Raw genomic sequence first — 922,746 nt, 5'->3', positions numbered from 1 at the left:
TAGCTATCAAGTTAATGCTGATACCGGAGGATTAATACTGATTGATCGACTAAGCAATGTCACCGTAGGCGCTGGGCTTATTCGAGAAACGAGAGATAACGCGATACAAACGATGACGCAATACGATGCTTTTGAAGTCGAGTTAAACCAACTTATCCGTCGCCACTTTCCCCATTGGGGCGCGAGGGATCTTCTTGGAGGAAAATAGTGGTGATAAGCAACGATATTGTTTGGCATCCTCATAAAATTGGATTAAATGAACGCGAATCACAACAAGCACACAAAGGATGTGTGCTTTGGTTTACAGGGTTATCTGGTTCCGGTAAATCCACACTTGCCGATGCACTAGAACAAGCGCTCTATCAGTATTCACAAAAGCATTCGCCTATTCATAGCTATTTATTAGATGGGGATAACTTACGCCATGGATTGTGTAATGATCTTGGATTTAGTGCCGAAGATAGGCACGAAAATATTCGCCGTGTAGGGGAAGTGGCTAAATTGATGGTCGATGCGGGGCTTCTTGTCTTAACGGCTTTTATCTCTCCTTACCAAAAAGACAGACAACAAGTGAGAGGACGCTTTGAGCAAGGAAGATTTATTGAGATCTTTGTTGATACTCCCCTTTCTATTTGTGAAGCCCGTGATCCGAAAGGGCTTTATCAAAAAGCAAGACGTGGTGAGATAACGCAATTTTCAGGTATAGATTCGCCCTATGAACAGCCCATTGATCCTGAATTACATTTAGACGGTACACTTTCTATAAATGAACTAACCCAACAAATCCTCGCATATCTACGGCAAAACCAAATTTACCGTTAATTTTATGATGACATTAAATTATCTTTACACAAACTACCCATAAAAAGGGGGAATGTGTAGAGATAATGTATGTAATTAGAGTAAAAACTCTTATTTCGGCATACCATTTAAAATACAACTCATGCTTTAATTGAGCATTCACTTATTGATAAAGTAACCCCATAGCACTTCATCTTAATAAGAAAAAATCACACCTTAGTCTGAATTTTATAGAAGTTACCCACGTTTATAGTGAGGAGAAGAGGAATAATAATGTAATATATTCCAGCACTTTTGTGGCGTCTGTTGTTGAGTTGTGGGATGATTAGCCCATTAATCTTGGGGGTGGTAATGGGGAAATTAACAGTCTTACTTCTGATTTTACTTGGTTGGCTACAATATTCATTGTGGTTAGGTAAAAATGGTATCCATGATTACAACAAAGTAACTCAAGAAGTTGAATCTGCATTGGCGCAAAATACGCAGTTAAAAGAGCGTAATGATCGTCTATTTGCAGAGATTGATGACCTCAATGGCGGGCAAGAAGCGTTAGAAGAACGCGCTCGTAGTGAGTTAGGAATGATAAAGCCTAATGAGACATTTTTCCGAATTGTGAGCGATAAATCTCAACCACGTCGTTAATTTATTGAATTAATAGTGTGTCCTGATACAAATATCATAATGAATATAACAAACTCAACTCTTCCTATTGTTGCCGTTATTCCAGCAGCCGGTATTGGAAGTCGAATGCAATCAGTCTGCCCAAAACAATATTTGAAGATTGGCGGATTGACTATTCTTGAACATACCATTAATGCCTTATTAAAACACCCACGCATAACGCACATTATCGTGGCGATCAGCCCTAATGACAGCTATTTTCACACTCTCCCTTTAGCGCAAGATGAAAGAATAATTACGGTTAATGGTGGTGGTGAACGCGCTGACTCTGTATTGTCAGGTTTAGAGTATGTCACTCAACACTTTTCTGAAAATACATGGGCGTTAGTTCATGATGCAGCAAGACCTTGCCTGCATTTTGGCGATCTTGATCATCTGATTCAATTAATTGATGAAAACGTTGTGGACCCACAATTTTGTGGTGGCATTCTTGCGACACCTGTTCGCGATACAATGAAACGTAGTCATCAACAAGATAATCATATTGAACAAACAGTAGAAAGAACCACCCTATGGCATGCATTAACGCCACAATTCTTTCCTGCATTGTTATTAAAACAAAATATAGAAAATGCACTCTCACAAAAAGCGACGATCACTGATGAAGCCTCAGCGATGGAGTTTGCTGGATATGAACCTTTATTAGTTAAAGGGCGTGCAGATAATATCAAAGTTACTCAGCCAGAAGATTTAGCGCTTGCAGAGTTTTTCCTCTCACGCCAAATCACCAGTATAAGGAACACATAATAAAATGAGAATTGGACACGGTTACGACGTACACAAATTTGGCGGTGAAGGTCCTATTATTATTGGCGGCGTCAGAGTTCCTTACGAACAAGGGCTGTTAGCTCACTCTGACGGTGATGTCGTATTACATGCGGTTACAGATGCTATTTTAGGCGCGGTAGCGATGGGCGACATTGGCACATTGTTTCCTGATACTGATCCTGCATACAAAGGTGCAGATAGCCGTGTACTCCTCCGTGAAGCATTTTCACGCGTAAGAGCAAAAGGTTACCGAATTGGTAATTTAGATGTCACGATTATTGCTCAGGCACCAAAAATGCTACCTCATACACCGCAAATGCGCGTCAATATCGCTGAAGATCTTCATTGCCATGTTGATGATATCAATGTGAAAGCGACCACAACAGAAAAGCTTGGCTTTGTTGGTAGAAAAGAAGGCATTGCCTGTGAAGCTGTCGTTTTATTAATGAAAGAGTCATTACCTGAATGAGTGATTTACCTGAACTCCATTGGTTACATGGAAAACCACAAGCAACAGGCTTACTAAAGTCAATTCCTGAAGATTTTATTGTCTGTGAAGATCTTGGCTTCACCCTTGATGGTGAAGGCGAGCATGTCATGGTGAAAATCAGAAAAACAGGTTGTAACACGGCTTTTGTGGCTGAAAAATTGGCAAAATTTGTTGGGATCCATCCTCGTGATGCCAGTTATGCCGGACTAAAAGACAGAAATGCCGTTACTGAACAATGGTTTTGCCTGCGAATGCCGGGTAAAGAGATGCCCGATTTTAGTCAGCTTGTTTTAGAAGGTTGCGAAATTCTAGAAACGACTCGCCAGCAACGTAAATTACGTATAGGAACGCTAAAAGGTAATCACTTTACATTGGTGTTACGAGAAATTTCTGATCGCGATTTTGTTGATACTCGATTAGCGCAAATAAAAGCAAAAGGTATTCCTAACTACTTTGGCGCTCAACGATTTGGTCGTAATGGTGATAATTTACGACAAGCCATGCGTTGGGCAACGGACGAAATCCGCGTAAAAGAACGAGGAAAACGTAGCTTTTATTTATCAGCAGCCCGTAGTGCGATGTTTAATCATATCGTCAGTAAAAGATTGGAAAATGATTTATATTCAAAAGTGATACTTGGTGATGCAATGCAACTTCATGGAAGAGGTAGCTGGTTTGTTGTTGATGAGGCCGAATTGGCTCCAACACAAACTCGCTATGAAGAGCATGATGTTCATATTACGGCACCTTTGCCGGGTAAAGGTGATTTAGGTACACAATCACAAGCATTAGATTTTGAAACTAAAAATCTGGCAGAATATGACGCTTTCTGGTCGCTGGCTCGGCAAGAACGAGTTGATAATGCAAGACGCGCTATCAATGTATTACCCGAAAATATGTCATGGGATTGGGTAGACGACACCACTGTTTCTCTGTCATTCTTTTTACCCGCAGGAAGCTTTGCAACTAGCGTTGTACGTGAATTAATCTTATTAGGGAAGGATGATGCTGAAAATATTGGTGAGTAATGACGATGGTGTGATGGCGAAGGGGATACAGACTCTCGCTAAAGCATTACGCCAGCGTTATGATGTACAAATTGTTGCACCTGATCGTAATCGTAGTGCTGCATCTAATTCTTTAACAATTGACAAACCTCTACGTAAGCAAGAGCTTGAGAATGGAGATATTGCGATTGTTGAAGGGACACCAACAGATTGCGTTTATCTTGGTGTAAACCATTTAGTCCGTCCTCGTCCTGATATTGTGGTTTCTGGTATTAATCATGGTCCTAATTTGGGTGATGATGTGATTTATTCAGGTACTGTTGCTGCGGCAACCGAAGGGCGTTTTTTAGGTTTACCCGCCATTGCTGTTTCACTGGATGGTGAAACGCACTTTGAGACAGCCGCACAAGTGACTTGTGAAGTCTTAGCGATGTTACAACAAGTGCCGTTAAGAGCGGGAAATATTCTCAATATTAACGTTCCTGATATTCCTTTTGATGAAGTAAAAGGTTTTCGTATTACACGCTGTGGTAGTCGTCATGCTGCACAACATGTTTATACCCATACCGACCCTAGAGGAAATAGTCTTTATTGGATAGGGCCTCCAGGTGAAAAAAATGATGTAAGCCCTGATACAGACTTTGCCGCTATTGACGAAGGTTATGTTTCAATAACCCCATTACATGTCGATTTAACAGCTTATAAAGCACTTGATTTACTACAAAATTGGTTAAATAAAACAGAGGTCAAAAAAACATGTTAAGTCGGTCAATGAAAGACTTACTGACAATGTTAAAACAGCATGGCATCAAGGATGAGAGCCTGTTGGAAGCAATGAGTAAAGTACCAAGAGAGCTTTTTATTGATGAAGCACTTTCTCATAAGGCTTATGAAAATACGGCTTTGCCTATTGGCAATGGGCAAACTATTTCACAGCCTTATATTGTTGCCAAAATGACAACGTTACTGGAATTACAAAGTACCGATTCTGTATTAGAAATTGGCACAGGCTCGGGATATCAAACTGCAGTATTAGCAAATTTAGTTCATCATGTGAGTTCCGTTGAGCGTATAAAAATATTGCAATGGCAAGCTAAACGACGTTTTAAACATCTTGATTTACATAATATTTCGACACGTCATGGTGATGGATGGGAAGGCTGGTCATCAAAAGCCCCTTTTAATGCCATAATAGTGACAGCGTGTGCAACAGAAGTACCACAACAGTTATTGATGCAGTTAGCCGATGGTGGCAGGATGATCATACCTGTTGGTGAACAACAACAAATACTGAAGTTTATCCGACGTTTAGGTAATGATTTTCACTATCAATCTATAGAAACTGTTAGATTTGTTCCTTTAATTGCAGGCGAGTTAGCATAACTTCCAGATAAATCTGACCGTTTTTTATTACTGCTTTTTAATAGCTTGTCGTAATCTGCACTAATAAATGAAACATTTTCAAAAAATTGCAGTCTTTTTGTTTAACTCGACAAATTGCTAGATGCTAATGCCTTTTTAAAGGGAGAAGGAAGTATGAATTCAGAAAGCCCAATTAAGCATGTCCGCTGGGCAATCATGTGTTCGGTAATTGGATTTGCATTAACAGGCTGTGCAGATACACCTTATCGTCCTGCGCCAATTACCTCTGTAAATGATAGCTCTTCAAATAATACGGTATCAACCGCACCTGTAATGACTAACAGTAATGCGACACCGATTGAAAGAACTACCCCCTTACAATCGTCACCTCCTCCTTCTATTAAGGTGAACTCTGCTTCGTCTAATGGAGGCATGGTTCAGACTCAAAGCCAGCCTCGTCCTCAAACGTCAGTTGCCGCCCAAAATGTGAGTACTGATGGCTCTGGACGCATTGTGTATAACCGTAATTACGACAGTATTCCGAAAGGAAACTACAACGGTAATACGTACACGGTAAAACGTGGTGATACTATGTTCTATATCGCTTGGATAACTGATAGTGATGTAAAAGAACTGGCATCAATGAATAACATCCCAGAACCTTATAGCTTAAACGTAGGGCAGGTGTTGAATATTGGTAACCGTCAGGTCAACACGGGGACTAATACTAATGTCAATACATCGGTTATTAATCAATCAAGTAGCGCTGGTGTTCAAACGGCACAAACTAAACCAACAAACAATGGTGCTATGGGACCATTGATTACTAAACCGGCAACAACAACGCCAACAACACCACCGAAAACAACGACACCGCCACCAACAACGAATACAAATACGACAACGGCTGCAACACCAGCACCAACGGCAGCTTCTGGTAAGTGGATTTGGCCAGCGCAAGGTAATATTATTGAAAGTTACTCAAGTGCCCCTGGTGGTAATAAAGGTATTGATATCGGTGGTACAAAAGGATCGCCAATTGTAGCAACTGCGGCGGGTAAAGTCGTTTATGCAGGTAGCGCATTACGCGGTTACGGTAACCTCGTTATCATTAAGCATAATGACGAATACCTCAGTGCATATGCACATAACGACACCATTTTGGTGCGTGAACAGCAAAATGTGAATGCGGGTCAGCAAATTGCCACAATGGGTAGCTCTGGAACCAGTTCTGTCCGATTACACTTTGAGATCCGCTATAAAGAAAAATCACTTAACCCAATGAGTTATTTACCTAAGAAATAGATAAGTGTTTTTTTACACGTATAGTGAATAATCCTAAAGTTAAACCCTCTCCTTTACAAAAAGGAGAGGGTTTTTTTCTTATCTTTCATTAATTAAAATATTGAAACAAAATAAATTTTACCTACGTATAAATGCTTATTTAAAGATTATTAAAAATGAGAGGTTAATATAAAATTATAGATAACGTTAAATTAGACGGTTGATTCTCAACCAATGAATGCGTATGCTAAAAATTGTTATATAAAAAATGAATAAAGATCAGTTGTTATTAAAAGATGGACTATAAAACAACCCCTTGGTTTAGATGGGTATTTTCTTTGTTAGATTATCTTTTTAATAATAGTGTGTAATATAAATTATTAGATATTATTTTATTATTATCGATTTTTATTTGTTTTTTTTAGATGTAAGTAGTCACAAATAGCGCATCAAATAGAGTAATTTTACGTATAGATAAATGTACGTAAAATATAATAAAAAAACTGTTAATAACCTGCACTCAATAGTTAAGTTATATATTGAATAAAGAAAGAATAAAATTAACAGTAAAATAGATTATGTTATCTTTTATTTTGTAATTCGTTACAAGGGAAAATCAGTAAACCCGTTGTGTCGTGACACAGCGATAAACTGGTAAACAGACTTTAATCATGAGTCGTTTACCTAAATTATCAAGGGTAGGAGCAGCTGATGAGCCAAAGTACGCTAAGAGTAGACGAGTTATATACAGATGAAATTGAAGAGAACATGGAAGAGTTCGATGAAGTTGCTGCAAAAGAGGCAGAAAATGAGTCTGATGCTCAAGATGAAATTGAACTTATTGAAGGAGTCAACCAGCGTGCGCTCGATGCAACTCAGCTTTATTTAGGAGAAATTGGTTATTCTCCGTTGCTGACCGCTGAAGAAGAAGTTTTCTTTGCCCGTAGGGCGCTACGTGGTGATGTCCCTTCAAGACAACGAATGATAGAAAGTAACCTACGTTTAGTTGTTAAGATCTCTCGTCGTTATACAAACCGAGGACTTGCTCTTCTTGATCTTATTGAAGAAGGGAATTTAGGTCTTATTCGTGCTGTTGAAAAATTCGATCCTGAAAAAGGTTTCCGTTTTTCAACCTATGCGACATGGTGGATACGTCAAACAATTGAACGTGCCATTATGAACCAGACTCGTACTATCCGCCTTCCCATTCATATCGTTAAAGAGTTGAATGTATATTTAAGAACCGCAAGAGAATTAGCACACAAGCTCGATCATGAGCCTAGTGTTGAAGAAATTGCACAAACATTAGATAAACCAGTTGAAGATGTGAGTAAGATGCTGCGTTTAAACGAACGTATTACTTCTGTTGATACCCCAATTGGCGGTGATTCAGATAAAGCATTACTTGATATTATCTCTGACGAAAATGAAGAAGGACCGGAAGCAACAATTCAAAATAATAACCTCAAGGAAAATATCATAAAGTGGTTATTTGAATTGAATCCAAAACAACGTGAAGTATTAGCACGTCGTTTTGGGTTATTAGGCTATGAAGCAGAAACTTTAGAAGACGTTGGTAGAGAGATTGGTCTGACAAGAGAAAGAGTTCGTCAAATTCAAGTTGAAGGGCTGCGTCGCTTAAAAGACATTCTGCAAAGTCAGGGATTATGTATTGAAGCACTTTTCAAAGCATAGTTAGCCACCCAATTTCTGTTTATAGCTTTAATTGACATGTTATTACCAAAGCCGATTAGTGGGTTTGCTAATCGGCTTTTCTTTATCTTGTATTATACAATTTAAAACGATAAAACAAGAGTGCAGTTTTGTATCTCGTTAGCCTGATGAAAACAATAAAGGAAGATATGAAAGATTATTTTTTAAACGTTAAATTAGAGCGTTGCGATTTTAGCCAAAGTAAAATCTCTCCGAAGGGAATGGTGAGATTAATCGCATCAGGTAAAAACTTTTATCTTAATGAAGCTGATTTTGCTAACTCTCAAGATTTTCTTAAACGATTAAAACAAGGTGACGAGCTTAAAATCTGTGCCGAGTTATTGAAAGATGGCAGTTTTTGGGTGCAATGGATTTATCATGATACAAAAGGAAGGCTGGAGCCTGAAAGAAACTTCACGCTAACAGCAAAACAACAGAAATGGTTATTGCTTGCATTTATTCTGACGTTTGTTGGCGGCTATTGGAGTTATTTCTCGATTCTCCATCTTGAAGTGAATTTCTTTATCGTTGTTTCCATGGTTATTGCATGTGGTGCAATGATGGCTGGAGTGAGTTATATCGGAGAAAAAGCTTATCGCTATTTTCAGCGCACCAGACCCAAACATAAAAAGAGAATAAAGGCGCTAGATAAAGTCATCGCTAAGCAAGATAGCATTGCACCTGATGGTGAACAGCTCATTATTACTGGAATAAAATCAGCACCATTACCTTCATTAACCTTGAGCAAAAAGTCGTTTCCTCAAATAAAGCAAAGCAAAGTACAACGAGTTAGAGGAATGATACAAATTCATAGTATTAATAGGCTTCAAATACATTCCCGCAATAGCGAGACTGTAATAATGCAAATATCCTGTCTGATTGATAAGCATCCTTTTGTATTCAGTTACAGAGAGCGCTTATTTTATTCTGATCATAATTTGTTTCTTGCTGATGGTGATGATGTTGAATTGTTCTTTTGGCAAGCTGAAGATAAGAACTCAGGGCCAGTTGTCTTAGGGGTTTATAATCATACAGATAATGGCGCTTATTCAATTTCAGGACAAATGTATATTGGGCATCAACGCACTAAGCGATTATCACTGTTAATTACAGGGTTAATCAGTGCCTTTATTTTCTCAATTTTTGCCATTTTGTCTATTTCAGATGTTTACGATAACGGTAATTATTGGGATAAATGGGATTGGTTTTTTATTGGTGATACCTTTTTAGGAATGGGTATTATCTATGGTTTAATCATCAGTGGCTTTGCCTTTTTAATTGCCTTATTTTCAAATCTTTATATTTTGTTATCAGGAAAAGGTAACAGTAGTTATCAAACCTATTTTTTACTTCAACAACAATGTGTTGAAAATAAAAAAACGGTTTATGTTACGGAGCTAAGTCAATGAATCCTTTTTTCCGTAAGCCTTTTATCATCATCACAAGCTTATTTATTTTAAGCTTGCTGCTGTTTTATGGTGTGCTTTTTCATGGTTTTGCCTCTAAGTGGCAATGGAAAAATGAAAACGCTTCAGAGTTATCTTCATATCCTTATTCTCGCTATGATTGGCGTAAGGTTTTTTATGCTGCTAGTGGGATATTAATTAAGACTGAATCTGATAGTGGACGATATGACGTAGATATTTATGGGCGACTTCATCGCCAAGATAACCAGAGAAAATATACGCTGTACTTTTCTGATAAAGAAGGCACACGCTTTGTATCACAAGGCCAAGGTAGCTTTTATAACGCTTATTGTGTTCTTGATAAATGTGTTTTATTTACAGAGCAGGGGCGGCAAGTGGTGAACTTAGCCAAGTTTATACTTGATGATTTAATTCCTTGGCAAGAGGTTAACAATGGCTATTATCGTTTCCCTTTAGCGCTTATTGGTGGAAAATTACTCTTTTCACAAACAACATCGCAATTAGTATTAGCTGATAATAAGACGATACTGACAAGTTTAGATGAAGGGGAAAGTTGGGAATATTCTATTAATACAGAAGAGCTGGTAAAGCAGTATTACGCAGAAGATTTTGGTGAGTTTACACAATTTCATTATGCCCTTTCAGGGGATTCTCTTATTATTTTTTACAATCATCATTACACAACAAACACGTTAGAAATCACGCTAAACTTAGTCAATAAAGAAGTGACAAAAACCCGTTGGCTACCATTGCGAGTTAAAGAAGTTGCTCAAAATGATAAAGGTGATATCTATTTTATTGCTCAACATGCTTCTCGTGATCTCTATTCTGTGGTTCAACGTCAAACTGATGGAAATTTAGAGACTTTCTATGAAAGTGGTTATAAATATCTAAATGATTTGATGATAAGTAATGATGATTTGATTTTAAATAAAGGTCGTAACGATGATAAAATGACGCTAGTTTTTTCATTAAAAACAAAAGATTACACTTCTTATGAAAAAATCACTGATGATATGATGTTTAATCCTGCATTATCTTCATTTATTCGTTTATTTGATAATTACGGCGACGAAGATACTTTACTGCTATTGGGTGAACGATTGAAATATAGCCATGCTTTAATTAATTAAAGCAGTATTATCTTTTAATTAAAACGTTATAAAAATGGCGCTGTGGAATAAACATAGCGCCATTTTTCATATTTATCATTATGACTTATTTTATCATCTCTTTTAAACGATAAAGCTGTTCTAAGGCTTGTCGAGGTGTGAGTGCATCAGGATCGATTTTATCCAACGCTAATTCAATCTCTGAAGGCTCTGCTTCTGTTAATAACATCAGTTGTGATGTTTCAACGTGACCAGAGCCAGAGTTGCCTGACAGCATTTCAAGCTCTTTTAATTTCTGCTTAGCTCGACGGATCACCTCTTTGGGTACGCCCGCTAATGCAGCAACAGCTAAACCATAGCTTTTACTTGCTGCACCTTCTTGCACACTGTGCATAAAAGCAATTGTGTCACCATGTTCAACGGCATCTAAGTGAATATTTGCAGTACCTTCTAATTTTTCAGGTAGTGTGGTTAATTCAAAATAGTGGGTTGCAAAGAGTGTCATTGCTTTAATACGATTAGCTAAATTTTCAGCACACGCCCAAGCCAGAGATAGCCCATCATAGGTGGATGTACCTCGACCAATCTCATCCATTAAGACCAAGCTATTTTCAGTCGCATTATGCAAAATATTTGCGGTTTCGGTCATTTCAACCATAAAGGTAGAACGACCAGAAGCAAGATCATCAGAAGCACCGACACGGGTAAAAATACGATCGACCGGGCCAATTAAGGCTTTTTCAGCAGGTACAAAGCTACCAATATAAGCAAGTAAAGTAATTAATGCGGCTTGGCGCATATAAGTACTTTTCCCTCCCATATTAGGACCTGTAATGATCAATAAGCGGCGTTGAGGTGCTAATTGTAATGGGTTTGAAATAAAAGGTTCGCTAAGGACTTGTTCAACAACAGGGTGACGTCCCCCAGTGATTTGAATACCCGTTTTCTCACTCAATTCTGGGCGGGTATAATTTAATGATTCAGCACGCTCGGCAAGATTAGAGAGAACGTCTGTTTCAGCTAAAGCCTCAGCACTAATTTGTAATGCGGTAAGATGAGGTAATAGCTTTTCAAAAATTTCTTCATAAAGCATTTTTTCGATAGCTAATGCCTTACCTTTAGACGTTAATACCTTGTCTTCATACTCTTTTAATTCAGGAATGATGTAACGTTCAGCATTTTTTAATGTTTGACGGCGAACATAGTGCATGGGTACTAAATTGCTTTGCCCACGACTGACTTGAATGTAATAGCCGTGTACACCATTAAAGCCAACTTTAAGTGTATCAATACCCCATTTTTCACGTTCACGAATTTCAAGTTTATCAAGGTAATCACTTGCGCCATCGGCTAATGCTCGCCATTCGTCTAATTCCGCATTATAACCAGAGGCAATAACACCACCGTCACGTACTAATACAGGTGGTGTTTCAACAATGGCATGTTCAAGTAATTCACATAATTCATCAAACTGGCTAATACGCTTTTGTAATTCTTTAATGTAAGGCATATCGGCTTGTTCGAGCACTTGATGAATATCGTGATATTGCTGGAATGCATGACGCATACGAGAAAGATCACGAGGGCGCGCTGATCGTAACGCTAAACGGGCCAAAACACGTTCTAAGTCACCCACTTGGCGTAAAAAAGGTTGCAGTTCAAAATAGAGAGGTTGTAATGCAGTTATTGCATCTTGGCGTTTGATGAGTTGTTCACGTTGGCGCAAAGGCGAGTGTATCCAACGTTTTAACATACGACTGCCCATTGGTGTTACACAAAGGTCGAGTACCGATGCCAGTGTGTTATCAGTACCTCCGGCAAGATTTTGAGTTAATTCAAGATTGCGACGAGTTGCCGCATCTAAAATAATTGAATCTTGAGGGCGTTCCATCGTGATATTACGGATATGAGGCAATGCGGTGCGCTGTGTATCTTTCACATATTGTAATAAGCACCCAGCAGCGCAGAGTGCTAAATGCGCATTTTCAACACCAAAGCCTGTTAGATCACGAGTACCAAATTGCAGATTCAGTTGTTGTCTTGCTGTTTCTGGCTCAAATTCCCAAATAGGGCGACGGCGTAGACCTTGCTGACGCTCAATAAGCGCCATTGACTCAAAGGTTTCAGGATAGAGCAATTCGGCTGGGTGAGTGCGTTGTAATTCGGCAATCATGCTTTCACTATCTGGCATTTCAGTAACACGGAAACGCCCTGATGTGATATCTAACGTTGCATAGCCAAAAGCACCATTTTTATCTTGCCAAATTGCAGCTAAAAGGTTGTCTTGACGCTCTTCAAGTAAGGCTTCATCAGTCACAGTACCGGGGGTTACAATACGAATAACTTTGCGTTCAACAGGACCTTTACTTGTTGCAGGATCACCTATTTGTTCACAAATAGCGACAGACTCACCTAATTGCACTAATTTAGCGAGATAGTTCTCAACGGCATGATGAGGAACGCCTGCCATAGGAATAGGTTGCCCCGCAGACTGACCTCGTTTTGTTAATGAAATATCTAATAAGCGAGAGGCTTTTTTAGCATCATCAAAAAACAGTTCATAAAAGTCACCCATACGATAAAACAGTAAGATTTCAGGATGCTCTGCTTTAAGCTTAAGATACTGTTGCATCATTGGTGTGTGGGAGTCTAAGTGTTGGATGTCAGTCATGTTGTCGTCTGTCTTAACGTATTGAATTTTGAGTTATTTGTGAAAATCTGTTGTTGCACCGCATTCGTTCTATTTCACAAGCTTTGCACGATCATATCACAAGGTTTCAGTCTGTTGTTTTAATGATACAAATATCTTTTTAGACCGAAAGCAAAACAATTTTAATCCCTATAGTATCGTTGATTAGCCCTCAATGACAATCTGCACTTTTTCTGAAAACTCTTTAATTATCTTATAGTCAGCACTAAATAAGGTAACACTTATGCACTAAAAGCAGCCAGAAAAACCCTTATCAACGAAAGCCATTAAGGCGATGAAACCCAACAATAAAGATAGATCTGATACAGGTGAAAACATAGGTTCACGTGTATTTGTGGCGCAACAGGCATTAAGACATTTTTCTACCGTTAGAGAAGCCCAGTTACCGAAGGGAACACTTGTTTGGTCAGATATTTCACAATTAAATGATGTCGTACAAGCGTGATTTGATTCAACAACAATTAATTCTAGTTCGTTGTGGTATTTTTTATTTTCTACTATGGCTGTAAAACGAGTTATGAATGGGTTCAATGTGAAAGTATTCAGTAATCTGTATTGCCATATAAAGCAACGATGATAAAATACTCAATCGCCAGTTTGAAGTGAGACTACCATGAAAAAAAATGAATTAATTCAAGCAACAAAACCAACTCGTACTCAACTTATTCGTTCGGTAGCAACCTCTACGGCGATTGAAACAGGGCAGGAGTCTCGTCGTCTTGAAGAAGAGATGAAAGCGAAGCGTGAGAAGTTTGGGCATTTGAAACTTGCGATTTAGTTTTCTTTTAAGGCTTTATTAACCCAATATTTCATGGGTTCATAGTTAAGGTTTAACCCTGCGTGGATTGCTGCAATGTATTGTTCGGGGTGTAGAGTCCAACTTTCATAGTCTAACGGCGGGAAACCAGCTTGTACTGCCATCACATCTGCGAGTAAGCGCGATAAGCGCCCATTACCTTCTCTAAACGGATGTATCAGAATTAATTCCACATGTACTGTTGCAATAGCTTCTATGACTTGTTCTCGGCTCATATTGGTGCAGGGTGTGTACTTCACTAGATACTCTTTCTCGAATCCAGCCAGTAATGTTGCAACACGACCCGCAGGGGCAAACATAAATCCACCCTTGCTAATATTGACTGTGCGTAATTCACCAGCCCAATCGTAAACATTCCCTAGCCATTGGCGGTGCCAACGCTGGATAAGTGATACGGTAATTTGCTCTGTGGGGAATTGTTCTTCAAAAATGATTTGATACAGTTTTTCTAACAGGACAAGCTCAGCATCATTGATATCATCAACGTTTGAAAGCCCTAGCTTATTAGCCAGTACCTCATCATCAGAGCCGTCAGCAAATTTCCCTTCGCTGTTAGATACATGGTATTTATTCATTTTATACTCGTCATACTTCTAAGATTGCAGCCTTTTTGTGAAAATATAGTTGACTGCGTTCATTCGTACTAGTCATATACTTATATATTCTCCTAGACTTTTTTCAAGAAATAGATTCACTTGTTACTTAGCTGTACTCGATATTTAAGTGCGTAACATAAAGAAACCATTTCTTTTACGGTATAACTCGCATAAAAATAGCCAGCTCGTGTTTTTCAGTTTTTAAGGCGTGTGAAAAAATCAAGAGTATGTAAGAGTAATAAGGTATCTTATGGATAATTAGACAAAAACAAGCCAGTCATATTTTTATCAATAATAAATATTATGAATTGCTGGATTTTCTTGAAATAAACATAAAGAGCTACAAAATGAGCAGCAAATATTCACCACCTTATACAATTACACCTTCAATTCTTAACTCTGTGGCAGAAATTAGTGAGTTATTAGGGTATTGGTCAGCAACGGGAAAATTAGCCTCACCACAATTACGTAAAGAAAACCGTATTCGTACTATTCAAGCCTCTTTAGCGATAGAGCAAAATAGCTTATCCACTAAGGCAAGTCACTGCAATTATGGATGGAAAACAAGTCTTAGGACCCGTTAAAGAAATCCAAGAAGTCCGTAATGCCATTCTAGCCTATGAGAAAATCCCTGATTGGGAGAGTAATAATGCAGAACATTTCCTTGATGCTCATGCTTTATTAATGCAAGGGCTTATCGATTATCCAGGAGTTTGGCGTAATGGTGATGCCGGTATTTATCGTGATAGTCAATTAATTCATATGGCTCCACCTTCAAGCCAAATAGTAAGGTTGATAGCATCTTTATTTGATTGGCTAAAATCCACTGATATTCATCCGTTAATTAAAAGCAGTGTGTTTCACTATGAATTAGAATTTATTCATCCATTTTCTGATGGAAATGGTCGTATGGGGCGATTATGGCAATCTGTTATTTTAAGTAAATGGCGTGCTGAGTTAGCTTGGTTGCCTGTTGAAACACTTATCCAGCAACATCAAGATGATTATTATCGAGTATTGGGTGAAGCTGACAAATTAAGTGATAGTACCTGTTTTATTGATTTTATATTAAAGCTTATTGCCCAAGCGTTAAAAGAAGGAATTGAAAATAGCTAATATAGAGTATCTATATTAGCTTTAAAAAATATTTATAAATATATAAAATTATATTTAAGTAAATACACCTATCAATTAACTTTTAATACTCTTATAAAGAGTGTTATTGCAATGCTTAAAATTAATTTAATAAACAATAGTCATTAATTATTAAACTCATTATAGTTTATATTGAGTTGATTACTTAATAATATAATGAGGGATTATGAAAAAGAGCATATTGGCATCGATAATAAGTCTTTTATTAATATCAGCAGTAGGTTGTGATAATTCAAATGAAAGTTCGAATACAGGAACACCTTCGCAAGATAAAAATAAAACAGAGCAAACAACACAATCTAAGCCTGATCCAAAAAATACTCAATCTGATGAAGCTACATTTAGTCAAAAAATTGAAAAAGGTAATTTGTGGTTAGCAACTTTTAATGAAGATTTTGGCACTATTATACAGAAAAAAACGGGCAGAATTTCAGGCACAATTAACGTTAATCTTTTAGATAATACCAAAAATATCCTAGAAAATTTAAGTTCTGACAAAGGTAAAACAATTGATATCACACCTTTTAAAGTGCTTGAGACTGAAACTGATCAAATAAAGAGAATGAAAGCCAGTAGTTCTATTATGTCAGTAAGAAGCGCTTTCTCTATGCATTTAAGTGAATCTGGTGCAGAACGTGCCCAAGAGTCTTTTGAATTTATGAAAACATTTTCTCCTACGCTCCCAGAATTAGACGCTGTGGGTAATGCTTATGGTGAAAGTTATGTTGATTTATATCAGAAACTGCTGAAGTTGGGCGATTATCTAGTTGTAAAAGAAACTTACCGTTTAGATGATTTTGCACAAGCCAATACTTTGTATGAAGATGTGAAAAATGCTTATGCCAAACTAATCGATGAGAAAGAAAAAGCCGCTGAAGCATATGAAAATTATTATCAAGCAATGCATATTGAAGAGCTTGAATTAGTGAAAAAAGAAGGCTTGGTTGTTCGCTATCAAATTATGCAATCGTTGGATACAGTAACCAATACGCTTGATTCAATAAATCTCGATAAAATTGATGTGTCTGCACTCTCTGCTGCAATTATCAAAATTGAAGCACAGTCAATTGAACTAGAAAAAGTATTTAGTGATGAAGCATTGCTGAATAAAGAAAATATGAAAGGTACTGATTATTCGGTTAAAGAGTATTTAAAATTATATCAACAGCTTGTTATTGAGTTAAAAGTATTAGAGAAAAAACTCAATGAGAATAAAGATATATCAGGTAGCATTAATACGATTTCAAATAAATATAAATATTTGATAGAGAATTATAACTCTCTAATAGCGAAATAATATTTAGGCTATAAAAATGTAAATCGCACTTTAATAGTGCGATTCTTCTCGCAAAAATTATCTTTTTTACTGTGTTTAATTAAACATTAAATGATTATTAGAAAAAGATGATCCAAACTAATACTCAGAAGAATCTTGAAATAGAGTGGAGTGCTAGGAAAAAAACATTAAGAATGTAATCTATCTTTATATAATAAAATAATAAGTTAATGGTAAGTATTCATTATTACTTTAAAACTCTACTTTATTCTTTATTATAGTTGCGCTATTTATTTTGTTCTTTGGCTTAATTTTACTGATAAGAAAATGTGTTTCTATCAGTGTAATATAGGACTATCTATATGGACGTACTACGTTTTTTACTTTCCCTCCCTTTTAAACTGATCCGTTTATTTGGGTGGATCATTGTTTTTTGTATACGTCTTTTAGAGAAGATACTTAGCCCATTTATAGGGAAAATACAATGGAGTACGCCTGTTTGGATAGGCTTTGTTACCCGCCACTTACGAAAGATTGAAAATGGTGTAGTCGGTCACCCTAAAACTACATTAACTGCTATTATTTTTCTGATTATTGCGTCATTTGGCAGTTATTACGGTTATCACAGTTATCTCAATCGACCCGTTCCTATCGATGTAGCTCCCATCGTTGTACAAAATGTTAATGTAAAACTTATTGGTCCAGCACAAATCGATTATGCAAATGATAACCCTCAATCACAGAAAATCATTTTATCTTTTTCTCGGTCTGCAGCACCTATTACGCTTATTGATAAAGAGGTAACTGAAGGTGTGACATTAACACCAGCAATTGAAGGTAATTGGCGGTGGCAAAATGGTTCAACCCTTGTTTTTACAGCTAAAAAGCCTTTTGCTATGGGCAGTGAATATAAAGTTCAGCTTGATGAAACTAAATTGTTAGCACCACAATTTTCATTAAAATCAAATAAGTATGAATTTAAAACAACCTCTTTCGATTACAGTTTAGGAAATAGTGAGTTTTATCAAGACCCTCAAAACCCATCTCAAAAACATGCCATAATCAAGATCTCTTTTAACGCTCCTGTTGATATTCAGAGTTTTGAAAAACACCTTTCAATGAAATATGGTGATAATGAAAAGCTGAAATATGTCATTAATTACGATAATAAAAAACTAACGGCTTGGGTTCACTCAGAGCAATTAGCGCTAAAAGATATTAATAGCAAGGTCTTTCTTAAAATTGAACCGGGCATTGCTACGACAGTAACCGCTAATACAACAGCAAAAGAAAAAACCTATCATGTTGAGATCCCAAGTCTATACAGCCTTAATGTTTCAAATATAGAGAGTGAACTGGTTGAGTCTGAAAATGGAAAAGATGCGCGGGTACTTATCATTTCATTAAGTGATGAATTAAATGAGAAAGAGATAAAAAATGAAGTTTCTGCGTGGTTATTACCTCAACATAATTTGGAATTAAAAAATACTGACATTCGCCAAGATGAAGACGATTATTATGATTGGAACCTGAATGATGTCAGTAAAACTATTCTTGCTCAGTCAGAGAAGTTAACACTTGAGATGAATGATAATGAGCAAGAAAATCAAGCCACTTTTGCTTTTAAATACAATGCGCCAGCTTATCGCCACATATTGGTTAAAATCCCAAGCGGTATAATGTCTGTTGGCGGATACCAATTAAAAGAAGATCGCTACCAAATCGTCAGTGTGCCTGACTATCCGCAAATGCTGAACTTTGTTTCTGAAGGTGCTTTGCTGTCCATGACGGGTGACAAGCAGATCACTGTTTCTGCTCGTAATTTGCCTGGGCTACAACTTGATATAAAACGAGTTATTCCAAGCCAGTTACAACACATCGTTTCCTTTAAAGATAAATATTTTACTTCAACACGATTTGATCGCCTTAATGATGAATATTTCACGGAACACTTTACTTATCAAACAGCACTGAATAATGAAAACAAAGGTGAAATTCAATATAAAGGGATTGATTTAAGTCGCTATTTATCTACTGATCCTAATACTAAGCGTGGAATATTTTTATTAAAACTGACTTCATGGGACCCGGATAAAGCCTCAAGAACAGACGATGAAGACGACGAGTATTATGAAGATGACGAAGATGAAGAAATTTCTGATACACGCTTTGTTGTTGTCACAGATTTAGGGATCATTGCTAAATCATCAATTGATGGTTCTCGAGATGTTTTCGTACAATCTATTTATAACGGTGAGCCTGTTAGTGAAGCTAAAGTCTCAGTGATTGCTAAAAACGGAACAACGTTATTGAGTAAAATGACAAGTACTGATGGTCATGTCGTTTTCCCTAACCTTAAAGATTTTAGAAATGAGCAGACAGCGGTTCTCTTTTTAGTTGAAAAAGATGGCGATATTTCATTTTTACCTACAAATGCTTATTACGATAGGCAACTTAGCCTATCTCGTTTTGATATCTTCGGTGATGATACCCCAAGAGATCCTCGTACTCTCGATAGCTTCTTATTTTCTGATAGGGGCGTTTATCGACCGGGTGAAACTTTCAATATCGGTCTAATTACACGTACTTTTGACTGGAAAACAGCTCTTGAAGGAATACCTTTACGCATTGAAATTCGAGATCCTCGTAATACATTGATGTTAAATCAATCTATGGTATTAAACGAGTTTGGTTTTAACGAATTAAGTTATACCACATCAGAAAACTCGCCTACTGGAGATTGGAATATCTATCTCTATTTAGTAGGTAAAAATAATGAAGATGCCAGTTTATTAGGCAGTACAACAATTGTGGTTAAAGAGTTTGAGCCAGACTTGCTTAAAGTTGCACTTAATCTGACGCCAGATAGACAACAAGGATGGGTGAAACCTTCTGAATTAAAAGCTTCGATTGATGTACAAAATTTATTTGGCACTCCAGCACAAGATAGACGTGTTGTTTCCAAATTAACCTTAAGACCAATTTATCCTAATTTTTCACGTTATTCTGATTATCGATTTTATGAAAACCGTCGTAATCACGACAGTTTTGAAACTGATTTAGAAGAAACAACAACGAATGCAGAAGGGCTGGCTGAAATTGATTTGGGGTTAACATCTTATGATGACGCTACTTATCAATTACAACTTATTTCTGAAGCGTTTGATGCTGGGAGTGGTCGTTCTGTGACGGCTGCTGCGCGTGTTATGGTATCTCCTCATGATTATCTGGTTGGCGTAAAAGCAGATGGAACGCTTGACTATATTAATCAAAATGCACAGCGCAACCTCAATTTTATTGCGATTGATCCGACATTAAAGCAAATTGCTCAAGAGGCATTAACGTTGGAGCGCTATGAGCAAAAATACCTCTCTGTTTTAACTCGACAAGATTCGGGTGTTTATAAATATCAATCTAAACTCAAAGAAGTGTTTATTGATGATGTCCCACTTTCTATTGATGAAAAGGGAAGCTCTTTTACATTAGAAACACAAACACCGGGTAACTTTGTATTATTAATCAAAAATAAAGAAGGTAGTGTACTTAATCGCATTAATTATACCGTTGCGGGTAATGCGAATGTGACTCGCTCACTTGATCGCGAAGCAGAGTTGCAACTTACTTTGAATAAAGACACATATAAAGCTGGTGAAGAGATCGAAATCGCTATTAATGCCCCTTATATTGGTAGTGGCATTATTACGATAGAAAAAGATAAGGTTTATTATTGGCAATGGTTTACATCTTCAACCACAAATTCGGTACAAAAAATCCGTGTTCCTGCGCAATTGGAAGGTAATGGCTACATCAATGTTCAATTTGTTAGAGATATAAACTCTGACGAAATATTTATGAGTCCACTTAGTTATGGTGTTGTACCGTTTAAAGTCAGCCGTGAAAATTTCCAAGCTCCAATCGAATTAGAGTCACCAGATGTTATCAAACCGGGCGATACTTTACCGATTACGGTAAAAACAGATACTGCACAACAAGTTGCCGTTTTTGCTGTTGACGAAGGTATCTTGCAAGTTGCTCGATATAAATTAAAAGATCCATTGGATTATTTCTTCCGTAAGCGTTCATTAGAAGTTGAAACCACACAAATACTGGATCTTATTCTGCCTGAATTTAGCAAAATGATGTCACTGGCTTCAGCACCAGGTGGTGATGCGGGGGAAGGCGTTGATCTCTATCTGAATCCATTTAAGCGTAAGAAAGAAGAGCCTGTCGCTTATTGGTCTGGTATTACGAAAGTAGATGGAGAAGCTGTCTTTAACTACAAAGTACCAGAGTATTTTAATGGCAAAATAAGAATAATGGCGGTATCTGTTACCCCAAATCGTATAGGGAACACGCAACGTTATACGACTGTGCGTGATGATTTTGTATTAAGCCCTCATATTCCTACGACTGTAGCACCTAATGATGAATTTGATGTCACTTTAGGTATTGCAAATAACCTGACTGATCTTAATGGTGTGGCAACAAAACTCGATGTGACGATAACACCAGAGCCTCAATTAGAGGTTATAGGACAGAGCAGTTATCAACTGGAATTAGGTGAGAAAAAAGAAACGGTAGTTTCCTTTAGGCTAAAAGCGAAATCACAATTAGGTAATGGTGCTATTACATTCTCAGTGAGCGCTGAAGGCAAAGTGACTCAAAGAACGGTAGATCTTTCTATTCGCCCAGCTTCAGCTTATCGCACCCAATCAAGTTTAGGTCGTATGGATGGTAAAGAGCAGAGTGTTACGGATATTCGTCAAATGTATGATGAGTATGCGCAAAGGGATGCGCGTGTTTCTTACTCGCCTTTAGTACTAAGCAGTGCATTGGCGCAATACCTTGCTAATTATCCTTATAATTGTTCAGAGCAAATAACAAGTCAGGCAATACCGTTGTTATTCCATCAACGTAACCCTGAAATGAAGGCGATATATTCACAAGATAAAATTCGTACTCAACTTGAACAGACAATGGCGACATTACTGACTCGCCAAAATGGTCAAGGTGCTATCGGAACATGGCGTTCAACACCATCGACTGATCCATTTGTGACTTTATATGTCGTTCAATTCTTACTTGAGGCACAGGAAGCGAATTACCCTGTATCTGAAACACTTTTGCGATCATCCAACGAATATTTAACTAAGCTTGCCGTCAATACAGGGTTAAATAATCAAGATGAACTTAGAATGCGTGCTTTTGCTGTTTATTTATTAACACGCCAAGGTAAAGTGACTACGGGTGAAATTGCGGCGATCCAAACACGAATGCAAAAAAATTATCCAAAAACATGGCAGAGTGACTTAGGTGCTTTATATCTGGCCGCTTCTTACAAAATGCTAAAAATGGATAAACAAGCGGATGAGTTATTAAAACCTACATGGCAAGAGCTAAGCAAAGCTTATAGCAAAGCGTGGTGGTCACATAACTATTTAGATCCTCTGATCCAAGATAGTACAAGACTGTATTTGATTGTGACGCACTTCCCAGAAAAAGCGAAGGATATTCCGCCACAACTACTGGAAAATATGGTAAGGAGCTTTAAGGAAGAGCGCTATACCACGCAATCATCTGCAATGAGTATCTTGGCGTTAGAGCATTACACTCAACAGATCCAAAATATGGCAACACCGACACAACCATTAACAGTGAGTGTAAAAAGTGGTGAAAATCCACCCGTTGTTATTTCATCTATGACAAATGCTACGGCGATAGGTCAGTTTAAAGCGGGCATTAAAGAGATTTTATTTAATAATCCAACGAATAATGCGGCTTGGTATGTTGTGACACAATCTGGTTTTGATAGCGAACAACCTAAAGAAGCTCTTTCACGAGGATTAGAAATTTCTCGTGATTATGTGAATGAAAAAGGTGAGGTTGTTAATAGTGCAACCTTAGGTGAAAAGCTTTATGTACATATAAAAATCAGAGCGAATGCAAAACAAGGTGTGAATAATGTAGTGCTGGTGGACTTACTTCCCGGTGGCTTTGAAGTCGTACAACAATCAATAGAGGATGAGGCTAATCCTGATGTTGAATGGTTATCCCCAACAGGGGCTAAAGGAACGCGCTGGTCACCAGAATACAGCGATATTCGAGAAGATCGTGTCATTATTTATGGCACTGCAACTCAACAAGTACAAGAGTTCGTTTATCAAATTAAAGCGACTAATTCGGGAATATTCTCTATACCGCCAGCATTTGCAGAAGCCATGTATGACAGGGAAATACAAGCATTAGCGATCGGTAAAGGTGCTATGACTGTCAATAAACCGATGCAAAATAATGGCAATATAAAATGAAATTAGTTTGTGTTTCAGGCGCTTGTTTCTGGTTATTTTAGAATGGCGAGAAGCAAGCGAGTTTTACAAAATATATTGATGGGGGGCTTTTTAGTCGCCCTCTTTTGTATAGGATTTCGCCTGTTTCCACATCCAGCACTATCAGAAGGTTTTTTATCTTCAACAGCCTATTATGATAGCAATGGAAATTTATTACGTTTAACACTGGCTAACGATGAACGTTATCGGCTATGGACTGATTTAGACGATATTTCGCCCTTAATGATAGATAGTGCTATGCGATATGAAGATCGCTGGTTTTATTATCATGTTGGATTTAATCCTTACAGCTTAATTCGGGGGTTTTTTGTCAGTTATGTTTATGGTGAGCGATTGCAAGGTGGCTCCACAATTACAATGCAACTGGCTCGTATGCACTGGCAATTAAATACACGTACTGTCGGGGGAAAATTTGTTCAGGTATTACGGGCTATTCAATTAGAACTCAGTTATTCAAAACATGATATTTTAGAAGCTTATTTCAACTACGCCCCTTATGGGCGAAATATAGAAAGCATTGGTGCTGCAAGCCTGATTTACTTTAATAAAAATCCTAAAGAATTAACATTACCTGAAGCGTTAACACTTGCCGTATTACCTCAATCACCAAGTTATCGAATCGAACCAAATAGTGATGGTATTAGCTTTTCTTTAATGAAAACGCGTAACCAGCTTTACGATTATTGGTTGGAAGAACATCCTAACGATGCCGATTTATCTGCACTATTTCAATTACCACTGCGACTACGCCAGCCTGAAAAAATGCCCTATATAGCACCTCATTTCATCGAGCAAATTGAAAAACAGGAAAAGTTTAATCCAAGAAAGTCCACCACTATAGTCACAACGATTGATCTCCCATTACAAAAATTAGTTGAAAAACAAGTTGATGCATTTATTGAACGAAATAAACACCTTGGTGTTAAAAATGCTTCGGTGATCCTTGTTGATACACGAGATATGGGCGTTAAAGCGCTAGTTGGTTCGGCTGATTATTATAATGTTGATATTCATGGGCAGGTTAATGGTACTAATGCGAAGCGTTCACCGGGATCAACATTAAAGCCTTTTATCTATGCATTAGGGCTAGAACAAGGCATTTTACATCCTCGAACAATGTTAAAAGATGTACCTTCTACTTTTGGTAACTATGCACCAGAAAACTTTGATTTACGCTTTTTAGGGCCGATTTCTGCCACTCAAGCGTTAAATTACAGCCGAAATATCCCTGCCGTGTCGATAGCCTCTCAACTGAAAAGTCCAACGCTTTACCAGTTTCTACAAATGTCAGGTATCAGCAATATGGCGAGTGAAAGGCATTACGGTCTATCACTAGTGTTAGGGGGCGGTGAAATTACAGTACAAGAATTAGCAAAACTCTATGCAATATTAGCCAATCGAGGTCAACTGAAACCGTTAAGAATGCAAAGTACGGATGCTATTGCTAGACCTATTCAGTTATTAAGTGAGGAAGCGAGTTTTATTACACTGGATATGCTAAGCCAACATCGAAGACCTGATGATACATTGGCACAAAAATCGATGACATTACCCATTTATTGGAAAACTGGAACATCGTGGGGATTTCGAGATGCATGGAGTAGTGGGATCTTTGGACCTTATGTTTTAGTTGTTTGGATAGGTAATTTTGATGGAAAAGGGAATAGTGCATTAATCGGAGCTGAAGCAGCCGCACCTCTATTTTTTAACATCATAGATAATATGGTTGCAGATTATCCGAATTTAAAAGAGCCTAGATTTAAGCTTCCTGAAAATATTAAACAAGTCGATATTTGTTTGGCGAGTGGTAATTTACCTACGCCATGGTGTCAACGTAAAGGTAAAACATGGTTTATTCCCGGTAAATCACCCATTAAAGTTGATACAATTTATCGACCTCTAGCAATTGATAAAGTGACGGGAGACGTTGTTTGTCCGCCCTATAATGAAGATCAGGTTAAGATTGAAATTTTTGAATATTGGCCTTCTGATTTAGCTAAAGTATTTGCTCAAGCTGGGCTGCCAAAGCGAACACCGCCTTCTACTGCTCATTGTAAAAATGGAGATATGGCAATTACAGGAATGCCGCCTCGTATATTATCACCATTACGCAATACCACTTATACGTTAAGACGTACTTCATCACCAAACACATCAATTGTATTTAATGCAACAACAGATAATGATAGCAATATTATTTATTGGTTTGTTGATGATGCTTATTTAGGAAATAGTACAAATCAACGTTCAATAGAGTGGTATCCGAAAGAGAGTGGTCGCTACCGTATTCGTGCAGTAGACGATAAAGGAAGAGCGGATACACGAAATATTCGTGTTGATATTATTGGTGTGATTAATAAACAAGAAATCGAGGCACATTAATATTGGCGTTAAAGTTTGTAGGTTTTACTTAATGATTATCTTAACGCCAAAATATTAATTTCTATCGTTATCTTATTCTGACTATTAACTCACTATATTGTTGCGAGATAATTATTAGGTAAAATATTGAAAAATTTATTTTATCTTGTGAGCAAGGAAGAAATAATCAACATGAAAACTAGAATTCTAAAATTAGCCTTATTAGGCGCATTAGCATTACCTTTAGTGGGATGTAGTGATGCAACACCTAACTGTAATAGCTCTGAAGCCAAAAATTTAGTGATTGATATTACAAAAGATGAATTACGTGATCAAAAAATGGCGGCCGTGATTGATCAAATTAAGATCAAAGTAGAAAGCGTGCGTACTCGTGAACATGATGAGAAAAGAGATACTTACTCATGCGCAGCTGAACTCTCTTTTGAAGGTAAAGGCGGTAAAAATTCAATTCCGATCACTTATACCATTGAAAGCACAGATGATGGCAAAGAATTTTACGTTAATGTTTTCGGTTTATAATTGATTTAGAGAAAAACCAATAATAAAAAGTAGATATATAAGTAACAAGCCTATATATCTACTTGTAATAAATTACGCTAGATCATCGAGAAATTCAGGTGATGGAACAAAGAATAATGTGCCCGTTACAGGGGTACTGAATTTAAGTAATTTATCTGTATGGCCTTCAGGTGTGCCTGCAAACATATTTTCTAACATACGGTTAGTTGTTGAAAAATAACGTGCATAACCAATAAAGTAAGTACCATATTCATTTTTAGATGGATTGGAAAAAGGCATATTGGCTCTGACAATTTTTAAATCTTCGCCATTCTCATCTTGAATATTGGTGACAACATTATGTGAACCGGGTTCTTTTTCTTCATCGGTTAACTCCACATCATTGAATTTGTGTCTACCAATAACTTTCTCTTGTTCGATAAGAGGCTGTTTTTCCCATGCATCCATATCGTGAATATATTTTTGTACAAAGGCGTAACTACCTCCTGTAAATTCAGGATCTTCATCGCCAATAACGGCATAAGAAGCACGCTCATCTTCATATTCTGGGTTTTCAGTTCCATCGACAAAACCAATAATAGAACGCCCATCAAAATATCTAAACCCATGAACTTCATCAACAGGCGTAACAATATTCTTTAGCTTTTGGCTGATGATAGAGGCTAATTCGTAACATGCTGAAACTTTGATAGCTCGAATATGGAAAAAAATATCGCCCGGAGTAGAAACCGCAGTGTAAGTGTCACCTTTAATTTCTTTAAAGGTATTTAGCTCTTTGGGTTTTGGTTGATTAGGAAATAACGCAGTCCATGCATTTGCACCGAATCCCATAACACAACTTGTTTCCAATTCAGGAAAGCGTGTTCTCATACTACGTATCAAACCCGAAAAATTATTACAAAAATCGATCAAAGTATCGCGGTTTTCAGGTGAGTGGATGAGGTTAAAAACTAAAAAATAAGCATTCTCACAGGGTGATTTCGTAACATCTTGGTATTTCATAGTGATCCCTAAATGACGAATAATAGATGAATAATAATTAAGCTATATTTACAAAATATTGTTTTTTAGTTTTACACCAAAACCCTCTCTATTACAAAGAGAGGGTTTGATCTTTATTCGGATTTTTATAAATAAACTGTATTGTAAAAGCTATGGTTTCCTTTTTTATGACGCTAACACACTGAATTAATATTTTCATGGCTTTGATAAACTAAAGAGAGATGTGGATGTTGCCATAAACTTGCAGGCGTGACAGTGGTTCTTTCCCACGGTATTTGCCCAATAAACCATAATTTCCAAAACTGTAATTTGGCATTAGGATTTTTGCTTAATAATTCTTGGAATGTTTCTATTTCACCAATACGAATAGAGAGTGCTGATTTATAAATATCAAAAACAAACTTAGAGCAGAACTGACGGGAAGAGTCGTATTTAAAACCCGTGTGGTAAAGCTTATTTAATCTTTCAGGAACTTGAGCAACAAGTGCATTTTTTTGCTCATCAGAGAGTTGTGTTGATAGGCGGCGTATTGCATAACGTTTACCCGCAGAGCGGTTAATAAAGCGGGTTAATGTGGTTGTGGTTGAAAGTGGAACTCGACTTTCGGCAACTAAATAATCTTCGCCATTATGACCAATAATAATGCCAACATGATTACTCCAGCATAAAGAAGCGGAAGAAATTTGACGAAATAAAGAGGTACCAATACACGTAAATACGATATCACCAACTTCTAATTTTTGTGGATAATCAATTTTTATCATCATTATATGACCTATTAAATAGAAACATAATCACCATTATTTGACCATAATAAATAGATAAGGTTTCTATTTGATAACTCAATGATCTTAATGTAAAAAGAATACTCCAATTTAAGGTGTTCTTAATTTTAAGAGGAAAGTTGTTATTTATTCAGAATAAGAAGATAAATTTAGAATAATAAATTAATATTTTAATTGAGTAATAATAATATATCTAAGTGAATTAACTTAGTTGTTCATCTGGAATATCATATTTTATGACAACACGATTTTCATACAATAATTCTGATTTAATTAATTCAGGAAAAGCACCCACATTGTTTTTAGTGTAAATATCTCGCCAAATTTCATTACAACGATACACATGATCTCCTTTTTTGATAAAAGAAGAAGATTTCTCATAAATATGATAACGATATTCTCTTGCTTCACTACAAAGGAGTTCGCCTTCTAACTGATGTTCAGCGACATGTAATCTAATTTGGTAATCATAAGGTGTTGGATTATATAAGACTAAATCTACATAATTATAAAAAATAGCGGCTCCTGAGCCAAAAGGAAGTACTCTCCCTTCATCAGGAAAGGGATCAAAACTATGATTAGCTTTCTCGACCACTTTTAATTCAGAATGTAGTGCTAACCAATGTATTAAATTACTGGCCTGACAAATTCCACCGCCTACACCTTTTCTTGCTTCACCATAGGAGAGCTGCATGCCATCAATAAAACCTCTTTTATAGCTAGGTTTACCGATTAAATAGCAAAAAGAGAAATACTCTCCCGATTTAATCACGATACCATCTAATGCTTTTTCAACTAACTTGAGATTCGTTATTTTATTGTATTGTAATTGGATATCACTTTCGCCACGGCGACTAATTAATTTAGAAGTGTGTTTTAGATAACGGTATGAAAGTCGTTGTTCTGGTTGAACGTTTCGGCTGTATGTTCGACTTGAAAATCGCCAACTAAGAGAGCGAAATAAACGACGTTGTGCCACTCTCAAAGTATAAAGAATAGGGTGATAAGATGAGAGTGTTCTACGCATAAAATCCTTTTAAACAATAGCCAATAGAAAGAGATAAACATGAGTATGATAACGATTGAATAAGAATATTGATACGCCGATATCCTTAAAATAATAGAGCTAAGAATTTAACTAATAAATTTATTTATTGATATCTTTCGTTAAAATTTGAGCTTGAGATTGTAAAACAGATAAAAAATTCTTAGTGGCTGGAGAGATATACTTTTCTTTATGATGAAAGTAACGAATACCTCGGCTAAATTGGATATCATCAAATGCAACTTCACATAAAAGACCTGATTTTAATTCTTGCATAATAGACAAACGGGATAAAATTGAGATCCCTAAACCGTGAATAACACCCTGTTTTATTCCTTCTAAACTATTTATTTCCATCACATTTTTGAGTTCTTTATTATTTTCTTGGATCCTATCTAATAAAAAATCACGGGTAGCAGAGTGCTCGGGTTTGATCAGAAAAACTTCTGAGGCAATATCAGAAAATCTGCAATGTTTCTTTTTTGCCAGCCAATGTTCAGGTGAACAAATAAGCACTAAGGGATCGATAAGAAAGGTATCAAGATGATATTCCGTCGGATCTAAATAGATATGATCTGACATGATCAAAAACTCTAATTCTTGGGTATCAAGTTTATGGATAAGTTGTGTGGAGCTTGAAATATCCATGCTTAATTTCACATCGGGATACAGCGCTCTAAACTGCGCCATAATTTGAGGTAATAGGTAAACGCCAACAAAATGGCTAGCACCAAACTTAATTTCACCTTTAGAGGGATCATCAAATTGTCGCATATGCTCAGAAGAGGATTTTACTAAATTAATAATTTGGGTTGCGTACTGCTGATAAACCTTACCCTGAGGTGTTAAATAAAGCCGATTATTGATCCTTTCAAACAATACCGTTTGCAATTCTTCTTCTAGTTTCTTAATCCTAATACTCACACTGGGTTGAGTACAGAATAGGCGTTCTGCGGTTTCAGTAACATTAAAACCGTTGGCAAGTAGTAAAAAAGCATCAAGTTGGCTTAAATTCATCTCAACACCATAAATTATTTTTATAGTTATAATATATTAATACAATTATCTTTATACCTCAATATTTCTATACTGAACTTCCTACCCTACATATTAAGAGGAATCGGTTATGGAAAAGACTGCGAAGCGAGATGATATCGCTAAACCAGCGCCATCATCACCAAAACAAAACGGTAAGAAGATAACCTTAAAAACAATAGGAATACCTTTAGCTTTATTGGTATTACTCGTTTTATTTTTTATGCCAACACCAGATGGATTAAGTATTGAAGGGCAAAAAGCCATTGCTATTTTTTGTGCGGCGTTAATTTTATGGGTGTGTGGATCTTTACCCATTTATTTAACCTCAATGCTCGTTATTGTTTTACTTCCAATAACGGGAACTGTCGCAAAAGAGAAAGTGGTTTTCGGTACATTAGGTTATGACGTTATTTGGCTGATGGTTTCAGCATTTGTTTTAACGTCCGCCATGATCAAATCGAATATTGCCAGACGCTTTGCTCTATGGATGATCACCAAATTTGGGCAAACACCCAAAAAAGCGTTATTTGTCCTGATATTAATTAACTTCAGCTTAGTTTTCTTTGTTCCTTCAACGACTGCTCGTGCGACATTAATGGTGCCTATTTGTATGATCTTATTAGAGATACATAAGGCCATTCCTGGAAAAAGTAATTACGGGAAACTAATGATGTTGCAAGGCGTGCAAGCTGATGCTTTGGCAACATCCGGTGTAATGACGGGAACTGCAGCTAATATTATTGCCGTTGGATTTATCAATTCACAAGCCGGTGGTTCTATTGGTTATATGGATTGGTTAATTGCCTCTTTCCCATTAGCTATTGTTGGTATGACTATCTCCTTTTTTATTGGATTAAAATTATTCTCTTTTAAAGGGGAAGTGGATTTTGAAGGTTCGCTAGAGAAATTAAAAAAAGAACGTTCTCAACTTGGTGCATTAACTAAGAATGAGAAAAAAGCCATGTATATTTTTTTAATGGCAGTGTTCTTATGGGCAACCGAAAGTTATCACCAAGATATGTTTGGTTTCAAAATTAGCGTTTATATGACCGCTGTTATTGCTGCCATTCTTTGCCTGATGCCTCGTATTGGCTTATTAACGTGGAATGAAGCCAATATCAAATGGGATCTTATGATATTTGCAGCGGGCGCTTATGCGGCAGGTAATACTTTAGAATCCACACAAGGTGCGCAATGGTTAATTGGTAAAATGGTTTATGGGCTCGGACTCGAAAATATGAGTACGACGATGGTTTATATTGTGGTTGTTTTTATCTGTATGTATAGCCATTTAATTTTTACGAGTAAAACCGTGAAAACGACCATACTCATTCCAGCCATTATTGCACTTGCCAAAACATTAGGCATGGACCCAGTAACATTAGCATTAGCCGCGTCATTTACACTCACATATACCATTACATTACCGCCACATTCAAAAGTAAATACTATCTATTTTTCAAGTGGTTACTTTAGTGTGTTAGATCAAATGAAATATGGATTAATTACCTGTTTTGTTGGTGCATCGGTAATTTCTATTGCGATATTCACTTGGTTCCAAATTCTTGGATATGGTCTTTAAGCCATTAAATTAAGGAATAATAATGAGACTAATTTTATTAAGACACGGTGAAACCTTATGGAATATGGAATCACGCTTACAAGGACATGCTAATTCTTGTTTATCACCAAAAGGCATTAATCAAGCAATGGCGATAAAAGAGAGTATTAGATTGTTATCACCCGCTAGGATTATTACGTCAGATTTAGGGCGAACAGTACAAACCGCAGAAATCGTCGGTCACCCCGAAGCTGTTAAAGAGCCGTTATTGCGCGAGTTAAATATGGGGGAATGGACAGGACAGCGAAAACCAGAACTCATAAGACACCATGCGGATAAATACAAAAATTGGCGAGCAGGAACTTATACGCCACCTAAAGGTGAAAATTGGTTTGATTTTTGTGATCGTATTGGTGAGGCATTACAAGGGTGGGTACATAAAGAAGACAGTGATTTATTAGCGGTTGTGCATAGTGGTGTTATTCGTGCCGCCTGCAAAGTGTTTTTAAATCTGTCTCCTGAGTTTTTATTACCCGCGACACCGGGCACAATAACGATATTTAATTTTGATCTTAATTCTGATAAAGCGCCAAAATTAGAAGCCTATAATATTGGCTCTTATATGCCAGATAAGAATGTCGCTGACTAAGGTTAATAAGAAGTGGTTTTCAAATTAATCATATTGTTTTAAACATATTTATTATTCAAGACCAGAATTTAAAGTTAGAATTTAAATCTGAAATGTAAAATAAGTCACTCCGATATTAAATCAGAGCAAGGGAAACCTTGCTCTTTTGCTATTAAAATTAAAGAACTAAAGCTCTACCAATATCCCAACACTTTCCACCATACACTACCGAGCGTGATCCAAATAATGAGGTTAACTACACTCATCACAAATCCTGTTTTCCACCATTCACCCAATGTGGCATAGCCTGAACCGAAAATAATTGGCGCAGTACCTGTACCATAATGCGTTAATGACATCATTAATGAAGATGAGAATGCCAAAATAAGACCTAATAACATTGGTGGTGCGCCAAGGGCTAAACCAGCGGCATAGAATGCTGCAAACATTGCGGTAATATGGGCTGTAGTACTGGCAAAGAAATAGTGAGAATAAACATAAATCAGCACCAATAACACCATGCCACTAACCCAGCTGATCCCCATACTATCAATACTTGCGCCGACACTGAGTGATAGCCACTTAATTAATCCTAATTTTCCTAAGAAGGATGCCATCATGACTAAGGCTGAGAACCAAACTACGGTATCCCATGCACCTTTGTTTTTTAAAATATCATCCCAATTCAAAACGCCTGTACATAATAAAATGGATAAACCAATAAAGGCTGCTGTTGTTGCATTAATACTAAATCCATCACCAAATAATAATGCTGGGACACCCGCCCACATAATTAATAATAGAGCGAAGACGGCAAGTGTTATTTTTTCAGGTAATGAAATAGGACCTAATTGCGCTAAACGCTCTTTGGCAAAATGAGGGGCATTTGGCGTACTAGTTATTTCAGGCTTATAAAGTAGATAGATAACAATAGGCATTAAAATTAATGAAACGATAGCTGGCACAAAAGCCGCAATTGCCCACATAGACCAACTAAGCTCATGTGTAGGATCTGTTTCACTAATAATTAAACTGACAATTAGCGGATTAGGCGCTGTTGCCGTAATAAACATGGCAGAAGTAATTGGATTTATATTGTAGTTCACTAAAGAGAGGTAACGGCCTATTTTACCACTTGTACCATCTTCCGCCTTAGAGTTAAAACTATCTGAAATTGATCGCATAATTGGGTGAATGATCCCACCACCACGAGCGGTATTACTTGGTGTTACAGGGGCTAATATTGTTTCGGCAATTGCTAATGAATAGGCTATTCCAATGGTTCTTTTTCCAAAAAGGGAAATAAAATAATAACCAATTCTAGCACCTAGCCCTGTTTTATTTAGACTCATGGATACCATAATGGAAATACCAATTAACCAGATAAGATCATTGGAAAATCCACTTAATGCGTCACCAATAGCGGCTTTAGTTGAATGAGGATTAGTGACACCTGTAACAGCGACTAATGCGATAGCAATAATAGAAACAGCACCGATAGGAAGTGCTTTACCAATAATGGCGGCAATAGTGCCGACAAAGAGCGCTAATAAATGCCAAGCATTGGGATCAACCCCTTGTGGTACGGGGATAAGAAACCAGATAATAAGAGTAATAGAAACGGCGATTAATGTCGGTATAGGTCGTAATGGAGTTAATTTATTCATCAGGTTATTCCATTAGGTTGCAGGTTAAATAAATAATCGGAAGTAAAAAGTAAAGCTAATAAGTATTTTTATTGAAGGCAATTTTATTAACATATTATTAAATATTCATTGATTAGTGTCATAAAAATAAAATTATTTATTAACTTAATTTTAAAATAAGAAATTTTATGTAACTTAATGTTATTAAAATACGGGGTAATTATTTATCTTTATGTTTTTATTGTTGTTTTTGTAATTATTTTTATTATAACTAAATGTTAATAATAAAAACTAAATTCAATGATAGGTGGAAATAAAATATAATTATGGTATGTAAATTTATCTCGTATCACATTTATAATATTAAATTCATAATGTTATAAAGGATTATGTTATTATTTTAGGTCGTTTTAATTTTATTAACCTATGTGATTATAATGTTATTAACAATAGCTGAATAACTGATACGTTATTTGTCCAGCACAAAACCACCTAACTGACACCATTAAACTCTCGTGTCCTGTTGCTGTAATTAGTGAAGGTCTTGATCCAGCTTTACGAGTAAGAGCATAACCGCTAGATGCTCCAAGTTTAACAATGAAAATTGTAGCTTATCCTTGACGTGTTCTCGTCGTCAGCCCTTAGTTATTTAATGCACCTGTTTGTGGGGGAATTTTTAAACAACCATTAAACGTTTGGATTGGGACGTAGACTTTTTAGTTAAAGAAGGGATGGTTGATAATATGATATTAAAAATTAAAGTTGAAGCTATTAAGTAGTAACTTAAGTCATATATTAAATATTCTTTCTATTTTAAAAGCCTTATTAAATACAAGGCTTTTTTTTGTTTTTTATAAAATTAAATGCAATTAAAAATAAAAGATAATTTAAAAATTTAACAAAGAAAAATAGCCTTTTTTTATTTGTTGATAATAATCATTTATTGCGGTATGTTATAAAATTGTAACTTAACAGTTGATTGTCTTTGTTTTATTTGAAGTTTATATCCTTGTGGTTGTTTCTTGTTCGTTAAATCCTTCTCTGAAGTTTTAGGCTTTATTCTTAAATTAATAAACTTTTCTCATCATAATTTATTTAATAAATATCGTTCGATTAAATAAAAATTTTTTACAATAAATAAGTGTGACTTCTGTCACTCTACATTTCGATATTTCTTCAGTATGTTTATATGCAGAGATTAGAAATTAATAAATCAAACATTTATTTATATTGCTTAATAACTTAAGCAAATAGGCTTCTTATTATCAAAAAAACGAAATGCAAATAGATATGTGCTGTTACATATATTAAATGCGTTAAGGATATCATAATGATCCATGCTTTTATTAAAAAAGGGAGCTTTCAGGATTCAGTAAGCCTGATGATTATTTCCCGAAAATTAAGTGAAGCCCCAGAGGTGGAAGAAATTTCCGTCATGATGGGAACACCAGCGAATAAATCTCTTCTCGATGTCACCGGTTTCTGGCATGACATGTTTAACGAAGCAACACCAAATGACATTTGTGTTTCGATTAAAGCGGAATCAGACGATCCTTCCATTATCGATATGATTTCTACGGCATTGGAAGAAGCACTGGCAGAGATAGCCAGTGGTCAAAAAGGTGGCAACAAATTAACGACAGTGCGTAGCTGGCGTACCGCGAAACAAAAAAGTACGAATGCCAATATGTTACTTATCTCTATTGCGGGTGAATATGCGGCTGAATTAGCTGATACCGGTTTAGAAGATGGCTGTAACGTTATGTTGTTCTCTGACAACGTTTCTATCGCAGATGAAAAAGCATTAAAAGAAAAAGCAGCCGCCAAAGGTCTGATTGTGATGGGACCTGACTGTGGTACGGCAAATATTGCTGGTGCTCCTCTTGCTTTCGCAAATATTGCGCCTAAAGGTTCAATAGGTATTGTGGGTGCATCAGGTACGGGTATTCAAGAAATCACCTCACAAATTGTTTTACAACGCCAAGGTATTTCTCACTCTATCGGTTTAGGTGGTCGTGATCTAACAGAGCAAATTGGTGGTATCAGTGCAATAACTGCTATCAATATGCTGGCTGCTGATCCTAATACTAGAGTGATTGCTTTTGTTTCTAAGCCACCAGCACCAGCAGTTCGTCAAAAAATCATTGCTGAGATGAAACGCCATAATAAACCGATTGTGGCTCAATTCTTAGGAACAACCCCTGAGAAATTCCAAGACGACAATATCTATTTCACTCGTACTTTAGATGAAACTGCACGTATCGCGGCTGAATTAGCTCGTGTTGAAGATATTGCCGCGGAATTACCAAAAGTAGCGGGTAAGAAAATCATTGGTCTTTATGCGGGTGGTACGTTAGCCGCTGAGTGCGCCATGTTGTTATCTGAAAAACTCAATGTTGAAGTCGATAACGAGCATAAACAAGGCACGATGCTAGATGCTGATGGTCACAAAATTATCGATATGGGTGATGACTTCTATACACAGGGTAAACCACACCCAATGATTGACCCATCTACACGTAACAAATTTATCAGTGAGTTAAGCAATAAAACCGAAGCGGGCGTGTTACTGGTTGATTTTGTTATTGGTTATGGCGCAACTCAAGATCCAGCTGGCGCGTTAATTCAGGAAATCAAAAAACTGAATGAGAAACGTGGCGAAGCAAATCCACTGATCACTATCGCAACTATCACTGGTACTGAAGACGATCCACAAAACCGTAGCGAACAGCAAAAACAGCTAAAAGAAGCGGGCATTATTGTGATGGATACGTTGCCAGAAGCCGTTTTATTAGCCAAAGAATTAATCCAGCCACATCCAGCAGAAGCACATGCTGAAGTGTCGCCACTGCTTAACGGGATCTCTGTGATCAACGCAGGATTACGTAGCTTTGCAGACGATCTGCAATCAAGTGGCACCCCTGTTGTTCATTATCAGTGGGCGCCTGTCGCAGGTGGCAATAAAAAACTGGCTGAAATATTAAAGAAATTGAAATAAGGAATTGCAGATATGTACTCAACTATCGAACAAGCGAATGAAGCAGTTATCGAACGTATCCGTGAAGCCCGTCCTCACTGGTGTGATGTTAGCTTAGCAAAAGAAGTTGTTCCTACTTTAGAGACAGGTAAAAAATTACTTCACGCGGGTCCACCAGTAACTTGGGGTGAAATGAGTGGCCCTGTTCGCGGTGCATGTATCGGTGCTTCTTTATTTGAAGGCTGGGCAGAAACTGAAGAACAAGCATTGGCAATGTTAGAAGCGGGTGAAATTGAGTTTATTCCTTGCCATAACGTGAATGCAGTAGGCCCAATGGGCGGCATTACTTCTGCGCATATGCCAATGCTGGTTATCAAAAACCACATTCATGGTAACTACGCTTACTGCAACATGAACGAAGGTATCGGTAAAGTAATGCGCTTTGGTGCTTACGGTCCTGATGTGCAAGAACGTTTACATTGGATGCAAAATAGCTTAGCACCAGTATTAAAAGCAGCGATTGCAACGTTTGAAAACGGTATCGATCTGACGGCAATTATGGGGCAAGCCATTACGATGGGTGATGAATTCCACCAACGTAATATCGCTGCATCTGCGCTGTTATTGCGCCAGCTTGCACCAGTACTAGGCACTTTAGATTTTGAAGAAGCTGAAATCACCAAAGTGACTAAATTCCTGAGCATTACAGACCAATTCTTCCTGAACTTAGCCATGGCTTATTGTAAAGCCGCGATGGATGCGGGCGCTCAAATCAAGCAAGGTACTATCGTCACTGTAATGACACGTAATGGTAGTAACTTTGGTATTAAAATCAGCGGAATGGGTGACCAATGGTTCACTGCTCCAGTAAATACACCGCAAGGTCTGTTCTTCTCTGGCTTTAGCCAAGCAGATGCAAACCCAGATATCGGTGACAGTGCAATCACTGAAACATTCGGTATTGGTGGCGCAGCAATGGTTGCGGCTCCTGGTGTAACACGCTTTGTAGGTGCATCTGGTGGTATGGATGCGGCGCGTGAAGTGACTGAAGAAATGGCAGAGATCTATCTTGCTCGTAACATGATGTTGCAAATTCCAACTTGGGATTTCCAAGGTGCGTGTTTAGGTTTAGATGCTCGCCGTGTGGTTGAAACGGGTATCACCCCGCTGATTAACACTGGTATTGCGCATAAAGAGCCGGGTGTTGGTCAGATTGGTGCGGGTACTGTACGAGCGCCTTTAGGTTGCTTTGAAAAAGCGATTGTTGCACTTGCTGAAGAGCTAGGTATCGACGCTTAATCTCGTTTTCTAACGGCAAAGCACAGCAATAAAGGGGGCATTATGCAAATTCAAGCACTTCAAACCAGCCAGCATATCACTGATTTTGAAGGTGAGATTAAATGTGTGGGCATTTATGACCATGCTTTGAATTTCATTTGTCCTCAGCAACGCTTAATGACTTTTCATCGTGAAGGAAAAGGATTAAGCCCGATGGGATGGTTACTGAAACAAGATGATTTTGATTATTTTGCAAAACAGTGCCATCCCTCGATTGTGATGGATATTAAAAATCATCAAGCAACGCTCGCAAATAAGCTCATATTGATCGCAGGTCAAAATGAGAATTTGCGTTTACAGGATAAAGCGAATTTAGATTTGCGTTGGTTAGAAAGTTTTTTTTCTCTGTTATCTCCCTCGATTGCAACGGGGTTATACGGCTCTTTGAAAAATTACCGTCAAATCGCGCAACTTAGTGAAATAAAGTTATTAACTAAGCTGTTTCATAATCAGCTATTAGGCAATGCTGTTAACTGGGCTATTTTTACAGGGAAAGGCCCCGGATTAACGCCAAGTTCAGATGATATGCTGGTGGGTATGTTATTTGCACATTATTTAGCGGAGCCAGAAAATAAACTTAATAATTTTTTTAATAACACACCGCCTTTATCTGAATTGACCACCATTGTCAGTAAGCATTATTTGGAATATGCCACACAGGGAATATTTTCTACCTATCTCATTCAACTAGGTAAAAAAATAAAGAATAAAGAGATTATTTTTAAGGATATGTTGGAAATACTCTCTATTGGTCATCATTCCGGCGCGGATACCTTACTGGGATTATGGATTGGTTACCAAGTTAAAAAACAACAACAAAATATTGATTAAATTTTTTTAATAAAAGAATTTATATAAACATTCGGATACGGATAATTATGAAAACAATTGTTATTGCTTTAGGCGGAAATGCATTATTGCAACGCGGAGAAGTTTTGTCTGCTGAAAATCAATATAAAAATATTGAATTGATGTCAGAGACAATTAATAAATTAGCTAAAGAGTATCGTGTTGTATTAGTACATGGTAATGGGCCTCAAGTTGGATTGCTTGCACTGCAAAACCTTGCATATCAAGATGTTCCTGCATATCCATTGGATATTTTAGTCGCAGAAAGCCAAGGTATGATTGGCTATATGATGATGCAGAAAATTAATCAAAATCATCCTGAACAAGCTATTACAACGGTAATGACTCGAGTTTCAGTTGATATTAATGATGAAGCATTTAACGATCCTAGTAAATTTATCGGCCCTATTTATGATGAAGCTGATAAAGCAGAGTTAATTGCGAAGTATCAATGGACATTTAAACAAGATGGTAAACATTATCGTCGTGTAGTGCCATCACCAACACCGAAAAAGATTATTGATATCGAGGCAGTAAGACTTTTATTAGATAAAGGTCATATTGTTATTTGTGGTGGCGGTGGCGGTATTCCTGTCAACAATTCAAATAATGAGTTTATTGGTAGTGAAGCTGTTATTGATAAAGATTTAACTGCGGCTTTAATTTCTCGTGAATTAAATGCAGAGCACTTTGTTATTTTAACAGAGGCGGATGCTATTTATAAAAATTGGGGTACACCAGAACAAGCTGCAATTCGTGAAGCAACACCAGAAGAACTTGCACCAATGGCTGTCGCTGATGGCGCAATGGGACCAAAAATTATGGCAGTGAGTGATTTTGTTAATGCAACCGGGCAACAAGCTCATATTGGTGCATTACAGAATATTCAACAAGTTATTGAAGGTCAGTCTGGCACTTTAATTTATAAGTCTTAATAAAAATGCTTTCAGGAGCGTCATTATGAACGATGCACAAGTCAATGAGAAAGGCAAAGTCCCTTATTGGGTCAAACTGACCATTATCTTCTTCTTTGGTTGGATTGCGCTGTATGGTAGCCGTGCTATTGTTGGTCCTTTAATGGTAAATATTGGTGCTGAGTTTGATCTATCCAAAGCTCAACTTGGCTCCATCATGAGTATTTTCTTTATCGGATATACTGCACTAAATATTCCATCAGGCATGATTGGTGACTATTTAGGTAAGAAAAAAGTATTAGTAACAGGTGTTGTTCTCTTTGGTGGATTCACCATTATTGCGGGTATGATGCCAACTTACGTGACCTTTATGTTTGCATGGGTCATGGTGGGGATATTCCAAGGTTTCTATTATGGTCCTCAGTATGGTTTATCCTCAGAAGCGATACCAAAACATCGTATTACATTAGGTAGTGCGATTATCAATAGTGGTATGGCATTTGGTTTATCGATTGGCTACTACATCTCAAGTATTTCTGTTGGTGAGATGGGAATGAGCTGGCGCGCGCCGTTCTATATCATTGGTGTACCAATTATTATCATTGGTTTGGTTATGTTATGGATCATCAAAGATAAGCCAAAAGCACAACCTGCGGCAGAAAATGGCGCACCCAAACAGAAAGTTAAACTGACATTTAAAGATTTATTTGGTAATCGTAATATCAACCTTGCGTATGTCACCATCTTCTGTTCAATCTATGGCTTCTTTGTATTAGTCACTTGGTTACCGTACTACTTAGAAACTGAGCGTGGAATTACTGGGACACAAATTTCAACTATCGCCTCATTAATGCCGTGGTTTGCTATTCCTGGTTCACTTATTTTTAGCTGGGTTTCAGATAAAATTGGTCGTCGTAAACCTGTATTACTGATCATGTTACCGCTGTCATTAGTCGCTATTCTTGCTGTGCCAATGTCAGAATCAATGCCTGTGTTAATTGGCGCGCTGATCCTTTACGGTATTGTTGGTAAAATCAGTACAAACCCAGTACTTGTTGCTGTGGTTGCTGATAACTCACCGCGACATGCACTAGGTACATCGTTTGGTGTCTATAACTGTATCGGTATGCTGGGTTCTGTTTTTGCCCCAACATTAACCGGTTTCTTATCAGACAAAACAGGTAGCATGGACTCCGGTTTCTACTTTGCGGCTATTCTGATTTGTATCGGTATTGTGGCAAGCCTCTTTATTAAAGAAAGCAACAACAATAATGAAGAAGCAAAAGCGTAGTACGCTATTCAGATAGTCACTGAATACACAGTAAAAGGGCAAACTTCGGTTTGCCTTTTTAATTTAAAGGAGCGTAAAACGATTGCACACTCGGATGATTTTGCTTAAACAACTCCACTAAATAACTGACTACCGCGCCTTTTTTATCTTCACACCATGCTAATGAAAGGGGAGAGTTATGACGGCGATTTTTCACTTCTTTCGCAATTAACTGCCCGCTATCAATCAGGGGTTTGCATAAACTTAATGGCAAAAATCCTATTCCTACGCCTTTTAAGTGACAGGCTAATTTGGTGTGTAAATCAGGTACACGGATCTCGTGCTGACCCGATAAGCGCCATGCAGTGCGTTTAGAAAGATGGCGAGACGTATCTTCGACGTTTACAGCAGAATACATACGCATTTGATCATCACTTAATACACCACTGATATTGGCTAAAGGATGATTAGGCGCGACAACAAATTGCCATTGAATTTCGCCCATCGCACAAATGTTAATATTATTCTTAAGGGATTCATTACCCGTAACACCGATAGCAAAATGGTAATCTTCATTAATAAGCGCATCCCAAACGCCCATATAGACTTGGCGAGTAATATGAAATTGGGTAGACGGAAAACGTTGATGAAGACAAGCCAGCATACTGGCAACCGCAGTGCGATCATAAAGCAGATTATTAATGACAATATTGACCTGATGCTCGACACCCGCGTTCATTTGTTGAAGTTCTACAGGCATTGATTCTAGCCATACAATCCATTGACGACATTTTTCTAAGAGATATTCGCCCGCTGGCGTGAGTGTCACGGTTCTTGTGGTGCGATTAAAAAGTTGGGTGCCGATATTTTCTTCTAATGTTTTTATACGGTAACTAATTGCGGCTGATGTTTTATGAAGCATATCGGCTGCTTTGGTAAAACTTTGGCAGTCGGCGACTTGTATAAAAGTGCGGATCATTTCTTGGTCTAACATATTTTTGTCCTGATGGCGAAAGAGGCAAATTCTCAGCAGATAATGCTGAACTAAAAAAAGAAAACAAAGCAAACAGAGCAAAGCTTACCTATTTTTCCTGAGGTCTATACCGCGAAGTAAGACAACTTCTTATCGTGTTAATGGATGTTATTATTTTCGGCTTATTGTTGTTTGCCGTATGAAGTTTTGATTATTTATAGATAAGCGACAAAGCATACTAACAAAAATTTCATCGGATGATGGGCGCAAATAAGAATATCTGTATTCTATTTGTGTGATTGCTTTCACGTTTCACTCATCCTTTTACTGATGAAGATAAGATGTCAGTAAAAGGTGGTGAAAATCAGGATAAAAAATCCTTCGATAAGATAAGAAAAAAAATCGATTAGGCTATTTTAAATGGGTAAGTAAAAAAGAGCAGATGAGTCAGATTAAGTGCAAAGTGAAATAGTGTTGAAACCCAGAGCCGACCACTCCACATCCAAGCTAACCCATAAATAATTCCCGCGAGTGAAGCAAAAACAACGAGCAATATTCCCCCTGCGAAATGTGCTAAACCAAAGATAATAGCTGCTATTAGTAGAGCAACATAAGGAGGTAGATAGCGTGATAATGTTTGCTGAATGACACCTCTAAATAATGCTTCTTCAGCAAGTGATACAAAAAAGAGGTTCGCAAGAATAAAGGCAGGTAACCATGATGGTAAATGCAATTCAATTGCTAATCCCCCTAGTTTTACAGCGATCAATAACAATGCAGGAATAGCAATAATGAGCATTGTCCACTGTAATTTATTTGCTTTTTTTAATGGAGCGCAGACAAAAAGCGTAGGAATAAAGATCAGAAAAATAAAGGGTAATAATGCTTTATCAGCATTTAAATAAAAAGAAAAAGGGGCGCTTTTCATCCCTATAATGGCATGTGAAAGGTAACGTAAATTGTTAAAACCAGGAATAAGGTGAAAAGTTAATCCACTGGCGATAATGACAAGTGCGAGAATGATAATTGCTCTAAGTAGAGGCTGTGTTTTATAGCGAGAATAGGCGAATGCTAGTAAGAGAATACTAAAAATAACAGGCAAGGTATGCCATGTAATAACACCGGTTATAAATGCGCTAAGTGTTGTAAATATCAGTGTAATAAATGCAAGAGTGCGATTGAAACCCAAAAATAACAAAGAAAAAGCAAGAAGTAGCCAAGTGATCATAATTGTAAAGGATCTAAAATGAAAAGGGGCGTTAGGGTAAAAGATAGCGGTCTTTTAGGCTATCACTATAAATAAAAAAGTAGAGAAATCAGACCTCTTTACTCGTAATGGTTTTATTTAATCATTTGATTTATATATAAAAGATAAAATATTGATTTTTAATCCAAAATTAAAACAAATGTTTAATTTATATAATGATAGTCAATTTATGATATTAAATTGGTATAAGAAAAATAGGGTGTATAAACATGCCGATAGTTTTAATATCGGCATGTTAGTCTATATTTTAATCTATTTTTTAATCTATATAGGTCAGTTTACTTTTGATTAAACAGCGTAAAATTAAACGTAAAAATAGCGAATAACATGGAAGAAAATAGGTGCTGCAAAGCAGAGGGAATCCATTCTATCCATCATGCCACCATGACCTTCGATCATCGTACCAAAATCTTTTACGCCGCTGTCTCTTTTGATTGCAGACATACATAAACCACCCGCAAAACCCGCCAATGTAATGACTAAAGAGAGTAAAAATGCGGCCCACCATGAGAAAGGTGTTGCCCACCACAACATCATGCCAATAAGGCTGGCGGAGATAATGCCACCAAAAAAACCTTCCACTGTTTTATTTGGACTTAATTTAGGCACGATAGGATGTTTGCCAAATAATTTACCAAACACATATTGAAGAACATCAGAAACTTGCACCACAATCATTAGGAATAGCAGTAAATTGATATTACGACCTTCGAAACCTTCAATTGGCAACATTAAAAGTGCGGGTGCGTAACTTAGGCAATAAATTGCTATCATCACGCTCCATTGCACTTTTGCCATACGTTCTAAGAAGTGGTGAGTATCACCTGAAAGTGCCATACGAGTTGGTATTAATAAGAAGGCGTAAACTGGAATAAATACCGCCATTAAGTTGTACCATTGCACACCAACAAGAATGTATTGGATAGGCAATATAACGAAGAAACACCAGAATAGCGCTTCATGATCACCACGATGTGTGGGTGTTAAGGTAATCAGCTCGCGTAATGCAAGCCATGAGATAATAGTAAAGAGGACAACAGAACCTATTGCTCCAATCCCTATGGCAACACCTGCAATAATACACATTACCCACCACGCGTTGATCCTTGAATTAAGATTCGTAATAGTGGATGTAGGACCTTTTACTGCCGCTAAAATAGCACCAATAATGCTGGCGATAATTAAGAAAGAGAAGAGCCCGATAAAGATCCAGATAACTTCGTTATTAATACGTTCCATTGTGTAGCTCCTCTAACGCACTTTTTGCTCTTACCAGAAACTCTTGTTTACTTTCATTTTCATGAGTGGCTCCAATAGGGGCGCCAAAAATTGCACTGCAAATAACAGGAACAACTAAGCGAGAGCCTTTAGGAAGAACTCTATTTAAGTTTTCCAGATAAATAGGGACTAATTGCACATCCGGATTTTTACGAGAGAGATGCCAAAGACCCGCTTTAAAATCTTGAATAGATTCGCCGTTGCCTCGAGTACCCTCAGGAAAAATAATTAAAGAATCCCCTTGGTCTAAAATATTTTGCATCAGAGCAAGTGCATTGGCTTTATTTGGTGTTGATGATGCAGCGTCATTCGCAGGTTGTTCTACGCTCTCTTCGCAAGAATTTTCCTCTGGTGGAAAATTCATTTTGGCAGCATGACGAGGAATAAGAATGGCTCTAAAGATACGACGAGATAAATAACGGCGTAAGCGGTTTTTGTTCCAATAATCTTCAGCGGCAACGGGATGAACATAAGGGCGAATATTGGGTGCAAGACAAGACCAAATAACTAAGCCATCAAGATGACTTGAATGGTTAGCGTAATAAATACAAGGTATATCTTTTGCAATAGGGGAGGTTTGTTTAGCGCGAATACCTGTTAAGAATCGACAAATAGAGACTAAGACGGATGATACCACTTTTGCATCTAAAGCAAGTTTTCCATTTTTCATTAATCAGACACCTTGTGCTAAATCCCGTAAAATTCGACGGGTTCTGAAAATTGTGGTCAGCATTGAACCTAAAATAATAATCCATAATGAAATAAAAAAGAGCCATATTCCCCAAAGATTGGGAATAAATGCAGCAACAACAGCAACAGAGGTTAATAATGCCATTCGGTGTTGTTTTGCCATGGGACCTGTAAATTGTTGATCTAGCCCACAAGCACCACCTAATACACGAACATAAGCGGTCATTACTGCAAAAAAAGCACCCACCCAGCCCAAGGTAATGGCCATAGAAAAGTCAGAAGATAGCCCATAGCCGACACCCAAAATAATTAAAGTATCGGCAATTCTGTCTGGTAATTCATTATAGACAGCCCCTACAGGGCTTTTCATGCCTCCTTCTACGGCAACCATACCATCGAGTAAATTACAAATGAGGCGACCTTGGATCATGATAGCGCCAAGGATCAGTAAAATTGAGCGTAATAATCCAGATGTATAAAAGAGGGCACAAAAGAGTGAGAAGCCTGCCAGTAATGCAAATACGACACTAAACACGGAAATACCGTTAGGCGTTGCCCCTTTTTGTTGTAAGTAGCGGCTGCACTTTGTGGCCCAGTTTGTTTGTCTTGCTTTTATTGGGCGGCGGTTTTTATCTTGAGCGTTCATTTTTCTTTGTAAAAAGCGAGTTAGGAGGTTATAGCATAAGGGCATTTGGTCAAAGTGAAAATAAGAATAAACGTATAAGTTTAACTTATGTTTTTTTATGCAGATTAATTCCTCCGTGTTTTGCTCTTATTAAGACTGTAAATCAATCATTAATAATCATTTGTTTTTCTAGGTGTTAATACCTATTTGAAGCTAGTAAATTATACTTACATGTTCTGATCATTTAATGATGCTCTTTATTAGAGTGTTATTAAGTAGAAATGGTAAATGATGTATTACATTAATTAAACTATAAAGAGAATAAATTTCTTAAGTAAAAGGGAGTATAAAAGGAAATAATTATTATTATTTCTTATTTTACTGTTTAAATAATCGTAATTAAAACACTTCTATTAGAATTTTCTTATAAGGAATTTTTTGTTTAAATCGAAAATCAAAACGCATAAATAGTCTTTAAATGGGCATAAAAAAAGAGACGGGGATTTCTTTTGTATTATTTTTTACTCATTAATAATTTTCTTCGTGAAATAAGAATAAAGAAAATGAGAAATTAGAAATGAGAATAATCATCTTTATAATAAGTGAAAAATGATTTATATCAAATGAAGGGCTTCATCTACTCTTATATTGCTATTATTAATAAAAAACAATCATAATAGTTATTAATAATAGCGATTATGAAAATAATATATACAAGTGTTTTAAATTGAAATTAAACGAACCCAAATGAAAGGGGGCATCAAAATAAGTTGCCGCCCTTTCTATCGTAGAATGGTGTCTAGCGTATTAATTATTCCCATATTAGGTGTAATTCATCCAAAATAGAATGTTTTTAGAAGTACAGCTTCTTTTCATTAATAAATATTAATGAAAATTAAACAGGTCATATCGTTATATGGCAAGATAATACAACCCATTGATAAATAGAAATCACATTGTAAATTAGTTTGCTCTTAAGTCATATTTCTTAAAGAAATCATACTCTTGAACTAATTGTGGTAGTGATCTTATTTTCAATTTCGTATACATATTTGAACGATGAACTTCAACTGTACGAGGCGATAACGAAAGCTTTTCTGCTGCTTCTTTGCTCGTATTTCCTTCAAGGATCATCTCCATAACCTCTTTTTCTCTATTAGATAACTTACCAAATTTATCTTTTAGAGATATATATGTTCGGAATTGCTCAACTTCACTTTCATAATGTAAGAAAGATTCCGAGACAATATTAAGAAGCTCATTCACATTTAGAGGACGAGTTAAATATTCAAAAGCTCCTGATTTAAATGCGCTACGACAACTCTCAATGGAACTATCCCCAGAAATAATAATAACAGGAATGATGTTTCTCAATTTGTTGAGTTCTTTAATCAGTGCAATTGATGGTGCTGCACTACTTTTTGTATTAATTATGATGCACTCTTTATGTGCTCCTTTTGTTGATGAAAAATAGTATTTCAAGAAAGCCTGTTCATTTGAATAGGTTTTCACATTAGCCGCTAAAGAAGAAAGAACGGCTTTAAGTTGAACTTTTGTACTGTCATCTTCAAAAGTGATTAAGTGGATTATTGATTCCATATGTTGCTCCTGGTTTTACTCTTCTCTTACACTAAAAGTGAGTGAGTAACGAAATTTGACTAATTTATAAGTTTTTTGTGTAGGGTAACATTCACGCAACGGAGCCATATTCAGAATATATCAAATTAAAAATGATTAATACTTTTGCATTATATTATAGATAAAATATCAGAACTTTGTTTTGTTTCAATATTTGTATTTTATAGATAAGAATAATTTATTTCTATAATGAAAGGATGAGATAACTATTATTAATTGTAACTAAGTTTTTTCTCGTAAGTGATTTTAACTATATTAAACTCATCTAATAAGTAAAAAAAATAATATATTTAGGTGTTTTTCCATGAAGTAATTAATAGTCTAATTTGGTTACAATACAATTCCCTTTGTGGCTTTTTGACTTTACTTCTTGTAAAATAGCACTTTATTTCTATTGACCCTTTTTAATAAACCAACCGAGCCAATACTATGGCGTCACTGAAAGATGTAGCTCGACTTGCATCCGTTTCTTTGATGACAGTCTCAAGAGCGATTAATAACCCTGAGTTATTAAAACCAGAAACACTGAAACAAGTCCAAAATGCGATTGATCAACTTAACTATGTTCCAGATTATTCTGCACGAAAAATTCGTGGTCAAGGAACAAAGGTATCCTCAATTGGTGTTCTGGCAATTGATACTGCAACGACACCATTTTCTGTGGAAATGATTTTATCGATAGAACAAACCGCCAGAGAATTTGGTTGGAGTTCATTTGTTGTTAATTTGACTGCACAAGATTGTTATGAAAATGCCATTTGGCAACTTTTGGCTCAACGCCCAGATGGTATTATTTATACCACGATGGGGTTGCGTGAAATCACCGTACATGAAAAGCTGCTTGATAAGAATTTAGTGTTAGCAAACTGCTTGGATAAAACGCACGCTTTTCCAACTTATATTCCCGATGACTATCATGGGCAGTATTTTGCGATGAAAAAAGTTATCGAGAAAGGGTATCGCCGCCCTTTGTGCTTTTATATACCTGAAGAATCTGTTGCAGGTCCTATTCGTCGTAAAGCCGTTGAAGATGCTTGGCAAGAGGCTGGATTGCCATTGGCAGATCTACAACAATATACGATGATGTTTGGAGATGAACACTATCGTGATGTGATTGAAATATTGAAAAAGCATTGTGTTCATCAAAAAGCTGACTTCGATATTCTCATTTGTGGTAATGACCGTATTGCATTTTTAGCTTACCAAGTTTTACTTTCTATGGGGTTACGTATTCCAGAGCAAGTAGCTGTTTTGGGATACGATAATATGATTGGTACAGGAGAGTTGTTTTATCCACCATTAACGACGGTACAACTCCCTCATTATGAATTAGGTAAAGAAGCAACGTTGCATATTATTCAAGAGCGAAACCATAGAAATACCGTACATGTACCTTGTCAATTAGTTGAACGTGAGTCTATTTAAAGACTCACGTCTTACTACTTACTTCTTACTTATTTTCTTTTCTCAATATCAGTAAATACTATTTAGCTGCCAATATTGACCATCAATCAGTGTTGCATCACCATTCATGGCAAAAAGACGTAAAGTTTGAGCATCTTGTTGAGCATAATATCGGCTGCTAAAGGTGAATTCACCTTTGTTTACAAAGATTTCAATTGATGAACGATCAATGAAAATACGTAAATTCAATTCACAACCTTCAGGTAATGGAATACTTCTAGCACCACTCATATTGTGCTGAGGATAATGGCGGTTAAGAACTAAACGATGTGATTGATTATCAACAAATAGCTCTAGCCCTTCACCTAGCCATAAACCAAATTTTTCAGCATGACTGTCTAAAGATAACGTTAAGTCGAGTTCGATAGCGGCAGTATTATTTATTAGCTCGATAGATTGATTACTGAGTGTTAATGGTTGAATAGTCTGTTTTTCTTGGCGCAATGATTCGACTTCTTTAACGGGGATCATGCGTAAGCGATTTTTCGATTTATCAAATGTGATTTCACGAGGGAGTGTAAAACAGCCAGACCAAAATTCAGATTTCGAAGGCATTGGCGAATTCCACATATCCATCCATCCCATTGAAACGCGACGACCATCAGGTGTCATAAATGATTGTGGCGCATAATAGTCATGCCCATTATCAAGTTCAATAAAATGCCCTTGTGGTTTAAAAGGTTGATTTGGCGACCACTGGCCAATTAATGCACCTGATTGAAAGAGGTTGCGATATTGATAGCCTTCGGCTCGTTTACCTTGTGGTGAGAAGACGATCGCAAATTCGTTTTCTTGGCTGATAGGAAAGAAATCAGGGCACTCCCACATATAGACATTTTTATCATCCGTTTTTCCTAAAACAGTGTAATCGTTATTCCACTGCTGCCCTTCCTCAAATAAGGTTTCGCTAGAGAAGAGTAGGACTTGTCCTTGATCTTTTTCATCACGAGCGCCCACAACCATCCACCATTTGCCTTCTTGATACCAAACTTTAGGATCACGAAAATGCATATAACCTTTAGGGGGTTCTAAAACGATCCCTTTTTTCTCAAAATGAATACCATCTTCACTAACAGCAACACATTGCGCTTCATAGATTTGACTATCATCTCCTTCAGCAGCTAACCAGTTGTGTCCGGTATAGAAAAGATAGAGTTTACCTTCATGGCTAATAGCTGATCCTGAGAAACAACCACTTTTGTCGTAGTCATCTCCCGGCGCTAACGCAATAGGTTGGTGCTGCCAGTGGATCATGTCGGCACTTGTGGCATGTCCCCAATGCATTGGTCCCCAATCTTGAGAATAAGGATGGTGCTGATAGAAGGCATGATATAAACCATCATGATAAATAAGACCATTAGGATCATTTAACCAGCCCGCAGGTGCTGCCAAATGAAACTGGGGATAAAATTTATTGCCTCGTTTTTCAATCAAGGTATTTAAGGCTTTTGTTGATTGTTCTAAGCGGTGTTTCATATCATTATCCTTATTATATTTCAGAGTTATTAGTGTGTTTTTAAGATCATATAAAGGGTAAAGAACAGACGTAATCACACTATGACTCTTGTTGTTAACGATAACATTTAGAGTGAAAAAAATACGATGTATGAGATTGACTTTATCATCTTATCTCATTATGTTAACGTTATCAGTGTGGATTTACGAGCAATATCTTTACTTATTCGTTATGAATAGTCATAAAAACAGAATATAGTTAAGAAAAATAATTGCTTATCTTCAGGAGAGATTATGAAAGTCTGGTCTTTAGGTGACGCTGTTGTTGACTTGATCCCATTGCAAAACATGCAATATGAAGCATGTGCTGGTGGTGCGCCAGTCAATGTTGCTGCGGGCGTTGCTAAGCTTGGTCAACAAAGTGGTTTTATTGGACGTGTCGGTGAAGATGCGTTCGGCCATTTTATGCAAAAAACATTGTTTGATCTGGGCGTTGATACTCGGACAATGGAATTTGATGAATTTCATCGTACCAGTACTGTTCTTGTCTCTTTACAAGAAAATGGTGAGCGTGATTTTACTTTTTTAGTTGCTGAGTCTGCTGATCAATTTTTAACAGAAAAATCTTTACCTGCGTTTGAAAAAGATATTTTGCATTTTTGCTCTTTAGCATTAGTGAATCCCATTTGTCGCTCGACCTTAGATTGTGCAATCAAAAATATTAAAGAAAGCGGTTCACTACTGAGTTTTGATATTAATTTACGTCCTCAAATGTGGCGTGATCATGAGGAAATGCGCGAAATTATCGATAATTATGCGCATAAAGCTGACATTTTAAAATTATCAGAAGATGAGCTTACGTGGATGACACAAGAAGTGACATTGAATAATGCACTTAAAAAATTAGAAGATTATCCCGCTCGTTTAAAAGTGATCACCCAAGGCTCTAAAGGTTGTTTAGTTTTAACGCCAAATACGCAAGTCGCATTTAGTGCCTTTATCGTTGAATGTATTGATACAACAGGTGCTGGCGATGCCTTTATGTCAGGTCTGTTAGCTGCGCTTGCTGAATATGGTTTTGCTGAAGATGAACAATATTTATCAAAAATAGTAACGCAAGCAGCTGCTTGTGGCGCTTTAGCCACCACTCAAAAAGGGGCGATAGCAGCGGCACCAAGTCGTAAAAAATTACATGATTTTGTTCAGCAGCAACCGCCTTTACATGTTAGGGAGATTTTCTAACAACTTACCCTTTTTTCTGGTTGTGGTTTTTACCACGGTTTTCCCTTAATGGTATCTTTTTTTCTCCATTTATAACGACTTTTCTCGGAGTGGTTATTTGTGGAGATTTTTTTATCTTGTCTATGCCGTCGCACTGATGTTTGATCAATCAATCAGCGATGATGATCATATTGTTCTGTCTATTTTAAGCGTATGATATTCAATCTTATTGACTTTTATTGATGGAACATTAAATGTTGGCTCAATCGGGCGCGGTATTAGCCATTTTTTCTTATATTCTTTGGGGAATAACCCCTCTGTTTTATCGGCTGTTACCCGGAGCGCAGCCATTAGAAATGCTGGCTCAGCGTTTGATCTGGTCTATCCCTCTTTTATTACTCGTCCGACTCTTTATTAAAAATAGAACACGATGGCGCGCTGTTTTACAAGATAAGCGCTCTGTTTTTATGTGTCTATTTAGCTCAATGGCTATGGCCGTTTCTTGGTGTACATTTACCTATGCATTAACTCATCAACAAGTATTAGAAGCGAGCTTGGGGTATTTTATTAATCCACTTTTCTCAATTTTATTAGGCGTCATATTTCTTAAAGAAAAGCTGAATCCAGCAGAAAAATGGGCTGTTACCTTAATTTGTGCCGGTGTGGGCTATCAATTGTGGATGTACGGTGAATTACCCGTACTCGCTATCATGATGGGGGGCGCATTTGCTGTATATGGCTTGATCCGTAAGTTTATTCGTTTTGATGTGATCACGTCTTTGTTTATGGAAACACTTTGGTTGCTGCCATTAGCCATAGCTGCCACTATTTGGCTGTTGATTACAGAGAAAAGCGCACTACCTTCTGCAGATAATCTGACTCGTTTTTATTATATTCTAACAGCTCCGGTCACTATACTGCCGTTATTGTTTTTTACCGCCGCAGTTAAGAGAACAACATTAACTGTCATCGGATTAGCTCAATATATTGAACCAACCATTCAATTTTTACTGGCTGTTTTCTTATTCCATGAAGCTTTTGATGAAGTAAAAGGCGTGAGTTTCTCACTGATTTGGTTAGGGCTTTTATGTTGTATCTTAGCACTTATCCGCAAACGCCTTAATTATCTAAAAATTCAAAAAGGAAAACGTAGCCAAACGATGTAATGTTTTTATTTCTCTATTTCTCTATTTCTCTATTTCTCTGCCTGATTATTTTTTTGTCTAGCTATTTTTCTATCAAGCTAAATCCGCTATGCTATATCAAAGCAATCGTTTGCGTAGTTGCGGTTTTTATTAATGGTGAGGATAAAAAATGACAGTGCTGGGTACGGCTCTTACGGCAAGTGCAACAAAAGTGATGTTATTGGGTGCCGGTGAATTAGGCAAAGAAGTTGCGATAGAATGCCAACGCTTAGGAATTGAAGTGATTGCCGTTGATCGCTATCTCAATGCTCCTGCTATGCATGTTGCTCATCGTCATCATGTTGTAAATATGCTTGATAGCGATGCATTAAAGCAAGTTATTAAACAAGAGCGACCTGATTTTATCGTTCCTGAAATTGAGGCTATTGCAACAACGTTACTGGTTGAATTAGAGCAAGCGGGGCAAAAAGTGGTTCCTTGCGCCCGTGCTGTAAAACTAACAATGGATAGAGAAGGTATTCGTCGTTTAGCCTCGGAAACACTGCATTTACCTACATCGAACTATCAATTTGTTGATGATGAAGTGAGCTTTAAAAAAGCAGCACTAGAAATAGGCTTCCCTTGTATTGTAAAACCTGTCATGAGCTCATCCGGAAAAGGGCAAAGTGTTATTCGTAGTGAAAGCGATTTATCACACGCTTGGACTTATTCTCAAGAAGGTGGGAGAGCGGGAAAAGGGCGCGTGATCGTTGAGAAAATGATCCCGTTTGATTTTGAGATAACGTTACTGACTATTCATGCTGTTGATGGTATCCATTTTTGCGCCCCTATTGGTCATCGACAAGAGAAAGGAGATTACCGTGAATCATGGCAACCTCAAAAAATGAGTGATATCGCGCTTGCCAAAGCACAGCATATTGCGAGTAAAGTGGTTGAGAACTTAGGAGGCTATGGTTTATTCGGTGTTGAGTTATTTGTTCAAGGTGATGAGGTATTCTTTAATGAAGTCTCACCTCGCCCTCATGATACAGGATTGGTGACACTAATTTCTCAAGACTTATCAGAGTTTGCGCTTCATGTGCGTGCTTTTTTAGGCTATCCCATTGGTGGAATTCGCCAATTAGGTCCTTGCGCATCAGCGGTTATTTTACCGGCGCTTTATAGTACAAATATCGTATATTCTGGTATTGAAAAAGCGTTGAAGGCAAATCGTCAAATTCGCCTTTTCGCTAAGCCTGAAATTGCTGGCACTCGCCGTTTAGGTGTGGTGCTTGCTCATGCTGATACAATAAAACATGCATTGGATGAAGCAACAGCAGGTGCCAAGGCTATTATTGCCAGTGACGCCCCAAAATAACGATATAACATAAGGTGACTTACCGCTAAAAAGGGAACTTAACTTAGCGGTAAAAACCCTGCTTTAATAAAATGCGCTTTAGCATAAGGAGATTATATCTCCTGATATAAACTATAAGCCTGAGAATGAATAAGTGTTGCACAATAGTGTGCGGTAACATTAAAAGGCTTTGGAATATCGAATATCTTTAATTCAGGAAATTGGCTTAATTGTGCTTGGTAGTGCTGATAACCAATAAATGCGTCTGCTTGATGTGTGGCAATTAAATAGTGTGCAGCCATCCTACCTTGAGGAATAATAAGTGAATGCTTACCTCCAACCAAAGAAAGCGCTCGCATTTTTAATGCCTGACTTAACTGTGGATTAATTTGCGCAATATTATCAAATAGTTGCCAACTATAATCCCCTGATGGATCTGCTTTAGGAGTAGATATCGCTAATTTTAATGCGGTATTTGATAATACACTAAGCCAGTTATCTTCTTTATTTACAGCAGTATAACGAGCGGTAATGCAAAGCTGATTGGCAATAAAAGGGGCATATTGTAGAGCGAAACCTTTATCAATTAATTGCTTTGCATTACTTTCATCCGCTGAAAGAAACAAATGACAGGTTTCCCCTTGTTCAATCCGTTGACGCAAAAGTCCAGCAGGTCCAAATGTAAGCGCCCACTTTTCACCTGTTTTTTGCTGATGATGCTCAATAAAAGCAGGTAGTGTCGTTTTTAAGCTACCTGCTGCAAAAAGGGAAAACGTCATAGTGTTATATCCTATTCCTTCCCTTGATATTGAGTGCGATAGAATTTTTGATACCAATCATTAGCGGCTTTTTGCATATCAATATCGCTAAATTTTTCAGGATAGAGTTTTTTTGCCATCCACAATTCACCGATTGCCATGGCTTCTGGCATTGGATAACCCCATGCTTTTGCATATTCAGGCATTAAATAAATTCGGTTATTTTTAACTGCACTAATCACTTGCCAACGAGCATCTTGTTTGATTTCATCAACAACTTGAGGGTATCTGTCTTGGATAAAGATAACTTCAGGGTTCCAATCAATAATTTGTTCAAGAGAAACTTGTTTATACCCTTTAACTGTTGACGCTGCGACGTTGAAAGCACCTGCATGTTCCATCATAAGCCCGGTGTATTTGCCAGAGCCATAAGTGGTTAAGTCAGGATTGGCCATATAGGCACGGACGCGTTGTTCTTTGGGGATATTTTGTAAGCGCTGACTAACTTGCTCACGCTGTTTAAAGGTATCGTTAACTAATGCTTGTGCATTTTCTGATTTATTGACGATATCACCAATCAATAAAATCCCTTCTTTTAGCCCTTCGTTATAAGCCTGTTCTTCGTTTTGTAATGTTGGATTAAGCTTTGATTTATCGTCGTTACTCTCTTTACGTAATGAAATTGCAACAACAGGAATACCCAATGCAGAAATCTTATCAATCATCTCTTTAGGGGCATAATTGGTGACAAAGACGACTTGAGGTTGCAGTTTGACTAAGCTTTCAGCATCAAAACTGGTGAGATCGCCAACTTTAGGTGTTTTTTCTAGCGATGGTGCTAATTGTGCATACCCATCACCAAGTTGTTGCTTCCAGTTGGACATCACTCCAACAACTTTATCCGTTGCATCAAGTTGAACCAGTAAGTTTAGTGTTTGATGTTGTAAAACCACCGTTCTTTCTACTTTGTCTGGAATGGTAACGGTGCGACCAATTTGGTCTACGATTTGTCTATCTGCATAAGAAAAAGAAGAGAGGGAGAGTAAGCCAATACCTAATAAACAGTGCTGTAATAATGCTTTCATAGTCATAAACCTAAGTTAATATCGCTGTATAATAAAATATACAGCTAAAAATAGACAGCAAGTATTATTTTGGCTCAAACTTTAATCATATAAGATGTGTAATCACTTTTATTAGCTTAATTTTTTACTCAACCCTTGAAACTTGCTTAACTATCCCCACTTTTTATTCATATTGATTTTTTTCGCCAAATTAGGATTAATTGAGGTAAAAATGAGTATGAAAGGTCAGGAAACAAGAGGATTTCAGTCAGAAGTTAAACAACTTCTTCAATTAATGATCCATTCTCTTTACTCCAATAAAGAAATTTTCCTTCGCGAATTGATTTCGAACGCATCAGATGCGGCTGATAAATTGCGTTTCCGTGCATTATCAGATGCTGCGCTTTATGAAAATAACGGCGAGTTGCATGTGCGCATTTCCACTGATAAAGAAGCGCGTACTCTGACTATCAGTGATAATGGTATTGGTATGACTCGTGATGAAGTCATTGATAATCTCGGTACTATTGCAAAATCAGGTACAAAATCATTCTTAGAATCTATCGGACAAGATCAAGCTAAAGATAGCCAACTAATTGGTCAGTTTGGTGTTGGATTCTATTCTGCGTTTATCGTTGCAGATAAAGTGACAGTACGCACTCGGGCTGCTGGTGAAAGCGCAGATAAGGGTGTTTTTTGGGGATCTGAAGGCGAAGGTGACTACACCATTGCTGATATTGAAAAAGCTGATCGTGGTACTGAAATTACGCTTCATTTGCGTGAAGGTGAAGATGAGTATTTAGATGATTGGCGCCTGCGTAGCATTATTAGTAAATATTCCGACCATATTTCTCTGCCCGTTGAAATTGAAACGAAAAATGAAGAAGACGGCACAGTAACATGGGAAAAAATTAATAAAGCACAAGCGCTGTGGACTCGTAATAAAGCTGAAGTGAGTGATGAAGAGTATAAAGAGTTTTATAAACATATCTCTCATGATTTTGCAGATCCATTAAGCTGGGTACATAACCGAGTAGAAGGTAAGCAAGAGTATACTAGCTTATTATATGTGCCTTCAAAAGCGCCTTGGGATTTATGGAACCGCGAACAACGTCATGGTTTAAAACTGTATGTACAGCGCGTCTTTATTATGGATGAAGCTGAGCAGTTTATGCCTAATTACCTACGTTTTATCCGTGGGTTAGTGGATTCTAATGATTTACCACTAAACGTTTCTCGTGAGATTTTACAAGATAGCTCTGTTACACGTAATTTACGTAGCGCATTAACCAAACGTGCATTGCAAATGTTACAAAAATTGGCAGAGAACAAGCCAGAAGAGTATCAAGCATTCTGGAAAGAGTTTGGTTTAGTCTTAAAAGAAGGTCCGGCAGAAGACTCATCTAACATTGAAACTATTGCAAAATTACTGCGTTTTGCGTCAACGCATAACGACAGTGATGCTCAAACTGTTTCACTGGAAGATTACGTTAGCCGTATGGTCGAAGGGCAAGAAAAAATCTATTACATCACTGCTGATAGCTATGCTGCTGCGAAAAACAGCCCTCATTTAGAGCTGTTCCGCAAAAAAGGTATCGAAGTACTGCTGTTATCTGATCGTATTGATGAGTGGATGATGAATTACCTGACTGAGTTTGATGGCAAATCATTCCAGTCTGTCAGTAAAGCAGATGAATCTCTTGATAAACTTGCTGATGAAGAGAAGCAAGAAGAGCAAGAAGAAACTGATAAACAATTAGCGCCTTTTGTTGAACGCATTAAAACCTTATTAGGGGATAAAGTTAAAGATGTGAAATTAACACATCGTTTAACAGATACTCCGGCAATTGTGACCACCAGTGCTGATGAAATGACAACACAAATGGCCAAATTGTTTGCAGCCGCTGGACAAGAAGTGCCAGAAGTGAAATACAACTTTGAGCTGAACCCTAATCATTCATTAGTGAAACAAACAGCAGAACTCACAGATGAAGCACTGTTTGCCGATTGGGTAAATTTACTACTGGATCAGGCTTTATTTGCTGAAAGAGGCTCTTTAGAGGACCCAAACCAGTTTATTCGCTTAGTGAATAAACTGTTAGTTCAAAAAGCGTAACTGTTTTCGTTTTCAAACATTTAAACCACGTTTATCTGAAAAGAGAGCGTGGTTTTTTCTTTTTCGATAAAAAATAAAATGCAATCGCTACCGTGATTTGTTGAGCGATGACCTCACAAAATGGTATGGTAATGCGTTTTCGAGTTTAAATATAAAAAATTAAATGCAAGGGGATTTACGCGATGCGTATCATTCTGCTAGGCGCTCCAGGCGCTGGTAAAGGCACTCAGGCTCAATTCATTAAAGAAAACTATGGTATCCCACAGATTTCAACTGGTGATATGTTACGTGCGGCAGTAAGTGCAGGTACAGAACTAGGACTGAAAGCAAAAGCACTGATGGACAATGGTCAGTTAGTGACTGATGAATTAGTTATTGCGTTAGTGAAAGAGCGCATCAAACAAGACGATTGCCGTAATGGTTTCTTGTTGGATGGGTTCCCAAGAACAATTCCACAAGCTGATGCAATGAAAGAAGCGGGTATCAACGTGGATTTCGTACTGGAATTCGCTGTACCTGATGAAATTATTGTTGATCGTATTATTGGTCGTCGTGTTCACGCACCATCAGGCCGTGTTTATCATGTGAAATTTAATCCACCTAAAGTGGAAAATCGTGATGACGTGACGGGTGAAGAATTAACAACGCGTAAAGATGACCAAGAAGAAACGGTTCGTAAACGTTTAGTTGAGTACCATACTCAAACTGCACCGTTAGTTTCTTATTACCAAAATGAAGCTAAAGCAAACAATGCGAAATACTTCAAAGTTGATGGTACACAAAAAGTAAGCGAAATTAACGCTGAACTGAAAAGTATCCTTGGCTAATTCGTCATTGTGATGATTAATCCCGGTAGAGCCGGGATTTTTTTATCTTAAAAATAAGAAGATGAGATAAAAAGCACGATCCAATAAATTGACAAGCACAATCCATTATTTTCCTTTATTCTTCTACCTTTTGGTTATCCTAATAAAATAACTCTAAGGAGTCATAGTATGAATAATGCTCAGTATGGTGTTCTTTTGGTTAATCTTGGCACACCTGATGCGCCGACAACGGGGGCTGTTCGACGTTATTTGGCTCAATTTCTTAGCGATCCTCGTGTTGTTGATGTTTCTCCTTTGATTTGGAAACCAATATTACAAGGGGCGATATTACCGTTTCGCTCACCTAAAGTGGCTAAGTTATATCAACAGATTTGGATGGATGATGGCTCCCCCCTTTTAGTTTTTAGCCGAGCGCAACAACGCGCTGTTGCTCAGCGATTACCTAATATCCCCGTGGAGTTAGGGATGTGTTATGGCAATCCATCACTAAATGAAGGGGTTGAAAAACTATTACAACAAGGCGTTGATAACATTATTTTGTTACCACTTTACCCTCAATACTCTTGCTCTACTTCTGCCGCGGTATTTGATGGTGTCAGTCGAATTTTTAAAGACATGCGTACAATGCCTTCTCTTCACTTTATTCGTAGTTATCCTACACATCCGCTTTATATCAAAGCACTGGTCACCTCTATTGAGAAAAGCTTTCAGCAATATGGTAAACCCGATCGCTTAATTCTCTCTTTCCATGGTATTCCTGAGCGTTTTATCAAAACAGGTGATATTTATTATGATGAATGTTGTCTCACAACAGAAAAACTGAAAGAACAATTAGAGGAGCAATTAGGTTATCCTAAAGAGCAAGTCATGTTGACATTCCAGTCACGTTTTGGCCGTGAACCTTGGTTATCGCCTTATACGGACAAAACGATGGAAAAGCTGGGAAGTGAAGGGGTTGAACATGTGCAGGTTGTATGCCCGGGATTTTCATCTGATTGTTTGGAAACATTAGAAGAAATTAATGAACAGAACCGAGAGTTCTTTATGCATGGTGGTGGAAAACAGTATGAATACATTCCTGCATTAAATGATGCTCCAGAGCATATCGACTTGTTAGAAGCGATGATCCGAGAGGTATGCAAAAAATAATTGCTGAATTCAATAAATAAAATTATCGGATTTGGTGATATATTAATTTGATCATATTTCAGTTATATATAAACTTATCTTTTCTCATTTTTTAAGTCTTTTAGTGGAAATCGCTAAAAGTGCTGATAAACGGACACTGCATTACCTAAATTTAGGCAGGAAAATGAATAGTAAGCTTTCAAAACCACAATCTTCAGAAATTGATAAAGGGCAGTTTGAGGATTTCTATCTAAAACAGAATGATGAAATCGATCTTTTTGAATTATTTTCTGTTATTTATAAATCAAAATTTGTCATTATTGGTATCACGTTATTATTTGCTATCGTTGGCTTTACTGTTGCAAGCTTTTTACCACAAAAATGGACGAGCCAAGCTGCAATTACCAAGCCAATGCTTGATGAAATGAAGCAATTAAGAGCCACATTGACCGAACTTAGCTTGGTGGATGTTGATACTGGTGTGAATGGCTCATCTGTTTATCAAAAGTTTATCAATAACTATAACTCTCGTGTTTTACGTGAAGAATATTTAATAAGTACAGACTATTACAAAAGTTTGCTGGCTAAAATGGAAAATCCAACACCATTGGATCAGCGCAAACTAATTGAAGAAATTGTCACCAAAGACATTAATTTAAAAGCTTCAGATAGTAAAAACAGTGAAGAAGAGTTTAGTGGTGAAATCAATTTAAGCTTTACCGCCCCAACCTCTGAAGAAGCTTACGATTTACTTTCTGGTTATATTCGCTTTATTTCTACCAAAGTACGCGTGGAAGTAAAAGACGAAATTGATGACCAAATTGAACGTAAATTAAGTTTTGCGCAAAAAGCCTATGAAATGGATTTAGAGCGTATCGCTAATGCGCGTAATGTAAATGTGCAACGTTTAAAATATGCGTTAGAAATTGCTAATGCCGCTGGAGTGAAAAAACCTATTTCCAGTGAAGGCGCACAAATTAAAGATGATCCTGATTATTCGATTGCCATGGGTTCTGATGCTTTAACAAGTAAATTAGCGATTACTGAAGCTATCACTGATCCAACAACAGTGAGCGCTGATCTGAAAAACCGCTTATATAATATGAAACAGTTAGAAAAAGTGAAATTAGACGAGCTTCAATTTGTACCGTTCAAATATATGTTGAAGCCTTACGAACCGACTAAAAAAGACGCACCTAAACGCGCTCTGATTTTAGTTGGTGCCGCTTTTGTTGGTTTCATTCTGTCTGTTATGGGTGTTTTACTGAGCTATATGGCAAGAAGCCGTCGTAAAACCGCATAAAAATATCTTTAAATAAGTAGGTGTACTGACGTACACCTACTGTCTCTCCCATAATATTGTGTTAACATTGCGCATCTTTTTTAGCTGTGTAGCATCGTTCACAATGAAATTCCCTGGCAAACGAAAATCCAAACACTATTTTCCCGTTAGTTTACGAGATCCTCTATTACAACCCATCATCAATATGACGGAGAGCGAATCCTCTCGCGCTTATATCGTGGGTATTGACCAAACATTGGTTGATATTGAAGCGAAAGTTGATGAAGAGTTTATTAACCGTTATAACTTGAGTCAGGGACACTCTCTTGTTATTGAAGATGATGTCGCAGAGGCACTTTATCGTGAGTTAACAGATAATAATCTGATAACACACGAATTTGCTGGTGGCACTATTGGTAATACGCTACATAACTATTCTGTATTGGCTGACGACCGCTCTGTGTTATTAGGCACTATGTGTAATAACATTCAGATTGGTAGCTATGCTTATCGTTATTTATGTAACACCTCTAGCCGTACTGATCTCAATTACCTCCAAGGTGTTGATGGTGCTATTGGGCGCTGCTTTACGCTGATCACGGAAAATGGTGAACGCACATTTGCTATTAGCCCCGGTCAAATGAATCAACTTAGACCTGAAAGCATTCCGGAAGAGGTGATTGCAGAAGCCTCCGCATTGGTGTTAACGGCTTACTTAGTTCGCTGTAAACCTGGTGAACCGATGCCGCTAGCAACCATGAAAGCGATTGAGTATGCGAAAAAATATGATGTGCCTGTCGTTCTCACCCTTGGTACAAAATATGTTATTGCCGATGATCCACAATGGTGGCGTGATTTCTTAAAAGAGCACGTTTCTGTTGTCGCCATGAATGAAGATGAAGCTTTTGAATTAACCGGGCATGCAGATCCTCTGTTGGCTTCTGATGTCGCTTTAGAATGGGTTGATTTAGTGCTTTGTACTGCGGGACCTGCGGGTCTTTATATGGGCGGTTATACAGAACACGACTTTAAGCGCCAAACCACACATCCTTTATTACCGGGTGCGATTGCTGAATTTAATCGTTATGAATTTAGTCGAGCAATGCGTCGTAAAGATTGTGAAGAGCCAGAGAAAGTCTATTCTCATATAGAACCTTATATGGGTGGCCCTGAAAAGATCATGAATACAAATGGTGCGGGTGATGCCGCATTATCAGCATTACTGCATGATATTACAGCAAATAGCTATCATCGCATTAATGTGCCAAATTCAAGTAAGCATCCTCGGACTTATTTAACTTACTCATCATTAGCGCAAGTATGTAAATATGCTAACCGAGTGAGTTATCAAGTGTTAAGCCAGCATTCTCCACGCTTGACGCGCGGTTTACCTGAAAAAGAAGACAGCTTGGAAGAAGCTTATTGGGAACGTTAAGTTGATATTGTTTCTAAGTCTTGTTTTATCAGTGTGAAATAAAAAAAACCTATCAACATTTATTGATAGGTTTTTTATTGACTTAAATTCTATGGATTTAAGTGATTACCTGTGTTTGATTATTGCGCTGCACTTGGTGCAATGATTTGTTGACCATTTTCAGGTGTATCATCAATAGCACAACCAAATTCAACTTCTTTAATTAGCATATCCGCCATTGCAGATGCTGTTTGATCTTCATCGATAACAACGTGATTTGCACCTTTTTCAAGGATAAAAGAAGCTTCTTCATCATAGTTAGCTCGCACGATAATATCGTCAAAATGGGCGCGAACAATGATATTTAAATCAGGGTTCATACTTCTTGCCGTTTCAGCGACATCAGCTGCTTCATAACCATTAGGTATCGTCAGTAATAAAGATTTTGCACAATCAATACGGGCTAAAGCAAGTGACTCTTTAGTCGATGCATTACCCAGTACGGTGTTTAAACTTTTCTCTTTTAACTCAGCAAATTTATTACGACTATTTTCGATAATCACTAATGGAATAGATTGAGCTAATAATTTTTCAGCTAGCATACTTCCTGCACGTCCATAACCGACGATAATGGCGTGACCACAAATATCAACTGGGACAGGCATCTCTTCTTCCAGTTCTTCTTGTTGTAGCTGTTCCATTTCTTCTTTGGTTTCTGTTTTTGCCAGATAACGGTCTAATAAAGAGAACAGAACTGGGTTTAGCATAATCGAGACTAAAGCACCGGCTAAAACAAGATTACGTGCATCTGGCTCTAAAACGTTTAGCGCCACACCAAGACCAGCAAGAATAAAGGCAAACTCACCAATTTGAGCAAGGCTGGCTGAAATAGTTAAGGCGGTACGTCTGGAATGTCCAAACATGCGTACAAGAACTAATGCAGCGGCTGATTTACCAATAATAATGATAGCCAGTGTTGCTAAGATCCCAAGAGGGTGCTCAATTAATACCATTGGGTCAAATAACATGCCGACAGACACAAAGAACAGCACCGCGAAAGCATCTCTCAGCGGTAAAGTATCTTGAGCCGCTCTATGGCTTAATTCAGACTCATTCAGCACCATACCCGCAAAGAATGCCCCTAATGCGAAGGAAGCATCAAATAAGGTTACAGCGCCATAAGCGATACCTAAAGCTAGGGCGAGTACACTTAGTGTAAATAGCTCACGAGAGCCAGTTGCCGCGGTTTTAGCTAAAATCCAAGGAATAAGCTTACGACCAACAATCATCATGATTAAGATAAAGGCTATCACTTTACCGATGGTGATACCTAAATTGATCATGAGTTGAGAAATATTGGTTTGATCGCTACTTTCTAGCATATTGGCGATAGCAGGGAGTAAAACAAGGGCTAACACCATTGCTAAGTCTTCAACAATCAACCAACCAATAGCAATTTGACCTCGTTGGCTATCAATCAGGCCTCTTTCTTCAAGCGCGCGCAAAAGAACAACGGTACTTGCCGTTGATAGGCACAAACCGAATACAATGCCACTAAATAAGCCCCAGCCAAAAAATGCTGATAATCCGAGTCCTAATAGTGTTGCTACTGTAATTTGGGCAATAGCACCCGGAATAGCGATGGCTTTTACTGCCATCAGATCTTTTAATGAAAAGTGTAAACCTACACCAAACATAAGCAGAATAACGCCAATTTCAGCGAGTTCAGGAGCGAGAGATGTATCAGCGACAAAGCCGGGAGTAAATGGACCAGCGAGTACACCCGCAGCAAGATATCCTACTAAAGGTGAGATTTTTAGCCGTTGAGCGATCATGCCTAAAATGTAAGCAAGTGCTAACCCACCAACAATGGTGGTAATGAGGGGTGTTGAATGCGGCATCAATTCTCCTTCTTTTTATAAAACTACATGTATCGGGGGGCGAGTAATATAGCAGGCTGATAGTTTAACGTATTCATGCAATAAATTCGCTAAAAATTATCGATTATTTATAAAAATAGCAAGTTGATTGAGTTTTTTGATGCAAATGCACTTTTTTATGTTATTTTAATCAGTCTTATCTTTTAAAGTAAGAAATACCCTGTTACTAGTTCATTTAGATAACAGGGATAATTACAAGCTATTCAGTTTTATCCACCCCAATATTAGGAAGAAAAATGGTGAAAATACCTAATAGTGGGAGATAAGCACAAATATGATAGACATATTCAATACTCTTCTGATCAGCAACATATCCTAAGACCGCTGCACCAATCCCTCCCATCCCAAAAGCAAGTCCGAAGAAAAGCCCTGAAACCATGCCTGTTTTACCCGGAATTAACTCTTGAGCATAAACTAAGATAGCAGAAAATGCTGAAGCCAAAATCACACCAATGAATACAGTAAGTACGCCAGTCCAGTAAAGGCTAGCGTAAGGGAGTATCAGCGTAAAAGGCGCAACACCAAGAATAGATCCCCAAATAACGTATTTTCTGCCAATCTTATCGCCTACGGGACCACCAATCATGGTGCCAGCGGCGACAGCAAAGAGGAAAACAAAGAGGTGGATTTGTGCATTTTGTACTGAAACGCCAAATTTATGTATTAAATAGAAAGTATAGTAGCTACTGATGCTCGCAAGATAAAAATACTTAGAAAAAATCAGAATAAGTAAAATGGCTAAAGAGCCAAAAAGGGCTTTACGTGGCAATATTGCTTTGTTGTTTAGCACTATTGGTTGTTTTTTCTGAGCTTCTTGTTGAATTTTATACCAACGGCTCACTTGTAATAGCACTATAATGGCCAGTAATGCCGCAAGGGAGAACCAACCGACATTGCCTTTGCCATAAGGAGCAATCAGTAAAGCCGCTAAAAGAGGACCTAAAGAGCTACCTAAATTGCCCCCAACTTGAAAGAGTGATTGTGCCAGCCCGTGTCTTCCACCTGATGCCATCCTTGCAACACGAGATGATTCAGGATGAAAAACAGAAGAGCCTGTACCGACTAATCCTGCTGCAAGTAATAACATTGGGAATGTATCAGCAAAGGCGAGGAGAACAAGCCCTGTTAGCGTAAAACCCATACCAATAGGTAATGAGTAAGGCTTAGGATATTTATCAGTATAAAGACCAATAAAAGGCTGTAATAAGGATGCTGTAATTTGATACGTCAACGTTATCATTCCTATTTGCACAAAACTGAGAGAAAATTCAGATTGCAACATAGGATAAATAGCTAATATCAATGATTGGATCATATCATTGAGAAGGTGTGAAAAACTGATAGCAGTTAAAATACTAAAAACCGTATTACGCTTATTGGCTTTTCGTTGTAAAACGTCAGTTTCTTCTATGGGAAGCGTTGGTTCGGCATTGCTCATTTTAATTCCCTGTCACATTATTTTGTTAATAAATTGTTTCTATTTTTATTGGTCTAGTTTACATCTATTTGGAGTTGAGTGCTTTTGTGAGAAATAGAGTTTGATTCATGTCTCAAAAAAACTATTGGATCAATGAAATAATAAAAAAATTATATAACCTACGTCATAAAATACAGCAAAACTGTTTAACTTCTGTCTTCTTTTTCTACTGTAGAACCATGGCAGAACCTTCTCAATAAATAATATACATGGGGATATACCATGAGCTTATCTTTTAAATTATCAGCATGCGCCTTGACAGTTTCTTTAGCGATGGCACCTGCGATGTCTCAGGCATGGGAAAAGGATAAAACCTACGAAATTACTATTTTGCATACCAATGATCACCATGGCCATTTCTGGCATAACGATCATGGCGAATATGGTTTAGCGGCACAAAAAACGGTTGTTGATAACATTCGTGATGAAGTGGCTAAAAAAGGCGGTAGCGTACTGCTGTTATCAGGTGGTGATATCAATACGGGTGTACCAGAATCTGATTTACAAGATGCTGAGCCTGATTTTAAAGGTATGAATCTTGTCGGTTATGATGCAATGGCACTTGGCAACCATGAATTCGATAATCCATTAGAAGTTTTACGCCAACAAGAAAAATGGGCAACATTCCCATTCTTATCTGCAAATATTTATCAAAAAAGTACGGGTGAGCGTTTATTCAAGCCTTACACCATTTTTGATAAGCAAGGTGTAAAAATTGCAGTATTAGGCTTAACGACTGATGATACTGTGCGTATTGGTAATCCAGCAAACTTCCCTGATACTGAATTCCGCAAACCTTCTGATGAAGCTAAAAAAGTTGTAGAAGAACTGCGTACAACGGAAAAACCAGACATTATTATCGCAGCAACTCATATGGGTCACTACGATGATGGTAATCACGGCTCTAACGCACCGGGCGATGTGGAAATGGCGCGTGCGTTACCAAAAGGTTACCTTGATATGATTGTGGGTGGTCACTCACAAGATCCTGTTTGTATGTCTCAAGAGAATAAAAACTACAAACAAGCTGATTATGTACCAGGAACACCTTGTGCTCCAGATAACCAAAATGGTACATGGATTGTTCAGGCTCATGAATGGGGTAAATATGTTGGTCGTGCAGACTTCGAATTCCGTAATGGCGAGTTTACGTTAAAACATTACCAATTAATCCCAATCAACTTAAATCAGAAAGTGAAGAAGGACGACGGTACAACTGAGCTTGTTTACTATACAAAAGAAATTCCTCATAACCCTGAAATGATGAAACTGCTGACACCTTACCAAGAAAAAGGTGGCGAGCAACTGAATGTTAAAGTGGGTGAGGTTGTTGGTAAATTAGAAGGTGATCGTAGTAAAGTTCGCTTTGTTCAAACCAATATGGCACGCCTATTATTATCAGCTCAAGCTGAACGTGCGAATGCAGACTTTGCCATTATGAGCGGTGGTGGTGTTCGTGATTCTATTGAATCTGGTGATATCACTTACAAAGATGTTCTGAAAGTTCAACCATTCGCGAACGAACTGGTTTATGTTGATTTTAAAGGTGAAGAAGTCGAGCCTTATTTATCAGCTGTTGCATGTATGAAAGTTGACTCTGGTGCTTATGCGCAATTCTACAATGTTAGCTTAACAGTAGATGCAGACTGTAAAGTTAGCGATGTTAAAATTGCGGGTAAACCATTAGATAAAACAAAATCTTACCGTATGGCAACACTCAACTTTAACGGTATTGGTGGTGACGGTTATCCGAAAATTGATACGCACCCAGGTTATGTAAATACTGGTTTCGTTGATGCTGAAGTATTAAAAGGTTATATCGAATCACACTCTCCATTGAAAGCTGATGATTTCGAACCTAAAGGCGAAATTGTTTACAAAAAATAAATCTTACTAGCCATGCTTAATAGACAAAAGGCGACATTTAATGTCGCCTTTTATTTTGAGTTTAAATCACATTAATTTCTTATTTTGAGGGAGAGCCTTAAAATAAAAAATCATTATGGGTTATGACTCTTTACGAATAAGTGCAAATTGGGCGCCTAATACAGAGCCTAAATCTTTTGCTGATAATTCAATATCTAAGCCACGTTTACCACCCGAAACAAAGACAGTGTCAAATTCAAGTGCTTGTTCATCAATCACTGTTGGTAAGCGTTTTTTCTGACCTAGTGGACTAATTCCACCCACTAAATAACCCGTGACCTTTTGTGCAATTTGGGGATCTGCCATATCTGCTTTTTTGGCTTTAAAACACTTAGCAACGAGTTTTAAATCTAACTGACCAGAAACGGGTGTTACTGCCACAGCAAGATTTTTAGCATCACCATTTAAAGAAACTAAAAGTGTCTTGAATACTTGGCGATTATCTAAACCTAATTTTTCAACAGCTTCATCACCAAAATTATGGACATTAGCATCATGCTCATAAGGATGAAGGGTAAATTTGATTTTTTGTTTTTCCAGTAAATTTACAGCGGGAGTCATAGTTATTCCTACTTATAAGGTTAGAACAATATTTTTATACTTGGGATGTTAATAAATCGATCAAATTTTCTTCGCCAAATAAATGAAGAGCGCCGACAGTGACTACATAACGACCGGCAGGTAATGCTGATAACGTGCTTACCCATTTTTGGTTACGGCTTTCCATTAAGATATCAAATACAGCTTTACTAAAGGTATTCGGTAACGGCGGTTGTTTCTCTCTACTATTATAATTTAACCACCAATTGATCATGATTTGCAATGTACGTGCGTTCTCGTGCCAATTTTTTAGTGTGTCTTCGAGTAATTGTTGACCATCATGAGGAAAATCCAATAACAATGCGGCCTGACTCTCAATGCCTTCAAGTTCTATAATATTTTTTTTGTGTTCATTAGCATGTTGAATGACTTGATAATCAATGCCATGTTGAGGTTGTAATCCGAGTTGCATGGCTTGGGTTGATTGTAAAATTAACGCAATTTGCCAAAGTGGTTTATTTTCAATTTGATAAAGAGAAAGTGAGAGGTCTTCACAATATTGAGTAATTTGAGAAAAAAGCGTTTCATTTAAACGCGTTTCTAAAGGCTCTCTAAAAAGAGAGGCTTGATCAAAGGGCTGTACATCCGTTGAAATATCAGCTTCAACAATAACCGCATCTGCATTTTTTATTTGGTTAATAAGCACATTGGAAAGTGGTGACATTGTGGGAACACCCATATGGATACTGCCCACAAGATGCAAAGAGATATTATTAGGTAGCGTAATATCAACGGCGGGATAAGGGTAATGGACAGTATTTTTTATGCCTACCCAATGTTTGATTTTCTGAAAAATACCCGTCATTTGATATGCTCCTTTAAGTGTCGATCACTAAGCCTCAGCATAACGGATTTTTGATTGAATGAAACAGAGAAAACGAAGCTTTACTTAGCTTTCTCTGTTTTTACTTTAGGCTGAATGACTACCAACTAATGCCAACACCCCCCGCAGAGACCCAGCTATTGGTTTCATTCCATGCTGTAGATGCTCTGACTTTAATATTTTCATTAATACGATATTGCATACCCCAAGCAAGGGCTGTGGCATTACGATAATTACCGATACCAATAGCGGTGCTAAATGTCGCGTTATCGGTAAAAGGTAAATTGCTCATTGCAGCAACAGAGGCAATACCTTGATTAGCACGTTTTTCGACTTTATAAAAACGGTTTTGGGTGTCAGATTTAAAATATTCAAAGTCACTTTTCAATGTTTTAAATTCATTTCTTGAGACTGATTGCTCAGTATAAAGAGTAGCAAAATGGCTTTTTAATGAAATATTGCTTCCATTGATATTTAAATTGTCAATATAGTTTTCTTTGATATCACTAATATCATCTCTATTTTCTCTTATATTGCTAGCATTACTATTAATAGCATGAGTATTTTTCTCAATATCAGTTGTGTTTTTTTCTATGAGATTATTGTTTTTATCAAGATTAGTGGTATTTTTTTTAATTATACTTTCATTGTTTTTAATTTTTTCTGAATTATTTTGAAGATCTTCTGATAATCTTTTTTTATTGTCTGAAACTAAATTTTTAAGTAAGGAATAATCTTGCTCTTGTAATTGACTCATTTGAGCTAGATCTTGTTTTGTGTTTTTTTCTAATAACAATAAAGAACGGTTTTTGGTATTGAGATTATCGACTATTTTATGTAGTCTCTCAGGAGACTCTAGATCATCTAATGTTAATGCACTATCTTGAGTACTGTAGATCATTGTTTCCGCATGCTTGATTAGGTTAATAACTTCATTACGGTTTTTCTCGGTCAATAAATCTTTTTCTAATAAATAACCCACTATTCCCATTTTTAAATCACTATTGTTAGATTGAATATCAATATAACCATTTTTATTAACGATATTTTTCTTTATAAGATCGGCAGAATCGGTTAAATTTCGACTTCTTAAGTATTTTTCTAAATCTTTAGCTACGCTACTATTTAATTCAATACCATAGGCTTCTTTATCTTTATTTATTCCTTTTACTATATTAATTAAATTACTATCAACTATCTGATTAAAAATCGTTGATGTTAAATAGCTTTTTTTATTTTCAAGCTCTTCATATTCAGGAGTGATTAAATCAGAAGAAACGTTCGGATTTAATGTGTTTGAAAAAACACAAGAAGAATAAATAATAGATATTGTTGCGATAAAAATATTTTTATATTTCAATTTTAAATCCTTTTAAAAGTAAAATGGTGTTGATTTTTCATTTATCTATTCTGAGTGTTAATTTTTTAATTGATATAAATAAACAGCCTTATTATCAGAATAATTTTAATGTCAATATGGTCTTTATTTTATGAATAATAAAAAATAATGAAATAGTTATAATATATTGCTATTCTAGCGTTAAGAGGGCGGAGTAATGACTCTCTTGTATAATGAGAAATTCCTCTTTGACTGGCCGATAGAAATATCGGCTTTTTTTTAACCTTTTGAAAATATTAATAATCATTGTTCAATAAATAATAAAAAACCCCTTTTACCGATAAGTAAAAGAGGTTTAAATATAATATTTATTTATATGTTGTTAAGTGTTATTGCTTGGGTTTAAAACGCAGTAAACGGTTAGCATTACTCACAACAGTGATTGAAGACAGTGCCATTGCGGCACCGGCAACCACGGGATTTAACAGTGTGCCAGTGAACGGATATAAAATACCTGCTGCAATGGGAATACCTAAACTATTGTAAACAAACGCACCAAATAGATTCTGTTTCATATTACGTAGTGTGCCTTTTGATATTTCAACAGCATCAGCAACACCATGTAAACTATGACGCATTAACGTGATTGCGGCAGTCTCAATCGCAATATCACTGCCGCCTCCCATGGCAATACCGACATCTGCTTTAGCTAATGCAGGGGCATCGTTAATACCATCCCCAACCATTGCAACACGACGCCCTTCGGCTTGAAGTTCAGTAATTGCTTGTGCTTTACCTTCCGGCATAACGCCTGCAATCACTTGGTCAATACCCGCTTCTTTTGCTATTGCATTTGCAGTAATTGGATTATCACCCGTTAACATCACTAGGCGATAGCCCTGATTATGTAAACGCTGCAATGCACTTACTGTATCTTCTCTAAGTGGATCACGGATAGAGAGAAGGGCGGCAATCTTACCTTCTTGAGCTAATAAGACTGGAGTAACGCCTTTTGCTGCTTGAGCGTCAATAAGTGTATTAATTTCACTAATATCAATACCCGATTCAAGCATCAATTTAGGGTTGCCTAAAAGCACCATTTTTCCGTTAATTTCACCGCTTAATCCCATTCCTGCAAGCGTGCGGAATTGGCTTATTTCAGGTAAATCAATGCCTTCAGCTCGCGTTAAAATGGCTTTAGCTAATGGGTGATTAGAACCATTTTCCAACGATGCTGCCAATGCAAGTGCTTGAGTTTCATCTACTTGATTGAACGTATGAATTTCAGTGACCTGAGGCATACCTTCTGTCAGTGTTCCTGTTTTATCAAAGACTAAAGTATCCAGTTTGCTCGCTTGTTGTAGTGCATCTGCATCACGAACTAACACACCATATTCGGCCGCACGACCTACACCTGAAATAATCGACATAGGAGTAGCCAAACCTAGAGCGCAAGGACAAGCGATGATAAGAACGGTTGTGATAATCACCAGTGCATAGGTAATTTGTGGCGAAGGACCAAAGAAATACCAAATAGCACCCGCAATAAGAGCGATAGCAACGACAACAGGTACAAACACACCTGAAATTTTATCCGCTAGCTGGCCTATTTCAGGTTTACTACTTTGCGCTTGGCGAACTAATTTAATAATACGGGCAAGCGTTGTTTTACTTCCCACGGCGGCGGCTTTAAATAGCACTGAGCCATCTTGAACCGTTGTGCCAGCATGGATAGTGTCACCCACTGTTTTTTGCTGTGGAATTGGCTCGCCTGTTAGCATTGCCTCATCCATCCATACTTCACCTTGGATAATTTCACCATCAACCGGTACTTTATCACCTGTTGCTAAACGTAACGTCATTCCTTGTTTAACATCAGCTAATGGCATTTCAACTTCACCATTTTCAGTTATGACTCTTGCTGTTGGTGGCGTTAAATCTAATAGTCGTTCTAGTGCTTTGGATGAACGCTGGCGCGCTCTTTGCTCAAGCATATGACCCAGATTGATTAAACCGATAATCATCGCACTGGCCTCATAATAGAGATGTCGAGCTTGAACGGGGAACACTTCTGGCCATAAGTTCACGGTAATGGAATAGAGCCACGCGGTTCCTGTTCCTAATGCAACGAGGGTATCCATTGTCGCACTACGGTTTTTTAAACTCTGCCATGCGCTACGATAAAAATGACCACCCGCAACAACCATCACAAACAGCGTTGCAATACCAATGCCTAACCAGATGCTGTGATTGGACTCTGTCAGCATCATATTGTCGCCGATCATTCCCCAAATCATGACTGGGATACCAACAACTAAGGCCAATGCCGCTTGCCAGCGAAAACGTTTCATATTGGCAACAGCAACTTCTTGCTGACGTTCTCTGCGTTTTACATCATCTTGAATAATTTCAGCGCCATAACCTGCTTTTTCAATGGCAGTCACAAGTGCATCATGATCGATATCACCAGTCACTAATGCACTACGTTCAGCAAGATTTACACGCACATTTTCAACGCCATCAACAGATTGTAATGCTTTGTGAACCTTACTTACGCAACTTGCACAGGTCATGCCATCAATTAAAAGCTGAACACTGCTGTCATCGTCAGTATCGATTTCAGCACCATTATCAATATCAGCATTCTCAACTGGAATATCACAAACAGCCGCTGACGATGCTTCCAGTTGTGCATGCGTTTGCGTCAGCGGCTCAGTTTTTGGGAAATCAGTACCTGCAAGTTGTGCTTCAAAACCGGCTTCTGTAATGGCGGTAATTAAGGTTTCAGCGGTTGCAGAACCAGTGACTTTCGCGTGTGTTAATTCAACTTCAACGGTTTCAACGCCCGCTGTATTTTCTAGTGCTTTTTTAACTGAAGCGACACAGTGACCACAATTTAAGCCAGATAGCGTTAAATGAATTGCGTTGTCAGTGGGCGCTAAGCTTGCTTGAAAGCCTTCTGCCGTAATCGCTGCAATTAAAGTATCTGCAGTCGCGTCACCAAAAATTTCAGCTGACTCTTTTGTCACATTAACAGCGGCAACACCTTCAACCGCTAATAATGCTTTTTCAGTTTTACCGACACACTTCATGCAGTTAAGCCCACTTAGGCTTAATTTTACATCAGGCTGTGTTGCTACACTTGCTTCATAGCCTGCGTCTTCAATTGTTTTGATTAAGCTTTCAGCAGTTGCATCGCTGTCAATTTTAGCGTATTGAATAGTCACAGTTGCCTGTTCTATGTCATTGCGAGCATCAAGTGCTTTTTTTACACTGTTAACACAGTGAGAGCATGAAAGTCCTTGTAGTGCGAGTATCGTAGTTTTTGCCATGTTAATTTATCTCCGACATAAAAGCGTTACCTCTATTATTGCTCAATATTCGGTAACTTGCTTTCTTTAAAGGTTTTTTCTTATCGAGATAAAGGCTAAACCTTTCCGCAAGGGGAAGGTCAAGGGGGAATTTTGAATATTAGTGAAATCGCAAGTAAAACAGGATTAACGGCTAAAGCTATTCGGTTTTATGAAGAAAAAGACTTGATAACGCCACCGGGAAGAGGTGAAAACGGCTATCGCTATTATCAGGCTCAACATATTGAAGAGTTAACTTTATTACGACAAGCGCGAGAGGTCGGATTTAATTTAGAAGAGTGTCGAGCTTTATTAATGTTGTTAAGAAATCCTTCTCGTCATAGTGCTGACGTGAAAGAAGCCACCTTAAAAAAAGTGGCTGAAATTGAGAAAACAATTAATGAGCTTAACGCCATTCGCCAGCGCTTACTGTTATTAGCCAGCGAATGCCCCGGAGATGATGGTGCAGATTGCCCAATCATCAACCATTTGTCAGGGTGTTGTCATCACCAGAAACAGTCGGTTTAAGCGCAATCACTTGTAAGGTAATACCATCAATCGCAGTTACTATTACCTTATCGCCAGCAAGTAATGGCGTGTCTGAATAAACACGCCAACTACCATCCGCTAATTTTACGCGACTAAAACCATTTTCAGTATCTGATAATAAAACAGCATGAACACCAATCAGTTGATGAGTTTTCTGATTTAAATTTTCAGCTTCTTTTGATTGTTTTCTGCGTTTAAGCCAAAGGTGCCAAAGTACAGCACTAATAACCGTTAATATCGCAAATAAAATACCTTGAATAGGCCAGCTAATCGGCAATATCCATGTGATCAACGATACACATAGAGCCGCCATTCCTGACCATAAAAGGTATCCTGCTGTTCCTAACATTTCTGTAATTAACAGCAAGCCACCAAGACAAAGCCAGAAAAGTGCAGGTTGAGCACTAATCCATTCAATCATAATTAATTGCTCTTGTTGCCAGAGTCACTTTTTTTGGTATTGAGTAATTCAGAAATACCGCCAATCGCACCCATGAGATTACTTGCCTCTAATGGCATCATAATAACTTTACTGTTATTAGCTGAACCAATTTGAGACAATGCATCAGTATATTTTTGAGCAACAAAGTAGTTAATGGCTTGCATATCACCTTTTGCAATGGCCTCAGACACCATTTGTGTTGCTCTGGCTTCTGCTTCTGCCGCACGTTCACGGGCTTCTGCTTGTAAGAACGCAGATTGACGCTCACCTTCAGCCTTCAGTATTTGTCCTTGTTTCTCACCTTCAGCTTTTAAGATAGCTGCTTGACGAATACCTTCAGCTTCAAGAATGTCGGCACGTTTAGTACGTTCAGCTTTCATCTGCGCATTCATTGCAGAAATCAATTCTTTTGGTGGGCGGACATCACGAATTTCAATACGGGTAATTTTGATACCCCAAGGGTTTGTTGCATCATCAACAATCAGTAACAGGCGGCTGTTGATTTGGTCACGTTGAGAAAGAATTTCATCAAGTTCCATGGAGCCTAATACTGTACGGATATTCGTCAATGTTAAGTTGATAATCGCAAGTTCAAGGTTATTAACTTCGTACGCCGCTTTTACCGGATCGATGACTTGAATAAAGCAGACTGCATCAATGCTGACGTTGGCGTTATCACGAGAAATGACTTCTTGAGAAGGGATATCAAGTACTTGTTCCATCATATTGATACGGCGACCAATACGATCAACAAATGGTACGAGAATTTGTAGCCCTGGAGTCAAAGTTCGAGTGTAACGACCAAAACGTTCGACAGTCCACTGATAACCTTGTGGAACGGTTTTAACACCACATAAAACTAAAATAATAGCGAATAAGATGATAATACCAATGACTATTTCCATATACCTGTCCTAAGTCTGCTTTAATAAGAAAATAAAATTAATAAAGTAAAGAATACACCATACGACGATATTTAGACGCTAAATTATCATTAGTACCTAAGGCCGATAGTATATCCATCAGGGTTTTCTTAACTTGTCCATCACCTGCATTTAGATCTTTTTTGATAAAGCTAAATAGCAACTCTAACGCCTCTTCGTTACGAGCAACTTCATGTAATTTTAGTGCAAGTTGAATGGCAAGATCAGTATTTTCAGGTTGTTGATTAAAATCGTTCTGTAATTGTTGAATTTCAGGCGTATCAGCAGCCTGTTTTTGTAATTCAATTTGCGCTAACAAACTATGGTAGTAACTGTCTTGATCTTGTAAAGGGATAGTAATTAACAGAGTTTGGGCTTCTTCATTTTTATTTAAAGAAATTAAAGCACCCGCTAGCGCAAGTGTAATTTCGCTATTTTTAGGTGCGAGTTGATGCGCTTCTTTAAGCAGAGGTAAAGCTTCCTCTGTTTTTCCTTCAGAAAGTAATTGTGCCGCTTGTGCCGCTTTTAGCTCTTCTGGTTTGGGTAATACATTGGCTAACACTTGGCGAATTGCTTCTTCAGGTTGAGGTCCTTGGAAACCATCAACAGGGCGGCCTTCTTGTAAAATATAAACAGTTGGGATCGCACGTAGACCAAATTGTGAGGCAATCATTTGTTCAACATCACAATTTAATTTGGCCAAAATAAATTGATCAGCAAATTCGGCTGACAGTTTATCTAATGTTGCGCCAAGCTCTGCACAATGAGGACTACGTTCTGAATAGAAATACATCATGACGGGTTTAGTCATGGATTGTTCTATAACTTGTTGAATATTTGATTCATTCACATCAACAATATGTGCAGTTGCTAACATTAACTTGCCCCTTTTTGAGAGTTTTAAATATATATGCGATTTATAACGCTATTTTATTAATAAGTAAGGGTGATTCCTGAAAAATCAAGCCTTGCCGCTCTGGCGACTGAGAATAGCATCCATTAAAGCATCAGGTAGAAAACGTTTTAGTATTTTGACGGCGTGAGTTAATAAGGTTACGGGATAACGTATCTTAGGTTTTGGGTTTTCTAAAGCATGAATAAGCTTTTTCACTACATCTTCAGGCGTTAATGTGAAACGACTCGCAATCCCCGGATTTTTTACCGGTTTATCTTTTTCGGCTTGAGCCACATTCTCAGTGAAACACGTTCGTATTGGACCAGGCTCGATTAAACTCACTTTAACACCTGTATGCGCTATTTCCATTCTTAGCGCGTCAGACCATGCTTCTACTGCATATTTACTGGCAGCGTAAGCACCTCGGCCAGAGGTTGAAATAATCCCCATTACAGAGCTAGTTTGAATAATTCTTCCTTCACCATGAGGTAACATTGCGGGTAGAAGTAATGTAGTAAGCTGATGTAAACCAAAGAAGTTAGTAGAAAACTGTTTTTCCATTTGTTGGCGAGTAATAGCATCTAATGGACCATAAACACCAAATCCGCCATTATTAAATAATCCATATAAACGACCATTTGTTAGGCGAATTACTTCTTGTGCCGCATTTTCAACACTTTTTGGATCATCAAGATCAAGATGAATAGGTTCTAATCCCAGTGTTTCCATGCGTTCAAGGTCTTCTCCTTTACGGCAAGCTGCAAGAACTCGATAGCCTCTTTTCTTTAGTGCTTTTGCGGCACAGAGTCCTATTCCACTGGAACTTCCTGTAATCAATACCGTTTTTTGCATAATTTTACAATTAATCTCGTTTAATCTACGTCAACTACTGTCAGAATAGCCTAACGTGTTAAGTAAGGGGATAATGTTTCATCCATCCACTGCGCAATAAAAGGCTGAGCATCTTCATTGGGGTGTATGCTGTCATTTTGCATCCACTCAGGCTTATCAGCGATTTGCTCCATATAAAAGGGAAGCAGAGGAAGCGCATTATCTTCAGCGAGTTTTGGATAGATCGCTGAAAATGATTGTGTATAACGTTTACCATAATTAGGTGAAATCATTATTTGCATAAAAAGTGGCGTTGCACCGGCATCTTTTACTTGTGTAATGATGTTTTGTAATGCCTCTTTTGTTTGTGTAACAGGGTATCCCTGTAAGCCATCATTTGCACCTAATTCAATTAAAACCCAACGAGGTTGATGCTGTTTTAATAAATCAGGCAGCCTATTTTGCCCTTGAAAGGCAGTTTCACCACTAATGCTTGCATTAATAACATTAATTTCAGGGTAGGTTGTTTTCCATTTATCAGCAAGGCGTTGTGGCCATGCACTTTCAATTGGAAGACGATATCCTGCACTTAAGCTGTCACCAAAGATTAAAAAGGTATCAGCAGCAATTGCCTTAAAGCTAAACATCATCATAACGATAAGGAAAAATGTATGTGGACGGAAAAGGTTCTTGAAGTTCATCAGTTAACCAAACAAGTAGGACAAGGTGATAGTCAGATCTCTATATTGCAGGGTGTTGAGTTAGTTGTCGAGCCTGCACAAACAATTGCGTTAATTGGTGAGTCCGGATCAGGTAAATCGACGCTGTTAGGTATCATTGCTGGGTTAGATGATGGCAGCTCTGGCAGCGTGCATTTAATGGGAGAAGATCTCACAAAAATGAATGAAGAAGAACGTGCCAAATTGCGCGCCCAACATGTTGGGTTTGTTTTTCAATCATTTATGTTGATCCCAACATTGAATGCACTCGAAAATGTGCAGTTGCCCGCATTATTAAAAGGTGAGTCAGAAAAGCACAGTCATGAGCGTGCAGTTGATTTACTTAAGCTGTTAGGATTAGGCGAACGTTTATACCATATGCCAGCACAACTTTCTGGTGGTGAGCAACAACGCGTTGCATTAGCAAGAGCATTTTGTACTCAGCCAGCGATTCTTTTTGCTGATGAGCCAACAGGGAATCTTGATCGTAAAACAGGTGATAAAATTGCTGACTTGTTGTTCTCTCTTAATCGAGATTATGCAACAACGTTGATTTTAGTGACTCACGATAATGAGCTGGCTGCTCGTTGCCAAAGGCGATTACGATTAGTAGATGGACAACTTAAGGAGGAGTCATGATTTGGCGTTGGTTTTGGCGTGAATGGCGCTCTCCGGCACTATTAATTGTTTGGCTTTCTTTAGCGCTTGCGGTTGCTTGTGTGCTTGCTTTAGGGCGTATAGGTGATCGCATTGATAAAAGTATTTACGCTCAAAGTCGTGATTTAATTGCTGGCGATTTAGTGTTACGTGCATCTTATCCCGTTGATGAAATCTGGCTTACAGAGGCGAAGAAAGCAGGGCTAACTCTTAGTCGCCAAATGCAATTTACCACGATGTCTTATGCTCCTGAAGGCGACACACCACAGCTTGCATTGGTGAAAGCGGTGGATAAATTATATCCACTGTATGGTGAGTTAGAAACAGAGCCAGCAGGGTTAAAACCTGAAAAAGGAACTGCGCTTGTTGGTGCCAGATTACTTGAATTACTTGATATAAAAGTTGGCGATAAAATTGATGTAGGCGATGCCTCATTTACGATTAGTGGTGTATTAATTCAAGAGCCAGACAGCGGGTTTAATCCTTTTCAAATCGCCCCCCGTGTTTTAATTAACCTTGATGATGTTGAAGCAACTGGAGCAGTGCAACCTGGGAGCCGTCTGACTTATCGCTATATGTTTGCAGGTGATGGATCTGTAATTGATAGCTATCAGCAACGCTTCGACCCACTATTAAAACCCGATCAGCGTTGGAATAGTTTAAAACAAGATAGTGGAGCACTTTCACAATCAATGGAGCGTGCGAAAAACTTTCTTTTACTTTCAGCGCTATTAACGCTATTGCTTGCGATATCGGCAGTTGCCGTTTCAATGGCTCATTATTGCCGTAGTCGTCATACTTTAATTGCGGTATTAAAAACGTTAGGTGCAGATAAACGTGCATTGAGAAAGTGGATCGTTGGGCAATGGGGCGTGATCCTTATTGGCGCTATTGTTGTTGGCTCCTTAGTAGGGCTTGTTTTTGAAGCAATATTGCTACAAATTTTAGCGCCAGTCTTACCTAAAAGTTTACCAGAAGCGAGCTTTTTGCCATGGGTATGGTCTGTAGGCTCTTTACTGTTAATTGCTTTATTAACAGGATTAAGACCTTATTATCAATTAATGGCAACGCAACCTTCCCGAGTATTAAGAAGTGATACTACGGCACCTATATGGCCTCTTCGTTATTATTTACCGATAGTAGGCTTAATTATTGTCGGTGCTTTAACGCTTTTTGCGGGAACTGGCGTTTTACTCTGGTCAATTCTATTTGGTGTTGTTGTTATTGCTTTTTTACTTGGGATCATTGGCTGGTTAGGATTATGGGTATTAAAGCAGTTTAAATTCCGCCAACTCAGTGCGCGCTTAGCAGTAACTCGTTTATTACGACAACCGTTTCAAACAATGACTCAGCTTGCTGCTTTTGCACTTTCATTTATGTTGTTAACGCTTTTAGTCCTTATTCAAGGTGATTTACTCGAAAAATGGCAAAAACAATTACCAGAAGATAGCCCTAACTATTTTCTAATCAATATGTCTGCACCTCAAGTTCAAGAAATTAATACATTATTGGCACAATATAAGGTTGAACCTACGGATGCATTCCCTGTGGTATTAGCGCGTTTAACACAGATTAATGAACATAATGCTAAAGAGTGGGCAGATAAACGTGATGCAGGTAATAACACTGTTCGTCGAGAGCTTAACTTAACATGGCACAGTGAATTGCCTAAAGATAACGTGATTGTTGAAGGAACATGGCCTCCTGTCGGTAATGGTGTTTCTCTTGATCAAGGTGTTGCCGAACAACTCGAGATTAAATTAGGTGATGAACTAACATTTGTCGGTGATACTCGTGAATTTAAGTCCATTGTTACGAGTATTCGTCATGTTGATTGGGAGAATATGCGCCCTAATTTCTTCTTTATTTTCTCTGAAGAAGGGTTAAGCAATCAGCCAGAAAAATGGATGAGTAGTTTTTATTACAATGGCGAGGACGGGTTAATTACAGCTCTTAATCGGCAATTTCCAACCGTAAGTGTGTTAGATACTGGTGCATTAATTCAGCAAGTTCAACAAATCTTACAGCAAGTCAGTCGAGCGCTAGAGATTATGGTTGGATTAGTCATGATTTGTGGTGCGTTATTGTTAGTTGCTCAAATTCAGGTAGGAATGACACAACGACGCATTGAGCTGGTGGTGTATCGAACATTAGGCGCAGGTAAATCATTATTAAGACGGACTCTTTGGGCTGAATTTGCATTATTAGGTTTAATGGCGGGATTAGCAGCAGCGATTGGTGCTGAGGTCGCATTAAGTTTATTACAAATATCGGTATTTAAGTTCCCTTGGCAACCACAATGGGAAATGTGGATCACTGTACCTATTGTTGCGGCATTATTACTTTCATTATGTGGCAGTATATTAGGCGTCCGTCTGTTGCAAGATAAAGGGCAATATCGACGAATTCAAGGCGAATAGTTGAAATAAACCAGGCTGATAAACAGAGCTAAATAAAATGCTGATATTATTAAATATCAGCATTTTTTATGGGGAAAGATAAGACAATTATTCTTTTATCACATAAGCATAAATTCGCTTACTACCATCATTTTCATCATAAATATAAACCCCTTGAAGTTCAGTTGAAAAGCCGGGAAGCTGATTAATAGTGACTTCAAGCGCCTGAAAATAACGTAAAACAGCACCATCCCAAATTTCACCAGGTACAGCACATAAAACACCCGGTGGATAAGGTAAAGCACCTTCAGCGGCAATTCGACCTGCTAATTCATTTAAAGGTAACAATTCAACATTACCACGAACAAACTCAATATTAGCTTGTTGTGGGCTTAGCGCTCGCTTAGGAAAGTGACTTTTTCTAAACATCTGTTTTTGCAGTAACTTGATATTGTATCTGATACAAATATCATGCATTTCCTGACAGAGTTGGCGCAAGGTATAACCCTGATAACGAGATGGATAGCAACGACAAACAGAAGGCAATATTTGTTCTAATGGCACATCTTCAACTAAGTGCTTTTCAAATTGAACAATCAAAGTGATTAAGCGATCAAACTTCGTTTGATGCTCTGCAGGAGTCAGCAAAAACAAGATTGAATTGAGATCACTTTTTTCAGGAATAACACCGTGCTCACGTAGGTAATTTGCCAAAATAGACGCTGGCACACCAAAAGATGCATATTCCCCTGTATGAGGATCGATCCCCGGCGTTGTCAGCATTAACTTGCAAGGATCAACAAAGTATTGATTGCTGGCATAACCTTCAAATGAGTGCCAATTATCATTAGGAATAAAATTGAAAAAACGCTGATCGTGAGCAATTTTATCTGTATCGTGATCTTGCCAAGCAAGCCCATCAACGACTTCAGGAATAAATGGCTTAATAAATTGGCACTGCTTTAGTAGTGATTTACGAGCTTCAATGCCTTGTTTTACGCAATTCATCCACATCGCTTCACCACTTTTGCCTGAATGCATTTTTGCATTGACATCAAGAGCCGCAAAAAGAGGATAAAATGGGCTGGTGGATGCATGCATCATAAAAGCATTATTCATACGTTTATGATTAACATAACGTGATTGCCCTTTAAGGTGAGCATCTTTTTTATGTATCTGTGAGGTTTGTGAAAATCCTGCTAATTGCTTATGAACTGATTGAGTAACGAGAATACCGGGATCGTCTTCATTAAGCGTTAGCAACAAAGGCGAACACTGTTTCATCATTGGAATAAATTGTTCATAACCCACCCATGCAGAATCAAATAAAATGTAATCACAAAGATGACCAATTTTATCGACCACTTGCCTTGCGTTATAAATTGTACCGTCATAAGTGCCTAGTTGAATAACCGCTAAACGGAATGGACGTTTATCAAATTGGTGTTCTGGCGCAACTTCTGCAATTTGTTGGCGTAAATAGTGTTCTTCAAAGCAATGAGCATCAATACCACCAATAAAGCCAAAGGGATTACGAGCGGTCTCTAAATAAACAGGTGTTGCTCCTGCTTGAATGAGTGCGCCATGATGATTGGATTTATGGTTATTCCTATCAAATAGCACTAAATCATTTGGTGCCAATAAGGCATTTAAGGCAACTTTATTAGAAGAAGATGTTCCATTTAAAACAAAGTAGGTTTTATCGGCATTAAATACTTGCGCTGCAAAAGTTTGGGCATCATAAGGCGCTCCTTCATGAATAAGCAAATCACCCATTGCCACATCAGCATTACAGAGATCAGAGCGAAATAGATTCTCACCAAAATATTGATAAAACTGCTCGCCAACAGGATGACGGCGGAAAAACTCTCCACCTTGATGACCCGGGCAATCAAAAGCGACGTTCTTTTCGGCAACATAATTTACTAAGCGTGAAAAAAATGGTGTGGTCAGACTCTCTTCATATTGTTGTGCCGCTTTATTAATTAACATACTATTTTTTTGATGTGCGCTTTTATCGGTAATCACAACCCCTGAAACCTGATTAAGCAATTCAGCACTGATTGCATCATTAAGATTAACAGCAATAAATACGGGTAATTGAAAACCTGTTTGATAAATGCGATCTAATTCGCCAGACTCAATATCTGACAATGACAACACGACGGCTGATACTTGCGTTAAATTCGCATCAACAATATCAACAATCGGACGTTCACAATAAAAATAGTGTGAAAGAGTAGGGTGACACGCCAACTTCATTTTTTTCATTATACTCGCGTTTTTATCAGTAAAAGAATTGGCGAACAATATACTTGGTTGTGAATGTGATTGAAATAAATTAAAAGATAAGAATGGTGATTTATGTATTATAAGTGCATAAATCACCATTTTTGATGGGTGAGTGAATGGAGCAGTTTATGAGAAAATAAACTGATCTACTTTCTATTATTGGTTAATCGGAGAAGATTTTTCGATATAGACTGTTTGAGATGGAAAGGCAAAATCAGCGCCATGTTTATGCACAATCTCAATCATCTTCAAATAGACTTCTTGTTGAGCTTCAAGCCACTGCGCCCAGACTGTCGTTTTGGTAAAACAATACACCATGATATTGAGTGAAGAGTCTGCAAATTGATTAAAATAGACTAATAAGGTTTGTTTCGTATCAATTTTGTCATTTTGCATTAGCATGGTGCGAATATCTTCAACGATAACACCAATTTTATCTGAATCTTCATAACGTAAACCTAATTCTGTTTCGATGCGTCGATTGGTCATTCTACCGGGATTCTCTACGCTAATAGAGGAAAAAACAGAATTTGGAATGTAAAGGGGGCGATGATCAAAGGTAATGATTTTCGTAATACGCCAACCGATTTCTACCACGGTACCTTCAATATTACGATCAGGAGAACGTACCCAATCTCCGATATTAAAAGGGCGATCAAAATAGAGCATCACCCCTGAAAAAAGGTTACTCATCACATCTTTGCTTGCCATACCAATGGCAATACCGCCTAATCCCCCAAAGGTCATTAAACCAGATAAGCTCATACCAAAGTGCTCACCAAACAGTAAGATGATAATGACGAAAAGGGTGATTTTAAATATGCGCGAAATAATACGAGCTGAAGTAGGATCGCTCCCTTTTTTAATTTGTGATTTCTCTAATAAATTAATCAATAAGAAAAATTTACGCATTAAAATTAATGCGATAGCGACATAGGTAAAGAAATTAATCATCCTAAAAGAGATAAAATGGAGATTAAAATCAACGACAGCCGTTTCACAATATTGGCTTAAGATAATGACTAAACTACAGAGAAAGACCGCTTGGCTGATATGAATAATAATATTTCTGCGACGTTTTTTCTTTTTGTCATGAAAAAGAGATACGATGACAAAACCCACAAGACAGGCTAAAGCTATGCCAACACCTATTGAGTATTTTATTATTAATGCATCATTCATCAGCTTAACGTCTCCTTAGAAAATGCGTTTTTATAATACGAAGCTCGCTATCTTACTTATTTAATCGTTACTTTTCTTGCTCACTTGCATGCTGAAATTTAGGGTAAACCGGTGGTTTCATAAACAGAGTAACCGCTAAAATCAGTAAAACAGGTAGGGTTAAAATCAAGAATGCAGGTGTAAAACTACCTGAAATATCTTTGATTGCCCCGGCAAAGAATGGCGCTAAACAAGCCAGTGTTGAAATTAAATTCATCACTGAAAATAGCTCAAGGTAAGGGGAGCGACCAAAATAGTTAGCAAGCAATATACTTGATGCTAAGAACGTCATTCCATAACCAATACCAACACAAACCGTAAATAAGATCAGGTAAACCCAAGAATTAGCCATACTTAGCGCGAGCAATCCAATGATGATAATACTTAAGCTTGCAATAAGTAGTTTTTTAGGTTCTAACCATTCACCAATAGCGCCACCCGCTAAGCGCGAGAAAGCATTGATAAATGCCATACTACTTAATAGTGTCGCGGCAATCGTTTCACCAAAACCATTTTCAATAATATGTGCAACAGCAAAGCTATTGACCGTGATCCCACACCATAAAAAGGCCGTGTAAGTCGCAGCAATAACATAAAATTGCCATGTTCTTAAAGCATGACGGGCTGTCCAAATCTCTTTAGTTTGATAGATACGTTTTGTGGTTTGAAGTTGGCTAATTTTTTTTGCGTGTTCTTGTTCTTTACTACCTTCGCGTAAAAATAAAATAGTGATAAGAGTAACAACGGTGAGTGTGATTGCTGAAATAAGCCAGTGCATTCGCCATGTATGCCACAAATGAGTTGCTAAAAAGTAGATCCAAGGTCCCGCAACACCGCCTAATCCACCAATGGTAAAATAGACACCAAAGGCAAAGGACTGTTTTTCAAATAAGCGAGAAATAACATAAGTACCGGGTACGGTAGCCAGTAGCGTAAAACCAATACCTAACAGTGCAGTACCAAGAAAATAACGCGCAATAGTGTATGTTTCATAAAGAAAATAGAAGCCACTGACAAAAATGATCAATCCGATAAGTAGTGTAAGACGAACATTTAATTTACGGATCAATAACGTAGGTAAAAAACTCGCAAGACCGCAGGTTAATCCTAATAGCGTAAAGCCAAGACCTGCCTGAGTCCAGTTCCACTCTAGCTCGCTTATCATGCTAGGAAGAACAACACCTAAAGAAGTAAATGTGGTTGCGGTAGCTAAAAAATACACAAAACCCAATAATATCAGCATACTCCACTGATAAACGGGTCCAAAAATCTGTTGCGTGACTTGCATCCTGACTCCAGCAAATGGGTGCAGTAACCTGAATAATCAGGAGAAAATAGCGAATAACAGACCTCTTTATCTGAGGTCTGTTCGTTTAAAGGCTATTATTCTCTAACTTTATGAGTCGGACTGCTAGCTTAATTTTTCTAAAGCCCATTTGATAGGGTACTGATAGGCATCATCAAGCATGGAGCTTAATGATTTGAGTGTCTCTTTTAAGGGGGTATTATCGCGATGCACAAGATTGAGATGACCCACTTTACGAACGGGGCGAACTTCTTTTTCATACCAATGTAAATGAACTAATGGCAATGAAAGCCATTGAGGATTGACATCAGTACCAATCAAATTAACCATTACTGCTGGTTGGCAAACCTCAGGTTTTGGCATCGGTAAATCTAAAATTGCACGTAGGTGTAACTCAAACTGGCTAATTGAGGCACCATTTTGTGTCCAATGCCCACTGTTATGAACTCGAGGGGCTAATTCGTTAATAAGTAATTTATTACCAACGATAAAGCACTCCATTGCCATTACACCGACATAATTGAGCTTATTAAGGATGGCTGTCAGCATTTTTTCTGCTGATTGTTGTAGTTCTGATGCAGGGGTTGGTAATGCCACACTCATGCGTAAAATGCCATCTTGGTGAAGATTATGAGTTAAAGGATAGAAAACACAGTTTCCGCTACAATCTCTGGCACCCACTAATGAGACTTCACCTGAAAAGGGAATACCTTGCTCAACAATACATTCACCATAAATTTCAGCCGGTAATTGCTGTTCTTCACCGGGATGAATGCGCCATTGACCACGACCGTCATAACCACCAACACGGCGCTTTACAATAATAAAATCACCCAGTTGAGCGAAGATATCAGACCATTGTGTTGGTGACGTTAATGGCTGCCAAGGTGCTGTTGCTAAGCCCAATTCATCGAGAAGCTGTTTTTGAGGCAATCTATCGGCAAGCAATGGAAAAATATCACGGTTTACAAAGTTAGTATGACGTTCTAACTCTTTGGTGAGTGCAGTTTCAGGCCAGCGCTCAATTTCTGCTGTGATGATACTTTTTTGATAGGGAACGGCTTCTGGCTCGGCATCTAATCCTATTGGATAAACGGCAATTCCTAAAGGCTCTCCAGCTTGTCTTAGCATTCGCCCTAATTGACCATTTCCAAGAACACAAACTGGCTTCATAGTGCCTCCCTTGGATCTGGGTTATTTAATACATCGTTAGTTTGTGCTGTGCGCCATGCTGTTAGTGCTTCAAAAATAGTAGGGGAGTGTAATGCTAAAATTTGAGCGGCTAATAAAGCAGCATTAGCAGCACCTGCTTTCCCAATTGCTAATGTTCCCACAGGAATACCTTTTGGCATTTGCACAATAGAGTAAAGGCTATCAACACCGCTTAATGCTGCACTTTGAACAGGAACACCTAATACAGGAACGAGTGTTTTTGCTGCGAGCATTCCTGGTAAATGGGCTGCACCACCTGCTCCTGCAATAATGACATCAAAGCCATTACTTTTTGCTTGTTCTGCAAAGCTAAATAGCTTATCAGGGGTACGGTGTGCAGAGACAATCTCAACATGATAAGGAAGTTGTAGTGCGTCTAGTACATCAGCGGCATGAGACATTGTTGCCCAGTCACTTTTAGAACCCATTACAATGGCGATACGAGCGGAAGAGGTATTTAGACCAACTTGAGAAGACATTACTTAACTGCTCCTGTAAGCATAAACGGATATAGCCTAATAAACTGAGCATGATAGTATCACGCTAACACGCACAGGAAAACGTTTGCGTAAAGAAAAAATGGGCTTTTTTTGAAGAAAATAAGCAAAATAACTTAGAAAGGAAATTGAATAAGTTCTATTTTTTCCGCAGTCACTTTAAACATAGAACCTTCAGTATGCCAAGCACCTAATACACCTCGATAATGTATTTTATCATCAATGTTGACGGTGTGAATTGCTGGGCGATGCGTATGACCGTGGATCATCCATTCGGTATTGAAATGCTTAAAAGTGTCTATCACCGCTTGCGGGTTAACATCCATAATGGCATCTGATTTGTACTGATTTTCGTGCTGGCTACGTGAGCGCATTTTGTCAGCGATACGCAGTCGAATAAATAGAGGGAGTAGTGAGAATAGGCGCTGAATAAATTTATTATGTACTTTTTTACGATAGCGTTGATAAGCTTCATCGTCAGTACAAAGCGTGTCACCATGTAAAATCAAGATACGATGCTGTTCAATTTCGAGCACTTTTTCTTGTGGAAGTATGGTGATACCACTCTCTTTTGCAAAACGAGAGCCAATTAAAAAATCACGATTTCCATGAATAAAATAGCAAGGCACCCCTGCCTTTTTTAGCGTCATCAGAGCTTGAGCAATTTGTTGATGTAAAGGATTAGGATCATCATCACCTATCCAAAAATCAAAAAAGTCGCCTAAGATATAAAGTGCTTTTGCATGAATAGCTTGTTCTTTTAAAAAGCGAAGAAAACCGGCAGTGATTGCCGGTTCATGTTCACTTAAATGCAGGTCTGCAATAAAAAGCGTACACATAAAAAGTGAGGCTTATTCGCTAACCGTTACACTTTTAATGACGATATCTTCACGAGGAACATCTTGGTGGAAACCGCTACGACCAGTAGAAACCGCTTTGATTTTATCAACAACGTCCATGCCTTCAACAACTTCAGCAAAGACACAATATCCCCAACCATTTGCATTTTCAGCACGGAAGTTTAAGAAATCGTTGTCTGCAACGTTGATAAAGAATTGAGCAGTAGCAGAATGTGGATCGTTTGTACGAGCCATTGCTAATGTACCGCGGTTGTTTGCTAGGCCATTGTTTGCTTCGTTTCTTACAGGTGCTTTGGTCGCTTTTTGGTTCATACCCGGTTCAAAGCCACCACCTTGGATCATAAAACCATTGATGACACGGTGGAAAATAGTGTTATCGTAGAATCCTTCTTTACAGTAGTCTAAAAAATTTTCTACGGTTGCAGGTGCTTTGTCTGCAAATGTATTAATCACGATATCGCCGTAATTGGTATGAAAAGTAACCATATTCAGATCCTAATATAATTTTAGCTTTACCCAGATTTGGGCATAAACAACAGTCCCGTTTTTATACCACAGTTGCCTAATTTAGTCAGTATGCATCTTTTTCTCGTTCCACTTTTTCTTGCTAAATAAATCAGTAATAGAGGGAAAAAACACTTTTCGCCAAAATTTAGCCAAATAATAGAAGTTTGATTGTTTGCTATCAACGATTGAACAGTGAAAATAAGCGCTAAGCAGAGTAAGATAAAACCTTAATCTTGAGTTTGCTTTGCCTTCAAGATCCAATATCCTAATTAATATCATGTTATAGTAGTTGTTATTTTCTTTTATATAAAAACGTAATAAACACGTACAGTTGAAAACGGGAACGTCCACTGATGCTAAAGATTTTTAATACTCTTACTCGCCAAAAAGAAGAATTTAAACCTATCCATGCAGGTAAAATAGGTATGTACGTGTGTGGCATCACTATTTATGACTTATGCCATATTGGTCATGGACGTACATTTGTGGCTTTTGATGCCATAACCCGTTATCTGCGTTATTTAGGATACGATGTTAACTATGTTCGTAACGTAACGGATGTGGATGATAAAATCATCAAACGTGCGATCGAAAATAATGAAACATGTGAGCAATTAACCACTCGTATGTTAGCTGAAATGCATAAAGACTTTGATGCATTAAATATTGCTCGCCCTGATTCAGAGCCGCGTGCAACACACCATATTGCTGAAATTATTGAATTAACAGAAGCGCTAATTAAACGTGGACATGCTTACGTTGCTGACAATGGCGATGTGATGTTTGCGATTGATACCGATCCTGATTATGGCTTACTTTCTCGCCAAGATTTAGAGCAACTACAAGCCGGAGCTAGAGTTGAAGTTGCTAACGTAAAACGCAATCCAATGGATTTCGTCTTATGGAAAATGTCCAAACCAGGTGAACCAAGCTGGCAATCTCCGTGGGGAGAAGGTCGCCCAGGTTGGCATATCGAATGTTCTGCGATGAATAGTAAAGAGTTAGGACATCATTTTGATATTCATGGGGGTGGCTCAGACTTAATGTTCCCTCATCATGAAAATGAAATTGCGCAGTCTACTTGTGCTCATGATGGTCCTTACGTTAATTACTGGATGCACTCTGGTATGGTGATGGTAGACAAAGAAAAAATGTCTAAATCACTTAATAACTTTTTTACCATTCGTGGTGTATTAGCTTATTACGATGCTGAAACAGTGCGTTATTTCTTATTATCAGGTCATTATCGTAGTCAACTTAACTACACTGAAGAAAACTTAAAACAGGCTCGGACTGCATTAGAGCGCCTCTACACTTCATTACGTGGCACTGATGCAAATGCACAACCTGTGGGTGGCGAAGCGTTTGAAGCGCAATTTATTGACGCTATGAACGATGATTTCAATACACCAGAAGCCTATTCAGTCTTGTTTGATTTAGCGCGTGAAGTCAATCGTCTAAAATTGGTTGATATGAATGCAGCGAATGGCTTAGCCGCAGTATTACGTAAGCTTGCTAAAGTATTAGGTTTGTTAGAGCAAGAGCCTGAGCACTTTTTACAAAGTGGTGCTAAAGCGGATGATGCGGGTGAAGTTGAAAAAATTGAATTATTAATTCAACAGCGTAATGATGCTCGTAAAAATAAAGATTGGGCAGCGGCTGATGTTGCTCGTGACGCGTTAACCGCGATGGGGATTGTTTTAGAAGATGGTCCTCAAGGAACAGTTTGGCGTCGTAATAATTGATACGACAATTGAGTGATTATACTTAATGCGTGTTTAATATAAAAATATCGGATATTTAATATCCGATATTTTTTTGTCTGATGATTAACTTATTGACTAATAACACTCGTTTCTCTTTCTCTATCTTTTTGTTTATATTTAAAATAAGCAATCACATTTTCAGAGAAAAAGAGTCGATGCGTTAAGATAACGATAATAGAAAAAACAACAAAGCCAACTTCAGACATATTTGTTAATGACATCGAAATACTCAGTATAAAAAAGATCGAAATAGATAAGCATGCCCATGAAATTTTTAAAAAAGAGTAAGCATTTCTACTATTTCTAGCGAGTTTTATCCATGCTGTAACTTGCATTATCATTGTTATAATTAGACACAGCATGATGAACAACCCCACTAGCATTGTTTGGCCACCACCCATTGCCATTGCTAATAAATAAATTGGTGCTCCAGCAACTAATATAAACAAACTTATACCTAAAAATAATACTGAAATAACTTGGATCCATAAAAGTACTATGGGCCTTTCCATAACTTCTCCTAAAAACAGAAATAAGTTTTTATTGGTTTTAGAATATCTTTATTAAATTTTATTAAAGTGAAGTTTATCGAAGAAATAGAAAAAATAAAGTTTGATTTAATAATAAATAAATATTAATCAATTAAAGAGATTCTGTTTTTGATTTTTATAACCTAGCGTTAATATATTTAATTGAAGCAGTGGTAATTCTACTTAATATTATTCAATTTACCACTGAATGTTATTGATTATAATTTTAGAGGGGTTAATTCTACTTCCGCCATCATTTTTGCTAATTGTTCGCGATCATGAATACCAACATTGGTTTGGCTCACAGCAAGTGCAGAAACGGCAGTAGCAAGACGTAAGGTGTGTTCACTGGTTTGTCGCATCATTAAACCATAAATTAAGCCACCAACCATTGAATCACCAGCTCCGACTGTACTTACGACATCACACTTAGGTGGTTTTGCCATCCATGCACCCGAAGCATTAACCCACATCGCGCCTTGTTCACCTAATGAAATCACAACGTGAGCAATACCTTGCTGCCGTAATGTTTGTGCCGCTTGCACAACATCAGAAAGTTCAGGTAAGGGTCTACCTGCCCAAATCTCTAATTCATGATGATTAGGTTTAACAAGCCAAGGAGAGGCTTTTAATCCCGCGACAAAAGCATCTCGGCTACTGTCGAAGATCAAACACATACATTCGCTACGTAAGCGAGTCATCCATGCAGTGAAATCATTGAGATCAACGCTAGGAGGAACACTGCCACTGACACAAATCATATCAAATTGACCCGCCCAACTTAGCGTGTCGTTAACAAAGCGTGTCCAGTCTTGTTTTGTGATTTCAAAACCAGAAAAGTTGAAGTCAGTCACTTTGCCATTAGGTTCCGTGAGTTTGACATTGATACGAGTACGGCCTTCAACCATTTGAAAACGGTTAGCGATACCTGAGTCACTAAACTCTTTTTGGAATCCATCTTGGTTTTCTTTACCTAAAAAACCGCCAACAGTGACATCAACGCCAAGGCTTTTTAAAACCTTAGCCACATTGATGCCTTTGCCCGCAGCATGGAAGCCAGCCGTTTTAACACGATTAACTTCGCCAAGTTCAATAGGATTACTTAAACCAACAAGATCATATGCAGGGTTAAGAGTGATGGTTGCTACTCTGTGTTTCATGCTAGTTCCTTACCTTAAATAAAAGAACAGGCATCGATTTTTGCTGTAATTTAGCAAAGACAGAGATACCTTGAGTGGGTAAGCCGAGCATAAAATCTCCTGTTAGATAAAGGGCAAAAAATACGTAAATATCACAAAATAACAACTAAAATAGTATCATTAAGCTGAATCGTTTCAAATTATAACCTGTAATTTAGTACAAACAATGTTCTTTTGCCTAATGAAAGTAGAAATAAATTAGATCCAAATCACATTTTAGTGCATTTAAACATGAATAAACGGATAAAAGTATCAATAAAAAGGTTTGTTGCTGAAGTTTTACAGTAATGGTTAAAAAGTGTTATCCATATATAAAATAATAACTTATAGCACTTCTTTTTATCTATTTTTTTATAAAATGTACAATCTGCTGAACTCTGAAAGGAGATTATAACCATAGATAGGCTTAAAAATGATGTTCTAAATTTAAATATATTAAAGTAAATTTTATAATTTTGTTTTTATTCAATAAGTTATATCTATTTGTTTTTTTAAATATGAATAAATAAGAAAAAAGAGGAAGAAAAAGCACATTGAAGGCGAAAAAGGATTAAAAAGAAAAAAAGCGAGACTGAGATAGTCACGCTTTTTCAATATTAATTAATTTGCTGATTATTTGCTGACGCTAACGGAAAACTCACCAAAGGTGACAACTTTTCCCGCAACAATTTTACAGCGTTTACGGGTTTCAACTTCACCGTCAACACTTACTAAACCTTCAGCAATGACACTTTTAGCAGCAGCTCCGCTTTCAGTCCAACCTTGAAGTTTTAATAAATCACAAAGCTCGACATAGTCGTGCCCATCTAATTGAAATGTTTCCATCGATTAATTATTTCCTGTTTCAGGGTCGTGGTATTCTTCGCATGCTTGCAAAGTATTTTGGATTAGTGTGGCAACTGTCATTGGACCAACCCCACCAGGGACGGGAGAAATCCAGCCCGCACGTTGAGATGCTGCTTCAAAATCAACATCTCCGACAACTTTACCACTTTCAAGACGGTTTATACCGACATCAATCACGATTGCACCCGGTTTAATCCACTCGCCAGGAATAAAATTAGGTTTTCCTACCGCCACAACGACTAAATCCGCATGCTCAACATGAAAACGCAAATCTTTAGTAAAACGGTGAGTAACAGTTGTTGTACAACCTGCAAGTAATAGCTCTAAGCTCATTGGACGACCAACAATATTTGAAGCACCAATGATAACGGCATTTAAGCCATTCATAGGAATATTACAACGCTCTAGCAGTGTGACAATGCCGCGAGGTGTGCAAGGGCGTAATTTAGGTGCGCGTTGGCATAGGCGACCGATATTGTAAGGGTGAAAGCCATCGACATCTTTATCAGGATGAATGCGTTCTAAAACCTTAACATTATCAATTCCGGCAGGTAAAGGGAGCTGAACAAGGATACCATCAATAGTGTTGTCTTCGTTAAGCTGGTCGATCAGATTTAATAAATCAGCTTCACTGGTCGTATCTGGTAAATCATAAGAGTGAGAAATAAAGCCTACTTCTTCACAAGCACGGCGTTTACTTCCAACATAAATCTGTGATGCAGGATTATCACCCACTAAAATAACAGCTAAACCAGGCGCTCGTTTTCCTGCATTAATACGTTGTTTTACTTTTTCTGCAACTTCGCTTCTGATGGTCTGCGCAATCGATTTCCCATCTATAATTCTTGCTGACATCTATACATCCAAATTATTCAATTACGGTATTGGTCTATTTTGTCAGATCAAGAGCAATCTGTCAGTCGAATACTTGCCATATTTTAACCATATAGTTTGATATCGTTGAAAAAGCGTTGACTCTCAGAATGTTGAACGTATAATTCACACCCGTTATCAGCACTCTTGCTGACGTCTAAGTTCTTCTAGGCGCCCTTAGCTCAGTTGGATAGAGCAACGGCCTTCTAAGCCGTAGGTCACAGGTTCGAATCCTGTAGGGCGTACCATTTAAAATCAAATTTCCAATCAAGTAGCTACATTCATTTCAAATTTTCTATTCTTCTCAATTGTGTCGTATTTAGGTCGTATTTGGGACGCTAGCTCCGAAAATTCTGTCTATTTGGCGTGCATGTTTGGTTAAGTATGAATAAATCACCTTACTAAATACTCACAGACTTTCTTGGTACTCTTTTCACGAAGCATTTTCGCCAGCTTTACTTTTTTCTAACTCTCTCTACTGGTTTTGTACTATTACTTCAAATTGAACTTCGTCATGGATTTAAAAATCATGCCTAGCCTAATAGTTCTAAATATTGATGTATGAAATATAGGTATACGAGTAAATAAAGTTAAAGGATGAATTTGAAAAATAATATTATGAATATTCTAGATGACATTATTAAAATAAAATATTAATAAATACGATGCTTTCTAAGCATATTCCATAAATCAATAATTCATTTGTTTATTTATTAAATAATTTAATGTTTTATAATGACTTTTTACTAAAAAAGATTAAAGTAGACAGATTTAATGCAAATAATATAAATGGAATAAAAAATGCCTTTACCTAACCGATTAAAACCAAAAAAAGTCAGCAAAGCTAAACTCAATGAATTGATCGATTTACTACAGAAGATAACTGTTAAAATCGATAATGGTGCAACTGAAAATGATCCCGAACTTAACACCATGATAAGAAATTGGAATGCACAAGTAATAACGCCTTGTGAGTTTTCAGATTTTCGTGACTACAATTCTTGGACAAGTGCAAAAGAGTTTACAAAAATAGCTTTTAATCAGGCGAAGTATTTAGATGATCTGACTTATGAAGAGTTAATTAGTATTGTTGATTTCATCTGTTTAGCAGAAGGCAGTGAATCTGAACATTCTTATGCAATGAATTTACTCGAGATAAACTTTAAAGCTTTTTCTTCAGATCTTATTTATTGGCCAGATGAGTATTTTAATCTTGAAGAAGTTGATGATTTATCATCAGAAGAAATAGCGGCTTATTTGATGGAAGGATCTAATCGGAAATTATCTAATGCCCCAAAAATTCTATTAAAATATACAATCGTTAAAGGGATTAACAATTGATTCTTTATTTTAACAATAAATCAATCGATTGATTTTATAAATGGATGATATTTTAATAAAAGAAAATAAAAAAATTGCGATCTATTTAACTAGAATAGTTAAAATATAATATTAGATAGCGCTAAATAATATTACTGTATTTTTATCTAAGATTGCGGCGCTTCTTATTTCTTAATACAAAAATCTCATTTGATGATAAAACTGTTTCAGTGCAAGCATTTAACATTGGGGACATTATTTCAGGTGTCACCAACAAACTTTGTGGCGATATTCCTAATATTAAAGCAATAGCAATAAGCTGATCGACGGTTATTTTCAGATGTCCATTTTCTAAACGTGAATAGTGTTGCTGACTGATACCAAGCCTTCTTCCCATCTCGATACCTGTTATTTTTAATTGCTTTCTTTTCTGTTTAATTCTCTGACCTACAACAATATTAATTGAATTCATATCAATCCCTCTTTTTAAAAGAGGTTACCGTAAAAATACTTAAAGATCGATATAAACGATCAAAAATAGTCTATTAATAGTTAATATCTATCAATTTTTATTTATTAAAAGATTTAAACCGTTTTACCCAAATCAAATAATTAGGTAAATTACATTAGTTTTTAACAGTATTTTTGTTTGTTAATGACGTAATAGGCGTGTTAATTAAGAATAATATGATTTAATTGGAGATTAGTAAGAATAGAAGGCACCATTTTGCATAGCTTGGTCACTATTAGATCCTGATATTTTAGCCGAGGCTTTCGGTGTTGGTGATCCTACTGCAAGTTCTGGGCTAAGCACAAAAAGGCACGCTATTTCAGTATTTATAAGATTATTGTAATCAGGTCTTAAATAGAATATGAATAATGTCAAAGAAGTAGAAATAAAATATTAAAAAGGATATTGGGTTATATTATACCTATAATGAATATAATCTATTTTCTTATTATCTGAATGCTTTATCTGTGATTAAATCAGCATCTAAACTATCAAATAGTTATTTTTACTGGAGAGGGGATCATTATGTCGTAATAATATTATTAATAAATTAAATTTTTTATACAACATAATAAATAAGATTAATTATCTACATTTATATTGGTAGAACTTAAATTTACTTCAGGTACTGGAATTGGATTATTAAATACATTTTGTACTTTACTCCAAAAGCTACTGATGATACCCAATTTTATTGCATCATCAGATGACCAATAAGCGATTAAGTGAAGAGAGAAAATTAATATGAAAATAGCAATAACGCTTTGAAATCCATCAAAAATACATTTTAATATTTTTATCATTTTCATTTTTGACCAATTCACGAAATACCCATTTCTTAGAGTGCACAACTAAATTCCTCTAAAGAAAAGCCCTATAAAAGGGCTTTAGATAAGAATGCTATTATTAATTATGACTATATAAATTTATTATTTAATTACTGTAGAAAAAGCTTTTGAAAACATTCTATTCAAATCATCAGCAGAACGTTGTGCAGAACGTTTTTGGGCTAGCTTCTTGGATGCTGTCATGACGCGAGAGTCTACAGTAGCCTGGGATGCAACAAAAAGAGCGACAGCATAGGCTCTTTCTTTAGCGCTATTATTAATTTTTGCCATGACTATTGCTCCTTATTTTTTATTAACTTTAAAGGGATTCTCACATAAAGTGAATTTTCTATCAATATTTAAATTCCTAATTTTAAAATACTAATATTATTATAGACCTTTTATATAATAATTTAATAGATAATATAATTATAATAACGACTTATAACCTTTTAGTGGAGAAGGTGATAAAAACCATTTTATTTTTTCATCATCTTTAAATTTAATTTTCATTTCCAATAACATATTCTCAGATAAGCAGAATGGGAAAAAATGATAAAGATGGGAAACAAAAATAAACGCATCACCTTCATTATCAAAATAATCAGTATCTAGTGTTAATATTAAAGATAAACAACGATGTGGCTTGCCTTTTAAAATATAATCATAAGTCTGACTATCTAAATCAATACAGCCATCCAAGGATTTTTTTATTTTCCTTGTGACTTGTTTATCTAACTCTGTATAAATTAAATAATCACTTAACATATTTTTTATGGTTGTAATCGACATTAGCATAAAAGCATTAGCACTATAATGTGACAACAAATGCCAATAACACTTATCATCAACAATAGGTGGAAAACATTCTGATAGCGGTGTGATATTTTTGATCAATAAATTATCAGGCATATTTTCACTATGTGCATTCAACACACCAATACTGTTATCTTTATATCTTTCAAAGCCAATATAAGTACAGGAAAAATGTAGGCTTGGTGGCGAGATAAGCTCTTCACCTTTATTGTCATAGAAATGAAGCGTATAGAATGTTCTCCCTGTGATATCTTTATCGATAGTTAATGAATAAAAAAGGGAATTTTGATATTGGGGCAATAGGCGAGATGCTGATGTTAATTCAGTTATCGAATAAAAATGACAATAAATACCACGCTCTTTTTCATGTGGCTCTAATGAAAGCATGATTTCAGATAAACTTGAAAGATAATGGTTATCAGGAATAGGCAGTAAATAAGATGATTTATTCTCTTGGAAATCAATGATAACTGTATGATCTTTCTCTTTATCAACTGTGGGAATACAGTTGAGTAAAAAACAGTCTTGGCATTGTTCTTCTGTTAATGAAATTTGCTTATTTAAATAAATACTAACTGTAAATTGAGTGCTTTTCGCCCAATCGAGTTGTTTAATAATAGTGGGAATATCTAAACTGATAAAATGGTGAACGTGAGGAAGATACAACCCCTCTAATAATTGTTGTGGCGCTTTCGGCGTATTTTCTGATTGTGGAAAAATAGGATAATCTTTACCAATTTGAGATTTAAAACAAAACGTTGCGTTATCACCATGATAACTTTGATCCGCATGTTTTAGTTCAATATAGTCAAAATGCTGAGTTAATCCAAGTAATAGGGTATCGGCAATATTCTTGATTGGGCTAAGAAATAAATTTAGCGAGCAAGATTGTATTTGCTCTATATCACCAAGGTAGGCAAAAGTTAAAGAGATACAACTTTTATTAGGTTGATGTGTTACTTGTTTTTCAATAAGAGAATAAGGTTCAATATATAAATCGCGACAAGTTGAAAAACACTCATTATTACTGCCTAGAGCACTACTATTTTTAGGAATGTAATAGCTGTAGTTAATCTCTTTATCACAACTGATTTGAATAATTGATGTTGAAGGTAATCCTTTTATTGCTTGAGAGCCGAGACGTTGTAATAAAGGGAGTGTAATTTCAGGGAATGCATCATCAATCTTTTCTTGCAAGTGAGCAGAAAGAAAGGCGAATCCCTCCATTAAATAGCTAGTTTGAGGATCATCAGGTTCTAAAACTTCCGCTAAATGCGGTTTTTTTTGTGCGTAGGATCTAGCCAGTTTTTGCAGGTATTGTCTTTCTTTTAAATATTTAATTTCACTCATGTTAATTTAATATCGACCCTTTAATAATAAATAATATCTGTCATGAATTCTGGTTATTTTTAATATGAATAAGGCTTTAATCCTAACTCTTCAGCTTCTTTTTGAAGAAGATAATATCGAGCCAATAACCCATTAATATCTGCATCGAGATTATTAATTAATGCGGGAGAAATAGACCGCTCTTTACTTATTTCTTGTGAAAATAGATACAGTTTATTTTCAATAGGCACTGCTTTATTGTGGCTTTTTTGTATTTCATAAACTGCTGTTTTTAAATACGAAAGAGTAAAACTTCCTCTGTTACGCTCTTGTTGAACAATTCTATCGGAAAGCTGTTGAATTAATTTATTCGTATCAGACCAGCTACTGTCAATGGGGGTATTTTCTAATCGTGTAGTAAGGATATTTTGCCATTGTCGTGTTGCGTAAGATTGATCTGCATTATTAGGCCAAAGCTTTTTAGCCACATCCAACATATGCTCCGATTTTCTTAGTGCAAATATAGGAGACTGTTTTTCCATTAAGATAAGATTATTTGCGTATGAACTGATATTAGGTTGATATAACCACTGTGTAATAGCACCTTCAGGTTGAGCAGTAATTGCGGAGAGTTCTTTTTGCATTGGTAGATAAATAGCCACACTAATAGCAACAAAAATAGCACTGCTACTTAATAATCCAATAAAAAAGCCTTTTTTTGCACTCATTGGTTTTTTCTCAATAGGCGGATCGTCATATAAAACAACTTCGGCGATAGGATTAGGTTTAGAAACGTTATTTTCTTTCAATTCATCAGATGCGCTGATATAGACAATAGGCGGGATCTTAACGGCATTATTGCTACTTTTTTGAGTTGAACTTTTTGTATTTTGTTCTAAGGTTTTCGCTGCATTTTGAAAAAACCAAAGTAAGTTTTCTAGCTTCGGTAATTTAGGCCAATCCGTATGGGCGAGTTGATCGATAATTAATTGCAAAGCTCTTTCTGAGCGATAAATTAAACGCAAATCAGTAGGCGAGAATGTTAATTGACGTAATAAAGCACCGGCTTTGGTATTAAACCAATTTAAAACATCACACCGATGATTTGGTTGAGTGGGCCATAGATTATCCCATTGGCTGACCACTATATTGGCGAGTAATTCGCATCCTTCAGTAAAACCATTTAATCCATTTAGATGAAGACGAGCCAGCGTGTAATAAACGCCACTCTGTAAATCGATACCATGGGTTTTAAATAACGTTAATGAGAGAGATTCAATAAGCGTCCAACTGATCTCAGGTTGAGAAGGATGATTAAGTTTATTAAATTCCGCTTTTAATGCGATAAATTCAGGGATATCTAAAGGAGAGCCTGCAATTTTTATCACAAATTTTTCTTTTGGCGTATTCATGAAATATCCTATCCCCTCATAAATATGAGGGGAAATCAGTTAATAAAGGGTTTCTGGTAATTTGAAGCGGGTAAATAATCCACCAAAGAATGGATTATTAGATTCATCGATTGTGATCCGATATGTCATATCACCGCCATCAAGGGTGAATCTCACATCGAAAGAATGCGGTTTAATATTGGTAAGTTTGCCCCCATTAATGAGTCGCATTTGCGCCCATGGTCCATTAAATAAGATAGCTCGTGGTGATTTATCTCCAGAAATAGGCACTAAGGTAAGCTTGCTCTCAACATTTGAACGCATTGAATTAGGCCAAACCATATGTACGGTATGGCTTCTACCGTGTGAATAATCGAGTAATTGTCCATCAAGATTTAAAATGCTACGACGCTTATTACCAGCGAGAGAAAGTGCTTCGATGGCAAATTGTGCTTCTAAATTTCCTTGAGCATTAAAAAACGTATTTCTAATTCGATTAGCAATTTCAAGTTGTTCTAATACATCAGGGCGAATAAGTGATTGACCATCACTGTTTTCAATTAAGTTATTTTCAACAAAAAGGCGTAAATTTTGCTGATAGAAGCTATCTAATGTGCCATTCGGTTTGAAAAAACGCTCAAACTCACTTAAAGGAACATCTTGTGTGGTTGCAGCATTAAACGGATAGCGACCGATAATGTAGGTATGATATTGCTTAACGACGGTTTCATTCCACTCAACCTCCATGTAGCGAATAGCTTCTTTTTGTACCACATTCCACGCTTGATCTGCTAATTGTCCTACCCAACGATTCATTGGTTCAGGTAATGTTTTAGCTGATTGAGATAATTCAAAAATAATGTCGCGATTATTATCTTCAAGGCGAGATGTCACGGCCTTTAAGGCGGCTTTACCCGGTACTGGTGAGTTATAAATACCTAATAAATAACGATGAAGTTCATTTAATTTCTGATTGAGATTTTGTAAATTCTCACCGTTATTGCTGACAAGAATTTCAGTTTGAGGTGCAAATTCTTTATCTAATCGAGTGAGCAATTTGTATTTCAATTCATCCATTAATGCCTTTTGATCAGCAATGGGTAACGAACTGTCTATTTTCGGTAATGTTGTATTATCTCTTAGTACTTGTAATGCACGACGAATTGGCTGTTCACCGCTAATAATTTGCTCTAATGCATTAATTTCATCTTGTAGAGATTCAAATTCTCTTATTTCAAGATTACTCATAGCGGCACGCCATTGTGCCGTGTAATCGTTTAGATATTGCTCAGTGATTTGGCGTTGGATCTCTTTTCTGTCGCTTTCACTGTATTGAGTATTTGTATTTAAACTTAATACCCATGCGTCTAAAAAGGTCAGATCCACCAGCTCATCATTATGCTGAGTAAAATAGTTTGTTAAGCCATACAGTGTTAGAAGCTGGGGCATTTGCAGTTTATCTTCATTAATCGCAGTAAAAATAGCGTCAAAGCTAGGACCCACTTGATGACGTATATTTAATGGTGATGAGAGAGCTTGGTTCGCTTTAAGACGTAATGTTTGATAAACACGTTGATAAAGAGGTAAACGGCTCAACTCTTTTTGCGCTGTATTGAGTGGCTGAGTAAATGGTGTAAAAGCATTAATAGCCGTTACTTCACCCGCTTTGCGTTGAGTTTGCCAATCGGTATGTTTCAATGCGTATTGTAGGTGTGACATTAACTGAGATTGAATATCTCTCTGACCTGTAAATAAGCGACTCCAATAATTGGACATAAAGTTTTCAACAATCTCATTATTACGCCCACTCTTATCTTCAAGCATGCGCATAATGCGTAATATCTCTAATTTTTCTTCACTACCGGCTGGCGCTTTATTCAACTCAGTCAGCAATGAATTCATAATTGAAGGCAAATAATGTTCTGTTATCAATTGGAGATAAACATTTTCGACATAAGGACCGACATTCTTGCCTTGGTATAACCCAAGATCAGAAAAAGTATCACTTTTTTCACGATAATTACCGTAAGCCAATGTGGCATCTAATAATGGATTTAATACCGCAAGTTGCTCTTTTCCTGCTGTATTGGTGGTAATTGTCGCTTCTGAAGAGCGAAATGCTTTCACTTCATTAAGTACATTTTCGCCAGATTGGTAGTTTTTACTGTAATAATGACTCCAACCATTCCATAAAGAGATAATACCAACAACACTAATAGCGGAAGCTAATAGAACTTTTCTACGATGTTTTTTAAGCCAAAATTGACTTTCAGCGGCAAGATTTGGCTCTGATAACAAAATATTTTGAAAAAGTGATTGCGTAAAATAGCTATGAGTTTCTGCAATAGGCCAAGTGGCTAATGGCGCTGTTGGTAAATGATATTGAACAGATGCCGTTTGACTAAAGATATTATCAACTTGACCAACTTGTGTTGCTGAAGTGAGGTATACCCCTCTTAATTGAATATCTTGCTCTTTATTACTGGACGTTAATGCATTAAGCAGACTAATAACGTTAGTTTTTAGCCCTTGGATTTGACGAATAAAACTAAATAACTTAGTACGTTGGCTTTCATCAACGCGATTCAACATCATTTCAGGAAGGGCGCTATTCATTTGGCTTACCCACTGTTCCCAAAATGCATTAAGATCTTTTTCCCAATTATTTCCACTATTTAATCGGAATGTTACACCTAATATTTCATCGCGCTGTTTTGCTTCTAATGACTGAAACATAGCGTCAAATCCCTGTAATAAATCGAGCTTTGTAAACACGATATAAATAGGTAATTGGCTATTAAAAGCGATGCGAATTTCTTGTAATCGCATATGCAGTGAAGCAATAAATTGGCTATTTTTCTCTTTATCGTTTGTCAGCAGTTGTAATGTATCAATAGTAAGAATAATGCCATTCATTGGTTGACGAGAACGATGTTCATTTAGCCAGACTAATAACTCATTCCATAATCGGTGATAAAGTTTTGGTTTTTCTAAAATAAGATTGGGTTGCGTAATTAACTTACCTTCTGGCATTAATAATATAGCTTGATCCGCCAATAACATTTTTATATGCAAAGGTAATTTTTGTTCGCTAACGATATTTTCAATAGGCGCAATATCTAATGTATTAAGGCTATTTTTTAATAATGTATTTTTGCCACTTTCATCAGTACCTAGAACAAAATACCAAGGCTTTTGATAAAGCGCATTGGTATGCCCATTTTGATGTTTAATAAATTGCGATTTCCAGTAGTTTAAATAACGGTTTTGATGCTCAATATCATTAAGTACGGGATCGACAATAGCGAGTTCAACATCTAATTTTAGAGCTTCAAGTTTTCTTACACGAAGCCATGTTGCAATGCCAACCCAACTGACAACGACTAAAATAGTGATAACAGTCGCTAGCCAGCGAGCGCTGAGCGATCTTAATGGGTAATCCCCTTTAAATTCATAATTAGCTCCCCACCACCAAATCCAAATGACAAATAGTGCCGGAATTAAGGCAATAAAAAGTAAAAAGAAGGATTTAATTTTTGATTTATCAGCAAAGAAAATTTTTTTTATAAAATCCGTTATTTTCTTTCCAGAAAGAAATGACCAATTCATTATTATTATTCCCTATGAGAAGACGAGTTCTGTTGATGTTCCGCTTTTGATGCTAATTGACTTAATAAATTGGGTTCCCATTCTGATAATGAATATCGAAGTGCATCTTGATAAAGCTGATTAAAATAAACATTTGCGATGGAACTCATCTTTGAGGCTTCAAAAAGTTGTGCTGAGAGTAACTGCAAATAAAACCGCTGGCGGGGTTCTGTTGTGATTGAAATGGCGTTATCAATCATTAATAACGCAGCATTAAGACCTTCTTGTTCAAAGCAGGTCATAATTTCTTGTTGCTCACTTTGGAGCGATAACGAAGAACTCGCTTTATTATTCGTTTTACTTTCTAAACTATTTAGCCATTGGCGAGTTTCTTCTGAAATAAAGGGTGTCATATCAGAGAAATAGAGATGGTTAAGCTGTGGTAATCGAGCTAAAAATAGTGAAAGCTCTTGAGCAATAGCTGATGAAATATGAGTTAGCCCTAATGATTGAGCGGCTTGAGCCGCAATATAGTGACCATCTAACCAGTAAGGCGCTAATGTGAGGCTCTGCTCAATTTGATTGAGTAACGTGAGCGTCGGTTGTGCAAGTTGCGCTTTGTAATCAGTCACTCTATCAATTGCTACTGCCGCTAACGGGGTTTTACCTTGTTTATCGCTTATCGGAAGTGTTTGAATATTGTGCCAAATGGCATATCGGCGTAGGCGATAACCAATAGCATCATTAGATGCTTGTTCACAAAGAATGCTAGCGACTTTTAAGAGTGTCTGTTTCCATTGGCGATCGTCACTTTGATTAATTTCAACGTGATGTTGCTTTGTTTCTGAAGTCACACTTACTGGTGTTTGAGACGGCGTTTTTACTTCATTAATGGGTTCTGCTTTTACACTTTCTTCAACAATAATGGTCGATTCTTGTGCATTTTCTATATGTTGATACGCTTGGCTTAATTCATCCATTTGTGTAGATAAACTAGGCTGACTGGTGTGCCAAAATTGTGCTAAATAGGCGAATTCACCCAAAATATCATCACGTTGTTCAGGCGTGGCTTGTTGGCAAAAACTGCTTTTGACTGATTCAAAACGTTTCAGAATTTGTTGTGCTAAGCGTAGTTTTAAACGCGGATTACTAGGGTAGCTGATATCCCAATAATGTTGCATATAGGCACTGGCAACCGTGGCAGCAATAACGAGTTCTTCAGCAATAGCAGCATGTTGTAGTGTTCTTAAAAAATGCACTAATAGGCGAAAGTCTTTGGTTTGTGTTGCGAATAGCTGTAATGCGCGACGCTGAATATCCTCAATATCTAAAGTGCCATGGCTTAGGGAGCCAAATTTTATCATTTCACTTTCGATATATTCCCAATCAGCGCTATTTTCATCAAGCTGGCTACTTATTTTAGCCTCATCCAAAGGTGCTAAAAGTTGTTCTCGCCATGTACAGAGCGTTTTTGTTGTCATTATTATCACCAATGGCAGGCTGAACGTAGAGGTTTTATCTCTTCGTTAATGCCTGAAATATTGAAGGTTAATTGCTCATCATTCGCTAATTTGATGGTTAATTTAGTGCTGGAAAGTAGTTGCTTGATTTCATCAATGCCGGGGATGCCGCGACTTGCTTCAAGCAAATAACCGTCTTCGCGTAGAAACCACTCGCTGCTTAATTGGGTTTTATCCGTTATGAGCAGAACATTTCCTGCTGTTTGTTTTTTCGGTAACGCAATTTGCATACGAGTAATGTTGTCAATACAACTGAGCATTAAAATAGGGCGAGGTGGTTGATATCCCATTGCTGGAATAGTCATAATGACGGGATAAGTACCTGTGTTATTCGCTGTTACTATAAATCCCGCTGTATAGTTTTCACGTTTCATTTCATGTTCTGCCGCTAAGCGCCAAATATCGCCCATTGCACTGACATCAAAAGTGGATGTTTGCTTATTCTCAACATTAATTTGGTCATAACAGGATAAGCGAATAAGTTGAGATACCTCTTCACGACATTGAGAGAGCGCTTGTTCAGTAAGGCGAACTTCACTTTCTTGTGCTTGTGCAAAGGCATTATTGAGTGAAAAGAAGGCCAGAAAGATGAAATAAATAGTCCGTGAATAATTCATTCAAGACATCCATATTTTTTTAATTTATATAGAAGAGAACGCTTTGAAATATTTAAGTTTTCAGCGATTAAATTGAGATCGTCATTACTGCTTTCTTGTTGATAGCGCAGAATTGACGCTTCATAGCGCTCGGTAGCTAAAGTAAGATCGTTTACCTCAGCAAAAGATTGCGGTGATGTTTGTGTCGAAGTTAAATTAGATACGGATAATGACCGTAACGTCTGATTAATTTTCTCTTCTTTTTCTTGTTGTAATTGCAATAGATATTGCAGATCAGCGATTTTCTGTTGTGATTGAGAAAACGCCAAAATGCTTTTTAATTGATGATGAAAAATATTGCAGTAAATAGAGAAGATCCCTTGTTCATAAACCGTTTCATCGAGATCTTGCCCTAACATAATAATTAACCCACAAGGTTTATTATTTAGATCAGTAAAGGGGATACTAAATAATCCACAATGCACTGGTTGTTTGGCGATAAACTGCTGTAAAGCGCGATCGCTAATATAACTGCCTTGTTTTAGATCATGCCAAAGTACAGATTGTGGTTGTGATAGAAGCTGGATCAATGGGTGATCCGCTTCTGTAATATCGACATCCAAATGTTTCTTCTCTACTTTTTCATTAAGATCAATGCTCCAGCTCTCTAAACGATTCTCTGATTTATTAATCATCGAAACAATAAGTGCGCTGAATGGGCTGCGAGGCATACTCAGCTCAAGAAATTGGCTGATCAGTGAGTCCACATCTAAACAAGTTAAGAGAGAGAGCGCATTTTTCAGTCTGTACTTCATAGTTCTACATTTACCTCTGCAATAAATTGGTTATCTTGTGTTGATAACCGTATCGTCCTGATATCTTCATTCCGTGCGCTGTGTTGCAAGAGAAGGAGTGAAAGCGGAGGGAGTAGTGCGCCATCAATAATGGATTCTAAAATTCTTGCCCCGTTTTCTGCTCGTGAAGCACGTTGCAATATTTCATCTGAAACCGCATCTTCTAGCCTAATTTCTGCATGGAAGCGTTGTGTCAGTAATTCGGTTAAACGTGTTAGTTTGTGAGTGATAATTTCTTTGAGAATAGCCTGCGTTAACGGTAAGAACGGAATGACTTCCATACGTGCTAAAAGTGCAGGTTTAAAGAAGGTAGTTAATTCAGGGTAGAGCGCATCATGCAATTCATCCGGCTTATCTGCATTAGCCATAATGATGTGATCGCCTAAGTTAGAGGTTAGGAAAAAGGCGACATTTTTACAGTCAATGATACGACCTTCTCCATCAGCTAACTCCCCTTTATCAAAGGCTTGATAAAATAGGTTTAAAACATCGGGATGGGCTTTTTCGACTTCATCAAGTAATACCACAGAATAAGGCTTTTTACGGATAGCCTCTGTTAATACTCCTCCTTCGCCATAACCGATATAACCTGGAGGCGAGCCAATTAGGCGAGAAACAGTGTGTTTTTCCTGAAATTCAGACATGTTGATCGTGGTTAAATACTGCGTTCCACCAAACATCAATTGAGCAATTTGAATAACCGTCTCAGTTTTACCCACGCCACTTGGCCCTGCTAACAAGAATGCCCCTAATGGACGACCAGCACGGCGTAGATCGGCACGAGCCGTTAATAAATGCTTATGAAGATGTTTGATTGCGAGTGATTGACCTTTTATGCTCTGTTCAAGATAGGTAGGAAGCTCTGTGACTACTAATAACGCATCTTGTGATAGTCGATTAAGAGGCACGCCTGTCCATTCAGCAATAACGGCAGCAATTTGTTTTTTATCTACATGAGGCGAGACTAATAAAGAGTGTTGATGTAATTCATTTAACTCTTCATTTAGCGCATTTAATTGGGATTTCAGCTCATCACTGTTATTTTCAACACTTTCACCGTTTGCTTCTTCAGCTGATTTAGTTAATGTTGATAATAAGGTTGAACGTAATTCGATAATCTCACGAACAATCTTTTTCTGTTTTTCCCACGCCTGTTGAAGCACCTCAATTTGTGTTTCAATCTCAATGGACTGGTTTTCTAATATTGCTAAGCGCTCTGAATGATCTTTTAAACCGAGTTGCTGTTCACGGGTTAATACATCACGCTCCATCTTGATTTGATGGCGTTGTGTTTTTAATGCTGATAGCTGTTTAGGCGGCGTTGAAAGATTGATTGCTGCCCTAGCACAAGCGGTATCAAGTACATCAATGGCTTTATCGGGAAGCTGACGGCCAGAAAGATAACGCTCACTTAATTGTGCTGATGCGCAGAGCGCTTCATCATCAATAAAAACTTGATGCGCTTTTTCATAGATAGAGCGTAATCCGCGCATAATAATAATCGCTTCATTGGCACTAGGCTCTTTCACTTGAACAAGTTGAAAACGACGCGCTAATGCTGCATCTTTCTCAAAGTATTTTTTGTATTCACTCCAAGTGGTTGCTGCGATGGTGCTTAATTCGCCACGGGCCAATGCAGGTTTTAGCAAATTGGAAATATCTAATCCACCTTGCTGATTTCCTGCACCAATCAAGGTATGGGCTTCATCAATAAATAGGATTATAGGCGTCGGTGATTGCGCCACTTCTTGCATAATGCCTTTAAAGCGTTTTTCAAACTCTCCTTTTACAGCTGCACCTGCTTGAAGAGCGCCTAAATCTAATGTTAATAACTCACATTCTTTAAGTTTTTCAGGAATTTCTCCTGCAATAATACGTAAGGCTAGCCCTTCAATTAAGGCACTTTTACCCACACCTGCTTCACCAACAACCACTGGGTTGTTTTTACGACGACGGCAGAGAATATCAATCATTAAATCAATTTCATGATCACGACATAAAACAGGATCTAACTGGTTGTCTCTTGCTTGTTGCGTCATGTTTTGTGTAAAACGTGCAAGCATAGAGTCTGACTGAACATGGCTATTAGATGATTTATTAGCTTCTGTGATTGGCGTTTCTGCTGATGTGAGAGTCCATTCATCAAAGTTAAGTTTGAGTTGCTCTCTATTGATTTGTGAGAGTAATTCAACTGCTGATTTAGGCAAATAACGATGAGGCATTTGCAATAAAGTGAGTAACAAAGCGCCTGAACGTAATGTGTTATGACTAAGTTCTGCTGAAGCTAATAACCAACTATCTTTAAGCCATTCGACTAACAGTGGAGAAAAATTTGGATAACTTGGAGCTACGCTTGGGTGCTGTGTCGCGTTAATATTTAAAAGCGCGGTTAATTCAGTTGGATTGATATCAACTTTATTAAAAATAGTGCGGATATCCGTTAAGGGTGTTTCCAGCAGTTGTTGTAAAAATTGCTCTACTGTAATTTCAAGTTGCTGGTGGCTTACACAAAACGCAGCCGCATTTTCTAAAGCATGTTTAGCAATAGGGTGAAGTCTATTAACTAATGTTGAGAGATCAATCTGGATCATAAGGGCGTCCTAGCTAAGAAGTGTATTAAGCTGTTCCAAAATATTGAGAGTTTGATGTCTCAATCTAGAAGCATAAACTGTGTAAATAATGGTGGCGAAGATCAGCGAGCCAATGGCGATATAACGAACACCAAAGCGTTGTCCTAAACGATATTGATGTGACTTAATGCCATTTTCTTTGTGTAAAACTACGGGTTGAGACTCGCCTTTAAGTTGTTGGATCTGTTTTTGCAGCTGGCGAAGTAATTTATTAAAGTCATCTCCATAGCCATTGCTGACTTTATAGCGACCGCGATAGCCAAGGCATAAACAGAGATAAATAAACTCTAATAAATCGAGGTAACGTTTAGGCTCACCTAATAAACGTTCTATTAATACGAAAACCTTTTCACCTCCCCATGATTCATTATGAAAATGAACTAACAGGGATTGTTTTACCCAATCGTTATCTTGATCCCAACCCAGCTCTAATGCTGCTTCATCAATAAATGTGCATAACACATAGCGGAATGAAACAATGGCTCCCGGCTCATAGCCGTGAGTTTGAAGTTGTTGCTCAATGGCTTGAATGTCAGTAACCACTTGCTGAAAAAGCTTTTCTGATAGCGGTGTTGCCGACATTGATTTCATTCTGATCACCATACCCAGCAAAGGTGTTGCGACATCAATCATTGGATTGATGTTGTTACCACGCAATGGCAATTGATATGATTTATGGCTCGCTTTCTTTTCAGTAAGCTCTTGTATTAATGATAAATCACTCATGTTGTGTTCCACTTCTTATTGCCCAAAGTTGAATATCAAGTTCAGGGAATTGTCCTGATACGTGGAATGCAATATTTCCGTGCTTCTGTATATCAGCCCATGACTCACCTTGAGGATCTAAGCGGAAATAGGTATAGCCTGAGTGATATGGCAATTGACGAGGCGCGGTTGATAACGGAATAAAGCCAACACCAGGCATTTGAACACTGACTAAATCACGAATTTGATTCACTGACGTGACTTTTGCTTGTTGTGCGAATTGGCGACGCAGTTGCTCTTGAGGTAACTGAGCGCGCACTGCAATAATAAATTCTGCACTTTGCAGAAGTTGTCTGTCATGAATTGTCGCAACACGAATACCGTGCTCTTGTTTTTGCAATGGAATAGGCACAGCTCTTGGCGTTAAGACGACACTGAGTGCTTGTCGAATAGATTTTATTAGCGGCAAAAAGCCTGCTGCCAAGTCGTAGTGGCGATAAATCGGTAATTTATCAGGCAAACGAGAGCCATTAGTGAACGTTTGAATTTCACCATTAAATTGAAGTAGTTCTTTAAAGAGTTGTTCTGGGTGAACGACAGTCTGTTTAGATAAATGTGAAAATTGAGGATAAGCACGATTTAAAAGCTGCAACATCATAAATTCTGCAACATCAGCAACGCCTTGTTGACCGGGAGAGCCAATACGTTCTGCAATTTGGCGTCCTCGCTCAAATAAAGCGCCTTCAACTTCGGCTAAAAACTCCGCTAAGATTGGACAAATTCGCGCATTTAAGCAGGTAGGAATGTAGTTTTTATCCAGAATTAAACTACCATCAGCGCTGATTTCTCTTATTTTGCAGATAGGTAACATGACATAAGCGTCTAACTCTGTTTTTCCTAATTTTAAAATAGGATTGAGTTTCGCAATATTGAGTGTGCTGACATCCCCATTTTCAGTATGTAAATCACGTACTTGTGTTAATACATCGCTATAACGTGCCAATAAATGATTGCCGTTATGGGAATGAGAGATCTCACTGACTGTGCTGTTTTGTAATGGCAATGCCAAGTAAACAATGTTGTCACTGCCTTCATTAATTTGTGAAATATCAATGGGTGAAGGAAGGTTATCTTGCTGTGGAATAGAAAACAGCGTGCCATCTGGCATAATTCCAGAGGCTTCTTTAAGACCAATACGGCCAAGGCTTAATAACTCGGTATTAAGTGTCAGTTGACTTAAACCATAGTAATGAACGTGATAGGTTTTTATCAAGGTTTCAATAATATAGTCTTGATAACGTTGTTGCTGCTGAAAATGTTGAGGTTTAATAAACAACCCTTCATGCCATATCACTTTATTTTTCGTAGACATTGTTATTGATCCTCTTCTTTTCTAAATTCAATTTCATTTTCTTTGATATGGACTAGCAGATTATAATGATGACCAATCCCATTGATTTTTAATATTTTTTTCCATTGAGTGATATTGACATCAGAGTAATAGGCAATGATCCCGATATACTTATTCTTTTTATCTAGCTCTATAGGATCGAGCGGCTTATATTGATCTGGTAAAAGGGTGTAGTCTTGATGATCGATATAATTTTTCTTTAATAGCGTTTTCAGATCGCAATCTTCTTCAATAATTTGGTCTTGATCTAAAGACGCGAAGATCGAATCTTCATTCATATAAACAATTTGTAATTGAACCGGTGTCGCCTCGCCTTGATCATTAGGATTGATTTCAGGCTCTGCTAATAGAGTGAATGCGACAACGGAAGACTGCTCTTCTTCTTTACCCACAGGTGTTGAGGGGTCCCACATGACTTTGCCTATTTTTGATATGGCTTCAATAGGGCCACTGCATCCACTGAGTTGAGTGGCTGCAAAAATAAAAAAGAGATAAGTCATGAACGTTTTTATCGACATATCACACCTCATCAAGCCCTTTTCTTAAGGCGCGGTCATAAGCGTGGGTATAGACCTCATAAAACAGTTTCTCAAAACCTTGTTGGCGAGATGATGCTAACTCGTTGTAGTAATTGGTATACATATCCCAAGCCCAAGCGCTATCACTTGGGGTGTTGTCATAACTTCGGCGATAATGAGAAAAGCGTTTTAATAAATGCTCTGGAGAGAAGGCTTCTAATAACGTGGCTAATGCAGCGGAAATGGCTTCTTGATTAGCATGATAATGCAGCTGCACATTGTGTAAGCTTTCTGCGACAGCAGAAGGTGCGGATAAATGCACAGGGCTACGTTCATCCGTAAACATTAAACGCATCACACTGTCATATTCATTATTTAAACGAAGTGGATTATCTTCAATTGGGCGTAGCTGTTTATCTTGCAAATTTTCCTGCTGTTGTAATGCTAATAACCCTTTAATGGCTGATTGCGTGGTTTTGCCTAATTCAATAAGAAAATCATTCGCTTGTTGTGAATTTTGTAAGTTAAGGTGTACGCCCAGCCCTTTCATTAATGGATTAATGGCAACATAGTCAACGTCCGTATTTGTCTCATAATCCTGAGATGTAATTCCTGGCAAATCCATAAATTCCTGAACCATAAGGTCTCCCGGGTTATCTGAACGAGGCGAAGAAAGAGAGTAATGATGTGCGTTAGAAGATGATGCTTGAAGAAGCTCTAAGCTTTCGCTCTCAAGGGCTTTTAATGGATCGTGCGTCATAGAGCCTGAAACTGTCGGAGCTAAAGGCATCGGGTTTTCTGTTTTAGGAACAGAAGGGGAGTTTTTTTGTAGCAAGGGATCTAGCGGATTATCATCTGTCTCGATCAACGATTGTGGCGTCATCGCCATAAGATCTTGCTTATTGTGCTGCGTTAAATTGATATTAACGGATAAAACTAATTGTCCGATCTGGATCTGATCGTTTTGAGATAAACAGACTGCCCCAATATGTATGGGGATCAGTGCGTTGTTAATATAAACAGGCTCCGCGAGAGTTTTTAAACAAAACTGTTTATCTTGCCAAGCAATAGCACATTGTGTGGATGCAATAGATGATTGAGTATCTTGTATTACCCAGTGTGATTGTTTACTGCTACCAATCGTGCCACCAAGTTGTGTAAATTGACTATTTGGTACATAGCCACTTTCAAGCAACTCACTATTTATTAAGCGAAAAGAGATTGTGGGTAAATAGTTATCCATAATATTATTCCAAAATAGTCATTGTCACACTAGGATTGGCTTCGGGCTTTCCTAGAAAACTTTGCCAACCTAATTGATTGTGTTGTTCTTTACCTAAGCAGATCCCATAGGCCTGTTTGTCTGCAATGCGTAAGCGTAAATCCCATGCAAGTTGTTCATGCATGATGTAAGAAACAAACGTAATGAGAGACAAAAAATCTTTGCCATTGGGAAGAAACGACATATAGCGTTCAAGCGGTAATTCACTGATTTCAATGGTACATTTCCCATTGCAATCATAGATATGAGAACCAATATTGAAGTTCTCGCCTAAAACCATTTTAGGGCGTGATTTCTGTCCTGAATGACGAGCAACAACACCTAAACGGTTTTGCTGATCTTCAGGAATAGGTACCTTGCGTATTTCCCATCCGATTAATTCCACTTTTTCTAAATCAAAGCAGTGAGAAATCAAGCTACAAATTACATCAGGGGAACGACTGGGGCTGGCAAGTAATCCGGCATAAGCCAGCATTTTGCTGTGGTTGATATTCATCATGCCACGATTGGCTTCGCTTCCTAGCCCTACCAACGAGAACATATGACGAGAAAATGCGTCGTGTCCGCCATCTTCAAAACAGATGTAATAGCGATATTTACGCCATATACGATGGAGCAAAGTCACTAAGCGGTGATTAAATAGATTAAGATAATCTGTTAATTGATTAGCTTGTTGAGCATCTTCCCACGCGAAATGATCAAGGTAATAACCTGGCAATGGTGATTGGCTACCATGTAAACCCAAAAAAGAGACTTCTAGATCAAACTGACCTTGTTCATTTTGCTGTAATGAAACAACATCACGAGTTGGAAACGCTGTATTAGCGCTTGATCTAAACTGAATAGCGTTTTCGTTATTCAATGCTGCTTTTTGAGAATGCAGTTTATTAAGCAACTCAACTAATTGATAGAAGCTATATTCAGTAACAGATTTGCCCGCTTTTTTATTTAGCCAGCTTTGAATTTTCTCAATATCTGTTATTTGAGTATTTGCTGGTTTATTTTCGCTGGCCAAAGATAAATTTCCTTATTATCTAAATTAATCACTTCCAATTCGTGAAACATATTAACGCTGGTATAAAGGGTGAAAAATTGTGCTAATACAGAACAAAATAGATACATAGCTCCTTCTGAAATAAAGGCATTTTGATGTATCGATAATGTTGTTTTTACACCTCTTACAGGCAAACCTTTATATAAATACTCAATCGACTCTGTTTTTAAATTTGTGATTGCATCGAGGCATTTTTGAGATTGGCGAGCCGATTGTTGATAGAACGTCGCTTTAAAGTCATATAACTGTAAAATTTGTTTGAGTGCCGTTAAGCTTAATAAAGATTGATAATTAATAGATAAATTAGTGAGTTCTGACCAATACAACGTATTTCCTAATAAAGGATAAAGTGCTTTTGTTGGTTTAATTATATTACTGGCAGATAAAATACCGGGAATAACGCTATTTTCGTCAAGCTTTATCGAATGAGAAGATAATAAAGAAGCGAGTGTTCGATTAGTACAGTTCATCGCTACTGAAATACTTTCTTCACAATTTAGTAAGTCAGATTCGTTATTTCGCACAAATGACAAGGTATGTTGATAACCATAATGTGATTTATGGTGTGCTATTTTCAAACGGTAATAACCCGTTCTTTCTGGGTTTTCTTGATTATTTTGATGATGAAAACTTTCGAAAGCGGTGTAATGCGTAATATAAGAATGCTGATTCGGAATATAACGCAAACCTTGGATTGTATTTATTGAGAAAATATCATAGCAATCTTGTTTTTTATGGCTTTTATTTAGAACATATTCTGTTTCTTTCCCCGTTAAATTTATCGCTTCACTTTCCGATTCAAATAAATTAACTGCAGGTACGCAATTTATCTTTATACAATCTTCCGTAATCAACATCGCTTCTGGAATATCACTATCAAATTGAATTGATAATGTAAAAATATCAGAAACCAAAGTAGGCGGAATATCATCTAATCCTTTGATTGATAAAGACATAAAAGCTTCAGGAAAACAAAAGTATTCTTGTAATAAGCGATATCCTTCATAACTATTTTTAGGATAAGGCAAAAGAGAGTCTTCTGCATGGAAACCCATAGGTTCAACAGCAAAATGCGCTAAGGTAAATTGATGTTTAGGTGTTGTTATGGTTGCTTTTTTGACTTTGCTATTTAATAAATAAAATAGCTGGGTCGTTGTATAAGAAAGCCCATTAAGATAAATACACAGTTTCTCTAAGCCAACTTCAGCTAATGACTGTAATTGGTTTAGAGAAAAATGAATATCCAATGTATCTTGATTTTGAGTCACTCGTGCTATTTGTATTGGAAGTACCCATAAATCACGACACTGTGTAAATTGGCATTTATGCCAATTATCTTCATCATTGTCGGCTAATTCATTTTGAATATAGAGTGGACGGCTAACAAAAGGTTGTCCTTTTGCTATTTTAATCGCATATTTTTGAGTGGCTTCAGTACGATATTCCATTGCTGTCATACTAGGAAATGGACGTGCGTAAGCCGGCCATAGCATATTCACTAAACTGTTTGTCAGTTCAGGAAATTGTCTATCTATTTGTTCTCGTAAATTACCTGATAAATAAGCAATGCCGTCTAAAAGGCGCGCAGCATCAGGATCACGCACCCTTTCAGATATTTGATTAATAAGCTGCGGCTTTTCAGTTGCAACATATTGTTCAAGCTTATCGAGATAGCTTAGTTCATTATCAAAATAGTGATTTGAAGACATATTAAAATTGCGTCAATTGGTATCTACGGTTGCTGTCTAATTGCACGTTAAATTCAATAAGTTGCTTTTGATTTTCTAATAAGAGAAAAGCAGTAATATTAAATTGCAGCGACAGTGGCTCTGCTTCATTTTCTATAAAATGAACAGTGACATTGGTTATTCTTGGTTCATAAGTCGTAATGCAATCCGCAATAATATTGGATAAATGAACCTTGAAATCGACTCCTGTTAATGTCGCATCGTTTAAATCAGGAATGCCTAAAGCGGGAGTACTTTGGCAACCTAAAGGTCTGCTGTTTAAAACCTGATTTAAATTTTGCTTAATTGACATGAGTAACGCTTGGATTTTTGCGCGTTGGGAAGAGCCTGAACTCTTCCCTTGTATGCGCTCAAATAAACTGGAAGCGGGGTTGTCTTCCAAATTATATAGAGCTGTCATCGCACTTATTCCTTATCTAAGCGACCAACAAGTGATAACTCAAAGTTTGCACCCATATATTTAAAATGAGGGCGAACTTGAATAGCCACTTGATACCAACCTGGATCACCATCAACATCAAGAACTTGGATTTGCGCAGAGCGAAGAGGGCGTCTACTACGAACATCTGCGGGTGGATTTTCTTGATCCGCAATATATTGTTTTAGCCAGATATTAAGCTCCCGCTCAAGATCTTGGCGCTCTTTCCATGAGCCAATTTGTTCGCGTTGTAGCACTTTAATATAGTGAGCTAAGCGATTGATAATAAACATGTAAGGAAGCTGTGTTCCTAACTTATAGTTAGTTTCTGCTAATTTTCCTTCACGCGTATTAGGATAGTTTTTCGGTTTTTGTACCGAGTTTGCAGAGAAGAAAGCGGCATTATCGCTGCCTTTACGCATTGTTAAGGTGATAAAACCTTCTTCTGCTAACTCAAATTCACGTCTGTCAGTGACTAAAACTTCTGTTGGGATCTTAGTTTGTAATTCACCCATCGCTTCAAAGTTATGAACAGGTAAATCACCTACGGTTCCGCCACTTTGAGGACCAATAATATTTGGACACCAGCGATATTTTGCAAAGCTGTCATTAATACAACTTGCTAATAAGAAAGCGGTATTACCCCATAAGTAATGTTCATGATCTTGCTTCACATCTTCAGAGTAATTAAATAACTTAATTGGATTCTCAGTAGGTGAATAAGGTAAACGCACTAAGAAACGAGGTGCTGTTAAACCTAAATAACGCGCATCTTCAGATTCTCGCAGTGAACGCCATTTGGTGTGAGCAGGACCTTCAAATACAGATTTCAAATCTTTAATTGCAGGCAATTCAGCATAGCTATTAATGCCTAAGAAATTAGGTGAAACGGATGAAATAAATGGCGCATGAGCCATTGCACCCACAGCACTGACATATTGCATTAATTTCAGATCAGGCGTGGTGTTATTAAAGGCATAGTTACCAATCACTGTTGCGACGGGTTCGCCACCAAACTGACCATAGCCTGATGAGTAAACGTGCTGATAGAAACCAGATTGTACAATCTCAGGTGAAAACTCAAAATCTTCTAATAGTTCTTCTTTTGTTGCATGTAAGATATTGATTTTAATGTTTTCACGAAAATCAGTACGATCAACAAGTAATTTTAATGAACGCCATGAAGATTCAATTTCTTGAAATTTTGGTGCATGCAAAATTTGGTCAACTTGCGCACTTAATTGAGTGTCTAACTCAACAAGCATTTTATCAATCAATAGCTTATTGATTGGCTCTTCTTCTGACGGGTTAGCAAAAATATTACTAATAAACGCAGCAACGCCTTGTTTTGCAATATCATAAGCTTCGGTTTCTGGCGACATTCTTGATTGCGCCATAATTTCATCAAGCAAAGAGCCACCAGACGTTGTTATCTGCTCTTGTGGGGCTTCATTAACTAAAGACATAGAATAATCCTCTGTAAATATTATTTTTGGTTAGCAATATCAAGCTCTTTGAGTAACTGTTCGCGTGTGGCTTCATTTTCCAGAAGCTCTTGCAGACGTTTTCTAAAAGCAGGGATATTGCCAAGAGGACCTTTTAGCGCAACAAGCGCTTCTCTTAGTTCTAATAGTTTTTTTAGCTCAGGAACTTGGCGTGCAATATTATCCGGAGAAAAATCTTGTAGTGATTTAATCTCTAAATTGACGTTAAGATCAGACTCACTTTTTTCATCTAATGCATTTGGAACCGCGATATTAAGATTAATACCCGCACTTTCCATAACAGAGTTAAAGTTGTTCTGATTAATTGAAATGGTTTTACGATCTTCAATGGGCGTTTCTTCAGTCTTTCCTTTCATATCGCCCACAATAAGCATATTTAAAGGCAATTCGACTTCAGATTGAACACCACCATCATTAGGGATGTATTTAATATTAATACGTTCTTTGGGCGCAACACTACCAAGAGTATTTTTACTCATTTAAACTAAGCTCCTTATTTAGCTTAAGTTCTTAATTAAATACTCAGCGTCTTGATGAATAATTTAAATTAAGAAATACCTATCCTAGGCAATAATATAATTACCTTATATGAGTTTAATTTTCCTGGTAGAAATAAAATAATAACTAAAAATAAAATAATAAGTAATTTTTTCTAATATATGCATTTAGTTTTATATAAAACCGCTCTTGAGTCAATAAGAAATATTTAACGTTCTTTAATTTTCTTTACAGTTAATTAGCGTCTAATTTAATTTAAATATAATGATTTAACTTTGTAAGTAAGTTTTTTCATCTATTTTACTCATATTATGCAACTTGATAGGGATAAATTAATTTATATTTAATTTAAATTGTAAATATGGAAAATAGAAATTTCACTATGAATTATTTATTTTAATTTCATGTAAAAAATTGATATTTAAGGTTAATTTAATTTAAGGCTGTAGGGCTAATTTATTTTTTTATTTTAAAAATAGAGTATTCTTCTTGATGAAAAATAGAACAGTTTTATTAGCGATAATAATATAACGTAGCGTTACTATTCTAATTTGGAATTAAAATTGAACAGGTGAATAACCCTAAGTGAAATTATTGTTGTTTCTGTGAGGTCTTCATTTATGAGATAAAATATTTCCGTTATGGATAAAAATATCTTTATTGATTAAATTTAAAACAATATAAAAATTTGATGTTGATTGTATATAAATATTATTTTCTTTTTGTTTAATATTGATAAATGGATTTGACGTTGTTGAGTATAAAAACCACTTTATATTATTATTTATATCCATTTTAACAATAAATCCATCACTCCCCATTTCACCTTCACCACAGAGCACGATATGCTTATCATCAACGAATACTTTGTTATTTATCTGAATTTCTGACCAAATGTCATCATTGCCTTTTAGTAGTGTATTTAATGTTGTATCGCCTTCATATTTAAGAAAGTATTCTTTTTGATAGGAATGTGTTAATTGAGAATTTTTAATAAAATCAATATCGATAAATCTTATTAATCCAGAGCAATCGTAAATCAGATCTAGCCCAATTAATTGATTATTTAGCCATTTGTTTTGTAATAAATTTATATTCATTAATTTTATTTTTTAGTTTTACTTATTGTTTTAATGTGAATGTTAGATTGTTTATTTTAAATGTTTTTTTATCTTTTGATAAGACATATTACCATTGGTAATACCACGTTTTTACCCCAAACCGTGTTAATAGTCGGAATAAACTGGTGCTCGGTGATATTGAGGTTATCAATGGTATTGAGTACCAATCCAATGTGTTTTGAAATATTTTAAGAAAATAATATCTTATCTTTAAGTTATTATTAGTTTTATTGCACTATTGAATAGCAAAATTAAAGCCCATTTATTATTTGTTCAATAGTATAGAATCTTCCATTATAGTGTTGATTATAATACTCTACATTATCAGCTAATAATTTTCTTTTTTTACAGATGATTCGTTTTCTTATTTTATCTGCAGTTTTAATTATTTCTTTTCTTAAAAAACCTAAAATGTATACTTGTGGTTTTTTATAAAGAATAGCTTCATTGATAGCTTTTAATAGTATATATATATTATCAACCTCGTTAGATGTGATAAACTGTTTTCCTTTCATCCTAAGATAGATTTTATAAAATACACTGTTAAGTTTTTCATTAGGATTGGTTTTGTTTGAATTTAATGTATCTATTAATTTATACGTTAATAAGTGTTTTTCTAAATAAATACTGGCAGGTTCCCATTTATCACTTAGCCCTCTAACGATAGATGATTCAGTTTGTTTCAGGTATGCATATAAAGTGAGTAAAAATTTATCATCATAATAGTAATAAGTATTCATAATTATTTACAATTCCCTCTCATCATACGATCCCACCATGATTGTTTTTTATATATTGCATTTTTATCTTTCAAAGATAAAGATCGTTCACTTGGTATTATTGCTGTGACTCTATTACTACCAAGATGTGTTTGAACTAAAGTATCTTTGTGAACTTCAAATTCTATATATGATCCCTGCCCATTTGTACCTACATCTTTAGCACTAGCAACAGGATTGTCTTTAAAAGGTGCGACCTCTACATGTATTCCGATAGGGTCTGGCGAAATATATTGCCCTGTGTCCTTATCATAGTAGCGAAAGCGATTGTAATATAAATTTCTTTCATTATATAATCAGTCTCATTATTTAAAATAAAAAGTTATTCTGGTCCATCCCACTCAAGCTTATCTTTTAAGTTTTCTGGAACTAATTTAAATAATAGTTTAATATTTTTTTTATGAGAATTATAGTTATTGAAATATTGTGGGCTAGCATTTTCTAAATAGTAACGAGCATGATGATTAAGAAAATATATATCATGTTCAGTTATTTGTGGGTAGGATAGTGATTTGACAATATCATGCAACAATTCTGCTTCTTGATAGCAAGTCTTGTCTAATGCTTTTTTTAAGGTAGATAGGCTTTGAATATTTCTTATATAGGATAATGCCTTGTTAAGCATTTCAATATATATATTTATTTTGTTCATTAAATTCCCCATTTATTTCTTAATACCCCCCACCAATTTCTTGATGGCATTGGCCGTGAAGATGCGACTATATAATCTCTATCTATCTTAGTATATTTTAATAATTCTCTAATATAAAAATCATTTCCGGTTTCTTTATATAATTTTTGAGCTGCAGCCATTCTATGATGTCCATCTGATACATGATAAACACCTCTATGATCAATGATTACAGAAATCCTACCTTTATCTAATGTAAAATCATAATTTCCATTTAGCATATCTTTCTTAATATCATCAATTTGTTGTGGTTTTTTGAAACCTTCTTGTGTACCTTTTATTTCTGGAAGAGGACATGGAATTAGCCCAAACGGATCTACCCAACCCGTTGGACAATGCACATACCCATACGGATTAAAGCCACCTAATAATCCGATAAGGTCAGGCGAAATATATTGCCCAGTGTCCTTATCATAGTAGCGAAAGCGATTGTAATACAAGCCTCTTTCTTTATCTTCATATTGTCCGGCAAACCGAAAATGGCATTCAGTGTATTCAGGGTCGTTATCGGTATAATTATCATGAGATTGCCAAAACGCCATTTGCCCCCAGGTGTTTAACCGTCCCGCCCAACTGAAAATCCCTTTTTCGCTAAAGATTTCTCGCGGGGTACCTTGATGGTCAGTCACCACATAATGCAGTTTTCCATGTTGATAACGGGCTGTGGGAGTAATTTCATTGGGCTGGTAAATCGCCCGAAAACCGTGTTGATAGACGAAATAAACTGGTGCTCGGTGATATTGAGGTTGCTATCGTACTGAAACTTCTCACTTTGGTGTTCAAACTGGTTGCTGTATTGGGTTCCAACAATTTGGTCGTTGGTGTTATAGCGATATTGTGTACGGTTCCTGTGAGCATTATCGATATTGACCAGATTAAATGCCTTATCATATGTTCTGGAATGCTATACTCAATCTAAATAACACAAATTGCATTATAATTAGACTGAGATTTATAATTTTATATGCTTCGAGTTAATAATAAAGATGAGTGTTTTATTTATTGGATAATCTATAAAAATCCTTTAATTGTATTTTGTTTATTTTTCTGTGTTTTTTTCTAACACTAGAAATTCTTTATTTCTAAATTGTATTAAGTTGTTTTTTATTATTTCATCTAGGTTTTTTCTTTCATTAATATATAAATTAATTTCATCTTCTGAAAATATAATAAATAAAGATGATTCAAAATTCTTTGAAGCTAAGTAAATTGCTATTATTTCATTATAATTTGAGTTAAAAAATAATTTTATATTTTCCACTATAAATGGAGGTGTGATTGTTTTCTTTATTTCATGTAATTCTTTATAGGTTGAATATAAGTTGAAACTATCAAGTTCATTTATTTTTTCTCTGGTAATGAAGGGATTGATATTATTTTTATAAAATCCAACAACATTTTTTGAATTAATTTCAAAAAATAATACGTTATCTATATTTTCGCCTTCTTCATCATTAATAAAAATAATACTTGTTATTTTTTTAAGAAAAAAAAGTGTAGATATTTTTTTTAAAAACGAGTGATGGAATTTTTCTTGTTTCATTTTATAGCCTCCTGTAAGTAAGGTGATATTCTGTTCTTATGAAGAAATGTTAAAATTTCATTTGTAGAATTATTTATCAATACAATAGCATCACCTTTAACATAAATTCTTGTTGATTCAATTGTATTCCATTTAAAATTAGGATTAACTAAATTTTTATCATCATTAACAATGGATAGAATGAAGTTTTTCATACCATCCTTATCACCTTTTGCAACAGGAACTCCTAATCTTCTTGAAGTTTCATATATATCTTGAGCGTGTTTTTTCAATTTTTTATCAAAATTTTCACTAAACTTAGGGGGACAAGGAATTAGCCCAAACGGATCTACCCAACCCGTCGGACAATGCACATACCCATACGGATTAAAGCCACCTAATAATCCGATAGGGTCTGGCGAAATATATTGCCCTGTGTCCTTATCATAGTAGCGAAAGCGATTGTAATACAAGCCACTTTCTTTATCTTCATATTGTCCGGCAAACCGAAAATGGCATTCAGTGTATTCTGGGTCGTTATCGGCATAATTATCATGGGATTGCCAAAAAGCCATTTGTCCCCAGGTATTTAACCGTCCCGCCCAGCTTACAATCCCTTTTTCGCTAAAGATTTCTCGTGGGGTGCCTTGATGGTCAGTGACGACATAATGCAATTTTCCGCATTGATAACGGGCTGTGGGAGTGATTTCATTGGGCTGGTAGAGCCACTGAATTTGCGAATCATAAGCAGGGGTGCCATCGGCATAAATCGGGGTTTCTTGCACCATTTGGTTGCCCGACCACAGGTAATCCACACGCTGAACGCGTTTATTTTTAAAGGGCGAGCTTAAAGGCGGCGTAGGGCGATTATCGACCACTTTACTTTTACTAAGCCTTCTGCCAAAAGCATCATAGGTATAACGCCAGCATTCCCCCTCAGGATTAAAACAGGCGATAAGTTGGTTAAGGGTATTCCATTGGTAATACCACGTTTTCGCCCGAAAACCGTGCTGATAAACCACTTTTTGCGTTAATCGACCATTAATGTCGTAGTGATAATCTTGATAACCTTTGGCTGTGATACGACGAGTGACACGCCCTTTTTGTTGCTGTTGTGCCAGTTGCAAAAAGGCACCTTGTGCATCAGATGGGATAAACTGGTGCTCGGTGATATTGAGATTGCTATCGTACTGAAACTTCTCGCTTTGACGTTCAAACTGGTTGCTGTATTGGGTTTCAACAATTTGGTCGTTGGTGTTATAGCGATATTGTGTACGGTTCCAGCGAGCATCGTCGATATTGACCAGATTAAAGGCTTTATCGTATTGATAACCTCGGTGAACATCGGTCGATATTGGCGGTTGAAGCGGATTATCGTGTAGCGATTGTAAAAAGGACTCCGTTCCCTGTCCTGCACGTTGATGGGCTAACAAGCCAGTGGCGGTGTAATGGCTCGAATTAGCAAAACCCGCTTGGCTTTGGCGTAAAAACTCTTGTCCCAGTGCGTTATAACTAAACTGCAATGGCGCATGTTGGTTGACTTGCAGTGAAGTCAGTTCATGGAGTTGACCGAAAGCATAATGAAGTTCACGCTCACCAAAGCGGGTTTGGGTGAGGGTATCGTGCTCTTCATCCCATTGATGCTTAATTTCTTGCCCATTAATACGCTCACAACACAAATGCCCTTGGTCGTCATACTCAAATTCCACCACCGAATCAGGATTGGTGGCACGAATAAGTTGCAAGCGTTCATTGTATTGATACGTGGTGGTAGAAAGGCACTTATGCTCAATGCCATCAGCCAGCCAAATGCTTTGTTCGGTAACTAATCCTGTCTCATCATAATGATAACGGAGTTCATGATTATCTGGATAATGAGTTGCAATACGTCGCCCTAAGCGGTCGTAACGGTATTGAATTTCACGTCCGGAAAAATCCACTTCACGAATGATTTGACCGGCTTTATCACGCTCATAAGAATAGACATCCCCTGTGGCGTTGATGACTTTTTTCAGTCGTGTGAGTGAGTCATATTCAAAGCGAATTTCCGTCCCATCAGGGCGTATTGTGGCAAGTAATAAATCAAAAGCACCATAGCGATAGCGCGTAGTTTTGCCTTCGCCATCGGTGACGGCGACAACACGGCGTTCGCTGTCATATTCAATATGTTGATGAATATCATCAGGCAGTAAAATATCGCTGAGACTGCCATTAACACCATCATGCTCTTTGCTGTATTGATAGCGAGTGGTGTGGTTTAGCGCATTAGTGACTTGCAGTAATCGACCTAGCTCATCGCTTTGGTATTCGGTGCTGTGTTGATAAGGGTTGGTGCTTTTTATTAATTGATTTGCGTGGTTATATTCATATTGCCACTGCGCACCATTCGGTTGAATAGCTTTAAGCAGTTCGCCATGTTGGCTGTATTCATAGGCTTGTTGGCGACCTTGCGGATCGGTCACTGTGGTTAAATTACCTTTGTCGTCGTAGGTCAGTTGCCATTTATCGCCAAAGGGGGAGACATATTCTATCAATTGACCTTGAGTATTATATTGATACTCAATGGAACGCTCATCGGGAAAGGTAATTTGTGCAATATTGCCATCATAATGATAGATATAAGCAGTTGTTTGCCCTAATGCATTGGTTTCACTTATTTTTTGATTATTATGCCATTGTGTTTTGGTTTCACGCCCTAATGCATCAATTGCATGTGTAACAAGACCTGCATCATTATAATAATAGTAAGATTGTTCTCCTTCATCGTTGAAATAGGTGGTCATCTTATGAACATCATCATAAATAAAACCACCACACCAATAACCGGAGGGTGAGCTGTTTTTTATCGCTCTGCCATATTTGTCATATTCAAGGTAATAATCCGTTTGGTCTGTATCATGCCAACGAGACATAAAACCTTCGGCAGTATATTCATGCCATAAGTGATTCTGCTGATAAGCGTTACATTCACTCAAATAACCTTGTTTATCATACTGACAAGTGACTAAAGGCTGATAGATAACCTTATTGGCTAAGGTGATATGATTTAATTGATGAGAATGATAGTCCAAGTAAAGCGCTGTAATACCATTACGTGATACAGAGATTAATTGATGCTGTTCGTTGTAAATAAAATCAATACGTTGATGATTATTATCTGTAATGGCAGAGAGGCGTCGATAAGATCCATCGATATGGTTGAAATGATGTGTTAACTGGGTGCGATTATCGAATAAACTAATGTTAGCTTTTATATCACCAGAGAGTAGAACATGGGGATAATAAGTATTACGGATATTGAGGTGAGTATCTGTATAAGGATAGGTGATTTGCGCCCCTTCCTCATTGTGATAAATAATATTATCCGATTGAATTTCTAAGAATATTGACCAGTTATCTGTCCATTTGGGACCAAATAAGCCGGATGCCGTACCTGTTGAACGATAGGTTCGTTGTAATGAAATGGGTAACAACCCTGAAAGGGAGAGCACTTCCCAAACTTGAATAAAATCACCTGTGGCAACGTTAACAGGATCGGATTCACAGACCGCTTTACTGTTGCAGGATTTATTGGGCTTTATATTGGCGCTATTTTCACCCTGTGGTTTGGTTAATACCGTGGCTTCTTTCGGCGGAGGTGGATCTTTTCGAATGAGACGGGGTAATGCTTTAATGCCATTTTGTAGTAAGCTGGCTGCCGCTTTGGTGAGAAAAACGTATTCACCCACTTCTTCTATTAAGGCACCTGATTCTTGTGCTTGGTTGTCGTATTTTAGTCGTTCAAATTGAGGTAAGTTTTCCTCTTTGCGCATTTCATGAGCAAGTGACGTCATTGTTTCAGTGTATTGCTGTTTTCCTTCTTCTGACATAAACCATGTTGCAGGACCATTGGCTTGCGATTCCATTTGATAGGACGCACTGACGGCATTGGCTTTGGCAACGGTTTCAACCAAACCAATTAAACCATTTAAAAAGCCTTTTCCTGCGCCTATGGTGGTATCGGGTAAGTTTTTTCCTCCGATTAATTCTGCTTCATGCTCTGTATCGTCTATCAAGTGCTTTAGTTCTCGATAGGTCATCTGCTCTGGGAGTTTTTTTTCTGGTGGTGCTTCAGCGGAAATTTCTGTGGCTTCATTGGCTTTTTGTAGGGCTTTTTCTTCAGAATAGAGGCGACCCGGTACATTATTGTTGTTCATCATGACGTCAGAGCCATGAAAAGCAGCCGATTGTCCACAAAAACGCACAGAAGGCGATCCACTGGTGATAATACAGTTTCCACGCCCTAAGCTGGTGCCTGAAACAATGCCAGTGCCTGCGTTTCCCTGTGTTCCTTTAATCACACTTCCCACCGTTAATGTAGGAACACCATTCACACGTACCGTAGAAACATAGGTTTCTTCTGCACTGAGTTGTTGAAAACTGTCAAAGGGAACAACAACATTGCCCACTTGGCAAACATCAGGACCTGTGGCGATAACGCAGTAATCGGCATTTTTATTCCCGACGATTTTTTTTGTCATGAGTAATATCCTTATTACAACTTATAAGCCTGAAGTTGCAGCGTGCTTTCCATCGTCGAAATCAATTGGCGATAACGCCATGTGAGGTATAGCTTTTGTTCATCAAGTGATACACATATTGTGTCTAGCTTTAATAACTCATAGGGGGCTTCTGAATGAGACAAATAAGGAATGGCAACAAAACCAATATGAGGTAAAACAAGGTCTACACGAGGTGTTTGTGCGAAAAAACCGCTTAATGAGAGGGTTTCATTACCCACAAAAAAGCCTTGTTGATGCTGATCTGCTGGCGTACTCATAAAGAAATTAGACTTAAAATCATCAGGATAATAAGGCTTTATTTGATTGAGCCATTCGTCTTTATAGGTACCTGCAAATTGTGATCGTTGTTGCCACCAACGGCTATATTGCCCATAGCCCGCTACATCCCACGGTTTATTCAGGTGGAATGCTTGTTCTGAAAGGGGATAGTGAATTTGAGGAGCTGGATATTGAAATGCCTTATCAAGATAGCGACTCTCATACCAACCTAAACCAACCGGATTTTTCTCATAAGCTTCTTGAAGACTATTCTTGCCACCATAAGCATTCTCATAAATAAGCGGTAAGGCAGAAATAGGCTGTGGAGGGCTTAATTGCCAATCATGGTGATGTTCCCAATAACGAGACCCACTGAGGGTCAATTTTTTATGTATTTGACCTATTGATAGCTCGGTTTCCCATTGAGCTAAAGGCGTTTCATCTAATGTTCGGGCGGTACCCACAAGATATATTTCAGCATTGGGTTTATAAGACACAAGATCTGTTTCGTGCAATAAACTGCTATTTTCAGGCGTTGTGCGGTAAATATCTGCCATAATGAGCGTTTTTTGCTCATCAGCAATGTCACATCTGCCCGTGAGAGGATCAAAATCACAAGTGACTTTTACTGCAAGAGTTTGCCAATGTTCATCTTTATACCCCAGTTTTTCAAAGGAAAAATGAGGAAAAGGAGTCTGGTTAATAACGTGAGCGAGCATCCGAAACCCCTAGTTGATATCGACATCTTTGCCCGAGATCTGCACCGGACCTGAGGCTTCAAAGCTAAACTCTGTACCATTAATGGTGATATGACCTGCGCTATCCATTCTTAGCACGCTGGCACCGCAACGCAGTTCAAGGGCATCCCCTGCATCGATGGCTAACGTGTTACCCACACTGATTTTTTTATGTTGACCAACCGATTCAGTGTTGTTTTCATTAATGGTTTCAGTACGATTACCTTTCACCACCATTTCTTGATTTTTATCGATAATTTCAGCGTGGCTATTAAGGACATGCGTCGTGCGATTGTTAAGCACCACGGTATTCATATCCTTTTGCGCATGAATAAAAATCTCCTGCTTACCGCCGGCATCTTCAAAGCGCAGTTCATTAAAGCCGTCACCCTTATGGGTTTTGGTTTTGATTGTGGTGCGAGTCATATTTTCAGGAAATTTCAACGGTGGCGCGTTGCGACCGTTATAGGTGCAACCGGTGATAATCGGTCTATCAATATCGCCATTTAAATAAGAGACAATCACCTCTTGCCCGATACGCGGTACGGCTGAAAAACCATAGCCATTACCATTCCAACCCATCGCCACGCGCACCCAACACGAGGCACTGTGATCGGGTTTGCCATAGCGATCCCAATGAAAATAGACCTTCACCGCACCCACTTCATTGACGTAAATCTCTTCACCCGGAGGTCCCACCACAGTGGCAACTTCATCGCCATCGGCAGTGGGTTTATAATGATGTGGAGGACGCCATTCTTGCGTACCGGGAATAAATTCGACGCTATTAGACAGTTGAGTCCCTTCGCCACCACCGTTATCTGCTAACGGCTGTACACCATGATGCGAAACTTGAATGACTTGCCAGTTGTCATTCATCATTAAATTAGGGTGGTTGCTTAGCGAGAAAATCTTGCCCGGCATTAAGGCAAAACAGTTGGTGCTGGCGCGTCCCACACGACTGCCGTTGCGCAGTTGTTCAAAACGTATGGCGGTGAGAGGTGCTGCTTGTGCATCTTCTTGAAAACGTCCATAGCTTTCAAACACGCTATGCTGACCGCCTTTTTCTAATTTGGCTTGATGGGCTAACGGGTAAGAAGGGCGGATAAAGTTATTGTCTTTTTGAATGGTTTCATCGACACAGAGATATTCACCGTATTGCCATGTGGTTGCCGTGCTGTCGGTAATATCGCTTTCCGCTTGAGGGTTATAGGTTAGGTGAATGCCCGCAGTCATCCCCATATGTTCATCGCTATAAAACAGTTGGTTCTCTTCAAACCAAAAGTTAATCCCTTCTTCAAAAGCTAAACGGCACCAAAACGCATAGGCGGATTCCCGTTTTTGTGTGATATAAGGGCGTTTTTGGTGTAAATCATCGCGGTAAAATTTGCTGTCTGCTTTGATATGGGCTTCTTCTAACAGCGTTTTTAAAATCTCAGGCACTTTTTTATGCTGAAAAATACGGCTGTCTTGATTCAGCGTCATTACCCACATTTCAGGGCGAATATCAAAGTGATACCACGTTTTTACACCATCAGTATTGCCTTGCACCGCGCCCGCTAATATTCCACGCACGGTGCGGACTTCTTTACCATTGCGTTTTACGGTTAACGAGGACGCCACACCTAACAGTGATTGAAAATCGATGAAAGGCAAGGTGGTAACCGCGCTAATGGAGAGCGAAAATAAACGTGATAACCCTTCGTTTAAGTTAAATTCAGTGACTTGAAAGGTGCTTTCAGGCAATCCGGCAATTTGGCAGGTGAAAACTAAACCCGAAGGTGATACCGCACCTAATAGCGAATCTAACAGTTGGGCATAGGCTTTATTTTTAGCTAATCCTTCAGAGAAGGTTAGCCCGGGCATATCGTCGCTTTTTACTCCTCCCGTAAAACCATCGCCAGGAATAAGCGCTGAGGCTTGAGATGCCATGGATGAGGCTTGCGAAAGCCCTTGTTGTGCCGTCTGAGCTGTGGCGAGGGCTTGCTGAGTAGAGTCTGAAAGGGCTGAGGTTGCTTTAGAAATTGCTAACGCTTGCGCTTTATCGAGCGCTTTCTTTTTTAATCCACCAAGTTGAGAGGTCGAATTATTTTTTTTATCTTTCGCAAACATCATTCGCTCCAATATCCACTGAGCAAGCTACCGCTTGTTTTTATCCATTAAGAAAACGCAAAGAAACACCTACACACCAAGGTGTGTAGGTGAAAAGAAGGATTAACCTTCGAGAGGCGCACGCCAGTCGTCAGAGCCTGAAGTGCCTGCAACTGTGTGTTCCCAATCAATTTTGCGATAAGAAAGGGAGACTTCGATTAACTGTGTGAAGTCTGATTTTGCTGGATCTTGACAGTGAGGCATTTGGCAATCGATGTTGACGATAGTCGCATCGGTTAATGTGGTGGTGAAGAAATGCTCTTGTTTCCCTTCAACCGAAGTGCGATACCATTTTAACGTGGTTTTCGGCAGCATTTCGCCAGAAGCTAAGGCGTTATATAGCAGAGGAACCGCTTTGTTTAACGCCACGGTAAAACGGAATGGTTTATGGGCGCGTTGACCAGAAGGCTGACCGGATTGTGGATCAGTCGGTACTGTCACTACGTGAGAAAATGCTTGCACCAGCATTTCATCTTCGTGGCCTTGAACATAAATATTACCGACGGATTCTGCGGTAAATGCGCCCGCAGTGATGTTGCCTTGAGTTTTCCCTTCGATAGAGATATAGCATGGAGTTGGCATGGCAAGTCCTTAATTTACAGTGAATAATCGTTTTTCAACAAATCATTTTGTTGAAGTCCTTTCGATAAAAATCAGCCAGTGCGCACTGCGATTTGATAAGAGTAGCTTAAGTAATTTTGAAAGGAAGTAAAGGAAGGGGCGGAGAGAAAAGGCGTTGTATCCTCGTAGGATAAGTGACTTCGCGTAAAATAATTGTTCACGCGTTATTTACTGCTTTCGTATCTCATTATAAGTGTATTTCCGTACATTATTCACTTTCGTAAATGTCCGAAATCTCGCTAAAGCCAGTCTGTTCTAATGTACATAGATTTTTAATATGTAACAAAATGTGTATTTTGTTTCAAATTGTAACAGTGTTGATTTATAAGGGAAAAACGCTATTGTTTTTATAGAAATAATCAAAAAAAGATTTATTTTAATATTGATTTAAAAATGAACACTTGAAATTTAGTTATATATAGAGATAAATATAATCTTAAGTGTGACCATTTTAACTATCACCTTATTTTCCTCTGAATCAACATCAAATAACCAATCCATTGTTATATTTCTCATCGTTATCTCCTCTTTATATGCTCAATATGCTCAATATGCTCAATTTATTGTCTTAATAACATTAGTTATCTTGTGGATTATTTGTTAATCAATTTATTTGATCTAGCTTATCTATTTGCAATTTGAATGTGTCATAAGCCCAGACTTAACAAATAGGCCGTAGATCTTTAATAGTGAAAAATTTTATATTTCGACGAAGAAACCAAGAAAAAAACTAGCTGAATATCATTTCGTTTTACTTAATGCGCTTAAATAATCGATAAAAAACAAAATGATGATTAATCCCCTTCTTTGCATAAGTAAATTAAATAGTACGGATTTTTAAGAAAAAAACAGACGAAAAGATTTACAAATACTTTACTAATACTTTACAAATGAAATAAGATAGGGTGATTGTTTTAATGCTAATAATTCATTGTGTAAAAGGAACGTGTAAAATGGCGATATCTAGAAGAAAATTTATCATTGGTGGAAGTGTGGTGGCTGTCGCTGCTGGTGCGGGTATTTTGACACCAATGTTAACTCGCGAAGGGCGTTTTGTCCCGGGTACGCCAAGACATGGCTTTGTTGAAGGCACTGAAGGTGCTTTACCAAAACAAGCTGATGTTGTTGTTATCGGTGCTGGTATTCTTGGTATTATGACAGCTATTAACCTTGTAGAACGCGGTTTATCTGTTGTGATTGTTGAGAAGGGCAATATCGCAGGTGAGCAATCTTCAAGATTCTACGGCCAAGCAATTAGCTATAAAATGCCGGATGAAACATTCTTATTACACCATTTAGGCAAACATCGCTGGCGTGAAATGAATGCTAAAGTAGGCATTGATACTACTTATCGTACACAAGGCCGTGTTGAAGTTCCTCTTGATGAAGAAGATTTAGTTAACGTAAGAAAATGGATTGACGAAAGAAGTAAGAATGTCGGCTCTGATATTCCATTTAAAACTAGAATTATTGAAGGTGCTGAATTAAATCAACGTCTTCGTGGCGCGACAACTGATTGGAAAATTGCTGGCTTTGAAGAAGATTCCGGTAGCTTCGATCCAGAAGTTGCAACCTTCGTTATGGCTGAATACGCTAAAAAAATGGGCGTTAGAATTTACACTCAATGTGCGGCTCGTGGCTTAGAAACACAAGCTGGTGTAATTTCTGACGTTGTAACAGAGAAAGGTGCAATCAAAACTTCTCAAGTTGTTGTTGCTGGTGGTGTTTGGTCACGCCTATTTATGCAAAATCTGAATGTTGATGTTCCAACACTGCCTGCATACCAGTCTCAACAGTTAATCAGTGGTTCACCAGCAGCACCAGGTGGCAACGTTGCTTTACCGGGTGGTATTTTCTTCCGTGAACAAGCTGATGGTACTTATGCAACTTCTCCTCGCGTTATTGTAGCTCCAGTAGTGAAAGAATCTTTCACTTATGGCTATAAATATCTGCCATTATTAGCATTACCTGATTTCCCTGTGCATATTTCTTTAAATGAGCAGTTAATCAATTCATTTATGCAATCAACGCATTGGAACTTAGATGAAGTTTCTCCGTTTGAGCAATTTAGAAATATGACTGCATTACCAGATTTACCTGAGTTAAATGCTTCATTAGAAAAATTAAAAGCAGAATTCCCAGCCTTTAAAGAATCGAAATTAATTGATCAATGGAGTGGTGCAATGGCTATCGCACCAGATGAGAACCCAATTATCTCAGAAGTTAAAGAGTATCCAGGCTTAGTCATTAATACTGCAACAGGTTGGGGTATGACAGAAAGCCCAGTATCAGCAGAATTAACGGCTGATTTATTACTTGGCAAAAAACCTGTTTTAGATCCAAAACCATTTAGCCTTTACAGATTCTAATCCATTTAGTTTTTATAGATTTTAATCCATATAGTTTAAAAGCCCTCAATTTGAGGGCTTTTTTGTATGTTCTTTATCATGACTAAACGTGTTAGTTTTTAACTAATTTAAAATAATATTTAATTTTTAATTTAAGATTATTTTTTATAAGTGAATTTTTCAAATAATTAATTATTACTTTATTCTAAATAAAATGTAAGTTAATAAAAATAAAATTAGTTATTATTTTTATTTAAGTAGATTCCATTATTAATATATTGGGTTCTAATCTCATTGTTGGTGATGCAAAATAATAACTAAGATATATTTTTATAATATTTATTTTTTATATATTAGCGATAAATATATTCACCAATAAATTTATTGATTTTATTCATGTGTGGTTTATTTGAAATAATTTTCTCTTCTTCTTTAAAATCATAACTAAAAATCATCTAACTTGTTGATATTTATTGATTGCTTATTTGATTTTTAATACTGTATTGTTACTCAAAATCTGATGATTATTAAAATAACATATAGAAATGTAAATTATTTTAAATTTAAAATATCGGAATAACCTTATTAACAGAATTAGTGAGAATAAGTAATATTACGGTTATTCAACCACTAATAGTTAAGTATTTTCAGTTTATGGTTTGATAGTTTATAAACTATAATTCGGTGTTTTATCGATGTAATCATCTAATAAAAGAAGGAGAATAAGGGATGATTAACACCAAAGTTGGGAATATAATAAAAATGATAAGAAGACAATTGAGAATAACAGAAAATGAAATGTCTGAAAGATTGGGGATAAGTATGCTACATTATTCTCAATTAGAGAGTGGATATTTAAAAATAACAGTAGAACAATTGATTATTATTTCTTATATACTTGGTGTTACACCTCAAAGTCTTATCTTAGAGGCTAAAAAAACAGATTTTATGGTTTTTGAGGATAAGCAGTCGATAACTCAACCAAGTGAAATAGTTATATTTAGAAAGAAGAAAGTTGTTTAAAAAATTGGTATTTTATTTGTTGATATTGAGTTCTGATAAATATATTGAGTCATCTTTTAGTTTTTTTAATTAAAATTCTATTTCTCAAAACTCAATAACTAATCTCAATAATTAATCTCAATAACTAATAGCACAAAAGCCATCTTATTATAGGATGGCTTTTGTGTATTTAATGGCAGCGAGTTGTACCTGTTATATGATTTATAGCGCCGTTTCTAATCAATAGTTTCTGCATCTCTTTAAGATTATTTTGGCAAGCATAACTTAACGCGCTGTGGTTATAAGAAAACAATGATTTATCTTGCGTTGTTGTAACAAGGTTAACATCAGCACCTTTAGAAATAAGGTACTTTACTGTCTCAAGGCGATTATTACTGGCTGCAATCATTATAAATGTTTCACCATCGCTTTCTACTCTTTGGTTATTGAGTTCAATATCACTTCTCATTAGGTCGTGAATTTTTTTTACTACATTGACGTTATTTCCTAATACTGCTGATTTAAAAACATTATAAACATCGCCTTTATCCGTAGCCCAAAGGCTTGCGCCTTGCGAAATGAGATAATCAACCATTTCTTCGTCACCAATAAACGCAGCCCATCCCAGCGCGGTTTGTTCTAAGCTTCCCGTGTCTTTCGCTTCAATATTTTGACCATCGGCAAGCATCTTTTTGACTTCATTTAAATCACCATGTTTAACCGCATCAAACCATAGTGCATTTTCACCTGTACTTGGTGAAGTATAGAATATCCGATGTGGTAAACGTGATTTATTAGCCAATTCAATCATATCAGAATAATTTGATTTAAAAGATTGATATTCGGGCGGATTATTTTCATTAATGATCAATGCTTGTGCGCTAAAAGAAATTAATGCTAATGAAATAACAAACATTTTTATATTCATTTAAATACCTTAAAATATAAATAACTAACAAAACTTATTACAAATAGTTTATTAAAAATTAATATTTATTAGTGTTGGTAATTGAAACAGAATGTAAATAAGGTGTTTTTTATTAATACGTAATTTTAATAAAGATAAATCTTATTAATTGATTTTTTGTTTTAGTAATTAAATATACGTGAATTTACTTGTATTTTCTTGAATATAATGAGAGTCATTCCTTTTTTGTCATTATATGATGATTTAATTATGTTATAACTATATGGTTTGATAGCGTTATTTCATTATTATTTACTTTCTCGATTTTTAATTTAAAGACTATTTTGTAATAATTGGTTACTTTTTAATGGATATTGCTATCATTATAAAAACAGTGTGATTATGATATTTTTGATTTTTAAATTAATAATAGGTGGTTTTGTCAATTTTATAATCTTTTTCATCTATTATTATTTTTGATTTCAATATTGAGTGTTCATTTTTAAGTATTATATCTTCATTTTGGCTGTGATTCGTTTCTGATTGAGAGTTAATAAGGGTTATTTTTAGTTTAAAAGTATTTTTTTTGCTAAAAATATAAAGGCCAATATAGGATAATTTGTAATCAGGATAGCGAATATCTCTTTTACTATAATCAATTAATGGTAATTTATTTTCTTTATTGTTCATAACTAAATTTATTTTTGATTCTAGTACCTGATATTTATCATTTTGATAATTAAGCTCTAATATAATCTTGTATTCATCTTCATCAGGAAATATAAAGTCTATTGAGCCAATATTATTTTTAGATGTAAATATATCTTCTTGATTTAATGTAATATCTGCAACTGTTACTGTTCTTTGTATATTATCATAATAAATGACAGGGGTTGATTGAGTATTTTGAAATGGGGTTTTTCTTTCATCTTTGGATTCTGAGGCTATTTTAATTAAATCTATTGGGCCAACAAAGATAAGTCCGCCATAAGGTGAACCCATAATGCAGCCATTTAATAAACTAACAATGACAATAAGTATTAAATTCCTTATAACGTACATATTGTTTCCTTATTTAGATTGTAATAACGAATATCGATTTAATAGTTGTTTAAAATGATTATCTATTTGTTGATACTCATAGTCTGAAATTGCATTTCGTGTCGGTTGTTTTTCAAGTAAGCGTAGCTCTTCTTCTAAAGGTTTAGCTTGATTGAAATGTTGACGAGCTTTGAAGATGATAGATTTTAATTCGGAGCCTGTAATGTAATTTTTAGGATTACCATCAAAGCTATCTAATCTTTGGCTTAACCTGTCGAGTTCAGTCATACCTTTAGACCATTGATTAAGTTGTTCATCAGTGGTGGCATTTATTTTTAGATTATTCTTCCAAAGCTGTGTAAACGATAAAAGTTCTGGATTATCTTCATATTGCTCGTTCAAATAGCGGATTACTTCTAGCCCATAACTCTGCGCCCATGTGGGAGAAAGCAAGGCAAGTTCGTTTAAACGCTGTTGGATCACGCCTATCTGCGGAGCATTGAGTGTCTTTGTGATATTTTTACTATTTGCAGTTTGTTGTTCAATAAAAGAGCCAGCATGGGCATTAATGGTTGGGATATAAGGGAAAGCATCTGTCAGGTTGTTATTTTTTAATTCAGATAACCAAAAATAAAATAGGATAACAAAGAATAAACTACTAGTTAGTATGCCAATTAAAATACCCCGCCATAGCTCCTGCCGATATGTTTTTTTTACGGGAGAGTGTAATGAAATGGAGGAGGATATATAGGTTTTTGGTGACGTAATACTTTCATTAGTATTAAGGGGAGTCGATGATGCAGATAAAGTTGTATCGATAATTTGAGGGAGGATCTCATTTTCTTTATTGATAGTAGAGGATAAATCGAGAGAATTAAAATTGCTATCTAATGTGTCTGCATTCTCTAACTGCCTAGCTTGAGCAATAATTAAGTTCTCTAGATAATCAAATTGAACAAGATGTTTAATTTCTAATATTTGAAGATGATGATTGATACTCTTTAGTAATTCTTCAATTTGATAAAGGATTGATAAGTCAGAATAAACAAAAGTAGTTCCACGAATACCAGAGATTAGCTGTTGGCTTAAGGATGAAAGAATATTGATACGAGTATGAGTTTGCACTGGCCATAATGTTTGCCAATATTGGGTCAATATTTTATGGATTAGGTAAAGACCTTCATTTAAACCATCCAGCCCAGATTGATGTTGGCGACACAAAACAAACCAAGCTGCTGTTTGAAGATCGACACCATTTTGATTAAGTAAAGAAATGCATAATTCATGAACATATTGCCAATTAATGTCAGGGCGTGCTGGATGAAAGCGTTTATCAAGTTCTTCTTTAATACTAAGAAATTGATTAAATACACGAGGATCACCACCAACTGGAAGTGAATCTAAGTAAGAATTCATAATAGCCTCAAGTTAATTTAAGGTCTAAATTTTATAAAGAGAAATCTAAATGGAGATAGAAATTGAGATAGAGGAAGATAAGCTTAATATAACTGAAATTGTTTTTTTAGATGATGGAGAAATATTCGTCCATCAGGTAAGAATTCAGTACCATAACGTATAAGCCCACGCTGATGTAATTCAATATCTAAAGAATAACGCAATTTTCCAAATTTATTTTCAGGTAATATACCTAGTGTGACGGATTTTATTCTAGGCTCATATTTTAGTAATGTTGTTGATAATATAGCCATTACTTTATGTGAACTTCCGGGTAGCCCTTGAATTATTTTACTCATATCAGGTAAACCATAATCCGGTAGATGTTTTAATGTTCCTGCTCGTGAATTTAATATTCGACGAATATTATCCATAACAGAAAGAATAACCTGATCTTCTTCTGATATAGAATCAACAGGTAATCCACCTGAAAAATAACCAGTTAGCATTTCATAGAGAGACGGTTGTGGCATCGTTATTTTTTATCCAAAGGTTGTAATGTCAGTGTATTTTCAGCAAGCACAATTTTACGCGCTTTATCAGGATCGAGTTCGTTTTTAGGAATAACAATACGCCAGTTATTTTTGGCTTCATCTGGTGTATGAAACATTGTGGCAATGGCGACAAATTCGGTTTCTTTTTCCATTGGCATATCGAGAGCAATAGATTCACCAGGACGAATACGTAAATCTTTTTGCGCTAATAAAGAGGATTTTAAAATATCGTCATTTTGATTAAACAGTGAGAGATAGTCGCTATCATTAAAAGTATCCGCTGATTTTAGTTGAAATACCCGAACAATCACGGAAAGTGATGAACCATTATCATCAGTATTAAGTGCTTCTCTTGCAGTAAAATCCAAATGCAATATTTTTATTTGTTTATAAAAAATAGATTTAGTTAAAGAGACCGTACCATCACTAATGGTTTGTGTTAGACCACAACCTACAATTGCAAACGTTACTATAAATAGTAATGTTAATCGGCGGATAGAAGAAAAAAATGTTTGCGATTTAAAATTGATAATTGCCATATTCATCACTTTTATAATGTTGAGTGCGGAGTGTTAGATATTGATAAAAACCAAGACCTATGGTGATAAAAGAAGTGACAGGTGATTTTTCAGTCATGTTATGAGGTCGCATAACCGCAGTTCTACCTAGTTGCACGCCTTGGCTTTTTGAAGTACTTAGTGTTGCATCAGGTAATAAATCTCTCGGTAATGTTAAACGCAGTCGCGCATTAACGCGGGAGCCTAAATAGACACGAAGTAATGCCATAAAGTCTTGGTAAATATCGCCATCAGGTAACCAGCTTTTTGCTTCATCTTTATCTTCAGTATGTAGCTTTATTAATACTTGGCTATTTACATCTATCGCGTAGCGACCTAAAACGGGTTTATTTTCTAATGTAATAGGGGATGAGCATGACATTGTTGTAGGGCTATCCAACGCTATTCTTCGTGGATCATGAGGAATAATTCTGGCCTTTGTTGATGGCGCTAATAATTTTACTAATGCGCTAATACCTTCGGCTGTGCGTGTTGGTAAACGTAAGATCCCTAATAGCGCTAAAAAGCGAGATAAAGGTGATTGCACATGATTAGCACAACCTGGAATACCTAAACCAATTAAGCCATAAAGATATTGTGATGTTTTATCTGATCCTCCTTCTCCAAAAGTCGCAGGATAAGAGTATTTGCGCCAGATCCGATAAAATTGAGTGGTAAGACGATGGTTAAAAATATCTAAAAAATCAGTGAGTGGATCTGTGCCATCGCGATATTGCGCAATATCATCCAGATAAGATGTAGGAAGTGGTGACGTGATACCATAAAGCCCCAGAAAGGTAGTTCGTAAGCTTGGCACTGTGCTGTTTCGATATTTATCAAGAGAGTCAATTCCTTTGATTTCCGTCACTGGAAAACCCATACCTCGATGAGGGCGAAAACGGATAGGATCGTCTTTGGGATTGTGAGAACGACCTAATTCATAGCATGTAGAATTGGATTTTTCGAGTAATTGGCAAAAGCGGTAGAAATTCACATAAGGTAATTTTTCACCTAACTTTTGAATTAACGGGATAGCTGTGGGTTGTGGCTTTCTTTCCATTGAATTCGTTTTCCTGTTGGCAAAATAATCAGTGTTAATTGATTAAAAAGATGAACATCGGCATAAAGTGCAAAAAAACGATTAAGCATTTCACCAAATAAATGAATATCACCTTCACCATTAAAACCATTACTGTCTAACGTCACTTCGATATCAATACCTCGTTGTAAAAAACCTTTCTCAAAGCGTTCAATTAAATGGTGTTCAACATGAATAATGGCATCGAGTTTTCTATGGTTCATATCATCATCTCGCCAATCATAAAGTGCGAGAGTGCCTCTTAGCACTTCAGCATTATCCATCATGTTAAGAAAACTTGAACCTAAGTGACTTAGCACTCGCCAGTGGAAACGATCTTCAGACGGAGGATAAAGTGGTAAGGTGGGTTTACATAAATTATGGACGGTTAATGGGATCTGTAAGGTTTGTTCGGTTCTATCAAGCAATGTACTTTGCAGTGCTTTACGGGGCAATTGCCCATTAGTTCCTGTGAGCTGTAATGAGAGTGTTTCTGTTTGGGTTGCTAAATCAATCTCTTGTTTTTCCCCTCCTAATATAAGCCAAGTATCATGAAGACCCGTTACACCACGTTTCACACGGGTATGATAATAACGTTCAGGTGCATTATGCCGTAACATACCACCACGATGGCGAAAGCTGGTAAATGGTACATAAACCGCTTCATTTGTCCGTTGAGAGCCATGCACGCTATCAACACTATAGATTTCAGTATGCCCATCTTGAATACGACGAGGGCGTAATAAATATTCGCTTTCCAATCCATTAACAGTCAGTGGATCGGCTTCTATATTAAAAAGATTGATAACGGGTACGCAATGTAAGCGAATATTTTCACTATTTAATGTGAGGTCGCTATCCCATAACGTATTAAGAACAAAATCCAATTCAAATGTTGATGTTTCTTCAGGAAAATGGATATCACCTAATCCATTAAGTGATACAAACATAAATTTTTCACGAAAAGAAAAATATTCGAGTAATAATTGATAGCCACTGAATGTGCTATCTCCTTTAGGCCAAAGCGTGTCGGTATCTTTAAATCCTCCCGGTGAAAAATAGAGAGGAATTGCAATTCTATCTTTTGATTGAGGGAGTTTTAAATACGTTTTTGCCACTTGTTTCGTTAATGCTAAATGCAGTGCATTGGTTGTCGGAATATCGCCAGATAAATAAAATGAGAGAGCATGCAGATTAACTTCAGGCCAATTAATTATTTCGCTGCATGTAAATTTCAACCGGATAGTTGAACGCCCATCAGGCTCTGTCGTTAAATTAACAGACGCTATTTTGATTGGATTAATCGTTAAATCTTGAGTTGTTCGATAGTGACAAACCGTTTTTTTAGGGCCAATAGGGCGAGAAAGAACTTCAAATTGAGCTGGTATTTTATCCGTCATTTTCATTTTTTGAATATCAGGGGCTAATTCAACAATGGATAATGAAGGGATTGTCTGTAAATAATGAGGCCACAATAAACTAACAAGCCCTTCTGTTAATTCAGGTAAATCATCATCAATTTTTTGTCTTAATTGTCCCATTGAGAAAGCAAAGCCTTCAAATAAACGCTCAACAAAAGGGTCGGGCGTACCTGCTTTATCTAAATCGAGCATTGCAGCTCTATCAGGATGGGCTTGTGCAAACTCTTTGGCGGCTTCTCTAAGATAGCGCATTTCTGCATCAAAATAGCGAAGGGTTAAATCATCCATTAGTTTGATACCTTGACTTATATGCTCTTCATACTTCAAATTCAGCGTTGTTGATTCGCTGTATTTAGAATGATGGAGAGTAGAGTAAAAGATTAGGAATATAAAATTGCAGAGCGAACGGGGTCGATCGCAGTTAATTCACGCAATAACAGCTCCATCTGTTGTTCAATATGCGTTTTATCTGAGGTGTTACGTTGAATTTTGGCTCGATAAAGGTGAAGTTGTCGTGCTTTCACTTCAAAAACATAGTTAGGCTCCCATTGCGTTAATGACATCGAAAGTGCTTTTTTATCGAGTTCGCGTAATAAATTTAATGCCAGATCATGGCGAGCAAATTGTTCTGCTACTCGTGCCATAATGAGGTTTAATAACCATTTTTGTCTTGAAGTGCTGATATCGGGGCGATGTTGTAGCCATTTTAAGGCAACTTCTATGCCTTCATTATCTGCTTGTGTAATAGCTTCGGTTTCTAATGCCAATATTGGTTCATCATCAGATGGATGAGAGTAACTGTTTGATAACCCTTGCATGGTATCAAAGTTTTCTTCCATAACATGTTGTTTTATCCAACTTAATGTTACTTCATCGGCAAATGGCGTACCATCTTCCCATGATAATTTTTCTAAATCAGGAAGGCGGGTAAGGAATTGTTTTAAATCGTTTTTTATAATATCAGACCATGCGTTCCAAGGTGCTGGTGATTTACTAAGTGCTTGATAGAGATACCACTGCACATCTAACCAAAAATGGTTAACACCTTCTGCAAAAAGCTTATCAGCTTGCTCGGCCAGCTCCCCCCAACTTTGTTGTAAGTAGAGGCGTTTAAGTTGCGCTCTTGCATCGGTTCTTGGCGGAGAAAGACGAGTACACCCTTGCTGATCTTGTGGTGGAAGTTGATGAAGTGTATCCCATCTCACAACTTTCATTAATCTATGTCCTGCTAACCAGCCATTGGGTTGATTTCGTAAGTAGTTAGCAAGCATTTTAGATTGATCTAATAATTCACGACCTGATTGTATTGTCTCTATTGGTGTACTTTGTGAAACTGAAGGGGGGGATGAATGGCTGTAAGTCGATTCAGCTCGGCTAATGTTCTGTGGTACAACGCTGTTTGTTCCACCTGATTGAGCAAGGCGTTTTTCGAGTGCCTGATATAATCCTGCAAGTTGTGGCTTTTCAGCTTCATTCCATGTTTCAAGCTCCGTTTCAATGGTGGCTAATAAAGCGATAATACGAGAAAACTCATGACGATCGACTTCAGGATACAGCGATAAGCTATCTAAAACGCGCTGCCCTGATAACCACTCTAAAGCCGATTTCCGGCTAGTGGCTCGGCTAGGTAATAACGTGTCGTGATAGCGAATAAGCAACCCACTTAAAAGCCCTAAAGAATCGGCAAGCCCGTGCTCACCTTCTTTGTGTAAACGCGCCCAAATATAATAAGTGACAACACGCACATCTTTGCAGAAATTGAGCAACAATTTTTCAGCGAGTAAGCAAATCAGTTCAGTATCAGCCCCTGATAGTTTATTAACTTCTTCTTTCATTCGCTCAAAGTCATCTTCATAACTGGGATCATCACCCACAGGTTGATTAGGGGTAATCGGTAATAGCCAACGATCCCATAAAATGATTTGTTGTTGAGCAAGTTGTTGTACTTTGTTTGTATCATCAGCAAAGCATGATGAGATTAAGGTATCCAATAAGGACATCGTGAGCGTATTTCCTTTTGAGAGAGTAGGTTTAGTTAATCCAAGAAGATCTTTTCCGGTAAAACGAAATTGCGTAGTTGTAAAAGTGCGATAGGACCCTCGCCCATTTCTGTTCTTAAGGTGTAATTAAGTGACTGACCGTTTAAGGTTTTCCAACTGATGGAATAACTGCTGGTGCTACCGGCATAAGGGGCGATGTTGGCATCTTCCAGTAAACGGATCATGCCCCAAACACCGCGATAATCGCCATAGATACGTGCGCCCGTCTGGGTAGTTATCCAACTAAGAGATGCGCCAGAGGCAACCGTATCCGCGGGCCAAACAAAACGTTGCCATTGCGGTTGTTGGTTATCATAGATGAGCGACTGTTTATCTATCATTAGATGGGTTTGCATAATATCGGGCGAAGTCCCCGGGCGTAACTCAAAATAAAGGCGTGCTTCACCATTGGCAAAAACCACATCGCCTAGGTAACTTAGCTTATCTAATGCTTTTAAGAATTCAGGATCAAAGGTTAAGCCTTGTGCATTTGTGGTATCAGGTACCCAGTGTGTTCCTTCTTTATGTAAAACACCGTTAAGGTGAGTCTCAAGAAAACGCTGGATACGACCGTTATCAGGGCGTAAATATTGCGCCATTAACGGCAGTGAAATCTCACTTTGGGTGCTTTTAAGTGGGTAACGACCGCCAAAGGCTCTATTCCAGTCATTAACAATAGCATTTCGCCATTGAGTGTTGATGCCTTGTGACGTTGGCGCTAACAACTGTTGCCACGCTTGAGATAAGGGTTGTACCAGAAGTGTTTGCCCAAAACCATTCCACTCTTGACCAAAGCTGGCTGCGATTAAACTACCGTAATCTTGCGTTTCTGATAAATCGACTGTTTTTCCTTCAAAAACACTTCGGGCTAATGCTTGAGACATGGCTTGTGGATCGGGGGCATTAACGACTTGCTGGAGTTTTAAACGTACTCTAGTTACGCGTGTGAGATAAGCTTGTAAGCTTAATGCATCACTATTTTGTGCTGAAGATTGGGGATCAGTAAAGGCCAGTATCGGGGCAAAAACAGGCTCTAAAGGTCCTGTGAATTCGGCTTTTTGGCTAATAACAGGTTGTTGTTCTTTGTTTAATAAATCTTTGGCTGAGTTAACAAAAGAGTCTGCTAATTTTTCTTGCTGACGACCTGTTTTGCCTTGATAGGAAAGCGTATTCATTAAAGCAATAATGGGGGATTGTCTGACATCGCTCATTAATGTGAGTTGATCGATGGTATCTGAGAGACTTTGCGTTTCTCGCCACTGTAAGCCATTGAGGAAGGTTAACCAACTTCCTGAAAAATCGTTAAAATAGCGTTCTGTTAGGTTCTGTTGCAGTTTTTCAGGAGAGATATCGATATCCGTTTCTTTTTGGGTGTCACTTAATACCCAATCGATTTCTTCTCGTCTTTCATAAACGGCTTTTTTAATCGCTGGTTCAATTGATTCTTCCCAGGCTTTACGCGTAAAAATTCCCGGTATGATTTCCTTGGTACTGAGTAAGAAACTGACATCAGTATCCCCCGTCATATCATCTAACGTCATGTCCGCAAAGTTATGCTGTGCCTGTTGTAAGATTTTTTGGTAAAGCGCAGACTCGCCATTACGTTGACCAATTTGGCGTATCAGAATAGTGCGGCTTCCGGCAACCAAGGTGCGATTAGGCTTGATAGTCCATTCATTGTGATAAGGTAATTGAGCAGCATAGAAGGTTAATAATTCCGTGCCTAACGTTTGCCATTCACCGTCTTTTAGACCTTCATTTTGATGCCAGATATTGAGGACACTTTCAGTAAAAAACTCAGGTTCGATACGAGAAGGATCGCTCATCATTAAATAGGCCTTTAATGCTTGATAAGCGGATTGCGCACCGTCAATACGTTCTGGGCTTTCAGGGGGTAATTGCATAAAGGCTTGAAGATAATTTTCAAGGTGTTGCTGGGTCGAATCACGTAATAACGGCAACATGGATTGGCTATAAACTGGCCATAACTGGCTAAGTAATGGATTATTACTGCTTAAGCCAAAACGTAACCAAAAGGGAACCGAAGTCTGCTCACGATAACTCAATAAACCCAATGTTTGCTGTAAGCCATATTGAGCTTGTAAGCGGGCAAATTCAGATTGATGATTGTCTGTTGCCAATTGCGCTTGTTGTTGGCTTTGGGTAATTAATTGGCGATTCATAAAATAAGAGACCACCATACCGATCCCCCACAGTGTCATCGCCGTTGCAACGGTATATTGCAAAATACGTTTTGAATTTAGACCTAAAGGTGACGCTTTAAGCGGAGAAGGCAGTTGTGAATTTGCCGTGAGCAGTGTTTTCCAATGGGAATTTAAAGCCCATTGATGATTTTGTGATGAAGCAACAGACACATTATGGTAAGCAGGTGTACTAAAGAGCACACCTGCAAACGGCAATGAGCGATAACCGGATAAAAGTGGTGCCAAATTGTTGGCAAGTTTTTCACTGCCTTCATGCTGTAAAAAACGGGCTAAAGCCAGTAAATAGGTGTGTGTTTGATTGTGTAAGACCGCCTGTGTACCTTGTTCCACTAATGCAGGTAAAAGCGTTTTTAAGTCATCAGAAAGTGAGTCAGAGGTGGCTTTTAAAGGTGCTGAGTAGAGTATGACGGGGGCATCTTCTGCGATCATCTCACCGTTATGACTGATATTCCAAAGCCAAATGGGCGCTTGCCAGCGCAGTTGTTGAAATAGCTGGTGGAAATAACGGCTTGCGGTGTCTGTATTGGTTGGATTTAAGTGATTAAATAAGGAATGCTCCAGCGGTTGTTGCGATAAGCTATTTTCAGATACCCAAATAATGGCATCAACAGGGCGACGACGACGCAGTTGTTTTAAATCCTGAATTAAACTGTCATCAATCGGTTGATGAATATCGCCCCCATAAATCAACAAAGTGCCGTTGCTTTCTTGCCAAATGTCCGTTGTTAAATTGGGGATGAGTTTTTCGATAGAAGTAGGGGTGCCGATGAGGAGTTGGATTGATAGTTTTGACTTGTAAGTAAATGAGTAATTTTCTTTTATATATTTATTCCAATCATTTACTCTGTCATTCTTTTTATTTATCTTATCTTTTTTATCATTATCTTCAATATCCATAATTATATTAGGTTTAAAATAACGAGAAAGAAAAAAAAGCACTATTAAGGAGAAAATAACTGAACCAATCATTAAGTATGATTGAGTTACTGTTATGGAAGTTTTATTAAAAATAATAAATAAGAACACAATTGTAGCTAATGAAATTATTGAGATAATGATAAAGAGTGAAAGATAGCGTGTTATTTTTGATTTCATTATAAATTCCATTTTTTGTTAAGCGTTTTTAAAAAATGAACTTTCCAGTAAAAGTTAATATAAATTTTTTTAACTACACTAATTATTATGATAGTAAAAAGGAATGAGATTGATATCATTATTATTCTTTCACTGTTAAATTCGATGTGATCAATTATATTCTTAAAAATAACGGAAGTAAGAGTAAAAAATCCAACCAGAGATGTTCCTATTGGAAATGATGGTTTCGGTATGTTTAAGTAATAATTTTCAATTTGTGACTTTCTTGTTCCTATTGTTTGGCAGTAATAATTTTCATCTGATTTATAAAATAAAAGCTGACTAATTTCTTTAAATTTTGATGAATGAATAAGTGCTAATAAATGATATATAGATAATTCTTTATAATTACCTATGTATTCATTAAAAAAGTAACCTTGAGAGTAGTTTTCTAAGGATAGCTGACAGCTTTTTTCACTTCTTAATTTTAACATAATATTATTTGAATTTTCTTTTTCAATATCAATAAAGTTAACTTGTTTTATATCCTTATTCTGTTGTTGTTGAATTAGTGACATTGTTTTAAGATTTTCATCTATATTTTCTATTTTAAATGGCATTGGTTGAAAAAGTTTTAAAAATTCTTTCTTTTTACTTGGGGATAGTATAATTAAACTTGAGAATTCATTCTCTTCATTAGTATTTAACGCATAATAGTTTATTGAAAAGATAAGTGTAATTAACTTTTTATTTCGTATTGTATTAAATTGATTGTTATAGTTTGGTTTGGCTTGGAAAATTATTTCATAATTACTTAGGTGGCTATTTAGAAAATATTTTATTTTGTTTTTTATGAAGTCACTCTGCTCAAACAAACTATTTATTATAACAAAATATTTTTCTTTTTTACTGATCTCTATACCTTTAATACTATTTATTAAAAGTTCCACTATGTAAAAAACTCTTTCTTCACCAACAACACCTTCTCTTTCTAAATCTATTAATCTATTGTTTGTTTCTGCTTTTTCAAATGAACTTTCGTTATTGAAGTCAGAAATAATTGATAAATTGTGAGATGCTATATTTGAATAGATTAGATATAATTTATCTTGTTTTAATTTAATCCATTTAGTTAATAAATCCGCCTGCCAAAAGCACCAGTAAATATATAGTGTTTTTTTTACCTCCCAAAATAAGATATAGATAGACATTAAAAATAATGAGAAAAGGAAAATGATTGAAAATAATATAAAACCATCATTACTTGTAATATAGTTTTTAAAGTCAATTTTTAATGTGGATCTTAAAATTAAGAAATAAGCTATATTTATAAATATTATAAAGCTACTTAAAGTTAGTAATGGAAATGGTTTATTTTCCCAAGGTGGCGGATTGTAAGGAGGTATCCAATATTTCATTTATATTTCCATATCATTACAAGTAGAGTAAACAATAGCGCCACATTGTGTTTTACAACCATCAAACACAATTCCTTTACCATTTTCATTATAATGTGAACTACTTTCAATAATTTGATTATCCCCATGTAGAGGGCATGAAACAATATCATAAAGAAGAGTAGCTTTTTTTCCATTAATAATAAGAGTAGAGCTTGATGATATAACTTTTCCTCCATGTGATGTTAGATCACCTAATCTAATAATATTTTTCATTTTATTTTCTCTAGATAAATTATTAATTTTTTGATCAACCGGGATTGGATATTTCTTCTGGCATTTTAGGAAGATCTAATTTTCCTATTTTTACATATTCATCACCACCATTACTCAACCAGTCTGCTTGGCGACGTAATTCAGCCATCATTTCAGGATTATTAGCTTGGGAACAATGCCCAATAGGTAAATCAAAGGCTAAGATTCGATGTAGTAAATGAACATTTAGAGGTAGAGTACCGTGATCATTAGGGCGACAAATATAATCTCTTATTCGTATTCTCATTTCATCCATGGTTTCATATCTTTTTGATACATTTTTCTCATAGGATGTAGCTAGTGGGTCTTTCCTTAATTGATTTTTTTCTTTATCGGTTAATTCAACTAAGATCCGATTCTCATAAGAGTATAAATATTTTAGATAATAATATTCTCTAGTGACAGGCTGATATTGATTATCTTTATATATAAGACCCCCAAACTTTTTAGGTGGCTCATCACTATCTAAAAAACCAACATCGAAATCTCTTTGCTCATAATCCTTTATAGGAGTAGGAACTTCAGGTGCATTAATATTTAGAAACATATTTCTTTCAGGTTCAGGCCATACAAAACCATCTATTATGGCTGTTTTATTATCCCAAAATGGATAGCCATCTCTAAACCTCCCATTTTTATCTGTAAATACAGTAAAAGTACCATTTTGGGGGTCGGGTTTTTCTCCACAAGGTGTATTACGTGCTAGCATGCGAACAAAAAGAGTATCACAAGATGAAAATATAGGATGAGGTTGTGTTTGGCCATATTGTGTAATATTAGGAATAGCACTCCAACCAATTGAGCCTAATGGAGATGAGCCCATGACTCTATCATGAGGATTACAATAAATATAAGTATTTCCATGATTATCTCTTTCTTGGACTGTGCCACCATTCTCTATTTTTATACTATTAATTTTTTTTGATGGTGTTTCTACGTTTATTTTTCTACTTATCTCTGTATTAAAAGGAGTCCAATTTTTTCTTTGTTCAGTTAATCCAACAATTAAATTATTTTTATTATTTTTGAGTTTGTTTTTATTTTTTGCAATTTTATCAATGATCTTTTTTAACGTTGCTATTCTTGTACCCTTATCAATGTTTTCACTTAAAGGATAGGAGAACGTATTTAATAGTTTATCTTCTATGGCATAAGGTGAGTTTAATACAAATAATGCATCTGGAGCTTCAATTGCGCTAGCGGCTAGGGCAATCATAGTGCCTTGACTATGAGAAACTACAGTGACGGTGTCATCTTTATTATTTTTTCTTATTTGTGCTATTAACTTAGCGAGTCGTCCTGCTGCATGAGCAAAATATTGTCGAGATGGCGAAGAAGTAAGTAAAGTATCTGTTTCAGGGTTAAATGCTTGAACATTAACTGGTATAGGAAATGGAGCAGGAAAAGGAATTGTTGCCCATAGCTTAGGCCAGCTACTAAAGCCATATTCACTCCATAAACTTTTAAGGTGATTACAACCATTTTGGAATGGACCACCTTCCCATAAAAATGGACCTTTATCTTTTAATTTTTCATAAATAAATATTTTACGTTTTTTGAATGAGAGTGATTGATATTCTTCAGCAATACGATATTTTTCTTTATCTTCTAATGTCCATTTATTTTGATCGGTAGAGCTATATTCTGGGTTAACTATTGCGTTTTTTAATTGATGATAACTTTCGCCCGCTATATTTTTTAAAGGTATTTTATAATCATCCCATTTATTATCATCTGAACGATATCCCCAATGAAAACGTATAATAGGGGAGTTTCCTAATTCAATTAACTCTCTTATAGGTTTTTTATAGATATAATGGCTATCATCAAGGTTATTTTCATCTACTACAAAAGTAGGTTGATAATACTTATTAGCTGTTAGTTTATACGGTGTATTGGTTAAGTTTAATCTTTCATTTAATCCATTACATATATTTTCTTCTGCCGTAGAATACCATTCCCCTTCTGAATGAACACCATGAACAAGAATAATTATCCCAGGTAAATTAGGTTTTACATGTATTTCTCCACCGATATTTGTTGCATTTGTACAAGATTGCCAATAATAAGAACCATCAATACACATTTTTTCTTTTAACCAACGAGTAGTCTCTTTGTTATCACCATTATTCATAAAATTTTCCTTTATTTTGAAATAGGATAAATAGCTGGATCACTACAATCAAAACGAGTTTGCTCAGAAGGTGTTTTTAAAGTAATGGGAGGCGTTTCCTTATCGCCTACATCATCATGAATATAATTAGAGTCGGAAGGATCAAAATAGAATTTACGCCACCAAGGGGAATCAAGTTCATCATTTTGCTGTCTATAAGAAGATTTTCCTAAATAAAAGCCATCTGATGTGACAATAATATCAAAATTAGCTGAATAATATTCAGGATCATAAGTTGTAATACCAAAACCGGCATTTGTAGGAGCGAATTTTTTCCCTCCATTTAATGTGATTAAAATAACATTGATACATCCATATTTTGTTCCAACGCATTGACTATATCGGCTACTCAATACAGAAGGAAAAGCGAAAGCATCGTCTCTATCAGTTGACCAAATTAATCGGCCTTTATAGCGGCAAGCTGACGAGTCCAGAATTTTTTGATGAATACCTTTTTGTGTATTGTTGTAGTAAGTCATTCCTCCTCGTTTTTGGTTATATTGTTCTAGTGTAAAAAAACGATGTTCATCAATACGATAAATAATACTAGGTGGTGCTAGATTTTTAGCTTCTTCTAGAATTGAATGTAGATGAACTAAATCATCTTCTAGCATTTTTATAGTGGCTTTTTCTTTTAATGATAAACAGCCAGAAAGTAAGGTGGCGCTAATAATAAAAATAAAAGGTAATTTAAATAAATTAATTAACATGGCTTATCCTTATTAATTATTAGCTTATTTCAGGTCTTTAATTTAAGTGGGAATTATTTTTTATTTAAAGGGTTTTTTATAATATCAGGCATATCGAAAGGAATTAATTTTCCACTTTCCATATAATCATCTAAACCACTCTGCCAATCAGCAAACTTTCTTAATTCATTCATTTTTTCTGGAGATTTACCTATTTCACAATAACCAATCGGTAAATCATAAGCGACAACACGTTTTAAGAAATTTTTATCTTTAGGTAATGAACTATGGTCAGTGCCACGTTGTATATAAGTACGAAACCGGTCACGACTCTCTTTTAGTGTTTCAAATCGATGAGTCTCATTTTTTTCACTTGCATGAAGATTAGGATCATTGCGACGTGCTTTTTTCTCTTCATCAGTTAAAGGTACTTGGATCCGATCATAATCATAAAAATCAATTAAATAATAATAGTCAGCATCAATGGGTTTATTTTCAATAGGGTCAACTTGACCAAATCCATATCCATAGAGGCCTTTATTGTTTCTTGCGGCTTTAAAATCCGTAATACCATTTGTGTAAGTTTCATCAAACTCTAGCATTTCATTGCTTTGGATGGGATTAGGTACTTCGGGGCCATTAATATAAATTTTGGTATTTTTATCAGGTTTAGGCCATGTCATATAATGCGTGGGTTTAGTATTATTTTCCCAAAAAGAGGTACCATCACAATATTGGCTTTTGTCATCACAAAAAATAGTACTTTTATTGGCATCAGTTGGTGAATCTGGAGGGCCTCCACAAGGCATGTTTCTTCCTAATATACGGACATATAACGTACATTCTTCTTGGCTAGTAAAAAATGGTGAGAAAGAATATTGTTTTGTTTTGCAATCAAATACATTAGGAATACCGTTCCAGCCAATACTACGAAGGGGATCTGCGCCCATTACACGATCATGCGGATTACAATAAATATAGGTTCTTCCATGGTTATCTCTTTCTTGAATAAAATCATTTTCGGTTAATTTAAGTGAGCAGCCTTGTGAGGGCGCATTGTTATCATTTACTTTTCGAATTTTATCTTTAGGTGACCAACTTTTTCCCTCCTCATTTAGCCCCACAACAAGGCCTTTATACCCACAGGGATGATTTTTAAGCTTATCCTTATTTTCAGCCACTTTATTAATAATGGCCTGAAGAGTCGCTTCTCGTTGTTCTGCACTAATTTGTTCACTAAGAGGATAAGAGACGGCATTTAAAGTGTAGTTATGCAAAGCATAAGGCGAGTTTAAAACAAACAATGCATCAGGTGGATTAATTGCAGCTGCAGCTAAGGCAATCATAGTGCCTTGGCTATGGGAAATCACACTGATAGTATCGTGAGAATTATACTCTCGGATCATCGCGATCAATTTCGACAGTCTTTCTACGGCATGAGCATAGTAATTGCGTGGAGGACTGTCTGTTAATAATCGATCTGATTCAGGATTAAACCATTGCAAATCAATAAAAGCAGCTACACTCCCAGAGAAACCGTATTCGCTCCATAAACTGAATAACTGATTAGTCCCATTTTGAAAAGGACCACCATTCCAATAGAAAGGACCATATCTTTGAGACAATTTTTGAGAAATAAATAAACTTTTTTCTTTAGCGCTAGTTAGTGGGAAGTATGGGTCATAATGATCTGATTTGGGTACAGATAAAGCGGAATATTCTTGATAACTTTTTTTTATAAAATTATCTTCTTCTGAATTTTTATCATCATCTGGTTTTGTTATAATATTTTTTTTTAATCGAAGGTAGCTATCCCCTTTTTTATTTTTTAATGGGATATTATATTTCCCTATTTCATTATCCTTAGCGCGGTATCCCCAATAAAAACGAATAATGGGGGAATTATGTAAATTTTTTATTTCGTGTGAATTGTGCTCAATATTATAGCGACTATTTTCAATATCTATTTTATCAGGGTAAAATCTATTTATATAATATTCATTAGCTTTTAATTTAAATTTTTTAGGGAGATTTAAACGTTTATTTAGCCCTTCACATAAAAATTTTTCAGCATCTTCATACCATTCCCCTTCAGAATTAACTCCATGAACAAAAATAATAATACCGGGTAAATGAGGTTTAACATGAATTTCGCCACCGATATCAGAAGCATGAGTACTTGATTTCCACTCTTGAGTACCATCAAGGTGCTCTTTGGGTTTTAACCACCGGGTTGTTTTTGTCTTATCTTGGTTCATCACGTTTATCTTTTAAATAGAATAGGGAAGGGAGTGTTTAAATAACGCTATTTTTTAATTCTATAATCCACGCCATAGTCACCTAACTTTGACATCGGGGAAATAGAGGGATCACTGCAATCAAATTGAGTTTGTCCTGATTGGGTTTTTATTTCTGGATTAGGAGCTTCTAATGTATGAGGTTTCCATGTTCGATGTTTCACTTCTTCAAGGGTGGGATAAGGCTCTTTTTTCCAATATGAAATATTTAATGGTACTTCTCGGGGAGAGGGATTAAAACTTTCCCCTATGTAATAATGGGTATCTGTTACCGCAATAGTAAAATAAGTGGTTTCATGCACAGGATTAAGTGTTTTATTTCCAAGTGGCGCAACAAGTGGAACTAATTCTCCTTTAAAGTAGAGCAAAATCGAGCTTTGGCAGGCATCTCGACGTCCTGCACAGCCTTCCCAATTACTATCAACAGCGGGAAAAGCAATATACTCATCAGATTGTGCTGCCCAAATTAAACGGCCATGAAAATTACATGCTGAACCGTTATACACCTTAAAATGGGCTTGAGTTTGCGTGTTGTTATAAAACGTATAGCCCTCACGTTTTTCATTAAATTCTTCAAGAGTAAAAAAGCGATGGTCGTCAATGCGGTAAATAACCACGGGCGGTTTAAAGGTTTTCCGCAATTCGGCTAATTGGCGTTGCTGTTCAATTTTATCTTGTTCTGCTTTAATTGCGGCTTTTTCTTTTAATGATAAACAACCGGTTAATAGGGTGATGCTAAATATTAAAAGCGTGGGCCATTTTATTCGAAGTAATAACATAATTATCCTTATTTGCATGGTGACATTTTATTTCGCCATGGTGATAAATATTATTTATTAATTTTATAATCTTGCCCGTAATCCCCTAACTTTGACATCGGAGAAATAGAGGGATCACTGCAATCAAATTGAGTTTGTCCTGATGGGGTTTTTATTTCATAGGAAGGGGCTTCTAACGTATAAGGCTTTGATATTCTATTTTTTATATCTTCATTTGTATCATAAGAGTATTTTTCCCAATATAAGTCGCTTAATGGTTCTTTTTTAGGAGGAGGAGTATAGCCTTTTCCTATATAAAAGTGATTATCTGTTACCACAAGAGTGAAATATTCAGTCTCTTTCACTGGGTTGAGTGTTTTATTGCCCAAAGGCATAACTACAGGCATGAATTTCCCTTTAAAGTACTGTAGAATTGAGCTTTGGCAGGCATCACGCCGACCGGCACAGCCATGCCAATTACTGGATGTAGCAGGAAAAGCAATATAGTCATCTTGTGTGGCTGCCCAAATTAAACGGCCGTGAAAATTACATGCTGAACTGTTATACACCTTGAAATGGGCTTGCGTTTGCGTGTTGTTATAAAACGTATAGCCCTCACGTTTTTCATTAAATTCTTCAAGGGTAAAAAAGCGATGGTCGTCAATGCGGTAAATAACCACGGGCGGTTTAAAGGTTTTTCGTAATTCCGCTAATTGACGTTGTTGTTCAATTTTATCTTGTTCTGCTTTAATTGCGGCTTTTTCTTTTAATGATAAACAACCGGTTAATAGGGTGATGCTAAATATTAAAAGCGTGGGCCATTTTATTCGAAGTAATAACATAATTATCCTTATTTGCATGGTGGTATTTTATTTTGCCATGGTGATAAATATTATTTATTAATTTTATAATCTTGCCCGTAATCCCCTAACTTTGACATCGGGGAAATAGAGGGATCACTGCAATCAAATTGAGTTTGTCCTGATGGGGTTTTTATTTCATAGGAAGGGGCTTCTAATGTATGAGGTTTCCATGTTCGATGTTTCACTTCTTCAAGGGTGGGATAAGGCTCTTTTTTCCAATATAAATTGGTTAAAGGATCTTCTTGTGGAGAACTACTATGACTTCTACCTATATAATAATGGGTATCAGTGACTACAAGGGTAAATTTTCTTGCTTCATTAACGGGATTAAGTGTTTTACTACCCATTGGTGCAATAAGTGGAACTAATTCTCCTTTAAAGTAGAGCAAAATCGAGCTTTGGCAGCTATCGCGCCGTCCTGCGCAGCCATACCAATTGCTGGAGGTCGCTGGAAAAGCAATATAGTCATCCTGTGTGGCAGCCCAAATTAAACGGCCGTGAAAATTACATGCTGAACTGTTATACACTTTAAAGTGAGCCTGAGTTTGTGTGTTGTTATAAAATGTATAGCCTTCGCGTTTTTCATTAAATTCTTCAAGGGTAAAAAAGCGATGGTCGTCAATGCGGTAAATAACCACCGGCGGTTTAAAGGTTTTCCGCAATTCGGCTAATTGACGTTGCTGTTCAATTTTATCTTGTTCTGCTTTAATTGCGGCTTTTTCTTTTAATGATAAACAGCCCGAAAGTGTCGATATAGATAAAAGTAAAATAAAAAAATACGATAATTTGTATCTCATTATTTATTTTCTTCGTAAGGCAATAATTTAATTAGAATATCGTTTATTGCATTAGAATTGACTCGAGTTGTTTTACCTTCGGAGTCAGAAATGCCTTTTATAATTTCACCACTAGGTAATGTAATTTGATAACGCTGATTAGCAATAGGCTCTCCTGAAAGCGGATTTTTAATAATGAACCATTCACTAAATTCTTCTGGTGAAAAAGATTTCATGGCACTTTCTACACTTTGTGGGCCTAATTTTTGAATGCCATTGTTTTTAATTAATAGCTTTCCTGGTCCTCCAATTTCTACATCGCCATCTTTAATTCGTATATATCCGCCACCACAAGATAAAAGTAATTCTTCTTGAGCTGATAACACCATCTTTTTACCACTACTTATGATTGAATCTTGTGTAGACCATGTTGATAGACGACCATCTTGTGCTTGAATTTCTATATCGCCTGTTTTAGCGAAAATTTTAGCCCCCATTCTGGAAAAAAAACTCATCATTTCACCGGCTGCTAAAGTGAATTTTTTAAATGCACCAATATCGACTTGTTGGCTTGCGGTTAGTGTTAGGTTCTGTTCAGCAGAAAGTTGTAAATTATTACCACTAGTGAGTGCAATTCCGTCAGGTGCGCTGGCTAATAGCACCGATTTTTTTAATTGGATTAGTTTTTTTTCTAAGCTTTCTTGCTGTTGTTGAATATTAGAAGCGAGAGCGCTGGCGTGTTCTGCACTTTGAGTTAAGGTTTGCATTTCTATTAATGCAGCAGTGAGTTGTGACTGAGCCTCCTCCATCGCCAGCACTTCACCATCTGCTCTTGCTTGATTATCTGCACTAATAAATAATCCTTTACCTGCTCTTATCGCCCCCCAACTATCAGTACGCAACTCAAAACCTTCACCACGTTTCTCACGGTTAGCATCGACAATATGACCTAAATTTAATTGAGATTTTCCCCCGTATTCTGTGCTGATTTTGATATGTTCTTCCCCACGCTTATCTTCCATTCGCAGTTTATTATTTGCCGGAGTACGAATAACGTTACGTGTGTTATTTCTGTCAGTGATATGATCGGGATGACGCGAATCATGAAGTGCATGGGCGATATAAGGTCTGTCCGGATCGCCTTCATGAAAAGCAATGGCGACCTCAGTACCTTGAATGAATGGAAAGTGTATTCCATAAGTGTCACCCGCATAAGGTTTTGCCAAGCGCACTGGCATGCTCTCATAACCCATCAGTTTTTCGTCACGGTCGGCATCAAATTTTACCCAATAAAAACCGTCTTCATTTTGATGCGCATAAATATCGTTATCTTTAGCACTGGTAATACGTGCGGTGAGTGTGCCTGTGATAATAGGACGAGGCTTAACAGCAGGTCGCCAGCAAAGGGTTTCACTGTAAGGTACGGCATTAAAACGCACTTGTAGCGCTTTTTCTCGACCACCACTAAAGCGTAAGCGAGTGATTAAAATCGGTGATTGAAATACAGAAGGAAGTGATGAAGTAATGGCATTATCAGTAATGGTCAGTACTTGTAATGGAGAGAGAAAATCTGCATTACTCTCACCTTTTAAGCGCGTTTGACGAGTTAAAAAACGCTCATGATCAAGGCGCGCCCAAAAATTGGCGGTTTCTGCTTCAGGTGTGAGTTTATCACCACGAGTAAGATGTCTTGCTTGGTAATGATAAACTTCACCATAATGGATTTCATCCCCTTCACCACGCGTCATATCCGTTACTGCTGAAATCAAGGTATCTTGTGCTTGTCGATGATTGTAGTCCTTGGTTAAGACATTTTGTTCAACCACTTGATGATGCAATGATAATCCCCACACACTTTCTTGGTGATTATCATTCATGCCTGATGGGCTATTTAAAGGCAGTGTTTTATCAAAGGTATAAGCACTTTGGCGATCGGCAAAACGAATAACTTCGGTTTGTGTTTGATCTTGCAAATAGAACGAATAAAAAATACCGACTTCGCTTAATAGTCGTTCAATAAATTGGCGGTCACTTTCATTATATTGGTTGATTTGTTCCCGTTTGGGATATTCATTTTTCAGTGTAAATTCAAACTCCCAATCTTTAAAATTATGCTCACGTAAAATCTGGCTGACTACATCAGGGACTGACTGATTAAGGAAAAAGCGATGAGAGCGAATTTGATGATGTAATAAGGCAAATACGGGTTCAATGACTAATTGATAACGGGCTTCATCGACAGATCCAGATAGACGACGAAATTGTGTGACAACACCATGAACTTGCTTGGTGATAGGCTCTTGGTCGATTAAATCCATCATGCTATTGATGGGCGGTGTAAAGGATAATGTTGCACTACGACGCAGCAGTTGTTGTGGTTGTAAATCTGGCGCTTGGCAGGTAAAGGTAATTTGATAATGATAGGTATCGCTAATTGCTTCACGGCCCGTGAAATGTTCGACATCAAATAAATTATCACAACCTTGTACATTAAGGTGATAGCGATTTTGTCCAATCAGTGTGTTTTTTACGAGATCAATGATGCTCATTCTTTAATCTCCTGTTGTTTATCTAATACCTGCTTTTTTGTTGGCAACACATCACTAAAACTCAACGTAATACCTTCTTCTTCTTCATTAAAACCTAAAATAACATACTGTGATTTCTCTGCACTGGCTTGGCGTAATAGTAACTGTTGACTCAATATAGGCAGGATTTGTTGATTAAGTAGGCTATCGATATTTCGCGCTCCGGAGTCAGGTAATAAACAGGCATCTACAATGGTGTCATAGAGAGTTTCTTCGACAATAGCCGTTAATCGATAATGGGTATAAAGTCGCTTAATGACATTTTTTAATTTCATCTCAACAATAATGCGTAGTGCCACTGCATCAAGAGGACGGTAAATTAATGTTTGGAAACGAGCTAGTAATGCCGGTTGAAAATGATCACGTAAAATAGGACGAAGCGTTTCTTGTAAGTCGCTATCTGTGCTTAGCGGTGACTCTTCCAGTTGTTGCATTAAGTAATCACTGCCTAAATTCGCAGTCATTAAAATAACCGTGTTACGAAAATCAATTTCACGGCCTTCACCATCACGCATAAAACCTCTATCAAACACTTGATAAAACAGGTTTAAAACATCTCGATGTGCCTTTTCTACTTCATCCAGTAGCACAATACTATATGGGCGTTTGCGTACTGCTTCCGTTAATACACCACCTTGACCGTATCCGACATAACCTGGAGGAGAACCTTTTAATTGACTGACGGTATGGGCTTCTTGATATTCAGACATATTAATCGTGATTAACGATTTTTGACCGCCAAACAGACATTCTGCCAGTGCAAGAGCGGTTTCTGTTTTACCTACACCACTTGGACCAACTAATAAAAATACGCCCTGAGGACCATTTTCAGAAACCAATCCTGTTCTTGATGCTCGCAAACGTTGTGCTAATGCGAGTAGCGCACTGTCTTGTCCAACAACATATTTTGATAACTGACTTTCTAGTTCTAACAGACCAATTTGTTCGTCTTTAAGGAGGCTTGAAAGTGGAACGCCTGTCCAATCTGCAATAACCGTTGCCACCGTACGAATATCTACATCTGGATTTAAAAGTGGCGTTTCTTGTTGTAACTGTGAGAGTTGTTGCTGTAGTTGTGCTGACGTCGCGGTATTTTGCGGATCTTGTCTGCTTTCAAGTAGCTGACAGATAATCTTTTTTTCTTGTTCAAAGCGCTGTTCTAGTGTTTCAAGTTGAAGGGCTAATTGCGCATCTTGAGAAGATAAATCAGATAATTTTGTTTGATTAGTTAAATTACCAATAGTGATGTCATCAAGTATTGCTTTTTGTTCTAGTTCAAGTGCATAGCGTTTGGCTTTAATGTGAGTGAGTTCTTCAGGCAATGTGTCTAAACTCATTCGAATTCTTGCACTGGCGGTATCGAGTAAATCAACTGCTTTATCAGGGAGTTGGCGACCTGTTAAATAACGACGAGATAAAGTTACTGCAGCTTTTACAGCATCATCAGTGATGTGTACGCCATGATATTTTGCATAACGAGATTTTAATCCTCGTAACATTAGAAAGGCTTTTTCATCATCAGGCTCGTCAACTTTCACAATTTGAAAACGGCGCTCTAATGCAGCATCACGTTCAAAATATTGTTTGTATTCCGACCAAGTCGTTGCTGCAATGGTGCGTAATTCACCGCGAGCCAAAGCGGGTTTTAATAAGTTAGCAGCATCAGCCCCACCAGTTTGATTGCCTGCACCTATAATTGTATGTGCTTCATCGATAAAAAGTAGAATTGGTGTAGGTGATTGTTGAACAGCATCAATAACATTTTTTAGTCGTTGCTCAAATTCACCTTTTACACCCGCACCTGCTTGTAATAGACCTAAATCGAGGGTGCGTAATGATGTAGTTTGTAAACTAAGAGGAACATTTTTTTCAGCAATACGCAGTGCAAGCCCTTCAACAAGTGCGGTTTTACCTACACCAGGCTCCCCAACAAGAATAGGATTGTTTTTACGACGACGAGAGAGTATATCGACCATTTGGCGAATTTCGTCATCTCGACCAAATACAGGATCAATTTCGCCAAGGCGCGCTTTTTCTGTTACATCAAGCGTGAATTTATTTAATACAGCAAGAAGGGCATCACTTAGCGTATTACCAATAATGGCGTTGTCTGTCGCTGAAGATGCAGTGTTAGCTTCATGGTTTTGAGCAAGCGCTGTTTTTTCAGGTAAATGGTTATAAGAAGCAAGTTGCTGAATTTCAGGTCTTTCATCGGATTGCGCATCAAGTAGAGGTCTTAATCGTTGGAGTTGTGCTTCACCCAATGTCATTAAAGGCCAGAGTGCATCAAGTTGGACTAATGCTGGTTGTTTTGTCATGGTGTGTAAGAGATGTACACTGCGGATTTGTTCTATATCTTCATCAAGAGAAGCAATTACCCATGCATTTTTAATTAGTTCTAATAAGGGTTTGGATAATTGAGGTCTGCTACGTATAGAGCGAGGTAATTTATCAATTGCGTCAAGTAAGCCTTGCCAAAGTGCAGTTAAATCCCATTCATAGCGGCGTGCCAATACAGTGATATCACTTTCACCAAGCTCTAAAATTTTTAATAACCAGTGTTCAATAGTCACTTCTGCATGGGCACGGGTTTGGCATAATGAGGCAGCAGCTTCTAGTGCTTTTGCACAATAAGGATTTAACCGACGCAATAGCATGACAGATTGATTTTCCATGTTTTCTCCCAGTAATGAAGTCCCTATTGAGGGGATTTAGGTACGCTACCGCCCTTAGCCATAGACCGAGGCTCATAAGGTCATACTCGTCATATTTCAAGTTGTAGCGTTGTTGACTGCACTCACTCGCACTAGTCACATACTGATGTATGCTCCTAGCGACTCATTCACTTGTCGCCTAGCTACACCTTGAACTATTTAGAGTATTTACTCGTCGAGTTTTAAGTTGTAGCGTTGTTGACTGTACTCACTCGCACTAGTCACATACTGATGTATGCTCCTAGTGACTCATTCACTTGTCGCCTAGCTACACCTTGAACTATTTAGAGTATTTACTCGTTGAGTTTTAAGTTGTAGCGTTGTTGACTGTACTCACTCGCACTAGTCACATACTGATGTATGCTCCTAGTGACTCATTCACTTGTCGCCTAGCTACACCTTGAACTATTTAGAGTATTTACTCGTCGAGTTTTAAGTTGTAGCGTTGTTGACTGCACTCACTCGCACTAGTCACATACTGATGTATGCTCCTAGTGACTCATTCACTTGTCGCCTAGCTACACCTTGAACTATTTAGAGTATTTACTCGTCGAGTTTTAAGTTGTAGCGTTGTTGACTGCACTCACTCGCACTAGTCATATACTGATGTATGCTCCTAGTGACTCATTCACTTGTCGCCTAGCTACACCTTGAACTATTTAGAGTATTTACTCGTCGAGTTTTAAGTTGTAGCGTTGTTGACTGCACTCACTCGCACTAGTCACATGCTGATATATGCTCCTAGTGATTCGTTTATTTGTAGCTTGGCTATATCTTGATTATTTAGGGTGTAAATAGGTAATAGGGTTTTAATTTAAAAACTTTAAAAACAGGCGGTTATCCGCCTGTTTATTTCGGTTTTACGCAGTGGCTCGTTCATTCCATGAATCTGAATGAATGATATTTCCGTCTTTGTAAGTCCAAGTTATTTTTTCATAACGCAATTCAACTTCTTCAAGGTGATTGTGTTTTTCTTTCGTCGGATCTTTGATGTTGTGCATCTTAGGAGCCACTTTGACTACCTTGACGTTTTCAAGCGTAGTGTTGAAATATTCAACTTCTTGACCTGCATCATCGATGCGATACCACTTAAATTCTGCTTTTTTCAACGTTTGCCCAGTAGTCACTGCCTTGTATAAATACGGGCTAGAAGCATCAATTTCTTTTACGAAAATAAATGGAGTATGGATACGTGTACCGGTTAATTTGCCAGTATTGTTATCTGTTGGAATGTATAAGTTGTGATCTTGAGCGACGACTTCGATACTGCCTTCACGATCTTGAACATTTACAGAACCTTTGATGTCTGCATTACCGTCATCTTTTAACCAGAGGTATACAGGAATAGCCATAATTACATCTCCTTTCTAAGGTTTAGTTGCCACCATCCTTCAGTGGCGTAAGGTCATCAGCTAATACCTGACAAGCATCGGCTTGAGGTATTAGGCGAATTTCGACTCGACGATTACTCGCTCGACCATCGAGTGTTGAGTTATCTGCAATAGGCTGATGCTGACCATATCCTTGCACGGCAAAGCAAGAGGGTGCGATATCACTGGTTTTGATCATCCAATCACGTACCGCTTCAGCTCGTTTAAGAGAAAGTTTTTGGTTTAAATCAGGATTACCTGTGTTGTCGGTGTACCCTGAAATAACAATTAACCAACCCGGTTTGGCTTTTATATTGATAAGTGCATCAACAAGCACTTTGGTGGCCTCATTTTTTAATTCGTATTGACCAGAAGCGAAGAGGGCAAGGCTATCTAACGTCACCATTTCAGGAACTTCTTGTACGATGATAGGCGCTGGTGGTAATGGGGGCGCCCATGAACTAAGCAAGGCATGCAAATAAGGTAAGATGTTATTTCCTTGATATAACGCTAAAGAATAGCGAGCAGGAGTACCTTCTCGTTGCCAATGAGAGAGAAACGTTGCATCTGAAAGTAACTGTTGATAAGCCACTTTTTTAGGTTCTAAATTTTCGTCGTTAATGCTTTTAAAGTGATTGATATCATTACTATTATCGTAGATTAATTGCTTGTTATGGTGATAGCTACCTGAGAGCGCACCAATAAGAAACAATCCACAAATCATGCCAACAATACCAAAGGTAGTTTCTATTTTTAGTAAATTGACATCGTGAGTGAGTTTATCAATCACAATATCTGGCAATGGTAATTCATCGTTATTATTTGATGTTTTGATAATAGACGGAGATAACGTGGTTTTATGGTGAATAAATTTAGCCCAACTGTTATCGGAAATAGTAGGAACAGTGGTAAGTTGAATTGCCCAAGCCGCCGGAATAAGACTTGGAGCACCGGATTGAGCAACAGTAAGCAGGGGAATAAATTCACTTTTTAACCAAGCAAGTAATTGATCAAGCCAGAGTGCTATGGTGAGTTGGTTTTCGGTTTGCTCTCTATTTTGTGATAACCATGTTGAAATAGGATGAGTTGCCAAATTATCAGAGACAACAAGTAACTCTTGCTGACCATTTAAATAGGTTATCCACGGTGTTGTGTCATCAAAATGTGAATTGAGATAATTAACTGGGGAATTAAGATAAAGCGTCACCCAAAAAGGTAATGTTTTACCTGTTTTTTTATTGCTTTCATGAATAGCGCGACGCCAATTAAGTGTTTCTTGAGCAGCTTCTTCTTGTTGTAATAGTTGTTCAGGCAATAAGGCGTATAACAGTGATAATCGGCGTAATTGCAAGGGGGCGATATCAACGATATGTTGAGTGATGTTGATCAAATCAATAGGAGAAGAGGCGTAAATATACCAACCTTTAGCTGTTTCTCGATAGGTCTGATTTTCATGAAAAAGCACTTTTGATTGACCACAAACAATAATAACAGCGCCTTGATAGTTATTAGGAGGGAGCTGGTTTGTAAGTGCATTCTGAAGGTAGGGCGCAGTTTTTTGTTGACGGAAAAACCAGACACATAAAGTGAGAGTGACCAGACAAATAAAGGCCGTCAGAAAAATGGAGATCTCTTTACCAAAAGACCAAAACCCCCAAAGCAACCACAATAATAAGCATGCTGAAAACAATGTAATACACTGTTTTATCCTGTTTTTTTGCATCACTTTCCTTGAATTACCCATTGTTGAAGTAAATTTTCTAATGACACAGAAAAGCCCCACCACAGCATTGCAATCACCACAATTCCCCCAAACCAGCCTAGCCAATAAATATGACGGCGATTCATTCGATGCTTGGGTTTCATCACTAAAGGTAAATCACTTGATAGTGCATAGGCGGGAAGTTGAGTATTGAGTAACTCAATAATTTGTTCACGTTCAGGCGCATTGATGTGGCGATATTTACCAACAAAGCCTAGTGTGATCACACGATGAAAACAAATAAGTACATCGTGGTTGGGTGCTGGTTCATTTAATAGATTTCGCAACCTATCCCATAGTTTGTCGCCGGCTTCTAATGTATTGAAATACTTGGCTTGTAACGGGGATTGTATCCACTGTAAGTAACCATCATCACGCTCAGTACGATTCATCACGCTCTCATCAATTAAAGCGCATTGTGCATAAAGCATGTTTTCGATGGCTGATTGGGAATAACCTTTTTCTGTGAGGTGTTGGTGTGTCTTATCAATATGTTCACAGACACGCTTATAGAAGGCTTTTCCATCAGTAATTTCAGCACCTTGGCGTAGCTGACATACCATTAACCAAGTATCAGCAAAAAGCATATCAATCATGTTATTTTTAGCTGTTCTTGTATTCGTTATCATGAGCGAAGTACCGCAAAAAGTTCGAGTTGAATTTCACCTAATGTTCCGGGCACATAAAAAGCACAGTGACCTGAAGAGAGCATGGCTTGAGCAGCAGGATTATTGAGTTCAAGAGCAAAATAGTGATTTTCTAAACGCAGAGGGATAGCGGCAGGAACATGTGTTAAAGGTTGTAATGGAATACCGTTAAGTGCGACATTAACGACACTCGCAACATCGTCATTACTACCTGCTTTACAAAGTAATGGAAATTGAGTGATCAACAAATGTGCTGGTAATGCAGAACGCACTGAAAGATAGAAATCAGCATCTTCGCGTAGGCGAGGATCATGCAACTCACCACGCCAGAACGGCCCTTCTTTATCGAGAGCAATGCTAATTACGCGTGAAGGTAAACTCGCTTCTAACAGGGTATTAAGTAAGCCAAATAAAGGTGGAAAAACCTGTTCAGGGGATGAATGTTGATAAAGTGGAATATCGCCATTTTCATGATCAAGTGAAAATGTTAGTAGCGCCCCCGCTAAACGCACTAATTCACGATAAAGAAGCTCCGGGTGACGCCCCATTGATGATAGTAATTCACTTAATACAGGTTCCGCACTGTTAATTGCATTTAGTAGCCAAAAGAGCGAGACATCAGCAACAGCAAAATCAGCCATTTGCTCATTATTTTCGCGGCGCATCGTCATTAAGCGGCGACGTTTTGCGACTAAGCGATGCATGAATTCTGAGAATAATGTCGTTAATTCAGCGCTTGCATTACAGCTGAGTAATGGTGGAATAAAGTGTTTATCTAGCTCCCATGCGCCTTGAGTGTTACGAATTAATCTAGCAACAGGGCAAGTCATATAGGCGCTGTTTTCTTCATGGGCATAACGCAAAGTAATACTGTGTCTTAACACAGCGATATCCGTTTGTTCTTGACCAATTAAATCTTGTACTTTCATCCACTCTTGATAGAACTGTTGTGGTCTATCAGAACGACCTTCTTGCATTAGATTGCCACCATTGGCTTGCAATAAAGGTAGAGCTAATACGATATCAAGTGTTTGATGTTGGGAATAATGGCTGAGTTCATTAACAGGCGGTAGATTATCAGCCAGTGTTGTATCGATCAGGGTTCCATCAGGAAAACGCACAATTAATTTTTGTGCGCTAAGACGTGAAATCGTTAAGGCACTTTCATCAAATTCAGCACAAATTACGCCCCATGTTGATGCAATCGTCATATTGGCGATGGTACTAATGAGATAGCTGTCCCATCTTGCTTGTTGTTGGAATTGCTGAGGAGCCAAAAAGGCCCCATCACTCCAGAGGGGGCGGTATATTTTCATCCGTGATTCACCTTATGCTTTCGCTTTTGGCATTTGAGATACTAATGAGAGATCCACATCCATTCCTTCCACTTGGAAGTGTGGAACGGCATACAGTTTTACTCTGAAAAAGCCCGGATTATCTTCAATATCTTCCACTACCACTTTTGCATCACGAAGTGGATGAGAAGCTTGTAAATCATCACTTGGATCGGTCATTTCGGTCACTAAACTACGAACCCAATTATTTAACTCAAGCTCTAATAAGCGACGATCTTTTGTGGTACCAATATTTTCACGCTGAATTAATTTCAGATAATGAGCAATTCGCGAAAGGAGGAAAATATAAGGTAAACGCGCATTGATACGGCTATTAGCTGTTGCATCTGCCGTTTCATAAATAGCTGGTTTTTGTGCCGAATTTGCAGAGAAGAAACAAGAGTAATCGCGGTTTTTATAGTAAGACAACGGAATAAAACCGAGATTGGCAAATTCAAATTCTCGTGTTTCAGGGATCATCACTTCAGATGGAATTTTGACCTGACTTCCTATGCCTAAATCATAAAGGTGAATCGGCAAATCTTTTACAGCACCGCCAGCTTGAGGACCTCGAATTTGTACACACCAGCCATTGTTAATAAAGCTTTTAACCATATTGGCAGCAAAAGCAAAGGTTGCATTTGTCCACAAATATTTCTCATGGTCTGGACCTTTGACTTCTTCAATATAATTAAAACTACGCACAGGAATGGTGTCTGGACCATAAGGAAGGCGGCCTAAAACGCGAGGCATCGTTAAACCAATATAACGGGCATCGTCAGAATCGCGGAAAGATTTCCATTTGATATATTCAGCGCGGTCAAAGTAGTTGCTGATGTCCTTAATAGCCGCCACTTCTTCCATCGAGTCTTTACCAAAAAATGCAGGACCAACCGAGCCAACAAATGGCATGTGGGCTGATGCTGATATTTTTGCGATATTTCGTAAAAGTGCGATATCTTGAGGACTACGATCAAACTCATAGTTAGAGATAATAGCTGCAATAGGTTCGCCACCTGGGGTGTCATATTCTTCAATATAAGTGTGGTGATAAAGACCACTTTGAATAGTTTCTGGGCAATCTTCGAAATCTTGTCGTAAATCGTTTTTTGCAATATCCAGAAGTTCAATTTTTACGTTTTGGCGAAAATCTGTGCGATCAACTAAGAATTTTAATCCACGCCATGCTGATTCAATTTTTTGGAACTCTGCGTGATGCATGACTTCATCAAGCTGTTCACTAATTTGTTTATCTAAATCAGCAATATGATGGTCAAGCAGATTTCTATCTAAACGTTCAACTTTTTGACCCGAAAATTTCAAGCGATCGAGAAAAACTTGAACAGCAACAGTAACGCGTTCATTTGCTGTTGTATCTGCAAGAGCGCTATTGTCTTGGAAGATATTAATATCACTTATCTGAGAAACAGGAGTGAGGTTAATTTTTTCAAATAATGAGGCGTAAACACCACTATTGGCTGGTTCATCAAGTACAGTTGTTGTACTTTTTGAAATATTTTCGCTATTCACTGACATAAGCATAATCCTGTAATGATAAAATCCAATTAGTCTTTTTTCGGTGCGAGTTGAGATAGCTCTTCGCGTAGTTCATCACTTAATGCAGGATCTTTAAGGATATTTTCGAGTTCACGGCGAAAAGTGATGTTATCAAGAAGGTTAGATTTCAAGTCACGTAAGAGATTACGCATTGCTAACATGGCGCGAAGTTGTGGTATTTGGCGAGCAACTTGCTCTGGTTCAAAATCAGCCATTTCTTTAAATGTCAGATTAATACTCTCTTCGCTACCATCGTTTGCTAATGTATTTTTTACGGTAAGATTGACTGACGGAGAAAATTCAGTGAGAACACTATTGAAGTTATTTTTATTGATATTGACCTTTTCTCTTTCTGAAAGAATACGTTTATCTTTTCCGTTGCTGTAGTCACCAATAGCCAATAGTTTTAAAGGCAATTCTACTTTTTTCTGTGCGCCACCTGTATGTAAGTCGAGCTTTATATTTACCCGAGCTTTAGGCACTTCATTTTGAAAACTATCTGACATAATAAAATCCTTGTATTAAAACGAATAAAGGATCTCTTGAAAGTGGAAATAATAATGAATTTCACCACCAAGAAATTTACCTTAAGTCACACCTCCTTATATTGAATAAAATTAAATAAATCAATTTATCTTAATATTTTTAAGAGATATCTCTAAAATTAAAAGAAAATGGAAAGAAAAAATTTCAGGGGTAATTAGAGGTATATTCCAAATAAATACCATAATTTGATGTTTATTTTACATATTATATTGTTTGCGAATGGTGTTTTTCTATTTTTAGTTGTTTTTATTTATTTGTTCAGTATATATACATAGTAATTATTCTTATTGATATTTTGAGTTACAATCAGTGCGTGTTATTAATTGGCGTATCGGATGATGAGAGAATAGAAACAAAGTAATAACTCTCTTTAAACCTTAGGTTTTAATATCTTCATTTCTAAGTATTAATTATTAAGTGAATTAAGAGCTATTTAACTTTCTTTCATTCTTTTTTGGGTTAATAAATGGTGTGATTTTATAAATATTTTGATTAAATCAGAAGAAAAACAGATAAAACTGTTTTGAGATAAACCCCAATAATATAGCTTTATTATTGGGGTTATTTTGGGGGAATAATCGTTATCGTTTACGATGCTCAATCATCGTACCAATGATCATTAATGGCGTGTTTTCACTGCTAAGTGTTGGATAATCACTATTTAATGTCACAAGTTCAAAATCTAAAGCTCTTGCAATGCTAATAATTTGTGGAGCCATCTTCTATTGAAGCCCAAGATTGTTGTCTGATACCCGCTTTTCAGCTGCTTCAGTCTGAGTAAGCCCCAAGGCATCTCTTCTGGTTTTAACTCTATGTGCAAGATTCATGTTTCCTCCTATTAAAAATAATACAGATAAACCTGTTATTTAATACAGCTATACCTGTTAAATAATTTATATAAAAAAGATCAAATCAATAAATGATAATTTATAAGGGGTCATTTATAGGCTAATAAATATCGATGTGACTAGTTTTGTAGATTAATAATAACTATTTTTTATTGTTAGTGGTCTATTTTAAATAAGAATAGTTTTATTATTAATGATACCTAAAATATAAAATTCTGGTTTGATCTTTTTAAGCGCAAGGAGGTGTTGAATGTTATATGGAAATCATTAGATTTATATCAAATTATCATATGTCTGGTAAGTAATGTTTTTATAGGAATGAAAATATTCTATCTATATTAATTGAAGCGCTAATTATTTAAATGTTTATTTAAATAATATGGACGCCCTGTCTGTAAAATAAAGGAATATTATGAAACTTATTGATGGATTAAAAACAGAATTAAAAGGTTTCTTCAATGAAACCTCTGAAAATAACTATGTGAAGATTTTTGATACACCCCATGTATGGGGAATGCCATTTGGTAAAGAAATTATGCCGAAAGCGATAGAGCGTGAGGCTGAATTTGAACAAGCCATTACATCTATCTTAGATAACATGCTGTATCGCTGTGATATTTCATCTCTTAATGCCCCTGATGAAGAGTGGCGTAAAATTATTCTTGCTGCAATTGATAAATCTTTTTCTGAAAAGAAAGGGCGTAAAGAACGTACGCAAATTCGATTTTTATTTGCACAAACACCAACCGTTTTATTAAACGGTATTAAATACTATTTTAGTGGAACGCCTGAATATCTGGCATTGAAAAAAGATCTTATTGAATTGATTAAAGAGCGCGGGAAATATTGGGAATGTATTCCAGATATTTGGATTGGTCGCTTTTACCGTATTATTGATGGCTTAAAAGTCTCTTTAGAAAAAAAAGTACTACCAGAAGATTTTATTTCTGAATTAGATACTCGAATGACATGGAACCATACAAAAATTATTGCTGTTGATGGCAGTGAGGCTTTTGTTGGTGGTCATAATTTAAATATGGATCTATTTAAAAGCTATCCGCCAGTTCATGATGTTTCAGTTAAAGTTATTGGTGAGTCAGCACTTCATTCACAATTATTTTTAAATAATATGTGGGATGTAGGTGATGACTTAATTTCAAAAGAATACTTTGATAGTAAAAAAAATGAGTGGGTTGCTAAAAAAGCAAGTTATCGTATTGCCGACCCGTTAACGAAGAAAAGTATTCTAAAAGAAATTAAAAAAATAAACGAAGAAAACTTAGCTAAATCACCTGATGAAGGCTTTTTTAAAACAGACCGTATTTTATCAGTAGGAAAATATTGGCAAGGGGCTGATATGCGAGTTGATTATAAGAAAGGTTCCGAGAAAATGAAGGAATATCTTATAAAAAATGCTAAGAAAAAAATTCGTATGTCTCAACAAGATGTTGTGAGTGCATGGAAGAAAAAATGGAAAGATCACCCCGTCTGTCATTGGATTATTGATGCGTTATTAAAAAATCCAGAGCTAGAAGTTGAAATTGTAGTTTCACCATTAGATGCTGCTGCTGGTGCCAATGGCGACCAATATTCATTTGGCTCAGGTGCGCAAAGAACCTTTGAATTATTTAAATATTATCTGACTCATGATGTTGATACAGATGCCGTTATTCCTGATCCTGATAAAATTCGTGAATCAGCGTTGCGTCGTATTAAAATTGCGCCATTCTTTTTTACCGATAAAGTACCAAAAGCACTGCAAACGGAAGGTAAAACATATAAATGGCCAGATGCAGATGAATCATCTTATACCGCTACATTAAAAGAAGCACCACTGAGCGAAGATCCACCAAAACAAGGCGATATTGGGCACCCATTCTGGTCATTGGTTAATGCGAGTGGTATTTATCCTAAAGTTGCTCCTGCACCGGGGAACCATGCAAAAGTGACTATTATTGATGATGAATTGTATATTGTTGGTTCAGATAATATGTACCCAGGATATTTGTCAGAATTTAACTATCTTGTTGAAGGTGAAGAAGCCGTTAGCACCTTTATTAAAGAATATTGGGATAAATTGTGGCACTACTCCAAGCCTCATGCATTTAAACAAAAATAATTTCTGTATATTAATTTATCGTTATTCAAAGTGAAAATATAAAGGGGAGTTTATCCCCTTTATATCGTTAATAATAATTAATTTAGCTATTTTAGGTAATCTAACGGCCAGTGTTTGAAATAAATATGATTAGCTTGCCAGTCTACTTTTTCTGTATTGTTGCTTAATAAATGGCGAGCTACCGTAAAGGCAAATTCAAAACTCACACCTAATCCTTTTGCACTGATAAACTTTCCATCAACAACAACATCTTGATCAAGATAATGACCATCATCGTATTTATCTGCTAATTTATCGCCAGTACTGTAATTACGACCTTCAAGAAGATGATGTGCTGCTAATACTTTTGCTCCAGAAGAGCATAGCGCACAAATATATTTATCTTCAGTAATATGGCGTTTAATAAATTGAATAACTTGCTCGTTAGCGCATAAACGATCTGTGCCTTTAGGACCACCCGGCATCATGATTGCGTCATAGCTATGTGTTAGCTTTTCAGTTAATAGAAAATCAGCGCTGATTTTAGTTTCAAAATAAGTATTTAAGACCAAGCTATCCATGCAAGAAAGTACATCAACATGAATATCAAGACGGCGCATGATATCAATAAAAATAACGGCTTCACCTTCTTCAAATCCATCAGCTAATAAAACGGCAACTTGTTTCATTTTATTTATCCCTTATATGTTTTTAATAATGAGTGGATACTTTGAATATGATTAACAATGGTTTCTTTATCTTGTTTATCGATGGTATCTGCTGTAGCAATCCAGCTTCCTCCACAAGCAACAACTTGTGGAATAGCAAGATAATCACTCACGTTATTTAAACTAATGCCACCTGTAGGCATAAATTGCACTTGGGCGTAAGGTGACGCTAATGCTTTTAGCATTTTTACACCGCCAGAGGCTTCTGCAGGAAAGAATTTAAGTAAGGTTAAGCCTTTTTCAAGTGCGACCTCGATTTGGCTTGGATTGTTAATGCCCGGCACAATATCAATGCCGTTATTAAGGCAGTAATCAACGGTACTTGGGTTATAACCCGGAGAAATAACAAATCTTGCTCCAGCTTCTTTTGCCATATCTGCTTGTTGCGCAGTTAATACTGTTCCTGCACATAAAATAAGTTCAGGAAAGTGTTCATGCATTAGTTTTATGGCTTTGGCTGCTGCTGGTGTACGAAAGGTAATTTCAGCAACAGGTAGTTGATTTTGGGTTAGAATTTCACCCAGCCAGATTGCATCTTCAGCGCGATTAATTTGGATCACGGGGATCACTTTCAGTGATGAAAGAGTATCAACAATTGACTGTGTCATGGTTATCCTTGATTAGTGTGTAGAATGAATCTGTAATTTCATGAGGAATGATGGCGCCATGGTGTTGAATGACAAGCCCAGCTAAGGTATTTCCCCATAAACAGCAAGTCGATAGGCTTTGATTTTGCAGCCAAGCTGCAATAAAAGCTGCATTAAAAGAGTCACCTGCGGCGGTAGTATCAATAACAGAATCAATAGGTTTGGGAGAAACATAGCCTGTATTGTTGCCGTCAGACCAGTAAGCGCCTTTAGCTCCCAATTTGACAATGACGTTCTGATTACCCCATTGATGAAGGCGTTGTACAATACTTTGTTCTGTCAACGCGGGTTGTTGCCAAAGTATTTTCTCATCATCACCTGTGACTAAAGCAATATCGCTAATGTGATACAGTTTCTCGAACCACTCTTGTGCATGAGGTATTGAATCCCATAAACGTGGTCGATAATTAGAATCGACAATGAGCGTCATTCCACGCTGTTTAAGCTGCGCTAATAAGGTGAGTAAAGCGATTTTTCCTTCATGGGTTAAAATAGCAAGAGAAATACCGCTTAGATAAATGACGCTATCATCAGGAAGCGCATCGAAACTGTCTAAAAAACGCTTATCGGTCGCAATATAACGAGCGGCAGCATCACTTCGCCAATAATGGAAACTGCGCTCACCATGAGCATCAATTTCAATAGCATATAAACCGGGAAGTTTTTCGGGAATAGTAATAACAGATTGGCAGTCGATCCCCTCATTTTCCCATGCTTTCTGCATTAAGGCACTGTAAGTATCAGTGCCTAATCCTGTCATATAAAGCGGATGTAATGAAGGCGAGAGTCGCGATAAATAGAGTGCGGTATTTAGTGTATCGCCACCAAAACGTTGTTGTTGTGGTAAGAAAGGTTGACCACTCAGCTCTATCATACATTCGCCAATAATGGCGACAGTTTTATTGGTTTTCACAGTTTTCCATCACTTTTACAGACACGAATTTTATCTGCAACCACAGCTTTCATTGCGGCTTTGCCTGGTACAAGGTAATGACGAGGATCACTTGCATCAGGGTTATCTAAAAAGTATTGTTTGATAGCGTTAGAGAAAGCAATTTTCAGTTCGGTTGCAACGTTAACTTTGCAAATACCTAAATCAATACAACGGCGTACATCGGCATCAGGAATACCCGATGCGCCATGAAGAACTAAAGGAATGTCAGTCTTTTGACGAATAATAGCTAAACGATCAAAATCAAGATGTGGTTCATGTTTGTACATGCCATGCGCGGTACCAATTGCAACCGCTAATGAATCAATACCCGTTGCTTTGATAAATTGTACCGCTGAATCAGGATCGGTGAAAAGCGCATCTTTAGCATCTACGACTAAGTCATCTTCTTGCCCACCTAAACGACCTAATTCAGCTTCAACAGTGCAATCCCAATGATGGCAGAAATTAACAACTTCTTTGACGATGCGAATGTTTTCTTCAAAATGAAAATGAGAGGCATCAATCATGGCAGATCGCACACCAGAAATGACTTTATGACAAATATCAGGAATATCTTCATGGTGATCTAAATGTAGGGCTACAGGGATACGATATTGTTCTGCGGCCTGCTGACAAATAGAGATCAAATAATCACTACCTGCATAAGCAAACGTGCTTGGTGTACCCGCTAAGATCACAGGAGATGCCATCTCAGCGGCTGTTTCCATCACAACTTGAATGGTTTCCAAGTTATGAATATTAAAAGCAGGCACAGCATAATTTTCACGCTGTGCTTTATTGAGCATATTACGAGTAGAAACCAGATACATGTTTGCCTCTCATCTTTCGTTTAATTACGAATCATAATAAACGAAAGAAATAGAAAGGTAAAAGATCTAAATCACATTTTTATTGCCTTCGCACTGAAAGCAAATGAAAGGTGATTAGAAAAAATGTGACATTTTAGAGCTATAACTGGTGATCCCTTTGCGTAATAAATTATTTTTCGGTCGCCTAGACTGTCCTATCACGGTTTCAGCGATTTTTTGTGCTAAGGTCTGTTTTTCTAAACGGCGGGTTAATGGTGTTTGCTGAGTGGTATAATCTTCGCAAAAAATAACGTTTACCTCTTGTGTTGCTTTCACTCCAGTCACTAAGGCTTGAATAGCAGGAATTTCGAAACGAAAGTTATCTTTTTCGATTGGTAATGGAAGTGAAGGGGTTTGCCATAAATTGATACGATCAGCACAATACAGCGCGATAATCACGGCACGTAATGACCAAAAGCTACTGGCAGGTCCACTGTAGTTATCAACCAAACGAGGATCGTGAGTAAATAAACCTTGAGTGGGAGCGCCATTTTTTAATGCACCTTGAGAAATAAAATAACGTAAACTGCTTTCAAAAGCGCGTTTTGCCTCGCCTATTTTTACTGAAGGACAATGTAAATCGACACCTGCTAATAATGGAGCAGAAACCGCAAGGCGATAACAGGCACTTCGACCAAAGAAAGGAATACCTTTTGGCGTCATAAAATAAAGGTAATGTTGATTAAAGGTATTAAGTGATTGAGTAATAAATGTTGTATCAAATTGAGGATCAATTTGCGTTAACCAATACAATGAATAGTAAAAACCCCACGCATTGTAGTAATCATAATTACCTTTTGCTCCATCTCGAAACCATCCATCACCCACATAAAACTCTTTTAATCGTTCATAGCGCCAATGGGCAATCGTATCTTTCCCTGTGAGTGCTTTAATGACAAATTGGACGGTAAGCGGGAAAAAGTGCCAGTTATTATCAACAATTTCACAGTGATTAACTTGTTCGAACCAAGTCATAATTTGTTGTTGTATTGCGGGTGTTAATGTATCCCACACCCATTCACGGCTTATCCAAAGCGTGAGCGCTAAATCAGATGCTTCACAAATTCGTTGATCGTAATCTTCAAGTTTCCCCCAATATCCTTTATGCAGTGGATCAGTACCATGAATAAAGCTTTGCTTGATGATTAAAGGTAAGTTGAAAGTTTGATGATTTAATCCCATCAACGTACTTTTTTTGCTACTCACTATCCATGTTGCAAGTAGAGGAAGTACCCTGCTAACACCTTCAAGAGCATCCGTTCTTGCCGTTTGTTGCCCCGGGCTTCCGGGATAATAAGCATGAGAGTAACCCCAGACTTGGTAATGATGAAAAGCCTGTGTGACATACTGTGTCAGCATTTCACATAAAGAGAAAAGCGACTGACTTTCATCATTAAAAAAGTCAGTGATCGTTTTATCATAGCGACGATAAGCGGATTTTCTGACTAATCGTCGAATGATATTTTCCTTAAATAAGCGTTGGTAGATTTCTACGTTTGGGTGCTCATAAGGGAGTTTTGGACGTGCTGAAGATGCAATTTCAATAGCCATTTTCGTATCTCAGAAAAAAAGACGCATCCTTGCGAAACAAAACGGAAGTTGAATATTAAGGTTTTGCAGAATCTACGAGTATTTGATAGTGATCTTGTCCCCAAATAACGGGCTTTGGCTTATCTTTGATCCACTGGTAATACGCATTTTTTAGCTCTGTCACTTTTTGTGGATTTTGTTTAGCAAGATCGATTGATTCAGCCGGATCTTTTTTATCGTTAAAAAGTTGAGGCTGATTTTTTCCATCATCATAAAAATAGAGCGCCCATTCTCCGTCACGTACAGCCCAAGCACCTTTAGAGAGTTTTTCTAAATTAGGATTTGTAGGCGGTGTTTTACGTTGATAGGTTATCCATTGGTGATATCCATGCCAAAACTCTTGATTTTCTTCACTGTAATGTTTAGTGCCGGGTCCTGCCCAATAAAGATAGTTGTGAGGGGATTTTGTTGTTTCACCTTTAAGTAAAGGCATGATGTTTTTCCCTTCAACATTTAGATTGTCAGGGATCGCAATACCTGCTGTTTGTAGTGCAGTCGGTAAAATATCAAGTGCGGAGATCATCTCATCACTTTTTGTTCCGGCTGGAATAGTGCCGGGTTGATAAGCAATAAAAGGTACTCTAACGCCACCATTAAACATTTGCCCTTTAAAGCCTCTATCCATCGCATTCATTGGCATTGGTGACTCATTAACAGCGCCATTATCCGATAAGAAAAAGATCAGTGTATTTTCTAACTCGCCGTTTTCTTTTAATTTCGCAATAATTTGACCTATGCCTTCATCGGCAGCATTTAATGCCGCAAAATATTTATTTGCTTCAACATTACCGGTATCGAATTTCTCCATATATTTAGCGGGCGAAGCTTGTTCTAGCGGGATATGAGGAACGCTGTAAGAAAGATTAATAAAGAATGGTTTATCTTTATGCTCATCAATAAATTTTAATGTCTCATCGGTTAAAAGATGTGTGGTATAGCCTGGTGCAGGAACATTGACACCATTACGCCAAAATGCAGGTGAGTTCCATAAAGCCACACCCGATGCGTAATAGCTAAAGTCATAGTCGAAACCTCGTTCATGAGGGGCATAACCCGCTTCCGGCGTTGAGATCATATTATCGTGATAATCGCGGGTTTGCTTACTTTCATTAATTTTCGGTTTGCGGATCACTTTTGCATTATGCCATTTACCGATACTGGCGGTGGCATAGCCATTTTCTTGGAAAAGTGAGGGTAATAGTTTGATATCTTGTGGAATACCTAAAATAGCATCGTCATTACTGTAAGTACCAAAGCTTGCGGGAGAGCGCCCAGTAAAGATACCCGCTCGAGAAGGACCACAAACAGGGTGCGCAACAAATGCATTAGTCATTTTTGCGCCATTTGCCGCCATATTGCTGACATTAGGCATGGCAATGCGAGCCGCTTCGACCATTTTATTGATATCACCTTCATAACGAGGAGGTGTCGGTCTTTGTGCTAATGCATCAACATCTAAGGTATCAAGCACAAAATCGAGTTGTCCTGTGCCTAAATCATCCATCACTATCAGTAAAATATTCGGTTTTTCAGGTGTTCCACCGGCATTGACAGATATTGGAGCGCTTAAACATGATGTGGCAATTAGCCCAGCGAGTAAGCTTTTTTTAACAGAAAGTAAGGTCACGAATTGTCTCCAGAATAAACAAGATAAAATAAAAAATAGGGCTACTTTATGTAATTTTTTTTCATTGCAGGAAGTGCATCGCTGGCGAGACCTCCTCGTGAAATAGCTTGCTGCATCAACTGCATACCTATCGCTGTATGATGAAATATTTGTTTATAAGAGCGACACAAGTAGTTATGACGATGTTTTTCACCTTCAATAGCAATAATGCGATGTTTAGGGCAACCGCCATAACATAAGCTTTGTACTTCACACTGTTTACAAAGACTTGTTTGTTTATCGTATTTATTTTGACCAAATCGCTGTTGCTGTTTTGATGTTACTAAGTGAGCAAGGCTATTTTGATGGATATTGCCTAAATTATTGGCGGGATAAACATAGTGATCACAAGAATAAACGTCACCATTTGCTTCGATAATTAACGCCTGACCACAGGTTTTTGATTGAATACATGTTGATGCGGGATATCCCATCCATGTACCTAATAAGCTATCAAATAAACGGATATATACCTTTCCAATATCACCTTGGCGTATCCATTCATTAAATATTTCGGTCATAAATTGTCCGTAGCCTTCAGCCGGAACAGAAAATGGCGCTAATTGTGCATTGGGACCCGGAGCATAATGTCCCCCATGAGTATGAGGAAAGCGTCTATCGACTTCGACAATGGGAATAAATTGAAAGAAGGTTGAACCTAATTCTTTTAAGGCTTGGTAGGTTTCTTTTCCTTTATTCCAGTTTTGGTCATTAACGACAGTGAGTGTATTAAATTCAACACCATATTCATTGAGTAGCTTAATCGCGCGCTTTACTCGTTCAAAAGTAGGGCTGCCATTGACCGAAATACGATATTTATCGTGAACCGCTTCAATACCATCAATTGAAACGCCTAATAGAAAGTGGTTATCAGCAAAAAATTGCGCCCATTGGCGATTAATAGCGATTGCATTGGTTTGTACGCTATTTGTAATTGTTTTGCCGTTAGAAAATTGCTTTTGATATTTGACGACTTGCTCAAAGAAGGCTAATCCTGCAAGTGTTGGCTCGCCACCTTGCCAAGAAAAATCAACCTGATCGCCACTGTGTGATTGAATATAGTCTTTAATATAACGACGAAGGACACCATCAGGCATGACGGTATGACCTGTCTTTTTTTCTTCATCTGGAAAAATATTTTCTTTTTCCAGATAAAAGCAGTATTCACACTTAATATTACAGTGGTAGCTTGTGGGTTTTGCCATCATATGAAAATAAGCAGGTTGATTTAATGCCATTCGTCATTTCCTGAGTTTCTTTTTTATCCTGTAACATTACGTAAAATTTATCAAAACAAAAGAGATTAAAATCACAAATACGAAATATCGAAAGTAAATGAAAGTTATTTTCGAAAGATGAGAACCTAAATTCTCGATTAAAATACTTTCGATTCGATACTATTTCATATTTTATTGACTATTTGAGCTATTTATTTTGATTTGTTTTTCGAAAAGAAATGCATGATGTGGAGTTTTAAGCTGTTTTTTGTGGGGTTATATAAGATTAAATCAATATTATTGTGTTTTATCTAGTTATATATGGTGTAATCATAAGTATAACGTTGCGTTATATCATTTTATTTATTGGAAACTGGTGGCCTCAAGGCTATGATTGAAGCTACACGAAAATAATCGTAAGCAATCGATAGTGATTCGAAACTTTGTGAAAGAGATCAAAAGTTTTGTTTTTTTGCATTGTCGGTAAAAATTGGCGTAGTAAACTACATTCGAAACCAATCGAAAGAAAGTCTTTTGGTTTCGTAAGGAGACGAAAGTGAAAGCGGCAGTTGAGAGGCGTATGGAAATCCTCGATATGGTAAACCAACAAGGTAAAGCCAGAGTCGAAGATCTCGCTGAATTATTTAAAGTCTCAAGTGTCACTATCCGCAGCGATCTAAGCTTTCTTGAGAAAAATGGTTATATCGTTCGCTCTCATGGTGCAGCAATTCCTAATACGGGATTTATTGCCGAATTGAGTATCCACGAAAAACGTGGGCAAAACGCGGGCATTAAAACATTAATCGGGAAAGCTGCCGCAACGCTGATAAAGGATGGAGACACCGTCATTCTTGACTCGGGGACAACTACTCGCGAAATAGCGACACATTTAAAGTCGCGCGAAAATGTAGTGGTCATGACTAACGGTCTGGATGTCGCAATGGAGTTAGCAAATACCTCAGGTGTGGAAGTATTAATGACCGGTGGTGTATTGCGAAAAAGTGCGTTGTCTTTTTCAGGCTCACAAGCTGAAAATAGCCTTAGAAATTATCGGTTTGATAAGGTGTTTCTAGGTGTTGACGGATTCGATTTACGTGTTGGCATCACCACACACAATGAACAGGAAGCCAGTCTTAACCGTTTAATGTGTGATATCTCAGAAACGATTATTGCGGTTGCAGATTCTACGAAATTCAGTAAACGCAGCTGTCATATGATCAGAGAATTTGGTGATATTGATATACTAGTGACCGATTCAGGTATTCCTGAGGAGTATATTCAGGAACTGAAAGAGCACAAAATCGAAGTGATTATCGTTGACGATAAGGCATCGTAATTTGCTAACTCCATTAGCAACACCGCCGGTGTTGATTATGGAGTTAGTATTTAATGCATCCTTTAGAAAAGATTGTTCAGCAACACAAATCAGGCAAACAGAATGGTATTTATTCTGTTTGTTCTGCCCATCCTTTAGTAATAGAAGCAGCTCTATTACAAGCGCTGGATAATGATTCCTTTCTGCTAATTGAAGCCACCTCTAATCAGGTTGATCAGTTTGGTGGTTATACGGGAATGACCCCCGCTGACTTCTACCAATATGTTATTGAACAGGCTGAAAATGTAGGTTTTCCAATCGAGAAACTTATTCTTGGTGGCGACCATTTAGGGCCTAATCGTTGGCAGCATCTTAACGCTGAAGAAGCGATGGCAAATGCAGATGTGTTGATTGCACATTATGTTGCCGCAGGCTTTAAGAAAATCCATCTTGATTGCAGTATGTCTTGTGCTGATGATCCTATTCCTTTAACGGATGAAATTGTGGCCTCTCGCGCAGCACGTCTTGCGGTGATTGCCGAAAACACAGCAAAAGAAACATTTGGTTCTAGCGATATTGTTTATGTTGTTGGTACAGAAGTGCCCGTTCCGGGCGGTGCTGCCGAAGAACTTGATACTGTTGAAGTCACTTCACCAGACGCAGCGCGTAAAACATTAGAGTGCCACCGCCAAGCTTTTCAAAAGGCGGGTGTTTCTGACTGTTGGGAGCGCGTGATTGGTTTAGTGGTTCAACCCGGTGTTGAGTTTGATCACACAGGTATCATTGATTACCAACCTGAAAAAGCACAGGCATTAAGCCAAGTGGTGAACGATTATTCTCATGTTGTTTTTGAAGCGCACTCTACGGACTACCAAACCAAAGAGGCTTATAAACAATTAGTTCATGACCATTTTGCCATTTTAAAAGTCGGACCTGCCTTAACTTTTGCTATGCGTGAAGGTTTATACGCTCTCTGCTCGATTGAAGAAACATTATTCCCTCAAGAGCAGTGCTCTAAATTGCGTGAAAAAATGGAACAATTGATGTGCCGAGAGCCAGGATTTTGGCAAAAATACTATCACGGTGATGAACGCCAACAGGCCTTTGCTCGAGTCTATAGTTTTAGTGATCGCATTCGTTATTATTGGCCTAATGCTGAAATTAATGCCGCCATCGACACACTAATGGATAACTTATCCGTTAAACCTATTCCATTACCTTTATTAAGCCAATATCTGCCTTATCAATTTACCCAATTTAGAGAAGGCATGATTGACGGATCACCTGAATCTTTTGTTATTGCGAAAATTCGTGATGTGTTATCGGTTTATGCCGATGCTTGCTATGTCTATTAATTGAGGGAAAACATGGAATATTTAAGTTATCAGACCGCTCAATTAGAGCAACTGAATGCATTTTGGACTGCGAAAGAAATTGAGCAACAACCAGAATGTTGGAAAAAAACATGGCAGTCAGTGAAAGAGAAACGTGCTGATATTAGCGCTTTTTTAAATAAAGCACTCGCAGTACCTCATGCGCGAATTATTTTAACTGGCGCGGGCACCTCTGCATTTGCTGGAAAAGCATTGGCCCCTATTTTAAGTGGGCATACAAAACGTCGAGTAGATGCGATTGCAACAACTGATTTGGTGGCTGATCCACAAGAATATTTAGCGGAAGACATTCCTACGTTATTAATCTCTTTTGCACGTTCAGGTAACAGCCCAGAAAGTGTGGCGGCGTTAGATGTTGCGACTGAATGCCTATCACAGTGTTACCACTTAGTACTGACGTGTAATCCGAATGGCAAGCTTTATGAATATTGCCAAAACAACCATAGTGCATTGGCATTATTGATGCCAGAAGAATCAAACGACCGCTCTTTAGCGATGACCTCTAGCTTTTCATCCATGATGATGGCCGCTGTGACCATTTTTTTAGGTGATAACGTTTTTAGTGACTCCATCGCGCCATTCTTTAGTAATTATAAAGCGCAGTTTGATAAAGCAAATCAAATTATCCGCGAAAAATATGCCGGTAAATTTAAACGGGTTATTTACTTAGGAAGTGGTGGACTACAAGGATTAGCGCAAGAAGCAGCTTTAAAAATGTTAGAGCTAACTGCGGGTAAGGTTGTTGCTAATTTTGATACGCCATTAGGTTTTCGACATGGCCCTAAGTCTATCGTAAATAAAGAAACTTTAGTGGTGATGTTTTTCTCTAATGATCCTTATACGCGTCAATATGAGACTGACTTATTACGAGAGGTTATTCACGATAATGCATCAGGCAAGGTGATCGCGATCACCGCACGAAATGATAACGCTTTCTCAAAAGAGAGTTTTGTTTATATTCCTGCGCTAGAGAACTGTTCTGATGTGGCGCTATTGTTCCCTTACTTGATGTTGGCGCAATCATTCGCATTTCACAGTTCCATTGCACTAGGGAATACGCCTGATAACCCGTCTCCGACAGGAGAAATCAACCGTGTTGTACAAGGCGTCACAATTTATCCGTTCTCACTTAAAACAGAAGACACACAGTCTGCTTTAAATTAATAAAATATAATAAGAGAGCTAATCATGAACACACCGAATATTGTCTGGACCCGCATTGATGAACGTTTACTCCATGGTCAAATCCGCATTACATGGGGTAAACATACTGAAGCAAACCTGATTTTAGTGGCTAATGATGACGCAGCAGAAGGCCCCAATGCCGCATTTATGCAAGCTGGAATGAAGGCATCCGCTGGTGGTGAATATGCTGTTCGCTTCTTCTCTATTCAAAAAACCATTGATGTTATTAGTAAAGCATCTCCTCGTCAGAAAATTTTTGTTTTGTGTAATAACCCGACAGATGTTGCCCGTTTAGTCGAAGGGGGCGTGCCTATTACGCATTGTAATGTTGGCAATATGCATTTTCATGAAGGGAAACGCCAAATCGCGAAAACCGTGTCAGTCAATGAAATAGACATTGATGCATTTAAACGGCTCGTTGCAAATGGTGTGACTTGCACAATTCAAAATACCCCCGATCAGACACCTGTTGATGTGTTAGCACTCGCATCAGCCTGATAATTTCCTGAACAAAAAACCTGCATTAGCAGGTTTGAGGATTATTTATGATTTTTGAAGCTTCTTTAGTGGCTTTATGGGCCTTCTTTTGCGGTATAGACAAGTATGACGTTGCATTAAATATTCACCGACCATTAATCACAGGACCTGTTGTGGGTCTGATTATGGGGGATATGCAGGTTGGATTGATTGCAGGTGCAACCTTAGAACTTGCATGGTTAGGGCTTGTTCCTAATGCTGGCGCGCAACCACCTGATGTGACATTAGGGACGATCGCCGCGGTTGCTTTTGCTGTAATGACAAACCAATCACCAGAAGTTGCAATGGGAATTGGGATGCCTATTGCTGTGTTAATGCAAATGCTCGTGATTGGTTTCTTTGCTGTGACCGCTTTCACCATGGGAAAAGCAGATAGATACGCAGAAAGAGCCGATGCAGCAGGTGTTTCGCGGCTACTGATCATCACGATTACGGTGCGTTCATTACTCTATGCTTTGGTTGCTTTTGTGACGGTTTATTTCGGTGAACATGCCGCTCAATGGATTGATGAAAATACACCAAAAGTCTTACTCGAAGGCTTAGGAATTGGCGCGAAAATGGTTCCTGCAATTGGTTTCGCCATGTTGCTAAAAATCATGTGGTCAAAAGAAGTGGCGGGTGTGTTCTTTATTGGCTTCGTGATGACGACTTATCTAAAACTTCCAATTATGGCGGTTGCTATTTTAGGCGCATCAGCCGCAGCACTTTACTTCTTCTTTAGTGGTAATAACAAAAATTCAAGTCAGCAGAATGAGGATTTCGAAGATGGTATCTGATAACAGCACCGCATTGAAAACGCAGGATAAACCAGAAACGGGTTCTTTGATTGATGGCATTGATGAATACCAAGATACCACTGTCAGAAAAGTTATCACTAAGGGCGATCTCTGGAAGTGTGCGTTCCGCGGCTTGTTTATGGAAGGTAACTTCAACTTTGAACGTATGCAAGGTGGTGGATTTGCGTTCTCAATTATTCCAGCATTGAAAAAAATCCACGGAAATAATAAGCGTGACTATGCAACATCATTAAAAAATCATCTGCAGTTTTTTAATGCAAGTCCAAAGCTGTTTACCTTCCTATTAGGAACAGCTGTTGCAATGGAAGAAAACAAAGAGAAGCCTTCCACAGTTAACGTAATGAAAGTAGCAGGCATGGGGCCGACTGGGGGCATTGGTGATGCTATCGACCATATGACTTTAATGCCTCTGACATTAGCATTAGGTGCTTCTATTGCAATGGAAGGATCAATTGCAGGGCCTTTTGTTTTCTTCTTTTTATACCAAATTGTGCACTTTTTAGTGTATTTCGGGCTGATGTTTATGGGCTATCGCGCAGGTACGGCGGCAATGGTCAATATGAGCGATGCCACTGAAAAACTGGCTAAAGCCGCCAACATTATGGGGATCTTTGTCATCGGTGCGCTCTCCGCGACCTTTATCAAGGTGCAAACCACCGCCTCGCTAGAGCTGGGAGGTAAGGTGGTTGAATTGCAAACCGCGCTCTTTGACAAAATTATGCCGAATTTACTGCCTCTGTGCTTAGTTTTCCTGATGTACAAAATGGTTAAAAGCACCGGTTTTTGGGGTAAGCCTCCGGTATTGATTTTCTCAACCTTAGCCTTTGGCGTTATCGGTCACGTATTAGGATTCTTATAACAGAGAGCCTTTTTCACCGTCGTTATTGTCAGTCGAAATACATTATTAACTTGCTATAAACGGGCAGGAGAGCCTTCTGCTGCCCGCAAGGAGTCACTCATGATAGGTCTTATTGTTTCTGGACATCTTAATTTTGCCTCAGGCATGGCTTCTGCTGTAAAGGCTATTGCAGGCGAACAAGACGATATCGCGTTTATCGATTTTGTTGAGTCAATCTCTCCTGATGAGCTTGAAGAAAAAATGCGTGAAGCGATCGATTCAATGTCATGTCAGCAATATCTCTTTTTAACGGATTTACCCGGTGGAACCCCTTGTAATCGTGCAATGGCAATTATGATGCAAAATCCGGCTGTTGAAGTGTTAGCGGGTGTAAATCTACCAATGATTGTGAATGCGGCTTTTGAACGAGAAGGATGTTCAACCTCGGAACTCGTGCAAACGCTGCGTGAAATTGGTCAAGACAGTATTCAAGATATTCGCGAGCAATTGGCCCAAATAGACAGCAATGATGCTGAAGAAGAAGACGGCTTATGAATCAACGATACGCTATTTTGGCAGATAGAACTTTTACGCCAGAAGGTATTCGCTATCTCAACTATGTCTGTGTTGAGGGCGAAAATATTGAGTCTATCACCACGCAAGCGCCAACAGATTGCCCCATCATTCGTCTAAAAGGGAAATCATTATTACCCGGTTTTGTGGATATTCATATTCATGGACGTGAAGGCGCTGATGTAATGGATGCCACTCAACAAGGGTTACAAACCATTGCGGATGCACTTGTGAAAACAGGCGTAGTTGCATGGGTTGGTACAACAGTAACAGCGCCTATGAATGATATTCGCCAAGCATTATCACAAGTACGGGCGTTCTTATCAACGCCACAAACATCAGGGGCATCATTACTTGGCAGTTTTTTAGAGGGACCTTATTTTACAGAGCGCCATAGAGGCTCTCACCCCGTGAAATATCTCAAAGCACCAACAATTTCAGAGCTAGAAACATTACTCGAAAGTGCGGGAGATACCCTATTGCGTGTTGCTGTTGCTCCTGAAGCAGAAGGCTCTATGGAGGCGATTGATTGGTTGGTCAAGCGAGGTATTAAGCCAAGTGTGGCGCATACCGCGGCGACTTATGAGCAAACTTCAGATGCATTTTTGCATGGTGCTGATTGTGGCGTGCATTTATATAACGGAATGACAGGGCTTCACCATCGAGAGCCAGGATGTTGTGGTGCAGTGCTGTATCACAATGTATTGGCTGAACTTATTGCTGATGGCATTCATGTACATCCAGTCATGATGCAATTGGCGTATCGCATGAAAGGATATCAACAGCTCGCCTTAATTACTGATTGTATGCGTGCAGGCGGTTTGCCTGATGGTGATTACACACTGGGCGCACAAACAGTCAGTGTGATTCAGGGGCAGGCAAAAACCGCAGACGGCTCTTTGGCGGGAAGCACTTGTAGCCTAGATAGCGCATTGCGAAATATGGTGCAACTAGCGCATGTACCTGAATGGGAAGCGGTACAAATGGCGAGTGCAATTCCTGCCGAATATCTCGGTATCGGCGATCAATTGGGTTATATCAAAGCGGGGCGACAAGCCAGCTTTGCTGTGGTGGATGAGCGTTTTCATCTCACCGATACATTCATCAGAGGAAATCATATTTACTCTGTATCCAGGGAAAATGCATAGCCTTTGGGCTTATGCTCCCATCAGTAAAAATGAGGTATTTATAATGGAAATTCGTCAGCCAATTCATAGTGAACACGCTAAAAGGCTTGATACAGAAGGGCTTCGTAAGGAGTTCCTGATTGAGAACCTATTCTGTGAAGGGGAAATGAATCTCACTTATAGCCATATAGATCGTATTATTGTTGGCGGTATTGTTCCTACAACACAACCTTTAGCATTAATGGCGGGTAAAGCATTAGGCGTTGATTTCTTTTTGGAAAGACGTGAATTAGGTGCCATTAATATTGGTGGTGCAGGTAAAGTAATCGTTGATGGAGAAGTGTTTGAGATTGCTCCTCGTGAAGCCATTTATATCGGAATGGGCGCTAAATCTGTTGAGTTCACCAGTGATTCTGTAGAAACGCCAGCGCGTTTTTATATGAATTGTGCGCCTGCTCATCATACTTATCCAACGCGTAAAATTACGCAACAACAAGCTTCGCCAGAAAAAATTGGTAATGTAGAAAACTGCAACGTTCGTACTATCTATAAATTCTTACACCCTTCAGTTCTACCAACATGTCAATTATCAATGGGTATGACCGTTCTGGAGCCAGGTAGTTTATGGAATACCATGCCATGCCATACCCATGAACGCCGTATGGAAGTTTATCTCTATTTTGATATGAAAGATGACAATGTCGTTTTCCATTATATGGGAGAGCCAACAGAAACCCGTCATTTAGTGGTCCGTAATGAACAAGCGGTGATTAGCCCTAGTTGGTCAATCCATTCGGGTGTGGGGTCTGCATCTTATACCTTTATTTGGGGAATGGTCGGTGAAAATCAGGTATTCCACGATATGGATCATGTCGCAATGAAAGATCTGAAATAGCTACTACTGAAGTAACTATTACTGAAATAACTACGAATAGTCACATTTTTCTTACCCTACAGATAAAAAAGATGTGGCCATAAGGTCACATCTGAGAGGTTACTGATATGAATTTATTTGATTTAAGTGGCAAAGTTGCCATTGTGACGGGTTGTAATACAGGGCTAGGTCAAGGGATGGCCGTTGGTTTAGCGCAAGCTGGGGCTGATATTGTAGGCGTCGGTATTCAAGATGCACCCGAAACACGTCAGCAAGTCGAAGCCTTGGGGCGTCGTTTTCATTACATTACGCAAAATTTAATGAAACAAGATGGATTACAAGCGCTGGTGGATGAAGCCGTTTCTGTTATGGGGCGTATTGATATTTTAGTGAATAATGCAGGTATTATTCGTCGAGAAGATCTTTTGGAATTTAGTGAAAAAGATTGGGATGATGTTATCGATATTAACCAGAAAACACTGTTTTTCTTATCACAAAAAGTTGCTCGCCAATTTGTGAAACAAGGAGAGGGCGGCAAAATCATTAATATTGCCTCTATGCTCTCTTATCAAGGTGGTATTCGTGTGCCTTCTTACACAGCAAGTAAATCTGCGGTGATGGGGTTAACTCGTGCGTTAGCGACTGAATTATCTCAATATAATATTAATGTAAATGCGATTGCTCCAGGCTATATGGCAACAGATAACACGGCTGCTTTACGTGCTGATGATGCACGTAATGCCGCTATTTTAGAACGTATTCCTGCTGGACGTTGGGGAACCCCTGAAGATGTTGCAGGTCCTGCGATTTTCTTAGCCTCTAAAGCCAGTGATTATGTTAATGGATACACAATTGCAGTTGATGGTGGTTGGTTAGCTCGTTAATTTCATGGAGAAATAGGATGGAACATGCTAATGCAGAGGCTTTGCAAAAAGATATCGTATTGCAAAATATGAAGCGAGTGTATCGTTACCAATCGGCTAACCAAGTTCGCAGTGTTCTCCGCCGTAGTGGTAAAACCCGTTTTATAAAGGATACGGATTGGGAGCGCGGTGTTTTATGGAGTTGCGTAAGTGCTGCATGGCAGGCAACGCAAGACGAAGAGTATCTTAATGGTGTGTTGAATTATACGTTGCATACAGGGTTTAGAACTGGGCCTAATGCTCGTTTTGCGGACGATCATGTTTGTGTACAAGCTTACCTTGCAGTAAGCCCGCTTTTTGAACAATCTGAAATTCTTGAGCCAACCATTAAAGCATTTGACATCATGCTTGATGATCCTAAGCAGGGTCGTGAGGACTGGTGGTGGTGTGATGCTCTCTTTATGGCACCGCCTGGTTTTGCTGCTTTGGCTGAAATTACCAATGAACGGCGTTATTTGGATTACATGCACACGGCTTATTGGGATGCGATTGACCATTTGCGTGATCCTGAAACTAAGTTAATTTACCGCGATCATCGCTATATTCCTGATGGTCAAGGAAATGAAATGCGTGAAGCTAACGGTGAAAAAGTATTCTGGAGCCGTGGTATTGGTTGGGTTTTAGCTTCTGTTCCTCGTATTCTTCAATATATGCCTGATGATTATCATGGACGTGAACGTTATATTGCACTGTTTAAAGAATTAGCGACATCCATATTAGATTATCAACATAAAGATGGTTTTTGGCGAACCAGTTTACTCGATCCTAATAATTTTCCTGCACCAGAAAGTTCAGCAACAGCGCTATTCTGTTATGGGCTTGCATGGGGAATTAATCAGGGAATATTAGAGAAAGAGGTGTATTTCCCTGCATTAAACAGAGCATGGTCAGCATTACAAACCTGTATTCATGATAATGGCATGATAGGTTGGGTTCAACTTCCAGCATTTAACCCTCGTGAAGTGAAGTTCGAACATAATATGGATTATGGTGCGGGTGCTTATTTATTAGCAGGAAGTGAAGTTTTAAATCTTTTATAAAATTGCTAGAACTTTGATATTGACGCTTTGTTATTTTTCTTGCGCTTTATATGCCTTTCACGCAATATTTTCCTATCTAGGATGCCGACTAAAATAGGGGTCGGCTTTTTTATATTTAATATAATAATAAGAGGTAACAGCAATCTGTTACCTCTTATTGTAAATTAGGGTGCTTAGATAAACATACAATCATTGAAAAAGGAAACTGTGGGGGAATTATCCCCCACAAGATTAATATAAACTAAAAGATATATTAACCTGAATCATTAAATATCCATTATTGGGTATGAATAAACAAAAAATGTACTCTCCAATAATACGTTACTGGGGATTATCATAGTGACGATTATTAGCCCGATTAAAGAATATTTCTTCATTTCCTCTTGCACTCCGATAAAAATGGAGGCAGAATCAAATTGTCTTTGTTTGAGTCGGCCTCGGTTAATGTTAAATAACATAATCGGGGCTTTTCTCTTTCTGGCTTTTGCAAAATGCTTGAACCAGATTGATCCAAGCACCCGCACAGAGAATAACAAAATATTTAGTTGAGACAACACATTTATTATCAATAATAAATTATTCGATTTGTTTTTGTTATTTTAAATAAATAATTGATTCGTTAATTTGAGTTCTCAATAAAATAAGAGGTAACAGTGATCTGTTACCTCTTATTGTAAATTAGGGTGCTTAGATAAACACACAATCATTGAAAAAGGAAACTGTGGGGGAAATTATCCCCCACAAGATTAATATAAATTAAAAGATATATTAACCTGAATCATTAAATATCCATTATTGGGTATGAATAAACAAAAAATGTACTCTCCAATAATACGTTACTGGGGATTATCATAGTGACGATCATTAGCCCGATTAAAGAATATTTCTTCATTTCCTCTTGCACTCCGATAAAAATGGAGGCAGAATCAAATTGTGTGTATTTGAGTCGGCCTCGGTTAATGTTAAATAACATAATCGGGGCTTTTCTCTTTCTGGCTTTTGCAAAATGCTTGAACCAGATTGATCCAAGCACCCGCACAGAGAATAACAAAATATTTAGTTGAGACAACACATTTATTATCAATAATAAATTATTCGATTTGTTTTTGTTATTTTAAATAAATAATTGATTCGTTAATTTGAGTTCTCAATAAAATAAGAGGTAACAGTGATCTGTTACCTCTTATTGTAAATTAGGGTGCTTAGATAAACACACAATCATTGAAAAAGGAAACTGTGGGGGAAATTATCCCCCACAAGATTAATATAAATTAAAAGATATATTAACCTGAATCATTAAATATCCATTATTGGGTATGAATAAACAAAAAATGTACTCTCCAATAATACGTTACTGGGGATTATCATAGTGACGATCATTAGCCCGATTAAAGAATATTTCTTCATTTCCTCTTGCACTCCGATAAAAATGGAGGCAGAATCAAATTGTGTGTATTTGAGTCGGCCTCGGTTAATGTTAAATAACATAATCGGGGCTTTTCTCTTTCTGGCTTTTGCAAAATGCTTGAACCAGATTGATCCAAGCACCCGCACAGAGAATAACAAAATATTTAGTTGAGACAACACATTTATTATCAATAATAAATTATTCGATTTGTTTTTGTTATTTTAAATAAATAATTGATTCGTTAATTTGAGTTCTCAATAAAATAAGAGGTAACAGTGATCTGTTACCTCTTATTGTAAATTAGGGTGCTTAGATAAACACACAATCATTGAAAAAGGAAACTGTGGGGGAAATTATCCCCCACAAGATTAATATAAATTAAAAGATATATTAACCTGAATCATTAAATATCCATTATTGGGTATGAATAAACAAAAAATGTACTCTCCAATAATACGTTACTGGGGATTATCATAGTGACGATCATTAGCCCGATTAAAGAATATTTCTTCATTTCCTCTTGCACTCCGATAAAAATGGAGGCAGAATCAAATTGTAGGTTTTTGAGTCGGCCTCGGTTAATGTTAAATAACATAATCGGGGCTTTTCTCTTTCTGGCTTTTGCAAAATGCTTGAACCAGATTGATCCAAGCACCCACACAGAGAATAGCAAAATATTTAGTTGAGACAACACATTTATTGTCAATAATAAATTATTCGATTTGTTTTTGTTATTTTAAATAAATAATTGATTCGTTAACGGGTGTGAATAATAAAAAAGAGCCTCGGTAATTTATATCGAGACTCTTTAATTTAAATACTATGGATTCTACTTGACTAGATTAATAGTAACAGGCGTTGCCTGTATTGTTGTTGTAGTAATCAATGTATTATTATCTTGATGTTTAATAATAACACCAGACTGCGGTGTTACTAATTTCCATATTCCTTTTACAGTAATTGTGCTACTTATTGGTTGAGAGTCGGAATTAAGCCATTGACGAGAATACACGCTCACCTCAGTCTGATTTCCTTTGTTATCAACTTGATCTGCTTCAACCCCCTGATATAAATTTAAATCAGGATTAACAATACTTAATGTTAATTGTTGTTTTTGAGCTTTAGCCATGACCATAACAGGAGAGTCACTTGATAATAATATTGCTTGAGGTGATTTTAATTGTGTCGATTCAAAAAAAGCATATCCTTCTTCTTGGGTGATTTTATCTTTTACCGCATGCAATTGATTATTATGTTGCAATACAGTGTATTCGGGGGCTTTATTATCTTGTGATTCAATCGCTATTGCATACTCATAAGTTGCATTACTAGGTGCGTTACCATGAGAGATCACTGCTGTTGCAAATAGTTGTTCTGTTGGTTTTGAATTTCTATCATCAAGAGAATGCTGTTTTTGATAACTAAATTCTACGGTTTGTCCTTTAGTGAGCTTATATAAATTACCAGCAGGATCAATTAAAGTATCTGCATTATTTAAAGTTAATTGAGTACCTAATTGATTAACCTCTTTGCCATTAATTATCACTGATTTTAATTTAGGAACAGCAAACTGGAATAGTGTTGTTTCTGTCCTATGTTGTTTATCATCATTTTCAATACCAGATCCTAACGCAATTACTCTATTATCAAATAAGAAATAGGATTTATTAGCTCTTAAGCTTTGTTGTTGATATTTACTGTGACCATGTAATTTCATGGCAAACATACTGTTATTATTTAATGTATTTGCACCAGAGTAACTTTCCGTCGAAAGCAACATCTCTTCAATACCTGCACTCGGTAATTGGTTTAATTTTGCTTCAAGTTCATCATAAGGAAGATGAATTGTTGTGGTACCTGGATATCGGTTCCAATCCCATCCTGCATGGCTAAATCCAGATTGTGCTAAGTTTGCAGGTACGATTTCCAACTGACCATACTGTAAATAGCGCCCATAACGATTGTTATTTTCATAACTTTCATTACCAACAAGATAACGACTAAAGCCGCGAGCGATAGCAAGCCAGCTTTGTTGTGGTGCTTGAATAGAGGCTCTACGCTGTATCGCCATCGAAGCATAGTTCATCGCCCATGCACCAGTGGGTTCATTTTCAGCTTTAATTCCTTCAAAACTGTCTTTGTTATCTAATTTTGCATAGGCCGCAGCCAGCGTGGTATCCAATTTTTGGTTGCCATCAGGTGTACCGGCTAATGCCATCCATTTAAATGGTGCGACCCCTATTTTATGTAATCCAGTAGGGTGGCGACCACTTAATACCACGGGAATTTGCGTCTCTTTAGTGTAGATGCGCATTTTTAATAACACATCTTTTAAACGCTCATGAGCTGAAGGTGAAAGACGGAAAGGGGAATCACTTAGCGCATAAACACTAGGGGCTAAACCACCAAAAGCATCTTTCGCATACGCTGGATAATGCTGTGAATGGTGGAAAATAGAACCATCAGGTTTGAAACCACCTGCAACACCTTTTGAACTTAATATGGTTTTATTTAGCCAGTTTTGCAGTTGTACTAAGGCTTGTTGGCGTTGTTGATAATCTGGCAACATCAGTAAGCTTTTTATCATCCACTGTAATTGTGTGTTGAGAATATCAACGTTTGCATCAACTATCTCATTGTCTTTTTCAAAAATTCGTCCGGTGGCGTTGTACCACATCATCGCTTGTTGAGTCGGTGCTAAAAGTTTATTTTTTGCAAGAATATGACGACCAATAAACCATGCATCAAAAAGTTCTCTGGTTTGATATCCAACATGAGTAATAATTTGATAACCACTACCTCGTGTAAAACCTTGTTCAAGGACGTAACGCGTTCCTAATAAATAGAGATCTTCTAATTTTTTTCTATCGGTCTCTGACAAGGAATTACTACGCAAGTAAATGGCAGTTTGAAGAAGTGTTTTACCTACATCTCTTAGCATATTGGCATCAAGTAATGCTTTTTTCGTTTCTTCACTAAACACGCCATCAACTTTCATAAAGTTTTGCCGATTAGGGTGATCCAGTGCTTTTCCTGTTATTGAGCCATCAGGGTGTTGTGTTAGTTTTAACTTTTCCCAGAGCGCTAGATTTTTATCTAGCATGTCTGAGGTGATTTTTTTATCGCTGTTAATTCCCTGATAATACTCAAAACGCTGATAAATTGATGCCATTTCAACTTGATCATCATGAAAATCAGTATCGAAATTTAGAGTAGGATAATGAGCTTTAAACTTCTGATCGTACATCAGTAATGCACTCCAGTTTTTACTGACCATGGTGTTTACTGCATTATTTACATACGGTACTTGATAGTCAGGAACTGCCCAGCGATTGTCCAAAGGTACACTCATAATAATTTGGTCGAAAAAGAGCGTTCCTGCCTGATTTGGTGCTGTAATGACTAATTGATCCAATTTCCCTGTTGCAGTGCCTTGCATATCATGAAAAGGAACCGCAATACCTCGCCATCCAGTAAAATTAAGTTGAGTATCAAAACTTAATGCCACTTGATCATTTTGTTTGAATTGTAATGTGAGGGGCGATGATTGTGGTTTTTCATTATAAATCCACATCATAAAAGTGAGTGGTGTCGCGGTATCTTTATCATCCTGATAATTTACGTGATTATTAAGCGTTAATGTTGCTTGTGGTTGATATTGCCACTTGAGTGACTGAACGCCATCTTTGGCATGTTCTTTACTTAACGATAATTGATTGTTATTTGAAGTGACTAATGTATTTGGCATTTCACTTTCAAAGAGATAAATATCACCGAAAGTTTCATGAGAAAGAGAAGGGAATGCCTGTGAGGGTAATGATAAACATAAGCTTAATGCCATGGCATGTGCTAAAGGGTTTTTTATTAGCATAATCAGATTTCCTGCAAATAAAAAAGGAACGCAAGCGCGTTCCTTTAAAGGTTAAATCAAGGGAGAGGTGAGAGTTTAATTTCTTGTGGAATACCAAAATAACTGGTGAAAGTGAGTTCGGTATTCTCACCAGAAATGCGATGTTTTACCTCACCGCTTTTATCCACAGACTGCCATTTTCCATTAACGGTGACATTAATTGTGACAGGTGTTGCGGCTTTCTGGCGTGTCATATTTAAATCTGGTGTAACGGCACTGACAGTAAGTGTATTTCCTTGATGATGAGTCATCACAATTGCGGGTTTATCAACTTTGTTGATCCATTTATCTTTAATTGATGCCGATTGATAAAAGGCATATCCCGTCACATTGCTGAGTTTATCGTAAATAATATGAACATCTTTATCTTTACGAAGAACCTGATATAACCCATTATTTTCACGGAACTTCTCTGCCATCTCTCCCATTTTTTCAGGCGTCGCATCTAAAAAGACCATATACTCATAGCTGGAGTCTTTAGGTTGAAGGCTGTGATCAATCCACGCTGAACTGAAGTTTCCTTCCGTTGGTTGGCGATTTTTATTTTCAGCCGAGATCTGGTGTTGGCGGCTAATATTGACTTTTTCTGCTTGAGTAATGAGATAACCATTACCATTGCTATCAATTATCCAATCCCCTTGTTTTAGCGTAGTTTGATAAGGAAAACTTTCTATCTTTTGCCCATTAATCCAAATGGCGTTTAATTCAGCTGTAATCGCATGTTGGAATAGGGTGGTTTCAACATTTTTATTTTTATCGCTGCTATTAATATTGCTACCGACAAAAATTAAATGATTATCTGCCGCTAATACGGTTTTTTTCGCCGTAAAGTTAGGATCAAAACGCTCAAGATTAGCAGGGTAAATAAGATCAAATGCCATCATGCCATATTTACCATCAAGGACAGATGTTCCACTAAATCCACGCTCTCCACGTTGCATTAATGTATGAGGTTTAGGGCTGTCTAACTCTTTAAGAGGAAGATGAATAGTGGTTGCTCCCGGCATTCTATTCCAATCCCAACCTTCTTGTTGATAGCCTTGTGAAAGCTGAGAGCCATGGCTGACTATCTGAGCAACACCATGGCTTTGATAACGACCATAGCGGTTATCTTTGTTATAAATTTCAGATGACCAAACATTGGTGTTATACGCTTTTAGTGTCACCATTTTATCTTGCCAGCGATGAATACCAAAAGCACCGCCATTAAAGGCATAGAAGCCTTGAGGTAAGGTCGCGGGTGCAATAGTTTCTCCAAAAATAGCACTCGACTCATTTTGAGTTTTATCGCTAATTGCAAGATAAATAGAAGCGAGCTTTTTATCCGGTGATGGTTTTGCAGACATCGCAAGCCAGTAGTAGCCTTGAGCAACTGATTTTAATGACGGTGAATTAAACGGATGTCGCCCAGCTAAAGGTAATCCTACTTCTGGATTACTGTAGATCCATGCTGAAACCATGGCTTTTTTCAGGTTATTCCAACCATTTTCACCGACAGCAAAAGGTGTACCACGCAGTAAATAAATAAGCTGAGAGGCATTTTTAAAGGCTGGGAAAGAGTAACCTGGATAGTTACCTTCATGTCGCCACGCGGTACCATCAGGACGTAAACCATCTTTACCGCCTGGTGGTACTTGAGTTAATGCACCCGTAATGTAATGACTGAACGTATTAATTAAGTTGATGCGCTTTTGATCATCTGGCTCTAGCAGTAATAAAGCTAAGTGCTGACGGGATAAGGTGTTGAAATAGTCTAAATCTGAACTATCTGCTCCTACCTTCATATCAAAACTACTTTTAAACTCTCGTGAATACCACAGCAATGAATCATAAACTTGAGTTTGTAGATTGGCTTCTTTTAAGGCATCAGACATTAATAATGTAGATATATACCACCAACGAGAACTATATCCCCAGTGATGAGTTGTGACTAATGCACTCCCTTTAACAAAGCCTTGGTCTAATAAATGCTTTGTCATTAATAAGTACATCTGTTTTAACTGGGCTTTTTGTGTCGGATCTTTTTCAAGAACATAGGCACGGCTGATATTAAACATTAATGTCGTGTAATTACCTAAAATAACGTAATTATCAAAAAGCGACTTATCTTGAGAATTAAGGTTCTCTGGCTGATAAATAATAGTTTGTTTATCTGTGATCAGATGTCGCCCTTGTATTCCACCATCCGCTAAAATGCGAATATTGAGTGCATCAAAATCACTTTTTAATTTACTAATGTTTTCTTCTAGTGCGAGATTTGTTTCTTTTTCACCACCAACAAATTCATTAATCAGACGTTGGCGAATAAGATCAATCGCAGCTAAGTTTTCGGGCGTTACCGGCAATTGAGGTTGCACGTTATGAAACTCAATCTCAGGCTCTGATAAACGTGTTTTCACTTGATAATCAGACCATTGATAGCGAGCATCATCGATAGAAAACATAATACGATCGATATATATTTCACCTTGACCTACATCAGACGGGGCTTTAAATCGAATGCTATCAACATTCGCGCCTAACGCTCGACCAATACTGTCTTGAGCGCCATCAGAGGAAGTATTCATTGCATTTAAGGTCATTTCTCTATTTTCAAGATCGTTATTTAGAGAAAGCCCTACAGCACGCCAACCCGTAAAATTCAGTTTTACTTTAAAGCCTGCTTGCGCTTCGCTGGTGGCGTTGAGTTTTTCACCAAAATCAACAGTGAGATAGCCATCAATAGGTTTTTCATTATAAAGCCAAAATGATAAAACAGGTGTAGATGCACGTCCCCATGCTTTAGAGGCTTCTTTGTCTGTCGGAACAATCAGCTTTTTATGCAAAGTAAAGCTACTTCCACCTTTCCATTTCCACAAAAGGGATTGGCTTCCCATAATGCTACGTTTGTCAGATAACGTCAGTGTTGAGTTTTTATCTGTTGTGAAATCAGCTAACGGATTATTTTGGGCAAAATGATATATTTCAGATTGCATCAGATTATTAGGATCAAATGCAGGATTGTTTGTTGCAGCCATTGCATTATAAGGGGCTGATAGTAGCCCCAATGTCATGGCAAGTGCAGTAAAGCGAAATATCGGCATTATTTATTCTCCTTAGAAACGCTGGCTAACAGTAAAACCAATGCGTCCTTCATTGAACTTGTCATAACGCTGATATCCCATCGTTGTGCCTAAATTTAATGATTGAGTAATATCGAGATTGGCACCTAATTCTGCACTAATAATGTCACCACCAACGGTGTTTCCTTTAATATCAAAGGTACTTCCTCCAGTATTAAAATAAGTGAGGCTATGACGTTGATCAACATGATTATCGCCGGCTATATCTTTGATATAACGCAGATTAAGAGTAGGTGTTAATTTGCCATAAGCGGTCTGATAGGTATTCCAAAACGCCACTGAACCACCGAGTTGATTGACAGCATAGCGTTGACCATAAGTACGCATTGATAACGCTGAACCCGTTTCTTCCCATGAATCAATATTGAGCCATTGATATTGGTAAGTCAGCATCGGTTTTATATGGATGAAATCAAAATCAAAATAGCTTCCAGCATTAATCTGGTAGCCTAATTGCACGCCAGAATAATCACCTTTTGCTTTGGTATTTCCTTGCCATCCGGTATTACCACCGATATCTCGCTCGCTATCAACCGTGTAATAACCAATATTTAAATTACCGTTTAGGAATAATGTGTCACTATACCAACCGGTATAAGGCATAAATTCAAAATGGTTAATTTCTTTACTTGCATTACGCTGCTTGGCATCTGCTTTGGCGTAGTTATAAGCAAAAGAAACACCGATAAGAGCATCTTGATTAATTTCGTAATCAGTACCTATTTGAATACCTGTACGGTAAGTGTTGTAACCGTTAATGCCACCTTGATTGCTTTGTGTACCGTAACCGTACAGTAGATTAGCCCAGCTATTCCAGCCAGCTTCTCTTTCCTCAATTGGTAATTGGTTGTCATAACGTAAATAGCGATGAGAAATATTATTGCGCATATCTTCAACCATAATTAATCCCGCTTGAATATCACTACCGTCAGCGATAGGGGCTAAATCATTCGATAATGCGGCAATATTATTATCGTCATTTCCAGCCGCAACTAATAGACTCAGTGCTTCATCTGAAACTTGACTACGCGTATTATTAAATTCATTTAATACGGTTGGAATAACAAAGTTTGCTGCTGCTAATCCATTTTCACTTACATTGCCGCGTTCAGCAGCGCTAATAAAATTATTTCCCCCTTCGTAGCTAATGCCATAACGTGCAACCAATTGATTACCACTAACGCCACCACTAATATTTGGCGGTGTGGTTTCTAACCATGAATCTGTTTTTTCTAATAAAGGAGAAACATCTGGTGCAATGGCATTGGCATCAGTAACGGTAATACCCGCTTCGTCTTTAATGTCTGAATTTGAAGAAATTAATACGATATCCTTGTTAATGATATTATCGACACTGGTTCCTTTAAAATCTAATTTGGCTTGGCTACCTTTTTTAAAGGTGACATCACCATCAACATGGAGAATAGCGTCATCAGTATTGGTATTATCATCGAGGCGGAAAATAAGCTGACTATTTTCCTTATTCAGGAAATTACCTTCCCAATGAATTGTTTTATCTTTTCCTTGGATGGTTAAATTGCCATGATTTTCAATTAATGGAACACCTGTGATTTGGTATCCATCAAATAAAGCATTTTGAGCGCCACCTTGATAAGCAAAGTTTATTTTAGTGTCAGCGTGACCATTTCCTAAAATATCACCGTGGATCTCGCCATTTACATCACTTCTAAATCCAGTTTGGAGCGTTCTAAAATCAATAGCCGCTGTTTTTCCTCGAATAATGGCACCGTCTCTTACATAAACGCCAGTACCTCGTTTAGGAAAGTCACCTTCAACTAAGATGGCTGTACCATTTTCACTGGTCACGTTAGCACCATTTAAGTTGATATTACTGCTAAAAGAGGCACCCTGATTTATTTTAATTGCACTGGCACCATCACCAGTAACAGTAATATTTTTTGTAATTGCTTGGGCTTTATATTCTGTTGATGAACCATTAAATACAACACCATCACCTTGGGCAACTGTGACATCTTTACTTATTTGAGCGTTATTACCATCATTAACATTAACGGTTTCACAGATATTTAAAGTGGGATCACATTCTGTCGCCCATGCTGAACCATAAATAGCTGATAAAATAGCAGCGCTCAAAAATAACAATTTTTTATTTTTCACAATATAACTCCATGAACAATTATATGATTTTAATTATTAGAATGTTGCTCGGAATGAAACTTTGAAATAATCTTGAGTTGATTTACTACCATCATTTTTATTTTCAACTCGCTCATTATAATATTCCGTCATGACTCGCCATTGAGGTGATATTTGATAAGCCATTTGTAGGGTATAACGGGTCATATCTTTTTCGATATAATCCCCTTTATTTGTTCTATCTTCTATTTTTCCAAAAATAGATTTACGCATTGATGGAGAAACAATTAATCCTATTGGGGTTGTCCAGTTTACATACATACGCAATTGTTGATTATGGTTTGTTTCTTTTGTGTCGTATTCTTCATGTCGTATTGCTTGCTTACCACCATCAAAATAAGCAACGGTTGTATTAATATTAGGAGTGATAAAATAACGTAGGCCTGGTTCAATTTCCCAGCCTAAGTAATCTGTATTTGTGACGCCATTACTACGTTTGTCTTCTTTCTTTTGTAAGCCAAATAAAACACTACCCGTTAAAACCCAATCTTTGTTAATTGGAAATTGGTAATTGGTTTTTGATTCATAAAAATCAATAGTTAATCGACTTCCATTATCATAGTTAGTGAGATCTTGACGTACTTTTAAACCAGGTTGGATCCAACCATTATTTAATTTAAAACGATAGCTACCCTGTAAATCATAACGCTGATAACGGTTTTTATTGTCATGCTCACGTTGACGAAAACCAACATCGAAATACCAGTTAGACTTATCTGGATTAATATTAAAATCTACACGATAACCAGCATAGTTGTTTGGGGTGTCGTAATCGGCCGTTTCCCAAGAAAACATAGCATTGACATTAGCTGCCTGAGAATGAAAAGAAGTTAAACCTAAGCCAAGAAGAGGTAAAAAAAGAGCAATACGAAGTTTGTTCATGGTATATATCCAATTCTTTATTCGCTTTTATTTGTGCCAATTTTTAGGTGTAGGGCATCTTTCCCTTTATTTTATTAAAAGGATTTTTTATATCAGCGAATTGGGTTTATATATAGCGCCATAATATTATGGCGCAGATATTTTTATTATTTTTCTTTACATGTCGATATTGTTTTATTTAATTTGTTGGTTGTAGCCGTAATAAATTCAGTGGCGCGCCAAGAATCTCCTGTTTTTTCCAACCAAGGGGTTAATTCTTCTTTAATTAATTTCTCAATTAAAGGCATATTATCTTTGGCAATATTTTTCATTTGATATGGATCGTTCACATTGTCATATAAAGTATATTTTAATGGTTGTCCATCTTGTCTATCTATCACCAAAGTATGAGTTTTGGTTCTGACACCTCGTTTACCGAATGAAGGTTCACCATAAGGAATAAAGAGGTAAAGCTGAGAGTTTGCTGTGTCACCTTTGCCAGTGATTACCCTATCTGCAAGATCAGTACCTTCTACAGAATCTGGGATCCATTCTGATAAACCAAGTAGCCCTAAGATAGTTGGGTAAATATCAGGTGCTGACATTAATGCATCGTCAGAGCCTGGTTTAATTTTACCCGGTAAACGAAACATCATAGGAACTCGCATAGATTCTTCATAAGGATTATTTTTTGTTGCTTGCCCATTTGCCCCTAAGCAACTGCCATGATCAGAGAAGAAAACGACAAGAGTATTATCTGCAAGACCTTGTTTTTCTAATTCATCTACGATGCGACCAAATTGTTCATCAACACCGTTGACCATTGCCATATATTCTTTGAAATATTGAGGTCCATAACCTTCTTGATATTCAGTATCCCATTGTACATTAGGGCGTGTATTTAGCTCTTTTGACGTTTTACCTTGATAAGCATCGAGGTACTTTTTCGGTACTTGATCATAAGGTGAATGAGGAGGGTTCATTGAAACCACTAATGCAAATGGTTTTGAATTATCTCTAAATTGATTGTTTTCATTTTTGAGGAACTTGATTGCCATATCAGCTTCGTGCTCAGGTCCCCATTGATCAATGTAAATAGGCTTATCTCGAGGGGTATCGTTTGCCCAATACATTGGTTTTAAATGTAAATCATAAGTGCCATAAGAATACCAAAAATCAAAACCATGGCGTCTATCTGGTGCCGCCCATTCATTCCAATAGCGACCTTCCATTGGATTGTTGTAACTTTCAATAAACGGTTCGTAAGGGGCGTCAAGGTGCCATTTACCAATATAGCCTGTGCTGTAATCGAGAGATTTTAAAACGTCTGACCAACATTTTGCATAAGGCGATAAGTCAATACCGACTTTGCCGCCATAGTCATGTGCATTTCCCGTGATCCCATTACGAACTGGGTATTGACCTGTCATAAACATGCCACGAAATGGAGAACAAAGAGGATAGTTGGAAGCCATCTGCGTCATTACTTTGGCTTGCTTCGCAAATTTATTCAAATTAGGTGTAATTGAAGGATCTTCCCCCATAAACTGTAATGCATGAGCGCGCATTTCATCTGGGAAAATAATTAATAGGTTAGGGGCATCCTCTGGACGCGATCGCGTGTTAGAAGTTGAACTCCCTGAATTAGCAATAACAGGGGTAGAAACAGTCATTGCTGCACCGCTGGCTGCGAGTCCTTTGATAAAAGTTCTGCGGGAAACAGTCATTGCTTCCTCCTATTTTACGTTTACTTTCGAATTGGTGTCTTTTATCTTATTTATACTTTTGTATAAGATCAAAAAGTAAGTTAACGAAAGATCAAGAATTGAAAGGGAGATCACAGAATGGTGTCAAATTGTAAGCAATTTGACAGCTAAAATAGGAGTTGGAATATTGTTAAGAATAGATTAACTTTTCATTATTTTATATATGGTGTTGATTTATATAGCTATTGTTTGTTTTGTGATGGCGGTGGCAAAAATATCTAAAAGCCTCTATTTTTAGCTAGAAAGTCGGATAACAGAAAGTGTAAGTATTTTTCTTTCGTTTGTTTTCATTACCCTTTAACTATCCACCAAGATGTGCCATCAAACTCAAAGTTTTTAACGACCTCCATGCCTAATTTTTGATGTGCTTTTAATGATCGAATATTTTTGCAATTAATAAATGCGATAGGGTGTCCACCATGTAAAGAACAGATCTTTTGGTAGAGATCTTTTAATAGTGACTTTCCTCGGTGCGATTTATCAATACAAACAGGACCGTAAAGCCAATTATCTTGTGTTATTTCAGGAAAGCGTTGATGAATAGCTTGAGCAATTGGAGGGATCGAAAAAGAGGTAACAGGAAAGCTAAAAACAACCGCGATAATATTTTCTTGGTAAAGTGCAACAATGGCGTTAGTACTATTTTGATACATTGCCTCAACTTTATTTAGAGGATATTCACCATGTAATCCACCTTGTTGAGATTCAGAATTTGCCTGTAATAATAGTGCTACTGCACTTATATCTTTAGCGGTCATTTTTTGAAATATATAATTCATTTTCTTATTCCTTTTTGCTCTAGTTTATAATCTTAGTATATAAAAAAGAATGTGTTTTACAAAAAAATATTAAAAATACTAAAGTTAAATTTATCAATTTTAGTTAGGTAATTTATTTCTATTTATTGCCAATTAAAATTATTTCTTATAAAGAAGCAGTAATATTAATCAAATTATTACTGCTTTAATTATAAAGTTATTTATTAATAATTTGATTCTAGAAAAGAGAATTGTTTACCAACCATAAGCTAATCCACCACCAATAATGATTTCTTTTTCACTATTAATGGATGAGTTTAATCGAAATGCAATATCGTTATTGGGTTTATATTGAACACCTCCAGCAAATGCTGTGCCTGTTCGATAATTACTGATGCCAATTCCGCCACTTAAAGTGTGATGAGAAAGGTAAGGAATGCTTGTCATTGCAACTGATGAAGCTATGCCAGCAAATACTTTTTTTTCTAACGCGATAATTTCTTTATCTAAATTTGCAATTGAGTCAGTGATTTCGGACTGTCTTTTTTTATAATAATTATCAAAATCATTCATATTGGTTTTTAGATTATTGATATCTGTACTAAGGCTTCTCTTTAGCTGATTGATGGTATTATTTGTGACTATTTTACTTTTATCAACCAGCTTTTTAGCTTGAGCAAAGTTAACGGCATCAGTATTATTTTTTCCTTCACTAACATTAACTAATCTAGAAGTGTGTTTATTTTCAATATTACCAAATGATACTGTATTTTCTTCCGTTGCTAATGAATTAGTACCAATAGCAACTGAGTGTGTATTTTTAGCTTGGCTATTTGTTCCTATTGCAATTGAACCGTTACCTGATGCATTACTTTGATCACCTAATGAAATACTAGGAATATTTACGATTATTGGATCTTCTTTATTTTCTTTTATTAAATCTGTATTTGAATAGGAGAAGCTTGGAAATAAGAAAACAATTAAAAATAATTTTTTAAATAACATTTAATTTAATCCCTTAATGATCTTTAGTGGTGTAAATTAATGCTAAATGATTACTTTTTTTATCACAAATAAAATATTCTGTATTTACTCTTAAAAATAGTTTTAAATAAAATACTAAGCTATTTAATATTTTGTCACCGGTTATAAATTATTAAATAGTATCTAAATAATTATTTTATAAAAAACTGCATCTTACTTAAGATGCAGTTTAGGATAAAAAAGTGATTAATGTTTTTTTCTAAAAGCAAAAGCGACTGAGATTGCTTGTAGCAAACACATTGTTGAAGTTTGAGAACGAAAGGTTTTTATTTGAGCTTCTTTAACAGTTAAACAAACATCGCTTAAACTCGCTAATGGGCTAATTGGACTATCAGTAACAATAATCTGTTTTGCTTCTTTGTAAGTTGCCATTTCACACATTTTTTGCATTTCATCTGAATATGGATGGAAATGAATACCAAAAAGCACATCACGATGTGTGATATTTCTTAATTGCTCTTTGTACATTCCTCCTAGGCTGTTGACAAAAACAGTCTCACAAGGGATATGCGAGAGAGCATGAAAAAAGTAACTTGCAGCACTGAATGAGTGATGAAAGCCACAAATATAAATTGTGTCAGCGTGTTCGAGTAATTGTAATGTTTTATTTAACATTTCTCTGTGAGTCTGATTTGCCAATTGTTGCAATGAATGGCTATTTGCTTGTGCAAATTCTTGCAAAATATAGGCCGGCTCATTCAGATTAGGAGGCTCCTCTTTATATTTTTGTTTATAAGTTAAATTTTCATTTTCATTTACCATTTCATTCATCAAGTGATTTTGAAATAATTGTTTCATTTCATTGAAACCATTGAAATGAAATGCGTTGGCAAAACGAATTAATGTCGATGGAGGAACATTTGCTTTATCTGCAAGGATCGCAATTGTATCAAATGCCACACTGTTTTTATTATCAAGTAGATAATGTGCAACCTGCTGTAGCCTTTTACTTAATCCATTATAGCGGGAGCGAACTTGTTCCTGTAGTTCATTCAGATTTGTTGCAGTAGACATAGTGCCCTCAATAAAAATACTATTGTAATTGTAGTGTTTTTTGCGTGGCATTTGAATGTTTTTAGCTAATAGTAATTAAAATGAAATATAGAGTTAATTCCAAGTAAATGAATGACCTAAAGGTAATTATTCGATGTTTAAAACTCTATTTTATTTATTCTTTATTAATTTTATTATAACCTTGCGAAATTAATTTTCTTTATTTGAAGTTAAATGAAATTATTATTTCATTTGGCTAAGGTGATATTAATAATAATACTAAATTCATTTTAATTCTTTTATTTTATTTGACCTTGACTGAATTATATTATTGAAAATTTAACTTAGATTGTTATTTTTAATTATCAATATTGTCTCTATTTGAAATGTTAAGTATTTTAATATCTTTGTGCGCGATGCTTGATATTTATAATACGATGCTTGTTTTATTTGTTAATGATAGTAATTTATCACTATCTTAATTAAAATTTATTTTTATTGGTTGAAATTTTTATATGCAAAACGATCACTCGTGGATTAATTTATTAATGCACTATTGTCATGATCATTACTCAGAAATGATGCCTATTATATTTTTTGTTTGTATTATTGGGATTATTTTTGGTGTTGTTCGCGAAATGCGCTGGTTATCCGTTTTTTTTACGGTTCCTCTAATTATTATTGTATTTTGCTTAATTAGTTCTAATTTAGGATAAGTAAAGGATACAATTGTTTTTATAGTTAGACAATTGTTGTATTGATCTTATTTTGCTTATTATTTCCTTTTTATACTTTTTATTATGTATATAAACACCTGCCAATATACCTATCTTATTTTGACCTTATTTTGAAAAAAAACTGATCCAACAATGTCATTGATTAGACAATCAACAGAGTGACTAATAAGAGCTTATGACTTATTGATTATTATTGATAATGATAAGCAAATTATTTGTTGAACTATGGGCTAACAATTTATTCTCAATACACTAAACTAGATAACATTATTTTAATGAATTAGAAACTATTGGGTTTTTATTATGCAATGGCGAAATAATGCGTCTCGCTATGGGCACTTGTCACTCCTTTTACACTGGGGGGTGGCGCTTACTGTCTATGGTATGTTTGCTTTAGGGCTGTGGATGGTGACGTTAGGGTATTATGATAGCTGGTATCATTCTGCACCTGAAATACATAAGAGTATTGGTATTCTTTTATTTATTATTTTGATAGTGCGTGTGATATGGCGTTGGATTTCTCCACCACCTAAAGCTTTATCAAGCTACAGTAAACTGACACGTATTAGTGCTCATATTGCACATATGCTTTTATATTTAATCTTATTTTCTATTCTGATTAGTGGTTATTTAATTTCGACCGCTGATGGACAAGCTATATCTGTATTTGATTGGTTTTCTGTGCCTGCCATTTTTACAGGGGAAGCCGAACAAGCGGATTTAGCTGGTGATATTCATCTTTATTTAGCTTGGACAGTAGTTTTGTTATCGCTATTACATGCTGCTGGTGCTTTAAAACATCACTTTATTGATAAAGATGTCACGTTAAAACGCATGCTAGGAATGCGGACTAAATAATTAAACTTATAAAATGAAATTATGGAGATAACAATGTTTAAGAAAGCTTTATTAGGTTTAACAGCAGGTGCGTTGTTATTTAATGCAAGTACTGCTTTAGCAGCAGATTATGCTATTGATAAACAAGGTCAGCACGCATTTGTACAGTTTCGTATCCAACATTTAGGCTATAGCTGGTTATACGGCACTTTTAAAGATTTTGATGGTACATTTAGTTACGATAAAGAAGAACCATCAAAAGATAAAGTCGATGTCGTGATTAAAACAGGTAGCTTAGACACTAATCACGCAGAACGTGATAAGCATTTACGTAGCGCTGATTTCTTTAATGCAAGTAAATATCCTGAAGCTCGATTTGTCTCAACCCAAGTGACTCGTGATGGCGAAAACTATGTAGTTACAGGTGATTTAACATTAAATGGTGTGACTAAACCTGTTTCATTAAATGCAAAATTAATTGGTGAAGGTACTGATCCTTGGAAAGGTTACCGTGCTGGTTTTGAAGCAACAGGTAAAGTGAATCTGAAAGAGTTTAATTTTAAATCAGACTTAGGGCCAAAATCACAAGAAGCAGAGTTAATTATCTCTGTTGAAGGCGTAAAAAAAGCGTAATTAAATGCTTTTTATAAGGCAATAAAGCCTCTTATTACCTAGATGATTTATAAACCGATACCTTAGCGTATCGGTTTTTTTATGCACAATTATGCTGAATGATCCTATACTTAAACACTAATTCTATTTTTAATAGGGCTAATGTTTATTTGAGGCTTTATCGATTTTAAGTAAGAGAAAAGCAAGCTCATAATAAAGAAGCCATCCATTTATTTAACAGGAAAGAGTTAATAATGAAAAAACTACGTCATACTTTTTTGGGTACTCTACTTATAGCTGGCTTTTTTACAGTAGGTATTACAAGTGTTGATGCATGTACTCGGCTTGTTTATTTAGGCGACAATAACCAAATTATTACGGCTCGTTCAATGGACTGGAAATATGACATAGGAACAAATTTATGGATATTTCCACAAGGGATGCAACGTTCAGGAGAAGCTGGTGATAACTCGATAAAATGGACATCTAAATATGGAAGTGTGATTGCATCTGGTTATGATATTTCTACGACAGACGGTATGAATGAAAAAGGTTTAGTGGCTAATTTATTGTGGCTGGCAGAATCTGATTATCCCGCATATACCAAGGAAAAACCGGCGATTTCAATTTCTGCATGGGCGCAGTATGTGTTAGATAATTTTGCTTCAGTCGAAGAAGCTGTGAATGCATTAGACAGTGAGCCTTTTATTGTATTGACGGATAAAGTGCCCGGACAAGATAGAATGGCAACATTGCATCTTTCACTTTCAGATGCAACGGGAGATAGCGCCATTATTGAATATATAAATGGTAAGCAAGTGATTCATCACAGCAAAGAGTATCAAGTGATGACGAATTCGCCTATTTTTTCAGAACAATTAGCGCTGAATAGTTATTGGCAACAAATCGGCGGAACCGTGATGTTACCGGGGACGAATCGTGCTTCAGATCGTTTTGCCCGAGCTTCTTTTTATGTGAATGCCATTCCTAAAACTCAATCAAGTCAAAAATCTCTCGCTAGCGTATTTGGCGTGATCAGAAATGTATCTGTACCTTATGGGTTAAGTACGGTGGAATCACCCGAAATTTCATCCACACGCTGGAGAACCGTAGCTGATCATAAAAACCAATTATATTTTTTCGAATCAGCATTATCGCCGAATACTTTTTGGGTTAATTTAAAGGAAATTGATTTTTCAAAAGAGAGTGGAAAAGTGATGACATTATCATTAGGTGAAGAGCAGTCGATAATCTATTCAGCTAATGCTACTAGTCATTTTAAACCTGCAGAACCTTTTAAATTTCAAGGATTAGATAATATTCCTTTAAATAACTAACTGAGTATTTACAATATCTAATATGAAATTATCCGCAATACTAAATGTGATAGAGACATCTAAAGTGACAAGAAAAATGATGTCTTTATTACTTATCTTAAATGGTATTTTTATCATTTACTCCATTTTGTTGTCCCGCGGTGTTTATCTGGATTGGGAAATTCATGGCTTTTCTGCATGGCTTAAATCATTGGGTGTATTAAAGCTCCTCGATATACCTAAAGTGATGTTAGCTTGTGCATTAATTTTGCTTTCAATATTTATGTATCTTGGCGCTAGAATTGCGTGGTGTGTCTCTTTGATTTTATTAGCCACCATTGTTTTTCTTGATATCGCTGTTTATCAGCAAATGGACTTTCAATCCTATTTTTCTTTTATTTTAGCTATTGGGTTGTTGATCAGTTGGCGTGCATTTCCGCATCATAGTTTAACTAGTGCTGGCTTTGTGGCTTTTATCTGTATCCTTTCTTTGCTGTTATTCTCAATGCTGGGAAGTCTTTATATTGGTGATGAATTTAAGCCACATATTACGACGTTGATGGATGCATTCTATTTTTCTATTGTCTGCATGACGACACTAGGATTTGGCGATATTGTACCAATTAGCACGAATGCACGTATTTTTACTCTCACTGTTGTTATCTTGGGAATAACCGTTTTTACTACTTCCATTGTGTATGTCATGGGATTTCTTGCGCGCGGTACTCGCGATATTGTTAAGAAAAGGATCGCTAAAATGCATAATCATTTTATTATTATTGGTTCATCGGCATTAGCTTCTCAATTAGAAAAAGGGTTAAGAGAACAAGGTAAAGCCGTTATTGCGATTTGTGCCGATAAAAGCAAAGCCTCTTATGATACGCAAGCCAATATTATTGAAGGTGATCCAACTAATCTTAAAACATTGCTATCTGCCAATATTGCGAAAGCGAGTTGGGTTGTGACTTTATCTGAAAGTGATGCAGAAAATACCTTTATTTTGCTGACTATCCAAGAATGCTCTGATGTTGATGCCAAGCTGATCACTATCATTAATCAAGATGAAAACAGAGATAAAATAAGTCGGTTACGTCCAGATATGTTGCTTTCTTTAGCATCGTTAGGCAAAGAAATTATGATGAAAGTTTTATGTGGTGAATCTATTTCCTCTTCAGATGTGACTGATTTGCTTTTAAACAAATATTTAAAATCATAGTTTTGATAAAACCTTCTTTACGAATGATAATGATTGCCATAAGATGTATTTAAAATACATCTTAAGCGAGGTTGAATTATGGAACTTGTAAGTTATAAAAAAATGCCAGAGTGGACTCGTACATCCATTCCTTTGGCGTTCTTAGAACGCCACAATACAAAGGAAGGCACTTATGCCCAAATGCGGATACTACAAGGTAATATGACATTTGTTGTTTTTAATGATGATGGTTCACAAATTTCAGTTGAGTGTAATACAGAGGAGCAGCCACCTTTAATTCAACCTCAACAGTGGCATAAAATAGATAAAGCAAGTGATGATGTACGTTGTCAGCTCTCTTTTTTATGCGCCCCAGAAGATAAGTTATTTAAAGAAAACGACTTATCATTACCGCATTCTGAAGTACGCTATATGGCAACGTTTACTCAGTCTTGTAAGGTGTTAGATTTAGGTGCTGGTCGTGGTCGAAATAGTTTCTATTTAGCGTCTCAAGGTTATGATGTGACAGCGTTAGATATTAACGCTTCACATATTGATGCCATTGAAACAGTTAAAGCCAAAACAGGATTAGCGGTAAAAAGTGGTTTATATGATATTAATAAAGCTTCACTGACTGAAAAATACGATATCATTATTTCAACCGTTGTATTGATGTTCTGCCAACGGGAACGTATTGAAAGTATTATTAAAAATATGCAGGAATGTACCAACCCTAACGGTATTAATGTGATTGTTTGCCCTGTTGAAACGCCAAATAGTGATCCTGCTGAAATTCCATTTAAAACCTTTTTACATCCAAACGAATTAGCTGATTATTATAAAGACTGGGAAATTATTAAATATAATGAGAACCCAGGGCATCTACATAAAACAGATGCAAATGGCAATCGTATCGCCTTAAATTTTGCTACTTTAATCGCACGCAAAAAATAGTTAAGAACTATCCTCCCTTTTTTAAATACCCCAAATAATTGGGGTATTTTTTTATCTGTTTAAGTGAGTTTTATTGTTGTGGTGATTTATCACCCTTAATATCGAGGGCTTGGTCTGTTGGTTCCTTTTCTTCAGACTTTTGTAATATGCGTTCTAATAAAACTGTATAAATTGGGCGACCACCTAATAGCTGTGCCAACATCGTTGCACCTAAACAGGTAATAATCATCGGCAGGATAAGTTGATAATTATCGGTCATTTCTAATACGAGGACGATCCCTGTTAGAGGCGCTCTTACCGTTGCCGCAAATAAAGCGCCCATTCCCGCAATAGCAAATGTACCAATTTGAATTTGATAATCAGGGAAAAGTAAGGTTGCAGTTAATCCGAATGCACTACCAAATAGAGTACCTAGTGCTAGAGTGGGGGCAAATATACCGCCAGGAGCACCAGAGGCAAAACTGATAATGGATGTGATGGTTCGTAAAACAAAGAAAAGTAGTAGCGCAATCAGAGAATATTGTCCTGTGCTAAGCGCAGGAATAATACTAAATCCACCGCCAGTTATTTCAGGAATAATTAATGCTAATAAGCCACAAAGCCCACCGATGATGCCACCAGCTAAAACAAAGCGTGATGTTTTATCTTGATAGAAATGCTGAAATTGAGTTTGGACATAGAACAGTAATTTACTGAATATAACGCCAATAATACCAAATAACATACCCAACACTAAATATAGCCAGAGCGTATTGAGCGGTGCGGATGAAAATTTACCAATATGAATAATACCGCCTTCACCATTAAATAGGCGAAAAACAATGCAAGACATAATAACGCCAATAAAGACGGCTTTAATTGAAATAAGACTGTATTTAAATTGAGGTCGCATCTCCTCAATAATAAATAAAATACCCGCCAGAGGTGCATTAAAAGCAGCGGTTAAGCCTGCTGCGGCTCCTGTAGCTAATAGAGTATGGCGTGACTCTTTATCTTTTACTCGAGAAATATCATTTACGAGCTGACCTATATTGGCGCCCAATTGAACCGTGGGGCCTTCTCGCCCTAACACCATACCAGAGCCTAAAGTGCCAATACTGGCAATAAATTTTACGGGTAATACTCGCCACCAACGAACAGGGCGAATATCTATCATGGCACCTTCAATTTCAGGTATTCCAGATCCCCCCGACTCGGGTGAGAATTTTTTGACTAAATAATATCCCAGCATTGCCAGAATAGAGGAAAAAAGTAATGTGGTGATCGCTAGAATATAAGGGTTAGTAAAGATTTTAATAAGTTCTTCTTGTCGAAAATGAATCACCCAACTAACACTTTTTTCAAATAAAACACCCACTAATCCAGCTAGAGAGCCGACTATAGCGGATAGTAGTAGGATTTTTAGTGGTGCAAGGTTGGTTTCTTGCGCTTTTCTGAACAGATTAAAACGTCGTTCATTTTGGATGTTTTGTGCTGATTTATGATTATGCATAACTTTGATTGAAGTATTGTAACGATGAACCTAATGATAGCTTAATTTAATAATGAAGTGATATTTCTCACATAACTCAGTCAATTTTAAAATTCGTCGTTTTTTTTCTAGCATATTTTCCCTTTTTCATCTTTAGTGTAATTGATAACAAAAAATACACATTTGAATAACATTGAGACAAGAAAGGGTAAATTATGGATTTCATCACAAATATATTAAGCGCTATAAATGGCGTGGTATGGGGAGTTCCGATGCTTGTCGGTATTCTCGGTATCGGTCTTTTTATGCAGTTTCGACTTGGTTTTTTACCTATTAGGAAATTAGGTACAGGGTTTAAGCTTTTATTTGAAAAAAATGATCAAAGAGGCGAAGGTCAGATATCACCCTTCAATGCGTTAATGACTGCACTATCTGCCACTATCGGAACCGGTAATATTGCGGGTGTTGCAACGGCTGTCGTCTTAGGAGGACCCGGTGCATTGTTCTGGATGTGGATGACCGCATTAGTGGGAATGGCAACCAAATATTCAGAAGCGGTGCTTGCTGTACGTTTCCGTGAAGTTGATAAATATGGAAACTATGTCGGTGGACCCATGTATTACATCAAAAATGGCTTAGGTAAAAATTGGGTTTGGTTAGGTACTGTTTTTGCTATTTTTGGTAGTTTCGCGGGTTTTGGTATTGGTAATACAGTACAAGCAAACTCTGTAGCTGATGTACTAGAAAGTAACTTTGGTGTTTCGACGACAATCACCGCTATTGTGTTGGTTGTTTTAGTCGGTGCTGTACTCATTGGCGGCATTAAGCGTATTGCTGATGTTGCCGGTAAATTAGTTCCTATTATGACCGTTGGCTATTTTGGTGCAGGTGTTGTTGTTTTAGCGCTGAATGTAACGGCTATCCCTGATGCGATTATCCTTATTGTTAAATCTGCATTTACACCCGTTGCTGCGCAAGGTGGTTTTGCTGGTGCTGCTGTTTGGGCTGCGATCCGTTTTGGTGTTGCGCGTGGTGTTTTCTCCAATGAAGCGGGATTGGGTAGTGCGCCTATAGCCCATGCGACGGCAAAAACACAAAATCCTGTTCGCCAAGGTTTAATTGCGATGTTGGGAACTTTTATTGATACCATCATTGTCTGCTCTGTTACAGGATTAACTATTGTTATCACAGGGCAATGGTTAACAGGGCAAAGTGGCGCAACATTAACCGCTGCATCATTCTCTGTCGCTATTCCCGGGGGTAACTATATTGTGGCAATTGCATTAGCTATTTTTGCATTTACCACGATTTTAGGCTGGAGTTTTTACGGTGAAAAATGTGTGCAATACCTGTTTGGACCTAAAGCTATTATGCCATTTCGTATTGCTTGGCTGATTGCGTTACCGGTTGGGGCAACACAATCATTAGAATTTGTGTGGTTATTGGCCGATACACTCAATGCAATGATGGCGATCCCTAACTTAATTGCACTAGCTTTATTAAGCCCTGTTGTTTATCGCTTAACACGAGATCATATAAAAGATGTTAACGCTGATAATATTGAATTAGATAAAGAAACTCACTCAGTGAGCAAAAAAGAAGCCGAAGCAGAGTAACTCGTTCTTACTTATTGGCTAATAACACAACATAAAACCGCATGCTTTATCGTGATAAGGATGCGGTTTTTTTATGGTAATAACTTGAGGTGTGAGAAATGATAGATAATAAAAAGCCTTCTGGGGAGAAGGCGAAGAGATGAGTATAGATATTATATTTATAAGAATTTAGAAAAGAGAGAAAATCTTATTCTTTCATACTGATGAAGATATTTTTTACTTGGCTATAAGCATCTAACATCATTTTATGTGTTTCACGTCCTAAACCTGATTTCTTGTAACCCCCAAATGGAGCGTGAGCTGGGAGTTCGTGATAAGTGTTAACCCACATACGACCGGTTCTTACTGCTTTTGCAACACGTAAAGCACGGTTAATATCTTGAGTCCAAACACCACCACCAAGACCATATTCAGAGTCATTCGCCATTTCGATCACTTCATCTTCATTATCGAATGGAATAACACACAATACAGGTCCAAAAATTTCTTCACGGGCAACACGCATTTGGTTTGTGGCATTGATAATGATAGTAGGGCGAACAAAGAAACCATCATCATAACCTTCACCAGTGATACGTTCACCACCTGTTAATACTGTTGCACCTTCTTTTTTAGCGAGTTCAACATAGCCTAAGATGGTATCCATTTGATCTTGACTAACTTGTGTACCCATTTGCGTATTCGGATCAAGTGGGTCACCGACACGAATACTCTCAAATTCAGTTTTTAATGCTTTCAAAAATTCATCATGAATATCTTTATGTAAGAACAAACGTGAACCTGATTCACAAGCTTGTCCTTGGTTCATCAAAATTGCTAATGCTGAATATTTGACTGCTTTTTTCATATTTGCATCAGGGAACACGATATTGGCTGATTTACCGCCTAATTCCAATGTTGCTGGAACCATTTTTTTCGCGGCTGCTTCTGCTACGGTATAACCCACATTGGTTGAACCTGTAAAAGCAAGTTTATCAATATCTTCGTGCTCTAAAATAGCTTGTCCTACAACAGATCCGCGTCCCGTAACAATATTAATCACACCCGCTGGTAATATTTCATTTAAAATACGACCTAGCTCTAATAATGAAAGGGAAGTCAGTGTTGCTGGATTAATAACTACTGTATCACCAGCCGCAATCGCGGGTGCTAATTTCCATGCTGCCATTAATAATGGGAAGTTCCATGGAATAATTTGACCCACAACACCAATAGGTTCGCGAATAACAAGGCTAATGGTATTTTCGTCTAGGACGGCACTTTCATCGGTATGAGAGCGTATCACGCCTGCAAAATATCGAAAATGGTCAATAGAGGCAGGTAAATCTATGTTTTTCGACTCATTGAGTGGTTTACCGTTATCGAGTGATTCAATCCAAGCAAAGCGTTCTTGTTCTTGCTCTAAGCGATCTGCGATTTTTAATAAGAGGGCTTGACGCTCAGCTGGTGACGTTTTACTCCATGTTTTGAATGCATTACGTGCAGCGCTCACTGCGCGTTCAACATCTTCCGCACTACCCGATTGGTACTCACTTAATAATTCACCAGTAGCTGGGCTATAGGTTTTGGTCGTTTTTTGTGATGTGCTAGATACCCATTCTCCTCCAATTAACATTTTGTAGCTTTCTAGAGGGCGAAATTCTGATGGAACATTATTTAGTTTAATCATTTTTAATCTCCAATGTAGGGGGGAGCACCTTTCAAATGTATAGTTTCATTTCGTAATACTCGTGCTAATAACATATATCAATTGAAATAATTTGATTAGCTATTGATGCAATAGGTGATATTAACTATAAAAAATAGTAATGAATATTACTGACTTAACAAAAATTGATGAATTTAATCGTTTCATCTCTCAGTCTTTATATGATTAAACAAAAAACAACCATCAATAATCCTTAAATATTCCTTCTTATTTAGTCATCATCGATGTAATGCAATAAAACTCTCTTTTTTAGAAAAAATTTTTGCGGCTTAAGCGAAATCAAAGGATAAAAAAAGGGATATTAAAAGATTTGCTAGAAATTGCGTTAGATCAAACAACATTTAAATTGTTCAATGTTGCACTTTCGCTCTTATAAAAATGGCGTATTCTTATGTTGCATATGGAATGCAACTTATAAAAATAAAGCGTTATCTTTTATTAGAAGGAATACGATATGTATTGTGTGCAATGTGAACAAACAATGAAAACGCCTGTAGGTAATGGTTGTGCCTATGCGCAAGGTATGTGTGGTAAAACAGCAGAAACTTCTGATCTTCAAGATTTACTCGTTGCGGTATTAGAAGGGCTTTCCGCGTGGGCTTTAGCCGCGCGTAGCGTTGGTATTATTGATCATGATGTAGATAGCTTTGCTCCTCGTGCTTTTTTCTCTACGTTAACTAATGTCAACTTTGATTCTGATCGCATTGTTGGTTATGCGAAAGAAGCTATCTATTTCCGCGAAAGTTTGAAATCTCGTACTTTAGCGAAAAATGCAGCAATTCAAGTCACTAATCCAAGAGCTGAAATTCAATTAGCGGGTAACGATTTAGACAGCTTACAAAAACAAGCTCAGCTTTTTGCTTTAAATGCAGATAAAGCGCAAATCGGTGATGATCTTCATGGATTACGTATGCTGTGCCTGTATGGCTTAAAAGGGGCGGCGGCTTATATGGAGCACGCGCATGTTTTAGGTCAGTATGACAATGAAATTTATGCAGAATATCACCATTATATGGCATGGTTAGGTACTGATCCTTCTGATATGAATGAGTTGTTAGAAAATGCGATGGGCATTGGTCAAATGAACTTCCGCATTATGGCTATTCTTGATAAAGGCGAAACTCAAGCTTACGGCAACCCCACACCGGTTACTGTTAATGTGCGTCCTGTTGCAGGTAAAGCGATTTTAATTTCAGGTCATGACCTAAAAGATCTGCAAATGCTACTTGAACAAACTGAAGGCAAAGGAATTAACATTTATACTCATGGTGAAATGTTACCTGCTCATGGTTATCCAGAACTTAAAAAATATAAACATTTAGTGGGTAACTACGGAAGCGGTTGGCAGAATCAGCAAATTGAGTTTGCAAAATTCCCAGGACCTGTATTAATGACGTCAAACTGTATTATCGATCCTAATGTTGGTAATTACGGTGACCGTATTTGGACTCGCAGTATTGTCGGCTGGCCGGGTGTAAAACATATTACTGGTGATGACTTCTCTGAAATGATTGAACAAGCACAATCATTAGAAGGTTTCCCATACAATGAAATTGAGCATTTAATTACAGTTGGTTTCGGTCGAGAAACACTATTAAATGCCGCTGATACTGTGATTGATTTAGTTTCACAGAAAAAATTACGTCATGTTTTCTTAGTGGGTGGTTGTGATGGTAGCCGTGGTGAACGCAGTTACTACACCGATCTTGCAAGAGAAATTCCACAAGACTGTTTAATTATGACCTTGGCGTGTGGTAAATACCGTTTCAATAAACTGGATTTCGGTACTTTAGAAGGCTTACCACGCTTACTTGATGTGGGTCAGTGTAACGATGCTTACTCAGCGATTATGCTAGCCGTTAACCTTGCTGAAAAATTAGGTTGTGGTGTGAATGACTTACCACTGTCTTTAATTCTCTCTTGGTTTGAGCAAAAAGCGATTGTTATCTTATTGACTCTGCTTTCATTAGGCGTGAAAAACATTTATACCGGTCCTACAGCACCTGCGTTCTTAACTGACAATCTGCTGGCGGTACTAAATGAGAAATTTGGTATGCGCTCTATTACTACACCAGAACAAGATCTTAAAGATATTCTTTCTGCTTAATGTTTTAAATTCATTATCATTACCGAAGCCTGCGGGCTTCGGTGAAGGATCAATATCCATGACGATGCCTACTTCTCTTTGTCCTAATCGTATGCAAGTTCACTCTATTAATCAGGAAACACCTGAAGTGTGGACGCTAAATTTAATTAATCATGACTTTTATTCTTATAAACCGGGTCAGTTTGCACTGGTGAGTATCAATAATAGTGATGAAACACTGCGTGCTTACACCATTTCATCTTCTCCGGGATTAAGTCCATTTATCACTTTAACCGTTCGCCGTTTAGAAAAAGGTGTGGGTTCTGGTTGGTTAACATCACAAGTAAAACCGGGTGATTATCTTTGGTTATCTGATGCTCAGGGTGAATTTACTTGTGCTGGTAAAGAAGGTGCGCGCTATTTAATGTTGGCAGCAGGTTGTGGTGTGACACCTGTTATGTCGATGACTCGTTGGTTGTTAAATAATCAACCTAGAGCAGACATCACGGTTATTTTTAATATTCGTGAGCAAAGCCAGTTTATTTTTGAGAAAGAATGGATCGAATTAGCAAATGCATATCCATACAATCTTAATTTTATCATGATGTCTAAACTACCTGATAATAAAGGGTTATTTAGCGGTCGCATTTCTCAAGAAAAATTAGCTGCATTAGTACCTGATATTGCGAGTCGTACAGTTATGTGCTGTGGCCCGAATAGTTATATGGAAGACACTGGACGTTTTGCAAGAAATCTTGGTGTGCCTGCTGAGAATATCTTTATGGAACGTTTTGGGGATGAGCCTGTTTGTGTTGATGAAAACGAACAATTAACCATGACTATTCGTCACCCATTATCACAAATTAAAGTCCCTGTTGGCGTGACTTTATTATCAGCTATGGAAGAAAATAAAGTTCCTGTCTTTGCGGCTTGCCGAGCGGGAGTTTGTGGTAGCTGTAAAACTCGCATTGTGAGTGGTGATTATGATGTCAGTAGCACCAGTACATTAACGCCTGAAGAGATAGCTCAAGGTTATGTTTTAGCATGTAGCTGTCGTTTAAAAGGAGATGTTGAGTTAGCTTAACCTCTTTTTAGTCAGTATTTCCTTCTATTTTCCTGTCTTTTTTACCCTGTTAATTTATTAGCAGGGTTTTTTATGTCTATTCTTCCCATTAAAAAACTGAATAATCTGGAAAATGCTTCCCTTTATTTTAAATTAAAGAAGGGTTTTATTTATTCAGAATAATAAAAATATTGGAAATGATGATTAACTAAAAATATATTTTAGTTAGTGGGGAGTTTCCTTATAAACATTCTGCTATTATTTAAACTATCGACTGGGTAAGGGGGGATATATGAAAAAATTGTTAGTTATTTGTTTATTTAGTGTCATGTTATCTGGCTGTGAAAAACCTCAACAAACCCTTGATGGCTCTAATGTAGAGTCGCTACGTATCTCTATTGTTGAAATGCGCAACTCACTTCCCCTTGATGAACAATCACGTTTTGATGAAGCAATAGAATTAGCGATCCTTAATGATATTAATTTTAATGATTTAGTTATCGCTGGTCGTCATAAAAATGCGGATATTATCACTCGTAAAATGTGCCAATCATTAGATGGTAAAACAGTAAAAGATATATTTTTACAAGCAGAAGAAATAAGAGTACAAAAATTAGCATTCAAATAAACAATTAATAAACAGATTATCTTTTACTATACGATTTTAGCTTTCGTAGGGAATTTCATTTCTTTTTATATATTGGTTTTGAATGTAATTACAAATTTTAATTGTGTGATGAATGCTTGGAGTTATTTTTCAATAGAACTTAAACAAAATCGTTATCATGCTTTTCATTATATTGTGAGTGGTTATAATGCGCGCCGCATTCGCAAGAAAAGTGCAGTATCTCGTTAGGCGAGGCTCCTATACAAACACAGGTTACTGATCTGACGACGTCGAGAGACGCCCAAGATTAGGACAGGATATATCGACCGAAGGTATATCCCCATGTAACTTCCAGTATTCATCGGATACGTTGTATAGTGCTAAAACCGAGACGTGTAGATAGCTTTTGCATTCTCGCTTCTGGTTTCGCCCCTATGGAGAACTGATTTGCTAAACACAAACAGTAATAGGGAACCACAAAATGAAATTCAATACTCAAAACAAAATGGATGCTGTATTAGTTGCAGATGCATCCTTAAACACACCGCAAAATAACTCAACTCAAGACCAATATAATCGTTTAAAAGATGATGCAACCGTTAGTGCTTATATGAGCCAGTCTTATATTGCAGTTTCTGTCGCTGATTCTGTTGAAAATGTGAAAGCTCAATTGGTTAATGATTTAAAAGATGAATTAATTCCAACCTATTTATATGTGGTGGATAAAGATAATTATCTCAATGGCATTTTGCCCGTTAAATCATTATTAACCGCGGCTAATGATCTGTTTGTGTCTGATGTTATGCGTCAAACTTTTTTCTCTGTCTCACCAGAACAGAATCGACATGATGTGTATCAACTGATTAGCCATAGCGGTTTAGACAGTGTACCAGTGATGCATTTTGGAAAATTAGTCGGTGTTTTACGTCCTCAAGATATTGCTGAATTAATTGAAGATGAAAATACACTCGATGCACAAATGCAGGGGGCAACGTCACCTTTAGAGCAGCCTTATTTAGAAACCAGCCCAGTAACCTTATGGCGTAAACGTGTTGTGTGGTTGTTGATGCTGTTTGTGGCAGAAGCGTATACCAGCACTGTATTACATGCTTTTGAAGACAGACTAGAAGCAGCAATTTCATTAGCCTTCTTTATTCCATTGCTGATTGGTACTGGCGGAAATAGTGGTACACAGATCACCTCAACATTAGTACGTGCGATGGCATTAGGGGAAGTGAGCTTACGTAATGTTTGGTCTGTATTAAGAAAAGAGATAACCACATCCATAATGGTTGCACTGACTATGGGTATTGCCGGTTTTGTGCGTGCTTGGTTCTTAGGTGTGGGTATGGAAGTGATGATTGTGGTTGGCTTAACGCTTATTTCAATCACAGTTTGGAGTGCAATTGTCTCATCTGTTATTCCAATGGTATTAAAGCGTTTAAGTATTGATCCTGCGGTTGTTTCAGCACCATTTATTGCAACGTTAATTGATGGTACAGGTCTTATTATTTACTTTGAAATCGCATCTCATGTGATGAGCGAGTTTGCTTAAGACAATCCTACATATTCATTCTCAAGATAAAGCCGATACGAATTAATCAACATATCGGCTTTATTTTTCCTGTGTTTATTTATTTTTGATAAATTGCAAAATAGCCTGACAATGGCGGCAACGGTATTGTGTCTCTCCGCGTAATACTTTGTTATGACGGCGAATTGTTAGGTGATGTTCTTCTTTACAATGGCAAGCATAAGGAAAGGTTTTAGCTTTAACTGCGCTGACATCAAAATGATGAGTTCGTTTAGCTGAAACTTGTAATACGGTTTCCATCATCCATTTCCACTCTTTTCCATGAGGTGCTACACGCCCAAAATGGCGATTAACTAATAAATGCGCTAATTCATGAGGAATAACTTCTTCAATAAAATTCTGTTTATTTTCAATCAATAATGTAGGATTAATACGGATTTCCCAATTTGCATAATAGGCACTGCCTGCAATAGTTCCTCTCTGATTATAATGTAGAGTAGGTTCTGGGTAATTTGTATTAAGATAAAGATTAGCCTGCTGCAATTTTTCACGCAGTGTTCGCATAACGCTTTGCACTAAGGCGATGGGGACTCTTACCGTTTTCATGTTACAGAGCATATAGCGCCTTATACAAACACGCAATAAAAAGAAAACTTGCACAATATATAAATTAACATATTATTAAAAAGTATATTGATTATGGAGTTTACCATGACACAACGAGTTCAACCTGATTTATTAGATGCAATGAAATTGGCGGCTAATGAAGCCTCTAGCATGCTTAAGACGCTAGGAAATGGCGATCGCCTCTTATTATTGTGTCAGCTAAGTCAGGGCGAAAAAAGTGTGAGTGAATTAGAGGAGAGTTTAGGTATTCGTCAGCCGACACTTTCTCAACAGCTAACCGTTTTACGCAATGAAGGGTTAGTGAATACTCGTCGTGATGGAAAACGTATCTTTTATTCTATTGCTGATGAAAAAGTTCTTGTACTGCTCAATACGCTTTATCAGCTTTATTGCCCTATAGCAGGTTAATTTATGAATATAGATTGGGTTCACTTTACGCCTTTAAGTGCGGCAATTGGTGGGCTTATGATAGGCGCTGCGGCCGCCATTTTATTGTTATTTAATGGTCGTATTGCAGGAATAAGTGGTATTTTGGGGAGCGTTTTATCAACAAAACAGCAGGGAAATGGTTGGCGTTGGGCATTTTTACTTGGCATGCTAATCGCACCTACACTGTTTTATTTTTTTGATAAACCCTTATCGCCAGTGATTGAAACATCACCTTGGATGTTAATTATTGCCGGAGTGCTGGTGGGAGCAGGCACACGTTTAGGCAGTGGTTGCACAAGTGGTCATGGTATTTGCGGATTAGCACGATTATCGCGTCGTTCTATTGTTGCTGTGTTGGTATTTATGGCAACGGCATTTATTACCGTTTATATTCAGCGCCATGTGATAGGAGGCTAAGAAAATGACTAAGTTTGTTGCTTTTCTTTGTGGTCTTCTATTCAGTGCAGGATTGATTGTTGGTGGAATGAGCAATCCGCAAAAAATTCTAGCTTTTCTGGATATCACCGGAAATTGGGACCCTTCTTTATTGATAATCATGGGAGCAGGGCTGGTTGTCAGTGTGATAGGTTACCAATTAACACGCCGTAGACAACTAAGTGTATTAGCATGCCCTTTAAATATCCCGACCAATAAAGTGATTGATAAACCCTTAGTGTTAGGCAGTGCGTTATTTGGTCTTGGCTGGGGATTAGCGGGAATTTGCCCCGGTCCTGGTTTGGTATTAGTCGGTGCAGGGTTCTATCAAGGTATTTTATTTGTCCTTGCCATGATTGTAGGTTGGTTACTTGTAGGGCTTTTTCGTAAAACGCAATAATGGCAATTTACACTCTACATTTTAGCGAAAACGTTAAACGGGAAGCCAGTGCTTCCCGTTTGTGTTTTTAATGCATTGAACGTTATTTAAAGTCTGCATAAGGAATTAGAGGGTTTGGTGGTAAATCTAAATCACCATTCCAACCATCAAAGGAATAACGTAGATACATTAACGCATGGCTTGGGGTATAGTTTTTTGCTTGTTGAATATCGATAGCCGCACCAATAAACCAATGGGGGGTAATACGATGCTCAACTAATGCTCTTGCGGTATAGCCAAAACCATTACTGGAGTCTCCTTCATCAACAGCATCACGCTCTTGATAATAAAGTCTCATCATTTCTTCTCGATCTTCAGGGCTAAGTTCATTCATATAGCGATTAAATTTATCGAGAGAAACGAGATTTTGTAAAGGATAACGCTTTCTGTCATCCGTTTGGGAGTAAGACCAAGATACAGAGCCTGACAATTCCCAAGACCAATTTTCAGTACGTTCGCGATAATTAATCGGTAGCCCTAAAGAGACATATTTTTGAGGGCTATAATAACCACCTTGACCTAAAGTATATCCGCTTAAGTCTTTATCATAATGCCAAAGCATCGTACTTAAGCCGACAGAAACACGGCGGTTGTTCTCATTGATAAGTTTATAATAATAGCCTCCCATACCTCGGACACTGCTATTATCTTCGACGTTTTTACCCGTGAGTTTATCGACAGAAACCTCGCCCCAATAACCCTCCTTTCCGCCTAAGTCATAGCTTGCGCTTAAACGAATACCGCTTCTTCTTACACCGCCCCATGTATGGTTAGTCCAAATATCTCGTTGACCACCAAAAGCAAGCATAGAACTATTAACAGGGCGACGGTGAATATCAAGTGTCCAGCCCACATTAAAAAGATCATAACTATAGGCGATTTTACCGACCCAATCAGTCACTTCAAAACCTAACGGTGTAGTACCAAGATCCCATTGCCATTGACCATTTTCCCAGCCAATTGCAGGGCTAACACCAAAGGATTTTTGCTCTAGGGGGAAACACCCCGTGCGGTAACAAGTCCCAAATTTCGAATCATAAGGTGATGTACCCAGTTTGCCACTATTAAGATTAACTAAGTCTGCACGCCAGAAAAAACGCCCATCATAAACAGGGTGATCAAGCTGTAACATGGTGGTATGAGCGCGTAGTTTTGAGTAACCTTCGCTACCACTTGACCCCCAATAATCATGCTCAAGCGTAAATCGCCACTCTTGTTGACGATAAAGCGCGTCAGCATCAGCGCGTAAACTGCGAGATAGCCAATTATCTTTTTCGTCATTACGCATTAATGTGGTGTATTCAATATTATCTTTTGGTAGCTTATCTGTTATTCCGTCCTTGATCATCGCTTGTTGATAATAATAGTGAGCTTGCTGACTATGTTGCTCATCGCGCTGAAAACGAGCAATATCACGTAATACTAAAGGATCAGCACTGTCTGGCTCTGCTTCAATTTGTTGTGCTAAATAAGCAAAATAGTGTTGTGCTTTCTCTGTATTACCTACCTCTTTTTCTGCATTGGCGACGCGCCTAATCGCGTTGCTATTAAATTGGTTGGGAGAAAGCGTTTCTATTTTGGCAAGGTAGTATTTTGCCTGTATCTTTTCCCCTTGTTCTAAGGCGATATCCATCGCACCTAATAATGCAGTTTCATTATTGGGTTCTAAATTCAATGCAGTATGGTAATAACTTAAGGCTTGATCGAGATTATTTCGTTCTGTAGCCCAGTTAGCTAATAGCAAATAAGTTTGAATTTTTTGCTCTGGCGGAATATGAGCAAAAAGATAATCAACAGCCTGTTGTTCTTGTCCTTTTGCGCGTAGAGACTCTGCATGTGCGACTATTTCACCAAAACGCAATCGGCTATATAACGCTTTCATGCTCTCACTGCGTTGAGATAAGGGGATCGTTTTTAGCGTATCAAGTGCTTGAGTTTCTCGCCCTGTTTTATTGAGATATAACGCATAAGCATAAAGGCGAGACGGATCATTAGGAAGACGACGATTAAGCTGATTAAAATACGCTTCAGCGACAGAGTCTTGCTGGGTAATTAATAAATCATCAGTAAGGCGATAAATATTCCAAACATCATTAGGATAATTTTTAGCAATTGCCTTACGTTTTTCAATCGCACTAAGGTATTGCTCTTTATGCTCATCATCCGCGGCTAAATCTTGTCTTATACCTGAGATAATATAGCTATAATCTTCTGCCAAATTTTTATATTGTCTTGGCGTTAAACCATTAATAAATTGTTGCGCTTTATCATGTGACTGTTGGCGATAAAGTTTTGCGAGGCTATGTAAAGCCGCAGCATGATTGGGTTGATATTTTAAGGCTTGCAAATAATAGCTTTCAGCAAGATCTAATTGGCGTTGTGCAACCGCAATGTTACCTAGACCAATATAAGGCTCGCTTTCATAAGGGCTTAACTTATTGAGTTGGTTAAAATAACGTTCAGCTAATTCATAATCTTGCTTTAATAGTGCTTCATCACCTTTTGAAAGGAGATGCCAATATTGGTTGGCCTGCAACATCGCTCGCCACTGACCACTATTATCATGATTGGGTGATAATTTTAACGCTTGTGACAGATAAAAAATAGCTGCACCACGTTGATTGGCACGAGAATAACGGACACCCAAAGCACCTACAACATCAGCATTATCAGGTTGTTGCTGTACTTTTTGTTTTAATGTCGCAATAGGCAATGAGGCCACGTCTGTTTTAGGTTTTGCCGTGGAAGCGGCATGGGTTGTGCTTGTTGTAACGGCTGATTTTATTGTGGATTGTTGCTGATAGAGGCTTGCTATTTTCGTATTCTGAGGATATTGGTGATAAATATAATTAAGTCTATCTATCTTATCATCATGAGAAGAGTGCATAAGCACTTGGAGATATTCTAGCGCTAACGTCTCATCTGGAGGCATTCCGCGATAAATTTCATCGTATAAATTTAATGCATCATCATAGCGCCCAGCAGTACGGTAAAGCTGGGCTAGCTGTAATTTTTGCCGATTAACATCTGTTGTCAGTGATAAGGTTTTTATTGCCCGTTGATATTGCTCTGATTGTGGAAATTGAGTACCTAATTGGGTAAATAACTGTTGTGCTTTTGCATTGTTCTTCTGTTTTACAGCAAACTGAATTTGCATTAACAAGATATTAGGATCATTGGGTTTAATTAACGCTAAACGATGCAATGACTGAGCCACTAAAGCTTCATTTTCTGTGGATGTTCCTAATCTCATTTGCTCTTGTAAAAAGGCTTCCGTTGTCTCTTCACTGGCTTGCGTGACAGGCAAAAAGCCTGTCAGCAAAAAGAGAGCAATAACAGAGTGGCGATGTGTGTGACCAAATTGCCACATAGCTTAGTCCTTAGCCGCTAAACGACGTTGGCTTCTTATTTTCATTGCTCGCCAAATAAGAAGAGAGACAAGAATAATGCCGACAATTGCCGCTAAACCAAGCCATATAGGGTGAGAAGCAAACACATACCAAACTTCTTCCCACCAAGGTAAATAACCGACGAAATAAGTATCCCCCACACGCAAGCTATTTACGCCAGACTCTCTGATCAATACCACGGAGCCATGCATAGCATCACGCTTACCACTGTCACTAATCGCCTCATTTAACAGTTTGTAACCTTGCGTACTATCAGCTAATAATGCGACAACGCTACGCTGTGAAAAGAAGGGAGATTGGAAACCAATAATCGCGCCCATCGATCCTTTGGAGGTCAGAGAGATCCGACTATCAGGGCGTTTATCAGACGATTGATAACTTGTGTGGCTAAAAATACTGATTTCACGAGAAGGTAGCGTGATTTCACTACGTGCTTTATCAATCAGTACATTCATCTGTTTATCATTATTTAATGCAGGTGGAATGGTTCCGATAAGTAGTAGATCAGCATCTCTTTTTTGCATTTCATCCAATGAACTGGTTAATGCAACATTGAGTGCCGGATAACCTGTTTGAGCACCTATATTCCCCATTGAAATTAATAGGGTAGATAATTGTGTTGGAGACGGTTGTTGATTAACAAAAATCAAGGTTTCAGACAGATCCGCATAACGGCTAAATGGGAAACCGGCATGACTGTAAACTCGTAAATCCGGCAGTGCAATATAGTGTCGATAATCACCTGTAAAATTAAAACTAGATAAATCATCAATGGCGACCGCATTTGGTACAGGTTGATAAGTAATACATTGATCTACGGAGCCTCCGGGAATGGGGTTGGTATAATCAAAGGCAAACGTAATTTGGTTACGCTCACCAAGTTTTACTGCGGGAATATTCAATAAATTCTTATGCTCAATCCAGCCTTGAATAAGCGGTAAATAAGCGATGACAAGATTATCTTTTTTATCTTTCTCAAGAGGGTAAGCTTTAATGAAATGGTCGTTTACTGAGATAGACATACGAGAATCATCTTGAAATGCAGGAGCGGTATAGCGATAACGCAATTGCATTTGTAATCCCGTATTATTAAACATAAAGAGATCAGGCGGTAACGTCATATTTAATGTAATAGGATTCGGTTTTAATCCGCGAGATTGCAACTGACCTTCATAGTCTTGTAGCGTATTAAAGTAGATAGGTTTATTTAACTGTGCCCATTTTGGCGCATCATAAGGTTCACGCGGGATCAATTTTTCTACTTCATTAATTGTGACGATATTCCCTCTGAAGATAACTTGTCCACGGGCTATTCCGTTTACGGCAGTGATCAAATCGTTATCATCACGCCCCATAATAAGAAGTAATTTAATATAAGGGTTGGTTGGATGCGTCAGCATTTCAATGGTTGGCTCTTTCACATCGGAATGCTGTTTTAAAAAGGCAGGTTTTTGTGTATTGGTTGCAAAAACAATGCTGTGTTGATTTGGCAATGCATCATAATAGACAGGGTAATTTTGTTTACGCCAATCAACTTGAGTACCAAACCAAGAAGAGAGGATCGCTGCCGCTTTTTGTTGAACTAAATTAGGCGACTGGCTGAAAACCATTGGCAGTGTTAATTCTCCAAAATCACGGCTATCAAAAAAGGGTTCTGGGAAGTGCGCTAACTCATTACCTAAACGCAGTGATTGAAAGGTCAGATTTAGTTGACTGCTTTTACTTACATCAAGCCAGAGTGTTGTATTTGCTTGGTTCTCACAAATTTCACGATAATGACCAATAAAAGAGAGTTTTATATGGTTAAAATCTTGAATAAATAAAGGATCAATGGGGATCGTAATTTGATTTTTCTTACCTAAATCGTCCTGTTTTAAGGTAATAACGCCCATTAATTCATCATTTAAATAGACATTAAGATGAGACTCCACAGGAAGGAGTGACGGAGACGGTGTAAATTCTAAATCAAGAGTGGCTTTAGAAACATATTCATCACTACGTACACCAAATTCTAAATAGCCATCGGGGCTAACACCCGTTAAATGGATCGCGCCATAACTAGGCGCTGTCTCTGCAAATTTTAATATCTTCTGGCGAGCAGAAGGCGTGACATCGGCAGAAGGTAATTGTGAATTTCTAGGCTCTGCTTGAGAAATAACTTCAGAAGTCGTTTCAGTTATTGTAACGGGTGGCTCTGAAATATTGATTTGCGCTTCTTGCGTTTCATCTCCATGAACTGAAGAAGTGAGCATAAATAAGGCAAATATGAGAAAACGTTTTTTCATTATTGTTACCCATGATCTTATTGTTTAATAATAAATTCCCAGAAAACTGAGTTTTTCCTTCAAGACTGATGAAATATTTTTGAAACATTAACGTGTTGAGGAAGTAACGATGAAAGCCACAGTAAAAAGAGACCGAGTAAGCGAAATGTGGCGTAAATAAAGTAAGGAGCGCGCTTTAACAAGGTGTTATAACCTTGCATGCTGATAAAAATAATATTTTTGAGACTGCTTAAAGGTCTGTCGGTTGGAAGTTCATTTTGCCAATCTGCCCAAGTATCGGCTCGCTCAAAAGTACAAGCAGTAAATTCGATGGCTTTTTGCGTTGTCATTTCAAGGAGTTGTAAGCCAATAATTTGTCCATCAATACGTGAAATATTGGCTTTAAAGGCATGCTCACGCTGATTCTGACTGAGTAATAGTGTGATGCTTTCATTTGGAGAAAGTGAAAGATTGATATTGTCAGGCAATAAAATAGCGCAGCTATTATCAGAAAAATCATAAAGATAGCAGCGATAGAGAGCGCCATTATTTAACAACAACATGGCAGGAACTTTAACGCGAACACGAGGAAAACGACGTTGTTGCTTGGTTTCGACAGAAACGGCAATTGCTACACCCAGTAAGATAAGGTTATAACAAACCCATAATAAGCACATGACAACCGCCCATGCTTCATCAGGATCACCCGTTGCAATGCGCCAAAATGCAAACAAAATGCCTAGCAAGTTTAGATTGAGAAAGAATAAGTAAGGGCGGTTAATTCGCCAATCGACAAAACCTTCTTCCATGACGCCACCTTTGCCTGTCACGTTGAAAGTCCCTTTATGAGGAGAGAAAAGGGTACTTAATACGGGGCGAGTGGTGTACCACGCCAAAATCGTTTCATACACCTCCCCCCAAAATGAGTGGCGGTAAGCGCCTTGTAACTTCGCACTGGTGAGTGAAATATGGATTAAATACGGCACAACATAGAGCGCGATCGCAATCGCAGGTGCATAAATGATATAGGCATGGAAAATAAGAAACGTCAGTGGTGCGAGTAAGAAAATCATTCGTGGAATGCCAGAGAAAAAGTGCAACATGGCATTTAAATAACAAAGACGTTGCGGCACGCTTAATCCTTTACCAAACAAGGGATTATCAAGGCGGAATATTTGCACCATTCCTCTCGCCCACCGAATACGTTGACCTATATGTGCGGATAATGTTTCTGTCGCTAAACCCGCCGCTTGTGGAATGCGGATATAAGCCGATCTCCAGCCATGGCGGTGTAAGCGTAATGAGGTATGCGCATCTTCTGTAACAGTTTCAACAGCAATGCCACCAATCTCATCCAATGCAATACGACGTAAAACTGCACACGAGCCACAGAAAAATGCTGCATTCCAAGTGTCATTACCATCTTGAACCAACCCATAAAAGAGTGTGCCTTCATTGGGAGTTTCACGAAAGTTACCCAAATTACGTTCAAAAGGATCGGGGGAGAAAAAATGGTGAGGTGTTTGTACCAAAGCCATTTTTTCATCTTTTAAAAACCATCCCATTGTAAATTGTAGAAATGAACGTGTTGGAATATGGTCGCAGTCAAAGATGGCGACAAATTCACCAGAAGCGAGTGTTAAGGCATGATTGATATTACCTGCCTTAGCAAAATCATGTTTTTCTCGTGCGATATAACGAATGCCGACTTCTTGAGCAAATGCTTTAAATTCAGGACGGGAGCCATCATCAAGCAGATAAATAGTGAGCTTATCTTTAGGCCAATCTAAATTTAAGCTGGCATAGATTGTGGGTTTAACAACTTGTAGATCTTCGTTATAGGTGGGAATGAAAATATCAACGCTTGGCCATTGTGTAATGTCTTCAGGCATGGAAACAGGTTTTCGATGCAGTGGCCAAATACATTGCATAAAACTAAGGAATAGCACACACCATGCGTAAGTTTCAGCCAGTAAAAGCAGTAAACCACAAAATAGGCTGAAATTATCAATCCAATAAAGGGTTGAATGATAACGCCACCATATGTATCGACATGCAATTGTCAGCGCCAACATCACCATTGCGATTGAAGAGAAACGCCCAGGAATATCGCGGATAGCTAAGGCAACTAACCAAAGAACAATCACAAAAACGAACTGGAATGTAAGATCAAATGGTTGAGTGATACTGAGCAAAATAAAGAAAATGGCAAAAATAGCGACGATGGAGTAGAGAGCATATTGCCACAAAGGTGTGGTTTTTTTCTTATGTTCAATGAGTTCAATCGCGATAGGAGAGACATGAACAAACAGTTTTTTGTATGTTTTTCGAATATGGAAAATAAATTGTGTGGGTTTTTGGATCAGTAAATGCGTTACATAATGGCAAGCTAGCCAAATGCTTTGTAACAAATAGCGTAAGGGATCGAAAATTTTAGGGCAACGGGGATCTATATGGGGATATAGCTCTCGTTGTTTTCTGGCAATTTTCTGCCAAAAAGGGGATTCCATCCGTAAAAAAAACCACATAATGCCCATAAATAGCTCGCTAACAATAGCTGCGCTACGAGATGCACCGTTATGGCGATAAAACTTGTAGTAACGAATAAGAATATGTTGTGTCATATTCTTTTCGACTTTATTCGTGGCATCGTAAGATGATGGCATTATGGCTGTCCTTCTTTCCTCTCAAATAACGAAAAACACCATTGAGCAAGTTGCGATATTTCTTCTACTAACATGCAATTAGCTCGGTAATCATATAAAGGTAAACGTGAGGCACAGGACTCTAGTGAGGCTTCATCTCGATGAAGAACAACAGGGCATAATGGAAATGGTGTTGTTTGCCAAAATTGATAGAAATCTTGGTGAATTTGGCTGGTGGCACGAAATTGGTTAATCAGGACATATTCATTTTCGATAAATGCGTGCTGATTAAGCCGAATATGGCAGTTGCTTTCTGCCATTGTTACGGTGAAAAAAACATCTGCTTTTTCTATCCAAGGCGTGAAAAGAGTGTCTTGTGTATGCTGTAAATCCATTAAAATAATGACATCAGGGTGTAGCTGAATAAATGTCGTTAAAAAATGGGTAAGGTGTTGTTTTGCTGAGAATGATAACTGTAAGAGCAAGTTATCCTTCATATTAACCAACCCAAAAGGTAACACTTGATAGTGTGGTCGATAGTAAAAAATACTCTCCTCTATTGGTGTTTCTGCTAATAATGCCTGACTTAATGTGGTACTTTTTTGCTGTGCTGGAAAATAGAAAGACAAAATATTTTCAGTGCAGTTATCAATAATAAGCACTTCTTTATTTTGTTGATTAAATTGCCGAGCAAGTGCAATGGTCGTGGACGTTGTACCCACTCCACCTCGTAGCCCTTTTAATACAATAAGTGGCATAGTTAGCCTCATTTAGTCATGTAATGAAATGCATTAAGTAATGGCCAGCGATAAATAAGCATATTATTCACTTCTTCTTTATTAATATCCTGATAGTGATAGTTATTTAATGAAAATAATTTTTTTAGTTTATCAATGTCCTTGTTTAGATTATTTTTTTCTATTTTCATATTTGAATTAATAAAACTTTCATTTTTCATTTTAATAACCTCCAGATAAAATAAAAATAGATTTCCATCAGAATTAAAATCTTAATAAAAATAGTATTTGATTATTAATTGTTCTATTTAATTAAGGTTCTTATTTTAGAATAGGCTTTAAAATACATTATTTCAATTACGTAAAAACACATAAAATAGATATTTATTATCTTATTTTCACAAATGATGACTATTGGTTTTCTTTTATGCTTTTTATATTTTTAATTTTTATCATTAAATATAAGTGGAAAGAATTCAGCTGCAAAATAAAGCAATAAAAAAGAAATGTAAAATAGCTGTTTATAACAATATATTAAATTATTTAAATCCGATGATCATTATCGTATCTTGATCGTTATCATTTTTTATAGAAAAATCATTATATTGTAGTCTTTTATTGATTGGTTTTGTTTTTATATTGAGGTTCTTGTTTGTTTATTGATAAATATGTTTATTAATTGTTGTTCGGTGTTATTAATGTGTGCTTTGTTTTGTTTTTGTTTCGAAATATAAAAATAAGATAACTCTGTGTTTCATTATTTAATGTAAATAAAGCACCATTTTTAAAAATAGACGCTATTATATAAATAGAACGTTGAGTGTTTTATTTTTCAAACTCATCTTAAATAAGTTTTCTAGAATAATTTCTCTTTTATATAAGAGGTCAGTGTTTTCTGGCGAGTTACTTTTTTTCGTTTTTTTATTTAAGGGTTTTTACTTGGTTTTAAATAAATATTCTCTTATATGTTTATTTAGTAGTTAATTAAATATCAGAAGTAATAAAAAGACAGATATGAGTAATCATATAACTGTCGAATTGGATTTATTTATACTAAAGAGTAGGAAATTAAAATGAACAAATCTAATACAACCCAGTTCAATTTTTTACATTACTGGCATGGGTTGGGAGCATGGAATTTCTATTTTTTACTAAAGTTTTTTTTACTTTGGTATGGTTATTTAAATTTTGATGCTTTTAGCAATTTACTTTTTCTTGCCTTTTTATTGTTCCCATTACCAAAAAATATTTGGCATAAAATGCGTAATTGGGTCGCTATCCCAATAGGGATAATTCTATTTTATCATGATACTTGGTTACCCAGCTTTTCAACGGTACTTGCCCAAGGCGGGCAACTTAAACATTTTTCCTTCGATTACCTTGTTGAGTTAACTGTTAACTTTATCAATATCAAAATGATAGGTGTCGCTTTTGTTTTGTTAGTTGGTTATCTTTTTATTGAGCAGTGGGTAAGGGTATCTGTTTTTATTATTGCTGGTGTATTGTGGCTAAATATTGGTGGGTTTACTCATATTTCTCAAGGTGTGGTGCCTTCTGTTTCAGCGAATACTTTTACGCAAGAAAGTAACATTAATACAGAAAAAAACACTGTCGTTGCCAAAGTGCCTGAGGTGTTGCCCGCATCAGTTGAACCACAAGTACCTCCTGAAGTTGTACCGACTAAAGAGGTAGAAACTGCATCAATTAATGCTGTTTATCCACCACAAAAACAGAAGGTTAATAATAAGGTATTGGATGATTGGCTCACTCAATTTTATGGTTACGAGAAAAAACGTACGACACCATTTCCTGCGCAGTTAGCCGCCAATGCCCAACCTTTTGATATCTTGATTATTAATATTTGTTCACTTTCTACCGCTGATGCGGCGGCTGTAGGGCTACAAGAACACCCTATTTGGGGTAACTTTAATGTGTTATTTAGCCACTTTAATACCGTATCTTCTTATAGTGGCCCTGCGTCGTTAAGACTATTGCGCGCCAGTTGTGGTCAGACTCACCATTCTGATTTATACGATCCCGCAGATACACAATGCTTGCTGATGGATAATTTATCATCATTAGGATTTGCTAAGAAATTGGTACTCGACCATAACGGGAAGTTTGGTAATTACCTCAAAGAACTCCGACAACTCGGTAATCTTAATATCGCCTTACAAGATCAAGAAAATCTTTCTCATCAAATTACCGCATTTGATGGCACCAAAATTTACAACGATAAAGAAACATTACAACGTTGGTTGAAAGCGCGTGAACAATCTAATGAAGATCGCACTGTGACCTTTGTCAACTTGGTGTCACTACATGATGGTAACCGTTATGTAGGCGAAAATAGTACTGCAGATTACGGCAAACGTGCCTCTACATTACTTGATAATTTAGATAACTTTATGAATGAGCTAGATAAAAAAGGAAGAAAAGTGATGGTGGTGATTGTGCCTGAGCATGGTGCCGCTTTACAAGGTGATAAGACGCAAATGTCAGGGTTAAGAGATATTCCAAGCCAAAGTATTACTACTGTACCTGTTGGTATTCGTTTCACTGGAATAAAAGACCAAGCATCATTTGAACCACCGGTAATTGTTGATGAACCAAGTAGCTATTTAGCTATCTCTGAGTTTATTTCTCGTAATGTGAATGGGGATGTTTTTAACCAATCCGTTATTGATTGGGATGCATTAGCCCATGAACTTCCTAAAACAGCCAATGTTGCGGAAAACCAAGCGACGGTTGTGGTTGATTATCAAGGGCAGTCTTATATCAAGTTAAATGGAGGTGAGTGGATTAATTATCCTAACTAACTTTTTATCGCTTTTTATGAGACAAATTATTTCATCATAAATCTATGTTCTCGTTTTCTCTTATTGAGATCCCCGTATGATTGCGGGGTTTTTTTATGGGGTTTATAAATAGCAGTCATAAAAAAAACCACATCCATAAAGATGTGGTTTTATTAAAATCAATAACGTGACGTTATTGGCAAGAGGCTTATTTTAAGCCTGCTGCTTCACGTAAGATTTCAGCTTTATCCGTTGCTTCCCAAGGGAATTCGGGACGACCAAAGTGACCGTAAGCAGCCGTTTTTTGGTAGATTGGGTGCAGTAAATCTAACATTTGAATTAATCCATAAGGACGTAAGTCAAAGAATTCACGCACTAACAGGACCAGTTGTGCTGTTGGGACTTTTTCAGTACCAAATGTTTCTACCATAATGGATGTTGGCTCTGCCACACCGATTGCGTAAGAAACTTGGATTTCACAACGATCTGCTAAACCTGCTGCCACGATGTTTTTAGCAACGTAACGTGCAGCATAAGCTGCTGAACGGTCAACTTTCGATGGATCTTTACCAGAGAAAGCGCCACCGCCGTGACGAGCCATACCGCCGTAAGTATCGACAATGATTTTACGACCAGTTAAACCACAGTCACCCATTGGTCCACCGATAACAAAACGACCTGTTGGGTTGATGAAATATTTAGTTTGCTCATTTAACCATTCTGCTGGCAAAACAGGTTTAATGATCTCTTCCATCACTGCTTCATGCAGATCTTTTTGTGAAATATCTTCAGAATGCTGAGTTGATAATACAACTGCATCAATACCAACAACTTTATTGTTGTCATATTGGAAGGTAATCTGGCTTTTTGCATCAGGGCGTAGCCAAGATAAAGTGCCACTTTTACGAACTTGTGCTTGGCGTTGAACTAAGCGATGAGCATAAGTAATTGGAGCAGGCATTAATACGTCAGTTTCGTTGGTTGCATAACCAAACATTAAACCTTGGTCGCCAGCACCTTGTTCTAATGGATTTGAACGGTCAACACCTTGGTTGATATCAGGAGATTGTTTACCAATCGCACTGATAACTGCGCAGGAATTAGCATCAAAGCCCATCTCGGAACTGGTATAGCCGATTTCGCGAACAGTATTACGTGTAATTTCTTCGATATCGACCCAAGCTTTGGTGGTAATTTCTCCGCCTACCATAACCATGCCCGTCTTAACGTAAGTTTCGCAGGCAACGCGTGCTTTAGGATCTTGTTCTAAAATTGCATCCAAAACAGCATCAGAAATTTGATCTGCAATTTTATCTGGATGACCTTCTGAGACTGATTCAGAAGTAAAAAGGTGTGTAGTCATTATATTTCGTTACCTTAATACAAACGGTTTAAGGATGGATGTTTTAACATCTAGACGTCCATTTTATGACTCTTCTCTCTTTAATTCCAGTTTTTTTTAATCAAATATAGGGATAAAGCAGAATCAAACAGTTAATCTTATTTTTTGTTACCCACTATTTTTGCGTTGAGAAAATAGTGAGTAGAGAAAAAAAAGCTTTTTGTACTTTTTGCTTTGCATTTTTAACTAACTAAAGGTATAACCTCGCGATTACTGTGAAATCTGAACACAGTGTAAACCGCAGGATTTCTGATCCTGTTTCTCTGTTAGGGAAATGGCTTATGGGTTTAAGCCATGTGTGGAGTGAATGGGTAATGATCCATTGTCTACAGGTTAGTCTTTTCAAAAACCAAAACAGTACTCATCAATACTATACACATAGTATATCTAGAGTAATTTCCTCTTTTAGCTCTTTCTCTTTAGAGCGAAGTTGTCTGTTACTTGCCAATAGGTGATTGTGTTAACTCGTTATAGGTTAACTCAAGAACTTTCTACTATTATGTCCTGCGTATAGCTGGATAATCATATAAAAATATATAGTGAGTCATTACTTCCAACTGTTATTTATCAGTCGTTTCAGATTTTTGTCAGATAATTGACTACTATGGTGACAGGCAAGGTATAAACTCATACTCCCTAAGGAGAATGTCATGAATGATAACATCGCTCGTAAGATGCAGCAGACCTATAACATTGCATATTGGGGGGGCGGTTACTATTTAGCGAATAATCGAGGAAATATTAGCGTTTGTCCTAATCCTGATATTCCTGATGCTACTTTTGATTTAACCGAATTAGTGAAACGAGTTCAAGAAGAGCAATCGAACTTGCGTTTACCCGCGCTGTTTTGCTTTCCTCAAATATTACAACATCGTTTACGTTCGATTAATGCTGCGTTTCATCGTGCGCGTGAATCCTATGGTTATAAAGGTGACTATTTTTTAGTTTATCCGATTAAAGTTAACCAGCAACGTCGTGTTATTGAGTCATTAGTGAATGCAGGAGAGCCTTTAGGTTTAGAGGCTGGCTCTAAAGCGGAATTAATGGCAGTGCTTGCTCATGCCAATATGACAAGTTCTGTGATTGTTTGTAATGGTTATAAAGACCGTGAGTATATTCGCTTAGCACTCACCGGTGAAAAACTTGGGCATAAAGTTTTCTTAGTCATTGAGAAAATGTCTGAGATTAAAATGGTTCTTGAAGAAGCTGAACGTTTAGAAGTTATTCCACGTTTAGGTGTTCGCGCTCGCCTTGCTTCTCAAGGCTCAGGCAAATGGCAGGCAAGTGGTGGTGAAAAATCAAAATTTGGTTTAGCTGCGACACAAGTTCTGCAATTAATTGATATGTTACGCCAAGCTGACCGCTTAGATAGCCTGCAATTACTGCATTTCCATTTGGGATCACAAATGGCGAATATCCGTGATATCGCAACCGGTGTTCGTGAATCTGCACGTTTCTATGTTGAGTTGCATAAATTAGGCGTAGATATTCAGTATTTCGATGTGGGTGGTGGTTTAGGTGTGGACTATGAAGGTACACGCTCACAATCTGATTGCTCTGTTAACTATGGCCTTAATGAATACGCGAATAACGTTATTTGGGCGATTGGTGACGCATGTGATGAAAATGATTTACCACATCCAACCGTTATTACTGAATCAGGTCGTGCATTAACGGCACACCATACCGTGTTAATTTCTAATGTCATTGGTGTTGAACGTAATGAATTTACGGCAATTACACCACCTGAAGATGATGCTGCAAGACCAATAGCAAGCCTTTGGGAAACATGGGAAGAGATGCAAACTAAGGGGCATAGCCGTTCATTACGTGAATGGTTACACGATAGCCAATTAGACTTACACGATGTGCATACTCAATATGTTCATGGCATGTTAAGCCTGACAGAGCGTGCATGGGCAGAAGAGCTGTATTTGAATATCTGTCGTCGTATTCAGTACGATTTAGATCCAAGTAATCGCGCTCATCGCCCTATTATTGATGAGTTACAAGAACGTATGTCAGATAAGTTCTATGTTAACTTCTCACTGTTCCAATCTTTACCTGATGCATGGGGTATCGACCAGTTATTCCCTGTATTACCTATTGAAGGGCTAGATAAACCTCTTGATCGTCGCGCAGTGTTACTCGATATTACTTGTGACTCAGATGGTATTATTGACCATTATGTTGATGGTGATGGCGTTGAAACAACAATGCCAATGCCAGCTTATGATCCTGAATATCCACCGATGATTGGTTTCTTTATGGTCGGGGCTTATCAGGAAATTTTAGGCAATATGCATAACTTATTTGGTGATACGGCAGCTGTTGATGTTTACCTTGATGAGAAAGGTAATCTGACTTACGTGCAAAGTGAAGAGGGCGATACGGTTGCCGATATGCTTCAGTACGTTAAGCTAAATCCTACTGTGCTGTTAGATCGTTTCCGTACTCAAGTAAAAAATGCACAGTTAGATAAAGCGTTACAAGAGCAATTCCTGACTGAATTTGAAAGTGGTTTATACGGTTATACGTATCTGGAAGAAGAAGAGTAATTCTTCACTTTCCAATGCAAGAGTGATGTTATTAAACATCACTCTTTATCTATCATATTGATTGTATGTTACTTATTTTAAATAAGTAACAGAGGTAATAGCATGAAAAATAGTACGTTAGGTAATGAGACTGATAATTCATTGATCTCTAATGCATTTGGTTTTTTACGTTTTCCACTGAATTTTCAGCCTTACAGCAGTGATGCAGATTGGGTTATTACCGGTGTGCCTTTTGATATGGCAACATCAGGTCGCGCAGGTACTCGTCATGGACCGGGCGCTATTCGTCAAATCTCAACGAATTTAGCGTGGGAAGGTAACCGCTGGCCGTGGGATTTCGATATGCGTGAACGTTTAAACGTTGTCGATTGTGGTGACTTAGTTTTTAACTTCGGTGATGCACAAGATATGAGCGATAAATTACAAGCTCATACAGAGAAGTTATTAGCAGCAGGCAAAAAATGTTTAACGTTTGGTGGTGACCATTTTGTCACATTACCTTTATTACGCGCCCATGCAAAACACTTTGGTAAAATGGCATTAGTTCATTTTGATGCGCATACTGATACTTATGGCAATGGCAGTAAATTTGACCACGGTACAATGTTCTTCCATGCACCAAATGAAGGATTAATCGATCCTAACCACTCTGTTCAAATTGGTATTCGTACTGATCATGACAGTGATAATGGTTTCACTGTATTGGATGCTGCGCAAGTTAACGATCGTGGTGTGACTGATCTTGTTGATCAGATCAAAGGCATTGTTGGCGATTTACCTGTTTACCTGACTTTTGATATTGATTGTCTTGATCCTGCGTTTGCACCAGGAACAGGCACACCGGTTGTCGGCGGTTTAACAACCGATAAAGCACTGAAGATCTTACGTGCATTACAACCGTTAAATATTGTTGGTATGGATTTAGTCGAAGTTTCTCCAGCTTATGATCAATCAGATATAACCGCTCTCGCAGGGGCGACTATTGCTCTTGATATGCTTTATTTGCAGGCGACTAAAAAATAACGTTGCTTGATGTTAATAAATTAGCTTCAACTAAATACAAAGTAGCTTCATAATATGAAGCTACTTTTTTAATAAAATAGTTATTTTAATTCGTTTTCTTATAATTAAATATCATTACTTTAATGTGTGTTATTTTTTATATTTACATTAGTAGAATAATGCAATTATTTTTCAGTTAAATAAATTATTTAAATGGAAAATATAAAATGGAAGAAAATAAATTATTAATAAATAATGATGGTTCATTTTGTTTTACACTCATAAAAGCAGAGGGAGATCTTTTAAAGAAAATCAATAATGATAAAATAAATGCATATTATTCATTAAATGATAAAGGAAAGGACATTAACGAAAATGTCATTATTCTTCTGAGTGAAACGGATGAAATAGAAAAGAACTACCTTAGATATGTAGATGAATATCATGCGGCTGGATATGATTTATTTATTGTTGATGTATCAACAAACAAAAATGCAGGTTCTGATTTATTAGAACATCTTTGGCTACAGCATAGAGGGCAATTACCTCAAAATATACTAATTCATGGAAACAACGATCAAAGAGAAAATGCACTGTTATTATATAAAAATAATATTGCCAAGAATAATGAAATAAAAGGTATTATATTAAGTAGTTATCTTCCTAAAAATGAATTTATTTTTCCAGCTGATTTAGAAATAAATACAAATATTTATTTCTCCTATGAAAATCCTGCCGAGGATTATAACAATAATATCATCTACAATGAATTATTAAGTAAAAATAAAAGAGTAAAGAAGATCAGCTTCACGAATAGAGAAGAATATAATAGCTTTTCAGAATTAAATAAAAAAGAAAATAATAAAATATTAAATTCGTTAAGTAATAATAATAAAAAGGAGATAAACGAAGTAAAAGTCGGTATGCCAATTAAAGATCAAACGATATTTTCTCAGATAGCAGAAGAAAAAGGGCTTATTATTGGTGTAAGACCCATCGATACTAACTCAACTTCATTAATTTCATCAGGAGAATATAGTAGTAAGAGTTTAGCTATCAAGGCGAAAAGTTCTGATTGGGGACCTATGGCTGGTTTTATTCCTGTCGATCAATCATTAGCTAAAGCATCAGCGCAAAAAGATCTCTTGAAATACAATAAAGCAGTAGCAGATGCAATAAACACGGGGGTTGCATCTGTGAGTGAGCTTTATCTTTCAGCCGAAAGAGTGAACGAATTGGTAGAGAGCAAAGTGCTCAATTATCTTTATGATAAAAATTCACCTTTAATTTTTGAAGTCATACACAATAATAAAACACATGAGTTCTTTTTAGAGCCAAAAACCATAGAGAAAAAACAGTATTATTTAGTTCAACACCATAATAGATTTGGAACAGAACCTGTATTGGTGATAGCTGATCCTATATCCAATAAACCGATGATTGCGGATTATGATTTATTTACGGTGATTTATCCTTATAGCCATTTAGGGAAAAATACACGCGTTAATATGCCTGTATCTTGGGAGGAATGGAAACAAAGTGTAAATTATGATGAACTCACTGATAAGCAAAAAATATTGTACAATGATCAATTACTATATGAAAAAAATGAAGGGCATCAGTTAGGATTTATTAGTCAGCAAATAAAAGAACTAAAAAACGAATTAAACACAGCATTGGGGAGATCAAGTGGGATGGAAATAGTCCATCATGGTGCCGATGATGCTAATCCCTTTGCGGTAATTCATGACAATTTTCCTGCCACTTTTTTTGTTCCTAAATCATTGTTTGATAAGCCGATTAATTCAAAAAATCAAACATTACATGATTTATTTTATATTAATAATAATGGTACTATTGTATTACAATCACCAGATGAATTTTCAAAATTTCAACAATCTATGATTGATCTAGGCTATATTGCTCCTTTAAATGAAAAATGGAACGATGGAGTCAATAATAATTATTTTACAAGCCAACGAAAGATTTCTGCCACATTTATTGATACAAAAAATGAAATAAAACGAAAATTAAGCATAGATAAGAAAAATAAATATACGTTAGAATACGAAGCTTCACTTAATAAATTTAATGAAGGTTCTTATGTTAAAAATAATACACTTTTACCAGAAATAGAACTCAATAATAATGCTAAGAATGAAATAAATTTATTATCATCAGAATATAATCATAAAAATGATCTTTTAAATAAAATGGATAATAAAAATCATCTTTTATCTACAAAAGATAAAATTGAATTTTATTCAAAAGTAAGCGATATAAAATGGTTTAAAAAAATAGGTTATAAATTACTTGAATCATTAATTAAGACAGATGGGCTTTTTTTAAATAAAACGAATGAAAATAAATTAATTGGTTTTTTTTCTTTGTTGTCTAAATATTCTGATATTAATACACCAATATACAAATCATTTACTGTTAAAAGCAGTGATATTTTAAAAAATAATTATGAAAAAGGGAGTTTACTCGCTTTTGATGGTATTTTTCATGGTTTTAGTAATATTGAAAATGTAAAGAAAGCATCGTCTGATAATGTGTATATTTCTATTGTTGGAAAACACAGTGCAAAACCACTAACCAGTCTTTATTCTGGTAGTTCAGAAAGAGCAATTATTGCACCGGGAACACATTTTCGTGTAATAAAAAATAAAATTATTAATAATAAAAATTATGTTGTATTAGAAATTGCTAATGAAATAAATTATCAAGAGCCAGTTTTTGATTTATATGATGGCGAGTTAAAAGGTATTGGTATTGATAAGCATAGAACGACATTTAATGAAAAAACGGAAAGAAAGATAAATTCTTCCAGACTGAATGATATTTTTGGATCTTTGCGTGGTGAATCATTAGGATCAGCGACTATTAAAAATGTAGTAGATAAAATTATCGAAGGAAAAATTTCAGTTGAATATGCAGTACATAAATATTTTAAAGAAATTTCAACGGTTTTCTCTAGTGATAATAGCACCTTATTATCGAATAAATTATATATTGCTATTTATGATCCATTAATAAGTAAGGCTTTTAATCAATATGTGAATGAAAATATAACCTTAGAAGAGTGGAGAAATAGCTATAATGTTAACTATTTAAACGATACTGTAATTGATAATATAGATAGAATTAAATTATTAATAAATCATATTTATGATGCGCCTAAATCTATTAATTATTTAAGTGATGCATCAATTGATTTACTTTCTCATTACTTTAATGAACCTAATAAAAGTAAATTGATGATTGATTTATTAAAAATAGCTTTAAATGAGCAGGAGTATAATATTGCTATTAATGATATTGATTATTTAATTTCATTAAATAGCAATAAAGATATTTTATCATCAACTGGAATAACAGAGGTAAGAGCATTAAGTCAAAAAGGAACACATGAGAATAAATCAACTGATAATTTATTTGAATTAAGTTTAGGTCTTAATAATAATGAAATGGTAGAGAATAGAATAAAAATCCATGATATCGAAGTGGATAAAAGGTTACTTATTAGTTTAGGTGCGAAAGTTAATAATAAAAAAATAGAGCATGATGATATTTTTGAAATAAATCATGATTATTCAAATCTTACATTCGATGCGGATAAGATAAATGATTATTTCTTAAGTGCTTCAGGAACAGATGATGATAAACAAGCTATTTCTATTATTAAAAGTTTATTAAATAATAAAGAAGAAAATATAAAAAAGTTAATTTCAATTGATGCTGAACGTATTGATTACCTTGTAAGTTATGAGCGATTGGTTAAAATTCTAGAATTAGAAAAACGTGCATTTGATGAACATTATTGGGATAGCATTAGAAAACCTTCATTAAAAATATCTAGGCATATGAAAATATTGAGTAAGGTAGGTTATGCTAATATTAGTTATTCTATGTGGCAGTCTGTTAATAATACGTTTTCTTTAGCCGAACAACTCAATAATCCCAATCTATCTTTACAACAACGAAAAGAAATCATCACTAACTTGTCATTAATGTGGTCTGAGATGACATTTAATGGGGTTTCTGAAATTATTGAAATTGCAATAGCAAAAGGATTATTACGATATCGACACAATCCTTTGGAATATGCGAGCAAGATAAGCACGCGAGTAGGGGTTGCGCTTAATATTCTTTCAGTTGGATTTGATATTTATCATGCTTATGATAATTTCAGCCGTATTTCTGGTGAAACTGATGAAAAGCGAAAAATTGATTATATCGTTGATGGTTCATTCGCTATTGTTTCAGGGCTTGTTACTGTAGGAATTTCTATAGCTATGCTTGCAGGTTCAGCAATTGCAGGACCTGTCGGTATTGCCGCAGGTGCTTTGATTGCATTGGCAACTTCAATTTATAATGCCGTAAGATTAATTGAAGAGGCAAAAAAACAAGTCAAATTTACGCCAATAGAAGAGTTCAATAATGGTTTTCATGCCTTTCTTATGGGGGATATTACGGCAGATAAGAAAAATGAGATAATATATTTAGACACCGAAAATCAACTTGAAGAGATGATTGATAAAAAAGCACTAACTCATTTTGAAGAAATAAAAAAACAAAGCGCTAATAGTAGCTATTTTTATACAAATGAAAAACAGATTTATCAAGAGCATTATTATTATAAAGTTATTCCTACATTAATAGAAGAAACCGTTGATTCTATTTTAATGCCTTCAAAAGATTTTATCTCCAAACGAATATTTCAAAATATAAGCCAAAAAGAGGCTGAAGAGATTTCATCTATTACTCCTTATCTGCGTGCTAAAAAAACAGCATATAAATATTATTTACCTAAAGAAGCAATTGCCACAGATGAAAAGCTTATTTTTGATATGGATTTTTATGTTAATGAGCTAAACCGATATACAATAAAAATTGTTTCTGACGATGAAAGCGTTATTTTTGGCGAAATAGTGGACGAGGAATTTTTTAAGAATAGTAAAACGAATAAAGAATATGTGATTAATAAATTAGGAGAAAGTAAATTAGAGAATGGATTAATAAAAACTAATAATATTGAAAAATACTATACTTCGGATTGGCATGAAAATGCAGTGCTTTATTTTAATACACACAATGGTAACGATATTATTGCTGCACCCTCAATAACTCAAAATACATTTGATATTTATAATGGCACTAAGCGATTAAGTGGGGGGTTAAAAGATGATGTATTTAATGTCTTTGCATCTGAGTCACCTCATTATGCGAGCCGTTTTTATGGTAGAGAAGGAAATGACACACTTCGTCTGATAAAAACTGCGGGTAAATACACGGGGTATAAAGTCGATTTGCAACATAATTACGTTAAATTTCAAAACTCAGAAGATAAAACTAATAGCCAAAGTTTTCATTCAAAACTTTATCTTTATCAAAATGAAGGGCATTTTTATTCGAAAAAACTTATTGATACAATGCCGAATATAGAGCTACAAGATCAGCAAGTTATTGCCTATTTAGACAGTATTGAAAATGTTATTGGCAGTGAAATGGGTGATGATTATATTTTGGGTAATGAAGAGGCTAATTATTTAAATGGTGCTGGTAGTGTTGATCATTTATATGGTAAAGGGGGAAATGATACACTTGTCTTAAATGAAGGTTATGCTGAAGGCGGTGAGGGCAATGATAGCTATGTTATTTTACGATCTTCTTTAGAGCAGAGTTATAATAAATTATTTGAAACCATTATTAATGAAACTAATAAGTTAGGAACTAGTGTTGTAAGGTTTAATTATTGTTTTGATGAAATAATATCAATAAAACGTAATAAAAAAGATATTATTTTTGATTTTAAAATTAATAATGAAAATCATGAGGGGAAATATATTTATCATTCTGTGACATTGAAAAATGTTTATGATGATTCAGTAAATAACATATATTCACATCGCTATACATTAATAACTCAAGATGGTTTTACACTCACTTTGGATGAAAATACGAAAGATAAAATATTATACAAATTTAGTTATTTAGAGAAATATAATGAATCAAAATTAGCAATTAAAGATTTTTATATTAATGAGTATGATAATTTAGTTGTGACTGCTTTTAAAAGTCAGAGTAGAAATATAAAATTATTGCCAGAATTTGAATACAGTGGTTTCTCATCTGGAACAAATTTACGACTTGGTATTCACGGCAATAACCAAAATAATCATTATATTGGTATTGAGGCTAACTCATACATTAAATTAAGTCAGGGAAATGATACTTATCAAATAAAAACATTTTTAACAAAAAGTAACAATGAAAGGGTGAATATCTCACTATCTGATCATATTGATAAATTAACTGATAATGATGTAAGCCATTTCTTTTTAACTGATATAAGTGGTTTTGATTTAACATTTAAAGATGGTCTTTTATCTCATCGTTATCTTCCTGATGATTATTTAACGCTATGTTTTGAAGCAGAGCTATTAAATAAAATTGTTGATACCAACGCGACTATTCGATTAATAGATAAAGATAATGTTGTTTTTACATTACCAACTAAAGATAGTCATTCAAATTTTCTTATGCCTGTTGTTAATTTGAATTTAAATATAAGCAAAAGTGATGATGTATTGGTGATCCCTGAATCACTTAGTTTAAATAAAGCGGCATTATCTGCCTATGGCGTTAGTTCGGTAGTGCTTAATTCAACACTATTATCAGCAACACTTGCAGACAAACCAAAAGAACTCATTGATTTATTGCCTATTCTTGAACTGAATGATGGGAATGATATTGTTATTAATCATAATAATACTAGCTCAGTTATTGATGGTGGAAAAGGTGATGATAATATTCTTGTTAATAAAGGGCATCATATTTTAATTGCAGGGGAAGGTAATGATCGCTTAAGTGGAGGTGAAGGCAACGATTTGTTAATTTCTCAATTTGGTCATGATTATCTGAGTGGCGGTGAAGGTAGCAATGTATATGTGGTGCAAAAACGACAAGGTCATGTGACGGTTTATGATGAAGGAAAAAACAGTCATATTTTAGTGACTGGATTGGCGGAACATGAAACATTGATTTCATCTCAAGTGGGAAATAATACACAATATCAAACTCAAGATAAGCAATTTACACTAAATGTAAAAGTGGCAGTAAATGAGGTTAATGAAAAAGAACAGAAACCGGTTATTTCAGTTACTGAAACATCCTCAGAGTTATCATTACAAGGGTTGGCAAATATTATCCAAGATATGGCAACATTCAATCAGCAACAATTTACTGTTGTGAACAATCACGAAACTATTTCGTTATCGACATGGTCACCTTTGGCATTAGTGGAAAAGCAGTTGTGATTTTTTAATCATTGAGATCCCATCACTTAAAAAACAGCTCCAATAAATTTGGGGCTGTTTTATTGATAACAAATAGCTTAAATTCGTTAACGTTAAAGCTGAAAATAACGAGCAAGCAGTGGCGCGGTAAAATTCTTTTTTAAATAAAAGCCTCTTGGCAATGTCATAATACGTTGTCCATCTTCACCAATGGCTTCGGTTAATGCCTTGCTATTAGCTGCTTTCGGGCGGATTTGTAAGACTTGTCCGTGACGTGCGGTAATGCTTTCTACTTTACCCAACACAATCATATCCATTAGTTCTTCCCAATCATGACGTAACAGTTCTTCTTCTGTACTATTAGGGCGCCAAAGTAATGGTGAAGCAACGCGGCGTTGTGCTAATGGTATTTCCCTTTCTCCTTCAACAGGCACCCATAATACTTTTGAGAGTTTACGTTTTACATGGCTGTTTTCCCATGTAATACCGCTGTTTCCGGTTAATGCTGCGACACAAACAAAAGTCGTTTCTAAAGGCATTCCTAATCTATCAATCGGAATTGTTTTAAGTTCAATGCCCAATTCACTGAAGTCTTGCTCCGGTTTGCTACCTGCACTTGCTCCTAAATAATATTCCAACAACATACCTACCCAGCCTTTATCCCTTTTAAGATCCATTGGGATAGGAAGTTGTGCAAAAGCGGCAAGTTCACCAAAAGTATAACCTGCAAGCGCTTTTGCTCGTTCAAATAAAACTTGCTCATTTTCGGGCGCTACTGGTGGCGTAAACATAGTTATTATCTTCTTGTATAAATAATAGACAGAAAAAACAGGTTATTGATAACGTATTTAGCTTTATTTTATTTAAATCATAATAGCATGATATATCATCATTTTTTTGAGTTAACTCGCCAATTGAAATTTATAATTCCAAGTTGTGCACGGTTATCCTGAAATCATAAACAGGCTTTTACACTAGGTTATCCACAGCTTTATGGGATAACTCACAGAAAGTGAGATCACTGTTCTGATTTACAGCCTTGACTTTTGCAGATATTTGCCAAAATTATCCTATTTTGTCTAACTAATCGGCATAACCTGTGGATAAAACACCCTGTGGCTATTTTTTGCGCGATTTAAGCAGGTGTGTATTTTAATTGTTTTATCCAATCGCTGAAATAGGCATTGAAATCTAGCTACTAATTTGAATTATAAGTGATATTTTAAAAATTGTATCAACAGCCTTTCTAACAATATAAAAACTATACCCTGATTATCTCACTCTTTTTCACATAGATATCCACAGAAAAAGTGAATAAATCCCCTAAGCATTTATGTGGGTGTTTATAACTTTCAAGGTTTCTGTGAATTAACGTAAATAATGGCTAATTTGCACACGGAAAAGAGACGATAACCTATTTTAATCTTGGTATATCAATATCAGGTGTAAACCACGCTGATTTAAAATCAAACCAACCAAAAGTATTCATTTTGACACCTCGTATGGTTCTCTGCCCTTGTAGCTCTAATAAATGGTGAAATAAAGGATAAAGCCAAATATCTTGTGTTAGCTGGCGACACCACTCTTCAAGAGGCAAAGATTTTTGGTGCCATAATGTTAGCTCTTGTGAGAACGATGCGCCCAAACATTGGTGAAAGAGTGGTAACTCATAAAGTGCAGCAAAAATTGAGAACTCTAAAGGCTTATAAAAGTTTACTGTCGCCAACCAAATATCACTCTCAGCTTCACCGTAATACCATTGTTCATAATCCAGCACTTGAATGGTCAGTTCAATATCATATTGAGATAAAATACTTTTTATTAAGTCTGCAATAGTGCTGTATTCATGATGCTCTTTATAAAGAGTAACAGTGAGCTTTGTTAATGAAGTCGGTTTAGGATGCTGGCGTATTAATTTACTGTGATGCCAATGAAGTAATAACCCATAAGCTGGAAACCAATGACGTTGATAGAAAGGATCGCAATGTGTGAGCATATTAACAGGGGTTAATACACTGCTTAACCATTCTCTTATTTCAGTCTGTTGGCACTGCTTCGAGCGACTATCATAGAGAAGAAAATAACATCCTTCTTCTTTACGACTTTCTAGTGGATTTTTATTGGTATCATCGTCCGTTAAATGAATAGTTGAACAAACCATTTTGTTATTTAGTTCAGGAACGACCCAAATATCAATTTCATCCAATAGCGCCCGTAAGCCAAAATAGCGATTAAAGGCTTTGATTTGCAGCTTATTTTTATCATTAGCGATAACTTGATAAGCGCCAGTGCCAATAGGGTGCTGTGCAAAAGAGGGAAGTGATGCCCATTCTTGCGGTAAAATAACAGCTTGTGGACTACCTAATAACGTTGCAAATTGCTTATCTGCTTCGCTTAAATAAATATCGAGTACATAAGGTTGAGGCGAGGAAATTTGTTCTATATGTGCATAAAGAGGGTTGCAGTGTTTCATTCTCATTAAAGAAGTGCTGATATCTGCAAGAGTGAGTTCACGACCATGATGGAAATAGACAGCAGGGCGCAAATAAAATCGCCAATGTTGCTCTGTGATCATTTGCCAATGATGCGCTAATTCAGCTTCAATTTCCCCATTTTCCTCTTTTAAGTGTATTAATGAGTTGAATATCTGACTCATTAAATGTAGTTCAGAACGTCTTAATGGTGTGCCCGGTAATAAATTTCTAAAGGGACGATAGTAAATAATGCGCAGTAGTTGTTGACCGGGATGAAAGCTTTTTTCAATTTGTGAAAGCACCATTTGGCGTACAGAATCTTTATCACCCATTAGTGCGACAAGCTTTTCAATATCATTCTCTTCTATTAATCTTTCAGCGCGATTTTGTTGGATCTCTAGCGCATTAGAGTGAAAAATAAGCGTCGATTTTTTACCTCGACCGACTTCTGCTTGCCAATTTATCCAACCCGTTTCTTGCATCTTATTTAATAAAGAGCGGACATGACGACGTGTGCAATGCAGGGTTTGTGCTAATTCTTGTAATGTTGTTTCAGTTGCTTTTCCCTGAAAGGCTTGCCATAAGCGAATAAATTGTAACTCTAAGCGGGGTGAGGTCATAAAAGAGGAAATCCCTTGATAAAGTGATCAATTTTAATTTCCTTATATTAGACCGATAATGTCTGTGTTTAAAGTTAGCTCTCATGTTAGTTATCACAAATTACGAATACTGACAGACTCCCCCATTTGAGCATTCGGTGATTACCGGCCAGTGATGTTTAATCACTGGCTTTTTTATTAGGCAAAAAAAAAGCCGTAAATGAATTTACGGCAAGAATGACAAAGTAAACATCACAGAAAGTAGAAGAAGGTGAAAAATGACTTTAGTTAGCGCATAAAGGCGGGCTGTTTTGCTTCATACGCACTAATATCATCTTGGTGTTGTAGCGTTAATCCAATACTGTCTAATCCTTCAATCATGCAGTGGCGGCGAAATGAGTCGATTTCAAAAGAGAAATGTAATTCACCCGCTCTGACCTCTTGTGCCACTAAATCGACAGTAATCGGTGTACCCGCATGTTCTTTTACCCAGTCAAATAATTGTGAGACTTCATCATCACTTAATTTGATTGGTAATAATTGATTATTAAATGAATTTCCGTAAAAAATATCAGCAAAACTGGGGGCGATAACAGCATGAAAACCATAATCAGTTAATGCCCAAGGTGCGTGTTCACGAGATGATCCACAACCAAAGTTTTCTCGTGCTAATAAAATAGAAGCACCTTGATAAATTGGCTGATTTAAAATAAATGTAGGATTAGGCTGTGTGCCTTCATCATCCAGAAAACGCCAATCATGAAACAAGTGCTTACCAAAACCAGTACGCGTTACTTTCTGTAAAAATTGCTTAGGAATAATGGCATCGGTATCCACATTTGCCGCATCTAAAGGAACCGCAATACCCGTGTGTTGAGTAAATTTATTCATCATGTTCTCCTTTAAGATGCCACTGCAAATGTACGAACATCTGCAAAATGACCGTTAATAGCCGCTGCCGCTGCCATTGCAGGACTGACTAAGTGTGTTCGACCTCCACGACCTTGGCGACCTTCAAAGTTACGGTTGCTGGTGGATGCACAACGTTCACCCGGATTTAATCGGTCGTTATTCATTGCCAAACACATTGAACAACCCGGTAAGCGCCATTCAAAACCAGCTTCAATAAAGATTTTATCTAAACCTTCTGCTTCTGCTTGAGCTTTAACAGGTCCTGAGCCCGGAACAACAATCGCTTGAACATGAGATGCAACTTTATGACCTTTTGCAATTTCAGCAGCCGCTCGTAAATCTTCAATGCGCGAGTTTGTACAAGAACCTATAAAGACTTTGTCGATAGCGACATCGGTTAAGTTAACACCTTCACTTAATCCCATATAAGCTAAGGCTTTTTCAGCAGATGCGCGTTCAACCGGATCACTAAAGCTATCTAATAACGGAACTATTTGGTCAATAGCAATAACTTGCCCTGGATTGGTGCCCCATGTAACTTGTGGTGCGATATCGGCAGCATTAATAGTCACCGTGGCATCAAAAGTTGCATCATCATCAGATTTTAAGGTTCTCCAATAAGCGACGGCTTCATCCCATGCTTGATCTTTAGGCGCAAATTGACGCCCTTTTAAGTAATCAAAAGTGGTGTCATCGGGTGCGACTAAACCCGCTTTAGCACCCATCTCAATCGCCATGTTGCATAAGGTCATTCGACCTTCCATGCTTAAGGCTTCAATGGCTTCACCTGCAAATTCAACGATATAACCTGTTCCACCTGCACTGCCTAATCTGCCGATAATGGCTAATACGATGTCTTTTGCTGTGATCCCAATGGCGGTTTTTCCCTGAACTTCTATCTTTAATGTTTTAGCACGAGACTGCTTTAAGGTCTGCGTTGCTAAAACATGTTCAACTTCAGAAGTCCCAATCCCAAAAGCTAATGAACCAAAAGCACCATGAGTTGCTGTATGTGAATCACCGCAAACAATAGTCATTCCCGGTAAGGTTAAGCCTTGTTCTGGCCCCATTACATGAACAATCCCTTGATAAGGATGGTTTAAGTCATACAGTGTGACACCAAACTCTTGGCAGTTTTTCATTAACTCTTGCATTTGAATTCTTGCCATATCACCACAAGCATTAATATCTTTAGTTTGTGTTGATACGTTATGATCCATCGTTGCAAAGGTTTTATTCGGTTGACGAACAGGGCGACCTTTTGTCCTTAATCCATCAAAGGCTTGAGGTGATGTCACTTCATGCACTAAATGTCTATCGATATACAGAATGGGTGTTTCATCACTCACTTCTCTGACAACATGTGCATCATAAATTTTTTGATATAATGTTTTACCCATGTTATGCCCCTTCACGAATATACTGAGCGATACGATCACCCATTTCAGCGGTTGTGATTGCGTTACCATCACCCGCGAGATCTGCAGTGCGATAGCCTTTTGCTAATACTTGTGTGATAGCATCTTCAATGGTTTGAGCTGCATTATCTTCATTAAAGCTATAACGTAATAACAGTGCTGCTGACAGAATTTGTGCAATAGGGTTAGCGATGTTTTTACCCGCTATATCAGGAGCGGAGCCTCCAGCAGGTTCATATAAACCAAAGTGTTCTTCGTTAACACTCGCAGAGGGTAACATTCCCATAGAGCCAGTGATCATTGCGCATTCATCAGATAAAATATCGCCAAAAATATTGGAGCACAGCAACACATCAAACTGAGAAGGATCTTTAATTAACTGCATTGTTGCGTTATCAATATACATATGTTGAATTTCAACATCCGGGTATTCTTTTGCGATCTCAGTTACAACTTCACGCCATAAAATAGAGCTTTGTAATACGTTAGCTTTATCAATTGAGGTTACTTTATGACGGCGTTTACGTGCTGATCCAAACGCAAAACGTGCAATACGTTCAATTTCATAACGATGATAAATTTCAGTATCAAAAGCACGCTCTTGCGCGCCTTCACCTTCACGACCTTTAGGTTGACCGAAATAGATACCACCGGTTAATTCGCGCACACATAAAATATCAAAACCACGTTGTGCGATATCCGCGCGTAATGGACAGTAGGCTTCTAAACCTTCATATAAGCGAGCAGGGCGTAAATTGCAGAACAATTTAAAATGCTTACGTAATGGCAATAAAGCCCCACGTTCTGGTTGTTCATTTGCGGGTAAATGTTCCCATTTAGGGCCGCCGACAGAACCAAATAAAATCGCATCAGCTTGTTCACAACCAGCTAAAGTATCTGCGGGTAACGGAGTTCCATGATTATCAATGGCAATGCCACCGATATCGTATTCTTTTGTTGTGATATTGAGTGAGAAACGTTCACTAACTGCCTTCATCACTTTCTGTGCTTGAGCCATGACTTCAGGGCCAATACCATCTCCGGGTAATACTGCAATATGATAATTTTTTGACATAATTAAACCGCTTCTTGTGTTGTATGTTGTTTGCGTTTTTCTATTTCGACTTGCTCTGAGCGCCAAATGCTATTAATAACGTGGATCATGGCATTTGCTGATGAACCTACGATGTCAGTTTCTAAACCCATTCCATGAAATTTACGTCCTTGATATTCAACAACAATATCAACTTGCCCTAAGGCGTCTCGACCTTCACCTTTAGCAGTTAATTGGTAAGTGACTAATTTCAATGGATAACCTGTTGCGCGAGAGATGGCTTGATAAACCGCATCGACAGGACCATTACCAGTTGCTGCTTCAGTAATTTCTTTATTACCATGAGTGATGCTGACACTCGCGGTAGCAACGGTTGATGAACCAGATTGAGTATTAAAATAATTCATTACAAACTCATCAGGCTCTTGTTGCTGTTGCCCCATAAATGCTAAAGCTTCTAAATCATAATCAAAGACTTGGCCTTTTTTATCTGCCAAACGTAAGAAGGCAGAATATAAATTATCCAAGTTGTAATCTGTTTCACGATATCCCATCTCTTCCATGCGATGTTTAACTGCGGCACGACCAGAGCGAGAAGTTAAATTCAGTTGTACTTCTTTTAATCCGATAGATTCTGGCGTCATGATTTCGTAGGTTTCGCGGTTCTTCAAAACGCCATCTTGGTGAATACCCGATGAATGCGCGAATGCATTGGAGCCAACAACAGATTTATTAGCATGAATTGGCGTATTACATAATTGGCTGACTAATTGACTGGTACGATAAATTTCTTTGTGATTAATCCGTGTCTGAACATTCATCATTTGCTCACGGACTTTTATCGCCATAATGACTTCTTCTAATGCGCAGTTACCAGCACGTTCGCCTAAGCCATTAATTGTTCCTTCTACTTGTCTTGCACCTGCTTGTACTGCGGTAATTGAGTTAGCAACAGCCATGCCCAAATCGTCATGACAGTGAACAGAAATAATGGCTTTATCAATATTGGGAACACGCTCAAATAAGTTGGTGATAATTCCACCAAATTGATAAGGTGTTGTATAACCTACGGTATCTGGAATATTAATGGTGGTTGCACCCGCATTAATTGCACTTTCAACAATTCGACATAAATTATCGATATGAGTACGCCCTGCATCTTCACAAGAAAATTCCACATCATCGGTATAGCGACGAGCGCGTTTTATTGAGTTCACGCCCATTTCAATAATATCTTCGAACGATTTTTTTAATTTATGTTCAGCATGCAATGCTGAGGTTGCCAAGAATACGTGGATACGAAAAGCTTCTGCGACTTTTAACGATTCCGCCGCAACATCAATATCGTTATCAACGCAGCGCGCTAATGCACAAATACGGCTATTTTTGATTTCTCGTGCAATGGTTTGCACAGATTCAAAATCACCAGGGGAAGAAACAGGAAAGCCCGCTTCAATGATATCCACACCTAAACGCTCTAAAGCGTAAGCAATTTGTAACTTCTCTTTTACGCTTAAGCTCGCCTGCAATGCTTGTTCACCATCTCTCAATGTGGTATCAAAAATAATCACGTCATTGCTCATAATCTGTTCCTTTCTCTTTTTATTTGCTGTTTGCGCTCTCCCAGGTATAAAAAAACCCGCGACTAGCGCGGGTTTTCTCTCTAAGGGCAGGTGTGTTTCACTTTTTACCCATAAGCCGACCGCGCATCAAAGTTGCGAGTAGTAGTAGGCTTGATAGTAAAATTGCGTTCAACATGAAACATCCTTAGATAAGTTCTCAATAATCTGTATTTATTGATACCTAATACCAATAAAGATGTCAAGTGTTGGAATTTATTAATTCATTTCCCAGTGTTATTTATAAATTTTTCATAGTGATTCTGACTAATATCTAAATTTTTACTAATGATTATAACTATCAAGCATTCATTGATTAGGTTAATGTTCCATACGTTGTTTGAAAAAGAGTGAAATGAAAAATTAAACAATTGTTTGCTTTTTTTTTAATCAGCCAGTTGATAGGGAAAAAAGAGGGAGTTAGGGGAGGAATAATTGATAAAAGTGAGCAACGTTTTGAATGTAAGAATAAAAATCATTGTATTATAAAAGATAATAGATATCGGATACCTATTTTAGGAATGAAAGTACATTATTTTATTATGATTTTTATCATACTTTGTTTTATTATTTGCAAGGCAGAAGGTAAAACAGGTTGTAATATATATTGATATAATCATTTTCTATACATGTAATTTTAATATAAAAATTCATTCCTTATATGAAATATGTTTTTTTATTGATATGAAACTTATGTGTTTAGTTATATACATGGATGATGAATAATAAATTTTAATAAATAGTTTAAGTGATAGTTGAAGCTTATTTATTATTAATAATATCTTAGTTAATAATATTTATTTGGCTATTATGATAACATAGTGGAGTAAGAAATGACGGATTACACATCAGCAACAGTTACCAGCAGAGAATCAGCAGATATGCATTTACGTAATGTTGATCTTAATTTATTAACGGTATTTGATGCTGTTATGCAAATGCAAAATGTTACCCGTGCTGCACAAGTACTGGGCATGTCACAACCCGCAGTAAGTAATGCTGTATCTCGCCTTAAAGTTATGTTTAATGACGAATTATTTGTTCGCTATGGACGCGGTATTCAACCGACATTAAGAGCTAAACAACTTTTTGGTCCAGTAAGACAAGCCTTACAATTAGTTCATAACGAGCTTCCAGGAGCCGGATTTGAACCAGAGCAAAGTGAGCGTATATTTAATTTATCTATTTGTAGCCCTCTAGATATAAGACTAGCACCAAAAATAGTTGAACAAATTAAAAATGAAACACCTAATATTAACGTTAATATTAAGTCTTATTTAAATAGCAATATAGAACACCAATTAAAATATCAAGAAGTTGAGTTCTTTATTAGTTATAAGGAATTTGAAAAGGCTGAATTTCATTCACAACCACTATTTAATGACGAAGTTGTTTTGGTCGTTTCTAATAAACATCCTCGTATTAAAGAGAGTGTGACCCAAGAAATGTTATTAAATGAGCAACATTCTATTGTTTCTTTAGATGATATTGGTTCATTTAGTGCGCCTTATTATAAAGATACTCAGTTGGAAGATTTAATCACTTATCAAGGAACCGATTTAAATAGTGTATTAAATATTGTCTCCAGAACTTATTTGGTCGCTATTGCACCAAAATGGTTAGTTGAAAGTTATTCTGAGCAATTAGGTATTAAAGCAGTGTCGTTACCTTGGGAAAAAACAGAGCGCCCATGTTACTTGATTTGGCATGAGTCAACAGCGCGAGATAAAGGTCATTTATGGATGAAAAATTTATTAAGTGAAGTTTGTCAAAAATAGAGTGTTTTTGCTCATAATTAGTATTTATTGCTAATTATGCAGAAATAGTGGCAGATAACGTTAGCTATTCGGCTAATGACCAAAATGGCGTTTATGCGGTTAGGTAAACTCAATTGGATTGCTGTCACTATTTTTGCCCTTTCTTTGTAATAATAGCTCTTATTCATATTATACCGTGTTGAACCTATTTTTTTTCAATAATACCCCTCTGTTTATATTGTCACTGATTGAGTTATAATGCTTACCTATTGTTATTTATCATCTTTTTCTTTCGGCTTTCCATAGAAAATAAGATCGTAATATTTAGTTTTCTCACTGTAATGAGATAGTCTTTTTTGGCAAAACTTCTCATAACTCACAATTTTACAAATTTATGTAAAATTGGATTCCTTTATTTTGGCGGATCACTTAGACTTTTATTTAAGTCAGCGAACAAGTGTAAGCTGAAATTGTAAGAGAGACATTTTCTTCATTTCGATTTCATAACACGGTCGCTTTTCCATAAATAGCAGGAAAATTATGATAGCTAATAATAATCTTAATGATTATCATATAATTAGAAGATTGCAGATGCAGTTTTTGCATTGCGGAAATAAAATTGCTTATCGCCAGTGGGATGCTAAGTGCAATATCGAAATGTCTTGGGAGGTGGTTGAAAAGAAAACACGCGCACTCTCAAATGCATTGTTAGAAATGGGTGTGGATGTTCAAGAAAACATTGGGATCTTTTCTCAAAATACCATTGATTGGTCTTTAGCTGATATTGCTTCTTTGCAGCTACGTGCAGTAACTGTTCCTCTTTATGCAACAAGTAGTGTTGAACAAGCCGCTTACATTTTAAATGATGCGAATATTCGCATTCTTTTTATTGGTGACCAAAAGCAATACGATATTGTTTCTGAATTATTAGCGTTATGTCCTCAGCTTGAACATATTATTGTGTTTAACTCCGATGTTGTGTTAAACGAAAATCTACCTTCATGCTATCTGGAAAATTTAATTAACCAGTCAACATTTCAGCATGATGATGAGTTAAAACAGCGTATTAATGAATGCAATTTAGATGATCTGTTTACTCTGATTTATACATCAGGAACTACAGGCGAGCCTAAAGGCGTTATGCTTGACTATACCAGTTTGGCATCACAACTTTATCTACATGATGAGCGTCTCTCATTATCTGATAAAGATGTTTCGCTCTGTTTCTTACCTCTTTCTCACGTTTTTGAACGCGCGTGGAGCTTCTATGTGATGCACACTGGCGCGGTTAACGTGTATTTAACAGACACTCATGCTGTCAGAGAGGCAATGAGTGCGGTTAAACCTACGGTGATGTGTGCCGTTCCTCGCTTTTATGAAAAAGTGTATAGCGCCATTCAAGATAAAGTATCTCAAGCTTCCGTGTTTCGTAAATTTATCTTTAAATGGGCGATAAAGCAGGGTGAAAAACAGCGTGAAGCACAACTGAATCAGCGCCAACAGGGCTTTATTTCCCGCTTATGCTATCGTTTTGCAGATAAAAAAGTGTTAAGTCCAGTGCGTCAAATTTTAGGTGGGCGAGTTCGCTTTTTACCCGCGGCAGGCGCTCGTTTAGATGATGCTGTGATCCGCTTCTTCTTGGCAGCCGGTATTAATATTAAATATGGCTATGGTATGACAGAAACCTGTGCCACTGTTTCGTGCTGGGAAGAGAACAAATATAAATTAGGCTCTATTGGTACTCCATTGCCGGGCATCGAAGTGCGTATTGGTGCAGAAAACGAAATCCAAGTACGTGGCAGCATTGTTATGAAAGGATATTTTAATAAGCCTGAAGATACAGCCGCTGCCTTTACAGAAGATGGATGGTTACGCACTGGAGATGCAGGTGCTCTTGATAGTGATGGCATGTTATTTATCACGGAACGTTTAAAAGATTTAATGAAAACGTCAAATGGTAAATACATTGCACCACAAATGATTGAAGGAACATTAGGGCAAGACCGTTTTATTGAGCATATTGCGGTGATCGCAGATACCCGTAAATTTGTTTCGGCACTTATCGTACCTTGCTTTGATGCATTAGAAGAACATGCCCGTGCATTAAATCTAAAATATCAAGATCGTATAGAATTATTACGCCACACTAAAATTAAAGAGCTATTTGATGAACGTTTACACGAAATGCAAAAAAACTTTGCAAGTTTTCATCGAGTTAAGCGCTTTACTCTTCTTGCTGAAGGCTTTTCAATGGAATCGGGTGAATTAACACCAACATTGAAACTTCGCCGTAAAATTATTTTTGAACGCTATCGAAATGAAATCGAATTAATGTATCAAGATTAATTTTAATTGATGAAAAAGCACCTAAATGGTGCTTTTTTCTTTTGAAATTACTTATTGATAGATAATAATGATTGAAATAATTGATAAAAGACATAAACGGAAACGTTGACGCATACGGTTTTATCAGTAAATTGTGTTAAAATGCAAACTCAGATCAGCATGATGACTGAAATTCATAGCAATATGTAATAAATAACACATTTAATAATTAAAAGAGGCTAATGTGAAACTGGATGAAATCGCCCGCTTGGCTGGTGTTTCACGAACAACAGCAAGTTATGTCATTAATGGTAAAGCGAAACAGTACCGTGTAAGTGACAAGACTGTTGAAAAAGTGATGGCGGTGGTCAGAGAGCATAATTACCACCCGAACGCTGTTGCCGCGGGATTACGTGCTGGTCGTACACGTTCTATTGGTTTGGTTATTCCTGATTTGGAAAATACCAGTTACACCAGGATCGCAAATTACCTTGAGCGACAAGCGCGTCAACGCGGTTATCAATTACTGATTGCCTGTTCAGAAGACCAACCAGACAACGAAATTCGTTGTGTGGAGCACTTACTGCAACGTCAAGTTGATGCCATTATTGTTTCAACAGCATTGCCACCAGAGCATCCTTTCTATCAGCGTTGGGCGAATCGCTCATTACCGATTATTGCGTTAGACCGAGCATTAGAAAGCGAACATTTTATCAGTGTTGTTGGCGATGACTTAGAAGATGCCAAAATGCTGGCAACAGAATTAAAAGCATTCCCTTCGCAATCTGTACTCTATTTAGGCGCACTTCCTGAACTCTCTGTGAGTTTTTTACGTGAACAAGGTTTCCGTAATGTATGGAAAGATGATCCTAGAGAAGTCACCTACCTATATGCAAATAGCTATGAACGAGAAGCTGCTGCGGCTGCTTTTTCTGAATGGTTAAATAACAATCCAATGCCTGATGCGTTATTCACAACCTCTTTTGCTTTATTACAAGGGGTTATGGATGTGACATTACAACGCAGTGGGCGTTTGCCAACACAATTGGTCATTGCAACTTTTGGTGATCATGAGTTATTGGATTTCCTTGAATGCCCTGTTTTATCTGTCGCTCAACGACATCGTGATATTGCCGAACGTGTGTTAGAACTTGTTCTTGCAAGTCTTGAAGAAGAACAAAAACCACAAGCAGGAATTACACGTATTCGTCGTGATTTATGTCGTCGAGGCAGTTTAGGACGTGCGCGTTAATTGATGCCGCTCTGTTAGTAATTATCTGCATTTATACCTATCCCTGTTTTATTAAATTAAAACGGGGATGTTTTATTTGATTTAAGAATGTCGAATTGCTTAGAGAATATTAAATTTGAGATTAATCTTAAGCCTTTTTTTACTATTTTTCTCATTTTACTAAGTTCGTAGATTAAATTTTGGCATATCCATAAGTGATATTGCTTAAATTTAATGAGTTATTAATTTTATTTTGGGAAAGTTAAGAAAAAAATAAATAACTATCTTCATGATATTGAATTATTTTTTTTCGTCTTACTGTTTTTGTTTATATAAAAACAACCTCAAATTATTATGTTGGCCAAAGGCAAATGAACTGCAATAAATTAGTTTTTTATAATAAAAATCATGATTTACTTATTATGATTTCTTTATCTGGTTTTCTCCCTTGTAATCGCTATAAATAATTACTTTTCGTGATTAAAAATAGAATTTGAAAAATAACCTCTATTAATCATGGTGTTAATATTCCCTTTTTTCTTTTTGTCGATAATTTAAACATTCCGGTGTTCTTATCAAATTACTGTAAATATAAATAAAGCTTCCTATATCTGGCTTGACAACGTTTTCATACCATCCGTAAACTCTATTTGTGGGGATTTGTGGGATAATGTGGTGTAAATTACAGAGCTGGGGGTAATGAGGATGTTTCGTGGAGCAACTCTCGTTAATCTTGACAGCAAAGGGCGAATAACAATTCCTTCCCGTTATCGAACAACGCTGAATGAGATTTCTGAAGGTCAAATGGTTTGTACCATTGATCTCAATCAGCCATGTTTATTGCTTTATACCCTTCCAGAATGGGAAAAAATTGAGTTAAAATTAGCGGCTTTGTCCTCCATGAACCCTGCGGAACGTCGAGTTCAACGTCTGTTATTAGGTCACGCCAGCGAATGCCAAATGGATAGCGCAGGACGTCTTTTGTTAGCTAGCACGCTAAGACAGCATGCGGGGCTAACAAAAGAGGTCATGTTAGTCGGTCAATTCAATAAATTTGAATTGTGGGATGAACAGGTCTGGTACAAACAGATCGAAAAAGACATTGTAGCCGAGCAAACCTCACAGGAACCGTTATCGACACGACTATTGGATTTATCACTTTAAATAATGACAACGAATAATTTTAGTCATACCAGTGTATTACTGGATGAAGCAGTGAATGGCCTGAATATTAAACCTTCAGGTATCTATATCGACGGAACATTTGGTCGTGGGGGGCACTCCCGTCTAATTTTATCGCAATTGGGTGAACAAGGTCGCTTGATTGCGATAGACAGAGATCCACAAGCCATAGCCGTTGCTAATGAAATTGATGATGCTCGATTTTCTATTGTCCATGGACCTTTTTCAAATATTGAACAGTATGTGCAGGAGCTTGACTTAGCTGGGAAGATTGACGGTGTATTACTGGATTTAGGTGTTTCTTCTCCTCAACTTGATGATCCTGAACGTGGTTTCTCATTTATGCGTGATGGACCGCTTGATATGCGTATGGACCCTACATCAGGGCAATCAGCCGCACAATGGCTGATGACAGCAGCAGAAGACGACATCACATGGGTATTGAAAACCTTTGGTGAAGAACGTTTTGCTAAACGTATTGCTCGCGCCATTGTTGCACGTAACAAAACAGAAGAGCCTTTGACTCGCACTAAACAATTGGCTGATTTAATTAGCGATGCAAGCCCAGTAAAAGAGCGACATAAACATCCAGCAACACGCAGTTTTCAGGCAATTCGCATCTATATTAATAGCGAATTAGATGAAATTGAAAAAGCATTAAAAGGTGCGGTTTCTGTTTTAGCCCCTGAAGGACGTTTATCAGTGATTAGTTTCCATTCATTGGAAGACAGATTAGTGAAGCGTTTTATTCGAGATGAAAGCAAAGGACCTGTTGTCCCTGCGGGAATTCCTCTCACAGAAACGCAAATAAAAGAGTTAGGAAGCGCTCGCTTATCGAGTATTCACAAGATGAAACCGACAGGCGTAGAAGTTGAAGAAAATCCACGGGCGCGAAGCTCTGTATTACGTGTAGCACAACGTATTGAGGAATAAATGTCTACTGAACGACACTCACTACCGGGAGTTATAGGGCAGGATTTACTGCGTCATGGCAAATTACCTGTGTGTTTATTGATTGCTGTGATTATTTCTGCGGTGTATGTCGTCACTACAGCACATAAGACACGTTTATTAACAGCAGAGAAAGAGCGTTTAGTGCTGGAGAAAAACGTATTGGAGATCGAATGGCGCAATCTCATTCTTGAAGAAAACGCGCTGGCTGACCATAGCCGAGTAGAGCGTTTTTCAAGTGATGGTTTGGGAATGATCCATGTTGACCCAACAAAAGAGAACATCGTGGTAACTAAATAATTAAGGCAAGTATGAAATTTTCACGTTCGGCAAAAGCGAAAGCAAAGACAAAGTCAAATGCCAAACTACGCAAGCCTGAAGAAAAAACAGGATTTGTGAGTTGGCGTTTTGCGTTGCTTTGCGGTGGTATTGGTATCGCTTTAGCCGCGCTATTAATCCGTGTTGCCTATTTACAGATTATTAATCCTGATCCCCTTATTCGTGAGGGGGATATGCGTTCTCTACGTGTGCAAAAAGTACCAACAGCAAGAGGCATGATCAGCGATAGAATGGGCAGACCTCTTGCCGTTAGCGTGCCAGTTTTCGCCATTTGGGCTGATCCTAAAGTTGTATTAGATGCTAAGCCCGATATGACGGACTCTCGTTGGTTAGCACTTGCTGATGCACTGAAAATGCCAGTGAATCAAATTGAGCAAAAAATTGTTGCAACGCCTTCTGCTCGTTTTATCTATTTGGCTCGCCAAGTGAATCCTGAAATTAGTGATTATATTAATAAATTAAAAATCACTGGGATTAACATGCGTCAGGAATCAAAACGCTATTATCCATCAGGAGAAGTGACTGCTCACATCATTGGTGTAACCAATATTGATGGTGATGGTATTGAAGGTGTTGAAAAAAGCTTTAACCAGTGGCTGACAGGTGCGCCCGGTGAGCGCGTTGTTCGTAAAGATGGTTTTAACCGTGTTATCGAGAATATCGCTCAAACAGACAGCCAAGCCGCTCATAACCTGATGTTAAGTATCGATGAACGTTTGCAATCTGTAGTTTATCGCGAATTAACCAATGCGGTTATTAAGAATAAAGCAGAGTCAGGAACCGCTGTTTTAGTTGATGTTAATACCGGTGAAGTGCTGGCGATGGCTAATAGCCCATCGTACAACCCAAATAATTTAACGGGTACACCTAAAGATGCGATGCGTAATCGTGCTATTACCGATATTTTTGAACCGGGTTCTACCGTAAAACCGATGGTTGTGATGAGTGCGCTTCACAATCATATTATTCAAGAAAATAGTGTTATTAATACTGTTCCTTATCGTATTAGCGGGCATCAGATAAAAGATGTGGCGTTATATCATGAGCTTTCGATAACAGGAATATTACAGAAATCGAGTAACGTTGGTGTTTCAAGACTGGCGTTAGCGATGCCTGCATCTGAACTTGTGGATGTTTATTCACGATTTGGATTCGGGAAGCCAACTAACTTGGGGCTAGTTGGTGAAAGTAGTGGCATATTTCCAATAAAAAAACAACGGTGGTCCGATCTTGAAAGGGCCACCTTCTCTTTCGGATATGGGCTAATGGTAACGCCGTTACAGTTAGCGCGTGTCTACGCAACGATTGGTAGTTTTGGTATTTACCGTCCTCTTTCTATTACCAAAGTTGATCCTCCTGTACCGGGAACTCGTGTATTCCCTGAACCTGTGATGAAAACCGTCGTTCATATGATGGAAAGCGTTGCATTACCCGGTGGTGGTGGTGTGAGCGCGGCGATTAAAGGTTATCGTGTTGCGATTAAAACAGGGACAGCGAAGAAAGTAGGGCCAGACGGAAAATATATCAGTCAATATATCTCTTATGCGGCGGGTGTTGCACCTGCAAGCCGTCCTCGCTTTGCATTGGTTGTGATAATCAATGAACCTAAAGCGGGTAAGTACTATGGGGGCGCAGTATCCGCACCGGTGTTTGGCGCCATTATGGGCGCAGTTTTACGCACAATGAACGTAGAACCTGATGCATTGACGCCAGACGATAAAAATGAATTTGTAATTAAAAAAGAAGAGGATACAAGTGGCCGATCCTAACTTAAGTGACCTATTAGGGGCGCTCGGGATACAAGCACCGTCATTGATGCTCAAAGACATGACACTTGACAGCCGAAAAGCAGCGAGTGGTGATCTTTTTATCGCTATTAAAGGTCATGAAACTGATGGTAGACGCTATATTCCTCAAGCGATTGCTCAAGGTGTTTCGGCGGTATTAGCGGAAGCACAAGATGTTGCAACGCATGGTGAAATCCGTGAAAGCCACGGTATTCCAGTTATTTATATTGATAATCTTAATGCAGAGTTATCAAAGTTAGCAGGGCATTTTTATCATCAACCTGCAGAAAAACTGAAACTGATTGGCGTTACTGGAACTAATGGAAAAACGACAACAACACAATTGTTAGCACAGTGGGCGCAAGGTTTAGGTGAAACAAGTGCTGTGATGGGAACAGTAGGTAACGGGCTTTTAGGTCATGTTGTTCCTGCGATGAACACCACAGGATCTGCGGTTGATATTCAATTAGAGTTACAGCAGTTATTAAATCAAGGCGCGACATTAACGGCTATGGAAGTTTCTTCCCATGGTTTAGTTCAAGGTCGAGTGAGTGCATTGCCTTTTGTCGCGAGTGTCTTTACCAATTTAAGCCGTGATCATCTTGATTACCATGGTGATATGGCTCATTACGAAGAAGCAAAATGGTTACTGTTTTCCACTCATTGTAGTGGTGAAAAAATCATCAATGCAGATGATGCTGTTGGTCAAAAATGGTTATCTCGTTTGCCTGACGCTGTTGCCGTAACAATGGAAAATAAATTGCCACAAAATTGGCAAGGTCGTTTTGTTAAAACAACCCAGATTAATTATCATGATGCGGGAGCAACCATTCACTTTAGTTCTAGCTGGGGTGAAGGTGAAATTGAAAGCCCATTAATGGGCGCATTTAATGTCAGCAATCTTTTATGCGCTTTAGCGACATTATTAGCACTTGAATATCCATTAGATGCAGTTATTAAAGCGTCATCTTCACTCACACCAGTTTGTGGTCGAATGGAAGTGTTTAGTGCGGATAATCGTCCTACGGTTATTGTCGATTATGCTCATACTCCAGATGCATTAGAGAAAGCACTACAAGCTGCTCGTTTACACTGCACAGGTAAACTGTGGTGTGTATTTGGTTGTGGTGGAGATAGAGACAAAGGTAAGCGCCCACTAATGGGAGCAGTTGCAGAAGAGCTGGCTGATAAAGTTGTTATCACTGATGACAATCCTCGTAGTGAAGAGCCTCAAGCGATTATCCAAGATATTCTTTCGGGTTTAATGGATCCTGGCCGTGCGATTGCTATTGAAGGTCGTGCTGAAGCGGTTACTAACGTGATAATGCAAGCAGATAGCAATGATATGATTTTGGTCGCAGGTAAAGGGCATGAAGATTATCAATTGGTTGGTTCGCGTCGTCTTGATTATTCAGACAGATTAACCGTTGCTCGGTTATTGGGGGTGATAGCATGATCCCTCTATCCTTAGAAACTATTGCACAAGTCACTCATGGTACGTTGAGCCACATTGCGCAAAGTCAAGCTAATCAGTTAACGATTAAAGCCATTTCGACAGATAGCCGTAAAATTGATGAACATTGCCTGTTTATTGCATTAGCGGGTGAACGTTTTGATGCACATGATTTTATTGCTGATGTAAAAGAAAAAGGCGCTGTTGCAGTTTTAGTTAGTCGTGAAATCGAAGTTGATTGTCCACAAATTATTGTGAAAGATACCCATCTAGCAATGGGTGAAATTGCAGCACATATTCGTTCGCTAAGCCACGCCAAGATTGTTGCGCTGACAGGCTCTTCCGGAAAAACTTCCGTTAAAGAGATGACGGCTTCTATTTTGCGTCACTGTGGTGAAACCCTCTATACCCATGGCAATTTAAATAACGATATTGGCGTGCCTTTAACGCTGTTTCGTTTAACGCCTGAACACCGTTTTGCAGTTATTGAATTAGGTGCAAACCATATCGGTGAAATCGCCTATACCGTCAATATGGTAAAACCAGATAGTGCATTGGTAAATAACCTCTTTTCTGCACACATTGAAGGCTTCGGCTCGCTGGAAGGTATTGCTCAGGCAAAAGGTGAAATCTTTACTCATTTAAAAGAGCAAGGTACAGCTATTATTAATCTTGATAGTAATGACTTACCTCTGTGGCAACATCATCTAAATGCGCGCCAAACACAATGGTCGTTCTCTTTATCAGCACAACGTAACGCAGATTTTTATCCTACCGAGATAGCTGTTAAGCAATTCATCACAAATTTCACCTTACATACACCAGAAGGTTGTGTTGAAGTCACTCTACCATTACCGGGTCGTCATAATATTGCGAATGCTTTAGCGGCAAGTGCTCTTGCGTTATCTGCTGGGGCGACGCTTGAAGATATTCGCCTTGGTTTATCGACATTAAAAGCAGTACCGGGAAGATTGTATCCTATTGAATTAACTTCCGGGAAAATGGTGTTAGATGACACTTACAATGCGAACGATGGCTCCATGATTGCGGGTTTGCAAGTGCTCTCTCAATTACCGGGATACAAAATTTTTGTTGCAGGGGATATGGCTGAATTAGGTAAAGATTCAGAAAAATGTCACCGCGATGTTGGTCGTTTTGCTCACAGTGCAGGTATTGATAGTGTCTTTACTGTTGGGCATCACAGCCATTTTATTAGTGATGAAAATCAAGGTGGTCAGCATTTTGCCTTTAAAGCCGACTTACTTGCCCAATTAATTCCATTATTACAGCAGCATGATGTTGTTTCAGTTTTAGTAAAAGGTTCACGAAGCTCCGCGATGGAAGATATCGTGAACGCATTAAAGGAGTGCTTTGAATGTTAGTTTGGCTAGCCGAATATTTGGTTAAATACCATACATTTTTTAATGTGTTTTCTTATCTGACATTCAGGGCGATTGTTGGTTTATTGACGGCATTAATTATTGCTTTGTGGATGGGGCCTCATCTCATCGCATGGTTGCAAAAAATGCAAATTGGGCAAGTGGTTCGTAATGAAGGCCCTGAATCGCACTTTAGTAAACGTGGTACACCAACAATGGGCGGGATTATGATCCTGTTCTCTATCTCCATCTCTACACTGTTATGGGCAAGATTAGATAATCCTTATGTTTGGTGTGTATTGCTGGTTTTAATTGGTTATGGCGTGATTGGTTTTGTTGATGATTATCGCAAAGTTGTTCGTAAAGATACCAAAGGATTAATTGCTCGCTGGAAATATTTTTGGCAGTCCGTACTCGCCCTTGTTGTAGCGTTTAGTATGTACGCCATTGGTAAAGATACGCCTGCAACACAGTTAGTTGTGCCATTCTTTAAAGATGTCATGCCTCAATTGGGTATGCTGTATATCTTACTGGCTTATTTCGTCATTGTTGGAACAAGTAACGCAGTTAACTTAACCGATGGCTTAGATGGTTTAGCGATTATGCCAACCGTTTTTGTTGCCGCAGGTTTTGCATTAGTTGCATGGGCGACAGGTAACGTTAATTTTGCCAGTTACTTAAAAATTCCTTACTTGATGCATGCGGGTGAATTAGTGATTGTCTGTACCGCTATCGTTGGTGCGGGCTTAGGTTTCCTTTGGTTTAATACTTATCCGGCTCAAGTTTTTATGGGCGATGTAGGCTCTCTTGCATTAGGTGGCGCATTAGGGACGATTGCGGTGTTATTACGCCAAGAATTCTTATTAGTTATTATGGGTGGTGTTTTTGTTGTTGAAACACTTTCCGTAATTTTACAAGTCGGCTCATTTAAGTTGCGTGGTCAACGTATTTTCCGTATGGCTCCAATTCATCACCATTATGAATTAAAAGGCTGGCCTGAACCTCGTGTTATTGTCCGTTTCTGGATCATCTCACTGATGTTAGTGCTTATTGGTCTGGCGACATTAAAGGTACGTTAAGATGGCAAATTATCAGGGAAAAAAAGTGGTTGTTGTAGGGCTTGGAATAACAGGCCTTTCTTGCGTTGACTTTTTTATCCGCCAAGGTGTTACACCTAAGGTTATTGATACACGCCAAAAACCAGGAGGCTTAGATAAGCTTCCTACTAACGTTGAATATCATACAGGTAGTTTCCATCAAGCATGGCTTAACGATGCTGATTTAATTGTCTCAAGCCCGGGGATTGCCCTTTCGACGCCAGAGCTTGTTGAAGCTATCAATCATGGTGTTGAAATTGTTGGTGATATCGAACTGTTTTGCCGTGAAGCCAAAGCGCCTATTGTAGCGATTACTGGCTCTAACGGTAAAAGCACAGTGACAACGCTGGTCGGTGAAATGGCTCGCGCGGATGATATTCGCGTTGGCGTCGGTGGCAATATCGGTGTTCCAGCGCTGACCTTATTAACCGAGCCTCATGATTTATACGTATTAGAGCTATCGAGCTTTCAACTAGAAACGACTTATAGCTTACAAGCTGCCGCTGCAACGGTATTAAATATTAGCGAAGATCATATGAATCGCTATCCGTTAGGATTAGAGCAATATCGTGAAGCAAAACTGCGTATTTACGATAATGCTAAAACCTGCGTGTATAACGAGGATGATGCATTAACGTTACCTTTACTGGGTAAAGATAATCGTTGTGTGAGTTTTGGTGTCGGACAAGGTGATTATCAGCTTGATAACACAAATCGCATTTTAAAAGTGAAAGGTGAAAAAGTTCTTTCAACGGCTGAAATGTACCTTTCAGGGCAGCATAACTATACCAATGCATTAGCGGCGTTAGCACTTGCTGATGCAGTGGGTATTTCTCGTAAAGCTGCAACCGAGGTACTGAAAACGTATCACGGTCTTGCTCACCGCTTTCAATTAGTTTATTCGCATCAAAATGTACGTTGGATCAATGACTCGAAGGCCACCAATGTGGGAAGCACTGAAGCGGCATTACGAGGACTCGAAGTTGAAGGCACACTACATCTTTTATTAGGCGGTGATGGGAAGTCTGCTGACTTCACTTCTTTATTGCCTTATATCAGCGGTGACAATATCCGTCTGTACTGTTTTGGGCAAGATGGACAAGCATTGGCAAATCTACGACCAGATGTCTCTTTATTAACAGTGACAATGGAAGAAGCCATGCGAGCCTTAGCTCCTACTGTAAAATCAGGGGATATGGTGTTGCTTTCTCCTGCATGTGCAAGCTTAGATCAGTTTAAATGTTTTGAGCAGCGTGGTGATGAATTTGCACGTTTAGCAAGGGAGCTTGGCTGATGAGCGTATTCGCAATGCGAAGATTAAAACAGTGGCTAGTGGGCAGTTATCAAACTGAGAATACGGCATTTGTGCCGTATGATCGCACCTTGCTCTGGTTTACTTTCGGATTAGCGGTTGTCGGCTTTGTTATGGTGACATCAGCGTCAATGCCTGTTGGTCAACGTCTGGCAGAAGATCCGTTCTTATTTGCTAAACGTGATGGCATCTATATCCTTGTCGCATTTTGTATTGCGTTAGTCACCATGCGTATCCCAATGGCAGTTTGGCAACGTTATAGCAGCTTAATGCTGTTCGGCTCGATACTCCTTTTATTGGTGGTATTAGGGGTAGGGAGTTCAGTTAATGGTGCTTCACGCTGGATTGCTGTGGGGCCATTAAATTTCCAGCCTGCTGAATTATCAAAACTTGCGCTGTTTTGTTATTTATCGAGCTATTTAGTCCGAAAAGTTGAAGAAGTGCGCAATAACTTTTGGGGTTTCTGTAAGCCGATGGGCGTGATGTTAGTACTGGCTGTTTTATTGTTATTACAACCAGACTTAGGAACTGTTGTGGTTTTATTCGTAACAACATTAGCACTGTTATTTTTAGCGGGTGCTAAAATTTGGCAGTTCTTAGCCATTATCGGTTCAGGAATTGCCGCTGTTGTTATGTTGATTATCGTTGAACCTTACCGTGTTCGACGTATTACTTCTTTCTTAGAACCTTGGGAAGATCCATTTGGTAGCGGTTATCAGCTTACACAATCTCTAATGGCATTTGGTCGTGGTGATTTACTTGGACAAGGTTTAGGAAACTCAGTACAAAAACTAGAATATTTGCCAGAGGCACATACCGACTTTATTTTCTCCATTTTAGCTGAAGAACTTGGTTATATCGGTGTGGTTTTGGTGCTTTTAATGGTATTCTTCATCGCTTTTCGCGCGATGCAAATTGGACGACGTGCGCTGATCCTCGAACAACGTTTTTCAGGCTTTTTAGCTTGCTCTATCGGGATTTGGTTTACATTCCAATCATTGGTGAATGTAGGCGCTGCAGCAGGCATGTTGCCAACAAAGGGATTAACCCTTCCTCTTATTAGTTACGGTGGTTCGAGTTTGATTATTATGTCAACTGCCATCGTGATGTTATTACGAATTGATTATGAAACACGTCTAGCACAAGCTCAGGCGTTTGTAAGGAGCCCGAAATGAGCGAGCGTAGACGCCGTTTAATGGTTATGGCTGGTGGTACTGGGGGGCATGTATTCCCAGGATTAGCTGTTGCTCATTATCTACAATCTCAAGGTTGGGAAATCCGATGGTTAGGAACGGCAGATAGAATGGAAGCCGATTTAGTTCCTAAGCACGGTATCGAAATTGAATTTATTCGTATCTCAGGTTTACGTGGTAAAGGTATTAAAGCGTTAATTGCAGCACCTATTCGTATTATTAAAGCGATTTTCCAAGCTCGCGCCATTATGAAGCGCTATCAGCCAGATGCTGTACTTGGTATGGGTGGGTATGTTTCAGGTCCCGGTGGTGTCGCTGCTTGGATGTGTGGAATACCCGTTATTTTGCATGAGCAAAATGGTATCGCAGGATTAACCAATCGCTGGTTATCGAAAATTGCGAAACGTGTATTACAGGCTTTTCCGGGGGCATTCCCAAAAGCACCTGTTGTGGGGAATCCTGTTCGTGAAGATGTTTTGGCACTTGAAGCACCTTCAGTACGATTAAAAGAGAGAACAGGACCTGTTCGAGTACTGATTATTGGTGGTAGCCAAGGTGCTAGAATTTTAAATCACACCTTACCCGTAGTTGCCGGTTTACTCGGTGAGCATGTTACAATCTGGCATCAAGCAGGAAAAGGTGGCGAAAGTGATACAAAAACACGCTATCAGAACGAATTAGCAAAAAATTCAGTTAAATCTGAATATAAAGTTACTGAATTTATTGATGATATAGCGCAAGCTTACCAATGGGCTGATGTTGTTGTGTGTCGTTCTGGTGCATTAACGGTCAGCGAAATTGCCGCAGCGGGATTACCCGCTATTTTTGTTCCTTTCCAGCACAAAGATAGACAGCAATATTGGAATGCACTGCCGTTAGAAAAAGCGGGCGCAGCGCGGATTATTGAGCAAAAAGATTTAACTCCAGAAGTCATTGCACAAACCCTGAAAAATTGGGATAGAGAAACCTTGTTAGCGATGGCAGAGAAAGCAAAAAGTGTTGCGATTACGGATGCTACAGAGCGCGTAGCGAATGTGATAATCGAAGTAGCAAAAAAATAAACGTAACTTGTAACCATTAACTTAGAGTGAAGAAGTAAATAGTGAATACACAACAACTGGCAAAATTAAGATCGTTTGTGCCTGAAATGAGAAAAGTTAAGCATATTCACTTTATCGGCATCGGTGGTGCGGGTATGGGGGGAATTGCCGAAGTGCTGGCTAACGAGGGTTATGAAATCAGCGGTTCTGATTTAGCACCAAACGTAGTCACACAACAGCTCGTTGCCTTAGGCGCAACAGTCTATTTTAATCATCGCCCTGAAAATATTCGTGGCGCAAGTGTTGTTGTGGTTTCGACAGCAATCAGTGCTGAAAATCCAGAGATTATTGCAGCAAGAGAAGCGCGTATCCCAGTTATTCGTCGTGCTGAAATGTTGGCTGAATTGATGCGTTATCGTCATGGTGTCGCGATTGCGGGTACTCATGGCAAAACGACAACCACAGCGATGATTTCAAATATTTATGCGCAAGCGGGTTTAGATCCTACTTTTGTTAATGGGGGGCTTGTTAAATCGGCTGGCACTCATGCTCGCTTAGGTTGCAGTCGTTATTTAATTGCTGAAGCTGATGAGAGCGATGCGTCGTTTTTACATTTACAACCTATGGTTGCGGTCGTTACGAATATCGAAGCAGACCATATGGACACATATCACGGTAATTTTGACAATCTAAAAGAGACGTTTATTACCTTTTTGCACAATTTACCATTCTATGGTCGTGCAGTGATGTGTCTGGATGACGATGTCATTCGTTCGATTATTCCTAAAGTGGGTCGTTATATTACGACTTATGGCTTTAGTGAAGATGCTGATGTTCGTATTACGCATTATGAACAAAAAGGCGCTCAAGGCTTTTTCACTATTTCTCGTGAAGGCATGCCAGATTTACAAGTGGTATTAAATGCGCCCGGTCGCCATAACGCATTGAATGCAACAGCTGCGGTTGCTGTCGCTACAGAAGAAGGCATTGCTGACGAACATATTTTAGCGGCATTACTTAACTTCCAAGGTACCGGACGTCGTTTTGATTTCTTAGGTAACTACGGTCTTGAGCATGTTAATGGCCAAGAAGGTGAGGTAATGCTAGTGGATGATTATGGTCATCATCCAACAGAAGTTGATGCAACGATTAAAGCAGCGAGAGCAGGATGGCCAGATAAACGTCTAGTGATGATTTTCCAACCTCATCGCTATACACGTACTCGTGATTTATATGAAGACTTTGCCACTGTTCTCAATCAGGTTGATATTTTATTATTAACAGATGTTTATTCTGCTGGGGAAGCGCCTATTGCAGGTGCCGATAGTCGCTCACTTTGTCGAACAATTCGCCAACGTGGGAAGCTAGATCCTATCTGGGTTTCTGATGTGACTAATATTTCATCAATATTGGCAGGTGTATTAACAGATAATGATCTTGTTTTAGTTCAAGGTGCTGGAAATATTGGTAAAATAGCGCGTCGCTTAGCAGATACGAAATTACAGCCATCTTTCAGCGAGGATTAAGACGGATGTTTGAGCAAGTGAACATCATTTATGGTGAAATGGTCAATAAAATAACTGTAATGATGGCGTGTTATGAGGAAAATAACACTGTATTAGCGAAAAAAATGATCGAGAATTCGCTTGCTCAAATCTGTATTGAGAAAAAATTTCAGTTAAAAAGTAAGAAAAACGCAGAAAAATTCGCAATTTCTTCTTTTAAAGTAAATAATTCTCAACAGATTGAACAATTTAGTGATTTAATTATCAAACCTAAAAGTGTTCATAAAGTATATATATGTAGGAAAAATATTAATCGCTGGAATATCGGACAAAAGGATGGGCGATTCTCTTATTTAAACGTTGCTGAGGAGTTAGTGGGTTAATATGTCACAAGCAGCGCTAAATATAAAAGAACACAAAGAGAAGCAACATTCTGACAGACCGAGTAATGGTACTTATTTATCAGGATTGATCTTTTTCTTATGTGTGATTGCCACCATCATTTGGGGTGGAATACAAGTGGTTAACTGGATGAAAGACGCAAATCGTCTGCCAATCTCAAAACTTGTATTAACAGGTGAGCGACATTACACAACGAATGATGACGTGCGTCAGGCCATTTTATCTTTAGGACAGCCGGGCACATTTATGACACAGGATGTGAATATCATTCAGCAACAAATTGAACGCATGCCATGGATTAGGCAAGTCACTGTGCGTAAACAGTGGCCTGATGAACTTAAAATCCATCTGGTAGAGTATGTTCCCTTTACCCGTTGGAATGATACTTACTTTCTTGATAAAGAAGGGCGTATTTTCAGTCTGCCAACGCAGTTGGAAACCAAAGGAAGTTATCCTTTGTTATATGGTCCTCAAGGAAGCGAAAAAATGGTGTTGTCAGGTTATGTGGCAATGAGAGATCAGCTTCTTGCGAGTAACCTGAATTTAAAAGCAGCGTCAATGTCTGCCCGTCAAGGATGGCAATTAGTTTTAGACAATGATGTCCGATTGGAGTTAGGTCGTAAGGATAACGAAAAACGGATCGCTCGCTTTATTGAGTTGTATCCGATACTGCAACAACAAACAGATAAACGGGTTGATTACGTGGATCTGCGTTATGACAGTGGTGGTGCAGTCGGGTGGGCTCCTTTATTACTTGAGAATGAATAAACAAGACGTGGCAGATGACACGATGAAGGCGAAGGCAGAACAATAATGATCAAAGCGACGGACAGAAAATTAGTAGTTGGTCTTGAGATTGGTACGGCCAAAGTAGCCACCCTTGTCGGTGAGATCCTGCCTGATGGTGTAGTAAATATTATCGGGGTGGGGAGTTGTCCATCTCGGGGCATGGATAAAGGTGGCGTTAATGATCTCGAATCCGTCGTAAAATGCGTGCAACGGGCGGTAGATCAGGCTGAGTTGATGGCTGACTGTCAAATATCTTCAGTATATTTGGCGTTATCAGGCAAGCATATCAGTTGCCAAAATGAGATTGGTATGGTGCCAATTTCAGAAGAAGAAGTGACTCAAGATGATGTTGATAGCGTGGTTCATACCGCGAAATCCGTCAAAGTAAAAGATGAACACCGTGTTTTACACGTTATACCGCAAGAGTATGCCATTGATTATCAAGAAGGGATCAAAAACCCAGTTGGATTATCGGGCGTGCGTATGCAGGCTAAAGTTCATTTGATTACCTGCCATAACGACATGGCAAAGAATATTGTAAAAGCAGTTGAACGCTGTGGGTTAAAAGTGGATCAACTGATTTTTGCGGGACTGGCTTCAAGTTTCGCTGTATTAACAGAAGATGAACGTGAACTAGGTGTGTGTGTTGTTGATATTGGTGGCGGTACAATGGATATCGCTATTTATACCGGTGGAGCATTAAGACATACCCGCGTTATTCCTTATGCAGGCAATGTTGTAACCAGTGATATCGCCTACGCGTTTGGCACTCCGCCAAATGATGCTGAAGCTATCAAAGTTCGCCATGGTTGTGCATTAGGATCTTTAGTTGGTAAAGATGAAAATGTCGAAGTTCCAAGCGTCGGAGGTAGACCACCAAGAAGTCTGCAACGACAAACTCTTGCTGAGGTGATTGAGCCTCGTTATACCGAATTGCTCAATCTTGTTAATGAAGAGATTTTAAAAGTTCAAGAACAGTTACGCCAGCAAGGGATTAAGCATCATTTAGCCGCAGGTATCGTGCTAACAGGTGGTGCTGCACAGATTGATGGACTTGTTGAATGTGCTCAACGTGTTTTCCACACGCAAGTACGGATCGGTAAACCGTTAAATATTACCGGGCTAACAGATTATGCGCAGGATCCTTACTACTCAACAGCGGTTGGGCTCTTGCATTACGGTAAAGAATCTCACTTTGGTGAGGAAACTGAAACCGAGAAACGCTCTGCTGTCGGTGGTTTATTTAAGAAACTCACTGGCTGGCTAAAAAGAGAGTTTTAATAATCAGACAAATTTAAAAAGAGGTCGTTTGAGCAAGCGGCCCTGAGAAGGCACAAAACGGAGAGAAATTATGTTTGAACCTATGGAATTAACCAACGATGCGGTGATCAAAGTCATCGGCGTTGGTGGCGGCGGCGGTAATGCGGTTGAGCACATGGTTCGTGAACGTATTGAAGGCGTAGATTTCTTTGCAGTCAATACGGATGCTCAAGCGCTACGTAAAACAGCGGTCGGACAGACTATCCAAATTGGTAATGCCATTACGAAAGGCTTAGGTGCAGGTGCAAATCCTGAAGTAGGCCGTAATGCAGCAGAGGAAGACCGCGAAGGATTACGCGCAGCACTTGAAGGTGCTGATATGGTCTTTATCGCCGCAGGTATGGGCGGTGGTACGGGTACTGGTGCTGCGCCTGTTGTTGCAGAAGTGGCTAAAGAATTAGGTATTTTGACCGTTGCTGTAGTGACTAAGCCTTTTAATTTTGAAGGCAAAAAACGTATGGCATTTGCGGAACAAGGTATTACTGAGTTATCAAAACATGTTGACTCATTAATCACTATTCCAAATGACAAGTTATTAAAAGTACTTGGTCGTGGAATTTCATTATTAGATGCGTTCGGCGCAGCCAATGATGTATTAAAAGGCGCAGTTCAAGGTATCGCTGAGCTAATCACTCGCCCAGGTTTAATGAACGTAGACTTTGCTGACGTAAGAACTGTAATGTCTGAAATGGGTTATGCCATGATGGGCTCTGGTGCTGCGAAAGGCGAAGATCGTGCTGAAGAAGCCGCAGAAATGGCGATTTCAAGTCCATTATTGGAAGATATTGACCTATCTGGCGCGCGTGGTGTGTTAGTCAACATCACTGCAGGTTTTGACTTACGTCTTGATGAATTTGAAACAGTGGGTAATACCATTCGTGCATTTGCATCAGATAATGCGACTGTGGTTATCGGTACATCCCTTGACCCAGAAATGAATGATGAATTGCGTGTGACTGTGGTTGCAACAGGTATTGGTATGGACAAACGTCCAGAAATTACGCTGGTAACTAATAAACAGAATCAGCAAAGCGCAATGGAGAATCGTTACCAGCAAATGCAAAATAGCATGTCTTCTTTCTCTACCGTAGAAGAAAGCAAGCCTGCGGCAAAAGCTGTTAACGAACAATCTACTCAGGCGAACAAAGAACCGGATTATTTAGATATCCCTGCGTTCCTGAGAAAACAGGCTGATTAATCGCCAAAAAGATTGGCATCTCCGCTTTTTGTGCTAAACTGTCCTGCCAATTATAAGTATAATGATTGGTAGGACGGATAACATTGCGAGATAAAATGATGATCAAACAACGGACATTAAAACGAATTGTACAAGCAACTGGTGTGGGACTTCACACGGGTAAAAAAGTTACGCTTACAATGCGTCCGGCGCCAGCAAATACTGGGGTCATCTACCGTCGTACTGACTTAAATCCACCGGTGGATTTTCCAGCAGACGCAAAATCAGTTCGTGACACTATGCTATGTACTTGCTTAGTCAACGAAGACGATGTGCGTATATCAACCGTTGAGCATTTAAACGCAGCACTGGCTGGTTTAGGCATTGATAATATCGTAATTGAAGTGAATGCACCTGAAATTCCAATTATGGATGGAAGTGCGGCACCTTTTGTTTTCTTGTTACTTGATGCAGGTATCGAAGAGCTTCGTACTGCGAAGAAATTCATTCGCATCAAAGAAACAGTACGTGTAGAAGATGGCGACAAATGGGCAGAAATGCGTCCATACAACGGGTTTAAATTAGATTTTACTATCGACTTTAATCACCCAGCCATTGATGCAAGTACACAGCGTTATAAATTAGATTTCTCCGCAGAATCTTTTATGAGCCAAATTAGCCGTGCTCGTACATTTGGATTTATGCGTGATATCGAATATCTGCAATCTAAAGGATTGTGTTTAGGCGGAAGCTTCGATTGTGCAATCGTAGTTGATGACTATCGTGTTCTTAACGATGATGGCCTACGTTTTGAAGATGAATTCGTTCGTCACAAAATGTTGGATGCAATCGGTGATTTATTTATGTGTGGCTATAACATTATCGGTGAATTCACCGCGTTTAAATCAGGTCATGCACTGAACAATAAATTGCTCCAAGCTGTATTAGCAAAAGAATCTGCGTGGGAATTTGTCACATTTGAAGACGAAGCGCAAATGCCAGTGGCATTCAAAGCTCCCTCAATGGTCTTTGCTTAATTCCTGCGAAGGAAAGCACGTTAATTATCTCTAATTAACGTTCATCTTTGGCTGTACTTGTACTCTCTCCGGCAAGTGCAGCCAACCGTTCTAATCTTTCTCTTAATTTCTTCGGGCTTTTCTTTGCCAAATACTTCAATGACTGCGCACTTTCTAAACTTAAGTGACGTCTCTTTGTAGGCTCTTGCTCTTTTAATGATGATATTAAAGATCTTTTTTCCTGTTTTATTCCTAAAGACGGATTTATTTTGATGTCTATTGAGGATAAGGATGGTAAAATTTCTTGCCTCAATGCGGAAAGTAATGACGGGGTTTCATAACGTAAACGAGTTAACCAACTTGCGTTTGCAACTTCAATAATTAAAATAGCATTGCGATAATTTGCGACACGGCACTTATCTCGTAAAGGAACGGGTAAAAGAGCCATGACGGCACGATTTAATTTTAGTAAAATCGTTGCGCGCTGTTGTATAAGCTGTAGTGTACTCTTGTTGGAACCTTCAAGTTCAATGAAGATTTTTTCCAATGATTGTGGGTAACTATCCCGCATAGATTTTGACTCCACAAAATAAAAATTAATGAGCAACGAAGGTTAATGAGCATTATAAGTTTTTGGCGACAGTTTGGCAGGCGATATTTTTGGTCGCATCTGCTTTTAGGGATGGTTGCAGCAGGTATTGGAATGCCTTCGCTGTTGTCTTCCCATGCCGAAAATCCACAGCAAACTGAACCTCCTTCCTCTCAAAACCGTCAAAGTCAGGCACTTATTGCGTTTGATAACTTATTCTTACGTCAAAGTGTACAGAATCCTGCCTCATCCTTCACCTTTAATTACTGGCAACAACATGCAGTAAAAAATGTGATCAAACAGCTCTCTTTTGCATTCACCATTAATTCGCCTGAATTGATGATTAAAGCCAAAGATGAACCGTTACCTGCTTCTAATGTTGCAGAGGTTATGCTTGATACTCTGTATGCCTTATTAACAGAGACGCCATCCTCGGCACTAAGCCATTTTCCTCTTTCTGGCTATGTTTTAGTACAGAATACAATTTCCTATCATACCGGATTATGGCTTGCACAAATCCGCGGTATCCGCGCAGGACCTTACCTAACAGCCTAGTTGAGTCACTTAATCTAATAAGATTATGATTATCTCTGTTTATTGATAGATACAGAGGCTGTTTTCGGCGTTTCACGCCATAAATGAGAATAAAGATTTATGTTAGGTAAAATTGTAACCAAAATTTTTGGTAGTCGTAATGATCGTTCAATCCGTCGTATGCGCAAAATTGTTGTTGAAATTAACAAATTAGAACCAGAATTTGAAAAGCTGACAGATGATGAGCTAAAAGCGAAAACAAATGAATTTCGTGAGCGTTTAAAAAACGGTGAAAAAGAAGAAGATATTTTACCTGAAGCATTTGCCACTGTTCGTGAAGCAAGTAAGCGTGTCTTTGGTATGCGCCACTTCGATGTACAGTTAATCGGTGGTATGGTTTTAAATGAGCGTTGTATTGCGGAAATGCGTACAGGTGAAGGTAAAACATTAACTGCAACATTACCGGCATACTTAAATGCGCTATCAGGCAAAGGGGTTCACGTTGTTACTGTCAATGACTACCTTGCACAACGTGACGCCGAAAATAACCGTCCTCTGTTTGAATTCTTAGGTTTAAGCGTTGGTATCAACTTGCCAAATATGGCACCACCAGTAAAACGTGAAGCTTATAATGCAGATATCACTTATGGTACGAACAATGAATTTGGTTTCGACTACCTACGTGACAACATGGCATTTAGCCCTCAAGAGCGTGTTCAACGTAAATTACACTATGCATTAGTGGATGAAGTTGACTCAATCTTGATCGATGAAGCACGTACACCACTGATCATTTCAGGTCCCGCAGAAGATAGCTCTGAGCTTTATATCCAAATGAATAAAGTGATCCCTCATTTGGTCTCTCAAGAAAAAGAAGACTCAGATACTTTCCAAGGTGAAGGTGATTACTCTGTTGATGAAAAAACACGTCAAGTGAATATCACAGAACGTGGTCTGGTTAAAATCGAAGGGTTATTAGCAGATGCTGGCATGATGAAAGAAGGGGAGTCTTTATACTCACCAGCTAATATTATGTTAATGCACCATGTAACAGCGGCATTGCGCGCTCACGCGCTATTTACCAAAGACGTTGACTACATCGTTAAAGATGGCGAAGTTATCATTGTTGACGAACACACTGGTCGTACAATGCAAGGTCGTCGTTGGTCTGATGGTTTACACCAAGCGGTTGAAGCAAAAGAAGGTGTGAAGATCCAAAATGAGAACCAGACATTAGCGTCAATCACATTCCAAAACTATTTCCGTTTATACGAAAAATTAGCAGGGATGACGGGTACTGCGGATACAGAAGCGTTTGAATTTAACTCTATCTATCGCTTAGAAACGATTGTTATCCCAACTAACCGTCCAATGGTACGTAAAGATCTGCCTGACTTAGTCTATATGAATGAGCAAGGTAAATTTGCAGCCATTATTGAAGATATTCGTGAACGTACCAAAAATGGTCAGCCTGTTCTTGTCGGTACTATTTCAATTGAAAAATCAGAAGAGATTTCTAAAGCGCTGACTAAAGCGAATGTTCACCATAACGTGTTGAATGCGAAATTCCACGCAATGGAAGCGGATATTATTGCTAACGCAGGTTTACCTTCAGCGGTTACTATCGCAACTAACATGGCGGGTCGTGGTACTGATATCGTGTTAGGGGGTAGCTGGCAAACTGAAGTGGCTAAACTTGAAGAGCCAACTGAAGAACAAATCGAAGAAATCAAAGCCAAATGGAAAGAGCGCCATGATGCAGTATTAGCATCAGGTGGTTTACATATCATTGGTACTGAGCGTCACGAATCTCGCCGTATTGATAACCAGTTACGTGGTCGTGCAGGTCGTCAAGGGGATGAAGGTTCTTCTCGTTTCTATTTGTCTATGGAAGACTCCTTAATGCGTATTTTCGCTTCAGACAAAGTGTCTGGCATGATGCGTAAATTAGGTATGAATGAAACTGAAGCGATTGAGCACCCTTGGGTAACCAAAGCAATTGCAAACGCACAACGTAAAGTAGAAAACCGCAACTTTGATATTCGTAAGCAACTGCTTGAATATGATGATGTGGCAAATGATCAGCGTCGTGCAATTTATACTCAGCGTAATGAATTACTGGATGTGGCAGACGTAAGTGAAACTATCGATAGTATTCGCCAAGACGTATTCACTTCAATGATTGATAACTATATTCCACCTCAATCACTAGAAGAAATGTGGGATATTGAAGGCTTAACGGCATGTTTACAAAAAGACTTTGATTTAAATTTACCAATCAAAGAGTGGTTAGATAAAGAGCCAGAATTACACGAAGAAACATTACGTGAGCGTATTTTAGAAAAATCTATCGAAGTTTATAAAGCAAAAGAAGAGATTGTTAGTGCTGAAATGATGCGTAACTTTGAAAAAGGCGTAATGTTACAAACGCTGGATTCACTGTGGAAAGAGCACTTAGCGGCAATGGATTATTTACGTCAAGGTATCCACTTACGTGGTTATGCACAAAAAGATCCAAAACAAGAGTACAAACGTGAATCGTTCGCTATGTTTGCTAACATGTTGGAATCACTGAAATATGAAGTGATCAGCACACTAAGCAAAGTACAAGTTCGTTTACCTGAAGAAGTTGAAGAGTTAGAACGTCGTCGTCGTGAAGAAGCTGAGCGTTTAGCTAAACAACAACAATTAAGCCATGAAGTGACAAAAGAATCTCAAATGTCAGCAATAGATGGTCAAGTTGCTGCAGGTAAAAAAGTCGGTCGTAATGAACCATGCCCTTGTGGATCAGGTAAGAAATATAAGCATTGTCATGGCCAATTAGGTTAATTTATTTTTCATATAATAGCTGTGTAATGTACTGATTAAAAAAAGATCCACTTAGTCATAAGTGGGTCTTTTTTATCGATTACTGATCGTACTTTACGTTCTATTTTGAAACGAACACATAAAAAACCCCACTTATTATCCTAATAAGTGGGGTTTGGTTTACAAAAGAATAGGCATTACTCTTTTATGGTGTGTCTATTATTTTTCAGAAATAGACGATTTTGTGTTTACAGTTTCATTCACTTTAACGGGTGATTTTAATGATAAGTCACCACCTGCAAGTTGTTTCACTAAATCAACAGCAGATGATTTCAGATCAAGATCTGCACCTGCTTCATATTGATGACCTTCAATATTATTTAATTGAACGTTGCTACCGCCTAAATCAACCTGAGCGTGCTCACTTTTAATTTCAGCGCCTGTAAGTTTAGTTGTACCACTTACATTTAATGAAATATCATTTTTGCTTGTTAAGGTTGTGGATTGAGTAACTGCATCATTATCGATATGAGAAACTTTGATATCTGCATTCGCCGTATGACCTTCAGCACCGGTTACGATATTTTTGATGCCATTGCCCACGGTACCAACGCCTTTATCAATTTTGGCTTTTGTTTCGCCACTGATACCCGTTTTATCTGCGATAGTTGAAGAGAGTGAGTTGTATTTATCAGAGATAACATCAGTTGCAGATTTAATACCTGAATCAATAGTTTCTTTGATTGTGTTTTCTAATAGTGATCCCCCTGCTTTAGCTGTTTTATCAACTTGGCTAGATTTAGGATCATTATTGTGGTTGTAACCAACATTTACACCAACAGTAACGTGACGATCGCTGTCTTTTTGGCTAGTCACTGTAAAGTCACCGCCCACATTACCCGTCACATTATCCGCAGAAACATTGGCACCAGAAAGAGCGAGGTTTTTGTCGCTATTTACCGTTAATGTACCTGTTTCTACTGAAGCATTTTGGTGTGTAGATTTTTGTTGATCTTCAACGTTTACTAAAACTTTGCCACCAATATTATGGATAGAGGTTACTGGGTTTTCTTCAGTCACTTCTTTTGGCGTCGTATTAGTTTGTTTGCCATTTAAAGAGATATCAGTACCCCAATTATTTTTGTAATCAGTGGATTGTGCTGAAGTCAGGGTAGTATCACCAGAATGAGAGGTTAATTGCGTATCTTTGCTATTAACTTTAGTACCTTGAAGATTAACGGAACTACCGTTAACGGTTAAATTACCTTGGTTAGCAATTACTCCACCTTCACGAGAGACAGTTTTTTCATCTTGCTTACCAATAGCAAATTCAGCGCCACCTAACCCATTGACAGAAGATGATTTCTCTCCTGTTTTTTGACCGAAGCCCACTTGTAATCCACCAGATAAGTTCTTACCTGTTTCAGTACGTTGAGATTCTGTTGCTTGGAAATCAACTTTGTTAGTTGCTGTCAGAGCAACATCATTTTCGCTGGTTAAATGAGTACCTTGTAAAGTCAGATTATGACCTGAATTTAACTCAATACCTTGAGCGCCATTCACTGAACCTGCTTTCGCTGTTGTCTGATCTTTTTGATGAGTCACACCACCTGCGTTAAAGCCGCCAGCGTAATCTTTGCTGTCTGGTGTTGTACCTACTTTCAGGTTTGCACTGCCATTCACGTTATGTTGGCTTTCAGTGTGAGTATCTGTTGCTTGTGCCAGTGTTAAATCACCGCCAGCATTGATCACCGTTTTACCATTTTGAGCGTCAAACTTAGCACCTTCATAATGTGCATCTTCACGTACATTAATATTGATATTGCCGGCTGAATTAAACTGGCTACTATTAGCTTTCGTTGTGGTTAGGCTTGTATCTGTGGTTTTACCTTCGCCTTTAATGGCAACGGTAATATCACTTCCTGTTTTCGTGCTAACACCAACTTGACCACCACCTGTTGTTTCATGGAAAGACTCTTGGTGTTTATTTTGAGCCGCTTCACTGGTGTGAGTATTTGCGGTTAGTGATACATCACCTTGTGTGGATTGGTAATGAGTACTTTGGTCACGCAAGTTGTTATTACTATCAGAATTGATTTTACCCGCAGTAATTGATGTTGAAACCACTTGGCTATCGCTTTGTGATTTCTGGCTACCACCACCTTTAATACCCACTTCAACACCAACATTTGGTGCTTCTAAGTTACTTAAGTTAGCAAGATTACTAATAGCATCTTTAAAAGTAACTTTTTTATCCATATCGGCATTGTTACCCGGTTTTGTGGTATCAATTCCGTCTTCTACTGCTTTCTTAATTGGTTTAGTCACACCGCTATAATCAAGATTAACACCCACATCGACACCTACATTTAAGGTATCTGTTTTTGATGTTGCACTGTCATTAGCCGCAAGGTGATTGATGTTTTCACCAGACTCTTTATATGCACCGTCAACTTGGTGTGATGCACCTTGGTGAGTGACATCTTTGTTTGCTGTAATTGTTAAATCACCTGCAATTTGAGTTTCGCTACCTTTATTTTTGGTGATCTCAGTTGTTGTATGCTGTTTGTCATATTGGAAATCAGCCTTACTACCGATTTTATCAACTCCACCGGTATAGCTAAAACCACCTGAAATGGTTCTATCTGTACTGTCTGTTTCTTTTTTGTTTTCTGTTGCAACAAAAGCAATATTGTCACCAGAAACAGCGGCATTACCTGCGGTTGTTTTTAAATCAGAACCTGCAAAAGTGACATCTTTTTCCGCTTGAACTTTAACATTGCCACCACTAATAGTAGATCCTACTTGTTCAGTTTCAGTGCTATTGTTCTTGTTGGATGTATGAGTGATATGAAAACCCGCACTATATTGCTTGTCTTCAACTTCTTTAGCATGACCGGTTATCTCTAATGATGTTTTTTCATCATTGATTTTTGTGGTTTGCTGTGCAGATTTAACGTTGATATCACCTAAAGATTCAATACCTAACTCATCGGCACTTTTAATTAAGCTACCAATAACATTGATATCTTTGCCACTGACTACGGTTAACTCTGCATCAGAAACTAATTCACTACCAGTTGAGTGCTGCTGGTTAGTTTCATTCTTGTGGGAATTTTTAGTGATGTTAAAGGCGGTGCCTGTACGTTCATCTGTTTTAGTGATGGTTTCGCTAATCGCATTATCAATAACAACATCACCTTGAGTTGTTTTAACAAAGGCACCTTGATTGCCTTTTACTTGACTACCTGTGACTTTGACACTGTTATCTGCTGAAAGTAACAGTTGTCCGTCAGCCGTTAATTGTGTTGAATGGCTAACTTCTTGTTTGTTGTTATTATTCTTATTGTTACCACCGCCGATACCGCCCCAAACAACATGATTGTTGGTGACTGTTTTATCATTGTTGGTATTTTGAACATTAAGATTGATGTTCTCTTTAGCGTTAACAACAATATTTTCATTAGAATGTAATTTTGCACCTTGAGCGGTAACAGAGCCTTCAGCATTTAAGCCCAGCGTTTTACCTGAGGTCAGCTCACTCGCTTTTAAGGTTTCTGTCTGATGACTATTGCTCCAGCTACCTGTTTCTAAACGAGAAGTATGGTTACGTTTATAGCCGTTTTCACTGCGATTTTCTTTCTCAACTAATCCGTTGATATTGATATCTTTATTGGCATTAATTGCCAGTGTGTTACCCGCATTAACTTTGGCACCTTCAAGTGTGACATTACCTTTAGTTGCCGTTAATGTTGCACTATTTTTGGCATCAATATGGCTACCAACTTGCTGCACTAGCTCTTTTTCTTTGGTGACATCATATTGCCAAGAATAGAACCAACGATTGTCGGTATCTGTATCTTTTTGCTGTAACTGTTTGCCATCAACAGTTAAATGAGCGCCTTGTAATAAAATATCATCACCCATTAAATCAGAGGCTTTGATTTGGTTTTTATTATCAGCGATTAAAGTGATGTTTTTACCTTTTAACTCTGTTTTTGTCAGCGTTTGGCTTGAACCACTGTTATTAACAGCAATGCCACCACGGTAGTTTTGATAGTTTTCACTACCATCTTTATCGTAACTGTCATAACGAACTTGGCTATCTGTTTGAATATTGTCCGCTCTGACACTTAATTCGTTATCAGCAACAAATTTACCTGTTAATTTAACACCGCTTCCTTCGGCCGTATTAATGATGCGGATACGACCCGATTGCATACTCCCAAAGAAATAACTATCTAAGGCTGAAGCTGGTTTTTGTGATGAAAGAATATCAAAACGTTGAGAGAACGTATTTTGCCCCGTTAATGCAGAAATCTCTGCTGCTGTTATTTTACCTCTGCTATCAATACGAGGTGCAATTAAATCTAAAAGACCGGGCGCATGTAATCCGTTTTTACCAATAGAAAGTAAATTCGTATTATTAAGCGTGCTATAACCTTTTAACTCACCATTCTCAAACAGTGGATTACCTACAACCAAAGAAGAGCGGCTAGTATTGATAAAACCACATCCATCACAGGTAATACCATTTGGGTTAGAAAGTACATATTCCGCAGCTATACCAAAAACTTCTTGCTGACCTAATAAGAATGAAGGGTTACGACTAACAACTTCATTTAAAATTAAAGAAGCTGCTTGTCCATTTAAGTTACTGTTGGCGTTTAGCGGCCCAGCAAGCTGTGATTGCCCTGACTCTAAAGAGTTGTTAAAAACAGCCCCTGGTTTGCCTACATTAAAATCTTGATATTGGTTATGAGAGATACCTTCGTTATTGGGTGTAACGATATTAATGATTGGAGTGCTACCATTAATACCATTAACTGATGAAACATCCGGTCCTTGATTGCCCGCATCAGGAACAATACCGCTAGCATATGCATTTAGTGATACGAAAATAATCGCTAAAGATGCAGCAAGCCTACCCGAAGGAGAGAGCTTGAAGTTTTTTGATTTCATAGAGTTTTCTCCGTTTATTGCTATGAGTGTGAATCAAAATAAATATGAAAATCTAACTAACACTTGAGTAGGGTCTTTGGTTTTATTGGAATTCGTTGAGTTGTAAAGCAAATGCCCCTTGGCGACTTCAATATCAAACTGTGCTTTTTGATATTGGAGGTTTAAGCCTGAACTTAGCCCATAGCCACTACGCCATCCTTCATAGTTACCGTGTTGTTGAACACGGCCAGCATCAAGACCAATTCGAGGGGTGATTGAAAATGTGTTTATCCGATAAGGATAAGAAAGCGTATTACGCCAATAGCCGCCGTTATCACCAGAAAGAGTGCTTCGATCAAAGCCACGGATCGCGTTTTTATCCGTTAAACTAAGCCATTCCACACCCGGTAAGGTGTCGGGGCTATATTGACCAAAGAAGGCGCTATTGAATAAAAATGTCGAATTCGATATAGCAAAACGACGTTGCCAATTGGCGAAAAGCTTAACTTTTGTAAAGCGATAGTCATTACCATTGCCATTAGCAACACGAGGTGATTCATCTGCACCAAACCAACCAATGGCTTTCTCAGCACTTAAATTGACGCTGATGACACCACTTGGAACAATGTGTAAATGGTTGATGCCTAGCTCCACTGTTGTCAGTGTAGGGCTACTTAGATCAAGGCGAATTTGGCTGAAGTAGTTACGTATCCGTTTATGCGTTATCTGCATATTTAAGGTATCAATTTGTTTTTGACTACGATAAAAAGCGTAATCACCCCTTAAACCAACTTGTGTGGTATCACCGGATAAGCGTACGGTACGTGTTTGTAATGCTTGATGAAATTCATACTCGGAATAGCTACCAAAAGTACTGAACGTCAATGCACCATAAGGTAAAGAATAGAGTAGGGTGTAAGCACGATTAAAACGAGTATTGGGATTATCAGTGGTAATGCTGGCATTTAAGCTAACAAAATCAGATAACCCTAATGGGCTGTCTAAGCTTGCATTTGTTCGAACTAACCAGCGCCCTGAGTTTTTTTGCCCGTAATTATCACTTGAAATGTTTAAGTGCCACGGTGCTTGTCGCTGATTGGTGAGCTGAATAATAGAGCCACCTAATTGCGTGCCAGGCAATATATCTAGTTTAACTTTATTCGATTGTAAGCGGTTTGCTTGATCTAGCCCTTGGTCCAATTTGGAAAGTTTAAGAGGCTCGCCTTCAACATGAGGGAAAAGTAATGCAGTGTTAACGCCTCGATCGCCACCTTCTATTTTTTCAATAAAACCTTCAATAACATACAACCCAAGTTGTTGCTCTTGATTCGGACGTAAAAACTGGACTCTGGCAGTAATATAACCATGTTGAAGATAGCGTTGAGTTAACTCTTTAATTAAACGGTTAACGTCAGCACTTTTTATACATTGCTCTGGTAATGGTGTTAAGGAATCAAGATCTTTTTCATTAAGTAAAGTAATTCCTTGAACATAAACTCCATTAATAGGTAAACAATGTTCTGATTCAGTAATAAGTGTAGGAGTAGGTGAAACCTCTAATGCATTTTCTTGAAGTTGTTGATAGCGATTTTGTTCAATAAGTTGATTTATTTCACGTTGGCTATCTTGTAATGCGCGCCGCGATTCTCCCATCGAACCTAAATAACCGGCGTCATTTGCTGTTAATCCACTGGTCGAAAACCCACTTAATAGTGTTAATAAAATAACTTTTTTTCTCATTTTACCTCAATAGAAAGGTATTAATTCAAATATAAATAATATTGCTTAAATATAGAAAGGTAATAATTAATGTTTTTATATTATCGTTAATTTTAGAATAATAAATACCGGTTACTCTCAATATGAAAAGAAATTAAAAATCGATGAAATAAAGATAAATTTTTATCTGTTTCGATATTAAATATCGACATAACTGAAATGATTTATATCTCAAATGGTATTACTTAAACAAATGATTCATTTGGATGGCGTCTAGTGTATTGATTTTCATAGTTATAATATTATATGTTACTTTTTCTGCTTGCTTAAATTAACACCGATTTAGCAATGTTAATTAAGGTTTTTTCATTTTTTATAAAGAGAAGATAAATAATGAGAGGGGATTCGAAGATATAAAAACAGAGTGCTAATTAGCTTTTCATTTGTTGTTTATAAGTTTATTAATGTTTTATTCTGGAATGAATATTTCATGAATTGTTATTTCATTTTAATGAATAAAATAGGCACTAGAAAAGTAAAAATATGGGAGGTTTATTGTTAAATTATTAATCATGATAAAAAGTGTGGTTATTTAGAGGCAACTTTGATGCTGTAATAATTCAATATAAATACATGTATTACCACTTAGTAGTATCAATAAAAATTTAAGTTATAAAAAATAGTTTATTAAAGATTGAAGTAAGTGATAGTGATCACGTTAATATATCATTTATTATAAATAGTGTGATTATTGTCCAAAATATACTATTGTTATATTACTAATTGTGTTTAACTGTTATATAAATTAGCGTGTAAATTGTACTATTTCCTGACTATAAGGGTTAAAGTATGTTCTCATCATTTAATGTTTTGATAATATTAAGAGGTTTCTTCAGATTGAAGAAATGGTTTAATATTGATTCCGAACTCGCCTTCTTCTTCCCTGAAAAATAATCCTTTTTTATATCCATCCAAAATAATTTAATACTCTTTTCCATTTAATTTAAATGGAGAGATTGTTTTATTTATTCTAATTTTATTATTTAATTTATATTAAAGGTATTATCATGGCTAAAAGAATCGTAGAACCATTCCGTATTAAAATGGTGGAAAAAATCCGTGTTCCTTCAAGAGAAGAACGTGAAGCTGCATTAAAAGAAGCAGGATATAACCCATTCTTATTACCAAGTCATGCTGTTTATATTGATTTATTAACAGACTCTGGTACTAACGCAATGAGTGATCGCCAATGGGCAGCAATGATAACAGGTGATGAAGCTTATGCAGGCTCAAGAAACTATTATGATTTAAAAGATAAAGCCAAAGAGTTATTTAATTACGATTATATTATTCCTGCTCACCAAGGTCGTGGTGCTGAAAATATTCTTTTCCCAGTATTATTAAAATATAAACAAAAAGATGGAAAAGCGAAAAATCCTGTATTTATTTCTAACTTCCATTTTGACACAACAGCAGCACACGTTGAATTAAATGGCTGTAAAGCAATTAATATTGTTACTGAAAAAGCGTTTGATTCAGAAACCTATGATGATTGGAAAGGCAATTTTGATATTGCTAAATTAAAAGAAAATATTGCCAAACATGGTGCTGATAACGTTGTTGCTATTGTTTCGACAGTGACTTGTAATAGTGCTGGTGGCCAGCCTGTTTCAATGGATAATTTAAGAGAAGTTTACGAAATCGCAAAACAACACGGTATTTTTGTTGTTATGGACTCTGCGCGTTATTGTGAAAATGCGTATTTCATTAAACAGCGTGATCCTAAATATAAAAATGCGACTATCAAAGAAGTTATTTTAGATATGTATAAATATGCTGACGCATTAACAATGTCAGCGAAGAAAGATCCATTGTTAAATATCGGTGGTTTAGTCTCAATTCGTGATAATGAAGAAGTGTTTACATTAGCAAGACAGCGCTGTGTCCCAATGGAAGGCTTTGTTACCTATGGTGGCTTAGCGGGTCGTGATATGGCAGCAATGGTACAAGGTTTAGAGGAAGGTACTGAAGAAGAGTATCTACACTATCGTATTGGTCAGGTTCAATATTTAGGTGACCGTCTACGTGAAGCGGGCATTCCAATTCAATATCCTACTGGTGGACATGCTGTTTTCGTTGACTGTAAAAAACTAGTACCGCATATCCCTGGTGATCAATTCCCGGCTCAAGCTGTAATTAACGCACTTTACTTAGAGTCAGGTGTGCGTGCTGTTGAAATTGGTTCGTTCTTATTGGGTCGTGATCCTGCAACGGGAGAACAAAAACACGCAGATATGGAATTTATGCGTTTAACCATTGCGCGTCGTGTCTATACCAATGACCATATGGATTATATTGCTGACGCACTTATCGGCTTAAAAGAGAAGTTTAAAACGCTTAAAGGTCTTGAGTTCGAATATGAACCTCCTGTATTAAGACACTTTACTGCGAGATTAAAACCTATCAAATAAATAATACTCCACAATAATAATGGCTCTCGTGCAATGCGAGAGCTATATCCTTATTTCAGTAAGGACTAAAAAATGGAAAATAAGTCGGTAAATAAAGAACCCTCAATTATTGTAGGGGGATTTGTGTTGGGCGGCGCAATGATTGGTGCGGGAATGTTTAGCCTACCAACAATCATGTCTGGCGCTTGGTTTATTAATTCACTCTTTATATTATTTATTGTCTGTTTCTTTATGTTTCATTCTGGAATTTATATTCTTGAATGTATATCGAAATATGGCGCAGGAACAAACTACTTTCATATATCGAAAGAGCTATTACCTAAATGGGCGTGTTATCTCGCGAATGCCTCCTTGATATTTGTATTGTATATATTAATTTATGCTTATATCTCTGCCGCGGGTTCTATTATTTATGAAGCGTCATCATTATATGGCATTAACCTAAATCTTAGAGTGATATTCTTTGTATTTACTATAGTACTAGGGGCAACAATATGGTGGGGAGGCGCTTGTGCTAGCCGCTTAACCTCAATATTTTTATTTATTAAGATTGTTTTATTCGTATTAGCATTCTCAGGCTTATTCTTCAAAGCGAGAGGCGATTTATTATTTACGGCTACCTTTGAAGGCAAAAGCCAATTATATCTTTATCCCTTTATTTTTATCATCATTCCTTATGCTATAACCTCTTTTGGTTATCATGGTAATGTTTGTAGCCTTTATAAGCTTTATCATGAAAATGAAAGAAAGGTTGTGAAAAGCTGTATTATTGGTTGTGTGTTAGCGCTAGTGATTTATTTGCTTTGGATGATTGGCACTATGGGGAATTTACCTCGTGAGCAATTTATTACTATTATCCAAAAGGGCGGTAACTTAGATGCCTTTATTGATTCGTTATACACTGTATTAAATAGTAAATATATTGAAGGCTTTTTACTATGGTTCTCTATTAGTGCCGTATTCTGCTCATTTTTAGGGGTCGCGATTGGTCTATTCGACTATATTTTGGCATCACTAAAATTTGAAGATAACAAAACAGGGCGCTTAAAATCTGGCGTTTTATGCTTCACTCCGCCTTTACTATTATGTTTACTTTTCCCTAATGGTTTCTTAATTGCAATTGCTTATGCAGGAACCGCGGCATGTGTGTGGGCAATTATTTGTCCTGCGGTTATGGCGCTGAAAGCACGCGAGAAATTTCCAAACTCAGGCTTTAAAGTATGGGGCGGAAAAGGCTTAATTTATGCAGTTATCGCTTTTGGTGCAGTCGGGATCATTTGCCAAACATTAGCACAGTTCGGTTTCTTACCTATTTATCGTTAACTAATCGAGTTATCGTTAATTAATGAGATAATCAAAGGAAAGAAAACCAGAGTAGCGCTATTGGATATACGTTATAATAACGTTAAGTTGTTATAATAACTGGACTATTCAATAGGTTGTCTATAATGGATAAAAAAAAGCTACATATTGCAGCGGGTATTATTTGTGATCAACACAATAATGTCTTTATCACCCAACGCCCTTTAAAATCGCATATGGGGGGATTTTGGGAATTTCCGGGAGGAAAGTTAGAAGATAAAGAGACCCCAGAGCAGGCGTTAATCCGTGAGCTACAAGAAGAAATTGGTATTGATGTAACGCAATGCTCCCTTTTTGAAACGGTAGAGCATGATTTTCCAGATAGACACATTACTTTATCCTTTTTCTTAGTTACTCAATGGGATAATGATCCTTATGGTAAAGAGGGACAAGAATTCAAGTGGATATCTATTGGCGCGTTAAATGCTGATGATTTTCCGCCTGCTAACCGCACCATTGTGGCGTTATTGCAAAAATAAGCACAAGTAGCGTCTTACTAAGTAAGCGTTTATAAATCAATTAGCCACTCGATTGAGTGGCTAATTTTTATGTTCAGGACTGGAAAATTAAAAGTCTTTAGGCTCTTGTTGCGGCGTTTCACTCCAATCATCGCTGTCATTAATATCACTTTGGCTTGGAATGCGTTTTGATTCATCCGCCCATTCGCCTAAATCAATAAGTTGGCAACGTTTGCTACAAAAAGGACGATAAGGGCTACTTTCATTCCAAACAACTTCTGTTTGACAGGTTGGGCATTTTACAACTAATTCTTCGCTCATTATCTCTCCTAGATTTCGTTGGTGCGATTTATGCTCATATCAATAAACATAATGTTAGCAACAAGCAATCTCAAAAGGTAGCTCTAGAGGCACTGTTCCATTTTCACTATCAAGTGGTAAAAAGCGGATCGCATAGCGATTTTTATGCCCAGAGACTTGAGGATAGATTTGATGATCAATAGCTATCTTAAGGCGTAGCAATTCGCCTTCTTCAGCGCTGTCTTGATAAAAACCACGGTGACTGAGAGCAGGCTTGAATGTATCTGATTGGCGAATAAGCATGAGTAAACTATTTAATGCATTTTGTAATGGCAATAAACCCGCCAGCCAGCTTTGCAATCTTTCATCACGGGTTGATTGAGGTAAGCTTAACCATAAATGTAATGCTGGCACATCAAAGTTACAGCATCCACCAGGAATACTTAGGCGCTGTTTAACTAAACTGATCACTTTATCTTGTTTTAAATGCTGACCAATGCGAGGTGCTTTACTTAACACAGCTGCATTTTCAGCTAATTCATCAATAATTTGAGTGACAATCGCTTTATCAACATTAGGAAATGAAAGCCATTGCTGTAATTTTTTTTGTCTTTTTTCTAATTCTTTAAGTAATTCAGCACGGATTTCGCCACGATCAAGTACTTCAATAAATTCCGATATCGCACGGAAAAACGAAAGTGCCGTGGGTAATGAATCAATTGCACTAAAACTGTTAATCTGAATCAATGAGTTTTCAATTCTAAGCCATGAACGCATTTTTTCATTGAGGGGATGTTCGAAGATGATTGTTGTGATGTCATCACTCATGGCAATTGTCCTGTAACGCTTGTTGAGCTAATTCTAAGTAATGCTGATGGAGTTGCTTAACTTTTCCAATCATATTTTGGCTATTATCGTGATTTTCAATAATATCATCAGCGACGGCTAATCGTTCCTGTCTTTGAGCTTGAGCTTTTAAAATATTGAGAACTTGCTCTCGACTTACGCCATCTCGTTTCATGGTTCTTTCTATTTGTTCTTCCTGTGTAACATCAACAACAAGAACTCGAGAGGCGAGATGCGTTAATTTATTTTCAATTAATAATGGAACAACCCAAATAAAGTAGGGTGCTTTAATTTGCTGTATTTGCTTTTGAGTCTCTTGCTGTATCAATGGATGAAGAAGATTGTTAACCCAAGTTTTTTCTTCATTATTTTCAAAAATAATCTGGCGCAACTGTGCTCGGTTTAATGAACCATTGGGTAGCAAAATGCAGTCACCAAAATGCTGATGCAATGCATTTAGCCCTGAGGAGTTAGGCTCTACCACTAATCGAGCAATAATGTCAGCATCAACAAGAGGTACACCTAGTGAGGCAAAAGCATTAGCAACGGTAGTTTTACCACTGCCTATTCCACCTGTAAGAGCAACCGTATAAGCCATTTGTGTTTGTCTGTTTTTAATGAATTAAAATTTACTATTAGTCCGGGTATTCTAAAGCCTAATTTTGTTTTTATCACAAGATAATAACTGCAATATTTGGGTTTTATTCGGTTATTATGATAGATGATTTTCTGCTACCCTTACATTCTACCTTATAATATGTGATAGAATTACCATCAATCAATAAGTTAGTACAATACAGAGTAGCAGCATGTTACTCATAAAATTTGTGATTCATTGTATAGTATCACCTAACTGTAATATAGGAAGATACATAGCAATGATTAATGTGCCAATAATTAATGCAATGATCGTCATCAGCATTGGCTCTAACCAAGCACTCATTGTATTTAATTGCTCATCGAGTTGATGATAAAACCAATCACTCAATTGCTGACAAAAATAGAGCAACTGTCCTGAGTTTTCTGCACAAATAATAAACTGATAACAAATAGGTGTAAAAAGTGGCTCATTTTTCATAAATAAGCTCCACGATTTACCTTGCATAATGTGTTCACTCATTTGAGCAAGGACTCGCTTATAAATAGGGTGTGTAAGTTGTTCTGTGCCTATTTTTAAGCCTTGTAATAAAGGTAATCCTGCTTGTTGTGTAATACTGATTATCTGAAAAATAAGATGTAGTTGCTGATATTTTAAAAGTTTACCTAAATAGGGAATATGCAGAAACAGGGCTTGTTCAGCAAAATAAAAGGGTGATAAAGAGTAACGAATTACACGATAACCCAATATTAATCCAATAAAGATAAACGTTATTATGCTGATATAATCAGTAAGCCATTGTGAGAAAGTAATAAGGGCTAGTGTTAAAAAAGGAAGTTCGGTATTAAATGCACTGTATAAGGATTGATATTCAGGTAAAACATAAAGCAACATTATACTGGTAATAAAAACTAATACAGTCAGTAAAAAAATAGGATATTTAAACGCTTTTTTGATTTTTTTTACAACCTCTCGGTGTTTCTTTAACTGTATTATTTGTAGAGTAATCACTTCATCTAATTTTCCACTTTCTTCGCCAATAAAGACAAAACGACTCAGTGAGGTTGGAAAATAAAGTGGATAGCGATTTAATTGTTTAGAAAGTGAACCTCCTTGCATTAAGTTAAAAATAATATCTTCTAATACACATTGCCAATGTGAGTAACGACATTCATTTTTTAATAGTGTTAATGCAGGAAGAAGCGCTAAACCAGAATGAAGTAATAAAGCTAATTGCTCGAATAATTGAATTCGATATTGTTTATCAGCATCTTGAAATAAAACGATTTTATGTAAACGGATCTTTATGGGATATTTTTGCTGTTGAGTTAAGTTAATAAATGCTTCGTTATTAGAGGATGCAAGTATTTTCCCAGAGCACCATTCTCCTTGATAAGTTAATGCATCATAACGATATATTAGCTGTAGTTTCATTCAATATCTCCTAGTGTTTGATAAACCTCCTCAAGCGTTGTTATGCCTTGTTTAACTAATGAAAAGCCAGAATAGAGTAAATGACAAAAGGATGAGTGTGTTTGTTTTGATGGCTCAAAGCAGTCATAGATAGCGGTTCTTCCGTTATAGCCTGAACAGCATTGCTGGCAACCCACAGCTCGCCAATTTGGTAATTCGATCATTTCTTTATTTATACTAATATGCTGTTTATTGGATAAGCATATTTTACAGTGTGGGCATAAACATCGAACTAATCGTTGTGAAATAATTAAACTAACACAGGAATGAATAAGATCTTTTTCAATCCCTAAGTTATGTAGACGCATTAATGTAGATGAGGCCGAATTAGTATGTAAGGTTGATAATACAAGGTGCCCTGTTTGCGCTGATTTTATTGCCATTTCAGCAGTTGCTTGGTCACGTATTTCACCCACCATAATAATATCAGGATCTTGGCGTAATAATGCTCGTAATATTGTCGCGAATGAGATCCCGGATTTTTCAGAAATTTGAATTTGATTAATCCCCTTTAGAGGTAATTCAATCGGATCTTCAACACTATTTATATTTAGGTTTTCTTTATTTAAATAGTGCAAACAACTATATAAAGTGAGCGTTTTTCCGCTTCCCGTTGGTCCTGTGACCAAAATCATTCCTTGCGGTAAATTTAAATATTTCTTTAATAGTGTTAAATGCGAGGGTTGAAAGCCTAAGTGATTTAATTCTGGCTGTTGTAAATTATTTATAAGCCGTAAAACAACTTTTTCACCATACAGCGTGGGGAGTGTCGCTATTCGTATTGAATAGCTTTTTTCATTATAAGACCAACTAAGTTGCCCATCTTGAGGTAATCGCTTTTCTGCAATATTTAAGTTAGCAAGTACCTTTAATCGAGTGACTATTTCTTCAGAAAATTCATCTGGAGGAGGCGAGAATAGATATAAATGATTATCTATTCTGGCGCGAATTCTTACACTGGTTTGTTGAGGTTCTATATGTAAATCAGAGGCGCGTTTTAAAATACTTTCACGTAATAAATACTCAATAAATTCTGTTGCAGAGTGTGTGATATCCATTCTTCACCTCTTTATACTTTTTGATTTATCTGTGTTGTCTTCAATGTTTCAAGTGTGTAATAGGAACACTTAATATAAGTGCTCCTTTATATCTAACGCACTAATATGATTTTAAAATCTTACTGCACTGTTTTTGCAACGAGAGATTTGCTGCTAAACATTGTGTTTTCCATACTGGAAGAAGGTCGTTAACTCCTTTCTCTGGCGACATTGTGATCGTCAGACCATCAAGCTGTGATTTTCCAGTTGCATTAATCACACCGTTTAGCACATTAATATCGGACAAATATCGGCTACGAAATTGTTGCGGCATAAAAGTTGAATCAGAATTACAGTGTTGAGGATCGTTTTCATAGCGACATAATTCTATCGCAGAACGATAGGGCGAAAGTGTTTGCAATACATCGGTTAATGCTGCTTTTTGGATATAACCTTGATAGGCAGGAATAGCAACAGAGCTTAAAATCGAGATAATAGCAATCACAATCATAAGCTCCATAAGGGTAAAACCATTTTCATTAGAGTGATAATTAAGTACATTCATTTAGCGTCCTCCTTGAGTAATAAACACTAGTAGTATGAAAAAAAAGGACTTTATTGGCGAATAGATAAAATAAAATTTGAGTAAAATATCGAAAAGAAAAAGGAGAGATACAGAGTTAATCTTTATTATTGAGGGAAAGTTCGCATTTATTGATGAGTATGAATTAATAAAGTTATTGATAATGGCTAAAACAGAATAAAAGAGGGTTGATGTGGAAATTAAACAAGGTTGGTTAATCGATGCGAGACAGGTTCCTTCACCTAATCATGATAAGAGACCTGAAGGTGAGCTTCCTTCTTTATTAATTGTTCATAATATCAGTTTGCCGCCAGGGCAATTTGGTGGACCTTATATTGACCAGCTTTTTACCAATACACTGTCAGAGCAAGATCATCCTTTTTTTAGTGAGATTGTTAACTTAAGAGTATCGGCTCATTGTCTTATTCGTCGTGATGGAGAAATTGTGCAATATGTGCCTTTTACTGAGAGAGCGTGGCATGCTGGCGTTTCTTTATATAAAGGCAGAGAAAAATGTAATGATTTCTCTATTGGTATAGAGCTTGAAGGTACTGATGAGTGCGATTTTACCCAGCAGCAATATCAACAATTAGCGAAGATAACTCAATCGCTTATTGCTCTTTATCCCGCCATTGAAGAAAACATTACTGGGCATAGTGATGTTGCACCAAATAGAAAAACCGATCCGGGACCTCATTTTGATTGGGCTTATTATCGCAGTTTGTTAACAAAATAACCGGCTGAGTTGAATTTAAAATCATAGAGTTTGAATTTAAATGCAGAATAACATTGCTGTCACGCTTCAGTTTGACTGTTTATGTGTTTAAAAAACGTTAAAAAATTTATTTTTAACGTTTCTGTATAATGCGATCTAGTTATCACTTTTGATGATTTTTTAAAATAATTTGTTAAAATTTACAGGTTTTTATGATTTCGCTCAACAACTGTATAGACAGTTAGTGAATACTTTGTTACTTTATTATCCGTTATATTAAATTGGTATTACCAATTGACAACTCAATCACTAAGGTAATAGTTATCCAATAATGGCTTCCAGCAATATGGCTTACACAAAAATCCGCCAACCTAAGCTTTCTGATGTTATTGAGCAACAACTTGAACATCTGATTTTAGAAGGTACTCTGCGTCCAGGAGAGAAACTCTTACCTGAACGTGAACTGGCGAAGCAATTTGATGTATCTCGCCCTTCATTGCGTGAAGCTATCCAAAAATTAGAAGCTAAAGGTTTTTTACTCCGTCGCCAAGGCGGTGGTACCTTTGTTCAGCATAATCTCTGGCAAAGTTTTAGTGATCCTTTAGCTCAACTGCTTAGCGGGCATCCCGAATCTCAATTTGACCTTTTAGAAACTCGTCATGCACTTGAAGGTATTGCCGCATATTACGCTGCATTACGTGGCACTGATGAAGATCTTGACCGCATTAAAGCTAGCCATGATTGCATTTTGAAAGCCCATGAAGAGGGTGATTTAGCCGCTGAGTCTGAGGCTGTATTGCAATATCAATTAATTGTCACGGAAGCTGCTCATAATGTCGTTTTATTGCATTTATTACGATGCATGGTGCCAATGCTTGAGCAAAATATCCGTCAGAATTTTGAGTTTCTTTACACTCGTAAAGAGATGTTAACTGCAGTAAGTGAGCATCGTAGTCAGATTTATCAGGCCATTATTCATAGAGAGCCAGAAGCTGCTCGTGAAGCATCACATCGCCATTTGGCTTTTATTGAAGACGTTTTGTTGGATATGAGTCGTGAACATACTCGCCGTGAGCGCTCTTTGCGCCGGCTACAACAACACCCTGATTTATTTTAGTAGCACAGATCCTGACCGCTGAGTCTGTACTACCTATCGCCCTGTGATTTTCAGGGGAAGCGGTAATAACAGCAGGGCCTATCTTCCCGTCATATCAAATAGGTAGAACGGGAAGATAGGCTCCCATAACCATTAAAAACAGATAACAGATAAGGAATACACCATGTCAGATATGCTGAAAAATGACGTGGATCCGATCGAAACTCGCGACTGGTTACAAGCGATCGACTCGGTCATCCGTGAAGAAGGTGTTGAGCGTGCACAGTTCCTGATTGATCAGGTATTAAAACAAGCCCGTAATGGTGGTCTTAATATCGCTTTGGGCGGCTCTGTACACAGTGATTATATCAATACCATTCCTGCTGAAGATGAACCCGCTTACCCTGGCAATCTGGAATTAGAGCGTCGAATTCGTTCTGCTATTCGCTGGAACGCAGTAATGATGGTTCTGCGTGCATCCAAAAAAGATTTGGAACTCGGCGGACACATGGCGTCATTCCAATCTTCTGCAACTTTATATGAAGTGTGCTTTAACCATTTCTTCCGTGCGCAAAATGAAACTGATGGCGGCGACTTGGTTTACTTCCAAGGTCATATCTCCCCAGGTATCTATGCGCGTGCATTCTTAGAAGGTCGTTTAACAGAAGAACAATTAAACAACTTCCGTCAAGAAATTGGTGGTAAAGGTTTATCTTCTTATCCGCACCCTAAATTAATGCCTGAGTTCTGGCAGTTCCCAACTGTTTCTATGGGTCTGGGACCACTATCTGCAATTTATCAAGCTAAATTCCTGAAATATTTAAATCATCGTGGCCTGAAGAACACCACTGCACAAACTGTGTATGCGTTCTTAGGTGATGGTGAAATGGACGAACCAGAATCTAAAGGTGCTATCACTATCGCTGTTCGCGAAAAATTAGATAATCTGTGCTTCGTAGTTAACTGTAACTTACAGCGCCTTGATGGCCCAGTGACAGGTAACGGCAAAATTGTTAACGAATTAGAAGGTATCTTCGCGGGTGCTGGCTGGAACGTTATCAAAGTCATGTGGGGCGACCGTTGGGACGAACTGCTGCGTAAAGACACTTCAGGCAAACTCGTTCAATTAATGAACGAAACGCTGGATGGTGACTACCAAACGTTTAAATCACGTGACGGTGCTTACGTTCGTGAACACTTCTTCAATCGCTACCCAGAAACTGCTGCATTAGTTAAAGACATGACTGATGATGAGATTTGGGCATTAAACCGTGGTGGTCACGATCCGAAGAAAGTCTTTGCTGCATTCCAAAAAGCAAAAGAAACTCAAGGTAAACCAACTGTTATTTTAGCTCAAACCATCAAAGGTTATGGTATGGGTGAAACGGCGGAAGGTAAAAACATCGCTCACCAAGTTAAGAAAATGAACATGGATGGCGTTCACCATTTCCGTGATCGTTTCAACATTCCTGTTGCTGATGAGCAAATCAAAGATCTGCCTTATATTACTTTTGACAAAGAGTCAGAAGAGTACAAATACCTGCATGCACGTCGTCAGGATTTAGGCGGTTATTTACCTGCTCGTCGTCCACGTTTTGAAGAAAAACTGGATATTCCAACACTGGAAGATTTCAGCCAATTACTGGAAGAACAATCTAAAGAGATTTCAACAACTATCGCATTCGTTCGCGCTCTGAACGTGATGTTGAAAAATAAATCTATCAAAGATCGTTTAGTACCAATTATTGCAGACGAAGCTCGTACTTTTGGTATGGAAGGCTTGTTCCGTCAAATCGGTATTTATAGCCCGAATGGCCAACAATATACGCCTCAAGACCGTGAGCAAGTTGCTTACTATAAAGAAGACGTTAAAGGTCAAATTCTGCAAGAAGGTATCAACGAACTGGGTGCTGGCGCATCTTGGTTAGCCGCTGCAACATCTTACAGCACTAACAATCTGCCAATGATCCCATTCTATATCTACTACTCAATGTTTGGTTTCCAACGTATTGGCGACTTATGTTGGGCTGCGGGCGACCAACAAGCGCGTGGTTTCTTAGTTGGTGGTACTTCAGGTCGTACAACACTTAACGGTGAAGGTTTACAGCACGAAGATGGTCATAGCCATATTCAATCGCTGACTATCCCTAACTGTATCTCTTATGATCCAGCATTCGCTTATGAAGTTGCTGTTATCATGCAAGACGGTTTAGAGCGTATGTATGGTGATAAACAAGAAAACGTTTATTACTACATCACTACACTGAACGAAAACTACCATATGCCAGCAATGCCAGCCGGTGTTGAAGAAGGTATCCGTAAAGGTATCTACAAGCTGAAATCACACGAAGGCGCGAAAGGTAAAGTTCAGTTACTGGGTTCAGGTTCTATTCTGCGTCACGTTCGTGAAGCCGCAGAAATTCTGTCTGCTGAATACGGTATTGGTTCTGATGTTTATAGCGTAACTTCATTCACTGAATTGGCTCGTGATGGTCAAGATTGTGAACGTTGGAACATGCTGCACCCATCTGAAGCACCTCGCGTACCTTACATCGCTCAAATTATGAATGATGCACCAGCTGTTGCGTCTACTGACTACATGAAACTGTTCGCTGAACAAGTTCGTACTTATGTACCAGCAGACGATTACCGCGTATTAGGTACTGATGGTTTCGGTCGTTCTGATAGCCGTGAAAACTTGCGTCACCACTTCGAAGTTGATACTTCTTATGTGATTGTTGCTGCATTAGGTGAATTAGCTAAACGTGGTGAGATTGATGTGAAGGTTGTTGAAGACGCAATCAAAAAATACAACATCAACCCTGAAAAAGTAAACCCACGTCTGGCGTAAGAGGTAAAGTGAATGTCTATTGAAATTAAAGTCCCAGATATCGGTGCTGATGAAGTTGAAGTCACCGAAGTGATGGTGAAAGTGGGCGACCGTATTGAGGAAGAACAATCCTTAATCACCGTAGAAGGCGATAAAGCATCTATGGAAGTCCCATCACCACAAGCGGGTGTAGTTAAAGAGATTAAAATTGCCGTGGGCGATAAAGTCCAAACGGGTTCTCTTATCATGATTTTTGAAGCAGAGGGTGCCGCGCAAGCAGCACCAGCTCAAGCGGCTGCGCCTGCACCAGCTGCAGCGCCAGCAACAGCAGCACTGAAAGAAGTTCATGTTCCAGATATCGGCGGTGACGAAGTTGAAGTTACTGAAGTAATGGTAAAAGTGGGCGATAGTGTTGCTGAAGAACAATCACTGATCACTGTTGAAGGCGACAAAGCTTCAATGGAAGTTCCAGCACCATTTGCGGGTGTAGTGAAAGAAATTAAAATTGCAACAGGTGATAAAGTGAGCACAGGCTCTCTTATCATGGTATTTGAAGTTGCAGGTAGCGCACCTGTTGCTCAAGCGGCTGCACCAGCTCCAGCGGCATCTGCACCAGCAGCATCCGCTGTGAAAGAAGTGAATGTGCCAGATATCGGTGGTGATGAAGTTGAAGTTACTGAAGTGATGGTGAAAGTAGGTGATTCCATCTCTGAAGAACAATCACTGATCACTGTTGAAGGTGACAAAGCTTCAATGGAAGTTCCAGCACCATTTGCAGGTGTGGTTAAAGAGATCAAAATTGCAGTGGGCGACAAAGTGAAAACTGGCTCACTGATCATGACTTTCGAAGTTGCCGGTGCAGCTCCTGTTGCTCAAGCACCAGCCGCCGCTGCTCCTGCACCAGCAAGTTCTGCACCAGCAGCACCTGCTAAAGCACAAGCGACAGCGCCAGCTGCGAAAGAAGAGTTTGTTGAAAATGATGCTTACGTTCATGCAACACCTGTTATTCGTCGCTTAGCGCGCGAATTCGGTGTGAATTTAGCGAAAGTAAAAGGTACTGGTCGTAAAGGTCGTATCTTACGTGAAGACGTTCAGTCTTACGTGAAAGAATTAATTAAACGTGCTGAATCAGCGCCAGCTAATGCAGGTGGCGGATTACCAGGCATGTTACCTTGGCCGAAAATTGACTTCAGCAAGTTTGGTGAAATTGAAGAAGTTGAATTAAGCCGTATCCAGAAAATCTCTGGTGCTAACTTAAGCCGTAACTGGGTGATGATCCCTCACGTAAATCTGTTTGATGAAGCAGATATTACTGAGGTTGAAGAATTCCGTAAGCAGCAAAATAAAGAAGCAGAGAAGAAAAAACTGGATGTTAAGATCACGCCGTTAGTCTTCGTAATGAAAGCAGCAGCGAAAGCTCTGGCAGATATGCCACGCTTTAACAGCTCTATCTCTGAAGATGGACAGAAACTGATCCTGAAAAAATACATCAATATCGGTATTGCAGTAGATACACCTAACGGTCTTGTTGTTCCTGTTTTCAAAGATGTTAACAAAAAAGGCATTATAGAACTGTCTTATGAGTTAGCTGAAGTTTCTAAGAAAGCGCGTGCAGGTAAACTGACAGCAGCAGATATGCAAGGCGGATGTTTCACTATTTCTAGCCTTGGTGGTATCGGTACTACCGGTTTTGCACCAATCGTTAACGCACCAGAAGTTGCGATTATGGGACTTTCCCGTTCTTCTATGAAACCTGTATGGAATGGTAAAGAATTCGTACCACGCTTGATTTTACCAATGTCATTATCTTTCGATCACCGTGTGATCGATGGTGCTGACGGTGCTCGATTCATCACTCTGATTAATCAGTACATGAGCGATTTACGTCGTTTGGTAATGTAATTTTAAAACCGGTGCTTAGCGCCGGTTTCTCTGATTACAGTGATGGATTTTACAGTCATACATCTTAGGTTGTGAGATCCGTCATGTTAGAGCGCTTTTCAGTTTATTAACATTTCTGTAAACTGCATGCGGTATGTAAGTCTCGGTGTTAAATATGGATTATCGTCTGACTCGCCGGACAAATAAATAATGAGGTCACGATGAGTACTGAAATTAAAGCACAGGTAGTGGTTCTCGGTGCAGGCCCTGCGGGTTATTCCGCGGCGTTCCGTTGCGCTGACTTAGGTTTAGAAACAGTTTTAGTTGAACGTCACTCTACTTTAGGTGGTGTTTGTCTGAACGTGGGTTGTATCCCTTCTAAAGCGTTACTCCACGTTGCTAAAGTTATCGAAGAAGCGAAAGCATTATCTGAGCACGGTGTTGTATTTGACGCACCAAAAACAGATATCGACAAAATTCGTATCTGGAAAGATAAAGTTATCTCTCAGTTAACGGGTGGCTTAGCGGGCATGGCTAAAGGCCGTAAAGTTACTGTCGTTAATGGCGAAGCACGATTCACTGGTTCTCACACATTGTCTGTTGAAGGTGCTGAAGGTACAACTACCATCACTTTTGACAACGCAATCGTTGCTGCCGGCTCTCGTCCAATCGAATTACCATTCATTCCACATGAAGACCCTCGTGTATGGGACTCTACAGATGCACTGCAACTGAAAACCGTACCAGAGCGTTTACTGGTGATGGGTGGCGGTATCATCGGTCTGGAAATGGGAACGGTTTATCATTCTCTGGGTTCTCAGATTGACGTAGTTGAAATGTTTGATCAGGTTATTCCTGCTGCTGATAAAGACGTGGTTAAAGTATTTACCAAACGTATCAGCAAGAAATTTAACCTGATGCTAGAAACCAAAGTAACTGCAGTTGAAGCAAAAGAAGATGGCATCTACGTAACGATGGAAGGCAAAAAAGCCCCAGCAGAACCACAACGTTACGATGCAGTATTAGTTGCTATCGGTCGTGTACCTAACGGTAAACTGTTAGACGCAGGTAAAGCTGGTATCGAAGTTGATGATCGTGGCTTTATCCATGTTGATAAACAAATGCGTACTAACGTACCTCACATCTTTGCTATCGGTGACATCGTTGGCCAACCAATGCTGGCTCACAAAGGTGTTCATGAAGGTCACGTTGCTGCAGAAGTTATCTCTGGTAAGAAACATTACTTCGATCCTAAAGTTATTCCATCAATCGCTTATACTGAACCAGAAGTTGCATGGGTTGGTATGACTGAAAAAGAAGCGAAAGAGAAAGGTGTTAGCTATGAAGTCGCTTCTTTCCCTTGGGCGGCATCAGGTCGTGCAATCGCGTCAGATTGTGCTGATGGTATGACTAAACTGATTTTCGACAAAGAAACTAACCGTGTTATCGGTGGTGCAATTGTTGGTTCTAACGGTGGTGAACTGTTAGGTGAAATCGGTCTGGCAATTGAAATGGGTTGTGATGCTGAAGATATCGCATTAACTATCCACGCTCACCCAACGTTATACGAATCAATTGGTATGGCTGCGGAAGTATTTGAAGGTAGCATCACTGACCTGCCAAATCCAAAAGCGAAAAAGAAAAAATAAGCTGTTCGTTTACTGAAAACAGTTTAAATGATAAGGGCTAAGTTCTTTATAGAACTTGGCTCTTTTTTTATGGTTTCTATTTGGAATATGACTGTTTCGTGAGGATGCCTATCGATTATTATGTGCGTTAGTTGTTTATTTAACCGTTAATTTCACTTTAGTGCTAATTGGGGGATTAAAAAAACTATAAAAAGTGTGGTTATTAACCCAAATCTTGGTTAAAAGTCTCTGTTATATATTTTGTTTAAGTGTTTTAATCTGAATAAGTGGATATTTGAATCTGATTAATGTTACTTTTATGTGAACGAATTAACATCGTGTTGAAGATTTGCTATGCTGATAGCCCTTAGCTGGGCATAATTTTATAACCTCTTATGTTTTATGCGAGCAAAAGATCCTCTGACCTGGCATCCTTCAACAGACAGGGTGCAGACAGCCGGGTTATACAAAATGACAAAGAAGCGAGGAGACAGTCGTGCTAGAAGAATACCGTAAGCACGTAGCAGAGCGTGCAGCTGAAGGTGTCGTTCCAAAACCTCTCGATGCCACACAAACAGCCGCACTTGTTGAGCTATTAAAAAATCCCCCTAAAGATGAAGAACAATTTCTTCTTGATTTAATTGTTAACCGCGTTCCACCCGGAGTTGATGAAGCTGCCTATGTTAAGGCGGGTTTTTTAACTGCCCTCGCGAAAGGCGAAACCACATCACCTCTTATCACACCAGAAAAAGCAGTTGAATTATTAGGTACCATGCAAGGTGGCTATAATATCCATGCTTTAATTGAATCTCTGGATAATGATAAGTTAGCCCCAATCGCCGCCAAAGCGCTTTCTCACACCTTATTGATGTTTGATAACTTCTATGATGTTGAGGAAAAAGCGAAAGCTGGCAACGTTTATGCTAAGCAAATTATGCAATCTTGGGCTGATGCACAGTGGTTTACTGAGCGCCCTGAATTAGCAGAAAAAATTACTGTTACCGTCTTTAAAGTCACTGGTGAAACGAATACCGATGACTTATCTCCAGCACCTGATGCTTGGTCCCGTCCTGATATCCCATTACATGCTTTAGCCATGCTGAAAAATGCGCGCGAAGGCATTGAACCTGATCAACCGGGTAGCGTAGGTCCAATAAAACAAATCGAAGCATTAAATAAGAAAGGCTTCCCACTGGCTTATGTTGGTGATGTTGTAGGGACTGGCTCCTCACGTAAATCAGCAACTAACTCTGTACTTTGGTTTATGGGCGACGACATTCCGTTTGTTCCTAATAAACGAGGTGGTGGGGTTGTCCTTGGCGGTAAAATCGCACCTATCTTCTTTAATACTATGGAAGATGCGGGAGCGCTCCCGATCGAGGTTGATGTTTCTAAATTAAATATGGGTGATGTTATTGATATTTACCCATACAAAGGTGAAATTCGTAACCATGAAACAAATGAGTTACTGGAAACCTTTGAGCTGAAAACGGAAGTATTAATTGATGAAGTGCGTGCTGGTGGTCGTATTCCATTGATCATTGGTCGTGGATTAACGTCAAAAGCGCGCGAATCACTCGGTTTACCGGTTAGCACGTTGTTCCGTCATGCTAAACCTGTTGAAGCAAGTAACCGTGGTTTCTCTTTAGCACAGAAAATGGTTGGTCGTGCTTGTGGTCGTACAGGTATTCGCCCTGGCGAATACTGTGAGCCAAAAATGACCTCTGTGGGTTCACAAGATACCACCGGTCCAATGACTCGTGATGAGCTAAAAGACTTGGCGTGTCTTGGTTTCTCTGCTGATTTAGTGATGCAATCATTCTGTCATACTGCAGCGTATCCAAAACCTGTTGACGTCACAACGCATCATACCTTACCTGATTTTATTATGAACCGTGGTGGTGTTTCACTGCGTCCCGGTGACGGTATTATCCACTCATGGTTAAACCGCATGTTACTGCCTGACACTGTAGGTACAGGCGGTGACTCACATACCCGTTTCCCTATTGGTATCTCATTCCCTGCTGGTTCAGGCTTAGTGGCTTTTGCTGCAGCAACAGGTGTAATGCCATTAGATATGCCAGAATCTGTTCTGGTGCGTTTTAAAGGTGAAATGCAACCAGGTGTGACATTGCGTGATTTAGTTCATGCTATTCCTTATTACGCGATCCAAGACGGTTTACTGACAGTTGAGAAAAAAGGTAAGAAAAACATTTTCTCTGGCCGTATTCTTGAAATTGAAGGCTTACCTGAACTGAAAGTAGAACAAGCATTTGAACTGGCTGATGCCTCAGCTGAACGTTCAGCAGCGGGTTGTACTATTAAACTGGATAAAGCGCCTATCATTGAATATCTGCAATCTAACATCATCTTACTGAAATGGATGATTGCTGAAGGTTATGGCGATCGCCGTACTATTGAACGTCGTATTACGTCAATGGAAAACTGGCTGAAAGATCCGCAATTACTTGAAGCAGATGCAGATGCAGAATATGCGGCAGTGATCGAAATTGATTTAAATGAGATCAAAGAGCCAATTTTATGTGCGCCGAACGATCCTGATGACGCACGTCTGCTCTCAGAAGTGGCAAACAGCAAAATTGATGAAGTGTTTATTGGTTCTTGTATGACCAATATTGGTCACTTCCGTGCTGCGGGTAAACTGCTTGATCAGCATAAAGGTCAATTACCAACACGTTTATGGGTTGCTCCACCAACAAAAATGGATGCAGCACAATTAACGGAAGAAGGCTATTACAGTGTCTTCGGTAAGAGTGGTGCGCGCATCGAAGTGCCGGGTTGTTCATTATGTATGGGTAACCAAGCACGCGTTGCTGATGGGGCGACAGTGGTTTCAACATCGACACGTAACTTCCCTAACCGTTTAGGTACAGGTGCAAATGTGTATCTTGCTTCAGCAGAGCTTGCCGCTGTTGCGTCATTATTAGGTCGTTTGCCGGAGCCACAAGAGTATCTGGACTTTATGAATAAAGTGGATGAAACCGCAGAAGATACTTATCGTTATCTAAATTTTGACCAACTAGAGCAATATACAGATAAAGCAGACCAAGTTATTTTCCAAACAGCGGTATAACGGTTAATTTATTGCTTTAAAGTATTTTATATGAACAAACGGGAGGCAAATGCCTCCCGTTTTTTGTTATTTTTGTCATAATAAGAATAAGATATTTTTTATCAAAAAAGTAGCAGCTTAATAAGGGGCGTACACCATGGATTATGAATTTCAGCGAGATCTCACTGGCGGTATATTAGCCCGTTTTTCGATGGATCATGAAGCAATAGGTTATTGGCTGAATGATGAAATTCAGGGCGATATTAGTCTGATAGATCAAATTCTTGAAGAAATGGAAGGTATTAAAGGTAGTGAAAGACAGTGGGAATTAATCGGTAAAGAATATAGCCTTTCTATTGATGACGAAGAAGTAATGGTAAGAGCGAATACATTACATTTTGAAACAGATGAAATGGAAGAGGGCATGAGTTATTACGATAACGAGAGTATTGCTTTTTGTGGGCTAGATGATTTTGCTGCTATGCTACAAAAATATCGGTTATTTATTCTGGAAAATAGAAAAAATTAACAAATCCCATATATTTTTTGAATAAATCTGCCACAATATACTATTGAATTACTCTTCTTTTTATTACGTTTTTAAGTTTAAAAGGTGGTCTAATGAATGAATTACCTGCTAGTTTAGATGAAGCAACGGGTTGGTTTGTCGCCAATCAAGATCTCTTTATTCAATATGCTGTGAATATTGTGGCTGCATTTTTGATCCTATTTATTGGGCTTTTTGTAGCAAAAGTGATTGGTAAAGGTGTCGCAAGAGTACTTACGTTGCGCCATATCGATGCAACTGTTGTTACATTTCTGTCTGTCCTAGTTCGTTATACTGTTGTTGCTTTTACCTTAATTGCGGTATTAGGACGATTAGGCGTTCAAACTGCTTCTGTTATCGCTGTACTGGGTGCCGCTGGTTTAGCCGTCGGTTTAGCATTACAAGGTTCGCTGTCTAACTTTGCTGCTGGTGTACTGATTGTTATTTTCCGTCCGATCCGTACGAATGAATATGTGATGATCGGGTCTGTGGAAGGTACCGTAAAAGATGTGCAGATTTTTTCAACCACATTACGTTCAGCCGATGACAGAATTATCGTTATCCCAAATAGCAAAATTATCAGTAGTGAAGTTATCAACTTAACGCGTGAACCTAATCGCCGTACACAAATTATAGTTGGTGTCGCTTACGATGCCGATATTGATAAAGTAAAACAAGTGCTTGGCGATGTTGTTGCAAAAGATAAACGTATTCAACATGAGCAAGGCGTGACTATTCGTTTACATGAAATGGCACCGTCTTCATTAAACTTTGTGGTACGTGTTTGGACAACCAATGGTGATGCATGGCCAGTTTATTGGGATTTAATGGAAGATTTTAAACGCGCATTAGACGCGAATAATATCGGCATTCCATTCCCACAAATGGATGTTTATATGCATCAAACACAAAGTGCGACAGCGAAAGCAGAATAGTCTCACAAGAATAGATGACATAGAGCCACGTTAATAACGTGGCTTTTTTGTATTTATCGCCATTAGTTTTTCTTATTATCAATAAGAATGATTCATTTCCTCTAATATCAAAACCCTTTTATTATTCATCCAATATTAAACGAATAATTATTAGGATATTTTGCATGTTCACAACTTTTTTTCAGGGGTTCTTATTAAGCGCAGCAATGATTTTGCCAATAGGCGCTCAGAATGCCTTTGTTTTACAACAAGGAAGTAAAAAACAGTTTCATTTAATGAGTGCATTTTTATGCGCTTTAAGTGATGTGGTTTTGATCACCGCAGGTGTCTTTGGTGGCAGCGCTCTGCTTAGCCAATCAGAAATACTTTTATTACTGATCACTTGGGGAGGCGTTGCGTTCTTATTGTGGTATGGCTGGAATGCATTTAAAACTGCTTTTTCAAAAGATATTGAATTATCACAAAGTGAAAATCAGGTAAAAAGCCGCTGGCGTGTGATAGTAACATTAGTCGCCGTAACATGGCTGAATCCTCATGTTTATTTAGATACTTTTGTTGTGATAGGCAGTATTGGTGGGCAATTAACGTCAGAATTGCGTCCTTGGTTTACATTTGGTGCGGTATTTGCCTCTATAAGCTGGTTTTTTGCGTTATCACTACTGGCAGCTTGGTTTTCTCCAATATTAAGCAAAGCGCGCGCTCAACGTATTATTAATCTGTTTGTGGGATGTGTAATGTGGTTTATTGCTGTTCAATTAGCGGCACAAGGATGGAAAACTCTCTTTTAATCTTAAAGAACTTTACATCAGATATGCTAAGGTTCTTCTTAGCCATAAAAAATGGTCTTAAATTTTATTATGTCGGGGGTTTTTGTGAAATTAAAAGCAATTGTATTAGCATCCGTGTTTACACTGGGATTACCTTCTTTTGCATTAGCCGCATCAGAGCCAGAAGGACCACATATTACAACATCGGGTAATGCGACAATTAAAGCCGCTCCTGATATGGCAACATTAAATATTCAGGTTAACGAAAGAGCAAAAGATGCAGCTCAGGCTAAGAAACAAGTTGATGAGCGTGTTGCAAAATATTTTGCCTTCTTAAAAGAAAATGGTGTTGTTAAAGAAGATATCGACGCAGCTAATATCCGTACTCAACCAAACTATGAGTATGATAAAAAAGCAGAGCGTTCAGTGATTAATGGTTATACGGCAACACGTACTGTTAATGTTAAAATTAAGAAATTAGAACAGCTTAATACGTTGCTTGATGGCGCATTAGCAGCTGGTTTAAATGAGATTAATAACGTTGAATTTGGCGTAAATAATCCGGAACAATACAAAACAAAAGCACGAGAAGTTGCGATTAAAAATGCCATTGATCAAGCAACGTCAGTAGCAAAAGGTTTCGGTGCGGATTTAGGTGCTGTTTATAGCGTGAGCTATCGTGCGCCAGAAGCTACACCTTATCCAATCGCACAAGTGCGTATGGATGCAATGGCATTAAAAGCACAAGCACCTGCTGCAGTGCAAGAAACCTATGAACAGCAAAGCATCGAGTTTAAAGATTATGTTGATGTGGTTTTTGAATTAAAACGCACTAAATAATCCTGCTGTAATAAAAACAAAATAGGCTTCAATATGAAGCCTATTTTTTTGTGTTGATAAGATGAAATAGCGTATTACTCTTCATCCTGTTTTAAAACTTTACGACCAAAATCAATGAGTGCGTCTGTCACTTTTCTCATGGTTCTACTTTCTGGTGCAAATCGGTGCCAATAAAGCATCCGTCGCTGGCAAAGCCCCGGAGTTAAATCAACCAACTCTCCACTTTTGAGTTCATTAGCAATTTGCAGATGAGGGATCATACAACAGGTTGAGCCTTGTTTAGCTAATTGCACGAAGGCTTCAGAGGAGTTCACAATATGACAGGGTACACTACCGGGCGATAAACCGAAATTTTGTTGTAAAAATGCCTGATGCATATCATCAAGATGGTCAAAGGCAACTGCTGGCGCTTTTAATAATGAAGATTTTGTTACGCCATTAGCAAAGTAGCGTTGAGCAAAGTCAGGAGAAGCAACGAAGAGATAATCGAGAGCGCCTAATTGATCGACAAGGCAACTTGGCAGTGCTTGTGGCTGAATACTAATTGCACCAACAACTTCGCCTCGTCTTAATCGTTCTTGAGTGCGAGTTTCATCTTCCACTTGAATATTGAGACGAATAGGCAGTTGCGTTAAGACGGGATGTAAAGCGGGCAATAACCATGTTGCTAAACTGTCAGCATTCACCGCCAAAGAGAGTAAAAGAGGCGTAGAACCGCTATTTTCATCACCTAACCATTGTTCTTCAAGTAATTCTACTTGATGCAATAGCGCTAATAATTTTTGTCCTTGCTCAGTAGGTTGAGGTGGAACAGTTCTGACTAATAGCGGTTGTCCAAATAAATTTTCTAACTGTTTGATACGCTGAGAAACGGCAGATTGTGTAATACATAACTTTTGCGCAGCTCTTTCAAAACCACGTTCTCGAATGACGGCATCAAGGGCTTGTAATGCTCGATAATCAGGGCGTTTCATTAACAGACTCTCTTCGATTTTATATTCTATTGCTTACTATGCCATATTTTTCGTTGTAATGAGTTAAAATGTTGCTTCTCAGTTTTTGATGTGTCTCGTGCTAGTTTTGAATGCAATATGCTATTCTTAGTCCATTAACGTGATAAATAAGGTTTTTCAAATGACTCAGGATGAATTGAAAAAAGCAGTAGGTTGGGCAGCGCTTGAATATGTAAAACCAGGCATGATTGTGGGTGTCGGTACTGGTTCTACGGCTTCTCACTTTATTGATGCATTAGCAACAATGAAAGGTCAAATCGAAGGCACAGTTTCAAGTTCAGAAGCATCAACTGCAAAATTAAAAAGTTATGGCATCCCTGTTTTCGACTGTAATGAAGTCGATTCTTTAGATATCTATGTTGATGGTGCAGATGAAATTAACCATCAAATGCAGATGATCAAAGGTGGTGGTGCTGCATTGACGCGTGAAAAAATCATTGCAGGTGTAGCGAAAACATTTATCTGCATCGTTGATGAATCTAAACAAGTCGATGTGTTAGGTAAATTCCCACTCCCCGTAGAAGTGATCCCAATGGCGCGCTCTTATGTTGCGCGTGAACTCGTTAAGTTAGGTGGTTTACCTGAATATCGTGAAAACGTGGTAACAGATAACGGTAACGTTATTTTAGACGTTCATAACTTAACTATCCTTAATCCTATTGAACTGGAAAACAAAATTAACAGTATTCCGGGGGTTGTAACCGTAGGATTATTTGCTAATCGTGGCGCAAATGTTGTTTTAATGGGCACCGCTGAAGGTGTGAAAACCATTAAATAATTCTTTTTAAGATAGGTAGCGATGGCTACCTATTTTTTAAATTATTTTAGAAACTGTAAATTCAGTGATATATATCACACGACAGTTATATCTCTCTTTAAAATCCTGCCATTTTCAAAGTCAAAATCATTTTACTCGGTAGAAAATCACTTTATTTACCGCTTATTCTGTCATCACTGCAATCGGTTGTATTGCCACAAAATCTATTTTTGTTATGTTGATGAGACAGGATTTTGTTTTTCATTAAATGTAATAACGATAGGGCAGGGTAAATGGTCAAAGTATCTTTGGAAAAAGAAAAAATAAAGTTTCTACTCCTTGAAGGTGTGCACCAAAGTGCAGTAGAAAATTTAAGAGCTGCGGGTTATACCAATATTGAATATCACAAAGGCGCATTATCGGAAGAAGAATTAAAAGAAGCTATCCGCGATGCACGTTTTGTTGGTCTTCGTTCCCGCACTCACTTAACAGAAGACATTTTTGCAGCGGCTGAAAAACTGGTTGCTGTGGGATGTTTCTGTATCGGTACTAATCAGGTTGATTTAGATGCTGCTGCTCGCCGCGGTATTCCCGTTTTTAACGCCCCGTTCTCAAACACTCGTTCCGTGGCTGAGATGGTACTTGGCGAATTACTGTTATTACTACGTCGTATCCCTGAAGCAAATGCGAAGGCGCATCGTGGAATTTGGGATAAACAAGCCAAAGGCTGTTTTGAAGCACGAGGTAAAAAACTGGGTATTATTGGTTATGGTCACATTGGTACTCAGTTAGGTATTTTGGCAGAAAGCGTTGGTTTAGATGTTTATTTTTATGATATTGAAAATAAACTACCATTAGGTAATGCAACACAAATTCGTCATCTCTCTGAGCTATTGAATATGTGTGACATTGTCAGCTTACATGTGCCAGAAACACCATCAACCAAGAATATGATTGGGCATGAAGAAATTCAGCGCATGAAACCCGGCTCCATTCTTATCAATGCTTCTCGTGGCACTGTGGTTGATATTCCTGCGTTATCTCAAGCATTAGAATCAAAACATTTATCTGGTGCTGCGGTTGACGTATTCCCATCAGAGCCGGGCGCAAATAACGATCCTAACGATCCGTTTGTATCTGAACTTATCAAATTTGATAATGTGATATTAACACCACATATCGGTGGCTCTACCCAAGAAGCACAAGAAAACATTGGTTATGAAGTTGCGGGTAAATTAGCGAAATATTCAGATAACGGCTCTACATTATCTGCTGTTAACTTTCCAGAAGTATCACTGCCAAGCCATGGTGATGATGTAAACCGTTTACTGCATATTCATGAAAACCGCCCAGGTATGATGAATAGCATCAATAAAGTGTTTACTGAAGAAAATATCAACGTAGCCGCACAGTATTTACGTACATCAGGTAACGTAGGTTATGTTGTAATTGATATTACAACACAAACAAAAGCTCAAGCTGAATTAGTGTTACAAAAAATCAAAGCATTACCGGGAACTATCCGTGCTCGTATGCTTTACTAATTATTGATAAGTTATCTGTGATCTATTGAAGGCTCGAAATATCGAGCCTTTTTTGTATCTTTTAATTTTTATTTATTGAATTTGTTGCTGCCATAATTGGTAATAGAGCGCTTGATTTTCTATTAAATGAGCGTGTGTACCTTCTTCTAGTACTCGTCCTTTATCTATTACATAGATATAATCTGAATGCGCTAATGTATTTAGACGATGTGCAATACTGATGACGGTTCTGTTTTTACAAATCTGAGGCAAGTTAGCTAAAATTTGTGCCTCTGATCCATAATCTAATGCTGATGTTGCTTCATCTAAAATAAGAATACGAGGATCTGTTAATAAAGCTCTAGCAAGTGCGATACGTTGACGTTGCCCTCCTGATAAATTGTGACCTCTTTCTCCAACTTGAGTATTAAAGCCTAAAGGAAGTTGCTCAATAAAGTCTAAAGCTCCTGCAAGTTGAGCAGCTTCTGTTATTTCTTCTTCACTGGCATTCGGTTTTGATAAACGAATGTTTTCAAGAATTGAACCACTAAATAAAAAGCTCTCTTGTAAAACGATACTCATGCTTTGGCGTAGAGATAAAGGATCAGCGATAGCTAAATCCATGCCATCAATATAAATTTTTCCTTGCTGGGGCGTATAAAAGCGTTGAATTAAGCGAGTGAGTGTACTTTTCCCAGAGCCAGAACGCCCTGTAATACCAATAAATTTCCCTGCTGGAATAGATAAAGAAAGAGACTCAATAACATCAGGTGTCTTGTCTGTATAACGAAAGTAGACATTTGAAAAAGTAATGCTCCCTGTTATTTTAGGAACGGTAGCTAACCCTTGGTATTGATGTTCTGTGGGATTATTTAAAATATCACCAATACGACGCAAAGAAATGGATGTTTGTTGAAAATCTTGCCAACATTGCGCTAAACGTAAAATAGGCTGTGTAATATGGGCGGCAAATAAATTAAACGCGATAAGTTCACCTACGGTCATTTGTACATTAATAATGAAATTAACGCCTTGCCATAAAATAATTGCGGTAGTGATCTTATGAATAATAAAAATAAATTGCTGAGCGAATAACGCTTTTTTAGCACCAGAAAAACGCTTATTAATATGATCGGTCAGTTTGTATTGCCACTTTTCTACAAAATGATTTTCTGTTGCCGTCACTTTAATCGTTTCTATGCCATTTATCGCTTCTGTCAGTAAACTAATATTATCTGCGTTGGTTTGATATTCTTGCTTTACCCAATAACGAATAATAGGTCCAAGGATAAGCCAAAATATAAAATAAAGAACTAAAGAGCTTAATGTTATCCACGTTAAGGTTGATGAATAAATAAACATCACAAAGATAAACACAGCAATAAAAATAAGATCAAGCACCATCATCAATGCTGAACCAGTAATAAATTGCCTGATATGTGAAAGCTCTTGTATACGAGCAATAATCTGCCCAGATGGGCGTTGAGTAAAAAAATGACTCGGCAAGCGGATGAGATGTTGATATGCCTTTCCTGAAAACTCAGCACTTAATTGACAAGAGACAAAAACATATAACTTATCACGCAAAAAAAGATATATAGGTTCCGTGATGGCAATTAAAACGAATAGACAACCAAATAGATGTAAATTAGATAAATTTCTCCCCGTTAAAACAGTATCGATAAATTTTTCAAAAATAATGGGATTCACTAGAGCAAAGAGTTGAATACAACAAGATAAAATAAAAAATAGGAGTAATGATTTTTTCTGTTTTAGGATAGAAGGAATAAACCAGTTTAGATTAAATTTTGACGATGATGAAGATGGCTCTTTAGCAATAAGTTTTAATATATTTAATTTTTTATCTTTATCAATAATATGTTCAATTTCTATATCATTTATAGGATTTATAATAATTAATTTTGTTTCCTGTATTTTTTTTAAAATATACCAATGATTATTTATTTCGATAAGCGTATCGATAATAAGATCCTCATTATAATCGAGTAAGCAAAAATCACCTTTTAATTCCAAAAGTTGAATAGCTTCAAGAATGTCCCACTTGTTAAGATGCTTTTCTTTACCCAGAAAATGAATAACTTGCTCTCTTTTTATCTTTCCATTTTGTGTTTTTGAGCAACAAATTAATCCATCAATAATTGATGAGTGATATTCTTTTTCTAAATTAATATTATTCATGATATTAAGCACCTTATTATTTTTCTGTTAGTGCGTTGTGACGGTAAACTTCTATTGGGCTTAAGAAATAGTCAATAACACGACGTTTATCGATAATAATTTCAGCGACTAAAGACATCCCAGGAGCAAGGCTATATTGTTGATTATTGCTTTCTATCATCTGCGTATTTAGTTCAATTGTTGCGGGATAAACTAAACCTAGCTGCTCATGTTGAATGGAATCTTTGGCGATATTGGTTATATTTCCTTCTAAGGTGCCATAACGAGTGTAAGGAAAAGCATCTATTTTTATCATTGCTTTTTGCCCTACATGTATAAAACCAATATCTTTATTAAGAATATTAACTTCTGCTATATTGTGCTGATTATCAGGGATTATCGTCATCATCTGTTGTGATGGTTGTAAGCTACTACCAAGTGTGTAATTTGTAATTTGTTGTACAGTACCTGTAACGGGGGCGCGGACAATTTTTAACTGTTGTCGTTTTTGAGCATGATTAAGATTTTGGCTATAAATTAATAGCTCACTTTCATACTGTTTATATTTATCATGCCATTCTAATTTTTTCTGTTTTTCTAATGTATCTAAATTTTCATTTAATTTTTTCTCTTGACTCTTAATAAGTTGATATTCGGCATTTTTAATTGTAATGACTCGATTTATTTCTAATAACTCTTTTTCATTTTCTAAATATTCCATTTGGCTAATTATTTTTTTTATAAAAAGCTTTTTCTTAAGAAGAAAACGTTGGTTAATATTTTCTTTCAACGTATTTAATGATAGTAACTCATTATGGATCAGGGTTTGGTTTTTATTATTAATCTCGATTTCGGTATCAATTAAATTTATGTTACTTTCAAATTCATCTTTTTCTTTTTGGTAACTAATAAGAATAGATTTTTTTGTTTTTTCATCTAATTTATTAAAATGATAAAGTTTTTGTGGCGATGCTTCTTGGCTTAATGCTTGGTAACGAAGTTTAAGTAACAGCAGGCTATCTATTTTTTTCTGTAACCCTTTAACTTCTTCATCAACGCCCAATATATCGAGTGTTAACAATGCATCACCTTGATTGACTTTTTGTCCCTCTTTTACATGAAGGACAGCAAGGCGACTATGCTCATAAATTTGAATAACTTGAGAATGCCCTGCAACAATAAGTTTACCTGTTGCAGATGATTGCACATTTAATTTACCTAAAGAAGCCCACATAATAAAAGCGATAACGCTGAAGGAAATAATTGACGCAATATAACGACTATAAGGAGTTAAAGGTTTTTCAATAAGTGCAATATGATTAGGGTAGAAATCATAATTAATATTCTTTTTTTTACGTTGAAATACGTTAGAGAGTGCAGATTTTATATTTAGGTTCATACTCAACATCCTTGTTGGCGTTGCCAAAGTTTTTTGTAGTGGCTATTTTTTGCAATTAATTCCTTATGTGATCCTTCTTCAATAAGGTTGCCTTTTTCCAACACAATAATACGATGACAAGTTCTCACCGTTGAAAGACGATGAGCAATAATGATAATGGTTTTCTCTTTTGCAATAAGAGGAAGGTGTTCTTGGATAATGGCCTGAGATTCATCATCTAATGCGCTGGTGGCTTCATCAAAGATTAAAATTTTAGGCGAAGATAATAAGGCTCTTGCAATCGCAATACGTTGGCGTTGTCCTCCTGATAAAGATTGTCCTCCTTCTGCAATAATAGTGTCGTAACCTAATGGCAGTTTTAAAATAAATTCATGAGCGCCCGTTAGTTTTGCAACGTAAATAACGTCTTCTAAAGAGGCGTTTTGTTGAGTGAGTCGGATATTATCAAATACACTTAGATGAAATAAAAAATTTTGTTGTAGAATGATGCCTATTTGTTGGCGTACTCTATTTAAGTTAAGTTGTGAAAGCGGAATATTATCAAGTGCAACATGACCTGATTGTGGAATATAAAGACCTGAAATCATGCGTGCTAACGTGCTTTTTCCTGATCCTGATGTGCCAACAACACCAATAATTTCATGTCTTTTTATATGTAATGAAATATTATTTAAAATAGCGGGTATATTATTTTGGTAATAAAAACTGACATTATTAAAAGTAATTTCCCCTTTAATATTTGTTTCTAATATTGAATTATTCTGTTCTTTAGGAAGGTTAAGTATATCTTGTAAGTTATAGATTGCTGTTTTTGTTTTGATATATTTTCCCCAAACATCAATAGCTGTGGCTAAAGGTTGTAAGCAATAGCCAAGTAGCATCGTAAAAGCAATAAGCTGACCTATTGTCATTGACAGCGAAATAACTTCACAAGCTCCTATCCATAGAAGTAGTGCAACTGTTGTTTTATTTATAAATGACACAATAAAGCGAGATAAATTATCAATATTTTGAAGCTTTTCGTTTTCACCGGTTAGTTTATGGATTTGTGTATACCATTGTTGTGTAAATCTTGGCTCCAGAGAAAGGCTTTTAATAGTCTCAATGCCACCTAAGCTTTCAGTAAGAAAGGCTGTATTGACTGCGACTTTTTGATAAAGATGTTGAACTGCAAATTCTATTTTTGGGGCAAGTAATTTAGCTAAAATAAGATAAAGAGGAATTGTCGAAATAAATATTAATGTTAGCTTTAACGATAATAATGCCATTGCGAATATAAATAAAAAAATAAAAAAAGAATCAACAAATAACAGTAAGAGCGTTTTTGTTATAAATTCTCGTATAATATCTAATTCTTTTATTCGAGCCACAATGGCACCGGTTTGACGTGATTTAAAATAGCCGATAGGAAGTCTAAACAAGTGTTGAGCGAGTTTTAGACTTAACGTTATATCAATTTTATTTGCTGTGTGTTGATAAATATATTCTCGAATTCCTTTTAGTGTCCCTTCTAGAACAGCAATAAAAATTAAACCAATAATTAAAACATCTAGTGTTGATAGAGCCTGATGGATAATTACTTTATCCATAATAATTTGTATTATAAAAGGCGATGTAAGCATTAATAGTTGAAGAATGAGTGAGTAAAAAAGAATGTTTATAAAGATAAGTTTGTATTTCTTTATTACTGTAAAAAACCATGAGAGACTAAAAAATGGATTTTCTTTAAAGCAAAGGTAATAACATTGTGCAATGTTTAATGAATTGAATTGGTTTTGACTTAGGTTTTCTGTTTTATCTTTTTGCAGATTATAAATCAGATATGTGTTTTCATTTTTTTTTAATAATATAAATGTGTTGTTTTTATTATCTAAAAAAATAATTTGATGTTCTGTTTTTTTTAAAATAAGTGATTTCTTTGTTTTTTTTAGTTTAAATTGATATTCATTTTCTAATGAGTTTATAGTAGAGTCTTTTTTTATTTCTATTTCTCTCTTTTTAGTTAGATTGATAATAATACTAATGCTTTTTATTAGGTGACTTTCTGTTTTATTATCCATGACAATAAAATACCTTTTGTATAGCTGAAAAATATAAAAAGGTATTTAATATTATTTTTTTTATCAAAAATATAAAAAAACACAGATGATAATCACTAATCTTAATCTAGTACTAATATAAAACTAAAAATGCCAGATCTTTTCTGGTGTAATAATTTCAGGTAATGGCACATCCCAATTTGCAATAGGAAGGTGAGCAACTTGTTGGCAAGTATGTGCTAATCCCATTGGATAAAATGATTTTTGTTGCCAGTTTTCTAGCGTTCTATCGTAAAAACCACCCCCCATACCTAATCGTTGACCTTGTTCATCAAAAGCCACTAACGGTGTAAAAATAATATCAATATTAGAGATAGGAATAACCATGTTCACATTTAAAGGAGGTTCCGAAATATTAAAGCGATTTTTTACTAACACCGTAGAAGGTGTATAGCGTAAAAAAAGGAGGTGATGGCGATGAAAGGGATGCAATACAGGTAAGCAAACCTGTTTATTTAATGTCCATAGTTGGGAGATCAACGGTGATGTATCTATTTCACCATCAAAAGAAAGAAACAGTGCAATCGTCTGTGCTTGTTCGATTTTTGGGTGAGTAAGAACTTGCTTACATAATTTATCAGCTGCCTGTTGTTGCTCGGCTAATGTAAGTAAACGTCGTTTTTGGCGAATAGCTTTGCGGATTTCATCTCTTTGCTGAAAAAGTGAAGTATGCGTCATTCATAAATCCATCAATAAGTGGTTGGCATTAAGTAGAAACCATCATTTCAATCAATTTATCACACTTTAGAGGTAAGAACGCGAAGAGGTTGAAGATATGAGAATAGAGGCATAAAAAAAGTTCTAAATATTAAGTAACTATAAAATACTTAATATTTAGAACTTTAGTAGGGATCTCCAAGATGCCGCCGCAAGCTGTAACCCTTGAACCCATGGTCCAAGGTGAACATAGTGTTGTTGCCATTAGGCTGCCTGAACGAATCGGGTATGCTCACAAGCAACAGATCACCACGTTCTATGTGTTTCGAATATCGGCTCAGGGGACTGGCCCGCTGGCAAACATCTCAGAGAAATTTGGTGGGTGCGTTAAGCACCTTATCTGTGAACTATTGTATTATTTTAATTGTAGAAAGCAACCTATTATCTGTGAATTTCGTGGTGTACGCGTGCTTTCTGAACAAATCTACTTCGCAGTTGAAAAAGTGCGATCATGGTGCTTGCCTTGATCGTGTAAAGCTTGTTCAATAGATTGTTGTAGCATTTTTATTTTCTCTTCCATGTTGTAGGCATAGTCTCTGGTTTTTAACTTTTCTTCTGCCAACTCATGACTCATATTTAATGCCACGATAAAAATTAAGTGCTCTGTATTGGAAACACCACTGCGTTCTTTGAGATCTTGTAATCGTTGTTCCAGTTCAGCAGCAGAAGCCAGTAAAGCATCTCTTTGTTCTGGTGGGCAATTGACACGTAATGAGCGCCCAAAAATTTGAAGATCAACGGGTTGTGCGGACATGATTCCTTCCTGACATAAAATCTGTGCTACGTGTTTAGTAGTGTATACGGTTATAACGCTGTATTAAACGCTATTACTGCAAAAATTCCAATGATTAACATGGCTTAACTGGTACAGCGACTTCTATTGATGGTAGCATATCTTGAACTATTCCCCTAAATGCGACGTTTATTCTTATGTCAAAACAGAACACATTACCAAATTATCAAACTATTGATGCATTATTACAGCAACATACAGTACCTTTAACCGCGGCTGAAATGCATGGTTTGATTACAGGATTTATTTGCGGTGCAGTGCGTGACAGCAGTTGGAAAACCTTATTACACGATCTGACTAATGAAGGTTTAGCTTTTCCTAAAACGCTATCAGAGCCACTTGAAGAGCTTTATCACATCACCCATGAACAGCTCGATGACAGTGTGTTCAACTTCTCTATGTTAGTGCCTGACGAATCTGAATCTGTTTTTCTAAGAGCCGATGCCCTTGCAGGTTGGGTTAATCATTTTCTTTTAGGTCTGGGTGTCGCTCAACCTAAGTTGTCTGATCATAAAGAATTGACCGAAGTGATTACTGATTTGCGTAATATTGGTGCGCTAGGTTATGAAGAAGACGAAAATCAAGAAGAACTTGAAGATGCTCTTGAAGAAGTCAGTGAATATGTAAAAGTATCCGTTCAACTTTGTTATATCACTTTTGTCGCACCAAAAGACAAAGGAAATGACGAACAAAATGAGCAACGTGTACTACATTAATTTCATTATTAATAGCATCATTAATTAGATAACCATAAAGATAAATGAAAGACAGGAGTGGGTATGAATAAGCAAGAATTTTTATCCCGTCGTCAGGCATTATTAGCTCAAATGAAGCCTGCGAGTGCAGCTATCTTTTTCGCCGCACCACCAGCGCAACGTAATGCCGATAGTGAGTATCCTTATCGCCAACATAGTGATTTCCTTTATCTAACCGGTTTCAGCGAGCCTGAAGCTATTCTTGTGCTGATTAAAAGTGATGAAACACATAATCATAGTGTGCTTTTTAATCGTGTTAGAGATCTAACCGCTGAAATTTGGTTTGGTCGCCGCCTCGGACAAGAAGCTGCACCTGAAAAATTAGGTGTTGATAAGGCGCTACCTTATGAAGATGTTGGTGAGCAACTTTATCAATTATTAAACGGGTTAGATGTTGTTTATCATGCTCAAGGTGAATATGCGTTTGCTGATGAGATAGTTTTTGCTGCATTAGAAACCTTAAGAAAAGGCTCTCGTCGTAACTTAAAAGCGCCACAAACTATCATCGATTGGCGTCCAATTGTTCATGAACAACGCCTATTTAAATCTGATTTTGAACTTGAATTACTGCGTAAAGCTGGAAAAATTACCGCATTAGCACATACGCGTGCGATGCAAAAATGCCAGCCGGGTATGTATGAATATCAACTTCAAGGTGAGATTGAACATGAGTTTGTCTCTCATGGTGCGCGTTACCCTTCTTATAACAGTATTGTCGGTAGTGGTGAAAATGGTTGTATTCTGCACTACACCGAAAATGAAACCAAAATGCGTGATGGGGATTTAGTTCTTATTGATGCAGGCTGTGAATATGAAGGTTATGCCGGTGATATCACCCGTACTTTCCCTGTTAATGGTAAATTTAGCCGTCAACAACGTGAAATTTATGACATAGTTTTAAAATCTATCAATGTTTCTTTGGAATTGTACAAACCTGGTACAAGTATCAAAGAAGTCACTGAGCATGTCGTGTATATCATGGTCGAAGGACTGGTTAAACTGGGCATTATGCACGGTGAAATCGAGCATCTTATTGAGACAAAAGCCTATCAGCGTTTCTTTATGCATAGCTTAAGCCACTGGCTGGGTCTTGATGTTCATGATGTTGGACATTATGGCACAGATCGTGACCGCATTTTAGAACCGGGTATGGTACTAACCATTGAGCCGGGACTTTACATTGCGCCAGATGCCGATGTGCCACAAGAGTATCGTGGTATTGGTATTCGTATTGAAGATGACATTGTTATCACGGAAACAGGCAATGAGAATTTAACGGCATCTGTCGTTAAAGATCCTGATGAAATTGAAGCTCTGATGGCAGGAAAAATTTAAGGCTAAAATCAGCATGAATGTGATTATTGTGGGTGGTGGAATGGCAGGTGCGACATTAGCACTTGCACTCTCTGCATTAAATAAAGGTAAGATTTCAATTTCGTTAATTGAAGCAAGAGAGCCTGACAATGGGCACCCTGGGTTTGATGCAAGAGCGATCGCATTAGCACATGGAACAGCAAAACGGTTAGAGCAAATCGGGCTTTGGTCAACATTAAAACCTTTTGTCACTCCCATTAATCATGTTCATGTTTCTGATAAAGGTCATTGTGGTTTTGTTAATATTTATGCGCAAGACTATGATATCTCAGCACTGGGTTATGTTATTGAATTGCATGATGCAGGGCGTCAGCTTTTTGCTAAGTTAAAAAAACAATCTAATATCACGCTTTATTGCCCCGCCAAAGTTGAACATGTTCAACGTAATATCGATTCTGTTGAGGTAACACTTGATGATGGTACGCAATTATCGGGTAATTTACTGATTGCTGCTGATGGTACACACTCACCTATTGGTCACCAGTGCCAGATCCAATGGCACCGAGAGCCTTATCATCAAGTGGCTGTGATCGCTAATGTCAAAACGCAAATCGATCCCCAAGGCAAAGCTTTTGAACGTTTTACGGAGTTTGGCCCCTTAGCCATGTTACCAATGAGTGAAGGGCGGAGTTCATTGGTGTGGTGTCATCCCATTGAAAAATTAGATGAAGTTTCACAGTGGGATGATGAAACAACTATCGCACATTTACAACGTGATTTTGGCTGGCGTTTAGGGAAGATAGAGCATATTGGCAAGCGAAATTGCTACCCTTTAGCGCTACAAAAAGCCAATCAAATTATTGGTCATCGTTTAGCGTTAGTTGGAAATGCTTCGCAAACACTTCATCCTATTGCAGGACAAGGTTTTAACCTTGGTTTACGTGATGTTATGGCTCTCGCCAATACGATCACCCAAGCGATTAATGCCAATATTGATATTGGTAGTTATCGAGTGCTCTCTCAATATCAACAACTTCGCCAACAAGATAGAGAAAAAACAATCTCTATTACTGATGGGTTGGTGAAAGTGTTTGCAAATCGTTGTGTGCCACTGATTGTTTCTCGCAACTTAGGGTTAATGACGATGGAATTGCTCCCAATGATGAGAGATAAATTGGCACATCAAACACTTGGCTGGACAGACTAGAGCGTGTTGATCTTTGATGGTCAATTTTCATTCGAATTAAATATAGTCGCTTTTTAGGATACTTTTATTATGAAATCATTTGATGTTGTTATTGCTGGTGGTGGAATGGTAGGGCTTGCATTAGCCAGCGGTTTACACGGGTGTGGATTACGTATAGCGATAATAGAAAATCACCCGGTAACGAAGCTTTTTCACCCACAAGATGATTTTTCATTACGGGTATCTGCTATTAATACAGCCAGTGAAATGTTGCTGAAAAAATTAGGTGTTTGGGAAAATTTACAAGCATTACGAACTGCACCTTATCAAGGTATGGAAGTTTGGGATCAAGATAGCTTTGGTCGTATTGAGTTTTCAGCACAAAAAGAAGGATTTAGTCACTTAGGCTCTATTATCGAAAATAACCTTATTCGTGAAGTACTTTGGCAAAAATGTGAAAGCCATAGTGATATTACCTTCTATTCATCCACACAAATTGAGCGCGTGGTGTGGGGGGAAAATGATGCATTTATTACCCTTGATGATGGTGAAATGTTGACAGCCAGATTAGTTGTCGGAGCTGACGGCGCTAATTCATGGTTACGCAAACATGCAGATATTCCCCTGACTTTTTGGGATTATGAACATCATGCCTTCGTTGCGACTATTCGTACCGAACAACCTCATGAAAATGTTGCGCGCCAAGTCTTTCATGGCGAAGGTATTTTGGCGTTTCTGCCTCTTTCTGATCCTCATACTTGTTCTATTGTTTGGTCTTTACCAAACAACCTCGCTGAACGTTATAAAAACGTAGAAAAAAACCTATTTGAGCGCACACTCGGTGTGACCTTTGATATGCGTTTAGGTCAATGTGAATTAATAAGTGATCGTATGACCATACCATTAACAGGTCGTTATGCTCGCCAGTTTGCGGCTCCTCGTTTAGCGTTATTAGGCGATGCGGCGCATACTATTCACCCTTTAGCAGGGCAAGGTGTTAACCTTGGTTTTATGGATGTTGCTGAGTTAATTGGTGAGATCCGTCGCTTAAAAGCAGAAGGTAAAGATTTTGGTGAATATCTCTATTTGAGACGGTTTGAGCGTCGTCGAAAACATGCCGCTGCTGTGATGTTGGCAAGTATGCAAGGATTCCGTGAACTTTTTGCTGGCAACAACCCCGTGAAAAAACTGGTGCGAGATATCGGTCTTTCGTTAGCAGATAGTTTACCGGGGGTAAAACCTAAGTTACTTGAGCAAGCAATGGGACTTTCTGATTTACCTGAATGGTTAAGTAATAAAAATCTCACTTCAGTTGAAAAAATCTAATTCCTCTCTTATTTCACATTACTTTTATTTATACCTGACTGAAGAAATAGAACTAAAAAAATCTATTTTTTCAGTCTATTCTTTGCACTAATTCCTTTTTTTCAGTAATTCCTCACTAAAAATGAGCGCTGATACGCATAATTGCAATCATTAGTTCTGCATACCCATATGTCTACATTATGATTAAGAGACACAATACCCTATTTTAACTTATGGTTTATTTTTTCTCACAATGCTAAGTTCAAAGGGATGGTATCGTTTGCGTTGTACGTTAATTGCTCTTATTTGTTAAATCCATGTTTAAAAATAAACTTAAGCTTGAGATTAACACTATGATTTCAAATCAAGTTTAATTTTATATTTAACAAATTGCGTTCTCTGAATAATCTAAAGTAAAAGTAGAAAGAGGGAAAAATGGCAAAACAGACTCCGTTGTATGATGAGCATGTAGCCTGCGGTGCTCGTATGGTTGATTTTCATGGTTGGATGATGCCTTTGCATTATGGCTCTCAAATAGATGAACATCATATTGTGCGTCGTGATGCAGGTATGTTTGATGTTTCTCATATGACCATTGTTGACTTACATGGCTCACAAGTTAAAGATTTTCTGCGTTATTTATTAGCGAATGATGTCGCTAAACTCACCGAAAAAGGTAAGGCGCTTTATACTGGTATGCTCAATGCATCAGGCGGTGTAATTGATGATCTTATCGTCTACTATTTTGATGACTCTTTCTATCGCCTCGTTGTGAACTCCGCTACTCGTGAGAAAGATTTGGCATGGATTGAACAACATGCTTCAGATTATGTCGTTGATATCACTGTTCGCGACGATCTGGCTTTAATCGCTGTTCAAGGTCCTCATGCACAAGAGAAAGTACAAAGCTTATTAAGCGAAGCGCAACGCCAAGTTGTTTCTGCCATGAAGCCTTTCTATGGTGTAGAGCTTGGAGACTTATTTATTGCCACAACCGGCTATACCGGTGAAGCTGGCTATGAAATCGCCATGCCAAAAGAGCAAGCCGTCGATTTTTGGAAAAAATTATTAGCTGTGGGAGTTAAACCTGCAGGATTAGGTGCAAGAGACACATTACGCCTAGAAGCTGGAATGAACCTCTATAGCCAAGAGATGGATGAAACTATTAATCCACTTGAAGCCAATATGGGATGGACGATTGCATGGGCGCCAGAAGATCGTCAATTTATTGGTCGAGAAGCATTAGAAAAATTACGCGCAACAGGCACAGATAAACTTGTTGGTCTTGTAATGCGAGAGAAAGGTGTGTTGCGTGCAGGTACTGCCGTACACTTTACTGATGATTTAGGTGAATTAAGAGAAGGTATTATTACAAGTGGTACTTTTTCGCCTACATTAGGCTTTAGTATTGCATTAGCAAGAGTTCCAGCAGGTATAAAAGATAGCGCAATTGTATTAATGCGTAATCGTGAGATGCCAGTAGAAGTGGTAAAACCTGGTTTTGTTCGTTCAGGTAAAGCATTGGTATAACACGGTACAATTATTTTAAATGGAGAGTAAGGTCGATGAGTCAAATACCTAGTGAATTAAAATACGCACAATCTCATGAGTGGATCCGTTCAGAAGGCAATGGTGAATACACTATCGGTATTACTGAACATGCACAGGAATTATTAGGTGACATGGTGTTTGTTGATCTACCAGAAGTGGGTAGAGAAGTTGCAATCGGTGATGATTGTGCGGTAGCGGAATCAGTAAAAGCTGCATCAGATATTTACGCACCATTATCGGGTGAAATTATCGCAGTAAATGAAGAGTTAGACGGTTCTCCAGAACTTGTGAACAGCGCACCTTATGGAGAAGGTTGGCTATTTCGCATTAAAGCAAATAATGAAAGCGAATTAGATGACTTACTTGATGCCGCCGGTTATCAAGAACTGGTAGATAGCGAAGAGTAAAAAGCAGCGCCCCGTCAGATTAATGTCGGGGCGTTTTTATTTGTTAGCTTGTTATCGTAATGCTATCTCAACGCGCTTTAAGCCGTGTGCTATTTACCAATCCATTCATAGTGAATTCAGGAAATTACTTGCAATGACACAGACTTTAAATCAGTTAGAGTATCGCGATGAATTTATTCGTCGCCATATTGGTTCATCACCAGAACAGATTAAAGAGATGCTCAGTGCTGTTGGCGTCTCCTCATTAAATGAATTAACTCAAAAAATTGTTCCAAATAATATTCAATTAGAAACACCACCAAATGTGGGAGCAGGGGCAACAGAGCAAGAAGCCTTGGCTGAATTAAAAGCGATCGCCAGCCAAAATAAACGTTTTACTTCTTACATTGGAATGGGTTACGCACCTTCTGTATTACCTCCTGTAATTTTGCGTAATTTATTAGAAAATCCGGGTTGGTATACTGCTTATACACCTTATCAGCCAGAAGTTTCTCAAGGTCGTCTAGAATCACTATTGAATTTCCAACAGGTTACAATTGATTACACAGGAATGGATCTTGCTTCTGCATCGTTGCTAGATGAGGCAACGGCCGCAGCCGAAGCAATGGCAATGGCAAAACGTGTAAGCAAATTGAAAAATGCTGATCGTTTTTTTGTCGCTGATGATATTCACCCTCAAACCTTAGATGTTGTCAGAACGCGTGCAGATACCTTTGGTTTTGAAGTTGTTGTTGATAAAGCGGAAAAAGTATTAGAGCTTGAAGGTGTGTTTGGTGTGCTATTACAACAAGTTGGCACAACAGGCGAAGTTCATGATCACAGTAAGTTATTAGCAGCACTAAAAGAGCGCAAAATCATTACCAGTGTTGCCGCTGATTTAATGGCGCTGGTGGTACTCACTGCACCGGGCCATCAAGGTGCTGATATCGTATTAGGCTCAGCACAACGTTTTGGTGTCCCTATGGGTTACGGTGGCCCACATGCGGCATTCTTTGCTTGTCGTGATGAATATAAACGTGCAATGCCGGGACGTATTATTGGTGTTTCTCGCGATGCTGCGGGTAATCGCGCATTACGTATGGCGATGCAAACGCGTGAACAACATATTCGTCGTGAAAAAGCGAACTCAAATATTTGTACATCCCAAGTGTTACTTGCCAATATCGCGGCTATGTATGCGGTTTATCATGGGCCAGAAGGATTAAAAACCATCGCTCAACGTATTCATCGTTTAACGGATATTTTAGCCGCGGGTTTACAACAAAACGGTATGGTATTACGCCATAAAACTTGGTTTGACACATTAACGATTGATACCGCAGATAAAGCTGCTGTATTACAACGCGCTAAAGATGCCGAAATTAACTTACGTACCGATATCGTGGGTGCTGTGGGTGTCACACTAAGCGAAATTACAACGCGTGAAGATGTATTAAAGCTTGTTGAAATAATCAGTGGTAAGGCATTAGCGGGTGATATTGATGCACTTGATAAACAAGTTGCTGCCTCATCAGTATCAATTCCTGCTTCTATGCAACGTAAAGACACTGTGCTGACACATGAAAACTTCCATCAGTATCACAGTGAAACGGAAATGATGCGTTATATGCATCGATTAGAAAATAAAGACTTAGCATTGAATCAAGCGATGATCCCATTAGGATCATGTACGATGAAACTTAATGCTGCCGCCGAAATGATCCCGATCACATGGCCTGAATTTACAGAGCTACATCCATTCTGCCCAGCCTATCAAGCGAAAGGCTATCAAGTGATGATTGGACAACTCTCTAATTGGCTTGCGGCACTTACGGGTTATGATGCGATGTGTATGCAACCAAACTCAGGCGCTCAAGGTGAATATGCCGGTTTATTAGCGATTCGTCGTTATCATCAAAGCCGTGGCGAAGGTGCGCGACATATCTGCTTGATCCCAAGCTCAGCACACGGTACTAACCCCGCTTCTGCTCATATGGCAGGTATGACAGTGGTGGTTGTCGGTTGTGATGATAATGGTAATATCGACATTGCAGACTTAAAAGCCAAAGCAGAAAAACATCAAGCGGAACTCTCTTGTGTGATGGTGACATACCCATCAACGCATGGTGTTTATGAAGAAGGTATTCGCGAAGTTTGTGAAATCATTCATCAATATGGCGGACAAGTTTATCTTGATGGTGCCAATATGAATGCGCAAGTGGGGATCACAACACCGGGCTTTATTGGTTCTGATGTCTCTCACTTAAACTTACATAAAACCTTCTGTATTCCTCATGGCGGTGGTGGTCCAGGAATGGGACCTATTGGTGTGAAATCACACTTAGCACCATTTGTACCGGGGCATTCGGTTGTTGAAATGGAAAATGTCACAACACAAGGCGCGGTTTCTGCGGCTCCATTTGGTAGTGCTTCAATACTACCGATTAGTTGGATGTATATTCGTATGATGGGCGCACAAGGGCTTAAAAAAGCAAGCCAAGTGGCAATCTTAAATGCGAACTATATCGCACAACGTCTGAAAGATGACTATGACATTCTTTATGCTGGCGCTGATGGTTATGTCGCACATGAATGTATTATCGATATTCGTCCATTAAAAGCGAATTACGGTATTAGTGAAATGGATGTGGCTAAGCGTTTAATTGACTATGGATTCCACGCTCCAACCATGTCATTCCCTGTTGCGGGCACCTTAATGATTGAGCCAACAGAGTCTGAAAGTAAAGTTGAAATTGATCGCTTTATTGAAGCGTTGCTTTCTATCCGTGCTGAAATTGCACAGGTAGATAAAGGCGTATGGCCAATTGATGACAATCCACTAGTTAATGCACCTCATACACAATATGAATTAGTGCAAGAGTGGTCACATAGTTATAGTCGTGAATGTGCAGTATTCCCAAGTGAAGCAACAAAACAAAGCAAATACTGGCCAGCGGTTAAACGTCTGGATGATGTGTATGGCGACCGTCATTTACATTGTTCATGTGCGCCAATTAGTGACTATGAATAAGCTTTAATCTAACCATATTCTTAAATTAAAATACCGATGGTGAAGAAGTTAGCCATCGGTATTTTTTATTTCACAAATTCAGCATTGAATATATTACTTCAGCCAGCCTTTTTTCTGTGCCTCTAATAATTGAGGGTAGAGATATTGCCAAAATTCAGGCCACTGTTTTTCAATAAACAAATTTCTAGCCAAGACTTGCTCAAGGCGAATATTATTTTCAACCCAGCTTTGACCTTCATTATGCAAGTTCATCAGCATCGGCATAGTGCGATCAAGAATATTGGCAAACTGAGATTCTGGTGTTTCCGCTGCATCATATTCCAGCCATAAATTGAGGAAATATTCATTTTGTGGGGAAGGTAATAAAGAGAAAATACGTTTTGCGGCTTTTTGCTCATGCTCTTTAATCGCTTCACGAGCTGCAACGTCATAAACCATTACATCGCCAGCATCTATTTCAACAATATCGTGAACAAGGGCTAATTGAATAGCACGTCCCATATCAATATCACCTGCATAAGGCTGAAAACTCATTGCTGCAACGGCAAAGTGCCAGCTGTGTTCTGCGGTATTTTCGGAACGACTATTATCTAATACATTATTTTTACGATAAACACGCTTTAGTTTATCTAACTCCATAATAAAGTTAATAGTATCAGAGAAGGGGCCAAATGCCCCTTTAGGTAATTGTGTCATAAAATTCCGTATTGGTTATGATAAATAAGAATTACTCTTCTTCTAAAGAATAAGGCAGTGGTTTAATGGATAAACGACTGATGTCATCGTTTTGAACGCGAAATACACTATCGGGTTCCATATCGTTATTCATAACAACTTCAGCCAAAATAGTATTATCAGCCATACGTACAGCACTTAATACTGTTCCTGTTTTACGCCATTTATCTTCGCCTAATTGCCATTCAACGCTACCACCGATCTCAGGTAATTCAGTACCACCACCTGATAACAGATACATTGCACGTTTATTTGCACCTCTGAATTTCGCACGGGATACCATTTCTTGCCCGGTATAACAGCCTTTTTTAAAGCAGATGCTCAGAGGTAATGCTTGCAGATTTGTTGCTTGAGGTAAGAATTGCTCAATATTGGGAGTATCAATAATAGGATATCCAGCCTCAATATCTAAGGCTAACCATTGCTCACTATCACCGGTTTCTGCTTTTAATGTTGTTGCAAGATTTTTTGCTGTTGCTTCGTCTGTTACGATTAAAAAGCGTTCAGTAGGTAAAGGCAGTTGCAGAATGTAAGTATTATCGTGATTAACCACTTCGTTTGCTTTACGAGGAATATTTGGAAAGTAATCTGCTAATGCAAGAGCAGCACCTTGCCCTGCTAATCCTAATAAAACTCTATCTGTATTTTCCGCTAAGGTTACTTTTGAAAATACAGCATATTTTTTTAATTCAGCAAGTTGTTTTTGTGCGACATTTTTACGCAAAATATAAGCAAAGCCTTCTTGCTGGTGGAATAAGCGAAGTGTACTCCACATTTTACCTTTTGCTTCACAGTGCGCAGCCAATGTATGTGTTGTTGTTGGAAGTGCTGCAATATCCGTTGTTAGTTGACCTTGTAGATATTTTTCACTGTCAGCACCTGTTGCTGTTATCAGTGACCATTCATCTAAAGAAACCAGTGTTAATGGCAAATTGATTGCTGCATGAGGGCGTTTAGCCTGAGTAGAATTTTGAGTCATGATGTCACCAGATATTAAATTAATCAGATACATCAGTTATGGTAAAAGAGTGGCAAGACAATGCAAGTCATTATTATTTTTAGCGCACAGAAAATGAACTTGATAAATAACAAATGAAAGCGTGTTCAATAAGTTGTCTATGAGACTAAACCAGCAAACTGTGATCATTTTGATGTTAAAAATTTTGCGATAAGACTATTATCAGTGCTAGGAAGAAATAGTGGTATTTCTTGATTTGAACAATGTAAAGAGCTGAGTATGACTATCGATATAGAGAATAAAGCACGAATTAACTGGGCATGTCGTCGTGGAATGCGTGAACTGGATATTTCTATCATGCCTTTTTTCGAGAATGAGTACGATACGCTATCTGATAACGATAAAGCGCTTTTTGTTCGTTTACTAGAGTGTGCAGATCCTGATTTATTTAACTGGTTAATGAATCATGGACGCCCAGATGATGATGCGCTCTATTATATGGTGAAATTAATCCAAGATCGCAATAAAGCTAGAATGGCGGAGATCGTTGATAAATATTAATAAAATAGATTATCAAATCAGCGATAGATTAAGCAATAATTAAGATTGATTAAAAATGACACCTTTATTTTATCATCTAATAAAGGTGTTTTTATTTTTTATATAAAAATGTAATAATATTAAGAACACTCTAAAATTTACTGAAATAAAAAATGTAGTTGCGTTAAATTTGCGCACTATCTCTAAAAATGATCGTTTAAATCGCCTTTTTTCGATATTTTTCGTTTTATACTTAATAAATCAGCTATGCTAATTTTATTAAAACCGCGATTAAGAAAGAATAGAATTACGTATTTATTATTAAATTATATTTTTTTAACACATATTAAATCAAAAAAGTAACAATAAATAATCACTCTAAAATATAAGATTAATTATTTGTAATATTAAGGCAGAAGTTTCATTATAAATAGGTTGGTTTTTATTACCTTGAACTTATTTATATTCGTATAGAATTACAGCAGGAGTTAATATAACTCGTGATTTTATTGAAATCGCACCTCACAGTATCATGGTTCACTCAACTCTTCTCAACGGTTGCTTATGTTGTCTTTGTGATCGGTTTACTGTTGTATCCATGGCCTCCTAATTTTATTTATGTTTGGGTTCCATTGTTACTTTTCTTGATAGTTAGTTGGTATTTTACACAAAAGAATATTAGTCGTATCAAAGGGGATTTTATTTTACTAAATGGCAACCGAATTCAATGGAAACTGCATGAATGGCAAATAACAAAACGCCCTTGGATCAGTCGTTTTGGTACTCGAATAACGTTGACTTCTATTCTAAATAAAAAGCAAATTACGTTATGGGTTGCTTTTGATAGTATGGCTGAAAATGAGTGGCGTAACTTTTCTCAGTTATTAATGCAATATCCAGATATTTAATATCTGGACATTAAATTTATAACTTTTCTTCTACTTCACGTAGAATTTGCATACACCATTGTGATAAACGTTCATCAGTTTCTTCAAATTGGTTTACGTCATCTAATGCAAGACCAACAAAATGTTTACCATCATCTGATAAAGGTTTTGGGCTGACAAACTCATACCCATCAACAGGCCAAAAACCAATAAACTTAACACCACTTGGTAATAAATGATGGTAGAGCATACCCAGCGCATCAAGAAACCATTCGCTGTAATCAACCTGATCACCCATTCCATACATTGCAATAAGCTTATTTTTTAAATTTAATGTTGGCAATGTATCCCAAATATTGAGCCAATCTTCTTGGATCTCACCAAAATCCCAAGTTGGAATACCTAAAATAAGGATGTCATATTGTTCCATAAGCGTGATGTCACACTCTTGAACATTATGAAGATCAACGAACTCTTCACCGAGAATATCACGAATTTTTTCTGCTGCCATTTCGGTGTAACAGGTGCTGGAACCGTAAAATAGACCAATTTTCATAAAGGTTTTTAGGATATTTTTGCCAATAAAGGTCACTATTGTACCAGAAAAATTTTTTTATAAGGCATAATGTAAAGGCGATAAGCTAAAGAGAGGGAGAGCAAGACTGTGTCACAAACCAAATTATCGACAAAAAAGACAACTCATATCAATGAAGATACTGATATTATCATTGAACAATTTCTCGACAATATTTGGTTGGAGCAAGGCTTATCCGCAAATACGCTCAGCTCTTATCGCTTAGACTTACAAGCATTAGGGCAATGGCTTGCACATCACCAATTAGACTGGTTATCAGTCACTACTTTGGATTTGCAATCCTTTCTCGCGACGCGTTTAGATGAAGGCTATAAAGCCAGTAGTGCTGCACGCCTACTTAGCACAATGCGCCGATTATTTCAGTATCTGTATCGCGAAAAGTTACGTTTAGACGATCCAAGCTCCTTACTGTCAACACCTAAGCTTCCTAAGCGTTTACCTAAAGATTTAAGTGAACGACAAGTTGATGATTTACTCAATGCTCCTTGTATTGATGAGCCACTTGAATTGCGCGATAAAGCAATGCTTGAAGTTCTTTATGCATGTGGGCTTCGTGTTTCTGAATTAGTGGGATTATCCCTCTCTGATATCAGCTTACGACAAGGCGTGCTACGTGTTATTGGTAAGGGCGATAAAGAACGATTAGTTCCTTTAGGTGAAGAAGCTATTTACTGGCTGGAGCAATATCTGCAATATGGAAGACCCACTTTAATGCAAGGTAAAACAGATGATATTGTTTTTCCTAGCTTAAGAGGGCAAAAAATGACACGCCAAACATTTTGGCATCGGATAAAACATTATGCCGTGATAGCAGGGATCGATACTGAAAAACTATCACCCCATGTGTTGCGTCATGCATTTGCGACACATCTCTTAAATCATGGAGCAGACTTGCGTGTTGTACAGATGTTATTGGGGCACAGTGACCTCTCTACAACACAGATTTATACCCATGTTGCAACAGAACGTTTGAAAGCGCTTCATCAGCAACATCATCCAAGGGGATAGCCGCTAAAGAGCTGGCGTTAAATAGGAATTCAAATGAAAAAGAAATTACTCTGGTTGCCAATATTATTAAGCATGGTGTCAATGCCCGTGCTTGCTGACAATGCCTCAATTGAAGCGCAACTGGCTAAAATGCAAATTAAAGCTGAAAGTATCCAACCTACACCGATTGTTGGATTAAATGCGGTGTTATCAGATAAAGGCATTTTTTATATTACAGATGATGGTAAATATCTGACCGCGGGACCTATTTATAACATTAGCAGTGGGGAGCCAGTTAGCATTGCTAATCAAGTTATCATGAAAAAAGTAGACTCACTTAAGAATGAAATGATCGTTTATAAAGCGCGAAATGAACGCCATGTGATCACTATTTTTACTGATATTAGTTGCCCTTATTGCCAAAAACTTCATCAAGAAGTGCCCGAATTGAATAAACAAGGTGTCACAGTACGCTATTTAGCGTTTCCTCGTAATGGCATTAGTAACAATATTGTGAGCAAAGAAATGAATGCTGTGTGGTGTAGTGGATTCCCTAATAAATCATTAGACAGCGCATTTAAAGGTGACAAAATTATTGCGATTGATGACTGCAAAAAAATCAATATCAATGAACACTTTAAATTAGGCACCATGATGGGTATTCAGGGTACACCTGCTATTGTGTTACCTAATGCCAGTATTTATGGTGGATATATTTCTGCGCAAAACCTTGTTGAATTATTAGATAAAAAAGAGAAGTAATTACGTTTTATGGTCACTATTGAACCGACACTGCGTCGTCGAATTGCACAGGTAACTCAATTACCGGATAACTTAGATCCCTTATTACGACAAATTTATGCTAATCGTGGAATAACATCTGAAGTTCAACTAGAACGATCGTTAAGAGGCTTACTTCATTATCAAGCATTAACCGGAATAGAAACGGCAATTTCATTACTGATTGAGGCGTTACAGCAACAATCTCGTATTGTTATTGTCGGTGATTTTGATGCCGATGGTGCAACGAGTACCGCACTTGCGATTAAAGCATTACGCCAAATGGGATTTAAGCAAGTTAGTTATCATATTCCTAATCGCTTTGATGATGGTTATGGTTTAAGCCCTCAAGTTGTTCATGATGTTGCTAAAAAAGGGGTTGATCTCATTATCACAGTTGATAATGGCATTTCCTCTTTTGAAGGTGTGGATACGGCTCATGAATATGGTATTCGTGTTCTTGTTACCGATCACCATTTACCGGGACAAACCTTACCCGCAGCTGATGCGATTATTAACCCTAATCTGACAGATTGCTCTTTTTTATCTAAATCATTAGCCGGTGTTGGCGTTACCTTTTATTTAATGACGGCATTAAGAGCTGAATTAGAAAAACAAGGTTGGTTTGAGCAACAAAACTTAGCTCGCCCTAATATGGCGGATTTTCTTGATTTAGTTGCACTAGGTACAGTGGCAGACGTTGTTCCTCTTGATGAAAATAACCGTATTTTTGTTTACGAAGGATTACGCCGAATAAGGGCTGGTCGTTGTTGTGTAGGGATCAAAGCACTTACGGAAGTTTCTCGTAAAGAGCTATCTCAATTGGTTAGTAGTGACTTAGGTTTCTCTTTAGGGCCTCGCTTAAACGCAGCAGGGCGTCTTGATGATATGTCTGTCGGTGTCGCGTTACTTTTAACTGACAATATTGGTTCAGCGCGTGAAATTGCTAATGAACTTGACGGATTAAATCAAACTCGGCGTGAAATTGAAGCGGGCATGCAAGAAGAAGCCTCAACTATTTTTCGCCAATTTATGGGAACGCAACACGATTTACCCAATGGTTTAGCGATTTATCATCCTCAATGGCACCAAGGTGTTGTGGGTATTTTAGCGTCTCGTATTAAAGAAAAATTGCATCGTCCAGTTATTGCGTTTGCACCTAGTGGTGATGGTTTATTAAAAGGCTCTGGTCGTTCAATTAGTGGTGTTCATCTTCGAGATGCTTTAGAGCGATTAAATACATTAAATCCGGGTTTGATGGTGAAATTTGGTGGGCACGCAATGGCGGCGGGGCTTTCACTTGAAGAGGATAAATTCCCATTATTTCAGCGCCATTTTTCGTCTTTAATGGCAGAGCTGGTTTCTGACGAACAGTTGCAAGGTGTTATTTTATCGGATGGTGAACTAACTGAAAATCAACTTTCATTGCCTATCGCAGAAATGCTAAGAGAAGCAGGTCCGTGGGGACAGGCTTTTCCTGAACCTTTATTTGACGGTAAGTTTACGCTGTTACAACAACGTATTGTGGGTAGTAAGCATTTAAAAATGATGCTTCAGCCAGTAAATAGTCATCTTATGATTGATGCAATTGCATTTAATGTTGATATCAATATATGGCCTGATAACAGTATTAAAACAGTCGAGTTAGCTTATCGATTAGATGTAAATGAGTTTAGAGGGCAACGTAATGCGCAACTGCTTGTTGAGCATATTTGGCCTTGTTAACACGAATAATTAAGCAATTTACCGTGATATAAAGAGTCACGTTGTTATGCTAATAACTATCTGGTAGACAGTTGTATATAAATGCTATAAACCCGCTGATATATCCGTTACAATATGCGGTTCAAAATTTATTCCAATTGTTTTTAAAAATAACATAAAGACGAAAAAATATGTTTGAAATCAACCCCGTAAAACACCAAGTTGAAGAAGTCTCTGAAAGAACGAATGTTCTCAGGGGGTATCTTTGACTATGATGCCAAGAAAGAGCGTTTAGAAGAAGTTAACGCTGAATTAGAACAACCTGATGTATGGAATGAGCCAGAAAGGGCGCAAGCATTAGGCAAAGAGCGTTCATCTCTTGAGGCTATCGTAGAAACAATCGATCAGTTAGAGCAAGGACTAGAAGACGTTTCTGGTTTACTTGAATTAGCTGTTGAAGCTGATGACGAAGAAACATTTAACGAAGCTATTGCTGAATTAGATGGTTTAAATAAAAAGCTTGAGCAATTAGAATTCCGTCGTATGTTCTCTGGTGAATATGACAGTGCGGATTGCTACCTTGATTTACAAGCCGGCTCTGGTGGTACAGAAGCGCAAGATTGGGCAAGTATGCTGATGCGCATGTACTTGCGTTGGGCGGAATCAAGAGGCTTTAAAACAGAAATTATTGAAGAATCTGACGGTGATGTTGCAGGGTTAAAATCAGCGACTATCAAAATTATTGGTGAGTACGCCTATGGTTGGTTACGTACAGAAACGGGTGTTCATCGCCTAGTTCGTAAAAGCCCCTTTGACTCAGGTGGCCGTCGTCATACCTCATTTAGTTCTGCCTTTATTTACCCTGAAGTTGATGACAATATTGATATTGAAATCAACCCTGCTGATTTACGTATTGACGTTTATCGTGCTTCGGGTGCGGGTGGACAGCACGTTAACAAAACAGAATCTGCGGTTCGTATTACCCACGTTCCAACAGGTCTTGTTACTCAATGCCAAAACGATCGCTCTCAGCATAAGAACAAAGATCAGGCAATGAAGCAGATGAAAGCGAAGTTATACGAGCTGGAAATGCAGAAGAAAAATGCAGACAAGCAAGTAATGGAAGATAACAAGTCCGATATTGGCTGGGGTAGTCAAATTCGTTCTTATGTTCTTGATGATTCACGTATTAAAGATTTACGTACTGGTGTGGAAACGCGTAATACACAAGCAGTATTAGACGGTGATCTTGATAAATTTATTGAAGCTAGCTTAAAAGCGGGCCTGTGAGGAAAAACATGTCGCAACAGCAACAAGGTGCGGAGCAGGCACCTGATTTAAATAACGAACTGCAAACACGCCGCGAAAAATTATCCGCTTTACGTGATAATGGTAACGCATTCCCAAATGATTTTCGCAGAAATGCGCTGTCTGACGAATTACATCAAAAGTATGATGCAATGAGTGCAGAAGAGTTAGAAGCCGCAAATGTGGAAGTTTCTATTGCAGGTCGTATGATGACTCGCCGTATTATGGGCAAGGCATCTTTCGCTACATTGCAAGACATGGGTGGTCGTATTCAGCTTTATGTTTCTCGTGATGATTTACCAGAAGGTATCTATAACGAGCAATTTAAAAAATGGGATTTGGGCGATATCTTAGGGGCTAGTGGTCGTGTTTTTAAAACGAAAACGGGTGAACTAAGTATTCATTGTCACGAAGTGCGTTTATTAACTAAAGCATTACGCCCATTACCGGATAAATTCCACGGTTTAGCTGACCAAGAAATGCGTTATCGTCAGCGCTATTTAGATCTGATCTCTAATGAAGAATCGCGTAAAACGTTCCAAATTCGTTCACAAGTTATGGCGGGTATCCGTCAATTTATGGTGAACAAAGGCTTTATGGAAGTTGAAACGCCAATGATGCAAACCATTCCTGGTGGAGCAAGTGCGCGTCCGTTTATTACGCACCATAATGCGTTAGATATCGATATGTATCTGCGTATTGCACCTGAATTATATTTAAAACGTTTAGTTGTGGGTGGTTTTGATCGCGTATTTGAAATCAACCGTAACTTCCGTAACGAGGGTGTATCACCACGTCATAACCCAGAGTTTACAATGATGGAACTCTATATGGCGTATGCAGATTACCGCGACTTGATTGAATTAACTGAAGAATTATTCCGTACATTAACTGAAAATGTACTTGGCTCTTCATTAGTGAAATATGGTGATCAAGAGTTTGATTTTGGTAAACCTTTTGCTAAATTAACCATGAAAGAAGCTATCTGCAAATATCGTCCAGAAACCGTAATGGCTGATCTTGATGATATGGATAAAGCGGTTGCTATTGCTCAATCTATTGGTATTAAGATTGAGAAAAGCTGGGGCTTAGGTCGTGTTCAGTGTGAAATTTTTGAAGAAGTTGCAGAAAGCCACTTAATTCAACCAACGTTCATTATTGAATACCCAGCAGAAGTTTCTCCACTGGCTCGTCGTAACGATGATAATCCATTTATCACTGACCGCTTCGAATTCTTTATTGGTGGTCGTGAAATTGGTAATGGTTTCTCAGAACTCAATGATGCACAAGACCAAGCAGAGCGTTTTGAAGATCAAGTTCGCCAAAAAGAAGCGGGTGATGCAGAAGCTATGTTCTTCGACCATGACTATATCACGGCATTAGAACATGGTTTACCGCCAACAGCAGGTTTAGGTATTGGTATTGACCGTATGGTGATGTTATTTACTGACAGCCATACTATTCGTGATGTTATTTTATTCCCGGCAATGCGCCCTAATAAATAATTGTTATTTTGAATAACTGCTATTTTAAATAAATGGTTAATTAGCGAATAACATTAACGAATATCGATATAGTTATAAAGCCACCGGAAGGTGGCTTTATTGTTTTAAAAAACAAATTGTTATCTTTTTTTCGATGATTAAATAATCATTTAAATAAGAAGGGGATTGTCGTTCAATCAAGGAGGCGTATAATCAGAAAAATCCAATGCGGGCGTAGTTCAATGGTAGAACGAGAGCTTCCCAAGCTCTATACGAGGGTTCGATTCCCTTCGCCCGCTCCAAATAATCTTTTCCTCAATATCATCTCAATACTCACTGTTTAAATCCTATTTCACTTATTTTATCAAACCAATAAGTCAAATAATTAGTATAAAAACCCAAATGTTAATCAGATGATAATAATAGTTATTATTATATTGATAATTATTATCATTGGAGTATATTCCTATTCCTTAAATAAACCATTAAAGGAATATAACCCTATAAATAATATAGCTATTTTATTTTTCTATTGTTCAAAAAGCTAATAGTTATTCAAATTTATTAGATAAATGACAGATTAATTTTTAACATTCATCAGGTTACTTGATGATATAAAACGATTGATAGTTGATAAGTGAAAGGCATTAGTTAAATGATATTTCAAGCAAAAAAAAACATAATAACCTTAGTTATTTTATGCACATCAACGTCATCTTTAGCCAGCCAAAATACGCCAGCAAATCAAGAAGACAAACTTGTTGTTACCGCAAATAAAACTAAAACAGATATTAAACAGATTAATACAAAAGACATTAGTACGATAAGAGGAACTACTAACTCAGATATCTTTGCTAATGAAACATCGCTTCAAAGTAATAATTCTAGAAATGAAGCGGGAGCGCTTGATATTGGTATTCGTGGGTTACAAGGAAATGGTCGTGTTCCTATTATTATTGATGGAAGTCTACAATCAACGAATACATGGCGGGGTTATCAAGGAAGTTCAGATAGAACATATATTGATTCTGATTTGATTGATACTATCGAAATAGAAAAAGGTGCTTCCATGAGTAAATTCTCGGGGGGCGCGATTGGTGGAACAGTTAAGTTAAAAACCATTTCAGCAAATAGTATTATTCCTCAAGGTGATCAAGTTGGCTTTCTATTTAAAGGCAGCCTTTATAATAATAATGTTAGACCTACTATTGGCTCAAATGAGAAAGAAGAAGGCAACTATCGACCATCAACAGATTTAAAAAGTACCCATTTTAATAATGGTGCTTATACCGCGGGTGTTGCTTATCGAAATGAAAAATTCGATTTCTTAATGGCTTATAGTGATCGTACACAGGGTAACTTTGTTGCGGGTAAGCATGGTTATGACAAATATAGGCTAGCAGATTCACCGATTAAACCTGGACAGGAAGTTGTTAATACCAGTTATGACAGTCAGTCAACTTTACTGAAGTCCAATATCTATTTTAATCCTTACTCCAGTTTAGAAATTAACTACCGCCATCATGAACAAAGAGCGGGTGAAGTTCTTGCTGCTTATTGGTATCAATCTGATGGACAAATGTCACAATGGACATTAGGTAGCGCCAGAATAGATACAACGTCTGTAAATTACTCTTATAAACCAGAGTCGATTTTAGTGGATATGAATATCGGCGTATGGTGGACCAAAGGAAAATTTAATCAAAGAAATGGTTTAACAGATGATGTTTCTGCTCATTATGGTGATCAATACAAACATAAATACAGTGACGAACGAATTGGTTTTAATATCGAAAATACGTCACAGCTTGCCAATAAGCCAATAGATATTACTTATGGTATTGAGTATATGGCTCAAACAACAAAACCATTAACTAAAAGGTATGAATCTAATTGGAGCCCAGAGGGGATAACGCAAGGCAGAGAACTATTTACGGCAAATCGCAATGCAAAAGGAATATCCAGCTCACTATTTACCAATATTGCTTATAAAGGTAAATGGATTGATACATTGGGCGGTTGGCGTATTCATTCCTTTAAAGTTGAAGATCATATTGCCGGAAAAACAACAACCTATGGACCTAAAAATGATTTCTTTGGTGAGATACGTTTCCATGTGACACCAGATTTAGATCTTTATAGCAAATATTCAGATACTTATAGAGAGCCGAGTTTATTTGAAAGCTCTGTATCAGATCAAACCTATTCTTATAACCCTAAGTATCCGATTAAACCTGAAAATGCGCGATCTTTCGAAGTAGGTATCCATTTAGATAAAGATAATCTTATTTTTGATGAAGATAATACGTCATTACGTATTGCTTATTTCAATAATGATATTAAAAATTATCTTTCTCAAGGGGTAAATCCAAATGGTGGATATTATCCTGAGTCTTACGTTGTCACTAAGAATTACGATAAATTTAAATTATCAGGTTATGAAGTTGAATTAAAATATGATTCAAATTATCTATTTGGTTCAGTTGATGCGACTTTCTATAATAAAGCCGATCTATGTTCAAAAGCTGAAATGGAATTAGGTCACCTTGAATCAGCCTGTAATTCTGTTGGTTTTGCATGGGGATTATCACCTTCAAGAATACCACCAGAGAAAATTTTCTCAGGGATTGCGGGTATTAAAATGTTTGATCAAAAATTACAGACAGGCGTTAGGGTTCGTTATAATTCAGGAAAAGATTACCCTCAAAAATGGTTAGTCGGTACGGCTGCGGCTCCTGTTCAGAAACTATATTCATCAACAACTGTCGATCTTTTTGGTAAGTACGCATTAAGAAAAAATATCAACTTCACATTTAATATTGATAACTTAACGAATCGTTATACATTTGATCCTGGTACGGTTATTTATATGCCAATTCCTGGACGTACTGTTAGATTAGGGATAGAAACAACCTTCTAACGATAAAATATGATCACCTCAGATTTGTTATAATTTGAGGTGATTTTTATTGAGTTAATTATTTAAGAATATTCTAAACCTCATTTTCCCTTCAACTATCCTTTTATTTTTTTAATGCTTCTTATTTATTTTTCAATTCACTATTTTTATGGCGCATTGATTTTATAGAATTTTATTTTTTTTATATCAAATTATAAAAAATGATAGATAAGTAACGTTTTTGCTTCTTTTGTCTAACTCTTTTTATGTATAGAAAATAAAAAACCAATTTATAAAAAACTTTAGTAAAAAATTAAAATAAATTGAAAAACTGTCGATAAGAGTACATTACGCCCTATTGGGCTTACTTTATCTTGTTAGTTGAGAAATTCGATGCAGAAACTTCGTAACATTACTATTCGTCTGATGCTGATAATCATATTGGGGACTTTATGTGTGTTATTTGGCGGTGTTAGTCTTTATAGCGCATGGTCACTATCACAAATATCTCAAGGCAATCAATCTGATAATCAAATAATAAAACAAATGGCTGCACTCAGTCAGGGAAATGATCAGTATTTTCGATTCACGTCTCGACTAAATCGTCTCATTGATGAAAAAGCAGAAGGCAAAGACGTCGATTTTACCCAAGTACAATTGGCGATGGAAAATATGGAAAAACAGATTGAGTATATGAAATCTGTTTCTCCAGGACCTATGGATGCAAAAGTATCAAAAGAACTTATGGACGTATGGCAAGCGCTTTTTGAACAAGGCGTAAAAAAGCAGATGGAATTAGCGCTCAATGGCACTATCGAGCAATATACACATCATGCAAAAAATGTAACACCTGCATTGAGTCGCGAATTAGGCAATGTAAGCGAAAACTTTAATCATGTCGCAAATATAAAAATTGATAATACGATTGAAGAAGTGGATAAGCTTATTGAAGTGACACAAATTGTTATTGTTATTAGTGCCATTTTAGGGGCAATTATTCTGTTCCTCACAGATCGCTATTTAGCCGTTATGTTACAAAAACCACTCGAAAATATTCGCCAACATTTTGTGAAAATTACAGAAGGTGATCTAAGTCAGCCACTAGAACCTTTTGGTAATAACTGTGCAGGGCGATTAATACCCTTATTAAATGATATGCAAAATAGTTTGCATGAAGCGGTAAGTACGATCCGAATGGGAAGTGACAGTATTTATCGTGGTGCTTCTGAAATAGCCAAAGGGAATAATGATTTAGCTTCTCGTACAGAAGAGCAAGCAACAGCATTAGAACAAACAGCAGCAAGTATGGAAGAGATAACAGCGGCTGTGAACCAGAACATGGAACATGCTTATCAAGCAAGAGAATTGGCTGAAGTTGCATCAGTGACTGTTGAAAAAGGCAATGAATTAGCTGAATCTGTTGTGACAACAATGGATGGGATCTCTAATAGTTCAAGCAAAATTGCAGATATCATCAATGTCATTAATAACATTGCGTTTCAAACCAATATACTCGCTTTAAATGCATCAGTAGAAGCGGCAAGAGCAGGGGCACATGGCCGAGGATTTATGGTTGTCGCCAATGAAGTGCGTAATTTAGCCGGAGATAGTGCCAAAGCGGCTAAAGAGATTGAAGTTCTTATTGCTGATTCCACCGCCCGTGTAAAAAAGGGGGCAAAATTAGTCAGTGATATGGAAAATACGATGGAAGACATTTTGACGGGCGTTAAACAGGTAACGTCAATAATGAAAGAAATTACAATTGCATCTGAAGAGCAAAGTAAAGGTATTGGTCAAGTGAGTGTGGCGATTACTCAAATGGATGGTGTAACACAACAGAATGCCTCTTTAGTTGAACAAGTTTCAGCAGCAGCCATTTCATTAGAAAGACAAACCGAAGAATTACAGTTATCGGTACAAAAGTTTAATCTTGCTCATCGTTAATAGAGAAAAAATTTATAAAGTATGTGTCTAAGGTGGTAAGTTTTTACTCGTTAGACGCATAAACATCATAAATCTAAAGTTTTCATTATTATTCGAATTAGCGAACCATAAATAATCACATTATTTTGTTTATACTTAATCAATCAGTGATTATGTTAAAGTTTGAAGCTATTTGATTTTTTAAAGATGTAGATATAAATCCTCTCTAATATAAATAATAAAGAGAGGGTGTTGAAGAATGAGAATTTAATGCTTAGAGTATTTTTTTTATATATTGTTCGGTCTTACTTATAATATCTTGGTATTGAGGATGTTCGATGTAAGCATCATTGACGGTCTTATTTATATCATGGATCACTATTTCTTTTTGTTTATCTGTCAAAGTCAATAACAAGGCTTTTAGAACAACTTTTACTGCTGCAATTTCATACTCTATATTGACAACTTTTTTTTCCATAAGATCCTCAAAAGAAAGACAATTTATTGCTGTGTGATAAATTATTTTTTATATTAATTAATTGTTTAATTAAATCCAAGAAAAAATTAAATAGACAAGAAAATATACAATGTTGTCGCATTTTTCATTAGACAATAAATGTGAGGATATTTGAGATGAGGAAAATAGACACTCAGTAAATTTAACTTAGTGCTATGTAAATAAAAGGAAAATCACAGTATGTCTTATACAAAATAATCAATAGGATGCTATTAGCACCCTATAAAAATTAGGGTATAAATTTAATAGCAAATATCGTTTTCATTAGGCTTGAGTCAGTTTCTTCACATATTGCTCAGTTAAGTTAATAACTTCATTAAGCTGAGGGTATTTGTTCGATGTGTCCTCAAGCACTATAGATATATTGCCCAACATATCTCTTCGTTGTTTATCATTTAGCGTGGAAAGTAAAGACTTGATAACAATTTTTAGAGCAGCAATTTCGCATTCAATTTCTTTTAAATTTTTATCCATGATTTACCTGCCAGTATTTAATGGATTAATAATATAGGTAATTTTTTTGTTTGTCACAATTATAAAAGCATATTATTTAGAGATGTATCGCACATTATGGCTAAGGTTCTAATCTAATATAAATTATTAAAAATAATTATCAAATTGTAATTTTTATATGTGGTAATAGATTGAAGTCTATTGATATTTTATGACTTTAGAACGAATAAGATAAATGATTAAATTTGATCTCAAGTCCGATTCTATTTAAATCTCTTTACTTTTGGTTATATAACAAACAATTATTAATTGTAATAAGAAAATATATCTTTTAAGGATAATCCATTTTTGTCTTATGTTATTAAATGTTGAAGTAGACAAATTTATAGTCACTTTTAATCTATAAAATATTAAAACTTTTATTTGTCAGTAGAGATATTATAACCAAATAAATTACATTAACTTTGATGTTTAAAAAGAAAAAGAGCTTATGTTTTTCACATAAAGCTCTTTTTAGTTTATTTGATTATTGATTATTTTGCTTCACAAAAGCAACGTAGGCATCAACCCAGTTTTGCATAAAAGCTGCGGTTTTCTCTGAAAACTGCCCATTATCAACCATTCCGTCATACCATTTTAGATAACACTCTGGTTGATTTAGCGTTGGCATATTTAAGAAGGCTAATGAATTACGTAAATGCTGTTGAGCTATTGCCGTACTAATATTACCTATTGAAACACCAATAATACCGGCTGGGATTTCATTCCAAGCACTCGTTCCATAAGGGCGAGAGGCTTGATCTAATGCATTTTTCAGCACGCCAGGGATCGAGCGATTATATTCTGGAGTAACAAAAACAATACCTTGGCACGCTTTTATTTGTTGTTTGAAATCGACAACAGAAGAAGGGGTATGACTGTCATCATCTTGGTTATAGAGAGGAAGAGCACTAATATCGATAAACTGGCAGGTAAATTCTTGAGGAAATAACTTAATTAAGGCATGTGCTGTTTGCTTATTAAACGAATCTTTTCTTAAACTACCGACAACGATACCAATTTTAAAACGACTCATTTTAGTTCTCCTATTTTGAAGGATAAAATGAATATCAATACTTAATTAGATATTCATTTTTTGATTTTATCTCGGTATTAAAAAACAGCAACAAAATATAAGCGTATGTTTTACGCATATATTGCGTAAATAAATGATAAAATTAGGATTATTATTTTTATAATAATCTGGTATTATCCCATCAATATAAAAAACGATCAGTTTATATGACAACATTTTTACTAAATAAATCCGATATTCAAGATTTGATGCATTTAGTGTGATGTAAGTAGTATTTTAAGAAAAAACAAATGAAATGATAGGAACACTCATTGTAACCAAGAGTGTTAGCCTATTTATTTAGTATGCAGTAGGTAATAGAAAATTATAATAAAATGGCTTAAAATGCGACAACTCATATGCTCTTGTTTAAGTCTGATCGGAATTAAGGAAAAATGATGTCCTTATTACAAAATAAAAAGAATGTTCTCGCTGTTTTTATGGCAACCAGCGTCCTCGCCCTATCTGGGTGTGCGTGGACTGATCAAACTCGTCCAATTGAAGCGCCAGCGCCAACACAAACCACACAGCCTGTAGCAACTACTCAACCAGTAGCTGTTGCACAACCGATTTCTATGGCACCCGCAGCAGAGCCTGCTGATAGTGGCGTAGATGCAAGAAAATTAGGGCTAGCACCACAAAGTGCTTGCATCAAACAACTTGATTCTTTGAAAACTTTTTCTCCATCTGACTATCAATCCATGATGAGTTCATTTAAAGAAATTAGTGAAATCAATGCGATGTACCGTAGTGTTCAAGGTACAGCAAGTAAAGATAGCTTAGATTTATTAAAAATGAGTATTGAATCAAAAACAGAAGTTTTATGTGCAAAAGTTCGCTATTTGTCGATTATGTCAGTTAATTCGACATTAAAAAAATTAGGTGAATAATTACTATGAAATTAAAGCAGAGTGTTTGTCTCGCTTTTATGCTGTTTCCAACACTATCGTTTGCCAATAATGAGTTTAATTCTGTTATTGAAGATTTTGACCGTTATTTTGAAACGCAAGAGCCAATTAAAATTGAGCCTAAAACATCTGCTACAATTTCATCGTCAACAAGAACCGGTCAGGCTAATCGTGGAGTAAATCGCACCACAACAGCGACTCAACAAATAAAACCAGAGCAACGAGTTAAACCTTCTACGCCAGTTAAAACAGATAATCAGGCAGTCGAACCTATTAAGACTCCTGATATCACACTGGCAGAAAATTGCCCTGTGTTACCCGCGGATTATTCAAAATTAAAGAGTGATTACACTCGTTATTTAACGCCGTTGCTTTCATTTGTTCCGATTAAGCCTCAATTTGCACCCGAGGATCTTAATCGTTATAGCTACCGAAATAATGCAACGGTTTATAATCCGTTAGCACTTTATTCAAAAGAGAGTTATACAAGACCTCAACGTAATGACAACTTCTTGTTAGATATTATTCCAGGAACATTTTATTCTGTTACGGCCATCCCTTTTCACTTTGCCTATCAGTTCAATCGCTCTGTACTCGATCATAAACAACCTCTTTTTAATAAAACGTTATTAAATCGTTTAGCAGAGACGAGAAATAAATACCAAGCGCTTTATCAGAAATATACTGAGCAGGCAGCTATCACCAAAGCGCATTTAGAAAAACTTCAAAATGCAAATAACCAAATTAAACAACTTGAATTAACGCTGGCTGAAACAGAAGAAAAATTAGCGACGGCGAACAACTTACTTAATGATGACTCGTTAAAACAGGCTGTTGCCAAGCTACAAAGTGACTTAGAAACAATAAAAAAAGAACGTGACTTATTAGTTAAGCAATTAGCCGAAAAAGAGAACGTATTACAGGCAACAACAGTAAAAAATACCGAATTAGCAAAACAGCAACAAGATTTTGAAAAACAAGCAGAGGTACTTAAAACCTTAGAGGCGAAATATACTCAGCTTGAGCAAGAAAAAGAGCAATTACAATCTCAGTATCAACAGGCTCAGGTTCTGTTAAAAGATGACAGCGCCAAAAAAGAGATTGATAACTTACAAAGTTCACTTGAAAGCATAAAAGTAGAGCAAGAGAAGTTAATTAACCAATTAACTGAAAAGCAGGCACTACTCGCTAAAATTGAACAAGAAAAAGAAGCTATACAAGCTCAGTATGTTGAATCTCAGAAATTGCTAAATGACAACAATAAGCAAAAAGAACAAGAATTAGCTAATTTAGAAAGCGCAAAAAATAAAGAGATAGCAACATTAGAAAATTCGTTATCAACAATAACGACTGAGCAAGATAAATTAACTAAACAACTCACAGATGTACAAAATCAATTAGCAACAATAACGAAAGAGAAAGAAGATGTGCAGGCTCTATTTGCACAGGCTCAACTTTTGCTAAAAGATGACTCTGCGAAAAAAGAGATAGATAAATTACAAAGCACATTATTGAAGATCACATCAGAACGTGAAGATTTATCTAAAGAACTTGCGTTAAAAGTAGCAGAAGCAGAAAAGCAACAAGATGCTAATAGCAAACTTGTTGAAGAACAACGTAAAGAAATAGCACAACTACAAGCACAAGTTGAAAAAAGTAATCAGGAACAAATTCAGATTAATAAATCGCTTTTAGCTGTCCAGCAACAAAAAGATCAGGCAGACGAAAAACTAAAAGCAATTCCAGAATTAAAATTACAGTTAGATAATAAAATAACTGAATTAGCTGATTTGAAAAAGAGCTTATCTGCGGGTGAAAAAGCCGTTGATAATTTAATTGCTGATAAAAATAATCTAATAGCTAAGTTAGAAAAAACGCAAAGTGAGTTATCGAATAAATACCAAACATTAGATACACAATTTAAAGAGAATAATATCGCATTAGCTCAAGTCACTACGAGCAAAAAAGAAAGTGAGAAAACGTTAGCATTGCTAGAAAAACAACTCTCTGAAAAGCAAAATACGACGGATAAATTGAGCGCTCAATTAGCTGAAGCAAAAGCACAATTAGAAAAACAAAATACAGAAAGTACACAGCAAATTAGTACATTAAAGCAACAGCAAACAGAATCTATTGCTAAATTAAATGAGCAAATTAAAGCAAAAGATGCTGAATTAGCGAAAGTGAATACAGACACGAGTAATATTTTAAAAGAAAATAAAACGCTAAAAGAGCAGCTTGAGAAAATGGCGGGCGAAGGGCAAATGATTGCTGGGCAACTTGCTTATGCTTATTCGATTATTGGAAAAGATAATGCTCAGCGTAATAAATCCATTTTATCTGAGATCCAAAAACAAAATTACGTGCAATATGATGACAATACCTATTTTAAAATTTTAAAACAGGGTAAACCTGTTGAATCAATAGCGGGTAAAACAGTTGTCTTCACTATGCATGAAGAGCTAACAGATGGCACTGTGACGCTTAATTATGATAAAGCTAAGCCTCTTATCTTACCTTATCGCCAATTACCACTACCATTGAATACCTTTATTGCCAAAGCAGGCATCAATGGTAAAGCTAAAATTTATATAAAACCAGGTGGTGGCTATGGGAAAAATGGTGTTCCAGGGCAAGTGCCTCCAGAATCCATGTCTATCGTAACAATTGAGATCTTAGATATTAAATAGAATGATTAAACGCTAATTTCAGCTCTTCTCTTTTTATTTAGAGAAGAGCTGAAATTTTATTATCGCCATAAAAATTCATCGTTATTTAAACAAAGTTCCCTTTCTAATAGCCAATCTTTTAATTTTTGACAATTTTCAGGATTTTCTGGAATACTGTTTAAAATCGTCCATAGTGGTTTTATCAATTCTGAGCGTGGTGTTACACCTTGGATGTAATCTAGTGTGTTATTAATTTCAATATTAAAGACCGGCTCATTTTTCCAACTCTCTAAAAGTAACGTGATATCTTTTTGTAGTAGATCATTAATCACTATAAGTCGGACTTTATCTGAATTTAGTTTGATATTGATGTCATCTAAAGATAAAAAAGAATCACTTATATTTGATAGTTGTTTTCTTTCGAATGACTTAATATTTTCACACTGCTTAATTTGAGACTCTAACTCTCTTTTGGTTTCATAAAGAGTGAATAGCTGAGGGGTAATATGCTGAACCCAATAAATAAACAGAGGCTTTATAACAGCTTGAATTAAGCGCATATGCTCATTGATATTGACAGTAGCCTTCAATGATTTATCCCAATCCATTGGTGTTAACGTAGCATTTGCTTGTTGCGCATGAAATGAACGTACCAAGTTAACGACATCAAGGATTTCTTCCTTAGTGATATCAACAAAACAGTATTTTTTTCGTAAAAACCAAGTGGATTGTAATAAACTGTCTACGCTTTCACGACATAATACTCGAGATAATATTTTTATCTGCTGTGCATTAACATCGCATTCAGTGTCACTATTTTTATTAGACTGCAAAGAAAACTGTAGATCAAATAAATCATCTACAGTTTTTTTATCACCGGTTGCCATCATTTTTTTTAGTAAAGTTAAATAATCATAATAATGGGCTTGTGGGGTATGTTTGTTTTCTTTGATCACGATATAGAACTCACTCATAAGAATAAATTTAAAGTATTCTAACTATGAATGACTTTTAGATATTATGATATTCGGTCGGATTTTTTATAATTTTAATCTGATGTTTCTCGCTTTACTTGGTGTCATATTAAAACGACGATGATAGCTTTGTGTAAAGTAAGATTGGCTTGAAAAGCCTGACTCCATTGAAATATCAACAATACTCATTTCAGTAGTCAGTAATAGTTGATGTGCATAAATAATTCTTCTTTCGCAGATCCATGTTCTTGGAGATGTACCATAGACGTGGTTAAAAAGCTCTTTAAATGTTGTTAATCCCATACCAAATTCACGGGCAAATTGTTTTAGTTTCCAACTTTTTAAATGATTTTTTTCCATAAATATTTTCAAGCGATCAACCTGGCGATGACTGAGTTGACGCAATAATGCCATTAAATCTGAGCCTTGTTCTGTTGACAGCAAAAGGATTAAAAGCTCTTCAATTCGTAACCGTGTGAACGCTTCAGGGCAGGATTGGGCGGTGAGATATTCAAAACCATTGCTACAAAAGTGAATAAGAGGGGAGTCTTGAAAACAAATAAAAGCACTAGAAAATTCTTCATCTCTTTCTATATTACACAAAATATCGTTGTACTTTGACATGAAATCTCTTAAGAAATCATCTGAAAGAGGTATTGCAATAATCTCTACAGGATCGGTGCCTTGTGTTTTTATTGTATAGTTGCCCTGTTGTAAAAAAAGAACTTGATCTTGGTTTGCTGTGATTGTATCTGTGCAGTTTTGCAAAATAAGTGCATTTTTCCGAATAAGGAAGAGGGCTTTTTGCTCATTTTCTAGTATTTGATATTGTGAATAGAAAAAAGATTTTTTTTCAATCGTACAATCGTTTTGATTGTTTTTGTCACATTGCATTGTATTCATAATTCGCCCAAAAATTATTATATGAGTATCACTGTATTTTTATAATGATAAATATAAGAACATTTATAAAAACACTTCTTTATTATTGAGTGCTATTTAAAATAAAAAGGAGATTATTTTCTTTAATTTGATGATGTTTTTTTTTAGATATTAGACACTGCATTTTATTTTGCTAATTTAAGATAAGTCGTTTTGTTAATTTAGTGGGATTTGGTATAAATTGCAAAAGAAAATTAAATAAGAAAAATTTTTTATTTGAGACAATAAAGAATGGTAAGTATATTTGTGTAATCAATAATTTACACTTATTTTTTTTAGTATTAAAATCCATATATAACATGGAGTTATTCTTACTTCATTTTCTTTACAGTGTAAATAAATAATAGATATATTTAAAAGGTAGGTATAATCATTGTTTTCTTATTGTGCTTATCTTGTTATTTAATTGTTGTGTTTTGTTTGAAAAATAAAGTCATAAAATGAGAATTAAAATTGAAAAAGAAAACTGGTTTTTATATGTTATATTAACGTAAGTTATAAAAGTGGATAACTAAAGATAAAATTTAACAAAATATAAACACAGATCTCACACTTAAATCTGATTTCTTCTTAGTGGTTTTTCCCTTCTATTTTTTACTGTGACAGGTATCTCATATTTTTATTTTGAAAAATTGGATTGTCCTGTGGCTTTATGATAAATATTTTTGAACAATTTTTTTTATAAAAAAAGAATATAAGTATAAAATGTTAATTTTTAATACGAAATATTTATCTAAATAAGTGTTTGCTACTCATAATTTATTTACATTAAAGTTTGGTGATTAAAATAGATAATCTTTGTGTTTAACTAAATATTATTTAGCCTAAGGAACAAATCAAAAAACTAAAAGGTAATAATAGGCTTATTGCTGGCATTATGCTTGTCATTCGTTTATTAAAATGGTGAATGCATAAGTGTATTTATTGTCAGGGAGGTAAGGATATAGCTAATTATGGAGAATAAGCGAACACTGCGAAATATTATATTCAGCGGGATATGGATAATTTGGACTCTTGCCTTAATTGCTTTTTGGCGTTATCAAATGGCAGGCGAGTTTTTGATTATTCTAATCCTAATTTTTAGCATTACTATTTATTATATGACTTTGAGGTTAAAAAAAGCCGCTATGTTTAGTCGTAAAACTGAAACACCAAAAGCAGCAGAGCCTGTTGCACCAGTAATAACAGAAGAGAAAAAACCGATGCCAGAGCAAAAACTATACACGATTATTGCAAAAGGAACGGTATTCCAAGGCGATATTAATGTTGAAGGCGATATCCAAATTTGGGGTAAAGTCGCTGGTAATATTAATGTCAAAGATGGCGTTATTCGTGTTATGCATGCGGGGCAAGTTGAAGGCGAATTAACAGCACCAGATATTATTATTGACGGTTTTGTAAAAGGAATTTGTGCTGCTAATAACCTCGATATCTTAGAACATGGTGAATTACGAGGTACGAGCCGTTGTGGCAGTATGTCTATTAAGCGTGGCGGTATATTTACTGGGCAATCAGAGCAAGTTGAACATCAAGCAAAATCAGTTGCTCAACAACGCGTTGTTTCAATAAAAGAAAGCTCTAATGCAAATAAAGATAAAGTTGTTGCACCAGTAGAAAACCAACTAAAAGAAAACAAAAAATAAAACACTATTTTTCTTTTCATTGTTCGTTGCTTATCCTATTTTATCGCTATTGTCTTAATTTTATATAAAAAGAGAATAACGATGAATTTAGATACTCCCAGACTGCACCTAAGAGAATGGCGTGAAAGTGATAAAGCGCCATTTTTTTCTGAGATCAATTCTTCACCTGAAGTAATGCGCTATTTTCCTTGCACTTTATCTCAATTAGAAAGCGATAATATGGTTGAGACTATCCGTGAAAAATTTATTCAACAAAATGGATGGGGAATGTGGGCAGTTGAATTGAAAGAGACTAAAGAGTTTATTGGCTTTGTTGGGTTAAATATTCCAGCAGCGCCTTTGCCATTTAATCCCTGCGTAGAAATTGGTTGGCGGATTGCAAAAAAGTTTTGGCGAAAAGGTTATACCTATGAAGCGGCTTTAACTATATTTAAATTTGCTTTTGAGACATTGAGGTTGGAGGAAGTTGTCGCTTTTACTGCAGTTTCAAACCTGCCATCTCAAGGTGTAATGCAAAAACTAGGTATGCATCAATCTGATAATTTCTTTCATCCAACATTAGATAAAACACATCCTCTTGCTGAGCATGTTTTATACCGCTTGAAGAAATCCGATTTTACTTTTCAGTCGAACGAATAGTGCGTTTTTTTTCAGGAAGTGGAGGAACCGGCTTTTTATCATCAATAAGATGACGTATTGCTAAGATCGGATGATAAATTAGCATTCGTGGACCCGCCCAACGCATAATTTGTTTCATTGTTTCTCGTTTTGCTGGTTGATAACAATGAATAGGGCATTGTTTACAGGCTGGTTTATCTTCACCATAGCGACATTTATCTAATCGGTTATATGCATAGTTGATTAATTGTTGATAATAATCTGAGTCAGCTTCAGGATGCGAATGAGCATAAAGGTGAACCATTTTTTGAATGGTTTTTTTTTCACGATTTATTCTTTTTCCTGACATACCTTTCTCTCTTAGTAATATGTTGCATTTATTATACATCTTATCATTAAGCCGATAGAGACGCTAAAATATTATTTAATGCGTAATGATAAAAAATTTTATCAAAAAGACTTTTCTTTTTTCTTAGAATATAATACTGTATTTATATACAGTTTATTTGCCTTTAAATGGTGAAACCAATGCGTGTGGAAATTTTATTTAATAAACAATCTAAGATAACCGACTCATTATTTCCGCTCTTAGAACACGAACTGAGAAAAAAGATCATTCCAGAATATCCAGATATGCAGTTTCGTATTGCCTTTAGTAGCATGAACTCGATTCAAGTTACGGGCATAAAAGATGAAACTAAGCATGAACACATTATGGAACTTATTCAAAGCGTTTGGGAAGATGATGGCTGGTTACAAACAGACGATGAATAAAATATAGTAAAAAATGTAGTCAATAAAATCATTACGATTGTCAGAACGAATTGGCTTTTTATTGTTTATATAAAAAGCCAATGACATAGAAAAGGAAATCACTGGCAATCGAGCTTTAAAACGCTATATCCATCAATGATGGCAAATCTTATTTTCACTCGTTGTAAACCCACCTTCTGCCGGAATAAATTTACCTTTCCTTTCTAAGAAATCAACTAATTCAGTCGCTGTCATATTTTCAGCTGAGCAAGTATGAAAACGTGAGTCATTGCCGAATTGTTTATGGATAGCATCAATTAGCGATGTTTTAGTAAATGCTGTTTCTGAAGAAAGGATCATTTGCAAAACTTCATGACCATGTATTGATGACATAGGTAGCCCCTAGAAAATAAAAGATACATTAATTATGCATCTTTATAGGGCGGTATCTTTGTTTTTAATCATAAAAAGCGATGACATAATATCATCGCTTAAAAAGAGCCTTATTTTTCACTTCGTTGAAGTATTTTTTGCATTTCATCTTTAAGATGAAGCTTTTCTTTTTTTAGTTTGGCAACTTCATCGTTATAGCCAGCTCCGTTAGGTCCTTCTAATTTAGCAATTTCTTGATCGAGTCGATGATGTTTATCGTAGAGGGCTTCAAAGCGGGGATCACTATTTCTTAATTGAGAAACAAGGGCTTGTTGATCTGAGAACATATAACCTCCTATGAAAAGAAATTGGGTCTCTATTTCAGTATAATCATAGATAGCTTATCTGCACGGTGATGTATCACAAATTTACATTTCATGAAAAAACGTGATTTTTCTTTTTAAAACATTCAGAATTATCCACTCATAGTACTATTTACTAAGATGTTAGCATTCAAGCACTAAAAATATTAGTATTCAGATAATCAGCAATAAAAACATCTGACTAATCTTGTTAACGGCGAAGTGTTCGCTGTAAAAATGGAGAGAGTGATGAACAAAGTAATATTATCTTTAGTAGCAGCAATGTCTTTATCTGCGTGCGCACAAGCTACCGACAGTTTAGATAAAGTTGCACCTTATCCTAAGGCTCAAGAAAATCAAGTTCGTCATGTTATCGAATTAGAGAAAAAAGATAATGAAAACAATTACCAAGTTGAATTAATTATTGGTAAAGAACTTAAAGTAGATTGCAACCATCAGTGGTTTGGTGCGGATTTAGATGAAAAGAATTTAGAAGGTTGGGGCTATAGCTATTATGTTGTTGGCGATTTAAATGGCCCAATGTCAACAATGATGGGATGTGCTGATAATACGAAAAAAGATGCCTTCGTTCAGGCAAATATGGGATCAGATGCCTTCATCCGTTATAACAGCAAATTACCTATCGTTGTTTATGCACCAAAAGATGTTGATGTGAAATATCGTATTTGGTCTGCGGCTGAGACTACCCAAGATTCAGTTAAAAAATAACAGTTAACCTTATTTAAAATAGACCACAGTTTGTGAAAAAGCCCTTTGTTGTTGAGACAAAGGGCTTTGTTGTTATTTAAACTAAATATTAACGTATAACTAAAACTGACATTTTGGCATGACGTACAATCGATGATGCCGTAGAGCCTAATAAATAAGAGGAAACATTAGGTCTATGTGATGCAATTGCAATTAAATCAGCATCAATGTGGCGGGCATATTCTAAAATTTCATCTTTTGCGTTACCAACACCCACATTGCATATAATTTGCTCATCAGGAATTTTTGCATCTTTAATCATGTCTTGTAGTGCAACAAAAGCAAGACGAGTACGTTCTGACGAGTCTTTGAATTTTTCAGGAATAGCGGCAAACTCGATACCAAAGAAAAGTTCAGCATTAGGAATAACGGTGAGGAAGTGGATCTCCGGTTTACCCACCTTTGCTATTTGTTCAATGTGAGCGATTAGTTCCTGAGAAAGTTCATCTTCTAAAATATCAATGGGAACTAGGATTTTCTTATACATTACAAACCTCACTTAGCGTTAGTTTAAAATATTTACCATTATCGCCTAATAGTAAAAAATAGCTGTGATCTGTGTTTTAAATAAGAGTGAGAATGATTATTTACTACTTTACATTATTAAGCATTAAAAATTAAAAACAGTTTGAAATAATATTAACAATATAATGAAAATAAGTTATACACCTTAACTTGTTGACAGAAAAGCGATTAATAAATTTTTATAAAAAATTAATTTCTCTGTTTCTCATTAAAAATAGAAAATGCATAAAAGAATGATTATCAATTATATTATTGTTCTGTATCTATAAGATTTTATTGATAAAAATAAGAGACAGAAAGAGTTAAATATGGCATATTAATAGGCAATGACATCTCAATATGATGTCTGGACAGCAATCTTAGTCCCTAAACTGGATTGTTATTCAGAGTCGTCCTTTATCCTCACCAATGAGTTATGGAACCTGAAATAACCTATGGAACTCTATTTATCTATGGCAATAGAGTAGGCTATTTAAAACCAAATAAGATTATTATTATGACACATAATCACATTGATGATATTGAGTTGGATCGGACTGATAATAAGCAGTCTGAAAAATTTAAGGCAGCTAAGAAAAGCACGTTAGTGAGTGTTTTTGTCAATATTATTTTATCCATTTGGCAAATTACAGTGGGCTTTTTTTCACACTCTCAAGGTTTAATTGCCGATGGCATTCACTCGCTTTCTGATCTTATTGCAGACTTTGTTGTTTTAATTGCCAATAAAGGTAGTCAGAAACGACCTGATGCAGATCACCCTTATGGGCATTTTCGTTATGAAAATGCAGCATCACTTATTCTTGGAACGATTTTATTAATTGTCGGTTTAGGAATGTTGTTTTCTGCCATTCATAAAATTTTAGATCCATCGACTATTCCTGAAGTTCATAGTGTTGCTTTATATGTGGCTTTGCTTGCCTTAGCGGCTAAAGAAGGGTTATTCCGCTATATGCTTACTGTTGCAAAAAAAGTGGATTCCAATATGTTAGTCGCAAATGCTTGGCATGCGCGTTCTGACGCCGCTTCTTCATTAGTTGTTGCGATTGGTATTATCGGAAGTTTGGCTGGATTTAAATTTTTTGACCCATTAGCAGCATTCATTGTCGGGCTATTTGTCGGCCGTATGGGGTGGCGTTTTACTTATCAAGCGCTACAAGATTTAATGGACAGAGGGGCAGATGAAGAGACGCTGAAAGAGATTAAACAGATGTTGGTTTCAACACCGGGCGTGCAAGGCGTTCATGATTTAAAGACACGTCGTTCTGGTGATTATTTACTCGTAGATGTACATCTTGAAATCAAAGGTGATCTCACCGTCAGTGAAAGCCACTCAATTGTTGTTAATGCTCGTAATAAGGTTTTGCAAAATAAACAGATTTTGAGTGTGATGGCTCATGTTGATCCCGCTTAAACTTATTTGAGCATTAAGTAAAAAAGGTAATGAGCGATTTTTCATTACCTTTTTTTGTTTCTTAAAAAACGCTATTTACGATTTTAGAAATTGACGCAGTTTTCTTTTACGTGATCACTCAGCGCTGCAATCAGATTGTCTACCGCACATTCAGCCATCGCATAGCGAGTCTCTTTTGTTGCAGAGCCAATATGCGGCACAGCAACGACATTTTTCATCGTTAATAAAAGTGAAGATGAAGATAGAGGCTCTTTTTCAAACACATCTAAACCAGCACCGGCGATCTCTTTTTGTTCTAATGCATGGATTAATGCCAATTCATCCACTACAGCGCCACGCCCTGCATTAATTAAATAAGCATCCGGTTTCATCATCGAAAATTGTTTTTGACCGATTAAATGGTGTGTTTCTGGTGTTAATGGCAATGTGATACAGACGAAATCAGATTGCTGTAATAATGCCTCTAAAGTGCAATATGTTGCAGCAAATTTATCGTTCACTTCGGTATGTTCTGTACGTGAGTGATAAAGAATATTCATATTAAAACCAAAGTGTGCGCGCTGAGCTAAAGCTTTACCTATTCGCCCCATGCCAATAATACCCATAGTTTTATGATGAACATCAGTACCGTACCAATCTGGTGTGATACCTTTAATCCATAAACCTTGTTTAATATTATCAGCAAGTTCAGGAATACGCCTTGCTACAGAAAGTACTAATCCCATCATGGTATCTGCGACGGTATCTGTTAATACGGTTGGAGTATGCATTAGCTTAATATTACGTTTGGTCAGTGCATTAACATCAACATTGTCATAACCAACAGAAACCGTTGAAACGGCTTTTAAATGAGGTGCTTGGCTAATAAAATTCTCATCGATTTTGCCACCAGCACCAAGTAATCCAGAGGCATTGGCAAGTGCTGAACGAAAATCATCAGAGTCTAAAGAGAGCGTTTTAAATTGTTTGATATCAGCAAAATCGGATAGTTTTTTGTACAGTTTTTCAGGAAGATCTTGATATAGCACGACAATCGGTTTCATTTGTATGCTCCTAGCGACTCATTCACTTGTCGCCTAGCTGTAATTTGAATTATTTAGAGTATCTATTTAATGGCGTTTATTAATGGTGCTTATTGTATGTAGTTGTTGATTATTTTTTCCTCGAATTATTTAGAGGAAGGTATTCTTACTCCGCTTAAACATATTAGCGAGGAAGTTAATAAGGTATGATAAAACTTATTGAATGTCAGTTTTATCATATAATTAGCGCATTAAATGAGATGTAATCGTTTACTTTTAATGTGTATTGTTTTTAGTGTTAAAGTGAGAGATTGTGTTGCTTATCCTACTAACTTACTGTAATGCAAGTCTAAATTAGGATATTGGATAAAAATTTAAAGCGTATTAAAAGGGTGTAAACGTTTACACTAAATGTCGGTTTGATCACGAAATGATTTTGTTGATCTTGCTAAACTCTGTGTCAGTGAACAGAAACCGTCTTGCGCTTTTCCTTTAGATCAAAAGAGGTGAATGTGGAAATATTAGTGACAGGTGGTATGGGATATATCGGTAGTCATACTTGCGTACAAATGATTGAAGCAGGCATGACACCGATTATTTTAGATAACCTTAGCAATGCGAATGACGAAGTGCTTAATCGTGTTGAAGCCTTAACAGGGAAACGCCCTCTATTTTATAACGGTGATATTCGTGATGACCAACTATTAGCATCCATTTTTGCTAAGCATTCTATTCAATCTGTTATTCATTTCGCGGGATTGAAAGCAGTTGGTGAATCTGTTCAGAAGCCCATTGAATATTATGACAACAATGTTAATGGCACATTGGTGCTCGTGCGTTGTATGCGTGATGCGGGCGTAAAAAGTCTTATTTTTAGCTCCTCTGCAACCGTTTATGGTGATCCTCAAGCGGTTCCTATCACTGAAGATTCGCCTGTAGGGGGCACGACTAACCCTTATGGCACCAGCAAATATATGGTCGAGCGCATTTTATCTGACTTATTTGTTGCTGATGAAAGTTGGTCTATTAGTTTGCTGCGTTATTTTAACCCAGTAGGGGCGCATCCATCAGGTACGATGGGGGAAGATCCTAAAGGTATTCCAAATAATTTAACCCCTTATATTGCACAAGTGGCAATTGGTCGTCGTGAACAAGTCGCTGTTTTTGGTGATGATTATCCAACAAAAGACGGTACAGGTGTTCGTGATTATATCCACGTTATGGATCTGGCTGATGGTCATATCGCAGCATTAAATGCATTAGGCAAAAAAGCGGGCTTACATATTTATAATTTGGGAACAGGTAACGGCACTAGTGTGATTGAAATGATTGAAGCATTTCGTAAAGCTAGCGGCAAACCTATTCCTTATCAATTACAAGCTCGTCGTCCTGGTGATATTGCAGAATGTTGGTCAAGCCCTGCAAAAGCAGAGAAAGATTTACACTGGAAAGCCATTCGTTCAATTGATGATATGGCTGCGGATGCTTGGCGTTGGCAGTTACAAAACCCAAATGGTTATCTGAAATAAGATTTAAAGTATTCAGATAATCTTGAATAAATAAGAGAGAAGGTTATGTCGAAACTGATTTTTGATCCTGTTGAACATCCTCATCGTCGTTATAATCCGCTAACTGGTCAGTGGATTTTAGTTTCACCACATAGAGCGAAACGACCTTGGAATGGCAAAGATGAAAAGCCTCAGATTGCGACACTTCCCTCTTATGATCCTCACTGTTATTTGTGTCCAAATAACACCCGTGTTTCTGGCGATAAAAATCCGGATTACACAGGAACATATGTCTTTAATAATGACCACTCTGCGTTGTTGCAAGACGAATATCATATTGATCCTTCATCAAATCCTTTATTTCAAACTCAAGCAGTGAGAGGAATTAGCCGAGTTGTCTGTTTCTCACCTGATCATGGGAAAACAATCCCTGAATTACCTGTCAGTAGCTTACGTAAAATCGTTGATACTTGGGATAATCAAATAGAAGAACTCAGCAAAGAATATCTTTGGGTTCAAGTATTCGAGAATAAAGGCGAAACGATGGGATGCTCTCAACCTCATCCTCACGGGCAAATTTGGGCGAGTGATTTTTTGCCTAATGAATTAGCGCGAAAAGATGTGCAATTAAAAGCGTATTTTGAAAAATACGGGCGCAATCTATTAATCGATTATGTTGATGCTGAATGTAAAGATGCAAGTCGCACTGTAGTTGAAACAGAGCATTGGCTGGCGGTAGTACCTTATTGGGCTTCTTGGCCTTATGAAACGATGTTATTACCTAAAGTGCATATTCGAAGAATGAGTGAATTAAATAGCGCTCAGCGAGATGATCTGGCTATTGCAATGAAAAAATTAACTAGCCGCTATGATAATTTATTCCACTGTTCTTTCCCTTATTCAATGGGATGGCATTTTGCGCCTGCTTTTAAAGATGATAGAAATATCGATCACTGGCAATTACATGCGCTTTATTATCCGCCATTATTACGTTCAGCCACAGTGCGTAAATTTATGGTGGGATATGAAATGTTGGCAGAATCGCAAAGAGATCTAACGCCAGAACAAGCCGCGAATAATTTACGTCAATTAAGTGACATTCATTATAAAGAGCAACGTTAATAACTATGTAATTTAATAACCATGCAATTTAATAATCATGCAATATAGCAAGGCATTTTAATTAATCTGCTTTTTGCGCACGAAATAAATTAAATCAGGCATCTCATTATTTACATAATGATGTGGTGGGATTTTTATACTCTTCATCCTGCAAGTTGCAGGGGTGTTGGCTACGCTCAGCTACCCGAATCACATACATGAGTATGCTCATCGGGATATCTTTGCTTGCCGCCTACCTGCAACTCAAATGATTTAGAGTACATTACTAAATTTTAAGCTAAGGATTTATTATGCAGGCACTTATTAATAATGTGACTCGTTCATTTTCATCTATTTTTGGTTACGCACCTACACATTTTATTCAAGCGCCAGGTAGGGTAAATCTTATTGGTGAACACACTGATTATAATGATGGATTCGTTTTACCTTGTGCAATTGATTATCAAATGGTCGTTGCCGCAGCGAAACGAGAAGACAATACTATTCGCGTTATTGCGGTTGATTACCAAAATGAAGTTGATGAATTTAGCCTCGATAACACCATTGAGTTTTTACCTCATAAAATGTGGGCGAACTATATTCGTGGTGTTATTCATTTTCTACAAAAAGAGAACTATTCTTTTCATGGGATGGATATCGCGATATCCGGAAATGTTCCTCAAGGTGCCGGGTTAAGTTCTTCTGCCGCGTTAGAAGTTGCCATTGGTCAAACGCTTAAAACACTTTATCAATTACCTATTAGCCAAAAAGAGATTGCATTAAATGGCCAAAAAGCAGAAAACCAATTTGTGGGTTGTAACTGTGGCATTATGGATCAGCTTATTTCGGCTTGTGGTGAAGAAAATCATGCACTATTAATTGATTGCCGTTCATTAGAAACGTCGGCAGTAACAATGCCCGAAAATATGGTTGTGATGATTATCAATACCAATAAAAAGCGTGGTTTAGTTGATAGTGAGTACAATACCCGTCGCCAACAGTGTGAAGAAGCCGCTCATATTTTAAATGTGACTGCATTAAGAGATGCCACATTAGAGGATTTACTTGCTAAAAAAGCATTAATGAGTGATGTGGTTTATCGTCGGGCGCGCCATGTTATCACTGAAAATAACCGAACATTAGATGCCGCAGAAGCCTTACGTCATGGTGATTTAACCACATTGAGTCAGTTAATGATGCAATCACATCACTCAATGCGTGATGATTTTGAAATTACAGTCAAAGAGGTTGATTCATTGGTTGAAATCGTAAAATCAGTGATTGGTGATCGTGGTGGGGTAAGAATGACAGGTGGTGGATTTGGCGGTTGTGTCGTAGCATTAGTAACACCAGATTTAGTTGATAAAGTTATTGACTCTGTTAAGGCGCAATATGAAGCTAAAACGGGATTAAAAGAAACTATCTATGTCTGCTCTGCCAGCCAAGGAGCGGGCTATTCGGAGGCAAAATAATGGCAACTCAGGAACTTCGTTTTCTTGAACCTGAACAAATGACAGCACAACCCGCATTAGATGGAAAACCTGCGCAAATCGTAGTGCTTAAAAATCGTTTTGGGATGTCTATCTCTTTAATGGATATTGGTGCGACTTGGTTAACCTGTATTGTACCGGTTAATGGATATCGCCGAGATGTGTTATTAGGCTCTGCGGATATGAATGCCCATAAACAACAAACAGCGTATTTAGGCGCAACGGTTGGGCGTTTTGCTAATCGTATTGCAGGAGCCAAGTTTGTATTAGAAGGGCAAGAATATAAAATAAGTGCGAATGAAGGTAAAAATACCTTACATGGTGGTAAGCAAAACTTTAGCCATCTTCGCTGGGGGATCACTGCGCAATCATCTCAATCCGTCACTTTTTCATTAATTTCAAATGATGGTGACCAAGGTTTTCCCGGTACTGTGAAAGTAAGTGTGACCTATACGCTGACAGATAATAATGAAGTGTGCATTGATTATCAGGCGATGAGTGATAAAACTACGCCATTAAGTTTAACTAATCATGCTTATTTCAATCTTGCGGGTGAACATACTGAGCGCACTGCACTTGAGCATGATTTAAAAATTTGTGCGACTCACTATTTAAAAAATGGCAACGGTAATATTCCTACGGGGGAGTTTGCAAGCGTAATAGGAACAGGGTTTGATTTTCGTAAATTAAAACGTGTTGGCCGTGATTTTATGGCAGATGAGTGCCAAAAAGCGGCAAATGGTTACGATCATGCGTTTATTTTAGATAAAAAAGCGATTGAGGATAAAACCCCTGTTGCGACCGTGATTGCTCCTGAAGGCGAACTTAAAATGGATGTTTTTACAACTATGCCTTCTATCCAATTCTATACCGGTAATTTTCTGGCTGGAACAAGAGGAAAGAGCCGTCATTACGGTAATTACTCAGGGTTGGCATTAGAAACACAATATTTCCCAGATGGCCCTAATCATCCAGAATGGCATGAAAACCAAGGTGTTTTACCTGCAAATACAGCATGGAATAGCCAAACAATCTATAAGTTTTACTCGTAACAACAAAAGGAAAGTGTAAACGCTTTCCTTTTCACTATTTATTTGATCTTTTTACTTTTTAATTTTCCCTTCTTCGCTGATAATCAAGCCACTTAAATTCTATTACTCTCTTTTTTCTTTGTTTGTAGATTAACGGTTCGTTATTTCTTAACCATGAATAAAGGTGATCCATAAGGGGTGGATATGGCGACTATCAAAGATGTCGCGAAAGAAGCGGGTGTTTCTGTCGCTACTGTATCTAGAGTCATTAATAACTCGCCAAAAGCAAGTCAAACATCTATCGAAACCGTTAATGCTGCGATGCAAAAGCTAGGCTATCGACCTAATGCAGCAGCAAGGGCTTTGGTTAGCCAAAGTACGCAAACTTTAGGTGTTTTAGTGCATGACGTTTCAGATCCCTTTTTTGGCACACTCGTTAAAGCGGTTGATAACGTTGCAAGACAATCAGGGAAACACATCTTGGTCTGTAATGGTTATCATGATGCTCAAGATGAGCGACAATCTATCGAATTATTGATTAATAGTCGCTGTGATGGTCTTGTGATCCATTCAAAAGCACTTTCTGATGAAGAATTACTGGCTTATGCTCAAGAAGTTAAAAGCATGGTATTAATTAACCGCTTTATTCCTGACATTGCCGAACGTTGTGTTGCTTTAGATAATTACAAAGGGTCATGGATGGCAACAGAGCATCTTATTCGCCAAGGTCATACTAAAATCGCGTATATTTCATCTACTCATCAGATTGAAGATACAACTCAGCGCCTTGCAGGTTATAAAGCGGCATTAGAAGCCAATAATATCTCATTGCCAGAAAGCTATATTGAGTATGGAGAGCCTGAAGGTGAAGGCGGTGAAAAAGCAATGATGCATCTGCTAACGAAATCTATCGATTTTACAGCAGTAGTGACTTACAACGACTTTATGGCAGCAGGGGCTTTATCTGTTCTTGATGAAAATGAAATCCCTGTACCTGAAAAAATCTCAGTTATTGGCTTTGATGATGTATTAATTGCACGCTATATTCACCCTCGTTTAACCACGGTGCGTTATCCTGTACAAATGATGGCAGAACAAGCGGCAACACTTGCTATTAGGCTTTCTAAAGGTGAAGTACTTGAACAAAAACAACGTATTTTTTCGCCAACATTAGTTCAACGTAATTCCGTTTTTAATCTTAGTCATCTCTCTTAGTTATCCATCTTAATTATCTCATTTGCTTTTTAATTTAGCCGATCCTCTTAATGGTCTTTACATTAAGAGGTCATACTTAATTAATCTGTGTAATCGTTATCATTTATAGGGCTTTTTTCAACGATTATTTTAATGTCCTAAATTTATAAAAGAAAACCATCATCGTATTTAAAGCGTGGATTTTGCTTTACTCGTCATAGTAATCGTTTGTTTTTCTATTTTATGATCTATTTACGTAACATAAGCGATAAATTTGTGAACAGAGTAACGGAAAAAGTCTGTGAAAACGTTTACATTAAAATCCTATTCTCTCTATGGGTCTGAAAGGAAAATATTATGCATACAGAAAGTGTTGGGTTAAGCACAATAGACTATGCAATTTTTGCCCTCTACGTCGTCATTATTATTAGTCTAGGATTATGGGTTTCTCGTTCAAAGGATGGTGAGAAAAAAGGAACAAAGGACTATTTCTTAGCAGGTAAAACCCTTCCTTGGTGGGCAATAGGTTCTTCGCTTATTGCAGCTAATATTTCGGCAGAACAATTCATTGGTATGTCAGGTTCTGGTTTTTCCATCGGTCTAGCTATCGCCTCTTATGAGTGGATGGCAGCGCTGACATTAATTATTGTGGCTAAATACTTTTTACCGGTCTTTATCGAAAAAGGCATTTATACCATTCCAGAATTTGTTGAGAACCGTTTTAAAAGCCGTAATTTAAAAACCATTCTTGCGGTGTTCTGGCTGGCATTATTTATCTTTGTTAACTTAACATCAGTGCTTTATTTAGGCTCCTTGGCATTAGAAACCATCCTTGGTATCCCAATGATGTATGCCATTATTGGTTTAGCATTATTTGCTGTTATCTATTCACTCTATGGTGGGCTTTCTGCTGTTGCGTGGACAGACGTGGTACAAGTGTTTTTCCTGATCCTTGGTGGTTTATTTACCACTGTATTAGCCGTCAGCTATATCGGTGGGGATGGTGGGATCATGGAAGGTTTGAGCAAAATGACACAAGCCGCACCTGATCACTTTAAAATGATCTTAGAAAAAGATAATCCGCAATTTATGAACTTACCGGGGATCGCGGTACTGATTGGGGGTTTATGGGTCGCTAACCTTTATTATTGGGGCTTTAACCAATACATTATTCAGCGTGCTTTAGCGGCTAAATCTATCAATGAAGCTCAAAAAGGGCTAGTGTTTGCTGCATTCTTAAAACTCATCGTGCCTGTTCTTGTCGTTGTGCCGGGTATTGCTGCATTTGTTATTACGACGAACCCTGAATTAATGGCGGGTTTAGGTTCAATGGCACAAGAGCATATTCCAACGTTATCACAAGCAGATAAAGCCTACCCTTGGTTAACGCAGTTCTTACCAGTAGGTGCAAAAGGTGTCGTTTTTGCTGCGCTTGCTGCTGCAATAGTTTCATCTTTGGCATCTATGCTTAACTCTATCGCGACTATTTTCACGATGGATATTTATAAAGAGTATATTGGGCCAAAAGCTTCTGAAACACGTTTAGTCAACGTGGGTCGTATTAGTGCCGTTGTTGCTTTAATTATTGCTTGCTTTATTGCGCCATTATTAGGTGGTATCGATCAGGCATTCCAATATATTCAGGAATATACCGGCTTAGTTAGCCCAGGAATTTTAGCGGTATTCTTGTTAGGTTTATTCTGGAAAAAAACGAATGCAAAAGGTGCAATCATTGGTGTGGTTTTATCTATACCGTTTGCGTTGTTCCTCAAGTTAATGCCATTAGGTATGCCGTTCCTTGATCAAATGATGTATACCTTTATGTTTACTACGGTTGTGATTGCTTTAGTGAGTTTAACCTCGACTAAAACTGATGACAGCGTAGGGGCGATTGTATTAACAGATAAAACCTTTAAAACACAAAGCGGATTCAATATTGCTTCCTACGCCATTATGATCATCTTGTGTGTACTTTATGCCGTATTCTGGTAATCACAAGATTGTAATCGGTTAGTTTTCTAAATCTAAAAATACGCTACAAAACAATACAAAGCAGATGGTTATGCCATCTGCTTTTTTGTGATCTAAAACCATTATTTCAAAATATGATAAGCATGGCGTCAATTTGCTTTGATACAGATTAAAAAAAAAGCACTAAAGTGAAAAGAAAATTATTCTCATGATTATTTGATTAAGATAATATTAATCGTTCTCATTATTATAAACGTTATTAATTTCAGGGGATTTTTATGAACTTTAAAATGGGCGTTTTAACAGCCTGTATTTTATCTGCCTCTTACCCGCTGTATGCACAAGAAAACAAAGAAGAAAAACTTGTTGTATCAGCATCGGGTTTTGCTCAACAAATTACAGATGCACCAGCAAGTATCACCGTGATCAGCAAAGAACAACTCGCAAAGAAACCCGTTCATGATTTAGCCGATGCCGTAAAAGGCGTTGAAGGTGTTAGCATTAATGGTAATGCTAATAAGCAAGAAATTACGATGCGTGGTTTGCCCGGTGAATACACACTTATTCTTGTTGATGGTCGTCGCCAAAATAGCCGTGAGTCGCGCCCTAACGGGAGTGGTGGTTATGAAGGTGGTTTTATTCCACCAGCAGATGCGATTGAACGTATAGAAGTTATTCGTGGACCAATGTCATCTCTGTATGGTTCCGATGCAATGGGTGGTGTTATCAATATCATCACGAAACCAGTAACAAAAGAGTGGCATGGCTCTGTTGCACTTGGCGGTACTTTGCAACATAACCGTGATGCAGGCGATTCCATTAATGGCGATTTTTATCTTTCAGGACCTTTAATTGAAGATAAATTAGGCTTACAGCTTTATGGCAGTAGCTATTTACGCGCTGAAGATAAAATCACTTATGGTCAAGGTCGTAATGATAATAAAAATATTACGGCAAAATTGGCTTTCACTCCGACTGATAACCAAACCATTTTATTAGAAGCGGGTCGCAATACGTTACAACGTACAACGACACCGGGTAAATCCATGAGTGAATTTACCATCCGTGGCGGAAAAGCGGATGAAAATAAAATGCTGGAAACCAATAATGACCGTAATCACTGGGCATTAACCTATAAAAATCAGTTTGATATTCTGCATTCAGAATTAAGTGTCTATCAAGAACAGACTAAACGCATCACTAAAACAGAAATGATTGATAAGGTGACAAAAGAGCGCGAGAAGTATTATGAAGATCGCCGCCCTGAAATTACCAATACCGTTTTTGATGCGAAATTTACTGCATTTTTACCTGATAACGTGATGACCTTTGGTGGTCAATATCAATATTCACGTTTAAAAGATGAATCATCTACTGGCTCTGGCATTAAACAATCGACTATTACCGCTGATCAAAAAGCATTATTCCTTGAAGATGAATATAGCGTAACAGATAACCTTGCGTTAACTGGTGGTGTGCGTCTGGACGATCATGAATATTACGGTAATCACTGGAGCCCAAGAGCGTATGCCGTTTATCATTTAACTGATGAGTTCACTTTAAAAGGTGGTGTAGCGAAAGCCTTTAAAGCACCAAGTTTACGTGAAATCAGCCCTGAGTACGGTACTTCAACGGAAAAAGGCCGTGCGATTATGTACGGTAATCGTGATTTAAAACCTGAAACATCAGTTAGCCAAGAAATTGGTATTGGTTATGACAATGGTGATGGTGTTACTGCAAGTGTGACGTTCTTTAATACTGATTTTAAAGATAAGCTCACGAATTACGACACAGGTGAAATAGATCCAATTACAGGTTTAAAACTGTATCAATACGATAATGTGGGTAAAGCGAATATTAAAGGGATTGAAACAGCTGTTGGTTTCCCAATTACGGAAAGTTGGCATGTCAATGCAAACTACACCTATATCGATTCAGAACGTAAAAGTGACGATGAAAAATTATCATCAGGTGAATCCTTAAAAGGCTACCCATTAGATTTAACGCCAAAACACAGCGCCAATGCACGAGTTGATTGGCAGTTTGATGAAGCAACCAGTTTTTATGCCAATACCGCTTATACTGGTAAGCAAGTTTGGGCAGCACAACGTAATGGTTACACTGGGGCGCGTTATCGTAGTGGGTACACAACCTTTGATTTAGGAATGACCTACAACTTTAATAAAAACACCATGTTTAATTTTGCGGTATTAAATATTACAGATGAAACCGGCCCTGCTGTAAATGATAAGGGTGGTAACTGGGTTGTTGATGAAGGTCGTCGTTATTGGGCGAATATTAAATATAGCTTCTAATCAAGCTTAAATTTAAATAAACCCCGTATTAAATATGGGGTTTATTTTTTTATGTCTCTCTATTATTTTCATCTTAATGGTTCAATTTTTAAATTACCGACAGAGTATCTGATTTATGCGAATACTAATGTTATGTGGAATGATTATGTTATCTGCGGTTGCTCAAGCTAGACCTAATCAAGAAGTGCCTGAAATTGAGTCTCAGGCTCACTCTTATTATCAAATTACACAAAAAGAAGTGGCGTATGAGGGGAAACAATATCGCCTCTTTCTTGCTATTCCTAAAAACACAACTAAGACAACACTTATTTATAGTGTTGATGGAAATGCGCAGTTTCCGTTGATAATAAACGAAGCCATAAAGCAGAAAAATAAACCGCTACCTGCAATTATCAGTGTGGGATATGTGGGGGATAAAGCCTATTTTATTACAGAGAGAATGCATGATTACACGCCAAACGTACTCGGTGAGGCGTTTAGTCAAGGTGGCAATGCCGAAAATTTTTATCAGTTTTTTCTCACGCAAGTTAGACCTTACGCGTTAGAGCAACTCGCTAAAGAGCGCATCACCATTACTCAACAATCGCTGTTTGGTCACTCTTTTGGCGGTGTATTTACTCTCTATGTTTTATTTAATCATCCAGAAACATTTCAACGTTATATCGCAGCAAGCCCCTCATTATGGTGGGGAAAAGGCGAATGGGTGAAAAAAGAGCAATGGCAAGCTATTCCTAACGATATTTCTATTGCAATAACCTTGGGCGAAAAAGAAGAAACACCTGATTTAAGTCGATTGAGTGAAGAACAACAAAAAAATTATCAAGAGCGTAGTAGCTGGTTAACACAACGCCAGTTATGCCAATATTTATCGGAAGCAGGAAAACAGTGTGAGTTTTATCTGTTTGAGGGCAAAGGTCACGGTGGATCTATTCCTGATGCCATTAAAATTGCTTTAGAGAAAGGCAGCAAATAAGCGAAACCCTTTATTTATTTTCAGCTATCCTATTGGATAACGATAGGATAGCAATGAAAATTCTTCATTTACTATCCATTAAATACGTATTTTTGCGTAATAATCTTGATAAAATAATATTTATCTTTTTATAAAATAAATATCTTAACTAAGCTATTTATTTTCTGTAGAAAAAGACGATAATCATGATTGATATAAATAAAATTGTTTGCTGGCATTAGATTTTATAATTTTATTTATGGCAATTTAAGCGCTATATTCGCGTCTCCTGAATTTAGGGACGCCATCCACTGTTTTCACCTTAGTTTCTTTTATCTTTCCTAGATAAAAGAATTGCCTCTATCAGGCATCGAGAAAACAGCACATTATCAACCGTTTTGATTGTGGAGACGAGGGTAGTGAAACAGAACACTACTTTGGTACGCAAAGGCGACAGTACATTAGTACCTGTGGCTGGGTTAACGGTATTTGCTATCGCGTCAGGCTATTTAATGAGTTTAATTCCACTGTCTATGAGCAGTTTTGGAATGGATACACTTTATGCCAGTTGGTTAGCAAGTATTTATTTTATTGGATTATTAATAGGTTCGGTCATGATAGAACCTATTATTGCAAGAATAGGGCATCGTCTTTCTTTCGTTGTATTTTTATTATTGCTGGCAGTGACTGTCGGTGTGTTGCCTTTAATGCCTTATTTATCAGCATGGATGGTTTTCCGTTTTATTGGTGGTATGGCGGTTGCAGGTATATTTGTTGTTGTCGAGTCATGGCTATTAATTGGCGATAATCCTAAAGAGCGAGCTAAACGCTTAGGTTTTTATATGACCTCGCTTTATGGCGGCACGACATTAGGACAATTGGCGATTGGTGCAATTGGTACGCAAGGCGCTATCCCATTTATGGCGATATTAGTTTTGCTATTAATTGCCGTATTACCGCCTCTGCTTTTTAAACAGGGGCAACCACAAGGGCATGACCATAAAAGTTTGTCACTCAAGCAGATGAGTCGATTAAATAAAGCTGCTTTAGTGGGCTGTATGGTGTCTGGCGTTGTGATGGGCAGTATTTATGGCATGATGCCATTGGCTTTAAATCAAGGGCAATTTACAACAGACCAAATAGGTGTGTTGATGGCAGCAATTATTTTAGGTGGAATGGTGGTTCAGCCTATTATTAGTAAATTGTCTGTGATGATAAGCAAAACACTGTTATTAGCGATGATGTGTTTAGTGGGCGTTTTTGCCATGGGACTGACTTATCTTTCTAGCGATTATATGGTGCTTATTATTGCATTAGCGCTATTAGGAATGTCTTCTTTTGCACTTTATCCTATCGCTATTACATTAGCGTGTGATCATGTGAATGCGAGTTACATTGTCGCTATTACACAAGTGATGCTATTAAGTTATAGCATTGGCTCTGCTATTGGACCTTTAGGGGCAGGAATGTTTATGGCACAAGCTAATAACGGCATTATGAATTTCTTCTTTGTGGTGTTATTAGTGACAGCAATTTATATGCTGTTTGCAAGTTTACGTCGTAAAAGCCATATTGTGTTGAACTAAACGTTTTTCTCTTACTTGTTCTCTTGCTTCTTCTTTTCTCTTATTTATCAGCCGAGCTTACCGTAAAGGTGGCTCGGTTTTTTTATAGTTACTCTAAAAACGAATTAAGACTTCCCTGATATTTTTATACTGTGCTTTATCAGTATAAACAGATAACGTCATTTCTTTCTTAAATAATGGATTTAACTTTTTCATGGAGAACATACAGTGAAAATAATGAAAATCAGTGTTTTACTCTTACTCATTATTCCCTTTTCAAGTGTACAAGCGATAACCTCAGAACAAAATAAAAAGCTGGTGGAATATGCAACCGACTTACCAAGAGCCGTAATTTACGACTCTGATTATCGAAAAATAGACTACCCAATGGGAGACGTGCCTGCTTATAAAGGTGTTTGTAGTGATGTGATTATTCGTAGTTATCGTGGGATTGATATCGATTTACAAAAATTACTGCATGAAGATATTAAAGCCAATTTTTCCGCTTACCCAAGTAAACGAATGTGGGGATTGAATAAACCTGATACGAATATTGATCACCGTAGAGTTCCCAATTTAGAGGTCTTTTTTACAAGAAAAGGAAAAGTAAAACCGATTACAAAAAATGCCGAAGATTATGTACCGGGCGATATCGTCAGCTGGCGTTTAGATAATGGACGGCCTCATATTGGCATTGTAGTAAATAAGAAAAGCGGGGATAACCAACGCTATCTCGTTATGCATAATATTGGGTTTGGGCAAGTTGCTGAGGATGTTTTATTTTCGTGGAAAATAACAGGGCACTTTACCTACTAAAGAGGTAAATGAGAAAAATTTGAGGTATTTAATTTTTTATAAAAAATAGAATAAAAATAATAACAATAAAAATAAATCTAACATTTAAGCGATAAATAAAATAATGCCCATACTGATGTTATGCAAAGTATGGGCATTATTTCTGGGAAAGAATATTTTCATCAGAAATATTCATAATCATTCCTCTAAGCCACCGAGTAACATACTAACGACAGCCGTCGAACAGATAAAAGAAAGGAAAAGGATAAAAAAAGAGCTACTGATCATAATGCCCTCCAACTTTTTTACTATTTTTAAATAAAAAACCTCACTAAACACACGTTATTAATTCATTACCTTATATACTAGGTTATTTAAAAATAAAGTCAAACTAACGTATTATTTAATAATGATTTTTTTGTGCTGTTATTTTATTTTTTATAAAAAATAGGTTGGATGGTACTAAATGATCAGGAGGGGCTTTACCCCTCTGATGTCTTACGCGCTATGAGGTAAGGTGATGTGAGTTAATGGAGGCAAACCATAAGCCGCTCTTGCACGATCACAAGCTTCATTAGGAATGCCATTTACCCAAGATTGTTGAAATTCACGACAAGGAGAAGGGCGTTGTTCATAGATAGAACAGCTTACACACTCTCCCACTTCACCAACCAGTTTGTCACAGCGGGGTTTTTTAGAATTCGTTCCTTTCATGCAAGAGAGAAAAGGCGTTAATGGTTCTGTTAATTCATCCGGAACCACGCCTCCACCACTTATCATTTCAGCCCAATAGAACGAAACTCTAAAATAGGCGCAACAAGCACCACAATGCATACAGGGATTATCCTGCATATAAATAAAATCGTTAGAATGTTTGCTCATACCAGATACCATTTTATCTGACGTTAAAGTGACAAAACGCACGTTTTAAGGGTGCGGTAGTTTAAGAGAGGCAAAAAAAGGCAGAGAAACGATGCTTCTCTTAGAGCAATCATTATGCGCTGAATGAAAATTATTTTTCAAGAGAAATATTTCTGTATATGAAAATTTTTTATTACAAAACAGACTATTATTTTGTAAAAGCATTCTAAGTAGACTATATAACTTAATGGTAAGTGATAGTGTTATTTAACCCTCCGTAAAAACCACACTATACATAGTATTAAAAATCATCAGAAAGTAAGATTTTGAATAAAAAAAAGCCTTATCAGTTTTGATAAGGCGATAACAAAATAAGCGTAGATAACATGCCGAAAAAACAAGCTAACGATATCAACTAATCGGTTTTTCTAAAAAGGACCTTTAAAAATAAATAAAGCACCAGCACCAATTAAAAGAAAACCAATAAAATGGTTTAATGTAAAATTTTCGCCTAAGTAAGTGACAGAAAAAATAGCGAAAATAGTTAATGTAATCACTTCTTGTATGGTTTTTAATTCAGCGGCACTGTAGTAATTATGACCAATGCGATTTGCGGGTACAGCAAAACAGTATTCAACAAATGCAATCAACCAGCTTAAAATAATGACAACAATAAGGGGTTTATTGCCATATTTTAGATGCCCATACCAAGCAAATGTCATAAAAATGTTGGAAATGATAAGAAGAATAATGGGGGTAAATTTGTAGAACATATTGGTGATACCACGGGTCGTTTTTAGGCAAAAGTTGCCAATAAGAATGATATGAAATTACTGCAAAAAAAGAGGGTTTTCTATTGTTATGCAAAGAAAAAAAGAGTGAAAATGAAAATAGCAGGATTTTTTCAGTATAAGAAAATTTGTTATTTTATCAATTAAACGCAAAATTAAAGTAGTAAATGACTATTTTTAAAATTATTGGCTGAATTTCAATCTATTTATATTGGATTAAATAATCTTTATTTGATAAAAAATAAGCAAAATACGTTTGAATTAAAAAGATATTAATAATGTTTTCTTATTATTGCTCGATTGAAATTTAAATTTATCGAGTAAGATGCGATATATCCTAAAATGATGCTGTTCGCACTAATAGATGTGATATTCGTTATTTTATACATTATGTTGAACATAAATTTATTATAAATTTCTATAAGGAGTTTGCGTGAAAATAAGTTTATTTCTGATCTCTTGCAGTTTACTTACAGTGAGCTTTTTTTCTTCGGCACAAGGTAAATACGATCCTTTAGCAAAATGTTATGAAGTGACCGCAAACGAGCCGAGAACAGCAGTGCAAACTTGTTTATTAGATGAGTTAAAACTGACAGAACAGCAAATGAATGTCATTTATGACAAAAGTAAGAGTGATCTTGAAGATACGGATTCTGTTGCAGCGAAAAGTGCCATTGATGCATTAGCCAGTTCTCAACAGCATTTTATTCAATTTAGAAGCGCTGAATGTCAACGACAATCCGCATTATTAATGGGCGGCTCAGGGGCAGGAGATGTTTTACTGGCATGCGAAATAAAATTAAATCAATGGAGAGCAAAAATTTTATTAAATAATTAATTGGCAAATAATAGAGAAAAACCCAAAAGCGATTAACTTATCTTTTGGGTTTGATTTAGGCGTCGATGAACGACTTTGACTGTTAGCTATTTTGTTATCGTTTTAACGTTATTTTATCTTCAATTAGCAATCTTCAATAATAAGATAAGCCGCATGAACTGGGCCATGAACCCCCCACACTTTAATCAATTCAATATCAGCAGTAGAACTAGCACCGCCAATTAAATTGATACAAGACGGCATTCTCACACCTTCTTGAGCCATCTTATGTAAACGCTCAGCAATTTGAGCCACACGAGGCAAAATATCGCTTTTACGTAGGATCACAATTGAGGTTTCAGGTAATAAACTCACGGCACGGCCTTTCTCTGGAGACGAAAATAAAACAATCCCGCCAGATTCCGTTAATCCCGCTTCAGCAAAAACAATCCCGATTTGAGAGCGTTCAGCATGAACAATATTTTCACGCCCAAGTGCAGGGTCCCAAATATAAGTTTCATATTTTTCGCTAATTGCTTTTGTGACGCCAAGTGCATCTAAACGTTCATCACCACTTATTACCACCGAGCCTTTACAATCATAACTTTCACATAGCTCAATTAGGCTATTAATAACTTCATCAGGTTTGCTAACAACACATTTCACCATTTGAGTCTGTGCAAAGTCTGTAAACTCTTTGCACAGTTCATCTTGAGTCAAATTAGTTAAGCGTGTTTTCGCTAAATTATTTACCGGTGTAGGCTGCGGTTGTGGCTTGTGCGCAATAGGACGTCCTAATTTTTCAGCAATAGTTTGCAGAAATTCATTACGATTTTGTTCGTTTAACATATTATTTTTTTCCTTCTGCTTTATGGCGTTTAAACCAACTACGGAAGCTATAACCATCTGGTTTAGGGAGATCACGCGATTCCATCCAATCATTAAGAACACTGATTTTGATTGGTGTAGAACCATTTTTGATCATTAATCCCGCCATTTTCGCACCGACATTCATACCTACTTTCCAAAGGGCAGGGTGTGAATTAAGGTAGTTAAACATACCGGTAACTCGACGTTCTGCTTTTGGTGTAAGGCCCGTTTCTGCCATTACACGGCGATGTTTTAAAATCAGTTGTGCTAAAGGAATTTTGACTGGGCAAACCACATTACAAGCGTTACATAGTGAACATGCATAAGGGAGATCGTGGAAATCTTTATAACCGCCTAATAGTGGTGAAATTACCGCACCAATTGGACCAGGATAAATGGAGCCATAAGCATGACCACCAATATTACGATAAGCAGGGCATGTATTTAAGCAAGCACCACAACGAATACAACGTAAAATATCTTTAAATTGAGAGCCTAAAATTTCAGAACGACCATTGTCCACAATCACTAAATGGAACTCTTCAGGGCCATCAACATTGCCTGCTTCACGTGGACCTGTCACCCAAGTGTTATAACTGGTTAAACGGGAGCCAACGGCGCTACGACATAGCATAGTTATCAACGGATCAACTTCTTCAAAGGTAGGAGCCACACGTTCCATACCCATCACCGCGATATGGGTTTTAGGTAATGTTGTGGTCATTCTTGCGTTACCTTCATTGGTGACTAAACAGACAGTACCTGTTTCAGCCACGGCAAAGTTACAGCCAGTGACACCAATATCAGCAGAAAGGAAATCTTGTCTTATACGTTGTCTAATGAAAAGCGTCATGTCTTCGGGCGTTTCGCTGCCTTCATAATTGAGCTTTTCATTTAAGACTTTGCGAATTTGATAACGATCTTTGTGGATCGCCGGAACCACGATATGAGACGGTGGATCATTATCTAATTGAAGAATATATTCACCAAGGTCAGTTTCGATGATCTCAATGCCTTCATTTTGTAAGGCTTTATTCATCCCAATTTCTTCGGTGACCATTGATTTAGATTTTACAATCTTCTTCGCATTTTTCTTTTTGGCAACTTCACAAATATAACGAGAGGCATCTTCTGCTGTTTTAGCAAAATAAACGTGGCCTCCGTTTTCAGTCACTTTTTCGGATAATTGATAGAGATAAGCATCTAAGTTTTCAAGAACATGGTTACGGATTTGTTCAGCACGATCACGCCACTCTTCCCAATTACCTAGCTCCTTTACCATGATTTGACGGTTAGCCCCAATACGCTCTTGCGCCATAACAACCGCATTACGCATGATTGTGTCTTTCATTTCATGTTCTAGACGAGGTCTGAAATCTATATCACTGGTTTTGATAGACATAAGCAGGCTCCCTTATTGGCTCATTAAAACTTGTGCAATATGCAACACTTTTACAGGTCGTTTTTCACGACTTAAACGACCTTGAATGTTGATTAAGCAGCTTGTATCGGCACCAATGACATAATCAGGGCTGACATCCATAATATGTTTGACTTTCTCAGTCACCATTTCGCCTGAAATTTCAGACATCTTCACGGAGAACGTTCCCCCAAAGCCACAGCAGGTTTCTGAGTTTGCAAAAGGCAACATTTCAAGACCATCAACATGTTTTAACAGCGTTAAAGGCTCACTTACGACACCTAACTTTCTGGTTAAACTGCAAGATGGGTGATAAACCGCTTTACCTGGCAGACGAGCGCCAACATCAACAATTCCAAGGGTGTTAACAATAAAGCTGGTTAAATCAATAAGGCGATCGGCAACACTTTGTGCGCGTAATGCCCATTGAGGCTCATCCGCAAGATAAGTGGGATAACCTTTAATGGCATAAGTACAGGAGCCAGCGGGTGAAATAATGGGATAGTCGTTCACTTCCAATGTTTCAATTAACGATTTCATGGCTGGTTTTGCGTTATTAACATAACCGCTATTAAGCGCAGGCTGACCACAGCAACCTTGGCGTTCCTGAAATAAGACTTCGCAGCCTAATTTTTCAAGTAACAAGACGGTGTCTCGGGCTGAATCTGCTTTCAGCACATCACCAAGACAGGTCGCATAAAAATTAACTTTCATTAATCGAACTCCAAAACATCGCTCAGATGTTATTATTTTTACTAAAGATAAAATTCTTTTATTGCTTCGTTATAAGGGGAGAAGTGAATGGAATAAACACGCTCACTTCTCCTTATTAATTAGTTCATTAGATGATAAATAATGCCGATCTTCGCCCCAAGAATAACGATGTAAGCGATACAGTATTTTAAGGTTTCACGCATAATGGCACTGCTTTGACCATCCATTTTTGTTGCTGAAACAGCAATGGCGATACTTTGAGGTGAAATCATTTTACCGCCCGTTGCACCAGAGGTATTGGCAGCGGCCAGAATGAATGGATCAATATTAAGTTTAGCGGCTGCACTAGTTTGTAACTTACCAAACAGCACGTTAGAGTTGGTGTCACTACCTGTTACGAACGTTCCTAACGCACCGATCACTGGTGCAATAAAGATAAATCCTGCGCCGGTGAAATCGACTAAGGTTTCAGCGATACTGCCAATCATGCCACTGAAATCCATAACGGTTGCCATCGCTACGATTGCCGTAATGGCAATGATAGAGTTTTTCAATTGGATAGTTGTTTTAACCAGAACAGAGATAAGCGTTGAAACACTTGCGCCTTGAATAGTTCCCCCCACAAAGCTGGCGAGAATAATTAATACACCCGGTGTACTTAACCAAGCAATGGTTTGATATTCCGTTTGTGTTTCACTTAATACAAATGGGATCTTTGTAGAAATTGCTCCCGCCATACTTTGGATTGTCGGAAACAAAGGTGAGCACGCTAAAATAAAGATAAAGGTAAACAGATAAATAGAACTAGCAACTAACAACTCTTTGCCAGTGTGCTTTTTGACATTTTTTTGTTTATCACCACTATTTTTCATGCGTTTAGCAAGGAAAATAACCACAATTAAGCTGACTAAGCTACCTGCAAATGCGGGTAATTCAGCACCTAAATTGGCAGCAACGATATATTGAGGGATCAATGTACTGATACCACACATTAAGGTAATAAATCCGACACCTTTAATTGCTTTAATTCCGCCACCCGCAATGGCAACGATGACAAAAGGCAATACGATATTAAATAATCCCAACTGAATAATAATCGTTTTGCTCAGCACTAATACATCAAGCCCTGTATTTTGCGCCAAAATTGAAACGGGAATACCAACCGCACCAAAAGCAGTAGGAACCGTATTGGCAACTAAAGAGGCAACGGCTGCTTTAAAAGGATCAAATCCAAGTGCAATTAAAATGCCGATAGGAATGGCAACCGCAGTACCATAACCCGCAACCGCTTCAAGAAAGCCACCAAAACACCATGAGATAAGCAGAACTTGCACTCGCTTATCATCACTTATGCCTGCCAGCACATCTTTAAGGACATCCATGCCACCTGTTTTTAGCATTAAGTTATAGCTATAAATAGCAGCAAGAATAACGATGATGATTGGCCACAATCCTTTAACTGCACCATAAAGGACAGAGACTGAAGCAAATTGAATGGTGTTGTTCCAATGGAAAATAGCAAGTGCAACAGTTATTACTAAAGAGACAAGCACAGCATGGTGAACGGCTGATTTCATTTTTAAGATCATAAAAATCAAAACCGCTAACGGCACAATGCCTAATAAGAATGATAGATAGTCTGACATGATTATTTTTATCCTTAAGTTTGCAATTTTTATCGTTTATAACTGCGTTGGCAAACCTATAAGTTGGTCATTATATAATTGTGTAGGGTACTAGGTTTTATTAATGCTCTACTTTGCTGAAACGATAAATCATAAATAAAAAAAGATAGTTACTAACCTAAACAATGAAAAATATCATCACTTAGGAAATTGTCAGGTTAGATTAGTTGGCTATTGTAGGGAATATTTATTGAGATGTAATAGAATAAAATCAATTGTGTGACAAATATAAAAAAATTCCTTTTTTCTCTTTATTTGCTTGTTAATTGTCGCGTTTTTTGATGTTTGTCAATGTAATTAAATTGCTAATGTTGTTGCCGAATTGATTTTTGATGAAAAAAAGAACGATATTGAGGGTTTTAGCTATGTAATAAAAAGATAAACTTCAGCCTAAAATGCCATTTTTTAGGATAAAAAGGACCATCGATGCCTAGATTAAACATAAATTAAGTTAATGAATTATTTTTTTGCCTATTTTATTAACAAATAAAATAAATGTTTTTTATTTTAATATTCTATTATTATAAATTTTGCTGAATTAATTATTTAAATTATTTTTTTATTTTATTTTTATAATGTTTCACCTTATTATAAATATTGTTTTATTTTTTAACTTTTTTATATTTCATTTTATTTTTTCATCTTGTTTAAAATATCTATTATTTAAATTTTTTTATTGTTTATTTCTTGCTGGTTTTTTACTTGCTTTTACTTTTTTTATATATTGAAACATGCTAATTCTTTGTTTTTTTATTGGTATCTATTTTGTTTAGTATGAAAAAATAAATTATCATCATAAATTTATTTTTATTTGTTTTTAATTTAATAATTTTAATTATACAAAACTAATATTTTTATATTAACTGTTTAAATGGATATTAATGTGATTTTCTCATCAATGATTGACTTCTTTTTGTATCCAGAGGCGCACAATTACTCGCTTTCGAACTAGATTTAATTGTAATACAAATCAGTGGGATAATGAGTCTATGATAAGCAAAATAAATAATAAATGAGAATGGTTCTTTCTAACGATCCTCATTTAAAGATATGATTGACGAGCCTCTGATCACATTGATAAAAGTAAAAAGTCTATTTTTCTTATTCTTTGTGACTGAGAAATCGCGAAATAAATACTATTTAATAATAGAAAAATATTTATTTAAGGGTATTTCTTACCTTTTTTAACGTGTTTAAGTTGACTGTTATAGAACAAAGATAAGAGATCAAATATTTTTGAAGTCATAGTCTCATTTTTAGATGAGATATTCATTTTCCCCAAGCAATTGTCATACAAATATTCAAGATAAAAAAGGTGATTGAAAAGTGAGTTGGCAGATAATTATCTTCGGTTTAACTACGTAATAATCTCTAACGGAATATTTTCTTTAGTGTGTAAATCTGTTGTTGTCTGTTTTTAGCGCTATAAAGTTATCTCACAATAAGTGATATAACCCTGAGATTATTATGGGAGTATTAATAGTGAAAAGATTATTTTCATCATTAAATAGCGCTTTTTTGATAATGGAAATCAGCGATTATGTTAGCGATGTTTTAGGATTTAACATTTGACGCTTTCCAGAACGACTGAAATAAGTTGGCAAATACAAACAGTTTGTCTGATATTGGTAAAATTGTTTACATTTTATTATTGACGTTGTTACACATGAAAAAAAAGAACCAAAGTGTGAACTAGGTTCCTTTTTTTCGTTGAGATAAACGCGCATTAATGAGCAAATCGAATGCCATTCTAGACGTCATTACAATCACACCAGTGTCAGAACTAAGATTAACGGTTCACTATTTTGATTGAGAAATCTCACTTAGAGGCAACATGTCGTCGCAATTTCCTTGATGTAAATTGAGCTTCTCTAATGAAAAGTGCTTTTGCCTAAATGTGAATAATGAAATAAAGAATTATGCTAGAGTAATTTCAGGTTGTTATTTATTTTTCATTTGTACTTATGTTGGAATACAGGATTTTATATGAATAATATCAGGTTAATAGCCACGATTGTGGCGAAAGAGAATCATGAAAATGAAGTGTTATCTGCTTGCAAAGCGATGATAAAACCAAGTCATCAAGATGAAGGATGTATCCAGTACGAACTTCATAAGGATACCACTCAACCAAGAACCTTTATTTTCTTTGAAATATGGGAAAACCAGAGTGCTATCGATAAACACAATGAAACGACACATATGAAAGCATTTATCGAAAATTTAAAAGATAAAATTGATTCACTAGAGATTAAATTTATTGAGAAATTAGCTTAATACTCTTTTTCTTCAGTAAGTAAGTTAAGCAGATATACCATAAAGGTCTATCTGCTTATTTTTTAAGTGGTTATTGTTAATATGAAGCAATGACCAAAATAGTTGAGCAGGTTGTGTTATCAGCTTTTTTGCTGAAAAGATAATCAGTAAAGAACAACGCGCTCTACTACAATTGCTCTACTACAATAATGAATTAGATGCACTTAATCTGAAAGTAATTCACTAATTTATTCAGATTAAGTGCTTGTTCATTGAGTGAATTCGCAGCGGCTACCGATTCCTCGACTAATCCCGCATTCTGTTGAGTTGTTGAATCAAGCTGACTTATAGCATTATTGATTTGCGATATACCATCACTTTGTTCATTACTTGCCTGCCCAATTTCACGCAAGAGTGCGCTGATCTCTTCGACATCGGTGATCATTTTTTGGATCTGAGAGTCGGCTTGTTCAACTAATTCCAGTCCTTCTTGTGTTTGAGTTGATGAATTATCGATAAGCGCGCGTATATCATTAGCGGAGTCCGCACTTTTTTGTGCCAGTAGTCTGACTTCACCCGCAACAACCGCAAAACCTTTACCATGTTCACCCGCTCTTGCGGCTTCAACAGCGGCATTTAGTGCAAGAATATTAGTTTGGAATGCAATGGCATCGATTAAATTAATAATGTCTGTCATTTGAGATGATGAGCTATTAATGGCTCTCATTTTTTCAGTTAGCTGAAGCATCATTTCGCCATTATGATGTACGGCGATTTCAGTTTTTTCAGCAACATTAATCGCATCATGAGTATGATCTGCGGTATTTTTAACGGTTGATGTCATCTGCTCCATGGAGCTTGCCGTTTCTTCTACTGATGTTGCTTGCTCTTCTGTTCTTGCAGCTAAATTTTGGCTACCTGCCGTAATTTGCTCTGCTGCTGACGAAATATTTTCAGCGCCGTTTTGTACATTTTGCACAACCTCTAATAGGTGTGTTTTCATTTCAGCGAGGGCTTGTAATAATATTCCTGCTTCATCCTGATAATCAGTATTCACTTCTTGTGTTAAATCACCATTAGCAATGGCTTTAGCAAAGTTTATTGCCTTCTCTAATGGAAGTGTAATGCCTTTAGTAATAAACCATCCTAAAATACTGCCCACAATAATACTGACTAGGGTTAATAATACTAAAAATATTCTTTTCTCAATGAAATCACGTTCAACAGCGTCACCTGCCTCTTCCATTTTTTGATTTTGTAATTCGATAAACTCTAATATTTTATCGCGATATTTTAACTGAATAACGGAAGTTTTTGTGATCAGTTCATTGACTGCGGCGTGTCTGTTATTTTCATTAAATGCCTTCACCACAAAGTTTTGAGAGTTTATATATTGCTGACGAATATCATAAACCTCAGCTAAGATTTTTTTTGACTCAGCATCGTGTGTGGTTTCGTCTAATTCTTTCAATAGCTGTGCAACTTTAGCGGTGATCTCTGATTTTTTACTCTCTTGCTCAGCGGCTAAACTTCCTTGCTCATCAAGCATAGTGAGTTGCTGAAATATAATAAACTCATTGAAATTATTAATCAGTAAGTTGGCTCTGACTGTGGCTGGATAGATATCATCAACAACATCATGAATATCTTGATTTGCACTATTTAAACCCATTAATGCGAAACCGGAACCCAACATAATTAACATCACAAAAGTTGCAAATGCGATGGTTAACTTTGTACGAATTTTAAAGTTTTTAAAGAACATGCTTAACCCTGGATAAATAATAATTAATAAGTATTTGTAACTTATTTAAGAACAAACAGTATCGGTAAGCGGTGGCAGAACTTTAGTCATTAAACTAAATAAAGGGAGATAAAAAGGCTTGCATTGATTTTTAACATATTATTTTTATTGTAAAAAAAAGAACCCCTCTATTTTTTTATCTAAATGTGCTGAGTATTTAAGTTTCATTCAGCTTTATAAATTTGGATGTAAAGTAATAAAAAATTAAAAAAACTCTTTATTTTCTGTTAACAATTGTTTGGTCTATTTTAATTTTGTTAATTAATTTTGTTAATTAATTTTGAGATGTTTAGAAGGTAGAATAAAGATCGATAGAGTGTAAAACTGGCTAAATAAACGCTATCTAAGACTTGCATACCTCTGCAACCTTTTTGGCTATGCTAGACTGAGAGACTTAAAACCAGTGAGTTTATAGTTAATGCAAGATGTATTTTAACTTTCCCTCTTTCTTATACTCAGTTGACTTAAAGGTAACGCTGTATGCGCAGTGTATTGATATTTTTGAGCGTATTTATTTTAGGATTTAGTCATATGGCGTATTCTGATCAAACACTTGTTTTTATAAGACATGGTGAAAAACCTGATAATGATAGTGGGCAACTGACCTGTAAAGGATTAAATAGAGCATTAGCTCTGCCTGATGCGCTTATAAATCAATTTGGCAAACCTGATGCATTATTCGCAGCAGCACCTAAACAGAGCAAGTTAGGCAATTCATTACGTTCACTCCAAACGATCTCACCTATCGCGATTAAAACCTCATTGCCTATTCATCTTCAATATCATGCTAAAGAGATAAAAGCATTACGTGAGGAACTGTTAAGTCAACAGTATGTAAACTCAGTTATTTTTATTGTATGGGAGCATGATAATTTAACCAAAGTTGCGCGAGATATTATGAAACAAGAAGGTGGAGATCCTAAATTAATTCCTAAATGGAAAAGCAGTGATTTTGATAGTATCTATATCTTAAGGATTATCCGAGAGGGTGATAAGAAAAGTATCGTATTTGAACAAAGACAACAAGGGTTAGATGGCGTGTCAGAAATTTGCCCTGATTAGTAAGTATTTTATAACACTCTATTTTTACACACAGACTTAATGCTATTCGAAGCAATGCGGGAAATATATGCAAAATGAAGCGATACACTCAGTAGAACACGAGATCAAAGTACACCTTGTAAACTCATTTACTCGAAATAATAAAGGTGGTAATCCTGCTGGTGTGGTACTTAACCCCCCTCAATTAAGTGATGAGCAGAAAATTGCTATCGCGAAAGAAGTCGGGTTTTCTGAAACCGCTTTTGTTTATCAAGGTGAGGAGACTGATTTTAAAGTTGATTTTTTTACCCCTGAAGGAGAGGTCGATTTTTGTGGTCATGCAACATTAGCGGTATTTTTTACTTTATCTTCACTCAATTTATTGGCTTCTGGTCATTACACACAAAAAACGAAAGCAGGTATTTTAAGCGTCGCAATTGATGATGAAAATGTCGTTATGGAGCAAACACTGCCAGTTTCACGACAAGCTCCAAATATCGATGCTGTAGCTGCTGCACTGGGAATAAATAGTGAAATTATTTCAACAACAGGCTTACCTATTGAGATATTTTCAACGGGATTACCCGATATTCTGATCCCGGTACAATTTGGGCAATTAGATACGCTAAAACCTAATTTTGAAGCAATTGCAAACTTAAGTCGTGAATTTAATACTATCGGTTTTCATGTTTTTGAGCTTAGCCAAGATAAAGAAATCACTACACATTGTCGTAACTTTGCGCCTTTATATGGCATCAATGAAGAGTCTGCAACAGGAAGTTCAAGTGGTGCTTTAGGCTGCTATCTTGTTAAGCATGTTTTCCCTCATAAAACACATTTTCTATTAGAGCAGGGACGTGCAATGCAATGTTCCTCGCTTATTAACGTTATTATTGATTCAACCCAAAATACAATTAGTAGAGTGAGAGTAGGTGGCAAAGCGACAATGATTGGTGTGAAGATTATTACTCTTTAGAGAAAATAAAAAATTTTTGATTTCTAAACATTATTTAAAAGGACGATTTAGTTTCAAGGTGATAAGTGATAGTGATCCTTTATCATAATTTAAATTTGAAATTCAATTTGATCCTCGCCATAAAATAAATCCAGTGTATCTATCCTAAAATTGGAGGGTTCACTGGAAAATTATTTTATAGTCGAAAATGAATATATAATTATTGAGTTAGCTTTTCTATTTCAATAGGAATATGGGTAAGTTGATTACAAGAAAGGTTAAGTACATTGAGCTGTTTACATTCAAGAATAGATAAAGAGAAATGCGTTAAATGATTGTTATAAGTACTATTACTGTATAAAGGAAAGGTGATGTAACATTTATTTTGCCTTATCTATAAGAATAATAATTAATATTTTTAGTATTAAATAAAAGGATGTTCACTATGTTTAAAAGATATAATATTAAATTAATTATGGTTAGATTAATATTTATTCCATTTGTTTGTTCCATATTATCAGGTTGTCTCTCATTTAATTTGATGGTCGCTACTGATCATGAAGCCGGTTACCAAAAATCTAATTGGGGATCAGATACTATTACTGCGCTTTCATTAGCGAATGATACAAATGGAAATACTGGGTGGGTATTTGTTGGAGAAAATTTTGACTACTTACTGAGCCGTGGAGGCGATAATATTGTAAGTATATTGAAAGATCCGGTTATATTCCGAGATAAAATTATCGTTGAACAACCAGCTCAATTTATTATTGATCCAAAAAGAAAAGAGTTTTCAGGAAGAGTGGAACTTAATTATCGTTGGACTGAAGAAAAGGATAAAATGGCAATCACAAAATACGGTTTTTCATGTAATGATAATACAAAGATGTGTTCAGTATTGATACAAAATTTAGTCGGTACTATACATGAAAAAAATAAAGAGCAAGATATAACCTATTTAATGCAATTCTATCATTCATTCGAGGTTGAGTTTTACCAATATAAATCAAACTCTTTTGGGTCAAAAACTGCCCGAGCATTACTTCCTGTGACATTAGCTTTAGATGTCGTTACATTGCCTTTGCAGTACCTATTTTTTGCAACGAAAAAATAATTGAGTAGGTGGTATTGTAAAAGCAATTGGAACGCCGAACTTTGGGGTTTACCTAAGTATATTCAATGGTTAATCCCTTTATTTTCATTCTTTAAAAATAAAAATAAAAATAAAAATAAAAATAAAAATAAAAAGTGATATGCAGTGTTTTTAATAAGGAAAAATAGCTAAACGTTACTAACTGCCTCGCCGTAATTTTTTTCGTAATAATGCTATTATTTACTACTGTTTAGGTAGCCTAGAAAAGAGCAATATTTTAGGTGGATTTTTATTTGTATTCACTGAATATTACCTTCTTAAAATATTATAAGAAAGATTAAACAGTATGTATTGAAGCAAAAATATGAATAGTATTGATTAGATAGCTAATCTTTTTCTGTGTGGACGTAATGTGGACATTCCAAAAATTAAGGGGCTACGTTTTCACGTAACCCCTTGTTTTATTTGGTGGGCTGGCGGAGTCTGAATTCGTTTTATATTTTATTGTATTTAATGAGTATTTATTAATCTGAATAATACATGAGTGCCATAATGAGTGCCATTAAACAGGAGTAATAGATGTGGTTATATCTAAGTATTTAGCAACCCAAGAAGCATGCAAATAAAAATAATGTATTAAATAAAAATATGCGTCACAAGTGTCACTCACGTCATGCTATTTAATATCAATATGTTAGATTACTTTCTTGAGCCACATTTTATGACAAGAGTAATTTTAGTATCACATTTAATGTTGAAATAAAATTTCACATAGGGGGTAGGGTCTGGACTAGTGACTTTTGAGTACCTAGCTAATATCTTGGGTAAATAGGAAGGAAGTGGGTAAAAATTTTTTTAAAATAGTATACAATTTGATTACTAATATAAGGTATTATTTTAATATCGATTTTTAGGAAAGAGATTAAAATTTTTTAAATGTGATATCTTAATTTTTTACATGAGTAAATCTGATGTGTGCCTTCGATCTAAAAATGGATCTTAACCCTAGATAAACCGGTCATACAACTTGAACTATTCATCAATGATAGACGTCAATATAAACCTCTTTTTTAAGTGATAATACTAGCAAAAAGCTCGTTAAATTCTGACAAATAATAAGCAAAAATACATAGAAAAGTTTGCGTATTAACGAGCTTGGTAGAAATTAATGTTAGGCTTTTATTTCATTAAGCTTGGTTTCTAGCTTTCTCATATCAACATTGCTTCGTCTTCTTCCTTTTATTTGTCCGTTAGCTTCGAAAGACGAAATCAATTGCTCTAGTTGGTTGATCGACAGTTTTTCAAATATTTCGCTGTTGAAAATAAGGTCAAATCTGTTGTCAGCATCATCATAGCCCGTAGATTTTGAAGCATACAATATTACAATGTCATAAATTTCTTTTTCACATTGATAGTCTCGATATATATTAATTATAAATTTTATATGTGAAAGAGTAATACGCGTTATTTTATATTCCTCAATACTCTTACTAATGTAATCAAAATAATCACTTGCATTATCGAATAAAAACATGGTTGCGATTTTATAAGCATTATCATTATCCTCTTTGTCATCACGTGTAGGATACTCTTTTAGACGATCTTGAAGTTCAGATGATAATCTTTTATAAAAATCAGGATGGTTACAAAAAAATGAAAATAAGTAGGTGAGTGCATCATATTTAAATGATATCTTTTCAAAGAAGTCTAAATCATCTTTAATTTTTTCTAATAATTCAGTCCTCTTTTTTACTTCATCATATAAATACATACAGGCAAAGTGGAGAATTCTTCTATGTTTTGAGGATTCTTCGGCATCTAATCTAAAACTAAACTTCCAAAACTCTTTAAATATTTGGTAAGTTGCCAATGGAGTTACCCTTTGACAGTATTTGGAAATTAGTGGTTTTATGTTTTTTACGGTTGCGTAATATTCACTATTTTCTACTAGAGTATCTCGTATTATTGGAAATAAGTCTTTTCCATAATAATTTTTACGTAATAAAAAATCATCAAGTGCATTTATGATCATACTTTTTACTAAGTCTTTATTTGGCGTGTAAAGCACATCATCTTCAGAAAGAATAGGATGAGCACATAAATGCCTTTTTTGCTGTATATCTCTAATATTAGATATTTCACCAATACCAATAAATTTTTTTTGCTCGTAGAACCCTTCAAATAACTTTAACTCCCAGTCAGATTTAGTACTATTTTGACGTTGAGAAGTTTCGATTAAATTTATTTGCTTTATAGCCCAGTTATCATTAGTTAGATCAACTAAACGACGTGTCTTGTACACGGCATCACAAACCAACACAGACCATAAAGAAACTACAGCTGCTCGATAGTTACCATTTATATAGCTACTATAAACTTCTTTAAAGTAATGTTTTGTAGAACTTGACTCTATAAGTTCTATTTTATCCTCGATTCCAATTTTATTTTCAAACATAAAAATATTTACTTCTCAAAGTTATATGACTAAAAATGTGCTTAATGTCTATTTGGTGGCACAGAGTAGATGACTGCTTTGGCTTTATGTTTACTAATACTATCCCTGTAAGGTTTATTGTCTGAGATAAAACGGACTATTGAGTAACCAAAAGTCCGGATAGTATTATATAGGGTCAAAGTTAATACATATTATCTTAGTATGATAGCTTAGCGAATACTTATAATTGAATTATATAATCATTTTTATCATAGTATCGACCAACACCATAATTGTCATTATTAAGGGTAGGTTCTATTTTTGAGGTGGTCATTATAAGTTGATAGCCAGTTAATCCCTCAAGGCTAGAAACTATCAGCTTTTGTAGATTATGGCTACGTCCTTCATTTATATCGCCGCATTCAAAATCCATTATAGAAAAACGAGGATATCTACAATTTACATCTTTAATTGAAAATAAAAGAAATGCTAAATGCAAAGCCGCTTTTTTAACTACATTAGAACTATCTGAATAATTCACCCTTTCATTTAACAACCATCTATTTTTAGCAAAATCTATCTCTGATGTAAGCGTTGTTGCAGTAATAAATTTACTCTCATTTCCTGAGTCTTTTTCTAATATTTCAGTTGATAACTTAGATAGTTCAGAATAGACATACTCTTTTCTTTTTATATTTTTAGCCTCTAAGGCTGTAATGTTTGTCTTACAATTCTCTATCTGGTTTGCTAAATGTTCACGAGTTTCCTTTAGGTCATCTACTTTTGATGCAGTATCTAATTTTTCTCTTAGAGAGTTAATCTCTATTAATGTCTCAGTTCTTTCTTCTATAATAGATGTTAATGCTAGTTCCCTTTTGTTGGAAACTAAGCTTATTTCAAATAAGCGATTCTGAGCAAATTGTAACTCTTGATTTTTTTCTAATAAATAATTTTCTAAATACTCAACTCTTTCTAATAATTTTACTATTATTTTGTCATTCTGTCTTTTTTGATATTGAAGTTCGTTCAATGTTTCAATATATCTTTCTTCAAGAGAATGCTTTTCTCCGGCTGATTTACATAAAGCACACTCATTTTCAACATTTGTTTCGATAATAGGTGTTAGGCAGCAAGGGCAATATTCAAAAGACACTTTTCCAAGGTCATTATATGTGTTTTTTGATTCATTCAGAGCCTTTATTCTCTTGGTTAAATTTCTATCAAATAAAATACAATCTTGAACTTCAACTTTAGATAGTTGAAGTTCATGATTTTTTATATTGATTTTTTTAGTAAGAGATTGGATTCTATCTATAGTATTATTTCTTTCGATAGTTAAATTTAGATTGGTATTATCCTCTAAATTGTCTACTGACTCTAATAAAGAATTCCTTTTTTCTTCAATGATATTTAATTCTTTATTTTTAATTTTAATTTGTTCATTTATTTTATCGACAGTAAGGTCTGCATCATCTCCAATGAGTCCAAAGTAAGTTCTTAGCTCTGTACCGCTGCGCTCATAATCTCGTTCATATTTTAGTAGTTTTTGACGGTACGAGTAAGTTTCTAAATCATCCAGTCCCAAAAGAAATTCAGCAATTGCTATTCTTGTATTTTCATTATCATTGTTACTTTGTTCTTTTCTGAAAATTCTATTAGATTCAGATGATTGGCTAAGATATATGAGCCTCATTATTTGGTGCATAGTTAAATTGTTATAGTCGCTGGATTTATATTGCCCCCAATTAAAGAACTCAAACATTATTTCTGAGAAACTTAGTCTATTATCATTACGTCGAGATCCATACTCATTCCATCCTTCAACATCCTTTATGGCTTTTTCATATTTACCTTCATAAATTTTTATATGGGGAACTTTACCAGTTGAGTCTATAGCTCTAGATAAAGTCAAAATATGTCCATTTATAGTGATCTCAGCATTTACATTTGAGCACTCATCTACAGGATATTTCCAATCATCTTTTGCTAATTCTCCTCCTAAAATATAAAAAATCATATCGAGAATAGTTGATTTGCCAACAGAATGTTCCCCTCGGATAATATTTATTCCATCATGAAATAATTCGTCATAAACTCGCAGTCCATTTTTGATGATGATTAACCTGTTAATTTTAAGATATGAAGGATTTTTAGTCATAACGATATTCCATTAAGTTAGTTTTTGCTTTAAGACCATTTTTACCTTTTATTGTTAATTTTGGTATGCTATCTGTAATTATTTTAAATATAAAACTATCTCTAAACGTGTCTTTTTCTATAGCAGTGATAAGGGAAATAGGGATCTTATTTTCATGTAAAATTAATTGTTCTTCTACTAATGCTATTATTCCCTTAGAAAATAGATGTGCTATTGTGTTATTTCTGATTATATTTAGCTCAAAAAATATACGACGAGGGTTTTCTATATGTTCATATGAGTTTTCAATAGATTGTATTTTTTGGGCTAATTTAGAATTTGAGCGCGGCCACCTTGATATGTGTTTTAACTGATCAGGAAATAGATAATAAAAATCCATGAATTTAATATTGTCTTCATTGATTTTATTATTATTTTTATAAAGTAAACTAATGATGCGATATGAACAATGATTCGCATCTTTAAGCGGATGATAAATAATCATTAGCTAACCCATCGTATGTGACATTTACCTGTTAAAAAGAAGATCATACCGCGAATTAATTCTGTTGAAATTGCGGCATTAACTTCAGAGACCTCTTCATATAGAGGTTCAACTATCCGGTCATAAATAACTCTATCTACTATATCATTACCCACTGTGTTTTTAAACAGTGGTTTAATATAATGAGTAAAAGATGAATTTATTTTACTTAGGCAGTGATAATATATTACTTCTTCTGATGAGGAAAATTGGAATTTGGTTACGCGTCTTGCAAATCTATTCTCTAAGTAGGTAGCATCATCAAGTAGATCTAATCGTTTACCCTCTTCAAGTTTTTTTTCTAATCCAATGATTTTTCTGCCAGGTCTGGGGTTAAGATATTCTTGCAGTTCTTCAATCATATAGCGATATTCATCATCATTATCACAAAGTTGCTTCGACCTATTTAGTAAATTGATAAGGGCATTGCTTCTTGTTTTGGTTTCATTGAAACTAATAGTAGTACCAATATTTAAGTCTCTCAGGGCACTGTTGCCTGTAATTTCATTATCACGGATAACCACAGAGTCATTTTTTTTCATTTTTTAACCCCTGCCCAATAATGATATCTCCATCAGCTTCATTATTGTGTATCACATTACCTTGAATGTGACCGTCAGACTTGATTTTTATATTTTTAGCCTTATTTCCACTTATTTGATTGTTTTTAAAGCTTGAAGAATTAGTTGGTCTATTTTTAGATTTACTTTTTATTGTATAAAATAATGCTATAACTAACACATTCATGGAAACTAAAAAAATAGTTAGTATGACAATCGGGTTATTAGATATAAAATCTATATTACTAAACAGAGGTCTTAATAAAAGCAAAATAACAACAGCGATAATTGTTAGAGATGCGTTATATTTTAGAGCACCTTTAAAAAAATCCACGTTCATTCATTATCCCTTAAAATACAGTTACAAAAACTATTTTATAATGTTACACACAAAAGGATTAGTAGTACAATTTAGTTCTTAATTAGTCCTATATTGGATGTTATTTTCTTGATGACGCATTAATATTATGTGATGGAAATCATATTTTTATTCTTTGAAAATCATTAGAGAGTAATTTCATATTGTCACTCAGTAGTTTTAACCATATTTATTATCTCATCCTGTAATAGTATTGACAGTTTATTAAAATATTTTACCACATAAGCTAATTGGTCATCTTGAGTATAAAAGTATGCTAATGGTACATCTAGCACATCAGCTAATTTTTGAGCGGTACCAATATCTACTTCGTGAACACCCTTTTCATAACGATTGATACGTGTACTAGCTACAAACTCGTCGATTCCCGCTGCGATACCTAAGTTCTTTTGTGATAATCCAGCAGCTAATCTTGCCTCTTTTAATCGCCTGCAAAAGATCTCTTTGTGATTTTCAATAGGATTCATAATAACTCTCAGTGATATAGAGTTACGAGAATCGTAGTTTTAGCTTGTCTTGAATACTACGAATAACGTAGTATTGTATGATGAGTTAACTTAGAAGGAGTTTTACATGAAACAGTTACTGCTAATGATTGTCGCCATGATGTTAGTCGATGCATTAATTATACAAATGATAAAGGGCAAAGCTGTATTGTGGATGTTGTGTTAATCCAATTTAAGTTGCGGTGTTAGGCGGTTTTGTTAGGTGTTTCTGTTGAAAACAAATCAGAGGATTCATAATTATCGTATTTATATGGAGATAGAATTAAATGATTAATTTTTTCAGATGGGTAGCGATCCTACCTGTAGCTTTTGTATCAGCTATAGTTTTGCCTGTACTTTTAAGAGTTCTAACAAATATAGGTTTTTTAAATTATAGAGGAGGGGAGCCATTACCTTTCTATATAGAGTTAGCTATTTCTGTTGTTATGGGGGCTACGTTTGTTTCTGTGGGAAAATTAATGGCACCAAGTAACAAAGAAAAAGTAGGAAAAATATTGTTTTATATTAGTATAATAGTGTTTGCTGGATTGTTTATTTTTAATTGGCAACAAGGAGAAAGAATGGCTGCTTTATACTGTTTACCATCACTTGTTGGTGCATATTTAGCAATGGATTATGATGTTTAATGTGTTGTTTCAATGGGATTTATAATATATGACACGGTAATAATAAATCCCATATAGTGATTTTTTAATCCCAATTATAATCAACATTATTTAGTACATTAGTTGCGAATATTAATCTTGCTTCATCTAGTGGTTTTAATGTAAATGCTCTAAATCTATTTGGTGGATTACCAAATAGTATAGATTTACCTATCCCTATTTTTGAAATTGTTCGCCCAAAAACTGTTCTGCTAGTACCATCATACTTTTTACAACTCAAGAATAACTCAAAAAAATTACTTGACGGAATAACTGATTTCCAAATTTTTTGAGAGTCAAAAACATAACCTCTTTGTAAACAAATAAATAGAAATGATTGAACGCTATCTAATTCAGGAGATTTAATGATAGGAGGGGGGATTGAATAGAGTCTAACTCGAATTCCATTAATATTTTTTATTTTACTATATAAAGGTACATCAATAGAAGCGATGGCGAGATCTTCCTTTTTACATTTAAATATTAAGCATAAATCACTTTCATAAAAATCACTATTTTTAGACTCAATGTTTAGCATCATCAACCATGAACGAATTTTATTTGATAAATCCTTGGTATGAGGGTGATATTTTTTTGCTAACTCTATTTCATTGATTGCTTGCTCTGTTTCAAATTTAGCCGTTTTTTTATAGAGCAATGATAGGTAAGCATTCATGATGTATTATTTCTCCAGACTATCTGATTCAGAAAAGCTAATGGGATAAACTCTGGATTGTTGTCCATTGATTCTGACTCGGTCTCCGCCACTTTGATTCTTTTCACGTAAAATTAAAATACCTTCCTCAGTTAATGCTTTTAATACTCTCTTAAAGTCGTACCCTTTGGTTGCATCTCTAAGACCAGCGGAGTTGAATAGAAAAATGCGGTCACCAGAAGATGAGTTTGTCCACCACCCTGAACGTTCATGGATGAATCGATCTAAAGGAGATGAGTCTTTATAGCTGAAACGGCTGTCTCCGTAACGTTCAATATAGCTACGGACTTGTTGAATGATTTGTTGCTTTTCTAAAGGGGCATCACTTGTTTTTGCTTGCCATTGCTTAAACATTTCAGACATAACTTTTGTTGCATAGCCTGATTCCCATCCAGTTATGCCATAGCTAGTGGCTAACTCGCCAGAAAGAGCGAGTAGCGCAAAACGTTTAGCGACCCGTTTTGCTTGCCCTGTGGCTTTTTCTGAGTTGAATTCTGACTTACAAAGGATTTGTTCCAATTTTGATGATAATGTTTGTTTATCATTTACAAGTTGAACAAGAAACTCCCGTCCAGCAATACCATAATTCATTGTTGATTGAGCTTTCAGATGTTCAGAAAGAGCGCTTCCAGAAATGAAGCCATTTAAGCTATCCCAAGCACCATAAGAACGTTGAGCTGATATATCAATTAACCGTACTGATTGTCCTGCTTTTGCATTTTCACCAGATAATTCGACTGTAGCAGATGTCGTTAACTCACCACTAGAAATGACAGCTGTTTTCCATCTTGCTACTGATTTCGCTGCTCCTGTTTTTGAAGCCCTTAGTTTGCCTTGTCCATTCCCTAACGCATAAATAATTTGTCCTACTTCTATTGATTTGCATTCGCTGATTTCATCTAATGCCAATAACGTACTATTAAACATAGATGCAGCGCCTTCGATACCATTTGCAGTTGCGCGCCAGCTTCGCATATAGTTACTACCACCCCATACAGAGCAAGCTACTTGTATTAGTGTTGTCTTACCTGTTGATGAGTCACCATAAAAATGGAATCCTCCACTTTCAGCATGACATGGTTCAATTAAAGCCCCAGAAAAAGCACAACATATTGCGGTAGTTAAAAGAGGATTACCAATAGCGAATGATGAAATTTCATTTCTCCAGTCAGCTAATGCACCTTTTGGGGAATAAATACTAATAGGCTCACTAGCAGTTTGAAAAACAACTTCATGTTGACCATATGAACCGTATGTACAGTCTGGTAGCACGAATAAATTATCAAACCAACCTAATTGTGAAGTACAAAGGATTTTTTTAGTAGGTATTGATTTTGTTAAGTAGGCATTTAATAACTTGTAGTTGTAAATTCTTACACCTAATGATAAAAGTACAGCTCTAGCTGGCTCCCCACTTCCACTAAGCAATTCCATTGGCATAGCCCATTTACGAAGTTTTCCTAATGGATTCTTAATCTCTAATAATAATCCAAAGTTGCTTTCAGATGCATCACAGGTTATAGCCTCAATAGTAACGGGTGTACAAACTAATTCTCCCTTTACGTTAGCGTCATTAGCATTGAAAAACCATACTCCGGAATGATAGTTTCCAGTGCTATGTGTTACAGTTTCATTAAACACACGGAAGCAAGGACAATTGTTGACGGTGGGTATAGATTGTTGAAGGCTTTTTATTTCACTATTATTCCACCCTTGTTCAGTGGCTATATAATAAAGTGTTCCTGCATTAATTCCACCGCTTGGGTCATAGGAATCCCATACCGCATTAAAAGTATGTTCTTCATATTTATTTGATGTTTTACTCCAGTTTTTGGCTATAGATATGCCATCCATAATGTTATGATCGCATATTGCCCAAATAACATTTCTCCAGATATCATAACTACAGTCAGCATTAATAGCCTCAAGAGCACTTTTTAATTTTGTAATATCTGTTTCGATATCAAATGACGCCATTGCTTTATCAAAAACTTCACCACATTGGCGAAGTATTTCATCTGGTAAATGATTTAAATACTTCGGTTGGAAATTTCGTTGTTGTGTGTCCATTATATTGTTTAACACATCTAGTAATTCTTTTGGTGCATCATTAATACATAATGAGTTTAATATGTATGGTTGATTTGTTTCTGGATGCTTAGTTGGGGGCACTACAACCTGCTTCCCTTTGCCTAAGATCTCAATGAGCCAGTATGGTTTGCCTTCTTGTTTATATTGTGATGTACAAATAGTTTTAGCCGCTCCAAGAAAATTAGCTAAATTTAAATCTGTAATCGAAATATAATAATGGCAAGAACCATTTCCTCTCCCTGTAATAACATTAGGGGAAAAGGGATCTAGGCCTAATTTGTATAACTGCGCATGTAATTCTTGAGTTATTGTGTTCGTTAATGCTTTTCCGTGTATATCAACGTCAATGACATAAAATAGAGACCCATTTGATAGGGGGTAGCCCGTCCTAGCCCCTAGGCCATAACCTTTCGTTATCCATAGTGGGATTTGTTTTTCTATATCATCAAATGTTAAGCTGGGGGCATTAGACCAACCTTTATCTACAGGGCGCTTAGTTCCGGCGATTAGTGGATGAATAGGAATATGATTGCTGATCATTGCCGTAGTTAAATTTTGAAGTGAATGATCCATCATTTTCATTTCTCCAAACTTGTATTTACTAATACAGATGAAATATCTGGATTTTCTAAGATATAATTCATGCTTTCAAAAAAATGTAGGCCAGCATTAGTTATGATGAGCCAATCAAATTTATTAGAATTAAGCTTTTCAAGATTGCTTAATAATGATTTAACCTCAAACAAATATTTAATCCAAATCTGATTTCTCTTAGGATCATTACCTTTAAGTACAGATTCAATATTACCTAATAAATATTTCTCACTTTCAATTGCTTTATTTAGATAGAGTCTGAATAAAGAATAATAAACAAATTGATGATTTACCATATCAATAAGCGAAAGTGGCGTATCAAAAGGGTTAAAGCCAATCTTTTTAGAAAGTTTAAGTGAGTTTGGATACTTCATTGCATCAATAGTATCACCTTTGTTGTTAGGTACAATAACCCATGAATCAGGTGATAATACGGTTGTGAGTCCATAGGTATCAGCATAGTCATTATTCATTTTGTTTAATCCTACTTGTTTGCATATTTTTCGATAAAATTAGCGATGTCAGATTCACGCCACATTGAGCATCGAGTACCAAAACGGATAGGTTGTGGGGCTTTACCTGCTTGAATCCAAGCATAGAAAGTTGATTTTCCCATGGGAATGATCTTTAAAACTTCGTTGAGCCGTAGAAGCTTTTCTGAAAACTGATGGTTATTTTGTGAAGTCATTGTTGATTCTCCTAATGCTTCCTTAGTCAACCTAGGAAGCTATGGGAGAAATACTATTATTAAGTAATGTGTCAAACAGGAGGGATAATTAACGTATTTTAACTTATTTAGCTACCTTGACTTCTTTGTTTAAATATGTATTTGCAATATGAGTGCTCTGATTATCGATGATAGCTCTATGTTCTGTCTCCATAATTGATTTTATTACATTATTAAGAATTTTATTTTCAGTATAAATAGCCATATTTTTAGATTGAATGTAATCATTTATTTCTGAAAGTATCGAGTATGGATAAATATTCCATGCTGAAGATATTTTTATATTACTTTTCTCTTTTAATTTTTCCACCCAAGCAGGGTTGCATTTAAGCTCTTCATTATGGGATTTGTGTGAATTACAGTAATCTATTATTTCAGTTATCTCATCTGCAACAAACAGTAGTGCATCTTTTTTGCTCTTTGTAACTTTTCTTACACCTTCGTATATAGTGGCTAAAACTATTTGTACTATTATTTTTTGTGCACTTATTGGAGAACCTCGTTTTTTTTCTATTAAGGCTATAGGGATTTTTTTACTCATAATCAAAGCTGTGACTAGCTCTATCTCTCTAAAGCACCCAGAGCCTTCAAGTGTGTATTTGAGCCATGAATTAGTTATATTAGTAGCTATATCATTTGGGATTTCAATTGCATTTGAAGCTTTATTTAGCAAAATGTATATGCATAGTGTTCTAAGGCGCAACTCCTCAGAATTTAATAACAATATTAACCTGCATAATATATGAAATTCATTAGTATCTTTAAAGCTGGAATAATCATTAGTAGTTATATGAAAATTATCTTCAATATCATCTATAAGATAAGGAGTCTCTAAACCTACTTTGGCTATACTATTTATAAAGTCATCCAGCCACGTAACATAATCTATTTTAGAAAATCCAATCTTGGTTAAGGCATTAATATTAATTTTATCTAAATGCTTAAGTAAATCCTGAAGGTGAATATTTTGGTCTTTTAAAGGAGGACCTAATATTTCAGATATTTGGTCATTTAATGTATCTATTGTTACTTGGCTAATTTTTTCAGTTTTCATACCACAGCTCTCAATCCACGAATGCCATTACTCATTACGCTGCCACTATCAGCTGCAGTAATAAAATCAGCCCACCATTGCATCATAGGTTTACGCTGTTCTATGTAATCACTTCGATTATATGCTCGCCTAACTTCATTTTTATCAACATGGGCTAAAGCAGCTTCGATCACATCAGCTTGAAATCCTTGTTCATTAAGTGCGGTACTGCCAATAGCTCTTAAACCATGAGAAACTAATACACCGCCAAAGCCAGCTCTTTTTAAGGCTGCATTAACGGTTTGACTATTCATTGGCTGAGTTGGTTTTATTCTACTTGGAAAAACAAATTCTCTATGGCCACTTACTGGCTTCATAAGCTCTAAGATATTAATGGCTTGTTCAGACAAAGGAATCGTATGTTCTCTATTCATTTTCATTCTACTTGCGGGGATATGCCATAATCGTTGTTCGATGCTTATTTCATCCCACCGAGTGCCAGAAGCTTCGGCTGGGCGTGTTAGTGTCAGTAACTGCCATAAAAAAAGATAACGAGTTGATAATTCAATATTCGCTTGTCTTATTGTGAGCATTAACTCAGGTAATTTTTCTGGGCGTATACTTGGCATATGTTTTTTCTGTGGTTTTTCAAATGCCTTACTGATGTTGACACTTGGAGCGGCATCAATAAAACCAACATTCATTGCATAGATCATAATTTCATTGATCCTTTGACAAATGCGCCTGACAGTTTCAAGTGCTCCACGAGCTTGGATTGGCTCAATAGCTTGTACTAAAGTTCGCGCTTTTATCTCAGTTACTGCAATAGAACCAATTGTTGGAAAAATATCTTTTTCTAGTGAGCGCCAAATATCATTAGCGTAGTCAGCCGTTACAGTGGTCTTTTTTACATCGAACCACATTTGAGCTACAGCCTTAAATGTATTTATTTTAGCTTCTTGGTTTTTTTGTTGTAATTCTCTTGCGTGATCTTGAGGGTCGATTTTGTTAGCAATTAAAGCTCTAGCATTATCGCGTAAATCTCTGGCATTTTTTAATGAGAGGGAAGGATAAGCGCCAAATGTCAGTTTAGCTCGTTTACTATCAAGTGGGCGAGAATATCGAAACTGCCAAACTTTGCGGCCTGTAGCTTTTACTAACAGGTTTAAACCATCACCATCATAAAGAGAGTAATCTTTATCATGTGGCTTTGCTGCTTTAATTTCAGTATCCGTTAGTGGTTTGATTAACTTTGGCATTTATCCCTCACACGAAAGATAGAAGTATTTTTGTCACAAAAGTCATAAGGTGTGTCACTCAGAATATCATTGTTTTTCAATCGGTTAATATGATTATGACAAGAGTGACAGCTGTGACAGTTTCATCAATAGAAGCTAATGAATGATAGTGGAATGGTGGTTGTATTGATTATGCTTGTACTAGAAGGAATGTTGAATAAACATATTGTGCATATCAATTTATTGGCACCCAGCTATCAAGCTAACTTACCTTGAGTGCCAATAAGGGTGCCATAAACATTGAGATATTACAAGATAACACAAGACCACTATAGACATAAAAAAGCCCGCAACTCATTGAGTTAGCGGGCTTTTCAGTCTTCTTTGGACGTCCTTAGAAGATAATTTGGTGGAGCTGGCGGGAGTTGAACCCGCGTCCGAAATTTCTACATCCTCGGTACTACATGCTTAGTCTATCTTTAATTTCACTTACCCACTGCGGACAGACGCGCCATGAATAAGCTAGCTTGATTAAGTTTAACGCTTCAACCCCAAGCTAGGCATCCACGCGATCTCTTTTGGGTTTGACCTCTCTTTATCCCCGTCTTAAGAGCGGAAGCTAGGGAGAGAGGGCTCAAAGCAGGTTATTAAGCTGCTAGTGCTTTATATTGATTGTCGTTTGCGACTATCTTTTTTGCGGCTTTTTACGAGGCCAACCGCCCCTCGGCATGCACCTTGGGTTTCGCAAATCCCGTCGAATCCAGAATCAGCCCCAAGTTGTTGACAGCGAGTATATCAGAAAAATACTTGTCATTGCTAGTACTTAACGTAATTTAGCGGTTAGCATTTTTCATAATACGTGCTTTGTCTAATTTCCACTCACGATCTTTAATGGTTTCACGTTTATCGTGATCTTTTTTACCTTTTGCAACGCCAATTTTGATTTTGCACCAAGCGTTTTTCCAATAAAGAGAAAGTGCAACAACGGTATAACCATCACGGTTGATTTGACCATAAAGGTTATCAAGTTCACGCTGTTTTAATAATAGTTTACGGGTACGTGTCGGATCACAAACGACATGGCTTGATGCAACATTTAAAGGCGTAATCGTTGCACCAAAAAGATAAGCTTCGCCATCACGCATGATAACATAGCTATCACTGATGTTTGCTTTACCGGCTCGCAGTGATTTAACTTCCCAGCCTTGGAGCGCCAAGCCCGCTTCTATCTCATCTTCGATGAAATATTCATGGCGAGCGCGTTTGTTTAACGCAATGGTCGCAGAACCTGGTTTGTGTGATTTTTTCTTTGTCATAATGTCCACATTATACTGTATGAGCAATAGAAAGAAATCATTTAACCGACTGTTTTCTTTTCAATTGCATAAAACTTAAGCTATATTCCATTAGATTTTTAATTAGTCACTGTTCAATGATATGATCACACACAGTGTTGTCGTACAGGAATAACTATGCCTCAGATTAGTCGATCTGCTCTTGTCCCTTTTAGCACAGAGCAAATGTTTAAACTGGTTAATGATGTTCTTACTTACCCTGATTTTCTACCAGGATGCGTTGGAAGTAAACTGATCAAAAGCACTCCAGAGGAAATGATTGCATCAATAAATGTCTCTAAAGCGGGAATTAGTAAAACATTTACTACCCATAACTTTTTAAAGACTAATGAACGTGTTGATATGCGTCTTGTTGATGGTCCCTTTCGTAAATTAACTGGAGGATGGGTGTTTACCGCACTTGATGATAATGCGTGTAAAATAGAATTTCAGCTAGACTTTGAGTTCACTAATAAATTAATTGAGTTGGCTTTTGGACGTATTTTTAAGGATTTAACGAATAATATGGTTCAAGCATTTACTCTCAGAGCGAAAGAGATCTATCGTGACTAAAATATCGGTAGAGGTAACCTATGCGTTGCCCGACAAACAGTACCTTATCCCTGTTGAATTAACATTAGGGGACACTGTTGAACAAGCCATAATTGCTTCAAATATCTTAACGATTTGTAATGATATTGATTTAACTAAGAACAAAGTGGGCATTTATAGCCGACCTGCAAAGTTAAGCGATAATGTGCGAGACGGTGATAGAGTTGAAATTTATCGACCTTTAATTGCTGATCCTAAAGAAATGCGTCGTAAACGTGCTGAGAAAGCACGACAAAAAGCGGATTAATATTATGCTTTTTTGCCCAATAGGGAGAGCATCATATACTGCATTGATAGGCCGTTTGATTACAGACAGACACAATACAAGACAACACTGTTATAAAAGCAATTTCTCTTTATAAAAACACACCCCAACGTCAACCTTAACGTATGGGGTGCAATTCGTTTTTGCCAATCTTATACAAAACTAAGCTTTCTTAGCGCTGTTATCGTATTACGATTTTGTTTCAGGCGCTGAGAAGTTAGGCATATTGCCTTGTTTATCAATCTTAGTCAGTATGCCATTACTATCAAAAGTCAGGGTCAGCGTCTCTTGACGTACTTTCTGATGACCAGGCTCTTCACGGAAAACATAATACCAAGTCTGACTTCCGAAAGGATCTTTAAGCATTGGCGTACCAAGGGCAAATTGAACTTGCTGCTGTGTCATTCCTTGCTGAACTTTTGCGACTTCGGCTGGCGTTAAATAATTTCCCTGATTGATATCTGGGTGATAAACCAGTCTCTCGAACATAGAGCAACCTGAAGTCATTACGACTAAAGATAAGGCGGCAACTTTTAACAGTTTAAAACGCATGGTTATTACATTCCTTTTAGGGTCATAGTGACGATGATAATCGACAACGCAGCAATTGAAAACCTTTCACACTCTGCCTATGACCCTAAATATCAATAAAAGTTTGTTAATCGTTATGCAGCCAACAAATCTTTCGCATTTGCTAAGGTATTTTTGGTGACTTCACTGCCTGCTAACAAACGGGCTAGCTCTTGTAGACGCTCTTTTTTCGATAACAGTTTCATGGTTGTTTCAGTTTCTTCACCATTTGTCTCTTTATTAACGAAATAGTGTTGATGACCACAACCTGCAACTTGAGGTAAGTGAGTTACACACATAACTTGAGTAGACTCGCCTAACTCACGTAATAATTTACCCACAATAGCTGCTGTTGGGCCACTGATACCTACATCGACTTCATCAAAAATAAGTGCAGGAGTATCCATTTTTTTTGCGGTGATCACTTGGATTGCGAGTGCAATACGTGATAACTCACCTCCTGAAGCCACTTTAGAAAGCGCTTGATGAGGTTGCCCTGGGTTTGTGGTGACATTAAATTCAACTTTTGTGGCACCATCGATTTGCAGTGAGCTGTCATCAAAATAGGTATCAACAGTAAAATAACCATGTGGCATGGATAACTGATGCATACTGTTAGTGATAAGTTGGCTTAATTCATTTGCATATTGTTGGCGAACTTGATGCAATTGCTTTGCAATATCTAATGCAATTAAATGGTCAGCTTTGACTTGTTCTATTAAAGCGTCACAATCATCATTTTGACGAAGTAGGGCATTCTTCTCTTCAATTAATTGCTGATGAAGATCATAGAGTTCTTCAGGTGCAACGCGATGTTTACGTGACAAACTAATGTACTTAGACATGCGTTTTTCTACTTCAAATAAGCGATTAGGGTCCATCTCTAAACGATCGCTATAATGACGAAGTTCATCACTCACTTCACTAATTTGAATCGTTGCTTCTTCTAACATTTCTAGTAGTGAATTGAACTGACTTTCCATAGAGGTCAGTTCAGTAATTTCATGTTTAGCTACATTGAGCATACTTAAAATATTTTGCTCTTCGTTGTCGCTTAAAATTTGTAAACTATTTTGGCTTAGCGTTAAAAACTGACCACAGTTAGAAAGACGTTTATATTCTTGATCTAATTCTGGGTATTCGCCTTGTACTGGCTGAAATTCATTGAGTTCTTTTAAATGGTAATCAACCAGTTGCTGCCTTGCTTCTCGTTCTAAAGAGAGTTGTTGAAAAGCGGCTAAAGTTTGGCAACTTTGATGCCATGTTTGATAAGCCGACTTCATGCTTTTTAATAAAGCCGGTTCATGGGCATAAATATCAAGCAGTTGTTTTTGATAGCGAGGCTCTAGAAGTTGTTGATGAGCATGTTGCCCGTGAATTTGGATAAGTAAAGAACCAAGCTCTCTTAATTGTGAAAGAGGTACGGAAGTGCCATTGATAAAACCACGAGAACGCCCATCAGCAGAGATAGTTCTTCTTAATAGGCATTCGTTATGATCATCAAGATGATGTTCTTCAAGCCAACGTTGTGCAGAGGGCGTATCAGAGAGTGAGAATCGTGCACATAAATCGGCTCTAGTTGCACCAGGGCGCACCATATTGGCATCACCACGGTTACCTAAGCATAAACCTAGTGCATCAATTGCAATAGACTTACCTGCGCCAGTTTCGCCTGTAATGGTGGTCATGCCACCAGAGAAATCGATTTCAAGTTCACGGACTATGGCAAAATGACTAATGGTTAATTGAGTCAGCATAGTGCCTCTCCTGTGTATAAAAACATATCTGTAATTACATACAGTATAAACTGGTTTTTTATACAGTAAAGTAGTGAGGCAAAAAAATTAGAACATTTTTTTCGACCAACCTAATTTTGAGCTGAGTGTATTAAAATAATTGTAATCAGTCGGATGAACTAAATTGAGCTTTTGACGGCTTCTCTTAATAATAACTTCATCGCCTTCTTTAATGGGTAACACTAATTGGCTATCGCAACTCACTTCATAATCGATATTTGTTTGTGAGAATTTTAAGCGAATTTGGCTATCACTGCTGATAACTAAAGGACGTGCCGATAAAGTATGTGGAAACATAGGCACAAGAGCAATTGCATCAAGATTTGGGGTTAAAATAGGGCCTCCCGCAGAAAGTGAATAGGCCGTTGATCCCGTTGGTGTTGCGATAATTAAGCCATCAGAACGTTGAGAGAAAGCAAAACGATCATCAATGTAAACTTCAAACTCAATCATATGAGCAACTTTACCAGGATGAAGCACAACTTCATTGATTGCTGTACCAATGCGATTTCTTTGACCTTCAGCACAGACTCTTGCCTCAAGTAAAAAACGCTTTTCTTCATGATAGTGCCCAGCTAACACATTGGTTAATTGCTGTAAGGCATTATCAGGGTCAAGGTCAGTAAGAAAGCCTAAATTACCCCGGTTAACACCAATCACTTTGATATTATAACGAGATAAAACACGCGCAGCGCCAAGCATATTGCCATCACCACCAACAACAATGACAAGATCAGCAACTTTGCCAACTTGTGTTAAATTACCGGTTTGTGCATTTTCTAGTTTTAGTTCTTGAGCAACTTGTGTATCAATAATAACGTCATAACCTTGAGCCAATAGCCAATGATAGAGCATTTCATGCGTTGAAATTGCTTCAGGATGGCGGGGATGGCCGACAATGCCAATGCATTTAAAGTGTTTTTCGTCTGTTACGGTATTATCTGGCATTTTTTTACCCTCGTTTTGCGCCAATTCCTTGAAACCCGTTTATTGATCCCCATAATAAACTAAATATGAAGATGAATACCAAAACTACGCGGAGATGTTCATGAGTAGTAAAGAACAAAATGTACATGAAGAGCAAGCCTCAAAAGAAAAAGAAGGAATGGGATCTGCAATGAATGAGTCTCAAGAGCCAACAATGACCGAAGAAGCACAAGCGGACTTTAATGCTCAAGCTGAATTAGTGGAAGCATTAGCGCGTGTTGATTCTCTCGAAAAACAACTTGAGCAATCTCAAAAGACAGAGCGTGAAGCAATGATCCGCGCTCAAGCTGAAGTTGAGAACATTCGTCGCCGTACTCAACAAGATGTTGAGAAAGCACATAAATTTGCGCTTGAGAAGTTTTCTAATGAGTTGTTACCTGTACTCGATAATTTAGAGCGTGCTTTATCTGCGGCTGATCATGAAAATGAATCATTAAAGCCAATGATTGAAGGGTTAGAATTAACGCTGAAATCATTTTTAGATGCTGTTCATAAATTTGGAATTGAAGTGGTTGAAGAAAAAAATGTGGTATTTAACCCTGAAGTTCACCAAGCGATGACTTTAATTGATAGCCCTGCACATGACGCTAATCATGTTGTTGATGTTATGCAAAAAGGATACACCTTAAACGGTCGTTTATTGCGCCCAGCTATGGTTATTGTTTCTAAATAATATCGATAAAACATTCGTTATCACATGAGTTATTGCATGTAGATAAAGTAAACCGCACAATACGAAGATTATTTAATATTCTTGTTATTGTGCGGTTTTATGTTTTATAGGATGATTTTATTCAATGGGGTCAAGATGCCAATTAATCGGTTTGCGACCTTGTTGCTGTAAAATATCGTTGGCTTGTTTAAAATGACCACAACCTAAAAAGCCTCTATGAGCAGAAAGCGGGGATGGATGAGGTGCTTTTAAAATAACGTGTTTATTTGTATCAATAAAACGTCCTTTTTTCTGAGCATGAGCGCCCCAAAGTAGGAAAATAACCCCCTCTCTACGCTGATTGATTTGTTCGATTACTGCGTCAGTAAAGATTTCCCAACCATAGTTAGCGTGAGAATGAGCTTGACCTTTCTCTACCGTCAATACGGTATTAAGTAATAAAACACCTTGTTTTGCCCAGCTTTCTAAATAGCCGTGGTTAGGGCGTTTAAAATCAGGGTATTCTTTTTCAAGTTCTTTATACATATTGACTAATGAAGGTGGTGCTGGCACGCCTGGTCGTACTGAAAAAGAGAGTCCATGTGCTTGATTAGGGCCGTGATAAGGATCTTGCCCTAAAATAACTACGTTCACATTATCAAAAGGCGTAAAACGAAAAGCATTAAAAATATCTTCTTGAGGAGGATAAACAATTTTACCTGCGGCTCTTTGTTGTGCGACTTGAGACATAATTTGATGAAAATAAGGCTTTTCTTTTTCAGCGCCTATCACATCATGCCAAGTTAATGGTGTAGTCATAACCTAAAATCCTTGTTGATATCTTATAGTGTCTAAGCTTACCGATTTCATCAGGGGAATGAAAATATTACGGTCCAAAAATAAAAATTAATTGTTCCTTCAATTTTTATTTGAAAATTTACAAAAAAAATTGCAAATCAACGATAAATGATTGTTGATTTAAAACAACACTTTGCACCTTACGGGGCAAAGAGCTTATGAATTTTATTGATATTTATCAAAGAATGATGCCATTTATACTGGTATATAAGTAGACAGAAACATTGGTTAGACCAAATACCCAAGTTCTGATATGAGATTGGAATTTGATTTTGCGCCCAAATTGGAGGTCGAAATGATTACTGGTATCCAAATTACTAAAGCTGATAACGACGATTTATTACACTCTTTCTGGTTATTAGATGATGAAAACGGCGAAGCTCGTTGCATCTGTGCTAAAAAAGGTTTTGAAGAAGGCCAAGTGATTAACCGTAAAGAGTTAGGCAATATCGAATACCGTGAAGTGCCTGTAGAATCTAAACCGGTTGTTCGTGTAGAAGGTGGTCAACACCTTAACGTTAACGTATTAAGCCGTGAAACACTGGAAGATGCTGTTAACAATCCTGAGAAATATCCTCAATTAACTATTCGTGTTTCTGGTTATGCTGTGCGTTTTAACTCACTGACTCCAGAACAACAACGTGATGTTATTACTCGTACTTTCACAGAAAGCCTGTAATTCTCACTAAAGTAATCAGTTAATAATAAGCTCGATATGAAAATATCGGGCTTTTTTTTATATATCTATATATCTATATATCTATATAAAAGCAGAAAAAAGATAAAATAAAAAACCGTAGCTATATTATATCGCTACGGTTTTTTTATAAGTTCAGCAAGAGTACAGATTATTCGTTATCAGTATTCGCTTCTTTAGCTGGTGCAGTAGGTGCAATCTTTTTTTCTGTATGCTCAGCAACTGCTTTGCGACGTTTACCAATATTTTTACGATCGCGAGTCCGCACTTTTTCTTTAACTGCTTTTTTCTCTTCTTCTTTTTTTGCTTTACGTTTAGCAAGCACTTTTTTAGAAGGTTTGAATGTTGCTTTCAGGCTAGGTGCTTTGGTTTCGGGACGTAGTTCTGCAACAACACGATATTTAATTGGCTCTTGAACGTAACGGCCAATTTTCCCTAATAATGGGTGATCGTGAGCTTCAACTAATGAAATGGCGATACCTTTACGGCCCGCGCGTCCTGTACGACCAATACGATGCAAGTAAACATCCGCAGTACGAGGCAAGTCAAAGTTGAAAACGTGTGTGATGTCATCAAGATCAAGACCACGAGAAGCAACATCTGTGGCAACAAGCACATTCATTTTGCCGGATTCTAAACGCTTGATCGCATCGTTACGCTGTGTTTGCGCCATTTCACCTTCAAGGTAGCTACATTTAATACCTTCTTTTTCTAACGCGGTGACAAGCTCTCTTACACGCTCTCTTTTACGAACAAAGACAATCGATTTTTTAACATCGTCTTGTTTCAGTAATGCAGCCAGTAACGCTGTTTTATGTTCAAGATTATCAGCATGATAATAGAACTGCTGAATTTTTTTACGTTCACGGCGAGAAGGATCGGCATTAAGCTCAACAGGTTCGTTGAGGATGCGCTGTGCAAAATCAATAACCGCATTACCTTCCAGTGTTGCAGAAAACAGTAATGTCTGTTTGCGCCAGCGAGTTTCGCCTGCAATAGTTTCGATATCGTTAGCGAAACCCATATCTAACATGCGATCTGCTTCATCTAAAATCAGCATTTCTACTGCACGACAGTCAAAGTTTTCTTCTTTGATGTACTGTAATAAACGACCTGTTGTTGCGACAACGATGTCTTGGTTTTCGCTGAAGACTTCAGCGTGATTCATATAAGCAACACCGCCCGTGATTGTGGCGATATCTAAATGTGTGTGCGCACATAACTCTTTAGCTTGTTCGGCAACTTGCATGGCAAGTTCGCGTGTTGGAGTCAGGATAAGAATACGTGGTGGGCCTGATTTTTTACGTGGATAATCAAGCAAGTGTTGAATTGCCGGAAGCAAAAAGGCCGCAGTTTTCCCTGTGCCTGTTGGCGCAGAGCCTAAAATATCGCGTCCATCCATTGCAGCAGGAATGGCATCTGCTTGAATAGCAGTAGGACGTTGATATCCTTTTTCTTCTAATGCGGTCAATAAACTTTCATCAAGTTCAAGACTGGAAAATGTCGTGGCTGTCATTGTATACCTCTGTTTAGGGCGCGGATTTTGACATTATCCCCCGCTAAAAGCCAGAGGATTTACCGCTATCACATTATATATTACCGATAGACGAAGGTATTCGTTGTTTTTAGGCTTAATCTAAATAAGCGTGCATCGTATACAAATAGTTTAATGTTAAGATAGGGGTTGTAGAAACGTTATCTTACCATATATCTCTTTTTCCGTGACATGATTGATAAGCAATAAAAAAGAGATTGCTGTACAAATCAATAGAGCCAATAGATGAATCAAAAGAAAGTGAAAAAAGCAGGATTACGCAAAGGTGGTTTTACATTTAAACAATTTTTTGTTGCTCATGATAAGTGTGAAATGAAAGTGGGTACAGATGGTGTTTTATTAGGAGCTTGGGCGCCTATCGATAATGTAAAAAGAGCACTTGATATTGGTACTGGGAGTGGATTAATTGCATTAATGCTGGCTCAACGAGCGAATAAAATTGAGTGTATAGATGGCATTGAGCTTGATGAGAAGGCAGCATTACAAGCTACAGAAAATGCCCAAGAGTCACAATGGCATTCACTTATTCATATTTATCATAGTGATATTCATTATTATGTAGAGCAAGCGCAACACAAGTATGATTTGATTGTTAGTAATCCTCCTTATTTTGAGCCAGCAATTGCTTGTCGTAATGATGTTCGTGAGCAAGCACGTTATACCAAAACTTTAACGCACGAGGGATTGCTAGATAGTGCGCAATCACTTATCGCCGAAGAGGGTTTGTTTTGTGTTGTGTTACCTTATTCTATTGGTGAGCAATTTATTGAAATTGCAGAAAAGAAAGAGTGGAACGTTGCAAAACGCGTTAATATTAAAGACAGCGAAGATAAACCTTATCATCGAATTTTGTTGGCATTTCAAAGGCAAAATCAAAGCAGTGTTGAATGCAGTATAGATGAACTTATTATTCGTAATAATGAAGGGCGCTATACCGATAAGTTCCAATCTTGGGTAACTGACTTTTATTTATATTATTAAATCTATATTTAATAATATCTTGTTAAGATAATATATATTGTTGTAAGTAATCGTATATATTTAAATAATATCATTGTGTTATCGTTTTTTTATTGGCAAATTGCATTTTGGTTGGGTGATCACCATGATGATTTTTTTGTGATTCATCTCTTAAAATAATGATTGAATTGAACTTCATACTATTTTTGCGCTCTAAGTCTTGTAGCTCATAAAAACGAGAAGGAATAACGAGAGTAAATATGACGGAGTCATTTAAAAATAGTGCGAAGCTTGACTTCGGGAGAGTCCATCTCTAATGAGCGAGCAGTTAACGGACCAAATGTTGGTTGAAAAGGTACAAAATGGTGACCAGAAAGCGTTTAATTTGCTGGTTATCCGCTATCAACACAAGGTAGCAAGCCTGATTTCCCGTTATGTACCACAGGGCGATGTACCAGATGTTTCGCAAGAAGCCTTTATTAAAGCTTATCGCGCCATCGGTTCTTTCCGTGGAGATAGTGCTTTTTATACATGGCTTTATCGTATTGCTGTGAATACAGCAAAAAATTATCTGGTCGCACAGGGGCGACGTCCGCCTTCGAATGATTTAGATGCGAGTGATGTTGAAAATTTCGAATCACCCAATGCACTAAAAGAAATTTCGAACCCTGAGAATTTAATGTTGTCTGAAGAGTTACGGAGAGTGGTTTTTCACACCATAGAGTCATTACCTGAAGATTTAAGGGTTGCTATTACACTTCGGGAACTTGACGGGCTAAGCTATGAAGAGATAGCGGTCATTATGGATTGCCCTGTCGGAACAGTACGTTCACGTATTTTTAGGGCGCGAGAAGCTATTGATAATAAGGTTCAACCATTAATACAAGAGTTTTAATTGTGGGTGAACCATCATTGACTGAAGGGTACTTTTACATGCAAAAAGAAAAACTTTCTGCATTTATGGATGGCGAAGTTCTTGATAAAGAATTAATGGGTGCAATTGCTCGTGATGACTCCATGAAAGAGACATGGCAACGCTACCATTTAATTCGTGACACAATGCGTGGTGATGTAGGTGAAGTAGTCCACTTCGATATCGCAAGTCGCGTTGCGCTCGCTTTAGAGAATGAACCTGTTCGCATAAGTCCTGAACAACAGCAAGAGCAGCAACCTGCGCCATCGCAATGGCGTCAGCACTCTTTCTTACAAACGTTACGTCCTTGGGCAAGTCAGTTAACTCAAATCGGTGTCGCGGCTTGTGTTTCATTAGCTGTTATTGTTGGTGTTCAGCAATATAATGGAAAAAGTGGTTCTGAAGATTTTCAAATAGATACACCTGTATTTAATACTCAACCTATTATGGGTTCAGGTTCACCAGTAAGCTTAAATCTTCAAAATGATACTTTAGGTAAAGACCAGCAAACACGTTTACAAGAGCGTAATCAGCGCCTTGGATTAATGTTGCAACAGTATGAGTTAGATCGTCGCATCTATAATGCACCACAAAATGAAGCGCCAGTTAACGCTAAAGGTGAAACTCAACCTGCAGTAGCACAGTAATAATAAATGTTAATGTATAAATAACGTGTGGGAATAAAACAGTCGTAATGAAAAAATCATGGTTATCCACCTTATTGCTGGTGGGCAGCCTGTCAATGCCGATACAAGCCTTGGCACAACCTCAAACAGGTAGTGTCGAGGCTTTGTTGCAAAAGATGGGTCAGACAAGTCAAAGCTCTACCTATGAATTATCTTTTATCAATATCAATTCTCAAGGTATTGTTCCTATTCGCTACCGTCACACTCTTATTGATGGCAAACCACTTGCACAATTAATGCAAATGGATAGTACTCGCCGTGAAATAGTTCAACGTGGTGATGAAATTAGCTATTTTGAGCCGGGCTTAGATGCTTTTAGCTTAAGGAATGATCATATCGTTGATTATATCCCTTCTATCATTTACCAAGATTTCAATGAATTATCTGGTTATTATAATTTTATTGATGCAGGTAGAACACATATTGGTGATATTCCAAGCCGAGTTGTTCGTGTGCTATCAAAAAATAATGACCGTTATGATTATGTCTTGTTTATAGATGAAGAAAGATATCTACCTTTAAGAGTCGATCTGTTAGATAAGAATAATGACATCATTGAACAATTTCGAGTGATCACCGTTAATGAAGGGAGTGAAGTCGAAACTGAACTTAATTCGTTACGTACCGTCAATATGCCTCCTTTATTACTTGTACCAAAAGCTAAACCTTTGGTTTATAACTGGTCGGTTGGCCAATTACCTGAGGGTTTTAAAGAGGTAAAACGCAGTAATCATCAAATTTCTGAAACTGAGTTTAGTCAGTCTATTTTATTTAGCGATGGCTTATTTGATTTCTCTATTTATGTTAATAAAAGTGGTCAACACGCTAATTCGCCCGAACGCGATAAAATGTTGAGGTATGGTCGTAATACAATTTATACCTATGACAAAGAAGGTAATGAAATTACCTTTATTGGTCAGTTACCATTTTCTACGGCACAAGCGATAGTTAATAGTGTTGTATTTACGAAAAAGTAAAAGGGTATAAGTTATGGTTAAAGAGTGGGCAACAGTTATACATTGGCATGAAGGACGGGCGTTATTACGCTACGGATCTTCTTCTGGCTGTGGTAGTTGCCAAGCTCGCGCTGCGTGTGGCTCTTATTTATTAAATAAAATAGGACCTGAGACAGTTCATCAACTCGAACTTCCCGTTGCACAACCTTTAGTTGAAGGGCAAAAAGTGGAAGTGGGTATTCCTGAAAATAATCTACTTCTTTCCGCAATGCTCGTGTATTTAACGCCACTTATTGGCTTATTTATTGTCGCAGGCATTGCGAGCCTTTGGTTTTCGAGTGAATTTGCTATTTTTTGTAGTGGACTTGTGGGGGGCGCCCTTGGTTTTTTATTGGCCAAAAAAGTGGCGACTTGGTGGAGCAAAGATGAAGGTTTTGAACCTATTGTATTGCAAATAGGGCTTCCACCTCATGAACTTAAAGTTCAAATTCAAGAATAATGAGTTGATTAAAATAATGGGGCCTTTGCCCCATTATTTTTGTCATGCTGCTTTTGTAATAATATCTATCTTAAATTAACACGTTTCTATATCTGGAAATTACCCGCAAAAAATTACAAATAAATGCAAGTCTTAGCATAAATGTTTGTGTTTGATGAACGTTTCTTTGAGTATAATGTCTCTAGTGTGTAGAATGCGTCATCAATAATAACTCCTGCAATATAGAGTTTTCGCTTTGTGTCCATGAATGACTCCAAAGCCAGATTTATAGAGCAAAGCAATAGAGAAAAATAATTTCAGAATGAAAAACATACGTAACTTTTCCATTATCGCACATATTGACCACGGTAAATCGACGTTATCAGATCGAATTATTCAAATTTGTGGTGGCTTATCAGATCGTGAAATGGCTGCGCAGGTTCTTGATTCTATGGATCTTGAGCGTGAACGTGGTATTACAATCAAAGCGCAAAGCGTAACCTTGAATTACACCGCTGATGACGGTGAAGTTTATCAGCTTAACTTTATCGATACCCCAGGACACGTTGACTTCTCTTATGAAGTATCTCGTTCACTCGCTGCGTGTGAAGGCGCGTTATTAGTCGTAGATGCTGGGCAAGGGGTTGAAGCGCAAACATTAGCAAACTGCTATACCGCGATGGATATGGATCTCACCGTCGTTCCTGTTTTAAATAAAATAGACTTACCAGCAGCAGAGCCTGAGCGTGTTGCTGAAGAGATTGAAGACATTGTGGGCATCGATGCCACAGATGCAGTGCGTTGCTCTGCAAAAACAGGTATTGGTGTTAAAGAAGTTATCGAACGTCTTGTTAAAGAAATTCCAGCACCTGAAGGTGATGCAGACGCTCCATTACAAGCACTGATTATTGACTCTTGGTTTGATAATTACCTTGGTGTTGTTTCATTGATCCGTGTGAAAAACGGTAAAGTCAGCAAAAACGATAAAATCAAGGTAATGAGTACGGGGCAGGTTTATAACATTGACCGTATTGGTATTTTTACGCCAAAACAAATTGACACAACATCATTAAATTGTGGTGAAGTAGGTTGGGTTGTTTGTGGGATTAAAGATATTTTAGGTGCGCCAGTAGGGGATACCTTAACAGCAGCACAAAAACCAGCAGATAAACCATTGCCAGGCTTTAAAAAAGTTAAGCCACAAGTTTATGCGGGTTTATTCCCAATTAGCTCTGACGACTATGAATCATTCCGTGATGCATTAGGTAAATTAAGCCTGAACGATGCTTCATTATTCTATGAGCCAGAAAGCTCCTCCGCGTTAGGTTTCGGTTTCCGTTGTGGGTTCTTGGGTCTTCTTCATATGGAGATTATTCAAGAACGTTTAGAGCGTGAATATGACCTAGACCTGATTACAACAGCGCCAACCGTAGTTTATGAAGTTGAAATGACTAACGGTGATATTGTATTAGTGGATAGCCCGTCTAAATTACCACCACTGAATAACATTGAAGAAATCAGAGAACCTATTGCTGAATGTCATATGTTATTACCGCAAGAATACTTAGGTAACGTAATTACTTTATGTATCGAAAAACGCGGTGTTCAAACCAATATGGTCTATCATGGTAATCAGGTTTCATTAACTTATGAAATTCCGATGGCTGAAGTGGTATTAGATTTCTTTGACCGTTTAAAATCAACATCACGCGGTTATGCGTCTTTAGACTATAACTTTATCCGCTTCCAAGGCTCTAACATGGTGCGTGTAGATGTCTTGATTAATGGTGATCGTGTTGATGCTTTAGCATTGATTACACATAATGATAATGCACCTTATCGTGGTCGTGAGCTGGTGGAAAAAATGAAAGAATTTATTCCACGCCAACAGTTTGATATCGCCATCCAAGCGGCAATTGGTAACCATATTATTGCTCGTTCAACTGTTAAACAGTTACGTAAAAACGTATTAGCCAAATGTTATGGCGGTGACGTTAGCCGTAAGAAGAAACTGTTACAGAAACAGAAAGATGGTAAAAAACGTATGAAGCAAATTGGTAACGTAGAGCTACCACAAGAAGCGTTTTTAGCCATTCTTCATGTTGGTAAAGATAAATAATTTAAGGAGAAAACATGGCTAACACGTTTGCCTTGATCCTAACGCTGGCAACGCTAATAACGGGAGTTTTTTGGGGAATTGAGCGCTTTAAGCTCAAGCCAGCCCGAAAAGCAAAACTAAAGCGTCTTCAAGAGATGACGCAAGGGACCGAGGATCAGCAAGAGTTAGCAAAATCAATTAATAAACCAAGCTGGGCAGAGACATTAGGCTCTTTATTCCCAGTTTTGATTATTGTTTTGGTTCTGCGTTCATTTGTGTATGAGCCGTTTCAAATACCTTCTCGCTCCATGATGCCAACCTTGTTGGTTGGCGATTTTATCTTGGTTGAAAAGTTTGCTTATGGATTAAAAGATCCAATTACACAAACCACGTTAATTAATACAGGGAAACCTAAACGAGGCGATATCGCTGTATTTAAATATCCTCGTGATCCTTCTACTGACTTTATTAAACGTGTTATTGGATTACCGGGCGATAAAATTGTTTATGATATGATGTCGAAAAAACTTCATATCTATCCAAATTGTGATAAAGCCATTTGTAATGAAGAAATATCAGTAACTTATGGTACTGCTTACCCAAGTGAATGGACGTTGTTATTACAGAATGTACCGGGTGGTCAGCGTATTAATGGTATGAAATCTATTCCAATTGAGGAGCCTATTTCAACAGCAACTCAATTACGTGAAGAAGAAAGAGTAGAAACTATTGATAAAGTCTCTCACCGTATTATGACAATACCCGGTGATATGACGATGCCTGAGTTTATCCAACCTGGATTACCTGTCGGTACGTGGATTGTTCCTGAAGGTCATTACTTTATGATGGGTGATAATCGAGACGGTAGTTCAGATAGTCGCTTCTGGGGCTTTGTTCCAGAGAAAAACTTAGTAGGTAAAGCGACAACAATTTGGATGAGCTTTGAAAAAGTAGAGAATGAATGGCCAACAGGCGTTCGTTTTAGCCGTATCGGTGGCATTAAGTAATTATTAACAAAATAGCGACAGCATTCCTTCTTATCTAAGTGTAGAATATGTCGCTTCTTTAAATATGATTGGCTCCTGTATTGTCAGGAGCCAGTGCAAACGCAACAGTTCTGTTATCCAACCCGATAATTTCTCGTTGTCTTAAACAGATTTGTTGCGTGTGCTTCAAATTAAGTTATGGAAATTGATCGCACATGAATACTTTATTAGTAAACCAGTTACAAAAGAAACTGGGCTATACTTTTACGCAAAATGAATTATTACTACAGGCTTTAACGCATCGTAGTGCTAGCAGTAAGCATAATGAACGTTTAGAATTTTTAGGTGATTCAATTCTAAGCTATGTGATTGCTAACGCACTTTATCATCGCTTTCCTCGTGTTGATGAAGGTGATATGAGCCGAATGAGAGCAACGCTTGTTCGTGGAAATACACTCGCTGAATTAGCGCGTGAATTTGAACTAGGCGAATGTCTACGTTTAGGTCCAGGGGAATTAAAAAGTGGCGGTTTCCGTCGCGAATCAATTTTAGCTGATACGGTGGAAGCTTTAATTGGTGCAATTTTCCTTGATAGTGATATTCAAAATATCGAAAAAATTATTTTAAACTGGTATGAGAATCGTTTGGCTGAAATCAGTCCGGGCGATAAGCAAAAAGATCCTAAAACTCGTTTGCAAGAGTATTTGCAAGGCCGTCATTTACCATTACCTTCTTATATTGTGGTACAGGTTCGTGGCGAAGCCCATGATCAAGAGTTTACGATCCATTGTCAGATAAGCGGTATCGAACAACCTGTCAAAGGGATGGGTACAAGCCGTCGTAAAGCTGAACAGGCCGCTGCTGAACAGGCATTAATACAACTGGAGCTTGAATGAGCGAAGAACAAACCTATTGCGGATTTATTGCGATAGTCGGTCGCCCAAATGTGGGAAAATCAACACTACTGAACCAATTATTGGGGCAGAAAGTTTCTATTACATCACGTAAACCGCAAACAACGCGTCACCGTATCATGGGTATTGATACAGATGGTGCTTACCAAGCGATTTATGTGGATACACCGGGCTTGCATATCGAAGAAAAGCGAGCCATCAACAGATTGATGAACCGTGCAGCAAGCAGTTCAATTGGTGATGTTGAATTGGTTATTTTCGTTGTTGAAGGCACCAACTGGACGCCTGATGACGAAATGGTATTAAATAAATTAAAATCATTACGTTGCCCTGTTTTATTAGCAATTAATAAAGTAGATAACGTGACAGATAAAACCAAGTTACTTCCACACATTGGCTTTTTAAGCCAACAAATGGATTTTCTTGATGTTGTACCAATCAGTGCTGAAAAAGACATGAATATTGATACGATAGCGAAAATCGTACGTAAATGTTTACCAGAAGCTATTCATCATTTCCCTGAAGATTATATTACTGATCGCTCTCAGCGTTTTATGGCATCAGAAATTATTCGTGAGAAATTGATGCGCTTTTTAGGTGAAGAATTACCTTATTCTGTCACTGTTGAAATTGAGCAATTCGTTACCAATGAGCGTGGTGGTTATGATATCCACGGATTAATTCTGGTTGAGCGTGAAGGCCAGAAGAAAATGGTTATTGGTAATAAAGGTGCGAAAATCAAGAAAATTGGTACTGAAGCCCGCATGGATATGGAAGACTTATTTGAAAACAAAGTTCACTTAGAACTTTGGGTGAAAGTCAAAGCGGGCTGGGCTGATGATGAACGTGCTTTACGTAGCCTTGGCTATGTGGACGATTTAAAGTAGGTAACTGAAGTGGACGGCTGGCAACGTGCATTCGTTATCCATGCTCGACCTTACAGTGAAACGAGTCTATTACTCGATTTTTTCACTGAAAATGAAGGGCGAGTACGCATATTGTCAAAAGGTGCGCGAGGCCGTCGTTCACCCTTAAAAGGGGCGCTTCAACCTTTTACTCCTTTGCTCATTCGTTGGAGTGGGCGAGGAGAAGTTAAAACACTTCGTGATGCTGAACCTATCTCTTTAGCATTACCACTGACAGGCTCTGTACTATACAGTGGCTTGTATCTTAATGAATTATTGTCTCGCGTTTTGGAAAATGGTACCTCTTATAGTGTACTTTTTTTTGAATACCTCTCCTGTTTGCAAATTCTTGCAGCGAGCGATACCACACCTGAAGCGGCACTAAGACGCTTTGAACTCGCGTTATTAACACAACTTGGCTATGGCTTAGATTTTCTGCATTGTGCTGGAAGTGGAGAGCCAGTTTCAGATTCGATGACTTATCGTTATCGGGAAGAAAAAGGTTTTATTGCGAGTTTAGTAGTTGATCATAATAGTTTTACCGGATTTGAATTAAAATCTTTAGCCAGTCGCGAATTTCCTACTGTTGAAACATTAAAAGCGGCGAAAAGATTTACTCGAATGGCATTGAAGCCCTATTTAGGCGGAAAACCATTAAAAAGTAGAGAACTTTTTAGACAATTTGCCATTAAAAAACCCCCAAAGAAAAGAGCATTGATGGCACAACAGTAATATTGTCTTTTTCTTCTCTATGGAATGTGTAAACTAAGGTAATGCAACGTTATTTTTCAGGAGAAGAGCATGTCTGATATTCTACTTGGCGTTAATATTGACCATATCGCCACCCTTCGTAATGCCAGAGGCACAACGTATCCCGATCCTGTTCAAGCGGCTTTTATTGCAGAACAAGCCGGCGCTGATGGTATTACTATCCATTTACGTGAAGATAGACGCCACATCACTGATCGCGATTTAATGCTGATAAGCCAAACGGTTCAGACAAGATTAAATCTGGAAATGGCGGTCACCGAAGAGATGATCGAAATTGCTTGTCAAACACAGCCTGATTTTTGCTGTTTAGTACCTGAAAAACGCCAAGAAGTGACAACAGAAGGTGGTTTAGACGTTGTTGGCAATGAAGCAAAAGTTGCTGATGCAATTAAACGCTTATCTTTAGCGGGTATCAAAGTTTCTCTGTTTATTGATCCTGACCATGAACAAATTAACGCAGCCGACCGTGTTGGTGCGCCTTTTATTGAGATCCACACTGGCGCTTATGCTGATGCAGAAGATGAAATGGCTCAAGAAAAAGAGTTTGTCCGTATTCGTGATGCAGTGACTTATGCCGCATCTAAAGGCTTAAAAGTGAATGCAGGGCATGGTTTGCATTATCACAACGTGCAACGTATTGCCGCATTACCTGAACTTTATGAACTGAATATTGGCCATGCAATTATTGGTAGAGCTGTATTTAGTGGATTAGCACCTGCGGTTGAAGAAATGAAACGCTTAATGCGAGAAGCGCGTCGCTAATGGCTATTGTTGGCTTAGGTATGGATATCGTCGAGATATCACGTATCGAAGATATTATAGGGCGTTCTGGTGAACGCCTTGCTCGTCGCATTCTTACTGATACAGAATGGGAAATCTATCAATCCCATAAACAGCCAATACGCTTTTTAGCTAAGCGGTTTGCAGTAAAAGAGGCTGCGGCAAAAGCATTAGGAACAGGTATCCGTTTAGGATTGGCTTTTAATCATTTTGAAGTACGTAATGATGAGTTAGGTAAACCTACACTGCATTTTTTAGCGGTTGCAAAAGAGATGGCAGAGAAAGCGGGGATAAACTCTATTCACGTAACACTTGCTGATGAACAGCGTTATGCTTGTGCGACAGTTATTTTAGAAAAATAGCTCTCTTAGATTTATCACCCACAAAATCATTGATTAAGGTTTAGATCTTATCTGCGTGGTAGATCAACACAAATTTTTCCCATAATTCATCTTGAGATTCAGTATGAGTGGGATCAATGATGATCGTGTTGGTAATCGGACACACCGATTGGCAAGTAGGTTTATCGTAATGTCCTACGCATTCAGTGCAAAGATCAGGATTAATTTCATAAATATCATCCCCCATTGAAATCGCATCATTTGGGCACTCTGGTTCACACATATCACAATTGATGCATTTCTTCGTAATTAGTAAAGCCATATCAGTCACTTAATATATAAATTATTAAATTTCAGTAACTTATATCTTGCACTTATATGTTACCATCTATCAGTTTTATGTAGCTATATCCGATAAAATAGCGTTTTATCATTCAAATGGGGATATCGCCCAAATCTTCTTGCTTGATGAGAGATAAGCAAGGGAGGGTAAGATTACCATTTATATGACATTTCCTAAAGTAACATCACTCAAATGACTTATCAGATTATATAAATAAAATATTAAGCACGAGCCAATGAGGAGAAATGAAAACCAGTAGCATTAATGACATGGCGTAGTGTCTTTAATGTAGGGTTACCTGTTGGTGATAGGGTTCGGTAAAGTGTTTCACGTGAAACACCGGCTTTTTTTGCAATAGTTGCCATACCTCCACGGGCTTCTACGACATGGCGTAATGCCATAAGAAAAGCTTCTTGCCCACCATCTTCATCTATATCAAGGAAGGCTTGATGTAAATAAGCTTTAGCAAAATCAGGGTCTTCACGTAAAATTTCAACCATTGCATCATCATGCAAACGAGAATTGGGCATAATCTACCTCTTTAAATAATCTTTTAGACATAGGATAGCTTTATTAATATCAGTATCCTGAGTTCGCTTATCTCCAGCTAGAAGTAGCAATATAATTTCGCCATCGATTAAACTATAGTAAACCCGATATCCAGCACCTTGATCAATTCGTAATTCCCAAACACTATCACGGCAAGGTTTATGATCACCAAAATGCGCACTTGCCATTCTATTTACTCTTGATGCAATTTTTGCTTTAGCAACAGGATCGCGTATTTTTTTGAAATAGTCAGCATATAAGTCTTTGCCATCTATTGTTAAGTAATGTTTGATCGTTTTCATTAGCAAAATGTAGCTTAAAAGCTACGTATCAACAACTATTTTTGTAGCTTATAAGCTACTATAACTTATCAGCAATATATATAAAAAGCAAAAATCTTAGGTAGAAGCGAGTAAATATTAATGATAAAGAGTATGTTTTGTGGTATTCCGCACACCTAATACCCTGTTATTGATGTTAAATAACGCAATAACATAAGGGGTATTCTATGCCAACGCTGTTTAATATGTGGACATTTGCACTTTTATCTTTGGGTTTAGTGCTAACACCCGGTCCTAATATGATTTACTTAATTTCACGCTCAATCTCACAAGGGAAAAAAGCAGGGTTTATCTCGCTAATCGGTGTGGCTGTTGGCTATATTTTTTATATGTTATTAGCTGCATTTGGTATTACGGCCATTTTTATGGCTGTACCTTATGCTTATGATACGCTGAAGATTTGTGGTGCGATTTATCTTCTTTATATAGCTTGGCAATCTATTAAGCCCGGTGGGCGTTCTATCTTTCATCCCAAAAAATTACTTTCAGGTAATACAACAAAACTCTTTGTGATGGGGTTTGTTACCAATCTATTGAATCCTAAGATTGCATTGATGTATTTATCACTGTTACCTCAATTTATCAGTATTCAAAATGGTAGTGTTTTAAACCAATCATTAGTGTTAGGCAGTATTCAAATCGTTATTAGCATCGCAGTAAATGCATTGATTGTTATTGCAGCAGGTTCTATTGCGGGATTCTTTATGCAAAGACCTCGTTGGGCATTAATTCAACGTTGGTTTATGGCGACTATTTTAGGGGCTTTAGCCATTAAATTAGCCACAGAAGCGCGCGTAAACTAAAGTTGCATCTTGCTATCTTTGTCATAAACAATTCAAGGCAATCTCTTTAGTTATCAATAGAAAACAGGGTACAATAGCCCGCTATATGATAATGAAGAGATATCCTTGTGAATAAAGTTAAAGATGATATTTATTGGATGCATAAAGCGATTGAGCAAGCGCAAAAAGCACAAGAAATCGGTGAAATACCGGTGGGTGCAGTATTAGTCGTTGATAATAAAATCATTGCTAAAGGATGGAATCATTCAATTATTGATAACGACCCCACTGCACATGCAGAGATTATGGCATTACGCAAAGGGGGAAAGCATTTACAAAATTATCGCCTACTCGATGCAACGCTTTATATTACCCTCGAACCTTGTGTGATGTGTGCTGGAGCAATTGTGCATAGTCGGGTAAAACGCGTGGTTTATGGTGCTTCAGATTTAAAAACAGGTGCGGCTGGTTCATTTATTGATATCTTACAGCATCCAGGAATGAACCATAAAGTTGAGATAACATCGGGTGTATTAGGTGAAGAGTGTTCACAGCTTTTAAGCCAATTCTTTAAAATGAGAAGAGCTGAAAAGAAACAGCTTAAAAAGCAAAAAAACAGTTCAGTTATAATCAATACTGAACCAGCAATAAAAGAATAATATCTGTTTACTGATAATTAAGGGTATACGTTGCTTGTGCTTGGAAAGGACCCGTTAGCAATGTTTGATTTTTCAGCGCAGAAGGTGATGCCTCAACATACGTCACAAAATTAAACTGAATACGCTTATCATTAAGAAGTCGAGTAGAGCTAGGATTTTTTAATTGAATAACATTGCGTTGAGCATCTGTAAATACAATCCCGATGCTTTTAGGATCTTCAGATCCTGTGCCGACAACAGCAAGGTGGTTAGGCATTGTAGGGTGCTCTTTCCCATCTAACGTAATTGTGACGCTTTTATAAATATCCTGACTGCAATTTTCTAAACTAATACTAAAAGCAACAGATTCACTTTTTTGAAAAGTATAGAGATCTTTTGCTGATATCTGCTTGAAATCAATTACTTTATTTTCATCACCAGCAACAATGGTGCAACCATGTGCAACCACCACACCTTTAAACTCCATATCACCCCCAATAAGCTCTGTCACAGCAAAGGCTGAAGGTGAAAGTAATAATAAAAGAGAAATAGCAGATTTTGTTATTGGGTTTTTCATTACATAAACTCCGCAACTAATGTGGCATGTGCTGAGAATTCACCTTCTGTAATTTTGCTACCTGTTTTTGCAATGGGGGCTGCTGTGACTTCCCAGCTACCTTTAAAATTATTCAGTTTCCCGACAGAAAAATATTGATTAGGTGGCACAATCGTTCCTGATTTGTCTCTTAAAACAATACCTAAATTTGTTCTATCTACAGGTCCTGTTGTACCAAGGTAATTAGGGTTAAAACTAGCGACACCTGAGCTACCCGTTTGAATTTTAAACATAATTTTACTGTTAGGATTAGTAAAACTACCGCCTTCACACTTGATTGGGATATTACGTGTGATCTTGTAGTTTTGACCATTTAAATAGTCAGAAGTATTACCGACATTGCCAAAATCAAAGGTAATAGGAGAGCCGTTATTAAATGTACATCTATCTTCAGTGGTTAATATTCCTGAACTAATCACTAATTTTGAAATTGGCTCTGGACCATATTCTTGATATAAGCCATTACCTACGCGAGCATACATTTGAGCGACAGCTTGCCCTGTTAATGAAACCCCATTAATAATCGGTTTTTTCAAGCGAAAGACTAATACACCACTACTTCCTGACGACATATTGGGTTTTGGTGATTCAGGGATACGGCAACCTTGTTGTCCATTTCGATTGTTCGGTTTTTCAATAAAAGGAACAGTAGGAAGTGATTCAGGACCCCAAATAGAAAACTTGATCTGAACATCGACGTACTCATTAAGTTCATAGTAATTATTACCTAAATAGCGTAGGTCAGAATTTGCCATATAATAAGTGCGTGAATTTGAAACCAAGGGATCTTTAGGGCAATAAACGGTTGCTAAGTATCTATCGGGCAAAGAAAAGTTTACTGTGGCCGTTTCGCCCGGTCGGTTATTAGGAAATGTCGCGTTATCTAATGCAACCCTAAAGATATTAGGACCGCCGACAGTACGAACTTCACCATGAATATAAGCAGAAGCAACAATTGGAGTACATAACATTGCGCCAGTAAAAAGTAATTTTAGCGTATTGAAATAAAAATTTGCTGTTGTTAATTTCATTTTATTCCTACCGGCGTTAAGTGAATTAATATTTCGGTTGTTGTTCTTTTGGTGCTGCTTTACAGCTATTTTGTTGGCAAACAAATTTTAATTCTGGATGCCCACCGTAATCATTTACATACATCATGTAAAATTGATTGACGTTACTGGTTTTAACTGGGATTTCCAGTGATGATTTAGGCGCAACCATTAAACCAGGGAAGGTGGTTAACTTATCACTATCTTCACCATTCAATTTATTAGAAAGCCCAATAATGGTGATGTAGTAAGGTGTTGGGTTTTCGGCAATAAATTGATTACCTTGTTTTTTAAACACTAATTGGTCTTGCCAAATCATGCCCGGTTTTTCAGGAATAATAGCAGTTGGGCGATAGAATAATTTAATGCGAGACTGCATTGCCATTTGCAACACGTTAGCTTGTTTGGGTGCTGGTGGAATTTCACGCACATTTAAATAAAATAGTGATTCTCTATCTTGTGGTAAAAGACCAATTTCTGCTGTTTTGGTAATTCTGACAACGCCTTTTTGGTCACCATCAAGACGTTGTAAAGGTGGCAACGCGACTAAAGGAGAAGTGATTTTTTGCCCGTGTTCATTTTCAACCCACGATTGAGCTAAGAAAGGAATATCAGGGCTAGTATTTTTTAGGTTTACGCTAGCTGAGTTTTCGTTGCCCATTAATACAATACGAGTTCTATCTAATGACACGCCAGCTTGAGTTGTACTCACTATGCTGAGTGCAATTAAGGAGCCACAAAAAAGCGTTTTGAGTGTGTTGAATGAGTTCATACAATTATCTCTAGTAATTCATTTTATTCATTAAAATCCCTGACATAATAACAATTCATGTTTTAGTGGATCGTTAATTGCCGCAGGAATTGTAATCGTACATTGGGTTTTACCACCCCAGATCACGTTTAATGATTCATTAAGGTTAACACCGGCGATATAAACTAAACCATCTTCCATCACCATTCCCATATTTTCACCATTTTTATTGGTGATTTCGGCACCAAATGGCGGGTGTTTTTGATCGACGGTTTGTAAGATAGCCATCAGGCGCTCACCTTGGCGAACAGGGAATTTATAGTAGCCAATCGCACCTTCAGTTAATGTGGCAGAAGTAATGGCTTTATGTGTTTCAATATCTGAATTCATTTTATCAACATCAATGCGAGCATCAACATTGTTATAACTAGTTAAGTCAGTTAATACCCCAATACCAAATAGGTTTGTTGTTGTGCTTTGATTATTAAAGGGCACGCCTGCCACTCCATCAGTATCAACCATCATGCGAGCAGTACTTGATGTCATGCTACTGCTATGTAATGCCGCACCATGACGTGTTGCCGTAAATCCACCTTTAACTGTTGCACCTAGTGCCACATAATTATCTTGTTGATAGCTTGCATTGGCGTTAATTTCTGCATATTGCGAACGGTGTTGATAATAACCATCAGTATTAGCTTTATTGTCAGAGCTTAAACCTGCACGGACACGCCATAGATTATTATAATTGCTATTATCAGAATAAGAGGCCATTTGGTTCACTTTTCCGTTACTGTCTTGCAAGCTATAACCAATGCTTTTGCCACTTCCTAATGGAATTGAAATATTGAAAGAAATACTGTCATCGGTATTTCCTTTATGCTGAGTACGGAATGCAGATAAGTTAGTATTAATTTGCTCTATACCCATAATAGAGAAATTACGGCTTACCGTAACACCATATTGTTCTTGTGTATTTTTATCCCAATAGTTTTGGTGTCGATAAGAGAGATAAAGTGTTGTCGATTTTTCAATATCATCGGCCCAAAAAGTTTTGTTACCTGTAATGGTATACATCTCTTTTTCATAACCATTGTTATTAATGTCGTTGTAACGCTCATCTATATATTGAGAGAAAGATCGGAAAGTTTTCTCTGAAAAACGGTAACCCGCAAAAGTAATCGTACTATGGTATTCATCAAATGTTTTTGCATAGTTTAGTTTGAACGACATACCGTTGATATTTTCATTATCATAGGTTTTGCTATAAGACTGAGTAATATCACCTGAAAGCGTACCTAAACGTCCCATATCATGACCTAAACCTAATGACCACGCATTGTAATCTTTAGCAGTCAACAAAGCCCCACCATATAGCGACCATGTGTTATTCATACCCCATGAAAAATCGCCTTGATAAAAAACAGGGCCTTGCATTTTATGGTTGTTGAGTGATGGCTGACCCATTGATGTGTTATAACGCACGGAGCCTGGGCGAGTCATATAAGGTAGATTGGCTGTTTGTACTTGAAATTCGTTTACTTTACCGTTTTGCTCTTCGACTCTGACATTTAATTGACCTTGTACTGTGTCTTGTAAATGTTTAATAACAAAAGGACCAGCCGGTACCGTGGTTTCATAAATTAAGCGACCGTTTTGCGTTACAGTCACTTTAGCATTAGTGTTTGCGATGCCATGAATTTCAGGTGCATAACCTTGCAAAGAAGGAGGCAACATTCTTTCATCACTTTGTATATTGGCACCTGTAAAACGAAAACTATCAAAAACTTGAGAGTTTAAATAAGTTTCACCAAGTGTTAATTTTGCTGCTTGGTTAGGTAAGGGTTTATATGCGTAAATCTGATTCCAATCAAAGCTATTATTTGATGAATATTCAGATGAATAGTTTCCTTGATATTCAGCACGTAGTCGCCATTCACCAAGATTAATTCCAGCTTGCCCATATCCTGTCAATGAGTTGTTATTACTGCCTTTATTCGGACGAGTCGATATACCCGTTAAGGTATAGTCAACTAATAACCCAGATACACCTGGGTCCCACAATTCAGGTGGTGTCCAATCGGTATCTTCATATTTCATTAATGAACGAGGCATAACAATATCGAGAATACCACCATCATTTTTGATAGAGATACCTGGTAATTGACTAATATCGAAACAATCAGGCGAGATTTCTTCGATAAATTTTTGATTTTCTTCGTTAACTGTTAACTTTTTTAGAAGAGTAGGGTCAATACAAGCGATGGAGTAATTGGGCTTCACTTCAACATAATTAATGTTTTGGCGAGGGAAGTCACGACCATTTATACGGATATCTAAGTAGTACATACCCGGAATAATGTAATTAGAGGTTGCAAAACGAGATAAATCGACATTATCTCTGTCTTCGGCATCTAGCATATGAATGTTAAATTCCACAGAATCATCAAGCTCGGCTTGAGCGAAAAACGCTAAGCACAATAGCAAAATGGCACAAATGTTTTTCCATATTGTGCTGTGAAAAAAAGAAATTAACATGAATAAACGCCTAATTATTAATAAAATAAAAAGTAATTAAATAATGAATATTTATTTCATTACTTTTTATTCTATTTTATTAAATTGAAGTGTTTTATAGAATTTAACGCAGAGGAAGTCCCCTGCGTTAATGCAGTAATTAATTTATTATTTAATTAATTTAAATAAATAAAACGATTACTGATAATCAACTTGGAAGTTGATAACGGCTTGGAATTCACCTGGAGTTACAGTTGCATCTGCTGATTCAGCTTGAACGTAAGCAACAAATGGGATCTTAGAAACACCATTAACTAATTGTACTGGTGTTGTTGCTGTATTCCATTTTACTGATTTGCTGCCAGCATCCATTAAGCCGATACCCGCGCCAGAAGCGGAGCCAGATACGAAAGATGCTAAGTCTTTATTTGTTGCATTAACAACGCTTGGTGTATAGCTAACAGTTGCTGTTTTTGCTACGGTAGTATCACAGTCTTGTAATTCGATATCTTTTTTAACGTTACCTGCTTTCTGCATATTTGCTAATGCAGAAGTTGGAATTTCACTGAAATCAACAATAACAGGACTTGAAGAAGCTGCTAATCCACAAGCTGAATTAACAATTTCACCTTTTAATTGAATTTCGCCTTTAGTTGCACCAATTTTTGGAGCAGAAGTTTCAGCAGTTGCAACAGAATTAATACCAAATACTAAAGCAGCAGCTAAAGCAATTTTACTCAGTTTCATTATAGATAATCCCTTGAAGATCGTGCGTATTATTATTTATAGAAAAATAATATTGATGTCGGAATATAAAAATTGATTTGCATTATATTTCGAGTTGTTTCGAATAATGTCTGGTTTATATGATATCAATAAAGGCGTTCTATTTGATATAACGTTTTGTTGATTTCCTCAATTTTCACATTTAATCTTGCCTATTCCATATTAATAGAGTTTTATATAGATTTATTCTTTTTATTACTCAATTTATGGGTGAAAAAGTTTATCAGGCAGATAAATTTAATAGACAATATAATTAACATTGTTTTAACTTTACAAAAAGTAATGTTATTAACATTAGGTTAGAAAAATTAATAAAATCAATTATAGATTATCATAATATATGTAATTCAATAAGTTAGATGTTAACAATGACGTAGTTAGGTTAATTTATATCACAAAATAAGTTTCTCAAAAAATAACAATCATAAAACGAATAATAACCAATGAGATAATTCCTACGTACTTAAGTTAATATTTTCTTATATTTTACCTATTCTGATAGTCCTAAAATGACTAATTAGATTACTTTAAGTACAGTTTACTCACTAGCTGAGTTTTTTGGCTAATAAGTGTTACATTTTTTAACACATGAATTTTCCCTATTTTAGGTAAAAAATGGCATGATCAAATGTAACAATTTTTAATATTAAGAAAACATTAAGTTGGGGGTTGCTTTAATGGTTGGAGTGATTTTTGAATGGCAGAAATGAAATAAATAAGCCTCTATAAAAGAGGCTATGTTGTTTAATATGCTGTTTTAATTGCAAAAATTATTGATAAGCCATATCTTGAGTCAATGATAATGATGAACTTTCTTGCTCTTCATCGTTATCAGTCTCTTTATCTTTAGATAATATTTTATTTTTGCTCTCTTTGGCTTGAAGGTAACCGACAAGGCTAAGTTGATATCGTCGAATATTTTCAACATAGCGATAAGCCTCATGCCCTCTAGCATAGCCATAAGGCAGGTCTGCATAATATTTCTTTTGGCTAAGTAGAGGTAATCTTGATTTTACATCTAGCCAACTATCAGGATCGGCATTTTGTTGCTCAGTAAGCCTTCTGGCATCAAGCATATGACCAAATCCCATATTATATGCGGCTAATGCAAACCAAATTCTTTCGTCTTCTGGAATAGAATCCGGCAAGCGCGAAAGGAGATGCTTAAGATATTGTGCTCCCCCTCGAACACTCTCTTCGGGATCAAGCCTGTCAGTAACGCCCATACTCGATGCAGTAGGGCGAGTTAACATCATCAATCCTCTAACTCCAGTTGGTGATGTCGCATGAGGGTCCCAGTGTGATTCTTGCCATGCCATAGCAGCCAATAACCGCCAATCGAAAGTATCTGCATACTTTTCAAAAAGAGGCTGATAGTTTGGCAAAATAGAATCTATTGCCGTAATAAAAGAGATAGTATCGAAGTAATCAAATGTACCGACATGACCAAAATACTTTTCTTCAAGTCTTGCTAACACATCTTCTTGAGATAATTGATTAAAGTAATCGAGCATCGCGGCATATAAGCTATTATCTTCACCATCTGGCAGATACCACGTTAGTGGACGGCTTTCTGTGACTTCAAACCCTACGGCAACATTAGGATGAATGCGTTGTTGTACTGCAACACTGATAGAATCTGCTAACACATAGGTTATTTTGCCTTCAGATAATGCTTCTAGCAGCTGTGAGGTTGTCTGATTATCTGATTCTTCCCATTCAAGCTCAGGATATTGCGTCTCTTTTAATGTTCGCAATAAACTTGCATGAGCAGAGCCAGCAGTAACAACAAGACGCCCATCTAACGTATCAAAGCTACGTGGTCTTAATGTCCCTTTACGGTAAATAAGCTGTTGAGAAACTGAAAAGTAAGCAGGGCCACTGCGTGTCGTATCTAATCTCTCTTTATTATAAAGTAATCCGGCGGCGATAAAATCAGCTCTATTATTCTCCAGATCATCAAACATTTGGTTGATATTTGTCCGCATATTAACGACAAGTTTCACGCCTAGGTAATCAGCAAAGCGTTTCACTAATTCATAATCGAAACCTACGGGGTCCTTTTTATCGTTCATCGTTATCAATGGTGAAGGTATCGTACTAATTCTTAACTCACCACGAGATAAAATCTTATTTATCTGCGCTTTTTGCCTATCTGGCCATGTAATATTCAACGCGATAATAGCCGCTGAAAAGAGCGCTATGATAACGATAACGAAATAGTTTATCCTTATATTATTCAATAGGTTGGTTCTCGTTAACGTTGTTTATTGTTGTGTGTAAAATCGTCATTTTAACATGGATAAATTTCCAGTAATCGAGCATTTTGCTTAACATATTGGCAAGACGCAACTTGATTACACCAATTAATCATTAAAACACGCTAAGTTAAATGCCGTTATTTTGTTCACGCAAACGGTTTCGTCTGAGCGGTTATTCTATTATACTAGGCGCGTTTCCCCTGAATGATTGGTCAGGTTAGCTGCTAAAAGAGAGAACTCAATACTATGGAAATCCTGCGTGGCTCCCCCGCTTTATCCGCGTTTCGTATTAATAAATTACTCACTCTATGTCAGGAAAATGATCTTCCTGTACAAGGTATATACGCGGAATTTGTTCATTTCGCGAAAGTGGAAGGGCAGTTATCTGAAGATGATCAAATTAAATTACGCCAACTACTGCATTATGGACCTTCATTAACAGAACATGAGCCTGTTGGGGAAATGCGAGTTGTTACACCTCGTCCAGGAACAATTTCACCTTGGTCTTCTAAAGCGACAGATATTGCACATAACTGTGGTTTAGCCAAGGTTGTCCGAATTGAACGTGGTATCGCCTACTTTATTGAATGCGGTACGATGACAGACAATCAGTGGCAACAACTTTATGGTTTTATTCATGACCGAATGATGGAAACCATCTTCTTAAATTATCAAGATGTAAATGCACTTTTTGCCGAACAAACTCCAGCACCATTAAAAACGATTGATGTCCTTGCAAAAGGTAAAGATGCACTAGTAAAAGCGAATATCGAAATGGGATTAGCGCTGGCAGACGATGAAGTTGATTACTTAGTCGATGCTTTTAACCGCTTACAGCGTAATCCGACAGATGTAGAGCTTTATATGTTTGCACAAGCTAACTCTGAACACTGTCGCCACAAAATATTTAATGCGGATTGGATAATTGATGGTAAAGCTCAAGATAAATCATTATTTAAAATGATTAAAAATACGTTTGAGCAAACTCCTGATTATGTCATGTCAGCTTATAAAGATAATGCGGCAGTAATGGAAGGCTCTGTGGCGGGACGTTTTTATCCTGATACAGACAAAGGGCATTATCACTACCATCAAGAGCCTGTACATATCTTGATGAAAGTAGAAACACATAACCACCCAACAGCTATTTCACCTTGGCCGGGCGCAGCAACAGGTTCAGGCGGTGAAATTCGAGATGAAGGTGCTACTGGGCGTGGTGCAAAACCTAAAGCGGGTCTAGTTGGATTTTCGGTTTCTAACTTACGTATTCCCGGATTTGAACAGCCTTGGGAAGAAGATTTTGGTAAACCAGAGCGTATTGTTAATGCATTAGACATCATGACGGAAGGTCCATTAGGTGGTGCGGCATTTAATAATGAATTCGGTCGTCCGGCATTATTAGGTTATTTCAGAACCTATGAAGAACAAGTCAATAGCCACAATGGTGTTGAAATTCGCGGTTACCATAAACCAATTATGTTAGCTGGGGGGATCGGTAATATTCGTGAAGATCACGTACAAAAAGGTGAAATCACGGTTGGCGCTAAGTTAATTGTACTTGGTGGACCCTCTATGAACATCGGTCTTGGTGGTGGCGCTGCTTCTTCTATGACATCAGGTCAATCAGATGCCGATTTAGATTTCGCTTCTGTTCAGCGTGATAACCCAGAAATGGAACGTCGTTGCCAAGAAGTTATCGATCGTTGTTGGCAATTAGGTGACGATAACCCAATCTTATTTATTCATGATGTTGGTGCTGGTGGTCTTTCTAATGCAATGCCTGAGTTAGTCAATGATGGCGGTCGTGGTGGTCGTTTTGAATTACGTGATGTTCTTAATGATGAACCGGGTATGAGCCCACTTGAGATCTGGTGTAATGAATCTCAAGAGCGTTATGTATTGGCGGTATCACCTGAAAAAATGCCTCTCTTTGATGCGTTATGCCAGCGTGAAAGAGCACCTTATGCTGTGATCGGTGAAGCAACGCAAGAGCGTGAATTAGTCCTTAATGATACACATTTTGATAATAAACCGATTGATATGCCATTAGACATATTATTAGGTAAAGCACCTAAAATGTTGCGTGATGTAAAATCACTTAAAACAGAAGGTGAGTATCTCTCTCGTAAAGATATCGATTTAAAAGATGCGGTTTATCGTGTTCTTCATTTACCTGCTGTTGCTGAAAAAACCTTCTTAATTACCATTGGTGACCGTACGGTAACAGGTATGGTTGCGCGTGATCAAATGGTTGGACCTTGGCAAATTCCAGTTGCCAATTGCGCCGTTACCACAGCAACATTAGATAGTTATTATGGCGAAGCGATGTCTATTGGTGAACGAGCACCTATCGCACTGTTAGATTTTGCTGCATCTGCACGTATGGCTGTCGGCGAAGCGCTAACAAATATGGCAGGTTGCGATGTAGAAGCGCTTAATCGTATTAAGCTTTCAGCTAACTGGATGTCAGCAGCAGGTCATCCTGGTGAAGATGCCGGCTTATATGACGCAGTGAAAGCTATTGGTGAAGAGTTATGCCCAGAGCTAGGTATTACTATTCCTGTGGGCAAAGATTCGATGTCAATGAAAACGCGTTGGCAAGATAAAGATGGGAAAACCAAAGAGGTGACGTCACCACTCTCTTTAGTTATTACGGCATTCTCTCGTGTTGAAGATGTGCGTAAAACAGTGACACCTGAATTATCAACACAAGCAGGAAATCGCTTGTATTTGATTGATTTAGGAAATGGTCATAATGCACTAGGCGCGACGGCACTAGCACAAGTTTATCGTCAATTAGGTCAAAAAGCGGCAGATCTTCGTGATGTTGAGCAATTAAAACAGTTCTTTAATGTGATGCAACAATTGGTCAATGATGGCAAATTGTTGGCTTATCACGATCGCTCCGATGGTGGATTATTTGTCACTCTTGCAGAAATGGCATTTACGGGTCATTGTGGATTACATGTTGATATCAGTGCTTATGATGAAGATATTTTAGCCGGGCTATTTAATGAAGAACTTGGTGGTGTGATCCAAATTCGTGCGGAACATCAAGAGGCTGTCGAAGCACTGTTTGCCGAATATGGTTTATCGGATTGTTTACACTATTTAGGTCAAGCAACAGAAAATGACGCCATTATTATCCAAAGTCGTGAAACTGAGGTTTACAATGAAAAACGCAGTACACTGCGTCTTTGGTGGGCTGAAACAACATGGCAAATGCAACGCTTGCGTGATAATCCAGAGTGTGCGGATGAAGAACATCAAGCCAAACAAGATCTCAACGATCCAGGGTTAAATGTGAAGTTAACCTTTGATCCAAATGAAGATATTGCTGCACCTTATATTGCAACAGGGAGCCGCCCTCGTATTGCGGTATTAAGAGAGCAGGGTGTTAACTCTCATGTTGAAATGGCGGCAGCTTTTGACAGAGCGGGTTTTGACGCTATCGATGTTCATATGAGCGACTTACATTCATCACGACGTTCACTCAGTGATTTTGATGTGCTGGTGGCTTGCGGTGGATTCTCTTACGGTGACGTATTAGGTGCGGGGGAAGGTTGGGCGAAATCTATTTTATTTAATTCTCGCTTACGCGATGAATTTGCTCAATTCTTTGAACGCCAAGATACCTTATCTCTCGGGGTCTGTAATGGTTGCCAAATGATGTCTACATTATCAGAACTTATTCCGGGTGCAGATTTATGGCCTCGTTTTGTTCGCAACCGTTCTGAGCGTTTTGAAGCGCGCTTTAGTTTAGTGAAAGTGACTGAAAGCCCCTCATTATTGCTACAGGGTATGGTGGGTTCACAAATGCCTATTGCCGTTTCTCATGGTGAAGGTTTTGCTGAATTCCGTAATGCTGAGCAACTAGCACAACTAGAAGCTCAAAATTTAGTGGGATTACGTTTTGTGGATCACTACGGCAACCCTACAGAACAATATCCATTAAATCCTAATGGCTCTGTAAAAGGGATCACGGCTGTTACCACAAAAGATGGGCGCTCAACCATTATGATGCCTCATCCAGAACGCGTGTTTAGAACAGTCAGTAATTCTTGGCATCCAGATAATTGGGGTGAAGACAGCCCTTGGATGCGTTTATTCCGCAATGCAAGAAAACAATTTGATTAATCAAATGTAATATTGTCTTAGAGATAAATACATAAAGCCTCTACATTGTTAGAGGCTTTATTATATTGATAATAAAGGAATTATTTCTTGTTGTGTAAAAACAGCGACACTTATCATTTTGTTTGTCTCTTTTTAGCGACACTTAATTCATTGAAATATAAATAATTATTAAATTTAGGGTAACTCTGTCTGGATATGGAGACAGCTTGGTTGTTTTATAACTAGATAAAAAAGAGTGATAAATAAAATATTAGAGGGGTGTTTTTATTTTTTGTTTATTTTCAGTGTGTTAAATAAAAAATTTAAAAGTTGGCACGCCTTGTGCATTATATAAATCAGTTGCTCATTCAACTTTTTATGTCGGTCCACAATATGGGTGGGAACATACCACATAAGCCAGGAATGACGCCAGAGTAAGGTGCCTACCGTCCAACATCACGATACTCGTCTTCGGACCTTATCAAACACAGGGCGACACGTTGAGTGAGGCACCACCTTCATTCTCTTTTAGAGAAAAAAGAGATGAAATATTGACGAGCGGAATATCTCAATAAGATATTCCGCTCTCCCACTTCTAGAGCCTGTCGCATTTCCTCGTTTGTGTTTGTTCTCTTACCTGATTTTCCCAATGTCGGACTTTTTTCTTGTTATCAAGTCATGTAGCATCGCATTACTCTAATAGGTGTTGAGATGATTTCATTGAAAAAGTGGCGTATTTTCCCTCGTTCTTTAAGACAGCTCGTGATAATGGCATTTTGGATGGTGCTATTACCTTTACTTGTACTTGCTTATCAGGCTTATCAAAGCCTTGATCAACTAAGTAATCAGGCGGCTATTACTAATAAAAATGCACTTGCAGATACTGAACGCAGTGAAGTGATGCGAAATCTAGCCATTGAAATGGAAGGGAATTATCGTCGATATTGTGTTTTAAGAGATAAAACCGATGATGATATGTATCAGCAACGCTACCAGCAATACACCAAACTCTTCTCAACATTACAGCAAACCATTATTCCTCTTTCGGCATCGAAAGAAGCCGATGTACTTAATACTTCACTTGAAAAACTAAAATTGATCCAATGCGAAAGCAGCGAACCTACAAAAGAGATGCAACAAGCTTTAGAGCAGTTCTCTTATGCCAATAATCGTATTGTGGTATTAACCAAAGAGATTATTTTTAGCCGTGGTGAACAACTTCAAATGGCAATCGCTGAGAAGGGGCGCTATTTCGGTTGGCAAAGTCTTATCGTTTTTGTTTTCAGCTTGATCCTCATTGCGTTATTTACTCGAATGATTATTGGTCCTGTTAAAGGCATTGAGAAGATGATCAATCGATTAGGTGAAGGTCGAACACTCAGTAATAATTTAGATACTTTTCAAGGACCACGAGAACTACGTTCATTAGCACAACGTATTATTTGGTTAAGTGAGCGTTTAGCATGGCTTGAATCACAACGCCATGAATTTTTGCGTCATATCTCTCATGAGTTAAAAACACCGTTAGCCAGTATGCGAGAAGGTACGGAATTATTAGCTGATGAAGTTGCAGGCCCTTTAACGCTTGATCAAAAAGAAGTCGTTTCAATTCTCGATAATAGCAGTAAGCAGTTACAGCTATTAATTGAACAACTGCTTGATTACAATCGTAAACTTTCTGAAGTTCCTCAACAAATCGAAGAAATTAACTTGACTGATTTAGTAAATGATGTGGTATTAGCCCACAGTTTACCCGCGAGAGCAAAAGATATTAAAACGATAATTTCACTTAATCTAACTACGTGTCGAGCAGAAGCGACATTATTATCACGGGTTATCGACAATCTCTACTCGAATGCGGTGCACTATGGTGCTGAATCAGGTAATATCTGGATCTCTAGTTATCAAGTTGAACAGAAAATAGTTATTGATATAGCCAATAAAGGAACACCTATACCTGAATCTGAACAAAAAATGATTTTTGAACCCTTTTTCCAAGGATCTTTGCTACGCAAAGGGGCTGTAAAAGGAAGTGGTTTAGGTTTAAGTATTGCTCATGACTGTATCAAAAGAATGGAAGGTGAGTTAAGAGTTGTTCCTTCTGACTATGCAGATGTCTGTTTTCGTATTGAATTACCGCTACTTTCTGAGATTAAATAATGCAAATCAGGTCACAAAAACAAGCATCTCCTCATCATGAATATAAAAAAACAAATAAGAAGATGCTTGGTATTGAAGTGTTATCTATGGCCCCTGCATCAACTAGAAAAATCGCATTAAATTGGAAGCAGTGTTTCTTGTTTATTATGCTTCCACTGGTTCTTTCAGGGTGTACACCAAAGTCGCTCACTGAGGCACAAGAGCCAGAGCCAGAAATCCCCGTTGTTAAACAAAAAACGATTGATTATCGTTGGGCTGAATGTAAAACATTAAGCTCCTTTTATGATGAAGGCATCAATAACGCGCTTTATTGGTTACGTGTCATTGAATGTACAAACCGCATAATGACAACAGAAGCACAACGCCAAGCTAGTAGTGTTGTTGTTACTGGTTGGGATGATGCATTTTATAAAAGTATTTTATTAGAACGTGCAGGAATGACGATTGCCGATCGTCGAACACAATTAGTATTATTAGAAAGCTATAAATTACAATTTCCGAGTTCCATGCGAGTTCTACTATCGACATGGATTGAGAACCAAACGCTTATGCTCTCTTTAGCAGAAGAAAAGAATCGTTATCGTCGTCTAACTACAGATACAGATAATAGAATTGATATGCTAAGAAAAGAGAATAATACGCTACAGCATGAGCTGAATATCACCCTGAAAAAGCTTGAAAGCCTGACTCAAATTGAGCGGCAGTTATCGAATAGAAAACAGAGTGGTTCTGTTGATTCGTTATCGCAAAATGAAGATTTAACCGAGAGCGCAACAGCAACATCTACAGAAACAGCGAATACAGAGAAACCTGTTACTGAAAAAACTATTACTGAAAAAACTGTTGCTGAAAAGCCAACGGTTGAAAAAACAACTGAAAAACCCGTTTCGCCGCAATCGATAACAGAAAAGCCAAAGGGCGAGGAAAAACAACCTCCTGCAACAGTGGTTAAACCAGAGCCTTCAAAACCAGAATCTACGAAGCCCGAGACGGTAAAACCAGAACCTGTCAAAACTGATACTGACACGCAAAGCTCAAAACTGACTGAAGCAGGTTCTAAATAAGGAGAATGTGCATGGCTGGCCATAAATCAGCAAATCTTTTACTTGTCGATGACGATCCTGGGTTATTAAAGTTACTTGGTATGCGATTAACAAGTGAAGGTTTTCATATCTTCACCGCTGAAAGTGGACAAGAAGCACTAAAACTTCTCTTAAAAGAAAAAATAGACCTTGTTATTAGCGATCTCCGAATGGATGAAATGGATGGTATGGCGCTGTTTGCTGAAATACAACGCCAGCAGCCGGGCATGCCTGTTATCATTCTTACGGCTCATGGCTCTATTCCTGACGCAGTGGCCGCAACACAGCAAGGTGTATTTAGCTTTTTAACCAAACCCGTTGATAGAGACGCACTTTATAAAGCGATTGATGAAGCACTGGAGCTTGTGACTATTGTTTCAGATGAAGAATGGTCAAAAGATATCGTGACTCGTAGCCCACAAATGCTACGTTTATTAGAACAAGCAAAGTTAGTCGCCCAATCTGATGTCAGTGTACTTATCAATGGTCAAAGTGGTACGGGTAAAGAAGTCCTTGCTCAAGCTATCCATCGCGCAAGCCCTAGAGCGAAAAAACCGTTTATTGCCATTAACTGTGGTGCGTTGCCTGAGCAACTTCTAGAGTCTGAATTATTTGGTCATGCGAAAGGTGCTTTTACAGGCGCGGTGAGTAGCCGTGAAGGTCTATTTCAAGCTGCTGAAGGTGGCACATTATTTTTAGATGAAATTGGCGATATGCCAATGGCATTGCAAGTTAAGTTATTACGTGTTTTACAAGAGCGAAAAGTTCGCCCATTAGGCAGTAATCGCGATATTGATATTGATGTACGAATTCTTTCTGCAACGCATCGTGATTTACCTAAAGCGATGGAGCGTAATGAATTTCGAGAAGATCTGTTCTATCGTTTAAATGTGGTTAACTTACGTATTCCGACATTAAGTGAACGAGCTGAAGATATTCCTATTCTTGCTAATCACTTATTGAGAGAGTCTGCTAAACGCCATAAACCTTTTGTTCGAAGCTTTTCAACCGATGCCATGAAATGCTTAATGACAGCAAGCTGGCCGGGTAATGTGCGTCAATTGGTTAACGTTATTGAGCAATGTGTAGCGTTAACAACTGCACCCGTGATCAGTGAAGCGCTTGTAACACAGGCATTACAAGGTGAAAATACGGCACTGCCCACCTTTGCAGAAGCGAGAGGACATTTTGAAATGACCTATTTGAGAAAACTTTTGCAAATGACAAAAGGCAATGTGACCCAAGCCGCACGTATGGCTGGGCGCAATCGAACTGAGTTTTATAAATTGTTATCTCGTCATGAGCTAGATGCGAATGATTTTAAAGAATAACCTTTTCAGATAACGAATATATTTTTAAACTAACTTTCCTTTTATGCGGAAGATAGCGGAGAGACTAATTTTTATGAGTCGTAAACTAAAACTCACCATGGCTCAACTTAATTGGGTTGTTGGCGATATTGAAGGTAACTGTGAACGCATGTTATCTACCGTTAAAGCACAAGAAGAGACCGATTTGGTTATGTTCTCTGAGTTGGCTTTATGCGGTTACTCTCCTGAAGATCTGCTATTTCGTCCTGATTTCCAACAGCGTTGTGAAACACAACTTACGCGTTTAGAACAAGCAAGTAAAAAAACGGCGATTGTTGTTGGACATCCTTGGTGGCAAAACGGCAAAATTTACAACGCACTTTCATTTTTCTATAAAGGTGAATTACAAGCGCGTTATTTCAAACAACAATTACCTAATTATGGTGTGTTTGATGAAAAGCGTTATTTCCAACAAGGAAATGAACGCTGTGTGGTGCCATTTAAAGGTTATCACCTAGGTTTGTTAATTTGTGAAGATATCTGGATCAATGAGCCTATCGATGCATTAAAACAAGCGGGCGCTGATCTCGTTCTATCGATTAATGCATCACCTTATAACCGTGAAAAACCGCATGTTCGTACACAGCTCATTAAAGAACATTGCCAAAGAACACACCTTCCCGTGATTTATCTTAACCAAATTGGTGGTCAAGATGAGTTGGTATTTGATGGTTGTTCAAAAGTATTTGATGAACGCGGTACTATTACGCATCGTTTAGCTGCATTTGATGAACAAACTACTATCGTTGAATTTGACGAATTGAATATTGTTCCGATGGCAGATCCTGCCCCGGAACTTTCACCTTTAGCGCAAGTTTATCAAGCGTTAGTGCTTGCAACGCGTGATTATGTGATTAAAAACGGCTTTAAAGGGGCAATTCTAGGATTATCTGGTGGTATTGACTCTGGATTAACGGTTGCTATCGCAGCTGATGCCTTAGGCAAAGAGAGTGTTCAAGCTGTTATGATGCCATTTCGTTATACATCAGAAATGAGTATTCATGATGCAAAAGAACAAGCGGATTTATTAGGTGTTGAGTTTGATACGGTTTCTATTGAACCCATGTTTGATGCTTTTATGGCTCAACTTGCGCCTATGTTTAAAGATACTGTTGCAGATACCACAGAAGAAAATCTACAAGCTCGTTGTCGTGCGGTTATTTTGATGGCAATGTCGAATAAACGCCGTCGTTTAGTGTTAACCACAAGCAATAAAAGTGAATCAGCAGTGGGATATTCTACATTGTATGGTGATATGGCGGGTGGTTTTGATGTCTTAAAAGATGTACCTAAAACGTTGGTTTTCGAGCTTTCTAAATATCGTAATACACTTTCACCGGCTATTCCTCAGCGCGTTATTGATAGACCACCATCAGCAGAACTAGCACCGGGGCAAACAGACCAAGATAATTTACCTCCTTATGACATTCTGGATGCTATTCTTGAAGGTTATGTTGAGCAAGATAAATCTGTATCTGATTTAGTTGCAGCAGGATTTGATGAAGCGACAGTCCGTAAAGTGATAAAATTAGTCGATATTAATGAATATAAGCGACGTCAAGCCCCTGTAGGGCCACGTATTACAAGTCGTAATTTTGGTAAAGATCGCAGATACCCAATTACAAGCGGTTTTGGTCGCCACAACTGGTAATAGCAGGATAATACGATGAAAAAAATTGAAGCGATAATTAAGCCGTTTAAATTAGATGATGTAAGAGAAGCGCTCGGAGAAGTGGGTATCACGGGAATGACGGTAACAGAAGTGAAAGGCTTTGGTCGCCAAAAAGGGCATACGGAGCTTTACCGCGGTGCTGAATACATGGTCGATTTTTTACCTAAAGTGAAGATTGAAATTATTGTCTCTGATGAAATTGTTGAAACCTGCGTAGATACAATTATGACAACGGCACAAACAGGTAAAATTGGTGATGGTAAGATTTTTGTCTTTGATGTGAGTCGCGTTATTCGTATTCGTACTGGCGAACAAGATGAAGAGGCTATTTAGTTATTAATTAACTTAAGCCAAATAATTATATTTCTCAGTTTTATTAAAGCCCGATATTTTTTAATCAAAATATCGGGCTTTTTCTTTTTTTTGCGCATAATTAATTTTTTAATGTTTCACCTATAATGCTATTTATATCTTATACAAGTCTATTGATGATTCTAAGCAATTTATTTTACTATTTTTCATAAACTTTAAGGCACAAAATGTTATTCAATAACTTTTAAGGAAAGTTATTATCATCAACATTAAAAAATCATTAAGGTATGGGCAAAATAGTGTTTACTTATTTATTAAAGCGTCTCGCTTTATTTTTATGTGCAGCAGTGTTAATCGCTATCACGACAGGATTTATTTTTCTTGATATTTTGGTTTTTGATAATGGTATTTCTGAAACGTCGGTAACTGAATTAGGCCAAGAAATTATCGTTGCCATGATTTGCTTATTCTTTTTTGTTAAAGCGTGCCAAGGAAGTGAACAACAGGGAGCATTCACGCTTATTATGGGCTTTTTCTTGTGTATTTTAATCCGTGAGTTAGATGGTGTATTTGATCAGATTGCACACGGATCGTGGGTTTGGTTTGCGCTCACAGTAACGTTTATTTGTATTGCTATTGCGATTAGAGAAGGCAAGAAAACGTTAAAAGGCTTAATTCACTTTATTACTCACCCAAGCCATGGAATGTTAGTTGCTGGTCTATTATGCGTTTTACTGTTCTCACGTTTATTTGGTATGGGAATACTGTGGCATAAATTATTGGGCGAGGATTATAACCGAACTGTTAAAAACATGGTGGAAGAGGGCTGTGAATTATTTGGTTATACGCTCTGTTTAATTAGTGTTATTTGGTACGGTTTTTCTGCTAAAGATCATGTTATTCCTGCTGCGATTGAAAAAAAATATCGATCATAAAAAGTAGTGAAATAACCAATAAAAGCGCTGATAAATATAACGTTATCAGCGCTTTTTTTATTCAATTTAAAATTGGACTTTCATGAACGTATTTTTACTGTAAATCTTGTGTAATAACAGCATGAGGACCAAAGCACTCATAATGAAGTTTGTCACTATTAATACCTAATTCAATAAGTTGCTTAGCAACAGATTGCATAAAAGGTAAAGGACCACAAAAATAGAAATGCATATCAGGAATAGCTAACCAATCTTCAACTTGTTTTAATGTCATTAAGCCTTCGAATTGATAATCTTTATTTTGCACGTCTTCAGAACGTGGTGTGCGATACCATATCGCTTGTTGATAGTGTGAAAGTTGAGTGCCGACTTGATTAACTTCATCTTTAAAAGCATGGACTCCACCATGTTCGGCCGCATGTAACCAATTAATATTAGCTTGATGAGCTGAAAGCGTGTGTAACATGGATAGCATTGGTGTTAAGCCCACACCTGCTGAAATTAAGGTTACTGGTGTTGTTGGTGACACATCTAAATAGAAATCGCCCCCTGGTGCGGCGACTTGTAAAGTATCACCTTCTTGAACATGGTCATGAAGAAAATTCGATAAAATGCCTTTATCTTCGCGTTTTACTGCGATGCGATAGGTTTTATTATTTGAAGATTGAGTTAATGAATATTGACGTATTTCTTGGTTTTCAAGATGTTCATCACGGATATAAAGACTTACATATTGCCCTGCTTGATAAGGAGTAACAGCAAGCCCATCTTCAGGCTCTAATTCAAAACTAGTAATTACATCACTTTGTTTTATTTTATGTTTAACTTTAAAGTTCCGTAATCCTCTCCAACCTCCATTTGTTTGTTCTTTTTGTTGATAAATTTGTTCTTCACGATTAATAAAGACATCAGACAATATTTGATAAGCCTCTCCCCAAGCATCTAACACTTCTTGCCCAGGATTAAACATTTCATCAATTGTTGCTAATAAGTTTTCACCGACGATGGGATAGTGTTCAGGAAGAATATTTAAACTGACGTGCTTTTGTGCAATTTTTTCAACGGCAGGCAAAATAGTAGCTAAGTTTTCAATATTCGTTGCATAAGCGCATATTGCATTAAATAAGGCTTCACGTTGTGCACCACTGCTTTGATGGCTCATGGTGAAAATATCTTTTAACTCTGGATGGCGAGAAAACATTCGATCATAAAAATGGGCGGTTAATGCAGGACCTGTTTTAGCAATAAGGGGAATGGTTGATTTAATTGTCGCGATAGTTTGTGCATCTAACATAATTGCTCCTGAAAAATTTTCAGTTTATTGTGAATTTTTATAAATTGCATTTTATATGCAACTTATCTCTTTTTGATTATTTTGTAAATCTCTGTTTTTATTTTTTAACAAAAAATCTCAATTCTTAGAGAATGATGCGGGGTGTTTGCAAAATAAGGCGAGATGCGCCTCAAAAAGAGGAATAAGCACAGGATAAAATGAGGTTGTTAAAAAGTAATAATTTGCTGTTATAGTTGAATGGCAAACGATTGCGTATTTTTTCATTAGGGGCTATCTCAATGAAGAAAAAGAGTTTACACTGTATGCCATTCTTTCTCCCGCATGGGAGTTTGTCTTTAGTGAAGTTAGCTGAGTCAGGAGATGTGAATGTTAAAACGTGAAATGAATATTGCTGATTACGATCCAGAATTATGGAATGCAATGGAAGGTGAAGTGACTCGTCAAGAAGAGCACATCGAACTTATTGCTTCTGAAAACTATACCAGCCCTCGTGTTATGCAGGCGCAGGGATCTCAGCTGACAAATAAATATGCTGAAGGCTATCCGGGTAAACGTTACTACGGTGGTTGTGAGTATGTGGATGTTGTAGAGCAACTGGCTATCGATCGTGCAAAAGCATTATTTGGTGCAGATTACGCTAACGTACAGCCTCACTCAGGCTCTCAAGCGAATGCCGCTGTCTATATGGCATTATTAAAACCCGGTGATACTGTTTTAGGTATGAACCTAGCGCAAGGCGGTCACTTAACTCATGGTTCACCAGTTAACTTTTCGGGTAAACTGTATAACATCGTACCTTATGGTATTGATGAATCAGGTAAAATTGATTACGAAGATATCGCTATTCAGGCTAAAAAACATCAACCAAAAATGATCATCGGTGGTTTCTCTGCTTATTCTGGTCTGGTTGATTGGGCTAAAATGCGCGAAATTGCAGACAGCATTGGTGCATTCTTATTCGTTGATATGGCACACGTAGCAGGTATGGTTGCAGCGGGTGTTTATCCTAACCCAGTTCCTCATGCACATGTTGTTACAACAACAACCCACAAAACTTTAGCGGGTCCACGCGGTGGTCTTATCCTTGCTAAAGGTGGCGATGAAGAGTTTTATAAAAAACTGAACTCTGCTGTATTCCCTGGCTCTCAAGGTGGCCCTTTAATGCATGTTATTGCAGGTAAAGCGGTTGCATTAAAAGAAGCTATGGAGCCAGAATTTAAAGTTTATCAGCAACAAGTTGCGAAAAACTCGAAAGCAATGGTAGAAGTTTTCTTAGATCGCGGTTATAAAGTAGTGTCTGGCGGAACTGAAAACCACCTGTTTTTATTAGATTTAGTTGATAAAAATATTACAGGTAAAGATGCAGATGCTGCACTGGGTCGTGCAAATATCACTGTTAACAAAAACAGCGTACCAAATGATCCACGTAGCCCATTTGTTACTTCTGGTGTTCGTATCGGTTCTCCAGCGATTACACGTCGTGGTTTTAAAGAAGCGGAAGCTCGTGAATTAGCCGGTTGGATGTGTGATGTCCTTGATAATATCAATGATGAAGCGAACATTGAGAAAGTGAAACAAAAAGTCTTGGATATCTGCGCTAAATTTCCAGTTTACGCATAAGTTTGTAACGATATAATAAAACCCGTTGTACAAGCCCGCTTCGAGAACTTGTTCTTGGCGGGTTTTTTTGCATCTTAAAAATGGGGGATTGGATGGTTATTCCATCAACATTGTGGCTTGCCTTAGATTATTTTACTTATTTCTTTTCATACGGCATCTTTTTACCTTTTTGGTCCATATGGCTAAAAGGAGAGGGTGTCGATCCGGCAATGATAGGTCTGTTATTAGGTGTAGGTTTAACTGCACGTTTTGTTGGTAGCCTAATTTTAACGCCTGCGGTAAAAGATCCGTCAAAACTTATCACTGCATTGAGATTATTTGCTTTTCTCTCCTTACTTTTTACGGTTGCATTTATGATGGGTAGCCATTGGGCATGGTTATTCTTCGTGATGACAGGATTTAACGTTTTCTTTTCACCTATGGTGCCTTTAGGGGATTCTCTAGCGGGAACGTGGCAAAAACAGTTTCCTTTTGATTATGGAAAGATTCGCGTTTGGGGTTCTATCGCTTTTATTATTAGCTCATCATTGCTAGGTGTTTTAATTGATGCTTTTGGGCATCCTATTATTCTTTATGGATTGATTGCCAGTACTTTGGCGCTATTTCTGACATCTATGCTCCGCCCTAAAGTTATGCCACAGGGTAAAGTGAAAAAAGTAGAACACAGTAATGTGTCTTTTATGAAACTGATTTCAGAGGGACCCGTTTGGCGCTTTCTGTTATGCGTCTCTTTACTGCAAGGTGCGCACGCAGCTTATTATGGTTTTAGCGCACTTTATTGGGAAAAAGCAGGGTATGACACCGCAACAATCGGCTACCTTTGGTCATTAGGTGTGGTTTCAGAGGTGGTTGTTTTTATGCTTAGCCATCGTTTATTCCGTCGTTGGAGCGCAAGAAATTTACTTTTGCTTTCTGCTTTTGCTGGCTTTTTACGTTGGGGATTAATGGGGAGTTTTACCGCATTACCCGCGCTTATTATTGTTCAAATCTTACATAGTGGTACGTTTACGGTATGCCATTTAGCCGCTATGCGCTTTATTAGTGCGCGTCAAGAGCATGAAATTATTCGCTTGCAAGCCGTTTATTCTGCTTTAGCAATGGGAGGAAGTATTGCGATTATGACGATAGTTTCAGGTTGGCTATATGAGAAACTGCCAAATCAAGAATCATTAATTTTCTGGTTAATGGCGGCATTAACTATTCCTGCGATGTTTATAAGACCTCAAGTTAAACCTCAAAATAGTTAATTTGCTCTGTACTAAAAAGTGCAATAAAAAAGACCATAACATTATCTGTTATGGTCTTTTGCTTTATTCTTTAGTGGAACTTCGTATTTTAATGAAAATTAACGTTTTAACGCATCTGTTAATTCGCTACGAATTTCAGCGAGTAATGCTCTAACAACACGAGGATTACCAGCAACAATATTACCGGTTTGTAGGTAACCGTGGTTACCTGTAAAGTCAGAAACGATAGCACCTGCTTCACGAGCGATTAGTTCGCCACCTAAGAAATCCCAAGGTTTTAAGCCAATCTCAAAGAAACCATCAACACGACCTGCGGCAACATAAGCTAAATCTAATGCTGCTGAACCAGTGCGACGGAAATCTGCACAAGGAACAAACAGTTTACCTAACATGTTCATGTAAGCAGCGGAATGTTGTTTGCTTTTGAATGGGAAACCAGTCGCAAGAACAGCACCGTCTAAATCGCGAGCGTTAGAGCCACGCAGACGATAGCCATTTAATTGTGCGCCTTGACCACGAACGGCTGAGAATAATTCGTTACGCATAGGATCGTAAACAACAGCCACTTCAGTACGGCCTTTAATGCGTACAGCAATAGAAACAGAGAAGTGTGGAAGACGTTTAATGAAGTTAGTAGTGCCATCAAGTGGATCAATAACCCATTGTATGTCGTGATCTTCACCGAGTAACTCGCCACTTTCTTCCGTAATAATGGTGTGTTTTGGATAAGATTTACGGATGATTTCAATGATTGCTTGTTCTGCGTCACGGTCAACGTTAGTGACAAAATCATTGGTACCTTTCTGATTGGTTTCTACAGATTCAGGATTTTCGTAATTTTTGGCGATTAAATTACCAGCCTTACGTGCGGCACGTATGGCAATATTCAGCATCGGATGCATGGTTATCTTCCACAAGATGTTAAAGAACGGGGATAAAAAACGTGCCAGAGTATAACAGGCATTCGTGTTTCTGGCTACATTTGTGATAAAATAGATAGATCACAAAGCAATTAACAAGAAATCAATGTTAGAAAATATTCGCATCATCCTTGTAGAAACCTCGCATACAGGCAATATGGGCTCTACAGCTCGAGCTATGAAAACCATGGGATTAACCAATCTTTATTTTGTTAATCCAAAAGAAAAACCAGATTCGCATTCTATTGCCCTATCCGCGGGTGCAAGTGATGTTATTGGCAATGCACATATTGTTAATAGTATCGATGAAGCGATTGAAGGCTGTGGTTTAGTTATAGGAACAAGCGCCCGTAGCCGTACACTTTCTTGGCCAATGCTTGCACCTCGTGAATGTGGTGAACGTTGTGTTATGGAAGCTAAAAATAAGCCAGTTGCTATTATTTTTGGTCGTGAACGCACAGGTTTAACCAATGAAGAATTACAAAAATGTGATTTTCATCTGTATGTTCCGACTAATCCAGAATATGGTTCTTTAAATTTAGCGATGGCTGTTCAGCTTGTTAGTTATGAAATTCGTATGGCAGCACTTGCCCAAGAAGAAAAACAAGAGGAAAATAACCCATCAGAGATTGATTATCCACCTGCTGATGATATAGAACGTTTTTACGTTCACTTAGAACAGGTGCTTAATGAATCTGGCTTTATTCGCCCTAAACATCCGGGACAAGTGATGAGCCGTTTACGCCGTCTATTTACGCGTGCACGCCCAGAAACACAAGAGCTTCATATCTTACGTGGCATTCTGACATCAATTGAGAAATGGGCTAAGAAATAGAGGGCAAAGTTGATTAACTTAAATCAACTTTTGGCTGAGTATAATACTTGACTAAAACACTCGGATAAATAGTTGACTAAATTACTCGGGAATGACACAATTTGATTATTGTTCACCACGGAGTATTTGTTATGAGACTGACATCAAAAGGGCGTTACGCAGTTACTGCAATGCTTGATGTTGCATTGCATTCGCAGCAAGGCCCTGTCCCCCTCGCTGATATTTCAGAGCGTCAAGGGATTTCCCTTTCTTATCTTGAGCAGCTTTTCTCACGTTTGCGTAAAAATGAATTAGTTGCAAGTGTTCGTGGTCCTGGTGGCGGCTATTTATTAGGTCGTGATGCAGGGCAAATTTTTATTGCTCAAGTTATTTCTGCGGTTGATGAATCTGTCGATGCTACCCGTTGTCAGGGTAACAAAGAAGGTTGTCAAGGTGGCGATCGTTGCCTGACTCATACTTTGTGGCGTGATTTAAGTGATCGTATAACCAGTTTCTTAAGCAGTATCAGCCTTGAAGAGTTAGTAAATAACGAAGAGGTTATGGATGTCGCCGATCGTCAAGACAATGAAAAACGCCATGCTATCAATGGTCGTTTACAAGAAACCATTGTTAATATGCGAGTTTAACGGCGATCTCTAGGTAGGCAAAAACAAAATTATTAAAGAAGATCCGTCGTCTTTGGAGTTAGTGAGCAATGAAATTACCCATTTATCTAGATTATTCAGCAACCACTCCTGTTGATCCACGAGTTGCTGAAAAAATGATGCAATGCCTGACTATTGATGGCATTTTTGGTAACCCAGCCTCTCGTTCACACCGTTTTGGTTGGCAAGCAGAAGAAGCTATTGATATTGCACGTAATCAGATTGCTGATTTAATCGGTGCAGATCCTCGTGAAATCGTATTCACATCAGGCGCAACTGAAGCTGATAACCTCGCACTAAAAGGTGTTGCTAACTTTTACCAGAAAAAAGGTAAGCACATCATCACTTCAAAAACCGAACATAAAGCCATTTTAGACACTTGTCGTCAACTTGAGCGTGAAGGTTTTGAAGTTACTTATTTAGCACCAAAAAGTGATGGTCTGATTGACCTGAAAGAGCTTGAAGAAGCGATGCGTGAAGACACTATTTTAGTTTCTATCATGCATGTAAATAACGAAATTGGTGTTGTTCAAGATATTGCTGCTATCGGTGAATTATGCCGTAGCAAAGGTATTATTTACCACGTAGATGCAACACAAAGCGTGGGTAAATTACCGATTGATCTCTCTAAGTTAAAAGTTGATTTACTTTCTCTTTCTGCGCATAAAGTTTACGGTCCTATGGGTATCGGTGCGCTTTATGTTCGTCGTAAACCTCGCATTCGTTTAGAAGCACAAATGCATGGTGGCGGACATGAGCGTGGCATGCGTTCAGGTACATTAGCCGTTCACCAAATTGTAGGTATGGGCGAAGCTTACCGTATTTTGAAAGAAGAAATGGCTGATGAAACTAAACGCTTAAACGAATTACGTTTACGTTTATGGAATGGCATTAAAGATATCGAAGAAGTTTATATCAATGGTTCTTTAGAACACACTGCGCCAAACATTCTCAATGTGAGCTTCAACTATGTTGAAGGCGAATCATTAATGATGGCACTGAAAGATCTTGCTGTATCTTCAGGCTCTGCCTGTACTTCAGCAAGTTTAGAACCTTCTTATGTACTGCGTGCTTTAGGTTTAACTGATGAACTTGCACACAGTTCTATTCGCTTCTCTCTGGGTCGTTTCACCACAGAAGAAGAAATAGATTATGCAATTGAACAAATCCACAGTGCAATTGGTCGCTTACGTGATCTTTCTCCACTTTGGGATATGCATAAACAAGGTGTTGATATCAACAGTATCGAATGGTCTCACCATTAATCAGACGTTTTCAGGAGTTAAATCATGGCTTATAGCGAAAAAGTAATTGATCATTATGAAAACCCTCGTAATGTCGGATCATTTGATAATAATGACCCTACTGTTGGGAGTGGTATGGTTGGCGCACCAGCTTGTGGTGACGTTATGAAACTGCAAATCAAAGTTGACGATAATGGCGTAATTGAAGATGCGCGTTTTAAAACTTATGGTTGTGGTTCAGCAATTGCATCAAGTTCACTGGTAACAGAATGGATGAAAGGCAAAACATTAGATGAAGCCGAATCTATTAAGAACACAGCAATTGCAGAAGAATTAGAATTACCACCAGTGAAAATTCACTGTTCAATTCTTGCAGAAGATGCAATAAAAGCAGCGATTGCAGACTATAAAAGCAAACGCCAAGGCAAGTAATTGTCTTTTATAATAAAAAAATAAAATATTGGCGGATGCTGAAACTTTTTTTCAGTATCCGCTTTCGTTCTTTATGAGTGAGGTGTGTCATGTCAATTTCCCTTACAGAATCCGCCGCTAATCGAGTTCGCTCTTTCCTATCTAATCGTGGAAAAGGTGAAGGTTTGCGTTTAGGCGTAAGAACATCTGGTTGTTCTGGAATGGCTTATGTTCTTGAATTTGCTGATGTCATCAATGACGAAGATACTGTTTTTGAAGACAAAGGTGTGAAAGTTATCGTTGATGGTAAAAGCATGGTCTATTTAGATGGAACAGAGCTTGATTTCGTCAAAGAAGGATTAAACGAAGGCTTCAAATTTAACAACCCAAATGTATCAAATGAGTGTGGTTGTGGTGAGAGCTTCACTGTGTAATTTGTGTTAAAACACAGTATTAACGTTAATTAATCCAAGAGTAGATGTATGGACTATTTCACACTATTAGGCATGCCTAATCGTTTTGATATTGATAAACAGCAACTTGCTACACATTATCAAGATATGCAGCGTCAATATCACCCAGATCGTTTTGCAGGTCAGTCTGACAAAGAACAGGCTCAAGCAATCTCGCTTGCTTCAACCATCAATCAGGCTTATCAGACCTTAAAAAATCCACTCTCAAGAGCTGAATACATGCTCTCATTGCACGGTATCGATATTGCTAATGAGCAACAAACGATGCACGATACTGCTTTTTTAATGGAGCAACTCACATTACGTGAAGAGCTGGATAACATCGAACACAGTGCTGAAGCCGAAAGTTTGTTAGCCGATTTTTCTGCACGTTTAGAAAAAATGTACACTGTACGCCATAATGAAATGGTTAAAACGCTGGATAATCAAACTTGGGATATTGCTGCAGATAATGTGAGAAAATTACGTTTTCTCGCAAAGTTAAAAGAGCAAGTAGAGCAACTCGAAGAACGTCTGTTTGATGGTTTTTAAGGGAAACTGTTATGTCATTATTACAAATTAGTGAACCGGGTCAAACGCCTGCACCGCACCAGCGCCGGCTTGCAGCGGGTATTGATTTAGGTACGACACACTCATTAGTTGCCACTGTACGTAGTGGGCAAGCCGAAGCGCTTTCTGACAGCGAAGGTCGCTATTTATTGCCATCTGTCGTGCAGTATCAAGTTGATAATATCAACGTTGGTTGGAATGCTAAAAAAGAAGCAGAAAAAGATCCTGCCAACACGATAAGCTCAATAAAAAGAATGGTGGGTCGCTCACTGAGTGATGTGACAAGCCGTTATCCAAACCTTCCTTATCATTTTCATGAAAATGACAACGGTCTACCATTAATTAAAACTGCGGCAGGTATTGTCGATCCTATCCAAGTCTCTTCTGACATCTTAAAAACATTAGCAGAGCGCGCGATACAATCATTAGGTGGCGAACTTGATGGTGTTGTTGTTACCGTACCGGCTTATTTTGATGATGCTCAACGTCAAGGCACAAAAGAAGCGGCTCGTCGTGCTGGTTTACATGTTTTACGTTTATTAAACGAACCAACAGCGGCAGCTATTGCTTATGGCCTAGATTCAGGAAAAGAAGGCACCATTGTTGTCTATGACTTAGGTGGTGGTACTTTTGATATCTCTGTACTTCGTTTAACTAAAGGCGTTTTTGAAGTCTTAGCAACTGGCGGTGATACCGCGTTAGGTGGCGATGATTTTGATATGATGCTGGCAGACTGGATAAGAGAACGTGCTGGTTTTGGGCATCAAAAAGATGCTGTATTACAACGTCAATTACTGGATGTTGCATCAGAAACCAAAATTGCATTGAGTGATAACGATGTTGCAGATATCAACATTAATGGATGGAAAGGTGAGATAACTCGTGCTGAGTTTGAATCATTAATTCAATCATTAGTAAAACGTACTCTATTATCGGTTCGCCGCGCATTAAAAGACGCGGATGTTGAAATAGATGAAGTTCTAGAAGTGGTTATGGTTGGCGGTTCAACACGAGTGCCATTAGTTCGTCAAATGGTGGGTGATTATTTTAAACGTGAACCTTTAACTTCTATCGATCCAGATAAAGTGGTTGCCATTGGTGCTTCAATCCAAGCTGATATTTTGGTGGGTAATAAACCGGATAGCGAAATGTTATTGCTGGATGTTATTCCACTTTCTCTTGGTCTTGAAACAATGGGCGGATTAGTTGAAAAAGTGATCCCACGCAATACCACTATTCCTGTTGCCAGAGCGCAAGAATTTACGACATTCAAAGATGGTCAAACGGCAATGAGCGTTCATGTTGTTCAAGGTGAACGTGAAATGGTGAGTGATTGTCGTTCTTTAGCGCGTTTCACATTACGTGGAATTCCTCCGATGGCTGCGGGTGGCGCACATATTCGTGTCACATTCCAAGTTGATGCTGATGGCTTACTCAGCGTTAGTGCGATGGAAAAATCAACGGGTGTTGAAGCCTCCGTACAGGTCAAGCCTTCTTATGGTCTTAGCGATACTGAAATCGCTAAGATGATCCAATCTTCGATGGAAAATGCCCAAGAAGATTTACAAGCTCGTCGTTTAGCCGAGCAAAAAGTCGAAGCAGCTCGCGTGTTAGAAAGTTTAACTGCAGCATTAGAAGAAGATGCTCATCTGTTAAATGAAGATGAGAAAATGGCTATCGACAAAGTTGTAGATACCTTAATAGAGAGCGTTGAAGGAACAGATCCTGTTGCTATTGAAAACGCGATTAAACTACTGGATAAGCAAACTCAGGATTTTGCAGCGCGTCGTATGGATTCATCTATTCGACAAGCGTTGGCAGGTCATTCTGTGGATGAGATATAACTATGCCTAAAATTGTATTTTTACCCCATAGCACTCTGTGCCCTGAAGGCGCTGTTGTTGACGCAACAGAAGGTGAGTCTATTCTAGATGTTGCATTACGCAACGGCATCGAAATTGAACATGCTTGTGAAATGTCTTGTGCATGTACAACTTGTCACTGTGTAGTGCGTGAAGGTTTTGACTCACTAGAAGAAAGCTCTGAACTTGAAGATGATATGTTAGATAAAGCATGGGGTTTAGAGCCAGAAAGCCGCTTAAGCTGTCAAGCAAAAGTGACTGACGAAGATTTAGTTGTTGAGATCCCTAAATATTCGATTAATCACGCAAGAGAGCATTAATTTTAGGAGCCGAGCATGAAATGGAGTGACACGCGAGAAATAGGGGAAGCATTATTTGATCTTTACCCTGATACTGATCCTAAAACGGTACGCTTTACTGATATGCATCAGTGGATTTGTGATTTAGAAGATTTTGACGATGATCCACAGAAATCAAATGAAAAAATTCTTGAAGCTATTTTACTTGTTTGGCTTGATGAATTTGAATAATTGATAATATCGTAAATTTAAAAAGACTGGCTTATTGCTGGTCTTTTTGCATTATGACCTTTCACCTTTTGTTTTATTAGTGACTAAAAAATAACCATAAAGAGGGAAGTATGGATATTCTATTGTGCGATCTTCTTCGAGGAATATCATGTAAATACGTAAGATCACTGGATGATAATGGTGACCTCTTTGTTTTTGCAGTAAATTGATCACGCTAAACGGTAAATATCTGGTAGTCTGAATGGGTTAACTGCCACCAGTAATAATAAGTGAGACAATAAATGAATAAACAAATTATGCCTATCATGCTGTCAAATGAACCTGCTGCTGCATGTTGGGGTGAAAGAGCACTAATTAGCACTAGCGAAACCGGCATGACAATCCACTTAACGGAAGAAAACCGCTTAGGCGCTATTCAGCGTGGTGGACGTAAAGTTGATAGCCAAGGTATTCGTAACGTTGCACTTGTTGGCGAAGGCTGGGATTTAGAACGTAGTTGGGCTTTCTGGTTAGGTTTTAGAGCGCCTAAAGGCGCTCGTTCAATCGAATGGCCACAATTAAAGGATGCAGATAAACACGAACTAGAATCACGTATTCGCATCGTTGATTGGGTTAGAGATACCATCAATACACCGGCTGAAGAATTAGGACCTGAGCAATTGGCACAACGCACGGTTGATCTGTTCTGCGGTCTTAATAAAGAAGATATTAGCTATAAGATCACCAAAGGTTCTGATCTGCGCGATCAAAATTATGCTGGTATCTATACAGTAGGACGAGGTTCTTCTCGTGATCCTGTCTATTTAGCATTAGATTTCAACCCAACAAAAGATAGCAATGCCCCTGTATTTGCGTGTTTAGTCGGCAAAGGTATTACTTTTGACTCAGGTGGTTATAGCATCAAACCTTCATCATCCATGAACTCAATGAAAGCCGATATGGGTGGTGCAGCAACGTTAGCGGGTGCTTTAGCATTAGCGGTTACTCGAGGTTTAAATAAACGCGTAAAACTACTGCTTTGTATCGCAGATAATATGGTCAGCGGTAATGCCTTTAAATTAGGTGATATTATTCGTTACCGTAATGGTAAATCAGTTGAAATCATGAATACAGATGCTGAAGGGCGTTTAGTTTTAGCTGATGGTTTAATTGATGCAAGTAATATTGCACCAGAGCTGATTATCGATGCAGCAACATTAACTGGTGCAGCTAAAGTTGCAGTAGGTAATGACTACCACTCTGTATTGAGTTTTGATGATAAATTAGCCGCAGAGTTACTGGCTAGCGCTGAACAAGAAAATGAATTGTTCTGGCGTCTGCCATTAGCAGATTTCCATCGTAGTCAATTACCGTCTAGCTTCGCTGATTTAAATAATATCGCAGCACCTTCCCATACTGCGGGTGCAAGTACTGCGGCTGCATTCTTATCACACTTTGTTACCGACTATAAAAAAGGTTGGGTACATATCGACTGTTCAGCAACATACAGAAAATCTTCTGTAGAACAATGGGCAGCGGGTGCTACGGGTTATGGTGTGCGTTCTATCGCGAATCTGTTATTAGCAAAAGCAAAATAATAAACGTTATTTGATTTGGAGTTTGTAATGGGTGTATCTGAACAATTTGAGACACAAGAAATTGTTTCTGTTGAAGGTTCTTCTTTGAAGTTAAGTGTTCTAGAGCCACAACCTGAAAAATTAACAACCGCACTTAGCGAGTTTTTTGGTGAACATAAACCGATCCGCCGTGCCTTTATTGTTAATGCTCAGGAGCAAGATAATGAAGAGTCATTTTATCTTATTGGTTTAGAAATAACGGGTGAAGAAGATGTAATTACGCAGATACTCCCACAAGCGGCTGAATCAGCTTTTGAATATTTAGAAGAAGGGCAATCTCTAGATTTTTGCTTTGTGAATAAAGATGAAAAAGGCGTGAGTCATTTTATGATCCACCATGTATCACCTTTTTATCAACGCAAACTAGGAGGATTCTTAAGAAAAGGTATCCCGATAGTTAATTTGGATAGTTAATACAGCCCTCTAAATTTAGGCGATATCTCATCAGATATCGCTTTTTTTTATCTTATAATAGAAAATTGACTAAATTAGCAAATCGTTTGCATTTTTATATAACGCTTTGTTTTAGCTAGGCTTTGTTTTTAAAGTAAAAATAAGGCGACTTTGTGTTGTCATTTGTTTCGTCTTACGCGGTAAAAGATAGCTTATTAAGTTATTTTTTTATCTTATTAGTATAAAGAAATACATATATTATCTCTGCCTGCATAAAACATCGCATTATTCAGGGGTTGAATTAAAGGAAATGAATATGAACCAAAACCAATTTAGACAATATACAGAAAAGAGAGGCTATCGTTATAGCTCCCTTGCTGTTGTATTGGCATCAGCATTGGCTCTTATCGGCTGTGATGATAAAGCGGATGAAAACACATCATCTGCTAATAAGACGCAAAATACACAAGTGACAGAGCAAAAAAATACCGCTCAAAACACATCAGGCACTGAAACTCAAACAAGCGAAAAACCAGCAGTTACAACAAAAACGAATAACCAAACTGCATTAAAAAGCAAAGAAGTCCGTGATGAGTTGGCAATGCGTTTTGCCGGAAAAGACGTCACTGTATTAGATGCATCAGAATTACAGCGTGATGGTGCGAGCACAATGGTGGTGACTTTCTCTGTACCACTTGATCCTGACCAAAAGTTTGATGATGTAATTCACCTTGTTGATACCAAAAAAGGGAAATTAGAAGGTGCGTGGGAGTTATCTGATAACTTAATGGAACTGCGTTTTCGTCATTTACCACCATCAACAGAATTAAATTTAACCATCGATGAAAAAATAAAAGGTATTAATGAACGCACATTAACAACGCCTTTTAGCCAGAAATTAACGACAGAAGAAATTTTCCCATCTGTTGGCTTTACCAGCAAAGGTTCGTTACTGCCACTTGAAGCAGCTGAAGGTCTACCCATTACTGCGTTAAATGTGGGGCAAGTTGACGTAAACTTTTTCCGCGTTAAAGATGAACAATTAGCTCAATTTTTAACGCAATGGGAAAGCCGTTCCAATATTAACTATTGGGAATCAGATGAGTTTTTATCTCAAGCTGATTTGGTATATACCGGTCGTTTTGAGTTAAACACAGAAACAAATACCCGTGAAAACGTATTGTTACCGCTAAAATCAATAGATGCCCTGAAAAAAGAGGGTGCCTACATTGCGGTTATGCAACAAGCGGGTAAATACTCTTATACAGTGCCTGCCACGGTATTTACATTTAGTGATATCGGGCTGTCGATGCACAGTTATCTTGATACGTTAGATGTTTTTACTCAATCACTTAAAAATGGTTCTGCATTAGATAAAGTAGAAATTCGCCTATTAGATGAAAAAGGTGGATTGATTTCTAAAGCACAGACAGATAGCCAAGGACATGCCACACTTGAGAAAAGTGATAAAGCACGTTTATTAATGGCCATTCGTGATGGACAAACCAGTATGATTGACTTGCGTAAACCCGCGCTTGATCTTTCTGAATTTGATATTGGTGGTCCGCAAGGTTATAGCAAACAATTTTTTGCTTTCGGTCCTCGCGATCTCTATCGTCCGGGTGAAACATTAATCGTTAACGCATTGCTACGTGACGGTGATGGTAATCCTATTAAAGAACAACCTGTTAAAGTCGATCTGCTTAAAACAGACGGGCAAGTGTCTCGTAGTTTTGTTTGGCAACCTGAAAAGGGGCTTTACCAATTAAAATTAGTTATTCCTGCGGATGAAAATACGGGTACACGTACCTTACGTTTTGATGTAGGCGATGGTACTCCTCGTTTCTATGAATTTCAGGTCGAAGACTTTATGCCAGAACGTATGGCATTAGAAATCACCGGTAAGAAAGGCATTTTATTGAGTGGTAATGACGCTTATTTTGACATTAAGGGTCGCTATCTTTATGGCGCACCAGCTGCGGATAATCGCTTACAAGGGCAAGTTTTCTTAAAAGCCTCGCGTGAAGCTGTCAGTAAATTACCCGGCTATGAATTTGGTGCTGTAAAAGATGAGAACTTCAGCCGCCTATTGGATGAGTTTGAACTTAATTTAGACTCTGATGGTGAAGGTGAGTTAAGTGTTGATAGTGAACGTTATGCTGAGTTGAAATCACCTATCAATATCATTCTACAAGCAAGCCTACTTGAAGCGGGTGGACGTCCTGTTACTCGTCGTTATCAACAAGCAGTTTGGCCTGCCACTCATCTTGCTGGTATTCGTCCTGTCTTCCCTAAAAAAGAAGTTTACGATTACCGCACAGACAAATATAAATCAGGTTATAGCGTTGATGAAAACTCAATGGCTGAATTTGAAATTGTCTATACAGATCAAGACGGTAAAAAACTACCTGCTAATGATCTAAAAGTGAAGTTTATCTATGAACGTCATGATTATTACTGGCGTTGGTCTAGTTCGAATGGCTGGGAATCTGGCTATAACGAAAAAGATCTGCAAATGGATGAACAGACAATCAAGATTGCGAAAGATGGTACTGCAAAAGTGGCATTCCCTGTTGAGTGGGGTTCTTATCGCATTGAAGTTGTCGATCCTAAAACAGAATTAGTCAGTAGCCTACGTTTCTGGGCGGGTTATTCTTGGATGGATAACACAGGTGGAACAGGCGCGGTAAGACCAGACCAAGTTAAATTGAAACTGGATAAAGAGGGGTATTTACCGGGCGAAAAAGTCAAATTAAACATTGTTGCGCCTCATCCGGGTAAAGGTTATGTGTTACTCGAATCAAGTAATGGTCCTTTATGGTGGCAGGAAATTGATGTACCCGAAAAAGGGCTTGATGTTGAAGTGCCTATTAATAAAGAGTGGGCAAGACACGATCTCTATCTGACTTCTGTTGTTGTAAGACCAGGAGATACTTCAAAACAAGCGACAGTAAAACGTGCTGTGGGTATTTTGCATTTACCATTACAGGATAAAAACCGTCGTATTGATATTTCACTTGATGCACCTGAAAAAATTCGCCCTAACCAAGATTTAAAAATCCGCATTAAAGCGAATCCAGTTGCCGATCAGCCATTACCTGAAAATATTAATGTATTGGTTTCTGCGGTTGATACTGGTGTATTGAATATCACAGAGTATAAAACCCCAGATCCTTACGATGCTTTCTTTGGTCGTAAACGTTACAGCATCGACCAATATGATGTTTATGGGCAATTAATTGAAGGGCAAGGTCGTTTAGCTAACTTGCGTTTTGGTGGTGATGGTGGTGAAGCCGCCGCATTATCTCGTGGTGGTAAAAAGCCATTAACGGATGTGCAAATCATCGCTCAACAAACGGCTCCTGTAAAATTAAATGCGCAAGGTGAGGGCGAAGTTTCTTTACCTATTCCTGAGTTTAATGGTGAAGTTCGTTTAATGGCGCAAGCTTGGACTGCGGATAAATTTGGTAGCCAAGAAGGTAAAGTTGTTATTGCCGCACCTTTAGTGACTCAGCTTTCATTACCTCGCTTTATGGCTGGCGGTGATAATGCACTCTTATCGTTAGATTTAACCAATCTGACAGATGATGCACAATCTATTACCTTAAATTATACCGCTTCAGGTTTGGTGGGATTAGGTGGCGCTGAAAGCAAAACTGTCTCGCTAACGAAAGGTGAACGTACTCAAATTCAAATCCCAGTAAAAGCGAAACATGGTTTTGGTCAGGGCGAATTCTCACTGTCTATTTATGGTATTAAAGTACCGGGTGAAGAGATTAAACCTTACCATAATACATGGAATATTGGTGTTCGCCCTGCATTCCCAGCAGAAACCATTCATTATGCAAGTACATTGCAAGATGGTGATACTTGGCGTTTACCATCAGAAATTTTAAATCGCTTTAATAGCTCAACGCTTGAAGGTGAATTATTGCTGACAAGTCGCCCTCCGTTACAAGTAGCGCGTTATGTTAGAGAGCTATTTGCTTATCCTTATGGTTGCTTAGAACAAACCGTCAGTGGGCTTTATCCTTCACTGTATTCAACAGAAAAAGAGTTGAAACAGTTGGGAATTAAAACGCAAACTGATGCTGATAGAAAAGCGGCTATTGATAAAGGTATTGCTCATCTGCTGACGATGCAAAAATCAGAAGGCGGATTCGCTTTATGGGATCAGGGTGGACGTGAAGAATATTGGTTAACCGCTTATGCGACTGACTTCTTATTCCGTGCGTCACAACAAGGTTATTCAGTTCCCGCTGATTCATTAAAACGCGCGAATGATCGTTTATTACGTTATTTACAAGATAAAAACTTAGTTAACTATGAATATGCAGTTAATCAAGATGCAGCTCGTTTCTCAGCAAGGGCTTATGCTGCGTTAGTATTAGCTAATCAGCAAAAAGCACCTTTAGGTGAATTACGTCGTCTCTATCTTGAGCGTAATCAAGCTGGAAGTGGCTTAGCCTTAGTTCAGTTAGGTATCGCATTAAAACTGATGGGGGATAGCAGCCGCGCTGAAAGCTTAATTGCTGAAGGTGTGACAACATCGCGTAAATATAATTATGGATTGGGCGACTACGGTAGCACCATTCGTGACCAAGCATTAATTATTGCTTTGTTAAGTGAAAATAATCTTGAAACACAATCTCGTGATGCAAGCGTGATGACGTTATCGGATAACTTAACAAGCCGTGAATGGTTCTCAACTCAAGAAAGTAACTCGCTATATCTTGCTGGGCGCTTCTTTATTAATATGGCAGAACAGCCTTGGGAAGTTGCTGTTAATCGTCAAGTCCCTGCAATCAGTAGCGATCGCGCAGTCAATGAGACATTAACATCAGCACAATTACAAGAAGGTTTAGAGCTAAATAATCGTGGTGGCGCAGCGATTTATTCTCGTATGAATATCGTGGGCTATCCGAAAGTCGCTCCTGCTCCTTATAGTAATGTATTAAATGTCCATCGTAGTTACTATGATTTGAAAGGAAACCGCGTTCACCCTAATCGCTTACAAAGTGGTGAAATGCTGGTGGTAAAACTGGAAGTTTCTGCTGACAGAGACGTACCTGATGCATTAGTGGTTGATTTATTACCAGCTGGTCTTGAAATCGAAAACCAAAACTTAGCATCAAGTAGTGCAAGCTTAAGTGATAGTGCTGCTGACTTGCAGGAATTTATCGACGATATGGGACAAGCAAATATCAAACATCTAGAATATCGTGATGATCGCTTTGTTGCTGCTATTTCTGTTGATAAATATCGCCCAACGACATTGCTCTATTTAGCAAGAGCCGTAACACCGGGCAGCTATCAAGTACCACCACCACAAGTTGAATCTATGTATGTGCCTTATTGGCGTGCAATAGGATCAACAGAAACCAAGATTGATGTTGTTCCTTAAATCTTGTAGCCCTTTCTTCGGAAAGGGCTTTTTCCTTTGAGTGATTGAATGAAACTAGGATATAAACGGCTTATTGCTGTTATCATTATTTTTTTGCTAACAACGCCAATTTTAGTCTGGATCGCAGATAAAATTTGGCCTCTTCCTGATCCTGAACCTCAAATTGCGACGATTGTTACAGCGCAAGATGGTACACCTCTTTGGCGTTTTGCCGATAAAGAAGGGGTATGGCGTTATCATGTCAAACTCGCTGATGTCTCTCCTGAATATTTAGAAGCCTTAATTACTTATGAAGATCGCTGGTTTTATCAACATCCTGGTGTTAACCCGATGGCGATATTCCGTGCGGCGTGGCAAGATCTAAGTTCAGGAAGAATAGTGTCAGGCGGAAGTACGTTATCAATGCAAGTGGCTCGCCTTATTGATCCTCACTCGCGTACTTTAGGGGGGAAAATCAAACAGCTTTGGCGTACCTTGCAATTAGAGTGGTATTACTCAAAAGATGAAATTCTGGAGATTTACCTCAATATAGCTCCTTTTGGCGGTACATTAGAAGGCATTGGTGCAGCAAGTTGGGCTTATTTAGGCAAATCACCCGCTGATTTATCTGCGGGCGAGGCGGCATTAATGGCGGTATTGCCACAAGCGCCAAGTCGTTTACGACCAGATAGATATCCTGAACGCGCTCAAGCTGCTAGAGATAAAGTATTAGATAGGCTGGCAGAATATCAAATATGGTCACAAGAAAAAGTTGATGAAATCAAAGAAGAACAGGTTTTATTAGCGCCAAGGCAAACACCGCAATTGGCACCATTGCTGGCTCGTCGTATGTATAACGAAAAGCGAGAGCCTGTTATTACCACTACGATTGATATTAATATTCAACGACAACTCGAAGATATTGCGAATCAATGGAAGTATCAATTAGCGGATAAAACATCCTTAGCCATCTTAGTTGTTGATCATACGGATATGAGTGTAAAAGGGTATGTTGGTTCTGCCGATTTTAATGACAATTCGCGCTTTGGTCATGTCGATATGATTAGTGCATGGCGTTCGCCCGGTTCAACATTAAAGCCATTTATTTATGCACTTGCATTAGATGAAGGGCTTATTCATGCAGAATCACTCTTACAAGATGTTCCCCGTCGATTTGATAATTATCGTCCTGGTAATTTTGACTCTGATTTTAATGGTGCGGTCAGTGCCAGTGAAGCACTAAGCCGTTCTTTAAATTTACCCGCGGTACAACTTATCGAAGTGTATGGAGCAAAGAAATTTGCGGCAAAATTGCGTCATAACCATCTTGAAATGCGCTTTCCTTATGGTTCAGAGCCAAATTTAGCGCTGATCTTAGGAGGAACAGCAACACGAATGGATGAGCTTGTTTCTGCCTTTAGTGCATTAGCAAGGCAAGGAAAAACAGCACCGTTACGTTTTAAGCCAGAGCAAATAATAGAAAACCGAGTGTTGATGTCACAAGGTTCGGCATGGATTATTAGGCGCATATTAGCTGGAGAAGCTAGACCTCGACCAGATAGTGCAATTTCCCCCGTTGTTCCTTTAGCTTGGAAAACAGGAACAAGTTATGGCTATCGAGATGCGTGGTCTATCGGTGTGAATGCTCGCTATACCATTGGTGTTTGGGTGGGCAGACCTGATGGAACACCTGTTGCAGGGCAATTTGGCTTTGCAACGGCTGTCCCTATTATGAATCAGGTCAATAACTTATTAACCGGCTATTTCTATCAAAATAAACAAAGACCACCAACTGATTTGCGTCCTGATAGTGTAACCGCAGCAACAATTTGTTGGCCGACAGGTAAGGCATTACCTAAAGAAGATAGTAACTGTAGAGTCAGTCGTCGAAGCTGGATCTTAGATAACACTATTCCACCCACTTTATTGAATGATAGCCAAGAAGGTATTTTGGGGATCAACGAAAAAATTTGGTTAGATGATGAAGGTAAACGTACGGGACCTAATTGTCCTAACGCAGAGTTAAAAGATATTGCTTTATGGCCGATAGCATTAGAAGCATGGTTGCCTGAAAAAGAGCGCAGAGCAAAACGATTGCCGCCGATTTCTGAAACTTGCCCACCAATTAAAGAAGATATTATTCCCTTGTTTATCTCAGGTATCCGAGCGGGTGATTTATTAAGACCATTACCCGGTGAAACTAATCTCGAAATAACAGTTTCTACACAAGGAGGAAGTGGTATGCAATGGTGGTTTTTAAATGGTGAACAAATAGGCAAAACAGAAAACGGGGAAACATTCTCTTATTTATTAGAGAAACGAGGTAAATATCAACTTTCAGTGCTTGATCTAAGTGGTCAAACGGATATGGTTAATTTTATATTTCGTTAAACTAAAAAGATGAGATAAACGAGAACTGAGTGATTTTTAACTAAAATAGGCTTTTTAATAAAGATAAATAGACTATTTATTGAGTATCATTTTGGTTCTTTTTTGTTCTTAATTTTTAAGTTTGAACATGGAATAGGTCAAAAATGTGATTAGATCGATAATTTATAACTTTTTTGCCACAGTTTTTTTAAAAAAAAGGATATTCAATCTGTGCAATTCATTTTTATCCTCCTATAATCGAGCACTATTTTTTGCAGGGAATGCGGTTTTTGATTCGTTTTTCCATGATCTGCGATAAAAGAGATAACAAAAGTTATCATTAATAAAATAATTTAGAGGTAAGACATGGCTATTCAGCGCACATTTTCTATTATCAAACCAAACGCAGTGAAAAAAAATGTTATCGGTGCTATCTATCACCGTTTTGAAAGTGCAGGTTTTAGCATCATTGGCGCTAAAATGTTGCATTTAACGCGCGAACAAGCTGAAGGCTTTTATGAAGAACACAAAGGCCGTCCTTTCTTTGACGGTTTAGTTGAATTTATGACTTCTGGCCCTATCATGGTTCAAGTGTTAGAAGGTGAAAATGCGATTCAACGTCACCGTGATCTGATGGGCGCAACTAACCCAGACAACGCATTAGCGGGTACATTACGTGCTGATTACGCTGATAGCTTTACTGAAAATGCGGTACACGGTTCAGATTCAGAAGCTTCTGCTGCTCGTGAAATCGCATATTTCTTCACTGAAAACGAAGTTTGCGCGCGCTAATTTATTAGCATCTCTACGCGAAAAACAGTACAATGCGACGCCCTGTTTGATAATTAACAGGGCGTTTTTTATTATTGTTTAATTATACAAATATATAAGTATCCCATTAGCATCAATGCTAATGCAGGCCGCATAGTGTAACAACGAGGCAATGTCATGACCCAATCTACCACTCCAGCGCCAAGCGCTTCTGTCGCTGTTTCTAAAGAAAATACTGTGAATCAAAAAACTAAAATTAATCTGTTAGATTTAAATCGTAAACAGATGCGTGAGCTTTTTGTCTCTATGGGCGAAAAACCTTTCCGTGCTGACCAAATTATGAAGTGGATGTACCACTACTGTTATGACGATTTTGATCAAATGACAGATATCAACAAGGTGTTGCGCAATAAATTAAAAGAAATTGCTGAAATCAAAGCACCTGAAGTTTCTGAAGAACAACGTTCAACAGATGGCACGATTAAGTGGGCAATTAAAGTTGGCGATCAACAAGTAGAAACTGTGTACATTCCAGAAGATGATCGCGCAACATTATGTGTTTCTTCGCAAGTGGGTTGTGCTTTAGAGTGCAAGTTCTGTTCAACTGCACAGCAAGGTTTTAACCGTAACTTGAAAGTGTCTGAAATTATTGGGCAAGTTTGGCGTGCAGCTAAAATTATTGGCTCATTAAAAGAGACGGGTCGTCGTCCTATTACTAACGTTGTAATGATGGGAATGGGCGAGCCATTACTGAATTTAAATAATGTTATTCCAGCACTTGAAATCATGATGGATGATTTTGGTTTTGGTTTATCTAAACGTCGTGTCACTGTTTCTACATCAGGTGTTGTGCCTGCATTAGATAAATTAAGCGATGCTGTTGACGTGGCTTTAGCTATTTCATTACATGCTCCAACTGATGAAATTCGTGATGAAATCGTTCCAATTAACAAGAAATACAACATTGAAATGTTTCTTGAAGGTGTTCGCCGTTATATTGCTAAATCAAACGCGAACCAAGGGCGAGTGACGATTGAATATGTCATGCTTGATCATATTAATGACAGCACAGATCAAGCTCACCAATTAGCAGAGCTTTTAAAAGACACGCCGTGTAAAATTAACTTAATTCCATGGAATCCGTTCCCGGGTGCGCCATATGGACGTAGTTCTAATAGCCGTATTGACCGTTTCTCTAAAGTATTAATGGAATATGGCTTCACGACGATTGTACGTAAAACCCGTGGTGATGATATTGATGCGGCTTGTGGACAATTAGCTGGTGATGTTATTGACCGTACAAAGCGTACACTGAAAAAACGTCAACAAGGTGAACTAATTTCAGTAAAAGCAGTCTGATACAGGTGGATATCTCTTTCTTTGTGAAGTGTATTACATAATTACAATGTAGAGAGAACAAGGACGAATATATTTGAGGAATAAAACGATGATAAGGATATCATCAGTAGTTATCACTATTGGCTTGATGCTATTGACACTCGGTTGTCAATCATCAGCCAATCAAGAACGTGTTGCAGTGTCTACACGTTTACAATTAGGTGATGCTTATTTAGCTGAAAGACAATATCAAATAGCGCAATATCATTTCCAAAAAGTGTTATCAGTGATGCCAAATCACCCAGATGCGAATTTAGGAATGGCATTAACATCGCAGTTATTGGGAAATTCTATTCAAGCGTTAGATTATTACAAATTAGCGATGAACTCGAAGCCAGTAAATGTTAATGTATTAAGGCTTTATGGTAATTTCCTTTGTGAACAAAAACTATTAAACAATAATAGCGTGTTAATTGAGGATATACCGCCAGATTATTTGGTCTGTCAGCAAAGTGATAATAAAATATCAGAAAATTCGCGGTGATACGTTAAGGTACTTTGTGCTTTTGCGAGTTCATCAATGTTAAACATCCAATAGCCACAGTGCCTAGATTGCTAATGAATACTGAAAACAAAACCGAAGAAGTGAAATTAACAGCAGGTCAACTTTTACGTCAGGCACGAGAAAAAGTAGGGCTAACACAACAAACTGTTGCTGATCGACTTTGTTTGAAGTTATCAACAGTGCGCGACATTGAAACAGATTCTGTTTCTTCTAATATTGCACCCACATTTTTACGCGGATACATGCGTTCTTACGCTAAGTTAGTCGGCGTTCCTGAAAAAGACATCCTTGGTTTTATCGACCAACAAGCTCCTGTCAAACAAATTAGAATGACAACCACACAAAATTACTCATTAGGTAAGCGTCATAAAAAACGTGAAGGCTGGCTGATGAAAATCACTTGGGTGATTTTGATTGTGATGATTGCATTAGTTGGTGTTTGGTGGTGGCAAGGTCATCAGGCTGATCAACAAGAATTAGTCTCTATGGCATCTCAAGACATAGGGCAAAATAGTACACAAGAAAACACCAATACGATAGATTCTCCTTTAGCAACCTTAGATAATACGTCAACATCTGAAGGTGATAATTTACAAGTACCTGCGTCTCCATTAGTTGATAATCAGGCGAATAATGTCGCTACATTGCCAACGACTGAAACGACGTCACCAGCACCAACAGAAGTGAGAACGGTTCCATTACCAGTATCACCTCTAACAACTTCAACAACTTCTCGAGCAAATTCAGCACAAGAATCCACTTCATCGGAAGCGTCTGCTATTGCGAATCAATTGGTTCTTATGTTTGATGGTGAATGTTGGTTAGAAGTTCGTAATGCTCAAAATAAAGTCTTATTTAATGGTATTAAGAAAGCGGGTGATCGTTTGGAATTTGATGGTGAGCAACCTTATAAACTAAAAATAGGCGCACCTTCTGTTACTCGCTTACAGTTTAATGGTGAATCTGTTGATTTAAGCCGTTTTACTGGAAAAATAGCAAAAATAACAGTACCGAGCGCTTAATCTGACTACACATTTGAGCAAGCATGGAAGCATGGGAGAATTAATCAATGCATAAAGAATCACCTATTATTCGTCGCAAATCGACACGAATTTATGTGGGCAATGTACCTGTTGGCGATGGCGCTCCTATCGCGGTACAGTCGATGACGAATACACGAACGACAGACGTAGAAGCGACTGTTCGCCAGATAAAATCTCTGGAACGTGTTGGGGTGGATATTGTTCGTGTTTCTGTACCCACAATGGATGCTGCGGAAGCATTCAAATTAATTAAGCAACAAGTTAATGTGCCTTTAGTCGCTGACATTCATTTTGACTACCGTATCGCATTAAAAGTCGCTGAATATGGTGTTGATTGTTTACGTATCAATCCGGGTAATATTGGTAGTGAAGAACGTATTCGCCAAGTTGTTGATTGCGCTCGTCACAACAATATTCCTATTCGTATTGGTGTAAACGGTGGTTCACTTGAAAAAGATATTCAAGAGAAATACGGCGAGCCGACACCAGAAGCGTTAGTTGAATCAGCAATGCGTCATGTCGATATTCTTGATAAGCTGAATTTCGAACAATTTAAAGTCAGCGTAAAAGCCTCAGATGTTTTCCTTGCAGTTGATTCTTACCGTTTATTAGCGAAAAAAATTGATCAACCTTTACACTTAGGGATCACCGAAGCCGGTGGCGCGAGAGCGGGATCGGTTAAATCAGCGATTGGTCTTGGGATCTTATTATCAGAAGGTATCGGTGATACGTTAAGGATCTCATTAGCTGCAGATCCCGTTGAAGAAGTTAAAGTCGGTTTTGATATTCTTAAATCCTTACGTATTCGTTCTCGTGGAATTAACTTTATCGCTTGCCCAACTTGTTCCCGTCAAGAATTTGATGTTATCGGAACAGTCAACGAATTAGAGCAACGTTTGGAAGATATCATCACACCTATGGATGTTTCTATCATTGGTTGTGTTGTTAATGGACCGGGCGAAGCTGAAGTTTCAACGTTAGGTGTAACTGGCGCTAAAACACGCAGCGGTTTTTATGAAGATGGCGTAAGACAAAAAGAGCGTCTTGATAACGTTAATATGATTGATTTATTAGAAGCAAAAATTCGTGCTAAAGCATCAATGCTTGATGACAGTATGCGCATAAACATAAATCAATTGGACAAATAACACTCAAAAAACTGGCTCATTAATCAATGAGCCAGTTTTACTATAGATTTCACATTGAATACTGATTGATTTCGCTTCTATAATCAGCCTAACAATCAATTAATAACTATTAGAGAAGAAAAGTGGCACAAAAAATCCAAGCCATTCGTGGTATGAACGACTATCTACCTGCTGACACTCGTGTATGGCAGAAAATTGAAAATACGCTAAAACAAATTTTAGCGGGTTACGGCTTTAGTGAAATCAGAACACCTATCGTAGAGCATACCCCTCTATTTCAGCGAGCAATTGGTGAAGTGACCGATGTTGTTGAAAAAGAAATGTATACTTTTACCGATCGTGGTGAAGATGCTCAAAGCCTGACATTACGCCCAGAAAATACAGCGGGTTGTGTTCGTGCGGGTATCGAGCACGGTTTGCTTTATAATCAAGAACAACGTTTATGGTATTTAGGACCAATGTTCCGTTATGAGCGCCCTCAAAAAGGTCGTTATCGTCAATTCCACCAGTTAGGTGCAGAAGTCTTTGGTCTACAAGGCCCAGATATTGACGCGGAATTAATTATGCTAACTGCGCGCTGGTGGAAAGCGTTAGGTATTGCAGAACACGTAACATTAGAGCTTAACTCTATTGGTTCATTAGAAGCGCGTGCTAAATATCGTGAAGCGTTAGTTGCTTTCTTAGAGCAGCATGTAGATAAGTTGGATGACGACTGCAAACGTCGTATGTATTCTAACCCATTACGCGTTTTAGACTCAAAAAATCCAGAAATTCAGACTTTATTGAATGATGCGCCTGAACTTTTCGATTATCTTGATGACGAATCAAGAGCGCACTTTGATGGTCTTTGTGCCTTATTAGATGCTGTTGGTATTACATATCGCGTTAATCAGCGTTTAGTTCGTGGTTTAGACTATTATAACCGTACTGTTTTTGAGTGGGTGACTAGCGCATTAGGTTCACAAGGAACAGTGTGTGCTGGTGGCCGTTATGATGGTCTTGTGAAGCAACTAGGTGGACATCCAACCCCAGCAGTTGGTTTTGCGATGGGAATGGAGCGCATGATTTTATTAGTTCAAGCGGTTAACCCTGAATTTGTTGCAGATACTAATGTCGCTGATGTTTACCTCGCTTCATTTGGTGAGAAGAGCCAAAGTGCAGCATTAATGCTGGCTGAAGAAATTCGTGATCAATTACCAACATTACGTTTAATGACGAATCATGGTAATGGTAACTTTAAAAAGCAGTTAGGACGTGCTGATAAACAAGGCGCTAAAATTGCTCTGATTTTAGGCGAAGATGAAATTAATGCCGGCACTGTTGCAGTGAAAGATTTGCGTTCAGGGGAACAAACCATTGTTGCTCGCAATGAACTCGCTCAGCAATTGACTCTGTTATTAGGTTAAGGAGAGACTTGTGGAAGTTTATAGCACCGAAAACGAACAAGTTGATGCAATTAAACAGTTCTTTAAAAACTACGGTTTAACTATCGTTTTAGCCGCTGTTATTGGTTTTGGTGGTGTGTTTGGTTGGAAATATTGGCAATCACATCAAACAAATCGTCTGCAAGAAAGTGCAGGTGCTTTTGCAACAGTTAGTGAGGCACTTGCTAAGCCTACGCCTGAAAATATTGCATTAGCTGAAAAATTTGTTACTGAAACGAATGATATTTATGGCGCTTTAGCTTCATTAGAGCTAGCGCAAATCGCTATCGATGCTAATGATTTGGTCAGTGGTGAACGTCATCTAACGAATGCTGTGGCAAAAGTAAAAAATGATGCATTTGCAGATATGCTTAATCTTCGTTTAGCTCGCGTACAATTAGCATTAGATAAAACAGATGCTGCTTTAGTTTCGTTAGAGCAAGTGAAAGGCAAAGCATGGAATGGAATGAAAAATTATATCCGTGGTGATGTCTTAGCGAAAAAAGGCGATAACGCAGGTGCAACAACCGCCTATCGTAGCGCATTAACTGATGAAAATGCGGGTGCTATTCGCTCACTGGTTGAACTTAAACTCAATAATTTATCCAATTAAAGGGATCTTCAGACATGCAACTGCGTAAAACTCTCCTGGTTGGTCTACTAGCATCTGCTTTGTTGGCAGGATGTTCTAGTGAACAGGATAATGTGACAATGTCTCCATTGCCTGAGGTGCAAAGCCAATTTACACCTAGAGCTGTTTGGGACAAATCAGTTGGAAATGGTATTGGTAAATACTATTCTCACTTGTCACCAACATGGGATAGCGCGGTTGTTTATGTCGCTGATCGCCATGGTTTAGTTAAAGCATTAGATGTAGAAACAGGAAAAGAGATTTGGTCGCAAGATCTTTCTATTAAAACCGGTTTTCTTTCATCTAATGAATCGGCATTACTTTCTGGTGGGTTAACAGTTTCAGGTACTCGCATTTTTGTGGGAACTGAAAAAGCGAAAGTATATGCACTGAACACTGAAGATGGCTCCATTGATTGGGAAACAGATGTTGCTGGTGAAGCCATTTCAAAACCTGTTGTTAGTGATGGTTTAGTCCTTATTCATACCAGTAATGGTATGTTGCAAGGACTCGACTTATTAACGGGTGAGATTTCTTGGACTATTAACTTAGACACTCCATCATTATCTCTTCGTGGTGAGTCTGCACCTGCCGTTGCTTATGGCGCAGCAATTATTGGTGCAGATAATGGTCGTGTCAGTGCAGTTGTTCTTTCTCAAGGACAGTTGATTTGGCAACAAAATATTTCACAAATTAAAGGCTCTACTGAAATTAGCCGATTAAATGATGTGGATATCACACCGATTATTGATGAAAATACTGTTTATGCAATGGCGTATAACGGTAATTTAGTTAGCCTTGATATGCGTTCTGGACAAATCCTTTGGAAACGTGATTTAGGCTCAGTTAATGATATGGTACTGTTGGGTGACAATCTTTACCTTGTTGACCAAAATGACAGAGTTTTATCTGTTCGTAAATCTGATGGTGTGACATTATGGACACAAGAAGATTTATTGCATCGCAATTTAACTGCTCCGGCTATTTTTGATGGCTATTTAGTGGTTGGTGACGCAGAAGGTTATCTCCATTGGATTGATACCAGCACAGGTAAATTTATTGCACAAAACCAAGTGAACAGTTCAGGCTTATTAAGCCGCCCTCAAGCGGTACAAGATAAGCTGATGATCCAAGCTCGCGATGGTAAGGTTTATCTTTATAGTCGGTAATTAGTTGCTGACAAATCTATTTATTTTACGGCTCCTTTAAAGGAGCCGTTTCGTCTTTTTAGTAATTACATGTAAAATACAATTAGGTTTGTGATTGTATTTTTATGAGGCATCAAAAAATGATACCCGTTATTGCCTTAGTAGGGCGCCCTAACGTGGGTAAATCCACGTTATTTAATCGACTAACACGCACAAGAGACGCATTAGTTGCCGATTTTCCAGGACTCACCCGTGACCGTAAATATGGTCGAGCAGAGTTAGAAGGCGAAGAATTTATTATTATTGATACCGGTGGTATTGATGGTGCTGAAGAGGGTGTTGAAACCCATATGGCATCACAATCGCTACAGGCTATTCAAGAAGCCGATATCGTACTGTTTTTAGTTGATGCTCGTGCGGGCTTGATGCCAGCAGACCAAGGTATTGCAAAACACCTTCGTGGTGTTGAGAAAAAAACGTATTTAGTTGCGAATAAAACTGATGGTATCGATATTGATACTGCATTAGCTGATTTTTACTCTTTAGGATTAGGTGAAATCTTCCCAATCGCTGCATCTCATGGTCGTGGTGTTGCTCAATTGATTGAACAAACACTCTTACCAATTACTGGTAAAGTGGTGGAAGAAGAGTTAGAGCTGACTGAAGAAGAAGAAAATGCGGCTTATTGGGCTGCATTAGAAGCAGAACAAGAAGCACAAGCGTTAGAAGAGGAAGAAGACGACTTTGACCCTTCTACATTACCAGTAAAATTAGCGATTGTTGGTCGTCCTAATGTTGGTAAATCAACACTGACAAACCGTATGCTTGGTGAAGATCGTGTGGTTGTTTACGATATGCCAGGTACAACCCGTGACAGTATCTATATCCCAATGGAACGTGATGAGAAAGAATATATCATCATCGATACAGCGGGTGTTCGTAAACGCGGTAAAGTAAAAGAAACAGTAGAAAAATTCTCTGTTATCAAAACATTACAAGCTATTGAAGACTCTAACGTTGCATTGTTGGTTATTGATGCTCGTGAAGGTATTTCTGACCAAGATCTTTCATTATTAGGTTATATCCTGAATGCGGGTCGTTCATTAGTCATTGCTGTCAATAAATGGGATGGCATGACACAAGACGATCGCGAGCAAGTAAAAGCCATGCTTGATCTTAAACTGGGCTTTGTTGACTTTGCGCGTGTTCATTTTATTTCTGCATTACATGGAAGTGGCGTGGGTAATCTTTTTGAATCAATTCAAGAAGCTTATGTCTGTGCAACGCGTCGCGTAGGCACATCAATGCTCACTCGTATCATGAAGATGGCAGAAGATGATCATCAGCCACCGATTGTTCGTGGACGCCGTGTAAAAATGAAATATGCACATGCTGGTGGTTATAATCCACCTGTTGTAGTTATTCATGGTAATCAGGTCACTGATTTACCCGATAGCTATAAGCGCTATTTGATGAACTATTTCCGCCGTACTCTGCAAGTGATGGGTACGCCAATCCGTATTCAATTTAAAGAGGGTGAAAACCCTTATGCGGATAAGAAAAATAAATTAACACAATCTCAGTTGCGTAAACGTAAGCGTTTAATGTCACACTTGAAGAAATCTAAATAAGTTAATTTAGCGTCTAAAAATAAAAACTGAGTTCAATTTATAATGGACTCAGTTTTTTTATACCTAGAATTTATTGATTAGATAACATTTTTTCTATCATAAGTTGAGCAACAATGGCTTGCTCTCCACTTGTCGATGGATCTGTATCATTCGTCACACATTCAATAAAGTGTTCCACCGCCCCAATAAAACCCCGTTGTAATAAAATAGGGTCCCAGTTTTCTGGGTGTTTTTCAGTGAGTTTATTTCTGCTTTCGCTGCGCCATAAATTCATATTTGTAATTTGATGGATTGCATCTTCATCAACGGCAATAACTTGTTCTTGCTGGCTTCCTGCTTTTCTATGCATTGATGTTGTTATCCAGCAATCATCGATTTTTAAATGGTGTTCAGCATAAAACAGTGCATTTTCTTTTGTTTGGATAATACTACCACTTAATAATTCAGCGTTTGAACCCGCTAACCAAAGCGCGGTATCAACAACATGTAAATAGTCATCAAATAAGGTAAAGCGTGCCTCTTTAGGGCCGACGCTATCACAGCGATGTTTATCAATTCTTAAAGAAGAAAGATGTGTAATATTTTGTTTCAACTGATGATAAAAAGGTGCAAAGCGACGGTTAAAACCCACCATTAGCTTTTTATTTTTCTTAGCGGCAAGTTCAATAAGTGCTTCAGATTGGTGAATATGTTCTGTTAAGGGTTTATCAACGTAAACATGTACATCTGCATTTAATAAATAGTCTATAACTTCAAAATGACTTGATGTTGCGCTATGTACAAATATCGCATCACACTGTTGGGCTAAAGCACTTAAGCTAGTGAATAAAGGGATACGATAAGCGGTACAAATTATATTTCCTTTTTCCTGATTGGGTGAAAATGCGCCTATAAATTCCCAGTTAGAAGCTTTGCTTAAAATAGGGAGATAAACTTTTTGTGCAATTGATCCTAAACCGACCATACCAATACGTAATTTTCTCATTATTTACCTTCCTTATTTCTTAGATCGCATGATTAGTTTAAGACAAGAAAAATGATAAATTTCTCATTTTTATATTTTTTCAACATACTTAAATGATGGGAGCTTTGATACATTTTAATGAGATAAATTATGAAAAATAGATATCACTGTCTTAAATGAGGTTCCACAGCTTATCTAACATTTAATTTGTCGTTTTTCTGCTCAATAATTATTCAATGATATTGGACTTCATAAAAAATTAATTATTTCTTTCAGAAAACAGCTAAAATGCAATTGATTCCTATTCGTCTTAATGAGTTATTACTTTGAAAAAAACGATCATCATTGCATCCATTTTTATGCTTTCAGCTTGTGCGACCCCTGAAAAATGGGAAGCAAAAACCACAAATCCGTCACCTTTAGATATCGCTAAAAATATGTGTATGCAACAAGCCAAAGAGCGATATCCTGCGAGATATGTGACTTCAACTCAGCCTTCTTTTGCTCCTATGAGGGTCAATGGTAAAGATATTCCTAGTTCAGGAGCAGGAACCTCTTTTCCTTCTGATGCTAATGAATGGGAGCGTAAAGATTATTTTAATACCTGTATGAGAGCGGAAGGGTGGGAGAATAAAAATAAAGTGACAGGCTTACTGGCTTTCTTATTTAATTGATTCTAGAAAATATTTGTTATTAAAATTCTCGTTTTATTCCAGTAAAGCCACATTTTAATGTGGCTTTATTCTTAATAAATTAAATATGCTATACCCACTCTTTTTGGATCAAAAAATCACTGTATAACTTTGCTTCTGGAGTGTTCGGTTCAGGAGAGTAATCATATTCAAAACGGACTAAAGGTGGCATAGACATTAAAATGGACTCTGTTCTGCCGCCACTTTGTAAGCCAAATAATGTGCCTCTATCCCACACTAAATTGAATTCAACATAGCGACCACGACGATAGAGTTGGAACTGGCGTTCGCGCTCTCCCCAAGGTATCGATTTGCGTTTTTCAACAATAGGTAAATAGGCATCAAGATAACCAAGCCCTACGTGTTGGACAAACTCGAAACAGTGGTCAAAATCTGGGGTGTTTAAATCATCAAAGAAAAGACCACCGACACCACGAGGTTCATTGCGGTGTTTAATATAAAAGTAATCATCACACCATTTTTTATAACGCGAGTAATAATCTTCACCAAAAGGAGCGCAAACAGATTTAGCGACTTTATGCCAATGAATAACGTCTTCTTCAAAGCCATAATAAGGTGTTAAGTCAAAGCCACCACCAAACCACCAAACAGGAGCTTCACCTTCTTTTTCAGCAATAAAAAAACGGACATTGGCATGAGAAGTCGGAATATAAGGATTAAGAGGGTGAATAACTAATGACACCCCCATTGCTTGAAAACGGCGTCCTGCTAATTCCGGGCGATGTGCTGTAGCAGATTTCGGTAATGTATCGCCATAAACATGTGAGAAATTGACGCCAGCTTGTTCAAAAAGAGCGCCATGAGTTAAAACACGAGTACGACCACCGCCCCCTTCTTTTCTTTCCCAGTTATCTTGTTGAAAAGTGGCTTTTTGGTCTATGTTTTCAAGAGAGCGACAAATCGTATCTTGTAGTGATAAGAAAAATTCTTTAACACGATGAATATCAGGTAAATTCATAATAACCTACAATTTTTATCATATTTATTAAAAATAGAACTCCATATTGTCTATGTTCTCATTTTCAAGTTGATTCATAAACCAAACAAGCGATAATAAATTCAGATTTATGTGACAGATAATGGGCAAAACCATGGAAATACGTGTATTTCGCCAAGATGATTTTGAGGCAATTATTACACTTTGGGAGCGTTGCGATCTGATATCGCCTGATAACGATCCTGAAATTGATATTGAAAGAAAATTAAACCACTCACCTGATTTATTTCTGATAGCAGAAGTGGCAGGAGAGATTGTAGGTAGTGTAATGGGGGGATACGATGGTCATCGTGGCTCTTTATACTATTTAGGCGTTCACCCAGATTTTCGAGGAAGAGGCATTGCGAATGCATTGATCTCTCGATTAGAGAAAAAGCTGATTGCGAAAGGATGCCCTCAAATTACATTAGTTGTACCAGAAGAAAATGATGCAACCATTTGTATGTTTGAGAAGTTATTGTATGAAGATCAAAATCAAGAAAGCACAACTTATACTAAGCGATTAATTGTTGATCAGGATTTCGATCTTTAATTGTATTCAAAACCCCTGATATCTTTAGGGGTTATTACTCTTTCTTTTATATTTATCTCTTTTCCCCGGTTTCTATTCTTACGTTTGTATTTCTTATTTTATGCGTAAAATCTGATATTACCTTTTCTGTGGAACAAAATGTTCTGTAGATGGTCGTAACTAGGCTTTCTTTTCATGTGGTTATCTAAGATCAAATCAGTAAATATTTTGTTATGCTGATTTATCGCGATGGTTTTAACCTGATGATTGAGGCGATACAAAGAGTAAGATAAGGTGTTCTTAATCACCTCAATATCTATTTTAATGTGTGACGAAAAAGTTTAACGGAGAAATAAATGATGCCTAAGTTTTGGTTACCCTTGTGTTTAAGCACAAGTGTTTTGCTATTAAGTGGCTGTTCATCCATGGGAGGAATGTCTTTTTCTGCACTAAATCCGATGAATTGGTTTTCAAATGATACGTTAACAGTTTCTGCCAATGGATTAGGTAATATCACCAGCTCAACCAAAATAACAGAAAGTGAAATAAAAAATGCGCTAGGCGGTAGCTTCAATTATCGTGAAGGTATGGAGATGCAAGGTAGCGATATTACTGTTGTAGTCCAAGCACTTGAAGATAATAAAATCCAAGTGGCTTTCTATGGCAAAGAAAAAGGCACCGTTGAGAAAATAGAAGTCTTTGATGCTAAGGCAACAACGGATTGGGGAACAACGATAGGTACACCATTTAAAGATATCTATAAAAAAGCATTTGGTGCATGTAGCAAAGGTCCTAAAGATGAAAAACAGAGAACCATTTTATGCCAATCCGCAGAAGCTAAATCGGTGAGTTATGTCTTTAGTGGTCAATGGGATGGTCCTGATGGATTGATGCCACCTGATGAAGTTTTATCTAACTGGGTATTAACGCAAATTATTTGGCAGAACAAATAATTTGCGCTATTCCTTATACTATTCCTTATAAAACAGGGAAGATTTTATGATCAGATTGTCTGATTTTTGTTGAAAGGCAAATCTTCAGGAAAAAGTATTCGATATAATCAACATTATTTTGGGTGTTTTGATTATTGATTAGGAAAGCAATATGTCTCATGCGCAAAGTGGCATTTTAGTCGCACATAGTAAATTTGGTCTTTTTATTGAAGCAATGGTCGTGGGTGAATTAGAGGCTCTGCGTGAAGGATGTCAGAAATTCATGCAATCATTATCTGATTTACAAAAGCAATTTCCGGATGCATCACTAGGCGCAGTTGTTGCATTTGGCTCTGATCTTTGGAAAAAGCTTTCCGATGAAAATAGCGCACCAGAGCTAAAACCTTTTCGCCCTTTAGGTAAAGGACTAGCGCCTGCAACACAGCGCGATCTACTTATTCATATCCAATCTATGCGTCATGATGTGAATTTCTCACTGGCACAAGCCGCAATTGCTGCTTTTGGTGATGCAATCAAAGTTGAAGAAGAAATTCATGGTTTCCGTTGGATTGAAGAGCGCGATTTTAGCGGTTTCATTGATGGCACAGAAAATCCACAAGATGATGAGCGTTATGGTGTAGCACTAATTAATGACGGTGTTGATGCTGGTGGTAGTTATGTTTTAGTTCAACGTTATGAGCATAACCTGAAGAAGTGGACGCGTTTTAGTGAATCAGACCAAGAAAAAATGATCGGTCGTACTAAAAAAGACAGTGTTGAACTTGATGAATCTGAACGCAATGTAACATCTCACGTTTCTCGTGTTGTAATTGAAGAAGACGGTGAAGAGTTAGCGATTTTACGTCACAGTCTGCCTTACGGTACTGTAAGCGGTAAACATGGTTTATATTTCTTAGCTTACTGTGGTCGTTTATATAACATCGAGCAACAACTATTGAGCATGTTTGGTGAATTAGATGGCAAATATGATGACCTATTACGTATGAGTAAACCTGTAACAGGAAGTTATTACTTCGCCCCTTCTTATGAAGTATTAAAAGCACTGTAATCATTATCTAGTGTTAAAGACGTTTTATTAGTGAAATGCCTGCTTTATAAGCGGGCATTTTTGTCTGACATTTTTTCACATTAATAGTAATTGATGTAATTTTAATTAATTAGCCTGAGTTTTAGTCATTTTTAATAGCTTGTAGTTATATCAAATAACAAAAGCTAACTACACTGTTATAAATAAAGCCGATAGAGTAGCCATTAGAATAAAACTTACAATGATGGGTACTTTTGATGAAGAAAAACACAATCAGAACCTTTGCATTACAAGCAACCGCAGCATTGTCTTTGGTTGTTAGTAGTTATGCAGGGGCCGCTCAATTACTTAATAGCTCTTACGATATCGCAAGAGAGCTATTCACACAGCTAAATAGTGATTTTAAAACGCAGTGGGATGCTCAACATCCTGACGATAAGATCACCATCAAACAATCACATGCTGGCTCTTCTAAGCAAGCACTTGCAATATTGCAAGGTTTACCTGCGGATGTCGTGACCTATAACCAAGTCACTGATGTGCAAATTTTGCATGATAAAGGCAATTTAATTCCTGCTGATTGGCAACAACGTCTTCCTAATAATAGCTCGCCTTATTATTCCACCATGGCGTATTTAGTACGTAAAGGAAATCCAAAGAATATTACTTCATGGGAAGACTTAACGCGTGAAGATGTCAAAGTGGTTTTCCCTAATCCTAAAACATCGGGTAATGGTCGCTATACCTATTTAGCAGCGTGGGGCGCTTTTGAAAAAGCTTATGGCAGCGATGAGAAAACACAAGAAGCAATGAAGAAATTCCTCAAGAATGTTGAGGTATTTGATACAGGCGGTCGTGGTGCAACGACTTCTTTTATTGAACGTGGACTCGGAGATGTATTAATCAGCTTTGAATCTGAAGTTAATAATATTCGTCAACAATATGGTGAAGATGAATATCAAGTCATTGTGCCACCTGTTGATATATTAGCTGAGTTTCCTGTCGCTTGGATTGATAAAAATGTTCAACGTAACGACACCGAAGCACTGGCAAAAGCCTATCTAAATTATTTATACAGCCCTAAAGCACAAGAAATCATTACGCAATTTAATTATCGCGTAAATGATAAAGCAGTCATGGCTGCAAAAGCAGCACAGTTTCCAGCAACGTCACTATTTACGATTGAAGAGGTATTCGGTGACTGGAATAACGTGATGAAAACACATTTCACGACAGATGGCATGCTTGATAAGTTATTAGCGCAAGGACGTCAATAATGTTTACCGCAACCAGCAAACGAGTTTTACCGGGATTTGGATTAAGTTTAGGTGGAACACTGTTTTATACCTGCTTGATCTTACTGTTACCAATGAGTGCGCTGGTTGTGCAACTTTCTGATATGAGTTTTGCTCAATATTGGGCAGTGATCACGCATCCACAAATAGTGGCCGCTTATAAAGTCACGCTATTAGCGGCGGCAGTTGCCAGTATTTTTAATGCTATTTTCGGTATGTTGCTCGCGTGGATCATTACTCGTTATCGTTTTCCGGGCAGACAACTACTTGATGGTTTAATGGATTTACCTTTCGCTTTACCTACGGCTGTTGCTGGCTTGACACTCGCAACTCTTTTTTCAACACAAGGCTGGTACGGTTTTGTATTGAATAAATTTGATATCAAAGTTATTAATACATGGATTGGCATTGCCGTTGCGATGGCATTTACCAGCTTACCTTTTGTTGTAAGAACGGTTCAGCCCGTTCTTGAAGAGTTAGGCCCTGAGTATGAAGAAGCGGCTGAGACGCTAGGTGCGAGTCGTTGGCAGACTTTTTGTAAGGTTGTATTACCTGAGTTATCACCGGCACTAATAGCCGGAACCGCGCTCTCTTTTACGCGTAGTTTAGGTGAGTTTGGCGCTGTTATTTTTATTGCTGGCAATATTGCATGGCAAACAGAAGTTGTTTCTTTGATGATTTTTATTCGATTGCAAGAATTTGATTATCCTGCGGCAAGTGCCGTTGCTTCTGTCATTTTACTTGTTTCATTAGTCTTACTGTTTTCAATTAATGGATTACAAAGCCGATTTGGTCAACGGTTGAGGGGGCATTGATGTCAGATATTATGCAACAACGCTCGGCATATCGTCGCCAAATTGATTGGGTAAAGTGGGGGTTAATCTTTACAGGCGTTGTGTTATCCATTTTATTTTTAGTTGTGCCTATTGCGTGGATCTTTATGACCGCGTTTTCAAAAGGCGTTGAAATATTTACTGAGAACTTATTAGACAGCGATATGTTACATGCAGTCTGGTTAACTGTGCTCATCGCGTTAATCACTGTACCTGTCAATATGTTGTTCGGTGTCAGTATGGCATGGCTTGTCACGCGCTTTCGTTTTCCGGGGCGTCAGTTATTAATGACTTTGATTGATATTCCATTTGCTGTGTCTCCAGTAGTTGCTGGATTACTCTATCTACTGTTTTACGGTAGCAATGGCTGGGCTGGGCAGTGGTTATCACAGTTTGATATTCAACTTATGTTCTCATGGCCGGGAATGGTATTAGTGACGGTGTTTGTTACTTGCCCTTTTGTAGTAAGAGAACTGGTGCCAGTGATGATGAGCCAAGGTAGCCAAGAGGATGAAGCTGCCGTGTTATTAGGCGCGAGTGGTTGGAAGATGTTTTGGCGAGTGACATTACCGAATATTCGCTGGGCATTGTTATATGGCGTGGTATTAACCAATGCCAGAGCTATCGGTGAATTTGGTGCGGTTTCTGTGGTATCTGGTGCTATTCGTGGCGAAACCTATTCACTACCGTTACAAGTTGAATTACTGCATCAAGATTACAATACCGTCGGTGCATTTACTGCGGCTGCATTACTCGCGATGATGGCAATTTTCACCTTAATGTTTAAAAGTGCTTTGCAATGGCATTTAGCCCGTCAGCAATGAACATCATTATTTACACAAAGTAGAGGCAAAATATGAGTATTGAAATTAATAGTGTCACAAAATATTTTGATCGCACTGAAGTGTTGCATGATGTCACACTTGATGTGGCTTCAGGTGAAATGGTGGCATTGTTAGGGCCTTCTGGATCAGGCAAAACAACGCTCTTGCGTATTATTGCTGGTCTTGAACATCAAACCCAAGGAAGCATTCGTTTCGAAGGGCAGGATGTTAGTCGGTTACACGCGAGAGATCGCAAAGTCGGTTTTGTTTTTCAGCATTATGCGCTGTTTCGCCATATGACTGTATTTGAGAATATCGCTTTTGGTTTAACTGTATTGCCCCGTCGTGAGCGCCCTAGCAAAGACGTAATTAATAAAAAAGTTGAGCAGTTATTAGAGATGATCCAATTGCCTCATTTAGCTCAACGTTATCCTGCACAATTGTCAGGTGGGCAGAAACAGCGTGTAGCCTTAGCAAGAGCATTGGCTGTAGAGCCGCAAATTTTGTTATTAGATGAGCCTTTTGGTGCTTTAGATGCCAAAGTAAGAACAGAATTGCGTCGTTGGTTACGCGAATTGCATGAAGAGCTTAAATTTACCAGTGTTTTTGTCACTCATGATCAACAAGAAGCGATGGAAGTTGCTGATCGTATTGTGATTATGGGGAATGGCAAAATAGAGCAAGTCGGAACACCGCAAGAAGTGTGGCAATCACCAAAAAGTCGCTTCGTTTTAGAATTTTTAGGTGATGTGAATCATCTACAAGGTGAAATTAATGGTGCTCAATTACAGATTGGGGGATATCACTTGCCCTTATCTGTAACACCGCTTTATCAAGGTTCGGTAGATGTGTTCTTGCGTCCTTGGGAAATTGCATTAAGTGGACATGCTAATAGTGTTTGCCGATTGCCCGTCAAGGTTATTGAGGTATCACCTAAAGGACATTATTGGCAGTTAATTTTACAGCCATTAGGATGGAGTGAAACACCGATTACCGCAGTTTGGAATGCTATTTCTTCAGCGCCAACAAAAGGAAATACCTATTATATGGGAGGTGCTCAAGCCCGTTTATATACGGGGGATACTCCCTTAAATACGGTATCGTTAGCCTATACCGCCTAATTTAATTATTTAATCTATCACTTAATTTCACTATTTTTCACCCATGCTTATTTCAGGCATGGGTGTTTTGGTTTTTAAGAAAATGAAGAGATTTATTGAATTACGTTAATATTATTGCGTTAATAAGTTAAATGTGATTTCTTCATTAATACAGACAAACAAATGAGCAGGAACTTATTGTGGCAGGGTTAGAACAATTTATTGGTAATACACCATTAGTAAAACTACAACGACTTACACAAGAGGTGGACGCTGAAATCTGGGTTAAGCTTGAAGGCAATAATCCCGCAGGTTCAGTAAAAGACAGAGCTGCATTATCGATGATTGAACAAGCGGAACTACGCGGTGAAATAAAGCCGGGTGATACGCTGATAGAAGCAACTAGTGGTAATACAGGAATTGCCTTAGCAATGATTGCAGCGGTAAAAGGTTATCGTTTAAAGCTGTTAATGCCTGAGAATATGAGTAAAGAGCGTCAAGCATCAATGCAAGCCTATGGTGCAGAATTGATTTTAGTGAGTCGTGAAGTCGGTATGGAAGGTGCGCGAGATCTCGCACAGCAGATGGAACAGCAGGGCAAAGGTAAGGTATTAGACCAATTTAATAATCCAGATAATCCCAGAGCTCATTTTATTTCTACTGGCCCTGAAATTTGGCAACAAACACAAGGTCGCATTACGCATTTTGTTTCGAGTATGGGAACAACGGGTACAATCACAGGTGTAGGAAGTTACTTAAAAACACAATCTGATAGTGTGCAAGTCATCGGACTTCAGCCTGAAGAGAAAAGTCAAATTCCAGGTATTCGTCGTTGGTCACCTGCTTACTTGCCGGGTATCTTTAAAAAAGAGCTGGTGGATAGTGTGATAGATATGTCACAAAAAGAAGCAGAATCAACGATGCGCCTTTTAGCAAGTCAAGAGGGTATCTTCTGTGGCGTAAGTTCTGGAGGGGCTGTTGCTGGCGCTCTGCGCGTTGCAAAAGAGAATCCTGGTGCGGTGATTGTTGCGATTGTGTGTGATAGGGGTGATCGTTATCTATCTACGGGCGTTTTCTCGTCATAATTCTTACTCGTTATACTTCAAGTTGTAGCGTTGTTGACTGCGTTCACTCACCCTAGTCACATACTAATGTATGCTCCTAGGGATTTATTCACTTGTCGCCTAGCTACACCTTGAATTATTTAGAGCATTTCACTCGTCATTCTTCAAGTTATAGCGTTGTTGACTACTCTCATTCGCTGCATCTTGAATTATTTAGAGTAAGAACATTGTCGAATGAGTTAGAGTAGTTTTTAGTTCGTGTTTTTTAAATATAAAAAAACCGCCACTTTATTGGTGGCGGTTTAAATAGAGAATATCACAGAAGATTATTTTTTAATCTGAATAATAACGGTTTCACCAACAGTAACTGGGCCTGTCATTTTGGTTAAACCCTGAATTTCATCCATATTAGAGATAACAACCGGTGTTAGAACTGATTTTGCCTTTTCTTCTAATACAGCCAAGTCAAATTCTAAAATAGTATCACCAACTTTTACTTGCTGACCTTCTTCAGCGATACGCTTAAACCCTTCACCTTTCAGTTCAACAGTGTCGATACCGAAGTGGACAAATAACTCGATACCGTTGTCAGACTCAATAGAGAAAGCATGGTTAGTCTCGAAAATTTTACCGATAGTACCATCGACTGGCGCAACAATTTTATTACCAGCAGGTTTGATAGCAATACCGTCACCTACGATTTTTTCAGCGAAAACAACATCAGGAACATCTTCGATATTGACGATTTCACCAGAAAGTGGTGCAACAATATCAATCGTGCCACTGCCTTTCTTTTCCTCTGAAACCAGTGATTTTAATTTATCAAACAGACCCATGAATCTTCTCCTAATTATTGTAGTTGGGACCGGGCTCTGGCTAATGCGATTAGCACAGTGTCTTTTCTTTAGTAAAAGTTTCTACTAAGTCCATCAATTCTTTTGCAGTTGGCTGAGCAAGTGCTTGCTCTGCTAGTGCTCTTGCATCATCGTAATTTGCATTACGAATTACTTTTTTGATGCGAGGAATTGAAATAGCACTCATACTAAACTCATCTAATCCCATGCCGAGAAGGAGCAATGTTGCTCGTTCATCTCCAGCAAGTTCACCACACATTCCAGTCCATTTACCTTCAGCATGTGATGCATCAATCACCTGTTTTATCAGGTTGAGTACTGCAGGTGACATTGGATTATATAGATGAGATATCAGCTCATTTCCACGGTCTACAGCCAGAGTATATTGTGTTAGATCGTTAGTCCCAATACTAAAAAAGTCAACTTCTTTTGCCATATGACGAGCCATCACTGCTGCGGCTGGGGTTTCTACCATCACACCGACTTCAATAGATTCATCAAAAGCTTTCTTTTCTTCACGAAGCTGGCTTTTCAGTATTTCAAGTTCTGCTTTCAATGCACGGATCTCTTCAACAGAGATAATCATTGGAAACATAATACGTAGTTTACCAAAAGCAGATGCTCTTAAGATAGCACGTAATTGCGGATGAAGGATCTCTTTACGGTCAAGACAAATACGAATTGCACGCCAGCCTAAGAATGGGTTCTCTTCTTTTGGTAGGTTCATGTAAGGTAAGTCTTTATCGCCACCAATATCCATAGTACGAATAATGACCGCTGGGCTTCCTACTGCTTCAGCTACCGCTTTATAGGCTTGGAATTGCTCATCTTCTGTTGGTAAAGAGTCTCTATCCATAAATAAGAATTCAGTACGATACAGACCAACACCTTCAGCACCGTTACGTTCTGCACCAGCAACATCTCGAACTGTACCAATATTAGCGCAAACTTCAACTTGATGCCCATCAAGCGTAATAGCAGGTAAGTCTTTGAGTTTTGCTAATTCTTCTTTTTCGTGCAGGTACTCTTCTTTGATAGCTTTTAATGTTTCGAGTTCCTCATCTGATGGATTAATAATGATTTTGTTATTAATCGCATCAAGAACAAGATAATCGTCTTTTTTAATGGTTTGTGTCGCATTAGATGTTCCCACGATAGCTGGAATTTCTAATGAACGAGCCATGATAGAAGTGTGAGATGTTCTACCACCTAAGTCAGTGATAAAACCTAATACGTTGTCTAAGCTTAATTGCGCAGTTTCAGAAGGGGTAAGGTCAGTTGCAACTAAAATAACTTTTTCTGAGATAGCGCTTAAATCGATAATTGGCATCTCTAAGATATTGCGCATTAAGCGTTTACCAATATCACGAACGTCAGCCGCACGCTCTTTTAGATATTCGTCATCTAATGCTTCTAATGCGGTTGCTTGATCTTCAATAACAGATTGAACAGCAGCTTCAGCCGTTTTTTTGTCACTTTTGATAAGAGTAACAATTTCTTGTTCCAACTCTTCATCTTCTAGCAACATGATATGGCCTTCAAAGATTTCGGCTTTATCCGCACCAAGATTCTTCTCAGCACGCTCTTTAATAATTTCTAGTTGTTGTGCAGATTTGTTACGACCGTCTTTAAAGCGTTCGATTTGATTCTCAATTTCATCACTTTGGATCTTACGTTGGCTAATGATGATTGGTTCTTCTTTGAGAAGAAGGGTTTGACCAAATGCGATACCGGGTGACGCTAAAATTCCTGAAATCATAATTTATCCTACGACTTGCTGGTGATAATCTTAAAAGAATAGGATTGCAAAATACTGTTGTTTTAAAATCATCATTGAAATTAACTCCCCTGAATGGTTTCAGGGGAATAAATACTGCGTTAATACTTAATCGCGAATTACTCTAATTCCGCCATTAATTTTACCAATGCTTCAACAGCTTGTTTTTCATCTTCGCCTTCAGCAGAGATAGTTACAACAGTACCTTGGGTTAAGCCTAAAGTTTGTAATTTGAAAAGGCTCTTAGCACTGGCAGATTTACCACTAGAGATAAGCGTGATATCAGAAGAGAATGTTTTGGCTTCTTTTACAAATTGTGCTGCAGGACGAGTATGTAAGCCGTTTGGTGCTGTAATAGTAACTTCTTGCTGGTACATAGGATTTTTTCCTTTTATAACTCAATTGTTCACATTAAGTCAGGACTTAGTAAGTGTAGATGAATTTGTCCTGCTTTGCGTAGCAATATCAGATAATATTAAGTCGTAAAGCGTCATCTGATAAAAATAGTGTTCAGAAAGATAAAAGAGCTAGTTTTGTCGTCTCGGTTATTTTCTGATTAATTTCGACCTTCGAAATAATTAATTGATTAAATACTAAACTCGAAGAAATAAATCACCTGTTTGGGTGACAAACTTTGATCTCTACCACAAAAAAAGCACCGTTGAGGTGCTTTTTTAATAAATATTTTACAATTGAGATGACGCGATTTAGCTATCAGAAATGTCAGCGAAAAGTGGGGTGCTTAAATAACGCTCACCTGAAGAAGGTAAAATAACCACAATTTCTTTATTTGCAAATTCTGGCTCTTTTGCCAGTTTTACTGCTGCTGCAATAGCTGCACCTGAAGAAATACCAGCAAGAATACCTTCTTTAGTCATAAGTTCACGAGCAGTATCAAAGGCTTCTTCATTAGTGATTTGAATAACACGATCCAGTAACGATAAATCTAGGTTTTCAGGAATAAAGCCAGCTCCGATACCTTGGATTTTATGTGGACCCGGTTTAATTTCTTCTCCAGCTAAAGCTTGCGTGATAACAGGAGAGCCTGCTGGTTCAACAGCAACCATAGTTACTGCTTTACCTTGTGTCTTTTTCAAATAGCGACCAATACCTGTAATCGTACCACCAGTGCCAACACCAGCAATAACAGCACCGACTTCACCATCAGTATCATTCCAGATTTCTGGGCCTGTGGTTTTTTCATGAATTTCAGGGTTAGCTGGATTACTAAATTGTTGTAGTAACAGGTAACGTTTAGGATCGCTATCGCGAATTTCATTGGCTTTATCAATGGCACCTTTCATGCCTTTTGCGCCTTCAGTCAGCACTAAATTAGCACCTAATGCTTTGAGCAATTTACGGCGTTCGATACTCATGGTATCTGGCATCGTCAGAGTTAATTTGTAACCACGAGCTGCTGCAACATAAGCCAGCGCAATCCCAGTATTACCACTAGTCGGTTCTACAAGCTCCACGCCTTCTTTAAGAATGCCTTTCTTTTCTGCATCCCAAATCATGTTGGCACCGATACGGCATTTTACACTGAAGCTTGGGTTACGAGATTCCACTTTAGCCAGAATGTTGCCATTTCCGAAATGCTTTAAGCGAATTAAGGGAGTGTGTCCAATAGTTTGCGAGTTGTCTTCGAAAATCTTACTCATTTTTATCCTCGGTACATGATTTTTATAAGGTCAGATGAAATTACCATACGCCATCAAACTAAAGATGGAAATAAGCTTTATGAATATACTTATAACTTTTTTATATTTTTATTCCAAAAGGTTCTAATCAAGAGTCAGTGAGACGATTCACAAATTAATAAATCAAGAGATGTACAGTATATTGATGACTGATAATCTATTTTTAACCACATTTACTGCAAATACAGGGGTCATAATGGAAACCATTGAAGAGTTGATTAGTGCGCTTGAACTTGCTGTGCCTGAATTAGATGCGCAAGCTTTGCGTGAAAATTTACCTGAGTCAGATGCTCAAGAAGATGTCCTTAATTGGCTATATGAATCACTCTCAGCTCAAGGATTAATGGATTATGTGGAGTGGACAGAATATTTTGGCGATATTCCTGATCTAAAATCGTTAGAGCACGTCTCTTTGTCTGAATCACCGAGTGCGTTGATTTTATCTCAAGTTGAAAATATTGATTGGGATGAGGCGAGTGTAGACCCTTATATGTTGCCTTATGAACTACCTTATTTGGAATATATTAACCACTTTTTGACAGAAAAAGGGTTACGATTGGTCGATCTCACTCCGTTTGAAAATGCTTATATTTTCTGTATTCGAGATGATGAAGAGTTAATTGAAAAACTAGATGGCGCATTAAATATCTTTGAAATAGGTATTAATGAGCGTGAGCCGATGGATAGAGAAGAAACGAAAGATTATATTCGTTCATTAATTGAGTAGTATGATTAACAACAAATAAGCCACATCACGTTTTAGAAAAAAGCATAAAATAAAACCCCGTCTTAAATAAAACGGGGTTTTTCATATTTATCGAGATATGACTAAATGAGGTTTACCACTGCCCATCTTGCACATGCTGTTTACGATAACGATCGCACCACATTGCGGTTGCACCACAGATAGCAACTGGCATGATGACTAAATTTAAAATAGGGATCATGGTAAAAATATTAATAACCATACCAAATTGAAGATTATTCCATTTATCCTGTTTAAGCGAAGATTTCATCGCTGCAAATGAAATTTTGTGGTTATCAAATGGGAAGTCATTATATTGAATTGCCATCATCCAAGCACCAAAAGCAAACCATAAAACAGGCGCAACGGTTTGTCCGATAGCAGGAATAAAATAGAGCAATAACAAGACAATAGCGCGAGGTAAATAATAAGCTATTTTAGTTAACTCACGTTTTAAAATACGTGGAATATCTTTCAATATACCTGTAACACCCGTATCGGGTGGGGTAACGCCAGTTATTTGACCTTCTAATTTTTCAGCTAATAATCCATTAAACGGAGAAGCGATAATATTGGCTAAGGTACTAAAGAAATAAGTGAATACGAGTAAGATAAAAATAACGGATAGTGGCCAGATCAAATAACTCAACCATTGTAACCAATCAGGAACTTTTTCCATCATCCAATTGACCATGCTACCAATTTGACCATATAACCACCAAAAGGCGCTTCCGAGAATAATAATATTGGCAAGTAAGGGTAAGATAACAAAACGCTTCAGCCCTTTGCGTGTAATTAAACGCCAACCAAGAGCAAAATAATGAAATCCATTTAAATTTTTATTCGTTTCTGTCAAATTTGTCATACTTCCTATTCTCTCCAGTGAGGGCAAGCTAGTATCATATAGGGAGATAATCAGCCTTACTAGTCATGAATTGTCTAAAAAACGCGCATAAGAGATTGATGTGTGTATCTTTGTGACAAGAAAATTAAGTATTGGCTTGCACTTATGAGCATTGGCAAATACTCTTAGTAAAAAGTAATATTTGCCAACGTGGCTATTAAACCTCAAGACAACAGAGATAGAAATGATGCAGCAAAATTTGCGTCTGATATTAATCGTTGTTGGTGCGATTTTAATCATAGCTTTGTTATTACACGGCTTATGGATTGGTCGAAAAGAGCGTTCTAAGCTTTTCCGTAATCGCCCAGTAAAACGTCAGAAACAGAATTATCAGTCAGATGAGAACGATGACGAACCACAATATGCTGAGGTTAGTCATCAGACATCAACTTTATCCTCTACTGAAAAGCGGGAGAGTGAGCCACCGATAAAATCGGAGCCTCTACATGAACCTGAAATTTCAGTGGCAGATAGAGATCCATTAATGTCTGAAAGCCAAACAAAAGGGAGTTCTCACGATACTTCATTACAGCAAGAGCCAAGTCTTGGTGTTTTTGATGTTATTGAAAAAGAGCCTGTACCGATTGTTAGGGATGAGCCAAAACAAGAACCTGTGGCGAATGTTGCGAGTGAAGTAAAATCACACGTTAATACAGTAAGCCCTTCTGCGAGTTTAGAGCCTTCAATTTCAGAAACAACGGCTCATATGACTCCTGTTGAAACTGAGGCTTCGCATCATGCTCCGGCTGAAGAGCCAAAAGTTGAATCTGCTTCGCAAGCAACAGAAGCAGAGAAAGAGCTGGTTATTGTTCTAAACGTAAGCGCACATCATGGTCAAATGCTGGATGGTGAAGCGTTGATGCAGAGTATCATTCAAGCTGGCTTCCAGTTTGGCGAAATGAATATTTTCCATCGCCATCTCAATCCAACTGCTAATGGACCTGTGTTGTTTAGTTTAGCGAATATGGTGAAACCAGGAACATTTAACATTGATACAATGGCTGAATTAACAACACCTGGTGTATCGATGTTTATGATGGTGCCATCTTATGGTGATGCTAACCAAAACTTTAAATTGATGTTACTTACGGCTCAACGTATAGCATCTGACGTAGGTGGTGTTGTGCTGGATGATGAACGCAAGCTCTTAACGCCACAAAAAATCGAGCTTTATAAATCTAGAATTCGCAGGACGCTAGATTTAAATCAATAGCTTTATATCTGTAAAAAAAGCCCCCGCTTGCGGGGGTTTTTCTTCTTTGGTGATAATCATGAATAAAAACACTCAACAAAAAATTGATAAACTTCGCGTTACTCTACGTCACCATGAATATCTCTATCATGTCATGGACGCACCTGAAATACCTGATGCTGAATACGATCGCTTAATGAATGAGCTAAAAGCATTAGAAGCTGAATACCCCGAATTAATTACCTCTGATTCGCCTACACAGCGAGTTGGTGCTTTACCTCTAACGGCATTTGAGCAAGTGAGACATGAAATTCCGATGCTCTCCTTAGATAATGCTTTTGATGAAACAAGCTATCTGGCTTTTGATAAGCGTTTACGTGATCGTTTAAAAAATAATGAAGAGATCACTTTCTGTTGTGAATTAAAATTAGATGGATTGGCAGTCAGTTTACTTTATGAAAATGGAGTATTAGTACAAGCTGCAACGCGTGGTGATGGTACAACAGGGGAAAATATCACGGAGAATGTGAGAACAATCAAAGCCATTCCACTACGTTTATATGGTGAAGACATTCCTGCTCGTATTGAAATTCGTGGTGAAGTCTTTATGAATGAAAAAGGCTTTGAATATTTAAACGAGGAAGCGCGTCGCACAGGCGGAAAAGTTTTTGCTAACCCTCGTAATGCCGCAGCCGGCTCATTAAGACAGCTTGATCCTCGTATTACAGCAAAACGTCCATTAACCTTTTTCTGTTATGGTGTCGGTGTCCTTGAGGGGGGCGAATTACCTACAAGCCACTATGAGCGCCTACAACAATTTAAAAAATGGGGATTACCCGTTAGCGATGCGGTAAAACTTTGTACAGGCAGCAAGGCAGTGCTTGATTTTTATCGCCATGTAGAAGAAGTTCGCCCTAATTTAGGTTTTGATATTGATGGTGTTGTTATCAAAGTTGATGATATTGCACTGCAAGAAGAGCTAGGTTTTGTCTCAAGAGCGCCGCGTTGGGCTATTGCTTATAAATTCCAAGCTCAAGAGCAAATGACGATTATCAAAGATGTCGAATTTCAAGTAGGGCGTACTGGCGCTATTACGCCTGTTGCACGTTTAGAACCTGTTCAGGTTGCAGGTGTTGTTGTGAGTAATGCAACGTTACACAATGCTGATGAAATTGAACGTTTAGGGATACGTATTGGCGATACAGTAGTTATTCGTCGAGCAGGTGATGTTATTCCTCAGGTTGTCAGTGTGATTGAAGAGAAGCGCCCTGATGATGCTCAAGAAATTATTTTTCCGACACATTGTCCTATTTGTGATTCTGATGTTGAGCGCATTGAAGGTGAAGCTGTTGCACGTTGTACTGGTGGCTTAATTTGTGGAGCGCAACGCAAAGAAGCACTTAAACATTTTGTTTCACGTCGAGCTATGGATGTGGATGGAATGGGCGATAAAATTATCGACCAACTGGTTGAGAAAGAATATGTCAAAACGCCAGCAGATCTCTTCCGCTTAGATGAAAAAATCTTATCTGGTTTAGAACGAATGGGCGAAAAATCAGCTAAAAAACTGATCACTGCTTTAGATAAGGCTAAATCAACGACATTTGCGCGTTTTATTTATGCACTTGGTATCCGAGAAGTTGGCGAAGCAACCGCAAGTGGACTGACAACACATTTCTCAACGCTTGATGCATTACGAAATGCAGATGTAGAAGCGCTAAAATCAGTCCCTGATGTAGGCGATGTTGTGGCTAAACATGTCGTTAATTTTTTCCAAGAGGAACACAATAGAACGGTTATTGAACAATTGATCAATGATGCCGGTATTACATGGCAAGCGCCTATTATTGTGGCTCATGAAGCGGGCGATAATCCTTTTGCGGGTAAAACTGTTGTGTTAACGGGGTCACTTTCACAGTTAACGCGTGATGAAGCAAAAGACAGATTAGTCGCGTTAGGCGCAAAAGTGAGCGGAAGCGTTTCTAAAAAAACCGATATGGTGATTGCGGGTGAAGCCGCAGGCTCTAAGTTAGTGAAAGCTAATGAGTTAGGGATAACTGTTATCGATGAAGATGAAATGATACGATTACTTGATCAATCAAAATAATCATTCTAATATTTAATAAATGCTACTGGGAAACCTTCTCAGTGGCATTTTTACTTAAGTCAAATTTACATTTTATGTTTCTTAAGTAACTTTCAAAGTGTGATCAACCTATCTTATTTAATAAATAGTGTGTATGCGGTTTCATGAGATTGTGACAATAGTCACATCCTAATGTTACGCGTTACATAAAATGCTCTACAAGATTTATTTTTATTTTTGGAGCATGCATGTCCTCTATCATTCACTTCGTTTTAGCACTCGCCGTTATTGGCGCATTAGCATTCGTTGCGAGTAACAACCGCAAAGGGATCCGTCTGCGTTATATCGTGCAGTTATTAGTTATTGAAATCGCATTAGCATGGTTCTTCCTCAACTCTGATGTTGGTGAAGGCTTTGTTCGTGGCTTCGCTGGATTATTTGATCACTTATTAGGTTATGCCGCACAAGGTACTGAATTCGTATTCGGTGGCATGATGAAAGGTGGTTTAGCATTCTTCTTCCTGAATGTTTTATGTCCAATTATCTTTATTTCTGCATTAATTGGTATTCTTCAGCATATCAAAGTATTACCTTTCGTGATCCGCATTATCGGTACTGTACTTTCTAAAGTGAACGGTATGGGGAAATTGGAATCATTCAACGCAGTTAGCTCACTGGTTCTTGGTCAATCAGAGAACTTTATTGCCTATAAAGATGTATTAGGCAAAATGTCTCAGCGTCGTATGTACACTATGGCTGCAACAGCAATGTCAACCGTATCAATGTCAATTGTTGGTGCATACATGACAATGCTAGATCCAAAGTATGTCGTTGCTGCTCTAGTACTGAATATGTTCAGTACCTTTATCGTCCTTTCTGTGATTAACCCATACTCTGTTGAGAATGAAGAAGATATTCAAATGGGTAATCTGCATGAAGGTCAAAGCTTCTTTGAAATGTTAGGCGAATACATCTTAGCAGGTTTCAAAGTGGCATTAATCGTTGCTGCAATGCTGATTGGTTTCATTGCATTAATCGCAGCAGTGAATGCGATTTTCAGCATGATTTTCGGTATTAGCTTCCAAGATTGTTTAGGTTACGTTTTCTATCCATTAGCATGGGTTATTGGCGTGCCAGAGCAAGATGCATTACGTGTTGGTAGTGTTATGGCAACTAAATTAGTGTCTAACGAATTCGTTGCAATGGGTAGCTTACAAGATATCGCTGCTGAAATTTCACCACGCTCTGTTGGTATCTTATCTGTATTCTTAGTTTCATTTGCTAACTTCTCTTCAATCGGGATTGTTGCAGGTGCGATTAAAGGTCTAAACGAAGTACAAGGTAACGTTGTGTCTCGTTTCGGTCTGAAATTACTGTTTGGCTCTACATTGGTAAGCTTCTTATCAGCAGCTATTGCAGGTCTGTTTGTTTAATCTCTGAAGATAAAACAAATAGCATGTGAACAAAATAACAATGTAAACTGAGTCACTAATCAAGTGATAGAAAATCAAGCAGTACCTTCGGGTACTGCTTTTTTTATCTTTAAATTGCCCTATAATCGGTTCTATTCCTTCAATGACAACGTGGTAGAGAACATGCTAGAGAAACAGCACCTTATCGATATAGCAAACACACAAATGCCATTTGGTAAGTACAAAGGGCGTATGCTAGTTGATTTACCTGAAGAGTATTTATTGTGGTTTGCAAAGAAAGGCGAGTTTCCTGAAGGTAAGCTTGGCCAACTCATGGAGATGACCTTAGCAATTAAAATTGAAGGTTTAGAAGGGCTATTAAAGCCATTAAAGCGGTGAAGTTAATTATTATCCATACCTGATTTTTCAGGTGTTAATGCATTAATAATTTTCTGACTTAATTCAATAAATAATGTTTGTTCTCCGAGCGTTAAACATTTACTTATTTTCTCTGCATTTTGTTTTCGACCTAATGCTGCTCTTGCTAAAAAAGCGTGACCTTCATTCGTTAAATGGGTAATAAACTCACGCTTGTCTTTTTCTGAACGATTTTGAGCAATAAATCCTAAAGATTTTAATCCCCGCATAAATTTCGATAAATTTTGTCTTGAAATTGCCAACGAGTCACTTAATTGAGAAGGGGTTAAGTCACCACGTAAGCGCAATAATTCTAAAATATCATATTGACCCCAAGTAACTTGCTCTGGGGTATAACGGGTTCGTTGTGCGACTAATGTGCATTGTAATAATGACAATGCATTTTCTAAATCACTCTTTTCCATAAATACGCCATCTTATGAATTATGTTAACTAAAGTTAATATTATCAGGTCATTCATTGTGAATAAACTTTATATTGATTAACTAAAGTTAATCAAATAATATGGCATATAGTTAACTTTGGTTAATTATTTTGCGGTTGCCTGATAAAACTTGATGTAATTGATAAGAGGTAAAGTCGAAATGATGGATTATTTTAAAGATAAAGTGATTTTAGTCACTGGCGCAAGTACAGGTGTAGGTGAAGGCATTGCACAATTACTATTTCAACGTGGTGCTACGGTTTTTATTACAGGTCGGCATTTAGAGGAAGTAACAAAAACAGCACGTTCTATTGATATAGCTGGTAAGAAAGTCATTGCGTTACAGGCTGATATGACCTCATTTTCTCAAGTAAAAGAAATGATTGAAATTATCATCGCTCAAGCAGGAGCATTACATGGCTTGGTTAATAATGCTGGGATCACGGGACCTCATAATACATCTATTGTGGATTATGAGATTGAAGATTGGAAAGCTGTAATTGATACAGATATCAATGGCGTATTTTATGGCTTGAAATATGGCATCCCTGCAATATTAAAAAGCGGGGGAGGAAGTGTTGTGAATCTTTCTTCATCTAATGGCATTGTGGGGATTGCGGGGATTTCAGCATATACAGCGGCTAAACACGCTGTATTAGGGATCACTCGTTCAGCTGCGCTTGAGTTTGCAGATAAAGGAATAAGGATCAATGCGGTTGGACCTGGTTATGTCGATACGCCAAGAATGCAAATGTTACCCGATGAAGTACGTGAATGGATGGCAAACACACACCCAATGAAACGAATGGCAACTAGAGAAGAAGTTGCTAAAACAGTCGCTTTTTTACTTTCAGATGAGAGCAGTTTTTCCACTGGAGCATTTTATGCCATTGATGGAGGTTATACTGCACAATAGAAATAAATAAAGGGGAGTAGAAAACAAAAAATCCCGAAGATTTCTCTTCAGGATCTTAAAATTCTGGTGGAGCTAAACGGGATCGAACCGTTGACCTCTTGCATGCCATGCAAGCGCTCTCCCAACTGAGCTATAACCCCACATATTGGATTGTTCTAGAAGTATATTGGTGGAGCTAAGCGGGATCGAACCGCTGACCTCTTGCATGCCATGCAAGCGCTCTCCCAACTGAGCTATAGCCCCAACATACTGGAACGGGCTTGATAATAGGCAACAAGCACAATACTGTCAATCAGTTAATCTCACATTATTTATTGATTGCTGAAAAAGAGTACAAAAAAAAGATACATTCGCTATTTGAGGAATGTATCTTTCTTAATAAGTAAGATTAACGAGTAAGTTAAGCTTGGTTTTCTCTTTCAGTAATAAAGTCTAATGCTTTATTAATACGTGCAATGCTACGTGTTTTACCAATAGCATGAACGGTAACATCTAAGCCAGGAGATTGACCGGCACCTGTTACAGCAACACGTAACGGCATACCTACTTTACCCATACCCACTTCTAATTCATCAGCGGTATCTTGAATGGCTTGGTGAACATTTTCAGCCGTCCATTCTGTAATTGCTGATAACTTATCGCGAACAACTTCTAATGGTTGACGAGCAACTGGGCGTAAATGTTTTTTCGCAGCAGCTTCTTCAAAGGTTTCGAAATCAACATAGAAGTAATGGCAACTTTCAGCCATCTCTTTTAATGTTTTGCAACGTTCGCCTAATAATTTGATCAGCTCCACTAATGATGGACCATTGCTGGTATCAATATTTTGCTGTTTGATATGCCAATCTAAATGAACCGCAACTTTCTCTGCTGGCAATGTATTGATGTAGTGATGGTTTAACCAAAGTAGTTTATCAGTATTAAATGCGCTTGCTGATTTACTGATAGCTTCTAAAGTGAAGTGTTCAATCATTTCATCAATCGTAAAGATCTCTTGGTCACCATGAGACCAGCCTAAACGTACTAAGTAGTTTAATAGTGCTTCAGGTAAATAGCCGTCATCACGATATTGCATTACGCTGACTGCGTTGTAACGTTTAGATAGTTTTTTACCATCATCACCTAAAATCATTGATACGTGAGCATATTCAGGTACAGGAGCACCTAATGCTTTGAGAATATTGATTTGGCGAGGTGTGTTATTGATATGATCTTCACCACGAATAACATGAGTGATTTCCATATCCCAGTCATCAATAACAACACAGAAGTTATAAGTTGGAGAACCATCAGTACGACGAATAATCAGATCGTCAAGTTCTTGGTTGCTAAATTCAATAGGGCCACGAATTTTGTCATCAAAAATAACAGAACCTTCTTGTGGGTTTAAAAAACGCACAACATGAGGTTCATCAGCGCTATGATTATGGTTACCGCCACGGCAACAACCATCGTAACGAGGTTTTTCACCTTTCGCCATTTGATCTTCGCGTAGTTGTTCTAAACGCTCTTTAGAACAATAGCAACGGTATGCCGTACCCGCAGATAACATTTGATCAATCACTTGGTTATAGCGATCGAAGCGTTTAGTCTGATAATAAGGACCTTCATCCCAATTCAGATTTAACCAATTCATACCGTCCATGATTGCATCGATGGCTGGCTGTGTAGAACGCTCTAAGTCGGTGTCTTCTATACGCAGTACAAATTCGCCCTTATTATGACGGCTATATAACCAGGAATAAAGTGCGGTACGCGCACCACCAACATGTAGATAGCCAGTAGGACTTGGTGCAAAACGGGTTTTTATTTTACTCATTGGGATTGCCTTTGTACGTCTTACTTATATATAGATAAGTAATCGTGATTATCAAAAAAACGAAATGGTTGCCTTATTTTATCACTGGATGCTAATTCCTCAATGGCATTAAGCTTTTAACAGAGATAAATTTTTCAAATTGATGATTTTTTGTTTGACGAAGAGTATCCGTAGGATTACTTTGGTTAATTGCTGTGTCACTTATGGTGCTAAAAAAAGCATCTTGACTAAAAATAAAACGAACGATCATTTTCACGATAAAAAACTGATAAAAATCGTTGACTCATAGCGCAGTATCCCTATAATGCACCCCATCACGACGGGCGGTTAGCTCAGTTGGTAGAGCATCTCCCTTACAAGGAGGAGGTCGTTGGTTCGAGCCCAATACCGCCCACCATTATTTTCGTTGTGATAGTTGTATGATTTAGTGTAATTGGGCGGTTAGCTCAGTTGGTAGAGCATCTCCCTTACAAGGAGGAGGTCGTTGGTTCGAGCCCAATACCGCCCACCAATTACATTAAAGCGTGGTAGTGAGAATTTAGTCATCATGAAGTGGGCGGTTAGCTCAGTTGGTAGAGCATCTCCCTTACAAGGAGGAGGTCGTTGGTTCGAGCCCAATACCGCCCACCACTTCATCCGGTTATTTCGCGCAATATCACAAATTTAGGTATGGGTCGTTAGCTCAGTCGGTAGAGCAGTTGACTTTTAATCAATTGGTCGGGCGTTCGAATCGCCCACGACCCACCATTCCTAAAAATACAACATAAAGTAGTGAACATTGTGACGGGTCGTTAGCTCAGTCGGTAGAGCAGTTGACTTTTAATCAATTGGTCGGGCGTTCGAATCGCCCACGACCCACCATTCACAAAGCTACTTATAGATTTACGCAAAATTATTAAATGGGTCGTTAGCTCAGTCGGTAGAGCAGTTGACTTTTAATCAATTGGTCGGGCGTTCGAATCGCCCACGACCCACCATTTAATAATCAAGCGGGCGGTTAGCTCAGTTGGTAGAGCATCTCCCTTACAAGGAGGAGGTCGTTGGTTCGAGCCCAATACCGCCCACCACTTCTTTATCTTTTCTTCATTCCTTCTTCTTTATTTCCCTAGTATTTCTTTAAAACAAGCAACAATAGCCATTTGGTCTTTTTAATACCTGTATTATTGCGGTCTAGTTGTATTCTTTTAAGTCTCAATCGGTTTATCTACATCTGCTGTTTTATCACCTAGCTCATGCATGCCTTATTTATACCCGTATATCCTTACCTACATGCATTCCTAGTCCTTTTATATACCCAAGGCAATACCCTTAGCTACTCATCTTGTTCCTTTGGCGTTATTAGTCTCTAAGACTGTTTTAACCTGTTATTACATTGTACTTTTTGTGAAAAGAGAGCGTAAGTCGGTTTCTTTATTACGCTTTTTTACATTTTGTCATGTTTTTATCATTTAAAATGGAGGGCTTATAAAAAAGGAAATCTCTCTTCTGTTGTTGAGTTAATCATTTTAGAAGAGGGGCGTTCGGTAGAAAATATGTATCTATTTGGAGCTAAAAATATTAAAAAAATTACTTCAACTGAAAAAGAAAGTTCTACTCTCTTTAGGTGTAAATATAGGCATTTCCAGTTTATTAATAGAATTAAATAACCTTAGATACACGGTTATAAATCATTTGAGCACTTCTTATGAGCAATATCTCTCATAAAATGAGCAAGTTAAAACATTTTTAGTTAGCATTGAAAAATATGTAGATCCCATTTTTTAAGAAAAAATTTAGAAGATTAAAAGACCCAAATAGGGCTTTATAGTTAATCTTTCGTACTTTTTATAAAACATAGGATGGTGCTAACAAGAGGAAAGATAAAATATAATGATGTTTTATCTTATTTATTCTTCTTTTTTAAAGATATGATCGAGCAAGATAATTTGCTTAACTTTATGAATTAAAATAAATTAATTTTTAAGTTTGATATTTATCAATATCTTTATCATAATGAACTGAATAGTAAATGATATAAAGCAAAATGCACTTGTTTTATCAGTAATTGATTTGTCCTGGAGTGGTTAATTTCATTTTTTGCGAAAAATGGAGAAAATTGTGCATTTGACAGGAACATAAATTATATAAAAATATTAATGTTTATTTTGCACTAAGAATAACTCTTATATGGAATAGGTGAAATTACTTAGGACGTAAAAAGATTAATTTTTGTATTTTTTAACAAAATTAGATCATACTAAAATCGATATTTAATAGTTCATTCTCTCATTAATTTAGCTTAATATGCGATGATCACTCGGTTTCTGTCATGTACGAAATACGCGTATTTGAGTGAAAAAGAAAGAATAGTATTGTGTGCTCATAAAAAGAACATTTTTTATGGTAATAAGTGTAGCCTTTGAATAACTTACTGATAAAACAAAAATATTTATATTAATATCCACCTTTTTTCTATTTTATAAAGAAGATTTTCAATCTAATTGAAACTTAAAATAAGTTATTCATTAATAAAAATTCAAAAAAAATGAGTAATTAAATCTATAATTTGTTTATTCTAGAGTAATAAAGAATTGTAGATTTTGAAATATATTTAGTTGAAAGAGTAAGTGTTTATGCTTATATAAATTAATTAACAAATGTTTAAAGTGTGATTTATATCTAAATCTTAATGCAATATCTGTAATGTATTGAAATTAAAGTATAATGTTTGCTTATTTATAAACTCATCAGATTTCATTGATATTGCTTAAGCTATTTAATAAAAATAAGAAAATCGTTACCTTTGCGAGGTTAATTTATTATTTTAAATAAATTAGACTGATATAAGTTGATTTATTTTTGCACAATTCAAACAATCACACTTTAAATTAAGCTTGTAATAGATAATAATTCTAATTAATGAGTAAAGTTTAAGGAAAAAAAAGCGTAATTTTATAACGAAAATATTCTAACTTTATGAAAATAAAGAATATATACCACTATCCTAGGTATTATTAACTAGTATGAGTAAATCACTGTGCTTGCACTGTCTTTTTTTGACTAGTTGAAAGTGTTTAAATGCGTAGTATATTATTTACATATGATAAGTCGTGTTATGAATTGTAATATTTCTTATCTACTAAAATAATATTTTATTAAAACAAAAAGGTGTCCTCGACAATATATAGTTTTACATATTATTGCGCAGGAACACACCATTATAAAATTAGATATCAATCAAAGTGAAAAGCGAGAACAATATTATGAGTAGCAAGTATCCAGTCGCTTATGCAGTTGGACAAAAAATTAAGTCATTAAGAAAATCTCAAGGTTATACTGTATTTCAGTTAGCAAAAGAGATTGATATTAGTGAACAACAGTTATTTCGTTATGAGCGTGGTGTAAACCGTATTGATATTGATTGCTTAGTTAGAGTACTTGAAGTACTGGGCGTTAATATTGGTAGCTTCTTTGAAGAAGTAACAGGTGGAATGACTCAAGAAACTGAGCGTAATGAACAACATATTCCAGCTCATTTCGATAGCAAGGCTCTCTCTATTTTCTAATAATATTCTTAAATTAGAAAGTAACTCATTTTAGAATAACTAAATTGAGTAAGATAATTCTTATATTCAGATATTCCCCTTTTGTCAGTTAATAATAAGAATTTTCTTAATGAATAAAATAAAGCCTCTATATGAAACCAATGCCCTTATTAGGGCATTTTACGTTTATAGAGAATGATAATTTTTAATTTTTAAGAAAAAAAGAATAATTTTATTGTAAATGAACCGAGACTTTCATGCTTGGAGAAATATATTCTCGTATTTATTTGTATAAGAAAAAGGCAGCTAATTAATATTTGTTTAGAATAAGCTTCCCATAAAATTGCCACATATATTACCCACCACGATTCCACCTCCTGATAACATTTCTGAAGCTATTAAACGTATAACTTATGCGCTTCACACCAATAAATTTAAAAAGAATGAATTTTAATATGATAAAGGCAAAATGTGTGCGTTGGTGAAAATAGGTGATCAGATCAAAATTTAGATATTTATCATTAAATGACTATTTATGGATAATAGTAGTTAATATCACATTAGAATGGATTATTGTTGCCTCTTCATTGTGAATATGAAGAGGCAACAACAATTAGTCTTTGAGAGGTTTTAGAATGTATTCGAGTTGCTGATCGGTGAGGGCGATATTAAAAAATGTTTTATAGAACTGTTGTGTTTCTTTACGGATATCAATATGTGCTGTTTGTTCTGGATATAAAACAGTCGCTAACCATAAAAATTGTAAGGCTTCTTCTGTGGTTTCACGGCACCACCAAAATAAGCCTTTAGGATTTGTATAAACTCGACCTTCACGTACTGCAGTAATAGATTGCCATTCAGGTGCATTTTTAATGATTTCGGTGTCTCTTGCATACATAGTGACAATGACATCAGGATTGGCATGAATAACTTGCTCTAAAGAAACATCGCCAGCTCTGCTTGGCACATTATCAAACCAATGCTCTGCAACGTTAACACCGCCTGCAAGCGCTATCCAATCATGATTTAATGAAGGTGCGCCAGATGTTCTTAATGGTGAGCCAAAAGCATGATAGACCTTCATTGGTTTATTGGCGCTGACTTCACCTACCGCATTTTTTACAAGCGCTTTATTACGCTGAAAGTAGACTAAGTAATCTTTTGCTAATTGGTGACTACTTGAACCTAAAATCTCACCCGTGATCAATGTTCTTTCTAATAATGCATCCATAGAGCCTGACTTTAATAATGCAACACTGATCCCTGCATTTTTTAGTGCGGACATTTGTGCATCAGATAGCTTTCCTGTTGCAAAAAAGATCTGAGGTTGGCTAACAATTAATGTTTCGATATTTAGAGTATCGTTATTACCTTTACTCGAAATAGAGGCCGTTTTTATCGCGGGCACTATTTCCGTAAAAAAAGGGATCGTTTTAACTAAATCCGTTGTCGAAACAATTTTATCTCCTGCGCCCAGCATCGCTAATATGGCATTTTGCGCATTCCAACTGGTGGCAACTCTTTCAGGGGAATCAGGAACCGTAATGGATTGGTTTTGATAATATTGAACAACTCTTTGTGCCTGTACATTAAAGGAGATACTGAGAGCCAAAGCTCCCAGTAACGTAATGCACAGGGTTTTGAAAAACCCTTGATACATTTTGTGATCCTCTTAGAGTTCAATACTAACAGATGCAGATATTTGACGAGGTGTACCTAAGAAGGCATTAGCCCCACCTTCAGCCCCATTTTGGTTACCTGAGAAGATAGATGCCCAATAATGCTCATTAGTAACGTTATCTAAATTGAGGCGGAAGGTTGTTTTCTTATCCCAATATTGTGTTTGATAACGAGCACCTAGATCGAGGGTGGTGTACGCTTTTGCCCACATAGTATTAGTGGTATTTGCTGCACGTTTACCTGTGTAGTGAATATTGGCGCTATAGATAACATTTGGCAAAGTAGGGTAATGGTATTCAGCTAATAAATTAGCTTGGTATTTTGGTACACCCACAACGTCTTTATTTTGAGTTTTCGCATTACCTGTATTAGTTAATGTTGGATCTAACCAAGTCATGCTACTAAAAACGAAAAGTTCATCAGTGACTTTTCCGTTAGCAATAAGCTCTAACCCACGGTTACGTTGTTTGCCTTGTTCTTTAAATATTTTATCATCCCCAGCGTAAGCAAAAGGGCGTTCTAATTGGAAAATAGCCGCATTTAAATTAAGGTCACCAATTTGCGATTTTATCCCCATTTCCCACTGCTCACTACGGTAAGGTTTTAGCACTTCATTTTTGTTTTTAGCGTTATCAGGCGCAACATCACCTTCTTCTAATGAATCGGCATAAGAAATATAAGTCATCACTTCAGGAATTGGTTTAAACATTAATGCGACAGCAGGGCTTAAACCATTTTCAGTGTGATTTCCACCACCAGAACGATAAGACGTTTCTTTGATCCAGTTTTGGCTTAGTGATCCCATCACTGACCATTGAGGATTAAAGGTAACAGTATCACCTAAAGTAACGGATTGAACTTGAGAGCGACTATTTTTGGTACGAGCCGCACCTGTATAAAAGCCTTCATTAGAAGGATCGTCATAACGGTGAGGGTGATTGATATCTAACCATGGTTGTGATTTACATTCTGGAAAAGATTTAGTGCCACAAATTTTATCTTTTCCGTTAGCACCATAAATATCCCAACGATAACCACTGGTTGCCATCACTAAATCATGAGAGATAGCACCTGTCATGATACGACCATTTACATTTATAGAGTTACTTAGAACAGTAAAACGACCATAAGTAGAAGGTACGGATAATGCTTGTTGGAATTGTTTTCCATCATTACTTAATTGGTTAGAAACAGAACGGAATCCACGATCAGCTGTTTGATAACCAATTGCTGCACTTATTTGCCAATCTTCGTTAAAATCATGTTTTAGTCGGCTACTGACTGTTCTGGTGTGAAGATCAACACCCGCAAAAGCTTGACCATAGCCTGCTTTAGTTGGATCTGGCGCATCAGGTAATTTGGTGACATCTTTAGAATACGAAAACGCACCAGGGAAGCCCATTTTTTTAAACCAATAATCACTAAAATTCACTTCTAACACGGTATCAGAAGAGATATTCCAATCAAAAGCAGTGCTGATTAGCTGGCGACGTGTTTTGCTTCCTGCGACATAACCTTTACCTTCATCATGCACTAGATTAATGCGATAACCAAAAGTGTTGTTGTCATCAATAAAACCACCTAAATCAAGATGACCTTTAAATTGGTTATCATTGACATAAGTTGCATTAAGCGAGGTTAAACGTTTTAAGGTTGGACGTTTTTGGGTGAAATTGAATTGTCCACTAGGGCTTGCTGGTCCATAAAGTGAGCCTGTTAGACCATTTATAATATCTACACGCTCAAGCATTTCGATTGGAAAGGCTGTAGTTGAAATAATATTAACACCATCTAAGCGAGAGTTAGCAACAACATTGCCTTGCATTCCACGGTTTTGAGGACGCCCAACATCCATTCCTCCACGCGCTTGCATTTGGGAAGAGGCATTATATTTTAAGATATCTGAGACACTGGTAACTTGTTGATTTTCAATCATAGATTGAGTGAAAGTATTTGTTGTGTAAGGAGTATCTAGCCATTTTTTTTCACCTAATGGTCCCATATCAACTTCTCGAGTAACAAATCCAGCACCGGCTTCACTATTATTCACTGGTTGTGCAGTAACGACGATTTTTTCAGCATTTTCAGCGGCTACACTTGCTGATACAGCTAATGTTTGTGCTATAGCACAAGCTATTGTCGAAATGATAAATTTCTTCACGATAGACTCCCAAAATGTATTTTTTAGTTATTTAAATCCATCGATATTAAAAAATTTATACAACGATGCTCATCGCAAATGTAATGCAATGTATATCATTGTATAAATTTATATATAACGAGGATGGGCGCCGACTATACACCTAATAACATGTAAATAAAATGATATATTTGCTAATAATAAGATTATGAAATTGTTTCTGAATTAAGATCAAAAAAATGCCCATTTAAACGGGCATTTTAGGAAATGAAACATAACAGAAGGGATATTGAAAAATTAATGTTCTGTTTTTTCTGCTATGGAACCATGATCATCATGTTTCTGGTGGCGGTGATGACCATCGATCATGCTGCGGAATGTTTGAGTAAACGTATCGCCCAGTGTACATAAATAGAAGTGCGCACAAATAAACATTAGTGCCACGATCCCTAAAACTAAGTGTGCTTTTAGCATCCAATAGCCTTCACCAAGTACTTCAGGGTATAAACATAATAATCCGGTAACCAGTAACAGCGGCACTAAACCAAACATCACACCTAAGTAAGCGAGTTGCTGAAGCGGATTAAATTTATCAGTTTCAGTTGCGGCGAAAGGATGGGGTTCGCCTTTCATTATGCCGTAAAGATAAAAGCGAGCTTGTTTGATACAACGACCAATTAATCCACTAAATCTTACTTTGTAATGTACGCCGTTACTGGTTGTTAAATTGATAAGAATAAAACCAATCCAGAACGCGATAAGTACAAAGCCACAGATCTTATGTAATAGCACCATTGAAGCGACATTTCCGATAGAGAAATGCCCTAAAAATCCGCTCAATAGTAATAGGATAAACAGTAAAGCATTACCCCAGTGCCAAAAACGAATTGCTTTAGAATATAAATAAACTCGTTCTTCTTCATAATGACCAGAGTGTTTTGGTGCAAGGGCATAGCGTAGTAAGCCATGAATAACTAATACAGCTATCATAGCAACGATTAATAAACCGGCTGCCATTAACCATACAGGCCAATAATCTGGCGTATAATGGAGTTCTGCTCCCCAGATACTAGTCATGCTTTATCTCCCTGATGGATTTCTTTACGACGGAATAAACTTGGCTTTCCGACATTATCTAATTGGTATTGATAAACGGATTTTTGTTTGATCCAAGCCTGAATTTCAGGTGAGTCGATGCGGCCAAAAGCAAGTGCATCTGTTGGGCATACCGATACACATGCAGGTAATTCACCTTCAGCTAATCGAGTATCAGAACAGAAGTTACATTTATCTGCGATATGTGTCATTGGATTGATATATCGAACATGGTAAGGGCAAGCACCAACACAGTAATCACAGCCGATACATAGCTCTTTTTTCACCTGAACGATACCATTTTCATCGATAAAAGAGGCACCTGTAGGGCAAACAGAAACACAAGGTGCATCTTCACAATGCTGGCAAGAAACTCGGAAAAATTGGTAATGTGGATAACCCGCTTCGTCGTCATGAGGACCTTGAATTTGGACTTGAAGTCGGCTAAATCCTTCTGGAATGTCATTGATGACTTTACACGCAACAGTGCAAGCTTGGCAGCCAATACAACGTTTTTCATCATGTAACATGACAAATTGTTTATCATTATTGTTCATCGTTATTTTTTTCCTTAAGCCCGACTAATTCTGACACCTGATGTATGCACATCAGTACCTGATACAGGGCTAATTTCATGAGGCAATAAGTTGCCACAGTGAACGCCTGTTGTAGTTGCGGCTGTTCTCGCACCTGCTTTTGCACCTGATCCCATATAAACAAATACCGTGTCAGGGCGAATGCCTTCAGTGATCAAAGCATGTGCTTTTTCTTTGCCTATACTGTTTTCCAGAATGATTTCATCACCATGTTTAATTCCATGGTTTTTCGCTGTTTCAGGGTGAAGCCAAACAGGGTTTTTCCACATTAATTCAGCTAATAATGGTACGTATTGTGTTGCACCATTAGTATGAACGGCGACTTTACCTTGGATAAAATAAAGCTCGTCTTTTTCTTTTAATGGGAAGTTGTGGAAGCGCGGAATACCATAGTTTTCTAAACGGCTTTCTAATTCTTCAGAGTAGATTTCAATTAAGCCACTTGGTGATTTAAAGGAGAGGGCTTTTTCCATTGTATTGTTGCTATCAACATGCTTAATTGCATCTGGATATTGCTCAACAAAGGCTTTTACATAAGAAGGCTCACGTAATAATAGTGGAACACCATAAGAGATATAACCTTTTTTATGCATCTCTTTATAAAGTTCTTCGCTACCATTAACTTGATATAGCTGTCTTACTCCCATGTTTTCCCAAGGGAAATAGGCTTCTAATCCTAATGCTTTACCTAATTCCATCCAAATTAACCAACTTGGTTTAGTATCACCAATAGGTTCGACAACTTGCTGGCGTAATGCATAAGCTGGGTTTAAACCTGAAACATCAGAAATCTCTTCATCACGCTCTAAATAAGTGGTTTCAGGTAACAGATAATCTGCATAAGCAGCACTTTCACTTAAATAAACATCGCAGCTAACAATTAAATCTAATTTCTGTGCTGCTTTTTCTAACTCTGGGCGACAACTGACTGTTTGGAATGGATTGTGACGGGACATAATCCATGCTTTTGTTTGATACGGTACACCCTCTAAAGTTGAATCAATAATCGATTGAACAACACCACCACCTTTATTGATGTATTTAAATTGAGGTGCTGTTGCATCAATGCGTTTTGCCGTAATTTCAGGCATACCTTTAACGCTTGGTTTCGCTAATTCAGGAGCAACATTAATGCCCGCTAATTTATTGTATTTTGACGCTGCTTTTTTCTGATACATACCGCCTTCACGTTCAATGTTGCCAAGTAAGGCATTGAAGGTGAAGATCATTCTGCGCATATTGATCTCTTCTTTATTAAAGGTTGCGCGGTGACCAGGCATAATCAGTGCATGAGGTGCTTTTGCTGCTATTTCGCGTGCGATACGAACAATATCTTTAGCGGGAACATCAGAATGAGCTTCGGCCCATTCAGGTGTTGTATCTTGTAGAACGTCTTTTAATTGTGGGAAGCCAACCGTAAATTTCTCAACGAAATCTTTATTGTAGAGATCTTCTTTAATTAAAATATGGCACATTGCCATTAGAACAGGTAAATCTCCACCTGGGCGGATTGCAAACCACTCATCAGCTTTACTTGAAACGACAGATAAACGAGGGTCAAAACTGACTAGTTTTGCACCGCGCTCTTGAGCGGTCATTAGTTCGTGTGTTTCAGCGACTTCAATACCTTCATAAAGGTTATGACCGAAAGAGAGAATATATTTAGAATTTGCTAAATCCATTGCAAGATCACCGCCCATCATCACTGATGCTGCAATGGCTTTACCCGCAGGGCAAGTCGATGCATGTGTAAACGTGTTCGGTGAACCAAAGGCAGTAGCTAAATGGAAAAGGTGAGAAGAGAGTGAACCTGATTTAGATGAAAAAGAGATACTTTCTGCACCATAATTTTGTTTTATGGCGTTCATTTTTTCTGCAATTTCTTGATAAGCTTGTTCCCAGCTTATCACTTCCCATTCACCAGCCCCTCTAGGACCTTTGTGTTTCATAGGTTTGACAATCCGGTTTGGATCATTAACTAGGCTAACGCCACTTCCCCCTCTTGCACAAACTCGGCTACTCTGGTGCTCTGCATTTCTATTTCCTTGGATAAAAACAGTCTTGTTGTTAACAACCTGAGCTTCTATCGGGCAACGATAAGAACACATTTCACACAGACTAGGTGTTAATTTGGACTGACCCTTAAGAGAATCTACAGGATTAAATGCAAGCGCACCCGGTGGTAAACTACTCACGGTACAACCTACACATCCTATCCCCATCCCCTTAATAAAAGAACGACGACTAATACTCATATAACCTCCAGTTTCTTCTTATAGCTAAATATTATATACGGACGATTAAATAAATATTTGAAGGTGTCTCCATTTTATTAATCCATAAGTGATGAGTTAGTTGTAAATAATAAATAATAGAGAATAAGAAGTTAATAAATGTCACTAAATAAATTAACTAAAATAGACAAAATTAAATGATAATTATTTTCTTCTATTAAATACTATTATAAAAGTTTGGAGAAGGAGTAGGGGATTTTAAGGGATGCCGAAGTTACTGTTTGTTCTTTTAAATTCACTAACTTATCTCATTAATCCATTTTATTAAAGTGTATTTAAAATATATGATTAATAATAATTAAAATTTGACAAAAAATCCAACCGATATATAATTATTTATATATCGAAGGTTGATTTTATTGTAATTAATTTGTTATTTAAAAATCAGAATAAATAATATTTTTGATGCTATTTAAATCCAGTTTTTTCTTGAATTATCTTCTTATAAAAATAGCTAACTTATTATTTTGATAATAAATACAAATAAAAAAGAAAAATAAATCGGTGATTAATGGTACGAAAAATGCTCAATTAAACGTAAACAGACTGATACTAAATACGAGACAATTTATAAATTATTATTCATTATGTTTTAATATTAATTAATGATATTAATAGTTATGGAACTGTATCGTGATTGTCAAAAAGAGATATTTTTTGTTTTATGTGTCTTAATAGCATTAAGGCTAAATGAAGATACGTAGGAAAAATATGGGGGAAATGTTAAAAAAATGGCAGTTTTTTGAACACTCAAAACCACCATTTGCCACATATTTTATGTGTAGCCATTATTGTTTTTTCGTTGTTTATTGTCTTGGTATCTTCTACATAAAAGATACGATTTAAAATAGCATGACAACTAAAACAAGACTCAGTAACAGAGGATAAACTCTTGCATGCCATTTGTCGGGAATACGAGATAAAAAGCGTTCAGAGATCTTCAAACCAACCCAAGTGCTACAAATCAGAATAAGTGCAGCTTTTAGCCAAATATAACCAATAAACCCAGATTCACTATTTAAAGGTGACGTAAAAGAAAGAGTGATATAAGTGAATGTTGCAGTGAGCGCTAAAGGTAAGGTTAGTGCGTTCGCCATTGCTGCTGACTGTGCCATTGGTGTTCCTCTACGGCGCAATAAAGGGACTGTCATCACACTTCCACCAACCCCTAGGAAAGCAGCAATAATACCAATCACTGTTCCATTAATGCTTTCTTTTACTTTGGTTACTTTTTTTGCGTTGTGAGTAGGAGCCATAAAACCGGGGCGAAAATAGCAATCTAAAATAGTGACAAAAAGATAACCAATAAAGATCCACTTGATCCACACACCTTCAACCATTAAGGCGAGAAGCGCACCTAAAATCCCACCAAAAGCGATACCAATAAATAGAATGGACATGATATTCCAATCAAGCCTTTTTGCTTTATGGTGTTTAATAGTTGTGACTGTCGCAGAAAACAACATAATTAATGCAGAGGTAGCAACCGCGATTTGCATTGCATGTTCAGCAGGTAAACTGTCTATTCCCCAAAGTGTAAGAATAAGTGTATAGAGTAAGGGAACAGTGACAAAGCCACCACCAAAGCCAAATAACCATGTTGTGATGCCTGAAATTAAACCAAAAGAAATCAGCCAGAGTGTCATTTTAAATCTCCTGTTGAGTCAGGAGATTAACAATATAGAATAAAGTGATGGCTTACCCACGCGATAATGACAAGTTTATACGAATTTAGGACAATTTAAATATTATGCGTAATATCGATATCAACAGTGTGGATAATCTTCCTCGTGATATTTTGGCATTAGGCTCTGATTATCCTTATGACACATTACTTGAAGCTCACCATCATCGACGCGCTCAATTTTTATATGCTCCTAATGGGGTAATGAAAGTGAAAACAGAAGATGGACAATGGATAGTATTACCTTATAGTGGCGTGTGGATCCCCGCAGAAAAAGTACATCAAGTACTAATGTTGGGGAGTAGTACTTATAGTCTCTATATTGAACCTAATAAAATTCCTCGCTATTCAGAATATTGTGAGGTTTTACAAGTTTCTCCTTTGCTTCATCAGCTATTACTTTCGGCCAATGAGCTTCCTTTACTTTATGATTTAGGTGGACGAGATAGCGCATTACTGACTTTGCTTTGTCATGAATTAGCTCATGCTAAGCCATTGCCTTATTTTACGCCATTACCGCAACATGCTTTATTAGATGAATTGTGTACTGAATTTATGTCACAACCAAATATTCGCACAACACCAGAAATGTGGGCTGAAAAATTGAATAAGAGCTTACGTACTTTTACCCGTCTTTTTCATAAAGAAACAGGTCTTTCTTTTCGAGATTGGCGTCAAAAAGCGTGTTTAATGTATGCGTTAACGGCTTTAAAGAAAGGTGATTCAGTTACTGAAGTTGCTTTAGAACTGGGTTATGAAAATCCGAGTGCCTTTAGCGCGATGTTTAATAAAGAGATGGGATATTCACCGAAATTGTTTTTAAAACAACTGAAAGAGTTTTAATAGAGAAAGCATGTATAAGGAGAAACATAATCACTGATACTGATATTTATCAGATGGTTTTTAAGCCAAATGATATGTTCAAAAAAGAAACAAAAAAATTCCTTCCAATATCAGTGCGTTAAAACTTGATTAATAGAGAGTGAGGGAGGTAAAATGTAGCCCGTCCATAAGTTATACTTAATTTTTTCATGTATGTTCCCTTAGTTAAATGGATATAACAAGCCCCTCCTAAGGGCTAGTTACAGGTTCGATTCCTGTAGGGAACGCCAGTTACAAGTCCGCATTAGTTCGCCTCAGTTCTCAAAATCCCACAAAACTCAATATTTACAGCAAGTTCTTTTCCGTTACCGTTCGTATTGATTCGTTGATAACCGTTATCTTTATTGGGTAAATATTGGGCTAATATTGTAAATTAGCTCAATGGGATAAGCCTAAAAACTGAATTATCTTATAAGATCAACGCCTAATAAAAGTACCACTTGTTACGCATTGACAGTATTATGTGTAGAGTTTATGAATATGCGAACTATGATGCTGCTCATCATAAGATAATTAGCGGAGAACGTTATGAAGTATCGCCTGTGCGGTGTTGCTCTTTCAGTCGCCTTACTTTCAGGATGTGCAAGTACCTCTAATAATGGGGAGGGGCGCTCTGACCCATTAGAAGGGTTTAACCGCCAGATGTTTGATTTTAACTACTATGTTTTAGACCCCTATATCTTACGCCCAGTTGCCGTTGTTTGGCGTGATTATGTGCCGCCACCAGCAAGAAATGGCTTATCTAACTTTTTGGGTAATTTAGAAGAGCCTGCAAGTATGGTAAACAGCATATTACGTGGTGATTTTGAAAAGGGTGCAAAACATTTTGGTCGTTTCTGGATCAATACCGTTTTTGGTATGGGCGGCTTAATAGATGTTGCTGGCATGTCTAAAGAGACGATGGAAAAAGAAGTCCCAATGCGATTTGGTAGCACATTAGGGCATTATGGTATGGATTACGGTCCTTATGTTGTTGTACCAGGCTATGGTAGCTTTACTGTTCGTGAAGAAGGTGGTGATTGGGCTGACTTAACCTATCCTATGCTGAGCTATTTAACATTTTGGATGTCAGCAGGTAAGTGGGCATTAGAAGGCATTGAAACACGAGCGCAATTGCTAGATTCAGATGCGATTTTACAAAATTCTTCTGATCCTTACTTAATGATGCGTGAAGCTTACTTCCAGAGTAATGACTTCAAAGCTGGCACGGTAAAAGAGAACCCTAACGCAAAAGCAATTGAAGATGATTTAGATTCCATTGACTAATCGTTGCTACTCGTTTTATGTATAAATGAAAAATGGTCTGAAAACAGACCATTTAGACTGTAACCGAACAAATTGTGTTTGGTTACAGTCATTACATTATTTTTCATAGATATGAAAAACTAATTTACTGATTTCAAATTGAATAATACCGAGTGAAAAAACATATTTTTATCCTATTTTTTCAACAGAGTTTTGTTGATTATTACAATAAGTATTATCTTTAATAAAGATAATATTATTAATAAATTGTCTCAAAAATAATTATTATTTTTATTAACTCATTCTTATCCATTGATATTGTTCGGATGATAAATCTTATTAATAATATTGCTTGTTAATTAAAGCCTTTTTTAAAAAGGTTTTATATTTAAATTATAGTGTCATGCTTGATTTTAATTTTTAGCATGATATAAGTTATTTTTATAATAATTATATAGATTAACTATTTGTAAGTGATTTATCTTGATAATTATTACATGATGTTTTCTTCAAAAAAATATTGAAGTAATTTAATATCCTCAACACTTTACTCTTCCGTTAAATAAATTGATTACTTTAGTTGTTATTATTTTAATAAGTAAAATCACTGGTATTAATTAATTTTTAACCAAATGAAATGGAGTATTTAATTATGAGTAGTATTAATAGTTTCTTTTTAAATAAGTCACTGTCAGGTTTGAAGAATGAATCATATATTATGCCACAGGGAGATCCGACAGTAGGATATCCACAAATTTGTCTGCGATCGAATAGAAAACCTGAGCCGACAGATTTAGATGCTATTTGTGAGATTGCCGATAAAGCAGCATCTGATTATCCCGATGATAAAAATGCTAGAGCTAAAGCCGTGGTAACTGCATTAAATCAAATTTGTGGCGGAGGAAGCTTAGGACACGCTTGGGTCATTGTTTTTGAAAGTAAAGATGTGACTGATTCAAATTGCCATCGATATGGCTATCATGAAGGTGTTGGATATACTAAAAATAGAAGTAATGATCGTCCAACTCGAGGTTTTGCTTATCAACTTTGTTTAAAAATCTCTCAAGAGCAATTTAATCGCTTAGAACATGTTGTTATTCCTCAATTAAATGAAGAAAGCACGGAGATAGCAAAAAACTTTAATATGCGCCCAGGCAATGGCGAAAAAGGTGTATATACCCCTGTGACGAATTGTACATGGTTTGCAGGTAATCTGTGGAATAGAACTATGGATCAGTCCATAGAATTTAAACAACCATTTTCAGGGAAAGAACATGCAGAAGATTGGGGAATTGATTATCTTTATAAAATAGAGGATGTAGCAGATCCCGGCTATCTTTCAATGAAAATGAAAAGAGAGATAATTAAAAATAATGACTTTGCAAAATTAGATTTTCACAATTCAAGAGATATAACATCATCTAAACTCAACAAGGCGTTAGAAAAAAATAAACATATCCATATTGAATTATATGATGGACATTGGTCTCCTAATATTTATATTCCAGAAACCGCACCTGTTGATAATGCGGTAATTTATATAACCAGTAATGCTGGATATAATTCAACGGTACATATTGCTAATCAAAAAAAGAATATTTCTAGAAATGAAGAACTATTTTTCGTTGGCGATCATAATGAACGTTGGTTTATTCTTTTTTAAGTATCGAGAATTATTTTAACTATAATCGAACTAATAAAAAACGCTCTGTTTTTAACAGAGCGTTTTTTATTAGTTTAAATGCTCTTAAATAAAAGAGCATTTTTGTATCAATATTATTAAGCGTATAGATTAAAAACGGTAGTTAAAGTTCATACCGTATAACCATGCTTTACCTGATGATTCAAATTCATAAGCAGGTAATGGTAAATCTTCAGATAATTTCTCTTTGATTGTGACTTTTTTACCGTGCATATAGGCTAAGCCCACATCAACAGACATATCTTTATTAAATGCGTAAGTTGTACCTGCACTTAACCAGAAGCGATCTTGGTCTGGAATGGAAATAGAACGTTTATCAGCGGGAACTGGGCTATCATCAAAGGCAATACCGGTACGGAATGTCCAGTTATCATCGTGATAATAAGTTGTTCCTAAAGCCACACGCCATGCATCACGGAAACCTTCTTCTTTATTAAACAGCTGTTGACCGTCGCTCTTACGTGTTGCTTTTAACTCTTCGAACGCACTCCAACTGGTGTAAGCGAAGTTATAGTGAACAGCCCATTTTGGTGCGACGCGGTGGTAAGCTGCAAATTCCCAAATTTCAGGTAGGTTAAGATCAAGTTTACCTTTAATGGTTTCGCCGTTAGTGCCGACAATTCCCATTCCTTCGAGTTGCGGAATAGGGCGTAAATCGCTTTGATACTCACCATCTTTAAATTTCACTTTTACTTTAGAGCGATAAGTGAAGCTAATACGGTTACCTTCATCAAATTCGTATAATAGACCTGCGTTCCAGCCAAAGCCCCATGCATCACCTTTTAACTGAGCAAAGCGATCGCTAGGAGATAGGCTTGATAAATAACCACCTAATTGTTCCATGCCCGGTTTTTGAGATAATGCGCCACCTAAGACTTTACCAGCTTCGCCCACATGACGAGTAATTTCGGCATCAGCGTAAAGAGCATTTAACCCTAAACCTACGCTAAATTGGTTATTTACACGGTAACCTGCACTTAAGTTTAGGTTCATGGTTTTCAAATCAGTTTTCCCACCGATAAGCCCTGCAGGATAATCGTCGGGGAAATCTGTCGCTAAACCAAAGTTTGTTGTACCTGATGCGCCAATGGCCCATTTATCATTGATAGGTGCGACAAAGTGGATATTAGGTACTAATGCACTTGGTGCGATATCTTTTGCAGTGGTATCAGTACCTGTAAGAGGTGATTTACCTTTAACATCAACCCCTGGGTTAATGAGAATAGCACCGACAGAAAATTCGGGGCGATCAAACATAGTCAGTGCAGCTGGGTTTCGGCTACCTACGCTTGCGTCATCGGCGATAACGCCTTCCCCTGAAAATGCACGCCCTAGTGCTGATGTAGAATATTCATTTAACTGAAAACCGGCAGCGCCTGCTTGAGAGGAGATTGCTCCTACAATGGCAGCTAGTGCTGTGCGAGTAAACAGGTTTTTACGGTTCATGACCTAAACCCTCATAATTTTTTTAAGTTAGTAACTTCTGATTAGAAGCGCTGGATTTTAGGTGCGGTTGTCGTTATGACAAATCAGACCAGTTGATTAAGTATAAAGTTGATTACCCTAAATGTTGCAAGTATGTTTTACAAATATTTCTGTTTTGATTCAATAATTGGGATTTGCTTAACATATTTTTCACAAAACATCCCAATAAAGATATTTTTGATTGTTAAATAAACAGAATAATCAATTATTTTTGTAAAGTTGTAATAAAATTTGAGCTAAAGCAGTTTATTTTATTTTTTTGCGATTATGATAGATAATTAACATTTCTTTCGTTGGGAGACTAAAATGGCAGACGCAATTAATCGTTGTAGTGCAGAAGAAACCGCTGCTTGCTGTTGTGTAGATGTGGGTACTATTATTGACAATAAGAATTGCACAGCGTCATATCAGCATGTCTTCGCTGATAAAGTACAAGCGCAAGCAATGTTAGATCAGCTCAGTGCAAAAGCACAATCTATCGCTTCAGAGCCTTGCAAAATTAATCAACAATTTGCTGATGTTGATGGTGGTGTTCAACTCACCGCTGATTTTACATTCTCTTGTGAAGCAGAAAACCTAATTTTCCAGTTGGGATTACGTTAATCCTCTGAAATTAATAGATTTAAGGCTGTTGAAATTCAACAGCCTTTTTTATCTCTCTCGATCACTTCATTATCTTTTCTATCATTATTGTTAAGTTTCAGACATTTCATCGAAATATTGAGCGCTAACTCCCACTTCTCGTAAAATGACGTTTCTGAAAAGTGAAATTTTTGTTAACACTATTGTCAGGTCAGACCTCTTTGGTGTTAGGAAAATCATTTTGTCAGGAGCCGTTATGAAGTCATCAACGAACAGTGCTATGAAAGATCGCATTGCCATTGTCAGCGGACTACGCTTACCTTTTGCCAAACAAGCGACTGCGTATCGAGGAATACCTGCGGTTGAATTAGGGCGTTCAGTGGTTCAAGAATTAGTGACTCGCAATGAAATTCCACCCGAAATTATTGACCAACTTGTTTTCGGACAAGTGGTTCAAATGCCAGAAGCCCCTAATATCGCCAGAGAAATTGTACTCGGTGCCGGATTAAGTGTAAAAACTGATGCTTATAGTGTCACAAGAGCATGTGCAACAAGCTTTCAGGCGATTGCTAATGTTGCTGAAAGTATGATGGCAGGACATGTCTCTGTCGGTATTGCGGGTGGCGCAGATTCGTCTTCAGTTTTGCCTATCGGTGTTAGTAAAAAATTAGCTGATGTTTTATTAAGCCTGAATAAAGCAAAATCATTAGGTCAACGATTAAGTTATTTAAGTCAATTACGGTTTCGAGATTTGCTCCCTGTAGCGCCGGCTGTTGCTGAATATTCAACAGGATTACGCATGGGAGACACCGCAGAGCAAATGGCAAAGACTTATCATATTTCTAGAGCCGCTCAAGATGAATTAGCACATCGTTCCCATCAATTAGCAACCAAAGCATGGGAGATGGGAAAACTAAATGATGAAGTGATGACGGCTTTTTTTCCACCTTACAAAGAAGGCTTCCATCAAGATAATAATATTCGTAAAAACTCTGTTCTTGATTCTTACGCCAAACTAAAACCAGCTTTTGATCGTAAACATGGCAGTGTTACCGCCGCAAACAGTACGCCATTAACGGACGGCGCAGCCGCAGTATTAATGATGAAAGAATCAGTTGCAAAAAGTCTTGGTTATCAACCTTTAGGTTATTTACGCAGTTATGCTTTTACCGCGACAGATGTCTGGAAAGATATGCTATTGGGACCATCATATGCCACACCACTTGCGCTTTCTCGCGCAGGTCTTTCTTTGAGTGATCTCACGTTAATTGATATGCATGAAGCTTTTGCCGCACAAACACTCAGTAATTTGACGTTGTTTGCTAGTGAACGGTTTGCTAAAGAGCAACTAGGGTTATCCAAGGCGATTGGAGAAGTGGATATGGATAAATTTAATGTGCTAGGTGGTTCTATTGCTTATGGGCATCCCTTTGCTGCGACTGGCGCAAGAATGGTCACACAAACACTACAAGAACTTAAACGTCGAGGTGGTGGTTTTGGGCTAACTACAGCTTGTGCAGCGGGTGGATTGGGTGCAGCGATGATTTTGGAGGTGGAATAATGGAACAACAAACAACACTAGAAAAATCATCTGTTTTTCAGTTCTCAGTTCGTAATGACAAAGTGGGTGTTATCACCATTGATATTGTTGGTGAAAAAGTAAACACGTTAAAAGCAGAATTTGTGCAGCAATTTCAAGATGTTTTAAAGCAAGCTCAGCAACATTCTGGAGTGAAAGGATTAATTATCACCTCAGGTAAAACAGATAGTTTTATTGCTGGTGCGGATATCTCCATGATTGCGGGTTGTAAAACTAAAGAAGAAGCGAGTGCATTAGCAAAAGCAGGGCAAGATCTTTTTACTCAACTTGAAAACTACCCATTACCCGTTGTGGCGGCTATTAATGGCGCATGCCTTGGTGGCGGGCTTGAATTAGCCTTAGCCTGTCATGGGCGAATTTGTTCTGATAATAGTAAAACGCGTTTAGGGCTTCCTGAAGTGCAACTTGGATTGCTGCCAGGCTCTGGTGGTACTCAACGTTTACCTCGTCTTATTGGTGTGACCTCTGCGTTAGATATGATCTTAACGGGGAGACAAGTTAATGCGAAAAGAGCCTTAAAATTAGGTCTTGTGAATGATGTTGTCTCACAAGATATTCTATTAGAAGTTGCTGCTAAATGGATTTTATCGGGTAAAAAAGAACAGAAAAAACATTCAGTGATGGATCGTTTTTGGGCGAATACAACGCTAGGTAGAAATATTCTTTTTGGGCAGGCGAAAAAACGCACATTAGCCAAGACAAAAGGGCATTACCCCGCAGTTGAACGTATTCTACACGTAATAGAACGTGGTCTTGAAAAGGATATTCAAACAGGGTTTAAAGAAGAGGCAAATGCATTTGGTGAACTTGCTATGACACCAGTTTCATCTGCATTAAGGCATCTCTTTTTTGCTTCTACGGCACTTAAAAATGAAACAGGATCATCCGAAAAACCAGATGATTTGCACCATATTGGTATTTTAGGTGGTGGATTAATGGGCGGTGGTATTGCCTTTGTCACGGCGACAAAAGGTAATTTACCAGTAAGAATTAAAGATATCAGTGATAAAGGCATTGCTCAGGCACTTAATTATAGTTGGAAAGCGCTTTCAGCCAAAGTAAGTAAAAAAAGATTATCTGCACGCGAACGTCAGCGTCAAATGGGGCTACTCTCTGGCTCTTTGGATTACAGCGGTTTTCATCAATCAAATATTATTGTTGAAGCGGTTTTTGAAGATCTTGCTTTAAAACAGAAGATGGTCGCAGATATTGAGGGTGTCGGAAAAGGTAAAATTATTTTTGCTTCAAATACCTCTTCACTTCCCATTCATAAAATTGCAGAAACAGCAAAATACCCAGAAAAAGTGATCGGGCTTCACTATTTTAGTCCCGTAGAAAAAATGCCTTTGGTTGAAGTTATTCCACATGAAAATACGGATGAAAAAACGATTGCTACAACGGTAGCTTTTGCTAAAAAACAGGGCAAAGTTGCAATAGTTGTTGGTGATAAACCAGGATTCTATGTTAACCGTATTCTTGCTCCTTATATCAGTGAAGCATTGACGTGTTTAGTACAAGGAGAGCCTATTGAGAACATTGATAAAGCACTTGTTCAGTTTGGCTTCCCTGTAGGACCTATTCAGTTATTGGATGAAGTGGGTATTGATATTGGCACAAAAATAACGCCAATATTAGTGAATGCATTTGGTGACAGATTTGCCTCTCCTCCTGCTGTGGATGCCATTATTGCTGATGATAGAAAAGGTCGTAAGAATGGACGAGGTTTTTATCTTTATGCAAAACATGCATTACCTTTCTCATTCGGTAAAAATAAAAAACAACCTGATCCGGTTATATATCGACTATTACAAATTAAGCCTAAAAGCCAACTATCTTCCTCTGAAATTACGGAACGTTGTTTATTATTAATGTTAAATGAAGCCGTTCGTTGTTTAGATGAAAATATTATAAAGCAACCACGAGATGGTGATATTGGTGCTGTATTTGGTATCGGTTTTCCGCCTTTTTTTGGTGGCCCATTCCGTTATATGGACAGTATGGGAACAACAAAGGTGGCAGAAAAACTTAACCAACTTGCCGATAAATATGGAGAAAAATATCGCCCTTGTGAGCGTTTAGTTGAAATGGCTAAACGAAATGAACGGTTTTACGATTAATATCATCGCTTTACCATTGCTTTTTCCTTTTGTGACATTTGTTTTGATTGAGGCGCTTATGCGCCTTTTTTCTTGTACTTTTTGCGTCAGATTAATAATTGGTGAATTTTTAATGGAAAAAGAGGTCGAAAGTGTTAATTATGGTCAGATATGGCAAAATAGTTATTTGAAAATAAATTTAAAAACCAAGCTTTTTAAAATAAAATTCTGAAAATGATGTTAATTTGTAAACCAACAGCATTTTCTTAAAAAGATTAATAATGCTATTGCAATTAAGGTATTGAAGATTTGATATGGGAATATATTAATTTAAACTGAATTAAATTAAGTATCTTACAAGTGTAAATACCAGTAATTACAAAAATAAAATAGGTTTAATAATTTACTATGCAAATTTTTATTATGCGCCACGGAGAAGCGGCTCTTGATGCTGCTAGCGATGCACTAAGACCACTAACTGAACGTGGAAAAAGTGAATCAATAAAAATGGCTGAATGGATGACAAAGCAGGGACATACAATCGATTATGTTTTAGTCAGCCCTTATTTACGCGCTCAACAGACTTTGGATGCAGTAAAAACAGATTTAGCGCTACCTAGTAAAATAGAAACAGAGGATGGGCTTATCCCAGGCGGTAATCCTTCACATATTGCACATTACTTACGTGCTTTGGGGGATACAGGATATAAAAATATTCTGGTTATTTCTCACTTACCTTTAGTTGGCTATGTTGTCGCTGAACTTTGTCCTGCGGTATGCGCTCCTATGTTTTCAACATCAACCATTGCTTGTGTTGATTTTGACTTATCAAAAGGCGCAGGGGAGTTACTATGGCAAGTGTCACCCTCAATATTAAAATGAAATTTAAATCAATTAACTAAGTAAGTAATTAACACCTTATTTCACCTAATAGGTGATTTAAGGGTTAATGCAATAGAATTTTTTGGGTTTAGCGACGTGCGATATCGTCGTTTTCCACTAACACTAATAATGCAGCATCGCCTCCCCATTCTTTTGGGGCTTGATGAAAAGCAATGACATCAGGGTGTTGTGCTAACCAAAGTGGTGTTTGCTGTTTTAAAATATGTTTGCCATGACCGTGCATAATACAGGCACAATAAACATGTTCTCGTCTACATGCCGCAATTAATGCGCCAATCTCTTGTTTTGCAATTAGTTGTGTTAATCCATGTAAATCTAGAAAAAACTCAGGTACATAATCACCACGACGTAGCTTTTTTAATTCATAAGCATTAGCGCCTTCTCTTAAATAGCGCATTGGACCTTCTGTGGCTAAGTTAGGCTGAAATTCATCTGAAAAATAATAAGAGGCATCAACTTGCTCTTGTTGTAAACGTTCAACAGCGTAGTGCGTCACTTTTTTACGTTTTGGTGAATGAAGTATTTTATCTTGAGGTAATTTCTTAGTGCCTTTTATCATCTCCTGAAATAACTCAATTTCAGAAGGCGGTAATGAAAATTTTTTATTCATTTTTTACGATTCTTCATAGTGTTACTGTCTTTATTAGGCAATAGTACATGAAATAGTGTTGGAGATAAAAAATATAGACCATAAATTTAGCATAAAAAAAGGCAGGGGATTTACCCTGCCGAAATAGTCACATAGTTAGCAAATATAGGCTGGTTAACAAATGGCTCTACTCATGATATCTGTGGAACATAACACGTTGTTATATCTTCAGATTGCGATAAAAAAAGATATCAAAATCGTCTTTAAAAGTAGCCAGTTGCCTTAAAATGACTGCATATCGAATGAAAAAAAATCTATAGGCGCATTTAGTACACAGTTAATTCCGTCATGCTTTAAGTATGGTTCAATTTCATTAACTTGCTAATAAAAGTTAAATTAAAAGTATAAAACACCAATTTTTATTTGTGAGCAGATCGTAAATTTCGCTTTTAATTAGCTGATTGAAGTTTAAAACCATAGTGATTGTATGGTTATGGTAAAGAGAATAATAATGTAGTGATGTTTTTTTATGGTTTCCCGCTGATTTATCGCCATCTTCATGGCAAACTACAGACTTTCTATTTCTTCAGAGGACAACAGTTTTGGATATAACACTAAAAGAGGAAGCGGTTGCTGATCTAAGCACTATCCTAGATATGTTACGTTGGGCTATGAGTCAGTTTAATTCATCTGATATTTATTATGGTCATGGCACAGATAACGCATGGGATGAAGCATTACAGCTTGTATTACCGACCATCGCACTTCCTTTAGATATTCCAGATGCACTGTTATCAACCAAGTTAACAACTTCTGAAAAGATGGAAATCATTACACTTATCGAAAGCCGCATTGAGCAAAAAATTCCAGTTCCTTATTTAACTCATCGCGCTTGGTTCTGTGGTCACGAATTTTATGTTGATGAACGTGTGCTTATTCCTCGCTCTCCTATTGGTGAATTAATCAATAACCACTTTGATGGTTTAATTCAGCAAGAGCCAACACGTATTCTCGACTTATGTACGGGAAGCGGCTGTATTGCGATTGCTTGTGCTCATGAGTTTGAAGATGCTGAAGTCGATGCGGTTGATATCTCCGAAGATGCGCTGGAAGTGGCTGAATTTAATATTGAAAATCATGGTTTAGTGCATCGTGTTTATCCAATGCAATCAGATTTATTTAACGCCATTGTTCCAACGCCTTACGATATTATTGTGACAAATCCTCCGTATGTTGATGTCGAAGATATGGGTGATTTACCTGATGAATACCAAGTTGAACCTGAATTAGCATTAGCTTCGGGTATTGATGGACTAGATATAACGAGACAAATTTTACTAAAAGCCCCTGAATATCTGAGTGAAAAAGGTATTTTAGTCTGTGAAGTGGGTAATAGTATGGTTCATCTTATTGAGCAATTCCCAGAAGTTCCATTTACATGGCTTGAGTTTGAAAATGGTGGACTTGGTGTTTTCATGTTGACCCGCGAACAACTTGTTGAACACTCACACTGTTTTATCCAATGATAAACGTTGATGTAACTGCAATGAGACGGTAAATTGTCATTTATTGCAAATAACATATTGATAACATCACACAGTAAAAGATAGGAATAAAGGGATGGCAGGAAACAGTATCGGACAATTATTCAGAGTCACGACTTTTGGTGAGTCTCATGGTATTGCATTAGGTTGCATTGTTGATGGTGTACCTCCTGGATTACCTTTAACAGAAGCCGACTTGCAAGTTGATTTAGATAGACGTAGACCCGGAACATCACGTTATACCACTCAACGCCGTGAACCAGATCAAGTTCGCATTTTATCAGGTGTATTTAATGGTGTTACAACAGGAACAAGCATTGGTTTACTGATTGAAAACACAGATCAACGTTCTCAAGATTACAGTGAAATCAAGGATGTTTTTCGTCCTGGTCATGCTGATTACACCTACGAGCAAAAATATGGTTTGCGTGATTATCGTGGTGGTGGACGCTCTTCTGCACGAGAAACTGCAATGCGTGTTGCTGCCGGTGCAATCGCCAAAAAATACCTAAAAGAGAAAATGGGTATTGAAGTCAAAGGCTATCTTTCTCAACTAGGTCCCATTACTTGTGATCTTGTTGATTGGTCTATCGTTGAAACTAACCCGTTTTTCTGTCCAGATCCTTCTCGTTTAGAAGCACTTGATGAATATATGCGTGCGCTTAAAAAAGAAGGTAACTCGATTGGTGCAAAAGTGACTGTGGTTGCAGAGGGTGTGCCAGCAGGATTTGGGGAGCCAGTTTTTGACAGGCTAGATGCAGACTTAGCACACGCATTAATGAGTATCAATGCTGTTAAAGGAATTGAAATTGGTGATGGTTTCGGTGTTGTGACATTAAAAGGCACTGAAAATAGAGATGAAATCACTAAAAATGGTTTCACTAGCAACCATGCAGGTGGCATTTTGGGTGGAATTAGCAGTGGTCAGCCAATTGTTGCTCATATCGCTTTAAAACCAACATCTAGCATTACTATTGCTGGTAAAACGATAAATCGTGATGGTGAAGAAGTCGATATGATAACTAAAGGTCGTCATGATCCTTGTGTGGGAATACGCGCTATTCCGATTGCAGAGGCAATGATGGCAATTGTGTTGCTCGATCATGCATTGCGCCAACGTGGTCAATGTGGTGATGTTGTACCTCCGTTAATGCAATGGTAATCATTCTACGTCAATAACGTAGTCGATAAACTGTTGTAAGTTTGATGTTAGCTTTAAAGGTGTGAGCGCCTAATTTTATTATGCTCAGATCGTGTTGCTGTCGCTTTTTTAAATAAATGAGATAAACACAGCAACACGTCCTTCATTCCTAATAATTCGGATAGATAAATGGATTGGCTCTTTTCAGATGGCATCTACCTTCTTCTCTTCTTTGTTGCTTTAATTGCAGGTTTTATTGATTCAATTGCTGGTGGTGGTGGCTTAATCACTATTCCAGCGTTGTTATCAGCAGGGGTTCCGCCTGTTCAAGCTCTTGCAACGAATAAACTGCAATCAGTTGGTGGTTCTTTTTCGGCTACGCTCTATTTTATACGTCGAAAAGTTATTGATTTAAAAGCGCAGCGATTTGCAATTTTAATGACGTTTATTGGTGCAGTTTCTGGTGCCATGCTGGTGCAATTTATTAATCCAGAAATCCTTAAACAAGCACTACCTATTCTTACCATAGCTATCGGTCTCTATTTTCTTCTTACTCCATCAATAGGCGCTCAAGACAGTAAACAACGTATTGGCTACTATACTTTTGGTGCCGTATTAGGGGGTGGGGTCGGTTTTTATGATGGTATTTTTGGACCCGGAACAGGTTCTTTTTTCGCTTTAGGTTATGTCATGTTACTTGGATATAATCTTTCAAAAGCAACAGCTCATGCTAAGTTACTTAACTTCACCTCTAATTTTGGCTCTTTACTGTTTTTTATTATTGGTGGGCAGGTTATTTGGACTATTGGTTTAGTTATGCTTTGTGGGCAGTTTATTGGCGCTCGCTTAGGTGCAGGTTTAGTCTTAACAAAAGGACAAAAATTAATAAGACCCATGCTGGTCATTATCTCCTTTTTGATGAGCATCAAACTCATACATGACAATCATGGCGATACTATTGCACTTTGGTTTTCTGCACTTTTTAATTAGGAATAGATGGTTTTTAAATGTCAGCACATCATTATCAACAGTTAATTGATATCTTTAATCAATGTTTTAGCGAAAGTTTCCAAACCCGTTTAGTGAAAGGGGATGATGAGCCGATTTATTTGCCTGCAAATGAAGAGACACCTTATCACCAAATCATTTTTGCTCATGGTTTTTATGCCAGTGCATTACATGAAATATCGCATTGGTGTATCGCCGGAGAGGCTCGTCGCCAACAAGTTGATTATGGTTACTGGTATTGTCCAGATGGAAGAGATGAAACCACTCAAGGACAGTTCGAAGTTGTAGAAATAAAACCTCAAGCGTTAGATTGGTTATTCTGCCAAGCTGCTGGCTATCCTTTCAATGTTAGTTGTGACAATTTAGAAGGTAACTTTGAACCTGACCGTTATGAATTTAGAAATAAAGTTAGAGAACAAGTGCTAGCTTATTTACGAGACAAAAACACGCCACCTCGTGCACAGCTATTTATTAATGCGTTACATTTGTTTTACAATACCCCTGAGCTAACGGAAGAGATGTTTCCTTATCAGGAAAATCCTTTAGTTAATTAAGGATTGCGAGAATAACTATCGCCTATCCACTGTGAAGGTTTTACCCAATAGGGTGGAGTCTGAAGTAGTAAGGTTGCTAGAACTCACGTATTTATGCTGCGCTAATACAGGGTAAATATAGAAGGTAGCAACATTATATATTGAGGATAAATAATGCTTTCTGAGTATGAAGCGTACTTATTAGATAAAATTGATAGCCGTGTTGAACATGCCTCTGACGATGAGTTATTTGCAGGCGGGTATTTACAAGGCCATATTACACTGGCTATTGCTGAACTTGAGCAAGAAAATAACACACAGTTAGAAGCGTTAAGAACGCGTGTAGAAGAGAGCATTCAAAAGGCGATAAAAGCAGGCGAGCTTTCACCTCCAGATCAAGTGTTGGTTTTATCTACATGGCATGATTTAGTTAACTCAATTAATTAATTTGTTATGTCTACTAAGAGAACAACCGGCAGAAATCGGTTGTTTTTTCTTTCTTAAAATTTTATTAAGATCACTGCCTCTAAGTTATATTTAAGATATTTACTGTTGAATTAGATTGGTTTTTATACAAAAATTGATCCTTACTATTTATCAATTGTTTTTATTTGATTTTTCAAAGTCGATGTATCTCTCATTGATTAAGCATAATAGTGCTATCTTTTGTAACTCCTTGCCATTTCTGTAAAATTACTTTTAAATGTTTTTTAGGAATGTTTCTCGGGATGCAAATGATTTGCATAGAATATTTATGATAAGGATAACGATACGATGAAAAATTTCTTTAAAATAGGACTACTGACTAGCGCTGTTTTATTTTTATCTGCTTGTGATCAACTTGATTTAGATAATAAAAAAAATAAGTTTTATTACAGTAATCCAAGTGAAAAAGTCATTAGTTTTAGCGTCGATGGTAAAGAATATCAGGTAGAGCCAGGTAAAAATGGCTACATAACACTATCACCTGGTGAGCATAATTTAAAAGATAGTGCCGGTAATGATGCTCGATTTATGGTTTATGATAATAATAATGGTGGCATATTAAATCCGGATAATTTTATGTATTACACCCTTTCTGAAGTTTATGCTGTAAAGGGAAAAACAGATCAATTTAAGCCTGTCGATTACCCCGTTATTATTAATGGCTATGAATTTGAGCTTCCTGTGCGTAGTACTAATGCCACATTAATTGATGGTAATGTTTTTCAGTGTACTTATGCCTTAGGCGAGCCATTTCCTAATGAAATTCGCACTCGCAATAAAAATAATGACGGCAGCATAAAAAATAAATGCTTTGATAAACCTGAATTTATTAAATATATTTCAGCGGAATACAGTAAAGATTTAGAGCCGTTTACTCAAGAAGATGAATATAACGACTCTGTTAATCTTGATTTAGACTATATGTTACCAACAGCAGAATTTACCGATCCTGATATTCAAGCTGAAGCTGAAGAGCTAGTTTCATTATTAAATCAAATTCAAGCAAGTGAAGATCCGAAGATCCATAACACATTAAAAGATAAACTTTATAAGGCGACACTTGCTGTCTCTAGCGCGTATGCTAATAGAGCCGTGAAAGACACGGTAGAAGACAACAAGTATTACAACCATTTTATGGAAGAGAGTGGTCAATTCCAATCTTACGGTATATTACCTAAAGAGTAGGTATTCAAAGAGTAAAAAGCTATTTAATTCAATTATAAGCCATCCAATCGGGTGGCTTTTTTAACGTATTTAAGTCACAAAAAGAGAAGAACATAACTGGAGATCTCTATGTCAACAACACAAACTAAAATAAAAAATAACGATATTACTCTTCGCCTCACACAAATTGATGATGCAATTAAATTACCTGCTATCGAGCAATCAGCGGGGCAATTATTTAGCACCTTAGAAGATTTAAGCTGGATAAGTGAAAGTGGCGTACAAAGCGTTGAAAAACATTTAGCTTTTATTAATCATAAAGGGCATTGGGTGGCTGTTAATAGTGAAAATGAACCCGTCGGTTTTATTATGACGACGCCATTACCTGAAAGTTTATTTATTCATGAACTGTCAGTAAGTGAAGCTTGGCAAAATAGAGGTATTGGTAAATTGCTTATTCAAAAAGTAAAAGACGAAGCAAAGGCACATCAATTTAGTGCCGTTACGTTAACGACGTTTCGCCATGTTCCTTGGAATGCACCGTACTATCAACGCTTAGGCTTTTCTATTTTACCAGAAAGCGAAATTCCTCATTCTTTGCAAGAAATCTTAGATGATGAAGTTGAAAGTGGGGGATTTGTAAAAGAAACGCGCTGTGCAATGAAATTTGAGGTTTAGTTTTTTTATACAAAGAAACGTTTTTTAGCTAATGGTATATAAGATAGAAAGGTGATATATTTATCATTAAAAGTAGCTACATTGTAGCTACATTTTTGGTGTTTGGAGGTATGATATGAGTGCTTTATTAAAAACGACAGATGTTCGTAGTCGCATAGATGAGCATTTAAAGATTGAAGCGACGAATGTTTTACAAGGTTGTGGATTAACAATTAGTAGTGCTATTCGTTTATTTTTAGAACAAGTTGTGCAAGAGCAAAAAATTCCTTTTGAAATTAAGCATAAAACACCTTCGCTAAAGACAGCTCAGGCACTCAAAGAAGCGATGCTCATTGAACAAAAATTCTCTTCTTTGGATGAGATGATGTCGGAGTTAACAACGAGTGAATCAAAAAGCAAAAAATAAGCGAGCTAAGCAACCAAGGTCGGTTGCTTATACATCTACTTTTAAAAAATCATGGGAAAGATATAACAGAGCGGGTCGTCGGGATATGAATGAGGCGATTAGCATTATGGAGATATTATTTACCCAGAAAATGATCCCTCCTGAATATCTAGATCATGAACTTGAAGGTAATGAATGGGCAGGTGCAAGAGAATTACACATTGGTGGTGATTTTCTTTTGGTTTACCGCATCTCAGATAATGAAAATTTGATCACTTTTGTTGATATTGGGTCTCATAGCGAATTATTTGGCTAAAATATTTTCTTTTATTATTAATAATCAATTCAATTAAGTGCTTCAATGCTACTTGTCACCTTGGCTATTTCACTTCAATCGGTTTTCCACGTAGTAATGGTCTTACCCAAAAACGATTTGGGTGTAAGGCATTTAACACGCTATCTTCAACGGGAAAGGGTTCATCAAAAATTTGGCTTGCCAGAATTTCAGCCGATAACGGTGCTGAACATAATCCACGAGAGCCAAGCGCACTGATAATATAAAGCTGATGATAAGCGGGTGCTAAAGCGGGAATTTGTCTTCTACGCTTAAATCTATCTAAATGCGTGTATTCCACTCGCAATTTATCAAAATCAGGTACTTCGCCTAATAACGGTAAGTGATCGCGAATAGTGCAACGAATACCAACTCGCGCTTCATTTTGGCTAAAATCAACTTCTTTAATCCAAGGGGCTTTGGCTAAACACTGCATAAGATGTGCTTGGTTGTTTTCTTGCTCTTGAGTCGAGACCGCTAAATCTAATCGATCACGGCTAAAACTTGCACCTACACAATGCAAATTATCTTGATTATCGACAGGGGTAAAATAGCCATCATAACAAAGTACTGTTTTTAGTTTTGATAATGTCTTTGTTGTTTGAATATGGCTAACTTGACCTCTGACTGCGCTAATGGGTAATTTTTCACTTTGAGTAAAGTCTACAATTCGATGCCCATTTGCCAAAATGACGCAATCATGTTGTGATTGATATTGTGTCGTACGCTCTCCATCATGATGAACAATATTTAAGCACCAAGATGTTTCTTGTGTACTTATTTGAGTTACTTGATGATTAAATCGCAACACTAATCCTAATTGTTCTGCGTACTTTAATGTATTGATTGTTAGCTCAGTCGGTGAAAGCCAGCCCGCTTGTGGATAAAACAAAGCATCATAATTAATGTCTATTCCGCTGAGTTTATTGATTTCATTTTTATCGAGATAACACGCAATTTGAGCAAAAGGTATGGAATTATCGATGATCCTCTGTACTTTTTTACGCACTTTATCGTTATAAATAACCTGTGCAACGCCAGACCATTGATGTGAAAAAGGAATACCTATTTTACTCAGATTGTCATAAGTGCGGTGAGCAAATAGAAATGCGGTTGTAAAAAATTGTTCTAGTTCATCGGATTTGCCATGGAGCAAAGGATATAACACACCTTGTCGATTGCCTGAGGCATTAGTTGCAGGCTGTTTATCTTCACAATATAAAGTGACATTGGCACCCCGTCTTAGGCAGGAAAGTGCCATAAATGTGCTGGCGATACCGCCACCTATAATTGCAATATTCTGTGCTTTGGTTGCACTTGGTCTTGCATAGTAAGGGAGAAACTCAGGAGATGGAGTATGTGGAAAAACACCTGTCAGCATCTCTCTTTTTTGGCCAAATCCTTTGATTTTATTTATCTCAAAACCGACACTCTGCAAACCTCGTTTGACGATCCCTGCGGCAGTAAATGTTGCAAATGTGCCGTTTTCTCTCATTGAATCAGCCATCGATTGGAAGAGAGTTTCACTCCACATTTGTGGATTTTTAGAAGGCGCAAAACCATCTAAAAACCATGCATCCACTTTGTTATGTAGCGCTTGGCGAGTTTGGGGTAACAATGTGTTGATATCACCAAACCATAAATCCAATGTAATTGTTCCATCAGCAAGAATAATGCGGTGGCAACCCGCAATGGCTAATGGCCATTGAGAACAAAGCGCTTGTGAATATTTTTCGAGTTCAGGCCAATGGCGATGTGCGGCTCGTAAATCACTTTTAGTTAGAGGGAATTTTTCGAAACTTACATAATGAAGGCGTTTTACACGAGAGTCAGGAGATGTTTGCCTAAATTGCTCGAAAGCTTGCCATAGTGTTAGAAAATTAAGCCCAGTACCAAATCCTGTTTCTGCGATAACACATTCAGAGCGTACATGTGTACCAAAACGTGATGGAAAATGATTTCCATGCAAGAACACATGTCGAGTTTCTTCTAGACCGTCTTGGTTTGAAAAGTAAATATCGCCAAATTGTTCAGAGATAGGTGTACCAAGTTCATTCCAACTTAAAGACGCAGTATTTATCGGGCTATTATTCACGGAACTGCCTGTATTTCTCGAAAAATTTATCCAATATCTTAGCGCTGTTAGATGGCTTGTGCCAGCCTTAAAGGGGAAAGTGTTTTATCAGCTTATCTTTATTTTTGTAAAAAAGATCCTGATCGGACTTGTTCAGCGTACAACTGTACGCTAAAGTGCTAGTCAGAAATCCCGCAGCTACAACTATTATTGTAAAGAGGTATGAATGAAGCGCGCAGTGATCACGGGTCTGGGTATTGTTTCGAGCATTGGTAATAACCAGAAAGAAGTGCTGGATTCTTTAAAAGAAGGTCGTTCCGGGATAACTTTCTCAGAAGAATTTAAAGAGATGGGGCTTCGTAGCCACATTTGGGGCAATGTTAAGCTTGATACTGAAGGTCTTATTGACCGTAAAATCCGCCGTTTTATGAGCGACGCATCGGTTTATGCCTATTTATCTATGCAAGAGGCAATTGCCGATTCAGGTCTAACAGAAGACCAAGTCTCAAATATCCGTTCTGGCTTAGTCGTTGGCTCTGGTGGTGGTTCTCCACGTAACCAAGTGCAAGGTTCTGATGGCATGAGAGCGAAAGGTCTACGTGGCGTAGGTCCTTATATGGTAACTCGTGCAATGGCATCAGGTGTTTCAGCTTGTTTAGCAACACCTTTCAAAATTAAAGGCGTTAACTATTCAATCAGCTCTGCTTGTTCAACATCAGCACACTGTATTGGTCACGCCGTTGAACTTATCCAGTTAGGCAAACAAGATGTTGTCTTTGCTGGTGGTGGTGAAGAGTTAAGTTGGGAAATGACCTGCGAATTTGACGCAATGGGCGCACTTTCAACTAAATATAACGAAACACCAACCAAAGCTTCTCGTACTTACGATAAAAACCGTGATGGTTTTGTTATCGCAGGCGGTGGCGGTATTGTGGTGGTTGAAGAGTTAGAACACGCATTAGCGCGTGGTGCTCATATCTATGGTGAAGTCGTAGGTTATGGTGCAACATCTGATGGTGCAGATATGGTTGCTCCTTCAGGTGAAGGTGCTGTACGTTGTATGCAAATGGCAATGCAAGGTATTGATAAAGTTGACTATATCAATACACACGGTACTTCAACGCCAGTTGGTGATCTAAAAGAGCTTGAAGCTATCACTGAAGTGTTTGGTTCGCATACTCCAGCTATCTCAGCAACAAAAGCCATGACAGGTCACTCATTAGGTGCTGCTGGTGTGCATGAAGCAATTTATAGCTTACTGATGTTAGAGCATGGATTTATTGCACCAAGCATCAATATCGAAGAATTAGACGATAAAGCAAAGGGAATGAATATCATTACTCAACCAACCGAACAGAAGCTGGAGACTGTAATGTCAAATAGCTTTGGTTTTGGTGGTACGAATGCTTCATTAGTCATGAGCAAATATAAAAAATAGTTAGATATACTTATATTTACTTATAAAAAAAGCAGGCTTCATTTTAATGAGGTCTGCTTTTTTATTTGAAATTCATTATACATAATAATTTATTATTCTAATAAAGATATCTTTCGAATAAAAATCATTAAAAAAAGATTATATAAACAACGCTTAAAAATACCTTTCCTAATAGTTGCTCATTTTATTACTCTAATAAAATAGACAAATTTTGTTAATATATTGTTTATGTTGAGAAAAATAAATTAGCTTCATTTTATTTCAATCGTTTAATTTAATTTGACCCGAAATTATTAAATATTTTGTTTTATATGGGGTTAGGAGAATGGAAAGGTTGAATAAGACAAAAAGAGCGCAAAAAAATTGATCTGGGTTATTTTATTACAAATAAGTAGAAGCTATTTAATATAAAAGTTGGTAATGTTTGCCACGGATACTTGTATTACTTTATATTTTATACTTTGATTTCTTGTGTCAGTTTTATTTATTAAACCTAACATATGAATGTGACCGGCTAAGAATTTAGCCGGCATTTTTTTATTGTTGTCTTTTTGACATTGACTCACATCTCCTGATGACAATCTGCTTTTTTCTGAGCAGACTGACGTCGGAAATTCAGTGGTGTTCTAAGTTGTTGCACTAAGAGCACACCTAGTAACACAATACCACCGCCCACTAAGTGATAACTATGCATTTCTTCACCGAGAAGTGCGATAGCAATCATTGCAGTAAATAATGGCATTAGGTTCATAAATATAGAGGTCGTATTTGCACCTAATTTCATCACACCTAAAATCCACAGATAAGGTGCAAGAATAGAAGCTCCGATACCTGCAAAGATAACTAATCCAATATTATCTTTTGTTAACGCAACACTTTCGGCAAGAAAGAAGTTTGGCAATAATAACAGAACACCAAATCCAATTTGCACATAAAGTGATTGCCAGTTAGGTAGTGCAATTGACCATCGTTTTGTTAATACACCATAAAGGGCGTATGACGCCGAAGCAATAAACATCATCAGCTCACCATAACCCAAACCTTGGGAAAGTAGCTGAGAGGGTTCGCCACGGCTAATTAGCCAAACTAAGCCACTAATTGAAAGTACTGTGCCTAAAACAATACCGACCGTAGGTACAACACGTAAAACAAAAATACTAATAATAACGGTTAATAATGGGATGAGAGAGTTCAAGATCCCCATAAATGTTGCACTAACATAATGTGCTGCATAATAAGCTAAACTTTGGTACATCACCATCCCTAATGCACCAAGAATAAATAATTTCCACCAATATTGTTTGACGGTTTTACGATGATGCCAAACTGGCATAATCAAAAAAGGTGTCATAATTAAAAAGGCGAGGAACCAACGATAAAAAGAGATTGCAGCAGGATCGATAACAGACGCGGCTGCTTTATTGACGACTGCATTAATGGACCAGATTAGCACCGCTAAAAGCGGAAAAATTGCGTTTTTCATTGTTCTCACATCTATTTTTAAACCAGGTCGCTATTGTAAGTCTGTCTGATTAGATATATATAATGAAAACCAGACAACATGTAGACCAATAAAGACAACATGACAAGAGAACAACATAAAGATGACAATTGAACAACAAAAAATGCAATGGTTATTGTCTGATCCCGATACGGTTCGATTTCGTGATGAGCAACTATTAGCTGAAACAGAGTTTGTTTATCATCAACATGATTTTGGTCAGTTACTTTATGTGATTTCTGGTGTGATGGATTTAGAAGCCGGAGGACAGCGGTTTTTAGCGCCACCAGAATTTAGTGTATGGATACCCAAAAACGTAGGGCATGCCAGCTACAATAAAAAAACACTCTCTTTTAAGGTACTAGATATCGCACCAAGTTGGTGTGAAGGATTATTAGACAAACCTTGTTTGATTCAATTAAGTGCTATTTTTTCAACTATATTTTCCGATTTTTTTCATCGTGGTGTGTGTAAACCACAAACAGAAGAAGATTTTCGCTTAGCTCAAGTACTAATTGATCAACTTAAAGCTTCGCCAATACATCATACATATTTACCATCTTCTAAAGATAAATTACTGGCTCCCATACTTTCTGTATTAGAGCAGGACCCGGCAGATAATACCTCGTTAGAAGAATGGGCTAAAAAGCGTTATACCTCAGAAAGAACACTTTCTCGTCGTTGCCAACAAGAATTAGGTATGTCATTTAGTGAATGGCGTAAGCGCCTACGCTTTTTACATGCAATTTCTTTATTAGAGCAAGGGAAAAGCGTGAATGAAATCGCATTTGATGTGGGATATAGCTCTTCATCTTCATTTATTGCGATGTTTCAACAATATGCTGGTACAACACCGGAACGTTTTCGTCGATTACCCAATTGTTAAGCCTTCTTTTCATATATTTACTTAAAATCTAGGCGGATTTTACTGTCAATAATAGGCTTTGCTGTGAATAAGTGGCAAAATAGACCGCTTAATTTTATTTTTCGATTGATTGTTGACACACATAAATACCAAATCAGTGAGATAACACCGTGAAAATTCTGGTTGATGAAAATATGCCTTATGCGGAACAACTTTTCCGCCAATTAGGTGAGGTAAAAGCTGTTTCTGGTCGCCCATTACCTACTGATGAGCTGAATGATTCTGATGCCTTAATGGTGAGATCAATTACTAAAGTCAATGAATCCTTATTATCAGGCAAGCCAGTAAAATTTGTTGGAACTGCGACTGCGGGTTTCGATCATGTCGATATTGCATGGTTAAAACAGCAACAAATTGGTTTTTCATCAGCCCCAGGTTGTAATGCTATCGCGGTTGTTGAATATGTATTTTCTGCTTTGATGATATTAGCTGAGCAAGATAGCTTTCAATTAACCGATAAAGTCGTTGGTATTGTTGGTGTGGGAAATGTGGGGGGGCGATTAGCAACACGCCTTCGCGCATTGGGTGTCAATGTTTTACTTTGCGATCCACCAAGAGCAGATAATGGTGATGATGAAGAGTTTCATCCATTGGAAACATTGTTAGAAAAAGCAGATATTCTAAGTTTCCATACACCTCTCAATAAATCAGGCCCATACAAAAGTTATCATTTAATTAATGAGAGCAACCTCGAAAAATTACCTGAAGGACGCATTTTAATTAATGCGAGCCGTGGCGAGGTTGTTGATAATCAAGCATTATTGTCTGTACTTGAGAAAGGTAAATCCTTACGTGTTGTATTGGATGTTTGGGAGCCAGAGCCAGATCTCTCTATTGAGCTATTAAATAAAGTTGATATCGCAACACCACATATTGCGGGTTATACCTTAGAAGGTAAGGCGCGTGGTACAACTCAAGTTTTTGAAGCTTATTGTGATTTTATTGGGCAGCCTCAACAAGTTGAATTATCAACTCTGTTGCCTGCACCGACTATTTCCACCATTTCAGTACAAGGTGAGTTAACACAAACACTTTTAAAACAACTTATTCATCTTGTTTATGATGTGCGTCGTGATGATGCCCCATTACGGAAAGTGGCAGGAATAAAAGGGGAGTTTGATAAATTACGCAAATTTTATCCTGTACGTCGTGAGTGGTCTTCACTCCATGTCATTTGTGACAATCAAGCTACGGTTGATACATTAAATACAATTGGCTTTAGTGCTACATATAAAAGTGCCACACACAAATAAAGCAAAATATTATTTTTAAAAATTTCTGGTATTGGAGGATATCTTATGGGAGAAGGTTGGAATATTGCAGTTGTTGGTGCAACAGGCGCTGTTGGTGAAGCGATTTTAGAACTGCTACAAGAGCGTGAATTTCCCATTGGTGAATTAACTGCAATCGCAAGTGAAGATAGCATTGGGAAATCAGTGCGTGTAAATAGCAAAAGTGTTGCGGTTCAAGGTATTCACAATATCGAGTGGGCTGATATTCAATTAGCTTTTTTTGCCGCACCAACAGAAATCAGTGCGCAATATGCACAACAAGCGGCTGATGCTGGCTGTATTGTTATTGATTGCAGTGGCATTTTTGCAATGGATTGGGATGTACCGCTGGTGGTTCCAGGCGTGAACAGTGCAATGCTAGCGGAATATCGTACTCGTAATATTGTTTCAATTGCTGATAGCATGGTGAGCCAATTATTACGTGCCATTAATCCATTAACAGAATCTGCGGGTTTAACGCGTCTTAGCGTGACAAACTTAATGTCGGTTTCTCGTTTTGGAAAACAAGCTGTAGATGAACTGGCAGGGCAAAGCGCCCGTTTACTTAACGGTATCCCTCCTGAATTAGGTCGCTTTAATAAGCAACTAGCATTTAACATCTTACCTTTAATGGTTGATGACGAAGGCTCTATACAAGAAGAGCGTCGTATGGTTGACCAAATTCGTAAAATTTTGCAAGACGAAGGCTTACCAATCTCCGTTACTACGCTGCAAGCGCCTGTTTTCTATGGTAATGCACAGTCAGTGCAATTAGAAACCTCACGCCCAATGGGAAGTGATGAAGCGCGTGAAACATTACAAGAAAATGAAGATCTTAATATTAGTGATGAAAATGATTTTCCAACTCAAGTCACTGATGCTTCAGGCAATGTGAGCTTGAATTTAGGTTGCTTCCGTAATGATTATGGTATGCCAGAAGCATTACAATTTTGGTCAGTAGCAGATAACGTGCGCTTTGGTGGGGCATTAATGGCAGTTGAAGTTGCAGAGCAATTAATGCAGGAGCAGTTTTACTAATGAATGTGCAAGTGAGTGCTGAAGTGGCAGAACAACCTTTGACTGAGTCAGCGGTTACTTCTGAAAGCACAACAATCAAAATTGCTTTAGGCGTTGAATATGATGGTAGTCGCTATTATGGCTGGCAACGCCAAAATGAAGTGCGCAGTGTACAAGAACGGTTAGAAAAAGCACTTTCACAAGTGGCTAATGAGCCTATATCTGTGTTTTGTGCGGGGAGAACTGATGCTGGCGTACATGCAACAGGGCAAGTTGTTCATTTTGAAACAACGGCACATCGTAAAGATCCCGCTTGGACTATGGGGGTGAATACCCATTTACCTGCGGATATTGCAATACGTTGGGTAAAAACAGTTTCTGATGATTTTCATGCTCGTTTTAGTGCAACAGCAAGACGTTATCGCTATGTAATTTTTAATCACCGTTATCGTCCTGCTATCTTGTCATCTGGAGTGACGCATTTTCATTATCCTTTAGATGCTGAACGTATGCATCAAGCAGCGCAATGTTTACTTGGTGAAAACGATTTTACTTCTTTTAGAGCTGTCCAATGCCAATCGCGAACGCCATGGCGTAACGTTATGCATGTCAATGTTTCCCGATATGGTGACTATGTTGTGGTGGATATCAAAGCGAACGCGTTTGTTCACCATATGGTGAGAAATATTGTTGGCAGCCTTCTAGAAATAGGGTGTGGCAATCAGGATATTACTTGGATGGCTGAATTATTAGCCTTAAAAGACAGAACTAAAGCTGCAGCAACAGCGAAAGCGAATGGATTGTATTTAGTTTCGGTGGATTATCCTGATCATTTTGAATTACCAAAACCTGCAATGGGTCCACTATTTTTAGCGGATAACCCTATTGAGATATCTCAATCATAAAGACACCCAGTTTTCTGAGGATTTATGGAAATATTAACGCAATTTATTGATTTAATTAAATTTCTAATTGATTTTATTTTACATATTGATGCACATTTAGCAGAGCTTGTCGCACAATATGGTACATGGGTCTATGCCATTTTGTTTCTTATTGTTTTTTGTGAAACAGGGTTGGTGGTAACGCCTTTCTTACCCGGAGACTCCTTATTATTCGTTGCTGGTGCTTTAGCCTCATTAGAAACTAATGATGTGAATGTCCATATTATTGTTTTACTGCTACTTTGTGCAGCCATTTTAGGTGATGCGGTTAACTATTCTATTGGGCGGCTTTTTGGTGAAAAACTATTTAGTAAGCCTAATTCAAAGATTTTCCGTCGTGAATATCTAGATAAAACCCATGCTTTTTATGAAAAGCATGGTGGTAAAGCAATAATTTTGGCAAGATTCGTGCCGATTATCCGAACTTTTGCACCATTCGTTGCAGGAATGGGGAAAATGTCATATCGTCACTTTGCCTTTTATAATGTTACTGGGGCAATTGCATGGGTACTACTATTTACTTATGCAGGATACTTTTTTGGTGACTTAGATATAGTTCAAAAGAACTTAAAATTGCTAATTGTTGCCATTATTGTTATTTCTATTTTACCGGGCGTTATTGAGATCTTACGCCATCGCAGAGCGAGTGCAAAAGCAAAGAAAGAAAGTGATAACAAAGAGGTTTGAGCAGTTATCATCAGTTTTTGCCGTAGAATAGCCATAATAAAGAGATGCGCTGAAATTCAGTAAGCGGTATCATCATAAACTTTGCTAACCACACAGCCAGTGCATTGTGGTTGATACGCTAACAATAATTTTACTGGCGAAGGTCAGATTCAGACGAAAAGGTCCATTAATGAGCTGGATTGAAAAAATTCTAAACAAAAGCACTATCACAAGTTCACGTAAAGCCAATATCCCAGAAGGGGTTTGGACTAAATGTGACAGCTGTGGGCAGGTACTCTATCGCGCAGAATTAGAGCGTAATTTAGAGGTTTGTCCTAAATGTGATCACCATATGCGCATTTCAGCGCGCCGTCGCCTTGAGACTTTCCTTGATTCAGGAAGTACAACAGAATTAGGTAGCGAATTAGAGCCTAAAGATATTCTGAAATTCCGCGACTCTAAAAAATACAAAGACAGAATCAGCGCTGCTCAAAAACAAACGCAAGAAAAAGACGCATTAATCGTGATGAAAGGAACGCTGAAAAAGATGCCAGTTGTTGCTGCATCCTTTGAATTTGCGTTTATGGGCGGTTCAATGGCTTCTGTTGTTGGCGCTCGTTTTGTTCGTGCTGTTGAACAAGCATTAGAAGATAACTGCCCATTAGTTTGTTTCTCTGCAAGTGGTGGCGCTCGTATGCAAGAAGCGCTGATGTCATTAATGCAAATGGCAAAAACCAGTGCAGCATTAGCAAAAATGCAAGAGCGTGGTTTACCTTATATTTCAGTTATGACTGACCCTACAATGGGTGGTGTTTCTGCCAGTTTAGCGATGTTAGGGGATATCAACGTTGCTGAACCTAAAGCATTGATTGGTTTTGCAGGTCCTCGCGTTATTGAGCAAACAGTACGTGAAAAACTACCTGCAGGTTTCCAACGCAGTGAGTTCCTGCTAGAAAAAGGGGCGATTGATATGATTATTCGCCGCCCTGAAATGCGTGATGAGCTGGCTGAATTACTGGCTAAGCTGACTCAGTATGATTTAGTCGAAGATGAAAATGAAATCATCGGTGAAGAAATGATTGCTGATGAAATTGAATCTACAGACAACGAGCCAGAAATTAACATCGAAACGAATAAAAAAGAAGATGTCTAATATCATAACTGCTCCTAAAGCCACATCGCCTTTGTCGGTGTGGCTTTCTTATCTTGAACATTTACACTCTAGTGCCATTGATATGGGGTTAGAGCGAGTCGGCAAGGTAGGAAAAATATTAAACGTGTTACGTCCTGCGCCGAAGGTAATCACTGTCTCAGGCACGAATGGAAAAGGCACAACCTGTCATATGCTAGAGTCAATCTTGATGGCATCAGGATTGAAAGTCGGCGTTTATAGCTCTCCTCATCTTGTTCGTTATACAGAACGCGTTCGTATCCAAGGCAAAGAACTCGCTGAAGATGCTTTTTGTGACGTTTTTGCTGAAATTGAACAAGCTAGAGGCGATATCTCGCTAACCTTTTTTGAATACGGCACTTTGGCTGCGCTGAAGTTATTTCAACAAGCACAACTTGATGTTGTTATTCTTGAAGTAGGATTAGGCGGTCGGTTAGATGCGACGAATATCGTTGATGCAGATATTGCTGCTATCACAAGTATTGCCCTCGATCATACTGATTGGTTAGGTGCAGATAGAGAGCATATTGGTCACGAGAAAGCCGGTATTTTCCGAGCCAATCACTATGCTGTTGTGGGCGAGCCGGATATGCCTCATTCCATTGCACAAGTAGCCAATGAAAAACACGCCAAGCTTTTTCGTCGTGGAACAGATTGGTCTTTTGTTATTGAAGGCGATCACTGGCAGTGGCGTTGTGCTGACTGTGAATTTGATGCGTTGCCAATCCCTAATATTCCGCTAGCCAATGCGGCGACAGCGATGGGTGTTATTCGTTGCTTGCTTAAATCTGATGATAAAGTCAGTCAAGCAATCACACAGCAAAGCATTGTTGAAGGTATGTCTCGTGCTCAATTACCGGGTCGTTTTCAGGTAATTTCTCAACATCCTTTGGTTATCTTTGATGTGGCACATAATCCTCATGCAGCAGGATATTTAGCGGAAAAATTATCACAATTACCACAAAAATCTGATACTCAAGTGCGTATTGTTGTTGGTATGCTGGGTGATAAAGATATAGCAGGAACATTAGCGTGCTTAACGCCATTGACTGATCATTGGTATGTCGCTCCACTTAATGAGTTTCGTGGTGCTTCTGCGGATGTGTTAGCTCAGCATCTTGAGAAACCAATGGTATTCGATAGTGTTGAAAAGGCATGGCAACAAGCAATGTCTGATGCTGCTCCTAACGATATCGTTGTGGTTTGTGGCTCATTTCATACTGTCGCGCATGTGATGGAACTTTTGGAAAAGGAGAGTGTGGGTGGCAAGTAAATTTCAAAATCGCTTAGTCGGTGCCGTTGTATTGGTGGCAGTAGGGGTCATTTTTTTACCTGCACTGCTCGACGGCGATAAGAAATATAACGAAGACCAGTTCGCCTCTATTCCTTTAGTACCCAAACCCGGTGATGAGCAAGAAATAGAATCTATCGCCCCGATAGAGCAAACCGCAGTGCCTTCTACTCCATCAGAAGGCGCATCTGAAGGTATGCTTTCTGAAGCAGTGACAGGCGTTGAACAACCTGCTGTTACAACGCCTGAACCGCCTGCGGTGGTACCTGTTACACCACCGGTACAACCACAACAACCACCACAGCAACCACAACCACAGCCAGCGCCTCCTGCTGTAGTTACGCCACCCGTGCAACCACCAGCACCACCAGTGCAAGAAACTAAGCCACCAAAAGGCGAGGCTTGGGTTGTTCAATTAGGTGCGTTGAAAAATGCGGCGAAGGTAGAAGAAATTATTGCAAAAATGCATTTCTCAGGTTATCCGGTATATACCGTACCCGCACGCCCTGTTGCTGGGCAAGTGACTCGAATTTACATTGGTCCTAGTGCATCTAAGTCAGAATTACAGGCTATTTTGCCTCATTTAAAAGAACTTACGGGTTTACAAGGTGAGGTAAGGGCATATAAGCCTTAATTTTTCTAAACGAGTCATCAGATGAGTGATGTAACAAAGCGTTAACTTATTGCGGCGATTATGATTTTTCATATCGCCGTAAATTATTTTGAAATTAGCGAAAATTAGCATTACGCAAACGTTTTCGTTTTCTGTTAGAATGCTTCCGTATTAATGCGGAGCATCATTATTGGATAAAGAATTTATGGTCTGGATAGATTACGCCATCATTGCCATTATTGGTTTTTCCGCATTAGTCAGCCTGATCCGTGGCTTTGTTCGTGAAGCATTGTCACTCATCACCTGGGGTTGTGGTTTCTTTGTTGCTAGTCAGTTTTATCCTTATCTTGCCGTCTATTTTACCCGGTTTGAAGATGAGCTGGTTCGTAACGGGATTGCAATAGTCACGTTATTTATTGCAACACTGATTGTTGGTGCTGTTGTGAATTATGTGATTAGCTCTCTTGTTCAACGCACAGGGTTATCAGGTACAGATCGTGTATTGGGGGTCTGTTTCGGGGCTTTAAGAGGCGTGCTGATAGTCTCAGCATTACTTTTTGTTTTAGGCGCATTTACGCCTATGGCAGATAGCGCTGATTGGCAACGTTCGGAGCTTATTCCTCAATTCAACCATATTATTAGGTGGTTCTTTGACTACCTGCAAAATGCGTCAAGTTTCGTGTCGGAGAGAATATAACCTCTCCGTCTGGCTGATGAGGATCTATTCATGTGCGGTATTGTCGGTATCGCTGGAGCTAATCCAGTAAACCAATCAATTTATGATGCGTTAACGGTGTTACAACACCGAGGTCAAGATGCAGCAGGCATTGCAACAATAGACGGTAACAACGGTTTCCGTCTTCGCAAAGCGAACGGACTGGTTAAAGATGTGTTCGAAACTCGTCATATGTTGCGTTTAAAAGGTACTATCGGGATAGGGCATGTCCGTTATCCAACAGCGGGTAGTTCTAGTGCATCAGAAGCGCAGCCTTTTTATGTGAATTCACCTTTTGGTATTACGTTGGCGCACAATGGTAATTTAACCAATGCGCATTTATTACGTCGCCAATTATTTGAAACAGCGCGTCGCCATATCAATACCACCTCTGATTCTGAAATATTACTCAATGTATTGGCATATGAATTAGACCGTTTTGACCATTTTCCGCTGGAGCCTGATAATATTTTTGCAGCCGTTGCAGCAATGCATAAAAAACTCCGTGGGGCTTATGCTTGTGTTGCTTTGATAATCGGTCATGGTTTACTGGCTTTTCGTGATCCCTTTGGTATTCGTCCTTTAGTATTGGGTAAACGTACCTTAGAAGATGGTCGCCATGAATATATGGTTGCATCTGAAAGTGTTGCACTTGATACGTTAGGTTTTGAATTTTTACGTGATGTTGCACCGGGTGAAGCGGTTTATATCACAGAGCAAGGACAACTCTTTACTCGCCAATGTGCTGAAAATCCGCAGTTGATGCCTTGTTTGTTTGAGTATGTTTACTTTGCTCGCCCTGATTCTTTTATCGATAAAATTTCGGTTTATAATGCGCGTTTACGCATGGGGCAGAAATTAGGCGCTAAAATTGCCAAAGAGTGGGATGATTTACATATTGATGTCGTGATCCCAATCCCTGAAACATCTTGTGATATTGCCTTAGAAATTGCGCATATTCTCAATAAACCTTATCGCCAAGGCTTTGTCAAAAACCGCTATGTTGGTCGTACCTTTATTATGCCGGGTCAGCAAGAGCGCCGTAAATCAGTAAGACGTAAACTGAATGCAAATCGCGCAGAGTTTCGTGATAAAAATGTTCTGTTGATTGATGACTCTATTGTACGTGGCACAACGTCAGAGCAAATTGTCGAACTTGCAAGAGAAGCGGGTGCAAAAAAAGTTTATTTTGCCTCAGCAGCACCAGAAGTTCGCTTTCCTAATGTGTATGGTATTGATATGCCAAATGCCAATGAGCTTATTGCTCATGGACGTGAAGTGGATGAAATTCGTAAATTAATTGGTGCTGATGGGCTTATTTTCCAAGATCTCACTGATTTAATCGCTGCAGTACAAGAAGAGAATCCAGATATTAATCAGTTTGAATGTTCTGTATTTGACGGTGTTTATATTACGAAAGATATCGACCAAGATTACTTGGATTATTTAGAAAATCTACGTCGTGATGATGAACATAAAATTCGTGATCAGAATGAAATAGAAAATTTAGAAATCTATAACGAAGGCTGATTTTTCGGTAAGATACCATCCTTATAAAGCGTCGATGCCAGTGTGTTCTGCATCGACGCTTGTTTTTTGAGGGTTAATCATCATAATGATTAACAAAGGTATATATTCTGAGGATTATAATGAAAAAGCTGATAGTTGGGCTAACAGGTGCCAGTGGTGCAATTTACGGTATACGTTTATTAGAAATACTAAAATCTGTGCCGTCAGTTGAAACACATTTAGTGATTAGCCAAGCTGCACGCCGTACGATTTCATTAGAAACTGATTATTCGCTAAAAGATATTCATGCTTTAGCAGATGTGATTTATGACGATCGCGATATTGGCGCATCTATCTCTTCAGGATCGTTTCGTGTTAATGGAATGGTCATATTACCATGCTCAATCAAAAGCCTGTCAGGTATTGTTCATAGCTATACAGATACTTTAGTCACTCGTGCTGCAGATGTGGTATTAAAAGAAGGGCGTAAGTTAGTGTTATGTGTGCGTGAAACGCCACTGCATTTAGGTCATTTGCGATTAATGACACAAGCTTCAGAGTTAGGCGCAGTGATTATGCCACCAGTACCTGCATTCTATTTTCAGCCTAAAACAATTGATGATATTGTTAATCAAACAGTAAATCGTGTACTTGATCAGTTTGAGATTGATTTACCTGATGATTTATTTCAAAGGTGGGAGGGCGATAAGCCAAGTCGCTAAGTATATTCCTCATTCTTCAAGTTGCAGCGTTACTCGTCATACTTCAAGTTGTAGCGTTGTTGACCGCGTTTACTCGCGCTAGTCACATACTATTGTATGTGACTAGCGACTCATTCACTTGTCGCCTAGCTACATCTTGAATTATTTAGAGTATCCTATTGGTAGAATGCCTATTTCGAATTAAAAGAGATCATTTTCCTGTGGTAATAATATCTTTTAATGCCTCTTCTAGTTGTGGATAACGGAACTCAAAGCCGGCATTGAGTAATTTTTCAGGAATGGCTTGTTGCCCACCCAATACTAATGCCGCGCTTTCACCCATTATCAAACGTAATAGGCTTTCGGGAACAGTCATTAAGGCTGGGCGATTAAAGGTCTTTCCTAAAAGGCGAGTGAACTCTTTATTTTGTACAGGGTTAGGGGCTGTTAAGTTAAAAGCACCTTTAGCGTTTTGGGTCTTAAGCAAGAAAACAATCGCACTGACCATATCATCAATATGTATCCACGGCATATACTGTTTTCCGCTTCCCAATTTGCCGCCTAAACCTAACTTAAAAGGTTTGCTCATTTTAGGCAGTGCGCCACCGAGAGTTGAAAGTACAATCCCTGTACGTAACAAGCAAACTCGAGTTAATGGTGTTTGTGCTTCAAGCGCGATACGCTCCCATTTTGCACAAAGCTCATGTGTAAATTCAGGATTTGCTGGCGTCTCTTCTGTAACTCGTGTATCACGTTGATCACCATAGAAGCCTACTGCGGAGCCAGAAATAAAAACAGCAGGGGGAGAATCGCTAGCTTTAATCAAATCAACCAATTTCTGGGTTAAATGACAACGGCTATTAATCAGTTTTTGCTTTTGAGAAGGTGTCCAACGATTATCTGCAATAGGTTCTCCAGCAAGATTAATAACGGCATCAAACTCATTAAGATTTTGTTTATCGTTGAGTTGAGTCCAGCAGGTGATTTCATTACAAAAATGCGAATAAACTTTTTGAGGCGAACGAGAAAGCACCGTAATATCATTATTGGCGAGTGCAAGCTCACAAACTAATGCTTTGCCAATTAATCCTGTACCACCTGTGATAAGTATTTTCATCACAATCCTCCTGATCTGCTTGCTTGATAAAGAATAAATATCATCCAGATATATGAATTACCTATATTAGCCAAAGAGTTTTTTCGTTGCTGGGCGCAGGCTTATGTTGTTTAGCCATTTATCAATTGCGGGATAATTTGCCAAATCAATATTGTGGTGAGCGTGTAATCTAGCCCATGTATATGTGGCGATATCCGCAATGCTGTACTCTTTGCCTCCAAGGTAAGGTGAGTGCGCTAACCTTTTCTCTAATACGCTATATAAACGCAGTGTTTCTTCAGTATAACGTTTAATCGCATAAGGAACTTTTTCTGTGGCATAACGGGTGAAGTGATGATTTTGTCCCAACATTGGACCAAATCCACCGACTTGCCAAAACAGCCATTGTAGTTGTGTTGTTTTTTCCCGTAAATTTTGACTGAGCAATTTGCCACTTTTTTCAGCTAGATAGATAAGAATAGCACCTGATTCAAAAATAGTGATAGGTTCACCGCCATCAATAGGTGAGTTATCTACAATTGCAGGAATTTTATTATTGGGTGAAATGGCTAAAAATTCAGGTTTAAATTGATCACCTTTACTAATATCTATGTGATGTAACTGATAAGGTATGCCAGTTTCTTCGAGAAAAAGCGTTATTTTTTGGCCGTTTGGGGTATCTGCATAATATAAGTCAATCATTAAAGGCTCCAAAATAAAGTAGGCACTAAATACACAATATAATCACAGTCTGCCTTCTAACATCATAAAAAGCAAAAAAGCGCAAGATGGATAAAACAAGTTACGTATGATTATTGTAGTGGTGAAAAATAGTGATTTTGGTATATTCAGGATAAAAATTACGATCGTTTAGTATCGGTTAAAAAAGGTTTGTTGAGGATGGAACAAGAAAAGACGGCATTGGTTGAATGGGTTGATATTGTTGATGATAAAAATGAAGTCGTTGCACAAGCAACACGTCAACAAATGCGAGCTGAAAATCTAAGACATAGAGCAACTTATATCGTTGTTCATGATGGAATGGGGAAAATCTTGGCGCAGCGTCGCACTGAAATAAAAGATTTTTATCCCGGTTGGTTAGATGCTACTGCGGGCGGGGTGGTTCAACAAGGTGAAAATTTACTTGAAAGTGCGCGTCGTGAAGCAGAAGAAGAGTTAGGTATTGCGGGCGTCCCTTTTGCGGAGCATGGTCAATTTTATTATGATGATGACAGTTGTCGTGTATGGGGAAGCTTGTTTAGCTGTGTTTCTCATGGACCTTTCGCACTGCAAGCAGAAGAAATTGAGGAAGTGTGTTGGCTAACTCCCTCTGAAATTACTGAGCGTTGTGATGAATTCACGCCTGATTCATTAAAAGCCCTCTCTCTTTGGTTAACGCGTAACAACAGTACACGCCTAGAAAGTAGAGAAACCGTAGATTAAGGGGTGCTTTGCCCCAACTCAAATTGATAAGCATAGTTGATAACGGTATCTTCGAATATAGCGTTATCATCTTCGTCTCTTAAACGCTGTAAAAGTGCAATCAGATGTTTTCCTGCCTCTTTTCCCATTTTATGATAATCAAAACGAATTGATGTAAGAGAAGGGGATATCTGATCACTATTTTCAGAGCCTTCTAAACAAGCGATAGCCAGATCTTGTGGGATCTTAATTAATCGACGTTGACACTCAAAAATCATACCTAGTGCAATACTCTCATGGCTACAAATAACCGCATCTAGTTCGGGTTGGCGTAATAAAATCTCTGTTAATGCCTGCCGACCGTATGCCATAGATGCGGGATCAGGCGTAGTGACACTTTGCTCAGCATTTAAATAATTTTTGAGTAATGCACGAGACCAACCTGTTATTTGCTGGTGGTGTAGGCGTTGCCCTTGTAACGCACCAATATAGCCAATACAACGCTTTCCTTGGGTGACTAAATGGTTTGTTAAATCATATGCAGCTTGCTCATAAGAACAATCAATACTAATAGCTGCTTGTTCATCGGATTGACTGGCAACACTGACAACAGGCACATTGGCATTACTGATATGTAAAAAATGCGTTGGGCTAAGTTGTGAACCAAAGATGACTAATGCAGCAGGATTACTTTGTAATAGCATATTAATCACATCACTGGCTTTATGAGGTTGATGCTCATAGCAACCCACCAAAATTTGATACTGATGGCGATTGAGGATTTGTTGTAAAGACTGCATAAAATCTGCACTGGCTCTATCTGTAAAAGAGGGCAACAGTACCGCAATAATATGGCTTTGTGCTGAAGCTAAAGCACCTGCCGAGGCATTAGGAATATAGCCAAGTTCCTCTACGGCTTGATTAACTTTTTCTCGTAATTTATCAGAAACTAATTCAGGGGTTCGCAATGCACGAGAAACGGTCATTGATCCGACTCCTGCATGTTTAGCGACATCTTGTAATGTGACGCGACCTGTATTTCGGCGCTTACGTGTTTTGATCATGTGTGATTATGCTTGCTTAGCCTATTTTATTAACCGCAGATCCTACCTGAAATCTTCTTATTATGCTGAAACAATACAGTGTCAATTGTTGGCATTTTCTGCAATTAACATTTCATTAAAATGATAGCGCTATCACAATTACGAATGATCTATCTAGATAGCGCTACCATTAATGATTACTATCCTTAATAACGAAGCTCAAAGAGAGTCTTATTGAGGTTACAAGTATGCTTAAAACGTTATTAACACCAGATGTGGTACAAGTGGTTCCAAACGTTAGCGATTGGCGAGAAGCCGTTAAAGTGGCGTGTCAGCCATTAATTGATAAAGGTTGTATTGAACCTCGTTATATCGACGCTATTTACAAATCACACGAGAAAATAGGGCCATATTATGTATTAGGTCCTGGAATTGCGATGCCTCATGCGCGTCCCGAAGATGGTGTTAATCAACTTTCACTTGCTTTAACTATTGTTGAGCAAGGTGTTGAGTTTGGTGCAGATGAAAACGATCCGGTGAAATTATTGATTGTTTTGGCTGCAACAGATAACGATAGCCATATTAATGCCATTGTAAAATTAGCTGAACTTTTTGATAACGATACAGATATTCAAAAGCTATTTAATGCAAAAAGCAAAGCGGATGTATTAGCCGTTATCAACAACTATTAAAGACAATTTAAATTACCAAGGGGAATATCATGAAAATTACTGTTGTGTGTGGAAATGGTTTAGGTAGTAGCTTAATGATGGAAATGAGCATCAAAAGTATCCTAAAAGATCTTTCTGTGAATGCAGAAGTCGATCATGTTGATCTGGGATCAGCAAAAGGTACTCCAAGTGATATCTATGTTGGTACTCGTGATATTGCAGAGCAACTCAATTCACAAGCGGTAAATGGAAAGGTTGTTTCACTGGATAACATGATTGATAAAGTGGCGATGAAAGAGAAGCTTTCGGTCGCATTACGTGAATTAGGCGCGTTATAAGGAGCCTATCATGGACTTTTTCCGCTTTCTAATGAGTGATGTGCTTTCAGAGCCTGCTATTTTAGTCGGTTTGATCGCATTGATTGGTTTAATTGCCCAAAAAAAACCAGTTACAGAATGTATTAAAGGCACCGTAAAAACCATTATGGGTTTTGTGATTTTAGGTGCTGGTGCAGGTCTTGTTATTAACTCACTGGGTGATTTCTCAACGATTTTCCAACATGCATTCGGTATTCAAGGCGTTGTGCCTAATAATGAGGCGATTGTCTCTATTGCACAAAAAAGCTTTGGTAAAGAGATGGCATTAATTATGTTTTTTGCCATGTTGATCAATATCTTAATTGCACGCTTAACGCCATGGAAATTTATTTTCTTAACTGGTCACCATACATTATTTATGTCGATGATGGTGGCGGTTATTTTGGCAACAGCAGGCTTAGAAGGCACAGTATTAGTTGCGGTAGGTTCGTTAGTTGTTGGGATTTCAATGGTGTTTTTCCCTGCCATTGCCCATCCTTATATGAAAAAAATTACTGGTTCTGATGATGTTGCATTAGGGCACTTCTCCACGATTTCTTATGTCGTTGCTGGCTTTATTGGCAGTAAATTTGGTAATAAAGAACATTCAACAGAAGAGATGAATGTACCTAAAAGTTTACTATTTTTACGTGATACGCCTGTTGCCATCGCCTTTACGATGGGAATTATTTTTATCATTACCTGTTTATTCGCGGGCGATGCTTTTGTTCGTGAAGTCAGTGGTGGTAAAAACTGGTTTATGTTCTCATTGATGCAATCTATAACCTTTGCAGCTGGTGTTTATATTATTCTGCAAGGTGTGCGTATGGTTATTGCTGAAATCGTTCCTGCATTTAAAGGTATTTCAGATAAATTAGTGCCTAATGCCAAACCCGCTTTAGATTGCCCAGTTGTATTCCCTTATGCACCCAATGCGGTATTAGTGGGCTTTTTAAGTAGCTTTGCCGCAGGTGTTATTGGCATGTTTATTCTGTATGCCTTAGATTGGACTGTGATCATTCCGGGTGTTGTTCCTCACTTCTTTGTGGGGGCAACCGCAGGGGTGTTTGGTAATGCAACGGGTGGACGCCGTGGTGCGATTTTAGGCGCATTCGTTCAAGGTTTATTAATTACCTTCTTACCTGTATTCCTATTACCAGTACTGGGCGATATCGGTATTGCTAATACCACATTTAGTGATGCAGACTTTGGTGTTATCGGTATATTGTTAGGTATTATTGTTCGCTGATTGTTTTAAAAATTAAGATACATAAACGCCCCATTGAAACTAATTCATTGGGGCGTTTTTTTACAAAAATTTTTATATGAATTTATATGTTTATTTTGTGAATAATAATGCTATTATCCTGATTGAATATTCACTGTGTGTATATTTTCGTACCTAATTAATTATAAAAATAGGTTTACATCACAATCACTAAGGAAAAAAGAAGATGTCTTTTGGTATTCGATATCTTGCGTTGTTACCACTTTTTGTTATCACTGCTTGCCAACAACCGGTTAATCACAATCCATCTGCGGTTCAAACAGCTCAGGTTCAACCTGCCATTGTGAATAACTCATGGATTGAAATTTCACGTAGTGCGCTTGACTTTAATGTGAAGAAAGTACAATCACTTTTAGGTGATAAATCCTCTCTTTGCGCCATTTTAAAAGGTGATGCGTATGGTCATGATTTATCATTAGTTGCACCTATTATGATTGAAAATAATGTGCAATGTATTGGTGTAACGAATAACCAAGAGCTAAAAGAAGTTCGTGATCTAGGATTCCAAGGCCGTTTAATGCGTGTACGTAATGCCACCGAGCAAGAAATGGCTCAGGCAACAAGCTATAACGTGGAAGAATTGATTGGTAACTTAGATATGGCTAAAAAATTAGATGCCATTGCTAAACAACAAAATAAAGTGATCCCTATTCATCTTGCCTTAAATTCAGGTGGAATGTCTCGTAATGGATTAGAAGTTAGTAACGCAGTAGGGCTTGAAGAGGCGAAGCAAATTGCTCAATTAACTAACCTTAAAGTGGTTGGCATTATGTCTCATTATCCTGAAGAAGATGCTGATAAAGTAAAAGAAGATCTTGCTCGTTTTAAACAGCAATCACAAAAAGTATTGGATGTTACAGGGTTAAATCGTAAAGACATTACTCTGCATATGGCAAATACGTTTGCCACAATTACCGTGCCTGGATCATGGTTAGATATGGTGCGTGTAGGCGGAATTTTCTATGGCGATACCATCGCAAGTACAGATTACAAACGTGTTATGACGTTTAAATCGACCATTGCTTCAATTAATTATTATCCTAAAGGTAATACTGTTGGTTATGATCGAACTTACACACTAAAACGTGACTCGGTATTAGCTAATATTCCTGTTGGTTATGCAGATGGCTATCGTCGAGTTTTTAGTAATGCTGGACATGCCTTAATCGGTGGTCAACGTGTGCCTGTTTTAGGTAAAACGTCAATGAATACGGTGATTGTTGATATTACAGATCTTAAAAATATCAAATCAGGGGATGAAGTCGTATTCTTTGGTAAGCAAGGCAATAGCGAAATTACGGCAGAAGAAGTTGAAGATATTAGTGGTGCACTGTTTACAGAAATGTCGATTTTATGGGGTGCAACCAATCAACGGATATTAGTGGATTAAAGTAGGGTGCTTGGTAACCACAAAACACAACAACCTGTTTGAGAAATTGTGGGGGAGAGTTCCCCCACAAAGCTATTTATCGCAAGATAAAGTCGCTTGAACTACTGTATGACCACTACGAATATTGAAAGAGCATAATCTTTCATGTTTAAGTAATGATAAACACAGTGCTGTCATACAGACAGCAATCAGCCCCATCAGGGCAAATTTAGCCATTTCTCTTGACACTCCTTTATAAAGGAGACAGAATCAAGTTGTGTGGTTTGAGACTGCCTCGGATTTTAGTAAAGTAAAATTCGGGGCTTTCGTCTTTTTGGCGCTCGCAAATGCTTGAACCAAAATGATCCAAGCACCCACCTGCATACTAACAGAAATTCACCTCATTCCTATCTTTTTTCGCATAAAAATAATATAAATAAACAAGTAAAATCAATATGTTAATTGTTTTTGTATCTGGTGTTTATATGCGGAATGTCTCTTGACACTCCTTTATAAAGGAGACAGAATCAAGTTGTCTGCTTTGAGACTGCCTCGAATTTTAGTCAAATAAGAAATCTGTAGAATAAAAAACGCCAGATGAAATCAATCATCTGGCGTTGCTTTACTTGAAGTAAACTTCAGTAATTATGCGTTTTCTTGTTGGCTTGCTTGGATTGCAGTCAACGCAACGGTGTAGACGATATCGTCCACTAATGCACCACGAGAAAGGTCATTTACTGGTTTACGCATACCTTGTAACATTGGTCCGATTGAAACCAAGTCAGCTGAACGTTGTACCGCTTTATAAGTGGTGTTACCTGTGTTCAGATCAGGGAAGATAAACACAGTCGCTTTACCTGCAACTGGTGAATTTGGTGCTTTAGATTTAGCAACGTCAGCCATAACAGCCGCGTCGTATTGTAAAGGACCATCAATCATCAGATCAGGGCGTTTTTCTTGTGCTAAACGAGTCGCTTCACGGACTTTTTCTACGTCACTACCTGCACCAGAGTTACCCGTAGAGTAAGAGATCATCGCAACGCGAGGGTCGATACCGAATGCAATTGCAGAATCTGCAGATTGAATTGCGATTTCAGCCAGTTGTTCTGCTGTTGGATCTGGGTTAATTGCACAGTCACCATAAACATAAACTTGCTCAGGTAACAGCATAAAGAACACAGAAGACACTAATGAGCTACCTGGAGCAGTTTTGATTAACTGTAGTGGTGGGCGAATAGTGTTTGCGGTTGTATGAACAGCACCAGAAACTAGGCCATCTACTTCGCTTTTTTCCAGCATTAATGTGCCGAGAACAACGTTATCTTCTAACTGTTCGCGAGCAACAACCTCTGTCATACCTTTGTTTTTACGCAGTTCAACTAGGCGAGGCACATAGATTTCACGGACTTCTTTAGGATTGACTAACTCAATACCTGTACCTAATTCAACACCTTGAGCAGTTGCTACGCGACGAATTTCTTCTGGGTCACCTAACAGCACGCAAGTTGCGATACCACGTTCAGCACAAATTGCTGCTGCTTTAACAGTACGTGGCTCATCACCTTCTGGTAAAACGATACGTTTTTTCGCTTTACGCGCTAATTCTGTTAATTGATAACGGAATGCTGGTGGTGATAAACGGTTAGGGCGTTCAGAGTTAGCTGTCAGTGAATCAATCCATTGTGTATTGATATGTTGAGCAACATAGTTCTGAATTTTTTCAATACGTTCATGGTCATCAGCAGGAACTTCTAAGCTAAAGCTTTGCAGATTTAAAGAAGTCTGCCAAGTGTTCGCATTAACCATAAAGATTGGTAAGCCAGTTTCGAATGCACGTTCACAAAGTTGTTTGATTGGTGCATCGATTTGGTAACCACCTGTCAGTAAGATCGCACCAATTTCAACACCATTCATTGCTGCAAGGCATGCTGAAACTAATACATCAGGGCGATCCGCTGATGTCACTAAAAGTGAACCAGGACGGAAATGCTCTAACATGTGTGGAATACTACGGGCGCAGAAAGTGACAGATTTAATACGACGGGTTTCAATATCGCCTTTATTGACGATAGTCGCATTTAAGTGTTTTGCCATATCTGTTGCACGAGTAGCGATTAAATCGAAGTTCCATGGAATACAACCCAGTAAAGGCAGTGGGCTATTTTTTTCGATGGTTTTTAAATCGACATTAGAGATAATCGCTTTACTTGAATCATCAAAGATTTCAGATAAGTCAGGGCGAGTACGGCCTTGATCATCAACTGGCGCATTTAGTTTGTTAACAATAACGCCTGTGATATTTTGGTTTTTTACACCGCCGAATTCAGCACGCGCAAATTCGATACGCTCTTTTAGCTGTTCAACAGTGTTGTTACCTAATGCAGTAACGAAAACAATTTCAGCGCCTAATGTTTTTGCAATTTCATAGTTTAATGATTGTGCAAAAGGGTGCTTACGCATAGGTACCAGACCTTCGATGAGAATAACTTCTGCATCAGCGGTATTTTCATGGTATCTAGCAACAATTTCTTCCATCAAAACATCTTTTTGGTTTGAGCTGAGTAGAGACTCAACATAATCCATGTTTAAAGGTTCTGATGATTGAATAGTGGAGTGAGAGCGGATAATCGCAGTTGTCTGGTCTAAAGCACCTTTTACACGAGGTTGTGCAATTGGTTTGAACACGCTAAGGCTAACGCCTTTTTGTTCCATAGAACGGATAACACCCAAGCTGACGCTGGTTAAACCTACGCGTGTATCAGTTGGGACTAACATAATTGTACGGGACACGGAAACCTCTTTAAATATCGGTTGCTCGTTATGTAAAACAGTACTGCCAGCATTACACTGGCAGTACATCAAAGAACTTAAGCGGTCAGGCGACTTGCGTCCTGAGCGATAACTAACTCTTCGTTAGTTGGGATAACAACAGCAAGACGGCTGTTATCGGTAGTGATAGTGCCTGATTTACCGAAACGTGCATCTAAGTTACGTTGATGATCAACTTCAAAACCTAACAGAGCCAGTTTTTTCAGAGATAATTCACGTACCATTGCTGCATTTTCACCGATACCACCAGTGAAGATAATAGCGTCTAAACGACCTTCCATCAGTGCGCAGTAAGAACCGATGTATTTCGCTAAGCGATGGCAGTAAACGTCCATTGCACGTTTAGCGTCTGCTTTAGTGTCGTAGTTATCTTCAACATAACGGCAGTCACTAGTGACTTCGGTTAAACCTAACAGACCTGATTCTTTAGTCAGCAGTTTGTTGATGTCTTCAACGCTCATACCTAAAGTGTCGTGTAAATGGAACACGATAGCAGGATCGATATCACCACTACGAGTACCCATTACTAAACCTTCTAATGGAGTCAGACCCATAGAAGTATCAACACATTTACCGTTAACGACAGCAGAAACAGAACCACCATTACCTAAGTGGCAAGTGATTACGTTCAGTTCATCAACAGGTTTGTTTAACATTTTAGCGGCTTCACGAGAAACGTAGAAATGGCTAGTTCCGTGAGCACCATAACGACGGATGCTGTGATCTTTATATAAGCTGTATGGCAGAGCATACAAATAAGCTTCTTCTGGCATTGTTTGATGGAAAGCCGTGTCAAAAACAGCAACCATTTTTTCAATTAAGTGAGGGAATGCTTTACGCGCTTCTTCAATACCAATAAGGTGAGCTGGGTTATGCAATGGTGCAAATGGGATAGCTGCTTCAATACCTTTGATAACTTCGTCAGTGATCACGACAGATTTAGTGAATTTCTCGCCACCATGAACAATACGGTGACCAATAGACGCGATTTGTGCAGAAAGTTCTGGTTTTTGAGCCAGAATAGTATTTACGATAAAGTTTAATGCTTCGCTATGAGCAGCACCTGCGCCTAACGCAGCTTCGTGTTTCTGGCCATCCATTTTCCACTTCAGGCGGGCTTCAGGAAGGTTGAAGCATTCAGCCAAACCTGACAGGAATTCTTCACCATTTTCTGGGTTGATAATTGCAAATTTAAGAGAAGAACTACCGCAGTTCAGTACCAGCACCAGCTTACTTGACATGGAATTACCTATTTATCTTGTTGTCGTAGTGTCTTTTATATTATAAAGACGGTGGTTAATAAAACGTCAATCATAAAAGCCTATCGCATTCCTATGATGACATTAATGACGCGCATCATGCTTAAAGTAAAAAACTTGATGCTAATTATAGTTGCCAATCATTAATTGGACGATTTTTATTCACCCATTAACTTTTCGCGTTAAAATCGTCGAAAAGGGTTGAAAATCACGCCGGCAAACAAAATATAGCGCTTTATTGCCACAAACCTTTAGAATGGGCACAGGATACAGAGTAAAGGCAACAAAGACAAAATATACTTAATTCTACTAAAAGATTTTTATTCTTTATAGATATTTTTTAAAAGTTACAGAAGAAATTGATTGAGGTCATTATGAGCGAACCGACAGTGACTCCCCCCGGCTTTTTTAAGAAGCTTCGTTTGGGTAACGAGTATTTAAAAACCTGGCCGGTTGAAAAGCAGTTAGCGCCTGTTTTCCCTGAAAATCGTATTGTCAAAGCAACTCGCTTTGGTATTCGTTATATGCCACCTATCGCCATTTTTACAATGACATGGCAAATCGCATTGGGTGGTAATTTGGGGCCAGCAATTACAACCGCGCTCTTTGCTTGTAGCTTGCCAATGCAAGGATTATGGTGGTTAGGTAAGCGTGCAGCAACGCCACTTCCTGCAACATTATTACGCTGGTTTTATGAAATTCGGGAGAAATTTGAAGAAGCAGGTATCGCTTTAGCGCCTGTTGAACAAACACCGACTTACCTTTCTTTAGCCCATTTATTAAAACGTGCTTTTAAGCAACTGGATCGTTCTTTTCTTGATGATGTGTAGAACATTTGTTCTACCTTCTTCGTTTGTCATGATTGTCATCTGAATTACCCCGTTGAGATCAAAAAACGCGTAGTTAGCACTACTCAATACTTTTGATTAATGACATGATCCTTCCAATAATTTCTTTGGAGAATTAATGATGGAAATGACACACGCACAACGCTTGATCCTCTCTAATCAGTATAAAATGATGACTATGATGGATCCTGATAACGCTGAACGTTATCGTCGCTATCAGACAATTATTGAACGCGGTTATGGATTACAATTACGTGAACTTGACCGTGATTTCGATGAAATGTCAGAAGAGACTTGCCGTACCATTATTAACGTCATGGAAATGTACCATGCACTGCAAGTTTCTCGTGATAACTTAAAAGAACAAGAAATGCCAGATGCTCGCCGTGTCGCATTTATAGGCTTTGATGCAGCGACAGAATCTCGCTATCTTAGCTATGTGCGTTTTATGGTGAATACAGAAGGGCGTTATACACATTTTGATAGTGGCAGTCATGGTTTTAACTCTCAAACACCAATGTGGGAAAAATACCAAAGAATGCTTGCTGTTTGGTTAGCATGCCCTCGCCAGTATCACCTTAGCACCGTTGAAATCCAACAAATACTTAATGCGTAATCGCAGTACATAATAGTTAACGCATCACTGTAAGGTAAAGGTAGGCATAAAATATGGCAATCACATGTAAAGGTTTTCTGTTTGATTTAGATGGAACATTAGTTGATTCATTACCCGTTGTTGAACATTGTTGGGCGCTATTTGGTGAGCGTGTCGGTGTATCAACACAAGAGATTAACGACTACATCCACGGAAAGCCTGCCATTGAGTCGATTCGCCATTTTATGCCTAATGCAACCGAACAAGAGATAACAGAAACGTTTCGTTGGTTAGAAAAATTAGAGTCAACACAAACAGAAGGTTTAGCGCCGCTTCCGGGTGCTATTGAGTTGATTAATCACCTTAATGACTTAAATATTCCTTGGGCGATTGTCACATCAGGTACGGTTCCTATTGCCTCGACGCGTCAATCTGTTACGGGCATTCCTGAACCTAAGCATTGGGTTACCGCGGAATGTATTAGCAAAGGTAAACCGGATCCAGAGCCTTATCTTTTAGGTGCCAAAAAATTGGGTTTATTACCACAAGATTGTGTGGTTTTTGAAGATGCAGCAGCGGGTATTTACTCTGGTTTAGATGCGGGATGCCAAGTCGTTGCCGTTCATGCTCCTCTTTCCCTTCCTCGTCGTAATGAGATTCATTTAATTATTGATTCTTTAAATGATATTCAAATCGAGAAGCAAGCTGAAAAAGTGATAATTACGCACAAAAGATAGTCTTTTCTTTGATCATATTAGAAGACTTATTGTTGTAAAAATGGTCTACTTATCAATGTAGTGAATTGATGTCTTAAACTGTTTTCACTTATTGCTGATCGAGGCCATTTTGAATAGCGAATTATTATGGGTTTTAAGCCTGCTATTGATAGCTATTGTCCTTTTTACGACCAACAAAATCCGCATGGATGTGGTCGCTTTACTTGTCATCATCGCATTCGTTCTTAGCGGTACTCTCTCATTAAATGAAGCCACGGTAGGGTTTAGCGATCCTAACGTATTACTGATTGCTGCCCTTTTTGTTATTGGCGAAGGGTTAGTGAGAACCGGTGTGGCTTATCAAATGGGTGACTGGCTAGTTCGTGTCGCGGGTAGCAGTGAAGTTAAAATGCTTGTGCTATTAATGATATGCGTTGCAAGTTTAGGTGCTTTCATGAGTTCGACAGGCGTTGTCGCTATCTTTATTCCTGTTGTATTGAGTGTTGCTGCTCGAATGAAAACATCGCCGGGTCGTTTAATGATGCCGTTAGGTTTTGCGGGGCTGATTAGTGGATTAATGACCTTAGTGGCAACACCACCTAATATGGTTGTTAATAGTGAATTAGTCAGAGAAGGCTTACCGAGTTTTCAGTTTTTCTCCATTACGCCTATAGGTATTGCTGTATTATTTGCAGGTATCCTTTATATGCTGGTGGTACGTCGGTGGCTAGGAAATAACGATAATGGTAAACAAAAAGAAGCTTATCGTCGTACTTTCCGTGATCTTATTCGTGATTATCAGTTAGCGGGGCGCGCTCGTCGTTTAGCCATTCGTAAAGGTTCTCCGCTAGTTGGTCATTCACTTGATGAATTACACTTACGTTCTCGTTATGGTGCAAACGTTGTCGGTATTGAACGCTGGAGGCGGTTTCGGCGTGTTATGGTTAGTGCAACCGGTGGCACTGAATTAAGAGAGCGTGATGTTTTATTAGTTGATATGTCAGCCAGTGATGTCGATTTACGTGAGTTTTGCCGTGAACAGCTATTAGAGCCAATGGTATTGCGAGGTGAATATTTTTCTGAACAATCTCGTGATGTAGGGCTTGCTGAAGTATCCATGAATCCTGATTCCGAATTATTAGGCAAATCATTAAGAGAAATTAAATTTCGTACCCGTTATGGACTAAACGTGGTTGCTATTCGTCGTGAAGGAAGCGCCTTGCCGGGTAAAATTGTCGATGAGCCATTACGTCTTGGTGATGTGTTATTGGTGATTGGTGATTGGAAATTAATCCGTATTCTTTCGACGAAACCACGTAATTTTATTGTGCTAAATTTAGCCGCAGAAATTGAAACTGTTGCCCCTGCTTCATCCCAAGCTCCTCATGCATTGTTTTCGTTAGCATTAATGGTGGCGTTAATGGTGACAAATGAAGTACCTAACTTTATTGCGGCACTTATTGCCTGTTTATTAATGGGTAAATTCCGTTGTATTGATATGGAAAGTGCTTATCGCTCTATTCATTGGCCAAGTATTATTTTAATTGTCGGTATGATGCCTTTTGCAGCCGCATTACAAAAAACAGGCGGTATAGAGCTTATTGTTAATGGTTTAATGGATGTTGCGGGTAGTGCTGGTCCTCAAGTGATGTTGGTGTGTTTATTTATACTTTGTGCATCAATTGGGTTATTTATTTCCAATACGGCAACGGCGGTATTAATGGCACCAATTGCTATAGCTGCGGCTAACCAAATGAATGTTTCTCCACTACCATTTGCAATGGTGATAGGTGTTGCAGCATCCGCAGCATTTATGACGCCAGTTTCATCGCCTGTTAATACGCTGATCCTGGAGCCGGGTGGCTATAAGTTTGCCGACTTTATGAAGATTGGTGTGCCATTTACGGTTATTGTGATGTTGATTAGTGTCTTCCTGATCCCGCTATTATTCCCATTCTAAATATTAATACTTTTGTTTTGCTGAAACGCTGTTTGTTAATTAATAAACAGCGTTTTTTATTTATTGGGCGATGTTTTTTATTTGATGTATGCGACATATCTATGGGTGTGTGTTTTTTGAAAATTACTTTCAATTAAAAGTGTATTCTTTATCTATACATTTATTTATAGATAAAGAGATAATTATGGCTATTACATTTCAAGTCGTTAACAATAGTGGAAACGTTGTTGGTATAGGTTCTAATGAAAAAAGTAAATCAATTTTTTCAAAATTAGCATCTAGTATTAGTAGTATTAAAAATAGTATTACTAATCTTTTTAAAACTAAAGAAACTAAAAGTGAAGACATTTATAATGTCGATCTAGAAATGATAAAAAATGAAAAAAAAGATATTGATGAAAGATTAAAAGAGAGAGAAGAGTTAAGAAATTTAAGTAATAGAAAAAGACGTAAGGTATTAACTAAAACTATTAAAGATAGCCAAGAAATTATTAATCAAAAATCAGACGTAAATAATAATAGTAGCATTCGAGAAGATACCAGTTATTTTTTGAAAGATGAACCTATTTATAATATTGATGAATTACTGAAATTGAAGAGTAATATGGATACAGGTGAAAGAAATAGTAATTCAATAACCTTTGCCTCTTTTCAAAAAATCGCAAGCATTAATAATTCATATTAAACTTTTATAATAAATAACAGAGTGGGTTATTTAAATAACCCACTTATTTTTTATTCACTAATCTCATCAAGCGATAAACTAAATCCTGGTACAAACACCTTTATAAAATAGTCCATTTCTGGGCTATGTCTTTCTGCTAGTGTCTTTTCTAACCGATTTTTAGCCAGATTAAATTCGCTATTGCCTGCGGCTAACTCTTCAAGACATTTTAAATAAGCGCACAGACTATCTGCTTGCTTAACAATAAAGGTTTCTTCTTCACTATGTAATTGTTCATCGATCAGCGGACGAAAATCATCTTGTAACTCTTCAGGTAGCATTTCAATTAATTTTTGCTGTGCATATTTTTCTATTTTTTTATATTCATGGGCAATCTGCGGATTGTGATATTTAATGGGGGTTGGCATATCACCGGTGATCACTTCGCTGGCATCATGATACATCGCTTGTAATGCAATTCGTTCGGCATTGACATTGCCATCAAATTTACGATTTTTAATCACCGCTAAGGCATGGGCAACAAAAGCCACTTGTAAACTGTGTTCAGACACATTTTCTTGGCGAATGTTACGCATTAAAGGCCAACGAGTAATGAGTTTTAAGCGAGAAAGGTGGGCAAAAAAGTAACTCATAATATCTCCCAATTGCGTGATTGAAGTGATTATTGTGAGTGGATAATTAACAGATGTAAACGTCAATAAAAAAGAAAATAAAAAACGCAATATAACTGATTGTTATACTGCGTTTTATTTTGATTTGATAAGTCTTATTGGTGATAACCCACGATAAAACGACCAAATTTTTGAATTGCCATATCTAAATCATCTTCACGAGGAAGGGTAACGATACGGAAATGGTCTGGGTATGGCCAGTTAAAGGCAGTACCTTGTACTAATAGCACTTTTTCTTGCAGTAATAAATCAAGGATCATTTTCTGATCGTCTTTAATACTGTAGCGATTTAAGTCAATTTTAGGGAACATATAAAGTGCGCCCATTGGCTTAACGCAAGAAACACCTGGAATTTGATTGATCAGTTCCCAAGCTCGATTACGTTGCTCGTATAAACGACCACCCGGTAGGATAAATTCACTAATACTTTGATAGCCACCTAATGCTGTTTGAATGGCATGTTGCATCGGAACGTTAGCGCATAAACGCATTGACGCTAACATATTCAAGCCTTCAATATAGCTTTTAGCATGTTTTTTAGGGCCGTTTAGTACCATCCAACCTTGACGAAAACCAGCAACACGATAGGTTTTTGATAAACCATTAAAAGTGACGGTTAATAAATCCGGTGCCATTGCAGCAATAGAGTGATGCTCTGCATCATCATAGAGAATTTTATCGTAGATCTCATCTGCAAAGATAATCAGGTCATGCTGACGAGCTATTTCAACGATTTCCATCAGAATATCTTTGCTATATACCGCGCCCGTTGGATTGTTTGGGTTGATAATAACAATGCCGCGGGTGTTTTTTGTAATTTTACTGCGGATATCATCTAAATCAGGGAACCAACCTTGTTGCTCATCACACATATAGTGAACGGCATTTCCTCCCGAAAGAGAAACTGCGGCAGTCCATAAAGGATAATCAGGCGCAGGTACTAGCATTTCATCGCCATTATTCAATAAGGCTTGCATTGCTTGTACGATTAACTCGGAAACACCGTTACCAATATAAATGTCTTCAACCGTGATATCTCGCATATCACGGGCTTGATAATGCTGCATGATAGCTTTACGCGCAGAAAACAGACCTTTGGAGTCACTATAACCCTGAGAGCTTGGTAGATTGCGGATCACATCCACTAAAATTTCATCAGGTGCTTCAAAGCCAAAAGGTGCCGGGTTACCAATATTGAGTTTTAAAACTTTGTTACCTTCTTCTTCCAGACGTTTTGCTTCTTGCAAAACCGGACCTCTAATGTCGTAACAGACATGTTCGAGTTTGTTTGATTTTTTAATCTGATTCATAGCGCGTTTACCTAATAGGGTCTGACTCGTATCTTTATTGTGATTATGGCGACTTAGCGATATTTATCACCGATTGCTATTCATATAGAAAGATACAAATGAAAAGGCTGTCCCAGCAAATAACTGTTCTATCACTCTACTCTTACGTTACAAACTTTTGAAGATGCTAGGTAATTTTTGGTGTAAAAGGTCAGTTTATTCTTAGAATGTTATTTTGATGACTGATTATATTACTTATGGTGGTATTATGTTTCAGTTTCAATAAATAATCTGGACTATTGTTCTATTGAAAAGGTGCTTTTTAGTGTGGTGATTAGAAATAAGTTGGTGTGATAGAGAGGTAGATGAAATGTTGCATAATCAATTATTGAATAATTTTATCGGATTTGTATTATCTGACTTAATATATTAAATTTTCAAATAATATGGTTAAATCTACTTTATTCTATAGCAATCAACTAGTTTAAGTATAAATTAAATTTAAATCTTAAATTTAATTTATAGGGGAAGATACTTAAACTTGAATGCATAGTTAAGATAATTTGAATTATTTTCAAAATGTTAAAATTTATGAATGAGAAAGCAATATAGTATGATCTAAGTCTAACTTGTGATGACAGTATACAGTTCTTTCTTGTGAATGCTTGAAATGATAATAAAATTTAATTTGTTACAAAAAGATGCAATTCCTTTCTATCTAGGAGGTGTAAACGATAAGAAACAAATGTAAAGTATTCGGTATGTCTTTGCTCTCCTTTTCAGAGTAGAGTACTGTCTGAATCGGAAGTCTTTTTTAGACTTTTGATAAAAAACACCAGGTATATGTAATTTAAAAATCAAAAATAAGTGAAGAATAAACAATGATTAATGCAAATCGTCCGATAATGAATCTCGACCTCGATCTGCTTAGAACGTTTGTAGCTGTAGCAGATTTGAACACTTTTGCAGCAGCCGCTGCTGCTGTATGTCGAACCCAATCTGCTGTGAGTCAGCAGATGCAACGTTTAGAGCAATTGGTTGGTAGAGAGCTTTTTGCCCGCCATGGTCGTAATAAACTTTTAACAGAGCATGGTCTACAACTGTTAGGTTATGCTCGTCAAATTCTGCGTGCTAATGATGATGCAACGGCATCATTAACGTATAGCGATGCAGAAGGGGAGCTACGTATTGGTGCTTCTGATGACTCTGTTGATACTTTATTACCGTTTTTATTAAATCGTATCGCATCAGTGTATCCACGTTTAGCTGTTGATGTTCGCATTAAGCGTTCTCAATATATTGAAACAATGCTAGATAATCATGAAATTGATTTAGCATTAACAACAGCACGTATTGGTCATCACCCACGTACAGCATTACGTACTGCACCAGTGCTATGGCATTGTGCGCCAGATTTCCAATTACAAATGAATGAACCTATTCCTTTAGTTGTAATGGATGAAACGAACCCCTTCCGTCAATTAGCGACAAACACGTTAGATGACGCTGGAATTCAATGGCGTATTGCTTATGAAGCCGCTTCTTTATCTGCTGTTCGTGCCGCAGTTAATGCAGAAGTGGGTATTACTGCGCGCCCACTTGAAATGCAAAATGCCGATTTACGTATTTTAGGCGAAAGCGAAGGGTTACCTCGTTTACCTGAAACACAATACTGGCTGTATCGTAATACTGATGAACAAAATGAAGCGGTGTTAACGGTATTCAATGCGATTGAAAACAAGAAAACACCTTATACCGTCACTGCATCTGAAGATATTAGCTCTACTGAACTTGAATAATCACATTAATTATTGTGTGGATTTTTTAGCGTTAAAACACAAAAATTAAAGATTAAAAAAACGTCAAATAAAGCTAGATAGTGATGAATAATGATAAACGGGAATAGATGCAATGAAGCGCATTTGTTCCCGTTTTTTTATTACCATCTTTTGAAATAGTAACACTATGTTAATAATTATGCTGTTTTATGTATTTATCATTGTGACATTTCATTCCATCACTCTCTTAACTGCTTGTTAAAAAAATGTTTACCTTCCCCCTTGGTTAATCACTTGTAGGATTTGTTAACAAATAAAAAGATTGTCTAGGTTTTAAGAGAATAAAAAAGTAAATCTAAGCGGATATTTGACCTCCTCCACAATATTAGAAAGTTAATTTGTTAAAATTTGGATAAATTTTAAACTGATTAAGTATTTTTTCGACTATTTTGTGAGTTTGATCAAGAAAATAAGGCACATTTGCCTGTGTTGAATCAGGTTTTTCCTGAGATACTGGTGTAGTAAAATCGAATTATCGGTTAGACTAAGCGTGTTAGCATAAAGTTTGTCGGTTAACTGACACGTTTTAGCATTAGCCAGTAATTGAGTGTTAAAAATGAGTGTTAAATTTGTTAAATCGCGATGGAAAACTGAGTGATTTGTCGCAAAGTTTTCCAAAAAATAAGAAAGGTATAAATAGACTGTTATTATTTATTTAATTAGCAAGTCTTTTTAATTCGCCTTTTTTTTCGTAATTAGAAATGTGGTGTAAACCGCCGGATAAGAGTTGGTTAATTGACACCACCTTTGATGAGTAAGCAATGAGTATGTCTACAACCACCGAAGTTATCGCCCATCATTGGGCATTTGCTGTCTTCCTCATAGGCGCATTGGGGTTATGTTCGCTCATGTTGTTGGGCGCCCGCTATTTAGGCGGACGCGCACAGGCAAGGGCAAAGCATGTTCCTTATGAATCTGGTCTTGATTCTGTTGGCAGCGCTCGTCTGCGCATGTCAGCTAAATTCTATTTAGTTGCCATGTTTTTCGTTATTTTCGATGTTGAAGCACTGTTTCTTTATGCCTGGGCTGTTTCCGTTCGTGAAGTTGGCTGGTTAGGCTTTATTGAAGCATCAGTCTTCATCGCTATTTTATTAGCTGGATTATTCTATTTGGTTCGTATAGGCGCATTAGATTGGACGCCTGTTCGTTCTCGTCGTGAAACCGCGAGTAAAAGCCATGTTCGATTAACCAGCGGCAAACATCCGCAGCAGTAATAAGCGAGGCATTAGAAATGGATTATACACTCACCCGCATAGATCCGAATGGTGAGAATGACCGTTATCCCCTTCAATCACAGGAAATTGTCAGCGACCCATTAGATGCTCACGTTCATCGCAGCGTGTATATGGGAAAACTGGAACATGCATTGCATGATGTTGTGAACTGGGGACGGAAAAACTCTTTATGGCCATATAACTTTGGTCTTTCCTGTTGTTACGTTGAAATGGTGACGTCATTTACGGCTGTGCATGACGTGGCTCGTTTTGGTTCAGAAGTATTACGTGCATCACCTCGTCAAGCTGACTTTATGGTGGTTGCGGGTACTTGCTTTACTAAGATGGCACCTGTTATTCAACGTTTATATGATCAGATGTTAGAGCCTAAATGGGTTATCTCTATGGGGGCATGTGCAAACTCTGGTGGTATGTACGATATTTATTCAGTAGTGCAAGGTGTGGATAAGTTCATTCCAGTTGATGTGTATATTCCTGGATGTCCGCCACGCCCTGAAGCTTATATGCAAGCACTCATGTTATTACAAGAGTCCATTGGTAAAGAACGTCGCCCATTATCATGGGTTGTCGGCGACCAAGGCGTTTACCGTGCTAATATGCAATCAGAACGAGAAAGAAAACACGGTGAACGTATCGCAGTGAAAAACCTGCGTACTCCTGACGAAATTTAAAGGCTTTTGCCTAAGACGTAACCAGAGCAATGTGTTGCGATCATAGTAACCCTGATCAAAGTTGTGGTGAATAGAAATGACCGATCAGATAGCGCAAAAAGGCGCTCGGCCAGCGTGGGAAACGACCGATCATATTGATGATCAGGTGGTTAATGAACTACGTCAGAAATTTGGACCCGATGCGTTTACGTTCCAGCCTACTCGTACTGGCATGCCAGTTGTTTGGGTTAAACGGGAACAACTCATTGAGGTAATGCTATACCTCAAATCTTTACCAAAACCTTATGTCATGCTGTTTGATATGCATGGTTTTGATGAGCGTCTTCGTACGCATCGTCAAGGCTTGCCAGCAGCAGACTTTTCCGTTTTCTATCATCTGATATCAATCGATCGTAATAAAGATATTATGTTGAAAGTCGCATTAAGTGAAAATGATCTTAATGTTCCGACTATCACATCTCTCTTTCCTAACTCGAATTGGTATGAGCGTGAAGTCTGGGATATGTTTGGGATTGTCTTTAATGGGCATCCAAATTTACGCCGTATTATGATGCTTCCTGATTGGGAAGGTCATCCACTGCGTAAAGACTATCCTGCTCGTGCGACAGAGTTCGATCCTTATGTGCTGACCAAGCAGAAACAGGATCTGGAAATGGAATCGCTGACATTCAAACCTGAAGAGTGGGGGATGAAACGCGGTACTGAGAATGAGGACTTTATGTTCTTAAACCTTGGTCCTAACCATCCATCATCTCACGGTGCATTCCGTATTATTCTTCAGCTTGATGGCGAGGAAATCGTTGACTGTGTGCCTGACGTGGGTTATCACCACCGTGGTGCTGAAAAAATGGGTGAGCGCCAATCTTGGCACAGCTATATCCCATACACAGACCGAATCGAATACCTCGGCGGATGCGTTAACGAAATGCCTTATGTACTTGCAGTGGAAAAACTTGCCGGTATTGAAGTGCCTGAACGCGTTAAAGTCATTCGTGTCATGCTGTCAGAGCTATTCCGTATTAATAGCCACTTACTGTATATCAGTACCTTTATCCAAGACGTTGGTGCAATGACACCGGTGTTCTTTGCCTTTACTGACCGTCAGAAAGTTTACAACATCGTTGAAGCGATTACTGGATTCCGTATGCACCCGGCATGGTTCCGTATCGGTGGTGTTGCTCATGACTTACCACGCGGTTGGGAGCGCTTATTACGTGAATTCTTAGATTGGATGCCAAAACGTCTTGATTCTTACGTAAAAGCGGCTCTGCAAAACAGTATCTTGAAAGGTCGTACTATTGGTGTTGCCTCTTATAACTCAAAAGAAGCATTAGAGTGGGGTGTAACAGGTGCTGGTCTTCGTGCAACAGGTGTTGAGTTTGACGTCCGTAAATGGCGTCCATATTCAGGTTATGAAAACTTTGAATTTGAAATCCCGGTTGCAAGTAATGGTGACTGTTATGACCGCGTAATGCTGAAAGTAGAAGAACTACGCCAAAGCTTACGTATTCTGGAACAATGCTATAAAAATATGCCAGAAGGGCCATTTAAAGCAGACCATCCACTGACAACACCGCCACCAAAAGAGCGCACATTACAGCATATCGAAACCATGATTAACCACTTCTTACAGGTTTCATGGGGTCCTGTTATGCCTGCTAATGAATCATTCCAGATGGTTGAAGCCACGAAAGGGATCAACAGCTATTACTTAACCAGTGATGGCAGCACAATGAGCTACCGTACGCGTATTCGTACGCCAAGCTTTGCTCACTTGCAACAAATCCCAGCGGTTATCCGCGGTAGTCTGGTTTCTGACTTGATTGTGTATCTGGGAAGTATTGATTTTGTAATGTCGGATGTGGATCGTTAATCATGCAAAATGAATTAAACCAAAAAGATGATGCTGTGCAGATCGAAATCGTCGATGTAACACATTCAAAGAAAGCAACGTTTGTTTTAACTGAAGAAGAACGTGCTGAAATTGAACAAGAAAAACATCATTACGAAGATCCTCGTGCAGCCTCTATTGAAGCACTGAAAATTGTGCAAAAGAACCGTGGTTGGGTTGAAGATGGCGCAATCTATGCGATTGCGGATGTTCTTGGGATCCCAGCAAGCGATGTTGAAGGCGTTGCTACGTTCTATAGCCAAATTTTCCGTCAACCCGTTGGCCGTCACATCATTCGTTTTTGTGACAGCGTGGTTTGTCATATTACAGGTTATCAAGGCATTCAGGCAGCGATTGAAAAGCACCTTAATATCATTCCTGGTCAAACAACACCAGATGGTCGCTTTACGTTACTGCCAACCTGCTGTTTAGGTAATTGTGATAAAGGTCCTACTATGATGGTAGATGACGATACTCACAGCTTTGTTAAACCTGAAGAGATTGAAACGTTACTGGAGCAGTATCCATGACAGCAATTTCAGGAGCAAAACCGATTATTCGTAGCGCAGAAACGCACCCGCTAACGTGGCGCTTACGTGATGATCGTCAGCCTGTATGGCTGGATGAATACCGTGCTAAAAACGGTTATAAAGCGGCAGAAAAAGCATTGAAAGGGATGGCACCAGAAGAGGTAACAACCCAAGTTAAAGATGCTGGCCTAAAAGGTCGTGGTGGTGCTGGATTCTCAACAGGCTTGAAATGGAGCCTGATGCCAAAAGATGAAAGCATGAATATCCGTTACATCCTTTGTAACGCAGATGAAATGGAGCCGGGTACTTATAAAGACCGTCTCTTAATGGAAGAGCTTCCACATCTGTTAATTGAAGGGATGATTATCGGCGCTCACGCACTGAAAGCTTACCGTGGCTATATTTTCCTTCGTGGCGAATATATCGAAGCGGCTAAGAATCTGCGCCATGCTATTGAAGAAGCAAAGGCAGCAGGCTTTCTGGGTAAAAATATCTTCGGTTCAGGCATTGATTTTGAACTGTTTGTTCACACAGGTGCAGGTCGTTACATCTGTGGTGAAGAGACAGCATTAATCAACTCCTTAGAAGGTCGTCGTGCTAACCCGCGCTCTAAACCTCCATTCCCTGCAACATCAGGTGCATGGGGTAAACCAACTTGTGTCAATAACGTTGAAACACTGTGTAACGTGCCAGCGATTATTGAACACGGTAAAGATTGGTATATCGGCTTAAGTGAAGGCAAAAGCCCAGATGCGGGTACTAAATTAATGGGATTCTCAGGTCGCGTGAAATATCCGGGCTTATGGGAATTACCATTTGGTACAACAGCGCGCGAGATCCTTGAAGATTACGCAGGTGGTATGCGTGATGGTCTTAAGCTGAAAGCATGGCAACCGGGTGGTGCAGGTACTGACTTCTTAACAGAAGATCACCTCGATCTCCCAATGGATTTTGGCACGATTGCAAAAGCAGGTAGCCGTTTAGGTACCGCACTTGCGATGGCGGTAGATAATGAAATTAATATGGTTTCATTAACCCGCAACTTAGAAGAGTTCTTTGCTCGTGAATCTTGTGGCTGGTGTACACCTTGTCGTGATGGCTTGCCATGGAGTGTCGAAATCTTACGTGCGATAGAAAACGGTAAAGGTCGTCCTGGTGATATCGAAACCCTTGAACATTTATGTCGTTCTTTAAGTCCGGGACACACATTCTGTGCGCATGCACCGGGTGCAGTAGAACCTTTACAAAGCGCCATTAAATATTTCCGTGAAGAATTTGAGGCTGGCATTATTCAAGAAGATTATACCAATGCCAACTTGATCAGAGGTATTCAGCCTAACTTGCTGAAAAGCCGCTGGTAATTTTTCACGACACATTCTAGGTTTAACGCCTGCTGTGCAGGCCTTTGGGAAGCATGCTGACTATGGCTACGATTCATGTAGACGGCAAAGAATATGAAGTTAACGGGGCTGATAACCTGTTAGAAGCCTGTCTTAATTTAGGCTTAGATATTCCTTATTTTTGCTGGCATCCAGCGCTAGGAAGCGTTGGCGCTTGCCGCCAGTGTGCGGTTAAGCAATATCAAAATGCTGAGGATACCCGCGGTCGTTTAGTGATGTCTTGTATGACACCAGCGACTGATGGCACGTTTATCTCTATCGATGACGAAGAAGCGAAGAAATTCCGTGAAAGCGTTGTTGAATGGTATATGACAAACCATCCTCATGACTGTCCAGTTTGTGAAGAAGGGGGGAACTGCCACCTTCAAGATATGACGGTAATGACAGGTCACACTATGCGTCGCTATCGCTTTACTAAGCGTACACATAGAAACCAAGATCTGGGACCGTTTATTTCTCACGAAATGAACCGTTGTATTGCTTGTTACCGCTGTGTTCGTTACTACAAAGATTATGCTGATGGTACTGATCTCGGCGTCTTTGGTGCGCATAACAACGTGTTCTTTGGACGTGTTGAAGATGGCACATTAGAGAGCGAATTCTCGGGTAACTTGGTCGAAATTTGTCCGACCGGTGTATTTACTGATAAAACTCACTCATCACGTTATAACCGTAAGTGGGATATGCAGTTTGCACCAAGTATTTGCCAAGGTTGTAGCATGGGTTGTAACACAAGCCCGGGTGAGCGCTATGGCGAATTACGTCGTATTGAAAACCGTTATAACGGAACTGTAAACCGCTATTTCCTTTGTGACCGTGGTCGTTTTGGCTATGGCTATGTGAATTTAGCAAGCAGACCTCGTCAGCCTAAAAAACGTTTAGGCAGTAACTGGTTAGAAATTAACGCTGTTCAAGCGACTCAAGCTGCTGCGGATATGCTGAAGAAAAGCCAGCGTATCGTGGGTATTGGTTCCCCGCGTGCAAGCATTGAAAGTAACTTCGCATTACGTGAAGTTGTTGGCGCTGAAAACTTCTATAGCGGTATCTCTGCATCAGAGCAAAAACGACTGACGTTAATGTTAGATATTTTACAAAAAGGTGGCGTTCATACTCCATCTCTGCGTGAAATTGAAAATTACGATGCGGTTTTAGTGTTAGGTGAAGATTTAACACAAACAGGCGCTCGTATGGCATTGTCTGTACGTCAGGCTGTGAAAGGTAAAGCGCGTGAAATGGCAGCCGCTCAAAAAGTAGCTGACTGGCAAATTGCTGCGATTATGAATATCGGGCAACGTGCAAAATATCCGCTGTTTGTTACTCATGTTGATGAAACTCGCCTTGATGATGTTGCTGCATGGAGCTATCGCGCACCGGTTGTTGATCAAGCTCGTTTAGGCTTTGCGATTGCAAATAACATTAACGGTGATGCACCCGCTGTTGATGGTATTGATGAAGCGCTGAATAAACATATTGAAATGGTTGTTCAAGCACTTTCTCAAGCGAAAAAACCATTAATTATCAGTGGTAGCCATGCGGGTAGCGAAGACGTTATCAAAGCCGCCGCAAACATTGCTTTTGCATTAAAAGCAAAAGGTAATGACGTAGGGCTTTCTTTTGTTGCTGATGATGCAAACAGCATGGGTCTTGCCATGATGAATGCTCAGCCACTTGATGATGCATTAAAAATGATGCGCAGTGGTCAAGCTAACACCGTTGTTGTCATGGAAAACGATTTATATCGTCATTATGATGCCGATGTGATTGATGATGCGATTGCGAAAGTAGATAACTTAATTGTTATCGACCACCAGCAAACAGACATTATGGCGAAAGCACATCTTGTTCTCCCAGCGTCTTCATTCGCTGAAAGTGATGGAACAATGGTGAGCCAAGAAGGCAGAGCGCAACGTTACTTCCAAGTTTTCGAACCTTCTTTCTATAACAAAGACGTAGTGATGCATGAAAGCTGGCGTTGGTTGAGTGCTGTTGATTCACAATGGCATGAAAGAACGCTGGATTGGACACAGTTAGACAATGTTATTGAGCATTGTGCAACTCGTCTTCCTCAGTTTGCTGGCATTGTTGATGCGGCACCGAATGCCTCATTCCGTATTCGTGGACAGAAACTGGCCCGTGAACCTCATCGTTATAGTGGTCGTACTTCTATGTTGGCGAATGTGTCTGTTCATGAACAGCGTCAACCGAAAGATATCGACACCCCATTTGCGTTCTCAATGGAAGGTAATAACAGCCCAACAGCACCTCGTCAGCAAATTCCATTTGCATGGGCGCCGGGTTGGAACTCCCCTCAAGCATGGAATAAATTCCAAGCAGAAGTGGGTGGCAGCTTACGCTTTGGCGATCCGGGTGTGCGTTTAATCGAATGTGGTGATAATACACTTGGCTACTTCACTGATATTCCTGCGCCATTTAATGCACAGAAAAATCAATGGACTGTCGCGCCTTGCTACCGTTTATTTGGTAGTGAAGAGTTATCACAACGCGCTGAAGTTATTCAATCTCGTATGGAAACCGCTTATTTAACATTGAGTGAATCTGATGCCCAAGCATTAGCGTTAACTCAAGGTCAGCAAGCGATGTTTATTTACGAAGGCCGTGAATTCACCTTACCTGTGAAAATCAGTGCTCACCTGACTCAAGGTCAAATTGGCTTGCCGTTAGGTATGGCAGGTATTTCTCCATCGCTGGTGGGTGTATCGGTTCGTCAACTGCGGGGTATTGCATAATGAGCTGGTTATCTCCTGAAGTTACAGAGATTTTACTCACCGTATTAAAAGCCGTCGTGATCTTGCTTGTCGTGGTCACTTGTGGTGCTTTTATGAGTATGGGGGAACGTCGTTTACTGGGTTTATTCCAAAACCGTTATGGGCCTAACCGTGTAGGTTATGCAGGTTCAGCACAGCTAATTGCGGATATGATCAAAATGTTCTTTAAAGAGGACTGGATCCCGAAATTTGCTGACCGCTTTATCTTCACCATTGCACCAGTGATTGCGTTTTCATCTTTACTGCTGTCATTTGCGATTGTACCTGTTAGCTCAACATGGGTTGTTGCTGACTTAAACATCGGTATTTTGTTCTTCTTGATGGTTGCAGGTATTGCGGTGTATGCCGTGTTATTTGCAGGATGGTCAAGTAATAACAAATATTCCCTGTTAGGTGCAATGCGTGCATCAGCACAAACCGTAAGTTATGAAGTGTTCTTAGGGCTTTCAATCTTAGGTGTTGTTGCACAAGCTGGCTCTTTTAACCTGACTGACATCGTAAACTCACAAGCAAATATGTGGAATGTCATCCCACAATTCTTTGGCTTTATTACGTTTGCGATTGCTGGGGTTGCTGTTTGTCACCGTCATCCATTTGACCAACCAGAAGCAGAGCAAGAATTGGCTGATGGTTATCATATTGAATATTCCGGTATGAAATTCGGTTTGTTCTTTGTGGGTGAATATATCGGTATTGTTGCGGTATCAGGTCTTATCGTGACGTTATTCTTCGGTGGTTGGCAAGGACCTTTCTTACCGTCATTTATTTGGTTCGCACTGAAAACAGGATTCTTCATGATGATGTTTATCCTTATCCGTGCATCGTTGCCGCGTCCGCGCTACGACCAAGTGATGTCTTTTGGTTGGAAAATTTGCTTACCGTTAACGCTTATTAATCTGCTGGTTACTGCTGCAGTGATACTTTACAACGCTCAATAAGGGGTGATTGAACCATGACTTTAAAAGAGTTATTGACTGGTTTCGGCACCCAGGTACGAAGCATTTGGATGATTGGCTTACATGCCTTCGCCAAACGCGAAACACAGATGTACCCGGAAGAACCTGTCAATGTTGCACCACGCTATCGTGGACGAATTGTGTTGACGCGTGATCCTGATGGTGAAGAACGCTGTGTTGCTTGTAACTTGTGTGCAGCAGTCTGTCCAGTTGGCTGTATTTCATTACAGAAAGCAGAACATGAAGATGGTCGTTGGTATCCGGAGTTTTTCCGTATCAACTTTTCTCGTTGTATCTTCTGCGGTTTATGTGAAGAAGCTTGCCCAACAACGGCGTTGCAATTAACGCCTGATTTTGAAATGGGTGAGTTTAAGCGTCAGGATTTGGTTTATGAAAAAGACGATCTGTTGATTTCAGGGCCAGGCAAATATCCTGAATATAACTTTTACCGTAAAACAGGTATGGCGATTAACGGCAAAGATAAAGGTGATGCGGATGATGAAGCTAAACCTATCGATGTCAAAAGCCTGTTACCGTAAGGAGCGATATTCATGGAATTTGCATTTTACATCGCGGGGCTGATTGCCATCCTTGCAACATTGAGAGTGATCACTCATACCAATCCTGTACACGCCTTGTTGTACTTAGTGATTTCATTGATTGCGCTCTCTGTGGTTTTCTTCTCGTTAGGTGCCTATTTTGCGGGTGCATTAGAAATCATCGTTTACGCTGGCGCTATTATGGTGTTATTCGTTTTCGTGGTGATGATGCTCAACTTAGGTAAATCCGTCGTTGATCAAGAGAAAAAGTGGCTACAACCGAAGTTTTGGATAGGGCCTGCGCTTTTATCTCTGATGCTATTAGTCGTGTTAATTTACGCTATTAGTAGTGTCACTCACGGTGAAATTGCTGGAGAAGTGATTGGCGCGAAAGAGGTCGGTATTAGCTTATTTGGGCCTTATATTCTGGCTGTTGAGTTAGCATCTGTTCTCTTATTGTCTGGATTGATTGTTGCTTACCACATTGGTCGTGATAAGAGCCATGACGATCTCGTCGAAAACGAAAACGCAGGGGAGCAAAAATGATACCTCTTCAACATGGTTTGATCTTGGCTGCGGTACTGTTTGTGTTAGGTTTTACCTGCTTAGTACTTCGCCGCAACCTGTTGTTTATGTTGATCGGACTAGAAATTATGATTAATGCAGCTGCACTGGCATTTGTTGTCGGTGGTAGCTTTTGGGGTCAAACAGATGGTCAGATAATGTATATCATGGCAATCAGTTTGGCGGCGGCAGAGGCAAGTATTGGTCTGGCATTGTTGTTACAGCTTCATAGACATCGCCAAAACATCAATATTGATACAGTCAGTGAGATGCGCGGATGAATATACTCTATTTAACCATTCTGCTACCACTCCTGGGATTCTTACTGCTCGCTTTCTCGCATGGTCGTTGGTCTGAAAACGTATCAGCATGGATTGGTACAGGTTCTGTTGGTTTATCTGCCCTCGTTGCACTTTGGGCTGGTATGGATTTCTTTGCTAACGGGCAAGAAACTCAAGTTCTGACTTTATGGAACTGGATGTCAGCAGGGAATTTTAATATTCCGTTTACACTGGTTCTTGATGGTCTTTCATTAACAATGCTGGGTGTGATTACCGGTGTTGGCTTCCTTATTCATATGTATGCATCTTGGTATATGCGTGGAGAAGAAGGGTATTCTCGCTTCTTTGCTTATACCAACTTATTTATCGCAAGTATGGTTGTCTTAGTACTGGCTGATAATATGATGCTGATGTACATGGGATGGGAAGGGGTTGGTCTATGTAGTTACCTGTTAATTGGTTTCTATTATAGCAATCCTGCTAATGGCGCAGCTGCGATGAAAGCGTTTATCGTAACGCGTATCGGTGATGTGTTCTTAGCTATCGGTATGTTTATCCTGTTTGACCAATTAGGCACATTGAGTTTCCGTGAAATGGCCGTACTTGCGCCTGAGCAATTAGCAGTAGGTTCAAGTGTCATTAACTGGGCAATGTTGATGGTATTAGGCGGTGCAGTAGGTAAATCAGCACAGCTTCCATTACAAACTTGGTTAGCGGATGCGATGGCAGGTCCTACACCAGTATCTGCATTAATCCACGCCGCAACGATGGTTACGGCAGGTGTATACTTGGTTGCACGTAGTAACGCGCTATTCTTAATGGCACCTGAAGTACTTGAGTTAGTCGGTATTATTGGTGCAGTCACATTAGTGTTAGCGGGCTTTGCGGCTTTAGTACAAACCGATATCAAACGTATTCTTGCTTATTCAACCATGAGCCAAATTGGTTATATGTTCTTGGCTTTAGGCGCTCAAGCATGGGATGCGGCAATTTTCCACTTAATGACCCACGCTTTCTTTAAAGCATTACTGTTCTTATCTGCAGGCTCTGTGATTATTGCCTGCCACCACGAACAGAATATCTTTAAGATGGGCGGGTTACGTAAGAAGATCCCATTTGTTTATGCTTGTTTCCTCATTGGTGGTGGCGCATTAGCGGCATTACCACTGTTAACAGCAGGGTTCTTCAGTAAAGATGAAATCTTATGGGGTGCGTATTCAAACGGGCATTTCAATTTAATGCTTGCAGGTTTAGTTGGCGCGTTATTTACGTCACTTTATACCTTCCGTTTGATTTTCATCGTATTCCATGGTGAAACCAAAACCGAAGCACACCAAGTTAAAGGGTTTACTCATACTTTCCCATTAGCGGTATTAGCACTGTTATCAACATTTATCGGTGCATTAATTACTCAGCCGTTAGGTGCTGTTTTCCCTGAAGGAAACGCATCGCATGAGGGTAAATATGTATTAGAAGCGCTTTCTGGTGTGGTAGCGATAGTAGGCGTTGCCATTGCAGCATGGTTATACCTGAAACAGCGTCAATGTGTTTCTAAGGTTGCTAATACTCGTACAGGTCGTTTCTTCTCAACATGGTGGTTCCATGCTTGGGGATTCGATGCACTGTATGAAGTGCTGTTTGTCAAACCTTATAAAGGGGCGGCGTGGCTTATCCAAAATGATCCTGTTAACCAATTCTTTAATCTATTCGGTAGCCTGCTTAAAGGAACCAATAAAGGATTAAGTTTCAGTGAGAATGGATTAGCACGTTGGTATGCGGCTTCTCTCGGTTTAGGTGCAGTGCTGGTCATCGCTCTGCTGCTTCTGGTTTAATTAAGGGACACATTGCGCCATGTTATTACCCTGGCTAATACTTATTCCCTTCATCGGTGGCCTGCTAAGTTGGCAGGCTGAACGAATCGGCTCGCAAGTCCCTCGCTGGGTTGCGTTGCTGACGATGGGATTAACACTCGTTATTTCTGTGCAACTTTGGTTGCAAGGCGATTATCAACTACTTAGTGCTGATGGAGCACCACGTTGGACAGAGTATTACTTTGTGCCGTGGATCCCTGCTTTAGGGATTAATATCCAATTTGCACTTGATGGTATGTCATTGCTGATGACTGTACTAACTGCGATTTTAGGTATCTTAGCGGTACTTTCATCGTGGAATGAAAATCAGCCATCACAAGGTGCTTTCCATTTTAACCTGCTGTGGATCTTAGCCGGTGTGATGGGGGTATTTTTAGCGACTGACCTGTTTTTATTCTTCTTCTTCTGGGAAATGATGTTGATCCCAATGTATTTCCTGATTTCTTTATGGGGACACAAAGGAAGTAGCGATAAAAAACACGTTAGTGCAGCAACAAAATTCTTTATCTATACACAGGCAAGTGGTCTGTTAATGTTGCTGGCCATTATCGGTCTTGCGGTTGCTTTCTACCGTGAAACGGGTATTTGGACGTTTAATTACGATACCTTACTACAAGCACATACGGTATTAGGCTCTGAACTGCAATTTATTCTGATGTTAGGTTTCTTCGCGGCATTTGCGGTGAAAATGCCTATCGTACCTGTTCATGGCTGGTTAGCGGATGCTCACGCAGAAGCACCAACAGCAGGCTCTGTTGACTTATCAGGTATTTTGCTAAAAACAGCGGCTTACGGTCTATTACGTTTTAACTTACCACTCTTTCCTGAAGCGTCAGCGTTGCTGGCACCTGTGGCGATGTGGTTAGGTTTAATTACCGTATTCTATGCAGCGCTGTTAGCCTTCCGTCAGACAGATATCAAACGTCTCGCGGCTTACAGTAGTATTTCTCACATGGGCTTTATCGTGATTGCGATTTATGCCGGCTCTGTATTGGCTTACCAAGGTGCGATTATTCAAATGATCACCAATGGTTTGTCAGCAGCAGGTCTGTTTATCATGTGTGGCATGCTGTATGAGCGTTTAGGTACGCGTGATATGAACCAAATGGGTGGATTGTGGAAAAGCATCCGTTTCTTACCAGCGTTTTCACTGTTCTTTGCGGTTGCCTCTTTAGGTATGCCAGGAACAGGTAACTTCGTTGGTGAGTTTATGATCCTGTTTGGTACTTATGGTCACTTTAAGCTGATCACTATTATTTCGGTCTTTGGTTTAGTCTTTGCTTCTGTCTATGCACTGTGGATGATGCAACAGGCTTACTATGGTTCACCGAAAACAGCTGAAAGAACCTATAAAGGGTTAGATCTGAGAGAATTCTTTATCCTGATCACATTGGTTGTTTTACTGGTTATTTTGGGCTTCTTCCCACAACCTGTATTAGACACATCAATATCAGCGATGGAAAATCTCCAGACTTGGTATTCCGCTTCTATTTCAACAGTAAGGCCGTAATTCGCCATGACAATAACTTCTGAACAATTGATTGCAATGCTACCGCTATTGATCGTCGGATTGACGGTGGTGGTTGTGATGCTGTCCATTGCGTGGCGACGCGATCATTTTACTATTGCCACTTTGACAGCAACAGGTTTCATCATTGCGCTAGGTTCGCTCTATTACGTTAATGCATTAGGTGTAGTAGACGTAACCACGCTTTACCACGTTGATGGATACTCAAGCTTCTTTACTGCACTAGTGATCCTTTCTGGTATTGGCACTATTGCTTTTGCTTATCCTTGGTTAGAAGGCTATCAAGATAACAAAGAAGAGTTTTACTTGCTGATTGCGATTGCAGTGATGGGAGGGATTTTACTCTCTTCAGCTCACCACTTCGCATCGATGTTTATTGGTATTGAATTACTGACATTACCGCTGTTTGGTCTTATCGGTTACGCATTCCAACAACGTCCATCACTGGAAGCCGGCATCAAATATATGCTGCTTTCTGCGGCAGCTTCTTCTTTCTTACTCTTTGGTATGGCACTTCTCTATGCAGAAGCAGGGAACCTCTCCTTCACTGCAATGGGACAAAGTTTGAGTGATAGCAATATCCATAAACCATTAGTGCTCGCAGGTTTAGGTATGATTCTAGTGGGAATTGGGTTTAAATTATCTTTATTCCCATTCCAATTATGGACTCCCGATGTTTACCAAGGTGCGCCAGCACCAACGGGTGCGTTCTTAGCGACGGCAAGTAAGATTGGTATTTTTGCTGTTGTTATGCGTTTATTCCTTGAAGCGCCAGCTGCGGATAGTGAAACCTTACGAATGATCTTAGGTTTCATGGCAATTGCCTCTATCTTGTTTGGTAACATCATGGCGTTAACGCAAAAGAGCGTAAAACGCTTATTGGGTTACTCTTCAGTGTCGCACCTCGGTTATCTACTTGTGGCATTAATTGTGCTGCAATACAGCCCTGTATTAGCACAAGAAACCGCTGAAATTTATTTAGCTGGCTACTTGTTTGCAAGTCTCGGGGCGTTTGGTGCTATTGCAGTAGCTTCAAGCCCTTATCGTGAAAGCGAAATGGACTCACTGGAAGATTACCGCGGTTTATTCTGGCGTCGTCCTGTTGTGGCTGTGGTGATGTCACTGATGATGTTATCGCTGGCAGGTGTACCAATTACATTAGGTTTCATTGGTAAACTGTATGTCATCATTGCGGGCATTAGCTCAAGCTTATGGTGGTTAACAGGTATGGTTGTGTTAGGTAGTGCGATTGGCTTATTCTACTACCTACGTGCTGCGGCTATTGTCTTTTTACGCAAACCAGACAACGACAACACTCCTGCGATTTCTACAACATCACAAAATATGGCAACATTTGTTGCGTTAATCTGTGCAGTTGTTGTGATTGCCTTAGGTGTATGGCCACAACCACTTATTGAATTAACGAATTTTGCGATTATTGCACCTGCAATCAACTAATCGTAATAACGTGTTGTAATAACGTATAGTTAAATAATAAAACGGCTCTTTTATAGAGCCGTTTTTTAATTATTATTGATAAATATTTATTTTGTCTGCGCTCTCATAATATAAAGAGAAATCATCTAAAAATGAGAAGATAGGAATAATAATCTCTTCGTTTAATAAGATATTGTTTTCTAAAATTGATATTTTTAAGGCTATTTCTCGCCAACTTTCAGATAGAAATGTTAACTGTTTAATCAATATATGAAGAAAGTAATCAATATCCATAATATTATAATGATGTTTCATATTTAATAATATTTTTTGCTGCTTAGCTTTTAATTGATGAAGGCTTTTTATTTGTGATAAATAAAGCGAAGTAAGTTGATGCCGAGTTTCAACAACTTTACTATAAGAAAAGCCAGCATCTAACGTGGAAAATAAATTACTCAGTATTTTTACCAATGAAGATAAAACGTTTTTTTCTTGTGTTTCAATATTAAGATCTTCAATTTGTTGTTGCTGAGGAAGTTTGTTTTTGAAAAGATCGAAAAAATTTCTTTTATGTAAGATATCTTCACTATCACGTATAATATCTAACTCATTTTTTGTTTTTTCTGATGTGCTTTCTAAGATAATAATCTCTTCTGAACATATTTTAACATCATTTTCTTTATCATAGATAAAAGGTATTACTTTATTTGTGAGGAATTTATTTTTTAATTTGTTGATTTCAATTGAAAGTGAATGACCATGTTCATTTATCATTTTCTCTACTTCATCTATTTCATTTGAAAATATATTGATTATTTCTTTTCTTTTTTTTTCTAATTTGTTTTTTATTTCATTATCAAGATTTCCTGTTTTTATCTCATTGTCAATTTCATTTATTGTTTTAAAAATATCATTAAATAAACTTTGCCTTAATCTGCTTTTTAAACTAAGTGAAAAATAAATAATGCGTTCAATATTTTTATTGTTTGTTTCTAATAGATTATTGACTTCTCCCTCAAGTGTACTATCTAGATAACATTTACTATTACTTAAAGAGAGAATATTTCTGTGCGCATGAAATAATTGATTATGTTTAAAACATTCTTCTAAATTGACGGGTTTTTCATTATGACTCATAACAATATCCTTTTGTTAATCTTTAGATGAATAAAATGTAGAAAGAGCATCATCAAAAGAGAGTAAGATCTCCTTTGAGTAACCAATGACCATATACCAAGGCGCGATAATTTTTTCTAGGTAAATACTAAATTTAATCAGCTCTAATGCACTGTTAATTTTATTAAAATGGATTATTGATGTTTCTATTTCTGTTAATATAGCTTGCCAGACATATTCAATATGTTCTAACGCCATATTTGCATCTTCGATAAATAGTTCTATTTCAGATAATTCAATATAAAGTGTATTTAGATGTAAGGATAAATTGGCATAAATATCAATATCAATATTGATTCTTTTTACTTTTTCAACCAGTTCATTTTTCTTTTTACGTATAGATTCGGCTTTGGAGCCAAATATTCCCCCAGTGATAATAACACCAATAACACCTATTGCTAGCCCTGTAAATGCAAGACCAACATAGTGTTTATATTCATCTTTGAGCATTTCTATTTCTTCAACGAGTAAATCTCGTTCTTCAATAAGTGAACGACTATTATCTGTATAAAACTCATTAATAAATCTTTTCTTGTTAAGAATATCGTGATAAATAGAATGATGATTAACATTCTGGCTATCTTTGCCTCCCATTATTTTACTTCTAAAGGTAGATAAGCTGTCTTTTATTTTTATGGTCTTGTCACGTTCATTTTCAATATCCTCTTTCATACTTTCTAATATATGAATTAATTGTGTTGAAACTTCTTTATCTTGAGATGTGTATCGAATATTTTTTAACTCTTGTTCAGAAATGTCATTAATAATAGTAGATATTTTTGCTAATAAAGGCATTTGACTAATAAATAAAATGATACTTTCACCTGTAGAAGTGATTTCTCTACCCATTATTTCTAAATCAATTGCTTGTTGCTTTATTGCATATTCAATTTGATTCCATTCAAATGCATGCTCCCGTATTTGAATGAACAGAGACAAAATATTATCAGGAGAGAGTTGTGATTCATTTGTTTTACTGTAATGAATAAATTTGATGACATCATCTATTTTGTAAGGAAGAGAAAGTGCTTTATTAACATAAGACTTTATTTTTATTAAATCATGAGATGTCACAATACCAGGCAGTCGTCCATCTTCAATATCTATACCTAATATTAATCCCAAAGCAACCTTAGGAATATCAGACGTCTCAATAATTTTATCGACGTGTTCAAAGGTGGTTGTATCCATATAACCTCACTTATGTATGAAAATTTTTATCTTTACCACTTTATCTAATGAAGATTTGTTGGTTATTTCAGAAGTGCGAGTTAATGCTTCTACTTTGTAACATGAAAAATACAAAACTTTGATAAATGACAAAGGTTATAATTAATCAGCCCTTTGATAATTCGTATAGAGACGTATAATCTCCCTTTTAATTAGTTGTGGGTATTTGGAGTGGAAAAGGTTAATCCTGTGTTTTCGACACTGTACGAAAAAGTTAAAAATATAAATCTGACAGCACAAGGTAATCTTTTACATTTGAAAGTCACCTTGCCGGCAGAGGTTTCATTTTCATTGCTCTCATGGCTTGCTGCGCAGTCGTATTATCCTCAATTTTATTGGCAGCATCGCGATGAGCATGAAGAAGTGGCTGCCTGTGGACAATTACGCTGTTTCAATCATATTGAAGATGCACACCAATTTTTAGCTGTGCATCAATCGGATCTCTGTATTGATGATGTCCGTATTTGGGGCTTGAATGCGTGGGATACCATTATTCCGGGTCGTATTGATGAAGTAAAAGGTGATGATGCCTACCTTTTTTTGCCTCGCATTGAAATTAGACGCCACCAGCAACAGCTTTCTGTTCATCTCAATATGTTGGATGAAGGTGATAAGCAAAATACATTAGATTTTCTGCAAACATTAAATCAAGCCGTAGAAATTGAACCACTGTCTGTTTCTGTGACGCATGTTAATCACTCTTTAACGCAAGAGCAGTGGACTCACTATCTCAATATTGCTTTAGATGAGATTAGCCAAGGCTTATTTGAAAAAGTTGTCCCCGCAAGGGCAACTTGCTTGACGATGGATAATCCGCTAAAAGCGATTCAATTTATGAAAGCAAGTCGTGATGTTAATCATCACTGCTATCATTATATGCTGGCTTTTTCGCCTTCTGATGCATTTATGGGATCAACCCCAGAACGATTATATAAGCGTGATGAGTTGATGCTGTATACCGAAGCGTTAGCAGGAACGGCAGCCAGCTCTGACAATGAACAACAAGCGACAGAATTTGCAGATTGGTTGATGAATGACAAAAAAAATCAGCATGAAAATCTGGTGGTCGTCGATGATATTTGTCAACGATTACAGGGTGGTGTAGAAGGTATCGATGTTTCACCCGCAGATGTTATTCGGTTGCGTAAAGTGCAGCATCTTCGTCGCTATATACATGGCAAATTAATTCATTCTAATGATATTGACTGCTTAAAACGACTTCAACCTACTGCTGCCGTATGTGGTTTACCTCGTAGCATTGCTCGTGCTTTTATTCGTCAACATGAACCTTTTGAACGCCGTTGGTATGCGGGTTCAGCAGGGTATTTAGGATTACCACACACAGAGTTTGCAGTCAGTCTACGGTGTGGCGAACTGCATGATAATACTCTGACACTTTATGCAGGTGCCGGTGTTGTTGCAGGTTCAGATCCTCTACAAGAATGGACCGAAATTGAGAATAAAGCCGCAGGCCTACGCACATTGTTGGAAAAAGAGAGTTAATTATTTACAGATAGTCTCAAATTTATTAAATAGCATTATTAAAACCATCATAATTTGATGGTTTTATTTTAAGTGCATTTTTAGTGCTACTTTTCAATTAACTATTACGATTTGTTAACTAATTGATGCTATTCTTTAAGCCACTTGTGCTATTTATTCTTATTCTTAACGATAAAAAGAATTCATTGAAAATAGAGTGGATGATTAGCCTAAATAATGCACTCTTTGAGTGTTTCTTTAACGATTTATTTAACGAAAACGACTGTTCATTGAACTAGGCTAAAGAAAAGTATTTAGGAACAGATATTATAATAGCAATTGCAGGTTTTCGTTGTTGGGATGATCAATGTCTAATAGTTCGTTTAATCGCCAATGGGCTAAAGTTATACTCGAAACTTTGACTCGTCATGGTTTACGCCATATCTGTATTGCACCCGGATCTCGTTCGACACCTTTAACACTTGCCGCAGCCGCAAATCATAAATTAACCTGTCATACGCATTTTGATGAGCGTGGATTGGGGCATTTAGCATTAGGGCTTGCAAAAGCATCGAAAGAACCGGTTGCTGTTATTGTGACATCGGGTACTGCGGTCGCTAACCTATATCCCGCTTTAATTGAAGCAGGATTAACGGGTGAACGAGTGATCTTTTTAACCGCAGATAGACCGCCTGAATTAATTGATTGTGGTGCGAATCAAGCAATTCGTCAGCAAGGTATTTTTGCAACTCATCCTTCACAAACACTCTCTTTACCACGACCGACAACTGATATTCCCGCAAATTGGTTAGTTTCTACACTTGATAATGCGATGAACACATTGGTTCATGGCGCATTACACGTCAATTGTCCTTTTGCTGAGCCGTTATATGGTGATGATATTGAAACATCCACTCCGTGGACTGAGGTGTTAGGTCATTGGTGGCAAAGTGATAAGCCGTGGTTACAAGGATCTCTTTTTACCGCTGTATCAACGCATCCTCAATGGGATGTTATACGCCAGAAAAAAGGGGTCGTTATTGCAGGGCGTATTAGCCCAGAAGAGGGGATTGAAGTTGCAAAATGGGCTGCGCAATTAGGTTGGCCTTTATTGGGTGATGTATTATCTCAAACAGGGCAGCCACTACCTTGTGCCGATTTATGGTTGAATAATCCACAGATAAAATCAGAATTAAATAAAGCTGAAATCGTTGTTCAATTTGGCTCTAGTTTAACAGGAAAACGCTTATTACAATGGCAAGTAGGATGCTCTCCCAAAACGTATTGGATTATTGATCCAATTCCGGGGCGCTTAGATCCGGGTCATCATCAAGGTGAGAAATTTACGTTATCACCAATGCAGTGGTTAACAGCACATTCTGCGGTCGATAATTTACCGTGGGCTAATGCATTAACTCATATCGCTAAACAGACCTATCAGACAGTCAGTGAAATAACCGATTATTTTGGTGAAGCACAGGTTGCGCACCAATTAGATAAATTACTTCCTAATGATGGACAATTATTTGTTGGTAATAGTCTGATAGTACGATTAATCGATGCATTTGCTCAGTTACCACAAGGTTATCCTGTGATGAGTAATCGAGGCGCAAGTGGTATTGATGGCTTAATTTCAACATCTGCGGGTGTTCATCGTGCAACAGAAAAGCCCACATTAACAATATTGGGTGATTTATCTGCACTGTATGATTTAAATAGTTTAGCGTTACATCAACAAGTTTATGCGCCTAATGTTATTATCGTAGTGAATAATAACGGTGGGCAAATATTTTCAATGCTACCAACGCCAGAGGCAGAGCGAGAACGCTTTTACTGTATGCCTCATTCACTAAATTTCAAACATGCAGCCGCAATGTTTGGTTTGCATTATGTATCACCAACAAGTTGGGATGCACTGTTAACGACTGTTCAGAAATGCTGGGCAGGGGCGCCAACAACGACATTAATTGAATTAATTGTTGATGATACTGATGGTGCAAAAACATTAAATCAGCTGGTAAAACAGGTAACATCTCATGACTTTAGCATGTCAACGATATAATACCCATAATGAAGGGCCTTGGTTAGTTTGGTTGCATGGGCTATTAGGTGAGGGTTGTGAATGGGAGCCTGTTATTCAGGCTTGCCATGAATACCCATCACTGGTGATTGATTTGCCTCGTCATGGTGGTTCTGCTTCTATCAGCGCGAAAAATTTTGTTGAAGTGAGTACCTTGCTGACAGAGACACTTAAAGAGCAAGGTATTGACCACTATTGGTTAATTGGTTATTCGTTAGGTGGCAGAATTTCGATGTATCATGCGTGTTTTGGTGATACTACGGGATTAATGGGGTTGATTGTAGAAGGTGGAAATCCGGGTTTATATGATGCAACAGAAAGACAAAGTCGCATTGCACATGATAAACACTGGGCTGAGCGTTTTCGTAATGAGCCTATCCGTGACGTATTGACACAATGGTATCAGCAACCCGTATTTGCCGATTTAAGTGATGAGAAACGCCAATTCCTCGTTGAAAAACGTTGTCGTAATGCTGGTTTTTGTATTGCAGAAAGTTTAGAAACGCTTTCTTTAGGTAATCAGCCTTGGCTTGTCACAGAGTTACAGCAACTCACATTGCCGTTTATTTGGCTTTGTGGTGAGAAAGATAATAAATTTCAATCTATTGCGCAGCAATATTCGCTGCCATTAACGACTATCCCGCACGCTGGACATAATGCCCATCAGGCACAGCCTGTTGCTTATGCGGCGGTGATAAATCATGTTTTATCCCTCTTTGGTTAAAGGAACCTAATTATGCTTTACCCGAGCGAAGAAAAATTATATGCACCGATTGAATGGCAGGATTGTTCGGAAGGTTTTGAAGATATCCTCTATCATAAATCAGTCGATGGCATTGCAAAAATTACGATTAACCGCCCGCAAGTACGTAATGCTTTCCGTCCTTTGACAGTGAAAGAGATGATCCAAGCGTTAGCGGATGCTCGTTATGATGATGCAATTGGCACAATCATTTTAACAGGTGCCGGTGAAAAAGCATTCTGTGCAGGTGGTGACCAAAAAATTCGTGGTGACTACGGCGGATATCGCGATGATAGCGGTACACATCACCTAAATGTGCTGGATTTCCAACGCCAAATCCGTACGTGTCCAAAACCTGTTGTCGCAATGGTTGCTGGTTATTCTATCGGTGGTGGTCATGTGCTTCATATGATGTGTGACTTAACCATTGCTGCTGAAAACGCGATTTTTGGTCAAACAGGCCCTAAAGTTGGCTCTTTCGATGGTGGCTGGGGTGCTTCTTATATGGCACGTATTGTTGGTCAAAAGAAAGCGCGCGAAATCTGGTTCTTATGCCGTCAATATGATGCAAAAGAAGCCTTAGAAATGGGCTTGGTTAATACCGTTGTTCCTTATGCCTCTCTTGAAAAAGAAACGGTACGTTGGTGTCGTGAAATGCTGGAAAACAGCCCAATGGCATTACGTTGCTTAAAAGCTGCATTAAATGCAGATTGCGATGGTCAAGCCGGTCTTCAAGAATTAGCGGGTAATGCAACTATGCTGTTCTATATGACTGATGAAGGTCAAGAAGGCCGCAACGCCTTTAACGAAAAACGTCAACCTGATTTCTCTCGATTTAAACGTAACCCATAATGCGAAACGCCAAACTCTATTCATTCAGCCTACCTGTAGATGCAGGCGTTGTTCTGCGCTATCAAAGGCTAAAAACGCGTGATGGTTTTCTGGTCTGTTTAGAGCAAAATGGCAAACAAGGATGGGGTGAAATTTCACCTCTTCCTGAGTTTAGCCGTGAAACTTTAGAACAAGCCCAAGAAGCTGCACAATCTTGGTTAACCGCTTGGTGTGCGGGTGAAAACCCGGTTTATAGTGAACTACCCAGTGTTGCTTTTGGTATTAGCTGTGCATTAGCAGAGCTTGAAGGCACATTGCCACAAGACGCGAATTATCGTGCCGCACCTTTATGTAATGGCGATCCTGATGATTTGATTTTAAGCCTTAATGATATGGAAGGTGAAAAAGTCGCTAAAATCAAAGTGGGTTTATATGAAGCTGTGCGTGACGGAATAGTGGTTAATCTGTTATTAGAAGCGATCCCAGACTTAAAATTAAGATTGGATGCGAACAGAAGTTGGACGCCAGCAAAAGCCGAAGGATTTGCGAAATACGTAAACCCTGCATGGCGAGATCGCATTGCATTCTTAGAAGAACCATGTAAAACACCTGAAGAATCACTCGCTTTTTCACAAGCAACAGGAATTAATATTGCTTGGGATGAAACGGTGCGCGATGAAGGTTTTGAAATCAAACCCCAAGCTGGTGTAACAACAATTGTTATCAAACCCACATTGGTGGGAAGTCTTGAACGCTGTCAATCTTTTGTTGAACAAGCTCATGCTTTAGGGCTAGACGCCATTATCAGTTCAAGTATTGAAAGTAGCTTTGGGCTGACTCAATTGGCAAGAATTGCACAGTGGCTAACACCGAATACTATTCCGGGATTGGATACCGTTGATTTAATTAAACAACAACTTATTCGTCCTTGGCCAAACGTGGATATTCCACTTATCTCTCTTGAACAACTAGAGACAGTATGGCAACAGTAGTTCCATTTAAACAATGGCCGTGGCATCACTGGGCGCAATTCTACCCAAATGAAACGGCCATCATTTCAGGTATTTCACCTATTACATGGCAGCAACTCAGTTGTCATATTAATCACTTAGCTAACAATTTTGCTAAACAAGGTGTTGATACGCAAAGCACTGTGCTATTGCGTGGAAAAAATAACCTCAATCTTGTTTTTACATTACTCGCTGCTTTTCAATGTGGAGCTAAGGTTTTACCTTTAAATCCACAACTTCCAAAGTCTTTACTTGATGATTTATTACCTCATTTAAATATTGATTTTTATGCTGATCTGAGTGAATCAACGCTCGATCTGGATGCGACTTTGCTTGATCTTAATGGCGTTGAGTTTGATAACGCACCACGTCAACATAAAAATGAAACAGAAGCTGTACAGTGGGAGCCATCTCGCATGGCAACGCTTATTTTGACATCGGGTTCATCGGGTTTACCTAAAGCGGCTGTTCATACTTTTGATGCACATCTTTGCAGTGCGGAAGGTGTTTTATCATTAATGCCCTTTGAAAAAGGCGATAGCTGGTTACTCTCTTTACCTTTGTTTCATGTCTCAGGGCAAGGTGTTTTTTGGCGTTGGTTGTTACGTGGTGCAACGCTGGTGGTGCGTGAAATGCATCCTTTTGTCGATGCATTACAAGGTTGTACTCATGCCTCTTTAGTACCGACTCAGCTTTGGCGTTTCTTACAAAATAAAGCGCAACAAGATAAGCAACACTCGTTCAGCTTAAAATCTGTTCTATTAGGTGGCGCGATGATCCCCATTGAATTAACGCAAGAAGCAGAACATTGGGGCGTTCAATGCTGGTGTGGTTATGGTATGACCGAAATGGCATCCACAGTTTGCGCCAAACGCGCAGACGGTAAAGCGGGAGTAGGGTTACCATTAAAAGGCAAAAGTGTAAGAACACTCGATGATGAAATCCAGATTAAATCAGACAGTATTGCTTTAGGTTATTGGTTTGATGGTAAATTAAAACCGTTATCACTCACTGCGGATGGCTGGTATTCAACACGAGATAAAGGCGGTTTTATCGCGGATGAATGGTGTGTTTTAGGACGCTTAGACAATCTCTTTTTCAGTGCTGGCGAAGGTATTCAACCCGAAGATATTGAGAAAATCCTTAATACACATCCAAGTGTAAGCCAGTCTTTTATTGTTCCTATTGATGATACTGAATTTGGGCAACGTCCAGTCGCAGTTGTCGATGCAGAAATTGAAATAATCAATCAATTACCACAATGGTATCACTCTCGATTAGCGGGATTTCAACGACCCGTTGCTTGCCTGCAACTCCCTGAAAGCCTTAAAAATGGCGGAATTAAAATTTCCCGTAAACAAGTGCAAGAGTGGGTGAAAGGGCAAATGGCTCTTAAGAAGATATAATTGTTATTTATTAATACTAAAGGCGAAGTCTTTAATTTATATAGTTAAATATCCTTTAATATAAAAATATGCCCCTAGCTTTTAACTAGGGGCATGAGTGCCGAGTTGCTCACAGGGCTTCTTATTATACGGTTATTTAGCGTCTTTTTTTGCTAATGCTTTCATTGCTTTTTCAACACCCGCACCATATTCAGGATGGACTTTCTTAAATAGGGCAATCTGACGTTTTTGAGTGTCTTTACTTGCTTGAATTAACTCACCTGCAATACGAGCAAACATACGTTGGTGCTCTTCATCACTCAGTAATTCATACAGAGCACGAGGCTGACTGAAGTAATCTTCATCTTCACGATGGTTCCAGTGATCAGCCGCGCCTTCGATAGATAATGGTGGCTCTTTGAAATTAGGTTGTTCTTGGAACATACCGCCATTATTTGGCTCATAGGTAATACCGCTGCCACTATTGCCATCAACACGCATTGCACCATCACGATGATAATTATGGAATGGGCATTGTGGCGCATTAACGGGGATCTGATGATGGTTAACACCTAAACGATAACGATGTGCATCACCATAAGAGAATAGGCGACCTTGTAACATTTTATCAGGAGAGAAACCAATACCCGGAACAATGTTCGCAGGGCTAAATGCTGCTTGCTCTACATCAGAGAAATAGTTCTCAGGGTTACGATTTAATTCAAAATAACCTACATCAATTAATGGATAATCCGCATGAGGCCAAACTTTCGTTAAATCAAAAGGATTATAAGGAACTTTAGAGGCTTCTTTTTCTGGCATCACTTGAATTTGTAAATTCCAACGTGGGAAGTCACCGCGCTCAATAGCATCAAATAAGTCACGTTGTGAGCTTTCTCTGTCTTGACCTACTAGTAATTGCGCTTCATCATCCATCAGATTTTTAATGCCTTGTTGGCAACGGAAATGAAACTTAACCCAAAAACGCTCGTTATCTTTATTAATAAAACTATAAGTGTGACTACCAAAACCATGAACAAAGCGATAGCTTTGCGGTAAACCACGGTCACTCATATCAATGGTTAACTGGTGTAAAGCTTCTGGTAAATGAGAGAAAAAATCCCATTTGTATGCCATATTGCGTAGGTTAGTTTTAGGATCACGTTTTACAACGTGGTTTAAGTCAGGGAATTTCAGGGCATCACGAAGATAGAAAACAGGGGTGTTGTTACCCACCATATCCCAGTTACCTTCTTCGGTATAAAATTTTAACGCAAAGCCACGAATATCACGTTCGGCGTCTGCTGCACCTCGTTCACCCGCAACAGTAGAAAAGCGAGCAAACATGTCTGTTTTTTTACCCACTTTAGAGAATATTTTAGCACGAGTATATTTTGTAATATCGTGAGTCACTTTGAATGTACCAAAAGCACCAGAGCCTTTTGCGTGCATACGTCTTTCAGGAATAACTTCACGATCAAAGTGAGCAAGTTTTTCTAGAAACCAGACATCTTGAAGCAACATAGGGCCACGAGGACCTGCTGTCATAGAGTTATTATTGTCTACAACCGGCGCACCAGACGCTGTTGTTAGCTTTTTCTTTTCCATCACATATCTCCAGTTTATGAAATAATGAACGTTCTAAAAAATAGCATGTGTGAATAAAACGAAGCGAACAGCCTTATACTTATTATGGTTAATATTGACTGTAATTCCACTTTAGCAATAATAAACCCATTAATAAAACCAATTAGACCAATAACATTGATAGATGTAACTTATTTACATAGATTGAAAATTCTACAGATTAGCTTTCAATTTTAGCTAAAGTGGTTTAATAAATTTGTTGTATAATTATAAGTTAGGACAATTATTTGCTGGAGTAATAACAATGAAAAAATATTTATTGGTCGGCGCTGTAAGTGCGTTATTTATGGCTGGTAATGCAAATGCAGTATCAATGAATATTCAAGCGGGTAAACATTACACTGATGTTCGTGCGGGTTTAGGCAATCCTAACGCAGGGCTATCTTTTAATGGTAACTGGGCGCGTAGTGATCATGATGGTCAGATGGGCAGCCTAGGGACAAAATTTGCATTACCATTAGGACCTTTTTCAGCGAGCGTTGGAGGTAAAGCACTCTACTTATCACCAAAAAATGGTGATGATGGTGCTGCACTAGCTGGTGGTGTTGGTTTAAACTGGAATGTACTCCCTTCATTGAATGTTTATGGTGAAGCTTATGCTTCTCCTGAAGGATTAACCTCTGGCAGCAAGTCTTATTATGAAGCCGATGTGGGCGCTCAATTAACGGTCTTTAAACCACTGCATGTTAATGCGGGTTACCGTGTGATTGAAATCGAAAACTCACATAATAGAAGTAATAATAAAATTGCTGATGGTTTCTATGTTGGAGCGGGTTTAAGCTTCTAATCTAGAAAAAGCAGATAAGATCAAATAAAAAGCAGGTGTTGAAAAATCAGCACCTGCTTTTTTGTTGTTGATATAAGTGAGTATTTAGCCGACCTGTGGTAATAAACCAAAGGTGATAGCGATTTGAATACCAATAACCACTAAGCCACAAATAAACACAACGGCCAATGTGCTTTTTCCACCTTTAACTTTGTATTTATCGGCACCGTTTTGTTCTTGTCTGACTTTCCATACTAATAAAGCCGGTAACAGTAGCGCTAAAATTGACAATGCAATAGCAGCATAGGCTAAGGCTTGCACAAAGTTAGGAAAATAAAGCGCACATAGTAAAGGTGGCACAAAGGTTAATAGGCTTGATTGCATACGACCAGTTGCACGATTACTGCGTTTAAATAGGTCAGCAAGGTAATCAAATAGACCTAATGCAACACCAAGAAATGAGGTGGCTAATGCTAGCGCAGCAAATAGGTTTACCGCAATATTCACGCGAGGTGTAGCAACAACATCACGAATAGCAGTCAGTAAGCCATTTAATCCAGATTGTTGCGCCATAATCCCCATAAATGTGTTTGTTGGGATGGCGCCTAATGTGGCAATTTGCCATAAAATATAAGCAACAAGCGGAATGGCACTACCAATAATAAAGATAATACGTAGCTTTTTAATATCACCGTTCATGTAACTTACAATACTTGGCACACTACCGTGGAAACCAAATGAGGTAAAGATAACAGGAATAGCAGAAAGAATAAGCCCATACGCCACAGGCATTGAGGTTAAGTTTACTGATTCAACGTGAGGTAACATTACAATCAGCATAAATATGAGGAAGAAAACTTTTGCGGTAAACAATAGACGGTTAATCATATCAACCGATGTTGTACCAATTCCTACCACAGCACCACCAATCACTGTAAAGATAATGATACCTTGTGTGACAGAAAGCTCATGACCAATCCAAGACGAGAGTGTGGATGAGAGTAGTTCACCGGCACCACTAATATAAGCTGTTGTTAGTGCATACATTAATAGCAATAATGCGAGTCCAGTGATCACTTGACCACCGATACCAAGATAGCGTTTTGCAATAGAGCCAAGACCAGTATGAGGATCATTGTATTGATAAACTTCCACCAGCAGTAATGCGGTATAACTCATTAATAGCCATAAGCCAACGAGCAATAGCAACATAGTGCTAAAACCAATACCCACAGCAGCCAGCGGCATTGCCAGCATACCAGCCCCGATTGTTGTTCCTGCAACAATAAAAACACTGCCTATAGTGCGATTCTTCACAAGATCCTCTGTTCACTAGACTATTTTATTTACTTGGAAAGCAGAGTATAAGAATGGTAAATTTCTGTCAAATTTTAATTACGTATAGTGTAATGATTAGTTTACAAAAAGGATTTTGTGAATAAAAAAACGCCAATCATAAATATGAGTTGGCGCTTTAAGAGAAATGTTTATAGGCGCGTTAATCGTCAAGCTCTACCATTCGTCTTATTTGATCACGATTAATTTGTTTAATTTGCCCTGTTTCTGAATCTTTGTAGGTAATTAATCCAGTTGCTTCATCTTCTTGGGGTTTATCTGTCGTTAAAATTGTTTCCCCATTTACTGTTTCTATTTTTTGTGGGCTTGAACAGCCTGCGACGAGCAGAATTGATGTAGAAATAGCAACGGCTGAGAAAATAGACTTTAATTTCATAATGCTTTTCCTTTTTTTATCGTGTTAATTTAACCTTAGTCAAAATTGAACAAGAGTGTTAGAAAAAAGCAAAAATTAAGATAATTCAAATTATTTAGAGCAAATTTCTATTTCTATATCACTAATGGGATGACAGCTACAGGGGAGTATTTCATCGGCTTGGATAAACGCTAAAGGTTCATTGCGATAACACACTTTGCCTTTCACTAAACGTAGACGACAAGAGCCGCAATAGCCTTCACGACATTGGTATTCGACTTGGACTTTCCCATGTTCTAATGCATCAAGCAAAGAAGGGTGAGTGTCAGTATGAAATTCTAAAGGTGTTGAAAGACCCTGCTGATGCAGGGTCACTTTATGAGATGCCATAACGTATCGGTGTTATTTCTCAGTATTACAGTTCAAAGTTACTTAAGTCATCAGTATCAACTTGTGAATCGATTTGACCCACGAGGTAAGAACTGACTTCAACTTCTTGAGGTGCAACTTGAACGTTGTCAGACACTAACCATGCATTGATCCATGGAATAGGGTTAGAGCGTGCTTTAAATGGTAATTTAAGACCCACAGCTTGCATGCGAATATTGGTAATATATTCAACATATTGGCAAAGGATATCTTTATTTAAACCAATCATAGAGCCTTCAGAGAATAGGTATTCCGCCCACTCTTTTTCTTGCTCTGCCGCTTCAACAAACAGGTCATAACACTCTTGTTCACATTCAGCCGCAATTTCAGCCATTTCAGGATCATCTTGACCTGAACGCAGTAAATTCAGCATGTGCTGTGTTCCGGTTAAATGTAACGCTTCATCACGAGCAATTAATCGAATGATTTTAGCATTACCTTCCATTAATTCACGCTCAGCAAAGGCAAATGAACAGGCAAAGCTAACGTAGAAACGAATCGCTTCTAGTGCGTTGACGCTCATTAAACACAGATAAAGCTGCTTCTTTAATTTACGTAACGTGACATGAACCGTTTTACCTTTAACCTGATGGTTGCCTTCTCCATACATGTGATAAAGGTTTGTCAGCTTGATTAACTCATCATAATAAGAAGAAATATCACGCGCACGTTTTAAAATTTCTTCATTTTCAACGATATCATCAAACACAATAGACGGATCGTTAACAATATTACGAATAATATGAGTATAAGAGCGTGAGTGAATGGTTTCAGAGAATGACCATGTTTCAACCCATGTCTCTAACTCTGGGATTGAAATCAAAGGTAAGAATGCCACGTTAGGGCTTCTTCCTTGAATCGAATCCAACAGTGTTTGATATTTTAAGTTACTAATAAAAATATGTTTTTCATGATCAGGTAACGCATTATAGTCAATACGATCACGAGAAACGTCCACTTCTTCTGGGCGCCAGAAGAAGGAGAGTTGTTTTTCAATTAGCTTTTCAAAAATAGGATATTTTTGCTGATCATAACGCGCTACGTTAACAGGCTGCCCAAAAAACATTGGCTCCTGAAGTTGATCATTTTTAACTTGTGAAAAAGTAGTATAAGACATAGCTTCCTCAATTAAATTTTACACGCGCCGCCTTCACAATCTGAATCTTCCGTCTCAACGACTTCTTCCAGATCACCCTGTACATCGTCTGCACCGTCACGGGTATTGTGATAATAAAGTGTTTTCACGCCATATTTGTAAGCGAGCAGCAAATCTTTCAGCAGTTGGTTCATTGGAACCTTACCGCTAGGGAAACGAGTAGGATCGTAGTTAGTGTTTGCTGAAATTGCTTGGTCAACGAATTTTTGCATAATGCCCACTAACTGCAAGTAACCTTCAATACTTGGCATTTGCCACAGTAATTCATAAGCGCCTTTCAAACGCTCATACTCAGGAACCACTTGACGTAAAATACCGTCTTTAGAGGCTTTAATACTGATATAACCACGCGGTGGCTCGATACCATTTGTTGCATTCGAAATCTGTGAAGAGGTTTCTGATGGCATCAGTGCCGACAGTGTTGAGTTACGTAAACCGTGCTCTTTAATGTCTTTACGTAAACCTTCCCAATCGTAATGCAGTGGCTCTTTTGTCAGCACATCCAATGATTTTTTATAGGTATCAATAGGTAAAATACCTTCAGCGTAAGTGGTTTCATTAAACCATGGGCATGCGCCTTGTTCTTTCGCTAACTCATTAGAGGCTTTTAATAAATAGTATTGAATTGCTTCAAATGCACGATGGGTTAAGTTATTTGCACTACCATCAGAGTAGCGAACACCGTGTTTTGCTAAATAATAAGCAAAGTTAATAACACCAATACCTAAGGTACGGCGACCCATTGCACCTTGTTTTGCCGCTAAGATTGGATAATCTTGGTAATCTAACAATGCATCCAATGAACGAACGGCTAAACGAGCAAGTTCTTCTAAATCATCAAGATTTTCAATTGCGCCTAAGTTAAATGCAGATAACGTACACAGTGCAATTTCACCATTAGGATCTTTAATATCATTTAATGGTTTAGTTGGTAGTGCAATTTCTAAGCATAAGTTTGATTGGCGAATTGGTGCAATAGCCGGATCAAATGGGCTATGAGTATTACAATGGTCAACGTTCTGAATGTAAATACGGCCAGTTGAGGCACGTTCTTGCATCATTAATGAGAATAACTCAACCGCTTTAACTTGTTTTTGGCGGATGCTCTTATCTTTCTCATATTGCACATATAAACGTTCAAATTCATCTTGATCAGCAAAGAATGCATCATATAAACCTGGAACATCAGAAGGGCTGAATAAAGTAATATCCTGACCTTTGATTAAACGTTCATACATTAATTTGTTTAACTGAACGCCGTAATCCAAATGACGAACACGGTTATCATCAACACCACGGTTATTTTTCAGTACCAGCAGGCTTTCAACTTCTAAATGCCATAATGGGTAGAATAAGGTTGCTGCACCACCACGAACACCACCTTGCGAGCATGATTTTACCGCAGTCTGGAAGTGTTTATAGAATGGGATACAACCTGTGTGGAATGCTTCACCATTACGAATAGCACTACCTAATGCACGAATACGACCGGCATTAATACCAATACCTGCACGTTGAGAAACATATTTCACAATGGCACTTGATGTTGCATTGATAGAATCAAGGCTGTCGTCGCACTCAATTAAAACACAAGAACTAAATTGACGAGTTGGTGTTCTTACACCCGCCATGATTGGCGTTGGTAATGAGATTTTAAAAGTTGAAATCGCATTATAGAAACGTTCGATATAGTCCATACGCGTTGCTTGTGGATAACGAGAGAACAAGCAAGCTGCAACTAAAACATATAAGAACTGTGCGCTTTCGTAAATTTCACCAGTAATACGGTTTTGAACGAAGTATTTGCCTTCTAATTGTTTAACCGCAGCGTAGGAGAAATTCATATCACGTTGATGAACAATAAAGTTATTCATCTGTTCGAACTCTTCTTGTGTGTAATCTTCAAGAAGATGGCGATCGTATTTGCCTAAATCGACTAATTTTTTAACGTGATCATACAGTGCTGGTGGCTCAAATTGGCCATACGCTTTTTTACGTAAATTAAATACGGCAAGACGGGCAGCGAGATACTGATAATCAGGCGTTTCACCAGAGATTAAGTCTGCAGCAGCTTTTACCAGCGTTTCATGGATATCAGCAGTTTTGATACCATCATAAAACTGAATCTGAGAACGTAATTCAACTTGAGATACAGAGACATTTTCTAGACCTTCAGCGGCCCAGGCGATAACACGGTGAATTTTGTCTAAGTCAATGCGTTCTTTATGACCATCACGTTTTGTGACGAGCAGGCTGTGATTCATGAGCGATGCACCTTTCTTGCATTAGTGTTACCTGAAATTTTATACCGCAAAAAAACGCTCCCGATGACAATTAGTGTCAAGGAGTCTTGTGGTGTGAAATTTAAGGAAACACAATATATAGGGGTTGGTTCAAATGGTGATAACAAGATAAAGGTAATTGAGAGATTGATCAAGTGTACAAATCTGATTGTTTCTGTGGATAAATAGGGGATAAATTTTTTAACAACTGCCTGTACCCTGCATAAATACAGGCAGTAAGAAACACAAATTCAAGTGACAATGATGTAAAGTCAATTTTAAAAAATGTGATCGTTTGATGTTTTATTAAACCAAATCAAACTTTCAGTTTCATGAATTCGAGTTATGTGTCGATTGTGTGTGCACCATATAATTCACATCAACATTTGGCGCTAATCGGAATTTGTCGGTGATTGGGTTATAATGTAAACCAATCATATTTTTGCTGCGTAAATCGGTTTCATCGACCCAACTCAGTAATTCTGATGGGCGAATAAACTTATTAGCATCATGTGTGCCTTTAGGTACCATATTCAGAATATACTCCGCACCTACGACCAGCATTAGCCACGCTTTTTTATTGCGATTGATGGTTGAGAAGAAAACATGCCCACCCGGTTTTACCAATTTTGCACAGGCTCTTACAACAGAAGATGGGTCAGGAACGTGCTCTAACATCTCCATACAGGTAACGACGTCGTAAGCTTGTGGGTTTTCATTTGCATGGTTTTCAACAGTATCTTGAATGTAAGTGACAGGAATACCTGATTCCAGCGAGTGCAAACGTGCGACTTGTAATGGTTCTGTTCCCATATCAAGACCCGTCACTTCAGCTCCCGTACATGCCATACTTTCAGACAAAATACCGCCACCACAACCGACATCTAGGACTTTTTTTCCAAATAGGCCGTCTGCGCGTTCTTGAATATAGTTGAGTCTTAGTGGGTTGATGCGGTGTAATGGCTTAAATTCACCTTCAAGATCCCACCACCGTGATGCGACGCTTTCAAACTTGTCGATTTCATGCTGATCCACGTTAGCATGTAAAGAGGTTGTTTTATCATTCATCAGAAAGTATTACTCCTATTTTCATATTGCCATGATTCTACCAACGTTAGACGGTGAAATCGAAGAGAATAGCGAAAGGATCATTAATTTAGTTGTTTCCTTTTTCCAAAAATTGGCGATTTGTGGTATAGTTCTAAACCTTTGAATCCGTAGTATGAGGGACAGTGGCTCCATGAGCGACATTGCCAGAGAAATCACACCAGTTAATATCGAAGAAGAGCTAAAAAGCTCATATTTGGATTATGCGATGTCTGTTATTGTAGGACGCGCATTACCCGATGTTCGAGACGGACTGAAGCCAGTACACCGCCGAGTGCTTTTCGCGATGAATGTACTAGGAAACGATTGGAATAAACCTTATAAAAAATCAGCCCGTGTTGTTGGGGATGTTATCGGTAAATATCACCCGCACGGGGACAGTGCTGTTTATGAAACGATTGTTCGTTTAGCACAGCCTTTTTCTATGCGTTACATGTTGGTTGACGGGCAGGGTAACTTCGGGTCAGTTGATGGTGACTCGGCGGCTGCAATGCGTTATACCGAAGTTCGTATGGCGAAAATCGCCCATGAACTGCTGGCGGATTTGGAAAAAGAAACGGTTGATTTTGTTCCTAACTATGATGGAACAGAACATATTCCGGCAGTAATGCCAACCCGTATTCCAAACTTGCTAGTCAATGGTTCTTCAGGGATTGCGGTAGGGATGGCAACAAATATTCCTCCACATAACCTAGGCGAAGTTATCGACGGCTGCCTTGCTTACGTTGATAACGAAGACATCACGATTGAAGAGCTGATGGAACATATTACGGGGCCTGATTTCCCGACTGCCGCTATTATTAATGGTCGCAGAGGAATTTTAGATGCTTACCGTACTGGTCGCGGAAAAATCTATATCCGTGCTCAGGCTGATATCGAAACTGATGAGAAAACAGGTCGCGAAACGATTATCGTGACAGAAATTCCTTATCAGGTGAATAAAGCTCGCTTAATTGAAAAAATTGCAGAGCTTGTTAAAGATAAGCGTATAGAAGGTATTAGCGGCTTACGTGACGAGTCTGATAAAGACGGTATGCGTATTGTCGTTGAAATCAAACGTGATGCTGTGGGTGAAGTGGTATTAAATCACTTATTCTCACAAACACAAATGCAGGTTTCTTTTGGTATTAATATGGTTGCGCTTCACCAAGGGCAGCCAAAATTATTAAATTTAAAAGAAATTATCTCTGCCTTTATTCGTCATCGTCGTGAAGTTGTTACTCGTCGTACGATTTACGAATTACGCAAAGCACGCGACCGCGCGCATATCTTAGAAGCACTGGCTGTTGCTTTGGCGAACATTGACCCAGTTATTGAAATGATCCGTCAAGCACCAAATCCAGCAGAAGCAAAAGCGGCGTTAATTGCACAACCTTGGGATTTAGGTAGCGTTTCTACCATGTTAGAGCGTGCTGGCGACAGCAATGTTGCTCGTCCTGAATGGTTAGAGCCACAATATGGCGTGCATGACGGTAAGTACTATCTAACAGAGCAACAAGCTCAAGCTATTTTGGATCTGCGCTTGCAGAAACTGACAGGTCTTGAACATGAAAAACTGTTAGATGAATATCGTGAGTTATTACTCCAAATTGCTGAGCTATTGCATATCTTAAGAAGCCCTGAGCGTCTGATGGAAGTCATTCGTGAAGAGCTAAATGCGATTAAAGATCAATATAACGATCCTCGTCGTACTGAGATCACTGAAAATACAGCAGATATTAATATCGAAGACTTGATCAATGAAGAAAATGTTGTTGTGACACTTTCTCATCAAGGTTACGTTAAATATCAGCCACTTACTGATTACGAAGCACAGCGTCGTGGCGGTAAAGGTAAATCAGCAGCAAGAATTAAAGAAGAAGACTTTATCGATCGTCTATTGGTGGCTAACACCCATGACACGATTTTATGCTTCTCAAGCCGTGGTCGTCTCTACTGGATGAAAGTTTACCAGTTACCAGAAGCAAGTCGCGGCGCTCGTGGTCGTCCAATTATCAACTTATTACCTCTTGAGCAAAATGAACGTATTACCGCTATTTTGCCAGTAAGAGAGTATGAAGAAGGTAAGTTTGTCTTTATGGCAACCGCAAGCGGAACTGTGAAGAAAACACCTCTGCAAGATTTCAGCCGTCCTCGTAGTGCAGGTATCATTGCCGTTAATTTAAATGAAGGCGATGAGTTAATCGGTGTTGATTTAACCGATAGCACTAACGAAGTTATGTTGTTCTCTGCGGATGGTAAAGTGGTTCGCTTTGCAGAAGATTGTGTTCGCCCAATGGGTCGTACTGCGACAGGTGTTCGTGGTATGAAACTCAGCGATGACGATAAAGTGGTTTCACTTATTATTCCTCGCGGTGATGGTGATATCTTAACTGTTACTGAAAATGGTTATGGTAAACGTACTGCTCAAGGCGAATATCCAACGAAGAATCGTGCAACACAAGGCGTTATCTCCATTAAAGTTAGTGAGCGTAACGGTAAAGTTGTTGGCGCAATTCAAGTTGAAGAAACTGACCAGATTATGATGATCACGAATGCGGGTACGTTAGTTCGTACACGAGTTTCAGAAGTCAGCATTGTTGGACGTAATACACAAGGTGTTACCTTAATTCGTACAACAGAAGGTGAATTGGTTGTTGGCTTGCAACGTGTTGAAGATGAAGACGATGCATTAGATGATGACGAAGTTAATGAGGTTATTAACGAAGAGTCATCGGAAGCGCCAGATCCAGATTTAGCAGATGATGCGGACGAAGAATAGTATTTATCATTATTGTGATGTATAAATAAATGAAAGCAGGCATAATTGCCTGCTTTTTTTATGAGGTAGGATCAGTGCATCATCAGAAATAATTATCCTGATGATAAAGATCATATCATTCAGACATACGGTAACTTCTGCTAGAATAGAATAAGTTTCTAGTGCGGTAGGAATATTGATTAGGGTGGTTGTTTGAGATATCTCTCGTCCTTTAAAACATCGTTAAAAATTTCCCGCTACCTTTTTCGCATATTAGGTATTATGTTGTGGGCGATGGGGGCATTGCTAACCATGTTTTACCTCATCAATATTTTCAATGATACTAAGTCAGATATTCGGCAAGAGTATAGTAATAACTACACCAATCTCCTTGGCTTCTTTAGGCAAACCTCTGGCACCATCCGTGATTTACAATACCTCGCAGAACGACATCAAGAACAGATCAATTTAAATCCGGGGATGAAAAATTCATTATTTTATGAAGGTCCTTTTTCACTTCATAAACTGAATGACACTGCGGATTGTGAATTATTTAAAGGACAAACGAACAACTATTTTCGCTCATTTAACAGCATCTTATATTATTGGAAAGATAACACTCCTGCGCTGCAAGGGATAAACCAAGTCTTTATGGTCGGTTCTCATAGCATGTGTATGATTAACTTTCCTTTACGAGCGTCGCCTGTTGATACTGAAATGCTGAAGAAAATGGTTTACGAGAACACACGTAATTATATTAATCAACGCGCGCAAGGCAAAGAAGTAAACCAATATTGGATAGTGCCAGATGCAAAAGGGGATAGTGGCATTTTATATGTTATGTCGCCAGTTTATGCATCAGGTAAATTTATTGGTCTGATTGGTATTGAAAGGGCTATCCGTCTTGAATATTTTTCTCCAGCTAAAGACAGAGTGATTTCAATTCATCTTCTTAATAGTCGAAATACCACGGTTTTAAGCTATCCTGCAGAAAATAACTATCATACAGTTAAACAAGTCCCTGATGTTAGCGCCCCTTATTTTGGTTTTGATGAAGATTTTAGTGACTTAGTTGCTAAGCGTAAATTATTGCCTTCATCCTTTAGTGTGGTGTATTCATTACCACTCAAACAAATTTTAAATGAATTTAAATTCACGATTTTTAATGCGCTGATCTTAAATATTATTTCAGCCATTATGATTTTTATCTTTGTATGGATATTTGAGAGAAAAATATTCTCCCCAGCTGAAAATAATGCTTCTCGTCTAGAAGAGCACGAGCAGTTTAATCATAAGATTGTGGCATCAGCGCCAGTCGGGATCAGTATTCTTAGAATACGTGACGGTATGATTATTCTAAGTAACGAACTCGCACATAACTATTTTCGTTTACTTAGCCATAGCGATAAACAAAATATCCTCTCTATTATTGCTGAAAAAAGTAGCAATATGGTCGATGTTGTGACCAACAATCGTAATCATCTACAAATAAGCTTTGTTAATTCACGTTATCAAAATGAAGATGTGGCTATCTGTGTTTTAGTGGATATCAGCGCACGGGTTAAAATGGAGCGTTCATTACAAAATATGGCGACAGCTGCAGAGCAAGCTAACCAAGCTAAATCGATGTTCTTGGCAACGGTTAGCCATGAATTACGAACACCACTTTATGGCATTATTGGTAATTTAGAGTTATTACAATCTCTTACACAAAGCGACGATACTGCTCGATTATTAAAAACGATGGATAACTCCTCATCGTTATTACTAAAAATTATTAGCGATATCCTCGATTTCTCGAAAATTGAATCTAAACAATTAAAAATTGATATTAAGCCATTTAATTGTCGCCAAGTGCTCTCTTTTGTTATCTCTAACTATTTACCGTTGATTGCGAAAAAAGACTTAGCTATTTACTGTTTTATCGAACCTGATGTACCTAAAATTGTAAATAGTGATCCTGTTCGTGTGCAACAAGTTATCTCTAATCTATTGAATAACAGTATTAAGTTCACCACGACGGGATGTATTACCTTGCATCTTTATAAAGATGATTATTATCTCTATTTTGATATTCACGATACAGGTCGAGGGATCAGCGACAAAGCATTGCATGAGCTTTTTGAACCTTTCTTCCAAGTATCTCAAAATACAGAAAGTGCATCAGAAGGAACCGGGTTAGGTTTAGCTATTTGTGAAAAGCTGATTAACTTAATGGATGGGGATATTAGCGTTGTTTCCCAAGAAAATATTGGTAGCCGCTTTACGGTTCGTATCCCTCTTTATGGCGCCCTAGACGAAATAGAGTCTTCTTTTAAACGCAATATTTATAAAGAAAATAATGTTCGCTGCTTTATTGATATTAAAAATCTTTATTTAGAAGGTTTTATTGGTCGATACCTTCGTTATTTTGGTTTGAGTTGTGAATTACTGACTGAAGAAGTGGTGTTATCTTCAACCGATTTTATTATCACAGATTACGATGTGCCCAGAAAAGATAACTGCCAATTTATTAGGATCAATGAGCATTATTTGGAGCCGTCGAAGAAAATCGCTGAAAACGTATGGGTTTGCAGTACTTATAAACTAAACGAGTTAACAAAAATAATACTACAATTGCCTCAAACTAAAGTTGAAGCAAATTGTGTGGAAATGGTGGCGCAAGATACGGATTGCCACTTACAAACCTTGACGGTTCTTATTGTCGATGATCACCCCATCAACCGCTTATTGTTGACCGATCAACTGAAAAAAATCGGCTTTAATACAGCAACAGCAGAAGATGGCTGTGACGCATTAACGTATTTAGCTAAAAACCATGTTGATATCGTTCTGACGGATGTCAATATGCCAAACATGAATGGTTATCAGCTGGCAACACATATAAGAGAAATGGGCAGTAATATGCCGGTGATAGGTGTGACGGCGAATGCAATTGCAGAAGAGAAACAACGTTGCATTGATGCAGGAATGAATGATTGTGTATCTAAACCTGTTTCGCTCTCTATTTTAAGAGAAGTGCTGGTGAAGTATATTCCAAAAGAATAATTCCAGAACGGATAACACGAGTAAACAAACAAAGACTAATTTATTAGTCTTTGTTTGTTTAAAGCCCCAATAAAGCAAAAATAACGTAATCACAAAGCATTTTGATAGATAAAATGAAATAAAGCACAGCCATAATAAGATAAACAAATAAGACAAACAGATGAAAAGGGGGGAGAAAGTCTTTGTAACAGCCTGTAAGCGAAAAAACGAGGAAAGGGATAAAAGGGATGAATTAAAAGCCACGCAGCTTATAAGGTGCTTGTGAACAAGAAATATTGGCGAAGAAAGAGAAAGGAAAGCCTAAAGAGAGTGGGAATAAAGAGCAAAGGCTAAAAAGCAGAGAAGCTCCCACAAAGGGATGAGCTTCCTGATTTTATCGGTGCGGCTAAGCTAAGGTAACAACGGTGAAATTAATCCGGTCCGTTAATTTCCTTATCAATAGTCACTGATGACAAGTAATTAAGTAATGCGATATCGTTATCGACACCTAATTTCATCATGGCTGATTTTTTCTGACTACTAATCGTTTTAATACTACGATTAAGTTTTTTTGCGATTTCGGTTACAAGAAAGCCTTCCGCAAATAATCTCAGCACTTCACTTTCTTTTGGTGATAAACGTTTATCGCCGTAACCATTTGCATTTACTTTCTCAAGTAGCTTCGCAACGCTTTCAGGCATAAATTTCTTACCTTTTTGTAGCGCAGCTAATGCTTTTGGTAGATCAGTCGGAGCACCTTGCTTAAGCACAATACCTTCAATTTCAAGATCAAGAACAGCGCTCAAAATAGCTGGATTGTTATTCATTGTGAGTACAATAATCGACAAATTAGGATAATGTCTTTTAATGTACTTAATGAGTGTAATACCATCACCATACTTATCGCCAGGCATAGATAAGTCAGTAATTAAAGCATCTACATTTAACTTAGGTAAGTTATTGATAAGTGAAGTTGAATCTTCAAATTCACCTACAACATTGACCCATTCAATTTGTTCTAAAGATTTACGAATACCGAATAAAACGATTGGGTGATCATCGGCAATAATAATATTAAGGTTATTCATGTTTAATTGTTACCTTGCTGCAGCAACTGTTGAATCCATTTATCCAGTTGAGTGATACGTTCTTTGATCTCTAATTCATTATGATTTTTTATGTCATGCTCTAAATATTCACAGCTTTCTCTGAGATATTCTAAATCTAACATGGCAAAAACCCCTTTTAGACGATGAGCTGTCTGGGCTAGAGAATGAAAGTCTTTATTTGTTGCTTCTAAGTGTAGTTTTTCAACATCAATAGGAACAGTACTGATAAATAGTTCCTTATAATCACTACCATTCAACTTCTTCCTATAATTATTAAGAATTACTTCGTATTTATCAAGGTTATTATTTTCATCCCAAATACTCTCTTTAGTTGTATCTAGGGAAAATGACTCATTTTCTTCAATTAAATAAGTAATAGCCTCAATTAAAGGATCACCGAAGTTATAGTTACACTTTATTAAATCTTTTGATATTTTTTCAAATCCAACAATAGAGCTGATTAATAATATTGTTGGAGATTCAGGGTTATCATTCGGTGTATCCTTAAGTATGATATCGTATTCAGGATAAAGATTCTCTCTATTTTTATCAAAGTATGTCGCGCCATATTTATCAAGCTGTTGACAGATGATTTTTTCTATTTCAGGATTTTTTATAGCGAGTTTTGCGTTTATTCCCTCTAATAATACGTTAAATGTTCGCTCTTCAGTATCTATATGCTGGTATGGGAGTGCGATTTGAAAATGAGAACCAATGCTTTCTTGGCTCTTAATCGTTAATTCTCCTTGTATTTTATGGCATAGCAAATGGCATAAATAAAAAATGATACCTGAATTAGAATAATATTTGTCTCCCATTGCTTGTCCTAAGAATGGGTATTTTATATTAGCAATATCTTGAGGTGTAAGCCCGCTTCCACTGTCAATAATATCTATAAGTATTTCTTCTTTATCTTTATTTTTAACTAAATTCAGATTAACGGTTATCTTTCCATAATTAGTCGTGCTAATGGCATAATTAATCAATGATAAAATAATCTTACTTAAAGCTGGGCCATCGTTAATTAAAAGCAATCCAGGTCTTATATTATTGTGGAAATAAAGTGTTAGCCCTTTTCTTATCATAAAAGGTGATGCTGTTATCAGAATAGATTCAACTAATGTTGATAGTTCAAATTCATCCTTATGAATTTTCCATTCTTGATTTTCTAACTTATTAATTAATGTAATGTTTTCTATCCACTCAGAAATGTAATTTGTTTTCTCTAATAATAAGCTAAGCAATTGTTGGTGAGTGTCTTCGGGTAATAATTCTTTGAATTGATAAACCATCTCATTTATATCTTTGATAGGACGCATTAATTCTAATGACATATTAGATAAGATCTTGCGTCGTGCGATGGTATTTTTCTCATATTCTTGCTGTGCAAGTTGTAATTTTTTATTGATTAGGGCTTCGTTATCTTTATTCAGAAATATGAATAATGATGTATTGTCAATATTGTTATTATTACTTGTTCTTATTTCATAAATTTCATTGTTAATAGCCGTTTGGATTAAGCCATTGTGCTCCACTGCCATTTGGCGGATCTTAGATAAATCGATATGAGGCAGTAATTTTTCCGCATGACTATTGCTAATAATCTTATGGTTAGAGGAAAAATTATAGACAAGTAATCCTATCGGAAGATTTGAAATGATGTCGTTTGTCATCTCTTCTTTGATCCGTAGATTACGAGTCATAGAGATATAAGGGAAAACGTACTTATTACGGATATAGATATGACCAAAAACAGAGATAGAAATAAATACCAGAAGGCTGATTAATAACCAAATATTTTTGTAGGCAATCTCTTTTATAATCGATTTCATCGGGTATTCATAAGAGAGTGAATATGGGATACCAATAATCGGTTGAGAAAAAATCAGTGAAGAGCCATCGGTTGATATTTCAATGCTATTCTTGTCATAAACGGATTGTTGACCTGTCGGGAGTAATCTTAGGTAGTGTGGCGATAGCTCTGAAGGCAAGAAATTATTGATAGGTAAATCAAACGCCACTACGCTGGTTAACTGACCCGGCACATTAAACATAATACGATAAGTGTAGTAATAGATGTTTTCTGTAGACATCTTCCTAATAGGAGAAAGGCTTTCTTTTTCATCTAATGCCGTTGATTGCATCAATAACTCAGACCGTTTATTTTCAGCCGTTAATGTTAAATAACTTTCTTTGTAACGGATCTCTGGCTTAAGAACAGAATGGGTTGTAATTAAGATCAGATCATTCCCTTTACCATTTAAATAATAAAGTGAACTGTAATCATTACGTACACCCCAAAGAATTTCGAGTGAATTTGCAAATCGTTGCGCTAACTGAAAGGTTTGCTCATTGGGTTTACCAAATATAATGGAATCTACAGTTTGATCTCGCCCTTCAAGCCAAAATACATCAGAACGTAATTTTATTGGATTAAGTCGTAACACAGGGAACGTCGAAGTATCGGCTATTTTATTTGATAACTGAAAAAGTTGATTAGAGTGGTAACGGTAATCTTCAACCTGTCGGGCGAATTTTTGAGTCGTATTGTTGATAGCGTTTTTTTTGCTATCTAGCCAAGTGTCAAAATAACTGTAAGCGTAGAGAAAAAGCGATATGACCATAAAAAGAAGAAACAGGGCATATAGACGAGTTAGTGTATTTGGCTTGAGTTGGTTCAATGTACGCATTCAGTTTGCGAGCCTTTAAGAGACAATGTAGTTAAAAATAGAAAATTGAATAAACAATCACCATTATTCAGCCATTATATTAACAGGTTATCCTATTAAAAGGGATATTCGGATGAACTTTGAGCAAACAAACAAAAAAATCCAATTTTTTTACAATCGGAGCTAGACAGCGGGGTCAGAGATAGGCATAATTCCGCGCTATGGAAGGATGGCCGAGTGGCTGAAGGCAGCGGTCTTGAAAACCGCCGATGGGAAACCATCCTAGAGTTCGAATCTCTATCCTTCCGCCAGAATTAGCCGGCTTAGCTCAGTTGGTAGAGCAACTGACTTGTAATCAGTAGGTCACCAGTTCGACTCCGGTAGCCGGCACCATATAAGAACCCGTTATCTCGCAAGAGGTAACGGGTTTTTTCTTATCTATAATTCTACTTTGTATTTTTCCTCTTAGTTAATTTCTATTTAATTCCTTTTGGGTTACTCCGTTTATCTCGCGATATAGCGATGATTTTTTATCTCTAGTTATCAAAATTTAACCAACATATTAGTAAGTTAGCACTTTTTAATCAAAAATAGACTGAAGATTAAGCAAACAGATAAAAAAGTCATTTTTTTTACGATCAGGACTAGACAGCGAGGTCAGAGATAGGCATAATTCCGCGCTATGGAAGGATGGCCGAGTGGCTGAAGGCAGCGGTCTTGAAAACCGCCGATGGGAAACCATCCTAGAGTTCGAATCTCTATCCTTCCGCCAGAATTAGCCGGCTTAGCTCAGTTGGTAGAGCAACTGACTTGTAATCAGTAGGTCACCAGTTCGACTCCGGTAGCCGGCACCATATAAGAACCCGTTATTTCGCAAGAGATAACGGGTTTTTTCTTGGATCAATTTTAATATTGAATTAGCGATTTTCAAAAACACCACATAAAAAGATCGTGGTGTTTTTGTGTATTATCGTGATCACCAACCCATCACAGACCAATTAAATACTCGCCCCAAAATTTTCACTTCTTCTAATGTAGAACGCTCATCTGGGTAATCAATAGTATTATAGCTACGGATGATAATGGTGTTATTGGGGAGTCGATGTAAAATTTTGACCCTCAAAAGATCGCCTTGTTGAATAGCATAAATACCGCCATCAACAATTTTTGTATGCCCTGTACTGATAGTGACAATCGAACCATCAGGAATAACAGGGGACATGCTGTCACCATGAACTTTAAAAGCAACGGCATCGCTAGGTTGAACGCCATAGCGATTAAATGTAGAACGAGAAAATCTCAATAATTCCACCTTTTGATTATCAGTGGTACAACTTCCAAAACCTGCAGCTAATTCAATAGTAGTATAGAAGGGGATCTCGACTTCATCTCGTTCTATCGGCGTATTATTATCCCAATCATCAACGGGTGTCATTTCATTTACTGAAACGCCATCATTTTTTTTTGCTCCTCGCCCATATTCTAGCCATTCTGCTCGAACATCGAGCCATTGACTTAATGCTAAGATATTTGTTGGATCGGGAATTGATTCATTATTTAGCCATTTCCATACTGCTGGAGCACTGACTTTTATGCCTTGTTCCGCGAGTGCATCTGTAATTCTTTTACCTAACCCACGTCCTGCAATCCCTGAATCTAAGCAAGCTTCTTGAAGCCTTTTTGTGAACTCCGTTTTATTATCATTTTTAACCATTGGTTAATTTCCTTTGCTACTTGACGTCATTTTGGTTAAAATATAACATTAACTATTGGTTAATAAAAGTGCGAAAAGTACAAAAAAGTAACTAAATAAACCAATGCAAGAGTGGTAAGTAAAAATCACGTTGAGATAACGCCGTAAAATGCGAGTGATTTAGATGCATAAATGCCATGCCTTGTCGTGGTACATGGATGACCAATAAGTAGTGATAGGAAATCAAAAGGAGCATTAAATGAGACTAGCGGACTTACCTAAATATTTTTCACCAAAAAGCATAGTATTGAGTGATGTAAGAACAGTGAAAACAGTGGATTCACTGTCAGTGACTGATGTAATGACATCAATTAGTTTAGCCGCTCGAAAAGGGCGAATGGGTATAGAGTTATTTTTAGCTAAACATAGTATTAATCATCCTAGTGAAGCAATTGAAAGCCTTTATCAATACGCATTAACTCAAGCTTATCAATACAAAGCCATTGATAAACTTAATGAAGATGTGAAAGCTAATGTTTTACACATTATTGCTAATTATGCTTTCCAAGATTACGCAAGAAGTGCCGCAAGTAAGAAAGCGTGCCCTGACTGCAGTAATGGATTTATTGAAGTTGACGTTTTTACTACCAAAAGTTACACCTCAAAATCTGTTAAAGAGCTTGCGCGAAATCTTAACGGGGAGCTTAAAGTTAAACCCCAAAATAACACTTCTTACCGTGAAGTAAGAGAAACAACTCGGGTTGTTTGCCCTACATGTAAGGGCAAAGCTGAAATTCGTTTAGCATGTCGTTGTCATGGACGTGGTCAAGTTTTAGATAAAAAAGAGAGTGAAAAGCAGGGGGGGGCTGTTTTCAAACCTTGTAATCAATGTTCAGGTCGTGGGTATCCTCGCTTAAAATTCAGTGAAGTATTAGAGCAAGTACAAACAGTAGTGAGTGTTTCTAAAACTGTTGCGTACAGTAACTATAAACCGTTATTTGAACATTTAGTTGAAGAGTGCTTTAAAGAAGAGTCTTTATCAGAAAAAATTCTTCAAGAAGTGACTGTTAAGTAATAATTTTCTATATTTATTTATTTTTGTAGAAACTAGTTATTGACTTTCAGGAAAAATAAGCATACTATAACTCCACAGTGAGAGATTTGTATCTAAAGACCTTACAACAGAATATAAATAGCCCCGCTTTTGAAGTGGGGCTTTTTTGTATCTCTATTGTCTTAACTAATATAAATTAACGATATCTGCTAAATTTTATCTTCAATAGAAGACCACCATGTGGTCTTTTTTTATATCTGCCACTTATCTAATTAGATAAAACATAAACATACTCATGTTAAAACAGTACTTAAATTTAAGTGCTGTGGATGAGTATATTATTTATTACAGTTCCTCCTATTGGAGGTAAGCCATGAGAAACAATGAAAGAAAATCCAGATCTATGGGAACAGATATTTATTGTCCTTTCTTCAATGAAAGAACAAGGAATATCAGCCTCTCTAGCTGGAGGAATGGCTATTCTTCGAGGTTTATATAACGGCGGAGGATGGAAAAAAACCTCTATAGATGGGCTGATGTGTGCAATGTTTGCCTGGTTTATTAAAGATATTCTAATTTTATTTAATATAAATCATGAGTTTGCTTACTTAGCCAGTGTGTTTATTGGCTATGTCGGAGTAGATTCCGTGAGTAAACTCCTTAAAGGAAGAGCAGGAGTTAAAAATGGCTAAAATAGCACGAGGTGAGCGTAATAATAACCCCGGTAATATCCGGCACGGTTCGAAATGGCAAGGATTATCCATAGAGCAAAGCGATAAAGATTTTTGCCAATTTATTTCACCTGAATATGGAATACGAGCTATCTACAAATTATTACAAACGTACCAAAAAAAATATGGTTTAAACACCATTAAAACAATTATCAATCGTTATGCGCCACCTAACGAAAATAATACAGCCGGCTATATTAGCCTGGCATCAAAAGAAATTGGCATTGAATCCGATGATTCAATTAATACACAATTAAAAAGTGTCACCATTCCTTTAACCGTAGCGATTGTTAATATTGAACTTGGCTATCAACCTTATTCAGAAAAAGTTTTTGAAGATGCTTGGTTGTTATTATGAATTATTTATTAAAAATAATGGTAATAGCGATCTTATGTCTAGGTATAGGATTGATTTGGTTAATTGATAAAAACAAATCCTTGAAACAGGAATACAATAATATTTATCAATCTCTTATTCAGCAGATTGCAGAGAATAAAGATTATCAATTAAGAATAAATCAGCTTAATCAACTTGATAATCGTCATTTACAGGAACTTGTTCATGCAAAAAAAGAAATTGATCAGTTGCGTGATATTAGCGAGCGCGCTCCTGAGCGGGTGTATATCAAAGCAGAATGTCACAAACTCTCAGCCACTTCCACCGCCGGCTTGGTTGATGCAAACACCGCCAGACCTACTGACACCGCTATCCGAAATTATTGGCTACTCAGAGAACGAATTGCGCAGTCAGAACAGATCATTTTAGGTTTACAAGATTATATTCGACAAGAGTGTATTAATTAAAAATTAACTTAATTAATTTATAATCAATAAAAATTATTTATAAAATAAAATAGATTAAATTTTTAAAGAAAAGGAGAGCTATATTAAGGAGGTGAAATGAAAGATAATGATATTAATATTGCCATTCGTGAACAACTATTAAAACAATTTAAATTAGCAAATATTAATGTTGATGTTATTGCTGGTTATCAACCAGATAAAAAACAAGATAATAATATTGTTATGTTTTTCCCTATAAAGGAGGTTGCCCAAGGTTGGCAAAAAAGAAATTATAATATTCAAGGTAATAATGCAAACCATAAAGAACAACAACTGATCGAATTAACGTTTCAGGTTCAAGGTTTTATTAAACAACATCCAAATTTAACAGCAGGTGATTTAATTCGAATGACTCGAATGATTATTAATTCGTTGTCTTTTGTCGAATCAATGAGAAAAGTGGGAATAGGGATACAACGTGCGAGCGAAATTAGGCGAGCGCCAATAATGAATGCTGGAAATAGCTATGAGCATAATCCTTCATTTGATTTTAATATCACTTTTTCCAGTACCTTATCTTTAGACACTGCTGCAACAAATTTACTTATTTCTAATCTATTTCGTATTTAAGGATAAATATGTCTATTAAACAAACGCGCTATATTGATATCGCGAGTGCGGTTATTGGTGCATCGGCCGCACCTATGCGCAAACTTACAGCTCGTATTTTCTCAACAAATCCTAAAATTCCAGCAGGGAAAGTACTTGAATTTGCTAGCGGGCAAGTGGATGAATTACTTGGTGCAGGATCACCAGAAGCGAAATTTGCTCGTCAATATTTCAGTTATGTTAGCCCCGCACCTATTAGTAAACCTAAAGAGCTACAAATTGCTTCTTTTGAACCGGTAGGTCGCGCTCCGGCATTATTTGGTACGCCAGCAGCAACGCTTGATAAATTAAAGTTAATTGAAGAGGGGGCATTTACTTTAACTATCGGTGATATCTCTAAAAATATGACTGATATTTCTTTAAAAGATGTTGAGTCCTACGCTGATGTTGCTTCTCTGATCCAGGCTAAATTAAATGCTGAAAGCGAATCTCAATTTGCAAATTGCTACGTCACTTTTAATGCTCTTGATGGTGCTTTCTTGCTAAGTGGTGGCGTACAAGAAAAAGCGAAAATCACGATGGATCACTCACCTTTAGCCGATGCTCTGGGGTTAAGTGACGCAGAAGCATCTGAAGGCAATGTGGCTCAAACGGCACTTCAAGCATTTATCGCTGCCGAAGCAATTTCTGATTCATTTGGTAGTGCAACATTCTTAACTGAGCTTTCAGTCGAGCAAAGTGTTGAGTTAGCAGAGTACATTGCGGGTGAAAATGTAAAATATCAGCTCTATTTGTCAGTTCCGGATAAACAAGCCGAAATTTATAGTAAAGCATTAATCGGCACCGCATCAACGGGATTAAATTTAAAAACAGATGATGGTTTTTTTGTTCAAGCTCTACCGATGGCAATTATGGCGGCAACAGATTTTGATCGCACAAATGCGACCACTAACTATATGTATCGTCAATTTGGTATCACTTTCCCATCTCAAGTTAAGACAGATCTTGCTGCGGATCGATTAGATAAATTACGTGTGAACTATTACGGTGAAACGGCTGTTACGGGCACTGATATTAGTTTCTATCAACGTGGTTTTTTATGTGGAAATGCTTCTAATCCATTAGATATGAGTGTTCATACTAATGAGCAATGGTTAAAAGCCTATATCGCACAGCAATGGTTAAGCTTATTGCTTTCCACTCGTGGTATTCCAGCTAATAAAGATGGTGAAGCAAAAGCGATGATGGTTATTGCTGGTGCTGTTACAAAAGCATTAAATAATGGCACTATTCTTACCGGTAAAACGCTGGCCGAAGTACAAAAAATCGCAATTACAGATGCATCAGGTGATGATTTAGCGTGGCACGACGTACAAAATAAAGGTTATTGGTACAACGCTGAAATCGTTGAAGAAACAGGTCCTTCTAATTTACCAGAATACACCATGAAATATGTATTAATTTACGGTAAAGGCGATTGGGTTCGTAAAGTTGAAGGCTCACACAATTTAGTTTAAGGAACAAACAATGAACGATATTTCAGCAACAGGTTTAAGTTTAATTATTCAGGCAAGTAACACATTTCCTGCTGGTATTCCTATTAGCACATTTGCAGATAATGGTGATCCGCTAGATCTACCAGCAGTAGATATCACACAAACCGCAGTGGATATTAATGGTAATTTAGTGAGTTGGTCGGCTCCTACACCTCAAACGGTGACGATTAATGTATTAGCAGGCAGTGAAGAAGACGAAAACTTGGCTATTTTGCTTGATGCAAATACAGCAAGACGAGGACGTCGTCCTACAAGCGATATTATTACGTTAGTGGCTTCTTATGGCGATGGCTCTATTACCACGGCTCGTAATGGTCGAATTACTAATGGTAGCCGTGGTAATTCAATTGCGAGTGAAGGGCGTCTCAAATCTAAGCAGTACACCTTTATTTTCCAAGATTTTGATCGTGTCAGAGCGCGTTAATTTTTAGCGTTATTCTTATTCATCTAATGGCGGCTTCGGCCGCCTTTTTTATGGAATTTAATCATGTTAATTAAACCAAAAGAAATCACTGTTATTGATAGTGATCGTGAAGAACATACTTTTATTATTAGCCGATTACCTGCAACGATTGGGCGAGAAATTCTCGCTAAATATCCTTTATCAAATGCACCTAAAATTGGCGATTATGAAGTTAGCAAAGAAGCCATGTTAAAAATGATGGCTTATGTGGCAGTTGAAAAAGAAGGACAAGAAATTTATCTAAAAACTAGCACATTAATTGATAATCATGTGCCTGATGGGGAAGCTTTGATTCGTCTTGAACTCGAAATGCTGAAGTATAACACCAGTTTTTTCGGCAAAGACGGGAGCCAAAATTTCCTACAATACCTTCTAGGCAAGTTCAGCGGTTCTCTCCCGTCGATTATAAAAACGCTGATGGCTTCTTTGCAGTCATCATCTCCGCGGGTTTCGCCTCCTTCACAGAACTCAAAACAACTATAGATCTAGAGGAAGCCTTTGATCTGTGGGAGATCGCGATTACCAATCGTTATAACGAGGCGCTTGCGGCGTCAAAGGAGAGATAATGTCTCTATTACAGGTATTTTCTCAGGTACTGATGTTGGAGGCTGAAGTATCTGATAGTGCATTAGCAAATATTAGAAAATCAGCAGATGAAATTCTGGTTGAAATGAAAAATATTGAGCAAGGGGTTTCAGGAGGTATTACTAGTTTCTATAACTTTGTTCAAGAAATTCACTTCAATCTTGGGGAATTACCCGAAGATTATGACATAATTATTTCATTTAATAGTGATGAAATTACAAGTGCTTCTGTAACTATTGAAAACTCAATTCAAAGCATTGTTAAAAGCGCACTAATGGGAGCGCAAGAGTTTGATAAATTCTTGCAAGAAATCTTAGTGGGCATGCTGGGCTTATCACTTAATGAGCCAATAAATATTGATCTTAATATCAGTGAAACTCAAGATAAAATTAATTCAGTAACTCAAAGTATTGATGACCTGAAAAGCGCTATGTCGGTGTTAGATTACCAAAGAGGATTGGTCAATAACAATGGCGCAGCGGAAGCTCATATTTTAGCAGGCCTCAATGCTGAATATGAAACAATGGAAGATCAACTCTCCTCACTGAATAATGAATTGGGATCTTTAACTGAAGCAGAAAAGAAGAATAAAGAAAGTAAAATTGCTATCGATGCACTCATTAAGCAATTAGGTGCCGATTACGATACTTTTATTACCACAATGCAAACACAAGGCATTGAGGCGGCAGTTAAAGAAGCAAAGGCTCAACGTCGATTAGGTGATAGTGTTGATGAAACAGGTAAAAGCTATCAGAAAACCGTAGAGAAAATGAAGGATTATATTCTTAATGCTATTGGCGTTAAGGATATTACGGGGACTTTGCAAAAGGTTTTTTCTGCTTCATTAGATCGCGCCAAAGAAATAGAGTCGCTAGATAAACTGAGTAAAAAAATAGGTATCGCAGCTATCGATATCGATGCATTTTCTGGTGCGATGGCTGAAATTGGAGGCACAAAAGAGGCTGCTCAAGCCGATTTAACGGCAATGGCCAATGCATTTAATGATACAGAAGATCCTATCGAACAACTTTTAAAGACCGCAGATAAAGTCAAAGGGATGAGCTTTGATGGCGCCCAAAAAGAGCTGGAAAAATTGGGTGTTGTGGATGAAAAAACCATTGAATTAATGATGAAGGGTCGCGAAGAATTAGAGCGCACAATGGGGGTGCAAAAACAATTTTCTGGTATTAATGATGAAAGTGTCGAAAGTTCTATTCAACTTAATGCAGTAATGAATAAGTTTGATCAATTAGCGGCACAATTAAAAAATAACTTTTTAGATATCATTATTCCCGTTCTTGCAAAAGGAATAACGTGGTTTGATAAATTAGTTAATTTTTGTATTGAGAATAAAGATTTTGTTATCGGTTTCTTTTCAGCTATTGGTAGTGCTATTGCTATTTTTTATTTACCTGCAATGGTGTCTGCGGCAGTTGCTACACTTGCAACTGCACTCCCTATATTAGCTATTGCTGCTGTTATTGGCATCTTAGCGACGGCATTTAAACTCGTCTATGACGATATTATGAATTTTATTAATGGTAATGATTCAATGATAGGAAGTATTTTGGATCAATACCCCGCGCTTAAAGACGCAATAATGGTTGTATGGGAAGCATGGCAAGTTTTTGTTCAATCATTAAAGATTGCTTCAAAGGCTATTGCTGAACATGTTATTGCTGCTTGGAATTATATATCTGACGCATTTAATCAATTTGTTATAGCGCTGAATGCCGGCATTAATAATATTATAGAGTGGGGACAATCCATTATTAATGTTTTTGTTTTTGTCTCTGATGCTGTGGTTAGTGTATTTAGTTGGATGTGGGAATATATAGAGAAAATATTAGGTTGGGTTAATGAAGGTATTGATTCCATAAAAGGAATTTGGCAATCAGCAAAAAGTTTTTTGGGAATGGAAGATGCTGAAAACGAAATAAAAGTTGTTCAAAAAGTAGAGCGACAATTATCTGACGAAGGTAATCTCAATTACACCATTCCACAGCCGAATCCAGCAATACCCTATTATAATCCAGTACAAGATGTAAATGCGTTAAATAATGGATTAACACTGTCATCAACAAATCGTTTAAACCCGATGACCAGTCAAATGATCAGTAACCAATCAAGCGTTAAAAATGAAAGTAATGTTCAAATTGGTGAAATCAGAATTGAAACACAAGCCACTGATGGCCCAGGTGTTGCGAAAGTGATTAATGAAACACTGATAAATGAAGCGGCTAAAGAAATCTCAGAGCACCACTCTAGCGGAGGTAAGGTTTAATTATGATAACTGAAGTTAGAATTTTTGATTTAGAGTCATTCGCAACACTATTTGATAGCGTTAATCCGATGAAAGTTTCGATTACTGATAGTCATCAGGTCATTAAATTTGCGGTTGAAAATGGTGAAAATCGTAGTGATCACATCATTATTGATCCTATCAGTATAAGTGTCGAGTTGCTATTAACGGGTGATATTGTAAATCGTTATTCTATTATAAAGCAGCTTTATGACGAGCATACATTAGTGGGAATTCAAACCAGAGTCAGAACCTATCAACCGATGTTGTTAGAAAGTTTGACTCATGATGAAGATCCTCAAAAAGTGAATGCCATTGAATTAAAGCTTAAGTTTATAGAATGGAAAACAATAGAGCCTGAATATAATAAAAAATCCTCTAAATCAACAAAAAAACCAAAGCAAACCTCTACGGTCAATCGTGGAAATGTCAAAAGCAAAAAATCAACACAAACCGGAAAAAAAGAAAGTTAGGAGGTAGATAAAATGCAAGTTATTCCATTACAAGCTATTCCTAATCAGCGATTTTCTGTCGAAATAGCCGGTGTTGATTGGGTTTTTACGTTGAAAGTCGCTAATCAAACAATGTTTTGTGATATTGAGCGAGATGGTGAAATACTTATTACAGGTATTCGCTTAGTTGCTAATACACCTATTATTCCTTATCGCTATTTAAACCAAGGGATTAATTTAGTTTTTCTAACAGAAAATGATGCTTTGCCGTGGTATGAGGAATTTACAAAAACACAATCATTAGTGTATTGGAGTAATGAAGATGGATCTTCGGCGAATAAGGGTAGGTATTGAGGTCGGCGAAAGGCTTCAATGGTATGAAGGATTGCGCATATCAGCAGGAGGAAAGAAATATGCAAATCCATTACAAAACGAATGTAAAATCGCTATTACAGGGCTTAATGCCGAGACAAGAGATTATTTACTGACGGAAACCAGCCCTTATAATAAAAACAAACAAGTTCGGCGGCTTTATTTAGAAGTTGGTCGAATTAACACTGGGTTATTTTCGCTTTTTATTGGTGATATCACCAGTGCAGAAATAGACTCTCCTCCAAATGTCACCGTAACATTATCCGCAAAAACCAGTAATCATTGTTCTGGAAAAATTATTTCTTCTAGTGGTGGCGCAATTCAAAAATTGAGTGAAATAGCGTTAGCCATTGCTAATGACTGTGGTGTGAAATTAGATTTCCAGGCGACCGATAAGAATATTGCTAATTGGTATTATTGTGGCTCTGCATTACATCAAATAGAGCGTTTACAAGAGTCAGGAAATGTTAAAGCTTTTATTGATGATGATACGTTATTTGTAAAAGATGACGATAAAGCATTAAAAAGCCGATTTCGTATTTTGAATATGAATTCAGGCATGATTGGCATTCCTAAAGCCACAGAGAGTGGATTGACGGTGAGTTATCTTATCGATAGTACCTCTGAATTAGGCGGAATGCTTCGCCTTGATAGCAAACTAAATACCTCACTAAATGGTGATTACATTATCGAGCAGCTTGAATTTAAAGTTGCCTCTCACGATGCTGATTTCGCCTATACCGCAACGTGCAAACGAGCTTAATTATGAGTAAACCCAATAATGATATTGCCAATGTTGGTTCATTGGCTGGGGCTTTTTCGTCTGCATTTCGCCATTTGATGATGAATACAGATGATATGTTGCCCGCAACCGTCATTAATTATGATGAAAAAACTAACCGAGCCATGATAAAGCCCTTGGTCATGATGTTGACTACGGATGATGAAAAAATCTCTCGCGCACCGGTTGCTAATATTCCCGTATTTCGCTTTGGTGGCGGTGGTTTTTTTATTAGAGCGCCCATTAAACCAGGTGATTTTGGCTGGTTAAAAGCCAGTGATCGCGATATTAGCCTTATTTTTCAGCGTGGTGGTTTAGAAGATCAACCCAATACAACGCGACTACATTCATTTAGCGATGCGATGTTTTTTCCTGACACGATCAAAGGATGGGCAATTGATGGAAAAAATATTGATGCCTTGGTTATTCAATCAATGGATGGTTCTGTCTGTTTCTCTCTTCATAACGATAAAGTTGTCTTAGAAACCCCAAAATATGAAATCAACGCCCCTGAAACGATATTTACTGGCAATGTTACTGTTAATGGTAATTACGCTGTAAATGGTAATAGCGATTCAAAAGGTGGGTTGATGCGCCATAACGGAAAAGATATCGGCTCCACACATACCCATAGTGGGGTGCAAGCAGGGAAAGACAATACAGGAAGCCCAATATGAGGACATTTTCAATAAACCAGCAGAATGATTTTGCGATAGGTGCTGATGGTAACCTTCAAATTTGTGACAACGATGATGCAGTAAGAAATCTTTGTCAGCATTTTATTAAGGCTGTCCGTGGTGAAATGCTACATAAAAAAGATAAAGGTATCCCTTATTGGTCAGCAACATTTAGCCGACAAGTTGATCTTCCTTTATTTGAAATGGCGTTTCGACAACGTATTGCTGAAATAGAGGAAGTTGTCTCTATCACTTATTTCCATGCTTTTCTAGAAGAGGGAACATTGAAATATCAGGCAGATATACGCACGATATATGGAGGATTTACATTGAATGGCTGACTATCGTTATATTAATAATAAAGGGGTGATTGTGCCAGATACATCGACGTTACGAAATAATGTCGAAGATGAATTTCGTACTGTATTTGGCCAATCTATTAATTTATCGCCAGAAACCCCACAAGGGGTATTGGCAACCATGGAAATTGAAAATAGAGATGCGATTGTTCGTAATAATGCTGAACTGGCAAATCAAATAAATCCAGATATTGCTGGTGGTGTTTTTCTCGATGCAATATGGGCGTTAATGGGCGGAGAGCGTATTAATGCCACACATTCCTATTTAAGTGATGTCGAGTTTACTGGCATTCCCGGTACTATTATTCCTAAAGGTTCTCAGGCTCTCACAACAATGGGCGCTGTTTTTGAAACGTTATCGCCATTAATTATCGCTAATAATGGGAAAATTAAAGGCGATATGCGAGCCAAAGAATATGGGGCTATTACTTGTGGTATTGGGCAATTAAATAAAGTGGCCAGTTCTGTATTGGGATGGGAAAAAGTGAATAACTTAACCCATGCAGTTGTTGGTCGTCATGCTGAGTCAGATATAAAAGCAAGGCGTCGGCGTAAACAAACACTCGCTAAAAATACAGTCAGCGTCGCTGAAGCAATTACTTCTTCGCTATATGAATTAGAGGGAGTTAATTCCCTTTCTTTTCGTGAAAATTTTAATGATAAGGCATTAATTGTCGATGGCATTTCATTATTACCGCATAGCATTTATGTGTGTATAGAAGGTGGAGATAGCCATGAAATTGCTAAATCATTATTAAGAACAAAAACAATAGGTGCTGCATTTAATGGTGATATTGAAATAAAGGTAATAGAGCCAGCAAGTGGTCAAGAATATCCTATTAAGTTTTCACGACCGAAAGAAGTATCGGTGTTTTGCCGTGTTTCTGTCAAAAAATCCAATATTGATGCGCAAACCATTATTCCTAATGCGTTAGAGAAATGGGTACAGGGTGAAATAGATGGAGACAATGGGCTGGTGGTCGGGCGAGAAGTTTCTCCTTTTGAAATTTCAGCCGCGGTTAATGCGGTGGAGCCTCATTTATTTGTCACTAAAGTGGAGCTTTCAACAGATGGAAAGAATTGGAATGTTGCATTAATTCCTATTGGTCTTAATCAAATTGCCCGATTACCAAAAGGGGCAGTACAAGTGGTGATCGTATGAATATTCAAGAATTTGATTTTCATTCTGATCTACTTAAAGCGATCCTCTGGCAATATGAAAATGCAGATAAGCTAAAAGCATTAGCACATTTAAAAGCGGCTTACTTTAATCAATCTACGGTATTATTTTGGCAAAACTGGTACCGAGATGTATTTAATATTGATACAGCTAACGATTTTGGTTTATCAGTATGGTCACGCATTTTAGATGTGCCTTTAGGAATAGATATTCCTCCTAGTGATAAAAATAAAATAGGTTTTGGTTTTGGTAAAAAGAAAGCCAATTTTAAGGCAAACTTTCGACGAAATGCTGATTACACTCTATCGCTGACTTTAGATCAAAAAAGAATGCTGGTGAGAATGCGTTATTTTAATCTCACCCAAAGCCCTACCGTGACCAATATTAATGAGTTCCTTAAACGTTTTTTCTGGCGTGAAGATAGCAAAGTTTTTGTGCTCGATCCTTTTGATATGACGTATATGTATTACGTTTTTAATTTTAATCCAGATGAACGTTTACGCCTTTTATTAGAAAACTTCGACTTAATGCCGCGTCCTTCTGGCGTGGGTGTCAAATATCGTATCGTAACCAAGAAAGCCTTTGGTTATGGTCAATATCGTAAAAACTTTCTGAAGAGTAATTTCGGAGAATAATTCCTATGACTAAAATATTTAAAACCCCCTTTGCAACACAAGGGGATAAAACAGTTGTGCCTGTTGAAATTCAATCTGATGGTTCAGTGTCTTATACACAAGGTTATGGTTACGATTATGAGCGTGACCAAGTCACTGATCCGGCAGCAAAAGATATTGAACGTGAAAAAATGAATAGTTTATTTCACGATATCACTGAGTCTATTGGTGAAATGCAATTGCAGGGTTTTGCTAAGTGGTCGGAAGCAGGTAAACCTTATCCTATTCGTAGTGTGGTTTATCATAAAAATAAAGCTTGGCAGTCTAAAATTGAAAATAATAATGTAGAGCCAGTTGCAGGTAATGCATGGATTGAATTAAAAGCAGATATTAATGCGAATGATGTTGGTGCTTATTCTAAAGATGATGCCGATAAACGCTTCCAACCTGTAGGTAAATATCAAGTTGAAGGCCATGGCTATTCAAAAGCTGAATCTGATACGAAATATCAACCTAAAGGGAATTATGCCCCCGCGGGAAATTATGCCAATAAAGGCGAAAGCTATACCAAAGCCGAATCTGATGGTAAATATCAGCCAAAAGGAAGTTATCAACCTTCGGGAAATTATGCCAATAAAGGCGAAAGCTATACTAAAGCCGAATCTGATAGTAAATATCAGGGGAAAGGGAATTACCAAGCCGCGGGTTATAGTTACTCAAAATCTGAAGCGGATAATAGATATCAAGCGAAAGGTAATTATGTTGCTGCCACACGTAAAGTTAATGATAAGCCATTGAGTGGTGATGTAACGGTAACATCGCAAGATATTTTTTCTAATCAGGCGATTTCAATTGGCGCTAATCAAAATTTAAATAACTATAAAACCGCCGGTATTTATTTCCAGTCTGCAAATGCGAATGCAGCGACAAATTTAAATTACCCAGAAGCCATGGCGGGTACATTAATTGTTTTAAAAAATGCGGGTATTACTCAACTTTATTATGTTTATAACTCGAGCCGTATTTATTCTCGTAGCCATTATGGTAACGAAGGTTTTACACCATGGGCAAAAGAGTTTAATAGTCAAAATAAACCAACTGCAGGTGATGTAGGCGCATATTCCAAAGGCGAATCAGATGGTAAATATCAACCGAAAGGGAATTATCTAGCTTCGGGGTATAGTTATTCAAAAGGTGAGTCTGATGGTAAGTATCAGCCAAAAGGAAATTATTTAGCTTCTGGATATAGTTATTCAAAAGGTGAGTCTGATAATAAATATCAACCAAAAGGGAACTATGGTTCTAAAAATACAGCAAGCAAAGCAGATAATGGTTGGTGGAAATGTAATGATACAGGTGTTATTTATCAGTGGGGGTATTCAGGAAATATTCCTAGGGATGGAAGTAAAACTATAACTTTTCCATTATCATTTCCAAATAAATGTACGTCTGTAATTTCAGTTTCAAGTAAATTAAATCAAGATCCATATAATAATGGAGTATCAGTTATAGATTTAACTAAATCTAATTTTAAAATGATACATCAATCTTATGAAAATAGTTATTATTGGTTCGCTATTGGATACTAAAAAGAGGAATGTATATGTACTATTCTGCATCAAGCAATGGTTTTTTCCATAAAGATATTCATGATGAAATGCCAGATGATATTAAATTAATTTCTACTAAATATTATTCTGAACTCCTTTTTTATCAAGGAAAAGATAAAGAGATTCAGGCAGATAAAGATGGCTATCCAATACTCGTTAATTTAATAAAAAACGAAGATTTTATTTTAATAGCTAATGATAAGAAAAAAAGAAATATAGAATGGGTAATTAATGAATTAAAACCATTGGATTATTCTATTGAGCTAGGAATTATATCATTAGATGAAAGAGAAAGAAGAAAATTATTAATGAAATATTTGATAGACTTATCAAAGCTAGATACTAATGATGGTGTTGATATTCAATGGCCCCAAAAACCAGATTAATTATATTTTTCATAATATTAAATTACAATGATTAATCTTCATTCTTATGAACGTTTTAATAAAAAGCCACCTGTAAAATAGGTGGCTTATCAGCAATAAGATAAAATTACTCTTTTAATAGAATATAACTACGGTTATTAAGTTTAAATTAAAAAATTAACTAAAAATAGAGAAGATAAGTGCCATAGGAAAGCTAAGTGGCCAAGTTAAGGCGATTAATAATGCACTTAAAAGGCGCATGGCTAGGCTAGGATCTTTGGTTAAAAAGAAAGTAATAATAAACGATATTACAGCCCCAATAAGGTAGCTTATTCCAATAATAGAGATAGCAGACATAACAGATCATTCAGTAAATAGACTGCAACAATTGTACTCCAAAATTGTTAAAGAAACAGAGGAATAGGGCAAACTTTTCAATAAATGTCATTACTAATGTGCAAATTTTAAACATTCATCTCATTTTTGATCTCTGATTTCTTTAGGTTGTAATCACACAAAATAATAACAAGGTTAAAGCCTAAAAATCAAAATTTAGAAGCTAGTGCATTGATTTAATTTGTTATTTATAACAACCTTTATTGTTTTAAGAAAAGATTTATAGAAAAAATAGAACAAAATGGTATCGATCTTTTTTAGTAGTTTCATTATAAAAATTAAAATTTTTAAATGCTGATTTTTAAGGCAGGATAGTGATGAAGAGGTAAATGTAATGTTTGTAAAATGTACAGGTTAATTATATTACATCATGATATCGACAGAATGTAACAAATGGGATGAATGCCATTTTATACATACTTGTAGATAAATTGGCTTATGGATGGCGCGACTTAATGGATTTAAGCGTTAGCTAGGAAGCATTTAAAATCCCCTTTTAAGATTAAAAAGGGGATTTATTTTTTATGTCTTTTTCGGATAGGGGTTAATAGCTGTCACTCTATTAAAATGGTAACTTATCAAAGTAGTAACCCGTCAATGACGTTTATTTTGGTGAAAATAAACGCTGTTCTGATTAATAAACAACTAGCGTGGTAGTTTTTATGATCCCTTATCAATCAACTTTGACGTTTTGGTTTGAAGAATGCACACCAGAGCAATGGTTTAAAAAAGATATTCAGTTTGATAAAGAAATTAGCCGCAGATTTGGTGAATTATGTTTAAGCGCGAGTCGTGGCGAACTGGCATCATGGAGAGAAACGATAGAAGGGCGCTTAGCTGAGATTATTATTCTTGATCAGTTCTCACGCAATATTTGGCGTGATACGCCAAAAGCCTTCGCCCAAGATAATATGGCATTAATCTTAGCGCAAGAAGCTATCCGGTTACCGGGATACCTGACATTAACACCCGTTAAACGTAAGTTTATGATCATGCCATTTATGCATTCAGAATCGCCTAAAATTCATCAAGATGCGGTTATCTTGTTTTCTCAGCTTAATGATGAAAATACTTATCAATATGAACTAAGACATAAAGAAATTATTGATAAATATGGTCGTTATCCTCATCGTAATGCGATCTTAGGCAGAACATCTACACCAGAAGAATTAGATTTTTTACAGCAACCAGGATCTTCATTCTAAAAAAAATGCATACCTTTTCGGGTATGCATTTTTGTTTCTTTTCTATGGTTGATTAATCAACTATAACATCAAGATTACATTGTAATATGCCATAAATTATAGAAGGCGATACGACCTGATAATTCAGCAATAATCACAGCGGCTGCACAAGTTGCCAGCGTCATTTTTGATGCTTGCGCTTTTACTGCAGTAAATCCTACGATAACCACACCTAATGCTAATACCGCTAATTGGAATCCCCAAAATAGAGATTGCTCAGCGCTGAGTTCTGGACCTGTAAAGCCAAGGAAGCTCACATAACCAGAGCGAGTAGCAAAAGTGATAATGGCACCGATAATAAAGGATAATGCACCTAAACGTCTTGCACCTGTTGCCATTGCTAATACACCGCCGCCAACTAATAGCGTCATCCAAAATTGCAATGTGGTGTAGTTTGTATTCCAGTTAGCAATTGTAGGAATATGATAAATTTGTGGAATTGACCAAACGAATGCTAGACCAAAAATAACAGTAAATAGGTTACAAATTTCACGTAAGCCCTTCCATTTTTTCATCACAGTGAGTGCAACAGTTGCAAAAGCAAAACCTGTAAACACACCACTTAAAAACGCTTCGTTACTCATTGGAGAACGACCAACGCCGAAGAGCATATTGAAAAAACGCAGTGGCTGTCCAACGTGTAATCCACCAATACTTAAGCCAATTAATGTTAAGATCAGGGCTAAAATATTAGCATTACGCAGTTGGTTTTCATCAATTTGACCTAATTTTTTACTGATATAAGCAATAAGAAACAGACCCGCTGCTGACGAACCTAAAACAGTAAAAAAGACTAGAGGAAGTTCATGCATGGTTTATACCTCCGCCGCATTTTGAACTGAGCCGGTTTTATCACCAGAAGGTTTCGCTTCTTTGTGTGCTTTGATAACGATATTTGGATTGGTCAAGCTAGGATCAGGCATTGGTGCGATACCACATTCAGTACCATGTTTTGCTCTGATCACTTCAATATCATCAAAATCAAGCGCACGTTGAGGACAAGACTCAACACAAACCGGTTTCATGCCTTGTGCTACACGTTCGTAGCAACCATCACACTTAGACATGAGTTTTTTCTTCTCATCGAATTGTGGTGCGCCATAAGGACAACGCAATTCGCAATAACGGCAACCAACACAAATATCTTGGTTAACAACCACTAAACCATCTTCTTCACGTTTATGCATAGCGCCAGTTGGGCAACCAGCAACGCAAGTAGGGTTTGAACAATGGTTACAAGAAATGGATAAATAATAACTATAGATATTTTGTGTCCAGATCCCGTCTTGTTTTGCCCAGCTACCACCACCGTATTCATAAACACGGCGGAATTTAGGGCCTAAATCTAAATCTTTTTCATCCTTGCAACTGACTTGACAGGTTTTACAGCCAGTGCATTTAGTGGAGTCAAAATAAAAACCATATTGCTTCATGAGTTAACTCCTTATGCACGTTTCACTTCAACAAGGTTTGTATGTTGTGGATTTCCTTTAGCAAACGGCGATGGGTGCCAGCTTGTTAATGTATTAATGCATCCACCTGTATCTACACCTGTTGTATCAAGTGAACGCCATGCACCTTGCGGTACTGCAATCACACCAGGTAATACACGATCGGTTACTTTGACGAGAATATTTAAACGACCACGAGCATTATAAATCTCAGCAATATCGCCAGATTTTAATCCACGTTCAGCCGCATCAATTGGGTTTAACCAGAATTGATGAGGAATAGCTTCACGTAACATAGCAACGTTATAGTAACTTGAGTGAACGTGACCTTTATCGTGGAAACCCGTCATTTGCAGAGGGAATTTCTCTTTAAGCTTAACGTTTTCAACACCTTCTTCATTTTTACAATATTCTGGAATTGCAGGAATACGATCGCCTTCGGGTAGAACCCAGCCATCGGTGTCTTGCATCAGTTTTTCAGAATAAATTTCAATCTTACCTGACGCTGTTTTTAATGGATTAGCGATAGGATCTTGACGGAATGCTTCAAGTGCAACGTATTGATTACGGTTAGGTAATTTACGATCGATAATGCCTACATCATTAGTTTCTGCAAATGTAGGTAGTGCTGGGTTTTTCTCACGCATTTGGTTATAGCAATATTCAATCCACTCTTCGTAAGTACGTCCTTCAGTGAATTGCTCTTTGGTACCCATTTTTTCTGCAATATCGGTTAAGACATCATAGCAAGGGCGGTTTTCCCAAAGTGGTTTAATCGCATTTTGTAAACGTACGACATAATGGTAAGCACCACTTGCGTAAGAGTTATTGATAAGATCGTTTGTCTCAACGGTTGTCACATCTGGCAGTAAGATATCAGCGTATTTTGCAGATGGTGTCATGTGGTTATCCCACACTAAAATAAACTCACATTTTGATTCATCTTGCAGTAAATCATGTGTTTTATTCAAGTCAGCGTGTTGGTTACCAATCACGTTACTGGAATAACACCACATAAATTTAATGCCCGTATCGAGTTTATCTTTATTTCTGACACCCGCATTTTTGCTGGTCAATTGATCACCGCGAGCAATTGCCTCAGACCACATAAATGTTGGGATCAAGGTCTTAACTGGGTTAGGCAGAGCAAAACTTGCAACGGGATAAGCAACGTTACCACCCCAACAACCTGTATTTGTACCAGGGCGACCAATATGACCTGACATTAATGGTAGCATCATAATCGCACGACAGGCTTGCTCACCATTTGAAGTACGCTGAATACCCCAACCTTGAGAGATCCATGCAGCTCTTGCACCACCAATTTCACGCGCTAATTGGATAATACGTGCAACAGAAATACCGGTTAATTTGCTTGCCCACTCAGGTGTTTTTGCAATGCCATCAGGGCCATTACCTAAAATGTAATCTTTATAAGAGCCATTTTCAGGCGCTGATGCAGGTAATGTTTGTTTATCCCAACCGACGCAATATTCACGTAAGAAATCTTCATCGGTGATGCCTTCTTGGATCATCACATAGCCTAATGCAGCGACTAATGCAGCATCAGTACCCGGATAAATAGGGATCCATTCGGCACCTAATGTTGTCACACTGTCGGTACGACGAGGGTCAATAATGATAACTTTACTTTTGCTCTTATCTAACGCATTTAACGTTTCATAAAACTGACCACCACCAGACATACGTGTTTCAGCAAGGTTATGACCAAACATCACAACTAAATCTGAATTCTCAATTTCTGTTAACAGTGATTCCAGCATATCGCCATAAACATAAGGCACAATACCGGTTAATTGAGAGTATGAATAAGTACCATAGTCACTTAAAAAACCACCAACAGTACTTAATAAGCGTTTACATGCTGTTCTACCGTGTAAGTTTGCACCTGTGGAACCTGTACCATATTGGTAATAAATAGACTCATTACCGTATTTTTCGATGGTATATTTTAATTTTTCCGCGATGATTGAAGTGGCTTCATCCCAAGAAATACGCTCAAATTTACCTTCACCACGCTTACCTACACGCTTCATTGGGTATTTTAAACGATCAGGGTTATACGTTTTCCAACGTACAGAACGACCACGCAGACATGGACGAATCTGGTGAAGACCAAATGTTGAATCGTCATACATAGTTTCATTAGAAATACGGCGAATCACACCATCTTTCACATGAACTTTTAATGGACAACGGCTACCACAGTTCACTAAACATGCACTGTATTTGATAGTTTCAGAAGTCTCATCAGGACGAATACCCTGGGGAGTTTGAGCATTAGCAGCGAATGGTAATGAAACCGTTCCTGCAATAGCGGCAGCACCAGAAATAACTGCTGCAGACTGAATGAATCCACGCCGACTCATTTCAGTAATAGAAGTATTATTTTTAATTTTTGACATTGACATTACCCTAACATTTTTCACAACAAGTAAAGTTGTATATATATGTTAAGTTATAACCCTTCTACCTATAATGATTTATATCAATATAAAAAATGTTAATAACGTTATCTAAAAAAATAATTATTAAACAAATGGTTACATTTTTTGATAAATACCACTTTAGTGGTAACGGAAACATCAAATAAATAGGATTTAACAATCGATCGATATATAAAAAATAACATATCGATTTTTAATACACGATAATAAAACAAGATTGTTAACATGATAACAAAATAAGAGATTAAAAATATTTGTTAATAAGAAAAGTAAAAAAGAAGAATAATTCTTCTTTTTTACTAAATACCAAAATGATTTATTGCGGATTATTTTCTACAGGAAATCTGAGTGTTCTTACATCATTTCCGGTTGGGGATTGGTGAACTCTTAAGCCAAATTGAGGCAAAATAGCAAAGATGTGATCAAATATATCTGATTGAATCGCTTCGTATTGAACCCAAACAGTCGTGTTCGTAAAGGCGTAAATTTCAATAGGAAGCCCCTCCGAAGTTGGTGCTAATTGTCTTACCATAATAGTCATTTGCTTATGAACATTAGGATGATTTTTTAAATAAGCTTCAACATACGCACGGAAGGTTCCAATATTGGTCATGCCACGTTGGTTTAATGGTGTTTGACATTCATTACCCAAGGTTGCATTGAATTGATTAATTTCACTTTCCTTATTTTGTATATAAGGAGCCAACAAGTGAGCTTTTTCTAGATCATCAAGTTGTTTTTTATCTAAAAAATGGATGCTGTTAATATCAAGAGCAAGACTTCGTTTAATACGACGTCCTCCTGATTTTGTCATTGCTTGCCAGTTTTTAAAGGAATCTGAAATGAGAGAATAAGTTGGAATAGTCGTAACCGTATTATCCCAATTACGCACTTTAACGGTTGTTAAACTAATATCAATAACAGCGCCATCAGCACCATATTTAGGCATTTCTAACCAGTCACCAAGGCTTATCATGTTGTTTGCAGATAATTGAATACCAGCGACTAATCCCATAATAGGATCTTTAAACACCAACATTAATACAGCCGTCATGGCGCCTAAACCACTGAGTAAAATAAGAGGTGATTTGCCAATAAGTAGGGAAATAATCATTATCCCAATCAGCACAGAGGCGGCAAGTTTTAAGCTTTGAAAAATACCTTTTAATGGTAATCGGCCAAATGAGGATGAATTTCTCATGATCTGCATACAAAGATCCATAATAGAGAAAAGCATCAACAAGCCAAAAATTAAGCACCACGCTTGAGCGCTGGTGGTGAGAATTTCTTGTGTTTTACCTGCTCCCATCCACACCAGCGCTTGGATATTAACAACAACGCCTTGGATTAAAAAAGCAAAACGACTAAATAATTTATTTATTTCTAGAGAAAATTGCCATTTTTGATCGTACTGACTTATTGCTTTGGAAATTTTGGGTAAGACCAATTTGTGCAAAATAAAATGGAGAATGATTGCGACAAGAAAAATAATGGCTAAAACGAGTAGGAGAGAGGCGACTTGTGCATACTCCTCATTGAATTGACGTATCCATGTAAGCAGTTGCTGCTGCATAAAATATCCTCATAGTTAATGTGGGGTGTATATTAAGAGTATAGAAAAGAGATCTTAGTTCAAGAAGGTGAATTTTTTGTTACGAAAAATGCGAGGGTAAGCGAGATGATAAATAAGCGTTGCGGAGTGAATAAAAGCCAGAAATAGTCTTTTGTGCGATGAGGGGCTATTTCTGGCTTTATGCTGTATTTTATTTTAAATCAAATAATTACAGTAAACGAGTTGATGATAATTTGACAACAACTTGGTGCAGGTTAGTAATAAAAGAAGTCATTGATTTCATATTAAGTATCCTATTAATAAAATGTGATTCGCGTCACAAATATTTTCTGAGATTGATTTTAATCACATTTCCATAACAGTCAATAGCTTTATACAAAAATATTTTAAAATTTAAATTATTTTTTATTACAAGGGTGATTTTTATCGATCCTGTAGAGTGTATTCTATTGAAAACTTTCCTTATCTTATTGTTTATAATCTATTTTTTATTTTTGTCTGACAACAATGCTTAGTTAACTTTTTTCTATTGTGATTTTCACTTAAATTTTTTTCTTTAAGCTAAAAATGGAGTCGGAAAAAGAAAGGAAATCACTCAATGAATATCGAAACAAAAGAAGAACGTTTACAAAAAATTTTACAAGGTGATAAAAGTGTAATAGCACTGACACCGCCTGTTTATGGTGCTAATACTCAATCCGTTATTGGTGATGATGTGGATATTAAATTCAATCAGATAAAATTATCTCCTGATGATTCTGATAACGAAGTAAAACTGAATCGAGTTATCAAATATGAGGTGGTTATAACGGGGATTAATCTACGTTTAGCCGAATGGCGTACAAGTCCAAAAGGCATTTTAATTTTGCCAAATAACAAAGATGCGTACACCACTATAGTGGATAACAGCAAAACAGAAATCTCTTTAACGGGTAATCGAAGTGGTGTGGCATCATTACAATTGATCTTAAAAGATGAAGATGATGATAATGTTGTTTATTACGCAACACCGATACAAATTCGAGTTACCCCACCTAAAATCAATCCTAACACTGACTGTTCATCGAATAATTGTGAAAAATTTGATGATTTGCTGACAATACGTTCAGAATCTATGCAATGGCCAAGTCTGTGGGAAAGTGTTCCTAAAAGTTTTGTGGTACATCTTCAAGATAAAGATGGTGAAGATGTTCAAAATAAAGAGGTCAAATTAATTTACGATGAGGAAAATAGTACCTTAGCGGTTGCGCCAGAAATTTATAATTCAGATGGTGAGAAAATTAGTATTGGCAAAACTAACAAATACGGTATTGTCAGTTTTAAAGTCAAATTTAAAAAGAGTGAACCTCAACAAGTCGCTATATTTTATGCCGAAACTGAAAATATCGAAAATCCAGATAAACCAATAAAATCAAGACATTATTATGTTGAAATGACAACGGAGAAATTATCCTCTCCTAAAGTACCAGCAACTTTAAATGGTATTCTCAGCTATCATAGTGATAATTATTGCGTTAACGCGAATCTCATTTTAGGTCGTGATATTAGTGAAAGCACACAAGTTGGATTTTATTTTAATGATCAACTTAAGATGTTGCCATGTACTGATAAGTCTGCAATTTCTGTGAGATTAGAAAATCAGTTATTAACAAATGGCATTCATTACATTTCTTTCTTCACTGTTGATATCTTCGATAATATCTGTTTTTCTCGACGTGAGCGTATTATTATTGATAACACTTTAACGGGGGAATGTAATAAGCAAATTACAAATATCGCGCCCAAGCCTTGTATTAGTGTCACTATTCCTCAGATTTGCGATCGCTACTTTAATTCTGTCAATATTAGGCTTGTTCCCTCTTTATGTTTACAAATTAAAAATCGCGTAGCGAAAATGAATATCCAAAAAATAGCTATCATCTTTAATGGTTATTCGAAGGTAGCTGGCAATGAAAGAAAGGTGATATATCGCTCAACATTAGAAGTCTACGCTGATGATCCTCGTTTAGGTAATTTCTTACATGATACAACATCTAATAACGATCCTATTAATATAGTTGAAATCCTGGAGCCGGTATTAAAGAGTATTTTGGCTGATGCATTGCCTAATATTGAAGTAGGGCAACTCGGTATTCAGGTGATGGTATTTGAAAAAACAGGAAATTGTTACTTTTGTGGAGAAAATATGTATACGGTATCGATGCGCTTACCTTGTGCTTAATACAAATCTATTTTGCTTCATACTTAAGAGCCACCTTGTGTGGCTCTTTGTCTATATTTCATCAATAAAATTATTATCACTAAATAATCAATTAGTGAGTCATTCGTTTTATCGCACTTATTATCGATAAAATGGTGATAGAGCTTAAAATAAGTTGTATACCAATTAATGCCATGACGAGAGCGACTGACGTTTCAGGTCCAAAAGCAATTAAGAAATAGGCAATCACTAAATCCAAAAATCCCACTAATATATTGAACCAGCCATAAAAATTATCCTTAATCTGTTTAAAGCCTATATTTAGGCGCAGTATACCCGCAAAAATAAATAGAAAGCCGATAAAAAAGGCAAGACTAAGCATACCTTTTAGTGGATCAGTGACAAAAATATAGCCAAGCAGAAGATAAATAAAACCCGCTAATAACGTAATCAACATTGACCAACTAGAAGAAACTTGAGCATTAAAACCACCAATAATGCTGGATATCGCGCAGGCAAAAAATACAACACCGAGTAATACACTAATAACAATGCCAGAAGAAAAAGGGTTAATAATACAGATAAAACCTGCAATAAAGCCCAGTATGGCAATAATAGTCATTAAAGTGCATTGTTTTTTAACCAGTTTCTCCGTTAGCTGAGATAAATTATTTTTATTAATATCTAACATAGCCACCTCTTATCCTTATATTTGGTACATAAGTTAAATTATAGCAATGTTTGCTTATATAACATGACCTCGTTACATAAAATTATAATTAAAAAAATGTCGGAATGAGGGGCATCTTTTAAATAGAAAATTGAAGGTGTAAGGTAGTGGATTGAGATAGATTGTTAATAAAATTTATAACGGAGGTAAAATGTCTGATATCGTGTATTTAGACAGTCACTTTGTACCTAAAGAGCAGGCTAAAATATCTGTTTTTGACCGTGGTTTTTTATTTGCAGATGCTGTTTATGAAGTTACTGCTGTTATTGATGGTCAGCTTATTGACTTTAATGGGCATTTTCAACGCTTACAGCGTTCATGCAAAGAATTAGGTCTATCGCTTCCCATTACCAAAGAGTTGTTAAGTGATGTTCATCATCAACTTATCAAAAAGAATAATCTTCATGAAGGGCTTATTTATTTACAAATAACACGAGGTACTGATTCCTCTCGTTTTTTTGATTTTCCATCTTCATCTGTTCCTTCCACAATCGTAGCTTTTGTACAACATTCAACAGTTGTGGATCATCCTAATGCAAAAAAAGGGATTTCAGTCATTAGTGTTGAAGATATTCGCTGGCAACGTTGCGATATTAAAACAGTGGCATTATTAGCGGCGTGTTTAGCAAAACACCATGCACATCAACAAGGTGCCGATGATGCTATTTTAATTAAAGATGGTTATATAACAGAAGGCAGTTCAAGTAACTTCTTTATTGTTAATCATGATAATGAAATTATTACTCGACCGCTAAGTCAGGATATTTTACCCGGTATTACACGCCAAGCGATTATTCAATTAGCACAAGAAGAAGGGCTTAAAATAACAGAACGCCTATTTACTCTTGATGAAGCCAAAAAAGCAAAAGAAGCTTTTATTAGCTCAGCGACGACATTAATTTGGCCAGTTATTTCAATCGATAATGAAGATATCAATCAGGGAATAGTTGGGCATTTATCTCAACGGTTACGAGAGATCTACCTTGATAAAGCACTTAAAAAATAACTGACTAGACTGACATTCTTTATCAAATTTATCGCACTGCTTTCAGATTATTATTGTAATATAGCAGTGCGGTAAATTTATCATAATTCGCTCTACTATTATGTTAATTATGATGTTCAATAATCATGACGGCAGTTGTGTCTGGCTCTAAAGCTCGTAATACATGAGTGACATCACCGGGATAGCAAATATAATCACCGGGTTGTAATTCTTGTTGATTATCTAAAGTACCTACCATTGCGCTTCCGCTGATAATAATAATATGTTCAGTCACATTTTTACTGTGAGGATCAGAGACTCTATCTTTTCCGGGTTGTGCAATCACGGTGTATATATCGCGTTTTGCGCCTACAGGGCAGGATGAAAGTAAAAAAGCATGGTAGTACGCTTTTTCTGCGCTGATTTTAAAGCCATCACCTTTACGGATCACCTTAATTTCAGGCTGTGGTGCTGAAATAAGTTGAGAAAAAGGAATATTTAACGCAACACAAATTGCCCAAAGTGTTTCAATACTTGGATTTCCTTGTCCCGCTTCTAATTGAGAGAGTGTTGATTTTGCAACACCCGCTCGTCTTGCTATTTCAGCAAGTGAAAGACCCGCTTTTTTTCTTTCTCTAGCCAGAGCCTGAGAAATAATTTCAATAGGCGCACAAGGCGATGACATCATAGCTTCCTTCAAAAATCATCTTGCAAAAAAATAAATCGTTCAACATAATGAACGAATGGTTCGATAAAAAATACTACATTCTATGCAAATTAACAGTCGTCTTGATAATAACGTACTTAGAGATATTGTGCTTGTTTCATTAGCTGACGGTATTGTCGGTATCTCTTATGGCGCTTTAGCTCATACACAGGGTTTTGATTTTTGGGTGCCATTAGTGTTATCCATTTTTGTTTTAGCGGGCGCTTCTGAATTCCTTTTTATTGGCGTTGTGGCGATGGGAGGAAGTGCAATATATGCCGCTCTTGCGGGATTAATGGTTAATGCACGACATATTCCTTTTAGTATGGCGGTAAAGGATCTACCGGGAAAAGGGCTTAAATCATTATTAGGTTTTCATATATTAAATGATGAGAGTGTTGTATTTGGTTTATCTCAGCGTACTGCAGAACAAAATAAATTAGCATTTTGGGCTTGTGGATTAGGTATTTTACTTGTCTGGCCTTTGGGTACCATGCTTGGTGTTTACTTGGGATCATTTATCGTAGATATAAAGATGCTAGGGCTGGATGCGATGTTTCCGGCTATTATTCTCGCACTAAGTTTACCTGCATTAAAAAATAAACTAACACGTCATGCAGCAATAATAGGGAGCATTATTGCACTCTTAACCACATTATTCCTTCCTGCTGGGATACCCGTTTTATTATCGCTATTAGGCGTACTGTTTGTGATTAGGAGAATATAATGTCCACGGCTTCTATTATTACAGGAATTATTATTCTTGCTGTTGGTACATACGCCATGCGTCTTTCCGGAATATTACTCAATAATAAAGCAGGGGTATCAGAGAGGGTTAAAGAGCTTCTCTCATTATCTGCGATTGTTATTCTGTTTTCAGTGGCGATGACATCGACATTTTTTGATGGCGACCAACTTGCTGATATTTCAAAAATTGTTGGTGTTGGTGTCGCAGGTGTGCTTACTTGGCAAAAAAAACCTTTTATTATGATTGTGCTTAGTGCAGCAATTTTGACAGCTGGTCTACGTTGGTTAATTAATCTTTGGGGATAACACCTTTTAGGATCTCAGTACGATAAAATAAAAAGGAGGTACAAAGACCTCCTTTATTCTGCAATATCGCTATCTATTTATTAATCGTTTTCTGATGATTTTACTTCTAAAGGGAGAACAATAATAAAGCCAATTCCTTTATTATTTAGCCCTTCAGTAACAATTAACGATGCTTGAATTTTATTAGCAAGATTTTGTGCAATAGATAGACCTAACCCGCTGCCTGTTTCGTTAGAGCCTGGAACGCGATAAAAACGTGAAAATAGAACATTGATATGTTCTTTGGCAACACCAGGACCATTATCACGCACAATAACATGTATCCCTTCGGCATATCGATTCTCGATAGTTACCTCAACTTGGCTACCTTTAGGGCAATATTTAATAGCATTATCAAGCAGATTATTAAATATAGAGAGTAAAGCCTGTTTATCAGTCTTAAGTGTTAATGTTTGACCTTCATTAAGTGATAACTCAATATTTTTAGTAATCGCATAAGGAACGTGTTGTGCTATTGCATTTCCAATAACGTTATAGATATCAAGAGATTCTATTTTTAATGGGAAATCGTCACATTCTAATCGTGCCAAATCAATTAATTGATGAGAAAGAGCTGCGGCTCTATCAAGAGATTGTTTCATATCATCAATAATTTCTTCACGCTCTTGCTGATCATCGACTAAAGAGAGCAGATGTAATTGAGCGATAACCGCAGCTATTGGTGTTCTTAATTCATGGGCGGCATCTGCCATAAATTGTTTTTCACGGATATTAGCAGCGTCAATTCTTGCCATTAATTGGTTTAGCTCTTTAAAGATAGGGCGAATTTCTTTAAATTGCTGACCGACATTAATCGGCGTTAAATTACGTGGTTTACGGTTAGAGATAAGTTCTGCAGCTTGTCTTAGAGGGCGTAAACTAAAATAGGCCGTAATTAAGATGGCAAAAATAACCGTCGCAAGAATAAATAGGAAAGGAATAAAGGTGCCTTCAACAGGGTTACCAATAACATGACCTCTGTCTTCAACAGATTCACCGATAAACACTTTTATTTTATGTTTTTCTCCCCAACTAAAAGAGAGTATCCATTTTTCACCTGCAACAGACACTTTTTCTGATGCTAATGAAAGTACTCTTGTAGGGATAGGCAACTCAGGACGATTAGTATAAATCAGCGTATTATTTTCATCTAAGGCAATAAACCACGGCAGATATTGTAGCTCATCATCTTCACCGTTAAGCATGGCGTCGATATACATACCTTGTAAATTATGAGCGATTTCTTTGAGAACTTCAGGTTGGTCAGCAACAATCTCTAAGGTATTAGCAAAACCCTCAGCAATAATTTCTTGCTGTTTGTTATAAACTTTTTCAAACTCAGCAAGATAATCAAATTGTATCCAAGCTAACCAAACGCCCCAAAGCATAACGATGGAGATAATCTGAAGGACAATGGTGTAAATAAAGAAGGAGCGGATCTTCATTTAATTAGTTTCTTTTTTTAATAAATAACCTACGCCACGAACTGTGATAATACGTTCTTTGCCTATTTTTCTTCGTAAATTATGCATATGCACTTCAAGGGAATTGCTCTCAATTTTATCGTCTAAACCAAATAAACGCTGTTCCAACTCTGACTTACGCACCACATTGTCAGTATTACGCATTAATTCATATAATAGTTGGTATTCTTTACCTGATAATAAAAGTAATTCGTCATTTAAGGTGACTTGATGGTTTGCTGGATTAAGTTGCAAATCGCCAATAGACCATATTTGTGAAGAAAAACCTGCCATTCTACGACTCACTGCTTTTACGCGAGAAATAAGTTCAGGCATAGCAAAAGGCTTTGGTAAAAAATCATCTGCGCCTGAGTCTAATGTTTGTACTAAATTATCAATTTGAGTGCGGGCAGTTAAAATAATAATCGGAATTTTCTCGCCACTTTTTCTCAGCGCAATCAGTTCATCTTGCCCATCACCATCAGGTAAACCTAAATCTAATAGCATTAAATCAAAAGGGCGTTGGCTTAATTGAACACGAGCATCCGCAAGCAATCTGACCCAACATGGTTGAAAACCAGCAATTTCAAGCCCGCGACAAAGTGCTTTACCGAGTTGTAAATCGTCTTCAACTAATAAAATATTCATAATAATACCTATCTAAAATCGTCTTAAGAAAGTATAAGAGCCAAATAAAAATTGAGCAATATAATAAAATGCAAAGCAAGGTTTGATTAATGAACTCTTAATGTAAGGTAAATTTTTATTTAATACTTTTTACTAAAAATAAATGACTGGAATTTTTAGAAATAGATTAAGATAAAAATGCTATTTATTTTATTTTTATCACGTTAAGGCATTTAATGTTAAATTTAGAGATCTATTTTAGATAGAATTAGCATAATTAATCTAATGTGAATAATAAATATCTCACTCTATTATGCTAAAGTAACTTAAATACATTATTTAAGTCACCTTGAGTTTAAAAATAAAGCTTATTAAAAATCAACAGTCTATAAATAAGGTTTTATATTTAGAATGATATAAATATAAAATATCAATTTCATTGAATAATATAACTATTAAATTGATGTCTTATTCTTTTATTGAAAATAGATAACTGTTTTAATATATCCCTGTTGTGCAACATGTTTATTAGATTTAAATTATTTACTCTATTCATCTATACTCTTGCAGTAAAAATTAACGACTTAAAAGGAATTGATTTTTCAATAAAAGGAATTTACATGAAATTAGATGGTGTTATTTAGTATAAATTAAATCATTCTGTGTCAGAAATGCTCCCAACCCTCTGGGAGCATTTCACCTGATGTTATTGCTTACAAAGTGAGTTATCCCACAACACTAAGTTAAATGGTAAATTTAATGGTATTACCAACTCATTTACCGTGGCTTGAAGGTCTGCTTTTGCTTGGGTCAACCTTTGTTTATCTATATCAGGAATAAAGCCATCTTTTGCCGGTAAATCATCTAATGTGTACTCTTCTACTAAAACGCCATTAGCCCAACGTTGAAATAGCCAATAACTTTCTGGCATTAATGTATATTTTGTACCGTCAATAATTGTTGTTTTATCTTCCTGATAACGAACAGAAATAAGCTGATTTGTAACATTATCCCAAATCCAGCCTTTATATGTTCCATCCTCTAATCGATTTATCGACCAATGCATATCATCAGGTTGATAAAAATACAGCTCAGTTAATGCAACATAAGATGTGGTTTTTGTTGCTAATGAAGCTTGAATAAGACCACTCGTAAAATAAGAAATATAAAGTGTTTTATTATCAATATTCAGTTCAATGCTGCAAGTATCCCAATGCGTTATTGTTAAACCTTCTTTAGTTGGTTTTTCTGGAATGGAGATCACCGCATCTGTTGCATCATCTTCTGCTGGTGGGTAGTAATGACCTGTAATATATTCACCATTATTGCCATAGAAGTGCCATGTCGCTAAAGGTGCATTTTTTAAATATTTATTAATGGTCAAAAAAGAGAGCAGTGCAATAGTCAAAAAAAGAAATATAAATCGTATTTTTTTAGCCATTTTAATTAATTGCCTATTTTTCGTTTGCTGGTCAGAATTCTATAAATTCATAGAAATAAAAGCGAGACATTTAATTAAAAAACGTAATATACTTTTCTGTCATTAAGATAATAAGTGCGCTTTAATGACCTTAAGATAAATACTTAGATAAGGATATTTTTTATGATTAAAAATAAAGTACTCGCTGCACATTATTTTTTAAAGGAAATGGACAATGATAATTATTATCCAGCACACCTTGTAAAGAAAGGGCAAGATTTATTAAAAGCGCTTTGTGTAAAAATAGAAGCGACTTCACCTAAAAATTTGGCAGAACTTTATATTCTAACGCAACAAACAACAGATCAATTTAATGCATTAGCTGAAGAATTTTATGAAGAAAATAGCGAAATTGAAACAATAGCCAGAGAGTGCATTGCTGAGGATTTTGGCGTTATTGCTGATGAATATGGTTTTGAAGATGCTGATATAGAAGAGTTAATTGCAACACGAGATTGGTAGAAAGAAGAGGAGAAAACCCTATCGTGTTTTCTCATTTTTCATTAATCTCAATTTTATCATTATCACCTAAATGATAATGATAATAATTTAGTTGACAAAGAAATATTTATTAATAAACTAGCTCTCAGTTTGGTCTAAAAGACTCGTAAGCGTTTACGTTAATCAACGCATATAACTTTTTTTAGCCTGTTGTATTGGCAGTTATGTGCTGTTGTACAATCGTATTATTGGAGTCTTTATCTATGTCTTTTCAGGACAAAAATTACTTTTTAGGTATTCCTAAACTTCCTACTCGAGCAATGATTTTTCTTGTTCCCTTTTTCCTTTCTTTTATTATGTCAGGTATTGTGGCTTTTATTAGTACCGTCAAATCGTTAGGAATGGGAATGTACGTTATCTCTCCATGGTTAACTTCTTGGGGGATCTCTTGGATGATTGCTTTTCCTACGGTTTTATTCGTTTTGCCGATCGCAAGACGCTTTTCACTGTTATTGGTGAAACCTGCCAAATCTAATGATTAATTAAAAAAGAGATCAGCAATTGATGCTGATCTTTTTGTTTTTCACAATGTGAAGTAAAGCATCGCCTAAATGAATAAGATCCGATAGCCTTAAACCTGTATATTTAAATGGTATATCGAAAAGCAAAGATATTTTTCTTTGCATAAATTCTTATTGATAGCAGGAGGCTTTAAATGAGTTTGTTGTTCTCCCCTAAAAAACTAGGCCCCCATCAGTTAGATAACCGTATTATCGTTGCACCTATGTGCCAGTATTCAGCACAAGAAGGTTACCCGACAGCATGGCACACTATGCATTACGGGCAACTGGCACTATCTGGTGCTTCGCTAGTGATTGTTGAAGCAACAGCGGTTGAGCCTAGAGGTCGTATTAGCTATAAAGATTTAGGTATTTGGTCTGATCAACATGGCAGTGAATTAAAAAAACTTGTTGATAATGTTAAGCAATATTCATCTGCAAAAATGGGTATACAGATTGCCCATGCAGGACGTAAAGCATCGACCGATTTACCTTGGAATGGCGGAGCATCATTAGCGCCAGATTCTCCTAATGGATGGCAAAAAGTTGCACCATCAGCAATTCCTTTTGGAAATAATCATCAGCCTCATGCTTTGACTATTGATGAAATTGAAGAAATAAAACAAGCTTTTGTTGATGCGGCAAGAAGAGCTGAATCAGCAGGATTTGATGTGATTGAGATCCACGGTGCTCATGGATATTTATTGCATGAATTCTTATCTCCATTATCAAATCACAGAACGGATCAATACGGTGGCGATTTTAATAACCGTAGTCGGTTATTGGCGGATGTCTTTGTTGCCGTGAAAAATGCGGTTTCTGATAATGTCTGTGTTGGTGTCAGAATTTCTGCGACAGATTGGGTTGAAGGTGGCTGGGACTTAGAAAGTGCAATTGCATTAACACAACATCTTGAAGAATTAGGTTGCCATTATATTCATGTTTCTTCTGGTGGATTATCAGAAAAACAAGAAATTAAACTGGGTCCTAATTACCAAGTACCATTTGCTCAGGCAATTTATAATGAAACACAACTACCTGTTATTACTGTTGGTCTCATTACCGAGCCAGAACAAGCCGAAGCCATTTTACTTACCGAGCAGGCTGATTTTATCGCTTTAGGGCGAGGTATTCTTTATGATCCTCGTTGGCCTTGGCATGCAGCAGAAAAACTTAAACAAACCATAAAAGTAGCGCCTCAATATTTACGTTGTGCGCCTCATGGTAGCAAAGACTTTTTTAAATAGTGATACTAAGCCACGGGAAGCTGAGTGTTATTCTCCGTGGCTTTTTCTTTAATAACCTTTATGATGATGCGCATAAACGAATTGCGTTGTAATAATTGGTCGTAAAAAAGATGAAAAAAAATCCCTTATTGCTTCAACCAAGGATTGCTTAAGAAGATGTGTTTTGAATGCGAACACATCATCAGAGAATTAAGCATTCTTTGATGACTCATTAATTTATTGCGAGTCATATTATGAAAAATAAACATTGGTCGCGTGTAGAATATCTACACGAAACGGTTAAAAATAAAAATATTATCATCAAAGGACAACACAGTTATTACAGTGATTGTTGGGATGAAGGTTTTGAAGCTTCCGTAGTACGTTATCTTTATGGTGACGAAATTAGCTTGCAATGGGAGCCATTGTGGGAAATTGATAAATTATATATTGGCGATTATGTTTGTATTGGTGCGCAAGCCGTCATATTAATGGGAGGAAACCATACACATCGTATGGATTGGTTCTCTCTTTATCCTTTTATGGATAAAATTGAAGAGGCATATATTGGTAAAGGCGATACTCATATTCATGATGGTGCATGGATAGGAATGCGTGCAATGATAATGCCTGGTGTGACAGTTGGCGAAGGTGCTATTGTTGCGGCTAATAGCGTTGTTTCCAAAAATGTTGAACCTTATAGCATTGTTGGAGGAACACCCGCGCGACACCTTAAATATCGTTTTGAGCCAAAGGTTATTGAGCAACTTTTATCGTTAAAGATTTACCAATGGTCAGAAAAGAAATTTGATGCTCTGAGACCTTATTTATGTCAATCATCAATTGATAAATTATTAATTGCAGAAGCGAAATTTATTGAGTAAAACAAAATCCCTAAACGTAACTACGTTTAGGGATTTTTACTTAGATATTGTCTTAATAAATTAATCATATCACTGAAAGATAAAAAAGAACGTTGTTTTTTTATTTGATCCCTATCTCAAATTTAAGAATATTTTAAATTTATTAAAATAACTATTATTTAAATTGTTCAGGATGGTTTTTATTTCTTTATTATTTGTGTTTTTTCTTTAGTGGTTGATTTTATTTTAAAAATAAAAGTTAGTTATTTATTTTTTTATTAAATTTAAAATTATCTAATGATGTTATTGTTTGTATTTAATAGAATCATCAAGCGTTATTAAGTTGTTTTATAAAATATATAACATGTAAAAAATAAAATACATATTACTCTATATGTGAGTTTATTAATTTGGAGTGATATAGATATGAATTGTAATATAAATTTTAAGATAAAACTATTAGTTATTATATTATTTTCATCTACTTCTGCCTATGCCGATAATACCACTTTATTAGGTGGAAATAGTAAAGCAGATGGTAATGAATCGACAGCGGTTGGATATAATACATGGGCGCATTCAGATCAATCAACCGCGATTGGTGCTAATGCGGGCGCGGAAGGTCAAAATGCAACAGCAATAGGTCATAAAAGCACAGCAATTGGTGATAATGCGATGTCATTGGGAAGTGGTGCAATGGCAATTGGTGAAGGCTCCCTTTCTATTGGTTCTCAAGCTTATAGTGAAAGTAAAGATGCAATAAGTATTGGTAAGGGTGCTATAAATAATGCTGAAAATGGTGTTATTTTAGGGAGTGGCAGTCACCTTTCTGATAGTGCAGATAATTCAGTTATTATTGGTAGTAATTCTTCAGGATCAGCAAGTAATGCAATTATATTAGGCGATAAAAGTAGCAATAATCGCAATAATACATTATCAATCGGCAGTGATAAAAATCAGCGACAAATTATTAATGTCGCAGCAGGTACGGAAGATACCGATGCTGTTAATGTTTCACAATTAAGAAAAGAAAAAGATAATATTCTTATTGAGACAGATAAGCATATTAATGACAATAATCAGAATATTTATAATAAAATTGAGCAAGAAAAAAATCACATTCTTAAAGAGACAAATAATCAAATAAATGAAAATAATAAAATAATAAAAGGCGATATAGCTAAAGCTAATGAGGAGGTACTAAAAAGAAGTGAAACAAAAGCCAATGAATTAGCCAATAATGCAGAGAAGAAAGCAAACCAATATACTGATAGTAAAATAGAAAAACATCAAGAAAATACGATTAGTTATATCAATGAAGCAAAAAATGAATTTCATATCTATAGTGAAAATAAATATGCTGAAATGAAAGGTGATATTGAAAAAAATATCAGCGATAAAGTGGCTGAGTCTGAAGGCAGTATTAAAGAATATGCTAATAATAAATTTATAGAAGTTGAGAATAGCGGTAAAGAATATACTGATTTTAAAGTAAACGAACATCACGAAAAAACAGTAGAACATATCACAAATACGAGAGATGAAATTATTACATTAACAGACAATCAAGTAAGGAAATCTGAAAAAAATGCCAATAGCTATACTGATATTGAGATTGGCAAAATTGCCACAGGTATTGATGGTGCAATAAACAGAAATAACGAAAAGATCACGAAAGAACGTGAAAAATATATTACTCAAAAAGGAAATGAATATATCAATATTACCAATACGGTTATCAATGAAAGAGATGAATCCTTAAGAGAGTACATTGATTCATCCAAAAAAGATTCTATCTCTATTGCGAATGAATATACCAATAATAAGATTAAAAATATCTTTATTGATAATGATGTCGCGCTCAATAATATGGATAATAAAATAGACAAAGCAGACAAAAGGGCAAGTGCTGGTATCGCTTCTGTCGCAGCGATGGCTAATATTCCCTACGTTGCGGCTCATACTTTTAGCCTTGGCGTGGGTGCTGGGAATTATCGTGATGCCAATGCGTTTGCAACTGGCGCTCAATATCAAATAACAGAGAGTGCTGTTATTCGTGTTTCTGCTTCGTGGAATACGGAAGATCGTGCTGTTGTTGGTGGTGGTATATCTTATGGTTGGTAAATGCTTTTTATATTGTATTAATTAGGATAAAAAGCAGAGATAAGGTTGTTGCCTTTTTATATGTTCAACTGGCTTTTATGCGGTGGATTTGAATAATAAAGGTAACAGCCTTTTTTCTATAATGAGTAAATTATGATCTATCTTTATTCTGGTGGTGGTGCTTTTGAAAAACAAACCAGAGTTAATCAGGCCGCAACGGAAAAAGCACAAGAGATTGCTAAAAGTAAGATAAAACAAGTGGTACAACTGATAGCGCTTGCAGACTTCCCTGTTGATATTGAACAGGCTGGAGTGATATTACTGATTGAACCCACTATTGAGTTAGCACTTGAAGTAGGGCGACAGTATTCACAATCAACGGATATTGTTATTGCTGAAAGTGCAATAGTAGGAAGGAAGCTGACTATTTGTCAGATTGAATTTGCAGTAACAAAAATCTGTGTTCTCTGATTTTGGGGCTTGTTCAGTTATCCACATTAACTGTGGATAACTCTTGTCTTACATGTTAGTAATCTTATTATTTATTGATTTTATTAGATATTTTACGTTGATTGAAAAATATCCATTTAAATTAATGCTCTTACTGCTTTGTTATTATTAAAAATAATAAAGAACATAATAAAATAATGCAGTTTTTAATTAAGAGAGATAAAAAGTATGACAAATCTCTCTATAAGTTGTTATTTATCGAATAATGGCGTTGGTTTTCCGTCATGATCAACCGCCACGAAATTAAACTGACCATGGATCACTTCTTCACGACCTTCTGCGTACATATCTTCAAGAAAAATAGAAACATTTACCGTTAAACTTGTACGCCCAACACGAATAACTTCACCCACTAATTCAATAATCGTACCTGATGGAATAGGGTGATTAAAATTTATTTTTTCGGTTGAAACCGTTACTAGGCGTTTACGGCTAAAACGGGTAGCGGTAATAAATGAAACTTCATCCATCCAAGCTAATGCCGTGCCACCAAAGAGTGTTGAGTGGTGATTAGTTGTAGTGGGGAATATGACTTTAGATACACGGGTGACTGAATTTTTAATTTTATCTTGTAGCTCAGGAGATAAGTCAGAGATGGACATAACAATAAAGCCTTCTTCTTTTATACTGTAGGGGAGAAATTCCCCACAGTATAAAATAGAGTAAATTGAAAGCAAAGTAGATGAATGGCTGATTATGCCGTCTGTAATTAAAAGGTTATTTCGCCAGTTAAAAAGAGTGCAGCATCTCCTGTTAGTAAAACGCGACCATCTTTTAGCTCACAGTCGATATTTCCACCTCGTTTTGAAACTTGTCTTGCTTGTAACTGTGTTTTATTGAGCTTATTACCCCAAATTGGTGCTAATACACAATGTGATGTGCCTGTAACAGGATCTTCATTCACGCCTTTTACGGGCGCAAAGAAGCGAGAAACAAAGTCAAAAGGAGCATGACCTTTCGCTGTGATAATAACGCCAGGTAAAGGCAACTGTGCGATTTGAGTGAAATCCGGTTGGTAGTTAATGACGGTTTCTGGATCAGATAAAAAGCAAATATAACGATCATGCGCTTGCCAAACTTCATCTATTTGTAATGCTAATTTTTGTTCAAGCACTGATTTTATATCGTTATTTAATGTCGCAGGTAGTGCCGGAAAATTAAGTGTAAAGAGAGCGCCTTGGCAAGAAATAGTGAGTTCACCTGAAAGAGATTGGAATTTAAAGAGCTTCTTAGGTAACTGTTTTATCGTTTTTAGCACAAAAGCTGTGGCTAATGTTGCATGCCCACAAAGAGGAACTTCAATTTTAGGTGTAAACCAACGAATATGATCGCCAACTAAAAAAGCCGTTTCAGGTAAATTAATCTCACTAGCAAGTGTAATTAAGGTGTCATCAGGCAGCCACTCTTCTAATAAAACGACAGCAGCGGGATTTCCTGAAAAAGGCAGAGAGGAAAAAGCATTAACATAATAAATAGGAAGAACTGTCATCGCATTACCTTAGTGATAAACAACCAACAAATAGAAGGTAATGAGATTAAGTGTTTTAAATATTGGGTGCAATACTTAAAAAAGCGTTCAAATTGTAGGATATAAAAGCAAAAAGCCATGCCTAATTAATTAGACATGGCTTTAATAATTAACGCATTAGATTAAGCTTGTGCTTTCTCTTTGCTATCTGCGCTTTGTAAAAGCTTACGAACTGGAATAATCAGTGCAGCAAGAACAACAGCACAAATAACCAGAGCGATAGAAACATGAGAGAAGAAGTCAGGCATTACATCCAGTTTGTCTGGGCGGATATTTCCCCCCATTAAACCAGCGGCCAAATTACCTAATGCGCTTGCACAGAACCATAATCCCATCACCTGACCACGCATTTTAGCTGGCGCTAAAATAGTCATAGTGGCAAGACCAATTGGGCTTAAGCATAATTCACCTAATGTCAGCAATAAGATACTGCCAATTAACCAAAGCGGTGAAACGCCTTGTCCTGTTGCAATAACACTTTCAGATGCAAACATCATGACGGTAAAGCCACCCGCTGCAAATAAAATACCAATCACAAACTTAGTCATACTGCTTAAATTCATATTCTTACGTGCCATCATTGGCCATAACCAGCTAAATACAGGCGCAAGAATAATAATAAACAGTGCGTTAACAGACTGGAACCAAACTGCTGGGATCTCAAAACCCATAAAGTTTAAGTCAGTATAGTCGTTGGCAAATAAGTTAAATGATGTTGGCTTTTGTTCGAATGCAGACCAGAAAAGGGCTGCTGAAACCAATAAGAGGAAACAAACAAATAAGCGAGAACGGTCACTACTACTTAATCCAGCAAATAGGAATAAATAGATAAAATAGGCGATAACACTACCTGAAATCACATAGACCATAAAGTTAGCCACAACAACTGGGTTAAACGGAATAACACCAGAAATAATAAGACCAACAATTGCTATAAGAACGACAGATAACGCTAAGATCCATTGACCGACATTACGACGAACAACGGTTGGGCGATCCCAACTTGAATCTAAACCGACTTCGCTATCAAAGCGACGCATGGTAGGTACTGCGTAAAAGCGGAAAATCAGTAACGCAACAAGCATACCAATCCCACCGATACCAAAGCCCCAATGCCAGCCATAATCACGCACTAAGAAACCCGTGATGAGCGGTGCAATAAATGAGCCCATATTGATACCCATATAAAATAAGGAGAATCCACCATCACGGCGAGTATCATCCCTTTTATATAAGGTTCCTACCATCACAGTTACGCAGGTTTTAAATAGCCCAGTACCCAATACAATCAGTAATAAACCGATAAAGAACAGATCTTGTGACCAAAACGCTGAAAGTGCGATGGAAAGGTGCCCTAGCGCAATAAAGATAGAGCCATACCATACAGCTAGGCGCTGACCTAACCAGTTATCAGCCAGCCAACCTCCTGGCAACGATGTTAAATAAACACCGCCAGCGAAAATACCCACAATAGCAGATGCCTGCTCTCTGGGGATTTCCATGCCACCCTCATAAACGGTTGCCGCCATAAATAGAATTAATAATGGGCGAATACCATAGAAAGAAAAGCGTTCCCACATTTCGGTGAAGAAAAGGGAGCTTAATGGATATGGGTGGCCAAAGAAAGTTCGGCTAGATTTTGAGTGAGTAGATTGCATCTTAAATTCCCAAAAAAAACCTCTACAGGTCGTTTGCAAGTAAAAAGAACAAAATATCAGCTAGTGGCTAAACAAAATTATTTCATTCTGTTATCAATATCCACTGCATTTAATTAATATATTTTTAACATACTTTTGTCAGAATTTAGTGACTAAAAGTATATTTAATACTTTATAAACCATTTTTTGGTGCAAAAGTCGATAAAAATCTCATTTTGCAATAGTTAACCTTGCAATTTTTTGAAAAAAGAGGACAAGAAAATTTTATGGGTGTTAACAAAAGGGTGGTAAGAATGTTCTTAATAAACAATAAATTACAAAAAATAGAATAAAAAAAATAACAATTAGGGCTTTAAATGTAAAAGTGTAATTTTTTGAAGAAAAAAAACTATTAACTAATCTAATTTATAGATTTTTTGATTACTTTTCTTGTGGGGTTCTAAAGCTTAACCAAGAATAAATTAGATTAAAAAAGACAACGGCTGCGGTGAAATAAAAAACAGCTCTAAATCCATAGCTTGCCGCAACAAAAGCGCCCATTAACGGTCCTGTAACATTTCCAACATCTCTTAGTGCTTGGTTATAGCTGAAAATTCGCCCTGCAATAGCAGGCGTAATGTTATAAAGAATTAGCGTTTGTACCGCAGGTAACATGGCTGCGTTGACCGCCCCAAGTAAAAAACGTAGTGCGCCAAGTTCCCAATAATTACTGACCAATGCCATTGGAATTAACATAAAAATAGAGAGTCCGAGAGTAAAAAGAAGGACTTTATCTGGGCCAATTCGATCACCTAATTTACCAAAACGAGGGGCGCTAATAAGTGCGGCAATACCGGGTACAGAGGCGACAACACCACTGATAAAGGCAAGATTGCTGACAGAGCCTGTTAATTCACGAATATAAAGTGTCAAAATAGGCGTAACAGAGCCTGTTGCGACTTGAATGATCATCGTAGTGAAAAATAGGCATACAACGAGTCTTTTATTTTTAAGTGATGAGAATACTTGTTTTGTGGTCAATGCGTCTTTTTTAGAAACCGGTGTAAAGTTTTCACTGACAAAAAAGAGGGTGACTAAAAAGCAAATAAATAAAACGGCAGATGTAATAAAGAAGACAGGACGTAAACCATAGAGATCGGCAAGCATACCGCCAATTAAAGGACCTATTAATGCACCACTCACTGCACCTGTCGAAAGTGTCCCTAATGCCCAACCGCTTTTTTTAACAGGAACTTGAGTGGCAATTAACGCATTGGCATTCGGAACAAAGCCACCTAATACACCAAGTAAGGCTCGCAATATTAATAACTGCCATATATTTTGAGCAAATCCAATTAATACCATCACAATCGCCATACCAAGAGCGGAGCGTAACAGCATTAATTTTCGACCTTTTCTATCTGATAATTTCCCCCAAAAAGGCGCTGCAATGGCAGAAAAAAGGAAAGTAATACTAAATGCAACACCTGTCCAAAGGTTAAGCTCTTCGTGATCGGTTATACCAAGTTCTTCTACATAAAGAGGAAGAAAGGGCATGATCAGGCTAAAACCGGCACCAGTTAGAAAACAACCAAACCAGACAATATAGAGATTACGTTTCCAAGAGTTATTTCGGGGTTTGAGATCCATGTTACTCCTTTAGCCGAGAACGAGAGAGTAAACCAAGAAAATAGGCTGACAATAACCGTAGTGATGTTGAGCGTGGCAACAACGAGTCGGTTTTCTTATTTTATGATGAATAAGAATATAGCCATGATACAGAATAAGTGCGATAGGTCTTGCTCTTATAATGTGTTTCGCAGGAGTTTATAGCTTATACTGTTATTGATTTTATTATTGTTATTTCAGTGCATTATAATATAACAAAGTGGCTGTTTTATTTCAAAACAGCCACTTTGTCATTAGTGTACTTAGTGTACTTTCTTTATTTCGTTATATAAAGAAGCGTCACCTTCTGGACGAGTTTTAAAGCGGCGATGTAACCACATATATTGGTCTGGCGCGCGTAAAATCTCTTGTTCAACTACTTTATTCATTGCTTTAGCGGTATTTTCCTCATTATCAATAGGAAAATCAGCAACAGGTGGCGATATAATTAATTCATAACCCTTGCCTTCAGGTAAGCGTTTTGGGGTAAATGGAATTAATGCGGGCTTGCTCGTTTTTGCCAGAATATAAGTTCCCGTTGTTGTTGCCGCTTTATCAACTGCAAACAAAGGCACAAAAACACTTTTATGTGGACCATAATCATGGTCAGGTGCATACCAAATAATTTCACCTGCTTTTAAACTACGGATCATGCCTTTGACATCTTTTCTGTCAATCATAAATTTATTAGAACGTAATCGACCCCATGTTTGTAGCCAGTCCATAACGGGATTATCGTTAGGACGATAAACACCAACACCAGGATTACAAATACCCAAAATTCTAGCACCAAGCTCTAGTGTCAGAAAATGGATCCCAATAAGTAAGATCCCTTGTCCTGAGTCTTTAACCTTTTTGATATGTTCAATCCCACTGACTTTAAACCAACGTTTGATCCGCCAATCTGGCCAAAACCACGCCATACCCGTTTCGAATAATCCCATACCAACAGATTCAAAATTTTTATTAACTAAGGCTTCTCGTTCACTTTTTGGCATCTGTGGAAAACAGAGTTCAAGATTACGTTCCGCTATTTGGACGCGTTTTTTTAAAAAAACTTTAGAGAAACGACCTAGGCGTGTGCCTAGCCAATAAATGACAGGATAGGGAAGCAGAACCAGAATATAGAGTAATCCGATCCCAAACCAAGTCAGCCAATATTTAGGCTGCAAAAATGATTTTTTAAATTGAGGTGACTTTATCATAAGCCTATCTATTTACTATTTTTCCAATGAATATCTTATATTGTGACACTTTTTGGTGCAGATCAGAAATTTTGTCATAAATTAGGTGAAATTATTTCGATGCCTTGTAATGCCGTCACCAATTCGGCAATATTTTTAGCTGCCATTTTGTCCATTACTTTTGCACGATGAACTTCGACCGTTCTTATCGACACACAAGCAACTTCTGCAATTTCTCGGTTCATTAATCCTTGAATAACATAATAAGCAATGTCTTTTTCTCTTGGGGTTAATGAAGCATAACGGCGACGAATATCATGTGCGGTAAAACGCGCATTGGTTTCAATAAATGCTGCATCTAAAGCAGATAACAACGCATTGCTATCAACGGGTTTTTGTAGAAAGTCGATAGCCCCTTTTTTGATCTCTTCAACTGCCATGGGAATATCGCCATGACCAGTTAAAAAAATGACAGAAAGGGTGCTGTGCTTATCAATTAAATGTTGGTGGACTTGCCTGCCATCGGGTTTTGGCATTCTCATATCTAACAATACAACACCTTGCTGATAGAGATTGACATTGTTGATAAAGAATTCGCTATCATTCCAGACATGGGCTGAATAACCTAAGCTTTCTAATAAAAACTGACAAGCATCAGTGACAGCAAGATCATCATCAACAAGATGAATTGTTGGCATTTTTTCTCCGTTATTTATTTTTGTTAGGAAAAATAAGTGTGATTTTTATTCCAACTTTATTTTGTTCATTCTTTTGGTTTTCAATATGAATATCAGCACCTTGAGAAAGCAATAAACGTTGGCAAATGACTAAACCTAATCCAAGCCCTTCTGTTTTTGTTGTTTGGAATGGGGAAAAGGGCTGTTCAAGTTGGCTGTGGCTCATTCCACCAGCATCATCTTCAATGACGATAAGTAACCTATCAGGTGCCTTATGGGTGCTAATTTTTAGTACTTTAGCGCCAGCTTGGAGACTGTTGGTGATTAAATTCGATAAAATTTGCTCTAATAATGTTTCAGGTAAACACAGGGTATCATGTTCATCAATATGGGTGATCAGTGAAACCTGAGGGTATTTTTCTTCTACGCGTAAAAGCTTCCAAATGTGTTGAATACACTCCGCAATATTTTGATGAGAAAGCAAAATACTATCGGTATTAGGTGTTTGTTTTCCAACCCATAAACGTAGATTTCTAATGATATCAGCACCGCGTTGCGCTTGCTTATCTATTTGTTGTAATGCAGGTAGCAATGGGTGCGATTCATTCTCTTTTTTAAGGCGAATAACGCTCCCTTGCGCATAGCTTTTAATGGCAGAAAGGGGCTGATTAAGCTCATGAGCAAATCCCGATGCCATTTCTCCCAATATATTTAAGCGTTGAGCGTGTTCTAACTCTTCCTTTTGCTGTCTTAATCGATTGTGAGCCAGTTCCAGTTGGCGACTACGACGCCTAACTAAATAGCTGATCCAGACTTGGTTTAGGATGAGAAAAAGGATAGCAGCCAATGAAAGACCAATAATAAATTGGTGCTGAATAGCCCAACTTTTCGCATCTTGCCAAAGCTGCCTTTGTCGAGGATGTTGGTTGACTTCCCTTAATAGATTTTCAACTTGTGTATGGGAAGCCGGCGCTCCCCATTTCATCGGTTTACTATCATCAGTGAGTAAAACGCGAGTGACTTTATCAACAAGTTCATCAGGAACGGTATCTAGTGCCGCAAATGACCAATTAGGGTAGAGCGGTGTACTGGTTAAACATGGCGTATTGGTTTGATAAGAAATCAAGGGGCGATAATCACTTTTACGAATAAGCCCTTCACTATCCATATTTTCCAGTAAACAGACGGGAATAATTGCCGCATTAATATCTTCATCTCGTAAGAGATAAAGTAAAGCGTCAGCCGGAAAACCAGTGAAACGTAATGTGAAATCTTTATCCGGATCAATACCGTCTTCTCTTAGCGCTTTGTAACCTAAAAGATAGCCACCAAAGGCATCGGGGGCAATGGCTCCAACGCGTTTTCCGATTAATTCATGTACAGAAGTAATCGGGCTATCGTTACGGACAAGAATGAGGCTCCCAATAACATTTCGTGTCATGTTATCCGGCTCATAGCCAGAACGTAAAGAGAGCAACCAGCGTAATGGAAATGCATTATCTAATTGAACAAATTGCGCAGGGTTTGTGAGTAAGAAATCAACACTTTTCTTTGCAACGGCTAACTTCATCTCCTCCAGATTTAATGGCATTAACACAAAGTTTTCTGACGGAAATTGTTCATTTAATGTGTCAACAAGTGGATGCCAGTGTCTTTGCGTGGATGCATCACCACGTAGTGCTAAAACACCGATTGTCCACTCTTTTGCTGTGGCTTGCAGAGGAAGTACAAAAAAGAGCAGTAATAACCCGATACTTACTGCGTTTCTTATCCCAATTGTCTGTTTTATCGTCATAAATATCTAATGTTAAATATTGTCTTGGATCAAGTTCGCACTTGGTATGTGGTAAACCACAATAGGTGTCATCTTCAGTAATTTTTACAATGCACTTATAACAAAACACATACTTTTTAATTTCTATTTCCTTCACTCATAGTGAGATTGTGTTATTGAGTGATGCTGGAGACAAATATGGATCTTGGAAAACGAAAATTTTTACAACAATTAGGGGTCCTTACTGCGGGTGCTTCACTGGTTCCTTTAGCTGAAGCCGGCATTAAATTATCACCTGAGCGTCGTGAAGGCTCGGAAGATAAACGCTACGGTATGCTGATTGATTTACGTCGCTGTGTAGGATGCCAGTCCTGTACTGTGAGCTGTAACATCGAAAATCAGACGCCTCAAGGACAATTTAGGACGACAGTAAACCAATATCAGGTTGCTATCAAGGGGCAAGAGGGGATAACCAACGTCTTACTGCCTAGATTGTGTAACCATTGTGATGAACCACCTTGTGTACCCGTTTGCCCTGTGCAAGCGACTTTCCAACGTAAAGACGGCATTGTTGTCGTTGATAATGAACGCTGTGTTGGCTGTGCTTATTGTGTTCAAGCCTGTCCTTATGACGCACGTTTTATTAATCACTCAACACAAACAGCAGATAAATGCACTTTCTGCGCTCATCGCCTCGAAGTTGGATTATTGCCTGCGTGCGTTGAATCTTGTGTTGGCGGCGCGCGTATTATCGGCGATATGAAAGATCCTAATAGCACTATCAGCAAGATGCTGCGTACACATGAAAAAGAGCTGAAAGTATTAAAACCAGAAAGCGGCACATTACCACAAGTTTTCTATCTCGGTCTCGATGATGCATTTGTACAACCGTTAGCAGGTCAAGGACAACCCGCGTTATGGCATCAGGAGGTTCACTTATGATCCCGCAAGTTTCTCAAATTCAAGAAGTCATCGCCATCCCTCAAGAATATTTTTGGTTACCTTGGGCTGTGCAATATTTCTTTTTTATCGGTATTGCTTGTAGTGCAACGCTTTATGCGTGCTGGCAGTGCTGGAAAGGCAGTGCAGGTAATCAACGTTTAGAAGCGGTTGCTGTTTTTATTGCCGTAACTGCTGGCATTACGGCACCTCTTGCTTTAACAGCAGATTTACACCAAACAGCACGCGTTTGGCATTTCTATGCTTATCCAACACCGTGGTCTTGGATGGCATGGGGATCACTCTTACTGCCGTTGTTCTCAGCATTTAGCATGCTTTACTTTGCTGCAATGGTCGTTCGCTTAGTCTGGAAGCGTGAATACAAATTAACGCGTTGGGTAGCATTAGCTTGCTCATTAACTGCGATTGGTTTGCTGTTATATACAGGTCGCGAAGCCTCTATCTTAAAAGCAAGACCTGTGCTGTATACCTACTGGTTACCAATACTGTTGCTCTTTAGTGCAATGCAAGTACTACCGACATTACTCGCATTAGGAACTCGTCGTGAACCTGTACATCAACGTGAGTTAGCGATGTGGTTTGTGAGTTCGCTAATGTTATTAGCAGTATGTACGGGCTTTTGGGTTGCAGGCGATACGATTTCAGGCCAGGCAATTAGAGAACAATTAGTAATGGGAAGTCTTGGCTGGTGGAGTGCTATGGGCGTTATCGCACTATGGGGTATCTCCGTCGCAATGGGACTTTTGATGGCAAAACAAGTACGTTCGGTTGCGTTTATTACCATCATGGCATTTGTCTCGATGGGGCTTGCGTGGGTATTACGCTGGTTGATGTTGATGGGCGCTCAATACATTCCAAAATATAACATAATTACAAACCCTTATGAGTTTACGCTAGGTAATGATGGATTGATGGCAATTGTCGGTACATTTGGATTGTGGATAGCGTTAACTATTTTATTTAGAGAAAGTATTCGTTGGGTTGTCAGGAGAGTGCAGCATGGCTAAGTTTACAAGACGTCAATGGCTTAAAGGTGGATTAGTTATCGGTGGTATTGCCGCATTTGCTGCCAGCTACCGTGATGTTGCTAAACGTGCCATAGATGGTTTAGTTGATGGCACATCAGGCAAAGTGACACTTGATAGGATCAACGGAAACTCTTTATTACCTGAAGGTAAAGTTGTAAAAGACGCAAAATGGCAAGCAAATACAGATCAATCTGTTTGTATGACGCAATGCTTTGGTTGCTGGACACAATGTGGCGTTCGCGCCCGTGTTGATAGAGCAAATAATAAAGTTTTACGTATTGCGGGTAACCCTTATCATCCACTTTCTCATGATCATCATTTTGGCTATAACATGCCAATTAAAGAAGCATTTGAAAAAATGGGGGGAGAAAGTGGTTTAGAAAACCGCTCTACGGCTTGTGCTCGTGGTGCAACCATGATGGAAAGCCTTGATAGTCCAACACGTATTCTTGAACCGATGAAACGCGTGGGTAAACGCGGTGAAGGTAAATGGAAACGTATCAGTTTTGAGCAGTTGATCCAAGAAATTGTTGAAGGTGGTGATCTCTTTGGTGAAGGTCATGTTGATGGTTTACGTGCCATTCGTGATTTAGAGACTTTAATCGATCCAAAGCAACCGGCTTTAGGCCCTAAAGCTAATCAACTATTAATGACAAATGCGGGTGATGATGGACGAGATACGTTTATTCGTCGCTTTGCTCAAAACTCATTTGGTAGTAAAAACTTTGGTGCTCATGGCTCTTATTGTGGATTAGCGTACCGTGCTGGCTCTGGCGCGTTAATGAACGATTTAGATAAAAATGCCCACGTTAAGCCTGACTGGGATTATGTTGAATTTGCTCTGTTCTTAGGCACATCACCGGCACAATCAGGTAACCCATTTAAGCGTCAAGGTCGTCAGTTAGCTAACGCACGTATTCGTGATTCGTTCAACTATGTGGTTGTTGCACCTGCTTTGCCTTTAACAACGACATTAGCTAACGATCATGGGCATTGGGTTCCAGTTCAACCGGGAACAGATGCAGCTTTAGTCATGGGGATGATCCGCTGGATCATTGAAAACAATCGCTACAATGCAGATTATCTGTCAGTGCCAAGCGAAGTTTCAATGAAAAATATGGGTGAGAAGAGCTGGACGAATGCGACTCATCTTGTGATCAGTGATGAAAAACATCCTCTGTCAGGGCAAATGCTGACAACAGCGCATTTTAATGATGTTGCTGAAGGGGAAGAGCAAGCCTTAGTTTTATCACTTGAAGGTGAATTAGTTCCATCAACCCAAGTCAATAAAGCTCAATTGTTTGCTACGCATACTGTGACATTAAAAACGGGTGCTACCGTTACGGTTAAATCAAGTTTCCAGTTACTTGATGACGCAGCTAAACGTATGACACTGGCGGAATATAGTGAACGTTGTAAAGTACCAGAAACAACAATTGCTGCATTAGGTCGTGAATTTACTGCTTATGGTCGAAAAGCTGCGGTTATCTCTCATGGCGGTATGATGGGCGGCAATGGTTTCTATACCGCGTGGAGCGTGATTATGCTTAATGCGCTAATCGGTAACTTAAACCTTAAAGGTGGGGTATCTGTTGGTGGCGGTAAGTTTAATGGTGCAACCGATGGCCCATGTTACAAAATGGATAGCTTTAAAGGTAAAGTTAAACCCAAAGGCATGGTGTTATCACGCAGTAAAGCAGCCTATGAGAAATCTGATGAGTACCGTGAGCGTGTAGAGAAAGGAGAATCTCCATATCCAGCAAAAGCGCCTTGGTATCCGTTTGCTGCTGGGCAATTAACTGAACAGCTCGGCTCTGCATTAGCGGGTTATCCTTATCCATTAAAAGCATGGATAACGAATATGACCAACCCTATTTATGGGATTGCGGGTATTCGCCAAGTGATGGAAGAGCGCTTGAAAGATCCGAAGCACCTACCTTTGATTATTGGTATTGATGCTTTTATGAATGAAACAACAGCGCTGGCTGATTATATTGTTCCTGATACACATAACTTTGAGAGCTGGGGATTTAGTGCGCCTTGGTCTGGTGTTCAAACTAAAGCAAGTACAGCACGCTGGCCGATTATTGAACCTCGCGTTGCAAAAACAGCAGATGGTCAGCCAATTTCAATGGAAACATTCTGTATTGCTGTGGCAAAAGCCTTAGATTTGCCAGGCTTTGGTGAGAAAGCAATTGAAGATATGGATGGTAACTTCTATCCAATCAATAGTGCAGAAGATTACTATTTACGTGTTGCCGCTAATATGGCGTTTATGGGGGAAAAACCTGTTGCCCCTGCAACCAATGAAGATATTTTATTAAGTGGGGTAGACCGTATTTTACCTGCGATAACCTCAACATTAAAAAATGAAGAAGTTCTTCAGGTTGCGTATATCTATACACGAGGCGGTCGTTTCGCTCCTTATGACAAAGCGTGGAATGGTGAAGAAACAGGGCCACAGTGGAAAAAGCCATTACAAATCTGGAATGAAGAAGTGGCAAAAAACCATCATGCAATAACAGGCGAACGTTATAGTGGTTGCCCGACTTATTATCCACCACGTTTATCGGATGGTAGTGATATTCATCAGCACTATCCTGAAGAGCAGTGGCCATTAAAATTAATGTCCTTTAAGTCTCATGTGGTGAGTAGTTCAACAGGCATGATCCAGCGTTTAAGAATGGTAAAACCAAGTAACTTAGTCGCGATTAACCCTCAAGATGGTAAAAAATGGGGTGTTAATCATGGTGATAAAGTTCGCATTGTCACACCGGGTGGACAAGTGGAAGCGGAGATTAGCTTACTCGATGGCGTAATGCCGGGCGTTTTAGCGATTGAACATGGATATGGGCATCAAGAGTTAGGTTCACGTCAGCATTACTTAGATGAACAACCATTACCGATGGATAAAGGTATTGGCAGCGGTATCAACCTTAATGATTTAGGGTTTGCCGATCCAACACGTCAAATCACTAATACATGGTTAGATTGGGTATCTGGTGCATCTGTGCGTCAAGGCTTACCAGCTAAGATTGAGCGTATAGCTTAATTATCAATTTGGTATTTTAAATAATCACTCCACTCTTTATTAAAAAGAAGAGTGGAGTGATTGCACCACAAATCAGTTTTACTTTATCTTTTGTAAGATAGAACTAGATCAGTTTAATTATTTTAATATTACATGTACCCTACATACATAATATTTCAATAAATTTAAGGTGGCCAACACGCATATTAGCCACCTCATTTACAGGGAGTAATAATGTGAATTGGCTCCCTTTTTTTCTGCTATTTATTTTTTATTAGGACTTAATGGGATTATTTCTCATATATATATTTTAAAATATTATATATGAAAAATAATTCAATTCGATTTTTCACATTAATTTTTTCGGTAATATGCCTTTTGTGAGAATAGACTGTGCTACTACTAATAGAGAGTTTTTTAGCAATTTGATGATTAGGTATTTCATTCATCCAATAATTAATAATTTTTTGTTCTTGTGAGCTAAAAATAGAGCATAATGAATGTTTATAGGTTGGAAAGTAAACTTGGCAGCGAGAAGTGAATAAAGATGTCTTTTCAAGCACCCAAGGAAGTATTTTTTTTGGAAGGATAAAACAGTTATTTGTCAATGCGATAGGTCTTTCTTTGTCTGGGTAGTTAGCATCAAGATAAAGATAAAGCCGACAGCTTCTTGTTGAAATAAAAAAAAGTTGTAAATGTGGGCAATGTGCTATTTCTCGACAATATCTTGTGAGGTCAATAAATATAATATCTGGCATTGAGTGATTAATATAATTATTGGCTTCTTGTATAGATGACATGTCAATTATTTCATGCCTTACATTTCTCTTCGAAAAATAATGCTTTATACCATTACGAGTAAAAAAACATTCATCAATAATTAATACTTTCACAAATAACTTCCTTGTTTGTAGCTGTTTTAATTTATTAAAATAAAGATAACCTTATTTTATGTCAATTCGGCTTATATGTTCTTTTTTTGAAGATATATCGAATAAAAAGGTTATGATTACATTTTAATTAAATGAAAGTTGATTTATTAATATGGCTAATTATTTGCATACAGTAAGAGCGGGTTTATATATTGATATAAAAAATATGTGATAGTGGATTGTAGAGGGATAAAAAAAGAACAGGAGTACCAAGTACTCCTGCTTTGCGTTCGCTATCTTTTCTAGATCTTTTTATTAATGCTTGGTGTTGTCCGAAACAGAATCTTCAGATGATTCAATTTTATCAATACCTGCTTGAAGAATATGAATCAACTGTTTAGCTATGTCTGTTGTCAGCCAAAGTGTCTTATCTACAACTGCGTTTTCTGGATGATGTTCGTTTTCAGGAAGATAATGTAAACGCAACATCATGGCATCGTAGATGTCAACGGTACTGATGTCCCAGCCTACAACAGGATGTGTCTGAATAACTTCATTTTTTCTACTCATAATACCTCCTAATCATACAACCGGTTTTGACTAAGAGAGAAGCTCCCACACAAAGTGGTTACTTTTCAGTATACGAGATTTATCGTGATTAAAAAGATAAATTTTTGTTATAACAAAAAAATGTGTGCTGGCTCTGATAACAGAGTAATGCACCATTAACAGTCGAACAAATGTTATATGGTGCATTTTAGATAAATATCAAGGGGAAGGATTAATCGACAGTGATATCCCAATGAATATTTTCATTTGCTAAGAAAGGAATAAGCGCTTCATTACCACACAGGATTTGTGCTGGCGCCTCAACCGTTTTTTCCGTTAATGTGATTGTTCCTTCATTAACGGGTAAACCATAAAAACGAGGACCATTTAGAGAACAGAAGGCTTCAAAGTGTTGTAATGCATTGAGTTCTTTAAATACGGTTGCGTAGGCTGCTAGTGCGGTTGGCGCATTAAATACTCCAGCACAACCACAAGATGATTCTTTGCGATGTTGTAAGTGAGGTGCGGAATCCGTACCTAAGAAAAAGCGAGAGTTTCCTGATGCAACCGCTTCTCTTAGTGCTTCTTGATGAACGTTGCGTTTAAGAATAGGTAAGCAATATAGGTGAGGTTTAACGCCACCAACCAACATATGATTGCGGTTAAACATCAAATGTTGCGGAGTAATGGTGGCACCAAGAAATTCATTTCCTTCTAATACATACTGAGCGGCTTCTTTAGTTGTAATATGTTCAAAAACAATTTTTAGCTCAGGAAATTGCTTGCGTACAGGAGACATAACGCTATCAATGAAACGTGCTTCTCTATCAAAAATATCGATGCTTGAAGCGGTTACTTCGCCGTGGATCAGCAATGGCATGCCGATTTTTTCCATCACACTTAAGATAGGATAAATCTTTGTGATATCTGATACACCATGGCTTGAGTTAGTTGTTGCATTCGCAGGATAAAGTTTACAAGCGGTAAAAACACCTTGTAAGAAACCTTGTTCTACTTCTGAAGGCAATGTGCTATCGGTTAAATAGCAAGTCATTAACGGTTCGAAGTTATCACCGGCAGGAATAGCCGCTTTGATGCGATCACGATAAGTGCGAGCAGCTTCAATCGTTGTGACCGGTGGAACAAGATTTGGCATGACAATAGCTCTGCCAAAATAGCGACTGGTATAAGGAACAACAGTTTTTAGCATGTCATCATCACGAAAGTGAACATGCCAATCATCAGGACGGCGAATAGTGAGGGTGATAGGTTGTGCAGTGGTCATATACCGGCTCCGTGTGTCTTAGGAAAATCGAAAGATCAAGGATTGGATTGGACTAGATAGTCAAGCCGGAAACGAATGCTAATACGAAAACGATTAAATAGCTACCATTTAATCGCATTTTTTTATTATGTGTTTGGAATTTTGTAAGGTAAAACAGAGAATAAAATCAAAAGGTTACGAGGGTGACACAAAAAGAAATGGCTCCTCCAACTGGACTCGAACCAGTGACATACGGATTAACAGTCCGCCGTTCTACCGACTGAACTATGGAGGAACAACATTAAGTGGCGTGTATCATATAGTGGGTGATTTGATATGTCAAAGGACAATCGACAATATTTGTTTAAATGCATAGATAAACAACACATTGTGTGTTTCTAAAACAGATAATCTAATAATGACATAATGAACGCGTTTAAATGGCTATTTTTTTCACACTGAAAATTGAAAATAAAGATAAAAAATAAAGAGATAACGTATTTTAGACAATGCAGACTTTGAAAAATAAAATGGATAGAAAAAGGAGAAAGCTTTGATAATAGAGAAGGTAGAAAGCAAAAAGCCCGCACTGTAATAGCGCGGGCTTTTCTAAATTTGGCTCCTCCAACTGGACTCGAACCAGTGACATACGGATTAACAGTCCGCCGTTCTACCGACTGAACTATGGAGGAAGCGAGTTCTCGTGAGAACGAGACGGATAATAGCGAGGGTGATGAACTTTGTAAAGTAAAAAAAGTGAAATAATAGTTTAAGTGGTTAAAAAATAACTAATTTATGGTTTTTAAATCAAATAAGGTCGTTTTGAGTTTAAAAAATAGTCAGTAGAGTGATGCTGATTGAAACAGTCTTATAAACAGGCATTCTTTTATTGATGATTTTGAGTTAACACGAAATAGAAACTGAATAGAAATAGCAGATATATAAGATGAATATGTAGAGGATACAAAGGGCATAAACAAGAAAATAGAGGGATAAAAATAACTGGTGAGTAGAAAGCAAAAAGCCCGCACTGTAATAGCGCGGGCTTTTCTAAATTTGGCTCCTCCAACTGGACTTGAACCAGTGACATACGGATTAACAGTCCGCCGTTCTACCGACTGAACTATGGAGGAAGCGAGTTCTTGTGAGAACGAGGCGAATAATAGCGATCCTCGCTCACCTTGTAAAGTAAAAAAATGAAAAAAATAACTGTTTGCTCAAGAGTGCATCATATTGTTTCTTTTTTGATAAAAGTGTATAAAAAATAAATGGTTATCAGTAGAAATAATATTCGAAATTACATTTCTACTCGCTGAAATGAGTCTTACATGAGAAAGAAAAGATAAAGCATTTTTTTAAAAGAAAGTTTTTCATACTGTTTAGTAATACAATCTGACAAATTCAAAGACTAATTAAAGATCCCGAGACGATGGATACGACGAACTTATCATCCCCGATGATATTAGAGTTTGAGCAATTTAAAAAAACACTTCTTCTATATACAAAAGATAAAGAAGGGGGATGGGATACTGCAGTTTCTGGTTTAGCGTTATGTCGATATACCTCTATTACAGAGTCAGAAGGCTGGGTGTATGAACCCAGTTTGGCTATTGCTGCACAAGGTGCAAAGCGGATAACGATAGGGTTAGAGACGAATTGCTATCGCCCTATGAATATGCTTCTAACCTCATCAGAAATACCAACCTTTGCTAAAGTTTGTGAAGCTTCAAAAGAAACGCCTTTTTTAGCAATATTACTAAAGTTAGACCTCGCTCTATTACCTGAACTGCTAGCTGAAAATAAGTTTGAATTACTACAACAAAATAATGAGATCCGCGCTCAACAAATTGTTCAAGCAACCGCGCCAATCTTACAAGCCGTAACAAGGCTTATAAAACTAATAGATACACCAGAAGATGCACCTTTTATTGCTCCTTTGATCCAAAAAGAGATCCTTTATTACTTATTACGATCGAATGATGGTGCGCGTCAGCAACTATTAGCATCACAACATCCTCAGTGTCGGCAAATTAGCCATGCCCTGGATTGGATTAAACAACATTATCGCGAAATAATTCGGATTGAAGATCTTACAACGTTGGTGGGTATGAGCGCCTCTTCATTTCATTTTCACTTTAAAAACCGAACTGGCATGACACCGTTGCAATATCAAAAATGGCTACGACTGAATGAAGCAAGAAGGATCATGCTGATTGAAATGAGTGACGTTTCTGAAGCCGCATTTATTGTCGGCTATGAAAGCCCCTCACAGTTTAGCCGTGAATATCAGCGATTATTTGGCTTATCACCTTTAAAAGATATTCAACGATTAAAAGTATCGGGATCAGAAAGAGTATCTTTGGATTATTAGGCAAGAATAATGGAGAAATGAGTTAAGGCAGTAATAGATAATTGCGTTACAGTCATCTTATTAACGATGAGTATGCAAAGGAGTTTAGAAGTGACTAATGTTTTTATTATTAATGCTGCAAAAGAGTTTGATGGATCTAAAGGAAAACTCAACGACCATTTAACGCAAGTTGCCACAGAATTGTTGTCTTCGCATCAGATAAATGTGCAATCAACACGAATTGATGATGGTTATGATAATAACGAAGAAGTTGAAAAATATTTATGGGCCGATGTCATTATTTATCAAATGCCAGCATGGTGGATGGAAGGTCCTTGGATCTTAAAAAAATACGTTGATGATGTATTTAGTGCTGGGTATGGCAAAATGTATATTGATGATGGTCGTACACGAAAAGATCCTTCGAAAAAATATGGTTCGGGTGGATTATTACAAGGCAAAAAGTATCTTCTTTCTGTAACTTGGAATGCACCTTTTGGCGCTTTTGAAGAACAAGAACAGTTCTTTGAAGGAAAAGGAATTGATGCTGTCTATTTTCCATTCCATAAAGCGAATCAATTTTTAGGTATGGAAGGATTAAAAACTTTCGGAATGTTTGATGTGGTGAAACAACCGCAAATAGAACAAGACGTTGAAGCGTATAAAAAACACCTAAAACGAGAAATTATTGGAATAGCAGATTAGGTATTTATCGTGCCAGCTATAAATTATCTATCTATTAATCAATCAAGATAACGATCCAGATTGGATTTAGGTCGCTGATTTAGGTGATAGCTAATGTAGATAATAAGAACGCAGAAAGCCCGCACTGTAATAGCGCGGGCTTTTCTAAATTTGGCTCCTCCAACTGGACTTGAACCAGTGACATACGGATTAACAGTCCGCCGTTCTACCGACTGAACTATGGAGGAAGCGAGTTCTCGTGAGAACGAGGCGCATAATAACGATGATATATCAGAGTGTCAACGTTAAAAGTGGATTAAACATCTGTTTGGTTGGTTTATCAACAAAGTGGCTAAATAATAGAAGTTATTCTCTGTATAATAGCAGTTATTCTCCGTGTTTTTATATGTCACACGGAGAATCAATTAAATTTGAGGGGATAACTGTGATGCTGAAATTGATTGTTGAACAGGATCAAATGCCATCAAGTACACATCGTAAAAATGAATTTCTTGTTTTTTACTAATAATCTCGCGAATGTCTTCTTTTATTTTTTCGGATATTGCCGGGTGCTGGTGGATCTCACTTATGGCTTCATCAGAAAGTTTTTCAAAGGTATACCATTCACCGTTATAGCAAACTCTCAAATCGAGAACGCCAATATCTTCAAATTTATAAATAGGCTTTATATCAAATAACAAGATACCAGCCATCACTAAGAACATCACAGTAAAGAGCACGAGCGAGATAACACCAAAATAAGGTGAATAAATTAATAACGCAGCAAGCAATATATAAGAAAGAACCATACTGATACATAACCAGATATGGTTTTTTAAAAACTGACTATTAAAATGTGGTTTCCCGTCTCTTTTTTCTGCTTTATTGATCCGGTCTAAATCACGCTCTAAGATTTCTTTTAATACATTCATTGTAAATACCTTAAGAGATGAATGTTGCAAACTTGTTTCTTATTACTAGATTATCACGGGGACAAGATAAGCGGGTAGAACAGTTTTTTTTAATTCTGGCATTAACTGTTATTGTTAGGTGACTAAGAATATTCTTAGTCATTGTTAATAATAGAGATAAAATATCAAATAAATTTTATGCACAGTGATAAAAATAGAGGAAGAATTGTATTTTTAATGTGCAATTCGCATTTTTTTAATCTTTAGACGCATAAAACTATTGCTATTAAACTTGTCTCATGCGTTAATGAGTAAGGCCTCAATACAGACCTGATTTATGATTGACATTCTAAGTTAATGAGTTTTAAACAGCATCGCTTTTTGACCGTTTTCTTCATGTGTGCCCATAAGTTATAGGTAGTTCAGGCCAGTAGATGCCGAGAAGGCAACGTTTTATTGATATATAGGAAAGTCACATGTCTGACAAAATGAAAGGTCAAGTTAAGTGGTTCAACGAGTCTAAAGGCTTTGGTTTTATTACTCCAGCAGACGGAAGCAAAGACGTATTCGTTCACTTTTCTGCCATTCAAGGTAACGGTTTCAAAACTCTGGCTGAAGGTCAGAACGTAGAATTCACAATTGAAAACGGTGCAAAAGGTCCAGCAGCTGCTAACGTAACAGCTCTGTAATTTAAAGCCTTTTAAAAATTTTCTTCAAGCCTGTCACCTTATGGTGGCAGGCTTTTTCTTTATGGGTAAAATAAAGAAAAAGAGAATGATAATATTTATCAGGAGAGAAAATGCAGGTTAATGATAACGTTGTTGTGAAAACTGATGGTATTGCCGATCGTGAAGGAACTATCCTACTTGTCGAAGAATTTAATGAAGGCATAATGTATTTAGTATCACTCCCTGAATATCCAAAAGGAATTTGGTTTTTTAATGAAAAAGAGGGCGGAGAAGGGACATTTGTTAGACCAATACAGCAAAAGTGACTGACGTTTAGGTACGGTTCATTTACATTTTCAAATCAGCTACTTATACTTTTGCCAAATTTCAGTTAGGAGAAAACACTGTGGAGACACAAAGTTGTAGGTTAATGATAACCCCATTAATCGAGAATAATTTTATTCAAAATAACAGGTAAGCTGTTTTCTTCACTAAAACTGCTTACCATTTTGGTGGGCAGTGCATTGTAATATTCCTTTCTTATATATTCCTATTATGCACTTACCCAAATAATTTCCCTTATGCTTCTAAAATAAGAAGGGTAATTTTATGTGCTACATTTTTTTCTCTCTATTTCCTCCACCTAAGGCGATGAATTAATTTCAACACTCTGAATTATCAGAGCAAAATTTTCATATCAATTTTAATCATCATGTAGAGGAAATAAACATGACGATGACGCCTTATATTTTAAATCTCGTGATTGCAATGTGTCTTGGTGCTTTGATTGGTGCCGAACGTCAATGGCGACAAAGAATGGCCGGTTTAAGAACAAATGCTTTAGTTGCAACGGGTGCGGCTGTTTTTATTTTAAGTTCAATAGAAACTTCGCCAGATAGCCCTGGTCGGATTGCGGCTCAAGTTGTTTCAGGTATTGGGTTTCTTGGTGCAGGTGTGATCATGCGTGAAGGAATGAATATACGGGGGCTTAATACAGCTGCCACGCTTTGGTGTTCAGCAGGAATTGGCGTGTTATGTGGCTTAGGTTTATATCAATTGGCAACCATAGCAACAGTTCTTATTCTTTGTGCGAATATCTTACTGCGAGAGGCTGCTCAGCGGATAAACGCGCAACCACAACATCAAGCAATAGATATAGAGCAACGCTACTCAATACGAATTATTTGTCATGAAGAAGATGAAGTTTTAGTGAGAACACTTATTTTGCAAGCCATCAATGGATTACACGTTCGATTACAGTCTTTAAGCAGTGCTGATACATTGATGCCTAGCCAGTTGGAAGTTTGTGCTGAATTACTGGCAACACCTGTCGAGCAAAAAGAGATAGAAGCGATTGTTTGCAGAGTAAGTTTAGAAAAGAGTGTCAGTGCAATTAATTGGAAGATAGCGGCAGAGCATCCCGCTTGATGGATCTTTTCAAGATACTATCTTTCTACTTAAGACGCCCTATATTAAATGTAGGGCGTTTTTTTGTCGTATAAAGACCGAGATAGATATCCAATTATAAAGTTATTTCAAAAAGGAATATGAATATTGATAAAAGTTATAAAGAATATAACTTTGCAATTTGTAAGTAATAGAGCTGCCATATTTCAAGCTGTTGTGTCGTCGATTATGCTTATTCATCCCAGTCACATATTTTTGTTTGTTCTTCGTAAACCATTCACTTTTGCCTATCCAAGCCTCAAGTTATTAAGAGCTTTAGCATAAGGCTTAATTCTAAAACTCATTTCTCTGATGTGAATAATGAGATCTTAGCCATAAGTTACGTATTATTACTGATATATAGAAATAAAGTATTTTGTTTGTGTAATTATTATTTTTGTAACTATTACTTAATGGAATAAAAAGTAGAAAAATGAACTTAAAAAAACTAATTAAAATACACAGTAGGGGGGGGAATATATTCATTTTCGTTTTAATAAAAACAAACATTTTTACCTAAATTGATTCATGTCCAATTATTTGTATTGTGGTTAACCCGTATATCATGAGTTATGAATGAAAAAAGTTGAACAGAGTTTAGGTATATTTGATGCGCTCTCTCATCTTTATTGATTGCTCGTTCTAGGCTGATTTGATTTATCTTTGTTTATTTTGTTTTTAATAAATAGAAAAAGCTAAAATCAAGTAAGCGATTGCTACCCTTGGTTTACTTATTAAATGAGGTACTTAGGAGTATTGTAGGACAAAAAATCGTTATTAAGGGGCTTAATGCAGTATAGAATTTGGGGTGAAAATAGATGTTTTCCATTGATTATATTGAATTTTTTTTTAATACCTAAATTATACTCTCAAATTATTTCAATGTATTTGGTGAAAATTTTATCAATATTTTCTATCGTATTTAATTTAAGTATGATTTTTTGAGTAATGTTTTTAATTTAATCAAATTAGACCATTCAAAAAATGGGGGAAAATTCAGGAAAACGGTGAGTTTAGACCTCTACAGTAAAGCTGATGAATTGCGGCGGTATGTTGTTTGTAATCACTAATCAATTATGAATGAAAATCTTTTGAAAAATTGTAGGATTTTTTGTAAAGGTCATGTAGAGAAAATGATACCAATAAGTAATCTTATAATAAGAGTAGAAAAATCACACCACTCTTTCCATTCAATAAAATAATAATTTCAAAATTATCTTGTTTACAACTTTGTCAAGGACGTAAATCTTACTTATTACAGAAAGAGAATTATCTTAGTGTGAAATAGATGTGTCATTAGTATTTGCTGTAAAAATATATATAAAAGATAATTGTGGTACTGACCTTTTTCGATTTACTAAAAAAGATAAAAACAACGATAAGAGGAACTTTAATTTAAAAAATTGCTGGTATAAAAGGGTGAACAATCATTTCATGTTTGCTTACTAAAAACGATGTAACTCATTTCAATAGAACTGAAAGCAATGCATAAAGTATTTGCATTCACGACATGAATAATCTCAATTATTACTTTTGAAAAATACGGTTACAATATTTTTCAAAACCTTTCTTTTCCAAAAATTTAGAACAGTTTGGGTGTATAGAATACTAAGCTCTGTTATTGGTTTTTAAGACTAATCTAATAAATGAGATATAAGCCTTGATTATTTAGATACACCAATATTTTTATTAGGTTTTTATAGAGAGGAAAAGTCTTTTTAAACGCAAAATTACTCATAAAAAGGGTAACAAAATGAGTAAAATTAGTGATTAGAATAGAGAAATATTTAGAGATATATTTTAGCGCTTTAAGTAAAGATATACCGATATATAAATCTTTATACTCTGCTAAGCCCATCCACATCAACTTTTGTTAAGTAATGACGCTGTTACGAAGTCAGCACTTTTGGCTCTGTAATGTCTTGATACTTGTGCTAGCTAGGTTGAAAAAAAGAGGTTAACTACACGATAAGAGAGAAAGTGAAACAATGCTCATCATTGGTAAGAGCAAAACCAATTGCTGTTAGGGGTTGTTTTGGGGCTAAAAGGTAACATTTGATATTTTTTAGTTCGCACTAATGCTAATAGAATAGTCAATGAGATGTTATTTTGATCATATTTGTTTTTCTGTCTTTACATTGAAAAAGTTGATGTATACAAGTGTTAACTTCAGGTTGTCATATTTGCCATTACCGCCGTTTATTGTGTTGAGATAATGTTGATAACAGGAAAAACAGAATTTATATTCTGCATTATTATTTTATGAATTAATCACTTTATATTGGAGATCTTGGGATTTTTTTTTATGAAATTGAAATTTATATTTCATAAAATGTCTTTTTTCTATAAAAAAAGAGGTGTGTTTATATAAGACATAAATTATAAATCTGCTTTTTTTCTTTATATTTTTTTAATGGGTATTATATTGTTAATTAATTGTCGATTATTTTATTAATATATATCTATATAAGGAGAAAAATAATCGGATTTTAATTTAATTTTTTACACTAATAAATTATGACTTTATTTTATAAAAAAATGCTTGTTTTTTTAAATTTAACTTAAGTTAAATGATGTATTATTTTTATATTCTATTTTGAATTGATAATTAAATAACAGGTTTTTTCATTTAATTAAATAAAAAAATACTCTTCTATTTTTATATTAAAGTTGTGGTAATTTAAAATTTATTTTGTTCATAAAATACACTGTAATTCATAAATAAAACTTACTTATGTGTGGGTATTATTTCTATGTGATTAATTTACAACCAAGAAAACACTTATTAAGAGTTCTGTAATTTAAGTGTTAAATAGCGCTTAATAATCATTAGTTAAATTGTATTATTACGGTTGAAACTTTAATAATGTGGAAATAAATATTCAATGATTTAAGGGTGAAGATGCATAACTAAGAATTTAATTTTATATGACTTATCGTCCTGCTTAATAAATGTATTGAATTATGGTGTTGATTTTAAAGAATAATTTCTGTTGCAAAATAATAAAAAAATTTAGGATAACTATAAATAATTAGAATTGATTATTTTTCAAACAAATTGTAAATAAAAAGTGATCATTTCTGAAGGTTTACGTAAATGACGAAAAAAATAATATCTATAGAAATATTTATTAAATTTGGGAGCCTTGTTTAGATAAAGATGAGGAGGAGATATATCAATATATGTTACTGTGATCAAAAAAATCTACAATTGCGGATTTGTCAAATTTTTATGCTGTATTTTTAGGTTTATAAGTTTAATAGATCGTATAAAATAAAAAATTATCATTAATATTTTAATTTGGGTAGATTAGCTTATTAATTTACACCAAGTTTTATTACTTTTATCACTTGAATAGTTAATGAACTAATTCCATAATAATGATTATCTTTTTGTGATGTGACTCACATAGTATTTAAATTAGACTACTTTATCCGTTGAATAACTTAATCGTTAGGGAGTAAAGTTGTGGCGTTAGGATTATTCTTAACGAGCTATATTGGCGAGCATTTAAAGTTTACTTTTAATTTAAATGTTTTTTTCGCTACTTTTGAAAATGACCGTAACTAAGTAATACAAGGTAGTGTTACTACGAGTCATGTTCATAAAATGGGGCCTGGAAATTTAATATTACATTTATATTAATTTCCTCGGGATCTTTCATTAGAGAGATCCTCTTTGTTCAATATAATCGGACGGGATGTAAAGAGATGAGTACGGTTGAATTGCTTAAGCATATTTATGACATAAATTTATCGTATTTGCTTTTAGCGCAAAGGTTAATTAACCAAGAAAAGGCTTCCGCAATGTTTCGGCTTGGGATTAGTGACGCAATGGCGGATGCGCTAGCAGAGCTTACATTGCCTCAATTGGTTAAGTTGGCTGAAACAAACCAACTAATCTGTAATTTCCGGTTTGAAGACAGCGAAACAATAGAACAACTCACTAAAGAATCTAGAGTGGATGATTTACAACAAATTCATACTGGCATTCTTCTTTCTTCTAACTTGTTTCGTCAGTTATCGGAACAAGACACTAATGCGACAAAGAAACGGGCATAACAATGAGTGAGAAAAGTATCGTCCGAGAAGCGAAAGATATTCGCTTAGCAATGGAATTAATCACCTTGGGTGCCCGCTTACAAATGCTTGAAAGTGAAACTCAATTAAGTCGGGGGCGTTTAATTAAATTATACAAAGAATTAAGAGGTAGCCCCCCTCCAAAAGGAATGCTGCCATTTTCAACGGATTGGTTTATGACATGGGAACAAAATATCCATTCTTCAATGTTTTATAACGCTTATCGCTTTTTATTAAAAAATGGCGGTTGTGTTGGTGTTGAGGCTGTTGTTAAAGCTTATCGTTTATATTTAGAACAATGTCCACCTGTTAAAGATCAAGAACCTATTTTAGCACTAACAAGAGCATGGACATTAGTACGCTTTGTTGAAAGTGGCATGTTGCAACTTTCCGTTTGTACCAAATGTAATGGTTCATTTATTACACACGCACACCAGCCAGCTAGCAATTATGTTTGTAGTCTTTGCCAGCCACCTTCTCGCGCAATAAAAAAACGTAAACTTTCCGCCAATCCTGCCGATATTAACTTACAACTGTTGGATGGTCTTGAACAGTTTGCAATGTGATTCGAGATTGAAAGTTAAATATCAGGTTATAGAGTTTAGTTATCTATAACCTGAGCCGTTTCCTCTCCCCCTCCTATCTCTTGCTGCTATGTTCGCCATTCTCTCTATAACGAAATTAGCTAAAGGGATATCGCGTGTTAGTACTCTTAGGATATATCGTGGTTATGAGCGCCGTCATCGGGGGATATCTTCTCGTCGGTGGTAGTTTAGGCGCCTTGTACCAGCCAGCCGAATTTATAATCATCTTTGGTGCCGGTGTCGGTGCTTTTATTGTAGGTAATAATGGTAGAGCAATTGTATCAACAATGAAGATCCTACCGAAGTTGCTTCGTAGTACAAATTACAATAAAGCGATGTACATGGATTTAATGGCACTGATGTTTCGTTTATTGTCAAAAGCACGTCAGAACGGGATGTTGGCATTAGAGAGAGATATCGAAAACCCACAACAAAGTGACATTTTTTCTCAATATCCTCGCATTATGAAAGATGCTTATATGCTCAGTTTTATTACTGACTATATGCGTTTAATGGTGACAGGGAATATGAACCCTTATGAAATTGAATCTCTGATGGATGAAGAGATTGCAACTTTTGAGGAAGAGAGCGAAGTCCCTGCAACAGGTTTATCAGCGATGGGGGATTCACTCCCTGCGTTTGGTATCGTTGCCGCTGTTATGGGTGTTGTTAATGCGCTAGGTGCTGCGGATAGACCAGCCGGTGAAATGGGCGTATTAATTGGACATGCAATGGTTGGTACTTTCTTAGGTATTTTATTAGCTTATGGCTTTATTTCACCATTAGCTTCTAGACTCAGACAGCGCTCTAGTCAGCAAATGAAAATGATGGAGTGCATTAAAACAACATTGTTATCTAGCATGAACGGATATGCACCACAGATAGCGGTTGAATTTGGACGTAAAACCCTCTTTCTGGCAGACAGACCTTCTTTTATTGAATTGGAAGAACATGTACGTCAGGTACGGACACCAATGCAGGCAAATCCTGATGCAATGAAAGAAGAGTAATTATGAAGAGTAATTCACAGATCATTCGAGTTAAAAAGCGAGGGAGAAAGCAACATAACGCTCACGGTGGTGCATGGAAGATAGCTTATGCTGACTTTATGACTGCAATGATGGCTTTCTTTCTTGTCATGTGGTTACTTTCAATCTCTAGTCCACAAGAATTAACTCGTGTAGCCGAATATTTTCGTACGCCATTAAAAGTCGCGATTGAAAAAGGGCGATTTAGTGGGGATGCAACCAATCCTATTCCTGGAGGAGGGCGTGATCCTGTCTATAACGAAGGTGATATTTTGCCAAAAGGCCAGGAAGATAAACAGCTCAATGAAAAGCAACAATTTCGCCGATTAAAAGAAAATTTAGAGCAAGTTATTTTAAACGATCCTCGGTTAAAAGATCTGAAACCTCATTTATTAATAGACATGATGGATGAAGGATTACGAATTCAGATTATAGATAAAGAAAGCAGACCTATGTTTAGGGTCGGTAGTGCTACCGTTGAACCTTATATGAAGGATATTTTGACGGCAATAGCACCTATTTTAAATGACACGCCATACAAAATCAGTTTATCGGGTCATACCGATGATATTCCTTATGCAAGTGGCGCTTTTAAATATAGTAACTGGGAACTATCAACGGATCGCGCGAATGCCTCTCGTCGAGAATTAATTGGTGCGGGATTGAGTGAATGGAAAGTGTTGCGTGTTGTAGGTATGGCATCAACAGTTCATTTAGTTAAAGAGGATGGTTTTGCACCTGCTAACCGACGGATCAGTATTTTGGTCTTAACGAAGCAAGCAGAACAAAAAATTGTACAAGAAAATGAGCGGGTTGCACCGACAGTAACAGGGGCTTCAGAAATTGAACCTCTACTTTCAGGGCAAGAAACCCCACAAGAAAAAGCAGGAAACACACAGACGGGTTCGTCTGTGTCTTCTGCATCTGAGCTTCCCGAATCAAAAAAGGAAAATGTTGAAACAGGAGTTTCTGGGGAAAGTTTGCCATCACAATCGACAAATATTACGACAAAGCAGGGAACTGCCCCCTAATTTGTTAGTAATCGCGTAAAGGTGAATGAGTAACGATGGATATTACTGAGTTTTATCAAACATTTTTTGATGAAGCAGATGAGTTGTTAGCTGATATGGAACAGCATTTACTGTTACTTGATCCTGCAAATCCAGATCAAGAACAGATGAATGCGATTTTCCGTAGTGCACACTCCATAAAAGGAGGAGCTGCAACATTTGGCTTCGTTAAACTTCAACAGACCACTCATGTGCTTGAAAACTTGCTCGATAGTGCAAGACGTCATGAGATGGCGCTCACCGACGACATTATTAACCTGTTTCTGGAAGCGAAAGATATTATGCAACAGCAATTGGATGCACATAAAAACTCACAAGAACCTGATGAGGAAACATTTAACTATATTTGTGAGAAGTTGCGTCAGCTGGCTCTCGATGTAAAAGAAGAACAATCCGCTCCTCACGTTGAGGCTGTTGCTGGATCTGAAACTTCAGACTTACAGACCACAATGATTGAAACGCCTGTTTTGTCATCTGACGCTGAAAATGTGCAAAGTGAAGCCGTAGAAACCATGGTTGAAGTCGCATCGACAATGGCGGCTGATGGACATTATTACCATCACATTATTTTGTCTGATCTTAAAGAGACAGATATTGATTTAATGCTTGATGAATTAAAACATCTTGGTGAAGTTAGCCAAGTTGAAAAACAGCATCATGGTCTTGAAGCAATATTAAAAACCACTGCAACAGAAGAAGATATCAGCGCTGTACTTTGTTTTGTGATTGAACCTGAACAAATCTCGTTTAAAAAAGTGGCTGTTGCAGAAAAAGCACCAGAAAAAAACACAGTTACAGAAGAAAGTACAACATCTGTTGATGATGCTCATGTTGAAAACCACGTTGAGCAACCCGCGCCTGAAAAAGTGAAGCCATCCGCAGAGTTGGCTAAAGCACCCGCGGCATCGGCAACACCAGCGAAAAGACCTGTTGCAGCCGCGACACCAAAAACAGAATCAAGCAGTATTCGTGTTGCAGTTGAAAAGGTTGACCAACTAATTAACTTAGTGGGTGAGCTGGTTATTACTCAGTCAATGTTGGCACAGCACAGTGATAGTCTTGATCCGGCAATATATAGTGATTTACTAAGTTGTATTGCTCAGTTACAGCGCAATTCTCGTGATTTACAAGAATCTGTTATGTCAATTCGTATGATGCCGATGGAATATGTTTTCAGTCGCTTCCCTCGTGTTGTGCGTGATGTTGCAGGTAAAATGAATAAGAAAGTTGAGCTAAACATGATTGGTAGCTCAACAGAACTTGATAAAAGCTTAATTGAAAAAATTATCGATCCTTTAACTCACTTAGTTCGTAACAGTCTTGATCATGGTATTGAAATGCCGGCCGATCGTGTTGCAGCAGGTAAACCGGAAGCGGGGCAATTAACCCTGTCTGCGGAACATCAAGGCGGTAATATTTGTATTGAAGTGACTGATGATGGTGCTGGATTAAACCGCGAACGTATTTTGAAAAAAGCGATTTCATCAGGGCTTGCAGTTTCTGAAAATATGAGCAATGAAGAAATTGCGATGCTGATTTTTGCACCTGGTTTTTCTACCGCAGAAGTCGTCACAGATGTTTCTGGTCGTGGTGTGGGTATGGATGTTGTAAAACGAAATATCCAAGAGATGGGTGGCCAAATTCAAATTAGTTTTGAAGTGGGTAAAGGGACGCGTATTCGTATTTTACTTCCACTGACATTAGCAATTTTAGATGGTATGTCTGTGAAAGTTCATGATGAAGTCTTTATTTTGCCATTAGGAACGGTAGTCAGTTCTTTACAACCGGAAGAAGATGATATTTATCCATTGGCTGGTGATGAGAAATTATTACAGGTCAGAGGGGAATATTTACCACTGATTGAACTACATCGTACTTTTAATATTGAAGGCGCTCAAACTGATATTACCCAAGCAATTGCGGTTATTGTTCAAAGTGCCGGACGTCGTTATGCTTTATTGGTCGATCAATTAGTTGGTCAGCATCAAGTTGTTGTTAAAAATATAGAAAGCAATTACCGAAAAGTTCCTGGTATATCTGCTGCAACAATTATGGGCGACGGTAGTGTGGCTTTAATTCTTGATGTACCAGAATTGCAACGTTTAAGTCATACACAAATGACGAATAAGAAAAAGAATACAACTGCGAGCGCAGTCATTTAATAGTGAGGATAAAATAAGATTATGGCTTCGGAACATTTCGAGAAATTATCCGGTGAAACTGTTGGACAAGGATTTCTAATTTTTACGCTGGGTGATGAAGAATATGGAATTGATATTTTAAAGGTTCAAGAAATTCGTGGATATGATCAAGTTACACGTATTGCTAATTCACCTAGTTTTATTAAAGGTGTAACTAATTTACGGGGCGTTATTGTTCCGATAGTTGATCTGCGTATTAAATTTTCACAAGAAAGTGTAACTTATAATGACAATACTGTTGTTATTGTGGTTAACTTATTAAATCGAATTGTGGGAATTGTTGTTGACGGTGTTTCTGATGTTCTTACGCTAAAACCAGAGCAGATCTGCCCTGCGCCAGAGTTTGCAGTCACAATGTCTACTGAGTATTTAACCGGTTTAGGTACTTTAGATGAAAGAATGCTTATTCTTGTTGATATTGAAAAATTACTCAACAGTGAAGAAATGGAATTAGTCGATAGCGCAACAATTCAAGCTAAATAAGTTTTGTTTTTTTAAAAAATAATCTAAATACTGTTCCGGTAATTTTGCCGGAATAGCTATTTCTACCTTTTTTTATTTTATTAGCGAGTGCTAAAGCATTAAATTAACTTTAAGTAAAATTAAAAGATAAAAAAGAACTAATAATTTTGGTTAAGTTCTATTTTATTATTTATTAACTTATAAGTAGCTATCACCTAGCTGTAATATTTTTCTACTGACGGAAATAACTTTAAAGTTTTTTATACTTATAATTTTAATTAAAAACAGTATTACCACCGCTTTCTAATGGAGCAAAAATGCAACTAAGGCGAAATGAATCCTATAAAGTTTCTCTTAAGTCTGCCGATAACTTGCTCATTACCATTTATTATAAAAAGGGAAACTATGTTTAGCCGAATGAAAATAGTGACTGGATTATTATCCATTCTTCTGTTGTTTGGTGTTTTGCAATTTGTCTCAGGGGGTGTTTTTTACTCAAATATAATTGAGACAAGAAATGACCTTAATAAAACACTGATAATACAGGATCAACGTGAGCGCCTAGATGAAAGCTGGGCTAACTTACTGCAAGCTCGTAATAATATTAATCGTGCAGCGATTAGTTTTTTATTACAAGACAAAAATATGAATGTGGATGATTCTCTGTCTGTTGATTATTTAACGGGTCTTGCTCGTAAAAATATGTCTCGTGCAGACGAGAAATTTAAAGAATTTGAAAAGAATATTACTGCTTATCAAGTTCACTCAGAAGATGATGTTCGTAGCCTAAAAGGGCGTTTTATCGAATATTTCTCTGCATTAAACCAACTAGAAATTTTACTTCAAGATAGAAATTTAAAAGACTTTTTTGAGCAACCAACTACGGGTTATCAAGACGCTTTTTATAAAGAATATCTTGCATATGTCATGCGCAATGAGAAATTTAACGAAGAGTTAAATGTGGCACTAGAAGCCTCTCACCAACGTACTGTCATTACTATGGTTGTGTTAGCCATTATCGTTATCTCGGCATTAATTCTATGCTGGTTTGCATTACGTAATGCCTTAATTAGACCATTAAATTCACTTCTATTAAGTATTAAAACCTTCTCTGAAGGTGATTTACGTCCAAATATCGAAGTGAATGGCCGCAATGAAATGAGCTTGTTAGCAAATGGCTTAAAACATATGCAACAAGAGCTTATTCAAACTGTTCGTGGTGTCTATCAAAGCACGGAAAACATTTATAACAGTACAAGTGAAATTGCTGCTGGAAATAATGATTTATCTGCCCGTACAGAAGAGCAAGTGGCTTCGTTAGAAGAAACTGCCGCAAGTATGGAACAGTTAACGGCGACCGTGAAACAGAATGCTGACAATGCTCGCCAAGCAAGTAACCTTGCTAATGACGCCTCAGATATTGCCCGCCAAGGCGGAAAAGTTGTTGCTAATGTGGTGCAAACAATGCACGACATAGCCGGAAGTTCTCAGAAAATCACTGATATCACTGCTGTTATCGATGGCATTGCATTCCAGACCAATATTTTGGCGCTGAATGCGGCTGTTGAAGCGGCAAGAGCCGGTGAGCATGGTCGCGGATTTGCGGTAGTTGCCGGTGAAGTTCGTAACCTTGCACAGAGAAGTGCAGAAGCTGCTAAAGAAATAAAAACACTGATTGAAGATTCTGTAAGTCGTACTGAAACGGGTTCTGTACTCGTTGAAAGTGCGGGGGAAACGATGACGCGTATTGTGGATTCTGTAACGCGTGTTACTGACATCATGGGCGAAATCGCTTCTGCATCAGATGAGCAAAGCCGAGGTATTTCACAAGTTGGTCTTGCGGTTTCTGAAATGGATCGTGTCACTCAGCAAAACGCCTCTTTAGTAGAACAATCTGCAGCCGCTGCTGCTGGTCTTGAAGATCAAGCAGTTGCATTAACCCGCTTAGTTTCAATCTTCAAATTACCGGGTCAGGAAGAAAAAACGCTAGAAAGAAAGGAATCGGATGCAACCCCTGTAGTTAAAGCCGCTGCTCCACTTATAAAACCAGGAACCTCAGAAAAGAAAAAGAGCAGCAGTGTTGAAGATCCCGCTAACTGGGAAACTTTCTAACAACAACAAGTGGCTGACAAGCGGTGGCTTTTTACCACCGCTTTAAACGAGGTGAAGGCATGTTTAGGTTTCGCAAATTAAAGATATCCACCAGTCTCTATTTATTACTGATGATGTTTTGCGTTATGCAGGTGGTTTCTAGTGGTATTTCGCTAGGGATCGTTCATTTGAATAACGAACAGATCACCAGAGTAGATATAGATACATCTAAGCGAGATGAATTAGGATTAAGTTGGGCATCTTTAATACAAACACGTAATGCGATTAATCGTGTAGCTATTGCAGTGAAAACTGAACAGTCAACAGACTATATTCAATCTATTGAATCAATTGCACTTTCACGTTTGGAAACGGCGAATACTCATTTTCAAAATTTCCTTGCTGATATAAATAAAGAGGCAATCCCAACAGAAGAAAAAGAAATCGTTGAAGCAGTAAAAAACGATTACCACGTTTTATATGGTGCATTAACTGAATTACATAGCATGTTAAAAAACGGTAACTTCCAAGGCTTTTTAGATCAACCAACGGAACGTTATCAAACCGCGATGGAAAATTCATTTAATACCTATATGAATTATGTTCAGACAGAAATTACTGAATCTATAGAGCAAGGACATCGCTCTTATACTATTGCTATCTTGATGTTTATCGGTGCAATAGCGATGGTTATTGTGGTATCACTCGCCGCTCATCGCTGGCTAAGTTTTAATATCATTAAACCTTTCGCAAGTTTAAGCCGTTATTTTAATGATGTGGCTACCGGTAAATTAAATCGTGAAATTCTTGTCTTCACCGATGATGAAATAGGGGATGTGTTTAGACGACTACGAGATATGCGTGGAGAGCTAGCGCGTTCTATTCGTATCGTTCGAGACAACAGCAATGCTATGTACTCCGGTATTCAAGAAATTTCCAAAGGAAATACGGATTTATCCTCAAGAACTGAACAACAAGCTGCTTCGTTAGAAGAAACTGCGGCAAGCATGGAAGAGTTAACAGCAACGGTAAAACAAAATGCTGATAACGCCCTACAAGCGAGCAAGCTCGCAGAGTCTGCTTCTGAAACAGCCATTCGTGGTGGTCAAATCACGAATAGTGTTGTTGAAACCATGGATGCGATTACACAAAGTTCTCAAAAGATAGGGGCTATTATCAGTGTGATTGATGGTATTGCGTTCCAAACCAATATATTAGCACTTAACGCGGCGGTTGAAGCTGCTCGCGCCGGTGAACAAGGACGTGGATTCTCTGTCGTCGCTGGAGAAGTTCGTAACCTTGCTCAACGTAGTGCTGATGCTGCAAAAGAAATTAAATTGTTGATTGATGAATCTGTTTTACGTGTCTCTCAAGGTTCTCAACTCGTTAATAATGCAGGGCAAACAATGGAGGAACTCGTCACATCAGTAAATAAAGTCACTGAATTAATGGCAGAAATCGCCTCAGCTTCTGATGAACAAAGCCGAGGTATTCACCAAGTCGCTGATGCAGTCAGTCAGATGGATCAGGTGACACAGCAAAACGCTGCTTTGGTGGAGCAATCAGCATCTGCTGCCGCAGCATTAGAAGATCAGGCTAATAACCTTGTTAATGCTGTATCGGCATTCGAGTTGCCTGACACGGATGAGAGTAATCATTCTTCATCCCTTGAAGGTAATGGGTTGAAAAAAGCAGATAAAAAATCATTTTTTAAAAAGACCCATTAAAAAACAATGAAACGTAATGTTACTGAAGTCTTATCAGATATCGCTGCTCAACCGTTGGATATTTTTACCCAACGGTTTATGTTGTCCGATGATCAGTTCCAATCTATATGCCAATTGATTTATCAAAAGGCAGGTATTGTGCTGACTAACAACAAAAGGGAGATGGTTTATAACCGTCTCACTAGGAGGTTACGTGAATTACGGATGAATAACTTTGGTGACTATCTTGCGTTTCTTAAAAGTGATGTTCGCAACCCTGAATGGCAAGAGTTTGTAAATGCATTAACAACCAATCTCACCGCATTTTTCAGGGAAGCGCATCATTTTCCTATTTTGGCAAAACATGCCAGAAAAAGAGCAGGAGGCGTCTACCGAGTATGGTGTGCAGCTGCATCTACTGGAGAAGAACCTTATTCAATTGCGATGACTTTACGCGATGTTTTTGGGAATAACCCTTATAAAACCAAAATTATTGCCAGCGATATCGATACTAATGTGTTGGATAAAGCACGAAAAGGTGTTTACCGACAGGAAGAGCTTAAAACATTAAATGATGAATATTTGAAAAAATATTTTCTCAAAGGTGTCGGCGATTTTGAAGGATACGTGAAAATTAGACAGCAAATTAGCGAGATGGTCTCTTTTCAGTATTTGAATTTACTCGACAAGCAATGGGATTTAGAAGGCAGTTTTGATGCGATTTTTTGTCGTAATGTCATGATCTATTTTGACAAAGCGACACAACAAACCTTACTTAACCGCTTTACCTCATTACTTAAGCCAGACGGAATGCTGTTTGTTGGACATTCTGAAAATGTAAGCCAGCTTAGCAAGGATTTCTACTTGCATGGGCATACCGTTTACGGGCTGACACCAGCAAGGAGAGGTTATGAATAAAATAACGGTACTCTGTGTTGATGATTCGGCGCTAATGCGTCAAATCATGCGAGAAATCATCAACAGTCATAGCGATATGGAAGTTGTTGATTGTGCCCCAGATCCTATAGTGGCTCGTGACTTAATAAAAAAGTACAACCCACAGGTATTAACGTTAGACGTTGAAATGCCACGTATGGATGGTATTGATTTCTTGGAAAAACTGATGCGATTAAGACCAATGCCTGTCGTTATGGTCTCATCATTAACAGCAAAAGGCTCAGAAGTGACGTTAAAAGCGTTAGAACTGGGCGCAGTTGATTTTGTGACTAAACCACAGCTTGGTTTGCGTGAAGGTATGATGGCTTATAGTGAACTGATTGCCGAAAAAATTCGTGCTGCTGCACAGGCACGGATTAATCGCCGAGAAGTACAAGCACCGCCTTCTAAATCATTGTCATTTACACCGATGATTTCGAGTGAAAAGTTGATTGCAGTAGGCGCATCAACTGGTGGCACAGAGGCTATTCGTAATTTTCTAGAACCATTACCTATTACCAGCCCTGCGATATTAATTACGCAACATATGCCCGCAGGGTTTACACACTCATTTGCAGAACGATTAAATCGTTTATGCCAAATAAGTGTAAAAGAAGCAGAAGATGGCGAACGTGTATTACCTGGGCATGCTTATATTGCGCCAGGTGATTATCACATGGAGCTTCGTCGTAATGGTGCTAACTACCAGATCCACATTAATAAAGAGCCTGCGGTCAACCGTCATCGTCCTTCTGTCGATGTGCTATTTAGGTCTGTCGCAAAATATGCGGGACGTAATGCCATCGGTGTGATTTTAACCGGAATGGGCAGTGATGGTGCTGCTGGCTTATTAGAAATGCGTCGTGCAGGTAGTTATACCTTTGCACAAGATGAAGCGAGTTGTGTCGTCTTTGGCATGCCTCGTGCTGCGGTTGAATTAGGCGCAGTAGACGAGGTGAAAAGCATAAGCGCAATGAGTAAAGCTGTGCTGATGAAAATCAGTAGCACACAATCATTGCGTATCTGATTAAGTTCAGTTTAAAAAGCAACACAGTAATTTGCCGATATATTTTGAAGGAGTTTTCAATGGCAAGTAAGGATCTGAAATTTTTAGTGGTTGATGATTTTTCAACAATGCGCCGCATAGTTCGTAATTTGCTAAAGGAATTAGGATTTACGAATGTAGAAGAAGCAGAAGATGGTGCTGACGCGTTAGCTAAATTACGCAATTCGGCAATCGATTTTGTGATCACAGACTGGAACATGCCAAACATGGATGGTCTAGAGCTTCTTAAAAATATTCGTAGTGACGCGGGACTTGCAGCAACACCAGTACTCATGGTAACCGCTGAAGCTAAAAAAGAAAATATCATTGCAGCAGCGCAAGCCGGTGCAAGTGGATATGTAGTTAAACCTTTTACAGCAGCAATTCTTGAAGAAAAACTAAATAAAATTTTTGAAAAACTGGGCATCTAAGGAGTCGCAATGAGTGGGAATCCAATTATGCCGAAAGATAATATTGAAATGACATCTGATATTATCAGCCGGATCGGACAATTGACGCGGATGTTACGCGACAGTTTGCGAGAATTAGGATTGGATAAAGCAATAGCCGAAGCAGCAGAAGCCATCCCTGACGCTAGGGAACGTCTGGACTATGTTGCTCAAATGACCGCTCAGGCAGCTGAGCGTACATTGAACTGTGTCGAAGCTGCGCAGCCTAAACAGGATGCGTTAAGTGCCGATGCGACTAAGCTTACTGAACGTTGGGACCAATGGTTTGAACAGCCAGAAGAGCTGAAAGATGTACGCTCTCTTGTAACCGATACCCGCAATTATTTGCGGGATATCCCTGAGAGTGCGGCTTTTACTAACAGTCAGTTATTGGAAATTATGATGGCACAGGATTTCCAAGATCTGACCGGCCAGGTTATTAAACGCATGATGAGTGTTGTTCAAGAAATTGAAAAACAACTCGTGATGGTATTAATGGAAAACCTGCCACCAGAGCAACTTGAAAAGTCTAATGTGAAGAAAGAGACTGACTCTTTATTAAATGGTCCACAGGTTAATAAAAACAACGCTGGCGTGATCAAAAATCAAGATCAAGTTGATGATTTACTGGAAAGTTTAGGTTTCTAACCTTCTAATGAGTTTTAGGGCGATAAGGACGTTGAGATATGCAGGACGCATTCGCTCTATGCTCAGCTCTTTTAGGATGATGTATTTTATGGATAAAAAATCACGTAATAATGCTTTAATAGCCCACGCTATTGAAGAAAATGTAAGCCGCTTTTTTTAAGCGGCTTTTGAAGTTGTTGAAATAAACATCAAAAGTAAAATTGCTCAATTTTACTGTGAATTTTGCTGATTTCCTTATAATTAGCGCCAATATTGCTTATATCTTCATTTTTATCATTGGGTTGTTTTTTCACTGCATACCGTCATAGCCCAAAAAGCCCCGTAAATTTGCGATTGTTCAGCCCATCAATTTCCTCTGAATTTGTCATGCTTAGAGTCATTTCATTCATGCTTTTAATCTCAATATCTAAATCGGACAGACTGTGGCTGAAGATAGCGATCTCGAAAAAACAGAGGAACCCACACCCCATAAACGGGAAAAAGCCAAAAAGGATGGACAAATTGTCCGTTCTAAAGAGCTATCGTCCGTATTAATGATCTTGGGTGGCGTAAGTTTGCTGTGGATGAGTGGTGGATTTATCACTCGTGGGCTACATGCCATGTTAACAGAAGGGTTTACGTTTAATCATCACCTTATTGGTAATGAGAATTTGTTGATCCCTCGATTTGGTAGCTTGATTAAACAAGCTGTTTTTGCGCTATCCCCCGTGTTTTTGGGGTTAGTGATCGTGGCAATTGGTGCCTCTGCCTTATTAGGCGGGATTAACTTTAGTAGTAAATCCATTAAGTTCGATCCCAAAAAATGGAATCCTATTTCTGGGTTAAAACGTATTTTTTCTATGAATGCGTTAGCAGAGTTATTTAAAGCGATACTGAAATCAACGTTTGTGGGGATCGCCGCAACCATTTTTTTATGGCACAACTGGAACGATATTCTCCATCTGATCACGCTTGCACCGCTTAGTGCGCTAGCCAATGCGATGCAACTGCTGATTTTTGCCGTCTACATTACCGTTTTTATGCTGATACCAATGGTGGCATTCGACATTATTTTCCAAATTCGTAGCCATTTAAAAAAGCTACGTATGACGCGCCAAGAAATTAAAGATGAATTTAAACAGCAAGAGGGTGATCCGCAACTTAAAGCGCGTATCCGTCAGCAACAACATGCAATGTCTCGCCGTCGAATGATGGCGGATGTACCAAAAGCAGACGTTATTGTTACGAACCCAACACACTATGCTGTTGCACTGCAATATAACGACAAAATGACCGCGCCTAAAGTGTTAGCGAAAGGTGCAGGGGCGATTGCGTTAAAAATTAAAGAGATTGGTGCAGAAAATCGAATTCCGCTTCTAGAAGCGCCACCGCTTGCTAGGGCGTTATATCGTCACAGTGAAATAGGTCATGCAATTCCTTCAACCCTTTATGCTGCGGTTGCCGAGGTACTTGCATGGGTTTATCAACTGAAACGATGGAAAACCGAAGGTGGTTTAAAACCTAAACAACCTATGAACTTGCCAGTGCCTCCCGCACTGGACTTTGCTGGAGAAGATAATCGTCATGGCTAATTTGGCCTCATTACTCCGCTTGCCGGGAAATTGGAAAAGTTCTCAGTGGCAGATACTGGCAGGGCCAGTGCTTATCTTGTTGATACTGTCAATGATGGTATTGCCATTGCCACCTTTTCTATTGGATTTATTATTTACCTTTAACATCGCACTCTCCATCATGGTGCTGTTGGTCGCAATGTTCACTCGACGTACGCTGGACTTTGCTGCTTTCCCTACCATTTTGCTGTTTACCACGTTGTTACGTTTATCATTAAACGTGGCTTCAACTCGTATCATCTTAATGGAAGGGCATACAGGGCCAGCAGCCGCAGGGCGTGTTGTTGAGGCATTTGGTCATTTCCTTGTTGGCGGTAACTTTGCTATCGGTATTGTGGTCTTTATCATCCTTATTTTGATTAACTTTATGGTTATCACCAAGGGTGCGGGACGTATTGCTGAAGTTGGTGCGCGTTTTGTGTTAGATGGAATGCCGGGTAAACAGATGGCAATCGATGCTGACCTGAATGCCGGCATTATCAACGAAGACGAAGCAAAAAAACGTCGTAAAGAAGTTTCATTGGAATCCGACTTTTACGGTTCAATGGATGGTGCGAGTAAGTTCGTTCGTGGTGACGCCATCGCAGGCTTAATGATCCTTGTGATTAACGTGGTGGGCGGGCTTATCGTTGGTGTCGCTCAACACGGAATGGCATTAAACGATGCGGCAACGACTTATACCCTTTTAACCATCGGTGATGGTCTGGTTGCTCAAATCCCTGCATTGATTATCTCAACAGCAGCGGGTGTTATCGTTACTCGTGTTGCCACAGATGAAGATGTTGGGCAACAGATGGTTACCCAACTGTTTGATAATCCTCGCGTTCTAATGTTAACCGCGGGTGTGCTAGGTCTGTTAGGCTTAGTGCCAGGAATGCCTAACTTTGTTTTCCTTTTCTTCACCGCAGCATTAGGTGGATTAGGTTGGTATATCTTACGTCGCAACGCGAACCCTGAAGTGCATCAACAAAAAGAGATGGAAGAAGTTGAAAAACAAAACCGTGTTGTTGAAGCTTCATGGGAAGATGTACAACTTGAAGATCCATTAGCGATGGAAGTAGGGTATCGCTTAATTCCAATGGTAGATAGCCGCCAAAATGGTGAGTTGCTAGGTCGAATTAGTGGTATCCGTAAAAAGTTTGCTCAGGAAACAGGTTATCTTCCTCCTGTTGTTCATATCCGAGACAATATGGAATTAAGACCTTCTTCTTATCGCATTCTAATGAAAGGGGTTGAGATTGGTCACGGTGAAGCGCATCCAGGTCGTTGGTTAGCCATCAATCCGGGTAATGCCGTTGGCTCTTTAGAGGGCGATATTACTCAAGAGCCTGCATTTGGTTTACCTGCTGTTTGGATTGATGACAGCTTAAGAGAACAAGCTCAGGTTCAGGGTTATACCGTTGTTGCTGCAAGTACCGTTATTGCAACGCACTTTAACCATGCATTAGCGAAATACGCATCGGAATTATTTGGTCGTCAAGAAGCACAAATGTTGTTTGATAGGGTGAGTAAAGAGCTGCCTAAAATGACAGAAAATATGATCCCAGATATGCTTTCACTCACAGTATTGCACAAAGTATTGCAAAATTTGCTGTCTGAACAAGTGCCTATTCGTGATATGAGAACCATCTTAGAAGCCTTAGCAGAGCACGCACCAGAGCAGAAAGATCCAGCTGAATTAACAGCAGTTGTGCGTGTTGCACTTCGTCGTGCGATTACACAACACTGGTTTGGTGATCAAGATGAAATCCAAGTCATTGGATTGGATGCAAGTTTAGAGCGTATTCTTGTTCAAGCAATGCAAAGTGGTGGCGGTTTAGAGCCGGGGCTGGCTGAAAATATTGAACAACAAGCCGCGGATGCGGTACGTCATCAAGAGATGTCTGGTGGTGCGCCTGTATTGTTAGTCAATCATGCGTTACGTTCATTATTGTCACGTTTCTTACGTCGTAGCTTGCCACAGTTAGCTGTATTGTCGAATATGGAAATCAGTGAAGGTCGTCGCATTCGTATGACGTCAATGATTGGTGGGCAACCTCATTAATCGTTCTCGCTAATAATACCATTATCTAAATCAAATCTAAGACCACTTTATTAAGTGGTCTTTTTTTATATATTGATAAAATGGAAGGGGCGATGTGTTAGCGCGTGGTGTTTATTTTTAGCCGTGTATGAAAAGGTGCATTAATAAAGACGCCAATAAAACCAAGGTTCAGATAAGCGAAATGATGTGTCACAAAAAAGACGATAAATAATAGAGCAGCGTGAGCTGTTGGTGGCTTAAAGTGAGTAGTGCTTTGTCAGCAAAGTTTTATCAGCAAAGCAAAACGCCATCAATATTGATGGCGTTTTGTGTGAATTCTGATAATTATCGAAAGAACCTAAACTTGAATTTTGCGTCCAGCCAGTGTTGAACGTTGTGCTTGCCCATCAGAACCATAAAGGGTGGGGCTGTGGTTCTTCTGCAAAAAACGGATAGCATCACTATTACGAGCGATGTGTTGATCAAGTAGTAATCCGTTATGTTGATTCAGATATCTTAACTCCGCCGTGATGTCGATTATTTGCGCCCATAAATCAGATAAGAACGGTAACCCTGTATAAGGTTTTTCTACACCGGCTTGTAGGCTTAGCGTATGACGCTGTTGGTCTGTATGACCCAAAGCCGACAAGACAAAATTCTTCTGTTCAGTGACTTCATGCAATGCATTGATATCAATATTACCTGCGCATAATAACTGCTGTTCAGTACGTAAAATACCCGCAATGGTATTAAGCTGTGATAATTGAAGATCTAAAGTCTGGCGGAGTTCTTCCATCATAATCATTAAAATATTATTGAGTTATGCTTTCAGCAGCTTCACGGAAAAGAGCGTCCGCAATTTTACCGCTGTCCATGGTTAATGTTCCGTTGGCAATTGCTTCTTTTAAGCGAGCAACTTTCTCAACGTTAATATCTTTATTTCCCGGTTGAACAAGTTTTTTCTGTGCTTCACTCAGTTTTACAGAGGTGTCGCCTGTTGCCGTTTTTTGTTCAGTTGTTCCCGATTTACGAGAGCCTTGAGTGATTTCACTCGGATTTCGTTGTGCAATTGCGTTAATCGGAAGCAGTGGATTTGTGCGTTCAATACTCATAGGAAAATCCTTTGTTAGGCATCAATTAATAGTCAGATGAAGCCATTGTAAAACAACCTATGTGTTTTCGCCTATCATCTTGGTTCTTTATATCGGCTGTAGAATCAAAAACTTTAATCTTAGTCGTGATACTCGTCATACTTTAAGCTGTAGTGTTGTTAGCTACATTCACTCGCACTAGTCACACTACTCGTCATACTTTAAGCTGTAGCGTTGTTAGCTACATTCACTCGCGCTAGTCACACTACTCGTCATACTTTAAGCTGTAGCGTTGTTGGCTACATTCACTCGCACTAGTCACATACTTATGTATGCTCCTAGCGACTCATTCATTTGCCGCCTAGCTACAACTTAAATTATTTAGAGTATCTACATTATCTATAAACATTTATCTATATTGATGCTTTAAATTGTCGCAATTATTTAGAGTAAAAATGTAACGTAAGAGAGTTTACCTTGGCTTGCCATAACTGAAACGGGTAACAAGCAATTTAATATAGGCTTATTCTGCTTATCAGCTTTTTAATCTATTAAAGAGGGATACGAACAGAGCCATCTTCAAGTGCTTCGCCAGTGACGATTTGACCTGATTTAACTCTTACGCGAATGGTTTCATTGGCGACAGCATTGTTTACGGCTTTACCTTCATAGCGGATCTGAAAGTGGGGACCTTGTGCAAATACAGTCACGGTTTGTCCCGCCAAAATAGCCCAAGGGCGACGAACCATTGTCGAGGTTAAAGGCTTTCCTGCGGATATTTGTCGCATTGCGATCGCATTTTTAATTAATGCAGGATCACGTAATACATCATAAGGTAATTTTTCTAATTCACCCGTTGCCATGCTAACGGCAGAAGTTTCAATGATGTCATCACGATTAATGTCTTTTTTCGCGATTAAGTATTTACCATTAACGCTAACATCAATTTGAATAAAACGACGCTGTTTATCACACTGAATTGGAATTGAAAGACGTCCCCAATTACGGGAGCCAGCATGACCTTGGATCTCTTGTGTTTGGCAGACTGGCCATTTATCTTCTGGTGTTAAAACTGTCACAGTCACTTTATCGCCTTGTTGATGAAGTGCGACAAAGAAATCTTGTAGTTCTTCAGGGAGTGATTTCGCAATACTCACATTCATCATAAAGAAAAAAGAAAATAGACCGATAAGAGTTCTAACTAACATAATTTGTATCACCTTACAGAGTTGATGCTAATTGTGCGTTTGCCATTATTTAGCAACAACAGTGTACATCGACTTTGCACGCCTTAAACGCATAAATAGCAATCCAATTTACGCCTATTCCTCCAATCATCTTTTTTTTGAGCGTTTATTCTGTCAACTGAAATTGTTTTATCAGCTGAGGTATGTGGCTTAGCCACCAAGGATAGAAGATGCTCGATAAATTAGAAAATACGTTTCATTTTCAACAAGAAGCGCTCTCAATACGCAATAAACGCCAAGAAATTCTCGCTGCGAATATCGCTAATGCAGATACCCCAGGCTTTCAGGCTCGTGATATTGATTTTGCTTCTGAATTGAAGAAAACCATTGAAAATGGACGTACTGGTAGTCATGGCATGCAATTGGCAATGACATCAGATCGTCATATCCCGATCAAACCCGGTTATCGCTTAGAAGCGGACTTACTCTATCGCGTGCCTCATCAAACTGCGATGGATGGTAATACCGTGGATATGGATATGGAACGTAGTAATTTTGCTGACAATAGCCTTAAGTATCAGGCTGATGTGACATTTATTAACTCGCAAGTTAAAAGCATGATGGCTGTATTGCAACAGTAGGGTAAAGAGCATGTCTTTATTTAGTATTTTCGATATTTCAAGTTCAGCACTTTCAGCGCAATCACAGCGTTTAAACGTGAGTGCCAGCAATATGGCAAACGCTGACAGTGTTGCGGGTCCAGATGGCGATCCTTATCGTGCAAAACAGGTTGTTTTTCAGGTAAACGCACCCGCTGGCCAAGAAGTTGGCGGCGTTCGTGTCACTGAAGTGGTGGATGATCCTGCACCATTTCGTATGGAATATCAGCCGGGGCATCCTTTTGCCGATGAAAAAGGGTATGTACGTATGCCGAATGTTGATGTTGTGGGTGAAATGATTAACACCATCTCTGCATCAAGAAGTTACCAAGCTAACGTCGAAGTGATGAACACGGCAAAATCGCTGATGCAAAAAACACTGATGATAGGTCAATAGGGAGAATAAATTGTGGGCATTTCCTCCTCAATGAATGAACCTTATGATAATACCATTATCGGGGATGCACCTTCTTCATATCATACGAAAAAAAAGGGTAGTGATGATATTAAAGGGAATTTCCTCACGCTTCTCATCACTCAGATGAAAAATCAAGACCCAACAAACCCAATGCAAAATAATGAGTTAACTTCCCAGTTAGCTCAAATTTCAACGGTTGAAGGCATTGAGACACTGAATAAAACAGTGAATAACATTGTTGGACAGATTGATCAAAGTCAGGCGTTGCGAGCTTCTTCTCTCGTTGGCCGTGGTGTCATGGTTGCTGGTAATAAAATTGTTGTCTTTCAGCCAACCGATGGTACAGGCGAGACTGAAAAACCCAGTGATGGGGATGACACAATTCCAACACCTGATACTCAAAATGAGAAAACACGTCAGCAAATGGGAACGTATAAAGCAGATGATACTGACCCAAATACACCTGACAGTGAACACCTTTTTTCAACACCTTTTGGTTTTGAATTACTCAGTCCAACCGATTCTCTTACGATAAACATCACTAATGCTAGTGGTGTAACCGTTCGTACAATCAAAATGGACAAAAAGATGCTACCGGATGTTTATAACTTCTCTTGGGATTGTACCGATGAAGATGACAATCCTGTTCCTACAGGAAGTTATAAATTTACCGTTAACGCCACGCTTAATGATGCTCAGGTCCCTGTTAAGACACTGAATTATGCGCTGGTGAATAGTGTGTCCATGGTGGATGGTGGCGCCCGCCTTGATGTTGGCTTAGGTAATACCGTTTCATTGGATGAAATTCGTCAGGTTCTTTAACTAACACATATTCAACTTGGAGGGCGCATGTCCTTTTCACAAGCAGTAAGTGGTTTAAACGCAGCAGCCGCTAACTTAGATTCTATCGGTAATAACATTTCTAACTCCGCAACCTATGGCTTTAAAGGTGCAACTGTTTCTTTTGCTGACGTTTTCGCCGGCTCTGGTGCAGGTCTGGGTGTTAAAGTGGCAGGCATTAGCCAAAACTTTAAAGACGGTAGTATCACAACCACTAACCGCCCAACAGACGTAGCGATTTCTGGCGGTGGTTTTTTCCGCATTGAAGACCAAAACGGTGGCGTTTTCTATTCACGTAATGGTGAATTCGGTAAAGACAAAAATGGTTTCCTGACTAATATGCAAGGTATGCGTATTACAGGTTATCCAGTACAAGTTGTTGATGGTAAAAACGTTGTTCAAAAAGGGGCAACACCAACACCTATCGTTATTCCTACCGATATGATGAATGCCAGCGCAACCAACAAAATTGATATGGCGGTTAACCTGAACTCTGGTGAAGATAAACCCGCTAAAGCTCCATTTGATGCTAAAGATGGCGATACATACAACTTTAGTACTAACGTTACCACTTACGATAGCTTAGGTAATGAACATAACCTGAACTTATTCTTTGTAAAAACAAAAGACAATGAATGGAAAGTTTACGGTCAAGATACGTCAACTAAAACAGCGGGTGGTGCGCCAACACCTCACCAAGAGTTAGGTACATTAGACTATACAACGGGTGGTGTTCTAAATAAATTCACACCAGCGGCAGTGACACCTCCAGCAACACCAGGCTTTGCTATTGCTTCTTTAAATGGCTCAGCTCCAAGTACTATTGAACTGAATTTCGCCGGCAGTACTCAGCAAAAAGTATCAGAATCAAGTGTTTCTAAATTAGCGCAAAATGGTTACCAAGCAGGTGAATTTACCAATTTCCGTATTGAGCAAGATGGCTCCATCATGGCGACTTACTCAAACCAACAAAGCCAAGTTGTTGGCCAAATCGCACTCGCTAGCTTTGCAAATGCTGGTGGTTTAAGCTCACAAGGCGACAACATGTGGTCTGAAACTAACGGTTCAGGTTCACCAATCGTGGGTGTTGCTGGCTCTGGTGTATTCGGCAAATTAACCAATAACGCATTAGAAGCGTCTAACGTGGATATGAGCCAAGAGTTAGTCAATATGATCGTTGCTCAACGTAACTATCAATCAAACGCACAAACCATTAAGACTCAGGATCAGATCCTGCAGACTCTGGTTAGCTTGCGCTAATAACGCTGGAAATAATCTGTTATGGATCATGTGATTTATACCGCGATGGGCGGCGCCAGACACTCGATGGAAAATCAAGCTGTCGTGGCGAACAACTTAGCAAACGCATCAACGCCGGGATTTAAAGCGCAGCTTAGTGCAATGCGAGCCGTACCTGTCAATGGCGATACCTTACCAACTCGTACATTAACGGTAGCCTCCACGCCTGGTAGCGATCAAAGTCAAGGAACGATGAACTATACCGGCAGATCAATGGATGTTGCGTTAAGTGATAACGGCTATTTAGCGGTTCAACTTGAAGATGGTACTGAAGCCTATACCCGAAACGGTAATATTCAGCGTAACGCTGATGGCATGTTGATGGTACAAGGTCGTTTGTTAATGGGCGATAACGGTGCGATTGAAGTACCTGCTCAAGCAAATGTCAGTATTGCCAATAACGGTATTGTGACGGCGCATGTACCGACTGATCCACCAAAAATGTTGGGTCAAATTGGTCGCTTGAAAATGGTAAAACCAGAGCAAAACGATTTAGTTCGTGGCGATGATGGTTTATTCCATTTATCACCAAAAGGAACTGCGCGTGCTGGTGAGGAATTACCTGCGGATGATAGCGTGAAGGTGTTAGCTGGTGTGTTAGAAGGCAGTAATGTTAATCCAGCAGAAGCCATGGTCGATATGATAGCAAACGCAAGACGTTTTGAAATGCAAATGAAGGTTATTCATAGCGCCGATGATAATGCGCAACGAGCTAACCAATTGCTATCAATGAGTTAAATAGTGTAAGGGGAAAACCATGATCCGTTCTTTATGGATTGCTAAAACTGGGTTGGATGCACAACAGACAAACATGGATGTGATTTCCAACAACCTCGCAAACGTCAGCACCAATGGTTTTAAACGCCAACGTGCGGTTTTCGAAGATTTACTGTACCAAACAATTCGTCAACCAGGTGCCATGACATCAGAGCAGACGAATGCACCATCTGGTTTACAAATTGGTACCGGTGTTCGCCCTGTTGCGACTGAACGTTTACATAGCCAAGGTAACTTAGCGCCAACAAACGGGACTCGTGATGTGGCGATTAAAGGACAAGGTTTCTTCCATGTTCAGTTACCAGATGGTACAGACGCTTATACCCGTGATGGTGCATTCCAAATGGATCAAAATGGGCAATTAGTGACAACGAGTGGCTTCCAAGTTGTTCCTGCCATCATTTTGCCTGATACCGCCAAAAAAGTGATGATTGGTCGTGATGGTACTGTCAGTGTTGAGATAGACGGTGATCCGGCTCCACAACAAGTTGGGCAATTAACACTTACTACCTTTATTAATGACAGCGGATTAGAAAGTGTCGGTGAAAACTTGTACTTAGAAACGGCAAGTTCTGGCGCACCTACTGAGAATGCCCCTGGTATCAACGGCGCAGGCTTGTTGTATCAGGGATATGTTGAAACCTCTAACGTTAACGTAGCTGAAGAGCTGGTCAATATGATCCAGACTCAACGTGCTTATGAAATTAACAGTAAAGCGATTTCAACATCTGATCAGATGTTACAGAAACTAACGCAACTCTAATTTCGTTTGTTTATTAGCCTGACAGGATTTCCTGTCAGGCGTATTACTAAAAGAGTATCGAAGATGGATACAAAGGTCATTACTGACAATTCTGGGGCAAGAAAGCTTAGTGTCAGATGGCGTCGTCATCAACGTTTAGGTACCGCCCTGTTGGTACTGACACTGGCGGGATGCGCACATATACCCAAAAAACCGTTGGTAGAAGGTAACACAACGGCGGTTCCAACGGCACCAACAGCGCCTGCGCCTAATGGCTCTATTTTTCAGTCAGCTCAGCCTGTTTATTTTGGCTATCAACCGCTATTTGAAGACAGACGTCCTCGAAATATTGGTGACACGCTAACAATTACATTGCAAGAAAACGTGAGTGCAAGCAAAAACTCATCCGCAAATGCGAGCCGTAATGGCAAAGCAGGATTCCTTGCTTCGATCACACCAAGATTTTTGGAAGGATTGTTTGGTAATAGCCGTGCTGATATGGGAATGGAAGGAAACAGTGACTTTGGCGGTAAAGGTGGCGCAAACGCAAACAATACCTTTAAAGGCACCATCACTGTTACCGTCGATCAGCTTCTTGCCAATGGAAACCTGCACGTTATCGGTGAAAAGCAAATTGCTATCAATCAAGGTACTGAATTTATCCGTTTTTCAGGTGTTGTGAACCCAAGAACAATCAGTGGTGCTAATACCGTAAATTCAACCCAAGTTGCTGATGCTCGTATTGAATATATCGGAGACGGTTATATCAATGAAGCACAGTCTATGGGATGGCTACAACGCTTCTTCTTAAATGTATCACCTTTTTAATGAGTAGGGTCCAGATGAAAAAAATAGCGATGAGCCTTTTCTTTATCGTGATGACATGTGTCGGTTTTTCCGCTCATGCCGAACGGATCAGAGATCTCACCTCTGTTGAAGGGGTAAGAGAAAATGCGCTGATTGGTTATGGTTTGGTCGTGGGATTAGATGGAACGGGTGACCAAACAATGCAAACCCCGTTTACCACGCAAAGTCTGAATAACATGCTCTCTCAATTGGGGATCACCGTACCACCTGGCACCAATATGCAATTGAAAAACGTTGCAGCGGTAATGGTAACTGCAAAATTACCGCCTTTTGGTCGTACAGGGCAATCAATCGATGTTGTTGTTTCATCCTTAGGTAATGCAAAAAGCTTACGTGGTGGTACGTTGCTGATGACACCATTAAAAGGTGTTGATAATCAGATTTATGCTTTAGCACAAGGCAATATTATTGTCGGGGGAGCGGGTGCATCTGCGGGGGGGAATAGCGTTAAAGTTAACCAGTTAGCAGGTGGACGCATTAGCAGCGGCGCTATCATTGAACGTGAACTGCCTTCGCAATTTGGTCAAACAGGTCTGCTGAATCTACAACTGAATGAAGAAAACTTCACTTTGGCACAACACATCTCTGATGCTGTTAATAAATTGCGCGGTGTGGGCACGGCGATCCCTTTAGATGCCCGTACAGTTCAACTACGTGTTCCTATTGGTAAAAGTGAACAAGTCCGCTTCTTGGCTGAAGTTCAAAACCTTGAAATTAAACGTGTAGTTGCAGATGCGAAAGTGATCATTAATGCAAGAACTGGTTCTGTTGTGATGAATCGTGATGTGACATTAGGAAGCTGTGCTATCGCTCAAGGGAATCTTTCCGTTACGGTTGATAGTCAAGTTAATGTCAGCCAACCTAATACTCCGTTTGCGGGTGGTAGTACGGTTGTAACACGTAATACTAGCGTAAATATGAGTGAACAAGGTGGCTCATTACAACAAGTGAATGCAAGTGCAAGCTTAAACGAAGTGATCCGCACATTAAATGCACTGGGTGCAACACCAACAGATTTAATGTCAATTTTGCAAGCAATGGAAAGCGCGGGTTGCTTACGTGCGAGATTGGAGATTATCTGATGAAAGATTTATCTCTGCTTTCTTCAATGCCGACGATGTCAACGCCAGCATATGACAGTAATGCATTGAATAAACTTAAATATCAGGTTGGACAAAATACTGATCAACAAGGGCTGCGCCAAGTGGCGCAGCAACTTGAAGGTGTTTTCGTTCAAATGATGTTAAAGAGCATGCGTGATGCTATTCCTCAAGAAAGCATGTTCAACTCAGAAAGTACCAAGATGTACACCTCTCTTTATGATCAACAAATCGCTCAAGACTTATCACAAAAAGGCTTGGGCTTTGCTGACATGATAGAAAAACAACTTTCTGCCAAAGTTACGATGGACCCTAGTGAAATGGCGGGTAAAACGCCAATGCCATTAGATGGTAGCGATATATTTCAATCCATGCCAACGCAAGCATTGGGGCAAATTTATCGTGCGATGCAGCCTTATCAAAATGCAGTTGAAAGTACGATTGGCAAGCTTAAGGGCTTATCTGAAAGCAGTGCTTCTTTTGCATCAAAACTGTTAGGGCCAGCAAAACAAGCCACAGAAGGTACTGGTGTACACCATCTTTTAGTTGTTGCTCAAGCCGCACTTGAATCAGGTTGGGGTAAACGTGAGATCCTAACCGGTGACGGTAAACCGAGTTATAACCTGTTTGGTATTAAAGCAGGAAATAGCTGGAAAGGACCTGTTACGAATATCATGACAACTGAAGTGATCGATGGTAACTCGGTTAAAATGCGTGACAATTTCCGTGTTTATGGCTCTTATGTTGAAGCTATTCAAGATTACCTCAGATTGATCACTGAAAGCCCTCGTTACGCTAAAGTACCTCAAGCCCATACCCCTGAACAAGCGGCTTACCGCATCCAAGAAGCAGGTTATGCTACCGATCCGGGTTATGCCAAAAAACTGGTTTCAATTATTGGCCAATTAAAAGGAAGTGGTGAGCAAGTTGCTAAAACTTATACTCACGATTTAAGCGACCTATTTTAATTATTTTCCCCTCAAGTTTAGAGGGGAAGAACCGATAATAAAGACCAGAGCATCCATTTAACTTGCCAGCTATGCTCCGTGCATACGGGTGATGACTAAACGTAAAAGGATAGACAAATGTCCAACAGTTTAATTAATACAGCGATGAGCGGACTTAATGCGGCACAAGCTGCGATGAGCACTGTGAGTAATAACATCGCTAACCAAAATGTAAAATGGTACAACCGTCAAATGACTGTGTTTAATGAAAACAGCGGTACGATGACCGGTAATGGTTATATCGGTAATGGCGTTAATGTTAGTCGTATTCATCGTGAATATAACGAATTCCTTGCCGGTCAAATGAACCGTGCAATGTCAAAACAAAGCGCACTGAATAGCTATACCCAAAATATCTCACAAATTAATGATTTGTTAGCAGATAAAGGGAATGACGTTTCGAGTGCGATTGACGAATTTTTTACCAGCTTACCGAATGTAACTAATAATGCAGAAGATAACCCAGCGCGTACAACGGTTATTGGTAAAGCGGAAGCTATGGTCAATATGTTTGCTAAAGCAGACCAATCATTGCGTGATTTAGAAAAAGATATTAATAGTCAGGTGACAAACACCTCTAAAAATATCAATGAATATACAAAACAAATCGCAAAATTAAATAACGAAATTAGCCGCTCTAAAGGCTTTAATGGCGCTGATCCTAACGATTTATTAGACCAACGCGACCGTTTAGTTCAAGAATTAAACACATTGGTTGATGTACAAGTGACTCAACAAGACGGTGGTTTTGTTAACGTCACATTTGCTAATGGTTTGCCATTAGTCTCTGGTACTCGCGCTTATGAAGTTTCAGCTATTCCATCTAATCAAAACAGCGAACGCCTTGTTATTGGTTATAGCAACGGCATTGATGAAATGCGTGAAGTGGATGCAAAACGCATTAAGGGTGGCGAACTTGGTGGTGCTTATCGTAGCCGTGAAGAGGTGTTAGATCCAAGCCGTAACCAATTAAACCAATTAGCGTTAGTGCTGGGTGATCAATTTAATAAACAGCATGAGCAAGGTTTTGATTTAAATGGCGACAAAGGTGAAAAATTCTTTGACCTTGGTGGCGCTCATGTTATGCCAAACGGCAAAAACAAAGGTAATGCCACCTTTGATGTGAAATACACTGACACTAAAGAAGTGAAAGCCGCTGACTATACGGTTAAATACGACGGCAGCAATTGGAATGTGACGGTAGAGCCGGGTGGTCGTAAAGTTGCAGCTACAGTCGGTGCAACGGGCGAATTAGAATTCGAAGGGATGAGTATCAAAGTCAATGGTACACCACAAAAAGACGATTCTATTGTCGTTCAATCTGTGGGTAACGTGATTGCTGGTATGAAAGTTGCCTTGAATGATCCTAGCAAAATTGCAGCAGCAGGCTCTAAAGATACCGGTCCAAGCGATAACGAAAACATGAAAAAACTGTTTGAGTTACCTGATGAAAAAATTATTGATGGTAAAACAACAATTGCTGGTGGCTATGGCTCATTGATCAGTATGGTCGGTAATAAAGTGAATACCGCTCAAGTTGACTTTGATGCTCAGGTTTCTATTACTAAAAGTATTGTAGAACAACAACAGTCTGTTTCTGGCGTGAACTTGGATGAAGAGTATGGCGAGATGTATCGCATTCAAGAATATTACATGGCAAATGCAAAAGTTATTCAAACAGCAAACAGTATGTTTGATGCAATTATGCAAGTTCTCTAAGCCCTCATCAGAATAAGGAATATCACGGTGCGTTTAAGTTCAAATCAAATTTTTAGCCAGCGAGTGGACAATATCACTGGTTCGCAAAGTAAATGGATGACTGAAGGGAATAAAATTTCTAGCGGTCGTCGTGTTGAAAAACCATCAGATGATCCCATGGCGGCTTCTCAAGCGGTGATGGTGAAACAATCTGAATCGCGCAATCAGCAGTATGCGACAGCGCGTGGATTTGCCAAAAACAGCATGTCTTTGCAAATGAGCTTAGCAAGCCAAATGGTGAATATTACCACTAAAATTCAAGAAACACTGGTTGCAGCGGGTAATGATGCCACATTAAGCGACGAAGACCGTGCATCTTTAGCTGATCAATTAGAGGGTTTAAAAGACCAGCTAGTGGGTATTGGTAATACAAAAGATGGTGTGGGTCGTTATATTTTTGCTGGCTTCCAATCAGATAAACCACCTTTTGTTGCTGATGCAACAGGCAAAATCACCTATCAAGGTGGTGATAAGCAAATTACCCAAAAAGTAGATAGTAATATTGAAATGGTCACTAACTTTACAGGGATCGAAACATTACAATCTTCAGGTAGTAAAGGAACGGCTCCAGATATTTTTGAAGCATTAGATGGCGCTATTACTGCATTGCGTGAACCTTTAGCGGGTAAACCACAAGCTGATCGTGATGCTGCATTAGACAAAATTGATGCTGCAAACCGTGTTAACCGTGCGACGCTAAATAATATTTCTAGTGTTGAGGCGAAGTTAGGTCTACAACTTCAAGAACTTGATAACTTAGATGATTTAGGTGCCGATACTTCTTTAAGAAATGCAAAACGTTTAAGCGAACTGCGTGAATTAGATTGGACACAAGCGATTTCAGATTATTACCAAGAAGAGTCTGTATTACAGGCTTCTTATAAAGTGTTTAACGACATGAAAGATATGTCGATGTTTAAGATGTACCGCTAATTATTTTAGTTTTGTCTTAAGACATTTTGATATCACCCCTGGTATTTATTTATCAGGGGATTTTTTTTATTGAATGCGAGAGGCAAGTTCATTTCTTTAATGCTAGAAATAAAGTGTTTTCTTGTGTTGAAGAGGCTTTAAAACCATTATGAAGATAAAACTGTTTTGCATTTTCTGTGAGAGAATGAACCATAATCGCTTTAACGCCAATATTTTCAGCAACATGATAACAACGTAAAACAGCATCTCTTAATAAATCAGCGCCAAGACCTTTTCCATGGAAAGAGATATCGACGGCAAGTCTAGCTAAAATGATAACAGGTATTGGATCTGGCATATTACGACGAATCGCGTTGATGGCTTCAGTATGATTAACACTTCCTGTTGCTAAAGAATAATAGCCAACAACATAGTGGCTATTTTCTTTACAGACCACAAAAGTACGAGATGCACCCAATAATTGGTTTTTGAAACCTCTTTGCTTTATCCAGTTATCTAATACAATTTCACTACTATAAAAATCAGCGACTTCATGCGAACTTGATAACGGCTCAGGCGCTGTTACTTTTCCCATAATGGTTTTCTCATTAATAACTTTTCAAGAGCAGGGTCAATATCAACCGGTGCATCAATAATTTCTATAAATTCGGCATATTGAGCATCATTTAAATTAAAGGTTCGACGGTCTAAAATGACATCCTCAGCAGCTTGACATGCTGTTTCAAGAATAAAGTCAGTACGAGATTTATGGAGAATTTCAGCAGCAGTATCAATAAGAGCGCGTTGTGATTCTTTAGCGCGAATATTAAGTTGTACATCTGATTTCATATCACGTCTCCTTGTATAGCAAATGATATACAAGAATTGTAGAATAAATAAGCATTAATGGCTAGGGTGAAAACAGATTAATTTTAATGAGTGAGCTGAAAAATAAATAATTAAAAGTTAATAAGCTGAAATTTCAAGAAACCAACTGCTGTAATATCAATGTGATGCGATTAAACGTATCGCTAAAGACACGCTCTGTAAACACAGGTAATGCAGGCATGATCATGGATAATGCTAACATACCGATAGTCAGCGTAAGAGGGAAACCCACCACAAAGACAGAAAGTTGTGGTGTCATACGGTTTAGAATACCTAATGAAAGGTTGAGTACTAAAAGTAGGGTGATTAATGGCATGGCTAACATCATACCGTTAATAAAGATTGTGCCACCACTTTGAACTAAAGTGAGAATAGCTAAAGAGTTAAAGGTTTGATTTCCAATAGGAACAACATAGAACGTATCAACTAATATTGATATTAACCATAAATGCCCATCAAATACTAAAAATAGCAATATTGTTAACATATTAAAAATACGTGCCAGAATAGGCATATTCGGGCCACCTGATGGATCGACGAAGGTGGCAAATGAAAGCCCCATCTGTAAACCAATCACTTCACCAGCATGACGAACAGAAGCAAACGCCAACTGCATTGATAACCCTAGAATTGTGCCAATCAAAATTTGTTGCAACAGTACCCAAAAGGCAATAATCGAGAATAAAGGCACATTACTTTGCGGTAAGCCTGGTGCAACTAATGCGGTAATTAGAAAGGCGAGCGCAATGCGAAATTTTTTAGGCGTCTGCTTTTCACTAAAGAGTGGCGCAGTGCTAAAAAGGGCGAGTATACGCACAAATGGCCAGAAAAAATCACTAATGTAGCCGTTAAGCATTTCACTGGTCAGGGTTATCATTGCTATTAACCAATCATCCCAGGAATGCTTGTAAATAAGTTATGCATATAATCAATAAGTAAACTTAACATCCAAGGACCCGCAACTAAAATAGCAGCTAATACAGCCAGGATTTTGGGAATAAACGATAATGTCATTTCGTTTATCTGTGTTGCAGCTTGAAGCATACTGATCACAAGACCGGTCACCAGAGCGGACAATAAAAGAGGGCCTGCTAGTGATAAAGCGATTTTCATCGCTTCAGTACCTAGTGCTAAGACGGATTCTGGTGTCATGGGATTACCTCAGCGCTAATTAAAAAAGCTTTGTGCAAGCGAGCCTAGTATTAATTGCCAACCATCAACTAAAACAAAAAGCATCAGTTTAAATGGCAATGAAACTGTGGCTGGTGGCACCATCATCATACCTAACGCCATTAACACACTGGCAACCACTAAGTCGATAATAAGAAAAGGAATAAAAATCATAAAACCGATTTGGAAGGCGGTTTTTAGTTCACTCGTAATATAAGCCGGCACCAAAATACGCATTGGTACACTTTCGCGAGTTTCAAACGCAGGCGCATCGGCAAGACGAGCAAACAGCGCTAAATCAGTTTCACGAGTTTGTTGCATCATAAACTGGCGTAAAGGTTTAGAACCATTTTCTAAGGCTTGCTCGAAGGTAATTTGATCTTCAGTAAATGGCATATAGGCATCTTGATAAATTTTATCAAAAACTGGTGCCATAATGAAAAAGGTCATAAATAATGCCAAACCAAGAACAACTTGGTTTGGAGGAGCAGAAGGTGTACCTAAAGCATTACGTAATAATCCAAGGACAATAATAATGCGGGTAAAACTGGTCATCATCAGCAAAACAGCAGGAATAAACCCTAAAGCTGTAATGAAGATTAATGTTTGTACTGGTAATGACCAACTTTGACCACCACCCGGTAAAGACTGTGTAATAACACCCGGAAATTGGGCAAACGCACTGCTAGGTAATAAGATTAAAACCAGCACACTAGCGAAGAGACGCCAACGCTTTAATGCGTTAAAAAAAGTGACACACTGATGCATTATGAGTTGCCTTTATCTCGCTTTAGCGTTTTTTGTAATATTTGAGTAAACAATGGCGATGTTGGTGATGAGGTCGCTTCCTGCGAGGCTTTATCAGGGATGGGTAATTTATGCAGCAGATTTACCTGCGACGCAGTTACCCCTAATACGAGCCATTCCTGTTCTATTTCAACCACCACCACACGCTCTTTCGCACCTAATGAACAACTTGCTTTGACGTTAAGTTGTGCTGTCGTTCCTTTAAATGAACCACGGGTAAAACCAAAACGGCGAAATAACCACATAGCAACAATAATAAGAACGATAATGCCCGCAAGTGCCGTGCTAACTTGAGCAAGGCTTTGACCTACAGGCAACGGTTGTGTAGGTGTTTGAACAGTTTGTGTTGTAGCAGGTGCGGTAGTATTTACCGCACCTTGGCTGGAAAAGGAAGGAAGCTGTTCCATAGATTAACGGCTCAGACGACGCATACGTTCTGATGGCGTAATGATATCGGTAATACGAATACCGTATTTATCAGAAACAACCACAACTTCACCTTGAGCGATTAAATAGCCATTGATAAGAATATCAAGAGGCTCTCCAGCTAAACCATCGAGTGAAACCACAGAACCTTGTGACAGGCTAAGTAATTTTTTAATAGTCATTTTGGTGCGACCTAACTCTACTGTTAATTTGACTGGAATATCCATAATCAAATTGATGTCAGATAGATGATTTAGTGCATCGTCTTCAGGCAAAAGATGTTCAAATAGATCGGAACTATTATCCTGGCTTTTCCCAGTTTGCTGTTCCATTGCATCAGCCCACATATCCTCAGCCGATTGTGAATTATCAGTTGGGCGATTTGCATCACTCATTGGTTTGTTCCTCATCCAGAGCGTTTAAAACAGGGTTAATTAGGTGTTCAACACGAAGGGCATATTGCCCATTTACTGTACCGTATTGGCTTGTTAATACGGGCACACCATCAACATGTGCAATCAATCTTTCTGGTTTATCAATCGGGATAACATCCCCTTTTTTAAGTGTTAACACTTTTGATAAACGCAGTGGGATGTCAGTAAAGTTTGCGACCAGTTCAAGCTCTGAATGCTGAACTTGGTTGACTAAACTATCTAACCAAACCCCATCTTCTTGACGAACATTTTCAATTGGTGGATTGATCAGTCGTTCACGTAATGGCTCAATCATGGCAAATGGAATACAAATACTAAATTCCCCAACCATTGAACCAATTTCTACCTGAAAAGGTGTCGTAACAACAATGTCATTCGGTGATGAGGTGATATTGGTAAATTTCACCTGCATTTCAGAACGAACATATTCCACCTGAATTTTGAATATGGAATCCCAAGCATCACGGTAGGCATCAAGTGCCAGTTTCAACATTTTGTTGATGATCCGCTGCTCTGTGTTGGTAAATTCACGCCCTTCCACAGGGATTGGAAAACGGCCATCACCACCAAACAGGTTATCTACCGCGATATAAACCAGATTCGGCTCAAAGGTAAATAATGCTGTTCCTCGTAAAGGTTTTAAATGCACCAAGTTAAGGTTTGTTGGCACAGGTAAATTACGAGCAAAGTCGTGATAAGGGTGAATTTTAACGCCACCAACAGTAATGTCAGGGCTACGACGGAGCATGTTAAACAGCCCCATACGGAATTGACGTGCAAAGCGCTCGTTAATAATTTCTAACGACTGTAAACGTTCTCGAACCACACGACGTTGCGTGTTGGGGTCATAAGGCTGAATATCCGGTTCATTCGGATCCTTCGCTATCGCAGGTTCCCTGTTCGCGCTTTTTTTGGCGTCGTCACCTGATGTGTCATCATTCAGCAGAGCATCAATCTCTGCCTGTGAAAGGATATTATCGCTCATAATGATTATCGCAGAATAAACGTGGTAAACAGTACATCGGAGAGGATCTGTTCAGATTCTCCCGGTACGAGAGTCGGTCTCAGCGTTTCTTTTACATCCGTCATTAGCTGGAGTTTTCCATTGTCTGTCGCGAGCTTATTAGCCTGTTGACGAGAAAGCAGTAATAACAAGCGGCTACGAACCTCAGGTAAATAATCATGTAGACGCTTACGAGTGTCTTCATTATGCAATCTTAATGTGATCCCTATATAGAGCACTCTGTCTAAGTGTTCTTCGTCATCAATTAGATTTACCGTAAAGGGTTCTAATGACATAAAAACGGGTGCTGGTATAACTTTTTGCTGACTTGTGCCCGCTGAACCTGATTTAGCATGCTTCAATGCCCACCAACTATATCCACCGAATGCCGCTGCAATAATGGCGATCACCAATAATACGATGATCAGAATTAAGCTATAGCTTTTACGTTCATTGCTGTAATTAGACATGGACAGTTAAATTCCTGTTTTGTAGTGGATACGTGTTCACTGTTGTGGACTTCCATATCCATCTAAATCAACCTTAATTATCCCGCTATTTCTGTTTTTTAATTGCAGAAACAGATAGGGAAAAAACCATTAACTCTTACGTTTATTGACATAGTGTTTCCTCCCAATACATTTGTATTAGGCGAAAATATCAACACCACCACGAGCGGATGCTAATTCTTGAGGCGTAAGGGTTATCTTTTGTAGTGCCGTTTCAGAGGCTAATTGCAGAGAATTACCCTCGCTTCCTTGATGATTATCGGCACCATCTCCACTAAATTGAGAGGAATCTGACATATTTTGTTGTTGCCAACTGTCATGAGTGTCGCTAGACACCTGACTTTGCGTGAGCTGGATCCCATTTTCAGAGAGGGCTTGACGCAATTGATGCATGGCATTTTCTAATACAGAACGAACTTGTCCGTTTTGTGAAGCAAGGTGCAACTGTGCTTGCCCATCTTCTATTTTCATGCGGATATGCAATGAACCTAGCTCTTCAGGGTGTAAACGTAGTTCTGCCTTTTGTAAGCCATTACGGCTAAACATCACAATTTGTTGGTTCAGTTGCTGTTGCCACTCTTGTGTTCCCACTTGTGCATTTAATACCTGTGTTGCCATCGGTGAAAATTGCATTTGTGGTTGTGTTGAAGAGTGAGCATGACCTGTAATGCTTTGCGAAGCCAAAGAAGAAGAGGTCGAAAGGGTGTTGTGAAGATCGCTTTCTACAGCGCGATTACTTGCCACCATTTGCTGAGCAACATTGTCCACTAATTTTGCATTCGTAACTTGCTTATCGCCGTTTAGCAATGCATTCACTTTTTCTGCCGTTGGCGTTAAAAGCGTGGCGATGCTATCGACTTTTTTCGCAGAAGGTTTTTCTGTTTGATTAGCACTAACAAGTGTACTTTCTGTTGCTAATGTCGGCGTCTCTGGACGTAGCTGGGTTAACAAGGACTTTTCATCTGATTTTGATAGGTTAAGCTTGTCGGTAAGGTTGAAGTCCGACATATCGCTATCTTTTGAAATAGTACGTGCTAACGAGGTTAAATCTTCACCACGTTTAACTGATTGAGGCTGTTGTAATGCTTGAGTCAGTTGTTCTGAGGGAAGGGTAAGTCGTTTTAATCCAGGTAGCCCTGCTAACTGAACAGGAAGTTCAGCCGCGAGTTCTTCCGCTGACATTAATAAAGACGGGTTCTTATTTTCAACGATAGCCGCAAATTGTTCATTATCCGGCAAAGTAAGAGTCAGTTGAGATTTCTCAAGAGATGGCTCTTCTATCACATTGGGTTCTGTGGTGACAGACACAAGATGACTACCGTCTTCTTTTGTTTTGTCTTCATCAGAGTGTGAATGTGCTTTGTTTTCTTTCGTTGAATGGTTTGTGATATTGGCTGTCTTTTTATCACTCTGTGCATTTTGGGGTTGAGAGCCCAAAAGCTGAGCAAATGTCGGGGCATTATCACCGGGCTGACTATTTGAAGCGGATGTCGTTCCCGGAGAGGCTGCAGCGACATCCATGGTCAGAAGCGTTATCTCCATCAAGTTGTTCTCCGTAAAGTACTACGCTGTGCGTACTCGTCCATTTGTTTCTGTTCAATACGATCAAGATGTCGCTTACGGCTATCTTCAGCGCGTTGCTCCAAAGTCTCAAATGCATTGAGTCGTTGCTGTTTTTCTCTCCATTGTTCAGTTGCAAGATCAAGCTGCGCCTGCCAATGTTGAAGTTGTTGTTTATGTTGTTCGATAGTCAATTCGAGCGTTTTGAGGAATTGTTGGTAGTTTTGCCACGATGCTGATGACATCCCCCCTAAATTCAACGTTTCATTTAGACGTACACGGTATTCATCCTGATACCCAATCAACATATTGAGTTGCTGTTCCATTTGTTGATGACTCTGCCGGACCTGAGCCAGTTGAATAGCGGCTTGTTCAGCCGCTGTCTGTGCCAGTTCTCTCAGTGTCACTAAAGGTGACTGCTCCCGCATTGGAACCCTCTTTACTTTCTCTGATTATGTTCAGAATTAGTTTACTGTGATCAGTTGATTAAGTTGCTCACATGCACTTTGATAACTGCATTGCTCTTGGATATCTTGTTGTAAGAACTTCGCGAGGGATGGATAAAGCGCAATGGCTTTATCAAGCATAGGATCACTACCCGCAGCATAAGCACCTACGTTAATTAAATCGCGGTTACGTTGATAACTAGACAAAAGCTGTTTAAACACTTGTACGCGACGATAATGTGTTTTATCAATCAGTGATGTCATTGCACGGCTAATAGAGGCTTCAATATCGATAGCAGGGTAGTGCCCAGATTCTGCCAGAGAACGCGAAAGCACAATATGACCATCTAAAATTGCACGCGCAGAGTCTGCAATTGGATCTTGCTGATCATCACCTTCTGTTAACACAGTATAGAAAGCCGTAATAGAACCGCCGCCATCAACGCCATTTCCCGCACGTTCGACAAGTGCAGGCAATTTAGCGAAGACAGAAGGTGGATAGCCTTTGGTTGCAGGCGGTTCACCTACAGCAAGGGCGATTTCACGTTGCGCCATACTGTAACGAGTGAGCGAATCCATAATCAGTAAGACATGTTTTCCGCGATCACGAAAATCTTCTGCAATACGCGTTGCATAAGAAGCACCTTGCATACGAAGCAGTGGTGATACGTCAGCCGGTGCGGCTACAACCACAGAGCGTGCTAAACCATCAGTACCGAGAATATTTTCGATAAAGTCTTTAACTTCGCGTCCACGTTCACCAATTAATCCAACAACAATGACATCAGCTTGGGTAAAACGCGCCATCATGCCTAATAACACACTTTTACCGACACCAGAGCCGGCAAAAAGCCCCATACGTTGACCACGACCCACGGTTAACAGTGAGTTGATTGCACGTACGCCTACATCCAGTACATCCGTAATCGGAGTACGTTGTAGTGGGTTGATAGGTGGCGTGATCAGTGGCGCACGATAACCGGTATCTGGTGGTGGTAAACCATCTAAAGGATAACCAGAACCATCTAAAACACGCCCTAACAGCGCATCTCCAAGAGGTAATTGGCGTCCTTCATTTTCACCACCCGGTGTGGCTTGTGCATAAACACGCGCGCCCGGTGTTAATCCCTCGACTTCCTGTAAAGGCATTAACAACATTTGGCTACCGTTGAACCCAACGACTTCACTCTCAACTTCTTCAACAGTTTTACCAATGGTACGTTCTATTAAACACGTAGAGCCAAGGGGCATAACAAGCCCCTTAGCTTCCATGACTAAACCTGTTGCTCTGGTTAAACGACCATATTGACGTACACGCGGAATTTTATTTAAACGCGCTTCTGCATCACTGAGTTTTTCTAACCAACGCCCCAATCTTGCTGTCATTACAACGCCTCCGGAGCAGCAAGACGACAAAGCTCATGCCAACGAGTTGCAATCGTGGCATCAAGGTCGCCATCATTTGTCACAACACGGCATCCACCAACATGAATACTGTTATCGGCAACCACTTTCCAACCATGAGCAGAAAGTGAATCACCCAGCTCTTTTTCAATTTGTGGAATATGTTTTGGGTTAACTCTTAACTGTGGATTGTTTGAGAACATTTGTTCTTGTTGCAACATTAAGGTTATTTGCGCCAGTAATGCAGACCCATCACAAACAGCAGGTTGACCTAAAACTTCTTTTGCTGCTGTGAGGGCGATTTGCATTAAACGTGATGCAATAACACTGTCTAACCCATTTAAAGAGTGCCTAAACTCCGCTAACAATCCTTGCCATTCATTAATTAATGGTGATTGTTGAGCAATGCCTTGGCGAATACCTTCTTCAATACCTGATTGTAATCCAGCCTGATAGCCTTCCTGATAACCCTGGTTTTTCCCTGCCTCAAAGCCTTCAGCGTGGCCCAATTTCTGAGCCTTGTCTTTCATGTCATCAAGCATATTAATTTGCTCAAGAACTTTCTGTTGCTGAACAACTTCTTTTTCCTGTTTTTCGACTTCCTTTTCGTCTTCTGTCGTTTCCTCGACAGTTAATGCCCAATCAGTGAGTTCTTTGGGAACCCAAGGCTTCCAGTTAGTATCAGTATGTTTATCAGACATAGGTATCGTCTCCTCCATGAAGAACAACCTCTCCAGTCTCTGCTAATTTGCGTACCACAAGCAGAATTGCTTTCTGCTCTGCTTCCACTTGAGACATACGGACAGGGCCGCGAGAACTCAAGTCATCACGCATGATTTCAGCAGCACGTTGCGACATATTGTTGAGGAAGTGATCGCGCAGCTCTTGATCGCATCCTTTCAATGCCACAACCAAGGAGTCGGATTCCACTTCCTGTAGAATGCGCTGGATAGAACGGTTGTCGATATCGATAAGGTTTTCGAACAGGAACATTTCGTCGATAATTTTTTGTGCCAATTCGCCGTCGTAATCGCGAACCGCAGTAATGACATTCTCTTCTTGCTGGCTCTTCATCAAGTTGATGATTTCAGCAGCAGTACGAACACCACCCATTTTACTGCGTTTGAGGTTTTGACCATCAAGCAGGTTATTCAGTACTTCAGTTAACTCTGCTAATGCTGACGGTTGAACACCACCAAATGTTGCGATACGTAACATCACGTCATTACGTAATTTCTCATCAAACAGGGCAAGAATATCTGCCGCTTGACCCCGTTTGAGGTGAACCAAGATAGTTGCGATAATCTGCGGATGTTCGTCGCGGATAATATCGGCAGCCATTTGCGGTTCCATAAAGTTAAGTGTCTCGATACCCGTTGTTGTTTCACGAGTTTCAGAGATCTCATCTAACAGATTATTCGCACGTTCTTCACCCAAGGCTTTAACAAGAACAGAGCGTAAATAATCGTTCGCATTGACGTTCAATGCTGCGTATTGGACGGCGTCTTCTTCAAAACTTGCCATAACATCAATCAATTGCTGATTTGAGATCTGACGCATTGAAGACATTGCAATACTGAGCTGTTGAACTTCGCGAGTACTTAGATGTTTAAATACTTCCGCCGCTCGGTCTTCACCGAGTGTTAGTAACATAACGGCGCTTTTTTCGGTTCCAGTTAAGTTATTACTCATTGTTCTTTACTCATCCATTGACGAATAACCATTGCAACGACACGAGGATCTTTCTCTGCCATTTCACGGATACGTTGGCTCTGCAATTCGGCACTCACACGTTGACGTGCTTGTTTACGTCTTGCTTCGTCATCTAATTCTGTTTCATCAACATCATCTTTAACTTTAAGCTTGGTTTTCAGCACGGCTTTCTGTGCAGCAACTTCAGCTTCACGGCGTTTTTCAAGCTGTGGTTTCACCAGTTTGCGCCATAAGATCCATGCGATGATGACAAGTAATAACCAGCGACCTAAATCTAATGCTTTCGCAAGAATGTCTGGATTTTCCCATACAGGAACGGTGATCACTTTCTCTTCAATATCGTTGAACTGAGAGTTCACGACACTTAAAGAGTCACCACGTTCTTGGGAATAGCCCATTGCTTCACGAACAAGCCCTTCAATTTGCTGAATTTGCTCATCAGTTAGCGGAACAAGTTTAGTTTCAACAACAGGCTCTTCACCTTCAGCAGCTTCTTTCTTATCTTCAACTGTTTTGTAGTTCACGATAACAGCGACAGAAAGACGCTCAACATTACCTACTGGACGCTTGATATGGCGAATTCGGCGATCAACTTCATAGTTGGTTGTTTCATCTAAACGGCTATTACTGTTTGGATTACGCGTTAATGTGCGATTCGTGCTCGTTGCATTGGTGTCATCTGTTTTCTCACCTTCTTGCGCTTTTGGTGCTTCAATAGGCGCTTGTGGTGGAGCAACAGGTTGATTAGATAATGCACCAGGAACACCGCCAGCCAACATGCCACCATTTTGCTCACTTTGGCTCAATTGTTTTGAACGCACAGCGGCTTGATTTGGTGGTTGGTTTGGTTTGTACTCTTCAGCCGTCTCTTCTGTATGAGAGAAATCAACTTGAGCAGTCACCTGTGCATGAACGTTTCCACGACCCACAATTGGACCTAATAACGTTTCAATACGTTGCTGATAACGGTTTTCTAGCTCTTGAACATATTTCAGTTGGATAGAGTTAAGATCACGACCTAATGCATCAGGCTGTGTCAATAATTTGCCGCTTTGATCGACGATGGTCACGCTGCTATCAGGCATACCTGCAACACTGCTTGCAACGATATGCACGATGGCATTAATTTGACCTTCATCCAGCGCTCTACCCTGTAAAAGACCCACCGTAACGGATGCAGAAGGGGATTTCTGTTCACGAACAAAAAGAGATGGTTTTGGCAGTGCTAAATGAACTCGAGCATTCTGTACAGGACCTAAAGTCTCGATAGTACGAGCAAGCTCCCCTTCAAGTGCACGTTGATAGTTAATCTGTTCACTAAATTGGCTGATCCCGAACTTTTCTTTATCTAACAGTTCAAAACCGGCAGCACCGCCTTTTGGAAGCCCCGCTTGCGCGAGTTTCAGGCGTAATTCATGAACCTGATTGTCAGGCACCATAATCGCTGCGCCATTTTGTGACAAGCGATAAGGTACATTCATCTGTGTTAACTGTGTGACAATTTCGCCACCGTCTTTATCGCTAAGATTACTATAAAGCACTTTATAATCAGGGCTTTGTAACCATAAAAAAGCAGCAACAAAAATGGCAATAGCCGCCGAGCCCGCAATAATGAGCGGAATTTTCGGATCGGCTTTTATCCGGTTAATAATGGCGTTAAAACCTTTATTCTGGTTCACAACGTCGGTTTTTTCGGCATTCATAGACAATCCTTGCCTTGTAGTTCGGGATGAATACTAAAAGCGTGGCGTAACAAAACAGACTCCCCTTACGCAAATAAATAAACCTACTCTCAGGTGTCTCATTATTGGCCTTTTGCGTTTCATTTAATGGCGTAATTAGCCCTTAACTTTTGCGTTAATTACTCGCTTTGGAATGAAGCCCCTGTGTTAGGGTATAACTCGGTAAGCGTGTTGGTTCACTTCCTTACTATGACATTGATTCAGTAATTGAATTAGATGATTAACGCAGAGGTTTATATGTCAATTCCAGCTATTGAAAGTGTTCTGGATAAAATGCAAATCCAGACTTTGCAAGCATCCAATATTGCGAAACCCCAGCCAGTACAAGCAGGATTTGCAACTCAGCTTGTTCAAGCCGTGGGTAAAATTAATGAAACTCGAGTGAATGCAACCAACAAAGTTCAAGCGTTTACCTTAGGTACTCCAGGTGTTGAATTAAACGATGTGATGGTGGATATGCAAAAATCCAGTATTTCATTACAAATGGGCGTACAAGTGCGTAATAAGCTCGTCGCGGCTTATCAAGAAATTATGAGCATGCAGGTGTAGTACCTTATTATTTGATAAAGGTGACTTTTCTTTTATATAACGAGATAAGAAACACCTAATCAAAATAGAGATGGGGCATCTTGCTCAATGTCATTGAATAGATGATATAAGCTTTCGAATGTGATTAAACCTTCGAATACTTATACTATTGTTTGTTATTTATGATAATGAGCGCCCCGATTTTTGCAGGCGGGATAGACACATCATTTTATTGATGTGCGATTTTGCACATCTATATCAAAGCAACCCACTTTTTTATCTCTTCTTATATTTCAAAAAGATCAAAAGTCATTGTTAAATAAGTTACTTAACCTATGTTGGATTAGTTTTATATAAAGCTCGGTCATCATCTTTCTTCTCGATTTTTTCTATTTTATTTTTTCTTTATTTGATTAATTATAGATATATTATGTGTTGGTTGCTCTTATCTATTTGATTATATTATCGTTATTTTATTTTCTGAAATTTAATAGAGAGATTGTTATTTAATATAACTACTGTATATTTAATCAGTGTTTAAGGTGTGTTAAATAATGGAAATATAAATAAGGATATTATTATGTCAACTGTAACAACAAATAAAGCGCTTGTTTTAAGTGGTGAAAGTAAAAATGCAATCTTAGTGTTAGATGAGCAAATGGTTAATTGCATTGGTGAAGATGCACAAATTATTCATACCGGTAAAAATGTCAAAATTTATGATAATAAAGGTACAGAATATGATGAAGATAACGGTATTACTAAGCATGGCAAAAATTCACTTTTTATCACCTCAGGTGAAGAAAGTTTTGTCGAAGCATCAAGTCAATCAGTTACTTTCTCGTCAGGGCAAAAATCGACTATCTCCCATGGTTATGATTCAGATGAAAATGGAAGCCCTTTAGTAAAAAACACCATTGCTATTACGACAGGTAATGAAGCCGTTATTTATAGTTATGCAGAAAATTCAATTGGTATCTCAACAGGGGATAATACTTGGGTGCAAGATCTTACTGAAGGAAGTATAGGTATTGCGACAGGAAATAACGCTAATGTTGTCTCGGAGGATAACTTTAAAACGGCGGCTATTTTTGGTAATCATTCTGAAATTAGTGGGACGGATGCAAGTTGTTCCGCTTTTGTTGGGGGGCAAAACTGTTCTGCTAATATTGGTGATAATGGATTGCTACTCTCTGAATTTCCTTTAGAAGAACTGACTGCGGGTACTCAATCAGTCATTGTCGTCGGTTGGCATGACGGTGAACGTAAACGTTTTTCGACTTATTACCAAGGAATTGATTTTGAAGGTAGTATTTATTGGATCACAAAAGATCCTCAAACAGGGAAAAAAACGAAGCATTATAGAACGAATACCTATAAAACAACCGAGTTAGGCGAGTTGGTTTTACTGAGAACAGATGAAAGTGAACAAGATATTTCTTGGCAAGAAGACTAATGTTTGCTTAAAAAAAATTTAATATGCATTAAAGCTCAATAATTTTATTGGGCTTTTTCTCATGATAAGTATTTAATCGCATTTTAAATAACTAAAAATAAAACCAGCTCACATATCAATATGAATAGGTATGATAGTAGTAAGGTTTTTATAAATTGATGGAAAAAGAATGGGATTACTGATTAAAGCACTGATAGGTGCGTTTGTAGTGGTATTAATCGCCGTTTTATCGAAATCTCGCCATTATTATATTGCGGGATTGGTTCCATTATTCCCAACTTTTGCGCTTATTGCACACTATATTGTTGGCTCTGAACGTTCTATTGAAGCGCTACGCACTACCATTATTTTTAGTTTATGGGCTGTTATTCCTTATATGATTTACCTAATTTCACTTTATGTGATGATCAACTATGTAAAATTATTTACAGCATTGGCTACGGCGGTTATTTGCTGGATTATCGCGGCGTGGTTGCTTATTTTGTTATGGAATAAATTTCATGGATAGAGTCTTTAGTCTTAGCTATTTATTATCACGCCAAAAATAAAGATAGAGAGAATATGAGAAAATCACTACAACAAAAAATAATTCAAATATGTAATGACAAAATTTCAGCCAAAGGAGAGGGAGTGGGATTATCATTTTATGCTTTTTTTGCTAATAAAAATGACAATCCTGAATTACTTATGGAAGCTGCAACGTGGTGGATAATGATACATAAATTTGATCACTTTGAAAAAGCAGTAAAAATAAAAAAATTAGTGCAATCAGAAATGGCAGGTCACGCTTAATTTTCTTACGATGAAGTTCATCTTTTTATAAAACGATTTTATTAAACTAAAAATTATTGATTATTATCACATTAAAGCAGGTCATAAACGGCTATGGTAATTACATGATTAATAACGTAAACGGTGATGATATGGAATATTGGTTTATTGCGTATAAAGTGCGTTCCAGAAATGGTGATACCTACGCCGGACATAAAATTGTAGAAACAGAAAGTGGGATCACACCCCATATTGCGTTAGAAAAAGCATGTCAGGAAGTTGCTGAAGGAGCACAAGCTGATATTCCTGCGGTGAGAGTAGTTGCTTTTAATCGTTTATAAGACATTATACCTAATAGAAAATCCTACATTTATTAAATGTGGGATTTTTTTTATCCAAATTTAAGAATTGGTTATTTAATATACTTTATTTATAAAACAATTTACTAATAGAAATAATAAAAAAATAAGGCGTTCATTAATATAATTTAATTACATTGATCTGATAGCGCTTTTTTATTTTTTACTTAAGTTAAGTTCAATTATGTGATCTTAGCTCTACTAATTTACTTTTACTCATTGAACAAAAAAAGGCTTATGGTTAATGTGCTGGTGGGCTAAGGAATAGCTCAATACAAGGAAATAAAAATCATTATTTTGGTTTTTTAGTTATTAATAAAAGGATATTTAATTATGACAGTATTAACCGTTTATTTATGTGGTACTGGGTCTAGCTCATTTGATAATAATAATCCTACCTTCTGGCAAGGTGAATTAGTCTCCACTTTAGCGCAAAACAACCAAGGAAGAGAGTTTGCACAGTGGTTTATTGTTGATGGACCGGGTAGTGGTAATTTGCAAGAAGATGATTTATGGGTTGAAAGCCCTAATTACTCTGATATCAAGGGTTCGCTATTTGGTAGTGGCTGGGAAGAAAACGTGGCTCATGCACTTTGCTTAATGAAAGGAAACTTTGATTGGCAACGTGAAAAGTTGACAGAAGAGCAGTATAACCAACTGAAGAAAGCGGGCATTCCTATTGAAGATGTCAAAGTAACCGGCTCTTTTTTATGGCGTAAATATGACTATGGCGATCGCCAAGTCACTCAGCAACAACTTCAACAGCAAATTATTCGAATTTTCCGTAAAGATGGCATTATTCCAACTCAAGTTAACTTAGTGGGTTGGAGTCGTGGTGGTATTACTTGCCATATGTTAGCGAATGCGATGTTGGCTGATCCTCAATTAAAAGATATTCCAGTGAATATTTTTGCTATTGACCCTGTTCCTGGTCCACTGAATTTTCAACCTGAAAAAGTCACGCTTGGTAAAAACGTCAAAGAATATGTCGGATTTTATGCAAGAGATGAACGCTCTAAAGGATTTACTTGCGTGATCCCAACCGTTGCTGCTGATACTAAAATGCATATTTTCCCTATTTCTGGACGTCATGCCACATTAGTGGGTAATGCTTCTCTTGATGGTAGTGAAGGTGAAAATGCATTATATGCGCCGGGTTTAGTGGTTCGCCACTTTGCAGAGGTCTGTTTAACTCGCTGGGGCTGTGATTTAGCAAATAAATTAGCCTTAACAGATACACAAATTACAGGCTATCACACCGATATTGCTAATGATGCAGATAAATATATTGCAATGCGCCGTAAAACCTATTCTATCCATGAAAGCACGGGTAAAGATGAACGCAAAGTCTCATTAGGTAAAGAGGGTAAAGCATTCTCTGAGATCCACGGTGGGCAATATAATCCATCAGCAGGTTTAACCGCAGATTACTTATCTAATCAGCAACTCTATGATGTGATTAAATAGATTAGTATTTATCAGATTATTATGAGCTAATACGTCGCCCACAGTGAAGTGGGCGATTTTTTATTTGCTTTTGCAGATAAATAATAAGAAATTATAGAAATCATGCTAATACACAACAATCACGAGATAAGTATATGAATTGGATTTTAAAATCATTTTCACAACTCACCACAGAGGAGCTTTACGCTATTTTGGCATTAAGGAACCAGGTTTTTATTTGTGAGCAGCAATGTGCTTATCAAGATCTGGATGGGGTAGATCAAAATACATTACACTTATTTGCTAAAGAGGAAGAGAGTCAGCAACTGATTGCTTATGCACGCTTATTACCGCAAGGTATCGCATTTAAAGAAGCCTCAATAGGGCGAGTGATTGTTGCTCAACATCAGCGAGGAAGTGGTATTGCGCATCAGTTAATAAAAGAGGCGATTGCAACTACGTGTCGTCAATTTAATACCCATACAATAAAAATAATGGCACAGGCTTATTTAGTCTCATTTTATCAATCACATGGTTTTGTTATCGATTCAGAAACTTATCTTGAAGATAACATTCCACATATTGATATGGTGTTAGTGCAATCTGAACAATCTATGTAGTAATCAAAAAAAGTAAAAAACAAAAAAATAAAATGGTAAACGTTGTTTTTACGTTACCGATAACAAGTTAAGCTGAATAATAAGATTGACTTTTTCTAAGTAAAGACGCCATTAGCTAATAAAACCGCTTTTGGCGCAGAGGAGAGTTATTTAAGATTGAGATCAGGATAATAACTATGTTCTGTAAACTGACCATAGCTATTTTGTACCCTCTGCTCTTGTTCAGTCTGTCTTATTAATATGCCAAGCTCATCTAGACGAGCCCGTAATAAATTTCGCGTCTCATTTTCGTTTTCTAAGATTTTCTTTAGCATATCTGTGAGGCGTTGTTGTAGTCTCAGCTCACCGTCAGCCGGTTTTATCATCTTAGTGATACTTTCTACGCTTTTTAAATAATCCATTTCCATTTCTATCAGCTTATCCCATTGCTGATCTTTGGCAAGCGTTAACATTTGCTCACTTGATTTTAAAACATGCTCGTAAGCTGCCATAATATCCATATTGTTATCCACTCTAATTTAATAAGAATTAATCTGTGTGCCGATTTGTTGCCAAGCATCAGAAATTTCAGTTAAGAGCTTGATGACTTCATGAATTTTTTCTGGGTTATTTTTTAAGTTAGCATCGAGTAGCTGATTAACCATATAGTCATAAAGGAGCTCCAGATTTTCTGCAAGCTCGCCGCCTTTTTCTTTATCCAAACCTTGCTTTAACCCGTTACCAATAATATTAATGGCTTTAGAAATATTTTCGCCTTTACCTGCGATATTTCCTTGCTCCATTAATATTAATGCACGGCGAAGGGCGCTAAGCGCCCCATTAAATAGGATCTGGATCAGCTGGTAAGGCGTGGCATTTAAAATCTCGCTTTCAACGTCGATTTGAGCATACATTTTACTGGCTGATTGTTGATACATAATGTCCTACTTTTAAAAAATTACATTAATAAACGGCCAATTGAGGCACTGGAGTTAGTCATGGAGTTCACCATTTTATCTAACTGTTGGAATTGTTTTTTATAACGTTCCATCGTGGTCGCAATATTACGTTCCGTGTTTTTAATTTGGCTATCTAATGTTTTCTTACGTTTTTTCACGCCATCAGTGGCAATATCTAAAGTACCATCATTAGATTGCAGGGTTTTTTTCAGGTAATTATAGGTTTGTGTACCAAAGCCGGTTTCTTTACCGTCACCCATAAAAAACTCTTTCACGTTAGCTGGTTTTTCTTTTAACGCTTCATCCAGCTTTTTGCTATCGATATCTAAAGAGCCATCGACCTTAAATTTAATACCCATTTTATTAAGGGTATCCATATCTGAGGTGCCTTGTGAGCTAGTTACAAAACTTTTTAGCTCAGACATAATCATACGGCTGGTAGTATCACCGAGTAGCACGCCATTATCTTTCGATGCTGCCTCGCCTTTCTCCACTTGGGTATATTTAGTGAGAGATTTGTAGGTGCTGTTTAATTCGTTATAAGCGTCTGTCCAAGCTTGAATCGCTTTTTTCATTGGCTCAATATCACGAGCAACAGTCACGATTTCTGGCTTATCTGCTTTATCTTTATTATCAAAGGTCGTTTTTTTAAGGTTTAAGATGATCCCTTCAGGGGCATCTTTAATCTCGTTAGTTTGACGTTCAATATCAATACCGTTAATCGTTAATTTTGCATTATTTGCAGGAACGATCTCTTGCATTGCACCACTGTTAGATTTAGATGAATAACTAATAAAATCATTCAGTTCATCATCACCTTCAACAGTGATTTCCATTTTTGAATCAGTACCTTCTTTACGAGAAGTCAGTACTAAGTGGTTAACGCCATCTTTTGCTTTAACGATAGTGGCAGAAACGTTACCCTCTTTTTTATTGATTGCATCACGCAATTCAATCATAGAGGTTTGATCGTCAGTTAACTCAATACGTAATGGTTTTTTTTCACCAGGCTGGGTAATCACTAAGGTACGCTTATTACCATCACCTAATGTTTTTCCAATAGGTACTTTTACATCGCTTACTGCTTTTGATTTCAGTGTTTGCGCATGAGCAAGTTCTTTAATAGATACGGTATAGTTACCAATACTGGCTTTACCATCCGTAGTCACTTTAAAAGCATCAAACTCATCGTCTATTTTCGTTGCAACAATTTCGTCAAATTTCTTTAAGTTTTCTGACGCCTTTTGTAGCTTATCAAGTTGGCTACGGATCTTACCGTAAGCGGTAATTTGCGCTTCGTAGCTTTTCATCTGTTTATCTAGGGGTTCAAGACGTTTATTTTCTGCCGCCTCTAATTGTGCCAATGATTGGCTAAGAGGTATCCCTGAGCCCACGCCTAGTGAAGCAATACCAGCCATACCGGTCTCCTTTCTGTGTTCGTAAAATAATCCTCAAAAACCGTTATCGGTAGAATCGGCGAAAAGTTTACGTCTATTTGGTATTTTTGATGACGTAAACAGGCTGCCATATAGAAGCCTTTTGTTGCCATTGATGACTAAAGTCGAATTTAGAAGGGTAAAAATAGGTTGAGACGAAAATTGATAAAATTTTAATAAAAAAATAATAATTTAATTTCCTTGTTTATCATTGACTTGATATTAATTCTATAAAAAAACGCAGAAATATTTGTAGGAAAAGTTAAAGGTTGTATGTGGGGTGCCGATAAACTTGTTGCCGGTGATTGACACCGTAAATGAATAGGCAAACTTTTATTTTATCGACTTGATTTTAAAGGAATCTAGCTATGGCACAAGTCATTAATACCAACTATCTATCTCTGGTAACTCAAAACAACCTGAACAAATCTCAGGGAGCTTTAGGAAGTGCAATCGAGCGTCTGTCTTCTGGTCTGCGTATCAACAGCGCTAAAGACGATGCAGCAGGTCAAGCGATTGCTAACCGTTTCACTTCAAACGTAAATGGTTTAACTCAAGCATCACGTAATGCGAACGATGGTATCTCTATCGCTCAAACTACTGAAGGTGCTCTGAACGAAATCAACAACAACTTACAACGTATCCGTGAGTTAACAGTTCAAGCTAAAAACGGTACTAACTCTAACTCAGACATCACTTCAATCCAAGAAGAAGTTAAAGAGCGTCTTGGTGAAATCAACCGTATCTCTGAACAAACTCAGTTCAACGGCGTTAAAGTACTGAGCGGTGAGAAGTCAGAAATGACTATCCAAGTTGGTACTAACGATAAAGAAGTTATCAAATTTAACTTAGATAAAATTGATAACGGTACTTTAGGCGTTTCAAGTGACAAACTGTTTACAGAAGCTACAGTTAGCAAAGGTGAGAAGAAAGCTGGTGCTGCTGCAGACCCTACTAAATTAGGTGTTGCTACTGGTACTAAACTGGAAACTGGTTTAACAGTTAAAGCTTATGAAGAAGATGGTAAAGTTGTTGCAGATAAATTTGTTGCAACTAAAGGCGGTACAGATTATTTAGTTTCTTCTTCTGACTTTGAAGCTGATGGTACAGATACTGCACAAGTTAACTTAAAAGCAAGTGCAGCTGTAACTGCTAACGAATTTACTCCTGCTGCGGGTAAAGACGTTAAAACTTTAGACGTTAAAGAAGATGCTCTGGCTACTTTAGACGAAGCTATCAACAAAATTGATGAAAGCCGTTCTAAATTAGGTGCGATTCAAAACCGTTTTGAATCTACTATCAACAACCTGAACAACACTGTTAATAACTTATCTGCTTCACGTAGCCGTATCTTAGATGCTGACTATGCAACAGAAGTTTCTAACATGAGCCGTGGTCAAATCCTGCAACAAGCTGGTACTTCTGTACTTGCTCAAGCAAACCAAGTACCACAATCAGTTCTGTCTCTGTTACGTTAATTCGTACTCTGACACAAAAGATACCTTTCTATATCAAAGACCCTCATCTGAGGGTCTTTTTTTTGTTTTTTACGCTAAGAAATATTCATACTTTTCTTTTAACACTAAGCAGGGGATATATACTCGTCATATTTCCATTGTCTTAGCAACTCACTTATTTATTGCCTAACTACATATTGAATTATTTAGAATATAGGCTCTCAGTATTTTATATTTAAACCCATTCTTTTTTAGTTTTATTTTTTCTTTCGATCATTTCCTCTTTTTTTTGCAATCAATTATTCCTTACAAATTAACTAACTGGCTTTTATTGCTATTTTCTTGACGTCAAAAATCGTAAAACTCTCAAAATTGATGACGATAGTGTTTAGGCAACGTTATTACAGTGACGTAATAACCAACCTATTCATTAAAAAGTATTTTAAAATCAAGTTGAAGGAATATTTTATGGCACAAGTCATTAATACCAATTACCTGTCACTCGTGACTCAAAATAATTTAAACCGTTCACAAAGTGCATTAGGTAACGCTATCCAACGTTTATCTTCTGGCTTACGTATTAATAGCGCCAAGGATGACGCAGCGGGTCAAGCGATTGCTAACCGTTTTACTTCAAATATTAATGGTTTGACTCAAGCTTCTCGTAATGCGAACGACGGTATTTCAATTGCCCAAACTACAGAAGGGGCATTAAATGAAATTAATAATAACTTACAACGTATTCGTGAGTTAACTGTTCAAGCTAAAAACGGTTCTAATTCAGAGTCCGATATTAAATCTATTCAGGATTGTGTTTTACACTAGATAATGGGTAATATTAATCTATATTAATCAGCCAGTTAAAAGTGTTAGATGTGGCTTTTTGCTGGCTTTATTCTTCGAGTGTGTCGAAATTGTGACACGCTCACTGTATTTGGTTAAATGCTCGCCACTTAAATGAGCGTACCTCTTAACCATTTCTAATGTTTCCCATCCTCCCATTTCTTTTAATACCATTAATGGTGTACCGCTTTGAACGTGCCAACTAGCCCATGTGTGTCGTAGGTCGTGAAATCTAAAATCTGTTAGCTTGGTTAATTTCACCGCCCGTTCAAAATCTTCCAATCCAATAGTTCGTTTCCTTTTCCCGGTTCTTGTAAATACATATTCAAAGTCTTTTGGAATATTGCTTAAAATATTTACAGCATCTTCATTTAAGGGAAGAGGGCGACCTCGGTTAGATTTTGAGTTTTCAGGTGTTACTATTGCAACCCCTCTATCTAAGTCAACATTGCTCCAAGTTAGGGATAGCAACTCACCTCGCCTTGCCCCAGTTAATAATGCCAAGCTAACCAAGTCCTTCATCCACTTGAGCTTTAAATTATCAATAAGCTCTATCGCTACCTCCTTTTCGATCCATCTAACCCTAACGGTTGGCTCCCTAAACGACGGGACATGCGGTTTCTCTTTTATCCACCCAGTTTTGTGGGCTAATGAAAATGCCCTCATAATAAATGAACGATACCTGTTTTTGGATGCGTTAGAGAGTTTTCTCTTTGTTTTCGTGCTATACACAGGCAGTGAGTTCGTGATCTCATCACTGGTAATAGTGGATAGTTTTCTTCCCTTGAAAATAGCTAGGAAATACCTTGCATTAGTTTGTGCATTTGCAAAACTTCGATGGCTCTCAGCATTTCTTAGCGCCAAAATCATCATCTCATCGAATGTTCGTTCTGGCGATTTATCTAATTTATCTATCTGCCACAGGTCGTATTTTAATTTATCGTGATACTCCTGAGCCTTTACCTTGTTCGTGGTGCCAGTAGATCTCCTAATTCTTTCTCCACTTGGAGATGTGACATCAATCCAGTATGTGTTACCTCTTTTGTAGATCGGCATTTTAAATTTCTCCTGCCACCGACCACAGCCAGCCGGTAAACATTATTGTCATTAAACTGCGCCTGTTCAAACTTTTTCAGGCTATCCTTGTTAGCTCGCCATGAACCACCCACCTTAAACATGTAATATTTTGGTGGGTTTTTATAGATAGTCGATGGTGAGAGTTTTAGCTTCCCTGCAAACTCTTTCAATGTCATGCAGTCATCTTCCATTCTTCTCTTCCTTTTGCAGATTTCTGATGTATTGGCACATAACATCTTTGGCGTTGTACTTTGTGTGATTTAGAGGCTTAAACTTTGGTGTGCATTTATCGAGGATCTGAGTGGTTAGTTTGTCGTTAGGTATTCCGTGGCTTCTGAGTTCGATTAAGCATTCCTTTGCTATTTGCCTTCGTGCGTTTTCCATTGCTTGTGTGTTCATAGTCTTTGCCTTTTATTACGCAAAGTGACCATATATGATTTACGACAGTTTTCTATTTCGACTGGGTAGATATTCTTTCCTATCTTTATTTTGTGGCTAACGATTATTCCAGTTCGATTATATTTCTTTTTATGGGCTTCCAATGCCTCATTAATAGCAATCCTTTCTATGGGCGTGACTTCACCGCGAATTATTAACCTCATAATTCACCTATGCTATTTTCCATTCATTTAATATTTTATTTCCGATATTAATTAATTCATCTCTATCGACAGTATTAATTATCTTTCTTGGTTTTATATATGGTCGCCATATTAAAAGCATTGAGCCTTTATTGTTTCCATTGACGGGTTTGTTTGTTCCTGCATTAATAAAAGATATTCTTCCTCCTATAATTAATCTCACTTCATCAACTGTTTCTAATGCAGAATTAAACCAACCAACAGAAGTATCAACAGGAATTAACATCACGATAGGCTGTAATTGCTTTTTACATTGTTCGGCGGCTTTATTAATCCAAGGCTGAATTTCACTGTAAGGAGGATTTAAGAATATCGCTCCGTAACTTTTCCAGTCGCAATTTAACGAGTCGTCTTTTTCGGTGAGGTAATGAGTGCAAAGGTGGTTATTTTTATCGGCAGCGGCATCTAAATAGAAACCGAATTCAGCGTCCAGTGCTGTGAATAAAGGTAGGGGAGTTTGCCATCTATCACGCAATTCCTTTGGTGTGTGGCTACCTCCGTAGTCAGCCTTCATTCTCCTCACCCTTCATAATCAAAAAGCACATCATAGCTGCGCGATAATAGTTTTTATCGTAAACCTCAAGTTCACCTTTGCTTTCACAAATATGACTCGCAGACCAGCCAACGATATTACCAATAAAATTCATTCCTATTTTATTCTCAATAATAATAGGCATTGCATCGGCTGGGTTATTGCATGGGTTAAACTCAATCCATTTAGCTCCATCTCCATAGAAAACTTTATTGCTATGCAAGTCTGTGTCTTCATGTTCTATTTTCGCAGCAACAAATACGCGCTTGTTAATTTCTAAGTCAGATAGTTCGGTGTATTTATTCATTATCAGCCTCTAGTATTTCGTTGATAGTATTTCTGATGTCAATTAAGTCTTGTTTTGTAACTTCCACATTCAAAGATGGAGTATTTAAAACAAACCAATCTTTCATTGTTGGTTCTATTTCAATTGAATCTCTATAATATTCTAGTCCAGCATAATACTTATCTTTCATTCAATACCTCTCCACAAACAACTTCAATATTCCTCACTGACATTAAATATTCAGCACGTTTATTGCATTCCGATTGCGTATATATATCTTCCGTTACAGGTACAGCAGAACCCTGTATTAGCATGAGTAATACATATCCGATTATTTGCATGGTTATTTAATCTTATATGTGTGGGCTACTTTGAATTTAGAATTTAAATTATTGGCTATTTTTACTGCATCTGAATATGAAATAAATCCTTTTTCAATCATATTCCCATTTAATAAAATAACTGGTTTGCCGTTAATTAGTTCGGCTTTGTATTTGTCATTCATTTTTTATTTTCACCCCGTTGCTGATTAATATATCTCTGCACATATTAAGACCTGTATTTATACCATCTTCATATGAGTAAAATTTAGGTTGATGTTTATATGGCAATTCAATCTCCAAGCTCTCGCGCGATGCTTGCCAGCTAATCCACATTAAATCTACATATTGGTCAGCGTAATTTAATCCGTTATTTGCTGTTTCAAATTTATTATTTATTTCCTCATCATCCATGTGAAACTTAATAAACTCTTCAAATTGCTGCCTTGATTTATCCATCACTCCACCTTATTCAATATATCAAACCCTAACTTTGTTAATGTCCAGCCAATGATTGTTTGTCTAATTAACCCTTTTTTCTCAAAAGATTTAAGCGTTCTACCATCAATTCCAGCGCCAAACTTATCTCTCACAATATCTAGCGTTTTAGCTTGCTTATCTGTTAATTTCATCACACCACCTTTATTTGCTTTAATGCCTCACGAACAGCGTTTAATCGTGATTCCATTCTTAGATATTCAGGGTTAGGAATAGAAGGCCAATCGTTATACCAAGCATCATCACCAAACAAACCAAGCAACTCACTTCCTATATAGCAATTGCAACAATCACTCTTAACATCATCGGATGATTCGATTAAATCCCAATACTCCCTTGCTTCGTATTGGTCTATTTCACCATCTTTGCGCAGCTCGATAACTTGTTTTTTAGCGTATTCAGCATTTGCATCGTTATCAGCGTCCATCTCATAGATTAAATTAGAATCTAACTTACCTATCCAGTAGTGATTATTGATACGCTGAATGAATTCAACTAGTGAGCTACCCATAGAACCCCAAAAACAAGACCAAGAACAACCGCTTTCGCTAATTGTGACACGACCATTTTGATTATCGCCGTAGTCTTCAAGGTAAACATGAATGGGGTCGTGACGTTCTACACCCGTTATCACTAATTTAGTCACTTTAGATTGTTCAACTTTCATCACTCTACCTTTAGCCTTCTGTCTTCACATACCAATCAACAAGATTATCAATTGCAGTATTGATATATTCTGATTGCTCTTCTTCGGTTAATTTATCCCATTCATCCTCAGTAATACCCAGACCACACTCAGAGTCAGAGCCAACCTTGTTTGTCCTTGCAACTAAAACCATCTGCTTACTCATATTCATTCCTCTTATTGCTTCCCTGCGAGTTAAATTAAGCTGTCCGTAGCTTTTCAAGTTCGGTGTAATGTTTGCGGATTAATTCTATTGCTTCTGCAAAGCTAATTTCGCCTTCCATCTGCTTATCAAACCAAGTTTGAACATCTTCTGAATTGCCGTCGCTATCTTTCAGGTCGCCAAAAATATCAACCTCAGAATCCCATTCCAAAGCACCATATAGCCAATCGGTAGCTTCTTTTGCTTTGCCTTTGCTAATTAAAAATGCAGCTATTTGAACGGTGTTAGCAAAGCGATTTAAAATGCAGACGGTAGCATTACCCATTGCCGCTCTATCCATAATGCTACTTATTTCTTCTTTGAGCTTATCTGCCATATCTATCTCCTGTCGCACCCCGCGAGTTAAATTAGAATTGTTTTCCGCCTTCCTTTGCGCGGTTTTCACGTTGATGATCTGCACGATGTTTGTTGTATTCGAGCTTTTCAGTAATTGCACTTTCAATGTCGTAGCCGAAAGCATGCGCATAATCCAAAATGCGAATAACAGCATCAGCAAGTTCAACCTCTGCCATTTTTCGATGTGGTAAGTGATCGTCCATTAAATCCTTACGTTCGCCCTCCATTGCCTCACTGATTTCTGAGTGAATAAGGCAGAGCAGCGTTCCTTTTTCGCGCGGGTTATCCCACCATCCAGCATCTTTATTTTGCTGATGGATTTGTTGCTGTAGTTGCTTAATGCTCATATCTATCTCCTGTTTGCATCCTTGCACTGAGTAATGGTTATATCCTTTGGTTAAACGGGTAGGGTGGTTAGGCGCTTTGGCTAACTTCTTCAAACTCACCTTCAAATACAGATGAGTTTTCCTGATCGACATTAGCCTCTGCCTTTTCATCTAAAATGACCGCCTTCTGCATTTCAATAGAGACGGGTAGGTATTTAAATAAACGACGGATAACGGTTTTCTTCGCCATTTCCTCCCAATAATCCTTCCATGGGCCATTTTCTCCCGCCTTGCTTGATGCTCTTACTTTTTCAATCTGACTGCGCGTCATGACTTCAAATTGAACGCCACCATCTTTTAATCTAGCCACAGCGTAAACGTGAGTAATAGGGGATTCTTCATCTTCACCAGGAACATGAGTCAGACTTTCATTAAGACCATACTCAAAGTGGAAGTTGTCACCTTGTCTTACTGTTCTCGCTGAAATACTGATTATTTGATTTGAGCGACGAGCTAAATCAATCATTCCTCGATAACCAATAATTAGCTGAACATCCATACCAGCAAATTCCCATTTACCAGTCTGTTGGTTCTTTTTGTTCTTTTTGAATGGAAGTAGGTAAGCATGACCTAGCGCATTGCCTGGCTCTAACCCTAATTGCGAACACTGAACAACTGCGCCAATAAAACTTTGTTGACTACATCCGGCTAACTCTGGATTTTTTCGTATTTCAGTGGTTACGATGCGGATCATCCTGTCAGCAGTCATATGTCTTGGTAGTGCGGCGGCCAATTGATTTTTCATTGCCGGCTTATTGATAAATGCAACCAGTGATTGCTCTGGTGTTACCTCTGCTGGCGTTTGTTTTGTTTTCTGTAAGTCAGCTTGAGCTAATGGTGGGTTACTCATTCCTTAATTCCTTAGCCCAATAGGGCAGTGATAATGTGCGTATGCCTGCCCATTCGTCCGTTTTCAGGCATTCTGCATACGTTCTTAAATTTTGTTTGTAGGTTGTTCGACCAATATCTTTCGCTTGCTGGTCTAAATTGAAAACTCTAACGGGGTATCTACCGCAGTCGATAGTCGTGCTAACAACGAGAAAGACAAAAACAGGGAATTCGCCTGTTAATGATTTATATCCATCAGAATAAAAAGAGTCCTGTACGTGGTACCGATATTCGTACATGGAGCGGTCAAATCGTTGAATGTCAGCGGAACTTTTTACATCAACAATCCAGTGGTGCTCTTGAATGAGTTTATCTGGTCTACAACGACAAAGAATGTCCGTATCTTCATCATTCCAATAAATGCTGCTTTCAGCCACTCCGTTAGCTTCCAAACACCATCTTGCGATAGGGTGAGCCATTGCACTATCTCTCATGAGCATCAACTTCCTGTTATCGTCATGAGTAATTGGCGTGATACCTTCCCGCTCACACATATCAAGGAATTCCTTTTCCTCTTGCTTCCCTACATTGGTTCTTCGGTTTACATCGGGACCTATCTTGTACCGCTTATTGTATTCATCTGGCTCTAACAAAAGACAGTGGATAGCAGTCCCGAAATCCAATGCCTTTATTTTTTCTTCATCAACAGGAGCTTCCTTGCTCCAAATATATTCGGCTGGCATTTCACTTATTAAATCCAACTGAGATTTACTGATTCCTAATCCATGGTGATAGTCCTCATTTGAAATGTCGTAATGGATACCGGGTTTCATCCTAAAACCTCTTTATCTATACCAATCTGTATTGCTGTTTTAATTCCATCTAAAACTGCATCCAGTGCTTGAGGGCTAATTTCAAATACCGGATTTAACTTCCTTGCTAAATCCATGCACAGTAGTTCTTCTGGTAGGCTATCCATAACCTCATCAACTGATATTTTCTCTTCCTGAGAATCAATAAACGCCTGTTTTTCCATTTGGCGTTCGTACCAGTCGTTTCTGAGTCCGTAGGTGTTGGTAATCACGCAACCCTCCTTAGCTTAGAAACTCGCAATACCCTGTTAATAAAGGCTTCCTTACCTACCGCATTGATAGTCCGTTCAAGCGATTCATCGTCAAAATCGAGTGCATATTCCATTGCCTCAACTGGGTCGATTTCCGTTAACTTAGCCAACTCACTGAAACTTCCTGTCTCAATACTAAGCTTGCTACTTTCGTCAAATTCCATGACTGTTTTGCCGTCTGCTACCCAAGTTCCGTTCGAGTAGCTGTATGAAATTTGCATAATCACCTCAGCTTACAAATGTCGGTATTACGCCAACGGTTGTCACAATGACCACAGCTAAACTGAATAACCACGGGCTTGTACGTTTATTCTTACGTGCTTGAGGCGTAGTGATACGCACCGCCATGCAATCACGCATAGTGATGTAATATTCTGATTTCATTTTTACCTCGCTAGGTGAGCGATAGGGTGGTTATCTGGTATTGGTGCGGAGGGTTACTGCTGAGGTATTTCTTTGATGTCTAATTCTGTGATATTGGCTTTAGCTCCAATTACAGCCCATAGATAAATGTGCTCTGCACAATCGCCTTCATTCTCTGCTTCAATATCTTTTTCCCAAGGCTTACCATTCCATTTGCAAGTTACTTTGAACATTGGCATGCCATACTCCCTCCGTTATTAACTAAATACGATGCTAGTCTTCAACTTCATTCCATACACACCAAGCGCACTCTCCATCTGCTTCAATAACGCCAGTGTGACCGCAGTTTTCGCAAGTGACTTTGTCACCATCATAAAACCAATTATCGCTACCTTTTTCAGTTTCCACCGTTGCTTGTTCTGCATCGCATTTATCGCAACATCCAAGGAATGTTACATTTTTAAAAGTTTTCATACCTATCTCCTATCTATTAATCACCAAGCCATTCAAGATGTTGCAATTCCTGAATAACTCGTTCGCCTGTTGGCTCTCTGTTCTCTTTATTACATTCCTTGCAATTGGTTGCTGCTACTGGTTGACCCATGCAGCCACATTCACGACCGGAGCAACAGGTAATAAATTCAATGCCATCTTGGCAATATTTGTTGCTACATTTCATTGCAGCTCCTATCTATTAATCAACTCACCACAGCCCACTAGGTAATAAGCTCTGGTTAGTTGCCCATATATCGTCATGGGCTAACGCTATTCAAGCCATGAATAGGATCCTGGCATAATATTTATTTTTCTCTCAGTTTAGATTTGAACACTTACATAAATCCTCCGATTCAAACGGTGCTTAGTAAATATGGCGAGACCGATTTATCGCCTTTGGTTTATTGGTCTAAAAAAGTTATCTCACCACAGCCCACAGAATGGACCTGATGCATGATTTAATTTGCCCGTGGTGGAACTCGCCATGTCTACATAGGGTGGAAGCTATCTGCCTTTGTTGCTAGCCTTCCAGATACGCATAGTCGTGCTTCGTGCGCGGTTCCCTATATTTCCTTTGTCAACTATCCACTTTATTCGCCGTCCTGACTTAACTTGAGCTAAAACTAAATAATGCTAAAGATGCTATGCTTGTAATTTAAATCAGCCGTTGCACTCAGGCGTGGTCCACATAATCTCTATTCATCTTTACCCCCTCGCCGTAACCCCGAACTCACTGCTCGGCTGTTTTGTTTTGACTCCTGAAAATACCGCTACATTAGGTAAGCAACAGTTATCTCCACTTGGATAATGCTTTGTTGGTTTGAGAGAGAGAACAGGGCGTTCTGGTTTCTCAACGCCAAATATTGAATCCCAAATTTCTTCCACTGAGCGACTTCTCATAGCTATCTTTCGAGCCAAAAACTCACCTTGCTTTCTGCGTCTGCGAATTTTTGAGTTCTCTTTAAAAGTTATTGTTGCCATATTTGTCTCCTAAGTGATCTTTGGTGATTGGTGGTAGCGCACTTATCTACCATTCACGATTAACGGGGCGATAACCAATCCCAAAAACCACTCAGTGGTTGCTCTAAAAATTTATTCTGAGCGTTCCTAATTGTAAAAGAGCGAACATCCTGTTTGTTTATCTATGGCTCCTTGCCTTCGATGTGATTAACTATACAAGCATTGCTTTATTAAAACAAGTATAACTTGTGTTTAAACTTGAGTTAATCTTTATTTAAACAATAAATGCTTGTTTTTATTTGTGTTATTTTTTGTAAAAATTTTAAATTTTTTATTCTTTTGGCAGGTTTTGTGATTTGCGGACATAAAAAATCCCTCATTAAAGAGGGATCTATGATGGGATAAATGAGAGGTTGTTAGTTTTTGCTTGATGTTATCTCTGCGAAATCCAGTAGTGCTTTCTGACAATCACTGGACATATCAATTAAGGTGCTGTTTTTCTTTCTTGCCTCATTGCTCATGAATTTATCTATAAACTCATCCCCATTTGGCACATTATTTTCTTGCTGAAATTTATATAAAGAAGAGTAAGTGTTGCACTCAGATGTTTTCATGATTGTAGTTAGCAATTTGAAGTCATCTTCATTGGTGAGATCAATATTATTAGTAGCGTGTGCAGATATTGAAGCAACCGTAATTAGCAATAAAGCTATATTTTTCATTTAGCTACCACCTGATAATTAAATAAATTTCTATCCATGAAATTTGTATTTTATAGATTGGCTAACTAAAACTTTGGCGTGAATGTAGAGACCATTGATGCTGTCTTCTTCCAAATACCAAGTTTCATATCTTGCGTTATCAGATATAACAGCCAGCCTCTTATATTGCTTTTGAAGCCTTTTTATATATAGCTGATTATCTAAAACAAAGACATAAATTCCATCACCATCAAAAAAGTTAGTGGTGATATCTACGAATATTTGATCTCTAGGCTCAAATGTTCCAGCCATAGAGTCGCCTTTAACAGTGATCATCTTGATTGTGGATGCAGATCTACCACCAAACAGTCTTTTTGCTTCATCCGCTGAATACTCAATAGCTGTTATTGTTTCAATGAAATCATCAAGAACCATCACACCAGGCCCTGCACTAGCTTGGATATCCAGCATCTCCACCTTGTAGTTATTTTTATCTGAAATTTCACCATCTTGCTTTATTTGAATACTACTGACTTTGTTTTTTTCATCAATGTCAGTTATTCCGAATAATAACCAATTGGTATCAACTTCAAGTATTTCAGCAATTTTAATAACTCTGTTTTTTCTTGGCTCAGTACTGGTCTCCCACTGCTGTACTGATTGTGGTGAGACACCTACCAACTCAGCTAACTCAGCTTGGGTCATGTTTTTTGCAAGTCTAGCTTGCTTGATTCTTTCGCGCATAGTTTTCATTCGCTCAATATACAAGTTGCACTTTTATTTTTCCAACAAGCAATACTTGCTTAAGTAAAGTAATTCTTGTATTCTTCTTGTTGTTAATCAGTTAAAGGAATATCTTTATGAATGCATTGGAAACAACAATTAAAAAAGCAGGTGGAATTCCAGCTTTAGCTAAGAAGCTAAAGATTAGCGATCAAGCCATTAGACAATGGGAGCACAAAGGACGTATTCCTCCTGCAAGATACGCTCAAATCAACGAACTATTCGGAATACCATTTGAGCATTTAGTAAAAGATAAAAATTAGCTTCACTCGCTCTTTAACATCACTAACCCGCTCAGAGTAAATTCTCAGAGCAAACAATCCGATCATATGGAATGAGCCACGGATCATTACTGCTGTTCCCAATATGGGAAGTAATCTAAGAAGGAATTTAACAAATGGAACTATCAAACGAACGCAAATTTCGAGAAATCGAATCAAAAATCATGAAAGGGATACTTGTTACTGGCGCTAGAGAAGTAGCGAAAAGAACGGGTATTCACGAATCACAAATATCTCGCTGGCAATCTCAACAATCTAAAACGCAATTAAGCTTCATACAACGTTGTGCAAGGCTTTTAGTTGCTATTGGGTATGAGACACCAGATGACACAGTGATATTGCAAGGTGATGAGGCTAGAGCATTAATTCAGATGCTTGAACATGTCAAAGCACCAAAAAGAAAAACCTCAACCACTGCGAATGGTGAGGCTTCTCAACAAATGGACTTAACCATTTAGACTAATAAATACACTGTATCAATAACCAGTAATTACGACAAGGGGAATTTAGGTTTCTCTTGTCTGATACAGCTTAGGAATAAGGGAATTATACCATGAAACAACGATTTAATCATAGTGCTGTGCATAAAAACAACGCTAGAGTTCGTGAATATCGTCTAGTTACTCAGAATGGTGTTAAGTGCCTAAGAGAAATACTTGAGGATGCAAAAATACGCACTGAACATCGTCAACAGGTACTAGGAGGTAAGAGTGATGAGTAATGTGTCTTATGCACTACAAGAGCGAATAAAACAGCCTGTCATATCGGGTAAGGGGTTCGCATTCATGCACCGTAAAATTATGGAGTGTGATTTTTACAAGAAAGACTCAGAAGCCGTGCATTTATGGTTGCACTTAATTATGACCGCAAGCCATCAGGCTGAAACGATTGATACTGATGTTGGTCAGATAGTCATTGGTAGAGGGCAGATGATGAGGAGCAGACCGGTTCTTACAAAAGAGACCGGTATACAAGACAATAAAATCAGATCGCTTTTAAGGAGTTTTTCCAACAAAGGAATGATTTCAGTAGAGGCTAAAAGTAATAAAATTAGCATCATTACAGTGCTGAAATACGACGAATATCAAGGTAAAAATTGTCCGGAAGATGTCCGAAGATTGTCCGGAGCAAACGCAGATACATCAAGGGCTGAAGGTGGCATGTGTCCGGAAGATGTCCGAGGGTTGTCCTTATACAATAATAATACTAATACTACATCTAAAGATGTAGTTGGTGAACTTTCTGACGAAAGTCACGATACCCAGCAATCAAAAATTAACTCTAAAAAATCACCACCAGTACCCTACCAAGCAATTATCGATGCTTATCACGAAATACTTCCTGAAATGGCAAGAATACAAGTCGTGAGAGGAAACAGAAAAAACAAGATCCGCTCCTTCTGGCAAAAGTGTAATTCAGAGTACATGAGTAAGCACAATAAACCGTTCACACTGGAAAACTGGAAAGGTTATCTAAGTTACATTTCTGCAAATTGCCGTTGGATGACTGAAAGCCGTCCGAATGGTAGAGGTGGATTCTGGAGAGCAAAAAATTTGGATTATTTAATTACTGATGAATGTTACACATCCGTCAAGGAGGACAGAGCTAATGATCGTAAATAATTTTAATCAAGTTCCACAAAGCACCGAAGCCGAGCAAAGTGTTATTGGTTCCATCCTGATTGATCCTCAAAGCGATAAATCTCAAACAGTTCTAAGTCACTTATCACCAGATGCATTCTACCAACGTACTCACAGAGAGATATTCAAAGTGATGCGTGAAATGAATAATTCTGGTCAGCCAATAGACCTGATCACAATAACCAATCGCCTTGAAGAAATGGGAACTCTGAAAGAGCTTGGTGGATTTGCTTATCTTGCAGAAATTAATCACGGCACACCATCAGCCGCAAATATTCTTGCATACGCTAAAACTATTCGAGAAAAAAGCGCAGAACGCCAGATGATTGAGAGGACGGCAGAAATTCAACGCATGTTCATGGAGCCAAGCACGCAATCTCTGGAAGAAAAAATTGAAATTGCACAAGTGATGCTAGGTCAAGTTGCTGAAGCTAGTAAGTCAGGAAAAAGTACAGGGTTAGTTAATATCAGTGATGTTATTGATGACTGGTTTAACGAAACTGAAAGCAGAATAAACAACCCTGAACGATACGCAGGGCTTAAAACAGGCATTCAGTCATTTGATGAGATGCTGGCACCAAAAGGCATCGTCGGTGGTTCACTATTTGTTATTGGCGCTCGTCCTAAAATGGGTAAAACGACTGTCTTGAGTGAAATGGCTAAGAACGTAGCTCGTGATGGAAAGCGTGTCGCATTGTTCACGATGGAGATGACCAACAAGCAAATCGTTGAACGAATGATTAGTCAAAAATCAAACGTTAACACTGATATTTTTTACGGTTCGGATAGCGATGAGTATGAATGGGCTTTAGTTGGTCAGGCAATCTCAGAGATGAAAGACAACCCAAACATTTGGCTAAACGATGCTCCAGCAATGACATTGGCACATATCCAGTCAGAAGCTAGAAAATTAAAGCGCAAGGTTGGAAAGATTGGATTTATTGGTGTCGATTACTTAACGCTGATGAAAGCTGGCAAGGCTGACCGTAATGATATCGCCTATGGTGAGATCACTAAAGGGTTAAAGATATTGGCAAAAGAACTGGATACCGTTGTTGTGCTACTTATCCAGCTTAACCGAAAGCTTGAAGATAGAGCCAACAAGCGACCTATGCCAAGTGATGGGCGAGATACAGGGCAAATTGAGCAGGACTGTGATTATTGGATGGCTGTACATCGTGAGTCTGTATTTGAAGAAAAGGCTGATCCCACTTTGACTGAGTTAATTTTACGCCTTAATCGTCATGGCAAGACAGGCACTGTATATGTCGAACAAAGAGGTTTAACGCTGTTCGATATTGATCAGATTCAAGGTGCTATGAGAGCAGAGCCTAAAAGAGAAAACATGCGTAAGAAGGATTTTTAGATGAAATGGAAAACGTTAAGAGGAGGCATCTAATGCAGGGAACTAATTGGACAGATAGAAAATGTCATTTCTGCGAATCAGAAAAATTGGAAATCATGCAGGTATTTCATAATACATTTGTTCGTTGCCGGAGATGCGGAGCAAGATGTCCGGTTGCAATTACTGATGAATCGGCAGTTACTTTGTGGTTAAAAGGTGGTCAGGATGCCACTCCCACCAATGCCAGAGGGTGAATGATGAGGTACTACAAACAATATCCAGTAACGCTTAAGCACTTTCTTCACAGGCCAGTTTGGGCGACAGTGGCAGGTTATGACTTTAATTTCATTGATTGCATGGCGTATACAGTTGCTGCATACGCGGAATACATGAAAACTCGTAATTGGTTATTTTGGCTAGATAGTGAAATTAGAGAGCTACCAATAACTATTTTGATGCTGTCTTTTATGTTGTTTATTGTGCTATCAACTCCATTTCTTTATCCACTTTACAGCGTAGCAACTTACATAAATTGTAAGCGTAGTAGGAAAGAAGAAATCACAGAAATTGTCGATTCGAACCTATCAAGGTGGCTACACGACTTTGAATAAATTGAACAGGAGAGCTAACAGTGAGTGATAAGCAAATGCATTTGTACGCCCATTTATATTGCTCTAATGCGCGAGGGGATACTGAGTTAGGCATAACAGAGTCAGAATGGGAGGCTATGAGCGAAGATGAGCAACAGGAAATTATAGGACAATACATGGCAAATATTGTTGATATGTGGGTAGCTCCAAAGGAAGATTAAAAAATAGGAGGTTAACTTGGAAGTAGATTTTCTCTTCCACGAATCAACCAAAAATACCGCATGGCAACACCTCAAAGAAGTTCTAGCAACAAACCAACCACACCGAATCATTATCAAGCCTTGGAAGTCAACACGCTCACTATCTCAGAATTCCACCTTTCATATGTGGTGCGGAGAGATAAGCAAATATCTGTGTAAGAACAACGCCAATTATACACCAGAAAACGTTAAGGAGATGCTTAAGCATACATTCCTAGGTTACGAGGTGGTCGATATGGTTGATGTTACTACACAGCTTACAGAGCGCGTAAGGACACTTCGAAAAACATCAAAACTTGATACAGGTGAAATGTTCCACTTCATGGAGCAGGTTGAACGCTGGGCGGTAGGTATAAATTGTTTCGTGACGATACCTGATAACTCTCAATATATGGAATTAAAAAGGAAACAAGAAGAATGAAACTTAAAAATATTTTAGATGCCATGCAGTGCGGGGCTAGCTGGTTATTTGGAATGTATCAGCGTCCATACCTTGAAGGGTGGGATGATTATCTAAATTACCTGATCGACGAATGCAGTATTGCTGATGAGCGTGATTGCGTAATCACATTTAATGATGGCGGTGAAAAAGTAGAGGTTTGGAAAGAAAATAAATACTACGCATATGGCAATCAACACAATGTTTCTGGTGGTGAGGCGTATGAGTTCAGGCCGTCATTCAGAACGATGATTAAGTTGTCAAACCTTGTTGATAGTCGAGAGCAAAATCGAGTGAATGTTTTCGCCTGTGAGTTGAAACAGAAGGTGAGAAAATGACAGACAACGTAAATAACCCACCACACTACGCATCTGGTGATATTGAATGCATAGATGCTATAAAAGCCAGCATGACCAAGGAAGCATTCTTGGGGTATCTCAAAGGGAATATACAAAAATACGTCTGGCGATACGAAAAGAAAATTAATCCAGTCCAAGATTTGAAAAAGGCACGCTGGTATATGGATCGGATGGTTAGTGAGATGGAGGCTGAAAAATGACGCCAGAAGAAAAGTTAAAGCAGTATGACGAGAAGTTAGAAGAAGCTCAGAAGTTGGTTCGATTTATCGAAGAAAGTCGCCGTGAGCATATTAACCGCCATAACTTAAACAGGAAGTGATCATGACTGAAGAACAATACAGGACTTATGCGCGAGTGATAGTGGTTGGTCGTGAATTTATCTCGTTTAATCACAACACTATTTCATCTGTTACAGGGTTAACACCCGCAAGAGTCGGAACTATTCTGAGAAAGTTACTTGCATTCCAGTGTGTAGAGCATGTTGAAAAAAAGAGTCGTAAACGCACTCGTCCAATCAATAACTACGCAGTAACAGACGATGCAATTACTAGACTGAGAAGCCAGTTTGAAAAAGAGCGTCTGGCTAACCTTCCACTCTTCCCAAAAGCAAAGAAAGTTGAAGCAAAGAAGCCTAGAAAAGTGCTGGATGATTTTATGTGTGGATTGTTATTTGTCGATAAGGCAAACACGGCAGGCATGGGTAATCCGATGTTGATGAAAATAGACTCGTTACTCAAAGGGGTTCGCAATGAACTGCGTGTCATGCAATAGACCACTAACAGATGATGAAATTTATGTGTGTGCTCAGTGTACTGATGAATACGCTCATTTGGAAGTGATGGATAAAATTAAAGGAGAGGGAGATGGCGAAATTACGCAAAGAAGCTCGAGGTCGTGAATGCCAAATTAGAATGCCGGGAGTGTGTAACGGTAACTCTGAAACTGTCGTCTTAGCTCATTATCGAATGTCTGGTATTTGCGGTACCAGAATAAAGCCTAATGATATTTTTGGCGCTTGGGCGTGTAGTGCTTGTCACGATGAATCGGATAGGCGCACTCACTATGTTGATGCTGAATACGCAAAGCAATGTCATTTAGAAGGTGTTATTCGCACTCAGGATATTCTCATCAAGGAGGGTAAGATTAAGGTATGAACGAGTATCACCTAAAATTGCCGTGGCCACCTAGCAATAATACGTATTGGCGACACTGTAGAGGACGGCATTACATCTCAACTAAAGGCACCAACTACCGAAAGCAAGTAACAGATTACATCAAGCAACATAACCTAGACGTCAAAACCACTTCCCGCATCAAAATAGTCATCACAGCAAATCCTCCAGATAAACGACAAAGAGACCTCGATAACTTGCCTAAAGCGGTTTTCGATTCGTTAACTCACGCTGAATTTTGGGGAGATGACAGCCAGATTGATGATATGCGGATCCGTCGAGGTGAAAAGGTTGATCATGGCTCATTAGATATCACGATATGGGAGATAGATGATGTTCACTGACTTAATCGCAGCTATTGAAGAAGCAAGATATTTAAAATCCAAATCAGGTGGTCGAGTTAACTTCTGTGTAATGCATATTATGAACTATATGGAAGTAGTCAGCGGGCTGATGGATGGTGTCAGGATTTTATATACAACCGCGAATGATGATTATCACACAGTATTACCGGAGGCGAGATGAATCTAGAAAGCGCTGTTAAATATCACTTCGCTAAAACCACATCAATATCAGATGCGCCTAGCTCAACATCGCCAGATAGATTAACCGGCACTGATGTCATGGGTGCTTTTGGATATTGTCAAAGTAAAGAGTCATTCGGCTTTTCTGCGTTCTCGGGAAAGATGGAGATAAGCCAGAATGACAAAGTGAAAGCGATACAACTTTTAACTCGGCATGCATTGAATCATTGCGATAAGGTTCCAGCCTTACGCAAGCTCGATATGAATGTTAAGCGAAAGGTAATGCAAATACTCGCAAAATTCGCTTATGCAGATTATTGCAGATCGGCATCAAGTGTTACTGAGTGCGTAAAGTGCAATGGATCAGGCTTTAAGATAAAGGCGGTTAAGGTTAAAAAAGTCTTTGGTAAAGAAATTCGCATTATTGATGACACCGAGTCATGCGCTTGTGATAAGTGTAACGGTAAAGGTTATGTTTCTTGTGCGTGCAATGACTGCAAAGGGCGTGGTATGGCAATAGACAAGGAAACACTAAGGTTAACTGGTGAGGCTGTCAGTATGCCTTGTAAGCGTTGCTCTGGTCGTGGCTATGAGCGAATACCTGCATCAAAGGCTTTTCAATCCGTATCTCATTTAGGAATTACGATTGATCAATGGAAGCGTTCAGTTAGTAAATTTTATGAGTCATTAGCGGTTGAGTGTGAAAAAGGAGAAAGTAACGCAGATTACATACTAAAAAAGGTAACAAATTAAAAACGAATACTTCTAACAAATGAATTGACTTTTGCACTTTCCTGTGTAAATATCGTTCTAACGATGGGTTATTGCCATTTCGTTAACGTTAAAAGAATTCAAGACCTCGCTACGGCGGGGTTTTTTGTTATCTGAACTCAGTCATTGGCTGGGTTAAAATTCAACCATCCGGAATTACCGGATAGTTCACATTTCAACCTGTCGGTCTGACCGACTAGTTCAAAATATCGTAGTAACACCATCCCAATAGGTAAATATTCTAATGGTCGCCATGAGTTTCCTTTTCCTATTCATAGATACGAACCTGTAAGTAATTCTTACAAGTTCACATGTTCGGTTATTCCGAACAACTCATTTTGAAGATCGCTTAGGCGGTCTTTTTTCGTATATGCCGACCACAGAATCAATCACAACACCTCACATTCATACAAGAGCTGTGAGTCGGCGTTCTATTAACTAATTCCTCCAGATAGGGGGTGAGTATGAATCATATGAAAGAAAACCCCGATTTATGGGCTCAAATGCTTAACCTCATCGTTATGAATAAAGAGCAAGGTATTAGTGCAATTCTAGCTGGCTCAATGGCAGTTCTTCGAGGTCGATACAATGGCGGTGGATGGGGTAAGACTCTTATTGACGGATTAATGTGCGCATTCTTCGCTTGGTTTGTAAAAGACCTATTAACTCTTCTTGGCATTAATCATGAGTTGGCATATCTAGCTAGCGTATTCATTGGTTATGTCGGTGTTGATGCGTTGAGTAAAATTATTAAAGGCAGAGCGGGGGTGAAAAGTGAGTAAGTTTAGATTAAGTAGACGTAGCGAAGAAAACCTCCGTGGCGTTCATCCTGATTTGGTTAAGGTAGTACATCGAGCATTAGAAATTACCGATATTGATTTTATGGTGATTGAAGGTAAGCGCAATGAAGCCAGACAACGACAGTTAGTTGCAAGTGGTAAAAGCCAAACGATGAACAGTCGTCACTTAACTGGCCACGCTGTTGATTGTGCTCCATTGGTAAATAATCAGATCCCTTGGAACGATTGGTCATACTTTAAAAAAGTCGCTGATGCCATGATGCTAGCGGCGAAAGAGCTAGGTGTCGATATTGAATGGGGCGGTAACTGGAAAACATTTAAAGATGGTCCTCATTTCCAATTAACCCATAAGGCATATCCAGCATGAGTAAATTAACACCTTGGGTTCCTGTGATTTTATGGGGCGCAATGTTGTTCTTTTCAGTGCTAGCCATGAAAGAAGTTGTTGACCTGAGTAAAAAAAACCAATCACTCACTGAGCAACTCTCACGGCAAAACTCAATCACAGAAAACGCCAACCGTACATTCAGGATTATCAACAATGTCTCATCACTTAATAGCGAAGAGCGGAATAGGTCAGCCGTGGATTCTGAAAAAGTTAAAACGGTTATCAAAACTGTTCTTATCAATAATGATTGTGCCAATACTGCTATTCCTAATGATGCTCTTATCAGGATGCACGACTATTCAGAAAGAATACGTGCCAGTGGAGCATATAGCGATACCAGCACACCTAACCGCTGATTGTCTACTGCCATACATACCCGAACAAATGACATGGGGAGAGTCGTTAATGTTAAACATCTCCCTGTTATCGGTTATTGAGCAATGTAATTCAGACAAGAAAGCAATACGGGAAATTGAACAGCAACGACAGGTGATAAAATGAATCAAAAAAACGAATCTGAATTCGACGCAGTAGTTAAACCACTAATGAAGTATCTTGCAGAAAACTATCATCCTCACGTTAAGGTTGTGGTAGATAGCTCCACCGCAGAACTCGTTGAGGTTCATAACTCAATTTCGACAGATGAATTTATCAAAGATTAATAACGAGCCTCGCAATAGCGGGGCTTTTTTATGGAGAAATATCATGGCAGTAGAGGGTTCAGATAATCCAGTTAAATTGAGGTGATCCTTCTTGCTGACGGGTAAGCCGTAAGTGACCAAAGTAACGTAGTGATACGTGATAATGGTTGCGATTAACTTCACACAGGAACATCAAATGACAGAAATTACAGCACAGAATCAAATGCGCTTAGAGCTATTACGGTTAGTTGGCAATGATACTGCAGCGGCTCAAGCAGCTATCGAGTTCGTAAAAGACGATGCTCTCAAGTTTGAGTTATTCAAAGACGCATACAAGACATGCCAGACAGAAGCTCAGTTTGTAGCGCGAGCACAGAAAGCGGCGCGTGATGCTCAACAAGCATTAGATTTATTTGCGCAGTAGTTAATTACACAGCTCATTTACGAGTGGGCTGGATAATTGATTAAAGGGGGATATATGGCTGCACCAAAAGGAAATAGATTCTGGGAGGCTAGAAGTAGTCACGGAAGAAAGCCCATATTCGAATCGCCTGATGATTTATGGAGTGCCTGCTGTGAATACTTTGAATGGGTTGAAGAGAATCCACTGTATGAAACTAAGGCGTTTGCATTCCAAGGGTTAGTGACTAAAGAGAAGTTGCCTAAAATGCGAGCTATGACGCTATCAGGGCTTTGCTTGTTTATCGATATACACGAAGACACATGGCGACTATATCGCGCTAAGGAAGATTTTATCGAGGTCACTACGCGAGCTGAGAAAGTTATCTACGATCAGAAGTTCTCAGGCGCAGCCGCTGACTTACTGAATGCAAATATTATTGCTCGTGATTTAGGTCTCAAAGACAGACAAGAGGTCGAGGATGTAACTCCAGATAAGGGAGACCGTGACAAGCGACGCTCTCGAATTAAGGAGTTATTCAACCGTGGAAAATCTGGATCAGATACTTGATAACTTGAATGACGATGAGCAGTTCGAGTTGCTTGAGTTATTGGAAGAGGAAGAAGAGTACAGAAAAACGCATCGTTTATTTGAATACTCTCCCTATAGCAAACAAAGAGAATTTATTGATGCTGGTAGTGATTACTTCGAGCGCTGCTTCATGGCTGGTAACCAGTTGGGTAAGTCATATACAGGTGGCGCCGAGGTTGCATTCCACTTAACCGGAAGATATCCGGGCACTAAAGGCTATCCCGAAGATGGTGCATGGAAAGGTGAATGGAAAGGTAAGCGGTTCCTTGAGCCTAATGTATGGTGGGTTGGTGGTGAAACTAACGAAACAGTAACCAAAACAACTCAGCGTATATTGTGCGGTCGAGTGGAGGAAGCAGGCGAGATAGGTTACGGCTCAATTCCAAAAGAAGATGTTATTAGTTGGAAAAAATCACCGTTTTACCCAAATCTTGTAGATCACATACTTATCCGACACCGCAATGCTGAAGGCGTGGAAGATGGAATGTCAATCTGCTACTTCAAACCTTACTCTCAAGGGCGCGCTAGATGGCAGGGTGACACAATACATGGCGTGTGGTTCGATGAAGAGCCGCCATATTCAATCTATTCTGAAGGCTTAACTCGTACCAATAAATACGGTCAGTTTTCCATTCTAACATTCACCCCGCTAATGGGTATGTCTACGGTAGTAGAGAAGTTTCTCAAGAATCCATCCAAGGCTCAGAAGGTAGTCAACATGACTATTTATGACGCTGATCACTACACCGAAGAAGAGAAAGAGCGAATTGTCGCTTCATATCCAGAGCATGAAAGAGAAGCGCGTGCTCGTGGTATCCCAACAATGGGTAGTGGCAGGATTTACCAAATACCTGAAGAGTCTATTAAGTGTCAGCCTTTCGAATGTCCTGAGCACTTTTACATTATCGATGGTCAGGATTTCGGCTGGAATCACCCACAGGCTCATATCCAGTTATGGTGGGATAAAGATGAGGATGTTTTTTATCTTGCTAGAGTGTGGAAGAAGTCTGAAAACACAGCGGTTCAGGCTTGGGGCGCTGTTAAATCATGGGCTAATAAAATCCCAGTAGCGTGGCCTCATGATGGTCATCAGCATGAAAAGGGCGGCGGTGAGCAGCTAAAAACTCAGTATGCAGATGCTGGTTTCTTGATGTTGAAGGAGCATGCAACATTTGCAGAGGGTGGCAACTCAGTTGAGTCAGGCATTAATGAGTTACGTGATCTGATGCTTGATAACCGATTCCGTGTATTTAACACCTGCGAGCCATTCTTTGAAGAGTTCAGGCTATATCACCGTGATGAAAACGGGAAGATAGTCAAAACAAACGACGACGTGCTTGATGCTGTTCGCTATGCCTACATGATGCGCCGCTTTGCTAAGCAGTTACGTGATATCAACAAGAAAAAAGAAAAGAAAATTCCCGCACCGATTAGGCCGATTAGGAGATAACAATGGTCGATAGAAACGAGCGGCTTGAGAAAATACTTCGCAAAATCGACCTCGACTACTCTGCGTCTGAAAATGCCAGAACGGAGGCGAGAAACGATTTATTCTTTAGTCGCGTTAGTCAGTGGGATGATTGGCTTGAAAGCTACGTCACATTGCAATACCGAGGTCAGTTTGATGTAGTTCGTCCAATGGTTCGCAAGCTCGTTGCTGAGATGCGTAAGAATCCTATTGAGGTTCAGTATCGACCGAAGGATAACGCACCATCCGATGCCGCTGATATTCTCATGGGCATGTATCGAACTGACATGAGAAACAACAGCTCAAAGATTGCCGTTAACGTGGCGGTAAGAGAGCAAATCGAATGTGGTTACGGTACTTGGCGGCTCGTTACTGAATATGAGGACGATAACCCAACCAGTAATAACCAGATTATCCGACGTGTTCCAATGCATGAGTCTTGCACTCACGTTATCTGGGATTGTAACGCCAAGGCAATGGATAAGTCGGACGCTAAGAATTGCACCATCATTCACGCAATGAATGTTAATGGGTGGGAGTCTTTCGCTGAGCAGTACGGGTTAGATTCTGACATTCAACCATCTTTCCAGTCACCTAATAACGACTTACTTTTCACTTGGTCAAATGGAAAGACAATTCATATTGCTGAGTATTACGAGGTAGAGGAAAAGAAAGAGTTAGTATTTGTCTATCGTGATCCGCTAACTAATGACCTTCAAACGTATTCAGCAAAGGAAGCGAAAGAAAAGATTGATGAGCTGGCTGATGCTGGTTATGAAAAAGTAGGCGAGCGTAAAGTTAAAAAGCGCAGAGTCTATAAATTAATCATCACCAGCACAGGTATTCTGAAAGATAGAATGCCGATAGCTGGCGAGCATATTCCAATTGTTCCTGTGTATGGTGAGTGGTCATTCTTTGATGATAACGAGCTATACGAAGGTGTGGTTAGGTTATCAAAGGATGCTCAACGACTACGTAACTTTATCTTATCCAAGTCTGCTGACACCGCAGCTAAGTCACCTAAGAAGAAACCATTCTTTTATCCTGAGCAGATAGCAGGGTATGAGCACATGTTTAGTGGTGAGGATGACTACCCCTACTATCTACTCAACCGCACTGATGAGAATAATGTCGATCTTCCTCCTTCACCTGTTGCGTACATGGAGAATGCCGAGGTTTCACAAGCTGACGCATTACTTCTGGAAGTGGCAACGGAGGCTGCCAAGTCAACTGCTCGTGTCGGTGTTGATACTGATGCGGCTAATGGGCAAGTGGCGTTCGATACCGTTAATCAACTAAATAGTCGCATCGACCTAGAAACGTATGTGTTTCAGGATAACTTAGCTATTGCAATGCGCCGTGATGGTGAAATTTACGCATCAATCGCGGCTGAGATATACGACACCAATAGAACAGTAACAACAACTGCAGAGGATGGTGGGGAGAATCAGATTGAGCTAATGCAGGAAGAATTAGATTTCCGCAAAGGTGAAATGATTGTTCGCAATGATATCCGAGGCAAGTACGAAACATTTACTGATGTAGGACCATCTTTCCAATCGCAAAAAGATGCTGCTAGAGCTGAGATAGGCGAGCTTATCACCAAGGTTCCACCTGAGCACCCTATCTGGAATGTCATGATGCTGACATATGCAAACATGATGGAAGGTAAAGGCGTTGAATACATCAGAGATTACGCCAACAAGGAATTGATTGTTAATGGCTTGAAGAAACCAGAGACCGAGGAAGAGCAACAATGGTTGATGGAGGCTCAGCAAGCAGCACAAAGCAATCAAGATCCAATGATGGTGGCAGCACAAGCCGAGCAGAAGAAAGCGGAAGCCGAACTGGTTAACGCACAAAATCGCATGGCTGAAACACAAATCAAAGCATTTACCGCTCAGAATAATGCACTTGAATCACAGGCTAATACTACTTTGACCTTAGCTAAGGCTGAGGACTTGAAGCAAGGCGCAGTGATGCAAGCAATTAAACTTCTGAACGAGGTTGCACAACAGCAACAACAAAATATTCCTACCGACAATAACGTCGAGAAAAATCCTCAAACCATGTAAGAGAGTTAAATATCATGAGCACAACCACCGAAATTCAGAATAAATCTGAAGAATTAATCCTGTCTGGCGATCAGGCGGCGGCATCCGCAGATGGCTCAGTTATCGATAATGCCAACGGTAACACAGGACAAGAAGAAGGCTTCGATATTGTACTGAAAGACGATGAGAGTACACAGGAGGGAAAGCCCAATAACAACGCTGTTCAAGCGGCAAAGCGTATCGCTCGCAAGCGCCAGAAAGAAATAGAACAGCAGGTTAAAGCTATTGAAAACGGCGAGCTTCCAGAACACTTGCGCGTGAATCCTGAACTTCCTGCAATGCCAAAATTAGATGATTATTTGTCTGATGAGGCATTAGGCAAGTATGACTACGACACTCACAAGGCAAACGCAGCATTCCAAGCCGATTTATTGCAGTGGCAAAACAAAGCCTTGGATGCAAGAAGTAAAGCGGTAGCAGATCAGGGTCGTAGAACTCAGGAATATACACAGCAAGGTCAACAAGTAGCTAATGCAATCAAGGCGCACTATGATGCGGCTGAGAAGCTAAACCTGCCTGATTATCAGGAAAAAGAAGATTCTGCATTGCAAGTATTACCGCAAGGTGTCTATGAAGCAATTGCTCAAAACTTCCCAGATAAATCAGCCGCAATCATTTATTACTTGGGCGCAAACCCAGAAAAAGCCAAAGATTTATTTAGCAAAAACCCAGTCCAAACAACTATTGAGCTAACTAGATTAGCTGATCGTTTAACTCTCAAGCCTCGCGGATCGCAACGTTCATCTGCGCCTCCTGCTGACGAACCTATTAGTGGTGATGTTACAGCGGCAAATGTCGCGGCATTACAAAAGCAAATGGATGATGCAGCAAGTAAAGGTGATGTACAAAAGTACCGCGCTATCAAGGCTAAATTACAAGGAATAAAATAATGGCTTTAAATGAAGGTCAAATCATCACCTATATGGTGGATGAAGTAGTAAACACTATCGAAAATAACTGCCCGATGGCTCAGCGTGTAGGTAAATACACGCCTCCAGCTGGTGAAATGCAACGCTCTCAAAATACATTCTGGATGCCAGTAGAGCAAGAAGCTCCAACACAGCCTGGCTGGGATTTAACCAAAAAAGAAACAAGTATCTTGGAGCTTTCTGTTAAATGTAACATGGGCGTTCCTGATAATGATTTCTTTGGTCTACGCGCTGATGATGTTCGCGATGAAACATCTTTACGCCGCCGCATCCGAGCTTCAGGTTTAAAATTAGCAAACAACGTGGAAACGTCTATTGCTAAACAGGCGGCTGATACCGCATCTCTGGTTATTGCTGATGCTGGCGATCTGTCAAATGGCGCAGATTCTTGGGGTTTTGTATCTCTGGCCGAATCTCTTATCTTCTCTCGTGAGTTAAACCGCAATGAAGGTTTGAGTTACTTCTTTAACCCTGGCGATTACCTAAAAGCTGGTTATAACCTGGTGGGTAAAGATTTATATGGACGCATTCAAGAGGAAGCATACAAATCAGGAACCATTCAAAAGCAAATTGCAGGTTTTGAAAATGTTCTTCGCTCGCCTAAGCTTCCAACTCTAACCGCTGGAACAGCAACTGGTGTTACTGTCGATGGTGCTCAGAAGTTTAAGCCTGAAGCATGGAAGGAAGATGTTGATGGTAACCGCGAGAACGTTGATAACCGCACAGCAGTAGTTAAAGTTAGCGATGGTTCTGCATTTAAGCGCGGCGACAAGATCAGTTTTGCCGGTGTTAAGTTTATCTCACAGATGGCAAAAGATTTACTCACTCAGGACGCAACGTTTGCAGTTGTTGGTGTTGATGGTAATAACATCACTATCATGCCGAAACCTATCGCTCTGGATGATACAGCCCTGAAACCGGAAGAGCGTGCATATGCCAACGTTAACACCTCACTGGCGGCAGGGGCTGCAATCAGTGTCATTAACGTGAAAACTGCCAAGACTAATATCTTCTGGGCTGATGATTCAATCACTCTTCTGTCACAGCCGATCCCTCTCAATCATTCGCTGTTCAGTGGAATGAAAACTGAGTCATTCAGCATCCCATCTGTCGGGCTAAATGGCGTTGTTGCATATCAGGGTGATATCTCAACACTGGAAGGTAAATGTCGTATTGCGGTTTGGTATTCTGCATGTACCAAACGACCTGAAGCAGTTGGTGTTGGTCTGACAGGTCAAAAATAAACCATCGCTGTTATTCGGGAGCTTCGGCTCCCTTTTTTATTGGAGATGACAATGAAAACGATGCTTTATAAAGCCAATGGTGATGTGAAAATTTGGGGCATGAGTCTTCAAATTATCACTGTCAACGATGATGAAATTGAAAGTCATTTGAAAGATGGCTGGTGTAAAAATCCAAACGACACCAAGAAGAAAACTGAAGATAAACCCGCTACCAAGAAAAAGGCGGTAAAAGATGCAGATCACAACGAAGGGTGAGTTAGTCGTAGCGGCATTACGTAAGTTAGGTGTTGCTTCCGATGCTACATTAACCGATATCGAGCCACAGTCATTAGAAGATGGTGTGGTTGATTTAGAGTCAATGATGTATGAGTGGTTTGAAGATGGTGCAGGCATTCATACTGGCTATAAGTTCGCTGATGAAGATACACCCATTGACCAAGGTGATGAGCACGGTCTGCATAAGCAAGCCATCAATGCGGTTATCTATAACTTAGCCACTCGTATCGCTCCCGATTATCAAATTATTCCACTCGATAAAGTTATTACAACTGCTAGATATGGCAAAGAAAGACTCATGCGTAGTTGCGCTTTAAAGAGAGCTAAAAATGCCAGATCTCATCATCCAGATGGTTTCCCTATTGGCTCAGGTAATCGCTTATTAACGATGACTGGTCAACGATACTTCCACAGGAGAAAACCACATGCCAAGGATTCAGATCCCTCTTGCTAGAGGTTTGCGAAAAGACACGCACACAGCAGATTATATAGATGGTCTGCCAGTTAACATGCTAGCCACGCCGAAAGAGGTGTTGAATGCGTCCGGTTATTTGCGCTCGTTCCCTGCATTAGAAAAGCGCCATAGTGTTGATGGTGTATCTCGTGGTGTCCAATACAACACGAAAAACAACACGGTCTATCGTGTGTGTGGTAATAAGCTTTATCGTGGACAGAATGCCATTGCTGACATTCAAGGTAAAGACAGGGTGACTATGGCGCACTCTGGCTACAGTCAAGCAGTAGCGTCAGGCGGTAAATTAAAACTCTATCGCTATGACGGTGAGGTTAAAGAGTTATCTAACTGGCCAGAGGAAGAGGTAATTACTGAAGGCTATAAACGTGACGTTAAAAAATGGACGCACAAAGAAGGTAATGATGATTTTGTGCCGCTCACAAAGGATGATCTTGATGGGTTCTTAACGTTAAAAATCACGCCTAAAACTTCTGATGGTAAAACCGGCAATGAGATGCTTATTACTGAGCAAATGGTGGGCGTTAAATTATCTCAGCAGGAAGATGACGAGAAACCTTATCTTACTGACGTTCTAGTCGAAGGCATTAAGCGTGCAGGCGGTAAAATTACAGTCACGTATAAAATGAACCTTGCTAAATCTAGCGAACAAACAGCCAAAGACGTTACTGAATTTGTAATGACGCAAGAAGTGTTAGAGGTAGTTGAAAGATACCCTCAATACGAATTAGGTGATGTTGTCGATGTTGCTCGTAACCGAGGGCGCTACATCTGGTTGCAGAAAGGCGGTGAAAGGTTTGGCGTCACTGACTTAGAAGATGAATCAAAGCCTGATCGTTATCGTCCATTTTACACCGCTGAATCTCAACCTGACGGCATCATTGCTATCGATTCTTGGCGTGACATGGTGCTTTGTTTTGGTTCGTCAACCATCGAATACTTCACCATTACCGGCTCAACAAGTGCGTCACAAGTAATATATGCGCCACAGCCATCTTATATGGTTCAGATGGGTATTGCTGGTCGTGATGCTAAGTGTAAGTTCGGGGAATCATTTGCATTCATCAGCAACCCAGCAAACGGAGCGCCATCTGTCTATATCCTAGGCTCTGGTTCTGCTAGTCAAATATCTACCGCAAGTATTGATAAGATCATTCGTAGTTATACATCAGACGAGTTATCACATGCGGCTCTTGAGACTATTCGCTTCGATGGTCATGAGTTACTCATTGTTCACTTACAGCGACATACACTTTGCTTTGACGCAGCAGGAAGCCAGCAATATCCGCAGTGGTGCATTCTAAAGTCTGGACTGTATGACGAAACCTATCGCGCAATTGATTTTATGTATGAAGGTAATCAGATCACCGTTGCAGATAAGAGCGATGGTGTTGTTGGAAATCTTGCCTTCAATAAGTCATCTCAGTATGACAAGCAAGTAGAGCATATTTTATATACTCCTATGGCTAAAGCCGATAACGCAAGGGTGTTTGATTTAGAGCTTGAGGCATCAACAGGCGTTGCTCAGATTGCAGATAAGTTATTTCTCTCTGCAACGACTGATGGCATTAACTTTGGTCGTGAGCAAATGATTGAACAAAACTCACCTTTCCAATATGACCGCCGTGTTCTATGGCGACGAGTTGGAAGAGTGAGAAAGAACATAGGGTTTAAAGTTCGCGTTATTACTAAGTCGCCTGTAACGCTGAGTGATCTATCGATGAGGGTTGAATGATGGCAAGTGAAGACCTTTCTAAACCCATAGAAATTCAAGCCACTTATATTGTTCCAGATATCCTACCGACTAACTTTAGTGAAACATATCGACGAATAGTGCTTAGCGGTGCTGATGATATGGCGAAGGTGGCTGGTCGTGCAAATGAGGCTGGCGCTGAAGCTTTCGATGCTCAAAAGAGGAATGATGAGCAAGATGTTGTTCTTGAAGATCATGAGGAAAGACTTGGTGAAGCCGAACAAACAATTGTTGAGCATGGTATTAAGTTAGCTAATCATGAAGAGCGAATCACAAAAACAGAAGAGGATTTATCTAAGTTAGAGGTAAGAGTCCTTAACGTTGAGCAGGACGTTGATGGGCTGAAAATAAAGATACAAGACCTCGATGGTCAAATATCTGAAATCAAAGTTGATTACGTTTCTCTCAGTAAAACAGAAAAACAGAAGCTTTTATCTCCTATCGATGTTTCAACGTCCTACTCAGTAAACGGAACTAAAGTTGTCGGCACTCGCGTTACTGGCTTTACATCGGCAACAGGTACATCACTTAAGGGATCGTTTAATGCTAACCAGTCCTATTCATTCAGTGCCGATTACACTCGTTCAGAAATGCAAAACCTAGCAAATGGGTTAATTGAGGCTAGGAGACGAATAAAGGCGCTAGAAGATGCACTTCGCTCACACGGATTAATAGACTAATGGAAATTAAAATTATTGATAACCCTATTCGGCTATCTGAGTTTTTAAATGATCAGTCGAACACGGGAAATATCGTTGATAGCAATGATCAGTATTTCATTAAACCCGATGCGCTTTACTTAGGTATTTATGAAGGAGTTCTATTGGTTGGTGTTTTCGAGGTGCGTAATTTTTGGCATACAGTTGTTGAGTGTCACGCCATCTTTGATGCTGGATTCCGTGGTAAATACGCCTTTGATGCACATAAATTATTCTGCAAATGGTTGCTGGGAAACAGTCAATTCACTAACTCAGTAACTATGGTTCCTGATACTACAAAATATGGTCGCGTTATTGTGAAAATGCTTGGTGCTACACGTGTCGGTCATTTAGATGATGCGTATATCAGTAACGGTAAACCAGTAGGTGTCACCATCTATCAACTCAAACGCGAACAGTACGAGGAGTTATTAAAATGCTGATTATTTCAGAGAAATTCAGAAACTCACTACTACCAATGAATGGGTATATGAAAGGTGGTGGTGATGGTGGTGCGGGCGCTCAAGCTGATGCGACTCGTGAAGCCACGGCGTTACAGCGTGAAATGTGGCAAACAAACATGCAAAACCTTGCGCCGTTTACACCACTCGCCCAGCAGTATATTGGTCAATTGCAAAACCTATCTTCTTTAGAAGGTCAAGGTCAAGCATTAAACCAATACTACAACTCTCAAGCATTTAACGATTTATCAAACCAAGCTCGTTATCAGCAATTAGCCAGTGCAGAAGCTACCGGTGGATTGGGTTCAACAGCAACAAGCAATCAGCTTTCATCTATCGCTCCTACACTTGGACAAGGTTGGTTGGCTGACCAAATGAATAACTACCAGAACTTAGCCAACGTTGGTCTTGGTGCTTTGCAGGGGCAGGCTAGTGCCGGTCAAAACTACGCAAACAATATGGGGCAATTGCTACAACAAAATGCAAATGCTCAAGCGGCTATGGCTAATAGACCGTCACAATTTCAGCAAGGGATCACGGGTGGTTTAGGTGGTGCAATGGCTGGGGCATCTATTGGTGGTCCATGGGGCGCTGCAATTGGGGGCGGTCTTGGCTTGCTCGGAGGTTTATTCTAATGGCAACTTGGCAACCTAGCAATGGAGCTGGTTTTTTAGGCTCCATTGGCTTAAATAATTCAAACGCGCCTCAAGCAAGTGACGCAAACTTCGTAGTTGATTCTATCAATAGAAGTAATGAGATAGCCCGCTCTGGTGGTAACAATATTCTATTGCAAGGCTTGCAAGGTCTAAAAGGAATTAAAGACACTATCGGAGAATATCAAGCACAAGAAAGACTAGGTGAATTCCAAAAAGCATGGGGTGAGGCGTACGCGAATAGTGATCGTGATGGTATGCGACAACTTCTAGCTGCTTATCCTGAATATGCTCAAGCTATCACTGGAGGTATGCAGGGAGTTTCCGCTGATGTTCGCGAATCCTTGGGTAACTTATCATCTGGCTATCGCAATGCGGTACTGAATGGTAATGCCACTGATTACGTTAGACAGAATGCAGATACATTTCGTCGCCTTGGCATTGATCCAATGGAGGCTGTATCTATTGCAGAAAAAGACCCTAAAGCGGCTGTTCAATTAGCAGACCACATTGGCATGTCATCACTTGGTATTGATGATTATTTTAACCTGCAAGATAAACAGCTTGGCAGACAGATTGACCAAGGTCGTTTAGATGAGCAAATCAGAAGCAATCAGGCTGGCGAAGCACTAACAAGAGATGGTCATCAGATACAGGTTCGTGGACAGAACATATCCGCTCAAAACTCTATGCGATCCGCTAACTCATCAGGAAGTAAGCCAGCGGCAGTTCAGGAGTATGAGTACATGATGACACTTTCACCTGAACAACGTAAACAGTTCCTATCATTAAAAGGTAAGTCAGGAACTGAGATGCAACAAGCTCAACTGGCTAATGGTCAGACTGTGATGATAGATCCTAATGCACAAGGCGCTGGTGATTCCAAATATTACAAAGGTTTTGATGCGAATGGCAATGTGGTAACTATTCCTGTAAGTGCTTTATCTAGTGTGTCATCAACATCAGGAACAGCATCAAATAATCAGATGAATTCAGATCTATCATTAATAGCCAATGCGTCGCCATCACAATTAAATGCCATTACAGGAGTCACTGGTGGCACCGGAACGACGCCAATCACTGCTGACGCTGGAACAAGAACCGTAAATAAAGACGCTCGTGCTCTTTATAATGCAGCCCAACGGATTCAAGGTAATATGCAAAACCAAGGCATCAGCGCTGCTAGAGAGATGGGGGCTAGCGGTATCAATACTGTTGCTGAAGCAAAAATGTATTTCCAATCTATGCCTCAGTTGGATTATTCAAGCCCAGAAGCGTTGAAATCATCTGTTGAGATAGTTAATCAATATACAAAAGCATTTAATTCAAAGAATAACGCAAATCTAGGCGCGCCATCAAGTCAACAGTCAGCACAACCAATACAACAAGCGCCGCAATCAGCAATTCAGGCGCTAAAGCAAAATCCTTCATTAGCACCTCAATTCAGAGCTAAATACGGATATCTCCCATAGGAATAATTACATGGCGAATTTCTTTGATCAGTTTGATGAGCAATCATTACCTAATGGCATGATTGAGCAGGGTAATATTGATATTCATAATCGCCCTGTAGTTAAGAACCAAGACGGAAGTATAAGTACAGTTAGAAGCATGTCTGCCAATTTTGATGGAAGAGAGGTGCTAATTCCAACCGTTAGTGATGATGGTAGGATCATGTCTGATGATGAAGCCATTGATAACTACCTAAGAACAGGAAAGCACCTTGGCATGTTCTCAACTCCTGAAGATGCAACGGCTTATGCTGAAAGTTTGCATAATCAGCAAGCGGAAGAATACCTCCCACAAGAAAGTAATTTCTTTGATCAATTCGATATGCCAGAGCAACCACCACAGCCAGAAAACAGCTATATCTCTGGCATGAAACAAACCAATCAGAACCTTTCACAAGGGTTGCAGCAATCGTCTGAGGATGCTAAAGGCTTACGTGAAAGCGTAATAGATGCCTTTACAGGTGAAAGCAAGATGACTCCTGAAGTTCAAGGACTCGAAGGGATCATGTCTTCGCCAGAAATGAACGCATTTAATACTGATGCAATGAAAGCGGCTTGGGTACAAATGTTCGGTAATGATAACGACTTTGTAAAAGTCATCAGCAATATGGGCGGGCAAGTATCTCAAGATGAAAAGGGAAATTTGCTGGTTGATTTCCCGTCCGGTCGCTACGCATTAAACAAGCCCGGTCTATCATCTGAAGACATAATGCCATTTATTGCAAACGCAGTTGCGTTTACCCCTGCGGCGAGAGCGCCAACAATTGTCGGTGCAACAGCCAGATCAGCAGGTACAGACTTAGCATTGCAGTCATCCGTTAATATGGCAGGTGGTGGTGATATTAACCCGTGGCAAACTGCATTGTCTGCTGGTATTGGTGGAGGAGGGAAAGCTATTGAGCGTGGGCTTAGCGGTCTATCTCGTGCAGCAAGTGGAAATATCGCACCAGAAACTCAACAACTATTAAGGAATGCGGAGCAAAACGGAATAGATGTACTAACAACAGATGTTTTACCACCAAGAACGTCAGTAGGAAGGCAGCTTCAACAAGCCGGTGAGCAAAGTATTGGTGGCACTGGTAACCGCAGGGCAATACAAGCAGAGCAAAGAGAAAACTTTGTCGAGTCTGTTCCGCAGATGATTGAGCAAGAATTCGGTATTTATGCTCCGCATGTTATGCAGGGAGAAGTTAACGCAGGATTGCGCAGGGCTAAAGACATGCATGGTGGCGTGATAAATAACATTACTCAGCAAATGACAGGTGTTCCAGTTACACCAACCAGATCTATTCCAGCAATTGATGAGGCATTACAACGGATAGGAAATGGTTTAGCTCCAAATAACGCCGCTACGCAAATACTAACGAACCTCAGAAATAGGGTTGCAAATGGTGCTAGCTTTGAAGAGCTACGTAATTTGAGGACAGAACTTCGTCAAAGTTTGCAGGGCGATAACTTAGCAATGCCTACAGCTCTTGAGTCTGCATACAACAGAATAAACACAGCCATGACAAATGACATGAATAGATCTGTTGGTCAGAATCTAGGTGCTGGCGCATTAAATCAGCTTCGTCATGCAAATAACGAATACCGAAACATAGCGAGAGGGATAGAGAAAACAGGGCTAAAGAACGCTTTGGAGAAAGGTGACATCACACCAGAGCTAATCAACAATCTTGTTTACAGTAAGCGTCCTAGTGACATCGCTAGAATATTCAATATGGTCAATGAGAATGGCAGAAACCAATTACGATCTGCTTATTTGACCCGTGCCTATGAGAAAGCTAACGGCTCTCCTCAACGTATGGTTACTCAATTAAACCAACTAATCAATCAATCAAATGGTCAGGTATTTAATACAGTCTTTAACCAGCAACAGCGAAGAATGATTGAGGGAATGCGCGATGTTCTTGAGGCAACCAGAAGGGCCAGCACAGCAAACCAAGTTACGCAAACGGGTATGTCACTGATAACGCCAACGCGAACAGCGGCAACGCTATTAACTGGCGGCACTTCTCTTGGGATTGAAGCTGGAACCGGTTTAATTGCTCGGATGTATGAATCACCAGCGATAAGAAACATGTTATTACGCCTACACAACACACCACGAGGAAGTACTGCCAGAGATAGAGCGATAACCAATATCATCAATACTCTAACTGCTACTGGTCAAGCCGAAAGCAGAAACTAATCAATAAGGTTATGGATAACCTGCGAATAACAACACCGCTTAGTTGCGGTTTTTTTACGTCCAAAATACACCAGATTAACACTGGTGCGACTACTCACGCTTGGAGAAAGCAATGTCAGATATTATTCCTAATGTCGTCGTGTCAATGCCGTCACAATTATTCACTCTAGCAAGGAAATTCCAAGCGGCGAGTAATGGTAAGATTTTTATTGGTAAAATTGACTCCGATCCAACAATTCCAGAAAACCAAATTCAGGTTTATTTAGAAAATGAAGATGGCTCTCATATTCCAGCACCACAGCCCTTAATTATCAATCAGGCTGGCTTCCCTGTTTACAATGGTCAGATTGCCAAGTTTGTAACAGTTGAAGGTCATAGCATGGCTGTATATGACGCATACGGCGCACAGCAACATTACTATCCTAATATATTGAAGTATGAACCTGATCAATTCTCAGTGTGGGCAACTCCAATTATTAACAAGCTGAATGAGCGAGAAAATAATATATATGTTTCAGATTACCTGAATTTTTCATCATCATTCTCTGACGCGCTTCAACTAGCTATTGATAATGCAAATGCCGATGACGGAGTGGGGCATGGAAATAAGGTTATACTTCCAGCCGGCAGGTTCAAAATAACAAAACGAGTTTTCATTCACGAAAAAGACGGACTGAATATCGTTGGTGCTGGTGACGGCGCAACAGTGTTTGTAGTCGATGGTTTACTGTCTAACGTAGAACCTCAACATATTATGGACTTGAATGGTACTTACAGAGGTTATCAATACGACACATTAAATGCTCAGGCTATTTTTGTTATTACTGCGAGGCGTATAACTCAAAATGTTGGATTCGAGCGTCACAATGGTGCTGCTTGGAGACTAAAATTTAGCGACTTTTCTACTGAATGTGAAGATGGTGCATTTAAAAAAGTGTCCACATTTTATGCGCCGGAGATCGGTCTAAGTTCAATTTCTAACATAACAAACAGCGGAGTATATTCATGGTTAATATGCGCTGATATTTATAGTGTTAATTTAAATAGTATAAATATTAAAAACTGTGTCATTCCAGTAAAGCACGGGCTTGGTGATATTAGAAGAGGAACCTCTGTTAACCTAAATAGATGTAATGCATTTAAAACGGAGTTTGGGTGGTCATTTGGCGGTCTTGGATACTCCTCTTGGAACAACGTTGCATGTGATGCATGGGCAGATGGTTATGTTGGTAGTGAAATAAAACACTTTGCTTATGATCTGGATAATTGTCAGGTAGACATGAATGGATGTGGTTGCGAGTCAGCTCCTAGTGCGGCATTTGGGGTGCTTCGATTTACGGGTGGGTCATGCATAACAACAAATAATTGCGCGTTCATTGGTGGAAGAAGCACAGCTGAGGTATATCAATCATTCATTGATGGAATTGGGACGATTTGGGATTTAAATAATACGCTAATATCTCAGGGGGCAAGTAGTCATTTAAAGGTGAAGGTTTCAAATGGCGCGACAGTTAATATTTCATCAGCGTATAAATCAAATGTATCAGTTGGTGGATTTGTAAAACTAACAGATTTTATTACCTATGATGAGATCTCATCTGTAAATTTATTGGGTAAATTCAAATCATTATTATCGTTATCAAAAACAACCAGCTCACAACTATCAGTTGGCGGGTCTAGGGTAGGGTTTGATAAAATAGATTTTGATACATTAAAATTAATAACATCAACTGGATCTGATAGGCTGCCAATCCCTTATCATGGCGACTACAAGGTAGAGATATTTGTTGATTGCTCTCACCAGCAGGAATTAGTGTTAGGTCTGTATATTAATGATGATGTTGTATCTCAACTGCCAATAAAAAACATATACCTATTTTCAAAAATACTGAAACTCAAAAAAGGTGATATTGTTAGTATTAGAGCGCCATCATCCTTGCCATCACCAATTACTGTCAATCAATCAACATCTATATCTATACTAAAAGTATAATAATTTCTGCGAGCAACTCATTGTGCTCGCAGTTATTCCTCTGCTAAATATGAATGCAAATAAGATATCTTAATGTATAATTCGCAAATATTTTTTATCGTTGTAACAACAACCGTAATGTTAATTTTTGGATTTATTGTATGTTATCTTATAGAAAAGAACTCGATGGCATTAGGGCGTTAGCCGTTTTTGCTGTTATTTTATATCATGCTAACTTTCAAATGTTTGGGGACACTGTCTTTAAAGGTGGTTATCTCGGAGTTGATGTTTTTTTTGTTCTTTCTGGTTATTTAATAACAGGGATAATTAGAGATAAATTACAAAAAGAGTCGTTCTCGCTTTTAGATTTTTACTGGAGAAGATTTAAGCGAATCGTTCCTGCTTTACTATTTGTATTAATTGTTACATCTGCACTAGCTTATTTTATATTAAAACCAGATTCTATCATTGCATATGTTAAATCATTAAAGTCAGCATTGTATTTTGGTTCTAATTATTATTTCTTATCTGAAGATAGTTATGTCGCTGAATCTAGTATTAGGAAACCTCTTCTTCATACATGGAGTCTTGCGGTAGAGTGGCAGTTTTACATGTTCTTCCCTTTGTTGATTTTGTTAATTAATAAGTTTCTAAAGAAATATACATTTGGGATAATTTTAATCTTACTAATTGCATCAATGCAATATGCCAACATAGTTGTTGAAACAAGACCTGATGATGCATTTTACCTTCTTCCATCAAGAGCATGGGAGCTATTTGCTGGCGGTTTGCTGACATTTTTTGATAGACGTAACCTAGAAAACATCAAGGATGGCACAATAAGCAGTATGCTTGTGAAATCAATGCCAATAATAGGGTTGTTTTTAGTTATTCATGGCATGATTTTCTTTGGCCACAGCAATCCGCATCCTTCATTTTTAACTGCTGTTCCAGTTTTTGGTATCTGCCTTTTTATTCTTTTCACAACAAAGGGTGATATTACAAACTCTATTTTTTCATCAAAACCAGTTGTTTTTATTGGGTTAATATCTTATTCACTTTATTTATGGCATCAGCCTGTTTTCGTGTTTTTCAGGTTGTTAAAGCATGATGAAATAAATAATCTTCAACTATTGATGTTAATATCAATATCTCTTTTATTGTCAGTGATATCTTATTATTTAATTGAGAATAAATTCAGAGTTAAAAAATTAGGGAAAAATAAAATATCAATACTGATAATTATGTTTTTATCATTAATTGTTTTCTATGGCATAACAATTTACACCAACGGCTTTTCTAGTAAATTTGAAGGCAAGCAGAAGGATGCCAATGAAATATTTAGCGTGTTAGAATTTAGGAAGTTAAAAGACGAAAGTAATCCAGGTATTGGTTATTTTTCAAAAGAGCCTCAGGAGCTATGCAATAAAAGAACAGTAGACTCATCTTGTAAATTTGGCGATCAAAAGTGGATAAACTTAGGGGATAGTTTTTCTGGTCAACTAGATCCTGAGTTGAAGAAAATTTTAGAAAAAAAAGGTCATGGTTTCATTAGCATGACGTATGAACAATGTCCTTTCGTTTCACCTGATATATGGTTTGGTAAAGTTCCTGAATGTTCACTAATAAACGAAGAAAGAATTAAGTTTTTATCAAATTTGGTAGACAAGAAAAACATCATAGTCACAGCTAACTACTGGCAATTCTCTCAGCCAAAGAAGAGGATTGCAGTGAAAGGTTTATCGCAAAATAAATTACCAGACGATGTTGTTTTAAGTGATGATATCGCATGGAAAAGTTATGCAGAAAACATAAACCTGTTAATAGAAAAAGGGCATGAGGTATATGTAATTTACCCGCTCCCAGCCCCAGTAACTGATGTAAGAAAAAGTTTATTTGAACAGATAAATGGACCTACATCTTCATATCATGACGAGTACACGCCAAATGTTAATGCATACTCTGATACAATCAAACTTTCTAATAAACTAGACGAGTTTTTGCAAGATAATCCACGATTACATAAAGTTTATACTGATGACATTTTTTGTAAAAATGAAAAATGCCTCATAATAAATAAAGATGGTGCTATATATAGTAGTGGGGGACACCTAACTGATGTTGGTGCCAGAATGGTATTGAATAAGTTTTTATAACAAGAAACCCACTTCGGTGGGTTTTTTATTGCTTACTCTACTTTCAAATACTGCACTGAATTACCATCAGGCAATTTCTTACTTCTCTCACGATAAAACGCTAATCGTTCATTAAAGTACTCGCGCAAATGTGCTGGTTGCTGTCGTTCAACTTCTGACGCAACAACTGGCATATTGAGTCGTTCTTTATATGCGACGCCGCTTGCGGCTAAATCGACGTTGATCTTGTCTTTTTCTTCTTGAGTTAGGTTTGCGAGGTTCATAACAGATCCGGTTAGTTTTTGGAGAGTATAGCAGGGTGTGGAATTAAAAATGAGGAGGTGTGACATACTGTGTCGAGATTGTGACACAATATATGTGAAATGATGGTAAAAATGATTAAATTCTGCAAAGCCAAAATTTGCTGGCTGGCATGGATAGTGGCTTTGTAGGCTAAATAGCGTTAATCAATACTTTCACATCATCCGATATTAAATCTATTCAGGAAGAAGTGAATCAACGTACTGCGGAAATTAACCGTATTTCAGAACAGACTCAATTTAATGGCGTAAAAGTATTAAGCGAAGACAGCACATTAAATTTACAAGTCGGTGCGCATGATAAAGAACAAATCAGTGTTGAGCTGAAAAAAACCGATGCGACTACATTAGGTATTGATAAATTGGATTTATCAGCAAAAAGCAAACTCGGTTCTAAAGCTACTGAAGTTGAAGTCACTTTAACGGGTACTCCTGCAACAAAAGAGATGCAAAAACTAGATACAACGGATTTGGATGCAAAAATTACCAGTAAAGATTGGAAAAGCTACGATATTTCTTATGGTGTAGATGCTAATGGTAAAGACGATAAATCTATATTGGTTGTTCATTCCGTTGATAAAAATGGTAAGGATGACTATTTTAGTCTCCCTGCAACCACTGGTGCTACAGCAGGTGCAACAGTCAAAGTGGCCGCAACAGGTACAGCGATGACCGTCGATCCGATTGCGGAAAAACCATTAGAAACATTAGATAAAGCGTTATCTCAAGTCGATAGCTTACGCAGTGCAATGGGTGCAGTACAAAATCGTTTAGATTCAACTATTACTAATTTAGGTAATACAGTGAACAATCTAACTGCATCACGTAGCCGTATTGAAGACGCTGATTATGCAACAGAAGTCTCTAATATGAGTAAAGGTCAAATCCTGCAACAAGCGGGTACTTCTGTCCTTGCCCAAGCAAATCAAATTCCTCAAAACGTATTATCACTACTTCGTTAATTTCAATCTTAAATAATCCTCAAATCACACCCACTGCAATTTTTGCAGTGGGTGTTTTATCATCAAAACAATCGTTTTTTTAATTAATCATTTATGAGTATTTTAACTTACGCCCAAGAAGCTAAAATCTCACAAAATAAAATACTATGATTTATATGTTATTTTTTTATGAACAGAATGCATATTCAATACGTCGATTTCTTTTAATGAGCTAAATTATCAATTTAATTAACGGTTTTTCTAAGGATTAGTCGGCGATCATTTAAGGTAAAGTAGTTCTCGTAATGCAATGACAAATTATTATCAATGAAAACCCAATTTTTACTGAAAATTTGGCATAGGTGAAAAAGAGGCGCTTTTGCTTCACTGTTCAGTCGATTGCTAAATTTATTTAGCCAGATAATGGTTTCCGGTCTTTTATCCAAAGGTGTCTTTTGTTGTGAGTGATTTGTATACCGCCGAAGGCGTGATGGACAAAAATAGCCTCTGGGAGCGATATGTCCCGTTGGTTCGCCATGAAGCATTACGATTACAGGTCAAGTTACCTGCGAGTGTTGAATTGGATGATCTTTTGCAAGCAGGTGGAATTGGGTTATTAAACGCCGTTGAGCGTTATGACTCAATGCAAGGCGCTGCCTTTACCACTTATGCTGTTCAACGTATCCGTGGCTCCATGTTGGATGAGCTACGCAGTCGAGATTGGGCGCCACGCAGTGTGCGTCGCAATGCAAGAGAAGTAACCCATTCTATTCATCAATTAGAGCAGGATCTAGGACGACCCCCATTAGAACAGGAAGTTGCTGATCATTTGCAGATTGAGTTAGCAGAATACCGGCAGATCCTATTGGATACGAATAACAGCCAATTGTTCTCTTATGACGAATGGCATGAAATTTACGGTGAAAGCTGTGAACCGTCTCAAGACGAAGATCATGATGACAATCCATTACAGATGTTATTAGAAAGTGATATTCGCCAAAGAGTCATAGACGCGATAGAATTGCTTCCCGAAAGGGAAAAAATGGTTCTTACTCTGTATTATCAGGAAGAACTTAATTTGAAAGAAATAGGCGCAGTGCTTAATGTCGGGGAATCCCGCGTAAGTCAGCTACACAGCCAAGCTATAAAAAGGCTGCGAGCGCGCTTAAACCCAGAGAAATAGAAGTTTTGCTTATTTTTGTTTTTGTTTATTAAGACTACAACACAGGGCTTTATCTCTTATGTCTGTTTCAACACAAAAGAAACGGCCGCTAAGCCGTTACATTAAAGACTATAAACACAGCCAGACTCATTGTCTACATTGCCACAAGGCGCTTGATCGGATCTCTCTCGTATTCAATCGCCAAGTTATCAATAAAGAAGCCATTTCTGAAATGACGGATTTAGTTGATGATGAAACGTGGGAAACGTTACAAGAGAAGTTTTCTGCGCTATGCCGTTTTTGTAGTGAGATTTACTGTAATAGTGAAACTGACTACTTTGACATTATGTCTTTTAAGCAGTATTTGTTTGAACAAACGGAGATGAGCCACAGTACTGTTCGTGAGTATGTGGTTCGTTTACGTCGGCTCGATGAATTACTGACTTCAACTAATTTTCCACGTCAAGAGTTTACGACAGAGAAAATTCAGTCAGACTTGAGTAAAAAGCTCACTCCCTCTGCATTTAGTAACTACAACATTGCGCTACGTAAGTATGAGCAATATCTCGATTGGTGCCAAGAACCATCATCGATGAGTAGCAGTCACTAATTGCGCTCAAGAGAGACCTTAAAAGGAGTAGCCTAGCCTACTCCTTTTTCTTTTGTCGCGAATAATCGCACCTTATTTATTTACCTTTTTTATTTACCTTTCTGTTTTTCCTCTTATCTTAAAAAAGTTTTTTATTTATCCTTTAATAAGAATATTTACATTAATAACATAGTGATAGATAAAAAAAGCGCCCACAGTGGGGCGCAAATTTCAGGTAATCATAAAGATATAATTAAATCAACTTCTAGGTTGACTTGAGATTAAGTATATTTACTAAACTAACGCGTCGCGAATAATTAATATAAAAAGAGTGAGAATAGTCACAGCATTCAAAAAAATAATACGTTTGGCTACCTCTTTAAAAATAAGAGAGTAACAAAAGAAAAAACCACCTTTAAGAAAACAAACTTTAAAGGTGGTCTCAAAGACAAGGAGAGAAAGAGAGGGGGGAATTAACTAATCGTCATCAAGCTTGCATTGCCTCCAGCGGCTGCTGTATTAATGCTTAATGCTCTTTCATGTAATAAACGCTCTAACAATAGGGCTGTCTCACCGCGAGAAAATCCCTGAACAGAAATTATTGCGCCTTTGCGCTGCGCAATTTTCTGGCAAGTTTCACGTAATTGATCACCATCACCATGATAAATCACCGCATTTATTTTCAGTGACTCATCATTCCAATTTTCAGTCAGTGTAATGGCTTTTCTGACAATATCAGGTAATTCACGATATGTTTTTTGTGAGAATAGGCTATTAACGACAACAGCATGACAACCAGAAGCGAGAACAGCGGCAATTTGAGTGAATGCATCCTGCTCGTTGTCAGAAATACATAGCACGTTACCACAAGGAACTAATTGATAAGTATTACGCTCACCCGTAGGACCCGGCAATACGCGTAATGTTCCTGCTTGGGATGCAAGGGCATAGTTTTCTAACGCTTCATAGTGTGATTTATCTGCTTTGTTTGATAGCCATTCCATATACTTATGATAAGTCTGTAATAATGTATTACGCATAGAAGTATCAAGAGGCAGTGTTTCATCTTGGCGTGCGAGTGTTTGCGTTGCGGCATTTTCAGGGCGTTTAGATAACAAGCGATACAGATAAACAGGGCCGCCTGCTTTTGGACCTGTACCAGATAACCCTTCACCACCAAAAGGTTGAACACCCACAACGGCACCAACCATATTGCGGTTTACGTATAAATTTCCCACTTTGGCATTTGAGGCAACATAAGCAATGGTTTCATCAATACGTGTATGAACACCCATTGTTAATCCATATCCTGTGGCATTAATCTCTTCGAGTAAAGCAGGTAAATCTTGGCTTGCATAACGTACAACATGTAACACAGGGCCAAAGATTTCTTTTTTCAATGAACTGACTTTATCTAACTCAATTAAAGTCGGTTGAACAAAGGTACTGTTATTCTCAAGGTGTTTTGACAGGCTATTGTGTGCTGCTTGATAAATATCGAAGCCTGTTGTACGCATCGATTGGATATGTTTCTCTATGCCTGATTTTGCTTCTTTATCGATAACAGGGCCAATATCGGTGGAGAGCAAACTTGGATCACCTATTGTGGCTTGTGCCATTGCACCTTTAAGCATCTCGATAGTATGATCAGCCACTTCTTCTTGAATACATAATAGGCGTAAAGCAGAGCAACGCTGACCCGCGCTATCATAAGCAGACGCCATAACATCAGTCACCACTTGTTCTGTTAATGCTGAGGAATCAACAATCATGGCATTTAAGCCACCGGTTTCTGCAATTAAAGGTACAGGGTGACCTTCACTGTCTAATCGACCCGCTAAGGTCTTTTGTAAAATATGAGCCACATCTGTTGAACCTGTAAACATCACGCCACGAACGCGCTCATCAGCCACTAAACGTGCGCCAATGGTTTCTCCTTGCCCCGGTAGCAGTTGCAGTGCAAAAGAAGGAATACCCGCTTGATGGAAGAGTTCAATCGCTTTTGATGCAATTAAAGGTGTCTGCTCTGCAGGTTTTGCAAGAACGGTATTACCAGCTGCCAAAGCTGCTGCAATTTGCCCGCTGAATATCGCTAATGGGAAGTTCCAAGGGCTGATACAAACCACTGGCCCTAAAGGTCGGTGCGTATTGTTATCAAAGTCTTGCGCTACTTGCGCCGCATAATAATAGAGAAAATCAATCGCTTCACGAACTTCAGCAATCGCATTGCTATAAGTTTTACCCGCTTCACGCACTAATATTCCCATAAGCGGTCCCATTTGCTGCTCCATTAATTCCGCAGCACGGATCAAGAATGAAGCTCTTTGCGCTGGTGGTGTTGCAAACCAGATCTCACCATTTTCTTGAGCAATGGTTAAGGCAAAATCTGCCTCGGCTTCTGTGGCTTCTCTTACTGTACCTACAATATCCGTATGATTGGCTGGGTTTAATACAGATTGAGGTTCTGGTGTTTTTTCTGAAGAATTAAACGTATCACCTAATAAAGGTTCGCAATGTATATTTTCAGTTGCTGATGTTAATAAGGCACTAGAAAGTGAAGCCAAGCGATGTTCGTTTGACATATCAATGCCCGGTGAGTTTTTACGCTCATCACCATACAGTTTATTAGGCAGTGGAATTTTAGGATGAGAAAGCCCCACTTGACCTTCGGCTTGAGCCATTTTATTCACTTCTTTAACCGGATCTGCCACTAATTCATCAAGAGAAATGGTGGTATCTGCAATTCGGTTCACAAATGATGTGTTAGCCCCATTTTCAAGTAAGCGACGGACTAAATAAGCAAGTAGTGTTTCATGAGTTCCTACTGGCGCATAAATACGACAAGGGCGACCTAATTTTCCGTCTGCTATTTTACCAACAACTTGAGCATAAAGAGGTTCACCCATGCCATGTAAACATTGGAATTCATATTGCCCAGGGTAATAGTTTTGACCAGCTAAATGATAAATTGCTGACAGTGTGTGAGCATTATGCGTAGCGAATTGTGGATAAATAAAATTAGGTGATGCGAGTAGTTTTTTCGCACAGGCAAGATAAGAGACATCGGTATACACCTTGCGAGTATAGACAGGGTAGTCTTCAAGCCCATCAATTTGAGCGCGTTTTACTTCGCTATCCCAATAAGCACCTTTTACTAAACGGATCATTAAGCGACGACGGCTACGGCGTGCTAAATCAATCACATAATCAATAACTAATGGGCAACGCTTTTGGTAAGCCTGAATAACAAAGCCAATGCCATTCCAACCAGCTAATTCAGGTTCAAAACAGAGTTTTTCAAGTAAATCGAGTGAAATCTCAAGTCTATCCGCTTCTTCTGCATCAATATTAATACCAATATCGTATTGTTTTGCTTGTAATGTTAATGAGAGCAGGCGAGGGTAAAGCTCTGACATAACGCGTTCATATTGAGCACGGCTATAACGAGGATGTAACGCTGAAAGCTTGATAGAAATACCCGGGCCTTCATAAATACCTCGACCATTAGAGGCTTTGCCAATAGCGTGAATGGCTTGTTGATAAGAGACTAAATAATCTTGTGCATCTTTTTCTGTTAATGCCGCTTCCCCTAACATGTCATAAGAGTAGCTAAAGCCTTTTTCTTCTAGTTTGCGCGCATTCGCGAGAGCTTGAGAAATAGTCTCACCAGTAACAAATTGCTCACCCATTAAACGCATCGCCATATCAACACCTTTACGGACTAATGGCTCGCCACTTTTGGTGAGAATGCGATTTAAAGAGTTAGACAGTTTTTCTTCATTATGTGTAGAAACTAATTTACCGGTGAATAACAAGCCCCATGTCGCCGCATTCACAAACATCGATTGGCTTTGTCCTAAATGTGAACGCCAGTTTCCATGACTGATTTTGTCACGAATAAGTGCATCACGCGTGGCTTTATCAGGTATACGCAATAAAGCTTCTGCTAAACACATTAGTGCAACACCTTCTTGTGAAGAAAGTGAGAACTCTTGTAATAGACCTTGAACCAGCCCTGAACGCCCAATTCCATTTTTCTGTTTACGTAATTTTTCGGCAATGGAATAGGCTAATTTATGCGTTGCTTGCGCCTCGTTTTCAGGTAAGGTTGCTTGTTGCAATAGCATAGGTACAGCTTGTGTTTCAGGTGTGCGATAAGCAGAAGTAATTGCTGAGCGTAAAACAGACTGCGGGTGAATATGCTCAGCAAATTCTAAGAAAGGCTGATAATGGGCAGTTGGTGTTTCGGTGCTTTCATCAATATCTTGCTCTGCAAATGTTGAGTGACCAAGATTGACCTGATCATTTTCAATTTGTTCTAGATAATTGAAAATAGCCTGTTTAATTAACCAATGTGATGTTCTATCTAATTTCTGTGCGGCTTCTTTTAATCTATTGCGGGTTTCTTCATCAAGTCTAACACCCATTGTTGTGCTACTCATGCAGTGCTCCTCATATTCTATTTCTCATTCACAAGTACAGTTACCCGTTATTTTATTAATATCATTCATGTTGCAACTTTGTGCAACATTGTTAACAATTTATTTATAAATAATGTGAAAGTAGTCAGGTTTTACGAGTGATTAAAAATAATACAATTTATTTGTTCTATTTATTTATATATAAATCAATTAATTATATTTATTTTATTGATGTTTATATTTATAATGCATCCTCGAATTAAGACAAATAGTGTGAAGTCATAAACAAAATTTAAACATTTAAACGTTAATTTCTTGTTAAATGCAGTTAACCTATTCTAGGATTGATGTGAATGCTTTATCTGTTGCTGTAAGAAATTATTTTAATTAAAAACTGAAAAGATCATTAATGCGCAACGAAGTGCAACGTTCCTGTACGAGTCAAAAGCATACCGATGATCGGAAACAGATTTATGGAGAACTGCAATTATGGCTTTAACTTCGCCAATGCTAATTACATTTACGATCTACATCTTGGGTATGCTTTTTATTGGCTACCTTGCTTATCGTTCAACAAAAAACTTTGATGATTATATTCTTGGCGGTCGGCGACTTGGCAGTGTAGTTACTGCGTTGTCAGCGGGTGCTTCAGACATGAGTGGTTGGTTATTAATGGGATTGCCTGGCGTAGTGTTTTTCGCTGGTATTTCAGAAAGCTGGATTGCTATTGGACTCTGTTTAGGGGCGTGGCTAAACTGGCGTTTAGTGGCAGGGCGTTTACGTTTGCAAACTGAAAAAAACAATAATGCATTAACATTACCCGATTATTTGACATCGCGTTTTGATGATAAAAGCAAAATGCTACGTATCATTTCAGCGTTAGTTATTCTTATCTTCTTTACTATTTATTGCGCATCAGGTGTGGTTGCTGGTGGAATGCTGTTTGAATCTACATTTCATATTCCTTATCACGAAGCGATGATTTATGGTGCGCTTGCAACTATTGCATATACCTTTTTAGGTGGCTTTCTTGCTGTAAGTTGGACAGATACTGTTCAAGCGACTTTAATGATTTTTGCTCTGATCCTGACGCCTATTATTGTTATTTTCTCCGTGGGTGGCATTGATACTTCTGTTGCTATCATTAAAGCAAAAGATCCATCTTATTTGGATATGTTCAAAGGGCTTGATTTCATCGCAATTATTTCGTTATTAGCATGGGGATTGGGCTATTTTGGGCAACCTCATATTCTTGCTCGTTTTATGGCGGCTGACTCTAACCAAACTATTCGTAAAGCACGCCGTATTGGTATGACGTGGATGATCCTCTGTTTAGGCGGTACGGTTGCAGTTGGATTCTTTGGTATTGCTTACTTTGAAATGAATCCTGCACAAGCGGGTGCTGTAACAGCTAAAAATGAACGTATTTTTATGGAGTTGGCTTCACTGCTCTTTAATCCATGGATTGCTGGTATTCTGTTGTCTGCAATTCTAGCTGCAGTAATGAGTACATTAAGCTGTCAATTATTAGTCTGTGCAAGTGCATTAACTGAAGATTTATATAAGCCATTTATTCGTAAAAGTGCGAGCCAAAAAGAGTTAGTTTGGGTAGGGCGTGGCATGGTGTTATTAGTTGCGATTATTGCAATCTTCCTAGCGCGTGATCCAAACAATAAGGTACTTGATTTAGTGAGTAACGCGTGGGCTGGTTTTGGTGCTGCTTTTGGTCCTGTGATCCTCATTTCTGTAATGTGGAAACGTATGACTCGTAATGGTGCATTTGCTGGAATGTTGATTGGTGCTTTAACTGTGTTAGTGTGGATGCAATATAAATGGTTTGGGTTATATGAAATTATTCCTGGTTTTATCTTTGCCTCTATTGCTATCGTTGTCATCAGTTTAATGGGTAAAGAGCCAAGTAAAGAGAATCAACAACGCTTTGATGAAGCTGAAACTCAATATCGTAATACATAATAAAATAGAGAAAATGAGATAAATAAAAGGTCACTTTATTAAATAAAGTGACCTTTGTTATATAAACTCATTATAAATTTAAAAGGGAGTATGATTTTAAACTTTTAACACTAATAAATTATTCATAATATTCAAATTTATTATATACAATTGCTGTGCTGGTATCGATTATGGTGCCATCTTTTCTAACTTCACTTACCATTTTCCATGTTAAGCAATTATTATATTTATCCCATTCTTGGCAAGTACTATCATACTCTCTTATATCATCATACAAACTCGTAAATATTTGCGTTTGATGTAAGATTTTATCATCTTTACCATAATTAAATTCTAATATAACTTCATTATTATCAATTGCTTTTAAGAGACGACCTTTATTATCATAAGAATAATAAATTGTACTTCCCTGATTTTCAGCGTTAGATTCAATAATTGTTTCTGATGCAATCTTACTGCCATCATAAAAAATTTCTGAAAAATCAGTACCTATAAGTTTTCCATCTCCATCATAAAAATGAGAGGTTTTATTTATTAGCTGGTTTTGATCATTTTTACCATATATCTCATTAAGATAAAGTGTATAGATCTTGTGTAAACTCTTTAGCTGGTATTTATATTTGATATTATAAGGTGTTGACATTCTTACAAGATTTGTTTCGATCCGCTCATGAATATATTCTTGCGTAGACGAATCAAATTTAGTGAGAGAGCCACATTCATCAAATTGAATTTCACCTTTATAGGCTTTAAATCGACCTTTTTCAGGTAATGTGCTAGTGATAATGATGGATTTTATAGGGCCATAATAAAACTCTAACAGGGTGGGCATATTATTAGACTGATTCACCTGTTTTTGTTGATCTTTACAAGATGTTGATGTCGCAAATACTGGGAGTGACATAAAAAGTGTGCATAGAGAAAAAATAGAAAGGAGTGATAATTTCATATAATGAGTCATCTTAAATTTTATTAAAAGAGAACACGCTATAAAGCATATTCATCATTAATTGATTTAAGTAGTTTTACACAAATTGTTTTTTAATGAAAGTATCACGAGGGAGTATTTAATCATAGATAAGATGATATGTAATAAATATAAAAACCAGTCTATTTTTGATAGTCTGATTTTTATATTATTAACTTAAATTTGATATGAGAATATAATATAAATATTATTCGTAGTAAATAAACTCGTTATGAAGCATAGCCTTACTAAAATTAATGACTTCATCATCAAATTTAATCGTACTTTCAAGTTCCTCTTTTGAACAATTGGCAAATTTGTCCCATTCAAGGCAAGTAGTGATAAAGGCTTTATCTTCTCCATTAATACCTTTGATATAGTTTGATTGAGTAACTACTTTTCCTGTTAGATCATACTTATATTCTAGGTTTATTTTGCCATCTTCAATTACAGATTGTAATTTTCCTTGAGGATTATAAATGTACTCTGTTGTGATAGTCTCAGTTGTAGGATCAGACGATTTACTCGTTTCTTTAATAATGCGTCCATCTTTATAGTCGAATTGGCTGGTAATGGTATCCAGCAAAGTACCATCATTTGAATAATATTGAATAACTTTTTTGTTGAACCGGTTCTGCCCATCTTTATGATAGGTTTCTTGCATATAGATAGAGTGTGAGCCATAGGCATTTTTTATCTGAAACTGATATCGGATAACAGAAGGGTTATCAGGCAATGTTCTTATTAAATTAGTTTCTATATTGCCTTCAACGTACTCTTGCATTGATGTGCTATCTTTCAATAACTTTCCACACTCATCAAAGTGAATTTCACCTTTTAGTGCTTTAAAACGTCCGTCATGAGGTAAAGTGCTTGTCATCGTGACTGATTTAACCGGGCCGTTATACGCACTGAGCAATATAATGTTGCTATTGGCAATATTGGTTTGTTTTTCAGTCTCTGTGCATTGAGTTGAAGCTGCGATTGCTGGCAATGAAGAAACCGCATAAAGGGAAAGAGGGATAAGGAACTGTTGTAATTTCATAAGGCCATCCATGATGCTCGTCATATTTTAAGTTGTAGCGTTGTTGGCTGCACTCACGCTAGTTACCTACTTTTTGTATGCACCTAGCAACTCGTTTGCTTGTCGCCTAGCCACACCTAGAATTATTTAGAGTATAAAGTATAGGGTATGTGTCCAGTATAAGTAATTGGCTTGCCAAATAGTATAGATAAAATCCTATATAATTGACCAATACATAAAGAGAATAAAAATATTTTGGAGCATGTATATGTTAAACACATTTTCATTTATGACTGACACGGCAACTCTGGCTATTTTTGATTTACAAGCAATCCAACATAGAAAGTCAGATACAGCAGATTGGTGGAGCATACCTGATGATGAGTTAGATGAAATGAACAAAGGTAATATCGCATTTATTGGTTTAGGTAATGATAGTTTTTACACGATTAATCTATGCGATAAAATTGACGCTCCAGATGTAAAAATAAACATACACTGTCCATCAGGTGAAATTTTCATTGGTGCAGGAGAGGATACAACTGGCGGCGATTTAGAGCCAGATGATCCACAATATCGTGCAGGAGAAGTTATTTTTCTCCCAGTAGGAGATTATGAAGTTTCATTAAAAAAGGTAAGCAACATGCTTTTTATTTCTATCATTTTCAGTAAAGTGAAACTAAATAAGTTTAAGAATGTTTTACGGTTGGATTAAAGAAATATATAAATGGTAACTTAAAAGTATAATAACAATTGGAAAAATACCATTATTTAAAATGCTATTTTACAAACAGAAAATCGACTTAGTGGGTAGCAAAATAAATACCATTAGCTACATTTTGATTGGTAATTTTGGCGGAGAATTTAAAAATAAGAAAGAGATAAAGTAAGTTTGCTTGTGGTTTATATTGTATTATCTAATTAAATTAGACTAATTGTTTGTTTTGGTTGAACTCACTAATTATAAAAACTGAAAGAAAGATAAGTCGATACTGTTTTTTTAATTATCGTATTATTTTGAGTTTTTAGCTTAAGATAAATGCGACACTTTTGCGACATTCAGCTATAAAAACAAAAAAGCCACTTATTGCAAGTGGCTTAATTATCTGATTTCTCAGCGTAAATTTGGTGGGTTGTGGGAGGCTCGAACTCCCGACCAATTGATTAAGAGTCAACTGCTCTACCGACTGAGCTAACAACCCGATGCGCTAATTATTCTCCTCTGAAATGCGATGGTCAAGTGCTTATTTTGATTTTTTTTCAAATGGATAAAATATCGCCGATTAAATTAAAGAAAGGATCTTATCTGGTTATCAAAGCACCATTCATTTTACTAAAAGTGATCTTTTCATTACTTATACTGAGATTTGTGTCACAATAATTTCGCAAACATATTACCGCGCCAAAAAATAAAATAGCGGTAAAAACAACATCAAAAATATGAAAACACTTCAGGTATTGTATGGAAGATCAAACAGAAAATTCTCCACCCGTTAGAGTGAAAAATGCCACTCTACAGCGGGGACTAACAAATCGTCATATTCAATTAATTGCCATTGGTGGTGCTATTGGTACTGGTCTATTTATGGGATCAGGGAAAACCATTTCGTTAGCGGGACCATCAATTATTTTTGTTTATATGATAATTGGCTTTGTCTTGTTTTTTGTGATGAGAGCCATGGGCGAGCTGTTATTATCAAATTTAGAATATAAGTCATTTAGTGATTTTGCTGGTGATTTATTAGGTCCATGGGCTGGTTTTTTTGTCGGCTGGACTTATTGGTTTTGCTGGGTCATTACGGGTATTGCCGATATTGTCGCGATAACGTCCTATATTAGTTATTGGGTTCCTAATTTTCCTGAATGGGGCACATCCTTTATTTGTGTGCTGACATTGCTTATTTTAAATTTAGCGACAGTCAAACTCTTTGGGGAAATGGAATTTTGGTTCTCGATGATAAAAATAACCGCAATTGTCTCTTTAATTATTGTGGGTATTGTTCTTATCAGTATTGGGTTTGAATCGCCAGCAGGGCATACCGCAGCACTAGAGAATATTTGGAATGACGGAGGAATGTTCCCTAAAGGGTTAAGTGGATTTTTTGCCGGGTTCCAAATTGCTATTTTTGCGTTTGTTGGGATTGAATTAGTCGGCACTGCAGCTGCAGAAACGCGTAATCCAGAAAAATCCTTACCGAAAGCTATCAATGCTATCCCTATCCGTATTATTACTTTTTACGTATTCGCATTAGCGATTATTATGTCGGTAACCCCATGGCGTTCTATTTTGGCGGATAAAAGCCCATTTGTTGAGTTATTCGTTATGATAGGAATACCTGCAGCTGCAAGTTTAGTAAACTTTGTAGTATTAACAGCAGCAGCCTCTTCTGCAAATAGTGGGATATTCTCCACAAGCCGAATGTTATTTGGTTTATCTAAAGAAGGTGAAGCACCAAAACAGTTTAGCCAATTATCTAAACGTGCCGTACCTGCCAATGGGCTGTTATTTACTAGCTTATGTTTATCGTGCGGAATTGTATTAATTTACTTTATTCCTGATGTCATGCATGTATTTACCTTGGTAACAACAGTGTCGGCATTATTATTTATGTTTATTTGGAGTATGATTTTATGCTCTTATTTGGCATATCGTAAAAAACGCCCACAATTGCATGAGAAGTCTATCTATAAAATGCCTTTGGGAATTATTATGTCATGGTTATGTCTTGCGTTTTTTGCATTTATGACTGTGCTACTCGCTTTTGAACATGATACTCGCCAAGCATTAAGTGTGACTCCATTATGGTTTATTGCCTTAGCGATTGGTTATCAATACGTTAAGAAGAACAAGCAGAAAAATCTTTCTCAAAAGTAATACAATAGCGATCTAGTAAAAGTGAAAAGCCTTATTTTAATAAGGCTTTTTATTTAAGAATAATATGTTATTGCTAATAAAAAATGATTAAAAATAAACTTTATATTTATTTCTATTTATTTCTATTTATTTCTATTTATTTCTATTTTTGTTTTTTTACTTAGTGTTTACCTTTATTTTGAGTGAAAAATAGACGTTATTTTTTTGAAATAAACTATTTTTAAAATATGTTAACTACATCCGGCATTTTTCTAGAAATACACTATCCTACAATTAAAATAAAAGGAGACGGTATGTATAAGAATATTTTGGTTCCCATTGATATTGATGAAGATAACCTGATGAACAAAGCAATTCCGTTAGTGGAAAACATTGCAAAAAATGAAGATCCTTATGTTCACTTTTTGTATGTGCTGCCTAAACTTCCACAATCTTCTTATTATCGACTTGTTATGAATGGCGATCAATTAGATCAAGGATGCTTAAAAACGTCAGCAGAAAAAGAACTTAAAAAAATAATCGAGCGTTTTGATTTACCTGATGACCGAATGCAAACTCACATTTGTATTGGTACACCACGAGATGCAATATTGCAGATTGCTGATGAAGTGAATGCAGATTTAATTGTGATTAGTTCGCATAATCCTGAAGATGATTCTTATCATATCGGTTCAACCGCCGCAGATATTACACGTTATGCAAAACGTTCTGTTATGGTAGTGAGATAATAGAGGGAGTTAGATAAGCCTAATGTGTTTATAAGCGAATAGTAAGAATATCTGCAAGGTTTAGTGATATCGCTGTTATGTTTTGTTCACACATAACAGCGATTATGCGACCAAAAGGCAAAGCAATCGCACAAATCAGCAGTTTTTATATTTGGAACAAATTCTTTTTTTAATTACTATTAAGTTATCTCCTGATAATAATTAAAAAATCCCTATGTTAACGATCACCGCATTACTAGAAAACAAATCGATTAATCCTGAACTTAGCCATTATCCTGGTTTATCATTATTGTTAGAAGATGATGAGTGCCAAGCTAAAATTCTTTTTGATACTGGAAAAGACCTTACCTTTATTTCAAATGCAAAAAAAATGGGTATTGATTTAACCACATTGAAAACGATTGTTGTGTCTCATGGGCATTATGATCATTTTGGTGGGCTTACACATTTGCCTGCAGATTTTTTCACCCATAAACCACGAGTTATCGCTCATCCACATTTATTTTCTATTCGTTATTCAGCCCTTTTTTTAGGCAATAAAAATATTAAATTTAAACGGTTAGCTCCTTTATTTGATCGAGCAAAACTCGAAGCGCAGTTTTCTTTTGAATTAACACAAGCACCGTTAGTAATCGAAGAAAATTTTATCTATTCGGGACAAGTGACTCAACGCCAAGTGGATAAACGCTATGGTGTTATTATTCATGGATCAGGCGAAGAAGATGATTACGTTCTTGATGATAGCTTTCTTGTTTGGCAAGGGAGAAAAGGGCTAGTGATTATCACGGGTTGTAGCCATTCGGGAATTGAATCCATTATTGGGCATGCAAAAAAAATAACCGGAAATAACCAAATTCAAGCGATTATAGGCGGGTTGCATTTACGTTGTGCAACACCATCAGCATTACAACGCGCTAAAAAAGCCATAGATGAAAATATTGATGTGTATGGATGTCATTGCACTGGTGTATTAGGGCGAAAATATCTTAATGCGAAAGATTTCAATACAGGGCAATCTTTATCTTTTGAGTAGTATTTAATGCAACGAAGTCTATTGAAAGCGGTGAAATTTTTGTTTTTTGTTCTGTATTCTAACAAATTAACCTATTGAAATAAAAAAATTAAAGTACATTTAGTGCTATTTATAACGAAGAGGATTGTAGAATACTTATTGGCAATAAATGAGCTAACTTTATTGCCAAAAAGAAAGTGTATTGGTGATTTTACTTGCGAATAACCATTACTGAACGTGACGTATTGTTTACAATATAATCCGCTGTCGAACCCAGTAAAATATTACGTTTATTGCGAGAACTTGAACCAATAATAATGGTATCTGCATCAATTTTATCTGCTAGCTCTAGAATATTATAATTAGGTGTACCAATAACGGCATGGCATTGGTATTGCTCTTTGGGTAAGTGAAATTGTTGCTTTACGCATTGCTCTAATTTTTCAGTCAATAAAACTAAAGCTTGTTGCTTTTTTTCAATGACAGATGTGCTATTACAATCAAGCCCGTAAGCTTCTAAAGAGCGCAAATTAGGCATAACTGTAATGAAATGGAAATAATTTTCTGGTTTCCTAGCTAGAAAGTGAATATCTTCGATCATGCGTTGAATTCTACTATCTTCTAATAAATCAATTGCAACGAGGTATTTGTTAGCCATAGCGTGCCTTTTCAATAAATTAGCCCTTAAATTAAGTATAAGTAAATCAGCTTATAAGTTGAAATTTAAAAGCAAATATTGCGATTATTGCATCATTATTCTTGGTTTTTTGGCTCTAAAAGATAAAAAAATGGTGTGGTGAATGCGTAAATCCATTAAAATTGTCTAATAAACCTTTTATTATTTTTACACATCACGGAATGATCCCACTAGGTTATAGTTTATATGAAAAAATCAAGCGAAGACTTACTGAAATGTATTGCCACTATATTACAGTGGGTGCTTAATATTGGGTTACTTATTTTAGCGATTGTATTGGTCAGTTTTCTTATCAAAGAAACCTATGTAATCGCTTCATTATTATTTAATTTAGGTGCAGAAGAGTCGTCTTATCAATTATTAGAAGGTATTTTGATCTACTTTCTTTATTTTGAGTTTATTGCACTTATTGTTAAGTATTTTTTATCTGGCGGGCATTTCCCTCTTAGATATTTTATTTATATTGGAATAACGGCAATAGTGCGTTTAATTATTGTTGAGCATAAAGACTCTGTTGATACGCTAATTCAATCAGGTGCAATATTATTGTTAGTTATTGCGTTATTTATCGCTAATACTGAAAAATTAAAACGAACTTGATCCGCCTATAAGTTGTGCTTAGTAAGCTACTTAGCAGAAAAAGCATGACTTAAGATTAAAAATAAAGAGTAAGGTTTTCCGCAAGATTGGGAGAGGTATGTTATTATCTCTCCCAATTCTATTCTGGGTTATACAAAAATATTATTATGTCTTATCAATGTCCATTATGTTATCAGGCACTTTCTCTTCAAGCTCACAGTTGGGTTTGTGAAAATAATCATCAATTTGATTGTGCTAAAGAAGGGTATGTCAATTTGTTGCCAGTGCAATTTAAACGCTCAAAAGAGCCTGGTGATAGCGCTGAAATGATTAACGCACGCCGTGAGTTTTTAGATGCCGGTTTTTACCAGCCAATGCGAGATAAAGTGGCTGAGTTAATACAAACATTATTGCCTGAAGATAACAGTGTTGTATTGGATATTGGTTGTGGTGAAGGTTATTACACCAATCAAATTTATCAAAATCTAAAATTACATCACCCACAAGTCTATGGCTTAGATGTTTCTAAGGTTGCGATTAAATACGCCGCTAAACGTTATTCATCCATTCATTTTTGTGTAGCTTCAAGTCAACGTTTACCTTTTTGTGATGCCTCTTTAAATGCGGTTGTGCGTATTTACGCTCCGTGTAATAGTGATGAATTAGCAAGAGTCATTGTACACAATGGCTATATTATTACGGTTACACCGGCTCCTCGTCATCTTTATCAGTTAAAAGCACTGATTTATTCAGAAGTACATCTTCATCCATTAAAAGAAGAACATTTTGATGGATTTAATAAAGTGTCTGAACATCAAGTTGCTTATATGATGAATTTAAACGGTAAGCAGGCTTTTGATTTATTACAAATGACACCGTTTGCATGGCGTGCAAGTGAAGAAGTAAAACAGACATTAGCGGCAAGTAAAAACTTTGAATGTGAAACAGACTTTTTAATTCGTGTTTATCAACGTCATGCTTAATCATGTGAAATAAAAATATTTTATTAAATTAATAAAAAAGCTTAGGTTGTGATATTTAAAACCTAAGCTTTTTAATATGTTTTATTAGCAATTAGTTAGCGTACATAAATAATTCTAAGTGCTCGAATACAATATTAAAGCCGATAGCAATTAATACGATCCCACCGATAATTTCTGCTTTTTTTCCAAGTACTGGGCCAACATAACGACCAATTAACATACCCAGCGTTGCCATGATCATGGTCATCATACCAATCGTCATTGCGGTATGAACAATATTGACTTGAAGGAAGGCTAAACCGACACCAATTGCCATTGCATCAAGGCTTGTAGCAATACCTGTTGCGATTAAAGACAGCGAGCCGTGGCGCTGTGGGGCTTCTTCTTCACAAGGGCAATCATCTCCACGTTTTAAGCTTTGGTAAATCATTCGGCTACCAAGAACAAACAGTAATCCAAAGGCAACCCAGTGATCCCATTGAATAATATATTGGCTTGTATATAAACCTAGCGCCCAACCAATAACGGGTGTGCTGGCTTCAATAATACCGAATATAAATCCAGTGCGGAGTGCTTCGCGAAAACGAGGTTTGTGTAATGTGGCACCTTTACAGACAGCAACAGCAAATGCGTCCATAGAAAGGGCTAGGGCGAGAATGATAGTGGCGTAGAAACTCATAATAAAGCCTCGGTTGGGGTATTTCCATATACACACAATTGACCCCCAACCAAAGAAGTACAATTATGTGTCTATGGTCTTGCCAACCGTATTACGGCATCTGCACCACGCTAGATGAAAATAAGCGAGTATGTTGATACAGATTTCTTAAAATAATGATCCTTATTTTAAGACAGGCTACTCCCCAATGACTTGATGCAGAAGATAACATATTATTTTTGAAAGGCAACATATTATTTATTATATTTCAAAGATGATATTGATAATAATTATCATTATTAAGTCCGGTGAGTTTAAATATATTATAAATAATTACCATATGTTAAAAAAATGATAAATTTCAATATGATGAATAATTAACCATATAATAAACAATGGGTTTTAATTATTTTTATAATAAGAAATTAAATTCTTATAGAAATGAATACACTTAAAAATTATAAGCTCTATTTTCTACGAAATTAAATGAATATTAAATAAGCCTATATTTAATGAGTATATTTAATATCTATATTTAATACATCTATTTAATATAGAAAAATAAGAAATTTTTAAATTATAAAAAGATATATTACTTAATTTTAATTGTGTATTTTATAATTATTCTCTTTAGTTATCTAAGAGTTAAGCAATGATTAAAAATAAAGTAGCTAAAATAAAAAAGCCATTCAAAGTGAATGGCTTTTCGTCTAAATAGTGTTAATTAGTCACACTGTACTTTGATTGCCAGACCACCGCGTGATGTTTCGCGATATTTAGCATTCATGTCTTTACCTGTTTCATACATGGTTTCAATGACTTTATCGAGAGAAACACGAGGTTCACTGGTACGACGAATTGCCATACGCGCGGCATTAACAGCTTTAACAGAAGCAATGGCATTACGTTCAATACAAGGAACTTGAACTTGACCTGCAACAGGGTCACAAGTTAAACCAAGGTTGTGTTCCATACCGATTTCAGCAGCAATACAGACTTGCTCTGGGCTTCCGCCTAATAATTCAGCAAGACCCGCAGCTGCCATTGAGCAAGCTACGCCAACTTCGCCTTGGCAACCGACTTCAGCCCCTGAAATAGAAGCATTCATTTTGTAAAGAATACCAATTGCACCGGATGCCAAGAAATAGCGTAAGTAGGTTTCTTGTGTAACAGGCTCTATGCAACGATCGTAGTAAGCCAATACAGCAGGAACGATACCACATGCACCATTTGTTGGTGCTGTAACAACGCGTCCACCTGCGGCGTTTTCTTCATTAACCGCCAGTGCAAACATATTGATAAGATCAACGACTTTCATTGGATCGTTTGACAGGCTGTTGCTTGATGTTAATAAGCGATTTAATGCGGCAGCACGACGAGGTACACGTAATGGTCCCGGTAATACGCCTTCTGTATTTAAACCGTGTTCAATGCACTCTTGCATTGTTTTATAAACATCAGCGAAATAAGTATTAATTTCTGCTTGAGTATGCAGATCTAGCTCATTTTTCATCATTAAGCTAGAAATGGATAAACCCGTTTCTTTACAGTGTTTTAATAACTCTTCTGCGCTAGCATAAGGGTATGAAACAGGCTTGCTATTTAATGTTGATTTACCGAAGTTTTCTTCATCAACGATAAAACCGCCACCAATAGAATAATACGTTTTTCTATAGACTTCTTGGTCGCCAGCAAAAGCATGGATTGTCATACCATTTTCATGTAATGACAGGTTGTCGTTGCTAAAATGCATACTTTCTGCTGGGAAATCGACCACTTTTAAGCCGTTTGCTAATGATAGCTTGCCAGTTTCTTCAACTTCACGAATAAAACCGGGAATGCTGTCAATATCGACAGTAGCTGGTGCATTACCTGCTAACCCCATAATAATTGCGATATCAGTATGGTGACCTTTGCCTGTCAAAGACAAGGAGCCGTAAACATCAACAGCTACACGAGTGACAGACGCAATCAATTCCTGGCTGACTAAATCATCGACAAATTCTTTACCCGCTTTCATTGGCCCTACGGTGTGAGAGCTAGATGGTCCGATGCCCACTTTAAACATGTCGAAAACGCTAATCACGTCAGACTCCTTAATAATAAGAGAGAGGGTTAAAAAGAATAAAATATAGTTATTTATAGTAAAGGGATCGTTTTTACGATTATATCGTCCCGTTAATGATGTAGTTTACAACATTTTTTTAAAATAGCTAAGTAGAGTTGTGAAGGCGGCGATAAAAAGCACAAGCTGAATATAAAATAGCGTGCTAAGTAATATGTAAAGCGAGTCTATGCAAAATAGCAGCGGTTAATCCCCAGACGAGATGTCCATTATAGGGATAAAAGTAGATACGATGATTTTCACCAGCACGATGAAAATCTAAAGGTTGATAATGTTGGGCATTAAGTACATGACTTAGTGGCATTTCAAAGATAGAGGCAACTTCCGCTGGATTATGGCGCAAAGGTAAACCCGCAGGAATAACGCCAACAATAGGGGTAACTAAATATCCGCTAGAACTTTGTAAAGGGGCTAATTGACCAATTACAGATACGGCATTGGGGGGAATAGCCACTTCTTCATGTGCTTCCCTTAGTGCAGTTGCAATAAGGTTGCTATCTTCTGGATCACGTTTACCACCGGGTAAAGCGACTTGCCCTGCATGAGAGCGTAGCGTTGATGCACGCTCGGTTAATAATAATGTTGGGTTAGGTTTATTGATAATCGGCAGCAAGACGGCTGCCGATTTTTGGGCATGAAGAGGCTGACTTACCTTGTCATCAGGTAATGTGAGTTGAAAACGATTGATAAAAGTATCAATGGGTGTCATCGATAGTTGACTCACTTAAAACAGTTAATATTTGCCCAAGTTTATCAAATGTTTCTTGGTACTCTTTTTCAGCAACGCTATCAGCAACAATACCACCACCCGCCCAACAGTAAATTTTATTTTTTTCAGTTAATAAAGTACGAATGCTGATATTGGTATCCATTGTGCCACAAAAACTGATATAACCAATTGCACCACAGTATCCATGGCGACGATGAGGTTCAAGTTCCTCGATGATCTCCATTGCTCTGATTTTTGGGGCGCCAGTGATAGAACCGCCCGGGAAAGCCGCTCTTAATAAATCAGTAGCTGTCAAATGAGACGGTAATTGCGCTGTAATCGTACTGACTAAATGATGTACTGCTGGGAAACGCTCAACAACAAATAACTCGGGTACTTTGACGGAGCCTGTTACTGCAACTTTGCCAATATCATTACGCATCAAATCTACAATCATTAAGTTTTCAGCGCGATCTTTACGTGAATTTGCTAATAATTGAGCTTGTTCATCATCTTCTTCTGGTGTTGCTTTACGAGGTAATGTTCCCTTTATTGGTCGTGTTTCTATTTTATTATCTGCTAAATGAATAAAGCGCTCAGGTGAAACACTAATCACAAAGTTATTTGGCAAGCACATAAAAGAAGAGAAAGGGGCTTTATTCGCTTGATTCAATGTTAAGAATGCACCCCATTCGCTACCTGTATAACTTGCACAAAAACGTTGAGCTAAATTAACTTGATAGCAGTCACCCGAAAGTAAGTATTGATGAATTTTAGCAATTTTCTTGTTATATTCATCACTATTGATGTTTGATTGCCACTCTGTTGTTAAGGTGAATTGTAAATCAAGCGCTGTGGAAGACTGGCTTTCTAACCACTGTAAGCGTTCATCAATATTTTGATAGCTAATTAAAGTGGCTTTTTTTAAGTGGTGATCGACAATCAGCGCCCAATCATAAATACCAATTGCCATATCTGCGAAATTAAGTTCATTTTTCGCTAGTTCAGGTAAGTTTTCAAAACGACGACCTAAATCATAACTCCAGATACCTAAAGCGCCACCCAAAAAAGGCAATGACTCACTTTGTTCTGGGTGAAAATCGAATTGTTCTAACGCAGATTGAATGAGAGTGAAAGGATCTTTTTTGGAACGTTTTACCGTGCCGTTTTTTTCTTTAATTGTTGTCGTTTGTTTGCGAGTTTCTAAAGTCACAGCAGGATCGGAGACAACAATATCAAAACGATTATGAGGATGTTCGGCAAAGCCGGAATGAAGTAAACTAGACCAAGGCAATGACGCAATAGGAGAAAATACCCGCAGAGCTAGATCAGGGGTATAAGTTAATTCGCGTTGTTGTAATTGCATATCCATCTTATGACCATGTAAACAAAGTGTGTTGTATTATTTGCACAATAAACTGTAATCAAAAAGATTACACTCATGTAAATACAAAATAGACGTTAATAAAGATAAGAGTAACATTATGTTTCTAGGAATGCCTACATTAACACATGAAGAGCAACAAAAAGCGGTAGAAAAAATTCAATCTCTTATGGCTGAGGGAATGAGCAGTGGAGAGGCTATTCAATTAGTCGCTCAAGAGTTAAGAGAGAAACACTCAACCCGTGAATCTGTTTCTATTGTATTTGATGATGAAAATGAATAAAACAATTTTTTAACAAATGTCACAATAGTGTTATTAACCATATGCTATGCTTAATGAAAACACATCCTGTTTTAAGGGATATTTTCGGGAGGTTATATGAAATTAAGCAAGCTTATGAATCAAACAGGAATATTTGGAGCGGGTCTTTTACTTGCCGTTTCTTTTGGAGCATCTGCAGAAAGTATCGAAAATGTGAATAAAGATATTGTGCGTTCTGCGCCATTTGCGAGTTGTGTTAATTTAGATAACAATCAACTTGTTACAAGAGTAAAAAATGATTTTTTACAAAATCGTTTACCTCGCTGGCAAGATGATAAAAATACATTAGGTCCAAAACCTGTTGCAAGTATTAATGCTAATGAAGTTATCAAGATGGATAATAACTATCAGATGGTATTAAATGTAAGAGGAGCGAGAACAGATCTTCGTTACAATGTTCAAGTCAATTGTGATGACAATACTATTACTTATGTTTCTCCTAAATAATAGATAGGTGTTAGTGAGTTGTAGTTAATCGCTTGAAAGAAAAAGAGATAAACCAAGGTTTATCTCTTTTTTTACCATTATCAAAATAACGGAGCGTGTTTGACTATTTTTTTACCGGTGGGTCATAAGGTAAACGAGAATAGTGTTGGCTTCTTGCACGATAAAATACCAGTCTTTCTTGAAAGAAGGCTTGAAAAGCTTGAGGCTGTTCTCTTAAAACAGCATCTGCTACAACGGGCATGTTATAGCGCTCTTTAAAAGCGACGCCTGAAGCGGCTAAGCTTATATTTAACTTATCTTTTTCTTCTTGTGTTAATTCTGAAAGGTTATAACTCATTATCTTTCCCTCTATAACAATATCAGTAAGGTAAAAGAGCATGCTTATTAATGCAAGCAAATAAAGATATTAGTCATTAATGTGTAGTAAAAATGATGTGCTTTATTTGGGTTGATATTTAATCTAGACCATTAAATATAACAATAAAATCTTATTCCTCTTTAATTTTTATACCACTTTATGAGTAATTCAAATAAGGTGAATGATAAAATAAGCCGTTTTAATCCTTATTAAATAAATTTTTAAATAGAGAAAAAATCAGTTTACCTCTAAAAAGGGTAAATAATATGAATGTTTAATTTGATTTAGATCAAGGAAAAGAAAGTGGGATTTTGCATTAAAAATAGTTGAATAATGTTAATTTATCAATTGGATATTCTATCTGTTTTTATTTTATATTATTTGACAAAGAGTTACGTTAAGGTGCTGAAATATTGAGATAAAAAAATGCCCTGTTGGGGAAACAGGGCGAAAATTAATACAACACCAGGGAAAAACATATTATAAATAAAATTAACTAAATGGTTAATAGGTAAACTTACGTGATTCTACATTTTTTTATTAATATGAAATAAAGTGTTATTAAACTTTAATTAATATTCAAAAAAGAATAGGGTTATTAATGAATAGTTAGTGAATAAAAAAAGAAGAGAAACCAACCAACAGTTTTCATTAAAAATGAAAGATAACAAACTAGACTTGAATTAATGCATTATGGATGTGTAATAAAATAAAGATGTAAAATTGATTTTTTATCTTATTTTAATATCTTATTAATATTAAAGAGTTTTATTGATACGACAATATAAAATATTTATTGTTAATTGTTGTAAAAATATTTATTTCTTAAATGTTAATTACTGAACCGTTAAATTGGAAATTGAAAAAATCTTAATTAATCACTTTAATAGTTCATCTAAATCTTATTTTAGATAAATAGAAAAGATTATTAATTGATGTTTTTTTAATCTGTTTACTTTTTTTCTAAAATGACTGATTAACTTAATGACTAAAGTATTTACTTTACTTTTTAGAGTTAATAAAATAAAGAAATAATTATTTATCCTAATGATATGTATGGTTTTTTTATTTTTCAATATTGTTCATTTTGGTTAATGAGATAATTAAATTAAAATAATAATATGTAAAAAAATAAACAAAAAATATACATATCATGCAATATTGTGCTACATTTAGTTCGCTTTTCACACAGTAATTTTTGATATTACTTTAATACAGATTCGGATCAGTAATTGACTCAATTACACGATATCTGTTTACTTTTTTATTTCAATAGCGATGTAAGGATAGGTTATATACGTTATTATATAAGGGGATTGATTTGACAGGGCTAATAAACTTTGCGAATAACATTTTATGGGGATATGTTCTTATCTATTTGCTTCTTGGAGTAGGTATTTACTTTACTATCCGTACCGGATTTATACAAATCCGACATTTTAGTCATATGTTCTCTATTTTAAAAAATAGCCATAAGTCAGATAAATCAGGGATTTCTTCCTTTCAGGCATTATGCACCAGTCTAGCTGCGCGCGTAGGTACAGGAAACTTGACGGGAGTCGCGATTGCTTTAACTGCGGGCGGCCCTGGCGCTATTTTTTGGATGTGGGTTGTCGCTTTAATTGGTATGGCGACATCATTAATAGAAAGTACACTCGCGCAACTTTATAAAACAAAAGATGATGATGGTAACTACCGTGGCGGTCCTGCTTATTATATGACAAAAGGACTGAAAATGCGCTGGATGGGAGTTCTCTTCGCCATTTTCTTAATTATCGCTTTTGGCTTAGTTTTTAATGCTGTTCAAGCGAATTCGATTGCTCAAGCTACAGCTTCTGCCTTTAATTTTGATCCACTTTATGTGGGGATCTTTTTAGTACTCACCAGCGGATTTATTATTTTTGGTGGTCTGCGCTGGATTGCTCGTGTTGCTGAATTAGTTGTTCCTGTTATGGCAACAGCATATTTATTATTAGCATTTTGGGTTGTCGCAGATCATATCGAACGCTTACCCGAAGTTTTCATTTTAATTTTTAAAAGTGCTTTTGGGTTACAAGAAGCGGCTGCTGGTGCCGTTGCCTACGGTATTAGCCAAGCGATGACACAAGGTATTCAGCGCGGTCTCTTTTCTAATGAAGCAGGTATGGGGTCTGCACCTAATGCCGCTGCTTCCGCAACACCTTATCCACCACATCCTGCATCTCAAGGCTATGTTCAAATGCTAGGGGTATTTATGGATACCTTGGTGATTTGTAGTGCCACTGCAGTGATCATTTTATCATCAGGTGTGCTAGACAGTTATCCTGAAGGTATTAACGGCATTCAATTAACACAATTAGCCTTATCATCAACAGTTGGTGGATGGGGAAGTACTTTTATTGCGATAGCTATTTTCTTCTTTGCTTTCACATCCATTATTGCCAATTATGCTTATGCTGAGAGCAATATGATTTTCCTTGGGCGTAATCACACAACAGGATTATTTCTCTTACGCTCAGCGGTATTAGTGATGGTAATGTTTGGCGCATTAGCCGATATGCCTTTAGTTTGGAAAATGGCCGATCTTTCAATGGGATTAATGGCAATGACTAATTTAATCGCAATCATCTTGCTTTCTGGTGTCGCCTTAAAATTAGTTAAAGATTATAACCAGCAACGACAAGCTGGTTTACTGCCTACATTTGATATTCGCCAATATCCAGAATTACAAGATGATATTGAAGAAGGTATTTGGGATGAGAATATTGTTCCTGATGAACCTTTAGTTCGATGTGAAAAAGTGAGCAATAACTAAAGCAATAACCAAAAAAATAATAAAAAAGCGTCAAAACTCAAAACCCATATTCTTTAATATGGGTTTTTTTATTACAATTTAACTTTGGGAATAATTAATCAAGGATCAGAAATGAGATCTAGTCGGTATTATATAGGATTACTTATTGCAATAAGCCTCTTAACTAGTTGTGCCAAACAACCAGTATTTATTGATAGAGGTGAATATATAGTTAAAGTTATTCCTAATAAGCAGGAAGCAAATGACTGTGTAAAATATCTGGTGATGCACTATACCGCGTTAGATGATGAGCGCTCGCTTAAGGTTCTTACTGGGGGAAGAGTCAGTAGCCACTATTTGATCCCTACACATCCTTCATCTATTGATGGAAAGCCAGTGATTACTTCATTAGTGGATGAACGGCAAATTGCATGGCATGCGGGCATTAGTCAGTGGGGAGACGCAACAAGCTTAAATAATTGCTCCATTGGGATTGAGATAGTCAATCTGGGCTACCGTGACAATGGTAAATTTAGGTATTGGTATTCTTATACCGCAGATCAAATCGTGACGATTTCAATGGTAATGAAAGATATTATTGAACGTTATGATATCGAGCCTCAAAACGTTTTAGGTCACAGTGATATTGCACCTCTTAGAAAAGTTGATCCTGGTCCTTTATTCCCTTGGGAAAGATTAGCCCACCAAGGAATTGGTGCTTGGCCAGATAAGAAATTAGTACAAACTTATTTAGCGGGTAGAGATCCTTCAGAGCCTGTTGATGTCGCTAATTTCCAAAAGTTATTGCAGCAATACGGTTATCAAACACCAACAAATGGTGTGTTAGATAATAATGCACAAAAAGTAGTGAAGGCTTTCCAAATGCATTTTAGATCAGAGAAAGCAAATGGGCTTCCTGATGCTCAATCAGAAGCCATTTTAAGGGCATTGATTGAGAAATACCGAACTTAAAATTTCCTGTGATAAATAAGATAGTAAAAAATACAGCTAAATGCAGATAATAGAAAAGCAAAAAGCGTCTCCAAGATAAAATTTGGAAGACGCTTTTTTTATCAACTTATAACCAGTATTACAAATTAGGTGTTATATGCTGGTTATTTCGCTGTACTTTCTATTGAAAGATTTTCTTCTTTAAAATTTAAGCTAACAACCAGCGAGATGATAAAGGCAATCGCACCTGGTAATACCCAACCTAAGCCGTAATCAGACAGTGGGATATAGCTAAATAATTGCAGTAAATCAGCATTTAACCACTTCAATTGTTTCAATGTATCGAAAAGGCTCATCAAAACAATGACTGCAATTGTAAAGCGATAGGTAAAGCGAGGTGATTTTAATTTATTACGAATAAATTGCAGTAATACTAATGTGACTGATGTTGGATAAATCATTAATAATGCAGGAATAGTCACTCGTAATAGTGTATCAAGACCAAACGTTGATACGACAGTGGTCATTAACGTAAATACCACAACCCAAAAGCGATAGCCTAAACGGTGATGGAATGTTGCAAAGTAGTCTGCAGCAGCACTTGTTACACCTACAAGTGTGGTCATACTGGCTAATAAAACAATTCCTCCCATCAGCCAAGTACCCACAGAGCCAAATAATGCATCAACATAACGAGAGAATATTTGGCCACCGTTAGTGGCATTGAGTGCAGGATCAGCAAAAACAGAAACAGAGTGGCTTGTCGCACCTAAGTAGAAAAGGCACAGATAAAGTGCGGCTAACAGTAAAACTGAAATCATGCCTGCTTTTACGGTAATAAAACCGATTTGACGTGGTTCAGTAATGCCTTTGGTATATAAAGCACGAGCAACGATCCCCCCAAATGCCATAGCAGAAAGGACATCCATGGTTTGGTAACCATCAATAAAGCCAGAGAAGAAGCCATTTACCGCATAAAGACCTGTCGGTTCACCCATTGGCGAAATCGGTTTAGCCACAACAGCAATGCCCACAACCACCAGCAGGACTAATAGTGCTGGCGTCATAAACTTACCAATGGCGCTGATCATCGTACCTTGTTTAAGCATAAAGAACATACTTGTAATATTGAAAACAAGCGCGAAAGTCAGATGTGTTGCGGTATTTTTCTCAATAAGACCTAAAGGTAAGAAACCCATTTCATAAGCAGTATTGGTAACACGAGGCATCGCAAAAGTAGAACCCACGATCAAATACAGTGCTACCCAGAAAATGACGGCAACCCATGAAGGTAAATCAACAGAAAGTCGCTCTCCACGTCCACGAATTGCAACAATAACTAAGGTAAGAAAAGGAAGTAAGACACCCGTAACAAGGAAACCTAAAGATGTACTAAACCAGAGGTTTCCTGATTGGAAACCCGCCATAGGGGGAAAAATAATATTGCCAGCACCGAGGAAGAGTGCGAAAACCATCATTCCAAGAACGAGCATGTCTTTTGTAGAAAGCATAACTAAAACTACCTGTCTGTGAAGAAAATATATTAATGATTTATATTTGTTATTCTACCATTAGCCTATTTATTAGCTGAATATGTTGTAAAAATGCAGTTTGAATAACGAAAAGTGAATTAATAGTAGCAAATTCTGAGAGATATGTAAGAAGAAAGGCGGATTTAACGCTTATTTAACAGTAATTATAGAATAATAAAAGGCTATGTTTTTGGTTGAAAAGCAGTGTGATCCTCTGCTAAGGATCACAATTGCTATATAATTTTGTAGGTATTCGCGATAAAACAAAAAAAAGATCGTGTTTAAATAAATCTATTGATAGCCACTGCAACACCATGCTCTTCATTAGAAAGTGTGACGAATTTAGCGACTTTCTTCACTTCTTCAGGGGCATTTCCCATCGCAACGCCTAAACCCGCATATTTCAGCATTGCTAAATCATTACCTTGATCACCAATACACATAATTTTTTCTGGCGTAATTTTTAGATGTTCGGCGACTTTTTGAACCGCACTCCCTTTATTGACATTGGTGTTCAACACTTCAATAAAATAAGGAGCGCTACGTAATATGCTGTATTGTTCATAAATATTAGCAGGAAGATATTGAATGGCATTATCCAAAACGGTAGGCGCATCAACAATCATAAACTTACTAAAATACATATCAGTTTGCATTTCATTCAGTGGACGATAATAAAGCGGTGTCCAAGATAGAAAGGCTTCTTGGCAGGTGAAATGGCTAATATGGCTATTGGTAGTATAAATCTTATTATCACTGATAACGTGAAAATGGACGCCAATCTCACGAGCTAGGTTTTCAAAATAGAGGTAATCTTCAAAATTGAGCAGATCTTGAATAATAACTTCACCATTATCTGCTTGATGGATTTGGCTACCATTATTGCTGATACAGTAACAATTAGAGGTATCAAGACCGAGTGTTTTTAAATAGGGAGAGATGCCATTAAAGGAGCGTCCTGAAGCTAATACAATCTTAACTCCTGCCTCTTTTGCTCGCTGAACTGCTTGTTTTACTTCTGGCGTAATTTCGTGTTGTTTGTTAAGCAAGGTTCCATCTAAATCAATCGCGATAAGCTTAATACTCATTAGCATCCCCATATTAAATAAAAGCAATTATGATAAAGGAAGGGCGAAGCGGTCTATCATCACATAGCTTGAGTATTATTTATGTGACATTAAAGGCTATCTGTATAATGCCACATAAATGGAAGGGTTAATCACAACAAGGTGATTGTAAATGTAAAGGTTGTTTGGTTTCTAAAACGATCTCTTGATTTTGCCGAAAGTCGAAAGGCGTGATGCCATACTCTTTACGGAACATATAAGTAAAGTGAGATTGTGAACCAAAGCCGAAATCAAGGGCGATATCGAAGATAGAGCGCTCACTGGTACGTAATAAATGAATAGCGCCAGCTAATCTACGCTGACGGATATACTTTCCTAAAGAGGTGCCTGTGACTTCTTTAAAGATTTTCTGCATGTGCCAAAGAGAATACCCAGAATAAGCCGCCAACTCTTCAAGATGGATAACACGACCTAAATGCTCCTCAATCCATTTACTAAGCGCGCAAACCAATGCGAGATGATTATCTTGTGGCATTACAGTTCCATTCTATCAATGAAGTTAAGGTAAAAATCAAAATTAACTCCCTAATCTTATACAAAAAATAACAGACAGAGAAATCCATATTAATGAATAGCTATCTCTAATCGTTGGCAAAATGTGTACTTAAAATAATATAAGGTCATTTTACATACAGTTTAGAGCGAAATAATGCAAATTATCTGAAATCTGTCGAGGAAGCGTTTACCTTTCATAATGAAAGTTATGCTAAATTTACTCATAGAGATAATTGATTGCGAATTTTATAACAACAACTCCCTGTCTTGTTATCGTATTTAAGCGAATGCTTATAATGTGATAAGTCATACTAACAAAATGTATTTAAAGGATTTTAAATTGAACGCAAAGAAAATAATTATTAGCTTAATTATTGCATTAGCCATTACCTTTGGCCTCTATCTTGTGGCTTTAGATAATTTTTGCGATCGAGGAGAGGATTTCCAACAAGGTCTTTGTCGCTTTACCACATTATTCCCCTCTAAACATCACTAAAAGATAGCTTTTCTTATTATTTTTCGCCTAGCATAAAATGTATTTGTTATTCAAGTCAGAATAGTGTTTTAATGGGGGCTTGAAATAAACAAAATCGTAAATATTAGTTTACACGTTAAGTTGATAAAATAATAAAGAGAAGAGGATGTATGGCGAGAGAGTCGCAACAGACAGAACTTAAGCGCGGTCTGAAAAATCGACATATCCAGCTAATTGCGCTGGGTGGTGCTGTCGGCGCTGGTCTGTTTCTTGGTATAGCGCAAACTATTAATATGACAGGCCCCTCAGTAATATTAGGATATGCTATTGGTGGTTTTATTGCGTTTATGATCATGCGCCAATTGGGCGAAATGGTTGCCGAAGAGCCAGTTGCGGGTTCGTTTAGTCACTTTGCTAATAAATATTGGAGCCCATTTGCTGGCTTCTTATCTGGCTGGAATTATTGGGTGATGTTTATTCTTGTCGGTATGGCAGAATTAACCGCAGCAGGGAAATACATTAACTATTGGTTACCTGATATTCCTGTTTGGGTTTCCGTTGCTATCTTCTTTGTGGCAATCAACTTAATCAATTTGATTAACGTTAAAATGTATGGTGAAACAGAATTCTGGTTTGCCATTATTAAAGTGTTGGCGATTGTTGGTATGATTTTATTTGGGAGCTACTTACTGGCAAGTGGTAATGGTGGTCCTCAAGCTTCGGTTAGCAATTTATGGGAGCTAGGCTTTTTTCCTCATGGCTTTACGGGGTTCATGTCTGCATTAGCCATTGTGATGTTCTCTTTTGGTGGACTCGAACTGGTGGGGATCACCGCAGCTGAAGCGGAAAACCCAAAAGTGAGCATTCCAAAAGCGACTAACCAAGTTGTTTATCGTATTTTAATTTTCTATATCGGTTCATTGTTAGTGTTACTTTCACTTTATCCTTGGACTCAAGTTGTAAAAGGTGAAAGCCCATTTGTTCTGATTTTCCATAACTTGGATAATTTCTTAATCGCGAATATTTTAAATGCCGTGGTATTAACTGCTGCACTGTCTGTTTATAACAGTGGTGTTTATTCTAATAGTCGTATGCTTTATGGCTTGGCAAAACAAGGTAATGCACCACATGTGCTTTCTCGTATTAATAAACGTGGTGTACCAGTAGTGTCATTACTATTGTCTGCGATTGCGACTTCATTAGGTATTTTAGTTAACTACTTATTACCTGATCAGGCACTAGAACTATTAATGGCGTTGGTTGTAACCACGCTAGTACTTAACTGGATAATGATCTGTTTAGCGAATTTAAAATTCAGAGCGGCAAAAACCAAAGAGGGTGTAGAGCCTTTCTTTAAAGCACTTTGGTATCCATATGGTAACTATATCTGCCTGGCTTTCTTATGCATGATTTTAGTGATTATCTTATTTATGCCACAAGTGAATATTTCGGTAATTTTAATGCCATTCTGGATTGCGTTCTTATGGGTTGGATTTAAGATTTCCCGTATGAAGAAAATACCTAATAGCGCCCAAGCAAGCCAAGATATTTAAATATTACTGACTTATTGGGATAATAAAAAAACGCATCATTAAGATGCGTTTTTTTATGTTCTATTTTTATTATCTGCAATTATTTTGAGCGGAAAAAATAAAAAATTACTGCCAACGTAACCAAGCAAATAACACATTACCATTGTTATAAGTACCAGGAACATAAGTGGCTTGTAATGAAAGATGTCCGTAACCGACAGAAACTAACGGTAACGGGAGTGGCATAGGAATATAGTTGTATTCATGGCGTGCTGTAATACTTAGTGTAAAACCTGCGCCCATACGAAATCCATCTTTATCACCGGGATACCACATTTTCTCAAAACCATAACCCATAATAGGCTGTACACGGTTATTAGAGTCCATAAATGCCATCGCATAAAGAGAGTGCCAATCACCATCGTTGTCATAACGATATTTACCCATACCAAAACCCCAAGGTGTTTCGTTATAGCGATCCGTTTTTTCTTTATCGTAAGTAAAACGATTATGCCAAGTCCATACAGGCAAATAGTAGTTATATTGGTCATTGTCCCAAGTTTGATTGACATTACGTTTGAATTTTCCCCAGTAGCTCTCTTCATTATTAGATTGAGATGGATTACTGGTGATTTGTTGGTTTTCTGTCGTAATAATCTGATGGGTATTGGAATTATTTTCAGAAGCGAAAGCAGACGTTGTTAATGCAAGAGACAACAGCGTTGTGGCTAATACGCTAGGGTGAAAATAGGATGATGACATAATATAACTCCGAGTACGGCATAAACAGTGATTCTGGTGATGACAAATAAACATTACTAATAGTGTTATTTAATCGACAAGTATTTAAGATAAGAGGTATCTGAAACTTTACTTCTTAAATAAAATCTTAAGGGATTAGAATCGGTTAAGAAGAAAACAAATAGATTTATTGTACTTATGAACGTAATTTTTTCTGATATTAAATACTATTATTTTTTATGATAATGTATTGTTTTTAATGAAAAATTAAGTTTTTATTAGATTGCTAATAAATAGCTGATAAATAAGGTTAAAGAGAAATAATTTTAGGTTGGTCATTTTCAACAGCAAAATTCCATAAAATAGCTATTTTTATGACTTAATGAAAATATTGAGATAAATTTAATATCAATAACATTAGGTTATAAAAAGAGATTAATTTCCAGCGGATAATAGAGTAACGAATAAGAAGAGTTAAATAAAAAAAAGAAAAAAACAGAGGTTGGTTTATAAAACGTTTAGGTTTAACCGTTAACAACAGGAGTGCAGTCTGTTTTTTATACAGATAATCCTATGGTGAGAGAGTGCAAATTAAAGAATTGTTGCTTACACTCTCTCAACGGGAAGAAAGCATTTATTGAGATAATTTTTCTTGGCTAATAACAAGGAGTCGGTGAGTATGAGTATCACGATCCTTACCCCAGCAGAAAGCGTCCCAATTTTCATAAAGATCATCAGTATCTTTCACTACTGTTAGAGGACGGTTTTCTTCTGTTCCATCTGAAATATAAACATTAAGGTGAGCAGTAAAAGCCCAATCAATCATTGTTTCCCAAAAACGCTTACCTGCACCGGTTTGCTCTTCATCAGAAACAACAATGTTGTATGTTTTAAGTAAATAACTAAAGAAGTGTCTAGGGAGATATCTTGTCGCAATATCATGTTCTTCAGAAACAGTTCGCCATACTTTAACTTGGGTACATGTTGTTTTACTAAATATAATGTCTTTGCGAAAAATAAGCTCTACAAGATAAACTGTTTCAGGTGCATTGGTAGTTGAAATTAAACGATATTGATTGCGTTTTAAAGATTTAACAAAACGATACCCATTAGGGATGCTATATTCTGGTAATACAAAGTCTTCCACACCTTTTTCAAGGAATTCTTTTGTATGATCAATATTTCTAGAGTGAATTTTCAACTTTACATTAAAATCTGCATCAGGAATAAGATAAGGCATTGATTGTCCATTATTCTGTTGCGATGGTTCATTTTTCATTTAGCCCCTCCGCATTGTGTGATTGTCCAGAAATGCATTATAAATACCTCATCTAGCAGATAATATATCGATTGTCGTTAAAACGAACAAAATAATTTATTTTATTCTTCTTATTTAAATATAGCTAAAATATATTCCTTAAATTGATGTGTCATGCAATAGAAGCCATCGGCTTAGTATTTATTATATACAACCTTAGCTGATTTATCTTACTGAATCACAAATCTCAACAATAGAGGATCTATAGATCGAGATGAGCTATCAAACTAGCTTCTTTATCTTGAGCATGCGATACTCGTTATCGCCTGAATTTACAGGCTTTGGCTCGGGGCGCCTTATGGCTGAGATGAACCCGTATAACCTGATCTGGATAATGCCAGCGTAGGGAAGTCAAGGTAACTCTGCTGATTAACAGAGCCCGACTTTTCTGTAACTGGTGAAAGGAGGAGTTAATCAGTGAGATTCAATGCATTGTCTATCGCAGGCACCGATCCCAGTGGTGGTGCAGGTATTCAGGCCGATCTGAAAACATTTTCCGCACTGGGTGTATATGGCACAACAGTAATGACAGCACTTGTTGCTCAAAATACCTGTGGTGTCCGTAGTGTCTATGATTTATCCCCTGATTTTGTTGCCGCTCAATTAGATGCGGTCTTATCTGATGTTCGAATTGATAGTGCCAAAATTGGCATGCTTTCTAATGCTTCGATTATTGACGTGGTTTGCGACAAGCTTCAGCAATATACGATCCCCTTTGTTGTACTTGATACCGTGATGATTGCAAAAAGTGGTGATCCTCTATTACAGGCTGATGCGGTTAATAAAATGGTCACTCAGCTTTTGCCTCTGGTTGATTTGATCACGCCTAATTTGCCCGAAGCGGCAGCACTGCTAGGTTGTGAAGTCGCTAAAGATGAAATAACGATGAAACAACAAGGTTATGCATTACTAAAACAAGGATGCAATGCGGTGTTGATGAAAGGTGGACATTTAACGGAAAATGAAAGCCCTGATTGGTTATTTACGCAAGATGGCGAGTGGCGATTTACTTCCAAACGCGTTAATACGAAAAATACTCACGGTACAGGATGCACACTTTCAGCGGCTTTAGCTGCTATTCGCCCTCAAGTTTCTAACTGGCAAACTTGTGTTGAACAAGCAAAAGCCTATTTACAGCAAGCGTTAGAATATGCCGACAGCTTAGAAGTTGGGCAAGGTTTCGGCCCTGTACATCATTTTCATCGCTGGTGGTAATGTTGCTTACAACAACACTTATCTTAAATAGAGCCGCTATGGCTCTATTCTCATATTTATGATCGGACTCTTCAAATAATTAACACTGCTTTTAATATAAACAGCCTGTATATCGAGGAATTAGGGTAAGATATAGCTTATTTTCAGTAAGGGATGATATGAATACTACTTTTCAAAAACCACGCTGGTTACGCGATTTACTTCGTTTTATTCCATTGAAAAGCCAGTTTGTGTTATTTGGTAATGTGCGTGACTTACAAGCTAGTGAAGTTACGCCTAATATTATAACGCCACTGCCTTTTAACCAGACACTTTATAACAGTTTGTATGAAGTGGGTTACGTTCATATCATCACTTATACGCCATTAACGGGGTTTCAATGGGTCGCTAATCCTACACACTCTTTGCAAGATGGCGCAATGTTGATGCAACAATTAGGATTAACCGTTACGGGCGATCGTGCATCAGGTAATATTGATAGCTTAAATAGTGTATTAGAAAAATGGCAAACAATAACAGGTCAGCCGATTGCGTTATGTATTGATTTCGCTTCTTGCTTGCTTTCTCATCGTGATAATCTGATGCCTGCCGAACATAGCTTATTTACACGAGCATTAGTGACTTCTCATCAAGCGAGAGCAAGACCTGCTGGCGAACATAATCAACCTTTCTTTAATAGCGTTTTTTGGGTAGTGGAAAAAGAAACCGATTTACCCGATTGGTTTACCGTTAATAATCCTCGAATTCGAGCCATTCCTGTTGCAAAACCCGATAGTCAGATCCGCAGAGCGCTAGCGCCAAATTTATTGGTGTCATTGGCTGGGTTTTCATCGCTTATTGAAAGTGAAAAAGAACTGATCCTTAATGATTTTATCGATGAAACAGAAGGGCTATTACTGCTAGATTTAGTGGCGATTGTGCAATTAGCGCGAATTGAAGAAGTCGGAATAACGCGAATTAGTGATGCAGTAAGACGTTACAAAGTGGGGATCACCGAAGATCCGTGGCAAAAAATCGATAAACAAAAAATTCGTAATGCACCACAAGTTATACAACGTCGCGTTAAAGGGCAACAACATGCTGTGACGCATTTATTAGATATTATTAAGCGCGCAATGACGGGCGTGGGCAGCAATAAAGGGGGAAGACCTCGAGGCGTGCTGTTTTTAGCCGGACCAACTGGTGTGGGGAAAACTGAGTTAGCAAAAACGGTTACTCAACTGCTTTTCGGTGATGAAAGTGCTTATATTCGCTTTGATATGTCTGAATTTAGTGCCGAACACGCTGATCAACGTTTGATTGGTGCGCCTCCAGGTTATGTGGGTTATGACTCTGGTGGTGAATTAACCAATGCGATTCGCGAAAAGCCTTTTAGCGTTGTGTTATTTGATGAGATAGAAAAAGCGCATCCTCATTTAATGGATAAATTCCTACAGATTATTGATGATGGGGTATTAACGTCAGGGCGTGGTGATCGCGTTTATTTTTCTGAAGCATTAATTATATTTACTTCAAATCTTGGGATCTACCATGTTGATAATAATGGTGAAAGAGTGGCGAATGTTCTACCTCATGAACCTTTTGAAAATGTCAGCCGTAAAGTAAAAAGTGAAATAGAGCGCCACTTTAAATTGGTTTTAAATCGACCTGAATTATTAAACCGTATTGGTGAAAATATTATTGTATTTGATTTTATTCGAGAAGATGTTGCGGAGCAGATATTTGAACAAATGGTCGCAAATATCTTATCTAGCCTTGATAAACAATCACTCAGATTGTCGATATCTGAAACGGCTAAATCGACGTTAAAATTCTACTGTTTATCTGATTTATCAAATGGCGGTCGTGGTATTCGCAACCAATTAGAGATTTATTTAATTAATCCACTCTCAAGAGCTATTTTTGATAGTGATTTGGCAATAGAAAAAGCTTATCAAATTGCAGATATTCAGATAGGTGAAATGACCAATATTATTTTGGTGCCACAGGTAAATGAATGTTGATCAGTTTATCGCGAACTCATTTCCCAGTGACAACATTAGGGCCAGGAAAACGAATTGGTATCTGGTTTCAAGGATGCTCTTTGCGCTGTAAAGGCTGCTTATCGCCAGATACATGGGAAAGAAAAACCGCAAGCATCACGGTTGATGCGATTATTCAACAAATTCACCCTTGGTTTTCATTTGCTGATGGTATTACGATTTCTGGCGGTGAACCTTTTGAACAACCAGAAGCGCTTTATGCATTATTAACGGCTTTGCGTCAGCAATTTTCGGGAGATATTTTTATTTACAGTGGTTATCACTGGAATGAGATAGAGCCACAAGTCACTAAAATGTCAGGCTTAATTGATGCGTTAATGAGTGGTCGATATCAAGTTGAAAATACGCAAAGTTTGATGTTACGAGGCAGTGATAATCAGCAACTTCATTGTTTAACAGCCAAGGGGCGTGCGCGTTTTAGTGCTTTTGACAGAAGTGTAACCGAAGAAGACAAAGTGCTTGATCTCTCACTGGATAACCAAGGGCGTATTTATCTTACCGGTATTCCTCAAAAGGGCGATATGGCTCGTTTGCGTGAAGTATTAGCACAACAAGATACTCAATTAAAACAGATAAAAAGATAAGAGAGATGGAATAAAGGATGACCATGATACGTTTTTGTCCTCACTGCCAAACGGAGCGCCAATTAACTGAGATTTTCTGTGCAGGACAGATTAATGATAAACCGTGTGGATGGGATCTAACGATTGAACCTATTCATGAATCAGGTTGGCGTCCATCTCCTCCTATATCTTCATCTCCTTCCATTGAGGCATCTACGGTAATCCCCGATCTTAATCATTTTCAGCCTCGCAAGTGTGTCAACGGACATTTGATGGGAGAAGACGATTTTATCTGTTTTGAATGTGGTGCTGATCCAACGGATGAGATTGAAAATAACGACGTTACTGATAATGAAACGTTTAGGTTGATTGGTGATTGGCGTCTTGAACAACGTATCAATTCTATTAATAGCGAAAGAGAACGCTACAACGTAAGCAATCTCAAAACAGAACAAGAGGGCGTATTAACACTCTATCTTAAAGGTGAAGAGCCTGATCCTACTATTTATCAAGTCTTAAATCTGATCTCTACTGACCATATACCCGTGTTTTATGAAACGGGTCGATGGGAAAACCGAGCTTGGCATGTTACCGAGCGATTAGATGGTGGTTCACTAAGCCAATTTATTGAACGTGGTGATTTTTGGCAACCGAATGAAATTAATGCTTTAGTCTCAGAATTAGGTACGGCTATTGCGGCATTAACGGAACATGGTGTGCGTCATCGTGCGTTAAAGCCCTCCAATTTGATGATCCGCACTCGCGAACCCCTTGATATTGTGGTGATTGAATATGGTTCGGCATGTTTATCTGAATTTGATCTCGATATTGTCTCTCCGCTTGAAATTTCACGTTATAGTGCGCCAGAAATATTAGCGGGTGGCGTTTCGGCAGCATCAGATTGGTGGAGTTTAGGGATAATTTTACTTGAGCAATTAACGCAAGGAGCCTGTTTTAAACATATCCATGATAATGCGTTTTTAATTCAAGTAATGACCAATGGTGTTGAGCTACCAGATGATTTAGATCCTAATATTCAATTACTTTTACGTGGCCTACTCTGTCGTGATCGCTTTCAACGCTGGCAATGGAATGAAGTCAATGCGTGGCTACAAGGCTTAGCGGTACAAGCGCCAGAAATTAATCGCAACAATGAAAATCAGCAATATTATCAATTTCAATTTGCAGATCAGCCTTTTAATCAACCTGATGCATTTGCAATGGTAGCTGCCCAAGCACAATTCTGGGATCAAGCAACGGAATTACTTATTCATGGTGAAATCACGACTTGGTTAAGCCAATTTGATAATAGTGGCAAACAAGTTGCCCAATTGCAGTCATTAGTTGAAAAACAAGATATTGAGCCAGATTTACGTTTTACACTCGCGCTACGAATTTTAAATCCTAATATGCCATTGATTTATCGTGGCGAGATCATCACTCCTGCATGGCTTTTAGAGCACCCCTTATTAGGTTATCAATTAATTTGTCAGCCTCTTGCCACTGAACTGCAATCTATTGATGAAACGCATTGGCTTGTTCAGCTTTATTATCGTCAATGCACTGTTCGTGAAAGAGCACAGCAACAACGTATTCCATTAAATGAAGAAAGCTTACAGCTTTATTTGTTAATCACTTCTTTAAGTCAATTAGTGGCGCGTTGGGAAATTATTCGTGCAGAATTTCCAGATACTTATAATGAAAATCTACGTGCTTTAATCGATCGTAAGAATATGCATGAAAATGACTATATTTTGTTATTAAGTGCAGAGATTGGGCAATATATCACGTTAGATTCACTGGTGAATAATGCGGCTAAATTAGCCAGAGATCTGGCTATTAAGACGTTTGATAAACAACAAGCTAAAGTATTATTAGCCACACCGCGATATCAACTTATTGAACAGCTTAGCGAAAGAATAGGGGATTTTAAGCGCGTTAATCACGATATTATTGATAGGTGGGCTGATGATTTTCTCTTAACGCGCAGATTGCCTCTTGAACATATTATTGTGATGCTTTGTATTCCCGTTGAGAAATGGCAAGTACCTGAATCGCAAAAATATATTTTAGAAGTGTTACATTTTTTTGCTAAAAAATTAGTTTCTACAAGTCAACGCGGTAATTTAGTCAGAATGCGTTTAACACCCAATGCAGGGCGCGTTGATTTAACCGAATGCTGTTTTGATAATGAAAAAGCGACAAACTTACTTGAGCATTTAATTAACCGTAAGAAAAGATTGTTTTCATTAGAAGGCGAAGTCTTACGTCAACGTGAAAAATTAAATAACCGCTTGTGGATCTTACAACTTAATACTCAGTCTTACCAACGAGATACGGGTATTAATGGCATGTATTTAGGCTTTCCTTTTTTAGTGCTAAATACGCAACCCAATAAAATAAAGCCACGTATTGCCCCGCTTTTCTTGTGGCCTGTTTCAATGAATATTTTGGGTGGCGCTCAAGGTGCGGTGCAAATTGCGTTTGATACAGAGCGTGCATCGGTACGTTTAAATCCAGCCCTTGCAAACTTTGTCGGTATTCCTGCGGTTAATGAATGGCAAAAAGTACTCGATAGCTTAATGTCACAAACGGGCTTGAGTGTCAGTGAAATGATGCTCACGCTCTCGTCTTTATTAACCACGTCAGATCATACATTAAGTCCCTTACCTTCATTAACTGAAGAAATACCAGAAAACAGTGCTTATATTCATTGTTCTGCGGTGTTATTTCACACCTCTTTTATTGGGCAAATGATAAGTGCTGATCTACAACAAATTGCCCATTTACCTATTAACGGCACTGCTCTTGCCACTATGCTGAAAGTGAATACGACAGCACAAGCTTTAGAAACACAAGAGACACTAACAGATAACTATTTGTTGTCGCTGGCAGATCCTTCTCAAAATACCATTATTCAAGCGGCAAGAAAGCAAACAGGATTATTGATAGAAGGACCTCCGGGAACAGGGAAAAGCCAAACTATTGTTAACCTAATTGCTGATGCAATAGGGCGACAAAAAACAGCGCTTGTGCTGTGTCAAAAGCCTGCCGCTTTAGATGTGGTTTATAAACGATTAGTGGCTAATGGCTTGCAAGATAGGGTATTGATTATTCATCAAAACCCTAAAGGGCGAGAGATTATTTCAGCGATCAGAGAGCAACTGGCATTAGAGTATAAACGACAACTGATCGCAGATGTTAAGCAAGACACACCGTTTAATCGTGATAGAACACTTAACTTAATTCAATTTTATGAAACAACGTTAGATTCTTACTATAAAGCGTTATATCTCACTGATAAACAATATGATTATTCATATCGAGAAGTGTTATCTGGATTACTCGAATTAGAGTCACAACAAAAGTGGGCTACAAGTTCGGATGAATTAAACACCTTGCTTTCTCAATATAATAAAGCAACGTTTATTCAGCTTATCGATAATTTAACGTTATATGGTTTAGATTGGTATGCGATTAATTATGAAAACACGCCATTAAATAACGTTGCTTTATTTTTGCCTGACAGCACGTTATATCGCCAATTTAATGAAAATATTACGCGATTTATTGAAGCAGAAAAACAGCGCGATACGGCATATAGCTTACCTTATCAACAAATCACAATCGATAAATTAACCACTCACGAAACAGCACTCATGCAGTGCAAACAGCAATTAAAAAATCGTAATGATCAACAATGGAATAATTTATCGCGTTGGCTAACGCTGTTTTTAAATGAACAAGGTAAGCAAAATAAAGGAGAGCAGTTGATTGCTCAATTAGAGCAATTAGCAACACGTTTACAGCAAATTGATAGTGAAAGTAGTGATCCTTTGATTTTCCGCTTACTTGCTCCGTTAGATAATGCCACATTAGCAACGTTATCAAGAGCCGTAGCTGATAAATTAAAGCCTTCGTTTTTACGTTTCTTAAATCCTTATTATTATAGTCGAAACAGTAAGTTAAAAAACTTTATTGCGCAAAGTGGTAAAGAAGATAAGGTTGAACATTATATAACGCTACACAAAACGATCACCACAGAACAACAATGGCGTTTGTTGTATCAAGAGTTGCAACCTATTTATCAACAACTAGGGCTAGAACAGCACCTTGAACAACAAAATACGCAGTGGCAGAACACAATCAGTACGGTGATGACTCAGCTTAAAGCCTGTGGTGATGATATCGCGCTATTAGCGTTATATCCTCAACCTGAACATTTTATTGAGTCGATTCAATCAGCGAAAAAACAGGGCTTTGAACAGCAATGTTTAGAAATTGAGAATGCCATTATTCGTGCTAAAACACAGCAAACTAGCCTTGATAAACTAGTGGGTTTACAAGAAACACTTACCGATCTCTGCTATCAACAATTTTATGGTGCGATCAATAAAGGTGAATTGCTGACAACCCAATTACAGCAATTAGCACTCAGCTTGCCTGCTTTAAGTCAATTTCAGTTATTCCGACAAAGAACGACACATTTTTCACCCAATGATTGGCAAGTTTTAGCATTATCACGCCAGTTGGTTGATGAAAACTCGTCCTCTGATCCTATCGATCTTTTAAAAGCGACATTGAGCTATCTGTTTTATAGCGTTGTCAGAACGGACATTGAAATAAAAAATCCGGTATTAAAGACTCAGTCTGAACAATTGCAGAAATATATTGAGCAACTGACAGAGAGCTATCAGCAATTACAGCAAACTAATCGTGCGTTATTAACGGAAAATATCGAATTATCGAGAATTGAAAATGCGCGTCATTGGGAAAAAATAACACGTTTAACTGGGCCTAGAGCATTACGGTTACGCGAATTTATTGATCAAGCAACGCAACTGGGATTGTTAAGATTACGTCCTATTTGGCTGATGACACCGGATGTGGCAAGCCAAATATTACCTTTACAAGCAGGGCTTTTTGACAGTGTTATTTATGATGAAGCCTCACAAATGCCGATTGAATTTACATTACCAACGTTATATCGCGGTAAACAAGCTATTGTAAGTGGTGATGAGAAACAGATGCCGCCTTCCTCTTTTTTCAGCGGTAAATTTAATGAAAATGAAGACGATGAAGATAACGATAACGAGGAAGATGAACAACAAGAGAAAAGCAGTGAACAATGGGACTCCAGTCAAATTTGCCATTGCCCTGATTTACTTCACCTCGCTCGAACAGTATTGCCTATTCATACGTTAGATATTCATTATCGCTCAGCATTTCGAGAGCTAATTAATTTCTCAAATTATGCCTTTTACGAGAATCGGCTAAATATTCCTGCTCAACACTCAGCAAAAACCATTGATACAGTAAAACCGCTGCATTTCATGGCTATCAATGGTACTTATGTCAATCAAACCAATGAAAAAGAGGCTTTGGCGATCGTTGAGCATTTAGCAACCTTATGGCAGATGCCTTTTGATAAACGTCCGTCTGTCGGCGTGGTGACGTTTAACCAAAAACAAGCTCAATTAATTAATCAGCATATTCGTGATCGCAATGACTATGATGTGGATTTTTTAAAGGCTTACACTGAAGAAAGCGCGCGCTTGGATAACGATGAAGATATGTCGTTTTTTGTGAAAAACGTTGAAAATGTACAGGGTGACGAGCGAGATGTTATTTTGTTTTCGACAACGTTTGGTCGTAATGCACAAGGTACCTTTAGGCGTAATTTTGGTGTATTAGGGCAAACGGGAGGAGAGCGTCGTTTAAATGTCGCTATCACCAGAGCGAAAAAGCAAGTGGTGATCATGTCATCAATGCCGATTGATGAAATCTCTGATTTATTAAGCACCAATAAACACCCTGAAATTCCGCGTGATTACTTACAAGGCTATTTAACTTACGCGAGTTATTGCCATCAGATTAATAAACAAGAGGAAAATAAACGTTTATTAGCCCGCTTATGTCGTACTCAAGCTAGTGTGGTAACTCAAGAGCAGATAAACGATCAATTTGTTATCGATGTCACTCGTTTTATTCAATCTCAGGGATATCATATTGCCCCCTCACAACAAGCGGGAATTTTCTCTTTTGACTGTTTAATTGAAGATGAGGGCCAAGGTAAATTACTGATGGGAATTGAGTGCGATATGCCACAACATGAGTGGTTATCTCAGGCTTGCGCGCGTGAGCTATGGCGAAAAGATATTTTGCGTAAAGTGGTGCCTTATCATTATCGTGTTTCGTTGACACAATGGTTTTATCATCGCCAAGAAGCCCAACAACAACTTCTTGAAGCCTTACAACATGCCTCTTTACTGAATGAAAAAGTGAGTGAATGATGAGTTCATCAGTACATTATATCTCTGTAAAAGAAACCAATGTTATCCGTTATCATCGACAATTAGCGAATAGCAAAAAACAATTCAAGCAATGGCGGGCATTGGTTGAACAGCTCACATATCAAGATGAAAGAGTGAGCCAAATTGAATCTACCTTTAATGCATTAGTGAAAGATAATCAGCAATTGGATGCATTAAGTGCTCAATCAGTGAGTGGATTAACGGATAAATTAAGCCAGTTTATTGCACCCTTACGACAAGATATGAAAAACCTACGAGAACAAGTGCTTGAAGAAAAAGCGCTTGCACGTCATATCCAACAAAGCAAACAAAAATCATTGGCACTGTTAAAACAATTAAAATCACAATTAGCATCTGACAGTATTTTAATCACTGAAATTGAACAGAGTGAAAATATCAGTGCCGAGGACATTAGCTTATTGCTATTTCGTGTAACGGGTGAAATTGAAGCGCAAAAAGCGCAACTCAGCCCCGCTCAAACTGAACTATTGACGCAATTAAAAGCGCAATCTGTATATACCCAACAATTATGGCAAAGTGGCGAGCCTCAAAGCCCCTTTGCACAACAATGTCATCAAATTGAATTGATGATTGAAAAATTACGGCTGGTGGGGAATGAAGCAGAAGCCAATGATAATGCAAACCAGCTTATTGAAATGCAAAAGCTTGTTAATAGCAAAGAGCAGGGTGGTAATAAAGAACAGGATAATCGCAAAAAACTGCGTTTACTCGCAGATTCCATGATCATGAATATCGCTGAAAGCTTACGTAATAGCGTGAAGCATATTGAATTAATGGAAGAATTAACACGTTTATGTGCAGAGCTTGAAAGCTTTGATGATAAAGAGATGCTGACTCTTAGTCGAGATACAGAAGCGGTTGCTTCATTAGCAACCAATGAACAACTTGATGTAATGATCATAAAGTTAAAACAGTCCATTGAAATGCATGAACAGCAACTTTCAATGAAAAAACAATGTGAGGCGGTATTGGCTGGTTTAAGTGAATTAGGTTATGTGGTGCATGAAAATGCCGTAAATGCATGGCTTGATAAAGGGCAAGTTGTTGTGTCTCATGCCACAATTCCTGATTATGGTTTAGAGTTAGGCGGAAAACAGGCGCGTTTTCAAGCTAGAACGGTGGCGTTAACACATCAACGTGATACAACGCGAGATAAAGATGTTGATGCCATTTGGTGCAATCAGCATCAGCAATTACAATCGATTTTAGCGAAGTCTCATGCAGAGTTATTGATTGAGCGAGCATTGCCAGCAGGGCAAAATGCAATGAAAGTGATAGAGCGTGAAGATATGGCTCCTCAACATGCAATAACGCAAGTGCAAAAACCAAAAACATTTAGTCGCTAAACCATAAAAGCCACTCATTTGAGTGGCTTTCACATTTAAATCTATCGGTTAAGCAATAGTGACAGATTTATTCAGATAAACATCTTGTACTGCATTAATTAGTGCAACACCGTCTTTCATTGATTTCTTGAACGCTTTACGCCCTAAAATTAAACCCATACCACCTGCACGTTTATTGATAACCGCAGTGCGTACAGCATCTTCAAGGTCATTATTACCTGAAGCGCCACCAGAGTTTATTAATCCTGCACGACCCATATAGCAGTTGGCTAATTGGTAACGGACTAAATCAATGGGGTTTTCAGTGGTGAGTTTTGTGTAAACGCGCTCATCAGTATGACCAAAACCAATTGCTTTAAAGCCACCGTTGTTTTCAGCCATTTTTTGTTTAACGATATCCGCGCCAATTGTCGCGGCTAAATGGTTTGCTTGACCAGTTAAGTCTGCACTTGCATGGTAATCTACACCATCTTTCTTAAAGGCTGGATTACGCAAATAAGCCCATAATACAGTGACCATACCCAATTCATGTGCGCGCTCAAAGGCCATTGAAATCTCTTCAATTTGGCGACGGCTTTCTTGTGAACCAAAGTAAATAGTCGCACCCACGGCAACAGCACCCATTTCAAAGGCTTGTTCTACACTGGCATACAGTGTTTGGTCATATTGCGCTGGGTAGCTTAGAGTTTCATTGTGGTTTAATTTCACAAGAAAAGGGATTTTATGTGCATAGCGACGAGAAACAGAAGCAAGAACACCATAAGTAGAAGCAACACAGTTACAACCCGCTTCAATAGCTAATTCAACAATATTTTTTGGATCAAAATAGAGTGGATTTGCTGCAAAAGAGGCTGCGGCAGAGTGCTCTACACCTTGGTCAACAGGTAAAATAGACAGATAACCCGTTCCCGCTAAACGCCCGTGATTAAACAGGGTTTGCATTGAACGTAACACGCTATTAGGGCGATTGTTATCAATCATAACACGATCAACAAAGTCAGAACCTGGCAGGTAGAGATTTTCGCTTGGGATGGTTTGGCAACGATGTTCTAATAATGATTTTGCATCAGTACCTAACAAACTTACTATATCAGTCATTACATACTCCAGTTCATGATGAGATGAGAGTGATTGTCATTTATCTACACTAAGATAACAAGTCACATTGAGGCGGTAACCGGCAGTGGATCGCTTCAGGTAACACAATAAATTCAAATTTATTCCCTAAAAGGGGTTCTCCATCTAAATTAAATACCATTTCATGAGAAGCACTAATGTTTACCCAGCGACTTTCTCGCTCGATTATCTTGTCATTTTTCTTGCTATCAAACATGCTGCTTAAAATTGAGGGGAGAAGTTCGTGAGCTTCAACGATGGTAAGATTGAGTTTATTGTCATTAATTAAGGCTTCGGAACACAGTTTTTGTCCTCCACCCGCTTGACGTCCATTGCCGATAGCTAAAATAAGAGACTCACCTTCCCAGTGGAAATTTTCTGCTTCAATTGTGCAATGATCCGCTTTTAAAGCGTCAATACTTAAAAGACCATTAATAAAATAGGCAGCTCCACCTAATGCTGATTTTAAGGCTTCAGGGGTTTCTGTTGTGATCTTTGTTCCAAAGCCGCCTGTTGCCATATTGATAAAATAGTGGGTCTTATTAACGGCAATAATATCAATAGGTCTTGCGCGACCTTTAACGGCTAAATTAAGTGCATTTTCCATATCACGAGGGATTTGTGCGCTGGTGGCAAAATCATTTGCTGTGCCTAATGGAATAATACCAAGGGTTGGCGGCGATGAAGGTGATAAATGAATAAGTTCAGAAGCAACACGATTAATTGTGCCATCACCTCCCGCAGCAATCACCGTTTCAGCATTTATATCAATAGCCTCTTGTACAAAACGCCGTACATCACAGGACTCCCAAGTAACCCTGACTTGGAGATCAAAACCTTCATCACGTAATTGGTAAACGGCTTTTCTCAATGCGTTATTATTCGCGCTTTTTCCATTAATGATTAGCAAACTAATTTTACTCATTGATGAGTTCCTTTAATTAAATCACTCTTTTAAAGGTAACGGATATCGAGAAAATTACTATTTTTTTTACAAATGATAACGAAAAAGGGCGTGTGTTTTAGACAAAAGGACGTTGATAAGAAGGGGACAAAAAGAAAAGGCAAATCCAAGGGAGATTGGATTTGCCAAGGAGGTGGTTCCTAGTCTTACTGTATTCATTCTAGTTCTTTATTTTTCGGAACTGATGATACGGTAAACAAATTATTATTGATGTGATCTGTATTTGAAATTGACCACATTAAATCAGATTATGACGCTTTACTTCACTTCTACCGCATCAATTTTATGCGGTTGGCGTGTTGTTGTACCTTGTAGGTTGCGGATCAGCAGTGCAAAATCTAAATCAACATCTTCAGGAACAGATAAATAAACCATGTGACCATTACCTGGTGCAACATCTGTTGGCTGCTGTTTTTTGTTAAACAGTGTTTCTAACGTAAATTGAATATTTCCTGTTGGTGTCATTAATTCTAGGCTATCGCCTAAAACGAATTTATTTTTAACATCAACTTCAGCTAAGCCGTTTACGCGTTTACCTGTGAATTCACCGACAAATTGTTGCGTGTCAGAGACAGAATAACCATATTCATAAGTTTGGTACGCATCATGGGTATGACGACGTAAGAAACCTTCGGTATAACCGCGGTGTGCTAAGCCTTCTAATGTTGTTAGTAATGTTGGATCAAAAGGTTTACCAGCAACTGCATCATCAATTGCACGACGATACATTTGTGCAGTACGGGCGCAGTAATAGAAGGATTTAGTACGACCTTCAATTTTCAGCGAATGCACACCCATTTGTGTTAATTGCTCAACGTGCTCAATCGCACGTAAGTCTTTAGAGTTCATGATATAAGTACCGTGTTCATCTTCGAACGCAGTCATATATTCGCCAGGGCGTTTAGCTTCTTCAATTAAGTAGACTTTGTCTGTTGGCGCGCCAACACCTAAAGTAGGCTCTACGTTTTTAACTGGAATTGGCGTGTATTTTTCAACGATATTACCGACATCGTCTTCTTTGCCTTCTTCGACTTTATATTCCCAACGGCAAGCGTTAGTACATGTACCTTGGTTCGGGTCACGCTTATTGATATAGCCAGATAATAGGCAACGGCCGGAGTAAGCCATACATAAAGCACCGTGAACAAACACTTCTAATTCCATATCTGGTACTTGCTTACGAATTTCAGCAATTTCATCAATAGAGAGTTCACGAGAAAGGATCACGCGAGTTAATCCCATTTGATGCCAGAATTTTACGGTTGCCCAGTTAACCGCATTGGCTTGGACTGAAAGGTGGATATCCATTTCAGGGAAGGCTTCACGCACCATCATGATCAAACCCGGATCAGACATAATCAGCGCATCAGGTCCCATATCAATGACGGGTTTTAGGTCACGGATAAAGGTTTTTAATTTAGCATTATGCGGTGCGATATTAACCACAACATAGAAGCGTTTACCTAATTCGTGGGCTTCTTGAATACCTTTAGCAAGGTTTTCGTGGTTAAACTCATTATTACGCACACGTAAGCTATAACGTGGCTGACCTGCATAAACGGCATCTGCGCCATAAGCAAAGGCATAGCGCATATTTTTTAAGGAGCCAGCAGGGGAGAGCAATTCGGGTGTAAACATGGTTAATTTCCTGGTTCTGATTTCAAGTCAGTCCCCCACACATTGGGTAGGGGTATATCATAAAGGGGTGGATTCTAGCGCTTAAGTGTAGCGAGGTTCAATGTATTCCTGAAAAAATATCATCGAAAACGGTAAGCTTGGGTTTCCCAACGATAGCCTTGACCGTAAATTGAGCGAATAAATTCAATTTGATCGTTAAGTTGCTCAAGTTTACGTCGTAAGTTTTTAATATGACTGTCAATGGTTCTATCCGTCACAATGCGGTAGTCATCATAAAGATGATCCATTAATTGATCACGGGTTAATATTTTGCCCGGTTGAGTCGCTAAGGCTTTTAGTAAACGAAATTCAGCAGTGGTTAAATCGAGAATTTTATTGTTGTATTGAATTTGATAAGCCTGCTCATCAATGACCACTAATTTATCACTTTGGATAATATCTTGTGGTCGATAAAAACGACGCAATAACGTTTTGACTCTGGCGACGACTTCTCTTGGGCTATAGGGTTTGCAAATATAGTCATCAGCGCCAATCTCAAGTCCGAGTAATCGATCAACTTCTTCTGTTTTAGCCGTCACCATAATGATTGGAATATCTGAAAACTGACGTAACTCTTTACAGATCGTAATGCCATCTTTAACGGGCAACATCAGATCTAATAGTATTAAATCGTAGTGTTGCTGTTTTACACAATGGCTCACTTCAGCACCATCTGCTAACCAATGAGTCTGATAACCTGATGCTTGAAGGTAATCAATAAGCAATTGGGCAAGTTTAGGTTCATCTTCAACAATCAGAATTGAATAGAGGGATTCAGATACTGTCATTTATTGGCTCAATAGTTATTAGGCTTAAAGATCATCAGAATATGCAGGTAATTCTATAAGGATTTTCATGCCACCTAAAGAGGAAGGCATCGCACTTATCTTACCATTATGAGCTTCAACAATATTTTCGCAAATTGCAAGACCTAAACCTGAACCTCCACTTGCACGATTTCGTGAGTTTTCTGCGCGATAAAAGCGCTGGAAAACAATTTTGTATTGAGCGCTATCTAACCCAGGAGCGCTATCTTCTAATGAAATAACAACATGATTTTGTTCTTTTTTAGTTCTGATATGCAATTGCCCACCTGAATAAGTATAGCGTACGCTATTCTCTAACAGATTATGGAAAAGCTGGATCAACCTATCAGGATCGGCTTGCACAATCAGTGGAGATAAATCATCTAATTCGGTGAGTAGTGTAATATCTTTAGTTTGATAGGTGTGACGATAAGAAGCCACCGCCAACAAAATCACCTCATTAATATCGATAAAATCTTTACGATAAGTTAACGAGCCTCTGTCTGATAATGAAAGCTGGTGGAGATCACCCACCAATTTAGTCAAATTTGTGACTTCAAATAAAAGGGAGTTTAGTGTTTCTGCTGTGGGCTTTCTGACACCATCTTGCAACGCTTCAAGTTCCCCTTTTAAAATGGCAAGGGGAGTTCGCAATTCATGTGAGATATCAGCCATATAATCGCGACGAATTTGCTCATTTTTTTCTAGTGTGCTGGCAAGTTGATTAAAATCGGTAGCGAGTTGGCTGATCTCGTCTTTACTGGTGGGCGTCACACGAACAGAAAAATCACCAGCCGCTAATTTATGTGTTGCCTCAACCAGTCGTTTAACAGGGCGTATCATATTGCGAGAAAGAATAAGTGTGATGAGTAAAGCAAAAAGAACTGCTAAACCTGCAATTATCCAACTGGTACGCAGTTGTTGTTTATCAAAACTAATATCCGCTTCACTGCTGATTTTATCAGCGGCACTGACAATCACCCAACCGACAATTTCATCATGAGAAGTAATGGGCTTTTTGAATATCTCTTCAGGAAATTGATTATCATGACCAAATAAACGTTTCATCTCTTTATCAACGATCCAAAACTGAGTACGCCAGCCCCTTGGCGCAGGTCCTTCACCACTTTGGCTTATTTGGTCAATACTACGTAATATTTGATAAAGAGAACGATCATCTCTATTGAGAAAACGCCAATCACCCGTTATTGCATATTGATCTGTTAAGGCTTCAGCTAAAAGAGTTGCACGCTGTTCGCTGTTTTTTTTGATATAGCCAATAAATCCCTGCTGAAAGCTACCTCGAATACCGATATGCATCGCAAGCACAACGGCCATACAAGTGGCGAATATGACTAAGAACAGCTTGCTTCTCAATTTCATGCATTTGCCTCTTTTTTGCTGATACGTCGTTGTTGCCAACGTTCACGCAATCCATCAAAAAATAGATAAATAACCGGGGTTGTATAAAGGGTCAGTAGTTGGCTCATTAATAAACCACCTACAATTGTTATCCCTAAAGGTTGTCTTAACTCGGCCCCATCTCCGCTACCTAACATTAATGGCAACGCGCCAAATAAAGCCGCGAGCGTTGTCATAATAATAGGACGAAAACGCAATAAGCTGGCTTGAATAATGGCATCTTTAGCTGATAACTTGCCTTCGCGCTGCGCGGTAATTGCAAAATCCACCATAATAATGGCGTTTTTCTTCACAATACCAATAAGCAACATAATGCCAATAAGTGCAATCAGACTAAAAGGTGTATTAAAAAGCTGTAATGCTAACAACGCACCTACGCCCGCAGACGGCAGGGTAGATAAAATGGTCAGAGGATGAATATAGCTTTCATACAGCACACCTAATACCAAATAGACCGTTACAATCGCCGCTAAGATAAGAATAAGCTGTGATTTTATGGTTTCTTGGAAAATCTGCGCGGTTCCTGCAAAGGTGCCTCTGACGGTATTAGGTACACCTAACTCTGTCATTGTGCGTTCAATAGAATCAATGGCATCAGCTAATGTATAGCCTTCGGGAATATTAAAGGCAATTGTTGAAGATGCAGATAATCCTTGGTGATTCACACTTAATGGTGCATTAGCAGGATACCAACTTGCAAATGCGGATAATGGAATACGTTCACCTTGTGAATTGACCACATACATTTTATCTAACGCAGAGACATCTTGGGTATATTGTTCAGAGACTTCCATCACCACTTTATACTGATTTAGCGGCGCATAAATGGTGGAGATCTGTCGTTGACCAAAAGCATTGTTCAGCAGATTATTGGCATCACTGACATTAATACCTAATTGCGACATCGTATCGCGATCGTAAGTCAGTGCCATTTCAGCGCCTTTATCTTCTTTATCAGAGTTAACGTCTACAAGCTGAGGTAATTCGCCTAACGCTTTACGAACAATAGGCTCCCATTTACGCAATTCGCTTAAATCATCTGCTAATAATGTAAATTGATAACTGGCATTCGCTTGGCGTCCACCCGCTCTAACATCTTGCACTGGCATTAAAAAGAGATTCGCTCCCGGCTCATTAGCGAGTTTGGCTCGTAAACGGTCGATCACTTTATTGGCGCTATCTGTACGTTCTGACAGTGGATTAAGGGAAATAAACATAAATCCACTGTTAATGCGTCCTCCGCCAGTAAAACCCGTTACGCTATCAACGTCTTTATCGGCATTAATTTCTTGCATAAAGCGGGTCATTTTTTCTTTCATCGATTGGAATGAAATACTTTGGTCAGCACGCACAAATCCCATTAAACGACCCGTATCTTGATCGGGGAAAAAGGTTTTTGGTGCGCTGATATATAAATAAATATTTAAGCCCAATGTGGCGAGAAAAATCGCCATAACCCAGCGTTTATGGCGTAAGGCGGCTTGTAATGTGACACTGTAACCTTGCTGAGCGCGGAAAAGTAACTTACCAAACCCCCGTAAATGCGACTGTGCTTTCGGTTTTATCCCTTTTAATAAATGCGCGCACATCATTGGGGTTAGCGTTAGAGAAACAAATAGTGAGATAGCGATAGCGGTTGTTAAGGTGATCGCAAATTCTTTAAATAGTCGCCCAACGAGACCATCCATTAACAGTAATGGAATAAAAACAGCAACAAGAGAAAGACTCATCGAAAGAACAGTAAAACCAACCTCACCAACCCCTTTCAACGCAGCATCTTTAGGTTTTAAACCATTCTCAATATGGCGAGAGATATTTTCAAGCACCACAATCGCATCATCAACCACAAAGCCCGTAGCCACAGTTAATGCCATTAATGAAAGGTTGTTTAAACTAAAGCCACAGAGATACATGGCTGAAAAAGTACCAATTAATGAAACGGGTACAGCAATTGCTGGGATCAGCGTGGCGCGACCTGAGCGTAAAAATAAGAACACGACTAAAATGACTAACGCCACCGCAATGGCTAACGCACGTTCAACTTCCGCTAGGGATGCGCGAATAGTAGGGGTTCTATCTTGTGCAACTTTTAAATCAACACTGGCAGGAATAAGCTCACGTAATTCTGGAAGCTCTTCACGAATGCGATTGACGGTTTCAATGATATTGGCACCCGCTTCACGACGAATAACCAGTAAGATAGCAGGCTCTCCGCCACTCATTCCTGCGGCTCGTGAGTTTTGTACGGAATCTGTGACTTGTGCCACATCACTTAGACGCACAACAGCATCTTGATTGTAATGCACAATAATTGGGCGATATTCAGCGGCTTTACTCAGCTCATCGTTAGTTTGGATTTGCCAGCGCCCCTCGTCATTATTTACGAAGCCTTGAGGTCGGCGCACATTCGCTTGGCTAATCGCTTTTCTGACATCATCAAGGCTGACATTTTGGTTAAATAACGCATCAGGATTGAGAGCAACACGTATCGCGGGTAATGATCCTCCACCGACAGAAACTTCACTGACACCCTCAATCTGCGAGATTTTTTGTGCCAAGCGAGTTGAGGCGAGATCGTAAAGCTCCCCTGTATTTTGGGTATCAGAGGTGAGCGTTAAGATCATAATCGGTGCATCAGAAGGATTCGATTTATAATAACGCGGACGGCTTGGCATACCTGATGGTAATAAGCTTTGTGAAGCGTTTAATGCCGCTTGTACATCACGAGCTGCGGTATTGATATTTTTGTTTAAATCAAACACCAGTGTGATATTGGTACTCCCCAGCGAACTGCTTGATGTCATTTCATCAATGCCCGCAATACGCCCTAAAGAGCGCTCAAGCGGTGTTGCCACAGAGGATGCCATGGTTTCAGGAGATGCCCCAGGTAAAGAGGCAGAGATATTAATAACGGGATAATCCACCTGTGGCAAAGGTGCCACAGGAAGTAACATAAAGCCTAATACACCGCAAAGTGAAATCGCTAAACTGAGCAATGTGGTTGCTACTGGTCGTTGAATAAAGAGGGAGAAGAACTTCATGATACAGCCCCGTTATTATTCTCAACGTGTTTATTACGGTTGATATAGAGCGATAATTTATCAAATAACAGATAAATTACCGGTGTTGTAAATAGGGTTAAAATTTGGCTCATAATTAAGCCACCAACCATACAAACCCCTAATGGCTGACGTAATTCTGCCCCAACACCAGTACTTAACATTAAAGGTAAAGCACCTAAAAGCGCTGCCATTGTGGTCATTAAGATGGGACGGAAACGTAATAAGCATGCTTGATAAATAGCCTCATAAGGTGTTAAACCTTGTTCTCGCTCAGCGGCAAGAGCAAAGTCTATCATCATAATCGCATTTTTCTTTACGATCCCGATAAGTAAGATGATCCCAATAATCGCAATAATATCAAGCTCGTTGCCTGCGGCGATTAAAGCCAATAATGCACCGACACCTGCTGTTGGTAGTGTAGATAAAATGGTAATAGGGTGAATAAAACTCTCATACAGCACACCTAATACAATATACATTGCGACAATTGCCGCGATAATTAGCCACAAAGTACTTGAAAGCGCACTTTCAAATGCTAACGTCGCCCCTTGGAATTGGGTGGTAATATCTTTTGGCATAGAAATTTGCTCTTCAGCCAATTTCACTGCTTTCACCGCTTCTTCAAGAGACGATTGTTCAGCGACATTAAATGAGAATGTTGCTGAAGGAAATTGCTCTTGATGATTAATAGAAAGTGGCGCTAAGCGTTGCTCAACGGATGCAATAGATAATAAAGGTACCATCGCCCCATCTTTACCCGTTAAATGCACGGCTGAAAGTGCCTGTAATCCATCACCATTACGAATATCTTGTTCTAATACCACGCGATACTGATTGGCTTGAGTGTAGATAGTTGAAATTAAACGCTGACCAAAAGCATTATAAAGTGCGTTATCTATTTCACTCATTGAAATACCTAAACGGCTTGCCGAGTCTCTATCCACTTTGATATACGCCATCATGCCGCCATCTTGCCAATCACTGCTGATATCCGTTAATTCTGGGCTATCTTTTAGTGCTTGAGAGAGCTTAGGTACCCAATAAGCTAATTCATCTAATGATGTTGCTTGTAACGTAAATTGATATTGAGTACGAGAAACTTGCGTATCAATCGTTAAATCTTGAGTTGGTTGCAGATAGAGCGTCATTCCTGAAATAGAAGCAATACGCTCTTGTAAACGAGGAATAATCACATCAATACGGGAATCCCTTTGATCAAGAGGCTTCAACGTAATTTGCAAACGACCTGTATTTAAGGTTGCGTTGCTTCCATCAATACCCACAAAACTAGCAATATTATCAATAGCCGGATCATCAATTAATTTATCAACGACTTGCTGTTGTTTTTCTACCATTGCTTGATAAGAAATAGATTGTGAGGATTCAATAGTACCTTGCAATAGCCCGTTATCTTGTAATGGAAAGAAGCCTTTAGGGATAAACATATATAGCAATACAGTTAGTACTAATGTGCTAAGGGCTACGCCAAGTGTTATCCATTGATGGTTTAAAACACGTTTGAGCCAAACTGCATACACGGCAATCATTCTTTCAAAGAAACGCTCGCACGCCATTTCAAAACGGTTGTGTTTGATTTCATTTTCAGGTTTTAGCAATCGAGCGCACATCATTGGCGTTAATGTGAGCGAAACTACCGCAGAGATAAGAATGGCAACAGCAAGGGTGATTGCAAACTCTCTAAATAAGCGCCCCACAATATCACCCATAAATAACAGCGGGATCAGCACAGCAATCAGAGAGAAAGTGAGTGAAATAATGGTAAAACCAATCTCACCGGCACCTTTTAAAGCGGCTGTTAACGGTTTATCACCACGTTCAAGATAACGGGAAATATTTTCAATCACGACAATGGCATCATCGACAACAAAGCCTGTTGCAATGGTTAATGCCATTAACGTGAGGTTGTTGACAGAGAATCCACAAAAATACATCACGGCAAACGTACCCACTAATGAAAGCGGTACGGCAATACTTGGAATTAAGGTTGCGACACCATTGCGTAAAAAGAGATAAATGACCATTACCACAAGGGCGATAGCCAAACCAAGTTCAAACTGCACATCTTTAACTGAAGCGCGGATCGTGGTGGTTCTGTCGGTTAAGATCTCAACATTAACGGATTTTGGTAAATTAGAGACTAAATCAGGTAATAAATTACGAATATTATCAGTGGTATCAATAACATTAACACCGGGTTGTCGTTGAACATTGATAATAATTGCTTGCTCATTATTTGCCCATGCACCTAATTGATTATTTTCAGGCGCTTGCTCAATAGTTGCGATATCAGATAAACGAATAGGCGCGTCATTTTTATAAGTAACGATTAATTGACGGTAATCTTCTAATGATTTCATCTGATCATTTGCAGATAACGTCACAGAGCGAGTTGGCCCATCAAGGCTCCCTTTCGCGGAGTTAACGTTCGCATTATTGATTGCTACACGAATTTTTTCACTATCTAAACCGTAAGATGCTGCGGCTTGAGCATTGAGTTTGACTCTAACAGCAGGGCGCTGACCACCTGCTAATGCCACCAAACCTACGCCATTAACTTGTGAAATTTTTTGCGAGATACGGGTTTCAACCATATCTTGCAACTGTGTCATCGGTAATGTGGAGCTAGTAACCGCCAAGGTTAAAATAGGCGGATCAGCCGGATTTACTTTGCTGTAAATCGGTGGATAAGGTAAATCAGAGGGGAGCAGATTAGTAGCCGCATTTATTGCAGCTTGTACTTCTTGCTCTGCAACATCTAAGGGTAATGTTAATTGGAACATCAGTGTGATCACCGATGCACCGCCAGAGCTTTGTGACGACATCTGTTTTAATCCGGACATCTGTCCAAATTGGCGCTCTAATGGCGCAGTAACTGCTGATGTCATTACATCAGGGCTTGCTCCGGGATAGAGAGTAACGACCTGAATAGTGGGATAATCAACTTCAGGTAATGCAGAGACGGGAAGCATGCGATAGCCGACAATCCCTGCGAGGAGTATGGCAACCATAAATAAAGTTGTTGCAACAGGGCGTAGAATAAATAAGCGAGAAGGTCCCCCACCTGTACCGTGTGTTTTTTCAGTCATTACGCTTTCTCCGCAACAACACGGTTATTTTCTTTCGTCTTTGGTGCCGTAGGTGTCACGATATCGACTTTTGCACCCTGCGTTAATCTATCCACACCGTCGGTTACAACACGCTGATCTGCTGATAAACCAGAGGCTATTACCACTTTTTCCGCATTTTGTAAGGCAACTTCAACACCTAATTTATTCACTTTATTTTCACTGTCTACAACCCAAACGAAGTGACCTTCATTGCCCATTTGTAAAGCTGCATTAGGAATAACAACGGCTTTTTCTAATGTGGTGACATAAAGACGGACATTTACAAACTGATTAGGAAACAGTGTCGTCTCTTGTTGAGGGAAGCGTGCTTTTAATTTAATCGTGCCCGTTGTTGCATCAATTTGGTTATCAACACTAAATAATTTTCCTTTAGCTAATTCAAATTGATTATTTCTATCTAATGCGGTGACGGGTAAATCAGCATTATTTTTACGTGCTTGAATAACATTCGCGAGATCTTGTTCTGGCAATGTAAAAAGCACATCAACCGGATCCATTTGATTGATAACGACGATAGGCGTAGATGAACCACCAGAAATATAATTACCCACATCAACTTGTTTTAAACCTACTTGCCCAGAAATAGGTGCCGTGATTTTGCTGTAAGTGAGTTGCAGTTGTGCATTACTGATAGTGGCTTCATCAATACGAATACTGGCTTCAGACTGTTTAACTAAAGCTTGCTGATTATCTAACTCTTGTTGTGAGACTAAATGGGTTTTTGCTAATTTCTGATAACGCGCTAAATCAAGACGTGCATTAGCTAATGTAGCCTGATCTTTTGCAAGTTGTCCTTTGGCTTGAGCTAATTGAACTTCAAATGGGCGAGAGTCAATTTCAGCTAATAAATCACCTTTTTGAACATGTTGCCCTTCGGTGAAATGTAATGCCATTAATTGACCTTCAACACGGCTAGTGACGGTTACACTGTTAGTGGCTTTTACCGTACCTAAAGCAGATAAAAATTGAGGCACATCTTCTTGTGTTGATGTTGCAACTTGAACAGGAGGTAAAGGAGGGCGACGAGATCCAGCTGTACCTCGGCTTTGTGAGCTTGTTGCTTGAGTTTCTTTATTTTCAGGCGACACTGTTTTTGCTGTATTAAATTGCCAATAAGCGTAACCTCCTGCGATTACGACAATTAAAGCAATAATAAGAGAAACTCTTTTTTTAGCATTTTTGTTTTTATTCATTACTTTTGTGATCCCACTGGCAACTAGCTAATCAGAAATACTGAAATGAAAATCTGGAATGGTGACATTCTACCTGTTTCTTCACGGTTAAAAATGGAGGAAATATGGAAATTAAGTCAAGGAATGTGTTTTGTTGGCGTTATTTTAATCAGTTAAAACAAATTGCTACTGGTATTTTTTTATCGCTGTTATTCAATAAGTGCTAATTTAGCAAAATAGAGATAAGCAGTAGCATAGCTTAATTGTTTATATAGCGATAATTAAGTAGAAAATAAATTATTGATTATCAGTGAGTTATTTTGTTTGATGTTTTTTTAATCGCATAACTATTTTGTACAAATGCCTGTAACTATGATAAAACGCAATAGTTAGTTATAATTCTTAGATAATTATGCTTTCCAGTGATAGAATGCCAACCTTGTTTTTCTCTGCGTTGAACTCTTTTCAAAGAATAACAATCCAGTATGAAATTCACCGAGCTTTAACTCTGTCTTGAATAACGAAATTTTTGTAAAAATTAGCCTAAATATAAAGGCGTAATAAAATAATTAGAGGTTTTTAGTGTCAACTGCAAACACACCTGACGATGGACAAAAACCGAGCCTGAATGCATTTAAACAGCCTCGTGCGTTTTATCTCATCTTCTCAATCGAATTATGGGAACGTTTCGGCTATTACGGTCTGCAAGGGATCATGGCCGTTTACTTGGTTAAAATGCTGGGCATGGGTGAAGCAGAAGCTATCACTGTTTTTGCTGCATTTACCGCATTAGTTTATGGTTTTGTGGCTATCGGTGGATGGCTTGGGGATAAAGTCCTTGGTACTAAAAGGGTTATTATTCTTGGGGCAATCGTACTGGCAATTGGTTATGCGATGGTGGCATTCTCTGATCACGATAAAGACGTGATTTATTGGGGACTTGCAACAATTGCAGTAGGTAACGGTTTATTTAAAGCTAACCCATCTTCATTATTAGCAACTTGCTATGAGAAAGACGACCCGCAATTAGACGGTGCATTTACGATGTACTATATGTCTATCAACGTAGGTTCATTCTTATCTATGTTAGCAACGCCATGGTTAGCGGCTAATTATGGTTGGGATGTTGCGTTTGCATTAAGCGTTGTGGGAATGCTGATCACCTTAGCAAACTTTATGGTTTGCCGTGGTTGGATCAAAGATAAGGGTTCTAGACCTGATTTTGAACCGCTTAATTATTCAAAATTGTTATTAACGCTGGTGGGTATTGTAGCTTTAACGGCGGTATCGACTTGGTTGTTACATAATAATGAAGTGGCAAGTTGGTCTTTAGCTGTTATCTCATTAGGGATCATCCTGATTTTTGCGCGTGAAACCTTTATGATGAAAGGTGCGGCACGTCGTAAGATGATTGTGGCATTCTTGCTGATGGTTGAAGCCGTGGTCTTTTTCGTTCTTTACGATCAAATGCCAACATCTTTAAACTTCTTCGCAATCCATAACGTTGAGCATTCTATTTTAGGTTTCAGTGTTCAACCTGAGCAATTCCAGTCACTTAATCCATTCTGGATCATGTTAGCAAGCCCGATATTAGCGGCGGTATATAACTTTATGGGTGATAAACTGCCTATGCCATATAAGTTCACCGTAGGGATGTTCTTAAGTGCGACGGCATTCTTAGTGCTACCATTGGGTGCAAGCATGGCAAATGAGGCGGGTATTGTGTCTTCATGGTGGTTAGTTGCAAGTTATGGTTTCCAAAGTATTGGTGAGCTAATGATTTCAGGGCTGGGTCTTGCAATGGTTGCTCAACTTGTACCACAGCGTTTAATGGGCTTTATTATGGGTGCTTGGTTCTTAACTTCGGCAGCCGCTGCAATTATTGCAGGTAAAGTTGCAAGCCTGATGGCAGTACCAGAAGACGTACAAAGTGCTCACGCTTCATTAGAAATTTACAGTAGCGTATTCTTACAAATCGGTATTGTAACGGGTGTTATCGCAATTTTAATGCTGATCACTGCACCTACGCTAAGCAAAATGACACAGTAATTTGTGCCATTAAAAAATAAAATCTTAAGAAAAATAAAGGATGCCATGAGGCATCCTTTTTTGTCTCCGAATAAAAACAAGTTTAATTCTTATTGCATACCTTCTATTTCAATCAAATAAATGACTATTATTTATACTTGTTCTTTACACTTTACTCATCATATAATAAATAAAGTGTAAAGGAGGTGTTAATGAACAGCACAATGCAAAAAAGATCAATACAACAACTCTCAGTAGAGAGAACGGCTGTTCTTAAAAGAATAGCTAATTTGACAAAAGAGCTAGTTGAAGCCTTAGCAGAGAAAAAAAGCTTAACTCATGCTTTAGAGATGACTGATAATGAGTTAGCTAAGCTTATTTTTGAAACTCAACTTGAACGAGCCTGTGAAATATCTCCGAGAGAACAACAAAAAATTGCTCGCTTAAATGAAGGTGCGATTAAATTTTCAGAACAACTAACAGCATTAGGTGGAGTTTGCCGAACAAGCCAAGCGGCTGAAATTTTGGATGTTAAACGTCAAACAATTAATAATCGTCTGAAAGCCAATAAATTATTAGCGGTTAAAGTTGGAGGAGAATACCGATTACCAGTATTTCAGTTTGATGGTAATAAATTAATTGATGGGTTAGAAGAAATTTTGGTGTTATTGGGTGATCTGAGTTCAACAACAAAAGTATCATTTTTAACCAATATGTATTTTTTTGATGATGATGATAAGGATCTGAATATTATCGAAATATTAAAAAAATATGGTCGTATGAGTGAACAAATGCAGGAAATAATTCATCAAACTAAACTTTTTGGCAAACATACTTCTTTTTGATAAACAGCTCAATTCGAGCTGTTTACTCATCCGCATTAATCTCAAATCTTAATGTTTCTGTAATGATCTCAATACCTGAAATATCATCATATTGCCAATTCTGAGGAAAATTTTCTTTTTTATCATCATGATAAATATCAAGAGAGCAGTGTGATATTTCTGCTAAAGGATTAATACGCTCTTTTCTAGCCCAAAACGCAGTACACATTCCCAAATAGTGTCTTGAAGGATAGGTTATACCATCATAATCAAGTTCAGGTGTATTGGCAGCCCAATCAACAATGGATTGAGTAAAATTATAACGTTTACCCATAGTTTTATCCGCAGTGATATGCAGTATGCCCTGTAATTTTGACATATCAATGAGTTTTGTTTTTCGTGTAGTGTTGAGTGTATATATTTGTGCTTTTTTTAAGTCGCTCAATCCAAGAATAAATGTTTTGTTATTTTGATAAAGACGCCCTAAAGATTCAGCTATGGCAATAACGGCATAATCAGCGGTGTAGCAAATCCCTGTCCTTGCGGTTGGATCATTATAGCGTCCCATTTCTAGAGGATGATTTGGTATCGCATAATGAATGCCTGATGAATAAGGCTTCCATTGCCATCGTTTTTGTTGTTTTTTTCTTTGTATTTTATAAGGGATATAACCTTGGAATTCTAGCTCATTCAGCTTTGTGTAAAGCATTTTTCTATTTTGATATTTCATGGATTTTTTTAATCTTCCCTATTAAAAAAACAGCGCTTTGAATAGGGTAAAGAGCAAATAACACCTTATCAATACTTTGATCTTTAAAGAAATAAAATTCAGAAAAACTGCAAATCACAAAAAAATACCGCCCTTAATAAGGGCGGTATTGCGTAAGGGGACTGGTAGAATATCCTGTGATATTGATAAAAACCTAACCGATCACTTTATCAACGTGTAATGCAACATCTTTCTCGCGAGTTGTGGGTTTAACGGCTGTCCAACCTTTATAAGCTAAAGGTAAGAAGGCGACTGCAATCGCTAATAATGATACGCCCGCAACATAATATGCACCTGCCATTGCCGTTTTTTCTAACCATATTCCTGTTAACATTGGCGTTAAGCCACCGAATAAGGCATAAGCCATATTGTAAGCAAAAGACAAACCAGAAAAACGAATTGATGGTGGAAATGCTCTTGTGCTAACGATAGGTGTAGTTGCAATCGCTCCAACAAAAAAGCCCATCAAACCATAGTTAAATGCTAACTGAAAACCTGACATTGCTGCATCTAAACTGCCATAGAAATGGAATGCGGTAACAATCAAACCACCCCATGATAATGTCATTGATGCGCGTGTTCCTAACTTATCACTAATCCAACCCCAGAATATGCAACCTAAGGTTAAAGTTAATGTTGCAACACAGTTTGCTTCTAATGATGTCGTTCTATCAATTTTATAGATCCCTTCAACAATGACACCGGGGGTCATCAAAATGGTGACAACAATCGCCGTTGATAAAGACCATGTTAATACCGCAGTAATTAAGCAGGCTTGTTTGTGATTTTTAATCACTGAAACCACAGGCATTTCTTGTGCTAACGCTTTTTTCGCTGCCATCTCTTTAAAGATTGGCGTTTCTTGTAAGAAGCGACGCAAATAAACAGAAATCAAACCGAACACGCCACCTAAAATAAACGGTATACGCCATGCAAAATCACTAACTTCTTGGGCGCTATAGCTACGTTGGACTACAATCGCCACGATTGAACCTAATAAAATACCGCCAGTAATGCCTGAGGTTAATGTGCCTACACCTAAGCCATAACGTTGTTTTGGGGTGTGCTCTGCGATAAATACCCAAGCTCCCGGCATTTCACCACCAATAGCTGCACCTTGCATAATGCGCATTAATAACAACAATAATGGCGCTGCAATACCAATACTGGCATAAGTTGGTAATAAACCAATAACTAATGTTGGTACAGCCATTAAGAAGATACTTAAGGTAAACATGCGCTTACGCCCGATAATATCTCCGTAGTGTGCCATAATAATGCCACCTAAAGGACGAGCAAGATAACCGGCTGCAAAGATACCTAATGTCTGCATTTGTGCAATAAAGGCGTTATCACCAGGAAAAAACAAGTGGCTCAATGTTTTCGTAAAGAACACGAAGATCACGAAATCATAGAACTCCAAAGTTCCCCCTAGTGAGGATAAACCCAACGTTTTATAGTCGCTGCGATTTAATGGTCTTGCCGTAGGTTGACTCAACGGCTGAGTGGAGTGTGATTGTGATGTCATAATAACAACCTATAATAATCATCGTGATAAAAATAATAAGTAATAAAATCACAATTAGATTCTTTTTAAATGTGCGAATAAAATAGGGCGAAAATAAATAACAGGGAAAGGTTATTTAAAGGCTATTTATACGAGAAAGAATAATGTTGTGATGATGGTTTAAGTTATAACAGGAAGCTCTTAATGATGTAAATAGATGAAATTAAAACAACATCATTAGCTATAAATCAATATATTTTAGGTTTTTAGTTTCACTTGATAGGGTAAGTTTGGTATTAAACTTCATTTAATTAAATCTCAACAATATATAATAAAATTATTATATAAATTTAAAATGAATAATATTTTAGTGTTTTTAAATAAAAAAGGTTTTGTGTTAAATATATTTATTCAAGTCTAAATAAACAGGGGAATAATAAATTAAGGTATAAGTTAATTTATTATTATTCCATAAATTAACTTATTATTAGATAATTAAGAAAGCTAATAGTATTAATAATGAAAGATATGACCTGATAGAAAATGAAATATTAGAATATTCTACTGTATGTTAAATATTGATGTATTGAAATTTAGTTTCAATATTTGTTTGTTTTTTGAAATTAAAATCCAATGAAATTTATAATGATAATTTTATTTTTGTGTTTTTATGCAAATTGTGGCTTTTGTGCGCTTTTCAGTTAAGTTGAAAATAAAAACAAAAAGAGGCATCAAAAAAATTATTCTTGGTTATAATTACATCGGGAAGTCAATTGAACAGGAGGATTTATGATCCCTATCTCAATCAGTACTGCTCTCTTAGCTGCAATTGTTTTGTTCGCATCACTTTCTATCGTCGCATTAGGCGGTGGTTTAGTATTAAAAGCCATGCTTAATGACGCCAATCAAAATGACAGTTATTTATTAAGTAACTCTGTTAAAAAGACTTTTATTACTTCACTCGTTATTGCATTGTTGCTTGTCTATTATTACCTATCAACAACGGTCTAATATCTGTTTGATGGACATAAAAAAACGCCACTGTATTTTATTATCAGTGGCGTTAGTGTAATAAGGGTGTTTTAAACTAAGAAGATAGTCGCTAAACCTAAGAAGATAAAGAAACCACCTGTATCTGTAATAGCGGTTATCATCACGCTCGAACCAATAGCGGGATCTTTACCTAATTTAATCATTGTCATTGGGATCAATACACCCATCATGGCAGCCATTAAGAGGTTTAATACCATCGCCATTGTCATTACCGCCCCCATAGCAAGGTCGCCATAGAGAAGGAAGGTGACAATTCCCATTATTCCTCCCCAAACAACACCATTAATAAAGGCAACGCCAAGTTCTCTTAAAATTAAGAAAGAAAAACTGCCAGTTTGAATTTGGTGTAGCGCTAATGCACGGACAATCATTGTGATGGTCTGATTACCTGTATTTCCCCCAATACCCGCAACAATCGGCATCAATGTGGCGAGAGCAACTAATTGGGAAATAGTATCTTCAAAGACACCGATAACACGAGAGGCAACGAAAGCAGTACATAAGTTGATAGCAAGCCAAGTCCAACGTGTTTTAACCGCTTGTCCGACAGGTGCGAAAACGTCTTCTTCTGGGCTTAACCCCCCCATACGACGAATATTGGTATCGCTCTCTTCATGCATGTTATCAACGATATCTTCAACGGTTAATCGACCCATTAGAAGACCATTACTATCAACAACAGCCGCTGAAATTAAGTCATAACGTTCGAACGCACCCGCTGCGTCTTCGCCTTTTTCTTCAGGCATAAAGCTCACGGTGTCTGTTTTCATTACATCAGAGACAAGTTTATCAGGCGATTGTGTTAAAACAGTGGTTAATGGAAGTTCGCCCAATAGATGGTTTTTATTATCAATAACGAAAATTTTATCCGTTGCTTCAGGAATAGAGCCTCGTTGGCGTAGATAGCGCTGTACCGTTTTTAACGTAACATTGCCTCGCACAGTGACGAACTCAAAATCCATCATCTGACCAACGCTGTCTTTGGGATATTGAAGTACTTCTCTTATCCTATTACGCAGACTTGGTTCTAAATAGGTAAGAAGTCGGCGCATCGTATCGCGAGGTAAGTGCTCTGCGATGTACGCTTGTTCATCCACATGTAATGTGGCGACCGATCGTAATAACTCACGGTCAGTCATATCTTTAATTAAGCTGTCCCAAACGGCGACAGAAGCTTCGACTAAAACAGCACCACGTTCATTATTATCAACCAAATGCCACAAGGCTAGACGTTCATCATAGGGAAGGGCTTCAAGAATATCTGCAATATCTGCCGCGTGTAGATCTTGTAGTAATTCTCTAACAGTGGTGATTTTTTCATGAAGTTCGTGGTGGCTCAGCCTATCATTTTCACTTGCTTCACCTAAAACGGTTTCAACAAAATGATCATCTTCGAGAAAGATACTCAAAATTTGCTGACGCAGGTGTGCCACTTTTTGTGAATACGGATTGATGGCAGCCGCAGTATCATTGTTGATAGCTGGTTGAGACATGTTATTCCTTTTTAATTCTTACGAGGGAGATAACCATTGACACTAATTATTCCATTTTAGGATGATTATCGGTCTTCTCCGTATAAAAAATATGAATCTTGAACAATATTGCGTTGGTGATGTTCATATTATCGTCACAAATCAAACCTATGTTGTTATGTGATAGTTGTTGTATGATAGATGCAACAAAAGACGCGTTGACTAGCGTCTTTTTCTGTATAATATCATATTGTTAAGCATATTCCTCTTTTATATCCAGTTTCCAGCCCGGAACTGCCTGCCAATGTTCTTGTTCTTTTTCTAAATCCAATTCCATCAATGTGTTATCGGAAAGATAGTTTGCAGGAAAATAAAGTGTCCAATGATTTTCATCTGTAACTAAACGCAAAGATGCAGGTTTTGTCGTCGATTGTCGCTGATTATTAAGTAAAGTTGCTAATCTTAGTATTTGTACGAGCGGAAAATACTGTTTCTTTTTATAAAGATTGAATTTAGGCAACTCATCTAACTTGATCCCTTTTCGGTGATAGCGAACGAGAGTTGTTAATAACAGTTGTTGTTCTTGATTAAAACCAGGCAAATCAGTATTTGAAAGAATATAAGCAGAATGTCGGTGTAACCCACTTAAATTAATACTTAATCCCACTTCATGTAACATGACAGCCCAAACTAAAATAGCCTCTAAATCAGGGCGAACCAGTTTAGGATTTTGTTGCGCCCACTGAGCATAAAGAGATTGCATTGTTTCAAGAACACGCTTTGCTTGTTCTCTATCGATATTATAGTGTTCTGCAAGGCTTTTAGCTGTGCGCTGGCGAATATCTTGATGGCGAAATCTGCCTTCCATTTCATAAAGCACGCCTTCACGTAATGCACCGTCAGATAGGTGTAGGGCTTTTAATCCTAACGAATCAAAAATGCCGCATAAAATCGCCAAACCTGGAACAAAAACATGTTTACGTTCATCGGATAAACCCGGCAGGGCGATATCTTTAAATTTCTTAAATCGTAAAACTTGTTTCGTGAGCATAAGTAGGCGTTCTGGGGTGATAACACCGTCTTTTTCACCAAACTCAACTAAGATCTCATGAGCTGCTTTAATGGTGCCTGATGCTCCTAAAGCCACATCCCAACCAGTCATTTTATATTGCCATGCAATTTTTTCCATTTTACGGGCAGCTTTTTCTCGTGCTTTACGAAAAGCAGATTCACTGATTTTCTGTTCTGGGAAAAATTGACGGCTAAAACTGACACAACCCATACGTTGGCTTTCGATTAAAATTGGCTCAAAATTTTCACCAATAACTAATTCTGTTGAACCACCACCGATATCGATAACGAGTTTTCGACCTTTTTCAGATTGAGTGTGTTCAACACCCATAAAAATAAGTCGAGCTTCTTCATGCCCTGAAATAATTTCAATAGGATAAGGAATAACTTCTTTGGCTCGTTGAAGAAAGACTTTTGCATTAGTGGCGACACGCAAAGTGTGCGTTCCCACGACGGTGACATTTTCTGCAGGAAAACCCTGTAATCTTTCAGCAAAAAGAGAAAGGGCGGATAACCCACGTAACATAGCCTCTTCGCTTAATTCGTTATCATCATCAAGCCCATCTGCAAGATAAACTCGCTGTTTTAAACGGCTTAATACTTGTAATGCGCCATTAACAACACGCGCAATTATCATATGAAAACTATTAGAACCGAGGTCAATAGCTGCAATTTCTAAAGGACGTGGTGATGAGTCATTTTGTGATAAAGGCATAAAGTTACGCTCGTGAACCTGGTTGTTCTAACAATTTAATATACTCATAGACAGCAAGCTGGGAACGGATCTTACGTTTATTTCCACGAGGAACATAGCTATTTGTTAAATCTTTATCGATATAACGTGCTTTTACGGTGTCATTAAATTGAATATCCAGTATATCAAGAACACGTTGTTTTAGTTGAGGATCAAGCAACGCCACGGCAACTTCAATGCGATAGTCAAGATTTCGCGTCATCCAATCGGCAGAGGAGAGAAAGATTTTTTCATCCCCTTTGTTAGTGAACACATAAACACGATCATGCTCTAAAAAGCGGTCAACAATACTGGTTACTTGAATATTTTCACTAAATCCCGGCTGATTAGGCACTAAAGAACACATACCACGGACTAACAGCCGTACTTTTACACCAGCTTCTGATGCGTCATAAAGGCGATTAACTAATTCTTCATCAACTAAATTATTCACTTTTAATGTGATCCCAGCAGGATGCCCAGCTTGAGCACTGTGAATTTCATTGGTGATTAACTGATTTAAAAGGGTACGCGAATTTTGTGGCGAAACCATTAAATGCTCAAAGGTAACAGGGCGATAAGGATTTTCAATAAAGCTAAAAACGCGGCGTACTTCATTGGTAATTTCAGTGTTAGCCGTTAATAGTGAATAGTCAGTATAAAGACGAGCGGTTTTTTCGTTAAAGTTCCCGGTCCCGATATGCGCATAGCGAATGATTTCACCATTTTCTAAACGTGAAATGATAAATAACTTTGCGTGAATTTTTAGACCCGGTGCAGAGAAAATAACGTGTACACCCGCTTCTGTCAGGCGTTTTGCCCAGTGGATATTTGCCGCTTCATCAAAACGCGCTTGTAACTCGACAACTACCGTGACACGTTTGCCGTTATGCGCGGCATGGATCATCGAATCAATGATTCGAGAGTCTTTCGCTACACGGTAAATATTGATTTTTATTGAGATAACACTTGGGTCAAAAGAGGCTTGGCGCAACAATTCCAGCACATGTTCAAAGGTATGATAAGGATAATAGAGTAAAACATCACGCTCACGTATCGCATCAAAACCATTGCGGAAATTATCAAACCAAATATGGCGTAAACGTGGGATCGGTTTATTTAACAGAAATTTACTCCCCTCATTTGGGAAGTTAATAAAATCTTTAAAATTATGATAACGACCACCAGCAATGACGGAGTCATTATTCGATAAACCTAATTTACTGCGCAGCAACGCCACCATTTCATCTGGCATATCACGTTGATAAACAAAACGGACAGGCTCTGCGGTAAGACGTTGTTTTAATGTTGATGACATCATTTCAAGTAAACTTGATTCCATTTCTGTCGCAAGATCGTACTCTGCATCTCGCGTCATTTTCATGGAATAAGCATTTAATGAATCATAATCGAAAAAGCCTTTAAACACCTCATCAAGACAGTAGCGTAAAATATTATCCAATAAAATCATGGATTTTTTCTTACTACGCCCTTGGTCTGTCGGCAGAATAACAAAACGAGGTACTTTATCTGATGGAATTTCTAACAGGGCATAATGAATAATTTGCCCTTGCACAATTTCAACCGCTAAATAGGTATAGTCATCTTTAAGAAACTCAACTAGATCTGTTTCAGGGTTAATTAAAATAGGCGTTATGTGTTTTCTTAAATTCTGGCGGAAATATTGGCGCAACCAGATTTGTTGATTCGGTGAGATTTGGCGTTCATTAATTAAAAAGATTTGGTTTCGCGCCATTTCAAGTAACAAATCATTGTATAAAGCATCAAACTCTTGGTCGGCTTTAGCCACTTTTGATTGAATTTTCTTTATAAGATGGCGAGCATGGCTTGATGCAGAGCGGGAGCCTCGCTCTTCATTAATTAAAATACGGCGTTTTACATCAGCAAAGCGAACCTTATAAAACTCATCAAGATTATTTGAATAGATCCCCAGAAACCTGACTCTTTCAATTAACGGGTTTCGTTTATCAGCCGCCTCTTGTAAAACACGTTCGTTAAACGCAAGCCAACTGATCTCTTTATCAATATAGAGTCGTTCCTGGGACATCTGAACTCCAACAAGGGTTAAAGTTAAAACTTAATATCTGAATAAATCAGACGTGTTGCTTAATAGTCGCACCCGGTTTTACAAAATTTTCGGGTTTTGCCGCTTTGGCTTTTTGTTCAAAATAAGGCGCTTGGAAAGTACACATTCTAATCGCAGAACGGTAGGCACCGTTAACAAAAAACTCATCTATTAAATCACCTTCTTTTTTAAAGCCAAGCTTTTCATAAATATGAATCGCTTTAGCATTCTCTTTATCGACGATTAAATAGAGTTTGTATAAATTAAGGACAGAAAAAGCATAATCCATCGCAAGTTTTGCCGCGCGTGCAGCATATCCATGACCTTGATGCGCTGGGGCGATAATAATTTGGAATTCAGCACGACGGTGAACATAATCAATTTCAACTAACTCGACAAGTCCAACTTTAGTGCCGTCACTTTCGGCAATAAAACGGCGTTCACTTTGGTCGTGAATATGTTTTTCATAAAGGTCACTTAACTCAATAAAAGCCTCATAAGGCTCTTCAAACCAATAGCGCATAACGCTGGCGTTATTATCAAGTTGATGGACAAAAGAGAGGTCTTCTCGTTCGAGAGGACGTAATTTTATAGGTGGAACTTTCTTACCACCGGACATAAGCACCTCGGTGAATGCATTGAATAAAAAGAGAAAAGGGTGACACAAAAAAAGTCACGCGGGCTACAGTGTAGCACAATGTGACTTTTTATCTTAAATGAAATAGTTAACCAAGGTTGTCGAAAAGCGCAATATCATCGAGAAAGGCTTGATTATTTTGCATTTTTAACCGTTCGTCCGCTAACCAACCGATCGCTAATGGATAAATACGATACTCTTCTGCTTGTATTCTTGTTTGTAATGATTGTTCAGTATCATCCGGTAAAACAGGAATGCGAGCTTGAATAATCATGGGGCCACCATCAAGTTCTTCGGTAACAAAATGGACGGTAACGCCATGAAAAGCGTCTTTATTCGCTAAAACTTGGCGATGAGTGTGTAATCCGGGATATTTAGGCAGCAAAGAAGGATGGATGTTTAATAATTTATGCTGATAATGAGTCACAAAATCAGGCGATAAAATACGCATAAAACCGGCTAAAACGACGATATCGGGCTGATAAGCATCGATTTGTTCAATTAATGCTTTATCGTAATCGGCTCTATCATCATAGAGAGTCGGATCAACAAAGTATGCTGGAATATCAGCAAGTTTTGCCCGTTCAAGACCATACGCATTAGCTTTATTACTTAAGACAGCAACCACATTACCCGTGATTTTATTTGCCCTACAGGCGTCAATAATCGCCTGTAGGTTGCTGCCGTTTCCTGAGATGAGGACGACAATATTTTTCATTCACATGTTTTCATTAGTTAATAATAACTTGTGCTTCACCCGCAGCTTGTGGCGCAATTTCACCAATTAACCATGCGTTTTCACCACACTCAGCAAGATGTGCTAATGTTTTTTCAACGTCATTTGGGTTAACGGCGATTAATAAGCCAACGCCACAGTTAAAGGTGCGATACATTTCATGTGTGCTGACTTGTCCCGCATCTTGTAACCATTTAAAAACGGGTGGCCATTCCCAGCTTTTACTGTCAATACGCGCTTGCGTATTTTCAGGTAACACACGAGGAATATTTTCCCAGAATCCGCCACCTGTAATATGTGCCACAGCATGAATATTAATATTTTCAATTAATGACAGGAGTGATTTTACGTAAATACGAGTAGGCGCTAACAGATGATCAGCTAGTGATTTATCACCTAATGAGGTGTTTTCTGCATCTGTATTGCTGACTTCAAGAATTTTTCTGACTAATGAATAACCATTAGAATGAGGGCCACTTGATGCTAAAGCGATTAGCGCATCGCCAGCGTTAACTTTGCTACCATCGATAATTTCTGATTTTTCAACCACACCGACACAAAAGCCTGCGATATCATAATCATTACCGTGATACATTCCTGGCATTTCAGCCGTTTCACCACCGACTAACGCACAACCAGATTGCTTACAACCTTCTGCAATACCTGTTACTACGCGTGCTGCGGTATCGACATCTAATTTTCCTGTGGCATAGTAGTCAAGGAAGAAAAGGGGTTCTGCACCTTGAACAATTAAATCGTTGACACACATTGCGACTAAATCAATCCCGATGTCATCATGGCGATTTAAATCCATCGCAAGGCGAAGTTTAGTTCCTACGCCATCTGTGCCTGAAACTAAAATAGGTTCGCGGTATTTAGATGGGATTGCACAAAGTGCGCCAAAACCACCTAAACCCCCCATAACTTCAGGACGGCGGGTTTCTTTTACTACACCTTTGATACGATCGACTAAAGCATTACCTGCATCAATATCGACACCGGCATCTTTATAGCTGAGAGAGGATTTGTTAGTCACGTAGAGCCCTCACGGCAAGTTGCTGTTAAGAAAAAATGTGTGCGGATGCTATTCTAACAGGCAAAGCAAACGTTTGCGAGGATCTTCTTTATAGGTCACAATTATTCATGTTGGTGTGGTTAAAAGCTGTGCGTTTGATCAATATCAATAGAAAAACGATGGAATGTTGGCAAAAAAGCGGTATAATCTCGCGATTTTTTTGTCAGGCTGCGTCGTACATTAGGAGAAATTATGAAGATCGTTGAGGTAAAACACCCACTCATTCAACATAAATTGGGGCTGATGCGAGATCATGATATAAGCACTAAGCGCTTTCGTGAACTGGCTTCAGAAGTTTCCAGTCTACTGACGTATGAAGCTACCGCCGATTTAGAAACAGAGACGGTAACAATAGAAGGTTGGTGTGGTTCGGTAGAGATAGAACAGATTAAAGGAAAAAAAATCACAGTAGTTCCTATCCTCCGTGCAGGTATCGGGATGATGGACGGAGTATTAGAAAATATTCCTAGCGCCCGAATCAGTGTAGTTGGCGTTTACCGCGATGAAGAAACATTAAAACCTGTCCCTTACTTCCAGAAATTAGCATCCAATATTGAAGAGCGTATGGCTCTTGTTGTTGACCCTATGTTAGCAACAGGCGGCTCTATGATTGCCACAATTGATTTATTAAAAAATGCGGGCTGTACTTCAATTAAAGTATTAGTACTGGTTGCTGCTCCAGAAGGTATTAAGGCATTAGAAGAAGCTCATCCAGATGTGGAATTATATACTGCATCTATTGATAGCCATCTTAATGAGCACGGGTACATCGTTCCAGGTCTTGGCGATGCTGGTGATAAGATATTTGGTACAAAATAATAATTAAGCCGACTTTGATAGTCGGCTTTTTTTTGAACCTATTATCTTGTTTTATAGTAAAAAATATACAAACCAATTTCACATTCATATTAAAGAGAGGTCGTAAGCATGACTCGTCGTGCAATCGGGGTAGAAGAGCGCCCACCATTATTACAAACAATCCCGTTGAGTCTTCAACATCTGTTTGCAATGTTTGGCGCTACCGTACTTGTGCCTATTTTATTTAAAGTTAATCCGGCAACAATATTATTATTTAACGGGATCGGAACCCTGCTTTATCTCTTTATTTGTAAAGGACGCATTCCTGCTTATTTAGGTTCAAGTTTTGCGTTTATCTCACCTGTGCTTTTATTGTTACCTTTAGGGTATGAATTAGCACTTGGGGGATTCATCGTCTGTGGTGTGTTGTTTTGTATCGTTGCAGGTATTGTCAAAATAGCAGGGCGAGGCTGGATTAATGTGATGTTTCCGCCTGCGGCAATGGGCGCAATCGTTGCCGTCATCGGGCTGGAATTAGCAGGAACCGCTGCAGGAATGGCAGGATTATTACCAAGTGCAGATGCACCGGTCGATAGTCAAACACTGCTTATTTCTATGGTGACTTTAGGCGTGACTATCTTAGGCTCTGTGATGTTTAGAGGATTCCTTGCTATTATTCCTATTCTTATTGGGGTATTAGCTGGTTATGCACTCTCTTTCTTCTTGGGCGTTGTTGATATTACTCCTATTAAAGAAGCAAACTGGTTTGCATTACCGACATTCTATTCACCGCGTTTTGAATGGAGTGCTATCTTTATTATCCTACCTGCCGCATTAGTGGTTATTGCTGAGCACGTTGGACACCTCGTTGTCACAGCAAATATTGTGCAACGCGATTTAATGAAAAACCCAGGTTTGCATCGTTCTATGTTCGCAAACGGTTTCTCTACCATTATTTCGGGTTTCTTTGGTTCAACACCAAATACCACTTATGGTGAAAACATTGGTGTTATGGCGATCACCAAGGTTTACAGCTCATGGGTTATTGGTGGTGCGGCAATTCTCGCCATCTTATTATCTTGTGTCGGTAAACTGGCTGCGGCTATTGCGGCTGTGCCTGTTCCAGTTATGGGTGGGGTTTCATTACTGCTTTACGGTGTTATTGGTGCATCAGGTATTCGTGTCTTGTTAGATTCAAAAGTGGATTACAACAAACCGCAAAACTTGATATTAACTGCCATTATTCTGATTGTTGGCGTGAGTGGTGCTTCAATTCAAATTGGTGCTGCTGAATTAAAAGGCATGGCATTAGCAACTATTGTGGGTATTGTTTTAAGCTTAATCTTTAAATTAGTGAGTATTGTTCGCCCAGAAACAGAATTAGTGGATAACACCATTGAATCGGTGAGTGGTACAGCAAACAAAAAGTAAGCGATTAAGAAAATCTAAAGCAATATGCTGAAATTAATAAAAAAGGTGGATGATCTCCACCTTTTTTATTGTGTTTTATTTTTATGTCATATTAAAAACTAAGATTTTTAATATTTTAAGTGTTTAAAACTTAGAAAAGCATGATTAATTCAACCATGATGTTTATTTAAATAAAATAAATGAGACAATGGAGATCTGTTCTTATGCGAAATAGACATTTTATCTGCTAATTAAGTGATATTCGTTTTAAGGTTGGGGTGTCTCAAAAAAGGTATAACGTAATTTATGGAAAAGCTGATTGAAATTTATGATTTCATTACATCAAAGCAGATTTTTATCACGATATTTTTAGTTATTGTGTTGCTGGTGGTGTGGTTTCTCTCCAAAATGATTTTCCGCCGAATAGCAAAGCGTCTACTTTTTTTATTTACTGAACTTTCAGATGAAGAAACTATAGAAGATATCGCTAAAAAGAGTGCATCTATTGTTGCCGTTACACTCGTTCTCTATATTAATCAGCTACTGCCGTCTTTTTCCGCTGAAATGAATATTATCTTTGAGACGGTTGCTCGCGCTTTTATTATTATCAATATTGCCTCATTACTGAATAACGCGCTTGATATCTTCAATATTCGGCATGCTAAAAGAGCGTGGCATCGGAATAACTCCATCAAAGGCTATATTGAAATTGCCAAAATTGTGGTCTGGATTATCTCTTTTATCCTGATCATTGCGTTATTTACTGAACAATCACCGCTTATTATTATCTCCAGCTTTGGTGCTATTGCTGCGGTGTTAATGTTTGTTTTCCAGCATACACTTATCTCTTTTGTTGCCAATATTCTTATCTCTAACGGAAAAGTATTAAAGCTTTATGATTGGATTGAATTACCCAGCAGTAATATCAGCGGTGAAGTGATTGATATCGCATTACATACGATCACAGTTCGTAATTGGGATAATACAATTTCCCGTATTCCAACCAAAGACTTTTTGACCGAAAAATATACTAACTGGCAGCCGATGTTTTCATCAGGAGGGCGTCGGATTAAACGTAGTTTTTATATTGACCAATCTTCAATTTCATTTGCCACGCAAGAGCTAGTATTAGAATTAAAAAATACAGCGCCACTTCGTAAAAGCATCGAAGCAATGCTTGAAGGAAAAGAAGAAGAGATTGGGGATATTAATACGTGGTTAGAAACAAAAGGAGTGACTAACTTACAGCTATTTCGTAAGTACATGCTAAATTGGATAAAAATGCGTGGCGATGTTCGACCTGATATGTATTTAGTGATCAGAACAATGCCACCTACACCAATGGGATTACCAGTAGAGTTATATTGTTTTACTCGTGCAACCACTTGGGTTGAATATGAAGAGACTCAGTCTGAAATTTTTGAGTATATAAACGCATCAGCCAAATATTTTAAGCTCGACATTTATCAGCAACCTTCTGGTAATGATGTTGCGAAATTAAAACTCAGATAATAAAGTGAAACTCATTAAACACGGAATGTTTTTTGATTTGGCTCTAAATAACTCAAGGTACAGCTAAGTAACAATTTAAGGAGGCGCTAGTAGTATATAAAATAGGCTTATCTTGGTGATCTTGCTGTTATCTTAATCAGTGCAATGTGCTTTTTTAATATTGGTTCTGACCTTGTGAGAATTTGTGTTAGAATCACCACGTTTATTAAACTATTCAGGTGAGGTGCTTCTGAATACGCCGTCACAGCTATCATTACCACTATCTCTGCCCGATGATGAGACATTCGATAGCTTTTATGCAGGGGAAAACGCGTCGTTAGTCGCGGCAATTCGAACCGCCATTCATCAATCTCATGGCAGTTATATCTATTTCTGGTCCCGTGACGGAGGTGGAAAGAGCCATCTATTACATGCCGCTTGTGCTGAACTTTCCTTAAAAGGTGATGCTGTTGGGTATGTTCCCCTTGATAAACGCGCCTACTTTGTTCCCGATGTTCTTGAAGGTATGGAACATTTATCCTTAGTTTGTATTGATAATGTTCAGTGTATTGCCGGTGATGAAGAGTGGGAACTCGCCTTATTTAATCTTTATAACCGTGTTTTAGAGCATGGACGAACCTGTTTATTAATTACAGGGGATAGACCACCTCGCCAAATAGAGCTACAACTTCCTGATTTAGCCTCTCGCCTTGATTGGGGGCAAATCTACCGTTTGCAACCGTTAAGTGATGAAGAAAAAATTCAAGCCTTGCAATTAAGAGCAAAACTTCGTGGTTTTGAATTACCTGAAGATGTTGGTCGTTTTGTATTAAAACGTTTAGATAGAAAAATGCGCACCTTATTTGAAATGCTTGATGAACTTGATCACGCATCGATTGTTGCTCAACGTAAACTGACCATCCCATTTGTGAAAGATATACTCAAACTTTAAATAGCCTCACTCATTTCGTTAGGTGAGGCGAATAATCTAAAACCTACCTCTACTTCAAACTCAACACTCATCGAAAGTAACAAATTTTTGTTATTTATTTTTTTGTTATTTATTAACGGTGAACTTGCTGTTTTTATCTTTTTTAATAAAAAAGACAAGATAAAAAAACCGCTTGTCTTTATACAAGGCAAGCGGTGAGAGACACAAACAATAAAGGGGAGGGTTAAATAATTAGTTTGCTTCTACTACTTTGGTTTTCTTCTGAGGAACCAGTAAGAAAATCAGATAAAGTGCAGTGATTGCCACTGTGTAGCCAGTGAAGATTAACCAGAATGATTTCCAATCAACCGCCCCATTGGTGGTATATAAATCAATGACCCAGCCACTTAACATTGCACCTAAATAAGTACCAAAACCGTTCACTAAGGTCATAAACATACCTTGTGCTGTTGAACGATATTGTAATGGGATCTCTTTTTCTAAGAACAGTGAACCAGAGATATTAAAGAAGTCGAATGCACAACCATACACAATCATTGATAACAATAAGACGATTTGACCTAATGATGTGTAGTCACCGTAAGCAAAGAAGCCGAAACGTAAGATCCAAGCAATCATACTGAATAAAACGATAGTTTCGATTCTTACGCGTTTTAATAACAGTGGTAGAAACAGAATAAATACGACTTCTGAAATCTGTGAAATAGATAAGAATACAGAAGGATAACGTGCAAAGAATGAATCGTCTGCATTTGGAGATTGTGCAATATCTTGCAGGAATGGCACACCAAAGGTATTGGTAATTTGCAGTACAGATCCTAACAGTGTTGCGAAGAATAAGAAAACAACAACATTTTTCTTTTTAAATACTTGCAGAATATTAGTGAGACTAAATGCCACTTCTTCGGCTTTGGTTTCGTTTTTGTCTACGGCTTTAGTTGCCGGTAAGAACATTGCAAATACTGCTAAAGCAATAGAAGCGATCGCAGCAACAAAGAGCTGGTGATAGCTATTACCTAAACCTAAGAAGCTAATAACCCACATGGCGGCGATAAAACCAACAGTGCCGTAAACACGAATTTTAGGGAAGTAGTTATTAGGCTCTAAATGTTTTTGTTCTAACAGTTCGAAAATAATGCTGTTTGCCATTGAGATACTTGGCATAAAGAACAACAAATGTAATAAAGTCGCAAAAAATAGTGTGGTGACTGTTGTCATTTGCGACATTAACACTAATGCTAATGCGGAAAAAATATGCAGGGTAATAAACACTAATTTACGGTTATTTATTTTATCTGCAATAAATCCCATGATGACGGGTGCGATAAGTGAGGCAAGTCCAAGAGCACTAAAAATAAGCCCAACATCACTACCTTTAAAATGCAGTTCTCCAAAGAGATACGAGGCGAATGTGACAAGCCAAGATCCCCATATAAAGAACTGGAGGAATGAGACAAGTTTTAATCTAAGTACGATATTCATCTGTTTTCCTATTAGCCTAGCAATCACCTGACACCAATAATGGCGATTGGTTAGTTTTAATTGCCCATAATGTTGGCTATAACGTTGTTTATTTCATATACATCTACAACTTCGTTTCACACTAATTAGTTGTTATCAAGTTAAAAAACAACAATAAAAGAAGAGATAGAGTAAATAACAAATTGAAAGCTTATTGCTGTGTTGCAGTATTGTTTTAAATGTATATTTCTTGTTAATTTCTTTCTTGGATGATAATGAAAAAATATTTTAGCGAGAATTTATTGTTTATTGATTCTGCTATCATATTTTCTGATGCTCATGATATGTAGGAATGCATTTGTGTAAAGAGACTTGAGTCACAATATAAATGAAACGCATGATTATTTTTTTCTTATAATTGTGAGTTTGTGCGGAGTAGTGTGATCTCAGTAAAAGTTTTCAAAAATGGGGATTTCCTACCCATAAAAAATATGAAATTGAAATGAAAAATTTTGAAAGCACAAAGCCATTGTTGTTTTTCTCGTGTGGAAATAAGAAACACTTTGCTAATGGCGATATTTACAATTTAATAACATTTAAGAGTTTGTTTCTTAATTGAGAAAGAGAGTAAACGGTTGTGGGATCAATAATAATGTGAATTGTGAATAGAGAGAAGCCCATATATCTAAGAACACATGTCTAAGAACACATGCCTAAGAACATAAATGGGCTTTAAATTTTGAAGATTAATTAAACAGTTCTTTCACTTGCTCTGGTGGACGACCTAAACGGGCTTTATTACCGACAACCACAATAGGGCGTTCAATAAGTTTAGGTTTTTCATGCATTGCTTGAATTAATGCATCTTGTGATGTTTCATCAGCCAGTTTTAGCGTTTTATAAATTTCTTCTTTTGTACGCATTAACTCTCTTGCATCATTAAAACCTAATGCTTTGAGCAGTGTTTTAAGCTCCGCAACGGAAGGTGCTGTATCTAGATAGTGAATAACATTAGGCGTTATTTGCATTTCTTCCAGTAAATGTAAGGTTTCACGGCTTTTTGAACAGCGTGGATTATGATAAATCGTCACTTTCTTGGTCATGGTTGTCCCTTATTTAAATTGACTGTCTCTTTGCTGAATTTTTCTTAATTGGTCTATGCGAGCATCAAAGCGAGCTTGATCATTACTACCCAGTTTAACTTGTCTACTTGCATCACCTAAGTAACGGATCGCTGTTTCAAAGTCACCTCTAAGTGCTAAATCTTCCGCATAAGCGGCTAATTCATGTGCTCTATCACCCTGTTTGGCTGAATTTTCTGCCATTAATTGCCAGCCAATAGGATCATTTGGGTTATCAAAGGTATAACGATAAAGTAGGCGGTTAGCTTCGTTATATTGCTTATTATGCATATATGCATTCGCTAAATTGGCAATAATGACGTTGTTGCTGCGGTTTTGTTTTAATGCGAGTTGTAATCTTGCAACTGCATCACCGGCTCTATTTTGTTCTAAATCGATATCTGTCATTGCATCAATAAGCCAAATATTATTAGGCTCTTTTTCTAACATCGGGGTGAGCAGTTTTCTTGCTTCATCAAATTTACGATCACGAGAATAGATCAGTATTAGCGCGTAATTTGCGGCCGACTTTTCAAGATCAGTACCTTGCTTAAACTGATCAAGTACCGTTTGTAATGCATTCTCAGATGTTGGGTTTTTCGTCAGCATGGTTAAGACACGCATTTTAGCAAACAGAAAGTTAGCTGACTGTGGAACCTGTCGAGCAGGAAATTGACTTGCTCGGCTTCTTGCATCGGATAAGCGGCTATCGGGTAAGGGGTGCGTTAATAACATTTCAGGCGGTTTAGAGCTATATCGTACTTGGTCAGCAAGAATTTGCATAAAATCAGGCATCCCTTTGGGATCAAATCCTGCACGATAGAGTGTCTGTATTCCGATACGGTCTGCTTCTTGCTCATTCATTTGCGTGAATGTGATCATATTTTGTTGCATACCCGCCATACTTCCCGTAAAGGTAGCAAGACCGGCATTGGGATTTGCCATAAATATCAGAATAGAACCCAATACGCCAGCAAGTGCGAGCGGTGTTGTTTTAGCTTGGTCTTCAAGCATTCGCGCTAAATGTCGTTGAGTAACGTGTGTGATTTCGTGAGCCATTACAGAGGCTAATTCACTTTCTGTCTGGCTATATCGAAAGAGAGCAGAATGCAAAACAATGTTTCCGCCAAAATATGCAAAGGCGTTAATATTGGGGTTGTTAACTAAATAGAAGTGAAAAGGGGTTTTGACTGAGCTGGCGTTAGAAACAAGTTTTTGCCCCAAATTATTAATATAGTTAGAGAGTAATGGGTCAAAAACTAATGGTGCACTATTTCTCAGTTGGCGAGTATAGTAATCACCCATAGCGATTTCTTGATTGATGCTTAATGTCGAGCCTGCGGTAGTTCCCATATCAGGTAAAGAGTCTTCAATATCAATCGCAGCATGCGCTGGCACTACTGATGTTGATAGCAACGCAGAAACAAGAAGCGCGACTAAGGGTTTTTTAAGTCTGAGTTTCATACAACTGTATCCTGATGGCTATCTTAACGAATAATTAATAATTAATGATGTATGATAGCAAAACCTAACGTAAAATCTGTCAAAAGATTATTGCTTATGTAAATGAATACATATAGCTCTATTGTTCTGATTATTATAAAGGATCTTTATTTTCATGCTGGACTTGCTTGTTCAATGGTACAAACGCCGATTTGCTGATCCACAAGTTATCGCTCTTGTGGTTATTTTGATTGCCGGCTTTTCAATTCTGTATTTTTTCAGTGGCATACTTGCTCCTTTATTGGTGGCAATTGTGCTTGCTTATCTTTTAGAGTGGCCAACTCATTTACTTGAAAAATTAGGATGCGCTCGTATATGGGCAGTATCGATAATTCTGACACTCTTTATCGGTATTAGTGCCATTGTTATTTTGATTTTAGCGCCAACTGTGTGGCAACAGGGGATGACACTGATTTCAGATATCCCAAATATGATCAATAAGTTCAATGCATTTGCGCGTGAATTACCCGATCGTTTCCCTGCATTAATGGATGCTGGCATCGTTGATATGATGGCAGAAAACTTACGCAGCAAGTTCTCAACGGTGGCTGAATCTGTATTAAAAGTGTCTTTAGCTTCGTTAATTGGCATTATTACACTGTCGATTTATCTTATTCTTGTCCCTTTAATGACGTTCTTCTTACTTAAAGATAAGCAACAGATGCTTAATGCGGTTCGTCGTGTTTTACCCAAAAACAGAATATTGGCAGCACAAGTTTGGATTGAAGTTAACCAGCAAATTACCAATTATATTCGCGGTAAAGTCACTGAAATGATAATTGTGGGTATTTTCACTTATTTTGTATTTGCTTTCTTTGACTTACGCTACTCTGTATTGCTTGCTGTTATCGTCGGTGTTTCTGTTTTAGTGCCTTACGTTGGTGCTGTTTTAGCAACGATCCCAGTTATTGTGATTGCATTATCTCAGTGGGGATTAGGCTCTGATTTCTGGGCGTTATTTATCGCTTATCTTGTTGTTCAAGGATTAGATAGCAATTTATTAGTACCCATTTTGTATTCTGAAGCCGTAAATATGCACCCTTTAGTCATTATATTATCAGTGATTATATTCGGTGGAATGTGGGGATTTTGGGGCGTTTTCTTTGCTATTCCATTAGCAACGCTGATAAAAGCTGTATTGCATGCCTTACCCGATGAAATTGCGAATGAGCAACATATCAAGAAAAACTAAGTACGGCATTGAATGCAGTAATAAAAGATAAATAAAAAACAGACAGTGTAAGCTGTCTGTTATTTTATCAATCGAAGCATTTATTATGGATGCTGAGCGAGATAGTCGAGAACGACTTGATGGTGATTACTGGTTTTAAAGTTATCAAATACGTGTTCGATAACACCATTTTTATCAATTAAGAATGTTGTACGATGAATGCCATCGTAAGTTTTTCCCATAAATTGCTTTTCTCCCCAGATACCAAACTCTTCTGCGATCTTATGATCTTCATCTGAAAGCAACGTGAAATTTAACATCTCTTTTTCAGCGAAACGGGAAAGTTTTTCTGATTTATCTGTGCTGATACCTAATACTTCAACTTTGGCTTTTTTTAGCGCATCCATTTCATCACGTAAGCCACATGCTTGGGTTGTACAACCCGGAGTCATTGCTTTAGGGTAAAAATAAACGAGCACACGTTGGCCAGCGAAATCAGATAAATTAATTGTTTCTCCATCTTGGTCGGGCAGACTGAATTGAGGCGCCTTTTCACCGGCTTTTAATGGGTTCATTAGGTCATTCTCCATTTTTACTGTTTCATCATCAGACTATTTACGATACTAATTGTGCCTTGAGCGTTCAGCTCTGTACATAATTGATTAAATTTCTCATTAATAACAATACCATGATCATCTAATGGATTATGCGCCGTAATTTGTATTTCTAAACGGGCAGGAGAGCCATCTTCTGATGGATGTGTTTTAGATATTAATTCAGCAAGATTAAAATTATGTTGGCTAAATAGATTAGTAAAACGTTCTACAATACCGGGTGCATCTTCAATATCAACTTTCGCTGCGATTGTTGAAGGATAAGTAATTGGCGCACCATTGGTGGTTCTTTTCATTACGGTCAATAAATCCAGTTCCGCACTTTTAATGGGCAATAACGCTTCTAATTGCGCAATAGCGTTCCAGCCACCTGAAAGTAGCATGATAAACGTAAACTCTTGACCAAACATCGCAAGTCGGCTGTCCTCGATATTACACCCGCATTGGCTGACTAGTTGTGTAATGGTATCAACAATACCAGGACGGTCAGCACCTAATGCAGTAATGACGAGAAAATGTTTATCAGGTATGGGCAAAATAAGGTTCCTTTTGACTTTCAGTTTATTCTTAACAGGTAAACACAAATTTCGATTTCTGCCAAGATCCCTTGCTCACTATCTTCAATTATTATATCTCTTTAATTCACATCAAAGAATATTAGCAAATTTCATTAGAAACCTAGAGTTAAGTAGTTTTCAATAGAGCAATGAATGAGTACCATTGAGTATACGTCTATCTCGGAGCAATGATTATGGTGAATAACGAATTTAATTTTACAGGCAGTATGGTGGCATTGGTTACGCCAATGGACGCAAAAGGCAACGTTGACCGGGTTAGTTTACGTAAATTAGTTGATTATCATGTTAAGGCAGGCAGTGCAGCCATTGTTTCTGTCGGTACAACAGGAGAATCTGCAACATTAAGTCACGATGAGCATGTTGATGTCGTTTTAATGACATTAGATATGGCAGATGGGCGTATTCCTGTCATTGCTGGTACAGGCGCTAATGCAACATCTGAAGCAGTTTGGTTTACACAACAGTTTGAAAATAAAGGTATTGCAGGTTGTTTAAGTGTGACGCCATATTATAATAAACCTTCACAAGAAGGATTATATCAGCACTTTAAAGCGATTTCTGAAAGCACCGAATTACCACAAATCCTGTATAATGTACCGGGTCGTACTGGATGCGATTTATTGCCTGTAACAGTTGCACGTTTAGCCAAGTTGGATAATATTGTGGCAATTAAAGAGGCGACAGGGAACTTAAGTCGTGTTAGTCAAATCCAAGAGTTGGTTAATGATGATAGTTTTATCTTATTAAGTGGCGATGACGCATCATCATTAGACTTTATGCAACTTGGCGGTCATGGTGTTATTTCGGTTACTGCTAACGTTGCTGCGTCAGAGATGGTAGAATTATGTCGATTAGCAAATGCGGGTGAGTTTGCGAAAGCGCGTGAACTTAATCGACGTCTGATGGATCTACATCATCAGTTATTTGTTGAACCTAATCCAATCCCAGCTAAATGGGCGTGTCAACGTATTGGATTGATTGAAGACGCCACATTGCGCTTACCTATGACTCCGTTGACATCATCAGGTCAGCAAATTGTTGAGAAAGCGCTGTTAACAGCGGGAATACTGTAAAACTTAGGGAATTTTAATGGCAACACTATTGCATAAATCAAAGATTATGAAAGTCGCGGGTCTGTCGCTGGTGGTTTTACTGGCAGCCTGTTCAAGTGATCAGCGCTATAAACGTCAGGTCAGTGGTGATGAGTCTTATTTAGAGACGGCAGGGCTAAAGAATTTAGCGATTCCGGCGGGTATGGTGTTGCCTTTGCAAAATGGGGAATATGACATTCCAACCCCTAAAAAAACTGAACCTGTTGGTTTAGCGCTTGATATTCGTCCACCAACTCAAGCATTGAATCTGTTAAGTGGTTCACGCAGTGAAAATAATGCAGATAACAGCCGTTTGTTATTACCAAACTCACCTGAAAATACAACACTATATGAGCAAGTTAACGCTATCTTAAAAGAGAAAGGTGTTGCGATTGTTAAAAGTGATGCGGGACAAAAAGAGCTTCATACTGATTGGATCACATGGTTGCGTGCTGATGAAAACGTACCTTTCCAAACACGTCAGCGTTTAGTGATTGCTCAGTCAGGTAATGTTATTTCGTTAACAGTGACTAACGAAGGTTTACGCCAAGGCGAAACTGAAATGACTGATCCGGCTGAAGTGAAGCGTTACAATATTTTAATGCTTAACGAATTGGTTGATGGCTTAAACCGTATGCGTAATTTAAGCGAAAATACGGCAAGCAGCAATTTACAAGGTATTATCGATGTCCAAAGTGGCAGTGATAATGCAGGTCTTCCAGTGATTATCGTTCGTGCACCATTTGATGTGGTTTGGGATAGATTACCTATCGCATTAGAAAGTGTTGGTATGAAGATGGGCGATCGCACACGTTCTAAAGGTTCAATTGAAGTAACCTATAAAGGAATGAGCAGTGCAAACTGGAGCGCGTTAGGTGTTGATAGACCAACGGTTGAAGAAGCTGATTATAAATTACAAGTCGGCGATTTAAATAACCGCAGTAGTTTACAATTTATCAGTGATAAAGGTAAACCATTAACACAATCACAAAATGATCAAATGGTTGCTGCGCTGAAAGCTGCTTTCAGTAAACCGGTAAAATAAGTATTTTTCTTTAAAAATACGAGAAGCCGCACAATAAATGTTGTGCGGCTTTTTTATGATCTGAACATAATGGTATTAATCTAAATTAAACGTCATTAATTGAATGCTCTTTTAATGATAGGGTTTAATTTAATTATTATTAATAATATTAATCTTAATGCAATACGCTTAAATTTATGCAATATTGCGTCAATTCTTATTCTTAAATAAAAATAACAAAGCATTTGCTGACTATATAAAGAGGTATTTATGAGTGCAGGTGATATGATTATTCACTTGATATTAAGTGGGATACTTATCGTAGGTGTTTATCAATTTTATTTTTTTACTCAACGATATACATTGAGAGAAGTGAAAGTTATTAATTCACCAATTGATGAGAAAATTCCTTTCTGGCCATGGTGGTCATGGATCTATAGCTTCTTATATTATCCTGCAATTTTATATCTTAATTGGATCATTCAAGACTCAAGACAATTTATTATGATTGTTTTTAGTTATATTGTTTTACTCGTCATGCAAATGTTTTTCTTTGTTGTGTTCCCTGTTGCAACCCCAGCACATTGGCGCACCTTAAACCCAGGAAAAACAGCGTCAGAGAAATTTCTTAAATTTGTTCAGTATTTTGATGACTCTTCAAACTGCTTCCCAAGTATGCATGTTTCCGTTGCAACACTCACAGCATGCCTTGCTTATGCAACTTTAGGTCCATGGGTTTTCTTATTCCCATTATTTATTGCATTATCTTGCATGTTTACGAAACAACATTACTTAATTGATTTACCTGCTGGCGCTTTATTAGGTTGGTTTGCTTATGAGATCTATTGTTTTATTATTTAATTAAGCATGATGTTATTAAGAGATAACATGCATTTTTTAAATATAAAAATAGATAAGAAATAAGTCATTAAAATTTATTGATGCTAACATTGATAACCAGATTAACTTTCAATAAAAAGAAATTAATCTGGTTTTTTATTATTAATTACTCAAAATAGATGTAATCTGAAACAGATCTAATGCTTACTAATAATATCATCTAAAAATAAAAATAATGCGGTGATATAATCTATAATTATTCTTATTCTGACTTTTTCTATTTTATATATCCTGATTTTATCAAACGACTCTTTTATTGGTGGTTTTCAACAACAAAACGTTGTGAGCCGTGCGTTGTCTTTAAGATTTTTTAGTGATAGTACTCACGTTTTAAAAGCTTTTTTATCTGATCTAGAGTAGAGTATGGGAAGCAAATTTCTTGTTAAACCTATCACATCTTTGGAGTGTGTCAGATGCAGAAAAAAGCTGAGTTGTATCGTGGAAAAGCCAAAACGGTCTATGCCACTGAATCTTCTGATTTTCTTATCCTTGAATTCAGAAATGATACATCAGCGTTAGATGGCCAACGTATTGAACAGTTTGATCGTAAAGGAATGGTAAATAACAAATTTAACCATTTCATTATGAATAAACTGGAAGAAGCGGGTATCCCAACGCAGATGGAACGTTTGCTTTCTGATAATGAAGTGCTAGTAAAAAAACTCGATATGGTACCTGTTGAATGCGTTATTCGTAATCGTGCAGCGGGATCATTAGTCAAACGTTTAGGTATTGAAGAAGGTACACTTTTAAATCCACCAATCTTTGATTTATTCTTAAAAGATGATGCACGTCATGATCCTATGGTCAATGAATCTTACTGTGAAACCTTTGGTTGGGTGTCTAAAGCAAACCTCGCAGAAATGAAACGTTTGAGCTATAAAGCAAACGATGTCCTTAGCGAACTCTTTGATAAAGCAGGACTTATTTTAGTCGATTTTAAACTTGAGTTTGGTCTATTTCATGGCAAAGTTGTATTAGGTGATGAATTCTCTCCTGATGGAAGCCGTCTATGGGATAAAAATACCTTAGATAAAATGGACAAAGACCGTTTCCGTCAAAGCTTAGGCGGATTAATTGAAGCATACGAAGAAGTTGCACGTCGAATCGGTGTTTCTTTAGACTAAATACGCAAACGATTACGTCAAGCCAAACTTGATGTAATTAGAAAAGGTCAGCTTAAAAACTGACCTTTTTTTTAATATCGAGTTTTAAATATCACGTTTTAAATGGAATGTATTAAAGAACATAATTAAGCAGCTATGCAGTTAGCTTGATTGAATGATTTTTAATCATAAGAAAATCTATCGTAATCCTAAACTTTTTAATAGCTGTTTTATTTCATTATTAAGTGCAAGGTTATCAAGATACTGATTAATTAATGGTGTCGGCTCAATAAGTGCGTATTTACATAAAAATATAAGGAAGTAACCGACATAAACATCAACAGCCGTTAGATTTTTGCCACAAAGATAAGGTTTTGCGCTGGCTAAGCCGGTTTCTAAGCAATGAAAAGCACGTTCAAAAGAACCAAAACCAGATGATTTTTGCTGTTCTTCATTAAGCTCCATACCAAGCTCTTTTATCGTAAATGCAGATTCAATAGGACCTGCAGTAAAAAAGAACCAACGATAATAAGCCGCACGCTCTGGCGAATTTAAAGCAGGCGCAAATCCTTTTTCAATAAACTTATCGGCTAAATAAGCACAAATTGCTGCTGTTTCAGTGACTATATTGTCACCATCAACGAGAGCAGGCACTTTTGCCATTGGATTAATCGCAAGATATTCAGGGGTACGCATTGGTTCGCCATATTCTAATTCAACACGCTGATAAGGCACATCTAGCATTTTTAAGAAAAGCTCTACTGTGTTACCGCGAGACATTGTATTAGTATAAAAAATAAGTTCACTCATGATGTTTCCTTACTGTGTTGATTAATATGATGTTGTTTAAACTGAGACAGCAAGGAAGATATTACGCAAACGGTGCGTCAGTTTTTGTCAGGAGCCTCTTTGAGGATCTCTTTTTTCCATCGAGAGAGTAAATAGTTTTTAGGGTAAGGCAAATTCTCACTTAATACTTCATAAGAGATAATTCTATCGAGCCTAAAATGGCGATAGCTTTGGCGTAATTCACACCATGCAGCAATCACTTGCGAATCTTGAAAGTAACCCACAGCAACTGGCCAAATAATTCGAGTACTTAATTGTTTTTGAGCATCTTGATAATCTATTTTGGCTTTTTTTTCTTCGCGTAAACTAAAACGCATATCTTTAGCAATGGTATGATCAACTTCAATAATTCGGTTTGTGGGAACAAACAATGTATTTTGTTCAAGTAAAGTTTGATGCTGTGTTGTTACCACGGCATTGATTTTATTAATTGCTCGTAATGCAGAGTGACTTAATTCTTTATCTGTATTACTTTCCACCCAACGTAATCCTAAAATAAGCGCTTCGAGTTCATTAATATCAAAGGTTAATGGTGGTAGGAGTAAGCCTGATTTTAGCTGATAACCTATACCTGCTTCACCTGTGATTTCAGCACCTTGATTACGTAAAGATTCAATATCACGATAAATAGATCTGACACTAATTTGTAATTTATCAGCTAATACTTCTGCCGTGATCGGATAGCGATTTTCTTTTAAAATCTGCAATAAAGTGAGTAAACGTTGGGTTCGAGTCATTAAATTATCTATTTATTAGTGAAGAAAAATACACAGGCAAGAAATAAGAATTCTATTATGAAATCGTTAAAAAAGCAGATTTAATTCCTTACGATGCTTATTTTTTCGTTGTGACAACGGGTGTCATCTTACTCTGATAGTCTCTATTATCTTGCTCTTAAAAAATAGGGAATAGAGATTGCAATTATTTGTTATTATCTCAAATCAAGTGATAAATTTGTTCATAATAAAGCTAAAGTCGTCTATTTAAACTATGGGGATAAGTTATGCGTTGGAATGATCGCCGAAGAAGTGACAATGTTGAAGATAGAAGAGGGCAATCTTCTCCCGTATCAGGCGGTGGTAATCTCCCATTAGGATTAATTGCACTTTTGCTACGCACTAAATATGGGTTTGTGATTATTATTGTTTTAGTGATAGCCAGTTTTATGGGGTTTGATTTTAACTCATTAACGGGTGAAACCGGACAATCGCCACAACGTAACGAACAACAAAGCGCCCTTTATAATGAAGCCGCAGATTTTAGTAGTGTCGTTTTAGCCAGTACAGAAGATTTTTGGCAAACTATTTTTGCACAAGCAGGCAAACAATACAGCTATCCTAAACTCGTTTTATATACCAACAGCACCACAACGCAATGTGGTACAGGTACGAAAATAATGGGACCTTTTTATTGCCCCGCGGATAGAAAAATTTATCTCGATCTCTCTTTTTATAATGAAATGAAACATAGCCTAGGTGGTGGTGGTGAATTTGCTCAAGGTTATGTGATTTCACATGAAGTAGGGCACCATGTTCAGCATTTATTAGGTATCACTGATCAAATGCGTGAAAAACAACAAATGGCGCGATCAAAAGCAGAAGCAAATCGTTTATCTGTAAAATTAGAGCTACAAGCAGACTGTTTTGCTGGAATGTGGGGACATTTTATTGCAGGTGAAGGTCGTATTGATGAAAGCGATTTATTAACTGCGATCAAAACGGCACAAGCGATAGGTGATGATAAATTACAGAAGCAACAGCAGGGTTATGTCGTGCCTGATAGTTTTACACACGGCACCGCAGAACAGCGCAAGACTTGGTTTATGAGAGGCTATAACAGTGGCAGCATTAAATCTTGCGATACATTTGCTTCTTCGTCTTTGAACTAATACCATTCGACGGTAAATAAAAGATAATTAACGCTATAAAGAGAAAGGCTTAGGAACAAACATGAGTAACGTTGATCCCTCACTATTAATTTTGCTGGTTCTCGCGGGGCTTGGCATTATTAGTCATAATATGACTGTAACGTTGGCAATGCTTGCTTTGTTAGTGATTAAAATCACGCCTCTAAATCAATATTTTCCTGTTGTTGAAAAATATGGCATGACCATCGGGATCTTAATTTTGACTATTGGGGTAATGACCCCCATAGCAACTGGGCGTATTTCAGGGCAAGAAGTTCTTAACTCATTTTTAAACTGGAAATCACTGCTGGCAATTGCAATAGGTATCGCGGTTTCTTGGTTAGGCGCACGGGGTGTTTCTCTAATGAATAACCAGCCTTCAACGGTTGCTGGTTTATTAGTGGGAACCGTCATTGGTGTCGCACTTTTCCGTGGTGTACCTGTTGGGCCATTAATTGCAGCGGGTATTCTTTCATTGTTAATCGGTAAATCCTAGCTGTGCCATTTTCCCATTTACATCAATACCAGCAAAAATTAGCTCAATTAGGGCAACGCCAATTACTGCTATTAGCGGGTGAACCTGCATGGCAAACGGCACAGATCCAGCAAATAACTCAATTATGCCAAGGTGATTGGGTCACTATTTCGTCCAATCAACCTGATGCTATTTTGCCTGAACATGCTATTCGCCTATTAGGGCGTGAGTTTCTACATGCGGTTTTTGATGCTAATGAGGGATTTAATACTGATGCGTTAGCCATGTTAGCGGGCACATTAAAAGCGGGCAGTGTATTGATTTTGTGCTTGCCTGATATTGAACGTTGGGACAGTTATATCGATAACGATAGTCAGCGCTGGAATGATGCTCAAGGCGTGCTTTCAACACCAAATTTTATGGCATGGCTAAAAAACATCACTTTAAATGATGATCACGCCATTGTCTGGCAACAATCAACGCCATTTCATTTCCCCCCATTGATTGAAAAAGCTAAATCTTGGTCGCTTCCACAAGGTAAACCAACCGCAGAGCAGCAAGCTATTTTAGATAATTTGCTATTATCAACATCGGGTATTTGGAGCGTTATTGCACCAAGAGGCAGAGGAAAGTCAGCGTTAGCAGGAATGTTTATCGAGCAATATCAAGGAAATGTACTGGTATGCGCGCCGGCTAAAAATATTACAGATGTTTTATCTTCACACACCAATAAAGCTATTTCATTTTGCTCTCCTGATAATTTATTAGCGCTGTGTATAAATAACGAAATTCACAGTGATTGGCTGATTATTGATGAGGCAGCTTCTCTGCCTATTGCACAGCTAGAAGCGCTATGTGGCTATTTTCCTAATGTATTAATGACAACCACGGTACAAGGCTATGAAGGAACAGGCCGAGGTTTTATGCTGAAGTTAGGAGACAATATTCCTAATTTGCGTACCTATCAATTAAAAACCCCCATTCGTTGGGCTAAAGATTGCCCATTAGAAAATTGGTTAAATCAGTTGTTATTGCTTGATGAACCTGAGTACGATTTTGATTGTCAGCAACAAGGTGAAATCGATATCCACCAGCTTCAAGGAAGTTGGCATAATAATATTTTACAACTACATGATTTTTATCAGTTACTTACTAGTGCGCATTATCGAACAACCCCACTTGATCTACGACGTTTACTTGATGGTCAAAAACAGCGTTATTGGTCTGCATCAATTAATAAAAATATCGTGGGTGCGGTGTGGTGTATCGAAGAAGGGGGATTACCTTTCGAACTTGCTCATGATGTCTGGTTAGGTACTCGTAGACCTAGAGGCAATCTGGTTGCTCAATCATTAGTCACTTATGGTTTAACACCCGATGCAATGTGTTTAAACTCATTGCGTATTAGCCGTATTGCGGTTTTACCGCAATATCGACGCCAAAAAATTGCTGCAAATTTAATTGCTGATATTGTCAAAGTGAGCCAAAAACAGGCTATTGATTATCTTTCGGTGAGCTTTGGTTATACCGAAGTGTTAGCACAGTTTTGGATGCAATGTGGCTTTCAAATAGTACGGCTTGGGGTTCATAAAGAGGCAAGCAGTGGATGTTACGCGGCAATGGCAATTTATCCACTAACAGAAAAAGGCGAACAGTTATTGCGCTCGTCTTTACGTGCTTTTGCTTTGCAATATCCGCAAATAAAACAGCAAACTAAGCTCTGCTTGGCGGATAATTTAATACCAAATCATATTGATAGACCACAAGACAGTTGGTTAATGATGGCGGGTTTTGCATTTGCTCATCGTCCAGCACTTACTGTTTATAAGAGTGTTGCTCACTTTTTGGTGGGTTATGAACAACACTATCCGTTATTAGTGGCTTTTTTTGTAGACAATAAGGCTGTTGAGCAGTGTGTAACTGAGTTTTCTTTATCAGGAAAAAAAGCCTTAACTAAGCAATTAAGAGAACAATGCGCACAATTAATGGCTGAAAAAGATCCTCAATTAACATCGCGTTATCAACAGTGGTTAGCTACTTATTCTCATCCTTCTTGTTTTGATTTTGTTTAGGCCAATCATCTTCATCATCCCATTTATCATTAAAATCACGATGTGGAGGCAGCTTTCGCTTATTTTTAAGAAATTGCTTGGGATCGATTTTGTTCATATCTTTAATAGCGTTAATAATAATTCCTACTAAAAGAATTAAAATTACCCACCAATAGTCAGCAAACCAGTGCATAAATAAGCCTTATATTTTAAAATTGTTGTTGAGAATGAGGATCTTTTTTATTTACTCTATAAAATAACGCAATAAAGCATAGATTGGAAAGCACAGCATGAAACGGATATTATTGATTATAGCAGGTTGGTTATGTGTTGGATTAGCCACTTTAGGTGTTATTTTGCCTGTGTTACCCACGACACCTTTCTTATTACTTGCTGCATGGTGTTTTTCTCGTTCGTCAAAGCGCTTCCATTATTGGTTACTTTATCGTTCTTGGTTCGGTCCTTATTTACGATATTGGCAAACTTATCACGCCATGCCCAAAGGGGCGAAACCTAAAGCTATCTTAATTATCTTAATTACGTTTGCGATTTCACTGTGGCTAGTGTCTATGCTTTGGGTCAGAATATTATTGCTGATAATCTTAGCGTGTTTGTTGATATTTATGTGGCGGCTTCCTGTTAACGATCAACAAGAAGCCCCATATGAAAAATAACGTTATTCAAGCAAAATTTACTCGGGCAAAACAATGAAACGTGCAAATATTTCGTCAAGATTAGCTAATAGCCACTGCTTACCATAAATATTCTCTTCTTCTAACACAGATTTTAGAATATCAGGTGTGTAAGCAAGAGAAGCTTCATGAGAAAGAGGCCAATAACTGATATGCCATGGCTCGTAAGCAATATCGCTCTCTTTATGAGTAAAAGGACGATAAAAGTCATACGCTGACATATTCTCCGTTAACCATTCATTCAGCTCTGCAAAATAGCCACCATTCTCGTATTCCCAAGGTTCTAATTGTAATGATTGACCTTCAGGTAAACGGAAAGGATCGTAAATATCAATCTCAGTGCCCCAATGATGGCGGCTTGCACCGGGCAATGCTGACCATTTTAAAATAGCGATACAGCGCTCACCGTCTGATAATGCATGAATATCTATTGGCTGGCTTTGTGCATCTAAAACGGGGCGGGTACCTTCAAACTTTCCATTCCATATCGCCAATTGGCGATTAAAATCACGAAAAGAGCTGGCTGGCATTAATTTAAAGCCTGCTTTTGCGGCTTGTTGTTGTAATGCTAAAAAAGCCTTAGTGGCATTAAATTGTAAGCGATGCTGGCCGGATAAAGTGACTAAATGATCAGTAGAACGTCCAGTTAGCATTAAAGGCGTTATCATAAAATAAGTTGCTCCATAACCCGCTGATAAATTCGGCTAAGCTGTTGTAAATCTGCCGCATTAACACACTCATTAACTTTATGAATTGTTGCATTAACAGGGCCTAATTCGACAACTTGCGCTCCCATTTGGGCAATAAACCGACCATCAGAAGTGCCTCCACTGGTGGAAAGCTCTGGCTCTAAATTGGTGTAATGCTTAACGGAGTAACGGATAGCTTCAAGCAATTTGCCTTGACCAGTAATAAAAGGCTGACCAGATAAAGACCATTCCAACTGATAGCGAAGTTGGTGCTTTTGTAATAATGCTTCTGTGCGTTGGCGAATTTCTGCATCTGTAATGGCAGTACTAAAGCGGAAATTAAATTGAATAAACAATTCTCCGGGAATGACATTATTGCTGCCTGTACCTGCATGGATATTGGCAATTTGCATTGTGGTTGCTGGGAAAAATTCGTTACCTTCATCCCAAACCGTATTCACTAGCTCTTGGATAAAAGGGGAGGCAAGATGAATGGGATTTTCTGCAAGGTGAGGATAAGCGACATGACCTTGCACACCTTGAATAATTAAATTTGCTGTTATTGAGCCTCGACGACCATTTTTTACCATATCACCTAAATGATGTTGGCTTGAAGGTTCACCCACAAGGCAATAGTCGAGACGTTCGCCACGCGACATTAAAGATTGTACGACTTTAACTGTACCGTCTATAGCTTTGGCTTCTTCATCGGATGTAATTAAAAAAGCGAGTCGTCCACGGTGATCGGGATAGGCGTGAACAAAGCGTTCAGCCGCTACAATCATGGCAGCAAGCGAGCCTTTCATATCTGCCGCACCGCGCCCATATAACAGACCATCACGAATAGATGGTTCAAAAGGCGGGTTATCCCATAAAGTAGGATCACCTGTTGGTACAACATCAGTATGACCAGCAAAAGCCAGTGTTTCACCTTCACCACCACGGCAAGCCCAAAGATTTTCAGTTTCACCAAAAGGCATTCTTTCAATCGTAAAACCAAGAGGGGCAAGCCTATCGATAATCAGTTGCTGACAACCTTGATCATCAGGGCTGATTGAGGGACGCGAAATCAGTTGTTGTGCAAGCTCAATAACAGGGCAGGACATAAAAATTAGGCTCCTGTAAAGGTCGAATAATCATTGACATCAAAACCAACAATAAAGCGGTTATCTGATGACACAAGAATAGGGCGTTTAATGATGGCGGGTTTATCTAACATAAGTGAAATTGCAGAGGTAACATCTGTGATTGCGTTTTTTTCTTCATCAGATAATTGACGCCAAGTTGTTCCTCTTTTATTCACAAGTGTCTGCCAATCTAAATTTTCTGTAAAGGTGCGTAATAATGCTTCCGTCAAACCCTCTTTGCGGTAATCATGAAATGTGTAGGGAACATGATTATCATCTAGCCATTTACGTGCTTTTTTGATTGTATCGCAATTTTTTATGCCGTACATGGTATATGTCAGGTTCGTCGTGGACATGATATTTTCCTTATATGACAATACGTAATATTAGTATTGATGAGAGTGAGTGTTATACAATTCCAAAATAACAGCTTTTGTTGTAGTGAAAAATCCTATTTACATTATAAAATATATCGGATATTAAACTGTCACGTTAGTGTAACGAATTGTGTAGCGTAGAGTAATACAAATACGAATAAAGATTTCCGTTGGTAAAAGAAAATATGAAAAGTATTTCACTGAGTCTTATATTGCTTTTACTCTCTTCTTTTAGCTGGGCAGATGAAGAAAATGACAGCCAAAAAGTTGATGAGTATAAAATAGCCTTAGAGGCCTTTTTTAACAGTGATTATTTATTGTGTTTGGGCGAAGGGAAATGGCCTGTGTACAGCAATGAAGATGATGCACCATGGGTATTAGAAAGAATGCATGCATTAGTTGAGGCAGGATTGATTGAACAAACCGCAAATGGAGAAGAATGGGTGTTCAATCTCAGTGAAAAGGGGCGCAGAGCGTGGCAACCTTATCAAGACTTCTGTTATGGTCACCTGTTCATTAGTCAGATAAAAGAAATTCAGCCAATAGGCTCAGGTAAAAGTAAAATTTATTTTTATTATGGTGTGAAAGGCATTCCTTCATGGGCAACCAATGAAGAAATACAATCTGCCTTTAGTGAACTTGATATTGTGATTAATGGAATAAACCGAGAACTGTATCAGTTAAATATCGAAAAATTACCGGATAATCATTTCAAAGTATTGAGTTATCCAGTACCTATTGAGTAATAGATGACGTGATATAGACTTAAATGGAATATTAAATCGATATATCTTATTACCCCGACCCTGTGTCGGGGTAAAACGTTTAGTACTGATGCTTAATAAGAATAAGACTGGCAGCTAAACGAGAAGTAACCTGCAATTTCTTTAAAATATTACGAATGTGAACTTTCACTGTTTCTTCAGAAATAAATAAATTCTCAGCAATTTGCTTATTTTTCATTCCTGCAGACACTTCATGAAGAACATCCAACTCTCTTTTAGTCAATGCTGAAAGTGGATCAGAATAGTTTTGCCTAAGCTGAATATATTGCCACACTCGCTCACTATAAACTGGATGCCCAACAGCCGCTTTACGTAGGCTAAGTAATAGCATGTCTAACTCACACTCTTTTAAAAGATAACCGTTTGCGCCTGCATCCAACGCAGCGTAAACATCATTACGTGAATCAGAAACGGATAAAACAAGAACATAAGATGTTAAACCAGAGCGACGAAGTGTCCGAATAATATCAATACCTGAACGCCCTTGTAGATTTAAATCCATCATAATTAAGTCTGGATTTAACTGTTTTGCAGCGGTTACAGCCTCTTGAGCATTGCCACTTTCGCTTACTACGACAAAATCCTTGTCTTTTTCTAACAATAGCCGTAATCCATATCTCATGATAGGGTGATCATCCACTATCATAATTGAGTAGCTAGGCATAACCCCTCTCCCTAAAAAAAAATAATAATGTGCGTAATCTTTCCAATAGCAGAAAATAAAAAAGTAAATTCCAAATGAGGAATAAAAATTAGAATCAGACATCTTATTAAAACAATAAGAAAATAAAATTGACGGTTGGCAATATTACACCAATTATTGTTACGGGTAAAAAAGAAAATAACCAAAACGACTAACAAAAAATCTAATTCTATAAAATCTTTATAATTACAATGAGTTGACCGTAAACTGGGCTATATTAAAAATAATCAACAAGTGAAAATAGTTATTGTTTTTTTAAGCTATATAAAAATTTTAATTATTTTAAATGTTAATTTAATATCTGGTAAATAATAAACAGATATTGTCTTTTTTCTGTTCGAGTTTATTACACTGATGAAATTAAATAGCGTTAATAATATACCTATAACTAGGTATTAGTTGTTTCTAATAAATCGAGTTTACTAATTTGAAAAAAGTGTCGGAGCCGTCATGATTTAACGCGTCATTACCATTATACTAACGAAGCCCTTACCCTATTGATACAAAGGATATGAAGATGGAAGACAAATTAAAACAAAGCGCTCTAGATTTTCATGAATTTCCCGTACCTGGCAAAATCACAGTAACACCGACAAAACCACTCACAACCCAACGTGATTTAGCATTAGCTTATTCACCGGGCGTTGCAGTTCCTTGTTTAGAAATTGCAGCAAACCCTCTTGCCGCTTATCGCTACACAGCCAAAGGTAACCTTGTCGCGGTGATTTCAAATGGTACTGCGGTACTAGGGCTTGGAAATATTGGTGCCTTAGCAGGTAAACCTGTGATGGAAGGTAAAGGCGTTTTGTTTAAGAAGTTTTCTGGCATTGATGTTTTTGACATTGAAGTTAATGAGACAGATCCTGACAAACTCGTTGATATTATCGCATCATTAGAGCCAACGTTTGGTGGTATTAACCTCGAAGATATTAAAGCACCAGAGTGTTTCTATATTGAGAAAAAACTGCGTGAGAAAATGAACATTCCTGTATTCCATGATGATCAGCATGGTACAGCGATTATCTCTACAGCCGCTATTCTTAATGGCTTACGTATTATTAAAAAAGAAATTAGTAAAGTAAAATTGGTGGTATCTGGAGCAGGTGCTGCGTCTATTGCTTGTATGAACTTATTAGTTGCTTTAGGGCTAACACGCGAAAACATTACTGTATGTGACTCTAAAGGGGTTATCTACCGTGGACGTGAAGCTAATATGGCAGAAACCAAAGCGGCTTATGCAATCGAAGATAACGGTACTCGTACATTAGATGATGTTATTAATAATGCTGATATTTTCTTAGGTTGTTCAGGGCCTGGCGTATTAACGCAAGAAATGGTCAAAAAAATGGCACGCGATCCGCTTATTCTTGCGCTTGCAAACCCAGAGCCTGAAATTTTACCCCCATTAGCAAAAGCGGTACGTTCTGATGCGATTATCTGTACAGGGCGTTCTGACTACCCAAACCAGGTTAATAACGTATTGTGTTTCCCATTTATCTTCCGTGGCGCATTAGACGTTGGTGCGACAACAATTAATGAAGAGATGAAACTCGCTTGTGTTCATGCTATTGCAGAATTAGCACTTGCTGAACAAAACGAAGAAGTTGCTTCGGCCTATGGCGATCAGGAGCTTTCTTTTGGCCCTGAATACATTATTCCGAAACCGTTTGATCCACGTTTGATTGTGAAAATTGCGCCAGCGGTTGCCAAAGCGGCGATGGATTCTGGTGTTGCAACTCGCCCAATTAAAGATTTCTCTGTTTATATCGAACACCTTAATGAGTTTGTTTATAAAACGAACTTATTTATGAAACCTATTTTCTCTCAAGCAAAAAAAGAGAAAAAACGCATTGTGTTAGCAGAAGGGGAAGAAAACCGCGTACTGCATGCAACACAAGAATTAGTAACATTAGGATTAGCTACACCAATCTTAATTGGTCGTCCTAGTGTGATTGAAATGCGTATTCAGAAATTGGGTTTACATATTAAAGCCGGTAAAGACTTTGAAGTGGTGAATAATGAAAACGATCCACGTTTCAAAGAATATTGGCAAGAATATCACCAAATCATGAAACGTCGCGGTGTATCACAAGAGCAAGCTCGCCGAGCAATGATTGGCAATCCAACACTTATTGGTGCCATTATGGTTCGCCGAGGTGAAGCTGATGGTCTGATTTGCGGTACTGTGGGTAGCTATTCTGAACATTTTGAAATCTACAAAAATGTGTTTGGCTTACGTGAAGGAATGGAAACCGCAGGGGCAATGAATGCACTGCTATTGCCAAGTGGTAACACTTTTATTACAGACACTTACGTCAATGAAGATCCAACCGCAGAACAATTAGCAGATATTACAATTATGGCTGCTGATACTATTCGTCGCTTTGGTATTGAGCCAAAAGCAGCGCTGGTTTCTCGCTCAAGTTTCGGCTCTTTTGATAGCCCATCTTCAATTAAACTCAGACAAGCATTAGAGATAATCAAACAGCGTGCGCCTGAATTAGAAATTGATGGTGAAATGCATGCAGATGCAGCGTTAGTGGAATCTATTCGCCGAGATATAATGCCAGATAGCCCATTAAAAGGCTCTGCAAACCTGTTAGTTATGCCAACAATGGAAGCCGCACGTATTAGCTATAATTTACTACGTGTAACTAGCTCTGATGGTGTGACAGTAGGACCAGTATTAATGGGTGTTGCTAAACCAGCTCATATTTTGACGCCAATTGCGTCAGTACGTCGTATCGTAAATATGGTGGCATTAGCTGTTGTTGAAGCTCAGACACAATCTCAAAATTAATAATTACTAATTAAATTATTCCATCTATAAAGCGCCTTTTATCAGGCGCTTTTTTTATGCTTTTCAACTTTTATACTCTTTGAATAGACACAAAAAACATTAAATGCAAATTAATATCAGAATGATATTGATAACCGTTAACATTAATATTAATCTATGGCTCCGACTAAAGTAGGTATATATAACTAATAGGATGATTATGTTTTTCTCAATATCAAAAAGGATCTTACTACTAGTTTCATTGGTAAGCCTTTCAGCATGTCATTCGATAGAAAAACAACCTGTATCAACCGTAGATCTGGCAATTATTCAGTCAGCAAACATCATTGATACTCAGACTGGGCAATCCATCACCGCAGATACACTGTTAACACGATTAGCAAATCAATCGCATGTGATTATTGGTGAAAAACATGACAATGCTTATCATCATGATATTGAATATTGGTTAATGACAGAATTGCCTAAAAAGCGCCCTCAAGGAGCGGTTTTACTTGAGATGCTAACACCAAGCCAGCAATCATTAGTTGATAATACAAAAAAACGTTATTCAGGCTCTGAATACCTACGAGATGAGCGATTAATGGCTGCATTAAAATGGAATTCAGGTTGGCCTTGGAAATGGTATGGCAATATAGTTAAAGCAGGACTAAGCGCGGATTATCCTTTATTAGCGGCAAATATTGATCGTAGTGAAATATCTAGTGCGTATAAAAACCCTCCTATTATTGATGGTGTGCATTCAACTGCTCCATCTGTTCGCGAACTTATTCAAAAGACCATCGAGCTTTCTCATGGTGGCGAGCTTGATAAAACACAAGCAGAAAAAATGACGGTTATTCAGCAATTGCGCGATCGTGCAATGGCTAAAAGTTTATTAGATGCTCCGACACCCGCACTTTTAATTGCTGGCTCTTTTCATGCCACAAAAGTAATGGGTGTACCTTTACACGTTGCTGATCTAGCACCGAATGAAAACGTGACAGTCGTGATAATGACGGAAGAGGGAAGTGATGTTACTTCAGTTCATGCCGATTATCTTTGGATAACACCTGTCGTATTACCTTAATTTATTGATAACACGAATATGTTTATTTCCTCTTGTATGGATCAAATGCCAAAATTTCAGCTTTGTAGCTCCAAAGCATTTATTTTGGCTATCGGTGTACATGCTATTTTTGTCATGGCTTGTTTTTATTTCAATAAAGAGAATAAGGTATTTATACAAGAGCCAGAATTAGCTGTAATGATGAGCTTAAGTGAAAACGTACAAGCAATCAGCGATGAAAAACAGGTTGTAGGCGTCGATCAACAACTGGCGATAGCAAGCCAAAAAAAGGTAGAGCAAGATATTGCTGAAAAACAGCCTGATCTGATTGTGAATGAAAATGCAGAGATTTTGCTCGAAAAACCTAAAAGAAGAGTCAATGTAGAGCAAACAGCCAAAGTGACACCTATTACCTCTCCGGTAAAGCCTGCGCCCACTATTAGTGAAAATGTGTCTAGCCAATCAGCACCTTCAAGTAGTCGCTCTGCAGCGAAACAGCAATCTAATGATGTTAGCGCAAATTATGATAGCGATTCAGATAGTTCAGAAAGTGTGCTTGCATTATGGCAAGCTAAAACAAAAGGGCACCTTAATCGCTATAAAGCCTATCCTGAAGAAGCAGAAAGCAAAGGTAAAACCGGCGTTTCTAAAGTGCGCTTTATTGTAGATGAACAAGGTTATGTCATATCGAGTGAGTTGATCCTTAGTAGTGGCGTGCGTTCTTTAGACAGAGAAGCACAAAGAGTACTCAAACGTGCTGAACCCTTGCCTATACCGCCAATAGAGTTATTGTCGAAAGGTAAAATAATGGTTGAAATGCCAATTGAGTTTTCTAAACTAACGTTCTAACGACAGGTTAAAAGGAAATAAAACGTTATGCTAATCGCAACAAAAAAACGGATGACGTTGAAATTAACGAGTGCGATCATGGCATTGTTAATTTCAGCAACACCTGCATTGGCTCAAAACCAGAAGGACTCCCTAGTGATGCCACCAAAAGCGAATAAAGTGCCTCATGTGATGACAGATCACGGAGATACACGCACCGACAATTATTATTGGCTACGAGATGATTCACGTAAAGATCCTACCGTACTCGATTATCTGAATGCTGAAAATGCCTATACCGAATCAGTGATGAAAGAAGGTAAGGCGCTTGAAGAAACGCTCTTTAATGAAATGGTGAGCCGTATGGCTCAAAACGATGAATCAGTACCTTATATTTATAATGGATATACGTATCGTACTATTTATCAAGAAGGTAAAGATTTCCCTATTTATCAGCGCAAACCCGTAAATAGCAAAGGTGAATGGGAAGTTCTCGTTGATGGAAACGAGCGTGCTAAAGGGCATGAATTCTATCAATTAGGTGATCTGACAATCAGCCCAGATAACAAACGTATAGCTATTGCAGAAGATAAAGAAGGGCGCAGAAACTATAATGTTGCCTATAAAGATTTATCGGATAATACATGGAAAGAGAATGTGTTAACCAATATCTCTGCAAACTTAGTGTGGGCAAATGACAGCAAAACACTATTTTATGTTGATAAAGATCCGCAAACGCTACTGCCTTACCAAATCTATCGCCATCAATATGGCACTGATCGTAAACAAGATGTCAAAATCTTTGAAGAAAACGACGATCGCTTTTATACATGGATGGGTAAAAGCAAATCTAAAGATTACATTCTTGTCTCTATCGAAAGCTCTACAACCTCAGAATCTCGTTTAATTGATGCGAATGCACCAGAAAAACCGATGGTTATCTTCTCTGCCCGTCAAGATGGGCGTGAATATGATATCGACCATTTTAATGGCGAATTCTATATTCGCTCGAATCATGAGAGTGAGTTGTTTGGTCTTTATAAAACTTCATCAATTGATAAGCCTTGGGAAACCGTCATTGCACCACAAAAAGACGTCGATTTAGAAGGCTTTGATCTCTTTAATCGCTGGTTGGTTGTTGAAGAAAGAAAACAAGGTTTAGTGTCATTACGTCAGATTGATTGGAAAACAGGTCAATCAACGAATGTTACGTTTGACGATCCGGTTTATATGGCATGGCTAGGATTTAACCCTCAAGCAGATAGCGAAGAGCTACGCTTTGGTTATACTTCCATGACAACGCCTTCTTCAACTTATCAATGGAATATGCAAACGCATCAAAAGCAACTGCTTAAACAGCAAGAAGTAAAAGGCTTTGAACGTGATTTGTATGAAAGTGAACGCATTTGGGTAAAAGCTCAAGATGGTGTTGAAGTTCCCGTATCATTGGTTTATCGCAAAGACTTATTTAAGAAAGGTGAAAATCCTATCTTAATTTATGGCTATGGTTCATACGGTAGTAGCATTGATCCTTCATTTAGTTCACCGCGTTTAAGCTTGTTAGACAGAGGCTTCGTTTATGCAATTGTACATGTGCGTGGTGGTGGTGAATTAGGAAAGCGTTGGTATAACCAAGGTAAGATGGAACATAAAGTTAATACTTTTACCGACTTTATTGATGCCACTAAATATCTAATTGCCAAAGGTTACGGAGCGCCTAAACACGTTTATGCTATGGGTGGCAGTGCAGGTGGTTTATTAATGGGTGCTGTTGTGAATATGGCACCAGAATTATACCGCGGTGTTGTATCTCAAGTTCCATTTGTGGATGTTGTGACAACAATGCTTGATGCTTCTATTCCTTTAACAACAGGGGAATATGAAGAGTGGGGAAATCCTGCGGATAAAGACGTTTATTTCCGCCTAAAATCGTATAGCCCATACGATAATGTAGTTGCCAAGGCATATCCTCATTTATTAGTCACAACAGGATTACATGATTCACAAGTACAATATTGGGAGCCTGCAAAATGGGTTGCTAAATTGCGTGAATTAAAAACAGATAATAACCTACTATTACTTGATACGAATATGAGTGCAGGGCATGGTGGTAAATCAGGACGTTTTAATCGCTTACGCGACACAGCAAAAGAATATGCTTTTATTCTGATGTTAGAACAACCTGAAGTCTATTTTAAAGCTCAAAATATAAAATAGAATAATCAGTAATAATAAATAAATTTAATACTAGCCTGTCTCTCTTTAAGGGAGACAGGCTAGTATTTAAAGCGAATATAAAAATAATAATATTTTCTAGTTTAATTACTTTATATAAAGCAACGTGGGCCTATTTAAATAAAAATAAAGAATAGGTTTATTATGAAGTTTACAAGGAAAATACTCAGCACTCTTATTTTATTTTCGGGTGTTAATCATCTTGCCATCGCATCTGAAACTGATAAAGCGGTTCAATTTAGTAGCTTAAAAGTCTCATCAGCACAAAAAGAAACACCAGAACAAAAAGCATTGGCAAAACCCGGTGCTTATAGTTCTATTGGTGAAATTAATAATCTTGGAACTGTTGAACAAGCATTACGTTCAACACCAGGAACGTATACTCAAATGGATGTGAGTCAACCGGGTGTTAGTGTTAATATTCGCGGGCTTAGCGGTTTTGGGCGTGTGAATATGATGGTGGATGGTGTCACACAAACTATGTATAGCACATCACCTAGCCAATATGCTCATGGTGCGCAACCCTACAACCAATTTAATACCATGATCGATCCGAATTTTATTATTCAAATCGACATTTCTCGTGGTCAACAAGATGGTGAAAATAGTATTAATGCTCTGGCAGGAAGTGCTAACTTTAAAACTATTGGTGTAGAAGATATTATATTTAAAGGGAATTCATGGGGAGTAAGAAGTAAAGCGGCTGGTGGTACAAATGGCTTAGGTTATAACGGCATGGTTGCTTTTGCAGGGCAGCGCTCATTATTTAATGATAATGGTTCGGTTGGCGCAATGCTTGCGTTAAGTGGACATAAAATAGAATCATCTTATAAAAATGGCGCTGGCTTTAATAGTGAAGAATTTTCGACAAGTAAAGAATTTAATCAAAGACCACACTCAGAACTCACCAAAATAAATATAAAACCAAATGATTCTCATGAATTAGAATTAAGTGGTCGTTTTTATAACAATGATTTTAATCGCCGTAAAATTAATGCTAAAGATTATTATGCAAAATATCGCTATACACCATTAAATGATCTATTTGATAGCGAAATTCTGCTTAGCCACAGCCAAGCATCGCAAAAGTTTGCGGGTGATTCTCTTGTGAGTTTACGTGAAGCAAACGCAAAAAATATCTCTGACTCATTAGTGGCCAAAAATACCAGTCGCTTTAATTACGGTGAACTGGATATGGCGTTAACGCTTGGCTCCAAATTAATGTCAACGGAATACAAACGCAGTGTTACTGCGCCTTCTACTGATCCGTGGCAATCACAAAATATGGTTGAATATAATACGTTTGCACCGCAAGGAAAAAACGATTTAACCAGCTTCTTCTCACAAATGAAATTTGAATACGATATTTATACGCTAGATCTCAATTTAAATTATGTCGATTATCATATTAAAGGGCGTAAACCAGCTTGCGATCCCACAGCTGCCTGTTTCCCTGAAGGTGAAATGAATGTCAATCGCCATGATAGAAATTGGGACCCAGGAATGCTGCTTTCTGCTGAAATTATTCCTGAATTTCAGCCATTTGTAAGCTATGCACAAACGATGAGAGCGCCTACATCGCAAGAAATCTTCTTTGCCAATGAAGGTGGTGCTTCAATGAACCCATTTTTAAAAAGCGAAAAGGCAGATACCGTTCAATTGGGTTTTAATAGCTATCGCCCTAATTTAATTGTTGAAGGTGACAGCTTACGATTTAAAGGATTGTGGTATCACACAAAAGTCAAAGACTACATTTCTAGTGAGTCTTATTTTGTATGCAAAGGTGGGGTGCGTTGTAAAAATGACGGTTCTTTAACGGATGATGATTATGCAGGAATAGAATATGATGGCAATATTTTCCTGTATACCAATAGCCTTGAGCCAGTAACCTTGCGTGGTTATGAGCTTCAAGCAAATTATGATGCTGGTGTATTTTACACAAACCTTTCTTATAGCGATCAGCGAACATCTCAACCGACTTCGATTGCCAGTACAGACTTTGGGCAAACACCCGCTTCTGAATTACCTAAATATTATGCCACTATTGATACCGGTGTTCGCTTCTTTGATGACCAGTCATTAGAACTAGGCACTGTGATCCAAATAACGGGAAAATCGCGTAAATCCTCACCTGAAGGCATAGATTACGACACGGGTAAAGTACCTATGGTGCAACAAGATAATATTCCAACGGTTATTGATCTTTATAGTAATTACAGAATTAATAAAAATATTTCGTTGAAGTTTGCCGTGCATAATTTAATGAATAAAAACTATTCTAATGCACTTGATAGAAGTAATTCAGCGCCAATAATGCAAGATCCGGGAAGTAATACTCAAACAGCTCGAGGTCGAAGCTACTTATTTGCAGGAGAAGTACGTTTTTAGTATTCACTGATAATTATCTGAATAAAGAATAAAAAACGGCACCAAATATGATTTTGATGCCGTTTTTCTTTTGTATCGAATTAAATAAGAAGCAGGGGTTAATTGTCACTTTTAGTGGTTGTTTTGCGCTTTGCTCTTATTTTTTGTGTCTTAACCACTTCACTGGTGATCCAACCATCTTCAACACGGGTTTTTAATGGATCGCCCACTTTCACTTGTTTGGTATTTTTCAGCACTTCTCCAGACTCTGTTTCGCTAATACTGTAACCGCGAGAAAGTGTTGCGAGAGGACTCACACTTTCTAAACGAGAGCAGCTAATAGCGAATTGTTCACGTTGACGAGATAACTGTAGTGAAATACTTTCTCTCATACGGTAAATCAACTGCTGTTGTTGGCGAAGTAATGCTTGAATTTGTGAACTAGGCTCTTGGTAATTAAGGCGTTTTTGTAGTTGTGTTTGTTGATGTTGCTTGGTTTGCAATAGTCGCTGAAAACTAGTTACTAAACGCTGTTGTGTGGAAGCTAATACATTTTGCTGACGAGCAAGGCGTAAATGAGGATGTTGTTGCTGCAAACGATGATGAAGCTGTGTTATTGCGCGTAATTTTTTTGCTAAATAGTAATCCATCGCCATTTCAAGGCGTTGTTGCTGCGATTGTAATTGGCGCAATAACTCAAGTTTGTTACGACTAATAAGCTCTGCGGCAGCAGAAGGGGTTGGCGCTCTAAGGTCGGCAATAAAATCAGCAATGGTCACATCGGTTTCATGACCAACTGCACTTACAATCGGAATTTCACTGGCAAAAATAGCACGAGCAACGCGTTCATCATTAAATGCCCAGAGATCTTCTAACGAACCGCCACCACGACCAACAATTAAAACATCACACTCTTTACGGCGGTTAGCAAGTTCGATGGCATGAACAATCTGCATAGGCGCTTCAGCACCTTGAACAGCGGTTGGGTAGATAAGCACAGGCAAAGAAGGATCACGACGACGAAGAATATTTAAGATGTCGTGTAGTGCTGCTCCGGTTGATGAAGTAATAACACCAATCTGTTTAGCGGGAGATGGTAGGGGGTTTTTATGAATAGCATCAAATAACCCCTCCGCACTGAGTTTTTGTTTTAAAAGCTCAAATTGTTGTTGTAATAGCCCGTCACCAGCAGGTTGCATACTCTCAACAATCAATTGGTAATCGCCTCGTGGCTCATACAATGTAATTGTTGCGCGAACTAAAACTTGCTGACCATGCTGAGGGCGAAAAGTAACTTTAGTATTTTGCCCACGAAACATCGCCGCTCTAATTTGGGCATTCGTATCCTTTAACGTAAAATACCAGTGACCAGAAGAAGGTTGAGTAAAATTGGAAATTTCAGCGCTGATCCAAATGCGACCCATTTCCATTTCTAATAACTGGCGAACGGTCTTATTTAGACGGCTAACAGTAAAAATATTATTGTTTATCGGTAGTGTCATGTGAGCCAGATCAAATTTTAAAACAAAGACTTAATTGATTGATACTACCTAAGTTAGTGGCAGGATCAATAAAAATTTTGAAAAAAAGCTAGAAGCAACCGATTACGGTGTGTATAATTCCGCGGCAATATTTTCTATTTCCTAAAAGCCGCCTTGGTGAGATATTGCTATGTTACGAATTAAAAAAGAAGCACTTACATTTGATGATGTTTTGTTAGTTCCTGCACACTCCACTGTTCTTCCTAATACTGCCGACTTGTCTACTCAACTGACTGAAACAATCCGCCTAAATGTTCCTATGCTTTCTGCTGCAATGGATACTGTGACTGAAGCGCCTTTAGCTATCGCATTAGCTCAAGAAGGTGGAATTGGTTTTATCCACAAAAACATGTCTATCGAACGCCAAGCTGAAGAAGTTCGTCGTGTGAAAAAACATGAAAGTGGTGTAGTCACTGATCCTATCACCGTAACACCAGAAACTTCTTTACGTGAAGTTCAAGCAATGACCGAACGCAATGGCTTTGCGGGCTACCCAGTTGTAACTAATGACAACGAATTAGTGGGTATTATTACGGGTCGTGATGTTCGTTTTGTTACTGATTTAGACCAACCAGTTACTGCGGTAATGACACCAAAAGATCGCTTAGTGACTGTACAAGAAGGTGAAGCACGCGATGTTGTTATGCAAAAAATGCATGAAAAACGTGTAGAGAAAGCCTTAGTGGTTGATAACCACTTTCACCTGAAAGGCATGATCACTGTAAAAGACTTCAAAAAGGCAGAGCGTAAACCAAACGCATGTAAAGATGAACACGGTCGTTTACGTGTAGGTGCTGCTGTTGGTGCAGGTGCTGGTAACGAAGAACGTGTAGCAGCATTAGTTGCTGCTGGCGTTGACATTTTACTTATTGACTCATCTCACGGTCACTCTGAAGGTGTATTACAGCGTATTCGTGATACTCGTGCATTATATCCAAATCTACCTATTATTGGTGGCAACGTTGCGACCGCAGAAGGTGCTTTAGCGCTGGCAGATGCAGGTGTAAGTGCGGTTAAAGTTGGTATTGGTCCTGGTTCAATTTGTACAACACGTATCGTAACTGGTGTTGGTGTACCACAAATTACCGCTATTGCAGATGCAGTTGAAGCACTGAAAGATCGCAATATTCCTGTTATTGCAGATGGTGGTATTCGTTTCTCTGGCGATATCGCAAAAGCATTAGCAGCAGGTGCAGCTTGCGTTATGGTGGGTTCAATGTTTGCAGGTACTGAAGAATCTCCGGGCGAAATCGAACTATTCCAAGGCCGTTCTTATAAATCCTATCGTGGCATGGGCTCGTTAGGTGCAATGTCTAAAGGTTCATCAGATCGTTACTTCCAAACCGACAATGCAGCAGACAAATTAGTACCAGAAGGTATTGAAGGTCGCGTTGCTTATAAAGGTTTATTAAAAACTATCGTTCACCAACAAATGGGTGGTTTACGCTCATGCATGGGCTTAACAGGCTGCGCAACAATTAAAGAATTGAATACCAAAGCTGAATTTGTCCGTATCAGTGGTGCGGGTATTCAAGAAAGCCATGTCCATGATGTCACCATCACAAAAGAATCACCTAACTATCGCTTAGGTATGTAATTTATTCCGAGAAAGGCTTGTTTTGATTGTAAATTAGCAAGCCTTTCAACTTTATGACTTTATCTGTTTTGGAATTCACCACAAATGACAGCAAATATCCATAATCATCGCATTCTTATCCTTGATTTCGGTTCACAGTATACGCAGCTTATTGCTCGTCGTATCCGTGAAATCGGCGTTTATTGTGAACTCTGGGCATGGGATGTTACAGAAGAACAAATTCGTGAATTTAATCCTAATGGTATTATTCTGTCTGGTGGCCCTGAAAGTACGACTGAAGACAACAGCCCTCGTGCGCCAGAATACGTATTTAATGCAGGCGTTCCTGTATTAGGAATTTGTTATGGTATGCAAACGATGTCGATGCAATTAGGTGGCGATGTCGAAGTTTCTGGTGAGCGTGAATTTGGTTATTCACAAGTTGAAATTCGTGAAACTTGTGCACTGTTTAATGATATTCAAGATTCAGTTAGCGAAGATGGCAAACCATTATTAGATGTATGGATGAGCCACGGTGACAAAGTTACTGCTATTCCATCAGACTTTGTAACAGTAGCCAGCACTGAAACTTGCCCATTTGCTATTATGGCGAATGAAGAGAAACGTTTTTATGGTGTTCAATTCCATCCCGAAGTGACACACACCCATCAAGGTTTAGCGATTTTAAAACGTTTCGTTTTAGATATTTGTGGATGTGATGCTCTGTGGACTTCTGCTGCAATTATTGAAGACACGGTTGCTCGTTTAAAAGAGCAAATTGGTGATGATCACGTTATTTTAGCGTTATCAGGCGGTGTTGATTCTTCAGTGACTGCATTATTGTTAAACCGTGCGATTGGTAAACGTTTAACATGTGTATTTGTTGATAACGGCTTATTGCGTCTGAATGAAGCAGAGCAAGTCATGGAAATGTTTAAAGGCAAATTTGACCTAAATATTATCCATGTTGAAGCAGAAGAACGTTTCTTAACTGCGTTGAAGGGCGAAAACGATCCTGAGAAAAAACGCAAAATCATTGGTCATACATTCATTGAAATCTTTGATGAAGAAGCTGTTAAACAGCCACAAGTTAAATGGTTAGCACAAGGTACTATTTACCCAGATGTGATCGAATCTGCAGCATCAGCAACAGGTAAAGCTCATGTGATTAAATCACACCATAATGTGGGTGGTTTACCTGATGATATGAAACTGGGTTTAGTAGAGCCATTAAAAGAACTGTTTAAAGATGAAGTTCGTAAAATCGGTCTAGAGTTAGGCTTACCTTACGATATGCTTTATCGTCATCCATTCCCGGGTCCTGGTTTAGGGGTTCGTGTATTAGGTGAGATCAAGAAAGAGTACTGTGATTTATTACGTCGTGCGGATGCAATCTTTATTGAAGAATTACATAAAGCTGACTTATATAACAAAGTAAGCCAAGCATTTACCGTGTTCTTACCTGTGCGTTCAGTGGGCGTTATGGGTGACGGTCGTAAATATGACTGGGTTGTTTCATTACGTGCTGTTGAAACAGTGGACTTTATGACAGCGCATTGGGCGCATTTACCTTATGACTTCTTAGGTCGTGTTTCTAACCGTATTATCAATGAAGTTAGCGGTATCTCCCGCGTCGTTTATGATATCAGCGGTAAACCACCAGCAACAATTGAGTGGGAATAAAATACCATTTATCAGTAATCGTTGATAAAGGTTAAAAAAACAAGAGCCATCAGTAAGTTACTGGTGGCTTTTTTATATATATCTATTCACTAGTTGTAGGATTATTTTTATAAATAATAAATTCAATAAAGTTTTGAATTGATATTTGTTCACTTAAAGGTAATTTAGAATAGGCTTTTCTATCGTAATAAATAGCACCTTTATCATTCTTAGGGATTAATAATTCGTAAGCCTGACGCCCCATTGCCTTAGCAATAGCATCAATACTTTCAGCGATGGCACTAGCTTCACAATTAATAATGCGGTTAACCGTTGATTGTGCAAGCCCTGAATCGACAGAAAGCTTAACTCTTGATTTTATTCCATCGTTTAACATAAATGTTGTTATGTTATCTGAGAGTATTTTTCCGATCTCGGTCGGAATGTATTCTTCTTTTTCTGGCTCTGCATGACCTTCTTTTAAATGGTCTATATCCATCCAATATTTACTAATTCTAGTCACATACTCAATTTTTCGTGACATGTGAGTAGTAAGTTCGCGATGACTTTTTAGGTTTTTTAGTGATAGGTAACGGGAGATCATACTTGGGGCTACACCTAACGCATCAGCAAGTAATTTTTGTTTGCCGTTGTAGTAGCGTTCAATAATATAAATCAGGTTATCTTTTCTAATTTCAGCAATGCTTTTAAATTTATTGTTATTCATAGAAAAATCCATTATTAATTACATTGAATTGATCACTTTTTTTTAACTTCGTTATTATTGTTTAATACTCGGATTATAAACAACAGCATCTACATGATGTTGTAAATTAATAAAATAGGAGATAAGGATATCATGCATAATGAGATATTAAAAAAATTACCGCAAATAGAGCAAGAGCATCAAGTTAAATTACTTTATGTTGCAGAAAGTGGTAGTCGAGCTTGGGGATTTGCCTCAACAGATAGTGATTATGATGTTCGGGGTATTTTTATACGGCCTCGTAATGCTTATCTTTCTATTGATAAACCTAAAGAAACCTTCGAATGGATAGAAAATAGTTGGTTTGATGTAGGCGCTTGGGATCTTACCAAAGCACTACACTTATTACGTAAATCGAATTGTATATTATTAGAATGGCTCCAATCGCCAATAATTTATCAACAATATCCTAATGTTCAAAAAGAGTTATTGGAGCTTGCAAAACTCTTTTATCAGCCAAAAGTAATTGTTCATCATTATAGAGGAATTGCTAAAGTTGTGAGTGGATGTTCTTCTGATAATAACGCTAAAAATGAGATTAGTGCAGAGCCAATAAAATTAAAAAAATGGTTCTATATGCTGCGTTCTCTTTTATCCGCTTATTGGACAGTGAAAACGGGAGATATTCCGCCTATGCAATTGGATAAGCTGATAAAAATTTTAACTGTTGAAGAACAAAAAGACATCAAAAAATTAGTAGAATTTAAATCAGATAAAAATGAACATTTTACTTGGGTTCCAACAGATGCGATGCAACATTTAATGATTTTTTTATGGCAAGAGACAAATGTTCAATTACCCAAAAGAGCAGTGCCAGATAATGATATTTTAAATAATTGGTTTAGGAAAAAATTAGATGAAACTGACTATTGAAGATATAAAACCTTACCTTTTATTTGAAAGTATCGCTGGAAGTCGTTCGCATAATCTTGCAACGGAAACATCAGATACAGATATTAAAGGTGTCTTTTATCTTCCTAAAGATCTTTTTTATGGATTGGAATATACACCACAAGTAAGTAATGAAACCAATGATATTGTCTATTATGAGCTTGGAAGATTTATAGAGCTATTGTGTGCATCTAATCCTAATATTTTAGAGTTACTTAATTCCCCCGAACAGATGGTTATTTATCGACATCCTTTAATGTCATTGATAAAACCAGAATGGTTTTTGTCTAAAACTTGTGTTCAAACATTTGTCCACTATGCACAAGGGCAGATTAAGAAAGCTCAGGGATTAAATAAAAAAATAGTAAATCCAGTCGAAAAAAAATTAAAAACGATCCTTGATTTTTGTTATGTCATTGAAGATGGAAAAACAATATTAATCAATAATTGGTTAGAAAATCGACATTGGAAGCAAGCGCATATTGGGTTAACAAAACTTACTCATGCTCAAGATATTTATGCAATTTATTATGATGATAAAGAGCCTTATCAAGGAATAATAAAAAAAGAAAATGCGAATGATGTATTGTTAAGTAGTATTTCTAAAACAGCAAAACTAGAAGGTTATCTTAGCTTTAATAAAGAAGGCTATAGTGCATACCGCAAGCAATATCATGAATATTGGCAGTGGGTTGAACAACGTAATGATGTTCGTTACCAACAAAACATTGATCATGGCAGAAGTTACGATAGTAAGAATATGATGCATACCTTTAGATTACTCTATATTGCATTAGGGATCGCACAAGAAGGTAAAGTGAAGGTTTGGTGTGATAATAGAGATGAATTATTAGCGATTAAGGCTGGTCAGTTTAGTTATGATGAATTATTAGAGCGCAGTGAAATTCTAATTAAGACTATTAAGAGTGCATTTCAATTAAGCCCATTGCCGGATAAAGTGGAGCCTTCGATGGCAGAAGTTACGCTTATAAATATAAGAAAAGAACTCTATAAATAGTAAAAATAAACTAACCTAGAAAACTAATATCCCTTACATGATGTAAGGGATATGCTATTTTTTATATTTTAAGTATACAAACTAAATACGAAAATATTTATTAAATAGCGTTGGCGTATAAAAATATTAATTAGTTGCAAGATACTCTGGATAAGCATCTGTTAACTTCATATATATACGTTTGTGCTCTGCGTTCTTTCTGAAATCCTGTTTTAAACAGACTTTAGCTGTGTTTTTTAACTCAGCAGGTACATTTTCAGCGTTTGTAGAGGCAATAATGGAAAAACGAACTTTCTTTTTAGACCGACTTAAATTATAAGGTAAACCTAAAATACGTCTTGCGACTCTGTTTGTTTTCACAACTTACTCCTTTTTGCATGTAATTTAGAGAAAGTCCATTGATTATAACAGAAAATAAAAAGAATAAGATGCTAGTAACCTTATTAATTTAGCATTAAAGGCTATTCTGCCTATTTTTTCCTATTTTTTTAAAAAACACTTAAGACTAACAAAATAAATATTTTTATATTAAGAATATAATTAACTACCTAGATTATCGTTAGTTGAAATTAAAATACAGACACTTATAAAGAGTATTTTAAATGCTTATCATGTTCAAAAAAAAGCAATTTAGTTTGATATTAACAGCAGGTTATTTGTCTCATAATTGAGATGATATAAGATGCTTTAATTCACAACTAATTATCATTTTTTTGAAAAAATATCAGAAAAGAGATCTCACTGAAAATTTAACGGTATTTTAATTCAAAGAGGTATGGAGCCAATTAAGATAACCTTTAAAACCATTTTCAATCGGTATTATAATCACTTCAGGAGTATCATAAGGATGTATTTCGACAAGAGTATCAATTAAGTTTTGTTGTTTGCTTTTTTCGGATTTTATCATCATAAGTATTTCATTATCTTCAATAATTTCATTATTCCAATGATAAATAGATTTTACGTGAGGTATTAAACTTACACAAGCAGCAAGCTTTGCATTGATAAGGTAGTGAGCAATTTCATTAGCGATTGTTTCATTTGGTGCTGTTGAGTATGCGATTATCATTGTTTTTCCTTTTAAAATTAATTTGATCTTTCATAGCAACAATAAGATTTGGGTGATTTTAATTTTATCAAAATAAAACTATTTAAAACTTAAAGCTAATATTTTTATTTTTAGCGAAATAAAACAGTATTTTCAAAAAAAACTTTCTCGATATGAAATGTTTACGGCATCATTAAGGGCTTTTTACGTATTATAAGGTTCTTGTAGTAAAGAAAATATCCAGGGTGCCGATATTATTAGTAGATTAATGAAATGTATCTGTTTGTGTTATAAGACTTAATTTTGCTAAGAGCATTTTTATCTTCAATAATATCTCTAATATAAAATAAACTAATTAGTCATAAGATTTATAAAAATTTGTGGGGTTTAAAATGGATAATAATTCGCTAAAAAACGCGAGTTTATTTGATAATGATCCCGTTCTCTATGCTGCGTGGCTTTACTATCAAGACGGACTCAGTCAAAGTGAAGTCGCAAATATTATGGGTGTTTCTCGTGTTACAGTCGTGAAATATTTGCATCTAGCTAGAGAAAAAGGATTCGTAAATATTAACTTGGATTCATCAGTATTTTCTACGATTGATTATGCCATCAGAATAAAAGCAAAGTTCGATCTTAATAATGTGCTTATTTTACCTGATGAAGAAAAGAATAAATCGCAACACACTTTAAATATGAATAGAGAAAGATTAGCGAAAGCAGGAGCGATGTATCTTTCTCAGATAATTAATGATGATGATATTTTAGGTGTTGCTTGGGGACGAACAATTTATAAATTAGGTCATTATCTTCCACCCAAGTCATTAAAAAATATCACAGTACTACAAATGATAGGTGCAGTAGCGCCACAGCCTGATTTTAAAACAACAGAAGCGGCCGCGTTAATCGCAAACAAGTTGTCTGGGTGTAGTATTAATTTGCATGTGCCTGCGGTGGTTTCTAGTGCGCGTTTAGCAATGGAACTTCAAGCGGAGCCTATTATTAGGCGTAATTTTTCGGCGCTAAATCAGTGTAATAAAGCCCTTTTTGTTGTGGGTAATACATTTGATGACAATCCTTTGGTAGCAACAGGGGTTTTAACGAGCAGTGAGATGGCCCAATATCGTGATTTGGGTGCTGTTGGTGTAATTTGTGGACGTTTTTATGATGCGCAAGGGAATCCTTTGGTTTCTGATATTGACCTTAGGGTAATGGGAATCAGCCTTGCTCAATTAAGACAAATAACACAGCGACTTTTTATTGCTGGTGGTGTGGAAAATATTCAGGCAACAATAGGGGCGATAAAAGGAGGTTACGCCACCGATATTGTGATTGATGAAGTGACAGCGCTGGCATTATTAGAACTAGACAATGAGTGATAATATCCTCGTGAAAGCGAGGGTTTGTTGGCAAACCACTATTTAAGATTTCCTTATTTCTGATAAAAATAAAGTAGTTGAAGCATTTGTTTTGATCAGTCTATTTTGTAAAGCTTACATATAAAGAAAAAGATAAAAATGATAAGTTGTTAACATTTTTATCTTTTTTTATATGAGCCTCTTGCCTTAAACACTTATATCATTCATTATATAAAAAATTATATAACGATAGTTAGGATCACCATTTTTATGAAACGCCAATTTCTTGCTGGCTTAGGGCTTGCATTAGGATTAATTTGTCATAATACATTTGCAGCCGAGCTGCATCTTTATGCAGGTGCTGGATTAAAACAACCGGTTGAGCAAGTTGTGAGTGTCTTTGAAAAAGAGACAGGAAATAAAGTTACTATTGAATATGGCGGTTCAGGTCAAATTTTAACACGCTTTAATTTAACTAAGCAGGGAGATTTATTTTTTCCTGGCTCGCAAGATTATGTGGAAAAGTTAGATAAAGAAGGGCAAGTCGTTAATCAATATTCTATTGTTCGCCATATTCCAGTTATTGCTGTGCGTAAAGATAAAGTGGGTGATATTAAAACACTAGAAGATCTTGCGAATAGTTCATTAAAACTAGGTATGGGTGATGCTAAAGCTATCGCATTAGGAAAAAGTGGCGAGCAGCTTATTGATGCATCAGGCCAAGGCGATAAATTGCGTGATAAAGTTGTTGTACGTACAGCAACCATTAAACAATTGCTTATGTATTTACTTAATGGGGAAGTGGATGCCGCCATTATTGGATATGCAGATGCAATGAAAAATCAAGATAAACTCGTTTTACTTCCAGTTCCTGAAGGCAGCCCAGAAGAAGTGGCAACACTTGCTGTTTTAAAAACGTCAGCAAATCCGAAAGAAGCACAATTGCTTGCTGATTATTTTACTCGTGCTGAAGGGATAAAAGCTTTTACTGATTATGGTTTTCTTCCTGTAATTTCGAAACCATAGATTTTTTCTCACATAAATTGTGTTTTTTCGCCACCAACTCACTGGTGGCTTTTTTCATTATTACAGCAAAATAAATATCTATCTAAAAAAGGAAATAACGTGTATCGATGGGCTTTAATTCCACTTTTTTTATTGTTATTTCTGATCTTAGGATCGCTAATTGCACTGATATGCCAACTTTCTTATGTTGAATTGAGGCAAGTTATTACCGATCCTGAATTTCATTTTGCTATTGGTATGTCATTGAGTACAGCGTTAACTTCTTTATGTCTAGCAATTATCCTAGGTGTACCTGCCGCATGGGCAATGGCAAGGATCCCTTTTAAAGGGCATCGTTTTATTGATGCGTTATTAGATTTACCTTTAGTCACTCCTCCATTAGTTATCGGTATCGGATTATTATTATTGTTAGGAAATCAGGGTCCTTTAACAGGTGTTTTTCCTGAATTATCTCGCTCTCTTTTTTCACCGTTGGGTATTATTATTGCTCAAACTTATGTCGCAAGCGCGATTATTATGAGAAATAGCCTCTCTGCTTTTAAGTCTGTCGATCCCGCTTATATTCAAACGGCACAAAATTTAGGATTAACGCCAACAAAAACATTTTTCTTGATTGAAATACCACTGTGTTGGTCAGCTTTAATGAGTGGAAGCATCATTGCATTTTCTAGAGCCTTAGGTGAATTTGGCGCAACGTTAATGTTAGCGGGTGCAACAAGGTTAAAAACAGAAACGTTGCCTATGGCAATTTATTTAAATATCGCCAGCGGAGACTTCACTCTGGCAATAGGTTGTGCGCTTGTTCTTATCGCTATCGCGATTACTTTATTATTTGCGTTACATCGTTTACAGCGAGAAAGGAAAAGATCATGCTAGAAATTCGTTCATTAACAACGGGTATATTAAAAGATATTTCGTTGAAGGTAGAAAAAGGAACATGTTTAGGAATAAGTGGTACATCTGGCAGTGGCAAAACAACGCTTTTAAATGCGATTGCTGGATATACTTCATATTCTGGTGATATCTACCTTGCAGATAAAAATATAAATGAACAGCCGGTATGGTTACGTTCTTGTCGATATTTAAATCAACGGCTTTATTTATTTCCGTTTATGACGGTGACACAAAATTTATGGCTAGCACAATATGGCGCAAAACAGAAACGAAGCAAGGAGAGAGAAAAGGCGATATTAGAGCAAATGGGAATTGCACATCTCGCTACACGTTATCCTCATCAAATTTCAGGAGGGGAACAACAACGCGTTGCATTGGCAAGAGCACTTATTAGCCAACCCAAACTTTTACTACTGGATGAACCTTTTTCGAGTTTGGATTGGGAAACACGTTATCAGCTTTGGGATTTAATTGATTCCTTAAAATCTAAGGAAATAACGATGATCATGGTTACTCATGAGCCTCGTGAAATCAGAGCGCTAGCCGATAAAACGGTTTTATTGTCTAAAGGACAAGTTGTTACTGAAAACTCTATACTATGAAATTATTGCTTTGCTTATTGATTACCAAGCCATGACTGACCAATGGATAATACGCCCCATAATTTTTACAGAATCAGTTTCCGCTGATTCATCAGGAAATTCGTCTTTATTATAGCTACGTATGATCAATTTACCGCCCGGTTGGCGATAGAGCAGTTTTATTCTAAACAAGGCATCTTGTTCGATAGCATAAATGCCACCATCAACAATACGTGTGTTGCCTGTATCGACAGTGACGGTTGAACCATTAGGAATAACTGGTGACATACTGTCGCCATAAACAGAAAAGCAAATAACGTTTTGAGAAGATGCGCCATAACGGCGTAATGTGCTTTTTGAAAATCTCAATTTATATCCATTATGATCTTCATTAGTACAACAACCGTCACCTGCTGCGAGTTCGATACTTTTAAAATAGGGAATTTCCACTTCATCGGCACCTAAAGGCGTATTACTATCCCATTCACTTACAGGTTGCCATTCATTCTCTGGTGGAATTTCAGAAGTCGCATTGAGTTGTTCCTCACCTTCAAGTAGCCAAGCTAAATCACAATTTAATGCTTTTGCTAATTCAGGTAAAAAACGGGGACGTTTAGTTTTACCACTTTCTAGCTGTTCTATGGATTGCTGTGTTGTACTTGCTAAAGTCGCAAGTTCTGATTGTGTTAAACCTAACGCAATGCGTTTATCTTTGGTGCGTTTCGCAATAGACATTAGTGACTCCTAATACGTGTCCTTACATATTCAAGTAAAAAGAGTATATCGTAAAAAGAAAACAAATTAAATTGTATTTTATCTTAATTATAAAAGTATGAATAGGTTAATTACTTAATTTTGAAAACGTCATCTGCACTGTCTGGTGGGGTGAGGTAAGGGTTTTCATCAGTAACTTCAGGATCTCTCAAGACTTCTCCACAGAAAATAATAAGGTCAGGTCTTTTTTGTTTTAAGTAGTTAAGTCGTGTTGTGCATTCATCTTTAGTATAAATTGTTTCTGTAACAGGAACTGCATCACAAGAATCATTTCCACAAGGACTTACCAACAACACATAACCGACCAGCATGAGCTGTGAAGTAAACATAAAATATCCTTTTAACTATTCATGTTTGGTCATCAAAATCAGACCGCTAGATTACCTATTTGTTGATAAAAAAGCAGTTTCTATTTGTCTTAAATAGCATTAATGATGCAAAAAAGTGTATGTGATCACAATTTATCTAGTGTTTATTTGTATTTATTAGTAATGTGTTATAAGTAAAGGAACTAAAAAATAAGCAATTATACGATAAGTTATAAAGTGGAAACAAATAGAATTGTTTTTCAACATGGTTCAATGTTGTAATATTGTTATCAATGACTTTTAATTGATATTTTTATTTAAAATTAACAAATAAAGTCAATAGCCCACTTTTTAGCTATTGTAAAAAGTGGGCATTTTATTGCTAATTAATGTTAACCTTTACCACCTTGAAAAGAGGTGTGAAGCGTCATTCCACCGTCAATAAAAATAGTCTGCCCTGTAATATAGGTTGATTGTTCAGAGGCTAACCAAGCCGCGACATTGGCAACGACTTCTGGCTCAGCTGCATATTTCATGGGGATCATATCTTCTAGTTCTTCCCGTAGCGTATCATCTTCCATTTTCTCTTTATTAATAGGCGTATTTATTGCTCCAGGGCCTATGGAATTAATTCTAATCCCGAGGCTTGCATATTCAAGAGCAAGAGATTGAGTTAACATTCTTATGCCACCTTTACTTGCTGCATAACTTGCAAAAGTTGGCCAAGGGATAATCTCATGTACAGAAGACATATTAATGATATTGCCTTGAATGTTATTTTCTACAAAATATTTTAGCGCAGAGCGAGCAGTAAGAAAGTAGCTAGTTAAATTTACATCAATAATTTTACGCCAATCAGCTAAATTAACAGCATGAGAAGGTGTTTGTGTTTCAATTCCCGCATTATTAATAAGAAGATCGAGCTTGCCAAAGTGGTTTATAGCACAATAAATAAAATTATGCGCAACCTCTTCGTCACTAATATCCCCTCCAAAAATAATCGCTTTTCCTAAATTTAGTTTATTTAAATCATCAGCAAGGCTTTGTGCTTCTTTTTCATCAGAATGATAGTTAATTACGACATTCATTCCTTCAGCAATTAATCGTGATACAACAGCGGCACCTATTCCTCTAGATGAGCCTGTAACGGCAGCTACTTGTCCCTGAAGATCGTTATACATACATCCTCCGATTTTTGATTTAAAATAGGTCAAAAGTAATATAGGTGATAAACAGGATTATTTATCTAGCACTCTGCTAAACTTGACGTTAATATAATCACCTATTTATTTTTCACTTCTTTTTATTGTAGGTTGTTATTATGTAATACGCATTAAGGCACTGAAGGAATAGTGCAATACAGAAAATTAACTTACTGAATTTCTTTTTAAATTTGGTAGAACTTCTGTTACTTAATGAGTATTAAATAATGAATAATCAATCACAAAAATATGATAGAACCTATCACTATCCCTTTTCACCAGGCACAACAAACGACGATCGTATCAATGCGCAATGGTGGCAGGATATTTGCCAAATAAAACAACTTATCCATACAGAAAAACTGGATGGAGAAAATAACTGCCTAAATAAAATAGGTGTTTTTGCACGCTCGCATGCAACCCCAACACAATCAGCGTGGACATCTCAATTACGTCAACGTTGGCAATTGATGAAAAATGATTTAGGTGAATTAGATATTTTCGGTGAAAATCTATATGCCATTCACTCTATTGAATATACACACCTAGAAGAATATTTTTATGTGTTTGCGGTTCGTTATAAAGATAAATGGTTAAGTTGGGAAGAAGTGCAGTTTTATGCTGCTTTGTTTGATCTTCCAACTGTGCCAGAAATTAAACTGCCTAAATGTCAGGATAAAACTGATTTTGAAAATATGATTGTTTCTCAAGCTAAACAGGCAAGTTTCTTTCAATCACATGATGTTTTAACGCAAAAACCAAGCCCCATGGAAGGCATTGTTACGCGAGATGTACAGTCATTTTCTTTAGATGATTTTTCACATCGTGTTTTTAAATATGTTAGAAAAGATCATGTTAAAACAGATGTTCATTGGAAAAAAAATTGGCGACGAGCATCTTTAATTTGGGAAAAAACACAGGAGTCTCAATGATGCTTCATAAGAAATTACACACTGAAATGTCATGGGAACATCTTTGTGAGTCGTTTGATGAAATTAGTGATATGGCGGGTGTTATGCAAGATCCTATTCATCATGCAGAAGGTGATGTGGCGATACATACACAAAGAGTAATTAATTCAGTTAAATCATTGCCAGAATATCAGGCGTTAACTGAACGAGAGCAGCAAATTTTATGGATCTCGGCACTACTTCATGATGTAGAAAAACGCTCTACAACACGCGAAGAAGGGGGGCGTATTGTTTCACCGGGTCATGCTCGTAAAGGGGAATTAACAACGCGTCTTTTTCTGTATGAAAAAGTACCTTTAAACTTTGCTGATAGAGAGCAGATTGCGGCTTTAGTTCGCTTTCATGGGTTACCGTTGTGGGTGATGGATAAGCCTGATCCTAAAAAAGCACTGCTTGCTGCATCACTAAGAGTAGATTGCTATTTGTTGGCATTATTGGCTAAAGCTGATGTTTTAGGGCGAGATTGTGAAGATAAACAAGCTCTTTTTGATAAAATTGCGTTATTTACACTTTATTGTGAAGAGTTAAATTGTTGGCGTAGAAGGGCTATATTTCCTTCTGATGAGGCTCGCTTTCACTATTTTTATACAGAAAATAGTACGGATTACAATTATGAGCCTTATCCTGAAAAAGGAAGTGAAGTTACGGTGTTATGTGGATTACCGGGTATGGGAAAAGATACTTTTATTCGCCAACATTGTGCAGATCTTCCGATTGTGAGTTTAGATGATCTTCGTCGTCAGCATAATATTAAGCCTGATAATAGAGATGCTAATGGTTGGATAGCACAGCAAGCAAAAGAACAAGCCCGTATTTATTTACGAGAGCATAAACCTTTTGTTTGGAATGCCACTAATATTACAAGAAAAATGCGAGATCAACTTATCTCTTTGTTTTATCGTTATAATGCGAAAATTAAGTTGGTTTATATTGAAGTTCCTTATGCGCAATGGCAGCGGCAAAATAATGCAAGAAACGAAGCTGTACCAACTAAAGTAATGGAACGCATGTTGAGTAAATTGGAAGTACCAACACCAGAAGAAGCGCATAAAGTGATTTATTGGATTGAAGGGCAATCCCAAAGCATACTTTAATAACCCGATTATTTCGGCAAAATGATAAGTAGATTATAAAATAAAGCGAGGGTTACTTATAAAAATAAGTAACCCTTTTTTGTTTATTGATTGGGATTAATTTGCAGGTAAAACAACGTACTAAATTTATTTTTTAACGTGATGGATAATATCGAAATAGGTATTATGATCATCAGCATTTGGATAAATACGATAGGTATACTCATCATTTTTAACCGTGATATTTTCTACATCTCGGGTAAATAGTGTTTTACCTTCAGTATCTTTGGCAACTAAGGTACGTATTTTGCCATCATCGGACATTGACCAATCACCTTGCATTTTCTGTTTACCTTCCGGTGTAAACATAATAAAAGTGCCATTAGGATAATATTCAGCAAGCCCAAAATAGTTACTGACTTGTGGATTATCGGCTGTAGTTTTATTTCCTTTTTCATCGATAGCGTCAGTTGTTATCCAAACTTTTTCTATCATGACTTTCTCATAGTCATTTAGCTCTTTTTGAGCCTGAATAACACCTTGAGTTTGAATATTGGCAGTTGATGTTGAACTCTCTGCGGCAAAAAGAGAAAAGCTAGCGCTTAATAATGAGATTGCGATAAGTGATTTTATTTTCATTAATATATCCTTATTTTATGTTGTGCTTTTTGTCAGTCGTCTATGTTGTGTCTGACGTTATGAATAAAGTTAGGCATAAAATGGGATTAATGCGAGGAAATAAGTATGTCAGAATGTTTCTAATAAAAAGGTTATTTGACAAAAATTATTGGTGTTAAATATCGGTTTAATTCTCAGGGTAGGTGTGAAAATCTGATTATTTCCCCTTTGCAGGTTTAATGTCTATTGCTAAGTTGATTAATGATATAAACAGTATTTATAAAATATGAATAAAAAACATAGGAAAGCTTTCTCATTTACAAAACAAAATCAAAGTTTGACCTATTGATGCACTAAATAGACAAAGGGTGATAGCAAATTTGTAGTAAATGAAGTGCATAAAATTGAAAAGAGAAACAAATTATCGATATTTTCTTTATTAGAAAGGCATTTCTAGATTAGAAAATGTTATCTCTATCACAAAAATGAAATGTGAAAATTGGGTGTGTTTTAAGCATTATTTTTGCATTACTTAAGTAATTTACGTTCTTTGATAAAAGGGTATCGTTTTCTTTGGTATTTAATGATTAGATTTTCTTTATGGTAAATGCGTTTTAAAAGCCAGTGATGATAAAAATAATTAATGCATTGCTCGATTCAATTAGATTGTGTTTTATTTAAGCATTATTACGGGTGTTTTACAGAAATATAAAATTGTTTTTCTCTAATCCCTTATTTATAAAAGTGAATTTTATTTTTATATTTAATTTTCTAATATTGTCTACCGTATAAAAATAAAAAATAATATTAAATTTATTTATGGTAAATAAGTTGTTGCAACGTTATACATTGATTGATTCTTTCTAAAAAAGAAATAAATTCTAAATTTATTTATTAAATAAATTTACGATTGTCATTTTTTATTTCTGTTTCTTTTTGTTTTTTATTTTTGTATTTCTGCTTTTTTTTGCTTTTAATAAATAACATATGATTGTAATCACAATCCCATAACAACTAATAAACTAAAGTTGTTGCCATAGAGGTAACATTAAATGAAAGCAGAACGTCATAAAAAAATAATTAATCTGATCAAAGGTAATGGTGCAGTAAAAGTTTCTGTTTTGGCTAAAGAACTTGATGTTACCAAAGAAACAATACGATCTGATTTAAATACACTCGCAGAAAAGGGAATAATAAAAAGATGCCATGGTGGCGCTTTTATTGAATTTGAAACATTAGATAAAGTCGCTAAGAAAGAAATTATACAATTTCTAGAATGTAATGATCAAATTGATAAAAACGATTTAGAAAACAAGACAGCAATAAATAAGGTGTGCGTACTTGGCTCCTTTAATGTTGATATGATTAGTTATCTTCCTAGATTGCCAGAAGCCGGGGAATCCTTATTATCAAATAAATTTATCTTCTCACCAGGAGGTAAAGGTTGTAACCAAGCATTGGCAGCGAGTTATGCTGATGCACAGGTACATTTTATTACGAAGATAGGTACTGATCAATTTAGTGATTATGCAGTTAATTTTATATCGTCATCAAGAATAAAAACATCGACGATATATCAAACTGAAAATTACCAAACAGGAACTGCGTCTATTTTTGTATCAGAGGAGAGCGGAGAAAATATTATTTCTATTTACTCGGGTTCTAATATGGATATTTCTGCGGATGAAATAAAAATACAGAAAGATAAAATTATTGATGCAGATATCATTTTACTTCAATTAGAAACGAATATTGAAGCATTAAAAGAAATTATTGCTATTGGAAACGAAAATAATATTCCTATTATTCTTAATCCAGCACCTTATAACAAAATAGTTAATGAATTACTTCCAATGATAGATGTTTTAACACCTAATGAAACGGAAGCAAGTTTATTATCTGGAATAGAAGTACTCGATTTAGGATCTGCAAAAAATGCGGCAGTTTCTATTTATCAGCAAGGCGTAAATAAAGTGGTTATTACGCTGGGTAGTAAAGGTTCGTTAGCTTATGACGGATATAAGTATATTTACTCGCCGGCATATCCGGCAGTTGTAAAAAATACAGCAGGGGCAGGTGATGCTTTTAATGGTGCGCTCGCTGCCTCATTGGCAAAAGGAAAGCAGTTTTCTTATGCGTTACGCTATGCATCAGCTTTTTCATCATTAGCTGTTGAGACGAGTAATGCTTCAGAAATGCCTGAAGATATTAATGTCATGCATCGCATCAATCAAACAACATATTCACAGATTGTCACCCAATCCCCTGAATAAATAATCTTTTTTGAAAGAGGAATAAAAATGAAAATCTTATTTATTGGTGAGTCATGGCACATTCATATGATCCACTCCAAAGGCTACGACAGTTTCACTTCCAGCAAATATGAAGAAGGCTCTACGTTCTTATTAAGTTGCTTAAGAGAAAAGGGTGTTGAAGTTGATTATATGCCTGCTCATACCGTTCAGGTTGCATTCCCACAAACGGCTGAAGCGTTGGCTAAATACGATGTCATTGTTATTAGTGATATTGGTGCAAATACGTTCCTTCTGCAAAACGATACTTTCTATAACATGAAAGTTATCCCTAACGCATTAGGGTTAATTAAAGAGTTTGTAGTTAATGGCGGTGGCTTATTAATGATTGGTGGCTACTTGTCATTTATGGGCATTGAAGCTAAAGCAAACTACAAAAATACATTACTTGCAGAAGTTCTGCCTGTTGAAATGCTGGATGGTGACGATCGTGTTGAAGCGCCTGAAGGTGTATTTGCAAGTGCAGTAAATGCTGAACATGCATCAGTAAAAGGCTTTGGTGAATGGCCTATGTTCCTTGGCTATAACAAAGTTTCAGCTAAAGAGAATACAGAAACGGTATTAAATATTGGCGAAGATCCATTGCTGGTATTTGGTCAGTTTGAAAAAGGAAAAACAGGCTGCTTTATGAGTGACTGTTCTCCTCATTGGGGAAGTAAAGAGTTTTTAGCATGGCCTCATTATGCCGATATGTGGGTCAACATTCTTAAACAAATCGCTCGTTAATTTGAATTAAGAATAACTGTTATAAAAAGTAAAAAAGCGCAGAGTTGCCGCTCTGCGCTAATAAAAAAACCGATTACTTGAAAAATAAAAAAAGAAATCACTCATAGCCAATAATCCAAAAGGAACATCTTATGAGTACAAAAAATTTATCAACACCTTTGCTGATGTTAGCAACTGTGTTAGCAGGTATGCTATCACCAATGCAGTCCGCGGTGAATGGGCAATTAGGGCATGTTTTAAAAGATGGTAACGCCAGTGCGGTTATCTCTTTTGCCAGTGGTCTGGTAGTGATGTTTTTTATCATCATGTCGAAAAAACAATATCGTCAACAATTTGCTTCAATTCCAAGTTTAATTAAAACGCGCAAAATTCCATTATGGAACTGGTTTGCGGGTCTTTGTGGTGCAATGGTTGTTTTCTCTGAAGGGGCTTCTGCGAGCGCATTAGGGATTGCAACATTCCAAACAGCATTAATTTCAGCACTCTTATTATCCGGTTTACTGTGTGACCGTTTTGGTGTTGGTGTTGATGAGAAAAAATATTTCACGTCATATCGTGTATTAGGTGCTGTGTTAGCAGTTGTCGCCACTTTATTTGTCGTTTCTCCACAATGGCACTCAACCTCATTTATTTATTTAGCAATCTTACCTTTCCTTGCAGGTTTATTAGCCGGTTGGCAACCAGCAGGTAACTCTAAAGTTGCAGAAGCAACAGGTTCTATGATGGTGTCTATCACTTGGAACTTTATTGTTGGCTTCACTGTTTTAACGATTGCACTTATTGTTCGTATGGCATTAGGTCATATCACTCTTGAATTACCAGGTACTTGGTGGATGTATTTAGGTGGTCCTTTAGGGCTTATGTCTATCGCATTAATGGCTATTTTAGTACGTGGTTTAGGCTTACTGATGTTAGGCGTTGCTTCAACAGCGGGTCAATTGTTAGGTTCTGTATTAATTGACTTATTATTACCTTCATTAGGCAATACCGTTTATTTAGTGACAATCATCGGTACATTATTTGCGTTAGTGGGTGCGATTGTAACTACAATTCCTGAATTCAAAGCCACTAAGTCAGCACAAGCGTAGGAGTATCGTAATGAAAGGTTATATTCAAACCGTAACTGGTCCCGTAAAAAAAGAAGATATGGGGTTAACATTGCCTCATGAACACCTCTTTAATGATCTATCAGGTGTTGTTGATGAGCCTTTTTATGAATTCTCGCATGTATTAGTTGATAAAAAAGTGAGTGCAGATATTCAGTGGGGACTTAAATACGATCCATATTGCTGTTGCGATAATATGGATAAGAAACCCATTGAAGATGTTATTTTTGAATTAAATAACTTCAAAGAGTTAGGTGGAAGAACCATTGTTGATGCAACAGGCTCTTCATCAATTGGACGTGATATTCGAAAACTAAGACAAGTTGCAGAAATAACCGGTATTAACGTTGTCGCTTCTTCAGGGCTTTATATTGAAAAGTTTGAAGGAAAACGGCTGGCTGATGATATTGATGCAATGGCAAAAATCATTGATGATGAATTGAATGTAGGCATTGATGGCACTGATATTCGTGCAGGCATGATTGGTGAAATTGGTGTTTCTCCATTCTTTACAGATGGTGAGAAAAATAGCTTACGTGCAGCGGCTATTGCACAAAACAGTAACCCTTATGCGTCGATGAATATTCATATGCCTGGCTGGCAACGTCGTGGTGATGAAGTTTTAGATATTCTATTAACAGAAATGGGATGTAATCCCGCTAAGATTTCATTGGCACACTCTGATCCATCAGGTAAAGATATTGATTATCAATGCAAAATGTTAGATCGCGGTGTTTGGCTCGAATTTGATATGATTGGTTTGGATATCTCTTTCCCTAAAGAGGGCGCGGCACCAAGTGTTATGGATACCGTAGAAGCTGTCGCAACTTTAATTGAAAGAGGTTATGGTAGCCAAATCGTATTAAGCCATGATGTGTTTTTAAAACAGATGTGGGCAAAAAATGGGGGAAATGGTTGGGGGTTTGTTCCTAATGTATTTCTTTCATTATTGGCTCAACGTGGTATTGATAAATCTATTATCAAAAAATTATGTGTTGAGAATCCAGCCAATTTGTTGGCTTAAATCTCAAGTGAATAAATAACAATAAATATACCCCTTGAAGTAAATTTAGCGGCGCTTTAATAAAGTGCCGCTTTTTTATGTCTCAAAGAAAAGAAGACAAATTGAAGCATTAACGTAAATGGTAATTCTCAATATAACGTAATGAATGCGTTGAGCCATTAATTACTAAAGAGTGAGTTTGTAAATATTGCGCTTGCTGATTAACGCCAGATAAGAAATCGCCTTTGGTAATCGCTGTTGCTGCAAACATAACATCTTGGTTACGTACTAAGGTGTCTAATGATAATTTAATATTTACATCAGTACCCATTTTATGGCAACGAGCAATTTCAGAAACGGCATATTCTCTATTTTCTGCATTATTTCCTTTTGCAATATCGCGAGTAATTAAACGTGCTTGCATATCACCGCCTAATGCCTTAGCAATAGCCGCACTAATTACACCTTCAGGCGCTCCGCCAATACCATACATAACATCAATACTGTTATTAGGCATTGTGGCATATAAAGAGGCTAAAACATCACCATCAGGTAGTGTAATAACATTAATACCTTTCGCGCGTAGATCGTTAATAATATCGTGGTGACGCGGTTTATCTAAAATAGCGAGAGTTAACTGCTCAATAGATTTATTTAATGTTTGTGCAATAGCATCAAGGTTATATTCAAGGCAATGGTTAAGATCAATTACACCGGCCGCTTGCTTACCAACAATAAGTTTTTCCATATACATGTCGGGAGCTTGTAAAAAACTGCCTTCAAAGCCTGCGGCTAAAATCGCGAGGGAGTTATTTTCACCCGTTGCTACCATGCGAGTACCGTCAATGGGATCAACTGCAATTTCTATTTTGTCGCCTTTGCCATTACCTACTTTTTCACCAATATAGAGCATAGGTGCTTCATCTATTTCTCCTTCACCAATGACAATTTCACCATTGATATTCAGGTTATTCAAACGCTCACGCATGGCACTGACAGCCGCATCATCTGCTGCGTTTTTGTTTTGTTTTCCAATCCAAGGCATTGCTGCAATAGCCGCAGCTTCTGTTACAGAAGCGATAGCATTAGTTAATTCGTCATTTAATTTCATATTATGAGTGTGTTTTACGATATAAATGGAAGATTAAGATAGGTTACCGATCATACCTTTTTTTTGAAATTATGTGCTAGGTTTAAATCAAGAGTTCACGAAATAGGTTATTTCGGAATAAACTAAGATAAATCGGTGAAAATTAAAGTATAACTAAGGTTAAGAGATTAAAAGCATGTGATGTTTAACACAAAAGGATTAGGTTTATGGATGACTTTTTGGTGCTCATCGTTACTATATTTGTCTTAGTGTCTTTGTATTGGCAATACCACGCTTATACAAATAGCAACTCATTGTTGCATCGAATTAAACAGCTTGAAGAAAAACTTACTGAACAACAAGAGAAATTATTTAAGTTATTAAGTAAAGACAACGCTGTGAATATTCGCACAGAGCATGATGCTCAGAAAAGCGAATTTAATGATTTATCTCGTGATATAAAAAGAGAACCTCAATCAACAGCTTCAACTGATCAATCTAAAACAGTTGAACCGATTAACACAATAGAACATTTGCAAAATAAGGCGGAGAATAAAAACGCGCCTGTATATCAACATGCACAAACATCACAAGAAACGGCATTTAATAAAGTTTCTCCTAAAGAAGAAAATCCAGTTGTTCAATCTTCTATGGTTAATGAGATTAACCTTGAAGACAAACAACCTGAACAGCCAGAAATATCAACACCCCCTACATCTAAAGGTTCGGAGCCTTATCAACCTAAGGTGGCAACAAGCCGTTTTGCTCATCATTACCAACAAGAGGCAAAACAAACATCTGTTAAATCAACTTCAGATCTGCTTGTAGAAAATAGGGCTAGTGTGGCAAGTGAAAACCTTGTTGGATCTGAAAAAGGTGATTTAGGAAATACTACGCCTCAAGTAAATAGACCTGCATCGCAATATAGACCTAATTTAAACCCTCGCCCAAAACGTCAACAGAAATCAATTTTGGGGCTTCTTTGGAATTGGATAGTAACAGGGAATCCGCTGGCCAAAATAGGGATGTTATTACTCTTTTTTGGTCTATCTTATTTACTTAAATACAGTATCGAGAATGAGCTTGTCTCTGCATCAACACGTTTAATGATGGCGGGAACAGGATGCTTGGCTTTATTAGGTATTGGCTGGTGGCTTAGAAAGAAAAACCTGATATATGCATTAATTTTACAAGGTGGTGGCATTGGTGGGTTTTACATTACTATTTTTGCTGCGACTAAAATTTATGATTTTATTCCTATTAGTATTGCTCTCGCTATTATGGTGTTTATCTGCTTGGTTAGTGTAAGTTTGGCAGTTATTCATCGAGCTATTAGTTTAGCTATATTAGCTTCACTTGGTGGTTATTTAGCGCCTGTATTATTGTCCACAGGAAGTGGCAATTATGTTGCTTTGTTTAGTTATTATCTGATTCTTTCAATTGGCATTCTTATTATCAGCCATTGGCAAGTTTGGCGTTTATTAAATCTTATTGGTTTTGCATTTACTTTTGGTATTGGTTTTATGTGGGCAATACCAAATTACACTCATACCGATTATTTACCTTGCCAGTTATTTTTAATTGCAAATTGGTTAATTTTTGGTGTTGCAACGGAGCTTTCAACACTAAAAAATAAACTGAAACTTAATATTCCTTTTGATGCCACATTACTGTTTGGTACGCCATTAATTGGTTTTATCTTCCAACATCGATTAGCCTCTGAATGGACATATGGTGTTGCTATTGCTTCATCTCTTTATGGATTAGCTTATTTTGCACTCACTTGGTTTGCACTGAAGCGTTATCGTGAAGAGGGCAAATTACTGGCAATTGCTTTCTTTATGCTCTCTGTCACCTTTGCCACTTTAGCCGTACCATTTGCATTCTCTGCTGAATGGACATCGATTGTATGGGCAATTGAAGGGGTGATGATCCTTGCATTTTCTGTTTTACAACAGCAAAAGAAACCTGCTATTGCAGGAACTATTTTAGTTGCGGTTTCCTGTGTTTTATTATTTAACATGCCTATTATCTCATTAGGTGATTGGCTAATGCTTGTAACACAAGTCATCGTTGTATTTGCCGTCGGGGTGCTGTGGTATCGAGCGCAATTCACTCATCTTGATAATCGAACTATTGGATATGTAACACTATTTATCTCTGCTGTAAGTTGGGGATATAGCGTGTTACTTTTACAAGAATATGGCGAACATTGGCTTTCTCCAGAAGTAAAATCCATTACCTTTGCTTTTATTCTTATTAGCTGTTGGGGTATGTTCTTTGCTGGGAAGAAAACCCAATTCTCTGAGTTGGCGAGTTGCTCTATTTTATTATGGCCGATGTCAGCACTTATTATGCTGGTGTACATCTATCTTGCAGGCTCGTTAATTGATAATTGGTTAAGTGCGATTATCTGGATTGCAATTTTTGCGAGTGGTTTCTACTTGCTGAAAGTCAATACGTTATTGCCAAAACAAAGGATCAATAAAGCATTGATCCACAGTATGCATCTTATTTTTATTGGTCTTTTCTTATTTACTGAAATTATTTGGCTAATAGATGTTACGTACCTTTATATTAGCTTACATTTTGCAAGTGTTATTTTTGTTATAAGCTTATTCATTGTAATAAGCTATATACTAGCAATGAAAGTTAATTGGATAAAAGAGTACCAAAATTCTTATTGGGTAGTTACTTTACCTATTTTAGGTTTACTGGCACTTTCTTTAATCTTTGCAAACTTTAATGATGGTACTGAAAGTGGTATTAAATTTATTCCATTATTTAATTTGATGGATCTAATGGGAATTGTTGGAATATGGGTTGGCTATAAATTTATTTCAGTAATAAAACAGTCGCCTAAATATCAATTATTATTGAAAAATAACTTACCTTTAGTTAATTACATTATTCCTGCTATGATTTTCTGGTGGGCAAATGGTATTTTATTAAGAGGATTGGTCTTTGCAACAGATATTGATTGGTCGAGTTATGCAATAATTAACTCCAAAGTTATTCAAACAGTATTAGCCATTATTTGGGCAATTACTGCGTTAGTGACAATGGTAATGGCGACACGCAAAAAGTCACGTTCACACTGGTTTATTGGTGGTGTACTGTTGGCTGTAGTTATCGCTAAGCTCTTCCTAATTGATACATCATTAAGCAGTGGATTGCTTAGAGCATTGGCCTTTATTGGTGTTGCAATACTGATTTTATTAATCGGGTATTTCTCACCATTGCCACCTAAAAAGCAAAGCGAAAATACAAAAGTATAGACGTTTTTTATACATGTGCTTTGTTGATTTTTGAGATTAAATCATGCATATAATCTTAAGTGATTAATGCATGATTTACAAAAAGAGGAGAGAATAAATGCATCAAGGTCAATGTTTATGTGGCAAGGTTAAGTTATCGACAGCACAAGATATTTCTGCACTTAGCGTTTGTCATTGCAGTATGTGTTTGCGTTGGAATGGCGGCCCGGGTTTTTCAATTGATTGTAAATCAGATTTGAAGATTGAAGGTGAAGAAAATATAACACGTTATGATTCATCTTCATGGGGAGAACGAGCATTTTGTAAGCATTGTGGCTCTCATCTTTTTTATCATCTAAAAGAAGCCCATACTTACTATGTATCAGCAGGATTATTCCCTGATGCGAAAGAAAGCAAACTGACAATGCAAATTTATATAGATAGCAAACCTAAGTATTATAATTTTGTAGAAAAAACACCAATGCTAACAGAGCAAGATATTATGAATATGTTTAATCAATAACATTTCATTTATTAGTTTTTTATATTTTTTAAAGACTCTTTTCTATATGAGTCTTTTTTATGATTCAATTTTATTAAATAACTATTAATGTAATATGAAGGAAAAAGCGGATTACTATTTTTTTATTATAGTATGAAGTTTGTATTCACGTTTGTGGAGAATTGATTTAATATTCTTTGCTATGGTGTAATTTAAAAGGAAAGAGTTATTGATAAATACATTGATAATAAGTCGAGTTGAAATATTTAGCTTGGGAATAAAAACACTTCTTAGTCAGGTTAAAAAAATTAATATCCGAAAGGTGGTGAATGATGAAAATGATGCATTCCGTTATTGTCGCCAATTTTCGGTTAATCTTATTATTATTTACTCAGCACCTTCAATCTCATTAATTGATTCTATAAAAAGAATAAAGCGATCATCTTTATCAATTAAGATCATTGTTATTTCACCAAAAACAGATTCAATATTATCAATAACACTTCTCCAATTGGGTATTGAAGGTTTTATTGTTGCTGATACTTCTTGTGAAAATGTTCTGCAAGCTATTCGACAGGTTTGTATCGGTCAACGGTATATAAGCCAAGAATTAGCGATGGAAATCGCACTAACAAAATTACAGCAAGAACTAAATCCGTTACATCAACTGTCTGAACGAGAATTGCAGATTATGTCGATGATTATTAGAGGGAAAAAAATTGCACAAATCGCAAGTGAGTTGAATATTAATACAAAAACAGTAAATAGCTATCGTTATCGAATGTTTAGTAAACTTAAAATCTCAGGTGATGTAGAATTAACACATATAGCAATACGTTATGGGTTAATTGAGATAGAGAGTCATTTACAAAGTGGAAGACAAATTTGACGCCAAAGCATTCTTAAGCCGAGTCACAGATAAACCGGGTGTGTATCGGATGTATGATGCGACAGACACCGTAATCTATGTCGGCAAAGCGAAAGATCTGAAAAAAAGGCTTTCAAGCTATTTTCGTACACAGGTAAATAGCCGTAAGACCGAAGCTTTAGTGAAGTGCATCGCAAATATTGATGTCACGATCACCCATACAGAAACGGAAGCTTTATTGCTTGAACACAGCTACATTCAGCGCTATCAACCCCGCTATAATGTGTTGTTGCGAGATGATAAATCCTATCCTTATATTTATTTAAGCGGTGATAAACACCCTAGACTTGCTAGCTATCGAGGTGCAAAACATGCCAAAGGGGAATATTTTGGACCTTTTCCTAACTCTTTTGCAGTAAGAGAAACATTAGCATTAATGCAAAAATTGTTTCCTATTCGTCAATGCGAAGACAGTGTTTATCGCAATCGTTCAAGACCTTGTTTGCAATATCAAATTGGACGTTGTCTTGCACCTTGCGTAAAAGGTTATGTTTCTGATGAAGAATATGCCCAACAAGTTAATTATGTGCGGCTTTTTCTTTCAGGTGATGATACGCAAGTTATTGATGGATTGGTTAAACGTATGGAAGCCGCTAGTCAAGAATTACATTTTGAAGAGGCCGCTCGCATTCGTGATCAAATCCAAGCAGTAAGGCAAGTGACTGAAAAACAATTTGTTGCCAATATTGGCGATGATCTTGATGTGATCAGTGTTGCTTTTAATGGTGCGATTGCTTGTGTTTATGTTCTCTTTTTCCGTCAGGGTAAAGTGTTAGGAAGTCGGAGTTATTTTCCTAAAGTTCCTGCAAATACCTCAATCGATGAAGTTGTTCAGACTTTTATTGGCCAATTTTATTTACAAGGTAGTGCAATTCGTACTTTACCAAGTGAAATTTTGCTCGATTTTAATTTAGAAGATAAAGCGATTCTTTCTGAATCGATATCTTCAATTGCAGGGCGAAAAATTCAAATTCAAACCAAACCGCGTGGTGATAGGGCGCGTTATTTGAAATTAGCCAGAACAAACGCAGCAACGGCATTGGCTTCAAAACAAGTCGAACAATCGACAATTTCACAACGTTATACCTCTTTGATGTCTCTTCTTGATATGAAAGAGATAAAACGAATGGAATGTTTTGATATTAGTCACACTATGGGAGAGCAAACTGTGGCTTCATGTGTAGTATTTGACATGAATGGCCCATTAAAATCTGAATATAGGCGCTATAATATCAGTGGTATTACTCCTGGTGATGATTATGCGGCGATGAATCAAGTGCTGACCCGACGTTATGGTAAATCATTAGAAGACAGTAAAGTTCCAGATGTTATCTTTATCGATGGTGGTAAAGGGCAATTAGCACAAGCAATAGAAGTATTTGATTCTCTTAATGTTGATTGGGATAAATCACACCCGAAATTAATTGGTGTCGCAAAAGGGAGTGATCGTAAAGCAGGGCTTGAAACCTTGTTTTTTGTACCTGAAGGTGAAGGAATGGCGTTACCTTCTGATTCACCTGCGTTACATTTGATCCAACATATTCGTGATGAATCTCATCGTCATGCAATAACAGGGCACCGCCAACGTAGAGCAAAAGTAAAAAATACCAGTTCGCTGGAGTCTATTGAAGGTGTAGGACCTAAACGTCGTCAAATGTTGTTGAAATATATGGGAGGGCTACAAGCTTTGCGAGATGCAAGTGTTGAAGAAATTGCGAAAGTCCCCACAATTTCGACGGCATTAGCAGAAAAAATTTTTAATGCGTTGAAACACTAAGTGTATTGATGCACCATATTAATAACTCTCACTTTTCTAGGTCGTGTAGAACGCTATGCAACTAAATATCCCAACTTGGCTAACTCTATTTCGTGTCGCTCTAATCCCATTCTTTGTTTTGGTATTTTATTTACCATTCAAAGATGCCCCATTAGTTTGCGCTATTATTTTTATGGTAGCAGCTGCAACAGACTGGTTTGATGGCTTTTTAGCACGTAGATGGAAACAAACTACCCGCTTCGGCGCTTTTCTGGACCCAGTAGCGGATAAAGTAATGGTTGCAACAGCACTTGTTTTAATTACTGAGTACTATCATGAGTGGTGGATAACCTTACCGGCAGCAACAATGATTGCTCGTGAAATTATTATCTCTTCACTAAGAGAATGGATGGCTGAATTAGGGAAACGTAACAGTGTTGCAGTTTCTTGGATAGGAAAAGTGAAGACGACCGCACAAATGGGATCACTTGTTGTGTTATTATGGCGTCCTACTGTTGAAGCAGAGTGGTTTGGATTCGCTTTATTATATATCGCAACAGTGCTGACTTTCTGGTCAATGTTTCAATATTTGAGCGCTGCGTGGTCAGATTTGCGTGAAGGTTGATCGAAATGACTGAAAATTCACCGAACAGTCAAAAAGATGCAAATATAGTGTTGACTAGATTCAGGAAATCAGTAGAATGCAACGCATCGAAAGGCACAACGGTTTACGGAAATAAATAAGTAAATCAGCAAGTTCGGTAATGCGGGAATAGCTCAGTTGGTAGAGCACAACCTTGCCAAGGTTGGGGTCGCGAGTTCGAGTCTCGTTTCCCGCTCCAATCTCTTATGAGATTGAGCATTTGAGGCGCGTTGGCAGAGTGGTCATGCAGCGGATTGCAAATCCGTGTACCTCGGTTCGATTCCGGGACGCGCCTCCATTAATGCCCAGGTGGTGAAATCGGTAGACACAAGGGATTTAAAATCCCTCGGCTGTAAGGCTGTGCGGGTTCAAGTCCCGCCCTGGGCACCATCTCTTTAAAATAATCTCTATTTGAGATAAAGAGTTTGGTGCAAAAAGAAAGCCCATTATAAATGGCGTTACAAGTGGCATTGTAAGATAGATAATTAATAAGTCGTCCATACCAGTATCTCTCTTAGTAATAAGAATTTACGGGCGCACCACAGAATTTAGCCCAGGTGGTGAAATCGGTAGACACAAGGGATTTAAAATCCCTCGGCTGTAAGGCTGTGCGGGTTCAAGTCCCGCCCTGGGCACCATATAAAGACCGGACCTTAACTTAGGTCCGTTTTTTCTTCCCTAACAACAAGTTAGCGAGAAAAAAGTAAAAAATTAAAGTTAGCAGTTTTAGAAGTAAATGCTTTAAATTTATTTGTTATCTATCTTGTTTGATAGACAAACAGTAAGCGTAACAAGTAAATACAATTTAGCCCAGGTGGTGAAATCGGTAGACACAAGGGATTTAAAATCCCTCGGCTGTAAGGCTGTGCGGGTTCAAGTCCCGCCCTGGGCACCATATAAAAAAGCGGACCTTAATAAGGTCCGTTTTTTTTGATCATAAAAAAGTAAAAATCAAATTGAATGTATTATCTTGTTGCTACTTAAAGATAATTTTATCAACTCGTTGGAATGTAAAATAAAAAATCACCTTATCCGTTGTAGCAATAGGGTGATTTATATTTAATATTGTTTTGTATTATTAGTGATCAGCAATTAATTCTTTGCATCTAAAGCTATAACCCGCTCTCTTAGTGTAATAAAACGGGTAAATACATCGTTTACTGTAAGAAGCCCTACATTATCTTCAGGTGCCTTCAGTACTTCACTGGCAATATGCCATGGTCCCCAAAAATCAGCATCACTATTACCAAACATCGCTACCGTTGGCACACCCACACCTACTGAAATATGTAATGCACCACCATCGCTGGTTAGCATCTGATCACATAAAGACATACCCGCCATTAATTCTCTAAGATTTTGTGTAGGTACTGGCGTAATAGGGATATCTTTGCACTGTTCAAGGATACACTGTGCTTTTTCATCATCACCAGGGTGCTGTTTATTGTCGTTGCTTCCTGGCGACCAAAAAAGAAGAATGTGGCATTTTTCGCGTTGTGTTAATTGGTGTGCTAACGCGATAAATTTTTCTGCTTGCCAACGTTGTTGTGGTTTACGTGAACTGATTTGTAAACCGTAAACAGGAGTATTTTCAGTTATCTTAATACGTTGACGAATTGCAGAGATCTCTTCATCTTTGACATACAACTTTAAAGGACCCGCTTTTCTCTCTATTCCAAGAGGATGGGATAGTTGGCAGAACAACTCAGCGATATGACCTCTATTGGATGGTGTTGGAATGGGATCTGTCACTGCTGAAGGTGCATCATTGCCAATAGCGATGATACGTTTAGCACCTGATAGTTTTGCCCATTGTAATGCTCTTTTAGCCCAATGATCACGAGCAATAATTGCAATATCATAGTGCTGACGACGCATATCCAAAATAATTTTTAAGCGATTCAGAATAAGTTTTAAGGATGATTGTCCTGATTTTTTATGATGTAACTTACTGTAAATATGAACATTTCCGACGGAAGGGTTACCTTCTAGAATAGCTTGATTGTAAGAGTTTACTAGCAGATCTATTTTTGTATTATATTCATGAGCAAGAGAGTCAATTAATGGTGTTGTAAGTATTAAATCACCAATGTTATCTCTTTGTATTATTAATATTTTAGGCATAATTAGATTTATGTATATTCGAATGAGAGAAATTCATTGCTGATAAGTATGGCTTCAGCAGTAATCATATTGTGTATTTATGATTATAAACGATTCGATATGTAGAGGCATCTTTATCAGAGAATTAATCTACTTTTTGGATGGGATGAATGAGAAGAGGATAAGATCAAATGCTGTATTAACGTTTTCTTCTCCTCACGAAATTATAATGTATGAAATTAATATTAGAAAATTATTTGACTTATCTTTAGTTCGAAATTTGGGAAATAAACATTAAAAATGAGATAGGCTGTGCCTAATAAATCACAGCCTTATAAATTTATTATTTATTGGTTTTATTTTTTTCTAACCATTTTTGCATCTGTTCTATTTCTGGACCTTGGGCATCAATAATAGCTTGAGCGAGTTTACGCATTTCAGGATCAGTACCGTATTTCAACTCAATCTTAGCCATATCAATAGCGCCTAAATGGTGGGCAATCATGCCATCAGCAAAAGCGACATCTGCATTATCGGTGTTCATTCCTTTTGCCATATCGGCATGCATTTTATTCATGGAATCATTGAGTTCTTTTTGCATTGGCGAACTGTTATGAGATGTCTCCATATTCATGTTCATATGTGTATTGTTTGCCATTGCACCAAAAGAGATAGCACTCATTAAAATAACAGCAGTAGGTAAAATCTTTTTCATAACAGTTTCCTTTAATTTATCGTGAAATTGTTATCACTCTAAAGATTCCCCTTAGGGGAAGGTCAATGTTGTTATTCAAAGTTTAATCTTCTTTACCTTTAATGACGTAATTACAAAATAGCCTTTTTAACTCATTTTATTTCAATTGGTTATATGCCTAAATTCAATTTAATGTCTCTTTATACACTCGGAATTTCTTTATAAAAAATAGAAAAGTAATGATAACTATTCCCATTAAATGTATTTTACTGTAAAGTTGCATTATTAATGCAACTTTAAGGTGGCTATATGGATAATCAAACTACAACGCAGTCTATGTCTCAAGAACACACAAAAGCAGGGCATACCTTTTTAGCAAGCTTAGGGAAAACACGTTTAAGACCTGGCGGTGTAGAGGCATCTGATTGGTTAATTAATAACGCACATTTTACATCGTCAAGCCATGTTCTTGAGATTGCTTGTAATATGGCGACAACTTCAATTGAAATTGCTAAGAAATATGGTTGCCATATTATTGCTGTCGATATGGATGATGATGCTTTGGCTCATGCGCAAAATAATGTTGATAACGCACAATTATCACATTTGATTCAATTAACAAAAGCCAATGCGTTATCTTTGCCTTTCCCTGATAATACGTTTGATATTGTTATAAATGAAGCAATGTTGACAATGTATGCAGATAAAGCCAAAGCAAAGCTAGTAAAAGAGTATTACCGTGTTTTAAAGCCCGGCGGTTTATTATTAACTCATGATATTATGAAGAAAAATAATGATGTTAATAGAGATAAATTAATTGGTGTAGTGAAATCAAATGTAGCACCAATGTTTAAGCAAGAGTGGCATGACTTATTTATTAATATTGGTTTTTCAGACGTAAAAATAAAATCTGGCAACATGAGTTTAATGTCGCCTATTGGTTTAATTCGGGATGAAGGTTTATTTAGAACTGCTAAAATAATTAAAAATGGATTGATAAATAAGCAAAATAGACCACGTTTCTTATCCATGTTTCGTTTTTTTAGAGAAAATCGGCATGTTTTAAATTATATTGCGTGTTGCTCTAAAAAATAATTTTATCAAGAAAAGCTTATATATCATTTAATGGCACCTAAGTAAAACTAGGTGCTTATTTTTCTATTAATAAGAATAAATAGAACTGTATACCTCCGTAATAAAATGTAAAAAATAAAAAGAATCGTAATCCAGATTGAACCTGTTTTATTTTAACTATATATCTATATTAGAAATAAGCATTAAAAATAAATATTAAAACAGATAGGATTTATATGTGGAGTTTAATATGAAACAGATACTTATTATTTTAGGAGGGATATTATCGCTGACTATTATGCTAGCTATTCTTGTTGCTATTCTAATTGTATCGGTCATTAAAGAGAATTCGGCTGAGTTTTGGAGTGAAAGCCACGAAGTGATTGAAAATTCCTCCTCAACAGTAAATGCAACTCTTTCTACCGTAAAAGCAAAACGCGATACGCTTATGGCTATTTATCAATCTAAAGATAATAATGGCAGCTGTCAGCAGCTAGCTGAAAAGCTAAATGATATTGAAAAAGCACTTTCTAATGGAAATTTAATGCTACCTCGGTCAGCAAAAGAACAAGTTTCAATGATCAAAAATGCTTTTGATGGTTCAACATCACCTACGAAAAATATTGCTTGCGAGCAAGCGCTTCAAGTTATTACTGACTTGAGTCAGTAATCTCAATATCCTCTCTATTTTTATTTATCTTTTATCCCATTGTAAGATTATTTTTAGCTATTAAATTAATATCTCTTAACTTAATTCAATGAATGTGCGATATATTTTTCTTTAAAAGAGCATATTTTTATTCTTTACCATAAAGTAACGGTAGGACATTTATATTTACAGTCTGGCTATTAAGAGGTGATGTTAACGTTAAAAAGAAGTTGCCAAGGGGATTTAAAGTCACGATATGAATATGCTAAAATTGATGGCTGATTCGCTTTAGCAATGAGATTTGATGATAATTTGGTTTGTTTTTTGTCTCTAACGACTCACGTTTTCATCTTTATGCTATTTTTTATTATCAATCTAATAAATCAATTTTAGCGCTAGCTAAGAAAAGCAAATCAGACAAAAGCTTCTATAAAAAGCAATGGCATATATATCAGTATAATTTAAGAAAACATCAATTAATTATGAATATCGCAGCATCAAATGTAAATGAAGTAAGCCGACAAACAGCGTGGATCAGGGTAATAATATTATCGTTCGCGGCTTTCGTTTTTAATACAACAGAATTTGTCCCTGTTGCACTGTTAAGTGATATTTCTGAAAGCTTCGGTATGATCCCTGCTCAAACAGGTTTAATGATCACAATATATGCTTGGGTTGTTGCTTTAATGTCTCTGCCTTTAATGATAATGACAAGTAAAGTTGAGCGACGTAAGTTACTTATTATTTTATTTATGCTCTTTATTTTAAGTCATATTTTATCTGGTGTAGCATGGGATTTTAATTCACTGATAGCAGGGCGTATTGGTGTCGCTTTTTCTCATGCAGTATTTTGGTCTATTACCGCATCTCTGGCTATTAGAGTGGCACCTGCTGGCAAACGCGCTCAGGCATTAGGCTTATTAGCAACAGGAACAGCACTTGCAACAGTATTAGGTTTACCTATTGGTCGTGTTGTTGGACAGTGGTTAGGATGGCGTGCAACATTTATGGGCATTGGGATATTAGCCTTAATTACCCTGTTTGCGTTAATGCGCTATTTGCCTTTATTACCCAGTGAGCATTCAGGATCACTAAAAAGTGTGCCGATGTTATTAAAGCGTGGCCCGCTTATGGGGATCTTTCTATTAACGGTTATTGCCGTGACAGCACATTTTACAGCGTATAGTTATATCGAGCCTTTTGTCGTTGATATTGCGGGTCTGGATCAGAATTTTGCTACGTTAGTTTTATTGATTTTTGGTGGAGCCGGTATCATTGGTAGCGTGTTATTTAGTCGTTATAGCGCCAAAATGCCAACCTCATTCTTATTTTCAGCCTTAATATTACTTACGTTTTGTTTAAGTTTATTAATGGTCAGTAGCCAGAATTTAACTGCATTTATTGTGCTGATTATATTTTGGGGTATTGGATTTATGTGTATTGGGCTAGGAATGCAGGTTAAAGTGATTGATTTAGCACCTGATGCAACGGATATAGCGATGTCTATTTATTCCGGCATTTTTAATATCGGTATTGGTGCTGGAGCATTGATTGGTAATCAAGTTATTTTACATGCTGGTATGACAAACCTTGGCTATGCGGGAACAATATTAAGTATTATTGCAGCGGTTTGGTGTGGTTTTATTTTTAATCGTTACCGTGTTGCGATGGGTGGGAAGCCACGCCAAAAGAATCAACTCCATCAACACTAAATAAGTATTTCCACGATATAAAGGCACTTATTCAATAGGAAGAGTGCCTTTTTTATTTGTTGTAGATGAATATCCTTAATCTCTCTTGTGATAGAATTCACAAAATTGACTTTGTATAGGATTAAGGCGAAAAAATGAATGGATTAACTTACTTAATGTTGGCAATTATATCTGAAGTCATTGCGACAACAATGCTGAAAGCTTCTGATGGTTTTAGCCGATTATATCCATCTATTGTTGTCGTCATTGGTTACTGTCTTTCTTTTTGGGCGCTTTCTCAAGTGGTAAGAGTTATGCCATTAGGTATTGCTTATGCAATATGGAGTGGATTAGGGATAGTTTTAGTTTCTGTTGCAGCGGTGTTTCTTTATCAACAAAAACTCGATTTACCTGCCATTGTTGGTATGGCTTTAATTATTGCTGGTGTTTTGGTTATAAATCTACTTTCAAAAAGTGCTTCACACTAATAGGAATAACTGGAAGAAATTAGGGTGTCTTTGATGCAAAAGAAATTTAAAACAGCTTATTATCTATTTATGTTAACTAGCTTTGCTTTTATTGCAGGATGCAGTAATTCAGCGCAGACACAATATTCACCTACACAAAATTCATCTACACAAATAGTTAGCAAAAGTCGAACAATACCGACAACAAGCCTTGATATTCCCTTAGAAGAATCAGCCAAGGCAACCTGTGTTTTTTCAGGTGGTGTGCCTTCGCTAAACTATGAATTACATGGGGGGCAGACACCAGTGTGTCAATTTGCTAATGGCAAGCGTTGTAGTGAACAAGCTTTAATTGAAGGGGCTTGTATTCCAGGTTAAAGCTTATTTTTGGTTGAGTGTTTAATGACCATATCTTTATTATAAAAATAGCCTTTAGTTTATCGCTAAAGGCTATTTTCTTTTTTATTCTTTTGTTTTAAAAGAACTTGTTATTTGGCTCATTAATACTAATAAACCTACAACAAAATAAGCAGAGAAAATAATAAGCATCCATTGTGGCATTTCTAAAGTTAAGAATTGCCATTGGCTGACAGAACAATCACCGGTTGCTTGGAATACAGCAGGGAACCAATCTTGCAGAGCAAACCAAGAAGGTAAAGTGACAAAAAAGTCACAGGTTGCAAAAGGTGATGGATTCAGAATAAGTTGTGTATGTTCCCAAGAGAGTTCAATTCCCCGGTATGCGGAATAAATCCATAAAAAACCGCCTGCCATACGCATAAGAGCCATTTTAGGTGCAGATGCCCCAATCAATGCAGCGACTAAGATCCCTAATACCGCAATACGTTGATAGACGCACATTACACAAGGCATTAATTCCATTCCGTACTGAAAATACAATGCGGCACCTTCAAGACCTATTGCTGTTAATGCAAGCAACAGCCATGAAAAACGGCTTTGTGACCAGTGACGAAGAGAAGTCAGCATAATAATATCCATTTAAATATTAAATAAAATAAGTGCTTATTCTGCCTAAAAATCAAGCGCAAAAAAAGTTAAAACCTGTTATTTCACAAATATTTACATTCGAGCTTATTTTAATGAAAAAAATAGGGCTTTTATCAAATAAAAGCCCTATTTATGTGGTGTAACTGTGGTTCTATTGTTATGGAATAGCAACTAAACCAATTTCATAAAACCAGTGTGTTGCAGGAACAAGCCAAAATTCAACAGCCAGTAAACCAAGTAATGTCATTACAATTGTATATGGCAGCGCCATTATCACCATGCGGCCATATGATAAACGGATGAGTGGTGATAATGCTGATGTTAATAAGAACAGGAATGCAGCTTGCCCATTTGGTGTCGCAACAGAAGGTAAGTTTGTACCTGTATTAATAGCAACACCAATATGTTCATATTGTGATTGGCTAATTAATCCATCTTGCAATGCTGTTAAAGCTTCACTGATATAAACCGTACCCACAAACACGTTATCTGAAATAGCAGATAGTAGACCATTAAAGAGGTAAAAAAGAGACAGTTGCGAGGATTCTGAAGCTTGAAGAACAAACTGAATAATAGGGGCAAATAATTGCTGATCGATAATAACAGCAACAATAGAGAAGAAAACAGTCAATAACGCAGTGAAAGGCAAGGCCTCTTCAAATGCTTTACCAAGAGCATGTTCTTCTGTGACTCCACAAAATGCAGTGGCAAGAATAATAACAGATAAACCGATAATACCGACTTCTGCTAAATGGAGCGCTAAAGCAACAATCAACCAAATACCAATTAATGCTTGGATCATCAATTGTGCTTTTTCTTGAGAAGTGCGTTTTTCACTGTTTTTCTTGTCGTATTCAGTGAGAACTTTACGAACTAAATCAGGTAATTCAGCACCATAACCAAAGAGCTTAAAGCGTTCTACAAGGTAGCACACTGCAAGACCAGCAAAGAAAACAGGAATAGTGACAGGTGACATTCTGATAAAGAAGGTCACAAAATCCCACTCTAAATGTTTTGCAATAATAAGGTTTTGTGGTTCACCCACCATGGTCATTACGCCACCTAATGCAGTACCAACACCAGCATGCATCATTAAGCTACGTAAAAAAGCACGGAATTGTTCTAAAGTTTGTTTTTTTTCTGCGGTATCAATAAACCCATCATTACTTAATTCTGCACCTGATTGGTTAGATGCGAAATTATGATATATAGAGTAGAAACCGAGAGAAACACTGATCACAACCGCGATAACGGTTAAAGCATCTAAAAAGGCAGATAAAAATGCACTTGAAAAGCAAAAAGCAATAGATAACATCCGTTTAGAACGAATAGATAACAATAATTTTGTAAAAGCAAACAGTAACAATTGCTTCATAAAATAGATACCCGCAACCATAAAGACAAGAAGCAAAATCACTTCAAGGTTGTTGGCAATTTCATGACCAATCTGTTTTGGGCTAGTCATTCCAATGATGACGGCCTCAATAGCAAGTAATCCTCCGGGTTGTAGCGGGTAACACTTTAGCGCCATAGCCAGTGTAAAAATAAATTCTACAACTAATAGCCAACCGGCGACAAAAGGGTCAACAAAGAAAAAAAGCAGTGGGTTGATAATTAAAAAAGTAAGAATAGCAAGCTTATACCAATCAGGGGAATTCCCCATAAAGTTCTTTAGTAGTGCTTGTCTTATACTCATATCCATTAGGTTTTTCATCCTCCAAATAGAGATTTTAAGCGCAACAATGCGCAATCTAACCATAGTACGCGCTAATTGCTGTGAAATTAAGCGCGCTAGTAATAATAAATTGATGAAACTACATCACGTTTTATGATGCCATTCACTATTTAATGATGGTTGAGCTATATCAAAATTACGCATTCTGATATTATCTTTTCCATTATTAGCAGAAAAATCGCTTCGGAAGAAATAAAAATATGGTTATTAAGGCTCAAAGCCCCGCAGGTTTTGCGGAAGAGTATATTGTTGAAAGTATCTGGAATAATCGTTTTCCTCCTGGATCTATTCTTCCAGCGGAACGTGAGCTATCTGAATTAATTGGTGTTACAAGAACCACATTAAGAGAAGTGTTACAACGCCTTGCTCGTGATGGTTGGTTAACTATTCAACACGGAAAGCCAACGAAGGTAAACAATTTCTGGGAAACATCAGGTCTTAATATCCTTGAAACAGTCGCTCGCCTTGATCATGATCGAGTACCACAATTAATCGATAACTTATTGGCTGTCAGAACCAATATTTCAGCTATTTTTATTCGTACCGCATTTAGAAATGGCCCTGAAAAATGTATTGAAGTTTTAAATCATGAGCTTACCACTGAAAATAGTGCTGATGAGTTTAGTGAACTGGATTACAACATTTTCCGTGGATTGGCGTTTGCATCAGGTAACCCAATTTATGGTCTTATCTTAAACGGCTTAAAAGGGCTTTATACGCGCGTAGGTCGTTATTATTTCTCAAATATTCAAGCCAAAGAACTCGCGTTAGCATTCTATAAAAAACTGGCTGCATTATGTGAGCAAAAAGATGTTGAGCATGTTATGGAATGTGTCCGCCAATATGGTAAAGACAGTGGTATTATCTGGCAAAGTTTACAGTCACCATTACCGAGTGATCTAGAAGAAGTAAAACGCTAATTACGTTTGCTGCTTTATCACAATAGAAAAAACCAGTATTCATATAATTTGTGATACTGGTTTTTTATGTTTTTAAAAAGCCCCAAGTGTCATTTTTTAGGCAATGCTTTAAATAGGTTATTTTTAGTAAAAAGAGTAACCAAAGTGAGTTAATTTAAGAGTTATCATCTTTAAATTATTTAATTTTTAGATTTTAATAAAGCACTAAATTTCCTTCCTTAAGCCTTAAACTCTCTTCAATTTAAAATAATTTACTGATCAATAGTTTTATAATTTACAGTAATAATAATATATCATTGATTTAACTAGTTAATTTAATGATTTTTTTTGAAAATCATCTGTCGAATAACAATCAAATGTGACTTAACTCTAAAATCTGTCTTTTTATTAGCTTAGATGATTATTCTATATTGGCTTTTTGTGTATAGAATATTATTCTTATGTTATATCAATGTAAACTATTGGAGTCTTGCCATGAAAGTGATCATCTTAGGTGGCGGCGTTATTGGTGTAACGAGTGCGTGGTATCTTGTGCAACAAGGTCATGAAGTCATTGTTGTTGATAGACAAAATAGTGCAGCCGAAGAGACGAGCGCAGGTAATGCTGGTCAAATATCTCCGGGATATGCAACGCCTTGGGGCGCGCCGGGTATTCCATTAAAAGCAGTTAAATGGATGTTTCAAAAGCACGCACCATTAGCGATTAAACCTGATGGCTCACTTTTCCAATTACGTTGGATGTGGCAAATGTTACGTAATTGTGATGCGTCACATTACACTATGAATAAAAGCCGTATGGTGCGTATTGCCGAATATAGCCGTGATTGCATTCGTCAGTTACGCCAAGACACCGGTATTGAATACGAAGGTCGCCAAGGCGGCACTCTGCAACTTTTTCGTGATCAAAAGCAATTTGATAATGCGGCCAATGATATTGCTGTATTAAAGCAAGAGGGCGTCGCTTATGAATTGTTAACTGCGGATCAACTAAAATTAGCAGAACCTGCACTTGAGCATGTGAGTCACAAATTGACAGGTGGCTTACGTTTGCCAAATGATGAAACGGGTGATTGCCAAACTTTCACGAAAAAACTCGCTAAAATGGCAGAAGATGCCGGTGTTACGTTCTTATTTAACAAAGAAATCAAACATTTGTTATTTGATGGTGATAAAGTAGCGGGCGTTCAATGTCATGATGGATTATTAACAGCCGATCACTATGTTGTTGCCATGGGTTCTTATTCAACAGCGTTTTTGAAAAATAAAGTCGCCATTCCAGTTTATCCTCTTAAAGGTTATTCACTTACGATGCCGATTATTGACGCTTCAAGAGCGCCCACATCCACTATTTTAGATGAAACTTATAAAATCGCGGTAACGCGTTTTGATGAGCGAATTCGTGTCGGTGGAATGGCAGAAGTCGTTGGTTTTAATCTGGATATTTTAAAATCACGCTGTGAAACATTAAAAATGGTTGTACAAGATCTCTATCAAGGTGGTGGTGATATTGAGAAAGCCACTTTTTGGACAGGTCTAAGACCTATGACGCCTGATGGTACACCGATTGTAGGGCCTACGGCTTATCGTAATTTATCATTAAATACAGGGCACGGCACATTAGGTTGGACAATGGCATGTGGCTCTGGACAATTATTGGCTGACTTAATTTCAGGGAATAAACCTGCTATTGCCGCTGATGATTTATCTGTATTTCGGTATATCGATGGCTTTAATACTAAATTGCTCTTACCGGGGCAAAAACTTGATGCAGCTTATTAATTGAGGAGAAACCATGTCCAGACCCACAAAAGTAACTATTAACCTCGATGCATTAAGCCATAATCTGTCTGTTATTAAAGAGAGAGTCAAAGGCAGCAAAGTGTGGTCTGTTGTAAAAGCAGATGCTTATGGGCATGGATTATCCTGTGTTTGGCCGGCATTAAGTCATACTGATGGCTTTGCATTAATTGAGTTAGATAAAGCCATCATGTTAAGAGAGCAAGGATGGGTTGGCCCCATCCTTTTACTCGAAGGTTTTTTTAAACCAGAAGATGTCTATTTACTCGAACGTTATTCACTGACCACCACAGTGCATTCAGATTGGCAATTTGATGCTATAGAAAAAGCCCAATTAGAAAGACCTATCAATATTTATCTTAAGCTTAATAGTGGAATGAACCGTTTAGGTTATCGTCCTGATGCTTATCAACAAGCGATTAATCGTGCGAAAAGTATCAATAACATTGGGTTTATTATTCAAATGTCGCATTTTGCTAATGCAGATACTGGGTTGAACATGAATGCACAAAAGGCTGTCATTAATCAGACAATGGTAAGTGAATTGCCTCGGTGTTTGGCAAATTCAGCCGCAACGTTATTTGATCCTGAAACTTATCAAGATTGGGTACGCCCAGGCATTATTTTATATGGCGTTTCGCCTTCGGGTGTTTGGCAAGATATTGCTGATTTCAATTTACAACCCGTAATGACATTTAATAGTGAAATATTAGCCATTCAACAAGTCAAAAAAGGCGAGCAGATTGGTTATGGTAGCCGATATACCGCTGAGCGAGATATGCGGATCGGTGTTGTTGCCTGTGGTTATGCTGATGGCTATCCAAGACATGCACCAGACGGTACACCTGTGATGGTTAATGGGCATAAAACACAATTGGTTGGGCGTATTTCTATGGATATGCTAACCATTGATGTGACCGATTTTCCTGATGTTAATTACGGTAGTCCGGTTGAATTATGGGGAGAAGAACTCCCGGTTGATGATGTTGCAACCGCATGTGGCACTATTGGTTACGAATTACTGTGTGCAATAGCACCAAGAGTTACTGTCGAAGTGATGATAAATTTACCTAATTCCACTTTTTCTGATCTAAATGAAAGTTGTTGATAATCACTAAACTAGAATAAGCTTAAATTTATTTTGATTTGGTGATCCTATGAGTAACGGCATTGCATTGCGTGTGAAAGGAAAGGTTCAAGGCGTTGGCTTTCGCCCATTTGTTTGGCAATTAGCCCATCGTTTTGGTTTATTAGGGCAAGTGAGCAATGATAGTTTGGGGGTATTAGTACATTTAATGCCTTCACCTAAAAATGCACTCTTTATCGAAGCATTAAAAGCAGAATGCCCACCATTAGCACGCATTGAACGTATAGAAGAATCACCTTATCAATGGGAACAGCTACCTACTGATTTTATTATTGTAAAAAGTGGTGGTGGCGAAATGGATACACAAGTTGTTCCTGATGCCACAACCTGCCAAGCCTGTATTGATGAATTATTTGATCCACAAAATCGTCGTTATCATTATCCTTTTATTAACTGCACCCATTGCGGTCCTCGTTTTACTATCATAAAAAAAATGCCTTATGACAGGCCTTTTACTTCAATGTCTGAATTTCCATTCTGCCCTGAATGTAAACATGAATATGAAGATCCCGCAGATAGACGATTTCATGCTCAGCCTAATGCCTGTCCTATATGTGGACCTCATATCTGGCTTGCCGATAATCAGGGTAAAGCGTTAGCAACAAAAGAGCTTGCATTAACTCAAGCTTGTGAAGCATTACTTGCTGGAAAAATTGTTGCAGTTAAAGGTATTGGTGGTTTTCATTTAGTGTGTGATGCACGTAATAATGAGAGCGTTGCATTATTACGCGAACGTAAGTACCGACCCGCGAAGCCATTAGCTGTGATGATCACAGGAATCGATCAAATTAAAGCAGATGAGCAAGATCCAGATTTTCTTCCAACAGCTATTCAAACATTGCAAAGCACTGCTGCCCCAATTGTATTAGTCCCTAAAACCGTTGCCCCTAAACTTGCAGAGCTTATTGCGCCGGGATTAACTGAGATTGGTGTTATGTTACCCGCCAATCCATTGCAACATTTATTAGCACGAGGTACGAATATTCCTCTTGTTATGACATCAGGAAATGCATCAGGTCATACACCCGCATTAAGTAACGAAGATGCTTTAATGCAACTGAGAGATATTGCAGATTTATTCTTAATGCATAATAGAGAAATCATACAAAGGGCAGATGACTCATTAGTTCGTATTGAGGGCAAACAGAGCATTATGATCAGACGCTCTCGTGGTTATGTCCCAGATGCGATTTCATTACCTGATGATTTTGAGGCGCAACCCTCAGTGTTTGCTATGGGGGGCGATCTTAAAAATGTATTTTGCTTATTACGCCAGCATCAAGCCATTATGGGACCACATTTAGGTGATCTTGATGATTTAAGCGTACGACAACAGTTGGTAAAATCGTTGACTCTTTTCCAGCAGATTTATCGTTTCACTCCTAAAGCCATAGCAATAGATGCGCATCCTAACTACATCAGTCATCAATTGGGTAAGCAGTTTGCTCAAGAGCAAAATATTCCTGTTATTGAAGTCTCTCATCACCATGCACATATTGTTTCTTGCCTTGCTGAACATGGTCATACACATCAACAAGGTGCGGTTGTTGGTATTGCTCTTGATGGGTTAGGTTATGGGCAAGATGGGAATTTATGGGGTGGGGAATGTTTGCTGGTGGATTATCAGAAATCAAAACGGATTGGGGGGCTTCCTGCGGTTGCTATGCCCGGAGGTGATCTTGCCTCTATTCAACCTTGGCGAAACTGGTTCGCACATTTAGCTACTTTTTCTAAAGATTGGCAAGGTAGTGTTATTGCCCAAATTATACCTCGTCATGATCTGCAAATATTGAGTAAGGCAGTAGAACGTGGTTTAAATTCGCCTAAAGCTTCTTCTTGTGGGCGGTTTTTTGATGCAGTTTCAGCATCATTAGGATTAGCGCCTAAAGAAATAAGTTGGGAAGGTGAGGCTGCATGTTACTTACAAACAGCTGCATTACAGTGTCACCAAGATAAAAAAACAGAAATCATTAAGCAATATGGGCATTTGATGCCTGTAAAAAATAACTTGCTTGATCTATCTGTTTTTTGGACGCAATGGGAAGGTGTTGATCTTAATGTCAGTGAAAAAGCGTGGTTATTTCATTATTTATTAGCTGAAAGTTTAAGCGAAATTGCATTGCAATGTGCGGATGAACA

General features: G+C 37.7%; 796 protein-coding genes, 26 tRNA genes, 2 other RNA genes, 5 pseudogenes and 3 riboswitches (2 of these 832 cut by a window edge). Of the genes and pseudogenes, 471 read left to right on the top strand and 358 right to left on the bottom strand.

Annotated features, from left to right (window positions below; all coding sequences use genetic code 11):
• The 12 genes from cysN to QQS39_RS14830 form a co-directional block, all read left to right on the top strand.
• A protein-coding gene (cysN, locus tag QQS39_RS14885) for a sulfate adenylyltransferase subunit CysN (RefSeq protein WP_285804827.1) crosses the window boundary here: on the top strand, window positions 1-208 show its end. 1,244 nt of this gene lie to the left of the window's left edge; only the last 208 of its 1,452 coding nucleotides appear in the window; its start codon lies off the left edge, out of view; it ends in the stop codon at window positions 206-208.
• On the top strand, window positions 205-822 hold the full coding sequence (gene cysC, locus QQS39_RS14880; RefSeq protein WP_416202681.1) for an adenylyl-sulfate kinase: 618 nt from the start codon (window positions 205-207) through the stop codon (window positions 820-822). Before cysN ends, cysC begins: the two co-directional genes overlap by 4 nt.
• 330 nt (window positions 823-1,152) lie before the next feature.
• Entirely contained in the window at window positions 1,153-1,443 is a 291-nt protein-coding gene (ftsB, locus tag QQS39_RS14875; RefSeq protein ID WP_036913758.1) for a cell division protein FtsB, read from the top strand.
• 39 nt (window positions 1,444-1,482) lie between these two features.
• On the top strand, window positions 1,483-2,229 hold the full coding sequence (ispD, locus tag QQS39_RS14870; protein WP_151435944.1) for a 2-C-methyl-D-erythritol 4-phosphate cytidylyltransferase: 747 nt from the start codon (window positions 1,483-1,485) through the stop codon (window positions 2,227-2,229).
• Between the two features lie 4 nt (window positions 2,230-2,233).
• Window positions 2,234-2,719: a 2-C-methyl-D-erythritol 2,4-cyclodiphosphate synthase gene (gene ispF, locus QQS39_RS14865; RefSeq protein ID WP_023582677.1), complete on the top strand. Its 486-nt coding sequence runs from the start codon at window positions 2,234-2,236 to the stop codon at window positions 2,717-2,719.
• A complete protein-coding gene (truD, locus tag QQS39_RS14860) occupies window positions 2,716-3,768 on the top strand; it encodes a tRNA pseudouridine(13) synthase TruD (protein ID WP_285804826.1) in 1,053 nt (350 codons plus the stop codon). Before ispF ends, truD begins: the two co-directional genes overlap by 4 nt.
• Window positions 3,746-4,510 (top strand): 5'/3'-nucleotidase SurE, encoded by a 765-nt coding sequence (gene surE, locus QQS39_RS14855; RefSeq protein WP_285804825.1) that lies wholly within the window; start codon window positions 3,746-3,748, stop codon window positions 4,508-4,510. Before truD ends, surE begins: the two co-directional genes overlap by 23 nt.
• Complete coding sequence (locus QQS39_RS14850; protein WP_075673789.1) at window positions 4,504-5,130, top strand: protein-L-isoaspartate(D-aspartate) O-methyltransferase; 627 nt, start codon at window positions 4,504-4,506, stop codon at window positions 5,128-5,130. Before surE ends, QQS39_RS14850 begins: the two co-directional genes overlap by 7 nt.
• 153 nt (window positions 5,131-5,283) lie before the next feature.
• The gene (gene nlpD / locus QQS39_RS14845) at window positions 5,284-6,414 is read left to right on the top strand and encodes a murein hydrolase activator NlpD (protein ID WP_151435941.1); all 1,131 of its coding nucleotides are present in this window, start codon (window positions 5,284-5,286) and stop codon (window positions 6,412-6,414) included.
• Between the two features lie 690 nt (window positions 6,415-7,104).
• Window positions 7,105-8,088, top strand: a complete 984-nt coding sequence (gene rpoS, locus QQS39_RS14840; protein ID WP_151435940.1) for an RNA polymerase sigma factor RpoS — start codon at window positions 7,105-7,107, stop codon at window positions 8,086-8,088.
• 167 nt (window positions 8,089-8,255) lie between these two features.
• Complete coding sequence (locus QQS39_RS14835; RefSeq protein WP_285804824.1) at window positions 8,256-9,515, top strand: hypothetical protein; 1,260 nt, start codon at window positions 8,256-8,258, stop codon at window positions 9,513-9,515.
• On the top strand, window positions 9,512-10,666 hold the full coding sequence (locus tag QQS39_RS14830) for a hypothetical protein (RefSeq protein ID WP_285804823.1): 1,155 nt from the start codon (window positions 9,512-9,514) through the stop codon (window positions 10,664-10,666). Before QQS39_RS14835 ends, QQS39_RS14830 begins: the two co-directional genes overlap by 4 nt.
• 85 nt (window positions 10,667-10,751) lie before the next feature.
• Here the strand turns inward: QQS39_RS14830 and mutS are convergent, their stop codons facing one another.
• Window positions 10,752-13,316 carry a DNA mismatch repair protein MutS gene (mutS, locus tag QQS39_RS14825; RefSeq protein ID WP_285804822.1) on the bottom strand — a complete coding sequence of 855 codons (2,565 nt, stop codon included), beginning with the start codon at window positions 13,314-13,316 and terminating at the stop codon, window positions 10,752-10,754.
• 652 nt (window positions 13,317-13,968) lie between these two features.
• Between mutS and QQS39_RS14815 the strand changes: the two genes are divergently transcribed.
• Window positions 13,969-14,133, top strand: coding sequence for a hypothetical protein (locus QQS39_RS14815; RefSeq protein WP_166185107.1), 165 nt, complete (start codon window positions 13,969-13,971; stop codon window positions 14,131-14,133).
• Here the strand turns inward: QQS39_RS14815 and QQS39_RS14810 are convergent.
• Complete coding sequence (locus QQS39_RS14810) at window positions 14,130-14,747, bottom strand: Fic/DOC family protein (protein ID WP_285804821.1); 618 nt, start codon at window positions 14,745-14,747, stop codon at window positions 14,130-14,132. The genes QQS39_RS14815 and QQS39_RS14810 overlap by 4 nt on opposite strands.
• 368 nt (window positions 14,748-15,115) lie before the next feature.
• On the opposite strand from QQS39_RS14810, the pseudogene QQS39_RS14805 reads away from it, so the two are divergent.
• The 5 genes and pseudogenes from QQS39_RS14805 to QQS39_RS14785 form a co-directional block, all read left to right on the top strand.
• Window positions 15,116-15,881 (top strand): annotated as a pseudogene (locus QQS39_RS14805) (Fic family protein); the annotation flags it as partial.
• 208 nt (window positions 15,882-16,089) lie between these two features.
• Window positions 16,090-17,220, top strand: a complete 1,131-nt coding sequence (locus tag QQS39_RS14800; protein WP_285804820.1) for a YiiG family protein — start codon at window positions 16,090-16,092, stop codon at window positions 17,218-17,220.
• Window positions 17,221-17,561: 341 nt separating this feature from the next.
• Window positions 17,562-23,507, top strand: a complete 5,946-nt coding sequence (locus tag QQS39_RS14795) for an alpha-2-macroglobulin family protein (RefSeq protein ID WP_285804819.1) — start codon at window positions 17,562-17,564, stop codon at window positions 23,505-23,507.
• A 42-nt stretch (window positions 23,508-23,549) separates the two neighbouring features.
• Window positions 23,550-25,928, top strand: a complete 2,379-nt coding sequence (gene pbpC / locus QQS39_RS14790; RefSeq protein WP_285804818.1) for a penicillin-binding protein 1C — start codon at window positions 23,550-23,552, stop codon at window positions 25,926-25,928.
• 171 nt (window positions 25,929-26,099) lie between these two features.
• On the top strand, window positions 26,100-26,447 hold the full coding sequence (locus tag QQS39_RS14785; protein WP_151435931.1) for a hypothetical protein: 348 nt from the start codon (window positions 26,100-26,102) through the stop codon (window positions 26,445-26,447).
• A gap of 72 nt (window positions 26,448-26,519) precedes the next feature.
• Here QQS39_RS14785 and QQS39_RS14780 read toward each other — a convergent pair whose 3' ends face one another.
• From QQS39_RS14780 to QQS39_RS14765, 4 genes are all read right to left on the bottom strand, one after another.
• Entirely contained in the window at window positions 26,520-27,449 is a 930-nt protein-coding gene (locus QQS39_RS14780; protein WP_285804817.1) for a Dyp-type peroxidase, read from the bottom strand.
• Between the two features lie 173 nt (window positions 27,450-27,622).
• Complete coding sequence (locus tag QQS39_RS14775) at window positions 27,623-28,210, bottom strand: YebB family permuted papain-like enzyme (RefSeq protein ID WP_196735988.1); 588 nt, start codon at window positions 28,208-28,210, stop codon at window positions 27,623-27,625.
• A 226-nt stretch (window positions 28,211-28,436) separates the two neighbouring features.
• Window positions 28,437-29,261: a VanW family protein gene (locus QQS39_RS14770; protein WP_285804816.1), complete on the bottom strand. Its 825-nt coding sequence runs from the start codon at window positions 29,259-29,261 to the stop codon at window positions 28,437-28,439.
• A 120-nt stretch (window positions 29,262-29,381) separates the two neighbouring features.
• Entirely contained in the window at window positions 29,382-30,296 is a 915-nt protein-coding gene (locus tag QQS39_RS14765) for a LysR family transcriptional regulator (protein WP_285804815.1), read from the bottom strand.
• A 109-nt stretch (window positions 30,297-30,405) separates the two neighbouring features.
• Between QQS39_RS14765 and QQS39_RS14760 the strand changes: the two genes are divergently transcribed.
• Window positions 30,406-31,899, top strand: coding sequence for an SLC13 family permease (locus tag QQS39_RS14760; RefSeq protein WP_151435928.1), 1,494 nt, complete (start codon window positions 30,406-30,408; stop codon window positions 31,897-31,899).
• Window positions 31,900-31,921: 22 nt separating this feature from the next.
• On the top strand, window positions 31,922-32,527 hold the full coding sequence (locus tag QQS39_RS14755) for a histidine phosphatase family protein (RefSeq protein WP_196735960.1): 606 nt from the start codon (window positions 31,922-31,924) through the stop codon (window positions 32,525-32,527).
• A 173-nt stretch (window positions 32,528-32,700) separates the two neighbouring features.
• Here QQS39_RS14755 and QQS39_RS14750 read toward each other — a convergent pair whose 3' ends face one another.
• Window positions 32,701-34,173 (bottom strand): anion permease, encoded by a 1,473-nt coding sequence (locus tag QQS39_RS14750; RefSeq protein ID WP_151435926.1) that lies wholly within the window; start codon window positions 34,171-34,173, stop codon window positions 32,701-32,703.
• A 1,309-nt stretch (window positions 34,174-35,482) separates the two neighbouring features.
• Between QQS39_RS14750 and QQS39_RS14745 the strand changes: the two genes are divergently transcribed.
• The 5 genes from QQS39_RS14745 to QQS39_RS14725 are packed head-to-tail and all read left to right on the top strand — an operon-like array spanning window position 35,483 to window position 41,521.
• Complete coding sequence (locus tag QQS39_RS14745; RefSeq protein WP_151435925.1) at window positions 35,483-37,150, top strand: acyl-CoA synthetase FdrA; 1,668 nt, start codon at window positions 35,483-35,485, stop codon at window positions 37,148-37,150.
• 12 nt (window positions 37,151-37,162) lie between these two features.
• Window positions 37,163-38,428: a YlbE family protein gene (locus QQS39_RS14740; protein ID WP_151435924.1), complete on the top strand. Its 1,266-nt coding sequence runs from the start codon at window positions 37,163-37,165 to the stop codon at window positions 38,426-38,428.
• 42 nt (window positions 38,429-38,470) lie between these two features.
• Window positions 38,471-39,298, top strand: coding sequence for an oxamate carbamoyltransferase subunit AllH family protein (locus QQS39_RS14735; protein WP_151435923.1), 828 nt, complete (start codon window positions 38,471-38,473; stop codon window positions 39,296-39,298).
• A 47-nt stretch (window positions 39,299-39,345) separates the two neighbouring features.
• On the top strand, window positions 39,346-40,251 hold the full coding sequence (locus tag QQS39_RS14730) for a carbamate kinase (RefSeq protein WP_100160113.1): 906 nt from the start codon (window positions 39,346-39,348) through the stop codon (window positions 40,249-40,251).
• 25 nt (window positions 40,252-40,276) lie between these two features.
• Window positions 40,277-41,521, top strand: a complete 1,245-nt coding sequence (locus tag QQS39_RS14725) for an MFS transporter (protein ID WP_196533970.1) — start codon at window positions 40,277-40,279, stop codon at window positions 41,519-41,521.
• Window positions 41,522-41,579: 58 nt separating this feature from the next.
• Here the strand turns inward: QQS39_RS14725 and allS are convergent, their stop codons facing one another.
• The 6 genes from allS to QQS39_RS14695 all read right to left on the bottom strand — a co-directional run bounded on the left by allS (window position 41,580) and on the right by QQS39_RS14695 (window position 47,932).
• Window positions 41,580-42,494: an HTH-type transcriptional activator AllS gene (allS, locus tag QQS39_RS14720; RefSeq protein ID WP_285804814.1), complete on the bottom strand. Its 915-nt coding sequence runs from the start codon at window positions 42,492-42,494 to the stop codon at window positions 41,580-41,582.
• A gap of 385 nt (window positions 42,495-42,879) precedes the next feature.
• Window positions 42,880-43,701, bottom strand: coding sequence for a CPBP family intramembrane glutamic endopeptidase (locus QQS39_RS14715; RefSeq protein WP_285804813.1), 822 nt, complete (start codon window positions 43,699-43,701; stop codon window positions 42,880-42,882).
• A gap of 342 nt (window positions 43,702-44,043) precedes the next feature.
• On the bottom strand, window positions 44,044-44,979 hold the full coding sequence (locus QQS39_RS14710) for a phosphatidate cytidylyltransferase (RefSeq protein ID WP_151435920.1): 936 nt from the start codon (window positions 44,977-44,979) through the stop codon (window positions 44,044-44,046).
• On the bottom strand, window positions 44,966-45,688 hold the full coding sequence (locus tag QQS39_RS14705) for a lysophospholipid acyltransferase family protein (protein ID WP_285804812.1): 723 nt from the start codon (window positions 45,686-45,688) through the stop codon (window positions 44,966-44,968). The genes QQS39_RS14710 and QQS39_RS14705 overlap by 14 nt, the downstream gene beginning before the upstream one ends.
• Window positions 45,689-45,691: 3 nt before the next feature.
• Complete coding sequence (locus tag QQS39_RS14700; protein ID WP_151435918.1) at window positions 45,692-46,354, bottom strand: CDP-alcohol phosphatidyltransferase family protein; 663 nt, start codon at window positions 46,352-46,354, stop codon at window positions 45,692-45,694.
• Between the two features lie 942 nt (window positions 46,355-47,296).
• Window positions 47,297-47,932 (bottom strand): response regulator transcription factor, encoded by a 636-nt coding sequence (locus tag QQS39_RS14695; RefSeq protein WP_151435917.1) that lies wholly within the window; start codon window positions 47,930-47,932, stop codon window positions 47,297-47,299.
• 468 nt (window positions 47,933-48,400) lie between these two features.
• Here QQS39_RS14695 and QQS39_RS14690 point away from each other — a divergent pair, with 468 nt between their 5' ends.
• Complete coding sequence (locus QQS39_RS14690; protein ID WP_151435916.1) at window positions 48,401-49,396, top strand: LacI family DNA-binding transcriptional regulator; 996 nt, start codon at window positions 48,401-48,403, stop codon at window positions 49,394-49,396.
• Between the two features lie 48 nt (window positions 49,397-49,444).
• Here QQS39_RS14690 and QQS39_RS14685 read toward each other — a convergent pair whose 3' ends face one another.
• Window positions 49,445-50,911, bottom strand: coding sequence for a glycoside hydrolase family 32 protein (locus QQS39_RS14685; protein ID WP_285804811.1), 1,467 nt, complete (start codon window positions 50,909-50,911; stop codon window positions 49,445-49,447).
• Between the two features lie 273 nt (window positions 50,912-51,184).
• Here QQS39_RS14685 and QQS39_RS14680 point away from each other — a divergent pair, with 273 nt between their 5' ends.
• From QQS39_RS14680 to purT, 3 genes are all read left to right on the top strand, one after another.
• Complete coding sequence (locus QQS39_RS14680) at window positions 51,185-52,132, top strand: PfkB family carbohydrate kinase (protein WP_151435914.1); 948 nt, start codon at window positions 51,185-51,187, stop codon at window positions 52,130-52,132.
• Window positions 52,133-52,365: 233 nt separating this feature from the next.
• Window positions 52,366-53,277, top strand: coding sequence for an EamA family transporter RarD (gene rarD, locus QQS39_RS14675; RefSeq protein WP_151435913.1), 912 nt, complete (start codon window positions 52,366-52,368; stop codon window positions 53,275-53,277).
• Window positions 53,278-53,425: 148 nt separating this feature from the next.
• Complete coding sequence (gene purT, locus QQS39_RS14670; protein WP_285804810.1) at window positions 53,426-54,613, top strand: formate-dependent phosphoribosylglycinamide formyltransferase; 1,188 nt, start codon at window positions 53,426-53,428, stop codon at window positions 54,611-54,613.
• A gap of 92 nt (window positions 54,614-54,705) precedes the next feature.
• On the opposite strand, the gene QQS39_RS14665 is transcribed toward purT, so the two are convergent.
• Both QQS39_RS14665 and QQS39_RS14660 read right to left on the bottom strand, forming a co-directional pair.
• Window positions 54,706-55,371, bottom strand: a complete 666-nt coding sequence (locus QQS39_RS14665) for a substrate-binding domain-containing protein (protein ID WP_285804809.1) — start codon at window positions 55,369-55,371, stop codon at window positions 54,706-54,708.
• 11 nt (window positions 55,372-55,382) lie between these two features.
• Entirely contained in the window at window positions 55,383-56,435 is a 1,053-nt protein-coding gene (locus QQS39_RS14660; RefSeq protein WP_285804808.1) for an ABC transporter substrate-binding protein, read from the bottom strand.
• A 217-nt stretch (window positions 56,436-56,652) separates the two neighbouring features.
• On the opposite strand from QQS39_RS14660, the gene htpG reads away from it, so the two are divergent.
• The 5 genes from htpG (at window position 56,653) to QQS39_RS14635 (ending at window position 63,202) form a co-directional block, all read left to right on the top strand.
• Complete coding sequence (htpG, locus tag QQS39_RS14655; RefSeq protein ID WP_196735987.1) at window positions 56,653-58,530, top strand: molecular chaperone HtpG; 1,878 nt, start codon at window positions 56,653-56,655, stop codon at window positions 58,528-58,530.
• Between the two features lie 182 nt (window positions 58,531-58,712).
• A complete protein-coding gene (gene adk, locus QQS39_RS14650) occupies window positions 58,713-59,357 on the top strand; it encodes an adenylate kinase (RefSeq protein WP_109371369.1) in 645 nt (214 codons plus the stop codon).
• 168 nt (window positions 59,358-59,525) lie between these two features.
• Window positions 59,526-60,506 carry a ferrochelatase gene (hemH, locus tag QQS39_RS14645; RefSeq protein WP_151435907.1) on the top strand — a complete coding sequence of 327 codons (981 nt, stop codon included), beginning with the start codon at window positions 59,526-59,528 and terminating at the stop codon, window positions 60,504-60,506.
• A 163-nt stretch (window positions 60,507-60,669) separates the two neighbouring features.
• Window positions 60,670-61,788 carry an LPS O-antigen length regulator Wzz(fepE) gene (gene wzz(fepE) / locus QQS39_RS14640; RefSeq protein WP_151435906.1) on the top strand — a complete coding sequence of 373 codons (1,119 nt, stop codon included), beginning with the start codon at window positions 60,670-60,672 and terminating at the stop codon, window positions 61,786-61,788.
• Window positions 61,789-61,891: 103 nt separating this feature from the next.
• Entirely contained in the window at window positions 61,892-63,202 is a 1,311-nt protein-coding gene (locus QQS39_RS14635) for an inosine/guanosine kinase (protein ID WP_285804807.1), read from the top strand.
• A 119-nt stretch (window positions 63,203-63,321) separates the two neighbouring features.
• On the opposite strand, the gene ybaL is transcribed toward QQS39_RS14635, so the two are convergent.
• Entirely contained in the window at window positions 63,322-65,082 is a 1,761-nt protein-coding gene (ybaL, locus tag QQS39_RS14630) for a YbaL family putative K(+) efflux transporter (RefSeq protein ID WP_151435904.1), read from the bottom strand.
• Between the two features lie 238 nt (window positions 65,083-65,320).
• Window positions 65,321-66,559, bottom strand: coding sequence for an MFS transporter (locus QQS39_RS14625; RefSeq protein ID WP_285804806.1), 1,239 nt, complete (start codon window positions 66,557-66,559; stop codon window positions 65,321-65,323).
• Between the two features lie 261 nt (window positions 66,560-66,820).
• Here QQS39_RS14625 and ushA point away from each other — a divergent pair, with 261 nt between their 5' ends.
• Window positions 66,821-68,485, top strand: coding sequence for a bifunctional UDP-sugar hydrolase/5'-nucleotidase UshA (gene ushA / locus QQS39_RS14620; RefSeq protein ID WP_151435902.1), 1,665 nt, complete (start codon window positions 66,821-66,823; stop codon window positions 68,483-68,485).
• 120 nt (window positions 68,486-68,605) lie between these two features.
• On the opposite strand, the gene ybaK is transcribed toward ushA, so the two are convergent.
• From ybaK to copA, 4 genes are all read right to left on the bottom strand, one after another.
• Complete coding sequence (ybaK, locus tag QQS39_RS14615; protein WP_151435901.1) at window positions 68,606-69,085, bottom strand: Cys-tRNA(Pro)/Cys-tRNA(Cys) deacylase YbaK; 480 nt, start codon at window positions 69,083-69,085, stop codon at window positions 68,606-68,608.
• 34 nt (window positions 69,086-69,119) lie between these two features.
• The gene (locus QQS39_RS14610) at window positions 69,120-69,929 is read right to left on the bottom strand and encodes a TraB/GumN family protein (RefSeq protein WP_285804805.1); all 810 of its coding nucleotides are present in this window, start codon (window positions 69,927-69,929) and stop codon (window positions 69,120-69,122) included.
• Between the two features lie 118 nt (window positions 69,930-70,047).
• Entirely contained in the window at window positions 70,048-71,307 is a 1,260-nt protein-coding gene (locus tag QQS39_RS14605) for a YadA C-terminal domain-containing protein (RefSeq protein ID WP_285804804.1), read from the bottom strand.
• Window positions 71,308-71,675: 368 nt separating this feature from the next.
• Window positions 71,676-74,618: a copper-exporting P-type ATPase CopA gene (gene copA / locus QQS39_RS14600; protein ID WP_285804803.1), complete on the bottom strand. Its 2,943-nt coding sequence runs from the start codon at window positions 74,616-74,618 to the stop codon at window positions 71,676-71,678.
• Window positions 74,619-74,750: 132 nt separating this feature from the next.
• Between copA and cueR the strand changes: the two genes are divergently transcribed.
• A complete protein-coding gene (gene cueR, locus QQS39_RS14595; RefSeq protein ID WP_196570990.1) occupies window positions 74,751-75,164 on the top strand; it encodes a Cu(I)-responsive transcriptional regulator in 414 nt (137 codons plus the stop codon).
• Here the strand turns inward: cueR and QQS39_RS14590 are convergent.
• The 5 genes from QQS39_RS14590 to tesA all read right to left on the bottom strand — a co-directional run bounded on the left by QQS39_RS14590 (window position 75,118) and on the right by tesA (window position 78,977).
• Entirely contained in the window at window positions 75,118-75,606 is a 489-nt protein-coding gene (locus tag QQS39_RS14590; RefSeq protein WP_285804802.1) for an NfeD family protein, read from the bottom strand. The genes cueR and QQS39_RS14590 overlap by 47 nt on opposite strands.
• 2 nt (window positions 75,607-75,608) lie before the next feature.
• Window positions 75,609-76,532: an SPFH domain-containing protein gene (locus QQS39_RS14585; protein WP_109371347.1), complete on the bottom strand. Its 924-nt coding sequence runs from the start codon at window positions 76,530-76,532 to the stop codon at window positions 75,609-75,611.
• A gap of 37 nt (window positions 76,533-76,569) precedes the next feature.
• A complete protein-coding gene (locus QQS39_RS14580; protein ID WP_285804801.1) occupies window positions 76,570-77,427 on the bottom strand; it encodes a co-chaperone YbbN in 858 nt (285 codons plus the stop codon).
• An 84-nt stretch (window positions 77,428-77,511) separates the two neighbouring features.
• A complete protein-coding gene (locus tag QQS39_RS14575; RefSeq protein ID WP_151435893.1) occupies window positions 77,512-78,297 on the bottom strand; it encodes an SDR family oxidoreductase in 786 nt (261 codons plus the stop codon).
• Between the two features lie 50 nt (window positions 78,298-78,347).
• A complete protein-coding gene (tesA, locus tag QQS39_RS14570; protein WP_151435892.1) occupies window positions 78,348-78,977 on the bottom strand; it encodes a multifunctional acyl-CoA thioesterase I/protease I/lysophospholipase L1 in 630 nt (209 codons plus the stop codon).
• Here tesA and ybbA point away from each other — a divergent pair.
• Both ybbA and ybbP read left to right on the top strand, forming a co-directional pair.
• Window positions 78,948-79,634 carry a putative ABC transporter ATP-binding protein YbbA gene (gene ybbA, locus QQS39_RS14565; protein WP_151435891.1) on the top strand — a complete coding sequence of 229 codons (687 nt, stop codon included), beginning with the start codon at window positions 78,948-78,950 and terminating at the stop codon, window positions 79,632-79,634. The genes tesA and ybbA overlap by 30 nt on opposite strands.
• Window positions 79,631-82,072 (top strand): putative ABC transporter permease subunit YbbP, encoded by a 2,442-nt coding sequence (ybbP, locus tag QQS39_RS14560; RefSeq protein ID WP_151435890.1) that lies wholly within the window; start codon window positions 79,631-79,633, stop codon window positions 82,070-82,072. Before ybbA ends, ybbP begins: the two co-directional genes overlap by 4 nt.
• Before the next feature lie 87 nt (window positions 82,073-82,159).
• Here ybbP and QQS39_RS14555 read toward each other — a convergent pair whose 3' ends face one another.
• The 7 genes from QQS39_RS14555 to ppiB all read right to left on the bottom strand — a co-directional run bounded on the left by QQS39_RS14555 (window position 82,160) and on the right by ppiB (window position 89,925).
• Window positions 82,160-84,322 (bottom strand): ornithine decarboxylase, encoded by a 2,163-nt coding sequence (locus QQS39_RS14555; protein ID WP_432711543.1) that lies wholly within the window; start codon window positions 84,320-84,322, stop codon window positions 82,160-82,162.
• A gap of 177 nt (window positions 84,323-84,499) precedes the next feature.
• Window positions 84,500-85,525 (bottom strand): mechanosensitive ion channel family protein, encoded by a 1,026-nt coding sequence (locus QQS39_RS14550; protein ID WP_285804800.1) that lies wholly within the window; start codon window positions 85,523-85,525, stop codon window positions 84,500-84,502.
• Window positions 85,526-85,592: 67 nt separating this feature from the next.
• Entirely contained in the window at window positions 85,593-86,852 is a 1,260-nt protein-coding gene (locus QQS39_RS14545) for an MFS transporter (RefSeq protein WP_285804799.1), read from the bottom strand.
• A gap of 123 nt (window positions 86,853-86,975) precedes the next feature.
• On the bottom strand, window positions 86,976-88,043 hold the full coding sequence (gene purK / locus QQS39_RS14540) for a 5-(carboxyamino)imidazole ribonucleotide synthase (protein ID WP_151435886.1): 1,068 nt from the start codon (window positions 88,041-88,043) through the stop codon (window positions 86,976-86,978).
• The gene (gene purE / locus QQS39_RS14535; RefSeq protein ID WP_285804798.1) at window positions 88,040-88,561 is read right to left on the bottom strand and encodes a 5-(carboxyamino)imidazole ribonucleotide mutase; all 522 of its coding nucleotides are present in this window, start codon (window positions 88,559-88,561) and stop codon (window positions 88,040-88,042) included. The genes purK and purE overlap by 4 nt, the downstream gene beginning before the upstream one ends.
• Before the next feature lie 134 nt (window positions 88,562-88,695).
• Window positions 88,696-89,418, bottom strand: coding sequence for a UDP-2,3-diacylglucosamine diphosphatase (locus QQS39_RS14530; RefSeq protein WP_285804797.1), 723 nt, complete (start codon window positions 89,416-89,418; stop codon window positions 88,696-88,698).
• Between the two features lie 12 nt (window positions 89,419-89,430).
• On the bottom strand, window positions 89,431-89,925 hold the full coding sequence (gene ppiB, locus QQS39_RS14525; RefSeq protein ID WP_006533972.1) for a peptidylprolyl isomerase B: 495 nt from the start codon (window positions 89,923-89,925) through the stop codon (window positions 89,431-89,433).
• A 374-nt stretch (window positions 89,926-90,299) separates the two neighbouring features.
• Here ppiB and cysS point away from each other — a divergent pair, with 374 nt between their 5' ends.
• A complete protein-coding gene (gene cysS / locus QQS39_RS14520) occupies window positions 90,300-91,691 on the top strand; it encodes a cysteine--tRNA ligase (protein ID WP_285804796.1) in 1,392 nt (463 codons plus the stop codon).
• 89 nt (window positions 91,692-91,780) lie between these two features.
• On the opposite strand, the gene QQS39_RS14515 is transcribed toward cysS, so the two are convergent.
• The 4 genes from QQS39_RS14515 to folD all read right to left on the bottom strand — a co-directional run bounded on the left by QQS39_RS14515 (window position 91,781) and on the right by folD (window position 95,142).
• A complete protein-coding gene (locus QQS39_RS14515; protein WP_196735932.1) occupies window positions 91,781-92,224 on the bottom strand; it encodes a hypothetical protein in 444 nt (147 codons plus the stop codon).
• Window positions 92,225-92,460: 236 nt separating this feature from the next.
• Window positions 92,461-93,402 carry a 1-phosphofructokinase gene (gene fruK, locus QQS39_RS14510; protein WP_109371319.1) on the bottom strand — a complete coding sequence of 314 codons (942 nt, stop codon included), beginning with the start codon at window positions 93,400-93,402 and terminating at the stop codon, window positions 92,461-92,463.
• A 651-nt stretch (window positions 93,403-94,053) separates the two neighbouring features.
• Window positions 94,054-94,266: a ribosome-associated protein YbcJ gene (gene ybcJ / locus QQS39_RS14505; protein ID WP_023582608.1), complete on the bottom strand. Its 213-nt coding sequence runs from the start codon at window positions 94,264-94,266 to the stop codon at window positions 94,054-94,056.
• A gap of 3 nt (window positions 94,267-94,269) precedes the next feature.
• Entirely contained in the window at window positions 94,270-95,142 is an 873-nt protein-coding gene (gene folD, locus QQS39_RS14500) for a bifunctional methylenetetrahydrofolate dehydrogenase/methenyltetrahydrofolate cyclohydrolase FolD (RefSeq protein WP_151435880.1), read from the bottom strand.
• Between the two features lie 189 nt (window positions 95,143-95,331).
• Here folD and QQS39_RS14495 point away from each other — a divergent pair.
• Both QQS39_RS14495 and QQS39_RS14490 read left to right on the top strand, forming a co-directional pair.
• A tRNA-Arg gene (locus tag QQS39_RS14495) sits at window positions 95,332-95,408 on the top strand.
• A gap of 553 nt (window positions 95,409-95,961) precedes the next feature.
• A complete protein-coding gene (locus QQS39_RS14490; RefSeq protein ID WP_151435860.1) occupies window positions 95,962-96,501 on the top strand; it encodes a hypothetical protein in 540 nt (179 codons plus the stop codon).
• 142 nt (window positions 96,502-96,643) lie between these two features.
• Here the strand turns inward: QQS39_RS14490 and QQS39_RS14485 are convergent, their stop codons facing one another.
• The 30 genes and pseudogenes from QQS39_RS14485 to QQS39_RS14345 all read right to left on the bottom strand — a co-directional run bounded on the left by QQS39_RS14485 (window position 96,644) and on the right by QQS39_RS14345 (window position 132,084).
• Window positions 96,644-96,952: a helix-turn-helix domain-containing protein gene (locus QQS39_RS14485; RefSeq protein WP_285804795.1), complete on the bottom strand. Its 309-nt coding sequence runs from the start codon at window positions 96,950-96,952 to the stop codon at window positions 96,644-96,646.
• 620 nt (window positions 96,953-97,572) lie between these two features.
• The gene (locus QQS39_RS14480) at window positions 97,573-97,815 is read right to left on the bottom strand and encodes a hypothetical protein (RefSeq protein ID WP_285804794.1); all 243 of its coding nucleotides are present in this window, start codon (window positions 97,813-97,815) and stop codon (window positions 97,573-97,575) included.
• A 105-nt stretch (window positions 97,816-97,920) separates the two neighbouring features.
• Window positions 97,921-98,109, bottom strand: a complete 189-nt coding sequence (locus QQS39_RS14475) for a hypothetical protein (protein WP_196570968.1) — start codon at window positions 98,107-98,109, stop codon at window positions 97,921-97,923.
• Between the two features lie 138 nt (window positions 98,110-98,247).
• A complete protein-coding gene (locus QQS39_RS14470) occupies window positions 98,248-99,984 on the bottom strand; it encodes a type VI secretion system baseplate subunit TssF (protein ID WP_285804793.1) in 1,737 nt (578 codons plus the stop codon).
• Window positions 99,985-100,043: 59 nt separating this feature from the next.
• Window positions 100,044-101,375 (bottom strand): VasL domain-containing protein, encoded by a 1,332-nt coding sequence (locus QQS39_RS14465; RefSeq protein WP_151435856.1) that lies wholly within the window; start codon window positions 101,373-101,375, stop codon window positions 100,044-100,046.
• Between the two features lie 39 nt (window positions 101,376-101,414).
• Entirely contained in the window at window positions 101,415-104,963 is a 3,549-nt protein-coding gene (tssM, locus tag QQS39_RS14460) for a type VI secretion system membrane subunit TssM (protein ID WP_285804792.1), read from the bottom strand.
• Between the two features lie 5 nt (window positions 104,964-104,968).
• Entirely contained in the window at window positions 104,969-106,423 is a 1,455-nt protein-coding gene (tssA, locus tag QQS39_RS14455) for a type VI secretion system protein TssA (protein WP_285804791.1), read from the bottom strand.
• A 5-nt stretch (window positions 106,424-106,428) separates the two neighbouring features.
• Complete coding sequence (vasI, locus tag QQS39_RS14450) at window positions 106,429-107,079, bottom strand: type VI secretion system-associated protein VasI (RefSeq protein WP_285804790.1); 651 nt, start codon at window positions 107,077-107,079, stop codon at window positions 106,429-106,431.
• Window positions 107,076-107,873: a Fis family transcriptional regulator gene (locus tag QQS39_RS14445; protein ID WP_151435852.1), complete on the bottom strand. Its 798-nt coding sequence runs from the start codon at window positions 107,871-107,873 to the stop codon at window positions 107,076-107,078. Before QQS39_RS14445 ends, vasI begins: the two co-directional genes overlap by 4 nt.
• A complete protein-coding gene (gene tssH / locus QQS39_RS14440) occupies window positions 107,870-110,503 on the bottom strand; it encodes a type VI secretion system ATPase TssH (protein WP_285804789.1) in 2,634 nt (877 codons plus the stop codon). Before tssH (QQS39_RS14440) ends, QQS39_RS14445 begins: the two co-directional genes overlap by 4 nt.
• Window positions 110,504-110,512: 9 nt before the next feature.
• Window positions 110,513-111,268, bottom strand: a complete 756-nt coding sequence (gene icmH / locus QQS39_RS14435) for a type IVB secretion system protein IcmH/DotU (protein WP_285804788.1) — start codon at window positions 111,266-111,268, stop codon at window positions 110,513-110,515.
• Complete coding sequence (gene tssK, locus QQS39_RS14430; protein WP_196735913.1) at window positions 111,261-112,619, bottom strand: type VI secretion system baseplate subunit TssK; 1,359 nt, start codon at window positions 112,617-112,619, stop codon at window positions 111,261-111,263. Before tssK (QQS39_RS14430) ends, icmH begins: the two co-directional genes overlap by 8 nt.
• Before the next feature lie 2 nt (window positions 112,620-112,621).
• Entirely contained in the window at window positions 112,622-113,176 is a 555-nt protein-coding gene (gene tssJ / locus QQS39_RS14425; RefSeq protein WP_285804787.1) for a type VI secretion system lipoprotein TssJ, read from the bottom strand.
• 1 nt (window position 113,177) lies between these two features.
• The gene (gene tagH / locus QQS39_RS14420) at window positions 113,178-114,419 is read right to left on the bottom strand and encodes a type VI secretion system-associated FHA domain protein TagH (RefSeq protein WP_285804786.1); all 1,242 of its coding nucleotides are present in this window, start codon (window positions 114,417-114,419) and stop codon (window positions 113,178-113,180) included.
• Between the two features lie 4 nt (window positions 114,420-114,423).
• The gene (tssG, locus tag QQS39_RS14415) at window positions 114,424-115,473 is read right to left on the bottom strand and encodes a type VI secretion system baseplate subunit TssG (protein WP_151435846.1); all 1,050 of its coding nucleotides are present in this window, start codon (window positions 115,471-115,473) and stop codon (window positions 114,424-114,426) included.
• Complete coding sequence (tssF, locus tag QQS39_RS14410; RefSeq protein WP_285804785.1) at window positions 115,437-117,221, bottom strand: type VI secretion system baseplate subunit TssF; 1,785 nt, start codon at window positions 117,219-117,221, stop codon at window positions 115,437-115,439. Before tssF (QQS39_RS14410) ends, tssG (QQS39_RS14415) begins: the two co-directional genes overlap by 37 nt.
• A gap of 1 nt (window position 117,222) precedes the next feature.
• Window positions 117,223-117,660, bottom strand: a complete 438-nt coding sequence (tssE, locus tag QQS39_RS14405) for a type VI secretion system baseplate subunit TssE (RefSeq protein WP_160230608.1) — start codon at window positions 117,658-117,660, stop codon at window positions 117,223-117,225.
• Window positions 117,661-117,665: 5 nt separating this feature from the next.
• On the bottom strand, window positions 117,666-119,144 hold the full coding sequence (tssC, locus tag QQS39_RS14400) for a type VI secretion system contractile sheath large subunit (RefSeq protein ID WP_151435843.1): 1,479 nt from the start codon (window positions 119,142-119,144) through the stop codon (window positions 117,666-117,668).
• Window positions 119,145-119,164: 20 nt separating this feature from the next.
• Entirely contained in the window at window positions 119,165-119,662 is a 498-nt protein-coding gene (gene tssB, locus QQS39_RS14395; RefSeq protein WP_285804784.1) for a type VI secretion system contractile sheath small subunit, read from the bottom strand.
• 633 nt (window positions 119,663-120,295) lie between these two features.
• Complete coding sequence (locus tag QQS39_RS14390; RefSeq protein WP_151435842.1) at window positions 120,296-120,781, bottom strand: hypothetical protein; 486 nt, start codon at window positions 120,779-120,781, stop codon at window positions 120,296-120,298.
• A gap of 272 nt (window positions 120,782-121,053) precedes the next feature.
• On the bottom strand, window positions 121,054-121,542 hold the full coding sequence (locus tag QQS39_RS14385; protein WP_151435841.1) for a hypothetical protein: 489 nt from the start codon (window positions 121,540-121,542) through the stop codon (window positions 121,054-121,056).
• 2 nt (window positions 121,543-121,544) lie between these two features.
• A pseudogene (locus tag QQS39_RS14380) lies at window positions 121,545-121,826 on the bottom strand (hypothetical protein); the annotation flags it as partial.
• 77 nt (window positions 121,827-121,903) lie between these two features.
• On the bottom strand, window positions 121,904-122,233 hold the full coding sequence (locus QQS39_RS14375; RefSeq protein WP_151435840.1) for a hypothetical protein: 330 nt from the start codon (window positions 122,231-122,233) through the stop codon (window positions 121,904-121,906).
• A complete protein-coding gene (locus QQS39_RS18690; protein ID WP_322618356.1) occupies window positions 122,233-122,814 on the bottom strand; it encodes an RHS repeat-associated core domain-containing protein in 582 nt (193 codons plus the stop codon). Before QQS39_RS18690 ends, QQS39_RS14375 begins: the two co-directional genes overlap by 1 nt.
• 42 nt (window positions 122,815-122,856) lie before the next feature.
• Window positions 122,857-122,901: pseudogene (locus QQS39_RS18685) on the bottom strand (hypothetical protein); the annotation flags it as partial.
• 410 nt (window positions 122,902-123,311) lie between these two features.
• Window positions 123,312-123,815, bottom strand: coding sequence for a hypothetical protein (locus QQS39_RS14365; protein WP_285804783.1), 504 nt, complete (start codon window positions 123,813-123,815; stop codon window positions 123,312-123,314).
• The gene (locus tag QQS39_RS14360; RefSeq protein ID WP_285804782.1) at window positions 123,812-128,314 is read right to left on the bottom strand and encodes a DUF6531 domain-containing protein; all 4,503 of its coding nucleotides are present in this window, start codon (window positions 128,312-128,314) and stop codon (window positions 123,812-123,814) included. The genes QQS39_RS14365 and QQS39_RS14360 overlap by 4 nt, the downstream gene beginning before the upstream one ends.
• 14 nt (window positions 128,315-128,328) lie before the next feature.
• Entirely contained in the window at window positions 128,329-129,333 is a 1,005-nt protein-coding gene (locus QQS39_RS14355; RefSeq protein ID WP_285804781.1) for a DUF2169 family type VI secretion system accessory protein, read from the bottom strand.
• A gap of 9 nt (window positions 129,334-129,342) precedes the next feature.
• Entirely contained in the window at window positions 129,343-131,463 is a 2,121-nt protein-coding gene (locus QQS39_RS14350) for a type VI secretion system Vgr family protein (RefSeq protein WP_285804780.1), read from the bottom strand.
• Window positions 131,464-131,565: 102 nt separating this feature from the next.
• The gene (locus QQS39_RS14345) at window positions 131,566-132,084 is read right to left on the bottom strand and encodes an Hcp family type VI secretion system effector (RefSeq protein ID WP_036939804.1); all 519 of its coding nucleotides are present in this window, start codon (window positions 132,082-132,084) and stop codon (window positions 131,566-131,568) included.
• A 992-nt stretch (window positions 132,085-133,076) separates the two neighbouring features.
• Between QQS39_RS14345 and QQS39_RS14340 the strand changes: the two genes are divergently transcribed.
• Complete coding sequence (locus QQS39_RS14340) at window positions 133,077-134,492, top strand: NAD(P)/FAD-dependent oxidoreductase (RefSeq protein ID WP_151435834.1); 1,416 nt, start codon at window positions 133,077-133,079, stop codon at window positions 134,490-134,492.
• A 708-nt stretch (window positions 134,493-135,200) separates the two neighbouring features.
• Window positions 135,201-135,494, top strand: a complete 294-nt coding sequence (locus QQS39_RS14335; protein WP_285804779.1) for a helix-turn-helix domain-containing protein — start codon at window positions 135,201-135,203, stop codon at window positions 135,492-135,494.
• A gap of 169 nt (window positions 135,495-135,663) precedes the next feature.
• On the opposite strand, the gene QQS39_RS14330 is transcribed toward QQS39_RS14335, so the two are convergent.
• The 26 genes from QQS39_RS14330 to QQS39_RS14205 form a co-directional block, all read right to left on the bottom strand.
• A complete protein-coding gene (locus tag QQS39_RS14330) occupies window positions 135,664-136,401 on the bottom strand; it encodes an ankyrin repeat domain-containing protein (protein WP_285804778.1) in 738 nt (245 codons plus the stop codon).
• Window positions 136,402-136,803: 402 nt separating this feature from the next.
• Window positions 136,804-137,382, bottom strand: coding sequence for a hypothetical protein (locus tag QQS39_RS14325; protein WP_285804777.1), 579 nt, complete (start codon window positions 137,380-137,382; stop codon window positions 136,804-136,806).
• A 69-nt stretch (window positions 137,383-137,451) separates the two neighbouring features.
• Window positions 137,452-138,837, bottom strand: coding sequence for a VasL domain-containing protein (locus QQS39_RS14320; protein WP_285804776.1), 1,386 nt, complete (start codon window positions 138,835-138,837; stop codon window positions 137,452-137,454).
• 83 nt (window positions 138,838-138,920) lie between these two features.
• Entirely contained in the window at window positions 138,921-139,349 is a 429-nt protein-coding gene (tssE, locus tag QQS39_RS14315) for a type VI secretion system baseplate subunit TssE (RefSeq protein WP_285804775.1), read from the bottom strand.
• A gap of 2 nt (window positions 139,350-139,351) precedes the next feature.
• Entirely contained in the window at window positions 139,352-139,915 is a 564-nt protein-coding gene (gene tssJ, locus QQS39_RS14310; protein ID WP_265576084.1) for a type VI secretion system lipoprotein TssJ, read from the bottom strand.
• Window positions 139,890-140,987 (bottom strand): type VI secretion system baseplate subunit TssG, encoded by a 1,098-nt coding sequence (gene tssG / locus QQS39_RS14305; RefSeq protein ID WP_285804774.1) that lies wholly within the window; start codon window positions 140,985-140,987, stop codon window positions 139,890-139,892. The genes tssJ (QQS39_RS14310) and tssG (QQS39_RS14305) overlap by 26 nt, the downstream gene beginning before the upstream one ends.
• A complete protein-coding gene (gene tssF, locus QQS39_RS14300; protein ID WP_285804773.1) occupies window positions 140,951-142,714 on the bottom strand; it encodes a type VI secretion system baseplate subunit TssF in 1,764 nt (587 codons plus the stop codon). Before tssF (QQS39_RS14300) ends, tssG (QQS39_RS14305) begins: the two co-directional genes overlap by 37 nt.
• Before the next feature lie 92 nt (window positions 142,715-142,806).
• Window positions 142,807-144,426 carry a type VI secretion system protein TssA gene (gene tssA / locus QQS39_RS14295; RefSeq protein WP_285804772.1) on the bottom strand — a complete coding sequence of 540 codons (1,620 nt, stop codon included), beginning with the start codon at window positions 144,424-144,426 and terminating at the stop codon, window positions 142,807-142,809.
• Between the two features lie 35 nt (window positions 144,427-144,461).
• Window positions 144,462-147,785 (bottom strand): ImcF-related family protein, encoded by a 3,324-nt coding sequence (locus QQS39_RS14290; RefSeq protein ID WP_285804771.1) that lies wholly within the window; start codon window positions 147,783-147,785, stop codon window positions 144,462-144,464.
• Window positions 147,785-149,182 (bottom strand): hypothetical protein, encoded by a 1,398-nt coding sequence (locus QQS39_RS14285; RefSeq protein ID WP_285804770.1) that lies wholly within the window; start codon window positions 149,180-149,182, stop codon window positions 147,785-147,787. The genes QQS39_RS14290 and QQS39_RS14285 overlap by 1 nt, the downstream gene beginning before the upstream one ends.
• Complete coding sequence (locus QQS39_RS14280; protein WP_151435823.1) at window positions 149,183-149,437, bottom strand: PAAR domain-containing protein; 255 nt, start codon at window positions 149,435-149,437, stop codon at window positions 149,183-149,185.
• A 34-nt stretch (window positions 149,438-149,471) separates the two neighbouring features.
• The gene (locus QQS39_RS14275; protein WP_285804769.1) at window positions 149,472-151,610 is read right to left on the bottom strand and encodes a T6SS effector phospholipase Tle3 domain-containing protein; all 2,139 of its coding nucleotides are present in this window, start codon (window positions 151,608-151,610) and stop codon (window positions 149,472-149,474) included.
• Between the two features lie 11 nt (window positions 151,611-151,621).
• Window positions 151,622-152,359, bottom strand: coding sequence for a T6SS immunity protein Tli3 family protein (locus QQS39_RS14270; protein WP_285804768.1), 738 nt, complete (start codon window positions 152,357-152,359; stop codon window positions 151,622-151,624).
• A gap of 53 nt (window positions 152,360-152,412) precedes the next feature.
• Complete coding sequence (locus QQS39_RS14265) at window positions 152,413-154,596, bottom strand: T6SS effector phospholipase Tle3 domain-containing protein (protein ID WP_285804767.1); 2,184 nt, start codon at window positions 154,594-154,596, stop codon at window positions 152,413-152,415.
• Window positions 154,597-154,643: 47 nt separating this feature from the next.
• Entirely contained in the window at window positions 154,644-155,414 is a 771-nt protein-coding gene (locus QQS39_RS14260; RefSeq protein WP_285804766.1) for a T6SS immunity protein Tli3 family protein, read from the bottom strand.
• Between the two features lie 50 nt (window positions 155,415-155,464).
• The gene (locus QQS39_RS14255; protein WP_151435818.1) at window positions 155,465-156,235 is read right to left on the bottom strand and encodes a T6SS immunity protein Tli3 family protein; all 771 of its coding nucleotides are present in this window, start codon (window positions 156,233-156,235) and stop codon (window positions 155,465-155,467) included.
• Window positions 156,236-156,285: 50 nt separating this feature from the next.
• Window positions 156,286-157,053, bottom strand: a complete 768-nt coding sequence (locus QQS39_RS14250; RefSeq protein WP_285804765.1) for a T6SS immunity protein Tli3 family protein — start codon at window positions 157,051-157,053, stop codon at window positions 156,286-156,288.
• Window positions 157,053-159,581 (bottom strand): type VI secretion system Vgr family protein, encoded by a 2,529-nt coding sequence (locus tag QQS39_RS14245; protein WP_285804764.1) that lies wholly within the window; start codon window positions 159,579-159,581, stop codon window positions 157,053-157,055. The genes QQS39_RS14250 and QQS39_RS14245 overlap by 1 nt, the downstream gene beginning before the upstream one ends.
• A complete protein-coding gene (tssH, locus tag QQS39_RS14240) occupies window positions 159,578-162,295 on the bottom strand; it encodes a type VI secretion system ATPase TssH (RefSeq protein ID WP_285804763.1) in 2,718 nt (905 codons plus the stop codon). The genes QQS39_RS14245 and tssH (QQS39_RS14240) overlap by 4 nt, the downstream gene beginning before the upstream one ends.
• 899 nt (window positions 162,296-163,194) lie before the next feature.
• The gene (locus tag QQS39_RS14235) at window positions 163,195-163,686 is read right to left on the bottom strand and encodes an Hcp family type VI secretion system effector (protein ID WP_023583757.1); all 492 of its coding nucleotides are present in this window, start codon (window positions 163,684-163,686) and stop codon (window positions 163,195-163,197) included.
• 22 nt (window positions 163,687-163,708) lie between these two features.
• Complete coding sequence (locus QQS39_RS14230; protein ID WP_285804762.1) at window positions 163,709-165,427, bottom strand: OmpA family protein; 1,719 nt, start codon at window positions 165,425-165,427, stop codon at window positions 163,709-163,711.
• A complete protein-coding gene (gene tssL, locus QQS39_RS14225; RefSeq protein WP_151435813.1) occupies window positions 165,427-166,095 on the bottom strand; it encodes a type VI secretion system protein TssL, short form in 669 nt (222 codons plus the stop codon). The genes QQS39_RS14230 and tssL overlap by 1 nt, the downstream gene beginning before the upstream one ends.
• Window positions 166,092-167,429, bottom strand: coding sequence for a type VI secretion system baseplate subunit TssK (gene tssK, locus QQS39_RS14220; RefSeq protein WP_151435812.1), 1,338 nt, complete (start codon window positions 167,427-167,429; stop codon window positions 166,092-166,094). The genes tssL and tssK (QQS39_RS14220) overlap by 4 nt, the downstream gene beginning before the upstream one ends.
• Before the next feature lie 12 nt (window positions 167,430-167,441).
• Window positions 167,442-168,989 (bottom strand): type VI secretion system contractile sheath large subunit, encoded by a 1,548-nt coding sequence (gene tssC, locus QQS39_RS14215; RefSeq protein ID WP_151435811.1) that lies wholly within the window; start codon window positions 168,987-168,989, stop codon window positions 167,442-167,444.
• Between the two features lie 23 nt (window positions 168,990-169,012).
• Window positions 169,013-169,510: a type VI secretion system contractile sheath small subunit gene (gene tssB, locus QQS39_RS14210; protein ID WP_151435810.1), complete on the bottom strand. Its 498-nt coding sequence runs from the start codon at window positions 169,508-169,510 to the stop codon at window positions 169,013-169,015.
• A 621-nt stretch (window positions 169,511-170,131) separates the two neighbouring features.
• On the bottom strand, window positions 170,132-170,269 hold the full coding sequence (locus QQS39_RS14205) for a hypothetical protein (RefSeq protein ID WP_322618348.1): 138 nt from the start codon (window positions 170,267-170,269) through the stop codon (window positions 170,132-170,134).
• Between the two features lie 541 nt (window positions 170,270-170,810).
• On the opposite strand from QQS39_RS14205, the gene QQS39_RS14200 reads away from it, so the two are divergent.
• The gene (locus QQS39_RS14200) at window positions 170,811-172,517 is read left to right on the top strand and encodes a phospholipase D-like domain-containing protein (protein WP_285804761.1); all 1,707 of its coding nucleotides are present in this window, start codon (window positions 170,811-170,813) and stop codon (window positions 172,515-172,517) included.
• 86 nt (window positions 172,518-172,603) lie between these two features.
• On the opposite strand, the gene QQS39_RS14195 is transcribed toward QQS39_RS14200, so the two are convergent.
• From QQS39_RS14195 to QQS39_RS14165, 7 genes are all read right to left on the bottom strand, one after another.
• Complete coding sequence (locus QQS39_RS14195; protein ID WP_285804760.1) at window positions 172,604-173,185, bottom strand: DJ-1/PfpI family protein; 582 nt, start codon at window positions 173,183-173,185, stop codon at window positions 172,604-172,606.
• A gap of 5 nt (window positions 173,186-173,190) precedes the next feature.
• On the bottom strand, window positions 173,191-173,832 hold the full coding sequence (locus tag QQS39_RS14190; protein WP_285804759.1) for a bifunctional 4-hydroxy-2-oxoglutarate aldolase/2-dehydro-3-deoxy-phosphogluconate aldolase: 642 nt from the start codon (window positions 173,830-173,832) through the stop codon (window positions 173,191-173,193).
• The gene (locus QQS39_RS14185) at window positions 173,813-174,784 is read right to left on the bottom strand and encodes a sugar kinase (RefSeq protein ID WP_285804758.1); all 972 of its coding nucleotides are present in this window, start codon (window positions 174,782-174,784) and stop codon (window positions 173,813-173,815) included. Before QQS39_RS14185 ends, QQS39_RS14190 begins: the two co-directional genes overlap by 20 nt.
• Window positions 174,781-175,635 (bottom strand): tagatose bisphosphate family class II aldolase, encoded by an 855-nt coding sequence (locus QQS39_RS14180; RefSeq protein WP_109371254.1) that lies wholly within the window; start codon window positions 175,633-175,635, stop codon window positions 174,781-174,783. Before QQS39_RS14180 ends, QQS39_RS14185 begins: the two co-directional genes overlap by 4 nt.
• 114 nt (window positions 175,636-175,749) lie before the next feature.
• The gene (locus QQS39_RS14175) at window positions 175,750-177,225 is read right to left on the bottom strand and encodes a DUF2264 domain-containing protein (RefSeq protein ID WP_285804757.1); all 1,476 of its coding nucleotides are present in this window, start codon (window positions 177,223-177,225) and stop codon (window positions 175,750-175,752) included.
• A gap of 55 nt (window positions 177,226-177,280) precedes the next feature.
• Entirely contained in the window at window positions 177,281-178,891 is a 1,611-nt protein-coding gene (locus QQS39_RS14170) for a sulfatase family protein (RefSeq protein ID WP_285804756.1), read from the bottom strand.
• Window positions 178,892-178,932: 41 nt separating this feature from the next.
• On the bottom strand, window positions 178,933-180,168 hold the full coding sequence (locus QQS39_RS14165; protein ID WP_285804755.1) for an anaerobic sulfatase maturase: 1,236 nt from the start codon (window positions 180,166-180,168) through the stop codon (window positions 178,933-178,935).
• Between the two features lie 535 nt (window positions 180,169-180,703).
• Here QQS39_RS14165 and agaR point away from each other — a divergent pair.
• The 11 genes from agaR to QQS39_RS14110 all read left to right on the top strand — a co-directional run bounded on the left by agaR (window position 180,704) and on the right by QQS39_RS14110 (window position 190,750).
• Window positions 180,704-181,483, top strand: coding sequence for a transcriptional repressor AgaR (gene agaR / locus QQS39_RS14160; RefSeq protein WP_075673686.1), 780 nt, complete (start codon window positions 180,704-180,706; stop codon window positions 181,481-181,483).
• Between the two features lie 53 nt (window positions 181,484-181,536).
• A complete protein-coding gene (gene kbaZ / locus QQS39_RS14155) occupies window positions 181,537-182,817 on the top strand; it encodes a tagatose-bisphosphate aldolase subunit KbaZ (RefSeq protein WP_285804754.1) in 1,281 nt (426 codons plus the stop codon).
• A 12-nt stretch (window positions 182,818-182,829) separates the two neighbouring features.
• Window positions 182,830-184,020 (top strand): SIS domain-containing protein, encoded by a 1,191-nt coding sequence (locus QQS39_RS14150; RefSeq protein WP_151435802.1) that lies wholly within the window; start codon window positions 182,830-182,832, stop codon window positions 184,018-184,020.
• Window positions 184,021-184,044: 24 nt separating this feature from the next.
• A complete protein-coding gene (agaV, locus tag QQS39_RS14145) occupies window positions 184,045-184,539 on the top strand; it encodes a PTS N-acetylgalactosamine transporter subunit IIB (protein WP_151435801.1) in 495 nt (164 codons plus the stop codon).
• 47 nt (window positions 184,540-184,586) lie between these two features.
• Entirely contained in the window at window positions 184,587-185,354 is a 768-nt protein-coding gene (gene agaW, locus QQS39_RS14140; protein WP_023581441.1) for a PTS N-acetylgalactosamine transporter subunit IIC, read from the top strand.
• The gene (locus QQS39_RS14135; protein WP_109371240.1) at window positions 185,344-186,234 is read left to right on the top strand and encodes a PTS system mannose/fructose/sorbose family transporter subunit IID; all 891 of its coding nucleotides are present in this window, start codon (window positions 185,344-185,346) and stop codon (window positions 186,232-186,234) included. The genes agaW and QQS39_RS14135 overlap by 11 nt, the downstream gene beginning before the upstream one ends.
• Window positions 186,235-186,333: 99 nt before the next feature.
• Window positions 186,334-186,768 (top strand): PTS galactosamine/N-acetylgalactosamine transporter subunit IIA, encoded by a 435-nt coding sequence (gene agaF / locus QQS39_RS14130; RefSeq protein WP_151435800.1) that lies wholly within the window; start codon window positions 186,334-186,336, stop codon window positions 186,766-186,768.
• Window positions 186,765-187,934 (top strand): N-acetylglucosamine-6-phosphate deacetylase, encoded by a 1,170-nt coding sequence (nagA, locus tag QQS39_RS14125; protein WP_151435799.1) that lies wholly within the window; start codon window positions 186,765-186,767, stop codon window positions 187,932-187,934. The genes agaF and nagA overlap by 4 nt, the downstream gene beginning before the upstream one ends.
• A gap of 43 nt (window positions 187,935-187,977) precedes the next feature.
• Window positions 187,978-188,808, top strand: a complete 831-nt coding sequence (kduI, locus tag QQS39_RS14120; protein ID WP_151435798.1) for a 5-dehydro-4-deoxy-D-glucuronate isomerase — start codon at window positions 187,978-187,980, stop codon at window positions 188,806-188,808.
• 107 nt (window positions 188,809-188,915) lie between these two features.
• Window positions 188,916-189,671 (top strand): 2-dehydro-3-deoxy-D-gluconate 5-dehydrogenase KduD, encoded by a 756-nt coding sequence (gene kduD / locus QQS39_RS14115; protein ID WP_151435797.1) that lies wholly within the window; start codon window positions 188,916-188,918, stop codon window positions 189,669-189,671.
• 17 nt (window positions 189,672-189,688) lie between these two features.
• Window positions 189,689-190,750 carry a glycoside hydrolase family 88/105 protein gene (locus QQS39_RS14110; RefSeq protein WP_285804753.1) on the top strand — a complete coding sequence of 354 codons (1,062 nt, stop codon included), beginning with the start codon at window positions 189,689-189,691 and terminating at the stop codon, window positions 190,748-190,750.
• 2,237 nt (window positions 190,751-192,987) lie between these two features.
• Here QQS39_RS14110 and QQS39_RS14105 read toward each other — a convergent pair.
• The 8 genes from QQS39_RS14105 to QQS39_RS14070 form a co-directional block, all read right to left on the bottom strand.
• Window positions 192,988-196,029 (bottom strand): chondroitinase family polysaccharide lyase, encoded by a 3,042-nt coding sequence (locus QQS39_RS14105; protein WP_285804752.1) that lies wholly within the window; start codon window positions 196,027-196,029, stop codon window positions 192,988-192,990.
• A gap of 56 nt (window positions 196,030-196,085) precedes the next feature.
• Window positions 196,086-199,151: a chondroitinase family polysaccharide lyase gene (locus QQS39_RS14100; protein ID WP_285804751.1), complete on the bottom strand. Its 3,066-nt coding sequence runs from the start codon at window positions 199,149-199,151 to the stop codon at window positions 196,086-196,088.
• Between the two features lie 12 nt (window positions 199,152-199,163).
• Entirely contained in the window at window positions 199,164-201,329 is a 2,166-nt protein-coding gene (locus tag QQS39_RS14095; protein WP_285804750.1) for an autotransporter family protein, read from the bottom strand.
• A 36-nt stretch (window positions 201,330-201,365) separates the two neighbouring features.
• Window positions 201,366-202,250 carry an OmpG porin family protein gene (locus QQS39_RS14090; protein ID WP_151435791.1) on the bottom strand — a complete coding sequence of 295 codons (885 nt, stop codon included), beginning with the start codon at window positions 202,248-202,250 and terminating at the stop codon, window positions 201,366-201,368.
• Window positions 202,251-202,396: 146 nt separating this feature from the next.
• Window positions 202,397-203,956, bottom strand: a complete 1,560-nt coding sequence (locus tag QQS39_RS14085) for a sulfatase-like hydrolase/transferase (protein ID WP_285804749.1) — start codon at window positions 203,954-203,956, stop codon at window positions 202,397-202,399.
• A 329-nt stretch (window positions 203,957-204,285) separates the two neighbouring features.
• The gene (locus QQS39_RS14080) at window positions 204,286-204,774 is read right to left on the bottom strand and encodes an N-acetyltransferase (protein ID WP_285804748.1); all 489 of its coding nucleotides are present in this window, start codon (window positions 204,772-204,774) and stop codon (window positions 204,286-204,288) included.
• Window positions 204,775-205,008: 234 nt separating this feature from the next.
• Window positions 205,009-205,758: a YadA-like family protein gene (locus QQS39_RS14075; protein ID WP_285804747.1), complete on the bottom strand. Its 750-nt coding sequence runs from the start codon at window positions 205,756-205,758 to the stop codon at window positions 205,009-205,011.
• A 225-nt stretch (window positions 205,759-205,983) separates the two neighbouring features.
• Window positions 205,984-206,811 carry a MurR/RpiR family transcriptional regulator gene (locus tag QQS39_RS14070; protein ID WP_069367652.1) on the bottom strand — a complete coding sequence of 276 codons (828 nt, stop codon included), beginning with the start codon at window positions 206,809-206,811 and terminating at the stop codon, window positions 205,984-205,986.
• Window positions 206,812-207,830: 1,019 nt separating this feature from the next.
• Here QQS39_RS14070 and QQS39_RS14065 point away from each other — a divergent pair.
• The 5 genes from QQS39_RS14065 (at window position 207,831) to tehB (ending at window position 212,441) form a co-directional block, all read left to right on the top strand.
• Window positions 207,831-208,385 (top strand): cytochrome b, encoded by a 555-nt coding sequence (locus QQS39_RS14065; protein ID WP_151435786.1) that lies wholly within the window; start codon window positions 207,831-207,833, stop codon window positions 208,383-208,385.
• Window positions 208,386-208,418: 33 nt separating this feature from the next.
• Entirely contained in the window at window positions 208,419-208,997 is a 579-nt protein-coding gene (locus tag QQS39_RS14060) for a YceI family protein (RefSeq protein ID WP_285804746.1), read from the top strand.
• 230 nt (window positions 208,998-209,227) lie between these two features.
• Window positions 209,228-210,313, top strand: a complete 1,086-nt coding sequence (locus QQS39_RS14055) for a linear amide C-N hydrolase (protein ID WP_285805901.1) — start codon at window positions 209,228-209,230, stop codon at window positions 210,311-210,313.
• Between the two features lie 79 nt (window positions 210,314-210,392).
• Complete coding sequence (locus QQS39_RS14050) at window positions 210,393-211,508, top strand: NAD-binding protein (protein WP_265576080.1); 1,116 nt, start codon at window positions 210,393-210,395, stop codon at window positions 211,506-211,508.
• Between the two features lie 78 nt (window positions 211,509-211,586).
• Entirely contained in the window at window positions 211,587-212,441 is an 855-nt protein-coding gene (gene tehB / locus QQS39_RS14045; protein WP_285804745.1) for an SAM-dependent methyltransferase TehB, read from the top strand.
• Between the two features lie 70 nt (window positions 212,442-212,511).
• Here the strand turns inward: tehB and clcA are convergent, their stop codons facing one another.
• The gene (gene clcA, locus QQS39_RS14040) at window positions 212,512-213,933 is read right to left on the bottom strand and encodes a H(+)/Cl(-) exchange transporter ClcA (RefSeq protein ID WP_285804744.1); all 1,422 of its coding nucleotides are present in this window, start codon (window positions 213,931-213,933) and stop codon (window positions 212,512-212,514) included.
• A 194-nt stretch (window positions 213,934-214,127) separates the two neighbouring features.
• Here clcA and QQS39_RS14035 point away from each other — a divergent pair, with 194 nt between their 5' ends.
• Window positions 214,128-215,528, top strand: a complete 1,401-nt coding sequence (locus tag QQS39_RS14035) for an alanine/glycine:cation symporter family protein (RefSeq protein WP_196570243.1) — start codon at window positions 214,128-214,130, stop codon at window positions 215,526-215,528.
• 187 nt (window positions 215,529-215,715) lie between these two features.
• On the opposite strand, the gene QQS39_RS14030 is transcribed toward QQS39_RS14035, so the two are convergent.
• Window positions 215,716-217,197, bottom strand: a complete 1,482-nt coding sequence (locus QQS39_RS14030) for an aldehyde dehydrogenase family protein (protein ID WP_098942157.1) — start codon at window positions 217,195-217,197, stop codon at window positions 215,716-215,718.
• Between the two features lie 493 nt (window positions 217,198-217,690).
• Between QQS39_RS14030 and hcp the strand changes: the two genes are divergently transcribed.
• The 4 genes from hcp to mgtE (QQS39_RS14010) all read left to right on the top strand — a co-directional run bounded on the left by hcp (window position 217,691) and on the right by mgtE (QQS39_RS14010) (window position 222,547).
• A complete protein-coding gene (hcp, locus tag QQS39_RS14025; protein ID WP_151435781.1) occupies window positions 217,691-219,343 on the top strand; it encodes a hydroxylamine reductase in 1,653 nt (550 codons plus the stop codon).
• Between the two features lie 58 nt (window positions 219,344-219,401).
• Window positions 219,402-220,406, top strand: a complete 1,005-nt coding sequence (hcr, locus tag QQS39_RS14020) for an NADH oxidoreductase (RefSeq protein ID WP_285804743.1) — start codon at window positions 219,402-219,404, stop codon at window positions 220,404-220,406.
• A 271-nt stretch (window positions 220,407-220,677) separates the two neighbouring features.
• On the top strand, window positions 220,678-221,013 hold the full coding sequence (locus QQS39_RS14015) for a DUF6694 family lipoprotein (RefSeq protein WP_151435779.1): 336 nt from the start codon (window positions 220,678-220,680) through the stop codon (window positions 221,011-221,013).
• Between the two features lie 213 nt (window positions 221,014-221,226).
• A riboswitch (M-box (ykoK) riboswitch) is annotated at window positions 221,227-221,398 on the top strand.
• Between the two features lie 75 nt (window positions 221,399-221,473).
• Window positions 221,474-222,547, top strand: coding sequence for a magnesium transporter (gene mgtE / locus QQS39_RS14010; RefSeq protein ID WP_151435778.1), 1,074 nt, complete (start codon window positions 221,474-221,476; stop codon window positions 222,545-222,547).
• 75 nt (window positions 222,548-222,622) lie between these two features.
• Here mgtE (QQS39_RS14010) and QQS39_RS14005 read toward each other — a convergent pair whose 3' ends face one another.
• Window positions 222,623-223,132: a SprT family zinc-dependent metalloprotease gene (locus QQS39_RS14005; RefSeq protein WP_151435777.1), complete on the bottom strand. Its 510-nt coding sequence runs from the start codon at window positions 223,130-223,132 to the stop codon at window positions 222,623-222,625.
• 105 nt (window positions 223,133-223,237) lie between these two features.
• Between QQS39_RS14005 and QQS39_RS14000 the strand changes: the two genes are divergently transcribed.
• The 3 genes from QQS39_RS14000 to QQS39_RS13990 are packed head-to-tail and all read left to right on the top strand — an operon-like array spanning window position 223,238 to window position 224,417.
• The gene (locus QQS39_RS14000; protein ID WP_036912417.1) at window positions 223,238-223,561 is read left to right on the top strand and encodes an ArsR/SmtB family transcription factor; all 324 of its coding nucleotides are present in this window, start codon (window positions 223,238-223,240) and stop codon (window positions 223,559-223,561) included.
• Window positions 223,562-223,564: 3 nt separating this feature from the next.
• Window positions 223,565-223,999, top strand: a complete 435-nt coding sequence (locus QQS39_RS13995) for a YeeE/YedE family protein (protein ID WP_151435775.1) — start codon at window positions 223,565-223,567, stop codon at window positions 223,997-223,999.
• Between the two features lie 4 nt (window positions 224,000-224,003).
• The gene (locus QQS39_RS13990) at window positions 224,004-224,417 is read left to right on the top strand and encodes a DUF6691 family protein (protein ID WP_285804742.1); all 414 of its coding nucleotides are present in this window, start codon (window positions 224,004-224,006) and stop codon (window positions 224,415-224,417) included.
• A gap of 82 nt (window positions 224,418-224,499) precedes the next feature.
• Here the strand turns inward: QQS39_RS13990 and bcsC are convergent, their stop codons facing one another.
• The 5 genes from bcsC to bcsR are packed head-to-tail and all read right to left on the bottom strand — an operon-like array spanning window position 224,500 to window position 233,733.
• The gene (gene bcsC / locus QQS39_RS13985) at window positions 224,500-227,826 is read right to left on the bottom strand and encodes a cellulose synthase complex outer membrane protein BcsC (protein WP_285804741.1); all 3,327 of its coding nucleotides are present in this window, start codon (window positions 227,824-227,826) and stop codon (window positions 224,500-224,502) included.
• A 3-nt stretch (window positions 227,827-227,829) separates the two neighbouring features.
• Window positions 227,830-230,151 (bottom strand): cellulose biosynthesis cyclic di-GMP-binding regulatory protein BcsB, encoded by a 2,322-nt coding sequence (gene bcsB / locus QQS39_RS13980; RefSeq protein WP_151435772.1) that lies wholly within the window; start codon window positions 230,149-230,151, stop codon window positions 227,830-227,832.
• A 59-nt stretch (window positions 230,152-230,210) separates the two neighbouring features.
• Window positions 230,211-232,796, bottom strand: coding sequence for a UDP-forming cellulose synthase catalytic subunit (gene bcsA / locus QQS39_RS13975; RefSeq protein WP_432711542.1), 2,586 nt, complete (start codon window positions 232,794-232,796; stop codon window positions 230,211-230,213).
• Window positions 232,796-233,533: a cellulose synthase operon protein YhjQ/BcsQ gene (locus QQS39_RS13970; protein WP_285804740.1), complete on the bottom strand. Its 738-nt coding sequence runs from the start codon at window positions 233,531-233,533 to the stop codon at window positions 232,796-232,798. Before QQS39_RS13970 ends, bcsA begins: the two co-directional genes overlap by 1 nt.
• Window positions 233,534-233,541: 8 nt before the next feature.
• On the bottom strand, window positions 233,542-233,733 hold the full coding sequence (gene bcsR / locus QQS39_RS13965; protein WP_151435769.1) for a cellulose biosynthesis protein BcsR: 192 nt from the start codon (window positions 233,731-233,733) through the stop codon (window positions 233,542-233,544).
• 852 nt (window positions 233,734-234,585) lie between these two features.
• On the opposite strand from bcsR, the gene bcsG reads away from it, so the two are divergent.
• Window positions 234,586-236,331, top strand: coding sequence for a cellulose biosynthesis protein BcsG (bcsG, locus tag QQS39_RS13960; RefSeq protein ID WP_285804739.1), 1,746 nt, complete (start codon window positions 234,586-234,588; stop codon window positions 236,329-236,331).
• Window positions 236,332-236,518: 187 nt separating this feature from the next.
• Here bcsG and metK read toward each other — a convergent pair whose 3' ends face one another.
• The gene (metK, locus tag QQS39_RS13955) at window positions 236,519-237,673 is read right to left on the bottom strand and encodes a methionine adenosyltransferase (protein WP_151435767.1); all 1,155 of its coding nucleotides are present in this window, start codon (window positions 237,671-237,673) and stop codon (window positions 236,519-236,521) included.
• Window positions 237,674-238,362: 689 nt separating this feature from the next.
• Here metK and speA point away from each other — a divergent pair.
• The 3 genes from speA to QQS39_RS13940 all read left to right on the top strand — a co-directional run bounded on the left by speA (window position 238,363) and on the right by QQS39_RS13940 (window position 248,594).
• Window positions 238,363-240,270, top strand: coding sequence for a biosynthetic arginine decarboxylase (gene speA / locus QQS39_RS13950; RefSeq protein ID WP_151435766.1), 1,908 nt, complete (start codon window positions 238,363-238,365; stop codon window positions 240,268-240,270).
• Between the two features lie 102 nt (window positions 240,271-240,372).
• Window positions 240,373-241,293: an agmatinase gene (gene speB, locus QQS39_RS13945; protein WP_151435765.1), complete on the top strand. Its 921-nt coding sequence runs from the start codon at window positions 240,373-240,375 to the stop codon at window positions 241,291-241,293.
• 206 nt (window positions 241,294-241,499) lie between these two features.
• Entirely contained in the window at window positions 241,500-248,594 is a 7,095-nt protein-coding gene (locus tag QQS39_RS13940) for an anthrax toxin-like adenylyl cyclase domain-containing protein (protein WP_285804738.1), read from the top strand.
• A gap of 92 nt (window positions 248,595-248,686) precedes the next feature.
• Here QQS39_RS13940 and mutH read toward each other — a convergent pair whose 3' ends face one another.
• From mutH to leuA, 6 genes are all read right to left on the bottom strand, one after another.
• Window positions 248,687-249,364 (bottom strand): DNA mismatch repair endonuclease MutH, encoded by a 678-nt coding sequence (gene mutH, locus QQS39_RS13935; protein WP_151435763.1) that lies wholly within the window; start codon window positions 249,362-249,364, stop codon window positions 248,687-248,689.
• Window positions 249,365-249,987: 623 nt separating this feature from the next.
• Window positions 249,988-251,667, bottom strand: a complete 1,680-nt coding sequence (sgrR, locus tag QQS39_RS13930; protein ID WP_285804737.1) for an HTH-type transcriptional regulator SgrR — start codon at window positions 251,665-251,667, stop codon at window positions 249,988-249,990.
• 267 nt (window positions 251,668-251,934) lie between these two features.
• On the bottom strand, window positions 251,935-252,540 hold the full coding sequence (leuD, locus tag QQS39_RS13925; RefSeq protein WP_151435761.1) for a 3-isopropylmalate dehydratase small subunit: 606 nt from the start codon (window positions 252,538-252,540) through the stop codon (window positions 251,935-251,937).
• Between the two features lie 8 nt (window positions 252,541-252,548).
• The gene (gene leuC / locus QQS39_RS13920) at window positions 252,549-253,958 is read right to left on the bottom strand and encodes a 3-isopropylmalate dehydratase large subunit (RefSeq protein WP_151435760.1); all 1,410 of its coding nucleotides are present in this window, start codon (window positions 253,956-253,958) and stop codon (window positions 252,549-252,551) included.
• A gap of 1 nt (window position 253,959) precedes the next feature.
• Complete coding sequence (gene leuB, locus QQS39_RS13915) at window positions 253,960-255,051, bottom strand: 3-isopropylmalate dehydrogenase (RefSeq protein ID WP_151435759.1); 1,092 nt, start codon at window positions 255,049-255,051, stop codon at window positions 253,960-253,962.
• A 2-nt stretch (window positions 255,052-255,053) separates the two neighbouring features.
• Complete coding sequence (gene leuA / locus QQS39_RS13910) at window positions 255,054-256,613, bottom strand: 2-isopropylmalate synthase (RefSeq protein ID WP_285804736.1); 1,560 nt, start codon at window positions 256,611-256,613, stop codon at window positions 255,054-255,056.
• A gap of 869 nt (window positions 256,614-257,482) precedes the next feature.
• Between leuA and leuO the strand changes: the two genes are divergently transcribed.
• The 19 genes from leuO to lpxC all read left to right on the top strand — a co-directional run bounded on the left by leuO (window position 257,483) and on the right by lpxC (window position 279,925).
• Window positions 257,483-258,427 (top strand): transcriptional regulator LeuO, encoded by a 945-nt coding sequence (gene leuO / locus QQS39_RS13905; RefSeq protein WP_151435758.1) that lies wholly within the window; start codon window positions 257,483-257,485, stop codon window positions 258,425-258,427.
• A 519-nt stretch (window positions 258,428-258,946) separates the two neighbouring features.
• Window positions 258,947-260,752: an AMP-dependent synthetase/ligase gene (locus QQS39_RS13900; protein WP_285804735.1), complete on the top strand. Its 1,806-nt coding sequence runs from the start codon at window positions 258,947-258,949 to the stop codon at window positions 260,750-260,752.
• A 223-nt stretch (window positions 260,753-260,975) separates the two neighbouring features.
• Window positions 260,976-261,983, top strand: a complete 1,008-nt coding sequence (gene cra / locus QQS39_RS13895; RefSeq protein WP_075670767.1) for a catabolite repressor/activator — start codon at window positions 260,976-260,978, stop codon at window positions 261,981-261,983.
• A gap of 684 nt (window positions 261,984-262,667) precedes the next feature.
• Window positions 262,668-263,126 (top strand): division/cell wall cluster transcriptional repressor MraZ, encoded by a 459-nt coding sequence (mraZ, locus tag QQS39_RS13890; protein ID WP_151435756.1) that lies wholly within the window; start codon window positions 262,668-262,670, stop codon window positions 263,124-263,126.
• Between the two features lie 3 nt (window positions 263,127-263,129).
• Window positions 263,130-264,077, top strand: a complete 948-nt coding sequence (gene rsmH / locus QQS39_RS13885; protein WP_285804734.1) for a 16S rRNA (cytosine(1402)-N(4))-methyltransferase RsmH — start codon at window positions 263,130-263,132, stop codon at window positions 264,075-264,077.
• On the top strand, window positions 264,078-264,395 hold the full coding sequence (ftsL, locus tag QQS39_RS13880; protein WP_151435754.1) for a cell division protein FtsL: 318 nt from the start codon (window positions 264,078-264,080) through the stop codon (window positions 264,393-264,395).
• Between the two features lie 11 nt (window positions 264,396-264,406).
• Window positions 264,407-266,203, top strand: coding sequence for a peptidoglycan glycosyltransferase FtsI (gene ftsI, locus QQS39_RS13875; RefSeq protein ID WP_285804733.1), 1,797 nt, complete (start codon window positions 264,407-264,409; stop codon window positions 266,201-266,203).
• Window positions 266,190-267,677, top strand: a complete 1,488-nt coding sequence (gene murE, locus QQS39_RS13870; protein ID WP_285804732.1) for a UDP-N-acetylmuramoyl-L-alanyl-D-glutamate--2,6-diaminopimelate ligase — start codon at window positions 266,190-266,192, stop codon at window positions 267,675-267,677. Before ftsI ends, murE begins: the two co-directional genes overlap by 14 nt.
• On the top strand, window positions 267,674-269,056 hold the full coding sequence (gene murF / locus QQS39_RS13865) for a UDP-N-acetylmuramoyl-tripeptide--D-alanyl-D-alanine ligase (RefSeq protein WP_285804731.1): 1,383 nt from the start codon (window positions 267,674-267,676) through the stop codon (window positions 269,054-269,056). Before murE ends, murF begins: the two co-directional genes overlap by 4 nt.
• Entirely contained in the window at window positions 269,050-270,132 is a 1,083-nt protein-coding gene (mraY, locus tag QQS39_RS13860) for a phospho-N-acetylmuramoyl-pentapeptide-transferase (protein ID WP_285804730.1), read from the top strand. The genes murF and mraY overlap by 7 nt, the downstream gene beginning before the upstream one ends.
• 1 nt (window position 270,133) lies before the next feature.
• A complete protein-coding gene (gene murD, locus QQS39_RS13855) occupies window positions 270,134-271,444 on the top strand; it encodes a UDP-N-acetylmuramoyl-L-alanine--D-glutamate ligase (protein ID WP_285804729.1) in 1,311 nt (436 codons plus the stop codon).
• Window positions 271,444-272,637: a cell division protein FtsW gene (ftsW, locus tag QQS39_RS13850; RefSeq protein WP_151435749.1), complete on the top strand. Its 1,194-nt coding sequence runs from the start codon at window positions 271,444-271,446 to the stop codon at window positions 272,635-272,637. The genes murD and ftsW overlap by 1 nt, the downstream gene beginning before the upstream one ends.
• Window positions 272,634-273,716 (top strand): undecaprenyldiphospho-muramoylpentapeptide beta-N-acetylglucosaminyltransferase, encoded by a 1,083-nt coding sequence (gene murG, locus QQS39_RS13845; RefSeq protein WP_196735684.1) that lies wholly within the window; start codon window positions 272,634-272,636, stop codon window positions 273,714-273,716. Before ftsW ends, murG begins: the two co-directional genes overlap by 4 nt.
• A 41-nt stretch (window positions 273,717-273,757) precedes the next feature.
• Window positions 273,758-275,221 carry a UDP-N-acetylmuramate--L-alanine ligase gene (murC, locus tag QQS39_RS13840; protein ID WP_100159118.1) on the top strand — a complete coding sequence of 488 codons (1,464 nt, stop codon included), beginning with the start codon at window positions 273,758-273,760 and terminating at the stop codon, window positions 275,219-275,221.
• A 5-nt stretch (window positions 275,222-275,226) separates the two neighbouring features.
• Window positions 275,227-275,583 (top strand): hypothetical protein, encoded by a 357-nt coding sequence (locus QQS39_RS13835; protein WP_151435747.1) that lies wholly within the window; start codon window positions 275,227-275,229, stop codon window positions 275,581-275,583.
• A gap of 1 nt (window position 275,584) precedes the next feature.
• Window positions 275,585-276,370, top strand: coding sequence for a cell division protein FtsQ (gene ftsQ, locus QQS39_RS13830; RefSeq protein ID WP_151435746.1), 786 nt, complete (start codon window positions 275,585-275,587; stop codon window positions 276,368-276,370).
• Window positions 276,371-276,415: 45 nt separating this feature from the next.
• Entirely contained in the window at window positions 276,416-277,672 is a 1,257-nt protein-coding gene (gene ftsA, locus QQS39_RS13825; protein WP_098942190.1) for a cell division protein FtsA, read from the top strand.
• 70 nt (window positions 277,673-277,742) lie between these two features.
• Window positions 277,743-278,909, top strand: a complete 1,167-nt coding sequence (gene ftsZ, locus QQS39_RS13820) for a cell division protein FtsZ (RefSeq protein ID WP_151435745.1) — start codon at window positions 277,743-277,745, stop codon at window positions 278,907-278,909.
• Window positions 278,910-279,007: 98 nt separating this feature from the next.
• The gene (lpxC, locus tag QQS39_RS13815; RefSeq protein ID WP_036913397.1) at window positions 279,008-279,925 is read left to right on the top strand and encodes a UDP-3-O-acyl-N-acetylglucosamine deacetylase; all 918 of its coding nucleotides are present in this window, start codon (window positions 279,008-279,010) and stop codon (window positions 279,923-279,925) included.
• A gap of 34 nt (window positions 279,926-279,959) precedes the next feature.
• Here lpxC and QQS39_RS13810 read toward each other — a convergent pair whose 3' ends face one another.
• Entirely contained in the window at window positions 279,960-280,475 is a 516-nt protein-coding gene (locus QQS39_RS13810; RefSeq protein WP_285804728.1) for a DUF721 domain-containing protein, read from the bottom strand.
• Window positions 280,476-280,520: 45 nt separating this feature from the next.
• Here QQS39_RS13810 and secM point away from each other — a divergent pair, with 45 nt between their 5' ends.
• Window positions 280,521-281,048 (top strand): secA translation cis-regulator SecM, encoded by a 528-nt coding sequence (gene secM, locus QQS39_RS13805; protein WP_151435744.1) that lies wholly within the window; start codon window positions 280,521-280,523, stop codon window positions 281,046-281,048.
• Window positions 281,049-281,147: 99 nt separating this feature from the next.
• Window positions 281,148-283,856 (top strand): preprotein translocase subunit SecA, encoded by a 2,709-nt coding sequence (secA, locus tag QQS39_RS13800; protein WP_151435743.1) that lies wholly within the window; start codon window positions 281,148-281,150, stop codon window positions 283,854-283,856.
• Window positions 283,857-284,054: 198 nt separating this feature from the next.
• Here the strand turns inward: secA and hpmA are convergent, their stop codons facing one another.
• On the bottom strand, window positions 284,055-288,797 hold the full coding sequence (gene hpmA, locus QQS39_RS13795; RefSeq protein WP_285804727.1) for a calcium-independent hemolysin HpmA: 4,743 nt from the start codon (window positions 288,795-288,797) through the stop codon (window positions 284,055-284,057).
• A gap of 33 nt (window positions 288,798-288,830) precedes the next feature.
• Entirely contained in the window at window positions 288,831-290,516 is a 1,686-nt protein-coding gene (locus tag QQS39_RS13790; RefSeq protein WP_151435741.1) for a ShlB/FhaC/HecB family hemolysin secretion/activation protein, read from the bottom strand.
• A gap of 828 nt (window positions 290,517-291,344) precedes the next feature.
• Between QQS39_RS13790 and tnaC the strand changes: the two genes are divergently transcribed.
• The 4 genes from tnaC (at window position 291,345) to mutT (ending at window position 294,807) form a co-directional block, all read left to right on the top strand.
• Window positions 291,345-291,449 carry a tryptophanase leader peptide gene (tnaC, locus tag QQS39_RS18735; RefSeq protein WP_071788547.1) on the top strand — a complete coding sequence of 35 codons (105 nt, stop codon included), beginning with the start codon at window positions 291,345-291,347 and terminating at the stop codon, window positions 291,447-291,449.
• Window positions 291,450-291,562: 113 nt separating this feature from the next.
• Window positions 291,563-292,966 carry a tryptophanase gene (locus QQS39_RS13785; protein ID WP_285804726.1) on the top strand — a complete coding sequence of 468 codons (1,404 nt, stop codon included), beginning with the start codon at window positions 291,563-291,565 and terminating at the stop codon, window positions 292,964-292,966.
• A gap of 72 nt (window positions 292,967-293,038) precedes the next feature.
• On the top strand, window positions 293,039-294,289 hold the full coding sequence (locus QQS39_RS13780; protein ID WP_151435740.1) for an aromatic amino acid transporter: 1,251 nt from the start codon (window positions 293,039-293,041) through the stop codon (window positions 294,287-294,289).
• Window positions 294,290-294,414: 125 nt separating this feature from the next.
• Window positions 294,415-294,807, top strand: coding sequence for an 8-oxo-dGTP diphosphatase MutT (gene mutT / locus QQS39_RS13775; RefSeq protein WP_196735677.1), 393 nt, complete (start codon window positions 294,415-294,417; stop codon window positions 294,805-294,807).
• An 87-nt stretch (window positions 294,808-294,894) separates the two neighbouring features.
• Here the strand turns inward: mutT and yacG are convergent, their stop codons facing one another.
• The 6 genes from yacG to ppdD form a co-directional block, all read right to left on the bottom strand.
• Window positions 294,895-295,107: a DNA gyrase inhibitor YacG gene (gene yacG, locus QQS39_RS13770; protein ID WP_151435738.1), complete on the bottom strand. Its 213-nt coding sequence runs from the start codon at window positions 295,105-295,107 to the stop codon at window positions 294,895-294,897.
• A 54-nt stretch (window positions 295,108-295,161) separates the two neighbouring features.
• Window positions 295,162-295,914: a cell division protein ZapD gene (gene zapD / locus QQS39_RS13765; protein ID WP_151435737.1), complete on the bottom strand. Its 753-nt coding sequence runs from the start codon at window positions 295,912-295,914 to the stop codon at window positions 295,162-295,164.
• On the bottom strand, window positions 295,907-296,530 hold the full coding sequence (coaE, locus tag QQS39_RS13760; RefSeq protein ID WP_151435736.1) for a dephospho-CoA kinase: 624 nt from the start codon (window positions 296,528-296,530) through the stop codon (window positions 295,907-295,909). Before coaE ends, zapD begins: the two co-directional genes overlap by 8 nt.
• Window positions 296,531-296,764: 234 nt before the next feature.
• Window positions 296,765-297,964, bottom strand: coding sequence for a type II secretion system F family protein (locus QQS39_RS13755; RefSeq protein ID WP_285804725.1), 1,200 nt, complete (start codon window positions 297,962-297,964; stop codon window positions 296,765-296,767).
• Window positions 297,961-299,061, bottom strand: coding sequence for an ATPase, T2SS/T4P/T4SS family (locus QQS39_RS13750; RefSeq protein ID WP_285804724.1), 1,101 nt, complete (start codon window positions 299,059-299,061; stop codon window positions 297,961-297,963). Before QQS39_RS13750 ends, QQS39_RS13755 begins: the two co-directional genes overlap by 4 nt.
• A gap of 100 nt (window positions 299,062-299,161) precedes the next feature.
• Window positions 299,162-299,605, bottom strand: coding sequence for a prepilin peptidase-dependent pilin (gene ppdD, locus QQS39_RS13745; protein ID WP_151435733.1), 444 nt, complete (start codon window positions 299,603-299,605; stop codon window positions 299,162-299,164).
• A gap of 211 nt (window positions 299,606-299,816) precedes the next feature.
• Here ppdD and ampD point away from each other — a divergent pair, with 211 nt between their 5' ends.
• The 10 genes from ampD (at window position 299,817) to QQS39_RS13695 (ending at window position 313,935) form a co-directional block, all read left to right on the top strand.
• Window positions 299,817-300,359: a 1,6-anhydro-N-acetylmuramyl-L-alanine amidase AmpD gene (gene ampD, locus QQS39_RS13740; RefSeq protein WP_151435732.1), complete on the top strand. Its 543-nt coding sequence runs from the start codon at window positions 299,817-299,819 to the stop codon at window positions 300,357-300,359.
• Window positions 300,360-300,684: 325 nt separating this feature from the next.
• Window positions 300,685-301,455: a pyruvate dehydrogenase complex transcriptional repressor PdhR gene (gene pdhR, locus QQS39_RS13735; RefSeq protein WP_151435731.1), complete on the top strand. Its 771-nt coding sequence runs from the start codon at window positions 300,685-300,687 to the stop codon at window positions 301,453-301,455.
• A gap of 163 nt (window positions 301,456-301,618) precedes the next feature.
• Window positions 301,619-304,285: a pyruvate dehydrogenase (acetyl-transferring), homodimeric type gene (aceE, locus tag QQS39_RS13730; RefSeq protein WP_151435730.1), complete on the top strand. Its 2,667-nt coding sequence runs from the start codon at window positions 301,619-301,621 to the stop codon at window positions 304,283-304,285.
• A 12-nt stretch (window positions 304,286-304,297) separates the two neighbouring features.
• On the top strand, window positions 304,298-306,166 hold the full coding sequence (aceF, locus tag QQS39_RS13725) for a pyruvate dehydrogenase complex dihydrolipoyllysine-residue acetyltransferase (RefSeq protein ID WP_285804723.1): 1,869 nt from the start codon (window positions 304,298-304,300) through the stop codon (window positions 306,164-306,166).
• 200 nt (window positions 306,167-306,366) lie between these two features.
• Window positions 306,367-307,794, top strand: coding sequence for a dihydrolipoyl dehydrogenase (gene lpdA, locus QQS39_RS13720; protein ID WP_075670832.1), 1,428 nt, complete (start codon window positions 306,367-306,369; stop codon window positions 307,792-307,794).
• A 475-nt stretch (window positions 307,795-308,269) separates the two neighbouring features.
• A complete protein-coding gene (acnB, locus tag QQS39_RS13715; RefSeq protein WP_151435727.1) occupies window positions 308,270-310,867 on the top strand; it encodes a bifunctional aconitate hydratase 2/2-methylisocitrate dehydratase in 2,598 nt (865 codons plus the stop codon).
• Between the two features lie 136 nt (window positions 310,868-311,003).
• Window positions 311,004-311,375 carry a YacL family protein gene (locus QQS39_RS13710; RefSeq protein WP_151435726.1) on the top strand — a complete coding sequence of 124 codons (372 nt, stop codon included), beginning with the start codon at window positions 311,004-311,006 and terminating at the stop codon, window positions 311,373-311,375.
• A gap of 92 nt (window positions 311,376-311,467) precedes the next feature.
• Window positions 311,468-312,328 carry a small-conductance mechanosensitive channel MscS gene (gene mscS / locus QQS39_RS13705; protein ID WP_151435725.1) on the top strand — a complete coding sequence of 287 codons (861 nt, stop codon included), beginning with the start codon at window positions 311,468-311,470 and terminating at the stop codon, window positions 312,326-312,328.
• A gap of 164 nt (window positions 312,329-312,492) precedes the next feature.
• Window positions 312,493-313,116: an arginine exporter ArgO gene (gene argO / locus QQS39_RS13700; protein ID WP_151435724.1), complete on the top strand. Its 624-nt coding sequence runs from the start codon at window positions 312,493-312,495 to the stop codon at window positions 313,114-313,116.
• A gap of 84 nt (window positions 313,117-313,200) precedes the next feature.
• Window positions 313,201-313,935, top strand: a complete 735-nt coding sequence (locus QQS39_RS13695) for an oxidative stress defense protein (protein ID WP_109419752.1) — start codon at window positions 313,201-313,203, stop codon at window positions 313,933-313,935.
• A gap of 74 nt (window positions 313,936-314,009) precedes the next feature.
• On the opposite strand, the gene QQS39_RS13690 is transcribed toward QQS39_RS13695, so the two are convergent.
• The gene (locus tag QQS39_RS13690) at window positions 314,010-314,909 is read right to left on the bottom strand and encodes a LysR family transcriptional regulator ArgP (protein ID WP_069367724.1); all 900 of its coding nucleotides are present in this window, start codon (window positions 314,907-314,909) and stop codon (window positions 314,010-314,012) included.
• Between the two features lie 160 nt (window positions 314,910-315,069).
• On the opposite strand from QQS39_RS13690, the gene rpiA reads away from it, so the two are divergent.
• Together rpiA and serA are read left to right on the top strand one after the other, a co-directional pair.
• Window positions 315,070-315,726, top strand: a complete 657-nt coding sequence (gene rpiA, locus QQS39_RS13685) for a ribose-5-phosphate isomerase RpiA (protein ID WP_151435722.1) — start codon at window positions 315,070-315,072, stop codon at window positions 315,724-315,726.
• Between the two features lie 272 nt (window positions 315,727-315,998).
• Complete coding sequence (serA, locus tag QQS39_RS13680; RefSeq protein ID WP_196570291.1) at window positions 315,999-317,249, top strand: phosphoglycerate dehydrogenase; 1,251 nt, start codon at window positions 315,999-316,001, stop codon at window positions 317,247-317,249.
• 72 nt (window positions 317,250-317,321) lie between these two features.
• Here the strand turns inward: serA and QQS39_RS13675 are convergent, their stop codons facing one another.
• The 6 genes from QQS39_RS13675 to zapA all read right to left on the bottom strand — a co-directional run bounded on the left by QQS39_RS13675 (window position 317,322) and on the right by zapA (window position 324,375).
• A complete protein-coding gene (locus QQS39_RS13675; RefSeq protein WP_285804722.1) occupies window positions 317,322-319,427 on the bottom strand; it encodes a type I secretion system permease/ATPase in 2,106 nt (701 codons plus the stop codon).
• Between the two features lie 16 nt (window positions 319,428-319,443).
• Window positions 319,444-320,805 (bottom strand): HlyD family type I secretion periplasmic adaptor subunit, encoded by a 1,362-nt coding sequence (locus tag QQS39_RS13670; RefSeq protein ID WP_285804721.1) that lies wholly within the window; start codon window positions 320,803-320,805, stop codon window positions 319,444-319,446.
• A gap of 2 nt (window positions 320,806-320,807) precedes the next feature.
• On the bottom strand, window positions 320,808-322,865 hold the full coding sequence (locus tag QQS39_RS13665; protein ID WP_285804720.1) for a peptidase domain-containing ABC transporter: 2,058 nt from the start codon (window positions 322,863-322,865) through the stop codon (window positions 320,808-320,810).
• A 123-nt stretch (window positions 322,866-322,988) separates the two neighbouring features.
• Complete coding sequence (locus tag QQS39_RS13660; protein ID WP_285804719.1) at window positions 322,989-323,582, bottom strand: 5-formyltetrahydrofolate cyclo-ligase; 594 nt, start codon at window positions 323,580-323,582, stop codon at window positions 322,989-322,991.
• A gap of 170 nt (window positions 323,583-323,752) precedes the next feature.
• Window positions 323,753-323,936, bottom strand: a non-coding RNA gene (gene ssrS, locus QQS39_RS13655) — 6S RNA.
• Window positions 323,937-324,045: 109 nt separating this feature from the next.
• Window positions 324,046-324,375 (bottom strand): cell division protein ZapA, encoded by a 330-nt coding sequence (gene zapA, locus QQS39_RS13650; protein ID WP_023581530.1) that lies wholly within the window; start codon window positions 324,373-324,375, stop codon window positions 324,046-324,048.
• Window positions 324,376-324,551: 176 nt separating this feature from the next.
• Between zapA and QQS39_RS13645 the strand changes: the two genes are divergently transcribed.
• The 7 genes from QQS39_RS13645 (at window position 324,552) to gcvP (ending at window position 333,942) form a co-directional block, all read left to right on the top strand.
• Window positions 324,552-325,130: a YecA/YgfB family protein gene (locus QQS39_RS13645; protein WP_151435716.1), complete on the top strand. Its 579-nt coding sequence runs from the start codon at window positions 324,552-324,554 to the stop codon at window positions 325,128-325,130.
• A gap of 63 nt (window positions 325,131-325,193) precedes the next feature.
• Window positions 325,194-326,504, top strand: coding sequence for a Xaa-Pro aminopeptidase (gene pepP, locus QQS39_RS13640; protein WP_285804718.1), 1,311 nt, complete (start codon window positions 325,194-325,196; stop codon window positions 326,502-326,504).
• A gap of 13 nt (window positions 326,505-326,517) precedes the next feature.
• On the top strand, window positions 326,518-327,690 hold the full coding sequence (gene ubiH / locus QQS39_RS13635; RefSeq protein WP_285804717.1) for a 2-octaprenyl-6-methoxyphenyl hydroxylase: 1,173 nt from the start codon (window positions 326,518-326,520) through the stop codon (window positions 327,688-327,690).
• Between the two features lie 69 nt (window positions 327,691-327,759).
• Entirely contained in the window at window positions 327,760-328,995 is a 1,236-nt protein-coding gene (ubiI, locus tag QQS39_RS13630; RefSeq protein WP_285804716.1) for an FAD-dependent 2-octaprenylphenol hydroxylase, read from the top strand.
• Between the two features lie 414 nt (window positions 328,996-329,409).
• On the top strand, window positions 329,410-330,504 hold the full coding sequence (gene gcvT, locus QQS39_RS13625; RefSeq protein ID WP_100159083.1) for a glycine cleavage system aminomethyltransferase GcvT: 1,095 nt from the start codon (window positions 329,410-329,412) through the stop codon (window positions 330,502-330,504).
• 35 nt (window positions 330,505-330,539) lie between these two features.
• Window positions 330,540-330,932, top strand: coding sequence for a glycine cleavage system protein GcvH (gcvH, locus tag QQS39_RS13620; protein WP_151435712.1), 393 nt, complete (start codon window positions 330,540-330,542; stop codon window positions 330,930-330,932).
• Between the two features lie 133 nt (window positions 330,933-331,065).
• Window positions 331,066-333,942, top strand: a complete 2,877-nt coding sequence (gcvP, locus tag QQS39_RS13615) for an aminomethyl-transferring glycine dehydrogenase (protein WP_285804715.1) — start codon at window positions 331,066-331,068, stop codon at window positions 333,940-333,942.
• A gap of 93 nt (window positions 333,943-334,035) precedes the next feature.
• On the opposite strand, the gene QQS39_RS13610 is transcribed toward gcvP, so the two are convergent.
• Together QQS39_RS13610 and ygfZ are read right to left on the bottom strand one after the other, a co-directional pair.
• Window positions 334,036-334,638: an HD domain-containing protein gene (locus tag QQS39_RS13610; protein WP_151435710.1), complete on the bottom strand. Its 603-nt coding sequence runs from the start codon at window positions 334,636-334,638 to the stop codon at window positions 334,036-334,038.
• Window positions 334,639-334,669: 31 nt separating this feature from the next.
• Entirely contained in the window at window positions 334,670-335,656 is a 987-nt protein-coding gene (ygfZ, locus tag QQS39_RS13605) for a tRNA-modifying protein YgfZ (protein ID WP_285804714.1), read from the bottom strand.
• A 264-nt stretch (window positions 335,657-335,920) separates the two neighbouring features.
• On the opposite strand from ygfZ, the gene sdhE reads away from it, so the two are divergent.
• On the top strand, window positions 335,921-336,196 hold the full coding sequence (gene sdhE / locus QQS39_RS13600) for an FAD assembly factor SdhE (RefSeq protein WP_036913402.1): 276 nt from the start codon (window positions 335,921-335,923) through the stop codon (window positions 336,194-336,196).
• A gap of 479 nt (window positions 336,197-336,675) precedes the next feature.
• Window positions 336,676-337,083, top strand: a complete 408-nt coding sequence (locus tag QQS39_RS13595) for a protein YgfX (RefSeq protein ID WP_151435708.1) — start codon at window positions 336,676-336,678, stop codon at window positions 337,081-337,083.
• 16 nt (window positions 337,084-337,099) lie between these two features.
• On the opposite strand, the gene fldB is transcribed toward QQS39_RS13595, so the two are convergent.
• Complete coding sequence (fldB, locus tag QQS39_RS13590) at window positions 337,100-337,618, bottom strand: flavodoxin FldB (RefSeq protein WP_100159164.1); 519 nt, start codon at window positions 337,616-337,618, stop codon at window positions 337,100-337,102.
• A gap of 108 nt (window positions 337,619-337,726) precedes the next feature.
• On the opposite strand from fldB, the gene xerD reads away from it, so the two are divergent.
• The 8 genes from xerD to QQS39_RS13550 all read left to right on the top strand — a co-directional run bounded on the left by xerD (window position 337,727) and on the right by QQS39_RS13550 (window position 348,763).
• On the top strand, window positions 337,727-338,665 hold the full coding sequence (gene xerD, locus QQS39_RS13585) for a site-specific tyrosine recombinase XerD (protein WP_151435707.1): 939 nt from the start codon (window positions 337,727-337,729) through the stop codon (window positions 338,663-338,665).
• Window positions 338,666-338,698: 33 nt separating this feature from the next.
• Window positions 338,699-339,406: a bifunctional protein-disulfide isomerase/oxidoreductase DsbC gene (dsbC, locus tag QQS39_RS13580; RefSeq protein ID WP_151435706.1), complete on the top strand. Its 708-nt coding sequence runs from the start codon at window positions 338,699-338,701 to the stop codon at window positions 339,404-339,406.
• A gap of 9 nt (window positions 339,407-339,415) precedes the next feature.
• Window positions 339,416-341,149, top strand: coding sequence for a single-stranded-DNA-specific exonuclease RecJ (gene recJ, locus QQS39_RS13575; protein ID WP_285804713.1), 1,734 nt, complete (start codon window positions 339,416-339,418; stop codon window positions 341,147-341,149).
• Window positions 341,150-341,319: 170 nt separating this feature from the next.
• Window positions 341,320-342,418 (top strand): peptide chain release factor 2 gene (gene prfB / locus QQS39_RS13570; protein ID WP_285804712.1). Its coding sequence is split into 2 segments (ribosomal slippage): window positions 341,320-341,394 and window positions 341,396-342,418, totalling 1,098 coding nucleotides; the frame shifts between segments, so codons are not numbered across the junction.
• An 8-nt stretch (window positions 342,419-342,426) separates the two neighbouring features.
• Window positions 342,427-343,941 carry a lysine--tRNA ligase gene (gene lysS / locus QQS39_RS13565; protein WP_196570305.1) on the top strand — a complete coding sequence of 505 codons (1,515 nt, stop codon included), beginning with the start codon at window positions 342,427-342,429 and terminating at the stop codon, window positions 343,939-343,941.
• 207 nt (window positions 343,942-344,148) lie between these two features.
• Window positions 344,149-344,222 (top strand) — tRNA-Gly (locus tag QQS39_RS13560).
• Between the two features lie 353 nt (window positions 344,223-344,575).
• Entirely contained in the window at window positions 344,576-346,840 is a 2,265-nt protein-coding gene (locus tag QQS39_RS13555; RefSeq protein WP_285804711.1) for a TonB-dependent receptor domain-containing protein, read from the top strand.
• Window positions 346,841-347,212: 372 nt separating this feature from the next.
• Window positions 347,213-348,763, top strand: a complete 1,551-nt coding sequence (locus QQS39_RS13550; RefSeq protein ID WP_151435702.1) for a methyl-accepting chemotaxis protein — start codon at window positions 347,213-347,215, stop codon at window positions 348,761-348,763.
• 253 nt (window positions 348,764-349,016) lie between these two features.
• Here QQS39_RS13550 and QQS39_RS13545 read toward each other — a convergent pair whose 3' ends face one another.
• From QQS39_RS13545 to QQS39_RS13535, 3 genes are all read right to left on the bottom strand, one after another.
• Complete coding sequence (locus QQS39_RS13545; protein WP_151435701.1) at window positions 349,017-349,220, bottom strand: hypothetical protein; 204 nt, start codon at window positions 349,218-349,220, stop codon at window positions 349,017-349,019.
• Between the two features lie 303 nt (window positions 349,221-349,523).
• On the bottom strand, window positions 349,524-349,733 hold the full coding sequence (locus QQS39_RS13540) for a sigma-S stabilization anti-adapter protein IraP (protein WP_069367749.1): 210 nt from the start codon (window positions 349,731-349,733) through the stop codon (window positions 349,524-349,526).
• A 505-nt stretch (window positions 349,734-350,238) separates the two neighbouring features.
• Window positions 350,239-350,787, bottom strand: a complete 549-nt coding sequence (locus tag QQS39_RS13535) for an NADPH-dependent FMN reductase (RefSeq protein ID WP_151435700.1) — start codon at window positions 350,785-350,787, stop codon at window positions 350,239-350,241.
• 437 nt (window positions 350,788-351,224) lie between these two features.
• On the opposite strand from QQS39_RS13535, the gene QQS39_RS13530 reads away from it, so the two are divergent.
• Entirely contained in the window at window positions 351,225-351,716 is a 492-nt protein-coding gene (locus QQS39_RS13530; RefSeq protein WP_265576077.1) for a YuaE family lipoprotein, read from the top strand.
• A gap of 5 nt (window positions 351,717-351,721) precedes the next feature.
• On the top strand, window positions 351,722-354,424 hold the full coding sequence (locus tag QQS39_RS13525; protein ID WP_285804710.1) for a sugar transporter: 2,703 nt from the start codon (window positions 351,722-351,724) through the stop codon (window positions 354,422-354,424).
• A 59-nt stretch (window positions 354,425-354,483) separates the two neighbouring features.
• Here the strand turns inward: QQS39_RS13525 and QQS39_RS13520 are convergent, their stop codons facing one another.
• Both QQS39_RS13520 and QQS39_RS13515 read right to left on the bottom strand, forming a co-directional pair.
• Complete coding sequence (locus QQS39_RS13520) at window positions 354,484-355,359, bottom strand: T3SS regulon anti-activator ExsD domain-containing protein (protein ID WP_285804709.1); 876 nt, start codon at window positions 355,357-355,359, stop codon at window positions 354,484-354,486.
• An 84-nt stretch (window positions 355,360-355,443) separates the two neighbouring features.
• Complete coding sequence (locus tag QQS39_RS13515) at window positions 355,444-356,280, bottom strand: helix-turn-helix transcriptional regulator (protein ID WP_151435696.1); 837 nt, start codon at window positions 356,278-356,280, stop codon at window positions 355,444-355,446.
• A gap of 1,166 nt (window positions 356,281-357,446) precedes the next feature.
• Here QQS39_RS13515 and QQS39_RS13510 point away from each other — a divergent pair.
• Window positions 357,447-357,962 (top strand): bactofilin family protein, encoded by a 516-nt coding sequence (locus QQS39_RS13510; protein WP_226892275.1) that lies wholly within the window; start codon window positions 357,447-357,449, stop codon window positions 357,960-357,962.
• Window positions 357,963-358,043: 81 nt separating this feature from the next.
• Window positions 358,044-358,601: a GNAT family N-acetyltransferase gene (locus QQS39_RS13505; RefSeq protein WP_151435694.1), complete on the top strand. Its 558-nt coding sequence runs from the start codon at window positions 358,044-358,046 to the stop codon at window positions 358,599-358,601.
• On the opposite strand, the gene QQS39_RS13500 is transcribed toward QQS39_RS13505, so the two are convergent.
• A complete protein-coding gene (locus QQS39_RS13500) occupies window positions 358,579-358,929 on the bottom strand; it encodes a nitrous oxide-stimulated promoter family protein (RefSeq protein WP_151435693.1) in 351 nt (116 codons plus the stop codon). The genes QQS39_RS13505 and QQS39_RS13500 overlap by 23 nt on opposite strands.
• Window positions 358,930-359,108: 179 nt before the next feature.
• Here QQS39_RS13500 and QQS39_RS13495 point away from each other — a divergent pair, with 179 nt between their 5' ends.
• Window positions 359,109-359,354 carry a DinI-like family protein gene (locus QQS39_RS13495; RefSeq protein ID WP_036934877.1) on the top strand — a complete coding sequence of 82 codons (246 nt, stop codon included), beginning with the start codon at window positions 359,109-359,111 and terminating at the stop codon, window positions 359,352-359,354.
• A gap of 132 nt (window positions 359,355-359,486) precedes the next feature.
• Here QQS39_RS13495 and QQS39_RS13490 read toward each other — a convergent pair whose 3' ends face one another.
• Window positions 359,487-359,726 (bottom strand): YecH family metal-binding protein, encoded by a 240-nt coding sequence (locus QQS39_RS13490; protein ID WP_023581559.1) that lies wholly within the window; start codon window positions 359,724-359,726, stop codon window positions 359,487-359,489.
• Window positions 359,727-359,836: 110 nt separating this feature from the next.
• Window positions 359,837-360,052: a DUF465 domain-containing protein gene (locus QQS39_RS13485; protein ID WP_023581560.1), complete on the bottom strand. Its 216-nt coding sequence runs from the start codon at window positions 360,050-360,052 to the stop codon at window positions 359,837-359,839.
• Window positions 360,053-360,316: 264 nt separating this feature from the next.
• On the opposite strand from QQS39_RS13485, the gene eco reads away from it, so the two are divergent.
• Window positions 360,317-360,796, top strand: coding sequence for a serine protease inhibitor ecotin (gene eco / locus QQS39_RS13480; RefSeq protein WP_198585710.1), 480 nt, complete (start codon window positions 360,317-360,319; stop codon window positions 360,794-360,796).
• 88 nt (window positions 360,797-360,884) lie between these two features.
• On the opposite strand, the gene QQS39_RS13475 is transcribed toward eco, so the two are convergent.
• Complete coding sequence (locus QQS39_RS13475) at window positions 360,885-361,322, bottom strand: universal stress protein (RefSeq protein WP_151435692.1); 438 nt, start codon at window positions 361,320-361,322, stop codon at window positions 360,885-360,887.
• Between the two features lie 534 nt (window positions 361,323-361,856).
• Between QQS39_RS13475 and QQS39_RS13470 the strand changes: the two genes are divergently transcribed.
• The gene (locus tag QQS39_RS13470) at window positions 361,857-362,771 is read left to right on the top strand and encodes a cation diffusion facilitator family transporter (RefSeq protein ID WP_151435691.1); all 915 of its coding nucleotides are present in this window, start codon (window positions 361,857-361,859) and stop codon (window positions 362,769-362,771) included.
• A gap of 83 nt (window positions 362,772-362,854) precedes the next feature.
• Here the strand turns inward: QQS39_RS13470 and ghrB are convergent, their stop codons facing one another.
• Window positions 362,855-363,814, bottom strand: coding sequence for a glyoxylate/hydroxypyruvate reductase GhrB (ghrB, locus tag QQS39_RS13465; RefSeq protein ID WP_285804708.1), 960 nt, complete (start codon window positions 363,812-363,814; stop codon window positions 362,855-362,857).
• Between the two features lie 491 nt (window positions 363,815-364,305).
• Between ghrB and galE the strand changes: the two genes are divergently transcribed.
• The 10 genes from galE to QQS39_RS13415 all read left to right on the top strand — a co-directional run bounded on the left by galE (window position 364,306) and on the right by QQS39_RS13415 (window position 377,736).
• Window positions 364,306-365,322 carry a UDP-glucose 4-epimerase GalE gene (gene galE / locus QQS39_RS13460; protein ID WP_151435689.1) on the top strand — a complete coding sequence of 339 codons (1,017 nt, stop codon included), beginning with the start codon at window positions 364,306-364,308 and terminating at the stop codon, window positions 365,320-365,322.
• Between the two features lie 45 nt (window positions 365,323-365,367).
• Window positions 365,368-366,423 (top strand): UDP-glucose--hexose-1-phosphate uridylyltransferase, encoded by a 1,056-nt coding sequence (locus QQS39_RS13455; RefSeq protein ID WP_151435688.1) that lies wholly within the window; start codon window positions 365,368-365,370, stop codon window positions 366,421-366,423.
• Window positions 366,424-366,713: 290 nt separating this feature from the next.
• Entirely contained in the window at window positions 366,714-367,874 is a 1,161-nt protein-coding gene (gene galK / locus QQS39_RS13450) for a galactokinase (protein ID WP_151435687.1), read from the top strand.
• The gene (gene galM, locus QQS39_RS13445; protein WP_285804707.1) at window positions 367,874-368,944 is read left to right on the top strand and encodes a galactose-1-epimerase; all 1,071 of its coding nucleotides are present in this window, start codon (window positions 367,874-367,876) and stop codon (window positions 368,942-368,944) included. Before galK ends, galM begins: the two co-directional genes overlap by 1 nt.
• 183 nt (window positions 368,945-369,127) lie before the next feature.
• A complete protein-coding gene (locus QQS39_RS13440; RefSeq protein WP_151435685.1) occupies window positions 369,128-370,138 on the top strand; it encodes a substrate-binding domain-containing protein in 1,011 nt (336 codons plus the stop codon).
• 336 nt (window positions 370,139-370,474) lie between these two features.
• Window positions 370,475-372,109: a sodium/sugar symporter gene (locus tag QQS39_RS13435; RefSeq protein WP_151435684.1), complete on the top strand. Its 1,635-nt coding sequence runs from the start codon at window positions 370,475-370,477 to the stop codon at window positions 372,107-372,109.
• Window positions 372,110-372,366: 257 nt separating this feature from the next.
• Window positions 372,367-374,403: an IreA family TonB-dependent siderophore receptor gene (locus QQS39_RS13430; RefSeq protein ID WP_151435683.1), complete on the top strand. Its 2,037-nt coding sequence runs from the start codon at window positions 372,367-372,369 to the stop codon at window positions 374,401-374,403.
• A gap of 115 nt (window positions 374,404-374,518) precedes the next feature.
• A complete protein-coding gene (locus QQS39_RS13425; RefSeq protein WP_285804706.1) occupies window positions 374,519-375,376 on the top strand; it encodes an alpha/beta hydrolase in 858 nt (285 codons plus the stop codon).
• A gap of 398 nt (window positions 375,377-375,774) precedes the next feature.
• Entirely contained in the window at window positions 375,775-376,941 is a 1,167-nt protein-coding gene (locus QQS39_RS13420) for an MFS transporter (protein ID WP_099074867.1), read from the top strand.
• Between the two features lie 216 nt (window positions 376,942-377,157).
• Window positions 377,158-377,736 carry a DUF1287 domain-containing protein gene (locus QQS39_RS13415; RefSeq protein ID WP_151436766.1) on the top strand — a complete coding sequence of 193 codons (579 nt, stop codon included), beginning with the start codon at window positions 377,158-377,160 and terminating at the stop codon, window positions 377,734-377,736.
• A 477-nt stretch (window positions 377,737-378,213) separates the two neighbouring features.
• Here the strand turns inward: QQS39_RS13415 and QQS39_RS13410 are convergent, their stop codons facing one another.
• Together QQS39_RS13410 and QQS39_RS13405 are read right to left on the bottom strand one after the other, a co-directional pair.
• Window positions 378,214-378,597, bottom strand: a complete 384-nt coding sequence (locus QQS39_RS13410; protein WP_285804705.1) for a YkgJ family cysteine cluster protein — start codon at window positions 378,595-378,597, stop codon at window positions 378,214-378,216.
• 407 nt (window positions 378,598-379,004) lie between these two features.
• Window positions 379,005-379,349, bottom strand: coding sequence for a DMT family protein (locus tag QQS39_RS13405; RefSeq protein ID WP_098942257.1), 345 nt, complete (start codon window positions 379,347-379,349; stop codon window positions 379,005-379,007).
• A gap of 451 nt (window positions 379,350-379,800) precedes the next feature.
• On the opposite strand from QQS39_RS13405, the gene umoC reads away from it, so the two are divergent.
• Entirely contained in the window at window positions 379,801-380,205 is a 405-nt protein-coding gene (gene umoC / locus QQS39_RS13400; protein WP_196570327.1) for a lysozyme inhibitor LprI family protein, read from the top strand.
• 123 nt (window positions 380,206-380,328) lie between these two features.
• Here the strand turns inward: umoC and QQS39_RS13395 are convergent, their stop codons facing one another.
• The 4 genes from QQS39_RS13395 to QQS39_RS13380 all read right to left on the bottom strand — a co-directional run bounded on the left by QQS39_RS13395 (window position 380,329) and on the right by QQS39_RS13380 (window position 384,834).
• Window positions 380,329-381,033 carry a LutC/YkgG family protein gene (locus QQS39_RS13395; protein WP_196570328.1) on the bottom strand — a complete coding sequence of 235 codons (705 nt, stop codon included), beginning with the start codon at window positions 381,031-381,033 and terminating at the stop codon, window positions 380,329-380,331.
• 1 nt (window position 381,034) lies between these two features.
• Window positions 381,035-382,456 (bottom strand): LutB/LldF family L-lactate oxidation iron-sulfur protein, encoded by a 1,422-nt coding sequence (locus QQS39_RS13390; RefSeq protein ID WP_075670932.1) that lies wholly within the window; start codon window positions 382,454-382,456, stop codon window positions 381,035-381,037.
• 12 nt (window positions 382,457-382,468) lie between these two features.
• Window positions 382,469-383,188, bottom strand: coding sequence for a (Fe-S)-binding protein (locus QQS39_RS13385; protein ID WP_196735455.1), 720 nt, complete (start codon window positions 383,186-383,188; stop codon window positions 382,469-382,471).
• Between the two features lie 119 nt (window positions 383,189-383,307).
• Window positions 383,308-384,834 (bottom strand): L-lactate permease, encoded by a 1,527-nt coding sequence (locus QQS39_RS13380; RefSeq protein WP_151435678.1) that lies wholly within the window; start codon window positions 384,832-384,834, stop codon window positions 383,308-383,310.
• A gap of 2,025 nt (window positions 384,835-386,859) precedes the next feature.
• On the opposite strand from QQS39_RS13380, the gene QQS39_RS13375 reads away from it, so the two are divergent.
• The gene (locus tag QQS39_RS13375) at window positions 386,860-387,150 is read left to right on the top strand and encodes a putative quinol monooxygenase (RefSeq protein ID WP_151435677.1); all 291 of its coding nucleotides are present in this window, start codon (window positions 386,860-386,862) and stop codon (window positions 387,148-387,150) included.
• Between the two features lie 193 nt (window positions 387,151-387,343).
• On the opposite strand, the gene QQS39_RS13370 is transcribed toward QQS39_RS13375, so the two are convergent.
• Complete coding sequence (locus QQS39_RS13370; RefSeq protein ID WP_285804704.1) at window positions 387,344-388,894, bottom strand: methyl-accepting chemotaxis protein; 1,551 nt, start codon at window positions 388,892-388,894, stop codon at window positions 387,344-387,346.
• A gap of 519 nt (window positions 388,895-389,413) precedes the next feature.
• Here QQS39_RS13370 and QQS39_RS13365 point away from each other — a divergent pair.
• The 3 genes from QQS39_RS13365 to QQS39_RS13355 all read left to right on the top strand — a co-directional run bounded on the left by QQS39_RS13365 (window position 389,414) and on the right by QQS39_RS13355 (window position 392,043).
• Window positions 389,414-389,995 carry a histidine phosphatase family protein gene (locus QQS39_RS13365; protein ID WP_285804703.1) on the top strand — a complete coding sequence of 194 codons (582 nt, stop codon included), beginning with the start codon at window positions 389,414-389,416 and terminating at the stop codon, window positions 389,993-389,995.
• A gap of 67 nt (window positions 389,996-390,062) precedes the next feature.
• Entirely contained in the window at window positions 390,063-390,950 is an 888-nt protein-coding gene (locus QQS39_RS13360) for a PhzF family phenazine biosynthesis protein (RefSeq protein WP_285804702.1), read from the top strand.
• Window positions 390,951-391,374: 424 nt separating this feature from the next.
• A complete protein-coding gene (locus QQS39_RS13355) occupies window positions 391,375-392,043 on the top strand; it encodes a YidX family protein (protein ID WP_285804701.1) in 669 nt (222 codons plus the stop codon).
• 1,150 nt (window positions 392,044-393,193) lie between these two features.
• Here QQS39_RS13355 and QQS39_RS13350 read toward each other — a convergent pair.
• The 6 genes from QQS39_RS13350 to QQS39_RS13325 all read right to left on the bottom strand — a co-directional run bounded on the left by QQS39_RS13350 (window position 393,194) and on the right by QQS39_RS13325 (window position 398,543).
• Entirely contained in the window at window positions 393,194-394,477 is a 1,284-nt protein-coding gene (locus QQS39_RS13350) for a hypothetical protein (protein ID WP_285804700.1), read from the bottom strand.
• Between the two features lie 220 nt (window positions 394,478-394,697).
• Window positions 394,698-396,614, bottom strand: coding sequence for an SMC family protein (locus QQS39_RS13345; RefSeq protein WP_285804699.1), 1,917 nt, complete (start codon window positions 396,612-396,614; stop codon window positions 394,698-394,700).
• Window positions 396,607-397,098 (bottom strand): ABC-three component system middle component 5, encoded by a 492-nt coding sequence (locus QQS39_RS13340; RefSeq protein ID WP_109419131.1) that lies wholly within the window; start codon window positions 397,096-397,098, stop codon window positions 396,607-396,609. The genes QQS39_RS13345 and QQS39_RS13340 overlap by 8 nt, the downstream gene beginning before the upstream one ends.
• Entirely contained in the window at window positions 397,098-397,679 is a 582-nt protein-coding gene (locus tag QQS39_RS13335) for an ABC-three component system protein (protein WP_285804698.1), read from the bottom strand. The genes QQS39_RS13340 and QQS39_RS13335 overlap by 1 nt, the downstream gene beginning before the upstream one ends.
• Window positions 397,666-398,037 carry a hypothetical protein gene (locus QQS39_RS13330; protein WP_285804697.1) on the bottom strand — a complete coding sequence of 124 codons (372 nt, stop codon included), beginning with the start codon at window positions 398,035-398,037 and terminating at the stop codon, window positions 397,666-397,668. The genes QQS39_RS13335 and QQS39_RS13330 overlap by 14 nt, the downstream gene beginning before the upstream one ends.
• A 185-nt stretch (window positions 398,038-398,222) precedes the next feature.
• Complete coding sequence (locus QQS39_RS13325; protein WP_285804696.1) at window positions 398,223-398,543, bottom strand: helix-turn-helix domain-containing protein; 321 nt, start codon at window positions 398,541-398,543, stop codon at window positions 398,223-398,225.
• Window positions 398,544-398,848: 305 nt separating this feature from the next.
• On the opposite strand from QQS39_RS13325, the gene QQS39_RS13320 reads away from it, so the two are divergent.
• On the top strand, window positions 398,849-399,208 hold the full coding sequence (locus QQS39_RS13320) for a hypothetical protein (protein ID WP_285804695.1): 360 nt from the start codon (window positions 398,849-398,851) through the stop codon (window positions 399,206-399,208).
• A gap of 64 nt (window positions 399,209-399,272) precedes the next feature.
• Here the strand turns inward: QQS39_RS13320 and QQS39_RS13315 are convergent, their stop codons facing one another.
• The 8 genes from QQS39_RS13315 to smpB form a co-directional block, all read right to left on the bottom strand.
• Entirely contained in the window at window positions 399,273-399,902 is a 630-nt protein-coding gene (locus QQS39_RS13315; RefSeq protein ID WP_285804694.1) for a hypothetical protein, read from the bottom strand.
• A 6-nt stretch (window positions 399,903-399,908) separates the two neighbouring features.
• Window positions 399,909-402,608, bottom strand: a complete 2,700-nt coding sequence (locus QQS39_RS13310) for a DUF927 domain-containing protein (RefSeq protein WP_285804693.1) — start codon at window positions 402,606-402,608, stop codon at window positions 399,909-399,911.
• 2 nt (window positions 402,609-402,610) lie between these two features.
• Window positions 402,611-403,099 (bottom strand): hypothetical protein, encoded by a 489-nt coding sequence (locus QQS39_RS13305; protein ID WP_285804692.1) that lies wholly within the window; start codon window positions 403,097-403,099, stop codon window positions 402,611-402,613.
• A gap of 11 nt (window positions 403,100-403,110) precedes the next feature.
• Window positions 403,111-403,242 carry a helix-turn-helix transcriptional regulator gene (locus QQS39_RS13300; protein ID WP_285804691.1) on the bottom strand — a complete coding sequence of 44 codons (132 nt, stop codon included), beginning with the start codon at window positions 403,240-403,242 and terminating at the stop codon, window positions 403,111-403,113.
• Window positions 403,243-403,417: 175 nt separating this feature from the next.
• A complete protein-coding gene (locus QQS39_RS13295) occupies window positions 403,418-404,407 on the bottom strand; it encodes a hypothetical protein (RefSeq protein ID WP_285804690.1) in 990 nt (329 codons plus the stop codon).
• Window positions 404,404-405,645 (bottom strand): integrase domain-containing protein, encoded by a 1,242-nt coding sequence (locus QQS39_RS13290; RefSeq protein WP_109419122.1) that lies wholly within the window; start codon window positions 405,643-405,645, stop codon window positions 404,404-404,406. The genes QQS39_RS13295 and QQS39_RS13290 overlap by 4 nt, the downstream gene beginning before the upstream one ends.
• 386 nt (window positions 405,646-406,031) lie before the next feature.
• Window positions 406,032-406,398, bottom strand: a transfer-messenger RNA (tmRNA) gene (gene ssrA / locus QQS39_RS13285).
• 59 nt (window positions 406,399-406,457) lie between these two features.
• Window positions 406,458-406,940, bottom strand: coding sequence for an SsrA-binding protein SmpB (gene smpB, locus QQS39_RS13280; protein ID WP_109370996.1), 483 nt, complete (start codon window positions 406,938-406,940; stop codon window positions 406,458-406,460).
• A 156-nt stretch (window positions 406,941-407,096) separates the two neighbouring features.
• On the opposite strand from smpB, the gene QQS39_RS13275 reads away from it, so the two are divergent.
• Window positions 407,097-407,531, top strand: coding sequence for an SRPBCC family protein (locus QQS39_RS13275; RefSeq protein WP_069367808.1), 435 nt, complete (start codon window positions 407,097-407,099; stop codon window positions 407,529-407,531).
• Window positions 407,524-407,817 carry an RnfH family protein gene (locus tag QQS39_RS13270; RefSeq protein WP_151435669.1) on the top strand — a complete coding sequence of 98 codons (294 nt, stop codon included), beginning with the start codon at window positions 407,524-407,526 and terminating at the stop codon, window positions 407,815-407,817. The genes QQS39_RS13275 and QQS39_RS13270 overlap by 8 nt, the downstream gene beginning before the upstream one ends.
• 207 nt (window positions 407,818-408,024) lie before the next feature.
• Here the strand turns inward: QQS39_RS13270 and bamE are convergent, their stop codons facing one another.
• From bamE to nadK, 3 genes are all read right to left on the bottom strand, one after another.
• Entirely contained in the window at window positions 408,025-408,387 is a 363-nt protein-coding gene (gene bamE / locus QQS39_RS13265) for an outer membrane protein assembly factor BamE (RefSeq protein WP_198619714.1), read from the bottom strand.
• 113 nt (window positions 408,388-408,500) lie between these two features.
• Window positions 408,501-410,162: a DNA repair protein RecN gene (recN, locus tag QQS39_RS13260; RefSeq protein WP_285804689.1), complete on the bottom strand. Its 1,662-nt coding sequence runs from the start codon at window positions 410,160-410,162 to the stop codon at window positions 408,501-408,503.
• Window positions 410,163-410,249: 87 nt separating this feature from the next.
• Complete coding sequence (gene nadK / locus QQS39_RS13255) at window positions 410,250-411,149, bottom strand: NAD(+) kinase (protein ID WP_151435666.1); 900 nt, start codon at window positions 411,147-411,149, stop codon at window positions 410,250-410,252.
• Between the two features lie 100 nt (window positions 411,150-411,249).
• On the opposite strand from nadK, the gene grpE reads away from it, so the two are divergent.
• Window positions 411,250-411,861 (top strand): nucleotide exchange factor GrpE, encoded by a 612-nt coding sequence (gene grpE, locus QQS39_RS13250; RefSeq protein ID WP_151435665.1) that lies wholly within the window; start codon window positions 411,250-411,252, stop codon window positions 411,859-411,861.
• A gap of 117 nt (window positions 411,862-411,978) precedes the next feature.
• Here grpE and ung read toward each other — a convergent pair whose 3' ends face one another.
• Entirely contained in the window at window positions 411,979-412,659 is a 681-nt protein-coding gene (gene ung, locus QQS39_RS13245) for a uracil-DNA glycosylase (RefSeq protein ID WP_151435664.1), read from the bottom strand.
• Window positions 412,660-412,993: 334 nt separating this feature from the next.
• On the opposite strand from ung, the gene grcA reads away from it, so the two are divergent.
• The gene (gene grcA, locus QQS39_RS13240) at window positions 412,994-413,377 is read left to right on the top strand and encodes an autonomous glycyl radical cofactor GrcA (RefSeq protein ID WP_023581591.1); all 384 of its coding nucleotides are present in this window, start codon (window positions 412,994-412,996) and stop codon (window positions 413,375-413,377) included.
• 169 nt (window positions 413,378-413,546) lie between these two features.
• On the opposite strand, the gene srmB is transcribed toward grcA, so the two are convergent.
• Window positions 413,547-414,911, bottom strand: coding sequence for an ATP-dependent RNA helicase SrmB (gene srmB, locus QQS39_RS13235; protein ID WP_265576072.1), 1,365 nt, complete (start codon window positions 414,909-414,911; stop codon window positions 413,547-413,549).
• A 264-nt stretch (window positions 414,912-415,175) separates the two neighbouring features.
• On the opposite strand from srmB, the gene trmN reads away from it, so the two are divergent.
• The 12 genes from trmN to acpS all read left to right on the top strand — a co-directional run bounded on the left by trmN (window position 415,176) and on the right by acpS (window position 425,759).
• Complete coding sequence (gene trmN / locus QQS39_RS13230) at window positions 415,176-415,931, top strand: tRNA(1)(Val) (adenine(37)-N(6))-methyltransferase TrmN (protein ID WP_285804688.1); 756 nt, start codon at window positions 415,176-415,178, stop codon at window positions 415,929-415,931.
• A gap of 295 nt (window positions 415,932-416,226) precedes the next feature.
• The gene (gene rpoE, locus QQS39_RS13225; RefSeq protein WP_006533574.1) at window positions 416,227-416,805 is read left to right on the top strand and encodes an RNA polymerase sigma factor RpoE; all 579 of its coding nucleotides are present in this window, start codon (window positions 416,227-416,229) and stop codon (window positions 416,803-416,805) included.
• A gap of 38 nt (window positions 416,806-416,843) precedes the next feature.
• On the top strand, window positions 416,844-417,470 hold the full coding sequence (gene rseA / locus QQS39_RS13220) for an anti-sigma-E factor RseA (protein WP_265576071.1): 627 nt from the start codon (window positions 416,844-416,846) through the stop codon (window positions 417,468-417,470).
• Between the two features lie 47 nt (window positions 417,471-417,517).
• A complete protein-coding gene (gene rseB / locus QQS39_RS13215) occupies window positions 417,518-418,486 on the top strand; it encodes a sigma-E factor regulatory protein RseB (protein WP_285804687.1) in 969 nt (322 codons plus the stop codon).
• 13 nt (window positions 418,487-418,499) lie between these two features.
• Window positions 418,500-418,964 carry a SoxR-reducing system protein RseC gene (rseC, locus tag QQS39_RS13210; RefSeq protein WP_151435660.1) on the top strand — a complete coding sequence of 155 codons (465 nt, stop codon included), beginning with the start codon at window positions 418,500-418,502 and terminating at the stop codon, window positions 418,962-418,964.
• A 301-nt stretch (window positions 418,965-419,265) separates the two neighbouring features.
• Window positions 419,266-421,062, top strand: coding sequence for a translation elongation factor 4 (lepA, locus tag QQS39_RS13205; RefSeq protein ID WP_023581598.1), 1,797 nt, complete (start codon window positions 419,266-419,268; stop codon window positions 421,060-421,062).
• A gap of 14 nt (window positions 421,063-421,076) precedes the next feature.
• A complete protein-coding gene (gene lepB, locus QQS39_RS13200; RefSeq protein ID WP_099073675.1) occupies window positions 421,077-422,048 on the top strand; it encodes a signal peptidase I in 972 nt (323 codons plus the stop codon).
• A gap of 194 nt (window positions 422,049-422,242) precedes the next feature.
• Entirely contained in the window at window positions 422,243-422,923 is a 681-nt protein-coding gene (gene rnc / locus QQS39_RS13195; protein ID WP_069367822.1) for a ribonuclease III, read from the top strand.
• Window positions 422,920-423,828: a GTPase Era gene (era, locus tag QQS39_RS13190; protein WP_151435659.1), complete on the top strand. Its 909-nt coding sequence runs from the start codon at window positions 422,920-422,922 to the stop codon at window positions 423,826-423,828. The genes rnc and era overlap by 4 nt, the downstream gene beginning before the upstream one ends.
• A gap of 9 nt (window positions 423,829-423,837) precedes the next feature.
• Window positions 423,838-424,578: a DNA repair protein RecO gene (gene recO, locus QQS39_RS13185; RefSeq protein ID WP_285804686.1), complete on the top strand. Its 741-nt coding sequence runs from the start codon at window positions 423,838-423,840 to the stop codon at window positions 424,576-424,578.
• A gap of 69 nt (window positions 424,579-424,647) precedes the next feature.
• Complete coding sequence (pdxJ, locus tag QQS39_RS13180; RefSeq protein WP_075673670.1) at window positions 424,648-425,379, top strand: pyridoxine 5'-phosphate synthase; 732 nt, start codon at window positions 424,648-424,650, stop codon at window positions 425,377-425,379.
• Window positions 425,379-425,759, top strand: coding sequence for a holo-ACP synthase (gene acpS, locus QQS39_RS13175; RefSeq protein ID WP_069367826.1), 381 nt, complete (start codon window positions 425,379-425,381; stop codon window positions 425,757-425,759). Before pdxJ ends, acpS begins: the two co-directional genes overlap by 1 nt.
• A gap of 40 nt (window positions 425,760-425,799) precedes the next feature.
• Here the strand turns inward: acpS and QQS39_RS13170 are convergent, their stop codons facing one another.
• The 3 genes from QQS39_RS13170 to QQS39_RS13160 all read right to left on the bottom strand — a co-directional run bounded on the left by QQS39_RS13170 (window position 425,800) and on the right by QQS39_RS13160 (window position 426,932).
• A complete protein-coding gene (locus QQS39_RS13170) occupies window positions 425,800-426,060 on the bottom strand; it encodes a YfhL family 4Fe-4S dicluster ferredoxin (protein WP_285804685.1) in 261 nt (86 codons plus the stop codon).
• A gap of 242 nt (window positions 426,061-426,302) precedes the next feature.
• A complete protein-coding gene (locus QQS39_RS13165; protein ID WP_151435656.1) occupies window positions 426,303-426,611 on the bottom strand; it encodes an addiction module antidote protein in 309 nt (102 codons plus the stop codon).
• Between the two features lie 3 nt (window positions 426,612-426,614).
• Window positions 426,615-426,932, bottom strand: coding sequence for a type II toxin-antitoxin system RelE/ParE family toxin (locus tag QQS39_RS13160; protein ID WP_285804684.1), 318 nt, complete (start codon window positions 426,930-426,932; stop codon window positions 426,615-426,617).
• A 206-nt stretch (window positions 426,933-427,138) separates the two neighbouring features.
• On the opposite strand from QQS39_RS13160, the gene QQS39_RS13155 reads away from it, so the two are divergent.
• Both QQS39_RS13155 and tadA read left to right on the top strand, forming a co-directional pair.
• The gene (locus QQS39_RS13155) at window positions 427,139-427,774 is read left to right on the top strand and encodes a LysE family translocator (protein ID WP_099073671.1); all 636 of its coding nucleotides are present in this window, start codon (window positions 427,139-427,141) and stop codon (window positions 427,772-427,774) included.
• A gap of 107 nt (window positions 427,775-427,881) precedes the next feature.
• Window positions 427,882-428,412: a tRNA adenosine(34) deaminase TadA gene (gene tadA, locus QQS39_RS13150; RefSeq protein ID WP_285804683.1), complete on the top strand. Its 531-nt coding sequence runs from the start codon at window positions 427,882-427,884 to the stop codon at window positions 428,410-428,412.
• A gap of 7 nt (window positions 428,413-428,419) precedes the next feature.
• Here tadA and QQS39_RS13145 read toward each other — a convergent pair whose 3' ends face one another.
• The 6 genes from QQS39_RS13145 to mltF form a co-directional block, all read right to left on the bottom strand.
• Window positions 428,420-428,968, bottom strand: a complete 549-nt coding sequence (locus QQS39_RS13145; protein WP_285804682.1) for a fimbrial protein — start codon at window positions 428,966-428,968, stop codon at window positions 428,420-428,422.
• Window positions 428,968-430,038, bottom strand: a complete 1,071-nt coding sequence (locus QQS39_RS13140; RefSeq protein WP_151435652.1) for a fimbrial protein — start codon at window positions 430,036-430,038, stop codon at window positions 428,968-428,970. The genes QQS39_RS13145 and QQS39_RS13140 overlap by 1 nt, the downstream gene beginning before the upstream one ends.
• Window positions 430,039-430,063: 25 nt before the next feature.
• Window positions 430,064-430,828 carry a fimbrial biogenesis chaperone gene (locus QQS39_RS13135; protein WP_151435651.1) on the bottom strand — a complete coding sequence of 255 codons (765 nt, stop codon included), beginning with the start codon at window positions 430,826-430,828 and terminating at the stop codon, window positions 430,064-430,066.
• 30 nt (window positions 430,829-430,858) lie between these two features.
• A complete protein-coding gene (locus tag QQS39_RS13130) occupies window positions 430,859-433,345 on the bottom strand; it encodes a fimbria/pilus outer membrane usher protein (protein WP_285804681.1) in 2,487 nt (828 codons plus the stop codon).
• A gap of 177 nt (window positions 433,346-433,522) precedes the next feature.
• The gene (locus tag QQS39_RS13125) at window positions 433,523-434,071 is read right to left on the bottom strand and encodes a fimbrial protein (protein WP_151435649.1); all 549 of its coding nucleotides are present in this window, start codon (window positions 434,069-434,071) and stop codon (window positions 433,523-433,525) included.
• A gap of 809 nt (window positions 434,072-434,880) precedes the next feature.
• On the bottom strand, window positions 434,881-436,353 hold the full coding sequence (mltF, locus tag QQS39_RS13120; protein WP_151435648.1) for a membrane-bound lytic murein transglycosylase MltF: 1,473 nt from the start codon (window positions 436,351-436,353) through the stop codon (window positions 434,881-434,883).
• Between the two features lie 264 nt (window positions 436,354-436,617).
• On the opposite strand from mltF, the gene purL reads away from it, so the two are divergent.
• The 7 genes from purL (at window position 436,618) to QQS39_RS13085 (ending at window position 448,018) form a co-directional block, all read left to right on the top strand.
• Window positions 436,618-440,508 (top strand): phosphoribosylformylglycinamidine synthase, encoded by a 3,891-nt coding sequence (purL, locus tag QQS39_RS13115; RefSeq protein WP_285804680.1) that lies wholly within the window; start codon window positions 436,618-436,620, stop codon window positions 440,506-440,508.
• Between the two features lie 690 nt (window positions 440,509-441,198).
• Entirely contained in the window at window positions 441,199-442,647 is a 1,449-nt protein-coding gene (locus tag QQS39_RS13110) for a sensor histidine kinase (protein ID WP_196735114.1), read from the top strand.
• On the top strand, window positions 442,647-443,711 hold the full coding sequence (gene qseG, locus QQS39_RS13105) for a two-component system QseEF-associated lipoprotein QseG (RefSeq protein ID WP_285804679.1): 1,065 nt from the start codon (window positions 442,647-442,649) through the stop codon (window positions 443,709-443,711). Before QQS39_RS13110 ends, qseG begins: the two co-directional genes overlap by 1 nt.
• An 11-nt stretch (window positions 443,712-443,722) precedes the next feature.
• A complete protein-coding gene (gene glrR / locus QQS39_RS13100) occupies window positions 443,723-445,060 on the top strand; it encodes a two-component system response regulator GlrR (RefSeq protein ID WP_023581612.1) in 1,338 nt (445 codons plus the stop codon).
• A gap of 73 nt (window positions 445,061-445,133) precedes the next feature.
• Window positions 445,134-446,750 (top strand): NAD+ synthase, encoded by a 1,617-nt coding sequence (locus QQS39_RS13095; RefSeq protein WP_196735113.1) that lies wholly within the window; start codon window positions 445,134-445,136, stop codon window positions 446,748-446,750.
• Window positions 446,751-446,765: 15 nt separating this feature from the next.
• Window positions 446,766-447,104, top strand: a complete 339-nt coding sequence (gene glnB, locus QQS39_RS13090; RefSeq protein WP_075670460.1) for a nitrogen regulatory protein P-II — start codon at window positions 446,766-446,768, stop codon at window positions 447,102-447,104.
• Between the two features lie 266 nt (window positions 447,105-447,370).
• Complete coding sequence (locus tag QQS39_RS13085; protein ID WP_285804678.1) at window positions 447,371-448,018, top strand: hypothetical protein; 648 nt, start codon at window positions 447,371-447,373, stop codon at window positions 448,016-448,018.
• A 94-nt stretch (window positions 448,019-448,112) separates the two neighbouring features.
• Here the strand turns inward: QQS39_RS13085 and hmpA are convergent, their stop codons facing one another.
• Window positions 448,113-449,312 carry an NO-inducible flavohemoprotein gene (gene hmpA, locus QQS39_RS13080; RefSeq protein WP_285804677.1) on the bottom strand — a complete coding sequence of 400 codons (1,200 nt, stop codon included), beginning with the start codon at window positions 449,310-449,312 and terminating at the stop codon, window positions 448,113-448,115.
• A 366-nt stretch (window positions 449,313-449,678) separates the two neighbouring features.
• Between hmpA and glyA the strand changes: the two genes are divergently transcribed.
• A complete protein-coding gene (gene glyA, locus QQS39_RS13075; protein WP_285804676.1) occupies window positions 449,679-450,932 on the top strand; it encodes a serine hydroxymethyltransferase in 1,254 nt (417 codons plus the stop codon).
• 92 nt (window positions 450,933-451,024) lie between these two features.
• Window positions 451,025-452,179: a 3-phenylpropionate MFS transporter gene (locus QQS39_RS13070; protein ID WP_196735110.1), complete on the top strand. Its 1,155-nt coding sequence runs from the start codon at window positions 451,025-451,027 to the stop codon at window positions 452,177-452,179.
• A gap of 98 nt (window positions 452,180-452,277) precedes the next feature.
• On the opposite strand, the gene suhB is transcribed toward QQS39_RS13070, so the two are convergent.
• Window positions 452,278-453,081, bottom strand: coding sequence for an inositol-1-monophosphatase (gene suhB, locus QQS39_RS13065; protein ID WP_023581619.1), 804 nt, complete (start codon window positions 453,079-453,081; stop codon window positions 452,278-452,280).
• A gap of 124 nt (window positions 453,082-453,205) precedes the next feature.
• Here suhB and trmJ point away from each other — a divergent pair, with 124 nt between their 5' ends.
• From trmJ to der, 22 genes are all read left to right on the top strand, one after another.
• The gene (gene trmJ, locus QQS39_RS13060; protein WP_285804675.1) at window positions 453,206-453,934 is read left to right on the top strand and encodes a tRNA (cytosine(32)/uridine(32)-2'-O)-methyltransferase TrmJ; all 729 of its coding nucleotides are present in this window, start codon (window positions 453,206-453,208) and stop codon (window positions 453,932-453,934) included.
• Between the two features lie 131 nt (window positions 453,935-454,065).
• Window positions 454,066-454,560, top strand: a complete 495-nt coding sequence (gene iscR / locus QQS39_RS13055) for a Fe-S cluster assembly transcriptional regulator IscR (RefSeq protein ID WP_151435642.1) — start codon at window positions 454,066-454,068, stop codon at window positions 454,558-454,560.
• Window positions 454,561-454,628: 68 nt separating this feature from the next.
• Window positions 454,629-455,843 carry an IscS subfamily cysteine desulfurase gene (locus QQS39_RS13050; RefSeq protein WP_072063243.1) on the top strand — a complete coding sequence of 405 codons (1,215 nt, stop codon included), beginning with the start codon at window positions 454,629-454,631 and terminating at the stop codon, window positions 455,841-455,843.
• A 24-nt stretch (window positions 455,844-455,867) separates the two neighbouring features.
• Window positions 455,868-456,254 (top strand): Fe-S cluster assembly scaffold IscU, encoded by a 387-nt coding sequence (gene iscU, locus QQS39_RS13045; protein ID WP_006533447.1) that lies wholly within the window; start codon window positions 455,868-455,870, stop codon window positions 456,252-456,254.
• Window positions 456,255-456,343: 89 nt separating this feature from the next.
• On the top strand, window positions 456,344-456,667 hold the full coding sequence (iscA, locus tag QQS39_RS13040) for an iron-sulfur cluster assembly protein IscA (RefSeq protein WP_006533446.1): 324 nt from the start codon (window positions 456,344-456,346) through the stop codon (window positions 456,665-456,667).
• Between the two features lie 48 nt (window positions 456,668-456,715).
• On the top strand, window positions 456,716-457,237 hold the full coding sequence (gene hscB, locus QQS39_RS13035; protein WP_196569566.1) for a co-chaperone HscB: 522 nt from the start codon (window positions 456,716-456,718) through the stop codon (window positions 457,235-457,237).
• Window positions 457,238-457,248: 11 nt separating this feature from the next.
• Entirely contained in the window at window positions 457,249-459,099 is a 1,851-nt protein-coding gene (hscA, locus tag QQS39_RS13030; protein ID WP_151435640.1) for a Fe-S protein assembly chaperone HscA, read from the top strand.
• Window positions 459,100-459,101: 2 nt separating this feature from the next.
• On the top strand, window positions 459,102-459,437 hold the full coding sequence (fdx, locus tag QQS39_RS13025) for an ISC system 2Fe-2S type ferredoxin (protein ID WP_006533442.1): 336 nt from the start codon (window positions 459,102-459,104) through the stop codon (window positions 459,435-459,437).
• A gap of 15 nt (window positions 459,438-459,452) precedes the next feature.
• Window positions 459,453-459,647 carry a Fe-S cluster assembly protein IscX gene (gene iscX, locus QQS39_RS13020; protein ID WP_006533441.1) on the top strand — a complete coding sequence of 65 codons (195 nt, stop codon included), beginning with the start codon at window positions 459,453-459,455 and terminating at the stop codon, window positions 459,645-459,647.
• Between the two features lie 281 nt (window positions 459,648-459,928).
• Window positions 459,929-461,224: an aminopeptidase PepB gene (gene pepB, locus QQS39_RS13015; protein ID WP_285804674.1), complete on the top strand. Its 1,296-nt coding sequence runs from the start codon at window positions 459,929-459,931 to the stop codon at window positions 461,222-461,224.
• A gap of 27 nt (window positions 461,225-461,251) precedes the next feature.
• Window positions 461,252-461,677 carry an enhanced serine sensitivity protein SseB C-terminal domain-containing protein gene (locus QQS39_RS13010; RefSeq protein WP_151435638.1) on the top strand — a complete coding sequence of 142 codons (426 nt, stop codon included), beginning with the start codon at window positions 461,252-461,254 and terminating at the stop codon, window positions 461,675-461,677.
• A 295-nt stretch (window positions 461,678-461,972) separates the two neighbouring features.
• Complete coding sequence (locus QQS39_RS13005; RefSeq protein WP_490249950.1) at window positions 461,973-467,060, top strand: alpha-2-macroglobulin family protein; 5,088 nt, start codon at window positions 461,973-461,975, stop codon at window positions 467,058-467,060.
• Between the two features lie 48 nt (window positions 467,061-467,108).
• Complete coding sequence (gene pbpC / locus QQS39_RS13000) at window positions 467,109-469,430, top strand: peptidoglycan glycosyltransferase PbpC (protein ID WP_196735106.1); 2,322 nt, start codon at window positions 467,109-467,111, stop codon at window positions 469,428-469,430.
• A gap of 345 nt (window positions 469,431-469,775) precedes the next feature.
• Window positions 469,776-470,201, top strand: a complete 426-nt coding sequence (ndk, locus tag QQS39_RS12995) for a nucleoside-diphosphate kinase (protein ID WP_023581630.1) — start codon at window positions 469,776-469,778, stop codon at window positions 470,199-470,201.
• Between the two features lie 156 nt (window positions 470,202-470,357).
• Window positions 470,358-471,539, top strand: a complete 1,182-nt coding sequence (gene rlmN, locus QQS39_RS12990) for a dual-specificity RNA methyltransferase RlmN (protein WP_151435635.1) — start codon at window positions 470,358-470,360, stop codon at window positions 471,537-471,539.
• 88 nt (window positions 471,540-471,627) lie between these two features.
• Window positions 471,628-472,062 (top strand): hypothetical protein, encoded by a 435-nt coding sequence (locus QQS39_RS12985; RefSeq protein ID WP_151435634.1) that lies wholly within the window; start codon window positions 471,628-471,630, stop codon window positions 472,060-472,062.
• A gap of 74 nt (window positions 472,063-472,136) precedes the next feature.
• Window positions 472,137-473,105 carry a cytoskeleton protein RodZ gene (gene rodZ, locus QQS39_RS12980; protein WP_151435633.1) on the top strand — a complete coding sequence of 323 codons (969 nt, stop codon included), beginning with the start codon at window positions 472,137-472,139 and terminating at the stop codon, window positions 473,103-473,105.
• Between the two features lie 47 nt (window positions 473,106-473,152).
• Window positions 473,153-474,274 (top strand): flavodoxin-dependent (E)-4-hydroxy-3-methylbut-2-enyl-diphosphate synthase, encoded by a 1,122-nt coding sequence (ispG, locus tag QQS39_RS12975; RefSeq protein WP_196534106.1) that lies wholly within the window; start codon window positions 473,153-473,155, stop codon window positions 474,272-474,274.
• 122 nt (window positions 474,275-474,396) lie between these two features.
• Window positions 474,397-475,680, top strand: a complete 1,284-nt coding sequence (gene hisS / locus QQS39_RS12970; protein WP_285804672.1) for a histidine--tRNA ligase — start codon at window positions 474,397-474,399, stop codon at window positions 475,678-475,680.
• A 10-nt stretch (window positions 475,681-475,690) separates the two neighbouring features.
• Window positions 475,691-476,311 (top strand): YfgM family protein, encoded by a 621-nt coding sequence (locus QQS39_RS12965; protein ID WP_151435630.1) that lies wholly within the window; start codon window positions 475,691-475,693, stop codon window positions 476,309-476,311.
• A 14-nt stretch (window positions 476,312-476,325) separates the two neighbouring features.
• On the top strand, window positions 476,326-477,498 hold the full coding sequence (gene bamB, locus QQS39_RS12960) for an outer membrane protein assembly factor BamB (RefSeq protein WP_151435629.1): 1,173 nt from the start codon (window positions 476,326-476,328) through the stop codon (window positions 477,496-477,498).
• A gap of 119 nt (window positions 477,499-477,617) precedes the next feature.
• Complete coding sequence (gene der, locus QQS39_RS12955) at window positions 477,618-479,108, top strand: ribosome biogenesis GTPase Der (RefSeq protein WP_285804671.1); 1,491 nt, start codon at window positions 477,618-477,620, stop codon at window positions 479,106-479,108.
• A 70-nt stretch (window positions 479,109-479,178) separates the two neighbouring features.
• Here the strand turns inward: der and QQS39_RS12950 are convergent, their stop codons facing one another.
• Window positions 479,179-480,093 carry a Gfo/Idh/MocA family protein gene (locus QQS39_RS12950; protein WP_285804670.1) on the bottom strand — a complete coding sequence of 305 codons (915 nt, stop codon included), beginning with the start codon at window positions 480,091-480,093 and terminating at the stop codon, window positions 479,179-479,181.
• 305 nt (window positions 480,094-480,398) lie between these two features.
• Here QQS39_RS12950 and QQS39_RS12945 point away from each other — a divergent pair, with 305 nt between their 5' ends.
• Window positions 480,399-480,746, top strand: a complete 348-nt coding sequence (locus QQS39_RS12945; RefSeq protein ID WP_265576069.1) for a hypothetical protein — start codon at window positions 480,399-480,401, stop codon at window positions 480,744-480,746.
• Between the two features lie 88 nt (window positions 480,747-480,834).
• Here QQS39_RS12945 and hemF read toward each other — a convergent pair whose 3' ends face one another.
• Window positions 480,835-481,743: an oxygen-dependent coproporphyrinogen oxidase gene (hemF, locus tag QQS39_RS12940; RefSeq protein ID WP_151435627.1), complete on the bottom strand. Its 909-nt coding sequence runs from the start codon at window positions 481,741-481,743 to the stop codon at window positions 480,835-480,837.
• Window positions 481,744-481,876: 133 nt separating this feature from the next.
• Here hemF and QQS39_RS12935 point away from each other — a divergent pair, with 133 nt between their 5' ends.
• The 8 genes from QQS39_RS12935 to cysM all read left to right on the top strand — a co-directional run bounded on the left by QQS39_RS12935 (window position 481,877) and on the right by cysM (window position 489,410).
• A complete protein-coding gene (locus QQS39_RS12935; protein WP_075670504.1) occupies window positions 481,877-482,314 on the top strand; it encodes a GNAT family acetyltransferase in 438 nt (145 codons plus the stop codon).
• Between the two features lie 335 nt (window positions 482,315-482,649).
• Window positions 482,650-483,246 (top strand): RpoE-regulated lipoprotein, encoded by a 597-nt coding sequence (locus tag QQS39_RS12930; RefSeq protein WP_285804669.1) that lies wholly within the window; start codon window positions 482,650-482,652, stop codon window positions 483,244-483,246.
• A gap of 151 nt (window positions 483,247-483,397) precedes the next feature.
• Complete coding sequence (locus QQS39_RS12925; RefSeq protein WP_151435626.1) at window positions 483,398-484,294, top strand: Dyp-type peroxidase; 897 nt, start codon at window positions 483,398-483,400, stop codon at window positions 484,292-484,294.
• A 236-nt stretch (window positions 484,295-484,530) separates the two neighbouring features.
• The gene (gene cysP / locus QQS39_RS12920) at window positions 484,531-485,550 is read left to right on the top strand and encodes a thiosulfate ABC transporter substrate-binding protein CysP (RefSeq protein ID WP_285804668.1); all 1,020 of its coding nucleotides are present in this window, start codon (window positions 484,531-484,533) and stop codon (window positions 485,548-485,550) included.
• The gene (cysT, locus tag QQS39_RS12915) at window positions 485,550-486,383 is read left to right on the top strand and encodes a sulfate/thiosulfate ABC transporter permease CysT (protein WP_285804667.1); all 834 of its coding nucleotides are present in this window, start codon (window positions 485,550-485,552) and stop codon (window positions 486,381-486,383) included. Before cysP ends, cysT begins: the two co-directional genes overlap by 1 nt.
• Window positions 486,383-487,225 carry a sulfate/thiosulfate ABC transporter permease CysW gene (gene cysW, locus QQS39_RS12910; RefSeq protein ID WP_151435623.1) on the top strand — a complete coding sequence of 281 codons (843 nt, stop codon included), beginning with the start codon at window positions 486,383-486,385 and terminating at the stop codon, window positions 487,223-487,225. Before cysT ends, cysW begins: the two co-directional genes overlap by 1 nt.
• 32 nt (window positions 487,226-487,257) lie before the next feature.
• Window positions 487,258-488,346, top strand: coding sequence for a sulfate/thiosulfate ABC transporter ATP-binding protein CysA (gene cysA, locus QQS39_RS12905; RefSeq protein WP_196735100.1), 1,089 nt, complete (start codon window positions 487,258-487,260; stop codon window positions 488,344-488,346).
• A 179-nt stretch (window positions 488,347-488,525) separates the two neighbouring features.
• Window positions 488,526-489,410 (top strand): cysteine synthase CysM, encoded by an 885-nt coding sequence (cysM, locus tag QQS39_RS12900; RefSeq protein ID WP_151435621.1) that lies wholly within the window; start codon window positions 488,526-488,528, stop codon window positions 489,408-489,410.
• 305 nt (window positions 489,411-489,715) lie between these two features.
• Here cysM and crr read toward each other — a convergent pair whose 3' ends face one another.
• The 4 genes from crr to cysK all read right to left on the bottom strand — a co-directional run bounded on the left by crr (window position 489,716) and on the right by cysK (window position 493,681).
• Window positions 489,716-490,225 (bottom strand): PTS glucose transporter subunit IIA, encoded by a 510-nt coding sequence (gene crr, locus QQS39_RS12895; protein WP_036935451.1) that lies wholly within the window; start codon window positions 490,223-490,225, stop codon window positions 489,716-489,718.
• A 49-nt stretch (window positions 490,226-490,274) separates the two neighbouring features.
• Window positions 490,275-492,002, bottom strand: coding sequence for a phosphoenolpyruvate-protein phosphotransferase PtsI (ptsI, locus tag QQS39_RS12890; protein ID WP_023581648.1), 1,728 nt, complete (start codon window positions 492,000-492,002; stop codon window positions 490,275-490,277).
• Between the two features lie 137 nt (window positions 492,003-492,139).
• Entirely contained in the window at window positions 492,140-492,397 is a 258-nt protein-coding gene (gene ptsH / locus QQS39_RS12885) for a phosphocarrier protein Hpr (protein ID WP_006533407.1), read from the bottom strand.
• A 330-nt stretch (window positions 492,398-492,727) separates the two neighbouring features.
• Window positions 492,728-493,681 (bottom strand): cysteine synthase A, encoded by a 954-nt coding sequence (gene cysK / locus QQS39_RS12880; RefSeq protein WP_196735099.1) that lies wholly within the window; start codon window positions 493,679-493,681, stop codon window positions 492,728-492,730.
• A gap of 235 nt (window positions 493,682-493,916) precedes the next feature.
• On the opposite strand from cysK, the gene QQS39_RS12875 reads away from it, so the two are divergent.
• Complete coding sequence (locus tag QQS39_RS12875) at window positions 493,917-494,447, top strand: hypothetical protein (protein ID WP_285804666.1); 531 nt, start codon at window positions 493,917-493,919, stop codon at window positions 494,445-494,447.
• Window positions 494,448-494,559: 112 nt separating this feature from the next.
• Here QQS39_RS12875 and cysZ read toward each other — a convergent pair whose 3' ends face one another.
• Window positions 494,560-495,330 carry a sulfate transporter CysZ gene (gene cysZ / locus QQS39_RS12870; RefSeq protein WP_285804665.1) on the bottom strand — a complete coding sequence of 257 codons (771 nt, stop codon included), beginning with the start codon at window positions 495,328-495,330 and terminating at the stop codon, window positions 494,560-494,562.
• A 223-nt stretch (window positions 495,331-495,553) separates the two neighbouring features.
• On the opposite strand from cysZ, the gene zipA reads away from it, so the two are divergent.
• From zipA to QQS39_RS12850, 4 genes are all read left to right on the top strand, one after another.
• Window positions 495,554-496,582 (top strand): cell division protein ZipA, encoded by a 1,029-nt coding sequence (zipA, locus tag QQS39_RS12865; protein WP_151435617.1) that lies wholly within the window; start codon window positions 495,554-495,556, stop codon window positions 496,580-496,582.
• Window positions 496,583-496,640: 58 nt separating this feature from the next.
• Entirely contained in the window at window positions 496,641-498,668 is a 2,028-nt protein-coding gene (gene ligA / locus QQS39_RS12860) for an NAD-dependent DNA ligase LigA (RefSeq protein WP_151435616.1), read from the top strand.
• Window positions 498,669-498,895: 227 nt separating this feature from the next.
• On the top strand, window positions 498,896-500,080 hold the full coding sequence (locus QQS39_RS12855; protein WP_023581655.1) for a NupC/NupG family nucleoside CNT transporter: 1,185 nt from the start codon (window positions 498,896-498,898) through the stop codon (window positions 500,078-500,080).
• Between the two features lie 162 nt (window positions 500,081-500,242).
• On the top strand, window positions 500,243-500,458 hold the full coding sequence (locus tag QQS39_RS12850; RefSeq protein ID WP_023581656.1) for a DUF3820 family protein: 216 nt from the start codon (window positions 500,243-500,245) through the stop codon (window positions 500,456-500,458).
• 2 nt (window positions 500,459-500,460) lie between these two features.
• On the opposite strand, the gene QQS39_RS12845 is transcribed toward QQS39_RS12850, so the two are convergent.
• A complete protein-coding gene (locus QQS39_RS12845; protein ID WP_196569543.1) occupies window positions 500,461-500,901 on the bottom strand; it encodes a MarR family winged helix-turn-helix transcriptional regulator in 441 nt (146 codons plus the stop codon).
• A 183-nt stretch (window positions 500,902-501,084) separates the two neighbouring features.
• Between QQS39_RS12845 and QQS39_RS12840 the strand changes: the two genes are divergently transcribed.
• Window positions 501,085-501,837 (top strand): SDR family NAD(P)-dependent oxidoreductase, encoded by a 753-nt coding sequence (locus QQS39_RS12840; protein WP_285805899.1) that lies wholly within the window; start codon window positions 501,085-501,087, stop codon window positions 501,835-501,837.
• Between the two features lie 64 nt (window positions 501,838-501,901).
• Here the strand turns inward: QQS39_RS12840 and QQS39_RS12835 are convergent.
• The 3 genes from QQS39_RS12835 to gltX form a co-directional block, all read right to left on the bottom strand.
• A tRNA-Ala gene (locus tag QQS39_RS12835) sits at window positions 501,902-501,977 on the bottom strand.
• 27 nt (window positions 501,978-502,004) lie between these two features.
• Window positions 502,005-502,080: transfer RNA gene (locus tag QQS39_RS12830), tRNA-Ala, on the bottom strand.
• Window positions 502,081-502,237: 157 nt separating this feature from the next.
• Window positions 502,238-503,656, bottom strand: a complete 1,419-nt coding sequence (gltX, locus tag QQS39_RS12825; protein ID WP_109370941.1) for a glutamate--tRNA ligase — start codon at window positions 503,654-503,656, stop codon at window positions 502,238-502,240.
• Between the two features lie 321 nt (window positions 503,657-503,977).
• Between gltX and QQS39_RS12820 the strand changes: the two genes are divergently transcribed.
• The 8 genes from QQS39_RS12820 (at window position 503,978) to QQS39_RS12785 (ending at window position 507,201) form a co-directional block, all read left to right on the top strand.
• Window positions 503,978-504,053, top strand: a tRNA-Val gene (locus QQS39_RS12820).
• 38 nt (window positions 504,054-504,091) lie between these two features.
• Window positions 504,092-504,167, top strand: a tRNA-Val gene (locus QQS39_RS12815).
• A 43-nt stretch (window positions 504,168-504,210) separates the two neighbouring features.
• Window positions 504,211-504,286: transfer RNA gene (locus QQS39_RS12810), tRNA-Val, on the top strand.
• 41 nt (window positions 504,287-504,327) lie between these two features.
• Window positions 504,328-504,403: transfer RNA gene (locus QQS39_RS12805), tRNA-Lys, on the top strand.
• Window positions 504,404-504,441: 38 nt separating this feature from the next.
• Window positions 504,442-504,517: transfer RNA gene (locus QQS39_RS12800), tRNA-Lys, on the top strand.
• Window positions 504,518-504,557: 40 nt separating this feature from the next.
• Window positions 504,558-504,633 (top strand) — tRNA-Lys (locus tag QQS39_RS12795).
• Between the two features lie 14 nt (window positions 504,634-504,647).
• A tRNA-Val gene (locus tag QQS39_RS12790) sits at window positions 504,648-504,723 on the top strand.
• 2,175 nt (window positions 504,724-506,898) lie between these two features.
• On the top strand, window positions 506,899-507,201 hold the full coding sequence (locus tag QQS39_RS12785; protein ID WP_088495080.1) for a helix-turn-helix domain-containing protein: 303 nt from the start codon (window positions 506,899-506,901) through the stop codon (window positions 507,199-507,201).
• A gap of 592 nt (window positions 507,202-507,793) precedes the next feature.
• On the opposite strand, the gene QQS39_RS12780 is transcribed toward QQS39_RS12785, so the two are convergent.
• The 6 genes from QQS39_RS12780 to QQS39_RS12755 form a co-directional block, all read right to left on the bottom strand.
• Window positions 507,794-508,840, bottom strand: a complete 1,047-nt coding sequence (locus QQS39_RS12780; protein ID WP_285804664.1) for an ABC transporter substrate-binding protein — start codon at window positions 508,838-508,840, stop codon at window positions 507,794-507,796.
• A gap of 12 nt (window positions 508,841-508,852) precedes the next feature.
• Complete coding sequence (locus QQS39_RS12775) at window positions 508,853-511,021, bottom strand: TonB-dependent receptor (RefSeq protein WP_285804663.1); 2,169 nt, start codon at window positions 511,019-511,021, stop codon at window positions 508,853-508,855.
• A gap of 276 nt (window positions 511,022-511,297) precedes the next feature.
• Window positions 511,298-512,077: a thiosulfate reductase cytochrome B subunit gene (phsC, locus tag QQS39_RS12770; protein ID WP_285804662.1), complete on the bottom strand. Its 780-nt coding sequence runs from the start codon at window positions 512,075-512,077 to the stop codon at window positions 511,298-511,300.
• Window positions 512,074-512,652: a 4Fe-4S dicluster domain-containing protein gene (locus QQS39_RS12765; protein WP_151435612.1), complete on the bottom strand. Its 579-nt coding sequence runs from the start codon at window positions 512,650-512,652 to the stop codon at window positions 512,074-512,076. The genes phsC and QQS39_RS12765 overlap by 4 nt, the downstream gene beginning before the upstream one ends.
• Before the next feature lie 14 nt (window positions 512,653-512,666).
• Window positions 512,667-514,946, bottom strand: a complete 2,280-nt coding sequence (gene phsA, locus QQS39_RS12760; RefSeq protein ID WP_285804661.1) for a thiosulfate reductase PhsA — start codon at window positions 514,944-514,946, stop codon at window positions 512,667-512,669.
• A gap of 881 nt (window positions 514,947-515,827) precedes the next feature.
• Window positions 515,828-516,631 (bottom strand): sulfite exporter TauE/SafE family protein, encoded by an 804-nt coding sequence (locus QQS39_RS12755; protein WP_151435610.1) that lies wholly within the window; start codon window positions 516,629-516,631, stop codon window positions 515,828-515,830.
• A gap of 104 nt (window positions 516,632-516,735) precedes the next feature.
• Here QQS39_RS12755 and QQS39_RS12750 point away from each other — a divergent pair, with 104 nt between their 5' ends.
• From QQS39_RS12750 to QQS39_RS12735, 4 genes are all read left to right on the top strand, one after another.
• Window positions 516,736-517,512, top strand: a complete 777-nt coding sequence (locus QQS39_RS12750) for an AraC family transcriptional regulator (protein WP_151435609.1) — start codon at window positions 516,736-516,738, stop codon at window positions 517,510-517,512.
• Window positions 517,513-517,706: 194 nt separating this feature from the next.
• A tRNA-Arg gene (locus QQS39_RS12745) sits at window positions 517,707-517,781 on the top strand.
• 298 nt (window positions 517,782-518,079) lie between these two features.
• Complete coding sequence (gene mlaA / locus QQS39_RS12740; RefSeq protein WP_285804660.1) at window positions 518,080-518,817, top strand: phospholipid-binding lipoprotein MlaA; 738 nt, start codon at window positions 518,080-518,082, stop codon at window positions 518,815-518,817.
• Between the two features lie 631 nt (window positions 518,818-519,448).
• Entirely contained in the window at window positions 519,449-520,459 is a 1,011-nt protein-coding gene (locus QQS39_RS12735) for a hypothetical protein (RefSeq protein WP_285804659.1), read from the top strand.
• A 129-nt stretch (window positions 520,460-520,588) separates the two neighbouring features.
• Here QQS39_RS12735 and fadL read toward each other — a convergent pair whose 3' ends face one another.
• Window positions 520,589-521,944: a long-chain fatty acid transporter FadL gene (gene fadL / locus QQS39_RS12730; protein ID WP_151435605.1), complete on the bottom strand. Its 1,356-nt coding sequence runs from the start codon at window positions 521,942-521,944 to the stop codon at window positions 520,589-520,591.
• A gap of 345 nt (window positions 521,945-522,289) precedes the next feature.
• Here fadL and QQS39_RS12725 point away from each other — a divergent pair, with 345 nt between their 5' ends.
• The 4 genes from QQS39_RS12725 to sixA all read left to right on the top strand — a co-directional run bounded on the left by QQS39_RS12725 (window position 522,290) and on the right by sixA (window position 527,143).
• Entirely contained in the window at window positions 522,290-522,586 is a 297-nt protein-coding gene (locus tag QQS39_RS12725; protein WP_006533378.1) for a YfcZ/YiiS family protein, read from the top strand.
• Window positions 522,587-522,821: 235 nt separating this feature from the next.
• The gene (gene fadI, locus QQS39_RS12720; protein WP_285804658.1) at window positions 522,822-524,126 is read left to right on the top strand and encodes an acetyl-CoA C-acyltransferase FadI; all 1,305 of its coding nucleotides are present in this window, start codon (window positions 522,822-522,824) and stop codon (window positions 524,124-524,126) included.
• Window positions 524,126-526,282, top strand: a complete 2,157-nt coding sequence (gene fadJ / locus QQS39_RS12715; protein WP_285804657.1) for a fatty acid oxidation complex subunit alpha FadJ — start codon at window positions 524,126-524,128, stop codon at window positions 526,280-526,282. The genes fadI and fadJ overlap by 1 nt, the downstream gene beginning before the upstream one ends.
• 387 nt (window positions 526,283-526,669) lie before the next feature.
• The gene (gene sixA, locus QQS39_RS12710) at window positions 526,670-527,143 is read left to right on the top strand and encodes a phosphohistidine phosphatase SixA (RefSeq protein WP_285804656.1); all 474 of its coding nucleotides are present in this window, start codon (window positions 526,670-526,672) and stop codon (window positions 527,141-527,143) included.
• Between the two features lie 88 nt (window positions 527,144-527,231).
• On the opposite strand, the gene smrB is transcribed toward sixA, so the two are convergent.
• Entirely contained in the window at window positions 527,232-527,774 is a 543-nt protein-coding gene (gene smrB, locus QQS39_RS12705; protein WP_100158442.1) for an endonuclease SmrB, read from the bottom strand.
• Window positions 527,775-528,409: 635 nt separating this feature from the next.
• On the opposite strand from smrB, the gene prmB reads away from it, so the two are divergent.
• The 9 genes from prmB (at window position 528,410) to QQS39_RS12660 (ending at window position 535,008) form a co-directional block, all read left to right on the top strand.
• Complete coding sequence (prmB, locus tag QQS39_RS12700; RefSeq protein WP_265576333.1) at window positions 528,410-529,279, top strand: 50S ribosomal protein L3 N(5)-glutamine methyltransferase; 870 nt, start codon at window positions 528,410-528,412, stop codon at window positions 529,277-529,279.
• 94 nt (window positions 529,280-529,373) lie between these two features.
• A complete protein-coding gene (aroC, locus tag QQS39_RS12695) occupies window positions 529,374-530,459 on the top strand; it encodes a chorismate synthase (RefSeq protein ID WP_151435599.1) in 1,086 nt (361 codons plus the stop codon).
• A 168-nt stretch (window positions 530,460-530,627) separates the two neighbouring features.
• A complete protein-coding gene (locus QQS39_RS12690) occupies window positions 530,628-531,428 on the top strand; it encodes a sulfite exporter TauE/SafE family protein (protein ID WP_109370925.1) in 801 nt (266 codons plus the stop codon).
• Between the two features lie 17 nt (window positions 531,429-531,445).
• Window positions 531,446-532,000, top strand: coding sequence for an elongation factor P hydroxylase (locus QQS39_RS12685; RefSeq protein ID WP_088495095.1), 555 nt, complete (start codon window positions 531,446-531,448; stop codon window positions 531,998-532,000).
• Between the two features lie 153 nt (window positions 532,001-532,153).
• The gene (locus QQS39_RS12680) at window positions 532,154-532,426 is read left to right on the top strand and encodes a YfcL family protein (RefSeq protein WP_151435598.1); all 273 of its coding nucleotides are present in this window, start codon (window positions 532,154-532,156) and stop codon (window positions 532,424-532,426) included.
• A 327-nt stretch (window positions 532,427-532,753) separates the two neighbouring features.
• A complete protein-coding gene (locus tag QQS39_RS12675; protein WP_285804655.1) occupies window positions 532,754-533,650 on the top strand; it encodes a hypothetical protein in 897 nt (298 codons plus the stop codon).
• A gap of 108 nt (window positions 533,651-533,758) precedes the next feature.
• Window positions 533,759-534,307, top strand: coding sequence for a GNAT family N-acetyltransferase (locus QQS39_RS12670; protein WP_151435596.1), 549 nt, complete (start codon window positions 533,759-533,761; stop codon window positions 534,305-534,307).
• A gap of 115 nt (window positions 534,308-534,422) precedes the next feature.
• Window positions 534,423-534,713: a type II toxin-antitoxin system RelB/DinJ family antitoxin gene (locus QQS39_RS12665; protein WP_196735084.1), complete on the top strand. Its 291-nt coding sequence runs from the start codon at window positions 534,423-534,425 to the stop codon at window positions 534,711-534,713.
• Window positions 534,691-535,008: a type II toxin-antitoxin system YafQ family toxin gene (locus QQS39_RS12660; protein ID WP_285804654.1), complete on the top strand. Its 318-nt coding sequence runs from the start codon at window positions 534,691-534,693 to the stop codon at window positions 535,006-535,008. The genes QQS39_RS12665 and QQS39_RS12660 overlap by 23 nt, the downstream gene beginning before the upstream one ends.
• Before the next feature lie 64 nt (window positions 535,009-535,072).
• Here QQS39_RS12660 and mnmC read toward each other — a convergent pair whose 3' ends face one another.
• Entirely contained in the window at window positions 535,073-537,121 is a 2,049-nt protein-coding gene (gene mnmC, locus QQS39_RS12655; RefSeq protein WP_285804653.1) for a bifunctional tRNA (5-methylaminomethyl-2-thiouridine)(34)-methyltransferase MnmC2/FAD-dependent 5-carboxymethylaminomethyl-2-thiouridine(34) oxidoreductase MnmC1, read from the bottom strand.
• Window positions 537,122-537,326: 205 nt separating this feature from the next.
• On the opposite strand from mnmC, the gene fabB reads away from it, so the two are divergent.
• Window positions 537,327-538,538 carry a beta-ketoacyl-ACP synthase I gene (gene fabB, locus QQS39_RS12650; protein ID WP_023581685.1) on the top strand — a complete coding sequence of 404 codons (1,212 nt, stop codon included), beginning with the start codon at window positions 537,327-537,329 and terminating at the stop codon, window positions 538,536-538,538.
• Between the two features lie 562 nt (window positions 538,539-539,100).
• On the opposite strand, the gene QQS39_RS12645 is transcribed toward fabB, so the two are convergent.
• Window positions 539,101-540,021 carry a DMT family transporter gene (locus QQS39_RS12645; RefSeq protein ID WP_151435594.1) on the bottom strand — a complete coding sequence of 307 codons (921 nt, stop codon included), beginning with the start codon at window positions 540,019-540,021 and terminating at the stop codon, window positions 539,101-539,103.
• Window positions 540,022-540,142: 121 nt separating this feature from the next.
• On the opposite strand from QQS39_RS12645, the gene QQS39_RS12640 reads away from it, so the two are divergent.
• The 11 genes from QQS39_RS12640 to QQS39_RS12590 all read left to right on the top strand — a co-directional run bounded on the left by QQS39_RS12640 (window position 540,143) and on the right by QQS39_RS12590 (window position 550,883).
• Window positions 540,143-540,925 carry an AraC family transcriptional regulator gene (locus QQS39_RS12640; RefSeq protein WP_151435593.1) on the top strand — a complete coding sequence of 261 codons (783 nt, stop codon included), beginning with the start codon at window positions 540,143-540,145 and terminating at the stop codon, window positions 540,923-540,925.
• A 149-nt stretch (window positions 540,926-541,074) separates the two neighbouring features.
• The gene (gene pdxB / locus QQS39_RS12635) at window positions 541,075-542,217 is read left to right on the top strand and encodes a 4-phosphoerythronate dehydrogenase PdxB (RefSeq protein WP_285804652.1); all 1,143 of its coding nucleotides are present in this window, start codon (window positions 541,075-541,077) and stop codon (window positions 542,215-542,217) included.
• Window positions 542,218-542,262: 45 nt separating this feature from the next.
• On the top strand, window positions 542,263-543,273 hold the full coding sequence (locus QQS39_RS12630) for an aspartate-semialdehyde dehydrogenase (RefSeq protein WP_285804651.1): 1,011 nt from the start codon (window positions 542,263-542,265) through the stop codon (window positions 543,271-543,273).
• Window positions 543,273-544,157 carry a tRNA pseudouridine(38-40) synthase TruA gene (truA, locus tag QQS39_RS12625; RefSeq protein WP_285804650.1) on the top strand — a complete coding sequence of 295 codons (885 nt, stop codon included), beginning with the start codon at window positions 543,273-543,275 and terminating at the stop codon, window positions 544,155-544,157. The genes QQS39_RS12630 and truA overlap by 1 nt, the downstream gene beginning before the upstream one ends.
• 45 nt (window positions 544,158-544,202) lie before the next feature.
• On the top strand, window positions 544,203-544,883 hold the full coding sequence (locus QQS39_RS12620; RefSeq protein ID WP_285805898.1) for a DedA family protein: 681 nt from the start codon (window positions 544,203-544,205) through the stop codon (window positions 544,881-544,883).
• A gap of 169 nt (window positions 544,884-545,052) precedes the next feature.
• Window positions 545,053-546,015 (top strand): acetyl-CoA carboxylase, carboxyltransferase subunit beta, encoded by a 963-nt coding sequence (gene accD / locus QQS39_RS12615; RefSeq protein WP_151435588.1) that lies wholly within the window; start codon window positions 545,053-545,055, stop codon window positions 546,013-546,015.
• Window positions 546,008-547,306 (top strand): bifunctional tetrahydrofolate synthase/dihydrofolate synthase, encoded by a 1,299-nt coding sequence (folC, locus tag QQS39_RS12610; protein ID WP_285804649.1) that lies wholly within the window; start codon window positions 546,008-546,010, stop codon window positions 547,304-547,306. Before accD ends, folC begins: the two co-directional genes overlap by 8 nt.
• The gene (gene dedD / locus QQS39_RS12605) at window positions 547,296-547,958 is read left to right on the top strand and encodes a cell division protein DedD (RefSeq protein WP_285804648.1); all 663 of its coding nucleotides are present in this window, start codon (window positions 547,296-547,298) and stop codon (window positions 547,956-547,958) included. The genes folC and dedD overlap by 11 nt, the downstream gene beginning before the upstream one ends.
• A 184-nt stretch (window positions 547,959-548,142) precedes the next feature.
• Window positions 548,143-548,634, top strand: coding sequence for a colicin V production protein (gene cvpA, locus QQS39_RS12600; protein ID WP_023581692.1), 492 nt, complete (start codon window positions 548,143-548,145; stop codon window positions 548,632-548,634).
• 30 nt (window positions 548,635-548,664) lie between these two features.
• Entirely contained in the window at window positions 548,665-550,182 is a 1,518-nt protein-coding gene (gene purF, locus QQS39_RS12595; RefSeq protein WP_075670606.1) for an amidophosphoribosyltransferase, read from the top strand.
• A gap of 119 nt (window positions 550,183-550,301) precedes the next feature.
• On the top strand, window positions 550,302-550,883 hold the full coding sequence (locus QQS39_RS12590) for a UbiX family flavin prenyltransferase (protein ID WP_196569520.1): 582 nt from the start codon (window positions 550,302-550,304) through the stop codon (window positions 550,881-550,883).
• A gap of 190 nt (window positions 550,884-551,073) precedes the next feature.
• On the opposite strand, the gene QQS39_RS12585 is transcribed toward QQS39_RS12590, so the two are convergent.
• Window positions 551,074-551,979: a TIGR01777 family oxidoreductase gene (locus QQS39_RS12585; RefSeq protein WP_151435584.1), complete on the bottom strand. Its 906-nt coding sequence runs from the start codon at window positions 551,977-551,979 to the stop codon at window positions 551,074-551,076.
• 66 nt (window positions 551,980-552,045) lie between these two features.
• Window positions 552,046-552,660 (bottom strand): glutathione S-transferase N-terminal domain-containing protein, encoded by a 615-nt coding sequence (locus QQS39_RS12580; RefSeq protein ID WP_285804647.1) that lies wholly within the window; start codon window positions 552,658-552,660, stop codon window positions 552,046-552,048.
• A 198-nt stretch (window positions 552,661-552,858) separates the two neighbouring features.
• Here QQS39_RS12580 and yfcD point away from each other — a divergent pair, with 198 nt between their 5' ends.
• Window positions 552,859-553,401, top strand: a complete 543-nt coding sequence (gene yfcD / locus QQS39_RS12575) for an NUDIX hydrolase YfcD (protein WP_151435582.1) — start codon at window positions 552,859-552,861, stop codon at window positions 553,399-553,401.
• Here the strand turns inward: yfcD and QQS39_RS12570 are convergent.
• Window positions 553,398-554,444, bottom strand: coding sequence for a LacI family DNA-binding transcriptional regulator (locus QQS39_RS12570; protein WP_151435581.1), 1,047 nt, complete (start codon window positions 554,442-554,444; stop codon window positions 553,398-553,400). The two genes, yfcD and QQS39_RS12570, sit on opposite strands and share 4 nt — an antisense overlap.
• 227 nt (window positions 554,445-554,671) lie before the next feature.
• Here QQS39_RS12570 and QQS39_RS12565 point away from each other — a divergent pair, with 227 nt between their 5' ends.
• The 4 genes from QQS39_RS12565 to alr (QQS39_RS12550) all read left to right on the top strand — a co-directional run bounded on the left by QQS39_RS12565 (window position 554,672) and on the right by alr (QQS39_RS12550) (window position 558,128).
• A complete protein-coding gene (locus QQS39_RS12565) occupies window positions 554,672-555,115 on the top strand; it encodes a PTS sugar transporter subunit IIA (protein ID WP_098942351.1) in 444 nt (147 codons plus the stop codon).
• 29 nt (window positions 555,116-555,144) lie between these two features.
• Window positions 555,145-555,432 (top strand): PTS sugar transporter subunit IIB, encoded by a 288-nt coding sequence (locus QQS39_RS12560; RefSeq protein WP_069367973.1) that lies wholly within the window; start codon window positions 555,145-555,147, stop codon window positions 555,430-555,432.
• 10 nt (window positions 555,433-555,442) lie between these two features.
• Window positions 555,443-556,699, top strand: coding sequence for a PTS ascorbate transporter subunit IIC (ulaA, locus tag QQS39_RS12555; protein WP_099073795.1), 1,257 nt, complete (start codon window positions 555,443-555,445; stop codon window positions 556,697-556,699).
• Window positions 556,700-556,904: 205 nt separating this feature from the next.
• The gene (gene alr / locus QQS39_RS12550; RefSeq protein ID WP_285804646.1) at window positions 556,905-558,128 is read left to right on the top strand and encodes an alanine racemase; all 1,224 of its coding nucleotides are present in this window, start codon (window positions 556,905-556,907) and stop codon (window positions 558,126-558,128) included.
• Window positions 558,129-558,200: 72 nt separating this feature from the next.
• Here alr (QQS39_RS12550) and QQS39_RS12545 read toward each other — a convergent pair whose 3' ends face one another.
• From QQS39_RS12545 to ackA, 3 genes are all read right to left on the bottom strand, one after another.
• Window positions 558,201-558,344: a Hok/Gef family protein gene (locus QQS39_RS12545; protein WP_099073797.1), complete on the bottom strand. Its 144-nt coding sequence runs from the start codon at window positions 558,342-558,344 to the stop codon at window positions 558,201-558,203.
• A 408-nt stretch (window positions 558,345-558,752) separates the two neighbouring features.
• The gene (pta, locus tag QQS39_RS12540) at window positions 558,753-560,897 is read right to left on the bottom strand and encodes a phosphate acetyltransferase (RefSeq protein WP_151435579.1); all 2,145 of its coding nucleotides are present in this window, start codon (window positions 560,895-560,897) and stop codon (window positions 558,753-558,755) included.
• A gap of 77 nt (window positions 560,898-560,974) precedes the next feature.
• Window positions 560,975-562,177 (bottom strand): acetate kinase, encoded by a 1,203-nt coding sequence (ackA, locus tag QQS39_RS12535; RefSeq protein ID WP_023581716.1) that lies wholly within the window; start codon window positions 562,175-562,177, stop codon window positions 560,975-560,977.
• Between the two features lie 392 nt (window positions 562,178-562,569).
• Here ackA and yfbV point away from each other — a divergent pair, with 392 nt between their 5' ends.
• From yfbV to QQS39_RS12510, 5 genes are all read left to right on the top strand, one after another.
• A complete protein-coding gene (gene yfbV, locus QQS39_RS12530) occupies window positions 562,570-563,025 on the top strand; it encodes a terminus macrodomain insulation protein YfbV (protein WP_069367978.1) in 456 nt (151 codons plus the stop codon).
• A 139-nt stretch (window positions 563,026-563,164) separates the two neighbouring features.
• Entirely contained in the window at window positions 563,165-563,659 is a 495-nt protein-coding gene (locus QQS39_RS12525) for a YfbU family protein (RefSeq protein ID WP_151436756.1), read from the top strand.
• Between the two features lie 53 nt (window positions 563,660-563,712).
• On the top strand, window positions 563,713-564,375 hold the full coding sequence (locus QQS39_RS12520) for a sugar phosphatase (RefSeq protein WP_285804645.1): 663 nt from the start codon (window positions 563,713-563,715) through the stop codon (window positions 564,373-564,375).
• Between the two features lie 109 nt (window positions 564,376-564,484).
• Window positions 564,485-566,314: an SLC13 family permease gene (locus QQS39_RS12515; protein ID WP_151435577.1), complete on the top strand. Its 1,830-nt coding sequence runs from the start codon at window positions 564,485-564,487 to the stop codon at window positions 566,312-566,314.
• A gap of 184 nt (window positions 566,315-566,498) precedes the next feature.
• Window positions 566,499-566,999 (top strand): hypothetical protein, encoded by a 501-nt coding sequence (locus QQS39_RS12510; RefSeq protein WP_285804644.1) that lies wholly within the window; start codon window positions 566,499-566,501, stop codon window positions 566,997-566,999.
• Between the two features lie 50 nt (window positions 567,000-567,049).
• Here QQS39_RS12510 and yfbR read toward each other — a convergent pair whose 3' ends face one another.
• Window positions 567,050-567,631 carry a 5'-deoxynucleotidase gene (gene yfbR, locus QQS39_RS12505; protein ID WP_099073803.1) on the bottom strand — a complete coding sequence of 194 codons (582 nt, stop codon included), beginning with the start codon at window positions 567,629-567,631 and terminating at the stop codon, window positions 567,050-567,052.
• A 134-nt stretch (window positions 567,632-567,765) separates the two neighbouring features.
• Entirely contained in the window at window positions 567,766-568,980 is a 1,215-nt protein-coding gene (locus QQS39_RS12500; protein ID WP_151435574.1) for a pyridoxal phosphate-dependent aminotransferase, read from the bottom strand.
• 860 nt (window positions 568,981-569,840) lie between these two features.
• Between QQS39_RS12500 and hexA the strand changes: the two genes are divergently transcribed.
• The 14 genes from hexA (at window position 569,841) to nuoN (ending at window position 586,507) form a co-directional block, all read left to right on the top strand.
• A complete protein-coding gene (gene hexA, locus QQS39_RS12495; RefSeq protein ID WP_151435573.1) occupies window positions 569,841-570,758 on the top strand; it encodes a transcriptional regulator HexA in 918 nt (305 codons plus the stop codon).
• An 800-nt stretch (window positions 570,759-571,558) separates the two neighbouring features.
• Window positions 571,559-572,011: an NADH-quinone oxidoreductase subunit A gene (locus QQS39_RS12490; protein ID WP_036912633.1), complete on the top strand. Its 453-nt coding sequence runs from the start codon at window positions 571,559-571,561 to the stop codon at window positions 572,009-572,011.
• 17 nt (window positions 572,012-572,028) lie between these two features.
• Entirely contained in the window at window positions 572,029-572,703 is a 675-nt protein-coding gene (locus QQS39_RS12485; RefSeq protein WP_004243697.1) for a NuoB/complex I 20 kDa subunit family protein, read from the top strand.
• Between the two features lie 76 nt (window positions 572,704-572,779).
• Window positions 572,780-574,576, top strand: a complete 1,797-nt coding sequence (nuoC, locus tag QQS39_RS12480) for an NADH-quinone oxidoreductase subunit C/D (protein WP_099073806.1) — start codon at window positions 572,780-572,782, stop codon at window positions 574,574-574,576.
• A gap of 2 nt (window positions 574,577-574,578) precedes the next feature.
• On the top strand, window positions 574,579-575,124 hold the full coding sequence (nuoE, locus tag QQS39_RS12475) for an NADH-quinone oxidoreductase subunit NuoE (protein WP_006533305.1): 546 nt from the start codon (window positions 574,579-574,581) through the stop codon (window positions 575,122-575,124).
• Window positions 575,121-576,485: an NADH-quinone oxidoreductase subunit NuoF gene (nuoF, locus tag QQS39_RS12470; protein ID WP_151435572.1), complete on the top strand. Its 1,365-nt coding sequence runs from the start codon at window positions 575,121-575,123 to the stop codon at window positions 576,483-576,485. The genes nuoE and nuoF overlap by 4 nt, the downstream gene beginning before the upstream one ends.
• A 53-nt stretch (window positions 576,486-576,538) precedes the next feature.
• Window positions 576,539-579,271, top strand: coding sequence for an NADH-quinone oxidoreductase subunit NuoG (nuoG, locus tag QQS39_RS12465; RefSeq protein WP_151435571.1), 2,733 nt, complete (start codon window positions 576,539-576,541; stop codon window positions 579,269-579,271).
• Window positions 579,271-580,248 carry an NADH-quinone oxidoreductase subunit NuoH gene (gene nuoH, locus QQS39_RS12460; protein ID WP_006533300.1) on the top strand — a complete coding sequence of 326 codons (978 nt, stop codon included), beginning with the start codon at window positions 579,271-579,273 and terminating at the stop codon, window positions 580,246-580,248. The genes nuoG and nuoH overlap by 1 nt, the downstream gene beginning before the upstream one ends.
• Window positions 580,249-580,262: 14 nt before the next feature.
• The gene (nuoI, locus tag QQS39_RS12455; RefSeq protein WP_006533299.1) at window positions 580,263-580,805 is read left to right on the top strand and encodes an NADH-quinone oxidoreductase subunit NuoI; all 543 of its coding nucleotides are present in this window, start codon (window positions 580,263-580,265) and stop codon (window positions 580,803-580,805) included.
• A 12-nt stretch (window positions 580,806-580,817) separates the two neighbouring features.
• Complete coding sequence (gene nuoJ, locus QQS39_RS12450) at window positions 580,818-581,351, top strand: NADH-quinone oxidoreductase subunit J (RefSeq protein ID WP_100158482.1); 534 nt, start codon at window positions 580,818-580,820, stop codon at window positions 581,349-581,351.
• Window positions 581,348-581,650 (top strand): NADH-quinone oxidoreductase subunit NuoK, encoded by a 303-nt coding sequence (gene nuoK, locus QQS39_RS12445; RefSeq protein WP_099073810.1) that lies wholly within the window; start codon window positions 581,348-581,350, stop codon window positions 581,648-581,650. The genes nuoJ and nuoK overlap by 4 nt, the downstream gene beginning before the upstream one ends.
• Window positions 581,647-583,482 carry an NADH-quinone oxidoreductase subunit L gene (gene nuoL / locus QQS39_RS12440; RefSeq protein ID WP_151435570.1) on the top strand — a complete coding sequence of 612 codons (1,836 nt, stop codon included), beginning with the start codon at window positions 581,647-581,649 and terminating at the stop codon, window positions 583,480-583,482. The genes nuoK and nuoL overlap by 4 nt, the downstream gene beginning before the upstream one ends.
• Before the next feature lie 19 nt (window positions 583,483-583,501).
• On the top strand, window positions 583,502-585,031 hold the full coding sequence (gene nuoM, locus QQS39_RS12435) for an NADH-quinone oxidoreductase subunit M (RefSeq protein ID WP_100158484.1): 1,530 nt from the start codon (window positions 583,502-583,504) through the stop codon (window positions 585,029-585,031).
• Between the two features lie 6 nt (window positions 585,032-585,037).
• Window positions 585,038-586,507, top strand: coding sequence for an NADH-quinone oxidoreductase subunit NuoN (gene nuoN, locus QQS39_RS12430; RefSeq protein ID WP_285804643.1), 1,470 nt, complete (start codon window positions 585,038-585,040; stop codon window positions 586,505-586,507).
• A 72-nt stretch (window positions 586,508-586,579) separates the two neighbouring features.
• Here the strand turns inward: nuoN and QQS39_RS12425 are convergent, their stop codons facing one another.
• The gene (locus tag QQS39_RS12425) at window positions 586,580-587,623 is read right to left on the bottom strand and encodes an alpha-xenorhabdolysin family binary toxin subunit B (protein WP_285804642.1); all 1,044 of its coding nucleotides are present in this window, start codon (window positions 587,621-587,623) and stop codon (window positions 586,580-586,582) included.
• A gap of 15 nt (window positions 587,624-587,638) precedes the next feature.
• The gene (locus QQS39_RS12420; RefSeq protein ID WP_285804641.1) at window positions 587,639-588,853 is read right to left on the bottom strand and encodes an alpha-xenorhabdolysin family binary toxin subunit A; all 1,215 of its coding nucleotides are present in this window, start codon (window positions 588,851-588,853) and stop codon (window positions 587,639-587,641) included.
• Between the two features lie 210 nt (window positions 588,854-589,063).
• Here QQS39_RS12420 and QQS39_RS12415 point away from each other — a divergent pair, with 210 nt between their 5' ends.
• The 6 genes from QQS39_RS12415 to menE all read left to right on the top strand — a co-directional run bounded on the left by QQS39_RS12415 (window position 589,064) and on the right by menE (window position 596,443).
• Complete coding sequence (locus tag QQS39_RS12415; RefSeq protein WP_285804640.1) at window positions 589,064-590,395, top strand: isochorismate synthase; 1,332 nt, start codon at window positions 589,064-589,066, stop codon at window positions 590,393-590,395.
• 346 nt (window positions 590,396-590,741) lie between these two features.
• Window positions 590,742-592,436: a 2-succinyl-5-enolpyruvyl-6-hydroxy-3-cyclohexene-1-carboxylic-acid synthase gene (menD, locus tag QQS39_RS12410; RefSeq protein WP_285804639.1), complete on the top strand. Its 1,695-nt coding sequence runs from the start codon at window positions 590,742-590,744 to the stop codon at window positions 592,434-592,436.
• Window positions 592,411-593,178 (top strand): 2-succinyl-6-hydroxy-2,4-cyclohexadiene-1-carboxylate synthase, encoded by a 768-nt coding sequence (gene menH, locus QQS39_RS12405; RefSeq protein ID WP_151435564.1) that lies wholly within the window; start codon window positions 592,411-592,413, stop codon window positions 593,176-593,178. The genes menD and menH overlap by 26 nt, the downstream gene beginning before the upstream one ends.
• Window positions 593,179-593,190: 12 nt before the next feature.
• The gene (gene menB / locus QQS39_RS12400) at window positions 593,191-594,048 is read left to right on the top strand and encodes a 1,4-dihydroxy-2-naphthoyl-CoA synthase (protein WP_151435563.1); all 858 of its coding nucleotides are present in this window, start codon (window positions 593,191-593,193) and stop codon (window positions 594,046-594,048) included.
• The gene (menC, locus tag QQS39_RS12395; RefSeq protein ID WP_151435562.1) at window positions 594,048-595,019 is read left to right on the top strand and encodes an o-succinylbenzoate synthase; all 972 of its coding nucleotides are present in this window, start codon (window positions 594,048-594,050) and stop codon (window positions 595,017-595,019) included. Before menB ends, menC begins: the two co-directional genes overlap by 1 nt.
• A complete protein-coding gene (menE, locus tag QQS39_RS12390; RefSeq protein WP_285804638.1) occupies window positions 595,007-596,443 on the top strand; it encodes an o-succinylbenzoate--CoA ligase in 1,437 nt (478 codons plus the stop codon). The genes menC and menE overlap by 13 nt, the downstream gene beginning before the upstream one ends.
• A gap of 132 nt (window positions 596,444-596,575) precedes the next feature.
• Here menE and QQS39_RS12385 read toward each other — a convergent pair whose 3' ends face one another.
• On the bottom strand, window positions 596,576-598,030 hold the full coding sequence (locus QQS39_RS12385) for a catalase (protein ID WP_285804637.1): 1,455 nt from the start codon (window positions 598,028-598,030) through the stop codon (window positions 596,576-596,578).
• Between the two features lie 283 nt (window positions 598,031-598,313).
• On the opposite strand from QQS39_RS12385, the gene QQS39_RS12380 reads away from it, so the two are divergent.
• Window positions 598,314-598,856, top strand: coding sequence for a YfaZ family outer membrane protein (locus QQS39_RS12380; RefSeq protein ID WP_151435559.1), 543 nt, complete (start codon window positions 598,314-598,316; stop codon window positions 598,854-598,856).
• 84 nt (window positions 598,857-598,940) lie between these two features.
• Here QQS39_RS12380 and tyrP read toward each other — a convergent pair whose 3' ends face one another.
• From tyrP to ubiG, 6 genes are all read right to left on the bottom strand, one after another.
• Window positions 598,941-600,152, bottom strand: coding sequence for a tyrosine transporter TyrP (gene tyrP / locus QQS39_RS12375; RefSeq protein WP_285804636.1), 1,212 nt, complete (start codon window positions 600,150-600,152; stop codon window positions 598,941-598,943).
• Window positions 600,153-600,333: 181 nt separating this feature from the next.
• A complete protein-coding gene (locus QQS39_RS12370; protein WP_151435557.1) occupies window positions 600,334-600,567 on the bottom strand; it encodes a YgdI/YgdR family lipoprotein in 234 nt (77 codons plus the stop codon).
• Between the two features lie 90 nt (window positions 600,568-600,657).
• Window positions 600,658-600,936, bottom strand: coding sequence for a class I ribonucleotide reductase maintenance protein YfaE (gene yfaE / locus QQS39_RS12365; RefSeq protein ID WP_285804635.1), 279 nt, complete (start codon window positions 600,934-600,936; stop codon window positions 600,658-600,660).
• A gap of 25 nt (window positions 600,937-600,961) precedes the next feature.
• Window positions 600,962-602,092, bottom strand: coding sequence for a class Ia ribonucleoside-diphosphate reductase subunit beta (gene nrdB / locus QQS39_RS12360; protein WP_285804634.1), 1,131 nt, complete (start codon window positions 602,090-602,092; stop codon window positions 600,962-600,964).
• Between the two features lie 11 nt (window positions 602,093-602,103).
• The gene (gene nrdA / locus QQS39_RS12355; RefSeq protein ID WP_151435554.1) at window positions 602,104-604,395 is read right to left on the bottom strand and encodes a class 1a ribonucleoside-diphosphate reductase subunit alpha; all 2,292 of its coding nucleotides are present in this window, start codon (window positions 604,393-604,395) and stop codon (window positions 602,104-602,106) included.
• 348 nt (window positions 604,396-604,743) lie between these two features.
• Complete coding sequence (gene ubiG / locus QQS39_RS12350) at window positions 604,744-605,481, bottom strand: bifunctional 2-polyprenyl-6-hydroxyphenol methylase/3-demethylubiquinol 3-O-methyltransferase UbiG (protein ID WP_151435553.1); 738 nt, start codon at window positions 605,479-605,481, stop codon at window positions 604,744-604,746.
• Window positions 605,482-605,653: 172 nt separating this feature from the next.
• Here ubiG and gyrA point away from each other — a divergent pair, with 172 nt between their 5' ends.
• Complete coding sequence (gene gyrA, locus QQS39_RS12345; RefSeq protein ID WP_285804633.1) at window positions 605,654-608,281, top strand: DNA topoisomerase (ATP-hydrolyzing) subunit A; 2,628 nt, start codon at window positions 605,654-605,656, stop codon at window positions 608,279-608,281.
• Window positions 608,282-608,473: 192 nt separating this feature from the next.
• Window positions 608,474-611,308, top strand: a complete 2,835-nt coding sequence (gene rcsC, locus QQS39_RS12340) for a two-component system sensor histidine kinase RcsC (protein ID WP_285804632.1) — start codon at window positions 608,474-608,476, stop codon at window positions 611,306-611,308.
• Between the two features lie 410 nt (window positions 611,309-611,718).
• Here rcsC and rcsB read toward each other — a convergent pair whose 3' ends face one another.
• A complete protein-coding gene (gene rcsB / locus QQS39_RS12335; protein ID WP_006533269.1) occupies window positions 611,719-612,375 on the bottom strand; it encodes a response regulator transcription factor RcsB in 657 nt (218 codons plus the stop codon).
• A 2-nt stretch (window positions 612,376-612,377) separates the two neighbouring features.
• A complete protein-coding gene (gene rcsD / locus QQS39_RS12330; protein WP_285804631.1) occupies window positions 612,378-615,086 on the bottom strand; it encodes a phosphotransferase RcsD in 2,709 nt (902 codons plus the stop codon).
• A 202-nt stretch (window positions 615,087-615,288) separates the two neighbouring features.
• Between rcsD and QQS39_RS12325 the strand changes: the two genes are divergently transcribed.
• From QQS39_RS12325 to QQS39_RS12310, 4 genes are all read left to right on the top strand, one after another.
• Window positions 615,289-615,376 (top strand) — tRNA-Ser (locus tag QQS39_RS12325).
• Window positions 615,377-615,382: 6 nt separating this feature from the next.
• Window positions 615,383-615,458 (top strand) — tRNA-Thr (locus QQS39_RS12320).
• A gap of 291 nt (window positions 615,459-615,749) precedes the next feature.
• Window positions 615,750-615,837, top strand: a tRNA-Ser gene (locus tag QQS39_RS12315).
• A 6-nt stretch (window positions 615,838-615,843) separates the two neighbouring features.
• Window positions 615,844-615,919, top strand: a tRNA-Thr gene (locus QQS39_RS12310).
• Between the two features lie 122 nt (window positions 615,920-616,041).
• Here QQS39_RS12310 and QQS39_RS12305 read toward each other — a convergent pair.
• Entirely contained in the window at window positions 616,042-616,779 is a 738-nt protein-coding gene (locus QQS39_RS12305) for a LexA family transcriptional regulator (RefSeq protein WP_285804630.1), read from the bottom strand.
• Window positions 616,780-617,017: 238 nt separating this feature from the next.
• Here QQS39_RS12305 and QQS39_RS12300 point away from each other — a divergent pair, with 238 nt between their 5' ends.
• The 19 genes and pseudogenes from QQS39_RS12300 to QQS39_RS12215 all read left to right on the top strand — a co-directional run bounded on the left by QQS39_RS12300 (window position 617,018) and on the right by QQS39_RS12215 (window position 631,272).
• Window positions 617,018-617,833 (top strand): antitermination protein Q, encoded by an 816-nt coding sequence (locus QQS39_RS12300; protein ID WP_285804629.1) that lies wholly within the window; start codon window positions 617,018-617,020, stop codon window positions 617,831-617,833.
• A gap of 362 nt (window positions 617,834-618,195) precedes the next feature.
• On the top strand, window positions 618,196-618,504 hold the full coding sequence (locus QQS39_RS12295; RefSeq protein ID WP_088495157.1) for a phage holin, lambda family: 309 nt from the start codon (window positions 618,196-618,198) through the stop codon (window positions 618,502-618,504).
• A complete protein-coding gene (locus QQS39_RS12290; protein ID WP_151435548.1) occupies window positions 618,497-618,901 on the top strand; it encodes a structural protein in 405 nt (134 codons plus the stop codon). The genes QQS39_RS12295 and QQS39_RS12290 overlap by 8 nt, the downstream gene beginning before the upstream one ends.
• Window positions 618,898-619,347: a lysis protein gene (locus tag QQS39_RS12285; protein WP_285804628.1), complete on the top strand. Its 450-nt coding sequence runs from the start codon at window positions 618,898-618,900 to the stop codon at window positions 619,345-619,347. Before QQS39_RS12290 ends, QQS39_RS12285 begins: the two co-directional genes overlap by 4 nt.
• 96 nt (window positions 619,348-619,443) lie before the next feature.
• A complete protein-coding gene (locus QQS39_RS12280) occupies window positions 619,444-619,956 on the top strand; it encodes a phage gateway protein (protein WP_285804627.1) in 513 nt (170 codons plus the stop codon).
• Window positions 619,957-619,964: 8 nt separating this feature from the next.
• Window positions 619,965-621,452 carry a DUF3383 domain-containing protein gene (locus QQS39_RS12275; RefSeq protein WP_285804626.1) on the top strand — a complete coding sequence of 496 codons (1,488 nt, stop codon included), beginning with the start codon at window positions 619,965-619,967 and terminating at the stop codon, window positions 621,450-621,452.
• Window positions 621,453-621,462: 10 nt separating this feature from the next.
• Window positions 621,463-621,915 carry a phage tail fiber protein gene (locus QQS39_RS12270; RefSeq protein WP_151435544.1) on the top strand — a complete coding sequence of 151 codons (453 nt, stop codon included), beginning with the start codon at window positions 621,463-621,465 and terminating at the stop codon, window positions 621,913-621,915.
• Window positions 621,916-621,978: 63 nt separating this feature from the next.
• Window positions 621,979-622,437, top strand: coding sequence for a hypothetical protein (locus tag QQS39_RS12265; protein WP_151435543.1), 459 nt, complete (start codon window positions 621,979-621,981; stop codon window positions 622,435-622,437).
• Between the two features lie 82 nt (window positions 622,438-622,519).
• The gene (locus tag QQS39_RS12260) at window positions 622,520-624,823 is read left to right on the top strand and encodes a phage tail tape measure protein (RefSeq protein WP_285804625.1); all 2,304 of its coding nucleotides are present in this window, start codon (window positions 622,520-622,522) and stop codon (window positions 624,821-624,823) included.
• Window positions 624,824-624,825: 2 nt separating this feature from the next.
• Entirely contained in the window at window positions 624,826-625,314 is a 489-nt protein-coding gene (locus QQS39_RS12255) for a phage baseplate protein (RefSeq protein WP_196569489.1), read from the top strand.
• Window positions 625,315-625,326: 12 nt separating this feature from the next.
• The gene (locus tag QQS39_RS12250; RefSeq protein WP_151435540.1) at window positions 625,327-625,647 is read left to right on the top strand and encodes a phage baseplate plug family protein; all 321 of its coding nucleotides are present in this window, start codon (window positions 625,327-625,329) and stop codon (window positions 625,645-625,647) included.
• Entirely contained in the window at window positions 625,616-626,428 is an 813-nt protein-coding gene (locus QQS39_RS12245) for a baseplate hub protein (RefSeq protein WP_151435539.1), read from the top strand. The genes QQS39_RS12250 and QQS39_RS12245 overlap by 32 nt, the downstream gene beginning before the upstream one ends.
• A 2-nt stretch (window positions 626,429-626,430) precedes the next feature.
• Window positions 626,431-627,123, top strand: coding sequence for a Gp138 family membrane-puncturing spike protein (locus tag QQS39_RS12240; protein ID WP_196569486.1), 693 nt, complete (start codon window positions 626,431-626,433; stop codon window positions 627,121-627,123).
• A complete protein-coding gene (locus QQS39_RS12235) occupies window positions 627,120-627,464 on the top strand; it encodes a contractile injection system sheath initiator (protein WP_151435537.1) in 345 nt (114 codons plus the stop codon). Before QQS39_RS12240 ends, QQS39_RS12235 begins: the two co-directional genes overlap by 4 nt.
• The gene (locus QQS39_RS12230) at window positions 627,457-628,644 is read left to right on the top strand and encodes a baseplate J/gp47 family protein (protein ID WP_285804624.1); all 1,188 of its coding nucleotides are present in this window, start codon (window positions 627,457-627,459) and stop codon (window positions 628,642-628,644) included. Before QQS39_RS12235 ends, QQS39_RS12230 begins: the two co-directional genes overlap by 8 nt.
• Window positions 628,641-629,297: a DUF2612 domain-containing protein gene (locus tag QQS39_RS12225; RefSeq protein ID WP_151435535.1), complete on the top strand. Its 657-nt coding sequence runs from the start codon at window positions 628,641-628,643 to the stop codon at window positions 629,295-629,297. The genes QQS39_RS12230 and QQS39_RS12225 overlap by 4 nt, the downstream gene beginning before the upstream one ends.
• Window positions 629,298-629,302: 5 nt before the next feature.
• Window positions 629,303-629,683 (top strand): annotated as a pseudogene (locus QQS39_RS18675) (hypothetical protein); the annotation flags it as partial.
• Window positions 629,666-630,865 (top strand): pyocin knob domain-containing protein, encoded by a 1,200-nt coding sequence (locus QQS39_RS12220; RefSeq protein ID WP_349497264.1) that lies wholly within the window; start codon window positions 629,666-629,668, stop codon window positions 630,863-630,865. The pseudogene QQS39_RS18675 and the gene QQS39_RS12220, both read left to right, overlap by 18 nt.
• 14 nt (window positions 630,866-630,879) lie before the next feature.
• The gene (locus tag QQS39_RS12215; protein WP_285804622.1) at window positions 630,880-631,272 is read left to right on the top strand and encodes a tail fiber assembly protein; all 393 of its coding nucleotides are present in this window, start codon (window positions 630,880-630,882) and stop codon (window positions 631,270-631,272) included.
• A 156-nt stretch (window positions 631,273-631,428) separates the two neighbouring features.
• On the opposite strand, the gene QQS39_RS12210 is transcribed toward QQS39_RS12215, so the two are convergent.
• Window positions 631,429-631,608, bottom strand: a complete 180-nt coding sequence (locus QQS39_RS12210) for a GhoT/OrtT family toxin (protein ID WP_036912664.1) — start codon at window positions 631,606-631,608, stop codon at window positions 631,429-631,431.
• A 701-nt stretch (window positions 631,609-632,309) separates the two neighbouring features.
• Here QQS39_RS12210 and QQS39_RS12205 point away from each other — a divergent pair.
• Window positions 632,310-632,852, top strand: a complete 543-nt coding sequence (locus QQS39_RS12205; protein ID WP_151435533.1) for a DUF924 family protein — start codon at window positions 632,310-632,312, stop codon at window positions 632,850-632,852.
• 74 nt (window positions 632,853-632,926) lie between these two features.
• Here QQS39_RS12205 and QQS39_RS12200 read toward each other — a convergent pair whose 3' ends face one another.
• From QQS39_RS12200 to QQS39_RS12185, 4 genes are all read right to left on the bottom strand, one after another.
• Entirely contained in the window at window positions 632,927-633,703 is a 777-nt protein-coding gene (locus tag QQS39_RS12200; protein ID WP_285804621.1) for a dimethyl sulfoxide reductase anchor subunit family protein, read from the bottom strand.
• Window positions 633,704-633,706: 3 nt separating this feature from the next.
• Entirely contained in the window at window positions 633,707-634,324 is a 618-nt protein-coding gene (locus tag QQS39_RS12195; protein ID WP_023581764.1) for a DMSO/selenate family reductase complex B subunit, read from the bottom strand.
• 11 nt (window positions 634,325-634,335) lie between these two features.
• The gene (locus QQS39_RS12190) at window positions 634,336-636,768 is read right to left on the bottom strand and encodes a DMSO/selenate family reductase complex A subunit (protein ID WP_151435531.1); all 2,433 of its coding nucleotides are present in this window, start codon (window positions 636,766-636,768) and stop codon (window positions 634,336-634,338) included.
• 358 nt (window positions 636,769-637,126) lie between these two features.
• A complete protein-coding gene (locus tag QQS39_RS12185) occupies window positions 637,127-638,383 on the bottom strand; it encodes a mechanosensitive ion channel family protein (protein WP_151435530.1) in 1,257 nt (418 codons plus the stop codon).
• Window positions 638,384-638,981: 598 nt separating this feature from the next.
• On the opposite strand from QQS39_RS12185, the gene QQS39_RS12180 reads away from it, so the two are divergent.
• Window positions 638,982-640,604 carry a hypothetical protein gene (locus tag QQS39_RS12180; protein WP_285804620.1) on the top strand — a complete coding sequence of 541 codons (1,623 nt, stop codon included), beginning with the start codon at window positions 638,982-638,984 and terminating at the stop codon, window positions 640,602-640,604.
• 91 nt (window positions 640,605-640,695) lie between these two features.
• Here QQS39_RS12180 and QQS39_RS12175 read toward each other — a convergent pair whose 3' ends face one another.
• Entirely contained in the window at window positions 640,696-641,274 is a 579-nt protein-coding gene (locus QQS39_RS12175) for an HdeD family acid-resistance protein (protein WP_151435528.1), read from the bottom strand.
• 190 nt (window positions 641,275-641,464) lie between these two features.
• Here QQS39_RS12175 and QQS39_RS12170 point away from each other — a divergent pair, with 190 nt between their 5' ends.
• Window positions 641,465-642,319, top strand: a complete 855-nt coding sequence (locus tag QQS39_RS12170; protein ID WP_285804619.1) for a D-amino-acid transaminase — start codon at window positions 641,465-641,467, stop codon at window positions 642,317-642,319.
• Window positions 642,320-642,422: 103 nt separating this feature from the next.
• On the opposite strand, the gene QQS39_RS12165 is transcribed toward QQS39_RS12170, so the two are convergent.
• Window positions 642,423-642,983 (bottom strand): helix-turn-helix domain-containing protein, encoded by a 561-nt coding sequence (locus QQS39_RS12165; protein WP_196736403.1) that lies wholly within the window; start codon window positions 642,981-642,983, stop codon window positions 642,423-642,425.
• 85 nt (window positions 642,984-643,068) lie between these two features.
• Here QQS39_RS12165 and QQS39_RS12160 point away from each other — a divergent pair, with 85 nt between their 5' ends.
• Together QQS39_RS12160 and QQS39_RS12155 are read left to right on the top strand one after the other, a co-directional pair.
• Window positions 643,069-643,731, top strand: coding sequence for an AzlC family ABC transporter permease (locus tag QQS39_RS12160; protein WP_151435525.1), 663 nt, complete (start codon window positions 643,069-643,071; stop codon window positions 643,729-643,731).
• Window positions 643,728-644,057 carry an AzlD domain-containing protein gene (locus tag QQS39_RS12155; RefSeq protein WP_285805897.1) on the top strand — a complete coding sequence of 110 codons (330 nt, stop codon included), beginning with the start codon at window positions 643,728-643,730 and terminating at the stop codon, window positions 644,055-644,057. The genes QQS39_RS12160 and QQS39_RS12155 overlap by 4 nt, the downstream gene beginning before the upstream one ends.
• Window positions 644,058-644,137: 80 nt before the next feature.
• On the opposite strand, the gene QQS39_RS12150 is transcribed toward QQS39_RS12155, so the two are convergent.
• The 3 genes from QQS39_RS12150 to QQS39_RS12140 all read right to left on the bottom strand — a co-directional run bounded on the left by QQS39_RS12150 (window position 644,138) and on the right by QQS39_RS12140 (window position 647,627).
• Window positions 644,138-645,541: an ATP-binding protein gene (locus tag QQS39_RS12150; protein ID WP_285804618.1), complete on the bottom strand. Its 1,404-nt coding sequence runs from the start codon at window positions 645,539-645,541 to the stop codon at window positions 644,138-644,140.
• A complete protein-coding gene (locus QQS39_RS12145; RefSeq protein WP_109373830.1) occupies window positions 645,542-646,207 on the bottom strand; it encodes a response regulator in 666 nt (221 codons plus the stop codon).
• 685 nt (window positions 646,208-646,892) lie between these two features.
• Complete coding sequence (locus QQS39_RS12140) at window positions 646,893-647,627, bottom strand: hypothetical protein (protein WP_285804617.1); 735 nt, start codon at window positions 647,625-647,627, stop codon at window positions 646,893-646,895.
• A 162-nt stretch (window positions 647,628-647,789) separates the two neighbouring features.
• On the opposite strand from QQS39_RS12140, the gene QQS39_RS12135 reads away from it, so the two are divergent.
• From QQS39_RS12135 to QQS39_RS12110, 6 genes are all read left to right on the top strand, one after another.
• Window positions 647,790-648,128: a DUF5713 family protein gene (locus tag QQS39_RS12135; RefSeq protein WP_151435521.1), complete on the top strand. Its 339-nt coding sequence runs from the start codon at window positions 647,790-647,792 to the stop codon at window positions 648,126-648,128.
• 242 nt (window positions 648,129-648,370) lie between these two features.
• Window positions 648,371-648,649 (top strand): DUF2798 domain-containing protein, encoded by a 279-nt coding sequence (locus QQS39_RS12130; RefSeq protein ID WP_099075800.1) that lies wholly within the window; start codon window positions 648,371-648,373, stop codon window positions 648,647-648,649.
• 173 nt (window positions 648,650-648,822) lie between these two features.
• Complete coding sequence (locus QQS39_RS12125) at window positions 648,823-649,914, top strand: NADH:flavin oxidoreductase/NADH oxidase (protein WP_196569472.1); 1,092 nt, start codon at window positions 648,823-648,825, stop codon at window positions 649,912-649,914.
• A gap of 233 nt (window positions 649,915-650,147) precedes the next feature.
• A complete protein-coding gene (locus QQS39_RS12120) occupies window positions 650,148-650,777 on the top strand; it encodes a CatB-related O-acetyltransferase (RefSeq protein ID WP_285804616.1) in 630 nt (209 codons plus the stop codon).
• Window positions 650,778-651,182: 405 nt separating this feature from the next.
• A complete protein-coding gene (locus QQS39_RS12115; protein ID WP_285804615.1) occupies window positions 651,183-652,880 on the top strand; it encodes a YadA-like family protein in 1,698 nt (565 codons plus the stop codon).
• A gap of 132 nt (window positions 652,881-653,012) precedes the next feature.
• Window positions 653,013-653,330: a hypothetical protein gene (locus QQS39_RS12110; protein ID WP_285804614.1), complete on the top strand. Its 318-nt coding sequence runs from the start codon at window positions 653,013-653,015 to the stop codon at window positions 653,328-653,330.
• A gap of 230 nt (window positions 653,331-653,560) precedes the next feature.
• Here QQS39_RS12110 and QQS39_RS12105 read toward each other — a convergent pair whose 3' ends face one another.
• The 7 genes from QQS39_RS12105 to ttrS form a co-directional block, all read right to left on the bottom strand.
• On the bottom strand, window positions 653,561-653,971 hold the full coding sequence (locus QQS39_RS12105; protein WP_023581781.1) for an acyl-CoA thioesterase: 411 nt from the start codon (window positions 653,969-653,971) through the stop codon (window positions 653,561-653,563).
• Between the two features lie 107 nt (window positions 653,972-654,078).
• Window positions 654,079-654,858, bottom strand: coding sequence for a PhzF family phenazine biosynthesis protein (locus tag QQS39_RS12100; protein WP_285804613.1), 780 nt, complete (start codon window positions 654,856-654,858; stop codon window positions 654,079-654,081).
• Between the two features lie 161 nt (window positions 654,859-655,019).
• A complete protein-coding gene (locus QQS39_RS12095) occupies window positions 655,020-656,555 on the bottom strand; it encodes a peptide MFS transporter (RefSeq protein WP_099075795.1) in 1,536 nt (511 codons plus the stop codon).
• Between the two features lie 420 nt (window positions 656,556-656,975).
• Window positions 656,976-658,184: a multidrug efflux MFS transporter MdtG gene (gene mdtG / locus QQS39_RS12090; RefSeq protein ID WP_151435514.1), complete on the bottom strand. Its 1,209-nt coding sequence runs from the start codon at window positions 658,182-658,184 to the stop codon at window positions 656,976-656,978.
• Between the two features lie 281 nt (window positions 658,185-658,465).
• Window positions 658,466-659,407 carry a Kdo(2)-lipid IV(A) acyltransferase gene (locus QQS39_RS12085; RefSeq protein WP_285804612.1) on the bottom strand — a complete coding sequence of 314 codons (942 nt, stop codon included), beginning with the start codon at window positions 659,405-659,407 and terminating at the stop codon, window positions 658,466-658,468.
• Between the two features lie 74 nt (window positions 659,408-659,481).
• Window positions 659,482-660,084: a tetrathionate respiration response regulator TtrR gene (gene ttrR, locus QQS39_RS12080; protein ID WP_151435512.1), complete on the bottom strand. Its 603-nt coding sequence runs from the start codon at window positions 660,082-660,084 to the stop codon at window positions 659,482-659,484.
• Window positions 660,085-660,094: 10 nt separating this feature from the next.
• Complete coding sequence (ttrS, locus tag QQS39_RS12075; protein ID WP_285804611.1) at window positions 660,095-661,858, bottom strand: tetrathionate respiration histidine kinase TtrS; 1,764 nt, start codon at window positions 661,856-661,858, stop codon at window positions 660,095-660,097.
• Window positions 661,859-662,035: 177 nt separating this feature from the next.
• On the opposite strand from ttrS, the gene ttrB reads away from it, so the two are divergent.
• Genes ttrB through ttrA form a run of 3 tightly spaced genes read left to right on the top strand, consistent with a single transcriptional unit; the run spans window position 662,036 to window position 666,877 of the window.
• Window positions 662,036-662,779 (top strand): tetrathionate reductase subunit TtrB, encoded by a 744-nt coding sequence (ttrB, locus tag QQS39_RS12070; protein ID WP_151435510.1) that lies wholly within the window; start codon window positions 662,036-662,038, stop codon window positions 662,777-662,779.
• Window positions 662,776-663,804: a tetrathionate reductase subunit TtrC gene (gene ttrC, locus QQS39_RS12065; RefSeq protein ID WP_285804610.1), complete on the top strand. Its 1,029-nt coding sequence runs from the start codon at window positions 662,776-662,778 to the stop codon at window positions 663,802-663,804. The genes ttrB and ttrC overlap by 4 nt, the downstream gene beginning before the upstream one ends.
• Complete coding sequence (gene ttrA / locus QQS39_RS12060) at window positions 663,797-666,877, top strand: tetrathionate reductase subunit TtrA (protein WP_285804609.1); 3,081 nt, start codon at window positions 663,797-663,799, stop codon at window positions 666,875-666,877. Before ttrC ends, ttrA begins: the two co-directional genes overlap by 8 nt.
• Before the next feature lie 269 nt (window positions 666,878-667,146).
• Here the strand turns inward: ttrA and QQS39_RS12055 are convergent, their stop codons facing one another.
• The 6 genes from QQS39_RS12055 to QQS39_RS12030 all read right to left on the bottom strand — a co-directional run bounded on the left by QQS39_RS12055 (window position 667,147) and on the right by QQS39_RS12030 (window position 670,674).
• Window positions 667,147-667,749, bottom strand: a complete 603-nt coding sequence (locus QQS39_RS12055) for a response regulator transcription factor (RefSeq protein WP_151435507.1) — start codon at window positions 667,747-667,749, stop codon at window positions 667,147-667,149.
• A gap of 294 nt (window positions 667,750-668,043) precedes the next feature.
• Window positions 668,044-668,298 carry a biofilm formation regulator BssS gene (gene bssS / locus QQS39_RS12050; RefSeq protein ID WP_064720401.1) on the bottom strand — a complete coding sequence of 85 codons (255 nt, stop codon included), beginning with the start codon at window positions 668,296-668,298 and terminating at the stop codon, window positions 668,044-668,046.
• A 211-nt stretch (window positions 668,299-668,509) separates the two neighbouring features.
• The gene (gene pyrC / locus QQS39_RS12045; RefSeq protein WP_151435506.1) at window positions 668,510-669,562 is read right to left on the bottom strand and encodes a dihydroorotase; all 1,053 of its coding nucleotides are present in this window, start codon (window positions 669,560-669,562) and stop codon (window positions 668,510-668,512) included.
• A 198-nt stretch (window positions 669,563-669,760) separates the two neighbouring features.
• Window positions 669,761-669,836 (bottom strand) — tRNA-Asn (locus tag QQS39_RS12040).
• A 321-nt stretch (window positions 669,837-670,157) separates the two neighbouring features.
• Window positions 670,158-670,233 (bottom strand) — tRNA-Asn (locus tag QQS39_RS12035).
• 365 nt (window positions 670,234-670,598) lie between these two features.
• Window positions 670,599-670,674, bottom strand: a tRNA-Asn gene (locus QQS39_RS12030).
• 296 nt (window positions 670,675-670,970) lie between these two features.
• Here QQS39_RS12030 and QQS39_RS12025 point away from each other — a divergent pair.
• Together QQS39_RS12025 and QQS39_RS12020 are read left to right on the top strand one after the other, a co-directional pair.
• Entirely contained in the window at window positions 670,971-671,912 is a 942-nt protein-coding gene (locus QQS39_RS12025; RefSeq protein WP_265576059.1) for an AraC family transcriptional regulator, read from the top strand.
• Between the two features lie 90 nt (window positions 671,913-672,002).
• Entirely contained in the window at window positions 672,003-672,596 is a 594-nt protein-coding gene (locus QQS39_RS12020; protein ID WP_151435505.1) for an NAD(P)H-dependent oxidoreductase, read from the top strand.
• A 151-nt stretch (window positions 672,597-672,747) separates the two neighbouring features.
• Here QQS39_RS12020 and QQS39_RS12015 read toward each other — a convergent pair.
• Both QQS39_RS12015 and QQS39_RS12010 read right to left on the bottom strand, forming a co-directional pair.
• Window positions 672,748-672,823 (bottom strand) — tRNA-Asn (locus tag QQS39_RS12015).
• Between the two features lie 177 nt (window positions 672,824-673,000).
• Entirely contained in the window at window positions 673,001-673,507 is a 507-nt protein-coding gene (locus tag QQS39_RS12010) for a YlaC family protein (RefSeq protein WP_285804608.1), read from the bottom strand.
• A 455-nt stretch (window positions 673,508-673,962) separates the two neighbouring features.
• Between QQS39_RS12010 and cspE the strand changes: the two genes are divergently transcribed.
• From cspE to flhA, 17 genes are all read left to right on the top strand, one after another.
• The gene (cspE, locus tag QQS39_RS12005; protein WP_004243573.1) at window positions 673,963-674,175 is read left to right on the top strand and encodes a transcription antiterminator/RNA stability regulator CspE; all 213 of its coding nucleotides are present in this window, start codon (window positions 673,963-673,965) and stop codon (window positions 674,173-674,175) included.
• 110 nt (window positions 674,176-674,285) lie between these two features.
• Window positions 674,286-674,480: a protein DsrB gene (gene dsrB / locus QQS39_RS12000; RefSeq protein ID WP_196736388.1), complete on the top strand. Its 195-nt coding sequence runs from the start codon at window positions 674,286-674,288 to the stop codon at window positions 674,478-674,480.
• A gap of 403 nt (window positions 674,481-674,883) precedes the next feature.
• Entirely contained in the window at window positions 674,884-675,582 is a 699-nt protein-coding gene (locus QQS39_RS11995) for an MgtC family protein (protein WP_151435502.1), read from the top strand.
• A 3,729-nt stretch (window positions 675,583-679,311) separates the two neighbouring features.
• Complete coding sequence (flhD, locus tag QQS39_RS11990; protein WP_151435501.1) at window positions 679,312-679,662, top strand: flagellar transcriptional regulator FlhD; 351 nt, start codon at window positions 679,312-679,314, stop codon at window positions 679,660-679,662.
• Between the two features lie 2 nt (window positions 679,663-679,664).
• Entirely contained in the window at window positions 679,665-680,246 is a 582-nt protein-coding gene (flhC, locus tag QQS39_RS11985) for a flagellar transcriptional regulator FlhC (RefSeq protein WP_006533207.1), read from the top strand.
• Window positions 680,247-680,380: 134 nt separating this feature from the next.
• Window positions 680,381-681,274 carry a flagellar motor stator protein MotA gene (gene motA / locus QQS39_RS11980; RefSeq protein ID WP_151435500.1) on the top strand — a complete coding sequence of 298 codons (894 nt, stop codon included), beginning with the start codon at window positions 680,381-680,383 and terminating at the stop codon, window positions 681,272-681,274.
• A 2-nt stretch (window positions 681,275-681,276) separates the two neighbouring features.
• Window positions 681,277-682,323, top strand: a complete 1,047-nt coding sequence (motB, locus tag QQS39_RS11975) for a flagellar motor protein MotB (RefSeq protein ID WP_196736387.1) — start codon at window positions 681,277-681,279, stop codon at window positions 682,321-682,323.
• A gap of 35 nt (window positions 682,324-682,358) precedes the next feature.
• Window positions 682,359-684,524, top strand: coding sequence for a chemotaxis protein CheA (gene cheA / locus QQS39_RS11970; protein ID WP_285804607.1), 2,166 nt, complete (start codon window positions 682,359-682,361; stop codon window positions 684,522-684,524).
• 21 nt (window positions 684,525-684,545) lie between these two features.
• Window positions 684,546-685,046, top strand: a complete 501-nt coding sequence (gene cheW, locus QQS39_RS11965; protein WP_023581802.1) for a chemotaxis protein CheW — start codon at window positions 684,546-684,548, stop codon at window positions 685,044-685,046.
• Between the two features lie 384 nt (window positions 685,047-685,430).
• A complete protein-coding gene (locus tag QQS39_RS11960; RefSeq protein ID WP_285804606.1) occupies window positions 685,431-687,137 on the top strand; it encodes a methyl-accepting chemotaxis protein in 1,707 nt (568 codons plus the stop codon).
• A 59-nt stretch (window positions 687,138-687,196) separates the two neighbouring features.
• On the top strand, window positions 687,197-688,843 hold the full coding sequence (locus QQS39_RS11955; RefSeq protein WP_151435496.1) for a methyl-accepting chemotaxis protein: 1,647 nt from the start codon (window positions 687,197-687,199) through the stop codon (window positions 688,841-688,843).
• Window positions 688,844-688,921: 78 nt separating this feature from the next.
• Window positions 688,922-689,740 (top strand): protein-glutamate O-methyltransferase CheR, encoded by an 819-nt coding sequence (gene cheR / locus QQS39_RS11950; RefSeq protein ID WP_228766784.1) that lies wholly within the window; start codon window positions 688,922-688,924, stop codon window positions 689,738-689,740.
• Window positions 689,733-690,785: a protein-glutamate methylesterase/protein-glutamine glutaminase gene (locus QQS39_RS11945; RefSeq protein ID WP_109373805.1), complete on the top strand. Its 1,053-nt coding sequence runs from the start codon at window positions 689,733-689,735 to the stop codon at window positions 690,783-690,785. Before cheR ends, QQS39_RS11945 begins: the two co-directional genes overlap by 8 nt.
• Window positions 690,786-690,844: 59 nt before the next feature.
• Complete coding sequence (gene cheY / locus QQS39_RS11940) at window positions 690,845-691,234, top strand: chemotaxis response regulator CheY (RefSeq protein ID WP_023581807.1); 390 nt, start codon at window positions 690,845-690,847, stop codon at window positions 691,232-691,234.
• 9 nt (window positions 691,235-691,243) lie between these two features.
• Window positions 691,244-691,900 carry a protein phosphatase CheZ gene (cheZ, locus tag QQS39_RS11935; RefSeq protein ID WP_151435495.1) on the top strand — a complete coding sequence of 219 codons (657 nt, stop codon included), beginning with the start codon at window positions 691,244-691,246 and terminating at the stop codon, window positions 691,898-691,900.
• Window positions 691,901-692,322: 422 nt separating this feature from the next.
• Window positions 692,323-693,471 carry a flagellar biosynthesis protein FlhB gene (flhB, locus tag QQS39_RS11930; protein ID WP_285804605.1) on the top strand — a complete coding sequence of 383 codons (1,149 nt, stop codon included), beginning with the start codon at window positions 692,323-692,325 and terminating at the stop codon, window positions 693,469-693,471.
• Window positions 693,464-695,554 (top strand): flagellar biosynthesis protein FlhA, encoded by a 2,091-nt coding sequence (gene flhA / locus QQS39_RS11925; protein WP_151435493.1) that lies wholly within the window; start codon window positions 693,464-693,466, stop codon window positions 695,552-695,554. The genes flhB and flhA overlap by 8 nt, the downstream gene beginning before the upstream one ends.
• 337 nt (window positions 695,555-695,891) lie before the next feature.
• Here the strand turns inward: flhA and QQS39_RS11920 are convergent, their stop codons facing one another.
• The 3 genes from QQS39_RS11920 to flgA form a co-directional block, all read right to left on the bottom strand.
• On the bottom strand, window positions 695,892-696,332 hold the full coding sequence (locus QQS39_RS11920; RefSeq protein ID WP_151435492.1) for a flagella synthesis protein FlgN: 441 nt from the start codon (window positions 696,330-696,332) through the stop codon (window positions 695,892-695,894).
• 13 nt (window positions 696,333-696,345) lie between these two features.
• Window positions 696,346-696,645, bottom strand: a complete 300-nt coding sequence (flgM, locus tag QQS39_RS11915) for a flagellar biosynthesis anti-sigma factor FlgM (RefSeq protein WP_151435491.1) — start codon at window positions 696,643-696,645, stop codon at window positions 696,346-696,348.
• Between the two features lie 530 nt (window positions 696,646-697,175).
• Complete coding sequence (gene flgA / locus QQS39_RS11910; RefSeq protein ID WP_151435490.1) at window positions 697,176-697,832, bottom strand: flagellar basal body P-ring formation chaperone FlgA; 657 nt, start codon at window positions 697,830-697,832, stop codon at window positions 697,176-697,178.
• Between the two features lie 209 nt (window positions 697,833-698,041).
• Between flgA and flgB the strand changes: the two genes are divergently transcribed.
• From flgB to flgL, 11 genes are all read left to right on the top strand, one after another.
• Window positions 698,042-698,452 (top strand): flagellar basal body rod protein FlgB, encoded by a 411-nt coding sequence (gene flgB / locus QQS39_RS11905; RefSeq protein ID WP_151435489.1) that lies wholly within the window; start codon window positions 698,042-698,044, stop codon window positions 698,450-698,452.
• Window positions 698,453-698,462: 10 nt separating this feature from the next.
• Window positions 698,463-698,867, top strand: coding sequence for a flagellar basal body rod protein FlgC (gene flgC / locus QQS39_RS11900; RefSeq protein ID WP_069367469.1), 405 nt, complete (start codon window positions 698,463-698,465; stop codon window positions 698,865-698,867).
• A 12-nt stretch (window positions 698,868-698,879) separates the two neighbouring features.
• Window positions 698,880-699,710 (top strand): flagellar hook assembly protein FlgD, encoded by an 831-nt coding sequence (locus tag QQS39_RS11895; protein WP_285804604.1) that lies wholly within the window; start codon window positions 698,880-698,882, stop codon window positions 699,708-699,710.
• A gap of 27 nt (window positions 699,711-699,737) precedes the next feature.
• Window positions 699,738-700,988, top strand: coding sequence for a flagellar hook protein FlgE (gene flgE / locus QQS39_RS11890; RefSeq protein WP_151435487.1), 1,251 nt, complete (start codon window positions 699,738-699,740; stop codon window positions 700,986-700,988).
• A 21-nt stretch (window positions 700,989-701,009) separates the two neighbouring features.
• The gene (locus tag QQS39_RS11885) at window positions 701,010-701,765 is read left to right on the top strand and encodes a flagellar basal body rod protein FlgF (RefSeq protein WP_151435486.1); all 756 of its coding nucleotides are present in this window, start codon (window positions 701,010-701,012) and stop codon (window positions 701,763-701,765) included.
• Between the two features lie 19 nt (window positions 701,766-701,784).
• The gene (gene flgG, locus QQS39_RS11880; RefSeq protein WP_151435485.1) at window positions 701,785-702,567 is read left to right on the top strand and encodes a flagellar basal-body rod protein FlgG; all 783 of its coding nucleotides are present in this window, start codon (window positions 701,785-701,787) and stop codon (window positions 702,565-702,567) included.
• Window positions 702,568-702,630: 63 nt separating this feature from the next.
• Window positions 702,631-703,374 (top strand): flagellar basal body L-ring protein FlgH, encoded by a 744-nt coding sequence (locus tag QQS39_RS11875; RefSeq protein ID WP_023581820.1) that lies wholly within the window; start codon window positions 702,631-702,633, stop codon window positions 703,372-703,374.
• Window positions 703,375-703,388: 14 nt separating this feature from the next.
• Window positions 703,389-704,495, top strand: a complete 1,107-nt coding sequence (locus QQS39_RS11870; RefSeq protein WP_151435484.1) for a flagellar basal body P-ring protein FlgI — start codon at window positions 703,389-703,391, stop codon at window positions 704,493-704,495.
• The gene (gene flgJ, locus QQS39_RS11865) at window positions 704,495-705,481 is read left to right on the top strand and encodes a flagellar assembly peptidoglycan hydrolase FlgJ (protein WP_151435483.1); all 987 of its coding nucleotides are present in this window, start codon (window positions 704,495-704,497) and stop codon (window positions 705,479-705,481) included. Before QQS39_RS11870 ends, flgJ begins: the two co-directional genes overlap by 1 nt.
• 117 nt (window positions 705,482-705,598) lie before the next feature.
• Window positions 705,599-707,239 (top strand): flagellar hook-associated protein FlgK, encoded by a 1,641-nt coding sequence (flgK, locus tag QQS39_RS11860; RefSeq protein WP_285804603.1) that lies wholly within the window; start codon window positions 705,599-705,601, stop codon window positions 707,237-707,239.
• A gap of 27 nt (window positions 707,240-707,266) precedes the next feature.
• Window positions 707,267-708,211: a flagellar hook-associated protein FlgL gene (gene flgL, locus QQS39_RS11855; protein ID WP_196571542.1), complete on the top strand. Its 945-nt coding sequence runs from the start codon at window positions 707,267-707,269 to the stop codon at window positions 708,209-708,211.
• Between the two features lie 88 nt (window positions 708,212-708,299).
• On the opposite strand, the gene QQS39_RS11850 is transcribed toward flgL, so the two are convergent.
• From QQS39_RS11850 to fliF, 15 genes are all read right to left on the bottom strand, one after another.
• On the bottom strand, window positions 708,300-708,785 hold the full coding sequence (locus QQS39_RS11850) for a GNAT family N-acetyltransferase (protein ID WP_285804602.1): 486 nt from the start codon (window positions 708,783-708,785) through the stop codon (window positions 708,300-708,302).
• Complete coding sequence (locus tag QQS39_RS11845) at window positions 708,773-709,039, bottom strand: type II toxin-antitoxin system TacA family antitoxin (RefSeq protein ID WP_151435479.1); 267 nt, start codon at window positions 709,037-709,039, stop codon at window positions 708,773-708,775. Before QQS39_RS11845 ends, QQS39_RS11850 begins: the two co-directional genes overlap by 13 nt.
• Before the next feature lie 133 nt (window positions 709,040-709,172).
• Entirely contained in the window at window positions 709,173-709,955 is a 783-nt protein-coding gene (gene fliR, locus QQS39_RS11840) for a flagellar biosynthetic protein FliR (RefSeq protein ID WP_196736676.1), read from the bottom strand.
• 5 nt (window positions 709,956-709,960) lie between these two features.
• Window positions 709,961-710,230: a flagellar biosynthesis protein FliQ gene (gene fliQ / locus QQS39_RS11835; RefSeq protein WP_151435477.1), complete on the bottom strand. Its 270-nt coding sequence runs from the start codon at window positions 710,228-710,230 to the stop codon at window positions 709,961-709,963.
• A 15-nt stretch (window positions 710,231-710,245) separates the two neighbouring features.
• On the bottom strand, window positions 710,246-711,016 hold the full coding sequence (gene fliP, locus QQS39_RS11830; RefSeq protein ID WP_151435476.1) for a flagellar type III secretion system pore protein FliP: 771 nt from the start codon (window positions 711,014-711,016) through the stop codon (window positions 710,246-710,248).
• Window positions 711,016-711,462, bottom strand: coding sequence for a flagellar biosynthetic protein FliO (fliO, locus tag QQS39_RS11825; protein WP_151435475.1), 447 nt, complete (start codon window positions 711,460-711,462; stop codon window positions 711,016-711,018). Before fliO ends, fliP begins: the two co-directional genes overlap by 1 nt.
• Before the next feature lie 3 nt (window positions 711,463-711,465).
• On the bottom strand, window positions 711,466-711,876 hold the full coding sequence (gene fliN, locus QQS39_RS11820) for a flagellar motor switch protein FliN (RefSeq protein ID WP_023581830.1): 411 nt from the start codon (window positions 711,874-711,876) through the stop codon (window positions 711,466-711,468).
• Window positions 711,869-712,900 carry a flagellar motor switch protein FliM gene (gene fliM / locus QQS39_RS11815; RefSeq protein ID WP_151435474.1) on the bottom strand — a complete coding sequence of 344 codons (1,032 nt, stop codon included), beginning with the start codon at window positions 712,898-712,900 and terminating at the stop codon, window positions 711,869-711,871. Before fliM ends, fliN begins: the two co-directional genes overlap by 8 nt.
• 5 nt (window positions 712,901-712,905) lie before the next feature.
• Complete coding sequence (gene fliL / locus QQS39_RS11810) at window positions 712,906-713,388, bottom strand: flagellar basal body-associated protein FliL (protein WP_006533151.1); 483 nt, start codon at window positions 713,386-713,388, stop codon at window positions 712,906-712,908.
• A gap of 177 nt (window positions 713,389-713,565) precedes the next feature.
• Entirely contained in the window at window positions 713,566-714,969 is a 1,404-nt protein-coding gene (locus QQS39_RS11805; RefSeq protein ID WP_285804601.1) for a flagellar hook-length control protein FliK, read from the bottom strand.
• Window positions 714,969-715,415, bottom strand: a complete 447-nt coding sequence (gene fliJ / locus QQS39_RS11800) for a flagellar export protein FliJ (RefSeq protein WP_006533149.1) — start codon at window positions 715,413-715,415, stop codon at window positions 714,969-714,971. The genes QQS39_RS11805 and fliJ overlap by 1 nt, the downstream gene beginning before the upstream one ends.
• A 36-nt stretch (window positions 715,416-715,451) precedes the next feature.
• A complete protein-coding gene (fliI, locus tag QQS39_RS11795; protein ID WP_109391453.1) occupies window positions 715,452-716,819 on the bottom strand; it encodes a flagellar protein export ATPase FliI in 1,368 nt (455 codons plus the stop codon).
• Window positions 716,819-717,538, bottom strand: coding sequence for a flagellar assembly protein FliH (gene fliH / locus QQS39_RS11790; RefSeq protein ID WP_023581834.1), 720 nt, complete (start codon window positions 717,536-717,538; stop codon window positions 716,819-716,821). The genes fliI and fliH overlap by 1 nt, the downstream gene beginning before the upstream one ends.
• The gene (gene fliG, locus QQS39_RS11785; RefSeq protein ID WP_109396462.1) at window positions 717,531-718,529 is read right to left on the bottom strand and encodes a flagellar motor switch protein FliG; all 999 of its coding nucleotides are present in this window, start codon (window positions 718,527-718,529) and stop codon (window positions 717,531-717,533) included. The genes fliH and fliG overlap by 8 nt, the downstream gene beginning before the upstream one ends.
• Complete coding sequence (fliF, locus tag QQS39_RS11780; RefSeq protein ID WP_285804600.1) at window positions 718,526-720,253, bottom strand: flagellar basal-body MS-ring/collar protein FliF; 1,728 nt, start codon at window positions 720,251-720,253, stop codon at window positions 718,526-718,528. Before fliF ends, fliG begins: the two co-directional genes overlap by 4 nt.
• 276 nt (window positions 720,254-720,529) lie before the next feature.
• Between fliF and fliE the strand changes: the two genes are divergently transcribed.
• The 7 genes from fliE to QQS39_RS11745 all read left to right on the top strand — a co-directional run bounded on the left by fliE (window position 720,530) and on the right by QQS39_RS11745 (window position 725,472).
• Window positions 720,530-720,841, top strand: a complete 312-nt coding sequence (gene fliE, locus QQS39_RS11775; RefSeq protein ID WP_004248328.1) for a flagellar hook-basal body complex protein FliE — start codon at window positions 720,530-720,532, stop codon at window positions 720,839-720,841.
• Between the two features lie 559 nt (window positions 720,842-721,400).
• On the top strand, window positions 721,401-722,276 hold the full coding sequence (locus QQS39_RS11770) for a YdhT family protein (protein ID WP_285804599.1): 876 nt from the start codon (window positions 721,401-721,403) through the stop codon (window positions 722,274-722,276).
• Window positions 722,277-722,445: 169 nt separating this feature from the next.
• On the top strand, window positions 722,446-722,784 hold the full coding sequence (locus QQS39_RS11765; RefSeq protein WP_151435470.1) for a GlpM family protein: 339 nt from the start codon (window positions 722,446-722,448) through the stop codon (window positions 722,782-722,784).
• 53 nt (window positions 722,785-722,837) lie between these two features.
• Window positions 722,838-723,068: a DUF6500 family protein gene (locus QQS39_RS11760; protein WP_285804598.1), complete on the top strand. Its 231-nt coding sequence runs from the start codon at window positions 722,838-722,840 to the stop codon at window positions 723,066-723,068.
• A gap of 104 nt (window positions 723,069-723,172) precedes the next feature.
• Window positions 723,173-723,388: a hypothetical protein gene (locus QQS39_RS11755; RefSeq protein WP_023581839.1), complete on the top strand. Its 216-nt coding sequence runs from the start codon at window positions 723,173-723,175 to the stop codon at window positions 723,386-723,388.
• A 351-nt stretch (window positions 723,389-723,739) separates the two neighbouring features.
• On the top strand, window positions 723,740-724,873 hold the full coding sequence (locus tag QQS39_RS11750) for a hypothetical protein (RefSeq protein WP_285804597.1): 1,134 nt from the start codon (window positions 723,740-723,742) through the stop codon (window positions 724,871-724,873).
• Between the two features lie 134 nt (window positions 724,874-725,007).
• Entirely contained in the window at window positions 725,008-725,472 is a 465-nt protein-coding gene (locus QQS39_RS11745; RefSeq protein ID WP_151435467.1) for a GNAT family N-acetyltransferase, read from the top strand.
• A 146-nt stretch (window positions 725,473-725,618) separates the two neighbouring features.
• Here QQS39_RS11745 and fliT read toward each other — a convergent pair whose 3' ends face one another.
• Genes fliT through fliD form a run of 3 tightly spaced genes read right to left on the bottom strand, consistent with a single transcriptional unit; the run spans window position 725,619 to window position 727,828 of the window.
• Window positions 725,619-725,972 carry a flagellar protein FliT gene (fliT, locus tag QQS39_RS11740; RefSeq protein WP_023581843.1) on the bottom strand — a complete coding sequence of 118 codons (354 nt, stop codon included), beginning with the start codon at window positions 725,970-725,972 and terminating at the stop codon, window positions 725,619-725,621.
• Between the two features lie 18 nt (window positions 725,973-725,990).
• Window positions 725,991-726,389: a flagellar export chaperone FliS gene (gene fliS / locus QQS39_RS11735; protein ID WP_023581844.1), complete on the bottom strand. Its 399-nt coding sequence runs from the start codon at window positions 726,387-726,389 to the stop codon at window positions 725,991-725,993.
• A 20-nt stretch (window positions 726,390-726,409) separates the two neighbouring features.
• Window positions 726,410-727,828, bottom strand: coding sequence for a flagellar filament capping protein FliD (gene fliD / locus QQS39_RS11730; protein ID WP_151435466.1), 1,419 nt, complete (start codon window positions 727,826-727,828; stop codon window positions 726,410-726,412).
• Window positions 727,829-728,214: 386 nt separating this feature from the next.
• Here fliD and QQS39_RS11725 point away from each other — a divergent pair, with 386 nt between their 5' ends.
• Both QQS39_RS11725 and QQS39_RS11720 read left to right on the top strand, forming a co-directional pair.
• Window positions 728,215-729,324 carry a FliC/FljB family flagellin gene (locus QQS39_RS11725; RefSeq protein WP_151435465.1) on the top strand — a complete coding sequence of 370 codons (1,110 nt, stop codon included), beginning with the start codon at window positions 728,215-728,217 and terminating at the stop codon, window positions 729,322-729,324.
• Window positions 729,325-729,771: 447 nt separating this feature from the next.
• Window positions 729,772-730,113, top strand: a pseudogene (locus tag QQS39_RS11720) (flagellin N-terminal helical domain-containing protein); the annotation flags it as partial.
• Between the two features lie 42 nt (window positions 730,114-730,155).
• Here the strand turns inward: QQS39_RS11720 and QQS39_RS11715 are convergent.
• From QQS39_RS11715 to QQS39_RS11600, 24 genes are all read right to left on the bottom strand, one after another.
• Window positions 730,156-731,202 carry a tyrosine-type recombinase/integrase gene (locus tag QQS39_RS11715; protein WP_285804596.1) on the bottom strand — a complete coding sequence of 349 codons (1,047 nt, stop codon included), beginning with the start codon at window positions 731,200-731,202 and terminating at the stop codon, window positions 730,156-730,158.
• Window positions 731,106-731,414, bottom strand: coding sequence for a hypothetical protein (locus QQS39_RS11710; protein WP_164526231.1), 309 nt, complete (start codon window positions 731,412-731,414; stop codon window positions 731,106-731,108). The genes QQS39_RS11715 and QQS39_RS11710 overlap by 97 nt, the downstream gene beginning before the upstream one ends.
• Before the next feature lie 204 nt (window positions 731,415-731,618).
• The gene (locus QQS39_RS11705; protein ID WP_103004601.1) at window positions 731,619-731,825 is read right to left on the bottom strand and encodes a DUF4060 family protein; all 207 of its coding nucleotides are present in this window, start codon (window positions 731,823-731,825) and stop codon (window positions 731,619-731,621) included.
• 7 nt (window positions 731,826-731,832) lie between these two features.
• Window positions 731,833-732,378, bottom strand: a complete 546-nt coding sequence (locus QQS39_RS11700) for a phage N-6-adenine-methyltransferase (protein ID WP_285804595.1) — start codon at window positions 732,376-732,378, stop codon at window positions 731,833-731,835.
• Window positions 732,368-732,703 (bottom strand): phage protein NinX family protein, encoded by a 336-nt coding sequence (locus QQS39_RS11695; protein WP_285804594.1) that lies wholly within the window; start codon window positions 732,701-732,703, stop codon window positions 732,368-732,370. Before QQS39_RS11695 ends, QQS39_RS11700 begins: the two co-directional genes overlap by 11 nt.
• Entirely contained in the window at window positions 732,696-732,872 is a 177-nt protein-coding gene (locus QQS39_RS11690; protein ID WP_285804593.1) for a hypothetical protein, read from the bottom strand. The genes QQS39_RS11695 and QQS39_RS11690 overlap by 8 nt, the downstream gene beginning before the upstream one ends.
• Before the next feature lie 153 nt (window positions 732,873-733,025).
• A complete protein-coding gene (locus tag QQS39_RS11685; RefSeq protein WP_285804592.1) occupies window positions 733,026-733,187 on the bottom strand; it encodes a hypothetical protein in 162 nt (53 codons plus the stop codon).
• Window positions 733,180-733,461 carry a phiTE_015 family protein gene (locus QQS39_RS11680; RefSeq protein ID WP_285804591.1) on the bottom strand — a complete coding sequence of 94 codons (282 nt, stop codon included), beginning with the start codon at window positions 733,459-733,461 and terminating at the stop codon, window positions 733,180-733,182. Before QQS39_RS11680 ends, QQS39_RS11685 begins: the two co-directional genes overlap by 8 nt.
• Entirely contained in the window at window positions 733,461-733,634 is a 174-nt protein-coding gene (locus QQS39_RS11675; protein ID WP_285804590.1) for a hypothetical protein, read from the bottom strand. The genes QQS39_RS11680 and QQS39_RS11675 overlap by 1 nt, the downstream gene beginning before the upstream one ends.
• Complete coding sequence (locus QQS39_RS11670) at window positions 733,634-734,167, bottom strand: phiTE_072 family protein (protein WP_285804589.1); 534 nt, start codon at window positions 734,165-734,167, stop codon at window positions 733,634-733,636. The genes QQS39_RS11675 and QQS39_RS11670 overlap by 1 nt, the downstream gene beginning before the upstream one ends.
• Window positions 734,168-734,177: 10 nt before the next feature.
• Window positions 734,178-734,351 carry a DUF7167 family protein gene (locus tag QQS39_RS11665; RefSeq protein WP_255297097.1) on the bottom strand — a complete coding sequence of 58 codons (174 nt, stop codon included), beginning with the start codon at window positions 734,349-734,351 and terminating at the stop codon, window positions 734,178-734,180.
• 34 nt (window positions 734,352-734,385) lie between these two features.
• Window positions 734,386-734,724: a hypothetical protein gene (locus QQS39_RS11660; protein ID WP_285804588.1), complete on the bottom strand. Its 339-nt coding sequence runs from the start codon at window positions 734,722-734,724 to the stop codon at window positions 734,386-734,388.
• 31 nt (window positions 734,725-734,755) lie between these two features.
• Window positions 734,756-735,091: a nucleoside triphosphate pyrophosphohydrolase family protein gene (locus tag QQS39_RS11655; protein WP_008915996.1), complete on the bottom strand. Its 336-nt coding sequence runs from the start codon at window positions 735,089-735,091 to the stop codon at window positions 734,756-734,758.
• Between the two features lie 67 nt (window positions 735,092-735,158).
• The gene (recT, locus tag QQS39_RS11650; RefSeq protein WP_285804587.1) at window positions 735,159-735,980 is read right to left on the bottom strand and encodes a recombination protein RecT; all 822 of its coding nucleotides are present in this window, start codon (window positions 735,978-735,980) and stop codon (window positions 735,159-735,161) included.
• Entirely contained in the window at window positions 735,973-736,791 is an 819-nt protein-coding gene (locus QQS39_RS11645; protein WP_285804586.1) for a PD-(D/E)XK nuclease-like domain-containing protein, read from the bottom strand. The genes recT and QQS39_RS11645 overlap by 8 nt, the downstream gene beginning before the upstream one ends.
• Entirely contained in the window at window positions 736,788-737,042 is a 255-nt protein-coding gene (locus tag QQS39_RS11640) for a hypothetical protein (RefSeq protein WP_285804585.1), read from the bottom strand. Before QQS39_RS11640 ends, QQS39_RS11645 begins: the two co-directional genes overlap by 4 nt.
• Window positions 737,039-737,191, bottom strand: coding sequence for a hypothetical protein (locus tag QQS39_RS11635; RefSeq protein WP_285804584.1), 153 nt, complete (start codon window positions 737,189-737,191; stop codon window positions 737,039-737,041). Before QQS39_RS11635 ends, QQS39_RS11640 begins: the two co-directional genes overlap by 4 nt.
• A 118-nt stretch (window positions 737,192-737,309) precedes the next feature.
• Window positions 737,310-737,465 carry a hypothetical protein gene (locus QQS39_RS11630; RefSeq protein ID WP_171455270.1) on the bottom strand — a complete coding sequence of 52 codons (156 nt, stop codon included), beginning with the start codon at window positions 737,463-737,465 and terminating at the stop codon, window positions 737,310-737,312.
• A gap of 53 nt (window positions 737,466-737,518) precedes the next feature.
• A complete protein-coding gene (locus QQS39_RS11625; RefSeq protein ID WP_285804583.1) occupies window positions 737,519-737,677 on the bottom strand; it encodes a hypothetical protein in 159 nt (52 codons plus the stop codon).
• 40 nt (window positions 737,678-737,717) lie between these two features.
• Window positions 737,718-737,918 carry a hypothetical protein gene (locus tag QQS39_RS11620; protein WP_285804582.1) on the bottom strand — a complete coding sequence of 67 codons (201 nt, stop codon included), beginning with the start codon at window positions 737,916-737,918 and terminating at the stop codon, window positions 737,718-737,720.
• Between the two features lie 16 nt (window positions 737,919-737,934).
• Entirely contained in the window at window positions 737,935-738,123 is a 189-nt protein-coding gene (locus tag QQS39_RS11615; RefSeq protein WP_285804581.1) for a hypothetical protein, read from the bottom strand.
• Between the two features lie 521 nt (window positions 738,124-738,644).
• Window positions 738,645-738,920, bottom strand: a complete 276-nt coding sequence (locus tag QQS39_RS11610; protein ID WP_087802161.1) for a hypothetical protein — start codon at window positions 738,918-738,920, stop codon at window positions 738,645-738,647.
• A 395-nt stretch (window positions 738,921-739,315) separates the two neighbouring features.
• Window positions 739,316-739,621 (bottom strand): hypothetical protein, encoded by a 306-nt coding sequence (locus tag QQS39_RS11605; protein ID WP_285804580.1) that lies wholly within the window; start codon window positions 739,619-739,621, stop codon window positions 739,316-739,318.
• Window positions 739,622-739,651: 30 nt separating this feature from the next.
• Window positions 739,652-740,353, bottom strand: coding sequence for an XRE family transcriptional regulator (locus QQS39_RS11600; RefSeq protein WP_099660665.1), 702 nt, complete (start codon window positions 740,351-740,353; stop codon window positions 739,652-739,654).
• A 107-nt stretch (window positions 740,354-740,460) separates the two neighbouring features.
• Here QQS39_RS11600 and QQS39_RS11595 point away from each other — a divergent pair, with 107 nt between their 5' ends.
• From QQS39_RS11595 to QQS39_RS11425, 36 genes are all read left to right on the top strand, one after another.
• Window positions 740,461-740,646 (top strand): Cro/CI family transcriptional regulator, encoded by a 186-nt coding sequence (locus tag QQS39_RS11595; protein ID WP_099660666.1) that lies wholly within the window; start codon window positions 740,461-740,463, stop codon window positions 740,644-740,646.
• 134 nt (window positions 740,647-740,780) lie between these two features.
• Window positions 740,781-741,122: a CII family transcriptional regulator gene (locus QQS39_RS11590; protein WP_036935825.1), complete on the top strand. Its 342-nt coding sequence runs from the start codon at window positions 740,781-740,783 to the stop codon at window positions 741,120-741,122.
• A gap of 327 nt (window positions 741,123-741,449) precedes the next feature.
• Window positions 741,450-742,286, top strand: a complete 837-nt coding sequence (locus tag QQS39_RS11585) for a DNA replication protein (RefSeq protein WP_285804579.1) — start codon at window positions 741,450-741,452, stop codon at window positions 742,284-742,286.
• Entirely contained in the window at window positions 742,273-743,670 is a 1,398-nt protein-coding gene (locus QQS39_RS11580; RefSeq protein WP_285804578.1) for a DnaB-like helicase C-terminal domain-containing protein, read from the top strand. Before QQS39_RS11585 ends, QQS39_RS11580 begins: the two co-directional genes overlap by 14 nt.
• Before the next feature lie 610 nt (window positions 743,671-744,280).
• Window positions 744,281-744,460, top strand: coding sequence for a DUF7167 family protein (locus tag QQS39_RS11575; protein ID WP_202611569.1), 180 nt, complete (start codon window positions 744,281-744,283; stop codon window positions 744,458-744,460).
• A gap of 16 nt (window positions 744,461-744,476) precedes the next feature.
• Window positions 744,477-744,920, top strand: coding sequence for a YbcN family protein (locus QQS39_RS11570; RefSeq protein ID WP_285804577.1), 444 nt, complete (start codon window positions 744,477-744,479; stop codon window positions 744,918-744,920).
• Window positions 744,917-745,276: a hypothetical protein gene (locus QQS39_RS11565; protein ID WP_285804576.1), complete on the top strand. Its 360-nt coding sequence runs from the start codon at window positions 744,917-744,919 to the stop codon at window positions 745,274-745,276. Before QQS39_RS11570 ends, QQS39_RS11565 begins: the two co-directional genes overlap by 4 nt.
• Window positions 745,273-745,497 carry a DUF3310 domain-containing protein gene (locus tag QQS39_RS11560; RefSeq protein ID WP_285804575.1) on the top strand — a complete coding sequence of 75 codons (225 nt, stop codon included), beginning with the start codon at window positions 745,273-745,275 and terminating at the stop codon, window positions 745,495-745,497. Before QQS39_RS11565 ends, QQS39_RS11560 begins: the two co-directional genes overlap by 4 nt.
• Complete coding sequence (locus QQS39_RS11555) at window positions 745,494-745,616, top strand: hypothetical protein (RefSeq protein ID WP_259694431.1); 123 nt, start codon at window positions 745,494-745,496, stop codon at window positions 745,614-745,616. The genes QQS39_RS11560 and QQS39_RS11555 overlap by 4 nt, the downstream gene beginning before the upstream one ends.
• Before the next feature lie 2 nt (window positions 745,617-745,618).
• Window positions 745,619-746,068 carry a hypothetical protein gene (locus QQS39_RS11550; protein WP_285804574.1) on the top strand — a complete coding sequence of 150 codons (450 nt, stop codon included), beginning with the start codon at window positions 745,619-745,621 and terminating at the stop codon, window positions 746,066-746,068.
• Window positions 746,046-746,195 (top strand): protein NinF, encoded by a 150-nt coding sequence (locus tag QQS39_RS18765; protein ID WP_490249868.1) that lies wholly within the window; start codon window positions 746,046-746,048, stop codon window positions 746,193-746,195. The genes QQS39_RS11550 and QQS39_RS18765 overlap by 23 nt, the downstream gene beginning before the upstream one ends.
• Entirely contained in the window at window positions 746,161-746,451 is a 291-nt protein-coding gene (locus QQS39_RS11545; RefSeq protein ID WP_285804573.1) for a DUF1364 domain-containing protein, read from the top strand. The genes QQS39_RS18765 and QQS39_RS11545 overlap by 35 nt, the downstream gene beginning before the upstream one ends.
• Window positions 746,448-746,813 (top strand): RusA family crossover junction endodeoxyribonuclease, encoded by a 366-nt coding sequence (locus tag QQS39_RS11540; protein ID WP_285804572.1) that lies wholly within the window; start codon window positions 746,448-746,450, stop codon window positions 746,811-746,813. The genes QQS39_RS11545 and QQS39_RS11540 overlap by 4 nt, the downstream gene beginning before the upstream one ends.
• A complete protein-coding gene (locus QQS39_RS11535) occupies window positions 746,803-746,994 on the top strand; it encodes a hypothetical protein (protein ID WP_285804571.1) in 192 nt (63 codons plus the stop codon). The genes QQS39_RS11540 and QQS39_RS11535 overlap by 11 nt, the downstream gene beginning before the upstream one ends.
• Window positions 746,991-747,746 carry an antitermination protein gene (locus QQS39_RS11530; protein WP_285804570.1) on the top strand — a complete coding sequence of 252 codons (756 nt, stop codon included), beginning with the start codon at window positions 746,991-746,993 and terminating at the stop codon, window positions 747,744-747,746. The genes QQS39_RS11535 and QQS39_RS11530 overlap by 4 nt, the downstream gene beginning before the upstream one ends.
• A 482-nt stretch (window positions 747,747-748,228) precedes the next feature.
• Window positions 748,229-748,546 (top strand): phage holin, lambda family, encoded by a 318-nt coding sequence (locus QQS39_RS11525; RefSeq protein WP_109409565.1) that lies wholly within the window; start codon window positions 748,229-748,231, stop codon window positions 748,544-748,546.
• On the top strand, window positions 748,539-748,931 hold the full coding sequence (locus tag QQS39_RS11520) for a M15 family metallopeptidase (protein WP_285804569.1): 393 nt from the start codon (window positions 748,539-748,541) through the stop codon (window positions 748,929-748,931). Before QQS39_RS11525 ends, QQS39_RS11520 begins: the two co-directional genes overlap by 8 nt.
• Window positions 748,928-749,308, top strand: a complete 381-nt coding sequence (locus QQS39_RS11515; protein ID WP_285804568.1) for a DUF2570 family protein — start codon at window positions 748,928-748,930, stop codon at window positions 749,306-749,308. The genes QQS39_RS11520 and QQS39_RS11515 overlap by 4 nt, the downstream gene beginning before the upstream one ends.
• On the top strand, window positions 749,196-749,453 hold the full coding sequence (gene lysC / locus QQS39_RS18730) for an Rz1-like lysis system protein LysC (RefSeq protein ID WP_432711541.1): 258 nt from the start codon (window positions 749,196-749,198) through the stop codon (window positions 749,451-749,453). Before QQS39_RS11515 ends, lysC begins: the two co-directional genes overlap by 113 nt.
• The gene (locus tag QQS39_RS11510) at window positions 749,450-749,614 is read left to right on the top strand and encodes a hypothetical protein (RefSeq protein ID WP_265821352.1); all 165 of its coding nucleotides are present in this window, start codon (window positions 749,450-749,452) and stop codon (window positions 749,612-749,614) included. The genes lysC and QQS39_RS11510 overlap by 4 nt, the downstream gene beginning before the upstream one ends.
• A gap of 142 nt (window positions 749,615-749,756) precedes the next feature.
• Window positions 749,757-750,017, top strand: coding sequence for a DUF2560 family protein (locus QQS39_RS11505; protein WP_285805896.1), 261 nt, complete (start codon window positions 749,757-749,759; stop codon window positions 750,015-750,017).
• 54 nt (window positions 750,018-750,071) lie between these two features.
• Window positions 750,072-750,563: a DNA-packaging protein gene (locus tag QQS39_RS11500; RefSeq protein WP_285804567.1), complete on the top strand. Its 492-nt coding sequence runs from the start codon at window positions 750,072-750,074 to the stop codon at window positions 750,561-750,563.
• Window positions 750,538-752,034, top strand: coding sequence for a terminase large subunit domain-containing protein (locus QQS39_RS11495; RefSeq protein WP_490249863.1), 1,497 nt, complete (start codon window positions 750,538-750,540; stop codon window positions 752,032-752,034). Before QQS39_RS11500 ends, QQS39_RS11495 begins: the two co-directional genes overlap by 26 nt.
• 2 nt (window positions 752,035-752,036) lie before the next feature.
• Window positions 752,037-754,127 carry a portal protein gene (locus QQS39_RS11490; RefSeq protein ID WP_285804566.1) on the top strand — a complete coding sequence of 697 codons (2,091 nt, stop codon included), beginning with the start codon at window positions 752,037-752,039 and terminating at the stop codon, window positions 754,125-754,127.
• Window positions 754,128-754,141: 14 nt separating this feature from the next.
• Window positions 754,142-755,056 carry a scaffolding protein gene (locus tag QQS39_RS11485; protein WP_285804565.1) on the top strand — a complete coding sequence of 305 codons (915 nt, stop codon included), beginning with the start codon at window positions 754,142-754,144 and terminating at the stop codon, window positions 755,054-755,056.
• Window positions 755,056-756,339 carry a P22 phage major capsid protein family protein gene (locus QQS39_RS11480; RefSeq protein ID WP_285804564.1) on the top strand — a complete coding sequence of 428 codons (1,284 nt, stop codon included), beginning with the start codon at window positions 755,056-755,058 and terminating at the stop codon, window positions 756,337-756,339. Before QQS39_RS11485 ends, QQS39_RS11480 begins: the two co-directional genes overlap by 1 nt.
• Window positions 756,340-756,390: 51 nt before the next feature.
• Window positions 756,391-756,594 carry a hypothetical protein gene (locus QQS39_RS11475; protein ID WP_285804563.1) on the top strand — a complete coding sequence of 68 codons (204 nt, stop codon included), beginning with the start codon at window positions 756,391-756,393 and terminating at the stop codon, window positions 756,592-756,594.
• Window positions 756,572-757,069, top strand: coding sequence for a packaged DNA stabilization gp4 family protein (locus QQS39_RS11470; RefSeq protein WP_285804562.1), 498 nt, complete (start codon window positions 756,572-756,574; stop codon window positions 757,067-757,069). Before QQS39_RS11475 ends, QQS39_RS11470 begins: the two co-directional genes overlap by 23 nt.
• Entirely contained in the window at window positions 757,041-758,822 is a 1,782-nt protein-coding gene (locus QQS39_RS18670; protein ID WP_349497255.1) for a packaged DNA stabilization protein, read from the top strand. The genes QQS39_RS11470 and QQS39_RS18670 overlap by 29 nt, the downstream gene beginning before the upstream one ends.
• Window positions 758,822-759,520, top strand: a complete 699-nt coding sequence (locus QQS39_RS11455; protein ID WP_285804561.1) for a phage tail protein — start codon at window positions 758,822-758,824, stop codon at window positions 759,518-759,520. The genes QQS39_RS18670 and QQS39_RS11455 overlap by 1 nt, the downstream gene beginning before the upstream one ends.
• Window positions 759,520-759,981 (top strand): DUF2824 family protein, encoded by a 462-nt coding sequence (locus tag QQS39_RS11450; RefSeq protein ID WP_285804560.1) that lies wholly within the window; start codon window positions 759,520-759,522, stop codon window positions 759,979-759,981. The genes QQS39_RS11455 and QQS39_RS11450 overlap by 1 nt, the downstream gene beginning before the upstream one ends.
• Complete coding sequence (locus QQS39_RS11445) at window positions 759,975-760,634, top strand: DNA transfer protein (protein ID WP_285804559.1); 660 nt, start codon at window positions 759,975-759,977, stop codon at window positions 760,632-760,634. The genes QQS39_RS11450 and QQS39_RS11445 overlap by 7 nt, the downstream gene beginning before the upstream one ends.
• Window positions 760,634-762,124, top strand: coding sequence for a phage DNA ejection protein (locus tag QQS39_RS11440; RefSeq protein ID WP_285804558.1), 1,491 nt, complete (start codon window positions 760,634-760,636; stop codon window positions 762,122-762,124). Before QQS39_RS11445 ends, QQS39_RS11440 begins: the two co-directional genes overlap by 1 nt.
• A 10-nt stretch (window positions 762,125-762,134) precedes the next feature.
• Complete coding sequence (locus QQS39_RS11435; RefSeq protein ID WP_285804557.1) at window positions 762,135-764,354, top strand: hypothetical protein; 2,220 nt, start codon at window positions 762,135-762,137, stop codon at window positions 764,352-764,354.
• 112 nt (window positions 764,355-764,466) lie between these two features.
• A complete protein-coding gene (locus QQS39_RS11430) occupies window positions 764,467-766,347 on the top strand; it encodes a phage head-binding domain-containing protein (protein ID WP_285804556.1) in 1,881 nt (626 codons plus the stop codon).
• A gap of 140 nt (window positions 766,348-766,487) precedes the next feature.
• Complete coding sequence (locus QQS39_RS11425; protein WP_285804555.1) at window positions 766,488-768,482, top strand: acyltransferase family protein; 1,995 nt, start codon at window positions 766,488-766,490, stop codon at window positions 768,480-768,482.
• A gap of 32 nt (window positions 768,483-768,514) precedes the next feature.
• On the opposite strand, the gene QQS39_RS11420 is transcribed toward QQS39_RS11425, so the two are convergent.
• Window positions 768,515-768,745 carry a DNA polymerase III subunit theta gene (locus QQS39_RS11420; RefSeq protein WP_285804554.1) on the bottom strand — a complete coding sequence of 77 codons (231 nt, stop codon included), beginning with the start codon at window positions 768,743-768,745 and terminating at the stop codon, window positions 768,515-768,517.
• Window positions 768,746-768,972: 227 nt separating this feature from the next.
• Between QQS39_RS11420 and QQS39_RS11415 the strand changes: the two genes are divergently transcribed.
• The 3 genes from QQS39_RS11415 to fliZ all read left to right on the top strand — a co-directional run bounded on the left by QQS39_RS11415 (window position 768,973) and on the right by fliZ (window position 771,494).
• Window positions 768,973-769,743, top strand: coding sequence for a flagellin (locus QQS39_RS11415; RefSeq protein WP_285804553.1), 771 nt, complete (start codon window positions 768,973-768,975; stop codon window positions 769,741-769,743).
• Window positions 769,744-770,182: 439 nt separating this feature from the next.
• Window positions 770,183-770,905 (top strand): RNA polymerase sigma factor FliA, encoded by a 723-nt coding sequence (locus tag QQS39_RS11410; RefSeq protein ID WP_036912728.1) that lies wholly within the window; start codon window positions 770,183-770,185, stop codon window positions 770,903-770,905.
• Between the two features lie 58 nt (window positions 770,906-770,963).
• Window positions 770,964-771,494 (top strand): flagella biosynthesis regulatory protein FliZ, encoded by a 531-nt coding sequence (gene fliZ / locus QQS39_RS11405; RefSeq protein ID WP_099075683.1) that lies wholly within the window; start codon window positions 770,964-770,966, stop codon window positions 771,492-771,494.
• Between the two features lie 452 nt (window positions 771,495-771,946).
• Here the strand turns inward: fliZ and putA are convergent, their stop codons facing one another.
• Entirely contained in the window at window positions 771,947-775,915 is a 3,969-nt protein-coding gene (gene putA, locus QQS39_RS11400) for a trifunctional transcriptional regulator/proline dehydrogenase/L-glutamate gamma-semialdehyde dehydrogenase (RefSeq protein WP_285804552.1), read from the bottom strand.
• Between the two features lie 468 nt (window positions 775,916-776,383).
• Between putA and putP the strand changes: the two genes are divergently transcribed.
• Window positions 776,384-777,868 carry a sodium/proline symporter PutP gene (putP, locus tag QQS39_RS11395; RefSeq protein ID WP_151435461.1) on the top strand — a complete coding sequence of 495 codons (1,485 nt, stop codon included), beginning with the start codon at window positions 776,384-776,386 and terminating at the stop codon, window positions 777,866-777,868.
• 118 nt (window positions 777,869-777,986) lie between these two features.
• On the opposite strand, the gene QQS39_RS11390 is transcribed toward putP, so the two are convergent.
• Both QQS39_RS11390 and QQS39_RS11385 read right to left on the bottom strand, forming a co-directional pair.
• Window positions 777,987-778,817 carry a hypothetical protein gene (locus tag QQS39_RS11390; protein ID WP_151435460.1) on the bottom strand — a complete coding sequence of 277 codons (831 nt, stop codon included), beginning with the start codon at window positions 778,815-778,817 and terminating at the stop codon, window positions 777,987-777,989.
• A 226-nt stretch (window positions 778,818-779,043) separates the two neighbouring features.
• Window positions 779,044-779,880 carry a hypothetical protein gene (locus QQS39_RS11385; protein ID WP_285804551.1) on the bottom strand — a complete coding sequence of 279 codons (837 nt, stop codon included), beginning with the start codon at window positions 779,878-779,880 and terminating at the stop codon, window positions 779,044-779,046.
• A gap of 247 nt (window positions 779,881-780,127) precedes the next feature.
• On the opposite strand from QQS39_RS11385, the gene QQS39_RS11380 reads away from it, so the two are divergent.
• The gene (locus QQS39_RS11380) at window positions 780,128-780,574 is read left to right on the top strand and encodes a DUF6386 family protein (protein WP_285804550.1); all 447 of its coding nucleotides are present in this window, start codon (window positions 780,128-780,130) and stop codon (window positions 780,572-780,574) included.
• A gap of 411 nt (window positions 780,575-780,985) precedes the next feature.
• Here the strand turns inward: QQS39_RS11380 and QQS39_RS11375 are convergent.
• A tRNA-Lys gene (locus tag QQS39_RS11375) sits at window positions 780,986-781,061 on the bottom strand.
• Window positions 781,062-781,321: 260 nt separating this feature from the next.
• On the opposite strand from QQS39_RS11375, the gene cycA reads away from it, so the two are divergent.
• The 3 genes from cycA to QQS39_RS11360 all read left to right on the top strand — a co-directional run bounded on the left by cycA (window position 781,322) and on the right by QQS39_RS11360 (window position 784,495).
• Window positions 781,322-782,734 (top strand): D-serine/D-alanine/glycine transporter, encoded by a 1,413-nt coding sequence (gene cycA / locus QQS39_RS11370; RefSeq protein WP_285804549.1) that lies wholly within the window; start codon window positions 781,322-781,324, stop codon window positions 782,732-782,734.
• Window positions 782,735-783,027: 293 nt separating this feature from the next.
• Window positions 783,028-783,462: a universal stress protein gene (locus QQS39_RS11365; RefSeq protein WP_151435456.1), complete on the top strand. Its 435-nt coding sequence runs from the start codon at window positions 783,028-783,030 to the stop codon at window positions 783,460-783,462.
• 214 nt (window positions 783,463-783,676) lie between these two features.
• Window positions 783,677-784,495, top strand: a complete 819-nt coding sequence (locus tag QQS39_RS11360; RefSeq protein WP_285804548.1) for an MBL fold metallo-hydrolase — start codon at window positions 783,677-783,679, stop codon at window positions 784,493-784,495.
• Between the two features lie 190 nt (window positions 784,496-784,685).
• Here QQS39_RS11360 and QQS39_RS11355 read toward each other — a convergent pair whose 3' ends face one another.
• Window positions 784,686-785,132 (bottom strand): universal stress protein, encoded by a 447-nt coding sequence (locus tag QQS39_RS11355; protein WP_196571409.1) that lies wholly within the window; start codon window positions 785,130-785,132, stop codon window positions 784,686-784,688.
• A 225-nt stretch (window positions 785,133-785,357) separates the two neighbouring features.
• Here QQS39_RS11355 and psiE point away from each other — a divergent pair, with 225 nt between their 5' ends.
• The gene (psiE, locus tag QQS39_RS11350) at window positions 785,358-785,771 is read left to right on the top strand and encodes a phosphate-starvation-inducible protein PsiE (protein ID WP_196571408.1); all 414 of its coding nucleotides are present in this window, start codon (window positions 785,358-785,360) and stop codon (window positions 785,769-785,771) included.
• A 146-nt stretch (window positions 785,772-785,917) separates the two neighbouring features.
• Window positions 785,918-786,733, top strand: a complete 816-nt coding sequence (rlmA, locus tag QQS39_RS11345) for a 23S rRNA (guanine(745)-N(1))-methyltransferase (protein WP_285804547.1) — start codon at window positions 785,918-785,920, stop codon at window positions 786,731-786,733.
• A 91-nt stretch (window positions 786,734-786,824) separates the two neighbouring features.
• Here rlmA and mntP read toward each other — a convergent pair whose 3' ends face one another.
• From mntP to pabB, 4 genes are all read right to left on the bottom strand, one after another.
• Window positions 786,825-787,412: a manganese efflux pump MntP gene (gene mntP, locus QQS39_RS11340; RefSeq protein WP_151435452.1), complete on the bottom strand. Its 588-nt coding sequence runs from the start codon at window positions 787,410-787,412 to the stop codon at window positions 786,825-786,827.
• 59 nt (window positions 787,413-787,471) lie between these two features.
• Window positions 787,472-787,610, bottom strand: a riboswitch (yybP-ykoY riboswitch).
• A 505-nt stretch (window positions 787,611-788,115) separates the two neighbouring features.
• Window positions 788,116-789,477 (bottom strand): L-serine ammonia-lyase, encoded by a 1,362-nt coding sequence (locus tag QQS39_RS11335; protein WP_285804546.1) that lies wholly within the window; start codon window positions 789,475-789,477, stop codon window positions 788,116-788,118.
• A 184-nt stretch (window positions 789,478-789,661) separates the two neighbouring features.
• Window positions 789,662-790,225, bottom strand: coding sequence for a CoA pyrophosphatase (locus QQS39_RS11330; protein ID WP_151435451.1), 564 nt, complete (start codon window positions 790,223-790,225; stop codon window positions 789,662-789,664).
• Entirely contained in the window at window positions 790,212-791,597 is a 1,386-nt protein-coding gene (gene pabB / locus QQS39_RS11325; RefSeq protein ID WP_285804545.1) for an aminodeoxychorismate synthase component 1, read from the bottom strand. Before pabB ends, QQS39_RS11330 begins: the two co-directional genes overlap by 14 nt.
• A 112-nt stretch (window positions 791,598-791,709) precedes the next feature.
• On the opposite strand from pabB, the gene QQS39_RS11320 reads away from it, so the two are divergent.
• On the top strand, window positions 791,710-791,892 hold the full coding sequence (locus QQS39_RS11320; protein ID WP_151435449.1) for a YoaH family protein: 183 nt from the start codon (window positions 791,710-791,712) through the stop codon (window positions 791,890-791,892).
• A gap of 96 nt (window positions 791,893-791,988) precedes the next feature.
• Window positions 791,989-792,378, top strand: coding sequence for a protein YebF (gene yebF, locus QQS39_RS11315; RefSeq protein WP_285804544.1), 390 nt, complete (start codon window positions 791,989-791,991; stop codon window positions 792,376-792,378).
• 103 nt (window positions 792,379-792,481) lie between these two features.
• Here the strand turns inward: yebF and QQS39_RS11310 are convergent, their stop codons facing one another.
• Complete coding sequence (locus QQS39_RS11310; protein WP_100160381.1) at window positions 792,482-792,715, bottom strand: DNA polymerase III subunit theta; 234 nt, start codon at window positions 792,713-792,715, stop codon at window positions 792,482-792,484.
• A gap of 1,342 nt (window positions 792,716-794,057) precedes the next feature.
• On the opposite strand from QQS39_RS11310, the gene QQS39_RS11305 reads away from it, so the two are divergent.
• Both QQS39_RS11305 and QQS39_RS11300 read left to right on the top strand, forming a co-directional pair.
• Entirely contained in the window at window positions 794,058-795,530 is a 1,473-nt protein-coding gene (locus tag QQS39_RS11305; protein WP_151435447.1) for an alanine/glycine:cation symporter family protein, read from the top strand.
• Between the two features lie 111 nt (window positions 795,531-795,641).
• Entirely contained in the window at window positions 795,642-796,481 is an 840-nt protein-coding gene (locus QQS39_RS11300) for an N-acetylmuramoyl-L-alanine amidase (RefSeq protein ID WP_285804543.1), read from the top strand.
• Between the two features lie 143 nt (window positions 796,482-796,624).
• Here the strand turns inward: QQS39_RS11300 and brnQ are convergent, their stop codons facing one another.
• From brnQ to QQS39_RS11285, 3 genes are all read right to left on the bottom strand, one after another.
• On the bottom strand, window positions 796,625-797,971 hold the full coding sequence (gene brnQ / locus QQS39_RS11295) for a branched-chain amino acid transport system II carrier protein (RefSeq protein ID WP_285804542.1): 1,347 nt from the start codon (window positions 797,969-797,971) through the stop codon (window positions 796,625-796,627).
• 302 nt (window positions 797,972-798,273) lie between these two features.
• The gene (gene yidA / locus QQS39_RS11290) at window positions 798,274-799,080 is read right to left on the bottom strand and encodes a sugar-phosphatase (RefSeq protein ID WP_285804541.1); all 807 of its coding nucleotides are present in this window, start codon (window positions 799,078-799,080) and stop codon (window positions 798,274-798,276) included.
• Between the two features lie 127 nt (window positions 799,081-799,207).
• Complete coding sequence (locus tag QQS39_RS11285; RefSeq protein WP_006533085.1) at window positions 799,208-799,594, bottom strand: helix-turn-helix domain-containing protein; 387 nt, start codon at window positions 799,592-799,594, stop codon at window positions 799,208-799,210.
• A gap of 360 nt (window positions 799,595-799,954) precedes the next feature.
• Here QQS39_RS11285 and mgrB point away from each other — a divergent pair, with 360 nt between their 5' ends.
• Window positions 799,955-800,110, top strand: a complete 156-nt coding sequence (gene mgrB / locus QQS39_RS11280; RefSeq protein ID WP_226892284.1) for a PhoP/PhoQ regulatory lipoprotein MgrB — start codon at window positions 799,955-799,957, stop codon at window positions 800,108-800,110.
• A gap of 149 nt (window positions 800,111-800,259) precedes the next feature.
• A complete protein-coding gene (locus QQS39_RS11275; protein ID WP_151435443.1) occupies window positions 800,260-801,642 on the top strand; it encodes an amino acid permease in 1,383 nt (460 codons plus the stop codon).
• A gap of 105 nt (window positions 801,643-801,747) precedes the next feature.
• Here QQS39_RS11275 and pagP read toward each other — a convergent pair whose 3' ends face one another.
• Both pagP and QQS39_RS11265 read right to left on the bottom strand, forming a co-directional pair.
• Window positions 801,748-802,383: a lipid IV(A) palmitoyltransferase PagP gene (pagP, locus tag QQS39_RS11270; RefSeq protein ID WP_160230446.1), complete on the bottom strand. Its 636-nt coding sequence runs from the start codon at window positions 802,381-802,383 to the stop codon at window positions 801,748-801,750.
• A gap of 613 nt (window positions 802,384-802,996) precedes the next feature.
• Window positions 802,997-803,641, bottom strand: a complete 645-nt coding sequence (locus QQS39_RS11265) for a hypothetical protein (protein WP_151435441.1) — start codon at window positions 803,639-803,641, stop codon at window positions 802,997-802,999.
• Window positions 803,642-803,957: 316 nt separating this feature from the next.
• Window positions 803,958-804,046, top strand: a riboswitch (TPP riboswitch).
• A 51-nt stretch (window positions 804,047-804,097) separates the two neighbouring features.
• On the opposite strand from QQS39_RS11265, the gene thiD reads away from it, so the two are divergent.
• The 5 genes from thiD to QQS39_RS11240 all read left to right on the top strand — a co-directional run bounded on the left by thiD (window position 804,098) and on the right by QQS39_RS11240 (window position 815,181).
• Window positions 804,098-804,895 carry a bifunctional hydroxymethylpyrimidine kinase/phosphomethylpyrimidine kinase gene (gene thiD, locus QQS39_RS11260; RefSeq protein ID WP_285804540.1) on the top strand — a complete coding sequence of 266 codons (798 nt, stop codon included), beginning with the start codon at window positions 804,098-804,100 and terminating at the stop codon, window positions 804,893-804,895.
• Between the two features lie 158 nt (window positions 804,896-805,053).
• The gene (locus QQS39_RS11255; protein WP_285804539.1) at window positions 805,054-806,898 is read left to right on the top strand and encodes an AAA family ATPase; all 1,845 of its coding nucleotides are present in this window, start codon (window positions 805,054-805,056) and stop codon (window positions 806,896-806,898) included.
• Window positions 806,892-807,521, top strand: a complete 630-nt coding sequence (locus tag QQS39_RS11250; protein WP_285804538.1) for a 4Fe-4S single cluster domain-containing protein — start codon at window positions 806,892-806,894, stop codon at window positions 807,519-807,521. Before QQS39_RS11255 ends, QQS39_RS11250 begins: the two co-directional genes overlap by 7 nt.
• Before the next feature lie 17 nt (window positions 807,522-807,538).
• The gene (locus tag QQS39_RS11245) at window positions 807,539-813,793 is read left to right on the top strand and encodes a protein kinase domain-containing protein (RefSeq protein ID WP_285804537.1); all 6,255 of its coding nucleotides are present in this window, start codon (window positions 807,539-807,541) and stop codon (window positions 813,791-813,793) included.
• On the top strand, window positions 813,790-815,181 hold the full coding sequence (locus tag QQS39_RS11240; RefSeq protein ID WP_285804536.1) for a hypothetical protein: 1,392 nt from the start codon (window positions 813,790-813,792) through the stop codon (window positions 815,179-815,181). Before QQS39_RS11245 ends, QQS39_RS11240 begins: the two co-directional genes overlap by 4 nt.
• A gap of 48 nt (window positions 815,182-815,229) precedes the next feature.
• On the opposite strand, the gene fbaB is transcribed toward QQS39_RS11240, so the two are convergent.
• The 8 genes from fbaB to QQS39_RS11200 form a co-directional block, all read right to left on the bottom strand.
• Window positions 815,230-816,279: a class I fructose-bisphosphate aldolase gene (gene fbaB / locus QQS39_RS11235; RefSeq protein WP_151435435.1), complete on the bottom strand. Its 1,050-nt coding sequence runs from the start codon at window positions 816,277-816,279 to the stop codon at window positions 815,230-815,232.
• A gap of 49 nt (window positions 816,280-816,328) precedes the next feature.
• Window positions 816,329-817,222, bottom strand: a complete 894-nt coding sequence (gene yegS, locus QQS39_RS11230; protein WP_196736202.1) for a lipid kinase YegS — start codon at window positions 817,220-817,222, stop codon at window positions 816,329-816,331.
• Between the two features lie 297 nt (window positions 817,223-817,519).
• A complete protein-coding gene (gene trhP / locus QQS39_RS11225) occupies window positions 817,520-818,899 on the bottom strand; it encodes a prephenate-dependent tRNA uridine(34) hydroxylase TrhP (RefSeq protein WP_151435433.1) in 1,380 nt (459 codons plus the stop codon).
• A 119-nt stretch (window positions 818,900-819,018) separates the two neighbouring features.
• On the bottom strand, window positions 819,019-819,726 hold the full coding sequence (baeR, locus tag QQS39_RS11220) for an envelope stress response regulator BaeR (protein WP_151435432.1): 708 nt from the start codon (window positions 819,724-819,726) through the stop codon (window positions 819,019-819,021).
• Between the two features lie 24 nt (window positions 819,727-819,750).
• Complete coding sequence (gene baeS / locus QQS39_RS11215; RefSeq protein WP_196736201.1) at window positions 819,751-821,127, bottom strand: envelope stress sensor histidine kinase BaeS; 1,377 nt, start codon at window positions 821,125-821,127, stop codon at window positions 819,751-819,753.
• Window positions 821,124-824,207 carry a multidrug efflux RND transporter permease subunit MdtC gene (mdtC, locus tag QQS39_RS11210; protein ID WP_285804535.1) on the bottom strand — a complete coding sequence of 1,028 codons (3,084 nt, stop codon included), beginning with the start codon at window positions 824,205-824,207 and terminating at the stop codon, window positions 821,124-821,126. The genes baeS and mdtC overlap by 4 nt, the downstream gene beginning before the upstream one ends.
• Window positions 824,204-827,335: an MdtB/MuxB family multidrug efflux RND transporter permease subunit gene (locus tag QQS39_RS11205; RefSeq protein WP_151435429.1), complete on the bottom strand. Its 3,132-nt coding sequence runs from the start codon at window positions 827,333-827,335 to the stop codon at window positions 824,204-824,206. Before QQS39_RS11205 ends, mdtC begins: the two co-directional genes overlap by 4 nt.
• Complete coding sequence (locus tag QQS39_RS11200; RefSeq protein WP_285804534.1) at window positions 827,335-828,570, bottom strand: MdtA/MuxA family multidrug efflux RND transporter periplasmic adaptor subunit; 1,236 nt, start codon at window positions 828,568-828,570, stop codon at window positions 827,335-827,337. The genes QQS39_RS11205 and QQS39_RS11200 overlap by 1 nt, the downstream gene beginning before the upstream one ends.
• A 561-nt stretch (window positions 828,571-829,131) precedes the next feature.
• Here QQS39_RS11200 and dtpA point away from each other — a divergent pair.
• The gene (gene dtpA / locus QQS39_RS11195; RefSeq protein ID WP_151435427.1) at window positions 829,132-830,598 is read left to right on the top strand and encodes a dipeptide/tripeptide permease DtpA; all 1,467 of its coding nucleotides are present in this window, start codon (window positions 829,132-829,134) and stop codon (window positions 830,596-830,598) included.
• 191 nt (window positions 830,599-830,789) lie between these two features.
• Window positions 830,790-831,422, top strand: a complete 633-nt coding sequence (locus QQS39_RS11190) for a helix-turn-helix domain-containing protein (protein WP_285804533.1) — start codon at window positions 830,790-830,792, stop codon at window positions 831,420-831,422.
• 22 nt (window positions 831,423-831,444) lie between these two features.
• Here QQS39_RS11190 and QQS39_RS11185 read toward each other — a convergent pair whose 3' ends face one another.
• On the bottom strand, window positions 831,445-832,131 hold the full coding sequence (locus QQS39_RS11185; protein ID WP_285804532.1) for an RES domain-containing protein: 687 nt from the start codon (window positions 832,129-832,131) through the stop codon (window positions 831,445-831,447).
• 193 nt (window positions 832,132-832,324) lie between these two features.
• Complete coding sequence (locus tag QQS39_RS11180; RefSeq protein ID WP_151435426.1) at window positions 832,325-833,698, bottom strand: MFS transporter; 1,374 nt, start codon at window positions 833,696-833,698, stop codon at window positions 832,325-832,327.
• Between the two features lie 768 nt (window positions 833,699-834,466).
• Here QQS39_RS11180 and QQS39_RS11175 point away from each other — a divergent pair.
• Complete coding sequence (locus tag QQS39_RS11175; protein WP_285804531.1) at window positions 834,467-834,688, top strand: hypothetical protein; 222 nt, start codon at window positions 834,467-834,469, stop codon at window positions 834,686-834,688.
• A gap of 71 nt (window positions 834,689-834,759) precedes the next feature.
• On the opposite strand, the gene mgtE (QQS39_RS11170) is transcribed toward QQS39_RS11175, so the two are convergent.
• The 6 genes from mgtE (QQS39_RS11170) to purM all read right to left on the bottom strand — a co-directional run bounded on the left by mgtE (QQS39_RS11170) (window position 834,760) and on the right by purM (window position 842,501).
• Window positions 834,760-836,223 (bottom strand): magnesium transporter, encoded by a 1,464-nt coding sequence (gene mgtE, locus QQS39_RS11170; RefSeq protein ID WP_151435424.1) that lies wholly within the window; start codon window positions 836,221-836,223, stop codon window positions 834,760-834,762.
• Window positions 836,224-836,455: 232 nt separating this feature from the next.
• Complete coding sequence (ppx, locus tag QQS39_RS11165) at window positions 836,456-837,988, bottom strand: exopolyphosphatase (RefSeq protein ID WP_151435423.1); 1,533 nt, start codon at window positions 837,986-837,988, stop codon at window positions 836,456-836,458.
• A 4-nt stretch (window positions 837,989-837,992) separates the two neighbouring features.
• Window positions 837,993-840,074: a polyphosphate kinase 1 gene (gene ppk1, locus QQS39_RS11160; RefSeq protein ID WP_151435422.1), complete on the bottom strand. Its 2,082-nt coding sequence runs from the start codon at window positions 840,072-840,074 to the stop codon at window positions 837,993-837,995.
• Window positions 840,075-840,120: 46 nt separating this feature from the next.
• Window positions 840,121-840,711, bottom strand: coding sequence for a spermidine N1-acetyltransferase (gene speG, locus QQS39_RS11155; protein ID WP_151435421.1), 591 nt, complete (start codon window positions 840,709-840,711; stop codon window positions 840,121-840,123).
• Between the two features lie 106 nt (window positions 840,712-840,817).
• A complete protein-coding gene (gene purN / locus QQS39_RS11150) occupies window positions 840,818-841,447 on the bottom strand; it encodes a phosphoribosylglycinamide formyltransferase (RefSeq protein ID WP_151435420.1) in 630 nt (209 codons plus the stop codon).
• Between the two features lie 13 nt (window positions 841,448-841,460).
• The gene (gene purM, locus QQS39_RS11145) at window positions 841,461-842,501 is read right to left on the bottom strand and encodes a phosphoribosylformylglycinamidine cyclo-ligase (protein WP_151435419.1); all 1,041 of its coding nucleotides are present in this window, start codon (window positions 842,499-842,501) and stop codon (window positions 841,461-841,463) included.
• Window positions 842,502-842,732: 231 nt separating this feature from the next.
• Here purM and upp point away from each other — a divergent pair, with 231 nt between their 5' ends.
• The 4 genes from upp (at window position 842,733) to hda (ending at window position 847,191) form a co-directional block, all read left to right on the top strand.
• Window positions 842,733-843,359: a uracil phosphoribosyltransferase gene (gene upp / locus QQS39_RS11140; RefSeq protein ID WP_023581896.1), complete on the top strand. Its 627-nt coding sequence runs from the start codon at window positions 842,733-842,735 to the stop codon at window positions 843,357-843,359.
• Between the two features lie 108 nt (window positions 843,360-843,467).
• Window positions 843,468-844,769, top strand: a complete 1,302-nt coding sequence (gene uraA, locus QQS39_RS11135) for a uracil permease (RefSeq protein WP_099075635.1) — start codon at window positions 843,468-843,470, stop codon at window positions 844,767-844,769.
• 285 nt (window positions 844,770-845,054) lie between these two features.
• A complete protein-coding gene (locus tag QQS39_RS11130; RefSeq protein ID WP_151435418.1) occupies window positions 845,055-846,260 on the top strand; it encodes a mechanosensitive ion channel family protein in 1,206 nt (401 codons plus the stop codon).
• A gap of 223 nt (window positions 846,261-846,483) precedes the next feature.
• Window positions 846,484-847,191, top strand: a complete 708-nt coding sequence (gene hda, locus QQS39_RS11125) for a DnaA inactivator Hda (RefSeq protein ID WP_006533048.1) — start codon at window positions 846,484-846,486, stop codon at window positions 847,189-847,191.
• A 231-nt stretch (window positions 847,192-847,422) separates the two neighbouring features.
• Here hda and QQS39_RS11120 read toward each other — a convergent pair whose 3' ends face one another.
• From QQS39_RS11120 to bepA, 3 genes are all read right to left on the bottom strand, one after another.
• The gene (locus QQS39_RS11120) at window positions 847,423-848,673 is read right to left on the bottom strand and encodes an MFS transporter (RefSeq protein WP_151435417.1); all 1,251 of its coding nucleotides are present in this window, start codon (window positions 848,671-848,673) and stop codon (window positions 847,423-847,425) included.
• A 725-nt stretch (window positions 848,674-849,398) separates the two neighbouring features.
• Window positions 849,399-849,755 carry an arsenate reductase (glutaredoxin) gene (gene arsC, locus QQS39_RS11115; RefSeq protein ID WP_285804530.1) on the bottom strand — a complete coding sequence of 119 codons (357 nt, stop codon included), beginning with the start codon at window positions 849,753-849,755 and terminating at the stop codon, window positions 849,399-849,401.
• Between the two features lie 9 nt (window positions 849,756-849,764).
• Window positions 849,765-851,237 (bottom strand): beta-barrel assembly-enhancing protease, encoded by a 1,473-nt coding sequence (gene bepA / locus QQS39_RS11110; protein ID WP_151435415.1) that lies wholly within the window; start codon window positions 851,235-851,237, stop codon window positions 849,765-849,767.
• 154 nt (window positions 851,238-851,391) lie between these two features.
• Here bepA and QQS39_RS11105 point away from each other — a divergent pair, with 154 nt between their 5' ends.
• A complete protein-coding gene (locus QQS39_RS11105) occupies window positions 851,392-852,468 on the top strand; it encodes an AI-2E family transporter (RefSeq protein WP_151435414.1) in 1,077 nt (358 codons plus the stop codon).
• An 83-nt stretch (window positions 852,469-852,551) separates the two neighbouring features.
• On the opposite strand, the gene bcp is transcribed toward QQS39_RS11105, so the two are convergent.
• Window positions 852,552-853,022 (bottom strand): thioredoxin-dependent thiol peroxidase, encoded by a 471-nt coding sequence (gene bcp / locus QQS39_RS11100; RefSeq protein ID WP_151435413.1) that lies wholly within the window; start codon window positions 853,020-853,022, stop codon window positions 852,552-852,554.
• Between the two features lie 17 nt (window positions 853,023-853,039).
• The gene (locus QQS39_RS11095; RefSeq protein WP_088495300.1) at window positions 853,040-853,597 is read right to left on the bottom strand and encodes a glycine cleavage system transcriptional repressor; all 558 of its coding nucleotides are present in this window, start codon (window positions 853,595-853,597) and stop codon (window positions 853,040-853,042) included.
• Window positions 853,598-853,812: 215 nt separating this feature from the next.
• On the opposite strand from QQS39_RS11095, the gene dapA reads away from it, so the two are divergent.
• The 4 genes from dapA to purC all read left to right on the top strand — a co-directional run bounded on the left by dapA (window position 853,813) and on the right by purC (window position 857,781).
• Window positions 853,813-854,712: a 4-hydroxy-tetrahydrodipicolinate synthase gene (dapA, locus tag QQS39_RS11090; RefSeq protein ID WP_151435412.1), complete on the top strand. Its 900-nt coding sequence runs from the start codon at window positions 853,813-853,815 to the stop codon at window positions 854,710-854,712.
• A 16-nt stretch (window positions 854,713-854,728) separates the two neighbouring features.
• A complete protein-coding gene (bamC, locus tag QQS39_RS11085) occupies window positions 854,729-855,775 on the top strand; it encodes an outer membrane protein assembly factor BamC (protein ID WP_151435411.1) in 1,047 nt (348 codons plus the stop codon).
• 249 nt (window positions 855,776-856,024) lie between these two features.
• Entirely contained in the window at window positions 856,025-856,615 is a 591-nt protein-coding gene (locus tag QQS39_RS11080; protein WP_151435410.1) for a phosphatase PAP2 family protein, read from the top strand.
• 452 nt (window positions 856,616-857,067) lie between these two features.
• The gene (gene purC / locus QQS39_RS11075; protein WP_285804529.1) at window positions 857,068-857,781 is read left to right on the top strand and encodes a phosphoribosylaminoimidazolesuccinocarboxamide synthase; all 714 of its coding nucleotides are present in this window, start codon (window positions 857,068-857,070) and stop codon (window positions 857,779-857,781) included.
• Window positions 857,782-857,958: 177 nt separating this feature from the next.
• On the opposite strand, the gene QQS39_RS11070 is transcribed toward purC, so the two are convergent.
• On the bottom strand, window positions 857,959-858,570 hold the full coding sequence (locus QQS39_RS11070) for a glutathione S-transferase family protein (protein WP_285804528.1): 612 nt from the start codon (window positions 858,568-858,570) through the stop codon (window positions 857,959-857,961).
• A gap of 77 nt (window positions 858,571-858,647) precedes the next feature.
• Complete coding sequence (locus QQS39_RS11065; protein ID WP_285804527.1) at window positions 858,648-859,346, bottom strand: helix-turn-helix transcriptional regulator; 699 nt, start codon at window positions 859,344-859,346, stop codon at window positions 858,648-858,650.
• A 266-nt stretch (window positions 859,347-859,612) separates the two neighbouring features.
• Here QQS39_RS11065 and ypfJ point away from each other — a divergent pair, with 266 nt between their 5' ends.
• From ypfJ to QQS39_RS11050, 3 genes are all read left to right on the top strand, one after another.
• Window positions 859,613-860,497, top strand: a complete 885-nt coding sequence (gene ypfJ, locus QQS39_RS11060) for a KPN_02809 family neutral zinc metallopeptidase (protein WP_285804526.1) — start codon at window positions 859,613-859,615, stop codon at window positions 860,495-860,497.
• Between the two features lie 61 nt (window positions 860,498-860,558).
• Window positions 860,559-861,011 (top strand): DUF441 domain-containing protein, encoded by a 453-nt coding sequence (locus QQS39_RS11055; protein WP_006533030.1) that lies wholly within the window; start codon window positions 860,559-860,561, stop codon window positions 861,009-861,011.
• Between the two features lie 2 nt (window positions 861,012-861,013).
• Window positions 861,014-863,062, top strand: coding sequence for a tRNA(Met) cytidine acetyltransferase TmcA (locus QQS39_RS11050; RefSeq protein WP_285804525.1), 2,049 nt, complete (start codon window positions 861,014-861,016; stop codon window positions 863,060-863,062).
• Here QQS39_RS11050 and QQS39_RS11045 read toward each other — a convergent pair.
• A complete protein-coding gene (locus QQS39_RS11045; protein WP_036936107.1) occupies window positions 863,025-863,234 on the bottom strand; it encodes a YpfN family protein in 210 nt (69 codons plus the stop codon). The genes QQS39_RS11050 and QQS39_RS11045 overlap by 38 nt on opposite strands.
• A gap of 97 nt (window positions 863,235-863,331) precedes the next feature.
• Here QQS39_RS11045 and QQS39_RS11040 point away from each other — a divergent pair, with 97 nt between their 5' ends.
• Complete coding sequence (locus QQS39_RS11040) at window positions 863,332-863,715, top strand: DUF454 family protein (RefSeq protein ID WP_151435405.1); 384 nt, start codon at window positions 863,332-863,334, stop codon at window positions 863,713-863,715.
• A 17-nt stretch (window positions 863,716-863,732) separates the two neighbouring features.
• Here QQS39_RS11040 and QQS39_RS11035 read toward each other — a convergent pair whose 3' ends face one another.
• From QQS39_RS11035 to QQS39_RS11025, 3 genes are read right to left on the bottom strand one after another with little or no spacing between them, the layout of a single operon-like run.
• Complete coding sequence (locus QQS39_RS11035; RefSeq protein ID WP_151435404.1) at window positions 863,733-864,401, bottom strand: M15 family metallopeptidase; 669 nt, start codon at window positions 864,399-864,401, stop codon at window positions 863,733-863,735.
• The gene (gene dapE / locus QQS39_RS11030; protein ID WP_285804524.1) at window positions 864,398-865,528 is read right to left on the bottom strand and encodes a succinyl-diaminopimelate desuccinylase; all 1,131 of its coding nucleotides are present in this window, start codon (window positions 865,526-865,528) and stop codon (window positions 864,398-864,400) included. Before dapE ends, QQS39_RS11035 begins: the two co-directional genes overlap by 4 nt.
• A 5-nt stretch (window positions 865,529-865,533) precedes the next feature.
• Window positions 865,534-865,905 (bottom strand): ArsC family reductase, encoded by a 372-nt coding sequence (locus QQS39_RS11025; RefSeq protein WP_196571569.1) that lies wholly within the window; start codon window positions 865,903-865,905, stop codon window positions 865,534-865,536.
• Window positions 865,906-866,111: 206 nt separating this feature from the next.
• Between QQS39_RS11025 and QQS39_RS11020 the strand changes: the two genes are divergently transcribed.
• Window positions 866,112-866,672 (top strand): hypothetical protein, encoded by a 561-nt coding sequence (locus QQS39_RS11020; RefSeq protein WP_100160343.1) that lies wholly within the window; start codon window positions 866,112-866,114, stop codon window positions 866,670-866,672.
• A gap of 79 nt (window positions 866,673-866,751) precedes the next feature.
• Here QQS39_RS11020 and QQS39_RS11015 read toward each other — a convergent pair whose 3' ends face one another.
• On the bottom strand, window positions 866,752-867,375 hold the full coding sequence (locus QQS39_RS11015) for a response regulator (protein WP_069368881.1): 624 nt from the start codon (window positions 867,373-867,375) through the stop codon (window positions 866,752-866,754).
• 556 nt (window positions 867,376-867,931) lie between these two features.
• On the opposite strand from QQS39_RS11015, the gene maeB reads away from it, so the two are divergent.
• From maeB to QQS39_RS10990, 5 genes are all read left to right on the top strand, one after another.
• Entirely contained in the window at window positions 867,932-870,214 is a 2,283-nt protein-coding gene (gene maeB, locus QQS39_RS11010) for an NADP-dependent oxaloacetate-decarboxylating malate dehydrogenase (RefSeq protein ID WP_285804523.1), read from the top strand.
• Between the two features lie 199 nt (window positions 870,215-870,413).
• Window positions 870,414-871,283, top strand: coding sequence for a ChaN family lipoprotein (locus tag QQS39_RS11005; RefSeq protein WP_285804522.1), 870 nt, complete (start codon window positions 870,414-870,416; stop codon window positions 871,281-871,283).
• Between the two features lie 45 nt (window positions 871,284-871,328).
• Window positions 871,329-872,111 carry an energy transducer TonB family protein gene (locus QQS39_RS11000; RefSeq protein WP_285804521.1) on the top strand — a complete coding sequence of 261 codons (783 nt, stop codon included), beginning with the start codon at window positions 871,329-871,331 and terminating at the stop codon, window positions 872,109-872,111.
• Window positions 872,112-872,138: 27 nt separating this feature from the next.
• Complete coding sequence (locus QQS39_RS10995; protein WP_285804520.1) at window positions 872,139-874,307, top strand: S9 family peptidase; 2,169 nt, start codon at window positions 872,139-872,141, stop codon at window positions 874,305-874,307.
• 162 nt (window positions 874,308-874,469) lie between these two features.
• A complete protein-coding gene (locus tag QQS39_RS10990; protein ID WP_285804519.1) occupies window positions 874,470-876,713 on the top strand; it encodes a TonB-dependent receptor in 2,244 nt (747 codons plus the stop codon).
• A gap of 98 nt (window positions 876,714-876,811) precedes the next feature.
• Here QQS39_RS10990 and xseA read toward each other — a convergent pair whose 3' ends face one another.
• Window positions 876,812-878,194, bottom strand: coding sequence for an exodeoxyribonuclease VII large subunit (gene xseA / locus QQS39_RS10985; protein ID WP_285804518.1), 1,383 nt, complete (start codon window positions 878,192-878,194; stop codon window positions 876,812-876,814).
• Between the two features lie 169 nt (window positions 878,195-878,363).
• Between xseA and guaB the strand changes: the two genes are divergently transcribed.
• Window positions 878,364-879,830, top strand: a complete 1,467-nt coding sequence (guaB, locus tag QQS39_RS10980) for an IMP dehydrogenase (protein WP_285804517.1) — start codon at window positions 878,364-878,366, stop codon at window positions 879,828-879,830.
• Window positions 879,831-879,914: 84 nt separating this feature from the next.
• The gene (gene guaA / locus QQS39_RS10975; protein WP_100160335.1) at window positions 879,915-881,492 is read left to right on the top strand and encodes a glutamine-hydrolyzing GMP synthase; all 1,578 of its coding nucleotides are present in this window, start codon (window positions 879,915-879,917) and stop codon (window positions 881,490-881,492) included.
• 82 nt (window positions 881,493-881,574) lie between these two features.
• Here guaA and QQS39_RS10970 read toward each other — a convergent pair whose 3' ends face one another.
• Window positions 881,575-882,198, bottom strand: a complete 624-nt coding sequence (locus QQS39_RS10970) for an XRE family transcriptional regulator (RefSeq protein ID WP_285804516.1) — start codon at window positions 882,196-882,198, stop codon at window positions 881,575-881,577.
• A 132-nt stretch (window positions 882,199-882,330) separates the two neighbouring features.
• Here QQS39_RS10970 and QQS39_RS10965 point away from each other — a divergent pair, with 132 nt between their 5' ends.
• Window positions 882,331-883,110, top strand: coding sequence for a nucleotidyltransferase domain-containing protein (locus tag QQS39_RS10965; RefSeq protein ID WP_285804515.1), 780 nt, complete (start codon window positions 882,331-882,333; stop codon window positions 883,108-883,110).
• On the top strand, window positions 883,094-884,146 hold the full coding sequence (locus tag QQS39_RS10960; protein ID WP_285804514.1) for a DNA polymerase beta superfamily protein: 1,053 nt from the start codon (window positions 883,094-883,096) through the stop codon (window positions 884,144-884,146). The genes QQS39_RS10965 and QQS39_RS10960 overlap by 17 nt, the downstream gene beginning before the upstream one ends.
• Window positions 884,147-884,272: 126 nt before the next feature.
• On the opposite strand, the gene sra is transcribed toward QQS39_RS10960, so the two are convergent.
• Window positions 884,273-884,506: a stationary-phase-induced ribosome-associated protein gene (gene sra, locus QQS39_RS10955; protein WP_196736166.1), complete on the bottom strand. Its 234-nt coding sequence runs from the start codon at window positions 884,504-884,506 to the stop codon at window positions 884,273-884,275.
• 400 nt (window positions 884,507-884,906) lie between these two features.
• Window positions 884,907-885,215 carry a divalent-cation tolerance protein CutA gene (gene cutA, locus QQS39_RS10950; protein WP_151435388.1) on the bottom strand — a complete coding sequence of 103 codons (309 nt, stop codon included), beginning with the start codon at window positions 885,213-885,215 and terminating at the stop codon, window positions 884,907-884,909.
• A 371-nt stretch (window positions 885,216-885,586) separates the two neighbouring features.
• On the opposite strand from cutA, the gene QQS39_RS10945 reads away from it, so the two are divergent.
• The 4 genes from QQS39_RS10945 to QQS39_RS10930 all read left to right on the top strand — a co-directional run bounded on the left by QQS39_RS10945 (window position 885,587) and on the right by QQS39_RS10930 (window position 889,074).
• Window positions 885,587-886,573: a sugar-binding transcriptional regulator gene (locus QQS39_RS10945; protein ID WP_151435387.1), complete on the top strand. Its 987-nt coding sequence runs from the start codon at window positions 885,587-885,589 to the stop codon at window positions 886,571-886,573.
• Between the two features lie 249 nt (window positions 886,574-886,822).
• On the top strand, window positions 886,823-887,578 hold the full coding sequence (modA, locus tag QQS39_RS10940) for a molybdate ABC transporter substrate-binding protein (protein WP_151435386.1): 756 nt from the start codon (window positions 886,823-886,825) through the stop codon (window positions 887,576-887,578).
• 99 nt (window positions 887,579-887,677) lie between these two features.
• Window positions 887,678-888,454, top strand: coding sequence for an ABC transporter permease (locus tag QQS39_RS10935; protein ID WP_285804513.1), 777 nt, complete (start codon window positions 887,678-887,680; stop codon window positions 888,452-888,454).
• Window positions 888,448-889,074 (top strand): ABC transporter ATP-binding protein, encoded by a 627-nt coding sequence (locus QQS39_RS10930; protein WP_151435384.1) that lies wholly within the window; start codon window positions 888,448-888,450, stop codon window positions 889,072-889,074. Before QQS39_RS10935 ends, QQS39_RS10930 begins: the two co-directional genes overlap by 7 nt.
• A 21-nt stretch (window positions 889,075-889,095) precedes the next feature.
• Here QQS39_RS10930 and QQS39_RS10925 read toward each other — a convergent pair whose 3' ends face one another.
• From QQS39_RS10925 to QQS39_RS10915, 3 genes are all read right to left on the bottom strand, one after another.
• Window positions 889,096-889,788, bottom strand: a complete 693-nt coding sequence (locus QQS39_RS10925; RefSeq protein ID WP_151435383.1) for an XRE family transcriptional regulator — start codon at window positions 889,786-889,788, stop codon at window positions 889,096-889,098.
• Window positions 889,789-889,898: 110 nt separating this feature from the next.
• On the bottom strand, window positions 889,899-890,156 hold the full coding sequence (locus QQS39_RS10920; protein WP_006532995.1) for a hypothetical protein: 258 nt from the start codon (window positions 890,154-890,156) through the stop codon (window positions 889,899-889,901).
• A gap of 371 nt (window positions 890,157-890,527) precedes the next feature.
• Window positions 890,528-891,316: a glucose 1-dehydrogenase gene (locus tag QQS39_RS10915; protein ID WP_151435382.1), complete on the bottom strand. Its 789-nt coding sequence runs from the start codon at window positions 891,314-891,316 to the stop codon at window positions 890,528-890,530.
• Window positions 891,317-891,564: 248 nt separating this feature from the next.
• On the opposite strand from QQS39_RS10915, the gene QQS39_RS10910 reads away from it, so the two are divergent.
• Together QQS39_RS10910 and QQS39_RS10905 are read left to right on the top strand one after the other, a co-directional pair.
• Entirely contained in the window at window positions 891,565-892,269 is a 705-nt protein-coding gene (locus tag QQS39_RS10910; RefSeq protein WP_285804512.1) for an RNA ligase family protein, read from the top strand.
• Window positions 892,266-893,402, top strand: a complete 1,137-nt coding sequence (locus tag QQS39_RS10905) for an AAA family ATPase (protein WP_285804511.1) — start codon at window positions 892,266-892,268, stop codon at window positions 893,400-893,402. Before QQS39_RS10910 ends, QQS39_RS10905 begins: the two co-directional genes overlap by 4 nt.
• Before the next feature lie 126 nt (window positions 893,403-893,528).
• On the opposite strand, the gene QQS39_RS10900 is transcribed toward QQS39_RS10905, so the two are convergent.
• Window positions 893,529-894,020: a DUF4822 domain-containing protein gene (locus tag QQS39_RS10900; RefSeq protein ID WP_151435379.1), complete on the bottom strand. Its 492-nt coding sequence runs from the start codon at window positions 894,018-894,020 to the stop codon at window positions 893,529-893,531.
• A 1,031-nt stretch (window positions 894,021-895,051) separates the two neighbouring features.
• On the opposite strand from QQS39_RS10900, the gene QQS39_RS10895 reads away from it, so the two are divergent.
• From QQS39_RS10895 to QQS39_RS10880, 4 genes are all read left to right on the top strand, one after another.
• Entirely contained in the window at window positions 895,052-896,272 is a 1,221-nt protein-coding gene (locus tag QQS39_RS10895) for a PfkB family carbohydrate kinase (RefSeq protein ID WP_285804510.1), read from the top strand.
• A gap of 27 nt (window positions 896,273-896,299) precedes the next feature.
• On the top strand, window positions 896,300-897,037 hold the full coding sequence (locus QQS39_RS10890; RefSeq protein WP_006532984.1) for a glutamine amidotransferase: 738 nt from the start codon (window positions 896,300-896,302) through the stop codon (window positions 897,035-897,037).
• Between the two features lie 131 nt (window positions 897,038-897,168).
• Entirely contained in the window at window positions 897,169-898,125 is a 957-nt protein-coding gene (locus tag QQS39_RS10885) for a DMT family transporter (RefSeq protein ID WP_151435376.1), read from the top strand.
• A gap of 10 nt (window positions 898,126-898,135) precedes the next feature.
• Entirely contained in the window at window positions 898,136-899,167 is a 1,032-nt protein-coding gene (locus tag QQS39_RS10880) for a methylphosphonate esterase (RefSeq protein ID WP_285804509.1), read from the top strand.
• Between the two features lie 109 nt (window positions 899,168-899,276).
• Here the strand turns inward: QQS39_RS10880 and glpX are convergent, their stop codons facing one another.
• Window positions 899,277-900,257, bottom strand: coding sequence for a class II fructose-bisphosphatase (gene glpX / locus QQS39_RS10875; protein WP_100160316.1), 981 nt, complete (start codon window positions 900,255-900,257; stop codon window positions 899,277-899,279).
• Window positions 900,258-900,463: 206 nt separating this feature from the next.
• Between glpX and QQS39_RS10870 the strand changes: the two genes are divergently transcribed.
• The 10 genes from QQS39_RS10870 (at window position 900,464) to QQS39_RS10825 (ending at window position 908,217) form a co-directional block, all read left to right on the top strand.
• Window positions 900,464-903,514: a DUF2339 domain-containing protein gene (locus tag QQS39_RS10870; RefSeq protein WP_285804508.1), complete on the top strand. Its 3,051-nt coding sequence runs from the start codon at window positions 900,464-900,466 to the stop codon at window positions 903,512-903,514.
• A 97-nt stretch (window positions 903,515-903,611) separates the two neighbouring features.
• Complete coding sequence (locus tag QQS39_RS10865; RefSeq protein WP_196569071.1) at window positions 903,612-904,016, top strand: GFA family protein; 405 nt, start codon at window positions 903,612-903,614, stop codon at window positions 904,014-904,016.
• Window positions 904,017-904,320: 304 nt separating this feature from the next.
• Entirely contained in the window at window positions 904,321-904,884 is a 564-nt protein-coding gene (locus QQS39_RS10860; protein ID WP_265576312.1) for a LuxR C-terminal-related transcriptional regulator, read from the top strand.
• Window positions 904,868-906,700, top strand: coding sequence for an excinuclease ABC subunit UvrC (uvrC, locus tag QQS39_RS10855; RefSeq protein ID WP_285804507.1), 1,833 nt, complete (start codon window positions 904,868-904,870; stop codon window positions 906,698-906,700). The genes QQS39_RS10860 and uvrC overlap by 17 nt, the downstream gene beginning before the upstream one ends.
• A gap of 55 nt (window positions 906,701-906,755) precedes the next feature.
• A complete protein-coding gene (pgsA, locus tag QQS39_RS10850) occupies window positions 906,756-907,304 on the top strand; it encodes a CDP-diacylglycerol--glycerol-3-phosphate 3-phosphatidyltransferase (protein ID WP_075674025.1) in 549 nt (182 codons plus the stop codon).
• Between the two features lie 141 nt (window positions 907,305-907,445).
• Window positions 907,446-907,521: transfer RNA gene (locus QQS39_RS10845), tRNA-Gly, on the top strand.
• 25 nt (window positions 907,522-907,546) lie between these two features.
• Window positions 907,547-907,620 (top strand) — tRNA-Cys (locus tag QQS39_RS10840).
• 5 nt (window positions 907,621-907,625) lie between these two features.
• Window positions 907,626-907,712: transfer RNA gene (locus QQS39_RS10835), tRNA-Leu, on the top strand.
• Window positions 907,713-907,873: 161 nt separating this feature from the next.
• Window positions 907,874-907,960, top strand: a tRNA-Leu gene (locus tag QQS39_RS10830).
• Between the two features lie 170 nt (window positions 907,961-908,130).
• Window positions 908,131-908,217, top strand: a tRNA-Leu gene (locus QQS39_RS10825).
• A gap of 197 nt (window positions 908,218-908,414) precedes the next feature.
• On the opposite strand, the gene QQS39_RS10820 is transcribed toward QQS39_RS10825, so the two are convergent.
• Window positions 908,415-909,446, bottom strand: coding sequence for a glycosyltransferase family 9 protein (locus QQS39_RS10820; protein ID WP_285804506.1), 1,032 nt, complete (start codon window positions 909,444-909,446; stop codon window positions 908,415-908,417).
• Window positions 909,447-909,768: 322 nt separating this feature from the next.
• Window positions 909,769-910,140 carry a CopM family metallochaperone gene (gene copM / locus QQS39_RS10815; RefSeq protein WP_151435367.1) on the bottom strand — a complete coding sequence of 124 codons (372 nt, stop codon included), beginning with the start codon at window positions 910,138-910,140 and terminating at the stop codon, window positions 909,769-909,771.
• A 288-nt stretch (window positions 910,141-910,428) separates the two neighbouring features.
• Here copM and QQS39_RS10810 point away from each other — a divergent pair, with 288 nt between their 5' ends.
• From QQS39_RS10810 to QQS39_RS10790, 5 genes are all read left to right on the top strand, one after another.
• Window positions 910,429-911,214: a class I SAM-dependent methyltransferase gene (locus QQS39_RS10810; RefSeq protein WP_285804505.1), complete on the top strand. Its 786-nt coding sequence runs from the start codon at window positions 910,429-910,431 to the stop codon at window positions 911,212-911,214.
• Between the two features lie 229 nt (window positions 911,215-911,443).
• Window positions 911,444-911,863, top strand: coding sequence for a hypothetical protein (locus QQS39_RS10805; protein ID WP_285804504.1), 420 nt, complete (start codon window positions 911,444-911,446; stop codon window positions 911,861-911,863).
• A gap of 461 nt (window positions 911,864-912,324) precedes the next feature.
• On the top strand, window positions 912,325-913,554 hold the full coding sequence (locus QQS39_RS10800) for a sugar transporter (RefSeq protein WP_151435365.1): 1,230 nt from the start codon (window positions 912,325-912,327) through the stop codon (window positions 913,552-913,554).
• Between the two features lie 134 nt (window positions 913,555-913,688).
• Window positions 913,689-914,021 carry an SMR family transporter gene (locus QQS39_RS10795; RefSeq protein ID WP_098942546.1) on the top strand — a complete coding sequence of 111 codons (333 nt, stop codon included), beginning with the start codon at window positions 913,689-913,691 and terminating at the stop codon, window positions 914,019-914,021.
• 33 nt (window positions 914,022-914,054) lie between these two features.
• Window positions 914,055-914,378, top strand: a complete 324-nt coding sequence (locus tag QQS39_RS10790; protein WP_285804503.1) for a putative hemolysin — start codon at window positions 914,055-914,057, stop codon at window positions 914,376-914,378.
• 84 nt (window positions 914,379-914,462) lie between these two features.
• On the opposite strand, the gene dsbB is transcribed toward QQS39_RS10790, so the two are convergent.
• A complete protein-coding gene (gene dsbB / locus QQS39_RS10785) occupies window positions 914,463-914,987 on the bottom strand; it encodes a disulfide bond formation protein DsbB (protein ID WP_036912828.1) in 525 nt (174 codons plus the stop codon).
• Between the two features lie 178 nt (window positions 914,988-915,165).
• Window positions 915,166-916,710, bottom strand: coding sequence for a sodium/proton antiporter NhaB (nhaB, locus tag QQS39_RS10780; protein ID WP_285804502.1), 1,545 nt, complete (start codon window positions 916,708-916,710; stop codon window positions 915,166-915,168).
• Window positions 916,711-916,943: 233 nt separating this feature from the next.
• On the opposite strand from nhaB, the gene fadR reads away from it, so the two are divergent.
• The 4 genes from fadR to hypF all read left to right on the top strand — a co-directional run.
• Complete coding sequence (gene fadR / locus QQS39_RS10775; protein WP_151435362.1) at window positions 916,944-917,663, top strand: fatty acid metabolism transcriptional regulator FadR; 720 nt, start codon at window positions 916,944-916,946, stop codon at window positions 917,661-917,663.
• Between the two features lie 474 nt (window positions 917,664-918,137).
• The gene (locus QQS39_RS10770) at window positions 918,138-919,442 is read left to right on the top strand and encodes a D-amino acid dehydrogenase (RefSeq protein WP_075673884.1); all 1,305 of its coding nucleotides are present in this window, start codon (window positions 918,138-918,140) and stop codon (window positions 919,440-919,442) included.
• A 13-nt stretch (window positions 919,443-919,455) separates the two neighbouring features.
• Complete coding sequence (gene alr / locus QQS39_RS10765) at window positions 919,456-920,568, top strand: alanine racemase (RefSeq protein ID WP_285804501.1); 1,113 nt, start codon at window positions 919,456-919,458, stop codon at window positions 920,566-920,568.
• A 49-nt stretch (window positions 920,569-920,617) separates the two neighbouring features.
• Window positions 920,618-922,746, top strand: the 5' portion of a protein-coding gene (hypF, locus tag QQS39_RS10760) for a carbamoyltransferase HypF (protein ID WP_285804500.1). Its footprint extends 175 nt past the window's final position; only the first 2,129 of its 2,304 coding nucleotides appear in the window; its start codon is at window positions 920,618-920,620; its stop codon lies off the right edge, out of view.

The organism is Proteus appendicitidis, from assembly GCF_030271835.1.
GTDB classification, from domain to species: Bacteria; Pseudomonadota; Gammaproteobacteria; order Enterobacterales; family Enterobacteriaceae; genus Proteus; species Proteus appendicitidis.
The sequence above is the reverse complement of the archived record's forward strand: the minus strand, read 5'-3'. Positions and strand labels throughout refer to the sequence as shown.

Bases quoted from the DNA above. Each gene is read 5' to 3' on its own strand.
- ftsB (WP_036913758.1), top strand. From the start codon at position 1,153: ATGGGGAAATTAACAGTCTTACTTCTGATTTTACTTGGTTGGCTACAA.
- ispD (WP_151435944.1), top strand. From the start codon at position 1,483: ATGAATATAACAAACTCAACTCTTCCTATTGTTGCCGTTATTCCAGCA.
- ispF (WP_023582677.1), top strand. From the start codon at position 2,234: ATGAGAATTGGACACGGTTACGACGTACACAAATTTGGCGGTGAAGGT.
- truD (WP_285804826.1), top strand. From the start codon at position 2,716: ATGAGTGATTTACCTGAACTCCATTGGTTACATGGAAAACCACAAGCA.
- surE (WP_285804825.1), top strand. From the start codon at position 3,746: ATGCTGAAAATATTGGTGAGTAATGACGATGGTGTGATGGCGAAGGGG.
- QQS39_RS14850 (WP_075673789.1), top strand. From the start codon at position 4,504: ATGTTAAGTCGGTCAATGAAAGACTTACTGACAATGTTAAAACAGCAT.
- nlpD (WP_151435941.1), top strand. From the start codon at position 5,284: ATGAATTCAGAAAGCCCAATTAAGCATGTCCGCTGGGCAATCATGTGT.
- rpoS (WP_151435940.1), top strand. From the start codon at position 7,105: ATGAGCCAAAGTACGCTAAGAGTAGACGAGTTATATACAGATGAAATT.
- QQS39_RS14835 (WP_285804824.1), top strand. From the start codon at position 8,256: ATGAAAGATTATTTTTTAAACGTTAAATTAGAGCGTTGCGATTTTAGC.
- QQS39_RS14830 (WP_285804823.1), top strand. From the start codon at position 9,512: ATGAATCCTTTTTTCCGTAAGCCTTTTATCATCATCACAAGCTTATTT.
- mutS (WP_285804822.1), bottom strand. From the start codon at position 13,316: ATGACTGACATCCAACACTTAGACTCCCACACACCAATGATGCAACAG.
- QQS39_RS14815 (WP_166185107.1), top strand. From the start codon at position 13,969: ATGAAAAAAAATGAATTAATTCAAGCAACAAAACCAACTCGTACTCAA.
- QQS39_RS14810 (WP_285804821.1), bottom strand. From the start codon at position 14,747: ATGAATAAATACCATGTATCTAACAGCGAAGGGAAATTTGCTGACGGC.
- QQS39_RS14800 (WP_285804820.1), top strand. From the start codon at position 16,090: ATGAAAAAGAGCATATTGGCATCGATAATAAGTCTTTTATTAATATCA.
- QQS39_RS14795 (WP_285804819.1), top strand. From the start codon at position 17,562: ATGGACGTACTACGTTTTTTACTTTCCCTCCCTTTTAAACTGATCCGT.
- pbpC (WP_285804818.1), top strand. From the start codon at position 23,550: ATGGCGAGAAGCAAGCGAGTTTTACAAAATATATTGATGGGGGGCTTT.
- QQS39_RS14785 (WP_151435931.1), top strand. From the start codon at position 26,100: ATGAAAACTAGAATTCTAAAATTAGCCTTATTAGGCGCATTAGCATTA.
- QQS39_RS14780 (WP_285804817.1), bottom strand. From the start codon at position 27,449: ATGAAATACCAAGATGTTACGAAATCACCCTGTGAGAATGCTTATTTT.
- QQS39_RS14770 (WP_285804816.1), bottom strand. From the start codon at position 29,261: ATGCGTAGAACACTCTCATCTTATCACCCTATTCTTTATACTTTGAGA.
- QQS39_RS14765 (WP_285804815.1), bottom strand. From the start codon at position 30,296: ATGAATTTAAGCCAACTTGATGCTTTTTTACTACTTGCCAACGGTTTT.
- QQS39_RS14760 (WP_151435928.1), top strand. From the start codon at position 30,406: ATGGAAAAGACTGCGAAGCGAGATGATATCGCTAAACCAGCGCCATCA.
- QQS39_RS14755 (WP_196735960.1), top strand. From the start codon at position 31,922: ATGAGACTAATTTTATTAAGACACGGTGAAACCTTATGGAATATGGAA.
- QQS39_RS14750 (WP_151435926.1), bottom strand. From the start codon at position 34,173: ATGAATAAATTAACTCCATTACGACCTATACCGACATTAATCGCCGTT.
- QQS39_RS14745 (WP_151435925.1), top strand. From the start codon at position 35,483: ATGATCCATGCTTTTATTAAAAAAGGGAGCTTTCAGGATTCAGTAAGC.
- QQS39_RS14740 (WP_151435924.1), top strand. From the start codon at position 37,163: ATGTACTCAACTATCGAACAAGCGAATGAAGCAGTTATCGAACGTATC.
- QQS39_RS14735 (WP_151435923.1), top strand. From the start codon at position 38,471: ATGCAAATTCAAGCACTTCAAACCAGCCAGCATATCACTGATTTTGAA.
- QQS39_RS14730 (WP_100160113.1), top strand. From the start codon at position 39,346: ATGAAAACAATTGTTATTGCTTTAGGCGGAAATGCATTATTGCAACGC.
- QQS39_RS14725 (WP_196533970.1), top strand. From the start codon at position 40,277: ATGAACGATGCACAAGTCAATGAGAAAGGCAAAGTCCCTTATTGGGTC.
- allS (WP_285804814.1), bottom strand. From the start codon at position 42,494: ATGTTAGACCAAGAAATGATCCGCACTTTTATACAAGTCGCCGACTGC.
- QQS39_RS14715 (WP_285804813.1), bottom strand. From the start codon at position 43,701: ATGATCACTTGGCTACTTCTTGCTTTTTCTTTGTTATTTTTGGGTTTC.
- QQS39_RS14710 (WP_151435920.1), bottom strand. From the start codon at position 44,979: ATGGAACGTATTAATAACGAAGTTATCTGGATCTTTATCGGGCTCTTC.
- QQS39_RS14705 (WP_285804812.1), bottom strand. From the start codon at position 45,688: ATGAAAAATGGAAAACTTGCTTTAGATGCAAAAGTGGTATCATCCGTC.
- QQS39_RS14700 (WP_151435918.1), bottom strand. From the start codon at position 46,354: ATGAACGCTCAAGATAAAAACCGCCGCCCAATAAAAGCAAGACAAACA.
- QQS39_RS14695 (WP_151435917.1), bottom strand. From the start codon at position 47,932: ATGGAATCAATAATCCACTTAATCACTTTTGAAGATGACAGTACAAAA.
- QQS39_RS14690 (WP_151435916.1), top strand. From the start codon at position 48,401: ATGGCGTCACTGAAAGATGTAGCTCGACTTGCATCCGTTTCTTTGATG.
- QQS39_RS14685 (WP_285804811.1), bottom strand. From the start codon at position 50,911: ATGAAACACCGCTTAGAACAATCAACAAAAGCCTTAAATACCTTGATT.
- QQS39_RS14680 (WP_151435914.1), top strand. From the start codon at position 51,185: ATGAAAGTCTGGTCTTTAGGTGACGCTGTTGTTGACTTGATCCCATTG.
- rarD (WP_151435913.1), top strand. From the start codon at position 52,366: ATGTTGGCTCAATCGGGCGCGGTATTAGCCATTTTTTCTTATATTCTT.
- purT (WP_285804810.1), top strand. From the start codon at position 53,426: ATGACAGTGCTGGGTACGGCTCTTACGGCAAGTGCAACAAAAGTGATG.
- QQS39_RS14665 (WP_285804809.1), bottom strand. From the start codon at position 55,371: ATGACGTTTTCCCTTTTTGCAGCAGGTAGCTTAAAAACGACACTACCT.
- QQS39_RS14660 (WP_285804808.1), bottom strand. From the start codon at position 56,435: ATGAAAGCATTATTACAGCACTGTTTATTAGGTATTGGCTTACTCTCC.
- htpG (WP_196735987.1), top strand. From the start codon at position 56,653: ATGAAAGGTCAGGAAACAAGAGGATTTCAGTCAGAAGTTAAACAACTT.
- adk (WP_109371369.1), top strand. From the start codon at position 58,713: ATGCGTATCATTCTGCTAGGCGCTCCAGGCGCTGGTAAAGGCACTCAG.
- hemH (WP_151435907.1), top strand. From the start codon at position 59,526: ATGAATAATGCTCAGTATGGTGTTCTTTTGGTTAATCTTGGCACACCT.
- QQS39_RS14635 (WP_285804807.1), top strand. From the start codon at position 61,892: ATGAAATTCCCTGGCAAACGAAAATCCAAACACTATTTTCCCGTTAGT.
- ybaL (WP_151435904.1), bottom strand. From the start codon at position 65,082: ATGCCGCATTCAACACCCCTCATTACCACCATTGTTGGTGGGTTAGCA.
- QQS39_RS14625 (WP_285804806.1), bottom strand. From the start codon at position 66,559: ATGAGCAATGCCGAACCAACGCTTCCCATAGAAGAAACTGACGTTTTA.
- ushA (WP_151435902.1), top strand. From the start codon at position 66,821: ATGAGCTTATCTTTTAAATTATCAGCATGCGCCTTGACAGTTTCTTTA.
- ybaK (WP_151435901.1), bottom strand. From the start codon at position 69,085: ATGACTCCCGCTGTAAATTTACTGGAAAAACAAAAAATCAAATTTACC.
- QQS39_RS14610 (WP_285804805.1), bottom strand. From the start codon at position 69,929: ATGACGGGTATTTTTCAGAAAATCAAACATTGGGTAGGCATAAAAAAT.
- copA (WP_285804803.1), bottom strand. From the start codon at position 74,618: ATGGCAAAAACTACGATACTCGCACTACAAGGACTTTCATGCTCTCAC.
- QQS39_RS14590 (WP_285804802.1), bottom strand. From the start codon at position 75,606: ATGATTGAATGGATTAGTGCTCAACCTGCACTTTTCTGGCTTTGTCTT.
- QQS39_RS14585 (WP_109371347.1), bottom strand. From the start codon at position 76,532: ATGGAAATAGTCATTGGTATTATCATCTTATTCGCTATTATTTTAGTT.
- QQS39_RS14580 (WP_285804801.1), bottom strand. From the start codon at position 77,427: ATGTTAGCAACTGCACATATTGTTGATGTGAATGAATCAAATATTCAA.
- QQS39_RS14575 (WP_151435893.1), bottom strand. From the start codon at position 78,297: ATGCAAAAAACGGTATTGATTACAGGAAGTTCCAGTGGAATAGGACTC.
- ybbA (WP_151435891.1), top strand. From the start codon at position 78,948: ATGTGGACGGAAAAGGTTCTTGAAGTTCATCAGTTAACCAAACAAGTA.
- tesA (WP_151435892.1), bottom strand. From the start codon at position 78,977: ATGAACTTCAAGAACCTTTTCCGTCCACATACATTTTTCCTTATCGTT.
- ybbP (WP_151435890.1), top strand. From the start codon at position 79,631: ATGATTTGGCGTTGGTTTTGGCGTGAATGGCGCTCTCCGGCACTATTA.
- QQS39_RS14555 (WP_432711543.1), bottom strand. From the start codon at position 84,322: ATGAAAAAAATGAAGTTGGCGTGTCACCCTACTCTTTCACACTATTTT.
- QQS39_RS14550 (WP_285804800.1), bottom strand. From the start codon at position 85,525: ATGAATGATGCATTAATAATAAAATACTCAATAGGTGTTGGCATAGCT.
- QQS39_RS14545 (WP_285804799.1), bottom strand. From the start codon at position 86,852: ATGCAAGTCACGCAACAGATTTTTGGACCCGTTTATCAGTGGAGTATG.
- purK (WP_151435886.1), bottom strand. From the start codon at position 88,043: ATGAAGCCAGTTTGTGTTCTTGGAAATGGTCAATTAGGGCGAATGCTA.
- purE (WP_285804798.1), bottom strand. From the start codon at position 88,561: ATGTCTTCTCAAGTTGGTCTAAATACCTCTTCCGCTCGTATCGCCATT.
- QQS39_RS14530 (WP_285804797.1), bottom strand. From the start codon at position 89,418: ATGTGTACGCTTTTTATTGCAGACCTGCATTTAAGTGAACATGAACCG.
- ppiB (WP_006533972.1), bottom strand. From the start codon at position 89,925: ATGGTTACTTTTCATACCAATTACGGCGATATCGTGATTAATACATTT.
- cysS (WP_285804796.1), top strand. From the start codon at position 90,300: ATGCTAAAGATTTTTAATACTCTTACTCGCCAAAAAGAAGAATTTAAA.
- QQS39_RS14515 (WP_196735932.1), bottom strand. From the start codon at position 92,224: ATGGAAAGGCCCATAGTACTTTTATGGATCCAAGTTATTTCAGTATTA.
- fruK (WP_109371319.1), bottom strand. From the start codon at position 93,402: ATGAAACACAGAGTAGCAACCATCACTCTTAACCCTGCATATGATCTT.
- ybcJ (WP_023582608.1), bottom strand. From the start codon at position 94,266: ATGGAAACATTTCAATTAGATGGGCACGACTATGTCGAGCTTTGTGAT.
- folD (WP_151435880.1), bottom strand. From the start codon at position 95,142: ATGTCAGCAAGAATTATAGATGGGAAATCGATTGCGCAGACCATCAGA.
- QQS39_RS14490 (WP_151435860.1), top strand. From the start codon at position 95,962: ATGCCTTTACCTAACCGATTAAAACCAAAAAAAGTCAGCAAAGCTAAA.
- QQS39_RS14485 (WP_285804795.1), bottom strand. From the start codon at position 96,952: ATGAATTCAATTAATATTGTTGTAGGTCAGAGAATTAAACAGAAAAGA.
- QQS39_RS14475 (WP_196570968.1), bottom strand. From the start codon at position 98,109: ATGGCAAAAATTAATAATAGCGCTAAAGAAAGAGCCTATGCTGTCGCT.
- QQS39_RS14470 (WP_285804793.1), bottom strand. From the start codon at position 99,984: ATGAGTGAAATTAAATATTTAAAAGAAAGACAATACCTGCAAAAACTG.
- QQS39_RS14465 (WP_151435856.1), bottom strand. From the start codon at position 101,375: ATGAATACGCCAAAAGAAAAATTTGTGATAAAAATTGCAGGCTCTCCT.
- tssM (WP_285804792.1), bottom strand. From the start codon at position 104,963: ATGAATTGGTCATTTCTTTCTGGAAAGAAAATAACGGATTTTATAAAA.
- tssA (WP_285804791.1), bottom strand. From the start codon at position 106,423: ATGACAACAAAAACGCTCTGTACATGGCGAGAACAACTTTTAGCACCT.
- vasI (WP_285804790.1), bottom strand. From the start codon at position 107,079: ATGAATTATTCACGGACTATTTATTTCATCTTTCTGGCCTTCTTTTCA.
- QQS39_RS14445 (WP_151435852.1), bottom strand. From the start codon at position 107,873: ATGAAGTACAGACTGAAAAATGCGCTCTCTCTCTTAACTTGTTTAGAT.
- tssH (WP_285804789.1), bottom strand. From the start codon at position 110,503: ATGATCCAGATTGATCTCTCAACATTAGTTAATAGACTTCACCCTATT.
- icmH (WP_285804788.1), bottom strand. From the start codon at position 111,268: ATGAGTGATTTATCATTAATACAAGAGCTTACTGAAAAGAAAGCGAGC.
- tssK (WP_196735913.1), bottom strand. From the start codon at position 112,619: ATGTCTACGAAAAATAAAGTGATATGGCATGAAGGGTTGTTTATTAAA.
- tssJ (WP_285804787.1), bottom strand. From the start codon at position 113,176: ATGTCGATAAAAACGTTCATGACTTATCTCTTTTTTATTTTTGCAGCC.
- tagH (WP_285804786.1), bottom strand. From the start codon at position 114,419: ATGGATAACTATTTACCCACAATCTCTTTTCGCTTAATAAATAGTGAG.
- tssF (WP_285804785.1), bottom strand. From the start codon at position 117,221: ATGTCTTCAAATCACTATTTTGATAATGAACTAAGCTATCTCGATAAG.
- tssE (WP_160230608.1), bottom strand. From the start codon at position 117,660: ATGACAGCTCTATATAATTTGGAAGACAACCCCGCTTCCAGTTTATTT.
- tssC (WP_151435843.1), bottom strand. From the start codon at position 119,144: ATGTCTTTAGTTAATGAAGCCCCACAAGAGCAGATAACAACGTCTGGT.
- tssB (WP_285804784.1), bottom strand. From the start codon at position 119,662: ATGAGTAAAAATACTCTTGGTAGTGTTGCGCCCAAAGAACGTATTAAT.
- QQS39_RS14390 (WP_151435842.1), bottom strand. From the start codon at position 120,781: ATGAATATAAATTTATTACAAAACAAATGGCTAAATAATCAATTAATT.
- QQS39_RS14385 (WP_151435841.1), bottom strand. From the start codon at position 121,542: ATGAATACTTATTACTATTATGATGATAAATTTTTACTCACTTTATAT.
- QQS39_RS14375 (WP_151435840.1), bottom strand. From the start codon at position 122,233: ATGAACAAAATAAATATATATATTGAAATGCTTAACAAGGCATTATCC.
- QQS39_RS18690 (WP_322618356.1), bottom strand. From the start codon at position 122,814: ATGGCGTTTTGGCAATCTCATGATAATTATACCGATAACGACCCTGAA.
- QQS39_RS14365 (WP_285804783.1), bottom strand. From the start codon at position 123,815: ATGAAACAAGAAAAATTCCATCACTCGTTTTTAAAAAAAATATCTACA.
- QQS39_RS14360 (WP_285804782.1), bottom strand. From the start codon at position 128,314: ATGACAAAAAAAATCGTCGGGAATAAAAATGCCGATTACTGCGTTATC.
- QQS39_RS14355 (WP_285804781.1), bottom strand. From the start codon at position 129,333: ATGCTCGCTCACGTTATTAACCAGACTCCTTTTCCTCATTTTTCCTTT.
- QQS39_RS14350 (WP_285804780.1), bottom strand. From the start codon at position 131,463: ATGTTTGCGAAAGATAAAAAAAATAATTCGACCTCTCAACTTGGTGGA.
- QQS39_RS14345 (WP_036939804.1), bottom strand. From the start codon at position 132,084: ATGCCAACTCCATGCTATATCTCTATCGAAGGGAAAACTCAAGGCAAC.
- QQS39_RS14340 (WP_151435834.1), top strand. From the start codon at position 133,077: ATGGCGATATCTAGAAGAAAATTTATCATTGGTGGAAGTGTGGTGGCT.
- QQS39_RS14335 (WP_285804779.1), top strand. From the start codon at position 135,201: ATGATTAACACCAAAGTTGGGAATATAATAAAAATGATAAGAAGACAA.
- QQS39_RS14330 (WP_285804778.1), bottom strand. From the start codon at position 136,401: ATGAATATAAAAATGTTTGTTATTTCATTAGCATTAATTTCTTTTAGC.
- QQS39_RS14325 (WP_285804777.1), bottom strand. From the start codon at position 137,382: ATGGGTTCACCTTATGGCGGACTTATCTTTGTTGGCCCAATAGATTTA.
- QQS39_RS14320 (WP_285804776.1), bottom strand. From the start codon at position 138,837: ATGAATTCTTACTTAGATTCACTTCCAGTTGGTGGTGATCCTCGTGTA.
- tssE (WP_285804775.1), bottom strand. From the start codon at position 139,349: ATGCCACAACCGTCTCTCTATGAAATGCTAACTGGTTATTTTTCAGGT.
- tssJ (WP_265576084.1), bottom strand. From the start codon at position 139,915: ATGAATATGGCAATTATCAATTTTAAATCGCAAACATTTTTTTCTTCT.
- tssG (WP_285804774.1), bottom strand. From the start codon at position 140,987: ATGGAAAGAAAGCCACAACCCACAGCTATCCCGTTAATTCAAAAGTTA.
- tssF (WP_285804773.1), bottom strand. From the start codon at position 142,714: ATGGATGATTTAACCCTTCGCTATTTTGATGCAGAAATGCGCTATCTT.
- tssA (WP_285804772.1), bottom strand. From the start codon at position 144,426: ATGTCCTTATTGGATACCTTAATCTCATCATGCTTTGCTGATGATACA.
- QQS39_RS14290 (WP_285804771.1), bottom strand. From the start codon at position 147,785: ATGAAATCAAAAATAACACGCTATCTTTCACTCTTTATCATTATCTCA.
- QQS39_RS14285 (WP_285804770.1), bottom strand. From the start codon at position 149,182: ATGAAATATTGGATACCTCCTTACAATCCGCCACCTTGGGAAAATAAA.
- QQS39_RS14280 (WP_151435823.1), bottom strand. From the start codon at position 149,437: ATGAAAAATATTATTAGATTAGGTGATCTAACATCACATGGAGGAAAA.
- QQS39_RS14275 (WP_285804769.1), bottom strand. From the start codon at position 151,610: ATGAATAATGGTGATAACAAAGAGACTACTCGTTGGTTAAAAGAAAAA.
- QQS39_RS14270 (WP_285804768.1), bottom strand. From the start codon at position 152,359: ATGTTAATTAATTTATTTAAATTACCTTTTATTTTTATTATTAGCGCC.
- QQS39_RS14265 (WP_285804767.1), bottom strand. From the start codon at position 154,596: ATGAACCAAGATAAGACAAAAACAACCCGGTGGTTAAAACCCAAAGAG.
- QQS39_RS14260 (WP_285804766.1), bottom strand. From the start codon at position 155,414: ATGTTATTACTTCGAATAAAATGGCCCACGCTTTTAATATTTAGCATC.
- QQS39_RS14255 (WP_151435818.1), bottom strand. From the start codon at position 156,235: ATGTTATTACTTCGAATAAAATGGCCCACGCTTTTAATATTTAGCATC.
- QQS39_RS14250 (WP_285804765.1), bottom strand. From the start codon at position 157,053: ATGAGATACAAATTATCGTATTTTTTTATTTTACTTTTATCTATATCG.
- QQS39_RS14245 (WP_285804764.1), bottom strand. From the start codon at position 159,581: ATGAGCATCATTGATCTCGTAAAAAACACACTGATTGGACAAAATCGC.
- tssH (WP_285804763.1), bottom strand. From the start codon at position 162,295: ATGGAAAATCAATCTGTCATGCTATTGCGTCGGTTAAATCCTTATTGT.
- QQS39_RS14235 (WP_023583757.1), bottom strand. From the start codon at position 163,686: ATGGCTATTCCTGTATACCTCTGGTTAAAAGATGACGGTAATGCAGAC.
- QQS39_RS14230 (WP_285804762.1), bottom strand. From the start codon at position 165,427: ATGCAAAAAAACAGGATAAAACAGTGTATTACATTGTTTTCAGCATGC.
- tssL (WP_151435813.1), bottom strand. From the start codon at position 166,095: ATGATAACGAATACAAGAACAGCTAAAAATAACATGATTGATATGCTT.
- tssK (WP_151435812.1), bottom strand. From the start codon at position 167,429: ATGAAAATATACCGCCCCCTCTGGAGTGATGGGGCCTTTTTGGCTCCT.
- tssC (WP_151435811.1), bottom strand. From the start codon at position 168,989: ATGCTTATGTCAGTGAATAGCGAAAATATTTCAAAAAGTACAACAACT.
- tssB (WP_151435810.1), bottom strand. From the start codon at position 169,510: ATGTCAGATAGTTTTCAAAATGAAGTGCCTAAAGCTCGGGTAAATATA.
- QQS39_RS14205 (WP_322618348.1), bottom strand. From the start codon at position 170,269: ATGGCTCCACAAATTATTAGCATTGCAAGAGCTTTAGATTTTGAACTT.
- QQS39_RS14200 (WP_285804761.1), top strand. From the start codon at position 170,811: ATGAAACTTATTGATGGATTAAAAACAGAATTAAAAGGTTTCTTCAAT.
- QQS39_RS14195 (WP_285804760.1), bottom strand. From the start codon at position 173,185: ATGAAACAAGTTGCCGTTTTATTAGCTGATGGATTTGAAGAAGGTGAA.
- QQS39_RS14190 (WP_285804759.1), bottom strand. From the start codon at position 173,832: ATGACACAGTCAATTGTTGATACTCTTTCATCACTGAAAGTGATCCCC.
- QQS39_RS14180 (WP_109371254.1), bottom strand. From the start codon at position 175,635: ATGTATCTGGTTTCTACTCGTAATATGCTCAATAAAGCACAGCGTGAA.
- QQS39_RS14175 (WP_285804757.1), bottom strand. From the start codon at position 177,225: ATGGCTATTGAAATTGCATCTTCAGCACGTCCAAAACTCCCTTATGAG.
- QQS39_RS14165 (WP_285804755.1), bottom strand. From the start codon at position 180,168: ATGGCATTAAATCAACCTGCTTATTTTCATATGATGGCAAAACCCACA.
- kbaZ (WP_285804754.1), top strand. From the start codon at position 181,537: ATGCATCCTTTAGAAAAGATTGTTCAGCAACACAAATCAGGCAAACAG.
- QQS39_RS14150 (WP_151435802.1), top strand. From the start codon at position 182,830: ATGGAATATTTAAGTTATCAGACCGCTCAATTAGAGCAACTGAATGCA.
- agaV (WP_151435801.1), top strand. From the start codon at position 184,045: ATGAACACACCGAATATTGTCTGGACCCGCATTGATGAACGTTTACTC.
- agaW (WP_023581441.1), top strand. From the start codon at position 184,587: ATGATTTTTGAAGCTTCTTTAGTGGCTTTATGGGCCTTCTTTTGCGGT.
- QQS39_RS14135 (WP_109371240.1), top strand. From the start codon at position 185,344: ATGGTATCTGATAACAGCACCGCATTGAAAACGCAGGATAAACCAGAA.
- agaF (WP_151435800.1), top strand. From the start codon at position 186,334: ATGATAGGTCTTATTGTTTCTGGACATCTTAATTTTGCCTCAGGCATG.
- nagA (WP_151435799.1), top strand. From the start codon at position 186,765: ATGAATCAACGATACGCTATTTTGGCAGATAGAACTTTTACGCCAGAA.
- kduI (WP_151435798.1), top strand. From the start codon at position 187,978: ATGGAAATTCGTCAGCCAATTCATAGTGAACACGCTAAAAGGCTTGAT.
- kduD (WP_151435797.1), top strand. From the start codon at position 188,916: ATGAATTTATTTGATTTAAGTGGCAAAGTTGCCATTGTGACGGGTTGT.
- QQS39_RS14110 (WP_285804753.1), top strand. From the start codon at position 189,689: ATGGAACATGCTAATGCAGAGGCTTTGCAAAAAGATATCGTATTGCAA.
- QQS39_RS14105 (WP_285804752.1), bottom strand. From the start codon at position 196,029: ATGCTAATAAAAAACCCTTTAGCACATGCCATGGCATTAAGCTTATGT.
- QQS39_RS14100 (WP_285804751.1), bottom strand. From the start codon at position 199,151: ATGCCGATATTTCGCTTTACTGCACTTGCCATGACATTGGGGCTACTA.
- QQS39_RS14090 (WP_151435791.1), bottom strand. From the start codon at position 202,250: ATGAACAAACTTCGTATTGCTCTTTTTTTACCTCTTCTTGGCTTAGGT.
- QQS39_RS14085 (WP_285804749.1), bottom strand. From the start codon at position 203,956: ATGACTGTTTCCCGCAGAACTTTTATCAAAGGACTCGCAGCCAGCGGT.
- QQS39_RS14080 (WP_285804748.1), bottom strand. From the start codon at position 204,774: ATGAATTATATATTTCAAAAAATGACCGCTAAAGATATAAGTGCAGTA.
- QQS39_RS14075 (WP_285804747.1), bottom strand. From the start codon at position 205,758: ATGTTATTTAAAAAATTATTTTTAATTGTTTTCTTATTTCCAAGCTTC.
- QQS39_RS14070 (WP_069367652.1), bottom strand. From the start codon at position 206,811: ATGTCTACTGCAACAAATCTGAATGAACTACAGGAACAAGTTCGCTCC.
- QQS39_RS14065 (WP_151435786.1), top strand. From the start codon at position 207,831: ATGCAATGGCGAAATAATGCGTCTCGCTATGGGCACTTGTCACTCCTT.
- QQS39_RS14060 (WP_285804746.1), top strand. From the start codon at position 208,419: ATGTTTAAGAAAGCTTTATTAGGTTTAACAGCAGGTGCGTTGTTATTT.
- QQS39_RS14050 (WP_265576080.1), top strand. From the start codon at position 210,393: ATGTCTTTATTACTTATCTTAAATGGTATTTTTATCATTTACTCCATT.
- tehB (WP_285804745.1), top strand. From the start codon at position 211,587: ATGGAACTTGTAAGTTATAAAAAAATGCCAGAGTGGACTCGTACATCC.
- clcA (WP_285804744.1), bottom strand. From the start codon at position 213,933: ATGCATAATCATAAATCAGCACAAAACATCCAAAATGAACGACGTTTT.
- QQS39_RS14035 (WP_196570243.1), top strand. From the start codon at position 214,128: ATGGATTTCATCACAAATATATTAAGCGCTATAAATGGCGTGGTATGG.
- QQS39_RS14030 (WP_098942157.1), bottom strand. From the start codon at position 217,197: ATGATTAAACTAAATAATGTTCCATCAGAATTTCGCCCTCTAGAAAGC.
- hcp (WP_151435781.1), top strand. From the start codon at position 217,691: ATGTATTGTGTGCAATGTGAACAAACAATGAAAACGCCTGTAGGTAAT.
- hcr (WP_285804743.1), top strand. From the start codon at position 219,402: ATGACGATGCCTACTTCTCTTTGTCCTAATCGTATGCAAGTTCACTCT.
- QQS39_RS14015 (WP_151435779.1), top strand. From the start codon at position 220,678: ATGAAAAAATTGTTAGTTATTTGTTTATTTAGTGTCATGTTATCTGGC.
- mgtE (WP_151435778.1), top strand. From the start codon at position 221,474: ATGAAATTCAATACTCAAAACAAAATGGATGCTGTATTAGTTGCAGAT.
- QQS39_RS14005 (WP_151435777.1), bottom strand. From the start codon at position 223,132: ATGAAAACGGTAAGAGTCCCCATCGCCTTAGTGCAAAGCGTTATGCGA.
- QQS39_RS14000 (WP_036912417.1), top strand. From the start codon at position 223,238: ATGACACAACGAGTTCAACCTGATTTATTAGATGCAATGAAATTGGCG.
- QQS39_RS13995 (WP_151435775.1), top strand. From the start codon at position 223,565: ATGAATATAGATTGGGTTCACTTTACGCCTTTAAGTGCGGCAATTGGT.
- QQS39_RS13990 (WP_285804742.1), top strand. From the start codon at position 224,004: ATGACTAAGTTTGTTGCTTTTCTTTGTGGTCTTCTATTCAGTGCAGGA.
- bcsC (WP_285804741.1), bottom strand. From the start codon at position 227,826: ATGTGGCAATTTGGTCACACACATCGCCACTCTGTTATTGCTCTCTTT.
- bcsB (WP_151435772.1), bottom strand. From the start codon at position 230,151: ATGAAAAAACGTTTTCTCATATTTGCCTTATTTATGCTCACTTCTTCA.
- bcsA (WP_432711542.1), bottom strand. From the start codon at position 232,796: ATGCCATCATCTTACGATGCCACGAATAAAGTCGAAAAGAATATGACA.
- QQS39_RS13970 (WP_285804740.1), bottom strand. From the start codon at position 233,533: ATGCCACTTATTGTATTAAAAGGGCTACGAGGTGGAGTGGGTACAACG.
- bcsR (WP_151435769.1), bottom strand. From the start codon at position 233,733: ATGAAAAATGAAAGTTTTATTAATTCAAATATGAAAATAGAAAAAAAT.
- bcsG (WP_285804739.1), top strand. From the start codon at position 234,586: ATGAACAAATCTAATACAACCCAGTTCAATTTTTTACATTACTGGCAT.
- metK (WP_151435767.1), bottom strand. From the start codon at position 237,673: ATGACTACACACCTTTTTACTTCTGAATCAGTCTCAGAAGGTCATCCA.
- speA (WP_151435766.1), top strand. From the start codon at position 238,363: ATGAATGATAACATCGCTCGTAAGATGCAGCAGACCTATAACATTGCA.
- speB (WP_151435765.1), top strand. From the start codon at position 240,373: ATGAAAAATAGTACGTTAGGTAATGAGACTGATAATTCATTGATCTCT.
- QQS39_RS13940 (WP_285804738.1), top strand. From the start codon at position 241,500: ATGGAAGAAAATAAATTATTAATAAATAATGATGGTTCATTTTGTTTT.
- mutH (WP_151435763.1), bottom strand. From the start codon at position 249,364: ATGTTTACGCCACCAGTAGCGCCCGAAAATGAGCAAGTTTTATTTGAA.
- sgrR (WP_285804737.1), bottom strand. From the start codon at position 251,667: ATGACCTCACCCCGCTTAGAGTTACAATTTATTCGCTTATGGCAAGCC.
- leuD (WP_151435761.1), bottom strand. From the start codon at position 252,540: ATGATGAATAAATTTACTCAACACACGGGTATTGCGGTTCCTTTAGAT.
- leuC (WP_151435760.1), bottom strand. From the start codon at position 253,958: ATGGGTAAAACATTATATCAAAAAATTTATGATGCACATGTTGTCAGA.
- leuB (WP_151435759.1), bottom strand. From the start codon at position 255,051: ATGTCAAAAAATTATCATATTGCAGTATTACCCGGAGATGGTATTGGC.
- leuA (WP_285804736.1), bottom strand. From the start codon at position 256,613: ATGAGCAATGACGTGATTATTTTTGATACCACATTGAGAGATGGTGAA.
- leuO (WP_151435758.1), top strand. From the start codon at position 257,483: ATGACGGATTACACATCAGCAACAGTTACCAGCAGAGAATCAGCAGAT.
- QQS39_RS13900 (WP_285804735.1), top strand. From the start codon at position 258,947: ATGATAGCTAATAATAATCTTAATGATTATCATATAATTAGAAGATTG.
- mraZ (WP_151435756.1), top strand. From the start codon at position 262,668: ATGTTTCGTGGAGCAACTCTCGTTAATCTTGACAGCAAAGGGCGAATA.
- rsmH (WP_285804734.1), top strand. From the start codon at position 263,130: ATGACAACGAATAATTTTAGTCATACCAGTGTATTACTGGATGAAGCA.
- ftsL (WP_151435754.1), top strand. From the start codon at position 264,078: ATGTCTACTGAACGACACTCACTACCGGGAGTTATAGGGCAGGATTTA.
- ftsI (WP_285804733.1), top strand. From the start codon at position 264,407: ATGAAATTTTCACGTTCGGCAAAAGCGAAAGCAAAGACAAAGTCAAAT.
- murF (WP_285804731.1), top strand. From the start codon at position 267,674: ATGATCCCTCTATCCTTAGAAACTATTGCACAAGTCACTCATGGTACG.
- mraY (WP_285804730.1), top strand. From the start codon at position 269,050: ATGTTAGTTTGGCTAGCCGAATATTTGGTTAAATACCATACATTTTTT.
- murD (WP_285804729.1), top strand. From the start codon at position 270,134: ATGGCAAATTATCAGGGAAAAAAAGTGGTTGTTGTAGGGCTTGGAATA.
- ftsW (WP_151435749.1), top strand. From the start codon at position 271,444: ATGAGCGTATTCGCAATGCGAAGATTAAAACAGTGGCTAGTGGGCAGT.
- murG (WP_196735684.1), top strand. From the start codon at position 272,634: ATGAGCGAGCGTAGACGCCGTTTAATGGTTATGGCTGGTGGTACTGGG.
- QQS39_RS13835 (WP_151435747.1), top strand. From the start codon at position 275,227: ATGTTTGAGCAAGTGAACATCATTTATGGTGAAATGGTCAATAAAATA.
- ftsQ (WP_151435746.1), top strand. From the start codon at position 275,585: ATGTCACAAGCAGCGCTAAATATAAAAGAACACAAAGAGAAGCAACAT.
- ftsA (WP_098942190.1), top strand. From the start codon at position 276,416: ATGATCAAAGCGACGGACAGAAAATTAGTAGTTGGTCTTGAGATTGGT.
- ftsZ (WP_151435745.1), top strand. From the start codon at position 277,743: ATGTTTGAACCTATGGAATTAACCAACGATGCGGTGATCAAAGTCATC.
- lpxC (WP_036913397.1), top strand. From the start codon at position 279,008: ATGATCAAACAACGGACATTAAAACGAATTGTACAAGCAACTGGTGTG.
- QQS39_RS13810 (WP_285804728.1), bottom strand. From the start codon at position 280,475: ATGCGGGATAGTTACCCACAATCATTGGAAAAAATCTTCATTGAACTT.
- secM (WP_151435744.1), top strand. From the start codon at position 280,521: ATGAGCATTATAAGTTTTTGGCGACAGTTTGGCAGGCGATATTTTTGG.
- secA (WP_151435743.1), top strand. From the start codon at position 281,148: ATGTTAGGTAAAATTGTAACCAAAATTTTTGGTAGTCGTAATGATCGT.
- hpmA (WP_285804727.1), bottom strand. From the start codon at position 288,797: ATGAAATCAAAAAACTTCAAGCTCTCTCCTTCGGGTAGGCTTGCTGCA.
- QQS39_RS13790 (WP_151435741.1), bottom strand. From the start codon at position 290,516: ATGAGAAAAAAAGTTATTTTATTAACACTATTAAGTGGGTTTTCGACC.
- tnaC (WP_071788547.1), top strand. From the start codon at position 291,345: ATGTTCTCATCATTTAATGTTTTGATAATATTAAGAGGTTTCTTCAGA.
- QQS39_RS13785 (WP_285804726.1), top strand. From the start codon at position 291,563: ATGGCTAAAAGAATCGTAGAACCATTCCGTATTAAAATGGTGGAAAAA.
- QQS39_RS13780 (WP_151435740.1), top strand. From the start codon at position 293,039: ATGGAAAATAAGTCGGTAAATAAAGAACCCTCAATTATTGTAGGGGGA.
- mutT (WP_196735677.1), top strand. From the start codon at position 294,415: ATGGATAAAAAAAAGCTACATATTGCAGCGGGTATTATTTGTGATCAA.
- yacG (WP_151435738.1), bottom strand. From the start codon at position 295,107: ATGAGCGAAGAATTAGTTGTAAAATGCCCAACCTGTCAAACAGAAGTT.
- zapD (WP_151435737.1), bottom strand. From the start codon at position 295,914: ATGAGTGATGACATCACAACAATCATCTTCGAACATCCCCTCAATGAA.
- coaE (WP_151435736.1), bottom strand. From the start codon at position 296,530: ATGGCTTATACGGTTGCTCTTACAGGTGGAATAGGCAGTGGTAAAACT.
- QQS39_RS13755 (WP_285804725.1), bottom strand. From the start codon at position 297,964: ATGAAACTACAGCTAATATATCGTTATGATGCATTAACTTATCAAGGA.
- QQS39_RS13750 (WP_285804724.1), bottom strand. From the start codon at position 299,061: ATGGATATCACACACTCTGCAACAGAATTTATTGAGTATTTATTACGT.
- ppdD (WP_151435733.1), bottom strand. From the start codon at position 299,605: ATGAATGTACTTAATTATCACTCTAATGAAAATGGTTTTACCCTTATG.
- pdhR (WP_151435731.1), top strand. From the start codon at position 300,685: ATGGCTTACACAAAAATCCGCCAACCTAAGCTTTCTGATGTTATTGAG.
- aceE (WP_151435730.1), top strand. From the start codon at position 301,619: ATGTCAGATATGCTGAAAAATGACGTGGATCCGATCGAAACTCGCGAC.
- aceF (WP_285804723.1), top strand. From the start codon at position 304,298: ATGTCTATTGAAATTAAAGTCCCAGATATCGGTGCTGATGAAGTTGAA.
- lpdA (WP_075670832.1), top strand. From the start codon at position 306,367: ATGAGTACTGAAATTAAAGCACAGGTAGTGGTTCTCGGTGCAGGCCCT.
- QQS39_RS13710 (WP_151435726.1), top strand. From the start codon at position 311,004: ATGGATTATGAATTTCAGCGAGATCTCACTGGCGGTATATTAGCCCGT.
- mscS (WP_151435725.1), top strand. From the start codon at position 311,468: ATGAATGAATTACCTGCTAGTTTAGATGAAGCAACGGGTTGGTTTGTC.
- argO (WP_151435724.1), top strand. From the start codon at position 312,493: ATGTTCACAACTTTTTTTCAGGGGTTCTTATTAAGCGCAGCAATGATT.
- QQS39_RS13690 (WP_069367724.1), bottom strand. From the start codon at position 314,909: ATGAAACGCCCTGATTATCGAGCATTACAAGCCCTTGATGCCGTCATT.
- rpiA (WP_151435722.1), top strand. From the start codon at position 315,070: ATGACTCAGGATGAATTGAAAAAAGCAGTAGGTTGGGCAGCGCTTGAA.
- serA (WP_196570291.1), top strand. From the start codon at position 315,999: ATGGTCAAAGTATCTTTGGAAAAAGAAAAAATAAAGTTTCTACTCCTT.
- QQS39_RS13675 (WP_285804722.1), bottom strand. From the start codon at position 319,427: ATGAATAATATTAATTTAGAAAAAGAATATCACTCATCAATTATTGAT.
- QQS39_RS13670 (WP_285804721.1), bottom strand. From the start codon at position 320,805: ATGAACCTAAATATAAAATCTGCACTCTCTAACGTATTTCAACGTAAA.
- QQS39_RS13665 (WP_285804720.1), bottom strand. From the start codon at position 322,865: ATGGATAATAAAACAGAAAGTCACCTAATAAAAAGCATTAGTATTATT.
- QQS39_RS13660 (WP_285804719.1), bottom strand. From the start codon at position 323,582: ATGACGCATACTTCACTTTTTCAGCAAAGAGATGAAATCCGCAAAGCT.
- zapA (WP_023581530.1), bottom strand. From the start codon at position 324,375: ATGTCCGCACAACCCGTTGATCTTCAAATTTTTGGGCGCTCATTACGT.
- QQS39_RS13645 (WP_151435716.1), top strand. From the start codon at position 324,552: ATGTCAAAACAGAACACATTACCAAATTATCAAACTATTGATGCATTA.
- pepP (WP_285804718.1), top strand. From the start codon at position 325,194: ATGAATAAGCAAGAATTTTTATCCCGTCGTCAGGCATTATTAGCTCAA.
- ubiH (WP_285804717.1), top strand. From the start codon at position 326,518: ATGAATGTGATTATTGTGGGTGGTGGAATGGCAGGTGCGACATTAGCA.
- ubiI (WP_285804716.1), top strand. From the start codon at position 327,760: ATGAAATCATTTGATGTTGTTATTGCTGGTGGTGGAATGGTAGGGCTT.
- gcvT (WP_100159083.1), top strand. From the start codon at position 329,410: ATGGCAAAACAGACTCCGTTGTATGATGAGCATGTAGCCTGCGGTGCT.
- gcvH (WP_151435712.1), top strand. From the start codon at position 330,540: ATGAGTCAAATACCTAGTGAATTAAAATACGCACAATCTCATGAGTGG.
- gcvP (WP_285804715.1), top strand. From the start codon at position 331,066: ATGACACAGACTTTAAATCAGTTAGAGTATCGCGATGAATTTATTCGT.
- QQS39_RS13610 (WP_151435710.1), bottom strand. From the start codon at position 334,638: ATGACACAATTACCTAAAGGGGCATTTGGCCCCTTCTCTGATACTATT.
- ygfZ (WP_285804714.1), bottom strand. From the start codon at position 335,656: ATGACTCAAAATTCTACTCAGGCTAAACGCCCTCATGCAGCAATCAAT.
- fldB (WP_100159164.1), bottom strand. From the start codon at position 337,618: ATGAAAATTGGTCTATTTTACGGTTCCAGCACCTGTTACACCGAAATG.
- dsbC (WP_151435706.1), top strand. From the start codon at position 338,699: ATGAAAAAGAAATTACTCTGGTTGCCAATATTATTAAGCATGGTGTCA.
- recJ (WP_285804713.1), top strand. From the start codon at position 339,416: ATGGTCACTATTGAACCGACACTGCGTCGTCGAATTGCACAGGTAACT.
- lysS (WP_196570305.1), top strand. From the start codon at position 342,427: ATGTCGCAACAGCAACAAGGTGCGGAGCAGGCACCTGATTTAAATAAC.
- QQS39_RS13555 (WP_285804711.1), top strand. From the start codon at position 344,576: ATGATATTTCAAGCAAAAAAAAACATAATAACCTTAGTTATTTTATGC.
- QQS39_RS13550 (WP_151435702.1), top strand. From the start codon at position 347,213: ATGCAGAAACTTCGTAACATTACTATTCGTCTGATGCTGATAATCATA.
- QQS39_RS13545 (WP_151435701.1), bottom strand. From the start codon at position 349,220: ATGGAAAAAAAAGTTGTCAATATAGAGTATGAAATTGCAGCAGTAAAA.
- QQS39_RS13540 (WP_069367749.1), bottom strand. From the start codon at position 349,733: ATGGATAAAAATTTAAAAGAAATTGAATGCGAAATTGCTGCTCTAAAA.
- QQS39_RS13535 (WP_151435700.1), bottom strand. From the start codon at position 350,787: ATGAGTCGTTTTAAAATTGGTATCGTTGTCGGTAGTTTAAGAAAAGAT.
- QQS39_RS13530 (WP_265576077.1), top strand. From the start codon at position 351,225: ATGTCCTTATTACAAAATAAAAAGAATGTTCTCGCTGTTTTTATGGCA.
- QQS39_RS13525 (WP_285804710.1), top strand. From the start codon at position 351,722: ATGAAATTAAAGCAGAGTGTTTGTCTCGCTTTTATGCTGTTTCCAACA.
- QQS39_RS13515 (WP_151435696.1), bottom strand. From the start codon at position 356,280: ATGAATACAATGCAATGTGACAAAAACAATCAAAACGATTGTACGATT.
- QQS39_RS13510 (WP_226892275.1), top strand. From the start codon at position 357,447: ATGTTTAGTCGTAAAACTGAAACACCAAAAGCAGCAGAGCCTGTTGCA.
- QQS39_RS13505 (WP_151435694.1), top strand. From the start codon at position 358,044: ATGAATTTAGATACTCCCAGACTGCACCTAAGAGAATGGCGTGAAAGT.
- QQS39_RS13500 (WP_151435693.1), bottom strand. From the start codon at position 358,929: ATGTCAGGAAAAAGAATAAATCGTGAAAAAAAAACCATTCAAAAAATG.
- QQS39_RS13495 (WP_036934877.1), top strand. From the start codon at position 359,109: ATGCGTGTGGAAATTTTATTTAATAAACAATCTAAGATAACCGACTCA.
- QQS39_RS13490 (WP_023581559.1), bottom strand. From the start codon at position 359,726: ATGTCATCAATACATGGTCATGAAGTTTTGCAAATGATCCTTTCTTCA.
- QQS39_RS13485 (WP_023581560.1), bottom strand. From the start codon at position 360,052: ATGTTCTCAGATCAACAAGCCCTTGTTTCTCAATTAAGAAATAGTGAT.
- eco (WP_198585710.1), top strand. From the start codon at position 360,317: ATGAACAAAGTAATATTATCTTTAGTAGCAGCAATGTCTTTATCTGCG.
- QQS39_RS13475 (WP_151435692.1), bottom strand. From the start codon at position 361,322: ATGTATAAGAAAATCCTAGTTCCCATTGATATTTTAGAAGATGAACTT.
- QQS39_RS13470 (WP_151435691.1), top strand. From the start codon at position 361,857: ATGACACATAATCACATTGATGATATTGAGTTGGATCGGACTGATAAT.
- ghrB (WP_285804708.1), bottom strand. From the start codon at position 363,814: ATGAAACCGATTGTCGTGCTATATCAAGATCTTCCTGAAAAACTGTAC.
- QQS39_RS13455 (WP_151435688.1), top strand. From the start codon at position 365,368: ATGTCGAAACTGATTTTTGATCCTGTTGAACATCCTCATCGTCGTTAT.
- galK (WP_151435687.1), top strand. From the start codon at position 366,714: ATGCAGGCACTTATTAATAATGTGACTCGTTCATTTTCATCTATTTTT.
- galM (WP_285804707.1), top strand. From the start codon at position 367,874: ATGGCAACTCAGGAACTTCGTTTTCTTGAACCTGAACAAATGACAGCA.
- QQS39_RS13440 (WP_151435685.1), top strand. From the start codon at position 369,128: ATGGCGACTATCAAAGATGTCGCGAAAGAAGCGGGTGTTTCTGTCGCT.
- QQS39_RS13435 (WP_151435684.1), top strand. From the start codon at position 370,475: ATGCATACAGAAAGTGTTGGGTTAAGCACAATAGACTATGCAATTTTT.
- QQS39_RS13430 (WP_151435683.1), top strand. From the start codon at position 372,367: ATGAACTTTAAAATGGGCGTTTTAACAGCCTGTATTTTATCTGCCTCT.
- QQS39_RS13425 (WP_285804706.1), top strand. From the start codon at position 374,519: ATGCGAATACTAATGTTATGTGGAATGATTATGTTATCTGCGGTTGCT.
- QQS39_RS13415 (WP_151436766.1), top strand. From the start codon at position 377,158: ATGAAAATCAGTGTTTTACTCTTACTCATTATTCCCTTTTCAAGTGTA.
- QQS39_RS13410 (WP_285804705.1), bottom strand. From the start codon at position 378,597: ATGAGCAAACATTCTAACGATTTTATTTATATGCAGGATAATCCCTGT.
- QQS39_RS13405 (WP_098942257.1), bottom strand. From the start codon at position 379,349: ATGTTCTACAAATTTACCCCCATTATTCTTCTTATCATTTCCAACATT.
- QQS39_RS13395 (WP_196570328.1), bottom strand. From the start codon at position 381,033: ATGTTAAACGAACAAAATCGTAATGAATTTCTGCAAACTATTGCTGAA.
- QQS39_RS13390 (WP_075670932.1), bottom strand. From the start codon at position 382,456: ATGTCTATCAAAACCAGTGATATAGATTTCAGACCTCGTCTAGAACAT.
- QQS39_RS13385 (WP_196735455.1), bottom strand. From the start codon at position 383,188: ATGAAAGTTAATTTTTATGCGACCTGTCTTGGTGATGTGCTGAAAGCA.
- QQS39_RS13380 (WP_151435678.1), bottom strand. From the start codon at position 384,834: ATGTCAGACTATCTATCATTCTTATTAGGCATTGTGCCGTTAGCGGTT.
- QQS39_RS13375 (WP_151435677.1), top strand. From the start codon at position 386,860: ATGAATAATATCAGGTTAATAGCCACGATTGTGGCGAAAGAGAATCAT.
- QQS39_RS13370 (WP_285804704.1), bottom strand. From the start codon at position 388,894: ATGTTCTTTAAAAACTTTAAAATTCGTACAAAGTTAACCATCGCATTT.
- QQS39_RS13365 (WP_285804703.1), top strand. From the start codon at position 389,414: ATGCGCAGTGTATTGATATTTTTGAGCGTATTTATTTTAGGATTTAGT.
- QQS39_RS13360 (WP_285804702.1), top strand. From the start codon at position 390,063: ATGCAAAATGAAGCGATACACTCAGTAGAACACGAGATCAAAGTACAC.
- QQS39_RS13355 (WP_285804701.1), top strand. From the start codon at position 391,375: ATGTTTAAAAGATATAATATTAAATTAATTATGGTTAGATTAATATTT.
- QQS39_RS13350 (WP_285804700.1), bottom strand. From the start codon at position 394,477: ATGTTTGAAAATAAAATTGGAATCGAGGATAAAATAGAACTTATAGAG.
- QQS39_RS13345 (WP_285804699.1), bottom strand. From the start codon at position 396,614: ATGACTAAAAATCCTTCATATCTTAAAATTAACAGGTTAATCATCATC.
- QQS39_RS13340 (WP_109419131.1), bottom strand. From the start codon at position 397,098: ATGATTATTTATCATCCGCTTAAAGATGCGAATCATTGTTCATATCGC.
- QQS39_RS13335 (WP_285804698.1), bottom strand. From the start codon at position 397,679: ATGAAAAAAAATGACTCTGTGGTTATCCGTGATAATGAAATTACAGGC.
- QQS39_RS13330 (WP_285804697.1), bottom strand. From the start codon at position 398,037: ATGAACGTGGATTTTTTTAAAGGTGCTCTAAAATATAACGCATCTCTA.
- QQS39_RS13325 (WP_285804696.1), bottom strand. From the start codon at position 398,543: ATGAATCCTATTGAAAATCACAAAGAGATCTTTTGCAGGCGATTAAAA.
- QQS39_RS13320 (WP_285804695.1), top strand. From the start codon at position 398,849: ATGATTAATTTTTTCAGATGGGTAGCGATCCTACCTGTAGCTTTTGTA.
- QQS39_RS13315 (WP_285804694.1), bottom strand. From the start codon at position 399,902: ATGAATGCTTACCTATCATTGCTCTATAAAAAAACGGCTAAATTTGAA.
- QQS39_RS13310 (WP_285804693.1), bottom strand. From the start codon at position 402,608: ATGATGGATCATTCACTTCAAAATTTAACTACGGCAATGATCAGCAAT.
- QQS39_RS13305 (WP_285804692.1), bottom strand. From the start codon at position 403,099: ATGAATAATGACTATGCTGATACCTATGGACTCACAACCGTATTATCA.
- QQS39_RS13300 (WP_285804691.1), bottom strand. From the start codon at position 403,242: ATGGGAAAATCAACTTTCTATGCTTGGATTCAAGCAGGTAAAGCCCCA.
- QQS39_RS13295 (WP_285804690.1), bottom strand. From the start codon at position 404,407: ATGAAAACTGAAAAAATTAGCCAAGTAACAATAGATACATTAAATGAC.
- QQS39_RS13290 (WP_109419122.1), bottom strand. From the start codon at position 405,645: ATGCCAAAGTTAATCAAACCACTAACGGATACTGAAATTAAAGCAGCA.
- smpB (WP_109370996.1), bottom strand. From the start codon at position 406,940: ATGACAAAGAAAAAATCACACAAACCAGGTTCTGCGACCATTGCGTTA.
- QQS39_RS13275 (WP_069367808.1), top strand. From the start codon at position 407,097: ATGCCTCAGATTAGTCGATCTGCTCTTGTCCCTTTTAGCACAGAGCAA.
- bamE (WP_198619714.1), bottom strand. From the start codon at position 408,387: ATGCGTTTTAAACTGTTAAAAGTTGCCGCCTTATCTTTAGTCGTAATG.
- recN (WP_285804689.1), bottom strand. From the start codon at position 410,162: ATGCTGACTCAATTAACCATTAGTCATTTTGCCATAGTCCGTGAACTT.
- nadK (WP_151435666.1), bottom strand. From the start codon at position 411,149: ATGCCAGATAATACCGTAACAGACGAAAAACACTTTAAATGCATTGGC.
- grpE (WP_151435665.1), top strand. From the start codon at position 411,250: ATGAGTAGTAAAGAACAAAATGTACATGAAGAGCAAGCCTCAAAAGAA.
- ung (WP_151435664.1), bottom strand. From the start codon at position 412,659: ATGACTACACCATTAACTTGGCATGATGTGATAGGCGCTGAAAAAGAA.
- grcA (WP_023581591.1), top strand. From the start codon at position 412,994: ATGATTACTGGTATCCAAATTACTAAAGCTGATAACGACGATTTATTA.
- srmB (WP_265576072.1), bottom strand. From the start codon at position 414,911: ATGACAGCCACGACATTTTCCAGTCTTGAACTTGATGAAAGTTTATTG.
- trmN (WP_285804688.1), top strand. From the start codon at position 415,176: ATGAATCAAAAGAAAGTGAAAAAAGCAGGATTACGCAAAGGTGGTTTT.
- rpoE (WP_006533574.1), top strand. From the start codon at position 416,227: ATGAGCGAGCAGTTAACGGACCAAATGTTGGTTGAAAAGGTACAAAAT.
- rseA (WP_265576071.1), top strand. From the start codon at position 416,844: ATGCAAAAAGAAAAACTTTCTGCATTTATGGATGGCGAAGTTCTTGAT.
- rseB (WP_285804687.1), top strand. From the start codon at position 417,518: ATGAAAAAATCATGGTTATCCACCTTATTGCTGGTGGGCAGCCTGTCA.
- rseC (WP_151435660.1), top strand. From the start codon at position 418,500: ATGGTTAAAGAGTGGGCAACAGTTATACATTGGCATGAAGGACGGGCG.
- lepA (WP_023581598.1), top strand. From the start codon at position 419,266: ATGAAAAACATACGTAACTTTTCCATTATCGCACATATTGACCACGGT.
- lepB (WP_099073675.1), top strand. From the start codon at position 421,077: ATGGCTAACACGTTTGCCTTGATCCTAACGCTGGCAACGCTAATAACG.
- rnc (WP_069367822.1), top strand. From the start codon at position 422,243: ATGAATACTTTATTAGTAAACCAGTTACAAAAGAAACTGGGCTATACT.
- era (WP_151435659.1), top strand. From the start codon at position 422,920: ATGAGCGAAGAACAAACCTATTGCGGATTTATTGCGATAGTCGGTCGC.
- pdxJ (WP_075673670.1), top strand. From the start codon at position 424,648: ATGTCTGATATTCTACTTGGCGTTAATATTGACCATATCGCCACCCTT.
- acpS (WP_069367826.1), top strand. From the start codon at position 425,379: ATGGCTATTGTTGGCTTAGGTATGGATATCGTCGAGATATCACGTATC.
- QQS39_RS13170 (WP_285804685.1), bottom strand. From the start codon at position 426,060: ATGGCTTTACTAATTACGAAGAAATGCATCAATTGTGATATGTGTGAA.
- QQS39_RS13165 (WP_151435656.1), bottom strand. From the start codon at position 426,611: ATGCCCAATTCTCGTTTGCATGATGATGCAATGGTTGAAATTTTACGT.
- QQS39_RS13160 (WP_285804684.1), bottom strand. From the start codon at position 426,932: ATGAAAACGATCAAACATTACTTAACAATAGATGGCAAAGACTTATAT.
- QQS39_RS13155 (WP_099073671.1), top strand. From the start codon at position 427,139: ATGCCAACGCTGTTTAATATGTGGACATTTGCACTTTTATCTTTGGGT.
- QQS39_RS13145 (WP_285804682.1), bottom strand. From the start codon at position 428,968: ATGAAAAACCCAATAACAAAATCTGCTATTTCTCTTTTATTATTACTT.
- QQS39_RS13140 (WP_151435652.1), bottom strand. From the start codon at position 430,038: ATGAAATTAACAACAGCAAATTTTTATTTCAATACGCTAAAATTACTT.
- QQS39_RS13135 (WP_151435651.1), bottom strand. From the start codon at position 430,828: ATGAACTCATTCAACACACTCAAAACGCTTTTTTGTGGCTCCTTAATT.
- QQS39_RS13130 (WP_285804681.1), bottom strand. From the start codon at position 433,345: ATGTTAATTTCTTTTTTTCACAGCACAATATGGAAAAACATTTGTGCC.
- QQS39_RS13125 (WP_151435649.1), bottom strand. From the start codon at position 434,071: ATGAAACTGAGTAAAATTGCTTTAGCTGCTGCTTTAGTATTTGGTATT.
- purL (WP_285804680.1), top strand. From the start codon at position 436,618: ATGGAAATCCTGCGTGGCTCCCCCGCTTTATCCGCGTTTCGTATTAAT.
- QQS39_RS13110 (WP_196735114.1), top strand. From the start codon at position 441,199: ATGATTTCATTGAAAAAGTGGCGTATTTTCCCTCGTTCTTTAAGACAG.
- qseG (WP_285804679.1), top strand. From the start codon at position 442,647: ATGCAAATCAGGTCACAAAAACAAGCATCTCCTCATCATGAATATAAA.
- glrR (WP_023581612.1), top strand. From the start codon at position 443,723: ATGGCTGGCCATAAATCAGCAAATCTTTTACTTGTCGATGACGATCCT.
- QQS39_RS13095 (WP_196735113.1), top strand. From the start codon at position 445,134: ATGAGTCGTAAACTAAAACTCACCATGGCTCAACTTAATTGGGTTGTT.
- glnB (WP_075670460.1), top strand. From the start codon at position 446,766: ATGAAAAAAATTGAAGCGATAATTAAGCCGTTTAAATTAGATGATGTA.
- QQS39_RS13085 (WP_285804678.1), top strand. From the start codon at position 447,371: ATGGGCAAAATAGTGTTTACTTATTTATTAAAGCGTCTCGCTTTATTT.
- hmpA (WP_285804677.1), bottom strand. From the start codon at position 449,312: ATGTTAGATGCACAAACTATCGCGACAATTAAATCAACCATTCCCCTT.
- glyA (WP_285804676.1), top strand. From the start codon at position 449,679: ATGTTAAAACGTGAAATGAATATTGCTGATTACGATCCAGAATTATGG.
- QQS39_RS13070 (WP_196735110.1), top strand. From the start codon at position 451,025: ATGGTTATTCCATCAACATTGTGGCTTGCCTTAGATTATTTTACTTAT.
- suhB (WP_023581619.1), bottom strand. From the start codon at position 453,081: ATGCATCCGATGCTGAATATTGCCATACGTGCCGCACGTAAGGCTGGT.
- trmJ (WP_285804675.1), top strand. From the start codon at position 453,206: ATGTTAGAAAATATTCGCATCATCCTTGTAGAAACCTCGCATACAGGC.
- iscR (WP_151435642.1), top strand. From the start codon at position 454,066: ATGAGACTGACATCAAAAGGGCGTTACGCAGTTACTGCAATGCTTGAT.
- QQS39_RS13050 (WP_072063243.1), top strand. From the start codon at position 454,629: ATGAAATTACCCATTTATCTAGATTATTCAGCAACCACTCCTGTTGAT.
- iscU (WP_006533447.1), top strand. From the start codon at position 455,868: ATGGCTTATAGCGAAAAAGTAATTGATCATTATGAAAACCCTCGTAAT.
- iscA (WP_006533446.1), top strand. From the start codon at position 456,344: ATGTCAATTTCCCTTACAGAATCCGCCGCTAATCGAGTTCGCTCTTTC.
- hscB (WP_196569566.1), top strand. From the start codon at position 456,716: ATGGACTATTTCACACTATTAGGCATGCCTAATCGTTTTGATATTGAT.
- hscA (WP_151435640.1), top strand. From the start codon at position 457,249: ATGTCATTATTACAAATTAGTGAACCGGGTCAAACGCCTGCACCGCAC.
- fdx (WP_006533442.1), top strand. From the start codon at position 459,102: ATGCCTAAAATTGTATTTTTACCCCATAGCACTCTGTGCCCTGAAGGC.
- iscX (WP_006533441.1), top strand. From the start codon at position 459,453: ATGAAATGGAGTGACACGCGAGAAATAGGGGAAGCATTATTTGATCTT.
- pepB (WP_285804674.1), top strand. From the start codon at position 459,929: ATGAATAAACAAATTATGCCTATCATGCTGTCAAATGAACCTGCTGCT.
- QQS39_RS13010 (WP_151435638.1), top strand. From the start codon at position 461,252: ATGGGTGTATCTGAACAATTTGAGACACAAGAAATTGTTTCTGTTGAA.
- QQS39_RS13005 (WP_490249950.1), top strand. From the start codon at position 461,973: ATGAACCAAAACCAATTTAGACAATATACAGAAAAGAGAGGCTATCGT.
- pbpC (WP_196735106.1), top strand. From the start codon at position 467,109: ATGAAACTAGGATATAAACGGCTTATTGCTGTTATCATTATTTTTTTG.
- ndk (WP_023581630.1), top strand. From the start codon at position 469,776: ATGGCTATTCAGCGCACATTTTCTATTATCAAACCAAACGCAGTGAAA.
- rlmN (WP_151435635.1), top strand. From the start codon at position 470,358: ATGACCCAATCTACCACTCCAGCGCCAAGCGCTTCTGTCGCTGTTTCT.
- QQS39_RS12985 (WP_151435634.1), top strand. From the start codon at position 471,628: ATGATAAGGATATCATCAGTAGTTATCACTATTGGCTTGATGCTATTG.
- rodZ (WP_151435633.1), top strand. From the start codon at position 472,137: ATGAATACTGAAAACAAAACCGAAGAAGTGAAATTAACAGCAGGTCAA.
- ispG (WP_196534106.1), top strand. From the start codon at position 473,153: ATGCATAAAGAATCACCTATTATTCGTCGCAAATCGACACGAATTTAT.
- bamB (WP_151435629.1), top strand. From the start codon at position 476,326: ATGCAACTGCGTAAAACTCTCCTGGTTGGTCTACTAGCATCTGCTTTG.
- der (WP_285804671.1), top strand. From the start codon at position 477,618: ATGATACCCGTTATTGCCTTAGTAGGGCGCCCTAACGTGGGTAAATCC.
- QQS39_RS12950 (WP_285804670.1), bottom strand. From the start codon at position 480,093: ATGAGAAAATTACGTATTGGTATGGTCGGTTTAGGATCAATTGCACAA.
- hemF (WP_151435627.1), bottom strand. From the start codon at position 481,743: ATGAATTTACCTGATATTCATCGTGTTAAAGAATTTTTCTTATCACTA.
- QQS39_RS12935 (WP_075670504.1), top strand. From the start codon at position 481,877: ATGGAAATACGTGTATTTCGCCAAGATGATTTTGAGGCAATTATTACA.
- QQS39_RS12930 (WP_285804669.1), top strand. From the start codon at position 482,650: ATGATGCCTAAGTTTTGGTTACCCTTGTGTTTAAGCACAAGTGTTTTG.
- QQS39_RS12925 (WP_151435626.1), top strand. From the start codon at position 483,398: ATGTCTCATGCGCAAAGTGGCATTTTAGTCGCACATAGTAAATTTGGT.
- cysP (WP_285804668.1), top strand. From the start codon at position 484,531: ATGAAGAAAAACACAATCAGAACCTTTGCATTACAAGCAACCGCAGCA.
- cysT (WP_285804667.1), top strand. From the start codon at position 485,550: ATGTTTACCGCAACCAGCAAACGAGTTTTACCGGGATTTGGATTAAGT.
- cysW (WP_151435623.1), top strand. From the start codon at position 486,383: ATGTCAGATATTATGCAACAACGCTCGGCATATCGTCGCCAAATTGAT.
- cysA (WP_196735100.1), top strand. From the start codon at position 487,258: ATGAGTATTGAAATTAATAGTGTCACAAAATATTTTGATCGCACTGAA.
- crr (WP_036935451.1), bottom strand. From the start codon at position 490,225: ATGGGTCTGTTTGATAAATTAAAATCACTGGTTTCAGAGGAAAAGAAA.
- ptsI (WP_023581648.1), bottom strand. From the start codon at position 492,002: ATGATTTCAGGAATTTTAGCGTCACCCGGTATCGCATTTGGTCAAACC.
- ptsH (WP_006533407.1), bottom strand. From the start codon at position 492,397: ATGTACCAGCAAGAAGTTACTATTACAGCACCAAACGGCTTACATACT.
- cysK (WP_196735099.1), bottom strand. From the start codon at position 493,681: ATGAGTAAGATTTTCGAAGACAACTCGCAAACTATTGGACACACTCCC.
- QQS39_RS12875 (WP_285804666.1), top strand. From the start codon at position 493,917: ATGGAAACCATTGAAGAGTTGATTAGTGCGCTTGAACTTGCTGTGCCT.
- cysZ (WP_285804665.1), bottom strand. From the start codon at position 495,330: ATGACAAATTTGACAGAAACGAATAAAAATTTAAATGGATTTCATTAT.
- zipA (WP_151435617.1), top strand. From the start codon at position 495,554: ATGATGCAGCAAAATTTGCGTCTGATATTAATCGTTGTTGGTGCGATT.
- ligA (WP_151435616.1), top strand. From the start codon at position 496,641: ATGAATAAAAACACTCAACAAAAAATTGATAAACTTCGCGTTACTCTA.
- QQS39_RS12855 (WP_023581655.1), top strand. From the start codon at position 498,896: ATGTCCTCTATCATTCACTTCGTTTTAGCACTCGCCGTTATTGGCGCA.
- QQS39_RS12850 (WP_023581656.1), top strand. From the start codon at position 500,243: ATGCTAGAGAAACAGCACCTTATCGATATAGCAAACACACAAATGCCA.
- QQS39_RS12845 (WP_196569543.1), bottom strand. From the start codon at position 500,901: ATGGAAAAGAGTGATTTAGAAAATGCATTGTCATTATTACAATGCACA.
- QQS39_RS12840 (WP_285805899.1), top strand. From the start codon at position 501,085: ATGGATTATTTTAAAGATAAAGTGATTTTAGTCACTGGCGCAAGTACA.
- gltX (WP_109370941.1), bottom strand. From the start codon at position 503,656: ATGAGTAAAATAAAAACCCGTTTTGCACCAAGTCCTACTGGCTATCTA.
- QQS39_RS12785 (WP_088495080.1), top strand. From the start codon at position 506,899: ATGAGTAGCAAGTATCCAGTCGCTTATGCAGTTGGACAAAAAATTAAG.
- QQS39_RS12780 (WP_285804664.1), bottom strand. From the start codon at position 508,840: ATGTATCAAGGGTTTTTCAAAACCCTGTGCATTACGTTACTGGGAGCT.
- phsC (WP_285804662.1), bottom strand. From the start codon at position 512,077: ATGACTAGTATCTGGGGAGCAGAACTCCATTATACGCCAGATTATTGG.
- QQS39_RS12765 (WP_151435612.1), bottom strand. From the start codon at position 512,652: ATGAACAATAATGATAAACAATTTGTCATGTTACATGATGAAAAACGT.
- phsA (WP_285804661.1), bottom strand. From the start codon at position 514,946: ATGAGTATTAGTCGTCGTTCTTTTATTAAGGGGATGGGGATAGGATGT.
- QQS39_RS12755 (WP_151435610.1), bottom strand. From the start codon at position 516,631: ATGACACTCTGGCTGATTTCTTTTGGTTTAATTTCAGGCATCACAACA.
- QQS39_RS12750 (WP_151435609.1), top strand. From the start codon at position 516,736: ATGCGTAATATCGATATCAACAGTGTGGATAATCTTCCTCGTGATATT.
- mlaA (WP_285804660.1), top strand. From the start codon at position 518,080: ATGAAGTATCGCCTGTGCGGTGTTGCTCTTTCAGTCGCCTTACTTTCA.
- QQS39_RS12735 (WP_285804659.1), top strand. From the start codon at position 519,449: ATGAGTAGTATTAATAGTTTCTTTTTAAATAAGTCACTGTCAGGTTTG.
- fadL (WP_151435605.1), bottom strand. From the start codon at position 521,944: ATGAACCGTAAAAACCTGTTTACTCGCACAGCACTAGCTGCCATTGTA.
- QQS39_RS12725 (WP_006533378.1), top strand. From the start codon at position 522,290: ATGGCAGACGCAATTAATCGTTGTAGTGCAGAAGAAACCGCTGCTTGC.
- fadI (WP_285804658.1), top strand. From the start codon at position 522,822: ATGAAGTCATCAACGAACAGTGCTATGAAAGATCGCATTGCCATTGTC.
- fadJ (WP_285804657.1), top strand. From the start codon at position 524,126: ATGGAACAACAAACAACACTAGAAAAATCATCTGTTTTTCAGTTCTCA.
- sixA (WP_285804656.1), top strand. From the start codon at position 526,670: ATGCAAATTTTTATTATGCGCCACGGAGAAGCGGCTCTTGATGCTGCT.
- smrB (WP_100158442.1), bottom strand. From the start codon at position 527,774: ATGAATAAAAAATTTTCATTACCGCCTTCTGAAATTGAGTTATTTCAG.
- prmB (WP_265576333.1), top strand. From the start codon at position 528,410: ATGTTACGTTGGGCTATGAGTCAGTTTAATTCATCTGATATTTATTAT.
- aroC (WP_151435599.1), top strand. From the start codon at position 529,374: ATGGCAGGAAACAGTATCGGACAATTATTCAGAGTCACGACTTTTGGT.
- QQS39_RS12690 (WP_109370925.1), top strand. From the start codon at position 530,628: ATGGATTGGCTCTTTTCAGATGGCATCTACCTTCTTCTCTTCTTTGTT.
- QQS39_RS12685 (WP_088495095.1), top strand. From the start codon at position 531,446: ATGTCAGCACATCATTATCAACAGTTAATTGATATCTTTAATCAATGT.
- QQS39_RS12680 (WP_151435598.1), top strand. From the start codon at position 532,154: ATGCTTTCTGAGTATGAAGCGTACTTATTAGATAAAATTGATAGCCGT.
- QQS39_RS12675 (WP_285804655.1), top strand. From the start codon at position 532,754: ATGAAAAATTTCTTTAAAATAGGACTACTGACTAGCGCTGTTTTATTT.
- QQS39_RS12670 (WP_151435596.1), top strand. From the start codon at position 533,759: ATGTCAACAACACAAACTAAAATAAAAAATAACGATATTACTCTTCGC.
- QQS39_RS12665 (WP_196735084.1), top strand. From the start codon at position 534,423: ATGAGTGCTTTATTAAAAACGACAGATGTTCGTAGTCGCATAGATGAG.
- fabB (WP_023581685.1), top strand. From the start codon at position 537,327: ATGAAGCGCGCAGTGATCACGGGTCTGGGTATTGTTTCGAGCATTGGT.
- QQS39_RS12645 (WP_151435594.1), bottom strand. From the start codon at position 540,021: ATGAAAAACGCAATTTTTCCGCTTTTAGCGGTGCTAATCTGGTCCATT.
- QQS39_RS12640 (WP_151435593.1), top strand. From the start codon at position 540,143: ATGACAATTGAACAACAAAAAATGCAATGGTTATTGTCTGATCCCGAT.
- QQS39_RS12630 (WP_285804651.1), top strand. From the start codon at position 542,263: ATGGGAGAAGGTTGGAATATTGCAGTTGTTGGTGCAACAGGCGCTGTT.
- truA (WP_285804650.1), top strand. From the start codon at position 543,273: ATGAATGTGCAAGTGAGTGCTGAAGTGGCAGAACAACCTTTGACTGAG.
- accD (WP_151435588.1), top strand. From the start codon at position 545,053: ATGAGCTGGATTGAAAAAATTCTAAACAAAAGCACTATCACAAGTTCA.
- folC (WP_285804649.1), top strand. From the start codon at position 546,008: ATGTCTAATATCATAACTGCTCCTAAAGCCACATCGCCTTTGTCGGTG.
- cvpA (WP_023581692.1), top strand. From the start codon at position 548,143: ATGGTCTGGATAGATTACGCCATCATTGCCATTATTGGTTTTTCCGCA.
- purF (WP_075670606.1), top strand. From the start codon at position 548,665: ATGTGCGGTATTGTCGGTATCGCTGGAGCTAATCCAGTAAACCAATCA.
- QQS39_RS12590 (WP_196569520.1), top strand. From the start codon at position 550,302: ATGAAAAAGCTGATAGTTGGGCTAACAGGTGCCAGTGGTGCAATTTAC.
- QQS39_RS12585 (WP_151435584.1), bottom strand. From the start codon at position 551,979: ATGAAAATACTTATCACAGGTGGTACAGGATTAATTGGCAAAGCATTA.
- QQS39_RS12580 (WP_285804647.1), bottom strand. From the start codon at position 552,660: ATGATTGACTTATATTATGCAGATACCCCAAACGGCCAAAAAATAACG.
- yfcD (WP_151435582.1), top strand. From the start codon at position 552,859: ATGGAACAAGAAAAGACGGCATTGGTTGAATGGGTTGATATTGTTGAT.
- QQS39_RS12570 (WP_151435581.1), bottom strand. From the start codon at position 554,444: ATGATCAAAACACGTAAGCGCCGAAATACAGGTCGCGTCACATTACAA.
- QQS39_RS12565 (WP_098942351.1), top strand. From the start codon at position 554,672: ATGCTTAAAACGTTATTAACACCAGATGTGGTACAAGTGGTTCCAAAC.
- QQS39_RS12560 (WP_069367973.1), top strand. From the start codon at position 555,145: ATGAAAATTACTGTTGTGTGTGGAAATGGTTTAGGTAGTAGCTTAATG.
- ulaA (WP_099073795.1), top strand. From the start codon at position 555,443: ATGGACTTTTTCCGCTTTCTAATGAGTGATGTGCTTTCAGAGCCTGCT.
- alr (WP_285804646.1), top strand. From the start codon at position 556,905: ATGTCTTTTGGTATTCGATATCTTGCGTTGTTACCACTTTTTGTTATC.
- QQS39_RS12545 (WP_099073797.1), bottom strand. From the start codon at position 558,344: ATGGCTAAATTTGCCCTGATGGGGCTGATTGCTGTCTGTATGACAGCA.
- ackA (WP_023581716.1), bottom strand. From the start codon at position 562,177: ATGTCAAGTAAGCTGGTGCTGGTACTGAACTGCGGTAGTTCTTCTCTT.
- yfbV (WP_069367978.1), top strand. From the start codon at position 562,570: ATGAGCGAACCGACAGTGACTCCCCCCGGCTTTTTTAAGAAGCTTCGT.
- QQS39_RS12525 (WP_151436756.1), top strand. From the start codon at position 563,165: ATGGAAATGACACACGCACAACGCTTGATCCTCTCTAATCAGTATAAA.
- QQS39_RS12520 (WP_285804645.1), top strand. From the start codon at position 563,713: ATGGCAATCACATGTAAAGGTTTTCTGTTTGATTTAGATGGAACATTA.
- QQS39_RS12510 (WP_285804644.1), top strand. From the start codon at position 566,499: ATGGCTATTACATTTCAAGTCGTTAACAATAGTGGAAACGTTGTTGGT.
- yfbR (WP_099073803.1), bottom strand. From the start codon at position 567,631: ATGAGTTACTTTTTTGCCCACCTTTCTCGCTTAAAACTCATTACTCGT.
- QQS39_RS12500 (WP_151435574.1), bottom strand. From the start codon at position 568,980: ATGAATCAGATTAAAAAATCAAACAAACTCGAACATGTCTGTTACGAC.
- hexA (WP_151435573.1), top strand. From the start codon at position 569,841: ATGATTAATGCAAATCGTCCGATAATGAATCTCGACCTCGATCTGCTT.
- QQS39_RS12490 (WP_036912633.1), top strand. From the start codon at position 571,559: ATGAGTATGTCTACAACCACCGAAGTTATCGCCCATCATTGGGCATTT.
- QQS39_RS12485 (WP_004243697.1), top strand. From the start codon at position 572,029: ATGGATTATACACTCACCCGCATAGATCCGAATGGTGAGAATGACCGT.
- nuoC (WP_099073806.1), top strand. From the start codon at position 572,780: ATGACCGATCAGATAGCGCAAAAAGGCGCTCGGCCAGCGTGGGAAACG.
- nuoE (WP_006533305.1), top strand. From the start codon at position 574,579: ATGCAAAATGAATTAAACCAAAAAGATGATGCTGTGCAGATCGAAATC.
- nuoF (WP_151435572.1), top strand. From the start codon at position 575,121: ATGACAGCAATTTCAGGAGCAAAACCGATTATTCGTAGCGCAGAAACG.
- nuoG (WP_151435571.1), top strand. From the start codon at position 576,539: ATGCTGACTATGGCTACGATTCATGTAGACGGCAAAGAATATGAAGTT.
- nuoH (WP_006533300.1), top strand. From the start codon at position 579,271: ATGAGCTGGTTATCTCCTGAAGTTACAGAGATTTTACTCACCGTATTA.
- nuoI (WP_006533299.1), top strand. From the start codon at position 580,263: ATGACTTTAAAAGAGTTATTGACTGGTTTCGGCACCCAGGTACGAAGC.
- nuoJ (WP_100158482.1), top strand. From the start codon at position 580,818: ATGGAATTTGCATTTTACATCGCGGGGCTGATTGCCATCCTTGCAACA.
- nuoK (WP_099073810.1), top strand. From the start codon at position 581,348: ATGATACCTCTTCAACATGGTTTGATCTTGGCTGCGGTACTGTTTGTG.
- nuoL (WP_151435570.1), top strand. From the start codon at position 581,647: ATGAATATACTCTATTTAACCATTCTGCTACCACTCCTGGGATTCTTA.
- nuoM (WP_100158484.1), top strand. From the start codon at position 583,502: ATGTTATTACCCTGGCTAATACTTATTCCCTTCATCGGTGGCCTGCTA.
- nuoN (WP_285804643.1), top strand. From the start codon at position 585,038: ATGACAATAACTTCTGAACAATTGATTGCAATGCTACCGCTATTGATC.
- QQS39_RS12425 (WP_285804642.1), bottom strand. From the start codon at position 587,623: ATGAGTCATAATGAAAAACCCGTCAATTTAGAAGAATGTTTTAAACAT.
- QQS39_RS12420 (WP_285804641.1), bottom strand. From the start codon at position 588,853: ATGGATACAACCACCTTTGAACACGTCGATAAAATTATTGAGACGTCT.
- menD (WP_285804639.1), top strand. From the start codon at position 590,742: ATGTCTAATAGTTCGTTTAATCGCCAATGGGCTAAAGTTATACTCGAA.
- menH (WP_151435564.1), top strand. From the start codon at position 592,411: ATGACTTTAGCATGTCAACGATATAATACCCATAATGAAGGGCCTTGG.
- menB (WP_151435563.1), top strand. From the start codon at position 593,191: ATGCTTTACCCGAGCGAAGAAAAATTATATGCACCGATTGAATGGCAG.
- menC (WP_151435562.1), top strand. From the start codon at position 594,048: ATGCGAAACGCCAAACTCTATTCATTCAGCCTACCTGTAGATGCAGGC.
- menE (WP_285804638.1), top strand. From the start codon at position 595,007: ATGGCAACAGTAGTTCCATTTAAACAATGGCCGTGGCATCACTGGGCG.
- QQS39_RS12385 (WP_285804637.1), bottom strand. From the start codon at position 598,030: ATGGAAAAGAAAAAGCTAACAACAGCGTCTGGTGCGCCGGTTGTAGAC.
- QQS39_RS12380 (WP_151435559.1), top strand. From the start codon at position 598,314: ATGAAAAAATATTTATTGGTCGGCGCTGTAAGTGCGTTATTTATGGCT.
- QQS39_RS12370 (WP_151435557.1), bottom strand. From the start codon at position 600,567: ATGAAATTAAAGTCTATTTTCTCAGCCGTTGCTATTTCTACATCAATT.
- yfaE (WP_285804635.1), bottom strand. From the start codon at position 600,936: ATGGCATCTCATAAAGTGACCCTGCATCAGCAGGGTCTTTCAACACCT.
- nrdB (WP_285804634.1), bottom strand. From the start codon at position 602,092: ATGTCTTATACTACTTTTTCACAAGTTAAAAATGATCAACTTCAGGAG.
- nrdA (WP_151435554.1), bottom strand. From the start codon at position 604,395: ATGAATCACAGCCTGCTCGTCACAAAACGTGATGGTCATAAAGAACGC.
- ubiG (WP_151435553.1), bottom strand. From the start codon at position 605,481: ATGAATGATAAAACAACCTCTTTACATGCTAACGTGGATCAGCATGAA.
- gyrA (WP_285804633.1), top strand. From the start codon at position 605,654: ATGAGCGACATTGCCAGAGAAATCACACCAGTTAATATCGAAGAAGAG.
- rcsB (WP_006533269.1), bottom strand. From the start codon at position 612,375: ATGAATAACCTTAATATTATTATTGCCGATGATCACCCAATCGTTTTA.
- rcsD (WP_285804631.1), bottom strand. From the start codon at position 615,086: ATGCGTACATTGAACCAACTCAAGCCAAATACACTAACTCGTCTATAT.
- QQS39_RS12305 (WP_285804630.1), bottom strand. From the start codon at position 616,779: ATGGTTAAAAATGATAATAAAACGGAGTTCACAAAAAGGCTTCAAGAA.
- QQS39_RS12300 (WP_285804629.1), top strand. From the start codon at position 617,018: ATGAGACTAGCGGACTTACCTAAATATTTTTCACCAAAAAGCATAGTA.
- QQS39_RS12295 (WP_088495157.1), top strand. From the start codon at position 618,196: ATGAAAGAAAATCCAGATCTATGGGAACAGATATTTATTGTCCTTTCT.
- QQS39_RS12290 (WP_151435548.1), top strand. From the start codon at position 618,497: ATGGCTAAAATAGCACGAGGTGAGCGTAATAATAACCCCGGTAATATC.
- QQS39_RS12285 (WP_285804628.1), top strand. From the start codon at position 618,898: ATGAATTATTTATTAAAAATAATGGTAATAGCGATCTTATGTCTAGGT.
- QQS39_RS12280 (WP_285804627.1), top strand. From the start codon at position 619,444: ATGAAAGATAATGATATTAATATTGCCATTCGTGAACAACTATTAAAA.
- QQS39_RS12275 (WP_285804626.1), top strand. From the start codon at position 619,965: ATGTCTATTAAACAAACGCGCTATATTGATATCGCGAGTGCGGTTATT.
- QQS39_RS12270 (WP_151435544.1), top strand. From the start codon at position 621,463: ATGAACGATATTTCAGCAACAGGTTTAAGTTTAATTATTCAGGCAAGT.
- QQS39_RS12265 (WP_151435543.1), top strand. From the start codon at position 621,979: ATGTTAATTAAACCAAAAGAAATCACTGTTATTGATAGTGATCGTGAA.
- QQS39_RS12260 (WP_285804625.1), top strand. From the start codon at position 622,520: ATGTCTCTATTACAGGTATTTTCTCAGGTACTGATGTTGGAGGCTGAA.
- QQS39_RS12255 (WP_196569489.1), top strand. From the start codon at position 624,826: ATGATAACTGAAGTTAGAATTTTTGATTTAGAGTCATTCGCAACACTA.
- QQS39_RS12250 (WP_151435540.1), top strand. From the start codon at position 625,327: ATGCAAGTTATTCCATTACAAGCTATTCCTAATCAGCGATTTTCTGTC.
- QQS39_RS12245 (WP_151435539.1), top strand. From the start codon at position 625,616: ATGGATCTTCGGCGAATAAGGGTAGGTATTGAGGTCGGCGAAAGGCTT.
- QQS39_RS12240 (WP_196569486.1), top strand. From the start codon at position 626,431: ATGAGTAAACCCAATAATGATATTGCCAATGTTGGTTCATTGGCTGGG.
- QQS39_RS12235 (WP_151435537.1), top strand. From the start codon at position 627,120: ATGAGGACATTTTCAATAAACCAGCAGAATGATTTTGCGATAGGTGCT.
- QQS39_RS12230 (WP_285804624.1), top strand. From the start codon at position 627,457: ATGGCTGACTATCGTTATATTAATAATAAAGGGGTGATTGTGCCAGAT.
- QQS39_RS12225 (WP_151435535.1), top strand. From the start codon at position 628,641: ATGAATATTCAAGAATTTGATTTTCATTCTGATCTACTTAAAGCGATC.
- QQS39_RS12215 (WP_285804622.1), top strand. From the start codon at position 630,880: ATGTACTATTCTGCATCAAGCAATGGTTTTTTCCATAAAGATATTCAT.
- QQS39_RS12210 (WP_036912664.1), bottom strand. From the start codon at position 631,608: ATGTCTGCTATCTCTATTATTGGAATAAGCTACCTTATTGGGGCTGTA.
- QQS39_RS12205 (WP_151435533.1), top strand. From the start codon at position 632,310: ATGATCCCTTATCAATCAACTTTGACGTTTTGGTTTGAAGAATGCACA.
- QQS39_RS12200 (WP_285804621.1), bottom strand. From the start codon at position 633,703: ATGCATGAACTTCCTCTAGTCTTTTTTACTGTTTTAGGTTCGTCAGCA.
- QQS39_RS12195 (WP_023581764.1), bottom strand. From the start codon at position 634,324: ATGAAGCAATATGGTTTTTATTTTGACTCCACTAAATGCACTGGCTGT.
- QQS39_RS12190 (WP_151435531.1), bottom strand. From the start codon at position 636,768: ATGTCAAAAATTAAAAATAATACTTCTATTACTGAAATGAGTCGGCGT.
- QQS39_RS12185 (WP_151435530.1), bottom strand. From the start codon at position 638,383: ATGCAGCAGCAACTGCTTACATGGATACGTCAATTCAATGAGGAGTAT.
- QQS39_RS12180 (WP_285804620.1), top strand. From the start codon at position 638,982: ATGAATATCGAAACAAAAGAAGAACGTTTACAAAAAATTTTACAAGGT.
- QQS39_RS12175 (WP_151435528.1), bottom strand. From the start codon at position 641,274: ATGTTAGATATTAATAAAAATAATTTATCTCAGCTAACGGAGAAACTG.
- QQS39_RS12170 (WP_285804619.1), top strand. From the start codon at position 641,465: ATGTCTGATATCGTGTATTTAGACAGTCACTTTGTACCTAAAGAGCAG.
- QQS39_RS12165 (WP_196736403.1), bottom strand. From the start codon at position 642,983: ATGTCATCGCCTTGTGCGCCTATTGAAATTATTTCTCAGGCTCTGGCT.
- QQS39_RS12160 (WP_151435525.1), top strand. From the start codon at position 643,069: ATGCAAATTAACAGTCGTCTTGATAATAACGTACTTAGAGATATTGTG.
- QQS39_RS12150 (WP_285804618.1), bottom strand. From the start codon at position 645,541: ATGAAGATCCGCTCCTTCTTTATTTACACCATTGTCCTTCAGATTATC.
- QQS39_RS12145 (WP_109373830.1), bottom strand. From the start codon at position 646,207: ATGAATATTTTATTAGTTGAAGACGATTTACAACTCGGTAAAGCACTT.
- QQS39_RS12140 (WP_285804617.1), bottom strand. From the start codon at position 647,627: ATGGCTAAAAAAATACGATTTATATTTCTTTTTTTGACTATTGCACTG.
- QQS39_RS12135 (WP_151435521.1), top strand. From the start codon at position 647,790: ATGATTAAAAATAAAGTACTCGCTGCACATTATTTTTTAAAGGAAATG.
- QQS39_RS12130 (WP_099075800.1), top strand. From the start codon at position 648,371: ATGTCTTTTCAGGACAAAAATTACTTTTTAGGTATTCCTAAACTTCCT.
- QQS39_RS12125 (WP_196569472.1), top strand. From the start codon at position 648,823: ATGAGTTTGTTGTTCTCCCCTAAAAAACTAGGCCCCCATCAGTTAGAT.
- QQS39_RS12120 (WP_285804616.1), top strand. From the start codon at position 650,148: ATGAAAAATAAACATTGGTCGCGTGTAGAATATCTACACGAAACGGTT.
- QQS39_RS12115 (WP_285804615.1), top strand. From the start codon at position 651,183: ATGAATTGTAATATAAATTTTAAGATAAAACTATTAGTTATTATATTA.
- QQS39_RS12110 (WP_285804614.1), top strand. From the start codon at position 653,013: ATGATCTATCTTTATTCTGGTGGTGGTGCTTTTGAAAAACAAACCAGA.
- QQS39_RS12105 (WP_023581781.1), bottom strand. From the start codon at position 653,971: ATGTCCATCTCTGACTTATCTCCTGAGCTACAAGATAAAATTAAAAAT.
- QQS39_RS12100 (WP_285804613.1), bottom strand. From the start codon at position 654,858: ATGACAGTTCTTCCTATTTATTATGTTAATGCTTTTTCCTCTCTGCCT.
- QQS39_RS12095 (WP_099075795.1), bottom strand. From the start codon at position 656,555: ATGCAATCTACTCACTCAAAATCTAGCCGAACTTTCTTTGGCCACCCA.
- mdtG (WP_151435514.1), bottom strand. From the start codon at position 658,184: ATGGATCTCAAACCCCGAAATAACTCTTGGAAACGTAATCTCTATATT.
- QQS39_RS12085 (WP_285804612.1), bottom strand. From the start codon at position 659,407: ATGATAAAGTCACCTCAATTTAAAAAATCATTTTTGCAGCCTAAATAT.
- ttrR (WP_151435512.1), bottom strand. From the start codon at position 660,084: ATGCCAACAATTCATCTTGTTGATGATGATCTTGCTGTCACTGATGCT.
- ttrS (WP_285804611.1), bottom strand. From the start codon at position 661,858: ATGACGATAAAACAGACAATTGGGATAAGAAACGCAGTAAGTATCGGG.
- ttrB (WP_151435510.1), top strand. From the start codon at position 662,036: ATGGATCTTGGAAAACGAAAATTTTTACAACAATTAGGGGTCCTTACT.
- ttrC (WP_285804610.1), top strand. From the start codon at position 662,776: ATGATCCCGCAAGTTTCTCAAATTCAAGAAGTCATCGCCATCCCTCAA.
- ttrA (WP_285804609.1), top strand. From the start codon at position 663,797: ATGGCTAAGTTTACAAGACGTCAATGGCTTAAAGGTGGATTAGTTATC.
- bssS (WP_064720401.1), bottom strand. From the start codon at position 668,298: ATGAGTAGAAAAAATGAAGTTATTCAGACACATCCTGTTGTAGGCTGG.
- pyrC (WP_151435506.1), bottom strand. From the start codon at position 669,562: ATGACCACTGCACAACCTATCACCCTCACTATTCGCCGTCCTGATGAT.
- QQS39_RS12025 (WP_265576059.1), top strand. From the start codon at position 670,971: ATGGATACGACGAACTTATCATCCCCGATGATATTAGAGTTTGAGCAA.
- QQS39_RS12010 (WP_285804608.1), bottom strand. From the start codon at position 673,507: ATGAATGTATTAAAAGAAATCTTAGAGCGTGATTTAGACCGGATCAAT.
- cspE (WP_004243573.1), top strand. From the start codon at position 673,963: ATGTCTGACAAAATGAAAGGTCAAGTTAAGTGGTTCAACGAGTCTAAA.
- dsrB (WP_196736388.1), top strand. From the start codon at position 674,286: ATGCAGGTTAATGATAACGTTGTTGTGAAAACTGATGGTATTGCCGAT.
- QQS39_RS11995 (WP_151435502.1), top strand. From the start codon at position 674,884: ATGACGATGACGCCTTATATTTTAAATCTCGTGATTGCAATGTGTCTT.
- flhD (WP_151435501.1), top strand. From the start codon at position 679,312: ATGAGTACGGTTGAATTGCTTAAGCATATTTATGACATAAATTTATCG.
- flhC (WP_006533207.1), top strand. From the start codon at position 679,665: ATGAGTGAGAAAAGTATCGTCCGAGAAGCGAAAGATATTCGCTTAGCA.
- motB (WP_196736387.1), top strand. From the start codon at position 681,277: ATGAAGAGTAATTCACAGATCATTCGAGTTAAAAAGCGAGGGAGAAAG.
- cheA (WP_285804607.1), top strand. From the start codon at position 682,359: ATGGATATTACTGAGTTTTATCAAACATTTTTTGATGAAGCAGATGAG.
- cheW (WP_023581802.1), top strand. From the start codon at position 684,546: ATGGCTTCGGAACATTTCGAGAAATTATCCGGTGAAACTGTTGGACAA.
- QQS39_RS11960 (WP_285804606.1), top strand. From the start codon at position 685,431: ATGTTTAGCCGAATGAAAATAGTGACTGGATTATTATCCATTCTTCTG.
- QQS39_RS11955 (WP_151435496.1), top strand. From the start codon at position 687,197: ATGTTTAGGTTTCGCAAATTAAAGATATCCACCAGTCTCTATTTATTA.
- cheR (WP_228766784.1), top strand. From the start codon at position 688,922: ATGTTGTCCGATGATCAGTTCCAATCTATATGCCAATTGATTTATCAA.
- QQS39_RS11945 (WP_109373805.1), top strand. From the start codon at position 689,733: ATGAATAAAATAACGGTACTCTGTGTTGATGATTCGGCGCTAATGCGT.
- cheY (WP_023581807.1), top strand. From the start codon at position 690,845: ATGGCAAGTAAGGATCTGAAATTTTTAGTGGTTGATGATTTTTCAACA.
- cheZ (WP_151435495.1), top strand. From the start codon at position 691,244: ATGAGTGGGAATCCAATTATGCCGAAAGATAATATTGAAATGACATCT.
- flhA (WP_151435493.1), top strand. From the start codon at position 693,464: ATGGCTAATTTGGCCTCATTACTCCGCTTGCCGGGAAATTGGAAAAGT.
- QQS39_RS11920 (WP_151435492.1), bottom strand. From the start codon at position 696,332: ATGATGGAAGAACTCCGCCAGACTTTAGATCTTCAATTATCACAGCTT.
- flgM (WP_151435491.1), bottom strand. From the start codon at position 696,645: ATGAGTATTGAACGCACAAATCCACTGCTTCCGATTAACGCAATTGCA.
- flgA (WP_151435490.1), bottom strand. From the start codon at position 697,832: ATGTTAGTTAGAACTCTTATCGGTCTATTTTCTTTTTTCTTTATGATG.
- flgB (WP_151435489.1), top strand. From the start codon at position 698,042: ATGCTCGATAAATTAGAAAATACGTTTCATTTTCAACAAGAAGCGCTC.
- flgC (WP_069367469.1), top strand. From the start codon at position 698,463: ATGTCTTTATTTAGTATTTTCGATATTTCAAGTTCAGCACTTTCAGCG.
- flgE (WP_151435487.1), top strand. From the start codon at position 699,738: ATGTCCTTTTCACAAGCAGTAAGTGGTTTAAACGCAGCAGCCGCTAAC.
- QQS39_RS11885 (WP_151435486.1), top strand. From the start codon at position 701,010: ATGGATCATGTGATTTATACCGCGATGGGCGGCGCCAGACACTCGATG.
- flgG (WP_151435485.1), top strand. From the start codon at position 701,785: ATGATCCGTTCTTTATGGATTGCTAAAACTGGGTTGGATGCACAACAG.
- QQS39_RS11875 (WP_023581820.1), top strand. From the start codon at position 702,631: ATGGATACAAAGGTCATTACTGACAATTCTGGGGCAAGAAAGCTTAGT.
- QQS39_RS11870 (WP_151435484.1), top strand. From the start codon at position 703,389: ATGAAAAAAATAGCGATGAGCCTTTTCTTTATCGTGATGACATGTGTC.
- flgJ (WP_151435483.1), top strand. From the start codon at position 704,495: ATGAAAGATTTATCTCTGCTTTCTTCAATGCCGACGATGTCAACGCCA.
- flgK (WP_285804603.1), top strand. From the start codon at position 705,599: ATGTCCAACAGTTTAATTAATACAGCGATGAGCGGACTTAATGCGGCA.
- QQS39_RS11850 (WP_285804602.1), bottom strand. From the start codon at position 708,785: ATGGGAAAAGTAACAGCGCCTGAGCCGTTATCAAGTTCGCATGAAGTC.
- QQS39_RS11845 (WP_151435479.1), bottom strand. From the start codon at position 709,039: ATGAAATCAGATGTACAACTTAATATTCGCGCTAAAGAATCACAACGC.
- fliR (WP_196736676.1), bottom strand. From the start codon at position 709,955: ATGATAACCCTGACCAGTGAAATGCTTAACGGCTACATTAGTGATTTT.
- fliQ (WP_151435477.1), bottom strand. From the start codon at position 710,230: ATGACACCAGAATCCGTCTTAGCACTAGGTACTGAAGCGATGAAAATC.
- fliP (WP_151435476.1), bottom strand. From the start codon at position 711,016: ATGCATCAGTGTGTCACTTTTTTTAACGCATTAAAGCGTTGGCGTCTC.
- fliO (WP_151435475.1), bottom strand. From the start codon at position 711,462: ATGGAACAGCTTCCTTCCTTTTCCAGCCAAGGTGCGGTAAATACTACC.
- fliN (WP_023581830.1), bottom strand. From the start codon at position 711,876: ATGAGTGATGCAAATCGCCCAACTGATAATTCACAATCGGCTGAGGAT.
- fliM (WP_151435474.1), bottom strand. From the start codon at position 712,900: ATGAGCGATAATATCCTTTCACAGGCAGAGATTGATGCTCTGCTGAAT.
- fliL (WP_006533151.1), bottom strand. From the start codon at position 713,388: ATGTCTAATTACAGCAATGAACGTAAAAGCTATAGCTTAATTCTGATC.
- QQS39_RS11805 (WP_285804601.1), bottom strand. From the start codon at position 714,969: ATGGAGATAACGCTTCTGACCATGGATGTCGCTGCAGCCTCTCCGGGA.
- fliJ (WP_006533149.1), bottom strand. From the start codon at position 715,415: ATGCGGGAGCAGTCACCTTTAGTGACACTGAGAGAACTGGCACAGACA.
- fliI (WP_109391453.1), bottom strand. From the start codon at position 716,819: ATGACAGCAAGATTGGGGCGTTGGTTAGAAAAACTCAGTGATGCAGAA.
- fliH (WP_023581834.1), bottom strand. From the start codon at position 717,538: ATGTCTGATAAACATACTGATACTAACTGGAAGCCTTGGGTTCCCAAA.
- fliG (WP_109396462.1), bottom strand. From the start codon at position 718,529: ATGAGTAATAACTTAACTGGAACCGAAAAAAGCGCCGTTATGTTACTA.
- fliF (WP_285804600.1), bottom strand. From the start codon at position 720,253: ATGAATGCCGAAAAAACCGACGTTGTGAACCAGAATAAAGGTTTTAAC.
- fliE (WP_004248328.1), top strand. From the start codon at position 720,530: ATGTCAATTCCAGCTATTGAAAGTGTTCTGGATAAAATGCAAATCCAG.
- QQS39_RS11770 (WP_285804599.1), top strand. From the start codon at position 721,401: ATGTCAACTGTAACAACAAATAAAGCGCTTGTTTTAAGTGGTGAAAGT.
- QQS39_RS11765 (WP_151435470.1), top strand. From the start codon at position 722,446: ATGGGATTACTGATTAAAGCACTGATAGGTGCGTTTGTAGTGGTATTA.
- QQS39_RS11760 (WP_285804598.1), top strand. From the start codon at position 722,838: ATGAGAAAATCACTACAACAAAAAATAATTCAAATATGTAATGACAAA.
- QQS39_RS11755 (WP_023581839.1), top strand. From the start codon at position 723,173: ATGATTAATAACGTAAACGGTGATGATATGGAATATTGGTTTATTGCG.
- QQS39_RS11750 (WP_285804597.1), top strand. From the start codon at position 723,740: ATGACAGTATTAACCGTTTATTTATGTGGTACTGGGTCTAGCTCATTT.
- QQS39_RS11745 (WP_151435467.1), top strand. From the start codon at position 725,008: ATGAATTGGATTTTAAAATCATTTTCACAACTCACCACAGAGGAGCTT.
- fliT (WP_023581843.1), bottom strand. From the start codon at position 725,972: ATGGATATTATGGCAGCTTACGAGCATGTTTTAAAATCAAGTGAGCAA.
- fliS (WP_023581844.1), bottom strand. From the start codon at position 726,389: ATGTATCAACAATCAGCCAGTAAAATGTATGCTCAAATCGACGTTGAA.
- fliD (WP_151435466.1), bottom strand. From the start codon at position 727,828: ATGGCTGGTATTGCTTCACTAGGCGTGGGCTCAGGGATACCTCTTAGC.
- QQS39_RS11725 (WP_151435465.1), top strand. From the start codon at position 728,215: ATGGCACAAGTCATTAATACCAACTATCTATCTCTGGTAACTCAAAAC.
- QQS39_RS11715 (WP_285804596.1), bottom strand. From the start codon at position 731,202: ATGCCGATCTACAAAAGAGGTAACACATACTGGATTGATGTCACATCT.
- QQS39_RS11710 (WP_164526231.1), bottom strand. From the start codon at position 731,414: ATGGAAGATGACTGCATGACATTGAAAGAGTTTGCAGGGAAGCTAAAA.
- QQS39_RS11705 (WP_103004601.1), bottom strand. From the start codon at position 731,825: ATGAGGTTAATAATTCGCGGTGAAGTCACGCCCATAGAAAGGATTGCT.
- QQS39_RS11700 (WP_285804595.1), bottom strand. From the start codon at position 732,378: ATGAAGGCTGACTACGGAGGTAGCCACACACCAAAGGAATTGCGTGAT.
- QQS39_RS11695 (WP_285804594.1), bottom strand. From the start codon at position 732,703: ATGAATAAATACACCGAACTATCTGACTTAGAAATTAACAAGCGCGTA.
- QQS39_RS11690 (WP_285804593.1), bottom strand. From the start codon at position 732,872: ATGAAAGATAAGTATTATGCTGGACTAGAATATTATAGAGATTCAATT.
- QQS39_RS11685 (WP_285804592.1), bottom strand. From the start codon at position 733,187: ATGAATGACAAATACAAAGCCGAACTAATTAACGGCAAACCAGTTATT.
- QQS39_RS11680 (WP_285804591.1), bottom strand. From the start codon at position 733,461: ATGGATAAATCAAGGCAGCAATTTGAAGAGTTTATTAAGTTTCACATG.
- QQS39_RS11675 (WP_285804590.1), bottom strand. From the start codon at position 733,634: ATGAAATTAACAGATAAGCAAGCTAAAACGCTAGATATTGTGAGAGAT.
- QQS39_RS11670 (WP_285804589.1), bottom strand. From the start codon at position 734,167: ATGAAAGTTGAACAATCTAAAGTGACTAAATTAGTGATAACGGGTGTA.
- QQS39_RS11665 (WP_255297097.1), bottom strand. From the start codon at position 734,351: ATGAGTAAGCAGATGGTTTTAGTTGCAAGGACAAACAAGGTTGGCTCT.
- QQS39_RS11660 (WP_285804588.1), bottom strand. From the start codon at position 734,724: ATGGCAGATAAGCTCAAAGAAGAAATAAGTAGCATTATGGATAGAGCG.
- QQS39_RS11655 (WP_008915996.1), bottom strand. From the start codon at position 735,091: ATGAGCATTAAGCAACTACAGCAACAAATCCATCAGCAAAATAAAGAT.
- recT (WP_285804587.1), bottom strand. From the start codon at position 735,980: ATGAGTAACCCACCATTAGCTCAAGCTGACTTACAGAAAACAAAACAA.
- QQS39_RS11645 (WP_285804586.1), bottom strand. From the start codon at position 736,791: ATGAAACCCGGTATCCATTACGACATTTCAAATGAGGACTATCACCAT.
- QQS39_RS11630 (WP_171455270.1), bottom strand. From the start codon at position 737,465: ATGAAATCAGAATATTACATCACTATGCGTGATTGCATGGCGGTGCGT.
- QQS39_RS11625 (WP_285804583.1), bottom strand. From the start codon at position 737,677: ATGTTCAAAGTAACTTGCAAATGGAATGGTAAGCCTTGGGAAAAAGAT.
- QQS39_RS11620 (WP_285804582.1), bottom strand. From the start codon at position 737,918: ATGAAAACTTTTAAAAATGTAACATTCCTTGGATGTTGCGATAAATGC.
- QQS39_RS11615 (WP_285804581.1), bottom strand. From the start codon at position 738,123: ATGAAATGTAGCAACAAATATTGCCAAGATGGCATTGAATTTATTACC.
- QQS39_RS11610 (WP_087802161.1), bottom strand. From the start codon at position 738,920: ATGGCAACAATAACTTTTAAAGAGAACTCAAAAATTCGCAGACGCAGA.
- QQS39_RS11605 (WP_285804580.1), bottom strand. From the start codon at position 739,621: ATGAAAAATATAGCTTTATTGCTAATTACGGTTGCTTCAATATCTGCA.
- QQS39_RS11600 (WP_099660665.1), bottom strand. From the start codon at position 740,353: ATGAAAACTATGCGCGAAAGAATCAAGCAAGCTAGACTTGCAAAAAAC.
- QQS39_RS11595 (WP_099660666.1), top strand. From the start codon at position 740,461: ATGAATGCATTGGAAACAACAATTAAAAAAGCAGGTGGAATTCCAGCT.
- QQS39_RS11590 (WP_036935825.1), top strand. From the start codon at position 740,781: ATGGAACTATCAAACGAACGCAAATTTCGAGAAATCGAATCAAAAATC.
- QQS39_RS11585 (WP_285804579.1), top strand. From the start codon at position 741,450: ATGCACCGTAAAATTATGGAGTGTGATTTTTACAAGAAAGACTCAGAA.
- QQS39_RS11580 (WP_285804578.1), top strand. From the start codon at position 742,273: ATGATCGTAAATAATTTTAATCAAGTTCCACAAAGCACCGAAGCCGAG.
- QQS39_RS11565 (WP_285804576.1), top strand. From the start codon at position 744,917: ATGAAACTTAAAAATATTTTAGATGCCATGCAGTGCGGGGCTAGCTGG.
- QQS39_RS11560 (WP_285804575.1), top strand. From the start codon at position 745,273: ATGACAGACAACGTAAATAACCCACCACACTACGCATCTGGTGATATT.
- QQS39_RS11555 (WP_259694431.1), top strand. From the start codon at position 745,494: ATGACGCCAGAAGAAAAGTTAAAGCAGTATGACGAGAAGTTAGAAGAA.
- QQS39_RS11550 (WP_285804574.1), top strand. From the start codon at position 745,619: ATGACTGAAGAACAATACAGGACTTATGCGCGAGTGATAGTGGTTGGT.
- QQS39_RS18765 (WP_490249868.1), top strand. From the start codon at position 746,046: ATGAACTGCGTGTCATGCAATAGACCACTAACAGATGATGAAATTTAT.
- QQS39_RS11545 (WP_285804573.1), top strand. From the start codon at position 746,161: ATGGCGAAATTACGCAAAGAAGCTCGAGGTCGTGAATGCCAAATTAGA.
- QQS39_RS11540 (WP_285804572.1), top strand. From the start codon at position 746,448: ATGAACGAGTATCACCTAAAATTGCCGTGGCCACCTAGCAATAATACG.
- QQS39_RS11535 (WP_285804571.1), top strand. From the start codon at position 746,803: ATGTTCACTGACTTAATCGCAGCTATTGAAGAAGCAAGATATTTAAAA.
- QQS39_RS11530 (WP_285804570.1), top strand. From the start codon at position 746,991: ATGAATCTAGAAAGCGCTGTTAAATATCACTTCGCTAAAACCACATCA.
- QQS39_RS11525 (WP_109409565.1), top strand. From the start codon at position 748,229: ATGAATCATATGAAAGAAAACCCCGATTTATGGGCTCAAATGCTTAAC.
- QQS39_RS11515 (WP_285804568.1), top strand. From the start codon at position 748,928: ATGAGTAAATTAACACCTTGGGTTCCTGTGATTTTATGGGGCGCAATG.
- lysC (WP_432711541.1), top strand. From the start codon at position 749,196: ATGATTGTGCCAATACTGCTATTCCTAATGATGCTCTTATCAGGATGC.
- QQS39_RS11510 (WP_265821352.1), top strand. From the start codon at position 749,450: ATGAATCAAAAAAACGAATCTGAATTCGACGCAGTAGTTAAACCACTA.
- QQS39_RS11505 (WP_285805896.1), top strand. From the start codon at position 749,757: ATGGTTGCGATTAACTTCACACAGGAACATCAAATGACAGAAATTACA.
- QQS39_RS11500 (WP_285804567.1), top strand. From the start codon at position 750,072: ATGGCTGCACCAAAAGGAAATAGATTCTGGGAGGCTAGAAGTAGTCAC.
- QQS39_RS11490 (WP_285804566.1), top strand. From the start codon at position 752,037: ATGGTCGATAGAAACGAGCGGCTTGAGAAAATACTTCGCAAAATCGAC.
- QQS39_RS11485 (WP_285804565.1), top strand. From the start codon at position 754,142: ATGAGCACAACCACCGAAATTCAGAATAAATCTGAAGAATTAATCCTG.
- QQS39_RS11480 (WP_285804564.1), top strand. From the start codon at position 755,056: ATGGCTTTAAATGAAGGTCAAATCATCACCTATATGGTGGATGAAGTA.
- QQS39_RS11475 (WP_285804563.1), top strand. From the start codon at position 756,391: ATGAAAACGATGCTTTATAAAGCCAATGGTGATGTGAAAATTTGGGGC.
- QQS39_RS11470 (WP_285804562.1), top strand. From the start codon at position 756,572: ATGCAGATCACAACGAAGGGTGAGTTAGTCGTAGCGGCATTACGTAAG.
- QQS39_RS18670 (WP_349497255.1), top strand. From the start codon at position 757,041: ATGCCAAGGATTCAGATCCCTCTTGCTAGAGGTTTGCGAAAAGACACG.
- QQS39_RS11455 (WP_285804561.1), top strand. From the start codon at position 758,822: ATGGCAAGTGAAGACCTTTCTAAACCCATAGAAATTCAAGCCACTTAT.
- QQS39_RS11450 (WP_285804560.1), top strand. From the start codon at position 759,520: ATGGAAATTAAAATTATTGATAACCCTATTCGGCTATCTGAGTTTTTA.
- QQS39_RS11445 (WP_285804559.1), top strand. From the start codon at position 759,975: ATGCTGATTATTTCAGAGAAATTCAGAAACTCACTACTACCAATGAAT.
- QQS39_RS11440 (WP_285804558.1), top strand. From the start codon at position 760,634: ATGGCAACTTGGCAACCTAGCAATGGAGCTGGTTTTTTAGGCTCCATT.
- QQS39_RS11435 (WP_285804557.1), top strand. From the start codon at position 762,135: ATGGCGAATTTCTTTGATCAGTTTGATGAGCAATCATTACCTAATGGC.
- QQS39_RS11430 (WP_285804556.1), top strand. From the start codon at position 764,467: ATGTCAGATATTATTCCTAATGTCGTCGTGTCAATGCCGTCACAATTA.
- QQS39_RS11425 (WP_285804555.1), top strand. From the start codon at position 766,488: ATGTTATCTTATAGAAAAGAACTCGATGGCATTAGGGCGTTAGCCGTT.
- QQS39_RS11420 (WP_285804554.1), bottom strand. From the start codon at position 768,745: ATGAACCTCGCAAACCTAACTCAAGAAGAAAAAGACAAGATCAACGTC.
- fliZ (WP_099075683.1), top strand. From the start codon at position 770,964: ATGTCTGTTTCAACACAAAAGAAACGGCCGCTAAGCCGTTACATTAAA.
- putA (WP_285804552.1), bottom strand. From the start codon at position 775,915: ATGAGTAGCACAACAATGGGTGTTAGACTTGATGAAGAAACCCGCAAT.
- putP (WP_151435461.1), top strand. From the start codon at position 776,384: ATGGCTTTAACTTCGCCAATGCTAATTACATTTACGATCTACATCTTG.
- QQS39_RS11390 (WP_151435460.1), bottom strand. From the start codon at position 778,817: ATGAAATTATCACTCCTTTCTATTTTTTCTCTATGCACACTTTTTATG.
- QQS39_RS11385 (WP_285804551.1), bottom strand. From the start codon at position 779,880: ATGAAATTACAACAGTTCCTTATCCCTCTTTCCCTTTATGCGGTTTCT.
- QQS39_RS11380 (WP_285804550.1), top strand. From the start codon at position 780,128: ATGTTAAACACATTTTCATTTATGACTGACACGGCAACTCTGGCTATT.
- cycA (WP_285804549.1), top strand. From the start codon at position 781,322: ATGGAAGATCAAACAGAAAATTCTCCACCCGTTAGAGTGAAAAATGCC.
- QQS39_RS11365 (WP_151435456.1), top strand. From the start codon at position 783,028: ATGTATAAGAATATTTTGGTTCCCATTGATATTGATGAAGATAACCTG.
- QQS39_RS11360 (WP_285804548.1), top strand. From the start codon at position 783,677: ATGTTAACGATCACCGCATTACTAGAAAACAAATCGATTAATCCTGAA.
- QQS39_RS11355 (WP_196571409.1), bottom strand. From the start codon at position 785,132: ATGGCTAACAAATACCTCGTTGCAATTGATTTATTAGAAGATAGTAGA.
- psiE (WP_196571408.1), top strand. From the start codon at position 785,358: ATGAAAAAATCAAGCGAAGACTTACTGAAATGTATTGCCACTATATTA.
- rlmA (WP_285804547.1), top strand. From the start codon at position 785,918: ATGTCTTATCAATGTCCATTATGTTATCAGGCACTTTCTCTTCAAGCT.
- mntP (WP_151435452.1), bottom strand. From the start codon at position 787,412: ATGAGTTTCTACGCCACTATCATTCTCGCCCTAGCCCTTTCTATGGAC.
- QQS39_RS11330 (WP_151435451.1), bottom strand. From the start codon at position 790,225: ATGACACCCATTGATACTTTTATCAATCGTTTTCAACTCACATTACCT.
- pabB (WP_285804545.1), bottom strand. From the start codon at position 791,597: ATGGATATGCAATTACAACAACGCGAATTAACTTATACCCCTGATCTA.
- QQS39_RS11320 (WP_151435449.1), top strand. From the start codon at position 791,710: ATGTTTCTAGGAATGCCTACATTAACACATGAAGAGCAACAAAAAGCG.
- yebF (WP_285804544.1), top strand. From the start codon at position 791,989: ATGAAATTAAGCAAGCTTATGAATCAAACAGGAATATTTGGAGCGGGT.
- QQS39_RS11310 (WP_100160381.1), bottom strand. From the start codon at position 792,715: ATGAGTTATAACCTTTCAGAATTAACACAAGAAGAAAAAGATAAGTTA.
- QQS39_RS11300 (WP_285804543.1), top strand. From the start codon at position 795,642: ATGAGATCTAGTCGGTATTATATAGGATTACTTATTGCAATAAGCCTC.
- brnQ (WP_285804542.1), bottom strand. From the start codon at position 797,971: ATGCTTTCTACAAAAGACATGCTCGTTCTTGGAATGATGGTTTTCGCA.
- yidA (WP_285804541.1), bottom strand. From the start codon at position 799,080: ATGAGTATTAAGCTTATCGCGATTGATTTAGATGGAACCTTGCTTAAC.
- QQS39_RS11285 (WP_006533085.1), bottom strand. From the start codon at position 799,594: ATGCCACAAGATAATCATCTCGCATTGGTTTGCGCGCTTAGTAAATGG.
- QQS39_RS11275 (WP_151435443.1), top strand. From the start codon at position 800,260: ATGGCGAGAGAGTCGCAACAGACAGAACTTAAGCGCGGTCTGAAAAAT.
- pagP (WP_160230446.1), bottom strand. From the start codon at position 802,383: ATGTCATCATCCTATTTTCACCCTAGCGTATTAGCCACAACGCTGTTG.
- QQS39_RS11265 (WP_151435441.1), bottom strand. From the start codon at position 803,641: ATGAAAAATGAACCATCGCAACAGAATAATGGACAATCAATGCCTTAT.
- QQS39_RS11255 (WP_285804539.1), top strand. From the start codon at position 805,054: ATGAATACTACTTTTCAAAAACCACGCTGGTTACGCGATTTACTTCGT.
- QQS39_RS11250 (WP_285804538.1), top strand. From the start codon at position 806,892: ATGTTGATCAGTTTATCGCGAACTCATTTCCCAGTGACAACATTAGGG.
- QQS39_RS11245 (WP_285804537.1), top strand. From the start codon at position 807,539: ATGACCATGATACGTTTTTGTCCTCACTGCCAAACGGAGCGCCAATTA.
- QQS39_RS11240 (WP_285804536.1), top strand. From the start codon at position 813,790: ATGATGAGTTCATCAGTACATTATATCTCTGTAAAAGAAACCAATGTT.
- fbaB (WP_151435435.1), bottom strand. From the start codon at position 816,279: ATGACTGATATAGTAAGTTTGTTAGGTACTGATGCAAAATCATTATTA.
- yegS (WP_196736202.1), bottom strand. From the start codon at position 817,222: ATGAGTAAAATTAGTTTGCTAATCATTAATGGAAAAAGCGCGAATAAT.
- trhP (WP_151435433.1), bottom strand. From the start codon at position 818,899: ATGTTTACACCCGAATTGCTCTCCCCTGCTGGCTCCTTAAAAAATATG.
- baeR (WP_151435432.1), bottom strand. From the start codon at position 819,726: ATGACAGTATCTGAATCCCTCTATTCAATTCTGATTGTTGAAGATGAA.
- baeS (WP_196736201.1), bottom strand. From the start codon at position 821,127: ATGAAATTGAGAAGCAAGCTGTTCTTAGTCATATTCGCCACTTGTATG.
- mdtC (WP_285804535.1), bottom strand. From the start codon at position 824,207: ATGAAGTTCTTCTCCCTCTTTATTCAACGACCAGTAGCAACCACATTG.
- QQS39_RS11205 (WP_151435429.1), bottom strand. From the start codon at position 827,335: ATGACTGAAAAAACACACGGTACAGGTGGGGGACCTTCTCGCTTATTT.
- QQS39_RS11200 (WP_285804534.1), bottom strand. From the start codon at position 828,570: ATGAATAAAAACAAAAATGCTAAAAAAAGAGTTTCTCTTATTATTGCT.
- QQS39_RS11190 (WP_285804533.1), top strand. From the start codon at position 830,790: ATGAACAGCACAATGCAAAAAAGATCAATACAACAACTCTCAGTAGAG.
- QQS39_RS11185 (WP_285804532.1), bottom strand. From the start codon at position 832,131: ATGAAATATCAAAATAGAAAAATGCTTTACACAAAGCTGAATGAGCTA.
- QQS39_RS11180 (WP_151435426.1), bottom strand. From the start codon at position 833,698: ATGACATCACAATCACACTCCACTCAGCCGTTGAGTCAACCTACGGCA.
- QQS39_RS11175 (WP_285804531.1), top strand. From the start codon at position 834,467: ATGATCCCTATCTCAATCAGTACTGCTCTCTTAGCTGCAATTGTTTTG.
- mgtE (WP_151435424.1), bottom strand. From the start codon at position 836,223: ATGTCTCAACCAGCTATCAACAATGATACTGCGGCTGCCATCAATCCG.
- ppx (WP_151435423.1), bottom strand. From the start codon at position 837,988: ATGCCTTTATCACAAAATGACTCATCACCACGTCCTTTAGAAATTGCA.
- ppk1 (WP_151435422.1), bottom strand. From the start codon at position 840,074: ATGTCCCAGGAACGACTCTATATTGATAAAGAGATCAGTTGGCTTGCG.
- speG (WP_151435421.1), bottom strand. From the start codon at position 840,711: ATGTCCGGTGGTAAGAAAGTTCCACCTATAAAATTACGTCCTCTCGAA.
- purN (WP_151435420.1), bottom strand. From the start codon at position 841,447: ATGAAAAATATTGTCGTCCTCATCTCAGGAAACGGCAGCAACCTACAG.
- upp (WP_023581896.1), top strand. From the start codon at position 842,733: ATGAAGATCGTTGAGGTAAAACACCCACTCATTCAACATAAATTGGGG.
- uraA (WP_099075635.1), top strand. From the start codon at position 843,468: ATGACTCGTCGTGCAATCGGGGTAGAAGAGCGCCCACCATTATTACAA.
- QQS39_RS11130 (WP_151435418.1), top strand. From the start codon at position 845,055: ATGGAAAAGCTGATTGAAATTTATGATTTCATTACATCAAAGCAGATT.
- QQS39_RS11120 (WP_151435417.1), bottom strand. From the start codon at position 848,673: ATGAATATCGTACTTAGATTAAAACTTGTCTCATTCCTCCAGTTCTTT.
- arsC (WP_285804530.1), bottom strand. From the start codon at position 849,755: ATGACCAAGAAAGTGACGATTTATCATAATCCACGCTGTTCAAAAAGC.
- bepA (WP_151435415.1), bottom strand. From the start codon at position 851,237: ATGAAACTCAGACTTAAAAAACCCTTAGTCGCGCTTCTTGTTTCTGCG.
- QQS39_RS11105 (WP_151435414.1), top strand. From the start codon at position 851,392: ATGCTGGACTTGCTTGTTCAATGGTACAAACGCCGATTTGCTGATCCA.
- bcp (WP_151435413.1), bottom strand. From the start codon at position 853,022: ATGAACCCATTAAAAGCCGGTGAAAAGGCGCCTCAATTCAGTCTGCCC.
- dapA (WP_151435412.1), top strand. From the start codon at position 853,813: ATGGTGAATAACGAATTTAATTTTACAGGCAGTATGGTGGCATTGGTT.
- bamC (WP_151435411.1), top strand. From the start codon at position 854,729: ATGGCAACACTATTGCATAAATCAAAGATTATGAAAGTCGCGGGTCTG.
- QQS39_RS11080 (WP_151435410.1), top strand. From the start codon at position 856,025: ATGAGTGCAGGTGATATGATTATTCACTTGATATTAAGTGGGATACTT.
- purC (WP_285804529.1), top strand. From the start codon at position 857,068: ATGCAGAAAAAAGCTGAGTTGTATCGTGGAAAAGCCAAAACGGTCTAT.
- QQS39_RS11070 (WP_285804528.1), bottom strand. From the start codon at position 858,570: ATGAGTGAACTTATTTTTTATACTAATACAATGTCTCGCGGTAACACA.
- QQS39_RS11065 (WP_285804527.1), bottom strand. From the start codon at position 859,346: ATGACTCGAACCCAACGTTTACTCACTTTATTGCAGATTTTAAAAGAA.
- ypfJ (WP_285804526.1), top strand. From the start codon at position 859,613: ATGCGTTGGAATGATCGCCGAAGAAGTGACAATGTTGAAGATAGAAGA.
- QQS39_RS11055 (WP_006533030.1), top strand. From the start codon at position 860,559: ATGAGTAACGTTGATCCCTCACTATTAATTTTGCTGGTTCTCGCGGGG.
- QQS39_RS11045 (WP_036936107.1), bottom strand. From the start codon at position 863,234: ATGCACTGGTTTGCTGACTATTGGTGGGTAATTTTAATTCTTTTAGTA.
- QQS39_RS11040 (WP_151435405.1), top strand. From the start codon at position 863,332: ATGAAACGGATATTATTGATTATAGCAGGTTGGTTATGTGTTGGATTA.
- QQS39_RS11035 (WP_151435404.1), bottom strand. From the start codon at position 864,401: ATGATAACGCCTTTAATGCTAACTGGACGTTCTACTGATCATTTAGTC.
- dapE (WP_285804524.1), bottom strand. From the start codon at position 865,528: ATGTCCTGCCCTGTTATTGAGCTTGCACAACAACTGATTTCGCGTCCC.
- QQS39_RS11025 (WP_196571569.1), bottom strand. From the start codon at position 865,905: ATGTCCACGACGAACCTGACATATACCATGTACGGCATAAAAAATTGC.
- QQS39_RS11020 (WP_100160343.1), top strand. From the start codon at position 866,112: ATGAAAAGTATTTCACTGAGTCTTATATTGCTTTTACTCTCTTCTTTT.
- QQS39_RS11015 (WP_069368881.1), bottom strand. From the start codon at position 867,375: ATGCCTAGCTACTCAATTATGATAGTGGATGATCACCCTATCATGAGA.
- maeB (WP_285804523.1), top strand. From the start codon at position 867,932: ATGGAAGACAAATTAAAACAAAGCGCTCTAGATTTTCATGAATTTCCC.
- QQS39_RS11005 (WP_285804522.1), top strand. From the start codon at position 870,414: ATGTTTTTCTCAATATCAAAAAGGATCTTACTACTAGTTTCATTGGTA.
- QQS39_RS11000 (WP_285804521.1), top strand. From the start codon at position 871,329: ATGCCAAAATTTCAGCTTTGTAGCTCCAAAGCATTTATTTTGGCTATC.
- QQS39_RS10995 (WP_285804520.1), top strand. From the start codon at position 872,139: ATGCTAATCGCAACAAAAAAACGGATGACGTTGAAATTAACGAGTGCG.
- QQS39_RS10990 (WP_285804519.1), top strand. From the start codon at position 874,470: ATGAAGTTTACAAGGAAAATACTCAGCACTCTTATTTTATTTTCGGGT.
- xseA (WP_285804518.1), bottom strand. From the start codon at position 878,194: ATGACACTACCGATAAACAATAATATTTTTACTGTTAGCCGTCTAAAT.
- guaB (WP_285804517.1), top strand. From the start codon at position 878,364: ATGTTACGAATTAAAAAAGAAGCACTTACATTTGATGATGTTTTGTTA.
- guaA (WP_100160335.1), top strand. From the start codon at position 879,915: ATGACAGCAAATATCCATAATCATCGCATTCTTATCCTTGATTTCGGT.
- QQS39_RS10970 (WP_285804516.1), bottom strand. From the start codon at position 882,198: ATGAATAACAATAAATTTAAAAGCATTGCTGAAATTAGAAAAGATAAC.
- QQS39_RS10965 (WP_285804515.1), top strand. From the start codon at position 882,331: ATGCATAATGAGATATTAAAAAAATTACCGCAAATAGAGCAAGAGCAT.
- QQS39_RS10960 (WP_285804514.1), top strand. From the start codon at position 883,094: ATGAAACTGACTATTGAAGATATAAAACCTTACCTTTTATTTGAAAGT.
- cutA (WP_151435388.1), bottom strand. From the start codon at position 885,215: ATGATAATCGCATACTCAACAGCACCAAATGAAACAATCGCTAATGAA.
- QQS39_RS10945 (WP_151435387.1), top strand. From the start codon at position 885,587: ATGGATAATAATTCGCTAAAAAACGCGAGTTTATTTGATAATGATCCC.
- modA (WP_151435386.1), top strand. From the start codon at position 886,823: ATGAAACGCCAATTTCTTGCTGGCTTAGGGCTTGCATTAGGATTAATT.
- QQS39_RS10930 (WP_151435384.1), top strand. From the start codon at position 888,448: ATGCTAGAAATTCGTTCATTAACAACGGGTATATTAAAAGATATTTCG.
- QQS39_RS10925 (WP_151435383.1), bottom strand. From the start codon at position 889,788: ATGTCTATTGCGAAACGCACCAAAGATAAACGCATTGCGTTAGGTTTA.
- QQS39_RS10920 (WP_006532995.1), bottom strand. From the start codon at position 890,156: ATGTTTACTTCACAGCTCATGCTGGTCGGTTATGTGTTGTTGGTAAGT.
- QQS39_RS10915 (WP_151435382.1), bottom strand. From the start codon at position 891,316: ATGTATAACGATCTTCAGGGACAAGTAGCTGCCGTTACAGGCTCATCT.
- QQS39_RS10910 (WP_285804512.1), top strand. From the start codon at position 891,565: ATGAATAATCAATCACAAAAATATGATAGAACCTATCACTATCCCTTT.
- QQS39_RS10905 (WP_285804511.1), top strand. From the start codon at position 892,266: ATGATGCTTCATAAGAAATTACACACTGAAATGTCATGGGAACATCTT.
- QQS39_RS10900 (WP_151435379.1), bottom strand. From the start codon at position 894,020: ATGAAAATAAAATCACTTATCGCAATCTCATTATTAAGCGCTAGCTTT.
- QQS39_RS10895 (WP_285804510.1), top strand. From the start codon at position 895,052: ATGAAAGCAGAACGTCATAAAAAAATAATTAATCTGATCAAAGGTAAT.
- QQS39_RS10890 (WP_006532984.1), top strand. From the start codon at position 896,300: ATGAAAATCTTATTTATTGGTGAGTCATGGCACATTCATATGATCCAC.
- QQS39_RS10885 (WP_151435376.1), top strand. From the start codon at position 897,169: ATGAGTACAAAAAATTTATCAACACCTTTGCTGATGTTAGCAACTGTG.
- QQS39_RS10880 (WP_285804509.1), top strand. From the start codon at position 898,136: ATGAAAGGTTATATTCAAACCGTAACTGGTCCCGTAAAAAAAGAAGAT.
- glpX (WP_100160316.1), bottom strand. From the start codon at position 900,257: ATGAAATTAAATGACGAATTAACTAATGCTATCGCTTCTGTAACAGAA.
- QQS39_RS10870 (WP_285804508.1), top strand. From the start codon at position 900,464: ATGGATGACTTTTTGGTGCTCATCGTTACTATATTTGTCTTAGTGTCT.
- QQS39_RS10865 (WP_196569071.1), top strand. From the start codon at position 903,612: ATGCATCAAGGTCAATGTTTATGTGGCAAGGTTAAGTTATCGACAGCA.
- pgsA (WP_075674025.1), top strand. From the start codon at position 906,756: ATGCAACTAAATATCCCAACTTGGCTAACTCTATTTCGTGTCGCTCTA.
- QQS39_RS10820 (WP_285804506.1), bottom strand. From the start codon at position 909,446: ATGCCTAAAATATTAATAATACAAAGAGATAACATTGGTGATTTAATA.
- copM (WP_151435367.1), bottom strand. From the start codon at position 910,140: ATGAAAAAGATTTTACCTACTGCTGTTATTTTAATGAGTGCTATCTCT.
- QQS39_RS10810 (WP_285804505.1), top strand. From the start codon at position 910,429: ATGGATAATCAAACTACAACGCAGTCTATGTCTCAAGAACACACAAAA.
- QQS39_RS10805 (WP_285804504.1), top strand. From the start codon at position 911,444: ATGAAACAGATACTTATTATTTTAGGAGGGATATTATCGCTGACTATT.
- QQS39_RS10800 (WP_151435365.1), top strand. From the start codon at position 912,325: ATGAATATCGCAGCATCAAATGTAAATGAAGTAAGCCGACAAACAGCG.
- QQS39_RS10795 (WP_098942546.1), top strand. From the start codon at position 913,689: ATGAATGGATTAACTTACTTAATGTTGGCAATTATATCTGAAGTCATT.
- QQS39_RS10790 (WP_285804503.1), top strand. From the start codon at position 914,055: ATGCAAAAGAAATTTAAAACAGCTTATTATCTATTTATGTTAACTAGC.
- dsbB (WP_036912828.1), bottom strand. From the start codon at position 914,987: ATGCTGACTTCTCTTCGTCACTGGTCACAAAGCCGTTTTTCATGGCTG.
- nhaB (WP_285804502.1), bottom strand. From the start codon at position 916,710: ATGGATATGAGTATAAGACAAGCACTACTAAAGAACTTTATGGGGAAT.
- fadR (WP_151435362.1), top strand. From the start codon at position 916,944: ATGGTTATTAAGGCTCAAAGCCCCGCAGGTTTTGCGGAAGAGTATATT.
- QQS39_RS10770 (WP_075673884.1), top strand. From the start codon at position 918,138: ATGAAAGTGATCATCTTAGGTGGCGGCGTTATTGGTGTAACGAGTGCG.
- alr (WP_285804501.1), top strand. From the start codon at position 919,456: ATGTCCAGACCCACAAAAGTAACTATTAACCTCGATGCATTAAGCCAT.